813 protein-coding genes, 10 tRNA genes, 3 rRNA genes, 7 pseudogenes and 2 riboswitches (2 of these 835 running past the window's edge) are annotated in these 922,746 nt (G+C 68.4%); of the genes and pseudogenes, 340 read left to right on the top strand and 493 right to left on the bottom strand.

What is annotated here, in order from left to right; translation table 11 throughout:
- Positions 1 to 205: the 5' end (the start) of a uroporphyrinogen decarboxylase gene (gene hemE / locus AC3B6C_RS18555; RefSeq protein ID WP_488373710.1), read on the bottom strand. 860 nt of this gene lie to the left of the window's left edge; the window shows 205 of its 1,065 coding nt (coding positions 1-205); the start codon lies at positions 203 to 205; its stop codon lies off the left edge, out of view.
- A 91-nt stretch (positions 206 to 296) separates the two neighbouring features.
- On the opposite strand from hemE, the gene AC3B6C_RS18550 reads away from it, so the two are divergent.
- The 3 genes from AC3B6C_RS18550 (at position 297) to AC3B6C_RS18540 (ending at position 2,780) form a co-directional block, all read left to right on the top strand.
- Positions 297 to 923 (top strand): DUF3000 domain-containing protein, encoded by a 627-nt coding sequence (locus AC3B6C_RS18550; RefSeq protein WP_035716956.1) that lies wholly within the window; start codon positions 297 to 299, stop codon positions 921 to 923.
- Entirely contained in the window at positions 920 to 2,197 is a 1,278-nt protein-coding gene (locus tag AC3B6C_RS18545; RefSeq protein WP_488373709.1) for an HRDC domain-containing protein, read from the top strand. Before AC3B6C_RS18550 ends, AC3B6C_RS18545 begins: the two co-directional genes overlap by 4 nt.
- Positions 2,198 to 2,351: 154 nt before the next feature.
- On the top strand, positions 2,352 to 2,780 hold the full coding sequence (locus tag AC3B6C_RS18540; protein ID WP_010840897.1) for a type II toxin-antitoxin system Rv0910 family toxin: 429 nt from the start codon (positions 2,352 to 2,354) through the stop codon (positions 2,778 to 2,780).
- A gap of 8 nt (positions 2,781 to 2,788) precedes the next feature.
- On the opposite strand, the gene AC3B6C_RS18535 is transcribed toward AC3B6C_RS18540, so the two are convergent.
- The 4 genes from AC3B6C_RS18535 to AC3B6C_RS18520 all read right to left on the bottom strand — a co-directional run bounded on the left by AC3B6C_RS18535 (position 2,789) and on the right by AC3B6C_RS18520 (position 9,427).
- Positions 2,789 to 3,904 carry a carboxylate-amine ligase gene (locus AC3B6C_RS18535; RefSeq protein WP_488376302.1) on the bottom strand — a complete coding sequence of 372 codons (1,116 nt, stop codon included), beginning with the start codon at positions 3,902 to 3,904 and terminating at the stop codon, positions 2,789 to 2,791.
- Positions 3,905 to 3,997: 93 nt separating this feature from the next.
- Positions 3,998 to 5,956: a 1-deoxy-D-xylulose-5-phosphate synthase gene (gene dxs / locus AC3B6C_RS18530; protein ID WP_488373708.1), complete on the bottom strand. Its 1,959-nt coding sequence runs from the start codon at positions 5,954 to 5,956 to the stop codon at positions 3,998 to 4,000.
- Positions 5,957 to 6,107: 151 nt separating this feature from the next.
- On the bottom strand, positions 6,108 to 7,415 hold the full coding sequence (locus tag AC3B6C_RS18525; RefSeq protein ID WP_488373707.1) for a class I SAM-dependent RNA methyltransferase: 1,308 nt from the start codon (positions 7,413 to 7,415) through the stop codon (positions 6,108 to 6,110).
- The gene (locus AC3B6C_RS18520; protein ID WP_010840893.1) at positions 7,412 to 9,427 is read right to left on the bottom strand and encodes an APC family permease; all 2,016 of its coding nucleotides are present in this window, start codon (positions 9,425 to 9,427) and stop codon (positions 7,412 to 7,414) included. Before AC3B6C_RS18520 ends, AC3B6C_RS18525 begins: the two co-directional genes overlap by 4 nt.
- 78 nt (positions 9,428 to 9,505) lie before the next feature.
- On the opposite strand from AC3B6C_RS18520, the gene AC3B6C_RS18515 reads away from it, so the two are divergent.
- Together AC3B6C_RS18515 and AC3B6C_RS18510 are read left to right on the top strand one after the other, a co-directional pair.
- The gene (locus tag AC3B6C_RS18515) at positions 9,506 to 10,174 is read left to right on the top strand and encodes a potassium channel family protein (RefSeq protein WP_010840892.1); all 669 of its coding nucleotides are present in this window, start codon (positions 9,506 to 9,508) and stop codon (positions 10,172 to 10,174) included.
- 22 nt (positions 10,175 to 10,196) lie between these two features.
- Complete coding sequence (locus AC3B6C_RS18510) at positions 10,197 to 10,859, top strand: potassium channel family protein (RefSeq protein WP_010840891.1); 663 nt, start codon at positions 10,197 to 10,199, stop codon at positions 10,857 to 10,859.
- Here the strand turns inward: AC3B6C_RS18510 and AC3B6C_RS18505 are convergent.
- Both AC3B6C_RS18505 and AC3B6C_RS18500 read right to left on the bottom strand, forming a co-directional pair.
- Positions 10,840 to 11,541 carry a DUF3159 domain-containing protein gene (locus AC3B6C_RS18505; RefSeq protein ID WP_014926577.1) on the bottom strand — a complete coding sequence of 234 codons (702 nt, stop codon included), beginning with the start codon at positions 11,539 to 11,541 and terminating at the stop codon, positions 10,840 to 10,842. The two genes, AC3B6C_RS18510 and AC3B6C_RS18505, sit on opposite strands and share 20 nt — an antisense overlap.
- Positions 11,538 to 11,912: an OB-fold nucleic acid binding domain-containing protein gene (locus tag AC3B6C_RS18500; protein WP_010840889.1), complete on the bottom strand. Its 375-nt coding sequence runs from the start codon at positions 11,910 to 11,912 to the stop codon at positions 11,538 to 11,540. Before AC3B6C_RS18500 ends, AC3B6C_RS18505 begins: the two co-directional genes overlap by 4 nt.
- A gap of 214 nt (positions 11,913 to 12,126) precedes the next feature.
- Between AC3B6C_RS18500 and AC3B6C_RS18495 the strand changes: the two genes are divergently transcribed.
- Positions 12,127 to 12,858, top strand: coding sequence for an alpha/beta hydrolase (locus tag AC3B6C_RS18495; protein WP_488373706.1), 732 nt, complete (start codon positions 12,127 to 12,129; stop codon positions 12,856 to 12,858).
- Between the two features lie 7 nt (positions 12,859 to 12,865).
- Here AC3B6C_RS18495 and AC3B6C_RS18490 read toward each other — a convergent pair whose 3' ends face one another.
- Both AC3B6C_RS18490 and dut read right to left on the bottom strand, forming a co-directional pair.
- A complete protein-coding gene (locus tag AC3B6C_RS18490; RefSeq protein ID WP_488373705.1) occupies positions 12,866 to 13,750 on the bottom strand; it encodes a DUF3710 domain-containing protein in 885 nt (294 codons plus the stop codon).
- 84 nt (positions 13,751 to 13,834) lie between these two features.
- Positions 13,835 to 14,320, bottom strand: coding sequence for a dUTP diphosphatase (gene dut, locus AC3B6C_RS18485; RefSeq protein WP_014926574.1), 486 nt, complete (start codon positions 14,318 to 14,320; stop codon positions 13,835 to 13,837).
- A gap of 22 nt (positions 14,321 to 14,342) precedes the next feature.
- Here dut and AC3B6C_RS18480 point away from each other — a divergent pair, with 22 nt between their 5' ends.
- The gene (locus AC3B6C_RS18480) at positions 14,343 to 14,915 is read left to right on the top strand and encodes a DUF3093 domain-containing protein (RefSeq protein WP_014926573.1); all 573 of its coding nucleotides are present in this window, start codon (positions 14,343 to 14,345) and stop codon (positions 14,913 to 14,915) included.
- 81 nt (positions 14,916 to 14,996) lie between these two features.
- Here the strand turns inward: AC3B6C_RS18480 and AC3B6C_RS18475 are convergent, their stop codons facing one another.
- Positions 14,997 to 15,296 carry a DUF4193 domain-containing protein gene (locus tag AC3B6C_RS18475; RefSeq protein WP_004018846.1) on the bottom strand — a complete coding sequence of 100 codons (300 nt, stop codon included), beginning with the start codon at positions 15,294 to 15,296 and terminating at the stop codon, positions 14,997 to 14,999.
- Between the two features lie 410 nt (positions 15,297 to 15,706).
- Between AC3B6C_RS18475 and cei the strand changes: the two genes are divergently transcribed.
- Positions 15,707 to 16,399: an envelope integrity protein Cei gene (cei, locus tag AC3B6C_RS18470; protein WP_014926572.1), complete on the top strand. Its 693-nt coding sequence runs from the start codon at positions 15,707 to 15,709 to the stop codon at positions 16,397 to 16,399.
- Between the two features lie 46 nt (positions 16,400 to 16,445).
- Here cei and AC3B6C_RS18465 read toward each other — a convergent pair whose 3' ends face one another.
- Complete coding sequence (locus AC3B6C_RS18465) at positions 16,446 to 17,381, bottom strand: inositol monophosphatase family protein (protein WP_488373704.1); 936 nt, start codon at positions 17,379 to 17,381, stop codon at positions 16,446 to 16,448.
- A gap of 157 nt (positions 17,382 to 17,538) precedes the next feature.
- On the opposite strand from AC3B6C_RS18465, the gene ppgK reads away from it, so the two are divergent.
- The 4 genes from ppgK to AC3B6C_RS18445 all read left to right on the top strand — a co-directional run bounded on the left by ppgK (position 17,539) and on the right by AC3B6C_RS18445 (position 21,840).
- Positions 17,539 to 18,342, top strand: coding sequence for a polyphosphate--glucose phosphotransferase (gene ppgK, locus AC3B6C_RS18460; RefSeq protein ID WP_010840882.1), 804 nt, complete (start codon positions 17,539 to 17,541; stop codon positions 18,340 to 18,342).
- A gap of 56 nt (positions 18,343 to 18,398) precedes the next feature.
- Complete coding sequence (locus AC3B6C_RS18455; protein WP_081637163.1) at positions 18,399 to 19,940, top strand: RNA polymerase sigma factor; 1,542 nt, start codon at positions 18,399 to 18,401, stop codon at positions 19,938 to 19,940.
- Between the two features lie 384 nt (positions 19,941 to 20,324).
- Entirely contained in the window at positions 20,325 to 21,374 is a 1,050-nt protein-coding gene (locus tag AC3B6C_RS18450; RefSeq protein ID WP_014926568.1) for a sulfite exporter TauE/SafE family protein, read from the top strand.
- Between the two features lie 259 nt (positions 21,375 to 21,633).
- Positions 21,634 to 21,840, top strand: a complete 207-nt coding sequence (locus tag AC3B6C_RS18445) for a DUF7455 domain-containing protein (RefSeq protein WP_004018852.1) — start codon at positions 21,634 to 21,636, stop codon at positions 21,838 to 21,840.
- A 74-nt stretch (positions 21,841 to 21,914) separates the two neighbouring features.
- On the opposite strand, the gene AC3B6C_RS18440 is transcribed toward AC3B6C_RS18445, so the two are convergent.
- Positions 21,915 to 23,681: a DEAD/DEAH box helicase gene (locus tag AC3B6C_RS18440; RefSeq protein ID WP_010840879.1), complete on the bottom strand. Its 1,767-nt coding sequence runs from the start codon at positions 23,679 to 23,681 to the stop codon at positions 21,915 to 21,917.
- 281 nt (positions 23,682 to 23,962) lie between these two features.
- On the opposite strand from AC3B6C_RS18440, the gene AC3B6C_RS18435 reads away from it, so the two are divergent.
- Positions 23,963 to 25,165 (top strand): YihY/virulence factor BrkB family protein, encoded by a 1,203-nt coding sequence (locus tag AC3B6C_RS18435; RefSeq protein ID WP_488373703.1) that lies wholly within the window; start codon positions 23,963 to 23,965, stop codon positions 25,163 to 25,165.
- A 45-nt stretch (positions 25,166 to 25,210) separates the two neighbouring features.
- Here the strand turns inward: AC3B6C_RS18435 and AC3B6C_RS18430 are convergent, their stop codons facing one another.
- Positions 25,211 to 25,483 (bottom strand): DUF3039 domain-containing protein, encoded by a 273-nt coding sequence (locus AC3B6C_RS18430; protein ID WP_010840877.1) that lies wholly within the window; start codon positions 25,481 to 25,483, stop codon positions 25,211 to 25,213.
- A 228-nt stretch (positions 25,484 to 25,711) separates the two neighbouring features.
- Here AC3B6C_RS18430 and AC3B6C_RS18425 point away from each other — a divergent pair, with 228 nt between their 5' ends.
- Together AC3B6C_RS18425 and AC3B6C_RS18420 are read left to right on the top strand one after the other, a co-directional pair.
- Complete coding sequence (locus AC3B6C_RS18425; RefSeq protein WP_055474676.1) at positions 25,712 to 26,164, top strand: DUF3099 domain-containing protein; 453 nt, start codon at positions 25,712 to 25,714, stop codon at positions 26,162 to 26,164.
- A gap of 312 nt (positions 26,165 to 26,476) precedes the next feature.
- Positions 26,477 to 27,415 carry a sigma-70 family RNA polymerase sigma factor gene (locus AC3B6C_RS18420; protein ID WP_193363244.1) on the top strand — a complete coding sequence of 313 codons (939 nt, stop codon included), beginning with the start codon at positions 26,477 to 26,479 and terminating at the stop codon, positions 27,413 to 27,415.
- 43 nt (positions 27,416 to 27,458) lie between these two features.
- Here the strand turns inward: AC3B6C_RS18420 and AC3B6C_RS18415 are convergent, their stop codons facing one another.
- Both AC3B6C_RS18415 and AC3B6C_RS18410 read right to left on the bottom strand, forming a co-directional pair.
- Positions 27,459 to 30,296, bottom strand: coding sequence for a bifunctional acetate--CoA ligase family protein/GNAT family N-acetyltransferase (locus AC3B6C_RS18415; RefSeq protein WP_010840874.1), 2,838 nt, complete (start codon positions 30,294 to 30,296; stop codon positions 27,459 to 27,461).
- Entirely contained in the window at positions 30,289 to 31,533 is a 1,245-nt protein-coding gene (locus AC3B6C_RS18410; protein ID WP_488373702.1) for an acetoin utilization protein AcuC, read from the bottom strand. Before AC3B6C_RS18410 ends, AC3B6C_RS18415 begins: the two co-directional genes overlap by 8 nt.
- A gap of 185 nt (positions 31,534 to 31,718) precedes the next feature.
- On the opposite strand from AC3B6C_RS18410, the gene AC3B6C_RS18405 reads away from it, so the two are divergent.
- Positions 31,719 to 32,414, top strand: a complete 696-nt coding sequence (locus AC3B6C_RS18405; RefSeq protein ID WP_010840872.1) for an iron-dependent transcriptional repressor DtxR — start codon at positions 31,719 to 31,721, stop codon at positions 32,412 to 32,414.
- A gap of 67 nt (positions 32,415 to 32,481) precedes the next feature.
- Here AC3B6C_RS18405 and AC3B6C_RS18400 read toward each other — a convergent pair whose 3' ends face one another.
- Together AC3B6C_RS18400 and AC3B6C_RS18395 are read right to left on the bottom strand one after the other, a co-directional pair.
- Positions 32,482 to 33,606, bottom strand: coding sequence for a DUF4192 domain-containing protein (locus AC3B6C_RS18400; protein WP_055474725.1), 1,125 nt, complete (start codon positions 33,604 to 33,606; stop codon positions 32,482 to 32,484).
- A gap of 93 nt (positions 33,607 to 33,699) precedes the next feature.
- Positions 33,700 to 34,362 carry a hypothetical protein gene (locus AC3B6C_RS18395; protein ID WP_488373701.1) on the bottom strand — a complete coding sequence of 221 codons (663 nt, stop codon included), beginning with the start codon at positions 34,360 to 34,362 and terminating at the stop codon, positions 33,700 to 33,702.
- Positions 34,363 to 34,586: 224 nt separating this feature from the next.
- Between AC3B6C_RS18395 and AC3B6C_RS18390 the strand changes: the two genes are divergently transcribed.
- Together AC3B6C_RS18390 and AC3B6C_RS18385 are read left to right on the top strand one after the other, a co-directional pair.
- On the top strand, positions 34,587 to 35,558 hold the full coding sequence (locus AC3B6C_RS18390; RefSeq protein ID WP_010840869.1) for a PAC2 family protein: 972 nt from the start codon (positions 34,587 to 34,589) through the stop codon (positions 35,556 to 35,558).
- Positions 35,559 to 35,575: 17 nt separating this feature from the next.
- Positions 35,576 to 37,708 (top strand): DEAD/DEAH box helicase, encoded by a 2,133-nt coding sequence (locus AC3B6C_RS18385; protein ID WP_193363273.1) that lies wholly within the window; start codon positions 35,576 to 35,578, stop codon positions 37,706 to 37,708.
- Here the strand turns inward: AC3B6C_RS18385 and AC3B6C_RS18380 are convergent.
- Entirely contained in the window at positions 37,705 to 38,637 is a 933-nt protein-coding gene (locus AC3B6C_RS18380) for a hydrogen peroxide-inducible genes activator (RefSeq protein WP_488373700.1), read from the bottom strand. The two genes, AC3B6C_RS18385 and AC3B6C_RS18380, sit on opposite strands and share 4 nt — an antisense overlap.
- 125 nt (positions 38,638 to 38,762) lie before the next feature.
- Here AC3B6C_RS18380 and AC3B6C_RS18375 point away from each other — a divergent pair, with 125 nt between their 5' ends.
- Together AC3B6C_RS18375 and AC3B6C_RS18370 are read left to right on the top strand one after the other, a co-directional pair.
- Positions 38,763 to 39,350: a peroxiredoxin gene (locus AC3B6C_RS18375; RefSeq protein WP_010840866.1), complete on the top strand. Its 588-nt coding sequence runs from the start codon at positions 38,763 to 38,765 to the stop codon at positions 39,348 to 39,350.
- 11 nt (positions 39,351 to 39,361) lie between these two features.
- On the top strand, positions 39,362 to 39,895 hold the full coding sequence (locus AC3B6C_RS18370; protein WP_488373699.1) for an alkyl hydroperoxide reductase: 534 nt from the start codon (positions 39,362 to 39,364) through the stop codon (positions 39,893 to 39,895).
- Between the two features lie 74 nt (positions 39,896 to 39,969).
- Here AC3B6C_RS18370 and AC3B6C_RS18365 read toward each other — a convergent pair whose 3' ends face one another.
- A complete protein-coding gene (locus AC3B6C_RS18365) occupies positions 39,970 to 41,223 on the bottom strand; it encodes an aminotransferase family protein (protein ID WP_488373698.1) in 1,254 nt (417 codons plus the stop codon).
- A gap of 83 nt (positions 41,224 to 41,306) precedes the next feature.
- Here AC3B6C_RS18365 and hrpA point away from each other — a divergent pair, with 83 nt between their 5' ends.
- The gene (hrpA, locus tag AC3B6C_RS18360; RefSeq protein WP_488373697.1) at positions 41,307 to 45,296 is read left to right on the top strand and encodes an ATP-dependent RNA helicase HrpA; all 3,990 of its coding nucleotides are present in this window, start codon (positions 41,307 to 41,309) and stop codon (positions 45,294 to 45,296) included.
- Here hrpA and nrdR read toward each other — a convergent pair.
- The gene (gene nrdR, locus AC3B6C_RS18355; RefSeq protein WP_010840862.1) at positions 45,270 to 45,761 is read right to left on the bottom strand and encodes a transcriptional regulator NrdR; all 492 of its coding nucleotides are present in this window, start codon (positions 45,759 to 45,761) and stop codon (positions 45,270 to 45,272) included. The genes hrpA and nrdR overlap by 27 nt on opposite strands.
- A gap of 99 nt (positions 45,762 to 45,860) precedes the next feature.
- On the bottom strand, positions 45,861 to 46,400 hold the full coding sequence (locus AC3B6C_RS18350) for a LysM peptidoglycan-binding domain-containing protein (protein WP_010840861.1): 540 nt from the start codon (positions 46,398 to 46,400) through the stop codon (positions 45,861 to 45,863).
- Positions 46,401 to 46,667: 267 nt separating this feature from the next.
- On the opposite strand from AC3B6C_RS18350, the gene lexA reads away from it, so the two are divergent.
- A complete protein-coding gene (gene lexA, locus AC3B6C_RS18345) occupies positions 46,668 to 47,372 on the top strand; it encodes a transcriptional repressor LexA (protein WP_488373696.1) in 705 nt (234 codons plus the stop codon).
- Here the strand turns inward: lexA and AC3B6C_RS18340 are convergent.
- Complete coding sequence (locus AC3B6C_RS18340; RefSeq protein ID WP_488373695.1) at positions 47,350 to 49,059, bottom strand: phosphoenolpyruvate--protein phosphotransferase; 1,710 nt, start codon at positions 49,057 to 49,059, stop codon at positions 47,350 to 47,352. The genes lexA and AC3B6C_RS18340 overlap by 23 nt on opposite strands.
- A gap of 150 nt (positions 49,060 to 49,209) precedes the next feature.
- Here AC3B6C_RS18340 and AC3B6C_RS18335 point away from each other — a divergent pair, with 150 nt between their 5' ends.
- From AC3B6C_RS18335 to AC3B6C_RS18320, 4 genes are all read left to right on the top strand, one after another.
- Positions 49,210 to 49,980 carry a DeoR/GlpR family DNA-binding transcription regulator gene (locus AC3B6C_RS18335; RefSeq protein ID WP_010840857.1) on the top strand — a complete coding sequence of 257 codons (771 nt, stop codon included), beginning with the start codon at positions 49,210 to 49,212 and terminating at the stop codon, positions 49,978 to 49,980.
- On the top strand, positions 49,977 to 50,942 hold the full coding sequence (gene pfkB / locus AC3B6C_RS18330) for a 1-phosphofructokinase (protein WP_488373694.1): 966 nt from the start codon (positions 49,977 to 49,979) through the stop codon (positions 50,940 to 50,942). The genes AC3B6C_RS18335 and pfkB overlap by 4 nt, the downstream gene beginning before the upstream one ends.
- Positions 50,943 to 51,016: 74 nt before the next feature.
- The gene (locus tag AC3B6C_RS18325) at positions 51,017 to 53,110 is read left to right on the top strand and encodes a PTS fructose transporter subunit IIABC (protein ID WP_488373693.1); all 2,094 of its coding nucleotides are present in this window, start codon (positions 51,017 to 51,019) and stop codon (positions 53,108 to 53,110) included.
- A gap of 110 nt (positions 53,111 to 53,220) precedes the next feature.
- The gene (locus AC3B6C_RS18320; protein WP_010840854.1) at positions 53,221 to 53,481 is read left to right on the top strand and encodes an HPr family phosphocarrier protein; all 261 of its coding nucleotides are present in this window, start codon (positions 53,221 to 53,223) and stop codon (positions 53,479 to 53,481) included.
- Positions 53,482 to 53,499: 18 nt separating this feature from the next.
- On the opposite strand, the gene hflX is transcribed toward AC3B6C_RS18320, so the two are convergent.
- From hflX to AC3B6C_RS18300, 4 genes are read right to left on the bottom strand one after another with little or no spacing between them, the layout of a single operon-like run.
- Positions 53,500 to 54,972 (bottom strand): GTPase HflX, encoded by a 1,473-nt coding sequence (hflX, locus tag AC3B6C_RS18315; protein ID WP_055474684.1) that lies wholly within the window; start codon positions 54,970 to 54,972, stop codon positions 53,500 to 53,502.
- Positions 54,973 to 55,024: 52 nt separating this feature from the next.
- Positions 55,025 to 55,957: a diaminopimelate epimerase gene (gene dapF, locus AC3B6C_RS18310; RefSeq protein WP_010840852.1), complete on the bottom strand. Its 933-nt coding sequence runs from the start codon at positions 55,955 to 55,957 to the stop codon at positions 55,025 to 55,027.
- Positions 55,947 to 56,867, bottom strand: a complete 921-nt coding sequence (gene miaA / locus AC3B6C_RS18305; protein ID WP_488373692.1) for a tRNA (adenosine(37)-N6)-dimethylallyltransferase MiaA — start codon at positions 56,865 to 56,867, stop codon at positions 55,947 to 55,949. The genes dapF and miaA overlap by 11 nt, the downstream gene beginning before the upstream one ends.
- Positions 56,864 to 57,634, bottom strand: coding sequence for a class III extradiol ring-cleavage dioxygenase family protein (locus AC3B6C_RS18300; RefSeq protein ID WP_488376301.1), 771 nt, complete (start codon positions 57,632 to 57,634; stop codon positions 56,864 to 56,866). The genes miaA and AC3B6C_RS18300 overlap by 4 nt, the downstream gene beginning before the upstream one ends.
- A 312-nt stretch (positions 57,635 to 57,946) precedes the next feature.
- On the opposite strand from AC3B6C_RS18300, the gene AC3B6C_RS18295 reads away from it, so the two are divergent.
- Positions 57,947 to 59,362 carry a DUF349 domain-containing protein gene (locus AC3B6C_RS18295; protein ID WP_010840849.1) on the top strand — a complete coding sequence of 472 codons (1,416 nt, stop codon included), beginning with the start codon at positions 57,947 to 57,949 and terminating at the stop codon, positions 59,360 to 59,362.
- 21 nt (positions 59,363 to 59,383) lie between these two features.
- Here AC3B6C_RS18295 and AC3B6C_RS18290 read toward each other — a convergent pair whose 3' ends face one another.
- Complete coding sequence (locus AC3B6C_RS18290) at positions 59,384 to 60,034, bottom strand: Rv2732c family membrane protein (protein ID WP_488373691.1); 651 nt, start codon at positions 60,032 to 60,034, stop codon at positions 59,384 to 59,386.
- A 21-nt stretch (positions 60,035 to 60,055) separates the two neighbouring features.
- Positions 60,056 to 61,588, bottom strand: coding sequence for a tRNA (N6-isopentenyl adenosine(37)-C2)-methylthiotransferase MiaB (gene miaB / locus AC3B6C_RS18285; RefSeq protein ID WP_488376300.1), 1,533 nt, complete (start codon positions 61,586 to 61,588; stop codon positions 60,056 to 60,058).
- A 134-nt stretch (positions 61,589 to 61,722) separates the two neighbouring features.
- Between miaB and AC3B6C_RS18280 the strand changes: the two genes are divergently transcribed.
- Genes AC3B6C_RS18280 through AC3B6C_RS18265 form a run of 4 tightly spaced genes read left to right on the top strand, consistent with a single transcriptional unit; the run spans position 61,723 to position 65,025 of the window.
- Complete coding sequence (locus AC3B6C_RS18280) at positions 61,723 to 62,451, top strand: amino acid ABC transporter ATP-binding protein (RefSeq protein WP_488376299.1); 729 nt, start codon at positions 61,723 to 61,725, stop codon at positions 62,449 to 62,451.
- Between the two features lies 1 nt (position 62,452).
- Positions 62,453 to 63,445 carry a glutamate ABC transporter substrate-binding protein gene (locus AC3B6C_RS18275; protein WP_055474689.1) on the top strand — a complete coding sequence of 331 codons (993 nt, stop codon included), beginning with the start codon at positions 62,453 to 62,455 and terminating at the stop codon, positions 63,443 to 63,445.
- A gap of 15 nt (positions 63,446 to 63,460) precedes the next feature.
- On the top strand, positions 63,461 to 64,138 hold the full coding sequence (locus AC3B6C_RS18270; RefSeq protein WP_010840844.1) for an amino acid ABC transporter permease: 678 nt from the start codon (positions 63,461 to 63,463) through the stop codon (positions 64,136 to 64,138).
- Positions 64,135 to 65,025 carry an amino acid ABC transporter permease gene (locus AC3B6C_RS18265; RefSeq protein ID WP_014926543.1) on the top strand — a complete coding sequence of 297 codons (891 nt, stop codon included), beginning with the start codon at positions 64,135 to 64,137 and terminating at the stop codon, positions 65,023 to 65,025. The genes AC3B6C_RS18270 and AC3B6C_RS18265 overlap by 4 nt, the downstream gene beginning before the upstream one ends.
- Positions 65,026 to 65,035: 10 nt before the next feature.
- Here AC3B6C_RS18265 and AC3B6C_RS18260 read toward each other — a convergent pair whose 3' ends face one another.
- The 7 genes from AC3B6C_RS18260 to pgsA form a co-directional block, all read right to left on the bottom strand.
- Complete coding sequence (locus AC3B6C_RS18260; RefSeq protein WP_488373690.1) at positions 65,036 to 65,584, bottom strand: regulatory protein RecX; 549 nt, start codon at positions 65,582 to 65,584, stop codon at positions 65,036 to 65,038.
- 8 nt (positions 65,585 to 65,592) lie between these two features.
- Entirely contained in the window at positions 65,593 to 66,636 is a 1,044-nt protein-coding gene (recA, locus tag AC3B6C_RS18255; protein WP_055474691.1) for a recombinase RecA, read from the bottom strand.
- A gap of 197 nt (positions 66,637 to 66,833) precedes the next feature.
- On the bottom strand, positions 66,834 to 67,028 hold the full coding sequence (locus tag AC3B6C_RS18250) for a DUF3046 domain-containing protein (RefSeq protein WP_010840840.1): 195 nt from the start codon (positions 67,026 to 67,028) through the stop codon (positions 66,834 to 66,836).
- A complete protein-coding gene (locus AC3B6C_RS18245) occupies positions 67,019 to 68,221 on the bottom strand; it encodes a glycosyltransferase (protein WP_488373689.1) in 1,203 nt (400 codons plus the stop codon). The genes AC3B6C_RS18250 and AC3B6C_RS18245 overlap by 10 nt, the downstream gene beginning before the upstream one ends.
- Before the next feature lie 29 nt (positions 68,222 to 68,250).
- Positions 68,251 to 69,066, bottom strand: a complete 816-nt coding sequence (gene pspA / locus AC3B6C_RS18240) for a phage shock protein PspA (RefSeq protein ID WP_010840838.1) — start codon at positions 69,064 to 69,066, stop codon at positions 68,251 to 68,253.
- Between the two features lie 122 nt (positions 69,067 to 69,188).
- Entirely contained in the window at positions 69,189 to 69,566 is a 378-nt protein-coding gene (locus AC3B6C_RS18235) for a helix-turn-helix domain-containing protein (protein ID WP_010840837.1), read from the bottom strand.
- A gap of 142 nt (positions 69,567 to 69,708) precedes the next feature.
- Positions 69,709 to 70,410, bottom strand: coding sequence for a CDP-diacylglycerol--glycerol-3-phosphate 3-phosphatidyltransferase (pgsA, locus tag AC3B6C_RS18230; RefSeq protein WP_488373688.1), 702 nt, complete (start codon positions 70,408 to 70,410; stop codon positions 69,709 to 69,711).
- A gap of 188 nt (positions 70,411 to 70,598) precedes the next feature.
- On the opposite strand from pgsA, the gene AC3B6C_RS18225 reads away from it, so the two are divergent.
- Both AC3B6C_RS18225 and AC3B6C_RS18220 read left to right on the top strand, forming a co-directional pair.
- Positions 70,599 to 71,114, top strand: a complete 516-nt coding sequence (locus AC3B6C_RS18225; protein ID WP_014926536.1) for an amino-acid N-acetyltransferase — start codon at positions 70,599 to 70,601, stop codon at positions 71,112 to 71,114.
- A 2-nt stretch (positions 71,115 to 71,116) separates the two neighbouring features.
- On the top strand, positions 71,117 to 71,401 hold the full coding sequence (locus tag AC3B6C_RS18220; RefSeq protein WP_004021860.1) for a YciI family protein: 285 nt from the start codon (positions 71,117 to 71,119) through the stop codon (positions 71,399 to 71,401).
- Between the two features lie 30 nt (positions 71,402 to 71,431).
- Here the strand turns inward: AC3B6C_RS18220 and AC3B6C_RS18215 are convergent, their stop codons facing one another.
- The 6 genes from AC3B6C_RS18215 to thyX all read right to left on the bottom strand — a co-directional run bounded on the left by AC3B6C_RS18215 (position 71,432) and on the right by thyX (position 80,139).
- Positions 71,432 to 72,472: a TerC family protein gene (locus AC3B6C_RS18215; protein ID WP_488373687.1), complete on the bottom strand. Its 1,041-nt coding sequence runs from the start codon at positions 72,470 to 72,472 to the stop codon at positions 71,432 to 71,434.
- Between the two features lie 221 nt (positions 72,473 to 72,693).
- Complete coding sequence (locus AC3B6C_RS18210) at positions 72,694 to 75,690, bottom strand: FtsK/SpoIIIE family DNA translocase (RefSeq protein ID WP_488373686.1); 2,997 nt, start codon at positions 75,688 to 75,690, stop codon at positions 72,694 to 72,696.
- 81 nt (positions 75,691 to 75,771) lie between these two features.
- Positions 75,772 to 76,404, bottom strand: coding sequence for a TIGR03085 family metal-binding protein (locus AC3B6C_RS18205; protein ID WP_488373685.1), 633 nt, complete (start codon positions 76,402 to 76,404; stop codon positions 75,772 to 75,774).
- A gap of 47 nt (positions 76,405 to 76,451) precedes the next feature.
- Positions 76,452 to 78,443, bottom strand: a complete 1,992-nt coding sequence (locus AC3B6C_RS18200) for a ribonuclease J (RefSeq protein ID WP_488373684.1) — start codon at positions 78,441 to 78,443, stop codon at positions 76,452 to 76,454.
- Complete coding sequence (gene dapA / locus AC3B6C_RS18195) at positions 78,443 to 79,348, bottom strand: 4-hydroxy-tetrahydrodipicolinate synthase (RefSeq protein ID WP_488373683.1); 906 nt, start codon at positions 79,346 to 79,348, stop codon at positions 78,443 to 78,445. Before dapA ends, AC3B6C_RS18200 begins: the two co-directional genes overlap by 1 nt.
- Before the next feature lie 38 nt (positions 79,349 to 79,386).
- Positions 79,387 to 80,139, bottom strand: a complete 753-nt coding sequence (gene thyX / locus AC3B6C_RS18190) for an FAD-dependent thymidylate synthase (protein WP_010840828.1) — start codon at positions 80,137 to 80,139, stop codon at positions 79,387 to 79,389.
- Positions 80,140 to 80,298: 159 nt separating this feature from the next.
- On the opposite strand from thyX, the gene AC3B6C_RS18185 reads away from it, so the two are divergent.
- Complete coding sequence (locus AC3B6C_RS18185; RefSeq protein WP_488373682.1) at positions 80,299 to 81,972, top strand: alkaline phosphatase D family protein; 1,674 nt, start codon at positions 80,299 to 80,301, stop codon at positions 81,970 to 81,972.
- Positions 81,973 to 81,984: 12 nt separating this feature from the next.
- On the opposite strand, the gene AC3B6C_RS18180 is transcribed toward AC3B6C_RS18185, so the two are convergent.
- From AC3B6C_RS18180 to AC3B6C_RS18160, 5 genes are all read right to left on the bottom strand, one after another.
- Positions 81,985 to 82,764, bottom strand: a complete 780-nt coding sequence (locus AC3B6C_RS18180) for an HAD-IIB family hydrolase (RefSeq protein WP_488373681.1) — start codon at positions 82,762 to 82,764, stop codon at positions 81,985 to 81,987.
- 62 nt (positions 82,765 to 82,826) lie between these two features.
- On the bottom strand, positions 82,827 to 84,056 hold the full coding sequence (locus AC3B6C_RS18175) for a winged helix-turn-helix domain-containing protein (protein WP_488373680.1): 1,230 nt from the start codon (positions 84,054 to 84,056) through the stop codon (positions 82,827 to 82,829).
- Complete coding sequence (locus AC3B6C_RS18170; protein WP_044506518.1) at positions 84,056 to 84,583, bottom strand: dihydrofolate reductase; 528 nt, start codon at positions 84,581 to 84,583, stop codon at positions 84,056 to 84,058. The genes AC3B6C_RS18175 and AC3B6C_RS18170 overlap by 1 nt, the downstream gene beginning before the upstream one ends.
- On the bottom strand, positions 84,580 to 85,413 hold the full coding sequence (locus AC3B6C_RS18165; protein ID WP_488373679.1) for a thymidylate synthase: 834 nt from the start codon (positions 85,411 to 85,413) through the stop codon (positions 84,580 to 84,582). Before AC3B6C_RS18165 ends, AC3B6C_RS18170 begins: the two co-directional genes overlap by 4 nt.
- 66 nt (positions 85,414 to 85,479) lie before the next feature.
- Positions 85,480 to 85,797, bottom strand: a complete 318-nt coding sequence (locus AC3B6C_RS18160) for a hypothetical protein (protein ID WP_488373678.1) — start codon at positions 85,795 to 85,797, stop codon at positions 85,480 to 85,482.
- A 64-nt stretch (positions 85,798 to 85,861) separates the two neighbouring features.
- On the opposite strand from AC3B6C_RS18160, the gene AC3B6C_RS18155 reads away from it, so the two are divergent.
- A complete protein-coding gene (locus tag AC3B6C_RS18155; protein ID WP_488373677.1) occupies positions 85,862 to 86,569 on the top strand; it encodes a TetR/AcrR family transcriptional regulator in 708 nt (235 codons plus the stop codon).
- Positions 86,570 to 86,608: 39 nt separating this feature from the next.
- The gene (locus AC3B6C_RS18150; RefSeq protein WP_010840820.1) at positions 86,609 to 86,971 is read left to right on the top strand and encodes an HNH endonuclease; all 363 of its coding nucleotides are present in this window, start codon (positions 86,609 to 86,611) and stop codon (positions 86,969 to 86,971) included.
- A gap of 49 nt (positions 86,972 to 87,020) precedes the next feature.
- Here the strand turns inward: AC3B6C_RS18150 and AC3B6C_RS18145 are convergent, their stop codons facing one another.
- From AC3B6C_RS18145 to AC3B6C_RS18120, 6 genes are all read right to left on the bottom strand, one after another.
- Positions 87,021 to 88,412, bottom strand: a complete 1,392-nt coding sequence (locus AC3B6C_RS18145; RefSeq protein WP_488373676.1) for an HNH endonuclease — start codon at positions 88,410 to 88,412, stop codon at positions 87,021 to 87,023.
- Between the two features lie 320 nt (positions 88,413 to 88,732).
- On the bottom strand, positions 88,733 to 88,864 hold the full coding sequence (locus AC3B6C_RS18140; protein WP_488373675.1) for a hypothetical protein: 132 nt from the start codon (positions 88,862 to 88,864) through the stop codon (positions 88,733 to 88,735).
- Between the two features lies 1 nt (position 88,865).
- On the bottom strand, positions 88,866 to 89,321 hold the full coding sequence (locus AC3B6C_RS18135; protein ID WP_488373674.1) for a flavodoxin family protein: 456 nt from the start codon (positions 89,319 to 89,321) through the stop codon (positions 88,866 to 88,868).
- Between the two features lie 4 nt (positions 89,322 to 89,325).
- Positions 89,326 to 89,865: a hypothetical protein gene (locus AC3B6C_RS18130; RefSeq protein WP_010841434.1), complete on the bottom strand. Its 540-nt coding sequence runs from the start codon at positions 89,863 to 89,865 to the stop codon at positions 89,326 to 89,328.
- Positions 89,866 to 89,868: 3 nt separating this feature from the next.
- A complete protein-coding gene (dapB, locus tag AC3B6C_RS18125; RefSeq protein WP_488373673.1) occupies positions 89,869 to 90,618 on the bottom strand; it encodes a 4-hydroxy-tetrahydrodipicolinate reductase in 750 nt (249 codons plus the stop codon).
- 67 nt (positions 90,619 to 90,685) lie between these two features.
- Entirely contained in the window at positions 90,686 to 91,168 is a 483-nt protein-coding gene (locus AC3B6C_RS18120; RefSeq protein WP_010841436.1) for an Lrp/AsnC family transcriptional regulator, read from the bottom strand.
- Between the two features lie 149 nt (positions 91,169 to 91,317).
- Between AC3B6C_RS18120 and ald the strand changes: the two genes are divergently transcribed.
- A complete protein-coding gene (ald, locus tag AC3B6C_RS18115; protein ID WP_488373672.1) occupies positions 91,318 to 92,433 on the top strand; it encodes an alanine dehydrogenase in 1,116 nt (371 codons plus the stop codon).
- On the opposite strand, the gene AC3B6C_RS18110 is transcribed toward ald, so the two are convergent.
- Positions 92,434 to 93,192 (bottom strand): NRDE family protein, encoded by a 759-nt coding sequence (locus AC3B6C_RS18110; protein WP_488373671.1) that lies wholly within the window; start codon positions 93,190 to 93,192, stop codon positions 92,434 to 92,436.
- 6 nt (positions 93,193 to 93,198) lie between these two features.
- Complete coding sequence (locus AC3B6C_RS18105; protein WP_488373670.1) at positions 93,199 to 94,680, bottom strand: putative nucleotidyltransferase substrate binding domain-containing protein; 1,482 nt, start codon at positions 94,678 to 94,680, stop codon at positions 93,199 to 93,201.
- 135 nt (positions 94,681 to 94,815) lie between these two features.
- Here AC3B6C_RS18105 and AC3B6C_RS18100 point away from each other — a divergent pair, with 135 nt between their 5' ends.
- A complete protein-coding gene (locus tag AC3B6C_RS18100; protein ID WP_014926515.1) occupies positions 94,816 to 95,553 on the top strand; it encodes a chymotrypsin family serine protease in 738 nt (245 codons plus the stop codon).
- 72 nt (positions 95,554 to 95,625) lie between these two features.
- Here the strand turns inward: AC3B6C_RS18100 and AC3B6C_RS18095 are convergent, their stop codons facing one another.
- From AC3B6C_RS18095 to AC3B6C_RS18085, 3 genes are all read right to left on the bottom strand, one after another.
- Positions 95,626 to 97,914 carry a polyribonucleotide nucleotidyltransferase gene (locus AC3B6C_RS18095; RefSeq protein WP_488373669.1) on the bottom strand — a complete coding sequence of 763 codons (2,289 nt, stop codon included), beginning with the start codon at positions 97,912 to 97,914 and terminating at the stop codon, positions 95,626 to 95,628.
- 457 nt (positions 97,915 to 98,371) lie between these two features.
- The gene (gene rpsO, locus AC3B6C_RS18090; protein ID WP_004021887.1) at positions 98,372 to 98,641 is read right to left on the bottom strand and encodes a 30S ribosomal protein S15; all 270 of its coding nucleotides are present in this window, start codon (positions 98,639 to 98,641) and stop codon (positions 98,372 to 98,374) included.
- 146 nt (positions 98,642 to 98,787) lie between these two features.
- Entirely contained in the window at positions 98,788 to 99,756 is a 969-nt protein-coding gene (locus AC3B6C_RS18085; protein WP_081637174.1) for a bifunctional riboflavin kinase/FAD synthetase, read from the bottom strand.
- A 100-nt stretch (positions 99,757 to 99,856) separates the two neighbouring features.
- Between AC3B6C_RS18085 and AC3B6C_RS18080 the strand changes: the two genes are divergently transcribed.
- A complete protein-coding gene (locus tag AC3B6C_RS18080) occupies positions 99,857 to 100,525 on the top strand; it encodes a metal-dependent transcriptional regulator (protein WP_010841443.1) in 669 nt (222 codons plus the stop codon).
- A gap of 22 nt (positions 100,526 to 100,547) precedes the next feature.
- Here AC3B6C_RS18080 and truB read toward each other — a convergent pair whose 3' ends face one another.
- From truB to rimP, 10 genes are all read right to left on the bottom strand, one after another.
- Positions 100,548 to 101,447: a tRNA pseudouridine(55) synthase TruB gene (truB, locus tag AC3B6C_RS18075; RefSeq protein ID WP_488373668.1), complete on the bottom strand. Its 900-nt coding sequence runs from the start codon at positions 101,445 to 101,447 to the stop codon at positions 100,548 to 100,550.
- A 1-nt stretch (position 101,448) separates the two neighbouring features.
- Positions 101,449 to 102,105 carry a 4'-phosphopantetheinyl transferase family protein gene (locus tag AC3B6C_RS18070; protein ID WP_014926511.1) on the bottom strand — a complete coding sequence of 219 codons (657 nt, stop codon included), beginning with the start codon at positions 102,103 to 102,105 and terminating at the stop codon, positions 101,449 to 101,451.
- Complete coding sequence (locus AC3B6C_RS18065) at positions 102,102 to 103,103, bottom strand: metallophosphoesterase family protein (protein WP_193363242.1); 1,002 nt, start codon at positions 103,101 to 103,103, stop codon at positions 102,102 to 102,104. The genes AC3B6C_RS18070 and AC3B6C_RS18065 overlap by 4 nt, the downstream gene beginning before the upstream one ends.
- A gap of 28 nt (positions 103,104 to 103,131) precedes the next feature.
- Positions 103,132 to 104,442 carry an MATE family efflux transporter gene (locus AC3B6C_RS18060; RefSeq protein WP_488376298.1) on the bottom strand — a complete coding sequence of 437 codons (1,311 nt, stop codon included), beginning with the start codon at positions 104,440 to 104,442 and terminating at the stop codon, positions 103,132 to 103,134.
- A 62-nt stretch (positions 104,443 to 104,504) separates the two neighbouring features.
- Positions 104,505 to 105,461: a DHH family phosphoesterase gene (locus AC3B6C_RS18055; RefSeq protein WP_488373667.1), complete on the bottom strand. Its 957-nt coding sequence runs from the start codon at positions 105,459 to 105,461 to the stop codon at positions 104,505 to 104,507.
- The gene (gene rbfA, locus AC3B6C_RS18050; protein ID WP_010841449.1) at positions 105,458 to 105,913 is read right to left on the bottom strand and encodes a 30S ribosome-binding factor RbfA; all 456 of its coding nucleotides are present in this window, start codon (positions 105,911 to 105,913) and stop codon (positions 105,458 to 105,460) included. Before rbfA ends, AC3B6C_RS18055 begins: the two co-directional genes overlap by 4 nt.
- A gap of 100 nt (positions 105,914 to 106,013) precedes the next feature.
- Positions 106,014 to 108,875, bottom strand: coding sequence for a translation initiation factor IF-2 (gene infB, locus AC3B6C_RS18045; RefSeq protein WP_081637175.1), 2,862 nt, complete (start codon positions 108,873 to 108,875; stop codon positions 106,014 to 106,016).
- 99 nt (positions 108,876 to 108,974) lie between these two features.
- Positions 108,975 to 109,259 carry a YlxR family protein gene (locus tag AC3B6C_RS18040; RefSeq protein ID WP_083888958.1) on the bottom strand — a complete coding sequence of 95 codons (285 nt, stop codon included), beginning with the start codon at positions 109,257 to 109,259 and terminating at the stop codon, positions 108,975 to 108,977.
- Positions 109,260 to 109,362: 103 nt separating this feature from the next.
- Positions 109,363 to 110,373 carry a transcription termination factor NusA gene (nusA, locus tag AC3B6C_RS18035; RefSeq protein WP_010841452.1) on the bottom strand — a complete coding sequence of 337 codons (1,011 nt, stop codon included), beginning with the start codon at positions 110,371 to 110,373 and terminating at the stop codon, positions 109,363 to 109,365.
- A 29-nt stretch (positions 110,374 to 110,402) separates the two neighbouring features.
- Positions 110,403 to 110,999 (bottom strand): ribosome maturation factor RimP, encoded by a 597-nt coding sequence (rimP, locus tag AC3B6C_RS18030; RefSeq protein ID WP_488373666.1) that lies wholly within the window; start codon positions 110,997 to 110,999, stop codon positions 110,403 to 110,405.
- 96 nt (positions 111,000 to 111,095) lie between these two features.
- Here rimP and AC3B6C_RS18025 point away from each other — a divergent pair, with 96 nt between their 5' ends.
- Together AC3B6C_RS18025 and AC3B6C_RS18020 are read left to right on the top strand one after the other, a co-directional pair.
- Positions 111,096 to 111,659 carry a hypothetical protein gene (locus AC3B6C_RS18025; protein WP_488373665.1) on the top strand — a complete coding sequence of 188 codons (564 nt, stop codon included), beginning with the start codon at positions 111,096 to 111,098 and terminating at the stop codon, positions 111,657 to 111,659.
- Positions 111,656 to 112,141, top strand: coding sequence for a ferritin-like domain-containing protein (locus AC3B6C_RS18020; protein ID WP_488373664.1), 486 nt, complete (start codon positions 111,656 to 111,658; stop codon positions 112,139 to 112,141). The genes AC3B6C_RS18025 and AC3B6C_RS18020 overlap by 4 nt, the downstream gene beginning before the upstream one ends.
- A 36-nt stretch (positions 112,142 to 112,177) precedes the next feature.
- Here the strand turns inward: AC3B6C_RS18020 and AC3B6C_RS18015 are convergent, their stop codons facing one another.
- Positions 112,178 to 113,908 (bottom strand): proline--tRNA ligase, encoded by a 1,731-nt coding sequence (locus AC3B6C_RS18015; protein WP_014926503.1) that lies wholly within the window; start codon positions 113,906 to 113,908, stop codon positions 112,178 to 112,180.
- Here AC3B6C_RS18015 and yaaA point away from each other — a divergent pair.
- A complete protein-coding gene (gene yaaA / locus AC3B6C_RS18010) occupies positions 113,907 to 114,689 on the top strand; it encodes a peroxide stress protein YaaA (protein WP_014926502.1) in 783 nt (260 codons plus the stop codon). The two genes, AC3B6C_RS18015 and yaaA, sit on opposite strands and share 2 nt — an antisense overlap.
- 22 nt (positions 114,690 to 114,711) lie before the next feature.
- Here the strand turns inward: yaaA and AC3B6C_RS18005 are convergent, their stop codons facing one another.
- The 4 genes from AC3B6C_RS18005 to AC3B6C_RS17990 all read right to left on the bottom strand — a co-directional run bounded on the left by AC3B6C_RS18005 (position 114,712) and on the right by AC3B6C_RS17990 (position 119,266).
- Positions 114,712 to 115,251, bottom strand: a complete 540-nt coding sequence (locus tag AC3B6C_RS18005) for a pyridoxamine 5'-phosphate oxidase family protein (protein WP_488373663.1) — start codon at positions 115,249 to 115,251, stop codon at positions 114,712 to 114,714.
- Between the two features lie 30 nt (positions 115,252 to 115,281).
- Positions 115,282 to 116,832 carry a DHA2 family efflux MFS transporter permease subunit gene (locus AC3B6C_RS18000; protein ID WP_010841459.1) on the bottom strand — a complete coding sequence of 517 codons (1,551 nt, stop codon included), beginning with the start codon at positions 116,830 to 116,832 and terminating at the stop codon, positions 115,282 to 115,284.
- Positions 116,833 to 116,902: 70 nt separating this feature from the next.
- Complete coding sequence (gene cobA, locus AC3B6C_RS17995) at positions 116,903 to 118,195, bottom strand: uroporphyrinogen-III C-methyltransferase (protein WP_488373662.1); 1,293 nt, start codon at positions 118,193 to 118,195, stop codon at positions 116,903 to 116,905.
- Positions 118,196 to 118,258: 63 nt separating this feature from the next.
- On the bottom strand, positions 118,259 to 119,266 hold the full coding sequence (locus tag AC3B6C_RS17990; RefSeq protein WP_488373661.1) for an acyl-ACP desaturase: 1,008 nt from the start codon (positions 119,264 to 119,266) through the stop codon (positions 118,259 to 118,261).
- A gap of 140 nt (positions 119,267 to 119,406) precedes the next feature.
- Here AC3B6C_RS17990 and AC3B6C_RS17985 point away from each other — a divergent pair, with 140 nt between their 5' ends.
- The gene (locus AC3B6C_RS17985; RefSeq protein ID WP_010841462.1) at positions 119,407 to 120,096 is read left to right on the top strand and encodes a response regulator; all 690 of its coding nucleotides are present in this window, start codon (positions 119,407 to 119,409) and stop codon (positions 120,094 to 120,096) included.
- A gap of 1 nt (position 120,097) precedes the next feature.
- Here the strand turns inward: AC3B6C_RS17985 and AC3B6C_RS17980 are convergent, their stop codons facing one another.
- The 6 genes from AC3B6C_RS17980 to mqo all read right to left on the bottom strand — a co-directional run bounded on the left by AC3B6C_RS17980 (position 120,098) and on the right by mqo (position 127,962).
- Positions 120,098 to 121,711 (bottom strand): GAF domain-containing sensor histidine kinase, encoded by a 1,614-nt coding sequence (locus AC3B6C_RS17980; protein WP_010841463.1) that lies wholly within the window; start codon positions 121,709 to 121,711, stop codon positions 120,098 to 120,100.
- On the bottom strand, positions 121,711 to 123,186 hold the full coding sequence (locus AC3B6C_RS17975; RefSeq protein WP_488373660.1) for a cobyrinic acid a,c-diamide synthase CobB: 1,476 nt from the start codon (positions 123,184 to 123,186) through the stop codon (positions 121,711 to 121,713). Before AC3B6C_RS17975 ends, AC3B6C_RS17980 begins: the two co-directional genes overlap by 1 nt.
- Positions 123,180 to 123,797 (bottom strand): cob(I)yrinic acid a,c-diamide adenosyltransferase, encoded by a 618-nt coding sequence (gene cobO, locus AC3B6C_RS17970; protein ID WP_488373659.1) that lies wholly within the window; start codon positions 123,795 to 123,797, stop codon positions 123,180 to 123,182. The genes AC3B6C_RS17975 and cobO overlap by 7 nt, the downstream gene beginning before the upstream one ends.
- Before the next feature lie 69 nt (positions 123,798 to 123,866).
- A complete protein-coding gene (locus AC3B6C_RS17965) occupies positions 123,867 to 125,885 on the bottom strand; it encodes a VWA domain-containing protein (protein WP_488373658.1) in 2,019 nt (672 codons plus the stop codon).
- Entirely contained in the window at positions 125,882 to 126,388 is a 507-nt protein-coding gene (locus AC3B6C_RS17960) for a GNAT family N-acetyltransferase (protein ID WP_010841467.1), read from the bottom strand. Before AC3B6C_RS17960 ends, AC3B6C_RS17965 begins: the two co-directional genes overlap by 4 nt.
- Positions 126,389 to 126,435: 47 nt before the next feature.
- The gene (gene mqo, locus AC3B6C_RS17955; RefSeq protein WP_010841468.1) at positions 126,436 to 127,962 is read right to left on the bottom strand and encodes a malate dehydrogenase (quinone); all 1,527 of its coding nucleotides are present in this window, start codon (positions 127,960 to 127,962) and stop codon (positions 126,436 to 126,438) included.
- Positions 127,963 to 128,159: 197 nt separating this feature from the next.
- On the opposite strand from mqo, the gene AC3B6C_RS17950 reads away from it, so the two are divergent.
- Both AC3B6C_RS17950 and AC3B6C_RS17945 read left to right on the top strand, forming a co-directional pair.
- Complete coding sequence (locus AC3B6C_RS17950) at positions 128,160 to 129,188, top strand: alpha/beta hydrolase (RefSeq protein ID WP_488373657.1); 1,029 nt, start codon at positions 128,160 to 128,162, stop codon at positions 129,186 to 129,188.
- Positions 129,185 to 130,582 carry a mycothione reductase gene (locus tag AC3B6C_RS17945; RefSeq protein ID WP_488373656.1) on the top strand — a complete coding sequence of 466 codons (1,398 nt, stop codon included), beginning with the start codon at positions 129,185 to 129,187 and terminating at the stop codon, positions 130,580 to 130,582. The genes AC3B6C_RS17950 and AC3B6C_RS17945 overlap by 4 nt, the downstream gene beginning before the upstream one ends.
- 17 nt (positions 130,583 to 130,599) lie before the next feature.
- On the opposite strand, the gene AC3B6C_RS17940 is transcribed toward AC3B6C_RS17945, so the two are convergent.
- Both AC3B6C_RS17940 and AC3B6C_RS17935 read right to left on the bottom strand, forming a co-directional pair.
- Entirely contained in the window at positions 130,600 to 131,424 is an 825-nt protein-coding gene (locus AC3B6C_RS17940; protein WP_488373655.1) for an alpha/beta fold hydrolase, read from the bottom strand.
- A gap of 35 nt (positions 131,425 to 131,459) precedes the next feature.
- On the bottom strand, positions 131,460 to 133,031 hold the full coding sequence (locus tag AC3B6C_RS17935) for a cobyric acid synthase (protein ID WP_488373654.1): 1,572 nt from the start codon (positions 133,029 to 133,031) through the stop codon (positions 131,460 to 131,462).
- 133 nt (positions 133,032 to 133,164) lie between these two features.
- On the opposite strand from AC3B6C_RS17935, the gene AC3B6C_RS17930 reads away from it, so the two are divergent.
- On the top strand, positions 133,165 to 135,378 hold the full coding sequence (locus AC3B6C_RS17930) for a protein kinase domain-containing protein (RefSeq protein ID WP_488373653.1): 2,214 nt from the start codon (positions 133,165 to 133,167) through the stop codon (positions 135,376 to 135,378).
- A gap of 24 nt (positions 135,379 to 135,402) precedes the next feature.
- Here the strand turns inward: AC3B6C_RS17930 and map are convergent, their stop codons facing one another.
- Positions 135,403 to 136,266 carry a type I methionyl aminopeptidase gene (gene map, locus AC3B6C_RS17925; protein ID WP_010841474.1) on the bottom strand — a complete coding sequence of 288 codons (864 nt, stop codon included), beginning with the start codon at positions 136,264 to 136,266 and terminating at the stop codon, positions 135,403 to 135,405.
- A gap of 121 nt (positions 136,267 to 136,387) precedes the next feature.
- Between map and AC3B6C_RS17920 the strand changes: the two genes are divergently transcribed.
- Genes AC3B6C_RS17920 through AC3B6C_RS17910 form a run of 3 tightly spaced genes read left to right on the top strand, consistent with a single transcriptional unit; the run spans position 136,388 to position 139,385 of the window.
- Entirely contained in the window at positions 136,388 to 137,410 is a 1,023-nt protein-coding gene (locus tag AC3B6C_RS17920) for a heme/hemin ABC transporter substrate-binding protein (RefSeq protein ID WP_014926487.1), read from the top strand.
- Complete coding sequence (locus tag AC3B6C_RS17915) at positions 137,407 to 138,549, top strand: FecCD family ABC transporter permease (protein ID WP_488373652.1); 1,143 nt, start codon at positions 137,407 to 137,409, stop codon at positions 138,547 to 138,549. Before AC3B6C_RS17920 ends, AC3B6C_RS17915 begins: the two co-directional genes overlap by 4 nt.
- A complete protein-coding gene (locus AC3B6C_RS17910; protein ID WP_488357782.1) occupies positions 138,543 to 139,385 on the top strand; it encodes a heme ABC transporter ATP-binding protein in 843 nt (280 codons plus the stop codon). Before AC3B6C_RS17915 ends, AC3B6C_RS17910 begins: the two co-directional genes overlap by 7 nt.
- Here AC3B6C_RS17910 and AC3B6C_RS17905 read toward each other — a convergent pair.
- The 5 genes from AC3B6C_RS17905 to dxr form a co-directional block, all read right to left on the bottom strand.
- Positions 139,327 to 141,168: a penicillin-binding transpeptidase domain-containing protein gene (locus AC3B6C_RS17905; RefSeq protein ID WP_488373651.1), complete on the bottom strand. Its 1,842-nt coding sequence runs from the start codon at positions 141,166 to 141,168 to the stop codon at positions 139,327 to 139,329. The two genes, AC3B6C_RS17910 and AC3B6C_RS17905, sit on opposite strands and share 59 nt — an antisense overlap.
- A gap of 57 nt (positions 141,169 to 141,225) precedes the next feature.
- Positions 141,226 to 142,062 carry a GNAT family N-acetyltransferase gene (locus AC3B6C_RS17900; protein WP_010841479.1) on the bottom strand — a complete coding sequence of 279 codons (837 nt, stop codon included), beginning with the start codon at positions 142,060 to 142,062 and terminating at the stop codon, positions 141,226 to 141,228.
- A 31-nt stretch (positions 142,063 to 142,093) separates the two neighbouring features.
- Positions 142,094 to 143,281 (bottom strand): flavodoxin-dependent (E)-4-hydroxy-3-methylbut-2-enyl-diphosphate synthase, encoded by a 1,188-nt coding sequence (ispG, locus tag AC3B6C_RS17895; RefSeq protein ID WP_014926482.1) that lies wholly within the window; start codon positions 143,279 to 143,281, stop codon positions 142,094 to 142,096.
- An 85-nt stretch (positions 143,282 to 143,366) separates the two neighbouring features.
- Positions 143,367 to 144,593: a M50 family metallopeptidase gene (locus AC3B6C_RS17890; protein ID WP_488373650.1), complete on the bottom strand. Its 1,227-nt coding sequence runs from the start codon at positions 144,591 to 144,593 to the stop codon at positions 143,367 to 143,369.
- A gap of 51 nt (positions 144,594 to 144,644) precedes the next feature.
- Positions 144,645 to 145,820, bottom strand: coding sequence for a 1-deoxy-D-xylulose-5-phosphate reductoisomerase (gene dxr / locus AC3B6C_RS17885; protein WP_488373649.1), 1,176 nt, complete (start codon positions 145,818 to 145,820; stop codon positions 144,645 to 144,647).
- 143 nt (positions 145,821 to 145,963) lie between these two features.
- Here dxr and AC3B6C_RS17880 point away from each other — a divergent pair, with 143 nt between their 5' ends.
- Entirely contained in the window at positions 145,964 to 146,260 is a 297-nt protein-coding gene (locus AC3B6C_RS17880) for a DUF2631 domain-containing protein (RefSeq protein ID WP_014926479.1), read from the top strand.
- A 76-nt stretch (positions 146,261 to 146,336) separates the two neighbouring features.
- On the opposite strand, the gene rlmN is transcribed toward AC3B6C_RS17880, so the two are convergent.
- Positions 146,337 to 147,443, bottom strand: coding sequence for a dual-specificity RNA methyltransferase RlmN (rlmN, locus tag AC3B6C_RS17875; protein ID WP_010841484.1), 1,107 nt, complete (start codon positions 147,441 to 147,443; stop codon positions 146,337 to 146,339).
- Between the two features lie 30 nt (positions 147,444 to 147,473).
- Between rlmN and AC3B6C_RS17870 the strand changes: the two genes are divergently transcribed.
- On the top strand, positions 147,474 to 147,881 hold the full coding sequence (locus AC3B6C_RS17870) for a LapA family protein (protein ID WP_010841485.1): 408 nt from the start codon (positions 147,474 to 147,476) through the stop codon (positions 147,879 to 147,881).
- Positions 147,882 to 147,908: 27 nt separating this feature from the next.
- On the opposite strand, the gene AC3B6C_RS17865 is transcribed toward AC3B6C_RS17870, so the two are convergent.
- The 4 genes from AC3B6C_RS17865 to AC3B6C_RS17850 all read right to left on the bottom strand — a co-directional run bounded on the left by AC3B6C_RS17865 (position 147,909) and on the right by AC3B6C_RS17850 (position 151,227).
- The gene (locus tag AC3B6C_RS17865; protein ID WP_014926477.1) at positions 147,909 to 148,760 is read right to left on the bottom strand and encodes a phosphatidate cytidylyltransferase; all 852 of its coding nucleotides are present in this window, start codon (positions 148,758 to 148,760) and stop codon (positions 147,909 to 147,911) included.
- Positions 148,757 to 149,314 (bottom strand): ribosome recycling factor, encoded by a 558-nt coding sequence (gene frr / locus AC3B6C_RS17860; RefSeq protein WP_010841487.1) that lies wholly within the window; start codon positions 149,312 to 149,314, stop codon positions 148,757 to 148,759. The genes AC3B6C_RS17865 and frr overlap by 4 nt, the downstream gene beginning before the upstream one ends.
- A gap of 58 nt (positions 149,315 to 149,372) precedes the next feature.
- The gene (gene pyrH, locus AC3B6C_RS17855; protein ID WP_010841488.1) at positions 149,373 to 150,107 is read right to left on the bottom strand and encodes a UMP kinase; all 735 of its coding nucleotides are present in this window, start codon (positions 150,105 to 150,107) and stop codon (positions 149,373 to 149,375) included.
- 88 nt (positions 150,108 to 150,195) lie between these two features.
- Positions 150,196 to 151,227: an alpha/beta hydrolase gene (locus AC3B6C_RS17850; protein WP_488357775.1), complete on the bottom strand. Its 1,032-nt coding sequence runs from the start codon at positions 151,225 to 151,227 to the stop codon at positions 150,196 to 150,198.
- 301 nt (positions 151,228 to 151,528) lie between these two features.
- Here AC3B6C_RS17850 and AC3B6C_RS17845 point away from each other — a divergent pair, with 301 nt between their 5' ends.
- Both AC3B6C_RS17845 and AC3B6C_RS17840 read left to right on the top strand, forming a co-directional pair.
- Positions 151,529 to 152,950, top strand: a complete 1,422-nt coding sequence (locus AC3B6C_RS17845) for a condensation domain-containing protein (protein ID WP_488373648.1) — start codon at positions 151,529 to 151,531, stop codon at positions 152,948 to 152,950.
- A 95-nt stretch (positions 152,951 to 153,045) separates the two neighbouring features.
- The gene (locus AC3B6C_RS17840; RefSeq protein ID WP_488376297.1) at positions 153,046 to 154,632 is read left to right on the top strand and encodes an MFS transporter; all 1,587 of its coding nucleotides are present in this window, start codon (positions 153,046 to 153,048) and stop codon (positions 154,630 to 154,632) included.
- Positions 154,633 to 154,686: 54 nt separating this feature from the next.
- On the opposite strand, the gene tsf is transcribed toward AC3B6C_RS17840, so the two are convergent.
- Together tsf and rpsB are read right to left on the bottom strand one after the other, a co-directional pair.
- Positions 154,687 to 155,511: a translation elongation factor Ts gene (gene tsf, locus AC3B6C_RS17835; RefSeq protein WP_014926473.1), complete on the bottom strand. Its 825-nt coding sequence runs from the start codon at positions 155,509 to 155,511 to the stop codon at positions 154,687 to 154,689.
- A 56-nt stretch (positions 155,512 to 155,567) separates the two neighbouring features.
- Positions 155,568 to 156,389: a 30S ribosomal protein S2 gene (gene rpsB / locus AC3B6C_RS17830; RefSeq protein WP_010841493.1), complete on the bottom strand. Its 822-nt coding sequence runs from the start codon at positions 156,387 to 156,389 to the stop codon at positions 155,568 to 155,570.
- Positions 156,390 to 156,744: 355 nt separating this feature from the next.
- Between rpsB and AC3B6C_RS17825 the strand changes: the two genes are divergently transcribed.
- Positions 156,745 to 157,230: a M23 family metallopeptidase gene (locus tag AC3B6C_RS17825; protein ID WP_488373647.1), complete on the top strand. Its 486-nt coding sequence runs from the start codon at positions 156,745 to 156,747 to the stop codon at positions 157,228 to 157,230.
- Between the two features lie 27 nt (positions 157,231 to 157,257).
- On the opposite strand, the gene AC3B6C_RS17820 is transcribed toward AC3B6C_RS17825, so the two are convergent.
- Both AC3B6C_RS17820 and AC3B6C_RS17815 read right to left on the bottom strand, forming a co-directional pair.
- Positions 157,258 to 158,142, bottom strand: coding sequence for a tyrosine recombinase XerC (locus AC3B6C_RS17820; RefSeq protein WP_488376296.1), 885 nt, complete (start codon positions 158,140 to 158,142; stop codon positions 157,258 to 157,260).
- A gap of 85 nt (positions 158,143 to 158,227) precedes the next feature.
- Positions 158,228 to 159,094, bottom strand: coding sequence for a siderophore-interacting protein (locus AC3B6C_RS17815; RefSeq protein ID WP_055474789.1), 867 nt, complete (start codon positions 159,092 to 159,094; stop codon positions 158,228 to 158,230).
- A gap of 174 nt (positions 159,095 to 159,268) precedes the next feature.
- Between AC3B6C_RS17815 and AC3B6C_RS17810 the strand changes: the two genes are divergently transcribed.
- Positions 159,269 to 159,847 (top strand): TetR/AcrR family transcriptional regulator, encoded by a 579-nt coding sequence (locus AC3B6C_RS17810; protein ID WP_488373646.1) that lies wholly within the window; start codon positions 159,269 to 159,271, stop codon positions 159,845 to 159,847.
- A 2-nt stretch (positions 159,848 to 159,849) separates the two neighbouring features.
- Here AC3B6C_RS17810 and dprA read toward each other — a convergent pair whose 3' ends face one another.
- Together dprA and AC3B6C_RS17800 are read right to left on the bottom strand one after the other, a co-directional pair.
- Complete coding sequence (gene dprA / locus AC3B6C_RS17805; RefSeq protein ID WP_488373645.1) at positions 159,850 to 160,977, bottom strand: DNA-processing protein DprA; 1,128 nt, start codon at positions 160,975 to 160,977, stop codon at positions 159,850 to 159,852.
- Positions 160,974 to 162,482 carry a YifB family Mg chelatase-like AAA ATPase gene (locus AC3B6C_RS17800; protein WP_488373644.1) on the bottom strand — a complete coding sequence of 503 codons (1,509 nt, stop codon included), beginning with the start codon at positions 162,480 to 162,482 and terminating at the stop codon, positions 160,974 to 160,976. The genes dprA and AC3B6C_RS17800 overlap by 4 nt, the downstream gene beginning before the upstream one ends.
- Positions 162,483 to 162,672: 190 nt before the next feature.
- Here AC3B6C_RS17800 and bluB point away from each other — a divergent pair, with 190 nt between their 5' ends.
- Both bluB and AC3B6C_RS17790 read left to right on the top strand, forming a co-directional pair.
- Positions 162,673 to 163,311, top strand: coding sequence for a 5,6-dimethylbenzimidazole synthase (gene bluB, locus AC3B6C_RS17795; RefSeq protein WP_010841578.1), 639 nt, complete (start codon positions 162,673 to 162,675; stop codon positions 163,309 to 163,311).
- 98 nt (positions 163,312 to 163,409) lie between these two features.
- Positions 163,410 to 164,750 (top strand): glycoside hydrolase family 183 protein, encoded by a 1,341-nt coding sequence (locus AC3B6C_RS17790; protein ID WP_488373643.1) that lies wholly within the window; start codon positions 163,410 to 163,412, stop codon positions 164,748 to 164,750.
- A 10-nt stretch (positions 164,751 to 164,760) separates the two neighbouring features.
- On the opposite strand, the gene AC3B6C_RS17785 is transcribed toward AC3B6C_RS17790, so the two are convergent.
- From AC3B6C_RS17785 to rsmD, 27 genes are all read right to left on the bottom strand, one after another.
- Positions 164,761 to 165,165, bottom strand: a complete 405-nt coding sequence (locus tag AC3B6C_RS17785; protein ID WP_010841580.1) for a YraN family protein — start codon at positions 165,163 to 165,165, stop codon at positions 164,761 to 164,763.
- A 118-nt stretch (positions 165,166 to 165,283) separates the two neighbouring features.
- Complete coding sequence (locus tag AC3B6C_RS17780; protein ID WP_005198978.1) at positions 165,284 to 165,595, bottom strand: DUF2469 domain-containing protein; 312 nt, start codon at positions 165,593 to 165,595, stop codon at positions 165,284 to 165,286.
- Positions 165,592 to 166,281, bottom strand: coding sequence for a ribonuclease HII (locus tag AC3B6C_RS17775; protein ID WP_488373642.1), 690 nt, complete (start codon positions 166,279 to 166,281; stop codon positions 165,592 to 165,594). Before AC3B6C_RS17775 ends, AC3B6C_RS17780 begins: the two co-directional genes overlap by 4 nt.
- 10 nt (positions 166,282 to 166,291) lie before the next feature.
- Positions 166,292 to 167,146: a signal peptidase I gene (gene lepB, locus AC3B6C_RS17770; protein ID WP_488373641.1), complete on the bottom strand. Its 855-nt coding sequence runs from the start codon at positions 167,144 to 167,146 to the stop codon at positions 166,292 to 166,294.
- A gap of 18 nt (positions 167,147 to 167,164) precedes the next feature.
- On the bottom strand, positions 167,165 to 167,506 hold the full coding sequence (rplS, locus tag AC3B6C_RS17765) for a 50S ribosomal protein L19 (protein WP_004572295.1): 342 nt from the start codon (positions 167,504 to 167,506) through the stop codon (positions 167,165 to 167,167).
- 210 nt (positions 167,507 to 167,716) lie between these two features.
- Positions 167,717 to 168,685 carry a hypothetical protein gene (locus AC3B6C_RS17760; protein WP_488376295.1) on the bottom strand — a complete coding sequence of 323 codons (969 nt, stop codon included), beginning with the start codon at positions 168,683 to 168,685 and terminating at the stop codon, positions 167,717 to 167,719.
- Positions 168,685 to 169,041 carry a hypothetical protein gene (locus AC3B6C_RS17755; RefSeq protein WP_488373640.1) on the bottom strand — a complete coding sequence of 119 codons (357 nt, stop codon included), beginning with the start codon at positions 169,039 to 169,041 and terminating at the stop codon, positions 168,685 to 168,687. The genes AC3B6C_RS17760 and AC3B6C_RS17755 overlap by 1 nt, the downstream gene beginning before the upstream one ends.
- A complete protein-coding gene (locus AC3B6C_RS17750) occupies positions 169,028 to 169,372 on the bottom strand; it encodes a YbaB/EbfC family nucleoid-associated protein (protein ID WP_488373639.1) in 345 nt (114 codons plus the stop codon). The genes AC3B6C_RS17755 and AC3B6C_RS17750 overlap by 14 nt, the downstream gene beginning before the upstream one ends.
- A gap of 36 nt (positions 169,373 to 169,408) precedes the next feature.
- Positions 169,409 to 170,128 (bottom strand): tRNA (guanosine(37)-N1)-methyltransferase TrmD, encoded by a 720-nt coding sequence (gene trmD, locus AC3B6C_RS17745; RefSeq protein ID WP_010841586.1) that lies wholly within the window; start codon positions 170,126 to 170,128, stop codon positions 169,409 to 169,411.
- Positions 170,128 to 170,661: a ribosome maturation factor RimM gene (gene rimM, locus AC3B6C_RS17740; protein WP_010841587.1), complete on the bottom strand. Its 534-nt coding sequence runs from the start codon at positions 170,659 to 170,661 to the stop codon at positions 170,128 to 170,130. Before rimM ends, trmD begins: the two co-directional genes overlap by 1 nt.
- A gap of 26 nt (positions 170,662 to 170,687) precedes the next feature.
- Positions 170,688 to 170,930, bottom strand: a complete 243-nt coding sequence (locus AC3B6C_RS17735) for an RNA-binding protein (protein ID WP_004572301.1) — start codon at positions 170,928 to 170,930, stop codon at positions 170,688 to 170,690.
- Entirely contained in the window at positions 170,927 to 171,364 is a 438-nt protein-coding gene (rpsP, locus tag AC3B6C_RS17730; RefSeq protein ID WP_010841588.1) for a 30S ribosomal protein S16, read from the bottom strand. The genes AC3B6C_RS17735 and rpsP overlap by 4 nt, the downstream gene beginning before the upstream one ends.
- A 473-nt stretch (positions 171,365 to 171,837) precedes the next feature.
- A complete protein-coding gene (locus tag AC3B6C_RS17725; protein WP_488373638.1) occupies positions 171,838 to 172,908 on the bottom strand; it encodes an amidohydrolase family protein in 1,071 nt (356 codons plus the stop codon).
- On the bottom strand, positions 172,905 to 174,467 hold the full coding sequence (ffh, locus tag AC3B6C_RS17720) for a signal recognition particle protein (protein WP_055474782.1): 1,563 nt from the start codon (positions 174,465 to 174,467) through the stop codon (positions 172,905 to 172,907). The genes AC3B6C_RS17725 and ffh overlap by 4 nt, the downstream gene beginning before the upstream one ends.
- Before the next feature lie 37 nt (positions 174,468 to 174,504).
- The gene (locus tag AC3B6C_RS17715) at positions 174,505 to 177,045 is read right to left on the bottom strand and encodes a [protein-PII] uridylyltransferase (protein ID WP_010841592.1); all 2,541 of its coding nucleotides are present in this window, start codon (positions 177,043 to 177,045) and stop codon (positions 174,505 to 174,507) included.
- A gap of 110 nt (positions 177,046 to 177,155) precedes the next feature.
- On the bottom strand, positions 177,156 to 177,494 hold the full coding sequence (locus tag AC3B6C_RS17710) for a P-II family nitrogen regulator (RefSeq protein WP_004572306.1): 339 nt from the start codon (positions 177,492 to 177,494) through the stop codon (positions 177,156 to 177,158).
- 50 nt (positions 177,495 to 177,544) lie between these two features.
- Positions 177,545 to 178,897, bottom strand: coding sequence for an ammonium transporter (locus AC3B6C_RS17705; RefSeq protein ID WP_014926454.1), 1,353 nt, complete (start codon positions 178,895 to 178,897; stop codon positions 177,545 to 177,547).
- Between the two features lie 231 nt (positions 178,898 to 179,128).
- The gene (ftsY, locus tag AC3B6C_RS17700) at positions 179,129 to 180,709 is read right to left on the bottom strand and encodes a signal recognition particle-docking protein FtsY (RefSeq protein ID WP_488373637.1); all 1,581 of its coding nucleotides are present in this window, start codon (positions 180,707 to 180,709) and stop codon (positions 179,129 to 179,131) included.
- Positions 180,706 to 184,314 carry a chromosome segregation protein SMC gene (gene smc, locus AC3B6C_RS17695; protein WP_488373636.1) on the bottom strand — a complete coding sequence of 1,203 codons (3,609 nt, stop codon included), beginning with the start codon at positions 184,312 to 184,314 and terminating at the stop codon, positions 180,706 to 180,708. Before smc ends, ftsY begins: the two co-directional genes overlap by 4 nt.
- Before the next feature lie 44 nt (positions 184,315 to 184,358).
- Positions 184,359 to 184,664, bottom strand: coding sequence for an acylphosphatase (locus AC3B6C_RS17690; RefSeq protein ID WP_488373635.1), 306 nt, complete (start codon positions 184,662 to 184,664; stop codon positions 184,359 to 184,361).
- 4 nt (positions 184,665 to 184,668) lie between these two features.
- Positions 184,669 to 185,127, bottom strand: coding sequence for an OsmC family protein (locus AC3B6C_RS17685; RefSeq protein ID WP_010841597.1), 459 nt, complete (start codon positions 185,125 to 185,127; stop codon positions 184,669 to 184,671).
- 109 nt (positions 185,128 to 185,236) lie between these two features.
- Positions 185,237 to 186,127 (bottom strand): bifunctional DNA-formamidopyrimidine glycosylase/DNA-(apurinic or apyrimidinic site) lyase, encoded by an 891-nt coding sequence (gene mutM / locus AC3B6C_RS17680; RefSeq protein WP_488373634.1) that lies wholly within the window; start codon positions 186,125 to 186,127, stop codon positions 185,237 to 185,239.
- A gap of 36 nt (positions 186,128 to 186,163) precedes the next feature.
- The gene (rnc, locus tag AC3B6C_RS17675) at positions 186,164 to 186,889 is read right to left on the bottom strand and encodes a ribonuclease III (RefSeq protein WP_010841603.1); all 726 of its coding nucleotides are present in this window, start codon (positions 186,887 to 186,889) and stop codon (positions 186,164 to 186,166) included.
- Positions 186,882 to 187,529, bottom strand: a complete 648-nt coding sequence (locus AC3B6C_RS17670; protein WP_148281273.1) for a YceD family protein — start codon at positions 187,527 to 187,529, stop codon at positions 186,882 to 186,884. Before AC3B6C_RS17670 ends, rnc begins: the two co-directional genes overlap by 8 nt.
- A 92-nt stretch (positions 187,530 to 187,621) precedes the next feature.
- Positions 187,622 to 188,473 (bottom strand): DivIVA domain-containing protein, encoded by an 852-nt coding sequence (locus tag AC3B6C_RS17665; RefSeq protein WP_488373633.1) that lies wholly within the window; start codon positions 188,471 to 188,473, stop codon positions 187,622 to 187,624.
- 117 nt (positions 188,474 to 188,590) lie between these two features.
- A complete protein-coding gene (coaD, locus tag AC3B6C_RS17660; RefSeq protein WP_014926444.1) occupies positions 188,591 to 189,079 on the bottom strand; it encodes a pantetheine-phosphate adenylyltransferase in 489 nt (162 codons plus the stop codon).
- Positions 189,080 to 189,095: 16 nt separating this feature from the next.
- Complete coding sequence (gene rsmD, locus AC3B6C_RS17655) at positions 189,096 to 189,647, bottom strand: 16S rRNA (guanine(966)-N(2))-methyltransferase RsmD (RefSeq protein ID WP_488373632.1); 552 nt, start codon at positions 189,645 to 189,647, stop codon at positions 189,096 to 189,098.
- A gap of 164 nt (positions 189,648 to 189,811) precedes the next feature.
- Here rsmD and ectA point away from each other — a divergent pair, with 164 nt between their 5' ends.
- From ectA to AC3B6C_RS17640, 3 genes are all read left to right on the top strand, one after another.
- Positions 189,812 to 190,339, top strand: coding sequence for a diaminobutyrate acetyltransferase (ectA, locus tag AC3B6C_RS17650; protein WP_010841608.1), 528 nt, complete (start codon positions 189,812 to 189,814; stop codon positions 190,337 to 190,339).
- A gap of 232 nt (positions 190,340 to 190,571) precedes the next feature.
- Positions 190,572 to 191,843: a diaminobutyrate--2-oxoglutarate transaminase gene (gene ectB / locus AC3B6C_RS17645; RefSeq protein WP_010841609.1), complete on the top strand. Its 1,272-nt coding sequence runs from the start codon at positions 190,572 to 190,574 to the stop codon at positions 191,841 to 191,843.
- Positions 191,840 to 192,271: an ectoine synthase gene (locus AC3B6C_RS17640; RefSeq protein ID WP_014926442.1), complete on the top strand. Its 432-nt coding sequence runs from the start codon at positions 191,840 to 191,842 to the stop codon at positions 192,269 to 192,271. Before ectB ends, AC3B6C_RS17640 begins: the two co-directional genes overlap by 4 nt.
- A gap of 63 nt (positions 192,272 to 192,334) precedes the next feature.
- Here AC3B6C_RS17640 and AC3B6C_RS17635 read toward each other — a convergent pair whose 3' ends face one another.
- Entirely contained in the window at positions 192,335 to 193,183 is an 849-nt protein-coding gene (locus tag AC3B6C_RS17635) for an alpha/beta fold hydrolase (RefSeq protein ID WP_488376294.1), read from the bottom strand.
- A gap of 89 nt (positions 193,184 to 193,272) precedes the next feature.
- Between AC3B6C_RS17635 and AC3B6C_RS17630 the strand changes: the two genes are divergently transcribed.
- Together AC3B6C_RS17630 and AC3B6C_RS17625 are read left to right on the top strand one after the other, a co-directional pair.
- On the top strand, positions 193,273 to 193,890 hold the full coding sequence (locus tag AC3B6C_RS17630) for a TetR/AcrR family transcriptional regulator (protein WP_488373631.1): 618 nt from the start codon (positions 193,273 to 193,275) through the stop codon (positions 193,888 to 193,890).
- A gap of 21 nt (positions 193,891 to 193,911) precedes the next feature.
- The gene (locus AC3B6C_RS17625) at positions 193,912 to 194,790 is read left to right on the top strand and encodes a Sir2 family NAD-dependent protein deacetylase (RefSeq protein ID WP_010841613.1); all 879 of its coding nucleotides are present in this window, start codon (positions 193,912 to 193,914) and stop codon (positions 194,788 to 194,790) included.
- Between the two features lie 16 nt (positions 194,791 to 194,806).
- Here AC3B6C_RS17625 and proB read toward each other — a convergent pair whose 3' ends face one another.
- The 11 genes from proB to mobA all read right to left on the bottom strand — a co-directional run bounded on the left by proB (position 194,807) and on the right by mobA (position 208,814).
- Positions 194,807 to 195,958: a glutamate 5-kinase gene (proB, locus tag AC3B6C_RS17620; protein ID WP_010841614.1), complete on the bottom strand. Its 1,152-nt coding sequence runs from the start codon at positions 195,956 to 195,958 to the stop codon at positions 194,807 to 194,809.
- Positions 195,955 to 197,424 (bottom strand): GTPase ObgE, encoded by a 1,470-nt coding sequence (gene obgE, locus AC3B6C_RS17615; protein WP_488373630.1) that lies wholly within the window; start codon positions 197,422 to 197,424, stop codon positions 195,955 to 195,957. Before obgE ends, proB begins: the two co-directional genes overlap by 4 nt.
- A 98-nt stretch (positions 197,425 to 197,522) precedes the next feature.
- Positions 197,523 to 197,786, bottom strand: coding sequence for a 50S ribosomal protein L27 (gene rpmA, locus AC3B6C_RS17610; protein WP_004019626.1), 264 nt, complete (start codon positions 197,784 to 197,786; stop codon positions 197,523 to 197,525).
- A 37-nt stretch (positions 197,787 to 197,823) separates the two neighbouring features.
- Positions 197,824 to 198,135 carry a 50S ribosomal protein L21 gene (gene rplU / locus AC3B6C_RS17605; protein WP_004019625.1) on the bottom strand — a complete coding sequence of 104 codons (312 nt, stop codon included), beginning with the start codon at positions 198,133 to 198,135 and terminating at the stop codon, positions 197,824 to 197,826.
- 283 nt (positions 198,136 to 198,418) lie between these two features.
- The gene (locus AC3B6C_RS17600; protein WP_488373629.1) at positions 198,419 to 201,958 is read right to left on the bottom strand and encodes a translation initiation factor IF-2 N-terminal domain-containing protein; all 3,540 of its coding nucleotides are present in this window, start codon (positions 201,956 to 201,958) and stop codon (positions 198,419 to 198,421) included.
- 427 nt (positions 201,959 to 202,385) lie between these two features.
- On the bottom strand, positions 202,386 to 202,802 hold the full coding sequence (ndk, locus tag AC3B6C_RS17595) for a nucleoside-diphosphate kinase (protein WP_010841617.1): 417 nt from the start codon (positions 202,800 to 202,802) through the stop codon (positions 202,386 to 202,388).
- 37 nt (positions 202,803 to 202,839) lie between these two features.
- Positions 202,840 to 203,301 (bottom strand): hypothetical protein, encoded by a 462-nt coding sequence (locus tag AC3B6C_RS17590; RefSeq protein WP_488373628.1) that lies wholly within the window; start codon positions 203,299 to 203,301, stop codon positions 202,840 to 202,842.
- A gap of 222 nt (positions 203,302 to 203,523) precedes the next feature.
- Positions 203,524 to 203,913, bottom strand: a complete 390-nt coding sequence (locus tag AC3B6C_RS17585; protein ID WP_010841619.1) for a DUF4233 domain-containing protein — start codon at positions 203,911 to 203,913, stop codon at positions 203,524 to 203,526.
- A complete protein-coding gene (folC, locus tag AC3B6C_RS17580) occupies positions 203,910 to 205,442 on the bottom strand; it encodes a bifunctional tetrahydrofolate synthase/dihydrofolate synthase (RefSeq protein ID WP_488373627.1) in 1,533 nt (510 codons plus the stop codon). The genes AC3B6C_RS17585 and folC overlap by 4 nt, the downstream gene beginning before the upstream one ends.
- The gene (locus tag AC3B6C_RS17575) at positions 205,439 to 208,129 is read right to left on the bottom strand and encodes a valine--tRNA ligase (RefSeq protein WP_055474769.1); all 2,691 of its coding nucleotides are present in this window, start codon (positions 208,127 to 208,129) and stop codon (positions 205,439 to 205,441) included. The genes folC and AC3B6C_RS17575 overlap by 4 nt, the downstream gene beginning before the upstream one ends.
- Before the next feature lie 67 nt (positions 208,130 to 208,196).
- Positions 208,197 to 208,814 carry a molybdenum cofactor guanylyltransferase gene (gene mobA / locus AC3B6C_RS17570; RefSeq protein WP_014926435.1) on the bottom strand — a complete coding sequence of 206 codons (618 nt, stop codon included), beginning with the start codon at positions 208,812 to 208,814 and terminating at the stop codon, positions 208,197 to 208,199.
- Positions 208,815 to 208,884: 70 nt separating this feature from the next.
- Between mobA and AC3B6C_RS17565 the strand changes: the two genes are divergently transcribed.
- Positions 208,885 to 211,218: an FdhF/YdeP family oxidoreductase gene (locus tag AC3B6C_RS17565; RefSeq protein WP_488376293.1), complete on the top strand. Its 2,334-nt coding sequence runs from the start codon at positions 208,885 to 208,887 to the stop codon at positions 211,216 to 211,218.
- 74 nt (positions 211,219 to 211,292) lie between these two features.
- Here the strand turns inward: AC3B6C_RS17565 and clpX are convergent, their stop codons facing one another.
- The 5 genes from clpX to AC3B6C_RS17540 all read right to left on the bottom strand — a co-directional run bounded on the left by clpX (position 211,293) and on the right by AC3B6C_RS17540 (position 215,928).
- Positions 211,293 to 212,573, bottom strand: coding sequence for an ATP-dependent Clp protease ATP-binding subunit ClpX (gene clpX / locus AC3B6C_RS17560; protein ID WP_010841624.1), 1,281 nt, complete (start codon positions 212,571 to 212,573; stop codon positions 211,293 to 211,295).
- Positions 212,574 to 212,765: 192 nt separating this feature from the next.
- A complete protein-coding gene (locus tag AC3B6C_RS17555) occupies positions 212,766 to 213,461 on the bottom strand; it encodes an ATP-dependent Clp protease proteolytic subunit (protein WP_010841625.1) in 696 nt (231 codons plus the stop codon).
- Between the two features lie 49 nt (positions 213,462 to 213,510).
- On the bottom strand, positions 213,511 to 214,122 hold the full coding sequence (locus tag AC3B6C_RS17550) for an ATP-dependent Clp protease proteolytic subunit (protein ID WP_014926432.1): 612 nt from the start codon (positions 214,120 to 214,122) through the stop codon (positions 213,511 to 213,513).
- Positions 214,123 to 214,398: 276 nt separating this feature from the next.
- The gene (tig, locus tag AC3B6C_RS17545; RefSeq protein ID WP_055474766.1) at positions 214,399 to 215,766 is read right to left on the bottom strand and encodes a trigger factor; all 1,368 of its coding nucleotides are present in this window, start codon (positions 215,764 to 215,766) and stop codon (positions 214,399 to 214,401) included.
- Positions 215,767 to 215,854: 88 nt separating this feature from the next.
- A tRNA-Pro gene (locus AC3B6C_RS17540) sits at positions 215,855 to 215,928 on the bottom strand.
- Positions 215,929 to 216,163: 235 nt separating this feature from the next.
- Between AC3B6C_RS17540 and AC3B6C_RS17535 the strand changes: the two genes are divergently transcribed.
- A tRNA-Gly gene (locus AC3B6C_RS17535) sits at positions 216,164 to 216,237 on the top strand.
- Between the two features lie 52 nt (positions 216,238 to 216,289).
- Here AC3B6C_RS17535 and AC3B6C_RS17530 read toward each other — a convergent pair.
- Positions 216,290 to 216,538, bottom strand: a complete 249-nt coding sequence (locus AC3B6C_RS17530; protein WP_488373626.1) for a hypothetical protein — start codon at positions 216,536 to 216,538, stop codon at positions 216,290 to 216,292.
- A gap of 248 nt (positions 216,539 to 216,786) precedes the next feature.
- Between AC3B6C_RS17530 and AC3B6C_RS17525 the strand changes: the two genes are divergently transcribed.
- Positions 216,787 to 216,972, top strand: a complete 186-nt coding sequence (locus tag AC3B6C_RS17525; RefSeq protein ID WP_081637187.1) for a hypothetical protein — start codon at positions 216,787 to 216,789, stop codon at positions 216,970 to 216,972.
- A gap of 253 nt (positions 216,973 to 217,225) precedes the next feature.
- A complete protein-coding gene (locus tag AC3B6C_RS17520; RefSeq protein ID WP_014926430.1) occupies positions 217,226 to 217,984 on the top strand; it encodes a L,D-transpeptidase in 759 nt (252 codons plus the stop codon).
- Positions 217,985 to 218,041: 57 nt separating this feature from the next.
- On the opposite strand, the gene AC3B6C_RS17515 is transcribed toward AC3B6C_RS17520, so the two are convergent.
- The 4 genes from AC3B6C_RS17515 to AC3B6C_RS17500 form a co-directional block, all read right to left on the bottom strand.
- Positions 218,042 to 218,971 (bottom strand): PE-PPE domain-containing protein, encoded by a 930-nt coding sequence (locus AC3B6C_RS17515; RefSeq protein WP_488373625.1) that lies wholly within the window; start codon positions 218,969 to 218,971, stop codon positions 218,042 to 218,044.
- An 88-nt stretch (positions 218,972 to 219,059) separates the two neighbouring features.
- Positions 219,060 to 219,497, bottom strand: a complete 438-nt coding sequence (locus AC3B6C_RS17510) for a cupin domain-containing protein (RefSeq protein WP_010841631.1) — start codon at positions 219,495 to 219,497, stop codon at positions 219,060 to 219,062.
- 104 nt (positions 219,498 to 219,601) lie between these two features.
- Positions 219,602 to 220,405, bottom strand: a complete 804-nt coding sequence (locus AC3B6C_RS17505; protein WP_488373624.1) for an Fpg/Nei family DNA glycosylase — start codon at positions 220,403 to 220,405, stop codon at positions 219,602 to 219,604.
- Between the two features lie 16 nt (positions 220,406 to 220,421).
- On the bottom strand, positions 220,422 to 220,904 hold the full coding sequence (locus tag AC3B6C_RS17500) for a ribose-5-phosphate isomerase (RefSeq protein ID WP_488373623.1): 483 nt from the start codon (positions 220,902 to 220,904) through the stop codon (positions 220,422 to 220,424).
- Between the two features lie 22 nt (positions 220,905 to 220,926).
- Here AC3B6C_RS17500 and AC3B6C_RS17495 point away from each other — a divergent pair, with 22 nt between their 5' ends.
- Positions 220,927 to 221,973, top strand: coding sequence for a M48 family metallopeptidase (locus AC3B6C_RS17495; protein ID WP_488373622.1), 1,047 nt, complete (start codon positions 220,927 to 220,929; stop codon positions 221,971 to 221,973).
- Positions 221,974 to 222,005: 32 nt separating this feature from the next.
- On the opposite strand, the gene AC3B6C_RS17490 is transcribed toward AC3B6C_RS17495, so the two are convergent.
- Positions 222,006 to 222,626: a mycothiol-dependent nitroreductase Rv2466c family protein gene (locus AC3B6C_RS17490; RefSeq protein ID WP_014926425.1), complete on the bottom strand. Its 621-nt coding sequence runs from the start codon at positions 222,624 to 222,626 to the stop codon at positions 222,006 to 222,008.
- Positions 222,627 to 222,824: 198 nt separating this feature from the next.
- Between AC3B6C_RS17490 and AC3B6C_RS17485 the strand changes: the two genes are divergently transcribed.
- Positions 222,825 to 224,072, top strand: a complete 1,248-nt coding sequence (locus tag AC3B6C_RS17485) for a TetR/AcrR family transcriptional regulator (RefSeq protein WP_488373621.1) — start codon at positions 222,825 to 222,827, stop codon at positions 224,070 to 224,072.
- Positions 224,073 to 224,109: 37 nt separating this feature from the next.
- Complete coding sequence (pepN, locus tag AC3B6C_RS17480) at positions 224,110 to 226,713, top strand: aminopeptidase N (protein WP_488373620.1); 2,604 nt, start codon at positions 224,110 to 224,112, stop codon at positions 226,711 to 226,713.
- 16 nt (positions 226,714 to 226,729) lie between these two features.
- Here the strand turns inward: pepN and AC3B6C_RS17475 are convergent, their stop codons facing one another.
- Complete coding sequence (locus AC3B6C_RS17475) at positions 226,730 to 227,410, bottom strand: response regulator (protein ID WP_010841638.1); 681 nt, start codon at positions 227,408 to 227,410, stop codon at positions 226,730 to 226,732.
- Positions 227,407 to 228,966 (bottom strand): sensor histidine kinase, encoded by a 1,560-nt coding sequence (locus tag AC3B6C_RS17470; RefSeq protein ID WP_488373619.1) that lies wholly within the window; start codon positions 228,964 to 228,966, stop codon positions 227,407 to 227,409. The genes AC3B6C_RS17475 and AC3B6C_RS17470 overlap by 4 nt, the downstream gene beginning before the upstream one ends.
- A gap of 115 nt (positions 228,967 to 229,081) precedes the next feature.
- Between AC3B6C_RS17470 and AC3B6C_RS17465 the strand changes: the two genes are divergently transcribed.
- Complete coding sequence (locus AC3B6C_RS17465; RefSeq protein ID WP_488373618.1) at positions 229,082 to 230,518, top strand: cation:dicarboxylate symporter family transporter; 1,437 nt, start codon at positions 229,082 to 229,084, stop codon at positions 230,516 to 230,518.
- Between the two features lie 75 nt (positions 230,519 to 230,593).
- On the opposite strand, the gene AC3B6C_RS17460 is transcribed toward AC3B6C_RS17465, so the two are convergent.
- From AC3B6C_RS17460 to AC3B6C_RS17450, 3 genes are all read right to left on the bottom strand, one after another.
- Complete coding sequence (locus AC3B6C_RS17460; protein ID WP_193363240.1) at positions 230,594 to 231,088, bottom strand: DUF5130 family protein; 495 nt, start codon at positions 231,086 to 231,088, stop codon at positions 230,594 to 230,596.
- A complete protein-coding gene (gene ctaJ / locus AC3B6C_RS17455) occupies positions 231,075 to 231,329 on the bottom strand; it encodes an aa3-type cytochrome oxidase subunit CtaJ (RefSeq protein ID WP_004019594.1) in 255 nt (84 codons plus the stop codon). The genes AC3B6C_RS17460 and ctaJ overlap by 14 nt, the downstream gene beginning before the upstream one ends.
- Positions 231,330 to 231,478: 149 nt before the next feature.
- The gene (locus AC3B6C_RS17450; protein WP_488373617.1) at positions 231,479 to 232,039 is read right to left on the bottom strand and encodes an HNH endonuclease; all 561 of its coding nucleotides are present in this window, start codon (positions 232,037 to 232,039) and stop codon (positions 231,479 to 231,481) included.
- A 215-nt stretch (positions 232,040 to 232,254) separates the two neighbouring features.
- Here AC3B6C_RS17450 and AC3B6C_RS17445 point away from each other — a divergent pair, with 215 nt between their 5' ends.
- Together AC3B6C_RS17445 and AC3B6C_RS17440 are read left to right on the top strand one after the other, a co-directional pair.
- Positions 232,255 to 232,692 (top strand): globin, encoded by a 438-nt coding sequence (locus AC3B6C_RS17445; RefSeq protein WP_010841643.1) that lies wholly within the window; start codon positions 232,255 to 232,257, stop codon positions 232,690 to 232,692.
- A gap of 77 nt (positions 232,693 to 232,769) precedes the next feature.
- Complete coding sequence (locus AC3B6C_RS17440) at positions 232,770 to 234,575, top strand: glycoside hydrolase family 13 protein (RefSeq protein WP_488373616.1); 1,806 nt, start codon at positions 232,770 to 232,772, stop codon at positions 234,573 to 234,575.
- Between the two features lie 16 nt (positions 234,576 to 234,591).
- On the opposite strand, the gene AC3B6C_RS17435 is transcribed toward AC3B6C_RS17440, so the two are convergent.
- From AC3B6C_RS17435 to ettA, 5 genes are all read right to left on the bottom strand, one after another.
- Positions 234,592 to 235,281 (bottom strand): DUF8010 domain-containing protein, encoded by a 690-nt coding sequence (locus tag AC3B6C_RS17435; RefSeq protein WP_488373615.1) that lies wholly within the window; start codon positions 235,279 to 235,281, stop codon positions 234,592 to 234,594.
- Complete coding sequence (locus tag AC3B6C_RS17430; protein ID WP_488373614.1) at positions 235,281 to 235,772, bottom strand: acyl-CoA thioesterase; 492 nt, start codon at positions 235,770 to 235,772, stop codon at positions 235,281 to 235,283. The genes AC3B6C_RS17435 and AC3B6C_RS17430 overlap by 1 nt, the downstream gene beginning before the upstream one ends.
- 75 nt (positions 235,773 to 235,847) lie before the next feature.
- The gene (locus tag AC3B6C_RS17425) at positions 235,848 to 238,106 is read right to left on the bottom strand and encodes a molybdopterin-dependent oxidoreductase (RefSeq protein ID WP_010841648.1); all 2,259 of its coding nucleotides are present in this window, start codon (positions 238,104 to 238,106) and stop codon (positions 235,848 to 235,850) included.
- Between the two features lie 87 nt (positions 238,107 to 238,193).
- Positions 238,194 to 242,918 carry an NAD-glutamate dehydrogenase gene (locus tag AC3B6C_RS17420; RefSeq protein ID WP_488373613.1) on the bottom strand — a complete coding sequence of 1,575 codons (4,725 nt, stop codon included), beginning with the start codon at positions 242,916 to 242,918 and terminating at the stop codon, positions 238,194 to 238,196.
- A gap of 40 nt (positions 242,919 to 242,958) precedes the next feature.
- Positions 242,959 to 244,632, bottom strand: coding sequence for an energy-dependent translational throttle protein EttA (gene ettA / locus AC3B6C_RS17415; RefSeq protein WP_010841650.1), 1,674 nt, complete (start codon positions 244,630 to 244,632; stop codon positions 242,959 to 242,961).
- 274 nt (positions 244,633 to 244,906) lie between these two features.
- On the opposite strand from ettA, the gene AC3B6C_RS17410 reads away from it, so the two are divergent.
- The 5 genes from AC3B6C_RS17410 to AC3B6C_RS17390 are packed head-to-tail and all read left to right on the top strand — an operon-like array spanning position 244,907 to position 249,893.
- Positions 244,907 to 245,899, top strand: coding sequence for a glycoside hydrolase family 26 protein (locus AC3B6C_RS17410; protein WP_488373612.1), 993 nt, complete (start codon positions 244,907 to 244,909; stop codon positions 245,897 to 245,899).
- Positions 245,896 to 247,128, top strand: coding sequence for a PP2C family protein-serine/threonine phosphatase (locus AC3B6C_RS17405; RefSeq protein WP_488373611.1), 1,233 nt, complete (start codon positions 245,896 to 245,898; stop codon positions 247,126 to 247,128). The genes AC3B6C_RS17410 and AC3B6C_RS17405 overlap by 4 nt, the downstream gene beginning before the upstream one ends.
- Complete coding sequence (locus AC3B6C_RS17400; protein WP_010841653.1) at positions 247,125 to 249,101, top strand: glycosyltransferase family 2 protein; 1,977 nt, start codon at positions 247,125 to 247,127, stop codon at positions 249,099 to 249,101. The genes AC3B6C_RS17405 and AC3B6C_RS17400 overlap by 4 nt, the downstream gene beginning before the upstream one ends.
- On the top strand, positions 249,101 to 249,439 hold the full coding sequence (locus tag AC3B6C_RS17395) for an STAS domain-containing protein (RefSeq protein WP_004019580.1): 339 nt from the start codon (positions 249,101 to 249,103) through the stop codon (positions 249,437 to 249,439). Before AC3B6C_RS17400 ends, AC3B6C_RS17395 begins: the two co-directional genes overlap by 1 nt.
- A 40-nt stretch (positions 249,440 to 249,479) precedes the next feature.
- Positions 249,480 to 249,893, top strand: coding sequence for an ATP-binding protein (locus AC3B6C_RS17390; protein ID WP_014926414.1), 414 nt, complete (start codon positions 249,480 to 249,482; stop codon positions 249,891 to 249,893).
- A gap of 33 nt (positions 249,894 to 249,926) precedes the next feature.
- On the opposite strand, the gene AC3B6C_RS17385 is transcribed toward AC3B6C_RS17390, so the two are convergent.
- A complete protein-coding gene (locus tag AC3B6C_RS17385) occupies positions 249,927 to 250,355 on the bottom strand; it encodes a single-stranded DNA-binding protein (RefSeq protein WP_488373610.1) in 429 nt (142 codons plus the stop codon).
- A gap of 157 nt (positions 250,356 to 250,512) precedes the next feature.
- On the opposite strand from AC3B6C_RS17385, the gene AC3B6C_RS17380 reads away from it, so the two are divergent.
- Complete coding sequence (locus tag AC3B6C_RS17380; RefSeq protein WP_488373609.1) at positions 250,513 to 251,097, top strand: chorismate mutase; 585 nt, start codon at positions 250,513 to 250,515, stop codon at positions 251,095 to 251,097.
- A 12-nt stretch (positions 251,098 to 251,109) separates the two neighbouring features.
- Here AC3B6C_RS17380 and AC3B6C_RS17375 read toward each other — a convergent pair whose 3' ends face one another.
- On the bottom strand, positions 251,110 to 253,134 hold the full coding sequence (locus tag AC3B6C_RS17375) for a bifunctional copper resistance protein CopD/cytochrome c oxidase assembly protein (protein WP_488373608.1): 2,025 nt from the start codon (positions 253,132 to 253,134) through the stop codon (positions 251,110 to 251,112).
- A gap of 135 nt (positions 253,135 to 253,269) precedes the next feature.
- Here AC3B6C_RS17375 and AC3B6C_RS17370 point away from each other — a divergent pair.
- The 4 genes from AC3B6C_RS17370 to AC3B6C_RS17355 all read left to right on the top strand — a co-directional run bounded on the left by AC3B6C_RS17370 (position 253,270) and on the right by AC3B6C_RS17355 (position 256,970).
- Positions 253,270 to 253,346: transfer RNA gene (locus AC3B6C_RS17370), tRNA-Arg, on the top strand.
- 206 nt (positions 253,347 to 253,552) lie between these two features.
- Entirely contained in the window at positions 253,553 to 254,749 is a 1,197-nt protein-coding gene (locus AC3B6C_RS17365) for a hypothetical protein (RefSeq protein ID WP_488373607.1), read from the top strand.
- Between the two features lie 110 nt (positions 254,750 to 254,859).
- Positions 254,860 to 255,237: a hypothetical protein gene (locus AC3B6C_RS17360; RefSeq protein WP_488373606.1), complete on the top strand. Its 378-nt coding sequence runs from the start codon at positions 254,860 to 254,862 to the stop codon at positions 255,235 to 255,237.
- Positions 255,237 to 256,970: an alpha/beta hydrolase gene (locus tag AC3B6C_RS17355; protein WP_488373605.1), complete on the top strand. Its 1,734-nt coding sequence runs from the start codon at positions 255,237 to 255,239 to the stop codon at positions 256,968 to 256,970. The genes AC3B6C_RS17360 and AC3B6C_RS17355 overlap by 1 nt, the downstream gene beginning before the upstream one ends.
- On the opposite strand, the gene AC3B6C_RS17350 is transcribed toward AC3B6C_RS17355, so the two are convergent.
- On the bottom strand, positions 256,953 to 258,272 hold the full coding sequence (locus tag AC3B6C_RS17350; protein ID WP_055474740.1) for a uracil-xanthine permease family protein: 1,320 nt from the start codon (positions 258,270 to 258,272) through the stop codon (positions 256,953 to 256,955). The genes AC3B6C_RS17355 and AC3B6C_RS17350 overlap by 18 nt on opposite strands.
- Positions 258,273 to 258,412: 140 nt before the next feature.
- Between AC3B6C_RS17350 and AC3B6C_RS17345 the strand changes: the two genes are divergently transcribed.
- The 3 genes from AC3B6C_RS17345 (at position 258,413) to cmrA (ending at position 261,937) form a co-directional block, all read left to right on the top strand.
- A complete protein-coding gene (locus AC3B6C_RS17345; protein WP_010841661.1) occupies positions 258,413 to 258,961 on the top strand; it encodes a PadR family transcriptional regulator in 549 nt (182 codons plus the stop codon).
- A 64-nt stretch (positions 258,962 to 259,025) separates the two neighbouring features.
- Positions 259,026 to 261,089 carry an NADPH-dependent 2,4-dienoyl-CoA reductase gene (locus tag AC3B6C_RS17340; protein ID WP_010841662.1) on the top strand — a complete coding sequence of 688 codons (2,064 nt, stop codon included), beginning with the start codon at positions 259,026 to 259,028 and terminating at the stop codon, positions 261,087 to 261,089.
- Between the two features lie 41 nt (positions 261,090 to 261,130).
- Positions 261,131 to 261,937, top strand: coding sequence for a mycolate reductase (cmrA, locus tag AC3B6C_RS17335; protein ID WP_488373604.1), 807 nt, complete (start codon positions 261,131 to 261,133; stop codon positions 261,935 to 261,937).
- A gap of 6 nt (positions 261,938 to 261,943) precedes the next feature.
- On the opposite strand, the gene AC3B6C_RS17330 is transcribed toward cmrA, so the two are convergent.
- Complete coding sequence (locus AC3B6C_RS17330; RefSeq protein ID WP_488373602.1) at positions 261,944 to 263,551, bottom strand: helicase HerA-like domain-containing protein; 1,608 nt, start codon at positions 263,549 to 263,551, stop codon at positions 261,944 to 261,946.
- A gap of 62 nt (positions 263,552 to 263,613) precedes the next feature.
- Here AC3B6C_RS17330 and orn point away from each other — a divergent pair, with 62 nt between their 5' ends.
- The 6 genes and pseudogenes from orn (at position 263,614) to AC3B6C_RS17300 (ending at position 270,066) form a co-directional block, all read left to right on the top strand.
- Positions 263,614 to 264,213 (top strand): oligoribonuclease, encoded by a 600-nt coding sequence (orn, locus tag AC3B6C_RS17325; protein ID WP_044506443.1) that lies wholly within the window; start codon positions 263,614 to 263,616, stop codon positions 264,211 to 264,213.
- Positions 264,214 to 264,315: 102 nt separating this feature from the next.
- Positions 264,316 to 264,388, top strand: a tRNA-His gene (locus AC3B6C_RS17320).
- A 169-nt stretch (positions 264,389 to 264,557) separates the two neighbouring features.
- Complete coding sequence (locus AC3B6C_RS17315; protein WP_488373600.1) at positions 264,558 to 264,902, top strand: YciI family protein; 345 nt, start codon at positions 264,558 to 264,560, stop codon at positions 264,900 to 264,902.
- A 3-nt stretch (positions 264,903 to 264,905) separates the two neighbouring features.
- Positions 264,906 to 266,218: pseudogene (locus tag AC3B6C_RS17310) on the top strand (RNA polymerase sigma factor).
- A gap of 165 nt (positions 266,219 to 266,383) precedes the next feature.
- Positions 266,384 to 267,682: a dicarboxylate/amino acid:cation symporter gene (locus AC3B6C_RS17305; protein ID WP_014926399.1), complete on the top strand. Its 1,299-nt coding sequence runs from the start codon at positions 266,384 to 266,386 to the stop codon at positions 267,680 to 267,682.
- A gap of 332 nt (positions 267,683 to 268,014) precedes the next feature.
- On the top strand, positions 268,015 to 270,066 hold the full coding sequence (locus AC3B6C_RS17300; RefSeq protein WP_488373599.1) for a neutral/alkaline ceramidase: 2,052 nt from the start codon (positions 268,015 to 268,017) through the stop codon (positions 270,064 to 270,066).
- 69 nt (positions 270,067 to 270,135) lie between these two features.
- Here AC3B6C_RS17300 and AC3B6C_RS17295 read toward each other — a convergent pair whose 3' ends face one another.
- From AC3B6C_RS17295 to AC3B6C_RS17285, 3 genes are all read right to left on the bottom strand, one after another.
- Complete coding sequence (locus AC3B6C_RS17295) at positions 270,136 to 271,350, bottom strand: L,D-transpeptidase (protein ID WP_193748562.1); 1,215 nt, start codon at positions 271,348 to 271,350, stop codon at positions 270,136 to 270,138.
- A gap of 295 nt (positions 271,351 to 271,645) precedes the next feature.
- Positions 271,646 to 271,718: transfer RNA gene (locus tag AC3B6C_RS17290), tRNA-Lys, on the bottom strand.
- A gap of 127 nt (positions 271,719 to 271,845) precedes the next feature.
- A complete protein-coding gene (locus AC3B6C_RS17285) occupies positions 271,846 to 272,070 on the bottom strand; it encodes a DUF3618 domain-containing protein (protein WP_010841672.1) in 225 nt (74 codons plus the stop codon).
- A gap of 154 nt (positions 272,071 to 272,224) precedes the next feature.
- Here AC3B6C_RS17285 and bcp point away from each other — a divergent pair, with 154 nt between their 5' ends.
- Positions 272,225 to 272,701 (top strand): thioredoxin-dependent thiol peroxidase, encoded by a 477-nt coding sequence (gene bcp, locus AC3B6C_RS17280; RefSeq protein ID WP_010841673.1) that lies wholly within the window; start codon positions 272,225 to 272,227, stop codon positions 272,699 to 272,701.
- Between the two features lie 10 nt (positions 272,702 to 272,711).
- Complete coding sequence (locus AC3B6C_RS17275) at positions 272,712 to 273,338, top strand: TetR/AcrR family transcriptional regulator (RefSeq protein ID WP_010841674.1); 627 nt, start codon at positions 272,712 to 272,714, stop codon at positions 273,336 to 273,338.
- 16 nt (positions 273,339 to 273,354) lie between these two features.
- Here AC3B6C_RS17275 and acpS read toward each other — a convergent pair whose 3' ends face one another.
- Together acpS and AC3B6C_RS17265 are read right to left on the bottom strand one after the other, a co-directional pair.
- Positions 273,355 to 273,747, bottom strand: a complete 393-nt coding sequence (gene acpS, locus AC3B6C_RS17270) for a holo-ACP synthase AcpS (RefSeq protein ID WP_033203568.1) — start codon at positions 273,745 to 273,747, stop codon at positions 273,355 to 273,357.
- 38 nt (positions 273,748 to 273,785) lie between these two features.
- Positions 273,786 to 283,061, bottom strand: a complete 9,276-nt coding sequence (locus AC3B6C_RS17265; RefSeq protein ID WP_488373598.1) for a fatty acid synthase subunit beta domain-containing protein — start codon at positions 283,059 to 283,061, stop codon at positions 273,786 to 273,788.
- Positions 283,062 to 283,626: 565 nt separating this feature from the next.
- On the opposite strand from AC3B6C_RS17265, the gene AC3B6C_RS17260 reads away from it, so the two are divergent.
- Both AC3B6C_RS17260 and AC3B6C_RS17255 read left to right on the top strand, forming a co-directional pair.
- Positions 283,627 to 284,052 (top strand): HIT family protein, encoded by a 426-nt coding sequence (locus AC3B6C_RS17260; RefSeq protein ID WP_488373596.1) that lies wholly within the window; start codon positions 283,627 to 283,629, stop codon positions 284,050 to 284,052.
- Positions 284,049 to 284,858 (top strand): SIR2 family NAD-dependent protein deacylase, encoded by an 810-nt coding sequence (locus AC3B6C_RS17255; protein WP_014926393.1) that lies wholly within the window; start codon positions 284,049 to 284,051, stop codon positions 284,856 to 284,858. Before AC3B6C_RS17260 ends, AC3B6C_RS17255 begins: the two co-directional genes overlap by 4 nt.
- A gap of 35 nt (positions 284,859 to 284,893) precedes the next feature.
- Here AC3B6C_RS17255 and AC3B6C_RS17250 read toward each other — a convergent pair whose 3' ends face one another.
- The 3 genes from AC3B6C_RS17250 to AC3B6C_RS17240 all read right to left on the bottom strand — a co-directional run bounded on the left by AC3B6C_RS17250 (position 284,894) and on the right by AC3B6C_RS17240 (position 291,488).
- On the bottom strand, positions 284,894 to 289,087 hold the full coding sequence (locus AC3B6C_RS17250) for an AAA domain-containing protein (RefSeq protein ID WP_488373595.1): 4,194 nt from the start codon (positions 289,085 to 289,087) through the stop codon (positions 284,894 to 284,896).
- Positions 289,088 to 289,190: 103 nt separating this feature from the next.
- Positions 289,191 to 289,523 carry a rhodanese-like domain-containing protein gene (locus AC3B6C_RS17245; protein WP_014926391.1) on the bottom strand — a complete coding sequence of 111 codons (333 nt, stop codon included), beginning with the start codon at positions 289,521 to 289,523 and terminating at the stop codon, positions 289,191 to 289,193.
- Positions 289,524 to 289,715: 192 nt separating this feature from the next.
- Positions 289,716 to 291,488 carry a DEAD/DEAH box helicase gene (locus AC3B6C_RS17240; RefSeq protein WP_010841681.1) on the bottom strand — a complete coding sequence of 591 codons (1,773 nt, stop codon included), beginning with the start codon at positions 291,486 to 291,488 and terminating at the stop codon, positions 289,716 to 289,718.
- Between the two features lie 236 nt (positions 291,489 to 291,724).
- Between AC3B6C_RS17240 and AC3B6C_RS17235 the strand changes: the two genes are divergently transcribed.
- The 3 genes from AC3B6C_RS17235 to AC3B6C_RS17225 all read left to right on the top strand — a co-directional run bounded on the left by AC3B6C_RS17235 (position 291,725) and on the right by AC3B6C_RS17225 (position 296,008).
- A complete protein-coding gene (locus AC3B6C_RS17235) occupies positions 291,725 to 293,512 on the top strand; it encodes an AMP-dependent synthetase/ligase (RefSeq protein WP_010841682.1) in 1,788 nt (595 codons plus the stop codon).
- Between the two features lie 70 nt (positions 293,513 to 293,582).
- On the top strand, positions 293,583 to 294,839 hold the full coding sequence (opgC, locus tag AC3B6C_RS17230; protein ID WP_488373592.1) for an OpgC domain-containing protein: 1,257 nt from the start codon (positions 293,583 to 293,585) through the stop codon (positions 294,837 to 294,839).
- Positions 294,840 to 294,847: 8 nt separating this feature from the next.
- Positions 294,848 to 296,008, top strand: coding sequence for a trans-sulfuration enzyme family protein (locus AC3B6C_RS17225; RefSeq protein WP_488373590.1), 1,161 nt, complete (start codon positions 294,848 to 294,850; stop codon positions 296,006 to 296,008).
- Between the two features lie 19 nt (positions 296,009 to 296,027).
- Here the strand turns inward: AC3B6C_RS17225 and AC3B6C_RS17220 are convergent, their stop codons facing one another.
- A complete protein-coding gene (locus AC3B6C_RS17220; protein WP_488373589.1) occupies positions 296,028 to 297,581 on the bottom strand; it encodes a DUF7782 domain-containing protein in 1,554 nt (517 codons plus the stop codon).
- Between the two features lie 46 nt (positions 297,582 to 297,627).
- Complete coding sequence (locus AC3B6C_RS17215) at positions 297,628 to 298,437, bottom strand: HNH endonuclease family protein (protein WP_488373587.1); 810 nt, start codon at positions 298,435 to 298,437, stop codon at positions 297,628 to 297,630.
- A 208-nt stretch (positions 298,438 to 298,645) separates the two neighbouring features.
- On the opposite strand from AC3B6C_RS17215, the gene AC3B6C_RS17210 reads away from it, so the two are divergent.
- The 6 genes from AC3B6C_RS17210 to AC3B6C_RS17185 all read left to right on the top strand — a co-directional run bounded on the left by AC3B6C_RS17210 (position 298,646) and on the right by AC3B6C_RS17185 (position 302,644).
- Complete coding sequence (locus tag AC3B6C_RS17210; protein WP_488373586.1) at positions 298,646 to 300,253, top strand: hypothetical protein; 1,608 nt, start codon at positions 298,646 to 298,648, stop codon at positions 300,251 to 300,253.
- Positions 300,254 to 300,365: 112 nt separating this feature from the next.
- Positions 300,366 to 300,725 (top strand): histone-like nucleoid-structuring protein Lsr2, encoded by a 360-nt coding sequence (locus AC3B6C_RS17205; protein ID WP_488376292.1) that lies wholly within the window; start codon positions 300,366 to 300,368, stop codon positions 300,723 to 300,725.
- 310 nt (positions 300,726 to 301,035) lie between these two features.
- Positions 301,036 to 301,314, top strand: a complete 279-nt coding sequence (locus AC3B6C_RS17200) for a hypothetical protein (RefSeq protein WP_488373585.1) — start codon at positions 301,036 to 301,038, stop codon at positions 301,312 to 301,314.
- Between the two features lie 71 nt (positions 301,315 to 301,385).
- Positions 301,386 to 301,826, top strand: coding sequence for a DUF6924 domain-containing protein (locus AC3B6C_RS17195; protein ID WP_488373584.1), 441 nt, complete (start codon positions 301,386 to 301,388; stop codon positions 301,824 to 301,826).
- Between the two features lie 291 nt (positions 301,827 to 302,117).
- Entirely contained in the window at positions 302,118 to 302,396 is a 279-nt protein-coding gene (locus tag AC3B6C_RS17190; RefSeq protein ID WP_488373582.1) for a helix-turn-helix domain-containing protein, read from the top strand.
- Positions 302,397 to 302,428: 32 nt separating this feature from the next.
- The gene (locus AC3B6C_RS17185) at positions 302,429 to 302,644 is read left to right on the top strand and encodes a recombinase family protein (RefSeq protein WP_488376291.1); all 216 of its coding nucleotides are present in this window, start codon (positions 302,429 to 302,431) and stop codon (positions 302,642 to 302,644) included.
- Between the two features lie 249 nt (positions 302,645 to 302,893).
- On the opposite strand, the gene AC3B6C_RS17180 is transcribed toward AC3B6C_RS17185, so the two are convergent.
- From AC3B6C_RS17180 to AC3B6C_RS17165, 4 genes are all read right to left on the bottom strand, one after another.
- Positions 302,894 to 304,654: a UvrD-helicase domain-containing protein gene (locus AC3B6C_RS17180; protein WP_488373580.1), complete on the bottom strand. Its 1,761-nt coding sequence runs from the start codon at positions 304,652 to 304,654 to the stop codon at positions 302,894 to 302,896.
- Positions 304,641 to 306,599, bottom strand: a complete 1,959-nt coding sequence (locus tag AC3B6C_RS17175; RefSeq protein ID WP_488373579.1) for an AAA family ATPase — start codon at positions 306,597 to 306,599, stop codon at positions 304,641 to 304,643. Before AC3B6C_RS17175 ends, AC3B6C_RS17180 begins: the two co-directional genes overlap by 14 nt.
- Positions 306,600 to 306,833: 234 nt before the next feature.
- Positions 306,834 to 307,844, bottom strand: coding sequence for a hypothetical protein (locus AC3B6C_RS17170; RefSeq protein ID WP_488373578.1), 1,011 nt, complete (start codon positions 307,842 to 307,844; stop codon positions 306,834 to 306,836).
- Positions 307,845 to 307,884: 40 nt separating this feature from the next.
- A complete protein-coding gene (locus AC3B6C_RS17165; RefSeq protein WP_488373577.1) occupies positions 307,885 to 309,099 on the bottom strand; it encodes a NaeI family type II restriction endonuclease in 1,215 nt (404 codons plus the stop codon).
- Positions 309,100 to 309,881: 782 nt separating this feature from the next.
- On the opposite strand from AC3B6C_RS17165, the gene AC3B6C_RS17160 reads away from it, so the two are divergent.
- Positions 309,882 to 310,187, top strand: a complete 306-nt coding sequence (locus AC3B6C_RS17160; RefSeq protein ID WP_488373576.1) for a hypothetical protein — start codon at positions 309,882 to 309,884, stop codon at positions 310,185 to 310,187.
- A 560-nt stretch (positions 310,188 to 310,747) separates the two neighbouring features.
- On the opposite strand, the gene AC3B6C_RS17155 is transcribed toward AC3B6C_RS17160, so the two are convergent.
- From AC3B6C_RS17155 to AC3B6C_RS17130, 6 genes are all read right to left on the bottom strand, one after another.
- A complete protein-coding gene (locus tag AC3B6C_RS17155; RefSeq protein WP_488373575.1) occupies positions 310,748 to 310,963 on the bottom strand; it encodes a hypothetical protein in 216 nt (71 codons plus the stop codon).
- 611 nt (positions 310,964 to 311,574) lie between these two features.
- Entirely contained in the window at positions 311,575 to 311,988 is a 414-nt protein-coding gene (locus tag AC3B6C_RS17150) for an ankyrin repeat domain-containing protein (protein WP_488373574.1), read from the bottom strand.
- 2 nt (positions 311,989 to 311,990) lie between these two features.
- Positions 311,991 to 312,383: an ankyrin repeat domain-containing protein gene (locus AC3B6C_RS17145; RefSeq protein ID WP_488373572.1), complete on the bottom strand. Its 393-nt coding sequence runs from the start codon at positions 312,381 to 312,383 to the stop codon at positions 311,991 to 311,993.
- Positions 312,384 to 312,387: 4 nt separating this feature from the next.
- Complete coding sequence (locus tag AC3B6C_RS17140) at positions 312,388 to 312,525, bottom strand: GH-E family nuclease (RefSeq protein WP_488373571.1); 138 nt, start codon at positions 312,523 to 312,525, stop codon at positions 312,388 to 312,390.
- Positions 312,522 to 313,679, bottom strand: a complete 1,158-nt coding sequence (locus AC3B6C_RS17135; protein ID WP_488373570.1) for a hypothetical protein — start codon at positions 313,677 to 313,679, stop codon at positions 312,522 to 312,524. The genes AC3B6C_RS17140 and AC3B6C_RS17135 overlap by 4 nt, the downstream gene beginning before the upstream one ends.
- A 216-nt stretch (positions 313,680 to 313,895) precedes the next feature.
- Positions 313,896 to 313,980, bottom strand: a tRNA-Leu gene (locus tag AC3B6C_RS17130).
- A gap of 99 nt (positions 313,981 to 314,079) precedes the next feature.
- On the opposite strand from AC3B6C_RS17130, the gene AC3B6C_RS17125 reads away from it, so the two are divergent.
- The 5 genes from AC3B6C_RS17125 (at position 314,080) to AC3B6C_RS17105 (ending at position 317,458) form a co-directional block, all read left to right on the top strand.
- Positions 314,080 to 314,517, top strand: a complete 438-nt coding sequence (locus AC3B6C_RS17125) for a transcriptional regulator (protein ID WP_488373567.1) — start codon at positions 314,080 to 314,082, stop codon at positions 314,515 to 314,517.
- Complete coding sequence (locus AC3B6C_RS17120; RefSeq protein ID WP_010841693.1) at positions 314,514 to 314,864, top strand: DUF3817 domain-containing protein; 351 nt, start codon at positions 314,514 to 314,516, stop codon at positions 314,862 to 314,864. Before AC3B6C_RS17125 ends, AC3B6C_RS17120 begins: the two co-directional genes overlap by 4 nt.
- A 49-nt stretch (positions 314,865 to 314,913) precedes the next feature.
- On the top strand, positions 314,914 to 316,020 hold the full coding sequence (locus AC3B6C_RS17115) for a glycosyltransferase (protein ID WP_488357739.1): 1,107 nt from the start codon (positions 314,914 to 314,916) through the stop codon (positions 316,018 to 316,020).
- Positions 316,021 to 316,205: 185 nt separating this feature from the next.
- Positions 316,206 to 316,823 (top strand): TetR/AcrR family transcriptional regulator, encoded by a 618-nt coding sequence (locus AC3B6C_RS17110; RefSeq protein ID WP_488373565.1) that lies wholly within the window; start codon positions 316,206 to 316,208, stop codon positions 316,821 to 316,823.
- Positions 316,820 to 317,458, top strand: a complete 639-nt coding sequence (locus tag AC3B6C_RS17105) for a GNAT family N-acetyltransferase (RefSeq protein ID WP_488373563.1) — start codon at positions 316,820 to 316,822, stop codon at positions 317,456 to 317,458. Before AC3B6C_RS17110 ends, AC3B6C_RS17105 begins: the two co-directional genes overlap by 4 nt.
- 28 nt (positions 317,459 to 317,486) lie before the next feature.
- Here AC3B6C_RS17105 and rdgB read toward each other — a convergent pair whose 3' ends face one another.
- From rdgB to clpS, 11 genes are all read right to left on the bottom strand, one after another.
- A complete protein-coding gene (rdgB, locus tag AC3B6C_RS17100) occupies positions 317,487 to 318,101 on the bottom strand; it encodes an RdgB/HAM1 family non-canonical purine NTP pyrophosphatase (RefSeq protein ID WP_488373562.1) in 615 nt (204 codons plus the stop codon).
- Positions 318,101 to 318,856: a ribonuclease PH gene (gene rph / locus AC3B6C_RS17095; RefSeq protein ID WP_488373559.1), complete on the bottom strand. Its 756-nt coding sequence runs from the start codon at positions 318,854 to 318,856 to the stop codon at positions 318,101 to 318,103. Before rph ends, rdgB begins: the two co-directional genes overlap by 1 nt.
- Before the next feature lie 35 nt (positions 318,857 to 318,891).
- The gene (locus AC3B6C_RS17090) at positions 318,892 to 319,656 is read right to left on the bottom strand and encodes a cyclic nucleotide-degrading phosphodiesterase (protein WP_010841699.1); all 765 of its coding nucleotides are present in this window, start codon (positions 319,654 to 319,656) and stop codon (positions 318,892 to 318,894) included.
- Positions 319,657 to 319,734: 78 nt separating this feature from the next.
- The gene (gene murI / locus AC3B6C_RS17085) at positions 319,735 to 320,541 is read right to left on the bottom strand and encodes a glutamate racemase (protein WP_193363265.1); all 807 of its coding nucleotides are present in this window, start codon (positions 320,539 to 320,541) and stop codon (positions 319,735 to 319,737) included.
- Entirely contained in the window at positions 320,541 to 321,170 is a 630-nt protein-coding gene (locus AC3B6C_RS17080; protein WP_488357734.1) for a rhomboid family intramembrane serine protease, read from the bottom strand. Before AC3B6C_RS17080 ends, murI begins: the two co-directional genes overlap by 1 nt.
- Before the next feature lie 26 nt (positions 321,171 to 321,196).
- Entirely contained in the window at positions 321,197 to 322,168 is a 972-nt protein-coding gene (locus AC3B6C_RS17075) for a PLP-dependent cysteine synthase family protein (protein WP_010841702.1), read from the bottom strand.
- Between the two features lie 2 nt (positions 322,169 to 322,170).
- The gene (locus tag AC3B6C_RS17070) at positions 322,171 to 322,458 is read right to left on the bottom strand and encodes a MoaD/ThiS family protein (RefSeq protein WP_014926374.1); all 288 of its coding nucleotides are present in this window, start codon (positions 322,456 to 322,458) and stop codon (positions 322,171 to 322,173) included.
- 2 nt (positions 322,459 to 322,460) lie between these two features.
- Positions 322,461 to 322,868, bottom strand: a complete 408-nt coding sequence (locus AC3B6C_RS17065) for a M67 family metallopeptidase (RefSeq protein ID WP_010841704.1) — start codon at positions 322,866 to 322,868, stop codon at positions 322,461 to 322,463.
- Between the two features lie 149 nt (positions 322,869 to 323,017).
- Entirely contained in the window at positions 323,018 to 324,118 is a 1,101-nt protein-coding gene (locus tag AC3B6C_RS17060; protein ID WP_488373558.1) for a P1 family peptidase, read from the bottom strand.
- Positions 324,115 to 324,690, bottom strand: coding sequence for an oxidative stress transcriptional regulator AosR (aosR, locus tag AC3B6C_RS17055; RefSeq protein WP_014926371.1), 576 nt, complete (start codon positions 324,688 to 324,690; stop codon positions 324,115 to 324,117). The genes AC3B6C_RS17060 and aosR overlap by 4 nt, the downstream gene beginning before the upstream one ends.
- A gap of 42 nt (positions 324,691 to 324,732) precedes the next feature.
- Entirely contained in the window at positions 324,733 to 325,056 is a 324-nt protein-coding gene (gene clpS / locus AC3B6C_RS17050) for an ATP-dependent Clp protease adapter ClpS (protein WP_010841707.1), read from the bottom strand.
- Between the two features lie 19 nt (positions 325,057 to 325,075).
- On the opposite strand from clpS, the gene AC3B6C_RS17045 reads away from it, so the two are divergent.
- From AC3B6C_RS17045 to glgB, 5 genes are all read left to right on the top strand, one after another.
- A complete protein-coding gene (locus AC3B6C_RS17045) occupies positions 325,076 to 326,380 on the top strand; it encodes a nicotinate phosphoribosyltransferase (protein ID WP_488373556.1) in 1,305 nt (434 codons plus the stop codon).
- 95 nt (positions 326,381 to 326,475) lie between these two features.
- Positions 326,476 to 327,087 carry an isochorismatase family protein gene (locus tag AC3B6C_RS17040; protein WP_014926368.1) on the top strand — a complete coding sequence of 204 codons (612 nt, stop codon included), beginning with the start codon at positions 326,476 to 326,478 and terminating at the stop codon, positions 327,085 to 327,087.
- 118 nt (positions 327,088 to 327,205) lie between these two features.
- A complete protein-coding gene (locus tag AC3B6C_RS17035) occupies positions 327,206 to 329,284 on the top strand; it encodes an ATP-dependent DNA helicase (protein ID WP_488357729.1) in 2,079 nt (692 codons plus the stop codon).
- Between the two features lie 163 nt (positions 329,285 to 329,447).
- Positions 329,448 to 331,448 (top strand): maltotransferase domain-containing protein, encoded by a 2,001-nt coding sequence (locus tag AC3B6C_RS17030; protein ID WP_488373555.1) that lies wholly within the window; start codon positions 329,448 to 329,450, stop codon positions 331,446 to 331,448.
- A gap of 7 nt (positions 331,449 to 331,455) precedes the next feature.
- A complete protein-coding gene (gene glgB, locus AC3B6C_RS17025; protein WP_488373553.1) occupies positions 331,456 to 333,678 on the top strand; it encodes a 1,4-alpha-glucan branching protein GlgB in 2,223 nt (740 codons plus the stop codon).
- A gap of 25 nt (positions 333,679 to 333,703) precedes the next feature.
- Here the strand turns inward: glgB and AC3B6C_RS17020 are convergent, their stop codons facing one another.
- The 4 genes from AC3B6C_RS17020 to AC3B6C_RS17005 all read right to left on the bottom strand — a co-directional run bounded on the left by AC3B6C_RS17020 (position 333,704) and on the right by AC3B6C_RS17005 (position 337,650).
- Positions 333,704 to 334,648: a tetratricopeptide repeat protein gene (locus AC3B6C_RS17020; protein ID WP_488358780.1), complete on the bottom strand. Its 945-nt coding sequence runs from the start codon at positions 334,646 to 334,648 to the stop codon at positions 333,704 to 333,706.
- 95 nt (positions 334,649 to 334,743) lie between these two features.
- The gene (locus tag AC3B6C_RS17015) at positions 334,744 to 335,898 is read right to left on the bottom strand and encodes an MFS transporter (protein ID WP_488373552.1); all 1,155 of its coding nucleotides are present in this window, start codon (positions 335,896 to 335,898) and stop codon (positions 334,744 to 334,746) included.
- A 92-nt stretch (positions 335,899 to 335,990) separates the two neighbouring features.
- Complete coding sequence (locus AC3B6C_RS17010; RefSeq protein ID WP_488373551.1) at positions 335,991 to 336,386, bottom strand: DUF3817 domain-containing protein; 396 nt, start codon at positions 336,384 to 336,386, stop codon at positions 335,991 to 335,993.
- A gap of 61 nt (positions 336,387 to 336,447) precedes the next feature.
- Complete coding sequence (locus tag AC3B6C_RS17005) at positions 336,448 to 337,650, bottom strand: acetyl-CoA C-acetyltransferase (RefSeq protein WP_488373550.1); 1,203 nt, start codon at positions 337,648 to 337,650, stop codon at positions 336,448 to 336,450.
- 84 nt (positions 337,651 to 337,734) lie between these two features.
- Between AC3B6C_RS17005 and mce the strand changes: the two genes are divergently transcribed.
- Both mce and AC3B6C_RS16995 read left to right on the top strand, forming a co-directional pair.
- Positions 337,735 to 338,205 (top strand): methylmalonyl-CoA epimerase, encoded by a 471-nt coding sequence (gene mce, locus AC3B6C_RS17000; protein WP_488373549.1) that lies wholly within the window; start codon positions 337,735 to 337,737, stop codon positions 338,203 to 338,205.
- Positions 338,206 to 338,401: 196 nt separating this feature from the next.
- Complete coding sequence (locus tag AC3B6C_RS16995; RefSeq protein ID WP_488373548.1) at positions 338,402 to 339,370, top strand: hypothetical protein; 969 nt, start codon at positions 338,402 to 338,404, stop codon at positions 339,368 to 339,370.
- Positions 339,371 to 339,385: 15 nt separating this feature from the next.
- Here AC3B6C_RS16995 and nucS read toward each other — a convergent pair whose 3' ends face one another.
- Together nucS and glsA are read right to left on the bottom strand one after the other, a co-directional pair.
- A complete protein-coding gene (nucS, locus tag AC3B6C_RS16990; RefSeq protein WP_010841719.1) occupies positions 339,386 to 340,069 on the bottom strand; it encodes an endonuclease NucS in 684 nt (227 codons plus the stop codon).
- A gap of 68 nt (positions 340,070 to 340,137) precedes the next feature.
- Positions 340,138 to 341,571: a glutaminase A gene (gene glsA, locus AC3B6C_RS16985; protein ID WP_488373547.1), complete on the bottom strand. Its 1,434-nt coding sequence runs from the start codon at positions 341,569 to 341,571 to the stop codon at positions 340,138 to 340,140.
- Positions 341,572 to 341,661: 90 nt separating this feature from the next.
- Between glsA and AC3B6C_RS16980 the strand changes: the two genes are divergently transcribed.
- Positions 341,662 to 342,540 (top strand): universal stress protein, encoded by an 879-nt coding sequence (locus AC3B6C_RS16980; RefSeq protein ID WP_014926357.1) that lies wholly within the window; start codon positions 341,662 to 341,664, stop codon positions 342,538 to 342,540.
- Positions 342,541 to 342,620: 80 nt separating this feature from the next.
- Here the strand turns inward: AC3B6C_RS16980 and rrf are convergent.
- From rrf to AC3B6C_RS16965, 3 genes are all read right to left on the bottom strand, one after another.
- A 5S ribosomal RNA gene (gene rrf, locus AC3B6C_RS16975) occupies positions 342,621 to 342,737 on the bottom strand.
- A gap of 121 nt (positions 342,738 to 342,858) precedes the next feature.
- Positions 342,859 to 345,995: ribosomal RNA gene (locus AC3B6C_RS16970) — 23S ribosomal RNA — on the bottom strand.
- A gap of 439 nt (positions 345,996 to 346,434) precedes the next feature.
- Positions 346,435 to 347,957 (bottom strand): 16S ribosomal RNA (locus AC3B6C_RS16965).
- Together the 16S, 23S and 5S rRNA genes form the textbook arrangement of a ribosomal RNA operon.
- A gap of 729 nt (positions 347,958 to 348,686) precedes the next feature.
- Here AC3B6C_RS16965 and mftM point away from each other — a divergent pair.
- Positions 348,687 to 349,550, top strand: coding sequence for a mycofactocin oligosaccharide methyltransferase MftM (mftM, locus tag AC3B6C_RS16960; protein WP_488373546.1), 864 nt, complete (start codon positions 348,687 to 348,689; stop codon positions 349,548 to 349,550).
- 39 nt (positions 349,551 to 349,589) lie between these two features.
- Here mftM and AC3B6C_RS16955 read toward each other — a convergent pair whose 3' ends face one another.
- The 7 genes from AC3B6C_RS16955 to murA all read right to left on the bottom strand — a co-directional run bounded on the left by AC3B6C_RS16955 (position 349,590) and on the right by murA (position 358,245).
- Positions 349,590 to 350,246 carry a MadR family response regulator transcription factor gene (locus AC3B6C_RS16955; RefSeq protein WP_488373545.1) on the bottom strand — a complete coding sequence of 219 codons (657 nt, stop codon included), beginning with the start codon at positions 350,244 to 350,246 and terminating at the stop codon, positions 349,590 to 349,592.
- On the bottom strand, positions 350,243 to 351,622 hold the full coding sequence (locus tag AC3B6C_RS16950) for a MadS family sensor histidine kinase (protein ID WP_488373544.1): 1,380 nt from the start codon (positions 351,620 to 351,622) through the stop codon (positions 350,243 to 350,245). The genes AC3B6C_RS16955 and AC3B6C_RS16950 overlap by 4 nt, the downstream gene beginning before the upstream one ends.
- Positions 351,622 to 352,797, bottom strand: coding sequence for an iron-containing alcohol dehydrogenase (locus AC3B6C_RS16945; protein ID WP_014926353.1), 1,176 nt, complete (start codon positions 352,795 to 352,797; stop codon positions 351,622 to 351,624). Before AC3B6C_RS16945 ends, AC3B6C_RS16950 begins: the two co-directional genes overlap by 1 nt.
- 64 nt (positions 352,798 to 352,861) lie before the next feature.
- Positions 352,862 to 354,391: a MadC family VWA domain-containing protein gene (gene madC / locus AC3B6C_RS16940; RefSeq protein ID WP_488373543.1), complete on the bottom strand. Its 1,530-nt coding sequence runs from the start codon at positions 354,389 to 354,391 to the stop codon at positions 352,862 to 352,864.
- Positions 354,392 to 354,396: 5 nt separating this feature from the next.
- Complete coding sequence (locus AC3B6C_RS16935; protein WP_488373542.1) at positions 354,397 to 355,500, bottom strand: MadB family AAA-type ATPase; 1,104 nt, start codon at positions 355,498 to 355,500, stop codon at positions 354,397 to 354,399.
- Between the two features lie 78 nt (positions 355,501 to 355,578).
- Positions 355,579 to 356,850: an NDMA-dependent methanol dehydrogenase gene (gene mdo / locus AC3B6C_RS16930; RefSeq protein ID WP_010842989.1), complete on the bottom strand. Its 1,272-nt coding sequence runs from the start codon at positions 356,848 to 356,850 to the stop codon at positions 355,579 to 355,581.
- Between the two features lie 138 nt (positions 356,851 to 356,988).
- Complete coding sequence (murA, locus tag AC3B6C_RS16925) at positions 356,989 to 358,245, bottom strand: UDP-N-acetylglucosamine 1-carboxyvinyltransferase (RefSeq protein ID WP_014926350.1); 1,257 nt, start codon at positions 358,243 to 358,245, stop codon at positions 356,989 to 356,991.
- A 96-nt stretch (positions 358,246 to 358,341) separates the two neighbouring features.
- Here murA and AC3B6C_RS16920 point away from each other — a divergent pair, with 96 nt between their 5' ends.
- Positions 358,342 to 358,959 (top strand): cob(I)yrinic acid a,c-diamide adenosyltransferase, encoded by a 618-nt coding sequence (locus AC3B6C_RS16920; RefSeq protein ID WP_488373540.1) that lies wholly within the window; start codon positions 358,342 to 358,344, stop codon positions 358,957 to 358,959.
- A 46-nt stretch (positions 358,960 to 359,005) separates the two neighbouring features.
- Here the strand turns inward: AC3B6C_RS16920 and AC3B6C_RS16915 are convergent, their stop codons facing one another.
- The 16 genes from AC3B6C_RS16915 to rpmE form a co-directional block, all read right to left on the bottom strand.
- Positions 359,006 to 359,446: a DUF2550 domain-containing protein gene (locus AC3B6C_RS16915; protein WP_010842986.1), complete on the bottom strand. Its 441-nt coding sequence runs from the start codon at positions 359,444 to 359,446 to the stop codon at positions 359,006 to 359,008.
- Positions 359,447 to 359,662: 216 nt separating this feature from the next.
- Entirely contained in the window at positions 359,663 to 360,043 is a 381-nt protein-coding gene (locus AC3B6C_RS16910; protein WP_004021258.1) for a F0F1 ATP synthase subunit epsilon, read from the bottom strand.
- 9 nt (positions 360,044 to 360,052) lie between these two features.
- The gene (atpD, locus tag AC3B6C_RS16905; protein ID WP_010842985.1) at positions 360,053 to 361,501 is read right to left on the bottom strand and encodes a F0F1 ATP synthase subunit beta; all 1,449 of its coding nucleotides are present in this window, start codon (positions 361,499 to 361,501) and stop codon (positions 360,053 to 360,055) included.
- 70 nt (positions 361,502 to 361,571) lie between these two features.
- Positions 361,572 to 362,495 carry a F0F1 ATP synthase subunit gamma gene (locus tag AC3B6C_RS16900; protein ID WP_014926348.1) on the bottom strand — a complete coding sequence of 308 codons (924 nt, stop codon included), beginning with the start codon at positions 362,493 to 362,495 and terminating at the stop codon, positions 361,572 to 361,574.
- 45 nt (positions 362,496 to 362,540) lie between these two features.
- Positions 362,541 to 364,169, bottom strand: a complete 1,629-nt coding sequence (gene atpA / locus AC3B6C_RS16895) for a F0F1 ATP synthase subunit alpha (RefSeq protein ID WP_010842983.1) — start codon at positions 364,167 to 364,169, stop codon at positions 362,541 to 362,543.
- A 91-nt stretch (positions 364,170 to 364,260) separates the two neighbouring features.
- Positions 364,261 to 365,685: a F0F1 ATP synthase subunit B/delta gene (locus AC3B6C_RS16890; RefSeq protein WP_010842982.1), complete on the bottom strand. Its 1,425-nt coding sequence runs from the start codon at positions 365,683 to 365,685 to the stop codon at positions 364,261 to 364,263.
- A gap of 2 nt (positions 365,686 to 365,687) precedes the next feature.
- Complete coding sequence (locus AC3B6C_RS16885) at positions 365,688 to 366,176, bottom strand: F0F1 ATP synthase subunit B (RefSeq protein WP_488357713.1); 489 nt, start codon at positions 366,174 to 366,176, stop codon at positions 365,688 to 365,690.
- 47 nt (positions 366,177 to 366,223) lie between these two features.
- Positions 366,224 to 366,475: a F0F1 ATP synthase subunit C gene (locus AC3B6C_RS16880; protein WP_004021252.1), complete on the bottom strand. Its 252-nt coding sequence runs from the start codon at positions 366,473 to 366,475 to the stop codon at positions 366,224 to 366,226.
- A gap of 136 nt (positions 366,476 to 366,611) precedes the next feature.
- The gene (gene atpB, locus AC3B6C_RS16875; protein WP_010842979.1) at positions 366,612 to 367,361 is read right to left on the bottom strand and encodes a F0F1 ATP synthase subunit A; all 750 of its coding nucleotides are present in this window, start codon (positions 367,359 to 367,361) and stop codon (positions 366,612 to 366,614) included.
- Positions 367,358 to 367,771, bottom strand: a complete 414-nt coding sequence (locus AC3B6C_RS16870) for a hypothetical protein (RefSeq protein WP_488373539.1) — start codon at positions 367,769 to 367,771, stop codon at positions 367,358 to 367,360. Before AC3B6C_RS16870 ends, atpB begins: the two co-directional genes overlap by 4 nt.
- Before the next feature lie 285 nt (positions 367,772 to 368,056).
- Positions 368,057 to 369,253: a glycosyltransferase family 4 protein gene (locus tag AC3B6C_RS16865; RefSeq protein ID WP_010842977.1), complete on the bottom strand. Its 1,197-nt coding sequence runs from the start codon at positions 369,251 to 369,253 to the stop codon at positions 368,057 to 368,059.
- Between the two features lie 51 nt (positions 369,254 to 369,304).
- Complete coding sequence (locus AC3B6C_RS16860; RefSeq protein WP_488373538.1) at positions 369,305 to 370,549, bottom strand: serine hydroxymethyltransferase; 1,245 nt, start codon at positions 370,547 to 370,549, stop codon at positions 369,305 to 369,307.
- Positions 370,546 to 371,205, bottom strand: coding sequence for an L-threonylcarbamoyladenylate synthase (locus tag AC3B6C_RS16855; protein ID WP_488373537.1), 660 nt, complete (start codon positions 371,203 to 371,205; stop codon positions 370,546 to 370,548). Before AC3B6C_RS16855 ends, AC3B6C_RS16860 begins: the two co-directional genes overlap by 4 nt.
- A 37-nt stretch (positions 371,206 to 371,242) precedes the next feature.
- The gene (locus AC3B6C_RS16850; RefSeq protein WP_488373536.1) at positions 371,243 to 372,112 is read right to left on the bottom strand and encodes a N5-glutamine methyltransferase family protein; all 870 of its coding nucleotides are present in this window, start codon (positions 372,110 to 372,112) and stop codon (positions 371,243 to 371,245) included.
- Positions 372,109 to 373,194, bottom strand: a complete 1,086-nt coding sequence (gene prfA, locus AC3B6C_RS16845) for a peptide chain release factor 1 (protein ID WP_010842973.1) — start codon at positions 373,192 to 373,194, stop codon at positions 372,109 to 372,111. The genes AC3B6C_RS16850 and prfA overlap by 4 nt, the downstream gene beginning before the upstream one ends.
- Before the next feature lie 120 nt (positions 373,195 to 373,314).
- Positions 373,315 to 373,527 (bottom strand): 50S ribosomal protein L31, encoded by a 213-nt coding sequence (gene rpmE / locus AC3B6C_RS16840; protein WP_010842972.1) that lies wholly within the window; start codon positions 373,525 to 373,527, stop codon positions 373,315 to 373,317.
- 315 nt (positions 373,528 to 373,842) lie between these two features.
- Here rpmE and AC3B6C_RS16835 point away from each other — a divergent pair, with 315 nt between their 5' ends.
- Both AC3B6C_RS16835 and AC3B6C_RS16830 read left to right on the top strand, forming a co-directional pair.
- Entirely contained in the window at positions 373,843 to 375,051 is a 1,209-nt protein-coding gene (locus tag AC3B6C_RS16835) for a sulfite reductase subunit alpha (RefSeq protein WP_488373535.1), read from the top strand.
- A gap of 1 nt (position 375,052) precedes the next feature.
- Positions 375,053 to 375,985 (top strand): ChuX/HutX family heme-like substrate-binding protein, encoded by a 933-nt coding sequence (locus tag AC3B6C_RS16830; protein WP_055474998.1) that lies wholly within the window; start codon positions 375,053 to 375,055, stop codon positions 375,983 to 375,985.
- Positions 375,986 to 376,222: 237 nt separating this feature from the next.
- On the opposite strand, the gene rho is transcribed toward AC3B6C_RS16830, so the two are convergent.
- From rho to argS, 6 genes are all read right to left on the bottom strand, one after another.
- Entirely contained in the window at positions 376,223 to 378,355 is a 2,133-nt protein-coding gene (gene rho / locus AC3B6C_RS16825) for a transcription termination factor Rho (protein WP_488373534.1), read from the bottom strand.
- A gap of 339 nt (positions 378,356 to 378,694) precedes the next feature.
- Positions 378,695 to 379,705, bottom strand: a complete 1,011-nt coding sequence (gene thrB, locus AC3B6C_RS16820; protein WP_044506418.1) for a homoserine kinase — start codon at positions 379,703 to 379,705, stop codon at positions 378,695 to 378,697.
- Positions 379,686 to 380,771: a threonine synthase gene (thrC, locus tag AC3B6C_RS16815; protein WP_010842967.1), complete on the bottom strand. Its 1,086-nt coding sequence runs from the start codon at positions 380,769 to 380,771 to the stop codon at positions 379,686 to 379,688. Before thrC ends, thrB begins: the two co-directional genes overlap by 20 nt.
- Entirely contained in the window at positions 380,764 to 382,104 is a 1,341-nt protein-coding gene (locus AC3B6C_RS16810) for a homoserine dehydrogenase (protein WP_488373533.1), read from the bottom strand. The genes thrC and AC3B6C_RS16810 overlap by 8 nt, the downstream gene beginning before the upstream one ends.
- On the bottom strand, positions 382,101 to 383,522 hold the full coding sequence (gene lysA / locus AC3B6C_RS16805) for a diaminopimelate decarboxylase (protein WP_488373532.1): 1,422 nt from the start codon (positions 383,520 to 383,522) through the stop codon (positions 382,101 to 382,103). Before lysA ends, AC3B6C_RS16810 begins: the two co-directional genes overlap by 4 nt.
- The gene (gene argS, locus AC3B6C_RS16800) at positions 383,519 to 385,171 is read right to left on the bottom strand and encodes an arginine--tRNA ligase (RefSeq protein ID WP_010842964.1); all 1,653 of its coding nucleotides are present in this window, start codon (positions 385,169 to 385,171) and stop codon (positions 383,519 to 383,521) included. Before argS ends, lysA begins: the two co-directional genes overlap by 4 nt.
- Positions 385,172 to 385,322: 151 nt before the next feature.
- On the opposite strand from argS, the gene AC3B6C_RS16795 reads away from it, so the two are divergent.
- From AC3B6C_RS16795 to AC3B6C_RS16785, 3 genes are all read left to right on the top strand, one after another.
- Positions 385,323 to 386,147: a thioredoxin-like domain-containing protein gene (locus tag AC3B6C_RS16795; protein ID WP_010842963.1), complete on the top strand. Its 825-nt coding sequence runs from the start codon at positions 385,323 to 385,325 to the stop codon at positions 386,145 to 386,147.
- A gap of 84 nt (positions 386,148 to 386,231) precedes the next feature.
- On the top strand, positions 386,232 to 387,110 hold the full coding sequence (locus AC3B6C_RS16790; protein WP_488373531.1) for a DUF305 domain-containing protein: 879 nt from the start codon (positions 386,232 to 386,234) through the stop codon (positions 387,108 to 387,110).
- A 13-nt stretch (positions 387,111 to 387,123) separates the two neighbouring features.
- Positions 387,124 to 387,555, top strand: coding sequence for an SAM-dependent methyltransferase (locus AC3B6C_RS16785; protein ID WP_488373530.1), 432 nt, complete (start codon positions 387,124 to 387,126; stop codon positions 387,553 to 387,555).
- A 12-nt stretch (positions 387,556 to 387,567) separates the two neighbouring features.
- On the opposite strand, the gene AC3B6C_RS16780 is transcribed toward AC3B6C_RS16785, so the two are convergent.
- Positions 387,568 to 388,440 (bottom strand): alpha/beta hydrolase, encoded by an 873-nt coding sequence (locus AC3B6C_RS16780; RefSeq protein ID WP_488376290.1) that lies wholly within the window; start codon positions 388,438 to 388,440, stop codon positions 387,568 to 387,570.
- Between the two features lie 756 nt (positions 388,441 to 389,196).
- Here AC3B6C_RS16780 and AC3B6C_RS16775 point away from each other — a divergent pair.
- Complete coding sequence (locus AC3B6C_RS16775) at positions 389,197 to 389,742, top strand: hypothetical protein (protein ID WP_488373529.1); 546 nt, start codon at positions 389,197 to 389,199, stop codon at positions 389,740 to 389,742.
- A gap of 209 nt (positions 389,743 to 389,951) precedes the next feature.
- Here AC3B6C_RS16775 and AC3B6C_RS16770 read toward each other — a convergent pair.
- The 4 genes from AC3B6C_RS16770 to AC3B6C_RS16755 all read right to left on the bottom strand — a co-directional run bounded on the left by AC3B6C_RS16770 (position 389,952) and on the right by AC3B6C_RS16755 (position 395,860).
- A tRNA-Arg gene (locus AC3B6C_RS16770) sits at positions 389,952 to 390,027 on the bottom strand.
- 56 nt (positions 390,028 to 390,083) lie between these two features.
- Positions 390,084 to 393,065 carry an AAA family ATPase gene (locus tag AC3B6C_RS16765; protein WP_488373528.1) on the bottom strand — a complete coding sequence of 994 codons (2,982 nt, stop codon included), beginning with the start codon at positions 393,063 to 393,065 and terminating at the stop codon, positions 390,084 to 390,086.
- Entirely contained in the window at positions 393,062 to 394,252 is a 1,191-nt protein-coding gene (locus tag AC3B6C_RS16760) for an exonuclease SbcCD subunit D (RefSeq protein ID WP_488373527.1), read from the bottom strand. The genes AC3B6C_RS16765 and AC3B6C_RS16760 overlap by 4 nt, the downstream gene beginning before the upstream one ends.
- A gap of 75 nt (positions 394,253 to 394,327) precedes the next feature.
- The gene (locus tag AC3B6C_RS16755) at positions 394,328 to 395,860 is read right to left on the bottom strand and encodes an MFS transporter (protein WP_488373526.1); all 1,533 of its coding nucleotides are present in this window, start codon (positions 395,858 to 395,860) and stop codon (positions 394,328 to 394,330) included.
- A gap of 105 nt (positions 395,861 to 395,965) precedes the next feature.
- Here AC3B6C_RS16755 and AC3B6C_RS16750 point away from each other — a divergent pair, with 105 nt between their 5' ends.
- The 4 genes from AC3B6C_RS16750 to AC3B6C_RS16735 all read left to right on the top strand — a co-directional run bounded on the left by AC3B6C_RS16750 (position 395,966) and on the right by AC3B6C_RS16735 (position 405,743).
- Positions 395,966 to 397,060, top strand: coding sequence for a glutathione S-transferase family protein (locus AC3B6C_RS16750; RefSeq protein ID WP_488373525.1), 1,095 nt, complete (start codon positions 395,966 to 395,968; stop codon positions 397,058 to 397,060).
- Positions 397,057 to 397,815 carry a hypothetical protein gene (locus AC3B6C_RS16745; RefSeq protein ID WP_010842952.1) on the top strand — a complete coding sequence of 253 codons (759 nt, stop codon included), beginning with the start codon at positions 397,057 to 397,059 and terminating at the stop codon, positions 397,813 to 397,815. The genes AC3B6C_RS16750 and AC3B6C_RS16745 overlap by 4 nt, the downstream gene beginning before the upstream one ends.
- Entirely contained in the window at positions 397,809 to 401,732 is a 3,924-nt protein-coding gene (locus tag AC3B6C_RS16740; RefSeq protein ID WP_488376289.1) for an ABC transporter ATP-binding protein, read from the top strand. Before AC3B6C_RS16745 ends, AC3B6C_RS16740 begins: the two co-directional genes overlap by 7 nt.
- A gap of 183 nt (positions 401,733 to 401,915) precedes the next feature.
- The gene (locus AC3B6C_RS16735) at positions 401,916 to 405,743 is read left to right on the top strand and encodes a multifunctional oxoglutarate decarboxylase/oxoglutarate dehydrogenase thiamine pyrophosphate-binding subunit/dihydrolipoyllysine-residue succinyltransferase subunit (RefSeq protein WP_488358779.1); all 3,828 of its coding nucleotides are present in this window, start codon (positions 401,916 to 401,918) and stop codon (positions 405,741 to 405,743) included.
- An 80-nt stretch (positions 405,744 to 405,823) separates the two neighbouring features.
- Here AC3B6C_RS16735 and AC3B6C_RS16730 read toward each other — a convergent pair whose 3' ends face one another.
- Genes AC3B6C_RS16730 through AC3B6C_RS16715 form a run of 4 tightly spaced genes read right to left on the bottom strand, consistent with a single transcriptional unit; the run spans position 405,824 to position 411,361 of the window.
- Entirely contained in the window at positions 405,824 to 407,122 is a 1,299-nt protein-coding gene (locus AC3B6C_RS16730; RefSeq protein ID WP_488373523.1) for a glycosyltransferase, read from the bottom strand.
- Entirely contained in the window at positions 407,119 to 408,486 is a 1,368-nt protein-coding gene (locus AC3B6C_RS16725) for a hypothetical protein (protein WP_055475011.1), read from the bottom strand. The genes AC3B6C_RS16730 and AC3B6C_RS16725 overlap by 4 nt, the downstream gene beginning before the upstream one ends.
- A 32-nt stretch (positions 408,487 to 408,518) precedes the next feature.
- Positions 408,519 to 409,997 carry a hypothetical protein gene (locus AC3B6C_RS16720; RefSeq protein ID WP_488373521.1) on the bottom strand — a complete coding sequence of 493 codons (1,479 nt, stop codon included), beginning with the start codon at positions 409,995 to 409,997 and terminating at the stop codon, positions 408,519 to 408,521.
- The gene (locus AC3B6C_RS16715) at positions 409,994 to 411,361 is read right to left on the bottom strand and encodes a glycosyltransferase (protein WP_488373520.1); all 1,368 of its coding nucleotides are present in this window, start codon (positions 411,359 to 411,361) and stop codon (positions 409,994 to 409,996) included. Before AC3B6C_RS16715 ends, AC3B6C_RS16720 begins: the two co-directional genes overlap by 4 nt.
- Positions 411,362 to 411,474: 113 nt before the next feature.
- Here AC3B6C_RS16715 and AC3B6C_RS16710 point away from each other — a divergent pair, with 113 nt between their 5' ends.
- Entirely contained in the window at positions 411,475 to 412,794 is a 1,320-nt protein-coding gene (locus AC3B6C_RS16710; protein ID WP_488376288.1) for a glycosyltransferase, read from the top strand.
- Between the two features lie 31 nt (positions 412,795 to 412,825).
- Here AC3B6C_RS16710 and AC3B6C_RS16705 read toward each other — a convergent pair whose 3' ends face one another.
- The 3 genes from AC3B6C_RS16705 to AC3B6C_RS16695 are packed head-to-tail and all read right to left on the bottom strand — an operon-like array spanning position 412,826 to position 415,560.
- The gene (locus AC3B6C_RS16705) at positions 412,826 to 413,698 is read right to left on the bottom strand and encodes a glycosyltransferase family 2 protein (RefSeq protein WP_010842944.1); all 873 of its coding nucleotides are present in this window, start codon (positions 413,696 to 413,698) and stop codon (positions 412,826 to 412,828) included.
- Between the two features lie 45 nt (positions 413,699 to 413,743).
- Positions 413,744 to 414,571 (bottom strand): ABC transporter permease, encoded by an 828-nt coding sequence (locus tag AC3B6C_RS16700; RefSeq protein WP_488373519.1) that lies wholly within the window; start codon positions 414,569 to 414,571, stop codon positions 413,744 to 413,746.
- Entirely contained in the window at positions 414,568 to 415,560 is a 993-nt protein-coding gene (locus AC3B6C_RS16695; RefSeq protein WP_488373518.1) for an ATP-binding cassette domain-containing protein, read from the bottom strand. The genes AC3B6C_RS16700 and AC3B6C_RS16695 overlap by 4 nt, the downstream gene beginning before the upstream one ends.
- Positions 415,561 to 416,125: 565 nt before the next feature.
- Between AC3B6C_RS16695 and AC3B6C_RS16690 the strand changes: the two genes are divergently transcribed.
- From AC3B6C_RS16690 to AC3B6C_RS16675, 4 genes are all read left to right on the top strand, one after another.
- Complete coding sequence (locus AC3B6C_RS16690) at positions 416,126 to 417,586, top strand: condensation domain-containing protein (protein WP_488373516.1); 1,461 nt, start codon at positions 416,126 to 416,128, stop codon at positions 417,584 to 417,586.
- 16 nt (positions 417,587 to 417,602) lie between these two features.
- Positions 417,603 to 419,141, top strand: a complete 1,539-nt coding sequence (locus tag AC3B6C_RS16685) for a condensation domain-containing protein (protein WP_488373515.1) — start codon at positions 417,603 to 417,605, stop codon at positions 419,139 to 419,141.
- Positions 419,142 to 419,147: 6 nt separating this feature from the next.
- Positions 419,148 to 420,566, top strand: a complete 1,419-nt coding sequence (locus AC3B6C_RS16680) for a condensation domain-containing protein (protein ID WP_488373513.1) — start codon at positions 419,148 to 419,150, stop codon at positions 420,564 to 420,566.
- Positions 420,567 to 420,677: 111 nt separating this feature from the next.
- The gene (locus AC3B6C_RS16675; RefSeq protein ID WP_010842938.1) at positions 420,678 to 421,157 is read left to right on the top strand and encodes a DUF4383 domain-containing protein; all 480 of its coding nucleotides are present in this window, start codon (positions 420,678 to 420,680) and stop codon (positions 421,155 to 421,157) included.
- Between the two features lie 16 nt (positions 421,158 to 421,173).
- On the opposite strand, the gene AC3B6C_RS16670 is transcribed toward AC3B6C_RS16675, so the two are convergent.
- Positions 421,174 to 421,758: a TetR/AcrR family transcriptional regulator gene (locus AC3B6C_RS16670; protein WP_231632654.1), complete on the bottom strand. Its 585-nt coding sequence runs from the start codon at positions 421,756 to 421,758 to the stop codon at positions 421,174 to 421,176.
- A 187-nt stretch (positions 421,759 to 421,945) separates the two neighbouring features.
- On the opposite strand from AC3B6C_RS16670, the gene AC3B6C_RS16665 reads away from it, so the two are divergent.
- Both AC3B6C_RS16665 and AC3B6C_RS16660 read left to right on the top strand, forming a co-directional pair.
- The gene (locus AC3B6C_RS16665) at positions 421,946 to 423,508 is read left to right on the top strand and encodes a flavin-containing monooxygenase (RefSeq protein WP_488373512.1); all 1,563 of its coding nucleotides are present in this window, start codon (positions 421,946 to 421,948) and stop codon (positions 423,506 to 423,508) included.
- Positions 423,509 to 423,538: 30 nt separating this feature from the next.
- A complete protein-coding gene (locus AC3B6C_RS16660) occupies positions 423,539 to 424,369 on the top strand; it encodes an SDR family NAD(P)-dependent oxidoreductase (RefSeq protein ID WP_014926309.1) in 831 nt (276 codons plus the stop codon).
- A 134-nt stretch (positions 424,370 to 424,503) separates the two neighbouring features.
- On the opposite strand, the gene AC3B6C_RS16655 is transcribed toward AC3B6C_RS16660, so the two are convergent.
- Entirely contained in the window at positions 424,504 to 425,460 is a 957-nt protein-coding gene (locus AC3B6C_RS16655) for a type 2 periplasmic-binding domain-containing protein (RefSeq protein ID WP_488373511.1), read from the bottom strand.
- Between the two features lie 64 nt (positions 425,461 to 425,524).
- Here AC3B6C_RS16655 and AC3B6C_RS16650 point away from each other — a divergent pair, with 64 nt between their 5' ends.
- The 3 genes from AC3B6C_RS16650 to AC3B6C_RS16640 all read left to right on the top strand — a co-directional run bounded on the left by AC3B6C_RS16650 (position 425,525) and on the right by AC3B6C_RS16640 (position 428,497).
- Complete coding sequence (locus tag AC3B6C_RS16650) at positions 425,525 to 426,610, top strand: magnesium and cobalt transport protein CorA (RefSeq protein ID WP_488373510.1); 1,086 nt, start codon at positions 425,525 to 425,527, stop codon at positions 426,608 to 426,610.
- A 64-nt stretch (positions 426,611 to 426,674) separates the two neighbouring features.
- The gene (locus AC3B6C_RS16645) at positions 426,675 to 427,316 is read left to right on the top strand and encodes an HhH-GDP family DNA glycosylase (RefSeq protein WP_488373509.1); all 642 of its coding nucleotides are present in this window, start codon (positions 426,675 to 426,677) and stop codon (positions 427,314 to 427,316) included.
- A 158-nt stretch (positions 427,317 to 427,474) separates the two neighbouring features.
- Positions 427,475 to 428,497, top strand: coding sequence for an iron-containing redox enzyme family protein (locus AC3B6C_RS16640; RefSeq protein WP_488376287.1), 1,023 nt, complete (start codon positions 427,475 to 427,477; stop codon positions 428,495 to 428,497).
- 12 nt (positions 428,498 to 428,509) lie between these two features.
- Here the strand turns inward: AC3B6C_RS16640 and AC3B6C_RS16635 are convergent, their stop codons facing one another.
- The 3 genes from AC3B6C_RS16635 to AC3B6C_RS16625 form a co-directional block, all read right to left on the bottom strand.
- Positions 428,510 to 428,722 (bottom strand): CDGSH iron-sulfur domain-containing protein, encoded by a 213-nt coding sequence (locus AC3B6C_RS16635; RefSeq protein WP_010842930.1) that lies wholly within the window; start codon positions 428,720 to 428,722, stop codon positions 428,510 to 428,512.
- Positions 428,710 to 429,426, bottom strand: coding sequence for a HemK2/MTQ2 family protein methyltransferase (locus AC3B6C_RS16630; RefSeq protein WP_488373508.1), 717 nt, complete (start codon positions 429,424 to 429,426; stop codon positions 428,710 to 428,712). The genes AC3B6C_RS16635 and AC3B6C_RS16630 overlap by 13 nt, the downstream gene beginning before the upstream one ends.
- Before the next feature lie 160 nt (positions 429,427 to 429,586).
- Positions 429,587 to 430,180, bottom strand: coding sequence for a suppressor of fused domain protein (locus tag AC3B6C_RS16625; RefSeq protein ID WP_044506403.1), 594 nt, complete (start codon positions 430,178 to 430,180; stop codon positions 429,587 to 429,589).
- 57 nt (positions 430,181 to 430,237) lie between these two features.
- On the opposite strand from AC3B6C_RS16625, the gene AC3B6C_RS16620 reads away from it, so the two are divergent.
- The gene (locus AC3B6C_RS16620; RefSeq protein WP_488373507.1) at positions 430,238 to 430,927 is read left to right on the top strand and encodes a metallophosphoesterase family protein; all 690 of its coding nucleotides are present in this window, start codon (positions 430,238 to 430,240) and stop codon (positions 430,925 to 430,927) included.
- Positions 430,917 to 431,774: a hypothetical protein gene (locus tag AC3B6C_RS16615; RefSeq protein WP_010842926.1), complete on the top strand. Its 858-nt coding sequence runs from the start codon at positions 430,917 to 430,919 to the stop codon at positions 431,772 to 431,774. The genes AC3B6C_RS16620 and AC3B6C_RS16615 overlap by 11 nt, the downstream gene beginning before the upstream one ends.
- A gap of 22 nt (positions 431,775 to 431,796) precedes the next feature.
- Here AC3B6C_RS16615 and AC3B6C_RS16610 read toward each other — a convergent pair whose 3' ends face one another.
- The 5 genes from AC3B6C_RS16610 to AC3B6C_RS16590 all read right to left on the bottom strand — a co-directional run bounded on the left by AC3B6C_RS16610 (position 431,797) and on the right by AC3B6C_RS16590 (position 437,123).
- A complete protein-coding gene (locus AC3B6C_RS16610; protein ID WP_035717464.1) occupies positions 431,797 to 432,972 on the bottom strand; it encodes an ABC transporter ATP-binding protein in 1,176 nt (391 codons plus the stop codon).
- A gap of 3 nt (positions 432,973 to 432,975) precedes the next feature.
- Positions 432,976 to 433,806 (bottom strand): carbohydrate ABC transporter permease, encoded by an 831-nt coding sequence (locus AC3B6C_RS16605; protein ID WP_035717462.1) that lies wholly within the window; start codon positions 433,804 to 433,806, stop codon positions 432,976 to 432,978.
- A gap of 4 nt (positions 433,807 to 433,810) precedes the next feature.
- On the bottom strand, positions 433,811 to 435,022 hold the full coding sequence (locus AC3B6C_RS16600; RefSeq protein WP_488373506.1) for an ABC transporter permease subunit: 1,212 nt from the start codon (positions 435,020 to 435,022) through the stop codon (positions 433,811 to 433,813).
- On the bottom strand, positions 435,019 to 436,431 hold the full coding sequence (locus AC3B6C_RS16595; protein WP_488373505.1) for an extracellular solute-binding protein: 1,413 nt from the start codon (positions 436,429 to 436,431) through the stop codon (positions 435,019 to 435,021). Before AC3B6C_RS16595 ends, AC3B6C_RS16600 begins: the two co-directional genes overlap by 4 nt.
- Before the next feature lie 203 nt (positions 436,432 to 436,634).
- Positions 436,635 to 437,123, bottom strand: coding sequence for a YflT domain-containing protein (locus AC3B6C_RS16590; protein WP_014926297.1), 489 nt, complete (start codon positions 437,121 to 437,123; stop codon positions 436,635 to 436,637).
- Positions 437,124 to 437,241: 118 nt separating this feature from the next.
- Between AC3B6C_RS16590 and AC3B6C_RS16585 the strand changes: the two genes are divergently transcribed.
- The 4 genes and pseudogenes from AC3B6C_RS16585 to AC3B6C_RS16570 all read left to right on the top strand — a co-directional run bounded on the left by AC3B6C_RS16585 (position 437,242) and on the right by AC3B6C_RS16570 (position 441,724).
- Positions 437,242 to 438,573 carry a magnesium transporter MgtE N-terminal domain-containing protein gene (locus AC3B6C_RS16585; RefSeq protein ID WP_010842921.1) on the top strand — a complete coding sequence of 444 codons (1,332 nt, stop codon included), beginning with the start codon at positions 437,242 to 437,244 and terminating at the stop codon, positions 438,571 to 438,573.
- The gene (locus AC3B6C_RS16580) at positions 438,570 to 439,094 is read left to right on the top strand and encodes a DUF1003 domain-containing protein (RefSeq protein ID WP_488373503.1); all 525 of its coding nucleotides are present in this window, start codon (positions 438,570 to 438,572) and stop codon (positions 439,092 to 439,094) included. Before AC3B6C_RS16585 ends, AC3B6C_RS16580 begins: the two co-directional genes overlap by 4 nt.
- A 299-nt stretch (positions 439,095 to 439,393) precedes the next feature.
- Positions 439,394 to 440,522 (top strand): annotated as a pseudogene (locus tag AC3B6C_RS16575) (lytic transglycosylase domain-containing protein).
- 56 nt (positions 440,523 to 440,578) lie between these two features.
- Positions 440,579 to 441,724 (top strand): Mrp/NBP35 family ATP-binding protein, encoded by a 1,146-nt coding sequence (locus AC3B6C_RS16570; RefSeq protein WP_035717460.1) that lies wholly within the window; start codon positions 440,579 to 440,581, stop codon positions 441,722 to 441,724.
- A 4-nt stretch (positions 441,725 to 441,728) separates the two neighbouring features.
- Here the strand turns inward: AC3B6C_RS16570 and tatB are convergent, their stop codons facing one another.
- From tatB to sigE, 4 genes are all read right to left on the bottom strand, one after another.
- Entirely contained in the window at positions 441,729 to 442,190 is a 462-nt protein-coding gene (tatB, locus tag AC3B6C_RS16565) for a Sec-independent protein translocase protein TatB (protein ID WP_010842917.1), read from the bottom strand.
- 31 nt (positions 442,191 to 442,221) lie between these two features.
- Positions 442,222 to 443,763 carry a S1C family serine protease gene (locus AC3B6C_RS16560; RefSeq protein WP_488373500.1) on the bottom strand — a complete coding sequence of 514 codons (1,542 nt, stop codon included), beginning with the start codon at positions 443,761 to 443,763 and terminating at the stop codon, positions 442,222 to 442,224.
- Positions 443,764 to 443,765: 2 nt separating this feature from the next.
- On the bottom strand, positions 443,766 to 444,347 hold the full coding sequence (locus AC3B6C_RS16555; protein WP_014926292.1) for a hypothetical protein: 582 nt from the start codon (positions 444,345 to 444,347) through the stop codon (positions 443,766 to 443,768).
- Between the two features lie 254 nt (positions 444,348 to 444,601).
- Positions 444,602 to 445,213 (bottom strand): RNA polymerase sigma factor SigE, encoded by a 612-nt coding sequence (gene sigE, locus AC3B6C_RS16550; RefSeq protein ID WP_010842914.1) that lies wholly within the window; start codon positions 445,211 to 445,213, stop codon positions 444,602 to 444,604.
- 289 nt (positions 445,214 to 445,502) lie between these two features.
- Between sigE and AC3B6C_RS16545 the strand changes: the two genes are divergently transcribed.
- Positions 445,503 to 446,150 (top strand): O-methyltransferase, encoded by a 648-nt coding sequence (locus AC3B6C_RS16545; protein ID WP_488373499.1) that lies wholly within the window; start codon positions 445,503 to 445,505, stop codon positions 446,148 to 446,150.
- Positions 446,151 to 446,168: 18 nt separating this feature from the next.
- Here AC3B6C_RS16545 and manB read toward each other — a convergent pair whose 3' ends face one another.
- From manB to rfbD, 3 genes are all read right to left on the bottom strand, one after another.
- Entirely contained in the window at positions 446,169 to 447,302 is a 1,134-nt protein-coding gene (manB, locus tag AC3B6C_RS16540) for a mannose-1-phosphate guanylyltransferase (protein ID WP_010842912.1), read from the bottom strand.
- 63 nt (positions 447,303 to 447,365) lie between these two features.
- Entirely contained in the window at positions 447,366 to 448,244 is an 879-nt protein-coding gene (locus AC3B6C_RS16535; protein WP_193363239.1) for a glycosyltransferase family 2 protein, read from the bottom strand.
- A 5-nt stretch (positions 448,245 to 448,249) separates the two neighbouring features.
- Complete coding sequence (rfbD, locus tag AC3B6C_RS16530; protein ID WP_488373498.1) at positions 448,250 to 449,200, bottom strand: dTDP-4-dehydrorhamnose reductase; 951 nt, start codon at positions 449,198 to 449,200, stop codon at positions 448,250 to 448,252.
- A 228-nt stretch (positions 449,201 to 449,428) separates the two neighbouring features.
- Here rfbD and AC3B6C_RS16525 point away from each other — a divergent pair, with 228 nt between their 5' ends.
- From AC3B6C_RS16525 to AC3B6C_RS16510, 4 genes are read left to right on the top strand one after another with little or no spacing between them, the layout of a single operon-like run.
- Entirely contained in the window at positions 449,429 to 451,510 is a 2,082-nt protein-coding gene (locus tag AC3B6C_RS16525) for an LCP family protein (protein WP_488373497.1), read from the top strand.
- Complete coding sequence (locus AC3B6C_RS16520; protein WP_488373495.1) at positions 451,498 to 452,211, top strand: TIGR03089 family protein; 714 nt, start codon at positions 451,498 to 451,500, stop codon at positions 452,209 to 452,211. The genes AC3B6C_RS16525 and AC3B6C_RS16520 overlap by 13 nt, the downstream gene beginning before the upstream one ends.
- Before the next feature lie 39 nt (positions 452,212 to 452,250).
- The gene (locus tag AC3B6C_RS16515; RefSeq protein ID WP_014926286.1) at positions 452,251 to 452,625 is read left to right on the top strand and encodes a nitroreductase family deazaflavin-dependent oxidoreductase; all 375 of its coding nucleotides are present in this window, start codon (positions 452,251 to 452,253) and stop codon (positions 452,623 to 452,625) included.
- Positions 452,626 to 452,629: 4 nt separating this feature from the next.
- A complete protein-coding gene (locus tag AC3B6C_RS16510; RefSeq protein WP_010842906.1) occupies positions 452,630 to 453,460 on the top strand; it encodes a dienelactone hydrolase family protein in 831 nt (276 codons plus the stop codon).
- 14 nt (positions 453,461 to 453,474) lie between these two features.
- Here the strand turns inward: AC3B6C_RS16510 and purE are convergent, their stop codons facing one another.
- Complete coding sequence (purE, locus tag AC3B6C_RS16505) at positions 453,475 to 453,987, bottom strand: 5-(carboxyamino)imidazole ribonucleotide mutase (protein WP_010842905.1); 513 nt, start codon at positions 453,985 to 453,987, stop codon at positions 453,475 to 453,477.
- Positions 453,984 to 455,285 (bottom strand): 5-(carboxyamino)imidazole ribonucleotide synthase, encoded by a 1,302-nt coding sequence (locus AC3B6C_RS16500; RefSeq protein WP_488373492.1) that lies wholly within the window; start codon positions 455,283 to 455,285, stop codon positions 453,984 to 453,986. The genes purE and AC3B6C_RS16500 overlap by 4 nt, the downstream gene beginning before the upstream one ends.
- A 77-nt stretch (positions 455,286 to 455,362) precedes the next feature.
- On the opposite strand from AC3B6C_RS16500, the gene AC3B6C_RS16495 reads away from it, so the two are divergent.
- Positions 455,363 to 455,923, top strand: a complete 561-nt coding sequence (locus AC3B6C_RS16495; protein ID WP_193363238.1) for a GtrA family protein — start codon at positions 455,363 to 455,365, stop codon at positions 455,921 to 455,923.
- Here AC3B6C_RS16495 and AC3B6C_RS16490 read toward each other — a convergent pair.
- Genes AC3B6C_RS16490 through AC3B6C_RS16480 form a run of 3 tightly spaced genes read right to left on the bottom strand, consistent with a single transcriptional unit; the run spans position 455,895 to position 458,586 of the window.
- Positions 455,895 to 457,292, bottom strand: a complete 1,398-nt coding sequence (locus AC3B6C_RS16490) for a sensor histidine kinase (RefSeq protein WP_010842902.1) — start codon at positions 457,290 to 457,292, stop codon at positions 455,895 to 455,897. The two genes, AC3B6C_RS16495 and AC3B6C_RS16490, sit on opposite strands and share 29 nt — an antisense overlap.
- 5 nt (positions 457,293 to 457,297) lie before the next feature.
- Complete coding sequence (locus AC3B6C_RS16485; protein ID WP_010842901.1) at positions 457,298 to 457,972, bottom strand: response regulator transcription factor; 675 nt, start codon at positions 457,970 to 457,972, stop codon at positions 457,298 to 457,300.
- Positions 457,969 to 458,586 carry a PH domain-containing protein gene (locus AC3B6C_RS16480; protein WP_488373490.1) on the bottom strand — a complete coding sequence of 206 codons (618 nt, stop codon included), beginning with the start codon at positions 458,584 to 458,586 and terminating at the stop codon, positions 457,969 to 457,971. The genes AC3B6C_RS16485 and AC3B6C_RS16480 overlap by 4 nt, the downstream gene beginning before the upstream one ends.
- A gap of 195 nt (positions 458,587 to 458,781) precedes the next feature.
- Here AC3B6C_RS16480 and AC3B6C_RS16475 point away from each other — a divergent pair, with 195 nt between their 5' ends.
- The gene (locus AC3B6C_RS16475; RefSeq protein ID WP_488373489.1) at positions 458,782 to 459,414 is read left to right on the top strand and encodes a hypothetical protein; all 633 of its coding nucleotides are present in this window, start codon (positions 458,782 to 458,784) and stop codon (positions 459,412 to 459,414) included.
- Between the two features lie 74 nt (positions 459,415 to 459,488).
- Here the strand turns inward: AC3B6C_RS16475 and AC3B6C_RS16470 are convergent, their stop codons facing one another.
- Entirely contained in the window at positions 459,489 to 460,280 is a 792-nt protein-coding gene (locus AC3B6C_RS16470; protein WP_010842898.1) for a biotin--[acetyl-CoA-carboxylase] ligase, read from the bottom strand.
- 158 nt (positions 460,281 to 460,438) lie between these two features.
- On the opposite strand from AC3B6C_RS16470, the gene AC3B6C_RS16465 reads away from it, so the two are divergent.
- Genes AC3B6C_RS16465 through AC3B6C_RS16455 form a run of 3 tightly spaced genes read left to right on the top strand, consistent with a single transcriptional unit; the run spans position 460,439 to position 462,986 of the window.
- Complete coding sequence (locus AC3B6C_RS16465) at positions 460,439 to 462,067, top strand: acyl-CoA carboxylase subunit beta (RefSeq protein WP_010842897.1); 1,629 nt, start codon at positions 460,439 to 460,441, stop codon at positions 462,065 to 462,067.
- A gap of 32 nt (positions 462,068 to 462,099) precedes the next feature.
- Positions 462,100 to 462,315 (top strand): acyl-CoA carboxylase subunit epsilon, encoded by a 216-nt coding sequence (locus AC3B6C_RS16460; RefSeq protein WP_488373487.1) that lies wholly within the window; start codon positions 462,100 to 462,102, stop codon positions 462,313 to 462,315.
- Positions 462,316 to 462,317: 2 nt separating this feature from the next.
- Positions 462,318 to 462,986 carry a Maf family protein gene (locus tag AC3B6C_RS16455; RefSeq protein ID WP_488373486.1) on the top strand — a complete coding sequence of 223 codons (669 nt, stop codon included), beginning with the start codon at positions 462,318 to 462,320 and terminating at the stop codon, positions 462,984 to 462,986.
- 3 nt (positions 462,987 to 462,989) lie between these two features.
- On the opposite strand, the gene AC3B6C_RS16450 is transcribed toward AC3B6C_RS16455, so the two are convergent.
- The gene (locus AC3B6C_RS16450; RefSeq protein ID WP_488373485.1) at positions 462,990 to 463,988 is read right to left on the bottom strand and encodes a neutral zinc metallopeptidase; all 999 of its coding nucleotides are present in this window, start codon (positions 463,986 to 463,988) and stop codon (positions 462,990 to 462,992) included.
- A gap of 153 nt (positions 463,989 to 464,141) precedes the next feature.
- On the opposite strand from AC3B6C_RS16450, the gene AC3B6C_RS16445 reads away from it, so the two are divergent.
- The 5 genes from AC3B6C_RS16445 (at position 464,142) to AC3B6C_RS16425 (ending at position 469,473) form a co-directional block, all read left to right on the top strand.
- Entirely contained in the window at positions 464,142 to 465,038 is an 897-nt protein-coding gene (locus AC3B6C_RS16445) for a sulfurtransferase (RefSeq protein WP_010842892.1), read from the top strand.
- A 13-nt stretch (positions 465,039 to 465,051) separates the two neighbouring features.
- Positions 465,052 to 465,489 (top strand): SufE family protein, encoded by a 438-nt coding sequence (locus AC3B6C_RS16440; RefSeq protein ID WP_010842891.1) that lies wholly within the window; start codon positions 465,052 to 465,054, stop codon positions 465,487 to 465,489.
- Positions 465,486 to 467,081 (top strand): condensation domain-containing protein, encoded by a 1,596-nt coding sequence (locus AC3B6C_RS16435; RefSeq protein WP_488373484.1) that lies wholly within the window; start codon positions 465,486 to 465,488, stop codon positions 467,079 to 467,081. Before AC3B6C_RS16440 ends, AC3B6C_RS16435 begins: the two co-directional genes overlap by 4 nt.
- 207 nt (positions 467,082 to 467,288) lie before the next feature.
- Positions 467,289 to 469,091, top strand: a complete 1,803-nt coding sequence (locus AC3B6C_RS16430; protein WP_014926273.1) for an acetyl/propionyl/methylcrotonyl-CoA carboxylase subunit alpha — start codon at positions 467,289 to 467,291, stop codon at positions 469,089 to 469,091.
- A 19-nt stretch (positions 469,092 to 469,110) separates the two neighbouring features.
- The gene (locus AC3B6C_RS16425) at positions 469,111 to 469,473 is read left to right on the top strand and encodes a GNAT family N-acetyltransferase (RefSeq protein WP_488373483.1); all 363 of its coding nucleotides are present in this window, start codon (positions 469,111 to 469,113) and stop codon (positions 469,471 to 469,473) included.
- Positions 469,474 to 469,571: 98 nt separating this feature from the next.
- Here AC3B6C_RS16425 and AC3B6C_RS16420 read toward each other — a convergent pair.
- Positions 469,572 to 469,887: pseudogene (locus AC3B6C_RS16420) on the bottom strand (IS481 family transposase); the annotation flags it as partial.
- A gap of 94 nt (positions 469,888 to 469,981) precedes the next feature.
- Complete coding sequence (locus AC3B6C_RS16415) at positions 469,982 to 470,608, bottom strand: TetR/AcrR family transcriptional regulator (protein ID WP_488373482.1); 627 nt, start codon at positions 470,606 to 470,608, stop codon at positions 469,982 to 469,984.
- Positions 470,609 to 470,680: 72 nt separating this feature from the next.
- On the opposite strand from AC3B6C_RS16415, the gene AC3B6C_RS16410 reads away from it, so the two are divergent.
- A complete protein-coding gene (locus tag AC3B6C_RS16410) occupies positions 470,681 to 471,541 on the top strand; it encodes an alpha/beta fold hydrolase (protein WP_488373481.1) in 861 nt (286 codons plus the stop codon).
- Between the two features lie 226 nt (positions 471,542 to 471,767).
- Positions 471,768 to 473,438 carry an HNH endonuclease signature motif containing protein gene (locus tag AC3B6C_RS16405; protein ID WP_488373479.1) on the top strand — a complete coding sequence of 557 codons (1,671 nt, stop codon included), beginning with the start codon at positions 471,768 to 471,770 and terminating at the stop codon, positions 473,436 to 473,438.
- A gap of 81 nt (positions 473,439 to 473,519) precedes the next feature.
- Here AC3B6C_RS16405 and AC3B6C_RS16400 read toward each other — a convergent pair whose 3' ends face one another.
- The 3 genes from AC3B6C_RS16400 to AC3B6C_RS16390 are packed head-to-tail and all read right to left on the bottom strand — an operon-like array spanning position 473,520 to position 476,742.
- Positions 473,520 to 474,083: a nuclear transport factor 2 family protein gene (locus tag AC3B6C_RS16400; RefSeq protein WP_488373478.1), complete on the bottom strand. Its 564-nt coding sequence runs from the start codon at positions 474,081 to 474,083 to the stop codon at positions 473,520 to 473,522.
- A complete protein-coding gene (locus AC3B6C_RS16395) occupies positions 474,080 to 475,252 on the bottom strand; it encodes a flavin reductase family protein (protein ID WP_488373477.1) in 1,173 nt (390 codons plus the stop codon). Before AC3B6C_RS16395 ends, AC3B6C_RS16400 begins: the two co-directional genes overlap by 4 nt.
- Positions 475,253 to 475,284: 32 nt before the next feature.
- Complete coding sequence (locus tag AC3B6C_RS16390) at positions 475,285 to 476,742, bottom strand: MFS transporter (protein ID WP_488373476.1); 1,458 nt, start codon at positions 476,740 to 476,742, stop codon at positions 475,285 to 475,287.
- 157 nt (positions 476,743 to 476,899) lie between these two features.
- On the opposite strand from AC3B6C_RS16390, the gene AC3B6C_RS16385 reads away from it, so the two are divergent.
- The 3 genes from AC3B6C_RS16385 to AC3B6C_RS16375 are packed head-to-tail and all read left to right on the top strand — an operon-like array spanning position 476,900 to position 479,118.
- A complete protein-coding gene (locus AC3B6C_RS16385; protein WP_488373474.1) occupies positions 476,900 to 478,195 on the top strand; it encodes an amidase in 1,296 nt (431 codons plus the stop codon).
- A 27-nt stretch (positions 478,196 to 478,222) separates the two neighbouring features.
- Positions 478,223 to 478,501, top strand: coding sequence for a hypothetical protein (locus AC3B6C_RS16380; RefSeq protein WP_004572205.1), 279 nt, complete (start codon positions 478,223 to 478,225; stop codon positions 478,499 to 478,501).
- Positions 478,498 to 479,118, top strand: coding sequence for a response regulator transcription factor (locus AC3B6C_RS16375; protein ID WP_014926266.1), 621 nt, complete (start codon positions 478,498 to 478,500; stop codon positions 479,116 to 479,118). Before AC3B6C_RS16380 ends, AC3B6C_RS16375 begins: the two co-directional genes overlap by 4 nt.
- A 21-nt stretch (positions 479,119 to 479,139) precedes the next feature.
- On the opposite strand, the gene AC3B6C_RS16370 is transcribed toward AC3B6C_RS16375, so the two are convergent.
- The 6 genes from AC3B6C_RS16370 to AC3B6C_RS16345 all read right to left on the bottom strand — a co-directional run bounded on the left by AC3B6C_RS16370 (position 479,140) and on the right by AC3B6C_RS16345 (position 484,326).
- Entirely contained in the window at positions 479,140 to 480,090 is a 951-nt protein-coding gene (locus AC3B6C_RS16370) for a PDR/VanB family oxidoreductase (RefSeq protein WP_010841964.1), read from the bottom strand.
- 39 nt (positions 480,091 to 480,129) lie between these two features.
- Complete coding sequence (locus tag AC3B6C_RS16365) at positions 480,130 to 480,882, bottom strand: SDR family NAD(P)-dependent oxidoreductase (protein WP_035717128.1); 753 nt, start codon at positions 480,880 to 480,882, stop codon at positions 480,130 to 480,132.
- A 14-nt stretch (positions 480,883 to 480,896) separates the two neighbouring features.
- Positions 480,897 to 481,394, bottom strand: coding sequence for an aromatic-ring-hydroxylating dioxygenase subunit beta (locus AC3B6C_RS16360; RefSeq protein WP_010841962.1), 498 nt, complete (start codon positions 481,392 to 481,394; stop codon positions 480,897 to 480,899).
- Positions 481,387 to 482,664 (bottom strand): aromatic ring-hydroxylating oxygenase subunit alpha, encoded by a 1,278-nt coding sequence (locus tag AC3B6C_RS16355; RefSeq protein ID WP_014926264.1) that lies wholly within the window; start codon positions 482,662 to 482,664, stop codon positions 481,387 to 481,389. Before AC3B6C_RS16355 ends, AC3B6C_RS16360 begins: the two co-directional genes overlap by 8 nt.
- A gap of 58 nt (positions 482,665 to 482,722) precedes the next feature.
- Entirely contained in the window at positions 482,723 to 483,085 is a 363-nt protein-coding gene (locus AC3B6C_RS16350) for a hypothetical protein (RefSeq protein WP_010841960.1), read from the bottom strand.
- A gap of 65 nt (positions 483,086 to 483,150) precedes the next feature.
- Complete coding sequence (locus AC3B6C_RS16345; protein WP_488373472.1) at positions 483,151 to 484,326, bottom strand: acyl-CoA dehydrogenase family protein; 1,176 nt, start codon at positions 484,324 to 484,326, stop codon at positions 483,151 to 483,153.
- A gap of 174 nt (positions 484,327 to 484,500) precedes the next feature.
- Here AC3B6C_RS16345 and AC3B6C_RS16340 point away from each other — a divergent pair, with 174 nt between their 5' ends.
- From AC3B6C_RS16340 to AC3B6C_RS16330, 3 genes are read left to right on the top strand one after another with little or no spacing between them, the layout of a single operon-like run.
- Complete coding sequence (locus AC3B6C_RS16340; RefSeq protein ID WP_044507830.1) at positions 484,501 to 485,976, top strand: PAS domain S-box protein; 1,476 nt, start codon at positions 484,501 to 484,503, stop codon at positions 485,974 to 485,976.
- A gap of 31 nt (positions 485,977 to 486,007) precedes the next feature.
- Complete coding sequence (locus AC3B6C_RS16335; RefSeq protein WP_488373471.1) at positions 486,008 to 486,427, top strand: MarR family winged helix-turn-helix transcriptional regulator; 420 nt, start codon at positions 486,008 to 486,010, stop codon at positions 486,425 to 486,427.
- 10 nt (positions 486,428 to 486,437) lie between these two features.
- Positions 486,438 to 486,767: a rhodanese-like domain-containing protein gene (locus AC3B6C_RS16330; RefSeq protein ID WP_010841956.1), complete on the top strand. Its 330-nt coding sequence runs from the start codon at positions 486,438 to 486,440 to the stop codon at positions 486,765 to 486,767.
- Positions 486,768 to 486,776: 9 nt separating this feature from the next.
- On the opposite strand, the gene AC3B6C_RS16325 is transcribed toward AC3B6C_RS16330, so the two are convergent.
- Positions 486,777 to 487,898, bottom strand: a complete 1,122-nt coding sequence (locus tag AC3B6C_RS16325; protein WP_010841955.1) for a nitronate monooxygenase — start codon at positions 487,896 to 487,898, stop codon at positions 486,777 to 486,779.
- 209 nt (positions 487,899 to 488,107) lie between these two features.
- Entirely contained in the window at positions 488,108 to 489,418 is a 1,311-nt protein-coding gene (locus AC3B6C_RS16320) for an NAD(P)/FAD-dependent oxidoreductase (RefSeq protein ID WP_488373470.1), read from the bottom strand.
- A gap of 76 nt (positions 489,419 to 489,494) precedes the next feature.
- Here AC3B6C_RS16320 and AC3B6C_RS16315 point away from each other — a divergent pair, with 76 nt between their 5' ends.
- Genes AC3B6C_RS16315 through AC3B6C_RS16305 form a run of 3 tightly spaced genes read left to right on the top strand, consistent with a single transcriptional unit; the run spans position 489,495 to position 493,116 of the window.
- Entirely contained in the window at positions 489,495 to 490,034 is a 540-nt protein-coding gene (locus tag AC3B6C_RS16315; RefSeq protein WP_035717109.1) for a 2Fe-2S iron-sulfur cluster-binding protein, read from the top strand.
- The gene (locus AC3B6C_RS16310; RefSeq protein WP_488373469.1) at positions 490,031 to 491,014 is read left to right on the top strand and encodes an FAD binding domain-containing protein; all 984 of its coding nucleotides are present in this window, start codon (positions 490,031 to 490,033) and stop codon (positions 491,012 to 491,014) included. The genes AC3B6C_RS16315 and AC3B6C_RS16310 overlap by 4 nt, the downstream gene beginning before the upstream one ends.
- A complete protein-coding gene (locus tag AC3B6C_RS16305) occupies positions 491,011 to 493,116 on the top strand; it encodes a xanthine dehydrogenase family protein molybdopterin-binding subunit (protein ID WP_488373468.1) in 2,106 nt (701 codons plus the stop codon). Before AC3B6C_RS16310 ends, AC3B6C_RS16305 begins: the two co-directional genes overlap by 4 nt.
- Before the next feature lie 38 nt (positions 493,117 to 493,154).
- Here AC3B6C_RS16305 and AC3B6C_RS16300 read toward each other — a convergent pair whose 3' ends face one another.
- Both AC3B6C_RS16300 and AC3B6C_RS16295 read right to left on the bottom strand, forming a co-directional pair.
- Positions 493,155 to 493,925: a hypothetical protein gene (locus tag AC3B6C_RS16300; protein ID WP_488373467.1), complete on the bottom strand. Its 771-nt coding sequence runs from the start codon at positions 493,923 to 493,925 to the stop codon at positions 493,155 to 493,157.
- Between the two features lie 127 nt (positions 493,926 to 494,052).
- Positions 494,053 to 494,640, bottom strand: a complete 588-nt coding sequence (locus tag AC3B6C_RS16295; RefSeq protein ID WP_488373466.1) for a nucleotidyltransferase family protein — start codon at positions 494,638 to 494,640, stop codon at positions 494,053 to 494,055.
- A gap of 51 nt (positions 494,641 to 494,691) precedes the next feature.
- Between AC3B6C_RS16295 and uraD the strand changes: the two genes are divergently transcribed.
- Both uraD and uraH read left to right on the top strand, forming a co-directional pair.
- A complete protein-coding gene (uraD, locus tag AC3B6C_RS16290; protein ID WP_488357698.1) occupies positions 494,692 to 495,210 on the top strand; it encodes a 2-oxo-4-hydroxy-4-carboxy-5-ureidoimidazoline decarboxylase in 519 nt (172 codons plus the stop codon).
- Positions 495,207 to 495,533 carry a hydroxyisourate hydrolase gene (uraH, locus tag AC3B6C_RS16285; RefSeq protein ID WP_488373465.1) on the top strand — a complete coding sequence of 109 codons (327 nt, stop codon included), beginning with the start codon at positions 495,207 to 495,209 and terminating at the stop codon, positions 495,531 to 495,533. Before uraD ends, uraH begins: the two co-directional genes overlap by 4 nt.
- Positions 495,534 to 495,568: 35 nt before the next feature.
- Here the strand turns inward: uraH and AC3B6C_RS16280 are convergent, their stop codons facing one another.
- Positions 495,569 to 498,958 carry a pyruvate carboxylase gene (locus tag AC3B6C_RS16280; RefSeq protein WP_488373464.1) on the bottom strand — a complete coding sequence of 1,130 codons (3,390 nt, stop codon included), beginning with the start codon at positions 498,956 to 498,958 and terminating at the stop codon, positions 495,569 to 495,571.
- A 519-nt stretch (positions 498,959 to 499,477) separates the two neighbouring features.
- On the opposite strand from AC3B6C_RS16280, the gene AC3B6C_RS16275 reads away from it, so the two are divergent.
- The 7 genes from AC3B6C_RS16275 (at position 499,478) to AC3B6C_RS16245 (ending at position 509,162) form a co-directional block, all read left to right on the top strand.
- Positions 499,478 to 500,272, top strand: a complete 795-nt coding sequence (locus AC3B6C_RS16275; RefSeq protein WP_488373463.1) for an SGNH/GDSL hydrolase family protein — start codon at positions 499,478 to 499,480, stop codon at positions 500,270 to 500,272.
- Positions 500,273 to 500,393: 121 nt separating this feature from the next.
- Positions 500,394 to 501,890, top strand: a complete 1,497-nt coding sequence (locus AC3B6C_RS16270) for an MFS transporter (RefSeq protein ID WP_488373462.1) — start codon at positions 500,394 to 500,396, stop codon at positions 501,888 to 501,890.
- 181 nt (positions 501,891 to 502,071) lie between these two features.
- Positions 502,072 to 502,917 (top strand): FAD binding domain-containing protein, encoded by an 846-nt coding sequence (locus AC3B6C_RS16265; protein ID WP_488373461.1) that lies wholly within the window; start codon positions 502,072 to 502,074, stop codon positions 502,915 to 502,917.
- Complete coding sequence (locus tag AC3B6C_RS16260; protein ID WP_488373460.1) at positions 502,914 to 505,682, top strand: molybdopterin-dependent oxidoreductase; 2,769 nt, start codon at positions 502,914 to 502,916, stop codon at positions 505,680 to 505,682. The genes AC3B6C_RS16265 and AC3B6C_RS16260 overlap by 4 nt, the downstream gene beginning before the upstream one ends.
- Positions 505,683 to 505,842: 160 nt before the next feature.
- Positions 505,843 to 506,271, top strand: a complete 429-nt coding sequence (locus AC3B6C_RS16255; RefSeq protein WP_488357693.1) for a DUF7144 family membrane protein — start codon at positions 505,843 to 505,845, stop codon at positions 506,269 to 506,271.
- A 102-nt stretch (positions 506,272 to 506,373) separates the two neighbouring features.
- Complete coding sequence (locus tag AC3B6C_RS16250; RefSeq protein WP_488373459.1) at positions 506,374 to 507,828, top strand: hypothetical protein; 1,455 nt, start codon at positions 506,374 to 506,376, stop codon at positions 507,826 to 507,828.
- A complete protein-coding gene (locus tag AC3B6C_RS16245; protein ID WP_488373458.1) occupies positions 507,825 to 509,162 on the top strand; it encodes a diacylglycerol/lipid kinase family protein in 1,338 nt (445 codons plus the stop codon). Before AC3B6C_RS16250 ends, AC3B6C_RS16245 begins: the two co-directional genes overlap by 4 nt.
- 9 nt (positions 509,163 to 509,171) lie before the next feature.
- Here the strand turns inward: AC3B6C_RS16245 and AC3B6C_RS16240 are convergent, their stop codons facing one another.
- The 6 genes from AC3B6C_RS16240 to AC3B6C_RS16215 all read right to left on the bottom strand — a co-directional run bounded on the left by AC3B6C_RS16240 (position 509,172) and on the right by AC3B6C_RS16215 (position 516,071).
- A complete protein-coding gene (locus AC3B6C_RS16240) occupies positions 509,172 to 511,952 on the bottom strand; it encodes a cation-translocating P-type ATPase (protein ID WP_488373457.1) in 2,781 nt (926 codons plus the stop codon).
- A gap of 39 nt (positions 511,953 to 511,991) precedes the next feature.
- A complete protein-coding gene (gene ppk2 / locus AC3B6C_RS16235) occupies positions 511,992 to 512,852 on the bottom strand; it encodes a polyphosphate kinase 2 (RefSeq protein WP_488373456.1) in 861 nt (286 codons plus the stop codon).
- Between the two features lie 262 nt (positions 512,853 to 513,114).
- A complete protein-coding gene (locus tag AC3B6C_RS16230; RefSeq protein WP_044507826.1) occupies positions 513,115 to 514,338 on the bottom strand; it encodes an acyl-CoA dehydrogenase family protein in 1,224 nt (407 codons plus the stop codon).
- Between the two features lie 116 nt (positions 514,339 to 514,454).
- Positions 514,455 to 514,949 carry a histidine phosphatase family protein gene (locus AC3B6C_RS16225; protein WP_488373455.1) on the bottom strand — a complete coding sequence of 165 codons (495 nt, stop codon included), beginning with the start codon at positions 514,947 to 514,949 and terminating at the stop codon, positions 514,455 to 514,457.
- A gap of 13 nt (positions 514,950 to 514,962) precedes the next feature.
- On the bottom strand, positions 514,963 to 515,793 hold the full coding sequence (locus AC3B6C_RS16220) for a CbtA family protein (RefSeq protein WP_014926244.1): 831 nt from the start codon (positions 515,791 to 515,793) through the stop codon (positions 514,963 to 514,965).
- A 41-nt stretch (positions 515,794 to 515,834) separates the two neighbouring features.
- Positions 515,835 to 516,071 (bottom strand): CbtB domain-containing protein, encoded by a 237-nt coding sequence (locus tag AC3B6C_RS16215; RefSeq protein WP_488373454.1) that lies wholly within the window; start codon positions 516,069 to 516,071, stop codon positions 515,835 to 515,837.
- Between the two features lie 59 nt (positions 516,072 to 516,130).
- Positions 516,131 to 516,231, bottom strand: a riboswitch (cobalamin riboswitch).
- A 61-nt stretch (positions 516,232 to 516,292) separates the two neighbouring features.
- Between AC3B6C_RS16215 and AC3B6C_RS16210 the strand changes: the two genes are divergently transcribed.
- On the top strand, positions 516,293 to 520,909 hold the full coding sequence (locus AC3B6C_RS16210) for an ATP-dependent helicase (protein ID WP_488373453.1): 4,617 nt from the start codon (positions 516,293 to 516,295) through the stop codon (positions 520,907 to 520,909).
- Positions 520,910 to 520,917: 8 nt separating this feature from the next.
- Positions 520,918 to 521,709 (top strand): DNA-formamidopyrimidine glycosylase family protein, encoded by a 792-nt coding sequence (locus AC3B6C_RS16205; protein ID WP_488373452.1) that lies wholly within the window; start codon positions 520,918 to 520,920, stop codon positions 521,707 to 521,709.
- Positions 521,710 to 521,742: 33 nt separating this feature from the next.
- On the opposite strand, the gene AC3B6C_RS16200 is transcribed toward AC3B6C_RS16205, so the two are convergent.
- Together AC3B6C_RS16200 and glpD are read right to left on the bottom strand one after the other, a co-directional pair.
- Positions 521,743 to 522,165, bottom strand: a complete 423-nt coding sequence (locus AC3B6C_RS16200) for a pyridoxamine 5'-phosphate oxidase family protein (RefSeq protein ID WP_488373451.1) — start codon at positions 522,163 to 522,165, stop codon at positions 521,743 to 521,745.
- An 84-nt stretch (positions 522,166 to 522,249) separates the two neighbouring features.
- Positions 522,250 to 523,992 carry a glycerol-3-phosphate dehydrogenase gene (gene glpD / locus AC3B6C_RS16195; protein ID WP_488373449.1) on the bottom strand — a complete coding sequence of 581 codons (1,743 nt, stop codon included), beginning with the start codon at positions 523,990 to 523,992 and terminating at the stop codon, positions 522,250 to 522,252.
- A gap of 76 nt (positions 523,993 to 524,068) precedes the next feature.
- On the opposite strand from glpD, the gene glpK reads away from it, so the two are divergent.
- Complete coding sequence (gene glpK, locus AC3B6C_RS16190) at positions 524,069 to 525,556, top strand: glycerol kinase GlpK (protein ID WP_488376285.1); 1,488 nt, start codon at positions 524,069 to 524,071, stop codon at positions 525,554 to 525,556.
- A 31-nt stretch (positions 525,557 to 525,587) separates the two neighbouring features.
- Here the strand turns inward: glpK and AC3B6C_RS16185 are convergent, their stop codons facing one another.
- The 3 genes from AC3B6C_RS16185 to AC3B6C_RS16175 form a co-directional block, all read right to left on the bottom strand.
- Complete coding sequence (locus AC3B6C_RS16185; RefSeq protein ID WP_010841927.1) at positions 525,588 to 526,028, bottom strand: hypothetical protein; 441 nt, start codon at positions 526,026 to 526,028, stop codon at positions 525,588 to 525,590.
- Positions 526,029 to 526,062: 34 nt separating this feature from the next.
- A complete protein-coding gene (locus AC3B6C_RS16180) occupies positions 526,063 to 527,487 on the bottom strand; it encodes a hypothetical protein (protein WP_488373448.1) in 1,425 nt (474 codons plus the stop codon).
- Between the two features lie 109 nt (positions 527,488 to 527,596).
- The gene (locus tag AC3B6C_RS16175; protein WP_010841925.1) at positions 527,597 to 529,000 is read right to left on the bottom strand and encodes an NAD(P)H-quinone dehydrogenase; all 1,404 of its coding nucleotides are present in this window, start codon (positions 528,998 to 529,000) and stop codon (positions 527,597 to 527,599) included.
- Between the two features lie 369 nt (positions 529,001 to 529,369).
- On the opposite strand from AC3B6C_RS16175, the gene AC3B6C_RS16170 reads away from it, so the two are divergent.
- Positions 529,370 to 529,849, top strand: a complete 480-nt coding sequence (locus AC3B6C_RS16170) for a gamma-glutamylcyclotransferase family protein (RefSeq protein ID WP_010841924.1) — start codon at positions 529,370 to 529,372, stop codon at positions 529,847 to 529,849.
- 29 nt (positions 529,850 to 529,878) lie between these two features.
- Here the strand turns inward: AC3B6C_RS16170 and AC3B6C_RS16165 are convergent, their stop codons facing one another.
- Positions 529,879 to 531,078, bottom strand: coding sequence for an amidohydrolase (locus AC3B6C_RS16165; RefSeq protein WP_010841923.1), 1,200 nt, complete (start codon positions 531,076 to 531,078; stop codon positions 529,879 to 529,881).
- Positions 531,078 to 531,776, bottom strand: a complete 699-nt coding sequence (locus tag AC3B6C_RS16160; protein WP_488373447.1) for an enoyl-CoA hydratase/isomerase family protein — start codon at positions 531,774 to 531,776, stop codon at positions 531,078 to 531,080. Before AC3B6C_RS16160 ends, AC3B6C_RS16165 begins: the two co-directional genes overlap by 1 nt.
- Before the next feature lie 102 nt (positions 531,777 to 531,878).
- On the opposite strand from AC3B6C_RS16160, the gene AC3B6C_RS16155 reads away from it, so the two are divergent.
- Together AC3B6C_RS16155 and AC3B6C_RS16150 are read left to right on the top strand one after the other, a co-directional pair.
- Positions 531,879 to 532,682: a purine-nucleoside phosphorylase gene (locus AC3B6C_RS16155; protein ID WP_010841921.1), complete on the top strand. Its 804-nt coding sequence runs from the start codon at positions 531,879 to 531,881 to the stop codon at positions 532,680 to 532,682.
- 41 nt (positions 532,683 to 532,723) lie between these two features.
- Positions 532,724 to 533,368, top strand: a complete 645-nt coding sequence (locus tag AC3B6C_RS16150; protein ID WP_488373446.1) for a hypothetical protein — start codon at positions 532,724 to 532,726, stop codon at positions 533,366 to 533,368.
- 156 nt (positions 533,369 to 533,524) lie between these two features.
- On the opposite strand, the pseudogene AC3B6C_RS16145 reads toward AC3B6C_RS16150, so the two are convergent.
- Together AC3B6C_RS16145 and upp are read right to left on the bottom strand one after the other, a co-directional pair.
- Positions 533,525 to 534,784, bottom strand: a pseudogene (locus AC3B6C_RS16145) (HNH endonuclease).
- A gap of 267 nt (positions 534,785 to 535,051) precedes the next feature.
- Positions 535,052 to 535,681, bottom strand: a complete 630-nt coding sequence (upp, locus tag AC3B6C_RS16140) for a uracil phosphoribosyltransferase (RefSeq protein ID WP_044507825.1) — start codon at positions 535,679 to 535,681, stop codon at positions 535,052 to 535,054.
- A 187-nt stretch (positions 535,682 to 535,868) separates the two neighbouring features.
- Between upp and AC3B6C_RS16135 the strand changes: the two genes are divergently transcribed.
- The 3 genes from AC3B6C_RS16135 to AC3B6C_RS16125 all read left to right on the top strand — a co-directional run bounded on the left by AC3B6C_RS16135 (position 535,869) and on the right by AC3B6C_RS16125 (position 538,548).
- A complete protein-coding gene (locus tag AC3B6C_RS16135; protein ID WP_488376282.1) occupies positions 535,869 to 536,177 on the top strand; it encodes a type VII secretion target in 309 nt (102 codons plus the stop codon).
- Entirely contained in the window at positions 536,174 to 537,130 is a 957-nt protein-coding gene (locus AC3B6C_RS16130; protein WP_488373445.1) for a C40 family peptidase, read from the top strand. Before AC3B6C_RS16135 ends, AC3B6C_RS16130 begins: the two co-directional genes overlap by 4 nt.
- Positions 537,131 to 537,255: 125 nt before the next feature.
- The gene (locus AC3B6C_RS16125; RefSeq protein ID WP_488373444.1) at positions 537,256 to 538,548 is read left to right on the top strand and encodes a primosomal protein; all 1,293 of its coding nucleotides are present in this window, start codon (positions 537,256 to 537,258) and stop codon (positions 538,546 to 538,548) included.
- Between the two features lie 45 nt (positions 538,549 to 538,593).
- Here the strand turns inward: AC3B6C_RS16125 and AC3B6C_RS16120 are convergent, their stop codons facing one another.
- From AC3B6C_RS16120 to AC3B6C_RS16110, 3 genes are read right to left on the bottom strand one after another with little or no spacing between them, the layout of a single operon-like run.
- Positions 538,594 to 539,724 carry an adenosine deaminase gene (locus AC3B6C_RS16120; RefSeq protein WP_010841915.1) on the bottom strand — a complete coding sequence of 377 codons (1,131 nt, stop codon included), beginning with the start codon at positions 539,722 to 539,724 and terminating at the stop codon, positions 538,594 to 538,596.
- Positions 539,721 to 541,058, bottom strand: coding sequence for a thymidine phosphorylase (locus tag AC3B6C_RS16115; RefSeq protein ID WP_488373443.1), 1,338 nt, complete (start codon positions 541,056 to 541,058; stop codon positions 539,721 to 539,723). The genes AC3B6C_RS16120 and AC3B6C_RS16115 overlap by 4 nt, the downstream gene beginning before the upstream one ends.
- Positions 541,055 to 541,459: a cytidine deaminase gene (locus AC3B6C_RS16110; protein WP_035717124.1), complete on the bottom strand. Its 405-nt coding sequence runs from the start codon at positions 541,457 to 541,459 to the stop codon at positions 541,055 to 541,057. Before AC3B6C_RS16110 ends, AC3B6C_RS16115 begins: the two co-directional genes overlap by 4 nt.
- 224 nt (positions 541,460 to 541,683) lie before the next feature.
- Between AC3B6C_RS16110 and sdhC the strand changes: the two genes are divergently transcribed.
- The 4 genes from sdhC to AC3B6C_RS16090 are packed head-to-tail and all read left to right on the top strand — an operon-like array spanning position 541,684 to position 545,113.
- Positions 541,684 to 542,088, top strand: a complete 405-nt coding sequence (sdhC, locus tag AC3B6C_RS16105; RefSeq protein ID WP_014926226.1) for a succinate dehydrogenase, cytochrome b556 subunit — start codon at positions 541,684 to 541,686, stop codon at positions 542,086 to 542,088.
- Between the two features lie 12 nt (positions 542,089 to 542,100).
- On the top strand, positions 542,101 to 542,556 hold the full coding sequence (locus AC3B6C_RS16100) for a succinate dehydrogenase hydrophobic membrane anchor subunit (protein ID WP_004021682.1): 456 nt from the start codon (positions 542,101 to 542,103) through the stop codon (positions 542,554 to 542,556).
- Positions 542,557 to 542,570: 14 nt separating this feature from the next.
- The gene (sdhA, locus tag AC3B6C_RS16095) at positions 542,571 to 544,325 is read left to right on the top strand and encodes a succinate dehydrogenase flavoprotein subunit (protein WP_014926225.1); all 1,755 of its coding nucleotides are present in this window, start codon (positions 542,571 to 542,573) and stop codon (positions 544,323 to 544,325) included.
- Positions 544,325 to 545,113: a succinate dehydrogenase iron-sulfur subunit gene (locus AC3B6C_RS16090; RefSeq protein WP_004021684.1), complete on the top strand. Its 789-nt coding sequence runs from the start codon at positions 544,325 to 544,327 to the stop codon at positions 545,111 to 545,113. The genes sdhA and AC3B6C_RS16090 overlap by 1 nt, the downstream gene beginning before the upstream one ends.
- 43 nt (positions 545,114 to 545,156) lie before the next feature.
- Here the strand turns inward: AC3B6C_RS16090 and AC3B6C_RS16085 are convergent, their stop codons facing one another.
- The gene (locus AC3B6C_RS16085; protein WP_488373442.1) at positions 545,157 to 545,744 is read right to left on the bottom strand and encodes a TetR/AcrR family transcriptional regulator; all 588 of its coding nucleotides are present in this window, start codon (positions 545,742 to 545,744) and stop codon (positions 545,157 to 545,159) included.
- Between the two features lie 162 nt (positions 545,745 to 545,906).
- Between AC3B6C_RS16085 and AC3B6C_RS16080 the strand changes: the two genes are divergently transcribed.
- The 4 genes from AC3B6C_RS16080 (at position 545,907) to AC3B6C_RS16065 (ending at position 549,751) form a co-directional block, all read left to right on the top strand.
- A complete protein-coding gene (locus AC3B6C_RS16080) occupies positions 545,907 to 547,088 on the top strand; it encodes a cytochrome P450 (protein ID WP_488376280.1) in 1,182 nt (393 codons plus the stop codon).
- Positions 547,089 to 547,202: 114 nt separating this feature from the next.
- Positions 547,203 to 547,601 (top strand): hypothetical protein, encoded by a 399-nt coding sequence (locus AC3B6C_RS16075; protein WP_488373441.1) that lies wholly within the window; start codon positions 547,203 to 547,205, stop codon positions 547,599 to 547,601.
- Positions 547,602 to 547,671: 70 nt separating this feature from the next.
- Complete coding sequence (locus AC3B6C_RS16070) at positions 547,672 to 548,451, top strand: type 1 glutamine amidotransferase (protein WP_488373439.1); 780 nt, start codon at positions 547,672 to 547,674, stop codon at positions 548,449 to 548,451.
- 10 nt (positions 548,452 to 548,461) lie between these two features.
- Complete coding sequence (locus AC3B6C_RS16065) at positions 548,462 to 549,751, top strand: D-alanyl-D-alanine carboxypeptidase family protein (protein ID WP_010841906.1); 1,290 nt, start codon at positions 548,462 to 548,464, stop codon at positions 549,749 to 549,751.
- A 37-nt stretch (positions 549,752 to 549,788) separates the two neighbouring features.
- Here AC3B6C_RS16065 and AC3B6C_RS16060 read toward each other — a convergent pair whose 3' ends face one another.
- From AC3B6C_RS16060 to AC3B6C_RS16050, 3 genes are all read right to left on the bottom strand, one after another.
- The gene (locus AC3B6C_RS16060; RefSeq protein WP_055474839.1) at positions 549,789 to 550,889 is read right to left on the bottom strand and encodes a YhjD/YihY/BrkB family envelope integrity protein; all 1,101 of its coding nucleotides are present in this window, start codon (positions 550,887 to 550,889) and stop codon (positions 549,789 to 549,791) included.
- A gap of 74 nt (positions 550,890 to 550,963) precedes the next feature.
- Positions 550,964 to 552,019, bottom strand: coding sequence for a tryptophan--tRNA ligase (gene trpS / locus AC3B6C_RS16055; protein ID WP_055474965.1), 1,056 nt, complete (start codon positions 552,017 to 552,019; stop codon positions 550,964 to 550,966).
- A gap of 23 nt (positions 552,020 to 552,042) precedes the next feature.
- Positions 552,043 to 552,879 carry an exodeoxyribonuclease III gene (locus tag AC3B6C_RS16050; RefSeq protein WP_010841903.1) on the bottom strand — a complete coding sequence of 279 codons (837 nt, stop codon included), beginning with the start codon at positions 552,877 to 552,879 and terminating at the stop codon, positions 552,043 to 552,045.
- 144 nt (positions 552,880 to 553,023) lie between these two features.
- Here AC3B6C_RS16050 and AC3B6C_RS16045 point away from each other — a divergent pair, with 144 nt between their 5' ends.
- Both AC3B6C_RS16045 and bfr read left to right on the top strand, forming a co-directional pair.
- Positions 553,024 to 553,206 (top strand): (2Fe-2S)-binding protein, encoded by a 183-nt coding sequence (locus AC3B6C_RS16045; protein WP_010841902.1) that lies wholly within the window; start codon positions 553,024 to 553,026, stop codon positions 553,204 to 553,206.
- Positions 553,207 to 553,307: 101 nt separating this feature from the next.
- Entirely contained in the window at positions 553,308 to 553,793 is a 486-nt protein-coding gene (gene bfr, locus AC3B6C_RS16040) for a bacterioferritin (protein WP_010841901.1), read from the top strand.
- Positions 553,794 to 553,874: 81 nt separating this feature from the next.
- On the opposite strand, the gene AC3B6C_RS16035 is transcribed toward bfr, so the two are convergent.
- On the bottom strand, positions 553,875 to 555,161 hold the full coding sequence (locus AC3B6C_RS16035; RefSeq protein ID WP_488373435.1) for an MFS transporter: 1,287 nt from the start codon (positions 555,159 to 555,161) through the stop codon (positions 553,875 to 553,877).
- A 129-nt stretch (positions 555,162 to 555,290) separates the two neighbouring features.
- Positions 555,291 to 557,084, bottom strand: a complete 1,794-nt coding sequence (locus tag AC3B6C_RS16030; protein WP_488373434.1) for a cutinase family protein — start codon at positions 557,082 to 557,084, stop codon at positions 555,291 to 555,293.
- Between the two features lie 266 nt (positions 557,085 to 557,350).
- Positions 557,351 to 557,471: riboswitch (SAM riboswitch) on the top strand.
- Positions 557,472 to 557,534: 63 nt separating this feature from the next.
- On the opposite strand from AC3B6C_RS16030, the gene AC3B6C_RS16025 reads away from it, so the two are divergent.
- Together AC3B6C_RS16025 and metX are read left to right on the top strand one after the other, a co-directional pair.
- A complete protein-coding gene (locus AC3B6C_RS16025; protein WP_488357682.1) occupies positions 557,535 to 558,869 on the top strand; it encodes a bifunctional o-acetylhomoserine/o-acetylserine sulfhydrylase in 1,335 nt (444 codons plus the stop codon).
- Between the two features lie 16 nt (positions 558,870 to 558,885).
- Entirely contained in the window at positions 558,886 to 560,040 is a 1,155-nt protein-coding gene (gene metX, locus AC3B6C_RS16020) for a homoserine O-acetyltransferase MetX (protein WP_014926216.1), read from the top strand.
- Positions 560,041 to 560,135: 95 nt separating this feature from the next.
- Here metX and AC3B6C_RS16015 read toward each other — a convergent pair whose 3' ends face one another.
- From AC3B6C_RS16015 to AC3B6C_RS16005, 3 genes are all read right to left on the bottom strand, one after another.
- Complete coding sequence (locus AC3B6C_RS16015; RefSeq protein WP_488373433.1) at positions 560,136 to 561,698, bottom strand: Hsp70 family protein; 1,563 nt, start codon at positions 561,696 to 561,698, stop codon at positions 560,136 to 560,138.
- Positions 561,699 to 561,866: 168 nt separating this feature from the next.
- Positions 561,867 to 562,139 carry a DUF3017 domain-containing protein gene (locus AC3B6C_RS16010; protein WP_035717121.1) on the bottom strand — a complete coding sequence of 91 codons (273 nt, stop codon included), beginning with the start codon at positions 562,137 to 562,139 and terminating at the stop codon, positions 561,867 to 561,869.
- Between the two features lie 101 nt (positions 562,140 to 562,240).
- Positions 562,241 to 563,116 carry a bifunctional methylenetetrahydrofolate dehydrogenase/methenyltetrahydrofolate cyclohydrolase gene (locus AC3B6C_RS16005; protein ID WP_488373432.1) on the bottom strand — a complete coding sequence of 292 codons (876 nt, stop codon included), beginning with the start codon at positions 563,114 to 563,116 and terminating at the stop codon, positions 562,241 to 562,243.
- A 126-nt stretch (positions 563,117 to 563,242) separates the two neighbouring features.
- Between AC3B6C_RS16005 and AC3B6C_RS16000 the strand changes: the two genes are divergently transcribed.
- Positions 563,243 to 564,175 (top strand): serine/threonine dehydratase, encoded by a 933-nt coding sequence (locus tag AC3B6C_RS16000; RefSeq protein WP_488376279.1) that lies wholly within the window; start codon positions 563,243 to 563,245, stop codon positions 564,173 to 564,175.
- 54 nt (positions 564,176 to 564,229) lie between these two features.
- Positions 564,230 to 564,694: a tRNA (cytidine(34)-2'-O)-methyltransferase gene (locus tag AC3B6C_RS15995; RefSeq protein WP_010841892.1), complete on the top strand. Its 465-nt coding sequence runs from the start codon at positions 564,230 to 564,232 to the stop codon at positions 564,692 to 564,694.
- 4 nt (positions 564,695 to 564,698) lie between these two features.
- On the opposite strand, the gene AC3B6C_RS15990 is transcribed toward AC3B6C_RS15995, so the two are convergent.
- The 3 genes from AC3B6C_RS15990 to AC3B6C_RS15980 are packed head-to-tail and all read right to left on the bottom strand — an operon-like array spanning position 564,699 to position 568,685.
- Entirely contained in the window at positions 564,699 to 564,926 is a 228-nt protein-coding gene (locus AC3B6C_RS15990) for a DUF167 domain-containing protein (RefSeq protein WP_010841891.1), read from the bottom strand.
- 53 nt (positions 564,927 to 564,979) lie between these two features.
- Positions 564,980 to 568,267: an error-prone DNA polymerase gene (locus AC3B6C_RS15985; protein WP_014926209.1), complete on the bottom strand. Its 3,288-nt coding sequence runs from the start codon at positions 568,265 to 568,267 to the stop codon at positions 564,980 to 564,982.
- 55 nt (positions 568,268 to 568,322) lie between these two features.
- Positions 568,323 to 568,685 carry an ArsR/SmtB family transcription factor gene (locus AC3B6C_RS15980; protein WP_010841889.1) on the bottom strand — a complete coding sequence of 121 codons (363 nt, stop codon included), beginning with the start codon at positions 568,683 to 568,685 and terminating at the stop codon, positions 568,323 to 568,325.
- A gap of 92 nt (positions 568,686 to 568,777) precedes the next feature.
- On the opposite strand from AC3B6C_RS15980, the gene AC3B6C_RS15975 reads away from it, so the two are divergent.
- The 3 genes from AC3B6C_RS15975 (at position 568,778) to AC3B6C_RS15965 (ending at position 573,898) form a co-directional block, all read left to right on the top strand.
- Positions 568,778 to 570,715, top strand: a complete 1,938-nt coding sequence (locus AC3B6C_RS15975; protein WP_488373431.1) for a heavy metal translocating P-type ATPase — start codon at positions 568,778 to 568,780, stop codon at positions 570,713 to 570,715.
- Positions 570,716 to 570,875: 160 nt separating this feature from the next.
- Positions 570,876 to 572,819 carry an SDR family oxidoreductase gene (locus AC3B6C_RS15970; protein ID WP_488373430.1) on the top strand — a complete coding sequence of 648 codons (1,944 nt, stop codon included), beginning with the start codon at positions 570,876 to 570,878 and terminating at the stop codon, positions 572,817 to 572,819.
- A complete protein-coding gene (locus AC3B6C_RS15965) occupies positions 572,816 to 573,898 on the top strand; it encodes an alanine racemase (RefSeq protein WP_488373429.1) in 1,083 nt (360 codons plus the stop codon). The genes AC3B6C_RS15970 and AC3B6C_RS15965 overlap by 4 nt, the downstream gene beginning before the upstream one ends.
- A gap of 1 nt (position 573,899) precedes the next feature.
- Here the strand turns inward: AC3B6C_RS15965 and AC3B6C_RS15960 are convergent, their stop codons facing one another.
- The 4 genes from AC3B6C_RS15960 to AC3B6C_RS15945 all read right to left on the bottom strand — a co-directional run bounded on the left by AC3B6C_RS15960 (position 573,900) and on the right by AC3B6C_RS15945 (position 578,728).
- The gene (locus tag AC3B6C_RS15960) at positions 573,900 to 574,130 is read right to left on the bottom strand and encodes a hypothetical protein (RefSeq protein ID WP_488376278.1); all 231 of its coding nucleotides are present in this window, start codon (positions 574,128 to 574,130) and stop codon (positions 573,900 to 573,902) included.
- Between the two features lie 756 nt (positions 574,131 to 574,886).
- Positions 574,887 to 576,611, bottom strand: a complete 1,725-nt coding sequence (locus AC3B6C_RS15955; RefSeq protein WP_488373428.1) for a DNA polymerase Y family protein — start codon at positions 576,609 to 576,611, stop codon at positions 574,887 to 574,889.
- Positions 576,611 to 577,441 (bottom strand): hypothetical protein, encoded by an 831-nt coding sequence (locus AC3B6C_RS15950; protein ID WP_055474847.1) that lies wholly within the window; start codon positions 577,439 to 577,441, stop codon positions 576,611 to 576,613. The genes AC3B6C_RS15955 and AC3B6C_RS15950 overlap by 1 nt, the downstream gene beginning before the upstream one ends.
- 261 nt (positions 577,442 to 577,702) lie before the next feature.
- Positions 577,703 to 578,728 carry an Rv2578c family radical SAM protein gene (locus AC3B6C_RS15945; RefSeq protein WP_055474848.1) on the bottom strand — a complete coding sequence of 342 codons (1,026 nt, stop codon included), beginning with the start codon at positions 578,726 to 578,728 and terminating at the stop codon, positions 577,703 to 577,705.
- A 78-nt stretch (positions 578,729 to 578,806) separates the two neighbouring features.
- Between AC3B6C_RS15945 and AC3B6C_RS15940 the strand changes: the two genes are divergently transcribed.
- Complete coding sequence (locus AC3B6C_RS15940; RefSeq protein ID WP_044506368.1) at positions 578,807 to 580,072, top strand: serine/threonine-protein kinase; 1,266 nt, start codon at positions 578,807 to 578,809, stop codon at positions 580,070 to 580,072.
- Between the two features lie 20 nt (positions 580,073 to 580,092).
- Here AC3B6C_RS15940 and AC3B6C_RS15935 read toward each other — a convergent pair whose 3' ends face one another.
- Together AC3B6C_RS15935 and AC3B6C_RS15930 are read right to left on the bottom strand one after the other, a co-directional pair.
- Entirely contained in the window at positions 580,093 to 580,827 is a 735-nt protein-coding gene (locus AC3B6C_RS15935) for a LuxR C-terminal-related transcriptional regulator (protein ID WP_488357674.1), read from the bottom strand.
- Positions 580,824 to 582,116 (bottom strand): ATP-binding protein, encoded by a 1,293-nt coding sequence (locus tag AC3B6C_RS15930; protein ID WP_055474849.1) that lies wholly within the window; start codon positions 582,114 to 582,116, stop codon positions 580,824 to 580,826. The genes AC3B6C_RS15935 and AC3B6C_RS15930 overlap by 4 nt, the downstream gene beginning before the upstream one ends.
- A gap of 171 nt (positions 582,117 to 582,287) precedes the next feature.
- Between AC3B6C_RS15930 and AC3B6C_RS15925 the strand changes: the two genes are divergently transcribed.
- Positions 582,288 to 583,700, top strand: coding sequence for a PspC domain-containing protein (locus AC3B6C_RS15925; RefSeq protein WP_488373427.1), 1,413 nt, complete (start codon positions 582,288 to 582,290; stop codon positions 583,698 to 583,700).
- Complete coding sequence (locus AC3B6C_RS15920; protein WP_010841877.1) at positions 583,697 to 583,951, top strand: hypothetical protein; 255 nt, start codon at positions 583,697 to 583,699, stop codon at positions 583,949 to 583,951. The genes AC3B6C_RS15925 and AC3B6C_RS15920 overlap by 4 nt, the downstream gene beginning before the upstream one ends.
- Before the next feature lie 79 nt (positions 583,952 to 584,030).
- Here AC3B6C_RS15920 and guaA read toward each other — a convergent pair whose 3' ends face one another.
- Positions 584,031 to 585,641 carry a glutamine-hydrolyzing GMP synthase gene (gene guaA, locus AC3B6C_RS15915; protein WP_442902688.1) on the bottom strand — a complete coding sequence of 537 codons (1,611 nt, stop codon included), beginning with the start codon at positions 585,639 to 585,641 and terminating at the stop codon, positions 584,031 to 584,033.
- A 97-nt stretch (positions 585,642 to 585,738) separates the two neighbouring features.
- Here guaA and AC3B6C_RS15910 point away from each other — a divergent pair, with 97 nt between their 5' ends.
- From AC3B6C_RS15910 to AC3B6C_RS15900, 3 genes are read left to right on the top strand one after another with little or no spacing between them, the layout of a single operon-like run.
- Positions 585,739 to 586,365, top strand: coding sequence for a biotin transporter BioY (locus tag AC3B6C_RS15910; protein ID WP_035717099.1), 627 nt, complete (start codon positions 585,739 to 585,741; stop codon positions 586,363 to 586,365).
- Between the two features lie 19 nt (positions 586,366 to 586,384).
- Complete coding sequence (locus AC3B6C_RS15905) at positions 586,385 to 587,059, top strand: energy-coupling factor ABC transporter ATP-binding protein (RefSeq protein ID WP_010841874.1); 675 nt, start codon at positions 586,385 to 586,387, stop codon at positions 587,057 to 587,059.
- Complete coding sequence (locus AC3B6C_RS15900) at positions 587,056 to 587,658, top strand: energy-coupling factor transporter transmembrane component T family protein (protein WP_010841873.1); 603 nt, start codon at positions 587,056 to 587,058, stop codon at positions 587,656 to 587,658. Before AC3B6C_RS15905 ends, AC3B6C_RS15900 begins: the two co-directional genes overlap by 4 nt.
- A 49-nt stretch (positions 587,659 to 587,707) precedes the next feature.
- Here AC3B6C_RS15900 and AC3B6C_RS15895 read toward each other — a convergent pair whose 3' ends face one another.
- From AC3B6C_RS15895 to guaB, 3 genes are all read right to left on the bottom strand, one after another.
- Positions 587,708 to 589,486, bottom strand: coding sequence for a GMC family oxidoreductase N-terminal domain-containing protein (locus tag AC3B6C_RS15895; RefSeq protein ID WP_488373426.1), 1,779 nt, complete (start codon positions 589,484 to 589,486; stop codon positions 587,708 to 587,710).
- Between the two features lie 279 nt (positions 589,487 to 589,765).
- Entirely contained in the window at positions 589,766 to 590,923 is a 1,158-nt protein-coding gene (locus AC3B6C_RS15890) for a GuaB3 family IMP dehydrogenase-related protein (RefSeq protein ID WP_010841871.1), read from the bottom strand.
- An 87-nt stretch (positions 590,924 to 591,010) separates the two neighbouring features.
- Positions 591,011 to 592,522, bottom strand: a complete 1,512-nt coding sequence (gene guaB, locus AC3B6C_RS15885; protein WP_010841870.1) for an IMP dehydrogenase — start codon at positions 592,520 to 592,522, stop codon at positions 591,011 to 591,013.
- Positions 592,523 to 592,670: 148 nt separating this feature from the next.
- Between guaB and AC3B6C_RS15880 the strand changes: the two genes are divergently transcribed.
- A complete protein-coding gene (locus AC3B6C_RS15880; protein ID WP_004019191.1) occupies positions 592,671 to 593,060 on the top strand; it encodes a DUF5319 domain-containing protein in 390 nt (129 codons plus the stop codon).
- A 123-nt stretch (positions 593,061 to 593,183) separates the two neighbouring features.
- On the opposite strand, the gene AC3B6C_RS15875 is transcribed toward AC3B6C_RS15880, so the two are convergent.
- The 3 genes from AC3B6C_RS15875 to AC3B6C_RS15865 form a co-directional block, all read right to left on the bottom strand.
- Entirely contained in the window at positions 593,184 to 594,266 is a 1,083-nt protein-coding gene (locus AC3B6C_RS15875; protein ID WP_488373425.1) for an anti-sigma-D factor RsdA, read from the bottom strand.
- Positions 594,250 to 594,837, bottom strand: a complete 588-nt coding sequence (locus AC3B6C_RS15870) for a sigma-70 family RNA polymerase sigma factor (RefSeq protein ID WP_010841867.1) — start codon at positions 594,835 to 594,837, stop codon at positions 594,250 to 594,252. The genes AC3B6C_RS15875 and AC3B6C_RS15870 overlap by 17 nt, the downstream gene beginning before the upstream one ends.
- 174 nt (positions 594,838 to 595,011) lie before the next feature.
- Positions 595,012 to 595,965 carry a hypothetical protein gene (locus AC3B6C_RS15865; RefSeq protein ID WP_488357665.1) on the bottom strand — a complete coding sequence of 318 codons (954 nt, stop codon included), beginning with the start codon at positions 595,963 to 595,965 and terminating at the stop codon, positions 595,012 to 595,014.
- A 415-nt stretch (positions 595,966 to 596,380) separates the two neighbouring features.
- On the opposite strand from AC3B6C_RS15865, the gene AC3B6C_RS15860 reads away from it, so the two are divergent.
- The gene (locus tag AC3B6C_RS15860; protein ID WP_010841865.1) at positions 596,381 to 596,677 is read left to right on the top strand and encodes a WhiB family transcriptional regulator; all 297 of its coding nucleotides are present in this window, start codon (positions 596,381 to 596,383) and stop codon (positions 596,675 to 596,677) included.
- Between the two features lie 104 nt (positions 596,678 to 596,781).
- Here AC3B6C_RS15860 and groL read toward each other — a convergent pair whose 3' ends face one another.
- The 8 genes from groL to alr all read right to left on the bottom strand — a co-directional run bounded on the left by groL (position 596,782) and on the right by alr (position 604,124).
- Complete coding sequence (gene groL, locus AC3B6C_RS15855) at positions 596,782 to 598,398, bottom strand: chaperonin GroEL (RefSeq protein WP_010841864.1); 1,617 nt, start codon at positions 598,396 to 598,398, stop codon at positions 596,782 to 596,784.
- 134 nt (positions 598,399 to 598,532) lie between these two features.
- Positions 598,533 to 598,832 carry a co-chaperone GroES gene (gene groES, locus AC3B6C_RS15850; protein ID WP_004019185.1) on the bottom strand — a complete coding sequence of 100 codons (300 nt, stop codon included), beginning with the start codon at positions 598,830 to 598,832 and terminating at the stop codon, positions 598,533 to 598,535.
- A gap of 194 nt (positions 598,833 to 599,026) precedes the next feature.
- On the bottom strand, positions 599,027 to 600,073 hold the full coding sequence (tsaD, locus tag AC3B6C_RS15845) for a tRNA (adenosine(37)-N6)-threonylcarbamoyltransferase complex transferase subunit TsaD (protein WP_488373424.1): 1,047 nt from the start codon (positions 600,071 to 600,073) through the stop codon (positions 599,027 to 599,029).
- Positions 600,070 to 600,579, bottom strand: coding sequence for a ribosomal protein S18-alanine N-acetyltransferase (gene rimI, locus AC3B6C_RS15840; protein ID WP_014926188.1), 510 nt, complete (start codon positions 600,577 to 600,579; stop codon positions 600,070 to 600,072). The genes tsaD and rimI overlap by 4 nt, the downstream gene beginning before the upstream one ends.
- On the bottom strand, positions 600,576 to 601,334 hold the full coding sequence (gene tsaB / locus AC3B6C_RS15835; protein ID WP_488376277.1) for a tRNA (adenosine(37)-N6)-threonylcarbamoyltransferase complex dimerization subunit type 1 TsaB: 759 nt from the start codon (positions 601,332 to 601,334) through the stop codon (positions 600,576 to 600,578). The genes rimI and tsaB overlap by 4 nt, the downstream gene beginning before the upstream one ends.
- Positions 601,331 to 601,807, bottom strand: a complete 477-nt coding sequence (tsaE, locus tag AC3B6C_RS15830) for a tRNA (adenosine(37)-N6)-threonylcarbamoyltransferase complex ATPase subunit type 1 TsaE (protein WP_010841860.1) — start codon at positions 601,805 to 601,807, stop codon at positions 601,331 to 601,333. The genes tsaB and tsaE overlap by 4 nt, the downstream gene beginning before the upstream one ends.
- Positions 601,804 to 602,943, bottom strand: a complete 1,140-nt coding sequence (locus AC3B6C_RS15825) for an alpha/beta fold hydrolase (RefSeq protein ID WP_010841859.1) — start codon at positions 602,941 to 602,943, stop codon at positions 601,804 to 601,806. The genes tsaE and AC3B6C_RS15825 overlap by 4 nt, the downstream gene beginning before the upstream one ends.
- Entirely contained in the window at positions 602,940 to 604,124 is a 1,185-nt protein-coding gene (gene alr / locus AC3B6C_RS15820; RefSeq protein ID WP_488373423.1) for an alanine racemase, read from the bottom strand. Before alr ends, AC3B6C_RS15825 begins: the two co-directional genes overlap by 4 nt.
- An 83-nt stretch (positions 604,125 to 604,207) precedes the next feature.
- Here alr and AC3B6C_RS15815 point away from each other — a divergent pair, with 83 nt between their 5' ends.
- Positions 604,208 to 604,792 carry a hypothetical protein gene (locus AC3B6C_RS15815; RefSeq protein ID WP_488373422.1) on the top strand — a complete coding sequence of 195 codons (585 nt, stop codon included), beginning with the start codon at positions 604,208 to 604,210 and terminating at the stop codon, positions 604,790 to 604,792.
- On the opposite strand, the gene AC3B6C_RS15810 is transcribed toward AC3B6C_RS15815, so the two are convergent.
- From AC3B6C_RS15810 to AC3B6C_RS15755, 12 genes are all read right to left on the bottom strand, one after another.
- Positions 604,740 to 606,215 carry an NAD(P)H-hydrate dehydratase gene (locus AC3B6C_RS15810; protein ID WP_488373421.1) on the bottom strand — a complete coding sequence of 492 codons (1,476 nt, stop codon included), beginning with the start codon at positions 606,213 to 606,215 and terminating at the stop codon, positions 604,740 to 604,742. The two genes, AC3B6C_RS15815 and AC3B6C_RS15810, sit on opposite strands and share 53 nt — an antisense overlap.
- A 9-nt stretch (positions 606,216 to 606,224) precedes the next feature.
- Positions 606,225 to 608,087 (bottom strand): glutamine--fructose-6-phosphate transaminase (isomerizing), encoded by a 1,863-nt coding sequence (gene glmS, locus AC3B6C_RS15805; RefSeq protein WP_488373420.1) that lies wholly within the window; start codon positions 608,085 to 608,087, stop codon positions 606,225 to 606,227.
- A 99-nt stretch (positions 608,088 to 608,186) separates the two neighbouring features.
- Positions 608,187 to 609,176, bottom strand: a complete 990-nt coding sequence (locus AC3B6C_RS15800; protein WP_488373419.1) for a dienelactone hydrolase family protein — start codon at positions 609,174 to 609,176, stop codon at positions 608,187 to 608,189.
- Between the two features lie 10 nt (positions 609,177 to 609,186).
- Entirely contained in the window at positions 609,187 to 609,447 is a 261-nt protein-coding gene (locus tag AC3B6C_RS15795; RefSeq protein ID WP_010841853.1) for a hypothetical protein, read from the bottom strand.
- On the bottom strand, positions 609,444 to 610,604 hold the full coding sequence (locus AC3B6C_RS15790) for a hypothetical protein (protein ID WP_488373417.1): 1,161 nt from the start codon (positions 610,602 to 610,604) through the stop codon (positions 609,444 to 609,446). The genes AC3B6C_RS15795 and AC3B6C_RS15790 overlap by 4 nt, the downstream gene beginning before the upstream one ends.
- Positions 610,601 to 610,981, bottom strand: a complete 381-nt coding sequence (locus AC3B6C_RS15785) for a hypothetical protein (RefSeq protein WP_010841851.1) — start codon at positions 610,979 to 610,981, stop codon at positions 610,601 to 610,603. The genes AC3B6C_RS15790 and AC3B6C_RS15785 overlap by 4 nt, the downstream gene beginning before the upstream one ends.
- Positions 610,982 to 611,195: 214 nt before the next feature.
- The gene (locus AC3B6C_RS15780) at positions 611,196 to 611,900 is read right to left on the bottom strand and encodes an HAD family hydrolase (RefSeq protein ID WP_488373416.1); all 705 of its coding nucleotides are present in this window, start codon (positions 611,898 to 611,900) and stop codon (positions 611,196 to 611,198) included.
- Complete coding sequence (gene glmM / locus AC3B6C_RS15775; protein WP_055474866.1) at positions 611,897 to 613,243, bottom strand: phosphoglucosamine mutase; 1,347 nt, start codon at positions 613,241 to 613,243, stop codon at positions 611,897 to 611,899. Before glmM ends, AC3B6C_RS15780 begins: the two co-directional genes overlap by 4 nt.
- A 2-nt stretch (positions 613,244 to 613,245) precedes the next feature.
- Positions 613,246 to 613,791 (bottom strand): 30S ribosomal protein S9, encoded by a 546-nt coding sequence (gene rpsI / locus AC3B6C_RS15770; RefSeq protein ID WP_010841848.1) that lies wholly within the window; start codon positions 613,789 to 613,791, stop codon positions 613,246 to 613,248.
- Complete coding sequence (gene rplM / locus AC3B6C_RS15765; RefSeq protein WP_010841847.1) at positions 613,788 to 614,231, bottom strand: 50S ribosomal protein L13; 444 nt, start codon at positions 614,229 to 614,231, stop codon at positions 613,788 to 613,790. Before rplM ends, rpsI begins: the two co-directional genes overlap by 4 nt.
- A gap of 214 nt (positions 614,232 to 614,445) precedes the next feature.
- Positions 614,446 to 615,822 carry a type VII secretion-associated protein gene (locus AC3B6C_RS15760; protein ID WP_488373415.1) on the bottom strand — a complete coding sequence of 459 codons (1,377 nt, stop codon included), beginning with the start codon at positions 615,820 to 615,822 and terminating at the stop codon, positions 614,446 to 614,448.
- A gap of 12 nt (positions 615,823 to 615,834) precedes the next feature.
- Positions 615,835 to 619,914 carry a type VII secretion protein EccC gene (locus AC3B6C_RS15755; protein ID WP_014926177.1) on the bottom strand — a complete coding sequence of 1,360 codons (4,080 nt, stop codon included), beginning with the start codon at positions 619,912 to 619,914 and terminating at the stop codon, positions 615,835 to 615,837.
- Positions 619,915 to 620,011: 97 nt separating this feature from the next.
- Here AC3B6C_RS15755 and eccD point away from each other — a divergent pair, with 97 nt between their 5' ends.
- Both eccD and mycP read left to right on the top strand, forming a co-directional pair.
- The gene (eccD, locus tag AC3B6C_RS15750; RefSeq protein WP_488373414.1) at positions 620,012 to 621,565 is read left to right on the top strand and encodes a type VII secretion integral membrane protein EccD; all 1,554 of its coding nucleotides are present in this window, start codon (positions 620,012 to 620,014) and stop codon (positions 621,563 to 621,565) included.
- Positions 621,565 to 622,962, top strand: a complete 1,398-nt coding sequence (gene mycP, locus AC3B6C_RS15745; RefSeq protein WP_488373413.1) for a type VII secretion-associated serine protease mycosin — start codon at positions 621,565 to 621,567, stop codon at positions 622,960 to 622,962. Before eccD ends, mycP begins: the two co-directional genes overlap by 1 nt.
- Positions 622,963 to 622,999: 37 nt before the next feature.
- Here mycP and AC3B6C_RS15740 read toward each other — a convergent pair whose 3' ends face one another.
- Positions 623,000 to 623,953 (bottom strand): 4-hydroxy-3-methylbut-2-enyl diphosphate reductase, encoded by a 954-nt coding sequence (locus tag AC3B6C_RS15740; protein ID WP_035717097.1) that lies wholly within the window; start codon positions 623,951 to 623,953, stop codon positions 623,000 to 623,002.
- A 52-nt stretch (positions 623,954 to 624,005) separates the two neighbouring features.
- Between AC3B6C_RS15740 and AC3B6C_RS15735 the strand changes: the two genes are divergently transcribed.
- From AC3B6C_RS15735 to AC3B6C_RS15725, 3 genes are read left to right on the top strand one after another with little or no spacing between them, the layout of a single operon-like run.
- Positions 624,006 to 624,701, top strand: coding sequence for a lipid droplet-associated protein (locus AC3B6C_RS15735; RefSeq protein ID WP_014926173.1), 696 nt, complete (start codon positions 624,006 to 624,008; stop codon positions 624,699 to 624,701).
- Positions 624,698 to 626,035 carry an exodeoxyribonuclease VII large subunit gene (gene xseA / locus AC3B6C_RS15730; RefSeq protein WP_014926172.1) on the top strand — a complete coding sequence of 446 codons (1,338 nt, stop codon included), beginning with the start codon at positions 624,698 to 624,700 and terminating at the stop codon, positions 626,033 to 626,035. The genes AC3B6C_RS15735 and xseA overlap by 4 nt, the downstream gene beginning before the upstream one ends.
- Complete coding sequence (locus tag AC3B6C_RS15725) at positions 626,032 to 626,277, top strand: exodeoxyribonuclease VII small subunit (RefSeq protein ID WP_010841839.1); 246 nt, start codon at positions 626,032 to 626,034, stop codon at positions 626,275 to 626,277. Before xseA ends, AC3B6C_RS15725 begins: the two co-directional genes overlap by 4 nt.
- On the opposite strand, the gene AC3B6C_RS15720 is transcribed toward AC3B6C_RS15725, so the two are convergent.
- Positions 626,278 to 626,604: a hypothetical protein gene (locus AC3B6C_RS15720; protein WP_488373411.1), complete on the bottom strand. Its 327-nt coding sequence runs from the start codon at positions 626,602 to 626,604 to the stop codon at positions 626,278 to 626,280. It lies immediately after the preceding gene.
- 57 nt (positions 626,605 to 626,661) lie between these two features.
- Complete coding sequence (locus AC3B6C_RS15715) at positions 626,662 to 627,240, bottom strand: DUF4245 domain-containing protein (RefSeq protein ID WP_488373410.1); 579 nt, start codon at positions 627,238 to 627,240, stop codon at positions 626,662 to 626,664.
- Between the two features lie 134 nt (positions 627,241 to 627,374).
- On the opposite strand from AC3B6C_RS15715, the gene glpX reads away from it, so the two are divergent.
- The 5 genes from glpX (at position 627,375) to AC3B6C_RS15690 (ending at position 632,611) form a co-directional block, all read left to right on the top strand.
- Positions 627,375 to 628,370 (top strand): class II fructose-bisphosphatase, encoded by a 996-nt coding sequence (gene glpX, locus AC3B6C_RS15710; RefSeq protein WP_010841836.1) that lies wholly within the window; start codon positions 627,375 to 627,377, stop codon positions 628,368 to 628,370.
- A gap of 124 nt (positions 628,371 to 628,494) precedes the next feature.
- Complete coding sequence (locus AC3B6C_RS15705) at positions 628,495 to 630,192, top strand: fumarate hydratase (protein WP_488373409.1); 1,698 nt, start codon at positions 628,495 to 628,497, stop codon at positions 630,190 to 630,192.
- 7 nt (positions 630,193 to 630,199) lie between these two features.
- Positions 630,200 to 631,615, top strand: a complete 1,416-nt coding sequence (locus AC3B6C_RS15700; RefSeq protein ID WP_010841834.1) for a class II fumarate hydratase — start codon at positions 630,200 to 630,202, stop codon at positions 631,613 to 631,615.
- 5 nt (positions 631,616 to 631,620) lie between these two features.
- Positions 631,621 to 632,310, top strand: a complete 690-nt coding sequence (locus AC3B6C_RS15695; protein WP_488373408.1) for a PIG-L deacetylase family protein — start codon at positions 631,621 to 631,623, stop codon at positions 632,308 to 632,310.
- A 22-nt stretch (positions 632,311 to 632,332) separates the two neighbouring features.
- Positions 632,333 to 632,611 (top strand): hypothetical protein, encoded by a 279-nt coding sequence (locus tag AC3B6C_RS15690; RefSeq protein ID WP_010841832.1) that lies wholly within the window; start codon positions 632,333 to 632,335, stop codon positions 632,609 to 632,611.
- Here AC3B6C_RS15690 and AC3B6C_RS15685 read toward each other — a convergent pair.
- Entirely contained in the window at positions 632,608 to 634,332 is a 1,725-nt protein-coding gene (locus AC3B6C_RS15685) for a sensor histidine kinase (protein WP_488373407.1), read from the bottom strand. The two genes, AC3B6C_RS15690 and AC3B6C_RS15685, sit on opposite strands and share 4 nt — an antisense overlap.
- Before the next feature lie 173 nt (positions 634,333 to 634,505).
- Between AC3B6C_RS15685 and AC3B6C_RS15680 the strand changes: the two genes are divergently transcribed.
- Together AC3B6C_RS15680 and AC3B6C_RS15675 are read left to right on the top strand one after the other, a co-directional pair.
- Positions 634,506 to 635,153, top strand: coding sequence for a response regulator (locus AC3B6C_RS15680; protein WP_055474972.1), 648 nt, complete (start codon positions 634,506 to 634,508; stop codon positions 635,151 to 635,153).
- Positions 635,154 to 635,289: 136 nt separating this feature from the next.
- Entirely contained in the window at positions 635,290 to 636,186 is an 897-nt protein-coding gene (locus tag AC3B6C_RS15675) for a universal stress protein (protein ID WP_488373406.1), read from the top strand.
- Between the two features lie 411 nt (positions 636,187 to 636,597).
- Here the strand turns inward: AC3B6C_RS15675 and AC3B6C_RS15670 are convergent, their stop codons facing one another.
- From AC3B6C_RS15670 to AC3B6C_RS15650, 5 genes are all read right to left on the bottom strand, one after another.
- Positions 636,598 to 637,557 carry a L,D-transpeptidase family protein gene (locus AC3B6C_RS15670; protein WP_488373405.1) on the bottom strand — a complete coding sequence of 320 codons (960 nt, stop codon included), beginning with the start codon at positions 637,555 to 637,557 and terminating at the stop codon, positions 636,598 to 636,600.
- A 536-nt stretch (positions 637,558 to 638,093) separates the two neighbouring features.
- Entirely contained in the window at positions 638,094 to 639,389 is a 1,296-nt protein-coding gene (phoH2, locus tag AC3B6C_RS15665) for an RNA 5'-3' helicase PhoH2 (RefSeq protein WP_010841827.1), read from the bottom strand.
- 352 nt (positions 639,390 to 639,741) lie between these two features.
- Positions 639,742 to 640,608 carry an acyl-ACP desaturase gene (locus AC3B6C_RS15660; protein WP_488373404.1) on the bottom strand — a complete coding sequence of 289 codons (867 nt, stop codon included), beginning with the start codon at positions 640,606 to 640,608 and terminating at the stop codon, positions 639,742 to 639,744.
- A gap of 43 nt (positions 640,609 to 640,651) precedes the next feature.
- Positions 640,652 to 641,959 carry a serine hydroxymethyltransferase gene (gene glyA, locus AC3B6C_RS15655; protein WP_010841825.1) on the bottom strand — a complete coding sequence of 436 codons (1,308 nt, stop codon included), beginning with the start codon at positions 641,957 to 641,959 and terminating at the stop codon, positions 640,652 to 640,654.
- Between the two features lie 9 nt (positions 641,960 to 641,968).
- Positions 641,969 to 643,204 carry a DUF885 domain-containing protein gene (locus AC3B6C_RS15650; protein ID WP_488373403.1) on the bottom strand — a complete coding sequence of 412 codons (1,236 nt, stop codon included), beginning with the start codon at positions 643,202 to 643,204 and terminating at the stop codon, positions 641,969 to 641,971.
- A gap of 97 nt (positions 643,205 to 643,301) precedes the next feature.
- Between AC3B6C_RS15650 and coaA the strand changes: the two genes are divergently transcribed.
- Positions 643,302 to 644,243, top strand: a complete 942-nt coding sequence (coaA, locus tag AC3B6C_RS15645) for a type I pantothenate kinase (protein ID WP_488373402.1) — start codon at positions 643,302 to 643,304, stop codon at positions 644,241 to 644,243.
- On the opposite strand, the gene AC3B6C_RS15640 is transcribed toward coaA, so the two are convergent.
- Both AC3B6C_RS15640 and AC3B6C_RS15635 read right to left on the bottom strand, forming a co-directional pair.
- Positions 644,215 to 644,724, bottom strand: coding sequence for a carboxymuconolactone decarboxylase family protein (locus AC3B6C_RS15640; RefSeq protein WP_488373401.1), 510 nt, complete (start codon positions 644,722 to 644,724; stop codon positions 644,215 to 644,217). The two genes, coaA and AC3B6C_RS15640, sit on opposite strands and share 29 nt — an antisense overlap.
- Entirely contained in the window at positions 644,721 to 645,500 is a 780-nt protein-coding gene (locus AC3B6C_RS15635; RefSeq protein ID WP_488373400.1) for an SDR family oxidoreductase, read from the bottom strand. The genes AC3B6C_RS15640 and AC3B6C_RS15635 overlap by 4 nt, the downstream gene beginning before the upstream one ends.
- Before the next feature lie 82 nt (positions 645,501 to 645,582).
- Here AC3B6C_RS15635 and pdxR point away from each other — a divergent pair, with 82 nt between their 5' ends.
- Entirely contained in the window at positions 645,583 to 647,049 is a 1,467-nt protein-coding gene (gene pdxR, locus AC3B6C_RS15630; protein ID WP_488373399.1) for a MocR-like pyridoxine biosynthesis transcription factor PdxR, read from the top strand.
- A gap of 31 nt (positions 647,050 to 647,080) precedes the next feature.
- On the opposite strand, the gene AC3B6C_RS15625 is transcribed toward pdxR, so the two are convergent.
- A complete protein-coding gene (locus AC3B6C_RS15625; protein WP_055474880.1) occupies positions 647,081 to 647,863 on the bottom strand; it encodes an isoprenyl transferase in 783 nt (260 codons plus the stop codon).
- Between the two features lie 156 nt (positions 647,864 to 648,019).
- Here AC3B6C_RS15625 and trhA point away from each other — a divergent pair, with 156 nt between their 5' ends.
- The 4 genes from trhA to AC3B6C_RS15605 all read left to right on the top strand — a co-directional run bounded on the left by trhA (position 648,020) and on the right by AC3B6C_RS15605 (position 652,561).
- The gene (trhA, locus tag AC3B6C_RS15620; protein ID WP_055474881.1) at positions 648,020 to 648,688 is read left to right on the top strand and encodes a PAQR family membrane homeostasis protein TrhA; all 669 of its coding nucleotides are present in this window, start codon (positions 648,020 to 648,022) and stop codon (positions 648,686 to 648,688) included.
- 59 nt (positions 648,689 to 648,747) lie between these two features.
- The gene (locus AC3B6C_RS15615) at positions 648,748 to 649,299 is read left to right on the top strand and encodes a hypothetical protein (protein ID WP_488373398.1); all 552 of its coding nucleotides are present in this window, start codon (positions 648,748 to 648,750) and stop codon (positions 649,297 to 649,299) included.
- A gap of 93 nt (positions 649,300 to 649,392) precedes the next feature.
- Positions 649,393 to 650,874 (top strand): PepSY-associated TM helix domain-containing protein, encoded by a 1,482-nt coding sequence (locus AC3B6C_RS15610; protein ID WP_488373396.1) that lies wholly within the window; start codon positions 649,393 to 649,395, stop codon positions 650,872 to 650,874.
- Positions 650,875 to 650,992: 118 nt separating this feature from the next.
- On the top strand, positions 650,993 to 652,561 hold the full coding sequence (locus AC3B6C_RS15605) for an alkaline phosphatase D family protein (RefSeq protein ID WP_488373395.1): 1,569 nt from the start codon (positions 650,993 to 650,995) through the stop codon (positions 652,559 to 652,561).
- 19 nt (positions 652,562 to 652,580) lie between these two features.
- Here AC3B6C_RS15605 and AC3B6C_RS15600 read toward each other — a convergent pair whose 3' ends face one another.
- Together AC3B6C_RS15600 and AC3B6C_RS15595 are read right to left on the bottom strand one after the other, a co-directional pair.
- On the bottom strand, positions 652,581 to 653,669 hold the full coding sequence (locus AC3B6C_RS15600) for a 3-deoxy-7-phosphoheptulonate synthase (protein ID WP_010841814.1): 1,089 nt from the start codon (positions 653,667 to 653,669) through the stop codon (positions 652,581 to 652,583).
- Between the two features lie 249 nt (positions 653,670 to 653,918).
- On the bottom strand, positions 653,919 to 654,365 hold the full coding sequence (locus AC3B6C_RS15595) for an Lrp/AsnC family transcriptional regulator (protein ID WP_014926152.1): 447 nt from the start codon (positions 654,363 to 654,365) through the stop codon (positions 653,919 to 653,921).
- Positions 654,366 to 654,462: 97 nt separating this feature from the next.
- Here AC3B6C_RS15595 and rocD point away from each other — a divergent pair, with 97 nt between their 5' ends.
- A complete protein-coding gene (rocD, locus tag AC3B6C_RS15590) occupies positions 654,463 to 655,725 on the top strand; it encodes an ornithine--oxo-acid transaminase (RefSeq protein WP_488373394.1) in 1,263 nt (420 codons plus the stop codon).
- On the opposite strand, the gene AC3B6C_RS15585 is transcribed toward rocD, so the two are convergent.
- Genes AC3B6C_RS15585 through mca form a run of 3 tightly spaced genes read right to left on the bottom strand, consistent with a single transcriptional unit; the run spans position 655,708 to position 657,453 of the window.
- Positions 655,708 to 656,211, bottom strand: coding sequence for a TspO/MBR family protein (locus AC3B6C_RS15585; RefSeq protein ID WP_488373393.1), 504 nt, complete (start codon positions 656,209 to 656,211; stop codon positions 655,708 to 655,710). The genes rocD and AC3B6C_RS15585 overlap by 18 nt on opposite strands.
- A 22-nt stretch (positions 656,212 to 656,233) precedes the next feature.
- Entirely contained in the window at positions 656,234 to 656,557 is a 324-nt protein-coding gene (locus AC3B6C_RS15580) for a hypothetical protein (protein WP_488373392.1), read from the bottom strand.
- A complete protein-coding gene (gene mca, locus AC3B6C_RS15575) occupies positions 656,557 to 657,453 on the bottom strand; it encodes a mycothiol conjugate amidase Mca (RefSeq protein WP_010841809.1) in 897 nt (298 codons plus the stop codon). The genes AC3B6C_RS15580 and mca overlap by 1 nt, the downstream gene beginning before the upstream one ends.
- Before the next feature lie 48 nt (positions 657,454 to 657,501).
- Between mca and AC3B6C_RS15570 the strand changes: the two genes are divergently transcribed.
- From AC3B6C_RS15570 to greA, 3 genes are all read left to right on the top strand, one after another.
- Positions 657,502 to 657,999, top strand: coding sequence for a DUF4307 domain-containing protein (locus AC3B6C_RS15570; RefSeq protein WP_010841808.1), 498 nt, complete (start codon positions 657,502 to 657,504; stop codon positions 657,997 to 657,999).
- Positions 657,996 to 658,769, top strand: a complete 774-nt coding sequence (locus tag AC3B6C_RS15565) for a queuosine precursor transporter (protein WP_010841807.1) — start codon at positions 657,996 to 657,998, stop codon at positions 658,767 to 658,769. The genes AC3B6C_RS15570 and AC3B6C_RS15565 overlap by 4 nt, the downstream gene beginning before the upstream one ends.
- Before the next feature lie 128 nt (positions 658,770 to 658,897).
- A complete protein-coding gene (gene greA / locus AC3B6C_RS15560) occupies positions 658,898 to 659,389 on the top strand; it encodes a transcription elongation factor GreA (protein ID WP_010841806.1) in 492 nt (163 codons plus the stop codon).
- A gap of 80 nt (positions 659,390 to 659,469) precedes the next feature.
- Here the strand turns inward: greA and AC3B6C_RS15555 are convergent, their stop codons facing one another.
- The 3 genes from AC3B6C_RS15555 to AC3B6C_RS15545 form a co-directional block, all read right to left on the bottom strand.
- Positions 659,470 to 659,841: an Ltp family lipoprotein gene (locus AC3B6C_RS15555; protein WP_488373391.1), complete on the bottom strand. Its 372-nt coding sequence runs from the start codon at positions 659,839 to 659,841 to the stop codon at positions 659,470 to 659,472.
- Positions 659,842 to 660,225: 384 nt separating this feature from the next.
- Complete coding sequence (locus tag AC3B6C_RS15550; protein ID WP_488373390.1) at positions 660,226 to 661,161, bottom strand: hypothetical protein; 936 nt, start codon at positions 661,159 to 661,161, stop codon at positions 660,226 to 660,228.
- A 172-nt stretch (positions 661,162 to 661,333) separates the two neighbouring features.
- Positions 661,334 to 661,819 (bottom strand): Ltp family lipoprotein, encoded by a 486-nt coding sequence (locus tag AC3B6C_RS15545; RefSeq protein ID WP_488373389.1) that lies wholly within the window; start codon positions 661,817 to 661,819, stop codon positions 661,334 to 661,336.
- A 413-nt stretch (positions 661,820 to 662,232) separates the two neighbouring features.
- On the opposite strand from AC3B6C_RS15545, the gene AC3B6C_RS15540 reads away from it, so the two are divergent.
- On the top strand, positions 662,233 to 662,751 hold the full coding sequence (locus AC3B6C_RS15540; RefSeq protein ID WP_014926144.1) for an SRPBCC family protein: 519 nt from the start codon (positions 662,233 to 662,235) through the stop codon (positions 662,749 to 662,751).
- A gap of 14 nt (positions 662,752 to 662,765) precedes the next feature.
- Here the strand turns inward: AC3B6C_RS15540 and AC3B6C_RS15535 are convergent, their stop codons facing one another.
- A complete protein-coding gene (locus AC3B6C_RS15535; protein ID WP_044506329.1) occupies positions 662,766 to 663,587 on the bottom strand; it encodes a hypothetical protein in 822 nt (273 codons plus the stop codon).
- 176 nt (positions 663,588 to 663,763) lie between these two features.
- Here AC3B6C_RS15535 and AC3B6C_RS15530 point away from each other — a divergent pair, with 176 nt between their 5' ends.
- The gene (locus AC3B6C_RS15530; RefSeq protein WP_488373388.1) at positions 663,764 to 664,834 is read left to right on the top strand and encodes an ATP-binding cassette domain-containing protein; all 1,071 of its coding nucleotides are present in this window, start codon (positions 663,764 to 663,766) and stop codon (positions 664,832 to 664,834) included.
- Positions 664,831 to 665,664, top strand: coding sequence for an ABC transporter permease (locus tag AC3B6C_RS15525; RefSeq protein WP_488373387.1), 834 nt, complete (start codon positions 664,831 to 664,833; stop codon positions 665,662 to 665,664). Before AC3B6C_RS15530 ends, AC3B6C_RS15525 begins: the two co-directional genes overlap by 4 nt.
- Here AC3B6C_RS15525 and AC3B6C_RS15520 read toward each other — a convergent pair.
- The 4 genes from AC3B6C_RS15520 to AC3B6C_RS15505 are packed head-to-tail and all read right to left on the bottom strand — an operon-like array spanning position 665,646 to position 673,903.
- Positions 665,646 to 668,873 (bottom strand): AfsR/SARP family transcriptional regulator, encoded by a 3,228-nt coding sequence (locus AC3B6C_RS15520; RefSeq protein ID WP_488373386.1) that lies wholly within the window; start codon positions 668,871 to 668,873, stop codon positions 665,646 to 665,648. The two genes, AC3B6C_RS15525 and AC3B6C_RS15520, sit on opposite strands and share 19 nt — an antisense overlap.
- Before the next feature lie 28 nt (positions 668,874 to 668,901).
- Positions 668,902 to 670,101 carry a threonine ammonia-lyase gene (ilvA, locus tag AC3B6C_RS15515; RefSeq protein ID WP_488373385.1) on the bottom strand — a complete coding sequence of 400 codons (1,200 nt, stop codon included), beginning with the start codon at positions 670,099 to 670,101 and terminating at the stop codon, positions 668,902 to 668,904.
- A gap of 47 nt (positions 670,102 to 670,148) precedes the next feature.
- Complete coding sequence (locus AC3B6C_RS15510) at positions 670,149 to 673,115, bottom strand: ATP-binding protein (RefSeq protein WP_488373384.1); 2,967 nt, start codon at positions 673,113 to 673,115, stop codon at positions 670,149 to 670,151.
- 47 nt (positions 673,116 to 673,162) lie between these two features.
- Entirely contained in the window at positions 673,163 to 673,903 is a 741-nt protein-coding gene (locus AC3B6C_RS15505; protein ID WP_488373383.1) for a PIG-L deacetylase family protein, read from the bottom strand.
- Positions 673,904 to 674,098: 195 nt separating this feature from the next.
- Here AC3B6C_RS15505 and AC3B6C_RS15500 point away from each other — a divergent pair, with 195 nt between their 5' ends.
- Complete coding sequence (locus tag AC3B6C_RS15500; protein ID WP_010841796.1) at positions 674,099 to 675,187, top strand: class I SAM-dependent methyltransferase; 1,089 nt, start codon at positions 674,099 to 674,101, stop codon at positions 675,185 to 675,187.
- A gap of 13 nt (positions 675,188 to 675,200) precedes the next feature.
- Here AC3B6C_RS15500 and AC3B6C_RS15495 read toward each other — a convergent pair whose 3' ends face one another.
- Positions 675,201 to 676,373, bottom strand: coding sequence for a cystathionine gamma-synthase (locus AC3B6C_RS15495; RefSeq protein WP_488373382.1), 1,173 nt, complete (start codon positions 676,371 to 676,373; stop codon positions 675,201 to 675,203).
- 10 nt (positions 676,374 to 676,383) lie between these two features.
- Positions 676,384 to 677,778, bottom strand: a complete 1,395-nt coding sequence (locus AC3B6C_RS15490; RefSeq protein ID WP_010841794.1) for a cystathionine beta-synthase — start codon at positions 677,776 to 677,778, stop codon at positions 676,384 to 676,386.
- Between the two features lie 77 nt (positions 677,779 to 677,855).
- On the opposite strand from AC3B6C_RS15490, the gene AC3B6C_RS15485 reads away from it, so the two are divergent.
- Together AC3B6C_RS15485 and AC3B6C_RS15480 are read left to right on the top strand one after the other, a co-directional pair.
- A complete protein-coding gene (locus AC3B6C_RS15485; RefSeq protein ID WP_488373381.1) occupies positions 677,856 to 678,791 on the top strand; it encodes an SGNH/GDSL hydrolase family protein in 936 nt (311 codons plus the stop codon).
- A 65-nt stretch (positions 678,792 to 678,856) separates the two neighbouring features.
- Entirely contained in the window at positions 678,857 to 680,080 is a 1,224-nt protein-coding gene (locus AC3B6C_RS15480) for an acetyl-CoA C-acetyltransferase (protein ID WP_010841792.1), read from the top strand.
- A 15-nt stretch (positions 680,081 to 680,095) separates the two neighbouring features.
- On the opposite strand, the gene AC3B6C_RS15475 is transcribed toward AC3B6C_RS15480, so the two are convergent.
- From AC3B6C_RS15475 to AC3B6C_RS15455, 5 genes are all read right to left on the bottom strand, one after another.
- Positions 680,096 to 680,656 (bottom strand): DUF6790 family protein, encoded by a 561-nt coding sequence (locus AC3B6C_RS15475; protein ID WP_488373380.1) that lies wholly within the window; start codon positions 680,654 to 680,656, stop codon positions 680,096 to 680,098.
- 134 nt (positions 680,657 to 680,790) lie between these two features.
- Complete coding sequence (locus tag AC3B6C_RS15470) at positions 680,791 to 681,657, bottom strand: Bax inhibitor-1/YccA family protein (protein ID WP_035717090.1); 867 nt, start codon at positions 681,655 to 681,657, stop codon at positions 680,791 to 680,793.
- Positions 681,658 to 681,801: 144 nt separating this feature from the next.
- Positions 681,802 to 682,488: a TetR/AcrR family transcriptional regulator gene (locus tag AC3B6C_RS15465; protein ID WP_488373379.1), complete on the bottom strand. Its 687-nt coding sequence runs from the start codon at positions 682,486 to 682,488 to the stop codon at positions 681,802 to 681,804.
- A gap of 55 nt (positions 682,489 to 682,543) precedes the next feature.
- Positions 682,544 to 684,817, bottom strand: coding sequence for an MMPL family transporter (locus AC3B6C_RS15460; RefSeq protein WP_488373378.1), 2,274 nt, complete (start codon positions 684,815 to 684,817; stop codon positions 682,544 to 682,546).
- A 54-nt stretch (positions 684,818 to 684,871) separates the two neighbouring features.
- Positions 684,872 to 686,110 (bottom strand): oxygenase MpaB family protein, encoded by a 1,239-nt coding sequence (locus tag AC3B6C_RS15455; RefSeq protein ID WP_488373377.1) that lies wholly within the window; start codon positions 686,108 to 686,110, stop codon positions 684,872 to 684,874.
- 136 nt (positions 686,111 to 686,246) lie between these two features.
- Between AC3B6C_RS15455 and AC3B6C_RS15450 the strand changes: the two genes are divergently transcribed.
- Positions 686,247 to 686,320: transfer RNA gene (locus AC3B6C_RS15450), tRNA-Leu, on the top strand.
- A gap of 400 nt (positions 686,321 to 686,720) precedes the next feature.
- Positions 686,721 to 686,816 (top strand): annotated as a pseudogene (locus AC3B6C_RS15445) (HNH endonuclease); the annotation flags it as partial.
- Positions 686,817 to 686,925: 109 nt separating this feature from the next.
- Here AC3B6C_RS15445 and AC3B6C_RS15440 read toward each other — a convergent pair.
- The 4 genes from AC3B6C_RS15440 to AC3B6C_RS15425 all read right to left on the bottom strand — a co-directional run bounded on the left by AC3B6C_RS15440 (position 686,926) and on the right by AC3B6C_RS15425 (position 692,694).
- The gene (locus AC3B6C_RS15440) at positions 686,926 to 689,607 is read right to left on the bottom strand and encodes an MGH1-like glycoside hydrolase domain-containing protein (protein WP_488373376.1); all 2,682 of its coding nucleotides are present in this window, start codon (positions 689,605 to 689,607) and stop codon (positions 686,926 to 686,928) included.
- Entirely contained in the window at positions 689,607 to 691,118 is a 1,512-nt protein-coding gene (locus AC3B6C_RS15435) for an alpha-amylase family glycosyl hydrolase (protein ID WP_488373375.1), read from the bottom strand. Before AC3B6C_RS15435 ends, AC3B6C_RS15440 begins: the two co-directional genes overlap by 1 nt.
- Positions 691,119 to 691,205: 87 nt before the next feature.
- Positions 691,206 to 692,114 (bottom strand): SDR family oxidoreductase, encoded by a 909-nt coding sequence (locus tag AC3B6C_RS15430; RefSeq protein ID WP_488373374.1) that lies wholly within the window; start codon positions 692,112 to 692,114, stop codon positions 691,206 to 691,208.
- 10 nt (positions 692,115 to 692,124) lie between these two features.
- Positions 692,125 to 692,694 (bottom strand): TetR/AcrR family transcriptional regulator, encoded by a 570-nt coding sequence (locus tag AC3B6C_RS15425; protein WP_488373373.1) that lies wholly within the window; start codon positions 692,692 to 692,694, stop codon positions 692,125 to 692,127.
- Between the two features lie 114 nt (positions 692,695 to 692,808).
- On the opposite strand from AC3B6C_RS15425, the gene AC3B6C_RS15420 reads away from it, so the two are divergent.
- Both AC3B6C_RS15420 and AC3B6C_RS15415 read left to right on the top strand, forming a co-directional pair.
- A complete protein-coding gene (locus AC3B6C_RS15420) occupies positions 692,809 to 694,248 on the top strand; it encodes an MFS transporter (RefSeq protein ID WP_488373372.1) in 1,440 nt (479 codons plus the stop codon).
- A 101-nt stretch (positions 694,249 to 694,349) separates the two neighbouring features.
- Positions 694,350 to 694,568: a hypothetical protein gene (locus AC3B6C_RS15415; protein ID WP_010841782.1), complete on the top strand. Its 219-nt coding sequence runs from the start codon at positions 694,350 to 694,352 to the stop codon at positions 694,566 to 694,568.
- On the opposite strand, the gene AC3B6C_RS15410 is transcribed toward AC3B6C_RS15415, so the two are convergent.
- Positions 694,565 to 695,422 (bottom strand): SDR family NAD(P)-dependent oxidoreductase, encoded by an 858-nt coding sequence (locus AC3B6C_RS15410; protein WP_488373371.1) that lies wholly within the window; start codon positions 695,420 to 695,422, stop codon positions 694,565 to 694,567. The genes AC3B6C_RS15415 and AC3B6C_RS15410 overlap by 4 nt on opposite strands.
- Before the next feature lie 245 nt (positions 695,423 to 695,667).
- Here AC3B6C_RS15410 and AC3B6C_RS15405 point away from each other — a divergent pair, with 245 nt between their 5' ends.
- The 6 genes from AC3B6C_RS15405 to AC3B6C_RS15380 all read left to right on the top strand — a co-directional run bounded on the left by AC3B6C_RS15405 (position 695,668) and on the right by AC3B6C_RS15380 (position 703,629).
- Positions 695,668 to 696,015 carry an L-rhamnose mutarotase gene (locus AC3B6C_RS15405; RefSeq protein ID WP_010841780.1) on the top strand — a complete coding sequence of 116 codons (348 nt, stop codon included), beginning with the start codon at positions 695,668 to 695,670 and terminating at the stop codon, positions 696,013 to 696,015.
- A 128-nt stretch (positions 696,016 to 696,143) separates the two neighbouring features.
- Complete coding sequence (locus tag AC3B6C_RS15400) at positions 696,144 to 697,517, top strand: MFS transporter (RefSeq protein ID WP_488373370.1); 1,374 nt, start codon at positions 696,144 to 696,146, stop codon at positions 697,515 to 697,517.
- Between the two features lie 125 nt (positions 697,518 to 697,642).
- Positions 697,643 to 698,803: an L-rhamnose isomerase gene (gene rhaI, locus AC3B6C_RS15395; protein ID WP_488373369.1), complete on the top strand. Its 1,161-nt coding sequence runs from the start codon at positions 697,643 to 697,645 to the stop codon at positions 698,801 to 698,803.
- 49 nt (positions 698,804 to 698,852) lie between these two features.
- Positions 698,853 to 700,889 (top strand): bifunctional aldolase/short-chain dehydrogenase, encoded by a 2,037-nt coding sequence (locus tag AC3B6C_RS15390; RefSeq protein WP_488373368.1) that lies wholly within the window; start codon positions 698,853 to 698,855, stop codon positions 700,887 to 700,889.
- Complete coding sequence (locus tag AC3B6C_RS15385; RefSeq protein WP_488373366.1) at positions 700,886 to 702,373, top strand: rhamnulokinase; 1,488 nt, start codon at positions 700,886 to 700,888, stop codon at positions 702,371 to 702,373. The genes AC3B6C_RS15390 and AC3B6C_RS15385 overlap by 4 nt, the downstream gene beginning before the upstream one ends.
- A 20-nt stretch (positions 702,374 to 702,393) precedes the next feature.
- Positions 702,394 to 703,629, top strand: coding sequence for an alpha-hydroxy acid oxidase (locus AC3B6C_RS15380; RefSeq protein ID WP_488376275.1), 1,236 nt, complete (start codon positions 702,394 to 702,396; stop codon positions 703,627 to 703,629).
- A 55-nt stretch (positions 703,630 to 703,684) separates the two neighbouring features.
- Here the strand turns inward: AC3B6C_RS15380 and AC3B6C_RS15375 are convergent, their stop codons facing one another.
- Positions 703,685 to 705,157 (bottom strand): MFS transporter, encoded by a 1,473-nt coding sequence (locus tag AC3B6C_RS15375; RefSeq protein WP_488373365.1) that lies wholly within the window; start codon positions 705,155 to 705,157, stop codon positions 703,685 to 703,687.
- Positions 705,158 to 705,276: 119 nt separating this feature from the next.
- Here AC3B6C_RS15375 and AC3B6C_RS15370 point away from each other — a divergent pair, with 119 nt between their 5' ends.
- The 4 genes from AC3B6C_RS15370 (at position 705,277) to AC3B6C_RS15355 (ending at position 710,708) form a co-directional block, all read left to right on the top strand.
- Complete coding sequence (locus AC3B6C_RS15370) at positions 705,277 to 706,290, top strand: LacI family DNA-binding transcriptional regulator (RefSeq protein WP_010841773.1); 1,014 nt, start codon at positions 705,277 to 705,279, stop codon at positions 706,288 to 706,290.
- A gap of 178 nt (positions 706,291 to 706,468) precedes the next feature.
- On the top strand, positions 706,469 to 707,332 hold the full coding sequence (locus AC3B6C_RS15365; protein WP_488373364.1) for an alpha/beta fold hydrolase: 864 nt from the start codon (positions 706,469 to 706,471) through the stop codon (positions 707,330 to 707,332).
- A 348-nt stretch (positions 707,333 to 707,680) separates the two neighbouring features.
- Positions 707,681 to 708,340, top strand: coding sequence for a TetR/AcrR family transcriptional regulator (locus AC3B6C_RS15360; RefSeq protein WP_488373363.1), 660 nt, complete (start codon positions 707,681 to 707,683; stop codon positions 708,338 to 708,340).
- Position 708,341: 1 nt separating this feature from the next.
- On the top strand, positions 708,342 to 710,708 hold the full coding sequence (locus AC3B6C_RS15355) for an MMPL family transporter (protein ID WP_488373361.1): 2,367 nt from the start codon (positions 708,342 to 708,344) through the stop codon (positions 710,706 to 710,708).
- 6 nt (positions 710,709 to 710,714) lie between these two features.
- Here AC3B6C_RS15355 and AC3B6C_RS15350 read toward each other — a convergent pair whose 3' ends face one another.
- On the bottom strand, positions 710,715 to 711,035 hold the full coding sequence (locus AC3B6C_RS15350) for a putative quinol monooxygenase (protein ID WP_010841768.1): 321 nt from the start codon (positions 711,033 to 711,035) through the stop codon (positions 710,715 to 710,717).
- 183 nt (positions 711,036 to 711,218) lie between these two features.
- Here AC3B6C_RS15350 and AC3B6C_RS15345 point away from each other — a divergent pair, with 183 nt between their 5' ends.
- The 5 genes from AC3B6C_RS15345 to AC3B6C_RS15325 all read left to right on the top strand — a co-directional run bounded on the left by AC3B6C_RS15345 (position 711,219) and on the right by AC3B6C_RS15325 (position 716,857).
- Positions 711,219 to 712,643 carry an aldehyde dehydrogenase family protein gene (locus AC3B6C_RS15345; RefSeq protein ID WP_488373360.1) on the top strand — a complete coding sequence of 475 codons (1,425 nt, stop codon included), beginning with the start codon at positions 711,219 to 711,221 and terminating at the stop codon, positions 712,641 to 712,643.
- Between the two features lie 308 nt (positions 712,644 to 712,951).
- A complete protein-coding gene (locus tag AC3B6C_RS15340; RefSeq protein WP_488373359.1) occupies positions 712,952 to 713,887 on the top strand; it encodes an alpha/beta hydrolase in 936 nt (311 codons plus the stop codon).
- 51 nt (positions 713,888 to 713,938) lie between these two features.
- Positions 713,939 to 714,751, top strand: coding sequence for an alpha/beta fold hydrolase (locus AC3B6C_RS15335; RefSeq protein WP_488373358.1), 813 nt, complete (start codon positions 713,939 to 713,941; stop codon positions 714,749 to 714,751).
- A 75-nt stretch (positions 714,752 to 714,826) separates the two neighbouring features.
- Positions 714,827 to 716,296, top strand: coding sequence for an alpha/beta hydrolase (locus tag AC3B6C_RS15330; protein ID WP_488373357.1), 1,470 nt, complete (start codon positions 714,827 to 714,829; stop codon positions 716,294 to 716,296).
- A gap of 111 nt (positions 716,297 to 716,407) precedes the next feature.
- A complete protein-coding gene (locus AC3B6C_RS15325) occupies positions 716,408 to 716,857 on the top strand; it encodes a hypothetical protein (RefSeq protein WP_010841763.1) in 450 nt (149 codons plus the stop codon).
- A 15-nt stretch (positions 716,858 to 716,872) separates the two neighbouring features.
- Here AC3B6C_RS15325 and AC3B6C_RS15320 read toward each other — a convergent pair whose 3' ends face one another.
- The 3 genes from AC3B6C_RS15320 to AC3B6C_RS15310 form a co-directional block, all read right to left on the bottom strand.
- A complete protein-coding gene (locus tag AC3B6C_RS15320) occupies positions 716,873 to 717,709 on the bottom strand; it encodes an alpha/beta hydrolase (protein WP_488373355.1) in 837 nt (278 codons plus the stop codon).
- Between the two features lie 21 nt (positions 717,710 to 717,730).
- A complete protein-coding gene (locus tag AC3B6C_RS15315; RefSeq protein WP_010841761.1) occupies positions 717,731 to 718,120 on the bottom strand; it encodes a hypothetical protein in 390 nt (129 codons plus the stop codon).
- Between the two features lie 141 nt (positions 718,121 to 718,261).
- On the bottom strand, positions 718,262 to 719,191 hold the full coding sequence (locus AC3B6C_RS15310) for an LLM class F420-dependent oxidoreductase (protein WP_488373354.1): 930 nt from the start codon (positions 719,189 to 719,191) through the stop codon (positions 718,262 to 718,264).
- A gap of 128 nt (positions 719,192 to 719,319) precedes the next feature.
- Between AC3B6C_RS15310 and AC3B6C_RS15305 the strand changes: the two genes are divergently transcribed.
- Entirely contained in the window at positions 719,320 to 719,733 is a 414-nt protein-coding gene (locus AC3B6C_RS15305; RefSeq protein ID WP_010841759.1) for a hypothetical protein, read from the top strand.
- A 321-nt stretch (positions 719,734 to 720,054) separates the two neighbouring features.
- Here the strand turns inward: AC3B6C_RS15305 and AC3B6C_RS15300 are convergent, their stop codons facing one another.
- Positions 720,055 to 720,558, bottom strand: coding sequence for a mycothiol transferase (locus tag AC3B6C_RS15300; protein WP_014926057.1), 504 nt, complete (start codon positions 720,556 to 720,558; stop codon positions 720,055 to 720,057).
- A 69-nt stretch (positions 720,559 to 720,627) separates the two neighbouring features.
- Here AC3B6C_RS15300 and AC3B6C_RS15295 point away from each other — a divergent pair, with 69 nt between their 5' ends.
- From AC3B6C_RS15295 to AC3B6C_RS15275, 5 genes are all read left to right on the top strand, one after another.
- The gene (locus AC3B6C_RS15295; protein WP_488373353.1) at positions 720,628 to 722,190 is read left to right on the top strand and encodes an LLM class flavin-dependent oxidoreductase; all 1,563 of its coding nucleotides are present in this window, start codon (positions 720,628 to 720,630) and stop codon (positions 722,188 to 722,190) included.
- On the top strand, positions 722,187 to 723,269 hold the full coding sequence (locus tag AC3B6C_RS15290; protein WP_488373352.1) for a methionine ABC transporter ATP-binding protein: 1,083 nt from the start codon (positions 722,187 to 722,189) through the stop codon (positions 723,267 to 723,269). Before AC3B6C_RS15295 ends, AC3B6C_RS15290 begins: the two co-directional genes overlap by 4 nt.
- Positions 723,266 to 723,973: a methionine ABC transporter permease gene (locus AC3B6C_RS15285; RefSeq protein ID WP_488373351.1), complete on the top strand. Its 708-nt coding sequence runs from the start codon at positions 723,266 to 723,268 to the stop codon at positions 723,971 to 723,973. The genes AC3B6C_RS15290 and AC3B6C_RS15285 overlap by 4 nt, the downstream gene beginning before the upstream one ends.
- 90 nt (positions 723,974 to 724,063) lie before the next feature.
- On the top strand, positions 724,064 to 725,002 hold the full coding sequence (locus AC3B6C_RS15280) for a MetQ/NlpA family ABC transporter substrate-binding protein (protein WP_488373350.1): 939 nt from the start codon (positions 724,064 to 724,066) through the stop codon (positions 725,000 to 725,002).
- A gap of 83 nt (positions 725,003 to 725,085) precedes the next feature.
- Entirely contained in the window at positions 725,086 to 726,423 is a 1,338-nt protein-coding gene (locus AC3B6C_RS15275) for a YibE/F family protein (RefSeq protein WP_488373349.1), read from the top strand.
- A gap of 3 nt (positions 726,424 to 726,426) precedes the next feature.
- Here the strand turns inward: AC3B6C_RS15275 and AC3B6C_RS15270 are convergent, their stop codons facing one another.
- Positions 726,427 to 727,272, bottom strand: coding sequence for a hypothetical protein (locus AC3B6C_RS15270; protein ID WP_488376274.1), 846 nt, complete (start codon positions 727,270 to 727,272; stop codon positions 726,427 to 726,429).
- A gap of 481 nt (positions 727,273 to 727,753) precedes the next feature.
- Between AC3B6C_RS15270 and AC3B6C_RS15265 the strand changes: the two genes are divergently transcribed.
- Complete coding sequence (locus tag AC3B6C_RS15265; RefSeq protein ID WP_488373348.1) at positions 727,754 to 728,980, top strand: TerD family protein; 1,227 nt, start codon at positions 727,754 to 727,756, stop codon at positions 728,978 to 728,980.
- Positions 728,981 to 728,990: 10 nt separating this feature from the next.
- Here AC3B6C_RS15265 and AC3B6C_RS15260 read toward each other — a convergent pair whose 3' ends face one another.
- The 4 genes from AC3B6C_RS15260 to AC3B6C_RS15245 form a co-directional block, all read right to left on the bottom strand.
- Entirely contained in the window at positions 728,991 to 730,250 is a 1,260-nt protein-coding gene (locus AC3B6C_RS15260) for an SfnB family sulfur acquisition oxidoreductase (protein WP_488373347.1), read from the bottom strand.
- On the bottom strand, positions 730,247 to 731,374 hold the full coding sequence (gene sfnG / locus AC3B6C_RS15255) for a dimethylsulfone monooxygenase SfnG (protein ID WP_010841749.1): 1,128 nt from the start codon (positions 731,372 to 731,374) through the stop codon (positions 730,247 to 730,249). The genes AC3B6C_RS15260 and sfnG overlap by 4 nt, the downstream gene beginning before the upstream one ends.
- Before the next feature lie 53 nt (positions 731,375 to 731,427).
- Complete coding sequence (locus AC3B6C_RS15250; protein WP_035717112.1) at positions 731,428 to 732,606, bottom strand: LLM class flavin-dependent oxidoreductase; 1,179 nt, start codon at positions 732,604 to 732,606, stop codon at positions 731,428 to 731,430.
- Positions 732,607 to 732,798: 192 nt separating this feature from the next.
- Positions 732,799 to 733,461 (bottom strand): TetR family transcriptional regulator, encoded by a 663-nt coding sequence (locus AC3B6C_RS15245; protein ID WP_014926048.1) that lies wholly within the window; start codon positions 733,459 to 733,461, stop codon positions 732,799 to 732,801.
- 160 nt (positions 733,462 to 733,621) lie between these two features.
- Between AC3B6C_RS15245 and AC3B6C_RS15240 the strand changes: the two genes are divergently transcribed.
- The 4 genes from AC3B6C_RS15240 (at position 733,622) to AC3B6C_RS15225 (ending at position 737,229) form a co-directional block, all read left to right on the top strand.
- Positions 733,622 to 734,743 (top strand): ferredoxin reductase, encoded by a 1,122-nt coding sequence (locus tag AC3B6C_RS15240; protein ID WP_488373346.1) that lies wholly within the window; start codon positions 733,622 to 733,624, stop codon positions 734,741 to 734,743.
- A gap of 67 nt (positions 734,744 to 734,810) precedes the next feature.
- A complete protein-coding gene (locus AC3B6C_RS15235) occupies positions 734,811 to 736,022 on the top strand; it encodes a fatty acid desaturase family protein (protein WP_014926046.1) in 1,212 nt (403 codons plus the stop codon).
- 104 nt (positions 736,023 to 736,126) lie between these two features.
- Positions 736,127 to 736,615, top strand: a complete 489-nt coding sequence (locus tag AC3B6C_RS15230) for a hypothetical protein (RefSeq protein ID WP_035717111.1) — start codon at positions 736,127 to 736,129, stop codon at positions 736,613 to 736,615.
- Between the two features lie 116 nt (positions 736,616 to 736,731).
- Entirely contained in the window at positions 736,732 to 737,229 is a 498-nt protein-coding gene (locus AC3B6C_RS15225) for a DUF4395 domain-containing protein (protein WP_014926044.1), read from the top strand.
- Positions 737,230 to 737,310: 81 nt separating this feature from the next.
- Here AC3B6C_RS15225 and AC3B6C_RS15220 read toward each other — a convergent pair whose 3' ends face one another.
- From AC3B6C_RS15220 to AC3B6C_RS15150, 15 genes are all read right to left on the bottom strand, one after another.
- A complete protein-coding gene (locus AC3B6C_RS15220) occupies positions 737,311 to 737,487 on the bottom strand; it encodes a hypothetical protein (protein WP_010841742.1) in 177 nt (58 codons plus the stop codon).
- Positions 737,488 to 737,517: 30 nt separating this feature from the next.
- Positions 737,518 to 738,465, bottom strand: coding sequence for a Ppx/GppA phosphatase family protein (locus AC3B6C_RS15215; RefSeq protein ID WP_488373345.1), 948 nt, complete (start codon positions 738,463 to 738,465; stop codon positions 737,518 to 737,520).
- Positions 738,462 to 739,007: a DUF501 domain-containing protein gene (locus AC3B6C_RS15210; protein ID WP_010841740.1), complete on the bottom strand. Its 546-nt coding sequence runs from the start codon at positions 739,005 to 739,007 to the stop codon at positions 738,462 to 738,464. The genes AC3B6C_RS15215 and AC3B6C_RS15210 overlap by 4 nt, the downstream gene beginning before the upstream one ends.
- A 10-nt stretch (positions 739,008 to 739,017) precedes the next feature.
- Positions 739,018 to 739,701, bottom strand: coding sequence for a septum formation initiator family protein (locus AC3B6C_RS15205; RefSeq protein ID WP_055474952.1), 684 nt, complete (start codon positions 739,699 to 739,701; stop codon positions 739,018 to 739,020).
- Positions 739,702 to 739,713: 12 nt separating this feature from the next.
- Entirely contained in the window at positions 739,714 to 740,997 is a 1,284-nt protein-coding gene (eno, locus tag AC3B6C_RS15200; RefSeq protein ID WP_010841738.1) for a phosphopyruvate hydratase, read from the bottom strand.
- Positions 740,998 to 741,182: 185 nt separating this feature from the next.
- On the bottom strand, positions 741,183 to 741,971 hold the full coding sequence (locus AC3B6C_RS15195; RefSeq protein ID WP_488373344.1) for a lytic transglycosylase domain-containing protein: 789 nt from the start codon (positions 741,969 to 741,971) through the stop codon (positions 741,183 to 741,185).
- A gap of 305 nt (positions 741,972 to 742,276) precedes the next feature.
- Entirely contained in the window at positions 742,277 to 743,209 is a 933-nt protein-coding gene (locus AC3B6C_RS15190; RefSeq protein ID WP_488373343.1) for a formylglycine-generating enzyme family protein, read from the bottom strand.
- Positions 743,206 to 745,143: an adenylyl-sulfate kinase gene (gene cysC, locus AC3B6C_RS15185; RefSeq protein ID WP_010841735.1), complete on the bottom strand. Its 1,938-nt coding sequence runs from the start codon at positions 745,141 to 745,143 to the stop codon at positions 743,206 to 743,208. Before cysC ends, AC3B6C_RS15190 begins: the two co-directional genes overlap by 4 nt.
- Positions 745,143 to 746,129, bottom strand: coding sequence for a sulfate adenylyltransferase subunit CysD (gene cysD, locus AC3B6C_RS15180; RefSeq protein WP_488373342.1), 987 nt, complete (start codon positions 746,127 to 746,129; stop codon positions 745,143 to 745,145). The genes cysC and cysD overlap by 1 nt, the downstream gene beginning before the upstream one ends.
- The gene (gene stf0 / locus AC3B6C_RS15175; protein WP_488373341.1) at positions 746,126 to 746,935 is read right to left on the bottom strand and encodes a trehalose 2-sulfotransferase; all 810 of its coding nucleotides are present in this window, start codon (positions 746,933 to 746,935) and stop codon (positions 746,126 to 746,128) included. The genes cysD and stf0 overlap by 4 nt, the downstream gene beginning before the upstream one ends.
- A 142-nt stretch (positions 746,936 to 747,077) precedes the next feature.
- Positions 747,078 to 748,484 carry a sulfatase family protein gene (locus tag AC3B6C_RS15170; RefSeq protein WP_488373340.1) on the bottom strand — a complete coding sequence of 469 codons (1,407 nt, stop codon included), beginning with the start codon at positions 748,482 to 748,484 and terminating at the stop codon, positions 747,078 to 747,080.
- Between the two features lie 190 nt (positions 748,485 to 748,674).
- On the bottom strand, positions 748,675 to 749,325 hold the full coding sequence (locus tag AC3B6C_RS15165) for a GntR family transcriptional regulator (protein ID WP_010841731.1): 651 nt from the start codon (positions 749,323 to 749,325) through the stop codon (positions 748,675 to 748,677).
- Positions 749,326 to 749,377: 52 nt separating this feature from the next.
- On the bottom strand, positions 749,378 to 750,409 hold the full coding sequence (locus AC3B6C_RS15160) for an isopenicillin N synthase family dioxygenase (RefSeq protein WP_488373339.1): 1,032 nt from the start codon (positions 750,407 to 750,409) through the stop codon (positions 749,378 to 749,380).
- A gap of 76 nt (positions 750,410 to 750,485) precedes the next feature.
- Positions 750,486 to 751,370, bottom strand: a complete 885-nt coding sequence (locus AC3B6C_RS15155; protein ID WP_014926032.1) for an ABC transporter permease — start codon at positions 751,368 to 751,370, stop codon at positions 750,486 to 750,488.
- Positions 751,367 to 752,146: an ABC transporter ATP-binding protein gene (locus tag AC3B6C_RS15150; RefSeq protein ID WP_488373338.1), complete on the bottom strand. Its 780-nt coding sequence runs from the start codon at positions 752,144 to 752,146 to the stop codon at positions 751,367 to 751,369. The genes AC3B6C_RS15155 and AC3B6C_RS15150 overlap by 4 nt, the downstream gene beginning before the upstream one ends.
- Before the next feature lie 301 nt (positions 752,147 to 752,447).
- Between AC3B6C_RS15150 and AC3B6C_RS15145 the strand changes: the two genes are divergently transcribed.
- Genes AC3B6C_RS15145 through AC3B6C_RS15135 form a run of 3 tightly spaced genes read left to right on the top strand, consistent with a single transcriptional unit; the run spans position 752,448 to position 756,024 of the window.
- Positions 752,448 to 753,629 (top strand): hypothetical protein, encoded by a 1,182-nt coding sequence (locus AC3B6C_RS15145; RefSeq protein ID WP_014926031.1) that lies wholly within the window; start codon positions 752,448 to 752,450, stop codon positions 753,627 to 753,629.
- A gap of 41 nt (positions 753,630 to 753,670) precedes the next feature.
- Complete coding sequence (locus AC3B6C_RS15140; RefSeq protein ID WP_488373337.1) at positions 753,671 to 754,693, top strand: isopenicillin N synthase family dioxygenase; 1,023 nt, start codon at positions 753,671 to 753,673, stop codon at positions 754,691 to 754,693.
- Positions 754,693 to 756,024, top strand: a complete 1,332-nt coding sequence (locus AC3B6C_RS15135; protein WP_488373336.1) for an amidohydrolase family protein — start codon at positions 754,693 to 754,695, stop codon at positions 756,022 to 756,024. Before AC3B6C_RS15140 ends, AC3B6C_RS15135 begins: the two co-directional genes overlap by 1 nt.
- A 6-nt stretch (positions 756,025 to 756,030) precedes the next feature.
- Here the strand turns inward: AC3B6C_RS15135 and AC3B6C_RS15130 are convergent, their stop codons facing one another.
- Together AC3B6C_RS15130 and mfd are read right to left on the bottom strand one after the other, a co-directional pair.
- On the bottom strand, positions 756,031 to 756,939 hold the full coding sequence (locus AC3B6C_RS15130; protein ID WP_055474961.1) for a nucleoside triphosphate pyrophosphohydrolase: 909 nt from the start codon (positions 756,937 to 756,939) through the stop codon (positions 756,031 to 756,033).
- A 202-nt stretch (positions 756,940 to 757,141) separates the two neighbouring features.
- A complete protein-coding gene (gene mfd, locus AC3B6C_RS15125) occupies positions 757,142 to 760,732 on the bottom strand; it encodes a transcription-repair coupling factor (RefSeq protein WP_488373335.1) in 3,591 nt (1,196 codons plus the stop codon).
- A gap of 90 nt (positions 760,733 to 760,822) precedes the next feature.
- On the opposite strand from mfd, the gene AC3B6C_RS15120 reads away from it, so the two are divergent.
- Positions 760,823 to 761,395, top strand: a complete 573-nt coding sequence (locus AC3B6C_RS15120; protein WP_055475273.1) for a GNAT family N-acetyltransferase — start codon at positions 760,823 to 760,825, stop codon at positions 761,393 to 761,395.
- Positions 761,396 to 761,420: 25 nt separating this feature from the next.
- On the opposite strand, the gene AC3B6C_RS15115 is transcribed toward AC3B6C_RS15120, so the two are convergent.
- The 3 genes from AC3B6C_RS15115 to AC3B6C_RS15105 form a co-directional block, all read right to left on the bottom strand.
- Complete coding sequence (locus AC3B6C_RS15115) at positions 761,421 to 763,004, bottom strand: cation:proton antiporter domain-containing protein (protein WP_488373334.1); 1,584 nt, start codon at positions 763,002 to 763,004, stop codon at positions 761,421 to 761,423.
- A 182-nt stretch (positions 763,005 to 763,186) separates the two neighbouring features.
- Positions 763,187 to 763,888 carry a TetR/AcrR family transcriptional regulator gene (locus tag AC3B6C_RS15110; RefSeq protein WP_035718099.1) on the bottom strand — a complete coding sequence of 234 codons (702 nt, stop codon included), beginning with the start codon at positions 763,886 to 763,888 and terminating at the stop codon, positions 763,187 to 763,189.
- Between the two features lie 54 nt (positions 763,889 to 763,942).
- Positions 763,943 to 764,593, bottom strand: a complete 651-nt coding sequence (locus AC3B6C_RS15105) for a vitamin K epoxide reductase family protein (protein ID WP_488373333.1) — start codon at positions 764,591 to 764,593, stop codon at positions 763,943 to 763,945.
- A 153-nt stretch (positions 764,594 to 764,746) separates the two neighbouring features.
- Here AC3B6C_RS15105 and AC3B6C_RS15100 point away from each other — a divergent pair, with 153 nt between their 5' ends.
- From AC3B6C_RS15100 to AC3B6C_RS15085, 4 genes are read left to right on the top strand one after another with little or no spacing between them, the layout of a single operon-like run.
- On the top strand, positions 764,747 to 765,391 hold the full coding sequence (locus AC3B6C_RS15100; protein WP_010844301.1) for an ABC transporter permease: 645 nt from the start codon (positions 764,747 to 764,749) through the stop codon (positions 765,389 to 765,391).
- The gene (locus AC3B6C_RS15095; protein ID WP_010844300.1) at positions 765,388 to 766,701 is read left to right on the top strand and encodes an ATP-binding cassette domain-containing protein; all 1,314 of its coding nucleotides are present in this window, start codon (positions 765,388 to 765,390) and stop codon (positions 766,699 to 766,701) included. Before AC3B6C_RS15100 ends, AC3B6C_RS15095 begins: the two co-directional genes overlap by 4 nt.
- Positions 766,698 to 767,516 (top strand): ABC transporter permease, encoded by an 819-nt coding sequence (locus tag AC3B6C_RS15090; RefSeq protein ID WP_010844299.1) that lies wholly within the window; start codon positions 766,698 to 766,700, stop codon positions 767,514 to 767,516. The genes AC3B6C_RS15095 and AC3B6C_RS15090 overlap by 4 nt, the downstream gene beginning before the upstream one ends.
- Positions 767,513 to 768,520, top strand: coding sequence for a glycine betaine ABC transporter substrate-binding protein (locus tag AC3B6C_RS15085; RefSeq protein WP_488373331.1), 1,008 nt, complete (start codon positions 767,513 to 767,515; stop codon positions 768,518 to 768,520). The genes AC3B6C_RS15090 and AC3B6C_RS15085 overlap by 4 nt, the downstream gene beginning before the upstream one ends.
- Positions 768,521 to 768,743: 223 nt before the next feature.
- Here the strand turns inward: AC3B6C_RS15085 and AC3B6C_RS15080 are convergent, their stop codons facing one another.
- From AC3B6C_RS15080 to AC3B6C_RS15070, 3 genes are all read right to left on the bottom strand, one after another.
- Complete coding sequence (locus tag AC3B6C_RS15080; protein ID WP_488373330.1) at positions 768,744 to 769,259, bottom strand: pyridoxamine 5'-phosphate oxidase family protein; 516 nt, start codon at positions 769,257 to 769,259, stop codon at positions 768,744 to 768,746.
- A gap of 77 nt (positions 769,260 to 769,336) precedes the next feature.
- Complete coding sequence (locus AC3B6C_RS15075; RefSeq protein WP_488373329.1) at positions 769,337 to 769,531, bottom strand: hypothetical protein; 195 nt, start codon at positions 769,529 to 769,531, stop codon at positions 769,337 to 769,339.
- Between the two features lies 1 nt (position 769,532).
- Positions 769,533 to 770,675 carry an LLM class flavin-dependent oxidoreductase gene (locus AC3B6C_RS15070; RefSeq protein WP_488373328.1) on the bottom strand — a complete coding sequence of 381 codons (1,143 nt, stop codon included), beginning with the start codon at positions 770,673 to 770,675 and terminating at the stop codon, positions 769,533 to 769,535.
- 183 nt (positions 770,676 to 770,858) lie between these two features.
- Between AC3B6C_RS15070 and AC3B6C_RS15065 the strand changes: the two genes are divergently transcribed.
- Positions 770,859 to 772,031, top strand: a complete 1,173-nt coding sequence (locus tag AC3B6C_RS15065) for an LLM class flavin-dependent oxidoreductase (RefSeq protein WP_488373327.1) — start codon at positions 770,859 to 770,861, stop codon at positions 772,029 to 772,031.
- On the top strand, positions 772,028 to 773,368 hold the full coding sequence (locus AC3B6C_RS15060; RefSeq protein WP_488373326.1) for an NtaA/DmoA family FMN-dependent monooxygenase: 1,341 nt from the start codon (positions 772,028 to 772,030) through the stop codon (positions 773,366 to 773,368). Before AC3B6C_RS15065 ends, AC3B6C_RS15060 begins: the two co-directional genes overlap by 4 nt.
- A gap of 48 nt (positions 773,369 to 773,416) precedes the next feature.
- Here AC3B6C_RS15060 and AC3B6C_RS15055 read toward each other — a convergent pair.
- Both AC3B6C_RS15055 and fabG (AC3B6C_RS15050) read right to left on the bottom strand, forming a co-directional pair.
- Positions 773,417 to 773,488 (bottom strand) — tRNA-Gln (locus tag AC3B6C_RS15055).
- Between the two features lie 121 nt (positions 773,489 to 773,609).
- The gene (gene fabG, locus AC3B6C_RS15050; RefSeq protein WP_010844292.1) at positions 773,610 to 774,365 is read right to left on the bottom strand and encodes a 3-oxoacyl-ACP reductase FabG; all 756 of its coding nucleotides are present in this window, start codon (positions 774,363 to 774,365) and stop codon (positions 773,610 to 773,612) included.
- A 329-nt stretch (positions 774,366 to 774,694) separates the two neighbouring features.
- On the opposite strand from fabG (AC3B6C_RS15050), the gene glmU reads away from it, so the two are divergent.
- The 3 genes from glmU (at position 774,695) to arsC (ending at position 777,771) form a co-directional block, all read left to right on the top strand.
- Positions 774,695 to 776,155, top strand: a complete 1,461-nt coding sequence (gene glmU / locus AC3B6C_RS15045) for a bifunctional UDP-N-acetylglucosamine diphosphorylase/glucosamine-1-phosphate N-acetyltransferase GlmU (protein WP_488376272.1) — start codon at positions 774,695 to 774,697, stop codon at positions 776,153 to 776,155.
- 57 nt (positions 776,156 to 776,212) lie between these two features.
- On the top strand, positions 776,213 to 777,190 hold the full coding sequence (locus tag AC3B6C_RS15040; RefSeq protein ID WP_010844290.1) for a ribose-phosphate diphosphokinase: 978 nt from the start codon (positions 776,213 to 776,215) through the stop codon (positions 777,188 to 777,190).
- A 239-nt stretch (positions 777,191 to 777,429) separates the two neighbouring features.
- Positions 777,430 to 777,771 (top strand): arsenate reductase (glutaredoxin), encoded by a 342-nt coding sequence (arsC, locus tag AC3B6C_RS15035; RefSeq protein WP_010844289.1) that lies wholly within the window; start codon positions 777,430 to 777,432, stop codon positions 777,769 to 777,771.
- Between the two features lie 18 nt (positions 777,772 to 777,789).
- Here arsC and AC3B6C_RS15030 read toward each other — a convergent pair whose 3' ends face one another.
- Entirely contained in the window at positions 777,790 to 778,236 is a 447-nt protein-coding gene (locus AC3B6C_RS15030) for a limonene-1,2-epoxide hydrolase family protein (RefSeq protein WP_488373325.1), read from the bottom strand.
- Between the two features lie 232 nt (positions 778,237 to 778,468).
- Between AC3B6C_RS15030 and AC3B6C_RS15025 the strand changes: the two genes are divergently transcribed.
- The 3 genes from AC3B6C_RS15025 (at position 778,469) to AC3B6C_RS15015 (ending at position 780,827) form a co-directional block, all read left to right on the top strand.
- Positions 778,469 to 779,101: a 50S ribosomal protein L25/general stress protein Ctc gene (locus AC3B6C_RS15025; RefSeq protein WP_488373324.1), complete on the top strand. Its 633-nt coding sequence runs from the start codon at positions 778,469 to 778,471 to the stop codon at positions 779,099 to 779,101.
- Positions 779,102 to 779,129: 28 nt separating this feature from the next.
- A complete protein-coding gene (pth, locus tag AC3B6C_RS15020) occupies positions 779,130 to 779,696 on the top strand; it encodes an aminoacyl-tRNA hydrolase (RefSeq protein ID WP_035718102.1) in 567 nt (188 codons plus the stop codon).
- A 111-nt stretch (positions 779,697 to 779,807) separates the two neighbouring features.
- Positions 779,808 to 780,827 carry a beta-ketoacyl-ACP synthase 3 gene (locus AC3B6C_RS15015; protein ID WP_051129850.1) on the top strand — a complete coding sequence of 340 codons (1,020 nt, stop codon included), beginning with the start codon at positions 779,808 to 779,810 and terminating at the stop codon, positions 780,825 to 780,827.
- A 178-nt stretch (positions 780,828 to 781,005) separates the two neighbouring features.
- Here the strand turns inward: AC3B6C_RS15015 and AC3B6C_RS15010 are convergent, their stop codons facing one another.
- Together AC3B6C_RS15010 and AC3B6C_RS15005 are read right to left on the bottom strand one after the other, a co-directional pair.
- Positions 781,006 to 781,770, bottom strand: a complete 765-nt coding sequence (locus AC3B6C_RS15010; RefSeq protein ID WP_010844284.1) for an ABC transporter permease — start codon at positions 781,768 to 781,770, stop codon at positions 781,006 to 781,008.
- Positions 781,767 to 782,840, bottom strand: a complete 1,074-nt coding sequence (locus AC3B6C_RS15005; RefSeq protein ID WP_055475282.1) for an ATP-binding cassette domain-containing protein — start codon at positions 782,838 to 782,840, stop codon at positions 781,767 to 781,769. The genes AC3B6C_RS15010 and AC3B6C_RS15005 overlap by 4 nt, the downstream gene beginning before the upstream one ends.
- A gap of 301 nt (positions 782,841 to 783,141) precedes the next feature.
- On the opposite strand from AC3B6C_RS15005, the gene AC3B6C_RS15000 reads away from it, so the two are divergent.
- Positions 783,142 to 784,158: a beta-ketoacyl-ACP synthase III gene (locus tag AC3B6C_RS15000; RefSeq protein ID WP_010844282.1), complete on the top strand. Its 1,017-nt coding sequence runs from the start codon at positions 783,142 to 783,144 to the stop codon at positions 784,156 to 784,158.
- A 64-nt stretch (positions 784,159 to 784,222) separates the two neighbouring features.
- Here AC3B6C_RS15000 and AC3B6C_RS14995 read toward each other — a convergent pair whose 3' ends face one another.
- Positions 784,223 to 785,110, bottom strand: a complete 888-nt coding sequence (locus AC3B6C_RS14995) for a DUF559 domain-containing protein (RefSeq protein WP_488373323.1) — start codon at positions 785,108 to 785,110, stop codon at positions 784,223 to 784,225.
- Between the two features lie 141 nt (positions 785,111 to 785,251).
- On the opposite strand from AC3B6C_RS14995, the gene AC3B6C_RS14990 reads away from it, so the two are divergent.
- Both AC3B6C_RS14990 and AC3B6C_RS14985 read left to right on the top strand, forming a co-directional pair.
- Positions 785,252 to 786,862 carry a peptide chain release factor 3 gene (locus AC3B6C_RS14990; protein ID WP_010844280.1) on the top strand — a complete coding sequence of 537 codons (1,611 nt, stop codon included), beginning with the start codon at positions 785,252 to 785,254 and terminating at the stop codon, positions 786,860 to 786,862.
- Positions 786,863 to 786,890: 28 nt separating this feature from the next.
- Positions 786,891 to 787,619, top strand: a complete 729-nt coding sequence (locus AC3B6C_RS14985) for a hypothetical protein (RefSeq protein WP_156354194.1) — start codon at positions 786,891 to 786,893, stop codon at positions 787,617 to 787,619.
- Positions 787,620 to 787,712: 93 nt separating this feature from the next.
- Here AC3B6C_RS14985 and AC3B6C_RS14980 read toward each other — a convergent pair whose 3' ends face one another.
- Complete coding sequence (locus tag AC3B6C_RS14980; RefSeq protein ID WP_488373322.1) at positions 787,713 to 788,723, bottom strand: enoyl-CoA hydratase/isomerase family protein; 1,011 nt, start codon at positions 788,721 to 788,723, stop codon at positions 787,713 to 787,715.
- Positions 788,724 to 788,933: 210 nt separating this feature from the next.
- On the opposite strand from AC3B6C_RS14980, the gene AC3B6C_RS14975 reads away from it, so the two are divergent.
- The 6 genes from AC3B6C_RS14975 (at position 788,934) to AC3B6C_RS14950 (ending at position 795,223) form a co-directional block, all read left to right on the top strand.
- Positions 788,934 to 790,523, top strand: a complete 1,590-nt coding sequence (locus AC3B6C_RS14975; RefSeq protein ID WP_488373321.1) for an ABC-F family ATP-binding cassette domain-containing protein — start codon at positions 788,934 to 788,936, stop codon at positions 790,521 to 790,523.
- Between the two features lie 56 nt (positions 790,524 to 790,579).
- A complete protein-coding gene (locus tag AC3B6C_RS14970) occupies positions 790,580 to 791,368 on the top strand; it encodes an alpha/beta fold hydrolase (protein ID WP_044506277.1) in 789 nt (262 codons plus the stop codon).
- A gap of 130 nt (positions 791,369 to 791,498) precedes the next feature.
- Positions 791,499 to 792,614, top strand: a complete 1,116-nt coding sequence (locus AC3B6C_RS14965; RefSeq protein WP_488373320.1) for an MBL fold metallo-hydrolase — start codon at positions 791,499 to 791,501, stop codon at positions 792,612 to 792,614.
- A gap of 33 nt (positions 792,615 to 792,647) precedes the next feature.
- Entirely contained in the window at positions 792,648 to 793,409 is a 762-nt protein-coding gene (locus AC3B6C_RS14960; protein ID WP_014926004.1) for a crotonase/enoyl-CoA hydratase family protein, read from the top strand.
- A gap of 30 nt (positions 793,410 to 793,439) precedes the next feature.
- Positions 793,440 to 794,342 carry a LysR family transcriptional regulator gene (locus AC3B6C_RS14955; RefSeq protein ID WP_488373319.1) on the top strand — a complete coding sequence of 301 codons (903 nt, stop codon included), beginning with the start codon at positions 793,440 to 793,442 and terminating at the stop codon, positions 794,340 to 794,342.
- Positions 794,343 to 794,350: 8 nt separating this feature from the next.
- Positions 794,351 to 795,223, top strand: a complete 873-nt coding sequence (locus AC3B6C_RS14950) for a LysR family transcriptional regulator (RefSeq protein ID WP_055475288.1) — start codon at positions 794,351 to 794,353, stop codon at positions 795,221 to 795,223.
- A gap of 59 nt (positions 795,224 to 795,282) precedes the next feature.
- On the opposite strand, the gene AC3B6C_RS14945 is transcribed toward AC3B6C_RS14950, so the two are convergent.
- Entirely contained in the window at positions 795,283 to 796,506 is a 1,224-nt protein-coding gene (locus AC3B6C_RS14945) for an acetyl-CoA C-acetyltransferase (protein ID WP_055475289.1), read from the bottom strand.
- Positions 796,507 to 796,557: 51 nt separating this feature from the next.
- Positions 796,558 to 797,316: a 3-oxoacyl-ACP reductase FabG gene (fabG, locus tag AC3B6C_RS14940; protein ID WP_055475290.1), complete on the bottom strand. Its 759-nt coding sequence runs from the start codon at positions 797,314 to 797,316 to the stop codon at positions 796,558 to 796,560.
- Positions 797,317 to 797,528: 212 nt separating this feature from the next.
- Between fabG (AC3B6C_RS14940) and AC3B6C_RS14935 the strand changes: the two genes are divergently transcribed.
- Positions 797,529 to 798,713 (top strand): acyl-CoA dehydrogenase family protein, encoded by a 1,185-nt coding sequence (locus AC3B6C_RS14935; protein WP_488373318.1) that lies wholly within the window; start codon positions 797,529 to 797,531, stop codon positions 798,711 to 798,713.
- Between the two features lies 1 nt (position 798,714).
- On the opposite strand, the gene AC3B6C_RS14930 is transcribed toward AC3B6C_RS14935, so the two are convergent.
- The 4 genes from AC3B6C_RS14930 to AC3B6C_RS14915 all read right to left on the bottom strand — a co-directional run bounded on the left by AC3B6C_RS14930 (position 798,715) and on the right by AC3B6C_RS14915 (position 804,051).
- Positions 798,715 to 800,364, bottom strand: coding sequence for a class I adenylate-forming enzyme family protein (locus tag AC3B6C_RS14930; protein WP_488373317.1), 1,650 nt, complete (start codon positions 800,362 to 800,364; stop codon positions 798,715 to 798,717).
- Between the two features lie 100 nt (positions 800,365 to 800,464).
- A complete protein-coding gene (locus AC3B6C_RS14925; RefSeq protein WP_488373316.1) occupies positions 800,465 to 801,229 on the bottom strand; it encodes an SDR family NAD(P)-dependent oxidoreductase in 765 nt (254 codons plus the stop codon).
- Positions 801,230 to 801,318: 89 nt separating this feature from the next.
- Complete coding sequence (locus tag AC3B6C_RS14920; RefSeq protein ID WP_488373315.1) at positions 801,319 to 802,452, bottom strand: thiolase family protein; 1,134 nt, start codon at positions 802,450 to 802,452, stop codon at positions 801,319 to 801,321.
- Positions 802,453 to 802,614: 162 nt separating this feature from the next.
- A complete protein-coding gene (locus tag AC3B6C_RS14915; protein ID WP_488373314.1) occupies positions 802,615 to 804,051 on the bottom strand; it encodes an MFS transporter in 1,437 nt (478 codons plus the stop codon).
- Positions 804,052 to 804,426: 375 nt separating this feature from the next.
- Between AC3B6C_RS14915 and AC3B6C_RS14910 the strand changes: the two genes are divergently transcribed.
- The 4 genes from AC3B6C_RS14910 (at position 804,427) to AC3B6C_RS14895 (ending at position 809,888) form a co-directional block, all read left to right on the top strand.
- Complete coding sequence (locus AC3B6C_RS14910; protein WP_488373313.1) at positions 804,427 to 805,623, top strand: acyl-CoA dehydrogenase family protein; 1,197 nt, start codon at positions 804,427 to 804,429, stop codon at positions 805,621 to 805,623.
- Between the two features lie 57 nt (positions 805,624 to 805,680).
- Entirely contained in the window at positions 805,681 to 806,838 is a 1,158-nt protein-coding gene (locus tag AC3B6C_RS14905; RefSeq protein WP_055475294.1) for an acyl-CoA dehydrogenase family protein, read from the top strand.
- A 324-nt stretch (positions 806,839 to 807,162) separates the two neighbouring features.
- Positions 807,163 to 808,002, top strand: coding sequence for an SGNH/GDSL hydrolase family protein (locus AC3B6C_RS14900; protein WP_488373312.1), 840 nt, complete (start codon positions 807,163 to 807,165; stop codon positions 808,000 to 808,002).
- Between the two features lie 32 nt (positions 808,003 to 808,034).
- Positions 808,035 to 809,888: an ABC-F family ATP-binding cassette domain-containing protein gene (locus AC3B6C_RS14895; RefSeq protein WP_488373311.1), complete on the top strand. Its 1,854-nt coding sequence runs from the start codon at positions 808,035 to 808,037 to the stop codon at positions 809,886 to 809,888.
- A 39-nt stretch (positions 809,889 to 809,927) separates the two neighbouring features.
- Here AC3B6C_RS14895 and AC3B6C_RS14890 read toward each other — a convergent pair whose 3' ends face one another.
- Genes AC3B6C_RS14890 through AC3B6C_RS14880 form a run of 3 tightly spaced genes read right to left on the bottom strand, consistent with a single transcriptional unit; the run spans position 809,928 to position 812,778 of the window.
- A complete protein-coding gene (locus tag AC3B6C_RS14890; protein WP_488373310.1) occupies positions 809,928 to 811,073 on the bottom strand; it encodes an alpha/beta hydrolase in 1,146 nt (381 codons plus the stop codon).
- Positions 811,074 to 811,090: 17 nt separating this feature from the next.
- On the bottom strand, positions 811,091 to 812,056 hold the full coding sequence (locus tag AC3B6C_RS14885; protein WP_010844377.1) for a 4-(cytidine 5'-diphospho)-2-C-methyl-D-erythritol kinase: 966 nt from the start codon (positions 812,054 to 812,056) through the stop codon (positions 811,091 to 811,093).
- A gap of 53 nt (positions 812,057 to 812,109) precedes the next feature.
- Positions 812,110 to 812,778 (bottom strand): HAD family hydrolase, encoded by a 669-nt coding sequence (locus tag AC3B6C_RS14880; RefSeq protein WP_488373309.1) that lies wholly within the window; start codon positions 812,776 to 812,778, stop codon positions 812,110 to 812,112.
- Positions 812,779 to 812,919: 141 nt separating this feature from the next.
- Here AC3B6C_RS14880 and AC3B6C_RS14875 point away from each other — a divergent pair, with 141 nt between their 5' ends.
- The gene (locus AC3B6C_RS14875; RefSeq protein WP_014925990.1) at positions 812,920 to 813,912 is read left to right on the top strand and encodes an LLM class F420-dependent oxidoreductase; all 993 of its coding nucleotides are present in this window, start codon (positions 812,920 to 812,922) and stop codon (positions 813,910 to 813,912) included.
- 229 nt (positions 813,913 to 814,141) lie between these two features.
- On the opposite strand, the gene rsmA is transcribed toward AC3B6C_RS14875, so the two are convergent.
- From rsmA to AC3B6C_RS14855, 4 genes are all read right to left on the bottom strand, one after another.
- The gene (gene rsmA, locus AC3B6C_RS14870; protein ID WP_488373308.1) at positions 814,142 to 815,080 is read right to left on the bottom strand and encodes a 16S rRNA (adenine(1518)-N(6)/adenine(1519)-N(6))-dimethyltransferase RsmA; all 939 of its coding nucleotides are present in this window, start codon (positions 815,078 to 815,080) and stop codon (positions 814,142 to 814,144) included.
- Positions 815,044 to 816,210 carry a resuscitation-promoting factor gene (locus AC3B6C_RS14865; protein WP_193363236.1) on the bottom strand — a complete coding sequence of 389 codons (1,167 nt, stop codon included), beginning with the start codon at positions 816,208 to 816,210 and terminating at the stop codon, positions 815,044 to 815,046. Before AC3B6C_RS14865 ends, rsmA begins: the two co-directional genes overlap by 37 nt.
- A gap of 91 nt (positions 816,211 to 816,301) precedes the next feature.
- A complete protein-coding gene (locus AC3B6C_RS14860) occupies positions 816,302 to 817,219 on the bottom strand; it encodes a TatD family hydrolase (RefSeq protein ID WP_488373307.1) in 918 nt (305 codons plus the stop codon).
- A 57-nt stretch (positions 817,220 to 817,276) separates the two neighbouring features.
- Positions 817,277 to 818,110, bottom strand: a complete 834-nt coding sequence (locus AC3B6C_RS14855; RefSeq protein ID WP_010844383.1) for a PhzF family phenazine biosynthesis protein — start codon at positions 818,108 to 818,110, stop codon at positions 817,277 to 817,279.
- Between the two features lie 181 nt (positions 818,111 to 818,291).
- Between AC3B6C_RS14855 and AC3B6C_RS14850 the strand changes: the two genes are divergently transcribed.
- The 8 genes from AC3B6C_RS14850 (at position 818,292) to AC3B6C_RS14815 (ending at position 829,134) form a co-directional block, all read left to right on the top strand.
- Positions 818,292 to 819,014, top strand: coding sequence for a beta-phosphoglucomutase family hydrolase (locus AC3B6C_RS14850; protein WP_010844384.1), 723 nt, complete (start codon positions 818,292 to 818,294; stop codon positions 819,012 to 819,014).
- Complete coding sequence (locus AC3B6C_RS14845; protein WP_044506266.1) at positions 819,011 to 821,368, top strand: glycoside hydrolase family 65 protein; 2,358 nt, start codon at positions 819,011 to 819,013, stop codon at positions 821,366 to 821,368. The genes AC3B6C_RS14850 and AC3B6C_RS14845 overlap by 4 nt, the downstream gene beginning before the upstream one ends.
- Positions 821,369 to 821,453: 85 nt before the next feature.
- A complete protein-coding gene (locus AC3B6C_RS14840) occupies positions 821,454 to 822,176 on the top strand; it encodes a HEAT repeat domain-containing protein (protein ID WP_488373306.1) in 723 nt (240 codons plus the stop codon).
- 2 nt (positions 822,177 to 822,178) lie between these two features.
- Positions 822,179 to 823,168: a HEAT repeat domain-containing protein gene (locus AC3B6C_RS14835; protein ID WP_488376271.1), complete on the top strand. Its 990-nt coding sequence runs from the start codon at positions 822,179 to 822,181 to the stop codon at positions 823,166 to 823,168.
- A 277-nt stretch (positions 823,169 to 823,445) separates the two neighbouring features.
- A complete protein-coding gene (locus AC3B6C_RS14830; RefSeq protein WP_488373305.1) occupies positions 823,446 to 824,687 on the top strand; it encodes an HNH endonuclease signature motif containing protein in 1,242 nt (413 codons plus the stop codon).
- Between the two features lie 352 nt (positions 824,688 to 825,039).
- Complete coding sequence (gene metG / locus AC3B6C_RS14825) at positions 825,040 to 826,614, top strand: methionine--tRNA ligase (protein ID WP_488373304.1); 1,575 nt, start codon at positions 825,040 to 825,042, stop codon at positions 826,612 to 826,614.
- Between the two features lie 15 nt (positions 826,615 to 826,629).
- Complete coding sequence (locus AC3B6C_RS14820) at positions 826,630 to 827,856, top strand: aminodeoxychorismate synthase component I (RefSeq protein ID WP_488373303.1); 1,227 nt, start codon at positions 826,630 to 826,632, stop codon at positions 827,854 to 827,856.
- 30 nt (positions 827,857 to 827,886) lie between these two features.
- The gene (locus tag AC3B6C_RS14815; RefSeq protein WP_010844391.1) at positions 827,887 to 829,134 is read left to right on the top strand and encodes a helix-turn-helix domain-containing protein; all 1,248 of its coding nucleotides are present in this window, start codon (positions 827,887 to 827,889) and stop codon (positions 829,132 to 829,134) included.
- Here the strand turns inward: AC3B6C_RS14815 and rsmI are convergent.
- Positions 829,058 to 830,008 (bottom strand): 16S rRNA (cytidine(1402)-2'-O)-methyltransferase, encoded by a 951-nt coding sequence (gene rsmI / locus AC3B6C_RS14810; protein WP_488373302.1) that lies wholly within the window; start codon positions 830,006 to 830,008, stop codon positions 829,058 to 829,060. The two genes, AC3B6C_RS14815 and rsmI, sit on opposite strands and share 77 nt — an antisense overlap.
- A 38-nt stretch (positions 830,009 to 830,046) precedes the next feature.
- Here rsmI and AC3B6C_RS14805 point away from each other — a divergent pair, with 38 nt between their 5' ends.
- The gene (locus AC3B6C_RS14805) at positions 830,047 to 831,567 is read left to right on the top strand and encodes a dolichyl-phosphate-mannose--protein mannosyltransferase (protein ID WP_488357555.1); all 1,521 of its coding nucleotides are present in this window, start codon (positions 830,047 to 830,049) and stop codon (positions 831,565 to 831,567) included.
- Between the two features lie 34 nt (positions 831,568 to 831,601).
- On the opposite strand, the gene AC3B6C_RS14800 is transcribed toward AC3B6C_RS14805, so the two are convergent.
- The gene (locus AC3B6C_RS14800) at positions 831,602 to 832,018 is read right to left on the bottom strand and encodes a DUF5313 domain-containing protein (protein ID WP_488373301.1); all 417 of its coding nucleotides are present in this window, start codon (positions 832,016 to 832,018) and stop codon (positions 831,602 to 831,604) included.
- Between the two features lie 77 nt (positions 832,019 to 832,095).
- Here AC3B6C_RS14800 and AC3B6C_RS14795 point away from each other — a divergent pair, with 77 nt between their 5' ends.
- The gene (locus tag AC3B6C_RS14795) at positions 832,096 to 833,409 is read left to right on the top strand and encodes an aminotransferase class I/II-fold pyridoxal phosphate-dependent enzyme (RefSeq protein WP_488373300.1); all 1,314 of its coding nucleotides are present in this window, start codon (positions 832,096 to 832,098) and stop codon (positions 833,407 to 833,409) included.
- Positions 833,410 to 833,511: 102 nt separating this feature from the next.
- On the opposite strand, the gene AC3B6C_RS14790 is transcribed toward AC3B6C_RS14795, so the two are convergent.
- The 7 genes from AC3B6C_RS14790 to AC3B6C_RS14760 form a co-directional block, all read right to left on the bottom strand.
- Positions 833,512 to 835,323, bottom strand: a complete 1,812-nt coding sequence (locus tag AC3B6C_RS14790) for a BCCT family transporter (RefSeq protein ID WP_488373299.1) — start codon at positions 835,321 to 835,323, stop codon at positions 833,512 to 833,514.
- Between the two features lie 31 nt (positions 835,324 to 835,354).
- A complete protein-coding gene (locus AC3B6C_RS14785) occupies positions 835,355 to 835,786 on the bottom strand; it encodes a GntR family transcriptional regulator (RefSeq protein WP_014925975.1) in 432 nt (143 codons plus the stop codon).
- Positions 835,787 to 835,796: 10 nt separating this feature from the next.
- Positions 835,797 to 837,044, bottom strand: a complete 1,248-nt coding sequence (locus AC3B6C_RS14780) for an arginine deiminase (RefSeq protein WP_488373298.1) — start codon at positions 837,042 to 837,044, stop codon at positions 835,797 to 835,799.
- Positions 837,045 to 837,191: 147 nt separating this feature from the next.
- Entirely contained in the window at positions 837,192 to 838,493 is a 1,302-nt protein-coding gene (locus tag AC3B6C_RS14775; RefSeq protein ID WP_488373297.1) for an MFS transporter, read from the bottom strand.
- Complete coding sequence (locus AC3B6C_RS14770; RefSeq protein ID WP_055475310.1) at positions 838,490 to 839,521, bottom strand: patatin-like phospholipase family protein; 1,032 nt, start codon at positions 839,519 to 839,521, stop codon at positions 838,490 to 838,492. The genes AC3B6C_RS14775 and AC3B6C_RS14770 overlap by 4 nt, the downstream gene beginning before the upstream one ends.
- A gap of 114 nt (positions 839,522 to 839,635) precedes the next feature.
- The gene (soxR, locus tag AC3B6C_RS14765; RefSeq protein WP_004019988.1) at positions 839,636 to 840,085 is read right to left on the bottom strand and encodes a redox-sensitive transcriptional activator SoxR; all 450 of its coding nucleotides are present in this window, start codon (positions 840,083 to 840,085) and stop codon (positions 839,636 to 839,638) included.
- Positions 840,086 to 840,164: 79 nt separating this feature from the next.
- Entirely contained in the window at positions 840,165 to 841,028 is an 864-nt protein-coding gene (locus AC3B6C_RS14760; protein WP_010844401.1) for a universal stress protein, read from the bottom strand.
- A gap of 204 nt (positions 841,029 to 841,232) precedes the next feature.
- Here AC3B6C_RS14760 and AC3B6C_RS14755 point away from each other — a divergent pair, with 204 nt between their 5' ends.
- Both AC3B6C_RS14755 and AC3B6C_RS14750 read left to right on the top strand, forming a co-directional pair.
- Positions 841,233 to 841,538 (top strand): hypothetical protein, encoded by a 306-nt coding sequence (locus AC3B6C_RS14755; RefSeq protein WP_014925970.1) that lies wholly within the window; start codon positions 841,233 to 841,235, stop codon positions 841,536 to 841,538.
- Between the two features lie 91 nt (positions 841,539 to 841,629).
- Positions 841,630 to 843,108: a serine/threonine-protein kinase gene (locus AC3B6C_RS14750; protein ID WP_488373296.1), complete on the top strand. Its 1,479-nt coding sequence runs from the start codon at positions 841,630 to 841,632 to the stop codon at positions 843,106 to 843,108.
- A 49-nt stretch (positions 843,109 to 843,157) separates the two neighbouring features.
- Here AC3B6C_RS14750 and AC3B6C_RS14745 read toward each other — a convergent pair whose 3' ends face one another.
- From AC3B6C_RS14745 to AC3B6C_RS14725, 5 genes are read right to left on the bottom strand one after another with little or no spacing between them, the layout of a single operon-like run.
- Positions 843,158 to 843,970, bottom strand: coding sequence for a protein kinase domain-containing protein (locus tag AC3B6C_RS14745; RefSeq protein ID WP_488373295.1), 813 nt, complete (start codon positions 843,968 to 843,970; stop codon positions 843,158 to 843,160).
- Position 843,971: 1 nt separating this feature from the next.
- On the bottom strand, positions 843,972 to 846,098 hold the full coding sequence (locus tag AC3B6C_RS14740; RefSeq protein WP_488373293.1) for a cation:proton antiporter: 2,127 nt from the start codon (positions 846,096 to 846,098) through the stop codon (positions 843,972 to 843,974).
- An 18-nt stretch (positions 846,099 to 846,116) separates the two neighbouring features.
- The gene (locus tag AC3B6C_RS14735; protein ID WP_488373292.1) at positions 846,117 to 847,712 is read right to left on the bottom strand and encodes an FHA domain-containing protein; all 1,596 of its coding nucleotides are present in this window, start codon (positions 847,710 to 847,712) and stop codon (positions 846,117 to 846,119) included.
- Positions 847,709 to 848,158, bottom strand: a complete 450-nt coding sequence (locus AC3B6C_RS14730) for a hypothetical protein (protein ID WP_488373291.1) — start codon at positions 848,156 to 848,158, stop codon at positions 847,709 to 847,711. Before AC3B6C_RS14730 ends, AC3B6C_RS14735 begins: the two co-directional genes overlap by 4 nt.
- Position 848,159: 1 nt before the next feature.
- Complete coding sequence (locus tag AC3B6C_RS14725; protein ID WP_488376270.1) at positions 848,160 to 849,761, bottom strand: hypothetical protein; 1,602 nt, start codon at positions 849,759 to 849,761, stop codon at positions 848,160 to 848,162.
- Positions 849,762 to 850,298: 537 nt separating this feature from the next.
- Here AC3B6C_RS14725 and AC3B6C_RS14720 point away from each other — a divergent pair.
- The 5 genes from AC3B6C_RS14720 to AC3B6C_RS14700 all read left to right on the top strand — a co-directional run bounded on the left by AC3B6C_RS14720 (position 850,299) and on the right by AC3B6C_RS14700 (position 855,376).
- Positions 850,299 to 851,333 carry an AurF N-oxygenase family protein gene (locus tag AC3B6C_RS14720; RefSeq protein WP_488373290.1) on the top strand — a complete coding sequence of 345 codons (1,035 nt, stop codon included), beginning with the start codon at positions 850,299 to 850,301 and terminating at the stop codon, positions 851,331 to 851,333.
- A 32-nt stretch (positions 851,334 to 851,365) separates the two neighbouring features.
- Positions 851,366 to 852,958 carry a 4Fe-4S binding protein gene (locus tag AC3B6C_RS14715; protein WP_488373289.1) on the top strand — a complete coding sequence of 531 codons (1,593 nt, stop codon included), beginning with the start codon at positions 851,366 to 851,368 and terminating at the stop codon, positions 852,956 to 852,958.
- Between the two features lie 9 nt (positions 852,959 to 852,967).
- Positions 852,968 to 853,450 (top strand): hypothetical protein, encoded by a 483-nt coding sequence (locus tag AC3B6C_RS14710; RefSeq protein ID WP_488373288.1) that lies wholly within the window; start codon positions 852,968 to 852,970, stop codon positions 853,448 to 853,450.
- On the top strand, positions 853,447 to 854,403 hold the full coding sequence (locus AC3B6C_RS14705; RefSeq protein ID WP_010843469.1) for an EamA family transporter: 957 nt from the start codon (positions 853,447 to 853,449) through the stop codon (positions 854,401 to 854,403). The genes AC3B6C_RS14710 and AC3B6C_RS14705 overlap by 4 nt, the downstream gene beginning before the upstream one ends.
- A gap of 175 nt (positions 854,404 to 854,578) precedes the next feature.
- Entirely contained in the window at positions 854,579 to 855,376 is a 798-nt protein-coding gene (locus AC3B6C_RS14700) for a maleylpyruvate isomerase N-terminal domain-containing protein (RefSeq protein WP_488373287.1), read from the top strand.
- Between the two features lie 272 nt (positions 855,377 to 855,648).
- On the opposite strand, the gene AC3B6C_RS14695 is transcribed toward AC3B6C_RS14700, so the two are convergent.
- Together AC3B6C_RS14695 and AC3B6C_RS14690 are read right to left on the bottom strand one after the other, a co-directional pair.
- A complete protein-coding gene (locus AC3B6C_RS14695) occupies positions 855,649 to 857,256 on the bottom strand; it encodes a DEAD/DEAH box helicase (RefSeq protein WP_055475363.1) in 1,608 nt (535 codons plus the stop codon).
- Between the two features lie 333 nt (positions 857,257 to 857,589).
- Positions 857,590 to 858,153, bottom strand: a complete 564-nt coding sequence (locus AC3B6C_RS14690) for an XRE family transcriptional regulator (RefSeq protein ID WP_010843472.1) — start codon at positions 858,151 to 858,153, stop codon at positions 857,590 to 857,592.
- A 57-nt stretch (positions 858,154 to 858,210) separates the two neighbouring features.
- Between AC3B6C_RS14690 and AC3B6C_RS14685 the strand changes: the two genes are divergently transcribed.
- Together AC3B6C_RS14685 and AC3B6C_RS14680 are read left to right on the top strand one after the other, a co-directional pair.
- On the top strand, positions 858,211 to 858,993 hold the full coding sequence (locus AC3B6C_RS14685) for an AzlC family ABC transporter permease (protein WP_488373286.1): 783 nt from the start codon (positions 858,211 to 858,213) through the stop codon (positions 858,991 to 858,993).
- Positions 858,990 to 859,313 (top strand): AzlD domain-containing protein, encoded by a 324-nt coding sequence (locus tag AC3B6C_RS14680; protein ID WP_010843474.1) that lies wholly within the window; start codon positions 858,990 to 858,992, stop codon positions 859,311 to 859,313. The genes AC3B6C_RS14685 and AC3B6C_RS14680 overlap by 4 nt, the downstream gene beginning before the upstream one ends.
- An 18-nt stretch (positions 859,314 to 859,331) precedes the next feature.
- Here AC3B6C_RS14680 and AC3B6C_RS14675 read toward each other — a convergent pair whose 3' ends face one another.
- From AC3B6C_RS14675 to AC3B6C_RS14660, 4 genes are all read right to left on the bottom strand, one after another.
- Complete coding sequence (locus tag AC3B6C_RS14675) at positions 859,332 to 860,633, bottom strand: family 1 glycosylhydrolase (RefSeq protein WP_488373285.1); 1,302 nt, start codon at positions 860,631 to 860,633, stop codon at positions 859,332 to 859,334.
- A gap of 38 nt (positions 860,634 to 860,671) precedes the next feature.
- Positions 860,672 to 861,616, bottom strand: a complete 945-nt coding sequence (locus tag AC3B6C_RS14670; protein ID WP_010843476.1) for an esterase/lipase family protein — start codon at positions 861,614 to 861,616, stop codon at positions 860,672 to 860,674.
- Positions 861,617 to 861,725: 109 nt separating this feature from the next.
- Complete coding sequence (locus AC3B6C_RS14665) at positions 861,726 to 862,163, bottom strand: hypothetical protein (RefSeq protein ID WP_010843477.1); 438 nt, start codon at positions 862,161 to 862,163, stop codon at positions 861,726 to 861,728.
- A 74-nt stretch (positions 862,164 to 862,237) separates the two neighbouring features.
- Complete coding sequence (locus tag AC3B6C_RS14660) at positions 862,238 to 862,663, bottom strand: DUF5994 family protein (RefSeq protein ID WP_010843478.1); 426 nt, start codon at positions 862,661 to 862,663, stop codon at positions 862,238 to 862,240.
- 913 nt (positions 862,664 to 863,576) lie between these two features.
- Between AC3B6C_RS14660 and AC3B6C_RS14655 the strand changes: the two genes are divergently transcribed.
- Positions 863,577 to 864,389 carry a HEPN domain-containing protein gene (locus tag AC3B6C_RS14655; protein WP_488373284.1) on the top strand — a complete coding sequence of 271 codons (813 nt, stop codon included), beginning with the start codon at positions 863,577 to 863,579 and terminating at the stop codon, positions 864,387 to 864,389.
- A 69-nt stretch (positions 864,390 to 864,458) separates the two neighbouring features.
- Here AC3B6C_RS14655 and AC3B6C_RS14650 read toward each other — a convergent pair whose 3' ends face one another.
- From AC3B6C_RS14650 to AC3B6C_RS14635, 4 genes are all read right to left on the bottom strand, one after another.
- Positions 864,459 to 866,549: a hypothetical protein gene (locus tag AC3B6C_RS14650; RefSeq protein ID WP_488373283.1), complete on the bottom strand. Its 2,091-nt coding sequence runs from the start codon at positions 866,547 to 866,549 to the stop codon at positions 864,459 to 864,461.
- 70 nt (positions 866,550 to 866,619) lie between these two features.
- Positions 866,620 to 868,824 (bottom strand): hypothetical protein, encoded by a 2,205-nt coding sequence (locus AC3B6C_RS14645; protein ID WP_488373282.1) that lies wholly within the window; start codon positions 868,822 to 868,824, stop codon positions 866,620 to 866,622.
- On the bottom strand, positions 868,821 to 869,510 hold the full coding sequence (locus AC3B6C_RS14640; RefSeq protein ID WP_488373281.1) for a hypothetical protein: 690 nt from the start codon (positions 869,508 to 869,510) through the stop codon (positions 868,821 to 868,823). Before AC3B6C_RS14640 ends, AC3B6C_RS14645 begins: the two co-directional genes overlap by 4 nt.
- Before the next feature lie 582 nt (positions 869,511 to 870,092).
- Positions 870,093 to 870,165: transfer RNA gene (locus AC3B6C_RS14635), tRNA-Ala, on the bottom strand.
- An 86-nt stretch (positions 870,166 to 870,251) separates the two neighbouring features.
- Between AC3B6C_RS14635 and AC3B6C_RS14630 the strand changes: the two genes are divergently transcribed.
- Positions 870,252 to 870,995, top strand: coding sequence for a hypothetical protein (locus tag AC3B6C_RS14630; RefSeq protein ID WP_014925903.1), 744 nt, complete (start codon positions 870,252 to 870,254; stop codon positions 870,993 to 870,995).
- Positions 870,996 to 871,088: 93 nt separating this feature from the next.
- On the opposite strand, the gene sepX is transcribed toward AC3B6C_RS14630, so the two are convergent.
- The 5 genes from sepX to AC3B6C_RS14605 all read right to left on the bottom strand — a co-directional run bounded on the left by sepX (position 871,089) and on the right by AC3B6C_RS14605 (position 876,388).
- Complete coding sequence (gene sepX, locus AC3B6C_RS14625) at positions 871,089 to 872,324, bottom strand: divisome protein SepX/GlpR (RefSeq protein WP_488373280.1); 1,236 nt, start codon at positions 872,322 to 872,324, stop codon at positions 871,089 to 871,091.
- 146 nt (positions 872,325 to 872,470) lie between these two features.
- The gene (locus AC3B6C_RS14620; protein ID WP_488373279.1) at positions 872,471 to 873,139 is read right to left on the bottom strand and encodes an SIMPL domain-containing protein; all 669 of its coding nucleotides are present in this window, start codon (positions 873,137 to 873,139) and stop codon (positions 872,471 to 872,473) included.
- Positions 873,140 to 873,210: 71 nt separating this feature from the next.
- Complete coding sequence (locus AC3B6C_RS14615; RefSeq protein ID WP_044506179.1) at positions 873,211 to 873,867, bottom strand: GNAT family N-acetyltransferase; 657 nt, start codon at positions 873,865 to 873,867, stop codon at positions 873,211 to 873,213.
- 112 nt (positions 873,868 to 873,979) lie between these two features.
- Positions 873,980 to 875,284 (bottom strand): molybdotransferase-like divisome protein Glp, encoded by a 1,305-nt coding sequence (glp, locus tag AC3B6C_RS14610; RefSeq protein WP_010843484.1) that lies wholly within the window; start codon positions 875,282 to 875,284, stop codon positions 873,980 to 873,982.
- A gap of 159 nt (positions 875,285 to 875,443) precedes the next feature.
- Positions 875,444 to 876,388 carry a UTP--glucose-1-phosphate uridylyltransferase gene (locus AC3B6C_RS14605; RefSeq protein ID WP_010843485.1) on the bottom strand — a complete coding sequence of 315 codons (945 nt, stop codon included), beginning with the start codon at positions 876,386 to 876,388 and terminating at the stop codon, positions 875,444 to 875,446.
- 163 nt (positions 876,389 to 876,551) lie between these two features.
- Between AC3B6C_RS14605 and AC3B6C_RS14600 the strand changes: the two genes are divergently transcribed.
- On the top strand, positions 876,552 to 877,130 hold the full coding sequence (locus tag AC3B6C_RS14600; RefSeq protein WP_010843486.1) for a 5-formyltetrahydrofolate cyclo-ligase: 579 nt from the start codon (positions 876,552 to 876,554) through the stop codon (positions 877,128 to 877,130).
- A 78-nt stretch (positions 877,131 to 877,208) separates the two neighbouring features.
- On the opposite strand, the gene AC3B6C_RS14595 is transcribed toward AC3B6C_RS14600, so the two are convergent.
- Together AC3B6C_RS14595 and nhaA are read right to left on the bottom strand one after the other, a co-directional pair.
- Entirely contained in the window at positions 877,209 to 877,535 is a 327-nt protein-coding gene (locus tag AC3B6C_RS14595) for an FmdB family zinc ribbon protein (RefSeq protein ID WP_193363233.1), read from the bottom strand.
- Positions 877,536 to 877,639: 104 nt separating this feature from the next.
- Positions 877,640 to 878,896 carry a Na+/H+ antiporter NhaA gene (gene nhaA / locus AC3B6C_RS14590; RefSeq protein ID WP_488373278.1) on the bottom strand — a complete coding sequence of 419 codons (1,257 nt, stop codon included), beginning with the start codon at positions 878,894 to 878,896 and terminating at the stop codon, positions 877,640 to 877,642.
- A 226-nt stretch (positions 878,897 to 879,122) separates the two neighbouring features.
- Here nhaA and AC3B6C_RS14585 point away from each other — a divergent pair, with 226 nt between their 5' ends.
- The 3 genes from AC3B6C_RS14585 to AC3B6C_RS14575 all read left to right on the top strand — a co-directional run bounded on the left by AC3B6C_RS14585 (position 879,123) and on the right by AC3B6C_RS14575 (position 881,079).
- Positions 879,123 to 879,794 (top strand): SAF domain-containing protein, encoded by a 672-nt coding sequence (locus tag AC3B6C_RS14585; protein WP_488373277.1) that lies wholly within the window; start codon positions 879,123 to 879,125, stop codon positions 879,792 to 879,794.
- A 177-nt stretch (positions 879,795 to 879,971) separates the two neighbouring features.
- A complete protein-coding gene (gene mscL, locus AC3B6C_RS14580) occupies positions 879,972 to 880,808 on the top strand; it encodes a large conductance mechanosensitive channel protein MscL (protein WP_035717788.1) in 837 nt (278 codons plus the stop codon).
- 142 nt (positions 880,809 to 880,950) lie between these two features.
- On the top strand, positions 880,951 to 881,079 hold the full coding sequence (locus tag AC3B6C_RS14575) for a hypothetical protein (RefSeq protein WP_269432767.1): 129 nt from the start codon (positions 880,951 to 880,953) through the stop codon (positions 881,077 to 881,079).
- Between the two features lie 57 nt (positions 881,080 to 881,136).
- Here the strand turns inward: AC3B6C_RS14575 and AC3B6C_RS14570 are convergent, their stop codons facing one another.
- Positions 881,137 to 881,760: a hypothetical protein gene (locus tag AC3B6C_RS14570; protein ID WP_488373276.1), complete on the bottom strand. Its 624-nt coding sequence runs from the start codon at positions 881,758 to 881,760 to the stop codon at positions 881,137 to 881,139.
- Between the two features lie 1,274 nt (positions 881,761 to 883,034).
- On the opposite strand from AC3B6C_RS14570, the gene AC3B6C_RS14565 reads away from it, so the two are divergent.
- The 3 genes from AC3B6C_RS14565 (at position 883,035) to AC3B6C_RS14555 (ending at position 887,744) form a co-directional block, all read left to right on the top strand.
- Complete coding sequence (locus tag AC3B6C_RS14565; RefSeq protein WP_488373274.1) at positions 883,035 to 884,798, top strand: ABC transporter ATP-binding protein; 1,764 nt, start codon at positions 883,035 to 883,037, stop codon at positions 884,796 to 884,798.
- The gene (locus tag AC3B6C_RS14560) at positions 884,791 to 886,701 is read left to right on the top strand and encodes an ABC transporter ATP-binding protein (protein ID WP_488373272.1); all 1,911 of its coding nucleotides are present in this window, start codon (positions 884,791 to 884,793) and stop codon (positions 886,699 to 886,701) included. Before AC3B6C_RS14565 ends, AC3B6C_RS14560 begins: the two co-directional genes overlap by 8 nt.
- A gap of 62 nt (positions 886,702 to 886,763) precedes the next feature.
- A complete protein-coding gene (locus AC3B6C_RS14555) occupies positions 886,764 to 887,744 on the top strand; it encodes an alpha/beta hydrolase (RefSeq protein ID WP_488373271.1) in 981 nt (326 codons plus the stop codon).
- On the opposite strand, the gene AC3B6C_RS14550 is transcribed toward AC3B6C_RS14555, so the two are convergent.
- From AC3B6C_RS14550 to AC3B6C_RS14520, 7 genes are all read right to left on the bottom strand, one after another.
- Entirely contained in the window at positions 887,723 to 889,567 is a 1,845-nt protein-coding gene (locus tag AC3B6C_RS14550) for an ABC transporter ATP-binding protein (protein ID WP_488373269.1), read from the bottom strand. The two genes, AC3B6C_RS14555 and AC3B6C_RS14550, sit on opposite strands and share 22 nt — an antisense overlap.
- Positions 889,568 to 889,755: 188 nt before the next feature.
- Positions 889,756 to 890,442: an MspA family porin gene (locus tag AC3B6C_RS14545; protein WP_010843497.1), complete on the bottom strand. Its 687-nt coding sequence runs from the start codon at positions 890,440 to 890,442 to the stop codon at positions 889,756 to 889,758.
- Positions 890,443 to 890,513: 71 nt separating this feature from the next.
- Positions 890,514 to 891,155, bottom strand: coding sequence for an MspA family porin (locus tag AC3B6C_RS14540; protein ID WP_010843498.1), 642 nt, complete (start codon positions 891,153 to 891,155; stop codon positions 890,514 to 890,516).
- A 704-nt stretch (positions 891,156 to 891,859) separates the two neighbouring features.
- On the bottom strand, positions 891,860 to 892,528 hold the full coding sequence (locus AC3B6C_RS14535) for a MogA/MoaB family molybdenum cofactor biosynthesis protein (RefSeq protein ID WP_010843499.1): 669 nt from the start codon (positions 892,526 to 892,528) through the stop codon (positions 891,860 to 891,862).
- 136 nt (positions 892,529 to 892,664) lie between these two features.
- A complete protein-coding gene (locus AC3B6C_RS14530; protein WP_014925889.1) occupies positions 892,665 to 894,161 on the bottom strand; it encodes a trypsin-like peptidase domain-containing protein in 1,497 nt (498 codons plus the stop codon).
- Between the two features lie 206 nt (positions 894,162 to 894,367).
- Entirely contained in the window at positions 894,368 to 895,897 is a 1,530-nt protein-coding gene (locus AC3B6C_RS14525; protein ID WP_488373268.1) for a sensor histidine kinase, read from the bottom strand.
- Positions 895,898 to 895,899: 2 nt separating this feature from the next.
- Complete coding sequence (locus tag AC3B6C_RS14520; protein ID WP_010843502.1) at positions 895,900 to 896,586, bottom strand: response regulator transcription factor; 687 nt, start codon at positions 896,584 to 896,586, stop codon at positions 895,900 to 895,902.
- A 239-nt stretch (positions 896,587 to 896,825) separates the two neighbouring features.
- Between AC3B6C_RS14520 and AC3B6C_RS14515 the strand changes: the two genes are divergently transcribed.
- Together AC3B6C_RS14515 and AC3B6C_RS14510 are read left to right on the top strand one after the other, a co-directional pair.
- On the top strand, positions 896,826 to 900,941 hold the full coding sequence (locus AC3B6C_RS14515) for a bifunctional nitrate reductase/sulfite reductase flavoprotein subunit alpha (protein WP_488376268.1): 4,116 nt from the start codon (positions 896,826 to 896,828) through the stop codon (positions 900,939 to 900,941).
- 374 nt (positions 900,942 to 901,315) lie between these two features.
- Positions 901,316 to 901,624: a GIY-YIG nuclease family protein gene (locus tag AC3B6C_RS14510; protein ID WP_488373267.1), complete on the top strand. Its 309-nt coding sequence runs from the start codon at positions 901,316 to 901,318 to the stop codon at positions 901,622 to 901,624.
- Positions 901,625 to 901,734: 110 nt separating this feature from the next.
- Here the strand turns inward: AC3B6C_RS14510 and AC3B6C_RS14505 are convergent, their stop codons facing one another.
- From AC3B6C_RS14505 to AC3B6C_RS14485, 5 genes are all read right to left on the bottom strand, one after another.
- Positions 901,735 to 902,058 carry a Rieske (2Fe-2S) protein gene (locus AC3B6C_RS14505; protein ID WP_488373266.1) on the bottom strand — a complete coding sequence of 108 codons (324 nt, stop codon included), beginning with the start codon at positions 902,056 to 902,058 and terminating at the stop codon, positions 901,735 to 901,737.
- Positions 902,055 to 904,553 carry a nitrite reductase large subunit NirB gene (nirB, locus tag AC3B6C_RS14500; RefSeq protein ID WP_488373265.1) on the bottom strand — a complete coding sequence of 833 codons (2,499 nt, stop codon included), beginning with the start codon at positions 904,551 to 904,553 and terminating at the stop codon, positions 902,055 to 902,057. The genes AC3B6C_RS14505 and nirB overlap by 4 nt, the downstream gene beginning before the upstream one ends.
- Complete coding sequence (locus tag AC3B6C_RS14495) at positions 904,553 to 904,900, bottom strand: hypothetical protein (protein WP_010843507.1); 348 nt, start codon at positions 904,898 to 904,900, stop codon at positions 904,553 to 904,555. Before AC3B6C_RS14495 ends, nirB begins: the two co-directional genes overlap by 1 nt.
- 140 nt (positions 904,901 to 905,040) lie before the next feature.
- Complete coding sequence (locus tag AC3B6C_RS14490; protein ID WP_488373264.1) at positions 905,041 to 906,669, bottom strand: FAD-dependent oxidoreductase; 1,629 nt, start codon at positions 906,667 to 906,669, stop codon at positions 905,041 to 905,043.
- Positions 906,669 to 907,592 (bottom strand): AurF N-oxygenase family protein, encoded by a 924-nt coding sequence (locus AC3B6C_RS14485; protein WP_010843509.1) that lies wholly within the window; start codon positions 907,590 to 907,592, stop codon positions 906,669 to 906,671. The genes AC3B6C_RS14490 and AC3B6C_RS14485 overlap by 1 nt, the downstream gene beginning before the upstream one ends.
- A gap of 156 nt (positions 907,593 to 907,748) precedes the next feature.
- On the opposite strand from AC3B6C_RS14485, the pseudogene AC3B6C_RS14480 reads away from it, so the two are divergent.
- The 3 genes and pseudogenes from AC3B6C_RS14480 to AC3B6C_RS14470 all read left to right on the top strand — a co-directional run.
- A pseudogene (locus AC3B6C_RS14480) lies at positions 907,749 to 908,012 on the top strand (SDR family oxidoreductase); the annotation flags it as partial.
- A gap of 124 nt (positions 908,013 to 908,136) precedes the next feature.
- Positions 908,137 to 908,592, top strand: a pseudogene (locus tag AC3B6C_RS14475) (hypothetical protein); the annotation flags it as partial.
- A gap of 154 nt (positions 908,593 to 908,746) precedes the next feature.
- Positions 908,747 to 909,058, top strand: a complete 312-nt coding sequence (locus AC3B6C_RS14470) for a hypothetical protein (protein WP_488376417.1) — start codon at positions 908,747 to 908,749, stop codon at positions 909,056 to 909,058.
- 82 nt (positions 909,059 to 909,140) lie between these two features.
- Here AC3B6C_RS14470 and AC3B6C_RS14465 read toward each other — a convergent pair whose 3' ends face one another.
- The 4 genes from AC3B6C_RS14465 to AC3B6C_RS14450 all read right to left on the bottom strand — a co-directional run bounded on the left by AC3B6C_RS14465 (position 909,141) and on the right by AC3B6C_RS14450 (position 912,115).
- The gene (locus AC3B6C_RS14465) at positions 909,141 to 909,749 is read right to left on the bottom strand and encodes a trimeric intracellular cation channel family protein (RefSeq protein WP_055475341.1); all 609 of its coding nucleotides are present in this window, start codon (positions 909,747 to 909,749) and stop codon (positions 909,141 to 909,143) included.
- 117 nt (positions 909,750 to 909,866) lie between these two features.
- Positions 909,867 to 910,040, bottom strand: a complete 174-nt coding sequence (gene rpmF / locus AC3B6C_RS14460) for a 50S ribosomal protein L32 (protein ID WP_004020060.1) — start codon at positions 910,038 to 910,040, stop codon at positions 909,867 to 909,869.
- A gap of 180 nt (positions 910,041 to 910,220) precedes the next feature.
- On the bottom strand, positions 910,221 to 911,198 hold the full coding sequence (locus tag AC3B6C_RS14455; protein WP_055475342.1) for a DUF4190 domain-containing protein: 978 nt from the start codon (positions 911,196 to 911,198) through the stop codon (positions 910,221 to 910,223).
- Positions 911,199 to 911,350: 152 nt separating this feature from the next.
- Complete coding sequence (locus AC3B6C_RS14450; RefSeq protein ID WP_035717775.1) at positions 911,351 to 912,115, bottom strand: DUF4190 domain-containing protein; 765 nt, start codon at positions 912,113 to 912,115, stop codon at positions 911,351 to 911,353.
- A gap of 61 nt (positions 912,116 to 912,176) precedes the next feature.
- Here AC3B6C_RS14450 and AC3B6C_RS14445 point away from each other — a divergent pair, with 61 nt between their 5' ends.
- Positions 912,177 to 913,112: an AEC family transporter gene (locus AC3B6C_RS14445; RefSeq protein WP_488373258.1), complete on the top strand. Its 936-nt coding sequence runs from the start codon at positions 912,177 to 912,179 to the stop codon at positions 913,110 to 913,112.
- A 4-nt stretch (positions 913,113 to 913,116) separates the two neighbouring features.
- Here the strand turns inward: AC3B6C_RS14445 and AC3B6C_RS14440 are convergent, their stop codons facing one another.
- Positions 913,117 to 913,755, bottom strand: a complete 639-nt coding sequence (locus tag AC3B6C_RS14440; protein ID WP_488357485.1) for a DUF1707 domain-containing protein — start codon at positions 913,753 to 913,755, stop codon at positions 913,117 to 913,119.
- 197 nt (positions 913,756 to 913,952) lie between these two features.
- Between AC3B6C_RS14440 and AC3B6C_RS14435 the strand changes: the two genes are divergently transcribed.
- Positions 913,953 to 914,660, top strand: coding sequence for a hypothetical protein (locus AC3B6C_RS14435; protein ID WP_488373257.1), 708 nt, complete (start codon positions 913,953 to 913,955; stop codon positions 914,658 to 914,660).
- A gap of 36 nt (positions 914,661 to 914,696) precedes the next feature.
- Here AC3B6C_RS14435 and AC3B6C_RS14430 read toward each other — a convergent pair whose 3' ends face one another.
- The 8 genes from AC3B6C_RS14430 to AC3B6C_RS14395 form a co-directional block, all read right to left on the bottom strand.
- On the bottom strand, positions 914,697 to 916,700 hold the full coding sequence (locus AC3B6C_RS14430; protein ID WP_488373256.1) for a vWA domain-containing protein: 2,004 nt from the start codon (positions 916,698 to 916,700) through the stop codon (positions 914,697 to 914,699).
- A gap of 18 nt (positions 916,701 to 916,718) precedes the next feature.
- On the bottom strand, positions 916,719 to 918,155 hold the full coding sequence (locus AC3B6C_RS14425; protein WP_010843519.1) for a sigma 54-interacting transcriptional regulator: 1,437 nt from the start codon (positions 918,153 to 918,155) through the stop codon (positions 916,719 to 916,721).
- A 10-nt stretch (positions 918,156 to 918,165) separates the two neighbouring features.
- A complete protein-coding gene (locus AC3B6C_RS14420; protein WP_488373255.1) occupies positions 918,166 to 918,777 on the bottom strand; it encodes a maleylpyruvate isomerase family mycothiol-dependent enzyme in 612 nt (203 codons plus the stop codon).
- 10 nt (positions 918,778 to 918,787) lie between these two features.
- Complete coding sequence (locus tag AC3B6C_RS14415; RefSeq protein ID WP_010843521.1) at positions 918,788 to 919,282, bottom strand: SRPBCC domain-containing protein; 495 nt, start codon at positions 919,280 to 919,282, stop codon at positions 918,788 to 918,790.
- Positions 919,279 to 919,668: an ArsR/SmtB family transcription factor gene (locus AC3B6C_RS14410; RefSeq protein ID WP_010843522.1), complete on the bottom strand. Its 390-nt coding sequence runs from the start codon at positions 919,666 to 919,668 to the stop codon at positions 919,279 to 919,281. Before AC3B6C_RS14410 ends, AC3B6C_RS14415 begins: the two co-directional genes overlap by 4 nt.
- A gap of 206 nt (positions 919,669 to 919,874) precedes the next feature.
- Complete coding sequence (locus AC3B6C_RS14405; RefSeq protein ID WP_014925871.1) at positions 919,875 to 920,798, bottom strand: TauD/TfdA dioxygenase family protein; 924 nt, start codon at positions 920,796 to 920,798, stop codon at positions 919,875 to 919,877.
- Positions 920,799 to 921,133: 335 nt separating this feature from the next.
- On the bottom strand, positions 921,134 to 921,976 hold the full coding sequence (locus AC3B6C_RS14400) for an ABC transporter ATP-binding protein (protein ID WP_488373254.1): 843 nt from the start codon (positions 921,974 to 921,976) through the stop codon (positions 921,134 to 921,136).
- On the bottom strand, positions 921,957 to 922,746 hold the 3' portion of the coding sequence (locus tag AC3B6C_RS14395; protein ID WP_488373253.1) for a taurine ABC transporter substrate-binding protein. The gene runs 284 nt beyond the window's last position; 790 of the gene's 1,074 nt are visible here — the last part of the coding sequence; its start codon lies off the right edge, out of view; it ends in the stop codon at positions 921,957 to 921,959. The genes AC3B6C_RS14400 and AC3B6C_RS14395 overlap by 20 nt, the downstream gene beginning before the upstream one ends.

The following is a 922,746-nucleotide window of genomic DNA, read 5'->3' as shown; positions in this document are numbered from 1 at the left end:
GCTGCATGGTGATCTCGCAGACCAGTTCCGCGTCGAAGCAGGACTCCAGCATGCCGTGATCGGCGCGGATGGCCCGGTATTCGGGCAGCGAACGACCCGCTTGCCGCATGAACCACACCGGACGGCGTGAGGGGGTCGCGCCGGTGGCCGCGGCGACGAGCGGCAGGTGCGACCTATGGACCCGGGTACCAGTTGCGTTCGACATCACCGCTTACTCTGCCATGCCCCCCGATCCCGCACGTGTGGTGTCGGCGCGCCTCCGCCGCGCCCGGCCACCCCCGCCCTACGGTCGAACGGTGACCTCTTCGGGAGCTCCGGACGAGCCTGCTGATTTCCGCGCGGCGGTGGAGTCGCTGCATGCTGCCCGGGTCCGCCGCGAGATCGAGGTCGGACCCATCCGCCCGCCGCAGCGCCTGGCGCCCTACAGCTACGCCGTCGGCGCCGAGGTGCGCCCGCCCGAGGACCTCGACGTCGTGCCGACGGATTCACAGGGCAGCGCGTTCGGGCGGCTCATCCTGCTCTTCGATCCCGCCGGCCAGGACGCCTGGAACGGCACCATGCGTCTCGTCGCGTTCCTGCAGGCCGAGGTCGAGGCCGCGCTGGCCATGGACCCCTTGCTGCCCGAGGTGGCGTGGAGCTGGATCAGCGATGCGCTCGGTGTGCCGGTGGGCGCCACCGCCACCCCCGAGGGTTCCGCCCATCGCGTCGATGTGACCGCACTCGGCGGCACCGTCACCTCAACCACGTCGGTCCGCTACGGCGACATCGCCGGACCTCCGCGCGCGCATCAACTGGAGGTGCGGGCCTCCTGGACCGCGCTGACCGCGGACGGACTCGGCAGCCATCTCGAGGCGTTCTGCGATGTCCTCGCCTCCGCCGCCGGTCTCCCACCGGTCGGGGTGACCGAACTCGGCGCGACGTGAACGATCCCGCCCCCGACGAACCGGCCACCGACGAACCGGCTCCGGAGATCACCCCGCTGCTCCGGCCGGCCGGCGGTGTGCCACCGGTGCTGGCGACCGCCACCGAATTCGCCGACGCGGCAGCGGCTCTCGCGGCGGGTAGCGGCCCGATCGCCGTCGACACCGAGCGCGCGTCGGGGTACCGCTACTCCCAACGGGCCTACCTGATCCAGATCAAGCGACGCGGGTCGGGCAGCTTCCTGCTGGACCCGATCGGCGATCCCGCTGCCCTTGCACCGGTGATCGACGCGTTGCGGGGCCCGGAATGGGTGCTGCACGCCGCCGATCAGGACCTCCCCTGCCTCCGCGAACTCGGCTTCGAGTGCGTCGAGCTGTACGACACCGAGCTGGCCGGACGTCTCCTGGGCCTGGCGAAGGTCAATCTGGCGGCGATGGTGGCCGAATTCCTCGGGCTGGGCCTCCTCAAGGGTCATGGTGCCGCCGACTGGTCGCGTCGTCCCCTGCCCGACGAGTGGCTGAACTACGCCGCACTCGACGTCGAGGTCCTCGTCGAACTGCGGGACGCGATGGACGCCGCACTCGCCGCCGAGGGCAAAGACGGATGGGCGCGCGAGGAATTCGCGTACATCCTGTCCCGCCCGCCGGCACCGCCGCGTACCGACCGGTGGCGCAAGACCTCGAACATCCACACCGTCAAGTCCACGCGGGCGCTGGCAGCGGTCCGCGAACTGTGGACCGCGCGCGAGGAACTGGCGCAGCGCCGGGATGTGGCGCCCGGACGCGTCCTGCCCGACACCGCCATCGTCAACGCGGCGACCGTCAACCCCGAGTCCATCGCCGACCTCACGAAGCTGCCGGTCTTCGGCGGCCCGCGCCAGCGGCGCCAGGCCGGCATCTGGCTGTCGGCATTGCAACGGGCCCGCGAGATCCCCGACAGCAAGCTCCCGTCGCGCAAGACGACCGGACCGGGCCTGCCTCCGGTCAGCCGCTGGGATCAGCGGAATCCGGAGGCCGCGGCACGACTGCAGGCGGTCCGGCCGGCGCTGAAGGAGATCGCCGACGCCCACACCCTGCCGGTGGAGAACCTGCTCGCACCCGATGTGGTCCGGCAACTGTGCTGGGACGGCCTGCCCGAGCCGATCACGACCGAGGCGCTCGACGCGCACCTGGCCGCGGCGGGCGCCCGCGCGTGGCAGCGAACCCTCTGTGCCGAGGCGTTGACCCAGGCCCTCCTCGAGGCGGCCCGACCAGGGACGACCGCGGCCGGCGAATAGCCGCACCCCACCGACGCGGATCGCTGCGCCCAGCCCGCAGCGCCGTCGTCGCGTACATTCGATCCCGACCCGAATGCCATCACCCGAGTATCCGAACCGCCCGGGGGAAGTCATCTTCCCGAGCGGACCACCTTCTCCGGATGGGAGCAGCTCTGTGGCCACAGTCTCCGTCGGCATCGACTCCGACCTCGACCCGAGCGCGGCATGGGCGCTCGCGAGCAACCTCTCGCGCTTCGACGAATGGATGACGATCTTCGGCGGCTGGCGGTCGCCGGTTCCCGAGACGATCGCCGAGGGAACCACGATCTCGTCGCTCATCAAGGTCAAGGGTTTCCGCAACGTCATCCACTGGACCGTCACCGACTACGACGAGCCACGGCTCATCGCGCTGTCGGGCACCGGCCGCGGCGGGGTGAACATCGATCTGGCGATGAAGGTCGACGAGATCGTCGACGGCTCCCACTTCGACCTGTCCGCCGAGCTGTCCGGCGGGCTGCTCAACGGAGCGGTCGGACGGCTCGTCGCCAAGGTCCTGGAATCCGATGTGCACAAGTCGATTTCGAACCTGGCGACGCTGCGCTGAACCCACCGTCAATCGGGTCGGCGCAACGTGGCCGCCCGAACGACGGCCAGCGCAGACCCCGACTCCTCGAAGATGCGCCGCTGTCGAGTGGCCCCGTTGCCGTCCCGCCGCACCCGCCCCAGGGCCTGCTCGACGCGCTCTCGGTCACCGAGCCGGTCCAGCGCCGGCGCGACAGTCGTGAGCAACTGGTCGACGCGGGTCCACACGGATGCCAGAGCCCCCGTCGCCGGGTCCAGCGCGTTTCCGTCGACGCCGTCGTGGGCGGCGATCCAGTAGGCAGCCGACAGCAGTGCCGGATCGAGGACGGCGCCGGCCCGTGACCGCCGTCCCCCCTGCCGGAGGTCGTCAAGGGCAGTCATCACCGCGGCTCGGACGAGGGTGGCGAAGACCTGGGTCTCCTCGACCCGCATCTGCACATCGCCGACCCGCACCTCGACGGTCGGCAGATGATCCGACGGCCGGGCGTCCCAGTACAGCATGTGCGGGTCCAGGATCGCGCCGGTCGCGACGAGCAGTTCGACGGTCTCGGCGAAGTGCTCGGCCGACCGCAGGTGTGGTGGCGGTCCCGCCGCCGGCCACCGCGACCACAGCACCGACCGCCAGCTCGCGTGTCCGGAATCTGCGTCTCGATAGACCGCCGAATTGGCCGCCAGGGCCAGCAACACCGGCAACCACGGCCGCAGCCAGTTGCACACCCCGACGGCGGTGTCGGTGTCGGGAACCTCGACGTGGACGTGGCAACCGCTGATGCCCTGCTCGTGGGCGAGCATGCCGTAGCGTTCGGCGATCGCGCGGTAGCGGCCGGTGTCGGTCACCGGAAACGAGTCGGGCACTCGTGGCGGCACCCCGCAGGCCACGACGTCGACGCCCACATCGTCGGCGGCCGCCGTCAGGATGCCGCGTAGCCGGTGGAGATGATCGCCGATCTCCTGGCTCGATGCCGCCGCGGGCGTGGCGATCTCCACCTGGGAGGAGGTGAGTTCCAGCTCGAGGTCGAGGCCGCGCGCCGACGCCGCCGCAGCCACCTCGCGGTTACGTCCGACCGGCCGTCCGGTCTCGCGGTCGACCAGGACGAACTCCTCCTCGACCCCGAGGGTCGGCACCGGCGGGTCGGTGCGATGCATCCCCGCGGAACCGGATTCGTCGCTCACGGAAAGAAAATGCCCAGCTTCGGCACCGGCCAAACCGGACCTCTCCGGCATTCGACCGCTGGGAGCTCAGTCCTCGGCGCGGCTCTCCGCCGGGTCGGGCGTGTTCTCGATCGCGCGGTCCAGGCCAGGGCCGGCCTGCATGCCCGAGACGGTCGCGGTGATCGACCGGGCGAGGTCCTGAGCGGTCAACCCGAGATCGGCGAGGATCTCGCCGCGGGAGGCGTGCGGGACGAACTCCTGCGGGATGCCCTTGATCTGCACGGGTACCAGCACCTCGGCCGCCGACAGGGCTGTCGCGACCGCGGAGCCGACCCCGCCGCTGGTGCACCCGTCCTCGAGTGTGACGACCATCCGATGACGGCGCGCGACCTCGACCACGGACGTCGGGACAGGCAGGACCCAGCGTGGGTCGATGACCGTGGCGTCGATGCCCTGCCTCGCGAGGCGTTCGGCGGTGTCCACGGCCAGTCCGCAGAAGGCGCCGATCGCGACGATCAGCACATCGCCGTCCGCCGGACCGAGGTCACGGTCGGTCCGGTGCAGCACGTCGACGCCGTCGTCGAGCCGTTCGACGGCCCGGATGTCTTCGGGGACCGCACCTTTGGAGAACCGCAGCGCCGTCGGACCGTCCGCGACGCCGAGTGCCTCGTCGAACTCCTCGCGGAGCCGGACCGCGTCCCGCGGAGCCGCCACACGGAGACCGGGGACCATCGCCATGAGCGACAGATCCCACATGCCGTGGTGGCTGGGGCCGTCGGGGCCGGTGATGCCCGATCGGTCGAGGACGAGCGTCACCGGCTGCTTCAGCAGCGAGACGTCCATCAGCAGCTGGTCGAACGCACGGTTGAGGAACGTCGAGTAGATCGCGACGACCGGATGCAGGCCGCCGAGGGCGAGACCCGCCGCCGAGGTCATCGCATGCTGTTCGGCGATGCCGACGTCGAACATGCGATCCGGGTAGCGCTCACCGAACGGGGTGAGTCCCGTCGGGCCGGGCATGGCCGCGGTGATCGCGACGACGTCGGGACGGTTGGCTCCGGCGTCGAGCAGGGCGGCGGAGAACACCGCGGTCCAGTCCGGGGGTGACACGCTCGTGGGTCGGCCGGTGACCGGGTCGATGATGCCGGTGGCGTGCATCTGGTCGGCGACGTGGTTCTCGGCGTGCGCGTAGCCCATGCCCTTGCGGGTCACGGTGTGCACGATGACCGGTCCGCCGAAGTCCCGTGCCTGACGCAGGGCCGACTCGACGGCGTCGATGTCGTGGCCGTCGACGGGTCCGACGTACTTCAGTCCGAGATCGGTGAACATCGCCTGGGGGGCTAGCAGATCCTTGAGTCCGCTCTTCATCCCGTGCAGGACCGCGTAGGCGGGTTCGCCGACGACGGGTACCTGCTTGACGACGCGGCGGCCCTCGTCGAGGAACTTCTCGTACCCGGGCTGCAGCCGAAGTCCCGACAGGTGGCTGGCGAGACCGCCGATCGTCGGTGCGTACGAGCGGCCGTTGTCGTTCACGACGATGACCACCGGGCGGTTGCAGGCGGCGATGTTGTTGATCGCCTCCCAGCACATCCCGCCCGTCAGGGCCCCGTCGCCGACGACCGCGACCACCGCGCGATGCGGCTGACCGGTCAGCTCGAACGACTTCGCCAGCCCGTCCGCGTACGACAGTGCCGCCGAGGCGTGCGACGACTCCACCCAGTCGTGTTCGGACTCCGCGCGCTCCTGGTAACCGGTGAGCCCACCGCGCTGACGCAGCTGATCGAAGCCGTCCTTGCGTCCGGTGACGATCTTGTGGACGTAGCACTGGTGGCCGGTGTCGAACAGGATCGCGTCCGACGGCGAGTCGAAGACGCGGTGGATGCCGAGCGTCAGCTCGACGACGCCGAGATTGGGACCGAGGTGTCCGCCGGTGGCCGCGACCTTCTCGATCAGGAACGTCCGGATCTCCGACGCGAGGGTCTCCATCTCCTCGTCCGACAGCGGCCGAAGATCGGCCGGCGAGCTGATCCGGTCGAGCACACCCATCGTTTCCTCCATAACCCCGTGACGCCAGGTCGGCTGTCGCGCCGAGAACGTCCGGCACATGTCAGGTCAGTCTACGGAAGCATTCGTCGCGAACCGGATCGGCGGATGGCCGCGGCGCGGGTGTCCCGCTACCCCCCCGCCCTGCGTTCTCTCACCCGTGAGCGGGCGGGAGCAGGCAGGCCACCGCCTCCACGTGGTGTGTCAGCGGGAACGCGTCGAAACCGCGGATCTCCGTGACGCGGAATCCGCGCTCGGCGAAGAGTCCGAGATCACGTGCGAACCGCGCGGCGTCGCAGCCCACGTGGATCACGATGCCCGGCCGTGCGTCGGCGACCGCGGCGATCACCCGCTCGCCCGCCCCCGTCCGTGGCGGGTCGAGCACGACCACGTCCGGCCGGTCGTCCAGGTCCGCGATCCGGGCCGCGACCTCCCCACGGTGGGTGCGCACGCGGTCGCCGTCGTCGGCGAAGGCGCGGTCGGCGGCGTCGAGGGCGGCCGGATCGGAGTCGACGATGTGGACGGCCTCCAGACCACCCGCGGTGCTGTCGAGCAGCGCGGCCGCGAACACCCCGGCGCCGCCGTAGAGATCCCACGCCACCCGCGGCCGCGCCCCGAGGTGCGCGTCGACGAGGTCGACGACGGTCTCGGCGTAGGCCCGCGGTGCGTCGCGGTGCGCCTGCCAGAATCCCGCGACCGGGATGGCCCACGACCTCCCGCCGACGCGTTGGACCGCGCTCGCGCCACCCTCGACGATCACCTGGGCCCGGGTCCGCGACCGTCGGACGCGGTTCTGTTGAGCCCGACGCCGGCTGTCGGCGCGGCCCCGACGCGGCTTCTCGACCGGTGCGAGCTCGGTGACGTGCCGCGCACCGTCGGCGTCGAGCACCACGGCGAGTTCGGCGTGCGGGGTGAAGCGGCTCTCGGCCAGACCGTCGAGCATCCCGGGCGCGGGTTGCACGCAGACCTCGGTCACGACCTGCCGCCCGCGGAACGCCGACTGCCCCGGCCTCCCCTGGGCGTCCACGGCCAGGCGGGTACGGATTCGCCAGCCGGTGTCGGCGCCCCCGAGACGCCGCACCCCGGTGCTCGCCAGCTCGGTGCCGGCGACGACCTCTCGCGGCAGATGCCCCACCCGATCCAGGACATCGAGCAGCACAGCCTGTTTCAGGTCCCGGGCATGATCGGGTGCCACGTGGCCGAGATCACAGCAGCCGGCTCCGGCCGCCGCCGCCGGACACGGCGACGGCACGCGGTGCGGCGAGGCGTCGAGCACCTCCACCGCGTCGGCGCGCCAATACGAGTCGTGCCGGTCGTCGGTGATCTCGGCGACCACCCGTTCGCCCGGGATCGCCCCGCGGACGAACACGACCCGACCGTCGGCGCGCCCCACCGCCTCACCACCGTTGGCGGGGCGGTCGACGGTGACCTCGACACGACGGGCCGGTCCCGACCCCGTCACGGTCGCCGCTCGGGTTCGCCCAGCGCCCTACGGGTCTCGCCCGGCGCCCAGTACGCGCGGTCCTCCTTGCGCCGGTCCGACGAGGTGAGCTGCCACGGCACCGAGGTCACCATCACGCCGGGCTCGAACAGCAGACGCCCCTTGAGGCGCAACGCCGACTGATTGTGGAGGATCTGTTCCCACCAGTGCCCGACGACGTACTCCGGGATGAACACGGTGACCACGTCGCGCGGCGATTCGCGGCGCACCCGGCGCACGTATTCGATGACCGGCCGGGTGATCTCGCGGTACGGCGACGCGATGACCTTGAGCGGCACCGTGATGTCGCTGGCCTCCCATTCGGAGACGAGTTTGCGGGTGTCGCGGTCGTCGACGTTGACCGTGATCGCCTCGAGGACGTCCGGCCGCGTCGCCCGGGCATAGCGCAGTGCGCGTTTGGAGGCCATGTGCAGGCTGGACACGAGCACGATCGAATGCGTGCGGCTCGGCAGGACCGCTTCGTCGTCCTCCTCGGCGCGGTCGAGTTCTCGCTGCACCGATGCGTAGTGGTGATGGATGAGTTTCATCATCACGAACAGGGAGACCATCGCGATCACCGCGATGTAGGCCCCTTCGGTGAACTTGGTCAACAGCACCACGACGAGGACGGTGGCGGTCATCACCAGGCCGACGGAGTTGACCACCCGGGACTGCATCATCCGACGACGCGCGTTCGGATCGGTCTCGGTGCGCAACAAGCGGGTCCAATGCCGCACCATGCCGGTCTGGCTCAACGTGAACGAGACGAACACACCCACGATGTAGAGCTGGATCAGCGCCGTCACCTGGGCGCCGAAGGCGACCACGAAGATGATCGCGGCGATCGCGAGGAACAGGATGCCGTTGCTGAAGGCGAGGCGGTCGCCGCGGGTGTGCAGCTGACGCGGCAGGTAACGGTCCTGCGCGAGTACCGAACCCAGCACCGGGAACCCGTTGAAGGCGGTGTTCGCGGCCAGCAGCAGGATCAGTGCGGTGACCGTGGCGACGAAGAAGAAGGCGGGTGGGAACGAGTCGAACACGGCATGGGCGAGCTGGGCGATCATCGCCTTCTGCTGGTAGCCGTCAGGGGCCCCGATCAGGTCCTGTTCGGGGTTCATGACGTACTTCGCACCGATCTTGCCCGCGAGCAGCACGATGCCCAGCAGCAGCGTGATGGAGAAGGCGCCGAGCAGCAGCAGCGTCGTCGCGGCGTTGCGCGACTTCGGTTTCCGGAACGCCGGCACCCCGTTGCTGATGGCCTCGACCCCGGTGAGCGCCGCACAACCGGAGGAGAACGACCGGGCGACGAGGAAGATCAGCGCCAGCCCGGTGAGGTTGTCCTGCTCGGGAACGATGCCGAAGTCGGCGGTCTCGGACTGGATGTCCTGCCCCAGCACGTAGATCTCGGTGAAGCCCCAGACGAGCATGCCCAGCACGCCGATGATGAACCCGTAGGTCGGGATGGCCAGAACGGCGCCGGACTCCTTGATGCCGCGCAGGTTGACCGCGGCGAGAAGCATGATCGCGCCGACGCAGAACCACACCTTGTGCTCGCCGACGAACGGGATCGCCGAGCCGATGTTCTCCGCGGCGGACGTGACCGACACCGCCACGGTGAGCACGTAGTCCACGAGGAGGGCGCTGCCGACGGTGAGACCCGCGTTGGGGCCGAGGTTGACGGTCGCAACCTCGTAGTCGCCACCTCCCGAGGGATAGGCGTGCACGTTCTGCCGATAGCTGGCCACGACCACGGTCATGACGACCGCGACCGCGATCGCCACCCACGGGGTGAACGCGAGCGCGCTGATGCCGGCCACGGAGAGGACCAGGAAGATCTCCTGCGGCGCGTACGCCACCGAGCTCATCGCGTCGGAGGCGAACACCGGCAGGGCTATCCGCTTGGGCAGCAGCGTGTGACCTAGTGTGTCGCTGCGGAACGGCCTGCCGAGCAGGAGGCGTTTGGTCGCGACGGACACCTTGGAGACGGTGGACACCAGGCAACCCTAGAGCGTTGGCGCCGGGCCGGGTAGGTTCGACTCGCGGCAGACGAGCCGCATGTGGAGAGGAATGCCGTGCAGGTGGTCATCATGGGTTGCGGGCGGGTCGGATCCTCGCTCGCGATGGCGATGCAGAAGCGCGGACACGACGTCGCGATCATCGACCGCGATCCGAGCGCGTTCGTGCGGTTGAGTCCCGATTTCGCGGGCCGCACGATCACCGGGGTCGGGTTCGACCGGGAGATCCTCGTCAAGGCGGGCATCGAGCACGCCGACGCGTTCGCCGCGGTGTCCTCGGGGGACAACTCGAACATCATCTCGGCGCGGGTGGCGCGCGAGACATTCGATGTCGAGCGCGTCGTCGCCCGGATCTACGACGCCAAGCGCGCCGAGGTGTACGAGCGTCTCGGGATCCCGACGGTCGCCACCGTGCCGTGGACGACCGAACGGTTCGTCTCGGCGCTCGGTGAGACGACGACGATGGCGTGGCGCGACCCGTCCGGTTCACTGGCCATCGCCCAGATCGACGTCGACGAGTCCTGGATCGGGATCTCGGTGGCCAAGTTCCAGGAACTGACCGGGGCTCGGGTGGTGTTTCTCAGCCGCGTCGGACGCGCGGTCCTGCCCGATGCCAAAACCGTTGTCCAACAAGACGATGTGATCTACGGAGCGGTCATGCTCGACAATCTCAAGAACGCCCGCGGCCTCGCTGCCGAGCCGTTCATCCAGAACGAGTCCGGATGACCCGGGCCGAAGGAGTCCCGAAGTGAAGGTCGCCATCGCCGGAGCCGGCGCGGTCGGGCGGTCCATCGCCCGCGAACTGCTGGTGAATGCCCACGAGGTCACGCTCTTCGAGCGCAACGCCGGCCACATCGACACCGACGCCGTCACCGGCGCCAACTGGGTGCTCGCCGACGCGTGCGAGCTCGCGAATCTCGAAGACGCGCAGTTGCAGACCTATGACGTGATGATCGCCGCGACCGGCGACGACAAGGCGAACCTGGTCGTCAGCCTCCTCGCGAAGACCGAGTTCGCGGTCAACCGGGTGGTCGCTCGGGTCAACGATCCCCGCAACGAATGGCTCTTCGGCGAGGACTGGGGCGTCGACGTCGCCGTCTCGACCCCTCGGCTACTCGCCTCCCTCGTCGAGGAAGCGGTGTCCGTCGGCGATCTGGTCCGGCTGATGACGTTCCGGCAGGGACAGGCCAACCTCGTCGAACTGACCCTGCCGTCGAACACACCGCTCGCGGGCAAGCCCGTGCGCAAGCTGGAGCTCCCCCGGGACGCGGCACTGGTCGCGATCCTGCGTGGCGGCCGGGTCATCGTCCCCCAGCGCGACGACCCGATCGAGGGCGGCGACGAACTGATCTTCATCGCCCCGGTCGAGGCCGAACCCGCCCTCTACGAGGCTATGCAGATCGTGCGGTGATCCCGGCGTCGGCCGAGGCTTCGGCGCGTGCCGCCTCGGCGCGCTGGGCACGGCGCACCAGGAGGATCGTCGCGAGCACCACGAGAGCTGTCAGCGGCCATCCCATCGCGATGCGTGTGAACGCCAGCCACCCGGTCGCGCCGTCGTCGTACAGCTCCGACTGGGTGAGGTAGCGCGCCGCGAAGAGCAGGGCCCACAGCGCGGTGGCGATGTCGTAGGCACGCAGGATGGACCGCTGTTTGCGCCAGCTCGATCCCTCGCCGTTGACCAGGTGCCACGCCACGCCGATGAGCGGCCATCGCACCAGGATGGAGACGGCGAACACGATCGCGTAGACCAGGGTGCTCCAGATCCCGAAGAGGAAGTAGCCCTTGGCGTCTCCGACCCGGTCGGCGATGAAGACGCAGATCGCGACGCCGAGCAGCCCCGAGATCGCGGGCGTCAGTGGTTCGCGGCGCACCAGGCGCACGACGAACAGCAGTGCCGCCACACCGAGGGCGGCATAGATGGCGGTGCGCAGATCGGCGAAGGAGTTGACGGGGACGAACACCACCACGGGCACCGTCGAGTAGACGAGACCCGAGACGCCGCCGATCTGTTCGAGAACCGTGGGCGTCGTCCGCTCCGAGGCCGGCTGGTCGGGATCGGAGTCCGTCGAGGCGGTCGAGTCGGAGTCGGTCACTCGTCGACGCCGTGCAGTTCGTAGTAGGGGTTGTAGATCACCTTGTGCCCGTCCTGCTCGGCGAGCCGTCCGCGGACGGTGACCTTGCGGCCGGGTTCGATTCCGGTGATGCGGTTGCGGCCGAGCCACTTGAGTATCACGACGTCGGAGCCGTCGAAGAACTCGGCCTTCACACCCGCCTTGGCCGAGCGCGAACACGTCTCGACGGCACGGAGCTCGCCGTGCATGGTGACCTCGTCACCTCGGCAGCACTCGGATGCGCGCTGCGCACCCGTCGCCTTGGATTCCTCGGCGATCTTCTCTGCGTCGGCGTCACCGAGATCCTCGGTCAGCCGACGGGTAAGTCGTTTGAGATAGCCGGCAGTGGGCATCTCGACCCTCCCAATGGATTTCGGCCGGCACCGCGGGCTGTGCAGAGCGGTGACCGTGGGTCGCCGAACGAGTGATCGGTGACCTGTCCGCCAGCGTAGACCCCGGCCTCGGCCAGTGACAACGTAGACGACCGCGGGGGCATTCCGCGGTGCCGGGCCGCCGCGGTCTCGGGTCTGCGCGGGGCCCCGGGACACACTAGGGGATGATGCTCTGATGCCCGGCACCGACGGTCTGCTCCGCCCGCCTCCGACCGCTCTGGTCGTCATCCCCGGGACGGGTTCGGACGCCGACCACGTCACCCGCGCCTTCGGCGGAACCGCCGCTGACCTGGGCATCGAGCTCATCGCCCTGGAGCCGACGACGTCGCTGATCGAGGGTCACCTCCGCGGGCTGGATCGTGCCGCGCGATCGCATCGTTCGATCGTGGTGGGCGGCGTCTCGATCGGGGCCGCGATCGCGCTCGACTGGGCCCTGCGTGACGGCGGGCGACGATGCGCCGGGGTGCTCGCCGCGCTGCCCGCCTGGAGCGGCGACGCCCGCACCGCCCCCGCCGCCGCCAGTGCGGTCGCCACCGCCGAGTCGCTCGAGCGCGACGGACTCGAGGCGACGATCGCCGCGATGGCCGGCAGCAGCCCGGATTGGCTCGCGACGGAACTGTCCCGGTCGTGGCGGCGCCTGCATCCGGGCCTCGCCGCCATGTTGCGCGAGGCGGCCGGCTACCGCGCCCCCGTCGGCACCGAGATCGCCGGACTCGCGGCGCCGCTCGCGATCGTCGCGGCTCCCGACGACCCGGTCCACCCGATCGCCGTCGCCCGTGAATGGCACGCGGCTGCACCGCGATCGGCCCTCGTGGAGGTGAGCCTCGACGACTGGGGCCGCGACCCGGGTCTGCTCGGGGCCGGCGCGCGGGACGGGCTCATCCGTGTGACCGACCCGGAGCGGTGACCGCGGGTCAGCGACGGCGGAGGAAACGCTGCATCGCCGAGCCCGACGACGGCGGCGGCGGATCGTCGTCATCCGCGGTGTCGGCCGCCGGATCGGAGGCGGGCGGCGCGTCCGCGACGTCGGCCACTGCTGTGTCGGCGTCGTCGCGGTAGGTGTTGTCGCCGTACACGGTGGCGTGCGCGACCTGGTCAAGCGCGCCACCGGCGACCGGCCCCGGCTCCTCGGTCGAGTCCGCGTCGTTCCCGGCGGCAGGCGCCTGGTCCGCGGGGGCGGCCTGGGGATCCTGTCCGGCGGCGGGATCGGCGAACATCTGCTGCTGGGCGGCCGCGACCTGCTCGGCGAGCACTGGGGGCAACACGATCGGCAGTGGGTCACGCGGGGGGAAGGGTTCGGAACCGCGTCGGACGACGGTCTCGGCGAGCACCGCGCGGCTGAGCCGGGCGAGATCGTCGGCGTTGGCGGTGGGCCCGCTGCCGACGCACCGGACGAGCCAGCGCGGCCCGTCGACCCCGATGAAACGGTGGGTGACGCCATCCTTCTCGGCGACCACCTCGCGTCCCCAGTGCCCGTCCTCGACGCTCGTGGCGGCACCGTCGTCGCGCAGCGAGCCGGCCAGTTCCCGCACCACCTCGCGCCACATCCCGGGAGACTTGGGTGCGGCGAACGCACTCACCGAGATCCGGCCGATGGGGGTCACCAGGTACACGTTCTGCGGCTGGTGGGCCTCGGACATCTCGACGGTGACCTGGCCGCCCTCGACCACCGGCACCAGCACCGAACCGAGGTCGAGATGGGAGTTCTCGAGTTCCTGCGGCCGGGTGGCCAGCGCGTCGATGTCGTAGGGACCGCGCGCCTGACCGACCCGCAACTCCCCTGATCCGTCCTGTGCCATCGCGTCACTCCTCGTTCGTCACCGCCGGCGACAACGATCCGCCGGACACACGGAAAACAGTAATCGACTCCCGACGGGCGGAGGTCAGGCGAGAATCGCCGAACCGCCACTCGATCCGTAACCGCCGTCGCCCCGGGCGGTGTCGTCGAGCTCGTCGACCTCGACGAAGTCGGGCAACTCCACACGCTGCACGATCAGCTGGGCGATGCGGTCGCCGCGCGCGATCGAGATCGTCTGCTCCGGGTCGTGGTTGATCAGGCAGACCTTGATCTCCCCGCGATAGCCGGCGTCGATGGTCCCGGGGGTGTTCACGACCGACAGGCCGGCCCGCGCGGCGAGGCCCGACCTCGGGTGGATCAGCCCGACGGTGCCGAACGGCAACGCCACCGCGATCCCGGTTCCGACGAGCTGACGGCGTCCGGCCGGCAGTTCGAGATCGATCGTCGAATAGAGGTCGACCCCCGCATCACCCGGGTGCGCCCTGGTCGGCAGGGGCAGATCGGGGTCGAGGCGACGGACCGCGATCGGCGCCGCGGCGGAGGGCTGCACAGGGGGGAGATCTGGGGTCACGGACGCAGACTACGCTGGTCACGTGACCGCAGATCATTCGCCCGAGCACCCCGGGGGCACGTCGGACGCCTCCCCCGCACCCACCGGGCGCAACGCCGATGTCACCGACTCGACCGCCGATCGGTTCGACGAGCGTCTGTACGTGCCCTGGTGGTGGTGGCTCGCAGCCGTGGTCCTCACCGGCGTGGTGGGCTACGAGATCCAGCTGTCGGCACGCGGGAGCGCCTGGAGCATCATCGGGTACGTCGCCACCGGCGTCCTGTGCGCGGTGATGCTGTGGACGATGAGCCGTACCCGTATCCGGGTGACCCCGGGTGGGGAACTGCACGCCCACCGCGCCGTTCTGCCACGTTCCGTCGTGGCCCGCGGGGCGACGGTCCCGGCGTCGGCCAAGAGCGCGGCGCTCGGCCGCCAGCTCGACCCCGCCGCCTATCTCGTCCACCGGTCCTGGGTGAAGACGATGGTGCTCCTCGTCCTCGACGACCCCGACGACCCGACTCCCTACTGGCTCGTCTCCACCCGCCGCCCGGCCGAACTCCTCGCGGCGCTGGGCATCGACGACGCCGCGGCCGACCGCCCGGAACCCACCGCCTGAACCCAGGACACGACGAAGGGGCCGCGCCGTGTTCGGCGTCGGCCCCTTTCATCAGCGGTCATCCGCTGGCTGCGAACCTGCTCAGGCGCAGTCGACGCAGATGAGCGAGCTTCCGTTCTCTTCGGCCAGCCGACTGCGGTGATAGACGAGAAAGCAGCTGGTGCAGGTGAACTCGTCGGCCTGCTTCGGGATGACTCGCACCGACAGCTCTTCACCGGAGAGATCTGCTCCGGGGAGTTCGAAGGACTCCGCGGTGTCACTCTCGTCGACATCCACCGCCGAGGACTGAGCCTCGCTGCGTCGCGCCTTCAGCTCTTCGAGCGAGTCCTCGTTGAGGTCCTCGGTCTCCGTCCGCCGTGGCGCGTCGTAATCTGTAGCCATTCTGTGCCTAACTTGTCGAGAGTGTGAGGGGCGCTCACGGTGACGGCGCTGGCGTCGTCACCCGGGTGTTCTTGCGCACGACACCACCGGGATTGTCTTACCGATGGGGTCAGTGCAACGTCGTCTCGGGCGAGATTCGTACCAGAGGAACAGACGTATTGCGTGATTTCGATCACGGTTCGATATCGGGCGCATCCCGGGTCTGGAAGCGCGGGCGCCCGTAGCATAGTGGACACCTCGTGCATGGTCAATACGCTGGACCCAACTCGTCGGTAAGTTTCGCTCCGGCGCCGACAGACACCCCGGAGCGCTCCGGTGACCTCGCTCCCGGCGAGGCATGCGGTCCACCGCGAGGCCACCCTCTACAGTGATCCGAGATCACGCAACGCCCAGTGAGGAGCCAGTCCACGGTGGTGTCGAAGATTACGTCCGGCTATCCGACAGACGAGCAGGGCCGACCCTACCGTCGGCGCCGCTATGCACCGGCGATCATCACGGTCGTCGTCCTGATGGTCGTCGGAGTGGTGGTGTGGGCGGTCGCGCTGGGCGGCGGCGACACCGAATCCGTACCGACAGCGTGCAATCAGCCGACTCCGCCGACGTCGGTGGAGGCCGGTGCACCCGCGCCTCCCGCACCGCCGGCACTCACGGTCGTCGGTCGCGACGAGATGCTGGGGGTCGCGCCGGCACCGCTGTCGACCTTCGGGGTGCGGGTCCTCAACGCCTCCGACGAACGCGGCGCGGCCCGCACGGTGTCCGACGACCTCACCGCGCAGGGGTTCACCCCGGTGCCGGACACCCCCTATGCCGATGACCCCGTGTACCCCAACCGGGACCTGAACTGCGTCGCGCAGATCCGTTTCGGGCCCGCGGGACGCGCCGCGGCCGCGGCCACGTGGCTCGCGTTCCCGTGCGCACAGCTGGTCGATGACGGCCGCCGCGGGACAGCCGTCGACGTCGCACTCGGTACCCACCATTCGGGTGACGAGATGTCCCAGGACGCACAGGCCGCGCTGGAGGCGCTCCGGTCGGCGGATCCGAAGAACCCGGCGAGCGGTGTCGACCCGGTGCTCGTCGAGGCCGTGCATTCCGCTCCCTGCTGAGGTTCGCCGAGAGGTTCCCCGCCGCCGGGTGTGCGCCGGGGAGCCGTCAGGCGAGCGGGCGGCGGGCGTCGAGTTCGTCCAGCAGCGCGAGGAATTCGTCGGCCACGCCGGGCGCGACGGCGACGGTGATGTGCCCCTCGTCGGCCCGCGAGTCCGGCGGCGGCATCTGGACGACCGCACCGGCCTCGGCGGCGATCAGTCCTCCGGCCGCCCAGTCCCACGGGCTCAGACCGTGTTCGTAATGGGCGTCGACGGCGCCGGCGGCGACCATGCACAGGTCGAGGGCCGCGGCACCGATGCGACGGACGTCCCGGACGCGGGGCAGCAGTTCGGCGACGATGCGGCCCTGCTGCCGGCGCCGTGCCGCGTCATATCCGAAACCCGTTGCCACCAGTGCCAGTTCGGCTCGATCGACCGACGTGCAGCGCAGCGTCCGGCGGACTCCGGTCGCGTCTGCCGCCCAGGCTCCCCCGCCGAGGGTCGCGCCGTAGGTCACGTCGCGGGCGACGTCGACGACGACCCCGGCAACCGACCGCCCGTCGACCTGCGCCGCCACCGAGACGGCATAGGCCGGGACGCCGTACATGAAGTTGACGGTGCCGTCGATCGGGTCGACGACCCATCGGACGCCGGAGGGCACCGCGCGGCTGCCGCCGTCCTCCTCCCCCAGCACCTCGTCGTCGGGACGCGCGCGGCGGAGCAGCGAACGGATCAGGCGTTCGGTCTCGGTGTCGGCGAGGGTCACCGGATCGGTTTCCGTCGACTTGGTCGACACCGGTTGCACCGTCGACGTGGTCGACACCGGTTGCACCGTCGACGATCGCGTGTCCGGGGTCCCGGATGCCGGCGGTTCGCCGTGTCCCGGTGTCGCGCCGAACAATTCGGGGCGGCGGCGACGCACGTGCGCGGCGGCCTCCTGAGCCACGGCATGGGCGACCGTGGCGAGCTCGTCCACCGGAATTGTCTGATCCACGCCTTCCATGTGAGCACATCGCCCGACCGCACCGCCGATCGCGGTGGCCGATCTCTCGCCTCGCCCGGGCCGATCGTGTCGACATGCGTTGCGATGTCGCACGTTCGGCGGGTCACGTGGATAGCCTGGACCACGATTGCCGCCGACCCCGACAGGGAGCCCCGCCATGACCGATACGTCCGTCCCCGGATCGTCCGACCCCGACGATCCGACACCTCCGACCAACCTCGGTTTCGGGGTCGACGTCGGCGGTTCCGGGATCAAGGGCGGGATCGTCGATCTCGATTCCGGTGAACTCGTCGGCGAGCGGTTCAAGGTGCTGACCCCGCAGCCGGCGACACCCGACGCAGTCGCCGACAAGGTGGCCGAGGTCGTGGCACATTTCGACTGGACCGGACCGGTGGGCATCACCCTGCCCGGCGTCGTCACCGACGGGATCATGCGCACGGCCGCCAACATCGACAAGGCCTGGATCGGTACGGACGTCTACGACCTCTTCAGCAAGCACCTCGACGGCAGGCAGGTGTCGGTGCTCAACGACGCCGACGCCGCGGGGATGGCCGAGGACGCGTACGGCGCGGGCAAGGACGTCGCGGGGGTCGTGATGCTGCTGACGTTCGGAACCGGCATCGGGTCGGCGATCCTGATCGACGGAACCCTCGTGCCGAACACCGAGCTCGGTCATCTGCAGGTCGGCAAGAAGGAAGCCGAGCACCAGGCGTCCTCTCGCGTCCGGGACGAGAAGGGTTGGTCATACGAGAAGTGGACCGAGAAGGTCTCCGAGGTCCTGAAGACCTATGAGGCCCTCTTCTGGCCGAAGCTGTTCATCGCGGGCGGCGGCATCAGCCGCAAGTCCGACAAGTGGATTCCGCTGTTGACCAATGACACGCCCGTGGTCCCCGCGGTGCTGCTGAACACCGCCGGCATCGTGGGTGCCGCCATGGCGGTCTCGCGGGGGCTCAAAACCTAGCGCCACGCGTGCATTGACCAGGTCTTTGACACACCGGACACGGCGATGTCGTTACAATGGTCGTCACCGGTCATTCCAACCGAGAAACCAAGACCTCGTCCACGGCGGCTCGTGCTGCCGTGTCACGTCTGGTGACAGACGACGGACGACACCATAGAAGACAGTTCGAAAGGTTGTACGTGGCAGCCATCACGACCCACCAGGGTGATGTAGAGGCCGAGGAGTCGACCGAGTCGACCCCCGCCGCGACCGACGCCCCGGCCAAGCGGACCGCCAAGAAGGCTGCGAAGAAGACCGCCGCCCGCAAGGCGCCCGCCAAAAAGGCAGCAGCGAAGAAGGCGACCAAGAAGGCAGCGCCGAAGAAGGCCGCCAAGAAGGGCGCCTCCGCTGAGGGGTCCGGCGACGATCCGAGCGCCGAGCCCGACGACCCGGACTCGATCGACGATATCGACGGCCCCGACGCGGAGCTCGAAGACGTCGAAATCGAAGACCTGGAGGTCGACGACGACGAGTCGGACGACGAGGAGTCCGCGAAGACCCCGGCCGCCGGCGCGGGTCCCGCCACCGCCGCGGCCGCCTCCAAGGACGAGGCAGCCGCCGCCAAATCCGGCGACTTCGTGTGGGACGAGGAGGAGTCGGAGGCTCTGCGCCAGGCGCGCAAGGACGCCGAACTCACCGCCTCCGCCGACAGCGTCCGCGCGTATCTGAAGCAGATCGGCAAGGTCGCCCTCCTCAATGCCGAGGAAGAGGTCGAGCTCGCCAAGCGGATCGAGGCGGGGCTGTTCGCCACCGAACGTCTCCGACGCATCATGGACGCCGGCGAGAAGCTGAGCACCGCCCAGAAGCGTGACCTCAACTGGATCTCGCGCGACGGCAACCGCGCCAAGAACCACCTGCTCGAGGCGAACCTCCGACTCGTCGTCTCGCTGGCCAAGCGGTACACCGGCCGCGGCATGGCGTTCCTGGATCTGATCCAGGAGGGCAACCTCGGTCTGATCCGCGCGGTCGAGAAGTTCGACTACACCAAGGGTTACAAGTTCTCGACGTACGCCACCTGGTGGATCCGTCAGGCGATCACCCGGGCCATGGCCGACCAGGCCCGCACGATCCGTATCCCGGTGCACATGGTCGAGGTCATCAACAAGCTCGGTCGCATCCAGCGCGAACTCCTCCAGGACCTCGGCCGCGAGCCGACTCCCGAGGAGCTCGCCAAGGAAATGGACATCACTCCGGAGAAGGTGCTGGAGATCCAGCAGTACGCCCGGGAACCCATTTCGCTGGACCAGACCATCGGCGACGAGGGCGACAGCCAGCTCGGTGACTTCATCGAGGACTCCGAAGCCGTGGTCGCGGTCGACGCGGTCAGCTTCACGTTGCTGCAGGACCAGCTGCAGTCGGTCCTGGAAACGCTGTCCGAGCGTGAGGCGGGTGTCGTCCGCCTGCGCTTCGGTCTCACCGACGGGCAGCCCCGCACCCTCGACGAGATCGGGCAGGTGTACGGGGTGACCCGGGAGCGCATCCGCCAGATCGAGTCCAAGACCATGTCGAAACTGCGCCACCCGTCGCGTTCGCAGGTCCTGCGCGACTACCTGGACTAGCACTCCGCAACCAGCAGACACACGCCCCCGGCGCCTCCCAGGCGCCGGGGGCGTCTGCTTCTGCGGTTAGCCGCACACCCGACATCTGTCAAGGTTTCTGCGCGCGACGATTTCGACACGGCCGGGAAGTCGGATTTCGAACTGGCTCTACATAAGATGACGCGGTGACTTACGCAGTGACCGGGAACAGACGTGGCGCCATGCTGGTGCGCCGCGCCGCCGTTGACCTGCTGCGTACGGCCTCGATGCTGTGTCGGTGACGCGACCCACCCCGTCCTGGGACCGACACCGCGTCCCCACCCTGCGCTTCATCTCTCGCGGCCGCATCGTGTCCGCCCAGCCTCTCCACGCCCCTGACGGCGTGACTTCCCGGAAAGATCTCCTATGAGAACGATTGTCCTGATCGGCCTCGTCGGCTTTGCTGCTCAGCTCGTCGACGGCAGTCTCGGCATGGCTTACGGCGTCACCACCACGACCCTCCTACTCGCCATCGGCACCAACCCGGCTGCCGCATCGGCCACGGTGCACCTGGCCGAGATCGGCACCACGCTGGTGTCCGGTGTCTCGCACTGGAAGTTCGGCAACGTCGACTGGCGGGTCGTGCGCCGGATCGCAATCCCGGGCGCCATCGGCGCATTCCTCGGCGCGACGATCCTGTCGAGTCTCTCCACCGAGACCGCAGCGCCGGTCATGGCCGTGATCCTGTTGCTGCTCGGCCTCTACATCCTGGTGCGGTTCACCTTCCAGGGCATTCCCCGCCACAATCTCGGCAAGCCGCTGCGCAAGCGGTTCCTGAGCCCCCTCGGGTTCGTCGCCGGTTTCGTCGACGCCACCGGTGGCGGCGGCTGGGGACCTGTCGGCACCCCGGCCATCCTGGCCAGCGGCCGCCTCGAACCCCGCAAGGTGATCGGTTCGATCGACACGAGCGAGTTCATCATCGCCGTCGCCGCGAGCCTCGGCTTCCTGTTCAGCCTCGGTTCGCAGGGCATCAACTTCGCGTGGGTCGGCGCCATCCTCGTCGGCGGCGTGATCGCCGCGCCGATCGCGGCATGGCTCGTGCGCCACATCCCGCCGCGTCTGCTCGGCGCCTCGGTCGGCGGCCTGATCGTGCTCACCAACACGCGCAGCCTGTTGAAGAGCGACTTCATCGATGCCCCGGCCTCGGTGCGCAACGTCTTCTACATCGTGATCGCCATCGCCTGGGCCGCGGCCTTCGCCTACTCGCTCCGCGAGTACCTGCGCGACCGGGAGAACGAGTCCTCGGACGCGGTCACCCACTTCCGCGAGGAGCAGGAAGAGGCACTTGTGGGTGCCGAGGGCGCGGACCGGTCCGGCACCGGGACAGCGTCTACGTCCGACATCCCGGCCACCGAGTCCGCAGCCGAACCCGATGGGGGCGCAAGCGGAACGCACTCCCCCACCCGGACGAGCTGACCGGCCCGACCCGACCCGCGAAGAACACGTAGAGTGGTGCGACCCGGCCCCCATGGCCGGGTCGCATTGCGTTCAGGCATTCGTTGTTCAGTTGTTGCGCGATGTAAACGGTGAGTGACGACACACCGAGCGCACCCCCGGAACAATACGAACGCCTCGAGCGTCTGACAGAGTGAGGTTGACGCATCGCCCGGATGTGTCGGCTCGAAGGGAAGGCGACCGGACACCGGCGCCGGACCGGGACGGAGGAACGACAACCATGACTGACATCGCCACCACAGCCCCGATCTACCTGCCGCTCACAGCCGCCGATCGCTGCGATCGCTGCGGCGCTGCAGCCAAGGTACGGGCCGTCCTGCCCAAGGGCGGCGAACTTCTCTTCTGCCGCCACCACTTCAATGAGCACGAAGCCCGTCTCGTCGAGCTGAGCGCCACCGTCGTCGAGTCCGCCGGCGAGTTGGTCTGACACCTCCGACGATCTGACACGGGCGTTCCAACGCACAGAGCCCGGCCGGAATCATCCGGCCGGGCTCTGTCGTGTCAGCGCCACTCGCGCAGTGCGGCGATCCGTTCCTTGAGCTGCTCGGCGCTCGCCATCGCGGTCGGCGGTCCGCCCAGCCGGGTCCGTAGCTCGTTGTGCACCATGCCGTGCGGCTTGCCCGTGCGATGGTGATGCATCGCGACGAGGGTGTTCAGTTCCTTGCGCAGGGCATGCAGGTTCTCGCCGGTCGTCCCCGGGGGCCGGCCCGGGGTCGGCTGGGCTGAGCTCGCCGACGAGTCCGAAGTCGACGCGGCGGCCGTCCGCGCCGTGACCTGATCCTCCTGCCGTTTACGCAGGAGCGCGCGCACCTGATCGGCGTCGAGCAGTCCGGGCAGACCCAGATAGTCCGATTCCTCATCGCTGCCCGCGAACGTCGCCGTGCCGAACGACGTGCCGTCGAAGATCACCTGATCGAGTTCGGCGTCGGCATGGAGCGACTGGAACTTCGGCTCGTCCTCCCCCGGCTCGTCCTCCTGCTTGTTGGCATCGATCAGCAACTGGTCGTCGAGGCCGTCGCTCTCGCGGTGCGGCTTGCCGAGCACGTGGTCGCGCTCGACCTCCATCTGGCTGGCCAGGTCGAGCAGCACCGGTACCGACGGCAAGAAGACGCTCGCGGTCTCACCCGGACGACGCGACCGCACGAAGCGGCCGATGGCCTGCGCGAAGAACAGCGGCGTCGACGAGCTCGTGGCGTACACGCCCACGGCCAGGCGCGGCACGTCGACACCTTCGGACACCATGCGGACCGCGACCATCCACTCGTCGGTGGACGCGGCGAACTGGCCGATCCGCGACGACGACTTCGGGTCGTCGGAGAGCACCAGCGTGGGTTCTTTGCCGGTGATGGCGGTGAGGAGTTCGGCGTAGTCGCGGGCCGCGGTCTGATCGGTGGCGATGACCAGGCCGCCCGCGTCCGGCGTGCCGGTCGCGCGCAACTGGCCGAGGCGGGTGTGCGCGGCCGTGAGCACCGCCGGAATCCAATCGCCGTGCGCATCGAGGGCGGTGCGCCAGGCGCGGGTGGTGTGCTCGGCCGAGAGAGGTTCGCCCAGACGCGCGGTGTACTCCTCGCCCGCGCTGTCCCGCCAGCTGGCCTCGCCGGAGTAGGCGAGGAACACCACCGGGCGGACGACGCCGTCCTTCAGGGCGTCGGCGTAGCCGTAGGTGTGGTCGGCCTTGGACCGCTGGTGCCCACCGGCCTCCGGTTCGTAGGTGACGAACGGGATCGGCGAGTCGTCGGAGCGGAACGGCGTACCCGTCAGCAGCAACCGGCGCTCCGCGTCGTCGAAGGCCTCGCGGATCGCCTCACCCCAGGACTTGGCGTCGCCGCCGTGGTGGATCTCGTCGAGGATGACCAGGGTGCGGTAGTTCTCGGTGCGCACCCGATGCCGAGCCGGATGGGCGGCCACCTGTGCGTAGGTGACCACGACGCCATGGAAGTCCGTGCTGGTCTGTCCGGCGGCGTTGGTGAAACGGGAATCGAGTGCGATCCCGACCCGCGCCGCGGCCTCGGCCCACTGGTGCTTCAGATGCTCGGTCGGCGCCACGACGGTGATCTTGTCGACGGTGCGGTCGTCGAGGAGTTCGCGGGCGATGCGCAGACCGAACGTCGTCTTTCCCGCGCCGGGGGTCGCCACGGCGAGGAAGTCCTTCGGCTTCTGCGTCAGATACTTGGTCAGCGCACGACGCTGCCAGGCGCGGAGCTGGAATGTGGGTCCGGCACTCGCGGACCCGGACGGGCTGCTGGCGGAGGGTTCGGCTGACGTCACCTTCTGTGCTGCTCCTCCACGGGTGCGGGTACTGCCGGACATGAAATGACCCCTCGCGTGCGGGACCCGCGCCCAAGGGGACCCGCCAATGGTACCGCCGAAGGGCGACAGCTCCCGCATCCCGACATCGGGCCGAGATGGTCCCGGAAGCCGCCCCTCGTGGGCGATCCGAACGACTCGCCTGGTGACCCGAGTACCCAACTGCCCCTCCGATCAGGGATATTGAACTCATCACAACGCGCAAGAGGAATCCGGTCCCGCTGGCCGACGACACGTCGTCGGTGGCTGCGCCGAGCCTGCGCCCGGTGCCGCCGCCCGCGCCCATGTCCGCGGCGATCACCGCCCCGCTCGACGACACCGCGACCGAACCCCTGCGCGCTGCGCCACGACCCGCCCCGGCATCCGGCGACGTCGAGGTGGTCCACGATGCGGATCATCCGCAGAAGCCGGGAAACGACGACCCGGTACGGGCCGAGGCCTCGACCGGGCCCGGACTGCCGGTACTTCCGAACATCCATCGGGTGATCTGGCGCACCATCGTCAAGTCATGGGACGACGGGATCATCGGCTGGGCCGCCCAGGCCGCGTTCTGGCAGGCGCTGTCGCTGCCACCGCTGCTGCTCGGGCTGCTCGGTTCGGTCGGATACGTGGCCGGTTGGTTCGGCCCCGACACCGTCGACGTCGTCTACGCCCGCATCGTCGACTTCGCCGACCGGACCTTCACCCCTACCGTCGTCGACGATCTGATCACCCCCACGGTCGACAGCGTGCTCGGACGCGGCCGGATCGGACTGATGTCGGTCGGTTTCGTCCTGTCGCTGTGGGCGGGATCGTCGGCCGTCTCGTGCTTCATCGCCTCGATCGCCCACGCCCACGACCAGCACGAGGTCCGGAATCCGGTGTGGCAGCGGTTCTTCGCACTGTTCCTCTACGTCGGATTCCTGAGCGTGGCGGTGTTCCTGCTCCCCCTCGTCGCGCTCGGACCGAACTACCTCCGGGCGATCGTGCCGGAGTCGTGGGGTTCCTTCGTCACCACCCTCATCGACTACGGCTACTTCCCGTTCGTCGCCGTGCTGCTGCTGTTCGTCCTGACGACGCTCTACCACCTCGCGCTGCCCAATCCCCTGCCGTGGCACCGGCTGATCGGCGGCGCCGTCGTGGCGGGCGTGTTCTTCTGGCTCGCGAGTTACCTGCTGCGTATCTACCTGACCAAGATCACCGAGGCCGGGGTGTCCTACGGAGCGCTGGCCACCCCGATCGCCTTCCTGCTCTTCACGTTCTCGCTGGGATTCGGCATCGTGATCGGCGCCGAGTTCAACGCCGCCGTGCAACAGTTCTGGCCGGCGAAGGCGTCGACCACCACCCAGGTGCGGCACTGGGTGAACTCGCAGACCTCGGACTTCACCGGACAGCTCCGGACTCTGCCCGACCGGCTGTCCTCCGGTCCGATCCGCAGACACCCCCGGGAACGCGAACGCGGCTGACCGGTACCGGGACCGGCCAACCGCGTCGGCACATGAGGGCAGCCGCTACTTACGCATCTTGCTGTAGATCTTCTTGCACTTCGGGCACACCGGAGACCCGGGCTTGGCCGACCGCGTCACCGGGAAGGTCTCGCCGCACAGGGCGACGACGTGGTTTCCCATGACCGCACTCTCGGCGATCTTGTTCTTCTTCACGTAGTGGAAGAACTTGGGGCGGTCGTCGTCATCCCGATCGGTCGCGTCGGCATCGGGACGCTCGTCGGTCTTGGTGTCGGACCATTCGTCGAGGTCCGGGCGTTCGATGGTTTCGGTTCCCATACCTACATTGTGCGTCAACGGCCGCGCGACGGAACACCGGAGTCGAGAATCGCGGCGGGCAACAATCTGCCCCGCTCGCTCCGCTCCCGGCGGCGGGCAACAATCTGCCCCGCTCGCTCCGCTCCCGGCGGCGGGTCCAATCTGCCCCGCTCGCTCCGCTCCCGGCGGCGGGTGCAATCCCACATCGAAAGTGGGACAGTGGAGAGAGTGTTCGAACAAAGGGAATCCATGGGTGAGACCGGTCGCGGTCAGTACGGCCACAGCAGCACGTCACCGCACGGCGACGAGCACGGCCACCCCGTGTCGAAACGCTCCGGCGCGGAGACCTACCTGATCACCGACGCATCGGACTCGCTGGAGGCCCAGCACCGGGCGCGCGTGCGGAAGTACCTGTTCCTCATGGCTTTCCGTGTCCCGGCACTCCTGATCGCCGGGGTCGCCTACGGGATCACCGGGTCCGGACTCCTGGCGCTGGCGATCGTCGCGATCTCCATCCCGCTGCCGTGGGCCGCGGTCCTGATCGCCAACGACCGTCCGCCGCGTAAACGCGGCGAGGTCCCACAGTACAAGTACGGCGCCGACCACCACGTCGTGGGCCCACCGGCCCTCACCGACACCGATCAGCAGCTGTCCCGCACCGTCGATGGACAGGTCGTCGACCCCGACGATCCCCGCGCCTGACACGACGCCGCCTCCACGCGTTCGCGACCGACAGGTCCGTCACCGCCACCCCGGCCATCTCGCGCCGGTTCCTTCGCGCGCGACATCTCAGCAACTTCTCAGCCGGTTGTCGAGCCGCCAAAAAGAATGCGCAGGTCACCAAGCCTCATCGAGGTTTGCTCCGAAGCACTCTCGGGAACTATCGGCCGCACATGGACGTTGGACCCAGTGAACGCACTCAAGTCAGGAGGCCGCATGTCACGCTCGACAGTTGCACGTTCGACCCCGACCAAAGGTTTCGCCGAAGTCACCCCTCCGGGTACTCGGCCGGCGATGACCGAACAAGATCTCGACGCCCAGTCTCCAGCGGCGGATCTGGTCCGTGTCTATCTGAACGGAATTGGTCGTACCGCTCTCCTCAACGCGGAGCAGGAGGTCGAACTCGCCAAGCAGATCGAGGCCGGCCTCTACGCCAAACACGTTCTGGCGACCAAGAAGCGGCTCTCCGCCGCCAAGAAGCGCGATCTGGCGGTCGTCGTCCGCGAAGGTGAGGCCGCCCGTGCCCACCTGCTCGAGGCGAACCTCCGCCTGGTCGTGTCGCTGGCCAAGCGGTACACGGGTCGCGGCATGCCGCTCCTCGACTTGATCCAGGAGGGCAACCTGGGTCTGATCCGTGCGATGGAGAAGTTCGACTACGCCAAGGGCTTCAAGTTCTCGACCTACGCGACGTGGTGGATCCGTCAGGCGATCACTCGCGGGATGGCGGATCAGAGCCGCACGATCCGGCTCCCCGTCCACCTGGTGGAGCAGGTCAACAAGTTGGCGCGCATCAAGCGCGAGCTGCACCAGCAGCTCGGTCGCGAGGCGACCGACGACGAACTGGCCAACGAATCGGGCATCCCCGCCGAGAAGATCGCGGACCTGCTGGACCACAGCCGCGATCCGGTGAGCCTGGACATGCCGGTGGGCAGCGACGAAGAGGCACCCCTCGGTGACTTCATCGAGGACGCCGAGGCCACGTCGGCCGAGAACGCCGTGATCGCCGGACTCCTGCACTCCGACATCCGCGCCGTCCTCGCGACGCTGGACGAGCGAGAGCAGCAGGTCATCCGGATGCGCTACGGCCTCGACGACGGCCAGCCGCGCACCCTGGACCAGATCGGCCGCATGTTCGGGCTGTCGCGCGAACGCGTGCGACAGATCGAGCGGGAGGTCATGGGCAAGCTCCGCCACGGTGACCGTGCCGAGCGCCTGCGCGCCTACGCGAGCTGAGCGTCCCCGCACGCCCAGCTCGTCGCCTCACTGAGTCCCTCGGTCAACCGAGTCGTCTGGGTCCGGTGTCCCGCCTGTCGGGCACCGGACCCACTCGTATCCGGGCATTGAGGACGGCCGCACCGTCGACCGAGGCGAGGATCGGGTCGCAGACCACCTCGCGGACCTCCGGGATGTCGTCGACCAGCGTCGAGATGCGCAGCAACAGGTCGGCGAGCGCCTCCTTGTCCGCCGGCTCCTCCCCCCGGTAGCCCGACAACAGGGGCGCCGAACGCGGCTCCTCGATCAGTTCACGCGCATCGAGATCGGACAACGGGACGGCGCGGTACCCGTGATCGCCCAGTAGGTCGAAGGTGCGCCCGGACAGACCGAACGACATCACCGAGCCGAATGACGGATCGTCGCGTACCCGGATGACGGTGCCGACGCCCTTCGGCGCCATCTTCTGTACGTGCAGCACGCGATCACCGGTGAGCTCGGTGAGTTCGGCGAACGCGGTCACCACGGACGTCGCGTCCGGTAGGTCGAGACGCGCACCCTCGCGGTCGAGACGGCCGCGCCACTTGTCCGATGTCGCCTTCACGGCCACCGGGAGCCCCAGCTCACGCGCCGCGGCCGACGCCTCGTGCATCGTGGTGACCTCGCGGAACGGGACCACGTCGATGCCGTACCAGCGCAACAGCTTCGCCGACTCCACATGTCCGAGCAACCGCTCGACCGGTCGATCGACGGCACCCTCACCCGCCATGGCCTCACGGACGAACGTCCGCGCCGCCTCGGGATCGGTGCCCTCGGGGCGGTGGACGACGGACTCCGGCCGCAGCCGCCACCGGGCGTACTGCCAGGCACGGGCCAGCGAGGCCGCGGCGCGCTCGGGCGAGCCGTACGACGGGATCGAGCCCTTCGTCGGCATGCCGCCCGGCCCCGGCCTGGTCAGGCCCGGCGGAATGCCGTCGACCGCGAGGAAGGTCGTGACGATCGGCTTGTCGGCATCGGCGTCGGGCGTGTTCGCCGCCGCCATGAGTGCCCGCGCGTGCCAGTCGGCGCCGACCGCGACCGGCGGTACGAAGACGACGATGATCGCGTCGACACCCGGATCGGCCATCGCCGCCGAGACCGTCGACTCGAACTCCTCCTCGGAGGCACCGGCGCCGAGATCGACGGTGTCGACGACTTCGAGGCCTCCGTTGCGCGCGGTGTCCGCGGCCAGGCTGCCGAGCACCGAGGAGTTGCCGATGATGCGGACGCGCGGCCCGCGCGGAAGCGGCTGATAGGCGAACACGGCCGCGCAGTCGAACAGCTCGGGGATCGTGTCGACCTGGATCACGCCGGCCTGTTCGAGCATCATCCGGGCGATCTGATCGTCGAGGGTGGCCGCCGAACGCGCCGCGCGGACCGGTGTCATCGCACCACGGCCGGACTTGACGGCGATGATCGGCTTCGAGCGCGAGACCCGCCGCGAGATCCGGGAGAACTTGCGCGGATTACCGAAGCTCTCGAGGTAGAGCAGGATGACGTCGGTGGTGGCGTCGGTGTCCCAGTACTGCAACAGGTCGTTGCCGGAGACGTCCGCGCGGTTGCCGGCCGAGGCGAACGTCGACAGTCCGATCTGGCGCCGGGCCGCGGTGTCGAGGATCGCGATCCCGAGCGCGCCGGACTGGCAGAAGAATCCGACCCGCCCGGCACCCGGGATTCGTGGGGCCAGGGTCGCGTTGAGTGCGACCGTCGGGTCGTTGTTCGCCACTCCCAGCGCATTCGGCCCGACCAGACGCATTCCGTGTTCGCGGACCTGGGCGACGAGCCGGCGCTCGTTCTCGAGCCCCTCCTCCTCGCCGGACTCACCGAAACCCGACGACACCACGACGAGCGTGCGCACGCCCTTGACCAGACAGTCGTCGAGCACGTCGTCGACGCGGGCGGCGGGCACCGCGACCACCGCGAGGTCGACGGGGTCGGGGATGTCGCGCACGGTCTCGTACGCCCGGATGCCGCGCACAGACGGCGGTCGTTCCCGGGTGCGGCGACGCGCCGGCAGCGGTTCACGACCGGGCCCGCGCCTCCCCCGCTCGGGCTCGTCCTCCGCAACCCGGGCGGGACCGTTGACCGGGAACACCGGTCCGGTGAAACCTCCGGCGATGATGTTCGCCAGCAGCGCATTGCCGACCTTGTTCGGGTCCGTCGAGGCGCCGATGACCGCGACCGAGGTCGGACGCAGCAGGTTCGCGACGCTGCGGGCCTCCGAGGCGCGTTCCCGGGCGTTGCGCACCGACAGCAGCGCCTCGGTCGGGTCGATGAGGAACTCGACGTGCACGGTCGAGCCGTCGAAGCTGCGCGCGAGCTGATACCCGGCGTCGCGGAAGACGGCGACCATGTTCGGGTTCTCGCTGAGGACCTCGGCCTCGAAGCGGGCGAAGCCGTTCTCCGCCGCCGCCCCGGCGAGATGTTCGAGCAGGATCGGTCCGAGGCCGCGGCCCTGGTGTTCGTCGGCGACGACGAACGCCACCTCGGCCGATTCGGGTTTCCCGTCGAAGCCGAGTCCTTCGTAGATGCCGACCGCGATGATCTCGCCGCCGAGTTCGGCGACGATGGCGACCCGCTGCTGGTGGTCGACGGTCGTCATCCGCGCCACCTCGCGCGGCGGCAGTGTGGGTGTCGGACCGAAATAGCGCATGTAGCGCGTTCGCTCCGAGAGCTTGGAGTGGAACGCCACGATGCGGTCGGCGTCGTCGGGCACGATCGGCCGCAGGTGCACCACGCCGCCGTCGGAGGCCAGCACGTCGGCGATCCAGTGCCGCGGGTAGTCCCAGGGGCTGCGCGGCTCGGGTTGGTCGGCCACCGCGCCGGTGGTGTCCGATGCTGCGGTGGTGGCGTCGTCAGTCACGAGGATCCTCCGGGTCGAGACCATGGAGCGGGTACACCGCGCGCCGGGTGGCGAGGATCGCGCGGTCGGTCTGGCGTTGGGCGTTGGGCGCGACGCCCTCTGGTGGCTCCTGGCCGGCGTCGCCCGCCCACGGCTGGTAGTCGACGATGCCCCCGTCACCCATGACCCGAACGGGCGGGGCGGCATAGTCGGAGTGAACCTGCTCGGAGATCTGTTCGGCCGTGGCACACCAGGATTCGTCGATGACCGCCGATACGTCGACCTCGCGGTCGAGGGCGACCCCCAGCAGGTGCGTCCAGCTGCGCGGCACCACGTTCACCACGCCGTAGCCACCGCCGCCGACCGCGATCCAGCGACCCTCACAGTATTTGTCGGCGAGGTTGCGCATGGCGATCATCGCCGCGCGCTGGCCGTCGACGGTGAGCGACAGGTCGGTCAGCGGGTCGGCCCGGTGGCTGTCGGCGCCGCACTGGCTGACGATGATCTGCGGCCGGAACTCGGCGACGAGCGACGGCACCACGGCGTGGAAGGCGCGCAGCCACAGCCGGTCCTCGGTGTTGGGCATGAGGGCCAGGTTGACCGCGCTGCCCGCCGCGTCGCCGTCACCCACCTCCGTCGGCCATCCGGTGCCCGGCCACAGGGTGGCCGGGTGCTGGTGCAGCGACACCGTCATCACGCGCGGGTCGGCCGCGAACTCGACCTGGACGCCGTCGCCGTGGTGGGCGTCGACGTCGATGTAGGCGATGCGGTCGTATCCGTGGTCGAGCAGATACCTGATCGCGATGGCGCAGTCGTTGTAGATGCAGAATCCGGCGGCGCGCGAGCGCATCGCGTGATGCATGCCGCCACCGATGTTGACCGCGCGCGTCGCAGCACCCGAGACCACCGTCTGCGCCGCGGCGAGCGTGCCACCGACGAGCAGCCGCGCGGCCTCGTGCATGCCGTCGAAGACCGGGTTGTCGGCATCGCCGAGCCCGAACAGGCGCTCGAGCAGCGGACCCGACAGCGACGCCGTCCCGGACCCGACAGCGCGCACCGCGTCGATGTAGTCGCGGCTGTGCACGACGGTCAGCGCGTCGTCGTCGATGACCTGCGGCGGGACCGTCTCGACGCCGTCGAGGACACCGAGACTCTGCGCGAGGGTCATCGTGAGGGCGAGTCGGACCGGGTTCATCGGGTGCGTGTGGGCCCAGCGATAGGACAGGAAGTCCTCGCTCCAGATGACAGCTGTCGTCATCGGGCACTCGTAGTGTTGATCACGACCTCAGGCTAGTGGTACACCTCGCGCAGCGGCCACGGATGTCGCGTCGGACACGAGCGGGCCCGCGCCACATCGCACCTGCGGGCCCACGGCCGCGGTGAGATCGCGGTCACCGCCCGCAAACAGGGTAATCTTGGCGGGGACGAAAGGGATTGCGCATAGTGAACGACCTGGTTGACACCACCGAGATGTACTTGCGAACGATCTACGATCTCGAAGAAGAAGGCATCGTGCCGCTGCGGGCGCGCATCGCCGAACGGCTGGACCAGTCCGGTCCCACCGTCTCGCAGACCGTTGCCCGGATGGAACGCGACGGGCTTCTGCGCGTCGCCGGAGACCGGCACCTCGAACTGACCGATCGCGGCCGCTCGCTCGCGGTCGCGGTGATGCGCAAGCATCGCCTGGCCGAGCGCCTCCTGGTCGACGTGATCGGGATGCCCTGGGACCAGGTCCACGAGGAGGCGTGCCGCTGGGAGCACGTGATGAGCGAGAACGTCGAACGTCGACTGCTCGCCGTGCTGGAATACCCGACGACGTCGCCCTACGGCAACCCGATCCCGGGCCTGGAACTTCTGGGAGTGGAGGCGTCGAGTTCCGACGACGGCGCCACCCGCCTCGCCGACCTCCCGCCGGGTGAGACGGTGCCGGTGATCGTGCGCCGGCTGTCGGAGCACGCGCAGTCCGACACCGAACTCATCGCTGCGCTTCGTGAGGCGGGCGTGGTTCCCAACGCCCGCGTGACGGTGTCGAACACGGCCGGCACGATCACCATCGACACACCCGGTCACGACGGCCTCGAGCTCTCACCCGAGATGGCGCACTCGTTGTTCGTCGAGCGGGTGGTCGAGAAGGTCTGACACAGCAGAGGTCTGACACAGCAGAGGTCTGACACAGCAGAGGTCTGACACGGCGAAGGTCTGACCGTCACCCGGCGGTGCGCAGCGTCACCGCCGGGATGACGACACCGAGTCGCTTCGCTGCGTCATACGACTTGTCGATCGTGCCCCACAGCCTGGCCGGGCGTACGCCTGCTCGGAGGGCGGTGTCCAGCAGCCTGGCCAGCGTTCCGGGTTCCGCGCACCCGAGCGCGACGTCGAGTGCGACACCGGCGTAGGCGCCGTCCCCGCCGATGTAGTGCAGATGCGCGAGAAGTGTTGCGGCAGCTGCCCTTCCGCGCCCACTCAAGCGCCGGGTCAGTTCTCGCCACAGGCGTTCGGCCGCGCCCCGGAGTTCGGTGACGGACAGGGCGAGTGCGGCGTCGCGCACGTCGGGGCGGAGGATGGCCCGCTCCAGCCGGTCCAGTTCTGCGCAGTCCAGCGGCCGGTCCGCGCCGAGCACCGCGCCGATCACCAGATCCAGCGCCCGTGCGGACTCCTCGATGTCCTCGGGACCGGGGTCGGGCCGGCCGCGATCGGTCTCATCGAGATCGTGGCCGCGGCAGTGATGACAGTCCGGCCGCGGACGCGATGGGCCGCACTCGGAGTCCAGCGGTTCGAGCATGGACCGCATCTCCGAGCGCCGGGTGAGGATTCGTCGGCCCGAGCGCACGGCTTCCGCGATCGCCGTCGGGGATGTGTGCGGGTCGGCGAGACATCCGGCCGCTTCCGAGGACACGACGACGGACCAGGCCCGATCCTCCGGGCACCAGATGGTCGTCCACCGGGCACCGGCGTCGAACGCCGCCAGTCCGAATCCGGCCGCGACCCCGCCGACCTCGCCGAAGTACCGGTCGCTCATCGCCAGGATTCGGCGATAGCGGTGATCGTCGACGGGGTACCGGTCATCGGCGATCACGACCACGATCTCCTCGACGCCGTAGGTGGACGTGATCTCGCCCAGTCCGGCGAGGACGGCGACGAGTTCCCGGGTCGGGCTGCCGTCGGCCTCGAGCACGAGGTCGTGTCGCATGGTCGCGTTCACGGTGCGATCGGCGGCGAACGCGATCACGATGATCGACCGCTCCGGGAGGAAGCCGAGACGCGCGGGGATGGAGGTGAGCAGCGTCGACGGGTCGTGGGGGCCCTGTGGACCCGAATCCAGGATCTGCATGGACGCCAGCTTCACCCGGCGCCGGACGCCGCAACCGCGGCGATCGCAGGCTGTGGACAACCCGGGCCGGGTCATGCACAGGCGGAGTACGGATCAGCCGAACGCGGCGGCGTTCGCCTCGACGAAGAGCGCATCGAGTGCGGCGGCCGCGTCCGCCGGCACCGGGCCCGCTGTGGGCCACCGGTATTCGGCGTAGACGCGGACGCCGTCACGCTCGCCGAGCAGGGTGAGGGCACTCGTCGTCGTGGGGGCGCCGCCGCCGGTCACGATGATGCGACGGATGGCGGCGGTCTCGACCCCGTCCATGCCCGGCGGAGGAGGAAGGACCTCGGTGGTGATCGTCGACGACGCCCCGAATGTCGTCGTCGTGGTCTGCGGGCACCGCTCGGCCAGGTCGACCACGTCCTCGAGCGGCGAGTCGACACCGGCGACGACCGTGGTCAGCGTGGACCGCTCCCCCGGACCGGGCCCCAGGAACGCGACCGCGCCGTCGGCGGAGACGGGAGCCGGTGCACAGTCCGGCGGCGACACCCGGGTGCCCGTCTGTCCGGGCATCGGTGCGCCGGTGACGTCGGCCAGAGCGTTCGCGACCGCCGACGACGGAATCCTGCTCGCGGCCCCGTCGGGGAAGTCCTCGGCCGTCACCGATCGGGCGGAGAGGTCCGGACTGGACGCCGCGGGTTCCCCGGCGACCGAGCATGCGGAGAGCAGGACCGCGGCGGCCACCAGGCAGGCGGCCGCCGTCAGAGGGGACAAGCGCAGAGGGGACAAGCACAGTCGGGGCGCACGCGGCTCGGTCACAACGGTCTACTGTGCCATCGGTTCCGACCCTGCAGGCCCTCCGACACACCGCCCCGGATCAGCGCGGGAATCACCGGCGTGTCGAGGTGGTTGCACCCAGATGACGCTCGGCACCCGGGTGCGAGACAATGGACGTTCAGCTGTCTCTTCAGACAGCTGCCAGCAGAAGGAGGGACGACGTGGACGAGCAGCCTGCGCGCGACGACGCGCTGTATGAACTCGCCTTTCCCGCTCCGCAGGTGAGCCGGACCGACGGCACGGGACCGGTACTGATCCACGCGCTGGAGGGGTTCGCCGACGCCGGACACGCGGTCGCTCTGGCCGCCGCGCACCTGCGTGACAGCCTCGAGTCCGAGTTGGTCGCCACCTTCTCCTCCGACGAGCTGATGGACTACCGCTCGCGCCGGCCGACCATCTCGTTCAGCGGTGAGACCTTCACGGACGTGGAGATGCCGTCGCTGGCCCTGCACGCGATCCGCGACAACTCCGGCAAGGGCTTCCTGCTCCTCGCCGGTTCCGAACCCGACCTGCGGTGGGAACAGTTCGTCGATGCGGTCCGTCGCCTCAGCGACGGTCTCGGTGTCACCGACGTCATCGGTCTCAACGCGATCCCGATGGCCGTGCCGCACACCCGCCCGCCGTCGATCACGGCACACGGCAGCGATCCCGACGCCCTGGGCGACCTGCCCCGCTGGGGATCGGCGATGAAACTGCCGGCCAGTGCGTCGATGCTGCTCGAGCTGCGGATGGGCGAGCACGACTATCGTGCCTCGGGTCTGTCCGTGCACGTCCCGCATTACCTCGCCCAGACCAACTATCCGGCGGCGTCGGCACGGCTGCTGGCGGCGGTCGCCGAACTCGCCGGCCTCGACCTCCCGCTCGCCGCTCTCGACAGCGCCGCGGAAAAGGTGCGCGCACAGGTCGACACCGAGGTCGAGGGAAACACCGAGATCGAGTCGGTGGTGGCCGCGCTGGAGACCCAGTACGACACGTTCACCCAGGCCGCACAGGAACGGGCATCGCTGCTCGCCGCCGAGGAATCGCTGCCCAGCGGCGACGAACTCGGAGCCGAACTCGAGCGGTTCCTGGCCGAGCACACCGGTGACGGCGAGGCGGGCCCCGGGGACGAGGGTCCACGATCACAGATCTGATCTCGGACACCGCCCCGATTCCTGCCCCCCACGTCCTGGTCCCCACCGACGACGAGGACGCCGCCCTGGAGCGGTACACCGACTGGTGGACGGGGCACGGACTCGACCTCTACGCCCATCAGGAGGAGTCGCTCCTCGAACTCCTCGCCGGCAGCCACGTGATCCTGGCGACGCCGACGGGCTCGGGCAAATCACTCGTCGCGGCGGGTGCGCTGTACTTCGCGCGCTGCCGCGGCGAGCGCGCGTTCTACACCGCCCCGATCAAGGCGCTCGTCAGCGAGAAGTTCTTCGAGCTGTGCGCGATGTTCGGCGCCGACCAGGTCGGTCTGCTGACCGGCGACGCCGCGGTCAACGCGGACGCGCCCATCGTGTGCGCAACCGCCGAGATCGTCGCCAACCTCGCGCTCGCCGCGGGCGGGGAGAGCGACATCGGCACCCTCGTCGCCGACGAGTTCCACTACTACGGCGAACCGGACCGCGGCTGGGCGTGGCAGGTCCCCCTCATCGAACTGCCGTCGACGCAGTTCCTGCTGATGTCGGCGACGCTGGGCGACGTGTCGTTCTTCGTCGACGATCTGACCCGCCGCACCGGCCGCGAGACCGTCGAGGTCACCGGCGCGCAGCGACCGGTCCCCCTCGAGCACTCCTACGCGATGACCCCGATCCACGAGACGATCGAGGAACTGGTCGATCGGGGCCGGGCGCCGGTCTATGTGGTGCACTTCACCCAGGCCGCCGCCGTCGAGCGCGCGCAGGCCCTGCTCAGCGTCCGCATCTGCGACAAGACCGAGAAGGCGGCGATCGCGGAGGCCATCGGCGACTTCCGGTTCTCCACCGGTTTCGGCAACACCCTGTCCAAACTGCTGCGCGCCGGTATCGGCGTGCATCACGCGGGCATGCTCCCGCGGTACCGCCGCCTGGTGGAACGTCTGGCCCAGCAGGGTCTGCTGAAGGTCATCGCCGGCACCGACACGCTCGGCGTCGGGATCAACGTGCCGATACGCACGGTGCTGTTCGCGGCCCTGAGCAAGTACGACGGACGCCGGGTCCGTCGTCTGCGGGCCCGCGAGTTCCACCAGATCGCCGGTCGCGCCGGGCGTGCCGGGTTCGACACGATCGGATACGTCGTCGCCCAGGCCCCCGATCACGACGTGGAGAACGCCCGGGCGGTGGCCAAGGCCGGCGACGATCCGAAGAAGCTGCGAAAGCTGGTGCGCAAGAAGCCCCCCGAGGGTTTCGTGTCGTGGGGCGAGAAGACGTTCACCCAGCTCATGGACGCTCCCGACGAGCCGCTGCGCAGCCACTTCCAGATGACGACGGCCATGCTGCTCGAGGTGCTCGGGCGGCCGGGTGACTGCTTCGCCGCGGTACGCCACCTCCTCGAGGACAACCACGAGCCGCGCGATCGGCAGCTGCGCACCATCAAGCACACGATCGAGCTCTATCGCGGGCTGCGGGACGCGGGCATCGTCGTGCAACTCGACGAACCCGACGACACCGGCCGGCACATCGCCCTGAGCGTCGACATGCCCGAGAACTTCGCGTTGACCAACCCGCTGTCCGCCTTCGCGCTGGCGACCTTCGAGATCCTCGACCCGGAGTCGTCGACCTACGCGCTCGATGTGGTCTCCGTCCTCGAATCGACGCTGGAGAACCCGCGGCCTCTGTTGCTCGCGCAGCGCAAGGTCGCGCGCGACGCCGCGATCGCCGAGATGAAGGCCGACGGGATCGAGTACGAGGAACGGATGTCGCGACTCGAGGAGATCACCTGGCCGCAGCCGCTGGCCGAGGAGATCTTCGCCGCCTTCGACATCTATCGTCGCGGCCATCCATGGGTGTCGTCGTTCCCGCCTGCGCCGAAATCCGTTCTCCGCGAGATGCTGGAGAAGGCCATGACGTTCACGGAGCTGATCTCCGCGTACGGGCTCGCCCGCAGCGAGGGCGTGCTGCTGCGCTACCTGTCGGACTGTTATCGCGTCCTGCGCCAGGGTGTTCCGACGAGCGTGGTGACGCCCGAGATCGAGCGGATCGTCGAAGATCTGGGCACCATGGTCCGCGATGTCGACTCGAGCCTCGTCGACGAATGGGAGGCCCTCGCCGCGCAGGCAGCCGCCGCCGCGTCGATCGAGCCGGCCGGCGACCCGGTCTAGAGCGGGGTCACGGCGCCAGTTGCACCGACGAGATCGCCGATGACAGAGGCGAGTTCGTGGTAAGCCTCGTCGTGGCGGGCCGAGGCCCGGAAGACCAGGCCGATCAGTCGACCCGGACGGGGGGCCGCGAACGTCGCGGTGGCCAGATCGCCCGACGCCGTCTCCGACGCGACCGCCGTCTGCGGGATGAGGGTCACGCCGAGACCACCGACGACGCAGTGCACCGCCGTGGTCAGCGACGCTGCCCGGGTCTGTCCGAGATCGGGCCGCACGCCCGCGAGCCGGCACACCTCCAGGGCCTGGTCACGCAGGCAGTGCCCCTCGTCGAGGAGGAGCAGGGGCAGTTCCGCGAGTGCGGTGGGGTCGACGCGGCGGCGTCCGGCGAGCGCATGCCCGGACGGGAGCGCGAGAACGAAATCCTCGCGATAGATCGGGACTTCGACGATGCCGGGCATGTCGACGGGGAGGGCGAGCAGTGCCACGTCGAGGACGCCGGTACGCAGCTGTTCGACCAGCCGCGCGGTCTGTTCCTCCACGACGCGGGGCACGAGGTCGGGGAACCGCCTGGAGAGCCCGCGCAGCAGTGTCGGCAGAACATACGGCGCCACCGTCGGGATGACACCCAGCCGCAGCGCCCCGTGCAGCGGCTGTCCGGCGCCCGCGGCCGCCGAGGTGAACTCGTCGACGGCCTCGGTCACCGCGATCGCCCGCGGCAGGAGCTCGACACCGTCGGCGGTCAACTGGACACGCCGTGTGGTGCGTTCGACGAGGGTCACTCCGAGACCGGCCTCCAGCGCGGACAGCGCCTGCGACAGCGAGGGCTGACTGACACCGAGATCTGTTGCGGCAGTTCCGAAGTGGCGACGGTGAGCCAGGGCGACGAAGGCACGCAGACCCGCGACGGTCGGCTGATAAGTTCTATCGGGCATGCCTATCAGTGTAGTGCTAATCATCACGTTTCGCTTTTGGCCGAAATCCGGCACGATGGTACTCGTACCTCGCGAAACTCGTTCGCGCGCAATTTCACTACATTCACCAGCTGAAGGAGCGAAACATGCCCCTGCTCACCATCGGTGACCAGTTCCCCGCCTACAACCTCACCGCCGTCATCGGTGGCGACCTCAGCAAGGTCAATGCCCAGCAGCCCGACGACTACTTCACGACCGTCTCGTCCGACGACCACCCCGGCCAGTGGCGCGTCGTGTTCTTCTGGCCGAAGGACTTCACCTTCGTGTGCCCGACCGAGATCGCCGCTTTCGGCAAGCTGAACGACGAGTTCGCCGACCGCGACACCCAGGTGCTCGGCGCCTCGGTGGACAACGAGTTCGTCCACTTCCAGTGGCGCGCACAGCACGAGGACCTCAAGACCCTCCCGTTCCCGATGCTGAGCGACCTCAAGCGTGAACTGGCCACCGCGGCAGGCGTTCTCAACGCCGACGGGGTCGCCGATCGCGCCACCTTCATCGTCGATCCGAACAACGAGATCCAGTTCGTGTCGGTCACCGCGGGTTCGGTGGGCCGCAACGTCGACGAGGTCCTGCGTGTCCTCGACGCGCTGCAGTCCGACGAACTGTGCGCCTGCAACTGGAAGAAGGGCGACCCGACGATCGACGCCGGCGAGCTCATGACGGCCGGCGTCTGAGAGGAGACCAGATGAGCATCGACAATCTCAAGGAAGCACTCCCCGAGTACGCCAAGGATCTCAAGCTCAACCTCGGTTCGATCAGCCGCACCACCGCGCTGACCGAGGAACAGCTGTGGGGAACCCTGCTGTCGACCGCTGCCGCCACGCGAAATGCGAAGGTGCTCAGCGAGATCGCCGACGAGGCCGCTGACACGCTCTCCGCGGAGGCCTACAACGCGGCGCTCGGCGCCGCCTCGATCATGGGTATGAACAACGTGTTCTACCGGGGTCGCGGCTTCCTCGACGGCAAGTACGACGACCTGCGGCCCGGCCTGCGGATGAACATCATCGGCAACCCCGGCGTCGACAAGGCCGCCTTCGAGCTGTGGTCGTTCGCGGTGTCCTCGATCAACGGCTGCGGCCACTGCGTCGCCGCACACGAGAACACCCTGCGCGAGGCCGGCGTCGACCGTGAGGCGATCTTCGAGGCGCTCAAAGTCGCGTCGATCGTCACCGGCGTCGCCCAGGCGATCGCGACCACCGAGGTGCTCGCCAACGCCTGATCCACCACACGTACGACGACAGGGCCCGGCTGCGTTCAGCAGCCGGGCCCTGTCGTATGTCGTGGCCTGGAGCGTCAGCTCAGCGCCGCGCGCATCCGGTCGGCGAGTTCGCCGACCTCGGCGGTCGTCATCACGAAGGCGGGCGAGACCTGCAGCGCACCTTGCCCGGCGGCGCGCGTGCTCACCCCGTGTTCGCGCAGCTTCAGCACCGCCGCCGGGGCCGTCGCGGGGTCGGCCAGCTGGACCGCGGTGACCGCGCCCAGTCCGGTCCGGACCTCGGCGACCGAGTCGAGGTCGGCGAGTGGTGACAAGGCCGCGGCGAGATCGCCTTCCAGACGCGTCGCCTCGGCCAGGAGGTTCTCCCGCCGGATGATCTCGAGGTTGGCCAGGGCGGCCGCCGCCGCGCCGGCGTGCCCGCCATAGGTGTAGCCGTGCCGCCACCACACGCCGCCGGCGAAGAACGGTTCGGCGATCCAGGGGGCGATGAACACCGCACCCATCGGGACATACCCGGACGTGAGCCCCTTGGCGGTGGTGATCATGTCCGGTTCGAGTCCGAATCGCGCTGAGGCGAACCAGGATTCGCCGCCGATACGGCCGAATCCGGTGACGACCTCGTCGACGACGAAGAGGATGTCGTGGTCCCGGCAGATGGCGCGCACCTCGGCGAGGTACCCCTCCGGCGGCAGGTAGATGCCCCCGGCGCCGATGATCGGTTCGCAGAAGAATGCGGCGATGTTGTCGGCGCCCACGCGTTCGACGAGTCCGAGCAGGCTCTTGGCGTCGTCCCAGTCGACGTTCTGGACGTCGTGCATGAGCTCGCCGTACCCGTCGTGGTTCAGCGGGATGCCGGCCAGCGAGGTGCCCGCGGCGTGCATCCCGTGGTAGGCCTTGGTGCGGCTGACGACGACCCGCTTGGACTCGCGTCCCTGCTCCACCCAGTAGCGGCGGGCGAGCTTGACCGCGGTGTCGATCGAGTCGCTGCCGCCGGAGGTGAAGAAGATCTTCGACCCGGGCACGGGTGCGATCCCGCCGAGTTCCTCGGCGAGGCGGAGCGTCGGGTCGCTCGCGATGTCACCGAAGTTCGAGTAGTGCGCGATGGTGCCGAGCTGTCGTGCGACGGCGTCGGCGATCTCGGTACGTCCGTGGCCCACGTTGGTGAACCAGAGCCCGGCCGTCGCATCGAGGTAGGAGTTGCCGGCGCGGTCGAAGATCCGTGCGCCCTCGCCCCTGGTGACGACGAACGGTCCACTCGCGGTCACCGCCCCCATGTCGGCGAAACCGTGCCACAGCGATCCGGGAGTTCCCGTGCTCGAACCATCAGCCATGGCCCCAATGATGCCGGTCTGCGCGCCGTGCGCGGCCACTGGGGTGAACTCCGGTCCGCACCGACCCATATCCTGGAGAGATCATGTCGGCCCCGTCTTCCTCCCCCTCCCCGTCCTCGGGAAGTGCCTCGTCCACAGATGCATCGAGCGTCTCGCGCGCGGACCTCCTCGGCGCACTCGACGACGTGGGCCTCGTCGACGCCGACCGGCTGCGGCGTCGCATCGACCGGCTCTCGGCGCGTCCCGATGCCGCGAAGTGGCAGCAGCTCGTCACCGACGTCGACAAGGCACGTGCCCGTCTCGACCGGCGGCGGGCGAGCGTGCCGGTCCTGCGATTCCCCGACGAGCTCCCCGTCTCGGCGGCCCGGGACGAGATCGCCGCGGCGATCCGTGACCACCAGGTCGTGGTCGTCGCGGGCGAGACCGGCTCGGGCAAGACCACCCAGCTGCCGAAGATCTGCCTCGAACTCGGCCGCGGCATCCGTGGGTCGATCGGCCACACCCAGCCCCGCCGGATCGCGGCGAGCTCGGTCGCCAGACGCATCGCCGACGAGACCGAAACCGAACTCGGCGACGCGGTCGGCTACTCCGTACGGTTCACCGACCGGTCCGGTGCCGACACCCTCGTCCGGGTCATGACCGACGGCATCCTGCTGCGCGAGATCGCCACGGACCCGATGCTGCGCCGCTACGACACCCTCATCATCGACGAGGCGCACGAGCGCAGCCTCAACATCGACTTCATCCTCGGATACCTGCGCCGGCTGCTGCCCCGGCGGCCGGATCTCAAGGTGATCATCACCTCGGCGACGATCGAACCGGCCCGGTTCGCGCGGCATTTCAGCACCCCCTCGGCGTCGGTCCCCGTCATCGAGGTGTCGGGCCGTACCTATCCGGTCGAGATCCGCTACCGTCCGCTGAGCCTGCAGGAGCGGCCCGACGACGGTGACGACGCCGGCGGTGGCGAACACGCCGACCTCGACCAGATCCAGGGCATCGACGCCGCCGTCGACGAACTGTGGGCGGGTGGCCGCGGCGACATCCTCGTGTTCCTGCCCACCGAACGGGACATCCGGGAGACCGCGGACGCGCTGCGTCGCCGCACCGTCGGCGGCAAGGGGCCGGCTGCCGAGATCGTGCCGCTGTACGCGCGGTTGTCGATCGCCGAGCAGCAGAAGGTGTTCGCCCCCTCCGACGGGCGCCGGATCGTGCTGGCGACCAATGTGGCCGAGACCTCGGTCACCGTGCCCGGCATCCGGTATGTCATCGACACCGGCACCGCCCGGATCAGTCGATACTCGACCCGGACGAAGGTCAATCGCCTTCCCATCGAACCGGTGTCGCAGGCCAGCGCCCGGCAGCGCGCCGGTCGTTGCGGTCGCGTCGCGCCGGGTGTCTGTATCCGTCTCTACAGCGAGAACGACTTCGAGTCCCGGCCTGCGTTCACCGACCCGGAGATCCTGCGCACCAATCTCGCCGCCGTCATCCTGCAGATGACCTCCCTCAAGCTCGGTGAGATCGCCGAGTTCCCGTTCGTCCAACCGCCCGACGACCGGGCGATCCGCGACGGGATGGGTGTTCTCACCGAACTCGGCGCCATCACCGTCCCGAGTGAGGGCGGCCCCCCGCGACTGACCCCGATCGGCCGGTCGATGTCGCGGATTCCGGTCGATCCCCGGGTCGCCCGGATGCTCATCGCCGGGCACGAGCTCGGCTGCCTCGATCACCTTCTCGTCATCGCCGCCGCGATGTCCCTCCCCGACCCCCGGGAACGGCCTGCCGAACACCGCGAGGCCGCCGACGCCCAGCACCGGCGCTTCGTCGTGCCCCAGTCGGACTTCCTGTCGTACGTGGAGCTGTGGCGATACCTCGGCGAACAGCGTAAAGCGATGTCCAGCAGCGGTTTCCGTCGGATGTGCGAGCGTGAGTACCTGCACTTCCTGCGCATCCGGGAATGGCAGGACCTCCATCGACAGCTGACCGAGATCGTCAAGGACCTCGACTGGTCGGTCGCGGCGACCGAGCTCGACGCCGACGCCGTCCACCGGGCCATCCTGTCCGGGTTGTTGAGCAACATCGCCGCCCGCAACACCGAGGGCCGCGAGTTCACCGGCGCGCGCAACACGACACTGCTCATCTTCCCCGCCTCGTCCCTCGCGAAGAAGCCGCCGGCCTTCATCATGGCCGCCGAGGTCCTGGAGACGTCGCGGCTCTTCGCGCACACCGTCGCCGGGATCGACCCCCTGTGGGCCGAGCGCCTCGCCGGCGACCTGGTCAAACGCACCCACAGCGAGCCGCACTGGTCCGCCCGACGCGGCGCGGCCATGGCCTACGAGCGCGTCACCCTCTACGGGGTCCCCCTCGTCGCCCGTCGGCGCGTCGACTACGGCCCCATCGACCCGGAGGTCTCGCGCGAGTTGTTCATCCGGCACGCCCTGGTCGAGGGTGACTGGCGGACGCAACACGGGTTCTTCGAGCGCAACCGCAATCTCCTCGACGCCGCCACCGATGTCGAGAACCGCACGCGCACCCGCGGTCTCGTGATCACCGAGGATCAGCTCTTCGAGTTCTACGACCAGCGCCTACCGCCCGACATCACCTCCGCACGTCACTTCGACACCTGGTGGAAGAAGGCCCGGCGGGCCGAGCCCGATCTGCTCGACCTGCGTCCCGAAGACGTCACGGGTGGCACCGAGGTGGCTCCGACGGACTACCCCGGCGCATGGCAGCAGGGCGACACACGACTCGAACTGCGGTACCGGTTCGAGCCCGGCGCACCCGACGACGGGGTCACGGTCGTCATCCCACAGGCACTGCTCCCCCACATCCGCCCGGTCGGCTTCGACTGGTCGGTCCCCGGGATGCGTACCGAACTGGCCACCGCGCTGGTCAAGACCCTGCCGAAACAGCTGCGCAAGAGCATGTCCCCCGCCCAACGGTTCGCCGAGGCGGCCCTCGGCCGGCTCACCCCGCGCAAGGAACCGCTGACCGCGGGGCTCGCTCGCGAACTCTCCGCGATCACCGGGATGACGGTCACCGCAGCCGATTTCGACACCGACCGGGTACCGGCACACCTTCGGATGCATTTCGCGGTCGCCGACGGATCCGGACAGATCATCGCCCGGGCCGACTCGTTGTCCGAGCTCCAGCAGACCCGGACGCCGGCGGCACCGAGAACGGTGTCACGCACGCTGTACCGGAACTGGACCGCCGACGGGATCGGCACGCTCGCCGACCAGAAGACGGTCGACGTCGCCGGACAACGGCTGACCAGGTACCCGACGATCGACGCGGTGTCCGACGAGAAGGGACGCACGCGAGGCGTCATCGCCGTCGACGCTGCGACTCCCGAGACCCGCGACCGGCTGCTGCGTCGCGGCATCGTCGCCCTCCTCGATCTGGCGATACCACCGCTGCACAAGCGAATCGCGGGATCCCTGGGCCCGGCGGCCCGACTCGCCCTGAGCCAGAGCCCGTATGCGGACACCGAGGCGCTGCTCGCCGACTGCACACGACGGGCCATCCGGGACACCGTCGCCGGCGTCGACGACGCCGAGCTGACGGCTCTTCGCTCACCACAGGCATTTTCGGACTTCCTGGAGCGTATCCGGCCACGGATCACCGAGGCCGCACCGGACTACTTCTCGCTCGCCGTCGCGGCGCTCGAACGAATGGCGCCGGTCCGGGCGGCGATCGACCGGCACGCCGGTTCGCTGGCCGCCGACGACGTCGCCGAGCAGATCGACCACCTCGTGTTCGACGGATTCGTCGCAGCCACCGCCCGACGGCACCTGGAGAACCTGCCGCGCTACCTCGAAGGTGCGCAGGCACGTCTGGAGGCGCTGCCCGGGTCGGCATCGCGCGACCAGGCCGGTGTGGCGGTCATCGATCGAGTCGTCGAACGGTGGGCCCAACGACTCGAACAGGTGCCGGAACACCGACGGGCGATCGTCGACGACGAAGCGCAGTGGCTTGTCGAGGAACTACGCGTGGGATTGTTCGCCCAGCGTCTCGGTACCGCGTTTCCCGTCTCGGAGAAACGGGTCCTACGAGCTCTGGACCGGCTCGGCTGAGACGGTGTCGGCCCGCCCGCCGGACGCCGACTTCAGGTCGTCGATCTCGCGCTGGAAATCCTCCACCGAGTCGAACGACCGGTACACCGAGGCGAACCGCAGGTACGCCACTTCGTCGAGATCGCGGAGCGGACCCAGGATCGCCAGACCGACCTCGTTGCTGGGGATCTCGGCCGATCCGCTGGCGCGCACGGTGTCCTCCACCTGCTGGGCGAGCTGGGCGAGTGCGTCCTCGGCGACGTGTCGGCCCTGACAGGCGCGTCGGACACCGCGCATCACCTTCTCGCGACTGAACGGCTCGGTCACACCGTTGCGTTTGACCACGGCGAGCACGGCGCTCTCCACGGTCGAGAAACGGCGGCCGCACTCCACGCACGAGCGGCGGCGTCGGATGGCCTGCCCTTCGTCTGCGACACGCGAGTCGATGACCTTGGTGTCGTCGTTCTTGCAGAAGGGGCAGCGCATCGTGTCCTCACGCAGGTCGCGGGACGCTGGAACGCACCGAATCCGTGCGCCCCGCCGCTTCTCGGCCGGCCCCTGTGACATCGAGGATACCGCCCGGCCTCAGCGGTACCGGGGGGTGAGCAGGGGCTGGCCCACCTGCAGCGCACTCGTGGGCAGATCGTTCATCGCGACGATCTCGTCGATCACGATCTCGCGCGGCATCTCCGGCGCCACCCGGCCGGCGATCGTGCTCAGGGAGTCCCCCGCGCGCACGTGGACGACCTCCGCACTCACGGCGGCAGGGGTCATCGAGTCCGAGTAGTTCTGGCCGACGACGCCGAACACCCACACGACGAACGCCAGCCCGACGCCGGCGAGGACCGCCACCGCGGTGCGGCGACGGCGACGGAACACCGCGGCATCCGGCGCGAGAGGGCCCCGGCCCCTGGACCCCACCGCCGAGCCGCAGCTCGTGGCGCCGACACGCGGGGTCAGCGGTGACCCGCCCGCCGGACGGTTGCCTGCCGGCCGGTTGTCGACCGGGCGGCGACCGTCGGACAGCGGGGCACGGGTCCGGACGCGATCGGCGCGATCGGTACGCGCCCGAACGGTGTCGGGACGGTCGGTACGGACGGGAGCGACGAGAGTGTCGGTGCGCATGGTGCCCTCCGAGTGTTCGGTGCGAGATCCTCTGGGTGAGATCTTCTGGTGTGGTGTGTGGTGCTGTCGGTGTTCGAACTTCGATCAGGTGTTCGATGCACTGATGTTCGAATTTGTAGCACGGCGCACCGACAAAGTCTCGCGACACATCGAACAAATGTTTGAGGTGAGGGTCGCACTCCGCTAGGCTCGGACCCGGCTGAACATCCCCACCGGACATCCCACGGGCCATCTACCTGCACGTTCCGAAGACGAGAGGAACCGAACATGAGTGACACCGGCGACAGGCGCGGCCGAGCGCGGGGAGTCGACGACGAGGCCCCGATCGACGTCGCCGCCGCCGAGGCCTCACTCACCCCGCGACAGCTCGGGGTCCTGGAGGTGATCCGCCGCTCGGTTCGCGAGCGCGGTTATCCGCCCAGCATCCGCGAGATCGGCGACGAGGTCGGGCTCGCCTCGACATCGTCGGTTGCCCACCAGCTGCGAACGTTGGAACGCAAGGGCCTGCTCAAGCGAGATGCGAACCGACCCCGCGCGGTCAACATCGCCCCGAGCGAGCCGCCGTCGCCGGAGACCCCCTCGACCGGCCAGCTACCGGAGCCGACCTTCGTGCCGGTCCTCGGTCGTATCGCGGCCGGTGGTCCGATCCTGGCCGAGGAGGCGGTCGAGGACGTGTTCCCGCTTCCTCGCGAGCTGGTCGGCGAAGGCTCGCTGTTCCTGCTGCGCGTCGTGGGCGAATCGATGATCGACGCGGCCATCTGTGACGGCGACTGGGTGGTGGTCCGGCAGCAGAACGTCGCCGACAACGGCGACATCGTCGCGGCGATGATCGACGGCGAGGCCACGGTGAAGACCTTCAAGCGTCAGGGCGCCAACGTGTGGCTGATGCCGCACAACGAACTGTTCGATCCCATCCCGGGCAACGACGCCGTGATCCTCGGCAAGGTCGTCACCGTGATGCGGCGAATCTGACCTCTCCGCCGACCGAACGGTCGAGCACTGCCGCGGCCGCTTCGCGCGCCGCGGCAGGATCGGATGTGGCCAGCGCGGCGTCGGCGGCAGCGCGGCAGTCCTGTGTGGTCACCGCACCGAGCCTGGCCCCCACCGCCGCGGCCGCGGCGGGCGCACTGGACAGCGAGGTCACCCCGAGACCCACGAGGACGCAGGCGAGATTCGGATCGGCGGCCGCCTCACCGCAGACCCCGACCGGCTTTCCCTGTCGGACACCCGCGGCGGCAACACCCGCGATCAGGCTGAGCACGGCGGGTTGCCACGGGTCGGTCAGCCCGGCGAGATCGGCCGACATCCGATCGGCCGCCATCGTGTACTGCGTCAGATCGTTGGTACCGATGGACACGAAGTCCACCTCCGCGAGCACGGCCTCGGCGAGGATCGCCGCCGCGGGCACCTCGATCATGACCCCCGCGACCAGACCCCGACCCCGGACCTCCGCGGCGAACACCCGCGCCTCCGCCGGCGAGGCGATCATCGGCGCCATGACCCACGGCGCGACCTTCGAGCCGACGGCGGCCAGCGCGATCGCGTCGAGCTGATGTGCGCGGATCTCGGGATGCGCCAGGGCGATTCGATCCCCACGGACCCCCAGCGCCGGATTGGACTCGTCGGGATGCGTCACGAAGCGGAGCGGTTTGTCCGAGCCGGCGTCGAGGGTGCGGATCACCACCTTCCGCCCGTCGAAAGCACCGAGGACCTCACGGTAGATCCCGGCCTGCTCGTCCACCGACGGTTCGTCCGCGCGTTCGAGGAAGGCGAGTTCGGTGCGGAAGAGTCCGACACCCTCGACGGGGTGTCCGGCCGCGGCCCGTGCCGACGATCCGTCGGCGACATTGGCGAGCACTGACACACCCACGCCGTCGGCGGTGCGCCCCGGACCCGTCCAGCCGGCGACGACCTCGGCGCGTCGCCGGTCCTCCTCGACGCGTGCCCGGGCCGTGTCCGCGTCGGGCTCGACCTCGATACGGCCGGTCGTTCCGTCGACGAGAACGGTTGTGCCGGAATCGATCTCGGCCAGATCAGTGACCGCGACGACGCACGGGATGCCCAGCTGCCGCGCGATGATCGCGGTGTGACTGGTGGGGCCGCCCAATCGGGTGACGAGGGCGATCGTGCTCGCGGGGTCGAGGCCGGCGGTGTCGGCGGGCGCAAGATCGTCGGCGAGCAGCACCGACGGCACCTGCGGTGTCGGCACACCCGGCTCGGGCAGGCCGAGCAGTTCGGCGAGCACGCGGTCGCGGACGTCGTTGAGATCGGTGACCCGCTCGGCCATCAGCCCGCCGAGTTTGGTGAACACCGCCGCGAACTGCTCGGTGGCCGCGACGGCCGCGGCTTCGGCGGAGGCGCCCTTGGTGATGAGCGCCGTGGCGGAACCGATCCATCCCCGGTCCTCGGCCAGCCCCGCGGTCGCCGCGAGCACCTCGGCGGCCACCCCGGTGTTCTGGGAGGCGCGCGTGCGCAGTCGCGCGGCGACGGCCCCGGCAGCCGAGGCGAAGCGCGTCACCTCGTCGGCGCGCCGCTCCTCGGGGATCTCCACGCCGACGCCGAGCGTCTCCGGCGAGTGATCGGGCCGCTCGCCCGGCCACAGCGCCGGACCGTGCGCCAGTCCGCCAACCACCGGGGTCCCTGTCAGGATCTGCGCCATCGTCTTGCCTCTCACTCGACTATCGATGTGACCACCGTTACAAAAAGTGCTTGACTTGTCAACACAAACAGGCGTAAACACAATTACTACAACATCCAATCCAACACGCCTCAACAAGCGGGGTGGCTGGAACCTTCAGATCGGAGCGATGTGTACGCCGAGGAGAGACAACAGGCGATCGTCGACGAGGTGCGCGTCGCGGGGCGGGCATCCGTGGCCGCGCTCGCCGAGAAATTCGACGTCACCAGCGAGACCGTCCGTCGAGACCTCGCCGTTCTGGAGCGTGCCGGGCATCTGCAGCGTGTCCACGGAGGTGCCGTCCGCGCCGAGGTCATGCGGGCTCTGGGCGAACTCGGGATCGACGAGCGCGAGTCGAGCCAGATCGAACAGAAGACCGCGATCGGCCGCGCGGCGATCCGCTTCCTGCCGCCGGACGGCGGTTCCGTGCTCTTCGATGCCGGCACCACGACCTACCGCGCCGCCGAGGCCACCGCGCCGGATCGGAGACTCACCCTGTTCACCAACAGCCTGCCCATCGCCGGTCTGCTGGCCGGCACCCATCCCGACGGCCTCCATGCTCTCGGCGGACGCGTCCGCGGTCTCACCCAGGCCACCGTGGGCGTCGAGACGGTGGACGCACTCCGCCGGCTGCGCGTCACCACCGCGTTCCTCGGCACCAACGGTCTGAGCGAGTCCCACGGGTTGTCGACCCCCGACCCCGACGAGGCGGCGGTGAAGGCGGCGATGGTGGCGGCCGCGCAACGCGTCGTGGTGCTCGCCGACAGCTCGAAGATGGACCGCGAAGACCTGTCCTCGTTCGCCGGGATCGACGACGTCGACGTCCTCATCACCGACTCCGGGATCGACCCGGCCTTCTCGGCGGCCCTGTCCGCGCGCGGCGTCGAGGTGGTGATCGCATGATCGTGACGGTCACCGCGAACCCGAGCCTCGACCGCACCCTCGAACTCGGCGCACCGCTCGCCCGCGGCGAGGTGCAGCGTGCCGGCGTGGTCCGCACCGAACCCGGCGGCAAAGGTGTCAACGTGTCCCGCGTCGTCGCGGCCGCCGGTCTGTCCACCCGTGCCCTGCTCCCCGCCCGGTCGGGCGATCCGCTGCGCACCGCACTCGACGACCTCGGACTCCCCTACGACGCGGTGCCAGTCGACGGCGAGGTCCGCTCCAACATCACCATCGCCGAGTCGGACGGGACGACCACCAAGATCAACGCGCCGGGCGTCGCCCTGACGACGCAGGATCGCGAAGCACTCGTCGGACTCGTCCGCGCTCACGCCGACTCCGCGCACTGGGTCACCCTCTGCGGCTCGCTGCCGCCCGGCGTTCCCGATGACTGGTACCGCTCGATCGCCGACGACCTCGTCCTCGCCGGATGCCGGGTGGCGGTGGACACCTCCGGCGCTCCGCTCCGTGCCGTCGTCGCCGGTCGCGTCGACCTGATCAAACCCAACGAGGACGAGCTCGCCGAGCTGACCGGCGCCGACCCGGCGATACTCCGAGACGCTCTCTCCCGCAACGATCTCGGCCCCGTGGTGGAGGCCGCGACCACGATCGCGGAGCAGATCGGCGGCAACGTCCTGGCAACGCTCGGGTCCGCCGGCGCCGTCCTGGTCACCGCGTCAGGCGTCTGGTCGGCGACGCCTCCACCGATCGTCCCGCGCAGCACCGTCGGCGCGGGCGACTCCTCGCTCGCCGGTTTCCTCATCGCACAGAGCACCGGGGCCTCGCCCGCCGAGTCCCTCCGGTCGGCGGTGGCGTATGGCGCCGCGGCTGCCTCACTGGCGGGAACACAGGCTCCGACTCCCGACCACCTCGACCTCCCTGGCGTCCGGGTGACCGAACTGTCGGGAGCCGCCCGCATGACCTGACGCCACATCCCGTAACCCGGACCGCCCGCCCGATACCCCCGCCCTGTTCCACCCCGTTCACCGAAGGACATCCCATGACCGAGCAGATCATCACCGCACAGACGGTGAGTCTCGACGTCGACGCCGGCGGCGATCCCGCCGCCGTCATCACGACCCTGGCCGATGCGCTCGCCGCGGCCGGCCGGACCACCGATCCCGCCGATCTCGCGCGGGCCGCTCTCGACCGGGAGGCCAAGTCCGCGACCGGACTTCCCGGCGGCATCGCCATCCCGCACGCCCGCACCGCGTCGGTGACCGCGGCCAGTCTCGCCATGGCGCGACTGTCCCGCAAGGTCGACTTCGGCGCACCGGACGGGCCGGCCGACCTGGTCTTCCTCATCGCCGCCCCCGAAGGTGGTGCCAGCGCGCACATGAAACTCCTCAGCTCGCTGGCCCGCTCGCTCGTCCGGCCCGACTTCGTGGCCTCGCTGCGCGCGGCGGAGAACGAGGAGCGCGTGATCGAGTTGGTCAACGAAGCCGTCGATCCCGCGCCCCCGGCTCCGGCTGCCCCGGCAACCGCTTCCCCGGCGACCGCGGACACGGCGGTGTCGACCGCGAAGTCCGAGAGCTCGCCGGTACGTAGCGATTCGGACCAGGCACCGGCGAAGCCGCGGATCGTCGCGATCACCGCGTGTCCGACCGGGATCGCCCACACCTACATGGCCGCCGATGCACTGAAGTACGCCGCCGAACGGGCCGGTGTCGAGTTCGCGGTGGAGACCCAGGGGTCCTCGGCCACGACCGCTTTCGATCCGGACGTGATCGCCTCGGCCGACGCGGTCATCTTCGCCACCGACGTCGGGGTCAAGGGCCGCAACCGGTTCAGCGGCAAACCCGTCATCGCGTCAGGGGTGAAACGCGCGATCAACGAGCCCGACGCGATGATCGCCGAGGCGGTCGCGGCGGGACGCAACCCGAACGCGACACGGGTCACCGCCGACGGCGCGGACGCCGGCGGGGACGAGTCGTCGGGATCAGGTGTCGGCCTCGCCGGCCGCACGCGCCAAGCGCTGATGACCGGTGTGAGCTACATGATCCCGTTCGTCGCCGCCGGCGGCCTGCTCATCGCACTCGGATTCCTCCTCGCCGGTTACGAGGTCGCCAACACGACCCTCGACGACGGCGGCACCCTCAGCGACGGTGCCTTCATCGCGCTGAACAACAGCCTCTGGGACCTGCCGTCGGGCGGACTCCTGCAGTATCTGGGCGCGGTGAGCTTCGCGATCGGCTCGGGGATCATGGGGCTGGCGGTCCCGGTGCTCGCGGGCTACATCTCCTTCGCGATCGCCGACCGCCCGGGCATCGCACCCGGTTTCGTGGCCGGCATCGTCTCGCTCGCGGTCGGCGCCAGCTTCATCGGCGCACTGATCGGCGGTCTCATCGCCGGCGTGGTGTGCTTGTGGATCGCTCGAACCCCGGTGCCCCAGTGGGCGCGTGGCCTGATGCCGGTCGTGGTCATCCCGCTGTTCGGCAGCATGATCGTCGGCGGACTGCTCTACATGGTCTTGGGCAAACCTCTCGCGTGGCTGACCGAGCAGATGAACAGCGGTCTGGAGAGCATGTCCGGCGGATCGGCCATCGCCCTCGGCGTCGTGCTCGGCCTGATGATGTGCTTCGACCTCGGCGGACCGGTCAACAAGACCGCGTATCTGTTCGCCACCGCGGGCATCGCCGACGCGGCGACCGCAGGCACCGCGCAGTACCAGATCATGGCCGCCGTCATGTGCGCCGGCATGGTCCCCCCGTTGGCGCTCGCCCTCGCCACGGTGTTGCGTCCCGGCCTGTTCACCGAACCGGAGCGCGAGAACGGCAAGGCCGCATGGCTTCTCGGCGCGTCCTTCATCTCCGAGGGCGCCATCCCGTTCGCGGCGGTCGATCCCTTCCGCGTCATCCCGTCGATGATGGCCGGCGGCGCACTCAGCGGCGCACTGATCATGGCGTTCGGCGTCGAACTCCGCGCCCCGCACGGCGGCATCTTCGTCTTCTTCGCGATGAACAACTGGGTGTTGTTCCTCGTCGCGCTCGTCGCCGGTACCGTCCTGTCCGCCGTCTTGGTGATCGCGGCCAAGCAGGTCCACCGCAGTCGCGACGCCGTCGCCTTCGACGAACTCGAGGCGGTCGCCGCCTGACGCCACGACGACACGTTCACACGACCCCGCGACATCCGGGTCGGACCCCGGCACCGGATCGCACCACAACCCACCGCACGCGACACCCCAACCCACCCGAAGGAGTTCCCATGCCCAGCACCACCGCCACCGTCGGCTCCGCCGTCGGCCTCCACGCCCGCCCCGCCACGATCATCGCCGAGGCGGTCGCCGAAGCCGGGAACCCGGTGACGCTGGGCCTCGAGGGCGGCGACCCGGTCGACGCGGGGTCGGCGCTGATGATCATGACGCTGGGAGCCGAGAAGGGCACCCGGGTCGTCGTGACGGCCGACGATCAGGCCACGCTCGACGCCATCGTCACCCTCGTCGAGAAGGACCTCGACGCGGACTAGACCCGGACGGCGGGGCCCTCAGACCCGGAGGTCCGCGATCTCGCCCGCGAATGCGGCCGGGACGCGGACCTTCATCGTCGTGCCGGCCTCGGTGTGCTCGGAGGAGATGACCTCGCCCTCGCTGTGGACGCGAGAGACGACGTCGCCGCGGTCGAACGGCACCTCGATGGTCATCTCCACGTCCTCGCGCCCGACGAATTCGCGTACCCGCCCGAAGAGTTCGGGCAGTCCCTCACCGGTGCGGGCCGAGATGAACACCGCATCCGAGCCGAGCGCCCCGCGCAACTCGGTGAGGCGGTTGCCGTCGATGGCGTCGATCTTGTTGATGACGAGCAACTCCGGCGGCGCGGTGACGCCCTCCTCGGCGACGATGTCGTTGATGACCTGACGGACGGCCGAGATCTGTGCCATCGGGAAGGCATCTGCGCCGTCGACGACATGGAGCAGCAGGTCGGCGTCGACGACCTCCTCGAGGGTCGAACGGAAGGCCTCGACGAGCTGCGTGGGCAGATGTCGGACGAACCCGACGGTGTCGGTGAAGACGACGGCGCGGCCGTCGTCGAGGGTGGCGCGCCTCGTGGTGGGATCCAGGGTCGCGAACAACGCGTCCTGCACGAGGACCCCGGCACCGGTCATCGCGTTGACCAGACTGGACTTGCCGGCGTTGGTGTACCCGGCGACGGTGATCGTCGGGATCGAACCACTCTTGCGCGCAGCACGTTTCGTCGTCCGGGCCTTCTTCATGCCGCGGATCTCGCGGCGCAGTTTGGCCATCCGCTCCCGGATCCGGCGACGATCGGTCTCGATCTTGGTCTCACCGGGACCGCGAAGGCCCACACCGCCGTTGCTTCCCGCTCGGCCACCGGCCTGCCGGGACATCGATTCACCCCAGCCGCGCAGCCGCGGGAGCATGTACTCCATCTGGGCGAGAGAGACCTGCGCCTTGCCCTCCCGCGAGGTCGCGTGCTGGGCGAAGATGTCGAGGATCAGTGCGGTGCGGTCGATGACCTTCACCTTCACCACCTTCTCCAGCGCGTTCAGCTGGGCGGGGGTGAGTTCACCGTCGCAGACGACGGTGTCGGCACCGGTCGCGAGGACGATCTCGCGGAGTTCCTCGGCCTTGCCACTGCCGATGTAGGTGGCGGGATCGGGTTTGGACCGACGCTGGATCACCGCGTCGAGGATCTGCGAGCCGGCTGTTTCGGCGAGCGCGGCCAGCTCGGCCATGTTGGCCTTCGCCGCAGCCGCGCTGCCCTCGGTCCACACGCCGACCAGGACCACCCGCTCCAGCCGGAGCTGCCGGTACTCGACCTCGGTGACGTCGGTGAGTTCGGTGGAGAGTCCCGCGACGCGTTGCAGAGACGCGCGCTCGGACAGTTGGAGTTCACCGGTGGTCGGGTCCGCACCGGTCGGACCCGCACCGGTCGGATCCGCGGTGTCCCGGACACCGAGATCGGCTGCGGTCATGATGTCTTCTCGTGATTCGGTCATACGCGGTCCATGGTCTCATGTCCGCCCGGATACGAGCACGCGAATATCGTGCTCAGCGCGCCCAGCCGGGCCGCAGCACCCCGTCGGCGACGAGCATCGACGGTCCGCGCAGGGTCGATCCGTCGGGACGGATCGTCACGGTGACCTCACCGCCGGGGATGCCGATGCGCAGTTCCCCCGCATCGGCGCCACGGGCGTCGAGCGCCGCCCGCGCCGCCGCGACCAGCCCGGTCCCACAGCTGCGCGTCTCGCCGACGCCCCGCTCGAAGACCCGCATCCGCGCGCTCAGACCCCCATCGGGGCCCTCGACGGGCGGGGTCAGCAATTCGACGTTCGCGCCGTGGGGGAAGTCGTCGGCCTCGATGGTGACGCCGGCGCCGAAGTCGACCGCCTCGAGGTCGGCCGGGGTCATGTCCGCGACGACACATGCCAGGTGGGGGTTGCCCACGTCGACCATCGCGCCGGGATAGATGTCGTCGCCGATGCGGACCACCGACGATCCGTCCAGGCGTGCCACGCCCATCTCGACCGTGACCTCGGCGTGCACCGCGTCGAACGAATGGATGGTGACTCCCCGGGCGCCCGCGCGGGAACCGACGGGGAACGTGTCGGTGTCGACGAGTCCCGATGCTCGCAGGAAGTGCGCGAACACGCGTACCCCGTTGCCGCACATCTCGGCCACCGAGCCGTCGCCGTTGCGGTAGTCCATGAACCAGTCGTCGGCCGACACCCCGTCGGGCAGGGCGTCGAGGACGCCGGCGGCGAGCAGGGCATCCGAGCGTGCGACGCGCAGCAATCCGTCGGCCCCGATCCCTCGTTGCCGGTCACACAGCGCGGCCACCATCTCGGCGTCGAGCGCGAGAGCGGCGTCGGGGTCGGCGAGGATCACGAAATCGTTCTGGGTGCCATGGCCCTTGACGAAAGGCAGGCCGTCGCGCGCACTGCTCTGCGGGGCGGAAGTCACGCTGAACAGCCTACGGGGCATCGGGGTCGACGACACGCAGCGCTCGGTCGAGGAGGTCGGGTGCGGCGGCGTCGAGCCACACGGCCCGATGATCGCGCCGGAACCACGACCTCTGCCGACGGACATACCGCCGGGTGCCGATGAACGTCAGTTCCTCGGCCTGCGCGAGGTCGTACTCGCCGTCGAGGGCCGCGAGCACCTGCTTGTAGCCGATGGCCTGGGACGCGGTGCGTCCCTGCCGCAGACCGCGGGAACAGAGCTCCTCCACCTCGTCGACGAGGCCCTGCTCGAACATCGCCCGAGTGCGCCGCCGGATCCGGTCGTCGAGTTCCTCGGTGTCCCGGTCGAGGGCGAGGATGATCGTGCCCCAGCGCGGCTCGCCGATCACGGGCTGTGACGCGGCGAAGGGCGCACCGGTCAACTCGACCACCTCGAGCGCCCGCACGATACGGCGAGCGTCGGTGTCGAGGATGGTCGCCGCAGCGGCCGGGTCGACCGAGGCGAGCAACCGGTGCATCGCGCCCACTCCCCGCTCGTCGAGCATGTCCTCGTAGCGTCGGCGGACCTCGGGGTCGGTCGCCGGGAACTGCCAGTCGTCGAGGAGTCCCTGGACGTACATCATCGATCCGCCGACGATCACCGGAACCCGCCCCGCGGCGCGCAACCGGTCGACGTCGGCGCGTGCGGCCTCCTGATAGCGCGCGACGGTCGCCACCTCGGTCACGTCGAGCACATCGAGCTGATGGTGCGGGATGCCGCGGCGCTCACCGGGCGGGAGCTTGGCGGTCCCGACGTCCATACCGCGGTACTGCTGCATGGCGTCGATGTTGACGATCTCCCCGCCGAGCCGTTCGGCCAGGTCGAGGGCCAGGTCGGACTTGCCACCGGCCGTGGGGCCGACGACCGCGATGGGCACGGGCGGCGTACTCACCGGCGCTTGCCGTTCTCGACGGTCCACCTCGCGACCACGTACCCGACCCCGAAGGGCGCGTCGGCGAAGTCGAGTTCCGCCCGGACCGGCCGGTCACCGACGAGCCCGGCCGCCACCTGCCACGCGACCCGGCCACCGACGCCCTCGGCATCGCACTCCTGCGGATCGAGCGCCGCCAGCGCAGTCGTGTCCGCCGAAGCGAGCGCGACGACGACCGCGTCGTTCAGCTCCACGGCGGATTCCCGACGACCCCCGCCGGGGGCCTTGTCCGTCAGCGCGGTCGATCCGTCACCCACCACGAGGACCCCGACCCGCTCGGTGTCGTCGTCGAGGCGCGCGGACAGTTCCGTACCCAGCGCCACGCAGTCCGCGGGTGGCGTCGTCGACCCGACGCTGCACACGCGCAGCGGGCCGAGTGACATCCGCTGGGCGACCCAGCCGGCGATGAGGACCGACAGGCTCATCCGGCGCGTCGCGCCGTCGACCGCCGTTTCCGTTGTGGCCGCAGTATCCGTCGGGGCTTCGGTGTCCGTGATGACGGGGACGTCGACACCGAAACGCGCAAAGGTCCCCCGCACCGGCTCGCCGACGCTGCCGGGGGTCGCCTCGTCGGCGGTCCCCAGAGCCACCCATCGGTCGACACCGAGCTCGCCCACGCCTGCGACCGCGTCGAGCACGGCCCGACGCACCGGTTCGGTGTCGGACGCGGCCGGACCGGCCAATTCGGGAACGAGCAGCGGAGCACTCGGAACGAAGACGACGGCCACAAGCACACCACGACGCTAGTCGAGAACACTCGGCCCGCTCGCTCCGCTCCCGGCGCCGTGACATTCGGCCCGCTCGCTCCGCTCCCGGCGCCGTGACATTCGGCCCGCTCGCTCCGCTCCCGGCGCCGGAACTTTCGGCCCGCTCGCTCCGCGACCCACAAACTCGGCACGGACGCCACATCGACGGGCCTGAACTGCTTGAATGGAACGGTACTCGTCGGCGATCGCGGGGCATCGGATGCCCAGCGAGGATCGACTCCAGCGACCGGCAGCCGTGACGCGCGGCACCACAGAGCGGCAGGACACGTGCAGATGACCAACCCGACCGAATCGGCACCCGCGACCGAATCGTCAGCCCCGACCGGAACGTCACCCGATACGGAGGCAACGTCGGCAAGCCAGCCGACAAGCCAGAGCGCACCGCCGCCCTCACCGAAACCCGGTCCGCGCCCCAAACCCGGTCCGCGACCGGGCGTCGCGTCGGAGCCGGTCGTCACGCACCTCGTCACCGCCGATCCGCACCGCTTCGGCCGGATCGACGAATCGGGTGTCGTGTGGCTGAAGACCGACGACGGGGAACGTGAGATCGGTTCGTGGCAGGCCGGCACGGTCGAAGAGGGACTCGCGCACTTCGGACGCCGGTTCGACGATCTCGCCACCGAGGTCGAAATCCTCGAGGAACGGCTCACCGCACGGTCGGGCGACCCGCGCAAGGCGCAGGGCGCCGCCAAGCACCTGCTCGACGAGCTGCCCAATGCGCACGTCATCGGTGACGTCGCCGCGCTGCAGCGCCGGCTCGAGGCCATCGTCGGCAGCGCCGATGAGGTGGCCGAGACGATCCGCGCCGAACGCGAGAAGACCCGGGCCGATGCCGTCGCCCGCAAGGAAGTCCTCGCCACCGAGGCCGAACAGATCGGCGCCGACGCGACCAACTGGAAGAGTGCCGGCGACCGACTGCGCGAGATCCTCGACGAGTGGAAGTCGATCAAGGGCGTCGACCGCAAGACCGACGACGCGCTGTGGAAGCGCTATGCGAAGGCGCGCGACGCCTTCAACCGCCGGCGCGGTGCGCATTTCGCCGAACTCGATCGGGAGCGCGCCGGTGCGAAGGAACGCAAGGAGGCGCTGATCGCGCGAGCCGAGGAGCTGTCCGGCTCGACCGACTGGGGTCCGACCTCGGCGAAGTTCCGGGAACTGCTCGCCGAGTGGAAGGCCTCCGGCCGCGCACCGCGCGACACCGACGAGGCACTGTGGCAGCGGTTCAAGGCCGCCCAGGACGTGTTCTTCGGAGCTCGCAACGCGGCGTCGTCGGAACGCGACGCGGAGTTCAGCGCGAATGCGACCGCCAAGATCGCGCTGCTCGACGCCGCCGAGAAGGCGATCGACCCGGCTGCCGACCTCGACGCCGCCCGGCGCGAGTTCCGGTCGTTCCGCGACCAGTGGGACGAACTCGGCAAGGTCCCGCGTGACCAGATGCACAGCCTCGAGGCCCGTGCGCGGGCGCTGGAGAAGCGCATCCGCGACGCCGAGGACGCGCAGTGGCAGCGCACCGATCCCGAGGCGCTGGCGCGTGCGGCGCAGTTCGCCGACCGCGCCGCTCAGCTCGAGGACCAGGCACGCAAGGCCGCCGAACGCGGCAAGGACCGCGACGCCGCGAAGCTACGCGACCAGGCGGCGCAGTGGCGCGAGTGGGCCGACGCCGCGGAGAACGCCGTCACCGACCGCTGAGCCGGACCGGCGTTCGCCGGGTCAGGGCTGGTGTGGCTTCTTGTGGTAGAGCGCCGCGGCGTAGGCCTCCTGCTCGGCGGCCTGGCGACGCCGTTCGTCCTCGAGCGCGAGCTGGTAGGAGCTCCGGGCCCACACCACGCGCGACCAATGGAACGTGAGCACGAAGACCGCGATCCAGCCCAGCACGAGGCCGATGCCGACGCCCGACGGCGGCTCGATGCCGCCGACGCCCGGGGTGTTGCGCGACCACCACGCCAGCATCCCGGCGACGCACGCGATGGCGCACCCGCACAGGGCGATCCAGGCCAGGAACCAGCGCCGGGTCAGCAGCGCGAGCATCGAGACGACGATTCCGAAGATCGTCACCAGGTAGACGAAGATCCTCGACACGATCGTGACGCGCTCGGCGGCCGCCTCGGGCGTGAAGGTGAGGACGTCGAGGCCGGTGACCGATCCGGTGTGCGGCAACACCATCGACACCATGGCGAGGACGACGGCCACGGCGACGACGACCGCCCGTGCTCCCGGATCGATCTCGCCGGCCACCCGGCGTTCGGCCTTGCGCAGGTCGCTCTCGTACTCCGCGAACGTCGACTTCTCGGTGTCGGCCTTGTTCTCGGGGCCGGAGATGTTCTCGGGCTCGGGCTTCTTCTCGGGGTCGGACATGGTCATCGCCTCACTTCGAAATGATGGTCAGCTGCCACAGGCACTGCCGCAACCGGCGTCGGCCGGCACCGGAGCGGGGGCACCGACCCCCGGCAGTCCGAGCCCGACGCCGACGGGCGCGGTGGTGGGGGTGCGGCTCTGTTCGTGCGCGTCGCCGGCGCGGGTCCGGCGATGCGCGAGGACGCCTGAATCGGCGATCAGATGGTGCGGCGCGGCCGCGGTGAGTTGCGTGTGCACGATGTCGCCGGGGCGGATGCCCGACGCCGTGCCGGGTGCGAAGTGCACCAGCCGGCCGTCGCGGGCCCTGCCGGTCATGCGTTGTGTCTTCGCCGACTTGCGCCCCTCGTCGGCGACGACGAGCAACTCCACCTCGGTCCCGACCAGTGCCTCGTTCTCCGCCAGGCAGATCCGCTCCTGCAACGCGATGAGTCTGCGGTAGCGGTCGGCGACCACGTCGGGCGGCACCTGGTCGGCCATCGTCGCGGCGGGGGTGCCGGGGCGGGGCGAGTACTGGAAGGTGAACGCACTCGAGAAGCGGGCCCGCTCGACGACGTCGAGGGTGGCCTGGAAGTCCTCCTCGGTCTCGCCGGGGAATCCGACGATGATGTCGGTCGTGATCGCCGCATGCGGCATGGCCTCGCGGACCTTGTCGAGGATGCCCAGGAACTTGGACTGCCGATAGCTGCGGCGCATGGCGCGCAGGATCCGATCCGACCCGGACTGCAGCGGCATGTGCAGTTGCGGACACACGTTCGGCGTCTGCGCCATCGCCTCGATCACATCGTCGGTGAACTCGGCGGGATGTGGGGAGGTGAACCGGACGCGTTCGAGCCCCTCGATGTCACCGCAGGCGCGCAGCAGCTCGGCGAAGGCACCGCGATTGCGGGGCTGGTCGGGGTCGGCGAAGGACATGCCGTAGGCGTTCACGTTCTGGCCGAGCAGGGTCACCTCGACGACGCCCTGGTCGACGAGGGCCTGTACCTCGGCGAGCACCTCACCCGGCCGGCGGTCGACCTCCTTGCCACGCAGCGACGGCACGATGCAGAACGTGCAGGTGTTGTTGCACCCGACCGACACCGACACCCAGCCCGAGTAGGCGGAGTCCCGCTTGGCCGGAAGGGTCGACGGGAACCGCTCGAGCGCATCGAGGATCTCGACCTGGGCGGCGTCGTTGTGGCGGGCACGATCGAGCAGCGCGGGCAGCGATCCGATGTTGTACGTGCCGAACACGACGTCGACCCACGGCGCCCGCGACAGCACGGTGTCCTTGTCCTTCTGGGCGAGGCATCCACCGACGGCGATCTGCATGCCTGGCCGGTCCGACTTGACCGGCGCGAGATGAGACAGGTTGCCGTACAGCTTGTTGTCGGCGTTCTCGCGGATCGCGCAGGTGTTGAAGACGACGAGATCGGCGGCGTCGTCCTCGGCGGCGCGCACATACCCCGCGTCCTCGAGGAGACCGGCGATCCGCTCGGAATCGTGGACGTTCATCTGGCAGCCGTAGGTGCGAACCTGATAGCTACGCGCGGCGGGTGCTGCCTGCTCAGGCCGATCCGACAACTCGATACTCACCCTTACGAGGGTACGGGGCGCAGGCAAATCGACTCCCACAGGACACCCGTACGCAGGTCGGCGGATAGGGTTCGGCAATGACCATTTCGCCGAGGAAGTCCGCGGACCCTGGGTCCGAGCCGATGATCGCGATGCGCGGGGTGCAGAAGCACTTCGGGTCGTTGCACGTCCTCAAGGACATCGATCTCGAGGTCCCCGCCGGTCAGGTCGTGGTGGTCCTCGGACCCTCCGGGTCGGGCAAGTCCACCCTCTGCCGCACGATCAACCGCCTCGAGCCGATCGACGGCGGTGAGATCCTCGTCGAGGGTCAGGTCCTACCCGCCGAGGGCAAGGATCTCGCCCGGCTCCGTGCCGATGTCGGCATGGTCTTCCAGTCCTTCAATCTCTTCTCGCACAAGACGATTCTCGACAACGTCACCCTCGCACCGATCAAGGTGCGCAAGAAGAGCAAGGACGAGGCCGGCAAGCGCGCGCTCGAACTGCTCGAGCGGGTCGGCATCGCCAGTCAGAAGGACAAGTACCCCGCCCAGCTCTCCGGCGGCCAGCAGCAGCGGGTGGCGATCGCCCGCTCGCTGGCGATGGACCCCAAGATCATGCTGTTCGACGAGCCGACCTCCGCGCTCGACCCGGAGATGGTCAACGAGGTGCTCGACGTGATGGTGTCCCTCGCGAAAGAGGGCATGACGATGGTGGTGGTGACCCACGAGATGGGCTTCGCGCGCAAGGCCGCCGACCGCATCATCTTCATGGCCGACGGGGCGATCATCGAGGACTCCGACCCGGAGACCTTCTTCAGCAATCCCTCGACCGATCGCGCCCGGGACTTCCTCGGCAAGATCCTGGGGCACTGACATGAGACAGGTACGCACGGCCGGGTTGATCCTGGCAGTCGGCGCGCTGCTCGCCACCGTGCTGTCGGCGTGTGGCAGCACCGAACCCCGCAACCTGCTCGACTCCATCCGCGAGGGCTCGGTCGTGCTGGGCGTGAAGTTCGATCAGCCGGGTCTCGGTCTGTACGAACCGGACGGCAACGTCGAGGGATTCGACGCCTCGGTGTCGCGGTATGTCGTCAACCACATCGCCGACGACCTCGGTGTCCCCCATCCGGAGGTCACCTGGCGCGAGACGCCGTCGGCACGACGCGAGGCGATGATCGACAACGGCGAGGTCGACCTGATCGCGGCGACGTACTCGATCAACGCCGCCCGCTCGAAGAAGGTGTCCTTCGGCGGCCCGTATCTCGTCACCTACCAGGGTCTGATGGTGCGCGCCGACGACACCTCGATCGACCAGCTCGCCGACCTCGACAAGGGCAAGAAGCTCTGTTCGGTGACCGGCTCGACGCCGGCGCAGAACGTGAAGGCACAGCTGCCCGCGGTCCAGTTGCAGGAGTACGACTCCTATTCGGCGTGCGTCGAGGCGCTGCGCCGCGACAAGGTCGACGCGGTGACCACCGATGAGGCGATCCTGGCCGGTTACTCCAACTTCTGGGAGGGCGAGTTCAAGCTCGTCGAGATGACCTACCTCAAGGACGCCTGCGTCAAGGATGCCCTGAAGACCGCGGGCAGCCCGTTCTCGACCGAGCGCTACGGCGTGGGGCTCGCCCTGGACGACACCGCGTCCCAGGAGGCCGTGAACAAGGCGCTCGACGCCATGCTCGCGCCTGCGGTCGACGGCGAGTCCGCGTGGAACGCCGCGCTGCGCAAGGCACTCGGCAACCCGTACGTGGACGAGATCATCGCCCGCGCGGACCGACCGGACTCGAAGTTCCCGTACCTGCCCGACCCCGGCGACCTCGACTTCCTCGACTCGCCCTCCACACCGTGCCCGCCCGGGCTCCAGTGAACGACGGAGCAACCGATGAATGACGTCTCTCTGTGGGAGAGCATGGGTCCAGAGCTGTGGCCCGCCTTCTGGGTGACCATCCAGCTGACCTTCTACTCGGCGATCGGCTCGCTGGTGTGGGGCACGATCCTCGCGGCCATGCGGGTCTCCCCCGTGCCGGTGATGCGCGGGTTCGCCGAGGTCTATGTGAACATCGTCCGCAACACACCGCTGACACTGGTGGTGTTGTTCTGTGCGATCGGCCTGTACCAGAACCTGGGACTCACGTTCGCGCCGACGATCGAGTCGAACAACTTCTGGCTCGCCGTGTTGGCGTTCGTCCTGTACACGTCGACGTTCGTCTGTGAGACATTGCGGTCGGGCTTCAACACGGTCCCGCTCGGCCAGGCCGAAGCCGCTCGGTCTCTGGGTCTTTCATTCACCCAGGTCTTCGGGATCATCGTGCTGCCGCAGGCAATCCGGTCGGTGATCGGCCCGCTGGGCAGCGTCCTGATCGCGCTCACCAAGAACACCACGGTCGCGTCGGTGATCGGCGTCGCCGAGGCGGCGGCGCTGATGAAGACCGAGATCGAGACCTACTCCGATCAGCTGTTCGTCATCTTCGGCGTCATCGCGGTCGGATTCATGATCATCACACTCAGCGAGGGTGCCGTCTTCGGCTACCTCGCCAAGCGACTGGCGGTGAAACGATGAGCGCCGACTCGAGCGTCCTCTACGACGTCCCGGGGCCACGCGCCCGGGCTCGGAATCGCCTGCTGGCCATCGGCTTTCTCGCGATCCTGGCCGCGATCGCGATCTATGTGATCGCCGTCCTCGCCGCCAACGAACAGTTCACCGCGGAGAAGTGGTCGCCGTTCGTCACATGGAGCACCTGGACCGGTTACATCCTGCCGGGACTGTGGCGAACCCTCGCGGCCGCAGCGGTGTCCATCGTGCTGTCGCTGCTGCTCGGTGCCGTCCTCGGCATCGGCCGGCTCTCCGACCATCTGTGGGTGCGGACCCTCGCGGGGTTGTTCGTCGAGGTCTTCCGCGCCATCCCGGTGCTGATCCTGATGGTGTTCACCTGGTTCCTGTTCGCCATCTACGGCATCTTCCCGTCGTCGGCACTGGCGTTCGCGGCCGTGGTCACCGGCCTCACCCTGTACAACGGGTCGGTCATGGCCGAGATCCTGCGGTCGGGTATCAACTCGCTGCCCAAGGGACAGACCGAGGCGTCGATGGCGCTGGGTCTGCGCAAGAGCCAGATGATGCGTATCGTCCTTCTGCCGCAGGCGATCACCGCGATGATGCCCGCCCTGATCTCGCAGATGGTCGTGGCGTTGAAGGACAGCGCACTGGGCTACATCATCGGGTACTCCGAGGTGGTGCGCAGCGGCCTGCTCTCGGCTTCGCGCTACGGCAACTACATCCCCGCGCTGATCGTCGTCGCCATCATCATGATCCTGATCAACTTCGGGCTCTCGACCTTCGCCACCGCTCTCGAACGGCGGCTTCGGCAGGGGCGCCGATCGTCCGGACCGACCGCGGACCCGGAGGCGACGGAACTCGCCGCGTCGGAGAACCTGCCGACCGGTAGGTGACCCGAGGCGCTCAGCCGCTGCGTAGCGCGCTGAGCGCCTCCCCGACGACCTCGAAGGCGAGGGACTGGGAGTAGCCGCGCCGCACCAGCATCCCGACGAGCCGGCGCATGGCCTTGTCGCGTTCGGCGCGATCATCACCGATGCGGTCGACGACCGAGGGCGTGAGTTTGCGGGCCACCAGCCCGGACGCGATGGTCCGTTCATCGTCGGGGTCGATGTCGGCGAGCGCCTCGGAGATGATCGATTCGTCGACGCCCTTGGTGCGCAGCTCGTGCCGTAACGCCAGACGTCCCTTGCCGGAGTTGAGGTGACGGGACCGCACCCACTCGGAGGCGAACTCCTCGTCGTCGAGCAGGTTGTGCCGCTCGAGGCGGGCCATCACCTCATCGACGACATCGGCCTCGAAACCCTTGCGCATCAACCGTTCCCGCATCTCTGTGCGTGAACGCGCACGGACCCCGAGCAGCCGCAGTGCCGAGTCCCATGCGCTGGGGCCCTTGCGGTCGGGATCGCTGTCCCGACGCCTGCGCGTCTGCTCGGGGTCCGATGCCTCGCTCAAGACCTGCCTCAGAACTCCACCGGGGCCGGGGCGATGTCATCGGCGTCGACTGTGGCACCGATGCCCAGCTTCTCTTTGATCTTCTTCTCGATCTCGTCGCGGATGTCGATGTTCTCGAGCAGGAACTTACGGGCGTTCTCCTTGCCCTGGCCGAGCTGATCGCCCTCGTAGGTGAACCACGAGCCGGACTTGCGGATGAAGCCCTCCGCGACGCCCATGTCGATCAGCGAACCCTCCTTGCTGATGCCCTGGCCGTAGAGGATGTCGAACTCGGCCTGCTTGAACGGCGGCGCGACCTTGTTCTTGACGACCTTGACGCGCGTGCGGTTTCCGACCGCCTCGGTTCCGTCCTTCAGGGTCTCGATCCGACGGACATCGAGGCGCACCGAGGAGTAGAACTTCAATGCCTTACCGCCCGTGGTGGTCTCGGGCGAACCGAACATGACGCCGATCTTCTCGCGCAGCTGGTTGATGAAGATCGCGGTGGTCTTCGACTGGCTCAGCGCGGAGGTCATCTTGCGCAGCGCCTGGCTCATCAGACGGGCCTGCAGACCGACGTGGCTGTCGCCCATCTCGCCCTCGATCTCGGCCTTCGGGACCAGCGCGGCCACCGAGTCGATGACCAGGATGTCGAGCGCGCCGGACCGGATCAGCATGTCCGCGATCTCGAGCGCCTGCTCACCGGTGTCGGGCTGGGACACCAGGAGCGCGTCGGTGTCGACGCCGAGCTTGGCGGCGTAGTCGGGATCGAGTGCGTGCTCGGCGTCGATGAACGCGGCGATGCCGCCCTGCGCCTGAGCATTGGCCACCGCGTGCAGGGCGACGGTCGTCTTACCCGAGGACTCCGGACCGTAGATCTCCACGACGCGGCCGCGGGGCAGCCCGCCGATACCGAGGGCGACGTCGAGGGCGATCGATCCGGTGGGGATGATCTCGATCGGCTGACGGGTCTCCTCGCCGAGCCGCATCACCGAGCCCTTGCCGAAATTCTTGTCGATCTGCGCGAGGGCGAGGTCGAGAGCCTTCTCGCGGTCTTGGGGCGCAGGTGCCATGGGAGTTCTCCTCGGTTGTGAGCCGGATTTCCGGCGGGCGGTCTGTGCGGTCCGGGCGTTCATGGGATGAAGGTAGCCGGTGGGTCCGACAACTCTTCAGACGCAGACGCGGCCCGTGCGGTTCCGTCTGATGTTCACCTCTGGCCACCAGAATGGACGAACACCTGTTCGATGGCAAGTGTGACACGCGGGGCGTGTCACCAGCGATGGCGCGGCACGTCGAAGTCGCGGCAGATCGCGATCCAGACGTCGCGCGGGTCGACCCCGTCGTCGATCGCCTGGGCGCCGGTGCGTCCGCCGACATCGATCAGGATGTGATCGGACAGGATCGAATCCGCTGAGGGCACACCGAATTCGGCGGTCATCAGCTCGGTGAACTCGGTCAGACGCACGGGTCCAGCCTAGGTGACGACCCCACGACGCGGCGCGCGACCGCCACCGGGTCGACGACGTCGGTCACCGACTCCCCGATCACACCCGCCGCACGTGCATGCGCCGGATCGTCGAGCACAGCGCGCACGGCCTCGGCGACGGCGGCCGTGGTGACCGGGCGCACCACCCGGCCCGCGCCGGCACGTCGGATGCGAGTGGCGAGCTCCCACTGATCTCCCCCGCCGGGCACTGCCACGACCGGCACCGAGGCCAGCATCGCCTTGGCGAGGATCCCGTGCCCGGAGCCGCAGATCAGCACATCCGCGTGCGTGAGCACCTCGTCCTGCCTGCCCGGCCCGGCGGTGATCAGCTCACCGTCGAACCGCGCGAGATCGGCGTCGGCCGGGCTCCGCAGCCCGGAGACCACCACCCGAACCGTCCGGCCCAGCGACCCCGGCGACAGCGCGTCGAGCGCCACGCCGAGCATGTCGGCGGCACCGGTGTGCGCGGTCGACGGTGCGACGACGACGAGACGGCTGTCGCCGGGTGGTACGGAGAAGAGCTCGTCGGTCGGCTCCCACACCAGCGGGCCGATGAGATGGGCGTCCGCCGGCCAATCCGGACGCGACACCTCGAGCCCGGGCAGGGTGGCGATCAGACGCGCCGACGGTTCCGCGTCGAGGTCGCCCAGTCCGATGGAACGCCGGGCGATCCGGCGCTGCCGTTCGCCCTGCCGGATCGAGGATGCGGTGGCGGCCCGCATCAGCGTGTCCCGCAGCCGACCGCCGACGCCGCGGCCCGGTTCGAGTCCGGAACCGATCGGCGGGAGCCCCCGGGACGGTCGGTACAGCGGGTGCGGCGACAGCTCGATCCACGGCAGGCCACACAGCTGGGCCGCCCAGCCGCCGCCGACCGTGATGACGTCGGAGATGACGACCTCGGTTCCTGTCGCACGCAGTGGCTCGACCAGTTGCCGGGCCATGCGCGCGGCGCGGACGCTCAGCTTGGCGCCCGCGTCGGTGTCGTCGTCGGAGTCCTCCGCACGTAATCCGGGGAGATCGGCGATGTCGATGCCCCGGCGTCGCGCGGCATCCGCCCATCCGAGGGAGGTGAACACGGTCGGCGCATCGCCGGCCGCGCGGAACCGTTCGGCCAGTGCGAAGGCCGGGAATGCGTGCCCGGCATCGGAACCGGCGACTATCGCGACGCGCACGGGTTCACCGTGCGCGCGTCCGGGATGCGTCAGTTCTGCTGGGGAGGTTCGGTGGTCGGCGGCGCGGCCTGGGTCGCGGGCTTCTGCAGGCCGGGTGCGGTGGCACCGGCGGAGGGCAGCGCGTCACCGCGCATGCTGGCGCGGATCTGTTCGAGGCGGGAGTGCCCGGCCATCTGGACGCCGGCCTGCTCGACCTCCTGCATGCGGCCCTGAACGGAGTTCTTGGCGAGTTCGGCCGAGCCGAGCGCGTTCGCGTAACGCCGCTCGATCTTGTCGCGAACCTGATCGAGGCTCGGCGTGTTGCCGGGCACCGACAGTTCGCTCATCTGGTTGAGCGAGGCCGAGACCTGCTCCTGCATCTTCGCCTGCTCGAGCTGGCTGAGCAGCTTCGAACGCTCGGAAAGCTTCTGCTGCAGGATCATCGCGTTGCGCTCGACGGCCTTCTTGGCCTGATCCGCGGCCTGCAGCGACTGATCGTGCAGCGACTTGAGGTCTTCCACGCTCTGCTCGGCGGTCACCAGCTGGGCCGCGAACGCCTCGGCGGCGTTGGTGTACTCGGTCGCCTTCTGGGTGTCGCCCGCGGCGGCGGCCTGGTCGGCAAGGGTCAGTGCCTGCCGCGTGTTGGCCTGCAACCGTTCGATGTCCTCGAGCTGCCGGTTCAGCTTCATCTCGAGCTGGCGCTGGTTGCCGATCACCGATGCCGCCTGCTGCGACAACGCCTGATGCTGACGCTGGGCGTCCTCGATCGCCTGCTGGATCTGCACCTTCGGGTCAGCGTGCTCGTCGATCTTCGCGTTGCCGAGTGCTGAGAGGTAGCGCCACAACTTCACGAACGGGTTCGCCATGCTCGTCGTACTCCATTCCGGGGTCTGAGAACTCTGGTGACCAATCTAGCGTCTGTGAGTCCCCGTTGAATCGGTGTCGTCGTTCGGATGGTGCAACCGGCGTCCTTCGGACGGGTCGGGGGTCAGGCAGCAGCGAGAGCCGTGGCGTCGCGCCTGCCGGCCGGAGCGGGGATGACGACCTTCGTGGCGGTGAGTCCGGCCTCGACCGCGTCGACCCCGGTGGCCTCGCCCATCGGCTCGGCACCGACCACGACCGGTTCGGCACCCGCCGGACGCATCGCACTGCCGACGTCGAGGAGCAGGTCGGCGATCTCCACGTCGAGAGCGTCGCAGATCGCGGCGAGCAGTTCGCTCGACGCCTCCTTCTGGCCGCGCTCGACTTCCGAGAGGTACCCCAGGCTCACTCGCGCTCCGGTGGACACCTCGCGCAAGGTTCGGCCCTGCTGCGTGCGGACCCGACGCAGGCTGTCGCCGAGCGCCTCGCGTAAGAGCTTCGCCATCGAGTCTCCTCCCTACTGACCATCTCGCCGCGCCCACCTCACGGCGGCGCGTCTGCTTCCCTACCCAACGCTCCGCGGCGTCGACGAGTTCCCGCGACACCGCTGGGCCTTCGCAGTACCGTCTGGTCGACGATAGTCGAACTCAGCGACCGCCGCCGGTTCCTCCCACAGGACGTCGAGGCGGCTCAGACGGTCGGGGTCGCCGATCAGCGCTGTCGGACCGGACCTTGATCGCCTGCCAGGTGTAGTCGAGCCCGGTGTAGATGGTCACCACGACCGCGAGTCCCATGAGGATGTCGGCGGCGAGTTGCCACGGGCCGCCCAGCGGGAGCAGATAGAGGCCGATGGCCAGCGCCTGCAGCAGGGTCTTCAGTTTGCCGCCCCGGCTGGCCGGGATCACCTTGTGCCGCAACACCCAGAAGCGCAGCGCGGTCACCCACAACTCGCGCGCCACGATCACCACGGTCACCCACCACGGCAGGATGCCGAGCATCGACAGTCCGACGAGCGCGCCGCCGATGAGTGCCTTGTCCGCGATCGGGTCGGCCAGCTTCCCGAAGTCGGTGATCAGGCCACGCTGTCGGGCGATCATCCCGTCGTAGCGGTCGGTCAGCGCGGCGACGCCGAAGACGATCGTCGCGACCGCGCGCCACAGCGTCGACTCGCCGGAATCCATGAACAGCGCCACGAGGAACACCGGGACCAGGATGATCCGGAACACCGTGAGCGCGTTGGCGATGTTGACCACCGGAACCGGGTCGACCGGATCGGTGATGTGATCGGGCCCGCGGCCGACATTGGCGATGCCCTTCTCGTCGACGGCCCGCCTGATCCGGTCGGTCATGAACCCGCCCCCGATCGCGGCGTCGTGCCGCAGTTCAGGGCGGTTCTCATATACACGCCCATCAGGGTATCGGCAGGCCCCGGGGACGCGGTGCACAGGTCGGCCCAGCGCGGACGCGTCGGTGCCGACGGCGCGGTCCGCGTCGCGCCGACGAGCGCCCGCGGCGGACAGGACTAAGGTGATTTCCCATGTCCCCCGCCGAACACGTCGTCATCCGTCGTGCGCGCACCTCCGACGTCCCGCGGATCAAGGAACTGATCGATCAGTACGCCGGCAAGATCCTCCTGGAGAAGAATCTCGTCACGCTCTATGAGTCCGTCCAGGAGTTCTGGGTCGCCGACGTCGACGGGGTGGTCGTCGGTTGTGGTGCGCTGCACGTGCTCTGGGCCGATCTCGGCGAGGTCCGCACCGTCGCCGTCGACAGCGCGCACGCCGGGCGGGGCATCGGGCACCTCCTCGTCGACCGCCTCATGGCGGTCGCGCGCGAGCTCCAGCTCTCCCGTGTCTTCGTGCTGACCTTCGAGACGGCCTTCTTCGGGCGGCACGGCTTCGTCGAGATCCAGGGCACTCCCGTCACGCGGGAGGTCTTCGAGGAGATGTGCCGGTCCTACGACACCGGCGTCGCGGAGTTCCTCGACCTCAGCTATGTCAAACCCAACACCCTGGGCAACACCAGGATGCTGGCAACCATCGAGCAGGAGTGACAATGCCGTTCTTCGCCGTGCAGTACACCTACCGCCCCGCCAAGGCCGCGCTGCGCGATCAGCACCGGCCACTGCACCGCGAGTGGCTCGCCGAGGAGCACTCGGCCGGCAACGTGCTGATCGCCGGCCCCTACCCCGACGGCTCGGGCGCACTCATCGTCATCCGGGCAGCCGACCTCGAGGCGGCCGAGGCGTTCCTCGCGAACGACCCGTTCCAGGCGCATCAGGCCGTCGATGCCATCCGCATCGACGAGTGGACGCAGGTGTTCGGGCCGTTCCCGGCCTGATCCCACGTCCACCCGCCGGGGTCAGAGCGGTCAGACGTCCTTCGACTTCGGCGCCCGGGCATCGGTCGAGTCATCGGCGGAGTCGACCTGCGGCGTCTTGGCCGCCCCGCGGCTCTTGATGAGGCTCGCCACCGTCGTGATCACCAGGACGCCGAGGATCACCGACAACGACAACCCGGTCGAGATCTCGGGGACGGCCACATGCTCGCCGCCGTTGATGAACGACAGGGTGTTCTCGTGCAGGGCGTGCAGCACCAGCTTGACGCCGATGAACGCGAGGATGATCGACAGGCCGATGGACAGGTACACCAGACGATCGAGCAGCCCACCGATGAGGAAGAACAGCTGACGCAGACCCATCAGGGCAAAGGCGTTGGCGGTGAAGACCAGGTAGGGCTCGGAGGTGAGGCCGTAGATCGCCGGGATCGAGTCGAGCGCGAACAGGATGTCCGTGAAGCCGATGACGATCAAGACCATGAGCATCGGGGTGGCGAGGCGCTTGCCGTTCACGCGGGTGAACAGCTTGTCGCCGTCGTAGCTGTCGTGCGTACGCAGGTAGCGCTTGACGAAGCGCTCCAGGCGGGTTTCGCGGTCTTCCTCGTGCTCGACCGGGTCGTCGCTCTCGCGGAGCAGCTTGACGGCGGTGAAGATCAGGAACGCGCCGAACAGGTAGAACACCCAGCTGTAGGCATTGATCGCGGCCGCGCCGACGGCGATGAAGATACCGCGCATGACCAGGGCCATCAGGATGCCGAGCAGCAGGACCTTCTGCTGGTACTCCTTGGGCACCGCGAACTTCGCCATGATGATGACGAAGACGAACAGGTTGTCCACCGAGAGCGCCTTCTCGGTGACGTAGCCGGCGAAGTACTCACCGCCGTACGTGGATCCCCACTGCCACCAGACGAACAGACCGAACAGGATGGCGATGGAGATGTACACCGCCGACCAGATGCCCGATTCTTTGAGCGAGGGGGCGTGCGGCACACGCACGTGGGTGAAGAAGTCGAACACGAACAGTCCGACGATCACCGCACAGGTGATCAGCCAGACGGACAGCGACACATCCATTACAAGAACCTCCAGCAGGCAGCATGAGCTGACGAGCCAGAGGTCTCTCCCACCGAACGGGGGCCGACGCTCCGGGCCCCGGCCGCGACGATGATCGGCATCGTCGCTGACCGTGACCGTATTGACGGAAACGCCGCTTTGGGGATACTCCCCTCATGGATCTCTGGTCACCTTATACAAACTCCCGGTGACGCGCAGAAACCCCTGGTCAGACGCCCGCCTCAGGTGTCGGAAGTGTCCGTTTCGTCGCCTCCGCCGGTGATCGAGGCGATCACACCCGCGAGATCGTCGGGCTTGACGAGCACCTCCCGCGCCTTTGACCCCTCGCTCGGACCGACCACTCCCCGGGTCTCCATCAGGTCCATCAACCGGCCTGCTTTGGCGAAGCCGACACGCAGCTTGCGCTGCAGCATCGACGTCGACCCGAACTGGCTCGACACGACCAGTTCGATCGCCTGCAGGAGATCGTCGAGGTCGTTGCCGATGTCGCTGTCGATGTCCTTCTTGTCGCCCGCCTTCGCCGCGGTGACACCCTCGGTGTACTCCGGCTCGGCCTGCTCCTTGGAGAAGTCGACGACCGCCGCGATCTCCTCGTCGGTGATGTAGGCACCCTGCATGCGAATCGGCTTGTTGGCACCCATCGGCAGGAAGAGGCCGTCGCCCATGCCGATCAGCTTCTCGGCGCCCGGCTGGTCCAGGATGACGCGTGAGTCGGTCAACGACGACGTCGCGAACGCCAGCCGCGACGGCACGTTGGTCTTGATCAGACCGGTGACGACGTCGACCGACGGCCGCTGCGTCGCGAGCACCAGATGGATGCCGGCGGCGCGGGCCTTCTGCGTGATGCGCACGATCGCGTCCTCGACGTCCCGGGGTGCGGTCATCATCAGGTCGGCGAGCTCGTCGACGATCGCGAGGATGTACGGATACGGCTTGTAGACGCGTTCGCTGCCCAGCGGTGTGGTGATGTCACCGGACCGGACCTTCGAGTTGAAGTCGTCGATGTGTCGCACCCGCGACGCCTTCATGTCCTGGTACCGCTGCTCCATCTCCTCGACGAGCCATGCGAGGGCCGCGGCCGCCTTCTTGGGTTGCGTGATGATCGGTGTGATGAGGTGCGGGATGCCCTCGTACGGGGTGAGTTCGACCATCTTCGGGTCGATGAGGATCATCCGCACCTGCTCGGGGGTCGCGCGGCTGAGGAGCGACACGAGCATCGAGTTGACGAAGCTCGACTTGCCCGAGCCGGTCGAACCGGCGACGAGAAGATGCGGCATCTTCGCCAGGTTCGCGCTGACGAAATCGCCCTCGATGTCCTTGCCGAGCCCGATCACCAACGGGTGCTTGTCTTTCCGCGTCGACGGCGAGTTCAGGACGTCGGCCAGCCGGACCATCTCCCGGTCGGAGTTGGGGACCTCGATACCGACCGCGGACTTGCCGGGGATCGGTGCGAGCAGGCGGACGTTGTCGGTCGCGGCGGCATAGGCGATGTTGCGCTGCAGGGCGGTGATCTTCTCGACCTTGACGCCGGGACCGAGCTCGATCTCGTACCGCGTGACGGTCGGTCCGCGGGTGTATCCGGTGACCGCGGCGTCGATCTTGAACTGCTCGAGCACGCCGGTCATCCGGTCGATCATGTCGTCGTTGGCGCTGCTGCCCATCTTGGGCGGATCGCCCTCGAGGAGCAGATCGGGCGGCGGCAGCCGGTAGTCTCCGTCCGCCGTCGGGTCGGACGGGACGAATGCCTCGTCGTCGGCGATCGCGTCGTCGGGCTCGGGTTCGCGCTGGGGCTCCGGTTCGGGCGCGGGACGCGGCGCGGGCCGCGCGGCCGCCCGTCGGGCGGGGGTGGCACGCGAGCGGGGGCTCGGCGCGATCACCTCGGTGACCTGCTCGGCGACACTCTCGGCGGGGTCCGCGAGATTTTCGGTCACGGCCTCCTCGAGCGGGGTGACGTCGGCGACCTCGGCGGGCTTGCGCCGGGAGGTCCGTCCCGCGGTCCGCGCGGGTGCCGAATCCGGCGGGTAGTTGTCGTACGGGTTCGACGAATACGGGCGGCGCCGGGACCGCGAATCGAGCGCTCCGGAATCCCACGGGTCGGCGTCGACGTCGGCGTCGGCGTCGGTCGGATCGCCGAAGTCGGGATTGTCGTAGTTCTCCGCGTCGGCATCCCATTCGTCGTCGTCCCAGGGCGCGTCGTCGTGCCCTATACCGAGGCCGAGGTAGCCGGCGGCCGCGTCGACGACCTCGCGGACGGTCCGCCCGCTGAGGATGAGGACACCGAAAGCCATGCACAGCAACAGGATCGGTACGGAGACCCAGGCGGTGACACCCGCCGTCAACGGCGTGCCGACCGCGAAGCCGACGAACCCGGCCGCCTCGGAACGGCCCGGGAGATCCACCGGTGCCCCGGCGATGAGGTGCATCAGACCGAGCAGCGGCAGAGCGACCAGGAACCCGCCGGCCAGGTAGCGTCCACGACGCTCCGGGGCGGCCGGGCGGCGCATCAAGATGATCGCGAGCGCGAGGAGACCGATCGGGACAAGCACGGCCGCGGCGCCGATGACCGCGCGGATGAGGGCCTCGATGAACGCACCCACCGGACCGGCCGCGCCGAACCAGACGCTGGCGCCGACGAGCAGTCCGAAGGCGAGCAGACCGAGCGCAATGCCGTCCCGCCGATGGCTGTGACCACCGGCCCCGGGACGGCCACGCCCGTCCGGCCCGGAGTCGTCGTCGAACAGGTCCTGATCCAGGTCGGCATCGTCCATGTCGTCGAACTCCCCGACGACTTCGGTACGCGGTCCGCGTCCGACGCCCGACCCCGCCCGGGCGGCACTGCCGACTCCACGCGCGAACAGCGACCATCCGGCGCCGATGCCCTTGCCGACCGCGGACGCCCCGGCCGCGGCGACGGAACGACGATGAAGATCCACCGACTCCGAACGTGGGTCGGACCGCGAGCTGCCGCGCGACGCACCGGCCCTCGACCTCGTCGAGGCCCCGCTCTTCGATCGGCCCGTCGAACCGCTGCTCTTCGAACCGTTGCTCTTCGAACCCCCGCCCTTCGCCCCACCGCTCGTCGAGCGCCGGCTCGCTGTCGAACTCCCGCGCGTCGAACCACCACGCGCCGATCCGGCACGCGTCGAACTCCCGCGTGGAGAACCGGCGGCGCCGCGCGAAGAGGACGCGCGCGTACCCGTGCTTGCCTTCGAAGCCATACCGACAGACTAGTGGGCAGCGATCACATCAGTCACACGGGCAACACGGACAACGGGGTACGTGTCGAAGTTGTGACCGCCCTACAGGCCCCGCGAGCTCTCCCGGACGCCCTTGATCGCCGACTCGGCGCCGTCGAACGTGACGTCGACGGGTGAGCGACCGAACGCGAACAGGACCAGCTCACCGACACGACCGGTGACGACGACCTCGTCGCCCGATCCCGCGGTGACCAGATCCTCGCCGTCGGGGGTACGCAGCGTCACACGTCCCGGGACCTTCTTGAGCGTCATCCTGCCCATGGTCTTCGCCGGGGTCCGGAGCTCGGCCTCGAGTTCGGGAGCGAGGACTCGCGGGGTCCAGGGTCCGTCGGCATCGGTGCCGCCGCGCAGCACGTCTTCGTGGTGGACGAACATCTCGGCCAGGTTGGCGAATCGATCGACCAGCTTGAGCGGTGAGAAGATCGGCGGACCCGACGCCAGCAGGGCGAGTTGGGCATCCCAGTCCTTCGACGCCGCCTGTGCCCGAACCTTCTCGGTGTGGCCGGCGAAGGCGGGGATGAGAATGCCCGGGCCGGTGTCCGGCCGCCGCTCGCGGACGACGAGGTGGGCCAGGAGATCGCGGGTTGTCCAGCCCTCACACAAGGTGGGCGCGTCGGGGCCCACCTTCTTCAAGGTCTCGACGAGGGCTGCTCTTTCGTTCTGCGCACCGGTCACACGACCACGGTAGCGACATCGCCGGCAATCCGTTCCTTGACGCCGGTTCAGTCCCCCACGGCCATCACGGTGGGCACGATCATCGGACGACGGCGGTAGGCGGTCGACACCCAGCGTCCGACAGCCCGGCGGATCCCCTGGGCGATCCGGTGCGTGTCGGTGACGCCCTCGGCCGCCAGCGAATCGAGCGTCTGGTTGACGATGTTCGCCGCCTCCTTGAGCGCGTCGGGATCGTCGGAGAACCCGCGACCGGAGACCTCGGGGGTGCTCACCGCACGGCCGGTCGCCACGTCCACGGCAACCGTGATGGCGATGAAACCGCCCTCCCCCAGCACGAGACGTTCGGACAGCGTCGACTCCCCCACGTCACCGACCGAGAGGCCGTCGACGTAGACGTGGCCGACCGGAACCCGCCCGACGATGTCGGCGCGGCCGTCGACGAGGTCGACGACGACGCCGTCCTCGGCGAGGACCACCCGGTCTTCGGGTACCCCGGTCGCGACGGCCAGTGCGGCGTTGGCGCGCAGGTGCCGCCACTCGCCGTGCACCGGCATCGCATTCGAGGGCCGCACCGCGTTGTAGAGGTAGAGCAGCTCGCCTGCCGAGGCGTGGCCCGAGACGTGGACCTTCGCGCTCTGCTGGGTGATGACGGTCGCGCCGCGTTTGGCCAGGCCGTTCACGACGGCGAAGACCGAGTTCTCGTTGCCGGGGATCAGCGAGGACGCCAGCACGACGAGGTCGTCGGCCCGGATGTTGATCTGCCGGTGCTCTCCGCGCGCCATCCGCGACAGCGCCGACAGCGGCTCGCCCTGTGAGCCGGTCGAGATCAGCACGACGCGATGGTCCGGCAGGCTCGCCGCGGTGTCGAGATCGACGACGACGCCGTCGGGCACCGACAGGTAGCCGAGATCCTGCGCGATCTGCATGTTGCGCACCATCGAACGGCCGACGAAGGTGACCCGGCGGTTGTGGGTGTGCGCCACGTCGATGATCTGCTGGATGCGATGGACGTGGCTGGCGAACGAGGCCACGATGACACGCTGCTTGGCCTTGCCGATGACCTGGTCGAGGACCCCGCCGATCTGGCGTTCGGGGGTCACGAAGCCCGGCACCTCGGCGTTGGTCGAGTCGACGAGGAACAGGTCGACACCCTCGTCACCGAGGCGGCTGAATCCGGCGAGGTCGGTGAGTCGGCCGTCGAGCGGGAGCTGATCGAGCTTGATGTCGCCGGTGTGCAGCACGACCCCGGCGGGGGTGCGGATCGCGACCGCGAGTGCGTCCGGGATCGAGTGGTTGACCGCGAAGTACTCGCATTCGAACGGGCCGTGGGAGGTCGTCTGCCCCTCGATCACCTCGACGAGCTTCGGCCGCAGCCGGTGCTCACGGCATTTCGCGTCGACGAGCGCGAGCGTGAACTTCGCCCCGATCACCGGGATGTCGCTGCGCAGCCGTAGGAGGAACGGGATGGCGCCGATGTGATCCTCGTGACCGTGCGTCAGGATCACCGCGTCGACGTCGTCCATGCGGTCTTCGATGTACCTGAAGTCCGGCAGGATCAGGTCGACGCCGGGCTGCTGGTCCTCCGGGAACAGCACGCCGCAGTCGACGATCAGCAGCCGGCCGTTGTACTCGAAGACGGTCATGTTGCGGCCGATCTCGCCGATGCCGCCGAGCGCCACCACACGCAGACCGCCCTTGGGCAGTCGCCGCGGCGTGCCAAGCCGGTCCACGGGCGCGGGGGTCGCCGGTTCGGGTCGGCGGCCGCCACGCGCGTCGCCACGTTCGTGGCGGGGGCGGCGCGCATTCGACCCGGGGTTCGCCGGACGCTTGGCCGCGTGCTTCGGCGCGTTGGCGTCGGACTTCTGCTTCGAGGCACCGGCGGGCGGGGTGGTCACAGCCGGCGGCGGCGGGGTCACAGCCGGCGGCGTGGTCACAGCCGGCGGCGGACTGGGCGGGCCGGCCTTGCGGGCGGCCGCCCGGCGTCGGGTCCGGGGGCGGTCGGTACCGGCGTCGGGGCCGGTGTTGTCGTTGTCCGTCATCAGACCAGCACACCTGCCGCTCGGAGATCGACGATCAGTTCCTCGATCTGCGCCGCGTTCGCGGGCACCTGCGGCAGGCGCGGGTCGCCGACCTCCAGCCCGAGGATGCGCAGTGCCGCCTTCACCATCGTGACCCCGCCGAGCCGGCCCATGGCGTTGACGAGCGGGAGCATGGAGGTGTTGATCGCGCGGGCCGCGTGCAGATCACCCTTCTCGACGGCGATCTGCATGTCCCGCAACCGATCCGGGACGAGGTGCCCGATGACGCTGACGTATCCGGTTGCACCGATCGACAGCCATGGCAGGTTGAGCGCATCCTCGCCCGAGAGGTACTCGAGACCGGTGCTCGCGATGAGGCCCGCGGCCGAATGCAGGTCGCCCTTGGCGTCTTTGACGCCCCGGATGTTCGGGTGCTCGGCGAGGGCGAGCATCGTCTCGTTCATGATGGGGACGACCGAGCGGGGCGGGATGTCGTAGAGCAGGACCGGCAGCGCGGTGGCGTCGGCGACCGTGCGGAAGTGCGCGAGGATGCCCGCCTGCGGCGGCTTCGAGTAGTACGGGGTCACGACGAGGAGCGCGTGTGCGCCGATCTTCTCGGACTCGATCGCGAACCGGACGCTCTCGGCGGTGTCGTAACTGCCTGCGCCCTGGGTGATTCGAGCCCGGTCGCCCACCGCGTCGAGGACGACGCGCAGCAGCTCGAGCTTCTCCGGCACGGTGGTGGTCGGCGACTCACCGGTCGTGCCGGACACCACCAGACCGTCGCAGCCCTTCGAGACCAGGTGGTCGGCGAGGACCGCGGCCTTGTCCAGATCGAGGCTTCCATCGGAGTGGAAGGGGGTGACCATCGCAACCACGTTCGTCCCGAAGGGATGCTCGTGAAGCGGTTCCTGGACTGCGTTCATGGTGCTCAAGGCTACCGCCTCCCTGTCCGTGACGATCCTCACCCTTCCAGCACGAATGGTGAGGTCGCGACCTCGGTCCCGTCGGCCAGCGTGCCGATCTCGAAATCGCCGAATACGGTGGGCGCCACGCGCATCAGCTGGCGTAGACATTCCACCGCCAGCTGGCGGATCTCGACGTCGGCGTGCTCGGTGGCCCGCATGCCGACGAAGTGCCGCCAGGCCCGGTGGTTGCCGGTGACGACGATCTTGGTCTCGGTGGCGTTCGGCAGCACGGAACGAGCGGCCTGACGTGCCTGTTTCCGCCGCAAGATGGCGTTGGGGACGTCGGCGAACTTCGCCTCGAGGGCCGCGAGCAGCTCGGTGTAGGCCGCCCGGCTCGCGTCGGTCGCCGCGGTGAACAACTCCTCGAGCTCGGGGTCACCCACGATCGCCGGCGGGGCCACGACGTTGGAGTCGTGCTCGGGCACGAACCGCTGGGACAGTTGCGAGTACGAGAAGTGCCGGTGGCGGATCAGCTCGTGGGTGCACGAACGCGAGATGCCACTGATGTAGAAGGTCACCGACGCGTGCTCCAGCAGCGACAGGTGACCGACCTCGAGGATGTGCCGCAGATACCCGGCATTGGTCGCGGTACGGGGGTTGGGCTTGTCCCAGCTCTGATAGCACGCCCGGCCGGCGAACTCGACCAGTGCCTCACCGCCCTCGGCGTCGGTGCTCCACGGCACGTCCTCCGGAGGGGTGAACTGGGTCATCGCCACCATCTGCACCTTCAGCGGCACCAATTCGGACACGCATGTCTCCTGTCATCCCTCACGTCCGGCCACACCTGCGCGTGCCCTGCGGTACCCGATTCTCCCCCACCGCCTCCGTACCGCACTTTCGGGCTCCGTCCAGCTCTGTCCGCGGGTAGAGTCCCTGCAGGCGTGCGTGATGACCGGGGGTGGGATGCGATGACGACACGACGCGATTTTCTGCGCACCGGTGCGGTGGTGACCGGCACCGCGCTCGCCTCACCCGCGGTGGCCGCACAGGCCGCGCCGGGGACGCCCCGGTCGGGGTCTCCACAACCCGGGTCCGCGGAGGTCTTCCGCCACGGCATCGCGTCGGGCGACCCGCTTCCGAACGGCGTCATCCTCTGGACACGACTCACGCCGACCCCGGCGTCGGCGCCCGGTTCCGGGATCGGGCCGGCGAGTCTGGTCCGCTGGGAGGTCGCCCGTGATCCCGGCTTCGGCACCGTCGTGGCGTCGGGCGAGACCCGCACCTCGGCGGACGCCGACCACACGGTGAAGGTCGATGTCGCCGGTCTGAGCCCGCGGACCCGGTACCACTACCGCTTCACCGTGGTGTCCGGTCCGGCCGCCGGTGCGGTGTCGCCGGTCGGACGCACATCCACCGCGCCCGCGACCGGCGCCGACGTCGCGAAGATCCGGTTCGGCGTCGTCTCGTGCGCGAACTGGGAGGCCGGGTACTTCGCCGCCTATCGTCATCTGGCCGCGCAGCCCGGGCTCGACGCGGTGGTCCATCTCGGCGACTACTTCTACGAATACGAGACCGGCCGCTACACCGGCAAGACCGGAACGGTCCGGCCGCACGACCCCCGGCACGAGATCACCACGCTGCGCGACTACCGAACGCGTCACGCGCAGTACAAGACCGACCCCGATCTGGCCGGGTTGCACCGGGAGGTGCCGTTCATCTGCATCTGGGACGACCACGAGTCGTCGAACGACACGTGGCAGGGCGGTGCGGAGAACCATCAGCCGGGCGAGGGCTCCTGGACCGCGCGCCGCGCCGCGGCGCTGCGCGCGTACGCCGAGTGGATGCCGATCCGCCCCGCCGTCGACGCCGCCGGCCGGCACCTGTTCCGCAGGCTCCGCTTCGGCCGTCTCCTCGAGTTGTCCATGCTCGATCTGCGTTCCTACCGCGACCTCCAGGTCAGCTCCCGATCGGCGGCGATCGACGATCCCTCCCGGTCGATCCTCGGCCGCGCCCAGATGTCCTGGCTGACCAACGGACTCACGTCGTCGGAGACCCGCTGGAAGATCGTCGGCAACCCGGTGATGATCGCCCCGGTGCTGATCCCGCCGCTGGACCCGCAGACGACCGGCGCGGTCACCGCGCTGCTGGGCGTCCCGCGCGAGGGAATCCCCTACAACGCCGATCAGTGGGACGGTTACGCGGCCGATCGCCGACGGCTGCTGGAATCGCTCCGGCGCGACCGTGTCGACAACGTCGTGTTCATCACCGGTGACATCCACTCGTCGTGGGCCTGCGACATCCCGGCCGACCCGGCGAACTATCCCGGCGGCGGGAGCGTCGCGACGGAACTGGTCGGCACGTCGATCACGTCGACCAACATCGACGACATGCTGAACGTGCCCGCCAACACCGCGGGGGTCGCCGTGTCCTCGGCCTTCGGCGCCACCAACCACCACGTGCGTTGGAGCGAGTTCGACGCGCACGGCTACTCGGTCCTGACCGTGACCCCGGCGGCCACGCAGATGGACTGGTATTTCGTGCACGACAAGACGAACCCACGGTCCGGCCAGTACTACGCGAAGTCCTACCGGGTCGCCAACGGCACCCAGCGGGTCGTTCCGGCGGGCGGGCCGGTCGACTAGCCGGCCGGCCTGTCAGCCGACGGGGTCGACCTGGTCCAGCAGCGCCGACAACTTGGCGTGGGTGTCGGGCCAGCCGTGGACCGCGATCGAGGTGATCCCCAGGGCCTTGACCGGGTAGTCGTTGCCGCCTTCGTCGAGCCGGTCGCCGAAGAACAGGATGTCGGCGGTACTGAGTCCGAGGATGTCCATCAGCTTCAGTGCGCCGTACGCCTTGTCGATGCCCTTCTTGGTGACGTCCACCGAAGTCGAGCCGCCACTGCGGACTTCGAGGTCCGGAAGCCGCTCCGCGGCGTAGGCACGCAACGACTCCTTCTTCGCTCCGTCGGGGTCCCAGGCGGCCTTCGCCTCGACGGGAGCCTTCTGCCCCAGCGCGCTGAAGGTGATCTGGCTGCCGCGGTCCTCGAGGATGTCACCCCACGTCTCGCTCGCCCACAGTCCGAGTTCTCTCGCGCCGGTCTCCAGCACGTCGAGCGTGCGTTGTTTCTCGTCGTCGGTGAGGTATTCGGCGTAGACCGTCTCCCACTCGGCGCCGGACCACCGCACGTACTGGGTTCCGCAGGTCGGCATGAGATGGAGGTTGCCGACGCTGTCGAAATTGCCGAGCCGCGCGAGAACCTGCTTCTCGAACTGGGTGAAGTTGCCGCCCGAGATGATGCAGCCCAGACTCACGTCGAGCATGCGACGCAGGAGCTCGACCATCTTGTCGTCGAGCGGGCTCTTCGACGGCGCCAGCGTGTCGTCGAGATCGAACATCACCAGTCGGTAGTCGTTGCCCTCATACGACACGGTCATCGCTTCGTCTCCCATCGCGGTCGTGAATTCTCGGTCATCAGCATTGCATCACCCGGCCTGCCTCACCCGGCGTGCACCATCCGTTGCAGGTCGGGCGCGAGGTCACCACGCCCGGCGACCACGACGTCGTCGAGGTCGAGCCAGCCGGCGAACGTCCGCAGATCGGCGGACAGCCGTTCGGCGACGAGGTCGCACGACTGCCCCGGCTCGCAGTACGCCCCGAGGACCAGCAGGGTGCGATTCCTGCGGTCGGCCTTCAGGTCCACGCGCGCGGCGATGTCGGTGCCCAGCAGATAGGGCAGCACGTAATAGCCGTGTACCCGTTTGTGTTCGGGCACATAGATCTCGATGCGGTAGTGGAAGTCGAAGAGACGCTCGGCCCGCGGACGGAAGAAGACCAGCGGGTCGAAGGGCGACAGGATGGCCGAGGTGTCGATGCGCCGGGGCATCGGCGCACCCGCGGCCAGATAGGCCGGGTCCCGCCAGCCGTCCACGGAGACCTCGTGCAACGCACCGGCTTCGACGAGTTCGGCGACCGCCGGTCGCGCATCGGCCGGACGAATCCGGTAGTAGTCGGCGAGATCGGCGACGGTGGCGACACCGAGGGACTGCGCGGCCCGGCCGACGAGCTCTCGGTGGGCGTCGGCACGGCTGGGTCGCTGCGCGACGATGTCGGCGCCGACGATCCGTTCGGTGAGGTCGTAGTGGCGCACGAAGTTCCCGTTGCGCACCGCCGACAGGTCACCGGCGGCGAACATGGCCTCGCACAGGTGCTTGACCTCCCCGCGCTGCCACCAGCTGCCCGCGGCGCCGGGTTCGCGTTCGATGCCCAGTTCCGCTTCGATGGCACGGGGCGTGGTCGCGCCGAGGGCCTCGATCACCGCTCGGACGTCAGCGACCAGGGATCGATTGCGACGCATCACGTCTCGTGTGTGCCGGTACCGGCCGTCGGCGAAGTCGTCCATCCGCCAGCGGAACAGCGGCCAGTCGGTCACCGGGATCAGCGCGGCTTCGTGAGCCCAGTACTCGACGAGCAGCCGTCGACCGCGCCCGGGCTGCCAGGCGGCGCGATGCAGTAGGTCCGGGCCGTATGGACCGAGTCGTGAGTACAGCGGCATGAAGTGGGCGCGCGCGGCGATGTTGACCGAGTCCATCTGCAACAGGCGCGTCCGGCCGACGACCCGCTTCAGGTGCGTCATGGTGGGCGCTCCGGCGGGCCTACGGTCGGCGAAACCCTGTGCGGCCAGGGCGGTTCGACGTGCCTGCGCGAGCGAGAGACGATCCGGCGGCATCAGGCCTGCCGGGCGCGCCGGTAGTCGACGAACCGGTAGTCGATCCCGCTCGTCGAGGTCTGCCACTCGCCGTGTTCGGCCACCGCCCAGTCGTCGGTGATGGGCGGCGCGAACGCGTCGGCGCCGTCGACCTCGACGTCGATCTCTGTGACGCAGAGCTCGGTGGCGAACTCCATTGCCAACCGGTAGATCTCGCCGCCGCCGATGACTCCGATCCGGTCATCGCCGGCCAGGTCGAGCGCCTCGGCGACCGATCCCGCGACGGCCGCACCGTCGGCGGACCAACCCGCATTGCGGGTCACGACGACATTGGTTCGACCGGGCAGCGGCCGAAAGCGCGGCGGCAGCGAATCCCATGTCCGGCGGCCCATGACGACGGGATGTCCGACGGTCAGTTCCTTGAACCGCGCCATGTCCTCGGGGACACGCCATGGGATCGTGTTGTCCCGGCCGATCGCCCCGCCTCGTCCCTGCGCCCAGACCAGTCGCACCGAGCGCGACCCCTCCCCCGTGAGGTCCGACGTCACACCGCCACCGGCGCTTTGATCCCGGGATGGGACTCGTAGTCGACGATGGTGATGTCGTCGTACTCGTAGTCGAAGATCGAATCCCGCTTGCGCAGTTCCAGTTTCGGGTACGGGTACGGCTCGCGCGACAATTGCAGCGTCACCTGGTCGACGTGGTTGTCGTAGATGTGGCAGTCGCCGCCGGTCCAGACGAACTCGCCGACCTCGAGACCCGCCTGCTGGGCCATCATGTGCGTCAGCAGTGCGTACGACGCGATGTTGAACGGCACACCGAGGAAGAGGTCGGCGCTGCGCTGGTACAGCTGGCACGACAGCTTGCCGTCGGCGACGTAGAACTGGAAGAACGCGTGGCAGGGCGGCAATGCCATCTGCGGGATCTCCCCCACGTTCCACGCGGACACGATGTTCCGGCGCGAATCGGGATTGGTCTTGAGCAGCTCGAGGGCGGCCGCGATCTGATCGATGTGTTCGCCCGACGGGGTCGGCCAGCTCCGCCACTGCACGCCGTAGACAGGACCGAGTTCACCGTTCTCGTCGGCCCACTCGTCCCAGATCGTCACACCGCGGTCCTGCAGCCATCGCACGTTGGAGTCACCGCGCAGGAACCACAACAACTCGTAGACGATCGACTTGAGGTGCACCTTCTTGGTGGTGATCAGCGGGAAACCCTCGGCGAGGTCGTAACGCAGTTGTCGGCCGAAGAGGCTGCGCGTCCCGGTACCGGTGCGGTCGGCCTTCGGTGTCCCGGTGTCCATCACGAGGCTCAACAGGTCCTCGTACGGAGTCGGAATGGTCCCGGTCGATGACATGTCGCGGATCGCCGTGCTCACGGGGGACAGTCTACGGCCCGACCCGCGCCACAGCTCGGAGGCCGCACCCCCACCCGACCCGCGGGTCTACGACGGGCGCTGGGCCGTCCCGTCGCCGAACCGCACCTCGAGGACAGTGGCCGGCGTGCGCGGCGGTTCGCCGGGCGGATGGATGCCCCGAGCCTCGAGAACCGGGTGCACCGCGGGGTGGACCACCTTTTCGAGCGACGCGAAGCAGCTCTCCTCGGACTCCCACACGTCGAGGTAGCTCACACTCTTGTCCGCATTCTCGAGCGCCAGGTGGACGAGCAGCCCCGGCATCGGGGTGTCCCCGATGCGGTCGGCGATCTCCCCGTACATCTCGGCGTCGATCGGGACGTCCTGGGTCCATGCGAAGAATGCCATCGTGCGCCCCTTAATTCATCCGAGCCTATATCGGATTAATTTGTGTGCCCCTAGACTAGGTCCGATGCCCGACGCAGTCAATGGCCGGTCCGACGGGGCGGCCACATCCCGATCCCCAGGTCAGCAGACCCGCCAGTACGACACCAGCCGTCGCCGCGCGGCGGCCGCGCAGACCCGTTCGCGCATCCTCGACACGGCTCGTCGACTGTTCCTGTCCCAGGGCTACGCGGCGACGACCGTCGCCGCGATAGCGCGCGGTGCCGCAGTCTCGCCCGACACGGTCTACACAGTCGTCGGCCGGAAACCGGCGATGTTCCGGGAACTGATCGAACTCGCGCTGTCCGGTACCGACCAACCCGTTCCCGGCGCGCAGCGCGACTATGTCGCACGCATGCTCGCCGAGGACGACGCGCGCCGGAAACTGGCGATCTACGCGCATGCTGTCACCGCGATCCAAGGACGGCTCGCACCGTTGTTCCTCGTCCTGCGGGACGCCGCGGCCCTCGACACCGACCTGCGGGATCTGTGGGAGGAGATCACCGAGCGGCGCGCGGAGAACATGCGTCGGCTCGCGGCAGACCTCGCCTCGACCGGCGCCACGCGTACGGATCTGACCGTCGAGGAGATCGCCGACATCGTCTGGACGATGAACTCCTCCGAGTACTACTCGATGCTCGTGACGGACCGCGGCTGGACACCGGACCGTTTCTCGAACTGGCTGCACGACGCGTGGTGCCGACTACTTCTCGACGATCCCACCCGTCCCGTGTGACTGCTGTGACTCCTGTGGCCCTCGCGGTAGTCTGCTCCCGTGGCCACCCGCAGCACGACCCGCGCCAACCGCTACGCGAAGCGACGTCGCAAGCGGGTCGCGTCCCGTGACAACGACCTCACCGACACCCAGTGGCTCGCTCTGCAGCAGGCCTGGGGTGGGTGCGCGTACTGCGGCGCCGTCGGAGTCGCCCTGCAGCGCGACTGCATGCTGGCCATCTCCCGGGGCGGCCGGTACACCGTCGCCAACGTCGTGCCCTGCTGCGGTCCGTGCAATGCCAGCAAGTGCAATTCCGAGGTCACGACGTGGATGCGGCGCAAGAAGCTCGACGAGAAGGCGTTCCTGGTCCGGCAATTCGAGGTGAGCAGGGAACTCGCCGGCTCCGTGGATCCGGTCGACTGATCAGCCGGCTCGCGCCTGCCGGCGAACCCTGCCGGGCGACCATCGCCGACTACGCCGCTGACCTTTCGATGTCGGCACCAGAAGAACTGCGTTCCTTCCATTCCCACACGGCGTAGAGCACCTCGGTGGTGTACCCCAGATCCATCCGACCCCCACCGACCGGGACCGTCGCCTCCACACCCACCCGCGGATCAGGCCGCCACCCAGCAGGTCTTACCGTCGGCGGAGCAATTGCGATCTCGACCCCGCCGGGGCCGTGAAACGTAAACCGTTGCTGACCGTGCGCGGTGATCGAGAACTCACCTCGATGCAACGACCGATGACATGACCCGCACAACAAGATCAGATTGTCCGGATCCGTCCGCCCACCCACCGACCACCACTGCACATGATGAGCGTGCAGATGACGCGTCCGACCACACCCCGGCATCTGACAACACCGATCCCGCACAAACAACGCCCGCACCAACGCCTTGTTCGGCGTCCGCTTCCTACGCCCCACACCCAACAACGCAAGCTTCCCCGGCTGCCCGGGAACCCTGCGACTCACCACATCTCGAGTCGACGCACCGCACCGAGCCTCGGCCACCTCGACCTCAGACAACGCCGGACCGTCATCGAGATGAGCCTGCTCCACCCCCTCACCGGCATGAATGAGGATCTCCGCACCCGGCGCAACATCAGGCATCGCGATCCCGTCATGCACCATGCCGGCCATCACCACCACCGCCGGCGCCACATCCGACGGCACCTGCCGCCACAGATCCCGACGCCGCGACGCAACCACCTCCAATTCGCCGTCACCCGACTCCGGTTCAGTGTTCCGCGGAACACTCGCAGCGGCAGGCAGATCCGCATCCTCGCAGGTCCGGGTGCGTTCATACTCCGCGCGCACCGCACCGGCCAGGAACCGCGCCCCATCCAACGGACTCAACCTCAACGACACCGACAACGACCCGTCAGCATTCCATTTCCACCGTCCCGTCGACTCCTTCGGCGGCCGGTTGTCCTCCTCGACGCCACGATCACGATCGATCTGGCCCATCGCCCGCACCGCCCGATCCAACTGACTCGCCGTGCACGACAGCGCCACATTCACCAACTCCTGCTCACGCTCCGGCGTGGCCACCCGCGACAACGCCCGCACCTTCGAATACGTCAGTCGGCCTTCATGAAAAGCCTTGCGAATCATGGGTAATTCTCGTATCGCTTTTGCGATTCGCACATGCTCATGCGCCGTTCGCGGTGCAATACCGGCCTTCCACGACAACCAGTGCGCGAGTGAATGAATCCTCGGCCCCCGCCACGACTCCCGCTCGTCCAATTCCCCCACCAGATCGAGGAAACCCGCTGTCAGCGCCGTGATCTGCGCGGCATACCCCAACACCCTCGCCTCGAGAACCCCATCAGACAACGACCCGGGATCCGCACCGTCGAACATCGACGCAACGTCCCCGACCGAACGAAAAGCACTGACCCCCACCGCAACCCCCTGAACCGAACGAAAGGTACGAGAACAAGATATCGGGCGGCACCGACAATTCTCCGGGCCTCAAACCCGAGGTCACGAGTGTTCCGCGGAACACTTGTGCCTACTCAAGACCGCCGGGTCTGTGACAGACACGCCGAACCACCCGACGCACACACCGGGATCGTGGGCCTGGCCGCGGAGTGATTCGCCGGTGCTCGCCGCGCCAGCATCGTCTTCGCTGGTCCGTATACGTCACGGCGGCGCCGCCCTAAGCCTTGCCGCAGTACGTGCTAGCGTCCGGGGGCCACCCGCAGCCGCGCGCCCGAGAGGCGGTGCGGGGTGAACCGCCAGATCAGGCCACCGACGGTGATGCAGGTGCTCGGGATCGAAACGATGAGCGCGGCGATGGCCGCTACCTGCACGTCACACCTCCATCAACCCCGCCGCGACCGTTGCGCCCAGCTCCCAACACGCTTCTCGGGCTTCCTTGTCCGGGGCGCCGGAGACGATGACGTGTTCGGCGGCCTTGGTCCAGCCGAGACCGGCGGTGATCGAATCGACCGCTCGCACAGCCCCTTCGGTGCCCTGGTTGCCGTGGAGGAACAGCCCGAACGGTCGTCCCTGCGTCGAGTCGAGGATCTGGTAGTAGCTGACATCGAAGGCGTGTTTCAGCGCGCCACTGATGTATCCGAGGTTCGCGGGGGTGCCGAGGATGTACCCGTCGGCGTCGAGGAAGTCGGTGGCGGTGACGGCGAGCGCGGCACGGCGGACCACCTCGACGCCCTCGATCTCCGGGTCGGTCGCACCGGATACGACGGCCTCGAACATCTCCTGGCACGCCGGTGACGGCGTGTGGTGGACGATGAGCAGCCGGCTCATGTGGCTACTGCTCTCGGCCGTGGTACTGGGCGACGGCCCGTTTCATCATCGACCGGGCGCGGGTGCGGTCGCCGGCGTAGTCGTAGGCACGGGCGATGCGGTAGGTGTTGTGCCAGTCGTGCGGGTCGGCCTCCCACTCGGCCTTCACCTGTGCGAAGAGCTCGTCTGCCGCATCGCGTTCCATCCGTCCGGAGGCACGGTGCGGCAGGTGGGAGATGTCGAGTTCTCGGCCCTCGTCGGCCATCACGGCGGCGAGCTTCTGGTGCTCGAGCCCCGCCCGCAGCGTCGCGTAGACCAGCCACGCCCCGATCAGCGGTAGCGCGATGACGCCGACTCCCAGACCGACGCCCGCGACGGTGCCGGAGGCGATCAGCTGGACGCCGCGCCAGCCGAGCAGCGCGAAGTACACGATGAGCGCCACGACGAGGAACGCGATCATCCAGACGATCGGGCGGGAGTCCTTCGCACGGGGACCCAGGCGCGGTGCGCCGCCTTCGGTGTCGTCGTCGTGGGCCGGCTCGTCCGGTGGGCCTGCGGGGGTCATCGGTCAGAGATCCATCAGTTCTTCGAGTCCGATCGTGAGCCCCGGCCGGCCGGCGATGCTGCGCACGCCGAGGAGCACGCCGGGGGCGAACGACGCGCGATCGAGGGAGTCGTGCCGGATGGTGAGCGTCTCACCGGCGGTGCCGAGCAGCACCTCCTGATGGGCGACGAGTCCCGCGAGCCGCACCGAGTGGACGCGCACGTCGTCGACGACCGCGCCACGGGCGCCGTCGAGTTCCTCCGTCGTGGCATCGGGGCTCCGCCCGACACCCGCCTCGGCCCGCGCACGCCCGATCAGCTCCGCCGTGCGATAGGCGGTGCCCGACGGGGCGTCGGCCTTGTGCGGGTGGTGCAGCTCGATCACCTCGACCGACTCGTAGTACTTGGCGGCCTGCGCGGCGAAACGCATGGACAGGACGGCGCCGATCGCGAAGTTCGGTGCGATGAGAACACCCACGCCGGGGTTGTCGGACAGCCAGCCGCGGACGGTGTCGAGACGTTCCTCGGTGAATCCGGTGGTGCCGACAACGGCGTGAATCCCGTTGGCGATGAGGAACTTCAGGTTGTCCATCACCACATCGGGATGGGTGAAGTCGACGACGACCTGAGTCTCGGTGTCGGTGAAGCACTCCGGTGAGTCCCCCTTGTCGACACCGACGGTGTAGGTGAGGTCGTCGGCATTCTCGACCGCGGCGACGATCGCCTGCCCGACCTTGCCCTGGCTGCCCAGGACGCCCACCTTGATACCGCTCATGTCCACCTCTTCTTGTCGACGCCGCCTCGTCCCAACCGTTGCCGGGCCAGTCTAGTGGCGTCCCGGTTCAGAAGATCGGGGCACCGCCGCGGCGGTGCTCGAACACCAGCGACGTGGTGGTTCCGGCGACCTCCGGCCGGCCGTTGAGCCGTTCGACGAACTGTCGCAACGCCTCCGTGTCGGCGGCGGCGACGTGCAGCAGGTAGTCGTCGGTGCCGGCGAGGAAGAAGACGTCGATCACCTCGTCGTGGGTGGCGATCTCGCCGACGAACCGCCGGATCTGACCGCGCGCGTCGGACTGCAGGCTGACGGCGACCATGGCTCGGAGCGGACGCCCCAGCGCAGCCGGGTCGACGTCGGCGAAGAAGCCACGGATGATGCCGAGTTCGACGAGCCTGCGCAAGCGGCCGTGGCACGTCGACGCGGCGATGCCGACGCGCTGCGCCAGTTCGCTGTTCGCCATCCGCGCGTCCGACTGGAGCAGGCGCAGCAGCTCTCGGTCCGTCGCGTCCAGCTCACCGGCCCGAACATCCTTCGGAGTCGCGGCCATCGAATCTCCCTCGTTTCACACGATCGTCGCCAGACCGCAGCTGGCGAGAATATTCTTCAGTCACATTGTGGCATGGTCGACTTTACTTCACTCTTAAAATCAGTTCACCGAGGAACATTCAGGAGACCACGAACCCATACGGAGTCACCATGCGCATCGGCATCCCCACCGAGATCAAGAACCACGAGTACCGGGTGGCCATCACCCCGGCCGGTGTCACCGAACTCCACCATCGAGGTCATGACGTCGTGATCCAGGCCGGCGCCGGCGAGGGCTCGGCGATCTCCGACAACGACTTCAAGGCGGCCGGTGCACAGATCCTGGGAACCGCCGCCGAGGTGTGGGACCAGGCCGAACTGGTCCTGAAGGTGAAGGAACCGATCGCCGCGGAGTTCGCGCTGATGCGCCGCGAGCACACGCTCTTCACGTACCTGCACCTCGCGGCGGGACGGGCCTGCACGGAGGCGCTGCTCGATTCGGGCGTCACCTCCATCGCCTACGAGATGGTCCGGACCGCCGGCGGCGCCCTTCCGCTCCTGGCGCCGATGAGCGAAGTCGCCGGGCGCCTCGCACCGCAGGTGGGCGCCTATCACCTGATGCGTTCGGCGGGCGGACGGGGCGTGCTCATGGGCGGTGTCCCCGGGACCGAACCCGCCGACGTCGTCGTCCTCGGCGGTGGCGTCAGCGGCGTCAACGCAGCGCAGATCGCGCTCGGCATGGGCGCCCAGGTCACCGTCTTCGACATCGACATCGCCAAACTGCGCGCCATCGACGCCCGCTTCGGCGGCCGGGTCCACACCCGGTACAGCACGGGGCTCGCGATCGACGAAGCCGTCGTGCACGCCGACCTGGTGATCGGAGCCGTTCTCGTCCCCGGCGCCAAGGCACCGGTCCTCGTCTCGAACGGCACTGTCGCCCGGATGAAGCCGGGCGCGGTGCTCGTCGACGTCGCGATCGACCAGGGCGGCTGCTTCGAGGATTCCCGACCCACCACCCACGCCGACCCGACCTTCGCTGTCCACGACACGGTGTTCTACTGCGTCGCGAACATGCCCGGCAACGTCGCGCGCACGTCGACGCAGGCGCTCACCGGAGCGACGCTCCCCTACGTGCTCCGACTGGCCGATTCGGGACCGGAGCAGGCATGCGCGACCGACCCGGCACTCGCCTCGGGCCTGAGCACGCGGCACGGGGAACTGTTCACCGCCGAAGTCGGCGCCGCGCTCGACCTGCCCGTGTCACCGAACCCCTTCGTGCACAACTGATCAGAAGGTCAGCGTCGTGGTGCCTCGGCGTCGCCCACGCCAGCCGTAGCGGCGTTCGGTCATCGACCCGTGCCCGTCGTATCCCACGCGGAGCAGGGTCGACGCCCGGGTGCCGTAGCCGGGGATGTTGATGAACAACGACGACAGCGCCGCTTCGGCCTGCGGGCCGACGCCGGTGTCGGGCAGGCGCGACGGGTCCGGCCGATCCTGGTCGGCCAGCAGGGCGAGATACTGCTCGTCCGGCCCGTCGGAGGCGACGAGGTCCGTCATCGCCGTCGCCCCGTCGACGACCTTCGGCCAGTCGTTGTCCAGGGCACCGTTGGAGAGTCCGTGCACGCCGTCGGCGACCCGCTCCGCGCGCGGCTCCGGCCAGTTGGTCATCCACCACAGTTCGTCCCGGTCGGCGACGAGCAGATTGACCGGGTCGTACGCGGCGGCGTCGTCCAGGACGCGGTGGGCGTACACCTTCGGGTCGTCGTCGCCGAGCAGGTAGTCCACGGGAAGCTGCCCGCGCGAACGGATGCCGGTCCGCCTGGCCGGCCCGACGCGGACGTTCGTCACCATCGCCACCCGGTCGGGAGCCTCGGCGGAGACGGCCATCCACGTGCCGCCGGCCACCGCGTCGCGACCACCGATGATCGGCAGATCGTCCCAGTGCGACATCGCGAACGTGCGGCGGCGGTGCTGCTCGTCCCGGTTGGCGGCCACGATCAGACGCTGGGTGGGGTGGGTGTTCCACGCGAAGAGGATCAGGCACATCGGGTTTCAGGTCACCTTCTCGGATCCGGGAAGTAGGCGGCTCATGTTCGCCATCCGACGCTGCACACCGGCGATCTCCCGGACGGCCTGCCCGAGGAGGCTGCGGTCGAGCGGGGACAACTGTCGGACATCGAACCGGTCCCCCGGCGGGTCACCGTTGTCGAACTGAGCGACCTGGTATCTCAGCCGGACGCGCTGCAGCACATCGAAGACCTCGATGAGCGTCGACGCCTGCTCGTCGGGCAGCAACTCACTGCCGGCGGCCGCCCGCAGGCGGCCACGGGTGCCGACATCGGTCGAGCCGACACTGGCCGCGGCCCACCGGGCGATGTTGACCAACGGTGTCACCGCGTGCTGCTTGACGTCGACGATGTTGCCGCGCCCGGTCAGCACATCCCGCCGCGAGCGCAGCCGGGCGCGCGTCGACAAGGTCTCGGCCAGTAGCAGATTCATCGTCCGCGGGTCGCGTCGTAGACCGGCGATCATCGCCACCGCCGGCGTGGCCGACACCGCGCCGCGCCCGCTGATCGGCCGGCCGTCGAGCATCAGTGACGTGAAGATCATGCCCTTGCCGGCGAGCGGGTCGTCGATCCAGGCCCGCGCGGCCGCCTGCCACTGTGAGTGTGTCCGCGCGAACAGCGGCTTCGACGCGACGGCACCGTTGGCGTCGACCCGCAGTCCCGCGTTCCGCACGACTTCGTCGACCTCGCCGAAGGCCGTTCGGTAGCGCTCGATCTCGCCTGCGGCCGAATCGTCGAAGGACACAGCCGAATCCACGTCGGAGCTCAGCACCGGTTCCCGGCGGGCATTGCTGCCCAGCGACAACCAGGTGAAGGCCGATGGATCGAGCTCGGGATGGGCGGCCAGGACGAGATCGAGTGCGCGGCTCACGACCGCGTCGACGATCAGGGAAGCCGCACGCGTGATCTCGTACGGCGGCCGGTCGCGGCGCACGAGATCGGCGACGAACTGCGGCAGCCGCCGCGCATGTCCCTGCAGCTCCTCGACGTCGATCGAGCGGCGGATCTGTTCGCGCAGTGGGATACCGGCACCCGCCGGGTCCGCGACGAAGTCCCCCGGCCCGACGACACCCACCACGTCGCCGGCGGCGTCGCAGACCGGGACGATCGAGAGGTCACGATCGACGAGTTCGGTCAGGACGTCCATCGATGCCGCCCCGGCGTCGACGACGAACGCCGGTTCCGTCACGATCTCCCCCACCGGGGTGTCCACACCACGCCCGGCCGCGACCACCTCGGCCCGGATGACGCCGTCGGTGAGCACGCCGTGGCGTCGGCCCGGCAGCGGGATCACCACATAGTCCTGTCCGCGTTCGGTCATCAGCGCGGCCGCCTGACGGACGGTCATGTCGGCCCGACCGATCACCGGTGCGGTGCGCAGGAGTTCGGCGACGGCGCGCGTGGCGGAGACGTCGCCGGCGTCCCGACGGCGCGCGACCGTCAGCTGCAGCTTCTCCTCACCGGGCATCTCTGCAGAGTCTAGGCGCGCCACGCGATCACGAGGCCCGTCGGCCGGTCGAATGATTCCGGGTCCCGCAGGCACACCGCACGACCCGGGCGTCCCTCCAAGGAGCAGACACACTTCCGGAGCAAAGGACACCCGATGATCAAGCCTCACGTGGCCGCCGCGACCGCCCTGCTGGCCCTGGCCGCGGCGCTGGGCACCGCCACCCCCGCAGCCGCGGTCACCCCGCAATACGCCGACACGCTCACCGCCGGTCAGGGCATCCTGATCGGTGACGGCCTGTGCTCCATCGGATTCTTCGGAACCAACGCCGACGGCGACCGTCTCGCCGTCACGGCCGGGCACTGCGCGGAGGGGATCGGCGACGAGGTCACCACGACCACCGGCGAGCACATCGGCGAAGTCGTGGAGTGGAAGGACGACGGCGGCACCCCGGACGGGTCGATCACGCTCGCCGATCCCCGCGGGTACACCGTCATCGCGATCGAGGACGACTGGGAGGTCGACCCGGTGTTCGCCACCGCCGCCGACCCCGAGGTCGGCGAACCGGTGGCCAAGACCGGTGAGCGCACCGGCACCACCGTGGGCACCGTGACCGCACTGCTGCATCAGGAGGCGGCGCCCGAACACCGCCTCGTCAACGCCGAACTGGTGGTACTGGGCGGAGATTCCGGCTCGCCCTGGTACCAGGAGACCCGTGCCGGGCGATATGTCCTCGTAGGAATCTCCTCGAGCGGCAACTTCGGCACCCAGAACCCCGACCAGGCGATCTCGACGGCCCAGACCATCGAAGGGCTGTACGCGCAGATCGCCGGCTCCGGGTCGGCCTGGACCGACGGGTTCGAGATCTGGTTCGACGAACCCGATCGTCGGTAGAGCCACGACACGGCGAAGGGGCCCGCCGTCCGCGTGGACGACGGGCCCCTTCAGGACCTACTCGGTGTCAGATCAGGCGTCTGCGGTGGCTGCCTCGGCAGCCGGTGCCTCCGCCTTGTCGGCGGCGTCGTCGACCGGGACGAGGCTGATCTTGCCGCGCTCGTCGATGTCGGCGATCTCGACGCGGAGCTTGGAGCCCACGTTGACCACGTCCTCGACCTTGTTGATGCGCTTGCCCTTGCCGAGCTTCGAGATGTGCACCAGGCCGTCGCGGCCCGGCAGCAGCGACACGAACGCACCGAACGCGGTGGTCTTGACGACGGTGCCGAGGAAACGCTCCCCGACCTTCGGCAGCTGCGGGTTGGCGATCGCGTTGATGCGGTCGATCGCAGCCTGTGCAGACAGACCGTCGGCGGCGCCGACGAACACGGTGCCGTCGTCCTCGATGGAGACGTTGGCGCCGGTCTCCTCGGTGATGCCGTTGATCGTCTTGCCCTTGGGGCCGATCAGCTCACCGATCTTGTCCATCGGGATCTTGATGGTGGTGATCCGCGGCGCGAACTGGCTCATCTCGTCCGGCTCGTCGATGGCCTCGGCCATGACGTCGAGGATGGTCAGCCGGGCGTCCTTGGCCTGGCTGAGCGCACCCGCGAGCACCTGCGAGGGGATGCCGTCGAGCTTGGTGTCGAGCTGCAGCGCGGTCACGAAGTCCTTGGTGCCCGCGACCTTGAAGTCCATGTCGCCGAAGGCATCCTCGGCTCCGAGGATGTCGGTCAGTGCGACATAACGGGTTTCACCGTCGACGGTGTCGGACACGAGGCCCATCGCGATGCCGGCGACCGGAGCACGCAGCGGCACACCGGCATTCAGCAGCGACATGGTCGACGCGCACACCGAACCCATCGAGGTCGAGCCGTTGGAGCTCAGCGCCTCGGAGACCTGACGGATCGCGTACGGGAAGTCCTCGACGCTCGGCAGCACCGGCACCAGCGCACGCTCGGCGAGCGCGCCGTGGCCGATCTCGCGACGCTTGGGCGAGCCGACGCGACCGGTCTCACCGGTCGAGTACGGCGGGAAGTTGTAGTGGTGCATGTACCGCTTGGACTTCTCGGGTCCGAGCGAGTCGATCTGCTGCGCCATCTTGACCATGTCGAGGGTGGTGACACCCATGATCTGGGTCTCGCCGCGCTCGAACAGCGCACTGCCGTGCGCGCGCGGGATGACCGCGACCTCGGCCGACAGCGCACGGATGTCGGTGATGCCGCGACCGTCGATGCGGAAGTGGTCGGTCAGGATGCGCTGGCGGACGAGCTTCTTGGTCAGCGACCGGTAGGCCCCGCCGATCTCCTTCTCACGACCCTCGAACTGATCGCCGAGCTGGCCGAGGATGTCGGCCTTGAGCTCGTCGGTCTTGTCGTCGCGCTCCTGCTTGCCTGCGATGGTCAGGATCTCCGACAGGCGATCGGTGGCAGCGGCGGCCACGGCGTCGTAGACATCCGACTGGTACGGCGGGTACAGCGGGAACTCGGCGGTCTCCTTGGCCGCGGCGGCGGCCAGGGACTTCTGCGCCTCGCACAGGCGGGCGATGAACGGCTTCGCGGCCTCGAGGCCCTCGGCCACGATCGCCTCGGTCGGCGCCTGGGCGCCACCGGCGACGAGGTCGATGACGTTGTCGGTGGCTTCGGCCTCGACCATCATGATCGCGACGTCGGCCGAATCACCCGAACCGGAGACGATGCGGCCGGCGACGACCATGTCGAACACGGCGCCCTCGAGCTGCTCGACGGTCGGGAACGCGACCCACTGGCCGGCCTTGTTCTCCTCGGTCGGGATGAGCGCGACACGCACGCCACCGACGGGGCCGGAGAACGGGAGGCCCGCGAGCTGCGTCGAGGCCGACGCGGCGTTGATCGCGACGACGTCGTAGAGGTCGTTCGGGTTGAGCGAGAGGACGGTCACGACGACCTGGATCTCGTTGCGGAGGCCGTCGACGAACGACGGGCGCAGCGGACGGTCGATGAGACGACAGGTCAGGATCGCGTCGGTCGACGGACGTCCCTCGCGACGGAAGAACGATCCGGGGATGCGTCCGGCGGCGTACATCCGCTCCTCGACGTCCACGGTGAGCGGGAAGAAGTCGAAGTGCTCCTTCGGGTGCTTCGACGCCGCGGTGGTCGAGAGCAGCATGTTCTCGTCGTCGAGGTAGGCGGTGACCGAACCCGCGGCCTGCAGCGCGAGACGTCCGGTCTCGAACCGGATCGTGCGGGTGCCGAAGCTGCCGTTGTCGATGACGGCGGTCGCCTCGGTGATGGCGTCGTCGTAGTCGTCGGCGAAGTCTTCGGTGGTGTTCACATCTGTCATGTGGGGTGGAATCCCTTCGTTGCGGCTGCCGGTGGCGGCCGTCTGACGCGGCACGAAATCGGCCGCTTGTGCGGTTGGGGGTGGTCATCGCGGAGGTGCGCAGCACCTACTGACATGCCGCATCGAGCGGACACGTCCGTGAGAGCGCACGCGCGGATCGGACCGACCCAGAACGCACCGAGAATGTGCGGCAGCACGGTGAATGGCGCAGCGTGTCTGCGCCGGATGAATGCTCAGACGGCCTTCGATCGAAGCGGCCGGAATCCTGCACGCCCGGGGGTTGCCCGGGCAGGGGTTCCGGCGGCCACTACCGAGGACCGATCTGGCTGGTCGTTCCGCACTGCCTCGAGTTTCGGCACGATCCGTCTGTCAGCCTATCACCGCCGACTGTGGATACCTCAATACGACAAACCGGCCGGCCCCCGCGTTCGGGGGCCGGCCGGTGGAAGTCGTGGAATCAGCGACGCAGGCCGAGACGCTCGATGAGCGAACGGTAGCGGTTGATGTCGACCTTGGCGACGTACTTGAGCAGACGACGACGACGGCCGACCAGCAGCAGCAGGCCGCGACGGCTGTGGTGATCGTGCTTGTGCTGCTTCAGGTGCTCGGTGAGGTCGGTGATGCGCTTGGTCAGCATCGCGACCTGTGCCTCGGGCGACCCGGTGTCGGTCTCGTGCAGACCGTACTCGGCGAGGATTTCCTTCTTCTGCTCGACAGTCAAAGCCATGGAGATACTCCTGTTTCTCAGTACCGCGTCCGAAACAACCACGGTGCGCCACCGCGGACTGCAGCAACACCGACTGGCCAGGCTACCCGGCGTGACGGGCCGGACCCAAATCGGCGCCGGGAACGCAGCGATCGGGCCGCGTACCCTCAGCTCTCCGCCGCGGCCAGGATCTCCCTGGTCTTGACGACGTCGTCCCCCATCGCGGTGATCAGGTCGTCCACCCCGTCGAACTGTTCCATCCCGCGGATGCGGTGGACGAAGTCGACGGCGACGTGCTGACCGTAGAGGTCGGCGCTCTTGTCCAGCACGAACGCCTCGACGGTGCGGGTACGGCCCGAGAAGGTGGGGTTGGTACCGACCGACACCGCGGCCTGATAACGCTCCCCCGGCTCGACCTCGCCGACCACCGGGCCTGCGCCGAGGATCGTGAACCAGGCGGCGTAGACCCCGTCGGCGGGGATCGCGGCGTACATCGGCGGCGCCACGTTGGCCGTCGGGTATCCCAGGTCGCGGCCGCGGCCGTCGCCGCGCACCACCACTCCCTCGACACGATGCGGGCGTCCGAGCGCCTCGGTCGCGCGGTCGACGTCACCGGCCGCGACACAGGAACGGATGTAGGTCGAGGAGAAGGTCACCGCATGTTCACCGAACAGCGACACCGATTCCACCGAGAAGCCGAATTTCCCACCGAGTTCGGCGAGCTTGGCCACGTCGCCGGCCGCCTTGCGACCGAACGTGAAGTTGTCACCGACCACCACGACGGCGGCGTGCAGCGTCTCCACGAGGATGTCGTGGGCGAAGTCCTTGGGCGACCGGGCGGCGAGTTCAGGCGTGAACGGCATGACGCAGAAGACGTCGATGCCGAGCTCTTCGGCCAGCTCCGCCCGTCGCGTCAGCGTCGTCAGTTGCGGCGGATGGGATCCCGGGCGGACCACCTCGGACGGATGCGGGTCGAACGTCATCAGCACCGACGGCACCCCGTGCTCCTTCGCCGCCGTCGTGGCGGCGTTGATGAGCTCGGCGTGTCCCCGGTGGACACCGTCGAAGACACCGATGGTGACCACGCACCGTCCCCAGTCCGCGGGGATGTCATCCAGACCTCGCCATCGCAACACGCGACCAGAGTACGGGCACCCGGTGTTCCAAACCACCACCGCCACTCGCGTTTGCGGTGGGGTTAAGCTCTTGGTCATGCCTCGGGGATCGGATCGTCCGGTGACAGAACTGTCACAGGTGACCCAGGACTATCTGAAAGTGATCTGGACCAGCCAGGAGTGGGAAGACGTCAAGGTCACCACCAAGCTGCTGGCCCAGTCGCTCGGCGTGTCCGCATCCACCGCCTCGGAGGCGATCCGCAAACTCGCCGACCAGGGCTTCGTCTCGCACGAACCGTACGGCGCGGTCACACTCACCGACGAGGGCCGGTCCGCGGCCATCCTGATGGTGCGTCGTCATCGTCTGCTCGAGACCTTTCTCGTCCGCGAACTCGGATACCGGTGGGACGAGGTGCACGACGAGGCGGAGATCCTCGAGCACGCGGTGTCCGACCGCCTCATGGCTCGGCTCGACGCGAAACTCGGCTTCCCCGACCGGGATCCGCACGGCGACCCCATCCCCGCACTGGACGGCTCGATCCCCGCGCCGGATGCGGCGCTGCTCGCCGACCTGGAGGTCGGGGCGTCCGGCGCCATCGCCCGGATCTCCGACACCGATCCCGAGATGCTGCGCTACTTCGACCAGGTGGGCGTCGCGCTCGACTGCGTGGTGACCGTCGCCGAGAAACGTCCCTTCGCGGGGACGATCTCGGTGTCGCTCGACGACGCCGATCCGATCGATCTCGGCGACATCGCCGCGCGGGCCATCTTCGTCGTCCCGCGGTCCTGACCGTCCGACCGACGACCGGGCGTCAGCGCAGGGTCGCCGGCCGGACCACCATGACCGAGCTCGCGCGGCGACCCTTCTCCTGGATCAGCGCGATCGCCTGTTCCCGCGGGTCGACGACCACATAGATCTCTTTCCGGCCGATCGGCTCCAGCCATCGTCCCTGGCTGATCGACTCGGCTTCGTCGTCGTCGATGTCCCGGCGCGGGAACGAGATCTTGACCGCCTCGTCGATGTCGAGGCTGACATGCGGCTCGTCGCGCACGTCGTCGAGCGTGCGTGCGTGGTCGAGCGTGAACGGGCCGACGGCGGTCCGCCGGAGTTCGGTCAGATGCCCGCCGATGCCGAGTGCGGCACCCAGATCGCGTGCCAGTGACCGGATGTAGGTGCCCGACGAACAGTCCACCACCACAGCGAGATCGACGAAGGTCCCGTCGCGCCGGGTGTCGAGCACCTCGAAGCGGGACACGGTGACCGGACGCGCCGCGAGGTCGAAGTCGGTGCCCGTGCGCACCAGCGCGTGCGCGCGACGGCCGTCGACCTTGATCGCGCTGACCTTCGCCGGGACCTGCTCGATGTCGCCGGTGAGATCGGCCACCCCCTTGGCGATCTCGGCGTCGGAGAGTCCGGACGCGTCGGCGGTGGAGATGACCTCGCCCTCGCGGTCGTCGGTCGTCGTGGACGCACCGAGCCGGATCGTCGCGGTGTAGGACTTCGTCGTCAGCGACAACAGGCCGAGAAGCTTTGTCGCCCTCTCGATCCCGACGACCAATACGCCGGTCGCCATCGGGTCCAGCGTGCCCGCGTGCCCGACGCGGCGGGTGTTGAAGATCTTCCGGCAGCGCGAGACGACGTCGTGACTGGTCATCCCGGCGGGCTTGTCGACGACGAGCAGGCCGGCGTTCTCGATGGTTGCGTCGGCCACGTCAGGTCAGCGCGATCGTGGTGGTGATGATGCCGCGATCGACCAGCCAGCGCCCGGAGAATTCGAGCAGCGGCGGCCCGCCGTCCGCAGCGGCCGGATCGATGAGGATCCGCGAGGTGAACGTGCCCGACGTCGGGGTGGACTGCTCGAAGGTGATGTGGGCGTCCTCGAAACCCAGCCAGCGCTTGGCGACCGGGAACCATGCCTTGTAGGTGGCCTCCTTGGCACAGAACAGCAACCGGTCCCAGTGCAGGTCGCCCGACCGCGTCGCGAGGACCTCCCGCTCGGCCGGCAGGCTGGTGTGCTCGAGCACGCCGTCGGGGAGGCTGTCGTGGGGCTCGGCGTCGATACCGAGAGAACGCACCGACAGCGCGTACGCCACGGTCGCGGCACGATAGCCGTCGCAGTGGGTGAGGCTCCCCACGATCCCGGCCGGCCAGACGGGTGCCCCCTTGTCGCCCTTGAGGATCGGGACCGGCTCGTGGCCGAGCTCGCCCAGCGCCTGCCGGGCGCAGTGCCGGACGGTGGTGAACTCGCGGCGACGTTTCTCCACCGCTCGGGAGATCAGGCTCTGTTCGGCGGGCAGCAGGACCAGACCCGGCGGGTCGGCGAACGCCTCCGCCGAGGCGACGCCCGCCGGCAGGAGTTGCTCGATCATCGGTTGTCCTCTCGTGCTTGCCGTTGCGCCTCTCGATCGGCCTGTCGCGATCGGCGCTCCGCCTGCCGCTGCTCGACGCGCTGCCGGAACTCGGCGGCCCGTTCGGCATAGTCCGGCGGCAGATCGAACCGGACCCCGTGCTCGGGCAGATCCGCCGCACCGAGTCCGTCCCCCGGGACGATGTTGCGCATCAGCGGGTTCGGGAGTCCGCGACGCTTCCATTCACGCGGGTAGCCGACCGACACCTCCTCGAACCGGATGCCGTCGTACCAGGTGGTCCTCGGGATGTGCAGGTGCCCGTACACGCAGCAGGCCGCGTTGAACTCGGTGTGCCAGTCGGCCGTGAGTTCGCTGCCGCACCACAGCGCGAACTCCGGGTAGAACAGCGCGTCGCACGGCTCACGACGCAGCGGCCAGTGGTTGACGAGGATGGTCTTCTCGGCCGGATCGATGGCCTGCAGCCGGCGCCGGGTGATCTCGATCCTCGCCCGTCCCCAGGCGTCGCGGGTGGGGAACGGCTCCGGCGACAGCAGGAACTCGTCGGTCGCCACCACATTGCGTTCCCGGGCGAGCGCGAGCGCGGTCAGTTTGTTGGCCGTGCCCTCCGGGCGAAAGGTGTAGTCGTAGAGCAGGAACATCGGGACGACGCGGACCGGATCGGAGCCGTCGCCCGGATCGAACAGCGGATAGATGTCCTCCGGGGTGACGACACCGACGTCGCGGCAGGCCTGCACGAGGTAGTCGTACCGCGCGACCCCGAACACCTGCAGCGGGTCCTTGGCCGTCGTGTACAGCTCGTGATTGCCCGGCACCCACACCACGGTGGCGAACCGCGCCCGCAGACGACGCAGGGTGTCGACGATGTCGTCGGTGCGTTCGGCGACATCACCGGCGACGATGAGCCAGTCGTCCGGCGAGGTCGGCCGGATGCTGTCGATGATGTGCTCGTTGCCCCGATGTGCGATGTGCAGATCGCTGATCGCCCACAGAGTAGCCACGAGGATCCATCGTGCCAGAGGGCCGCGGTCAGGCGCGGACCGCACCTGCCCGACGCCACCGGCCGGAGCGGATCCGCCACACCACGGTCGCCAGCCGGACCAGCATGAACACCACCAGACCCGACCAGATCCCCGCCAGACCCCAGTCGAACACCAGCGACAGCCAGATCAACGGCAGGAAGCCGACCAGGGCGCCGGTGAGTGTCGCCGTGCGCAGGAAGGCGGCGTCGCCACTGCCGAGGAGTACGCCGTCGAGAGCGAAGACCACCCCGGCGATCGGCAGCATGCCGACGAAGAACCACCACGGCACGCCGACGGCGTCGAGGACAGCGGCGTCGGATGTGAAGATGCGCGGAATCAGCGTCGCGCCGGCCGCGAAGACGGCACCCATCGCGGTGGCGGCGACCACCGAGACCGCGGTGACACGCCGGGCGACGGAGTCGGCGGCGCCGAGCCGGCCCGCACCGAGCGCGGCCCCCACCAGCGCCTGGGCGGCGATGGCCAGCGAGTCGAGGAACAACGCCATGAACTCCCACAGCTGCAGCACCAGCTGATGAGCGGCCACCTGGGCGACCCCGAAGCGCGCGGCGACCGCGGCCGCCGAGACGAAACAGACCTGGAACGACAGACTGCGCACCACCAGATCGCGCGCCATGACCAGCTGGGCGCGGATGATCGACCAGTCCGGCGCAAAGGCGCGTTTATGCGCCTCGCGGACCACCCGCACGGCGAACAACACCCCGGTCACGCCCTGTCCGATCACATTGGCCACCGCGCTGCCGTCCAGTCCCAGTCGCGGGAACGGGCCGATGCCGTGGACCAGTCCGACGACGAGCACCGCGGCCAGCGACAGGCCGACCACCACGTAGACGACCGGGCGGCGGGTGTCCTGCACTCCCCGCATCCACCCGTTGCCCGCCATCGACAGCAGGATCAGCGGGACACCGAACATCGCGATCCGCAGCCAGCCGGCCGCGTCCTCGGCGACCGCGGCCGATTCCGGTGACGACGTCCCGACGAGCAGGCGCATCACCACCGGTGCGCACGGATACGCCACGGCGACGATCAGGACGCCGACCGCGACCGCGATCCAGCTCGCCTGCACGCCTTCGACGACCGCACCGGACCGATCACCGGAACCGAATCGTCGCGCGGAGCGGGCGGTGGTGCCGTAGGACAGGAAGGTCAGCTGGGTACTGACGATCGAGAGCACCAGGGTGCCCACACCGAGAGCAGCCAGCTGTTCGCCGCCCAGGCGTCCCACGACGGCCAGGTCGAGCAGAAGGTACAGCGGAGGTGCGATGAGGACCGCGAGCGCCGAGACGGTGAGGGTGGCGATACGCGCGACCCCGGGAGCGTCCGCGGAATCGGAATCTCCGCTGTCGGGCTGCCGAGCGAGGTTCAGAGCGACTCCAGCAACCTGGCGACCACTTCGTCGGCGGTACCGGTGTCGCTGTAGCCCGAGGCCTGACGATGCCCACCACCACCGTGCGCCCGCGCGATCGGGACGAGGTCGACGCTGTCCTTGGATCGCAGCGAGACCGTCCAGACGCCCGGCTCGCCTTCCTTGAACACCGCGGCCACCTCGGCCTCGCGCGCGGTCCGGATCGTGTCCACAACGCTCTCGGACTCCTCCCAGCTCATCCCGGCCAGCGCCTGCTGGTCGACGACGGCGTAGACGAGCCCCTCGCCGTTGCACGCGGCCGGCACGAGCTGTGCGGACGCCAGGACGCCCGACATCATCGAGAACCACGCGAACGGATGCGAATCGAAGAGGATGCGGCTCCACCGGCGCGCGTCGACACCGGTCTCCAACAACCGGGCCGCGACGCGGAACGACGCCGGTCGGGCCCACCGGAACGAGCCGGTGTCGGTGCTGAGTCCGGCGTAGATGCAGGTGGCGATGTCGGCGTCGAGCTCGACGCCCATGTCGTCGAGGACATCGAGCACCAGTACGGCGGTACAGTCGGCGGCCGGATCGACCAGGTCGAGGTCCCCGAAACCGGGATTCGACGCATGGTGGTCGATCACGATCGAGGTCTGCGCCGCGGTGAACGTCGCACCGAGGGAGTCGAGCCGCTCGAGATTGGCGGCATCGACCGCCACCACCAGCGGGTGCCCGACGACCTGCGCGGGCGAGCACAACAGCTTGCCGCCCGGTAGTCCGGCGAGCGAGGCCGGGAGCTGCTCGGCCCCCGGATAGGAGACCTCGACGTCGACACCCCGGCGGTCGAGTGCCAGCGCCAGCGCCAGACCGCTGCCGATCGTGTCCGCATCGGGGCGGACGTGACAGCAGATGGTCACCGCGGTCGCGGAGGCCAGCGTCGCGGCGATCGCCGCGCTCGACGAACCGCTCACTCTTCGATACCGGTGGCGTCGTCGTCGGCCGAGCGGTACGGGTCCGAGTCCCCCGCCGGCTTCGCCTCGGCGGCACGCCGGGCGACGAGTTCGTCGTTCGCGCGGGCTCGGGCGACGAGCTCCTCCATCTGACGCGCGGCATCCGGCACCGTGTCGAGGACGAAACGCAGGGTCGGCGTGAAACGCACCCCGGTGCCCGCGCCCACCTTCGACCGCAGCACACCGGTCGCCTTCGCCAGACCGGCGGCCGCAGCCTCGTAATCCGGTTCGGCGTCGATGGATTCACCCATGACGGTGTAGTAGATCGTCGCGTCGTGGAGATCGTTGGTCACCCGGGCGTCGGTGACCGTCACATGTGTCAGGCGCGGATCCTTGATCTCGTGCGCGATCGCCGACGCGACGATCGTCGAGATCCGCTTCGCCATGCGCTGCGCCCGTGCTGGATCAGCCATTCCAGGACTCCTTCCATAGCGCTGCGTGCGCGCCGACCGGAATCCGGTCGGCGCGCACCACAGCTGTCGAGATGTCGTACGAGTTCGGTCGCTGCCGCGATCAGTCGCGCGGCTTCTCCCGCAGCTCGTAGGTCTCGATCACGTCGTCCACCTTGATGTCCGAGTAGGTCAGCGTGAGACCACATTCGTAGCCTTCGCGAACCTCGGTGGCATCGTCCTTCTCGCGTTTGAGCGAGGACACGGTGAGATTCTCGGCGACCACGACGTTGTCGCGCAGCAGGCGGGCCTTGGCGTTACGCCGCATGACGCCCGACTGCACGAGACAACCGGCGATGTTGCCGACCTTCGACGACTTGAAGATCGCGCGGATCTCGGCGCGGCCGAGCTCCACCTCTTCGTAGATCGGCTTGAGCATGCCCTTGAGCGCGCTCTCGATCTCGTCGATGGCCTGGTAGATCACCGAGTAGTACCGGATGTCGACGCCCTCGCGGTTGGCCAGCTCGGTGGCCTTTCCCTCCGCACGGACGTTGAAGCCGATGATGATCGCATCCGAGGCCGCCGCCAGGTTGACGTTGGTCTCGGTGACGCCACCGACACCGCGGTCGATGATGCGCAGCGAGACCTCGTCGCCCATCTCGATGTTCAGCAAGGCCTCTTCGAGGGCCTCGACCGTACCCGAGTTGTCACCCTTGAGGATGAGGTTGAGCTGGCTCGTCTCCTTGAGCGCCGAATCCAGGTCTTCCAGGCTGATCCGCTTGCGGCTGCGTGCGGCCAGCGCGTTGCGCTTGCGCGCGTTGCGCCGGTCGGCGATCTGCCGGGCGATCCGGTCCTCCTCGACCACGAGCAGGTTGTCGCCTGCGCCGGGGACCGAGGTGAAACCGATGACCTGGACCGGACGCGACGGCAGCGCCTCGGGGACGTCCTCGCCGTGTTCGTCGACCATGCGGCGAACACGTCCGTAGGCGTCACCGGCGACGATCGAGTCGCCGACCTTCAGCGTGCCGCGCTGGACCAGCACGGTCGCCACCGGGCCACGGCCGCGGTCGAGATGCGCCTCGATGGCGACACCCTGGGCGTCCATGTCCGGGTTGGCACGCAGATCGAGTGACGCGTCCGCGGTGAGCAGGACGGCCTCGAGCAGCGCGTCGATGTTCTCGCCCTGCTTGGCCGAGATGTCGACGAACATGGCGTCGCCGCCGTACTCCTCGGGGATCAGACCGTATTCGGTCAGCTGCCCGCGGATCTTCTGCGGATCGGCGCCTTCCTTGTCGATCTTGTTCACCGCGACCACGATCGGCACGTCGGCCGCCTGGGCGTGGTTGACCGCCTCCACCGTCTGCGGCATGACGCCGTCGTCGGCGGCGACCACGAGGATCGCGATGTCGGTCGCCTTGGCACCGCGGGCACGCATGGCGGTGAACGCCTCGTGACCCGGGGTGTCGATGAAGGTGATCAGGCGATCCTCACCGTTGAGGTGGGTGTTCACCTGGTAGGCACCGATGTGCTGAGTGATGCCGCCGGCCTCGCCCTCACGGACGTTGGCCTTACGGATCGTGTCGAGCAGTCGGGTCTTACCGTGATCGACGTGGCCCATGACGGTGACCACCGGGGGACGCTGTTCGAGGTCTTCCTCGCCGCCCTCGTCCTCGCCGTAGGTGAGGTCGAAGCTGTCGAGGAGCTCACGGTCCTCGTCCTCGGGGCTGACCACCTGGACGCGGTAGTTCATCTCCGAGCCGAGCAGCTCCAGCGTCTCGTCGTTGACCGACTCGGTCGCCGTGACCATCTCACCGAGGTTGAACAGCGCCTGGACCAGCGATGCCGGGTTGGCGTCGATCTTGTCGGCGAAGTCCGAGAGCGACGCGCCGCGGGCGAGGCGGATGACCTCACCGTTGCCGCGCGGCAGCCGGACGCCACCGACGGCCGGCGCCTGCATGTTCTCGTACTCGGCGCGTTTCGCCCGCTTCGACTTGCGACCGCGACGAGGTGCGCCACCGGGACGACCGAAGGCGCCTGCTGCGCCGCCGCGTCCACGGCCGCCACCGCCACCGCCGCCGGGACGACCGCGGAAGCCGCCACCGGGAGGACCTCCCGGTGCGCCGGTTCCGCCGCCGCCACCGCGGTAGCCGCCACCGCCGCCGCCGGGGCCACCACGGCCTCCGCCGGCACCGCCACGACCACCCGGGCGGGCGTCAGGACGGGCCGCGCGAGACGGCATGGCGCCGGGACTCGGACGCGGGGGCATGTTGCCGGGATTGGGACGGGGACCGCCCTGGCCGGGAGCGGGACGACCGCCACCGGGACGGGGACCACCCTGACCGGACGGGCCGGGACGACCACCACCGGGACGCGGACCACCCTGTCCCGGACCGGGACGGGCAGCCGGACGCGGCGCGGGAGCCGGTGCCGACGAATACGGGTTGTTGCCCACCCGCGGCGTGCGCGGACCCGGCTTCGGGCCGGGACGCGGACCCGGGGTCGACGCCGGGGCAGACGGTGCTGCCGACGCGGCCGGGGCCTGCGGGGCGGGTGCCGCCGGGGCGGGCTTCGGGCTGGGACGTTCCGCCGCGGGGGCGGCGGGTGCCGGTGCCGGGGTCTCCACCGGTGCGGGAGCCGGCTTGGGGGCGCCCGGCTTCGGGCCGCTGGTACGGGGACCGGGGCTCGGGCGATCGGCGGCTGGCGCCGCCGGGGTTGCGGATGCACCGGGCTTCGGTGCGTTGGTGCCGCCGGACGGCTTGGGTCCGGGCTTGGCACCCTGGCGCGGGCCGGGCGCCGCGGACTTGGAGTCCTTGGCCGCCCCGTCCTTGCCGGGGAACGATTCACGCAGTCGACGGGCCACGGGGGCCTCTACCGTCGACGACGCCGATTTGACGAACTCGCCTTGCTCCTTCAGACGCTCGAGCACCTGCTTGCTCGTGACGCCGAGCTCTTTGGCCAGTTCGTGCACGCGGGCTTTGCCTGCCACTGCTCTCCTCACTTGGAGGCCAAGCGGCTCACCCGCTACGGCCTCGATTTATGTCCGGTACATGCTCATCGTGACTTCACGGTGTGCTCATGTCTTCTGCTACCTGTTCCGGCTCCGGGGAGCCTTCCTCTGGTGGGTGATCGCGCCGAGCTGTTCGGTGAGATCGTCCGGGTCCACGGTCAGACCGGGGGTCCGGAGTGCCGTGGCGAAGGCCCGGCGTCGCGTCGCGGTGGAGATGCACTCCGCCCGCACGTGCAGCCACGCGCCTCGCCCCGGCATGGTCTTCGCGGGATCGACCACGACTGTCGGGGTGTCACCGCGCAACTGCGCGACCACACGGACCAACTCGTCGGCCTCTGCCCGCTGCCGACAACCGATGCACATCCGGACGGGTGTGCCACCGGTCGGCGACCTGGGGGCGGATCGCTGAACCATCGATCAGTCTAGCGCGAGCGGGCGGGCCGAGGACAATCGGCCGCTGCGCGCGTCATTCCGACCCGGCCTCGGGGGCCGGCGCGGCGTCGGACCGGATGTCGATCCGCCACCCGGTCAGCCGGGCGGCGAGCCGGGCGTTCTGGCCCTCCTTGCCGATCGCCAGCGAGAGCTGGTAATCCGGCACGACGACCCGTGCGGCCTTGAGCTCGGCGTCGACGACCGTCACCGACACAACCTTCGCGGGCGACAGCGCATTCCCGACGAAGGCCGCCGGATCGGAGTCGAAGTCGATGATGTCGATCTTCTCGCCGGCGAGCTCGCTCATCACGTTGCGCACGCGCTGGCCCATCGGCCCAATGCAGGCGCCCTTGGCGTTGAGACCGGAGACCCCGGTGTGCACGGCGATCTTCGACCGGTGGCCTGCCTCGCGCGCCACGGCGACGATCTCGACACTCCCGTCCTCGATCTCGGGCACCTCGAGCGAGAACAGCTTGCGCACCAGGTTCGGGTGGGTCCGCGACAGGGTGATCTGCGGCCCGCGTGCTCCACGGCTGACACCGACGACGTAGCACTTGATCCGGTCGCCATGGGTGTAGACCTCGCCGGGCACCTGTTCGGCGGGCGGGATGATCCCCTCGGTGGAGTTGGCGTCGCTGCCGATCTGGACGACGACCATCCCGCGGGCGTTGGCACGCGAGTCCTGCTGCACGACGCCGCCGACGATCTCACCCTCGTGGGCGACGAGGTCGCCGAAGTTCTTCTCGTTCTCCGCGTCGCGCAGACGCTGGAGGATGACCTGCCGCGCGGTGGTCGCCGCGATGCGGCCGAACCCCTCGGGTGTGTCGTCCCACTCGTGGACGACGTTCCCGTCCTGATCGACCTCCTGCGCCATCACACGCACGGCACCGGTCTTGCGGTTGACGTCGACGCGGGCGTGCGGGGCGAATCCGTCGGTGTGCCGGTAGGCGGTCAGCAACGCGGTCTCGATGGCGGTGATGACGGTCTCGATCGAGATGCCCTTGTCGGCTTCGATCATGCGCAGGGCGGCGATGTCGATGTTCATGTCGTCGGTCTCCTATTCACTTGTCGTGTTCATTTGTCGTGTTCATTTGTGGTCTTCAGCGGCCGCGCCGCGGCGGGCGCGCGGCGGAGCTCGATCTCGTCCGGTTCCAGTCCGCACAGTTCCAGTTCGCGGACGCTCGGCTGGGAGAAGTCCACCTGCACCACGGCCCTGGTCACGGACTCGAGGTCGACGGACTCGACCGCGATCCGCCCCTTGTGGTTCACCACCACCTCGACCGCCGGCGCCAGATCGGCGCGCAGCCTGCCGATTCGGCCGGTGACGGTGCGCGCCTCCGATGACGGGTCCCCGTCGATCTCGATGACCACCCGGCGACCGGTGTTGCGGCGCCAGTGCCGGGGCAGGGTCAGCGGGCTCTCGACGCCGCGCGAGGTCACCTCGAGCACGTACGCGAGATCGGCGAATGCGGGAGTGGCGTCGAGGAGGTCGGAGATCTCGGCGCTGAGCCCGGCGAGGACGTCGAGGTCGCCACCGCCGTCGCGGTCGACCACGATCGACAGTTCCTCCTGGCCGTCGCGAGTGCGCACCGTGACGTCCTCGAGGTCGAATCCCCGTTCGGCGACAAGCTTTTGGACGAGTTCGCTCACGTGCGTCGGGCTGATCGGCATGCCACTCCCCTCGTCTTCAGTTGTCGGGCCGTGCCGGGTGTCGCACGACGTTGCTCCGAACATCGTAGTGGATCGATCGGACGGAGAACTGCTGGCATGATGTCCCGGGTGAGCATGCCCCCGATCGAGCGACGGACCGTGCGGCACCCGATCGACAGGCGCACCGCGTTGCGGGGCGGACTCCTTGCGGGCGCCGCCGTCGTCGGTGCCGGAGCGGCCGGCGTCGGACTGACCGGTTGCGAGTCGTCACCCTCCGCGGAGACACTCCTCGCCGAAACCCTCGTGCCCCTGGTGCGGTCGGCGAACGCCGACGAGAGCACCGCGCGCACCCTGGTCGCCGTCGAGCCCACCTACGCGACCGCTCTCTCGGTCGTGGCCGACCAACGCGCACAGCACGCACGCGCACTCCGCGAGGAGATCATCCGGCTCGACCAGGACGTCGCCGCGACCCTCGATCGTCCGGTCACCTCGGCCACCGCCTCGACCTCGGCGGCGGGCGCCCCGTCGGCCCCGCCGTCACTGGCGCGATTACGCGCCGATCTCGACGCCGCGGCCGGGCAGGCCCGCGCGGTCGCGCTCTCCGCCGGCGGGTACGCCTCCGGGCTGACGGGTTCCGTCGCCGCCGCGGTCACATCGATGCGACAGGTGCAACTGGCATGACCTCACCACTGAACACACCGGCGCCGAACTCCGCGGTGCAGCAAGCGGATCCCGACGATCCGCTCGCCGTCGCCGCCGAGGCGGAGAACGCCGCCGTCTTCACCTACGGCGTCATCACCGCCTTCGTCGCCGCATCGCGCCGACGCACCGTCGCCGACTACGCGGACGCGCACCGGGCCCGCCGCGACGAGATCGAGCGGGCGATCGAGGCGGCGGGGAACACGCCACCGCTGGCCGCCGCCGGCTACACACTCGGCGTCGAGGTCACCGACCCGACCACCGCGGCCCGCGCGGCACTCGGCGCCGAGATCGACTGCACGGTGGCCTATCGCGCCCTGCTCGAGCAGGCCGACGACGAGACCGGACGCCGGATCGGCGTCGACGGGCTCTCGGAGAGCGCCGTGCGCGCCGCCCGGTGGCGGGTGGTCCTCCAGGAGAGCCCGGTCACGGTGGCGTTCCCGGGGTCTCCCGCGAACGGGTAGCCGGGCAGACCCGAACGAACGGGTGCGCCTGATCGATCAGGCGCGGGCGGCCCCCACCACCGCGTCGACCGCGGCGTCGACGGCGACCTCGGTGGCCTCACCGGTGAACCGGTCCCGGATCTCGATGGTGCCGTTGGCATATCCGCGGCCGACGACCACGACGGTCGGCATGCCGAGGAGTTCGGCGTCCTTGAACTTCACCCCGGGCGACGCCTTCCGGTCGTCGAGGAGTACTTCGAGACCGGCCGCGTCGAGGTCGGCGGCGAGCTGCTCGGCACCCGCGACGGCGGCGGCGTCCTTGTTGGCGATGACGAGGTGAACGGCGAACGGCGCCACCGACTTCGGCCAGCGCAGCCCTTTGTCGTCGTGGGACTGCTCGGCGATGACCGCGACCAGGCGCGACACCCCGACACCGTAGGAACCCTGCGTGAGGCGCACCGGCTTGCCGCTCTCGCCGAGGACGTCCACCTCGAAGGCGTCGGTGTACTTCCGGCCGAGCTGGAAGATGTGCCCGATCTCGATGCCCTTGGCGCTCACCAGCGGTCCGGCCCCGTCCGGCGACGGATCGCCGTCCCGGACCTCGGCCGCCTCGACCGTTCCGTCAGGGGTGAAGTCGCGCCCCGCGACGAGCCCGACATAGTGCCGGCCCGGCTGATCCGCGCCGGTGATCCAGGAGGTCCCGTCGACCACGCGCGGATCCACGAGGTATCGGATTCCGTTCTCGGCCAGCGCCTTCGGACCGATATACCCCTTGACCAGGAACGGGTTCGCGGCGAAGTCGGCGTCGGTGAGCAACTCGACCTCGGCGGGCTCGACGGAGGCCTCGAGTCGCTTGAAGTCGACTTCGCGGTCGCCCGGGACGCCGATGCCGGTGACCTCCCACTCCCCGCCCGGTGCACGGAGTTTGACCAGGACGTTCTTGAGTGTGTCGGCTCCGCTGTACTGGCCGTCGAGCGTCGCGTTCGCCCACTCGACCAGGGTGTCGATCGTCGGGGTGCCGGGCGTGTCGTGGACGACCGCCTCGGGCAGGTCGTCGAAGGGCAGCGGATCGGGGGCACGGGTCACGACCGCCTCGACGTTGGCGGCGTATCCCGACTCCACGCAGCGCACGAACGTGTCCTCGCCGACCGCGGATTCGGCCAGGAACTCCTCGGAGGCACTGCCGCCCATGGCGCCGGACGTGGCGGCGACGATCACGTACTCGATCCGCAACCGCTCGAAGATCTTCTGATACGCCTCGCGGTGCGCGTTGTAGGCGGTCTTGAGCCCGTCGTCGTCGAGGTCGAAGGAGTAGGCGTCCTTCATCACGAACTCGCGGCCACGGAGGATGCCCGCGCGGGGGCGCTCCTCGTCGCGGTACTTGGTCTGGATCTGGTACAGGATGACCGGCATGTCCTTGTAGGACGAGTACTCCCCCTTGACCAGGGTCGCGAACAGCTCCTCGTGGGTCGGTCCGAGGAGCATGTCGGCGCCCTTGCGGTCCTTGAGGCGGAAGAGCGCGTCCCCGTACTCGGTCCAGCGGTTGGTGGTGTCGTAGGGCTCCCGCGGCAGCAGGGCCGGCAAGAGGATCTCCTGACCGCCGATGGCGTTCATCTCTTCGCGGACGACGTTCTCGATCGCCTTGAGCACCCGCAGACCCAGTGGCAGCCACGAGTACACACCGGGCGCGACCCGGCGGATGTAGCCGGCTCTGACCAGGAGCTTGTGGCTGGGGACCTCGGCGTCGGCGGGGTCGTCGCGCAGGGTCCGCAGGAACAGGGTCGACATGCGTGTGATCACGACCAACCAGCTTAGTTATGGTGTTGCGGTGCTCGTCATCCTGCCTCCCTCAGAGACGAAATCCGACGGCGGCCGCGGGGCTCCCCTGGATCTCGACACGCTGTCCTTCCCGGAGCTGAACCCGATCCGCAAACAGCTCGCCGAGGCCCTCGTCGCACTGGCCGCCGATCTCGACGCCAGTCGTACCGCCCTCGGGCTCGGCGCGACCCAGCTCGACGAGGTCGACCGCAACGCCGAACTCTGGCTGTCCCCGACCCGGCCGGCGCTCGAGCGCTACACCGGCGTCCTCTACGACGCCCTCGACCATCGGTCGCTCACCCGGGCGGGCAAGACGAAGGCGGCCGACCGGCTGGCGATCGGTTCGGCGCTGTTCGGCGTGGTACGAGCACCCGATCCGATCCCCGCTTACCGGCTCTCCGGCGGCTCCAAGCTGCCCGGCCTGCCGACCCTGGCGTCGCTGTGGAAGCCGGATCTGTCCCCCGCACTCGACGCCGTCGACGACTTCGTCGTGGATCTGCGGTCGGGTGTCTACCACCAGCTCGGGCCGGTACGGGGTGCGGTGACGGCGACCGTCATGACCGAACAACCGGACGGTTCGCGCAAGGTGGTGAGCCACTTCAACAAGCACTACAAGGGCTTGATGGCTCGTGAACTGGTCCGTACGCGACGCACCGTGCGCGACATCGACGGTGTGGCCGCGGTTCTCGCCGATGCCGGGCAGCGGGTCGAGATCGAGGCGCCCGACCGGATCGTCGTGCTGACCGACTGACCCGGCCCCCGGACGTGCGTCTCTACTGGGGGTCGAACTCGAACAGGGTCGCGCCACCGGGCTCCACGGTCTGCAGGACGGTCGCCCGACGCGGCGTCACACGGTAGACCCACCACGGCGGCGGGCCGGCCGACGGCGCGCTGAAGTCCGCGGTCAGTGCGATACCGGACTCGTCGACGCGGCACGGCCACCCGTCGTTCGCCCACAGCTCGGCGAGTTCTGCGACGACGCCGGGCTCGGTGACCCGTCGCGCATCACCCTCGACGACGAGATCGGCCACGTCGAGGGCCACCGACAGGGTGCAGCGCGGGTCGCGGGCGAGGTTGTTCGCCTTCCGGGTCGTCGGACCGGTCTGGAGCCAGAGCGCCCCCTGATGCCACAGCGCCCCGATGCCGGTGACGTGCGGGCTGCCGTCGGAGTTGATCGTGGCGATCCACCACGTGTGCCGGTCGGGGCCGCCGGTGCCGGGTGCCTGGGACACCCCGGCCGCCAGGCGCGCCGCGACGGGCTGCCAGTCGAGGGTGCCGATGTCGTAGAGCTCAGCGAGATTCTTGGCGTCCATGAAGGGACCGACCGTGCTCCCGCCGACAACTCATCGCTGGGTGTCGGGCCCCGGGGTGCTCGTCTCGGCGTCGACCCCTGCGTCGGCGGCTTCCTGCGCGGCCTGCCCCTCGGCGACCTGCTCGGGCGTGAACCGCATGAACAGCACGACGATCGCGGCGAGGACGGCGATCCCGGCGCAGGCGGCGAAGGCCAGACCGTAGCCCTCGGCCTGCGCCGCGAGCTGCGTGGGATTCATCGTCTCCACCGGCGCGGTCGTGCCACCCTTCGACAGCGCGCGGGAGGTGACCATCGCGCCGACGACGACCAGGCCGACGGCGCCGCCGAGGTTCTGCGCGACCTGTGCCAGTGCCGTCAGCGGGCCGATCTCGGTGGTGCCCACGCCGGCCACCACGGACAGGGTCAGCGGGATGACCGCCAGACCCACACCGAAGCCGATGACGACGACCGGGATGAAGATGCTCGGGAAATAGTCCGGCGAGTCGGTCGCGATCGACGATGCGTACAGACAGCCGACGAGGATCACCGCGCCGCCGACCAGGACGAGCCATCGCGGCTGGATCATCAGCGCCAGCTTCGACGCGATCGCCGCGGCGATGCCCAGTCCGAACGCGAAGGGCACGACCGCGAGCCCGCTCTGGATCGGCGAATACTGCAGGATGCCCTGCAGATACAGCGAGATGAAGACCGCCATGCACATCATGATCATGCTGGCCAGCAGGATCGCGAGCAGCGCCGCGACGCGGGAGCTGTTGTCGAAGAGCGAGAACGGCAGCAACGGGTTCCGGGCGCGGCGTTCGACCACGATGAACGCCGCCAGCGCGAGGCCGCCGAGGATGAACGAGCCGACCACGACCGGCGCCGTCCAGCCGTTGGGCCCCTCGTTCACCGCGAGCACGAGCAGGGTGCAGCCGAGCGTGCCGAGGACCGCGCCGGGCACGTCGAGGGGCAGTCGTTCACCCTGGGATTCCCGCAGCGCGACAAACGCTCCGACGACGACGATCAACCCGATCGGCACGTTGATCAGGAAGACCAGTCGCCACGACAGCTCAGTCAGCACACCGCCGAGGATCAGCCCCGCCACCGACCCCACCCCGGTCATGGCCGCGTAGACGGCGAAGGCCTGGCTGCGCGGTTTGCCGGGTGCGAAGGTGGTCGCGACCAGGGCCATCGCGGTCGGCGCCGCGATGGCCGCCGACGCACCCTGGAGGGCTCGCCCGGCGAGCAGGCTGGCCTCGTTCCAGGCCAGGCCACAGAGCAGCGACGTGAGCGTGAAGGCGACGACACCGACGATGAACATCCGCTTGCGGCCGAAGGTGTCGCCGAGCCGGCCGCCGAGGAGCATGAGCCCGCCGAACGCCAGCACGTAGCTGCTGATCACCCAGTTGGCACTCGACTCCGACAGCGAGAGGGCGTCGCGGATGCTCGGCAGCGCGAGCGCGGCGACGGTGCCGTCGAGCACGACGAGCAGCTGCATCCCGGACAGCACCAAGATCGGCAAACCGAAGACCGGACGGAACTGCGCGGTATCCACCGTTCCAGTGTTCACGGTTCCGGTGTGCGCAGATCCGGGAGTCGACATAGAGAACGACCGTACCGGCCGATGGCAGGCACATGCCAATCCCCATTGATCCGGTCGGGCCCGGATCCGGTCAGGCCCGGATTCCGTCAGGCTCTCCCTCGGTGAACGCGGCCACGTCACCGATGACCACGATCGCGGGCGGCCGCAGTCCCTCGGCGTCGGCGACCTCGCCGGCGTGGGCGAGGTCGGTGCGCAGCAGCCGCTGCGTCGGCAGCGATCCGTTCTCGATCATCGCGACCGGGGTGTCGGGTCGCCGGCCGCCGTCGAGCAGCGCCCGGGCGAAGACCTCGACGCGTTCGACGGCCATCATCAGGACGAGGGTGCCCCGCAGCTTGCCCATCGCCGACCAGTCGATCAGCGAGTCCGGGTGGCCGGGTGGCACGTGACCCGAGGCGATGACGATCTCGTGCGTGACCCCGCGGTGTGTGACCGGGATCCCCGCGGATGCCGGCGCGGCGATCGAGCTGCTGATCCCCGGGACGACCGTCACCGGGACACCGGCGGCCACGCAGGCCTGGAGTTCTTCGAAGCCCCGCCCGTAGACATAGGGGTCTCCCCCCTTGAGACGGACGACGAACTTGCCCGCCTTCGCCTTCTCGACCAGGACGTCGTTGATGGCCTCCTGCTTCATCGCACGGCCGTACGGCACCTTGGCGGCGTCGATGATCTCGACCTGCGGGCCGAGCTCGGCGAGCAGCTCGGGGGGCGCGAGCCGGTCGGCGACCACCACATCGGCCTCGGCGAGGAGCCGCTGACCACGGACGGTGATGAGGTCGGGATCACCCGGTCCGCCACCGACGAGGGCCACGCCCGCGGCATGCGGGGCGGCGTCGTCGACGCTCAGTGAACCGTCGGCCAGCGCGCGGCTGATCGCGGCGCGCAACGCTGCCGACAGCTTGTGGTCGCCACCGGCGAGGACCCCGAACTGCACGTCGCGGTGGCGGCCGGACGCCGGCGTGACCGCGGTGCCGTGTCGGGCGTCGTCGGCGCGCACGCAGAACGTGTGCCTGCGCTCGGCCTCGGCGACCACCGCCTCGTTGACGGCGGGGTCGTCGGTGCAGGCCATCGCGTACCAGGCGCCCTCCAGATCCCCGTCGACGTAGCGACGCTGGGTGACGGTGATACCGGGGTAGGACTCGACGGCGGGCGTCGGGTCGAGTGCGACGACGTGGACATCGGCTCCCGCCGCCACGAGGTTGGGCAGACGTCGCTGGGCGACGGACCCACCACCCACCACGACGACCCTGCGTCCGCGGAGGTCGAGGCCGACCAGGTAGTGCCCCTCTCCGGAGGGGAAGGCGTCGGGCCCGGGAACGTGCGGGGGCCCCGGGACATTCGACGAGGCGGAGTCAGGCTCGGACATGGGAGCTGACACTACCGGGACCGCTGATCCACAGCGGCGTCGGTTGATCTGCAGCGGCGTCGGTCACCGTCTCCGCTGCTCGCGTGCGCGCTGCCGTTCCAGGGCGCGTTCGCGCGACTCCTCGAACTTGCGCACCTTGACATCCATCTGCTCCAGGAACTCCGCGAGGAGTTCGCGGTAGTACTCACCGATGGGCCCGAAGTCGTCGCGTTCGAAGATGCGCCACTTCCGCAGGACCGGCATGACGACATCCGACATGTGTTGCGGCAGATCGTAGATACCGCCCTTGGCGATCAGCACGGCATTGCGCCGGAAGTTCGGCATCGTCGCGCCGGGCATCTGGAAGTTGGTCACGATCGCGTGGATGGCGGCCATGGTCTGGTCGGGGACGAGGTCGAGCGCGCCGGCGACGATGTTGCGGTAGAAGAGCATGTGCAGGTTCTCGTCGGCCGCGACACGTTGCAGCATCCGGTCGGCGATCGGGTCGCCGCACGCCTTTCCGGTGTTGCGGTGCGACACCCGGGTGGCGAGCTCCTGGAAACTCACGTAGGCGACCGCGAACAGCATGTCGAAGCTGTGGTCGCGCTGGCCGTCGTCGTCGGGCAACGGGTTGAATCCGGACGTCATGTGCGCCATGCGGATCTCTTCGAGCTCGACCGGGTCGACGCCACGGGTCACCACCAGATAGTCCCGCATGACGATCGAGTGGCGGTTCTCCTCGGCGGTCCAGCGGCCCACCCACCAGCCCCAGGCGTCGTCGAGGGTGAAGTTGTCGGCGATCACCCGGTGGTAGGACGGCAGGTTGTCCTCGGTGAGCAGGTTGGTGATCATCGCGGCCTTGGCGACCTCGGAGAGCCGGGATTGCGAGGGGTCCCAGTCGTGTCCGCCCAGTGCCGCGAAGTTGCGGCCGTCGTCCCAGGGCACGTAGTCGTGGGGGTGCCAGTCCCGGGTCATCTTCATGTGGCGCTCGACCTCGGTCTCGCACACCGGCAGCAGTTCGCGCAGCAGGTCCGAGCCGGTCATGCCGGGGTTGCCGAGGTCGGCGTCGGGGGGTCCGATGAGGGTTGTCACGTGCTCTCCTGGTCGGGGCTGGGGTCGTACGGTTTCACTCTGCGCGACGGGGCGGGTGGTGCTCGTGAGGCAAAAGTCCCGCCTGCATGGGGTCCGACGTCGCGAGTTGGCGACCCGTCGGATCCGGTACTTTCAGACCCATGGCCCCTGTCACGACGGATTCGCCCACCACCGGTCCGACCCCGTCCCCGGTTCGTGCCTACCTCGTCGACGACCACGAACTCGTCCGGCGTGGCCTGCGCGACCTACTCGGGACCGCGGACGACATCGAGGTGGTGGGCGAGGCCGCGTCGGTCGGCGAGGCCCTCGTCGGCATCCTGGCGACCAAACCCGACGTCGCCGTCCTCGACGTCCGGCTGCCCGACGGCAACGGCGTCGAACTGTGCCGGGACGTGCGCGCCGCCGAACCCGGGATCAAGTGCCTGATGCTGACGAGCTACGCCGACGACGATGCGCTGCTCGCCGCGGTCCTCGCCGGCGCCTCGGGATTCGTCCTCAAGCAGATCCTGGGCCACAACCTGGTCGCCGCGGTCCGGACCGTCGGACGGGGTGGGTCACTGCTCGACGACCGGTCCACGGCCGCACTGCTGGCCAAGCTGCGCGACGGCAAGCAGACCGAGAAGGACCCGCTCGCCGAGCTGACCCATCAGGAGCGCGAGGTGTTCGCCCTCATCGGCGAGGGTCTGACCAATCGGCAGATCGCCGAGCGGATGTTCTTGGCGGAGAAGACGATCAAGAACTACGTGTCCCGCATCCTGGGCAAGCTGGACATGCAGCGACGCACCCAGGTCGCGGTGATGGCGACCAGACTCCGCGACGGCAGGGCCTGAGCTATCCGAGGAGGGGCACCGACCAGGTGAGCGTCGTCCCGCCCCTGCGCGTGAGGACGCTGAACGTCCCGTCGCAGTCCTCGGCCCGCCGGGTCAGGTTCTCCAGTCCGCGGTAGGTGACGTCGGCACCGATGCCGATGCCGTCGTCGCTGATCTCGACGGTCAGCACGTCGTCGGCGGTCACCGAGACGGCGATGTGCTCGGCCCGCGCGTGCCGGAGGGCGTTGCTCAATCCCTCCCGCAGGACCGCGTCGATATGCGGTCCGAGCGCGTCCGGCACCACTGTGTCGACCGGGCCGTCGAACTCCACGCTCGGCGAGATCGACGCGTGCCCGGACAGTTCGGAGACGATGTCGATCACCCGCCGTCGCAGCGTCGGGTCGGCATCGGGTCCATAGGCCGTCTGCAGATCGAAGATCGAGGTGCGGATCTGCGCGATCGTGCGGTCCAGGTCGGTCATGATCTGCTCGAGGCGCGCTGTGGCGGCGGCGGGATCGGTGGTCCCGGCGAGCAGCGTCTGCACGGACATGCCGACCGCGAAGAGTCGTTGTATCACGTGATCGTGCAGGTCTCGGGCGATCCGGTGCCGGTCCTCGAGCACCTCGAGATCGCGGGCGATCTGCTGCTGTTCGGCGTAGACCACCGCCAGCGAGGCGACCTCGGCCACACCGGCGAGACCGGCGATCTCCTCGTCGTCCCAGTACGGGCGATTGCGGTGCGTGATCAGCATCCAGCCGAACGCGCCCGACGCGCGTTGCAGTGGCTGCACCGAGGTCCAGCGGGCGCCACGCCGGATGAGCGACTCCGCGATCTGCCCGGAGCGCTGCACCCGTAGAGACGTGGCATCCGGCGCGATGAAGGTGTCGACCTCCACCGGCTCCCCGGTGTGACCGCGCAGTTCCACCTCCCCGGCCAGCTCGGTGAACAGGTAGACATCGACGGCGCCGACCAGGTCGGCGACATCCGCGCACATGCGGGACATGGTGTCCGACAGTGCGATTCCGGCCAGCGGCTCCGACCCACGCCGGGCGAGGACCTGCATCCAGCGATGCCGCGTGCGGGCCCGCTCGAAGAGGCCCGCGTTGTCGACGGCGATACCGGCGGCGACCGCGAGTACCGCGACAACGGTCTCGTCGACCTCGGAGAAGTCCTCCGCGGACCGCTTCTCGGTCAGGTAGAGACTGCCGAAGACCTCCCCGCGCACCATGATCGGTGCGCCGAGGAACGTGTGCATGGGCGGGTGGTTGGCCGGGAAGCCGACCGAGGTCGGGTGCGCGCCGAGGTCGTGGATGCGGTGCAGGCGGGGGTCGTCGATGAGCAGCCCCAGTACCCCGCGACCGACCGGCAGATGTCCCATGGTCGCCCGCTGGGCGTCGGTGATCCCGATGTGCACGAACTCACTCAATCCGCCATCGGGGCCGCGCACTCCGAGGGCGCCGTACTGGGCGTCCACCAGACCGGCCGCGACCTCGACGATGCGCTGCAGCGCCCGGTCGAGCTCGACACCCTGACCGACGACGAGGACCGCCTCCAGCAGTTCCCGCAGCAACGCCGGGTCGTCGGCACCGTGGTCGGCGAGCGCGTCGAGGGTCTCGCGGAGCCGGTGGTCGAGCATCACGACGCCCCGGCGGTGTCACCGGCCCGGTCGGAGGACAGTGCCGGAGCCACCTCGGCGGCCCGGGACACGAAGCGGCACAGCGCCTCCGGGATCGAGGCCGGATGCAGATGCAGATACGAGGCGTGCACCGACGCCGTCGTGACCCCGTGCCTCGATGCCCGGCCCGAGGCATCCCGCCACGCCCAGGCGGGTGCGTGCGCGCCGTCGCCCACCCCGCTGCGGTGGAACTCGTGGCCCGTCACGCGTTCGCCGGTCCGGAAGAGGACCGAGTCGCTCACGGCGACGGCGTCGCGATAGCCGAGGGTCAGGGTGGGGCCGAAGTGGCCGGGGATGTCGAGGACGCCGCTCATCGGGTGCCCGTCCAGCTGGGCGCACAGGTACAGCAGCCCCGCGCATTCGGCGTGGATCGGACGACCCGCCGCGGCATGCGCACGGAGGTCGGCGCGCAGGAGTTCGTTGGCGGCCAGCGCCTCGGCGTGTTCCTCCGGGAAGCCGCCGCCGATCACGACGCCGCCCGCATCCGCGGGCAGCCGGTCGACGAGCGGGTCGAACACGACGACGCGCGCTCCGGCGGCGGTCAGCATCTCGGCGTGCTCGGCGTAGCCGAAGGTGAACGCCGCGCCCCCGGCGACGGCGATGACCGGCGACTCGGTCGTCGCGGTACGGCGATGGGGCGCAACGGCTTCCGACGCCGACCACGCCGTCGCATCGGGCACCGATCGTGCGCGGGCGGCGGCCACGATGGCCGGCAGGTCGAGGGCGCCGCGCAGGTGTGCGGTCATCGCGTCCACCGCCGCGACCGCGTCGGCATTGCGTTCGGCAGCCGGGATCAGGCCCAGGTGGCGGGAGGGCACCGTCAGCGACGGGTGACGACGCAGCACGCCGAGAACCGGCAGTCCGACCCGGGCGGCGGCCTGTCTCAGCACCATCTCGTGACGGGGCGAACCGACCCGGTTGAGGATGACGCCCGCGATCGACACCGAGGGGTCATAGGACAGGAATCCGTGCAGCACCGCGGCCAGTGACTGGCTGTGCCCGGCGGCGTCGACGACGAGGATCACCGGCGCGCCGATGATCGACGCGACGTGCGCGGTGGAGCCCACGCCGAGGGACCCGGCCCCGATGCCGCCGTCGTCGGAGCTGCCGTTGTCGTGGTTGACGATGCGACCGTCGAACAGGCCCATCACGCCCTCGACGACCGCGATGTCCGCACCCGCCGCGCCGTGGGCGAACAGCGGCGCGATGCGTTCGGCGCCCACCAGATTCGGGTCGAGGTTGCGCCCGGGGCGTCCCGCGGCCACCGCGTGGTAGCCGGGATCGATGTAGTCGGGACCGACCTTGAACGGCGCCACCCGGTGCCCGGCTGCCCGCAGGGCACCGATGAGTCCGGTGGTCACGGTCGTCTTGCCGCTACCGGACGACGGTGCGGCGATCACGACGGCCGGCGTCGAACCGCCGGCGGAGTTCACCATTCGATCCCCTTCTGCCCCTTGCGGCCCGCGTCCATCGGGTGGGCGATCTTGCGCATCTCGGTGACGAGATCGGCGGCGTCGACGAGTTCGGCCGGCGCACGCCGGCCGGTGATCACCACGTGCTGGCGTCCGGGGCGCCGGGCGAGGGTCTCGACGACCTCGGCGGTGTCGACCCATCCCCAGTGCAGCGGGTAGGTGAACTCGTCGAGGACGTAGAAGTCGTGTTCGCCGGCATCGAGGCGGCGGGCGATCTCGGCCCACCCGGCCTGTGCGGCGGCGGCGTGGTCGTCGTCGTGGTCGGAGTTGGCGCGCAGCCACGACCAGCCCTGGCCCATCTTGTGCCATTCCACCGGTCCACCGGCGCCGGTCTCGGCGTGGACCCGGTCGAGGGCGAGCATCGTCGACTCCTCCCCGACCTTCCATTTCGCGCTCTTGACGAATTGGAACACCGCGACCCGCATGCCCGCGTTCCACGCGCGCATCGCCATGCCGAACGCAGCGGTCGACTTGCCCTTGCCGTCGCCGGTGTGCACCGCCAGGACGGGCTGGTTGCGGCGCTGTCGCGTCGTCAGCCCGTCGTCGGGGATGCTGACCGGAACTCCCTGGGGCACTCGACTTCTCCTTGCCGGTTGCGGGTGGTGGGCGGTGACGGGTGGGCGGGTCGGTGCCGGACGGAGGGCTCAGGCCGCCCCGCGTGCGGGTGCCGGTCCGGTGAGGGCGGTGGCCGACAGCTCGTCCATGGGGATCAGGTCGGCACCGAGGTGAGCCGCGAGATCGCCGGCGAGTCCGAGCCGGACCATGCCCTGCTCGCAGTCGACGACCACGGACCCGATCCCGCGGCGGCGGATGCCGTCCGCGGCCTGCCGGGCGCGTGCCATCGCGCTGCGACCCGAGGCGTCGCGCCCGGAGGTGGCCCGTCCGTCGGTGAGGACCACCAGCAACGGCCGGCGGTCGGGCTCCGCGCGTCGACACCGCTCCACCACGTCGGCGGCCAGTTGCAGGCCCTCGCCGAGCGGCGTGCGGCCACCGGTACGGATCTCTTCGAGGCGACGCACCGCGATCTCGACGGATTTGGTGGGCGGCACCGCCAGCGTCGCGGCGGAACCCCGCGCGACGACCACGGCGACGCGGTCGCGGCGGGTGTAGGAGTCACGCAGCATCTCCACGCACAGCTCGGACACCGCGGCCAGACGACGCCGTGCGGTCATCGAACCGCTGAGGTCGACGACGAAGACGACCAGGTTCGACTCCTGGCCGATCCGTTGCGCCGATCGCAGATCCGGCGCCGCGATACGCAGGCCGCCCGGCCGGAGCCCGTCGTCGCCCCGTGTCGCCCGGCCGGCAGCGGCGAGCACGGTGCCGAACAGATGGACCGGTCGTTCGGCGTCGAAGTCGACGGCATGGGTGGTGTGCCCGCGACGGCTGCGCGCCTTCGAGCGACGGCCCGGATCCCCGTCGCCGAGTCCGTCGACCCGCAGGGTCGGCATCCGACGACCGGTCGGAACAGGCGCGGAGCCGAACGCGGGGCCGGGGGCGGTCTGCGGGACCTCGCCGTCGCCGGTCTCGGGCGCGGTGCCGGGATCCTCGGCGGTGTCGGTGTCGTGGGCTGCGCCGGGAGCCGTGGCGGTGTCGTTCGGCTCGGACGCCGGCGGCTCGCCGCCGCCACCGGGCGGTGGCGTCTCCGGCGGTCCCGGGTCGTCGTCGGGTGAGTCGGGCCCGGCCGCGTCCTCACCCGCCGACATCGCCTCGTCGAGCTGGTCGGAGCTGAGTCCCGACTCGTCGAACGGGTTGCGGCGGCGGCGGTGTGGCAGTGCCAGCTCCACCGCCGCCCGGACGTCGACGTCTTCGACGACAACGGCTCCGCGCCAGGCGGCGTGGGCGAGCGCGGTCCGCGCCACGACGATGTCGCCGCGGAGTCCGTCGACGTCGAGGTGGGCGCAGATGCCGGCGATCCGGCGCAGTTCCCGGTCCGGGAGCTCGACGGTGCCCACGGCGGCCCGCGCCGTCGCGATGCGTTGCGTCAGTTCGTGTTCGGCGGCGGCGTGGGCGGCGACGAACGACTCCGGATCGGCGTCGTAGGCCATCCGCCGGCGCACCACCTCGACGCGTTCGTCGACCTCGCGACCAGCTGCCACGTCGACGGCGAGCCCGAACCGGTCGAGCAGCTGCGGGCGGAGCTCGCCCTCTTCGGGGTTCATGGTCCCGACGAGCACGAAATCGGCCGCCTGGGTGTGCGACACACCGTCGCGTTCGATGGTGACCCGCCCGCTCGCCGCGGCATCCAGCAGGACGTCCACGAGGTGGTCGGCGAGCAGGTTGACCTCGTCGATGTAGAGGACCCCGCGGTGCGCCCGGGCGAGCAGGCCGGGGGTGAACTCCGCGCGGCCGTCCCGAAGGACCGAGGTGAGGTCCAGCGAGCCGATCACACGGTCCTCGGTCGCCCCGATCGGCAGTTCCACGACGCGGCCTGCCGTGTCGTCCACCGACCCGGGCACGCTGAGCAACGGACCCAGTCCGCGCACGATCGTCGACTTCGCGGTGCCCTTCTCGCCGCGGATCAGGACTCCGCCGATACCCGGCGAGATGGCCGAGAGGATGAGCGCGAGCTTGAGCTGCTCCTGGCCGACGACCGCACTGAACGGGTAGCGCACGTCGGCAGCCAGATCGGCGGGGGCCGGGAGTTCACCGAGGGTGGTCATCGCGACCCGGCGCGGAGCATCGACACGTGGGGAATCCCGTCCTCGAGGTAGTCGTCGCCGTCGCGGGCGAAGCCGAACTTGCCGTACATCTCGGTGAGGTAGGTCTGGGCCTCGATCCGGCACGGGCGGTCCCCGACCTCGTCGAGCGCAGCGGTCATGAGGGTCGCCACGAGACCGCGGCCCCGATGGTTCCGCTCGGTGCAGACCCGCCCGATCCGGAAGACCTGCCCGCCGTCGGTCTGGGGTTCCTCGAGCAGTCGCAGCGTGGCCAGGACCGTACCCGCCCCGTCGGTCGCGTCCTCTCCGGCACCCTCGGGCGGGTCTGCACCGTCGGTGATCCAGAACTGTCTCGTGGTCGGCTCGAGGTCGCGTCCGTCGAGCTCGGGGTACGGACACGCCTGCTCGACGACGAAGACCTCGACCCGGAGCCGCAGGATCCGATACAGCGTGGCTGCATCGATGTCATCGGCCTGGGCGCGATGCACCCGCGGTACGGAGATCATGTGTCGTGGTTAGCACACAACGCGGCCGGACTTCATCTCCCGAGAGATCAGCCGGCGGTGGCGGGCGCGAGCCGGCCGGTCTCGGCGGGGGTCTCGTTGCGCTCGGTCAGCTGCAGCGACTTGTTCGTCCAGTCCCAGACCTGGCGGTACAGGTCCCGGTTGCCGTTCAATTTCTGGCCGAAGGACGGGATGATCCCGGACAGCTTCGACGTCCAGCCCGCGTACTCCTCGGGGAAGCACTGCTCGAGCACGGAGAGCATCGCCGGGACGGCGGTCGAGGCGCCGGGCGACGCCCCCAGGAGGCCGGCGATCGTGCCGTCACCGGCCGCCACGACCGCGGTGCCGAACTCGAGCTGCCCACCGACGCCGGTCTTGCGGATGACCTGTACGCGCTGTCCGGCGGTGATGAGCTCCCAGTCGGCGCCGAGCGCGCGGGGGACGAATTCCGACAGCGTCTTGACCCGGTCGGCGGGGCCGGCGGCGAGCTCGCTGATGAGGTACTTGAGCAGGCCGAACTCCTTCGGCGCGATCGACATCATCGGGAGCAGGTTGCCCGGCTTGATCGACGCGGGCAGATCGGTGATCTTGCCGCTCTTGAGGAATTTGGGCGACCAGCCGGCGTACGGACCGAACAGCAGGCCGGGCTTGTGGTTGATGACGCGGGTGTCGAGGTGGGGCACCGACATAGGCGGCGCACCGACGGCGGCCTGACCGTAGACCTTCGCGTGGTGCTCGGCGACGAGATCGGGATTCGTGCAGCGGAAGAACTCACCGGAGACCGGGAATCCGCCGAACCCCTTGGCTTCTTTGATCCCCGACTTCTGCAGCAGGTGCAGTGCACCACCGCCGGCGCCGACGAACACGAACTTCGCGTGCACGGACAGCTTCTGGCCGGTCCGCCCGTTGCGGACCTTCACGATCCAGCTGCCGTCGGACTGCTTGGACAGGTTGGTGACCGAGTGGCCGAAGTAGATGTCGGCGCCCTGCGCGACGTAGTTGAGGAGCTGCTGGGTCAGTGCGCCGAAGTCGACGTCGGTGCCCTGGTCGAACCAGTTCAGCGCGACCGGGTCGGCGAAGTCGCGTCCGTGGGACATCAGCGGCAGCCGCTCGCTGAACTCGGCCGGGTCGTCGATGAACTCCATGCCCTCGAACAGGGTCTGCGAGGCGAGGTTGTCGTAGCGCTTGCGGAGGTACTTCTGCCCCTCCGCGCCGTGGGTGAACGCGACGTGCGGGATCGGGTTGATGAACTCCGACGGGTCACCGAGGATGCCGCTGTCGACCGCGTGGGCCCAGAACTGGCGGGACACCTGGAACTGCTCGTTGATGGTGAGCGCCTTGTCGATGTTGACGTCACCGTCGGCCGTCTTCGGCGTGTAGTTGAGCTCGCACAGCGCCGAATGGCCGGTGCCGGCGTTGTTCCACGGGTCGCTGCTCTCCGCGGCGGCCGCGTCGAGCTGCTCGAACAGGCTGATCGACCAGTCGGGCTGGAGCTGCCGGAGCAGCGCTCCCAGCGTGGCACTCATGATTCCCGCACCCACCAACGCGACGTCGGTCGTGATCTCCGTTTTCGACACCTGGACTCCACTTCACCTGGTGGGACACTGTGACCTGAGTTCGTCGCGGCACGTCGTCCCGGATGGCACCTTCTCGACCGGGCACTTCTCACCCGATCCTTCTCAACCGCCATTGTCCAGCATGGCACGTCCCCCGACAGAATCGACCTGCGCAACTGTGTGCTGCACGACACCTGGGCAGTCGGTGACCTGTCACTATGCTGGCTGGCGTGAGCGTATCCGCCGCCGCCGACTGGCGGCCCGACCGATTCCTCGACGCCTACCGGCAACGCGTGCTCCCGCTGGGACCCGACCCCGACGGCGAGTCGCCGGTCACCGCGACCCTGGTGCGCCGCGCCGAGACGTCACCCGCACGCGGCGCGGTGCTCTACGTCCACGGCTTCACCGATTACTTCTTCCACGAGCCGCTCGCCGATTTCTTCGTCGACCGCGGTTACGCGTTCTATGCCGTCGATCTCCGGAAATGCGGACGTTCGCGGCAGTCGCACCACACGCCGCACTTCACCACCGACCTCGCGATGTACGACGAGGAGCTCAACGCCTCACTGCGGATCATCCTCGACGAGGTGGGCCCCGAGTGCCGGGTCGTGGTGGCCGGCCACTCGACCGGCGGCCTCGTCACCGCGCTCTGGCTCGACCGGTTGCGGCAGCGCGAGCCGGCCCTGCACGCCGCGGTCGACGGACTCCTGCTCAACTCGCCGTGGTTCGACCTGCAGGGCGACGCGGTCCTGCGCACGCTGCCGGTCACACTGCTGATCAAGGCGGTCGCCGCCGTCGCGCCGACAAGGGTGATCCCGAAAGAACTCTCGCAGGCCTACGGCGAGAGCCTGCACGACAGCGCCCACGGCGAGTGGAACTATGACCTGTCGGCGAAACCGCTCGGCGGATTCCCGGTCACCTTCGGTTTCCTCGACGCGGTGCGCAGCGGCCAGCGCCGCCTGCACCACGGTATCGACGTCGGCGTCCCCGCCCTTGTATTACGTTCGGACAAAACGCATTTCGCCAAGACCTACTCCCCGTCCACCGATCATGCCGATGCCGTCCTCGACGTCACCCACATCGCGCGCTGGAGCGGTTGTCTCGGCGGCCGGGTGACCGCGGTGCCGATCCCCGACGCCCGGCATGACGTATTCCTCTCCGTCGCGCATGCTCGTGAGCACGCCTACCGCGAGGTCGACCACTGGCTGTCCGCCGTCCTCTCAACCGAAAGCGAGAATCCCCTATGACCGCCACACAGGTCGTCGACCTGGCCATCATCGGCTCCGGGAGCGGCAACGCCATCCCCGACGACCGGTTCGCGGACAAGACCCTCGCGATCTTCGAGGAGGGCGTCTACGGCGGCACCTGCCTCAACGTGGGCTGCATCCCGACCAAGATGTTCGTCTACGCGTCCGAGGTGGCCGAGATCGCCACTCACGGCGCGCGCCTGGGCGTGCACGCCAAGGTCGACTCGGTCGACTGGCCGGGCATCGTCGACCGCGTGTTCGGCCGCATCGACCCGTTGTCGCAGGGCGGCAAGGAGTACCGGGTCGACCGCTGCGACAACATCACCGTCTACGACTCCCATGTGGAGTTCGACGGGCGGGACGACGACGGCCGGTACCGGCTGGTCACGAGGGACGGCGACACGGTCCTCGCCGCCGAAGTGGTGCTGGCGGCCGGCTCGCGCGCGGTCATCCCCCAGGTCATCGCCGACTCGGGCGTCACCTACTACACCAACAACGACGTGATGCGTCTCGCCGAGCTGCCCGAACGCCTGATCATCGCTGGAAGCGGTTACATCGCCGCGGAATTCGCGCATGTCTTCGGCGCGCTGGGTTCCCGCGTGACGGTCATCGCGCGTGGACCGGCATTGCTGCGCAAGCAGGACGCCGACATCTCCAACCGCTTCACCCAGGTGGCCGGGGAGAAGTGGGACGTGCGCCTGGAGACCACGATCACCGACGCCGAGGACCTGCCCGACGGCGGTGTCCGCGTGGGGCTTTCCGACGGCACCTCACTCGAGGCCGACGTGCTCCTGGTCGCGACGGGCCGCCGGCCCAACGGCGACCGGCTCAACCTCGGTTCCGTCGGCATCGAACTCGACGAGGAGGGCCGCGTGCGCTGCGATGCACACGGCCGCACCGCCGCCCGCGGCGTGTGGACCCTCGGCGACGTCAGCTCGCCCTACCAGCTCAAGCACGTCGCCAACCACGAGCAGCGGGTCGTCCAGGCCAACCTCCTGAAGGGTTGGGACGCAACCGATCTCGACTCCTTCGACCATCGGTTCGTACCGGCCGCGGTGTTCACCCACCCGCAGATCGCGTCGGTGGGGCTGACCGAGGCCCAGGCGCTCGACGCCGGCCTCGACATCGCCGTCAAGGTCCAGGCCTACGGCGACGTGGCCTACGGCTGGGCCATGGAGGACACCACCGGATTCTGCAAGCTGATCGCCGAGCGCGGCACCGGCCGGCTGCTGGGCGCACACCTCATCGGTCCGCAGGCACCCACCGTCATCCAGCCGGTCATCCAGGCGATGCACTTCGGACAGACCGCACACGAGCTGGCCCGCGGGCAGTACTGGATCCACCCGGCGATGCCCGAGGTCCTCGAGAACGCGCTGCTCGGCCTGGAGATCTGACGGCGTCGGCGAGACCCTCAGAAAATGGTTGAGCGCAGGGCGATCTCGCTGGCGAGGGCCGGAGCGGCGTGCTGCGGAATCCAGTGGTCCACGCCGGCGAGTTCGCAGAAGCGGAAGTCGCCGTAGACGTACCGGCCGCTCCCCTGTGCCTGTTCGCGACCCAGCGCGGTGTCGGCGTCGCTCCACAACAGCGTCGTCGGGATCTCCACCGGCGGGCACGCCATCGTCGCCTTGATGTCGCCGGTGAAGTTCGCGCGGTACCAGTTCAGCGCCGCGGTCAGGGCGCCGGGCTCCCGCAACGGGGCGAGCTCGTACTCGGTGATCCCCACGGCCCGCAGCTGCGCACCGTCGTCGGCGAGGAGCTTCTCCTCTGCCCCGTCGGCGACGAAATCGAGGATGTACGAGGAGCGTTCGCGCTGATCGCTGCCGGCGAGCGCGTCGCGCATCGCCGACGGATGCCCGGTGCTCCCGACGACGAGTCCGGTGAACCGGTCGGGGTACTTCCCGGCGAGATGCCACGCGAGGATGCCGCCCCAGTCGTGTCCGACCAGGATCGCGTAGCCGATGCCGAGCGCGTCGAGCACGCCGATCGCATCGGAGACGAGGTGGGTGAGGTGGTAGTCGTCCACCTGGGACGGCCGCGCGCCCGGGCTGTACCCGCGCTGGTCGATCACGAGGGTGCGCAGGCCCGACTCGTGCAGGCGCGGCAGAACCTGGTCATAGCAGCTTCCGTTCACCGGGAAGCCGTGCAGCAACAGAACCCACGGGCCGGCCTCCGGCCCCCCGATCCGGACGTCGAAGGTGAGGCCGTTCACGGTCACCTGACGGTGTTCTTCAGTCATTGGGCAACGATAACCCGTTCGCAGGATCGCAGCGCCTACAGAGCATCGAGGTGGTGCCGGATGATCGGCGGATTGCGCGGCGGCCCTTGTTCGATGAGACGCGTCACGGCGTCGAGGTCGAGATGTTCGGTGACGAGGTCGGCCATCTGGTCGACCTGCCGGCGACGTTCGGCGTCGACATCGGTGTCCGGTGCCACGCGGAACCCGCGCACCCCGGCCTCGGTCGCCACGTCGGTGAGGAGACGGCGACGGAAGTCGTTGCACGCCAGCAATCCGTGCCAGTGCGTACCCCGTAGGGCCCCCCGGATCGCGCCCTCCGGTCCGTGCCGGTCGTCGACGATCCACGTGTCCTCCGCCGAGCGGGTCACCCGTCCGTGATGGATCTCGTAGCCGCTGATCGCGACCGCGGACGCCGGGTCACCGGCCGAGCCGCCGGCGCCGGTGACCTGCCGCACGGTCTTGTCGGCGTCGAACTCGATGTCGAGGTCGAACAACCCCAGCCCGGGCACACGCCCGCGACCGGATTCGACCCGGTCGTCGAGTGTTCGGCCGAGCATCTGGAATCCGCCGCAGACGGCGACGATCGGACGTCCGCGGGCGGCGCGTTCGGTCAGCGCCTCCCCGATGCCGCGCGCCCGGACCCAGTCGAGGTCGGCGACGGTGGCCCGGGTACCGGGCACGACGACGAGGTCGGCGGCCGCCACCCCGGCCGGGTCGTCGACCCAGGTGACGTCGACACCGGGTTCGCAGGCCAGCGCCTCGACGTCGGTCGAGTTCGATATCCGCGGCAGCCGGATGGCCGCGACACGCAACCGGGCGCCCACCGTCGGGCCGGACTCGGTGAACGAGCGCGGTGGCCCGACGCGTCGCCCGACGGGTGCGGCGAGGGAGTCCTCGGCGTCGAGCCACAGGTCGTCGGCGAACGGCACGACACCGAGCGTCGGCCGCCCCGTGATCGCCTCCACCTGGCGGAGCCCCGGTTCGAGGATCGAGGGGTCGCCGCGGAACTTGTTGATCACGTACCCGGCGATCAGGCGCTGATCGGCGTCGTCGAGAACCGCGGTGGTCCCGAACAGGTGTGCCAGCGAGCCACCCCGGTCGATGTCGGTCACCAGCAACACCGGAAGCCGAGCCGCCTGTGCGAGACCGAGATTGGCGATGTCGTTGGCGCGCAAGTTGATCTCCGCGACCGAACCCGCACCCTCACAGATGACCACGTCGAAATCGCGTCGCAGACCGGCCAGTTCGTCGGCGACGACGGCACGCAGTCGCGCCCGCCACTGAAGATAGTCGGCGGCCCCGACGTCGCCGGCCGGGCGGCCGCGGAGGATGACGTGCGAGCGGCGGTCGCTGCCCGGTTTCAGCAGCACCGGGTTGAACCGGGTGGACGGCGCGAGTCCGCACGCGAAGGCCTGCAACGCCTGCGCGCGACCGATCTCGCCGCCGTCGAGGGTGACCACCGAGTTGTTCGACATGTTCTGCGCCTTGAACGGTGCGACGCGCACACCGGCTCGGTGCAGCGCCCGGCACAGCCCGGCGACGATCAGGCTCTTCCCGGCATCGCTGCTCGTACCGCCCACGAGCACTGCGCCACCGACTGCGTCCACCCGGACAGCCTAGTGGTGGCGTCGTTCACACGGCGCACCGTTCGCCTCGCGGCGCGGTGGCGCTGGATACAGTGGCCCATCGAAGGGGTCAGCAGTCGTGCACAGCAATGGGGGGTCGTCGGACGTGGAGGTCGTGAAGCCCGGATCCGTGTTCGCCGGGTATCGCGTTCTCTCGCTGCTCGGGCACGGCGGCATGGGACAGGTCTGGCTCGTCGAACATCCGACCCTGGGCCGGCGCGAGGCACTCAAGATCATCTCGCCCAATCCCGCCGACCCCAGCTTCGCCGAGCGGTTCCGCAACGAGGCCCGCACCGCGGCGGCACTCGATCATCCCGGCATCGTGACGGTCTACACGCACGGCGTGGAGAACGGCAGTCCGTGGTTCTCGATGACCTACCTCGACGGCGACGACCTCACCGCCGTACCGAGCCTGCCGGTCGCGGATGTGGTGACCATCGTCGGCAAGGTCGCCGATGCCCTCGACTACGCGCACACACAGCGCGTCATCCACCGCGACATCAAACCCGCGAACATCGTGATCGCGCGGGGATCCGACGGCCGGATCACGCGGGTCACCGTGCTCGACTTCGGCATCGCCCGCCTGATGGACGGCGCCAAGATGACCGCCACCAATCTGTTCGTCGGCACCCTCGCCTATGCCGCACCCGAGATCCTCACCGGCGAGGCGGCCATACCGGCGTCGGATCAGTACGCGCTCGCGTGCACCACCTTCCAGCTGCTCACCGGATCACAACCCTTCCCCGGCCAGACCCCGATGGCGTTGATCGCCGGCCACGTCAACACACCCCCACCGCGGATCTCCGGGCGTAGACCCGATCTCGGATATCTGGATCCGGTGTTCGCGCGCGCCCTCGCCAAGAACCCCGCCGACCGGTTCTCGTCCTGTTCCGAGTTCGCCGCTGCCCTCGCCCGGGCCGTCGAGACCGCACCGACGGCGTCCACGCCGCCGTTCGGGCAGCACCAGCCCCCGGGTCGCCCCCAGCAGCTTCCCCCCACCCAGCATCCGCCCACCCAGCACGCGCAGGTACACCCCGCCGCTGCCCACCGGGTCCCGCCGCCCGGCGGTGGTCAGTACGCACCGTTCCCCGCCTACGGTCCCGGCGGCCCGCGTCTCGACCATCCGACCGGACCGCATGGGCCCGGCCCCGGGCAACGGGGATCCGGCTCGCGGACCGCATGGATCATCGCCGCGGTCCTCGGTGTCATCGTCCTCGTCGTCGGGGTCGTCGGAGCCGCCGTCGCTCTCGGCGGATCGGAGTCGGATTCCCCGACGACGGTCGCCGGGTCGTCGACGTCGGGGCCCAGCACGTCCGGTTCCCCGGCCGGCAGCGGCACCTTCGATTCCATCGCGTCCAGCGGGGACAGCACGTGCGCGGTACGCGACGGCCGGCTGTACTGCTGGGGCGGCAACGAGCGGGGCACGCTGGGCGACGGCACGACCACCGACCGCCCGCGGCCCGTCGCGATCACCGGCATCTCCGATGTGTCCGCGGTCAGCATGGGCGGTCTCGGAACCACCTGCGCGATCAGTTCCGGCGACCTGTACTGCTGGGGCTACGGCGTCGGACAGCCGGGCCAGAACGTGCCGCTCCCGACGAAGGTGACCGGCCTGTCACGGGTGTCGGCGGTGTCGGTCGGGTTGACGATCTGCGCGATCAGCGACGGCGACGCCTACTGCTGGCGCAACAACGCCAGCGGACAGGTGGGTAACGGCAGCACCGGCTCGGTGGACGTGCCGACCCGCGTCGCCGGGTTGACGGACGTGACCGCCGTCTCCACCTCGCACACCACCAGCTGCGCGATCGCCGGCGGCTCCGCGTACTGCTGGGGCAACAACCGGGAAGGCCAGATCGGTGACGGCACCACGATCGACCGCCTGACCCCGACGCGGGTTCTCGGTCTCGATTCGCCGACGTCGATCAGCGCGAGCCTCTACTCGACATGTGCGGTGGCCGGCTCCGGCGGCGTGTTCTGCTGGGGCCAGAACACCAGCGGCCAGCTCGGCGACGGCACCGAGCAGAACCGGCGGACCCCGACCCGGATCGACGTCCGCGGGGCCACCGAGGTGTCGACCGCGGCGTACGGCGGATGCGCAGCCGCCGGCAGTTCCGCCTATTGCTGGGGGTCGCGCAGCGATCAGCCCGACAAGAGCCCGGACCGCGTCAACGGCCTGTCCGGGGTCACCGAGGTCACCACCGGGTCGGCGAACGTGTGCGCCGTCGCCGACGACGAGATGTACTGCTGGGGCCTCAACGGGAAGGGCCAGCTCGGCAACGGGACGACCACGACGAGCAGCGAACCGCAGCCCGTCCGGTTCCCCGCCTGACGCCTGAGTGGTCGGCCTGACCTCTCAGTTGTCGGGAAGGGTGAGGACCTCGGCTCCGTCGTCGGTGACGACGAGGGTGTGCTCGAACTGCGCGGTCCACCGGCGGTCGGCGGTCACGACGGTCCAGCCGTCGTCCCACATCTCCCATGGCAGCGCGCCGAGGTTGATCATCGGCTCGATGGTGAACACCATCCCCGGTTCGAGGACCGTGTCGACGTTCGGCTCGTCGTAGTGCAGCACGATCAGCCCGTTGTGAAAAGTCTCACCGATGCCGTGGCCGGTGAAGTCGCGCACGACCGTGTAGCCGAAACGATTTGCGTAGGACTCGATGACCCGTCCGACGACATTCAGCTCGCGGCCCGGCTTCACGGCCTTGATGGCCCGTTCGGTCGCGATCCGGGTCCGTTCGACGAGATCGACGGCCTCTTGATCGACGTCGCCGGCGAGGAAGGTCGCGTTGGTGTCACCGTGCACACCGTGGATGTAGGCGGTGACGTCGATGTTGACGATGTCCCCGTCCTCGATCACGGTCGAGTCCGGGATGCCGTGACAGATGACCTCGTTGAGCGACGTGCAGCACGACTTCGGGAAGTCCTTGTAGCCCAAGGTCGACGGGTACGCGCCGTGATCGATCATGTACTCGTGCGCGATCGCGTCGAGCTCATCGGTGGTCACGCCCGGGGCGACGGCCTTGCCCGCCTCGGCGAGAGCGTTGGCCGCGATCTTGCTCGCTATGCGCATCTTCTCGATGGTCTCGGCCGTCTGCACCCAGGGCTCGTGCCCTTCGTCGACCGTCGGCTTCCACACGTACTCGGGACGCTCGATGGAGTCGGGCACGGACCGGATAGGCGAGACGATCCCCGGCGTGAGGGCACTACGAACTGGCATGCGTCCAGACTATCGCTGCCCGTCGCGCCGAGGCCCGTGGGCGGACCACGGACCGATCGCCATTAAGCTCGCCGGGAGGAGCCGACGGCGGCGTCGGGCCGACGATGGAGGTGGTGACGCGGTGCGGACCAGGGGGTTGCGGGCGGCGCTCGTGATGGTGCTGACCGTCCTGAGCCTGTCGGCATGCTTCGTCACCCCGATCGAGCAGGACCGGCACTCGCCGGGTGCGTCGCTGCGCTCCGGTCCGCAGACCGCCACACTCGCGGAGTCCGACGTCACCCCCGTCGTCGAGAATCCCGCCCCTCGGCTGCCCGCCACCGTCGACTCACTCCGGTACGGCGACGTGACCGTCGGCGACGCCGACCGGATCATCGCCGTCGACATCAACGGGACCCTCGGCAACATCGTGTACGCCCTCGGACTCGGGTCCCGCGTGGTGGGGCGCGACACATCCACCGCCTTTCCCTCGGCGAGGTCGCTGCCGGTGGTGACCAACCGCGGACACAGCCTCAACGCGGAATCCGTTCTCGCACTCGACCCGAGCGTGCTGCTCGTCAGCGAGTCGACCGTGCCGACCACCGCGGTCGACCAGATCCGCGACTCCGGGGTCGCCGTTGTGGTCTTCCCGGCAGCCCGCGATCTCGAGTCGAACGACACCCTGATGCGCTCGGTCGCCGCCGCGCTCGGTGTCCCCGACGCGGGCGAGAAGCTCGTCGCCCGGACCGACGCCCAGATCGAGGAGGCGCGCGAACTGGTGCCGGACCCGTCCGGAGATCCCACGATGGCGTTCCTCTACATCCGTGGACGCAACCTGCTGCTGCTGGCCGGGCCCGGATCGGGCGCCGACGACCTGATCGAGGCGCTCGGCGGCCGGGATGCCGGTGCGGCGGCCGATCTCACCGGCGCGTTCACCGCGATCAGCGCCGAGGCCATGATCACCGCCGACCCGGACGTCATCCTCGTGATGACCCAGGGCGCGGCGACGGTCGGCGGACCCGCGGGGGTCCTGACGTTGCCGGGTGTGGCCGACACCGAAGCCGGCCGAAATTCACGGGTCGTCCAGATGGACGAGACCCAGATCCTGGCGTTCGGACCCGAGGTCGGACTCGTGCTCGGCGCCCTCGCGAGGTCGATCTACGCATGACCGACCCGGCACCCACCCGGACGACGACAGCGCCGGCGACCGAACCGACCACCGCGTCGACGGCCTTCCCCTCCCCCGGCGACACACCGCATCGGGTCCGCGACCTCACCGTGGTCGCCGTGATGCTGGTCGCCACCGTCGTACTCGTCATCGTGTCGGCCGGCACCGGCAAGGTGTCGGTACCGCCGCTCGAGGTACTCGGCAGCATCGCCCACCACTTCCACCTCGACCTGGGACCGCTTCCGTCACACCCGAACGGCGAAGGCGCGCTGTGGAATGTGCGATTCCCCCGCATCGTGCTCGGACTGTTCGTCGGCGCCGCACTCGGTGCCGCGGGCTGCCTTCTCCAGGGTGTGCTCGCGAATCCGTTGGCCGAGCCGGGCATCATCGGCGTCTCCTCGGGCGCCGCGGTCGGCGCCTGCCTGATGATCGTGCTGGCCGGTGGGACCGCCGGAGTCGGTGGCGCCGCGGGCAATTGGGCTCTCGCCGGTGCCGCGTTCGTGTTCGGTCTGATCACGGCGGCGGCGGTGTACCTGTTGTCCCTCCGGGACGGCTCGTCGTCGGCGATCATGCTCGTGCTCACCGGCATCGCCGTCAACGCGTTCGCCGCCGGGATCATCGCGTTCCTGACCTTCGTCGCGACCACCGCCGCCCGCGAGCAGATCATCTTCTGGCAGCTCGGCTCGCTCGCCGGACGCACCTGGAGCGAGATCTGGGTCGTGGCACCACTCGTCGTCGCGGGTGTCGCCGCCTGCATGTTCCTCGTCCACAAGCTCGACCTGCTGGCCCTCGGCGACATCCAGGCCGCCTCCCTCGGCGTGAACGTCGAAGCCGTCCGTCGCCAGGCGATCGTCCTGACCGCGGTGTTGACCGCCGCCGCGGTCGCCTTCGCGGGGATCATCGCCTTCGTCGGCCTCGTGGTACCCCACGTGATGCGCCTCATCGTCGGACCGCGCCACGCGATCCTGCTGCCCACCAGCGTCATCGGCGGGGCCCTGGTCATCACCGCCGCCGACCTCGCCGCCCGGACGATGCTCGGTGACGCCGACCTCCCGCTCGGCATGTTCACGTCGCTGATCGGCGGTCCGGTGTTCTTCATCCTGCTGCGTCGCAGCCGTCATGCGGGTGCCGGATGGTGACCGCCGAGACCCCGGCCACGACGGTCCTGGGCATCCGCGCAGAGGATGTCTCGGTCGTCCTCGGCGGGCGCGAGGTGGTCCGCGGGGTGTCCCTCGACGTCGGGCCGGGTGAACTCGTCGCCCTGGTCGGACCCAACGGATGTGGCAAGTCGACGCTGCTGTCGGCGCTGTCGGGCACCCGCACGCCACAGCGGGGACACATCGAGGTCGACGGGCGCGACGTCACGTCGACCTCGATGCGCGAACTCGCGCGCCACCGCTCGCTGGTGACGCAGCAGAACCGGGTCGACACGCCCTTCACCGTGGCCCAGGTCGTCGCGATGGGCCGGTACCCGTGGCTGCGGACACCGCGCGCCGCCGACTCCCCCGCCGTGATCGCCGACGCGATGGCGCTGTGCGAACTCGGCGACATCGCCGACCGCCCGTTCGGACAGCTCTCCGGCGGCCAGCAGGCACGCGTCTCCCTGGCTCGTGCACTCGCCCAGGACACTCCCGTGATGATGCTCGACGAGCCGACCGCGGCCCTCGACATCCACCACCAGGAGCAGGTGCTCGACATCCTGCGCATCCATCGCGACGCGGGCAACGCGGTGCTGCTGGTGGTGCACGACCTGACTCTCGCGGCGGCCTACGCCGACCGGGTGGCCGTGATGAAGGACGGCCGGTTGCTGGCGAGCGGACCGACGTCCGAGGTGATGACCGTCGACCTGCTCAGCCGCACCTACGATCACCCCGTCGAGGTCATCGAGCACGCCGGTCGACGGGTGGTCCTGCCCGTCAGGGCAGAGGGCGCACCGCGTACCCCGGTCCGAGACCACCGAAGAAGTCGCGGGTGACGGCCACCGCGTTGTTCGAGTCCCCGCCACCCACGACGAGGGTCGCGAAGGCGATGTCGCCGCGGTAGCCGGCGAACCAGGCGTGTGACCCGCCGGCGAACTCAGCCTCACCTGTTTTGCCGAACACCGCTCCCTGCCCGTCGATCACCGATGCCGTACCGCTCGTGATCACGGCCCGCATCATCGGGCGGAGCTGGTCGTAGACCTCGGGCGCCATGGTCGGCGTCGGCCCCTCGACCTTCGTGGGCTTGTCCAGGATGAGTTGCGGCACCGGCGCCTTGGTGCCGTTCGCGACGGTCGCGGCGACGAGCGCGAGGCCCAGCGGCGAGACGAGCACCTTGCCCTGTCCGAAGCCGTCCTCACTGCGGGCGACGAGTTCGTTCTCGATCGGCACCGACCCGGACACGGCGTCGAGGCCGGCGATCTCGTACTGCTGTCCGATGCCCATCGCAGCCGCGGCGTGCGCGAGGTCCGACGGACCCATCTGGCTGGCGAGCTTGGCGAACGTGGTGTTGCACGACTGCGCGAACGCTCGCAGCATCGACACGGTGCCGAGCGAGAAACCGTCGTAGTTCGGGATCAGGCGCGGCCCGATCTGGATTGCACCGGGACATCCGACGGGGGTGTCGGGGGTGGCCATGCGTCGGCTGATCGCGGCCGCGGCGGTCACCATCTTGAACGTCGAGCCGGGCGGGTACAGACCGGTCGTCGCGATGGGACCCTGCCGGTCGGCGGCGGGATTCTGCGCAACCGCGAGGATCCGTCCGGTGGACGGTTGCACGGCCACGAGCGCGATCTGAAAACGGTTGGTGGCATTGACCGCTCGCTGGGCCGCGTTCTGCACCGTCCGGGACAGGCTCAGCGAGACCGCCGGCGCGGGGTCGGGGTCGTGATCGGCGAGCACGTCGGCGTCGAGGCCGTTGGGATTGACCGTGACCACGCGCCAGCCCGCGCGTCCCGACACCTCGGAGTCGACGACCTTCTTGACCTCGGTCAGCAGTGCGGGCGCGAATCTCGGGTCCTCGGGGACCAGTTCCGCCTGTTCATTGGTCACCACGCCGGGGATCGCCAGCTGGTCGCGCAGTCGGTCGAACTGCTCGTGCGAGAGCCGGGCGAGCGGGTACTGCTGCCGGTTGGCGGTGACCTGTTCGGTGATCGTCTGCTCGTCGAGCGACGGGCTGAACCGGCGCAGCACCGCCACCGCGGCGGTCACCGACTCGGCGATCGACGCTCCTTGTTCGGCGGCGGCGGCCGGGTCGAAGTTGACGCCGACGACGCTGCCGTTGACCATCACCTCCGAGCCGTCGGCCTCGTTGACCGTGGCGCGCGGCGCCTCGACGATCTGAAGCGAGAGCCGTTGGTCCGCACCGAGTTTCGGATGGATGTTCGTCGACGCCCAGCGCACCGCCCAGCCGTCGTCGGAGCGGCCCATCCGCAGGGTGGCGTCATAGGTCCAGTCGCGACCCCGCGGCAGCGCCCACTGGTAGTCGACGTCCACCTCGGCGGTGTCACCGGTGACGCGAACCCGGCCGGCCTGCGACTCGAGCGCCTCGGCACCCAGACCGGCCCAGGCCGACTCCATCGCGGACTCCGCAACGCCGGGTGCGTCGGTCAGTGCGGCCGCGGAGGCGACCTCACGGTCGGCATAGGCCTGGAGGAAGCGTTCGGCGGCGCGGCGGGGACCGTCGTCCTCGGAGGCCGAACAGCCGACCGTGGCCACCGTCACGGCAGCACACAGCGCGACGATCACCGCCGGGGTCCATCGAGTTCGCATGCGCCACATCGAGGTCGAGTCTAGGGTGGCGCGGTCGGATTCCCGCGACGCCACGCGGCAGGGCGGTCAGTCGACGAGGACGGTCGCGAAGGTGCCGACCTCGGTGAATCCGATGCGCTCGTACACCGCCCGCGCGGTGACGTTGAAGCCGTTCACGTAGAGACTGGGGATACGCCCGTGCGCGGCGACGGCCTCCGCGACGGCGGCGGTGCCGCCCAGCCCGAGCCCCTCGCCACGACGGTCGGGAGCGACCCAGACACCCTGGATCTGGCCGACCCGGCGGGACAGCGAGCCGATCTCGGCCTTGAACACCACGTCGGGGCCGTCGAACCGCGCGAACACCCGCTGCGCGGTGATGAGCGAGGCGAGGCGACGCCGGTAGGACCGGCCGCCGTCGCCGGCCGTCGGATCGACACCGACCTCGCCGATGAACATGTCGATGGCCGCGGGCATGTACGCGTCCAGGTCGTCGAGGGTCACCAGCCGCACCAGGGGGTCGGCGGGTACCGCCGAGCAGGTGGTGAGGGCGAGCAGCGGCTGCACCGGTCTGACCTCTCGCGCCGGACCCCACACCGGCTCGATCTGGTCCCACATCTGCAACACGAGTTCGGCGCGGCCGACGATCGACGAACACGCCCGCGGGGCGGCGACGGCGCGGTCGGAGAAGTAGTCGAGATCGCCCGGCGACCCGACGAGCGGGATCAGATTCGCGCCGGAGAAACAGAGCGACGACGCCGGATTGTGCGCCGTCCACAGCTCACCGCCGAGGAGGCGGGGGTTGATCCCGTGCGTCTCGAATCGGGCCGCCACCATGCACATCGCCACCGGGTCGGAGGTGAGGACACGTTCGACGGCAGCCGCATCACGAGCGCCGAGCGGCTTGTCGCCCAGTAGCTTCAGCAACGCCGCTCCTCCTCTCCGGGCTTCCGCCGACCTACGAAACGGTCACCACGGGCGCGCCCACAGTTGTACCGTCTCCAGTTTCTCCTGATTCCTCGGCGATCCGCAGCGCTTCTTCGATCAAGGTCTCCACGATCTGCGCCTCGGGGACGGTCTTGATGACCTCACCCTTGACGAAGATCTGACCCTTGCCGTTGCCGGATGCGACGCCGAGGTCGGCTTCCCGGGCTTCGCCGGGACCGTTGACGACGCACCCCATCACGGCGACGCGCAGCGGTACCTCCATGCCCTCGAGTCCCGCGGTGACCTCGTCGGCGAGTTTGTACACGTCGACCTGGGCGCGTCCGCACGACGGGCAGGAGACGATTTCGAGTTTGCGGGGGCGGAGATTCAGCGACTGCAGGATCTGATCGCCGACCTTGATCTCCTCGGCCGGCGGTGCCGACAGCGACACTCGGATGGTGTCGCCGATGCCCTCGCTGAGGAGCGCACCGAACGCCACCGCGGACTTGATCGTGCCCTGGAACGACGGCCCGGCCTCGGTGACGCCGAGGTGCAGCGGGTAGTCACAGGCGGCGGCGAGCTGGCGGTAGGCCTCCACCATGATCACCGGGTCGTTGTGCTTCACCGAGATCTTGATGTCGCCGAAGCCGTGCTCCTCGAACAGCCCGGCCTCCCAGAGCGCCGACTCGACGAGGGCCTCGGGGGTCGCCTTGCCGTACTTCTGCAGGATGCGCTTGTCGAGCGAGCCGGCGTTGACGCCGATCCGGATCGGGATGCCGGCATCACCGGCCGCCTTGGCGACCTCCTTCACCCGACCGTCGAACTCCTTGATGTTGCCCGGGTTGACACGCACCGCGGCACACCCGGCGTCGATCGCGGCGAAGATGTACTTCGGCTGGAAGTGGATGTCGGCGATCACCGGGATCTTGGACTTCTTGGCGATGATCGGCAGCGCTTCGGCGTCCTCGGGACGGGGGCACGCGACGCGCACGATGTCGCATCCCGAGGCGGTCAGCTCGGCGATCTGCTGGAGCGTGGCGTTGATGTCGTGGGTCTTGGTCGTCGTCATCGACTGCACCGAGATCGGGTGGTCGCTGCCGACGCCGACCGAGCCGACGAAGAACTGCCGGGTCTTTCGCCGCGGGGCGAGCACCGGGGGTGGCCCGGCGGGCATGCCGAGTCCGATCGGCACGGCGTTCGCGGGAGTCGGGGCGTTCATCTCGTTCACCTCTGGGGAATCGGAGTGTCGGTGTGGTCGGGCGGGGTCACAGGGTGTTCGTCGTGCGGGCTCACGCCGGATGTGTTCACCAGGGATTGATCGGGTTGACGATGTCGGCGGTGAGCGTGAGCACCATGAAGCCGGCCATCACCACCACCGCCGCGTAGGTGATCGGGAGCAGCTTGTAGTAGTCGACGGCACCACCGGGGGCGCGGCCGAACCAGCGCCGCACGGTGTCGCGCCCCTTCTCGTAGCCGACGATCGCCATGTGCCCGCCGTCGAGCGGGAGCAACGGCACCAGGTTGAACAGCCCCAGGAAGAAGTTGATGCTGATCAGGAGCATCCAGAACATGTCCCACAGACCGCGCTCGACGGCCTGGCCGCCGAGCACCGACGCGCCGTAGACGCTGACCGGGGTGTCGAGTGCGCGTTCCCCGCCGGTGACCGCCGTCCACAGGTCACCGATCTTCGACGGCAGCGACAGCAGTGCGTTCCAGGTCTCGACGATGAGGTCACCGGTGAACGCGAACGCGCCGGGCACGATGTCGATCACGCCGTACTGGATCATCCCCGGCGGGACGTCGTAGGCGATGCCGACCATGTTGTAGGTCTGGGTCTCCGTCGTGCCGTCCGACTTCGTCGCGGTGACCGTGACGGGTTCCGGGGTCATCGTCAGGTCGAGTCGGCGGCCGTCACGGTCGACGGTCAGCGCGACCGGTCCGGTCGACTCGCGGATCACCGGGGTCAGGTCCGACGCCTGGCCGACCGGCTGACCGTTGATGGCGACGATGTCGTCGCCCGGGAGCAGTCCGGCGGCACCCGCGGGACCGGAACCGGTGCACGGGGAGTTCGTCTGGTCATTGCCGGCGATGGTGATGGTCGACGACACGCACTGGGTCTCGGCGACCCGCGCGGGCACCGGCGGCGGACTGAGGTCGGGCAACCCGAAACTCAATCCGACGATGATGATCAGCACGAAACCGAGGATGAAGTTCTGGGCCGGTCCGGCGAACAGCACGACGAGGCGCTTCCACGCCTTCTGCTTGTACATCGCCCGGTCTTTCTCGTCCCAGGCGAGTTCCTCGTGCGGGGTCATCCCCGCGATGTCGCAGAAGCCGCCCAGCGGCAGCGCCTTGATCCCGTACTCGGTCTCGCCTCGACGGGTGGACCAGATCGTGGGACCGAAGCCGACGAAGTACCGTCGGACCTTCATGCCCGTCGCCTGCGCGGCCCACATGTGACCACACTCATGCCAGGCGACCGACAGCAACAGCGCCACGGCAAACAGCGTCACGCCGATCGCGAAACTCACGTACCTACTCCATCCGGATCACGGGGCGTACCCGCTCACGAGGGCCGCCGATCAGAAGGATGCGGCCGCGACCAGCTGCGCAGCGCTATCCCGGGCCCACCGATCGGCGGCGAAGACCTCTTCCACAGTACCTGGCGTCCGGGCCCACTGATCGGCCTCGCCGAGCACCTCCTCGATGACCTCGACGATGCGCGGGAAGCGGATCGCGCCCGCGAAGAACCCGGCCGCGGCGGCCTCGTTCGCCGCGTTGTAGACGGCCGTCAGGCTGCCCCCCGCGCTTCCCGCGCGCCGCGCCAGCTCGATCGCCGGGAACACCGTGTCGTCGACGGGCTCGAACGTCCACGACGACGCGGTCGAGAAGTCGCACGCGGCCGACGAACCAGGCACCCGGTCCGGCCATCCCAGGGCCAGCGCGATGGGCAGTTTCATCGACGGCGGTGAGGCCTTGGCCACGGTTGCGCCGTCGACGAAGGTCACCATCGAGTGCACGATCGACTGCGGGTGGACGGTGACGTCGATGTGGTCGTAGTCGACGCCGAACAGCAGATGCGCCTCGATGACCTCGAGCGCCTTGTTGACCAGGGTCGCCGAGTTGAGCGTGATCATCGGACCCATCGACCACGTGGGATGGTGGCCGGCCTGCTCGGGGGTGACGTCCTCGAGCTGCGCGCGGGTCCACCCCCGGAACGGGCCACCCGAGGCGGTGAGGACCAGCCGGTCGACCTCGGCTGCCGTCCCGGCGCGCAGGCACTGCGCGATGGCGGAGTGCTCGGAGTCGACCGGCACGATCTGCCCGGGCGCGGCCGCGTCGAGGACGAGTGCGCCACCGGCGACGAGCGACTCCTTGTTGGCCAGCGCGAGCCGGGCACCCGATCGGAGTGCGGTGAGACTGGGCGCGAGTCCGATCGACCCGACGACCGCGTTGAGGATCACATCCACCCCGGTGTCCGCGACGACCGCGTCGATCAGGTCGCACATGGCGTCGGGCCCGCCGAGCACCCGGCCGCCGAGCCGTTCGGAGAGTTCCGGTGCCCGCGCGGCATCCGCGACGGCGATCCGCGCGGCCGGGACGCCGAACGCGGCGGCCTGTTCGGCGAGGAGACCGGGGTGCGATCCGCCGGCGCCGAGACCGACGACCTCGAAGAGGTCCGGGTGCTCGGCGACCACCTCGAGCGCCTGGACGCCGATGGAACCGGTGGAACCGAGGATCAGCACACGTGTGGGCACGCACCCATTCTGGACCATCCCGATTCGGCGGACGCCGTCGCCGGTGGCACCGGACAGACCCGCGGGCGCGGTGTGCCGCTATGCTGCTCGGAGAACTACTACCGATCGTCAGACATCTGACGTCCGCGCTGTGAGGAGTGGCTGTGGCAAGCACCGATGTGGAGCACACTGTGGGGCATGGCGAAGGAGGCCACGTCGAGGTCATCGACACCGGCTGGCGCCGCGAGCCCGCCGATGCCCCGTCCGCCCGGTTCGGCTGGCACGGTGCGGCGACCAAGACCTTCTACGGTGCGGCCATCTTCTTCGCGCTGTTCCTGCTCGCGATGATCATCGGCAACCACACCGGCCACATCGAGGACCTGTACCTCATCGCCTTCGCCGTGGGGACGCTGTTCTTCGCGGTCCGCGGCTGGTGGATGAACCGCGGAAAGTGGTCCTGACCGCCACGACACCAGATCCATGAGAGACGCCGAGCGGTGATCCGCTCGGCGTTTTCTCGTTCTGCCTCGTCGTGCCTCAGCGCTCCTCGGCGGCCAGCTGTCCGCAGGCGGCGGCGATCTCCTGACCGCGCGTGTCGCGGACGGTGCACGAGACTCCCTGTTCGCGGACACGCCGGACGAACTCGCGTTCGACCGGTTTGGGACTGGCGTCCCATTCCGAGCCCGGCGTCGGATTCAGCGGGATGAGGTTCACGTGCACGAGTGACCCGAGGGCGCGGTGCAGTTTCTGCCCCAGCAGGTCGGCTCGCCAGGGCTGGTCGTTGACGTCCCGGATGAGGGCGTACTCGATCGAGACGCGTCGTCCGGTGGTGTCGGCGTAGTAGCGGGCCGCCTCGAGGACCTCGTCGACCGACCATCGGTTGTTCACCGGGACGAGGGTGTCGCGCAGCTCGTCGTCGGGCGTGTGGAGCGAGACGGCGAGGGTGACCGCGAGGCCCTCGTCGGCGAGACGACGGATCGACGGCGCGAGGCCGACGGTCGACACGGTCACCGAGCGTGCCGAGATCCCGAGACCGTCCGGCGCCGGCGAGGTGATCTGCCGGACTGCGTTCACCACGCGCTTGTAGTTGGCCAGCGGCTCGCCCATGCCCATGAACACGACGTTCGACAGGCGCCCGGGCTCGCCGAGCTCGCCGTCACGCAGCGCACGAGCCGCGGCACGGACCTGGTCGACGATCTCGGCTGTCGACAGGTTGCGATCGAGCCCGCCCTGTCCGGTCGCGCAGAACGGGCAGGCCATGCCGCATCCGGCCTGGCTCGAGATACACAGGGTGTTCCGCTCGGTGTAGCGCATGAGAACGCTCTCGAGGAGGGTGCCGTCGTGCAGACGCCACAGCGTCTTGCGGGTGGAGTCGTCGTCGCAGGAGATGTGCCGGACCGGGGTCAACAGCTGCGGGAAGAGCTTGTCCCGCACCCCTTCGCGGGAGCCTGCGGGCAGGTCGGTCATCTCGTCGACGTTGCCGTTGAGACGCGCGTAGTACTGACGGGCCAGCTGATCGGCCCGGAACTTCGGCAGCCCCAGCTCGGCCAGCGCCGCGACGCGACCGGCGGCGTCGAGGTCGGCGAAGTGTGTCGGCGGACGCCCGCGTCGGGGCGCGTCGAACACAAGTGGCAATGAGGTCATTTCGCCATTGTCGCATGTCATGATGAAGCGATGACGACACCCGAGGACCGACGGCACACGGGTTCGGTACCTGCGTGGGGCGAACAGCCCGCCGGGGCACCGGTACCGGCGACCGGCCACCCGCACACACCTGATCAGCACTCCCCCGACCCCGACCACCGCGATCGCCTCCGACGCACGGTCGCCGATGTGGAGCACACGCGGACCCGGGCGACCTGGTTCGGCGTGGTGATCGGTGCGATCATCCTCGTCCTGCTCCTGGTCTTCATCGTGCAGAACCTCGACTCGCAGGAGATCGAGCTGCTGTTCTGGGAAGTGAATCTGCCGCTCGGGGTGAGCCTGCTCATCGCGGCCATCGCCGGCGCGCTGATCGTGGCGCTCGTGGGCGGTCTGCGGATGCTACAGCTGCGGCGTGCGCTGAAGAAGGCCGCGAAGTAGCACGGACGCCGGGGCCCTTGCCCGGGGTCAGAGCAGTGCGGTCAGCACGACCCACACCACGAACGCCGACGGCAGCAGGCTGTCGAGGCGGTCCATGATGCCGCCGTGCCCGGGCAGCAGTGTGCCCATGTCCTTGATGCCGAGATCGCGCTTCACCTGCGATTCGACGAGATCACCGAGGGTCGCGCAGACCACCAGGACCGGTCCCAGGATGATGCCGATCCACCAGTGGCTCTCCAGCAGATACACCACGCATCCGACGGCGCCGACGGTGCCGACGACGAGGGAGCCCACCATGCCTTCCCAGGACTTCTTCGGGCTGATCGCCGGTGCCATCGGGTGCTTGCCGAACATCACGCCCGCGGCATAGCCGCCGACGTCGGAGCACACCACTACGACCATCAGCGTGGCCACCCGCGCGGCGCCGTCGTCCTGCACCACGAGGTGCGCGCCGAACGAGGCGAGCAGCGGCAGCCACGCCAGGACGAACACGGTGACCGCGAGGTCGCGCAGGTAGTCGACCGGCGCATTGTTGATGCCTTGCCCGAGGAGCTTCCACACCATGGACACCAGGACCGTCGCCACGAAGGCGACGAGCGCGCCGGTCGGGCCCCAGGGCCAGCTCGCCCAGATTATGGCCTGCCCGCCGATGAGAAGCGGCCAGAGCGCCACCGCGTATCCACCGGTCCGGAGGCGTTTGACGACCTCCCAGGTGGCGATCGCGAAGGCGACCGCCACGAGGCCGTACCAGACCTTCGGTACGAAGATCAGGATCGCGATGATGCTGATGCCGAGCGTGCCGCCGACCGCGATGGCGGCCGGCAGATCGCGCCCCGCGCGCGACTTCTTCTCACCGCCTCGTTGCGGAACCTCGTTCACACCTCGAGCAATTCGTCTTCTTTGTGCTTCACCAGCTCGTCGATCTGATGCACATAGGTCGCCGTGGTCTTGTCCAGTTCCTTCTCGGCGCGGGTGACCTCGTCTTCGCCGGCCTCGCCGTCCTTCTGGATGCGCTTGAGCTCGTCGGCCGCCTTGCGACGCACGTTGCGGATCGCGACCTTCGCGTCCTCACCCTTGCCCTTGGCCTGCTTGACGAGCTCGCGGCGCCGCTCCTCGGTGAGCTGTGGGACGGCGACCCGGATGATCGTGCCGTCGTTGGTCGGATTGACCCCGAGGTCGGAGTTGCGGATCGCGGTCTCGATGTCACGCAGCGTCGACGCCTCGTACGGCTTGATCACGACGAGGCGCGGTTCGGGCGTGTTGATGCTCGCAACCTGCGTCACGGGGGTGATCGAGCCGTAGTACTCGATGTTGATCTTGTTGAACATGGACGGGTTGGCGCGCCCGGTCCGGATCGAACCCATGTCCTCCTTGGCGACGTTGACCGCCTTCTCCATCTTCTCCTCGGCGTCGAGCAACGCGTCGTCGATCATGTTCGTCCTTGTTCCGTTCAGTCGGTGTTCTCGTCGATCTCAGGGTCAGGCGTCGGGTTCAGGTGCTGACCAGGGTGCCGATGCGGTCGCCTGCGACTGCACGGGCGATATTGCCCTGTTGGAGCAAATTGAACACCAAGATCGGCATCTTGTTGTCCATACACAGGCTGAAGGCCGTCGCGTCGGCGACCTTGAGCTCCTTGTCGAGCACCTCGCGGTGGGTGATCTCGGTGAACATCGTGGCGTCGGGGTTGGTGCGCGGGTCGGCGTCGTACACACCGTCGACCGCCTTGGCCATCAGGACCACCTCGGCCTTGATCTCCAGCGCACGCTGGGCGGCGGTGGTGTCGGTGGAGAAGTACGGCATCCCCATGCCCGCGCCGAAGATCACCACGCGCCCCTTCTCCAGGTGCCGCTGTGCACGCAGCGGCAGGTACGGCTCGGCCACCTGTCCCATCGTGATGGCGGTCTGCACCCGGGTCGAGATCCCGCGCTTCTCCAGGAAGTCCTGCAGCGCAAGGCAGTTCATGACCGTGCCGAGCATGCCCATGTAGTCCGAGCGGCTTCGGTCGAGGCCTCGTTGCTGCAGTTCGGCGCCGCGGAAGAAGTTCCCGCCGCCGATCACGACGGCGACCTGGACACCGGAATTGACGACGTCGGCGATCTGGTCGGCGACGGTGCCCACCACGTCGGGATCGAGCCCGACCTCTCCTCCACCGAACATCTCGCCGCCCAACTTCAGCAAGACCCTACGGAATCCATCCCGCCGGATGGGGTCGGACGCTTCACTCATCGGCTTCCTCACTCGTCGGTTCGGTGAACTATCGTACGTCTTCACCGGAATCGACCCGCGACACGCGTCGTGCGCGCCGCGGGAGAGTTCACCCGCGCAGGGCCGCCTCGAACTGCGGCCAGGCACGATGCAGTTCGTCCTGCCAGTACGGCCACGCGTGGGTGCCGCCTTCATAGAGGTGGAACGTCGCCGGGACACCGATGTCGCGCATCCGGCGCCGGAGGTTGCGCGTGCACTGCGCCGTGGCCGTCTCGATCACCGCCCCGACCGCGATCTGGTCGAACAGCTTGGAGCCGTTGCCGTCGATACCGGGACCGTCCAGGGTGTCGTATCGGCCCGGCATCCCGGACCCGTTCGACACGTAGATCGACGTCCCCCGGAACTCCTCGGCATGCAGGTACGGGTCGTTGGCACGCCAGGCCGGATCGTCGGGCGGTCCCCACATGTTCAGGGTGTTCCCACCGCCGCGACCCTCGACGACCATCCGGACGACGGCCTGACCGAGCGGATCGCTGGTCTGGGCACAGCCGCTGAACGAACCGAGTGCCTGATACACGGACGGTGCGTGAAGGGCCAACTGGAACACCGACGTGCCCGCCATCGAGATCCCGGCGATCGCGTTGCGTCCGGTGCCGTCGAAGCGCTCGTCGATCGTTGCGGGCAGCTCCTCGGTGAGGAAGGTCGCCCATTTCTGCCTCCCCAACACGGGGTCGGGTCGCTGCCAGTCGGTGAAGTAACTCGCCGCGCCGCCCATCGGGACGACGATGTTGACGTTCTCGTCGGCGAAGAACGTCCGGATGTCGGTCCGGTCGAACCAGCTGCTCCCGCCGTCGCCGCCCGCCGCTCCGTTGAGGAGGTAGAGCGTCGGCGCGGGCCCGGTTCCGCGGGCGGGCCACACCTTGACCGGAACCACCCGGCGCATCGCGGCGGACCGGACGCCGACCTCGATCTCGCCTCCGCGCTGAACCGTCTCGGCGACGATGCGAGCGGGCGCGGGTGACGCGGCGGCGGGCACCACCATTCCGAGAGTCGAGACGACCAGCGCGGTCACGAGTACGGCCACCCGCATCGGCGAGTGCCTGCGCCACGCCCGATCCACGTCGGCAGACCCGTCGTCCATACCCCTCGCCTTCATTCGGGTGCGACCGGCGTCACACGCAACCACGGCAGTGTGCCCGACGCACCGCCGGATGTCCACATGGGTCAATCGTCCGGCACCACAACGGCATTCGATGACACAGAGAGACGAGGACTGTTACAGCGTCTCATCACACCGTGGTTGTCCCTGTTTCGGCGACCACCGAGGTTACCGTGCGGTAGGGTCCGTCCCGGTCGGCCGCTCCACCGTCCGGGGAACCTCGGGCACCTGTCGTGCATCGGTCGCCGAATCCACTTTCCCGCAGGCGAATCGAGGTACACACATGATGAAGTTCGGCCTCATCGAGGAATGGGAGCCCCGCGCCGGTCACCTGACCAGCTGGGTGGCCTCCCTCGCTTCGGTGACGAATGCCGATCGGGCTCCTGTGCATCCCTCCCCGCCGTCCCACCAGCAGGAGGAGTACCTGCGGGTTGCCTGGCGCAACGAGTCCGCGGGGTTCCGCTTCGCCCGGCTCTGTCTCATGGCCTTCGACGTCTCGGCGCCCCTGGACGTCTCCGCGATGACGATCGCGGTCAACGAGTTCGTGCGGCGCCACGACAGCTTCCGGTCCTGGTTCTCGATGGAGGACGACGGTTCGGTCCTCCGCCATCTCGTGCCCCCGGAGGTCGTCGAAATGGTTCCGGTCGCATACGGCCACCGCGACGCCCCGCAGCTGCGGACGCATGTGCAGGACGAGACCTCGGGGCCGTTCAACTGGGACTGTTTCACCTTCGGGGCCATCGAGTGGGAGGGCGGGTTCACGCTCTACGCCGCGGCCGATCACCTCAACACCGACGGGATCTCACAGGCGATCACCTGCGTGGACCTGTTGTCGCTCTACATGAACGAGGCCTTCGGTGGCGACGTCGAGCTGCCCCCGGTCGGCAGCTACCTCGACTACTGCGCGCGCGAGCGCGACGTGTCGCGCCGGCTGACCCGTCGATCGCCGCACGTCCAGCGCTGGATCGATCTGGTGCAGGCGAACGGTGGGCGCCTGCCGAGTTTCCCGTTGCCGCTCGGCACCGGCGGACAGACGTATACGCGCAGCGCAATCGTGAACTCGACCCTGTTCGACGAGCCCACGGCCGCGCGTTTCGAACAGATCTGTCGCGAGCTGGGAGCCAACATGATCGCCGGGATCATGACGGCAGCCGCCCTCGTCTATGCCGAGTTCACCGGCCGGAGTGAGTATTTCGGGATGACGCCGAAGAGCACGAGGTCGGGCGCCGCGGAGCTGAAGTCGGTGGGCTGGTTCACGAGTCTGATCCCGGTTCCGCTCACCGTCGACGACGACGCGACGTTCCGCTCGCTGGCACCGGAGGCCGCGCGCAGCTACGAGTCCGGAAAAGAGTTGACCGACATATCGTTCCACCGGGTCCTCGAACTCGTGGAACCCGGCGACGGCATCGCGGTCCGGTCCGGCTGGGCGGTGCCGATGGTGTCCTACATCGACGTCCGCAAGCTCCCGGGCGTCGAGATCTTCGAAGCCGGGAACGGGTGCCTCTTCGGTAATCGCGGCAGCAGCGAGGAGGTGTACATGTGGGTCAATCGGTTCTCCGGCGAGACCTCGATCACGTTGCTGTACCCCGACACCGAGATCGCTCATGAGTCCGTGACGCAGTACGTCGAACGATTCGTCGCGGTGATGTCGGCGGTCGCCGACCTGGGCGACTACCGACCCTCGCTGCCGGCTCTCGCACCGTGACCGCCGGCCCCGCGGCGGGACGGCGGCCGACCGGCGCGATCGGCGATCGCCCGGGAGCCTGGGCTGCTCTCGCGGGATGCCTGCTCGGGGTGTTCATGCAGATGCTGGACACCACCATCGTCAACATCGCGCTGCCCGATCTCGCCCGGGACCTCGGCGCGTCGACGTCGCAGCAACTCCTGGTGCTGACGGTGTACACGCTGTCGTTCGCCTGCACCCTGCTGACCGCGGCGACACTGGGGGCCCGAGTCGGACGCCGCCGGATGTTCGTGATCGGCATGGTGGCCTTCACCGTCACATCGGTGCTGTGCGGTGTGTCGACCGGGCCGGGTGAACTCATCGCGTTTCGCGGGTTACAGGGTGTCAGTGCGGCGCTCATGTCTGCGCAGACCCTGGCGCTCATCGCGGCCCTCTTCGACAAGAGACGCCACGGACTGGTCTTCGGCGTCTACGGGGCCGTGGCCGGTCTCGCCGCCATCCTCGGCCCGGTGGTCGGCGGATTCCTCGTCGACGCCGACGTTCTCGGATGGGGCTGGCGCGCGATCTTCTTCGTCAACGTCCCACTGGGCGTGCTCTCCTGCCTGCTCGCCCACCGCCGCCTGCCCGACGCCCGTGAGCCGGCGCCGGGACGGGTTGACGTCCCGGGTGTGGTCATGTCGGCGACGGCGCTGTTCCTGCTGCTGTACCCGCTGGCCCTCGGACGCGAGATGGGGTGGCCCCCGATCCTGTGGGTGATGATCGGGACGGCCGGAATCCTGTTGGCGCTGTTCGCCCTCCACGAGTTGCGCGTCGACGCCCGCGGTGGCACTCCCCTGCTGCGACCACGACTGTTCGCCTCCCGCCGGTTCACGGTCGGGCTTCTCCTGTCGCTCCTGTTCTTCAGCGTGTTCGCCGGGTTCTTCTTCACCGTGTCGATCTCGGCCCAGGTCGGACTCGGCTTCTCGGCGTTCCGGACCGGGATGCTGGCACTGCCCTTCGCGATCGGTGCTGCCGTCGGCTCGCTCTGTTCGCCACGGGCGGTCGTCCGGCTCACGGCCCCGCACACCTTGACGGCCGGATCCCTCGCCGTCGGAGCCGGATTCGTCTGGCTCGCGATCATCATCGAACCGGCGGCGGAGACCTTGCCGTGGCCCGGCGTCCTGGGTCCCCTCGTACTCGGCGGTCTGGGGACCGGCCTGTTCATCGCACCGTTGCAGGCCGTGATCCTGTCCGACACGACCGAGTCCACGGTGGGCACGGCAACCGGGACGATCCCCACGGTTCAGCAGATCGGCGCCTCGATCGGGCTGGCGGTCGTCACCCTGTTCTTCTTCGGACAGGTGGCCGGCCAGACCGCCGAGACGGTTCCGGCTGTGCGAGCCGAACTCGTTGCGGCGTTGCCGGACTCACCGGTCCGCCCGGTGCTGCACGAGGCGGTCGCCGATCGTTTCGCATCCTGCGCGGGCGAGCAGCTGAGGTCCGCTCATCCGGAGCGACCGGCGCCGGCCTGCGCGGGCGGCCCGACGTCGCCGGCGATCGCGGCGGTCGCGGCGCAGGCGCGGCCGTGGACCCAGGACGCGGCGCGGTCGGTGACGGCCCGGACTTTCCTGGCCGCCCTGCGGACGACCCTCGTGACGTTGGGTCTCGTCGCCGTCGCGATCGCGGTACTCACGACGTCGCTACGGACGCGACAGTCCCCGTGAACGCACATCGCCCCGTCTCCTCGGCGGAGACGGGGCGATGTGTGGCGAGTTCGATCAGGCCTGGCCGACCTCGAACCGGGTGAAGCCCTTGATGGTCACACCGGCATCGTCGAGCAGTGCCTTCACGGTCTTCTTCGAGTCCTGGACCGACGACTGGTCGAGCAGCACGACGTCCTTGTAGAAGCCGTTGACGCGACCCTCCACGATCTTGGGCAGAGCCTGCTCGGGCTTGCCCTCCTCCTTGGCGGTCTGCTCGGCGATACGACGCTCGTTCTCGACGACGTCCGCGGGGACCTCGTCGCGAGTGGCATAGCGCGCCTTGAGAGCAGCGACCTGCATGGCGGCGCCGCGGGCGGCCTCTTCGGCACCCGCACCCTCGCCGGTGTAGGACACGAGCACGCCGACGGCCGGGGGCAGATCGGATGCACGCTTGTGCAGGTACACGGCCACCGGACCGTCGTAGTAGGCCACGCGACGCAGCTCGAGCTTCTCGCCGATCTTGGCCGAGAGTGCCGCCACGGCCTCATCGACGGTGCCGTCGCCGAGCGGAGCCTTCTTCAGCTCGTCGAGATCGTTCGTCTTCGCCGCGGCCGCCGCGTTCACGATGTCGTCGGCGAGCTGCTGGAACTCACCGTTCTTCGCGACGAAGTCGGTCTCGGAGTTGATCTCGATGAGCGCGCCGTCCTTGGCCGCGACCAGGCCCTCGGCAGTGGAGCGCTCGGCGCGCTTGCCCACGTCCTTGGCGCCCTTGATGCGCAGTTCTTCGACGGCCTTGTCGAAATCGCCGTCGTTGTTGGCCAGCGCGTTCTTGCAGTCGAGCATTCCAGAGCCGGTGAGCTCACGGAGACGCTTCACATCAGCTGCGGTGTAGTTCGCCATCGTTGGCGAGCCTCCTTCGGGAAGTGTGTTGGGACCGGACTGCAGAGCAGTGGGGACTACTGAGCAGCCGGTGCGTCGGCCGCGGCGTCGCCGCCGGCCGGTGCTGCGGCCTGGGTCAGCAGTTCCTGCTCCCACTCTGCCAGCGGTTCGCCGCTGCCGGCCTCGGGCTTGGCGTCGCCGCTGGCGGCACCGGCACGGGCCTGGACACCCTCGGCCACGGCCGAGGCCACGACGCGGGTGAGCAGCGCTGCGCTGCGGATGGCGTCGTCGTTGCCCGGGATCGGGTAGTCGACGAGGTCGGGATCGCAGTTGGTGTCCAGGATCGCGATGACCGGGATGTTCAGCTTGCGTGCCTCACCGACGGCGATGTGCTCTTTGTTGGTGTCGACGACCCACACGGCCGAGGGGACCTTGGCCATGTCGCGGATACCGCCGAGCGTGCGCTCGAGCTTGTTCTTCTCGCGGGTCAGCATCAAGATCTCTTTCTTGGTGCGGCCCTCGAAGCCACCGGTCTGCTCCATGGTCTCGAGCTCCTTCAGGCGCTGCAGGCGCTTGTGGACGGTCGAGAAGTTGGTGAGCATGCCACCGAGCCAGCGCTGGTTGACGTACGGCATGCCGACACGGGTCGCCTCTGCGGCGATCGATTCCTGGGCCTGCTTCTTGGTGCCGACGAAGAGGATGGTGCCGCCGTGGGCGACGGTCTCCTTGACGAACTCGTACGCCTTGTCGATGTAGGTCAGCGTCTGCTGCAAATCGATGATGTAGATGCCGTTGCGGTCGGTGAAGATGAATCGCTTCATCTTCGGGTTCCAACGGCGGGTCTGGTGCCCGAAGTGTGCGCCGCTGTCCAGCAGCTGCTTCATGGTCACGACAGCCATGATCGTCCTTTTCTCGCAGTTGTCGTCGGCACCGTCGGTACCGACCCTGGCGCCTGCGGCCGAGTGCCACCCGATACGGCATGGGCCGTCCGGGACTGCTCACTTAGCGTGTGTCCGTCGACTGTGCTGGTCAGGGCGTCGAAGCCCCGAGCGGCACAGAACTGAATGCAGGCGCGCGAAGTCACCTCATCAACGCGCGATGAGGTGCGGTCAGAAGTTTACGCCGCCACGGAACGAACACCAAAACACCTTCGCCCACGTCGGGGGGCGGATCCGGCATCGAGAGGCCGATCCGGCGGATCCCACTCGGCCTCCGGTGCGTCCAACCACCGTGCGAACTCCATCGCCACGCATCGTGGCCGCCATCCTGCTCGCCGCCCTCTGGTTCGCCGCTCCGGTCGCCACGGCCGCCTCCGGCGAGGCCTACACGGTACCGCTGGCGCCCCGGCCGACCGTCGTGACGGCCTACGACGAACCCGAGAAGCGGTGGCAGCCGGGACATCGGGGCGTCGACCTCGCCGCCGGGCCCGGCCAGGCCGTCCGCGCGGCAGGCGCGGGCCGGGTGCGGTTCGCGGGAACCGTCGCCGGACGGCCGCTGGTCTCGGTGTCGCATCCCGACGGCGTGATCACCACATATGAGCCGGTCGAGGCCGGCGTCGACGCGGGCGACCACGTGTCGCGCGGCGAGATCATCGGAACGGTGATCGGCGGGCATCCGGGATGCCCGGTGCTCGTCTGCCTGCACTGGGGCGCGCGGCGCGGCAGCGGGCGCGGAGCGGACTACCTGGACCCCCTGGGTCTGCTCGGCGCGGTGCGAGTCCGGCTCAAACCGGTCGGATGACCGCCGGACGGGCCGAACGGATGCGCCTCAGGCGCGGGGGTGCGCCTGACGGTGGACGGCGCGTAGGCGTTCGACGCTCACGTGGGTGTAGATCTGCGTCGTCGCGAGCGACGAGTGACCGAGTAGTTCCTGGACGACGCGCAGGTCGGCGCCGCCCTCCAGCAGGTGCGTGGCAGCGCTGTGCCGGAGTCCGTGCGGGCCGGTCGCCGCCCCGCCGCTCGCGGCGACCGCGCGTGCCACGACCGAGCGCGCCATCCGCTGGTCGAGCCGACCACCGCGGGCGCCGAGGAGCAGCGCCGCCCCCGAGGCGTCGGTGACCAGCGCCGGGCGCCCGGCGCGGAGCCAGTCGTCGACCGCGCGCGCGGCCGGCTCGCCGTACGGGACCGAACGTTCCTTGTCCCCCTTGCCGATCACCCGCATCACCCGCCGGTCGGCGTCGACGTCGCCCACATCCAGCCCGCACAACTCCCCCACGCGAATCCCGCTGGCGTACAGCAATTCCACGATGGCCCGGTCGCGCAGGGCGAGCGGGTCGTCGGGCGCGCGATCCGCGCTGGTGGCCGCGATCGCGGCCTCGGCCTGGGCGGGAGCCAGTACCGCGGGCAGCGTCCGGTGGGCCTTGGGCGCCTTCAGTCGCTGCGACGGGTCGGTGGCCAGATACCCCTCCCGGACCGCCCACGCGCAGAAGGTCTTCGCCGCCGAGACCTGCCGGGCCACCGTCGTGCGCGCCGCCCCGCGCCGGGTCAGTTCGGCGAGCCAGGCCCGCAGTAGGGCGAGATCGATGTCGCCGACCGCGACACCCCGGGCACCGGCGAACGAGACCAGTGCGCGCGCGCCACCGACGTAGGCACGGATCGTGTGCTCACTGCGCCCTTTCTCCAGGCGCAGGTGGTCGGCGAAGTCGTCGAGCATGGTCACGACCTCATCGTGTCGGGCATCCGGGTGCAACCGCACACGCGGCGTCGTGGCCGAATCGATGCCCGATCCCCAGACGTCGTCAGCCCTGGGCGCCGACCCCTTCCTCCTCGGCCCGCAGGTCGGCCTTCCACTGGCGGAAGCCTTCCTCGGTCCGTCCGCGCCGCCAATATCCGGAGATGGAGGCGTTCGCCGCCCCCACTCCGCGCTCCTTGCGGACGTAGGCCCGCAGATTGTGCATGACCGCCTGCGCCTCACCGTGGATGAACACGTGGGGCTCGCCGTCGAGCCACTCCGTGGCGCGGACCGCTTCGATCAGCGGCGCGTTGTCGCCGGCGAGTGAGTCGTCGACCTCGCCCGCGGGCCCGCCGCGATGCACCCACGTGATCTCCGCCCCGGCGGGCGCGTCGAGATCGAGTTCGTCCTCGGGTCCGGCGACCTCGATGAACACCTTGGCGACGGCGTCGGCGGGAAGCGCTTCGAGGGCAGCGGCGACCGCGGGGAGGCCGGCCTCGTCGCAGGCCAGCAGGTGCCAGGGGGCGTCCGCACGCGGGCGATAACCGCTGCCCGGTCCGATGAAGCGGATCGTCTCGCCCGAGCCGACCGTGGCCGCCCAGGGACCGGCGATGCCCTCGCTCCCGTGGACGACGAAGTCGACGACGAGCTCACGAGCGGCCGCATCGACGCGGCGAACGGTGTAGGTCCGCAGCACCGGCTGACGCTCCGGGGGCTCGTTGGCACGGACCTCCTGCAGATCGAACGGCTCCGGGTAGGTGACACCCGGCGGTGCGAAGATGAACTTCACATACATGTCGGTGTCGGGTTCCCCGGACTTGCCGACTGCCGGCTGGAAGTCCTCGAACCCTTCACCGCCCAGGTACAGGCGCACGAAGTGCGGACTGATCCGCTCGCTCCGGAGCACCGTCATCGTGTTCACGCGTTTCGCCATCGAACCTCCCTTTTCAGAGGTCACCTTACGCCCCTCCGTTTAGGGGACCCTTAGCTTTAGCCGAGCGAACCACCCATCCGCAGTTGTAAGGTTTTCTACTGATCAAGCGATGTGCATCTGAGACTTTGCCATTACTAAAATCAGACGTCGTGAGACCCGACCAGAGGTGACTCCATGCCGGATCAGCCCGTGGATCAATCCACCCCGCGCCGCGGTTCACGGCTCAGCGTCGACGACTGGCTGGAGGCGGCGACGCAGATCCTGGTCGACGACGGCATCGACGCCCTCAAGATCTCACGCCTGAGCGCCCGACTCGGCGTGACGAAGGGCAGCTTCTACTGGCACTTCACCGACATCGGTGCGCTGAAGACCGCGCTCGCCGAGCACTGTCGGCAAGCCCAGTCGTCCGCGGCCGCCCGGATCGAGTCACTCGAGTCCCTGCCTCCGCTCGAACGAGTCGACGCGATGGCGCGACTCCTGTCCGACCCGCGTCGCTGGGCGATGGAGTCGGCACTGCGGCGGTGGGCCGAGACCGACCCCATGATCGCGGATTCGGTCGACCAGCTCGACTGCCGGATCTTTGCGATCGCGATCTCCGCGATGCGTGAACTCGGGTTCTCCGAGGCCGAGGCACACGCTCGCGCCACGACACTGCTGTATGCGGGGATCGGCTATGTCCATGCGCACGGCCGTCTCAACGAGGCGACGGTCGAAGATCTGCATGTCATCATCGACATCCTCACCCGCCGCTGAGGTCACGCCAGCCGCCACCGTCCGTCGACGTTCTGCACGTGTCCCGTGACGTCGAGGTGCGCGAGCGCCGACCGCACCACCCCGATGTCGAGGCCCGCGGCGAACGCGATCTCGTCGATCCCCACGCCGCCGCGGCCGGGAATGGCGTCGTGGACCCGCAGCTGCTCGGCGTCGAGCCCGTCGGTCGGCTTCGCGCGGCCGCGGCCGATGTCACCGCCACCGTCGGGGCGCACCAGGTTGACGACCGACGCGACGTCGGAGACCAGCACCGCGAGTTCGTCGGCGATCATCCGATGGCAGCCGACCGAGGTCGCCGATGTGACCGGGCCGGGCACCGCCCCAAGCGGCCGGCCGAGCTTGCGCGCCCACGCGGCGGTGTTCGCCGCGCCGGACCGTCGCCCCGCCTCGACCACCACGGTCGCACCGCTCATCGCCGCGACCAGGCGGTTCCGGGTGAGGAACCGGTGTTTGGCGGCCGTCGTCCCCGGTGGGTACTCACTGATCACCGCGCCCGTGCGCGCGATCGCGGCCAACAGAGCCGAGTGCGACGCCGGATAGTCCCGGTCGATCCCACAGGCCATCACCGCCGCGGTCACCCCGCCCGCTGCGACGACCGCGCGGTGGGCAGCACCGTCGATGCCGAACGCTCCGCCGGACAGCACCGCGAAACCCTGGGCCGACACTCCCGACGCGAGCGTCTGCGTGACGTGTTCGCCGTAGGACGACGCGGCGCGCGACCCGATCAACGCGACCGACGCCGCGGCCAGGTCGTCGAGCCGGGCGGGGCCGCGTACCCACAGCGCGAGCGGTTCACCGCCGCGCGCCGCGGTGTCGGCCTGCCCCAGCGCCAGCAGCGACCAGGCCGGCCATTCCGGGTCGGCTCGGGTCACCAGGCGCGCACCGATCCGCTCGGCGGCGTCGAGATCATCTGGTGCACAGTCGGAATCGCATCGGGCCGCGGTCGCGGCGAGCACCGCGTCGTGACCGGCGGGCACGGTGCGCCGGCGGATCGCCGACGCGGCCTCGACGGGGCCGATGTCGTCGACGAGCGCGATGACCGCGGCACAGGGCGGTTCGGCGACCCGCGCCAGGTAAGCCCAGGCGATGGACTCGGGAGGATGGACGGTCACCAGGTCGCTCCTCGGTCTCGATACAGAAGTGCTTGCGCGACATCGTCTTCGACGGGACGCTCGGATCCGCGTAGATCGCTGAGGGTCCAGGCCAGCCGCAGTGCCCGATCGGCGCCGCGCGCCGTCACGCGGCCGTCGCGGAGGAACAGTTCGATGGGCCGCAGTACGTCCGGTGGCAGCCGGAACCGCTGGCGCAACGCGGACCCGGGGACCTCGGCGTTGGTACGCCACCCGAACTCCGACCACCGCTCGATCGCGGTGGCCCGCGCCGCGGTGACCCGGGCGCGGACGTCGGCACTCGACTCCCCGGCACCGCTCATCAGCGCGGTGTTCCCCGGCGGATCCATACGCACCCGGATGTCCACGCGGTCGAGCAGCGGCCCCGACAGCTTGCCGAGGTAGCGCCGCCTGACGACGGCCGTGCACACGCAGTCCACATCGTGGGCGGGCGCGCACGGGCACGGGTTCGCCGCGAGGATGAGCTGAAAGCGTGCGGGATACGACGCGACGCCGTCGCGACGCGGGACCCGCACCTCGCCGTCTTCCAATGGCTCGCGCAGGGATTCCAGGGCTTTGACACTCATCTCGGCGCATTCGTCGAGGAACAGCACTCCCCGATGTGCTTTGGACACCGCACCCGGACGCGCGAAACCGGTGCCACCTCCCAGGAGTGCCGTGGTCGTCGAACTGTGGTGCGGGGCCACGAACGGCGGATCGGTGATCAGTGGACGTCCGGGCGACAACTCCCCCACCAGGGAGTGGATGGCCGTCACCTCCAGCGAGTCCTCGAGACCCAGCGGCGGCAGGATGCCCGGCAACCGCCGCGCCAGCATCGTCTTGCCGATTCCAGGCGATCCCGTCATCAACACGTGATGTGCTCCGGCCGCGGCGATCTCGAGCGCATGCCGGGCCTCCTGCTGCCCCACCACGTCGGCCATGTCCGGAATCGGTGGCGCCTGCGAGACCGTCGCGTCGTGCACCGTGTCGAGCACATGGTCTCCGGCCAGCCACTGGGTCACCTCTTTGAGACTCGTCGCGCCGCCGACGTCCATCCCCTCGACGAGCGCCGCCTCGGCGACGGTCTCGATCGGCACGACCGCCCGCCGGTATCCCTCCTGCCGTGCGGCGATCACCGCCGGCAACACCCCGCGGATCGGCCGTACGGTGCCGTCCAGACCGAGCTCGCCCAGGAAGACCGTCGACGACAACTTCTCCGCCGACACCTGTTGGGTGGCAGCCAGAATCGCGACGGCCATCGACAGATCGAACCCCGGGCCGATCTTCGGCATGTCGGCCGGCGACAACGCCACCGTCACCTTCAGCTCGGGAAAACTGAACCCGGAATTCTTGATTGCAGCCCGCACCCGGTCCCGCGCCTCCCGAACCGACGGGTCCGGATTGCCCGTCACCGCGAATCCCGGCAGACCCGAACTCACACTCGCCTGCACATCGACCACCCGCGCGGCAAAGGCATTGAGCCCCACCGCCTGTGTTTGCCCCAACATGGGCACAGTGTCGCCGGTGCCATGCGTCGCGGACGGTCCCGAACCACCCGGACAGCCGATCTGTGGATGAGGCCGTGGTTGTCCACCATGGTCACGCCTCGAGGTTCGCCTCGGTGCGAACGCGATTGTCGGGAGCGCACGCGAGGGAGCCGCGCTACCTGCCGAGGCGCTTGACTAGGCTCGACAACCGATGAACCACGGAACTTTCGACGATGCGTTCGTCGGTGATCTCGACCGGCTGCTGCGATGGCGACGCGACGTCCGTCGCTTCAGCCGCGAGCCACTGGAACCACATCTGCTGCCCCAGATCCTCGACGCGGCCGAACTCGCGCCGTCGGTGGGCAACAGCCAGCCGTGGCGCTGGGTCGAAGTGCGGTCCACCACGGCCCGAAAGGCGGTGCGCGACAGCTTCACCCGCTGCAATGCCGATGCGCTCGACGGCTACACGGGCGAACGCGCACAGCTGTATTCGTCACTCAAGCTCGCCGGTCTCGACGACGCTCCCGTCCACCTCGCCGTGTTCTGCGAACCCGCTGTCGCCCAGGGCCAGGGACTCGGCCGACAAACAGTGCCCGAGACGTTGGAGTATTCGGTCGTCACCGCGATCTCCACACTCTGGCTGGCGGCGCGGGCCCGGGGCGTCGGGGTGGGTTGGGTGTCGATCATCGAACCCGACCGGGTGACCGCGGCTCTCGCGGTCCCGTCCGCGTGGAAGCTGGTCGCCTACCTGTGTATCGGCTACCCGGCCCATGATTCGGAGACGCCCGAACTCGAACGTGTCGGCTGGCAGGCTCGGACTGCGTCTGAGGAGCGCCACTTCGTGCGCTGACACCAGATCGTGACCCGCTCGACCACACGTTTGTGCACAACACCAGTAACAATAGTCACGTCAATCACTTCTGTCACAAGAGTAACTGGAGGGCGTGCGTGTCGAGCCGTCTCACCACGAGTGTCCGGCTGGCACTCGCCGGGGTCATCGCGTTCAGCGGTACCGCGATCGCCCTGACGACCGGCGCCGGCGTCGCCCACGCCGCACCCTGCGGCAACGCGAGCACCGGATCGAGTGTCCTCGGCTTCGGCTCCAGCGGATCGAGTGGTTCGAGTGGTTCGGAGGGGTCCTCCGGCGGCTCGAGCATCCCGAACCCGGGTCCCCAGGCGCCGCTGGTCCCCTATGTCGGGTCCAAGTCCCGCACCGTCGGCTGGGTGACGGGGCCGCTCAGCGCCAACCGGACGTACAGCCGGTTCGGGATCGGCGGCACCGATCTCGGCGTCGCCTGGGACAACGGCCGCGGACAGACCCTGATGGCCTTCGGGGACACCTTCGGCAACTGCAACGCACCGGGGCAGCAGTGGCGACACAACGTGCTCCTCCGCACCGACGACGACAACCTCGCCAACGGGCTGTCCGTGCCCGACGGTCGTGCGGGCGACGTGACCTCGGGTTCGGTGATCGCGCCGGGTCAACCCAACTACGCGCAGGAGCTCATCCCGTCGGTCGGCATCTCCAACGTCGAGGTCACGACCATCCCCACCGCGGCCATCTCCCTCCCGCACGGCGACGGCTTCCGCCAGTACGTCAACTACATGTCGGTGCGATCGTGGGGTTCGCCGGGCAACTGGGTCACCAACTTCTCGGCCATCGCCCATTCCGACGACAACGGCCAGACCTGGGTCACCGACCAGGACACCATCCTCATCAATGCGCCGGTGTCACTCCGACTTCCCGGCGAGTTCCGCCCGATCGAGTTCAACAACGGCAAGTTCCAGCAGAACGCCTACGTCCGCGGCCGGGCCGGGACGCCCGACGCGGAGTACGTCTACCAGTACGGCACGCCGAACGGGCGATTCGGCGCCGCGTTCCTCGCCCGCTTCCGGTCGGCGGACATCCTGTCACTGGACGCGTACGAATACTGGGCGGGGAAGAGCCGCGGCTGGGTGGACGACATCGCCGCGATCCCCGACGACGGCTCCGCGATCGTCGTCGGTCAACCGGTCACCGAACTCTCGGTCGCCTGGAGTCCCTATCTCGAGAAATACATCATGCTCGACGGCGACAACGACATCACGCTGCGCACCGCGGACCGTCCCGAAGGCCCGTGGAGCGCACCGAAGACCATCGTGCCCCGCGGCGCGCTCGTCGTCTACGGACCGATGATGCTCCCGGGTTCCCCCGCGCTGCAGGGTGATTCGAAGGACCTGTACTTCAACGCATCGCGTTGGAGCGACTACAACGTGATGCTGATCCGCACCGACCTGAGCAAGCTCTGACGCGTTCAGCTCACACGTAGACGCCGCGGTGATGCCGAACGCGCGCACGGGCCAGGTCGTCGGGTGCGGCCTGGTCGAGCCGCACACTGACCACGTCGAACCGGATCTGCGACCACCGGCGGTCCTGCGCGGCGAGCCACAACCGGGCGAGCCGACGCATCCGCGCGAGCTTCGTCGGCGTGACCGCCATGACCGGATCGTCGTAGGTGCGGCTCGCGCGGGTCTTGACCTCGACGATCACCAGGATCGACCCGTCGGCCGCGACGAGATCGAGTTCGCCATATCGGGTACGCCAATTGCGTTCCAGGACAGTCCAACCCAGCGATGTCGCATAGTCTGCGGCCACATCCTCACCGAGCCGGCCGATGTGTCCGCGTCGATCGGGGCGGGGATGTCCGCGCGGTTCAGCACTCATGCCGATCAGCGTCGCGCAGAACCGCTTTCGATCACCGCTCGAATACGAGCAAAGCCCTGATCTGTGGACGATCAGGGCTCTGTCAACAGCTGCGCTTCCACCAAGCGCGGGCGCGGGATCAGGGTTCGTCGGGCAGTCGGAGTTCCGGCTTCTCGAGCTCTTCGATGTTGACGTCCTTGAACGTGATCACGCGAACCTGCTTGACGAAGCGCGCCGGACGGTACATGTCCCACACCCACGCATCGCTCATCCGGAGTTCGAAGTACACCTCGCCGTCGGTGTTGCGCGGGATCATCTCGACGGCGTTGGCGAGGTAGAAGCGCCGCTCCGTCTCCACCACATAGGTGAACTGCCCGACGATGTCCTTGTACTCGCGGTACAGAGAGAGTTCCATCTCGGTTTCGTACTTCTCGAGATCCTCAGCACTCATCCTGTCAGCCTATCCCTGTTGTCGTTTGCGCTGGTGACCACACGTGCCGCGACATTACGGTACGACATGCGGTGTTGTGACGACGGGCCTGCCGCGTCGATGCGCGACATGTGCAACGCCGTGCTGTAGCCCTTGTGGATGGCGAAGTCGTACCCGGGCAGGTCGTCGTCCATGGCGATCATGATGCGGTCTCTGGTGACCTTCGCGATGATGCTGGCGGCGGCTATGCACGCGGCGGCCCCGTCTCCCCCGATCACCGGCAGCGACGGCGCGGTCAGCCCCGGCACCGCGAAACCGTCGGACAACACGTAACCGGGCTTCACGTCGAGTGCCGCCACCGCGCGCCGCATGCCTTCGATGTTGGCGACGTGGATGCCGATGCGATCGATCTCCGCGGCCTCGATGATCACCGCGCTCCAGCTCTGCGCGTAGCGCGTCACCGATCGGTACAGCCCCTCACGTGTCCGCTCGGTCAGCTTCTTGGAGTCGTCGAGATCGGCGAGGGATGCGAGCTGGGTCGGCTTGAGCACGCACGCCGCGACCACGAGGGGCCCGGCACACGCACCGCGACCGGCTTCGTCGACACCGGCCACCGGCCCGAGACCCTGGCGGTGCAGTGCGAACTCGAACGTCCGCAGGCCCGCAGCGCGACGGACGGGCGAACGCGGAGGCCATCGAGTCGTCACGGCTCACCCATCACTGCTGCGGATTGAACGAACCGACACCACCGATCCGCGAGAAGGGATAGATGATGAAACGGACCTTGCCGCGGATGTCGCTCACCGGGACCGTGCCCTGGAACCGGTCCTCGACGTGGTAGCGCGAGTCCTGCGAGTTCAGGCGGTTGTCACCCATCACCCACACATTGCCCTCGGGAACCTTGATCGGACCGAAGTCGGGGCCGAGACACGGGGGCACCTGATCGCCCGGACCGGCCACGCCGGGCCCGAACGAGGCGACCGTCTCCTCCTGGAGCTTCATGTCGATGTAGGGCTCACGCAGCGGGCGACCGTCGACCTTGACGCCGACGCCCTCGTCGTTGCGGCATTCGACGGTCTGACCGCCGGTGGCGATGACCCTCTTGACGAGATTGTTCTCGTCGGGCGGCGCGAAACCGAACCACGAGAGGGCGTCCTGCGCCTTGTGCATCACCGGATTCGTCGACCGGGGTGACACCCAGGCGCCGTTCCACGACTCCGACGGCCCCTTGAATACGACGACGTCGCCGGGCTGCGGATCACCGAACCGGTAGGTGAGCTTGTCGATCACGATGCGGTCGTTCGTGCAGCCGTCGCAGCCGATGAGGGTCGACTCCATCGACTCCGACGGGATCACGTACTGCCGACCGATGAAGGTCTGCAGAACCCAGGTGAGGAGCAGGACGCACCCCACGATGATCACGACTTCGCGCAGGAGCGAACCCGATCCGGATGTACGCTTGCCGCGCTCGTCGGCTGGGTCGTCCCGGTCGGTCTTCAACCGCCATGGACGCTTGGCGTCCTCGTCGCGGTCGCCGCCGGGGGCGTCGTGGGGTCGCTGTGTGTCGGCCACCTCGTCAGGTTAGACGCGTCAGCGCTTTTCCTTGATCTTGGCTGCCTTGCCGCGCAGGTCACGCAGGTAGTAGAGCTTGGCGCGACGGACGTCACCGCGGGTGAGGACGTCGATCTTGGCGATGTTCGGGCTGTGCACGGGGAAGGTGCGCTCGACGCCGACGCCGAAGGACACCTTGCGGACGGTGAACGTCTCGCGCACGCCGCCACCCTGACGACGGATGACGACGCCCTTGAACACCTGGACGCGCTCCTTGCTGCCCTCGATGACCTTGACGTGGACGTCGAGGGTGTCGCCGGGGCCGAAGTCCGGCACGTCGTCGCGGAGGGACTGCTTGTCGAGGAAATCGAGCGTGTTCATGTGGCGTGGTCCTTGTCTGGCGGAAAACGTTGAGCAGAGGAACCTGGCGGCCCGTGGGCTCGACCGGTTCGTGCTCCGAGTCGTTGGCGTCGCTGCCGACGGTGTCACTGACGTCGAGGTCACGGACGGCCCCGGAGACGGGGCATCGTCGGCAGGCAACCCGACTATTGTGCCAGAGACACCCCGGGCCGACGAAATCGCGGTGCGGCACTACACGCGCGGGCCGACGACCACCACATTGTCGGCCTGCAAGGCGGAGACGGTGGCCGGGTCCATCGGGGTCGCCGCGGCGATCGCGGTGGGCGTGACTCCGGCATGCACCATGTGGTCGAGAATCGCGAGTTCCGGCGCCCGCCCGTCGGCGGTGAGCGCCTCGTCGTCGGCGAGTTCCACCCCGGCCCGTTGATATGGCTGCGGGTCGTTGGTCCCCACGACGACCACCCGCGTTCCTCGTGCACCGGTCCCCACCCCCACCGCCGTCCGGAACCAGCCGGCGATCGACGACGGAACCGTCGTCTGCAGTCGCTCGGCTCTCGCCCGCAGCCAGGCCAGGTCGGCGGCGCCGACCCCATCGCGGCCGGTGCGCGCGGCGGCGCCGGCCAGACCGCCGACACCGGCGGCCACCGCTCCCGCCGCGCCCATCGCCCCGAGCGGCATCATCGGCATCATGCCGCTCGTAGCCGCGGGCGCACCCGCGCTCTGCCCCGCCTCGCCCGACCGTTCGGTGTGGTCGTCGCCGGCGGCGGTGAGTGCCATCCGGCCCGTGCTCGCGGCTTCGACGCGCCACGTGTCGTCACCGATCGCGGAATTCACCTCCGCGCGCCGCACGTCGCGGTCGGCGATCAGCGCGATCACCGACATCTGCTGCCGGGTCTCGGTCACCGTCCGGGCATAGGCGTCCAGCGACGTCCCCAGTGCGCGAAGCCGGTCCGCCGCCCCGGGCAGATCGGCCGCGGCGCTCCGTCCGAGGCCGTCCACGACGGCCTGGTGAAACCGGCCGGCCGCACCCTCATCCCCCGTGTACGAGTCGGTCGCCGACGCCACCGCTCCGGCGAGGCCGTCCAGTGCATCCGCCAGTTCGCGGGCGCGCTGCGCCGAGTCGCGCAGGGCGGCGGTGTCGGCAGTCGGCCACGTCCCGGGTGCCAGCCTCTCGGCGATCCGCTCGGCCTCGTCCGGCATCATCGGACGTCCCCCCGACCGATACGCGTGGACGCTTCGGCGTCGGTCGCGAGGAGCGCATCCACGCCGGACACCAGGGCCTGCCGGTGCGCATCGAGCCGGTTCTCCGCGTCGTACAGGGACTCGGCGGCCGCCGCGACCGCCGGCGAGAAACCCTGCCGGAATGCTCGAGCCGGGTCACCGACGCCCACCGCCGCGTCGACGTCGCGGAGCAGCGCGGAGAGTTGGGCTCGCACGTCCGCGAGTCCCACCGTCGCCTCCGCGACACGCAGCGCCAGTGCGGCGGCCGCGCCGGTGTCCGCCGCGACCCGGTGGTGATCGGCGTCCGCGACCGGGACCGGATCAGGAGTCGCCATCGGTCACCACGCGCTCGAGACGGGCGTCGACGTAATCGATCGGCAGGTCTGATGCGGCGGAGAGCACCTCGGCGGATCGGGTGCGTAGGGCGGTGTCCGCTTCGGCGATCAGCGTGGTGAGCAGGGTCGACAGCTGATCCGCGCGGTAGCGTCGAAGTGCGGCGGGTTCGATCGCGATGTCCAGCGCGAGTCCACGGGCGTCGACCGTCACCGCGACGAGCCGGTCGTGACTGGTGGCCCGAGAGGTCAGCTGAGACAACGCTTTCCGAATACGGTCGAGTTCGCTGCGCTGCCGGTCGAGTTCGTCGACCATGGCCGAATACCCCTGCATCCCCGAACCCCCTGCGAGTCGAATCCCTCGCGAATCCTAGCCCGGATCGCGCGGATGGTCCGTGGCGGAGTCCACAGCGTCCGTGAGAAGGTCGGGTCGTCGCGCGCGCGTGCGTTCGAGGGCCTGTTCCGCACGCCACCGGGCCACCTTCGCGTGGTCGCCACTGAGAAGCACCGACGGGACGTCGAGACCACGCCAGGTCACCGGCCGTGTGTAGCTCGGACCTTCGAGCAGGCCGTCGGAGAACGAATCCTCCTGATGCGACCGAGGATTGCCGAGCACACCGTCGAGGAGACGCACGGTCGCCTCGATCATGGCCATGACCGCGACCTCTCCCCCGATGAGGACGAAATCGCCGAGGGACACCTCTTCGACGCGCACCCGCCGGGCGGCGTCGTCGAAGACGCGCTGGTCGATGCCCTCATATCGGCCGCAGGCGAACACCAGGTGCTTCTCCGCGCTCCAGCGACGGGCCGTCTCCTGGGTGAACGGCACGCCGGCGGGGGTCGGCACGATCAGCAACGCGTCGTCGGGGCACACCTCGTCGAGGCACGGACCCCAGACGTCGGGCTTCATGACCATCCCGGGTCCGCCTCCGTAGGGCGAGTCGTCCACGCTGCGGTGGACGTCGTGCGTCCAGTTCCGCAGGTCGTGCACCGTGACGCTGATTCGTCCGGCATCGATCGCCTTGCCCAGCAGGGCAACTCGGAGCGGATCGAGATATTCGGGAAAGATCGACACGACGTCGAGGCGCATCACGGCGCCTCGTCGATCGAATCCGGATCCAGCAATCCCTCGGGTGGGTCGATCACGATCAGTTCGCGACTGACGCTCGGCACGATCTCCCGCACGAACGGGACGAGCACCTCGCGGCCGTCGGTCGTCCGCACCGACAGCAACTCGCCGCCGGGCAGGTGCAGGACCGATTCGACGACGCCGACCGCGGCGCCGTCGACCAGTTGCACGGGCACGCCTTCGAGTTCGTGATCGTAGAACTCGTCCGGGTCGTCGGAGGGCTCCACCTGCGAGGAGTCGATGAGGAACAGCGTGCCGCGCAGGGCGTCGGCCGAATTCCGGTCCGCGACGCCGGCCAGGGACACCAACAGCCGCCCGGAATGCTCCCGGGCGGCTGTGATGGTGAAGTCCCGTTCCCCGGCACCGCGCGGCAGACGGCCGCGCAGCACCGCGTTCGGGGCGAAACGCACCTCGGGCTCGTCCGTGCGGACGTCCACGACGATCTCCCCACGGATTCCATGTGACTTGACCACACGGCCGACGACGAGATCCACGATGCGTTCGGTGTTCGGGTTCTCGGTCAGCGGTCGGTGTCGACGATGTCGACGCGCATCCCGCGTCCGCCGATTCCGGAGACCAGGGTGCGCAGCGCGGTCGCGGTACGACCATTGCGCCCGATCACCTTGCCGAGATCGTCGGGGTTCACGTGCACCTCGACGAGCCGCCCACGGCGGCCGGTGACGAGGTCGACCCGGACGTCATCGGGGTTGGAGACGATTCCGCGGACCAGGTGCTCGACCGCGTCGGCGACGACTGCGCTCACGCGTCACCCTCGGCGGCGGGCGCCTCGGCAGCCTCGTCGTCCTTCTTGGCGGCCTTCTTCTTCGGGGTGGTCGCGGCGGCGACGGGCTCGTTGTCGGCGGCGGCGAGCGCGGCGTTGAACAGGTCGAGCTTCGACGGCTTGGCCTCGGCGGTCTTCAGGGTGCCCTCGGCACCCGGCAGGCCCTTGTACTTCTGCCAGTCACCGGTCACCTTGAGGATGGCGGCCACGGGCTCGGTCGGCTGCGCGCCGACTCCCAGCCAGTACTGGGCACGCTCGGAGTCGACCTCGATCAGCGAGGGCTCTTCCTTGGGGTGGTACTTGCCGATGGTCTCGATGACCCGGCCGTTGCGGCGGGTGCGGGCGTCGGCGACGACGATGCGGTACTGCGGGTTGCGGATCTTGCCGAGCCGCGTGAGCTTGATCTTGACAGCCATGTCTACTTCTCTTTCGTGTGGTCACTGCGCAATTCAGCAGTCCGCCCGGAATGGCGGACCCGGTTTTGCGTCTGTATCGGTGTGACCGTCGGGCGGCCGTAACCGGATCCGACGAACCAGCGAGCCATTGTGCCAGACCGGACCGCGGACACCGAATCCGACGACCGGGCGGTGAGCGATGCCGGAGTCGGAGGCGCCGATGTACCGGCATGTGGTCACCCACCCCGCGAGGACGACCACATGCCGTACGTCGCTCTTCCGTCACTCATCGGTGTCGGCTCATCGGTGTCCGGGCTCGCGACACCGCCGGAGCCTCCCTCGACCCCTGGCTCCGACGGTTCCGCGTCGCCGAACCCAGGCTGAGAGGATCCGGCGTGGACTGATCCGGTTCGCAAATAGGAGAACCGTTGCAACGCCGTTGCTACGTTACGTGGCGGTAAGAACGCCAACCAGAGGCCGTCGTGTGTCGTTGCTCACACGATGTGGCGCCCCGACGACACCACTGCTAGCGGATGCCGCAGGACGCCCAGATCGTCGCAGGGGTCGGCCGCATAGACCACGAAGTCGGCGCGACGCCCGTCCTCCAGGACGTCGGCGCCGAGCCAGCGCCGGGCGTTCGTCGAGGCGGCCGCGATCGCGGCCGCGGGACCCAGGCCGATGCCGGACAACGCCTCGATCTCGTCGACGATACGACCGTGCTCGACGAATCCGCCCGCATCGGTTCCGGCGAAGATCTGCACTCCGGCCTCGCGCGCGGCGTCGAACACCTTCGGCGCACCGGCGTGCAGAGCGCGCATGTGCGCGGCATAGGTCGGGAAGCGCTCGGCGCCGTCGGCGATCCCGGGAAAGTTCTCGACCTGGATCATGGTGGGCACGAGGGCAATCGAGCGGTCGACGAGCTGATCGATCAGATCGTCGGTCAACCCGGTGCCGTGCTCGATGCAGTCCACGCCGGCGCCGATCAGGTCGACCAGGGCGTCGGTTCCGAAGACGTGGGCGGTGATCCGCGCGCCGTGCTCGTGCGCCACGGCGACCGCCGACTCGATCTGCGCACGCGTCCACAGCGGGGCCAGGTCGCCGACCTCGCGATCGATCCAGTCCCCGACGATCTTGACCCAGCCGTCGCCGGCCTGCGCCTGCCGGGCCACCTCGGCCGCCAGTTCGTCCGGATCGTCGAGGTCGACGCCGTAGTCGCGCAGGTACCGCTTGGGCCGTGCGATGTGCTTGCCCGAGCGTATGAAGCGAGGGCACGCGGGATCGTCGTCGAGCGGGTGGGTGTCCAGCGGCGACCCGACCTCGCGGATCAACAGGGTGCCCGCCCGGGCATCGGCATAGGCGAACCCGCGGGCCTGCTCGATGTCGACACCGAGGCCGGGTGCGATGCCCACATGATTGTGGGCATCGACGAGGCCCGGCAGGATCCAGCCGCCGTCGACCGCCGTCTCGGCGTCGGGAACCGGTGTGGCACTGATGGTGTCACCGTCGACCCAGAACTCGATGGGCTCGGCGGTCAGCGGGTCGGTGCCGCGATAGTGCCGGGTCACTTCTTCTTTTTGGGCTGCTGGAACTGCGACACGTCGAGACCCTCGAGCCCCGGCGGCAGCTGATCGAGGCCGGCCGGCATGTTCGACAGGTCCGGGAACCCGGCCGGCATACCCCCGGGCATGCCCGGGAAGCCGCCGCGCACCTTCGGCGGCGTGGGGCCGCGGCCCTTACCCTTTTTTCCCTTGCCCTTCTTGCGGTTGGACTTGCGGTTCATCCCGCCCATGCCCATCCGACCCGACATCTGCGCCATCATCTTCCGGGCCTCGAAGAACCGGTCGACGAGCTGGTTGACCTCGCTCACCGTCACACCCGACCCGTTGGCGATACGGATGCGGCGCGAGGCATTGATGATCTTCGGGTTGTCGCGTTCGGCGGGAGTCATGCCGCGGATGATCGCCTGGACCCGGTCGAGTTGTTTGTCGTCGACCTGCGACAGCACGTCCTTCATCTGGCCGGCGCCGGGCAACATGCCCAGGATGTTGCCGATCGGGCCCATCTTGCGGATCATCAGCATCTGCTCGAGGAAGTCCTCGAGGGTCAGCTCGCCCTGCGTGATCTTGGCGGCCGCCGCCTCGGCCTGCTGCGCATCCCAGTGCTGTTCGGCCTGCTCGATGAGCGACAGCACGTCGCCCATCCCGAGGATGCGGCTGGCCATGCGGTCGGGATGGAAGACGTCGAAGTCCTCGAGCTTCTCGCCCGATGACGCGAACATGATCGGCTGGCCGGTCACCTCGCGCACCGACAGCGCCGCACCACCGCGCGCATCACCGTCGAGCTTGGTCAGCACGACGCCGGTGAAACCCACGCCGTCGGCGAAGGCCTCGGCGGTGGTCACCGCGTCCTGGCCGATCATCGCGTCGACGACGAACAGCACCTCGTCGGGCGAGGTCGCGTCGCGAATGTCGGACGCCTGCTTCATCAGCTCGGCGTCGATGCCCAGACGGCCGGCGGTGTCGATGACCACGACGTCGTAGTGCTTGCTGCGTGCCTCGTCCACACCGGCCTGCGCGACCGAGACCGGATCGCCCGCGGTCACGCCGAGCGTGCCCTCACCGCCCACGCTCGTGCCCGGATGCGGCGCGAACACCGGCACACCGGCGCGTTCACCGACGATCTGCAGCTGCGAGACCGCGCCCGGCCGCTGCAGGTCACAGGCGACGAGCAGCGGCGTGTGCCCCTGCTGCTTGAGCCAGTTGCCCAGCTTTCCGGCGAGCGTCGTCTTACCGGCGCCCTGGAGGCCGGCCAGCATGATGACGGTCGGCGGGTTCTTGGCGAACCGCACTCGCCGGGTCTCGCCGCCGAGAATGCCGACGAGTTCCTCGTTGACGATCTTGACGACCGTCTGCGCCGGATTCAGCGCCCCGGAGACCTCCGCACCCTTGGCGCGCTCCTTGATCCGGGCGATGAAGGACCGGACCACCGCGAGCGAGACGTCCGCCTCGAGCAGCGCGAGCCGGATCTCGCGGCAGGTGCGGTCGATGTCCGCGTCGGACAGCCGCCCCTTGCCACGCAGATCCTTCAGGGCACCGGTCAACCGGTCGGAGAGGGAATCGAACATGGTCCCATCCTTCCATGTGGGTCCCGGGACCGAACATCTAGGAGATGGGCACTCCGGACCGGCCGGTCCCGCCGTAGGACTGGGGCCCGTCGCCGTCTTCCTCGCGCACCGGCCGCGGAGGCGGACAGACCGCGACGACGGCCTCGGCCAGTTCGGCCCGCGCGTCCTCGGTGTCGGTCGCCAGCCGGAGGCCGAAGATGTCCACGCCGGTGGTGCCCAGAGTCGACACCTTGGCCCATCGGATGTCGGCGCCCCGCTGCTCCAGGACCGCGCTGACCCGGCTGAGCAGGCCGATGCGGTCATCCGAGCGGACTTCCAGCACCGCCTCCCCCGCGGGTGCGTCGAGCCACGTCACCCGTGGCGGTGCGACGGCGAACAGCGCGGGCACCGCGTTCTTCGGATGCCCGGCCCCGTCCACCTCGGGATCGGTGCTGCCCGCGCTCGCGCCGATCGTCACGACGGTGCCGGGAATCGTGCTGACCGTCCCGATCGTCGGGATCGGCGAGTCCCGTTCGCGTGCGTCGAGCCGCGCGAGGACGTCGATCTTGCCGTCGACGGCAGCGATGAGCTGCTGACGCAACAGACCGGCATCGGGCGGACTCCCGAACATCGGGACCACCTGGAAGGAGTTGATCGCCTTGCCGTCGGCACTCTGCGCGGAGGCCGAATGGGATCGCAACCCACCGAGGGCCAGCACCCCGGCCATCTTCGACAGCAGGCCGGGCTGGTCCGGCGCGACCATCGTGACGCGGTAGGTGTGCTGGCCGTCCGCCCGGACGAGCCGCACCGCGAAGTCCCCCTCGGCCGCCGTCGCGAGCTGTTCGGCGGTCAGCGGTTCCGGCGCGCTGGGCTCCTCCCCGTCGATGAGTCGCATCGACCGGCGGACGAGGTCGAGGATGAGCGAGGCCTTCCACTCCCCCCACACCCCCGGACCGGTGGCCAGGGAGTCCGCCTCGGCAAGTGCGGCGAGGAGTTCCAGGAGCACCCGATTGTGTCCGAGGGTCTCGACGACGGATTCGGCGGTGGCCGGGTCGTCGAGGTCGCGACGGGTGGCGACCTGCGGGAGCAACAGGTGGTGGCGCACCATGTCGGAGAGGATCGCCACATCCTGCGGCCAGAGTCCGAACCGGTTGCCGACCTGGACCGCCAGATCTGCGCCGACGATGCTGTGATCGGCACCCCGGCCCTTGCCCAGGTCGTGGATGAGCGCACCGAGCACGAGGAGGTCGGGCCGGGACACCCGCGTGGTCATCGCGCTCGCATAAGCGGCCGTCTCCACGAGGTGCCGGTCGACGGTCCAGGTGTGGATGGCGTCGCGGGGCGGGAGGTCGCGGACCGCACCCCATTCCGGCAGCAGCCGTCCCCACAGTCCCGTGCGGTCGAGCGCCTCGATCGGGTCGACCATGTGGTGTCCCGAACTCAACAGGACGAGCAGGTCGCTGCGCGCCTCGGCCGGCCACGGCTCGCGGAGTTCCGGCGCGTAGTCGGCCAGTCGGCTCAGTGTCGAAGCGCTGATGGGCAGGCCGGTGCGTGCCGACGCCGCCGCCACGCGCAGGATGAGGCCCGGGTCCTTGCTCGGGATCGCGTTGCGCGCCAAGACGATTTCGCCACTGTGCTCGACGACGCCCTCGTCGAGCGGACGGCGCAGGGGCGAGCGCCGAAGCTTCGCCAGTCCGCGGCGCGGCAGGGCGTTGCCGGCGGTCCGCAGGCCGACGTCGATGGAGTAGCTGACGGTGCGGGCCGAGTCGCTGATGACCCGGGCGAGATCGAACCGGTCCCCGATCCGGAGCGCAGCCCCGATCTCGTCGGCGTCCTGCGCCTGCACGTGCTCGCGGGGACGCCCGGCGATGCGGTGCAGTTCGGTGCGGATGTCGAGGAGCCGCGTGTAGGCGACCTGCGGTCCGGCGCCGGGCGAGTCGGGCCGCAGGCTCGCCATCCCGTGGGTGAGCTGAGCGATCGCCAGTGCTCCCAGGAGCTGCACGTCGCGCAGTCCGCCCCGGCCGTTCTTGAGGTCCGGTTCGGCACGGTGCGCGATGTCGCCCGCCCGCCGCCAGCGGTCCTGGGCGTGGGAGACGACCTCGGGGAACCGATTGCGGATGTCGTTGCGCCACTGCTGGCGGACGCCGCTGATCAGCAGGGTGGACAGGTCCTCGTCGCCGGCGATGTGGCGGGCTTCGAGCAAGCCGAGCGCCGCGGTGACGTCGTCGCCCGCGACCTGCATCGCCTGCGGCACCGTCCGGACGCTGTGGTCGAGCGGGATGTTGGCGTCCCACAACGGGTACCAGAGACCGTCGGCCACCTCGGACACCCGTTCGGCGGGCATGTCGTCGTGCAGCAGGATCAGATCGAGGTCGGAGTACGGGAGCATCTCGCCGCGCCCGAGTCCGCCGACGGCGACGATCGCGAAGCCACTGTGCGGCTTGATGCCGAGTTCGGCGCCCTTGCTGGTCAGCCAGAACTCGTGCAGGTCGACGAGCACCTGGCGCAATGCCGGTGCGTCGAGTTTTCCCGAACGGCCGGATTCGGTGAGTTGCCGTCGGGTCTTGGCCAGGTCTGCGGCGCTTACGACTGCCTCCAAAGTGTGAGGGAGAGAGGATGATTCGCGCTGCCGAATGGTACGGCCCCGCGCCCGACTGGTCGTCGGGCACGGGGCCGTTCACCGGAGTTCGTCAACGCAGCACGGGCTCGCTACAGAGCGTCGCCGCCACGCTCGCCGGTGCGGACGCGGACGACGGACTCGACGGGCGACACCCACACCTTGCCGTCACCGATCTTGCCGGTCCGAGCGGCCTCGACGATCACGTCGACCACCTTGTCCACGGCCGCGTCGTCCACGACGACCTCGACACGGACCTTCGGTACGAAATCGACCGAGTACTCCGCGCCGCGGTAGACCTCGGTGTGGCCCTTCTGGCGTCCGTAGCCCTGGACCTCACTGACGGTCATGCCGAGGATTCCGGCCTGCTCCAGTCCGGCCTTGACATCCTCGAGCGTGAACGGCTTGACAATTGCAGTGATCAGCTTCATTAGTTATCCCTCTCCACAGGAATCAGCGTAGTAGCGATTTGGCTCGAGCGTCATGCCAGCTCATAGGCCGTCTCGGCGTGTTCTGCCTCGTCGATGCCGGTCTTCTCGTCCTCATCGCTGACCCGCCAACCCAGAGGCTTGAGGACGAAGGCGATGATCGCGGTGAGCACACCGGTGAACACGAGGGCGAAGAGGGCGATGACGACCTGGACCACGAGCTGCTTGTAATCGCCGCCCCAGAACAGACCCACGTCCTTGCCGATGAGACCGATCGCGACGGTGCCCCACAGGCCGGCGACGAGGTGGACCCCCACGACGTCGAGCGAGTCGTCGTAACCGAACTTGTTCTTCAGCCCGATGGCCGTCGCGGCGAGGGCACCGGCGATGAGGCCCAGGATCAGCGAGCCGACCGGCGTCAGCGAACCACAGGCCGGGGTGATGGCGACCAGACCGGCGACGATGCCCGATGCGGCACCGACGCTCGTCGCGTGCTTGTCGCGGATGACCTCCACGACGAGCCAGCCGATGATCGCAGCGGCCGTTGCCGCCGTGGTGTTGACCCACACCTGTCCGGCGAGGAGGTCGGCGCCCAGCTCGGAGCCGACGTTGAACCCGAACCATCCGAACCAGAGGAGTGCGGCACCCAGCATGACGAACGGGATGTTGTGCGGACGGTACGCGGTACGGCCGAACCCGACACGCTTGCCGATGATGAGCACGAGCACCAGTGCAGCGATACCGGCGTTGATGTGGACCACGGTGCCGCCGGCGAAGTCGATGGGTGCGACATTGGCCGATCCCTCCTCGTCGACGCCGAACATCTTGGCGGCCAGACCGTCCTCACCGGCGCCGAGCAGGCCGCCGCCGCCGACGAGTCCACCCCACACCATGTGCGACAGCGGGAAGTACACGATCGTCGACCACAGCACGGTGAAGACGAGCCAGGTCGAGAACTTCACCCGCTCGGCGAGCGCACCGCTGATCAGCGCGACGGTGATGACCGCGAAGGTCAGCTGGAATCCCATGAAGACGATGGCGGGGATGCTGAGTCCGCCGGTGACGTACTGCTCGGTGTCACCCTCCCCGATGGTGTTCATGAGCTGATCCGACCCGAACAGCGCGAACGGGTTCGCGAAGATGCCGCCGATGTCGCTGTTGCCGGTGAAACCATCGCTGAACGACATCGAGAAGCCCCAGAGCACGTACACGACGCTCACCGTCGCCAGTGCTCCGAAGGACATCATCATCATGTTCAGGACAGACTTGCCTCGCGCCAACCCCCCGTAGAAGAAGGCGAGACCTGGGGTCATCAGCAACACCATGGCGGCCGACACGAGCATGAATGCCGTGTTGCCCGTGTCTATCGGGCCAAACGATTCGTTTGGCAACTGAGCCAAATCCACTACGAAACCTCCTCAGGATGCGCCGACGGCTCGGCGCCTCCAAAGAGATTGTCCGCAGTCGGTTTCAGCCGTGGTGCCCCGACGTTTCAGGCGCGTAACCCCCTGGCCGGTTTATATTTCGCCCATGTAACGCCCCAGTTCGGCTCTGAGCCGTCTCTCAGGTTCGGCGGGCGACCGCTAACACCAGGTTTCCGATCACAGATCCCGAATTCACAGCAGCACCCGGGAAATTCACAGGAGGGCGTCGACGAACGCCTCCGGCTCGAAGGGTGCGAGGTCGTCCGCGCCCTCGCCGAGCCCGACGAGCTTGACCGGCACCCCGAGCTCCTTCTGCACGTGGAACACGATGCCGCCCTTGGCGGTGCCGTCGAGTTTGGTGAGCACGACGCCGGTGATGTTGACGACCTCGGCGAAGACGCGGGCCTGCATCAGGCCGTTCTGTCCGACGGTCGCGTCGAGCACGAGCAGCACCTCGTCGACAGGCGCCTTCTTCTCGACGACGCGCTTGACCTTGCCCAGCTCGTCCATCAGTCCGGTCTTGGTGTGCAGGCGTCCGGCGGTGTCGATCATGACGACGTCGACGCCGGTCTCGATACCGCGGTCGACCGCGTCGAACGCCACCGCGGCCGGATCGGACTGCTCCTTGCCGCGCACGATCTCGGCACCGACCCGCTCGCCCCAGGTCTGCAGCTGGTCGGCGGCGGCGGCGCGGAAGGTGTCGGCGGCACCGAGCAGGACGCGGCGTCCGTCGGCGACGAGCACCCGCGCCAGTTTGCCGGTCGTGGTGGTCTTGCCGGTTCCGTTGACCCCCACGACGAGCACGACCGCGGGACGGCCGGCGTGCGGGAGCGCCCGGATGGACCGGTCGAGCGTGGGGTCGAGCTGGTCGACCAGGACCCGCTTGAGCAACGCGCGGGCCTCGCCCGCGGTCCGGACCGGATTGGCCGCGAGTTCGGTACGCAGCGTCTCGACGACGACGGCCGTGGTCGAGGCGCCGAGGTCGGCCATCACGAGCGTGTCCTCGATCTCCTCCCAGCTGTCCTCGTCGAGGTCGCCGGCACCGAGGAGTCCGAGTACTCCCTTGCCGATCGCGCCCTGCGACCGGGACAGACGGCCACGCAGGCGACCGATCCGGCCGGCCGTCGGCGCGATGTCGTCCAGCGGTGGCGCCGTGGTCGCCTGCGCGACATCGTCGGGCACCCGCGTCTCGGGTTCGACGGTCTCCGGTTCCGGCTCGGCCGTGACCGGCTCGGGTTCGATGACCCCGGGTTCGGTGACCTCGGGTTCGACGACCTCGGGTTCGACGACCGCGGGATCGGCCGTCTCCGGCAGTGTGCTCTCGGGCGCCGCCGCCTCGGACTCCCGTGTCCCGGGCGCTGGTGTCTCGGGTTCGGCGATCTCCGGCTCTGCTGTGTCCGGCTCGGGAAGCGACACCTCGGTGACGCCGCGTCGGATCGAGTCGCGCGGGACCGCGGCGTCGTCGCCGACACCCGGCTGGCCGTCCACGTCCGTGCGGTCCCCCGCGGGCCGCACTACCTCGGGCGCGGGCGCCGGGGGTTCCGGTGTCCGGGGTTGCGGCTCGCGTCGGGGCGGTTCGGCGAGCGCGGTCTCCCCGCGGCTGAAGCTGAAGCCCGATCCGGCCTGGTATCCCCCGGACCGGTCGACCTGACGGGTCGTGCCGTCGACGACCTCCGGCTGCCGTTCGTCGGTGAGCGAGATGCGCCGGCGGCGCGACAGCACCAGACCGAGCACGATCAACGCGATCACGACGAGTACCGCGACGACGATGCCGATGATGATTCCGGTGTTCACTGGCTGGTGTCCTCCTGTTGACCGACGGGCATGTTCACTCCGCGCATGCGTTGCGAGATGACCGTCGTGATGCCGTCGCCGCGCATGCTGACGCCGTAGAGCGCGTCCGCGACCTCCATCGTGGGCTTCTGGTGGGTGATGACGATGAGCTGGGACTTCTCTCGCAGTTGCTCGAACAAAGTGATGAGTCGCCGCAGGTTGGTGTCGTCGAGTGCGGCCTCGACCTCGTCCATGACGTAGAACGGGGACGGACGCGCGCGGAAGATCGCCACCAGCATCGCGACCGCGGTCAGCGACTTCTCCCCACCCGACAGCAGCGAGAGCCGCTTGACCTTCTTGCCGGGCGGGCGCGCCTCGACCTCGATGCCCGTCGTCAGCATGTCGCCGGGTTCGGTGAGGACGAGTCGGCCCTCGCCACCCGGGAACAGTGTCTGGAAGACCTGGGCGAATTCGCGTTCCACGTCGGCATAGGCCTCGGTGAACACCTGCAGGATGCGGGCGTCGACGTCTTCGACGACGTCGAGCAGGTCTTTGCGCGCCGCCTTGACGTCTTCGAGCTGCGACGACAGGAAGTTGTACCGCTCCTCGAGCGCGGCGAACTCCTCGAGTGCGAGCGGGTTGACCTTGCCGAGCGTGTTGAGGTCCTTCTGCGCCTTCTTCGCACGGGCTTCCTGGGTCGCCCGGTTGTATGGCATCGGGGCCGGGGCGACGACCTGCTCGCCGCGCTCCCTGGCCTGCTCGTACTCGGCCATCTCCAGTGCCGACGGGGGCATCGGCACGTCGGGACCGTACTCGGCGATCAGATCGTCGGGGGCGATCGCGAAGGTCTCGAGGACCTGCTCTTCGAGCTGCTCGATCCGCAACGCGACCTGGGCCCGCGCCACCTCGTCGCGGTGGACGGTGTCGCGCAGCGAGTTCAGGGTGGTGGTCAGTTCGCCTGCCCGCACCCGCAGCTGGTCCAGGGTCGCGGTGCGCGCGGTGCGGATCTCCTCGAGTTCGTCGCGTCCGGCCTGGGCCGACGCCACCGCGGCGGCGAGGCGTTCACTCACCTGGGCGCCGGCGCGTTCGACGGCCGCCGCGACCCCGGCGGCCTGTCGCCGGATCTCGTCCTGGCGGCGGGCCCGCTCGCGCGCCTCTCGCTCGCGCTGTGCGGCGCGGCGCAGCGAGTCCGCCTTGCCCCGGACCGAGGCCAGGCGTTCTTCGGCGGTCCGCAGCGTCAGACGGGCCTCCATCTCCGCGCTGCGCGCCACCCCGACGGCCGCCGACGCGGTGGCGCGCTCGGAGTAGTCGGTCGACATCTCGGTCCCCGCGTCGGACTCGTCCCGGGCCAGCCGGAGTCGCTCGGTGAGTTCCTGCAGGGACTGCAGGGTTTCCGCGCGGCCTTTCTCGAGCAGGTTCCGCTGTCGTGTCAGTTTGTCGGCCTCGGCGCGAGCCGCCCGGATCTCCTGGCCGAGCCGGGCCATCTGTTCGTATGCCGCTCCGACGCCGGCGTCGGACTCGTGGAGGGCGGCGAGCGCCTCCTCGGCCGCCTCCCGGCGCTCGTGCTGTTCGGTCAGCGCACCGTCGAGCGCCGCCTCCAGTTCTTCGACGCGTCGGCGCGTCGCGGTGAGTTCGGCGGTCGCCGCGTCGATGGCCGACTGGACCTCCAGCGTGGAGGGCCGGCGCGAGGAGCCACCTTCGACCGACGCCGCCGAGATGCGGTCTCCGGCGGGGGTCACCGCGCGTACACCGAGACGGCGGGCGAGCTCGAGCCCTTGCGCGGGATCGTCGACGATCACGGTGTCGGCCAGGACGGTGTCGATGGCGCCGCGGATCTCCGGCCGGGTGTCGACCACCGAGGCGGCCCACCTCGCCCCGTCCGGCAACGCGATCTCGCCCCGCCGATCCGGACCGGTGAGTCCGCCACAGATCAGCGCGGCCCGTCCCCCGTCGCCCGACTTGAGTGCCTCCAACGCCCGCACCGCGGCGACCCCGTCCACGGTGACGATGCCGTCGACCGCAGGTCCGAGCGCCCCGGCGATGGCGGTCTCGTAACCCGGCTCGACGGTGACCAGCTCCGACATCGGACCGAGGAGACCGTCGGGCGCGTTCTCCAGCAACCACGCGCCACCGTCGCCTCGTTCGAGTCCCATGGCGAGCGCGTCGACTCGCGCCGACAACGAGGCGATGGCGTGCTCGGCCTCGCGGTGTGCGGCCTGCAAGGTGGCCACGCGCTCGTTGGACAGGTTCAGCGCGGCGACGCAGCGTTCGTGGTGTTCGTCGAGCGCACGTTCGGCGGCCTCCAGTTGCGCCAGCTCACCCGCAGCCGAATCCTGTTGCGTCACAGCAGCTTCGGCACGTTCGACGGCGGTCGAGATCGCGTCGGTGAGGCGCTGGGCATCGGCGTCGGCCGACTCCGAGCGGGTCCGCAGGTTGTCCACCTGGCCCTCCAGCCGCGCGAGCCCCTCACGCCGGTCGGCGATGGCCCGGACCGCGGCGAGATGTGCGGCCTCGGCCGCTTCCGCGATCGATTCGCGCTCACCGAGCACTTCTCTGGCGGTTTCGAGCTGCTCGGCGGCGATCTCGACGCCCTCGGTCAGTTCGGCTTCGAGTTCGGCGGCCTCGAGGGCTTGCTCGTCGAGCTCGTCGGGGTCGGGCCCAGACGTCTCACCCACCGGCTCACTGAGGTATCGGCTGCGTTCGGCGGCCACCCGGCGGGTCGCGTCGACGCGCTCGGCGAGTGCCGACAACCGGAACCACGCACGGTTCGCCGCGGCCGCGGCGGGTGTGATCTCGGCGAGATGCTGTTCGTGTTCGGCCACTTCCGCGTTCGCGCGGTCCAGCTCGGCGGCCACCTCGTCCTGCCTGCGGCGGACCTCGTCCTCGACGGCGGCGTGTTCGGCCATCTCCGTCCGGCGGGTGACGAGGTCGTCGGCGGCCAGACGCAACCGGGCGTCGCGGAGGTCGGCCTGCACGGTCTGCGCACGGCGTGCCACCTCGGCCTGACGACCCAGCGGCTTGAGCTGACGGCGGAGTTCGGCGGTCAGGTCGGTCAGGCGCGCCAGATTGGCCTGCATCGCGTCGAGCTTGCGGACTGCCTTTTCCTTGCGCTTGCGATGTTTGAGGACACCGGCCGCCTCTTCGATGAACGCGCGTCGGTCCTCGGGCCGGGACTCGAGGATCGCCGACAGCCGACCCTGCCCGACGATCACGTGCATCTCGCGGCCGATGCCCGAATCCGACAGCAGTTCCTGCACGTCCATCAGCCGGCACGAACTGCCGTTGATCTCGTATTCGCCGGCACCGTCGCGGAACATCCGGCGGGTGATCGACACCTCGGAGTACTCGATGGGCAGCGCCCCGTCGGCGTTGTCGATGGTCAGCGTCACCTCGGCGCGGCCCAGTGGCGGGCGGCCGGACGTGCCGGCGAAGATGACGTCCTGCATCTTCCCGCCGCGCAGCGCTTTGGCCCCCTGCTCGCCCATCACCCAGGTCAGGGCGTCGACGACGTTCGACTTACCGGAGCCGTTGGGCCCGACGACGCACGTGATACCCGGCTCGAAGCGCAGGGTCGTCGCCGAGGCGAACGACTTGAAGCCCTTCAGGGTCAGGCTTTTGAGGTGCACGACGGTACAGACTACTCACCATCGCGATGTGTTTCGGGCTCCGCTCACCGTTCGACGAAGCCGTCGAGCTCCCCGCGCGGTTCATCCACACGCTCGACCACCAGGTCCACCTGTCCCGGGGTGGTGCCGGACCGCAGTGCGTCGAGCAGGGCGAGCGCCTTGTCTCGTGGCCCCTCGGCCACGACCAGCACCCGACCGTCGGCCTGGTTCGAGGCATGGCCCACCAGACCGAGTTCGAGGGCCCGGGACCGCGTCCACCACCGGAAGCCCACGCCCTGTACGTGTCCGTGGACATGCGCGGTCAGCCGGATGCGGTCGGTGCCGTCGTCGGTCCGGGTCTGGTCTGGCACCGTGTCAGTCCGTCTCGATCCGCAGATCCACCTCGGCACCGGCCTTGACGGTACGTCCGACGGTGCACACCGCGTCGATGGCGCGTTCGACGACGACGAGCAGGCGCGCCGCGGCCTCGGGTTCGAGTTCGGACAGGTCGATCTCGAGGATCTCCTCGATGCGCGGGTAGACCTCGTTCTCGCGGTCCGCGTCGCCACTCACCCGGATCGTCGCGTCGTAGTCGTCACCGAGGCGACGGGCCAGCGGCCGGTCCGACGACATCCCCGTACATGCGGCCAGTGCGATCTTGAGCAGTTCGCCCGGGGTGAAGACACCGTCGACGTCCTGTGAGCCGATCAGCACCTCGGCGCCGCGAGAGCTTCGTCCGGTGTAACGGCGGGTGCCCGTGCGCTCGACCCAGAGGTCGGTGTGGACCTGGTCGGCAGGGACCCCGGACGTGGGGGCAGTGGCTTCGGTGGTCATCGAAGGCGGGTCCTCTCAGAGTCTCCGGCGGGCGCCGCCGGCATCGCGAACAATAGTAAGAGCTCCGGATCGGGAATTGTTCCCGGCGCCGCAGCACGACCCGGCTGGGTCAGCGTCCACTCGGTGGTCGCTGGCAGCGCGGACAGAAGAACGAGCTGCGGTTCATGAACTGCTCCCGCCGCATGATCGCCCCGCACCGGCGGCACGGCTCCCCCGCCCGCCCGTAGGCGTTGAGAGACCGCTCGAAGTACCCGGACTGTCCGTTGACGTTCACGTACAGGGCGTCGAACGACGTGCCGCCGACCTTCAGGGCCGACGCCATCACCTCGGTGACGGCGTCGATCAGCTCCCGCAGCTTCTTGCGACTGATCGTCTCGGCGATCCGCGCGCCGTGTAGTCGCGCGCGCCAGAGCGCCTCGTCGGCGTAGATGTTGCCGACCCCGGAGATCACGGTCTGATCCAGGAGGACCCGTTTGATCTCGGAGTGCTTGGCGCGCATGCGATCCACGACGCGGCCGGCATCGAAGGCCGGGTCGAAGGGATCGGTGGCGATGTGCGCCACCGACATCGGGATGTCGGCGGGCGGTGCTCCGTTCTCGAGCGCATACACATCCGGGGTGTAGTCGTCGAGATGCCAACCGCCGAAGGTCCGTTGGTCGACGAAGCGGAGTTCGTTCTCGTCGTCGAGGACGGCACGGACCCGCAGATGCGTGTGGTCGGGGGTCCCGGTCCGTGCGATCAGCATCTGTCCGCTCATCCCGAGGTGGACCACCAGCGCCGCCCGGTCGGCGGAGTCGGCGAGATCGATCCACAGGTACTTGCCGCGCCGGCGCACCCCGGTCACCTGTTTGCCGGCGAGCCGCCCGATCAGATCCGGTTCCCCGCCGAGGTGACGACGGATCGCACGCGGATGAAGGACCTCGGTCGACGCCACCACCCGACCGACGAGATGGGTCTCGAGACCGATGCGGACGGTCTCGACCTCGGGTAGTTCAGGCATGCATCGCCACGTGCGAGTCGTTCACGGGGTGGAGGTTCACGAGGCGGAGGCGCGCTCGGTGAGCACTTTCCAGGCGTGCGCCGCGGCCTGCTGCTCCGCTTCCTTCTTGGTCCGGCCGACGCCCTCGCCGAGGCTCTCGCCGGCGACCAGCGCGGTGGCGGTGAACTCTTTGTTGTGGTCAGGACCGGTCGCACTGATCTGGTACTGCGGCGGGCCGAACCCGCGTTCGGAACTCAACTCCTGGAGCGAGGTCTTCCAGTCGAGTCCGGCGCCGAGACGACCGGCACGATCGATGCGTTCGTCGAAGAGCCGGAGGATGACCCGCTGTGACGTCTCGAGTCCATGGCTGAGGAAGACCGCACCGAACAGCGATTCCAGACCGTCGGCCAGGATCGAGTCCTTGTCACGACCGCCCGTCATCTCCTCGCCGCGTCCGAGGAACAGGTACTTGCCCAGTCCGCCCTCGTCGCCGAGCCCGCGCGCGACGTCGGCGAGCGCGTGCATGTTGACGACGCTCGCCCGGATCTTGGCCAGCTCGCCCTCGGGCCGATCGGGATATCGCAGATAGAGACGTTCGGTGATGACGACGCCGAGCACCGAGTCGCCGAGGAATTCCAGCCGCTCGTTGGTGGGCAGACCACCGTGCTCGTAGGCATAGGACCGGTGGGTCAGCGCCAGGGTGAGGAGGTCGTCGCGAATCTCGGTGTCCAGGGCGTCGAGCAGCGCGGCTCGCGGTCCGCCCTCGCGCACGACCTCAGTCACGATGTCGTTCCCGGTCGGAATCCGCGGTCTCGGCGGTGTCGCCGTCCGATGCCGACACCGAGTCGCCCTCGGCGAGGTCGGCGAACTTGTTCGCGAGGCCCGCCCAGCGGGGGTCGATGACCTCGTGCGAGTGCCCCGGCTCGGCGATGGCGAGCCGGACTCCGCAGACCTGGCACAGACCCTCACAGTCCTCGGAACACAGCGGCGACATCGGCAGTTCGAGTGCGACCGCGTCGATGATCGACTGTTCGAGGTCGATCCGGTCGTCGGCGATGCGATGGACGTCGTCGGCGTCGGTCGTCTGCTCGGTGGCGCTGTCCGGATAGGCGAACAGCTCGGTGAGGAAGACCGTCACGGTCCCGTCGACCGGCTCGAGGCAGCGCGAGCACTGACCGACCGTCTCACCACACACCGTTCCGGTGACGAGGATTCCCTCGGAGACCGCCTCCAGGCGGAGGTCGAGGTCGACGTCGGAATCCGCCGGGATTCCGACCATCTCGACGCCGAGCCGCTCAGGTGTCCGCACGGTGCGATGCACCTCGGACATGGTTCCCGGGCGACGTCCCAGCGAACGCACATCCAGCACGAACGGCTCGCGCTTCGGAGTCGAACCGGGACCGCGCGACGGCTCTGAAGTCACAGCATGATCAGCCACAGACGCCTACCATACGCTCGCCTCCGGGAATGATCGACCGACGCCGGCGGCGCGTGAGAGCCCGGTCGACAGCCGTGTCACACCGCGAGCGGCGAACCGTGGTCGCGGTCGTAGGTGTGGCGGGCCGATGCCTCGCGCGAGCGCGATCCGTCACCACGACCCTCCGGCCGTGAGGACTCGTCGACGCCCCGGGGGTACTCGACGTAGTCGTGCATTCCGGCACCGGTGCGCAGCTGATGCCGCCCACGGTTCACCGACCGCAGCGTGCCGGTCAGGACCTCTTCGAACTGGGCGAGCTTCTCGTCGACGTAGACGTCGCAGTCACCGCGCAGGCGATCTGCCTCGGCGTGCGCGGCGTCGATGATCCGCTCCGCCTCGGACTTCGCCGCACCGACCACCTCGGTCTCGGAGACGAGTCGCTGCTGCTCGGCGATGCCGTCGGCCACCGACTTGTCGTAGGAGTTGTTGGCCGCGTCGATGGTGCGCTGGGCTTCGGCCCGCGCCCGGCCGGTGACGGCCTCGAATTCCCGCGCCGCGCTCGTCTGCAGGCGATGGGCCTCCTCGGAGGCGTCCTCGACGAGCGAGCTCGAGTGCGCGCTGGCCTCGTCGACCATGCGGTCGGCCTGCGCCTTCGCCTCGGAGAGGATGCGGTCCGCCTCGGCGCGCGCGTGGGCGAGGACGGCCTCGGACTCCGAATCCGCCTTTGCCACCGTCGTCTCGGCGTGCTCGCGGGCGTCGCCGATGAGCGTGTCGCGCTGGTCGAGCACGTCCTGCGCGTCGTCGAGCTCGCCGGGGATGGAGTCCTTGATGTCGTCGAGCAGTTCCAGCACGTCGCCGCGCGGGACGACACAGCCTGCGGTCATCGGCACACTCCGTGCCTCTTCGACGATCGCGACCAGCTCGTCGAGAGCCTCAAATACCCGGTACACAGCCACCCCAATCCGGCGCTTGCCTGGTTGCAACAGTTGGTGAATCTGTGACTATTGTGCCGAATGGTGCGCTTGTGACTCGTGAAGCGCGTGGGGTGTGTCGCGATATGTCCCGGATCAGGCCGACAATTCGCCTGACAGCCGGCTCATCAGGCGGTCGTGAACATGTCCCGACAGGAATGGCGAGACGTCACCGCCCAACTTCGCCACTTCCTTCACCAACGAGCTCGAGACGTGAGCGAAACGCGGGTCGGTGAGCAGGAAGATCGTCTCCACGTCGGCGAGCTCGCGGTTCATCTGCGCCATCGGCACCTCGTAGTCGAAGTCGACCGCGGAGCGCAGCCCCTTCACGATCGTGTGGATGGACTCCTGCCGCAGATAGTCGACGAGCAGACCCTCCCACCGATCGACCCGCACGTTCGCCAGGTCCGCGCAGTCCTCTTCGATGAGTCCGATGCGCTCGTCGACGCCGAACATGCCGCGCTTGTTGGGGTTGACCACCACGGTGATCACGACCTCGTCGAAACACGCCGCGGCGCGTTCCACCACGTAACGGTGACCAAGGGTGAAGGGATCGAAGGAACCGGGACACACAGCCGTCGTCATGGTCTGAACCTACCGGTCAGACCAGGCGGCCGATCTCCACCCGGGTGTCGCCGTAGGACTTGTCGACCATCACGTCGTACGACGCCGGCCACACCTCTCCGCGGGAACGGGCCGCCCGTTCGACGACGACCAGCGCGTCGTCGTCCAGGCGTGTGGTCAGGAGAGTGAGGTCTTCGGCTATCCGGTCGGCGGCGACGTCGTAGGGCGGGTCGGAAAACACCAGACCGAAGCGCCGTTCCGGCTCGCCCGCGAGGTAGGCGGACACCGCGCGCGTATGTACGGTGGCGTTCGAGGCCACCCCGCACGCCTTCACGTTCGCGGCGATCGTGACGGCAGCCCGGCGCCCCGAGTCGACGAACGTCGCGCCCGCGGCTCCCCGCGAGATCGCCTCGAGACCCAACGCGCCCGATCCCGCATAGAGATCGAGAACCCAGAGCCCGTCCAGATCGGATCGGGCGGCCAGCATGTTGAACACCGACTCACGAACACGGTCGGACGTGGGTCGGGTGCCTTCGCCCGGAACGCGCAGCCTGCGCCCACCCAGCCGGCCGGCGATGATCCTCGTCATGAGGCCATTCTGCAACCCGTGCAGCCACGCAAACCAATCCTGAATCCCGTCTTTGTGAGCCACTTCACATTGCATGCCTGAACAGGGACAAGGTAGTGGTTCTGCAAGCCAATTTCCGCAGGTACATGACTTCCCCGACACGCGTTGTTAACGTCGAATGCGTTATGAGCCCTTCCCAAACAAGAACGGCCCCAACAACCACTCTTGCCGTCGACTACCGGACACCCACGGTCGACGACGGCACCCGACTCTGGGAAATCGCCTCGGACTCAAAGGTTCTCGACGTCAACTCGAGCTACTCCTACGTCCTGTGGTGCCACGATTTCGCCGCCACGTCCATCGTGGCCGAGGTCGACGGCCGCGCAGTCGGTTTCGTCACCGGCTACCGTCGGCAGAGCGACCCCTCCACCCTGATGGTCTGGCAGGTCGCCGTCGACGACGAGGTCCGTGGACACGGCATCGCCGCGACGATGCTCCATGAGCTGTTCGACCGCGCCAACCGCCAGGGCATGGTGGCCATGCACACGACGATCAGCCCGGACAACATTCCGTCGCAGCGCCTGTTCGGATCGGTCGCCAAGGCCCGTGGACTCCGATTCGAGCGCCGAGACCTGTTCCCCGCCAACGCGTTTCCCGACTCCCACGAGCCGGAGGACCTCTACATGCTCGAGCCGGAGATCCCCGAGCCCTGAGGCGAACGCCCCGAGCGCGCTTGCGCCGAACGCAGATCGGCGCCTGACGACCGGGTGCACCAGTGCAGATCGAACCGTCTGCCGACTCCGTGATCGGTTGTCCCGCCGGACTTCTCGAACACAAGCCGACCCCGCCCGTGGGACATATTCCACCTCGGCCATCGCAACGAAGCGCCTCCGAGCCGAGCACATCTGAGAACCCCACGCTGTCACACCAGAAGGAAGCAAAGAAATGCAACTTCTCGACACCCACATGGACGATTCCGTCTTCACCACCCACGAGTCGGAGGTGCGCAGCTACTGCCGTAACTGGCCTGCTGTGTTCACCACCGCGAAGGGTTCCTACATCACCGACCAGGACGGTCGTGAATACCTCGACTTCTTCGCCGGCGCCGGTTCGCTGAACTACGGCCACAACAACCCGATCCTCAAGAAGGCCCTCCTCGAGTACATCGAGGCCGACGGGATCACCCACGGTCTCGACATGGCAACCGTCGCCAAGGGGAACTTCATCCAGAAGTTCACCGATCACATCCTCGAACCGCGTGGACTGGACTACAAGATCCAGTTCCCCGGACCGACGGGTACCAACGCGGTCGAATCGGCACTGAAGCTCGCCCGCAAGGTGACCGGTCGCGAGTCGATCATCAGCTTCACCAACGCTTTTCACGGTATGACCCTCGGATCGCTGTCGGTGACCGGCAACTCGATGAAGCGCGCCGGCGCGGGCATCCCGCTCGTCCACGCGACCCCGATGCCGTTCGACAACTACTTCGGCGGGGTCATGGAGGACTTCCACTGGTTCGAGCGAGTGCTCGACGACTCCGGCAGCGGCCTGAACCGGCCGGCCGCGGTCATCGTGGAGACGGTCCAGGGCGAGGGTGGCGTGAACGTCGCCCGCGCCGAGTGGCTGCGTGCGCTGTCGGACCTCTGCGAACGGCGCGACATCCTGCTGATCGTCGACGACGTCCAGATGGGTTGCGGACGCACCGGTGAGTTCTTCTCCTTCGAGGAAGCCGGCATCAAGCCCGATATCGTCACCCTGTCGAAGTCGATCAGCGGTTACGGACTGCCGTTCGCGCTGACCCTGTTCAAGCCGGAGCTCGACGTGTGGACCCCCGGCGAGCACAACGGCACCTTCCGCGGCAACAACCCGGCCTTCGTCACCGCTGCCAAGACCATCGAGACCTACTGGACCGACGACGCGCTGACGCGCGACGTCCACGCCAAGGGTGAGCGAATCCACGAGGTCTTCACCGACCTGTGCAGCCGCTACGACGGCATCTCCACCCGCGGACGCGGCATGGTCCGCGGACTCGCCTTCGACGACCACACCGCGGCGGGCAAGGTCTGCGCCCAGGCCTTCGGCGCGGGACTCCTGGCCGAGACGTCGGGTCCGTCCGACGAGGTCGTGAAGCTGCTTCCGCCGCTGACCATTTCGCGCGAGGACCTCGACCGCGGCCTGTCCATCCTGTCCGATGCAGTCAAGGAGGTGATCGGATGATCGTCCGAACCACAGCCGAGATCACCGGTACCGACCGTGATGTCGCCGACCCCAAGGGCAATTGGGTCTCCAAGCGCATCGTCCTGGGCGGCGACCGGGTGGGCTTCTCGTTCCACGAGACCACCATCAAGGCCGGCTCGGTCAACGAGTTCCACTACGCCAACCATGTCGAGGCCGTCTGGCTCGTCGAGGGGACGGGAACGCTGCTCGACCGTGAGACCGGCGAGACCTATCCCCTCGCGCCGGGCACCATGTATCTGCTGAACGGACATGAGCGCCACACCGTGACCGCCGACACGCAGATGCGCATGCTGTGCGTGTTCAATCCCCCGGTCGTCGGCACCGAGGTGCACGACGAGAACGGCGTCTATCCGCTGGTGACGGTGCCCGCACCAACCGGCAAGCACGCCGAGGAAGCCGTTTCCTGACGGCCTGACCCTTCCGAACGATCGCCACTTCCGGTGTGGATCACCTCTCGCCCCCAGCGCGGGTCAGGTGATCGGCACCGGAAGTGGCGTTTGTCGTGCGTTCGACTCCCACAAGGCCAGAACCGCACCGGCGGTCCGAGCGGGCTGCTCGAGCGCCGGGATCACCCGGGCCTCGTGGACAGTGACCTCATGCGCATCGTGCATGGTGCGCGCCACCTCCCGCGCCTCCTCGGGCGTCCATTCGCCACGGTCATCGGTCGTCACGAACAGCACCGGACACGAGATCTTCTCGGCCGCCCACGCCAGATCCGTGCGGTGGAGAATCGCGGTCTCGATGGCCGGGATCATCGACCTGCCCGAGACGTGGACCGCCTCTCGCACGAGATCGACCGCCTCGGGATCCTCGCGGCGGGTGCGCTCGGTGAACAGCGTGGACACGATGGTCGACCACACCGGGCCGCGGGCTCCGATCATCCGGTACAACGGCAGCAACAGCTTGACCCGGCGCCGCAGAGCGGGCTCGATCGGACCGGTCGGTGCGCTCACCGCGACCAGGGTGTTCACCAGCGCCGGTTCGACGGCGGCCACATGCATACCCACGTGACCTCCCCACGCGTTCCCGACCCAGTCCACCGCAGCGGCACCCGTCAGTTCGCGAACTCTTGCGATCACGTCGAGTGCGGCATCGGCGCACGCCGCGATGTCGGCGGGCTGGGCGGTCTTCTCGCTTTGCCCGCACCATGGCGCGTCGACCAGGAACAGACGCCGCCTCTCCGCCAGTGCGGGTACCACCCGGTCCCAGCTCCGCGAATCGACGAACATGCTGTGCCACAACACAGCCGGCGGGCCGTTGCCCACATCGCGAACACGGAGTCGCCCCAGTCGCGTCGGGACATCGAATTCTTTGATCACTGCTCCCACCGGTGATAGGTGATGCCCGAGCGGCTCACCGAATATTGACATTACACTGTGTATTTCCAATTCTGTCTAGACTCATCGGCGTGGTCAGGCCCTATTCATCCGAACTGCGGACAGAGCGAGCCCGCGAGAACCGTGCCCTGGTCCTCGCCACCGCCACCGCCATGTTCTGCGAAGACGGGTGGGTGGCGACGACGATGTCCGGGGTGGCGACCCGTGCGGGACTCACCCGTCCCACGGTCTACCGGCAGTTCGACAACAAACTCGACCTGCTCGACGCCTGCATCGTCGCCGCCCTGCGGCATGACGAGGGCGTCCCGGTCCGCGACGGTGCCGACTACCAGACGATGGGTGAGGGCAGCAGACCTCGACGCATCCGCGCCGCGGCATCGTGGTTGCGCGATGCGCACCTTCGCTCGGCGGCCATCCAGCACGTACTCGACGAGGCCGCCGTCACCGACGACGACGCGGCGACGCTCCGGGATGAACGGGAGCAGACCCGCTGGGACGAGGTCCGGTTCGCACTCTCGCTGATCCTCGGCCGGCCGGCCGACGACGAGACCGTGGACTCGATGTGGATGCTCTCGTCGCGAACACTCTGGCTGCGTCTCGTCCGCGAACGCGGGTGGAGTCCGGACCGGTGGGAGGAGTGGTTCGTCGTACACACCACCGCCACTCTGGACCGGCTCGACGGAGCCTGAGTCGCGCTTATCCTGGGCAGGGTGCGTACTCGTCTCCAGCTCGGCACCACCCCCGCCGAACACACACCGCTCGACGACGACGTCGAGGATCGGATCGCGCTGGCCGCCGACATCCTCGCCGGTCGCCGTGTCGCGGTTCTGACCGGGGCCGGCATCTCCACCGACTCCGGCATCCCCGACTACCGCAGCCCCGGTTCGCCGCCGCGGACACCGATGACCCTCGAGATGTTCCTGTCGTCAGCCGACTTCCGCCGCCACTACTGGGCCCGCAACCACCTCGGCTGGCGGCACATGGACGCCGCGGTCCCCAACCGCGCGCACCTCGCCCTGACCGAGCTGCAGCAGCGCGGGTGGATCTCGCGGGTCCTCACGCAGAACGTCGACATGCTGCACACCAAGGCAGGGACGCGCGGAGTCATCGAGCTCCACGGGTGTTACGGCCGGGTCCGTTGCCTGAACTGCGACTGGCGGATCTCGCGGCATCGGCTCGCCGAGCTTCTCGAAGGTCTCAACACCGAGTTCGCGCGCCGCGTCCGCGGGCACGGCGCCATCGAAGTCGCCCCCGACGCCGACGCCACCCTCTCCGACACCTCCGACTTCGTGATGATCGACTGCCCGAACTGCGGCGGGATCCTGAAGCCCGACATCGTCTACTTCGGCGAGACAGTGGCCAGAGACGTTGTGGACGAGGCATTTTCGGCGGTCGACGCCGCCGACGCGCTGGTGGTCGTCGGGTCATCACTCACCGTCATGTCCGGTCTGCGATTCGCCCGGCGCGCACACCGGGCGGGCAAGCCGCTGATCATCGTCAACCGCGGAGTCACGCGCGCCGACGACATCGCCACACTGAAGATCGACCACGAGGCGGGGTTCGTACTCCCGGCGCTGGCAACCTTCTGATCACGCGGTCCGCGCCTCAGCGCGAGACGACCACCAGATCGTCGGCGTGGACCACCGGGCGCTGCAGCTCAGGGGGAAGGTCGACGGTGGAGCGGCCGACCATCGAGGTCACGTCGTCGATCCCGTAGGCCGCGACTCCCCGGGCCCGCACCGTGTCGTACTGGTCGACGAGTTCGACGACGTCCCCTTCGAAGAACCTGCCGGTCGCCCCGACGATCCCCGCGGCGAGAAGCGAACGCCGCCTGCGCGACACCGCGTCGACCGCTCCGTCGTCGAGCACGATCCGACCGCGTGCGTCGGCGGCATGACGCACCCAGAAGCGTCGGGCGGACAGCCGCTCGGGCCGGGCGGCGAACACCGTCCCCACCGAGGCGTCGGCCAAGGCCTGCGCCGCCGACGAGGCAGCCGCCAGCAGCACGGGCACGCCGGCGTCGGCCGACAACCGGGCGGCGGCCAGCTTGGACGCCATGCCGCCCGTACCCAACGCGCCGCCGGATCCGGCGATCACCCCGTCGAGGTCCTCGGGTCCATGGACCTCCGGGATCAGCCGGGCACGACGACCGTCGATCCCGACCTTGCGCGGATCACCGTCGTAGAGGCCGTCGACATCGGAGAGCAGGATGAGCGCGTCGGCTCCCGACAGGTGCGCGACGAGCGCGGCGAGCCGGTCGTTGTCGCCGAAGCGGATCTCGTTGGTGGCCACGGTGTCGTTCTCGTTCACCACCGCGACGGCACCCAGTGAACGCAGACGGTCAAGTGTCCGTTGGGCGTTCGCGTGATGACTGCGATTGGAGATGTCGTCGGCGGTGAGCAGGACCTGACCCACCGTGCGGCCGTACCGCGCGAAGGACGTACCCCACGCGTGCGCGAGAGCCAACTGCCCGACGCTGGCCGCCGCCTGCTTGGTGGCCAGATCGGTGGGGCGTCGTTTGAGCCCGAGCGGCGCGATACCGGCGCCGATGGCACCGGAGGACACGACGATCACATCCGACCCGGCCCTCATCCGTGCTTCGAGGGCGTCGGCCAGGCCGTCGAGCCGGTCGCGGTCGAGCCCCTCGGTGAGGTCGGTCAGCGCCGACGAGCCGATCTTCACGACCACGCTGCGTGCGTGCGCGATCCGGTCGCGCACCGACCCGTCGCGGACGCGATCGACGGACCCCGCGGTCACGGGAGGTCCCGCTCCCCGCCGTCCTCGTCCGGGAGACCGCGACGCAGGCGTCGTGCCTGCTTGCGTTCGGCGGCGCCCACGCGATCGGAGCGGTCGAGTCGGATGTCGGTGCCGCGACCGGTGACCGGGACGTCGTCGCCCATCGGCGTCGACGGTTCCCAGTCGAAGGTGACGGGCCCGATCGTGACGGGTGCACCCGGCTCGGCACCGCGACGCACCAGTTCGTCCTCGACGCCGAGACGGTTGAGCCGGTCGGCCAGGTAGCCCACGGCCTCGTCGTTGTCGAACTGGGTCTGCGCGATCCAGCGCTCGGGGCGGGTACCGCGGACGATGAAACCGCCCTCGTTGTCCGGATCGGTCTCGATCGTGAAGCCCGTGTCGTCGACGGCCTTGGGCCGGATGATCGCGCGCCGGGCGACCTTGGGGGGCTGGGCCGCCCGGTACTCCCGCACCATCCGCGCCAGCGCGAAGGTGAGCTCACGCAGACCTTCGTGGGCGACCGCCGAGATCCGGAACACCGGCCAACCGCGTTCGGCGAGTTCGGGTTCGATGAGATCGGCGAGCTCGGCGGCATCGGGAACGTCCAGCTTGTTGAGGATCACCACGCGGGGACGGGACGCGAGGTCGCCGAGTCCGTGGTCGTCGTCGAGTGCCGGGACGTAGGCGGCCAGCTCGGCTTCGAGCGCGTCGATGTCGGAGATCGGGTCGCGGCCGGGTTCCAGTGTGGCGCAGTCGACGACGTGTGCGAGCACCGCGCAGCGCTCGAGGTGACGGAGGAACTCGAGGCCGAGACCGCGGCCGGTCGAGGCGCCCGGGATCAGACCGGGGACGTCGGCGATGGTGAACACGTCTCCCGCGGTCTGCACGACTCCGAGGTTCGGGACGAGCGTCGTGAAGGGGTAGTCCGCGATCTTCGGCTTGGCGGCCGAGAGCACCGACACCAGCGAGGACTTGCCGGCCGACGGGAATCCGACGAGGCCGACGTCGGCGACGGACTTGAGTTCGAGGACGAGCGAACGCTGTTGCCCCTCCTCCCCCAGCAGCGCGAAGCCGGGGGCCTTGCGAGCCTTCGACGCGAGGGCCGCGTTCCCCAGACCGCCACGACCACCCTGCGCGGCTTCGAAGACCGTGCCCTCGCCCACCAGGTCGGCGAGGATGGTCCCGCGATCGTCCAGGACGACCGTGCCGTCGGGCACCTTGAGGACGAGATCCTCACCGTTCGCGCCGTCGCGGTTGTCGCCCCCTCCGGGCCTGCCGTTGGAGGCCTTGGCATGCGGATGGAAATGGAAGTCGAGGAGGGTGTGCACTTGGGGGTCGACGACGAGTCGCACTGACCCGCCGTTGCCGCCGTTGCCGCCGTCCGGCCCGCCGAGAGGTTTGAACTTCTCCCGATGGACCGACGCGACGCCGTGGCCGCCGTTCCCCGCGGCGACATGGATGGTCACGCGGTCGACGAACCGAGACATCGAGATTCCTTACTTCAGTCAAAAAAGAACAGGGCGGGCGGGGTACGCGATGACCCTGCCCGCCCTGTGTAAAGGCTGTGTCGTGCCGGTTGCTCGGGTCAGACCGAAGCGGTTTCCGGGACGATGTTGACCGTCTTGCGGCCACGCTTGGAGCCGAACTCCACCGCGCCCGCGGCCAGCGCGAACAGGGTGTCGTCGCCACCGCGACCGACGTTGACGCCGGGGTGGAACTTGGTGCCGCGCTGGCGGACCAGGATCTCGCCTGCGCTCACCTGCTGGCCGCCGAAGCGCTTCACACCGAGTCGCTGGGCGTTGGAATCGCGACCGTTGCGCGAGCTGGACGCGCCCTTCTTGTGTGCCATGTGTCAGTCCTCCTGAGGTCTTCTCGAACTGGTCGAACTACTTGATGCCGGTGACCTTGAGGACCGTCAGCTTCTGACGGTGACCCTGGCGCTTGTGGTAGCCGGTCTTGTTCTTGAACTTGTGGATGCGGATCTTGGGACCCTTGACGTGGTCGACGACCTCGCCGGTGACCGAGATCTTGGCCAGCTTGTCGGCATCGGTGGTCAGGTTCGACCCGTCGACGACCAACGCGACCGGCAGACTCACCGTGCTGCCGATCTCTCCGTCGATCTTCTCGACCTTCACAGTGTCGCCCTCAGCGACCTTGTACTGCTTTCCGCCGGTCTTGACGATCGCGTACGTTGCCATCGAAGTTTTCCTCTTACTCGTCTACTCGGACCCTCGGGGCGCTGACGCTCCTGGGGCGTTTGTGTTGTGCGTGCCGGGGCGGGCCGCAGGGTAGCCCGTCACGTGGCCGGGGAAGCTGCGGTTCGCACCAGAGGGCCTCCGACGGGATTCGCACCGTTGCTGTGCCGAAGCGGGCAGAACAGCGCAGACCCTCCGCAGGAGGCGACTTTCCAAGATTACGGGAACGTCGGTGGTCGGGTCAAACTCGCCCACCGCCGGCCCGTGACCAGTTGCCCCACTCCGGTCAGTCCTCGGCCGGCGGCGGTCCCGCCGGACGGCCGGCGCTGCGCTTGCGCGGCCGGCGCCGGACCGCGACGGCCGCCTCACCGGTGCCGGACGACACCGGGCCGAAAGTCGTGGTGGGGGTGTCCGGGACCACGTCGACCGCGGTCATCACCACGTTCTCGGGTGCCGTGGTCGTCTGCGCGGGACGCCGGACGACCCGGCGCCGACGCCGTGCGGCCGCCGGAGCCTGACCGTCGGACGACGTACCGGCGGACTCGGCGTCCGCCGATTCCGTCGCCGCCGGCTCCGTGACGGCAGCCTCTGTCGCGGCGGGCTCCGAAGCGACGGGCTCCGAAGCGACGGGCTCTGGGACGTCCGGCGCGGCGGCGGTGCGGTCCCCGGACGTGTCTGTCCCGGCCCCCGCGGCCGATTGCTCGGACGCCGCGACCGTCGGTGCCGTGTCACCGTCGGAACTTCGCGCAGCGTCGCCGTCGGGGTGTGGTCCGCCGTGTCCATCGTGGTCGTCGTCGTGGGAGTGCGCTGCCATCGCCCGGAACATCGGATGTTCGGCGGGCTTGTGGGCGGGCGCGACGGCCGGTGCGGCCTCCGGCTGTGCGTCGGCCTTCTTCTTGCCCCGACGCGACCGCTTCGAGCCCGAACCCTCCGCGCGTGCGGAGTCGTCGGACTTCACCTCGACGGGATTCGAGTGCACGATGATGCCCCGGCCGCTGCACGCGGTGCAGGTGGTCGAGAACGCTTCGAGCAGACCGGTTCCCAGACGCTTCCGGGTCATCTGGACGAGGCCGAGCGAGGTCACCTCGGACACCTGATGGCGCGTGCGGTCACGGGCGAGGGCCTCGGTCAGCCTGCGCAGCACCAGGTCCCGGTTGGACTCGAGGACCATGTCGATGAAGTCGACGATGATCATGCCGCCGATGTCGCGCAACCGCATCTGCCGCACGATCTCCTCGGCGGCCTCGAGGTTGTTGCGCGTCACGGTCTCCTCGAGGTTGCCGCCCGAGCCGGTGAACTTGCCGGTGTTGACGTCGACGACGGTCATCGCCTCGGTGTGCTCGATGATCAGCGTGCCGCCGGAGGGCAGCCACACCTTCCGGTCGAGGGCCTTCGCGAGTTGCTCGTCGATGCGGTGCACCACGAACGAATCCGGCGCGTCGGCATGCGGCTTCTCGAACTTCTCGACGCGCTCCATCAGATCCGAGGCCACCGAGCCGACGTAACCCTCGACCAGGTTCCAGGCCTTGTCGCCCTCGACGACGAGCTTCTTGAAGTCCTCGTTGAACAGGTCTCGGACCACGCGCACCAGGAGGTCGGGCTCCTCGTACAGCGGCTTCGGGTTCGACGACCCGCCCTTCTTGGCCTGTGTGACGGCCTCGTCGATGGTCTTCCACTGCGACTCGAGACGAGCGATGTCGGCACCGAGTTCCTCGGCGCTGACTCCCTCCGAGGCGGTGCGGATGATGACCCCGGCCTCGTCGGGGACGAGCTTCGCCAGGATCTGCTTGAGGCGTTTGCGCTCGACGTCGGGCAGCTTGCGGCTGATCCCCGTCGACGAACCACCCGGCACGTACACCAGGTAGCGGCCGGCCAGCGAGATCTGTGTGGTCAGTCGGGCGCCCTTGTGCCCCACCGGGTCCTTGCTGACCTGCACGAGAACGTTGTCGCCCGGCTTGAGCGCCTGCTCGATCTTGCGCGAACCGCCGTCGAGTCCGGCGGCGTCCCAGTTGACCTCACCCGCGTACAGGACACCGTTGCGTCCGCGGCCGATGTCGACGAATGCGGCCTCCATGCCCGGCAGTACGTTCTGGACCCGACCGAGATAGATGTTGCCGACCATCGACGACGACGTCGCGGTGGTCACGAAGTGTTCGACGAGGACGCCGTCTTCGAGGACCGCGACCTGGGTGTAGTCCTCGACCGCGGCGTGTTCGTGCCCGTCGTTTCCGGAGATGCGGCTGTTGGCGCTGCGTTCGCGGACGACCATGACCCGGTCGACCGCCTCGCGCCGCGCCAGGAACTCCGACTCGGTCAGGATCGGTGGCCGACGCCGGCCGGCATCGCGCCCGTCGCGGCGACGCTGGCGCTTGGCCTCGAGCCGCGTCGATCCCGAGATCCCCTGGACCTCGTCACGGGCGCGCTTGCTGCGCGGCTCGCGCTCGTGGACGACGGTGTTCGGCGGATCGTCGGGAGACACCTCTTCCGATTCGCCGCCACCCTTGCGACGGCGACGGCGGCGACGGCGACGAGTCGACGACGAATCGCCGGAGTCATCGTCACCGGAGGCGTCGTCGTCCGACTCGTCAGTGGTGTCGGAGTCGTCGGTGGCCTCGTCGGCACGGTCGCCCGACGAGCTCGAGGACTCGGCGTCACCCGACTTGTCCGAACCCGACCGGCGGCTGCGGCGCCGTGTGCGCTTGCCCGACGGGCGGCCTTCCTCCGAGCGCGACTCGTCGGACGACTCGTCGTCGGCGGAGGTGTCGTCGGCGGAGGTGTCGTCGGAATCGGTCTCGCCGGCGGTGCTGTCGGACTCGCGGGTCGCCTCGGCGCCCCGCCCGTCGGTGACGGCGGAGTCGTCTGCGTCGTCCGTGTCCGACTCGTCGGCGTCCGAGTCGTCCGTGTCGGACTCGCCGTCCGCGCCCTGGTCTCCCCGACCTCGCCCGCGCCCGCGCCGACCGCGCCGGCGCCGGCGACTCCGACCCGAACCCGAGTCGTCGCCGTTCGAGTCGTCGGTGTTCGAATCGTCGGCAGAGTCGTCGCCGTTCGAATCGTCGGTGCCATCGGGGGTCGAGCTGCCGGCGTTCGATTCGTCGGTCGTCGCCTCGTCCGCCTTCGCCACATCGGACGCCGACGCCTCGCGACCCCGCGCGCCGGCGGGTTCATCCCCGGATTCCGGGGTCGCGGCGGCCTCAGGGGCGGCAGTGCCGGCCGATTCGTCCTCGGCGTTCGCGTCGCCGCTGGCGCTCGTTTCGACCTTGGGCTTGGCGCGCCCCGAGCGGGCGGTGCGGGGCTTCTCGGCCGGTGCCTGCGGCTGCAGGAACAGCGGCTGCACGCCGGCAGACGTGTCGGCCTCGCCGGCAGACGATGCCACGGGCGCGTCGTACTGCGCCGACGCCGCCGAGAACAGTGTCGGGGCCTCGGCGGCCGGCGGTGTCGATGAGGCGTCGTCCGCGGGGGTCGGTGTCGGCTCGTCCGCGGTCGGCTCCGGATCGGCCGACGTGATCTCGGCTGATCCGGTCTCGGCCGGTGCGGGCTCCGCCGACGGCGCCTCGGTCGGGGTGTCGGCCGGCACTGTCTGCGCAGGCGTCTCGGCGTTCTCGTCGACGCCGGCCCGAACTCGTTCCGCCACGGCTTTCGCCAGGTCGCGGTCGACGCTGGATTGTGGGCTGCGGGTCTGCACGCCGAGGTTCGCCAGGTGAGCCAGTACCTGTCGACTCGTCAGGCCCAAGAAACGCGCCAGGGCGTGCACACGAAGTTTGCTGGGAAATTCCTCCGCCGATTCCGACGCTGCGTTCGCGTCAGCCGGCGACCCGTTGTCGGTCACTCAGTCTCCTCGAACCCCCGGGCGCGTCGGGCTGACGCGGCCACGCGAGGGTCTGCTCTGTGTCCCGGTCCGTGTCGGACCGGTGTTGTGTGGTCTGCGCGTCGTCACGACGACCCGACCTGCGGATCACCCGACGACGCTCTTGCTGTGTCGATGACCGCGTCCCCGGACGCCTTCCACGCCACCGGGCACAGGCAGAACCTGAGTGTTCGGCTGCTGGCAGCAGTGCGAACTCGGTGGGGTCAGCTGCGGTTCCGTGGCGTCGCGGTGCGTCAGTGCCGCACCGCGACGCGCCGGAACCAGGGCGCGTCATCCGGTTGTCGTCGACAAAGTGTGTCGGCGATAACTGCACAAGTATCCCACACCGCGGTCGGATGACCGCAAAGGATGAGCGTTTGACCGCGCGCGTCGAGCTGGAGACCCCGTTTCAGCCCTCGAGTCCGGGAAACCAGAGGGCGATCTCACGCTGCGCCGATTCGGGCGAATCAGACCCGTGGACCAGGTTGTATTGCGTGTCGAGCGCGAAGTCGGCGCGGATGGTTCCGGGCACGGCCTTCTCCACCGGATCGGTGCCGCCGGCGATCTGCCGGAACGCGGCCACCGCGCGGGGTCCTTCGAGGACTGCCGCAACCAGCGGGCCCGAGGTGATGAACTCGAGCAGCGAGGGATGGAACGGCTTGCCCTCGTGCTCGGCATAGTGTCCGCGGGCGACCTCGTCGCCGGCGGTCTTGAGCTCGAGAGCCACCAGGGTCAAGCCCTTGCGCTCGATGCGGCTGATGATGTCGCCGACGAGGCCGCGTTCGACGCCGTCCGGCTTGATGAGTACGAGAGTGCGTTCAGTCACGCTGACACCCTATCGACCGGCTGTGATTCCGCACCGGTCAGGAGCAGTACTCACCCGCAACCGGGAAGAAACCGTAATTGAAGAGACTCCCGGTGCGGGAGCGCGGATCGACGATCACCTGAACGCATCCGCCCGGTGAGGCGAGTGCGCCGGCCAGCGCGAGGTCGAACTGTTGCGCCAGACCGAGATTCGCGGGCCGGTATTGAGCCGGCACAGGAAGACTGGCGATCGCCTCGGGCGCCTTCATCGAGGCGGCGCGCTCGGTGATCGCGTGTGTGGCGACATAGCTGTACTCCCCCGGCCCGACGGGAACCGGCGCATCGGCGACGGGCGCTCCCGTGAAGTTCGCGATCGCGACCGGGGGCTGCTCGTCCTCCGGAGCCGCGGCGGCCGATGCCGGGACGGCCAGCGCGAGTGCCGCGCCGGCCAGGACAGCCGCGGGGAGCAGAGTGCGGCGGGTGCGGTCGAAGATGGCGGTCCGGGAGAGCTGCAACTGCACGTATGTCCTCACATCGGGTGTATCGGAATGGGGTTCGACAAGCTGCGAGGAACGACCTGTCGCCCCCGCGGCTTGGGCCATTGTTGCAGCAAGCTCCCCACACCGGCCCGGTTCGGCGATAACGGTCCGGCCACAGGTCTTGCGGCCACCAAACCCCGGCCTGATCAACGCGAACACGGCTGGTCACATGTCCGGGGCCGGCGGCACCGCCCGATTTCCCGGTTACTCGATCGGCTCCTGGCCGGGCAGCATCCCGCGCTCGACACGCTTCTCGACGTCGGCCTTGATGTAGCGGATGTAGAGCCAGACCGACCCGAAGATGATCCCCACCACCGCGATCGACCAGTGGAAGATCCCGCCGACGATCAGGACCACCTGCAGGATGAGATCGAGGGTGATCGCGTACGGCCGTCCCTGGACCCCGGCGGCGAGGATCATCGCGATGACGACCAGCGTGAGGTACCCGCCCGACAACCAGGTCAGACCGTCGCCGAGGCGCCACACGATCGGGAATGCCAGGATCACGACGATGACCTCGAGGATCATCGTGCCGGCCATCACGCCGCGCAACCCCTTCCACGGATCGTTCGTGGGTGGGGTGTACCGGGTCATGAGGGTTCCTTACCGAAAAGAGTTCGCGCGGCACCGGCGGTCACGACGGACCCGGTGATGACCACGCCGGCTCCCGACACGCGCTCCCCGTCGGCCTCCTCGGCCAAGGCGATGGCCTCTTCGACCGCATCGGGCAGGAAGGGTTTGACGACCACGCGGTCCTCGCCGAACACCTCGCGCGCGTATTCCGCGAGCGATTCGGGATCGAGGGCACGGGGAGATCCGTTGTCGGTGACGACGACGGCGTCGAGCACCGGTTCCAGGGCCTCGAGGACCCCACGGGCGTCCTTGTCGCCGAGCACGCCGACCACGCCGACGAGACGACGGAAGTCGAATTCCTCGGCCAGGGCCTGCGCGAGCGCGGCCGCGCCGTGCGGATTGTGCGCCGCGTCGGCGAACACCGTCGGCGCGCTGCGCAGCCGTTCGAGCCGCCCCGGGTTCTCGACTGTCGCGAAACCCGCACGGACGGCATCGATGTCGAGTTGCCGGTCGGCACCCGCACCGAAGAACGCCTCCACCGCAGCGAGGGCCAGCGCGGCATTCGCCGCCTGATGCGCGCCGTGCAACGGCACGAATATCTCGTCGTAGACACCGCCGAGACCCTGGATGGTGAGCATCTGCCCGCCGACGGCGATGACCGAATCGAGGACCGCGAACTCCGAACCCTGGCGGGCGACGATGGTGCCCGCGTCCACGGCCGCGCGCAGCAGGACGTCCATGACCTCGGGGCTCTGCTCGGCGATGACCGTGACGGGGTCGACGGTCCCGGCGGCATCGGGTTCGGCGGCCTTGATGATTCCGGCCTTCTCCCCCGCGATCGCGGTCAGCGTGTCGCCGAGATAGTCCGCGTGGTCCATCGCGATCGGCGTGATGACCGAGACCGTGCCGTCGATGACGTTGGTCGCGTCCCAGCGCCCACCCATGCCGGTCTCCACGACCGCCACGTCGACGGGCGCCTCGGCGAACACCGCGTACGCCATCGCGGTCAACACCTCGAACTTGCTCATCCGCGGTCCACCCGCCGTCGTCGACGAATCGTCGACCATGGTGATGTACGGCTCGAGTTCCCGGTAGGTGTCGATGTAGGTGCGAGCGGGGATCGGCCTGCCGTCCACCGAGATCCGCTCGGTGACCCGCTGCAGGTGCGGACTCGTGATCCGGCCGGTGCGCCGGTGCAGCGCGGACAGCAGGGCATCGACCATCCGGGTGACCGACGTCTTGCCGTTGGTTCCGGCGATGTGGATGGCCGGGTAACCCTGCTGCGGAGACCCGAGCAGGTCCATGAGCGTCGCGATCCGGGTCAGCGACGGCTCGATCTTCGTCTCGGGCCACCGGGTGTCGAGCTCTGCCTCGACGTCGGCGAGTTCGGCGAGCTCGTCGGCGCTGTCGGTGACGCGCAACGGCGCCGGCTCGGCATCCCGATCGGGTTCGTCCTCGTCCATGATCGCCGAGAGACCCAGGGGGTCACCCGCCGCATCCATTCCCAGGACGGCGGGGTCCTCTTCGGGGAAACCGTTGTCGTCACTCACGCGCCGGCCAGACTCGCCAGCTTCGCGTTCAGCCGCTCGACCTCTTCGGTCGCGATCCGCTGTCGGTCCCGGATCTTGGCGACCACGTGGTCCGGCGCCTTGGAGAGGAACTGCTCGTTGCCCAGTTTCGCCGACGTCGTCGACAGTTCCTTCTCGGCGACCGCCAGGTCCTTCGTGAGTCTCTTGCGCTCGGCCTCGACGTCGACGGTGCCCGAGGTGTCGATCGCGACGACCACCGTGGCCACACTCAGTCGGACCTCGATGGTCGCGGTCGCACCGAAGTCCGGTCCGGCCGGATCGAGGCGCGCCAGGGAGGTCACGTACGGCAGCAGCGGTTCGAGCCCGGCTTCGCCGAGTCCGTCGAACTGGACGGAGACGCGCTGACCCGGACGCAGGCCCTGATCGCTGCGGAAACGGCGGACCTCGGTGATCAGTCGTTGCAGATCGTCCACGCGGGCCGCCGAATCCGACGACCATTCGCGTCCCGACGTGGTCGGCCACGGTGCGACCACGAGAGATTCGCCCCCGGTGAGGGTCTTCCAGAGCACCTCGGTGACGAACGGCATCACCGGCGACAGCGCCCTCAGCAACGGTTCCAGGACCGCGCCGAGCACGAGCGCGGTTGATTCCGAACGGTTCTCGTCGTTCTGGGCGATCTGCACCTTCGCCAGCTCGAGGTACCAGTCGCACACCTCGTCCCAGGCGAAGTGGTAGAGCGCCTCGCAGGCCTTGGAGAACTCGTAGGACTCGAATCCGGCGTCGACCTCGGCGAGCACCTCATCGAGGCGGCCGAGGATCCACCGGTCGGCGTCGGTCAGCGTCTCCGCGTCGGGCAGCTCACCGACCTTCGCACCGTTCATCAGTGCGAACTTGGTGGCGTTGTAGAGCTTGGTCGCGAAGTTGCGCGACGACTGGGCGTGGTCCTCACCGACCGAGATGTCCGAACCGGGATTGGCGCCGCGGGCAAGCGTGAAACGCAGGGCGTCGGCGCCGAAGCGCTCCACCCAGTCCAGCGGGTCGATGCCGTTGCCCTTCGACTTCGACATCTTGCGACCGTGCTCGTCGCGCACCAGCCCGTGCAGGAACAGGTTGTGGAACGGGATCTCGTTGCCCGGCCCCAGATCCTTGCCGACGTAGGTGCCGAACATCATCATCCGGGCCACCCAGAAGAACAAGATGTCGTATCCGGTGACGAGAACCGAAGTGGGATAGAACTTCTCGAGATCCGCGGTCTGGTCGGGCCAGCCCATCGTGGAGAACGGCCACAGCCCGGAGGAGAACCACGTGTCGAGGACGTCGGTCTCCTGGACGTAACCCTCGGGGGCCTGCTCGTCGGGTCCGACGCAGACCACGTCACCATCGGGTCCGTACCAGATCGGGATGCGGTGACCCCACCACAGCTGACGCGAGATACACCAGTCGTGCATGTCGTCGACCCAGGCGAACCAGCGCGGTTCCATCGACTTCGGATGGATCACCGTCGACCCGTCGCGCACCGCGTCGCCGGCCGCCGCGGCCAGCCTGTCCACCGCCACCCACCACTGCATCGACAGTCGGGGTTCGATCGGTTCGCCGGTCCGCTCCGAGTGACCGACGCTGTGCAGGTACGGACGCACTTCTTTGACGATCCGGCCCTGTTCGGCCAGCGCCTCGCGCACCTTGACGCGCGCCTCGAACCGATCCATGCCGTCGAATTCGGTTCCGGTGTCGGCGATCCGGGCCGAGGAGTCCATGATCGTCGGCATCGGCAGATCGTGTCGCTGCCCGAGCGCGAAGTCGTTGGGATCGTGCGCCGGGGTGATCTTCACTGCGCCACTGCCGAATTCCGGGTCGACATAGTCGTCGGCGACGACCGGGATCATCCGGTCGACGAACGGGTGCGGCAGTTCGGTGCCGACCAGGTGCGCATAACGGTCATCGTCGGGATGCACCGCGATCGCGGTGTCGCCGAGCATCGTCTCCAGCCGGGTCGTCGCGACGACGATGTGGGGTTCGGCGTCGTCGAGCGATCCGTAGCGGAAGCTGACGAGCTCGCCCTCCACGTCCGCGTAGCTCACCTCGATGTCGCTGACGGCCGTCTTGAGGACCGGCGACCAGTTGACCAGTCGCTCCGCCTGGTAGATCAACCCATCGTCGAACATCTTCTTGAACACCGTGTGCACCGCGCGCGACAGACCCTCGTCCATCGTGAATCGCTCGCGTGACCAGTCGACGCTGTCGCCGAGGCGACGCATCTGCTCACCGATGTTGCCGCCGATCTCGGCCTTCTCGGCCCACACGCGGTCGATGAACGCCTCCCGGCCGAGGTCGTCGCGCGTCTTGCCCTCGGCGGCGAGCTTGCGCTCGACCATCGTCTGCATCGCGATCGCCGCGTGGTCCATGCCGGGCAGCCACAGCACCTCGTAGCCCTGCATGCGACGACGACGCGAGAGCGCGTCCATCAGGACGTGCTCATAGGCATGACCCATGTGCAGGGAGCCGTTGACATTCGGCGGCGGGATCACGATGGAGAACGGCGGTTTGTCGCTCGCCGCGTCCGCGGTGAAGTACCCGGCGTCCACCCAGCCCTGGTAGAGCGACGCCTCGTGCTCAGCGGGGTCCCAGGACTTGGGCAACCCGGTCTCGGGTACGGCAGTCCGGGACGACGCTGTGTCGGGCAACGCGGATGTCTGGTCGGGTGATGTCACGGGCGCTATTCTATGTTTCCGCCGGGCCGGACCTCGCCCGGGACCCGTCGGTGCACCCGCGCTCCCGCTAACCCGGCGACACGCGCAACCGGTGCAGGTCCTCGGGGGCGTTGACGTTGACGAGCCAGTCCGGTTCGGACACTCCGACGCGATGGGTGTTGAGCGCCTCGATCGCGCCGAGCATGCGTCGTTCGCCGCTCGCGACGAGATCGGCGATCTGTGCGGCCGCGTCCGTGCGGTAGATCCCCGCCATCGGATGATCCCGCTGCGCGTCGCGCGCGATGACCGCCTGGGTGGAGCCCGTCATCCCCAGCCGCAGCTCGTCGATCAGCTCCGGGGCGATGAGCGGCATGTCCGTGGCACAGACGAACGCGTACTCGGCGCCCGCCGCGGCAGCCGCGGACAGACCCGCGACGAGACCGCCCAGCGGACCCGTCCCCTCCTGCTCGTCGGTCACCCAGTGCACCTTCGACGAATCGATACCCGGCGCCGCACGGTCGCGGATGTCGTCGACACCGCGGAACGCGGCGGACGTCTCGCCCGCCACGACCAGCACCGGATCGCATCGCTGCGACACCACGCGCACCACCCGGGCGAGCATGGGTTCGCCCTCCCAGTCCAGCGCGGCCTTGTCGCTGCCCATCCGCCGCGAGCGTCCGCCTGCCAGTACCAGAGCGGCGATCACCGATGTGTCCGATCCCGTGTGTTGAGTCACAGTGACCAGTGTGCGCGATGCGGCACACGATGGGGGCAAGATGGACATCATGAGCAACACGCACGACCGGAACTCCTCGACCCACGACGTCGATGACCCGCGCGAGGTCCGGCGCAAGCATCGGAAGTCCTACGCCGCCGGGGTCCCGGCCGTCGCGGTCGCTCTCAAGCGCGGGGTCGAGCAGATGGGCGCGCTCCGGACGGCGCAGACCCTGATCAAGCTCAACCAGCGCGACGGATTCGACTGCCCGGGTTGCGCCTGGCCGGAGACGCCGGGACACCGCAAGCACGCCGAGTTCTGCGAGAACGGCGCCAAGGCGGTCGCCGAGGAGGCCACGCGTCGCGCCGTCACCCCCGACTTCTTCGCCGCCCACAGCCTCGACGACCTGCGCACGCGCAGCGGCTACTGGCTCTCGCAGCAGGGTCGTCTGGCCCACCCGATGTTCCTCGGTCCGGGTGACACCCACTACCGCCCGATCAGCTGGGACCAGGCCAACGCGGTCATCGCCGACGAACTCGCCGCGATGGACTCGCCCCACGAGGCGGTGTTCTACACCTCGGGGCGCACCAGCAACGAGGCCGCCTTCCTGTATCAGCTCTTCGCCCGGAGCCTGGGTACCAACAACCTGCCCGACTGTTCGAACATGTGCCACGAGTCGTCCGGCGCCGCACTCGGCGCGTCGATCGGCATCGGCAAGGGTTCGGTGACCGTCCCCGATCTCGAGGCCGCCGACCTGATCCTCATCGCCGGCCAGAATCCCGGCACCAACCACCCGAGAATGCTCGCCACGCTGGAGAAGGCGAAGCACAACGGCGCCCGGATCGTCGCGATCAACCCGCTCCCCGAGGCCGGCCTGATGCGCTTCAAGGACCCGCAGAAGGTCGGTGGACTCGTCGGCGCGGGTACCAAACTCGCCGACGACTTCCTGCAGGTCCGGCTCGGCTCCGACATGGCACTGTTCCGCGGCGTCGCACGTCTGCTCCGCGATGCCGAACGAGCCGCGCCCGGAACAGTTTTCGACCACGAATTCCTCGACGAGTCGTGTGCCGGGGTCGAGGAGTACCTCGCCCTGCTCGACGACGTCGACCTCGACGAGATCGCCGACGTCACCGGCGTGACTCGCGCGCAGATCGAGGAGCTCGCGCGAACGGTCGCCACCTCGCGCCGCATCGTCCTGTGCTGGGCGATGGGCCTCACCCAGCATCGGCACGGCGTGGCGACGATCGCCGAGGGCACCAACGTGTTGCTCCTGCGCGGCATGATCGGCCGTGTCGGCGCCGGACTGTGCCCGGTTCGCGGGCATTCCAACGTCCAGGGCGACCGCACGATGGGCATCTTCGAGAAGATGCCAGAGTCCTTCCTCGCCGCCCAGGACGCCGAGTTCGGCATCACTTCCCCACGCGAGCACGGGTACGACACCGTCGCCGCCATCACCGCGATGGCCGCCGGGAAGGTCCGCGTCTTCGTCGGGATGGGCGGTAACTTCGTGTCGGCCTCACCCGACACCGAGGCGACCGCCGAGGCTCTCCGGCGCTGCGCACTCACCGTGCACGTGTCCACCAAACTCAACGAGTCCCATCTGGTCACCGGCCGCAGCGCACTCATCCTGCCGACGCTCGGCCGCACCGACCGGGACGTCATAGACGGTGTGGCGCAACGTGTCTCGGTGGAGGACTCGATGTCGGCGGTGCACCTCTCACGCGGGTCGCTGCCGCCGGTGTCCGAGCATCTGCGCAGCGAGGTCGCCATCATCTGCGATCTGGCAACCCGAGTCTTCGGCACCGGCCATCCGGTTCCGTGGCAGGAGCTCAAACGCGACTACGACCGCATCCGCGACCGGATCGAGCGGGTCGTCCCCGGCTTCGACGACTTCAACATCCGCGTCCGACGCAGTGACGGCTTCGTACTGCCGCACCCGCCCCGCGACACCCGGTCGTTCGACACCCCCAACGGCAAGGCCAACTTCGCGCTTCATCCGCTCGAATGGGTGGACATCCCGGCCGACCGCCTGATCCTGCAGACGCTCCGCAGCCACGACCAGTACAACACCACCGTCTACGGCCACGACGACCGTTACCGCGGCATCTCCGGCAACCGCCACATCGTGATGGTCAACCCCGACGACGTCACGACGCTCGGTCTGCGCGCCGGACAGCTCGTCGACATCGTCTCCGAGTTCGACGGCGAGGGCGGGGTCGAGGAGCGACGGGTCCGCGGCTTCGAGGTCGTCCCCTACGACACGCCGCGCGGGAACGCCGCCGCATACTATCCGGAGACCAATCCGCTGGTTCCGCTCGGATCGGTGGCCAAGGAGTCGAACACGCCGGTGTCCAAGGCCGTGGTCGTCCGGTTGGAACCGGCCGAACCCGCCTAGCCGTCGAGGACGAACAAGAGAGCCCCGCCCGGATTCGGGCGGGGCTCTCTTGTGTCTGCGAAAGGTGTTGTGCGTCAGGCGGTCTTGTCGCGGCGTTCGTCGCTGGAGGCCTTGCGGGGCACGATCGTCGGCAGGACGTTGTCCCGGACGGTCTCGCCCGTCACGACGACCTTCTCGACGTCGTCCCGGCTCGGGATGTCGTACATCACCGGTAGCAGGACCTCTTCCATGATGGCCCGCAGGCCACGGGCACCGGTGCCGCGGTGGATCGCCTGGTCGGCGATCGCCTCGAGCGCATCCTTGGTGAACTCGAGTTCCACGTTGTCCATGTCGAACAGGCGCGTGTACTGCTTCACCAATGCGTTCTTCGGCTCCGACAGGATGCTGACCAGCGAATCCTTGTCCAGGTTGGTCACCGAGGCCACGACCGGGAGCCGGCCGATGAACTCGGGGATCAGGCCGAACTTGATCAGGTCCTCCGGCATCACGTCGGCGAACTGATCCGACGTGTCGACCTCGTCCTTGCTCGCCACCTCGTTACCGAAACCGAGGCCGCGCTTGCCGATCCGCTCGGACACGATCTTCTCGAGTCCCGCGAACGCACCGGCGACGATGAAGAGCACATTCGTGGTGTCGATCTGGATGAACTCCTGGTGCGGGTGCTTGCGTCCGCCCTGCGGCGGCACCGACGCCTGAGTGCCCTCGAGGATCTTCAGAAGCGCCTGCTGGACGCCCTCGCCCGACACATCGCGTGTGATCGACGGATTCTCGCTCTTGCGTGCGATCTTGTCGACCTCGTCGATGTAGATGATGCCGGTCTCGGCCCGCTTCACGTCGTAGTCGGCGGCCTGGATCAGCTTCAGCAGGATGTTCTCGACGTCCTCACCGACATAGCCCGCCTCGGTGAGCGCGGTCGCATCGGCGATCGCGAACGGCACGTTGAGCATCTTCGCCAGCGTCTGCGCCAGGTACGTCTTGCCGCATCCGGTGGGGCCGAGCATGAGGATGTTCGACTTCATCAGCTCGACGGTCTCACCCGTGCGGGAGTCCTTCTTCTCCCCCGCCTGGATGCGCTTGTAGTGGTTGTACACCGCCACCGCGAGCGTTCGCTTCGCGGTGTCCTGGCCGATCACGTACTTCTCGAGGAAGTCGCGGATCTCGGTCGGCTTGGGCAGCTCGTCGAGCTTGACGTCGCCGTTCTCCGCCAGTTCCTCTTCGATGATCTCGTTGCACAGGTCGATGCACTCATCGCAGATGTACACGCCGGGGCCGGCGATGAGCTTCTTCACCTGCTTCTGGCTCTTGCCGCAAAAAGAGCACTTGAGCAGGTCGCCACCGTCTCCGATTCGTGCCATCTCGCGCTGTACCTACTTCCTCGTTGCCGGACTGTCGTGTCTGGTCCGTCGCGTCGCACGCAGCCGGGCATGGGTCATTTGATCGACACTCGAATGCCCAGTAACCCGACGGTACCCGCGTGCCGCCCGAACTTCGACCGATAAGGCCAAATGTCGCGGCAGAAAATCACCGGGACTTCTGTACTGCCACAACTACTTCTTCATGGACTTCTTGCGATATTCGAAGACCTCGTCGATGATGCCGTACTCCTTGGCCGCCGCAGCGGTCAGGATGTTGTCGCGGTCGGTGTCCTTGCGGATCTTCTCCTTGTCCTGGCCGGTGTGGCCGGACAGGATCTCGTCGAGGCGATCGCGGATGCGCTCGATCTCGGCGGCCTGGATCTCGAGGTCGGACACCTGACCCTGGTATGCACCACCGGTGCGCGGCTGGTGGATCAGGACCGTGGCGTTCGGCAGCGCCGCACGCTTGCCGGGTGTTCCGCCGGCGAGGAGGATTGCCGCGGCCGAGGCCGCCTCACCGAGGCAGACGGTGACGATGTCGCAGTGCACGTACTGCATCGTGTCGTAGATCGCGAGCATGTCCGGCACGCTGCCGCCCGGCGAGTTGATGTACATGGTGATGTCACGATCGGGGTCCTGCGACTCGAGCACCAGCAGCTGTGCCATGACGTCGTTGGACACGACCTGGTCGATCGGGGTCCCGACGAACACGATCCGCTCTTCGAAGAGCTTCGCGTACGGGTCGTACTGACGCTGGCCGTTCGGCGTGTGCTCGATGAACTGCGGCAGGATGTACCGCGCCTCGATGTTCTTCAGCGCCAGGGCCGACGCAGGGATTCCGGCGGCGACCTCGGCGGGCAGGCCGTCGAAGGAAAGGGAATTGGTCATGTGATGCTCCAGTGAGTAGAGGTGGCTCGGAGATGGTCGGATCACGCGATCACGGAGTGGATCCCTGGCCCGGTCGCGAGATCACCTTGTCGACGAAGCCGTACTCCCGGGCCTCTTCGGCGGTGAACCACTTGTCGCGGTCGGCGTCGGCCTCGATCTTCTCGAGCGGCTGACCGCTGAACTCGGCGTTGAGCTTGTTCATTTCCTTCTTGGTCAGCGCGAACTGCTCGGCCTGGATCGCGATGTCGGCGGCGGTACCGCCGATGCCTGCGGACGGCTGATGCATCATGATGCGCGCGTGCGGCAGCGCGTGCCGCTTGCCCTTGGTGCCGGCGGCGAGCAGGAACTGCCCCATCGACGCGGCCATGCCCATCGCGTAGGTCGCGACGTCGCACTCGGCGAGCTGCATGGTGTCGAAGATCGCCATGCCCGCGGTGACCGAGCCACCGGGCGAGTTGATGTAGAGGTGGATGTCCTTCTGCGGGTCCTCGGCGGCGAGCAGCAGGATCTGCGCGCACAGCCGGTTGGCGATCTCGTCGTCCACCTGGGTGCCCAGGAAGATGATGCGCTCGCGCAGCAGACGCTCGAACACCGAATCGGTCAGGTTCAACCCAGCCATACCCGAACTCATCGAGGGTGTGTGGATGGTCGGCTCACTCACAGGTTCCTACCTTTGCCTTGTTGTCATGACCTGTGCGTCATCTCGGATGACGCACACGCTCATCGAATACTTCTCTGATGACGTCCTCACCGACACTAACCAATCGAGACCCCCGGGCACTCCCGAGGACACGCCACTTCGCTGAGAGCAGAACCACTTCGGCACCGTGAACGGCCCGTGCGCGATGGTGGACCGACGGCAATCGCCGGCCCTCGTGGACGAGGACCGGCGATGTGCGTGATCACAATGCGGCACGCATGGCCGCGGTGGAGCCGATCAGTTGTCGGCGTCGGACTCCTCGGTTGCGGATTCCTCGGCGTCGTCCTTGCCACCGAAGTACTCGGCGGTGTCGACGGTGGTGCCGTTGGTGTCGGTGACGGTCACATCGCCGACGATGGCGGCCAGCGACTTGCCGCGACGGACGTCGGCGTAGACGGCCCCGACCTGGTTGGCCTGAGTCAGCTGCTGGATGAACTCCTGCGGCTGCATGCCGTACCGCTGGGCGGTGAAGATGATCTGCTGGGTCAGCTCGTCCTGGCTGACCTCGGTGTCCTGCTGATCGGCGATGGCGTCGAGCAGCAGCTGCTGCTTGACCGACTTCTCGGCCTCCTCGCGGGATTCGGCATCCCACTCCTCGCGGGTCTTGCCCTGCGCCTCGAGGAACTTGGCGACCTGCTCATCGTCGTGCCCGAGGGCGTGGATGACCTGGTGCTGCTGGCCTTCGACCTCTTCGTCGACGACCTTCTCGGGCAGCGGGATCTCGACGGTCTCGAGCAGCTTCTCGAGCACGGCGTCGCGGATCTTGTTGGCCTGCTCCAGCTTCGCGGACTGCTCGACGCGCTCGGCGAGGCTGGCACGCAGTTCCTCGACGGTGTCGAACTCGCTGGCCATCTGGGCGAACTCGTCGTCGACCTCGGGCAGCTCGCGCTCCTTGACCGACTGCACGGTCACCTTCACGAGCGCTTCCTCTCCGGCGTGATCGCCGGCGACGAGCTTGGTCGTGAACTCCTTGTCCTCGCCGGCCTTCAGACCGATGAGCGCCTCGTCGAGTCCGTCGATGAGCTGACCGGAGCCGACCTCGTGCGACAGGCCCTCGGTGGTGGCCTCCTCGACGGGCTCGCCGTCGACGGTCGCCGCCAGGTCGATCGAGACGAAGTCGCCGTTCTCGATGCCGCGCTCGACACCCTTGAGGGTGCCGAAGCGGGCGCGCAGCCCTTCGAGCTGCTCGTCGACCGCGGCCTCGTCGACCTCGATCGCGTCGACCTCGACCGACAGGGTCGAGTAGTCGGGCAGGGTGATCTCGGGACGGACGTCGACCTCGGCGGTGAAGGACACCGACTCGCCGTACTTCAGCTCGGAGAGGTCGATCTCGGGCTGGCCGATGGCCTTGGTCTCGGTCTCGGCGACGGCCTCGGAGTACTTGGCCGGGATGGCGTCGTTGACGACCTGGGCGAGGATCGAATCGCGACCGACGCGGGCTTCGATCAGCTTGGCGGGCGCCTTGCCCGGACGGAATCCGGGGATCCGGATCTGCTGGGCCAACGACCGGTAGGCCCGGTCGAAGTCTGCCGACAGCTCCTCGAACGGGACCTCGACGTTGAGCTTGACCCGGGTCGGGGTGAGTTGCTCGACAGTGCTCTTCACGCCTGAATACTCCTTATATCTGCGGTGGTGGAAGTTCGGTCGTTCGCGGGCCGTGCACCGGGTGACCGGTCGGGCCACATCGATCAAGTCGGGATGACAGGATTTGAACCTGCGACCCTCCGCTCCCAAAGCGGATGCGCTACCAAGCTGCGCCACATCCCGGGGTCCGAACACGCGACGAGCACCCCGGAGGGCGACCGCGCATCAGGGCCAACAAGAGATAGTACGTGCCGCCGCTGCCGACCCCGCGCACGGGTGTCCGAAGCGTCACGGAACCGGGGACGCCCGACGCGTGCCGCAGCCGTAACACCGACCCCGATTTTCGGTTCCCGCCCCACTGCCGGTACAGTCACTGATCGCACGCGCCACCGTGTTTTCGACGGCCATCGCGAGCAACGCGGGTGTAGCTCAATGGTAGAGCCCTAGTCTTCCAAACTAGCTACGCGGGTTCGATTCCCGTCACCCGCTCCATTGGGTCCGGAGGCATCACGCCTCCGGACCTTCTGCATTTCAGGGCGCCGTTTCAGGGCGCCGGGGGCGCGTTCCACGGCAGCGGCAGCGGCACGTACTCGTACTCGATCTCGGGGGCCGGCTCCTCTTCGGGATGTCCGGGCGACGTCGGATCACCGGGGCCGGTCGAGACGATCGGCGGCGGGCAGGGCGCGAACTGGCCGTTGCCGATGGCCATCTTGCAGGGCTCGGCGTTCGCGAGTCCCGCGCTTCCGATGAATGCCGCTGCGGCGAATGTCAGTGTTGCAATGAGTCTGGTCATCGACTTTCCTAACGGTGTCTCACCTCTCGTGCCGGAGAGGTTGCGAGATGTAGAAGCGCACTCCTTCCCGGGGCACCGCGTACCGCCCCCGCCATCGACGCTCCTCTGTCGTGCGCGCGTCACACCCGGTTCCGCTCCGGATGTCTCAGATCGCAGCCCGAGTCACCCGACCGGACCACACCCACGCGCACGATCACCGCAACCCGACCGCGCTGTGATCCTCGCCACACCAGGCGTACCGTTGACCCATGTCCTCCAGCCACACGAAAACCCAGCGCCGGTGCGGCTCCTGCGGCGCCCCCCTGTACGTACGCCGAGACGTCACCGAGTCCGAGGCCGGCATCGGCCGCGTCGACGTGATGCTCGTCTGCCGGGACGAAGCATGCTCGCAACCAGCGCGGCACCTCCGGACCGAGCACCCACAACCCGCCTGACCGAAAACCCAACGAACTCCAAAGCCCAAGTAACACTGGGACAAACGATCCTGTTGACATCGGCGGGACGTCGACGAAGATGAGTCCCGTTCGTCGACGTCGGGACATGCGACACCCCGAATGTGATGACCGTCACATGTAGTGCCCGCAGCTACGCTCACCTTGGGTTTTGCGACGTCGTACTCCCCGTTCGCGATCGCGGGGTCATTCAGCGTGCGCGACTCCTTGGACCCAAGACAACGGTTGTGTAACGATGGTGCAGCGCTCAGGCCGATGCGCGGACAGACCCATCGAACCGAAGGTACGACCTGTGTTGAACTCCCCAACGCCGACCTCGCGCGCCTCGCGCCGCCGCTCGGCTCGACGCCTCACGGCTGTCGTCTTCGGCGTCCTGGCGATGGCCCTCGCCCTTCCCGGTGTCGCGAACGCCGTCCCGGTGACCGTGATCCCCGGCCTGCCGCCGGTCGAGATCCCCGCCGTCCCGGGCCTGCCGACCCCGCCGGCGCCGAGCACTCCCGAGGCTCCGCAGCCGCCGTCGTCGACGACGACCGAGGAGAAGCCCGCCGACCCGGCCATCCCGAACGTGAAGACCGAGACCGGCTACATCGCGCTGGCCGACGACAACACCCACACCATCACCTGGTGGCACAACGGTGAGGTCGTGAAGAAGATGCCGATCTCGATGGGGTCCGACAAGAACCCGACCCCCCACGGCGTCTACTACACCAAGGAGAAGTACCGCGACATGTACATGGATTCGTCCACGTACGGCGTCCCGGTGGACTCCGCCGAGGGCTACCGGACCTACGTCGAGTACGCCACGCGCATGTCGTGGGACGGAATCTTCATCCACGCGGCGCCCTGGTCGGTCAACCAGCAGGGTCGCAGCAACGTCAGCCATGGCTGCATCAACGTGACCACCGAGTACGGCAAGTGGGTGTACGACAACGTCCCCCGCAACACCCCGATCGTGGTCCGCAACACCATCGGACCGAAGTACCAGAACACCTAGGTCAGCAACAGACAGCACAGGGGCCGGTCACCAGTGGTGACCGGCCCCTGTCGCGCGCTACGCGGCGGTGCGGGCGGCGAACGTCGCCTGCACCTGTAGCCATCGCGCGATCACCTGACAGCCGGTGGAGGCGGGATCGGTGACCGAGGCCCGCCGGTAGGGTTCGCTCCCGTAGGACGTGTGCCGACCGCCCGCGGCATTCGACACCCACAGACCGCTGATGCGCATCCGCGCCGGCAGGTAGCACCGGACCTCACGCCACGCAGCCGTGAGACGTCCCAGGTCGCGACGCCACTGCGCCGGCCGGACGGAGGTGCGTCGCGCGTTCTGCAAGTCATTGGCGCGCAGCACATCCCACGCACTCCTGCCCCATCGGCCGAGTCCGGCGAAGGTCATCGACCCGGTGAGGTCGGCGACGTCACGCACGAGTGAGTCCGCACCCGCGTTGCAGATCATGTCCTCGGCCGCGCCCACCCAGTGCACCGGGACCCCTGCGGGCAGGTCGACTCCGGGGCCGGCGACGCCCCATCCGCGACAGCCGGGCACCACACCGGGTGGCTGGTGCGGATCGGCGACCAGACCCACGCCGATCACCCGGTCCAGGGCGGGCGGCGTGTCGGTCGCGCTGCCGGCGGCCAGGTCGGCGAGGGCGGCGCGAATGACCACGGCTCCCTGCGAGTAACCCACCAGGGCAATCGGACCTGTCGAGGCACGGATGGCCGCGCGCAGACTGGATGCGCCGAGGGCAACGCTCTCGACGAAACTCATCCCACCCGGTGCCGGGGCAGGCCCGTAGCTCGCCGGGTATCCGATCCAGCGACAGACGAAGCGGTCGTCGAGTTCGTCCGCCACGCCTGCCAGAAGGCCCGACACGTCGGTCCGGGTGTCGCCCGCGAAGGACTCCCCCGTCCCACCGACCACGAAGACGGTGACCGCCGACGACGCGTCGCCCGGTCGTCCGGGACCGACTCCTTGACTCTGCTGCACCCACCCATCGTGGCGCCGGCATGTGTGAACCGGCCGCAGGGTCGCTGAGGGCTCGCTGAGAGTCCCTCCGCGGGTATGGCGACGCGGGTCAGGACGCCTGGGCAGGCGGCGGTTTCGCGACGTAGTCGGCGGTCTCGATGATCGCGACGAAGAATCCGCTTCCCTCGATCACGTTGGCGCTGTGCACCAGTCCGGCCGGGATGTAGATACTCGCCGGCGCCTCGACCTCGTAGACCTCGTCGCCGAGGGTGATCTCGTAGACGAGGCGGTCGAGCGACAACAGGATGTTGATCTCCGGGCAGTCGTGCACATGCGGCTCGCAGTAGTCACGGGCGGCAGCCGACACGGCGCGCATCTCGTGCGCCACGACACGCTTCTCCGCTTCCGGGAACAGATCGCCGCCGGCCAGTACACGGCGGGTGATCGGCGCATCGGCGGCCCCGTGGAAAGGTACGTCTTTCAGTGGGGACACCTCGCCCCGCGAGATCAATCCGGCATGAGACCGGATGCTTTCGCTGATTGTCACACTGCCCCCTCTGTCATCCCCGACCCTTCGCATGAGTAAGGAACTCATGGTCTTGCACGATGCTACTAAGGTTCGGCTACCCACACCGACCGGGCAGTAACGTGTCAGGTCTGACAGACGGGGCACCAATACAGTTTTCGCGCTTCGAGGTCGGCGACGAGGACGGGGGTTCGGCAGATCCGGCACGGCTCCCCGGCCCGCCGGTACACGTAGGTTCGCGGCCGGTTCGGCGCGTACGCCGGCGCGCCGGAATCATCCTCGGGACGTATCACGTGGATGCGTCCACGACGTACACCGATCTTCATGAGGTCCACCAGATCGGCCCACAGCGCGTCGAATTCCTCACGGAGAACACGCTTTCCGGGACGCATCGGGTCGATGCCCGCACGGAAGAGGATCTCGGCGCGATACACGTTGCCGATCCCCGCGATGACTTTCTGGTCCATCAGCAGGGCGCCGATGGGGCGCGCGGACCGCGAGATCGCAGCCCATGCCCGCCCGGGGTCGGCGTCGCGTCGGAGTGGATCCGGACCGAGGCGGGCTATCAACGTCTCGAGGTCGGCGGGGTGGTAGATCTCACAGGCCGTCGGTCCGCGAAGGTCCGTGGCGGCGGTCTCACTCTCGATTCGGAGTCGAACCTGCCCCACCGGTTCGGGCACGGGCACCGGGAGTTCGGTGAAGGCGCCGTAGAGGCCGAGATGGATGTGCACCAGACGCTCGGTGCGATCATCTCGGTATCGATGCACGACGTGTTTGCCCCAGGCCTCGGCGGCGTGGAAGGTCAGTCCGTCCACCGCCGCCGCACCGTCGGCGAACCGCCCCTGCGGGCTGCTGACGCGGACCTGCGTGCCGCCGAACAGACGCTGCTGGCGACGCGCGAGTCGATGAAGAGTGTGGCCCTCGGGCACGGGCTGCGCCGGTGGCCTACTGGGCCGGGGCCGCCGGCACCTCGGGAGCCTCACCGGTGCGCTCGTACTCGGCGAGGATGTCGATGCGACGCTGGTGCCGCGCCTCCTCCGACCACGGGGTGGCGAGGAAGGCGTCGACGATGGCGAGCGCCTCGTCGGTGCTGTGCATCCGGCCACCGATTCCGATGAGTTGCGCGTTGTTGTGCTGCCGGGCCAGCTGTGCGGTCTCGACGCTCCAGGCGAGTGCGCAGCGGGCACCGGGGACCTTGTTGGCAGCGATCTGTTCGCCGTTGCCACTGCCGCCCAGCACGATTCCCAGGCTGCCGGGGTCGGCGACGGTCCGGGACGCGGCGGCGATGCAGAACGCCGGGTAGTCGTCGGCGGGATCCATCACATGGGCTCCGCAGTCCACGACCTCGTGGCCGGCCGTCGCGAGATGATCGGCGATCTGGTTCTTGAGTTCGAATCCGGCATGGTCGGCACCGAGATAGACACGCATGGCGCCACTATAGATTGAGGGCGTGGACACGCCCCTGCCCATCCCCCGCGAGCCGAACGGCGGCGCACCCGCCTCCGGGGTGCCGATCCCGAACGTGCCCGGTGTCGCCGACCCGCCGCCACCTGCTCCCGCCGACCCCGCCCGTCGGTGGCTGCGTCCGGCCCACTACGCGGCGAGGCCTCGGCTCCATCCCTGGGAGATCCCCGCACTCGTGGTGGTCATCCTCGCGACGGTGCTGGGATACGCGGCGATCATCGTGCTCGTGGCGCTCGGCATGCTCGACCAGCTGTTGCTGGGTGCGCTGCTGTTTCCGCTCCTGCTCTTCGTGATCCGCGGTCTGACCTACGCGTCTCCGCGGGTGAACGGTGTGCAGATGACGCCGACCCAGTTCCCGGACGGGCATCGGATGGTCGTCGAGGCCGCGGCGCGCTTCGGCCTCGAATACGTGCCCGACGCCTACGTCGTCCTCGGCAACGGCGCGATCAACGCGTTCGCCTCCGGGCACGGGTTCCGACGCTTCGTCGTCGTGTATTCCGACCTGTTCGAGGTGGGTGGCGCGGCCCGGGACCCCCAGGCACTCGAGTTCATCATCGGCCACGAGGTCGGCCACATCGCCGCCGGGCACACCTCGTACTGGCGACAGCTCTCGACGATCGTCGGCATGAACATCCCGGTCCTCGGGGCCGCGCTGTCCCGCGCGCAGGAGTACAGCGCCGACAACTATGGGTATTACGCCAGACCCGGTGGCGCACCCGGTGCCATCGGAGTCCTGGCCGCGGGCAAATACATGCTCTCGGCGGTGGACTTCGACCAGTTCGCCGACCGGGCGACCCACGAGCGCGGCTTCTTCACCTTCTTGACCAATGCGATGTCCTCGCATCCGGTGCTGACCTGGCGCGCGGCCGCTCTCCGCGACCGGACCCGTGCGGGCGCGATGCTGTTGCGTCCGCGCCGGATCGTCCGCGGTGTCGGCAGCGGGAACGTGGTGGCGGTGCCACCGCCACCACATCCCGCCGCCCTCGCGCCCGGCGGACTACCCAACGGCATGGAACCCCCGCCACGTTTCTGACGCGGAAGTCCGTTGCGGCACAACCGAACCGGTCAGTCGAACTGCGGGTCCTCGTTCCGTGTGCGCTTGAGCTCGAAGAAGTGGGGGTACGACGCCAGCGCGCGCGCACCGTCCCAGACCGTCCCGGCGTCCTCACCGCGCGGGATGCGGGACAACACCGGGCCGAAGAACGCGACGTCGTTGACGTGGATGGTCGGCGTGCCGACATCGTCGCCCACCTTGTCCATGCCCGCGTGATGACTCGCGCGGATGGTGTCGTCGAACTCGGTGCCGTCGGCGGCCTCCGCGAGCGAGGCGTCGAGACCGAGTTCGTCGAGCGCACCGGCGATGACCTCGTCGAGGTCTTTGATGCCCTGGTTGTGGATGCGGGTGCCCATCGCCGTGTACAAGGGCGCGAGGATCTCGTCCCCCTTCTGCGCGGCGGCGGCCGCCACGACGCGGACGGGACGCCAGGCGTGCTTGAGTCCCTCGCGGTACTCCTCGGGAATGTCCTTCCCCTCGTTGAGTACGGCGAGGCTCATGATGTGGAAGTTCACCTCGATCGGCCGGACCTGCTCGGCTTCGAGAATCCAGCGCGAGGTGATCCAGCACCAGGGACACAGCGGGTCGAACCAGAAATCGACGCGGTCGGTGGTCTGGGCCTGCACTGACATTGGAACGTCCTCTCGAGAGTCGGCTGTCTGTCGGGCGCCGGCCGTCCGGCCGGTTCCGCCGTCGGACGCCTCAACATCGCGGTGCGCCGAACTGTTCCCGGGTGCGTCGGACAGCCGGCCGCGGGGCTGGGGATACGCACCGCCCGGGCCGGGCGTGATGTGAGATGGTGCATGGACCGCCGAGGAACAGGACCCGGGATGTCGCTGCCACCACCGTCTGATCCGGATCAGCCGATCCGGGCAGATCGGCGCGGCCACCCGGTCGTACCCAGATCCGTCGGGCAGAGATCGGCGCAGATCGTCCGGGCCGCCACAAAGCTCTTCCAGGAGGCCGGGTTCCGGAACGTCAGCATCGAGCAGATCGGCGCCGCCGTCGGTCTCACCGGTCCGGCAGTCTATCGGCATTTTCCCGGCAAACACGACATTCTCTCGCAGGCCCTGACCACCCAGGTGGAGCTCGTCGCGCAACTGATGGCCGACGCGAAGAGCCGCGGCCGTTCGCCGGGCGACCAGCTCTCCCTTCTCCTCGACGGGCTCGGCGACCTCACCGCGCATCGAGACGTCTCGACGTTGTGGCGCCGCGAACAACGGCATCTGCAGCACGCCGAACTCGACGTGATGAAAGAGTATTTCGATGAGCTGACCGAGCATGTCGCCTCGCTCATCGTCGCCACGCGGCCCGACCTCTCGCCGGCGGCCGCGGAAGTGCTGAGTGCGGCACTGCTCAGCGTGTTCTCCAACACCTCCGGCATGCGCGGCTCACTTCCGCCGGCCCGCCTCAAGCAGGTACAGCGAGCGGTGGCGGACTCGCTCATCACCTGCGAGCTGCCAAGGGCGCGCGGTCCGGACACCGGTGACCAGACCCCACCCGCGCGCCGGCGCCCCGCCGCCCGCCGCGAGCGGATACTCGACGCCGCCACCCGACTGTTCTCCGAGCGTGGATTCCCCGACGTGCGTATCGACGAGATCGCGCGGACCGCGGACGTCTCCATCGCGACCCTGTACCAAGAGGTCTCCGGCAAATCCGATTTGCTCCTGGCGGTCCTGTGGCGCGGCGTCCAGGGAATTCTCTATGTCTCCGGCCACGCTCTGGACCGTGTCGTCGCCGGCGATGCACTCGACGCGCTGATCCGGGTGTTCGTCGAGTATTCGCTGGGCGAACACGGTCGCATCATGCCGGTCTTCACCCGCGACCTGATGTACCTTCCCGACGCCGAGCAGACGCGACTGCTGAACGCGCAGGCGGACTATCGGGCCGAATGGATCGACGCGATCCGATCCCGCAACGGACTGCTGACGGCGGCTGATGCGAATGCGCTCGTGCAGGCGCTCTTCGGCTTCACCTGTGAGGTCATCGAGTCGCCACGGTTGCGGTCCAGGCCCGGGGTCGCGGAGGACCTCGAGGCGATCGCCCGGGCGATCCTGAACCCGGCCGGGTTGCGTTGAGCGCCGCCCGCGTCCGCACCTGGATAAGCTGGCCTGCGTGACTGCTCCGAACCTCACCAGAGACCAGGCCCGCGACCGCGCAGCGATTCTCGACGTGTCGAATTACCAGATCGAGCTCGACCTCACCGACGGTTCCGGCGCTCCCGGGACCGAGACGTTCCGATCCACGACGACGGTGCGGTTCACGGCGTCGGAAGGCAGTGAGACGTTCGTCGATCTCGTCGCCCCCACCCTGATCTCGGCCACCCTCAACGGCACCGACCTCGACGTGTCCGGCTTCGACGAGTCGATCGGCATCCCGTTGTCCGGCCTCGCCGCCGACAACACGCTCACCGTGGTCGCCGACTGCGCCTACTCCAACACCGGCGAGGGGCTGCACCGATTCGTCGACCAGTCCGACGACTCGGTCTACCTGTATTCCCAGTTCGAGACCGCCGACGCCAAGCGGATGTTCGCGTGCTTCGATCAGCCCGACCTCAAAGCGACCTACACCGTGACCGTCACCGCTCCCGCGGACTGGAAGGTCATCTCCAACGCGGCGCACGCGGAAGCTCCCGGTGACCCGGATGCCGCCACATCCGCTGTGGTGCATCGCTTTCAGGAGACCGTCCCGATGAGCACCTACCTCGTAGCGCTCATCGCGGGGCCCTACGCGGAGTGGACCGACGTCTATTCCGACGAGCACGGCGACATCCCACTGGGCATCTACTGCCGCGCATCGCTGGCCGAGTTCATGGATTCGGAGCGACTGTTCACCGAGACCAAACAGGGATTCGGCTTCTACCACAAGAACTTCGGTATCCCCTACCCCTTCGGCAAGTACGACCAGCTGTTCGTCCCCGAGTTCAACGCCGGTGCGATGGAGAACGCGGGCGCCGTCACCTTCCTCGAGGACTACGTCTTCCGGTCCCGCGTGACCAAATACCTCTACGAGCGTCGCGCCGAGACGGTCCTGCACGAGATGGCGCACATGTGGTTCGGCGACCTGGTCACCATGCAGTGGTGGGATGACCTGTGGCTCAACGAGTCCTTCGCGACCTTCGCATCGGTGCTGTGCCAGTCCGAGGCGACCGAGTACACCAGCGCCTGGACGACGTTCGCCAACGTCGAGAAGTCCTGGGCCTACCGCCAGGACCAGCTGCCCTCGACCCACCCGGTCGCCGCGGACATCCCCGACATCGCCGCCGTCGAGGTCAACTTCGACGGCATCACCTACGCGAAGGGCGCATCGGTCCTCAAGCAGCTGGTCGCCTATGTGGGTCTCGAGGACTTCCTCGCCGGGTTGCGCAGCTACTTCGCCGCACACGAGTTCGGCAACGCCACGTTCGCCGATCTCCTGGGCGCACTGGAGAAGTCGTCGGGCCGCGACCTGTCGGACTGGGGCGCCCAATGGCTGCGCACCACCGGCATCAACGTCATCCGACCCGACTTCGAGGTCGACGACTCGGGCGCCTTCACCCGGTTCACCGTCGTCCAGGACGGTGCCGCCCCCGGCGCCGGTGAGACCAGGGTCCACCGTCTGCGTGTGGGCGTCTACGCCGACAACGGATCCGGCGCCATCGAGCAGACCCGCAGCGTCGAACTCGACATCGAGGGTGAGCGCACCGATGTCGCCGATCTCGTCGGCGTGCACCGCGGAGATCTGGTGCTGCTCAACGACGGCGACCTGACCTACGCCTCGGTCCGACTCGACCCGGAGTCGCTGGCGACCGCGACCGCACGGATCGGCGACATCAGCGATCCGATGCCGCGCACCCTGGTCTGGTCGGCGGCGTGGGAGATGACCCGGCAGGCCGAGATGCGGGCCCGCGATTTCGTCGAACTCGTTCGCCGGGGAATCGCCGCCGAGTCGGAAATCGGTGTCGTGCAACGCGTCCTGCTGCAGGCGACGACAGCCATCGAGTCCTACGCCGATCCCGAGTGGGCGGCGACGACGGGCCGCCCGGGGTTCAGCGCTCGCATGCTCGAGCTCGCCCGCGCCGCCGATGCCGGCTCCGACCATCAGCTCGCGTTCGTCAACACGTGGCTGGCCGGCCGGATCAACGACGACGAGACCGAGGTGGCCCGCGCACTGCTCGACGGTGCGGACCCCGCCGAGCACGGCCTCGACGGTCTCGCCGTGGACACCGATCTGCGGTGGAAGCTGGTGACCGCGCTGGCGACCGCTGGGGCCATCGACACCGATCCGGCGTCGACCCCGGTCATCGACGCCGAGGCCGAGCGTGACAACACCGCGACCGGTACGCGGTCGGCGGCACTGGCGCGGGCGGCCCGTCCGCTCGCGGAAGCCAAGGCGGACACCTGGACTCGCGCCGTCGAGGACGACACGCTCTCGAACGTGTACACCCGCACCATGATCGGCGGGTTCGCCCGCCCCGGGCAGGGCGAACTCCTCGAGCCCTATGTCGAGAATTACTTCGCCGCCGTACCGGAGGTCTGGGCACGCCGGTCCAGCGAGGTCGCACAGACCGTCGTCGTCGGCCTGTACCCGAGTTGGGCGATGTCGCAGCAGGCCCTCGACCTCGCCGAGGAGTTCTTGTCCGGGGACCATCCGTCCGCGCTCAAGCGACTGATCTCCGAGGGTCGTGACGGCGTGGCACGCTCGCTTCGAGCACGCGCCTTCGACGCACAGGAGGGCTGAGCCGGCAGACCTGCGGTCAGCGTCGTCGCCACCGGTATCGCACCTGCGGGCGGCCCGCCGAGCCGTATTCGGTGTCGCGGTCGAGGACGTGGTCGTCGGCGAGCCGCTCCAGGTAGCGCCATGCGGTGACCCGCGACGATCCGAGGGCGCGGGCGACCTCGGAGGCGGTGAGTCCGTCGGGGCTGTCGCGGACCGCCCGGCTCACCGCGTCCTCGGTCTGCGGCGCGGCACCCTTCTTCGCCGACCGGCGGGTGTCGCTCGTGCGCAATTCGGCGAGCGCACGGTCGACGTCGCGCTGGCTGACCGCGTCGGCGTCACCGGTGAGCGCCTCGCGGTATCGCAGGTACTGCTCGATCTTCTCTCGGAACGCCGCGAAGGTGAACGGTTTCAGCAGGTAGAGCAGCACTCCGCGCGACATGGCGCTCCGGACGGTCGCGAGGTCGCGCTGTGCGGTGATCGCGATGACGTCGGGCGCCGGGCGTACACCCGACAGCGCGGAGGCGAGGTCCACCCCGCGGGCGTCCGGCAGGCCCAGGTCGAGCAGGACCAGGTCGACGGGCCCGGCGCCGGCCATCCGCAGCGCCTCCTGCGCCGTGGACACGGCGCCCACGACCTCGAATCCCCCCAGACGGGCGAGGTAGTCCCGGTGCGCCTCGGCGATCACCGGTTCGTCCTCGACGATCAGGACGCGGATCACGGTGTGCCCGCCCGCTCGTCGGCTCGCACGCGCACCGAGATGACCGAGCCGTAGGTGTTCTCGGCGGTCATCGTGCCGTGTCGACGGGCGACGACCTGGGCGACGAGGGCGAGCCCCAGCCCGCGGCCGGCGGCGTCGCCACCCGACTTCGTCGAGTAGCCCCGGGCGGTCGCCCGGGCGAACAGTTCGGTATCCATGCCGGTTCCGCTGTCGGCGACGATGATGTCGAGCACGCGGTCGTCCCCGACGACGGTCACCTCGACCCATGGGTCGGCCGGGTCGCAGGCGTCCAGTGCGTTGTCGATCAGGTTGCCCACCACCGTGATCATCTCGCCGGGAGTGAGGATGCCGGTGCCGGCGTCGCTGACCTGTGACTCCTCGGTCAACGACAGCGGAATGCCGCGTTCGGCCGCCTGCGCCGTCTTGCCGAGCAGCAGGGCGACCAGCGCGGGCTCGGCCACCGCCTGGGTCATCCGGTCGATGAGCTGTTGGGACAACTCGAACTCGGTGGTCGCCAGGCGGACCGCCTCGTCGGGCCGTCCCATCTCGACGAGCGCGACGATCGTGTGCAATCGGTTGGCGGCCTCGTGCGCCTGGGACCGAAGTGCCTCGGCGAACCGCGTCATCGAGTCGAGTTCACCCATCGCCTCCGCGAGCTCGGTGCGGTCCCGGATGGTCACCACCGACGACCGCCGTCGGCCGGACACCGGGGAACGGCTCACGAGCAGTACCCGGCCGCGGTCGGCATACGTCACGTCTGTCTCCTCGTCGCCGTCGGTGAGGAAGGCCGGCAGCTCGTCGGGCGACGCGTCGGCTTCGATGCCGAGCAGGCGTTGCGCTTCGGAGTTGACGAGGGCGGGTCGCCCGTCCTCCACCACCACCAGCCCCTCCCGCACGGACCGCAGCACGGCGTCGTGATGGTCGTACATCAGCCTCAGCTCCTCGGGCGCGAGGCCACCGGTCTGCCGTAGCAACCGTCGCCGAATCCACCACACGCCGCCGACCGCCGTGAGCAGGGCCGCGAACGCCGCGAGGGCGATCAGTGGCAGCTGGCCACGCCACGCCGATGTCAGCGTGCGTTGCGTGATCCCCGCCGCGACCATCCCCACGACGCGTCCGTCCGGCGTGCGGACGGGGACGATCGTGCGGATGGACGGTCCGAGGGTGCCGGTGTAGTTCTCGGTGATCGTCTGCCCTCGCAGCGCCGCGTCGATGCTCCCCAGATACGGTTCGCCGATCCGCGTGGGGTCGGTGTGGGTGAAGCGGGTCCGGTCCGGCGCGAGCACGGTGATGAAGGCGATCCCGGTCGCCGCGCGGACGCGTTCGGTCACCGGCTGGAGCACCGCACTCGGGTCCGGGGACGTCAGTGCCGCGACGGTCGACGGTGACTCCGCGAGGCTGACCGCCACGGCGGTCACCTCGGCCCGCGCCGCTCGGTCTGCGTCGATGCGGGCATCGACGGCCGCCAGAACGCTCTCGGCGACGACCACCACCGCGAAGACCGACAGCGCGAGGGCCGCGACCTGTCCGGCGAGCGTTCGCGGGTACCACCGCATCCCTGCCGACCTCGTTCCCTGTCTGAACGTAATGAACACAATCGTGACCCGCGTCACCCCGTCGGGCCACAATCCTAATCACTGTTGTCCGAGGTGTATGAGGAGAGAATCACCGATGAACATTCGAGGCAGGTCCGGCGGCTCACCGGCCGGAGAAGGTTCCGATCCGATCGCGACCACGCCTGACGATACGGCCGGCGCGCCCCCACGCGGTAAACGGGACCGTACCCACTGGCTCTACATCGGCGTCATCATCGCGGTGGTCGCGGGTGTGGTGGTCGGTCTCGTCGCGCCCGGCGTCGGCAAGGACCTCGGCGTGCTCGGCACCATGTTCGTCAGCCTCATCAAGATGATGATCGCGCCGGTCATCTTCTGCACGATCGTCCTGGGCATCGGATCGGTCCGCAAGGCGGCGACGGTCGGCAAGGTCGGCGGCCTCGCCTTCGTCTACTTCCTGGCGATGTCGACGGTCGCACTGGCCATCGGCCTGGTCGTCGGCAACATCATCCAGCCGGGCGACGGCCTGAACATCGATTCGGTGTCGGGCAAGGGGCAGGAGCTGGCCGACGAGTCACACGAGTCCGGCGGAACGCTCGACTTCATCCAGGGCATCATCCCGGACTCGATGCTGTCCGCGCTGACCGAGGGCAGCGTGCTGCAGGCCCTCTTCGTCGCACTGCTCGTCGGGTTCGCCATCCAGAGCATGGGCCGGACCGGCGAACCGATCCTGACCGCGGTCTCCTACTTCCAGAAGCTCGTCTTCAAGGTGCTGACGATGGTGCTCTGGGTGGCCCCGATCGGTGCGTTCGGCGCCATCGCCAGCGTCGTGGGCCAGACCGGCTGGGCGGCGGTCCAGCAGCTGCTGACGTTGATGCTCGCCTTCTACCTCACCTGCCTGGTGTTCGTGTTCGGCGTGCTCGGCGTGCTGCTGCGGACGGTGTCGGGTGTCTCGATCTTCAAGCTCGTCCGGTACCTCGCCCGCGAGTACCTGCTCATCTTCGCGACCTCGTCGTCGGAGTCCGCGCTGCCCCGCCTCATCGCGAAGATGGAACACCTCGGCGTGGAGAAGACCACGGTCGGCGTCGTGGTGCCGACCGGGTACTCCTTCAACCTCGACGGCACCGCCATCTACCTCACCATGGCGTCGATCTTCATCGCCGATGCGATGGGCGACCCGCTGTCGATCGGTGAGCAGATCGGCCTGCTCGTCTTCATGATCATCGCGTCCAAGGGTGCCGCCGGCGTCAGCGGTGCGGGACTGGCCACCCTCGCCGGTGGACTGCAGGCCCACCGCCCCGAGATGCTCGACGGCGTCGGCCTCATCGTCGGTATCGACCGGTTCATGTCGGAGGCCCGTGCGGTCACCAACTTCTCCGGAAACGCGGTCGCGACCCTGCTCGTCGGTTCGTGGACCAGCACCGTCGACAAGGAGCGCGTCGACGATGTGCTGTCGGGCCGGGACCCGTTCGACGAGACCAACATGGTCGACGACGAACTCGAGTCGGACGCCACCGCCGCGCGCGGTGCACACGAGAAGGTCCTCACCCACTGACGCGGACACCGCGGCAACGACGAGGCCGCCCCACCGGAAGGTGGGGCGGCCTCGTCGTCTGTGCAGAAGGGCGGGTCAGCCGGCGGCGGCCGCGGTGGCCATCACCCGCAGCGAGGCGATCAGCCCGTCGATCAGGTTGCCCTGACGAAAACCGGTGACCGCGGCGGTGACGCCGAGCGCCGCCACACGATCGTTCACGCGGGTGGAGACCGAACTGCCGGAGACGATGACCACGTCGCGCGAGTTCGGCGACACGGCGATCAGCGTGCCGTACGCGGGCTCGGGCGACTTCGCGAGGATCTCGCGGGCACTGGCCTCCACGTCGCCGTCGAGGTCACCGATGTACACCGAGAAACGGACGAGGGCCTTCTCGCTGGCGGCCTTGAGCGTGTCGTCGAGCGCGATCAGGTCCCGCTTGCTGAAGGGCGGCGTCGTCGGCGAGTCACCGGGGTAGCGAGCCGCGGAGATGCGGCCGCTGTTGGTGAACACCGCGCCCACCGGCAGCTCGGCGGCTGAACGGGCCGCCACCTCGGCGCTCACATTCGCGTGCGTAACCTCACCACTTGCCACTGGCCGAACTCCCGTCAACGTCGCTTGGTTCCGCGTGCCGCGGAAGTGCCATCGGTTCGATGTCGGTGGCACTGAAGAGAAGCGGTGCATGCTCCCACTGCTGGTCGAGGGTGTACTCCTTGACCTTCGGGTACTTGACCCCGGAGGAGAACACCATCGCGACAACACAGAGCAGCACGAAGAGCACCGTCACGATCGTGACTGGCACTCCGATGGGGACGATCAGGCTGTCGACGTCCATGTCACCCTTTCGATGGTCGCGCCGGACCCGCCCGGTTGTCGGCGCAGGTCATCGTTGATCAATCTAACCCACCGAACACCGCCCGGCGCACCGGGGCCTACAGCGCGTCGTAGACGCGCGGGGCGCCCCTGCAAGGCCTCCACGACGCCTCACGCAGCGCCGGAGTCGATGTACTGGAGCCAGGCCGGATCGATGTCCTTGATCGTCGCGAGCAACCGCCAGTGCCTGCCCTTCGGCGCGACCGGAACCGTACGCAGCGCCCACCCGAGCTCCCCGAGGAGGCGGTCCGCCTTGCGGTGATTGCACGACGCACAGCACGCGACGCAGTTCTCCCATGTATGCGTTCCGCCCCGGCTCCGCGGGACCACGTGGTCGATCGTCGTCGCCCGTGCACCGCAGTAGCCGCACCGCGCCCGGTCCCGACGCATCAGTGCGTCCCGGGTCAGCGGGACCGTCGCCCGGTAGGGCACGTGGACGTATTTCCGGAGCCGGACCACGGTCGGGATCGGGACCGCGGTACCCACCGAGTGCATCGCACCGCCGTGTTCGTCGGCGTGCACGAGGTCCGCGCGACCGCGCAGCACGAGAACGACGGCACGCCGGACCGTGACGGCCGTCAGCGGTTCGTAGGTGGCATTGAGGAGCAGCACCCGACGACGTGTGTAGGTGCGGGTGCCGGTCGCGTTCTCCTCGGCGTCGACGTCCCGCATCGGTGTCGCACCGCCCGTTGCCCGCGACCTCGCCCTGCCGTGTGTCGCCCTCGCGTGTGATCTGTGCGTCATTTTCGCCTCCCACCACTCCGACGAGCACAAGTCCATCACGGCGGCGGTCTCCGTGGGAACCGTTTCGCGGTGTCGGGCCAGCTCAGAGCCCTGGAACCGGCGCGACGTTGAGAGGTGCGGCCGGGGTGAGGACAATGGCGTAGGTGACTGGCGAACCCAACACATCCCCTCCGACCCCACCGGCGCCGGAAACCCCCGCGCGGACCTTCTACGACGAGGTCGGCGGCGCCGAGACGTTCCGGCGCCTCACCGCTGTGTTCTACACCGAGGTGGCGCGCGACGAGGTGTTGCGCCCGCTGTATCCCGAGGAAGACCTCGCCCCCGCCGAACGCCGGATGCGGATGTTCCTCGAGCAGTACTGGGGCGGTCCGCGGACCTACTCCGACGAGCGGGGCCACCCCCGGCTCCGCATGCGCCACAATCCGTTCCGCGTCGGGCCGATCGAACGGGACGCGTGGCTGCGCTGCATGCACACCGCGATCGCCTCCATCGACGAGGAGACCCTCGACGCCCCGCACCGCCGAGCGTTGATCGACTACATGGAGATGGCGGCGCAATCGATGATGAATTCGCCCATCTGAGAGCGGTTTCCCTCCCGACACGCCGCCCGACTCGCCGACTGACCTGGATTTCTCCGAGAAAACTCAGGTAGGGCACAATGACCACGGTGAGCGACGAGACACCAGATGTTGTCCCCGCCGAGTCATCTGACGTGGGCCAGCCCGAGGACGCGCCGTACGACGACGGCGCGATCGAGTCCGATGTCGATGCGCTCGACGAGCCGACCCCGGATGAGTCGGTCACCGAGGCGGCTGTCGTGGCCGCTGACACACCGGTCACACCGCCCGTTGTCCCGCAGCTGGATCCGTCCGACACCTCGTGGTGGAAGTCCGCGGTGTTCTACCAGATCTACCCGCGCTCCTTCTCCGATCTCGACGGCGACGGGATCGGCGACCTCGCCGGGGTCATCGACAAACTCGGTTACCTCGAACTCCTCGGAATCGATGCCATCTGGCTGAGTCCGATCATGGCCTCCCCCATGGCCGATCACGGTTACGACGTCGCCGACCCCCGCGACATCGATCCCCTCTTCGGCGATCTCGATGTGTTCGACGACCTCATCGCCGAGGCCCACGAGCGCGACATCCGCGTCACGATGGACCTCGTCCCCAACCACACGAGCGACCAGCACGAGTGGTTCCGAGCTGCACTCGAGGCGGCCCCCGGCAGCCCCGAACGGGAGCGGTACATCTTCCGGGACGGCCGCGGCGACAACGGCGACGAGCCGCCGAACAACTGGCACAGCATCTTCGGCGGACCCGCCTGGACACGCGTGACCGAGGCCGACGGCTCGCCCGGCCAGTGGTACCTCCATATCTTCGCGAAGGAACAGCCGGATCTGAACTGGGAGAACCCCGACGTCTTCGCCGATCTGGAGAAGACACTGCGCTTCTGGCTCGATCGGGGTGTCGACGGTTTCCGCATCGACGTCGCGCACGGGATGGCCAAACCCGCCGACCTGCCCGACATGGACCTGTCGGCGACCAAACTCCTGCAGAACTCCGACGACGATCCGCGTTTCAACAACTATGCGGTGCACGAGATCCACCGCAAGATCCGCAAGGTCCTCGACGAGTACCCCGGTGCGGCCAACGTCGGTGAGATCTGGGTCAGCGACAACGAGCGTTTCGCCGAGTACCTGCGGCCCGACGAACTGCACCTCGGTTTCAACTTCCGGCTCGCCAAGGCGCCGTTCGAATCCGGCGCGATCCGCGAGGCGATCGAGAACTCGATCGACGCGGTGCTGTCGGTGTCGGGCACACCCACGTGGACGCTCTCCAACCACGACGTCGCCCGCGAGGTCACCCGCTACGCGGTGGTCGATCCGGATACCGGCGCACTCGACCTCGAGCGCGGCACACGGCGCGCACGCGCGATGCTCGTCGTCGAAATGGCTTTGCCCGGAACCATATTCCTCTACAACGGGTCCGAACTGGGACTGCCCAACGTCGACGACCTGCCGGACGACGCGCTGCAGGACCCGGTGTGGGAGCGTTCCGGGCACACCGAACGCGGCCGGGACGGGTGCCGCGTGCCGATCCCCTGGGAGGGAACCGAGCCACCGTTCGGATTCAGCGCGTCGAACGAGACCTGGTTGCCGATCCCGACCTCGTGGCAGGCGCTCACCGTCGAAGCCCAGCTCGAGGACGTGGGATCGATGCTGTCGCTCTACCGTGCCGCCATCGACCTGCGTGTGTCCCGTCCGGAGTTCGCCGGCGAGCACATCGAGTGGTACGGCGCTCCCGAAGGATGCCTGGCGTTCCGTCGTTCCGAGGGGCAGCTGATCTGCGCACTGAACGCCGGCGAGGTACCGGTACCCCTCCCGCCCGGCGAATTGCTGCTCGTCAGTTCGCCTCTCGTCGACGGCCTGCTCGCGCCGGACGCGGCGGCCTGGCTGGTGTGACCGCCCACCTGCCGGGCTAGTTCAGGACCGTCACCGCGAGATCGCGGTGGCGACGCTGGTACACCGACCCGAAGCGGGCGTCGATCCGAATCCACGCCGCGGACATCCGGATTCGAACCGGCTCGTCGGCGGCGATCGCTCCGGTGTCAGAGGTCTCGGTGACCGCCCGTCCGGCCGCGTCGCGGATGAACCCCATACCGGTGAGGGCGAAGACCGACCTCATGCTCACCGCCGCCCGCAGGGCACCTTCCTCGGATGTCACCTCCAGGACGTCCTGATCGAGCAGACCCGTTGCGGGACCGTGCCCACTGCCCTCCTCACGGGCGACCCGTGCGCCCTCGCGGGACAGTTCGACGACGCTGCGCGCGGGGACGTCGTCGATGTGCCGGAAACCGACGGCGGCGGGTAGCGCACCGCGCCAGGCACTGTCGAGCGAGAAGCCGGGATCGACGGCGCCCCCGGGGACGGCGGCCTCGACGGCCGATCGCAACGTCGAGGCGTCACACACGATGTCGACCGGCGCGACCCGGCCGGTCACCGAACGCGTGGCCAGCACGTCGAATCCGGTGTGCGCCCACAATGCGACCAGACCATCCGAACGCGCGACCACCCGCACGACCGCGGTCTCGTCGAGTCGCACCGCATGCGCGAGAAACGCGAGAGCGTTGGATCGGTCGGACGAGGCGATCTCGATGAACCGCTCCATCAGCTGGGTCGGTCGGCTCGCGTGGCGGGTTCCCCTGTCACACGGCGGAATCCGGCGAGGTACTCCTTCTGTTCCGGCGTGAGCCGGGCGATACGCTGCGCGGCGACGTCGAACGCGACGAGCTGGGTGCTGGCGACGACGGCCGGCTTCGACGCCGGGTCGGCGCCCGCGGCCCGGACCTCGTAGCCGACGGTGAAATCGACGGCACGCAACCGCTCCACATACATGGTGACCTCGATCGGCCCCTCGGAATGACGCAGTTGCGCTTGATATCTCACATGCAGGTCGGCGACGAGACAGCCGTCGCGCAGGGGTGCGGTGGGCCGGCCGTCGTAGAACAGCCATGGGATGCGCGCCTCTTCGAGTAGCGTCACCATCCGGGCATGGTTGATGTGCGCATAGACATCCATGTCCGACCACCGCACCGGCACCCTGACCAGGTACCCATCGGCGGTCGTGGTCCCGGCGTCCTCGTTGAGCACGTGCGTCATCCCCTGTCAGGTCGGTGTCGTCGAAGCCGGCCCTCGCGGCGGCCTCGGTCCAACCCTACGCACCCCTCGGCCAGGTCAGGCAGGCGCGATCTCCACCGGAAGACCGTTGAGGACGACGGTTCCCGACAGCGGATCCAGCAACGCGCCGTCGTTCAGCTCGTTCACGTTCACCCCCGGCTCGGTGGCGGCGACGCCCAGCCGGGTGCCCTCGACATCGTGGCCCCAGCCGTGCGGCAGGGAGGCGACGCCCGGCCGGATGTCGGTGGTGATCTCGACGGGAACGGTCAGCGACCCGCCCGCGCCGCGGATCTTGGCGGTGTCGGAGATCCCGAGCCGGTCGGCGTCGTCGGGGTGCATCAGGAGTGTGCAGCGATTGGTGCCGCCGGTGAGCGCAGGCAGATTGTGCATCCAGCTGTTGTTGGACCGCAGATGACGGCGGCCGACCAGCAGCAGGTTGCCGTCACCGACGGGAGCCGGGTCGTCGGCGACCACGGCGGCCCACAGACGCGCGAGGTCGCCGATGAGCGGATCGGGAACGAGTTCGACCTTGCCCGACGCCGTGCGGAGCACCCCGGGCAGCCGCGGTCGCATCGGCCCCAGGTCGATTCCGTGAGGCGCGGCGAGCACATCCGCGAACGTCAGTCCGTCCCGCTCGCCGAAGGCGTCGCCGTACGCGCCGACCCGCAGCAGCATGTCCAGACGGCGCTGGTGTCCCGGTGCGTCGGGCAGCATCGCGACGAGTGAGTCGACCTCGCGACCCGCGACCGGCGAATGCGGGTCGGTGACCTCCTTGGCCAGAGTCGCCGCGATGACCTGTTCGTCGACGAGCCCGGGGTCGGCGTCGACCCCGGCGCCGGACAGTCCCAGGATCAGCCGGGAGACGATCTCGATCTCGTCGGGACGGCCCGGTGGTAGTGGCAGTACCGGCGGTGAATAGCGAGCGGTGGCCCGGACCGCCAGGTTGTTCAGGATGGCGTCGAAGTGCGGACTCTGCGACGGACGCGGGGGCGGCAGCAGCACGTGCGCGTGCCGTGTCGTCTCGTTCAGGTACGGGTCGACGCAGACCACGAATTGCGCGTCGTCGAGTGCGCGCCCCAGTCGTCCGCCGTTGGGTGCCGACAGCACCGGGTTCCCCGACACCGTGACCAGGGCGCGCAGCTGTCCGTCGCCGGGTGTCTCGAATTCCTCGGCCATCGCGACGGCCGGCAGCTCGCCGCCGACCTCGGCGTGGCCGGACACCCGGCTGCGCCAGCGCCCGGTGCGGAATCCGCGTCCGGCGCGGGCCGGGCGCGGCGACGGCGCCGTCGGAGCGAGCGGGAACATCACTCCCCCGGGCCGGTCGAAGTTGCCGGTGAGGATGTTGACCACATCGATCAACCAGCTGCCCAGTGTGCCGAATTGTACTGTCGTGGTGCCCATTCGGCCGTAGACGGCCGCCGAGGGGGATGCGGCGATCGATCGCGCGAGCGCCCGGATGTCGGCTGCCGCGACACCACAGAACGGCGCGACGCGTTCGGGCGTGAACGGGTCCAGCTCTCGGCGTAGCGCGTCGACCCCGGTGACATGTGCGGCTATCCCACCGAGATCGTCGGCGACGAGTTCCTCGTCGAACAGGCACTGCACGACCGCGGCCAGCAGGGCCGCGTCGGTACCGGGCCGCGGCGCGAGGTGGGTGTCGGCGAGCTTGGCCGTCCGGGTGCGTGCCGGGTCGATGACGGTGAGGCGCCCGCCTCGCCGACGCAGTGCGGTGAGTTTCCCGGGGAAGTCCGCGGCCGTGGTGACGCTGCCGTTGGAGACCACCGGATTGGCTCCGATGATCACGAGGTGGTCCGTGCGATCGAGATCCGGGACGGCGAAGGTCCCCGCATGTCCGACCAGATAACCGGTGGCCGCCTGCTTCGGCATCTGGTCGAGCGTGCTGGCGCTGAACACGTTGCGGGTGCCGAGGGCCCGGATGAGCAACGGCGCGTACATCGTGCCGGCGACGGTGTGCGCCGACGGATTGCCCAGGTAGAAGCCGATGGACTCGCCGCCGGAGGTCGAGATCACCTCGGCGAGCCCCTCGACGGCGGCCGCGAGCGCTGTGTCCCAATCGGTTTCGACGAGCCGGCCGTCACGCCGGACGAGCGGCCGGTCGAGGCGATCGGGATCGTTGTCGAGCTGCGCGAAACTCGCGCCCTTCGGACAGAGGTAGCCGGCGCTGAACACGTCCTCGGCGTCACCGCGTGCCGCGACGACGATCTCGCGGCCGGTCGTGCGGTCCCGGTCGATGCTGAGTGTCAACCCGCAGGTGGCCTCGCAGAGCGGGCAGATGCGCGGTGCGGTTCGGGTCATGGGCCCAGGCTATGCCGACACGACACCCGACGACCGGAAAACGGGCAGGGGCGGATCGGACGGGTGGAGTCGACGACGGCACCGCCGTCAGCGGATCACGCTGCGCAGCTGCCTCGCCGCCACCGACAGGGTGGCCAGGCTCGTCGTCCCGGTCTCCTCGATCTCACGGAGCACGCTGCGCACCCGGCTCAGCCGGTTGGAGTGCGAGGACTCCCACTCGGCGATCTTCTCGGCCGTGCTCTCCTCGGGTTCGCTGACCTCGAGGATCTTCAGGGTCAGCGCCCGCAGCGCACCGTGCATGTCGTCGCGCACGGCCAGTCGCGCCAGCGCGTGCCACCGGTCGCCGTAGTCGAGTCCCGACACGGCCGTCAGCAGCTGTTCGAGCCCGAAGTGTTCCATCACCGCGAAGTACAGCTCGCCGACCTCGTTGTCGTCGCGGTCGGCGATCTCGGCGGCATCGATGATGTCGAGCAGGCAGAACCGGTGCAGGCTCGCCGCGACGGTGTGCGCGAGATCGTCGGGCACACCGTGATCGACGTAGGTCTGGGCGCGCTCGGCGACGTCGCGTCGCGAACTCGGTCCGTACCAGTCGCCGGCGACCGCCGACAACGCCGCCACCCGTTCGCCGTACCGGGTGATCTCGGCGGCCATCGCCAGGGGCTGCGGCCGGAAGGCGAGCAACCACCGCGAGGCCCGGAACAGCAGTCGGCGCGCGTAGAGCATCATCTCGTCGACGGCCTCGACCGGCGCGGGCGCGTGCCGGATGCCCTCGAAGACCTCGTTCATGCCGAAGACCTTGTTGGACACCACGTACGCGCGCACCCCCTCTTCGGTGGTGCAGCTGCTCCCCTCGCTCAACCGGAACAGATGGGTCATGCCCGCGTGGTCGATCACGTCGTTGACCAGCGTCGTCGCCACGATCTGGCGGCGGAGCCGATGCCCGCTGATCGCGTCGGGGTATCTCGCACGCACCGCGTCCGGGAAGTAGCGCGCGATGCGGGGCGCGAACACGTCGTTGTCGGGCAGGTCGGTGGCCAGCAGGTCGGATTTGGACTCGAGCTTGACGTGCGCCATCAACGTGGCGAACTCGGGCGAGGTGAGACCACGGTGCAGCTCGCCGTCGACTCGCCTGCGCAGCTCGCGCGGTTCGGGCAGTGCTTCCAGCCGGAGGTCGACGCCCCGCTTGGCCGCGAGGTGTTCGAGCATCCGGGCGTGGACCTCCACGCGTGTCAGCTCGAAGGACCGGCAGAACCCGAGTTCGGAGTTCTGCGAGATGTTGTCGGCGAGAACGAGTTCGGCGACCTCGTCGGTCATCGACTCCAGCAGCGGATCCCGATCGTCGGGGTCGAGCTCGCCCGCGGAGACCGCCGAGTCGAGCAGGATCTTGATGTTGACCTCGTGGTCGGAACAGTCGACACCGGCCGAGTTGTCCAGGGCGTCGGTGTTGATCCGACCTCCGGCGAGGTCGAACTCGATCCGTCCCCGCTCGGTGACCCCGAGATTGCCGCCTTCGCCGATCACCTTGGCCCGCACCTCGTTTCCGTCGACGCGAATCGGGTCGTTGGACTTGTCGCCGACGCTCCCGTGCGACTCGGTCGAGGCCTTGACATAGGTGCCGATCCCGCCGTTCCACAACAGGTCCACCGGGGCGAGAAGGATCGCGCGGATCAACTCGGGAGGCGAGAGTTCGTCGACGCCGTCGTCGATGCCCAGCGTCTCGGCCATCTGCGCGCTGATCGGGATCGACTTCCGGTCACGCTCCCACACCCCGCCTCCGTCGCTGATCAGCTCCGGGTCGTAGTCGGCCCACGAGGAGCGCGCCAGTCCGAACAGTCGTGAGCGTTCCGCGAACGACGTCGCCGCCTGCGGATCAGGGTCGACGAAGATGTGCCGGTGGTCGAAGGCGGCGACGAGCCGGATGTGCTCGCTCAGCAACATGCCGTTCCCGAACACGTCGCCGCTCATGTCGCCGATCCCGACGACGGTGAAGTCCTCCGACTGGGTGTCGGTGCCCATTTCGCGGAAGTGACGCTTGACCGACTCCCAGGCCCCGCGGGCGGTGATGCCCATGGCCTTGTGGTCGTAGCCGGCCGATCCACCGGAGGCGAAGGCGTCGCCGAGCCAGAACCCGTACGACTTCGACACCTCGTTGGCGATGTCGGAGAACGAGGCGGTCCCCTTGTCGGCCGCGACCACCAGGTAGGTGTCGTCGGAATCGAGGCGGACGACACCGCGGGCGGGGATCACCTCTCCGGTCGTGAGGTCGATGTTGTCGGTGACGTCGAGCAGGCCGGCGATGAACTGCCGGTAGCACGCGATCCCCTCGTCCCGCTGCGCCTCCCGGTCCTTCGCGGCGTCACCGGAGGGCGGCGGCGGTCGCTTGACGACGAAACCGCCCTTGGCGCCCAGCGGCACGATCACCGCGTTCTTCACCGCCTGCGCCTTCGCCAGTCCGAGGATCTCGGTTCGGAAGTCCTCCCGCCGGTCGGACCAGCGCAGACCACCACGAGCGACCGAGCCGAATCGGAGGTGCACCCCCTCCACGCGAGGTGAGTACACGAAGATCTCATGCAGCGGACGGGGTTTCGGGGTCTGCGGGATGTCGCGCGGGCGGAGCTTGAACGAGATGACCGGACTGTGGTCGGTGCCCGCGGACCGGCCGCCGACGAAGTAGTTCGTGCGGTCGGTCGCGGTGAGGACTGCGGCGAACGCGGAGACGATGCGGTCGGCGTCGAGATTCAGCACGAGTCCGATCTCCTCGTCGAGCTTGTCTCGCACCTGCTCCCGACGTTCCTCGTCGGCGGTGTCGGGGTCGAATGACGCCACGAACAGGTCGACGAGTCCGCGGGTGATGGCGAGATGCCGACCGAGGACACTGGCGACGTGAGCCGGGCTGTAGGAGAACCCGCACTGGCGCAGGTACTGCCCGTAGGCCCGCAGCATCGCCGCCGACCGCCAGTCCAGGCCTGCCCGGATGACGAGTTCGTTGTAGGCGTCGACGTCCGCGCCGGCGAGCCAGATGCGCCGGAACGCCTCGGTGAACCGTTGCGCGAGATCGTCCGAATGGTCGAGGTCCACGGTCATCCCGGCGGCGAGTTGCACGCTGAATTCGTATGCCCAGCACACCGTTTCATCGAGACGGTGGATCTCGTAGGGATGCTCCTCCAGTACGTCGAGCCCGAGGCTGTGCAGCACCGGGAGGACGTCGGTGAGTGTTGCCGACGCTCCGCAGAGGTAGAGCGTGAAGGTCCACCGGTCCTGCTGTCCGTCACCCTCGGCCGCGTCGAGGGTGACGTCGATCTCGCCCGGTTGCAGGCCCACGACGCGGATGAGGTCGGCGAGCGCGGCTCGCGGTTCGCGGAGTTCCTTGTAGTCCTCCGACAACGAGGACAGGTGGCGCAGCAGCACATCCGGGCCGCCGTCGAGTCCCGGGATCTCGTCGGCGACGGCCAGTTCACGGACCCGTTCGTCCCAGCCGCGGATCGCGGCGACCAGCGCGGCCTGCATCCGTGCGTGCGTCGGCGATCCGGTGTCCAGGGAACCGAGTTCGGCCGCGGTCGCCGGGTCGATGCAGACAAGCACCTGCAGCAACGCCAACGGCATCTCGCTGACCCGCGCCGTGTATTCCAGTGCGGTCCCGCCCACTTCGGCGACCAGCGCGCGTTCGAGGGCCAACCGGCTGTGGGTGTTGTAGCGGTCACGGGGCAGATAGATGAGCGCGACCGCGGTGCGTCCGTCGAAGTTGGTGCGCACGAACAGCCGCAGGGACCGGGTCGCCACCGCGTCGAGCATCTCGGTGACGCGGCGCTCGAGTTCGTCCTCGGTGGACGAGAACATCTCCACCAGCGGATAGTTCTGCAACAGCTCGATCATCGACTGCCCGGCGTAGGAGTCCTCCTCGACGCCCGCCTGCGCGAGGACGGCGTGCACCTTGCCCCGCAGCACCGGGACGTCGAGGACCGCCTGATGGTTGCCCGCCGAGGTGAGCGTGCCCAGGAACCGCTGCTCACCGATGTGTTCGCCGCTCGAGTCGAACGTCGGAACCTGGAGGAGCACAGGGAAATTCGTACGCTGGATGCCGGTCGCAACGAACACCCGGCTGACCCTGGGTACCAGCGGCTGGTCGGTCACCGGCGGGAAGTCACGGTCGATGGAGTCGGTTCGCCACACGCCGAGACGTTCGGTGTCGTCGGCGGACCCGTCCACCCCCACCCGCGAATAGCCCAGCGGATGGAAGTGGTTGCCCGCGAACCATTCGAGAAGCGCGGCGTACTCACCGCGATCCGCGTCGGCGGCCCCGGTCCGGCGCAGCGACGCATCGGCCAACCCGGCGGCACACTCGATCATGCGGGAGCGCATCTCCGACGCATCGGCATCGACGTCGATGACCCGCGAGACGACCTCTCGCAGGTCGTCTCGCAGCGGTTCCGGGTCGATTCCGGGGTGTCGTGCGAGACCGTTGACGACGATCCACGACTCGAACGTCGTCTCGCCGGTGTCCACGGCGACGAGCGTGCCGTCGGGATCGCGTCGTACCGGCATCACGGGATGATCCATGTGGTCGACGGTGAGATCGTGTGCCTCGACGGTGGCGAGAACGGCCTCGACGAGCATCGGCATGTCGTCGTTGACGACGAGGATCTCGACCGTCCCGCCCTCACCCGCGGTCACCTCGACGAGCGCCTGCCCCCGGCGACGGACCCGCGCGGCGTCGAGGTGTCTGACCACCTGGTCCGCAGCCGCCCCGCCGGCCGACCCGTCGGTCCGCGACCTGAAGTAGTGGTTCACCGCGTCCGGCACGAGTGAGGTCACATCTGCCGATGCTAGTCACCCGTGCCGGACGGGGCCGGGATTAATCGCGAGTCAGTTTGCGGTGGGTGACCCGATGGGGGCGGGCGGCATCGGCGCCGAGGCGATCGACCTTGTTCGCTTCATAGGCCTCGAAGTTGCCCTCGAACCAGAACCACTTGCCTTCTTCGACGTTGCCCTCCCACGCCAGGATGTGGGTACAGGTCCGGTCGAGGAACCAGCGGTCGTGGCTGATGACCACGGCGCAGCCGGGGAAGTTCTCGAGCGCGTTCTCCAGGGAACCGAGGGTCTCGACGTCCAGGTCGTTGGTCGGCTCGTCGAGCAGGATCAGGTTGCCGCCCTCTTTCAGGGTGAGCGCGAGATTCAGGCGGTTGCGCTCACCGCCGGAGAGGACCTCGGCCTTCTTCTGCTGGTCCGGCCCCTTGAAACCGAAGGCACTGACGTAGGCCCGCGAGGGCATCTCGTTCTGGCCGACCTCGATGTAGTCGAGTCCGTCCGAGACGACCTCCCAGACGTTCTTCTTCGGGTCGATGTTGGCGCGACTCTGGTCGACGTAACTCAGCTTGACCGTCTCGCCGACCTTCACGGTGCCCGAATCGGGCTGCTCGAGCCCGACGATGGTCTTGAACAGCGTCGTCTTGCCGACGCCGTTGGGTCCGATCACACCGACGATGCCATTGCGCGGCAGGGTGAAGGACAGATCCTTGATGAGAACCCGGCCTTCGAAGCCCTTGTCCAGGTGGGAGACCTCGACGACGACGTCGCCCAGACGCGGCGGCGTCGGGATCTGGATCTCCTCGAAGTCGAGCTTCCGCGTCTTCTCGGCCTCGGCGGCCATCTCCTCGTAGCGGGAGAGTCGCGCCTTGTTCTTGGTCTGTCGGGCCTTGGAGCCCGAACGAACCCACGCGAGCTCCTCCTTCAGGCGCCGCTGCAGCTTCTGGTCCTTCTTGCCCTGGACCTCGAGACGCTCGGCCTTCTTCTCCAGGTAGGTCGAGTAGTTGCCCTCGTACGGGTGCAGCTTGCCGCGGTCGACCTCACAGATCCACTGGGCGACGTGGTCGAGGAAGTACCGGTCGTGGGTCACGGCCAGCACGGCGCCCGGGTAGCTCGCGAGGAACTGCTCCAGCCACAGCACCGACTCGGCGTCGAGGTGGTTGGTCGGTTCGTCGAGCAGCAGGAGGTCGGGCTTCTGCAGCAGCAGCTTGCACAGCGCGACGCGGCGCCGCTCACCACCGGAGAGGTGGGTGACCGGGGAGTCGGCCGGCGGGCAGCGCAGGGCATCCATGGCCTGCTCGAGCTGCGAGTCGAGGTCCCAGGCGTCGTTGTTGTCCAGGTCTTCCTGGAGTTTGCCCATCTCCTCCATCAGCTCGTCGGAGTAGTCGGTGGCGAGCAGCTCGGCGATCTCGTTGAAGCGGTCGAGCTTGACCTTGATCTCACCCATCCCCTCTTCGACGTTCTCCTTGACCGTCTTCTCCTCGTTGAGGGGCGGCTCCTGGAGCAGGATGCCGACGGTGGCGTCGGGGTCGAGGAAGGCCTCACCGTTCGACGGCTGGTCGAGACCCGCCATGATCTTCAGGATCGACGACTTTCCGGCGCCGTTGGGTCCCACGACGCCGATCTTGGCGCCCGGGTAGAAGGACATGGTGACGTCGTCGAGGATGACCTTGTCGCCGTGTGCCTTGCGAACCTTCTTCATCGTGTAGATGAACTCAGCCACGTGAAAACTCCTTAGGACCTGTTCGATGCCGTGTGATTGTCAGCCGCGGAGGCGGGGGGTGGGCGCTGAGAGCGCACACACAATGAATCCAGCCTAGTCGCCGCCGGTTGCCGGGCGGCGGCCCGGTGGGCTGCGACCGGTTCGCTGTGCGCCGACTTTCGCGGGTCGGCGCGCAAGTGAGACGGTTTGCCGGGACAATGTCGTGGGGAAAGAGGGAGGGGCTGGGGTGAGGACGCCGTGCCGGTGCACGGCGTCGAGGAGATGGGAGCGGTCGATGGGTGGGGTACCCAGGTGGACGATCGTGTCCGTGGTTGTGGGCGTGATGGTCGGCTCCATGGGTGTCATCGCCTGCGGCCCGCCGCCACGAGAGTGTCCGACGACGATCTCACCCCTGTCCGGCCCGGCCGGGGACTGCCTGCGGTTCGGAGTCAGCACCCCGAGCGGCCCGCTCCGGCCGGCCGAGGTCGCCGCGGTCACGGAGCTGGTCGGGGTACGGCCGACCGTCAATCTCTTCTTCGAGGACTTCACCGCCATCCCCCCGATCGCCGCCCTCGACGCGGTGGTCGCGGCGGGCGCCGAGCCGGTGGTCACCTGGGAGCCGTGGCGCCATCTCGGTGGCGACGACTACGACCGGGGCGCGTTCTCGATGTCCTCCATCGTCGCCGGGACCCACGACGACTACCTGTACCGCTGGGCCGACGAACTCCGCGCCTGGGGCCAGGTCGTCTACCTGCGGTTCGCGCATGAACCGAACGGCGACTGGTACCCGTGGAGTCCCGCGGGCGGGACTCCCCCCGAGCTCTACATCGCCGCGTGGCGGCATGTGCACGACCTCTTCGCCTCCAAGAACGCGAGCAATGTGAAGTGGGTATGGGCTCCGAACGTCCCCCTCGCCGACGACGCTCCCCTGTCCCGCTGGTATCCGGGAGACGGGTACGTCGACGTCCTGGGGATAGACGGTTACAACTGGGGAGCGGTGCCCGGCCATCGATGGACTCCGCCGGAGGAGCTGTTCTCCGGTTCGCTGGACCAGCTTCGTAACTTGTCGCCGGAGAAACCGATACTCGTCACAGAGGTCGGATCGGCGGAAGCCGGTGGTTCCAAGGCCGAATGGATCGCGGACCTGGTGACCTACCTCGACGAGGCCGACGACGTCACCGGCTTCGTCTGGTTCGACCACGACAAGGAAGCGGACTGGAACTTGGGCAGCACGGCAGCAGCGGGCGCGGCGATGGCGCGCGCACTCGAGGAAGCAGGACTCAGGTGACTGTGATGGACGCACACATCGACGCCGACCTCGAAGAGGCACGCCTGCACTCGATGCAGCAGCTGAACGTTCTCGACTCGCCGCCGGAGGACCGGTTCGCGCAGATCACCCGCATGGCGAAAGCCGTGTTCGGCGTACCGATGTCGACGGTGTCACTGCTCGACCGCGATCGACAGTGGTTCAAGGCGTCCGACGGCATCGACCTGCAGGACCTGCCGCGCGAGCAGACGGTCTGCCAGGTGACCGTGGCCCGCGCCTACGAGCACCCCGAGGACCCGGCCCTCATCATCCCCGACCTCTCGAAGGTCCCGACCTTCGCCGCAATCCCCCAGATCGCCGCCGAGGACGGCATCCGCTTCTACGCGGGGTATCCGCTGTACGGCCCCGGCGGGCACCCCGTCGGGACGTTCTGCCTCTACGACACCCGACCGCGCGAGCTGACCGCCGACCAGCACGCGGCCTTCCGCGAGATGGCCGCGTGGGCACAACGGGAGATCACCAACACCGACGACCTGGAACGCGCCGCGCTCGTGCAGCGCCAGTTGTTGCCGCCGCCCCTCGACGTCGTCCCGGGCTGGTCGATCGCGGCGATGTGCCTGCCCGCCTTCGCCGTCGGCGGAGACTTCTACGACCACTACCCGTGGAGCGGCGGCCTGGTGTTCACCGTCGCCGACGTGATGGGCAAGGGCCTCGGCGCGGCGATTCTCACGGCGACGGTCCGGTCGGCGATCCGCGCGGCATCCCGTGCCCTCGGTGCCGCCGCGCGGGACGCGACCGACACCGACCTCGCACAGGTGGTGGGCACGGTCGCCGACCAGCTCGCCGACGACTTCGCCGGCACCGAGACGTTCGCGACCGCGTTCCACGCGCGGCTGAGCACCGACGACGGCCGGCTCGAATACGTGGACGCCGGACACGGCCTGTCGGTCGTCCGCCGGGTCGGCGGTCAGGTGGAGTCATTGAACGGCGGCGGATTGCCGATCGGCATCCTGCGCGACGAGACCTGGGACACCGCGCGGGTCGACCTGGGCCCGGGCGACATGCTGATCATCACCTCCGACGGTCTGCTGGACCTGCTGCCGTCCGGCGACGAGGCGGCGCTGCGCGCGCTCTTCGACGACACCGCCACACCTACGGAGGTGTGCTCGATGGTGAGCGAGCTCGTGGCCTCGCGATCGCCGATCGACGACGTGACCGTCGTGGCCATCCGGCGTGACGAGACCGGATGAGCGAGAGCGTGGAGGAGGCCACCCTCGCACGGACGGCGCCGTCGCCATGGTTGCGCCTGCTGATCGTCGCCGCCGCGATCCTCGGACTCAACTACATCGTGTGGCGCTGGCTGGCCTCGGTGAACTGGGACGCGTGGTGGATCGCGGTGCCGCTCGTCGTCGCCGAGACGTACAGCCTGATCGACTCGTTGCTGTTCGGTCTGACGATGTGGCGGCTGCAGCACCGCCCCGAACCACCTCCCCCACCCGAGGGCGCCACGGTGGACGTCTTCATCACCACCTACAACGAGCCGCTGGATCTCGTGATGAAGACCGCTGTCGCGGCGAAGGCGATCACGTATCCGCACACGACATGGATCCTCGACGACGGTGACAGGGCCGAGATCGCCGACGCGGCGGAGCGGGCGGGCATCGGGTACATCACCCGGTCGTCGAACTGGTTGGACAAGCCGCGCCATGCCAAGGCCGGCAACCTCAACAACGCGCTGATGCAGACCGACGGTGAGTTCCTGCTCATCCTCGATGCCGACCAGATCCCCGAACCCCAGATCCTGGATCGGACGCTCGGTTACTTCCACGACGAGAAGATGGCCCTCGTCCAGACGCCGCAGTACTTCGTCAACGTCCCGCCCTCGGACCCGCTCGGCAGTCAGGCGCCGCTGTTCTACGGGCCGATCCAGCAGGGCAAGGACGGTTGGAACGCCGCGTTCTTCTGCGGGTCCAACGCGGTGCTGCGCCGGGAGGCGTTGATGCAGCTGGGCATCACCCAGTACGTCTCCGCCGTCGCCGACGGCATCGATCGAGCCCTGCGCACCGCGCGGTCGGTGCTCAAGTCGACGCGCAAACAGGTGGGGCGCGACAACCCCACCGTCACGGCCGCCCTCGATGCCGTCGACGCGGCGGTCAAAGACGCACGCGCACAGCTGAAGAAGAAGGAGCCGCTGGCCGACATCACCTACCGGTTCCAGGCCCGCGTCGACGAGGCGGCGCGCGGCCTCGCCGACGCCGATGTCGAGGCGATGCGTGCCGATCTGGAGGCGATCGAGGCGCTCACCGAGCTGAGCGAACAGGAACCGGGCGCCGGCGCCGTCGACTACGACGCGCTCGCGGTCCTCGCCGAGCGCGAGTGGTCTCCGCTGGGTGCCATCGAATCGATCCGCGCCATGGTCGAGGCCGTCGACGTCGGGAGATCCGACGAGGCCCAGCCAATGCTGCCCCTCGCCACCATCTCGGTGACCGAGGACATGGCGACCTGCATGCGTCTGCACGCCCTCGGCTGGAACTCCGCATACCATCACGAGAACCTCGCCTTCGGCCTGGCGCCCGAGGACCTGAAAACGATGGTGACACAGCGGCTCCGGTGGGCACAGGGCACGATCCAGGTGATGTTGCGGGAGAACCCGCTGGTCCAGAAGGGCCTCACCATCACCCAGCGGCTCATGTACTGGGCGACCATGTGGAGTTATCTCGCCGGGTTCGCGGCCATCGCCTACATCGCGGCACCGGTGGTCTACCTGGTGCTGGGCATCCTGCCCGTGCAGGCCTACAGCTGGGACTTCTTCCTGCGGCTCATCCCGTTCCTGGTGGTCAATCAACTGCTGTTCCTGGTGGTCGCCCGGGGCACGCCGACGTGGCGCGGTCAGCAGTACAGCCTCGCGCTGTTCCCGGTGTGGATCAAGGCCTGTACCACGGCATTCCGCAACGTCTACATGAACCGTCCACTCGGATTCGCGGTGACCCCGAAGACCAAACAGTCGCAGGATGCGCTGCCGTGGCACATCGTTCGGCCACAGCTGATCGCGATGGCGGTACTCGTGGTGGCGTCGGTGATCGGCATCGTGCAGCTGTACCGGGGCGCCATCTCCGTTCTCGGTGTGGGTGTGAACCTGTTCTGGGTACTGTTCGACCTGGTGATCCTGAGCGTTGTCATCATCGCGGTGCGTTACCGCGGTCCCGATGAGGAAAGGCAGTGATGGCGAATTTCGCAACCCGCAGCGTCGACGGGGGTGCCGTGGTGATCCGACCCGAGGGCCGGCTCAACATGGTTGCCGCCCCACGACTGCGAGACCAGTTGCACGAGTTGGTCGGGTCGGGATCGTCGAGGATCGTCGTCGACCTGTCCGGCACCGACTTCATCGATTCGTCGGGACTGGGCGCGCTCGTCTCCGGTCTCAAGGTGGCGCGCCAGGCCGGCGGCGACCTGCGGATCGCCGCCCCCACACCGCAGGTGGTCACCGTGCTCGAGTTGACCAATCTCAATCGCGTTCTCCGCGTGCACCCGTCCGCCGATTCCGCATTCGACGGGGCCTGACGGGTATCGACCCGCTCACCCAGAGATCGAGGACCCCGCGATGACCGAGAACACCGCGACCCGCACCCTCGAGGAGATCACCTCCCTCGAGACGATGGACCACATCCACGCACTGCTCGCCGACCTCCTCGCCGAGTGCCCCATCGACGACATGGACGCCATGCAGTTCGAACTCGCGGTCGCCGAGATCGGCGCGAACATCGTCGAACACGCCCGTGAGGGCTCCACCGTCACGTTGCGTCTCGAACTCGAGGTCACAGCTGATCGGATCGAGGCCCGATACTCCGACGACGGGAACCCCGCGCGCGTCGATCTCGACGCGGTCAGCCTGCCCGACGACTTCGCCGAACGCGGTCGAGGACTGGCCATCGCGATCAACGTCCTCGACGAACTCGCCTACCGCCGCGCCGACGGCAAGAACCACTGGCGACTGGTCCGGAACCGTTCGGCCTGAACCATTTTCGCGTCACCACCCGGTGCCCTCGGGTCACGCTGCCGACTCCTGGGTTGCTTGGGCGGTCGCCGGGACAGGTGCATCGGCTCCGCGCCCCTGGGCGGGTGTGCCCCGATAGGTGACGACACAGCGACTCAGGTCGAGTCCGACGGCCACCGCGGTCATCTCGAGGTCGGAGCGCCGTGACCCGTCCGCCGACGGGTACTCGTTGGTCTTGATCTGACCGTGCGCCATCACCGGCCGCCCCTTGGCGATCGCCAGGCCGACACCGGTGAGCAGGCGTCGCCAGCAGCTGATCGTGAGATACAGCGTCGGCCCGTCGCTCCACTCGCCGGTGCTCTTGTCGATGCGGCGCGAGGTGCACGCCACGCGGAAGGAGATCACATCCTCGCCGGTGGTCGTCTGCCGCCGGCGGGGATCGGACACTACGGTTCCGATGACGGTCGTGTACGTCTCAAACATGGTCGTCTCCTACGGGTGTCGGCCACGGGAAGGTGTGGCCGCATCAGCATCACACCCGACGACCCCGTCAGACGTCGAGCTTGCGCGGCTGTGGAGAACTCGGCGGGTTACCCACAGATCTCGGTGCACCCGGCGCTCGGCGCCCTAGACTCGCGGAATGCGGATGCGAGTGTTCCTGGTCGGTCTGATCGCGGCGACCATCATGCTGGTTGCGCCGCCCCTCTCGGGCGCGGCCCCGAGTACACAGACTGCGTTGACGGGTCTGACCGAGGCGATCGCCGGCCGACTCGCACTCGCCGACACCGTCGCCGCGACGAAGTGGGCATCCGGCGCGGCGATCGACGACCCGGCACGCGAACAGGTGGTCCTCGACACGGTGTCGCAGTTGGCGCTCGATCGCGACCTCGACCCCGCCTACGTCCGCAGCGTGTTCCGCGACCAGATCGAGGCGAGCAAGACCGTACAGCGCGGGCTGTTCGCCCGGTGGCAGCTACCCGGTCAGACGGCGCCGCCCGCGACACCGGATCTCGACCCGGTCCGGACGGCGATCAACAAGTTCAACGTCGCCATCGTCGACGAACTGGCGGCCGCGGGCGAACTCGTGACGAGTCTTCGGTGCCCACCGGCGCTGATCGCCGCATCCGCTGCGGCCGCAGACGGTTTCAACTTCGATGCGCTGCACATCAGTGCCCTGATCCAAGCCGGGTCGTCGGTCTGCGCGGTGCCGACCGGGTCCGGCTGAGCCTGTCGGCGCTCAACCGCGCTTGTTGAGTTCCTTGAGCATCTCGTTGTAGCTACCGAGGTCGGCGTCGTGGTCGCGTTCCGCGTTGCGGTCGTAGCGTCGCGCCTGCCGGGTGTCGCTGCGCTGCCACTGCACGAAGAGCGCGAGCAGGACCACCACCAGCGGGATCTCCCCTGCGGCCCAGGCGATTCCGCCACCGACGCGCTGGTCGTCGAACAGGTCGTAGTTCCACGGGAGATTCAGTCCACGGTAGTAGGCCTCGGCGATGACCGCGGTCGTCATCATGAGCGCGATGCCGAAGAACGCGTGGAACGGTATCGAGGCCATCACGATGCCGAGCTTCGCCACCGGTGACACCTGACGCGGCGCCGGGTCGATGCCGATGACCAGCCAGTAGAACAGGTAGCCGCTGAGCAGGAAGTGGAGGTTCATCAGCAGGTGCGCCGCGTGATACTGGACCACGGCCTCGTACAGACCGCCCAGATAAAGGACGTAGAAGCTGCCGACGAACATGATCGCGGCGATCAGCGGGTGGGTCAGGATCCGGGACGGCGCCGAGTGCACACCCAGCTGGATCCATTCGCGCGGGCCCGGCGGATTGCCCCGGCCGGCCGGCGGCAGTGCCCGCAGCGCGAGCGTCACCGGGCCGCCGAGCACCAGCAGTACCGGCACCATCATCGACATCAGCATGTGCGCGATCATGTGGATGCTGAACATCGCCGGGGCGTAGCGGCCGAAGCCCGACGACGTCGCCAGCAACAGCAGCAGACACCCGAGGACCCACGCCACGGTACGTCCGACCGGCCAGGCGTCGCCGCGTCGCCTCAGGCGGATCACACCGCGCAGATACACGACGGCGAGCACGATGGCCGCGAGCCCGAAGATCAGGTCGAAGCGCCACTCGGTGAGGAGGCGGACGAACGTCGGCGCACCGTCGAGGTCGTACCCGATGGCGTTCTCGGTCGCGGAGATCTGCGCGGTGTCGACGACGGGCGGCGGCGTCCGGCCCAGACCCACGGCGAGACCGAAGGTCGCGGCGAACACCGCGAGTTCGACGAGCCCGAAGCGGACGAACAGCGAGGGCCGTTCGTCGGAGTCCAGCTGCGCGATGGTCACCCGGCGATGCCAGGCACCGAGCCCGCCGAGCACGACGAGGGCCACCACCTTGGCCACGACGAGACGGCCGTAGGTGTCGGTGAACAGGTCACCCAGCGGTACCCGGACCAGGGCGTTGACGACACCGCTGGCGCCGACGACGAGGATGCACCAGAACGCGACGCGCGAGAAGCGTCGGACCGCCAGGGCACGCCAGTGTCCATCGGCGAGGGCGTACACGACGACCGCCGCGAGGCCGCCGAGCCACAGCGTCGCGCCGATGATGTGCAGGATCAGGCTGTTGGTGGCGACGTCGTGGTTGCCACCCGACGAGGAGTGGCCTGCCAGGGCCGACGGCATCAGGCTGAAGACGGAGAACGCGATCACCGCGATCGTCGGACCCCAGTGCAGCGTCATCCGCGCGATGATGGCCGCGACCAGCGCGAACAGCGCAGTCCAGAACCACGTGCGCACCTCGGCGACCTGGCTGTAGGCGGTGAGCAGGTTGGCGGGTCGGATCGTCTCCGACAGGGGCGCCCCACTGACCTCCGAGGCCGACAGCGGCATGAGCAGGAGGGCACACACCGACCACGTCAGCGCGCTGGCCGCACCGATCCGGATCGCGCGGTATCCCCCGACGTCGAGGACTCCGCTCGCCTGGGGCGGCACGAAGAACGCGGCGAACACGGCCGAGCCGAGTGCGATCGCCGCGGCGAACTCGCCGACCGCAGTGAGCGCCGGCGCCCCGTACGTGGTCAGCGGACCGGGATCGGGCACGCCGGTCAGCCGGAGGGCCGACGCCGCGGAGATCGCGGTGACGGCGACAGCGACGATCGCGGCGAGCCAACCCGATGCCCACAGGATCGCGGTGACGACGCCGCGCGGTTCGTTCATCGCGTCGCGATGCTGCTCCGCGGAGGCGGGCGTCGACGTGCGGGTCATCCCTCAACTGTAGGACCGGCAACTGACGCGATCCCAATTCGACCTGGCCCGCGGTGGCGCACGGCATACCCGCGGCCGTGTCGTAGACTCTCTCTGCCCGACGCCTCGTGTCGCTCGTCACGCGCGCGCCGGTCAGCCTCCGTAGCTCAGGTGGATAGAGCAAGGGCCTTCTAATCCCTAGGTCGCAGGTTCGAGTCCTGCCGGGGGCACCAGGGTGAATTGAGCACAGCGGTCTACGCCCTTGGCTCGGCCGGGACGTCTGGTCGTGCGTCCTTGAATCGCCGGTCGGTTCTGTCGCTTGACAAATGCCGACCTCAAACCGGTGCTGCACGTGGCCGGGCACCGCAGGAAGCGGTGAACGTCGCTTGTCTGCATCCTCTACCGGCCGTTGTCGGCGGGACCTGCCACGCTGGCACGCATGGTAGGGCAACGCCAAACACTCTTCGATGACATAGAACGAACCGACGCCACGCCGGCGACCCATCAAGAGTCGGACTTCGAGTTCCTCAACCGCGTCGCGGGTGTCTATTGGGAGCACCCTCGTGCGCTTATGCAGGAATGGCTTGATCGAATTCCCGGCGAGCAGGAGTATAACGACTTGCTGCAGCGCTTCCGGTCGCGCGATAACGAGCAATTCCGCAGCGCATTCCTTGAACTCTATTTGCACGAAATTCTTGTTAGGTCTGGATACACAGTCGAGATCCATCCCGAGGTACCGGGTAGCAATCGCCGACCGGACTTCCTGGCTGCGCGCGACGATCTCCGGTTTTTCGTCGAGGCCATCGCGCCGGGTTCGGCCCCTGCCGACAAGGCGGCAGCGCAACGGCGAGCTGTACTGTTTGACACGGTGAATCGGTTGAACGATCCCAACTTTCTGCTGTGGCTTGTCGAGCTCGACGAGGGGAAGTCGCCGCCCGCCTCGGCACGCCTTCGTAAGGACCTTCGGCGCTGGCTAGGAGAGCTCGACCCTGACGCCCCGTGGGTGGGAAAGGAAGCCCCCACGCGCCGCTGGAAACACGACGGCTGGGCGGTTACGTTCCGGGCAATCCCGAAGAAGCCCGAAGCCAGAGGGACGAAACTGAACGACCGGGCGATTGGTGTCTACGGGCACACCGGTGTCGACTTCATCAATGACGCACCGGCAATCAAAAAGGCACTCATGGCCAAGCACCGAGAATACGGAGACCTAGGGGCGCCCTTCATCGTCGCGGTCGGCACTTACAGCCACGACACGGACCGTTGGCATAGCAGCAACGCTTTATACGGACACATTGCCGTCCAGATCGGTGAGGCGCCTGACGGTTCGACGGTGACCGAGGAAGTCAGGCAGCCTGATGGCTTCTTCGGCACACCACCCGAGTGGACCAATCGAAACGTCTCCGGCGTTCTCCTGGTTAACCAGCTCATGCCTTACCACGTTCAGCGAGCGGAGACGACCCTCTGGCGGCATCCGAATCCAGACCACGAGCTTCCCGAGGCGATTGGGCTGCCGGGAGACACGGTAACCCTCGCCGAAAGCACTTTGAATGTGGACTCAGCACTGATGAGGGCCGACGACTTCTTCGGACTCCCGGACCCTTGGCCACCTGGCGACGCGTGGCCCGAGACCATGTAGGCGAGCACCTTCCGTTACGAACCAGCCCCCCCAGAACGGGAACCGTTCAGGGCACTCCGTGCGTCATAGTCCTGCCCCACAGATCGGTGGGTCGCGACCCCTGGAGGATCATGACGCTCCCCGGCCCACTCTCCGGTTTTCCGCCCCTGCCATCCGGTCCGCTGTCAGCGGGCCGACGTGACCAAACCGACTCGGCGACTTCGCTGTTCGGTGTCGATCCCGCCGAGGTCCAGGAGATCGCCCGCGTCTGGCAGTCTGCCGGGATCGCCATCCACGCCGCTGATGTCGAGGCCATCGGCGCGGTCATCGGCCCGTCGAGCCGGGTCGCTCGGGCACTGTCCGCGACCGCCCACCCCGCGCGCTCGGCGGTCGACTCGGTCGGCGAGCGCCTGACCGTGATGGGCAGAATGCTGCGGATGTTCGACGCGTCGACGAGTGCCGCCGACGTCCGCTCGGGCGCGCGGTTCCGCGACCTCGAGGACCGCTGATGCGGCCCACCGTCTCGCAGTTGCGCGCGTGGAGTCCGCAGTCGTTCGCCGACGCCGGTTCTGCGGCGTCCGGTGTCGCGGAGTCCCTCGACGCCGGCATCGGTACCGCGGTCCGAGCCTTCGACTCGGCGTCGTCGTGGTCGGGTGACACGCATGATGCGGCGCATCAGGTCCTCTGGGCGGAACACGATCATGCCGGCGAGATACGCAACGTGCTGCACATGGTCGCCGACGAGGCGACCGACGCCGGCGCCGACCTCGACCACGCGCGCGACTTCGCGCTGGGCGTCGTCCGAGGGGCAGAAAATCTGGGCTTCACCGTCTTCGACGACGGCACCGTCACCCACCCCGACGCCGGTCTCGCCGGACAGGCCACCCTTCTCGCGGGTTCCGTCTCCGACGCCCTCGACACCGTGGACATCCTCGACGAACGCTATGGCGAACGACTCGAGGGTTTCGCCGCCGATCTCGCGTCGATGAGCACCGGTCAGCCCGATGTCCGGCTGCCGGGCGGTACGGCATCCGATGCCGACGCGGCGGTCCGATTGTTGGAGACGCTGACGCCGACCCGGGTCCGGGACGTCGTGGAACAGATGAGCCCAGCCGATGTGCGCCGCCTGATGCAGGCGAACCCGCATGTCATCGGGAACCTGCCAGGTGTCCCGTTCGCGATCCGTGCCCAGGCCAACGAGATCAACATCCGCAACGCGCTCGCCGACGAGGTCGAGGCCGGCCGCGGACAGGGACTCCGAGCTCGGACTCTGCGGGGGCTGCTCGACCCCCTGCCCGAACCGAGCGCTGAAGCATCCCGCCGCGGCGACGACGGACTCGTCGAGCGGACCTTCATCACCTTCGTCAACACACCTCGGGGCCGCATGGTCGAGATGATCGGATCGCTGCGGTCCGACACCACCAACACCGCGACCTATGTCCCCGGTACCGGCACCACTCTCGACACCGTGGTCGGTCGCAACCGCACAGCTGCAACCGAACTCGCGGCGCGTACGGGCGGCCCGGTGTTCCTCTACCTCGACGGTGACCTGCCGCCGGACCTGCGCGCGGCGGCGCGCACGAGCTTCGCCGCCGCGATGGCGCACCGTCTGGAGTTGTTCGGTTCCGAACTCGACGCCGAGATCGCTCGTCACGCGCCCGCGGCGACCACCACCTACATCGGCCACAGCTACGGCGGATCGGTCGTGGGCTCGGCCGAACAACTCGGCCTGTCCGTCGACCGGGTCGTCTACGCCTCATCGGCGGGCACCGGCATCTACGCCACCCCGCACCCCGCGGGCGTCGAGCGGTACTCGCTCACCTTTCCCGGCGACCCGATCCACTACGTGCAGTCTTTCCCCGGGAACCCCCACGGCCACGACCCCGACACCGCGCCCGGCGTGATCAGGCTCGACACCGGCACAGTCGACGTAACCGGCCGCCCAGTCGACGAAAACGGGCGCACAGTCGACGGAAACGGGCGCACGGTCGACGGGGGTCTCGTCACGCACGGCGCCTACTGGAACGACCCGGAATCAACGGCCTTCCAGAACATGGTGAAGGTCATCACCGGCGCAGACCCCGACCTCTACGTGCCGCGCCGGCCCGACGTCCCCGAACTCCCGCCGCCTCTCGGTGCGCCCGCTCCGCTGTGGTGGCTGTACCTCTTCAGCGATCGCGCCGACGGCGACATCGATCTGCCGGGCCCGGTCCCCGACATTCCGTTACGTCTCCCGTGGTGACTGCCCGTTTCTGCCGACGTCGACCGTCCCCCGCCATCGACCGATGAGTCGCATGGAGTGATAGATGACCAGCGCCGCGACCGACCCCAGGGAGATTCCGGCGAAGACGAGGTCGCCGACCTGCCAGGTGTAGTCGGCGATGCCGATGATCAGCGGGATCGCGGCGGTGAACTGGTTGATCGGCTTGGAGAAGTCGACCTTGTTGCTCACCCAGATCTGCACGCCGATCACGCCGACCAGACCGTAGAGCGCGGTCGTGACACCGCCGAGCACGCCGGGCGGAATCGCGGCGATCACGGCGCCGACCTTGGGCGACAGCCCCAGCAGGATCGCGGCGCCGCCGGCCACCCAGTAGGCCGCGGTCGAGTACACCTTGGTCGCCGACATCACGCCGATGTTCTCGGCATACGTCGTCGTGGCCGAACCGCCGCCACTGCCGGCCAGCATCGTGGCCAGTCCGTCCGCAGCCAAGGCGCGCCCCATGGTGGCGTCGTAGTCTTTGCCGGTCATCATCGCCACCGACTTGACGTGGCCGATGTTCTCCACGACGAGGACCAGCACCACGGGGAGGAAGAGAGGCAGGACACCCAGATCGAAGGTGGGTGTCTGGAAGTCGGGCAGACCGATCCACGCCGCATCGCCGATACCGGAGGTGTCGATGAAGTCGTTGTCGCTGTCGATCCGGTCGAGGACCAGCGCGAGGACATATCCCACCACGACGCTCAGGAAGATCGCGAGCCGTCCGAGCAAGCCCCGGAACAGGACCGCGGAGGCGACCAGCAACACCAGCACGATGGTTGCGAGAACGGGGTCCTCGACGAAGTTGTTCTTGGCCGCCGGAGCGAGGTTCAGACCGATCAGAGCGACGATCGCGCCGGTCACCACCGGCGGCATCAGGGTCTCGATCCATCGGACGCCGGCGAAATGGCTGATGAGTCCGATGACCACGAGCATCGCGCCGACCGCCACCAGCCCGCCCAGCGCCGACGACGCACCGTCGGACGCGACGGCGGCCGTCACCGGCGCGATGATGGCGAAGCTCGAACCCAGGTAGCTGGGCAGACGGTTGCGGGTGATCAGCAGGAACAGGATCGTGCCGACGCCGGAGAAGAACAGGGTCGTCGACGGCGGGAATCCGGTCAGCACTGGTACCAGGAAGGTCGCGCCGAACATGGCGACCACGTGCTGCAGACCGATGCTGACCGTGCGCGGCCAGGTCAGCCGTTCCTCCGGTGCCACCACCACGTTGTCGGTCAGCTTCCACGACAGCAGATTCCGAGACCTCGTCTCCGGTTCGTCCATGCCGAACAGTCTGCGGCACGGAGGTCATCGTCGCCTCACTTCGGGGTCGGGCCTCCCCCGCGGCCCAGACGGCGTGCATATGCAACTCGACTCATATACACCTCGTTGCATAGTGCGTTGTTGCACGGTATTTTGCTCTCATGGCGCTCGAACACGCGATTCTGGTGTCGCTGGCCGAGCGACCAGGAACGGGCTATGAGATCGGTCAGCAGTTCGATCGCAGCATCGGCTACTTCTGGTCGGCCACTCACCAGCAGATCTACCGGACGCTCAAGAAGCTCCTGGACGACGACCTGGTCAGCGTCGAATCGGTCAGCCAGGACGGCCGCCCGGACAAGAAGGTCTACACGATCTCCGACGCCGGCCGTGACGCTCTCGCCGACTGGGCGATGAGTCCGACACCGCTGCAACCGCTTCGCAGCGACATCGGGGTGAAGCTACGGGCCGCGGAATTCGGTGACCTCGCCGCGATCATCGGTGAGCTGAAGGCGCACCGCGATGAACATCTCGCACAGCTCAAGCTCTACACCGGTTTCCAGGACGACTACTACCCCGATCCCGACGCGCTCACCGGTCGCAAGCTGCACCAGTACCTCGTTCTCCGTGGCGGTATCCGGCAGGAGCAGGGATACATCGAATGGTGCGACGAGGTCATCCACGGACTCGAACGCGAACTGTCCCAGAGCTGAGTTCGCAACGCCCGCAGCCCAACTACACAGCCCACCAAGGTTCACCGAGATGAAAGGTCGCGCCATGTCAGCCCCGACGGCACAACCGAACCAGCACTATCCGCACCTGTTCACGCCGTTGCAGATCGGCGGCATGACCATCGAGAACCGATTGGTCATGGGGTCGATGCACACCGGCCTCGAAGACCGGTTCTGGGACACCGACAAACTGGCCGCCTACTTCGCGGAGCGGGCCAAAGGTGGTGCGGGACTGATCATCACCGGCGGTTTCGGCACGAGCCGGACCGGCCTGCTCGCGTTCGCCGGCGGCAAGATGACCAACGTCGTCGACATGACCCGCCACAAGCGCGTGACCAAAGCCGTGCACGACGAGGGCGGCAAGATCGCCATGCAGCTGATCCACGCCGGGCGTTACGGCTATACCCCGTTCAAGGTCGCGCCCGGCACCGATCCGTCGCCGATCCACCCGTTCAAGCACCTTCGAATGACCGAGCCGATCATCCGCCACGTCATCAAGTCGTTCGGCCAGTCCGCCAAGCTCGCCCGCAGAGCCGGCTACGACGCCATCGAGATCATGGGCGGCGAGGGCTACCTCATCAACCAGTTCCTCTGCCCGCACACCAACGATCGCACCGACAAATGGGGCGGCAACACCGAGAACCGCCAGCGTTTCCTGGTCGAGGTGATCAAGGAGATCCGCCGACAGGTGCCCCGCGACTACCCCGTGATCCTGCGCCAGTCGATCGCCGACCTCATCCGCAAGGGACAGACCTGGGACGAGGTCGCGCTGATGGCGCGCAAGGCCGAGCAGTACGGCGTCGACGCGATCAACACCGACATCGGTTGGCACGAGGCCCAGGTCCCCACGATCGTGACCTCGGTGCCCCGCGGCGCATTCGTGAAGTTCACCGAACGTCTCCGCGACGAGGTGTCGATCCCGCTGATCGCGGCCAACCGCATCAACACCCCCGAACTCGGCGAGGAGATCCTCACGAACGGACGCGTCGACGCCATCCAGATGGCCCGCCCGTTCCTCGCCGATCCCCACCTGGCGAACAAGGCCCGCGAGGGTCGGTCCGACGAGATCAACACCTGCATCGGCTGCAATCAGGCCTGCCTCGACCATGCCTTCGTCGGCAAACACGTGTCGTGCCTGGTGAACCCGATCGCGGGTCGCGAGACCACGCTCATCCTGGGTCCGACGCGAAAGGCCAAGCGCGTGGCAGTGATCGGCGCGGGCCCGGCCGGCCTGTCGGCCGCCGTCGCCGGCGCACAACGCGGTCACAAGGTCACCCTGTTCGAGGGCGGTGACGCGATCGGCGGCCAATTCTCCATCGCCTCAAAGATTCCCGGCAAGGAGGAGTTCAAGGAGACGATCCGCTATTTCACCCGCCAGATCGAGGTGCTCGGCATCGAGGTCCGGCTGAACACCCGCGCCGACGCCGACTCCATCATCGCCGAGAAGTTCGACGACGTGATCGTCGCGACCGGCGTCGTGCCGCGCATACCGAGCTTCCCCGGCGTCGACCACCCGATGGCGATGTCCTACGCCGACGCGGTGCTCGGGCATCGGGAGATCGGCAAACGTGTGGCCGTGATCGGTGCCGGCGGAATCGGTTTCGACGTGAGTGAGTTCCTCACGACCGACGAGTCGCCGACCTTGAACCTCAAGGAATGGGAACAGGAATGGGGCGTCACCGAGGACCCGGAGAAGCCCGGCTTCGTCACCAAGCCACGGCCGCTCCCCCCGGTGCGCCAGGTCTACCTGGTCCAGCGCAAGGCCGGTAAGCAGGGCAAGTCGCTCGGCAAGACCACCGGCTGGGTGCATCGCGCGACGATGAAGATGAAGGGTGTCGAGCAGATCAGCGGCGCCACATACGACAAGATCGACGACCAGGGACTGCATCTGAGCTTCCGCGACGACGAGGGCAACGTCACCGACACCCGCGTCCTCGAGGTCGACAACGTGGTGATCTGTGCGGGCCAGGAATCGGTACGCGATCTCATCGACCCGTTGACGTTGGCCGGTGTCACCACGCACGTCATCGGCGGCGCCGACTACGCGGGCGAGCTCGACGCCAAGCGTGCGATCCGCCAGGGCACCGAGGTCGCCGCGGGTATCGACTGACGGTCGGCCTCGGCGTGAGAGGCGGCGGCTACCATTGCGACATGCCGGTACCGCCGCCCTCCGCCACCGCCCGCGCCGTCGTCACCGGGGCCTCGTCCGGGATCGGACGGGAACTCGCACGCGCGTTGGCCGCTCGTGGCCACTCGGTGGTCCTCGTCGCCCGCCGCGGTGAGCTTCTCGAAGAGCTCGCCGGCGAACTGCGCACGGCACATGAGGTCTCGGTCGAGGTCCGTGCCGTCGATCTGTCCGACCCGACGAAGGTAGAGGTGCTGGCCGCCGAGTTCGCTGGTCGCGACATCTCGATTCTCTGCAACAACGCGGGCATCGCGACGTTCGGTCCGGTCACCGACCTCGACGCCGACTACGAACGCGCGCAGGTCCGGTTGAACGTCAACGCCGTCCACGACCTCACCCTGGCAGTGCTGCCGCAGATGGTGAAACGCGGCTCGGGCGGCATCCTGATGGTCGGCTCGGCGGCCGGGAACATGCCGATCCCCAACAATGCGACGTACGCGGCGTCGAAGGCTTTTGTGAACAGCTTCAGCGAGTCGCTGCGCGGTGAGGTGTCCGGGCAGGGCGTCCACGTCACCCTCCTCGCACCCGGACCGGTACGTACCCACACCCCCACCCCCGACGAGGCGTCGATCGTCGACAAGGTCGTGCCGGACTTTCTGTGGCACTCGTCGGCCAAGGTCGCCGAGATGAGTCTGGATGCATTGGCGCACAACAAGATGCGCGTAGTACCCGGCAGCCTGTCGAAGGCGATGTCGGTCGCCGGTGGATACACACCACGCGCAGTGGTGGCGCCGATCGTCGGCGGGTTCTACCGCAAGTTCAGCGCCGAATAACGGCGGTCAGTGCCGCCGGCGACGCCCCGTGCCGAAGATCGCGCGGCTGAACTCACGCCCGGCCGCGCTCGCCGCCGATCGCAGGAAACTCTGCATCGGCTTGCTCGTGAGCACCTCGGTCAGCAGCCCTGGTTCCTCCGGCGCGGGACCCGGTGCGGGTGTCGGGGCGGGCGCAGGCGGTGGTGCCGGAACCGGTGCCGGCGCGTCGGCGGACTCACCAGGTCCGAGGGTGTTCGCCGCGAGCATCTCGTAGGCGGACTCCCGATCGACCGGCGTGCCGTACTTCGCATACAGCGGCCCGGATTTCGCGGCCCCCGTGATCGCGTCGGCGCCGATCGCCTCCATTGCCGACCGTGGCGCTCGGATCACCGTCCAGGCGACCGGTGTCGGCGCGCCGCGCTCGGACAGCACCGTCACGATCGCCTCGCCCGTGCCGAGGGACGTCAGCGCCTGCTCGAGGTCGTAGATCTCCGACACCGGATAAGTCTTGACCGTCGTGCGCAGCGCCTTCTGGTCGTCGGGGGTGAAGGCGCGCAACGCGTGCTGGACTCGTGCACCGAGCTGCGAGAGCACCTCGTTGGGGATGTCGGTCGGCAGCTGAGAGCAGAAGAACACGCCGACGCCCTTCGACCTGATCAGTTTGACCGTCTGGACGACCTGGTCCACAAACGCTTTCGACGCGTCGTCGAAAAGCAGATGCGACTCGTCGAAGATGAAGACGAGCTTGGGTTTGTCGAGGTCGCCGACCTCGGGCAGGAACTCGAAGAGGTCGGCCAGGATCCACATGAGAAAGGTGGAGAACAGGGCGGGTCGGGCCGCCTGCGTGCCGAGCTCGAACAGCGTGATGATTCCGCGCCCATCGGCCGCCGTCCGGATGAGGTCGGCGGGATCGACTTCGGGTTCGCCGAAGAACGTGTCACCGCCGTCGGCCTCGAGATTCGTCAGCGCGCGCAGGATCACGCCCGCGGTCTGTCGCGACACCCCGCCGATCCCTTTCAGTTCGGCCTTACCCTCGTCGCCGGTGAGGAATGCGATGACCGACCGCAGGTCCTTGAGATCGAGAAGCGGTAGGCCCTTCTTGGCCGCCCAGTGGAAGATCAGGCCCAGCGTCGATTCCTGAGTCGCGTTGAGCCCCAACACCTTGCTGAGCAGAATGGGCCCGAACGAGGTGATGGTCGCGCGGATCGGCACCCCGATCCCCTCCGAACCCAGCGAGACGAACTCGACCGGGTGTGCCGCGGGCTGCCAGTCGTCGCCGGTCTGCTGGGCTCGGTCGACGATCTTGTCGTTGCTCGCACCAGCCCGGCTGAGCCCGGACAGGTCGCCTTTGATGTCGGCCATGACGACCGGCACGCCGTTGCTCGACAATTGCTCGGCGATCAGCTGCAACGTCTTGGTCTTCCCGGTCCCGGTCGCTCCGGCGACGAGTCCGTGCCGGTTCATCATCGACAACGGGATACGCACCTTGGCCTCGGGATCGACCTGCCCCGAGACCGAGACCGCCCCCAGTTCGAGTGTGGGTGTGGTGAACGCGTATCCGGCGGCGACACTCTGTGCTGGACTGCCCTGTGCTGGACTACCCTCGGCGGGACTGGAGGCTTCGGTCACGAGCACACGATAGCCCGCGGGCGCCGATCTCCCGCGGATCTGCGGATGAGGTTGGCTAAGGTTGTCGGGTGCAGGACAAACTGGTGTGGATCGACTGCGAGATGACCGGACTCCGACTCGAGTCGGACAAACTCATCGAGATCGCGGCCCTCGTGACCGACAGCGACCTCAACATCCTCGGCGACGGTGTGGACGTCGTGATCCACGCCGACGATGCCGCCCTGGCCTCGATGCCGGACGTCGTGACCAAGATGCACGCGGCGTCGGGTCTCACCGAGGAGGTGCGGGCGTCCACGGTCACCCTCGCCGAGGCCGAGAAGCTGGTCCTGGACTACATCCGCGAGCACGTGACCACCGCCGGAGCGGTGCCGCTTGCCGGCAACTCGATCGCCACCGACCGCGGTTTCATCACCCGGGACATGCCCGAACTCGACGCCTACCTGCACTACCGCATGGTCGACGTCAGCTCGATCAAGGAGCTGTGTCGACGCTGGTATCCGAAGGTCTACTTCGGTCAGCCGGAGAAGGGCCTCGCGCACCGGGCGCTCGCCGACATCCGCGAGTCGATCCGCGAGCTGCGCTACTACCGCGCGGCGGCGTTCGTACCCGCTCCCGGCCCGGACACCGATGCCCTCGCCGAGATCGTCAAGGACCTCGGCCCCGCGTGAACACGCTGGTCCGGTAACCGATTGGAGTTCTACGGCACCGACCCGCTAGAGTATTGATGGCTCTGAGGCCCGGCGCGTATGCCCAGGTTTCCGACGCCGATGGTGGATGTAGTTCAGTTGGTAGAGCACCAGGTTGTGATCCTGGCTGTCGCGGGTTCGAGTCCCGTCATCCACCCCGACGAAACCCCGCCTGCGAGCCGCAGGCGGGGTTTTTCGCGTCTCGGAACTTCTTTCGTCCTGCTGTCGATACCCGTGCTCGCCGTACGTCACCATGGTGTCGGACCGATCCGGTTCGGCACCGAAGCCACATCGGCGGAGAAGTGCGGCCGAGAACTGGAGGAACGATGAAGTACGCATTGCTGCTCATGGGACACGTCAACGATCCGGCGTGTGGTGAGGACGGGGGCGCGAGCCCCGAGGAGTTCTTCGCCTTCGACGAGGAGATCACCAAGGCCGGCGTCGTGGTCAATTCGTTCGCTCTGGAGGACGAGCGCGCGGTCGTGCACACCGACGACAGCGGCGAGCGGGTGGTGGCGTCGTCCGGGCCGTTCGCGGAAGTGCGGGAGTTCGTCGGCGGGGTCTATGTCATCGGCGTCGCGAACGTCGACGAGGCGATCGAGTGGGCCCGACGCAGCCCCGGCTCGGCGCCCGGCGGTCACGTCGAGATCCGGCCGCTCGCACCGTACTGATCGATGCCGAGTCCTCCCCACCGCCCGGCAACCACGGAGTCCGCGGAATCCGTGGCCCGCCGGGCGGTGTCCGCCGTCGACCGAGACGTCCGCGCGCGTGTACTCGCCACTCTCACCAGGAGATTCGGCGACCTCGACCTCGCGGAGGACGCCGTGCAGGATGCGATCGCGCAGGCGCTGACCACCTGGTCCCGAACCGGGGTACCGGACTCACCCGAGGCGTGGCTGACGACGACGGCCAAACGCAAGGCACTCGACGCGATACGCCGCGAATCCGTCCTCGCCGGGAAGCTCGCCCGGCTGCACGCCGACACCGAACGCGTACCGGTGCATCCGGATTTCGCGGACCCTGCAGATGCGCCGCCACCGGAACTGCCCGACGAACGACTCGGGATGTTCTTCGCGTGCACCACCCCGTGCTGCGCGCCGAGGACCGGATCGCACTCACCCTGCGTTTCGTCGCCGGGCTGACCACCGCCGAGGTCGCGCACGCCCTGCTGATTCCGGTCCCGACGGCCCAACAGCGAATCGTGCGCGCCAAGAAGCGGATCGGCGCGCTGGGTGTTCCGTTCACCCCACCGCACGAGGACGATCTCCCCGCCCGGCTCGGCGGGGTCCTGCGGGTGGTCTATCTGATGTTCTCCGAGGGTTACGCCCGCTCGGCCGGCGACTCGCACGTACGCGACGACCTCACCGACGAAGCGATCTCTCTCGCACGAACCCTGCGCTCGCTGCTCCCCCGCGCCGAGACGACCGGGCTGCTGTCGTTGTTGCTGCTCACCCAGTCCCGTCGTCCGGCGCGACTCGACACCGACGGGCGTCCCGTTCCGCTGGGCGACCAGGATCGCGAGCTGTGGGACCGGGACCTCGCCGTGGAGGGCATCACACTCGCCGAAAGCGCTGCGGCACAGACCGATGCCGGGCCCTACACGATCCAGGCCGCGATCGCCGCGGTGCACGCCGAAGCGCCCACGGCCCCCGAGACCGACTGGACACAGATCGCGGTCCTGTACCGGCTTCTGGAAGCACACGATCCCGGGCCCGTGGTGCGCGTCGGTCGCGCCGTCGCCGTCGGGCGCGCCTACGGTATGGCTCGTGGCATCGAGATGCTCGATCGGTTGCGGTCGGACAAGCAGCTCGACCGCTTCCGGCCCTTCCACATCGCCCGGGCACTCACGCTCTCCGAACTGGGCGACGACCGTGGCGCGGCCGACGCGTACCGTCGGGCGCTCGAGCTGCCCGGGAATGTCGCCGAGGACGACTATCTCGCCGACGCACTGTCCGGCCTCGTGAACGAGACGCCGTCCGATCGGTGAACTCCCATCAGGAGCCGCATTCTTCCGCCCGCCGACGTGCGACGAAACCCTGCCGTAAAACCGATGACACACCGTCGAAGCGACGTCGCACTAGCGTCTCGCCCACATTCGGCGAGAGGCCGTGACACGCGGCTGTCGGCCGCACCCTGCGTCCGAGGAGAGTCCGTGAAGGCGTTGAAGCATCCCGCGTTGCAGATCGGGTTCGGTGCGATCGCCGGCTTGATCTTCGGGTTGGTCGTCGGTGAGTGGGCCGCCAACCTGAAGTTCATCGGCGACATGTTCATCCGCCTGATCCAGATGTCCATCGTGCCGCTCGTTCTCGCGTCGGTGATCGTGGCAACAGCGTCGATGTCGGGCGCGGGCACGGGCCGCATCGCCTTTCGGACCGTCAAGTGGATGCTCGGATTCTCGGTCGTGGCGGCGGTACTGGCATGGGGACTGAGTGTGCTGATCAGACCCGGCGCCGGGATGGTATTCGACGGCGAGCTCGACCCGACACTCGAAGACGAGGCCGGTCAGACAACAGGATGGCAGGACACGCTCCTCAATTTCGTGTCCAAGAACGTGTTCGAGGCGATGTCCACGGCCACGATGGTGCCGATCATCATCTTCGCGTTGCTGTTCGGCGTCGCGCTGCGCATGCAGATCACCAAGTCCGGCGACGACCGCGTCCTGACGTTCATCGACCAGATCCAGCAGATCATCCTGACGATGATCCGGCTGGTCATGTACATCGCACCCATCGGTGTGTTCTGCCTTCTCGCCTCACTCGCCGGCGACGTCGGGCTCTCGGTGGTGACCACCGCCGTCAAGTACCTGGGCACCACGGCGCTCGGCGTGGCGATCCTGTTCGTGCTGTTCGTCGTGGTCGTCACCGCCCGGACCCGCCTCAACCCGGCACGGCTGCCGGGAAAACTCGCGGAACAGACCACCATCGCGATCACCACGACGAGCTCGGCCGTCACCTTCCCCACCGTCCTCAAGAACACTGTCGAGAAGATCGGCGTGAGTCAGAAGATCGCCAACTTCACGCTCTCGATCGGCCTCACCATGGGTTCCTACGGCGCGGTTCTCAACTACATGATCGTCGTCATGTTCCTGGCCCAGGCAGGCAACGTCGAGCTCTCCGTCGGCGACATCGCGCTCGGAATGGGCCTCGCGATCCTGCTCAACATGGGCACGATCACGGTCCCCGGCGGATTCCCGGTCATCGCAACATTTCTCGCGACCTCACTCGACCTCCCGCTCGAAGCCGTGGGCATTCTCATCGCCGTGGATTGGTTCGCGGGCATCTTCCGGACATTCCTCAACGTCAACGGGGACACCTTCGTCGCCATGCTCGTGGCCAACGCCGACGACGAGATCGACCGCGACGTCTACAACGACAAGAAGACCGTGGTGTCCGAGGAGATCGATGTCAGCGAGTACTCCGGCGCGTTCGCTCGCGCGGACGACGCCGACTGACGGGGTTCCCGGCGGGACGGCGATTCACGGACAGTCGACGACCCTCCGGGACCTTCGACCTCAAAAGTCTCCGAAGCCCGGCACATCGGGGTGGTGCGCAGTAACGTCCACTCCATGCCTTCCTACTGGGTCATGCCTGCCGTCGCGCTGATCTCGTGCATCATCATCGGGATCGGGTTCATCGTCGGAATCCCTGGCGGCGGCGACAAGGACTGAGGTCGGACGCTCCGCCGACCTGACCTGATCGGAGCCCACGCGGTCGCACCGTCGGGGTGCTGCCGCGATGACACCGCACGTCTGCCGGTGTCGTCCGACGCCCGGAAGGACGCCTCGTGGAACTCACACGCAGACAGGTGATGGCCGGTGCCGCGGCGACCGCCACCGCCGCGGGCCTCGGAACCGCCCTCACCTCCGGGCGCGGCGGCGCTTCGCCGCCGGGCTCGACGAACTACCTCGTCGGCTGCGGCATCGCCGACGTCACCGGCTCGGTCGCCGGCCAGGGCATGATGGGCTACTCCAATCCCGAGCAGGTCGCGGCCGGGCTCCTGCAGCGCTGCTGGGCGCGGGCCTACATCATCGTCGACCGCGCCACCGGTGAACGCGTCGTCTTCCTCACCGCCGACCTCGCCTGTCTGTTCCAATCGCATCACATGGGCCTGATGGCCAAGCTGCGCACCAGGTTCGGGTCTCTCTACTCCGAATCGAACGTGAACCTGAACGCGCAGCACACCCACGCCTCGTGCGGCGGCACGTCGTGGGACTACGCGTACTCCCTCGCCGCATTCGGGTTCAAGAAGAACTCCTACGACGCCGAGGTCGACGGCATGTTCGCCGCGATCGTGCGCGCGCACGACGACCTCGCGCCCGGCAGCCTCACCCTCGGCCGGGAGGAACTGCACGACGCCAGCCGCAACAGGTCCCGGGTGGCCTTCGACGCGAATCCGTCGTCGGACACCCGTCATTTCCCGAACGCGATCGACCCCCGGGTCACGGTGCTGCGACTACGGCAGCACGACGGTTCCGGCGGCCGGGATGTCGGCGCCATCACCTGGTTCCCGACCCACGGCACATCCCTCACCGACCGCAACGTCCTCATCGCCGGCGACAACAAGGGTTATGCGAGCCACCTGTGGGAACGTGCACAACCAGGATTCGTCGCCGCGTTCCCCCAGACCAACTCCGGTGACATGACGCCGAATCTCGCCTTGGCACAGTTTCATCCGAACGGACCGACCTCGAACAACCGACGCAACTGCGAACTCATCGGTGAGCGTCAGTACGTCGCGGGACGGCGGGCCTTCGACAGCGCTCGCCCGATGACGCGCGGCGGCGTCGACTCGATCGTGCGGTACGTCGACATGTCATCGGTCACGATCTCGGGCACCTACACCCCCGACGGCCGGCCGGCTTCCACGACTCCGGCGATGATGGGTGCCGGTGCGGTGGCGACGAGCAGCGAGGACAACTACGAGCAACCGCTCCCCTTCCTCGTCGAGGGCATGACCAACCCTCTCGTCACCGCCCTCGGCGGCGATCGCGTCCCGCCGATCGCGCCGTGGATGCGAGACATGCAGGCGCCCAAGCTGATCGCGTTCCCGCTCGGTCTGCTGCCGCCCTCCGGCTGGATCCCGTCGGTGGTACCGCTGCAGCTCATGCGTATCGGCGAGATCGTGCTCGTCGGCGTGCCCGCCGAGGTCACCGTCGTCGCAGGCCTGCGACTTCGACAGGTGGTCGCCGACGAACTGCGGATCGATCTCGACAACGTTCTCGTGCAGGGATTCTCCAACGCCTACACCCAATACGTGACCACGCCCGAGGAATACGACCTGCAGCACTACGAGGGCGGGGAGACCCAGTACGGCCGATACACGCTGTCCGCTTATCTCCAGGAGTTCGCCGCGCTCGCGGCGGCGATGGCATCCGGACGCGGGATCGGCCGGGGTCCCGCGCCGGTCGACAAGTCGGGCCTGCAACCCGATCTGGTGCCACCGGTCCCCGCGGACCGTCCGATTCCGGGCCACCGCTACGGCGACGTCCTGCGCCAGCCCGAGGCCAGGTACCGCCCCGGCTCGACGGTGACCGTGCAGTTCGTCGGCGCCCACCCCAACAACGACTTCCGGCACGGGCGGACCTACCTGGAGGTGCAACGGCGCACCGGGTACGGGTGGACGACGGTCGCCGACGACAACGACTGGTCCACGGAGTTCCGGTGGGCGCGACCGGCCGGCAGCCCGGACACGTCGCGGATCACCATCACCTGGCGTCCGCCGGCGGATGCGTCGGGTGAATACCGCATCCGCTACTTCGGGGACCGACGCGATGCGAGCGGGACGACGAGACCCGTCACCGGCACGAGCCGTACGTTCCTCGTCGCGTTGCGCTGATCCTCCGCCCGACGCACGGACGCCACCGACCGCGATGCGGGTTCGGTGGCGTCCGGGAACTGTCTGGCGTCAGGCGTTGTCGGCGTTGCCCTTGCGCCACACCGACCACGGGATGTTCCAGTCACCGAGTCCGTCGGTGCCCGACAGGGTTCCGCCGGTCGTGTTCTTCACGACCACCGGGTCGCCGCGCAGGGTGTTCTCCATGACCCACAGCGCGTTCTCCGGGCTCAGGTTCAGGCAGCCGTGGCTCGTGTTGGTGTTGCCCTGCGCCCACACCGACCACGGTGCGGAGTGGAAGAAGATGCCGCTGTAGGACATCCGGGTCGCGTAGTCGACCGGGGTGCGGTAGCCGTTCGACGAGTTGACGGGCACACCGTAGGTCGAAGAGTCCATGATGATGTGGTCGTGCTTGTCCGCGATCAGGTAGACGCCGTTGTCGGTCTCGTCGCCTGCCTTGCCCATCGACGTCGGCATGCTCCGGATGACCTTGCCGTCACGCTCGAAGACGACCTGCTTGGTGTTGTCATCGGCGGTGATGACCATCGAGCGTCCCACCGTGAAGTTGGTACGCACGTTCTCCTGGCCGAACAGTCCGTCACCGAGGTCGATGCCATAGGTGTTGACCGCGACCCGCACCTTGGTGCCCGGCTTCCAGTACTCCGCCGGCCGCCACCTGACCTCGCTGGGACTGATCCAGTAGAAGGCGCCCTCCACCGGAGGATCGGTGGTGATCCGGATGGCGCGCTGCGCCGCACGGCGATCCGCGATCGGCTCGTCGAACTTGACCGCGACCGGCTGCCCGATGCCGACGGTCTCGCCGGGGCTCGGGGTCAGGTACGCCTGCGTCAGGTTGTTGGGGCTGCTGGTCGTGAACGTGACCTTCTTGGTGACCGCTCCGCCGATGCCGACCGCGTCGGTCTCCAGCGTGTAGGTGCGGTTGTAGCCGAGGGCCTCGTCGCTGACCCACACCGTGTCGTTGTCCGCGAGGGTGCCCTTGACGGGAGTGCCGTCGGACTTCTTGATCAGCACCCGGCTGATGGTGCCCTCACTGGTCTTCACCTTGATGGGCGCGCCGGGCTGCACGCCGACGGCGTTGTCGTTCAGGGGACGTTCGGCCCACTCGGTGATCTCGAGACCCGGCTTGAGCAGGTCGTCGAAAAGACTGGAACTGCTGACGTTGTCGGAGTACGACGCTTCCTGCGTGCACGACGTCACCAGCGCGACGATCGCCAACATCACCCCGCTGATGATCAGCGGCATCCGCCGAGTACGGCCCATCCCCATCTCACTCCCGCCTGTCGGCGTCCCGACCCCGAACCGGCCGGTCACGCTGCCCCGCAACCTGTGAAACCTGACATCTGAACCCCGAACCGCCGAACCGGACATTCCGAACCCGATGTCGCCGACCAGTGTACGAGAAATCGGACCGAACGCTTCGCCGGTCATCCGTTCGAGTGGCGTGTTGCGCACGCGAAACGCCGGACGTTCACCTGCTGTTCATCAAGCACCCGCGCGCGACCGAAAACCTTCTGAGATGACACAAGACGCCCCGCTGAATGCGAGGCGTCTTGAAACTCTGTGCGCCATCAGGGACTCGAACCCCGAACCCGCTGATTAAGAGTCAGCTGCTCTGCCAATTGAGCTAATGGCGCTTGCCGGTGCGAGATGGAACCTTACAGGACCCGCGCGGCAGAAGTGAAATCGCCTGGTCGGCGCGGTTTCTGCCGCCCGACGGGCCTGCGCGGACGAGTCCCTGTCCCCACCGGCGGGATCACCGGATCACCTGGCGGCGACCTTACGGACGACGATGAGCACCACCAGCGCACCCAATCCGGCGATCGCGTACTTCACCGCGGGCGTCTGCAGCGTGGCGAGGGCCTTGGACTTGGCGTCGTCGGCGAGCCGCTGCGGGCTGGTGCGTTCGGCCAGCGCGTCGAGCGTGCTGGCGAGGTCCTCACGGGCCTTGGCGATGTCCTGCTCGATACGTTCGGTATCTCCGGCCACGTTGCATCCTTCCGGCGCTTCTCGTTTGTCTTTCCGCTTCCCCGACCGGCCGATCGACCTTTCTCGGGGCCGGGGACGAACCGCCAGATGGCAGCGTCTCGATGCTACGACATCCCGGCATCCGGGCATGTGGCCATGCACTAGCCTGGCTCTCATGGCAGAGACCACCACCCGACTGTCCGTGGGCGACAAGGCCCCGCCGTTCACGCTGCCCGACGCGAACGGCGACCCGGTCTCGCTCTCGGACTACGCCGGACGCAAAGTCGTCGTGTACTTCTATCCCGCGGCTTCCACGCCGGGTTGCACCAAACAGGCCTGCGACTTCCGCGACAACCTGGGCGAGCTGAACGAGGCCGGAATCGCCGTGCTCGGCATCTCCCCCGACAAGCCGGCGAAGCTCGCGAAGTTCGTCGAGGCCGAGGGCCTCACGTTTCCCTTGCTCAGCGACCCGGAGAAGAAGGTGCTCACCGAGTGGGGCGCGTTCGGGGAGAAGAAGATGTACGGCAAGACCGTCACCGGCGTGATCCGGTCGACGTTCCTGGTCGATGCCGAGGGCACGATCGAACTGGCGCAGTACAACGTCCGCGCCACCGGACACGTCGCCAAACTGCGCCGCGACCTGTCCGTCTGAGCCGGCCCCGATGCCCGAGTCCGCCGAACCGCTGGTGCCGCGCAAGCGGCCCACCCAGGAGCGCAGCAAACGCAAGTTCCAGGCGATGCTCGAGGCGGCCCGGGAGCTGTTGATCGACGTCGGTTTCGAGTCGCTGACGTGCGAGGAGATAGCGACGCGGGCCGAGGTCCCCATCGGGACCCTCTACCAGTACTTCGCGAACAAGTACGTCATCGTCTGCGAGCTGGACCGCCAGGACACCGTCGACGTGCGCGAGGAACTCACGGCGTTCTCCTCCGAGGTGCCGTCCCTGGAATGGCCGAGCCTGCTGGAGAAGTTCCTCGACCACCTCGCGGCATTGTGGCGTACCGATCCCTCGCGACGCGCGGTGTGGCTGGCCGTCCAGTCGACCCCGGCGACCCGCGCCACCGCGTCGCTGAACGAACGGGTGCTCGCCGAACAGGTCGCACGGATCATCGCGCCGCTCACGCCGTCACAGCGTGAGCGACGCGAGATGATGTCGCAGGTGCTCGTCCACACGGCCTACTCGCTGCTGAGCTTCTCGGTGCAGGACGGCCATGACCACGACGAGACCGTCGCCGAACTCAAGCGGATGCTCGCGGGCTATCTGCTCCTGGAGGAGTCCACGGCGGTCTGAGGCGCCGCCGGTGGGGCTACCTGCCCTCGAGGATGGCCACCGCCGCGGCGGTGTCGCCGTCGTGGGTCAACGACACGTGCACGTTCGTGTCGCGCAGGTGTTCACCGATCTCTCCGGACAGCCTGATCGCCGGCCGTCCCCAGGTGTCGGTCACGACCTCGATGTCGCTGTGCCGGATCAGCGGCAGCAGCGGCGAACGCGAGAAGCGACTCACCGACCAGGCCTTCACGACGGCCTCCTTGGCCGCCCAGCGCGCGGCCAGATGCCGGGCGTCGTCGCCGGTCCCGGCCGCCGAGTCCCGACGCTCGCCGACCGTGAACCGGTCGGCGAACGTCGTACCCGGCTGCCGGAGTTGCTCGCCGAACTCCGGGATCGACACGATGTCGATCCCCACACCGAGGACACTCATCCCGCCGGAGTCGCCCGCACCGTTCGACACACCATGCGTCACCGGCTTCCCGCCGCCGTGACGCCGGCGCCGGAGACGTCGGCCCCGTACACGTCGTCACCGTCGAGCCGCGTCTCCGGATCGAGGAGCATGCCGGCCTCGGCGTCGTGCTCGTCGACCGACTCGTCGAAGCGGCGGTTCGGCGGGCGCTGGTAGGCCGGCTCGCCACCGCAGATCGACTGCAGGAACCGCTGGCTGCCCAGGCGTGTGCGCTCGTCGGCGCGCTGCCGATATGCGTCGCGCTCCTCCGGGTTCAGCGAGGCGATGAAGGCCTCCGGGTGCACCACCGCGATGAGTCCGGACACGTGACCGAAGCCCAGGCTGGTCAGCAGGCCGGCCTTGAGCGGGAATCGCTCGCCGAGCTGCAACGTCTCGCGCGGCCACACCAGGTGCGGGTACTCCGCCATCTTGTCGTCGACGCAGTCGAGGCTGCGGTTCGGCGGGATGACGCCGTCACGCAGGATCTGGCACAGGCCGATCAGCTGGAAGGCGGCCGCGCCGCCCTTGGCGTGACCGGTCAGCGACTTCTGCGACACCACGAACAGCGGTGCGCCCTTGCCGCGGCCGATCGCCGTCGCGAGCCGCTCGTGCAGCTCCGACTCGTTGGGATCGTTGGCCTTGGTGGAGGTGTCGTGCTTCGACACGACCGCCACGTCGTCCGCACTGACGCCGAGCGAACCCAGCGCACGGGCCAGCGGCGAGGACAGCGACCCGCGAGCCGCACCCAGGGCACCGAGACCCGGAGCCGGGATCGAGGTGTGCACGCCGTCGCCGAAGCTCTGCGCCCACGCGACCACACCCAGCACCGGCAGACCCATCTCGGCCGCGACGTCGCCGCGGGCGAGCAGGATCGTGCCGCCGCCGGCCGACTCGACGAACCCGCCGCGTCGACGGTCGTTGGCCCGCGAGAAGCGACGGTCGTCGATGCCGCGCGCGGTCATCTTCGCCGAGTCGGCGGTCGCCGACATCGCGCCGAAGCCCACGATGCCCTCGATGCCGAGGTCGTCGAAGCCGCCGGCCACCGCGAACAGCGCCTTGCCGAGGCGGATCTTGTCGACGCCCTCCTCGACCGACACCGCTGCGGTCGCGCACGCCGCCACCGGATGGATCATCGCGCCGTAGCTGCCCACGTACGACTGGACCACGTGTGCCGCAACGATGTTCGGCAGCGCCTCCTGCAGGATGTCGTTGGCGTTGGCCTCCCCGAGCAGGGTGTTGACGTACAGATCGCGCATGGAGGTCATGCCGCCCATACCGGTGCCCTGCGTGTTCGCCACCAGACCCGGGTGCACCCAGCGCATCAGTTCGCTCGGGGTGAAGCCCGACGACAGGAAGGCGTCGACGGTGGCCACCAGGTTCCACAGCGCGACCCGGTCGATCGACTCGACCATGTCGGGGCTGACGCCCCAGCGGGTCGGATCGAATCCGGTCGGGATCTGGCCGCCGACGGTCCGGGTCAGTGCGAACTGACGCGGGACGCGGATCTCGGTGCCCGCCAGACGCGTGACCTGCCAGTCGCCGTCCGCGTTCTGCGCGACCCTGGTCTTCTCCGGGTTGGCACTGGCGAATGCCCGCGCCTCGGCCTCGGAGTTGACCGTGAAGGTCAGATCCTCGTCGACGAAGACCGAGGTCAGCAGCGGCGAGGTGTTGTCGACCATCGCCCCGTCGTCGGCGTAGCGGCGGATACCGCAGCGCGAGACGACCTCGTCGTGGTAGCGCTCGGCGATCTCGCTCTCCGGCACCGGGTCTCCCGACGCGGTGTCGTACCAGCCCGGCTTCGGCGCCGAATCCCAGTGCACCAGTCCGGTGTTCCAGGCTAGCTCGAGAACACCTGCCGCCGAGAGCTTCTCGTCGACCTCCATCTCGAAACGGGTACGGGCCGAACCGAACGGGCCGAGCTCGCCGGCACCGACGATGACCACGAGGTCCTCGGGCCGGGCGTCGATCGCAGGCCACTCGGGACGCATCGCCTTCGGGGCGCGCGCCGGAGCCGGCAACGCCGCGACGGTCGTCGCCGGCTCGTCCTCGGTGTCCGCGGACTCCTCGGCGGCCGCCGCCGCGGTGGCGGCGAGGGCCTTGAGATCGGTCGAGCTGTCCAGCCCGCCGGTGAAGTCGGCCAGGACCGGCGCGCTCACCGCGCTCGAACGCTGCTCCGGCGTGCACAGGGTCAGCAGGTTCGCCGCCATCTCCTCGGTGCTCCAGGTGCGCACACCCGCAGCCTCGACCGCGTCGACCATCCCGTCGTTGTGACCCATCAGCCCGGTGCCGCGCACCCAGCCGATCAGCGCATGGGCGAGCGTCGTCTTGGAACCCCAGGACTCCTCCGCCGACCAGCGCTGCACGAGTGCGTCGAGCGAGGCCTTGCTCTCGCCGTAGGCGCCGTCGCCGCCGAACATGCCGCGGTTCGGCGAACCGGGGAGCACGACGTGCACCCGGGCCGCGATGTCGTGATCGGAATGGACGTCGGCGAGACCGCCGATGAGGCGCTCGACCGACCAGAGGAGCACCTTCATCTCCAGCTCGGCGCGACCACCGGCGTCGGTGAGGTCACCGGCGACCCGCGGTGCGGCGAAGGGGAACAGCAGAGTCGGCTTCATCGCCGGCTTCACCACCGCGGTCGTGCCGCCGAGGTTCTCGGTCTGCTCGGCCGCGATCCACCCGACGAGATCGTCGACGTCGGAGTAGGAGGCCATGTTCGCCGGGGCGATCCACAGTGCGGCACCGGCCCGGGCGTTCTCGCGGTACAGCTTCTTATAGAACGCGAGACGGTCGGAGTTCAGACGCGACGTCGTCGCGATCACGGTCGCACCACCGGCGAGCAGGCCGGCGACCACGCCTGCGGCGATCGAGCCCTTGCTCGCACCGGTGACGACGGCGATCTCGCGGCTGTAGTCACCCTTCTCCGGGTTCTCCGCAGCGTGCGCGATCGCGCCGAAGACGCGGCCGTGCACCGCATTTCCGGCGGCCAGTGCCTTGCCCTGCCACCAGGTGGCGTGGTCGGCGACGGTGTCACCGGCTCCGGCGAACCCGCCGACGATCTTGTCGAAGTCGGCGTCGAGATCGTGCTCGTCGGTCAGCCAGAGGCGGACGAGGTCCTCGCGGGCCGTCGCCCACCGGTCGTCGATGAGGACGACCTTGGCGGCGTCGAAGGCGGGAGCAACGGTACGGGCCCAGTCCGAACCGAGTTCGGCACTGACGAGCTCGGCGAGCTCGGCGTTCGGGTCCGCGGCGGTCTCGGCGAGGTCGGCGACCTCGGCGAGTCCGAGCTTGTCCAGCAGGGTGTACGCGGCCGAGGCCAGCGCACCGGAGCGACCGGTGATCTGTTCGGTGAACTCACCGAGCGCCGCGGCGTCGACCGTTGCGCCACCACCGGATTCGGCGGCGGGCTTGCCGACCGGGATGCCCTTGACCGCACCCACCGCGGCGACGGCCTTGTCGATGAGGGCATCGAGGGAGTCGGTGTTCGTCAGCGGACCGTCGAGCAGATTGCCCAGGGCCTCACCGCGGACGGACGCGCCGTCACGGGTGCCCAGCGCCAGCGCCACGGTGGTGTGCAGACCCCAGCCCGGGCCCAGCTGCCAGACGCCAGCGACCCGGTCGGTGATGTAGTTCTGGCGCTTGCCCAGCGGACCGAGCACCTTGCGGACCTGGTCGCTGACCGCGTCGGTCAGCACCGCACCCAGGGGACGATATCCCCGGGCGAGGGTCTCCACCGTCGACGACAGCGCGGTCATGTCGGCTTCGGCGGCACCGTCGATGGCACCGAGTCCGAGCTCACCGCCGATGTCGAGCAGCAGCTGATTACGACGCGAGGACACGCCGTCGCACAGCGCCTCGATCGTGTCCGCGGAACCGATCTGGTCGACGCGCATCTTGGTCCAGAGCGCGATGACGGACTTCACCGCATCCGAGGGGGTGAACGCGATGTCGTCGGGGCGCGGACCGCCCGCGGGAGCCGCGGGAGCGGCCGGGGCAGGCGCGGCCGCGGGTGCCGGGGCGGCATCCGCTGCCGAGGGCGCGGACTCCGCGGGAGCGTCGATCTCGTCCTCGTCGGGCTCGTGACCGGCGTCCTTGGCCAGGATCGTGTCGGAGTCCCGCTCGACGTTGAGGACCTCGGTGGTGGCCGAGGCGTAGTCGTCGAGCTTGAGGGTGTTGGTGGCCAGACCCGTCAGCGTCGGCGCGCCCTTCAGACCGATCTCGACGAAACGCTGGACCGCCAGCCCGTTCCGCTCGGGACCGCTGAACAGCAGTTCCTGGGTCTCGATCCACCGCACCGGGCTCGCGAACTGCCAGGCGAGCAGCTCGATCAGGATCACGCGGGCGAGCTCGCTCGGAGTCGCCTCCCAGGCATCCCAGTCGGCGAGGACCTCGTTCAGCGGATCCGACGGCACGAGTGCCGCGATCTCCTCGACGAAGTCGCGCCCGAGGTTGAACAGGCGCGGCACCAGGTTCGGGATGTAGCGGCCGACCAGGATGTCGATGTCGATGTCGGCCGGGAGCAGCTCGGCGAGCTTGCCGCGGAACTCCGGCACGCCGGCGCGCAGCACGCTGGAGTGGAACGGGACGTCGATACCGGGGATCAGGATGAAGGCGCGCTTGCCACCGAACTCCGCGCGGCGGCGGTCGATCTCGGCTTCGAGGAGTTCGAGGCCACGAACCGTGCCGGCGATCGCGTACTGCGAGCCGAGCAGGTTGAGGTTGACGACCTCGAGGAACTCCCCGGCCTGCTCGCCCACGCCGGACACGAAACCGGTGACCTCGGCGTCGGCCAGACCGAACTGGCTCGGCCGGATGGCCGCCATCCGGTAGTCGCTGCGCCCCTTCTCATCTCGCGGGACGAGGTGGTGCATGGCCTCGCCGCGCTGGAACACGACTTCGAGGACGGCCTCGAGCGGGAGGACGCCGGCACACGCGGCGAGCGCGTTGTACTCACCGACCGAGTGACCACAGGTGATGGCGCCCTCGACGAAGCCGCCGGACTCCTTGAGTTCGGCGATCTGCGCGACGCCGAGCGTGGCCATCGCCACCTGGGTGAACTGCGTCAGGTAGAGCACGCCGTCCGGGTGGTTGTAGGTGGTCCCGTTGGCGACGAGGGTGGTCGGGTTGTCGCGGACGACGGCCAGGATCGAGAAGCCCAGTGCCGCACGGGTGTGCTTGTCGGCGCGGTCCCAGATCTTGCGCGCGGCCTTCGACCGCGAACGTGCGTCGAGTCCCATGCCCTTGCTCTGGATGCCCTGGCCGGGGAAGGCGTAGACGGTCCGCGGCGCGGCGAGGAGGCCGGTCGCGCTCATGACCAGGTTGTCGCCGACCTTGGCGCTCACCTCGACCACCTCGCGGCCGTTGTCGAGGCCCACGCGGTCGACGCGCACGGTGATGCGATCCCCGAGCCGGACCATGCCGAGATAGCGGGCGGTCCAGCCGATCAGCGGACGAGGCGACGGCGTCGGGTTCTTGGCGTCGGTCGCGGTCACGACCTGCTGGGCGGCCGCGGACAGCCACATCCCGTGCACGATCGGGTCACCGAGCCCGGCGAGCTTCGCCGCGGCCGCATCGGTGTGGATGGGGTTGCGGTCACCGGACACGACGGCGAAGCCGTTCATCCGGTTCGGCGCGGTGATGGTGGCGGTCCGGATCAGCTTGCGGGTGGCCGACTGCTCGGCGACGGGCGCACCGCCGGCCCGGGCCGGGTCGGTGAGCTCGGCCGCGCCCAGGCGTCCACGGATCGCGAAGCGTTCGTCGAGCGTCGCGATCGGGCCGGACGGCCCGGCGATCTCCACCGAGACCTCCACGACCCGACCCACCTCGGCGTCACGGACTGCGCCGGCGCGCGCGGTGACGGTGAGTTCGGCTGCGGTGGAAGGGATCGCACCGGTCAGTGCGATCGCGTGGTCGAGGTGGACCAGGTCGAGCAGACCCTCGACGACCGGGTCACCGGCATCGGTCCGCGCGGCGCCGATGACGCTGAACACGCTCGGCCAGCAGGCGCCGACGAGCGTGTCGGGCACCGCGAAACCGAACGGGGCGGTCGGGGTCGTCGGACGCAGGTGCGGCGGCAGCGAGAAACCGGTCACCGCGGCGTGGTCGGCGACCGAATCGGGCTGCCAGGAGACAGTCGTGACCGACACGCCGTCGTTCACCTCGGCCAGGCTTCCGCCCGCGGCCACGGTGAGGATCTCGCGCATCGCGTCCGAGGCGTCGGCGAGGCCGACCAGCGGCGAACCACCGTCGCGCAGGCTCTCACCGGCCAGCAGCGGGATGCGTACGGAGGCGCCGGAGATGGGGACGACGAGGTCGAAACGGGCGGCGTCGGAATCGGCATCGGCGGCGACCTGCTCGAGGAACGCTCCGCTGACGGCGTGCTCGGCCCGCTCGGGTCCGACCACGGTCCAGGCGTCGCGATCGCCGAGCAGCGCGATCGGGCTCGCCACGATCCGGCCCGCCCAGCTCACGTCGTCGGACTCCAGCACCGCGGTCAGCACACCGGCTTCCTCGGCCAATCCGGCGCGGTGCCGGGAGGCGACGGCAGACGGGCGCTCCCCCGCGGCCTGCAGGTCGGCCGCGACCTGCGCCTCGAAGCGGTCGAGCAGCTCGCCCACGCGCTCGTCGACACGGGTGATGCCCGCGACGGCGACCGGCCCGGGGATGACGCACACGGCGTCGGCGCCGTAGCGCGGGTCGTGCGCCTGCCACAGGGAGTCACTGCGCCACCAGCGGCGCACGTCCTTGTCGATGACCGGCACGAAGTTGACGGGCTTGCCGGGGGTACGGCAGAGCTCGAGGAAGAACGCGACGTCGGCGGGATGCAGGACGTCGGTGTCGATCTCGGGGTACACGCTGCCGAGCGCGTCGATCGCGGCGTGCGGATCGGCGGCAGCGGCGACCTCGGCGAACATCGTCGGGATGGGCCCGGAGTCCTGGGGATGCATGCGCGCCTCGGTGCGCTGCAGCATCTCCACGAAGCGTTGCTGCCAGGTGATGTCGGCCCACGGGACCTGCTCACCGCGGGCGTCGCCGACGGCCAGTGCCGCGTACCGGTCGAGCCACTCGCGGTAGGTCATGGCCGCGACGTCGCCGAAGTACGGCTTCGCGGTGTCGGCCATCGCGGCGATGATCTCGTCGCGGCGGGCCGACACGGCTTCGGCGTCACCGGCGACCTCGTCCAGCAGCCGGCCGCAGCGCGACGCGGTGTTGTCGACCTCGTGGATGTCGGCGCCGAGCTGGGAACGGCCCGAGGCCATTCCGGCGGTGGCGTGACCGGCACCGATCCACTCGTCGATACCGACGGTGTCGACGAGGAGTTGCTTGACCTCGGGGGTGGTCGTCGCTTCCTTTGCCGCCATCGCCGCGGTGCCGATGAGGATGCCGTCCAGCGGCATGGCCGGGTAGCCGTGGGCGGCCGCCCAGGTGCCGGTGAGGTATTCGCTGGCGCGTTCGGGTGTCCCGATGCCGCCGCCGACGCAGATCACGACGTTGGGGCGGGCGCGGAGCTCACCGTAGGTCGCGATCAGCAGGTCGTCGAGGTCCTCCCACGAGTGGTGGCCACCGGCGCGGCCGCCCTCGATCTGGACGATGATCGGGTGGTGCGGCACTTCGGCCGCGATGCGCACCACGGACCGGATCTGCTCGACGGTGCCGGGCTTGAAGGCGACGAAACGCAGTCCGGCCTCGACGAACTCGTCGACGAGCGCGACGGCGTCCTCGAGCTCGGGGATACCGGCGGAGACGATCACGCCGTCGAGCGGGGCGCCCTGCGCACGCGCCTTCTGCACGATGCGCTTGCCGCCGAGCTGCAGCTTCCACAGATACGGGTCGAGGAACAGCGCGTTGAACTGCGCCTCGCGGCCCGGCTCGAGCAGGTCGGTGAGGGTGGCGATGTTGCGCGCGAAGATCTCCTCGGTGACCTGACCACCGCCGGCCAGCTCCGCCCAGTGCCCGGCGTTGGCCGCGGCGGCGACGATGGCCGGGTCGACTGTCGTCGGCGTCATGCCGGCGAGCAGCATCGGCGAACGACCCGTGAGGCGGGTGAAGGAGGTCTCGACGACGGTGCGGCCGTCGGGCAGCTCGACGAGGGTCGGTGCGAACTGCGACCACGGGGTGGCGACCTCGGGGACGCCGCCCGGGCTGAAGAGGTTGCGCTGTCCGACGCGCAGGGCCGCCGGAACCAGTCCGACGCCCTGTCCGCGGACGAGCGATGCGGTCAGACGGGTGGCGATGTCCCCGGGACCGAAGTCCAGGACCCACTTGGCGCCGCCGGCGACGATCTCGTCGACCGACGCGACCCAGTCGACGTGGCCGACGAGGATGTCATGGGCGTGACGGGTGGCGAGGTCCCGGTCGATGCCGCAGCGATCGGCCCACTGGCCGACCAGCTCGACGGCCTCGGCCATCGCGGGGTGGTGGAACGCGACCGACACCTGCAGCTGGTCGAACTTCGGCGCGAACGGTGCCCCGCCGGTGACCTTGCGCTTGCGCTCGTCGGCCTCGGTCGCGGCGATCCGCTCGCAGAGGGCGGCGAACGCGGCGAGGTGCCGCGGCGCGCCGGACAGCACGACCGCGGTGCGGCTGTTCTTGATGGCGACGACCGGCGCGGTCGCCAGATCGTCTTCGTGCAGACCGTCCCGGTACCGGGCCAGGATCTCGTCGACGCGAGCCGGGCTGATGTTGGTCAGGGCGAGCATCGGGGTGCCGTCGGTGGTCACGCCCAGACCGCGGCGACGCGCGATCAGCGAGCCGGCGGCACCGATGAGGTGCGCCACGGCCAGCAGCAGACCCTGACCGGACTCGGCGATCCGGCCCTCGGCGCCGACCGCGTCGGTGGCCAGCGACCCCTGGGAATGCCCGACCACGGCATTCGGCGGGAGCACGGCGGTGTCCAGACCCTGCTTGCGGAGCGCCTCCACGGCGGCGAGCTGGGTGAGCAGCACACCCGGGCCGGAGAGGGTGAAGTCGGCGAGAGCGGCCTCGGCGGGGACGTCGTCTCCCGCGTCGTGCGCGTGGACCCAGGTGAGCGGGTGGAAGCCGGACACGCGTGCCACGACGAGCTCGTCGGCGACCGGCTCGACCAGACGCTCGGCGGCGTCGACGATCGTGGCGACACGGTGCTCGAGGTCGGCGTCGACGACCAGCTCGGTCAGCGTGGGCAGCCATGCGCCGCCCTGCCCGCCGAAGCTGATCGCATAGGGCTCGCCCTGCGTGAGCCGCTCGATGAGCGTGGTGGTGGGGCGTTCTGCGTTGGCGGCGCCCTGCGAGCCGGAGCGGAACTGGTCGACTGTCACGGATACTCCTCTGTGGTGGTCGGTCTCAGAGTGTGGATTTGCGGAGTGTGTAGGTGCGGTAGATGTCGGGGGTGTTGTGCAGTTGGTGTGGATCTCGCGTCGGTCACGAGAACGCTGTCAGCACCCGGGTTTCGTGCGCTGCAGTGAAAGGACTCGTCGACGGCGCGCGCACGACCGGCCGCCATGGCGACACTGCCGGGCCGAGCTAGCTGGTACAACAAATGAACACGCCTGCTGCACAACAGCATTGACGACAACCGACTCGTCGGGAGCCGGCGTCGGCGTGAACGTGACTCCTATGATGACACACGAAAGTGAGGGAACCCTCATGTTTGGCGGTGACCTGTCGGTATACCGGCCAGTAACCGCGCCGGTAACTTAGGGGACCATGTCAACCGGCATGGGAAGGGTCCGAAAAGCGCCAGGCCAGGCAACATACCCGGCGGTATGCCGATGGCCGAGTCTTCGCTCGGTCAACCGTTATGGAAACGTTATGTGATGTGAAACACCCGCCGCGCGTCGTGACCCGACGTGATCGGACAGCGAGTGACCTAGAGTCGGCCGCATGAGCAGTTGCATCTTCTGCGCCATCGTCGCGGGCACATCCCCGGGGCGCATTGTCTACTCCGACGACGACGTGGTCGGCTTTCTCGACATCCGGCCGATCACCCGCGGACACACCCTTCTCGTACCCCGCGTCCACTCCGCCGGCCTCGACGACCTGGACCCGACGATCGGTGCCGCGCTCTTCCGCGCCGGCCAGCGACTGGCGACCGCGATGAAGACCGGGCCGATGTCGGCCGACGGTGTGAACCTGGCGGTGAACGACGGCCGAGCAGCCTTCCAGACCGTATTCCACACCCATCTGCACGTCGTGCCCCGGCACGACGGCGACAAGCTCAGCTTCGCCAAGGGCTTCCTCGTCCGCCGCGACTCCGACACCGACGAGACCGCCGCCCTGGTCCGCGCCTGCATCGAGTCCGCCGGATGACCTTCGCCGGGCCGCCCGGCGCGGACTCCGGTACACCGATCCCGGCCGCGGTCACCGACCTCGTGCGCCGCGCGGAGTGGATCACGGTGTTCAGCGGCGCGGGCATGTCGGCCGAGAGCGGTATCGCGACCTTCCGGGACGTCCAGACCGGGTTGTGGGAGAAGTTCGACCCGGCCGAACTCGCCACCCCCGAGGCGTGGGCACGTGACCCGGCACTGGTCTGGGGATGGTACCGCTGGCGCGCCCGCGAAGTGCTTGCCGCGCAACCCAATGCCGGCCACCTCGCACTCGCCGAACTCGCCGCCTCACGCACCGTCATGGTCGTGACGCAGAATGTCGACGACCTCCACGAACGGGCCGGTAGCGACGTCGTCAGCCATCTGCACGGCAGTTTGTTCGCCCCCAGGTGTTCGGTCTGCGGGACCCCTTACGACGGACCCGGTGCGCGCCCCGATCCTGCCGACGACCAGCCCGGCGCGGCGTCGGACGACCCCCGTGTGGTCCCGCCCACCTGCCCGCGCTGCGGTGGGGCCGTGCGGCCCGGCATCGTCTGGTTCGGCGAAGCACTGCCCGAATCGGACTGGCAGCGTGCGGATCAGGCGTTTCGCGCGTCGGAGGTGGTGCTCGTGGTGGGTACCAGCGGGATCGTCTACCCAGCGGCCGCATTGCCCGAACGAGCGGTTCGCGCGGGCATCCCGGTCATCGAGTTCAACCCCGCGCCGTCCGCTCTCTCCGACGTCGTGACCCACAGCCTGCGGATGCCGGCCGCGGTCGGCCTGCCCGCGCTGCTCAGATCACTCGGCTGACCGACGGCGTCGGCGGGCCCGGCGGCAGAGGTGCGTCACTCCCCCGCGGTGAGGTCGATCGGTTGCCACCTGACGGCGTCCCGCACCGCGCTGTCCTGATTCTGCACCGCCACGAGCGAACCCGGCTTGCATCCGCGCTCGTCGAGTACGGTCGCGACGTGATCCAGGACGCGATCGGGATCGAGTTCGAACTCCGACTCCCGCACCCGCACGAATTGCCAACCGCAGCGGCGCAATTCACGCTCACGTTCCAGATCCGACCGTGCCTGCTGCCCGGTCCCGGCGAACTCGTCGGCATCGCATTCGACGGCCATGCGCGCGTCGGCCCCCAACACGACCAAGTCGACGACCCGGTTGTTGACCGTGACCTTCGGGCTCACGTGATAGCCGAGTGCCGTCAGACGGTTGAACACCCGCTGCTCGAGGAGGTTGTCGAACGGGGGCACGCGGCGATCGTCGGGGACGTCACTGGGCATCGCCCCGATCGAGGGTCCCTCGTTGGCCGTGACATAGGACAGCAACGAGTAACGAAGATCGTTGTGCCGCAAATCGTCGAGACCGATCGAGTGGAACAGCCACAACTGGTCCATGGCACGGGTCGCCGCGACGTTGACTCGGCGTTGGGACTCCGCCCGGCTCAGCGCCGAGATCGCGCCGGCGTCCGAGACGACCATCGACAGGAAGACCACGCGTCGCTCGTCGCCCTGGAAGTCCGGCGGGGACCCGACCCGGATACGCCGCGAACGCCAGGTGTCGGAGTCGATCTCGGCGCGTAGCGCCTTCTCGATCGCCTCGACCTGCTTGACGCCCTGCAACGCGATCACGCCGAAGTCCAGTCCGTCGTAGGCCGGATCGGCCAGACAACCTCGTAAGGCCTCGACGATCGCGGCCACCTCGGCGTCGTTGGTGACACCGTTGCCGGTTCCCGTCGCGGTCCCTTCGACCGCGACCACCCGTAGCGGTTCGAGCCGGTCGGAACCGTACTGGCGCACCGGGATCAGCGGCGCGGAGCCGTAGAACTGGCGCGACGAGAACTCGATGATCTCCGGCATGGACCGGAAATGCTCGCGCAGACCGACGACGTTGCCGAACCGGCTGCGCAGCAACGAGAACAGACTCGACCGGGGCGTCAGCCCGTCGCGGAGGTAGGTCGGCAGATCGGGCAGCGCAGCATCGAGCTCGGCGAACGCCGAATCGAGTGTGGTGCCGCCCAGACCGGCGGGCGCGCACTGCTTGTCGTCGCCGACCACGATCACCCGCGGCGCCAGCCAGAGGAGGAAGGCACTCGTGATGTCGGCCTGCGACGCCTCGTCGACGATGACCACATCGAAGGAGTTGCGGCGCGGCGGCAGCGTCTCGGCCACCTGACTGATCGACATGATCCAGGCGGGGACGGCGTTCTGCGCCTCCACCATGGCCTCGCGCGCCGCGCGCCGGAAGCGATTGGCGTGCTTGCCCGATCCCTTGCCCAGGTTGATCATGTGGTCGCGATAGGACTGAACGGCCTGCAGCTCGCCGGCGGTGGTGCGCGCCAGCAGCTCTCGGATGGCACGCGCGGACGCGAGACGGGTGGTCAGGGCCGCGATGTCGACCTCGATCGCGTCAAGCGAGGACTGCAACCGGTCCTCGGCGAACGGATCACTACGGTCCTGTGCCCACGTGTGGGCGAACCGCCATGCCCACGCCGCACCCATGTCCCGAGCGCGCTCGATCCAGATCGGATCCCGCGCGCTCGCCCACATGGTCTTCGCGAGTTCGGGTGCGCGGCTGCGCAGTCGGAGTCCGAGCAACTCGAGGGCGTTCTGCTGCTCGGCCTCGGCCGCGGCGGCCGCGAACGCGCGGCGCGCGTCCCGGATCGCGGACGGGTCGGCCGTGCCGAGTGCCGAGACCAGCGCGTCCCCCTCCGGAGACGGCCCCTTCTCGAGTTCGGTCGTCAGTCCGTACACATGGTCGGCGAGCTCCTGCTCGGCGAGGACCGCGTCGTTGGCAGCGGCGACCGATCGCGCCTGATGAGCGACCTCGGCCACCTCGGCGACGGTGCGCGGCCTCGGCCCGCCAGGACTGACCGCCTCGAGTTCCCGCACCAGGTGTTCGCGCCCGGTGAGCAGCCGCGAGATCCATGTCAGCTGGGTGTCGAGGCGGACGAGGTGGTCGAGCTGTGCCGACCGCGAGCCCGAGGCGTCGACCGGGACGTGCAGATCCGCGAGGATGCGATGCACCTGGTGGGTCGCGTCGACGACGGTGAGGTGATCGGCGACCCGGCGGAGCGTCGCCTCGTCCCGGGGCGGGCGACCGTCCACCGTGGCCCGCACCGGCGCGTCTTCCAGTGCGCGCTGCTGGGGTGAACGACGCAACCGTCCCCGCCACTGTCCGCCGTCGCGCAGGTAGTCGGCAGCGGCGTCGAACAGTGCGGCGTCCCCGGGCCGGTTCCCGTCGACGACGACGGTGTGCGCACCCAGGTCGCGATCCCGGCGAGCCGCCTCGGCGATGACCGGGGACAACGTCGTCACACGCGACCACAGATGTGCGGCTCGCCCGGCCAGCAGCCGGTCAGCCATGTCGATGATCGGATCCGGGTACGAGGCCACCTCGCCGGAGGCCACCGCCAGGTCATCGCAGATGTCCTTGATCCGGACCAGCCGGGCGCTGTCGACCCCGTCGAGCACGGACATCAGGGTCCCGGCACCGGCCATCGGCTCGCGGGGCCGGGCGGCGATCCGATCGCAGATCGCGTCCATCTCCCCCGGCTCGGGCAGGTGGTCGTCCAGGTCGACGAAGCGCTGCGTGAGACGTGAATCGGAGCCCCCGGTGCTCGCGAGCAACTCCGCCAGCCGGACGAACTCGGCCGAGTCCAGCGGCGGAACGGCGCCGTGGACCGGACCCGGCAGCCAGTCGAACGCGGCGGCGTCGGCCCGCACCCGTCGGACGATCTGCGCCGGAGAGCCGCGGTAGTCCCCCGCGACCCATTCGTGGATCTCGGTCTCGTCCGCACGCAGGTCCCACAGTTCGCGCAGCGTCTGATCTCGTTGCCGCAGAGCGTGATCCCGGCGTGCAGCCAGATCCGCTATCTCGGCGTCCGCGACGCCCGGGGTGAACGACGCCTTGCGTTCGGCGAGCTCGGTCACCGCGTCGACAATGCCCTCGGAACTGTCCTGGGAGACATCGGCGATCGACACCGTGAGTGCCCGCAGCGCGGGCGGCAGCATGTCCCGGAGCACGTGGAGCGCGTGAGCCTTCTCGCTCACCACCAGGACGCGCTGACCTTTCGCCAGCAGCGCCGACATCACGTTGGCGATGGTGTGTGTCTTACCGGTGCCGGGCGGACCCTCGACCACCACGCCGCTGTCCGCGCCGAGCCGGGCGAGCACGTCACGCTGTTCGACGTTGGACGGCAGCGGGAACAGCGCATCGGCGACCAGCTCCGCGGGCTCGAGAACGCCGGGCGCCCGAAGTGCGGCGAGTCGGTCGGCGGCCTCGATCGGCCGGACGAGCTGCGCCAGTCCGACCGGCACCTCCGAGCTCTCGTCCCGTAGGTCGGCGATGATGGCGTCGTAGAAGGCGAGCGAGCTCTCCACCCCTCGGCGGCGCAGGACAACAGCCGGCCGGGCCTCGACCTCGAGGCTCACCCGTGCCGTGTCGACATCGATCGCCTCGCGCCACTCGGCCACCAGCTCGGTGGTCTTCGGAGACAGCACAGAGGACTGCGCGGACAACTTGCCGCGGATCTTGACCGCTCCCGCGAGATCGAGTCCGTCCACCGCGGCCAGGAGATGCGTGTCGTGCACGGCCGGCGACGAACCCGCGCCGAGGGACAGCCGGATCGTGTCGTCCTCGTCGCGATCGACGACGAGCGCCTGGGTGAGAAGGTGCTCCCGGACGATCGGCGCGGCGTCGTCGTCGTCGGCATCTCGTACCGTGACCAGCGCTGAGGCGACGACGAGCTCGAGCTCCTCGGGATTGTCGACAAGCGCGTCGACGAGGTCGCCGAGCCGGGAAGACGCAGAATCCGGTGACCCGGCGTCGGCCGCCTCGCGCTGGAGCTCCACCACCACCTGGCCTGGAAGGGCATTCGAGCGCACGGGCACCGATGTGGACGGACCGACCCAGACGTGACCGGGATGGTCGGTGATGTCGTGGACGTCACCGGAGCGGGACCGGACGAGATCGGCCAGAAACGTCATCAGCCGGGTGACCTGATCGCGCAGCATCTCGCGAGCGTCATCCTGCATACCGATGTGTTCCTCTCGTGGCCGGCGACTCCTACGCTACAAGACGCTGGTCAGAGGAACCCGCGCAGTCGCGCGGGACGGCGTCGGATCACCAACCGGCGTCTCAACCGTTGGTGCGGGAACGCAGCGCGCGGTAGCCGCCGTCGACGTAGCGCACGTTGGTGTAGCCGCACTCGGCGATCTGCTCGGCGATCCGCGGGGCCTCCGACCGGACCGACACCACGGCGATCTCGGTGTCGCGGTCACGGATGACCGGGAAGGTGCCCGAGGGTGTGGGGGCGAACCGCGTCGGCACCTCGGTGGGATCGACCACGAGGGCACCCGGCAGGCTGCCCTGATGCCGCATCACCTGCGGACGTGCATCCACGACGACCGCGTTCCCCTCGCGGCTGTGACTCATTGCCTCTGCTGCTGAAATCGCATTCACCACTGACACCGGTGACTCACCAATCCTGTTGCTAGAAATATCCGTGTCTCATCATGCTCGCGTCGACCACCGCGTGATGATCCGCGCTTGGATGACCCCCGCTGACCAGGTTACGGAACGATCTCGGATTGACAAGTTTTCTCACACAGCTCTCAGAACTGCACAATTGTGCGCAACTTCTGGTAGGCGGGCGCCGACGGGTCAGGAATGACGACCGCGGCCGGCCACGCGCGGCGACGGACGCTTGCCCCAGCTGTCACCGCGACGACCGTCTCGTCCGCCTCCGTGACCCCCGGCGCCGCGCTTCGCACCACCACGTGTGCGCGGCGACCCCATGTCCTTGCGGATGTCGATCGGATTCTTGCCGATCTTCGTGTGCCGCAGATTGGACAGGGTCTCGTTGTCGAGGTCGTCGGGAAGTTCCACGAGGCTGAAGTCGTCGCGGATGCTGATGTTGCCGAAGTCGGCGCGGGTCAGGCCGCCCTCGTTGGCGATGGCACCGACGATCGCGCCGGGCGAGACCTTGTGTTTGCGGCCGACGGCGATCCGGTACGTCGCGAAGCTCGCGCCGGGGCGCCGCGGAGCACGCTCACGCTCCGGGCGCTTCTCGGACTGCGGCGGGTCCGGGGTCATCAGGAACCCGCCGTCCCGCGTCTCGAGTGCCAGCGCTGCGGCGATGTCGGCCATCGTGACATCGTTGTCCCGCGCGTAGTTCTCGATCAGCCCGCGGAACAGGTCGAGGTTCTCCGACGACAGGTTCTGCGTGATGGAGTCGGCGAACTTCGCCACCCGCTGGGCGTTGACGTCGTCGACACTGGGCAGGCCGATCTCGGTGAGCGTCTGCCGGGTGGCGCGTTCGATCGCGCGGAGCAGGTGACGTTCGCGCGGCGAGACGAACAGCAGCGCATTGCCCGACCGGCCGGCACGCCCGGTGCGGCCGATGCGGTGCACATACGACTCGGTGTCATGCGGGATGTCGTAGTTGACGACGTGCGAGATGCGGTCCACGTCGAGTCCGCGCGCGGCGACGTCGGTCGCGACGAGGATGTCGATCGAACCGTTCTTGAGCTGGTTGATCGTTCGCTCGCGCTGAGCCTGGGCGAGATCGCCGTTGATGGCGACCGCGGAGAATCCGCGGGAACGCAGCTTCTCGGCCAGCTCCTCGGTCGCCTGCTTGGTGCGGACGAACACGATCATGGCGTCGAAGGTCTCGACTTCGAGGAACCGCGTCAGTGCGTCCAGCTTGCGCTGGTGGGAGACCTGCAGATAGCGCTGGGTGATGTTCTGCGCGGTCGCGGTCTTCGACTTGACCGTGATCTCCTGCGGAGAGTTCAGGTACTTCTGCGCGAGACGGCGGATGGCACTGGGCATGGTCGCCGAGAACAGCGCGACCTGCTTGGTGTCCGGGGTCTCGGCCAGGATGCGCTCGACGTCCTCGGCGAAGCCCATCGTCAGCATCTCGTCGGCCTCGTCGAGGACGAGGAACTCGAGTCCCGAGATGTCGAGGGTCTTGCGGTCGAGGTGATCGATGACGCGCCCGGGGGTGCCGACGATGACCTGCGCGCCACGACGCAGACCGGCGAGCTGGACGCCGTAGGACTGCCCGCCGTAGATCGGCAGGACCTTCACCTCGGGCATGTGCGCCGAGTAGCGGCCGAAGGCCTCGGAGACCTGCAGGGCCAGTTCTCGGGTCGGCGCCAGGATCAGGGCCTGCGGCGTCCGCGCCGAGGTGTCCAGCCGGGACAGGATGGGGATGGCGAAGGCCGCGGTCTTACCGGTGCCGGTCTGCGCCAGGCCCACCACGTCGCGCCCCGACAGGAGGGTCGGGATGGTGGCCGCCTGGATCGGCGACGGCGTCTCGTAGCCGACATCGGTGACGGCGGCGCGGACCCGCGGATCGATTTCGAGGTCGTCGAACGAGCCGACAGAAGGGTCGGCCGGGGCGTCGTGCTCGCCGTGATCGGAAGTACTCATGCGGCGGAAGTCTCATTCATCGCCCTCAACTGTAGTGGCCCTCCACCAGAAAGTCGGCATCGTGCCCGTGCGAGGTCGCATCGGCCCCGTGAGCAGGGCATGAACCACGCTTGTCGACCGGTGTGATGCATCCCACGAATACTGGTACTGTCAGTGCCACTCATCCGGCCATCGGCCCCGGTCACACGCATACCGATGTCCGGAATGTCCATTTGTTCTCCCGTCTCAGGAGTGCCATGCAGCAGCAGTACGCCACCCCGTCCGATCTCACGATCGACGACAAGGCGACGACCGTCGACACGATCCTGCGCTACCGCGCGGAGCGCCCAACGATGCCGCTCTTCCGCAAGCGCTCGCACAACCAATGGGTCAACGTCACCGCCAAGCACTTCACCGACGAGGTGGACGCGGTCGCCAAGGGTCTCATCGCCTCGGGCGTGCAGCCCGGGGACCGCGTCGCGATCCTCTGCTCCACCCGCTACGAATGGACCGTCCTGGACTACGCGATCTGGCGCGCCGGAGCGTGCACCGTCGCGATCTACGAGACCTCCGCGCCCGACCAGGTCCAGTGGATCCTCGAGGACTCCGGCGCCACGTTGCTGTTCGTCGAGAACCACGAGCACTACACCCGCCACCTCCGGGTCATCGACGAGACGGCGACCCTCAAGGAAACCCTGGTCATCGACGAGCATGCGCTCCCCACGGTCACCAAGCGCGGCGCGAAGATCGCCGATGCCGACCTCGACCAGCGTCATGCGAACGCGTTGTCGTCCGATGCCGCCACGCTGATCTACACCTCGGGCACCACCGGACGTCCGAAAGGTGTGCTCCTGACCCACGCGAACTTCCTGGCCGAGACCGCCGCGACCCGCGACGCGGTCGGCGCCGGCATGCGCGAGGGCAAGTCGACGCTGCTCTTCCTGCCGCTGGCACACGTCTTCGCCCGCGTCGTCGCGGTCGGTTGTGTGGAGAACGGCGTGGTCCTCGGACACACCAATGATCTGACGAACCTCGTGGCCGACCTCGGCGTGTTCAAGCCGAACTACGTGCTGTCGGTGCCCCGCGTGTTCGAGAAGGTGTACAACTCCGCCAAGCAGAAGGCCTACGACGGCGGCAAGGGGTCGATCTTCGACAAGGCCACCGACACGGCGATCGAGTACAGCAAGGCGATCGAGGCCGGCAAGGTCGGACTCGGCCTGAAGCTCCGCCACGCAGTCTTCGACAAGCTCGTCTACGGCAAGCTGCGCGACGCCCTGGGTGGCCAGTGCGAGGGTGCGATCTCCGGTGGCGCCCCGCTCGGTGCGCGCCTCGGTCACTTCTTCCGCGGCGTGGGCATCCCGGTGTACGAGGGCTACGGACTGTCGGAGACCACGGCTGCGGTGACCGCCAACAACGAGGACAATCAGAAGGTCGGCTCGGTCGGCCGTCCGATCCCGGGCGTCACCGTCGCCATCGCCGAGGACGGCGAGGTCCTACTCAAGGGACCGGTCGTGTTCGGCGGGTACTGGAAGAATCAGGCCGCCACCGACGACGCCATCCGCGACGGCTGGTTCCACACCGGAGACATCGGCACGCTCGACGACGGATACCTGTTCATCACCGGCCGCAAGAAGGAACTCATCGTCACCGCCGGCGGCAAGAACGTCTCCCCGGCCCAGCTCGAGGACACCATCCGGGCGCATCCGCTGGTGAGCCAGTGCCTCGTCGTCGGCGACAACAAGCCGTTCATCGCGGCGCTCATCACCATCGATGCCGAGGCCGTGCCCGGTTGGCTGGACCGTCACGGGCTGCCCGCCGACACACCGATCTCGGACCTGGTCGAGAACGCCGACCTCAAGGCGGAGATCGACGCCGCGGTGAAGGAGGCGAACACCAAGGTCTCCAACGCCGAGGCGATCAAGAAGTTCTCCATCCTCGACACCGACTTCACCATCGACACCGGTGAGCTCACCCCGACGATGAAGCTCAAGCGCAACGTGATCCACGACGCGCACAAGGAAGCGATCGCCGACCTCTACACCTGAGCAGAACTCATCACGACTCGCCGCGGCCCGGGATGCCCCCGGGCCGCGGTGCTGTCTATCGTGCAAGTCAATGAAACGAGACCTGGCCATCGACGCCACCCGTGGGGTGGCGATCTGGAGCATGATCACTGCGCATTTCGCGCATGAATCGACGCTGGCCACTCCGACTCACGCCTATCCCTACGTCGACGGTATGTCCGCGTTCGTGATGCTGTCGGGAATCGTCCTCGGCCTCGTCTACCAACGGTGGGTCACGCGTCACGGCCTCGCCTTCGCCTACAAGCGACTGGCCAAGCGGATCATCGTGCTCTATGTGTGCCAGCTGGCCATCGCGCTCGTCGCGGTCGCAGCCGCCCTGGCCGGCCACCGCTGGCTGACGCTCCTGCTGCCGGTCGACGGCTGGGGCGACGGCATCTGGCTCGCGCTGACGATGCAGTACCTGCCGAGCGGCGGCAACATCCTGCTGCTCTACATGGTTCTGCTGATCTCCGCGTTCGGACTCTTTCCGCTGTTGCGCCGGGGCTGGTGGGTCTGGGTTCTCGGCGCCTCTCTGGGTCTCTACGTGTTCTCGCTGATCTACTCCCCCGGGTGGTTCTACCTGAGCGCCTATCAGGCCGCCCCGCACATCCAGAACGTCGCCGGCTGGCAGATCATGTTCGTCCCCGCCCTGGTCATCGGCTGGAACTGGTCGCGCTGGCGAGTGCCGGAGTTCGTCGACCGGTGGCTCGTCGCGATCGTCGCCGTCGCCCTCGCGGTGGCGTTGTTCTTCCACTTCGGCATCGACTACGGCCCCTGGGCGCACCTCGAGCCGTACGTCGCCGACAAACTCGACTTCCGTCCGGCGCGGGCGATCGGCGCGTATCTCGCGATCCCGGCCGTCTACGGGCTCTTACGGCTACTACTCAAGTGGTGGCATCACGACTGGCTGCGTCCACTCGTCATGACCGGGACCCGCAGCCTCGACTCCTATGTCATCCAGGCGATCGCTCTCGTCGTGGTCCCCATCCACATCGCGCACCGCCCGTGGGACACGGTCACGATGGACGCCGTCGCTCTGCTGGTGTTCGCCACCTGCTGGGGCTGGGCCGAGTTCCGCTACTTCGCCCACGTCGACAAACTGCACAAGCTCCCGGTACGGGCGGTTCGCCTCATGCGTCCGCACCGACCCGAGATCACCCCGGGACCCGGGCCCGGCGTACCCACCCCGGAGACGTCGGACGCCGGCCGGGGAGCCGGACCGCTCGTCGACGACCAATCGGAGGCGGACCGGACCGGACCGAGTCGAACCGGGGCACGTACCGAGGAACCGATGGGAGTTCATCCGTGACGGGTGAGATGACACGCAGTGTGCATGCCGGGAACGACTCGTCGGGCCCATCGGTGCGGACTCCCATCACGATGGCGAACTCGTATCACCTGCCGCCCGAACCCGAGACGATGAGCTGGTCGGGCACCGAGCAGCTGTTCTACACGCGCAACACCGGCGCCAACCAGGTTGCGTTGCAGGACAAGCTGGCCGCACTCGAAGAAGCCGACGACGCCGTCGTCCTCGCCTCGGGGGTGGCCGCCCTCCACGCCGTGTTCTTCACCTTCCTGTCCGCGGGTGACCACGTCGTCGTATCCGACACGACGTACGAGGCCACCTGGAAACTGTGGTCGGATCTGCTGCCGCGGAAGTACGGGATCGAGGCCACCTTCGTCGATGTCGGGGATCTCGACGCGACCCGCGCCGCCCTGCGCCCCGGAACCCGCATGCTGATCGCCGAGACGATCGCCAACCCGACGACCAAGGTCGCCGACATCGGCGCTCTCGCGCAGATCGCCTCCGACGCCGGCGCGCTGCTGCTCGTCGATTCGACCTTCACCCCACCCGTGCTGTACCGCCCGCTCACCGACGGCGCCGACCTGGTCGTGCACTCGCTGACCAAGTACATCAACGGCCACGGCGACGCGATGGGTGGTGCCGTGCTCGGCCGGCCGGAACTGATCTCACAGATCCGGGAGCAGGCGATGGTCGACGTCGGCGGCGTGATCTCGCCCTTCAATGCGTGGTTGATCGCCCGCGGCGCGATCACCCTGCCGCTGCGGTTCGCTCAGCACCAACGCAACGCCGAGCGGGTCGCCGCCTTCCTCGACGAGGACCCGCGTGTCGCCTATGTGCGCTACCCGGGACTGGCGTCGCACCCCGAACACGACCTCGCGGCACGACAATTCGGCGGTCGCGGCTTCGGGGGCATGATGGCGTTCGCGGTCCGCGGCGATCCGGCCACCCAGAACCGCTTCGTCTCGGCGCTGACGACGATCACCTCGGCGGTGTCACTGGGTCACGACGAGTCGCTCATCGTGCATGTCGGTGCCGACGGGCCGCGGGTCGCCGCCTACCCCCAACCGTTCCGCGAGTGGGGACACTTGCGGTTCTCGGTGGGACTCGAGGATGCCGACGATCTCGTCGCCGACCTCGCCGCGGCACTGGACGCGACCTTCCCGGTTCGTTGAGCCTCCGCCGCAACCACTCTCAGGTCGCCTCGTAGAGAATCCCCCGGCCGATCGCTTCGCGGACCACGGGCAGCGCGGCCTCGGCGAGAGCATCGGCGTCGACGCCGTGGAAGTCGGCGAGGAGTTCGAGCAGGACGCCCAGCGGAACCTGTCCCCGACAGCCGGCGAGCAGCGCGCGCGAGATCTCGTCGACGCCCATCACGGCGCCGGGCCCGCCGGGCCGACGGACAGCCGCCGATACCTGTTGCCAGCCCTCGTCACCCGGCAGCGAGTGTTCCTCGAGCATGACCGGCGCCACCGACAGACGCCGCGCGAGCAGTTGGTCGTCGGAGGTCTCACGCAGGTAGCGACGTCGCGCCAGGAACGCCTGCGCCTCGTATCCGGTCAGCTCTTCGCCTGCGCCGGTGATCTCCTCGATCACGACGTCGGGGTCGCGGTCTTCTCCCTCCAGCGGGGCCCGGGCGGTGATCGACCCCATCCCGATGGCGACGATGCCGTGGGCGTCGAACCACTCGAGCCACTCCGATCCTCGTCGCGCGGCGGTCGATTCGTCCTCACCGGCATCGGACAGCCACAGGGAGACGTAGCTGATCGGGTCGGCGACCTCCCGCTGCACGACCCACGCATCGAGTCCGGTGCCGGCGAGCCACGAACCGACCCTCTCCTGCCACGGTTCGCCGTCGCGGATCACCCAGTTGGCAAGGATCTGGGCGGTACCACCGGGATTCAGATGCGCGGGCAGGTCGCGGACGAGTTGCTCGCACAGTCCGTCCCCGACGACGCCGGAGTCGCGGTAGATGTAGTCCTGTCCACCCGCGCCGACGACGAACGGCGGATTGGACACGATGAGGTCGAATCGTTCCCCGGCGACGGGTTCGAACATGCTCCCCGCGCGCAGATCCCACGACATCCCGTTGAGGCGGGCGGTCGCGGCGGCCAGCGCCAGCGCCCGCTCGTTGGTGTCGGTGGCCACGATCTGCTCACAGTGGGCGTCGAGATGCAGTGCCTGGATGCCGCATCCGGTACCGATGTCGAGCGCGCGGCGGACGGGTTCGCGGATGACGGCGCGGGCCAGCGAGATCGACGCGCCGCCGATGCCCAGGACATGGTCGCGAGCAACGGGTCCGGGCCTCATCGCGGCGTCCTGATCGGCGACGACGAGGTAGTCGCGGGTGTCGTCGGCGTGCGGGCGGATGTCCAGGCGGGCGCGGAGCCGCGAACCGTCGACCCGTGCCAGCACGCCCTGGGCGACCAGCACGTCCGTCCCGGACGTCGGAAAAGCTGCGGCGACCGCGTCGTCGGGTTCGTCCGAACCCAGCAGGAACAGACGGATGAGAGTGGCGAGCCGAGCGTGCTCGCCGGTGACCTCGCGCGTGGCGGCGAGGGCCGGCCACCAGACGCCCCGGACGAGTGCCTCGTGGGCGTCGGTGCCGAGCAGGTCGGTGACGCCGTCGTTCGTGTATCCCGCCGACCGCAGGTCGGCACCGAGCGCCGCGACCACGGTGTCGACGGTCAGCGGATGACCGGTCGCGTCGTCGGCGAGTGGCTGGGGTCGTCCCTGATCCGCGGTCACGGTCGCCAAGGCTACCGACGAGGCGGCCGCCCGTGGCCGGACGGGTTCAGCACGAGGCGAGGACCCGTCGCATGGCGTCGCGTTCGGCTGGGGTCACCCACAGTCCGTAGGACTTCTTGACCTCGATCTGCCGGCCGACGTAGGTACATCGGTACGCCTTGTTCGGCGGGAGCCAGGTGGCGGCGTCGCCGTCGCTCTTCTGCTGGTTCACAGTCCCGGAGACGGCCTGCAGATTTCTCGGATCGTTCGCGAACGCGATGCGCTTGCCCGCAGCCCATGAGGCAGCACCTTTCTGCCAGGCGTCCGACAGTGCGACGACGTGGTCGACCTGCACGAGCGCCGACGTCTCCTGTCCCCGCGTGAACGGGATCGTCGTACCGGTGTACGGGTCGGCCAGCGTGCCGGCGAGGACTCGACAACCGTCGGCGTGGAACGTGATCCCGGTGAGGTCTCGCCGCAGGATGTCCTCCCGGGTCCGGCAGCCGTTGCGGCCGAATTGCACGTCGACCGCGTCGTCCCAGGCCCTGCCGAACCGAGTCCGCGCATAACCGGTCTTGGGCGCGCGACCCTTCACGTCAAGCGAGGCGAGGTCGGTCAGCGCACGATCGGCGGCGGGAGCCGAGGTCTGGGGTTGCGGTGACGGTGACGCAGACGAACCAATGGCGGGAGAAGTCGGTGTGGGTGGTCCCGATCCGGGCGCGGTGTCGATACCCGTCCCGGTCACGAACAGAGCGCTCGCCCCCACGGCGACCGACACTGCGGCGATCACCACCGACAACCATGCCGCTCGACGTCTCACCTCGGAATCGTTGCACGACGCACCGACAGTGCCGCCGGTCACCCGGTGCGCGGACATCCGCCGCGCACCTTAAGATTCGTTCGACTAACTTCCCCTTCGCGGACTGCACTGGTCGCGCACGACGCCGCGGTGGCGCACGGGCGTCGCTGTCGCCGGGGTACCAGACGACTATTCGGGTAGTGGGTGCATGAGTTCAGGTCGGGGCAATGCAGCACGGCGGGTACAGCCATGGGTTCTGCGGATCGTTGCCGTGTTCACATTGACGATGTCGTTGCCCACCCTCGCCGGCGGGACGAGCACGGCCGCGATCCTCGGCAGCACGGCACCGTTCTCCGTGTCGCCGTTGCGCGCGACGCCGGTCCACGAGCTGACTCCGACGGTCGACCCGGAAACCGAGACCTACCCGGAACGGCTCGAGCGCATCGACAGCCTGACCCGCCCGCTGCTGCCGACGCCGAAGTCGCTCGACGGCGCCGAAACACGCTGCGCAAGCGGTGATTTCACAACCCTGTCCGTGGTGTACGACTCGATCTTCGAGTCGGTCTACGACGTCTTGCCGCCCTCCTTGCGGGCGTCGGCGCGCGCCAGCCGCATTGCGGCACACCGTGACATGAGCCGGTTGCACATCTCGACCCTCGCCGTGACCGAGCATCCGCTGACCCTCGGCGCCGACGACGACGATCCCGCACTCGACTACCGCGACCCCATCTCGCAGCTTCTCGTCTCTAACCTCCTCAAGATCCGCGACGGCAGACACGCCGAGGCGATCCCGCTCGGGAACATCACCGTCATCCAGGCCGTGGAAACGGTGTGGCTGTACATGTTCACCACCGTCCTGATCCCCGCACGGCTCCTCGTCGGGTCGGCACCCGACCTCGGCAGCCCGTTCGCCGGCACCGACGCCGACGGCCTGGCACAGTTCGTCACCTACAACTGGCTGATCTCCGCCTTCGTCTTCTCGGCCGAATTCGCCGTGAAGGCCCTCCTGCGCGCCACCGCGAAGACCGTTCTCGACCAGTGCGTCGCACGTGTGACCGAGGAGCAGCGCGCCCAGGCCGGGCGTCCGAGTGACACCGTCCGCTTCGACATCCCGATTCCGCCGATGGTGGCCGAGATCGCCGACCACCTAGCGCTGGCCGATGTCGAGACCTGCACGCCGATCGGCTCACTCACGCTCGGTCGGCTGGTGCGGTACGTGTCCGAGCAGGCAGAGGAGAACAACCCCGCCGATGCGCCGCGGATCCGCGCCGAGACCACCCGGATCCTCGGCGTCATGCGCGGAATCCGCATCCACCACAACCTGATCCCGCTCGACCCGGCAGAAGAACGATCGGTCGGCGAACTGGGCGCGTCATTGTTCGGCTCGCTGATTCCGGTCTTCGGCGGCGCCCCGCTCGACATACTTCTGGGCATCGGACACAACCTCGGCCATGGGGCGGACCCCTGGGAAACCGTCTCCCTCGACGAGCTCACGGTCAGCAAGCCGATCACCGCGGCGCATTACGCCTACAAGCTCGCGCTGCACCTGATCCGCGAGGTCGGCAACGTCATCGAGCCGTCGATCCTCGGTGACAGCCCGCTGCGTCCGACCCGACTGCTCGTGACCGTCCTGGGGCTGCCGATGACCTACGGGCTGGTGACCGCGCATCACGTGATCCGGTCGATGTGTCTGCGTGCCGACGACACCTCCGGGAGCGGCTTGGGCGCCGAGGCGAATCGGCGGATGGCGACCGACTCCACCCCGCGTCCCGGTACAACTCGCAATCGCGAATCCCCCCGACCGTCGGCGTCGAGAAGATCAGAACGGCCGCGCGCGACAAGCTCTATTCCGCACCCCGAGCCGCCCCGATTCGGCATTCCCGGCCTGAATTGACGCATTCGATCCGCATTCGGCGGACTCATCTCGCAGCTATTCGACGTGAGTCCCGACACCAGGAATGCAGACGTCCATGATTCCGGCGAGTTGATCGACTACCGTGAACACCGTGTCGAAAATTCAGACGGTGACCTTTGTCGACGACCTTGACGGTCGCGAGCTCGATCCCCAAGACGCGCAAACGGTTTCGTGGTCATGGCTCGGAGTCGACTACGAACTCGACGTGTCCTCGGCCAATCTCGACAAGATCGAACAGGGAAAGGTGACCGTCGCGAAATTACTCAAGGCCTCGACTCGGGTCGGCGGCCGACGGCGGTCGCCATCAGCTCGGACGAAGACGAATTCCGGCGGCAGTGGCCCGTCGGTGAATGCCTCCATTCGCGAATGGGCAGCCGAGAACGGTTACGAGGTGTCGGCCCGCGGCCGCATTCCGAACGACGTCGTCGAGGCATACAACGCCGCGCACTGATCCAGCCAACGGCGTTATCAGATTCATCGCCAGAGTCCGATTTCCGGACTCTGGCGATTAGTCATTCACCACGGCCAGTCGTCACTGATATCCGATCGTGCTGTTTCGTAAAAGATTCGGTATCCCGCGACCGAGAACGCCTGCCGGGGCGGCGAATCGAGATGTCGTCCATGTTCCAGCATCCGGTCCGCCCCCCAAATCCACGCTGTCAATGCTTTGCTTTGGTAAGATGATGCCCACGAACGGTGGGCCACCGGCGTGTGGAGCAGTTCATCGCCGGAGGCCACCCCGAGGGGGACAGGAAAATCGGATGAGTACAGCGGAGAACGAGCCGGTCAACGACGACAGCGCTCGCGCCGAGGCCCCTGACGAGGTCGCAGTGACGGCACGAGTCAGGGTCACACTCGACGACGGTTCGACGAGGGAGGGCGAGGTCGTCGACGACTTCAAGGACCTGGCCGGCGACACCACCGTCGAAACCCGAATCGACGACGAGCACACCGCAAGACTGCGCCGCTGGGCCATCTCGACCGACGACCACGACATCGTCTTCGCCGATGACGACGCCGTCGAGATCATCGCTCCCTGACACACACACGGACCGCCGTGTCGAAGGCGCCAATATGCGCCGCTGACAGCGCTTTTCGAGAGGGAATGCTAATGGCTGTCTTCCTGCCATCCACGGACGAGGCAATCCTCGTCCGGACTGACTTCTCCTCCGACGACAAGTGGAATGAGCTCATCTTTCACGCAAGTGCGCCGGTGGATCATCCCCATCCGGAAGGACAGTTTCAAGCATCAATTCGACATGTGACCGAGCCCAGCAATGACGGCGCCTCTGTAGAGGACTTCGTCAACGCCACCGTCGGAGGAGAACCACCGTTCTTCCTGTTCGTCGCAGACACGGAGGCTATCCGAGGCCGCGAACACCTGCTGCTGGTCGTCGACCTACTCGAGAATCGAGGCGCAACGCTGCGAGTAGCGCCGAATCAGCTGTGGTCAGTCGAGAACAACCTGTCGCTGGGCAACATGTCCTTCAGCGAGTTCGTGCGGGCCGCACGAGACGGCGTCTACCGCGGTTTTCCCGATCTCGAGGAATGAACATCTACCGACCCGTGTGACCGTGCGCACGTCGGCAACACGGGAGCGCTATCTGATGTCGATATGCGCTAGTTGCAAATAGCGCAAAGACACCGAGATGGCGCTTATCTGCGCCCGCAGGGCCGCCGATGCCGTTCAATGGTGCGGATCCTGCACTCATACTTGAATCACGTTTCCGCAGCTCAGCGCCTAGAACGACTTCTAGACGATGCCTCTCGAGGTGATCGGGCGCCTCGCTCACGGCCTTTACCGGTACCAGCTACGCAGAAGACGGCGGCACAGGTCGAGGAGATGGTCGGGCTCTGGTACCAATGCCGCAACGTCGAACAGGTCGCCCGTCTGGTCGGCGCGGACCAGACGACGGTACGGCGAAACCTGCGCAAAGTCGGTATCGACACCTCGCAACGGCGAATGACCGACGCCGACGTTCAGGAGATTGGGCGGCTGGCTGCCGAGGGGCTGTCATGCCGGCAGATCGGGGCGCGGGTGGGCTGGACGCATGGGTCGGTGGCCAGCGCGATCAGGCGATACCGCAGTTCAGTGCAGGTTCAGGCCGAGGGCTCACAGTAGGACGTTGAACCCAATTCGAAAGGAGGTTCCCCATAACAACCAGCTCAACCGCACTCACATACCTGCGCGTCAGCACCACCCGACAACTACGCACAGACCTCGGCCCTGAAGGGCTATCCATCCCCACCCAGCGAGACGCCTGTCAGCGAACCGCCGAACAGCATGGGCTCCGCATCGCCGACGAATACGTCGAGCCGGGTCGCTCCGGCACCAGCATCTCAGCCCGACCAAAGACCAAACGGCTTTAGCAGCGAATCGACACTCACGATCGCACGTGCACCAGACTCTTTCATTAGTGGCGGTTCCGCGCGAAGACCCCTCGACACTCACCTTGTGGGAGGGTCGAGGGCGCGTCAGCGCAAGACCTCGAACGAGACCCCGTGTTCCGTCGCACCGGATTCTGATCATTTCGCCACCTGTCTGCTCCGCAGTCACCGCCACCTCTTGCGAGTGACTTACTTCAGCCAGCAACATGAAATGCGGCAAAAGGATCGCGATTACTCGCTCCTAAGCTCGTACGGAACACCATCGCGATGGAGTACTGCCTCGAGATCATCTATTCTCGTCCGCGCCACCGATAACGCCAACAACCTCTGCGCCCGACTAGCGCCGACGTAGAGAACGCGTCGTGGCTCAGAGTCCACCCCCTCTAACCAAGAAGTAAGGCCACTGTCCACCCCATTCCGTTTGGCATGAGGAACTTCAAGAAGCACTCCAGGAAACTCTTTGCCCTTCACTTCATGAATATGTCGGTGAGCAATTTCCGCCGGGGCGGACAATCCAACAGCAATCCAACTCTTCCAGTCGGCCTCGCGTGGCTTCTGAAACTTCATCGTTACGGATGAAGGTTCAAGGCTGAGGTTCGCCGTTAAGCGGCCAATCGCCAATTGAATCGCCTGCTTCGCGTCGTCTCTCGAAGTCCACTCTGCCGAACCCCGAACCAAACTCGACAGAGAGAGCCTCAATGCAGCCTGCTGTAAACCAAGATGTTCAGTCTTCTCTTCCACAGTTCCCATTTCGAGCCCGACTTGCGTCCAATCGAACAAGCTGAGCACTAGATTCGTGAACTCAATCGGAGCTCTCGACCGATCACGTGGCGACACACCGTGCCGCAAGTGCGCAAGAATTCTTAGCAGCTTCCCGGTACTTCCATTACATTTCTCGAATTTCGCGGCCGTATGCCCAGCTAGTTGAGCAGCCTGCTTCCGAGTTGGCGCTAGTACGGTTGCATTGCCGGAGGGGAGCCCATACTCCTCAAGGATTGTCTTGAACTGACTTACCTTGTACGAATTCGATCCGACAAGAACGAAAATCTTAGACGGCGTAGATCCCGGATCGGGAGTACGGGCAGCCACAACTGCCTCCGACGATAAGGATCGCAGGCTCGTAACAAGGGCACAGATGGCTTTGGACGAGCGGTAGTTGTCATTCAACTCAAGAACCGCTTCGCGCGGCGAATTTGCAACTAAGGCCGAGAACATCTGAGGCTTCGCATTACGGAACTCATAGATACCTTGGTCTGCATCCGCTACAACAACAACCTTCACCCCAAGCACCTTCAGCTGCTCGCGAATTCGATACTCGATGTCGGAGCAGTCCTGAAACTCATCAACAATAATCTCCGAAAACCGGAGAGATATTCTTTGAGGAGCCACGTCAGGTACGGTTCCCTCCAGGATCTGCAGACCGAGTATGCGCGCATGATCGCAATCATAGATATGCTTTGCGAGCAGTTCCTCGATTCGGTCGTTTGCCCTTGCCATGATCCCATCCAGCGATATACCCGCCGCATCGAGCTGCCGAGCATATATGCGTCCGTCCTCACTAGGTGATGCACTAAATGAAAGAACCCCATCAGCATCCGGTATAAAGTCAGTCAGTGGAATCCCTTTGCCGGGTACGCCGCGATCACGCAAATACAGCCAATCCGAACCTGCCAGCTCCATCCAGCTGTCTACGTATCGTGGTTTGATGTGTGCTGTTCGCAATACAAAGGGAGTCACGATGAACTGGTGCACAAATCGGTCAAAAGTACCGACGAAGTGCGGAGGATTGAACTTACCAATAGAGCCAATACGAGTTACGATTTCATCAACTGCCGCATTTGTAAAAGATAGCAGCGCCACGCCCTTATTCGCGGCATCTGCCGTCTGCGAGAATCGAGCGACTATTGCTCGTGTTTTACCGGCACCGGGACAAGCCGAGACAATTTCGACGTCATATTTGAGTGTACAAATCTGCTCATCACTCAGCTTCATCAGTCAAGTCATCTTCCTGCTCTTCTGGCTTTTCCTTTTCCTGATCATCAGGAATGACGTCTGCACATATCCATGTGATCGCTTCTTCAATATAACCCGGCACGACGAACGATGTCGTGTCCACATCGTCATCCTCAACAGCTTCGGCTATCAGCTGCGAGAAGTCTCCTTTACCTATATCTAGACCGCCAGTTTTGGCTTTTAATGCGTCGCTAAATTTCTTTGCACGGTCCTCCGGGCCGCATCCGACACTATCTATAAAGTCATCCCATTTCTTGTCGGATTTCGGGTGCATGACGTGGTGAGCATCTTTCAAAATTGACTCGTTGCTCACTTCACCAAAGATGTCTGCTTCGAAGGTTTGCTTGCCTACATAGACCGCCAGCGTCCGGTTATCCACCGCAGTCTTGAAAGTATTTTCGTATGCTACTTTTCTAGCCTCACCAACTTCTTTCCCGTTTTTGTCGACATCGCGATCGGTAATGACAACGACTTTTTCGACGCGAGGATGCTTACCCTCTAAAAGGAGGGACAAATATGGTTCGAAGTCGACCCCATCGATGGCAACAAAAGAGCAGCTCGCCAGATGTCGATTAACGATCTCGTTGTCCTTATAGATAAAGTTCTTAGCCAGGATTGGTATGAGCAACGCCTCGGCCATACCCTCGATCAGAATGACGTGACGAGCAAAAAGCAGTGATGATCGCGTCACGGTCAAGTAGCGATCGATCTTCCTGACCGACCGATCCGAGAGTCCGAGCGATTTCAGTGCTGTCGCCTTCGTCTCCCAGGCATCCGCCACTTCGTCATCAGACAATTCAACATCCTGCTCCTGATTAACGACAACCTCCTCGGCCGCCATCTCTTCACCAGTCGACGTCGTCAATGTCCGCGCAACAACCACGACCTCTTTTATTGACACCGAACTTGCAAGATTGGGTGAGTGCGTCGTGACCAGTATCTGGACTTGCCCTGCAGGTTCCAGCGAACCCTGCGCCTCAACAGCGGCACGGCTATGCTGCGCTTGTTTCCGAAGGTAGTCGAGTAGAACTGCCTGTAACTGGGGATGCAAATGGGCCTCTGGCTCCTCAACAAGTAATAAGGTCAGGTCGTAATCTTTCGCGTTCGCTAATTGCACGACAATCGTTGCTATGTACAACAGGCTTGCGTAACCTAATCCCGACGCTGCAATCCGCATTGGATCGACATTTGCATCGGCAAGCTGCATCCTCATTAGACCTGCGAGACGTCTCAACTCCTGCTCACGACCACCAAGTCTTAAGCTGTGCTTTCGTGTCGGCGGTGTCATGCCGGTAAGATGCTTCTGGATCTCATCACGTGCCCTGCCCGGCAGGTCAAGTGTGGAAATCTCAGATAATTTACTATTCGCATCGGCAAGAAAATCTATGCGTTCCGGGTCATCCTTCGAAGTTGTCAGGACTTTAAGGACTTCTGCTAACCGCTCGCCGCCGCCCGAATCAAGTTCCCGAACTGCATCCCTTAAGGGAGGTAAGTATACGTGTGCAATTCGTCGACGATTAATCGGTTCGGGGTCTTCGATACCCTGTTCACCCACGGTAAAGTGGCTTATGTTCCAGTAGGGCGTATCTGGATCGCGACTCAACGAATTTTTGTAGATTAGATCTTCGTGTTCGTCGACCAGCTCAGTCATGAACACTGCTTTTTGCGCATCCGAGAGATCCGTGTAGCGTGCTGTCACCTCAACTGTGGAGTCAGCACCAGTCCCTCGCGTTGCGTCGGTGTCGGCAGAATAGGATAACCCACCACGCTCCAGAGCTGAAGTCGTTACTGCCCGGATGCCATCAATAATGGCACTCTTTCCAGATGCATTTTCGCCAACAAGGACGGTGATGTCCTTTGATAGCTCGACGACTACATCCTCGCACGATCTGAAATTTTTAAGTGACAAAGTCGTTAACCACATAGCGCTTTCTCCGCAATTCAATTTATCTATTTATTCAAACACGCCCATTGCCGTATTGGCAATGAGATGCACAATATCCATCACTCCAAGATTCCCGTCGTTACGACGTGTCCGCTAGTTTCCACACAGACTACTCCTGCCGAATGGTGCGAACCTAGTGGATTCTCTCGGTTCTCTGATGTCGTTCCGTCTAACGTGGCACGCCCCGAGAGTGTTGCGTGAAAGGGGTTCTCATCATCCACGAATGTATGGCGCCTTCACAATGGTTCCATCGGATCTGGCACCTTGCAGATTCCCATTCCCAACGGACCGCAAGACGTCTGCGATAAGCAGTCGGTCATAGTCGTCGGCAGCCTGCTCCGTCAGGCTTAAACGCTGAGTTTCATCTTCGAATTTTCGGCGCCCTGCCCTCAGCGGCGCTCTTAGATCAAATGCGCGCTCACTCACTTGCGACAAAACTGACGACAACTCGGCAGTAATACCGATCTCGATGCTCGTTCCGGGTAGAGCGTAAAATTGAGTGCCGCTATCATCCTGGCCGGTTGAAGGTGCGGCCGAAAGTTGAAGTAAGGGTGCGTAGTACTCCGCTATCCACATAACCGGATCGATTTGCAGTCTTTCTGCGTCTAAACGTGGCTCGGGATCCACAACGCGGAGTTCAATGGCGGTCGACGCCCTGCGAGTCGCAGTCCCGACCCGGAAAGAAGGATTTATTCCATTGATTGTTGCAACCATCGACTTCTGGTCGCGCATCTTATCCAACAGCCGCTTCGTGACTCGTGATCGCCCCTTGGCTTCAACTACCGACCAGTTCCCAGCCAGATCCGAACCGTACAAATCGGGCCGACCGGACCCCAGATACTTAATAGAATCCTTCGCGTGGTAGCGGCTAATGTGCATGAGCCAGGGCACACTAAGAACTCGGTCAGCATAGATTTTGGACATGGCCATGCCAAGGTAGTACGAGACTATCGCCTTCTCAGATGGGTCGATTGTGGCGAACAAAGGCGTCATCACTAACCGTCGCATCGGATTGATCTCGCAGTATGCATAGATACACGCGGCGCGGTGGATCGCCTCGGCGGCTGAATACTGACCGTGAGAAAAGACGTCTGTTTTCCACTTCCCAACGGTGATTACAGCCCAAATAAGTTCGTTCCACGTAACAGTCAGATCGAGTTCATCGTTGTACTTCGCATCTGGAAATCCGGTAGGCTCAATTCGGACCTTGAACTCGGACGTCATAATACCTCCACTCACTCTTGCGACACGATCGTCCTCGCGGCTAGTCCTCGTAGATCTTGGGCGCCGGCACGAGGGGCGGTTCGCCTTGCCGCGCGCGCCTCCATAGGCGACCACGCAGCAGAATACCTTCGTCATCATCCGATCCAGCTGGCACGACTCGGACCGACACGTATTCGTCAGACCTTGGAATCGCGACTCCGAATCTGCTCGCCAGATCACGATGGTAGGCGCCGCTGAGAATTAGATATCCTTCTGGCGCGAGCGCGGATCGGGCGCCACCGTTGTACCGAACCCTTTTCTGCGCACCGAGCTGGCGGCTAACCGTCGCTACCGCGTTGCGATGCACGATCATGCCTTCGGCAGCGCGGAATAGCCTGTTAGTCCGCTGGGTACCATACCGTCGATCAAAAATGTGGTCGACAACGTCGCGAGGCAACTGTAAAAGGACGTTTGGTCGAAGCTCCGCGTCCCTCCAGAGCCAGGTAATGCGCCTTCTGCCAACCTCGTTCAGCTGGCTCTTCTTGTCCCGGTTGTAGCCCACGCGGCGGGCGTCCGAGCGACGCCGAATCCGCCCGCGGCGAGCGATCCCCCGCCCAGGGCGGCCAGCCCGGGCCGAGGTGGCGGCAGCGCCCGTCAGACCCATGGTGCCTCCAATGACGCCGCCGATCGCCGGCGCCGCCCATCCCGCGGTGAGCACACCGATACCGGCACCGACGGCGGTCGCCGCAGCAACACGACCCCATTTGATCGACTTCCGGCGGAGCGCTTTCATTATGCGCTCGAACTCGTCAATGGCCGTCTGCAAGTCGCCGTCACGCAGCCCGCCTAGCTCAGCGGCCGCAAGCTCAAGACTGGCTTGGCGCGCCTTCTTGTCCCACCGGGTCCCGTCGTCCCACGGACTGAAGGTCAGGAGCTCGACGACAATGACCAACGATGCCGAGCGCTCGATCACCCGACCTGCAAGCGTCGACGCCGAGTTCGTGAAGGTCTCGACCTTCTCTTCGATGAAGCGGTCCTGGAACCCGTCGGACTCCCACGGCCCCCAATTGGGCTCTGGGTCGGTCGGCAGCGCTTCCACGAGGACGTCTTGCACGAAGCGACGTAACGTCGCCTCCCTGCGAAGCTTTTTGTCACGGTTGCTCTCCGCGTTCGAGTCGGACAGCAACATTCGTGCCTGCAGCGCTCGTAGGGCGAGAACCTGACCCGGCGTCAACCGGAGTTCCTCGACCACCCTGCCTGCGGTCACCTCGGTCATTAACATCCCCCGTTTGCCATCTGTCAGTAGCGCGAACTGTACCGACCGGCACCGCCACGCGGAGCGGTAAGGAGAACACACCCAGGCCCCAAACCGCGCAGATGACCTGTCAGGGCACCCGGTATCGCGAAAAGTGCTGTACACCCCCTTAGTCATTCATCACCCAAAGCGTGTCTGCCCGACGCGCTAGTTCAACGCCAATGCAGCAGGAAAGGGTGGCGCGGAATGCACGGCACCACCAGACGAACAGAGCCTGTCAACCGACGGCGCAGCAAAGCGAACTAGCGTTGCCGCCGGACACCGATAATAGCGGCGATCGCAAGAGCGGCGAACAGCGTTATCGAAAGTGCTATGTGGTCCGAAGGTAGCCAGATCGGAGTCTGTCCTGGCGAGTAGCCGGGATTCCCTTCCGGATTATCCAACCGTGACAGAAGCCATCTTGCGCTCCCCCGCCCTCCGATGAACTGATACCAGAGAGATCCCAAGAGAACCACAAACGACACAACTGAGATCGTCAAACCAATCAATCGATTGAATGTTGCGCCGATTATAAGTCCGAGCCAGATCGAAAGTAGTGGCACCACGAGATTGAGGCATATGAGGAGGAGTTCCTCAACTCTGTACGACAATTACCCAGCCCTTTCTCATCGAACAGTTCTCGATTTACGAATTATCAAGCACGGACAGTTCACTACGACAGATAGCGCACGTCTATCATCTTGCAATAAAAGACAATTAGAGTTAACGTTAAGAAATAGATATTTTAAGCAGGAACACAATGCATGTCGGAACACCTATCATCAGCAACATACACTAACTCCAATTTTGAAGAAGACCGCAACCGTCTTTTAAGTGAATACGAACGGGCATCCCAAGACATCATCGACAGAGGCATCAATGAGCCGCGCTCAGATAGTAGACCCCAGTTCGGGCGCGAGCCTAAGCCAGCCGATTCGCAGAAAACCAAAGAGCCGCTGACCGCGATGGAGTGGTCGCAGGACGACGTCTTCCATCCAGACTCGGCCGCGAAATCTTCAGATATTTTTCTACGCAACAACAACGCTTCAGGAAACGGGTTTCACAAGTAGTCGGCCGCCTCGGACGCGATCGACACTTTAGAACTACGAATAAGTCCCAATCATTGGTCACGAATTTTGCGGGTTGCTTCACGCCGCAGATTCTCATTTTCGGACAACCGAGCCTGGTGGTCCGCGCGGTCAGTCCTGATCCGAGTTGCGGCGCTCGATCGGCTAGTTCGTACCGACTTCTGCAGACGCTGTCTGTCAGCGTGCGTCAGATTCATCCCAACAAAAAGAGAATAGGTAAACGACAGAATTTTGAACATCGCTAGTGCCCCACCTGCGATCAAGAAGCCAAGAACGGCCCCGATTATCGCACAGACAAATGCGGGCTGCCATAGATCGTCGTCCTGCGCGCCGGTTGCTTCTTGCGCGAAGAAGATGCCCCAGATAAACGATATGGGTATTCCGACGATAAACCCGACTATCAACCCACAGAAGGCTCCGACAGCGGACAACATGAGCGCGCCGATCGTTACCGACGTCTCCTTGGTGACTTTCCCTACAATAGGGTGAAGTGGACTCATTATTCAGTAGCCGTTTCTGTGAGTCGGAAGATGGCAGTTGCCCTAACGACCGATGCCGCGTCGATAGCTGTCGGTCAAGGCCGAAACTATCCCGCCAATCAATTCCGCCTTAAATGGGTCATCTCCCGCCGTTCGCCGCGCTTCGTCGACCACATCGGAGATATGGCGCATTACTTCTTCAGCCTCCTGTTTGCGATTTTGATAGCGCAATCTATGCACGAGCGAAGTAAGCGACTCGCGGTAAGCCTTGATCGCCATGGTGTTCTCAAGCTCGCGGACGCGCCTATCCTCCGCCGACTCCCACAGCGGACGAGGGCGGAGCTGCGGCTCGGAGGGGAAAACTAGCGGGTCCGATTCGGGCCAGCTTTCTGGAAGATTGCTCAATTTTAGTGCACTCCTATCAGCACCAGCAGAACGCAAGAGAAGCGCGTCCGTTCAGTTGCGGAACTTGCATCGCGGACAGATCACCGTGACCCTGTTCCATGAACTTTTTGCCCAGAAAGTTCGGCCACACCCGCCGCACTTATGCGCTTCAGTATAAGAACCCGTACGTGACGAAGATGCCGTTTCTGCCATGAATTCCCCCATGCGGACGGTCCAGCGTTGACCCTAAACCTGTCCAACTATAGTCGGTTTGGATGTCACGCGCAGGTCGAAATTGTTTAGTTAGTTTCGCTAAACTTCCAAAGAACCGTCAAGACTCAGGTTGCCACGGCACACAGTCGCCGGTCGGCCTTAAGCTTCTTGTCTGGCCGGCCGGGCGCTCGCCGGTCCGGCATCCGATACGTCGCTCGGGCACACAAACGATTGTCAGGCACAGATCACGACGAGCGACTTCCGGTGGCGAAGCGCAGACTAGTCGGAGGCCACTAGTCTCCCACGGCGCCGAAGTCATAGTTGTGGGCTACCCACGCCCTCAGCTCCGAAAACCCCACCCGGATAAGATAAACCAACAGCGTCGGCGTCTCCAAAGACAGCCGATGGTTCATCCGCGCCCCCGCGGTTGCGAGAATCGATGCGATCGCTACCTGCATTGGCAACGGTGCGAATATGATGAGATACATCGGTGTGTAGCCCGAGGAACTGGGCACATTTGGGTTCGCCTCGCACGCGAGCAGAAGTTCAACGACCTCCGAGAAGCCCTCCCGCACAGCAAGGTGCAACGCAGTCAGACCGTCTTCATCCCGGTCATCGATACCGTGACGCTGGAGGCTGAGGGTCTGTCGTACCGCGTTGGTGTCGCCAGACTCCGCAGCCCGGTGAAGCGGCCACCGTTCCTCCATCTTCAGTGCCTTGCGAACAGCTCTTTGTAGTGCAGATTCACCATGAGGTCCGAAAGGTACCGGGGCGACTTGCCGGCGTTGTTCTTGGAATCGGGGTCCGCACCCCGCTCTAGCAGGAGGGCTACCGTCGCCACAGCATCGCCCGTCGTGGCGAACATGGCCATGCCAAGCGGCGTATTACCGTGCGAGTCACGAATGTCGAGTTCGGCACCGGCGTCAAGGAGCGCCGCCACAGACCTAGAACGTCCCCCTCGCGCGGCCAGTTGGAGGGCGGTGTACCCGGTCTCATCCTTCCGGTTGGGATCAGCGCCCTGTTCCAGGAGCTGCCGAACCCGTTCGGCGTCACCCTCAAGTGCGGCTTCATGAAGGTCTCCGGCTCCGGAGCTGGTGGTCATGGGATCACTCCTCGTGGGGTTGCTCAAAGCGACGACTGCGATTGGATGCTGGAGTTTCAATTTGGTAGTGGTCGGGGTTGTTCTCGTACTCGATGAGTTGCTCTCGGGTCCAACCCTCTTCTCGCGCCCGACGCTGCGTCACCCACCATTCGTACCCAGGCCGGTGGCCGTAGTCGAACGGACCCCTTTCGGGATGACCTCAAAGGTGTTTGGGTCGATGAAGTTGCCGTCGGCGGTGACCAGTCCCTGGCTCCGCATGCGTTCTCTGATCGCCTCTTTCGTGGACTCGCGCAGTGTCACTCTCCGCTTCGCGGGATCGTGCTCGTCGATCGGATAGTCCGACATGTCGCGGCGCGCCGGGACGAGCGAGGCACCGAGAAGACCTTCGATGCCTTTTGCACTGTCGAAGATGTCGTCAGCATCCCCGACAGCAATATCTGCTGCGCGTCCCTCGAGTCGCGTCAAGATTTGACTGGCTCGGGCGGCCGCAATCCGAAGTGCCATCCGTCCACCGAGACCAAACCCCGACAAGGCCGGGAAATCGTCGAGAGCGTCAGCAGCCTCCACAACTGGCTTCACCGAAAGGTCGAGCTCCATCTTGGCCGTCTTGACCGCTGTCCCGAAGAAGCCAAGGGCGGCCGAGAGCCGTAACGTCTCAGACGCGAGGTTCTCGGCAACGTCTGCCAGTAGATCGCCCTGCGCTCGAATTGACCCTTGTTCGGGAATGTTCGTCGACGTCGCGAGCTCAAGTCCTCGGGCGAACGAGCAACCGTTGTTCATGATCGCGCCCGACCCGTTCAGCCATGCCTGGCGAAGCTCGCCGAGAAGTTCCTCGTTCGCCTGCGGATAGAGCTTTCCGCCGATAAGCCCTTGAATTTTCGACCACCAACCGGGGTTCGAGACCGCTCCGCCCTCGATCGATGGCACCCGCGAAACGAAGTAGATCGGCGCCGACCAGCTAGGGACGGCCCGATCATCCTGGACCTCAGCACGGTCGTAGGCGTCATTCGCAGCCGCGTAGTTGAACGCCGTCTGCATCAGTAGGTCGTGCATGGTGCCGCTCGCGTTCACAACGCCACAGGTAACCTCTAGACACGTCTGGGCAGCAGGGTCGTACCGAAAACTGAACACCATTCCGGGGGTGTCAGATCCCGCAGCATTGATCCCGAATACAAGATTGCTCTTGAGTGCGTCGACGCCGCCGATCAGATCTTCTTGTCCGTAGCCGTAGAACGCCACCGCTTCTTGCAACGCCTCGAATCGGAACTCAATCGGCACCGCGGACCGCGGCGTCACAGGTTCCACATCCGAGCATTGGCGTCGACCGCGGACGCATAGTTGTCGTGCGCACGCCGGCACGAAACCGACAAGGTTTGAAGCCCGTCTCGCAGGCTCTCAACCTGACTCACAAAGGCCAAACGAAAGACGCCGTCATTTCTGACGGCGCCAAACTACTGATTGACGACCTCCTACTGGCTGTCAACGCACGCGCTGATTGCAGTAAGGGATCTATGGTGCGCGAGGGGGGACTTGAACCCCCACGTCCTTAGACACTGGAACCTAAATCCAGCGCGTCTGCCAATTCCGCCACTCGCGCGTGGGCGTGACGCCGGCCGAGGCGGCGAGTCACGCAGTGTAACGGCGACCACCCTACCGGCCGCGTTCTGATCACCGCAGGCCAGGTACCGTCGTAGGCATGTCCCCCACCCGTCGCCGCACCCACCGGCCCGCGCTCACGGTCCTGGCCGTCTCGGCCGCCGTGGTGTGTCTGGCGCTCGCGTGGTGGCAATGGTCACGGTACGAGTCCGCCTCCGGTTCCGGTCTCAATCTCGGCTATGCCCTTCAGTGGCCGGCGTTCGCGGCAGCCGTGATCTACGCCTACCGACGTTTTGTCATCCTGGAAAGCGATCCCGACGAAGCTCGCAAGGTCGGTTCCGGTGATTCGATCGCAGAGATTCCCGAGGGGATTCTCCCCGAGCGCCCGACGACGCCCAGCGCGTCCTCGCTAACGTCGTCGGACCCCGCGAACGACACTGCTCTCGTCGAGTACAACCGCTATCTGGCCGAACTCCGCGCCGCCGACGAACACTCGGCGGACGCCCGACCCGCTCCCTCATCGAAAGGCCCGCTGTGACCGAGACCGAATCCACCACCCCCGCCCTCGCCGCCCCGGTGGAGAAGGTCCGCGGTGCGTTGTTGCGGTATCGCGTCCTGGCCTGGATCACCGGCGTGTGGCTGTTGCTGCTCGTCGTCGAACTCGTCCTGACGTACGGCTTCGACAACCACGCACTGGACTTCGTGCCGTTCGTGCACGGCTGGGTGTATTTCGTCTACCTCATCATGGCGATCGACCTGGCGATCAAGGTCCGCTGGAGTGCGGGCAAGACCATCATCACGGCGATCGCCGGCACGATTCCCTTCTTGTCGTTCTGGTTCGAGCACAAGCGCACCCAGGAAGTGAAGGCGCAGTTCAACCTCTGATCTCCTCGTGCTGGACGTCCGTTCACCCGGGTCCGGCTGACTGGACCCCGTGCGGATCGTCCAGCTCGCGAACTTCTACGGCGGACGCTCCGGCGGCCTGCGCACCGCGGTGGACCGCTGGGGTGCCGGCTACGTCGAAGCAGGTCACGACGTCGTCCTGATCGTTCCGGGGGCCGACTCCGGCGAAGAGGTACTGGCCTCGGGCGTCACCCGGATCACCGTTGCCGCACCACGCATCCCGGCGTCGGGCGGTTACCGCCTGGCCTCGGCCCGACGCGTCGCCGACGTACTCCGCCATCTTCGTCCCGACGCCCTCGAAGTGTCCGACCGCCTGACGCTCCGCGGCTTCGGCCGATGGGCGCGCACTCGGGACGTCCATTCGACGATGGTCTCCCACGAGCGTCTCGACCGGCTGCTCGGCCAGATCATGCCCGGCCCGACGGCACGCGCGCTCGCCGACCGCGCCAACGCGGCCACCGCCCGGGACTACGACACCGTCGTCTGCACCACCGACTTCGCCGCCGCCGAGTTCGATCGCGTCGCGGCGACCAACGTCGTACGCGCCCCACTGGGTGTCGACCTCGACATCTTCGACCCGCGACACCTCGACCCGGATCTGGGCGCGCGGTGGTCCGACGGCACCCGAGCTCTCATCGCCCACTGTGGACGCCTGTCGGTGGAGAAACGTGCCGACCGCAGCATCGCCGCGCTGAACAGACTCCACCGGTCAGGGACGCCCGCACACCTGGTGATCGCGGGCGACGGGCCGATGCGAGCGCCGCTGCAGCATCTGGCGCGTGGACTCCCGGTGACATTTCTGGGTCACCTCTCGGACCGGAAGCAGGTCGCCGCACTCCTTGCCAGTGCCGACCTCTCCCTCTCCCCCGGACCGCACGAGACGTTCTGCCTGTCCGCACTGGAGTCGCTGGCCGCCGGTACACCGGTCATCGGTTCGCGATCGTCGGCCGTCGCGAGCCTCGTCGACGACACGTGCGGGGCGGCTGCCGAGGACTCCGGGTCGGGCTTCGCGAGTGCGATCCGACAGGTGCTCAGTCTGCCTCGCGTCGATCGCGAACGCGCGGCCCGGCACCGGGCCACCCAGTACCGCTGGCCCGACTCGGTCGCGCGGATGCTGGGTGTGCACGCGGGGAGCTGAACGCCCTCTGCCGCAACCGTGCACAGCGGATGAAATTCGACGCACGGTCGACGAATTACGACGCACAGTCGACGGAGCGGGTGCGTCCACCATCTCCTCCGCGTCAAACCCGCTCTTGAAACTATACCGTCTGGACGGTATAGTAAAGACGAGGTCAGACGAGACCCCACCAGAAGGAGGCCGAGATGGCACGCACGTCCGGGCGCACCGCCGCCGAAACGCGACGGCTGATCCTCGACGCCGCCGCTCGTCTCATCGCGCGGCACGGTACCGCCGTGTCCGTCTCCGAGATCGCCGCCGCGGCGGGGGTGTCCAAAGGTGGACTGCTGTATCACTTCCCCGCCAAGGAGGGCCTTCTCGAAGAACTCGCGGCCGACCTGATGGCTCAGTTCAGGTCCGACGTCGACCGGGTCGCCGGCCAGGAGGACGACGCACCGGGACGGCTCACCAGGGCCTACATCCGGGTGAGCTTCGCCGACGCCAGGGACTCGGCCGGACTTCGTGATCAGATCGCCCTGGCGGCGAGCCTGATGTACGAACCAGGTCCCGCCGAGCTCGCTCAGCGAGACGCCGACCACTGGCGGGCCGCCTTGTCCGACGACGGCCTCGACCCCGCCATCACGAGACTGATCATCGCGGCCGCCGACGGATCGAACACCGCCCCTCTCTGGGGCGCGGTCCTCGACGACACCGACCGCGCCGCGCTCGAAGCAGACCTCCTCGCCCTCACCTACGGCGCGGGGACGTTGTCACCCAACTCATCAGCCACACTCCACGACACACCCGCAAAGAAGGGATCATGACCGACATCACCTATCGCCCATACCGTTCCACCGACGCCGACGACGTCAAGAAGATCATCGACGAGGCGTTCTACATCCACCGCTACGTCCACGGTCGGCGCGTTCTCGACAGCGCGCTCGAGGTCTATCTCCGCGAGCAGTTGGTGGCGAGCACCTGGAGTCGCGTCGCGGAGAAGGACGGCCACGTGGTCGGGATCATTCTCGGGCGAGTCGACGGCGAGCCGCACCTCGGCGAGCGGACGAAGAACCGCGCGCTTCTCTGGGCGCACACCGCGCGAGCCGCGTTACTCGGTCTGCCCCAACGGAAGGCCCTACGCGCCCTCTTCGCCTTCGAAGCCGTGGCGCACCGGCTGGGTACGCAGACCGGCGAGTCGCTCGACGACGAACTGACCCTGTTCGCCGTCGCCTCCTCGACGCGCGGGCACGGCGTCGGAGCGACGCTCTACCGTGCGTTCCTGGACCATCTGCGAGACCGCGGTCGGTCGGACTTCCACCTGTACACCGACTCGCTGTGCACGTTCGGATTCTATGAGCGGCAGGGGATGTCGCGGGCCGCAGCCGACGACATGGACATCCTGCTCGACGGCGAGCCACACACCTTGGGGGTCTACCTCTACACGGGCACCGCGAGCTGACCGCGGACCGGGGCCGACCCGAACGGAGTCACCCCGCGAGTGCTCGCAGCGCGGGCACCAACTGCGCCAGCGCTTTTCCGCGGTGACTGAGACCGTCCTTCTCCCCCGGCGACAACTCCGCCGCCGACCGGCCGTCGGCGATCTCGTCGTCGGGGGCGAACAGCGGGTCGTACCCGAAGCCGTGCGGCCCGCGTTCCTCCCGCAGGACTCGACCGCGCCACTCGCCGCGCACCACCGTCTCGGTCCCGTCGGGCAACACCAGTGCGCAGGCCGACACGAACGCCGCGCCACGGCGTTCGTCCGGGGTGTCCGACAATTGGGCGAGCAGGAGCGCGTTGTTCGCGGCGTCATCGCCGTGCCGGCCGGACCAGCGCGCCGACAGCACCCCGGGCATGCCGTTCAGGGCATCGACCGCGATGCCGGAATCGTCAGCGAGACAAGGAATTCCGATGGCCTTCGCGCCGGCGCGGGCCTTGATCAGCGCATTGTCCTCGAAGGTGGCGCCCGTTTCGGGTACCTCCGGGTAGTCGGGTACGGCGTCGAGACCGACGACCTCGACTCCCGTGATGCCCGCGGCATCGACGACGCGCTGGAGTTCGGCGAGCTTCTTGGCGTTGCGGCTCGCGAGCAGGACCGAGGACATCACGCCCGCCCGGGGAGCTCGCCCGGGTACGGTTCGGCCAGTACCGCGCGCTGCGCCTCGAACAACTTCTCGGTGCCGATGGCGGCCACGTCGAGCAGCGCGTCGAGCGTCGAGCGCGGGAACGTCGCCCCCTCGCCGGTGCCCTGCACCTCGACGAGGGTGCCGGCGTCGGTGGCCACGACGTTCATGTCGACCTCGGCCCGCGAGTCCTCTTCGTAGGGAAGGTCGAGCCGGACGCGGCCGTCGACGACACCGACGCTCACCGCGGCGATCGCGCACGAAAGAGGTTGCGGATCAGACAGTTTGCCCGCCGCACGAAGATAGGTGACCGCATCTGCCAGCGCGACGTAGGCGCCGGTGATGGCCGCGGTTCGGGTACCGCCGTCGGCCTGCAGGACATCGCAGTCGACGGCGATGGTGTTCTCGCCCAACGAGCCGAGGTCGATACACGCGCGCAGCGATCGACCGACCAGTCGGCTGATCTCGTGCGTACGCCCGCCGACCCGACCCTTGACCGACTCACGCGACGACCGGTCGTGCGTGGCGGCGGGGAGCATCGCGTACTCCGCGGTCAGCCACCCGAGCCCGGAACCACGACGCCACGGCGGCACCCCGTCGGTGACGCTCGCGGTGCACATCACGCGGGTCTTGCCGAACTCCACCAGGACCGAACCCGCCGGGTGGCTGGTGAAACCGCGGGTGAACGTGATGGGACGGAGTTCGTCGTCGGCTCTGCCGTCAGCTCGTGTGGTCACGGGTCTCACTGTAACGACCGAGGCGAACCCGTCTCCTAGGTGAGGTCGAAGACCTGTCCCTGGCTGACGAGCTCGGTCGGTCCGGAGAACGTACTGCGGGCCTCGGCGAGGATCTCCGCCGAATCCGACCACGGCGCCACGTGTGTGAGCGCGAGCGCACGGACGTTGGCCTTGGTCGCGGCCTCCCCCGCCTCGATCCCCGACATGTGCAGGTCCGGCGGGCGTTCGGAGGGTGCGTGCGTCCAGGACGCCTCGCACAGGAACAGGTCCGCGTCGGCCGCGAGATCGATCAGTTCGTCACACGGTGCGGTGTCCCCGCTGTAGGCGACGACCTGCCCCTCGGGACCGGTGATCCGCAATCCAAAGGTGTCGGGCGGGTGGTTGACGTTCATCGCCCGGATCCGCATCCCGCCCAGCGTGACCTCCTGGTCGTCGCTCCACTCGTGGACGTCGAAGGTGTCGGTGATGTCGTCGAGCTGTCCGGGGAACTCCGACGACCCGTAGCCGATCCGCATGGCGGTGCCGTGCGGGCCGTACAGCGGTGCGCGCTGCCTGGCCGGCTCCGGGGCGTATCGGCGCCAGACGAGCATCGCGGGCAGGTCGAGACAGTGATCGGCGTGGAGGTGACTGAGGACGACGGCGACGTCGTTGGGATCGGTGACCCGCTGCAGTTCGCCGAACACACCCGGGCCGCAGTCCACCAGGACCGGTTGTTCACCGGGGACGGAGAGCAGATAGCCCGAGCACGCTGCTCCCGGCCCGCCCACACTGCCCGAACACCCGAGGACCGTGAGACGCATAGGCCCCACTGTGCCACGATTTCGCACCCGGGCGTCGGCATACGGGTCACAAGTGCGCGGCGAAGCGCCGGCGTCTCCTCACACGTGCTGCACGGCTCCGATGACCGGACCGAGGAATCGGTTCGAGAGCTTCGCGAAGAGGTCCGGATCCCCTGTCGCCTGGAAGACGCGGGTGGCGTCGCGGCCTGTGTGCGGATGCAGCAGGTCGGCCTCGGTGAGGACCCGGAAGAGGTCCTTCGCGGTTTCCTCGGCGCTCGACACCAAGGTCACCTCGTCGCCCATCGCGAGCTGGATCACCCCCGACAGCAACGGGTAATGCGTGCAGCCGAGGACCACGGTGTCCACCCCGGCCTGCTGCAGCGGCTCGAGGTAGCCCTGCGCGAGCCCGAGGATCTGCCGGCCGCTGGTGATCCCGCGTTCGACGAAGTCGACGAATCGTGGACACGGCACCGCGGTGATCACCGCGTCACGTGCCGCGGCGAACGAATCCTGGTACGCCCGTGAGGAGATCGTGGCCTCCGTGCCGAGCACGCCGATCCGGCCCGTCTTCGTGGCGACCACCGCGCGGCGGACCGCGGGCAGCACGACCTCGATGACCGGGATGGGCGCGTAACGCTCGCGGGCATCGCGCAGGCAGGCCGCTGACGCGGTGTTGCAGGCGATGACGATGGCCTTCACGCCGCGTTCGGCGAGATCGTCGCCGATCGCGAGGGCGTGCCGGCGGATCTCCGGGATGGTCAGCGGTCCGTACGGCCCGTTGGCCGTGTCGCCGATGTAGACGATGTCCTCGTCCGGCAGTTGATCGATGATGGCGCGCGCCACCGTCAGTCCCCCGACGCCCGAATCGAAGATCCCGATGGGTGCGTCCTGGCCGCCCGCCGCGATTATGGCGCCACCCCCGGTGTGCCGGCCGCCGGTCTACGGCGGTCCCGCGCAGCCAGCGCCCACGCGGCGAACACACCGGCGATCGCACCGAACAGGTGTGCCTGCCAGGAGATCAGCGGATCCGACGGCAAGACCCCCCAGAGGATCGACCCGTACACCAGGAACAGGACGAGCCCGCCGAGGATCTGCCACAGATCGCGGTTGAACAGCCCCCGGACGATGAGGAAGGTGAGCCAGCCGAACACGATGCCCGACGCCCCGACAGTCACCGAGTACGGCGCCGCGAACAGCCAGACCCCGACTCCCGACACCGCCCAGATGATGCCGGTGACGATGAGGAATCGCCGCGTCATGAGCACGAGGAAACACAGCACCGCGCCGGGCATCAGGTTGGCGAAGAGGTGCTGCCAGTCGCCGTGCAGCATCGGCGCCCACAGGATGCCGTCCAGTCCGTCGACCTGCCGTGGCTGGATGCCGTTCTGGTCGAGGTCGTAGCGCGTCGCCGCGTCGATCGCCTCGATGACGAACAGCACCGCGACGATGCACACCGTGATGATCGCCGAACGCAACCACAGGGGGCGCGCTCGCCGCGTGGGCTGCTGCCCGACCGGCGGGGTGTACGAGCTCATGGCCTAGGAGTTCCTCGGTAGCGGGGTCATGCCCAGAGCTGACCTTCGAGAGCCTGCTCCGCGTCGTCGAGACTACCTTCGTAGGCCCCGGTCGACAGATACTTCCATCCGGCGTCGGGGACGACGAACCCGATGTCGGCGCGGGTACCGGCCTTCAGCGCCCGCCTGCCGATGCCGCGGGCCGCCTGCAGGATCGCGCCGGTGGAGATCCCCGCGAAGATGCCCTCGAGTTCGATCAGTTCCCGGACCCGTGCGACCGCGTCGACGCCCGTCACCGAGAAGCGCCGGGTCAGCACCGAGTCGTCGTAGAGCTCGGGGATGAATCCCTCGTCGATGTTGCGCAGGCCGTAGACCTCGTCGCCGTACCGGGGTTCGGCGGCGACGATCTCGACGTCGGGGTTGCGTTCGCGCAGGAACCGTCCGACGCCCATCAGGGTCCCGGTCGTCCCGAGGCCGGCGACGAAGTGGGTGATCTCGGGCAGGTCCTCGTACAACTCCGGTCCGGTGCCCTCGTAGTGCGCCGCGACGTTGGCCGCATTGCCGTACTGATAGAGCATCACCCAGTCGGGGTTCTGCGCGGCGAGTTCCTTGGCCACCGCGACCGCGGTGTTCGAACCGCCCGCGGCGGGCGAGGAGATGACCTGAGCGCCGAACATGCGCAACAGCGAACGGCGTTCCTCCGAGGTGTTCTCGGGCATCACGCAGATCAGTTCGTAGCCCTTGAGTTTCGCCGCCATCGCGAGCGAGATGCCGGTGTTGCCGCTCGTCGGTTCCAGGATGGTCGAGCCCGCCCGCAGCAGGCCGTCGCGTTCGGCTTGCTCGATCATGCGCAGCGCGGGCCGGTCCTTGATGGACCCGGTGGGATTGCGGTCCTCGAGCTTGGCCCACAGCCGGACGTGTGGACCCTCGTCGGAGTCGTCCCAGCGCGGTGAGAGCCGCTGCAGACCGATGAGCGGTGTGTTGCCGACCGAGTCGATCAGGGAGTCGTAGCGTGCCACGCTCAGCCGCCGGCGACCGCGGGCAGGATGGTCACCTCGTCACCGTCGTCGATCGGGGTGTCGAGGCCGCCGGAGAAGCGCACGTCCTCGTCGTTGACGTAGATGTTGACGAAGCGGTGCAGTTTCGCGGTGCCGTTCTCGTCGGGCGCGACGAGACGTTCCTTCAGGCCGGCGTTGCCCGATTCGAGGTCGTCGATCAGCGCGGCCAGCGTCGAACCCGACCCCTCGACACGCTTCTCCCCGCCGGTGTGGGTACGCAGGATCGTCGGGATGGATACGGTGACAGACATTCTCAGCTCCTGATCTCGATCTCTTCTTCGGTGACCGCACCGTCGACGATGCGATAGCTACGGATCTCGGTGGCCTCCGGGTCGCGGGTGGACACCAGCACGTAGTGGGCGCCGGGCTCACCCGCATAGGAGATGTCGGTGCGGCTCGGATACGCCTCGGTGGCGGTGTGCGAGTGGTAGATGACCACGGGCTCCTCGTCGCGACGGTCCATCTCCCGCCAGACCGCGAGCTGTTCGGCCGAGTCGAAGCGGTAGAACGTGGGCGACCGCTCGGCGTTGACCATCGCGATGAAGCGCTGCGGATCGTCGGAACCCTCGGGGCCGGCGATCACCCCACAGGCTTCGTCGGGATGATCGGCGCGCGCATGCGCGACCATCGCGTCGACCAGCTTCTGCTCGATCTTGAGCATCGGTGTCCCGTTCTCCTGTTCAGCGATGTCCGCAAGGTCTCTCGCGGTTGTCCCCATTGTGGCCGATCTCCGGAACGCAACATCGGCGCCGCGACACCTATTCCGCCCCGCCTGGTCCGCCCCGACTGTTCTGCCCGACGCGAACGCGGTCAGCGGAACGCCGACGGCGCCGCCTGCGCGTAGGTGGGGATCGATGCGATCGAGTCCGCCGCGAGGACCGCGTCGACGATCGCCCGTTGGACGACGTCGGCCGCGACCCGGCACACCTCGGCGACGACCGCGACATCGGCGTGCATGCCCGCCGGCGCCGGAACAGGCGACGACGACCGGACAGCGCCGGTCGCGATGCCGAAGACGGTGTCGCCGTCCAGCGGCGAGTGCGCCGGCCGGATCGCCCGCCCGAGTCCGTCGTGTCCGGACATCGCCAGTCGCTTGGTCATCGGGGCGTCGAGGACGGCATCGGTCGCCACGACACCGATGGTCGTGTTGAGAACCGTGTGTTTCGCGGCGAGATCGGCGAGGCGGTCGAGGTCGGCGCCAGACGGCCTCTGCAACCCGAGTTCGGCGAGTGCGGCCTCGCCCAGGTCCCACGGCAGCCCGGTCTGCGGGTCGATGACCGCACCGACCGGGTTCGCGACCATCAGTGCGCCGACGGTGATCCCGGCCGCTGGCCCGCTGTCGATCGTCACCGACGCCGTCCCGACCCCGCCCTTGAGTGCGCCCGCCCGGGCGCCGACACCCGCGCCCACGCATCCGACGGCGAACTCGGTGTCCGCCGCCCAGACCGCCTCCGCCCCGAAGTCCGCGTCGGGCCTGCGATCCCACGCGCCGACCGGCAGGTCGAAGATCACCGCGGCGGGCACGATCGGCACCACGTGGCCCCGATCGTCGAGTGGTAGGCCGACCCCCTCGGCTTCGAGCGCCCGCATGACCCCGTCGGCGGCGGCCAGACCGTAGGCACTGCCTCCGCTCAGCACGATGGCGTGTGCGGTCTGCACGGTGTTCGACGGGTCGAGCAGGTCGGTCTCGCGCGTACCCGGACCGCCGCCGCGGACGTCCACCGCGGCGATCGCGCCGGGCGCCGACACCCGCACGACCGTGGTTCCGGTGGCCCAGCCGTGACCGTCGGGAGCCTCGGCCGAGCCGGCCACGCGCGCGTCGGCGTCGACACGATGCGCATGCCCCACCGAGATGCCGGCGATGTCGGTGATGCGGTTGCCGGCGCGGGCCGGTCGTCCGGATGTGCTCACATCAGCGCTTCCACGAGAAGGTCCTGCATCACCGTGAGCCAGTGGTAGACGTCGAGATGAGCTGCGTGCGGGTGATCCGGCGGCAGCTGGTCGGGGGTGTCCTCGGAGATCCCGAGCATCGCGCCGAGGGCCAGCCGCACGTCGTTGAGCGCGGTGAGCCAGGCCGAGGCCTGCTCCGGGGTGAGGACGAGGTCCCCGCCACCCGCCGGGAGGGTGTCGAGCAGGATCCGGGCCGCGCCGAGCTTGGCGTCGATGATCTGCGGCTCGTGCACGCTGCGCAGCGCCGAGTTCAGCTTTCCGTTGACGACCTCGGCGGAGAGCTGGTCGTCCTGGTCGGGGCGATGGAAATCCGGGAGAAGACGTCCCAGCGTGACGTCGTCGGGGGCCTCGTGGTGACCGACACGGATGCCGGTGAGCGTCGCGAGATCGTCGCGGGGTGCGGAATCGGCCCGTTCGGTCAGCAGTTCACACATCGAGGTGACCATCGATGCGAGCAGTTCTGCCTCGTGCGCGTCGAGCTGCGATGCGATCCGCAACGTCTCGCCGCGCCCCTTGCGTTTCCAGGTGCGCACGCGTTCAGTGTGCCCGGGTCGTGCGGGAGGCGGACCGGCCGGTCACGAATCCCGCTGCATCGTGGCCCACAGACCGGCGGCGTGCAGCTTCGCGACGTCGGCCTCGACCTTCTCACGGTCGCCGGAGGACACCACGGCCCTGCCCTCGGTGTGGACCTGCATCATCAGTTCATTGGCCCGGGACTCGGAGTAGCCGAAGATCTTCTGGAAGACGAAGGTGACGTACCTCATCAGATTGACCGGGTCGTCCCACACGATCGTCATCCACGGCTTGTCGAGTCCCGGCGCGCCGTCGGCGACCTCGGGTTCGGCAACCGCCGTACCGCCGGGGGTAGCCTCGTGCGCACGAGTTTCGTCAGGCGCCATAGGGACAGGGTAAGCGATTGTGAGCATCGACAACACCGCGCTGCTGACCGATCAGTACGAACTGACGATGGTCGCGGCAGCGCTTCGCCACCCGGTTGCGCACCGCCAGTGCGCATTCGAGGTCTTCGCTCGCCGACTCCCCGACGGCCGTCGCTACGGCGTCGTTGCCGGGACCGGCCGCGTGCTCGACGAACTCGCGGCCTTCCGATTCGGCGACGAGGAGATCGCCGTCGTCGAACGATTCCTCGATTCCGACACGGTGGCCTGGCTGCGGGACTACCGCTTCTCCGGCGACATCGACGGCTATCGGGAGGGTGAACTCTACTTCCCCGGGTCGCCGATCCTCACCGTCCGCGCGACGTTCGCCGAGGCCGTCCTGCTCGAGACCCTCATCCTGTCGATCCTCAACCACGACAGTGCGATCGCCTCGGCCGCGGCTCGCATGGTCAGCGCCGCCGGGTCGCGGCCGATCATCGAGATGGGGTCACGGCGCACCCACGAGCGCGCGGCCGTCGCGAGTGCGCGCGCCGCCTACATCGCGGGCGTCGCGGCCACCTCGAACCTGGAGGCGGCGAGGCGCTTCGGCGTGCCCAGCGCCGGTACCGCCGCCCACGCGTTCACCCTCGGCTTCACCGGACCCGACGGGCCCGACGAGAAGGCCGCGTTCGCCGCGCAGATCGAAGCCCTCGGCGTCGGGACGACGCTCCTTGTCGACACCTACGACATCACCCAGGGCGTGCGCAATGCCATCGAGGTGGCCGGACCCGCCCTCGGTGCCGTGCGGATCGACTCCGGAGACCTCGGCGTGCTGGCCCGCCAGGTACGCGCACAACTCGACGACCTCGGGGCGACGGAGACGAAGATCGTGGTCTCCGGCGATCTCGACGAGTACGCGATCGCCTCGCTGCGCGCCGAGCCGGTCGACACCTACGGCGTCGGGACGTCGCTCGTCACCGGTAGCGGAGCACCGACCGCGGGGATGGTCTACAAGCTCGTCGAGGTGGACGGCCTGCCGGTGGCCAAACGGGCGAGCCACAAGGAGTCGCGCGGCGGCGCCAAATCGGCCGTACGCGCCGCCCGGTCCAGCGGCACGATCGTCGAGGAGATCGTCTATCGCGCCGGTGGTACCCGCCCCGCACCGGAGAAACACCACGTGCGGGACCTGCAGATCCCCCTCGTCCGCGGCGGCACGCCCGTCGAGTCGCTGCCGTCGCTCGCCGATGCGCGCGCACATCTCGCGGCCGGGCTGGTCAGTTTGCCGTGGGAGGGTCTCGGCCTGTCCCATGGAGATCCCGCGGTCCCGACCCGCTACGAACTCGGCTGAACCGAACCGCACAGTCCCAACCCATCGACGCCGGCGATCGGCGATGGGCCCCGACGCCAGGAGGAACCGATGCACCTCGACGACAGGAGAAATGGATGAGCGCCGAACGCAGCGACGGCACCCGGCCCGCCGACGCGCTGATCGTCGTCGACGTGCAGAACGACTTCTGCGAGGGTGGCGCCCTCGGGGTGAACGGCGGCGCCGCGGTCGCGCGGGCGGTCACGTCGATCCTCGACGAGTACCGGACCGTCGTCGCGACCCGCGATTACCACATCGACCCCGGTGACCACTTCTCCGACGACCCCGACTACGTCGACACCTGGCCGCCCCATTGCCGCGTCGGCACCGACGGTGTGGCGTTCCATCGCGAGTTCGACGCCGGCGCGGCGCACGAGATCTTCTCCAAGGGCGAATACAGCGCCGCGTACTCCGGTTTCGAGGGAGCGGCCGACGACGGGTCGACCCTCGCCGTCTGGCTGCGCGAGCGGAAGGTCAAGACGGTAGACATCGTCGGCATCGCCACCGACCACTGCGTGCGGGCGACCGCGCTCGACGCGGTGGCAGCCGGATTCACCACGCGGGTCCTTCTCAACTTCACGGCCGGCGTCGCGCCGGAGACCACCTCGAAGGCGCTGTCGGCGCTGCGGGAGGCAGGTGTCGAACTCGTGGGCGACCTGCTCTACGACGGGTCGAGCCACACCGGGTAGCCCGCCGCGATCTCGACATCGAGGGAACCGACCGGGACCGCGATACGTCTGAACACAACACCCCGTACCCGGCCGCGTCTCCACCGCGACCACAGCAAGGACAACCGGAACCCACCTCATGCCCAACACACCCCCGGTGACCGACCTGCTCGACGCGGCGGTCACCGCACTCGGCGGTCGTCGCCGCGACGGCCAGGTCGCGATGGCCTCCGCGGTCGCGCACGCCATCGACACCGGTGAGCATCTCGCCGTCCAGGCAGGCACCGGCACCGGTAAATCGCTGGCCTACCTCGTGCCGGCCATCCGGCACGCGGTCGAGAGCGGCCGGACCGTCGTGGTGTCCACGGCGACGATCGCCCTGCAGCGCCAGCTCATCGAACGCGATCTCCCCCGCCTGGCCAAGGCGCTGAAGAAGCCGATCGGCCGCGAGCCCACCTTCGCGATCCTGAAGGGCCGCGGAAACTACTTGTGCCTGAACAAGATCCACTCCGGCACCGCCGATGAGCCGGACACCGAGCTGTTCGACCCGTTCGAGTTGTCGCGCACCGGCCGCGAGGTGACGCGCCTTCGGGAGTGGAGCAGCGACACCGAGACCGGCGACCGGGACGACCTGGTCCCGGGTGTGTCCGACCGGTCGTGGCGACAGGTCAGCGTCACCGCCCGCGAGTGCCTGGGCGCGGCCAACTGCTCCTACGGCGAGGACTGCTTCGCCGAGCAGTCGCGCCGGCGGTCCGGGAAGGTCGACGTCGTGGTCACCAACCACGCGCTGCTGGCCATCAACGCCACCAGCCCGGCGAACGTCCTGCCCGAACACGACGTCGTCATCATCGACGAGGCCCACGAGCTCGTCGACCGGATGACCTCGGTCGCCACCGACGAGTTGTCGGCTGTCTCGGTGGCGCTCGTCGCGCGCCGGTGCGGGAAGCTCGTCGACGAGGAGACCGCCGATGCCCTCCTGGGCGCGGGTGAACAACTGGGCGACCTGCTCGACGCGGCCCCGATGCGCCAGTGGACCGGTCTGCCGGCCGACGCGACCGCGGTGCTGGTGATGCTCCGGGATCGACTGTGGCAGGCACGCACCGCCATCGGACCCGTGCGGATGGCCGGCGCCGACGACGGCGCGGCCGCCGCCCGATCCGCCGCGCTCACCTCGCTCGAGGACATGCACGACACCGTCGTCCGGGTTCTCGGTGCGTTCGACGAACCCGACGAGGCCAAACGACGCGACGTCGTGTGGGCGTCGCTGGACACCTCGCGCCGCGGGACCGAACCCCGGCCGGTTCTGCACATCGCGCCGCTGTCGGTCGGCGGCCTGCTGCGCGCCTCGCTGTTCGCCGACGCCACCGTCGTCCTCACCTCGGCGACGCTCACGATCGGCGGGTCCTTCGACGCCCTCGCCGCCACCTGGGGACTGCCCGCGTCGGGGCGCGGAACCGACCGTCCGGTGACGGACGAGGCGAACGTCTCCGATGTCACCGCGAGCGGCAAGGCGGTTCCGTCCGATTCGGGATCGGCCCGCTGGACCGGCCTCGACGCCGGTTCGCCGTTCGACTACCCGCGGTCGGCGATCCTCTACGTCGCGCGCCACCTCCCGCGGCCCGACCGCTCGGGTATCTCGACTCGCGCGATGGACGAGATCGCCGAGCTCGTGAATGCCGCCGGCGGTCGCACCCTCGGCCTGTTCTCCTCGATGCGGGCGGCCCGCGAAGCGGCCGACGCGATCCGCGACCGCACCGACCACCCGGTGCTGTGCCAGGGCGACGACACCACCTCCACCCTCGTCCGGCGGTTCGCCGACGACCCCGCGACCTGCCTGTTCGGCACGCTGTCCCTCTGGCAGGGGGTGGACGTCCCCGGACCGTCACTGAGCCTGGTCCTCATCGACCGCATCCCTTTCCCTCGTCCCGACGACCCGTTGCTGACAGCTCGGCAGCGGGCGGTCGACGCGCGCGGCGGCAACGGATTCCTCTCCGTCGCGGCCAACCACGCCGCCCTGCTCCTCGCCCAGGGGGCCGGACGGTTGCTGCGCTCGGTCGACGACCGCGGTGTCGTCGCGGTCCTCGACTCCCGGTTGGCGACGGCCGGTTACGGCGGCTATCTGCTCGCGTCGTTGCCCCCGATGTGGCGGACCACCGACCCCGCGGTGGTCCGCTCGGCTCTCGCCCGGCTCACCGATCCCGCGCGCTCGGTGGGCTGACCTCGACCGACCCCGGCAGTCCCCGTCCGGCCGACACGGCGCGCGGACCATGACAAGACAATCCCGTCCGCGGGGCACTAGGTTGGGAACCGGTGATACCAACGAAGGCGAGACCGACAGCGCACCCCGGCCAGTCACGGGAGCTGACGACAGGAGGCTCCACGTGATCGGGCGCATGGGTATCGACGACATCGCACCCCTTGTGTCAGCAGGCCAGCAGCCGGCGAAAGCTGTTGTGGGAGAATACTTCCCGGTCAGCACCACAGCCTGGCGTGAAGGACACGACGCCATCGGTGTCACGCTGCACGTCGAGACTCCCCGACGCGAGTCCTTCGACGTCCGGATGGTTCCGGCTCCTGAGCCGGACACCTTCAACGCGGCCTTCGTGCCCGACGCCGTCGGATTCTGGACCTACCGCATCGAGGCCTGGAGCGACCCGTACGCCACATGGCGCTCGGCCGTCATCAAGAAGCTCGATGCCGGGCAGGGCGCCGCCGACCTCGCCAACGACATCGAGACCGGGGCGCAGGTACTCGACACCGCCGCCGGACTCGTCGCGGGCGAGGACCGAGAGCTCCTGCTCGACGCCGCCCGCCAGCTGCGGGCGCGCCGACGCCGCGTCGAGAACCGGGTGGGCCTGGCGATCTCCGACGAGGTGGTCGAGCTGCTCACCGCGCACCCCGTCCGCGAACTCGTCACCAAGAGCCGTACCCACCGGGTGTGGGTCGACCGCACCCGGGCACTGTTCGGCTCGTGGTACGAGCTGTTCCCGCGTTCCACCGGCGGCTGGGACGGGGAGGGCAACCCCGTCCACGGCACGTTCCTCACCGCCGCCCAGGACCTGCCCCGCGTCGCCGACATGGGCTTCGACGTCGTCTACCTCCCGCCGATCCACCCGATCGGCGAGGTCAACCGCAAGGGTCCCGACAACACTCTCGTCGCGGGTCCCGACGACGTCGGCTCGCCGTGGGCCATCGGGTCCGCGGACGGCGGTCACGATGCGATCCATCCCCTGCTCGGTAGCGAAGAAGACTTCGAGTACTTCGTCGGCCGGGCTCGTGAACTCGGCCTCGAGGTCGCCCTGGATCTTGCGTTGCAGTGCGCCCCGGATCATCCGTGGGCGACCGAACACCCCGAGTGGTTCACCACCCAGCCCGACGGCACCATCGCGTTCGCGGAGAACCCGCCGAAGAAATACCAGGACATCTACCCGCTGAACTTCGACAACGACCGCAACGGCATCTACCGCGCGGTGCTGAAGGTCGTCCTGCACTGGGTCGGGCTCGGCGTCGACATCTTCCGTGTCGACAATCCACACACCAAACCGCCGAACTTCTGGGAGTGGCTGATCAGCGAGGTCAAGAAGCGGCACCCCGACGTGCTGTTCCTGTCCGAGTCCTTCACCCGCCCGGCGCGCCTCTACGGCCTCGCACGGCTCGGCTTCAGCCAGAGCTACACCTACTTCACCTGGAAGACGCTGAAGTGGGAGCTCGAGCAATTCGGCCGGGAGATCGCCGACCACGCCGACGAGGCCCGTCCGAATCTGTTCGTCAACACCCCCGACATCCTGCACGCGAGTCTTCAGCACGGCGGACCGGGCATGTTCGCCCTGCGAGCCGCTCTCGCAGCCACCCTCGCCCCGACGTGGGGCGTCTACAGCGGCTACGAACTGTACGAGCACGTCGCCGTCACCGAGGGCAGCGAGGAGTACCTGAACTCGGAGAAGTACGAGTTGCGGCCCCGTGACTACAAGGCGGCCGCGAGCCGTGGCGAGTCTCTCGAGCCGTGGATCACCTCGCTCAACGAGATCCGCCGGCGCCACCCGGCGCTGCAGCAACTGCGCAACATCCACTTCCACCACGTCGACAATCCGGCGCTCATCGCCTACTCGAAGATCGACCCGGTGTCGGGCGACCGCGTCGTCGTCGTGATCAACCTGAACCCGTTCGGCGCCGAGGACTCCACGGTCTGGCTCGACCTGCCGAAGCTCGGCTTCGAGTGGTACGACCACTTCTCCGTCCGCGACGAGGTCACCGGCGAGGAGTACTGGTGGGGCCAGGACAACTACGTCCGCCTCGAGCCCTGGCGCGCGGTGGCGCACATTCTCGCCCTGCCGCCCCTCGACCCTGCCGCCGCACAGCAACTCGCCCTTCGGATCCAGTGAGGTATTCGTGACCGATCGCCCCGATCCGCCGGACCTGCCGGACCCGAGCGCCACCGACCACGACCTCCGTCGCCTGGCCGCGCAGACACATCCCGACCCCCACGCCTTCCTCGGTGCTCACGATGCGCCCGGCGGCACCACCATCCTGCGCACGTTGCGCCCGGACGCGACGTCGGTGTCCGCGGTCATCGGCGGGGTCGATCATCCGATGACCCGCCAGACCGACGACCTGTGGGTGGTCACCGTTGCGATGGCCGACCTCATGGACTACCGGTACCGCGTCGTCTATCCCGACCCCGCGGGCGGCACGTCGGAGTTCGTCGTCGCCGACGGTTATCGGTTCCTGCCGAGCCTGGGCGAGGTCGACATCCACCTGTTCAGCGAGGGCCGCCACGAAGCGCTGTGGAACGTCCTGGGCGCGCGCGTGACGTCGTACACCACGACCGACGGCGACGTGCACGGCACCGCCTTCTCCGTGTGGGCACCGAATGCCCACGGCGTCACCGTGATCGGCGACTTCGACAACTGGACCGGACGGGTTGCGCCGATGCGCAAGGTCGGGGTCAGCGGCGTGTGGGAGGTCTTCATCCCCGACGTCGGCGACGGCACCCACTACAAATTCCGCGTCCACGGCGCCGACGGCGTCATCCGCGACAAGGCCGACCCGATGGCCTTCCGCACCAGCACCCCGCCGGCAACCGCCTCGCGGGTCACCGTCTCCGAGCACGTGTGGTCCGACGACGCCTGGATCGCGCGCCGGGAACGGTCCGCTCCCGAGCGCGAGCCGATGAGCGTCTACGAGGTCCACCTTGCATCCTGGCGGCAGGGCCTCGGCTACCGCGAACTCGCGCACGAGCTGGCCGATTACGCCGTCGAGAAGGGCTTCACCCACGTCGAGTTCCTCCCCGTCGCCGAGCATCCGTTCGGCGGCTCGTGGGGCTACCAGGTCACGTCCTACTACGCACCGACGGCCCGCTTCGGGACCCCCGACGACTTCCGCTACCTCGTCGACCATCTCCACTCGCGGGACATCGCCGTGATCGTCGACTGGGTCCCGGCCCACTTCCCCAAGGACGATTGGGCGCTGGCCCGTTTCGACGGCACCCCGCTGTACGAGCACGCCGACCCGATGCGCGGCGAGCAACTCGACTGGGGCACCTACGTCTTCGACTTCGGCAGGCACGAGGTCCGCAACTTCCTGGTCGCGAACGCCCTGTTCTGGTTCGGCGAGTTCCACATCGACGGCCTCCGCGTCGACGCGGTGGCCTCGATGCTCTACCTGGACTACTCGCGGCCGGCCGGGCAATGGCGTCCCAACGTTCACGGGGGCCGGGAGAACCTGGAGGCGGTGCAGTTCCTCCAGGAGACGAATGCGACCGTCCACAAACACTTTCCGGGCGTGATCACGGTCGCCGAGGAGTCGACCGCGTGGCCGGGTGTGACCCGCATGACCGATCTCGGCGGACTGGGCTTCAGCTTCAAATGGAACATGGGCTGGATGCACGACACCCTCGACTACCTGTCACGCGACCAGGTGCACCGCAGCTTCCACCACCACGAGATCACCTTCTCGCTGGTGTACGCGTGGAGCGAGAACTTCGTGCTGCCCCTGTCCCACGACGAGGTCGTGCACGGCAAGGGCACCCTGTGGACGCGGATGCCGGGCGATTCGTTCGCCAAGGCCGCGGGCGTGCGCGTCTACCTCGCCTACATGTGGTCCCACCCCGGCAAGCAGCTGCTGTTCATGGGGCAGGAGTTCGGGCAGACCGGCGAATGGGCCGACAACCGGAGTCTGGACTGGCACCAACTGGAGGGCTGGGAAGGCGAACTGCATTCCGGCATCTCGGCTCTCGTCACCGACCTGAACCGGATCTACCGCTCGCGACCCGCGCTGTACACCCAGGACATCGACCCGCTCGGATACGAGTGGATCGACGCCAACGACACCGCCAACAACGTGATCAGCTTCCTGCGGTACGGCACCGACGGCTCGGTCGTCGCATGCCTGTTCAACCTCAGCGGCTCCGATCGCGCCGATTATCAGATCGGGCTCCCGTCAGCGGGCGTCTGGGACGAGATCCTCAACACCGACGCCGCCGCCTACAGCGGCGCCGCACGGGGCAACATGGGGTCGGTGTCCGCGGACGGGCCGTCGTATCACGGCCGTCCCGTCTCCGCGCGGGTCATGCTCCCCGCCAACTCGGCGATCTGGCTCGTGCCGCGGGACTAGCCCCCGCGGCGCGCGCCTCACCCCGTCAGAACAGCGCGCTGGCGAGCTTGCGCCGTGCGCTCACGACGAACTGCTCGGCGGGATCGAAGAGTTCGAACAGCTCGAGCAACCGGGTGCGCGCACGGGTGCGTTCCTCGCCCGCGGTCACCCGGACGACGTCGATGATGCGGTCGAACGCGGCCTCGGGCTGTTGCGAGAGCAGCAGGACATCCGCGGCCGCCAGCTGCGCGTCGACATCACGCGGCGACGCCGTCTCCACGATCGCGGGGTCGTGCGCCTGTGCGCGCAGGATGAACTCGAGATTCCGCGCCGCGGACGCGGCTTCGAGATTCTCCGGCTCGGCGTCGGCGATGGCCCGATAGTCCGCGAGGGCGCCGTCGAAGTCGCCGTCGTTCAACTTCGCCTCGGCAGCGAGCAGCCTCGGGTCCTCGGGTTCCGGTTCGGGGGCCGGCCCGCCGGGGACGCCCGGCAGCACGTCGCCGACCTGGGCGAAGATGTCGTCGATCCACTGGGTGATCTCGGCTTCGGAGCGCACACCGTTGAACGCGGTCACCGGCTGACCCTGCACGATCGCGACGACCATGGGGATCGACTGGACCCGGAAGGCCTGTGCGATACGCGGATTCGCATCGACGTCGACCTTCGCCAGCATCCAGCGTCCGCCGGATTCGGCGGCGAGACGCTCCAGGACCGGCGACAGCTGCTTACACGGACCGCACCATTCCGCCCACAGGTCGATGACCACGAGTTGCTGCATCGACCGGTTGAGCACCTCGGCCTCGAACGTCTCCTCGGTGACATCGAGAACCGCTGCCGGCGCGGGACCCGAACCGGCGGCGGGCGGTTGCCCGCCCGGGACGGGTGCCTGACCGGCGTGGGCAGCCTGCGACTGTGCCCGTTGCGCCTGCGCGCGTTCGGCTTCGGCTCTCTCCTTGAGTCCGCCGAGATCCACTGCGCCGGACATGGCCATGGCTGCTGCCGCTTGCTGTCGGGCCGCGGCTGCGGCCTGCTGACGATTGGTTGGTCGCGTCACCCTTCCAGTGTGTCACGACCCGCGACACGGAATCAGGTGGCGTCGGGCGAACGGGCGCCGTCCCCTACGGCGGTCGCGCGGGCCCCGTCGGGGCGGACGACCGGTGCGAGTGCGACGGCCAGGACAAGGGCCGCCACCGCGGCGAGCAACCCGGTGTTCAACGAGGTCCGGCTGCTGATGAAGCCGACGACCGCGGGGCCGGCGAGCATGCCGAGGTAGCCGCATCCGACGACCGCGGAGATGGTCCGGCCACTCGACTCACTCGACAGATTGCCCGCCGCGGTGAAGATCTGCGGGATCAATCCCGCCAGGCCCAGTCCAAAGACGCCCCATCCCACGATCGCGAGCGCGGGTACGGGCGAGAGCACCGCGATCAGGATGCCGGCGGTGCCGAGCAGACCGCCGTAGCGGACGACGGCGACCGGACCCACCGACCCGACCACCGGGTCGATCACGAACCGTGCCACGGTCATCGTCGCACTGAAGGCGCCGAAGGCGATGGCGCCGACGGCTTCGGCGGAACCGAAGGTCTCGACCACGTGGAGGGCACTCCAGTCGTAGGCGGTGCCCTCGGCCAGCATCAGTGCGAAGGCGACCAGCGCCAGGAGCACGAGGCGGCGCCGATCCACCGTGTGCCACCACTTCGTGGGCGCGGCCCCCGCGGTGGACTCTGCGCGCGGGTTCGCATCGTCGGAGCCGACCTCGCGGTCGGCGAGCCCTCGCGCGTTCCACGCGACGACACCCACACCGCCCACCGCAGCGCAGGCCACCGTGGGGATGACACCGACATCGGCCCACAGGGTCGCGGCCACCACCCCGGATCCCACCAGGCTGCCCGCCGAGAAGAAGCCGTGGAACGACGACATGATCGGTCGGCGGTGGGTCCGTTCGACCACGACCGCCTGCGCGTTCATCGACACGTCCAGGCAACCGTTGGCGAAGCCGAAGGCGACGAGCGCGACCGCGAGGGTGAGCGCGTCGACGGCGAGCACCGGCGCGATGATCACCGCCGACAGCAGCAGCGCGGCCCCGATGGTCACCGGTCGAGAACCCCGGCGGTCGATCAGACGTCCGCAGACCTGCATCCCGACGAATGCCGAGGCGCCGAGCAGGAGGAGCAGGCCGCCGAGCTGATCATGATCGACTCCGGTGCGCGCGCTGATGACCGGGATGTGCGCCACCCACATCGCCGCGAGAAACCCGTTGAGCGCAAAGATCGCCCCGACGCTGCGGCGTGACCGGCGTAGCGTCGGGGCGATCGGAGGCGAGGTCGGGACGGTCAGGCCGTGGCCTGTCTGGGTGCGCGGTCGGTGGACAGCTCGGCGAGATGACCGTTGCGTCGCGCCCACCACTCGAACACGATCGTGCCGAACGGCGGAATGCTCGACGCCAGAGCGAGCAGGGTGACGATCGGGATCCCGATCCGGCGCGAACCCACCGGCAGCTCCCACTTCACGGAGTTCCACTTGAGCTGCACGGCCGTGAGGAGAGCGACGACAACGAAGAGCACGAAGACGATTCCGTGGATCATTCCCGGCTTGGCGATCGCCTCGTCGTCGTTGTTGACCCGCTTGACGACCATCGCGACCAGCAGGACAGCCCAGGTGATCGCCTCGGCGACGGCGACGAACCGAAAGCGCTTGGCGGGTGTGGTCAGGTCGAAGAAAGACAGCATGGCCCTCATTGTGCCGAATCGGACAGTAAACTACTACAAGATGTCGTAGACATCTCGTTCGTCATGCCTTGGGAACCCGGACGATCAGGGCGTCACCCTGGCCGCCGGCACCGCAGAGCGCGGCCGCACCGACGCCGCCGCCGCGTCGCTTCAGCTCGAGCGCGAGGTGCAGCGCGAGACGGGCACCGGAGGTACCGATGGGGTGGCCGACCGCGATGGCGCCGCCGTTGACGTTGACGATCTCCGGGTCGATCCCCAGCTGCTGGGTCGAGGCCAGACCCACGGCGGCGAAGGCCTCGTTGATCTCGATGAGGTCGAGATCCGCGGGCGCGATGCCCTCGCGGTCGCATGCCTTGACGATCGCGTTGGCCGGCTGCGCCTGCAGGCTGGAATCGGGACCGGCCACGACGCCGTGGGCGCCGATCTCCGCCAGCCAGGTCACTCCGAGTTCCTCGGCCTTGGCCTTGCTCATGACCACGACGGCCGCCGCGCCGTCGGAGATCTGCGACGAGTTGCCCGCGGTGATCGTGCCGTCCTTGCGGAAGGCCGGCCGAAGGCCGGACAGCGACTCGGTTGTCGTGTTGGCCCGGATGCCCTCGTCCTCGGCGAACTCGATCGGGTCGCCCTTGCGCTGCGGGATGGACACCGGGACGACCTCGTCGTCGAAGACGCCGTTCTTCCACGCGGCGGCGGCGAGCCGATGGCTGCGCGCTGCGAACTCGTCCTGCTGCTCACGGGTGAATCCGTCGGCGTCGTTGCCCTGCTCGGTCAGCGCCCCCATCGGCTGATCGGTGAAGGCGTCGAACAGTCCGTCGAAGGCCATGTGGTCGACGAGCTCGGTGTTGCCGTATTTGAAACCGCCGCGGCTGCCCGGCAGGAGGTGCGGCGCCTGGGTCATCGACTCCTGGCCGCCGGCGACGACGACATCGAACTCGCCGGCCCGGATGAGCTGGTCGGCCAGCGCGATCGCGTCGATGCCCGACAGGCACATCTTGTTGATGGTCAGGGTCGGGACGTCCCAGCCGATACCGGCCTTGATCGCGGCCTGTCGAGCAGGCATCTGTCCGGCCCCCGCAGTCAGCACCTGGCCCATGATCACGTACTGGACCTCGGACGCGGGAACGCCCGACCGCTCCAGCGCGCCCTTGATCGCGACCGCACCGAGGTCCACTCCGCTGAAGTCCTTCAGCGAGCCCAGCAGGCGGCCGAAGGGTGTGCGTGCACCGGCGACGATGACCGTTGTCGTGTCGGCAGTCGAAGTCATGAAGAGAACCTCCGGGGTGTGAAAAACGGGGGCCAACCGAGCGCCCGCTCTGTGCGCTCAACACCTCAACGCTACCGTTGTCCCATGTCTTCCTCTGCAACGGACCCCAGCACCACCGCACTCATCTCCGACCTGATCGTCGCCATCGATCACGTGGGCATCGCCGTCCCCGATCTCGACGCCGCCAAAGAGTGGTATGCGACCCATCTCGGGTTCGAGACACTGCACCAGGAGACGAACGCCGAGCAGGGTGTCGAAGAGGCCATGGTCGGACCGGCCGGTGGCACCGGCGCGGTGATCCAGTTGCTCGCACCGCTCGACGAGTCGTCCACCATCGCCAAGTTCATCGACCGCAGCGGCCCCGGGCTCCAGCAGCTCGCCGTGCGGGTGACCGATGTCGACGCGGTCACCGCACGACTCACCGAAGCCGGCGTCCGCGTCCTTTACCCCGCCGCCAAGCGAGGCACCGCGGACTCGCGGATCAACTTCGTGCACCCCAAGGACGCCGGCGGTGTCCTGCTCGAACTCGTGGAGCCCGCCGCGACCGCGCACTGACCGGTCGCGACTGCCGAAAGTCGCTGCCCCGCTGACCAACTCAGCACGACCGGCCGGACGGACCCAACGACGGTCCGACCGGCCGGCGCGTCCACGCGGTCGTCCTCGCGACGACCGCGTGGACTGCGAAGATCGGTCGCGCGCGTCGTCGCCGACGCCGAGGAGATCGCGCGCGCTCTCCGATACACTGGCCGCCATGCCAGGTCCCGCACGGCAATTGCCCTTCGCGATAGTGATGCGCGGTTATGACCGTGAGCAGGTCGCCGACCACCTCCAGCGGCTCGACGCCGATCTGCGCGTCCTCGCCGCCGATCGCGACGCCGCCACCGCCAATGCGCACGAACTCGCCGCGCATCTCGAGGACGCCCGCGAGGAGATCGCCGAACTCCGCCGCGAGATCGACAAGCTCTCGGTCCCGCCGACCACCGCACAGGGCATGAGCGAGCGACTGTCCCGCATGCTACAACTGGCGTCCGACGAGGCGTCGGAGATGCGCGCCGAGGCCTCGGCCGAGGCTGCCGAGACACTGTCCATCGCCCGCCAGGAGGCCGCCGACATGCGGTCCTCCGCCGCGACCGACGCCGAGCGTGTCCGCGGCGAGGCACGCTCCGCCGCGAAGAAACTCGTCGACGAGGCCGCTGCCAGGGCGCGGCAGGTCAAGGAGACCGCGGCCGCCAACGAGTCGGAATCCGCCCGCCTCATCGCCGAGCGCACCGCCGCGATGGAGGCCGAACACACCAAGACGATGCAGGCCGCGAAGGACGAAGCCCGTCGTCTCGTGGAGAAGGCCAAGGCCGAGGTCGCCGAGCTGGAGGCCGTGAGCGCCGCCGAGCGCCGCGCCGAGCGCGAACGCCACGACGCCGAGCTGGCCGACCAGCGCGAACGCGCCCTGGACGAAGCCGCACACATCCGGCAGACCGCGCTCGACATCGCCACCGAGCGGCTCGACAGGTCTCGCGAACTCGCGCGGGCGGCCGATCAGACGCGTCAGGACATCGCCGCAAATCTCGGTCGGCTCCGCGAGAAGCTCGCCGAGCTACCGGAGCTGCTCGCCCAGCCCGACGACTCCGAGTACGCCGTCCTGTCCGACGCCGACGACCTCGAGCTCCTCGACCGCAAGCTGTCTCCGGAGGCGCGGTCGTCGGAGGTACGCTCCAACGCCTGACCGGCTCGGCGTGCTCTAGAAGAGCCGGAACTCCGTGCTTTCCGCTCCCCGCAGTTCGTCGTAATCCAGCACCACACAACGGATTCCGCGATCCTCGGCGAGAGTCCGAGCCTGCGGCTTGATCTGCTGGGCGGCGAAGACCCCGGCAACCGGGGCGAGCGTGGTGTCGCGGTTGAGCAGTTCGAGATATCGGGTGAGCTGCTCGACGCCGTCGATCTCACCGCGCCGTTTGATCTCGACGGCCACGGTGGCACCCGACGCGTCTCGACACAGCAGGTCGACCGGCCCGATCGCGGTCATGTACTCGCGACGGATGAGGGTGTGGCCCGGCCCCAGCGTCTCGACGTGCTCGGCGAGCAGTTCCTGCAGGTGCGCCTCGACGCCGTCCTTCACGAGCCCGGGGTCGACACCGAGCTCGTGCTGGGAGTCGTGTTCGATCGACGCGATGGTGATGCGGAGTTCTTCACCGGCCTTGTTGGTGACGACCCAGTACGCCTGCGCCTGCGTTCCGTCGGGAACCTGCGCCTCGGTGAGCCAGCACGGCGGGCTCATCCAGTTCAATGGCTTGTAGGCACGGTCGTCGGCGTGCACGCTCACCGATCCGTCGGACTTGATCAGCAGCAACCGCCGAGCCATCGGCAGATGAGCGGTCAACCGCCCCACGTAATCGACCTGACACTCCGCGATGACGAGACGCACGTGCCCACCCTAGGGCATCGGAATCGACTTCCCCTCGACCCCCGGCGGTCGCGTCGCCCATGCCGCGGTCACTGGTCGTAATAGTGCTTCAGCAGAAACGTCTCGGCGTCGATGACCGCGTCGTCCATCGTCGAATGCACATGTGGAAGCGCAGGATCGAAGCCCTGGAGTTCCGGCGGCGCATCGAGATCGGGCACCGCCGCATCGTTGCGGTGCCGGTCGACACTGGAACGGACGACGCCGTCGGGGTCGACGAGAGCCGCACGCCGCCCGCTGTCGTCCAGCAGTCGTTTGATGCTCAGCACCATGGTGCGTGCGACGGCGTCGATCACCCCGATCCGCGAGATCTCGACGATGACCACGGTGTAGTCGTCGAGGTCGGCTTCGAGGCGTCGCTGCACGCTCTCGGCGCCCGCGAAGGTCAGGTCACCCTGCAGTTCGTAGACGCGGATCCGGTCGCGACACGTCCGGAGGTAGCTGCGCTCCTGTTCGCCCCACTCGGCGCTGACGGGGGTGTCGGCGAGGTCGTACACCGAGCGGATGGTCACGCGGCTCTCTCGTGTCACGTTGAACATGTGCAGCCCGAGGTCTGTCGACAGATGGCGGCAGACCTCCACTCCGCGGACGCTGTTGCCGTGGGCGTCGAGCCGTGGCGAGTACACGCCGATGCCGAGCTGGCCCGGGAGCACCGCGAGGATGCCGCCCCCGACGCCGCTCTTGGCCGGCAGTCCGACGGAGGTGACCCAGTCACCCGCGCCGTCGTACATGCCGCACGTCGTCATCACGCTCAGCAACCGCTGCGCAGTTTCATTGGAGAAGACCGTCCGGCCCGTACGGGGATTCATCCCGCCGTTCGCGATGGTGGCGCCGATCCCGGCGAGGTCGTCGGTCGTCACCCGGATCGAGCACTGCCGGTAGTAGAGATCGAGCGCCGCGTCCGGACTGGTCTCGAGGGCGCCGAAACTGTCGAGCATGTACGCGATGGCTCGATTGCGCGAACCCGTCGCGGCCTCTGAGGCGTAGACCTCCTCGTCCATGACCAGATGCCGGCCGGCACAGCCCGAGTAGAACTCGAGCACCTCTCGGAACGCGGCGTCCACCGCGGCGTCGTCGACGTCCCGCGTCGGCGGGAGGAGCATCGACGCGGCGAAGATGGCCCCGGCGTTGATCATCGGGTTCTTGGGGCGGCGACGGTCGTCGACGCTGATCTCGTTGAACGCCTCCCCCGACGGCTCCACGCCGATCTTCGCGTCGACCGCCGCGGTGCCGTGCTTCTTCAGGATCATCGCGTAGGTGAGGGGTTTGGAGACCGACTGGATCGTGAACGACGTCGCGGAATCGCCCTGCGAGTAGGTGTGCCCGTCGTGCACGCACAGCGACAGTCCGTAGCCCTCGGGGTCGACCGCGGCGAGTTCGGGGATGTAGTCGGCGACGTGCCCGGACCGATCCGAGTGGCATTCGTCCATGATGTGGCTGAGGTATCCGTCGACGAGGGATCGCATGCCCCCATCTAAGCGTGTTCCCCGACGTTCCGTCCCGATGACTAGGCTGGCGACGAACGGGGACCGGGATAGAGACGTTTGGGAGTACGGATGAAGCTGCTCGTCGCCTACATCGCCACCTCGGGGGGCGAGGACGCGGTCGCACTCGGTGCCTGTCTCGCGCGCACCTTCGACGCCGAACTCGAGCTCTGCATCGTCATCCCTCCCGAGCCCGAGAGTGCCGACCCGTCCGAACAGGTGTCGGTGGAACGGCTCTCCGACGCCCTGGACAGCGCCGCCAGACGTTGGCTCGACGCGGCCGCGGAGAAACTGCCCGACGACATCGAACTCACCACGACCATCGCCGAACACCCCAATCCGGGTGAGGGACTCATCGTCCAGGCCCAGCGGACCTCGGCGGACATGTTGGTGATCGGCGGCGCCGGCGGCGGCATCCGCGGGCGGCACACGCTCGGGACCGTCGTCAACGACATCCTTCACTCGGCACCGGTGCCGGTCGCGGTGGCCCCACCGGGGTTCGCGCATCTCGGTGCCGACGAGGTTCGGGAGATCTCGGTCGCCATCGGCGATCGACCCGGGACTCCACTGCTGTTCGAGACGGCGCTTCGGAGCGGTGTTCGTGCCCACCGACCGATCCGCTTGATCTCGCTGGTGGCCGTCGACGACGTGCAACCATGGCGCACCGAACCGGAGGAGCGGGCACTCGATCATGCTCGCGAGCATGCGCGTCGCAGCCTGGAAGCAGCCAGAGAGCAGCTGCCACAGGACTTCCCAGTGAGCTCAGTGGTTGCCCAGGGATCCACGGTCGAGGAGGCGGTCGGTTCGCTGGACTGGCAGGACGGCGACATCGTCATGGTCGGATCCAGCCGGCTCGCGGCGCCCAACACCCTGTTCCTCGGCACGACCGCGGCGAAGATCCTCCGCGCTGTGTCCGTTCCGATGATCGTCGTCCCCAAGGGCACCGACTGAGTCTGGCGCACAGACCAAAATGATGTGGATATGAGAAATGCCCCGCAACCAGGCGGTTGCGGGGCATTTCTGGATGTTGTGTTCGGCGGTGTCCTACTCTCCCACACTGATTAAGGTGCAGTACCATCGGCGCTGGAGGGCTTAGCTTCCGGGTTCGGAATGGGGCCGGGCGTTTCCCCTCCGCTATAGCCGCCGTAACTTTGTGAAACAACCACACACGATTGCTTATTTATAGCCTTCGTGTGTTGTTTCAGAAGTACATAGTGGATGCGAACACAACCAGAAACCAATGAATGATCTGGTGATGTTGTGGGTGTTGTTGGTAAGTCCTCGGCCGATTAGTACCAGTCACCTGAACACATTGCTGTGCGTACAGTTCTGGCCTATCAACCCCATGGTCTGTAGGGGGCCTTAACCCCGCAAAAGGGGGTGAGAAACCTCATCTTGGAACAGGCTTCCCGCTTAGATGCTTTCAGCGGTTATCCCTTCCGAACGTAGCTAACCAGCAGTGCCCCTGGCGGGACAACTGGCACACCAGAGGTTCGTCCGTCCCGGTCCTCTCGTACTAGGGACAGGTTTCCTCAAGTTTCTTACGCGCGCGGCGGATAGAGACCGAACTGTCTCACGACGTTCTAAACCCAGCTCGCGTGCCGCTTTAATGGGCGAACAGCCCAACCCTTGGGACCTACTCCAGCCCCAGGATGCGACGAGCCGACATCGAGGTGCCAAACCATCCCGTCGATATGGACTCTTGGGGAAGATCAGCCTGTTATCCCCGGGGTACCTTTTATCCGTTGAGCGACACCGCTTCCACTTGCCGGTGCCGGATCACTAGTCCCGACTTTCGTCCCTGCTCGACATGTACGTCTCACAGTCAAGCTCCCTTGTGCACTTACACTCAACACCTGATTGCCAACCAGGCTGAGGGAACCTTTGGGCGCCTCCGTTACCTTTTAGGAGGCAACCGCCCCAGTTAAACTACCCACCAGGCACTGTCCCTGAACCCGATCAGGGTCCGAGGTTAGAAGTCCAATACGATCAGAGTGGTATTTCAACAACGACTCCATGAACACTGGCGTGCCCACTTCACAGTCTCCCACCTATCCTACACAAACCGAACCGAACACCAATACCAAGCTATAGTGAAGGTCCCGGGGTCTTTTCGTCCTGCCGCGCGTAACGAGCATCTTTACTCGTACTGCAATTTCGCCGAGTCTGTGGTTGAGACAGCAGAGAAGTCGTTACGCCATTCGTGCAGGTCGGAACTTACCCGACAAGGAATTTCGCTACCTTAGGATGGTTATAGTTACCACCGCCGTTTACTGGGGCTTAAATTCTCAGCTTCGCCACCAAAGTGACTAACCGGTCCTCTTAACCTTCCAGCACCGGGCAGGCGTCAGTCCGTATACATCGTCTTACGACTTCGCACGGACCTGTGTTTTTAGTAAACAGTCGCTTCTCTCTGGTCTCTGCGACCCACACCAGCTCAGGCAGTACATGCCGTCACCAGGATGGGTCCCCCTTCTCCCGAAGTTACGGGGGCATTTTGCCGAGTTCCTTAACCACAGTTCTCTCGATCGCCTTAGTATTCTCTACCTGACCACCTGTGTTGGTTTGGGGTACGGGCCGTGTACCAACTCACTAGAGGCTTTTCTCGGCAGCATAGGATCATGGAATTCACCGCAACGGCTACGCATCACCTCTCAGGCTTCATGAACGACGGATTTGCCTATCGCTCGCCCTACAGGCTTACACCAGTACAACCACTGACTGGCCCCACTACCTTCCTGCGTCACCCCATCGCTTGCCTACTACCAGCCAAGGTCCCATGCATCACCCCAACTCGGCACCCGAAGGCACTCTCGTGAGGATCAGGATGGTTAGTACAACTGATTCAGCATGGGCGCGGATACACGGGTACGGGAATATCAACCCGTTGTCCATCGACTACGCCTGTCGGCCTCGCCTTAGGTCCCGACTCACCCTGGGCGGATTAGCCTGGCCCAGGAACCCTTGGTCATTCGGCGGCAGAGTTTCTCACTCTGCTTTCGCTACTCATGCCTGCATTCTCACTCCCACACCCTCCACCACTAGATCACTCTGTAGCTTCCACGGATGCAGGACGCTCCCCTACCCACCCACACACCTGGCCGGAACCCCGTAAGGCTCCGACGGGCAATATGTGAGTGCCGCGGCTTCGGCGGTGTACTTGAGCCCCGCTACATTGTCGGCGCAGGATCACTTGACCAGTGAGCTATTACGCACTCTTTCAAGGGTGGCTGCTTCTAAGCCAACCTCCTGGTTGTCTTCGCGACCCCACATCCTTTTCCACTTAGTACACGCTTAGGGGCCTTAGCCGGCGATCTGGGCTGTTTCCCTCTCGACTACGAACCTTATCGCCCGCAGTCTCACTGCCACACTCTCACTTACCGGCATTCGGAGTTTGGCTGACGTCAGTAACCCTGTGGGGCCCATCGGCCATCCAGTAGCTCTACCTCCAGTAAGAAACATGTGACGCTGCACCTAAATGCATTTCGGGGAGAACCAGCTATCACGGAGTTTGATTGGCCTTTCACCCCTACCCACAACTCATCCCCTCCATTTTCAACTGAAGTGGGTTCGGGCCTCCACAACGTCTTACCGACGCTTCACCCTGGCCATGGGTAGATCACTCCGCTTCGGGTCTAGACCCGGCGACTCAAACGCCCTATTCAGACTCGCTTTCGCTACGGCTACCCCACACGGGTTAACCTCGCCACCGAGCACTAACTCGCAGGCTCATTCTTCAAAAGGCACGCCATCACCCACCGCAGTAAACTACGCGCAGGCTTTGACGGATTGTAAGCGTCCGGTTTCAGGTACTATTTCACTCCCCTCCCGGGGTACTTTTCACCTTTCCCTCACGGTACTAGTCCGCTATCGGTCACCAGGAAGTATTCAGGCTTACCGGGTGGTCCCGGCAGATTCACAGCAGATTCCACGAGCCCGCTGCTACTTGGGGACACCGTCACGCAAGACCATGTGTTTTCAGCTACCGGACTCTCACCGACTACGGCAGACCATTCCAGGCCACTTCACCTAACACACGATTTTCTGACTCACGCTTCCACAGGCAGATGGAAGAAGACGAACCCCACAACCCCACACACACAACCCCTACCCGGTATCACATGCGCATGGTTTAGCCTCATCCGCTTTCGCTCGCCACTACTCACGGAATCACAATTGTTTTCTCTTCCTATGGGTACTGAGATGTTTCACTTCCCCACGTTCCCCCCACACAGCCTATACATTCAGCTGGTGGTAACACGACATCACTCGTGCTGGGTTTCCCCATTCGGACACCCTCGGATCACAGCTCGTTTGACAACTCCCCGAGGACTATCGCGGCCTACCACGTCCTTCATCGGCTCCTGGTACCAAGGCATCCACCGAACGCCCTTACACACTTACAACAACACCTACAAACAACCCCCACCACACAACCCCAAAGAGTCACGCCGCGAGGACCGAATGTAGACATCAACTAAACAAACAAATCATTTTCTGCTAAATCACAGACCAACAAAAGTTGGTTTGAAATAAAGATGCTCGCATCCACTATGCACTTCTCAAACAACACACACCCACCCACGAATCCGTGCTCCCGCAACCATCACAGTCACGATCACCACCCGAACCCGCATCATGAGCTAGGTCAGAGACAACACTGGTGTGTTCCCTCAGAACCCCGATAGCGTGACGATGAACCCGCCGGCCCTCACGAGCACTGCAGTCACCCCGCACCGACACCAGAAAGCGCCGAGCATGGATGTGTCTGATGTTTCACCCTTGAACACACACACGCCGCAGAACAAACGCCTGCTGAAACATGTGTTGTTGTGTGCTCCTTAGAAAGGAGGTGATCCAGCCGCACCTTCCGGTACGGCTACCTTGTTACGACTTCGTCCCAATCGCCGATCCCACCTTCGACAGCTCCCTCCCACAAGGGGTTAGGCCACCGGCTTCGGGTGTTACCGACTTTCATGACGTGACGGGCGGTGTGTACAAGGCCCGGGAACGTATTCACCGCAGCGTTGCTGATCTGCGATTACTAGCGACTCCGACTTCATGGGGTCGAGTTGCAGACCCCAATCCGAACTGAGACTGGCTTTAAGGGATTCGCTCCACCTCACGGTATCGCAGCCCTCTGTACCAGCCATTGTAGCATGTGTGAAGCCCTGGACATAAGGGGCATGATGACTTGACGTCATCCCCACCTTCCTCCGAGTTGACCCCGGCAGTCTCCTGCAAGTCCCCGGCATAACCCGCTGGCAATACAGGACAAGGGTTGCGCTCGTTGCGGGACTTAACCCAACATCTCACGACACGAGCTGACGACAGCCATGCACCACCTGTACACCAACCACAAGGGAACGACTATCTCTAGCCGCGTCTGGTGTATGTCAAACCCAGGTAAGGTTCTTCGCGTTGCATCGAATTAATCCACATGCTCCGCCGCTTGTGCGGGCCCCCGTCAATTCCTTTGAGTTTTAGCCTTGCGGCCGTACTCCCCAGGCGGGGTACTTAATGCGTTAGCTACGGCACGGATCCCGTGAAAAGGAACCCACACCTAGTACCCACCGTTTACGGCGTGGACTACCAGGGTATCTAATCCTGTTCGCTACCCACGCTTTCGCTCCTCAGCGTCAGTTACTACCCAGAGACCCGCCTTCGCCACCGGTGTTCCTCCTGATATCTGCGCATTTCACCGCTACACCAGGAATTCCAGTCTCCCCTGTAGTACTCAAGTCTGCCCGTATCGCCTGCACGCCTACAATTGAGTTGCAGAATTTCACAGACGACGCGACAAACCGCCTACGAGCTCTTTACGCCCAGTAATTCCGGACAACGCTCGCACCCTACGTATTACCGCGGCTGCTGGCACGTAGTTGGCCGGTGCTTCTTCTCCAGGTACCGTCACTCACGCTTCGTCCCTGGTGAAAGAGGTTTACAACCCGAAGGCCGTCATCCCTCACGCGGCGTCGCTGCATCAGGCTTGCGCCCATTGTGCAATATTCCCCACTGCTGCCTCCCGTAGGAGTCTGGGCCGTGTCTCAGTCCCAGTGTGGCCGATCACCCTCTCAGGTCGGCTACCCGTCGTCGCCTTGGTAGGCCATTACCCCACCAACAAGCTGATAGGCCGCGGGCCCATCCCACACCGCAAAAGCTTTCCACCAACCACCATGCGACAGTTGGTCATATCCGGTATTAGACCCAGTTTCCCAGGCTTATCCCAGAGTGCAGGGCAGATCACCCACGTGTTACTCACCCGTTCGCCACTCGAGTACCCAGCAAGCTGGGCCTTTCCGTTCGACTTGCATGTGTTAAGCACGCCGCCAGCGTTCGTCCTGAGCCAGGATCAAACTCTCCATGAAAAAACAGCGAAACAAAACCAACCCCACAAAAGGGCCAGCGTTTCAACAAAAATCAGGAAAGCACAACCTGACCAAAATAAACCTAGCAAAAATGTGACACCCAGACGGGGCCGAGCGCCACACAAAACAAACATCTACATCCACAAAAGATGCACGATGCCAAAAAATGGCATCAGACAATTCATCATCACACTATCGAGTTCTCAAAGAACACACACCCACCAGCTACCCACCCCAACCAGGGCTCTCACCAGCAGACTTGCATGTCAACCTACCAAGCCACCCCGTCTCCGAGGCAACTCTTCCAACCTACCAGACACCAACCCCAGCCCGCAACCCAGTAACAGTTCCGAACCTCAGGGACCTGGCAACCCCAATCACCTGGCAAGACACAAAGCCTCAACCAAAACAATCAGGGGCGGTCAGTCACAAACCCGGTCTCCACTCCCCGAACCAGACCCTTCCAGGCCCTCCGGGGCGGCGCCGTGGCGCGCTGACTCGAAGAAAGTTACGCAACGGGACCGCCAGGGTCAAATCCCCTGTTCGACGCGCCACGGTTGTGCCATATCTGCAGGTCACCGCTCACCCGACGGTACCGAAAAGCTCTGAAGCGCGCAGATTTCCGCGAATCACACCGATGTGACGTGCGTCGCAAACCACCCTTTCGGACAGGTCACCATCCCCAGTCGGCCAGTTATGCGCAGGTCACGGCGCTCCTACGGTCGATTCATGACCGCGACCGATCTGGCAACGACCTCGACGAGTGCGCCTGTCGAACCATCGCCGGCACTCCCGTTCGCGCCGCGGGCGCTCCGATCCCCGCTTGTTCCATCGGGTTTCACACGTTGTGGGCTCCTCTCCTGGCGTCGACAGTCAGGCGCCCTGCTCATCGCGCATCCCTTCGACGAACGGAGCATCTCCGACGCGGTCGTCGTCGACGGTCTCGTCGCGCTCGTCGAGGCCGGGGTGTTGGCCGGCCAGGCGCAGTTCGAGTCCGCGGCGACGGGCATCATCCGCACCGCGGCGGGCACGCCCGCGGATGCCTGGTCGGCCTTCTATGACAATTCTCTTCGCGAACTGCGCACGGGCGCTTGCGCATTCGCGCCGGTCCACCAGCGGGCACGCAGTCTGATCGCGGGCCGGAGTGTGCTGGAGGTGGGGTCCTGCTTCGGATTCTTCGCCCTCGCCTGCGCGCTGGACGGCCTCGAGGTCTCGGCCTGCGACATCTCGCCGGGTGCGGTGTCGTTGCTCTCCCGGGCCGCACGCCGAGTCGGACTCCCCGTCGTCGCAACTGTCGGGAACGCGACCGCACTCCCCTACGCCGACGACTCGGCGGACACCGTCACCCTCATCCATCTCCTCGAGCACCTCGACCCTGCCGGCGCACGCACCGCGCTCGGCGAGGCGCTCCGGGTCGCGCGAAAGCGCGTGGTCGTCGGGGTGCCGTTCGAGGACAAACCGAGCCCGCACTTCGGCCACCTCGTGCGGCTCACCGAAGACGACCTGTACGACTGGGCACGATCGGTGCCACACGCCGGTGCCGAGATCCTCGTCGACCACGGCGGCTGGCTGATTCTCACCCCCGGACCCTGAGCCCCCGAATGCTGAGCCCAGGAATGCCGAGCCGAGGTCTCAGATGAGCCCGCGCTTGCTGGCGATGTAGACCGCGTCGGTCCGCTTCGACACCCCGAGTTTGCGAATGATGTTGCGAATGTGGAACTTCACGGTTGATTCCGAGATGTAGAGCGTCTCGCCGATACGCTTGTTGGACAGTCCGTCCGCGAGGAGTCGCAACACCTCGCGTTCCCGATCACTGAGTGCCTCGGACGTCTCGTTCTCACCTGACACCGCACGCAACACCACGGCCGCACTGCGCGGGTCGAACGCGCTCCCGCCACCCGACACCGCCTGGATCGCGCGCACGAGTTCGGTCGTGTCGACGTCCTTGACCACGTATCCCCGGGCACCCGCCCGAACGGCGCGCACCACGAGGTCGTCGTCGAGAAACGTGGTGAGCACCAGCGCCGCGACCTCCGGGTGGCGCTGCGCGATCTCCTTGATGACACGTAATCCCTCGTACTCGGTGCCGGCGGACAGCTTGAGGTCGACCACCACCACGTCGGGACGTCGCGCGTTCACCTCGGCGAGCGCGGCGTCGGCCGTCCCCGCCTCGCCGACCACCTCGACGACGTCCTCGCGTTCCAGCAGCGACCGCATGCCCTGCCGCAGCAGAGCGTGGTCGTCGACCAGAAGCGTCCGGATGGGACGTCTGATGTCGTTGTCACTCAATCGAACTCCTTGATTCCGAGCGGATCGTCGGCGATGGCGGTGTTCGTCGAGCCGACCGGCAGCGCCACCGCGACCCGGATGCCGCCGATCCGCGACCGTCGGATCCGCAGTTCACCCCCCAGCTCGGCGGCGCGATACGACATGTTCGCCAGGCCGCGGTGCCGTCCGGCGGTGAGATCGCCGAGCGAGGCGGTGCGCATCACCCGGCGCAGATGCTCGGGATCGCCCACACCGTCGTCGTCGACCGACAGTGCGACCGTGTCCGCGGAGTAGGTGAGAGTCACCGTGACCTGGTCGGCGCGGGCGTGCACAGCGGCGTTGAACAGGGCCTCGCCGGCGATCCGCAGCAGGGCGTGCTGGACTTCGTCGGTCAGATCCCGCGCCCGGCCCCGCACATGGACAGCCGTCGTCAGGTCCGGTGGCATGTGCAGCGAGCACAGTTCGGTCAGGACGTCGCGCACGCTCGGCGACGGTGCGTTCGTCGCGTTGTTGAGCGCGTAGATGAACGACCGCAGCTGTTCGACGGCTTCCTTGGTCAGCCGGCCGGCCATCTCCAGGCGGTCGAGTGCGGGGCCCTCGACGAGGTCGCGGCACAGTTCGATCTGCACGCCCGCCGACAGCACCGACTGGGTGACCGAGTCGTGGAGTTCCCGGGCGATCCGTGCGCGCTCCTCGTTGAGCACGGTCGCACGCATCGCGGCCGACAGCTCCCGCTGGGTTCGTTCGAGCTCGGTGTTGCGCTTCGCCAGTTCGATTGCGTGCCTGTCTGTCTCGGAGAACAACTCCGCGTTGAGCAGCGCGACGATCGCCTGACTGGCCAGGATACGCAGGACGACGAGGTCGGTCGGGTCGACCATACGGCCGACCGGTGTCCAGGCCGAGAGCCCCCCGACGACGTTGCCGTCGAGTTCGACCGGGACATGGACGTGGTCCTCCTGCAGGATCGCGCCGTGCAGGACGGTCTCGTGTCCGCGCAGGATGTCGTTGAGCCGATTGAGGACTTCGTCGGGCAGGTCGTCGGGCGCGTCGGCCCGCTCGGAGCCCTCGAAGGCGTACAGCCGGCCACTTCCCGCGCTGATCAGGTGACGCGGGGCCGATTGCTCCAGCCGCCCATCTGCCAGCGCGAAGACGACCCAGTCCGCGCCCAGATGGTCCCGCGCAGCCTCGACAACCGCGATGACGAGCGCCTCGGGCCCCTCGGCGGTACGGACGAGAGCGCGTGAGATCCGCTCGAGTGCCCCGACCACGCGACTCAACCGCGCCTCGACCCCGCGCAGCGCCGCATAGTGACTGCCCTTGACACTGCGGAGGCCGACCAGGCTGTCGAGGTCGGCCTGTTCGGGGAGCGCGCTTCGCTCGGGCGACGGACCGGTCATCAGAGTGCTTCGGCGTAGAGATCTCGGATGCCCGCGGCCTGCGGTCGCCGCGGGTTGGTGGTCATGCACGAGTCCGCCAGCGCGTGGGTGGTGAGGCGGTCGAGGTCGGCGGTGCGGACGCCCAGCGGTTCGAGCGACGCGGGCATCCCCACCCGGGCACCGAGGGCGGCGATGGCATCGGCGAGCCGGTCCGCGACGGTCCGGGCGTCGCCGGAGGTCTCGACCCCGATGGCTCCGGCCAGGTCGACGAAACCGTCGGCACACACGTGGGCGTTGTAGCGGATCACATGCGGCAGCAGGACCGCGTTGATCGCACCGTGGGGTGCGTCGCAGTGTCCGCCGACCGGGTGACTCATCGCGTGGGTCGCGCCGAGGATCGCATTGGTGAACGCCATCCCGGCGCGCAGCGCGGCCAGTGACATCTCCTCGGCCGCCACCCGGTCCCGCGGATCGTCGACGAGACGCTCGAGATGCGTCCACACCCCGCGGATGGATTCCAGCGCAAGCGAATCCGTGAGCCGCCCGTGCGCGAGCGAGACGTAGGCCTCGACGCAGTGGGTCAGCACATCCATGCCCACCTGCGCGGTGACCTCGGCGGGCGCGGTCATCAGCAGGGTCGGGTCGCTCACGGTCACGTCCGGCACGAGTGATCGCCCGATGATGGTCACCTTCGTACGGCGCTCGGCGTCGTTGATGATGCAGAACTGGGAGACGTCCGCGCCGCTGCCGGCCGTCGTCGGCACCGCGATGAGCGGCGGAAGCGGCCGCCGGGCGCGGTCGATCCCCTCGTATTCGAGGATGTGACCGCCGTTGGCGGCCAGTACGGCAACCCCTTTGGCCGCGTCGATCACCGAGCCGCCGCCCAGGGCGACGAGGCCGTCGGCGTCGTGCGCCTTGTAGGCGAGGAACGCGGCCGCGACCTCGCCGGACCGTGGGTTGGGCGACACATCCAGGTACGACGCCGCGTCGAGGCCGCCGGCCCGCAGCCCGGCGATGAGCTGTGCGTACCACGGCGTGCGTTCCAGACACCGGTCGCTGACCACGAACGGCCGGCGCATCCCGAGTCCCGCCGTCGCCACCGGCACCTCACCGAAGGCCCCCGGTCCGAGAACGATCTCCGGCGTGTGGAACTTGGCGACCTGGCCCGATGTCCGCCGGCGCGCGTCACCCAGCATCCGACCTGCCTCCCATCCGTCCGCCCCGACCGCCCGGCTCACCGGTACCCCGACGCTACCCACGTCATCTGAGCGCCGCACCCAACTCGTCGCAGCGCGCGAGCATCTCGGCGCCGTCACGCACACTGACGACGCCGCTGCAATGGTCGGCGTAGTCGGCCATCGCACATCCGGACTGCGCCCAGTAGCGTTCGGGTTCCGGTGTGATCCAGGCGATCCGGTGAGATCGGCGACCCACCTCGGCGACCAGGTCGACACGCGGGTCGAGTCCGTTGCTGCGCGCGTCCCCGACGACGAGCACCGATGTCCGCCTGCCGATGAGGTCGCCGAACTCGCCCAGCAACTCGCCGAACATGCGCCCGTAGTCGCTGGTCGCGGCGAGGTCGAGGCCGTCTGCGGCGAGCACCGCCGCGAGTGCCGAGCCGGCCGCCGCGGTCCGCAGGGCGGTCGTGACACGCACCGGCCGATCGACGAATGCGATGACCTCACAACGGTCGCCGAAGCGGTGCAATGTCTGTGCGAGACGCAGGATGAACCCGGTGACCGGACGGACCGAGAGCGAGACGTCGACGAGGACCAGCATCCGGACCGGACCGGGCCGCCTGCGACGACGCCACAGTTCGGCGGGCACGCCGTCGGTCGCGACCGCCGCGCGCATCGTCGCCCGGATGTCGAGGGCCCCGCGGTCGACCGGGCGGACAACGCGCCGCGGCGCGCCCCGCATGCGCTGGATCAGCCGGTGACATGCACGGTCGATCTCGGCCTGGTCGACGTAGGCCTCGGCCGGACGGTCGACGCCTGACACCGCCTCGACGGCGCCGGCGTCCAGCCGCGCGACCAGCGCGTCCACGAAGGCACCGAGTGCACGTTCCAGTTCGGCCCTCCGGACGTCGCCGAGATCGTCGGTGCCGTCGACACCGTAGGCCTTGCGCGGATCGTAGGCGTCGAGAGCGGCCAGGATGGCCGAGGCACCGGCCAGCCCGAGTGGCCGGCTCGAGACCCGGGCCGCAGGTCCGGTCAGTTCGCCGACCGTCGACGAGTCGGCGGTGTCGACCTCGACGGTGTACGTCACTCCCCCGCCGGTCGTTCCGCCATCCGGGTCGACACCGAGCTGCTCGGCTCCGGCCGAGACGCTGAAGTCGTTCTCCTCACGGTGAGCGCTCTCGGCGTCGCGGTGCCCGGCATCGGGATCGTCCGCCATCAGGTGGCCGATCTCGTCGGTGTGCTCGTCGGCACCGATCTGCCGGGCAGCACCCTCGAACTCCTCGTCCCAGACGACGTCATCGGGCAGATCCGCCGCGACCCCGCGCGCCCGGGGAAGGTCGTCCCCGTCCGCCGGATCGGGTTCGGCGCCGAGGAAGAACAGCTCGAACGCCCGCGCAAAACCCGCTGTCTCATGACCGTATTTGACGCAGACACTCTGCAGTGCCGCGCGCAGGACAGCCGGTTCGGCGGCCCCGACCATCGCCAGGGTGCGGCGGATCTCGATCACCTCGGCCGGCGAGGCCGCGACGCCGGAGCTCCGCAGGACCCGCCCGAACGCGACGGCGAGCAGATCGAGCGGGTCCGCCGGCCTCGACGTGGCAACCGGCATGGAGGTCACCGGCCCGGTCGGGCATCCGCGCTGCGGGCCCGTCCGGCACCGAACGCGCGCGCGGTCACCGACCCGCCGGGCGTCGTCCCGTCGACCCCGATCGGCGATCCGGTCGCCCGCGAGCCCCCGGCGTCGGACTCGGCGGACAGTGCGCGCCGGGCGATCTCGCCGTCGGATCCGAATTTCACGAGCAGTGCCAGCAGCGCACCGTGATGGTGCGCGTCGATCGGCGTGCCCGGCTGCCCGTCCCGGCTTCGGAGATAGGAGGCGGCCCGTGCGGCGTCGATCACCTCGGCGATGGACGGGCTCTTGCGCAATGGGAGGTCCCGGAGGCGACGCGCGAGGTCGACCACCTCACCGATGACCGTCTCCTCGACGTCGGGTGCGCGGACCGCGACGATGTCGCGTTCGGTCTGCGGATCCGGATAGTCGACCTGGAAGTGCAGGCAACGACGCTTGAGGGCCGGCGAGAGTTCACGGGTGTCGTTGGAGGTCAGGATGACCCACGGCGACGATCGAGCCGCGAACGTCCCCAGTTCGGGGACCGTCACCTGGCGCTCGGCGAGGACCTCGAGCATGACCGCCTCCATCGCCTCGTCGGTGCGGTCGATCTCGTCGACGAGGAGGACCGTCGGCGACGACGACGTGATGGCCGCCAGGAGTGGTCGCGCGACCAGGAAGTCCTCGGTGTAGACGCCGACCTCGGCGCGCGCCAGTGCCGAACTCGCGGCCGAGAGGGTCGTCTCGGCGGCGAGCTCGGCACTGATCCGGTCCCGCAGCATCTGCACGTGGAGAAGCTGCCGCGCGTAGTCCCATTCGTAGAGGGCGCGCGACTCGTCGAGACCCTCGTAGCACTGCAGCCGGACGAGCTCGCGACCCGACGCCGCCGCCAGCGCTTTCGCCAGCTCCGTCTTGCCGACCCCGGCCGGCCCCTCCAGCAGGAGGGGCCGGTCGAGGAGCGTCGCGAGATGGACGACGACCGCCAGTTCCGGACCGATCAGGTACCCCTGCCCGCCCAGGGCATCGGTCAGCTCCTCCACCGAAGGGAAGGAACGGCTGTCCGGGGTGATGTCCTCGGTTGCTGCCCTGGGTGCGCACACGTGCGTCATCGGATGTCGGACTCCTTGTCGGCCTACGGTTCTCGGTACAGGTGGGGATCTCGGATCAGGGGTGCAGGCGGGCGCGCGTCAGTAGCTGCCGGTGAAGGCGTGAGCCACCATCGGGATCAGCGATTCGACGGTGCTCTCCCGCGGGTTGCCCGGCGTGCACCAGTCGTCCATCATGTGCTCGGCGATCGCGCGGATCTGCTTGTCGGAGGTGTCCATGGTCTCGCCACGACCCTCGTACTTGCCGGTGTTCATCCGGTTCTTGTCGTAGCTGCTCGTCGACAACTGACCGAAGTTGTCCGGGATGCCGAGGTCCTTGGACAGCCGGATGGCCTCCTCGACGGCGGCGTCGGCGGCCTGGACCGTGGTCATCTTCGACGTGTCGACACCGAGCAGGGCCGCGATCTCGGCGTAGCGCTCGAAACGGGCCGGGAGGTTGTACTCCCACACGCGGGGCAGGGCGATCGCGTTGTTCAGGCCGTGATGGCTGTCGTAGAACGCGCTCACCGCGTGCGACAGCGAGTGCACGAGTCCGAGACCACCGGAGTTGAAGGCCTGTGCGGCGATGTACTGGGCATGCATCATGCCGGTTCGGGCTTCGAGATTGCGCGGGTCGTACACCGCGGTACGCAGATGGTCGCGGATCAGCTCGATCGAGTACTTGGCATTGCCCAGCGAGGGCGCGAAGTCCAGACGCGACACGTAGGGCTCGCTGGCGTGGGCGAGCACGTCGAAGCCGCAGAACGCGGTGAAATGCTCGGGGCACGTGTAGTACAGCAGCGGGTCGTCCATGGCGAGATCGACGAGACAGGTGTCGTCGAAGGCCACCCACTTGTGCGGCTTGTTCATGTCCGACGTGTCGGTGATGACGTAGGCCCAGGAGGTCTCCGACCCCGTGCCGGCCGTCGTCGAGACCGCGATGTGCTTCGGGTTCTCCTTGTTGGTCGCCTTGGAGAACCCTTCGAACTCGTTGATGTTGCGGCCGTCGTGGGCGATGACCATCCGCGCGCCCTTCGCGGCGTCATGACTGGAGCCGCCGCCCACCGAGATAATGCCGTCGCACTTCTCCGACTGGTAGAGAGCTGCGGCATCCATGCAGTTGTAGTCCTTGGGGTTGGACTCCACCTGGTCGTAGAGCACCACGTCGACGCCCTGGTACTCGATCTTGCCGATGAGCTCCTCGATGATGCCGGAGCCGCGCAGTCCCGTGGTCATCAGCAGCGCGCGGGTCATGCCCAGGTCCTTGGCCTCCACACCGAGCATGTCGTGTGCGCCGACACCCAGTTTCGCCTTCGGGAACGGGTGGAACTCCTTGATCGGGAAGTCCCAGATCTGGTTCAGCTCAATGGCCATGGTGGTGAACTCCTTGTGACGGTTGGGTCTGTCACAACGAGAATGTCGCCCAGATCACAACCGGGACAAGGGGTCCTGCCCGTACTCGACCACAGTGCACCCGCAGGGACGGGTCGGTACCTGCCCGATCGGACAGGTTCAGTCGCGCACGCGCTCGATCTCGCCCCCGAGACTGCGCAGGATCTCCACGAAATGCGGATAGCCCCGGTCGATGTGCTCGACGTCGTGCACCTCGGTCACGCCGTCGGCGACGAGTCCGGCCAGTACGAGGCCGGCTCCCGCGCGGATGTCCGAGCACCAGACCGGCGCACTCGAGAGGCGGTCGATCCCGCGGATGACCGCGTGGTGACCGTCGGTCCGCGCGTCGGCACCCAGACGGATCATCTCCTCGACGAACCGGAACCGGGCCTCGAAGACGTTCTCGGTGATGACCGACATGCCGTCGGAGATGGACGCGAGACCGATGGCCATCGGCTGCAGATCGGTGGGAAAGCCGGGGAACGGCAGCGTGGAGACGTTGACGGCGGTCGGACGACGGTCGTGCCGGACCCGGAAGCCGTCGTCGAAGGTGTCGACCACGGCTCCGGTGTCCACCAGTTTGTTCAGGACCAGTTGCAGGTGTTGGGGTTTCACGCCCCGGACGGTCACGTCACCGCGGGTCATCGCGGCCGCGATCCCCCAGGTGGCCCCGACGATGCGGTCCCCGACGACCCGATGGGTGGTCGGCTGCAGCCGGTCGACGCCGACCACGGTCAGCGTCGACGTTCCGGCTCCGTCGATCCGTGCGCCCATCTGCTGCAGCATCACGCAGAGGTCGACGATCTCCGGCTCGCGCGCGGCGTTGTCGATGGTGGTCTGCCCCTCGGCCAGCACGGCCGCCATCAGGATGTTCTCGGTCGCCCCCACCGAGGGGAACTCCAACGCGATCGGTGCGCCGATCAGCCTGTCGGCTTCGGCGACCACACAACCGTGTTCGATGGAGCTGGTGGCGCCCAGCGCGCGCAGACCCGCCTGGTGCATGTCGAGTGGCCGCGACCCGATCGCGTCGCCGCCGGGCAGCGCGACGACGGCTCGATGGCAGCGCGCCATCAGCGGACCGAGAACGCAGACCGAGGCGCGGAACTGCCGGACGGCCGCGAAGTCGGCGTGGAACTTCGGCTCCGCGGGGGCGGTGATCGACACCGTCTCGCCGTCCATGTCGACGACCGCACCCAGACCGCGGAGTACGTCGGCCATCAACGGGACGTCGGCGATCTCGGGTGCGTTGGTCAGCACGGTCGTCCCCTCGGCGAGGAGTGCGGCGGCCATCAGTTTCAGGACGCTGTTCTTCGCGCCGCCCACTGCCACCTCGCCGGACAGACGCGCTCCCCCGGACACCAGAAACCGATCACTCACGCCTGCCACCTTAACCGCCCGGGTTCACCGGCCCCCGGCCCGTACGTCCGACCCCGTGCGTCCGGCCGCGCGGGTCCCGCGCAGTACATTCGACGCATGGCGGTACACCTGACGAGGATCTACACCCGGACCGGTGACGACGGTTCCACCGGACTGAGCGACTTCTCGAGGGTCCCCAAGACCGACCCGCGCGTGGTGGCCTACGCCGATTGTGACGAGGCGAACGCCACCATCGGTCTCGCCCTCGCGCTCGGCGGCGACGTACCCGGCGACATCCGGGAAGTCCTCACCACGATCCAGAACGACCTCTTCGACGCCGGCGCAGATCTGTCCACGCCCGTGGTCGACGATCCCGAGTACCCGCCGTTGCGCATCGCCCAGGACTACATCGACGCCCTGGAACGCTGGTGCGACTCCTTCGGCGCCGATCTCCCTGCGCTCGACTCGTTCATCCTGCCGGGCGGGACACCCCTCGCCGCACTGCTGCACCAGGCACGCACGGTCACCAGGCGGGCGGAGCGGTCGGCCTGGGCCGCGGTCGCCGCCCATCCGGATGACACCAGCGTGCTGCCGGCGAAGTACCTCAACCGGCTGTCGGATCTGTTGTTCATCCTGTCGCGGGTCGCCAACCGTACGACCGCGGACTCACCCGGCGACGTCAAATGGGTGCCTGGCGGTAGCCGGCAACGGCCCCCGGCGAAGCCGGAGTCCTGACACACAGGCGAAGCCGGGATTCTGACACACAGGCGAAGAAGCGATCCTAGGCGCTCTTGCGCCGCTGCGATCTCGCGGACTGACGGGATTCCAGCCAGGACTGGAACGCGGTCACCGCGCCCGGCCCCATGGCCAGTTCGTAGTCGTCATCGGCCTGGCCTGCGGTCTGGACCTGCAGGATGAGCATGCCGTCCAGGATCTCGGTCTCGGTTCCTTCGGGCGCGCGACGACCGGAGATCTCCATCCCCTGTCGTGCGAAGGTCACGTTCGGTCCGGGCTTGAGGGACGTGAGGCGGTAGTACCGCAGCGAGTTGTCGCTGTAGTGCACCGTGCCGTGCCGCCACCCCTCGTCGACCGCCGCGGGCACGGTGCGCAGCAGGACCGGCGTGCCGGCACGCCGAAGCTGGGCGAGGCGGATGATCAGAAGCGCACACACCAGGACCGCCACCGCCAGCAGCACACTGAGCAACACGACCGCCAGCGACATCACCTACTCCTTCGTCCGGTCACCGCGTGCGAACGAAGCGTCGAACCCGGTAGGGCTCAAGACGGCTTGGGCTGCGCGCACGCGGGACAGGGGGCTGTGATCACAAGCATGCCAGAACCTGCACATGAGACGCCAAACGGCCTCGGCCGGCCACCGGGGTGATCCCGGTGGCCGGCCGAGGCCGGTCGTTGACCCGAACCGCTCTCGCGGTCCGTTCTAGCGTGAAAGGTGTTGCGCCGCAGTCAAACGCGCGTGAGCACGGTGGTACTCCGGCGAATCCGGCTCCGCTTCGTCGAGCGCGGTCTTCTCCGCGTTGACGTCGACGTCGTCAGCCCAGTCGGCGGACTCCGCCAGCACCGTGACGGCTTCGCCGGTGACGGAGAGGAATCCGCCCTCGACCGCTGCCGCGCGACGGTTGCCGTTCTCCTCGACGATCACCACGAAGCCACCCGGGACCAGCTGGCCCAGGAGCGGCTCGTGGTTGGCCAGGACACCCAGCTCACCGACGGTGGTCTGCGCGATCACGAACGTGGCCTCTCCCGAGTACAGGCTCTGATCCGCGGAGACAACCTCCACGTGGAAGGACTTCTCAGCCATGGCGAATCGCTACTTTCCGCTGATCTTGGCGGCGGCGGCCTCCACGTCGTCGAGTCCACCGCAGCTGTTGAACGCCTGCTCGGGCAGGTGGTCGAACTCGCCCTTGGCGACACGGTCGAAGGCCTCGATGGTGTCGGCGAGCGGAACGACCGAGCCCTTCTGGCCGGTGAACTTCTCGGCGACGAGGAAGTTCTGGCCGAGGAACTTCTGGATACGGCGAGCGCGCTGCACCGTGACCTTGTCCTCTTCGGAGAGCTCGTCCATACCGAGGATGGCGATGATGTCCTGCAGTTCCTTGTACTTCTGCAGGATGCGCTTGACCTCGTTGGCGACGCGGAAGTGCTCGTCGCCCACGATCGACGCCTCGAGGATGCGCGAGGTCGAGGTCAGCGGGTCCACGGCGGGGTAGATACCCAGCTGAGAGATCGGACGCGAGAGCTCGGTGGTGGCATCGAGGTGGGCGAACGTGGTGGCCGGCGCCGGGTCGGTGTAGTCGTCGGCGGGGACGTAGATCGCCTGCAGCGAGGTGATCGAGCGGCCCTTGGTCGACGTGATGCGCTCCTGGAGCTCACCCATCTCGTCGGCCAGCGTCGGCTGGTAGCCGACCGCGGACGGCATACGACCGAGGAGGGTCGAGACCTCCGAGCCGGCCTGCGTGAAGCGGAAGATGTTGTCGATGAAGAGCAGCACGTCCTGGTGCTTCACATCGCGGAAGTACTCCGCCATGGTCAGCGCCGACAGAGCCACGCGCATACGCGTGCCCGGCGGCTCGTCCATCTGACCGAACACCAACGCGGTGTCCTGGAGAACGCCCATCTCCTCCATCTCGAGGTGGAGGTCGGTGCCCTCACGGGTGCGCTCGCCGACGCCGGCGAACACCGAGGTACCGGAGAACTCACGCGCGATACGCGTGATCATCTCCTGGATGAGCACGGTCTTGCCGACACCGGCACCACCGAACAGACCGATCTTGCCGCCCTTGACGTACGGGGTCAGCAGGTCGATGACCTTGATACCGGTCTCGAGGATCTCGGTCTTGCCCTCGAGCTCGTCGAAGGCCGGCGGCTTGCGGTGGATGCTCCACTGCTCGCCGTCGCGGCCGAGGCCCGGGCTGTCGAGGCAGTCGCCGAGGGCGTTGAAGACGTGACCCTTCACGACGTCACCGACCGGCACGACGATCGACTTGCCGGTGTCGGACACCGCCGCGCCGCGGACCAGGCCGTCGGTCGGCTGCATCGAGATGGTGCGCACCAGGTTGTCGCCGAGGTGCTGGGCGACCTCGAGGGTCAGCGTCTTGGCGACCGAGGAGAGGGCGACCTCGGCGTGCAGGGCGTTGAACAGTTCAGGAATCGAGCCCCGCGGGAACTCGACGTCGACCACGGGGCCGATGATGCGGACGACCCGCCCGTCGGCGGAACCCGCCGACTGCGCGGAGGGGGTTTCTACTGCTGCGGTCATGGTGCTTGGGTCACTTCCTCTTTATCGAAGTATGGGTTCTCGTCGGTCCGGACTCGACTGGCGCAGACGGCTAGTTCGCCAGTGCGCTCGAGCCGCCGACGATCTCGCTGATTTCCTGGGTGATCTGGGCCTGGCGGAGCTGGTTGGCCTCGCGCGACAACGACTTGGACAGGTCCTCGGCGTTGTCGGTCGCGGCCTTCATCGCGGTACGGCGCGCGGCCGACTCCGATGCCGACGAATCCAGCAGTGCCGCGTAGACCCGCGTCGCCACGTACTTCGGCAGCAGCGCGTCGAGCAGCGTCTCGGCCCCGGGTTCGAAGGTGTAGTTGCGCGACGGCGTGTCGTCGGACGAATCGTCGTCGGTCGACACGACCAGCGGCGCGACCCGCCGGACCTCGGGCACCTGCGCCAGCATCGACTGGAAGCGCGTGTACACGAGGTGCAGCTCGTCGACGCCCTCGAGGCTGCCGTCGCCGCCCGGGCGCTCGACCTCGGTGCCCGACCCGGCCACGAAGAGATCCACGAGGAAGCTCGTCGCGGTCGCGGCGTCCGAGTACTGCGGGGACTCCGAGAAGCCCGTCCAGGAATCGGCGACCTCCAGACCCCGGAAGCCGAAGAACCCCACTCCCTTGCGTCCCATGACGAACAGGACGGCTTCCTTGCCCTCCTCGCGCAGGAGCGCGATGAGTTCGCGGGTCGCCTTCAGCACATTGGCGTTGTAGCCGCCGCACATACCTCGATCGCTGGTGACGACCAGGATCGCGGCACGCTTCGGGTTCTCCCGCTCGTTGAGCAGCGGGTTGTCCAGCGAACCCGAGTTGCTCGCCAGCTCGGAGAGCACGGCGGTCATCTCCTGCGAGTACGGCTTGGCCGCGGCCACCCGTCCCTGGGCCTTGGTGATGCGCGAAGTCGCGATCAGTTCCTGCGCCTTGGTGATCTTCTTGGTCGACTGGACCGACCGGATGCGTGAGCGCAGCTCACGAATGCTGGCCATGAGCCCTCACCCCTTCCTTATCGCAATGTCCGTTGACGTCTGAGATCACTTGCGGATCTTGATCTCTTCGTTCTCGACGTTGTCGGCATCCATCGCCTCGGCCTCGGCCTCGTTGACGACACGACGGCCGTCGTGGGTGAGGTAGCCGTTCTTGAACTTGTTGGTCTCGGCGATCAGGGCCTCGGCCTGGTCGTCGGTGAGGACCTTGCCGCCGGCGATCGAGTCGTAGACACCGGTCGCGTTGTGGTGCAGGTGGCTCAGCAGCTGGGTCTCGAAGTTGCGCACGTCGTCGACCGGGACCGAGTCGTAGTGGCCTTCACCGCAGAGGTAGATCGAGACGATCTGGTCCTCGACCGAGAAGGGGGTGTACTGGTCCTGCTTGAGCATCTCGACCCAGCGGGCACCGCGCTCGAGCTGCGCCTTGGACGCGTCGTCGAGGTCGGAGGCGAAGGCCGAGAAGGCCTCCAGCTCGCGGAACTGGGCCAGCTCCAGACGCAGCGAGCCCGACACCTTCTTGAGGCCCTTGGTCTGTGCAGCACCACCGACGCGCGACACCGAGGTACCGACGTTGATGGCGGGACGGACACCCTTGTTGAAGAGGTCCGACTCCAGGAAGACCTGACCGTCGGTGATCGAGATGACGTTGGTCGGGATGAACGCCGAGACGTCGTTGGCCTTGGTCTCGATGATCGGCAGACCGGTCATCGAGCCACCGCCGAGCTCGTCGGACAGCTTCGCGCAACGCTCCAGCAGACGGGAGTGCAAGTAGAAGACGTCACCCGGGTATGCCTCGCGGCCCGGCGGGCGACGCAGCAGCAGCGAGATCGCGCGGTAGGCCTCGGCCTGCTTGGTCAGGTCGTCGAACACGATGAGGACGTGCTTGCCCTGGTACATCCAGTGCTGGCCGATGGCCGAGCCGGTGTAGGGCGCCAGCCACTTGAAGCCGGCCGAGTCCGAGGCAGGAGCCGCGACGATGGTGGTGTACTCCATCGCGCCGGCCTCTTCGAGCGCCGACTTGACGCCCGCGATGGTCGAGCCCTTCTGACCGATCGCGACGTAGATGCAGCGAACCTGCTTGGCGGGGTCGCCGGTCTCCCAGTTGGCCTTCTGGTTCAGGATGGCGTCGATGCAGACCGCGGTCTTACCGGTCTTGCGGTCGCCGATGACGAGCTGACGCTGTCCGCGGCCGATGGCGGTCATCGCGTCGATGGCCTTGATGCCGGTGGCGAGGGACTCCTCGACCGGCTGGCGCTCGAGCACCGATGCGGCCTGCAGCTCGAGGACGCGCTGCTCGTCGGCCTCGATGTCGCCCTGGCCGTCGATCGGGGCGCCCAGCGGGTTGACGACGCGTCCGAGGAACGCATCGCCGACGGGGACGGAGAGCACGTCGCCGGTACGGCTGACCTGCTGGCCTTCTTCCAGGGACTCGTAGTCACCCAGGATGACGGCGCCGATCTCGTCCTCGTCGAGGTTCAGCGCGACGCCGAGGACGCCGCCCGGGAACTCGAGGAGCTCGTTGGCCATTGCGCTCGGAAGGCCGCTGACGTGAGCGATGCCGTCCGACGTATCGGTGATGATGCCGACCTCGTCACGCGACGCTTCGGCTTCGAACGACGAGACGTACTGCTCGATCGCTCCCTTGATCTCGTCTGGTGAGATCGTCAACTCCGCCATGGGTTCTCGTCTTTCCTTTGATGTGGCTCTGAGACTCAAAGGCTCTGAGCTCTGGGGCTTCGTGGGTTCGGGTGGTCGGGTGAGGAGCTCGTCAGCGCGGCAGTGTTTCCGCGGCCTTGGCCAGTCGCGTCGCGACATCGGCGTCGATGACCTCGTCGCCGACACTGATCCGGAGACCGCCGAGCAGCTCCGGCGCGACCTCGGTCTGCACCGAGATGGTCCGACCGTAGATTCCGCCGAGCACGCTCGACAGTCGATCGATCTGGGCGTCCGACAGCGGTGAGGCGGACACCACGTGGGCGACCGACTCGCCGCGACGGGCGGCGGCCAGCTCGGCGAGCTGATCGACCGCGACGTCCGCGGCCTGGCCGTGCAGCAGGCGCACGGTCGAGGACAGCAGCGTCCAGGTATGGGTGCCGACCTTGTCGCCGACCAGCTTCTGGAGCAGATCGACGCGCTTGTCGGCGTCCTTGCCGTGGTCCGACAGCAGCGAGGAGAGCTGCGGGTTGGCCTCGAGGACTCGGCTCACACGGAAGAGCTCGTCCTCGACCTGCTCGATGACCCCGTCGCGTTCGGCGGCGGTGAGCACGATCAGGGAGTTCTGGCGGCGCAGGCCGACGACGAAATCGCTCGACGACGACCACCGCTGGCTCGACGCGGTCGCTAGGACCTCGACGACGACCGGGGCGACCTTGCCGTCGAACAGCCGGTGCACCATGGCCTTCTTGCCCTCGGGGTTCTCGTCGTCCTCGACCAGGCGCTTGCGCAGCACCGGGTTCTCGCCGAGGAAGTTGATCGCCGCGGTGAGGTCACCCGATGCGGCGGCCAGTGCCGAACCGTCGAGATCGAGTGCCGCCGAATCGAACTGCTCCGACACGGCCAGTGCGGCATCGCGACTGGCGGCACGCATCGCGTGCAGCCCGACGAGCGAGGCGCTGGAGGCGACGGAGTTCGACGTACCCGCCGACATCTCCTCCAGTTCGTCGATGACCCGGTCGACGCTCGCCGCCTGGGCGGAGTCGTCGGCCAGGTGGTTGCGCACCAGTTCCCCGGCCTTGTCGACGGCGGTGAGTCCGAGATCGGTACGCAACTGGCGGACCAGGTTGGCGCGCACCAGGGCGACCTGGTTGCGGCCGTGCTCGGAGATGCGCTTGACCTCGTGATCGGCCTGGGCGCGGATGTCGGAGGTGATCGCCTCGGCGTCGGCCTCGGCGTCCTTCTTCAGCTGCTCGGCCTCGGCCTTGGCCTCGGCGACGGCCTTCTCACGCGCCTGCTTGCCGTCGGCGACGCGCTTGGCAGCGGCCTCGCTCTCGGCGAGCTGCTGGCGCACCGTCTCCTGTCGATCTGTCATCATCTTCTGCACCGGCGGGCGGACGTACTTCCACAGCAGGAAGATGATGACCGCGAAGCCGAAGAGCTGAGCGATGAAGATCGCGGGGTCGAACGCAGCACCGATGTCGTGGAGCCAGGTGCCGATGGGCCCCTGGTCGGATTCGGTCTCAGTGTTGGCAGCCATGATCAGTTCACCGCTCCGCTCGTCGATCGGGTATCGGAAAGAGTGGCCGAGTCGACACCGAGCACACGCGCCGCAAGCGTCTTGGCGAGTGCGTCCACATCAGCTGCAGCCGTCGAGGCGGCCTGCTCACCCTGCGTCGCCAGCTCGGAGCTGGTCGACTGCAGAGCGGCGTCGGCCTCGGCGGTCGCTGCATGCTTCATCTCGTTCAGCTGTTCACGACCCTGGGCGCGAGCGTCGTCGCGCTTGGCGGTGGCCTCACCGCGCGCTTCCTTCAGGAGCGAACGGAACTGCACGTCCGCATCCTCGAATTCGGCGGCGGCGGTGCGATTGTCCTCCACGGTGCGGTGGATCATCGCGTCCCGCTCCTCGAGGACCTGCTGGATCGGCGGAACCACGAACTTGCGGATGACCAGCAGCAAAATCACGAAGATGAGCAGGACAACGAAGAACGTTCCATTCGGGAGCAGGAAGTTCTCTGCAGCAAGCGTCATTGTGGTGAGGTGTCGTTTCTACTCGGCGACAAAAGGGAGAGCGACGATCAGCCGGCGCTGATCGGGGTGGCGAACACGAAGAGCGCCATGAAGGCCAGGTTGATGAAGTAGGCCGCCTCGACCAGACCGACGGTGATGAAGAACGGGGTGAACAGGCGACCCTGTGCCTCGGGCTGACGGGCGATACCGGCGATCAGCTGGCTACCGGCCAGACCGTTACCGATACCGGCACCGACGGCGCCACCGGCCATGATCAGGCCGCCACCGATGAGTGCGCCGAGGCCAATCATTGGATCCATTGTGATATTTCCCTTTCGTTGCTGACATCTGGTGTGTCAGGTCTGGAGGTTGCGCCGACAGGTGCCGGAGCAGGTCGTCGTGTTCGGTTGTGGGCGCGGTCGTCAGGTGCCCCGCGCGGGTGCCCGGTGTGGGCGGTCAGTGATCCTCGGTCTCCATCGACTGCGAGAAGTAGAGAATCGTCAGCAGGGCGAAGATGAACGCCTGGATCAGACCGACGAAGAGCTCGAAGGACTTCCAGATCGCGTTGGGCGCCCACATGATGTACGGCGGGAACAGCGCGATGAGGGCGACCATCATGCTGCCGGCGAAGACGTTGCCGAAGAGTCGCAAGGACAGCGAGATCGGCTTGGTGAACTCCTCGATCACGTTGATCGGCGCGAGGAATGCGACGTGTCCCTTGATGATTCGCTTGGGGTGACCCAGCAGGCCGCGAGCCCGGAAGCCGGCGATCTGGTACCAGACGAAGACGAAGAGCGCGAGGGCGTAGGCGAAGTTCACGTCCGCGGCCGGCGGCTTGAGGATCTCGTGGTGGCCGACCTGCAGGGGCAGGATCGACAGCCAGTTGGAGATCAGGATGAAGGTGAACAGCGAGACCGCGAGCGGCAGCACGTACGGCGCGATCTTCATGCCGATGGCGCTCTCGACCTGACCGCGCATCTGGATGGTGATGGCCTCCCAGAAGAGCTGCACGCCGGACGGCACGCCCGTGGAGGTGACCTTCGACTTCAGGTAGAAGGCCAGCGCGAGCAGGATCACCGCCGCGAGAGCGGTCGCGATGATGGTCTCCAGGTTGAAGGTCAGTCCGAACAACTCGAACTTGGTGTAGTGACCCACCTGGATGGCCGGTTCGCCATCCTCTGCGGCAAGGTTGAAGGCGGTCGTCATGGTTGGCTACGAAGTCCTTTCATCACCGGAATGACCGTGTTCAGCACCAAGACCACTTGGCCGATGGCGAGTCCGAACATCGCGCCCAACCCGTCGGGTTGGACCAGGAAAGCCGCCAGCAGCGCGAGTGCCGTGATGGCACCGAGTCGCATGGCGGAGTTGAGAGCAAGTGCGGTTTTGCGCGGGTTGTCGTCGGCGACGACAACGTCGACGGCACGTCGGACGAGGATCGCGTTGACGAAGATCCCGGCGACACCGAAAAGGAAGAACACCGCGAAGAGCGGATGCCCGACGGCGAGCGAGACGGCGGCGACCACCACGACGAACCCGCCCGCGATGAGCGCGGGGCGGCGGAGTCCGGTCGGCGCCTGAGGATAAACGGGGGCCGATTCAGGGGCAGATGCGGTCATGTCCCTCTCCTCAGCTCTCCTACTCCATACCGATGGCACGGGGTACCCGCGTGCGTGCAGCAACACATGGCCGCTGGGCGTCAGCTCGCGTTTGGTGTGACCCTACCAACACCATTCCTGGCGTCTCACCGGGGGTCATACGTGGCAAGAGATGAATCCGGGGCTTTGTGTCCGGATCTGAGCTCTCACCGACTACTACAGGCGATAGTACACCAGTGTTTACGGTTTCCTTACCTTAGGCCCAGTGGCGGCATTCCCGAAAACCCCAGGACCCCGTCTCACCGGTCAGTGATAGGCCTTGGTCGCCGTCCGCAGTTCGGCGAAGCGTCGATGCAGGCGCGGCGCCATCGTGACCAGCATCGCGACGACGAGTCCCGCACCGAATGCCGGGGCGACCACCGACAGCGGGAACAGCGTGCTCGCCGCCGCCGAGAACGCCAGGACCCCGACCCACAGGTAGATGATCAGGGCGACCCGGCGCTGCGAGTGCCCGAGCTCGAGCAGTCGATGATGCAGGTGCATCTTGTCCGGGGTGTAGAAGCCGACTCCCGCCCGAGTCCGCCTGATCACCGCGAGCAACATGTCGAGCATCGGGATGAAAACGACGGCGGCCACGAGGATCAGCGGGGACAGCAGCGTGAAGATGTCGGCCGGGCCGTAGGCGTTGACGGCAATGCGGCCGGACGCGCTGGTGGAGGCCGCGGCGAGCAACAGTCCGATGAGCATCGCCCCGGAGTCGCCCATGAAAATCCTTGCGGGAGAGAAGTTGTGCGGTAGGAACCCGAGGCACGCACCGGCCAGCGCCACCGAGATGAGGGCCGGCGGGTAGTAGCTGACATCGCCGCCCTGGTCGCGCAACAGCCCCAGCGAGAACATGCAGATCGCGGCCGCGGCGATGAGTCCCAGCCCGGCGGCCAGACCGTCGAGGCCGTCGACGAAGTTGATCGCGTTGATCGTCGCGACCGTGATCGCGACCGTGAGCAGGCCGGCCTGCAACGGGTCGAGCACGAGCGTCCCGATGTTGGCGAACGGGATGTAGAGCTGCAGCCAGCTGATGCCGAGCAGCACCAGCACCCCGGCCGCGGTGAGCTGTCCGACGAACTTGGTCAGCGCGTCCAGCCCCCACCTGTCGTCGACGACGCCGACGAGGACGATGACCGTGCCGGCGGCGATCACCGCCGTCATGTCGGTGGTGTAGGCGAACCCCCGATTGAGTGCGGGGAGGTTGGCGGCCAGTGCGATACCCGCGACCACACCCCCGAACATCCCGAGACCGCCGAGGCGGGGGGTGGGAATCACGTGCACGTCGCGGACCCGGGGCACGGCGACCGCGCCGGCGCGGATGGCGAAGACGCGTACCGCGGAGGTCAGCAGATAGGTCATGGCGGCGGCGGTCAGACCCACGAGCAGCAGCTCACGCAGGGGCACGCCCGTCCCTCCCCCATCCGCGGCGGCGAGCAACGCCGGTGCAGCACCGGTCATCGCGTCACCACCGGCGTCCGACGGGGCAGGGTCTCGAACATTGCGACCACGCTACCCGTAGGCCAGTTCGGCGATCTCGCGACGGATCCGCCGGTGCGTCTCACGATCGTCGGTCGACATCGCGTCGACCATCGCGTCGACGACCACCGGGTGCATGGCGGAGGTCATGCCCCGCTCGGTGACGACCGGAGTGCCGATCCGGATCGCGGACCCCTCGGAGACCGGCCGGTCCTCGAACGGAAGGACTGCCTTGTCGACGACGATCCCGGCCGCGCCGAGCCGGTGCTGCGCCTCCATCCCGGAGATCCCGAAGCCGCTCACGTCGATGACCGCGAGGTGGATGTCGGTACCGCCGGACACCACCCGGGCACCACGAGCAGAGAGCTCCGCGGCGATCGCGCGGGCATTGTCCACCGCGCATCGCGCGTAGTCGGCGAACTCGTCGGTCCCCGACTCCGCGAAGGCCACCGCCTTCGCGGCGACGGAGTGCATCGCGGGACCGCCCTGCACGAACGGGAAGACGGCCTTGCGCAGCGCCTCGCCGTGTTCGGCGCGAGCGAGGATGACGCCTCCGCGCGGACCGCGGATCACCTTGTTGGTCGAGAAGGTGACGATGTCGGCGTGCGGCACGGGAGAAGGCAGCACGCCGGCAGCGACGTGTCCGGCGAGGTGCGCGGCGTCGACCCACAGGATGCATTCGGCCTCATCGGCGATCTGGCGCAGAACCGCGAAGTCGAACGTCCGCGAGTACGACGCGGCGCCGGCGACGAGAATCCGGGGCCGATGCACCAGCGCGAGATCACGGACCTGGTCGTAATCGACGAGTTCGTCGTCCGGGCGCACTTCGTAGTGCAACGGCGAGAACCACCGGCCGGAGAAGTTCGCCCGCGAACCATGCGTCTGGTGACCCCCGTGTTCGAGGCGCAATGCCAGCACCGGGTCGCCGGGCTGGGCGAAGCCGGCATAGACGGCGAGATTCGCCGCGCTCCCCGACAGCGGCTGGACGTTGACGTACTCGGCGCCGAACAGCGCGCGGGCGCGATCGACGGCGAGCTCCTCGAGTTCGTCGGCCAAGTCGCATCCGCCGTGGTAGCGCGCCCCGGGATATCCCTCCGCGTATTTCGCGTCGAAGACCGACGCCATCGCGGCGCGCACCCCCGGCGTCGGCTCGGTCTCACTGGCGAGCAGCTGCAGCGTGTCGCGACGCCGACCGGCCTCGCGCCCCAGCAACGTGTCGACCGTGGCGTCACCGGTCAGGGCGCCGCCGGGACCGAACCCGTGCGCGTCCGGGCTCATGACTCCGAGAGCAGAGTGGCCGGGTCCGTGTCGAGCACCTCGGCGACCGCATCCGTCGAGACGGCGCCCTCACGCAGGATGCGCGGACTCGGACCGGAGACGTCGACGATCGTCGACGCCTGCGCGGCCGGCGCGGGGCCGCCGTCGAGATACACCGCGACCTCGTCCCCGAGTTGTTCGCGCGCCTCGTCGGCGGTCGTCGCCGGCGGACGCCCCGAGACGTTGGCGCTCGAGACGGCCATCGGACCCACCTCTCGCAGCACGTCGATCGCCACCGGGTGCAACGGCATCCGGAGCATGACCGTGCCGTCGGTGTCCCCGAGATCCCACGCCAGCGAGGGCGCCTGTCGGACAACCAGACTCAGGCCACCGGGCCAGAACGCCTCGATCAGGTCGCGCGCGGGCTGGGGAACGGAGAGGACCAGGCCGTCGATCGCATGCCAGGAACCCACCAGGACCGGGACCGGCATGTCGCGCCCACGGTGCTTGGCAGCCAAGAGCGCGCCGACGGCGTCGGAATCGAAGGCGTCGCAACCGACTCCGTAGAGCGTGTCGGTGGGCATCACGACCAGCCGTCCGGCCTTCGCCGCCCCGACCGCCGCCCGAATCCCCGAGGAGCGGTTCTGTGGATCGTTGCAGTCGAAAACAGTGCTCACCCGATCATCCTGCCATGCCGTGCCCGACGGACCCGGCCTACCGTCGGCGTGCCGTCACGAACCTCGGCCGACCCGTCAGATCCGCGTGCCGGGTCACTTCGTCGAAGTCGCCGTGCGCGCGCAGGCACGCCACCACCGAGTCCGCGGTCGTGTCGTCGTGCTCGATCCCGACGACGCCGCCGGGGGCCAGCGTGCGGGCGATGACCGGCACCATCGGCACGATGACCGACATCCCGTCGGCGCCGCCGAAGACGGCGCGGGGCGGGTCGTGGGCGACCTCGGGTCCGACCGCGGCATCGAGTGGGACATAGGGCGGGTTCGTGACGAGGACCGACACGGTGCCAGCCGGGATGGACTCCGCGACCTGTTCGGGATCGGTGACGTCGGCGGCGACCACGTCGACCCGCGACCCGATCGTCTGCGCAGTGTCGGCGACGTTGCGGCGCAACCACACCAGGGCGTCCTCGTCGGCCTCGACCGCAACGACCCGCGTCGCGGGACTCATCGCCGCGATACCGATGGCCAGTGCACCACTGCCGCTGCAGAAGTCGGCAGCGGTACCCGGCGTCACGCGGAGGTGGCCGACCGCCCATTCGAGGAGATACTCGGTCTCCGGTCGCGGGACGAACACGCCCGGCCCGACGGCGAGTTCGACCGGGCCGAATGCGGCGGTTCCGATGATGTGCTGCAACGGAATCCGCTGTGCTCGCTGCTCGACCGCCGACCGGAACGCGCGCGCCGGAGCGTCATCGATCGTGTCCACCAGGACCAGCCGGCCCGTGTCGATCCCGAGCACGTGCGCCATCAGCCATTCGGCATCGCGGCGCGCGGAGTCGATCCCGGCGTCGGCGAGACGGGCGGTCGCCGCCCGCAGTTCGTCCGACATCGGGGTCGGCGTGCCGGTCACGGCGTCTGTTCGGCTTCCATGCGGGCCTGGCGGTCCGCGGCGACGAGCGCGTCGAGGAGGTTGTCCATGTCACCGGCGAGCACCGCGTCGAGATTGTTCGCCTTGTATCCGATGCGGTGGTCGGTGATGCGGTTCTCGGGGAAGTTGTAGGTGCGGATCCGTTCGGACCGGTCCACGGTGCGGATCTGCGCGGCGCGTCCCTGCGCTGCCGCGGCCTCGGCTTCCTCCTCGGCCGCGGACTGGAGACGGGCGGCGAGGACCTGCATCGCCCGGGCCTTGTTCTGCAGCTGGGAGCGCTCGTTCTGGCAGGTGACGACGATCCCGGTGGGCAGGTGGGTGATCCGCACCGCCGAGTCGGTGGTGTTCACGCCCTGACCGCCCTTGCCGGACGAGCGGTAGACGTCGATGCGCAGTTCGGATTCGTCGATCGTCACCTCGGCGACCTCTTCGGGCTCCGGGTAGATCAGCACCCCGGCCGCCGACGTGTGGATCCGCCCCTGCGACTCGGTGACCGGTACGCGCTGGACGCGGTGCACGCCGCCCTCGAACTTCAGCCGCGACCACACCCCGTCGCGGACGGCCTCCTTGGACTTGATCGAGAAGGTGGCCTCTTTGTACCCGCCGAGATCGGACTCGGTGACGCCGAGGACCTGCGCTTTCCACCCGTGTCGCTCACAGTATTTGAGGTACATGCGGGCCAGGTCCGACGCGAACAGCGCCGACTCTTCGCCGCCGGCACCGGATTTGATCTCCAGGACCACGTCGTCGGCGTCGTGGGGGTCGCGCGGGGCCAGCAGGTCGGTCAGGGTGGCGTCGAGCTCGTCGACGGTCTTCTCCAGCGCGGGGATCTCGGCGGCGAACGATGCGTCGTCGGCGGCCAGTTCGCGCGCGGCCTCGAGATCCTCGCGCGCCGCCTTCAGCCGGGTGTAGGTCGCCATGACCGGCGCGAGTTCGGCGAATCGCTTGCCCACGCGACGAGCCGCAGTCGGATCGTCGTGCAGGGCCGGGTCGGCCAGCTGACGTTCGAGGCCCGAGTGCTCGGCGAGGATGTCGTCGATGGCCGAGGGACTCTGGGTACTCATGAAGGCGACCTCACTTGTCGTCCGATGCCGTGCCGGCAGGCAGCGACACCGGGAAGAACACTGACCGGAAACACAGCGACGCCCGTCCCGACAATCGTCGGGCGGGCGTCGCAGCGTGGTCTACTTGGCGCGCTTGCCGTAGCGCTTCTCGAACCGGGCAACGCGGCCGCCGGTGTCGAGGATCTTCTGCTTGCCCGTGTAGAACGGGTGGCACTGCGAGCAGACCTCGACGTTGATCCGACCGTTGGCAGCGGTGCTGCGGGTCTCGAAGGTGTTGCCGCAGCCGCAGACGACGGTGGTCGTCGCGTACTCGGGGTGGATTCCCTGCTTCATGTCTGGCTGTCCCTTTCTGTGGTCGCCGGGTCACCGTCGCCTCTCGACGGTGTGAACCGGAACCGGACTCGACCGATCAGTATGCCACGTAGGGCATCACCGGGAAAAATCCCGGTCACCGCGGTCGCAGGTGCCTCAACGGCGAGCCGATCGGATCCATTCCCGGCAGGTCGGGGTACGGCCCGGCCGCACGCCGGACACGTGACACAGGTCGCGAACCTGGTAAGGGTTGCCTAAGTGTAGTACCGTGGCCTCGCCCGCGGGTTCGGTCCGCGGCGCACGCTCCCGAGTACACCGTCTCCGAAGGAACCATCGATGTACGACGCCGCCCCCACCGGCAGCAGCCTCGCAGTCGACACCGCACCGGCCTCCCCTGCTCGCCGCACCGGCAAGACGCTGCGCTCGCCATGGAACCGGCGCAATCCCTACCCGGCGACGGTCGTGACGAACGAGGTGCTCTCCGGCCCCGGATCGGCCAAGGAGGTCCGGCATCTCGAACTCGACCTCGGCGACAGCGGCATCAGCTACGAGCCCGGCGACGGAATCGGCATCGCTCCCGCGAACGATCCGGCGCTCGTCGACCTGCTCCTCAACCGGCTCGGCGCTGCCGGCGACGAGATCATCGCCGACCGAAAGGCCACCTACACGCTGCGCGAGGCGCTGACCAGCAGGTACGAGATCTGCGCACCGTCGAAGTATCTGGTCCGGGTGGTCGCCGACCGCACCGGGCACCCCGAACTGTGCCGACTGCTCGACGCCGGCGACGCACAGGCACTCGACGCCTGGCTCCACGGGCTCGACGTCCTCGATCTCCTGGATCTCGACCCGACGTTCACCCCGACCCCCGAGGAACTGCTCGAGGAACTGAGTCCGCTGGCCCATCGGGAGTACTCGATCTCCTCGAGCCCCCGGGTCCACGGCGATACCGTGCACATCACGATGGCCACGGTGCGTTACACCGTCGCCGACCGGGATCGCGGAGGTGTCTGCTCGACGCACCTCGCCGACCGGTGCGCTCCCGGTGACACCGTGCCCGTCTTCATCTCCCCCAACAAGAAGTTCCGCCTGCCCGCGGAGGATGTGTCCGCCATCATGATCGGCCCGGGCACCGGCATCGCCCCCTTCCGGGCCTTCCTGCATGAGCGGGCCGCAACCGGTGCCACCGGCAGCAACTGGCTGTTCTTCGGTGACCAGCACCGTGCGCACGACCACCTGTACGCCGAGGAACTCGATCGCCTCGTCGCCGGCGGCGTGCTGGATCGGCTCGACCTCGCCTTCTCCCGCGACCAGGAACACAAGGTCTACGTCCAGGACCGGATGCGCGAGCACGGATCCGAGCTGTTCGCCTGGCTTGAGTCCGGCGCGCACCTGTACGTCTGCGGCGATGCCGCGACGATGGCCGACGACGTGGATGCGGCACTGCACGAGATCGTCGCCGAACACGGCGGTCTCGACGCCGAGGCGGCCGCGGCGTATGTCGGGCACCTGCGCTCGGATAATCGCTACCTCCGCGACGTCTACTGAGATGACCGACTCCACCGGGGACGATCCGCCCGCCCGCAGCGATCTCGAGATCCTGCTGCGGACAGCCGGATTCGGAGACTCCTCGGTGAACCACGATGTCCCCGCGGTCGCTGCCCGACTACCGGGACTCGCCCAGGTCGTCGGTGTCACGGTCGCCGGTCCGGTGATCATGAACGCGGTCGGGGTCCACGACGACCCGGTCTCGGTCGGCGGTCCGATTCGGGTTGACCCACACCGAATAGCTCTGCGGCTCAATCCCTCTCGCTTGTCGTCGACGTTGCTCAGCGATCCCGCCGCCCACGTTCCGCCGACCCTGCGGTTGTTCGACCATCGCGGCAACACCGCTCACGCCACCTACCTGACCGAGAACTCCGATCGCCTGGCGTTCGAGGCCATGGCGCTCGCCGGCGGAGCCCCGGGCCTGGACGGGCCACTCTCGGATTCGCCTGCGCCACAACGTACGACTCCGACGGCATCGACCGGCGACGACCAGCTCGCACAGCTCGACGCGATACTCACCGACGGTGGCGCCGCCCGCCTGCGGAGCCTCCCCCGCCTCGACTGTCCGCGCACCGCACGCGTCGACAACCGCGCGGTGATCGCCGCGCTCGAGCACGCGTCACGGCTCGGGATGACGGTGACGTTCGCGACGGCGGCGCCGGGATGCATGCAGATGCGTCAGGACCGCCTCGACGGCGCCCGCGAGCATCGGGGCCAGATGGTGCTGGCGTCGGGCGCCACCCGGGTGATGATCAATTTCGATCTGGTCGGCGAATGCTGGGTCACGTGGCCCCACGGGGTGTCGGGCCGTACCGGGTCACTGGAGATCTACACCCGGCGGGGTGAGTGCGCGCTGGTCGTGACCCAGACCGGAGCGCTTGCCCCGGCACTCGGCCAGGCCTGGGAGCACCTGACCGCCGATCTCGCCGGCTGACCCTTCGTGACGCCCCTCCGGCAAGCTCCGGGGCTCCTCAGGGAGCAACGGCTGACGACTCCCAAGCTCCGGGGCTCCTCAGGGAGCAACGGCTGACGCGACTCCGCAGGCTCCGGGGCTCCTCAGGGAGCAACGGCTGACGCGACTCCGCAAGCTCCTCAGGGACCTGTTACGAGACACGGCCCCGATCCGCGGTGAGCGCGGGTCGGGGCCGTGTCGCGAGAGTGCCGGACGAACTCAGTCGTTGCCCGCACCCGGTGCAGTCTTCTGCACCGACATCAGGAACTCCATGTTCGTCTTGGTCTTCTTCAGCTGGCTGAGGAGCAGATCGATGGCCTGCTGGGAATCGAGACCCGAGAGCACACGACGCAGCTTGTGCACGATGGAGAACTCCTCGGGCGACAGCAGCAACTCGTCCTTACGGGTACTCGACAGGTTCACGTCCACGGCCGGGAACACCCGACGCTCTGAGATCTTGCGGTCGAGCTTCAGCTCGGCATTGCCCGTGCCCTTGAACTCCTCGAAGATCACGGTGTCGCCGGTCGAGCCGGTCTCGACGAGCGCAGACGCGATGATCGTGAGCGATCCGCCGTTCTCGATGTTGCGCGCCGCGCCGAGGAACCGCTTCGGCGGGTACAGCGCGGTCGAATCGACACCACCCGACAGGATTCGGCCCGACGCGGGCGATGCGTTGTTGTACGCACGACCCAGTCGCGTGATCGAGTCCAGCAGCACCACAACGTCTTTGCCGCTCTCGACCAGTCGCTTGGCGCGCTCGATCGCGAGCTCGGACACCGAGGTGTGATCTGACGGCGGCCGATCGAACGTCGACGCGATGACCTCGCCCTTGACCGAACGCTGCATGTCGGTGACCTCCTCGGGACGCTCGTCGACGAGGACGACCATGAGGTGGCATTCGGGGTTGTTGGTGGCGATCGCGTTGGCGATGTCCTGCAGGATCGTCGTCTTACCGGCCTTGGGGGGCGACACGATCAGGGCGCGCTGCCCCTTGCCGATCGGCATGATCAGGTCGATCACGCGGGTGTCGAGCCGCTCGGGAGTGGTCTCCAGCCGCAGGCGCTGGTTCGGGTACAGCGGCGTGAGCTTGTTGAACTCGGGGCGGCGCTTGGCGGTCTCGACGTCGCCGCCGTTGATGGTGTCCAGCCGCACCAGCGGATTGAACTTCTGGCGCTGGTTCTGCTGGTCGCCCTCGCGCGGCACCTTCACCGCGCCGGTGATCGCGTCGCCGCGTCGAAGTCCGTTCTTGCGAACGAGGTTCATCGACACATAGACGTCGTTCGGCCCCGCGAGATAACCCGACGTGCGAACGAAGGCGTAGTTGTCGAGCACGTCGAGGATGCCGGCGACGGGCTGCAACACGTCGTCGTCGGAGACCTGCGGCTCGTTCGGGGTGTCGCGGTTCTGGCCACGGCGACGCTCACGGAACCGGCGACCACGCCGGCGACCGCCGCCCTCCCCGTCGTCATCGCGGTCCTGGCCCCCGTCGCGATTCTGACCGCCATCGCGATTCTGGTTGTCGCGATTCTGGTTGTCGCGGTTCTGACCGCCCCCGTCGCGATTCTGCTTGTCGCGGTTCTGGCCGCCCCCGTCGCGATTCTGGTTGTCGCGATTCTGGTTGTCGCGATTCTGGTTGTCGCGATTCTGACCGCCATCGCGGTTCTGGTTGTCGCGGTTCTGGTTGCGGTTGCGACGAGTGCGCTGCTCACCACCGTCGGAGTCGGCTGCGGCGTCGCCCGCGCCGTCGCGCCCGCGACGCCGGTCACGACCCGCGCCGGCCTCCGTCGAGTCGGCCTCGGGGGCACTGCCGCCCTTGGCGGCATCTGCGGCCGGGGCGTCGGATGTCGTCGCGTTCTTGGCGACGCCATCGGTGCTGGGGCTGTCGGTCTTGTTGTCGGCAGGCGTGCTGTCGCCGGCCGGCGCCTCGGCGGTGATCGGAGCATCGGCAGCCTTCCGGCCGGCACCGCGCTGAGTGCGCGTCCCGCGGGGAGCGTCGGCCTTCTCGGCCGTCTCGCCACCGGCGGGAGCCGGGGAGTCGCCGCCGATGGTCAGCTGCTCGTCGGCCGCAGCAGGCTTCGACGAGCCCGCCTTCGACCGCGTCGGGCCGCTCTTCGCGGCCGGGGCGTCGCCGCCGGCCTGGCGCTCCTTGATGGCGGCGATCAGATCGCCCTTGCGCATCCCGGATGTGCCCTTGATGCCGAGTTCACCGGCGACGGTCCGCAGTTCGCTGAGCACCATGCCGGACAGGCCGGTGCGTGCACGTGTCTTGGTCGCCGGTCGTCCCGAGTCGGGGCCGGCCGAACCCGCGGATTCCTGCTCGGCAGGTGCGGTGATCAGGTCCGTATCGGTCACGGAAGTCCTTTCGTTCCTCCCGCAGACGAGAACTGCGTGAGGTCTACGTTTCCCTGCGTCTGTGCGTCAGGGAGTCCGTCCGCGGTGGACGGTGAGAATGTGCGGTCCGCTGCGAGCGAGCTCGGAAACACCTGCGCTTCGGCACCGTCGACAGAGATCCATGACCCCGGCCCGGATACACAGCCGGTCATCTCCGATCGGTGAAGGATGAGAAGCGGCAGGACAAGCCTGCGCGGCTAGACCAGAATATGGTAACCCCGTTCGCATGATAGGGGCAACACGCCGGTAGCGCCAAACGAACGTGCGACGGCCGGCGAATCCACCGGCGTACGACACCGGTCAGCCGACGGAGATCTCGACTCCGCCGGCGACGGCCACCGAACGGGCCTCGAATCCGAGGCCCTGCGCCAGCTGGCGGATGTCCGACGGTACCGGCGCGGTACCGAGCACGAGGACGGTCGGCCCGGCTCCGGACACCGTCGCGGCGTGTCCGCGGGCTCGCAGGGCGGTGACGAGGTCGCTCGTCGGCGCCATCGCCGAAGCACGGTACGGCTGGTGCAGGCGGTCCTGGGACGCGGCCATGAGGTTGCGTGGGTCAGCCGTCAGCGCCACCACCGCGAGCGCCGAACGGCTCAGGTTGAACACGGCGTCGGCACGCGGGACCGCATCCGGCAGCAGTCCGCGGGTGAAGGACGTCGACGATTCGGTGTCGGGGACGAAGACGGTCGCACAGATGTCGGGATGCACGGTGAGCCGGTGTGCGTGATACGACGCGACCCCGTCGGCGGATTCGGTCCACGTGAGGACCGCCGAGCCGAGCACACTCGCGGCGGCGTTGTCGGGATGGCCCTCGAATTCGCTGGACAGCTGTACCAGTTCGTCGAGCGACAGTCCGGGTCCGAGACCGGCGGCGGTGATCAGTCCCGACGCGGCGGCCAGACCCGAGACCGCGGCGGCGGCGGACGACCCCAGACCCCGGGAGTGCGGGATCTGGTTGATGCAGCGCAACTTCAGCCCGGGTGCGCGGAGACCGGCGTGTGCCAGTCCACGGTTGAGCGCGCGCACGACGAGGTGCGATGCGTCGCGGGGCACGTCACCGGCACCCTCCCCCTCGACCTCGAGGGCGACACCCTCTTCTACGGTCTCGACGACCACCTCGTCGTAGATCCCCAGAGCCATTCCCAGACAGTCGAATCCGGGCCCGAGGTTGGCACTCGACGCCGGCACCCGGACCCTCGTCGACAACCCGACCGGCACCGTACCCGCCGCGGATGCGGAACCGGTCACGTCGCCGTCGGCGTCCGATCCGACGACCGGACGGCCGGGCCCGTCAGCCGACACCGAGAGCATTCGCGACCGCCACCGGGTCCACCGGAATGGCCTCGACCTCCGGGATGCCCGCCAGGGCGGTGTCGGGGTCCTTCAGGCCGTTGCCGGTCACCGTGCACACCACGGTCGATCCAGGCTCGATCCAGCCATCGGCGCTGGCGGCGAGCAGACCCGCGACGCTGGCAGCCGAGGCCGGCTCGACGAACACGCCCTCCTTGCCTGCGACCAGGCGGTAGGCCTCGAGCAGCTTCTCGTCGGTGGCCGCGCGGAACTGGCCGTGCGACTCCTCTTTCGCCGCGACGGCCTGGTTCCAGCTGGCCGGGGACCCGATGCGGATGGCGGTGGCGATGGTCTCCGGGTCCTTCACCGGCGCACCGTTCACCAGCGGCGCGGCGCCCGCGGCCTGCACCCCGAGCATGCGCGGCACCGACGACGAGACGCCGTCCGCGTGGTATTCGGTGTAACCCTTCCAGTACGCGGTGATGTTGCCCGCGTTCCCGACCGGCAGCGCGTGGACGTCGGGGGCGCGGCCCAGGACGTCGACGATCTCGAACGCGGCGGTCTTCTGGCCCTCGATCCGCGCCGGATTCACCGAATTGACGAGCTCGATCTCGGTGAACTCGGAGGTGGCCTTGCGCGCGAGCTCGAGGCAGTCGTCGAAGTTGCCCTCGACCTGGATGATCTTGGCGCCGTGCATGACCGCCTGCGCGAGCTTGCCCATCGCGATCTTGCCCTGCGGGATCAGCACCGCGCAGGTGATGCCGGCCCGGGTGGCGTAGGCGGCGGCCGACGCCGAGGTGTTGCCGGTCGAGGCGCACAGGACCGCGGTCTTGCCATTGTTGACCGCATTGCTGACGGCCATCGTCATCCCGCGGTCCTTGAACGAACCGGTCGGGTTGAGGCCCTCGACCTTCAGGTACACCTCGCACCCGGTCAGCGACGACAGGTGCGGCGCGCTGATCAGCGGGGTGCCGCCCTCGAGCAGCGTGACGACCTTCCAGTCGTCGCCGACAGGCAGCCGCGACCGGTATGCCTCGATCAGGCCGGGCCACGCGCGGTGGACGGGCGTAGAAGTCGCTTCAGTCATCGGTACCTTCCAATCGCAACACACTCGACACCTTGATGACGGCGTCCATGTCTTCAAGCGCCGCAACACAATCCGATTGCGCACGGTCGGGCGCGCGGTGGGTCACCACGATCAGCCGGGCGTCGTCGCCCGCGCCCTCCTGGCGCACCGCGGCGATGCTCACCGACCGCTTGGTGAACTCGCCGGCCACCTGTGCGAGCACACCCGGCCGGTCCTCCACCCGCATGGAGATGTAGTAGCGGGTGAGAACGTCGTCGATCGGGGCGACGGGCAGCGAGGCGTAGGTCGACTCGAGGGGTCCCCGGCCACCGTGCACGCGGTTGCGAGCGGCCATGACCATGTCGCCGAGAACGGCCGACGCCGTCGGCGCACCTCCCGCGCCCTGGCCGTAGAACATCAGCCGCCCGGCGTTCTCCGCCTCCACGACGACGGCGTTGAACGCGCCGTTCACCGTCGCCAGCGGATGGGTCAGCGGAATGAGCGCGGGGTACACGCGCGCGGAGATGCGCTGCGAGCCATTGGCATCGCGGACCCGCTCGCAGATCGAGAGCAGCTTGATCGTGCAGTCGAACTTCTTGGCCGCGACCAGGTCGGCGGCGGTGACCGACGAGATCCCCTCGCGGTGGACGTCGGCTGCCGTCACCCGGGTGTGGAAGGCGATCGAGGCGAGGATGGCCGCCTTGGCCGCGGCGTCGTAGCCCTCGACATCGGCTGTCGGGTCGGCTTCGGCGTATCCGAGCCGCCCGGCCTCGGCGAGGGTGTCGGCGTAGTCGGCGCCCGTCTCGTCCATCGCGGAGAGGATGAAGTTGGTGGTGCCGTTGACGATTCCGTTGACCTGCTCCACGGTGTCGCCCGCGAGCGACTGCATCAGCGGCCGGATGACCGGGATGGCACCGGCGACCGCGGCCTCGAAGTAGAGGTCCACCTTGGCCTCGGCCGCGGCGGTCGCGAGTTCGCCGGTGTACTCCGAGAGCAGTGCCTTGTTGGCGGTGACCACCGATTTCCCGCTCTCGAGCGCGGAGCGGATCAGACCGCGGGCCGGGTCGATGCCACCCATCAGCTCGACGACGATGTCGACGTCGTCGCGGGCGACGAGGGATGCGGGGTCGTCGGTCAGCAACTCCTGCGCGATCTTGCGCGGGCGCCCCAGATCGCGCACCGCGACCCCGCGGATCTCCACCGGCGCCCCGACGCGCGCACGGAGATCATCGGCGTTGTCGGTGATGATGCGCACCACCTCGGCGCCCACGTTGCCCATTCCGAGCACCGCTACACCGATGGTGCGTGTGTCCACCTCGGTTGCGCCGCTGGTGTTCTCCACTGATCCGGTCACTGGTCCACCTCCAGGCTGAGGAAGTCTTCGATGGTCTCCCGGCGGAGCAGCAGCCGAGCGTTTCCGTCGGCCACCGCCACCACGGGCGGTCTCATGGTCATGTTGTAGCGGCTCGACATCGAGTAGCAGTAGGCGCCGGTGGCCGCGACCGCGATCAGGTCCCCGGGCCCGAGATCCTCTGGTAGCCAGCAGTCCTTGATGACGATGTCGCCGCTCTCGCAGTGCTTTCCGACGACGCGACAGACCACAGCGCGCGCCTGCGACACCCGCGACACGAGCCGTACGTCGTATTCGGCGTCGTAGAGGACGGTGCGGATGTTGTCGCTCATGCCGCCGTCGACCGAGACATAGCGTCGTACGGCCCCACCGCCGAGTCCCACGTCCTTCACGGTGCCGACGCGATAGAGGGTGACCGTACCCGGACCGGCGATGGCGCGGCCGGGTTCGACCGCGATGATCGGCATCGGCAGACCGACGGCCGCCGACTCCCGTTCGACGATCGCGGCCAGGGTCTCCGCCACCTTCGCAACCGGCAGCGGTCGCTCCTCGGGAAGATACGAGATCCCCAGTCCCCCACCGAGATCGACGATCGACATCTGCGAGGTCTTCTCGACGCCGAACTCGCCCACCACATCGCGGAGCAGTCCGAGCACACGATGGGCGGCCAGTTCGAAGCCGTCCATGTCGAAGATCTGCGAACCGATGTGGCTGTGCAGACCCACGAGCCTCAGGTTGTCGGTGGCGAACACGCGTCGGATGGCCTCCATCGCGACTCCGCCGGCGAGTGAGAACCCGAACTTCTGGTCTTCGTGTGCGGTCGAGATGAACTCGTGGGTGTGCGCCTCGACACCGACGGTCACGCGGACCAGCACGTCGGCGACGACACCGCGCTCGCGGGCCACGGCGTCGAGCCGCTCGATCTCGATCATCGAGTCGAGGACGACGTGCCCGATCCCGGCGTCGACCGCGGCGCGCAGTTCTTCGACGCTCTTGTTGTTGCCGTGCAACGCGATCCGCTCCGGCGGGAAACCGGCGCGCAGCGCGATGGCGAGTTCGCCGCCGCTGCAGACGTCGAGCGACAACCCTTCGTCGTCCACCCAGCGGGCGATCTCGGTGCACAGGAACGCTTTTGACGCGTAGTGCACTCGTCCATACGGACCGAACGCGGCCATCATGTCCCGGCAGCGCGACCGGAAGTCGGCCTCGTCGACGAAGAATGCGGGTGTCCCGAACTCCTCGGCGAGCTCACTCACCGGCACACCGGCGAGCCGCAGTTCACCCGAGTCGTCGCGAGATGCGTTGCGCGGCCACACCTGCGCGGGGATCGCCGCGAGCACGGCCGGGTCGTTCGGGCGCTCGGCGAGGTGTGGCGCGGCCAGCAGTTCGGCGTGCCGGGGACCGGCCGGGTGCGCGTTCACATCTGCTCCGGTGCGGTGACGCCGACCAGGCCGAGGCCGTTGGCGAGGACCTGACGGGTGGCCTCGCACAGGGCGAGTCGGGCACGGTGGATGTCCGCGGGCTTCTCGTCGCCCTGCGGCAAGACGCGGCACTTGGCGTAGAAGCGGTGGTAGGTGCCGGCGAGGACCTCGAGATAGCGGCACACCCGGTGCGGTTCCCGCAGGGTGGCCGCCGTTGCGACGACATCGTCGAAATCGCCGATGGTGCGGATCAGTTCGCCCTCGGCGGGATCGTCGAGCAGGTCGAGATGGTCCAGCGACGACACGACGCCCAGATCGGCGGCGTTGCGGGCCAGCGCCGACATCCGCGCGTGGGCGTACTGCACGTAGTACACCGGATTGTCGTTGGACTGCTTGGTCAGCAGATCCAGGTCGATGTCGATGTTGACGTCGACGGAGGAACGGATGAGGGAGTAGCGGGCGCCGTCGACACCCACCGCGTCGACGAGGTCGTCGAGGGTGATCACCGTGCCCGCACGCTTGCTCATGCGCACCGGCTTGCCGTCGCGGACGAGGTTGACCATCTGACCGATCAGCACCTCGACGGTGGCCGGGTCGTCGCCGAGCGCCGCGGCGGCCGCCTTGAGACGGCTGATGTAGCCGTGATGGTCCGCACCGAGCATGTAGATGCAGAGGTTGAACCCGCGGTTGCGCTTGTCCCGGTAGTAGGCGATGTCGCCCGCGATGTAGGCCGCGTTGCCATCGCTCTTGAGGACGACCCGGTCCTTGTCGTCACCGAACTCGGTGGACCGCAGCCACCACGCGCCGTCCTTCTCGTAGAGGTTTCCGTTGGCCTTGAGCTCGTCGATGCACTCGTCGACCAGTCCGGTGGCGAACATCTTGTCCTCGTGGGTGAAGACGTCGAAGTCGGTGCCGAAGTCGTGCAGGCTCTGCTTGATGTGGGTGAACATCAGGTCCACCCCGACCGAGCGGAACGTCTCGAGCCGATCGGCCTCGGGCAGCGACAGGACGTCGGGGGCCGCCTCGACGACCTTGGCGGCGATGTCGGCGATGTAATCGCCCGCGTACCCGTCCTCCGGGGTCTCCTCACCCAGTGCGGCCGCCTCCAGCGACCGGGCGAACCGGTCGATCTGGGCGCCGTGGTCGTTGAAGTAGTACTCCCGCGTGACCGCTCCGCCACGGGCGGCGAGAACACGTCCGAGTGCGTCACCGACGGCGGCCCAGCGTGTACCGCCGAGATGGATGGGTCCGGTCGGGTTGGCCGAGACGAATTCGAGGTTGATGACCGACCCGGCGAACTCGTTCCCACGGCCGTAGTCCGCACCGCGCGCGAGCACGGCTGCGACGACGGTGTTCTGCGCGGCGGCACCGAGCCAGACGTTGACGAATCCCGGACCGGCGACCTCGGTCTTGGAGATGCCCTCGGCAGCCGCGAAGGCCTCCGCGAGCCAGCCCGCGAGTTCGCGCGGGTTCACGCCGAGTCGCTTGCCCATCTGCAGGGCGACGTTGGTGGAGTAGTCGCCGTGGTCAGCGTGACGGGGGCGCTCGACGACGATGGAGTCGGGCACCAGGTTCTCGTCCAGTCCGCGGTCACGGACCACGGTCAGGGTCACGGCGCGCAGCAGCGCGGCCAGGTCGGCGGGAGTCACAGGACATCATCCTATTGGCCGTTGCCTGATCACCGACAATCGCACCCCGCTCGACCCACGGGGCCCACCAGTACACTCGTGGGCGCCGAGCGCGTGCCGGGGCATTCCGCCCGCCCGCCCGGCGCCCGCAGTCGGATGAGGAAAGAAGTCAATGGCGCGCAAACCAGGGGCGAACGTCCCCAAGTCCCGCAAACGAGCAGGCTCGGTTCCCTCGGCGACGGGACGGCAGATCGACTGGATGCTGATCGGTGCCGTCGTGGTGGTCATCGGTCTCATCGCGGGTCTCGCGATCTACCTCGTCCCCAAGTTCAACGAGCAGCGCGCCGAACAGAAGGACGACGTCGCCGTCGAGTCGGTGTCGGAGTTCGTGCCCACCCCGCAGAAGCCGGACCCGGCGTCCGACATCCCCGGTGTGACGAAGCGGTACTACGAGGCCGCCCGCCACGTCACGGCCGACCAGCGCGTCGCCTATGACCAGTCGCCGCCGTTCGGTGGTCCCCATGACGAGATCTGGGCGACCTGCACCGGCGTCGTCTACCCGAATCCGCTGCGCTCGGAGAACGCCGTTCACGCGCTCGAACACGGCGCGGTGTGGATCACCTACAACCCGGACACGATCTCCCCGGAGGACCTCGACTACCTCAAGCAGCTCGTCCGCGGTGAGCAGTACCTGTTCCTGTCGCCCTACCCCGGACTCGACAAGCCGCTGTCCCTGCAGAGCTGGGGCCACCAGCTCAAGCTGGACTCCGCCGGCGACCCGCGGGTCAACCAGTTCATCACCGCGTTGCGCCGCAACATGATGCCCGGTGTCTACCCGGAGAATCCGCAGACCGCCGCCTACCCGGAGACCCAGGCCACCTGTACCGCCATCCCCGGGTTCGATCCGTCGAATCCTCCGCCGGCCGACCAGGGCGAGCCCGGCCCCGATGCGGTCCCGATGGACGGCGGCAGCGGCGCCCCGACGCCCGCGGGCTGACGCGGTTCACACCCGAACATCAGTCCGGCCACCGGCCCGGCCCGACGAGACGACCCCGGCCTGACGAACGACGAGGACCCAGCGATGACCGACAGCAGCGAGCGTCCCGAAAACCCGGACGACACAACGACTCCCGTGGCAACTGACGACGCTGTCGAGACGTCGTCGCGTCCCCGGATCCTGCTCGCGCTGGGCGGGGCGGCGCTGCTTCTCTTCGGTGTCGGCCTCGGCCTGCTCATCCAGGCGAGCCTCGCTGAGGACCCCACCGGCGAGGACTCGCCCGCCGTGAATTCCGCGGCTGTCGGATTCGCCCAGGACATGACCCGCCACCACGAGCAGGGGGTGGAACTGGCGGCCATCGAACTCGAACACGGCACCGACCCCGAGGTGCGGAGCATGGCGTTCGACATCCTCACCGCCCAGAGCAACGAGATCGGCCAGATGCAGTCCTGGCTGTCGCGATGGGGTAGGCCGGTCACCAATCCCGGGGCGACCATGGCCTGGATGGGCCACGGAGGGTCGGACACCGAGGGACACGACCATTCCGATCCCGCCGATCACACCGAGGGCGGTCATGATCACGGCAGCATGGACCACGGAGACGGCGGCCACGGGAACATGGACCACGGGGACATGCCGATGCCGACGTCCGGCGCGCCCGCCTCGGGAGCGCCCGAGTCCGACGCCGAACAACCGGCGATGCCGGGGATGGCGACGTCGACGGAGATGGAGCAGTTCCGCGCGATGCGGGGTCCCGAGGTGGACATCCGGTTCCTGCAGTTGATGCTGCGCCACCACGAGGGCGGTCTGCACATGATGGAGTACGCCGCGGACCCGGCGAACGTCGAGCAGGCCTACGTCCGCGACCTGGCGTCGAGCATGAAGCGAACCCAGGACAAGGAGATCGCCATCATCACTCAGATGTTGGCACTGCGTGGTGCACAACCGCTTCCGATGAACTGAGCAGCGCCGCGACGTGCTCTCACCACGACTCGCCGCCGCGGTCGACGCACTGCCCCTGACCCCCGGTCTGCGAGTCCTCGAGATCGGCTGCGGGCCCGGGGCAGCGGCACGCGAGGTGGCGCGGCGCGTGGGCCCCGACGGATTCGTGCTGGGCATCGACCGGTCGTCGCGGGCCGTGAGCGCCGCGCGTCGTACCGCGCTCGCCGACGGGCTGCGCCCGGACCGGCTCGACTTCGAATGCGGCGCGATCGAGGACTTCGTACTGGGCGACCGCATCCCGTTCGACGTGGCCTTCGCGCTGCGGGTCGGCGCTCTCGACGGTCGACACCCCGAGCTCTACGACGCGGCCGTGCAGGCCGTGGCCCGTGCGCTGCGCCCCGGCGGCGAGCTGTTCGTGGACGGCGGTGACCCGTTGCGGCGTATCGGGTTACCGACGGATCATTGATATCGCGTTCGGTCAGTCATGCGCGAGCGCACGTCGGACGGCGTCGCATTGCCTGGCGAAAAAGTCCTGTGCGATCGATGTTCGGGGCGCGACGATGTCGAATCCGTGAAATGCGCCGCACACCTCGTCGACCTGGCACTCGACCCCCGCCGTGCGAAGGCGGTCGGCGTAGCCACGGTCCTCGGTGGCGAACAGGTCGAGGGTGCCGACCCCGATCCACGCGGGCGGCAACCCCGCGAGGTCGGTACGTCGCGCCGGGACCGCCTCCCCGGTGTCGGCGCCACCCAGATAGCTCGACCACCCGAAGACGTTGGCCGAGGCGTTCCAGAGTCGGTGCCGCGGATCGGGTTTGCGGGTTCGGTCGTCGAGCATCGGGTAGGTCAAGAGCTGCAACCGCAGCTCCACCCCTTCATCGCGTGCGCGAAAGGCCAGTGCCGCTGCCAGTCCCCCGCCGGCGCTGTTGCCGCCGATCGCGATCCGGGTCGCGTCGATGTCTGGCTGGTCGATCATCCACCGCAGGGCGTCCAGACAGTCCTCGATCGCCGCCGGATACGGATGCTCCGGCGCGAGGCGGTAGTCGACGGACACCACCTCGATTCCGACACGTTCGGACATCGCTCGCGCCCAGCGATCGTCCTGGGCGGCACTGCCCATGACATAGCCGCCGCCATGAATCCACAGAAGTCCGGGCAGACGTCCCGACGAGTGTGCCGGACGAAAGACCCGCACCTCGACGCCGCTCGGCGTGGTCGCGGTGGTGACGGGCGTCCGGCCGTTGCGCACTCGGGAAAGCCGTCGGACAACGGGGAGCGTGCGTCGCGACACGATCTGTGCGGGCGCGATCAGCGCCAGCCTGCGCAGGTCCGGCGCGAAGTCGTTGCGCATTCTCCAGCGGTTCAGCACAACGTGGAGACTATTCGCCCACGGTGGCCTGTGCGCGGAGATCGTCGCGATTCGTCTGGACACCGTGTCATCTCTGAGCGGCGTCGCGTGCCGGTGGATGGAGGCGCCAGGACGAATGTTTCGTCATGTCAGTAGGTTTCAATCACATCATCATCGGCGCACACGATCCTCAATGATCCGCCGACCTCTACCTCGACGTACTCGGTGCTCGACCGGCTCCCCGCTGGGGCCGTTCGTCAACATTCTCGTCGAGGACGACACGCTGTTGCAGTTCGCACCGGCACCGGTCGCGGAGCCAATACACATGGCCTTTCTCATGGACGACGCCGACTTCGATCGCGGGTCCGACGCCTGGTGTCGTCGAGGCATCGAACACCTGGGCCGATCCGCAGGCGCCGCTCTGGCGAACCTCGACCGGCGACGGCCGGCGCCTGTACTTCGAGGACCTGTCGGGCCAGTTACTGGGAACCTCACCAAAACGTACGTGTGACGGCCCGGCGTCCACAGCCGATCCGTTCAGCATTAGGTATCGGTATTCGATACCTAATTCTGAACACTCGTCTTGCGTGCGCCTCCGCTGACCCTTACAAAGCGTGCAGACGAGTTAGCAGGCTTCACGCTGCACACGGCACCAACGTGCGGCCGCAGGTGCCTCTGTGCTGACGACCTGGCTTCAACCGGCAGCATTGATGCCAAGGGTGTACGCCGCTGTCAGACCTCCCCGATACCGTCCAACGCATGGAATCGGTATCGAAGTTGCTCGGCTACATCCCGCTAAAGGTCGGCGTCAACGGCGCCGCCGCCGTCGTAGTCGTGCTGATGTTCATAAGCATCGACCGCGGTATGTCTTCGTCGGTATTGCAAACAATCGGGGCCGGAGTCAGCCACATTGGCGTTTCTGAGAGCTGGACGTCCACTGCTCACGCGGAACTCACCGGGGACGCGTGGGGCTGGTACTTATTCGGCCTTTCGCTAGCAGTATTGGTGGGCACGGTATTCGGAGTTGCTACCGCAGTTCACTGGCAGGACGGGGTCCGAGCTCCCTCATTGAGCTGGGGAACATACATCGCGATAGTTGCAGCTGGAGGGGTAACTGAGATTCTGGGGCCTTGGGGGTTCGTTGCATCAGCTGGCCTCATGGGCGCCGTCGGACTCCTCGCTGCTCGGGCTCAAAGCGACCGCGAGTTGATTGCGGTCGGATTCTGTCCGCTCTACGTCCCGTTCTGCGTGCTGTTTCAACTTGCACGCCCACGATTTCACCCGCGAGTGGACGACTATCTCTAGCTCAGAACAGTTCATGCGCCGATGGTGACAAGGCCGGTAACCCTCGCCGGTTCCAGCTCCGCTGCGCCAGTGGATCGAACCAACCCAGCAGATCTTGCCGACTGCTCGACCCGTCCGATCACCTCGGCTAGCAACAGGAAGCGCCACTTGAGATCATGTGCGCCGGTTGTAACCGGCGCTTCTGATCCCAAGTGGCGCTTCTGCTGCAATGGTGCCCCCGGCAGGATTCGAACCTGCGGCCTTCTGCTCCGGAGGCAGACGCTCTATCCCCTGAGCTACGGGGGCTCATCGGGCGGGACTCAGCCTAGCGCACGGTCCGGCCGGCAGCCCAATCGGGCAGCTCACGACACGCCGAGGGGGCTCTGCACGCGCACCGACGACCCGTGCTCGCCGCGCAAGACGTGCAGCTGGGCCGGGATTCGCGCCCGGAGTTCGTCGACGTGGCTCACGACGCCGACGACGCGCCCACCGGTCCGCAGATCGTCGAGGACGCCCATCACGAGGTCGAGCGCCTCGGGATCGAGGGTGCCGAATCCCTCGTCGATGAAGATGGTGTCGAGCACCCGTCCGCCCGACTCCGCGGAGACGACGTCGGCGAGTCCGAGCGCGAGAGCCAGCGACGCGAAGAACGTCTCCCCGCCCGACAACGTCGTCGTCGCGCGGAGCGCGCCGGTGTACTCGTCGCGCACCTCGATGCCCAGGCCACCGCGCCGGCCCCGGACACCAGCCGCGTCGGTGTGGACGAACTCGTAACGACCCGAGGACATCTCACGGAGCCGGCCGGACGCGGCGACTAGGACCTCGTCGAGGCGTGCGGCCAGCACATACGACCGCAGCGACATCCGCCGAGAATTCTGTCCGCGTCCGCTGACCAGTTCGGCCAGTCCCTGGAGTTCGGCGTGGCGTTCCTGCATCGGCGCCAGCGCGTCGAGAGCCGCCCAGAACTGGGTGACGTACTCCTCCAGACCGGTGGCCTGTCGAGCGGTGACGGCGTGTTCCTTCGCCGCGGTCTCGAGGCGCCGGCGAGCGGCCTCACGCTCCACCGTCAGCCGTTCGAGATCCGGCTCGGGGGCCGACATCGCGGCCCGCACGTCGTCGTCGGCGAGGGTCTCCTCCGCCGCGGCGCGCAGACTCGCCGCCTCCTGCAACATCGTGTCCCACGCCGCGATCTGGGTGTCCGGGGCGAACGCCGCGCGAACCGCGGCGAGATCGTCGAAACCGGCATCGAGGCAGGCCGCGGACAGCCGGGCCGTTGCTCCGGCGACCCGGTCCCGCGCACGCGCGGCCTCCTGCCGGGCGTCGCGGAGACGACGTGTACGGCGAACCAGTTCGGCGAGTTCGCGGCGGCGCTCGGCGACGCCTCCGCGCCCGCCGGTCGCTTCGCGAACCGCGGAATCGAGCTCGGTGAGGTTCTGCCGCAACGAGTTCAGGCGCTCGCGCCGGGCGGACTGGGCCGACTCGGTGTCGGCGATGGTGGTGCGCCACGCGTCGATCTCGGCGTCGACCCGATCGACGGCCTTCTGCAGTGCAGGCACTCGTGACGCGGCACGCTCGGCGGCCGCGAGATCGGCGCTCACCCGGGCCAGGTCGGCGTCGACGGCCTCGGGGTCGGCGCCGCCGATGACGGCGTCGAGATGCACGCGACGCTCGCCGAGTGCGGCTACCGCGGACTGGGCGATGGCCTTGATCGCACTCGCACGCTCTTCGGCTTCGGCCGCCTCTTCTTCATCGGCGACCGTCTCGACGGGGCCCGCGGCGGTGGCGGGCCGCGGGTGTGCGACCGAACCGCACACGACGCACTCCTCCCCGTCGACGAGCTCGCCGGCCAGCTCCACCGCCATCCCGGCGAGGCGACGCTCCCGCGCGTCGAGCACCCGCTCACGGGCGGCGGCATGAGCATCGCGGGCGTCGAGCAGCTCCTTCTCGGCGGCGACGAGCCGGACCAGCACCTCGTCCCGGTCGGTCATGGCGTCGCGGACACGGCGGAGTCCGTCACGCTCGGCCCGCAGCTTCGGGGCCTGCAGGCGAAGGTCCTCGGCCGCCCGCAGCGCGCCGGCGGCCTCGGCACGCCGACCCGGCGCGGCCTCGAGCGACTCCCGTGTCCGCGCGACCCGGCGTTCGGCGTCGGAGATGGTGGCATCGAGTGCATCGATCTCGGTGACCAGCGCAGGCCGCTGTGCGATCCGCTCGGCAAGCGGTTCCCAGCGCCCCGATTCCTCGGTCCAGCGGTCGATCGCCGCATCCAGGAGCGCGTCGAGGTCCTCGTCCGTGTCGACGGCACACAGGATCTCGCCCTCCGGCAACCGGCCCAGTTCGGCGCGGGCACCCGCAACGGCCTGCTCTGCGACCGTCAGATCGCGCACCGCACGATCGGAGTCGTCGGCGAGCGGAATGATCGGTGCGGCCCGCAGAGCGAGGCGGCGTGCCCGGCCCGCGGCCGCAAGCGCCTGCTCACCCTCGGCAAGCCGGGCGAGGCGCTCGGTGGCCGCGCGGCCCCGGCGACGCAGCTCGGCGAGCCGGCTCCCGCTCTCGTACGCGGCCTGGGCCTGGTCTGCCGCGGCCTGCGCCGCACTCGATTCGACGAGGGTGCGTTCCGCGGCCACCCGCGCACGCTCGAGACATTCCTGCGCCCAGTCGAAGTCGGGCTCGGCGATCGGCTCGGCACCGCCGACCGCAACGATCTGGCCGGCGATCCGGTCGAGCACCGCGGTCTGATCGGTCAGCGTGGCCGCGCTCTCCCGAGACCTGTCGCGCAGCCACTCCTCGAGGTCACCGAATCGTTCGGTGTCGAACAGCCTCTCCAGCAACGCTTCCCGCTCGTCGGAGTGCGCCCGCAGAAACCGCGCGAAGTCGCCCTGGGGCAGCAGCACGACCTGGAAGAACTGGTCGGCGCTCATGCCCAGCAGCCGTACCACCGCGTCACCGATCTCGGGGATACGGGTCAGGTCGGGCCCCGACCCGTCGACCCACGTCAGCGTCGCTCGAGCGTTCACCCTGCGGGTGCCGTCCCCGCGCTTCTTGGGTCGCTCGTGCTCGGGCGAGCGCGTGATCCGGAGCCGCCGGGACGCGATCGTCGCCTCCAGCTCGACCTCCGGGACCTCGTCGGCCGCTGCGTGATCCGAATGCAGTCGCCGGTTGACGTCGCGCACGCCCGGGACCCTCCCGAACAGCGCGAAGGCGACGGCATCGAGGACCGTGGTCTTACCCGCGCCGGTCTGTCCGTGCAACAGGAACAGTCCGTCACCGCCGAGGTCGTCGAAGTCGACGGTGATCTCCTCGGCGAACGGACCGAACGCACGGACGCGCAAGCGGTGCAGCCTCATGCGGACTCCGCGATGATCGCCTCGATGTCGAAGAGGGTCAGTTCGGCGGCGTCGGACTCGGGTTCGCCGACGACGGCGCGGAGTGCGCGCTCGAGGAGAACCCGCTCCCCCTTCGTCGGTTCGTCGCGCACGTCGGAGATGAACGAGGCGACGATCTCGGCGTCGGTGCGCCCACGCACACGGGACCGGTAGTCGACGCCGATGCCGGAGTGCGGACGCTCCCACTGCACATGGACCGCGAAGGGGAAACGCTCGCGTAGGCGTCGCATCGCGTCGGTGGGGCGGACCGGGTCGGTCAGCGTCACCTCGACATAGTGGTCCTGCGCCTCACCGAACCGGTCGTCGGTCAGCAGATCGGCGAGAACGCCGGTGAGAGAACTGAGTTCGCGGACGACGGGCAGCTCGTGGGCCCGGACCTCGGCGACACCGCCGGCGTCGAGATCGACCACCAGCGCCGCCTTGCGATGGGTTCGTTCGCCGAAGGAGTACGGCAGCAGCGAACCGCTGTAGCGGACGGTGTCGGTGACGCGCTGCGGTGAGTGCAGATGCCCGAGCGCGACGTAGTCGGCACCCGAGAACGTCTCGGCGGGAACGGTTTCGACACCGCCCACACTGATCGAACGCTCCGATCCGGAGGCCGCGGCCCCGCTGACGAAGGCGTGCGCCACCACCACGGACCGCACCCGGCGGGCGGCTAGGTCGGCACGGACCCTCGCCATCGCGGCGTCGAGCACGGCGGTGTGGCCGCCGACCGACTCGACGCCGAGGTGGCGGCGGGCGGTGTCGGGTTCGAGATACGGGATGCCGTAGATCGCGACGTCTCCGTGGGTGTCCGCGAGCACGACCGGCCGGTCGATGTCGGCGATCGAGGTCCGAAGGTGCAGTCCGCCGGCGGCCGCGAACCCGGAGCCGGCACCGAGGCGGGTGGGCGAATCGTGATTGCCCGACGTGACGACGATCTGCGCTCCCGCAGCGGCGATCTCGGCCAGCCCCTCGTCGTAGACCCGGACCGCGTCCGCGGACGGGACCGACCGGTCGTAGACGTCCCCGGCGACGATCACGACGTCCGCGGACTCCGCGGCGACGAGCTCGGCCAGGTGGGACAGCGCGCGGCGCTGGTCGGCGAGCAGCTCGACCCCGTGGAACGTCCGGCCCAGGTGCCAGTCGGAGGTGTGCACGATGCGCATGGGCGCAACCTTACGGTCGGGTCCCGACAGATCGTGGGACGCGCGCTCTCGACGACCCGGACCCCGGGACGCGGGTCACCGCCGCCCGGCGTCGGTGGCCACGGCCTGCGGGTCGACGACCTGCGGTGGGACGTTCTGGTGCGCGGGACGGACGAAGAAGAACGTCGCGACGACACCGATCAGCAGCGCGGCTGCCGGTAGGTACAGCGACTGGCCCATCGCGGTGGCGAAGCCCTCGCGGAGGAACTCCGGCAGCTGGCCCGTCCCGCCGTCCTGCGCGTTCTCGGCGTCGACCCCGGGCAGCTCGGCCGCGAGCCGGGTCTGCAGGAGCGCCCCGATCATGGCCGACCCCAACACCGAGCCGATGACCCGCAGCGTGTTGTACACACCGGCACCGGCGCCGGCCTGGTGCCACGGCAGGTTGCGCGTGGCCGTCGCCGCCAGCGGCGCCCAGATGCCGGCCGAGGCGACACCCATCAGGCACAGCGGGACGACGATCAGCCAGACCGGGGTCTCCGGACGCGCTACGAAGCCCAGCCACGCGATGGCGATCGCATTCAGCAACAACGCCGAGGAGACGATCGTGCGTGGATGGACGCGGTCGACCATCCGACCCACGAACGGGGCCAGGACGCCGGTCAGCACGGCCATGGGTACCAGGACGACCGCCGACTCGGTCGGCGACATCCCGCCGACGAGCTGGAGGAAGAAGGTCAGCGGGATCATCAACCCCGACACCGCGAAACCCATCGAGGCGATGCCGATCGTCGACAGCGAGAAGTTGCGGTCGCGGAACAGTGACAACGGGAGCAGCGGCTCCGTGCGAATCCGGGACTGCCAGTAGACGAAGACCCCGAGGATCACCAGACCACCGACGATGAGGAGCCAGATCCAGGCGTCCCAATCGAAGGTCTCGCCTTCCTGGATGCCGAACACCAGCGCGGACAGACCGACGGCGGACAGCGCGACGCCGATCCAGTCGAACTGGTGGTCGTTGGTCTCGACCCGGGGGACGAGAACGGCGGCGAGGACGAGGCCGACGACGCCGACCGGCAGGTTGATGAAGAAGATCCACTCCCAGCCGAACGCGTCGGTCAGGACACCGCCGAGCAGCGGTCCGACGAGTGTCGCGACACCGGCGACGGTGCCCCACACACCCATTGCCGCTCCGCGCTTCTCGGCCGGGAAGATGCGCGTGATGAGCGCCATCGTCTGCGGGGTGATGAGGGCTGCGCCGACACCCTGCAGGGCGCGCGCCCCGATCAACTCACCGATCGACGACGACAGTCCGCACCAGAGACTGGCGACGGTGAACACCGCGAGACCGATCTGATACATCGTCTTGGGACCGAACTTGTCGCCCAGGCGGCCGGTGATCAGCAGTGGCACCGCGTAGGTGAGCAGGTACGCGCTGGTGACCCAGACGACGCCGTTGACGTTCGTGTCGAGATCGGCCTGGATGCGCGGCTGCGCGACCGCCACGATCGTCATGTCGACGAGGATCATGAAGAAGCCCACGCAGAGCGCCAGCATCGCGGCCCACGGTCGGGTCGTGACCATCTCGTCGGTACCCGCGTTCTCGCCGCGGGTGGCGTCGCTCGATCGCATTTCCCCGATGCTAGACCTGTCCGTTTCAGCCACGACCCGCACGACGGGGGGGTCCGGCGCCGCAGCTCGCCGTGTATGTCACGGCGGATCATTACTGTGGAACCCATGAGCACCGAGACCGATCACAGCACCGGGTCCGCGTCCGACCCGAGCGCGGCATCGACGAGCGAACAGGGTTCGTACGTGATGACCGGCGAGGAGTTCGTCCGGGACACGAAGTACATCGAGACCCGCATCACCGCCGACGGCCGGGACGGCTATCCGGTGGAGGCCGGCCGGTACCGGCTCGTCGCCGCCCGGGCGTGCCCGTGGGCCAACCGGACACTCATCGTCCGGCGGCTCCTCGGACTCGAGGACGCCATCTCACTCGGTCTCTGCGGTCCCACCCACGACAAGGACTCGTGGACCTTCGATCTCGACCCCGGCGGCGTGGACCCGGTGCTGCAGATCCCCCGGCTCAAGGACGCCTACGAGAAGCGGATCCCCGGCTATCCCAAGGGGATCACCGTGCCCGCGATCGTCGACGTGCCGACCGGGGCGGTCGTCACCAACGACTTCCCGCAGATCACCATCGACTTCTCCCTGGAATGGACCGCCTTCCACCGCGACGGCGCGCCGGAGCTCTACCCCGAGCGTCTGCGCGACGAGATCGACGAGGTGAGCCACGGTGTCTACACCGAGGTCAACAACGGCGTGTACCGGTGTGGATTCGCCGGCAGCCAGGAGGCCTACGACGCGGCCTACGACCGGTTGTTCACCAAACTCGACGAGCTGTCGGACCGATTGTCGACGCAGCGCTACCTCGTCGGCGACACCATCACCGAGGCGGACGTGCGCCTGTTCACCACGCTGGCGCGGTTCGACGCGGTCTACCACGGCCACTTCAAATGCAACCGCAGCAAGTTGAGCGAGATGCCGGTCCTGTGGGCCTACGCCCGGGATCTGTTCCAGACACCCGGCTTCGGCGACACCACCGACTTCACGCAGATCAAGCAGCACTACTACATCGTCCACACCGATGTGAACCCCACGCAGATCGTGCCCAAGGGCCCGGACCTGCGCGGCTGGCTCACCGCGCATCATCGCGAAGACCTCGGTGGACGCCCGTTCGGCGACGGCACACCCCCTGGCCCCCCACGACCCGCCGAGGTCGTGCCCGAAGAGGATTGGGTACCCCAGAGCATGAGAGACCGGACATGAAAGACAAGTCGACACAAGGGGTCTCGACGAACAAGGGCCGCACGCCACCCGGCAAGGCGGTCGAGGTGACCGGCGGACTCCTGGACCGTGCGCAGCGACTGCAGGCGCCTGCGGTGAAGAAGTACGTGGACTCGCTGCGACGGAAATACCCCGACGACTCACCCGCGCAGATCGTCGAGCGGCTCGAGAAGCGCTATCTGAACGCGGTCACCGGGTCCGGCAGCGCGGTCGGCGCGGCCGCCGCAGTGCCCGGGGTCGGCACGATGACCGCGTTCGGAGCGATGACCGGCGACACGGCGTTCTTCCTCGAGGCGTCGGCCCTGCTGGCGCTGTCGATCGCCGAGGTGCACGGCATCCCGGTGCACGAGTCCGACCGCCGCAAGGCACTCGTCATGACCGTCGCGCTCGGCGAAGAGGGCGTGCTGGCACTCGGCCGGGTGGTCGGCACCGGCGGCGGCGCGCTGCGCAGGCTCGGCGGCGCGGCTCTGCCGTCCGGAGCGATCACCAAACTGAACAAGACCCTGGTGAACAAGCTCGTACGGAAGTACGCGATCCGGCGGGCGCCGCTGATCTTCGGCAAGCTGATGCCCGCGGGCATCGGTGCGGTCATCGGCGGCGCGGGCAGTCGCGCCCTGGGCCGCAAGGTGGTGCACAACGCTCGCGAGGCCTTCGGACCTGCTCCCCGTGCATGGGTCATCGACGTCGACTTCACCGAGACCCCGACCCCGGATCCGCTCCCGCCCGGTTCGTGGTGATCGCGGCGTCCCCACCGCCCACTCCGTCCGCGGCGGCGCCCGGCTGGATTCGACGGCTCGTCGGCGAATCGTGGCGATACCGGCGCGTCGTCGTCATCACGATGACCGTGACCCTGATCGCGGTCGGGGTCGACGTGCTCATGCCGCTCCTCACGAAGGCCGCGATCGACCATGCCACCGGCGTCGTCGACGACGGTCTGTCACTGCGGACGATCATCGTCGCGTTGGTCGTTTTCGCGACCGTTCGCTACGCCTGCCATGTCGGCCGGCGGGTGTTCGCCGGACGACTGGCCGTGAGCGTCCAGAACTCGCTGCGACTCCGGCTGCTCGACACCCTGCTGCACCTCGACGGGCGCAGCCAGCACCAGATCCGCACCGGTCAGATCGTGTCCCGGTCCATCACCGACATCCAGGTCGTGCAGAGCCTGCTCGCCATGGCGCCGCTGTCGCTTGGCGCCGCGGTGCAGATGGTCGTGGCGCTGGCGATCATGGCCTATCTGTCGCCGCTGCTGACCGGGGTGGCACTGCTGATCGTCCCGCTGATCGCCGTCGAGGTGTGGCGGACACGGCGTCGCCTGTTCGCCGCGACCTGGTCGGCCCAGCAGTCCGCGGCCGATGTGGCCCAGCACGTCGAGGAGACCGTCACCGGCGTCCGGGTCGTGAAGGGCTTCGGACAGGAAGAGCGCGCCGTCGACGACCTCGTCACCCGGTGCCGGACGGTGTTCGCGCGCCGACTACGGGCCGCGCGGATCAACTCGCGGTTCGCCCCGACGCTGGCCGCCATCCCGCAACTGGGCACGGTCGGGGTGATCGTGGCGGGTGGGTACCTCACGATGACCGGCGCGATCACCGCCGGCACCTTCCTCGCGTTCAGCACCTACGTCGCCACCATGACGGGCATCGCACGCCTCCTGACGAACCTCGTCGTCAACGCGCAACTGGCTCGCGCGGCGGTCGAACGCGTCTACGACGTCATCGACCACCCCCACGATCCGGGCGACACGGCCACCGGCTCACTGCCCGACGGGCCCCTGGGCGTCGAACTGGCCGGCGTGGCGTTCGCCCACCACACACACGACGCCGACGACCCGCCCGCTGTCCTGTCCGGGATCGACCTCCGGATAGAACCGGGCGAGTGTGTGGCGATCGTGGGTCCCCCCGGTTCCGGCAAATCGACCATCGCCGACCTGGTCAGCCGGTTCGAACGCCCCGACACCGGGACGATCTCCCTGCTCGGTGCGAGCACCGGAGACGACGCGGTCCGGACCCGGCACCCCATCGACGAACTGGCACCCGACGCCCTCCATCGGGCCGTCGCCGTGGTCTTCGACGAGCCGTTCCTGTTCTCGGACACCATCACCGCCAACATCGCCATGGGCCCGGGCGCGGCGGACCCCGATGCCGCCGACCGGGTGCGGGCGGCGGCCACCGCCGCCGACGCCGCAGAATTCATCGACGCGCTCCCCGACGGGTACGACACCGTCATCGGCGAGCGCGGACTCACCCTGTCGGGCGGCCAGCGCCAGCGCATCGCCCTGGCGCGGGCGCTCTTCGCCGATCCCCGCGTTCTCGTGCTCGACGATGCGACGTCCGCGGTGGACGCGACCACCGAGTCCCGCATCCTGGGCGAATTGCGCAACCGGCAGGCCACGATGCTCGTCCTCGCTCATCGCCGGTCCACGCTCGTTCTCGCCGATCGCGTCGCCGTGCTCGACGACGGCCGGATCACCGCGCTGGGGACGCTCGCCGAGCTCGAGGCGACCTCACCGCGATTCCGCGAGCTGATGTCGAGCCCCGCGCACACGGCCCCCGACGGCCACACGGGACCAACCGCGGTCGCCGACACCGCGCCACCGTTGCGCGGGCCGACCGCGGCCGACCTCGAAAACCTCTGGCCGAGTGTCGAATCCGATTCCGCCGAGGTCACGGCCCGGACGTCGGTCCCGGCCGGGGCGGGCTCGCGGACCGGTCGCGGCGGCGGCGTCGCCAGCGCCCTCGGTTCGATGCCGGCCACACCCGAACTCCAGGCGTCGGTGGATGCCCTCCCGCCCGCGGTGGAGCGACCCGAGGTCGACGTCGACGCCGCTCGGCGCGAGAACCCGGTGTTCACCCTGCGCGGACTCCTCGCGCCGGTCCGGTGGCTGCTCGCCGCCGCGTTGCTGGCCATCGCCGTCGACACCCTCGTCGGTCTGGCCTTCCCGAGCATCGCGCGGGCGGTCATCGACGCGACGGGCCACGCCGAACGGTCGACGCTGGTGTGGGCCGCGCTCGGCGGGGTCGGGCTCGTGGGCGTCGGCTGGGTCGCCGCGAAGTCGATGACCATCACCTCGACCACGGCGGGCGAGCGCGTGCTGTTCGGACTGCGGATCCGCAGCTACGCCCACATCCAGCGGCTGGGACTCGACTACTACGAGCGGGAGCTGTCGGGTCGGATCATGACGCGCATGACGACCGACATCGACGCCTTGTCGACGTTCCTGCAGACGGGGCTCACCTCGGCGATCGTGGCGGTGCTGACCCTCGTCGGCGTCGGGGTCGCACTCCTGGTGACCGGTCCCCTGCTCGGATTGCTGGTGCTACCCGTCTTCCCGCTACTGATCGCCGCGACGATCGTCTTCCGCCGCGTCGCGAGTCGGGCGTACACGCGCTCACGCGAACTGATCAGTGTCGTCAACGCCGACTTCCAGGAGAACATCGCCGGCATCAAGACCACCCAGACCTACCTGCGCACCGACAGCGCCCAGACGCGGTTCGCCCGGCGCTCGGCGGAATGGGTCGAGGCCCGGATGGTGTCGCAGCGGGCGATCGCGACCTACTTTCCGCTGATCCAGCTCATGTCCGACATCGCCACCGCGATCGCGCTCGGCGTCGGCGCCGGTCAGGTGGCGTCGGGCTCGCTCTCGGCGGGCACGCTCGTGGCCTTCGTCCTCTATCTGACGATGCTCTTCGGCCCGGTGCAGCAGCTGTCGCAGGTCTTCGACGGCTACCAGCAGGCGGCGGTGGGTCTCCGGCGCATCGGCGACCTCCTGCGCACGCCGAGCTCGTTGCGCACCTCGGCGCGGGCCGAGTCCCCACCGGACACCGGGTTCGACGGCGTCGTCGACTTCGACCGGGTCGGATTCCGCTACGAGGGCTCCTCGACGGACGCGCTGTCCGGCGTCGACCTGCACATCCCGGCCGGGTCGTCCCTGGCTCTGGTCGGCCGGACCGGTGCCGGGAAGTCGACGATCGTCAAACTCCTGGCCCGCTTCTACGATCCGACCTCCGGGAGCGTCGTCGTCGACGGCACCGACATCGGCGACTACGACCTCGCGGGCTACCGCCGCCGTCTCGGTCTCGTCCCGCAGGAGCCGCACCTGTTCACCGGCACGGTCGCCGAGAACATCGCCTACGGCCGGCCCGGTGCCGATCGGGTCGCCATCGTCGACGCCGCGGCCGCGGTCGGCGCGCTGCGCATGATCGCCGCCCTCCCCGGTCGGATGAACCACCCGATCGGCGAACGCGGCCAGGGGCTGAGTTCAGGGCAGCGCCAGCTCATCGCGCTCGCGCGAGCCGAACTCGTCGAACCCGACCTGCTGCTGCTCGACGAGGCGACCGCGACCCTCGACCAGGCGACCGAGGCCCAGGTGCTCGCCGCCGGGCGCGCGGTGACGCGGCACCGCACCTCCGTGATCGTCGCGCACCGGCTGGCGACCGCCGCCCGCGCCGATGCCATCGCGGTGGTCGACGGTGGGCGGATCGTCGAGCTCGGAACACACGAGGAGTTGCTGGCGTTGGGAAAGAGGTACCGCGGCTTCTGGGATGCCGGTGTCGATCCCGACGAGCCGGCGGTGCCCGACACCGATGCACCGGCTCCGACCAGCGCACGGACCGCCGCTGTGACGGTCACGCGGGCCACCTCGGAACTGACTCCGTAGTAACAGGTCGGTCAGCGCGAGCGAGTCGGCGACGCGTAGCATCGTCAGGTGGTTCACCGATAGTCTCCACAAGAGACGACGCGTGGCAGAGAACCCGGCACCTTCAGGGAATTGAGGCGAGATACCGCTGTGAGCAGCAGTTCGATTTCAGACTTCGGACAGAACACGTGGCTGGTCGAGGAAATGTACCAGCAGTACAAAGAAGACCCGAACTCGGTCGATCCGAGTTGGCACGAACTACTGAAGAATTACGAGCCCGGCGACAACGGTAGCCCCGCCGCGTCCGCCTCTCCGCCCTCGAAGTCCGTAAAGCCCTCCGCCACAACGTCTTCCGCCACAACGGCGTCGACTTCCGCCTCGTCTTCGACAACGGGTTCGTCGACCAACGGGTCCGCCCGCAGCAACTCCGCACCTGCCGCCGAAGCCGCGCCGCGCAAACAGGTCACCCTGGATCAGACCCCCGCCCGCACCGCGCCGCGCAAGCCTGCCCCCGCCAAGGAGTCGACCGCGACGAAGGCCGCATCCGGCCACAGCGTCGCCAGCCGCGACGGTTCGGCGCGTTCGCAGCCCAAGCAGACCAAGCCGGAGGCGGGCAAGGCGTCCGCCGCGCAGAAGTCCGAGAGCACCGACAGCACCAAGGTGTTGCGCGGTCCCGCCGCGGCCATCGCGAAGAACATGGCGTTGTCGCTGGAGATCCCGACGGCCACCAGCGTCCGGGCCGTGCCGGCCAAGGCGATGATCGACAACCGCATCGTCGTCAACAACCACCTCGCGCGCACCCGTGGCGGCAAGATCAGCTTCACCCACATCCTGGGCTACGCGATCGTGCAGGCCATCAAGGCGTTCCCGAACATGAACCGGCACTACGCCGAGATCGACGGCAAGCCGAACGTCGTCACGCCCGCGCACACCAACCTGGGCCTGGCGATCGACCTGGTCGGCAAGGACGGCAACCGGACGCTCGTCGTCGCCGCGATCAAACAGTGCGAGACCATGGGTTTCGCCGAGTTCTACACCGCATACCAGGACATCGTCCGCCGCGCGCGTGACGGCAAGCTCGGCGCCGACGACTTCTCCGGGGTCACCATCTCGCTGACCAACCCGGGCACCATCGGCACCGTGCACTCGGTGCCGCGCCTGATGAAGGGTCAGGGCGCGATCATCGGCGCCGGCGCGATGGAGTACCCGGCCGAGTTCCAGGGTGCGAGCGAGGAGCAGATCGCCGAGCTCGGCGTCGGCAAGCTCATGACGCTGACGTCGACCTACGATCACCGGATCATCCAGGGCGCGGAGTCGGGCGACTTCCTGCGCACGATCCACGAGCTGCTGATCGACGACGCGTTCTACGACGAGATCTTCACCGCGTTCCACGTCCCCTACGAGCCGGTCCGCTGGCGTCGCGACCTGCCCGCCGGTCTGGTCGACAAGAGCACCCGTGTGCTCGAGCTGATCGCCGCCTATCGCAGCCGCGGGCACCTGATGGCCGACATCGATCCGCTCATGATGGACAGCGATGCGCGCAGCAGCCATCCGGATCTGGACATCCAGAACTACGGCCTGACCCTGTGGGACCTCGATCGCAGCTTCAAAGTCGGCGGATTCCACGGCCAGGAGAAGATGAAGCTGCGGGACGTGTTGTCGATCCTGCGGGACGCGTACTGCCGGCACGTCGGTGTCGAGTACACCCACATCCTCGAACCCGAGCAGCAGAAGTGGCTGCAGGAACGGGTCGAGATCAAGCACGTCAAGCCGCCGGTCGGCGAGCAGAAGTACATCCTGAGCAAGCTCAACGCCGCCGAGGCGTTCGAGACCTTCCTGCAGACCAAGTACGTCGGGCAGAAGCGCTTCTCGCTCGAAGGCGCCGAGTCGGTCATCCCGATGATGGACGCGGTGATCGACCAGAGCGCCGAGCACAGTCTCTCCGAGGTCGTCATCGGCATGCCGCACCGCGGCCGCCTGAACGTGCTCGCCAACATCGTCGGCAAGCCGTACTCGAAGATCTTCAGCGAGTTCGAGGGCAACCTGAACCCGTCGCAGGCGCACGGTTCCGGTGACGTGAAGTACCACCTCGGCGCCGAGGGCAAGTACTACCAGATGTTCGGCGACAACGAGATCAACGTCTCGCTGACCGCCAACCCCAGCCACCTGGAGGCCGTCGACCCGGTCCTCGAAGGTCTGGTCCGCGCCAAGCAGGACCTCATGGACGAGGACGATCGCTTCCCGATCCTTCCGCTCATGCTGCACGGTGATGCCGCGTTCGCCGGTCAGGGCGTGGTCGCCGAGACCCTGAACATGGCGATGTTGCCCGGTTACCGCACCGGCGGCACCGTGCACATCGTGGTCAACAACCAGGTCGGGTTCACCACCGCGCCCGAGCACTCGCGCTCCACCGAGTACTGCACCGACGTCGCGAAGATGATCGGTGCGCCGATCTTCCACGTGAACGGCGACGACCCCGAGGCCTGCGTCTGGGCCGCCAAGCTCGCCGTCGACTATCGCCAGGCGTACCACAAGGACGTCGTCATCGACCTCGTCTGCTTCCGTCGCCGCGGGCACAACGAGGGCGACGACCCGTCGATGACTCAGCCGGCGATGTACGAGGTCATCGACACCAAGCGCGGCGTCCGCAAGAGCTACACCGAAGCCCTGATCGGTCGCGGTGACATCTCGACGAAGGAGGCCGAGGACGCCCTGCGCGACTACCAGGGTCAGCTCGAGCGGGTCTTCAACGAGGTCAAGGAACTCGAGAAGTTCAGCGTCGAGCCGTCTCCGTCGATCCAGGCCGATCAGACCCTGCCGACCAAGCTGGTGACCGCCGTCGACAACAAGACGCTGGAGCTCATCGGCGACGCCTTCGTCAACGTCCCCGACGGCTTCACCCCGCATCCGCGCGTCAAGCCGGTGCTGGAGCGGCGTGCCGAGGCCGCCCGCAAGGGCAACATCGACTGGGCCTTCGCCGAGTTGCTGGCGTTCGGCTCGCTGGTCATGGAGGGACGCACCGTCCGGCTGTCCGGCCAGGACTCGCGTCGCGGCACGTTCACGCAGCGTCACTCGGTACTCATCGACCGTTCGACCGGTAAGGAGTACACGCCGCTCAACCATCTGCAGCCCGCCGGTGAGGAGAACGACGCCGAGAGCAACGGCGGCCGGTTCATGGTCTACGACTCGCCGCTCTCCGAGTTCGCGATCGTCGGCTTCGAGTACGGCTACTCGGTCGGCAACCCCGATGCACTCGTGGTGTGGGAGGGTCAGTTCGGCGACTTCGTCAACGGCGCGCAGTCCATCATCGACGAGTTCATCTCGTCGGGTGAGGCCAAGTGGGGCCAGCTCTCCGACGTCGTGCTGCTGCTGCCGCACGGCCACGAGGGACAGGGACCCGACCACACCTCGGGACGCATCGAGCGGTTCCTACAGCTCTGTGCTGAGGGTTCGATGACGGTCGCACTGCCGTCGACGCCGGCGAGCTACTTCCACCTGCTGCGCCGCCACGTGCTCGACGGCATCAGCCGCCCGCTCATCGTCTTCACCCCGAAGTCGATGCTGCGCAACAAGGCCGCCGTCAGTCCGGTGGAGGACTTCACCGAGGACAAGTTCCGGTCGGTCATCGACGACCCGCGCTTCGAGAAAGACGGCGCCGATCGCAGCAAGGTGAAGCGGGTGCTGCTGGTGAGCGGCAAGCTCTACTACGAGCTCGCCGCCCGCCGCGACAAGGAGAAGCGCGAGGACATCGCCGTCGTACGCATCGAGCAGCTCTACCCGGTGCCGCACCGCCGGCTCCGCAAGACGCTCGAGCAGTACGGCAACGCGACCGAGTTCCGGTGGGTTCAGGAAGAGCCCGCCAACCAGGGCCCGTGGCCGTTCCTCGGTCTCTGGCTGCCCGAGGTGCTGCCGGACCTGCTCGGCGGTCTGCGCCGGGTGTCGCGCCGCGCGATGTCGGCACCGTCGTCGGGTTCGAGCAAGGTCCACGCGGTCGAGCAGCAGGAGATCCTCGACGAGGCCTTCGGCGAGTAGCCAGTACGACTGTCGTCACCGCGGCCACCGACCCAGAGGGTCGGTGGCCGCGGCCGTTGTGGCCCCGATCGTCTCGACGCCTATCGCAACCGGGACTCACAGATGTCGGCAGCGGCGGCGACGGCCTTGTCGGGGGATGTCATCCGCCGTGCGAAAGCGGCAGCCGCCGAACGGGTCTCGGCGGCGAGCACCGTGGCCAGACCCGCGTGCGCGTCGTCGTCGGTGAAGGTGGACAGCCGCACGGCCGCACCCACCCGCAGGGCCCGGACCCGTTCGCCCCAGAACGGTTGATCGGCGGTGACCGCACAGACGAGGGTCGGAAGTCCGGCTCGCAGGCTCGCCGCGGTGGTCCCGGCGCCGCCGTGATGGACCGCCGCGACGCAGCGAGGCAGGACCGACGCGTGGTCGACGCCCGCGGTGTGGAAGACATCGGGGTCGTCGGGATCGATCCCGGTCGCGTCTCCCATCGCGATCAGGCAGCGCACCCCGTGGGCGCGCGCGGCGGCGCGCCAGCGTGCGATCACCGTCTTCGGCTCGAGGATCGGCATACTGCCGAAGGTGAGGAACACCGGCGGTTCGCCCGCATCCAGCCAGCGGGCGAGTCCGGTGGCATCGGCTCCGATCTCCCCGATCCCCGCCCGGCTCGCCGCCGGCAGGTCGAAGAACCCGACGAGGGGTTTGCGATCATCCCACTCCGCCGCCAGGCCCGGGACCATCTCCGGGTCGTAGGCCTGGATCTGCGGGATCCGGTCGGCACCCAGTCGCCGCGGCAGCGGGCGGCGGCTCGGGGGAAGCCCGATCCGGCGCCGGAAGCGATTCTCGTTCCATCCGGTCGCGATCCAGGTCAGGCGATCGGCGATACGCCAGGATCGGCGCTTCCACGCCGGCGACCACCGCTCGGTGAGACCGGGCACGGCGCCGATGAGTCCGTTCTCCGACATCGGGCCGAATCTCAGCACGGCCAGTGGGATGTCGAGACGTTCGGCCACCGCCACCACGCGGTCCTGGCAGAGCGGCGCGGCGACGAGGAGATCGGCGTCGTGCAGCGGCGCGGTCTCCGGCACGAACAGCCGCTCGAGGTCGGTGTCGAGGGCGTCGAATCCGCCACGGACGGTCCGCAGCGCGAACGCCGCGCGCGCCACCGGGTTACGGTTGCCGCGCGCCGACCGCGCATCGTCCGACGACCACGCAGCGTCGGAGTCGAGACCGATCTCGTGGACGTCGCCCACACCGGTGGCCCGTGCGAGGCCGGCCAGGTTCGGCGGGACGAGGACGCTCACGCGATGCCCGCGCATCAGGAGTTCGAGGGCCAGGCAGATACCCGGCTGGATGTCGCCGCGGCTGCCGTACAGGACGATCGAGACGTGGTGCGCCGTCACCAGAATCGGTGTCCGATCCGCCAGGCGGTCAGCTCGTCGGCGATGAGGGTGCGCAACCGCCCGGGGTCGCCGAAGTCGTCGGGGTCGATACCGAAGAACGTGAGCGTGACCGTGTCGCCGTAGGTGACCGCCCATGCGGCGATCGCCGGACCCCGCACCCGCCGTTCCTGCGCGGGCATGCCCTGCATCACCGCGCGGATGGCGAACCGGGACGCCGTGCGGTCGCCGATGCGCAACGCCGAGTCCGGCGTCGTCCCCAGATTGGACACGGTCGTGTCGGGTCCGGGGATGGCACGCATCATCCGGCCGATGAGTCGCTTCGGAAGCATCCGGACGATCGGCTGCAGATTGTCGGCGGCCTGATCGGCCCCGGACTCGGCGTAGTCGACGAAGGCCTGCTTGCTCGACGCCCGGATGCCGGCGAGGTCGGTGCCCGGCTCGACGGGATCGGCGAGCCGAATCCACACGCCGCCCGACGCATTGGCGCGGTTGTCCTCGTCGCCGTCCCTCTTGCTGACCGCGATGCACACCCTCATCGGGCCGTCGAGCGGACGGCCCGAGCGGTGCACGATCCCGGCGAGGAGCGCGGTGAACAACGAGTTCTGAGTGCCACCGTGCTCGGCGGCGCGTGCTGCCCACTCGGTTGCCGAGACGTCGACGGTGGCCAGCGTCGTGTCCGGGTCGGGCGCGGACCGCACCCTCCTCGGCCGGTCGGCACGCGCGGATCGCGGAGCGGTTCCGGTGCCGGCGGCCCGTGCCGTGCGCGCCTCACGGATCAGGATCCGCACCGATCGCGCGGCTGCGCGCACCGAGGCGGCGGCGTCGGCGGCGTCGGCGCGCACGGTGTCCCAGGAGCGTTCACTCCCCGCGGCGGGAAGCCCGGCGGCCCGGCCCGCGGCCGCGTCCGCCACCAGTCGATACAGACCGTGGCCGTCGGTGATCATGTGCGAGGCGAGCAACGACACCGCCCGGCCACCGCCTCGGATCCGTGCCGAGTCGAGCTGCCAGCCCGACCCTCGCACCGGATCGAGACGACTCGCGCGGAGCACCGAATCCGCCCATGCCCCGACGTCGTCGGCGTCGACGACCTCCACCGGCCCGGCCTGCACCGGAAGAGGCGACCGTACCCAGCGGTGGCGGGCGAAGGGGACCCGACGCCGGGCCACCGCACGGTGCAGCGGTCCGGCCGCGAGTCCGGCCCGTAGCGAGTCGATCGCCTCGTCCCCCGGATCGTCATCGAAGATCCAGGTGATCTGGATGGGGGCACCCATCCCGAACAGTTCCGCGACGAGGAGATAGGACTCGTCGGGACCCGTCACGCGGAGCACCTCGGTGGGCCGGGTCTCGGTCGCCGTTGCCGTCACGTGTTCTCCTCTGCATCACGGGGTCTCATGGGTCACCAGATCTCATGGGGCAGTCCCCACGCCGTCAGTTCACGGTCGAGCAGGTCCGCGACCCGGGCGTCGGAGGAGAAACTGGTCTCGTCACAGCCCAGCACGGTGAAGGTCACCTGGTCCCGGGTGCGGACCAGCCACGACTGGACACCGTCGCCGAACCGCTGCCCCGCCGAGGCGTCGACGCCCTGTGCCATCCCGCGGAAGGCGACCTTGCGCGCCGACCTGCCCCCCAGCACCGTCGCCGCCGGCGGCACGTCACCGAGGTTGGAGATGACCGCGTCGGGAATACCGTTGCCCGCGCTGACGATCTTGACGATCACCGCGGGCGGCAGGAACCAGGCCAGCGGTCGCAGGTGGATGTGCGGGGCACGCCGGCCCTCCGACAGGCGGACGAATGCCGCCTTGCACGTCGCCCGGATGCCGCCCAGATCGCCACCGGCGACCGGCTCCTCGGTGAGATACACCGAGACGCCGGCGATCGGGTTGGACCGGGTGTCCTCCTCGCTCTCGCGACGGTCGACCGGCACTCCGACCTTGATCGGGTTCGGCAGCGGCGCATGGCCACTCGACCGCAGTAGACCGCTGACCACGGCGATGAACAGGGTGTTGGCGGTGCCATCGTGTTCCGCGGCGACCCGGTCGAAGTCCGCCGCCGGGACGGTCGCCGTCGCCCAGGTGAACTCGGCGGCGGGCGAGCGTTCGGCGATCGGGGCGCGAACCGGGCGGGGGTCGGGTTCGGGGCCGCCGGCCTTGCGCTGTTCGAGCGCCGCCCGCGCGAGCCCGGTGACGACCGCGACGGCTTGTGATCCGGCGTCCACGAGGTCACCGACCCGCCGGCGACGCCACGAGACCGGCGGGAGGGGCGTCACGCCGGTCGCTGCGGTCGCGGGACCCGACACCGGGTTCAGCGGAACCTCCGACGCTGAGGCGGCCTCGGCCGCGGCCGCGAGCATGCCGCGGCCGTCGGTGACCACGTGCAGCGTGCACAGGGAGACCACGGTGCCGCCGCCCGCGATGGGAACCGACCGCAGCCGCCAGCACCGGCCACCCTCGGCGTCGAGGGGCACCGAGGACATCTCGGCGGTCGCCCACTCGTCGATCTCCGCGTCCGACACCGGCCGGCTGTCGGCGGCCAGTCCGGGTGCGTCGGGCGCATCGACCCACCGGGGACGCGCACCGACGACATCCGGTACGGCGAGCATGCGGTTCAGCCGCCCCCGAGCCAGGGCCGCGTTCATCGCGGTCAGTGCCTCGATCGGGACCTCGTCGTCGAACACCCAGACCAGCTGGAGCACGACCGACCATCCGAGGGCCGGCGTGACGAACCAGAACGGGGCGTCTTCGGAGGTGAGGCGGTCGCCTCGGAGAGCCGAGCTCTGCGCGCGCAGCCGCGCCGTGATGCCGCGCAGGCCCCGATCTCCCGCCGCCGGCGGGTCGGCCTCGGGTCGTCCTGTCACGGGCGACGGCATCGTCGTCATACGTCCACCTTCGTTTCGCTGTGCATCTGCGGTCCCCGCGTACTCGGTTCCCTCATGCACGAGCTTGTCACCGAACTCTCGACCGCGTGTACGGCGTCCGCCAGAGCCACGTCCTCGGCCACCAAGACGTCCCGCAGCCGCGCGGCGCGCTCGGCCACCGCGGGGTCGAGCATCGCCGCGACGGCGTCGCACAGCCGATCCACGTCCAGGTCGCGTCCCGCGCGGGCCATCGGCATCGACACGCCGACACCCAGTCGTTCGAGTTCGGCTCCCCAGAACGGCTGGTCCGCGCCGTACCAGCAGATGACCGACGGCCGGCCCGCGCGCAGCACGGCCGCGGTGGTCCCGGCGCCGCCGTGGTGGACCACGACCGCGCACCGGCCGAAGACCGTGCGGTGGTCGACCTGGGACTCGATGCGCACCGCGTCGGACTCGGCGCCGGTGCGCACCTCCGCACTCAGTTCGGTCCAGCCCGCACACACCAGGACACGTCGGCCGAGCCGGCGGCCGAGTTCCGCGACGACGCGGAGGGTGCTCTCCTCTCCCCGCAACGGCATGCTGCCGAAACCCACGTAGATCGGGGCGTCACCGCCGTCGAGCCAAGACGCGAGCGCGTCGGACCCGGCGACCGGGTGCTCCCCCGGCAACCCGAGGAACCCCACCGAGGGTCGAGGACGCGCCGCCGTGTCGGCGATCCACCTCTGGTCGTCGTGCACCCCGAACATAGGGTCGTAGGCCTGCAACTCCAGACCCGCCGCCGCACGGAGTCGAGCGGTGTAGGGCCGCGATGTCCCGGTCGAACCCAGTTCGGCGCGCAGGCGACGCTCGCGTCGTCTGGTGAGGACGCCGAACGCGGCGTCGTAGGCCGCCCACTGCGCACGAACGGCGCGCGGGCCACCCGGGAGGTGACCGGGTACGGGGCCGACGCGGCTGTTGCGGCGCACCGGGGCGTGGTGCAGCGACAGCAGCGGAACCCCGGCGGACTCGGCGAAGGCGAGTGCGGGCTGTTCGGTGATCAGCCCGCTCACGATGACGTCCGCGCCGTCGACGACGCCGGTCATGTCGGAGACGAGGTCCTCCCACCCGGCGTTCCGCAGCGACAGGAACACACGCAGCCGACGCAGCGGGTGACGACCCGCCTGCTCGCGAGCCCGCGCCACCGATTCGAGGTGGGCGCGGGTGTCCTGGCCGAGGGGCACGACCTCGAGCCGCGCGATCGCGTCCGCCCAGCCCCGGGCCGGCCGCACCATGTTGGGCGGGACCCCGAGACGCACGTCGTGCCCGCGCCGCGCGAGTGCGGTCGCAAGCAGCGTCGCCGGCTGGACGTCCCCGCGGGTCCCGTTGATGACGAACGAGATTCTCATGACACGGCCCCGGTGATCCCGGTCTCCGGCCGCGCGGCGCGGTGGCCGGCCGTGTTTAGAATCGGTCGCCCATCTGACCACACCGACACGTGAGGGGTCCGACGTTGAGGTTCGTGATCGCGGTCAACGGTAGTCGCGGAGACGCCCAGCCGGCCGTCGCCCTCGCCGCCGAACTCCTGGGCCGGGGTCATGGGGTGACTCTCGCGACGCCACCGGATCTGGTCGGATTCGGCAGCGGTGCAGGTGTTCCCACCGAGGTCTACGGCGAGAGCACACGCGCCCTGCTCGATTCCGGTCTGGTGCGGGAGGACATGCGGTCGAAGAACCCGCGCACCAGGCTGCGTGCAGTGTCGGCCATGTCGGTGCGGGGCGGCCGGACCATGCAGCAACGCTTGCTCGAGCTCGCCGACGGCGCGGATGCGATCATCGCGAGCAGCGCCGGTCAGGAACGCGCCCACAACGTCTCGGCGGTTCTCGGGATTCCACACATCCCGTTGCACTACTGCCCCATTCGGCGCAACAGCTCGGTGTCGCTGCTCGCCCACCTCGGTGTCGATGCCCCGGCGGTGGTCAACGACCTGAGCTGGCGGGTCGCCGAACGCGCTCTCTGGCTGGCCACCCGGTCGGCCGAGAACACACTGCGGACCGACCTGGGACTGTCGCCACTGAACCGCCCCTACTCCGAACTGATCGCCCGCACCGGGGTTCCCGAGATCCAGGCCTACGACCCCGCGCTCTTCGAGGGGCTCGCAGCGCAGTGGGGACCGCGTCGGCCGCTGGTCGGATTCTTCACCCTCGCCGCGGCACAGCGAGCCGGGGTGGGTGACGCCGGACTCGACGGAGCTTCGGGCGCAGGCACACTCGGCGAGTGGCTCGACGCGGGCGACGCTCCGGTGTACGTCGGTTTCGGCAGTATGCTGCCGGCCGACCCGGACGGGCTGGCCGACGCGTTCCGTACCGCGGCGCAACGCCTCGGGATCCGACTGCTGGTGTCGGGCGGCTGGAGCGGATTCATGTCGAGCGAATCCACCTCGGGTGCAATGACATCGGGGGACGCCGTGCATGTCGTCGGGCACGTCGATCACGACACCGTATTGCCGAGATGTCGTGCCGCGGTCCACCACGGCGGCGCGGGTTCGGTGGCCGCCGGCCTGCGTGCCGGTCTGCCCACCCTGGTCACCTGGGTCGGAGCCGATCAGCCGATCTGGGGACGCGCGGTGAGCAAGGCGCGTGTGGGTGCCACTTTGCCGATGGCGCGGGTGACCGCGAAGTCGCTGATCCCGGCGCTCGAGCAGATCCTGGACGCGGACACCCGACGGCGTTCCGCCGATCTCCGCGGCCGGCTCGTACCCCCTGGCGAGGCGGTGCGCTCGGCGGCCGACATCGTCGAGCGGGCGGCCGGAGCCGGGGCGACGGGTAGGCGTGCCGACTGACTCCGGCATGGTCGTGTCCGGACTCCGCCGATCACGGCAGGACACGATCGGAACCACCGCCCCGCACCAGGTTTCGCGGGTCGAGCCGTCCTGTCCGGGTGTCGTAGGACCGCAGCACGACGAGGCGCAACGCGTGCGCGATCGTGATCGCGGGCACGTAGACCGCCGCGGCACCGGCGGCCAGCCCGAATCGACGGTGCAGCAGGAATGTTCGCGGGAGGAAACTCATGTACTGGACGAACGGCACCATGCCGGTCTCCATCCGGCGGGGCGACACCCCGACGGTCAGCGAGCGGAGAAAGGCGTTGCGCCCGCCGGTGTCACCGACGCAGAGACCCATGTCGACATCCTCGAAGATGTTCCGGCGCATGCTGACACGATCCCGGATCACCGCCCAGGTCTCGCGCCGCAGCACCATGTTCGAGCCGTAGAGCACGGGCACCTCGGTCACGGCCTTCTCGCGCCGCAACCGGTTCAGCGGGTGCAGCCGGGTCTTCCATCTGTCGAATCTGCCGGCAAGCGGCACGTCGTAGGCCTCGCCGCGCCCGCAGAGTGCCGACCAGTCTCCCCCGACGTCCGCGGCGAAGAACTCCACGATCGTCCGCGCCCAGTCCGGCGGCACCCGGGTGTCGGCGTCGATCCGGGCCACGAGGTCTCCGGTCGCGGCGTCGAGTCCGGCGTTCCGTGCGTACACCAGCCCCTGTCGTGGCTCGTCGATCGTCCGGATCCGTGGGTGAGCCGAACACCAGGCGTCGATCACCGCACTGCTGCCGTCGGTCGAGTTGTTGTCCACGACCACGATCTCGGTGATCCGGTCGAACTGCGCGGACAGCCGGGCGAGACACTCGCCGATCGTGTCCACCTCGTTGTAGACCGGGACCACCACCGAGAAGGTGAGCGGCATGGTGTCTGCTCCTTGTGCTGATCGGTTCGTCATGGGCGCGGACATTCAGGTCCGCCGCATGTAGGTCCGCAGGGTCACCGGCACCACCACGGCGAGGATCGCCGCCGCGCCCACGAGCGTGTATGCGATGTCGGTCCCCACGTTCTCGCCGGCGGCCAGTCCGCGTGCCGCCGTGACGAGATGGGAGACGGGGTTGGCCGATGCGCAGGCCTGCATCCACCCGGGCATGGTGTCGATCGGGACGAGCGCGTTGGACACGAACGTGATCGGCATCAGTACGAGCATCGAGACACCCTGGACGGTCGACGCCTTGTCGAGCAGGACCCCGAGGAGCGCGAAGATCCAGCTCAACGAGAACGCCACGACCACGATCAGCACGCAGGCGACCACGATCCCCACCGGGCTCGCCGGCCGGTACCCCATGATCAGCCCGACGCACACCGTGATGCCCGAGGCCACCACGTAGCGGAACGTGTTGGCCACCAGCGCGCCGGCCAGCGGAGCGATACGCGCTATCGGCAGCGACTTGAACCGGTCGAAGACCCCGCGGTCGAGGTCCTCGCGCAACTGGACTCCGGTGACGACCGACGCCGCGATACACACCTGGACCAGTACGCCCGGGATCAGCAACGGGAGATAGCCGACGACGTTCCCGGCGATCGCACCGCCGAAGATCGAGGAGAACATGACGGTGAACACGATGGGCAGCACGATGACGTCGAACAGCTGCTGTGGATTGTGTTTGATCTTCAGCAGGCCCCGGTGGGTCATCGTGAGCGACTGCATCACCGCGGCCGCCGGCCGAACCCGATCGTGCGCCTCGGGCGTCGCGCCGCCGGAAAGGGCGCTCGGTTGCAGTGATCCCGTGGTCATGCCCGCGCTCCCGTCGGATCGACTTCCGGCGCGGACCGCGTGGGGTCGCCGCCGTCGGTCAGCGCGAAGAACACCTCGTCGAGGGTCGGACGCACGACGTTGACCGACGTCAGCACGATCCCGCGGGCGCGGAGCGCACCGAGGATGTCGGCGAGCGGGTCGATGTCGGACATCGGCAGCACGAGGACCCCCTCGCGCCGGGCGATCGTCGCCTCGCCGCTCGAGGTGAACGGCGCGCACACCTGGGCGGCCGCCGTCAGATCATTTTCGTCGGCGAGTTCGAGTCGCACGCTCATGTCCCCGACGCCGGCCTTCAGTTCGTCCGCGGTGCCGTCGGCGACCACCCGGCCACGATCCATCACCGCGATGTGATCGGCGAGTTCGTCGGCCTCGTCGAGATACTGGGTGGTCAGCAGGACTGTCGATCCCCGCGCGACCATGTCGCGCACCGTCTGCCACATCTGGGCCCGCGTGCGGGGGTCGAGTCCGGTGGTGGGCTCGTCCAGGAACAGCAGGCGGGGCCGGGTGATCAGCGACGCCGCGAGATCCAGACGGCGGCGCATGCCGCCGGAGAAATGCCCCACGCGCCGGGTGGCGACCGCGCCGAGCCCGAACTCGTCGAGCAGTTCGTCGGCGCGGATGCGCGCCCGGCTGCGTGACGATCCGATGAGTCGACCGAAGATCATGAGGTTCTCGCGGGCGGTGAGATCTTCGTCCACGGAGGCGTATTGGCCGGTGACCCCGATGAGCGACCGGACCGCCGTCGCCTGCGTGACGACATCGTGCCCGAAGATCCGGGCGTCTCCGGCATCGGGGCGTAGCAGGGTCGCGAGCATGCGCACGGTGGTGGTCTTTCCGGCGCCGTTGGTCCCCAGCAGGGCGAAGACGCCACCTGCGGGCACGAGGAGATCGACCGCGTCGACGGCCCGTGTGCCGCCGAATTCCTTGGTCAGACCGCGGGCCTCGATGGCCGGGACGGTCGTGGACATGGCACCCCCGATGCGTGTGGTCGACTTCGGCCCCACGGTAGGTGAGCTCCCGAGGTGTCGCAACGTGACCTGTTGCGGTATTCGACACTGCCCGGCAACGGTTTTCGTCGACACGCCGTCTGACTTCGCATTCCGTCGGGACGGCGCCCGATCGCGTCACAGCTCGTCACCAGTTCTTTACATGAACGCAACGAGAGCCCGGTGCGTTCACCGCCGTCGATCCCCGATCAGCGAAACAGCCAGGTACACAGCCGACTTCCACGCCCACACGGTCGATCCTCGACGCAGCGACAACGGCCTCGGTGATGAACGTCACGCGCTCGTGCCGCTGCACGTGTCCGTTGTGACCGCTTAGGCTCGCTACAGACACAGGCGGTTTCGACGTGATCCGCTCGATCCCGGGGAAACTCCCCCGGTGCGTCGTACCGAGTCGCGCACGTGCATCGGGGTACGAGCGATTCCTGTTGTCTCAGATCAGAACTCATGGGCCGGGGGGTCATGTCGTCGAAGGCACGGCATGGTGTCGCGGCCCGGGAACGGATGACCGACACATGGACGACCGCGCATGAAGTTCACCGAGCTGTCCGACTATCCCGTACCGGCTGGGACGGTGACGATCTGGACACCGACCACACGTACGGATCTCGCGGGGTGGCAGTCGGATCCGCGGCCGTTCACCTACGACCAGTCGGCGTCCATACGGCGGTCGGCGGCCGGTGACGACGATGAGAACTCCTGGCTCGGAGCGATTTTCGAGATCGACGACGAGCTCGATGCCGAGCGTTTCGAATCCTGTCTGAACCAGTGGCTCACCCGGCACGAGGCCCTTCTGTCGACCGCCGACCCGACGAGCGACGATCCGCACCACGGACGCCGGACGTACCGGGGCGGCCATCTCGGTGTCGACACCGAGGTGGCCGGCCGATTCGACTCCGGTGACGACGTCCGCGAGCTCCTGACCGGGATCTTCGACACCAGACTCGCGCCGACGCGCTGGCCGCACTGCATCGTGGCCACCATCTCCTCGCCCCGCGGTGGTTTCTGCGTCGCGTTCGCCGCCGATCACGTGGTGATGGATGCGTATTCGATCCTGTTGAGCATGAGTGAGATCCGGCGCCTGTACATCTCGGCGCGGCACGGCGCGTCCACCGAGATGGCGGATGTCGGAAGTCATCTCGACTTCAGCGTCCATGACCGGGCGGTGGGGCTCGGACTCACCGGCGAGCACCCGGCCGTCTCGCGCTGGCGCACGTTCCTGGACCGTTCCGCGGACGCACCGGGATTCGGTCTGCCACTGGTCCGTCCGCACCTGGAGACCGGGGATCGTGCGCGCACACCGCGCCAGCGCGGCGTCTCCGAGTACGTGGCCACCGACCGCCTGGCGACGTTCGTGACGTCGGCGGCCCGGACGAGCGGACACGGAACGCAGACGGCGGTGTTCGCCGCTCTCGCGGTCACCCTCCGCGCACTCACCGGGCGCGACACGCTGCGACTGACGATGCCGATGCACACGCGAACGGAGGCTCGGTACGCGGGATCGGTGGGCTGGTATGTCGGGCTGGCGCCGCTCGAGGTCGATCTGTCCGGCTCGGTCACCTTCGACGACGCACTCACCGCGACCGCGGCCGCGATCGACGAGGTGCGGCACCTGCCGTTGTTCCCCTATCAGCGCATCGTCGAATTGCTCGGCACCGGAGGAGAACCGGAGTTCGTCGTGTCGTACCTGGACATCCGTCACGTCCCGGGAGCCGCCGAATGGGATGCGGCCCGGGCCCAGATCCTGCGGGGCGGCTCGAGGTCGGACCGTGAGGTGTACCTCTGGATCGCGCGGGTGCCCGGCGGGATCACGGTGTCGGCCCGGCATCCGGGTCACGATCCCGCCGACGCGAGCATCCGCGACCTCATCACGACCTACGCGACGATCCTGCGGACGCTCGCGACCGAGGGAACAGCACTCCCGCTGTCCTCCTACACCTGCGCGACCTTCGCCGGCACCGCCGCGCTGGACGACGCCCGCCCCGCCTGATCGACGAGAGGACCCGATGAGAATCACGGCAATGGGCAACTGGCGCCCGCAACCGGGAACCGCAGTTCGCTTCGACCCGACCGAAGCGTGCCGCGAGGCCGCCACGACCGCCCTCGCCCACGCGGCGCCGGTCACGTTCCTGGCGCAGAACCACGTCCGCGGTGCCCAGCTGGCCCGGGCGGCGGGTCGCACCCATCGCGGATACCTGGGATCGGGCACCGAGATCGACGGCGACCTCGACACCGCCGCCCTCGGACGTGCCCTGACCCTTTTCGTCCGGCGTCACGAGGTACTGCGCACCTGGTTCGAGTGCCGCGACGGGGAGGTCACCGCTCATCTCGTCGACTCGTCGGACATCGAGTTCGAGGGTCACGTCGACCGCCGACTGGCGACCGTCGACGACGTGCACCCGTATCTCATCGATCGTTTCGACCGCGAGACCCCCAGCGACACCTTCCCCGGCTTCGCCTTCGGGGCCATCAGCCGGCCGGGCGGTTTCGCCATCTTCCTGGCGTGCGACCACGCCCTCTCCGACGGCGCGTCACAGGCCCTCGCCCTCGACGAGATCGCGCAGATCTACGCCGAACTGGTGCGGGCCGACGAGCCCGACGACGCGGTGGCCGCAGAGGCAATACAGACCGGGGCAATGCAGACCGAGGCAATGCAGACCGAGGCGGCGGCGCCCGCCGGGGGCTACTTCGCCTACGCCGCGGCCGAGGAGCAAGCGACCGCCGCGCATCTGGCCGGAACCCCGCAGACCCGCGCCTGGCAGGACATCTTCCGTCGGCACGACCTGCAGATGCCCCGCTTCCCTCTCGACCTCGGCCTGGGTCCGGGTGAGACCGCGCAGGTGACCGGTGTCGAGGTCTCGCTGCTCGACCGTGCCGGGATCGTCGCCTTCGACGCCGCCTGCCGCGCGGCGGGAGGTCGCTTCATCGACGGCGTCTACGCGGCCATCGCCATCGCCGACCGGGAACTGGCCGGCGCCGAGGACTACTACGGCATGACGGTGTTCAACACCCGGGTCGCCCTCGACGGTTACGCCACGTCTCAGGGATGGTTCTGCAGCTTCGCACCGGTCGAGTTCTCCATGACCGGCGCATCCACCTTCGCCGAACTGATCCCGGCCGCCCACGCGGCCCGCCGGCGCGCGCGCGACCTCGCGGCGGTGCCGGTGGCGGCCGCGCTCGCCGCCATAGCCGCCGCGGGCGCCACCCCGGACGCGATCGTCACTGCCCCGAACCTGCTGTCGTACATCGATTTCCGATGGTTTCCCGGAACGTCGCGCGACGCTTTCCGGCGCGGCGCCCTGTTCACCGGGGAGGGCCGCACGGCCAACGCGTCGGCGTGGATCAACCGCGACCACGACGAGCTCTACCTGGGCAGCCAGATCCCGGGGACGCCGTTTGCGGAGTCGGTGGCGCGCCCCTACTACCACCACCTGCGCGACATCGTCACCGACATCGCCGCAGCCGGCGACCGGCAGATCCACGGGCCGGCGGTTGCGGCAGGGCCATCCGACCCCGGCGCCGCGGCTCTGCGCAGAGGAGCGTGAGGACGAGTGCACGTCACCACCATCGATCGCTATGGTCCGCCCGCGGGTGAGCTGTTGTGCTGGACCGTGGACACCTCTGCCGCACGGTCCGAGATCTCCGATGTGCCACCGTCGTTCAACCAGACCGTGCACCTGGCCACCGCCGGGGACTCGAGTACGTGGTTGGCCGCGGCGTTCACGGTCCGCGGCCGGGTCGACCGCGCCGCGCTCGGCTCCGCCTACCACGCCCTCATCGCACGGCACGGCACCCTGCGGTCGTCGTTCTCGACCGGGCCGGAGGGGGTCCGGCGCCACTCCTACGATCCGGACGACCTCGTACTCCGCATCGACACCGTGATCGACACGTCCTCCGACACCGTCCTGCGCGATCGGCTCCGCGACACCCTCGACCGCGCATGTCATCCCTTCGGCTACCCGGCGTACCTGTTCGCCGCGATCGACCGCGACGACGCGTCGACGATCATCTGCGGATTCGACCACTGCCACGTGGATGCCTACTCGATCTCCATCGTGATCGACGACCTGCACCGCTTGTATGACGGATACCGTTGCCACGGAGGTTCTTTCGATCCCTCAGCGACTGCCATGAGCGGTAGTTTCGTCGACTTCTGCGCAGCCGAGTCATCCGCACCCCCCGTCGCGCTGTCCGATCCCCGGATGCGCCAATGGCTCCGCTTCTTCGACGACCGGGACGGCGCGCTGCCCACCTTTCCCCTTGATCTCGGTGTCGAACCCGGGGCCATCGCGGCCCAGGCCACCGAGGTGCGCACGCTGTTGGATTCGGCTGCGACGGAGCGGTTCGCCCAGTTGTGCCGACGCAACGGTGCGAGCGTGTTCGGCGGAACGCTGGCCGCGATGGCCGACGCGGTGCGCCGCTGCGGCGGCGGGCCAGAACTACCTCTGCTGTTCCCGATGCACACGCGTCGGGAGGAGAAGTGGCGCGACGCCGTCGGCTGGTTCACCACCAATGCGCCGCTGCGGGTCGTCGGTACCGGGGATCTGGTGGAGACGATCCGGCGCACCGGACCGGAGCTGCGTCGGGCCGTCGCGCTCGGCGAGGTACCCGTTCCGCAGGTCATCGAGGCGATGGGCGGACTACGCCGCACGCGGGCGGACATCTTCATGGTGTCCTACGTCGACTACCGGCTGCTCCCAGGTGCGGATCGGCACCGGGCCATCGATGCCCACCACATCTCCAATGCGACGACCGCCGACGACGCGCAGTTCTGGATCTCACGGACCGGCGACGGACTGGCGCTTCGTGCCCGGCATCCCGACACGCTGACCGCCCACCGCACGATCCGCCGGTTCACCGACGAACTCGTCGGGACGCTGCGCGCCGGCGCCGAACTCGCGGACACCGATGGTGTCGATGTTCTCGAGCAAGCCGTCGGGCCCGACACCGCGCGGGTCGTCGGTCTCTGACCGCCTCACGAGCAGGTTTCGGGACACCGGTGGGCGGATACTCCTCTGCGGTCCACCCGCCACGGTGAAGAGCCCGCCGCGGCGAACCGGCATCTCTCGGAGGCGATCCTCATGACATCGGAGAATTCGCGACTGACACGTTCACCGATCCGGACCGCGGCGCTGGCAGTCGGCATCGTGTTCCTGCTGGTCGGCATCCTCGGGTTCATCCCAGGCATCACCACGGACTACGACACCCTGACGTTCGCCGGTCATCATTCCGAGGCCGCACTGCTGGGCATCTTCCAGGTGTCGATCCTGCACAACATCGTCCACCTGCTGTTCGGCGTCGCGGGTGTGCTCATGTCCCGCACGGCGTCCTCGTCGTTCCTCTATCTCGTGGCCGGCGGTGCCGTGTACCTGGTGCTCTGGGTGTACGGACTGCTGATCGACCACCACAGTGCCGCCAATTTCGTACCGGTGAACACGGCCGACAACTGGTTGCACTTCGTGCTTGGCGTCGGGATGGTGGGCCTCGGCCTGCTCCTGCGACGACGGTCGGAGCCAGTAGCCACGCGGCATACGGGCCCGGCCGGCGGCCGGCGGATCTGATCCGCTGCGCCGGCAGCTAGCCGATGGTCGCCGCCGCGAGGGCGGGAAGCGCGGCGGTGATCAGGGCGAGCAGTTCGTCCCGTGTGAGCGTCGGCGCCTCGGTCGTCTCCGCGGTGAGCCACCGGATCGTCGTCTCCTCGACGAAGGCGATCCAGCCGTGCACGCTCATCACGACGACCGGGGTCACCTCGACCCCGAACACCGGAGCGTGGTCGAGAACCCGGGCGACCATCACCTCGCGGGTGCGATCGAACACCTCCCGCATCGCGGCGTCCGAACTCGAGGCTCCGCGGATCAGTGTGGTGTAGGCGGTGCGGTTCTCACTCACATAGTCGACGAACGCGGCCATCGACGCCGACAGGATCGCTATCGGATCACCCAGGGACTCGTCCGGCTCGGTACGCGCGAGCATCCGGTCCGCCTGGGCCTGCGCGATCGCGACGTGGAACTCCTGCTTCGAGGCGAAGTAGTGGAAGAGCAGCGCCCGCGACACCCCGGCGGCGTCGGCGATCGCGTCGATGGTGATCTCCTCGAGCGGCCGATCCCCGACCATGGCGAGGCCGTACTCGATGAGCTGGTCGCGACGCGCCTCGGGACTCATCCGCGTGCGCTTGTGCGGGGCGCGCCGGTCGCCGGCGTCGCCGCCGATCGGGTCGCCGCTGATCGTCTTGCCGTTGATCACCGACACTGTGCACTTCCTCGTCCTCTGGCCACCCGGCCAGACTACTCCTATTGAGTCTCGTTCAATAGCTATTGACACGTGTTCAGTACCACCCTATGGTGACACCATGACAACGAACGATGTAGAGATCGCCATCATCGGTGCCGGCTTCTCGGGTCTCGGTGCCGCGGTCCGTCTCAAGCAGAACGGCTTCGACGACTTCGTCCTCCTCGATCGCGGTCGCGACTTCGGCGGGACCTGGCGCGACAACACCTACCCCGGCGCGGCCTGCGACGTGCCCTCACAGCTCTACTCCTTCTCGTTCGCGAAGAACCCCACGTGGTCGCGGTCGTACTCGCACCAGCCCGAGATCCACGACTACATCAACGGGGTGGCCGACAAGTTCGACATCCCCGCCAAGGCCCGATTCGGCACCGAGGTGACCCGGACCGAGTGGAACGAGGACGAGGGCCGGTGGATCATCGACACCCTCCGGGACGGCACGACCGACCAGGTCCGGGCGCGGGTACTCGTCGGCGGTGTCGGCCCGCTCTGTGAACCCAACCTCCCCGACATCGAGGGCATCGAGTCCTTCGAGGGCAAGATCGTGCACTCCGCACGCTGGGACAACGACCACGACTTCGGCGGTCAGCGGGTCGCCGTGATCGGCACCGGGGCATCGGCCATCCAGTTGGTCCCCGAGGTCGCGAAGGTCGCCGGCCGTCTGGACGTCTACCAGCGCACCGCACCGTGGATCGTGCCCCGCACAGAGCGCGCCTACAGCTCGGTCGAACACTGGGCCTACAAGAACGTCCCGGGGTACCAGTCCGCGGTCCGCGGCGGGATCTACGCCGCCAACGAGGTCGTGGCGTTCGGCCTCACCTACTCACCGAAGTCGCTCAAGCCGGTCGAGTTGCTCTGCCGCGCCAACATCCTGCGCGGCATCGGCCGCGACGCCGAACTGCGCCGCAAGGCGACTCCGACGTTCCAGGTGGGCTGTAAGCGAATCCTGCGCTCCAACGACTGGTACCCGGCGCTCGCGCGGCCCAACGTCGATCTGGTGACCGACGGCATCGACCGGATCACCCCGACCGGGATCGTGGCCAAGGACGGCACCGTCCGGGAGGTCGACGTGATCGTCGTCGCCACCGGATTCCACGTCACCGACTCCCCCGTGTTCGAGAAGATCATCGGCAAGGACGGCCGCAGCCTCGCGCAGGTGTGGAGCGAGATCGGCATGCAGGGCTACAAGGGCTCGTTCGTCCACGGCTTCCCGAACATGATGCTCATGGTCGGCCCGTCGACCGGCCTGGGCCACACCTCGATGGTCTACATGATCGAGTCGCAGCTCAACTACCTCGTCGACTACCTGAAAACCTCTCGCGCGCTGGGCATCACCCGGACCGAGGTGAAGCTCGCCGCCCAGCAGGAGTTCAACGCGGGCATCCAGCACAAGCTCCGCAACAGCGTCTGGGTGAACGGCGGGTGCGCCTCCTGGTACAAGGACGCCAACGGCAACATCACGACGCTGTGGCCCGGCTTCACCTTCGCGTTCCGGCAGGCGACCCGGTCCTTCGATGTCGCCGCCTACGATGTCACCCGCGGCGCCCGGCAACCCGTCGCACCCGCCGTGTCGGCCGGTTCCGCCACCGGCGAGGACATCGACTCGCCCGCCACCGCCAACGCCTGACCGACCGCACCCACTCACAGGAGACAACACATGAAGGACTTTCGCGGCAAGGTCGTCGTGATCACCGGCGCCGGTTCGGGAATGGGCCGTGACATCGCGGTCAAGCTCGCGCGCCGTGGTGCGCGGCTGGCCATCTCCGACGTCACCCCCGACGGCCTGGCCGTCACCGAGAAGCTGGTGAAAGAGGCCGGCGCCGAGGTTCATTCGCAGCTGCTCAACGTCGCCGAGCGCGAAGCCGTGCTCACCTATGCCGACACCGTCGCCGAGCACTTCGGCGTGGTCAACGTCGTCTTCAACAACGCGGGCATCGCCCACCACGGGGAGATCGAGCGCACCGAGTTCAAGGACATCGAACGGGTGATGGATGTCGACTACTGGGGAGTCGTCAACGGCACCAAGGCATTCCTGCCCCACGTGATCGCCTCCGGCGACGGGCACATCGTGAACACGTCGTCGTTGTTCGGATTGCTCGCCGAACCGGGACAGGCCGCCTACAACTCCGCGAAGTTCGCGGTGCGCGGGTTCACCGAGGCGCTGCGCCAGGAGATGATCGTCGCCAAGCACCCGGTGCAGGTGTCCTGTGTGCACCCCGGCGGCATCAAGACCGCGATCGCCCGGAACGCCACCGTGTCCGGCGACCACGACCAGAAGGCCACGGCGGCGCTCTTCGATCGCTATCTCGCCCGTATGACGAGCGAAGACGCCGCGGAGGTGATCATCGAGGGCGTACGCAAGAACAAGGCACGCATCCTCGTCGGCACCGACGCCAAGATCCTCGACCTCGCGGTGCGCCTGGTCGCGTCGAAGTACCAGTGGGTGTCGGCGAAGCTCACCGGCTGGGCGATGTCGAAGGCCGCCTGACACCTCAGGTGAGCCGGCGACGCCGTGGCACCAACACGCGGTCGGGGGCGTGTTGGTGCCACGGCGTTTGTCGTGTCCGGCAGGGCCGTGTCGTGTCCGGTAGGCCGTGTCGTGTCCGGCAGGCCGTGTCGTGTCTACAGCCCGTGTTCGCCCAGCCAGGCCAGGGCCACATCGCGCGGGTCCGCCCCACCGTCGACCTCGGCGGACATGGTGGCGAGATCGGCGGTGGTGATCTCGCCCGCCACCTTGTTCATCGCCTTGACCTGGTCGCGATTCAGCGCCGCGGAACGGAACACCGGCACGAGGACCTCCGCCCGCGGGCCCGAGGGGTCCCCCTGGTCGGCGTCCGCGTCGACCGCACCGTCCGCGGTGTCGCCGCCGCCCGGCGTGGTCCGGAGCGCCTGCACCTCCGAGGACGCGCCCTCGGCGTTCTCGCCGGCGAGCTCGAGAGGCGTCAGCAGACCGACAGCCGTGCCGCCGGCGGCGCGACGGAGCACGTCCTCGGACGTCGCGGCGAGCTCGACCGGGCCGAACACGCAGCCCGCGTCGGCGAAGGCACGCATGGTCGCCTCGTCGGGTTCGGCGACGGCCGCGACCGGCAGTCCCGAGGGCAGTCGCGCACAATCGTCGAGGCCGGTGGCGCCGACGTCGCCCGCTAGGGTCGTCGACACGAAGATCTGCGGAGCCGCTGCCACCGGCGTCTCGTCACCGACCGAAACACCCTGCGGCAGTGCGCGGTTGAGGTCGCGGTAGACGTCCTCGGCACCGATCGCGGTGGACGACGGGGAGAGCATCGTCAGCAGTTCCCCGGTGAAGGCCGGGAAGAGATCGAGTCCGGCGCGATCCATCTCGTCCAGCAGGGTCGGCACGTCACCGCGGAGCTGGTCGGCGGACACCACGGAGCCGGAGTTGCGCAGCGCCCCCGCATAGATCTCGGCCATCACCCGCATCGCCGGGTCGTCCGACGAGCCGATCACCAGCCCACGCGGCGGGGACGAGGCGTCGTCGGCGCATCCGGCGATCACCACCGCGAGGACCACGAGCAGGCCGGCCAGCGTGACGAGACGTTTGCGGACAAGACGTTCAGGCACCCCGCCACCGTATCCCCAGCACAGCTCCGCGCCCGAACGAGGCCGCCGGGTACCATCGGCACTCATGCCGTCGCTCCCCCGGCCCGGTCCGCGCGGGTTGTCCCCACGCCGCGAACGCCGACCGCTCCCGCAGATCCGTGTCCCGGTGGCTCGGGCGATCGTGGACTGCGCGGTCTACATCGACGGTCGCCGACAGCCCGGCCGCGTCACCTACACCGAGGGCCTCGCCCGGGTGCGGGCAGCGGGCGAGGGCTTCGTGTGGGTCGGGTTGCACGCCCCCGACGACGCGCAGATGGCCGACGTCGGTGCCACGTTCGGCCTGCACGAACTCGTCGTCGAGGATGCGGTACACGCGCACCAGCGACCGAAACTCGAGGTGTACGACGAGACCCAGTTCCTGGTCCTGCGGACCGTGCAGTACGTCGAGCACGAGACGATGGCGTTGGCCAGCGAGGTCGTGGAGACCGGCGAGATCATGGTCTTCGCCGGACCCGACTTCGTCCTGACCGTGCGGCACGGCGAGCACACCGAGTTGTCGGAGCTGCGGCGCCGTCTGGAAACCCATCCCGAGCGACTCGCCCTCGGCCCCACCGCGGTCTTGCACGCCGTCGCCGACAAGGTCGTCGACACCTACCTGGCGGTCAGCGACCGGATGGACGCCGACGTCGCCGCCATCGAGGAGGTCGTCTTCGGCCGCCAGGGCCACTCGCTCGACATCGACCCGGTCTACCTCCTGCGTCGCGAGGTGCTCGAACTGCGTCGCGCGGTGACGCCGCTCGCGGCACCGTTGCAGAGCTTGACGGCGAGCGGTAACCCGTTGGTGCCCAAAGAGATCCGACGCCAGTTTCGCGACGTCTCCGATCACCTCACCACCGTCATCGACCGCGTCCTCGAGTACGACGACCTGCTCACCTCACTACTGCAGGCCGCGGCCGCCAAGGTCGGCATCCAGCAGTCGACCGACATGCGCAAGATCTCGGCCTGGGTCGCGATCGCCGCGGTGCCCACCATGGTCGCCGGAATCTACGGCATGAACTTCGACCACATGCCCGAGCTCCATCAGGAGTGGGGCTACCCCGTCGTGCTCGCCTGCCTGGCCACGCTCTGCAGTGTGCTGTTCGTGGTGTTCCGCCGCAGTCACTGGTTGTGACCCGGCGTGTGACCCGCGACCGCGCGGAGGATTACCCGGGCACAGCGACGGGTAATCGGCCGCGATGACCCGCACCGACCACGCCGGCGACACGGCCCGGGCCCTGCTCGACCGCGCCGGCCACACCTACGCCGAGGACGCCGGCATCACGCTGAAGAACACGCCGTCGCCGCTGTTCGAACTGTTGGTGCTCGCCCTGCTGCTGAGCACCCGGATCTCCGCGGACATCGCGGTGGCAGCCGCCCGCGAATTGTTCGCGGCCGGTTACCGCACGCCGGAGAAGATGGCGCGGGCCGACTGGCAGAGCCTCGTCGACGCCCTCGGCCGAGGCCACTACGTCCGCTACGACGAGAGCACCGCCACCCGCCTCGGCGAGGCAGCACAAAAGGTTCTCGACGACTATCACGGCGATCTGCGCCACCTCGCCGACGAGGCCGGGTCCGAGCCCGCCCGCGCGGCACAGCTGCTCCAGGGGTTCACCGGTATCGGGCCGGTCGGGGCCGACATCTTCCTGCGCGAGGTGCAGTCGGTGTGGGACTGGGCGACACCGTATTTCGACAAGCGCGCACTCGCCGCGGCGCGCGACCTCGGCCTGCCCGACGATCCGGCCCGGCTCGCCGACCTCGCCCACGGGCGACCCGAGGCCCTGGCGGCCGCGCTGGTCCGCGTCTCCCTCGACGAGTCCCTGCGCAGGGAGATCGTCTGAGCCGACCGGCGGCCCTATGCTGGGACAACGGTCACAGTCACATCCGGGTGGTTTGCGTGGCGCCCGGTTCGGTTATCCGGAAGAGTCCGCGTTCGCTGCACGCAGCGATACCGGACGCCCGGACACGACAGGAGGACTCGCAGGTGTCAGCTGATCCGATGGTCGACGTCTCGACGATGCACGACACGGCCTTCCGACGGCCCGAGTTGCCGAGTGCTCGTGGACCGCTGTCGGGCATCGTCATCGATCTCCTGCGGGGTGATCCCGACTCCGCGTCGGTTCCCGAGTTGCCGGTCGACGACGCCGACCCCTACGGCGACGACCTCCAGCTCGCCCTCTACCTCTGCTACGAGATGCACTACATGGGGTTTGCCGACGCCGAGGTCGAGTGGGAATGGAACCCCGCGCTCCTCACGGTGCGGGCCGCGCTCGAGCGGCCCTTCCTCGCGGCCCTGCACCGGGACGTGCCCGCCGCGACCGCAGCCGATTCCGCCGACCACGAGATGGACGAGCTCTGCATCGAGAACCCCGACGGCGACGGCGCTTCGTACCGCCTCCGCGACGCGGGGACGTGGGAGCAGTACCGACAGCTGTTCGCGCTGCGCTCGCTGTACCACCTCAAGGAGGCCGACCCGCACGCGTGGGCGATCCCGCGTCTGAGAGGCCACGCCAAGGCCGCCTATGTCGCCGTCGAGTTCGACGAGTTCGGCGGCGGGCGAGGCGACGCCGTGCATCAGGAGCTCTTCGCCGACCTGCTCCGGGCCGCGGATCTGAGCGCCGACTACCTCGGTTATCTCGACACCGTCCCCGGGGTCGCCCTGACACCGGTCAACCTGATGTCGCTGTTCGGCCTCCATCGCCGGTACCGGGGTGCCGCGGTCGGACATCTGGCGGCCACCGAGATCACCTCGCCCCCGGGCTCCCAGCGCCTGCTCGCGGGCCTGGAACAGCTCGACGCGCCGGAGGCCTGCCGACGCTTCTATCGCGAACACGTCGAGGCGGATGCGGTTCACGAGCAGATCCTGCGCACCGACGTCGTCGGCGATCTCATCCGCACCGAGCCGGACACCGAGGCCGACGTGATCTTCGGGATCCGCGCCTTCCTGTTCGTCGAAGACGCCCTCGACCGGTATGTGCTGTCCGCCTGGGACAACGGCGAGAGCGCCTTTCCCGGCATCTGAGCTCCCCGGGGGTCAGTCGGTCCGTCGACGCTTCCTGCGATGGCTGGTGTCGCACAGCGGATAGTTCTTGCTGCGGCCACACGCGCACACCGCGACCATGAACCGATCCGACTCGACCTTGGCACCGTCGGGAAGTTCGATCTCGACGGGGCCGGAGACGAGGACGGGTCCGCCGCGGACCACCCGCACCACGTTGCGCTTGCCGTCCCCACTCACGCCGGGCATCCCCTCGGGCCGGAACCGCCCGGGGCGACCGCGACGATCGCGACCAGTCGCTCGATGCGGCGGTTGCGTTCGAGCATCCCGCACTCCTCCATCCAGCCCGCGCGCGCGGTGAGGACCGGACCGAATGGGATGACCCGTTCGGCCACCACCTCGGCGGTCAGTCCGGCGGCGCGCAGAGCGCGTACCGAGGCGTCCTCGTCCGCGAATTCCGAGTGCACGAGGATGAATGCGCCGCCGGGCACCAGCAGATCGGGAACGCGTGCGCACAGCGGGTCGAGGACGGCCCGGCCGTCGAGGCCGGCGTCCCAGGCGTGCGACGGCCCGGCCGGATGAAGCGCCGCCTCGGATTCGGGCGGGGTCGGCACATAGGGCGGATTGCAGGTGACCACGTCATAGCGACCCCGGTGACGGCGGAGATCACCGAGTGTCACCTCGATCCGGACGCCGGCTTCGGCTGCCGCACGGCGCGCGTAGGCGACCGCGTCCGGGGAGGCGTCCACCGCGGTCACCTCGGCCGCACCCGCCCGGGCCGCCGCGATGGCGATGGCCCCGCTGCCGGTGCAGAGATCGAGGACACGGGCGCCGGAGACCCCGCGGGATCGGAGGGTGTCGATCAGCAGCTGCGTGTCCTGCTGCGGCAGATAGACATCGAGATCGGACCGTGCGGCTGTCGTCGTCGTCGGCGACGATGATGTGAGCGTCACGCCGGGCACCGCCCATCCGCCGTGCCGATGGTCCCTGCACCCCGTGACTCCATGCACCCTCACCTTTCCGACCGACCGTGATGTCGTGCTCAGACGTTCCCTCTGTCATACGTTCCGAAACCTGGGAACGGATGTGTCCGCCGACGATCCGCCGGCCGTCTCAGGACGGTGTCGCCGACGAACGGTCGGGCCTGGTCACGTCGATACCCGCCTCGCGCCACGCCTCCCGCAGCGCGTCGGCACCCTTCAGTCGGACCCACGCGGCCTCGTTGGCGGTGATCGGTATGGCCCGGAGCATGGTGACCGGGTCCATCGGCTCGGGCAGTTCGACGATGCCCAGCTCGTCGGCCTCGAGCAGCACTGCGGTGAACGGGGAACCGTCCCAGAGGGGTTCGCCGAGGTCGACCAGGGCGTCGGCGGCGATGATCAGACCCTCGACCGCGGGCGCGGCCGCCAGCGTCGCCATGCGTTTGTGCAGACCCGGCAGCGGCGTACCCGACCGCATGCGCACGACCAATTCGGCCCGGGGGCCACGGACCGGATCGGCATGCAGGTCGGTGGGATCGGACATGGGGTGCCGCGCACAGCCCGACGTCACGTAGACCACCGTGCCGCGATCGTCGGTGTCGCCGGTCACGAACCGCAGGACGTCGATCGGCTCGACCCCCAGGAACGTCACCGACGCACGCTGCGGCGTCGCCCCCAGCCGGTCTTCCAGGAATCGTCCGACGACCTCTGTCACGGCTTCACTCACATCCGACAGGCTACCGACCGGCCGCGAGGGTCCTGGGCGCTCCTCTAGCCTGGAGCCATGGTCCGGGTTCTGGCTGTCGCCGACGAGGTGGTGGATTCCCTCACCTTCGGCGTGGGGATCGAATCCCGCCCCGACCTCATCCTCGGGGCGGGCGATCTCCCGTTCGAGTACCTGGAGATCCTGTCGTCGCTGTGCGACGCGCCGTGCGTCTTCGTACCCGGCAATCACGACCGGGACCTGCGCGGCTACCGGCGCGGCCGGACCGGCTGGACGCGGGCGGGGCTCCCCGCCGAGGACCCCGGACCCTGCGGTGCCGTCAACGCCGACGGGCGTACCGTCACGGTCGCCGGACTCCGCATCAGCGGACTCGGCGGCAGCCGTCGCTACAACGGCGGCACCAACCAGTACACCGACACCCAGCAGCGGCTGCGCTCCCTCCGTCTGCGGTGCACGGCCGCCCTGTCCCCGCCGCGTGGCGCCGACATCCTCCTCACCCACAGCCCCGCACGCGGCGTCGGCGACCGCGACGATCTCCCCCACCGGGGTTTCGACTGTTTCCATCCACTGGTGCGGTCGCTGCAGCCCGCACTGCTGGTCCACGGGCATGTGCATCCGTATGGCGAACGGCCGTCGGATCTGCCCATCGGGTCGTCGACGACGTCGATGAACGTCGTCGGCTTCTGTCAGTTCGACATCGATCCCGTGACGCGGGAGGTCGAGATCGTGAGGCGCAGATATGGTGCGTGACACCGGTTTTCCCGATGCCGACGCCGAGAACGACTTCGCCCGACTGCGACGGCAGGCCGAACGGGCCCGGCTCGCGCAGTGGTTCATGCGTCAACCGGCCGACGTCAACACCATCCTCCCGTTCGACGAGGTCGTCGCCGCGCTCGGCCGGACCGGGGAGACCGCGCTCGGGCTGCAGGTGGTCGAGGTGTCCTCGATCGTCGGCAGTGTCGACCGCACGAAGGACTTCGACCGCTACTTCCGGCCCACGTCGTCCCGCGGCCGTGAGCGCTGGCAGCGGCTGGCGGCCGCGCAACGACGGGGCGAGTCGGTGCCACCGGTCCAGCTCTATCGGATCGGGTCGATGCACTTCGTCATCGACGGTCACCACCGCGTGTCCATCGCGATCGCGCGGAACTGGGCCACGATCGACGCCTACGTCACCCTCATCCACACGCGCATCTCCCCAGAGGGCATCACCGCGACCTCCGACCTGGTCCTCAAGGACCACCGTCGGATCTTCCTGTCCCGCGTGCCGCTCGAGGGTTCCCAGGCCGACGCCATCCGGCTCAGTTTCCCGTTCGACTACGCCGAACTCGCCGAGAACGTCGAAGCCTGGGGATTCCGTCTGAGTCAGGAGATCGGCGAGTTCCTCAACCGCACCGAGACCGCCCGGCGCTGGTTCGGTGAGGAGTTCCTGCCGGTCGTGCGGATGGCCCGGCGCGCGGGCATCCGTCCCGACCTCGAAAGCGACGCCGAGCTGTACATGTGGGTCGCCTGCGAACGCTATCGCCTCGTGCGCAGGCACATCTGGGACGAGCACGTCTTCGACGAACTCCTCGACCACTCCCGGCGACGTAAACGATGACCCGTCGCCGGGAGGACAGCGCTCAGCGAACCCGCAGGGACGCCCCCGAGCTCTGATCGAACACCGCGATCTTCGAGGCGTCGTAGAACAGTTCGGCCGAACTGCCGCGTGTCACCTTCGAGTCCGGGGACAGCCTGGCGATGAGCTGGTTGCCGCCGAGATCGGCTCCGGAATCGGCGGACAGCTCCGCGAGGGCGTCGCTCGACGCCCGGCCCGACCCGACACCGAAGTAGGCGTAGATGTCCGACCCCATCGACTCGAGGACATCGATGTTCGCGGTGAACGTCGCCCCCTGTCCGCGCGTCGTCGAGTCGACGAGAGAGGCGTCCTCGAGATGCTCCGGGCGGATGCCGATCAGCACGTCCCCGCTGCTGCCGACGTCACCGGCGCGGGACATCACCGCACGGTGGTCGTCGAGAACGATCGTGCCGATCGCGGTCTCGATGCCGTCGGAGCCCAGGCGCCCGGACAGGAAGTTCATCGCGGGCGAACCGATGAAGCCCGCCACGAACACGTTGGTCGGATTGTTGTAGAGCTCCTGCGGTGTGCCGATCTGCTGCACGTGGCCACCGCGCAGGACCACCACGCGATCGCCGAGGGTCATCGCCTCGGTCTGGTCGTGGGTCACGTAGACGGTCGTGGTGCCCAGTCGCTGCTGCAACTGCGAGATTTCGGTCCGCATCTGCACACGCAGCTTCGCGTCGAGATTCGACAGCGGCTCGTCCATCAGGAACGCCTTGGGAGACCGCACGATCGCGCGTCCCATCGCGACACGCTGCCGCTGACCACCGGAGAGGTTCGCCGGCTTGCGATCGAGGTACTGACCGAGATCGAGGATGCGCGCGGCCTCGTCGACCTTCGCGGCCACCTGATCCTTCGACATCTTCGCGAGTGTCAGTGGGAAGGCGATGTTCTCGCGCACCGACATGTGCGGGTAGAGCGCGTAGCTCTGGAACACCATGGCGATGTCGCGGTCCTTCGGCGCACGCTCGTTGACCCGCTCGCCACCGATCCGCAGTTCACCCCCGGAGATGTCCTCGAGCCCGGCGATCATGTTGAGCGTCGTCGACTTACCGCAGCCCGACGGACCCACCAGGATCACGAACTCGCCGTCGGCGATCTCGATGTCGACCCCGTGTACGGCGGTCGAGCCGTCGGGATACTGCTTGGAGACGTTGTCCAGAACGATGTCTGCCATGGGTTATCCCTTCACGGCGCCGGAGGTCAGGCCGGCCACGATTCGACGTTGGAAGAAGAGCACGAAGATGATGATGGGGATGGTGATGATCACCGCGGCGGCCGAGATCGACCCGGTGGGTTCCTCGAATTGCGATGCGCCGGTGAAGTTCGCGATGGCGACCGGGGCGGTGATCGCGCGTTCGGTCGAGGTCAGCGACAAGGCCAGCAGGAGGTCGTTCCAGGCGAAGATGAACACCAGGATCGCGGCTGTCACGACGCCGGGCGCCGCGAGCGGGGCGATGACCTTGCGGAACGCCTGCCATGGTGTGGCGCCGTCCATCTTGGCGGCCTTCTCCAGCTCCCACGGGATCTCGCGGAAGAACGCGGAGAGGGTGTAGATCGCCAGCGGCAGCGCGAAGGTGATGTACGGCAGGATCAGGCCCGGCCACGTGTCGAACAGCCCGAGTCGGCGTTCGATGTTGAACAGCGGTGTGACGAGGGAGATCTGCGGGAACATCGCGATCAGCAGCGCGGCTCCGATCAGGAGCTTCTTGCCCGGGAAGTCCAGGCGCGCCACCGCATACGCGGCCATGGTGCCCAGGATGACCGCGATCACCGTGGTGATGAGCCCGATACCGATCGAGTTGATCAGGGCCGAGGTGAAGGCACTCGTCTCGAAGATGCTCCGATAGTTGTCGAGGGTGAACTCACTCGGCCAGAACTTGCCGTCGGTCACGCTGCTCGCCGGCTTGAACGACAGGCTGATGATCCAGAGCAGCGGGATGAGTGCGTACAGGATCACCAGGATGTTGGCGATCGACCACCACGCCTTGGACTTTCCGCTCGTATTCAACGGCTTACCTCCCCTCGTCGTCGGAACCCGGTGCGGCGGTGCCGAACCCCTTGATGAACACGAACGCGATGATCGCGACGCACAGGAAGATCAGGATCGAGATGGCCGATCCGACTCCGAGATTGAATGCGCCGAACAGGTTGTCGTAACCGAGCATCGACACCGAATACGTGTTGTTGGACCCGCTGGTGAGGACGTAGATGTTGTCGAACACGCGGAATGCGTCCAGTGTGCGGAACAGCAGCGCGACCAGGATCGCCGGCTTCATCAGCGGAAGGATGATGCGCCACAACCTCGTCCACGCCCCGGCACCGTCCACCTGGGCCGCCTTGAGCAGGTCGTCGGGCACGAGCGCGAGACCGGCCAACAGCAGGAGGGCCATGAACGGTGTCGTCTTCCAGACCTCGGCGAGGACGATGATCGCCAATGAGGGCCACTGCTCGGTCAGCGGTGCGGTGCCGTCGGGCAACAGGTTGGCGAGATAACCGGTCCCCGGCGTCCACGCGTAGTACCACGAGAACGCCGCCGCCACCGTCACGATGCCGTACGGGATGAGGACGACGGTACGAATCGTGCCGCGCCCGAAGATCGTTCGGTGCATCACGAGCGCGATGGCCATGCCCAGCACGAGTTCGATGATCACCGACACGACCGTGATGCCGACCGTGACCGCGAACGCCGTCCACCAGTAGTTGTCGGTGAGCACGGTCGCGTAGTTGGCGAACCACACGAACTCGCGTTCGCCCGGCGCCGACAGACTCATCTTGTTCAGCGACAACCAGACCGCGTACACGATCGGGTACCCGGTGACCAGGATCATCATCAGCGCGGCCGGCGCCACGAGCCAGAAGGCCAGACGGCGCTCGGCGGCCTTGCCCTCGCTGCGCCTGCGCGGTTCGGCCGGCGCAGCATCGGCGCGGGGACGCTCGGCGACCGCCGTCGTACCGGCGCCAGCACCAGCAGCGGGACCGGCGGCCGGAGCAGGCGCACCTGCCGAGAAGCTCACCGGTGGCCCGGCGTCGCGCCGACCGCCCGGTGGTGGGGTCCACACCTGATCCGATTGCACCGGCGGTGTGTCGCCGACGATCGGGATCGGGCCGGTCTGCGGCGGGGCGTCATCCGGCAGGGCATGCCGTCCGGCGCGGAACCGTGCGTCGTCATCCGACCGGCCGCCGCCGGTCCGCTCGTCGTCCCCGGGTGTCGTGTTGTCGCTCACGGGACCAGCCCTTCCCCGTCGATGGCCTTCTGGACCGCTTCGGCGAGCTCGTCGACCAGGGCCTCCGGCTCCCACGCGCCGACCGGGCTCAACTTGGCCTGCAACAGCGTCGAGATCGCCTGGTAGTCGGGCGACTTCGGACGCAACGCGGCGTGCTCGGGTTCGAGCTGCCGCTTGATCTCGTCGGCCATCGGGTAGGCGAGCCGGAAATCGGCGTCGTCGTAGATGGATTCGATGACCGGCGGTGGTCCGGCACTGAAGGAGAACGCCTTCTGCGACGCCTCACTGGTGATGCACTCGGCGGCCTGGTACGCGAGGTCCTGCTGCTGCGAGGTGCTCGCGACCGCGATGTTGATGCCGCCCACGGTCGTCTTCGTCGGGAGTCCCTCGAACCCGGGGTAGGGCGCGAAGTCGAAGACCCGCCGCATCTCGCGGTTGAGCGGGACCACCTGGGCCGGGGTCGGCGGGTTCGCGGTGTCGGCGTAGAGGTTCGCGTACTGGGTCAGGTCGAGGAAGGCGACGCTCCCGGCCACGGCGTTCTCGCGCATGCCGGCGAAGACGAAGGGCCAGTTGACCTGGTACAGAGCCTCTCCGCTCTCCATGCCGAGTCGGGCAGCCCCCTCGTCGGAGTTGGTCAGCGACGGGTCGGCCCCCGGTGCGGTCGCCACGCGCTTGAGGGTTTCCAGGGCGCGCACCGTGGCGGCGCGGTGTTCGGGTGTGTCGTTCAGGGTGACCTTGTCGGGATCGTCCGGGTCGACGATCTGGCCGCCTGCGCTGGCGAGCACCGAGTTGAACCACACCATCAGGCCCTCGTATTGCCTGCCCTGCACCATGATGTAGGTCGGACCGCCGTTGCGTCCGCTGACGAGCGCGTCCTCGAGCATGCCGTTCCACGTCGACGCCGGGCGCCGGCGGTCGACGTCTTCGGCGAGGACATCCGGTCGGTACCAGAGCAATTGGGTGTTCGTGGAGAACGGGATGGCGTAGAGGCGTTCACGCTCGTCGTCGTCGGTCTTCCACACCGCCGTGTCGAGCGGGCCGCCCAGCGTGCGCGCCGAGACCTCCGCGGCCATGTCGTCGGGCACCGGCACCATCCAGCCCGCGTCGGCGAATTCGGCGGTCCACACGACGTCCATGCCCATCAGGTCCAGACCGCTGTCGTTGCCCGCCAGGCGCCGTGCGAGCTGGAGACGCTGATCGTCGGCACCCTTGGGCAGCGGTGTGGTCACGACCTTGTACGCCCCGCCGGAGTCGGCCGAGCACTTGTCACCGATCTCGGCGAGGGTGTCCGCGCCGTCGGCCGGCGGATAGAAATTGAGTACGCCCGCTTCATATCCCGAGCCACACGCGGACAGCACGGGCAGCATGGCCGCCGCTGCCACCGCCGCGGCGAGGACCTTCCGTCTCACGCGTCTGGTAGATCCGTCAGTCCTGACCCTGCTCCGCACGCAGCCTCCTCGATGTCGTACGCGGCGCGGCACCAGGTGCTCGGCCGTGAGCGTCCGAAGAGCAACGCTATACGTGAGGATTCGTGACATGCAACACATTCGGCATGGGCGTGCCACTCCACGAGCGATTGTGATCCCACCGTGTCCGAGCGCGGGACGCGCGCTCAGAAGGTCAGACGGGTGAGCATGTCGCGCGCCCTCTCTGCGCTTTTCGGGTCGCACAGCACGTCATAGCGGCCGGCGACCAATTGCATCGTCGAGGCGAAATCCCGCTGGCCGCGCGTCGCCGCGTACGGAATGGTCGCGGAGATCACACCGAAGACCATGCCGCCGACGATGCCCACGAGGATCGGCGCGATCGGCGAACCGGTGAACACCAGCGCCACCAGACACCCGAAGAAGAAGCCGAGCCAGGCACCCGACACCAGCCCGCCGCCGATCACCTTGCCCCATGTCAGCCGGCCGATGACCCTCTCGACCTGCATGAGGTCGACGCCCACGATGGTGACGTCCTGCACGGTGAAGTTCTCGTCGGACAGGTAGTCCACCGCTCGCTGGGCCTCGGCGTAGGTTCCGTAGGAACCGATCGGCCAGCCCTTGGGCGGGGTGGGCAAGCCCGGCGTCTCGCGGCTCGGGCGCATCGGATTGGTCATATCGGAGCCTTCCCTCGTAGGACTCGACAGTGAGACTCGTCGTGAGACTGCACGTCCGCCGGTGCTGTTCATGTCTGCCGTCGGCCTGCCGTGCACCGATGGCACTACCCTTACTCCCATGTCGTCGGTGAGCAAGGTGTTCGTGGCCAGATTAGTCGGGTTGGCCGTCCTTGGTCCCGACGGCGAATCCATCGGACGCGTCCGCGACGTGGTGATCTCGATCCGGATGTCCGGACAGCAGCCGCGCGTTCTGGGTCTGGCGGTCGAATTGACTACTCGGCGTAGGATTTTCGTGCCCATGCTGCGGGTGACCGCGATCGAGCCGCAGGCCGTCGCCCTCAACACCGGCACCGTCAGCCTCCGCCGGCTCCACCTGCGGCCCGGCGAGGCACTCGCCATCGGGCAGGTCCTCGACACGCACGTCCGGGTCGTCGATCCCGACCTCCCCGAACTCGCCGACGCCGACGTGACGGTGATCGACCTCGGCATCGAACGCACCCGGACGCGCGACTGGGTCGTGTCCCGCGTCGCGATCCGTGCGGGCCGGCGAGGCCTGCGGAGGCGCCACGAGACCCAGGTCGTGGAGTGGTCCAGCGTGCAGGGCATCACCCAGAGCGCGCTGAACCTCCCGGGCCAGGGAGTCGCCCAGGCGCTCCTGCAGTTCGAGGGCATGCGCGCGGCCGACGTGGCCAACGCGCTGCGGGAACTGCCGGCGAAACGGCGCGACGAGATCGCCACGGCCCTCGACGACGAACGGCTCGCCGACGTGCTGCAGGAGCTGCCGCCCGACGACCAGAAGGAGGTCCTCGCCGCGCTCGGACGCGACCGCGCCGTCGACATCCTCGAGGCGATGGATCCCGACGACGCCGCCGACCTCCTCGGCGAGTTGCCCGACACCGAGGCCGAGGCGTTCCTGAAGGAGATGGACCCCGAGGAGTCCGAACCCGTTCGGCGACTGCTGCTGCACTCCCCCGACACCGCGGGCGGTGTGATGACCTCCGAGCCCATCGTGGTCACGCCGTCGACCACCATCGCCGAAGCCCTGGCCCGGGTCCGCAATCCCGACCTGACGCCCGCCGCGGCCAGCATCGTGTTCGTCGTCCGCCCACCCACCGCGACGCCGACCGGGAAGTATCTCGGGTGCGTGCACCTGCAGGCGCTGCTGCGGGAACCGCCTGCGCATCTCGTCGGCGGAATCCTGGACACCGACCTCGCCCAACTCCACCCCGAGGATTCCCTGGAGACGATGACGAGATATTTCGCGACCTACAACCTGGTCTGTGGACCCGTCGTGGACGAGTCCGGCCATCTCCTCGGCGCGGTGAGCGTCGACGACCTCCTCGACGAGATCCTGCCGCGCGACTGGCGTGAGACCGAGCCCGAGGACGTCGTCGACCCCGCCGGCCAGGGACCCCCGCCGGGAAGCCGCGCGCAGGTGCGGATCCGATGAGCGAGCCCGGACGCAAACTCGACACCCCCAGCACTCGTCGCACGATCTCGTTCAACCTCGACTCCGACGTCGTCGGGATGTACAGCGAACGCATCGCGCGATTCCTGGGCACCGGACGCTACCTGGCGATCCAGACGGTCATCGTGATCGTGTGGATCGCGCTGAACCTGATCGCGGTGTCCATCCAGTGGGACCCCTATCCGTTCATCCTGCTGAACCTCGCGTTCTCCACCCAGGCGGCTTACGCGGCCCCGCTGATCCTGCTGGCCCAGAACCGGCAGGAGAACCGCGACCGGGTCTCACTGGAAGAGGACCGGCTGCGGTCCGCCCAGACGAAGGCCGACACCGAGTTCCTCGCCCGCGAGCTCGCCGCCGTCCGCCTCGCGGTCGGCGACACCGTCACGCGCGACTACCTGCGCAAGGAACTCGACGACCTGCTGGACGAGCTCACCGAACGGCTGGGTGCCCCCGCCGGTGACGAGCCGTCTGCCCGCCAGGGTTCGCGCGACCACACCCGCTGAGCACCCGAACCCGGCGGTCCCGGCGTAACCCTGGCCCGCGCCGGAGCGATTCGATCACTGACGCCAATAGCGGAGTTCGTGTCTGGGACGTCAGACCCATATGTATGGTGGGTCACAGTCAGGATCGGATTCCGGTGTCGACCACGACATGACGAATCGGTCCGGTGCATCCATGCGAGCGGCTCTCGACCTGGGCCGCAGGTGGTGATGGCCGCGTTCTCGGGGGCAGATGTGTGTGACAACGGAGTGGACATGATCGGGCAGCGCCGTGGGGCCATGCTCTGCGATCGGAGCCGTCGATGAGGCCCCTCGACCTCGTCCGCCGTCGCCGCGGGCCGCGCCGCCCGTCCTCCTTCCCGCGACGCGCCGCCACGCTGGCGGTGGGTGGCGGTCTGGTCGGCGCCCTGGTCCTGGGCACCGCGACGTTCGAGCGCCTCGGGCGGCTCTGTCGCCGCGCCGGTGGCCGAGACGGTCGCCCCCGTCGTGGTCGCCGAGGTCGTGTCCGGTTCGCCGGTGGCGCTCCTCGGCTTCGCCCCGCCGCCGGAGAAGCCCGCGACGGCGCTCCCGGCGCCGCAGTTCCGACTCGCGAACGATCTCCCCTCCGGTCCGCTGGGGATTCCCGGCGTCGTACTACAGGCCTACAAGCTGGCCGCCAACCGCGTCGCGGCCGAGAGCCCCCAGTGCAAGCTCCCCTGGTTCCTGCTGGCCGGAATCGGACGGATCGAGTCCAATCACGCGAGCAACGGCTCGGTCGATCAGTACGGCACGACCATCAACCCGATCGCCGGTCCGGTCCTCGACGGTTCCCTGGCCGGCAACGCGGTCATCAAGGACACCGACGGCGGACGCATCGACGGCGACGCCGGGCACGACCGCGCGATGGGCCCGATGCAGTTCATCCCCAGCACCTGGGCCGCGTGGGGCTCCGACGCCAACGGCGACGCGAAACCCGACCCGAACAACATCTTCGACGCCACCTACTCGGCGGGCCGGTACCTGTGCGCCGGGGTCACCGACATCATGAACGAGCGCACCCGGGTGTCGGCGGTGCTGCGCTACAACCGTTCGATGGAGTACGTCGCGAACGTGCTCGGCTGGGCCGGGGCCTACGCGACGGGCGTGATGCCGACGAACCCCATCCCGGAGATGAAGCGCAAGCCGTCGAGCAGTTCGAGCAAGTCCAGCAAGCCGCGCGCACCGGAGTCCGGGTCGTCCTCGTCCTCGTCGTCGTCCTCCACCTCGCGCCGGCCGAGTCCGCCGCCGCAGCCGTGCATCATCGTCTGCCTGCCGTCGATCCCACCGTTGTTCCCGGGCCAGCCCGCGCCCCCACCGCCCAAGAAGGACGCGCCGGCGATCAAGCAGGCACCGGCGGGCAACGCCGGGCCGAACCGGCCCGGCGCGGCGAGCACTCCCGTACCGGTTCGCTGACACCGTGACCCGGGCCTCCGCCGGGAGTCATCGGCGCCGCCGGTAGTCTGGACCAGATGACAACAGGAGTCGTGCCCACGGAATCGGCAGTTCGCGCCGCTCTGGGCAAGGTCAAGGATCCCGAGATCGGCAAGCCGATCACCGACATCGGGATGGTCAAGTCGGTGACGATAAACGGCGACGCGAGTGTCGACGTCGGCGTGTACCTCACGACGTCGGGCTGTCCGATGCGCACCGAGATCGCGCAGCGCGTGGAGACGGCCGTGTCCGACGTCCCGGGGGTCGGCGCGATCCGCGTCGAACTCGACGTGATGGACGACGAGCAGCGCACCGAGCTCCGCAAGAAGCTGCGCGGGGACAAGGCCGAACCGGTCATCCCGTTCGCCCAGCCCGGATCACTGACCCGCGTGTACGCGGTCGCATCGGGCAAGGGCGGCGTCGGCAAGTCGAGCGTGACCGTCAACCTGGCCACCGCGCTCGCCGAACGCGGGCTCAGCGTGGGTGTGCTCGACGCCGACATCTACGGCCATTCGGTTCCCCGCATGCTCGGCAGCGACGCCAAGCCCACCCAGGTCGAGCGCATGATCATGCCGCCGATCAACCACGGGGTCCGCTTCATCTCGATCGGACAGTTCACCGACGGCAACACCCCGGTGACGTGGCGCGGTCCGATGCTGCACCGCGCTCTCCAGCAGTTCCTCGCGGACGTGTACTGGGGCGATCTCGACGTGTTGCTCCTCGACCTGCCGCCGGGCACCGGCGACGTCGCGATCTCCATCGCGCAGCTGATCCCGGGCGCGGAGATCCTGGTCGTGACGACACCTCAGCAGGCCGCCGCCGAGGTCGCCGAACGCGCGGGCGCCATCGCCCTGCAGACGCGGCAGAAGATCCTCGGTGTCGTCGAGAACATGTCGTGGCTGGAACTGCCCGACGGCAGCCGCATGGAACCGTTCGGCTCCGGCGGCGGCGAGCAGGTTGCGCAACGCCTCACGCGTGCCGTCGGCGCTCAGGTCGACCTACTCGGTCAGGTGCCGCTGGAGACCGCCCTGCGCGAGGGTGGCGACGCCGGTGTCCCGGTTGTGCTGTCGGCGCCGGAATCGGCCTCGGGGTCAGCGCTGCGCGCGATCGCCGGCAAACTCGCCTCGCGCAAGCGCGGTCTGGCCGGGATGAGTCTGGGGCTCGACACCATCCGTAATTCCTGACCGGTCAGGTCGCGTCCCAGTCGGCAGCGGCGGGACGTGACCCGGGACGGGGAGTACGTTCCGACCCCGCGGCGCTCGTCGCCGACGATTCCGGTTTGTCGAACGACAGCGGTGCCGAGACCGGCTTGATCTCCGGCGCCGCCGGGGTGGTGTTCCGGTCGATCGTGGTGGCGCTCTCGTTCAGGCGGAAGAGCGAATCATCGCCGTCCAGAAGGTGTTTCGTGACGATGGACCGCGGCGTCATACCCCGGAGCTCGTTCAGGTCGGCGAGCGGTTTGCGCAGATCGTCGAATTCCGGACCGAGCTCGTCCTTCAGCTGGTTGCTCGCCCCGGTCGCGTAATCGCGCACCTTCTTGACCGACTGCATCGTCCAGGAGACGGCGCCGGGCAGGCGTTCGGGTCCGAGGATGACGAGTGCCGCGACCACCAGGATCGCGATCTCGCCCCATCCGATGCTGCTGAACATGTACCTCGTCCTGACCCGTGCCGGTGATTTTCTAGTCGCTCGCCGGAGTGATGGTACCGCTGAACGTCCGACCGGCACGCCAGTACTGGAACGGGACCGACTCGCCGATGTTCGCGGTCCGGATCGCGACGTTCAACTCGTCGGCGCTCTCGATCGGCCGGTTGTTGAAGGACGTGATCACGTCGTTCTCCCGGACTCCCGCGCGTTCGGCGGGGCTACCCGCCACGACGTTGCGGACCTGCGCACCGAGGACCCGCTCATTGCGGACCGAGCTCGCATTGACCCCGATCTGCGGGTGATTGACCCGGCCGTCGCGGATCAGCGCCTCGGCGATGGGCTTTGCCTCGTCGATCGGGATCGCGAAACCGAGTCCGATGTTGCCGCCGCCTGCGCCCAGGCGCCCGGCGGTGTTGATCCCGACCACCTGGGCCTCGGCGTTGACCAGTGGTCCGCCGGAGTTGCCCGGGTTGATCGCGGCATCGGTCTGGATGGCGTCGATCACCGCGTCGGTGTCGGACTCCGCGTCGGGCGTCAGCGCCACGGCACGATCGGTCGCACTGACGATGCCGCTGGTCACGGTCCGGTTGAGTCCGAGTGGAGATCCGAAGGCGACGACCTCCTCACCGATCTGGAGGTCGCCCGAGCTGCCGAGCACCGACACCGTCGGGTTCTCGACGTTGTCGACCTTCAGCACCGCGAGATCGGTCTTGGGGTCGCGGCCGACGATGCGCGCCGGGACCCGCTGGCGGTCGAAGAACACGACCTCGAGTTTGGCGCTCTTGTCGTTCGCGGCCATCGAGATCACGTGATTGTTGGTGAGGATGTAACCCTCTTTGTCGATGACGAATCCCGACCCGGTGGCGTAGGCACCCGCGGCGCGGACGTCGATGGCGACCACCGACTTCTCGACGGCGCGTGCCACCTCGGCCACCGAGGACCGGGGTCCGGTGTCGCCGTCGGTGTCCTCGGTGGACAGTTCGACGGTGTCGCTGGTGAGCGGAGCGGCCACCTCGGCGGTGTATCGCCCCATGAGACCGCCGACGAGTCCGATGAGCAACGCGATCATCGCGAGCGTCGCGAGGGCGACCCAACTGAGGCGCTTGCCGAGCAGGATGTCCCGGACGCCGAGCTTGGGGCCTGGTTCGGTCGGCGTCTCCGAAGCCGCGGTCGCCAGCGCGGGCGCGTCCAGCCGGGCCGGACTCTCGGGGTCGCGCCACGGATCGTCCGGCGTCGGCGGCTGTTCGGTCTGCCCGTAGGTCGCGAGCGGGTCCCGCTGCAGGGTGTCGGTGGATCCGGCCGGCCGGCCGAATGCCTCGGCGAGTACCGGGTCCGGGGCCGCGATCTGTGGCTCGGGCGGGCGGGCACCGGCCGAGGTGGCGAACGATCCGCGCACCCCCGACGGACGGCCGAACACCTGCGCGGTCGACGGCGACACAGGTGAGTGTCGGGATCTCGACGGGGTCAGACGTTGCGACTCGGGTGGTTCGGCACGACGCGCGAACTGTGCATCACCCGTATCGGGGGAATCGGCGCCGGGAGAACCGGCATCAGGAGAATCGGGATCGTGGGCCACGTTCACCGGCCCCGGCGGCGGAAGGCGCGACCCCGACCGGAATTCCGGTCGAGCGGGCCTGCGGAGGGGCGCATTGCGTCGCGGACGGCGGGGATTCCGTCGGTCGGCGCATCGGGCGACGCGGCGCCGGGCCCGAGGTCGCGCGACCGGGGACCATCGGAGGACATGTCGATCTCCCGCGTCGGGATCTGTGAGAGCTGACCGAGGAGGGAGTCCGGTATCGACACCCGGCCGGACTCGCGGAGTCGGGTGCGGGCGAGGGACTGCGCGTCCACGGCCGCCACGCATTCGGGGCACAGCGCGAGGTGATGAGTCGCCCGCGCATGCGCGGACATGCCGAGCTCACCGTCGACGAACGCGGCGACCGCCTCGGGGGCGAGGTGCTCGGTGGGTGCGAAACCGCGTCCACCGGCCGTTCCCGGCGCACGGTAGCCACGGTTGGGCAGGAACGACGAGGGAGCCGGACTCCAGGTGTTGGGGTTCCACCTGGCGGGGGTCCAGGAAGACCGTCGGCGACGGAGGTTCGGCGTTGGTGGCTCGACACCGCCACTCCCGGTCGGACGCCCGCGATCGCCGTCCATCATCGTCGTTCACCCCTCTCCACGACGAAACCGCCGCACGATGAATCCTTGTTGGTGGGCCTACTGCTCCACTGCCACGGTACCGACCGGCGGCAATCGATGCGTCCGCCGAACGGGCGGTCGTCGGCGGATCACGCAGACCGTCGGCATCGTGCGCCGCGGCACGTGCAACGTCTCAGCTTATCCGAGACCGACAACGAAGCTCGGCCGAGAAGGGTTCCCGGGACGGGCGGCACCGGCCCAGGCGGCGGCCGGGTTCAGGGACGCGAGCCGATCGCGACCGAACGGCTGCTGGTGTGGCCCTGCGCCGCGAGGGCGTCGCGGATGCTCTGTCGGCCGCGGTGGATGCGGCTGCGAACGGTGCCCAGCTTGACGCCGAGCGTCGCCGAGATCTCCTCGTAGGACAGCCCTTCGATGTCACACAGCACCACCGCCGCGCGGAAGTCGGGCGCCAGTGAGTCCAGGGCCCGCTGAAGGTCGGGGTCGAGATTCGTCGCGTCGAAGATCTGCTGCGGATCCGGGGTGTCGGCCGGCACGCGGTCGTACTCCTCGGGCAGCGCTTCCATCCGGATCTTGCTGCGGCGTCGGACCATGTCGAGGAACAGGTTGGTGGTGATGCGGTGCAGCCAGCCCTCGAAGGTGCCGGGACGATAGTTCGACAGGGAACGGAAGACCCGGATGAACGTCTCCTGCGTCAGGTCCTCGGCGTCGTGCTGATTCCCCGACAGGCGGTAGGCCAGGCGGTAGACGCGGTCGGCGTGTTCGCGTACCAGGTCGTCCCAGGACGGCATGAGCAGTTCGTCGCCGGTGGCGTCGAAACCTGCGGTGCCCGCGGGCACGGCGTCGGCGGGATCGCGGGGATCGATCATGGTCGGTGGTCGGTTCCTCTCTCGTGAACACGCACCCGGTGACCCAAGTACTCACCGAATCGAACAGATGACTCCGGTTGGGTATTCCCGAACTGCCGGGGGTTCACACCGACCTCCCGGGAACTGTCCCAACCGGAACAGCTCTCACCCTCTCCTATCCGAGTGTGGCCGCCGTATGAGGCGCCTGAGTGTTGCCTGAGGATGCGTCGCCCCTCTCGCCGCGAGCGGATTCGTGCAGGTCTGGCGTGCCGCGTCCGATTCCGCCGCGGGCTCGGACTAACCTCGACGCGTGACCGAGTCAACGCCGTCCGCGCGCCCCGACCTGATCGCCTACGCCGAGTCGGCCATCGTCGAGGACGACGCCGTCATCGCCGCCCGCGCCCGCGCCGAGGAACTGGGCGCGACGCCGGTCTCCCCGGCAGTCGGGGCGTTGCTGGCGCTGCTGGCCCGCGTGGCCGACGCGCACGCCGTCGTCGAGATCGGCACCGGCACCGGGGTGAGCGGCCTGTGGTTGCTCAACGGCATGTCGCCCGACGGCGTGCTGACCACCATCGATCCCGAACCCGAACACCACCGGGCCGCGCGGGCGTCGTTCGCCGGCGCCGACATCGCCCCCGGCCGCACCCGCCTCATCAACGGCACCCCCATCGAGGTCCTGCCGCGGTTGTCCGATGCGTCCTACGATCTCGTCTTCGTCGACGGACCACTGCTCGACCTGCCCCGATTCGTCGGCGAGGCGGTCCGGATGCTGCGGCCGGGAGGGGTAGTGGTCGTGCACAACGCGACCGCGGACGGGACGGTCGGCGATCCGGCCCGCACCGAACCTCCCACCGCGGCCGCTCGCGAGGCGGCACTGCTGATCGCCGACGACGAGCAGCTGCTGCCGGTGGTCATCCCGTTGGGTCCCGGTGTGCTCGCCGCGGCGAAGATCCGCTAGGCGGATCCGCCGGCCGGACTAGACGTCCGTGGAGAACCGGACCCCGTTGTCGGGGATCTCGATGCCCGGCCACACCCGCGCCCCGCGCAGCAGCTCACAGCGCGCGCCGATGTCGGCGCCGTCGCCGATGACCGTGTCCCGGATCAGGGCTCGCGGGCCGATACGGGCCCCGAAGCCGATGATCGACCGTTCCACGACCGCGCCGGCCTCGATCACGGCGCCGTCGAAGACGACCGCACCGTCGAGGCGGGCCCGCGGCCCGATCTCGGCGCCGCGACCGACCACGGTGCCACCGATCAGGAGGGCACCCGGGCCCACGCCCGCACCCTCGTGAACCAGGGATTCGCCGCGACGGTCCCCCAGAGCCGGTGAGGGCGCGATCCCGCGGACGAGGTCGGCCGAGCCGCGGACGAAGTCCTCCGGCGTACCCATGTCCCGCCAGTAGGCGTGGTCGACGTGCGCATGGACATGACTGCCCTCGGCGAGCAGGCGGGGAAACACCTCACGCTCCACCGACACCGGCAGCCCGGACGGAATGGACTCGATGACCTCGCGCTTGAAAACGTATGTGCCGGCATTGATCTGATCGGTCGGCGGGTCCTGAGTCTTCTCCAGGAACGCGGTGACCCGACCGTCGCCGTCGGTGGGCACGCAACCGAACGCGCGCGGGTCGCTCACGCGCACGAGGTGGATGGTGACGTCGGCATCGGCAGCGCGGTGACTGTCGATGACGTCGCCGACGTCGGTGCCGCCCAGGACGTCGCCGTTGAACACCACGATCGTGCTGGCGGTCAGTTCGTCGAGGACGTTGCGGATGCCGCCGCCGGTGCCCAGCGGCTCGTCCTCGGTGACATAGCGCATGCGCAGTCCCAGTTTCGAACCGTCGCCGTAGTACTCGCTGAAGACCTCGGCCTTGAACGAGGTGCTGAGCACGATGTCGCGGATACCCGCCGCGCGGATGCGGGACAGCAGGTGGGTGAGGAAGGGCAGTCCGGCCGTCGGCAACATCGGTTTGGGCGCCGACAGGGTGAGTGGACGCAGGCGGGTTCCCTTGCCGCCGACGAGGATGACGGCCTCGACGTCCTCCCTGATGTCGTCCGATCCCCCCACAGACTGTCTTTCCACCGACTCACGCACGGTGTAGTTGTCCACTGGATCGGGTCCTTCCTCGAGGTGACTGGTGTTCACTTCAGCATTCGGTGTTCACTTCAGCACTCAGCGGCTGTTTTCGCTCGCCGACGCGCGGCGCGCCGCACGGACGGCCAGCCGGGACCGCACGCCCAGACCGACGCGCAGCGCCAGGCGCAGCGGCGCCCGCCACGGGCCGGGATTGCGGTCGGCCTGGAACCGGTAGGCACTGCGATGGTGCGCCGGCAGCATCTTCTCCGGATGCCGACCTGCGCTGTGCCCCTTGGTGTGTACGACCTCCGCGGTGGGCACGTACACGTTCTGCCAGCCCGCCTTGCCGAGCCGGTCGCCGAGGTCGACGTCCTCCATGTACATGAAGTAGCGGGCGTCGAATCCGCCGATGGCGTCGAAGGCTTCACGCCGCACGAGCAGACAGGATCCCGAGAGCCATCCCACAGCACGCTCCGAGGGTGTCTCGTCGTCGGCGCGGTAGGCCGCGGTCCACGGATTGGACTTCCAGACGGTGCCGAGGATCGCGTGCCCGGTGCCCGACACGAGGTCGGGAACCCGGCGAGCCGACGGGTAGATCGAGCCGTCGGGCTCGCGGATCAGCGGACCGAGCGAGCCCGCGCGCGGCCAGCGCTGCGCGGCGGCCATCAGCTCCTCGATGGCTCCCGGCTTCCACTCGACATCCGGGTTGGAGATGAGGATGAACTCGACGTCGGGGTCGACCTCGGCGACCCCGCGGTTCATCGCGCCGCCGTATCCGATGTTGCCGCCGGTCCGGACGAGGGTCACCGCGTCGTACTCCTGCTCGGCCCGTTCCGGCGCGCCGTCCTCCGAACCGTTGTCGGCGATGATGACCTGCGGCATGACGTCGGTGACGGCGGCAAGACTACGCAGGAAGGTCGCGAGGTGATCGCCGGAGAAATAGGTCACCGTCACCACGGCTGGCTGAACTGGCACGCCGCTCAGGGTAACGAACGGGTGCCGGCGTCCGACGCGGCGATCGCCGCGTGCAGCGCGGGCCGCCACGGGCGGAGCGGGGTGAGTCCGGCTGACGCCCACGACTGTCCGGACAGCACCGAGTAGGCCGGACGCGGCGCCGGGCGAGGGAAGTCTGCGGTCGTGGTGGGCAGGACCCGGTCGGGCTGTGCCCCGATCTCCTCGAAGACGCCTCGGGCGACGTCGAACCACGTGGCACTGCCCGAGTTCGTCGCATGCAGGACCGCACCGGCGACCTCGGGACGCGCTCCGCCCTCGACCAGTTCCCAGAGGCCGTCGGCGAGATCGCGCGAATAGGTGGGCGACCCGAGCTGGTCGTCGACGACCGACACGGTCTCCCGTGACTGCTCGAGCCGCCGCATCGTGCCGACGAAGTCGCGGCTGTCGGGTCCGCCGGTGTACACCCACGCCGTGCGCACGACGGTGGCCCGCGGGTCGGCCGCCAGCGCCGCGCGTTCGCCGTCGAGTTTGGTGCGGCCGTACACGGTGGCCGGTGTTCCGCTCACGTCGCCGGGCTCGTATCCGCCGCCCGCGCCCTTCGGCGACTCCGCCTCGGCGGTCCCCGGGAACACGTAGTCGGTCGAGACGTGGATGAGCCACGCGCCGGCCTCGGCGGTCCGGGCCGCGAGGATCTCGGGTCCGGCGGTGTTGACCCGGCGCGCGCCCTCCTCGTCGGACTCCGCCCCGTCGACGTCGGTGTAGGCCGCACAGTTCACCACGACGTCGTCGGCGGCGAGGTCGCCGAGCGCGGCGGCCACCGAGGTCGGGTCGGCGATGTCGATGTCGGCCGAGGTGAGCGGCCGCACGAGCGTGTCGTCGACTCGCGCCGCGCGCTCCTGCAGGGCGGTTCCGAGTTGCCCGCCGGCTCCGACGATGTACACGGTGGGGTTGCTCGGCGTGACACGCATGGGCACCATCGTGCCGGACCCGGGTGAGGTCCTCCACTCCGCCCGGACCGCACACGTGACGACGGCTACTCACCCGCCCGGCGTTGCGTTCTCGAATTTCGGAATCACTTCAGTAGCCTGACGAGAGCACACAACACCTGACTCGTCCTGCACATCAGCATCGACATCCTCAGGCGTAACCGTTGCCGCGTCGACGCTCCGACGCGACGTCTCGACCTCGAAAGGGACTGTTCACCAGTGGATTCACCATCCGACGGCCCGCGCCGGCGTTCGCAGGCGCGCCGTCCGGCGGGGCCGGGTCCGGACGGGCGTCAGCCGATGCCCGGCGACCGGCGGGGCCCCGAGCCGGGTGCCCGTCGACGCCCGGCGCGGCCCCCGCACGACGGTGGACCCGATGGCCGCGGGTTCCCCCGCGGCGCCGAACCGCGCCCCGGTGAACCCGGTTCTCCCCCACCCCGCGCGCGCCGCCAACCCCCGCCGGAACAGCAGCGACGTCGCGCCGCCGATCCCCGCGACCCCCGGCGCCGGGCGGCCGCCGATCCGCGCAACCCGGCACGACGGGCGGCCGGCGATCGCCGCGCGGCACCGGAGTCGGTGGAACCCGCACCGACCCGCCCTCGTCGTCCCGGTGAACCGCGGCCCGTCCGACGGACCTCCGGCGAGATCCACACCCGTCCGGCCCCGAACGCGAAGAAGAAGGGCAAGCCGGCACCCCGCGCACAGGCAGCCGAACCGAAGGCCGGACCGAAGGCCGGACCGAAGGCCGGACCGAAGCCCGGACGCCGTCGTGATCCGGCGACGGTGGCGACACCGACCAAGCCCGCGGCAACGGCGGCCGCACCGGCCACCCCGCCGACCACCCCACCGAGCGGCACCCCGCGAACAGGCGGCCGGCTGTCGGGCGCGGGATGGGGCCGTGCGCTCATCGCCGTCGCATCCGTGGCCGTGCTGTTGTGCACCGGCTACGCGTGGAACACCATGTCGGATCTGCAGACCCGTATCACCCAGCTCGGCGGACTCGACCTCGGCGGCGCCGAAGACGGTGCCGTCGACATCCTTCTCGTGGGCACCGACTCGCGAACCGATGCGAAGGGCAACCCGCTCTCCCCGGAGGAGCTCCGGCTCCTGCGCTCGGGCGACGAGGTCGCGACCAACACCGACACCATCCTGCTGATCCGCATCCCCGACGACGGCTCGTCGGCGACCGCGATCTCGATCCCCCGCGACTCCTACGTCGACGTGCCCGGTATCGGGATGAGCAAGATCAACGCCGCCTACGGCACGACCCGCGAAAGCGTCCGCGCCCGGGCGGTCGGTGAGGGCAGGTCGGAGGGCGAGGCCGAGTCCGAGGGCACGCTCGCGGGCCGGAAAGCGTTGGTGGACACGGTCGCCAACCTGACCGGTGTGCAGGTGGACCACTACGCGGAGGTCGGTCTGCTGGGTTTCGTGCTGCTGACCAACGCGGCCGGCGGCATCGACGTCTGCCTGAACGACGCGGTCCGCGATCCCTACAGTGGCGCGCGGTTCAAGGCCGGCCGCCAGACACTGAACGGCCCCAAGGCACTGAGCTTCGTGCGCCAGCGGCACGGACTCCCCCGCGGCGACCTGGACCGCATCACACGCCAGCAGGCGTTCATGGCGTCGCTGACCCAGAAGATCCTCTCCGCGGGCACCCTCACCGATCCGGGCAAGCTGTCGGAGTTGCAGAACGCGGTCTCGCGTTCGGTGGTCATCGACGACGACTGGGACATCATCCGGTTCGCCGAGCAGCTCAAGGATCTCAGCGGCGGCCGGGTCAAGTTCGCCACCATCCCGATCGTGACCGAACAGGGCTGGAGTGAGGACGGACAGCAGAGCGTCGTGGAGGTGGACCCGCGCGAGGTCCAGACGTTCACCGGGGACCTGCTGGCTCCGAAGGAGTCGAAGGGAATCCAGCGCGGCGACTACACGGTCGACGTGGTCAACGCCGGCACCATCGACGGCCTCGCCTCGAACGTGGCGAACATCCTGACCAACAAGGGGTTCCGGGTCGGTGCCACCTCGAGCGGCAAGGCCGACACGAGAGACTCCATCGTCTACGCCAAGGACGACAACGAGGCGGCGCGGGTTCTCGCGAAGGATCTGGGCGGCGCCCGGGTCGTGGCGGATCCCGCGCTGGCCGACGACCGGTTCAAGGTCGTGCTCACCAACACCTATGCCGGGCCGGGCTCGATCAGCGACACCGGCGACCAGACCGACAACACCCCGGCGAGCGAGCGCGTCGGCAACAAGCGTCCGCCGATCACGGCGGGCAACGAGGGGCCGATGTGCGTGAACTGAACACCGTCACCGATGCGATCTTCGCTGCGGTCGCCGATCATTCGCGTCCGCTGCTGACCTATTACGACGACGCGACCGGCGAGCGCACCGAACTCTCCGGCGCCACCCTCGGCAACTGGGCGGCCAAGACCGCGAACTATCTTCGCGACGAGATCGGCGTGGTCGAGGGCGACATCGTCGCGGTCGATCTACCCGATCACTGGCAGACCGCGGGCATTCTGCTCGGCGCCCTCTGGGCAGGCGCCGACGTACACCTCGACATCGACGACGACACCCCGCTGGTCTTGTTCACCAGCCGTGATCGTCTCGACGATCACCCGGACGCCGACGAGGTCGTGGTCGCCTCGCTGGATCCGTTCGCCCTGCCGCTGCGTGATCTGCCGCCGGGCGTCGGCGACTACGGCAGCGTCGTCCGCGTCCACGGCGACCAGTTCTTCTCCCGCGGGCCGGCATCGGCAGCGGTCGAGGGAGAGCCGACCACCGCGGTACTGGCCGCCGCGCGGGCGACCGCCGAGCGCGACGGCCTCGGTCCCGGCGCCCGTGTGTTGTCCACCCGGCCGTGGCACACGGCCGATCGGGTGATCGACCATCTCCTGGCACCATTCCTGGTGGGCGGCAGTCTGGTCCACGTCACGGCGGCCTCGCCGGAGCGGATCTCGGCGATCGCCGAGATGGAGAAGGCCACGCTGATCCTGTCGTGAACCCCGGCGGGCGCGCCGCCGATCGGGCACAGTGGGGACATGCGAATCCCCCGCGCGGTGGCCCGCCTCAACAAGCGAGTGACGAACCCGATCCAGCGACAATGGGCACCCCGCGTGGCCCCGTACGCGATGGTCGAGCACGTCGGCCGCAAGTCCGGTCGGCACTACTCCATCCCGGTGCTCGCGTGGGTCGACGGCGACCGGCTCACGATCATCCTCACCTACGGGCGGCACACCGACTGGGTCCGCAACGTGCAGGCCGCGGGCAGCTTCGGACTGATCCGGAAGAACCGGCACTACCGGGTGACGGGTCCGCGGGTGGTGCCCTCGGACTCGCCGGACATCGCGCGTGGTGCACGCATCCCGGCACGGCTGTTCGAGTCCGCACTCCTCGGCACCCTGCACCGGGCGTGATCGCATGGCCGACGATCCACTCGACGACTTCGACGCCGAGGACGTGACGCTGTGCGGGACGACCCGCCGAGTGCATCGCCTCGGTAGTGGCCCAGCGGTCATCGTCATCGCCGAGATGCCGGGAATCAGTCCCAAGGTCGCCGACGTCGGTCGCCGCATCGCCGGCGCCGGGGCCACCGCGGTGCTCCCCTCGTTGTTCGGTGTCGACGGTCGCGACCCGCGTCCGGAGAATCTCGGCGTCGTCGGATCGGCGACGAACATGCTCACCACCATCGCCCGGGCGTGCATCACCCGCGAGTTCACCATCCTCGCCTCCGGCAAGACATCCCCGGTCGCGTCGTGGTTGCGAGCGCTGGCCGCCCGCGAGCACGACCGGTGCGGCGGGCCCGGGGTCGGCGCGGTCGGGATGTGCTTCACCGGCGGGTTCGCGCTCGCGATGGCGACCGACGACCGCATGCTCGCACCGGTGTTGTCCCAGCCCTCGCTGCCGTTCGCGGTGCTACCCGGACGCGCCCGCGCCATCGACGTGAGCGAGTCGGATCTCGCTCTGGTGCAAGCGCGTTGCGCGCGGGGTCTGGAGGTGATGGGTCTTCGTTTCCGAGGCGACCGGCTCGTGCCGGAGGCCCGATTCGCTCATCTGCGGGAACTCCTCGGTGACGCCTTCATCGGCATCGAACTACCCGATGAGTCCGCGAACCCGGATTCGATGCTGCCGCGGCCACATTCGGTGCTCACCGAGGACCTGCGCGACGAACCGGGACAACCCACGCGAGAGGCCTACGACCGGGTCATCGCCTTCTTCACCGAGAAACTCGGCCTGCAGCCGACGGCCTGACCGCGACGAGAGTCCTACTCCCCCAGCAATTCCTGCTGCAGCGCCGCATCCTTGTCGAGAACCATCTGTTCGAGCCCCTGCTGGAACTCGACCATCCGGGCGCGCAGCCCTGGGTCGGCGGCCGCGAGGATACGAACCGCGAGCAGACCGGCGTTGCGGGCCCCACCGACCGAGACGGTCGCCACCGGGACACCGGCGGGCATCTGCACGATCGACAGCAGTGAATCCAGTCCGTCGAGGTGCCGCAGCGGTACCGGCACGCCGATCACCGGCAACGGGGTCGCGGAGGCGACCATACCCGGAAGATGAGCTGCGCCACCGGCTCCCGCGATGATCACCTCGATGCCGTGGTCGGCGGCACCGGCCGCGTAGTCGAGCATGCGCTGCGGCGTGCGGTGCGCCGAGACGACACCCACCTGGAACGGCACGTCGAACTCGGCGAGCGCCTCGGCGGCTGCCTTCATCGTCGGCCAGTCCGAATCGCTGCCCATGATCAGGCCCACCCGCGGGCCGTGTGTCTCACTCATGAATGTTCATCCCATCCGTCGGTCCACGTCGCCCGCGACATCCACTGGGCCGCCCGCTCGGCGCGTTCGCGTACCGATTCCGGCGAATCCCCTTCGCGCCCCACGATGTTCACATGCCCGATCTTGCGATCGGGTCGCTCGCCCTTGCCGTAGAGGTGCACCTTGGCCTCGGGCATCCGGGCCATCAGATGGTGCAGCCGCTCGTCCATCGACATCGCCGGCGCGTCCGGTGCACCGAGGATGTTGGCCATCACGGTCATCGGTGCACTCGGCACCGTGCTGCCGAGCGGATAGTCGAGGACCGCGCGAAGGTGCTGCTCGAACTGCGAGGTCACCGCCCCGTCCATCGTCCAGTGCCCGCTGTTGTGCGGACGCATCGCCAGCTCGTTGACGACCAGCTCGCCGTCCACGGTCTCGAAGAGTTCCATCGCCATCACACCGACCACGCCGAGCTCGTCTGCCAGTCGCAGCGCCATCTGCTGTGCGCGGGCGGCGACCTCGTCGTCGAGCCCGGGTGCGGGCGCCAGGACGACGGCGCATTGACCGTTGCGCTGGATGGTCTCGACCACCGGCCACGCCCCGCCCTGGCCGAATGGCGACCGGGCGATCATCGCCGAGAGCTCGCGCCGCATCGGCACCTTCTGTTCGGCGAGCAGCGCCGGCGCGTCCTCGGGATGGTCGTCGAAGACGGCGAGTGCGTCCTGCGCACCGTCGACGAGCCACACACCGCGTCCGTCGTAGCCTCCGCGCACCGCCTTCACGACGATGGCCCAGTCGTTGGCCTCGCCGAACTCGATCAGCCGTGAGCGGGCCGCCGCGCGATCTCCGGACAGGTCGGCGAAATCGGGCACCGGCAGGCCGAGTTCGGCCAGCCGGACACGCATCGCGAGCTTGTCCTGCGCAAAATGCAGAGCGGCCGGCGGCGGGAGCACGGCGACGCCTTCGGCTTCGAGCGCGCGGAGATGCTCCAGCGGGACGCCTTCATGGTCGAAGGTCAGGGCGACCGACCCGGCCGCGGCGCGGCGCAGGTCATCGAGGTCGTCGTGGGACCCGAGGACGATGTCGGCACTGACCTGTGCCGCCGGATCGGCCTCCGAGGCGGCCAGCACGCGCAGGCACTGGCCGAGGGCGATGGCCGCCTGATGGGTCATCCGAGCGAGCTGGCCGCCGCCGATCATGGTGACGGTCGGCATCCCCGACGACCCGCCGTTCGCGCGTCCGGTGTCGGGCACCGGCGGCACCTGCGACGACGGGGCCACGGCGCCGTCGACCTGCTCGCGTGGATTCACGCGAACCATCGTGGCATGTGGTCGGCGTCATTCGCACAACCGCCCAGGAAGTGCCCGGCGGTTGTCGTTTCGTACACTCGGATCTTGTGCCATTGATCGACGAGATGATCGCCCGCCTCCCAGCGCCGGCTCGTCGGCTCGTGATGCGGCACCACGAACTGATCAAGTTCGCGATGGTCGGCGGCACCACCTTCGTCTTCGACCTCGCGATCTTCTACAGCCTGAGCCTCACGGTCCTCGAGACGAAACCGGTGATCGCCAAGGTCATCGCCGGCGTCCTGGCCACGATCCTGAGCTACGTACTCAATCGCGAGTGGGCGTTCAAGAACCGCGGCGGCCGCGAGCGGCACCACGAGGCGATGCTGTTCTTCGCCATCAGCGGCATCGGCGTGATCCTGCAGGCGGCACCGCTGTTCGTCGCCAACAACGTCTTCGACATGCGCTCCAACCTCAGCGTGTCCGAGATCGTGATCATCGACTTCGTGCTCGGCTACATCATCGGCAATCTGATGCAGATGGCGTTCCGGTTCTGGGCGCTGCGCAAGTTCGCGTTTCCCGAGGAGCAGCTCCGCGGAGGCGACGCGGGGTCCACCGACCTGCATCCCTCGCTCGCCGAACTCAACGATGAGGAACTCGGTCACGCCTGACGCCGGAGTCGGCGGACCGGCCTGACTTCTCGTCGATGCCGACGGCGAGTTCGGTGTCGCCGCGGTCGGTGCCGAAGTGCTCGCGTCCGGTGACCAGCCGGGCGGGCACGACGATCGCGAAGACCGGGGGCCGGCGGACGGTGAGTTCGAGCCTCCCCCCGTCGGATTCGATGAGCGCCCGGGCCAGGGAGAGTCCGACCCCGCTGCGGCCCGCACCCGGCCGGCCGCCGCCGGAGAAGCCCCGGCGGAAGATGTGGGCGGCGATCTCGTCGGCCACCCCGTCGCCCTCGTCCGCGACGGTGATGCGCACCAGGTCGCCCGCGGGCAGTGTGCCCACGTGGATCCGGCAGGTCCCGCGGCCGTGATGCAGCGCGTTGTCGACGAGCACGCTGACCGCCTCCCGGAGCCGGCCCGGGTTGGAGGTCAACGCATGCGGCACGCCGTCGAAGGTGACGACCAGCTCGCGACCCCGCGCCTCGAAGACCTGCCGGAAGTCCCCGACCAGGGTGGTGAGCATGCCCGACACGTCCACGAACACCGGGGCGGGCTCGTCGGCGCGTGATGCCTCGACCAGGTCGTCGAGCTCGCAGGCGAGCCGTTCTATCTGATCGAGCGCTGCCTCGGCTTCGGTGACCACGGCCGGATCGTCGTGCAGGGTGAGTTCCTCCAGACGCAGCTGGATCGCGGTGAGGCGGCTGCGGAGCTGGTGCGAGGCGTCGCCGGCGACCTCCCGCTCGCGTTCGAGACGCAGGGCGAGTTCGGCGTTCGCGTCGGCCAGCGCCCGCGAGACCCGGTCGAGTTCGGCGATGCCGTACATCTTCCACTGCGTCCGGAAATCGCCCCGGCCCATGGTCGCGGCACGGTTCGCGAGGTCGGTGAGGGGGTCGACGATCCGTCCTGCGGTGACCGCGGCGACCACAGTGCCGCCGATGACGGACGCGACGACGATGATGGCGACGATCGAGGCCGCGGTGAACTGGTCGTTGCGCACCTCGTCCCGCGGTATCGACAGGGTCAGTGTGCCCGCGGCACCCAGCGCGATCGACTCCGACAGGCGTGAACCGTCGATCTCGGCACCCACGACCGTGCGCTGCGGGGTCCCGGTGGGGTCGGGGAAGGTGACCGTCAGGCGGCCGTTCGGCGGTAGCAGCAGCTCGAAGGCGTCGCGGTCGAGCGATTCCGGCGGGATCCGGCCGTCGGCACCCTCCTGCCGGATCAGCTGGTCGGCGACGATCTTGAGCCGGTTGTCGAGGTCTTGATGCGCGTTCTCGGCCACCCACCACCACGCGACGACGCTCAGCGGGATACCCAGCAGACCACCGACCGCCAGCAGGACGGCGATCGTGGTGGTGAGCAGGCGACGGCGCATGACTGCTACGAGTCGAAGCGGAAGCCGACGCCGCGCACGGTCACGATGTGGCGAGGACGATCGTGGCGGTCGTCGCCGATCTTCCGGCGCAACCAGGAGATGTGCATGTCGAGGGTCTTCGACGACCGCAGGTCGGCCGAACCCCACACCTCGGTGAGGATCTCCTCCCGCGTCACCACCTCACCGGCGCGTTCCATCAGGAAGCGCAGGAGGTCGAACTCCCGGTTCGCGAGGGTGAGATCGTGCCCGTTCACCAGGACTCGCCGCGCGCGTGCGTCCAGGCGCAGGGCACCGCCCTCGAGCACCACGTCGCCGGGCTGGCGACGCCGCAGCAGGGCGCGCACCCGGGCCAACAGTTCGGCCAGGCGGAACGGTTTGCCGACGTAGTCGTCGGCACCGGCATCGAGTCCGACCACGAAGTCCACCTCGTCGGTGCGCGCGGTCAGCATCAGCACGGCCAGCGCGGGACGTTGGGCGCGCACCCGCCGGCACACCTCCAGGCCGTCGAGGACCGGCAGTCCGAGGTCGAGGATGAGCAACTCGTAGCGGGTGTCCAGGGCCTTCTCGAGGGCGTCGGCGCCGGTCGAGACGACTTCGCAGCCGTAGCCCTCGCGCGTCAGCGCCCGCGCGAGCGGCTCGGCGATCGCGGCGTCGTCCTCGGCGAGCAACACGGTGGTCATCGGTCACGCCCCCCGCGATCGGACCGGTCCCCGGTGGGAGCGGTACCGGCGCCGGGCTGGTCATAGGAGTCGCGCCGGCGTCCCTCCCACGGATGATCTTCGTCGTCGTGCACGTCGAGCACCTCGTGGTAGAGCAGCGCATGCACCCTCTCCACCTGCGGGATGTCGTCGAAGGACAGCGGCTCGTCGGATGCCGATTCGATGACCAGGGTGCCGGTGCGCAGCATCCGGTCGACGAGGCCGTGCCGGAACTCGACGGTGTTGATCCGACGGATCGGGATGTCGATCCCCGACCGGGTGACGATGCCGTTGCGAAACATCACCCGTCGGTCGGTGAGCACGAAATGCGTTGTCTTCCAAGCCAACAACGGGCGAATGAAGTACCAGCAGAAGCCGGCCGCCCAGACCACCGCGACGACGATGAGCAGGACGGTCTGCGGTGTCGACCGCAACGACGACGAGGTGATGACGCCGAGTAGTACGCCCGCGGCGGCGGTCACGATCGCGAACAGCAGAAACGGCCCCAACAGGCACTTCCAGTGCGGATGTCGATGGAGGACGACACGCTCACCCGGTGCCAGGTTCTCCCGCGGATAGGCCATGCGGCTCAGCATAAACGGCACCGGCCCCACCGGGGCCCACCCGCGTAAACGCGGCACGGACGCCTCCGGATCGCGGCCGGGCCTGAGTAGACTGCACGCAGACGACCGCCGTCGACGTGCAGTTGAGCATGCCAGGCCCACACACCTGATCCGACCGACACCGGATCCGACCATCGGCTTCGAGAACCGGCCGGCGAGGAGAACGCCATGAGCTACCAGGATCCCCGTGACCCTCGGACCGCGCGCTACGAGTCCGGCTACACCCCCGAGTCACGGGCCTACAGCAGTCAGAACGACCCGTATGCGAGAGATCCGTACGCGGCCGATCCGTACGCGGGCCAGGCCGGCTACAACCAGGCCGGCTACAACCAGGGCGCCTACGAGCAGGGCCGGCCGGCGAAACCTCGTCGTGGTCCGGACATCAACCCCGTCACGTTCGCCGGCGGCGTGGTCATGACCGGTGTGGTGACCGGTCTGGCCGCCTGGCTGGTGGCCTGGATCATCTCCGCGTTCGTCGAGAAGGTGAACGAGTCGGGCAAGCTCGGCGTGTGGAACCCGGTGGCCGCCAGCGAACTCTGGTTCGGCGTCGTCGGCTTCCTGTGCGCGCTCGCCGCCGGTGCGCTCTGGTACGTCCTGCACCTCATCACGCCGTCGCCTGACCAGTTCTACCGGTGGATCGTCGGCCTGCTGCTCGTGGCGGCGGTGCTGATCCCGATCCTGACCTACAACCAGATCTCAGTGGGCATCGAGACCGCGATCGTGCACCTGGTGATCGGTCTCCCGTCGCTGACGATCATCCCGGCCATGGCGGGCAAGAGCCTGCAGTCCACCGCCGGCTGAGCCGGCGAGGAGCGCAGCCGTCGGGCCGAGCAAGCGACGAAGGAGCGCGTCGAGGTCGACGAGCCGAGTCGAAGTCACTCCGGCCGCAGATGGGTGACGTCGCCAGCGGCGGCCACCACCTGCTGACCGTCGGCGTCGACGACGATCCGGCCGGAGTGGTCGACACCGGTCGCGGTGCCGATGACCTCACGATCGCCGGGCAGGACCAGCCGCACACGGCGGCCGATGGTGTCGCTGCTGTCGCGGTACCGCGCTGCCAGCCCGTCCAGATCGTGCGGCCAGAGGTCGAGCAGGTCCGACAGGGCCCGCAGGTACGACGCGGCGAGCTCGGTCAGCGGTACCTCGCGGCCGGTCGCCAGCCGGAGCGAGGTCGCGGTCGGGACCGGCAGCTGATCCGCCGCCATCGTGGTGTTGAGTCCGGTGCCGATCACCGCCACTCCTCCCGGCCCGGACGGGGCGTGCTCGGAACGGGTGTACTCCGAGAGAATCCCGGCGACCTTCTTGCCGTCGATCAGGACGTCGTTAGGCCACTTGAGCGTCGGACGCACTCCCACCGCCTCGTCGACGCCCTGCACCGCGGCGAGACCGGCCAGCAGCGACAGCCAGCCCAGGTCCTCGGTGTGGTCGGCGACGTCGATCGCCGCCGACATGGCCAGCTGCGTCCCGGCTGGCGCCGTCCACGTCCGGGCGTGGCGACCGCGCCCGGCGGTCTGGTCGGTGGTGATCCGCACGGTGCCGCCGATGCTCTCGGTGGCTGCCCGCGACACCAGGTCGGCGTTCGTCGAGCCGGTCGACTCGACCACCTCGATCCGGTCCCAGCGGGTGCCGGCGAGACGGGTGCGGAGCAGATCTGCGTCGAGAGTCATGGACAACGAACCTACTGTCCGCCGCGGTGACACGGTCGGGTACCGCCTGTTTCGACGAGATGCGGCCACCCCACCGACCGATCGCTCGGAAACCTGAGGGATATCTCACGTTGATCCGGTTGACTTGGCTCACACCTGGGTAGTTAGCATCGTCAGTCATGACCACTGCTTCGCGCGACGACGCCGCCGCTCCCGACATACACACCACGGCGGGAAAGCTCGCCGATCTGCGCAATCGTCTCGACGAGACGAAGCACCCGGTGGGTGAGGCCGCCGTCGAGAAGACCCACGCGAAGGGCAAGCTGACCGCGCGGGAGCGCATCACGCACCTGCTCGACGAGGGATCGTTCGTCGAGCTCGACGCCCTCGCCCGGCACCGCAGCACCAACTTCGGGCTCGCCGAACGCCGCCCGCTCGGCGACGGTGTCGTCTCGGGTTACGGCACCATCGACGGCCGCGAGGTCTGCGTCTTCTCGCAGGATTCCACCGTCTTCGGCGGCAGCCTCGGCGAGGTCTACGGCGAGAAGATCGTCAAGGTCATGGATCTCGCGATCAAGACCGGTCGGCCGTTGATCGGCATCAACGACGGCGCCGGTGCCCGAATCCAGGAGGGCGTGGTCTCCCTGGGTCTGTACGGCGAGATCTTCCACCGCAACGTGCGCGCGTCCGGCGTCATCCCGCAGATCTCGCTGATCATGGGCGCCGCGGCCGGCGGTCACGTGTACTCCCCCGCACTCACCGACTTCGTGGTCATGGTCGACAAGACCAGCCAGATGTTCATCACGGGTCCGGACGTCATCAAGACGGTCACCGGCGAAGAGGTGACCATGGAGGAGCTCGGCGGTGCGCACACGCACATGTCGAAGTCGGGCACCGCCCACTACGTCGCCTCCGACGAAGAGGACGCCCTGGAGTACGTCAAGGAACTCCTGAGCTACCTGCCGAGCAACAACCGCGCCGACGCGCCGCGTCTGCCCGTCGCGCAGCCTGCCGCCGGTTCCATCGAGGACACCCTCACCGAAGAGGATCTCGAGCTCGACACCCTGATCCCGGATTCGCCGAACCAGCCCTACGACATGCACGAGGTCATCCGTCGCATCCTCGACGACGACGAGTTCCTCGAGGTCCAGGCAGAGTACGCGACCAACATCATCGTCGGCTACGGGCGCGTCGACGGCCGCAGCGTCGGCATCGTCGCCAACCAACCGACCCAGTTCGCCGGCTGCCTCGACATCGACGCCTCGGAGAAGGCCGCGCGGTTCGTCCGGACCTGCGACGCCTTCAACATCCCGATCGTCACCCTGGTCGACGTCCCCGGCTTCCTGCCCGGAACCGACCAGGAGTACCGGGGCATCATCCGACGCGGCGCCAAGCTGCTCTACGCCTACGGCGAGGCGACGGTCGGCAAGATCACGGTCATCACCCGCAAGGCCTACGGCGGCGCGTACGACGTCATGGGCTCCAAGCACATGGGTGCCGACGTCAACCTCGCGTGGCCGACCGCCCAGATCGCGGTCATGGGCGCCTCCGGTGCGGTCGGGTTCGTCTACCGCAGCCAGCTCAAGGACGCCGCCGCCAAGGGCGAGGACGTCGACGCGCTGCGCCTGCAGCTGCAGGAGGAGTACGAGGACACGCTGGTCAATCCGTATGTCGCGGCCGCCCGCGGATACGTCGACGCCGTGATCCCGCCGAGCCACACCCGCGGCCAGATCGCCACCGCACTCAAGCTGCTCGAGCGCAAGATGGTCAACCTGCCGCCCAAGAAGCACGGCAACATCCCCCTGTGACATCAGCCGGTAATCCCGAGAGCGAGAATCCCGTGAGCGAAGACTCGAAGTCCGAGCGTCCGTTCCTCACCGTCGTCGGCGGCAATCCGACCGACGAGGACCTCGCGGTGCTGGTGACCGTCCTCGCCGGCGCCGGCTCGGGCGGCGGTGGCTCCGAGCCCGCGACGCGCAACGACTGGGGCCGGCCGATCGACCGGCTGCGTCCTCAGTGGGGCGGTCCGGGGAGTTTCACCAACCTGCGCTACTGACTGTGACGCCTCCATCTGAGATCGGGCCGGGTTCCTCCGGCCCGATCTTCGTCCTCGGCTCGGCCTCCCCCGCTCGGCTCCGCATCCTGCGGGCGGCGGGTGTCGAGCCGGTCGTGCGTGTGTCGGACGTCGACGAGGATGCGCTCCTCGCCTCGCTCCCCGACTCCACGGCGGCAGACGTGGTCGTCGCCGAACTGGCCCGGGCCAAGGCAGAGGCCGTCGCGGCACTTCCGGAGATCGCCGAGCTCGCCGGCTCCGGCAACCCGGTGGCGGTCATCGGCTGTGACTCGATGCTCCATCTGGGTGATCAGCTCCTGGGCAAGCCGCACACACCCGAACGCGCTGTCGCGCAGTGGTCGGACATGCGTGGCCGTAGCGCGGCCCTGCTGACCGGACACCACCTGATCCGGCTGGACCGCCCCGACACCGCCGGCGGGACCAGTTCCACGACCATCCATTTCGCCGATGCGGACGACGACGTGATCCACCGGTACGTCGCCAGCGGCGAACCGCTGCAGGTCGCCGGCGCCTTCACGCTCGACGGCCTCGGCGGCTGGCTGGTCGAACGCATCGAGGGCGACCCGTCGTCGGTCATCGGCATCGGCCTGCCGCTGGTCCGCACCCTTTTGCGAGACGTCGGCCTGTCGGTCACCGACTTCTGGCAGCACTGACCGTCACTCCACCTCGAAGAACTCCGGCCAGTACCTCTCGATGCAGTCCACGGGCTGTCCCTGGCGGTTGAACTGCGGGCCGGTGAGCCCCACCGTCAGGGCCACCGCGCGTTCGCGTGCCGATCCGTGCCCGGAAGCGCCGCCGGTGTCGCCGATGATCGGCAACAGACTCGCGACCTGCAGGATCTCCTTGGCGCCGAGCGCATCCCGCTGATAGGCGGTCGCACCCCAGTTCGCGGCCAGGCAGTCCGCGATCAGTTCGCTGTTCTTGCCTGCCGGGAGTCGACTGTCCGGGATGTCGAAGGCCTCGGCCATCCGGAACACGATGTTGTGGCCGTACTCGTGCGCGACCACGATCGCCGCGGTGAAGTCCCCGACGATCGGCGACGGCACCCCGAAGACGTTGCCGTCCCAGATCGCCGCGAAGGTCTCGACCGGCAAGACGACGCTTCCCTCGGTCGGGGTGCCCTGGCCGTTGGGTTCGGTGTCCACACCGCAGAAGAACGCGTTCGCCTCGTCGGAGGGAATCGGTACCGGACTCGAATCCTCGTCACCGACAATGCATTCGGTGGTGAACGAGGTGCCGGATTCGATGAGGACCCGGCCGGGCGCGGGATCGCCCCAGCCGAGTTCGTCGAACCAACCGCCCCATGTCTGGTCGAGGTCGTCGAGGAGGGTCGTGAGGTACTCGGGGACCGCGGTGTCGACGTTGGCCGGGTTCACCCCGCTCGTCATGAGTTCCGCGGTCGGCGTCGGCAGCTTCGGGCAGTCGTCGGGGCGGCACTGGGCCGGGTCGCCCGGTCCGGCGGAATCCGATCCAGAGGTGTCCGGCGAGCGCGACGGCGTCGGGCTCGGCGTGGCGCTCGTCGACGCGGACGAGGCGGGAGCCTGCCCCGAATCGTCGGACGGGATCAGCGAGCATCCGCTCCCGACGGTCAGTGCCGCCACGACGGCCAAGGAGACCGCCCACCGCATCGCGAGGGGGCCGCGTCGATCGATCATTCGGCGAACCTAGCAGGCGATGACCCGCTTCACCTGCGGTTTGTCGTCTGATCGAAGCACGCTCCGGCCGATGCCCTACGCTTTATCAGCGGGACCGCAGATGGTCCGCGCGTGATCCACGCGGAACGTCCGAACAGCGAGCTGGAGAGCACCGTGAGCGTTGACACCGACCCGAATCCGGCCTTCGCCGAATACGCCCACCCCGAACGGCTGGTGACGACACAGTGGCTGTCGGCGCATCTCGGCGCCAAGGGACTCAAGATCATCGAGTCCGACGAGGATGTGCTGCTCTACGACATCGGCCACATCCCGACGGCCCAGAAGATCGACTGGCATCTGCACCTCAACGATCCGGTCACGCGCGACTACATCAACGGCGAGCAGTTCGCGGAGTTGATGCGCAGCAAGGGAATCGAGCGGGACGACACCGTCGTCATCTACGGCGACAAGAGCAACTGGTGGGCCGCCTACGCGCTGTGGGTGTTCACCTTGTTCGGTCACGAGGACGTGCGCCTCCTCGACGGCGGGCGCGATGCCTGGATGGCCGAGGACCGCGACACCTCCTTCGACGTCCCCGACTACCCCCGGTCGGACTACCCGGTCGTCGAGCGCGACGACGCCAAGATCCGCGCGTTCGCACCCCAGGTCCTGGAGGCTCTGGGCACCGAACCGCTGGTCGACGTCCGCTCGCCGCAGGAGTACACCGGCGAGCGCACCCACATGCCGGACTACCCGGAGGAGGGCGCGTTGCGCGGCGGGCACATCCCCACCGCCATCTCGATCCCGTGGGCGAAGTCCGCGGCGCCCGACGGCCGCTTCCGCAGTCGGGCCGAACTCGACGAGATCTATGCGGATCTCGATCCGCAGACACCCACGATCGCCTACTGCCGCATCGGCGAACGGTCGAGCCACACCTGGTTCGTGCTGACACACCTGCTGGGACACACCGCGGTCCGCAACTACGACGGCTCGTGGACCGAGTGGGGCAACGCCGTGCGGGTCCCGATCGCCGTCGGCGACGAGCCGGGCGCCGTCCCCGGCACCGAGTGAGCCCGACCGCACGATGAGTCTGCCCCCAGCCCTGGCCGAGATCGTCGACGACTTCGGCGCCCTCGGCGATTCCGACAAGATCACGCTCCTGCTCGAGTTCGCCGGCGAATTGCCGGACCTGCCGGCGCATCTCGAGCAGGATGCGATGGAACCGGTACCCGAGTGCCAGTCCCCGGTGTTCCTGTCGGTCGACGCCGGCGACCCGTCGTCGGTGCGGTTGTACTTCAGCGCTCCGCGCGAGGCGCCGACGACGCGCGGTTTCGCGGCGATCCTGCACCAGGGGCTCGACACCGCGTCAGCGCGCGAGATCCTCGACGTGCCATCGGATTTCTACTACGACCTCGGACTCGGGAGCGCGGTGAGTCCGCTGCGTCTGAGAGGTATGGCGGGCATGCTGGGCCGGATCAAGGCCCAGGTGCGCGCCCAGGTCCCCGACCTGTCCGGGGCATGAAGTTCATCCAGATCCGCGACGAACCCATCGCTCCCGGCGGTCTCGTCGAGTGGACGCCGTATGTGCCGGGCGGGCTGGGCAACTGGGACTACGACGCTCGTCTGACCTCACACAACCACGAGCAGCATCTCCGCTCCGCGTTCGACTACCGGGTCCGCACCCGTCGCGAGGGTGGACGCGAGGCGTGGCTCGGGCTGAGCATCGAGTTCGACGAGCCGCTGTCGATCCCGGCGATCCGGTCGGTGCTGACCCAGTGGATCGACCGGCACGAGGTGCTGCGGAGTCACGTGGTGATCAAGGGATCCGGTCTGCAGCGACTCACCACCGCGCCCGGCACGGTGAAACTCAAGATGGGCCGAGTCGGCTGGTACTCCGAATCCGGTCCCCTCGTCGAGCAGCTGGCGGGGTCGTTCGATCGTGCGACCGCGCCGCTGCACTGGCCGGCGTATCGGTTCGCGACGGTCGGTCGCGAACGGTCGTTCACCCTGCTCTTCGCCGCCGACCACTCGTTGGTGGACGGGTACTCGTTGATCATGGCGCAGCAGGAGCTGGTGTCGATGTACCGGGCGGCACGAGAGCACCGCGGCGCGAACCTGCCCGAGGTCGGCAGCTATGTCGACTTCAGCGCCGAGGAACGCCGGGACGCCGACCAGACCGGCAGCGACCACCCGGCCGTCGGCCTGTGGTCGGAGTTCCTGGCTGCCGGGAACGGGGACATGCCCGGTCTGCACACGACCGCGCCCACGGCGCCGACCGCCGACGATCCCGTCGACGACGCCTCGCAGCCTCAGGAGTCGCTGTGGGGTGTGATCGCCGACGACGCGACGGCCAATCGGTTCACCGCGATCTGCTCCGAGGCCGGCGGGACACTGACCGCCGGGGTGCTCGCGGCCTTCGCGGTGGTCCACCACGAGCTGACCGGTGATCGGGAGTTCCGCTGTGTGCTGCCGCGGCACACCCGCGACGATGCCCGCTGGCTGACCTCACTCGGCTGGTTCGTGGGGGTCGCCCCGTTCTGTGTGGACATGTCCGACTCACCGACGTTCGATCAGACCGTCGCCCGGTCGACCGCCGCGCTCAAACGCGGACGCCAGGGCGCCTCGCTGCCCTTCCTACGGGTGGCGGACCTGATCGGTCACGAGGGTGGCCCCCGCTTCGTGATCTCGTTCATCGACACCCGCTACGCACCGGGGGCGGGTGCCGCCGACGCGGGGCGCGCGAAAGTGATCCGAAGTCACAGCTACTCGCCCGACGAGGTGTACATCTGGATCAACCGAACGCCGTCGGGGCTGCGGTACTCCGCCCGATTCCCCTGGGAGTCGCCGCTGCACGATCTGGGCGTCGAATCCTCGGCGACCGACGTCCCCGACCGGGGCGTCCTGGCGGGCAGCACGGCTGCCGCGCACCCGCCGTCCGGGAACGTGCTGGAGGCCCAACATGAGGGAATCATCACATTTACCGACCCGGGCGACCAACGCGATCCCCCTCCCGACATCGACGCTTCCGCTGGTCCTGTCCATGCCTACCTGCACGGTTTCGCCCAACTGATCCGCAGCCTCGGTGATGCGAGCACATTCTCTCCGGCGTTGTGACCCAGGGCTCCACCGAACGATTGCTCGGTGGGCTAGGGTATTGCCCGGAAGGTCGCGACACCTGCACCTCGAAGGTGTCGCAGCGCCCTCGCCGTCCGCATCCCGGCCGGTGACGGCGTACCACCAGACTTGACCGACGTCCGACAACCGTGTCGCGTGCGCTACCGCGTCGTGAGCACCGAGTACGAGTAAGGCCCAGGAGAACAAGTGCCCAGTACCTCTGCGAACACCCCGTCCGCAATCAGCAAGGTCCTCATCGCCAACCGCGGCGAGATCGCTGTCCGCGTGATCCGCGCCGCCCGGGATGCAGGCATCGCGAGCGTCGCCGTCTACGCCGAGCCCGACGCGAACGCGCTGTTCGTCAAGCTCGCCGACGAGGCTTTCGCACTGGGCGGGCAGACCTCGGCGGAGTCGTACCTGGTCTTCGACAAGATCCTCGACGCAGCCAAGAAGTCCGGTGCGGACGCGATCCATCCCGGCTACGGCTTCCTGTCGGAGAACGGCGACTTCGCGCAGGCCGTCATCGACGCCGGGCTCATCTGGATCGGCCCGTCACCGCAGTCGATCCGCGACCTGGGCGACAAGGTCACCGCGCGTCACATCGCACTCAAGGCCGACGCCCCGATGGCCCCTGGCACCAAGGACCCGGTGAAGAATGCCGACGAGGTCGTCGCGTTCGCCAAGGAGCACGGCGTGCCGGTCGCCATCAAGGCGGCATTCGGCGGCGGCGGACGCGGCATGAAGGTCGCGTACACCATCGAGGAGATCCCGCACCTGTTCGAGTCGGCCACCCGCGAGGCCGTTGCGGCGTTCGGTCGCGGCGAGTGCTTCGTCGAGCGCTACCTGGACAAGGCGCGCCACGTGGAGGCCCAGGTCATCGCCGACCAGCACGGCAACGTCATCGTCGCCGGCACTCGCGACTGCTCGCTGCAGCGTCGCTTCCAGAAGCTGGTCGAGGAGGCGCCCGCGCCGTTCCTCACCGCCGAGCAGCGCACCAAGATCCACGAGTCGGCCAAGGCCATCTGCCGCGAGGCCGGTTACTACGGCGCCGGCACCGTCGAGTTCCTGGTCGGCAGCGACGGACTGGTCTCGTTCCTCGAGGTCAACACCCGCCTGCAGGTCGAGCACCCGGTCACCGAGGAGACCGCGGGCATCGACCTCGTGCGTCAGCAGTTCCGCATCGCCAACGGCGAGAAGCTGGAGTTCACCGAGGACCCGACGCCGCGCGGTCACGCCTTCGAGTTCCGGATCAACGGCGAGGACGCGGGCCGCAACTTCCTGCCCGCCCCCGGACCGATCTCGGTCTACAAGGAGCCGACCGGCCCCGGCGTGCGCGTCGACTCCGGTGTCGTCGAGGGCGACGTCATCGGCGGACAGTTCGACTCGATGCTGGCCAAGCTGATCGTCACCGGCGAGACCCGCGAGCAGGCTCTCGAACGTTCGCGGCGCGCACTCGCCGAGTTCCAGGTCGAGGGCCTGGCAACGGTCATCCCGTTCCATCGGCACATCGTCTCCAACCCCGCCTTCATCGGCGACGGCGAGAAGTTCGACGTCTACACCAAGTGGATCGAGACCGATTGGGAGAACCCGATCGAGCCGTACACCGGTGGCGAGCCCATCGAAGAGGACGAGGCCGCGCCGCGGCAGAACGTCGTCGTCGAGGTCGGCGGCCGTCGCGTCGAGGTGTCGCTGCCCGGCGATCTCGCGCTCGGCGGCGGTGGCGGATCGGCCAACGGCGTCGTCCGCAAGAAGCCGAAGGCACGGTCGCGCAAGAAGGGTGGCGGCGCAGCCGTCTCCGGTGACGCCGTGGCCGCTCCCATGCAGGGCACCGTCGTCAAGGTCGCCGTCGAAGAGGGCCAGGAAGTCGCCGCCGGCGATCTGGTCGTCGTGCTCGAGGCCATGAAGATGGAAAACCCGGTCACCGCCCACAAGGACGGCGTCGTCACCGGCCTCACCATCGAGGCCGGCGCCGCGGTCACCCAGGGCACGGTACTGCTCGAGCTGAAGTAGTTCTCCGGAGTTCGCGACTGTGCAACCAGTCGAGATCAACGCCGGGACGTGGTATCTGCGTGCGCTTCGTGCGGACGAGCGGATCACCGACGTCCCGGCGTTGTCTCTTCTCCAGGTCGACGACCCCACCGCGTACGTCGCCGCGGCAGAGCGTGATTGGGAGTCCGAGACCCGATTCGTCTGGGCGATCTGCATCCCGACCACCGGGGAGCTCATCGCGCTGATCGGGGTCACGCCGCACGGTTCGGCCGGTCGGCTCTGGGGCGAGGCACGTGACGGCTACGGCGAGGCGCTCGACGCCGCGATCGGGCCGGTGTCGCGATTCGCGGATGGTGCGCTCGATCTGGCTGTCGAGCAACCGTTCTCGCGCGGGATCGGCTGAGTCTCGCAGGGTCAGCACATGGCCCAGGCGCCGTACTCTGAGCGGTCTTCGTCGCGCTCAGCGATCTGCCCGTTGATCCAGATGGCGCAATACAAATAGCCCGCGTTGTGCATCTTGTCGTGCACGCTGATCGGCCCGTGGTCCAGACCGGAGGCTTCCAGGGCGGCACGCACGGCCACCGCCTGGGCTTTGACCTCATCACTCAGCGCTGACGGGCTCGACTTCGGCCGGCGAGGTCGGGGTTCCAGCACCGGCCGGCCCCTCTTCTTTGGCGCGTCTCCGCAACTCGTAGAACGACTTCCGGGGAATACGGTGCTCGACGCAGAACGTGGAGACCGCTCCGCGCGGTGCATCATCAGGCCACTGCGAGATCGCCAGACGCACCTTAGGACCAAGGGGTTCATTAACAGCCACCGCCCGAGCGTCGAGTATCGGCAGCCTGAACGGGGACCACGGTGGTGGTTCGATGGGGAGCCCCTCTTTGCTTTCGCCTTCGGGTAAGCCGGGGTCAGTTCGGTTCATCCTCGCGGCCGGGATTGTTCGCCAGAGCGATGCCTCGGAGGTATGTGGTGAGGATCGATTGCGCAGCTTGGTGGGATGACCCGATCACGGTTCGATGAAAGACGAGGCTGTCGGTCAGTGCGATCAGCTCTTCGCCGATATCGCCTCTGTTCGAAATGTCCGCGGCGGTCAGCAAAGATGCCACGATCTCCTGTGTGGAGGCGTGCACGTTCGATGCCGTAGTCAACCGATCTCGAAGGTGCGGTGCGTCGCCGACTTCGAGAAGTAGTGCGTAGCGCACTCGCATCTCCTTTCGCCGGGTTGCGAGGGTGTCGACCATGCCAGCAATCAACCCAGCGAGGTCGTCGACGGTAAGACGGCGGCGCAGCCTGATCTGCTCCTCTACGGTGGCGGAGAGTTCGTCTGTCTCGGACTGTGTTCGGCTGGCCAGCGTATTAACGATTAGCTCGATGAGAGCGGGCCTGGTCGAAGCGTGATAGGACGTCGACCCCTGCGGGAGATGAGCTTCGTGATCGACAGCTCTATGCGTCAGAGCTCGGACTCCGTCGCGGGCAACAATACTGATCCCCGCGTCGGCGATCAGCTCGCGCCTCTTTTCGCTGCGTGCCGACATGACACCTAATGCTACAGGTGTAGAGTCACACCAAGAAACACTACAGCTGTAGCAAGTTTTGGAGGGCGATCGATGATCTTCAACTTCACTCCGGACCCTGTCCTATATCCGTTCCAGTCTCGGTGGTTCGACTCTTCAGCGGGCCGGGTGCATTACATCGACGAAGGCGCGGGGCCGCCAATCGTGTTTTGTCATGGTTCGCCGACATGGAGCTTCCTGTATCGGCACGTCATCAAGGATCTTCGCGATCGCTTCCGCTGCATCGCTGTTGACTATCCAGGATTCGGTATGTCTGAGCGACCAGTCGGATACGGGTACACCATCTCCGAACTCACCGGGGTTGTCGGCGAGCTGATCGATCACCTGCGCCTGGAGGATTTTGTTGTGGCGGGCCAGGACTGGGGCGGACCCATCGGGCTCGGCGCAGCAGTCGAAAGAGCTGACCGCGTCCGGGGCGTCGTTGTGAGCAACACCGCTTTCTGGCCAATCACGCCATTGGCCAACCGCGCGTTCAGTGTGCTCATGAGTAGCCGCCCGATGCAGCGCCGAATCATAGAGCAGAACCTGCTCGTGGAGAAGTTTCTCCTCGGTAGCGCCGGCCCCACGCTCACTGCAGCGGAGGCCGAGCACTATCGGCGGGTGCAGCCCAGCGCGGCCGCGCGACAAGGGCTTGCAGCTATGCCTAAACAGATCCGCACGGCAGCACCGTTATTGAAACAGCTCGCTAGCGACGTTCCATCATTCCTCGGCAGTAGACCGACGGTTGCCATTTGGGGCATGAGCGACATGGTATTTCGTCCAAAGACATGCCTGCCCCGAATCCGCGATGCGTTCGACGATGTCAAAGTCATCGAAGCGCACCATGCAGGACACTTCGTCGCCGAGGACGCACCAGATCAAATCGTGACTGCAATCAACGACCGATTCCACTGACGGAACAGTGATGGCGTCCTCGGTCCCTGGATAGTCTCGCCGCCAGATGACCACGAGTCGAGTCGATGCAGACACCGAGCAGTGACGAAGAAGTGTCACCACCAACGTTCCTTGTAAGGTGCCCGATGTCTTGATGCAGAACTGTCACCGATGTCCTGCGAAATGACAGCTCCCAGCGAAACACATTCACTCTTGATTCGAACGTATATTCGAGTAAAGTGGAGGTATGTCATCGGGGGCGGGGGCGGAATCCACCACATCGGTGGATGCATCATGCGATTCCGTCGAACCGCGCCTGCGCGCCGACAATGAGCTTTCTGCCGCCGAACTCGTCGAGGTCCTGAATCACTGTGCGGGACTGGCTGCGTCGGCGGCGCATCGGATGATGACCGTGGCCAGCCTCATTCACGACGAACGTGCGATGGACTACGCGCAGCGGCGCGCCGAGGTGCACAGCGGTGAACTCGACTCCCTCGAAGCCTTCGACGCGTTGTCGGCGCGGGTGGCCGCCGGTGAGGACCCCTACGAACAGTTCGGGCCCGACGGGCTCGAGCAGGCCATCGCCGAAGTCGGCGCCACCCTCACAGTGACCCCGGCCGAGGCGAAAGACCTCATCATGGCCGGTGACGCCCTGCGCTACCGACTGTCCTTCACCGGACACGCCCTGGCCTGCGGGCGAATCGACAAGCGCCGCTTCCTCATCGCACTCAAACGCACCGACCTGATCACCGACGCCGACGAGATGCAGACCGTCGACGCCCACCTCGCCGAGGCGATCTTCGCCCGCGCACCCATGTCCACAGCACGGTTCACCGCCATGGTCGACGCCATCGTCGCCGCGTGGGCACCCGATGCGCTCCGGCGACGCAAAGAGCGGGTGACCGCCGACCGCAACGTGACCATCACCCCCGATCGGTTCACCCCCGGCCAATCCCGGATCTCGGGTACCTTGCCCGACGCCGACGCCGCCGAGTTCGACGCCCGCCTGTCGGCGATGGCCACCGCCGTCCACGCCGGTGACCCACGGACCCTGCCGATGCGACGTGCCGACGCCCTCAAAGCACTCGCCCGCGGCGAAGTCGCCCTGACATGCCACTGCGCTGACTGCGACGCTGCCGCAGCCGAACCCGACACCACTGCGGGACAGGAGCTCGACGAAACCAGGGGCGACACCGACACTCCCGCCGACGCACCAGCCGTCGACGCGATCGTCGCCGCGCCGCACGAGCCGGCCGCTTCGTCGTCGCCGCCGCACGCGCCGCGCGCGACCTTCCACATCGTGGTGAACCTGTCGACGCTGATCGGCCTCGACGACGACCCTGCGTTCCTCGACCGGCACGGCATCATCGACGCCGACACCGCACGGCAACTGCTCGGCGAAGCCCGACGCACCTACATCCAGCCCGCATCCACTGCAGCCGACGCGGCCCCAGTACCCGACGCGGACCCGTCGACGACACGGTACGCACCGTCGAGAAAACTCCAGGCGCTGGTGCGTGCGGGCGAGTTGTGCTGCACCTTCCCGGGCTGCAACGCCCCGGTGTGGCAGATCGACCTCGACCACACCGACCCGTTCGACCACACCGACCCACGTCGCGGTGGCCGCACCGAAGCGCGCAACCTCAAACCGCTGTGCCGGTTTCACCACCGGATCAAGACCTTCACCAGCTGGCAGGACCACCAGGACGAGTTCCTCACCGCGTGGTTCACCACACCCACCGGCCACATGTTCGTCGGCAACGCCTACAACGGACGCGACCTGTTCAACCGGCTCGCTCCCGGCCGGCCTCCCGACCACCCGGCACGGGACACACTGGACACGTTGCGCACCAACGACTTCCGACGCCAACAGCGCGCCGAGAAGCGCTGGAACGACGCCAACCCGCCACCCTTCTAGGGACGGACCGGGGTCAACCGGTGCGCGTGAACACGCGCACCGGTTGCCGTGGCATCCCCCGTACGCCCATCCCCGTACGCCTCAGCCCATCAACACCGACGCCGACGGGTAGCTCTCCGCGAATCCCGTCGGCAGCGGTGCGATGAAGACGTTCTCGGTACGCGTGCGGGTGATCCGCCAGCGCCCGTCGCTTCTACGGAACGCGTTGTTCAGTCGACTCGACCGCAACAGCGCCGTTCCGTCTCCGAACAGCCAGGGCTGCATGTGGATCCACTGCCCCTCCGCATCCTCGCCGTCGACGTGGATCTGCTCCGAGGTGAGGTAGTGCGCGTTGAGCAACAGTGCGGGGTCACGCTTCTCACCCCAGAAGCGCTGGAAATGTTCGCGGATCGCCTGCTTGCCCTCCGCGCGCCCGAACTGACCGTCGTAGTACTCGCCGACGCCCTCCCACACCGCGTCGTCGGTGTAGAGGTCGAGGATGAGCTCGATGCGCTCGGCGTCGTCGGCGACACCGGGCTCGGGACACGGGGTGTCACACAGGAACATGTACCGAGCCTGAATACGTCGGATGTCGGCTTCGGCCTCCAGCGTCTCGATGCGGGCCACCAGGGTGGCGATCCTGGCGTCGACCTGCACATCGGTCATCGCCCGAGCACCTCCACCACCGCGCGGGCCTGCTCGATCCACGCCTGCACCTGGGCTCCGGTCACGCCAAGTGGCAGCTGTGACAACCGAAGCGTCATCGAGTAACCGCCGCGTGCGTCCCGGATCGGCAACACGATGGAACCGACGTCGTAGGTCTGATCGCTTCGCACGTCGCGCAGGCGGTAGTCGATCGGCGTCTTCCCGATGGATTCGCAGATCTCGCGTTCCTGTGACGGCGTCAACCGGCCCCGCTCATAGGATTTCGTCGCCGCCCGCATCTCCTCGTACGCGGTCGAGCCCGCATCGGGCAGGAAGGACACGAGATATCCGTGCTGCCGTACGAAGTCGAGCCGGTCGCGATGCACCTGTCGCACCTCGTCGTCGGCGTCTCGCAGTTTGGCCAGCCACCTCTCGCGGGTGTCGCCGTCCTGGTCGAACACGTACGTGTCGCCGATCGGCGGCACCATCGGGATGCGGTAGGCCAGGCCCTCCTCGCGGTCGACGCCCGGCGCGGTGGCCGACAGGACCACCGCCATCTCGTCGCGACTGACGGCGGTGAGCACGGACACCTCGCACCGCGCGGACGTGGCCAGCGCCTCGACCTGGGGGCGCGCCGCGTGCGCGGCGTGGATCGTCGGCAGGATCTCGTGGTCCATCCGGGCCATCAGCGACGTCGACACGAAACTGCCATAGCCGCCCTGGAAGAAGATCAGCGGAGACACGGGGTTGGTCACTGCCAGATCCCGCACCTCGCACAGCGCGATCCAGTGATCGCCTGCCTCGACGACGTTCCGGATGCGGGTGTCGATCCAGGCCACCGAGTCGGCCAGGACCGGGTCCCCCGACGGTGACGGGAACCAGTCGATGCCGTCGAGCTTGTTCTCCCACCGCTGCGCGATCGTGAGGACGACGTCTTCCTGCTCACCCCCGAGAATGTTGATGCACAGCGACTCGCATCCGCGCATCTTCTCGAAGGTGCGCGAGGTCTTCATCGGCATGAAGGACACCAGCGGCGGGTCCATCGACACCGAGCTGAAGGTTCCGACGACCATGGCCAGCACCGATCCGTCGTCTCCACGTCCGGTCACCACCACCACACCGGTCGGATAGTGCCCCATCACATTTCGGAAGATGCCTGGGTCGATGGCACTGAGTACGTTGTCGGACATGACTTCTCCTGTGTCGGGTCGTCGGGCAGGGGTCAGGCGGCGGGGGCCTCGGCCGGCACCTTGACGTAGCGCTTCTGCAAAGTGGCACCGAGTCGTTCTGGGCGGAGGAAGGCGATACAGAGCGCGCCGCCGACGAGGAGGACGATTCCGGTGATGGTGAAGGCCTGGTGCACGCCGTCGGCCATGTTCCCGGCCATCTCCGCGCTGGGCTTCTCGCCCTTCGGCGGCGACACGTATCCGGCGTCGGTCATGAGCCATCCGACGAGAATCGGCGAGATGACCGCGCCGAACGACGCCACACCGCCGAGGGTCGCCATCAGGATGGGCCGCTGCCGGGCGCCGACCGCGTAGCCGATCGCCGTGGCGGTCATCGGGAACGCCAGACTGCATCCGCCGGCCAGGCACAGCAGTGCCACCGCGGCGATCCCCGACGTCGCCTGGATCGCGATGAAGCACAATCCGGCCAGCACCGCGGCACACCCGAACGGAACGGCGATCGCCAGATGGGCCGAACTCCCCCGATGCATCATCCGGTGCCCGAGCGCGCCCAGTCCGAGCAGGACGAGGGCTCCGACCACCCACGGCACGGTCGTCATCGCACCGACCTCGCCGAGCGAGAGCCCGACGACGGTGCCCAGGTACTGGGGCAGCCAGGTCGTCAGGAAGCCCTGCACCCAGAAGTTCGACGCCCCGCCGATCACGGCGGACAAGAATGCCAGACTCAGCAGCGCACGCCAGATCACGACCGGCTTCTGCTCGTCGACCGCGGAGGTCGCCACCTCCTTGGTACCGGTCACCAGCTCGCCGGCGTCGGCCGCCGTCTCGTCCGGCGACGCTGCCTTCTTGGGCCGGTAGGGACCGTCGGCACCGATCGCGAACCAGGCGATCACCCACACCAGGCCGATGATGCCGAGCACACCGAACGCCCAGCGCCAACCCCACACGGCGATGACCCAGGCCAGCAGCGGTGCCGCGAAGACCGGACCCAGGGTGGATCCGGCGGCGATGAGGTTCGACGGCAGCGCGCGTCGCGTCGGCGAGAACCAGGTGTGTGCGGAGGTGAGCGACATCGCGGTGGCCGGGCCCTCGGCACCGCCGAGCACAATCCGGGTCACCAGGAGAACCGCCGCACCGCCGCCGAGAAGCATCGGGAACTGCAGGACCGCCCAGGTGACGCCCATCGCGAACAGGATCCACTTCACCGAGATCTTCGATGCCAGGAATCCGGTGATGACCGAGACGATCGCGTACAGGAAGAAGAAGGCACTGCCGATGAATCCGAATTCGGTTGGGGTCAAACCGAGTTCGGGCATGGCGTCGGCCGAGACCAGACCGAGCACCGCCTTGTCGGCGAAGGCGATGATCTGGAACAGCACGAGCATGCCGGTGACGACCCATGCCCTTCTCGACATGCGGCTGAGGTCGATTCGCCGTTCGGGGGCGGCCGGCGTCGACGACGGCGTCGTCACCGCGGATTCTCTGATGGTCATTGCGTTTCCTTGGGCTGGCGGGCTGAGATGACGCCTGGATTTCGAGGGCTGACACTGAAGTTATGGCCACCCGTGCCTACGGCGATACGAGGGAAATCTTTACTGTCGCCGCGATGCGCGACAGGGCAGACTGGTGCCAGAACGCGAAGGAGGAACGGTGAGCTCGGCCTACTGGAAACACCCCATCAGCGAGCAGGCGACCGCGGTGCACGAGAAGGTCGTGTCGGCGGAGGTTCTCGCGCAACAGGTTCGTGAGGAGATCATCCGCACCGACACCGAACTGCACGCCTGGGTCGAGCTGTCCCCGACCGTCGTCGACGACGCACGCCGGCAGGACGCGATGCCCGGCCGTCGACCCCTGCGCGGCGTCTCGCTCGGCGTCAAAGACCTCATCGACGTCTCCGGGCTGCCGACCCGGGCCGGTTCCCCCATCACGTCCTCGTCACCGGCATCCTCGGATGCACCCTGTGTCAGTCGCTTTCGCGACCTCGGGGCGGTGGTCCAGGGCAAGACGGTCACGACCGAGTTCGGCTACTTCTCGCCCGGACCCACGCGTAATCCGCACCATCACGAGCACACGCCGGGCGGGTCGTCGAGCGGATCGGCTGCCGCCGTCGGGGCCGGTGTCATCCCGGTGGCGCTCGGTACGCAGACCGCGGGTTCGCTGACGCGGCCGGCCGCCTACTGCGGTGCGGCGGGCATGGTCCTCGCGCACGGCTCGACGGACCTGTCCGGGGTCACCGGGCTCAGCGAGTCGCTGGACTCGCTGGGAATACTCACCCGGGACATCGCCGACCTGCAGTACGTGTACTCCGCCTTCTCCGGACGCTCGCCGATCGTCCCCGGACGTTCCACCGTCCGGACCGTGGTGGTGTGGGGCGGCAGCGACCTGCATCCGATCGACGAGGCGATGACGGGGTTGATCAACCGGTTGCCGGAACTGCTCGACGGAGCCGGCGTCGAGACCCGGGCTCTCGAGTACGACGATCACGTGCGCACCCTGGCCGACGACCACGTGACGGTCATGTCCCATGAGGCGGCCGGCACGCTGGACGACGCTTTCCGGGAACACGCGAACGCATTCGGCCCGGAACTGCGCGCACTCGTCGAAGCGGGCCGCGCGATCAGCGTCACCGATCATGCGGCCGCCCTCATCCGCCGCGACCGCTCTCGTGATCTACTCGCCGAGGCGCTGGGCGACCACACCGTGATCGTCGGTCCCGCCGCACCCGGTCCCGCACCGCACGGTCTCGCGGCAACCGGGTCGCCGGTGCTGAGCCGCCCGTGGCAACTCCTCGGGTGTCCGGTCGTCGTCGTGCCCGGTGCGACCACCGACGCCGGGATGCCCCTCGGGCTGCAGGTGATCGGTCTGCCCGGGCGGGAGTCGGCGCTGTTCGAGGTCGCCGCCGTGCTCGAGACCGAGCTCCGGTCGCATCCGGTCGTTCCGGCCTGAGTCCGGTTGGAAGAGAGAAGATCTGCCATGACGATCAAGCCCCGTCCGGAGACGCATCACCGGATGTTCCTCACGTGCTACGAGGACACCTTCAACTACGGCTGGCATCACGTCGACCTGTTTGTGCACGACGAGCACGGCCGCGAGGTCAACTGGGTGCACTGGACCGTCGAAGCCGATGGTCCGGAGGCCGCCGACGAGTCTGTCCGGCGCGAGGAGCCCTGGCTGAACCGGACCTCGGAGTGGCGGCATCAGGTCAGTGCCGTCGGCATGAACTACTGGACGGCGGACGCGGCGTGGGTGTGACCGCGACGGTGTACGTGGTCGACGACGACCCGGAGCTGTGCGAATCGGTCGACTGGCTACTCGGCAGCATCGGGATCTCGCCGCGGATCTGCCACAGCGCCGACGACTTCCTCGCGCAGTACTCCGGGGACGCGCCCGCGTGCATCGTGCTCGATGTGCGTATGCCGACGATGAGCGGTCCGCGGTTGCAGGAGAAGCTCAACGAGTTCGCACCGCACGTCGCCATCATCTTCGTCTCCGCGCACGGCGACATCCGGATGTCGGTGTCCACGCTGCAGGCCGGCGCGATGGACTTCCTGGAGAAGCCCTACGACCCCCAGCGACTGCTCGACGCCGTCCAGGCGGGTATGGAGAAGGCCGTCGAGCGCTTTCGCACCCACGAGCAGAAGCGGTCGGTGGAGTCGAAGGTCGCTCTCCTCACGCCCCGTGAGCGCGAGATCCTCGCGCTGGTGGTCGAGGGGTTGCCGAGCCAGAACATCGCACGCCGGCTCGAGATGAGCGTGAAGACGGTGGACGTGCACCGTGCGCGGATCAAGAGCAAGACCGACGCCGACAGCATCAGCACGCTCGTGCGGGACATCCTCCGCTTCGATGTCGAGGTGCCGACCAACTCCTGAGATCCGCCCCCGGCGCTCGGTTCAGTAGTAGTCGAGCACGATCTTCTCGCCGGAGGTCCGCGAGACGCACACGGCGATCACCTCTCCGGACTCTCGCTCCGCCTTGGTCAGCACGTTGTCGCGGTGCTCGGGTTCGCCGGCGAGGACCTGCATGATGCAGGTGCCGCAGATGCCCTCCTGACAGGAGGTGTCGACGTCGCAACCGTTCTCCTCGAGGACCTCGACGATGCTCCGATCGGCCGGCACGTGATACGTCTGTCCGTCGAGTTCGACGTCGAAAGCGGTGTTCTCCGACGCGTCGGGCTGGTCCGTGGCGTGGAAGTTCTCGAAGTGGACCGCGTCGGCCGGGACGAAACGTTCGGCGAGTTCCCGGACCTTGGTCATGAAGCCGTCCGGGCCGCAGACGTAGACGTGCGACTGCTGCGGTGCCGATTCCAGGGCGGTGGTCAGGATCGCTCCGTGGGCCTCGCGGCCCACGCCGACGTGGGCGTGCAGCTTCTCCGGGCAGCGCTCGCGCAGCAGCGGCAGGAACGCCGCGTCCTCGGCGGTGCGGGCGAAGTAGTGCAGCTCGAAGCTGATGCCGTGCACGTCCATGTGGCGCGCCATGCTCAGCATCGGGGTGATCCCGATCCCGGCGGCCACCAGGACGTGATGCGTTGCCGCGGGGTCGATCCCGAGCAGATTCCGCGGCTCGCTGATCTGCAGCCGGTCGCCGACCCGCAGCTCGTGCAGTGCCGCCGACCCGCCCCGGGACTGGTCCTCACGCTTGACCGCCACGGCGAACGACTCCCGGCCGTCGGGGCGGCTACAGAGCGAGTACTGCCGGGTGATGGCGGTCGGCCCGACGACGTCGATGTGCGCACCCGGCGTGTACTCCCCCATCGTCGAGCCGTCGGGCCTCGACAGGTAGAAGGTCTTGATGCTCGGGGTCTCCTGGACGATCGCGGACACGACGACGTCGGTGAGGGCCATGTGTACTCCTGGTGATGGCAGATGGTTCTACAGGTGCGATCAGCGGACGAAGAGCCCGCCGTTGACGTCCCAGCACGCACCCGTGACGAAGAAGGCGTTCTCGGCGGTCAGCAGGCCGACCATGTCCCCGATGAAGTCGGGGCTGCCCAGCTTGCCGACGGGGATGCCGGCGATCACGGCGTCGAGTCTGTCCGGCGGAACGGTCGCCTTCACGACGGGCAGGTCATGGGGTCCCGGCGCGATCGCGTTGACCGTGACCCCCTTCGGCGCAAGCTCTTTCGCGAAGATCTTGGTGACCGTCAGGATCGCGCCCTTCGACGTGGCGTAGTGCGCGCCGGTGGCGGTGCCGCCGTTCTGACCGGCCAGCGAGGCCATGTTGACGATGCGGCCGAAACCCTCGTCGGCCATTGCGGCACCGAACACCTGGCAGCCGAAGAAGATGCTGTTGACGTTGGTGTTCAGCACCCGCGTGAAATCCGGCTCGTCGATGCTCATGAGATCGGCCGCCTGGGTCAGCGCGGCGTTGTTGACGACGATCGTGGGAGTGCCCCACACCGACTGCACATGTGCCAGCGCGTCGACGAAGTTCTGCCGGTGCGCGACGTCGAGGACCGCCGCCTGAGCGGTCGACCCGTCGGGCGAGAGTTCTTCGGCGATCCGTCGGGCCGGGTCGAGGGCGATGTCGGTGAGCAGGACGCGATGTCCGTCTCGATGGAGCCGGCGGGCGATGAAGGAACCCATCCCGCCGGCGGCGCCGGTGACGACCGCGATCCCCTTGGTGGTCGAGCTCATGTCCACGCCCCCGTTCACACGAGGTATCCCGAGGCGCTGACCGCGTCCTCGCTGTCGATGAGGCGGGCCACCTTCAGGCTGATCCGGTCGTTCCCGTCCGGTCCGAGTGAGATGGTGTGGGTGAGCTCGGCACCGATCGTGGAGAAGGCATCGCGCTTGAACGCGTTGAGGATCTGCGCCGAGCGCAGGATGACGGTGTCCTCGCTCACGTCGGACACCGTGAAGCGCGAGATGACTCGAACCGTACGAGCCGCGGCCACCGCCGACGGTGCGTACCCCTGCATCATCCGCTCGACGCGCAGCCGCCGCATCCGCTTGTCGTCGTACACCATGTTCAGCGACGAGTCGAAGTCGTCGGTGTCGGGATCGATCGGGATGACGTAATGCGCGTCGTCGGTGTAGAGGGCCTCCCACGCCGGATAGTCCTTGGCGTCGAGGAGTTCGGCCTCCTTCCACACGAGCGCGATAGCGCGCAGGACACGCGGGTCGTTGAAGGTGTGCAGCTCAGTCATCGCTCATCATCCTCTTCCACATGCCGTAGGACTCGCGCATCCCGGTTTCGTCGGTGACATGCGAAGTGGGCCAGCCCTCTTCGGTCGTGAACTCGCGGTTCTCCCCGCGGTTGACCAGGATCGGCATGTTCGGGTTGCCCCCGGCGCCGATCTGCACCCGGTCCCATCCCTCCGCGTCGTCGGGGCTACCGAACCCGAAGGGGCCCTGGAAGTGTTCGTGGATGCGCAGGCGTTCCCGGTTGATGCTCTCCGGACCGCCTTCCATACCGATGGCCATGTGCCACACCTCGGTGACGTCGACGCTGATCGGGATGAGCACCCGGAAGAACGACGACGACATGGCGATGTTCGGGAACATGTTGAGGTTGAACCCGCAACCGTGCATCGAACGCATGTAGCGACGGATGCGTTCGGGACTCTCCCCCGCCTCGGCCAGTTCGTCGACCAGGTGCTGGAACCGCGGCTGGATCTCCTCGCTGCCGTCGTCGACGTCGAGGTCGGCGTGCGCGGCCGCCATGATCGCGACGCTGTGCCCGTTGCCGAGGGCATGCGTCTGCGCGGCCGGATCGTCCATGAACGACATCATGTTCGCGGTCTCGGCGTCGACGGAGGCCATCCACGACTTGTGCACCATCGGGAAGTGGTAACCGTCGGTGGTGTTCTCGAGCTGGATCTTCCAGTTGCCCTTGAAGCGGAATTTGTGGCTGCCGAGCACCTTGGTGGGAAATCCGTTGGACTGCTTGAGGAATCGCTCCATCCAGATCTTGGCGTCGCCGAGGTGATCCTCGAGCGGCTCGATCTCGTGGTTGAACGTCGCGAAGATCATGCCGAGGTAGCTCTCGGTGCGCAACTTCTGCAGCGGGAAGTCGTTCTTCTCGACGACGCCCTCGTACCCGTCCGGGTACGGGATACCGCGGAGCCGGCCGTCGAGGGTGTACGACCAGTTGTGGTACGGGCAGGTGAACCCGTTGGCCTTGCCGCTGCGCTGGTCGCAGACCGTGGCACCGCGATGCCGACACCTGTTGAGCAGGGTGTTGAAGTTGCCCTTGCGATCCCGGGTCACGATGACCGGTTGGTCACCGACCTGCGTCGTCTTGAACGAACCTGCCTCGGGGACCTCGCTCTCGTGCGCGACCCACACCCAGGTGCGGTAGAAGATCTTGCGCATCTCCTCGGCGAAGATCTCGGGATCGGTGTAGAGCTGACCGGCGACGCGGTCTTTCTCGGCGAGGTCCGCGAAGCCGCGGGTCGGCCTCTCGATGGTGGTCATCGATAATCCTTCGTGTGGTCGGGATGGTCGGGATCGGTTGTCGCGCGGGAGGCGGTGCTCACGAGGCGACGTCGTCGCGGATGGTGAGAGCCCGGCCCATCCTCGCCTCGACCTTGAAGTACTTCCAGAGGGCGTATTCGCCGACCATGGTGGTGCGCAACAGGTTGCAGGCCGCCTTGACGGTCGGCTGGTCGCGGACGTCGGCGAGGACGTAGAAGGTCCACGGCCAGCCCTCGGACGGCCCGACCATGTGGGCATCGTCGTCGAAGGTCCCGATGATCTCGACGCCGTCGAGGTTCTTGAGACCGGAGAGGAATTCCATCGTCGCCTCCCACACCGGACCGATGTCGGCCTTGGGCAGGTCGAAGAAGTTCTGGTTGTTCCCCACGCAGAACAGCGTGCGCAACGGTTCGTCGGTCATGGGCGGTGCACTCCTTGCGGGTGGTGATGTCGGCGGTCGTGATGTCCGGGCTGATGTCGGGTGTGTCAGGGAAAGCTGGGGATTCCGGCCTCGAGGCCGAGGAGCAGGGCACCGGCGGCCTCGTAGGTGTTGGTCTGCAACATGGCGTGCTGCGCGGGTACGAGGGCGTCCTGCAGGTACCGCTGGAGCGGGTGGGTCTCGTAGATGGCGCCGGTCCCGGCGAGATCGAAGACCTGCAGCACCACGCTGCGCCCGACATGCGCCGCGTGGGTGGCACTCAGCCGCAGCAACGCTTGATCGTCGGTCGAGATGTGCGCTCCGGTGACGGCCTTGGCCCACACCTGGTCGGTGCTGTCGTAGAAGAACGCTCGTGCCGAACGCAATTCGGCCTCGGCGACCGCGAGGCCGCTCTTGTATGCCGGGCGGTTTCCCTTGCTGGCTCCCCCGGTGATCGAGGTCCGCGCCGCACCGACCTCGATCGCATAGTCGAGTGCACCCCGGGCCGCACCGAGGGTCACCACCGCCAGCACCTGGGCGGCGTAGGCCAGCGCCGGGTAGCGGGTCAGCGGTTCGTCGATCTGGGGCGCGCCGCCCCGCACGAAGGTCATCTCCTCCGGCACGAACACGCGATCGGCGCGGACCGCGTGTGAACCCGTCGCCTTCATACCGGCGACATCCCAGTTCTCGACGATCTCCACGTCGGCCGGATCGACCAGTGCCGTCAGCGGTTTGCCGCCGGTCTCGGGTCCGCCGGCCAGGCCGATGCCGATGAGGTCGGCACCGCGGCATCCGCTCGCGAACTGCCAGACCCCGGTACACAGGTAGCCGCCGTCGACCTTCTGTGCCTCCTGCATCGGGAACAGTCCGCCCGCATACGCGATGTCGGGTCCGTGCGCGTAGATCTTCCGTTGCGTCTCGGCGGGCAGTGCGGCGAAGTACACGAGTGACGATCCGAAGCTGGACACCCACCCGGTGGCGGGGTCGACAGCGGAGATGCGCTCGACGAGCGACATGAAATCGGACGGCGCCATCGGCTCACCCCCGAACACCGCCGGCGTCGACGCCCGGTACATGCCGGCGCGCTTCAGCAACGCGATGTAGTCACCGGGGACGTACCGCTGCGAGTTGAACTCGTCCCGACGATCCCGGAGCACGTCGAGCGCATGATCGAAGGCTGCATCACGCGCCGCCCCTGCCGGTTCGGCACACACCCGTTCGGTCAGGCTCTCCGCGGTCATCATTGTCTCCGTTCGGAATCGACTCTCGATCTCGAGTCCGACACTATGGACGCGGGACCCGGCGCGGTATCGGGATTTCCCGCGTCGCGGGTAAGCAATTCCTTACTTGCGTGTCCTCACCTGCGTGGCATCGTGGCGGGGACGAAGGTCGAACTCGACGAAGGTGAGGTGATGGCGATGTTCCCCGCTCGTCGGGATTTCGAGCAGATGATCCTCAACACCGGTACCGGGATCCTGATCCACGAGGCGAGTTCGAAGAACATCCTGTGGGCGAATCCGGCCGCCTGCCGCATCTTCGGTTTCACCCTCGAGGAGCTCAAGCCGCTCAAGGCTCACCACATGAGCGCGCAGGAACGCCAGTATCGCCGGGAGGTCGGTGTGGCGTGGCTCCAGTCGGCGGTGGTCCACGGGTCGAGCCGCAAACAGTGGAAGTACCGCGCGAAGGACGGCACCGAATTCCTCACCGATGCGCGCGCGACTCTCGTGCGCTGCGAGGACGGGCCGGTAGTGATGGTCGAGTTCCGCAACATCTCCGACGAGGTCGAGTTGCAGGAAGAACTCACGTGGGTGTCGGAGTCGTTGCAGCGCATCATGACCCACACCTCGGCCGGCATCGTCGTGCTCGACGACGACAACTGCATCGACGACATCTCACCGCTGGCCGCGAAGCTGTTCGGTCGCACCCCCGCGGAGTTGTCGGGGGTCCATCTGGAAGACCTCGGACGATGCGAACCACGACTGACCAGTGACCCCGTCGTCGAACGTCTGGCGGACGGTGGGGGTTCGGTGGAGATCCAGCAGGAGATCATCAAGGACGACGGCAGCACCGTGTGGCTGGCCGGCGAACTCGAGATCGTCGCCCATGACGGCATCCGGTCGCGGGTCCTGACCGTCCGCGACGTGACCGACCGGGTCGAATGGGAGCGACGCAACGCCTACCAGGAAGCCAATCTCCAGTACCTGAGCCGCTATCACGCGATGGGCGACATGGCGATGATCCTGGCCCATGAGCTCGGTCAGCCGCTCGCGGCGTCGACCAACTATCTCACCGGTCTGAAGGCGCGCGTGTCCGCCGAGACGGTCGATGCACGGAGCCTCGCCTACGGGATCGACCAGATCGAGAAGCAGCTGCACCGCGCCGCCGACATCGTCGCGTCCGTGAAGCGCTACGTACGACGCATCGAGAGCACGGCGACCCTGATGGACCTGAACGAGACCGTCGAGGAGAGCCTGTACTTCGTGCGATTGCGCGCGGCCGAGCAGGGGGTCCGGGTGTACGCCGAGACCCTCGACCGCGACCTGCCGATCCAGGGCGAGAACGTGCTCATCGGTCAGGTCATCATCAACCTCTGCGTCAACGCACTCGACGAGATCGTGCGGCCGACGACCGAGGTGAAAGAGCTGACGATCCAGACCGGCGAGGCCGACGGACAGGCCTCGGTGTGGATCCGCGACCAGGGCCGCGGCATGACGGGCGCACCCGCCGACCGGCTCGCGTCGGGTGCGTTCTCCGCCAAACAGGACGGCTCGGGGATCGGGCTGATCATCTCCGAGCACATCGTGGAGCGGCACGGCGGCACGATCAGTTACCTGCCGAACGAACCGTCCGGGACCGCGGTCCGCGTGACGTTCCCGCTCGCGCCGGCGCCCTGACCCGCCCCGGCACGGCTGTTAGCCTGCGACCATGCCGGAGCCGCCGCCGTTCAGTCCCACCGTCATGTTGCTCACGGTGGGCCGCGTCTGGGAGGCCGAGCTGACGACGGCGCTGAAACCGCTCGGTCTCACCCCGCGGAAGTACGGTCTCCTGGGCCACATCCGGGGCACGCCGGGGATCTCGTTCAGCGAGCTCGCGCGCCGTTCTCGGATCACGGTGCAGAGCGCGCACACGGCGGTCTCGGGATTCGTCGACGCCGGGCTCGTCGACGACCGGACCGCGCACGCCGGCTCCGCATCGACGCTGGGGATCACCGCCGCCGGCGAGGACCTTCTCGCACAGGCCGCCGAGCGGGTCACCCGCCTCGACGCCGAGTTCACCGCCCGCCACCCCGAGCTCACCGCGGCTCTCGCCGCACACTTCGAGTCGGTGTCACGTACCTTCAGTTAGACTGAAGGTTATGAAGGTCCGTCACTATCTCCGGCGCCCGCCCGCCGTGCCCGCCTCCGACGCCGTGCGCCTCGTCGCCGAGGGCGCGGTGATCGTGGACGTGCGTCGCGACTTCGAATGGAACCGCGTCCACATCCCGGGAGCGGTACACATGCCGCTCGAGGTCCTGCCCGAGCGCTGCATCGAACTACCCGAGGACAGGCTCCTCATCGCGTTCTGCACCGGCGGCATCAGATCTGCCGGTGCGGCGAACCTCCTCGTGGAGAACGGCTTCGACGCCACGAACATGAGCGGCGGCCTCATCGGCTGGCGGGCCGCCGGCGGCGCGCTCTCCGAGTGAGTCGACACCCTAGGCGTTCGCGAACGAGTCCAGACTGCTCGTCGCGTCGATGTACTCGGTGACCCACCGTTCGATCACCGCGGAGGTCTTCTCGACCTTGCGGAACTGACCGACCACCTGCCCGACGGGGTTGAAGGCGACGTCGATGCTCTCGTCGGGGTACTTGTGGGTCGCGGCCACCGCCATGCCGGACACCATGTACTGCAGCGGCATCCCCAGCGGATCGGGATTGTTGGGGTCCTCCCAGGCCTCGGTCCAGTCGTTGCGCAGCATCCGGCACGGCTTTCCGGTGAACGACCGGCTCCGCACGGTGTCCCGGCTCGACGCCTCGATGTAGGTCTGCTGCTGGACCGGGGTGTTCTCGGCCTCCTCGACCATGAGCCACTGCGATCCGGTCCAGGCGCCTTGGGCACCCAGGGCCAGCGCGGCCGCGATCTGTTCGCCGCTACCGATGCCCCCGGCGGCCAGAACCGGCACCGGCGCAACCTCTTTGACCACCTGCGGCCACAGCACGATGGAACCCACCTCACCGCAGTGACCGCCACCTTCGCCACCCTGGGCGATGATGATGTCGACGCCCGCGTCGGCGTGCTTGCGCGCCTGCTTCGGCGATCCGCACAGGGCGGCCACCTTGCGGCCCGCGGACTGGATCTTCTCGATCATGTCCGCGGGAGGCGTCCCGAGGGCGTTCGCGATCAGGGTGACCTTGGGATGCTGTAACGCGATCTCGACCTGCGGGGTGGCGGTGGCCTCGGTCCAGCCGAGGAGCTGCAGGGAGTTGTCGCTGTCCTCGTTGAGTGGCACCCCGTGGTCACGCAGGAGCTTGCGACCGAAGTCGAGGGTCTCCGCGGGAACCATCGACTGCAGCATCGCGGCCAGTTCTTCGCCCGACATGTTCGAGTCCATGCCCTCGTACTTGTTCGGGATGACGATGTCGACGCCATAGGGGCGGTCGCCGATGTGCTCGTCGATCCAGTTCAGCTCGACCTCGAGTTCCTCGGGCGTGAAGCCGACCGCACCGAGCACGCCGAACCCGCCGGCCTTGCTCACCGCGACCACGACGTCGCGGCAGTGGGTGAACGCGAAGATCGGGAACTCGACACCGAGCTCGTCGCAGATCGGAGTGTGCATGGAGGACTCCTCGCCCAGTCAGAATTAGAACGTGTTCTACTCTGGATACCAGGCGCGGGGGTCACGGACAAGCGTTCGAGGGCAACTCGGGCGGCTCCCGGCGCCGGGAGCGAAGCGAGCGGGCCGAATCGACCCGGCGCCGGGAGCGAAGCGAGCGGGCCGAATCAACCCGGCGCCGGGAGCGAAGCGAGCGGGCCGAATCGACCCGGTCACCCCCCGTAAGGCTGCCTCGCCGTCTCCGGGTCGCCGTAGGTGATCGCGCGCTCCCGCCGACTGTCGGTGAGCAGCGTTGCGCCCCATGTCATCACGGTGCCCATACGGTTGCGCACACCTGCCAGGAAGGCGATGTGGATGACGCCCCACGCGACCCAGCCGAGGAACCCCGACAACTGGAGCGGCCCCGACTGCACGATCGCGTGACGGCGCGCGATGTAGGCGGCCGTGCCGAGATCGCGGTATTTGAACGGGGACCGGTCGGCCTGGCCCGCAACGGTTTCGGCGATCACGGACCCGGCATGACGGCCGCCCTGCATGGCCACCTCGGCAACCCCGGCGAGGTCGCGGTAGGAGCTCATGTCACCGCAGACGAAGACGTCGGGGTGGCCCGGGACCGACAGGTCGGGCTCCACCGGTATCCGCCCCCCGCGGTCCTGTTCGACACCGAGCGCCTGGGCGAGTGTGGTGGCGAACGGGACGGCCTCGACACCGGTCGTCCACAGGGTCGTCCGTGCGGGATAGGTCTGTTTGCTGCCGTCGGCCTTGCGGGTCGTCTCGACGAAGTCCTCCCCCACACCGGTCACGTGCACACCGAGGTGGGTCTCGACCCCGAGATTGTCGAGGGTGCGCTGGGCACTGGCCGAGAGTCTGGAGGAGAACGACGGCAGTACCCGATCACCGCCGTGGAGCAGCAGCACCCGCGCCTGGGCCGGATCGATCGCGTCGAACTCCCGCTCGAGGGCGAGCGTCGCGACCTCCCGGATCTGTCCCGCAAGCTCGACCCCGGTGGGGCCGCCACCCGCCACCGCGAAGGTGAGCCAGGACCGCTGCTCCTCCGGGTCGGTGATCGTCTCGGCCATCTCGAACGCGGCCATGATCTTGCGCCGGATCGACAGCGCGTCGTCGAGGGTCTTCATCCCCGGCGCGTGGGCGGCGAAGTCCTCGTTGCCGCGATAGGCGGTGCGCATCCCGGCGGCGACGACGAGGTAGTCGTACGAGAGGTGAAACGACGACCCGTCGATGCGGTCGACGGTCAGCTCGCGGGCGTCGACGTCGATGCCCGATGCCTCACCGAGTACCACGTCGAGGTTCTTGTGTCTGCGGGTCAGATGACGAACCGGGCTGGAGATCGCGCCTTCCGACAGCAGACCGGTGGCGCACTGATACAGCAGCGGCTGGAACAGGTGGCTCGTTCCGCGGTCGACGATGGTGACATCCACCGGCTCGTTCTTGAGCCGACGGACGCAGTGCATGCCCGCGAATCCGGCGCCGATGACGACAACTCTGGGTCTCGAGGTGGCCATTGCGCCGATTCTTCCAGAGATCCAACGCATCTGCGGCGAGTGTTTACCGCCGGGGCCGTCGGGTACGCCCAGCGGTGTGGAAGCCAGAATCTCGCTGTCCGTGAACGGTGCCGATCACGACGTCGTCGTGGACACGCGCACGACCCTGCTCGACGGCCTGCGCGACCGGCTCGGGATCTTCTCCCCGAAGAAGGGATGCGATCACGGGCAGTGTGGATCCTGCACCGTCCTGGTCGACGGTCGCCGGATCGTCAGCTGCCTGTCGTTCGCGGTGGCCTACGAGGGCAGTGAGATCGTGACCGCCGAGGGGCTGGGTGAGGGCGACGACCTGCACGAGATGCAGCAGGCGTTCATCGACGAAGACGCCTTCCAGTGCGGATACTGCACCCCCGGTCAGTTGTGCTCGGCAATCGGCATGCTCGACGAGGCGAAGCAGGGGTACCCGAGCCACGTCACCGAGGACCTCGACCCGTCCGCCGGGGATGCGAGCCCGCCGACCGAGGGCGCCGACAGGCTGGCCGACGACGAGATCCGAGAACGGATGAGCGGCAACCTCTGCCGGTGCGCTGCCTACCCCAACATCCTCGCCGCGATCCGACAGGTGGTCGATCGATGATCCCGTTCACGTACGACCGGGCGACCGATGTGGCCGGCGCAGTGGAGTTCCTGCGCGACCACGACGGCGCGAAACTGATCGCCGGGGGCACCAACCTCGTCGATCACATGAAGCTAGGGATCGCCGATCCGACTGCGCTGCTCGCCATCTCGCGCCTTCCACTCGACGACATCACCGAGAGACCGGACGGCTCGCTGCGGCTGGGCGGCACCGCCCGCAATGCCGACACCGCCGCCCACCCCCTGGTCCGACGTCGCTATCCCGTGTTGGCACGCGCGCTGCTCTCGGGCGCATCTCCGCAACTGCGCAATCTCGCGACCAACGCGGGCAATCTGCTGCAGCGCACGAGGTGCGTGTACTTCCAGGACGTCACGACACCCTGTAACAAGCGGACGCCGGGTTCGGGATGCTCAGCCATCGGCGGTTACACGCGGTACCACGCGGTCCTGGGCGCGTCGGACGCCTGCGTGGCGACCCACCCGTCGGACATGGCGGTGGCCCTCACCGTCCTCGACGCTCGTGTCGTGGTGCAGGGTCCCGACGGGGAGCGTGAGGTGGACATCCGGGACTTCTACCGGCTGCCCGGCGAACACCCCGAACGCGACACGGTGCTCGAGCCACACGACGTCATCGTGGCCGTCGACGTGCCACCTCCGCCGCCCGACTCGTCGTCGACCTACCGCAAGGTCCGCGACCGCGCCTCCTACGCGTTCGCCCTGGTGTCCGTCGGGGCCGAGGTGACGATGGACGGCGACGTGATCGGCGACGCTCGAATCGCGCTCGGCGGCGTCGCACACAAGCCCTGGCGGGCCGAACGCGCCGAAGCCGTGGTGCGCGGGCAGCGCCCGTCACCCGAACTGTTCGCCGCGGCAGCCGACGCCGAACTCGGCGACGCGCGCACACTGGACGGCAACGAGTTCAAGGTGCCCCTGGCCCGTCGCACCCTCATCGCCACCCTGCGGGAGCTGAGCACCCGATGACCGCCATCGGCACCTCCCACGCACGGATCGACGGCGCCGACAAGGTCCGCGGCACAGCGCCCTACGCGTACGAGCACCTCACCGACGCGGTGTACCTGTGGCCTGTCACCGCCACCGTCGCGCGCGGCCGGGTGACCGGATTCGACACCGCCGCAGCCGAATCCACGTCCGGTGTCCTACTCGTCCTCACCCACGAGAACGCGCCTCGACTCGCGGACACGTCCAACGGCGACCTCACGATCCTGCAGTCGCCGGAGATCGCCTACCGCGGTCAGCTGATCGGCGCCGTCGTCGCGGAGAGTCCCGAGACGGCCCGGGAGGCCGCGGCGGCGGTGACCGTGACCTACGACGAGGACGACCACGACACCGAGTTCCGCGTCGATCACCCCGGCAGCTACCGACCCGAACAGGTCAACGGCGGATTCGAGCCGACCTCGCTGGACGGCGACCCCGACCGAATCCTGGACCGGGCGGCCGGGGACCCGGCACACACCGACCTCGTCACGATCGACGAGTGGTACTCGACGCCGGAAGAGCACAACAACCCGATGGAGCCCCACACCGTGGTGGCGACGTGGCAGCCCGACGACTCGACCCTGACGCTGTACGACTCGACCCAGTCGACACAGGGCGTGGTGTCCACGCTGGCGCCGGTCCTCGGACTTGAGCCCGAGCAGATCAGGGTCGTCGCGCCGCACGTCGGCGGCGGTTTCGGCTCCAAGGGCTCCCCTCATTCCCACGACGTGCTGGCCGCCTTCGCGGCGATGAGCCTGCCCGGGCGTCCGGTGAAGTTCGCCGTCACCCGACAGCACATGTTCGTCTACGTCGGACACCGCGCGCCCACGCGGTCGCGGCTCCGGCTCGCCGCGGACCGCACGGGCCACCTCATCGCCCTGGTACACGAAGCGCACACGCACAGCGCACATGCCAAGGAATTCGCCGAACAGGCCGCGGTCACGTCGCGTTCGATGTACGCCGCCGAGAACCGCCGGACCGACCACCATGTCGTCCCGCTCGACGTGCCGGTCCCCTTCTGGATGCGCGCGCCCGGTGAAGCGCCGGGGATGTTCGCCGGCGAGGTGGCGATGGACGAACTCGCGCACGCAACCGGTATCGACCCGATCGAGCTGCGTGTGCGCAACGAACCGTCCGAGGACCCCGAGACGGGCAATCGGTGGTCGTCGAGGCGGTTGCTCGACTGTCTCCGCGAGGGCGCCGCCAGATTCGGCTGGGACCGCCGTGCCGCCGAGCCCGGCGCACGGCGCGACGGCCGCCACCTCATCGGCCTGGGCGTCGCATCGTCGACCTACCCGCACATGGTGCAACCGGGCAACGAGGCCTCGATCGCACATCGCGGTGGTCGCTACTCGGTGCGGATCGCCGCCACCGACATCGGGACCGGTGCGTGGACGACCCTGCTGCTCATCGCCGCCGATGCGCTGGAGGTCTCCACCGACGTGGTCGACATCGAGATCGGCGACAGTGCACTCCCGAGCGCCACCGTCGCCGGCGGCTCGTCGGGCACCTCGTCGTGGGGATCGGCGATCGTCACCGCCGCGCATCAGTTCCGCGCGCGATTCGGCGACGATCCGCCCGAGGGCGCGGAGCTGAGCGCCGAGGCCGCGGAAAACCCCGACCTCGAGAAGTTCACGGTGGCCTCGTTCGGCGCGCACTTCGTGGAGGTCCGCGTCGACGTGGACACCGGCGAGATCCGGATCCCGCGCATGCTCGGGGTGTTCTCCATCGGGCGTGCCATCAATCCGCGCACCGTCCGCTCACAGCTCATCGGCGGCATGACCTTCGGCATCTCGATGGCGTTGCACGAGGAAAGCGTTCGCGATCACCGCTTCGGGCACGTGGTCACGCAGGATCTCGCCGAGTTCCACATCCCCGTACACGCCGACATCGCCGACGTCGACGCGATCTGTCTCGACGACCGCGACGAGCACGCCACTCCGATGGGCTCACGCGGCGCAGGTGAGATCGGCATCGTGGGCAGCGCCGCGGCAGTGGTCAACGCGATCCACAACGCCACCGGAGTCCGGGTCCGCGACCTGCCGGTCCACCTCGACGACCTGCTCGACGGGCTGCCCGACCAGTAGGCACCCCGACCAGTGGGCACGGGGTCTTCGGTCGAGGTTCAAGCCGCACCGGGGTAGCTGGACCACCCCGGCGACGGCGACAGCGACGGCCACGGCTCGGCGTCGGCCATCGGCAGCCAGCGCGGCATTCCCGCCGGAGTCGTTGCCGCACACGCTTTCTGGTCGGCTGTCGGGGTCGGATACAGCGCCGCGAAGTCGTAGCGGGAGGTGAACCACCCGCCGAACACATCGGACCCCGGGGTGCGTTCGCCGCCGCGCGACGCGACCGCGGGATCGTGCCCCACCCGTCGGATGTCGATCTCGACCGGTCGCGGGGTGTCGAAGCCGACGGTCCAGGCGCCGTCTCGCTGCACGGACCGATATCCATGGCGGCACAGTACGATTCGCGCCCACCCGTTGTCGTCGACGCGGCGCAGAGCGCGGTAGAAGGCCGTGCCGACCTCGCGCTCCGACGCCGACACGTCCGCAGGGTACGCCGTCACCATCTGATCGATGTTCGACGGCGCGGCCTCGGCGAAACCGGGGTACCCCCACCGGGCCGACCGACCGGCGTTGGCGAGTTCGAAGGACTCGGTGAAGGCGCGGACGAAGGTGCCCTCGGCGGACTGCGGGTCGAGGACCCCGGTGGCGGTCCAGCGGAAAGTGGTGTCGAATCCGGGCGGCAGATGCGCATCCTCGACGGACCGTGAGACGGGGTTCGGTTCGGCGGCGTCGGGACCGGTCGCGCACGCGGCGAGTCCGCCTCCCACGACGAGCGCGGCGATGATCGCGGTGAGGCGTCGACGACGATCGTGCGCCACGGCGATCACCCGCTTCGAGGAGAGTGCGGTCCGTTACCCGGCTATGTCTGCACCCTAGACATGGACGGTTGTCCCACGTGGGATCACCGTGCACCGGAACGGCGACGAGAAGGTCTCGAAATGGGCACGCCCGCCCTCAGTGGAACCGCTCGTCGATGTCCTCACCGGTGGACAGATCCCCGCATTCGACGGGGGTCACCGCCTGGGAGCGGAGATAGACCTGAGCCCCCACATCACCGCCGACCACGCGCAGCGCGGGCGCGAAATGGTCGGCTCCGATGTACACGGGGTGTCCGGGACGACCGTCGAAGACCGCTCGAGCGAGCACGGCTCGATCACCCGACGCCGCGTCGAGCACCCGTCGGGTGACCTCGGGGCCGCTGTCGGGGGTGTCGACCACGTGCACCGCCAGTCCCGCGGCGGCCGGTCGGGCGATCGCCCACCGCAGGGCGGCCGACACCGAGGCGCCCACCCCGTCGGGCCAGTCCTCGACGATCAGGGCCTCGGCGCCCGCGGGCGGCTCGACGACCGCGGCGCCCATCGCGACCGCCACCTCGGCGCAGCCGCCGTCGCGCAACGCCGCGACCGCACACTCGAGCCACTCTCCGTCGTCTGCGAGGATCTTCGGCATTCCGTATCTGGTGCCGGCGCCGGCGGCGAGCACCGCACCGAGCACCCGACCCGGCGACCGATGCGCGCGCGGGGGCACGGTGGTGTCGCTCATCGCTCCATCTTCCACGCGACGACCACGCCCGCTGATCCTAGGCTGGTCACCATGCTGCTCAACGAGATGGACGACGCGCAGGCCCGGTCCGCCCTGCGCTCCTGCTGCGCATCGACGGCCTGGATCGAGCGGATGATGCGCGCCAGGCCCTTTCGCGATGTCCCGGCACTGCTCGACGTCGCCGACCGCGCCCTCGCCGAGATCTCGGAGGACGACGTCGACGAGGCGCTCGCCGGACACCCGCGGATCGGCGACCGGCCGGACAACGCTTCTTCGGCGCGGGAGCAGTCGGGGGTGGCCGGGGCTGCGGCGTCGGTGCTCGCCGAGCTGCGCGAGCGCAATGCGTCCTACGAGGAGCGGTTCGGGCACGTGTACCTGGTCTTCGCCAACGGCCGGCCCGCCGACGAACTGCTGGCCATCCTCGAACAGCGGATGACCAATGACGCCACGACCGAGCGGCGCGTCCTGCGCGAGGAACTGGCGAAGATCAACCGCGCCCGCCTGCTCCGTATGCTGTCGACCGAGCACAACGCCGACGAACACGCCGACGATCAAGGGGTTTCGAGATGACCGGACTGTCCACGCACGTCCTGAACGCGGTGTCGGGAGCACCCGCCGCCGGTGTCGAGGTGTCCCTCCAGGATGCGTCGGGGACGCAGTTGTCCGCCGGCACGACCGACTCGGACGGTCGCATCACCAGCGTGAACACCGAGACCCTCGTCCCGGGGATCTACCACCTCGTCTTCGACACCGGGAACTGGTTCGCCGACAACGACATCAAGGGTTTCTATCCCGAAATCGACATCTGCTTCGAGATCGAGGACCCCGAACGCCACCACCACGTGCCGATCCTGTTGAGCCCCTTCGCCTATTCGACCTACCGGGGTAGCTGACCGGGCAGCGGAGCGATCGCCCCGCCGCCCTCGGATCAGCGGATCTCGATGAGGAGGTCGCCGGGCGCGACCTGGGTGACCTGTCCGACGGCGAGTCTGGCCACCTTGCCCGCGACCGGCGCGGTGATCGCCGCCTCCATCTTCATCGCCTCGATCGTGCCGATCGTCGCGCCGACGGCCACCTCGTCGCCGACGTCGACCGACAGGGAGACGACGCCGGCGAACGGGGCGCCGATGTGGTGCGGGTCGGAACGGTCGGCCTTCTCTGCCGACGCGACCGCCGAATCGACCGAGTGGTCGCGCACCGCGATGGGCCGCAACTGGCCGTTGAGGACGCACATGACCGTCCGCATGCCCTGCTCATCCGGTTCGCTGATCGCCTCGAGCCCGATGAGCAGGTCCACGCCCGGTTCGAGCACCACCCGATGTTCCTCGCCGTAGCGCAGACCGTAGAAGAACTGGTTGGCCGACAGCGTCGAGGTGTCGCCGTAGGCCTCGTAGTGCTCCTCGAATTCCTTTGCCGGACCGGGGAACAGCAGGTGGTTGAGCCGGACCTGACGGTCGCGTCCCGGCTTGTCGAGGATGGCCTCGTCGTCGGCGGTGAGTTCGGTGACCTCCGGGGCGGGTGCCCGACCCTGCAGCGCGAGGGTGCGCAACGGTTCGGGCCAGCCGCCGGGCGGATCACCCAACTCGCCCCGCAGGAAGCCGATGACCGAGTCCGGGATGTCGTAGGACGCCGGATCGGCGGCGAAGTCCGACGCGGTGATACCGCGACCCACCAGGGCCAGCGCGAGGTCACCGACGACCTTCGACGACGGGGTGACCTTGACCAGCCGACCCAGCATCGAATCGGCGGCGGCGTAGGCCTGCTCGACGGCCTCGAAGCGGTTGCCCAGGCCCAGGGAGATGGCCTGCTGCCGCAGGTTCGACAGCTGCCCGCCGGGGATCTCGTGCGAGTAGACCCGGCCGGTCGGCGCCGGAAGACCGGACTCGAACGGCGAGTACACCTTTCGCAGCGCCTCCCAGTACGGCTCGAGGTCGCACACCCGCGCCAGGTCGATCCCGCTGTCCCGCTCGGTGTGGGCGGTCGCGGCCACGATCGCCGACAACGGCGGCTGGCTGGTGGTGCCCGCCAGCGCGGCGCTGGCGCCGTCGACGGCGTCGGCACCGGCCTGCCACGCGGCCATGTAGGTCGCGAGCTGCCCGCCGGGGGTGTCGTGGGTGTGCACGTGGATCGGCAGATCGAACTCCCGCCGCAGCGCGGTGACCAGGGTGGTCGCCGCGGGTGCCCGCAGCAGACCCGCCATGTCCTTGATCGCCAGGACGTGGGCGCCCGCCTCCACGATCTGTTCGGCCAGCCGCAGGTAGTAGTCGAGCGTGTAGAGGTCCTCGGCCGGATCCGACAGATCGCCGGTGTAACTCATCGCCACCTCGGCGACCGCCGTGCCGGTCTCGCGGACCGCGTCGATCGCCGGCCGCATCGCGTCGATGTTGTTCAGCGCATCGAAGATGCGGAAGATGTCGATGCCGACGTCGGTCGCCTCGGACACGAACGCGGTCGTCACCTTCGTGGGATACGGCGTGTACCCGACGGTGTTGGCGCCGCGCAGCAGCATCTGCAGACAGATGTTGGGGATGGCTTCGCGCAACTGCGCGAGGCGATCCCACGGATCTTCCTTCAGGAAGCGCAGTGCCACATCGTAGGTCGCGCCGCCCCAGCACTCGACGGAGAGCAGCTCAGGGGTCAGCGCCGCCACATACGGCGCGACGTTGAGCAGCCCGTTGGTGCGCACCCGCGTCGCGAGCAGCGACTGGTGCGCATCACGAAACGTCGTGTCGGTGATGCCAAGGCGCGGGTTCTCCCGCAGGTCACGGGCGAACCCTTCCGGGCCGAGCTCCAGCAACCGCTGCCGTGAGCCGTTCGGCGGCGAGGCCAGCACCGAGCGCTCGACGGTGGGCAGCTTGTCCCGCGGGTACACCGTCGTCGGACGCTCACCGTGCGGCTTGTTGACGGTGACATCGGCGAGATACGAGAGGATCTTGGTGCCGCGGTCAGCCGACGAGCGTGAGGTCAGCAGGCCGGGACGTTCGTCGATGAACGAGGTGGTGACGCGGCCGGCACGGAAGTCCGGGTCGTCGAGCACCGCCTGCAGGAACGGGATGTTGGTCGCGACGCCGCGGATGCGGAACTCGGCCACAGCGCGCCGTGCCCGCCGCATCGCGGTCGGGAAATCCCTTCCACGACAAGTGAGTTTGACCAGCATCGAGTCGAAGTGACCACTGACCTCGGCACCCAGGGTGGCGCCGCCGTCGAGCCGGACACCCGCGCCGCCCGGGCTGCGGTAGGCCGTGATCCGCCCGACGTCGGGCCGGAAGCCGTTGGCGGGGTCCTCGGTGGTGATGCGGCACTGCAGGGCGGCTCCGCGGATGCCGATCACGTCCTGGCTCAGGCCCAGATCCGCCAGCGACTCACCCGAGGCGATGCGCAGCTGCGCGCTGACGAGGTCGACGTCGGTGATCTCCTCGGTGACCGTGTGCTCGACCTGGATGCGCGGATTCATCTCGATGAACACGTGCCGGCCCTGCTCGTCGAGCAGGAACTCCACCGTGCCCGCACACGAGTAGCCGATGGAACGGGCGAAAGCCACTGCGTCGGAGCAGATCTGCTCACGCAACTCATCCGAGAGGTTCGGCGCGGGCGCGAGCTCGATCACCTTCTGGTGGCGGCGCTGCAGACTGCAGTCGCGTTCATAGAGGTGGATGACGTTGCCGTAGGTGTCGGCGAGGATCTGGACCTCGATGTGCCGCGGGTTGACCACCGCCTGCTCGAGGAACACCGTCGCATCACCGAACGCGGCCTCGGCCTCGCGCGACGCGGCGGCGATGGCCTCGGCGAGATCGGCGGGTTCGTCGACGCGACGCATCCCACGCCCGCCGCCACCGGCGACCGCCTTCACGAAGACCGGGAACTGCATGTCCTGCGCCGCGGCGAGCAACTCGTCGAGATCCGACGACGGCTCCGAACTCGCGAGAACGGGGATGCCCGCCGCCTTCGCCGCGGCCACCGCGGTCGCCTTGTTACCGGTCATCTCCAGGATGTCGGCGCTCGGACCCACGAAGGTGATGCCCGCCTCCGCGCACGCCGCGGCCAGACCCTGGTTCTCCGACAGGAACCCGTACCCGGGGTAGATCGCGTCCGCGCCACAGCGAACCGCCGCGCTGACGACCTCGTCGACCGACAGATACGCCCGCACCGGATGTCCCGGCACCCCGATCTGATAGGACTCGTCGGCCTTCAGCCGGTGCACCGAAGTGCGATCCTCGTACGGGAAGATCGCGACCGTGCGCGCACCGAGTTCGTAGGCAGCGCGGAACGCGCGGATGGCGATCTCGCCGCGGTTGGCGACCAGAACCTTGTCGAACATCGTCGTGTTCTCTTTCTCTCACGCCTGCGCCGGTCCGGCGCGTGCTCAGCGACTCGCACAATCGCGGTGGAGATCGCGCGAACAAACCCCCCGGCGGACACGGTTCGACGCAGGTGTCCCGACGACGCCGACCCGTTTTTCCACGGGCAGTTCACGTCGTGATCCTACTCACCGAGACCGGCCGACCGGCCACCCCCTCACACTGCCTTCGACGCTTTCGGAAAGGGCCGCCGGGACCGCATTCCGAATTGATCGGAACACCCTGCCGCCGCGATGCGCCGACCCTTCCGCGAGGATCGAAAACAATTGCCGCGCAATGTACGTGGCACTCATTGCCGCTGTGTTGAGAAATGCTCTCCACCGACGATCGACAATGAGAGATCCGCGGTCCGGAAACCCTCCGAATGCCGATCGATCGCTCCGTCGGAATGCCGACCGATCGCTCCGTCCAGGGCGCGCTTTGATCGGGCCGACAGACGGGATTAGCGTCATGCCGACACTCGACAGGAAGGCGCGCTCGTGGGCTTCACCCGCTACGTCGCATTGGGCGATTCGTTCACCGAAGGCGTGGGCGATCCGGATCCGACCCGACCCAACGGTGTCCGCGGATGGGCCGACCGCGTCGCCGAGCAACTCGCCGCGCGGGCCGACGACGGGACGGGCCCGGACCGGTCCGCCTTCACCTACGCGAACCTCGCCATCCGCGGCCGGTTGCTCGACGAGGTGGTCGCCGAGCAGGTAGGTCCGGCCATCGACCTGGACCCCGACCTCGTCACCATCTATGCGGGCGGGAACGACCTCATGCGTCCGTCCCTCGACGTGGACAAGTTGATCGCGCGTTATGACGCCACACTCGGCGACCTGGCGGCGACCGGCGCCACCGTCGTCGTCTTCACCGCCTACGACACCGGATGGGCTCCGGTATTCCGGATGCTGCGCGGACGCATCGCGATCTACAACGAACTCGTGCGCGGAGTGGCCGAGCGCCACGGCGCACTGATCTGCGACTTCTGGCGCATGCCGGGATATGACGACTACCGCATGTGGGACACCGACCGCCTGCACATGTCCCCGCTCGGCCACGCACACATGTCCGGCCGGGTCCTCGACCTCCTCGGCGTCGACCACGACATCACACCCGCCACCCTGGCCGCCGCCGCGGTCGCCACCCGCCGGGAGCAACGGCGCCAGAACGCGGAATGGGCCCGGACGTTTCTCGGACCGTGGGTGATGCGACGCATCCGTGGGGTCTCGTCGGGTGACGGACTCACCCCGCGATGGCCGCACCCCGTCAGCGCCGCCGAGCTCGCCTAGCTGTACTGAGCCGATCAGGCCCCGCTCGGGCGGATCCGAACGTCTGCGTCGATCGCCCGCGCGATACCCTGATCGTTCGGAGGTGTGAACAATCGATGATCGGAACCAGCGGGATGACGGCGTGACCAGCCGCACCGACGCCGACGGAACAACGGACAGCACCCCGGACCTCCCGCCCCCCGATCCCGCCGCCGACAAGCCCCACCCCCGCCTGGCGGTGGCCGTGCTCTGCCTCGCCGGCATCGTCGTGGCACTGATGCAGACGATCATCGTGCCGCTCATCCCCCAGCTCCCCGCGCTGTTGCACGCCGATGCCTCCGACACCACGTGGGCGATCACCATCACCCTGCTGCTCGGCGCGGTCGCGACCCCCATCGGCGGGCGGATCGGTGACATGTACGGCAAACGTCTCGCCATCCTGGTCAGTCTCGGTTTCGTCGCCGTGGGTTCGGTCGCCTGCGCGGTCGCGACGTCGCTCCCGCTGTTCATCATCGGCCGCGGCCTCCAGGGTCTGGGTTTCGGCATCATCGCGCTCGGCATCAGCGTGATGCGCGACATCGTCCCGCCCCGCCACCTCGGCTCGTCGGTGGGGACGATGAGCGCCTCGCTCGGCATCGGCGGTGCACTCGGACTCCCGGTCGCCGCCCTCATCGCCCAGCACGTGAGCTGGCACGCCCTCTTCTGGTCGTGTGCCGGCGCCGCGACCCTGGCCGGCGTCGGCGTGGCCCTCACGGTGCGGTCCACCGCCAAGCCCTCGGGCGGCCGCTTCGACGCGCTCGGTGCGCTCGGCCTCACCGTGCTGCTCGTCTGCCTGCTGCTGCCGTTGTCGAAGGGCGCCGAATGGGGATGGTCCGCTCCGGTCACGCTCGGGCTGTTCGCCGGCTTCGTCGTGTCGTTGACAGTGTGGGTCCTCGTCGAACTCCGTCGCAAGGGTCCACTGATCGATCTCCGCATCCTCGCCAAGCGTCCGCTGCTCATGACCAACCTCGCCTCCATCGCGACCGGGTTCGCCTTCTACGCGATGCAACTCATCCCGATCCAGCTGCTGATGGCCCCGACGAGCAGCCCGGACGGCTTCGGCTACGACATGGTCCACGCGAGTCTGCTGCTCGCGCCCAGTGGTGCGGTCATGTTCCTCTTCTCCCACGTCAGCGGTCGCATGAATGCACGCTTCGGCGCCCGCGTGTCCCTGGCGATGGGCGCGATCGTGATCGGGATCGGTTATGTCGTGTTCATCGTCGGGATCGCCGGCCCGTGGGACCTGACGTGGATCCACATGGTCGTCATCGCCTGCTGCATCGGCGCGGGTCTCGGCATCGCCTACTCGGCGATGCCGGCCCTGATCATGCAATCGGTCAGTGTCGAGCAGACCGGTGAGTCCAACGGCGTCAACGCGCTCATGCGGATCGTCGGGACGTCGACGGCCGCCGCGGTGGTCGGCATGCTCCTCACGTGGTCGATGGTCTCGGTTCAAGCCGCCGATGGGACCACTGTCGAGGTCCCGACCGCCGATGGTTACCTGTGGGCCTCCGGCATCGCCCTCGTCATGAGCGGGGTCGCCGCCCTGGTCGCCTTCGGCATCCCCGCACACGGACGCAGCGCCGAGACACCGGTCTGACGAGTCGATCACGTCTACCACCGGCCCGCCGATCACGAGATGCGGACCGCACCGGATACACGTAGCGTGACGCCGTGCTTCTCTTGACGTCGATCTCGGCGATCCGCTCCGACGGGCGCATCGGCCTCGTACGGTGGGAGCCACCCACCGCTGCACCCCGCCTCCTCGACAAGGCACGCTGATGGACCTCACCGCCGTCTCCCACTACCGCTTCGCCCGAACCCGCGAGGAGGCGTTCCCCGGTCCCGGCGAACAGATCGTCGCCGGTGGCACGTGGGTGTTCTCCGAGCCGCAGCCGGCCACCACCGGACTCGTCGACCTGAGCGAGATGGGTTGGGCACCTGTCGAAGATCTACCCGGAGGCGGCTTGCGGATCGCGGCCACCTGCACGATCGCCGAACTCGCCGCGCTGCCCCCGCGTCCGGGCTTCATGGCCCATCCGATGTTCGCGCACTGCGCGAACGCGCTGCTGGCGTCGTTCAAGATCTGGAACATGGCCACGGTCGGCGGCAACATCTGCCGATCGTTCGCCGCCGCGTCGATGGTCTCCCTCGCGGTGGGACTCGACGCGACCGCACACGTGTGGGCACCCACCGGCACCGACCGCGATCTGCCCGTCGCCGAGCTGGTCATCGGGGACGGGATCAATCTCCTCGGACCGGGAGAAGTCCTGCGTGCCATCGACTTCCCCGGTCACGCCCTGCGCGCACACACCGCGGTGCGCACGATCGCCCTCGCCGAACTCGGTCGCTCGGGGGCGGTGGTCACCGGCCGCATCGACGACGACGGCGCCGCCACCTTCGGGATCACCGCGGCCACCGAGTGGCCGACGGTCCTGCGCTACCCCGGATTACCGACCCGCGACGCGCTCCACGACGACATCGTCGCGGCGAGCGGCTATTACACCGATCCGATGGGCTCGGCCGACTGGCGCCGCGGAGTCTCGGCAGTCCTCGGCGAGGAGATCCGGACCGAGTTGGCCGAATGGGTGCCGCTGCGCGACAAGGGATTCGGAGCCCACGTATGAAATTCGAGGTCAACGGCGAGCATCTCGAAGCCGAACCCGCTGCGGGACAGTGCCTGCGGATGTTGCTGCGCGAACACGCCCACTACGAGGTCAAGAAGGGCTGCGACGCCGGGGACTGCGGGGCGTGCTCGGTCCTCGTCGACGGCGAACCCGTGCACTCCTGCATCTTTCCCGCCCACCGCGCCGCCGGGAAGTCGGTGACGACGGTCTCCGGGCTCGGCACCCCGGACGACCTGCATCCCGTCCAGCAGTCCTTCGTCGACAACTTCGGGTTCCAGTGCGGGTTCTGCACCGCGGGGATGATCGTGACCGCCTCGACCGTCACCGCCGAGCATCTTCCCGACCTGCCGCGGCGGATGAAGGGAAACATCTGCCGCTGCACCGGATACCGGTCCATCCGGGATGCGATCACCGCGGCCGTCGCACCCCCCGCCACCACGACCGCGCCGCCCCCGGCGGCGGATCCGCGTCCCCTCGTCGGCACCTCGGTCAACCCGCTCGCGGCCCGGCGGGTGGTGACCGGCACCGAGCCGTACACCTTCGACGTCCCCACGCCCGGGACCCTGCACATCCACGTGCTCGGATCACCGCACGCGCATGCACGGATCACCGCCATCGACACCACCGACGCGGCCGCGCTGCCGGGCGTCGAGCTGATCCTGACCCACGAGAACGTGTCGACCCCGAGGTTCTCCACGGGACGTCACGAGAACCGACTGGAAGACCCCGACGACACGCTCATCTTCGACCCGATCGTGCGGTTCGTCGGCCAGCGGGTCGCCGCGGTGGTCGCCTCGTCCCCCGCCGTGGCCGATCAGGCGTTGGCGCTGATCGACGTCACCTACGAGGTGCTCCCCGCGGTGTTCGACCCGGAGGAGGCCCGGACTCCGGGTGCGCCGCTGCTCCACCCCGATCGCACCCCCGCCGACCGGGTCGCCGAGGCCGACCGCAACGTCGTCGCCACCTTCCACGAGGGGTTCGGCGGTGACGTCGACGCTGCGCTCGCCGCGTCGACGGCGACCGTGCACGGTACCTGGTCCAGCGGACGGGTCTCGCACGCCCAGCTGGAGACACATGGCTCGATCGGGTGGTTCGACGAGCAGGGCCGCCTGGTCATCCGGACCAGCACGCAGGTCCCGTTCCTCGTCCGCAACGAACTCGCAGTCCTCTTCGACCTGCCACCGGAACGCATCCGGGTCTTCAGCGCCCGGGTGGGCGGAGGATTCGGCGGCAAACAGGAGATGCTTACCGAGGATCTCGTGGCCCTCGCCGTACTCCGCACCGGTAGACCCTGCGCCTACGAGATGACCCGCACGGACGAGCTGACCCGCACCACCTACCGTCATCCGATGCGCGTCACGGTCGATGTCGGCGCCGACGCGGACGGTCGGCTCACGGGCTTGCGCGTGAACCTGTTGTCCGACACCGGCGCCTACGGCAACCACGCCATCGGCGTGATGTTCCACGCCTGCGCGGAATCGGTGTCGGTGTACAACTGCCCGGTCAAACGACTCGACGCGGAGGTCGTCTACACCAACAACCCGCCGTCGGGTGCGTTCCGCGGTTACGGCCTCGGCCAGGTGGTCTTCGCCGTGGAGAGTGCGATGGACGAACTCGCGATCGAACTCGGCATCGATCCGTTCGAGTTCCGGCGGCGCAATGCCGTCGCCGACGGCGATCCACTGCTCATCGCGCGCGCCGAACCCGAGGTCGACCTGGTCTACGGCAGCTACGGACTCGACCAGTGTCTCGACCTCGCCGAGCAGGCGATGCGCGCCGGCAACGGGGTCGAGGCACCGCCGGGCGAACGCTGGCGCGTGGGCGAGGGTATGGCCATCGCCGCGATCGCGACCATGGCCCCGCGCGGGCACTTCGCCGACGTCACCGTCGCGGTCGACGCCGCGGGGACCTACCACGTGGGCGTCGGGACCGCCGAGTTCGGCAACGGCACCACCACGGTGCACGCCCAGATCGTCGCCACCGCCCTGTCGACCGGGCTGGATCGCGTCTCGCTGTGGCACGGCGACACCGACGCCGTCGCCCATGACACCGGGGCATTCGCCTCGGCCGGCACGACCGTCGCGGGTAAGGCCGTGTACTCGGCCTGCCTCGCGCTGCGCGACGCACTCGTCGGCGCGGCGGCGCAACTCACCGGAACCGAGGCGGCACAGATCGATCTCGTCGCGGACGGCGCTCTCGTCGACGGCCGGATCGTCGGGTTCACCGACCTCATCGGCTCCGTCGATCCGTCGTTCCGGGTCGACCACCCCGCCGGACCGCGCGCTGTCGCCGCGGGCGCCGAACGCGGCGAGATGCGGTCCATCGCGTTCAACGTGCAGGCGTTCCGCGTCGCGGTCGACACCGAGACCGGCACCGTACGCATACTGCAGTCCGTGCACGCGGCCGACGCCGGCACCGTGATGAATCCCGAACAATGCCGCGGCCAGGTGGAAGGTGGTGTCGCACAAGGCATCGGGACGGCCCTGTACGAGGAGATCATGATCGACGAGCACGGACGGCCGGTGACGAACGTCTTCCGGACCTACCGCGTGCCGCAGATGGCCGATGTCCCCGTCACCGAGGTCCACTTCGCCGAGACCAGCGACGAACTGGGTCCGTTCGGCGCGAAGTCGATGAGCGAGTCGCCCTACAATCCGGTCGCGCCGGCACTCGCCAACGCGATCCGCCGCGCGCTGGGCACCCGGCCCTGTGAGACGCCGATGTCGCGAGACCGGATCTGGCGTCTCGGCCGGAATGCGGACTGACCGGATTCGTTAGCTGCGCGTAAGGCATTGTGGCACAGTCGTATCGAATCGACGACGTGGTTGTCACAAATCTGCGCCCGCTCTTCTCGGAACGCTTGCGGGGCGAGACGACTGGTAGGACACTCCACATTGTCGGAGTTGTCCAGAGAAGGGCGTCATCATGACTCACACCGCACCCATCCATGAGAACGACCGTCCACCCGTCAGACAGGGCATCGCCGCGGGAACCTCCATCGGAGCCGCGATCATCCTGACCGTCCTCGGTGTCGTCCAGCTCGCCCAGGGGATCGCCGCGGTCGCCGAGGACGAGGTCTTCGTCCGCGGCGTGGAGTACGTCTACAAGCTCGACTTCACCACCTGGGGCTGGATACACATCGCCCTGGGCGTCGTGATGGTCATCGTGGGCATCGCACTGATGACCGGCGCGACGTGGGCGCGGTTCACCGCGATCGTCATCGCCGGACTGTCGATCATCGCGAACTTCCTGTGGTTGCCCTACTACCCGTGGTGGTCGATCCTGATCATCGCTCTCGACGTCGTCGTCATCTGGGCCGTGTCCACCTGGCATCCGAAGGCCGAGTACCGCTAGGACCCGTTCACGCTCCACCGGCGAGGCGCGGCCTCGGCGGTGGAGCGTGCTCGCTCGACCACGGATCTCCAGACGACCAGCGGCCGGAAGGGCGGCGTCGACATGACCACGGACACCAACGGAAACAACGTCGAGCAGAGTGTCGGGATCACCGACTCGGAGCGCGCCGAACTCGAACGTCTACGAGCCGAAGTCGCCCGGCTGCGCGACACCGTCGGCGGCGAACCGCCCTCGTCCTCATCTGCTGCGACGTCGCGACACCGGTGGCGCTGGTTCGCCGTCGGGGTCCTGTGCGTCCTCGTCGTGATCCTCGCGATCACCTCCGTGACGTCGCGTTTCGTCCGGGGCGAGATCCTCGACACGGACCGCTACATCAGCACCGTCGCACCACTCGCCTCCGATCCCGCAGTCCAAGCGGAGATCTCGAACACGATCACCGACGAGATCTTCACCCGCATCGACGTCGAGGGCCTCACCGCCGCCGCGTTGACGACACTGACCGACGCCGTGCCGGCCACCCAGAACGCGCCGCGCGTCGATCGTGCGGTCGAGGGCCTCGCTCCGGTGCTGGCCGGCCAGGCGCGCGGATTCGTCCAGCAGACCGTGTCGTCGTTCGTCGCGAGTGACGAGTTCGAATCGCTGTGGCTGCAGGCGAATCGGGCCGCTCACACCGCCCTGGTCGCAGTCGTGACCGGCGACGTCGGACCGTCGTCGGTGACGGTCGACGACTCCGGCACGGTGAGCATCTCACTCGGCACCGTGATCGAGAACGTCAAGGCGCGCCTGCTCGACCGCGGCTTCACCTTCGCCGAGAAGATCCCCGCGGTCGACAAGCAGTTCGTCCTCTTCCGCTCGCCCGAACTCGTTCGCGCCCAACGCGCCGTCTCGGCACTCGACACCGCCGCCGACGTGTTGCCCTGGCTGACGATCGCCCTGGCGTTCGCCGCGGTCGCGGTCGCACCCCGCGGTCGGCGCATGCGCGCCTTCTCGCTTGCGGGCCTCTCGCTGGTCCTCGCCATGCTCGTGTTGGCCATCGCACTGCTGATCGGCCGAGGGCTGTACCTCGACGCGATGCCTCCCGACATCCTCGCTCCCGATGCCGCGACCGCCATCATCGACACCGTGCTCGACCCGTTACGTCTCGCCCTGCGTGCCGTGGCGGTCCTCGGCCTCGTGGTCGCGGTCGGGGCCTATCTGTTGGGCGGGTCCTCGTCCGCCGCGGCGGTTCGGCGTGGATTCGCCCAAGGGCTCGACTCGGTGCAGCGGATGCGTCGGACGCGACCGCCGAACACCTTCGAGGAGAGCCTGTTCCGGGCACGGATCGCGCTCCGCAGCGCGATCATCGGCATCGCCGCACTGCTCCTGGTGTTCTGGAGCTATCCGACCGGGCTGGTGGTCCTGCTCATCGCCGTCTTCGGGCTCCTCGCCCTGCTGATCCTCGAACTCGTGACCAGGCCGGCGAAGAGCTGGGTCGAGGATGACGAGACGCCCGATCGGAAGTCGCCGGATCAGGAGACGCCACCGGGTGAGGCGACGTCGGTCGTCGAGACCGTATGAGCCAGGCATCGGTTGCCGCCGAGGTCGCACCGCCCACGACGCGCCGGTGGTGGGCGCGCGCGGCCATGGCGCTGGCCGTCGCGGCGATCCTGCTACCGGTGGCCGCCGCCGGACTGCTCCAGCTGCTGGGTCTCCTGGCGATCTGCGGCGCCTGCGTCGTCGTCATCGTCGCGGCAGCGTACTGGTTCCTGATCAGCCGCGGTGTCGTCCGCGTGGTCTCGGCCGCACTCGCCCTGCTGCCGGTGGCCGTGCTCGCGGTGTTCCTCATCCGCGAGCGTCAGCTGTGGGTGGTGATCGTCGCCGCACTGCTGGCGGCCGCGGCGGTCGGGTGCGGCCGGCGAGCGCTACGACCGTCCCGCGTCGACTCCCTCATGCCCGAACACCCGGCTCCGGACGTCCACCGGCCGTTCATCATCATGAATCCCCGATCGGGCGGCGGGAAGGTCGGCCGGTTCGACCTGCAGCGCAAAGCCGAGTCCCTCGGCGCCGAAGTCGCGCTGCTGAGCGGGCCCGTCGAGATCGACGTGGCCCAACTGGCCCGGGACGCAGTGGCCCGCGGGGCCGACCTGCTCGGGGTCGCCGGCGGCGACGGCACCCAGGCGCTCGTCGCGGGAGTGGCCGCCGAATCCGGGGTGCCCTTCCTGGTCGTCAGTGCCGGGACACGAAACCATTTCGCCCTCGATCTCGGACTCGACCGCCAAGATCCGGCGCGGTGCCTCGACGCACTGCGCGACGGCGTCGAGTTCCGCGTCGACCTCTGCCACATCAACGGTCGCCCCTTCGTCAACAACGCCTCGTTCGGCATCTACGCCGAGGTCGTCCAGAGCCCTCAGTACCGGGACGACAAGACGCGCACGGTGTTACGCATGCTCCCCGACCTCCTCGGGAGAGGATCGAGGTCCGGATTGCGTGCCGTCATCGGTGACGAGCCCGTCTCCGATCCCCAGGCGATCCTGGTCAGCAACGGCCCCTACGCCACCAACGACGTCGCCGGGCTCGGCCGCCGCACCCGCATCGACGAGGGACTCCTCGGGGTCGTCACCGTCTCGGTGTCCGACACCCGGCAGGCAGTCGGTCTGTTACGCCGCACGCACGACCGTGGACTGGTCCAGCGGACCGCCACCGAGGTGACCGTCGACGCCGACGCCGAGGTCATCCCCGTCGGCGTCGACGGCGAATCGTTACAGCTCGCGACGCCGGTGCGCTGCACCATCACGCCCGGCGCACTCCGCGTGCGCGTTCCCCGGCACCGCCCCGAGACCCGGGTCGCGCCACCGCAACTGGACTGGCTCCAGCTGTGGTACCTCGCGTGGCACCCGCACCGGGCTTCGTAGCACCCGATCTCAACCGCGGGCCCGCTCGGGTGTGACAGCTTCCGGAACGGTGATGGTCGTCGATGTCGCGCGCCGACGACGGCGCAGCCACTTCTCCCCCTCCACCACGGCCGGCACGATGAACGCCCACCCGACGCACGCCAGCCATTGGAGGCCGGTGAGTGACGTCGTGTCGAGGAGGTCCTGCAGAAACCCGAGTTCGACGGCGAGAACCGTCACCACGACCGGAATGGACAGGATCTTCAGCGCCCCGAGGATGGGCGCCGTGATCCCCGACTCCGGGTCCCGGCGCATCGTCAGACCCGCGAGCACCGAACCGAAGGAGAGCACGACGAATCCCATCGTCATCGGGACGTTCGGCTCGGTCGGGCTCATCTCGCCGGGCGCCACGAGCATCGCGACGAATGTGACGGCGAACTGCAGCACGCCGTAGGCGAACCACTGCAGGAGCGAATCGCGGTTCGTGATGGGCTGTTTCGGATCTCGCGGGGGCTTGTTCATCAGACCGGGTGCGGGAGGATCCTGCATGATCACGATGACCGGGAACAGTGTGATGAAGAAGTGCTGGAACACGACCATCAGCGGCGCCAGCGCCACACCGTCGTTGATGTCGAAGACGCTCGCGACCAAGAAGAGCAGAACCAGCGAGAACAACTTGGCCATCTGATAGCGGATGTACGCGACGATCTTGTCGTAGACGTTGCGACCCAGGTGGATCGCGGTGATCAACGTGCCGAAGTTGTCGTCGGTGAGGATCAGCTTGCCGGCCTGTTTCGTGACCTCGCTGCCCGAGCCCATGGCCACACCGATGTCGGCCTTCTTCAGCGCCGCCGCGTCGTTGACCGCATCACCGGTCATCGCCACGATCGCGCCGTGTCGTTGCATGACGTCGGCGAGACGGAGTTTGTCCGCCGGTGTGACGCGGCCGAACACGTGGATGTCGGGGAGCCGTTCGGCCAGTTCCTCGTCGGTCATCGCCGCGAGCTCGGCACCACTGATCGCACCCGGCCCGAGTCCGAGCTGCGCACCGATGGCCGAAGCGGTCACCGTGTGGTCACCGGTGATCATCCGGACGCCGATGCCCGCGGTGTGCGCGATCCGCACCGCCTCCACCGCCTCTGCACGCAACGGGTCGATGATCCCGACCATGCCGACGAAGACGAGATCGTCCACGAACGCCATCGGGTCCGCGGTGACCTCATCCTGCCGGCCGTCGAGCGTGCGTGCGGCAAAGGCGAGGACCCGTAGGCCCTGCTTCGACATCTGCTCGTTCACCGCCTCGATCTCGGCGCGGACGTCCTCCAGCGCCACTTCCTCCCGGCCGGGGAGATATGCCGAGCGGCAGCGCTTCAGGACGACGTCGGGTCCGCCTTTCACCAACTCGACGAACCGCTCGGTCCCGTCGACGGGCAGTCGATGAAAGGTGGCCATGAACTTGTAGGCGGAGTCGAAGGGCACCTCCGCCAGGCGCGGATAGGTCCGGCGGGTCAGCCCGGCGTCCACACCCATCTTGGCGGCCAGGACGATCAGCGCGGCCTCGGTGGGGTCACCGATGACATCGCCGGCGTCGGAAACGGTGGCATCGCTATCCAGGCACAGACCGTAGGCCAGGAGGGTGAAATCGGGAACAGGCTCCCCCGCGACCCGCGTGATGGCTCCCTCCTTGCGGTACCCCTCCCCGTCGACCACGAACCGTTGACCGTGAAAGTACAAGGACTGCACCGTCATCTGATTCATCGTCAGTGTGCCGGTCTTGTCGGAGTTGATCATGCTGGTCGCACCGAGGGTCTCCACATCGGTGAGGTTCTTGACGACGGCTTTGGCGTCGGCCAGCTGTCGTGCACCGTAGGCCAGCATGCCCTGGACGAAGGTCGGCAGGCCGGAGGGGATCGCCGAGATCCCCATCGAGATGCCCAGCAGCATCACGGTGGCCAGGTCCTGTCCGCGGACCAGACCGATCACCACGATGACGGCCACGGCGACCCAGGCGATGGCACCGAGGATTCTGGTGAGCGAGTCCAGCTCGCGTTGCAGGGGTGATCGCTTCGGGGAGATGGCGGACAACATGGACGCGATCTGTCCGATCTGCGTGCGCATCCCGGTCTCGGTCACCACCATCGTCGCCGTGCCGCGCGTGACCGACGTGTTCTGGAACAGCATGTTGCTGCGGTCACCCAGTCCCAGCCCGGGGTCGGCGAGCACCGCGGGACTCTTCGCGACCGGTGCACTCTCTCCCGTCAACGCCGCTTCCTGGGTTTCGAGCGTCGCCGAACGCAACAGGCGCCCGTCTGCCGGGACCAGGTCGCCGGCCTCGAGCTGGACGACGTCTCCGGGGACCAGTTCGACGGCGGCGACCTGGACGAGGACGCCACCGCGGGTCACGCGCGCCTGCGGCACCTGAATGTCCGCGAGAGCGTTGACACTCGCGCGCGCCTTCAGCTCTTGCCGGGTGCCCAGCACGATGTTGAGCAGGACCAGTACTGCCACCACCAGCGCGGTCGAGACTTCGGCGATGACGATGCTCACCACGACCACGGCGATCAGCATCAGGTTCATCGGATCCTTGAGCTGATTCAGCGCCAGGGCTGCGGCCGAGGGCTCCGGCTCGGCCACTATCTGGTTGTCGCCGTGCTCCCTCCGGCGTACGTCGACCTCGTCGGCGGCCAGACCTCGGACACCGTCGGTGTTCAATGCCGATAGGACGGCCTCGGTCTCCTCGACGTGCCAGTCGGGTCCCGGCGCACGGTCTCCGCGATCAGGGACGGGGTGCACTGGCCTCACAGTGACCATGACGACTCTCCTCGCTGTGCGGATATGGAGCGCGGCACCCTAGTAGGGCGTGGGAATCCAGTGCAGGGGTTGCTCGGGCGGGCGGTAACCCCGCGCCTTCTGCCGCTTGGGCAGAGTGATGTCGGGGTGGTCGAGCGGGGCGTAGGGAACCTGGCTCAGGATGTGGTCGATCACGTTGAGCCGTCCTCGTTTCTTGTCGTCATTCGAGACGACAAACCAAGGCGCCCAGCCGGTGTCGGTGAATCGGAACATCTCGTCACGCGCGCGGGAGTAGTCATACCAGCGTCCGTAGGACTCCAGATCCATCTGCGACAGCTTCCAGATCTTCCGCGGGTCGTCGATCCTGCTCTGCAGGCGGCGGGTCTGTTCTTCCTCACTGACCTCGAGCCAGTATTTGAGCAGGATGATCCCGGACTCCACCATCGCCCGCTCCACGGTGGGTACCTGTTCGAGGAATCCCTTGGCCTGCTGTTCCGAGCAGAATCCCAGGACCCGCTCGATCCCGGCGCGGTTGTACCAGCTCCGGTCGAAGATCACGATCTCGCCGGCCGCCGGCAGATGCGGGATGTACCGCTGCAGGTACATCTGCGACCTCTCACGATCAGTCGGGGCCGGGAGCGCGACCACGCGGAAGACCCGCGGGCTCACCCGGGCCGTGATCGCTTTGATGACACCGCCTTTGCCGGCCGTGTCCCGGCCCTCGAAGACGATGCAGACCTTCGCCCCCGAGGTCTTGACCCACTCCTGCATTGCCACCAGCTCGGCATGCAGCGGCTGCAACTGCTTTCGATATTTCTTACCGGTCATCGGCCGGTCGGACAGGCGGTCAGCGGAACCGCCCGGCTCCGCGTGCGGAGGGGCGTGGCGGGCCTCGTCGTCGGCGCGCGCCTTCTTGCTCATCGGACGGCCCTCCGAGCAGCACATCGACCCCGTGACACCATGTCCGCCATCGCCTGGACCTCCCGTGATCGGATCGGTTGACGTAAGACGTCATTGTGGGTCGGAGCCACGACACGCGGGGCGTTTTGGCCAATGATGACCCACGTTCATCGCCGCTGCAGCCCACGGTCCCGATCGATCCGGATCGACGGCACCCACTGCGACGCCCGGACAGGCGAGCGGGCCGGGCGATCACTCACCCGACCCGCTCGGACCCCTCGTCTCAGCCGCGCAGCAACCCCTTGGCGACATGCGTCACCTGGATCTCGTTGCTGCCGGCATAGATCATGAGCGACTTCGCATCTCGCGCGAGCTGCTCCACCCGGTACTCGGCCATGTAACCGTTGCCGCCGAACAGCTGCACCGCCTCCATCGCGACATCGGTGGCCGCCTTGGACGAGTAGAGCTTCATCGCCGATGCCTCGGAGAGGCTGAGCGGTTTACCCGCCTTGCCGCGTTCGAGGGCACTGAAGAGCATGTTCTGCACGTTGATCCGGGCGACCTCCATCTCGGCGAGCTTGAGCTGGATGAGCTGGAACTGGGCGATCTCCTGACCCCACAGCTTCCGGTTCTTCGCGTAGTCGATCGACAGCCGTTGTGCCTCGTTGATGATGCCCAGCGACAGCGCGGCGATGCCGACGCGCTCCGCGGTGAAACCGGCCTTCGCGCCTTCGGATCCACGCGAATCCGAACCGGTGTCCTCCGTCTCGCCGAGCAGACGGTCCTTGCCGACGCGCACGTTGTCGAAGAACAACTCGCCCGTCGGCGAGCTCATCATGCCCATCTTCTTGAACGGCTTGCCCTGGATCAGGCCCGGCATTCCCTTGTCCAGGACGAACGACAGGACCTTGCGATCCCGCATCGGGATTCCGCTGCCGTCGTCGAGCTTGGCGAACACGACGATGGTGTCGGCGTAGGGGCCGTTGGTGATGAACGTCTTCTGTCCGTTGAGGATGTAGTCGTCACCGTCACGACGAACCGTTGTCTTCATGCCGCCGAGGGCATCCGACCCTGAGTCGGGTTCGGTGATCGCCCAGGCGCCGACCTTCTCCATCGTGACCAGTTCCGGCAGCCAGCGCTTCTTCTGGGCCAGCGTGCCCTTGCCGCGGATCGTCGAGGCGGTGAGCCCCATGCTCACGCCCAGAGATGCGACGAGGCCGAGGCACACACCCGCGAGCTCGATGTTGACCATCATGAACATCGATCCACCCATGCCGCCACCGTCGCCGGAGGACTTCTTCTCCCCCTTGGCTTCCGCCTCGAGTTCCTTCTCGAGCGCATCCTTGGCCATGGCGTCGACACCGAAGCTCGACAGCAGTTTGCGCGTGATGTCATAGGGCGGCAGGACGCCGGACTCGAGCTCGTCGAGATGTGGCCGGATCTCCTTGTCGATGAACGCCCGCAGGGCGTCCCGAACCATCAGATCTTCATCGGACCACTCGAACATCGTCACACTCCCAGACCGGTGTCCGCCCGGGGGCGAACATGTTTCAGTTTCGTCGTCCCCAACTGTGTCAGGAGTCACTGCCGATGTCTAGGTACGTGGTCGCGAATCTGTTCCTTTCACACGTCGGCGCAGGTGTACAGCGTCGCCGGGCGCACCTCGTGCGCGAAGAACCGTCCCGCATCGGTGCACAGCAGCGCCTGCGCCACCGGCATCGCCACCACCACACACCGATCGCCGTGGCGCGTCTGCGCGGCGCGCCAGGCGTGGACGCGGTCGACGAAATCGGAGACGCTCTCGCCCCCATGCGGCCGTGCTCCCGGGTCGGCGAACCACCCGCCGAGTTCGGCCGGATCAATGTCCTCCGGGGTACGCCCCGCCCACGTCCCGACGTCCAGGGTCCGCAGCGCGTCGTCGACGACGAGGTCTGGTGTCGAACCGAGCAACTCGGCGGTCTCCCGGGTCGAGACCTCCGGCCCGCAGGTGTCGACGGATCGGGTCATCGACGCGGCGAGCCGCAGGACGGATGAACGGCCGCGCTCGTCCAGGACCGGATCACCGCCGAATCGCACCGACCGATTCGGGCCGGTGCGACCGGCGGTGATGATGTCCATGTGACCGATCGCCTCAGCCCTGCGAGGACACCGCCGGTGCGCGATCGGCGGTCCGCGATCGCGCCATCGCCCCCAGAAGCAAGGCGAAGACAACGGTGAGGACCGTCCAGAGGATCACCTGGTTGGCGATCGCGTACACCCGGAAATCTCCGATCACGTCACCGGGGAAACCGGGGAACACGATCTGGCCGGCGTCGTTGCGGACCGGTTCGGGGACCTCGCTGAACGACGGCAGGAACGCGAGCACGATCGCGACCCCGACCAGGTAGGCGGCGGTGCCGGCGACCGCCGAGATCAATCCGCCGATCCGCGGGCGCAGCCAGAGTGCCAGGACCACCGCCGCGATCGCGAGGATCACCGACGCGACGGTGATGGTGAGAAAGGCGCCGGTTCGTTCGCCGATGGTGTCGTCGTCGCCGACGGCGGGCGGGTTCGCCGGGTAGGCGAAGAACGGCACGGCGAACACGGCCACGAAACCGATCCCGCCCAGCGCGCCGGCGACCGCTCGCGGATCGGTGGCCGGGTGACGGCTGCCGACGTAGCTCCACAGCACGGTGAACGCCACCGCGAAGAACGCACCCATGCACAGGGCGAACACGACGTTGCCGACGCCGGCACCGAGGTTCTCCTGCATCGCGCGTGTGAACAGCTCACCGCCCTCACCGTGGGTGTGGCCGCCCGGCTCGGCAGCGTGGGCCAGCGCCTCCTCGGCCTCCGATCGGGCGCCCTCGTAGTCGACGGCCTTGCCGACCACCGGTTCGAGGTAGAACCGGGCGAACACGAACGAGACGATTCCGGCGATCAGACCTGCGAGCAGGCCGGCGCCGATGAACTTCTTTTCCATATTGAATTCGACTTCCTGTCGGTGTGGCCGGCGAGGCCGGCTCAGTGGCAGGGGAAGCCGAGGAAGTGACGGGCGTCGTGCACGAACTCGTGCACGTGGGTGTCGGAACCGAAGACGGACACGACACCCTGGTCGTACCCGAGGAAGTAGTAGGCGAGACCGGCCAGCAGCACGGTCAGGCTCAGCCATATGGCGGTGCTCGCGACCGAGAGGTTCGGTACGGCCAGGGCACGGGCCGGTGCGGCCTGTGCAACCGCGGTGGTACGAGGAGCTGTCATGGTGGGTCCTTTCGCCGATCTCGCGTCGGAGAGTCCGTGGATATGGTGCACGCCGGCACGGCATCCTGACTCACGTCTCCCCGTCACCGTCGAAACGTCGACCGCGTCGATGGGCAGCGTTCACAGTGGCGCGACCGTTCCGGACTCTCACCGGATTCCCCGTACAGGCGTGGGATGACTGTATACCGCGTCCTGTCGTACGTGTGAGACATAGTGGAGAGATGCCCCGCGCTTCGGTGCTCGACCGTTTCACCGCCCCCACCCGACGATGGTTCACGGGCGCGTTCACCTCACCCACGGCCGCGCAGAAGGGCGCCTGGACCTCCATCGCCGACGGCGCGAACACCCTGGTCATCGCGCCGACCGGGTCAGGCAAGACCCTGGCGGCGTTCCTCTGGGCCCTCGACCGGCTCGCCGCCGACCCCGACAGCCGTCCCGCGGGCACCAAGGTCGTCTACATCTCGCCACTGAAGGCACTGGCCGTCGACGTCGAGCGCAACCTCCGCGCGCCGTTGACCGGCATCACCCGCGCCGCCCAGGAACTCAATCTCCCGGAGCCGAACATCACCGTGGGCGTTCGTTCGGGCGACACGTCGGCCGCCGACCGCCGCGCCCTGGTCAAGACCCCACCCGACATCCTCATCACGACCCCGGAGTCGCTGTACCTGATGCTCACCTCGGCCGCGCGGGAGAGCCTCACCGGTGTGGAGGCGATCATCGTCGACGAGGTGCACGCGGTCGCCGCGACCAAACGCGGCACCCACCTCGCGCTGACCCTGGAACGCCTCGACGAGCTGTTGGACAAGCCCGCCCAGCGGATCGGGCTGTCGGCGACCGTCCGTCCGCCGGAGGTGGTGGCTGGGTTCCTGTCCGGCGCCGCGCCGTGTCAGGTGGTCAAACCCAAAGCCGACAAGACGTTCGACCTGCGCGTCGACGTCCCCGTCGAGGACATGGCCAACATCCCGCCCCCGGTGTCCGATGCCGATCCCGCCGCACTGGACGACGCGTTCTCGCCGACCGCCGGCTCGCTGTGGCCGTACGTCGAGGCCTCGATCGTCGACCAGATCGAGGCCAACCGGGCGACGATCGTCTTCGCCAACTCGCGACGCCTGGCCGAGAAACTCACCGCCCGGCTCAACGAGATCCACGCCGAACGCCACGGCGAACCGGCCGAACCGACCGGCAATCCGTCGGTCGCCGGCGGTGCCCCGGCGTTCGTGATGGGCAGTGGCGCGAGCTCCGGCGCGGAGCCGGTGCTCGCCCGCGCACACCACGGCTCGGTCAGCAAGGAGCAGCGCGCCCAGATCGAGGACGACCTGAAGGCCGGACGACTCTCGTGCGTGGTGGCCACCAGCTCACTCGAACTCGGTATCGACATGGGCGCGGTCGATCTCGTGATCCAGGTGGAGTCGCCGCCGTCGGTGGCCAGCGGACTGCAGCGGATCGGTCGCGCGGGACACCAGGTGGGCGAGATCAGCCAGGGCATCCTCTACCCGAAGCACCGCACCGACCTGCTGCACTGCACCGTGACCGTCAGCCGCATGCTCGACGGGGCGATCGAGGAGATCAAGGTTCCCCAGAACCCCCTCGACATCCTCGCCCAGCAGACCATCGCGGCCGCAGCGGTCGACGACCTCGAGGTGGACCACTGGTACGACGTGGTGCGGCGAGCGGCGCCCTACCGCGAACTGGGCCGGGGCGTCTTCGACGCGACCCTCGACCTGATCGCGGGACGTTTCCCGTCCGACGAGTTCGCCGAGCTGCGCCCCCGGGTCAACTGGGACCGCGACGCCGGTGTCATCACCGGCCGCCGCGGAGCCCAGCGCCTCGCGGTCACCTCGGGCGGTTCGATCCCCGACCGCGGCCTGTTCGGCGTGTTCATGGTCGGCGAGAAGGCCACTCGCGTGGGCGAACTCGACGAGGAGATGGTCTACGAGTCGCGGGTCGGCGATGTGTTCGCCCTGGGGGCGACCAGCTGGCGAATCGAGGACATCACCCACGACCGCGTCCTGGTCTCGCCCGCGTTCGGTCAGCCGGGCCGGTTGCCGTTCTGGATCGGCGACGCGATCGGACGACCCGCCGAACTCGGGGCCGCGATCGGCGCGTTCACCCAGTCGATCGCCGATCCCGGGAAGCTCGACGACCACGCGGATCGCCTGGGACTGACCGAGAACGCCCGCACCAACCTCGCGACACTCATCGCCGAACAGCGCGAGGCGACCGGCCACCTGCCCACCGACCGCACGCTGGTCGTCGAACGGTTCCGCGACGAGCTCGGCGACTGGCGAGTGATCCTGCACTCCCCCTACGGTTTACGTGTCCACGCACCATGGGCGAGCGCCATCTCGCAGCGGTTGCTGGAGACGCTGGGGATCGAGGGCGCGACCACGGCCTCCGACGACGGCATCATCCTGCGCATGCCCGACACCGACGACGCCCCACCCGGAGCGGACATGTTCCTCCTCGACCCGGACGAGGTCGAGCAACTCGTGACCGACGGGCTCGCCGACTCGTCGATGTTCGCGTCCCGGTTCCGCGAATGTGCCGCACGCGCACTGCTGTTGCCCCGACGGGATCCGGGGCGGCGCGCCCCGCTGTGGCAACAACGGCAGCGCAGCGCGCAACTGCTGTCCGTCGCATCGAAGTTCCCCGATTTCCCGATCGTGCTCGAGGCGGTTCGCGAATGCCTGCAGGACGTCTACGATCTCCCCGCGCTCCTCGATCTGCTGACCCGCATCCGCACGCGCCGGATCCGGGTCGTGGAGACCGAGACGCAGAGCCCGTCTCCCTTCGCCGCCTCGCTGCTTTTCGGGTACGTGGGGGCGTTCATGTACGCCGACGACGCTCCGCTCGCCGAGCGCCGAGCGGCCGCACTCTCCCTCGACACCAGCCTGCTCGCACAACTGCTCGGACGCGTCGACCTGCGGGAACTGCTCGACCCGGCCGTCATCGCAGAGGTGATCGCCCGGCTCCAGCGCCTGTCCCCCGAACGCCAGGCCCGCGACGCCGAGGACGTCGTCGACCTGTTGCGGTGGCTGGGGCCCCTCACCACCGAGGAGGTCGCGGCCAGGTACCGCGGCGAGACTCCCGCGCCCGAACTGCTCACCGAACTGCACCGCGTCGGGCAGATCATCTCGGTGAACCACAACGCTCGCGCCCTGTGGGCCGCGATCGACGACACCGCCCGCCTCCGCGACGCGCTGGGGGTTCCGGCGCCGCTCGGCATCCCGGCGGCCTACCTCGAACCGGTGCCCGATCCGGTCGGGGACCTGATCGGCCGTTACGCCCGCACCCACGGCCCGTTCACCGTCCCGGAGGCCGCCGCGGCCCTGGGTGTCGCCACCGGGGTCGTGCGCGACACCCTGAACCGCCTCGCCGCGGAACGACGCGTCGTCGAAGGCGATTTCCTGCCGGAGAGCGGCGCCGACACCGCCCCCCGCGAGGGCCAGTGGTGTCACACCGACGTGCTCGGTCAGATCCGCCGAGGCTCGCTCGCCGCGAGCCGCGCCGAGGTGGCACCGGTGGGCACCGACGTACTCGCCCGTTTCCTCGCCGACTGGCAGCACGCCTCGCCGGGCACGCAACTGCGGGGAGTGGACGGGGTGGCGACGGTGATCGACCAGCTGGCGGGGTTCCCACTCCCGGCGTCGGCGTGGGAGTCACTGGTCCTGCCCGCCCGGATCTCCGACTATGCACCGCCCATGCTCGACGAACTGCTCAGCGCCGGCGAGGTGATCTGGTCCGGCCACGGTCGGATCGGGAACTCCGACGGCTGGGTGGCCCTGCATCCGGCGGACGTCGCGGTGCTCACGCTGCCCGACGCCGACGAGATCGACACGACCCCGGTGCACGACGCGGTCACGGCCGCTCTCGAACCCGGTGGTGCACTGCGATTCCCGCAGATCGCCGCCGACATCAGCACCGGCACCGCCACGCCGGCCGCCGACATCGAGAGCGCGCTGTGGGACCTCGTATGGGCCGGACAGGTCAGCAACGACAGCTTCGCGCCCGTCCGGGCACTCCTGCAGCCGCGGCGCAGCCCGTCCGCACCGCGCTCGGCCCCGGCTCATCGGGCACGCGGGCGAGCACCGCGGCTCCGCGCCGGTCGTCTGTCGGCCCGGTATCTGACCGAGCACTCCACGTCGCCGCCGGTGTCGCCGACGGCGAGCGGTCGCTGGTTCGCTCTCGACCACCCCTCGACCGAACCGACGATCGCCACGCAGGGCCTGTGCGACCAGTTGCTCACCCGGTACGGCGTGATCACGCGCGGGAGCGTCGTCGCCGAGGAGGTCACGGGGGGCTTCGCGCGGGTGTACAAGGCGCTCACCGTCTTCGAGGACAATGGACACGTCCGCCGCGGCTACTACGTCGACGGTCTCGGCGGAGCACAGTTCGCCTCGCCCGCCACGGTCGACGAGTTGCGCCGGCATGCGCTCCCCGATCGCAAACCGCCCCGCGAGGCCACGGTGCTGGCCGCGACGGATCCGGCCAACCCCTTCGGGGCCGCGCTGGAGTGGCCGCGGTCCCGCGACACCGACGCCGGTCACCGCCCGGGCCGCAAACCGGGAGCACTGGTGGTGCTCGTGGACGGCGAACTGGTGAGTTTCGTCGAGCGCGGCGGCAAGACGCTGCTCACGTTCAGCGACTCGATCCCGCGGCTGGAGTCGGCCGCCGGCGCGCTGGTCGCGCTCGTCCGGCGCGGTCGGATCTCCCGCCTGACGATCGACCACATCGACTCCGAGCCCGTGCGCGCCACCGACTTCGGCAAGGTACTCGTCGAAGCCGGGTTCTCGACGACACCGCGCGGCATCCGCCTCCGCTTCGGTGATCATGCCTGAGGGGGGCCATGCCTGAGGGCGACACCGTCTTCGCCGCCGCGGCACGTCTGCGGGCCGGGCTCGCCGGCCGCGTGCTCGAGTCGACGGACTTCCGGATCCCGTCACTGGCGACCGCCGATCTGTCCGGCCGGGAGGTGTCGGCGGTTCGCTCGGTGGGCAAACACCTGCTCATCGACATCGCCGAGAGCAGCCCCGGAACCGGTGACACCGTGAGCATCCACTCACACCTGAAGATGGAGGGTGCCTGGCATGTGCATCCTCGCGGGCAGCGCTGGCGGCGACCGGCCTATCAGGCACGCGCGGTGCTGCGCACCGCCGACCACGAGGCGGTGGGTTTCGACCTGGGTGTGCTCGAACTGCTCGCCGACCCCGACGCCGCGCTCGCCTACCTCGGTCCCGACCTGCTCGCCGACGACTTCGACCGCGAGGAGGCGATCCGGCGACTAGCCTCGCAACCGAATGAGACCATCGGTGCCGCGTTGCTCGACCAACGCCTCATCGCCGGGATCGGCAACGTCTTTCGCAGCGAGATCTGCTTCCTCCGCCGGGTCCTGCCGACCCGACCGGTGCGCGAGGTCGACCTCGGGCCGGTCGTGGACCTGAGCCGACGCCTGTTGTGGGCCAACCGGATGCGATCGGCACGCACCACCACGGGTAACACCTCGCCCAACGCCCGGATGTGGGTGTACGGACGCCAGGGTCGGCTGTGCCGACGCTGCGCCACGCCGGTGAAGCGCGGCGAACTCGAATCCACCGGCGGCGAACGATCCATCTACTGGTGTCCCCGGTGTCAGATCTGATCCGGCCGGGACCATCGGATCGACGTCCGCGGTCTACACCGGGTAACGCTCGGGCTCGGGCCCGAACTCGAAGCGGCGTGCGGTGATCGAGTCCACCGTGATCTCCACGTAGTTGTACTTCATCGTCGCGATCCACGGCCGCAACGGCAGCTGGTCGGCGGCCTCGATCTCCTGCAGGGACACCAGGATGCGCGCCGTCCCCTTGGCGACGACGCTCCACCCGTCACTGTCGGTGTACCCGTCGGCCTCGAACGCCACCCGCGAATTCACCGCCAGCTCCGACAATTTCGTGCCTTCACCGGTCCGCAGCAGGACGCGGTCCGGCGTCGCTTGGAAATTGACCGGGAAGATGTCGGGCTGACCGTCGACGCTCAACGCGATCCGGCCGAGCTCGGCGGCTCCCAACAGATCCCAGGCCTCGTCGGTGGTGAGCACCCGAACCGCTTCGTCGACCATGACCGTCTCCTTCTCCCCCACCCCGATCGTGCTCCACGAACGGGCGGCGGGACAGAGGCCAACGTCCCGACTCGGCCCCCACCGTCACCGCGGAACGGGCACCGGCTCCAGGATCTCGGCCCGGGCCTCGGGCGCCGCGGCGCGCAAGGCGTCGGCGGAGTCGTCGTCGGGTTGCTGTTGCGAGGCCACCTCGGCTTCGACACGCGCGATGTAGGTCACCACCTCGAAGTCACGCTGCTCGGTGGTCCACCCGAGCAGCGGCGCGAGCAGGTCGGCGACCTCGTCGGCGCAGTCGACCCCGCGATGGGAGTACTCGATCGCGATGCGGGTCCGCCGGGCGAGAACGTCCTCCAGATGTAGCGCCGCCTCGTCGACCGCCGCGTAGACCACCTCCACACGCAGATACTGCGGCGCCGCGGCGAGCGGCTGCAGCAGGCTCTTGTCCCCGTCGGCGTAGTAGAGCACGTCGTCGATCAGCGACCCATAGCGGTTGAGAAGACGCCGAATCCGGTACGGGTGCAACCCGAATCGGCGCCCGAGGTGCTCACACTGATTGATGAGCGCGAAGTAGCCGTCCGCACCGAGCAGCGGGACGCGTTCGGTGATCGACGGCGCGACGCGGGTGGGGATGAAGTCGTCGCACGCATCGACGGCATCGGCGGCCATCACCCGGTAGGTGGTGTACTTCCCGCCTGCGATCGACACGAGTCCGGGCGCGACGGTCGCGACCGCGTGCTCGCGGGACAGCTTCGAGGTCTCGTCGTCCTCGCCGGCGAGCAACGGCCGGAGGCCGGCGTAGACGCCTTCGATGTCGTCGTGGGTGAGCTTGGTGACCAGGACCTCGTTGACGCGTTCGAGGATGTAGTCGATGTCGGCGCGGGTGGCGGCCGGATGCGCGAGGTCGAGGTTCCAGTCGGTGTCGGTGGTACCGATGATCCAGTGCGTCTCCCAGGGGATGACGAACAGCACCGAGTTGGCGGTGCGCAGGATGATCGCCGTCTCGCTGACGATGCGGTCGCGCGGCACCACGATGTGCACACCCTTGGACGCCCGGACCTTGAAGTGCCCGCGCTGCTTGGACAGCGCCTGTACCTCGTCGGTCCACACCCCCGCGGCGTTGATCACGCAGTGCGCGCGGATCTCCGTGACGTCGCCGTTCTCGGTGTCGCGCACCCGGACTCCGAGCACCCGGTCGGATTCGCGCAGGAAGCCGGTCACCTGGGTCGAGGTCCGGATGACCGCACCGTAGTTGGCCGCCGTGCGGGCCACCGTGAGGCTGTGCCGAGCATCGTCGACGACCGTGTCGTAGTAACGGATTCCGCCGATCAGCGAGCTGCGCTTGAGGGCCGGCGCCGCGCGCAATGCGCCCGACCGGGTGACGTGACGTTGTCCGGGAACGGACTTGGCGCCGCCCATCCGGTCGTAGAGGAAGATGCCGGCTCCGACGTACGGCCGCTCCCAGACACGTTGCGTGAGCGGATACAGGAACGGCAGCGGCTTCACCAGGTGCGGCGCGAGGAACCGCAGCGACAACTCACGTTCGCGCAGAGCCTCACGGACGAGCCCGAATTCGAGCTGTTCGAGATAACGGAGCCCACCGTGGAACATCTTCGACGACCTGCTCGAGGTACCCGAGGCGATGTCACGCGCCTCCACGAGCGCCACCCGCAGGCCGCGGGTGGCCGCGTCGAGTGCGGCGCCGACGCCCACCACGCCTCCGCCGATGACCACGACGTCGAACTGCTCCTCCCCGAACCTCCGCCACGCCTCGGCGCGGTAGAGGGGCCCCATGTCGGCCGGCCGGTCCGGGTTGAACTCGGTGTTCATGGTTGCCGAGCCTAATTGATCTCGGCGGGTCCGACAGGGTGCGACACTGTCCGGCGTGGGTAGGTCAGGCAAATACGTGGCGGCGATCGACCAGGGCACCACCTCGACCCGGGCGATGATCTTCGACCACAAAGGGCACGTCGTCGGCGTCGAACAGCTCGAGCACAAACAGATCTTCCCGCGCGCGGGCTGGGTGGAGCACGATGCCGCCGAGATCTGGCGCAACACGCGCCGGGTCGGGGCCGCTGCCCTCGCATCGGCCGAGCTGACCGCCAAGGACATCGTCGCGTGCGGCCTCACCAACCAGCGCGAGACCACCGTGATCTGGGAGCGCGACACCGGCAAGCCGGTGCACAACGCCATCGTCTGGCAGGACACGCGGACCGACGACCTGTGCACCGAACTCGCCGGCGACGTCGGCATGGACCGCTATCGCGATCGCACCGGCCTGCCGCTGTCGACCTACTTCGCCGGCCCGAAGGCCCGGTGGCTCCTCGATTCCGTCGACGGGCTCCGCGAGCGCGCCGAGAACGGGGAATTGTGTTTCGGCACAATGGATTCCTGGATTGCATGGAACATGACCGGCGGCGTGGACGGTGGCCGGCACGTCACAGACGTCACCAATGCCTCACGCACGATGCTCATGGATCTGCGGACCCAGCAGTGGGACCCCGAGATCTGCGCCGAGATGGGCATCCCGATGGCCATGCTGCCCGAGATCAAGAGTTCCTCAGGCGATTTCGGCGCCCTCCGCGGCAACGGCCCCCTCCCCGGCGTACCGCTGTCGGGCATCCTCGGAGACCAGCAGGCCGCGACATTCGGCCAGGCCTGCCTGGAACCCGGCGAGGCGAAGAACACCTATGGCACCGGGAACTTCCTGCTCCTCAACACCGGCACCGAGCCGGTCTTCAGCGAGCACGGGCTGCTCACCACCGTCTGCTACCGGATCGGCGACCAGCCCGCGCGATACGCACTCGAGGGTTCGATCGCGGTGACCGGTTCGCTCATCCAATGGCTGCGCGACAATCTCGGCCTGATCTCGCAGGCGTCCGACGTCGAAGGACTGGCCGCCGGGGTCGACGACAACGGTGGTGCCTACTTCGTGCCGGCGTTCTCCGGACTCTTCGCACCGCGCTGGCGGCCCGACGCCCGCGGCGTCATCGTGGGTCTCACCCGTTTCGTCGACAAAGGTCACATCGCGCGGGCAGCGTTGGAGGCCAGCGCTTTTCAGACCCGGGAGGTCATCGAGGCGATGCAGGCCGACTCCGGGGTGGAACTGTCGACACTCAAGGTCGACGGCGGGATGGTCGTCAACGAACTGCTCATGCAGTTCCAGGCCGACATCCTGGATGTCCCGGTCGTGCGCCCGGTCGTCAACGAGACGACCGCGCTCGGGGCGGCCTACGCGGCCGGCCTGGCGGTGGGCTTCTGGGAGAGCGAGGACGAGATCCGCGCCAACTGGGCCGAGGACAAGCGGTGGGAGCCGGGAATGGACGCAGCCGAACGCGACCGCCTCTACGCGGGGTGGAACCGGGCGGTCGAGCACAGCTTCGGCCTGACCTGAACCGGCGCGAACCGCGGCCGACGGCCGCGCCTCACACCACGTGGTCGGCGAGGACGGCGACCACACCGGCACTTCCGCCGAGTGCCGCGGCGGCCTCGTAGGCCGATTCGCGGAGCGCGTCGCGTGGGGACTCACCGGTGGTCGACGGCGACATCGCGGCCACGGCGCAGTCGACGGCACGGGCACGGCGGAAGCTGTCGCGCTGTGCGGCGACGTCGCCGCGACGCTGGTGCGCGAATGCGTCGAAGTCGTGCTGGGCGGCGACGAGCCGGAGTCGTGCGACGCCGGCCGTCGTCGCACCGCCCTGCCGGCGCCAGTGACCGATCACCTCCCGGATCTCGGGTGTCGACACCGCCGTCACGTCCATAACGGTGGCGACGATCAGGTGCAGACACGCGGTGAGGTCCTCGTCGGGCACCGCATCGACGAGTCGGGCGACGCCGCCGGGCAACCGGTCGACCCGCCTCAGCACGACCCCACCCGTCGCGAATGGGGGTTCTCGACGATCACGCCGGCTCCGGTTTCGACGGGACCGGCCCCTCCGCGGACGTTCGGTCGTCGCCCGAAAGCGGTTGCGCTGCAGTGCCGTTGTCGCGCGCGGGATCGGTGTCGCCGGGCGGGGCGGACCGCGGGGACGAGGTCTCCCGGGGATCGGCCGCCGGAGGATCGGCGGCTGCCGGGAACGCCTGCCGAATCCAGTCGCCGATGACGGGCGGACCGACGAGCGGCATGTCGCCGACGATCTCCGCACCGTGTTCCCGGTTGTGGAGGTACGGAGCGGCCCGGTGACGGTCGTCTTCGGCTCCGGGACGCCTGCCACCGCCCGGTACGCCGGCGGGCGGCATCCCCGCCGGGCGCTGGGCGACCGGCCCGGCCGGGGACGCCGGTGTCGGGGTGCCGGCAGTCGGGGTCGCCGGCGTCGGAGTGGCCGGCAGGGCAGACAGCGGTGGAGCAATCGCCCCGGGCGACAGGAAGGCGGGGACGGCCGTCGAGGCCGGGACATCTGCTCCGGCTCCGGCACCACTCCCCGACGCTCCGGCGCGGGACCCGGACTCCGCGGTGCCGTCGGCGCCCGCGGCGTGCGATCCCGGTGTCGCCGCACCCCGGGTCGTCGACTCTGGTGTGGCCCGGCCTCCGCGCAGCAGGCCGTCGGACCCGTCGGTGCTGCCGCGGCCCGAGGGACCCGAGGGCGGACCTCCCGACCCCGACGGCGTCGACGACGGACCCGGGCCGCCGCCACCCGGAGGCGGGCCGACGGCGCCGACCGGTGCCGCCGCGCCGGACGGTGCGGGGCGGCCGAAGTCGCCGGCATCGACGGTGTTACCCGCCTGACCCCGCGCGGCGTCGGACCCGGTGCCCCCGGTTCCGGGGCCACCACCCGTTGCCGCGCCCGGGAGGCCTGCGGTGACTCCGTTGGCGCCGGTCGGGTCGTGCGGGAGGGAGTGCTGCAGTCCGATCATCGGTGACGAGTAGGCACCCGTCATGGTGCGATCGGCCTCATGCCGCACCGAAGTCGCGTCCTCGGGATTGTCTCGGATGTGCTGCTGCAACTCGCGCAGCCGCCCCTCCTGACCGCGGGCCGACCCGAGGATTCCCGTCGCGCTCGTCAGCGCGTCACCGATCCGGCTCGCGGTGTCCGATGTCGCCGTCAGATCGGCGGACAGCGACCGGCCGGCTTCCAGTGCCGCGTCGGAGGCCACCCCGAGCATGCCGTCGCCGAACATCGCCTGCATCCGTTCGGCTGCCCGCCGGACGGACTCGATCGCTTTCAGGATCGTCTCGACGTCACCGCGCGCGCGTCCCGGTTCCATGGTGCTCAGGACATCGAGGATCTCGTCGATGCTCATGCCCGCCCACTGTGTGCGGTCGCCGCCGAACATGCGGTCGTTGCGGCTGCCGTAGGTGTTGTAGGACTTCTCCGGCGAGGTCACGACACCCCCTTGGTCGCTGGCCGGGACGAACGAATTCGTCCGACCCTACCGTGGCATCGCCTGCCGCGGTGAACACCGGCACCGCCTGTGCACAGTGGCGGGCTCTGTCTCAGTCCAGGTCGTCGTGGCGGACCAGCTGGCGCGCCGCCTCGGTGATCGACCCGGTCAGGGACGGGTACACCGAGAAGGTCTGGGCGAGGTCGCCGACGGTGAGCTTGTTCTGCACCGCGAGGGCGATGGGCAGGATCAGCTCGGAGGCGTTCGGTGCCACCACGACTCCGCCGATGACCACGCCCGTGGCCGGCCGGCAGAAAATCTTCACGAAGCCGCGGCGCAGACCGCTCATCTTGGCGCGCGGGTTGGTGGCCAGGGGCAACATCACGGTGCGGGCCGGGTACTCACCGGTGTCGATCGCGTTCTGCGACACCCCCACCGTCGCGATCTCCGGACGGGTGAAGATCGCTGAGGCAACGGTTTTCAGCTTGATCGGGCTCACTCCCTCGCCGAGCGCGTGATACATGGCGATGCGGCCCTGCATGGCCGCGACCGATGCCAGCGGGAACAGCCCGGTGCAGTCGCCGGCCGCATAGATACCGGCGACCGACGTACGCGACACCCGGTCGACCTCGATGTATCCACCCTTGCCGACGGTCACGCCGGCGCGATCGAGGCCCAGGTCCGTGGTGTTCGGGACCGAACCGACGGTCATCAGCACGTGACTGCCGGTGACGGTCGAGCCGTCGGCCAGATGCGCGGTGACCGAGTCACCGTGGCGCTCGACCTTGTCGGCACGGGCGTGTTTCACCAGCTCGACGCCGCGCTCGGCCAGCGCGTCCTCGAGCACCAGCGCGGCGTCCTCGTCCTCGTGCGGGAGCACACGGTCGCGGCTCGACACCAGCGTCACCTTGACGCCCAGTTCGGTATAGGCGTGGACGAACTCGGCGCCGGTGACGCCGGAACCGATGACGATGAGGTGTTCGGGGAGTTGCTCGAGGTCGTAGAGCTGACGCCAGGTGAGGATGCGCTCGCCGTCGGGGCGGGCGTCGGGCAGGACGCGGGGCGAGGCGCCCGTCGCCAGCAACACCACGTCGCCGTCGTAGCGTTCGGTGGTTCCGTCGGCGAGGGTCGCGACGACGCTGTGGGTCGACACGCCTACCTGCCGCTCGTCGAGCATCGCGCTACCGGCGACGAGTTTGACGCCTTCGCTGATCAGCCGGGAGCGGATGTCCGCGGACTGGGCGAATGCCAGATCGCGGACCCGTTGGTGAATCTGTGGGAGCGTGACCGACGTGTCGTCGGTCTTGATGTTGATACCCAGGTCGACAGCGCGCCGGACCTCGGTGCGGATGCCGGTGGACGCGATGAAGGTCTTGGACGGCACGCAGTCCCACAACACACAGGCACCGCCGATCCCGTCCGAATCGATCACCGTGATGTCGGCGCCGTAGGCGGCCGCCGCGAGCGCCGCCTCGTAACCCGCAGGTCCACCGCCGATGATGACGATCCTGGTCACTGTCACTCCTGTTCCCATGCCGGTTCGTCGCGGCGTCCTTCGTGGGGATGCTGCGCCCGGCTGCGTGTTGTAGCTGAACGAACTGCTCGCTGCTGGATTTCTCGGGTCGGACCGGCTGATGTCCGACGGGTCGGTGGAGGTCGCGGGGGTGATGCAACCTCGGTCGGGCGAGAGAGTCGACCCCGTTCGCGCCGCCTACCAAACTAGTCGTGCGCGGGTGACGTTGTGAACGTGGTCGCACACCGGCGCCGACGGCGTGCCGTACATCACTCGGAGCGCGGCTCGGCTCCCGTGCGGCCCGGGTCACACCCGAGCGACGGGCGTCGGTGTCGCCTTCCGGACTCGGCGACGACCATCTAGGCTCCATCCGTGCCCATCTATGCCGCCTACGGATCCAACATGCATCCCGACCAGATGGCCGAGCGCGCTCCGCACTCGCCGATGTCGGGCACCGGATGGCTTCGTGGCTGGCGTCTGACCTTCGGTGGCGGCGACATCGGCTGGGAGGGGTCACTGGCCACGGTCACCGAGGACCGCGACGACCCCGACGCCCGGGTGTTCGTGGTGCTGTACGACGTCACCACCGAGGACGAGGACCTCCTCGACCGGTGGGAGGGTTCCGAACTCGGCATCCACCGCAAGATCCGGGCTCGCGTCGACACCGCGGACGGCCCGGTCCTCGCCTGGCTGTATGTCCTCGACGCCTTCGAGGGCGGGCTCCCGTCGGCGCGCTACCTCGGGGTCATGGCCGAGGCGGCCGAGATCGCGGGTGCACCCGCGGAGTACGTGCAGGACCTGCGGTTGCGCGAGTCGCGGAACGTCGGGCCCGGACCGGGTCCCGCGGAATAGCCGACGCCACCCCGGCGAGCCTCGGCTCGCTAGCCTGCGGCGCTCGTCGCGTTCAGCACGATCCCGGCGAGTGCGCGGACGCCGATCGCGAGGGCACGTTCGTCGAGATCGAAGTTCGGCGCGTGCAGGTCGACCTGCGGCCCGAATCCGTCCCACACGCCCAGGCGGGCCATCGCCCCCGGCACGTGTTCGAGATACCAGGAGAAGTCCTCACCACCGGGCGACTGCGGTGTGTCCGCGACGGCGTTGGGTCCGATCGCGGCGACCGATCGCTCGAACATCGCGACCGCGATCTCGTCGTTGACGACCGGCGGTACCCCGCGGAAGTACGAGAGGTCATAGCGGACGCCGAGCGGTGCGAGCAGTTCGCCGACGACGCTGCGGACGAGCGGTTCGAGCTCGGCCCAGGTGGCGTGGTCGCCGGTGCGGACCGTCCCGCGCATGCGCCCTTCCTGCGGGATCGCGTTGGCTGCGCTGCCGGCGTTGGCGGCACCCCACACCATCACGGTCCCCGACCGCGGGTCGACGCGTCGTGACAGCACCCCGGGCAATCCGGTGATCACGGTGCCCATCGCGTAGATCAGGTCTCCGGTCAGATGCGGCCGCGACGTGTGCCCGCCGGCGGAGTGCAGTTGCAGGTCGATGTGGTCGGCCGCGGAGGTCAGGGGGCCGGACCGCAGACCAACCGTGCCGACCGGCAGGCGCGGATCGCAGTGCAGCGCGAAGATGCGCCCGAGACCGCTGGTCACCCCGGCGTCGATGGCGTCGAGGGCACCGCCGGGCATGACCTCTTCGGCGGCCTGAAAGATGAGCCGGACGCCGACGGGCAACGGCTCGGCCGCGGCGAGGAGTTTGGCGACGCCGATCAGGATGGCCGTGTGCGCGTCGTGCCCGCACGAATGCGATGCCCCCTCCACCGCCGAGGTGAACGGCAGGCCGGTGTGTTCGGTGACGGGCAGGGCATCCATGTCCGCTCGCAGCGCGATCCGGGGCTCACCGACGGGCCCCAGATCGCACACCACGCCGGTGCCCAACGGGAGTCGGCGCGGGTCGAGTCCGGCGGCGGTCAGTTCGCTCATCACCAGCTCGGTGGTGCGTACCTCCTGCCGGGACAGCTCGGGGTGCGCGTGGATCTCGCGCCGCCACGCGATGAGATCGGTGCCGTGCTCGGCGAGCCATGCGTCGATCGGATCGTCCGCCGCAGCGAAGCCCGCTCCCACGGCCGACATCAGAAGACCCCGGGCGGTGTCGGACGCGCGAGATCGTCGAGCAGCGGTGCGCGCAGTCCGCGTTTGATGAGTGCGAGGTTCGGACCGACGGTCGCGGCCCGAGAGCCGGCGAGCTCGGCTGCCCGTGCCGTGAGGTGCTCGGCGTCGACGGCCTCGTCCACGATCCCCGCGCCGACCGCGTCGTCGGCGCCGTATCGCCGACTCGTGTACATCGCCTCGGTCGCGGTGCGATCGGTCAGGCGGGTGCGCAGCAACGTGGCCATCCCCCGGGTGAAGGGCATGGTGAGGGCGGCCTCGGGCAGCGACCAGAATCCGCGTTCGGTGCGCATCAGCACGTGGTCGGTGCACAACGCGAGCATGGCGCCGGCACCGAAAGCGTGTCCGTTGATCGCGCTGACCGTGGGCACCGGCAGCGTGAGCACCTTCGCATACAGGGCATGGACGCGGTCGAGATACCCGGGCAGCTGATCGGGGGCGGCGAAGATGTGGTCGGTGTCCAGTCCGTTCGAGAAGAACTTCCCGGTGGCGGTGATCACCAGCGGACGTGACGGGGCGGCCACGATCTCGTCCAGCAGCCGGTCCACCTCGTCCAACCATTCCACCCGGAAGCGGTTCTCCGGATTGGACTCGCTGATCTCCTCCCCGTGCGTTCCGAGATGGAGTTCGACGACGTCCCCGGCATCGTTCAGAAATGGCATGTCCCGACCTTATCGCCCCCGGTCTCGTCGCCGCCGACCCGATCGGTCGGCGCGCTGCGTTCGTACGGCCGTCCGGCCTGGGGAACGGTTTAGGGTTGGCGCATGGACCCCACCGCCGACGCAGACGCCGCAGCCATCGTCGCCGCGGCCACGATCGCCGCCGAGACCGATGCCGCTGCACACGATGTGGCCGTCATCCTGGGGTCGGGGTGGTCGCCCGCGGCCGAGGCCTTCGGGCGACCGATCCGCTCGTTGCCGATGGCCGAGATCCCCGGGTTCACTCCGCCCAAGGCCGCCGGCCACGGCGGTGTCGTCCACTCCGTGCGGATCGGTGATCGGCGGGTCCTGTTGATGCTGGGCCGCATTCACGCCTACGAGGGGCACGACCTCGCCCGCGTGGTCCACCCGGTCCGCACCGCGGCGGCGGCCGGTGTCCACACCGTCGTGCTCACCAACGCGGCCGGCGGACTGCGCGCGGACATGTCGGTCGGACAACCCGTCCTCATCTCCGATCACCTGAACCTCACGGCCCGCTCCCCTCTTGTCGGCGCTCAGTTCGTCGACCTGGTCGACGCGTATTCACCGCGGCTGCGTGACATCGCGAGCGGAATCGACGCGGGTCTCGCCGAGGGTGTGTACGCCGGATTGCCCGGCCCGCACTACGAGACACCCGCCGAGATCCGGATGCTGCGGACGATGGGCGCCGACCTGGTCGGTATGTCGACCGTGCACGAGACCATCGCCGCCCGAGCCGCCGGCCTCGACGTGCTCGGGATCTCGCTGGTCACCAACCTCGCAGCCGGAATGACCGGCGAACACCTGAGCCACGCCGAGGTTCTCGAAGTGGGACGCGCGTCGGCGGCCCGGATGGGCGAACTGCTGGCACAGATCATCGGCGAGCTGTAGGACCGCACCGACTTCCGGCCGGGCCGAACCGAAGGAGCGACATGAGCTATCCACCGAGCGGTGGCGGCTACCCGCAGGGCGGTTACCCATCGGGCCCGGTGCCACCCGGACCGCCTCGATCACCGTGGTCGTCGCCCGCTGTGCTGGTGGCGATCGGCGCGGGAGTGCTCCTGGTGGTCGTGGGCGTGCTCGCGGCGCTGTTGCTGATCCCCACCGACGACGAGTCCGCGGACCGCGACACCGCTGATGGCGGACAACCGTCGGCATCGACCTTCACGAGCACCGTCACCCGATCGGCCGAGACGACCACCACCACGACGACTCCCACCACGACAACGCCGACACCCGACCGTCCCACCCCCACCGTCGCGGGCGCGGACTGGCAGGGGTTCACCACCGGCCCACGCTGCAACGCCGCGGGCGACCCCGCCGTCGTCGTGGGACAGACCTCACGATCGCGCGTCGTCATCTGCCAGGTCGGCACCCAGACGGGCCGGTGGTACTACAAGGGCCTCGCACCCGAGGGCGGAATCGAGTTGCAGTTCCCGACCCGCACCGGCGACACCTTCGAGGCGCGCAACGGCGCAGTTCGTTACCTCATCTCGCCGACGAGCCTCACCATCGTCGAAGGCGGCACCGTGCTCACCGAGGAACCCATGCTGGCCTACTGGTCGCTGCCCGGCTGAGCTTCCGAGACCGACTGGCCTCTCAGGTCAGAGCTGTCGCGCCCTGCTGACGCAAAGATCTTCTCTGCGCTCTGTAGAAACACTGTGGAGTTGTCAAGGGACGGTTGCGGTCCCGAGGGGGCTCGGGTGCGGAAGGTGCTACGCGAAAGTGTGGGGTCAGGCGGCGTCGTCGAGTCGCATGGTGCGCCGGTTGTAAGCCGGCAACGGACGGCGCCGTGGGTCGACGGTGGCAGGCGGCACGAGCCAGGGGTGTCGGTCGTAGCCGAGAATGATGTCCCAGCCGTGGTGGTGGACTTGGGTGTGGCAGCGTTGGCAGAGCAGGCAGCCGTTGTCGAGGTCGGTGGGGCCGCCGTCAGCCCAATGCCGCACATGGTGAACCTGGGTATGCAACGGCGGCGCACCGCATTTGACGCAGCAGGAGTCTCGGACGATCACGGCTTTGCGCAAGTGTGCCGGGAACAGTCGGTTAGTGCGCCCCATCTGTAGTGGTACCCCCTCATCGTTGAGGACGACCTCGGCGAGAGATCCGTCGCAGGACAGCCGTTTCGCGGTGGCCTGACTGACCGACCCTGTCCACGGCAGGGTTGCCGGGTCGGCGCCGGTGGCGGGGATGGTCAGCATCAGTTGCGTGCGGGGACTGCCGATGCTGTCGATTCTCGCGCCGAGAGCAGCCTGGTCAAGCATCAACTCGAACGCGTCCGCGCGGCGTTGCTCGGCGGTGCGTCGGTCGTCGGTGCCGTCGGGTTCGGGTCGTGGGCAGGAACGTTCGTCGATCATCTCCAGGAACTTCTCGCCGACGACCTGGGTGAGGTCGGCGCGAATGTCGATGCGGCCGTCGTCGGTGGTGTGGACGTTGACTGTGTTGAGGGATGCGTCGTCCGCGGCGGGGATGCCGCAGTCGACTGCTTCGGCCAGTGTGTTGGCGATCGTGCGGGCGTGTTCAAGCACCTGTGCCGGTGTCGCCCCGGAGAGTGCTTGGCTGAGGAGTTCGGTCTCGTACTCGGAGCGCTCGTCGTCGGAAATGGCTGTCGCCGAGCGTTTGTCGATGTGATTCACTCCTCGAACGACGGCGTCGACGACTTCCGACGACAGGCGTCCGTCGGCGGCGTGACGTGCCAGGGTGGGCAGCGTGGGCAGGCCGTCGGCGCTGCATGATGCGTGAGGCCATAGCTGGCGCGTGTCCCATCTCGATCAAGAGCTGTCGGGTGGTGCCACCTGCCTTGTGTGCGACTTCGAGTTCGTCGAGTTGTGCTGTGTGGGTTGTGATCTGGTGTTCGACGGTGTTGCGGATCAACCGGATCACGTTCAGTGCGTCGAATGTCGCTGTGCCCGTGGGGTCCTCGGCGGGCGGGGTGGTCTCGATGAGCTGATCGAGGAGGCTGGTGAGCTCTGGCATGGGCCCAAGTACATGAACATTCGTTCGATTTCGAGGAGTTTCCACGAGCCCGGAATCGCGAAATATTCGACTGTGCAGGCGATTTCGTCGACTGAGCGTCGATTTTCGTCGACTGTGCGTAAACCGTTGACAGTGGTGAACTTCAGTCACACCAGTTTCGAATTTTGACCCAGCAGCGGCGACCCGTCGTTGACTCTGCAACGCCCGCCTCGCCTCCCCGAGCACCGCGTGAAGCCGCCGACGCAGCCCACGCCCCTGCCGAACTCGGCGCACATCTCGAACCGCAACTACGAGTAACGCGGACCGAACTGCCGGTCGCCCGCGTCACCGAGCCCCGGCACGATGTAGTTGACCTCGTTGAGGCCGTCGTCGACCGCGGCCACCACGAGACGGCACGGATGTCCCGACTTCTCGAGCGCGGCAACACCTTCAGGAGCCGCCACGACGCAGACCGCGGTGATGTCGGTGGCGTTGCGGGCGACCAGGAGTTCGATCGTGTGAAGCATCGAACCGCCGGTGGCGAGCATCGGATCGAGGACGAACACCGGCCGCCCCGCCAGATCCTCCGGCAGCGACTCGAGATAGGGCACCGGCTGCGCGGTCTCCTCGTCACGTGCGAGACCCACGAAACCGACATGCGCCTCGGGGACCATCGCGTGGGCCTGCTCGACCATGCCGAGCCCCGCACGCAGCACCGGCACCAGGAGAGGCGGGGACGCCAGCCTCGACCCCGTGTGCGACGTCATCGGCGTGTTGATCGCGACATCGGCGCGCGGCGCATCGGCGAGCGCCTCGTAGATCAGCATCTGAGTGAGGTCGGACAGCGCCGCCCGGAATCCGGCGTTGTCGGTGGTCTCGTCACGCATCGTGGTCAGACGCGCGGCCGCGAGGGGATGGTCGACGATCAGGGACTCCATGCCCATCACCCTATTTCCTCGGTGACGATCGCGTGCCTCTTGGGCGTGGCCGGCCCCGCCCGATCTCTCGCGCGTCCGAAACTCGATGGAACCCAACTCGGCCGCGCCGCGTCAGAATCCCATGAGCCCGTCCTCCCCGCACCCTGATCCTGCCCCCGCCCGTCCAGGCCTCGCGGCCGGCAACCGGCTGTCCGTCGATTCGACTGCGTTGCACGATTTCTCCGATACACATCGCACGAACGCCCGGATGCTCGACAGTGACGCCGGGGTCGACGACACCGCGATGATCGACCTCGCCATCACCTTCGGACTGATCGGAATCGAGTTCCTCGCCGCCGTCGTCGAGTTCCTCGAGCTTCATCGCCGGAATGTCGCTGCCGCCGCGGCACGCGAGGAACGCGTCGGACTGACCACGAGTTCGGCTGCGACCTCCTACGCCGACTGTGACTGCGCGGCCGCCGACGGGATCACGGCACAAGGCGGGCTGACGCTGTGATCCCCGTCGAGCTCCTCATCGAACCGTTGCGTCAGCTGGTGGCCGCGCTGGGCACCGGCGTCCTGGCACCGGGCAACCCCGCCGAACGGGTCCGGGCCGACGCCTCCACCGTCGAGGAGGTGCGCCGCCGATCGATGTCGGCCACCGAATCCGTCCACACCCGATGGGACGGGGCGGGGTCGGCCGGCGCCGATGCCGCGACCGCGGCGATCCGGCAGCAGCTCGCCGAGGTCACCGGGTGCGCCACCGAGTTCGGCCGGCTCGTCGAAGACGCGAGTCGCACCGTCCACGCCGCGGCGACCGGGCTGACCGGACTCGTGGACTCCATGGAGCGTCATGTGCGCGGCCTCGCCGGTGGACTGGCCACTCCGGCAGGACTTCTCGCGATCCTGCCGATCGCCGTCGAGCACCTAAGCCGGGGTGTGGAGATCGTGACCCGCGCCCGAGCCGAGCTCGGCTCGGACACCGAGGCGATGACCGGCCTCGCCCGGCGAACGGCGCCCGCCGAGGTCACCGGTGTCGCGAGCGGCCTCGAGCAGCTGTCGACGGCGCCCACCCCCGGCGGCATCCCGATCACTCTGCCCGACGGTTCGGTCGCCTACGCACCGAATCAACGGGCGGCCACGGCGGTGCGGGCCGCGCTGAGTCAGCGCGGCGTCCCTTATGTATGGGGCGGCACCACTCCGGACGGATTCGATTGCAGCGGCTTCACCCAGTGGGCCTACCGCCAGGCCGGACTCGAGCTGCCCCGACTCGCGCAGGAGCAGGACACCGCCGGAGTCCCGGTCTCGCAGGCGCACCTCCAGCCGGGGGACCTCGCGGTGTGGTCCGGTCACGTCGCCATGTACATCGGTAACGGTCAGATGGTCGAAGCCGGTGACCCGGTGGGCGTCTCGCCGGTACGGACCTCGAACCTCGACCAGGCGTTCGAGGGCTTCTTCCGTCCACGCTGAGAGCCGGGTGACGCTCGATCCACCAAGCCGGTGCGATGAGTTCATCGAAATGTCGTCGGCGCACCATCGACCGTCTGTGGGGGCACTACTGGATTCGCCGCCGACAATCGCTAGGCTGTGTCCCCATGGCCGGAGACATCGTCCCGATTGAGCTCGGACTCACCGACGGAAACAGCTTCACCCTGTGGGCACCCCGCTGGCGTGAGGGCGATGACGAGTGGGAGGCCTTCCTCGGACTGGACGAGGATCTGTATGTCCTGCCCGGCGTCGCCGAGCTCGCCGCGTTCATCCGTACCAACGAGGACAACGACCTCGTCGAACATCCCGCGTGGTCGACGGTGGTCGGACTGCAGGCCGAAGAACTGGTTCCCGACGAGCGTCACAGCTACGACCTCGTGGGCGTGCCCGAGCTCGCCGCCGAGGACCCGACCCCGGAGGTCATCGCCGAACTCGAGGACGCACTCGAGATCGTCCGCATCCTCGGCGAGGTCTGCGAACTGACGCCGGTCACCAAGTTCTTCAACGGCAACCCGATCCTGGGCGCCGTCACCACGGGCACCCGCAACTTCGACGGCCGCGAGGGCACCGACCTCTGGGTACGCATCGGCCGGCTGATCGCCAAGCACTGGGACGACGTGCTCGACGCCATCGACGGGGTCATCAGCACGCCGAAGGTCGACGCCAAGGCCGTCGAGACCGCGGAGGCCGAGCTGGAGGCCGCCGCATCCGCAGAGGACGAGGACGAGCCCACCGACGACGACATCGAGATCGTCGGTGCCACCGACACCGACGACGAGCCCGCGGAGTCCGACGACGACCTCGAGGACGACGACGAGGACGAACAGGCTGACGACGACTACGACGACGACGATTTCTGGGCGTCGGTCGGCATCGACCCGGTCAAGATCGTCACGAGCGCGAACGAATACCTGACACTCCGGTGCTACCTCGGCGACGATCCGGTCTTCCTCGGCAGCAAGGGCAAGATCTTCGTGTTCACCTCGGCGCGCGCACTGTCGCGGTTCCTCGCCGACGACAACACGCACGACCTCGCCGAGCTGTCCACGTTCGACGAGGTCCGCACCGAGGCCACCAACGGCTCCCTGGAATTCGACGTCATCGACGACAACGTCTACGTGCTGCCGGGACTCGCCGACGACATCGCCGACGGTCCGCGTCGCATGGATCGTGACCAGCTCGACCTCGCCGTCGAACTGTTCACCGACGCGGCCGACTATGCCGGCGACGACACGGTCACCGAAGCCCTCGGCACCACCACCCCGCTGGGATGGTTCGTGGACTACACGGTCAACCCCGACCCCAAGCGCATGGCGCCGAGCGGCCCGTTCGACAACGAGGCCGAGGCGTGGCGCGCACTCGAGCACGACTTCGAGGCCCGCCTGACCAAGAAGGGCTGACGGGCCGGTCCGCTCCCGTTGCCACGCCGGCCACGACGGTGCTGCTCAGCCGAGCAGCACCGCGTAGCCGGGCTTGATGACGTCGTCGATGAACGCCAACCGCTCGTCGAAGTGGATGAACGCCGATTTCATCGCGTTCACGGTGAACCGTTCGAAATCTGCCCAGCCGTATCCGAACTGATCGGCGAGCAGACCGAACTCCTTGCTCATCGTGGTGTCGGACATGAGCCGGTTGTCGGTGTTGACGGTGACGCGGAATCGCAACCGTGCCAGCACGTTGAACGGATGCTCGGCGAGTGAACCGACCGCGCCGGTCTGGACATTCGAACTCGGGCACAGTTCCAGCGGAATCCGCTTGTCCCGCACGACGTTCGCCACCTGTCCCAGCTTCGCGCCGGCGAACGACCCTGCCGCGAGGTCGACCCCGGCGGGGAGTTCGATGTCGTCGAAGACGCGGACGCCGTGGCCCAGTCGGTCCGTCCCGCAGAAACCGATGGCTTCGTGGATCGACGGAAGGCCGAACGCCTCGCCCGCATGGATCGTGAACGGTGCGCAATTGGCTCGCATGTACTCGAACGCATCGAGGTGACGGGTCGGCGGATGCCCGGCCTCGGCACCGGCGATGTCGAAGCCCACGACGCCCCGCTCGCGGTAGCGGACCGCCAGTTCGGCGATCTCGCGCGACCGGGCGGCATGGCGCATCGCGGTGACCAGACAACGCACGGTGATGCTCCGGCCCTGCTCCGCCGCGACGGCCTCCCCCTCGGCGAACCCCCGCAACACGGCCTCGACGACCTCACCGAGCTCCAGGCCACCTTCGAGATGCTGCTCGGGCGCGTAACGGACCTCGGCGTAGACGACACCGTCAGCGGCGAGATCCTCCACGCACTCCCGCGCCACGCGTTGCAGAGCGCCGGCGGTCTGCATCACCGCGACCGTGTGGGAGAAGGTCTCGAGGTAGCGCTCGAGCGAGCCGCTGTCGGCCGCCCGGCGGAACCACTGCCCCAGTGTCTCGGCGTCGTCGATCTGCCTGCCGTTCTCGTCCGACGGCAGGTCCTCGTAACCCACCTCGTGGGCCAGTTCGAGGACCGTCGCAGGCCGGAGTCCGCCGTCGAGGTGGTCGTGCAGCAGCACCTTCGGGGCGAGGGAGATGTTCGCCGGGGTCAGCGTCGTCATGGAGTGAACCTAACGCGGTCGATGATCAGTGGTCGGGTGCCCGCGCCGACCGCGTGTCCAGGGGCGTCGGGTTCGACCGTCGCCGCCCCGGCCAGACACGAGCGCGCGCCGGCGATCCGGCCCTCATCCTGCGTGTGCAGGGTGAACAACGGTTGACCGGCCCGCACACGATCCCCCGGTTTCGCATGGATGATCACTCCGGCCTCGGCCGCGACCGCCTCCCCCGGTTTCGATCTGCCACCCCCGAGTCGCCATGCGGCGTCGCCCACCGCGCGCGCATCCATCTGGGTGACGACACCGTCACGCGCCGCGGTCACGGTGTCGTGATGGCGCGCCTGCGGTAGCGGCGCGTCCGGGTCGCCGCCCTGCGCGGCGATCATCGCCCGCCAGGTGTCCATCGCCCGGCCGTCGGCGAGGTGGGTTGCCGGATCGGCGTCGACGAGCCCCGCGGCGTCGAGCATCTCCCGGGCCAGGGCCAGGGTGAGCTCGACGACGTCGGCGGGCCCACCGCCCGCGAGGACCTCCACCGACTCGGCCACCTCGACGGCATTGCCGACCGCGAGTCCGAGCGGTGTGCCCATGTCGGTGATCACGGCACGGGTGTCGACACCGGCGTCGTGACCGAGTTCGACCATCGTCGACGCGAGTTCGCGCGCGTCGCTCTCCTCGGGCAGGAAGGCACCCGAACCGGTCTTGACATCGAGGACCAGCGCACCGGTCCCCTCGGCGATCTTCTTGCTCATGATCGACGAGGCCAGCAGCGGAATGGATTCGACCGTTCCGGTGACGTCGCGCAGTGCGTAGAGCTTGCGGTCGGCCGGCGCCAGGTCGGCACCCGCGGCGCAGATGACCGCGCCGACGCGTTCGAGTTGGTCGAGCATCTCGGCCGTGCTCACCTCGGCCCGCCATCCCGGAATGGACTCCAGCTTGTCCAACGTCCCGCCGGTGTGACCGAGCCCCCGGCCGGACAGCTGCGGCACAGCGACACCGAAGGATGCGACCAGCGGTGTGAGCGGGAGGGTGATCTTGTCACCGACGCCGCCGGTCGAGTGCTTGTCGACGGTCGCGAGCGTCTTCCCGTTCCGCCGCAGACCGGACAGATCCATCCGCCGCCCGCTGTCGATCATCGCGTGCGTCCAGGACGCGATCTCCCGGCGATCCATACCGCGCAGGTACACCGCCATCAGCAGTGCCGACATCTGTTCCGGCGCCACCTCGCCACGGGTGTAACCGTCGACCATCCACGCGATCTGCGCGTCGCTGAGTTCGTGTCCGCCGCGCTTGGTGGCGATGACCGACACCGCGTGGATGATCTCGCGGTCCTCGACCGTCATGAGCGGACCGCGTCGAGATCGTCGGGTCCGAAGGCGTCCGGGAGCAGATCCGCGAGCGGCCGGGGACCCTGCGGATGGTCGACGAGGAGCCCGCGCCCGCCGTGTTCGAGGAGCACCTGCCGGCACCGGCCGCACGGCATCAGCACCGCCCCGCGCGAGTCGCAGACGCTGACCGCCCGCAGAGCCCGGTCGCCGCCGTTCACCAGGGCCGCGACCAGCGCCACCTCGGCGCAGATACCCAGCCCATATGAGACATTTTCCACATTGCAACCAGCGATGACACGCCCCTCGGCGGTGATCCCGGCAGCCCCCACCGGGTACTGCGAGTATGGCGCGTAGGCGCGTTCGATCATTGATTTGGCCTTGTCCCGCAACGTATTCCACTCGATTTCAGCAACCACGTGAATCTCCTGTCGCACGGCGTCACCGGCCGTTCATCTGGATTTCATCACCGCAAAGCTTGGGTAAGGCAAACCTAAGTCGTAATGTCTTGTCGCTCAGATCGGTTCGGGCAATTTACCACCGGAATGGGCATGGGTTTAGAGTCTCTTCCTATGGGTCCATGGTCGAGTCGGAGCATGCCGATTCGACGCGTCCATCGACGATGTTGGAGGCCACTTTCCCGATGAGCACCTCGACCGAAGTCGCACCCGACCCGGTGCGCAGACGATCTCTTTATCGCGGCGATCCCGGCATGTGGTCGTGGGTCCTGCACCGCATCACCGGCGTCACGATCTTCTTCTTCCTGTTCGTACACGTGCTGGACACCGCGGTCATCCGCGTCGACCCGAATCAGTACGACGCGATCATCGAGACCTACAAGACGCCGATCATCGGCCTCATGGAGATCGCCCTGGTCGCCTGCGTCCTGTTCCACGCCTTCAACGGTGTGCGCCTGATCCTCGTGGACTTCTGGTCCAAGGGACCCAAGTACCAGCGGCAGATGCTGTGGGTGGCCATGACCCTGTTCGTCATCGCCTTCGGGGCCGGCACGGTCCGCCTGCTGCAGATCCTGTTCAGCCACCTGTAGGAGACACCAGAGATGACCACCTCGGAAGCCACCGGTGTCGCCAAGACCCTCGGCACGCAACACGACCGTCCCGCGAGCCTGGACAACCCGCGCTCGCCCCGCAAGCCCAAGGGCGGCAACTTCGAGAAGAACGCATGGCTGTTCATGCGGTTCTCGGGTCTGCTGCTCGTCGTCCTGACGATCGGCCACATGTTCATCATGCTGGCCTGGGACGGCGGCGTGCACCGCATCGACGCCTCGTTCGTCGCCGCACGCTGGAGCTCGCCCTTCTGGCAGATCTGGGACCTCACCATGCTGTGGCTGGCCCAGCTGCACGGCGGCAACGGTGTGCGCACCGTCATCGCCGACTACTCCCGCAAGGACTCGACCCGTTTCTGGCTGAACGTGCTGCTCGCCGTGTCGATGATCCTCGTCCTCACGATGGGCACCTACGCCCTCCTGACCTTCGACGTCAACAGCGTCGGCTAGAGGAGACCTAGAACATGCAGGAACATCGCTACGACGTCGTCATCGTGGGCGCCGGCGGCGCAGGAATGCGCGCGGCGATCGAAGCCGCACCTCGTGCCCGCACCGCGGTACTGACCAAGCTCTACCCGACCCGCAGCCACACCGGCGCGGCCCAGGGTGGCATGTGTGCGGCACTCGCCAACGTCGAGGAAGACAACTGGGAGTGGCACACCTTCGACACGGTCAAGGGTGGTGACTACCTCGCCGATCAGGACGCCGTCGAGATCATGGCCAAGGAGGCCATCGACGCGGTGCTCGATCTGGAGAAGATGGGCCTGCCCTTCAACCGGACCCCCGAGGGCAAGATCGACCAGCGGCGTTTCGGCGGTCACACCCGCGACCACGGCAAGTCCCCGGTCCGGCGTGCCTGCTACGCAGCCGACCGCACCGGTCACATGATCCTGCAGACGCTGTACCAGAACTGCGTCAAGCACGACGTCGAGTTCTTCAACGAGTTCTACGCCCTCGACATCTGCCTCACCGAGAACGAGAAGGGCGAGCAGGTCGCCACCGGCGTCGTCGCCTACGAACTCGCGACCGGCGAGATCCACGTGTTCCACGCCAAGTCGATCGTCTTCGCCACCGGCGGCTCGGGCCGCATGTACAAGACGACGTCGAATGCGCACACGCTGACCGGTGACGGCATGGGCATCATCTTCCGAAAGGGCCTCCCCCTCGAGGACATGGAGTTCCACCAGTTCCACCCGACGGGTCTGGCCGGCCTCGGCATCCTCATCTCGGAGGCGGTCCGCGGCGAGGGCGGCATCCTGCGCAATGCCGACGGTGAGCGCTTCATGGAGCGCTACGCCCCCACCATCAAGGACCTCGCGCCGCGCGACATCGTCGCCCGGTCGATGGTGCTCGAGGTGCTCGAGGGTCGCGGCGCCGGGCCGAACAAGGACTACGTCTACATCGACGTGACCCACCTCGGCGAGGACGTCCTCAACGAGAAGCTCCCCGACATCACCGAGTTCGCCCGCACCTACCTCGGCGTCGACCCGGTCACCGAGTACGTGCCGGTGTTCCCGACCTGCCACTACGTCATGGGCGGCATCCCGACGAACATCAACGGCCAGGTGCTGCGCAACAACGACGAGGTCGTCCACGGCCTGTACGCCGCCGGTGAGTGCGCGTGCGTGTCGGTCCACGGAGCCAACCGCCTGGGCACCAACTCACTGCTCGACATCAACGTCTTCGGACGCCGGGCGGGCATCGCCGCGGCGGACTACGCGAACTCGGCCGAGTTCGCCGAACTCCCCGAGACGCCCACCGAGATGGTCGATTCGTGGCTCGAACTGCTGCTCAGCGACCACGGCCACGAACGCGTCGCCGACATCCGCACCGAGCTGCAGGCCTCGATGGACGCCAACGCCTCGGTGTTCCGCACCGAGGAGACCCTCAAACAGGCGCTGACCGACATCCACCGGTTCAAGGAGCGCTACGCGCACATCCGGGTCCACGACAAGGGCAAGCGCTTCAACAGCGATCTCCTGGAGGCCATCGAACTCGGCTTCCTGCTGGAGATGGCCGAGGTGACGGTGGCCGGAGCCCTGAACCGCAAGGAGTCCCGCGGCGGTCACGCACGCGAGGACTACCCGGATCGTGACGACGTCAACTACAAGCGGCACACCATGGCCTACAAAAAGGGCACCGATCTCCTGTCGGACATCGAGTTGGACTACAAGCCGGTCGTGGAAACCCGCTACGAGCCGATGGAGCGTAAGTACTGATGACATCTGTTCTGGACAAGCCCGCGCCGTCCTCCGACGAGCCGCCGTTGCCACCGGTGCCCGACGAGGCCACCATGGTGACGCTCAAGATCTTCCGTTTCAACCCGGAGAACCCCGACGCCCAGGGCTTCGAGAGCTTCCGCGTCCCGGCGCTGCCGACGGACCGTCTGCTCAACCTGCTCCTGTATGTGAAGGGCTACCTCGACGGGACACTCACGTTCCGTCGTAGTTGCGCCCACGGTGTGTGCGGGTCGGACGCGATGCGGATCAACGGCGTCAACCGTCTCGCCTGCAAGCTCCTGATGAAGGACATGCTCCCCAAGGACAAGTCCAAGGAGATCACCATCACCATCGAGCCGATCCGCGGCCTGCCGGTGGAGAAGGATCTCGTCGTCGACATGGAGCCGTTCTTCGACGCGTTCCGCGCGATCAAGCCGTTCCTGATCACCTCGGGCAACGAGCCGACCCGCGAGCGCATCCAGAGCCAGGCCGACCGAGCTCGCTTCGACGACACCACCAAGTGCATCCTGTGCGCCTGCTGTACGACGAGCTGTCCCGTGTTCTGGACCGAGGGTTCGTACTTCGGTCCGGCCGCGATCGTCAACGCGCATCGGTTCATCTTCGACAGCCGCGACGAGGGCGCCGTCGAGCGTCTCGACATCCTCAACGACGTCGACGGTGTGTGGCGCTGCCGCACGACCTTCAACTGCACCGACGCCTGCCCGCGCGGCATTCAGGTCACCCAGGCGATCTCGGAGGTCAAACGCGCGCTGATGTTCTCGCGCTGACCCAATCGAACTTCTCTCTGCAGCCCGTCGACGGCCCGCACCCTCAGGGGTGCGGGCCGTCGTCGTCGGGGTCGATCGAGGTGATGTGCGGGCCGAAGACGCCGGCGACGATCGCCTCCGCGCTCCGCGCCTCCTCCTCGGGTTCGGCGGGCCAGAGCAGCATGCCCATAACCGAGCGGATCACGAACCGTGCGCCCACCACGTCGTCGGGATCGACACCGATCAGATCCGCGGCCACCGCATGTACCGCCGGCGAGGACAGGACCGTCGGCGTCGCGTCGATCAGGTTCTCGGGCCGGAGGAACTGTCGGATGACCCGGTCGGCGCGTAGGGCTCGCAGGGTCTCGATGATCGCCGTCCGGGCACGCTCACGCCCCGTGAGGTCTGAGATCGAGGCCCGGATGGCATCGAGCACCGGCGCCGAGGTCGAGGCGAGCACGGACTCGATCAGCACGGCCCGTCCTCCGGCGTGGCGGTAGATCGTCGCCCTCGAGCAGTGCGCCCGGCGTCCGAGTTCGTCGAGATCGAACGCGTCGAGCCCGCGCCGGGCGATGAGTGCCGCCGCGTGCGCGATGAGGCGTTCGCGCGCGGCGTCTCGCCGTTCGCCGCCGACCAGCCAGTCCTCCGCCACCCATCCTCCGTTCTCATCATGAGACGAATCGCGTCTTGGTTGTGGCCGCTCTCTGCTGGTCACGACCATACGTTGAGACATCGATCCGTGGTGCTCAATCCTCCCGATCTCGACTTCCGGGAATCGCGTGCCACCGTGGCCGATGTCGCCGACGCTGGTGTCATGGACACCAGCGAGGACCCCACGACGTTCTACTCGCGCCTGCACACCGACTCCCCGGTGCAACGGATCGGGGACTCACCGTTCTTCGCCGTCGGCTCCTGGGACCTCATCGCCGAGGCGGTCCGCCGGCCCGAGGACTTCTCGTCGAACCTGACCGCCACGATGGTGTGGCACGACGACGGCACGGTCTCGGAGTTCCCCGTCGCCGGTCTGGGCGATGCGATGCACGTACTCGCCACCGCCGACGGTGCCCGGCACCGGGACCATCGCAAGCTCGTCATGCCGTCGGTCGCGCCGGCTCGCATCCGTGAACTCGAGCCCGGCATCCGCCGACTCCTCGACGAGTCGTGGACCGCGAATCTGCACGACGGCCGGATCGACTGGGTGAGCGCTGTCGCGCAACGGATTCCGATGGCGGTCGCCTGTGAACTGCTCGGGCTGCCGCCCGACGACCGAGCCCTCCTCACCCGGTGGGCGATCGCGACCAACGTCCTGATCGACGGGGTCATCACGCCGGAGCAGCTGACGACGGCGACCGCGGCGGTCGGCGAGTTGACGACGTACCTGTCGGCGGCGTTGACCGGCGCCGGGAGCGGAGCGGATACCACGCTCTCGGAGGTGGCCGCGCGCGTCGCGGACGGCCTTCTCGACCACGCCTCCGCCGTGATGATCTTGTTCCAACTGGTCGCCGCGGGCGCCGAGTCCACCACGAGCCTGCTGAACAGTGTCGTCTGGCTCTTGGACCGTCACCCCGAGGTCGTCGAGCGACTGCGCCGGGACCCTGATCTCATCCCGGTGTTCGTGGAGGAGACCCTTCGACTCGAGACCCCTTTTCGTGGACACTTCCGGCACGTCGTCACCGACACCACGCTCGGCGACACACACCTGCCCGCCGGCTCGCATGTCTTCCTGATGTGGGGGGCGGCCAACCGCGACCCGGCCCATTTCGACGATCCCGCCGCGATCGACCTCGACCCGGCGGCCCGCAGGTCGCACCTCGCGTTCGGCAAGGGCCTGCACCTGTGTGTCGGGGCCGCGCTGGCGCGCCTGCAGGCGCGACTGGCGGTCGAGCATCTGCTGCGCGTCGCCACAACCTTCCGGATCGATCTGGGGCAGACGCAATGGGAGCCGGGGATTCTCGTGCGACGTTTCACCACGTTGCCGCTGACGGTCACCACCTGACGACGCATCCGACTATCCGAGGGAACCGATCAGCCGCTCGATGCGTCGAAGAGAGACCGAAGGCGACCGGCTGGTCGCCGTCGACCGGCGCTCGTCCACCGAAACGGAGTTCCCATGGCCCGCACCCTGTTGTTCCGGCTGCTGTTGACGTTCGCGGTGAGTGTGCTCGCGTGCCTCCTGGTCTTTGCACCGGCTGCGGCAGCGCCCACCACCGACACCCAACGGATCACGATCACGTTGACCTCCGACCGGCAGCACAACGGCGCGGCAGCCTGGACCGACGCGGACGGACGGTTGCGTACGCAGACCGATGTACCACTGATGCAGCGAGATTCGCACGGGAACTGGTCGGCGTCCCTGGTGTACACCCGACTCGCGGGCGATCTTCCGCTCGATGCCCTCTTCCAGTCCGGCGGGCGTCTCGCGCGGTGCGAGATCCGGATCGACGGCAAGATGGTCGCCGACCACACCGCACACGGCCCCCGCCCCACGAGTTCGTGCCGCACGGGTTGATCCCGGCCGGTTCGCTCCGGCACCGCGTCGACGAGAGGAATGGCCGCCGGAACCGTACGCTTGCCACGTCATGAGCACGAGAACAGAGCAGGCCGGGGCCTCGCCGCAGCGACCGCGGGTCCTGGAGATCCGGCACGCGGAATCCGAGCCGCCGGGCGCGTACGGTCCCGCGTTGGACGAGACCGCCGAGACGACGACCCTACGGATCTGGCGCGATCCCGCGTCGATCGATCTGACCGACTTCGACGCCATCGTCGTTCTCGGCGGCGCGATGGGAGTGGGTGACGCCGACCGCATCCCATGGATCGGCGACGAGCTCGACCTGCTCCGTCGCGCCCGTGACCGAGGTATGCCCATCTGGGGCGTCTGCCTGGGTGCGCAGATGCTGGCGGCGGCTCTGGGTGGGAAGGTGTACACCAGTGACACACCGGAACTCGGCGTGCACCGGGTGAGCCTCACCGATGCGGGGATGGCCGACCCGGTCTGGGGTGGTGCGGTCACGGCACCCACACCCCGCGAGATCGACACCGTGCAATGGCATTTCGACACCGTCATCCTGCCACCCGGGGCGACCCTGCTCGCGTCGTCGGAATCCTGCGTCAATCAGCTGTTCCGCGTGGACAACTGCTATGGCGTGCAGTTCCATCTCGAGGCCGGCGGCGATCTCGTCACCGACTGGCTGTCACACCCGGATTCACGGTCCGCGGTCGCCGGGGTCCTGGGCGAATCCGCCACCGATCGTTTCCCCGGCGACGCGGCGGCGGAGGAGGGCATCACCGCGCCGATGGCGGATGCGGTGATGCGGCGGTGGTTGCGCGAGGTCGTCGGCCACGGGCGATCCCGCTGGTAACGTGCGGCCGATGACCTCGACGTGGACTCGTCGCACCGCGTGCGCGCTCGTCGCCGTGCTGACCTTCGGGGTCCTCGGCATGCTCGTGCGCACCGGCCCGGCGGTCGCCGTCCCGCTCCCGACCCCGCCGCCTGCCGTCACCACCCCGGTCACCGATCACTGTCCGCACAAGGTCGCGACGCCGCCTGCCGTCGACGAATCCGAGGTCGTCGCACCCGGATCGGCGACCCCTACTCCCCTCCCGGTTCCGACCCCGGCCCTCGGAGGTGACGCGCTGGCCGGTTGCGGCGTCATCGCCGACCCGGCCGCCGGCCCTGTTCCGCCGCGCCTGACCTCGGCGGGCTGGCTGATCGCCGACCTCGAGTCCGGGCGGGTCATCGCCGCCAAGGACCCCCACGGCCGTTACCGGCCGGCGTCGACGATCAAGGTGCTGCTCGCACTCGTCGTCCTCGACGAACTCGACCTCGCCGCACACGTCGTGCCGACCGCCGAGGACTGGAGTACCGAGGGCGACTCCTGCGGCATGGGGCCCGGCGGCATCTACACCGTCCGTGACCTGCTCACGGGTCTCCTACTGGTCTCGGGTAACGACTGCGCCAATGCGCTGGCGCGTGAGCTCGGCGGCGTCGACGCCGCTCTCGAGAAGATGAACGATCGGGCGAAACTGCTGGGCGCGCACGACACGCGGGCCGCGAGCCCGTCCGGACTCGACGCTGCCGGGATGTCGTCGTCGCCCTATGACCTCGCGCTGTTCTTCCGGGCTGCGCTCGCCGAACCGACCTTCCGCGAGTTGATCGCGATGCGCACGTTCCGCTTCCCGGGGTATCCGCGGCGCCCGGACGTACCGGGTGACAAGGACCATCCGCCCTACGACATGTACAGCACCAACCGCCTTCTCATCGACGGGTACCCGGGGATCATCGGCGGTAAGACCGGCTACACCGACGACGCGCGCAAGACGTTCGTGGGCGCGGCCGAGCGGGACGGCCGGACGGTGATCATCGTGCAGATGTTCGGTCTGTCCGTCGACGGCGACCTGTACTGGGATCAGGCCGAAGCGATGTTCGACTACGGCTTCCGGACCGACCCCGCCATCTCGGTGGGCCGCCTCGTCTCACCGTCGGCCGACACACCCGTCGTGTCGTCGGCACCGTCACCGCCGCAGAGCGAGAATCGTGCCGCGGCAACGGGTTCCGATCAGGCGTCGTCGACCTCGGTCCAGATCCTCATCGGCCTCGTGGCCGCGTTGGTGGCGGTCGTCCTGCTGCTCCTCGGGCTGCGGCTGTCCGGTCGGCGCTGAGCCCCCACGAGCGACCCGGCTCCAACGGTCCCGGGCGTCACCGTCGCCGGAGGACGCCGACCAGAGCGGCTGCTGCCGCGCCCACTCCGGCAGCCGCCGCGAGTGCACCCGCCCGGGGCGTCGGGTTCACCTCCACGGTCGGCGAGATCACCACCGGCCGGTGGAGTTCGGCGTCGGGCTCCTCGACCACCTGGTAGCGGCTGTTGATCGGGTCGGTGGCACACCACGCGCTGGCGTACAGCACGATGCGCGAAGCCAGGTAGGCGAAGACGAAGACACCGAAGATCGGACCGAACGCAACTCCGGCCGGCGACCCGAGCACCGATTGAAGATACAGTCCGCCAAGCGATTTCATGAGTTCGAATGCGATCGCGGTGACCAGGCCGGCCTTCATGGCATGCGTCATCGGCAACGGCACCAGCGGCAGCCGCGCGAGTACGAAAGTGAAGAGCAGCCAGCTGGCGAACACGGATACGACGATGGCGACCGCCCGCACCACGATCGGCGCCCACGACGCGTCGTCGAGTCCAACCCAGGACAGCATCGTGGTGGTGAGTCCGCTGTTGCCGAGTGTGGTCAGCCCCATGGTCGCCGCGAAGGCCAGGCCCAGTAGAGCGAACGTGAGCAGATCCCACACCTTCGACAGCACCGGGTTGCGGTCGACGCGACCCCCGTACATCTCGGTGAAGGCCACCCGGACGCCGGAGATCCACCCGATCCCCGTGAAGGCGGCACCGATCAGACCGACGATCCCGACCGCTGCGCGTGAGGCGATCGCCGAGTCGATGACCTCACTGAGCTGCTCACCCATCTTGCCGGGCGCGGCCTCCACGACGGCCTTCTGCAGGTCCTCGAGCAGCTGGGGCTGGTTGGCGAGCACGAACGCCGCGATCGAGAACACCACCATGATGATGGGGACGAGCGCCAGGATGCCGTTGAAGCTGATGGCCGCGGCATACACATTCCCGCGCCGGTCGTTGTACCGTTCGACGGTCTGCACCAGATGCTCGACGGCCGGCCACTTCTCGCGCGCCGCAGCGAAGGCCGACTTGCCCTTCTCCACGGTCGACTTCCCTTTGTCCACAGCCGACTTCGCGGTGTCTGCCGGTGATTTCGCCGTGCCTGGCGCGGAGGTCATGCGTGCCTTCCTCGTCGGAGCGCGGGACAGGCGTCCCTGTCAACATCCCGTGCAGGCGTCCTGCGGGTCCGGTCTCACCGGCCAGGCGCCAGGAATCCCACCTTGTCATAGACCGATGCGAGCGTCTCGGAGGCGACGGCCCGGGCGCGAGCCGCGCCCCGGGCCAGGACCGCGTCGAGCTCGGCCGGGTCGGACAGGTACTCGTCGACCCGTCCGCGCAGCGGTGTCACGAACTCGGTGAGCACCTCTGCGGTGTCGACCTTCAGATCGCCGTATCCCTTGCCTTCGTATTTGGCGACCAGATCGTCGACACCCACGCCGGAGAGCGCCGACTGGATGGTCAGCAGGTTGGAGACGCCGGGCTTCTCGGCCGTATCGAAACGGATCTCCGAGCCGGTGTCGGTGACAGCGGAGCGGATCTTCTTTGCCGAACGCTTCGGATCGTCCAGGAGGTTGATCAGACCCTTGTCGGTCTCGGCGGACTTGCTCATCTTGGCGGTGGGGTTCTGCAGGTCGTAGATCTTCGCGAACTCCTCGACGATGTGCGCCTGGGGCACCTTCAGCACCTTGCCGAACCGGGAGTTGAATCGCTGCGCGAGATCGCGGGTCAGTTCGAGGTGCTGACGCTGGTCCTCCCCGACAGGCACTCGATCGACCTGGAACGCGAGGATGTCGGCGGCCATCAGGATCGGGTAGGTGAACAAGCCGACACCTGCCGCGTCCACGCCCTGTTTGGCCGACTTGTCCTTGAACTGCGTCATGCGGCTGGCCTCGCCGAAACCCGTGATGCAGGACAGGACCCAGGTCAGCTGAGCGATCTCGGGGATGTGGGACTGCACATAGATGGTCGAACGCTCGGGATCCACGCCGACGGCCAGCAGCTGGGCAACGCTCAGGCGGGTGCGTTCGGCGAGGACCTTCGGATCGAATGGCACCGTCAGGGCATGCATGTCGGGGATGAAGTAGAACGCCTCGAAGTCGTCCTGCAACGCCACCCACTGTCGGACCGCGCCGAGATAGTTTCCGAGGTGGAAGGAATCGCTGGTCGGCTGGATACCCGACAGCACACGCGGGCGGGTCGGCACCGCCTCGGCCGCCGGGGCTCCGTTGCGCTCTACGTCGCTGGTCATGACGCCCAGTTTGTCAGACCCGGTCACTCGTACCGCACGGTGACCGGGGCATGGTCGGACCAGCGGAGGTCGTACGCCGCGGCACGTTCGACCTCGGCCTTGTTCGCCCGGGCAGCCAGCGTCTTGTTGGCGAGCTGATAGTCGATGCGCCACCCGGAGTCGTTGTCGAAGGCCTTCCCGCGCCACGACCACCAGGAGTAGGGCCCGGCGTCGTCGGGGAACAGTTCGCGCACGACGTCACGCCAGCCCGACTCCAGCAGGTCGGCGACCCAGGCCCGCTCGTGCGGGAGGAAACCGGGGCTCTTGAGATTGCCCTTCCAGTTCTTGATGTCGGCCTCGGCGGGCGCGATGTTCCAGTCACCGCCGACGACGACATGGCGACGCCGGCGGACCAGCCGGCCGAGATGGGCACCGAACTCGTCCATGAAGCGGACCTTCTCGTCGTGCTTGGCGATGTCCTTCTCCGCCTCGGTGAGCGCGGCACCCTTGGGGAGATAGAGACTCGCCGCGGTCAGCGACCCCAGATCGGTGTCGACGTCGACCTCGAGGTAGCGGCCGAGGTCGTCGAACTCGGCGCTCCCGAACCCGACCCGCACCGCCGACGGCGCCTCGCGCGTCAGCACACCGACACCCGCGTGGCCCTTCACGACCGACTCGCACATCGTCAGATGCCACCCGTCGGCGAGGGCCGGGGCCAGCGCCTCGCGCGCGAGCTCCTCGTCGGCGCGGACCTCCTGCAGCAGGACCACATCCGGTCCCGACGCATCGAGCCATGGCAGGAAGCCGCGGTTGGCCTCCGACCGGTGTTTGACCGCTGCGCGGATTCCGTTGACGTTCACCGTGGAGATCGTGAGTGGCACGGGGCCACATCCTACTGACGGGATCCGACAACCCGTGCCCCGGCGATCGGCCACCCAGAGAAAAATAAAGGTAAGGCAACCCTTGTGCGTACCACCCAAGGTATGTAAGCATTACCTAATCCAGGCACGAAGGTGAGTCCGAAGATGTTCGTTTGCATATGCCGCGCCGTGACGGTCGACGAGGTTCACGCACACTGCGACGCAGGTGCGTACACCGTCGATGCGATCAGCGACCGATGTGGCGCAGGCGAAGGCTGCGGAACCTGCCTGGACCAACTGCACGACATCCTGAGCGAAAGGGCGTCAACCGCGACGACCGCTGCATGACCTGACACAGGAAACCGACGAACCTCGCGCGAGACCGCGCGCGGGGGTTTTTGTCGTGTTACGGTTCGATCGGACATCCACGGCGAACCGGAGGCTCACCCATGCGTGGCGACGACGAGGTCATCGAACTGCTCAACGAACAGCTCACCAGTGAGCTCACGGCGATCAATCAGTACTTTCTGCACGCGAAGATGCAGCAGAGCTGGGGTCTGACCGAGATCGCGGCGAAGACCCGGGCCGAGTCGATCGAGGAGATGACGCACGCGGAGATCCTCACCGACCGAATCCTGTTCCTCGACGCGCTCCCCAACTACCAGCGCCTGCTGCCGCTGCGTATCGGGCAGTCGATTCGGGAGCAGTTCGAATCCGACATGGCGATCGAGGTGGAGGTCGTGGAGCGACTCCGGCCCGGCATCGCCCTGTGCCGGTCGAAAGGCGACGTCACGAGCGCGAATCTGCTCGAGCAGATCCTCGCCGACGAGGAAGAGCACATCGACTACCTCGAGACGCAACTCGAGCTGATCAACAAGCTCGGCGAACAGCTCTACCTGTCGAAGACGATCGCCACCCCGCCGACCAACGGCTGAGCACACCCACTCGACACCACGAGGGCCGACCGGAACTTTCCCGGTCGGCCCTCGTCGTCGTCGAGCCGGTCATGCTCCGGCTCAGGAGCCGACGGGATGGTGTCGTGCCTGGCGCCGGGAGGCGGCGAGGGCCAGGACGGTGACCCCGATGCCTGCCACCGCCAGCAACACCCCGACGACCGATGGCGCGAGATAGCCGTAGCCTGCGCCGACCACGACACCACCGAGCAGGGCTCCGGCCGCGTTGGCGATGTTCAGGGCGGAGTGGTTCAACGCCGCGGCCAGCGTCTGCGCATCGGCGGCCACGTCCATCAGTCTGGTCTGCAGGGCAGGCAGCATCGTCGACCCGGTGAGCGCCACGAGGTATGTGAGAATCAATGCCGCCCAAGCATTCTGCGCCAGCACCGCGAAGGCGCCGAGGGAGATCGCGCTGGCCGTGAGTCCACCGAGGATCGCCACCGACACGCTGCGGTCGGCGACGTAACCGCCGACGAAGTTGCCGGTCACCATGCCCAATCCGTAGAGCATGAGCGCGAACGGTACGACCGAGACCGACAGCCCGGTATCGGTGGTCAGCGCGGAGTTGAGATAGGTGTAGAACGCGAACATCCCGCCGAACCCGACGGTTCCGATGACGAGGGTGAACCAGACCTGGGAACGACGCAACGCACCGAGTTCGGTGAGCGGGTCGGTGGTCGTCATCCCGGTGAGCGCGGGCAGCGCACGCATCAGCGCGATGACGGTGGCGACTCCGATGGCGACGACGATCGCGAACGCCGACCGCCAGCCGAACGTCTCCCCCAGCCAGGCGGCAGCCGGCACGCCGAACACATTGGCGACGGACAGCCCGAGCATCACCTGGCCCACGGCTTTGGCGCGATTCCGGGGACCCGCGAGATGCGCGGCGACCAGCGCCGCGACGCCGAAGTAGGCACCGTGCGGCAGGCCCGCCACGAATCTCGCCACCAGCAGCAGTCCGTAGTCCGGCGCGAGGACCGTGGCCAGGTTACCCACGGTGAACGCCACCATCAGTCCGATCAGCAGCGTGCGTCGCGACATCCTCGCCGTGAGCGCCGCGATCAGCGGAGCGCCCACCACCACACCCATCGCGTATGCCGAGATGACGTGTCCGGCAGTCGGTTCGGACACCCCCAGCGATCCGGCGATGTTGGGCAGCAGCCCCATCGCGACGAACTCTGTCGTGCCGATCCCGAAACCGCCCAGCGCGAGGGCGAGAATCGTCCAGCGACGCACCCGCCGGGACACGCCGCCCGAGACGGTACCCCCGGGGTTGGCCTCCGGGGCGGTGGACCGATCCGTCAGCGAGACGTCGGCCGGGGCATCGGTGGTCGAAAGAGCGTCAGACACGGTTCATGCCAACCCTGGCCGGCCGGCACTGATTCCTCACCCGCCGGTGAGTTCATTCACAGGCCCATGCCCGCGAGGTGGTCCCGGCGCCGGCCGGCGTCGAATCAGGCGGTGGCTTCGAGCGGCGGGTCAGGCGCCGCTCTCGGACCCCGTGACCTCGAGGTCACTGCGCTCCGCGCCGGCACCCTGCCCGGACGGCTCCCGCTCGTTCCCCGACGTCTCGCCCCCTGAGGTGTCCTCTTCTGAGGTGTTGTCTCCTGAGGTGTCCTCCGCTGACGGATCGTCCACCGTCGGGTTGTCCGCCGACGGATCGGTGGCGGCCGGAACCTCGTCGGCGCGCAAGGGCGGAGCGGACTCCTCTCCGGGCTCGTCGCTCCTGGAGGCGTCGGCGGGCGCACCGGACGGATCGGCGGTCGGGTCGACCGCCGGAGCCGGATCGGTCGGGATGGGCGGCGCGGTCACCGGTGCAGCCGGGGCGCCGGACCCGGCCGGCGAGTCGGCGCGAACCGGCTCGGTGGCGTCGTCGGTCGCGGTCGCGAGCCGTGCGAACGTGGACGATCGCAGGCTCGTCGTATCTGCCGCGAGGACCGTGACCGTGCCAACCCGCGGTGCCACCGGCCCGACGATCGCGCCCGCCCAGTACCGCACGAAGTTCACCGGCAACCAGACGATGCTGCGGAGGCTCGCAGCCAGTGCGGTCGCACCGTCGACGAACCGCGTTGGCGACAGCGTGAGAATCCCCTGGAGGATGTCCTCGAAGACGAAGAGGTCCGGTAGGTAGGCGCCGTACCCGAGTTTCGGCAGCGGCGGCAGCAGACCCTGCACGAGCCTGATCACCGGCTGCAGGTTCGCGAGTTCGATCCCGTACGGCAGCTCGATCGTCGGACGCCCGGACAGGAAGTCCCCGATCGCTCCGCCGTACCCGGCATCGCGCGCCCAGTCCCGCACGAGTTCGGCGAACGCGGAATCCGCGGCGACCATACAGACCGCGGACTCCGGCTCGCATGAGACGGTCCGCCCGTCGTTCCAGGTCGTTTCGTGGGGGTCGCGATACATCTGGAACGGGTACAGGTTGTGCTTGGTGAAGTAGCCGAGGAGGCCGTCGATGGCGCCGATCGGGTCGTGGATCGGGTCCGGCAGATCACAGATGGGATCGCCGTCGATGCACACGGACACCACCCTGCCCTCGAGTTCCCCGAACCCGCCGTCGGTCTCGGACCCGCCTCGCGACCCCGCCATCGTCAGACCGGGGATGATCCCGATCAACGACAGCTCGATGCCGCGCCCCGTCTTGTCCCCGGCCTGTCGAGGGTCGGCGTAGAGCTCGCCGGAAATCCCGTCCGGATCGATGGTCACGAGGACCGGAGCGCCGTTCTCGTCGAGCATGACCTCGCCGTTCTCGTCGGTCGCGACGACCCCGTCGACATTCCGGCCGTTGCCGATGTCGGCGAGGACGTCGCCGGCGACACGGGCGCCCTGCGAGTACCCGGCGACCACGATGTCGGACTCGGCGCCGCATCGCTTCTGGTACCCCGCGATCGCCGACGCCGTCGCACTCCTGCCCTGGGCGGTGCTGTCGTCGTACCCCGCGGCACCCAGGGGCCACAGTGTGGTCGGGTAGTCGACGTGGATCACGTCTTTCGGCTCTGCGAGGTAAGCACTACCGGGGTCGTCGACGACGACCACCTCACCGTCGCGCACCGTCGGCATCTTCCCGGTGTAGCGCTGCTCGACCCCGACGAGATGGGCGCTCTCCGGGTCGTTGGTACCGGCGACGATGACCACCGCGCCCGAGTCGCTGCACTCGGCAGCCGCCGCCGGGGCGGTACCCGACAGACTGAGAGCCGCCACGACCGCGACGGCGGTGACGGCGGCGATCACGAGCGAGGCGCGTCGGGTTCGGAGGTGAGCGATCGCGGACATGGCGCTCCTGGGCGAACCCGGACCACCCGATCGGAACGTTCCGACGCAGCCGGGGCTGGTTCGACGCTAGATCCGCGACCGGGGAACCGACAGCACACTGAGGGCCGCTAACGACCGTGACCAGGAACTATTCATCTGACCACACCTGATTTCACTCGGTCGGAGGACAGCACACTCCACCCTCGCGCCGGCCTTCTCAAGTGTTGGGCGCGGCCTGACCGGGACGGTTCTCAGGCCCTCACATCCGTGTTATATCCTTGTCGCCAGGTCATGAGTATCAGCGTCAAGCCCCGGCTGGCTGATCGGCAACCCTCCATCCGCGGTGGGGTGCTCCGGGTGATGACCGGGTTGCGGGATCGCGCTGACGATCCCCGGCAAGCGCGGGTCCGAAGGTCGGACCCCAACAGGGTCGAGTTGGGCCCTGCCGACCGTAGAAAGTGATGAATTGCCATGTCTGATGTCCCTGACGGCACCCTCGACAGCAACGATCCCAGCGAGAACTGGAGCTTCGAGACGAAGCAGATCCACGTCGGGCAGTCCGCGGACGCGGTGACGAACGCCCGTGCGCTGCCGATCTACCAGACGACGTCGTACGTCTTCAACGACAGCCAGCACGCGGCCAACCTCTTCGGACTCGCGGAACCGGGCAACATCTACACCCGCATCATGAACCCGACACAGGATGCCGTCGAGCAGCGGATCGCCGCGCTCGAAGGCGGCGTCGCCGCATTGCTGGTGGCGTCGGGTCAGGCCGCAGAGACCTACTCGATCCTCAACATCGTCGAGACCGGCGGTCACGTGGTGTCGAGTCCGCGGCTGTACGGCGGCACCTTCAACCTCTTCCACTACACGTTGCCCAAGCTCGGCGTCGAGGTGAGCTTTGTGGAGGATCCCGAGGATCCGGCGTCGTGGCAGGCCGCGGTCAAGGACAACACCCGTGCGTTCTTCGGTGAGTCGATCTCCAACCCCAACAACGAGATCCTGGACATCAAGGGCATCTCAGAGGTCGCGCACCGCAACGGCATACCGCTCATCATCGACAACACCGTCGCCACCCCGTACCTGATCAACCCGCTCGCCCACGGCGCCGACATCGTCGTGCACTCGGCCACCAAGTACATCGGCGGACACGGCACCGCGATCGGCGGCGTGATCGTCGACGGCGGCACCTTCGACTGGCGGGTCCAGCGCGACGGGAAAGACCTGTTCCCCGGCTTCACCACCCCTGACCCGAGCTACCACGGTGCGGTCTTCGCCGACCTCGGCGCACCGGCGTACGCGCTCAAGGCGCGCGTCCAGTGGCTGCGCGACACCGGTGCGGCCATCTCGCCGTTCAACGCGTTCCTGCTCGCCCAGGGCCTGGAGACCCTGAGCCTGCGCATCGAGCGCCACGTCGCCAACGCACAGAAGGTCGCCGCGTTCCTGGAGAAGCACGACCAGGTCGAGTCCGTCGCCTACGCCGGCCTCGAGTCCTCGCCGTGGTTCAAGCGCGGTCAGGAGCTCGCCCCCAAGGGTCAGGGCGCGATCATCGGTTTCGAGATCACCGGCGGCGTCGACGCGGGCAAGAAGTTCGTGGACGCACTGAGCCTCCACAGCCACGTCGCCAACATCGGCGACGTGCGGTCGCTGGTCATCCACCCGGCCTCGACCACGCACAGCCAGCTGACCCCCGAGGAACAGCTCGCCGCCGGCGTGACCCCCGGACTGGTGCGCCTGGCCGTGGGCATCGAGGGAATCGACGACATCTTGGCCGATCTCGAACAGGGATTCGCGGCGGCCAAGTGAAACAGGTGAGGCAGCTTTGTCGGTGAGTATCGACCTGAACGCGACAGCGTCTGATCAGCCCGACTGGGAGTCACTCCCGGACGGGGAACTCGTCGGCATCCCCATCGGATCGCTGCCTCTCGACAGCGGAGCACGGATCGACGACGTCACCCTGGCGTTCCAGCGCTGGGGGACGTTGTCGCCCTCCCGCGACAACGTGATCCTCACGCTCCATGCGCTCACCGGCGACTCGCACGTCACCGGACCCGCCGATGCCGACCACGACTCGGCCGGGTGGTGGGACGGCCTGATCGGACCCGGTCAGGCGATCGACACCGACGAGTGGTGCGTCATCTCGGCCAACGTGCTCGGCGGATGCAAGGGATCCACGGGTCCGGCGTCCCTCGCCCCCGACGGCCGTCCGTGGGGATCACGCTTTCCGCAGATCACCGTGCTCGATCAGGTCCGCGCCGAGGTGGCATTGCTGGACCGACTCGGAATCCGCAGCGTCGGAGCGGTTCTCGGTGGCTCGATGGGTGGCGCCCGCGCGCTCGAATGGGCCATCGAATACCCCGACCGGGTGCGCAGCGCACTCGTCCTCGCCGTCGGTGCCCGCGCGACCGCCGACCAGATCGGTATCCAGTCCGCACAGATCGCCGCGATCAAGGCCGATCCGGACTGGTGCGGCGGCGACTACCACGGCACCGGACGAACTCCGTTGCAAGGCATGGGAATCGCCCGCCGAATCGCCCACCTCATGTATCGCAGCGAGCCCGAGCTCGACAGTCGATTCGCCAATGACGCCCAGGGCGACGAGAATCCCCTGACCGGCGGGCGTTACGCCGTGCAGAGCTACCTCGACCACCAGGCGTCGAAGCTGATGTCCCGCTTCGACCCGGCGAGCTATGTCGTCCTCACCGAGGTCCTCAACCACCATGATGTCGGTCGCGGTCGCGGCGGAGTCGCGAAGGCGCTCAACGAATGCACCGTTCCGGTGATCGTCGGGGGCATCGACTCCGATCGCCTCTACCCGATTCGGCTGCAGGTCGAACTCGCCGATGAGCTGGGCAACTGCGTCGGCGGTCTCCAGGTCGTCCATTCCGACACCGGCCACGACGGATTCCTGACCGAGTTCGACGCCATCAGCGACCTCCTCAAGCGCACGGTCGAACTCGCCCGTCGCGACGCCTGACCGCGCCTCGACAGTTCGGCCGCTCTCGTCAGCGAGTCGGGGTCAGCCGGTCTGATCAGCGGCCTCGCAGGCGCGGTTCTGACAGGGCGGTTCGGTCAGCGCGGCGCGGGAACCGTCGGGACCGGACTGCTGGGCGGGGGCGGCGGCGGAACCTGCGACTCCCCCTCCGTGGCAACGGTTTTCCCTGATTCCGGAGCGGCGGGGAGCTGAGTCGACCCCTGTGCGCGTGTGCTGCTCGGCCGCACCGAGCCACCGCGCGGAGGCGCCGGTGTCGACGTCGAGTACGTCGGCGGGGGTGGCGTGGGCGCCGCACTGGGCGGACGCAACCCCGGCGGCAACAGGTCCGGCGGTATCGTCGGCGTCGACCCCGGCGGGAACGCCAGGTCCGGCCACGGGAACGGCGACAGCGTGCGGGTGCTGGTACCCGTCGAGGGTCGCGTCGGCGGCAACTCCGTGGTCGCCCATGCCGGCGGGTCGTTCGACCCGGTCTGCGGTAACGGTTGTTGTGTGGGAACAGGATTTACGACGGTCGGCTCGACGGGTTCGGCCGGGATCCTGGTGATCGGCTGAGAGGTCGGCGTCGGGGTGACCGGCTCGGTGTCACTGGTCGCCGCGGCCGGCGGCACGCTGCTCACCGCGGGCTGCGGATCGACGGTCGGCCGATCGGCGAAGGACGAGCTCACCGCATAGATCGTCATCAGCGTGGCGGCGATGACGGCCCCGGCCACCGCGATGGGTGTCGCGGAAAGCCATTCACGTTGCGGTTTGCCGCCGATGAACGCGAGACGTGCTGCGCCCGAGTAGCTCTCGAGGGCGAGCAGCGCCGCACCGGTGGCCACGACCAGCTCCGGAGCCGTCGGACTGACGACCTCCAGATCATGCTCCGACGCGATCGCGCGCACCGCGGGGAGATTGGCGAGTCCGCCGATGAACACCACGGCGTCCGGTTGCACGCCCCGCGACCGGGCGGCCGCGACGTACCGGGCGAACACTTCTCGCGCGTCACGGATCATCGGCTCGATCGCCTGCTCGACGTGCGTGGCCGACAGCGACACGCGTTCGGTGTTCGCCGACACCGCGACCACGGACTCGGTGGCGGAGGAACCGCCGTAGGCGATCTCCTCCTTCGCGGTCCGGCAGGCGCTGCGCAGTTCACTGCGATCGGCACGTGTGCGGGTGGCCTCGCCGAGGGCCGGGTGGTCGGCGGTCAGCTGATTGACGATCGACCGGTCGAGATGACGCCCACTCAGGACCGTCGAGTGCTCGGGATTGCCGATCCTGCCCTCGCGGGGGTCGACGGTGTAGAGCGACATGCCGGTGTCGCCACAGTCGACGACGACGGCGGCCGAGAAGCGGTCGATCTCCCCGGTGTCGGCGAGGTAGGCGAGGACGGCCTCGTCCTCACCGACGAGACGGACCTGACGTCGCGGGCCACTGCCCCTCGAGCGCAACTGCCGACGCTGGCTGCCCGTGCGTGCGGCGACCCCGATCGGGCCCACCCTCGTCCCGGTCTCGCGGGCGGCGGTCAGCATCACGTCGACGCCTGCGTTCACGCGGCCGGCGGAGTCGAGACCGTCGGTGGGGTCGACGTCGATGACGCGCGAGTCGATCACACTGCGACCGAGATCGTCACGTGTCAGGAGGACGTGATGGATCATGCCAGCACCTGCTGACACGCCCATGGACGTCACTTCACTCACGGTGTCGTCGGTTGGTGATGCAGTGATACAAACTCCAGCGGTCGGTGCGTCTGCGGCAGGGCAGCGGAAAAGTGCCTGGTTGAGCGAACGACCACCTGTCAGGTCACGCTCAGGTCTCTATTGTAATCAATCCGTGCCCAAAGAGTCGATCGACGCTGCCAGCCACAGCATCACGGCGCCGACTGTCGCCATCACCGTGACGTCGAACGGCTTGCCCCTGACCTGCAGCAACCCGGCTTGCGAGGACGGGATGAAGGCGCGAAGCACGGCGCCGACGAGCAGTGCCGCCCCGAAGACGAATGATCCGCGCCGCCAGCGGTCGAACATCACGAGCAGCGCTGCGGCCAGGACACCGGCCATCACCAGCAGATATGGGAGTTGGACGAGCACCGCCCGCAGACGCGTGCCGTCGGTGGAACCGTGTTTCCGGCCTCCTGGACGGGATCGGTCGGCACCGCGCGGCTCGGAGTGAGCGGACTCACTCTGGTGCTCGTCTCGGGTCACGCGCCGCTGCCGCTCCCGGAGGCGAGCATCTGCTCCGCGCGTTCGACGACGTTGACGAGCAGGAACGCACGGGTCAGCGGCCCCACCCCACCGGGATTCGGCGAGACGTGGCCCGCCACCTCCCAGACATCGGGATGCACGTCACCGACGAGACGACCCTCGTCGGTGCGGCTGACACCCACGTCGACCACCGCGGCACCCGGCTTGACCATGTCGGCGGTGATGAGATGCGGCACTCCCGCGGCCGCGATCACGATGTCGGCGCGCTCGATCTCGGAGGCCAGATCGGTGGTGCCGGTGTGGCAGAGGGTGACCGTGGCGTTCTCGCTGCGGCGGGTCAGGAGCAGACCGATGGGCCTACCGATGGTGACCCCGCGACCGACGACGGTCACCCGGGCGCCGGCCAGCGGGACGTCGTAGCGACGCAGCAGATGGATGACACCGCGGGGGGTGCAGGGCAGGGTCGACTCCTCGCCCAGCACGAGTCGCCCGAGGTTGATCGGGTGGAGGCCGTCGGCATCCTTGAGCGGGTCGATCCGCTCGAGGGCGGCGTTCTCGTCGAGCTGTCGCGGCAGCGGCAACTGCACGATGTAGCCGGTGCAGGCGGGATCCGCGTTGAGTTCGTCGATCGCGGAGTTGAGCTGTTCGGTGGTGGCATCGGCCGGGAGATCCTTGCGGATCGAGGCGACACCGATGCGGGCGCAGTCGGCGTGCTTGCCCTTGACGTAGGAGTGCGAGCCCGGATCGTCGCCGACCAGAACGGTCCCGAGACCAGGGGTGACACCCGCCAGCCGGAGCTTCTCCACCCGCTCGGCCAGATCGGCGAAGATCTCGTCGCGCGTGGTCTTCCCATCGAGTCGTATCGCGGTCACGCCCGACATTCTTCCACTCGTCTCCGCGGTTTCCGACATCGGCGGATGGACGCGCCGTTCACCGCCGCCCGCGATCGACGTTTCGCCGCCCTCGGGCGGCCGACCACTAGTGTCGGAGTGGTGACCGTGGTGCCCGTCGACATCGATCTCGCCCGCGCGGCGATCACTCCCCATCTCCGTCGTACGCCGACGCTGCGCACGGTCATCGACACCGTCGACGGCCCGCTCGAGGTGGTCCTCAAACTCGAGTACACCCAGCTCGGCGGGTGCTTCAAACCGCGAGGCAGTCTGTGGGCGACCCTGCACGCGCGCGATCAGGGGGTCCTGACCGACGCCGGTGTCCTCGTCGCCTCCGGCGGCAATGCCGCGATCGGTGCCACGGTCGCGGCGCGGATCGTCGGTGTGCCGGTGACCGTGGTGATCCCCGAGACGGCACCGCCGGTCAAGATCGACGCGCTGCGCGCCGCGGGTGCGCGGATCCATCTCATCGGACAGCGCTATCAGGAAGCCGCCGACGCGGCCGAGGAACTCGCGGAGCAGACCGGCGCGCTCGCGCTGCACGCCTACGATCTCCCCGACGTCGTCGCCGGCGCCGGAACGATCGGTCTCGAGATCATCGACGACGTACCCGGTCGGCTCACGACGGTCGTCTGCGTCGGCGGCGGCGGACTGCTGGCCGGCCTGACCGCGACGCTGCGCCCGGGCGACCGCCTCGTCGGCGTCGAACCGCTCGGTGCGTCGTGTCTGCACCAGGCACTCGCCGCGGGGACTCCCGTACCCGTCGAACTCGAGAGCGTGGCCGCCGACTCCCTCGGCGCGACCCGGGTCGGGGATCTCTGCTGGGACGCCGTCGCCGGGAACCCGGCCGTCGACAGCGTGCTGGTGACCGACGACCAGATCATCGCGGCACGGCGGATGCTCTGGGACTCCCACCGCATCCTCGTCGAGCACGGCACCGCCACCGCGGTCGCCGGGGTGGTCTCGGGACGGATTCGACCGCAACCCGATTCGACGCTGTGCATCGTGCTGTGCGGGGCCAACACCACGGTGGCGGTGTGAGGACGCGGTCGGGCGAGATCCGCTCCGCATGGCACCGACTACGCTGGCACCATCATGTTCCGAATCATGTTCTACCAGCCGTGCATCCCGCCGAACACGGGCAATGCGATCCGGCTGGCCGCCAATACCGGGTGCGAACTCCACCTCATCGAACCGCTCGGTTTCTCGATGTCCGACGCGCAGGTCAAACGCGCGGGACTCGACTACCACGAGATGGCCAACGTCACGGTGCATCCCAACCTGGTGACCGCCTGGACGACGCTGAAGCCGGAGCGGGTCTTCGCGTTCACCGCCCACGCCGAACGCTTCCACACCGACGTCGACTATCAGCCCGGCGACGTGTTGCTGTTCGGGCCCGAACCGACCGGACTGCCGGCGGAGGTCCTCGACGAACCCGAGGTGACCGACCGGGTGCGCATCCCCATGCTCGCCGGTCGTCGTTCGCACAACCTCGCCAACGCCGCGAGCATCGTCGTCTACGAGGCGTGGCGGCAGCACGGCTTCGACGGTGCTGTCTGACTTGTCAGCCGACGCGGTAGCGCTTCGTTCGTGCCGTGGCGCCGCCGATGAGCGCGACCTTGCTCTTCGGAACCCCGAGGTGGGCGGCGAGCAGTTCGGAGACGGCCCTGTTCGCCCTGCCCTCCGTGGCGGGCTCACGGACGTAGATGGTGATCGCGCCGTCGGGACCCGTCTCGACCAACGGGCCCTTGCTGCTCTTCGGTTTGACGGTCACCACGACCTGTTGCGGCATCGGTTCTTTCCTTGATTCGTCTCGAACACCCAGGCGCATTCCCCGGTCGGGGATCACTGCCAGTCCCTGGATCTGCTCCCCACCCGAAGATCCATGCGCTGCAGACGATCTGCGACGACGGTCACAGCACCTTCGGCGTTCTGCACCCGTCCGCGGACCAGCAGTGCGGGTGCCGTCTGGGCCAGTACACGGTACCGCGCCCACAAGCCGACCGAACACACCACGTTGACCATCCCGGTCTCGTCCTCGAGGTTGATGAACGTCACCCCGGACGCGGTGGCCGGTCGTTGGCGATGGGTCACCGCCCCGCCGATCAGCACCCGCGAACCGTCGGGCACCGACAGGAGCCGGTCGGCGGCCAGAACGCCCATCGCGTCGAGCCGGGGACGCAGGAACTGTGTCGGATACGACGTGGGCGTGATCCCGGTGGCCCACGCGTCGGTGGCCGCGAGTTCGACGTCGGAGAGCCCCGGGAGCGTGGGCGTCGCCTGCGCCGACTCCAGGGCGAGCTGGTCGTCGCGCACCGTCGCCGCGGCGCCCGCCTCCCACAGGGCCTGACGCCGGCTGAGACCGAACCCGTCGAAGGCGCCGGCGCCGGCGAGTCCCTCGAGTTCCTTGGTCGTCAGCCGGGCGCGGCGGGAGAGATCGGTGATGTCGAGGTACGGTCCCTCGGCCCGTCGTTCGACGATGCGCTCCGCCGTCTCCGTTCCGACCCCGCGCACCCCGTCGAGCCCCAGCCGGACGTCGAGCCCCTCGTTCTCCAGGGTGGCGTGCGCGAGCGAAGCGTTGATGTCGGGACGATGGACCGCGACACCGTGCCGCCGGGCATCGGCGACCAAGGTCTGCGGTGAGTAGAACCCCATCGGCTGAGCCCGTAGCAACGCGGCGCAGAATGCCGCGGGATGGTGCAGCTTGAACCACGACGAGTAGAACACCAGTGACGCGAAGCTCTGCGAATGGCTCTCCGGGAAACCGAAATTGGCGAACGCCGCCATCTTCTCGAAGATGCGGTCGGCGGTGTCCCCGGTGATGCCGTGCAGGTTCTCCATGCCTTCGTAGAAGCGCTGCCGCAGGCGTTCCATCTTCTCCGGCGACCGTTTGGAACCCATCGCCCGGCGCAACTGATCGGCCTCGGAGGCGTCGAATCCGGCCACGTCGACGGCCAGCTGCATCAGCTGCTCCTGGAACAGCGGCACACCCAGGGTGCGCTCGAGCGCCTTGCTCATCGACGGGTGCTCGACCGTCACCGCCTCCTCCCCGTTGCGCCGCTTGATGAACGGATGCACCGAGCCGCCCTGGATGGGGCCGGGCCGGATCAGTGCCACCTCGACGACGAGGTCGTAGAAGCAGCGCGGCTTGAGCCGCGGAAGTGTGGCCATCTGCGCACGTGACTCCACCTGGAACACGCCGACCGAGTCTGCGCGACAGAGCATCTCGTATACGGCTGGTTCGCCGAGGTCCAGGGTGGCGAGGTCGACGTCGATCCCCTTGTGTTCGGCGACCAGGTCGATCGCGTAGTGCAGCGCGGAGAGCATGCCGAGACCCAGCATGTCGAACTTGACCAGGCCGATGGCGGCGCAGTCGTCCTTGTCCCACTGCAGCACGCTGCGGTTCTCCATCCGCGCCCACTCCGTGGGGCAGACATCGGCGATCGGCCGGTCGCAGATCACCATGCCGCCGGAGTGGATACCCAGATGCCTTGGCATACCGAGGATCTCACCGGCCAGTTCGGCGACGTCGGACGGTGCCGTGTCGGGCATCTTGGCCCAGGCGTCCTGCTGGCCGGGCGCGTACCCGAGCGCCCGGGCCATGTCCCGGATCGCCGACTTCCCGCGGTAGGTGATGACATTGGCGACCTGCGCGCTGCGGTCCCGGCCGTAGTGGCGGTAGACGTACTGGATGGCCTCCTCGCGACGATCGGATTCGATGTCGACGTCGATGTCGGGCGGACCGTCGCGTTCCGGGGCCAGGAACCGTTCGAAGAGCAGGGTGTTGGCGACCGGGTCGACATTGGTGATGCCGAGGGCGTAGCAGACGGCCGAGTTGGCCGCACTCCCCCGGCCCTGACACAGGATGTCGTTGGCCTTGCAGAAGTCGACGATGTCGGCGACCACGAGGAAGTAGCCGGGAAAGGTGAGTGCCTCGATGATGGCGAGTTCGTGCTCGATCTGCCGGTAGGCCTGGGGATGTTCGGCCGGGGTGCCGTACCGCCGGCGTGCCCGGGTCATGGTGAGTTCGCGCAGCCAGCTCGCCTCGGTGTGACCGTCGGGAACGTCGAAGGGCGGCAACTGCGGCGCGATGAGGCCCAGATGGAATGCACAGTCCGCGGCGATGCCCACCGCGTTGTCGATGGCGTCGGGATGCGCGGGCAACAACCGGGCCATCTCGTCGCCGCTGCGCAGGTGCGCTCCGGCAACCCCCGGCATCCACCCGGAGATGGTGTCGATGTCGGTGCGGGCCCGAACGGCGGCCATGGCCATCGCCAGGCGTCGGCGCCGGGGCGCGGCGAAGTGCGCGCCGGTGGTGGCCACGGCGGGCACGCCCGCTCCGGCGGCGAGGCCGGCGAGCACCGCGTTGCGTTCGTCGTCGTCGGCCATGCCCTGCGCGGTCAGCTCGACGACGACGTTGTCGTGGCCGTAGGTCTCGATCAGTTCCCGCAGCGCCTGCTCGGCGGCCGGGACGCCGCCGCGATCGAGGGCGCGACGGAGAGCGCCCTTCCGGCAACCGGTGAGGATGAGCCAGTGTCCGTCGCCGGCACCGGCCAGGGCCTCGCGGTCATAGCGGAGCAATCCCTTCTCCCCGGCGACCATGTGCGCGTCGGCGATGGTCCGGGACAGGCGCCGATAACCCTCCCCGTCTCGGGCGAGAACCAGCAGATGCTCTCCCGGCGGATCGTTCTGACCCGTCCGCGCGACGTCGGGCTCCAGTGACAGCTCGGCACCGAAGACCGTCGGCATCCCGAACTCGCGGGCCGCCTCGGCGAAGCGCACGATGCCGTAGAACCCGTCGTGATCGGTGACGGCCAGGGCGCGGAGCCCGAGTCGTTGCGCCTCCTCGACCAGTTCTTCGGGCATCGACGCACCGTCGAGGAAGCTGTACGAACTGTGCGCGTGGAGTTCGGCGTAGGGCACCGCCGAGGAGCCACGGGAGATGTCTTCGGCCTGATAGGCCCCGCGCTTGCGCGACCAGGCCGGGCTGTCGCCGCCGTCGCCGGGGAACGGCGCCCATTCACTGAGGTCGGGGCCGAATTCGGTGCCGGGCCGGTCGGTGCTGCCGGGCGCTCGACCTGCGAGCACCCGCTCCATCTCCGACCACGTCGGTGGTCCTTGATCCCAGCCCACACCCCGAGCTTATCGAACATCCGTTCGATGGGCACCCGCGGCCGGTGGATCGGCCTCAGCCGGCGGACTTCGGACGCTCGGCGAGCCCGAGACGCAGGTGTTCGCTGTGGTAGACGGCCTCGTCGAGCAGTTGGGCGACATGGCTGTCATAGAGGCTGTAACTGATCGACCGCCCGGAACGAGTGCCGGTGACCAGCCCGAGATTGCGCAGCAGCCGGAGCTGATGGGACACCGCGGACTGCTCCATGCCGACGGCGTCGGCGAGATCGGTGACCGAGCGCGGACCGGACCGCAGCTCGGTGAGGATGAGCAACCGGCTCGGAGTCGCCAGCGCCTGCAGCGTGGTGGCGACATGCACGGCCGATTCCGGATCGAGCCGTGCAGCCGGCCGCATCCCCTCGTCGATGCCGTGTCCCATGCAGCGAGATGCTACCGGTTCACCATCACATGAAAACCTCTTCATATGAACTGTTACTGTCGGGGCTGACGGTCCGCAACACGACGGGAGACATGATGGACACGGCGGAGGCGACCGGCGCGACGGACAGGGCGGCGCGTGACACCGTCCCGAGACCGGGAGGCGAACGCGGGATCACCGCCCCGCGATCGATCTTCCGGACCGGGCTCCGACTACCCGAGGTGCGCTGGGCGGGCATCGCGCTGGCACTGTTCCTCGCCGGATGGCTGCTTCAGCTCTGCGAGGCACCCGAATGGGCCTGGTGGACCGCGTATCTCGCGTGCTACCTGAGCGGCGGATGGGAACCGACCCGGTCCGGCCTGCAGGAACTGCGGCAACGACGACTCGACGTCGATTTGCTCATGATCGTCGCCGCCATCGCCGCCGCGTCGATCGGGCAGGTCTTCGACGGCGCGCTGCTGATCGTGATCTTCGCGACCTCGGGCGCGCTGGAGGTCGTCGTCACCCAGCGCACCGCGGACTCGGTGACCGCCCTCCTCGGCCTGGCCCCCGAACGGGCGACCCGGTACCACGACGACGGTTCGACCGTCGAGGTCGACTGCCGCGATCTCGAAGTGGGACAACGCATCCTCGTCCGCCCCGGCGAGCGGATCGGTGCCGACGGAGTGGTCCTCCGGGGGCGCAGCGAGGTCGACCAGCAGGCCGTGACCGGCGAGTCGATCCCCGTCGTGCGCGACGCGGGTGACGACGTGCTGTCCGGCACCGTCAACGGCACCGGCGCGCTGATCGTCGAAGTCGCCCGCCCGGCGTCGGAGTCGGTGATCGCCCGGATCGCGACACTCGTCGCCGAGGCCTCCGAGACGAAGGCCCCGACCCAGCTCTTCCTCGAGAAGGTCGAGCAGGCGTACTCCGTCACCGTCGTGGTCGCCACGCTTCTGGTACTGGGCGTTCCGATGGTGTTGTTCGACAACACCTTCGACGAGGCGCTGCTTCGAGCCATCGTGTTCATGATCGTGGCCTCACCCTGCGCCGTCGTCCTGTCGACGATGCCGCCGCTGCTGGCGTCGATCGCCAACGCCGGTCGTCACGGCGTGCTGGTCAAGTCCGCCGCGGTGATGGAGTCCGTCGGACGGACCTCTGTCGTCGCCTTCGACAAGACCGGCACCCTGACCGAGGGACGCCCGCAGGTCGTCGACGTGACAGCACTCGACGGACGCGAGCCGTCGGAGGTGCTGGCGCTCGCCGCGGCCGTCGAACACCCCAGCGAACACCCGCTGGGACGCGCGATCGTGGCGGCCGCGATCGACCGTGGGCTGGACATCGAGACGGTCGAGGACTTCCGGGCACTTCCGGGCCGCGGCGTGACCGGCGCCGTGCGCGGTCACCGGATCACCGTCGAGCGCGCCGACGCCGACTCGACCGGAACCGTGGTGGGCGTGCTCGTCGACGGATCGGAGGTCGGCCGGATCGAACTCGTCGACCGTCTTCGGGACGACGCCGCCGAAGCAGTGCGGCTGATCGGCGACGTGACCTCCGGGCCGGTCCTGCTGCTGACCGGCGACCGTCCGTCCGTCGCGGCGGATGTGGCAGACCGGACCGGTATCGAGGCGGTACACGCCGACCTCCTGCCCGAGGACAAGGTCCGAATAGTCGGCGAGACCGGCGGCCACGTGCTCGTGGTCGGCGACGGCATCAACGACGCACCGGCCCTCATGGCGGCCGGCACCGGCGTCGCCATGGGTCGTCGGGGCGCGGATCTCGCGGTCCAGACGGCCGACGCGATCATCGTGCGCGACGACCTCACCGCGGTCGCCGCGCTGATCCGGCTGTCCCGGCTCGCCCGCCGCTACGTGATCGCGAACCTCTGCATCGCGGGCACCATGATCGTCACCCTCGTGACCTGGGATCTCGTCGGAACCCTTCCCCTCCCGCTGGCCGTCGCCGGCCACGAGGGTTCCACCGTGCTCGTCGCACTCAACGGCGCGCGCCTGCTCCGGCGTTCGGCGTGGTCGGGTGCACAGTCGACGTGATCGGGCGCACAGTCGACGTGTTTGGACGCACGGTCGACGGGGGCGCGGTCATTGCCTTCGACCCAAGTTAGTGTCACTCTGAGTACCAGACACATCCGCGACCCTGCGGGCGCGGACAGCCGGCGGGTCATCGGCCCGCCCATCTGATGGGATCTCTCACATGACGAGCTACTTCATCACCGGGGGCAGCGGGTTCATCGGGCGACGCGTTCTCGAACGTCTCTTGACCGTCTCTCCCGACGCCACGGTCCACGCGCTGGTACGCGAGTCGTCGCTGGCGGCCTTCGTCGCCATGCTCGATGACCTGGACGCCGTCGACCGGGTGACCCCCGTGGTCGGAGACCTGACCGCGCCGGGACTCGGCATCTCACCGGACGCCGTTCCCGCGATCGACCATGTCATCCACCTCGCCGCCATCTACGACATGGCCGCCGACGCGGAGTCACAGCGCGCCGCCAATGTCGTCGGGACCTCGCGCGCCGCCGACTTCGCGATCGCACACGACGCGCTGTTCCACCACGTCTCGTCGATCGCGGTGGCCGGCGACCACCGCGGTCGCTTCACCGAGATGGACTTCGAAGTCGGACAAGGGTTCCCGACCCCCTACCACCGCACCAAGTTCGAGGCCGAGCGCGTCGTCCGCGAACGCGAGGGACTCCGCTGGCGCGTCTACCGGCCGTCGGTCGTGGTCGGCGACTCCAGAACCGGGGAGATGGACAAGATCGACGGCCCGTACTACTTCTTCGGTCATCTCGGGATGCTCGGCCGGTTGCCCTCGATGCTGAGGCTGCCGATGCCCGACCTGGGCACGCTCAACATCGTGCCCGTCGACTACGTCGCCACCGCGATGGTCGCCCTCATCGGCGTCAATCCCACACGCAGCGGGCTGGTGTTCCATCTCAGCGACCCGAAGTCGCTCACCACCACCGAGATGTACAACGCCCTCGCACCGGCCTTCGACGCCCCCAAGGGCTTCGATGCCATCCCGCGCTCCGCGGTCGAACCCGTGATGGCGTTGTCCGGCATGGGGATCGCGCGTGTCGGACGCAACCTCGTCGCCGCTCAGCAGGGCATTCCCGGGGCACTGCTCGACGCGGTGACGCTGCCGGTCGACTTCCGCGCCGACACCACCGTCGCGGTCCTGCACGACCTCGGCATCACGATCCCCGACTTCACCGAATACGCCCCGCGGCTGTGGACCTACTGGTCACGGCATCTCGACCGGGCGCGCAACCGTCGCACCGATCCGCGCGGCCCCCTGGTCGGCAAGAACATCCTCATCACCGGTGGGTCGAGCGGCATCGGCAAGGCCACCGCCCGGATGTGTGTCGCCCGCGGGGCCAACGTCATCATCGTCGCCCGCAATGCCGCGGAACTCGATTCGGCGACAGAGGAATTGAACTCGACGACGAGCAAGAAAGGAATCCCGCCCGGCCAGGTGACCTCGTACCAGTGCGACATCACCGACGAGGAATCGGTCAACGCGCTCGTCAAGACCGTCCTGGCCGCACACGGCCATGTGGACGTGCTGGTCAACAACGCCGGTCGGTCGATCCGCCGCGCCACGCTCAATTCCGTGGACCGGTCACATGACTACCACCGGGTGATGGCGGTCAACTACTTCGGCGCGGTCAACCTCGTCCTCGGACTGTTGCCGCACATGGTCGCCAGGCAGGCGGGCCACGTGGTGAACGTGACCTCGGTCGCGGTGCAGTCACGGGGGCCGCGATTCGGGGCGTACGCGGCGTCGAAGGCCGCCCTCGAGGCCTTCAGCGACGTGACCGGCACCGAGACGGTCTCCGACCACGTCACTTTCTCCAATGTTCGTCTGCCCCTAGTGAAGACGCGGATGATCGCACCCACCGAGGCCTACGACAACCAGCCCGGCGCCTGGAACGTCGACCGCGCCGCGGCGCGCGTCCTGCACGCCATCGTCGACCGGCCCAAACGGGTCGACTCGCTCGTCGGGCTGGTCGCCGAGATCGGGCATCGGATCACGCCCGGACTGACCACCCGCATCCTGCACCAGGAGTATCTCGTGTTCGGCGAATCGGCGGCAGCCCTTGGTCGTTCGGACCACGGCGCCGACAGGCGCGACACGTGATCGACACCCCTTATCTCGAGGTCGACGTCGATCGCATGACGCGTAACCTCGCGTCGCTCGCCGATCGTGCGCGATCGACCGGCGTCGAGGTGCGCCCGCACGCCAAGACCCACAAGAGCGCCGAGATCGCCCGCATGCAGATCGATGTCGGCGCCGTGGGCCTGGCGGTGGCGACCATCGGCGAGGCCGAGGCCTTCGCCGACGCCGCCGACATCACCTCGTGCACCGACATCTTCATCGCCTACCCCGTCTGGCCGACCCCGGCGAAGGCCGCCCGGTTGCGTGCTCTGGCGGCCCGGGTGTCGCTGCGGGTGGGTGTCGAGTCGGTCGAGGGCGCCCGGCATCTCGGGGCTCTGCTCGGTGGGCAGCGGATCGAGGCTCTCGTCGAGGTCGACTCCGGGCAGCACCGCACCGGGGTGACGCCCGGGGGTGCCGGCGAGGTCGCGGCCGCAGGAACGGCAGCCGGACTCGACGTCGTCGGCGTGTTCACCTTCCCCGGCCACGGCTACGGCCTCGGCGACACCCGACGGCGTGCCGCGGAGCAGGAGGTGGCGGCGCTTCGCGCGGCCGCGGAGAGTCTCCGGGAGCATGGGATCGATCCGCGCGTACGCAGCGGCGGGTCCACGCCCACCATCGAATTCGTCGGCGACCCGGCTCACGCGGGCGTGCTCACCGAGGTCCGTCCGGGCGTGTACCCCCTCAATGACGCCCAGCAGGTCGAGATCGGCGCCTGCGGATTCGACGACGTCGCGCTGACCGCGGTCGCGACCGTGGTACGCAGCGAGCCCGGACGAATCGTCGTCGATGCCGGCAGCAAGATCCTCGGCGCCGACCGAGCTGCCTGGGCCACCGGGCACGGACGGCTCCTCGACCACCCCGACGCCCGTGTCGTGCAGTTGTCCGAACACCATGCCGTCGTCGACTTCCCGGCGGACTCGACGCCTGTCCCGCGGTTGGGCGACGTGGTCCGGGTGGTACCGAACCATGTCTGCACCGCGGTCAACCTCGTCGACGAACTGGTGGCGATCGACGGATCGGACAGCCGGTGGCCGGTCATCGCGCGGGGACGCAACAGCTGAGTCAGGTCGGCCGGATTCCGTGCCGGACCAGGAACTCGCGGGCCCGTCCGAACTTGCGGTCGGTGGAGAACGCGTACCAGCGCTGACTCACACCCGCTTCGTGGACGACGTCCCGGAACCTGCGGAACGCACCTCGTCCCTCGATCGCGCGCTCCAGACGGTTTCGCAGGTCGGGATCGGTGGTGCGCGTGGCGAAATCGGCCATGTCCCGCCAGCTGTCGCGCGAACCGATGCAGTCGAAGCGCAGCCAGCGGTCCGGGTCCTCCTCGACGTCGATCTCGTCGTCGCTGTCGTAGACCCCGGCTCGAGGCTTTCGTCGTACACGAAGCCTGTGGTCAGGTCGATGTAACCGCCGGTCGACCGGCTCGGATCACCTTCCATCTGGTCGCTGAGCATCTCGAGGTCCACCGCGATCGGCCGTCCCGGCGCGGGTTCTCCGCGCAGGATCGCGAGTAGTTCCTCGGCGAGTTCGGCGTCGCCGGACTCTCCCCGTCGGTTGAGTTGTTCGACGATCGACACGGCCACCGGTTCGGCTCGCTCGCGGCGCTTCTGCAGTGCCATCGACACCCCGGCGCCGACCTGCTGGAGTGCGTCGCTTGGGCGAGGTACGCGGGTCGATCGCGTCCTCGGACCCGGATCGATTTCTCGACGCGGTCACCGGGTGCGATGTGCCTGGCCGTGGCGATGTCCACGGGCTCGGAGATCGGGCCGCCGATACCACCGGCCATGTCGGCACCGAGCGCAGCGTCGGCGACCACCCTGCCGTCGTCCAGGGTGAAAAGTGACAGATGGGAACGATCCCATCGGGCGAACGCGTCGTCGACGGCGGTCGCCAGATCTGCGAAGGTGTGCGCCGGTCCGACCGCGAAAACCCCTCCGGGGCAAGGCCACAACTCAATACCACGACCGCCGAGCAGTTCCACGGTCACCGACAACCACGTGCGCGCCATGCGGCGTTTCTTCCCGAAGGCCACTCCACGAGACGCAGTCACTCGTAGACCCCTTCGACGATCCACTCCCCGGCGCGGTAGCACAGCAACAGGGCTCGTGAATCGTCGAGCAGCACCTGCGCCCGGGCGATCAGTCCCGCCTCGCCGGCTCCGGCCGACACCGGCGCGCCGGCGGGGCGGTCGGCGCTCCCGACCGGCCAGGGCCCGGCCCACCAGTACAGACCCCAGCTCGATCGGCGGCCCCGGGACGATGCCAGCGCGACGGTCACCGGCTCGGCGGTGAACGCCCCGCGTTCGGTCACCTTCACCGGTTGTCCCATGGCGTCGAGCACGTGGATCGCGGTTTCCACCAGCACCGTCGGGCTGGGTTGCGGCAGACGCCCGGGCCACGGCGCCAGCGGATCCCGGCGAGGAGCCGGCTCGTCGCCCAGGGAGACCATCGTGATCCGTTCGGCGGGACCGCGGCCACCGCTCAGCACGGGAATGCGAACCGCGTCCCCGCCCAGCAACCCCTGTATCCGCACCAGTGAACGCCGTGCGCGCTCCTCCACGTCGGGCTCACCGGCCGACCCGCCACGGGCGAGATCGTCGGTGAGCTGGTAGTGCAGGGCACCGGCCTCGACGACCTCGACCGGCTCGAGGCGCAACCGGACGATCGGCGAGTCGGGCCGGGTGTCCCGGGCCCTTCTCCCCTGCGCTTTGCCTCCGTAGGGGGCTTCGACTCGGCTCCTCGCTGCGCTCGGTGCCGGCTCAACCCGCGGGGTAGGCCGCGCCGCGCCGGTCAGCCACCCCTCCAGTTGCCATCGGATGCGGTCCGCGGTCGTCTCCGGCGTCAGCGGCTGGGCACAGCGCCAGGTTCGCGAATGCTGTTGTCCGCGTTCGGTGGTCGCGATGATGGTGAGTCGCGTACAGGCCACCGCGGCATCACGCAGGCGTCGGTGCAGCGCGTCGGCGAGGGTACGGCCGATGAACGCCGCGACGTCGATGCGGTCGACCGGGGGGTCGCAGGTGTGGTCGACGTCGAGTTCGGCAGGCACACCGCGGGACGACGGGACGCGCCCCGGCAGCGCGTTGGCGAGCCGATGCGCGACGACCGCATCCCTGGCGAACCGAGTGGCGACATCGGTGACGGACATGTCGGCGAAGGCCCCGATCGTGCCGATCCCCAATCGGCGCAGCAACTCGACGAGATCGGCACGGGACGGATCGCTCATGCTGGGTTCGACGGCGAGATCGGCGACGGGCCGGCCGGCGAGGTACTCCCGGTCGCCGCCGGGCTCCACCTGATGTCCGTGCCGGGCGGCGAGGACGGCGGTGAAGATCTCGTCGGCGATGCCGACCTGCGACTCGATGCCACATGCCGACACCACGTCGACGAGTTCCTCCGCGAGGGACTCCATCCCCCCGAAATAGCGGGCCGCACGGTCGCCGGTGATCACCAGGAGACCTGGCCGGAGCACTTCGAGAGCGGGTATCACCTCGGCGACCGCGGCGACCACCGGTTCGAACAACCGTCCGTCCCGGTTCTCGTCGGCGGTGACCACGGTCATCTCCGTACACGCCGCCTGCGCCTGACGCTTGCGCATCCCGCGACGGACACCGGCCGCACGGGCCGACGCCGAACAGGCCACCACCCGATTCGCCGACAGCACCGCCACCGGATGCAGTGGGGGTAGATCCGCCTCGGCCGATGCCGCCATCGCCGGCCAGTCCGGGCACCAGAGCGCGAGGATACGCCGGGACCCCGGCTCCCCGGGGGGCATCAGTTCGCCACCGCGAGCACCGGTGAGACACTCGTCGCCGCGACCATCTCGACCGTGCGATCGGGGCCGTGCCCCACCGCCCGGAGCTCGACCTCGGTGCTCTCGGATCGCCGGCCGCGGCCGGACACCGTGACCTGCAACCGCATCCCGCCGATGCGGCCGTAGCCACTGCGCGCGGAATCGAGACCGGCTGCGCGGGAAGCGGACCGGCCGGGCAGGTGTGGACTGTGCCGGTAGGTGAGGACACGGGCTTCGACGGCCAGCTGCGCACCCGGCCAGGTGCCACCGGTCACCAGCAGCACCGACGACTGCTTGCGCACGCGGCCCATGACCACCCGCGCACGCGACGGGGCCACCGTCTCGCCCCGCGGGCGTGTCCCCTCCCCGTCGCTTGCAAGGTCCAAGATCACCAGGTCCATACCGTCGAGCAGAACCGCCGCCACCTCGACCGGATCGGGACCGGGCTCGGGGATGGTGGCGATACGGGACAGGTCGGCACCCATCTCCGCCGCCGACAACAGACTCAACCGTGGCAACCCGACGATCCCCACCTGCCCACCCGCACGGGTCACCGCTGCGATCATCGCGACCAGCACCGAGCGGGCACCGTCGAGCCGGGCGACCGTACCGCGAGGAATCCCGTTGTGCGGCAGCACCTCCGACAGCGATTCCGGCATCGGAAGTACGCCCACCGCCTGATCGCGGACCTCGACCACCCGCTGGTCGGGCCGGCCGGACATGGCCGCCATCCGCCGGCGCAACCCCGCCAGCTCGTCCGCCCTGCCACGGGTCGCGACATCGGTCACGACAACACCAGCTGACACATCCATTTCCGGACACCCTCCAGTCGACATGAGGTACTCGAGCGAGCCGGGAAGGTGCGCGCATCAGGGTTCTCGAACTGCCATCCGAAGTGATCCCGAGGGGCACCCTCGGCCGCAGATCGTTCGAACACAGTTTCGATGATTTGAGAGTAGAACCAACCACCGACAAGCGTCAAACGAAGACGAGATCCGTTGTACGACAAAGCATGTGCGTTCCCACGCCGAATCGACGCAGCTCAGCGCGGTGCCGGTTCAGAACGGCAGTGATCAGAACAGGGTGAGTGCGTGCTGCAGCTCGGGCTCGGCGACCGTCGCCGGCGCGTCCCGGCCCGACTGCCGGAGACCACCGGACCCCGCCAGGCCGTGCCGGTGCACGAGAGGTTTCATCCGGTCACGCAGCCACGACGAATACTCCGGGGTGACATAGGCGCCACGTCCGTACAAACCCCGGTAGCGGCGGATGAGCGCCGGATGTTCCTCGGCCAGCCATTCGAGGAACCAGGGCTTGGTCGAGGATCGCAGGTGCATCGGGAACGCGGTCACACCCGAGGCGCCCGCCTCGGCGAGGGCCTCGAGCAACGAATCGAGATGCGAGGTGGAGTCGGTGAGGTAGGGGATGACGGGGGCCACCATCACATGCGGCGCGATGCCGGCATCGGCCAGATCCCGGATCAGCGCGAGCCGCGCCTGCGGCGAGGGTGTCCCCGGCTCGATCTTCTTCTGCAGATCCGGATCGAGGATCGCCAGTGAGATCCCGACGCTGACCGACACCTCGCCCGCAGCCTGGCGCAACAGCGGCAGGTCACGACGGATCAACGTGCCCTTGGTGAGGATCGAGAACGGCGTCCGGGACTCGGTGAGCGCGGAGATCACCCCCGGCATGAGCCGATAACGCCCCTCGGCGCGCTGGTAGGGATCGGTGTTGGTCCCCAGTGCCACCGTCTCCCGGGTCCACGACCGGCGTTTGAGCTCCTTGCGCAACACCGCCGCGACGTTGAGCTTCACCACCACCTGGGTGTCGAAGTCGTTGCCCGCGTCGAGGTCCAGGTACTCGTGCGTCGGACGGGCGAAACAGTAGCGGCAGGCATGCGTACACCCGCGAAAGGTGTTGACCGTGAACTGGAACGGGAGCTGCGAGGCCTCCGGGATGCGATTGAGCGCACTCTTGGCCAGCACCTCGTGGAAGGTGATGCCCTCGAAGTCGGGCGTACGCACCGACCGCACCAGGCCCGAGCGGCTCAACCCGGGAAGCGACCCGTCGTCGACCCCCACCGCCTGATCGGACCATCGCATGGAGCGAGTCGAACATACGTACGAGACGGCTGTCAAGTGCAGCGCCCGCCCCGATGGCCTCGCCGCTATCATCGCCCTATGTCGACCACTGCCGGACACCGTCATGCACCAGGTCCCCAGTACCTGGTGGCCGGCCGATACCGCCTGAAGTCGCGGATCGGCGGGGGCGGCATGGGAACCGTGTGGCTCGCCCGCGACCAGCTCCTCGACCGCGACGTCGCCGTCAAGCAGGTCGTCTCCACCGAGGGTCTCACCGAGGAATCCGCGGACAACGTGCGCCAGCGGGCGATGCGAGAGGGACGCATCGCCGCGAAGCTCTCCCATCGCAATGCGATCGCCATGCACGATGTCGCCCTCGACCGGGGTGAGCCCTGGCTGGTCATGGAATACCTACCCTCGCGCAGCGTCGCCCAGATCCTCCATGCCACACAGACTCTCACGCCTGCCGAAGCCGCCCAGATCGGCGCCCAGGTGGCCGATGCGATGGTCGAGGCCCACGCCGCGGGGATCGTGCACCGCGACATCAAGCCGGGCAACATCCTGATCGCCGAGGGCGGCCGCCACACGGGACTGGTCAAGATCACCGACTTCGGGATCTCGCGGGCGAAGGACGATGTCACGCTCACCCAGACCGGCGTGATCACCGGGACACCGGCATATTTCGCCCCCGAGGTCGCGCGCGGAGCCGATCCGCAAGAGGCGTCGGACGTGTACTCGCTGGGTGCGACCATCTACACGATGGTCGAGGGTCAGCCGCCGTTCGGTGTCGACGACAATTCGATCGCCCTGCTGCACAAGGTCGCGCGTGCCCGCATCACTCCCATGAAGAACGCCGCCGAACTCGAGCCGGTCCTGCTGCGACTTCTCGAACCCAGTCCCACCAAACGCCCCACGATGAGTCAGGCACGAGACCTGCTCACCTCGTTCGCGGCCGGCTCACGCGGCACCCGCGACCAGGTCCTGACCGGCCTCATCACCCGACCGGGGACGGGAACGCCGGTGTGGTCGCAGCGGACCAACCGGTCCTCGACGACCGGTACACACCGCCCCGCCGCAGCCACCCTGCCGCCGTACGCCCCGACGATGTCCGCCGATCGCGGCTCCCGCGACCTCCCGCGCACTCGTCAGGGCATGTCCCCGACTCTCATGTCGACGCCGCAACCGCACTCGTCCACATCGAGACCACCTGTCGGACAGTCACAACCGTTTGATCGGCGACAGCCGTCGTACAATCCGCCCCCGCAGCCGCCGGGCACGTCGAGCACCGCACTCGCGGTATCGATCTTCGTCTTCTTCGCGGTACTCGCGGTAGTCGTCGTCCTCGCCATCGCGCTGTTGCGCTGAGGTGCGAGAGCGGTGGCCCGTCAACCGATGTGACGGGTGGCCGCCCACCGCGTGAGCGCGTTGCGGTTGGACTGCTGGGTCTTGCGCAGGACATTCGACGCATGTGTCTCGACCGTCTTGATCGAGATGAACAGCTCCTCGGCGATCTCGCGATAGGTGTATCCGCGCGCGAGCAGACGCAAGACCTCCAGCTCTCGCCTGGTCAGCGAGTCGAGTTCGGGGTCGAGGGGCGGTTCGGGCGCCGACGACTTCCCGGTGAACGAGTCGAGGACGAAACCCGCGAGCCGCGGACTGAACACCGCGTCGCCGTCGGCGACCCGCCGGACCGCATCGGCGAGTTCAGGCCCGGCGATCGTCTTCGTCACGTAACCCCGCGCGCCTGCACGGATCGTCGCGATGACGTCCTCGGCGGCGTCGGACACACTCAACGCGAGGAACACCGGCGGTGTCGAACCGGGCCGTGTCGAACCTGGTATGGCCGAAGCTGTTGTGGCCGAGGCGATCCGATCGAGCACACCGCGCAGCACCGCCACCCCGCCGCCCGCCGGCATGTGCACGTCGAGCAGGACCACGTCCGGAGCCGTCGAGACGATCCCGTCGATCGCCTCGGGCACCGCACCCGCCTCGCCGACGACGCGCAGACCCGGCTCGTCGGCCAGTTCGGCACGGACCCCGGAGCGGAAGACCGCATGGTCGTCGACCAGGTAGACGGTCACGGGACCGGAGGGGTCGGGACTCGTCGAACTCGCTGTCATCGTGCCTTCCTGTTGTCGGTCGGGGCCACTGCGTGCATGGTCATCTCGGCTGTGCGTTCGGCGTGTTCCGATCTCTCCGCGTCCGATCTCTCCGCGTCCGGTCGCTCCTCGATCGAACCGCCGTCACCGCGCGGCATCATGAGACCGACGTTGGTTCCGCGTTCGGGACTCGAGGTGATCCGCACGTGCCCGCCCATGCGTTCCACCCGCGCGCGGATCGAGCGCGAGATGCCCTGGCGGTCGTCGTCGACGATCTCGGGGTCGAAGCCGACACCGCGGTCGCGCACATACACCTCCACCTCGTCGTCGGTGATCTCGCCGTACACGTCCACCGTGCGCTCGCCGGAGTGCTTGGCGGCGTTGACCAACGCTTCACGGGTCGCGCCGACGAGGGCCGCCCAGCGTCTGGCGTCCCGGGTGTTGGTGGGGCGCAGATCGCCGACGGTGATGATCTCCACCTCGATTCCGTAGGCGTCCTCGACCTCGGCTCCCACACTGCGCAGCGCTGCCGCGAGGGAACCTCGTTCGGTCGCCGGGTCGCCGAACAGCCACGCCCGCAGTTCGCGTTCCTGGCTCCGCGCCAGCCGCGCCACCTCCTCGGGCCGGCCGGCCTTCTTCTGTATCAGCGCCAGGGTCTGCAGGACCGAGTCGTGGAGATGCGACGCGATCTCCTCACGCTCGGCGTTCCGGATCCGGGCGGCGCGCTCCTCGTCGAGGGTGCGCAGCAACCGCATCCACAGCGGCACGGTCAGCAGGACGACGCCGATGAGCGTCGCCCCGACCGCGAGGATCGTGGAGTTGAGTCCGCCGAAGCTGCGGTCCCCCGCCACCACCACGACGACCAGTCCCCCGACGACGAGCGCGACCCCACCGATCAGCCGGGTCCAGGTGAGCGCCGGGGTGCGCGGTGCCCGAGGGGACGTGTCGAACTCGCGCCACACCAGGCTGGCACCGAGCGCGATGAAGACGAACGGGACCAGGTATTCCGCCGGGGTCCCCGACGCCGCGAAGCCCACCACGGCCATCGCCACCAGCCCGATCATCGCGAGGCCGAGGGATTGCCGGCGTTCACCCCGCGCCGGCGAGGCGGTGTCATCGCCCTGCGGGCAGAAGAACCAGAGCAGTCCGTAGGCGGCGACCCCGGCACCGGCCAGCGCGGCCAGGACCACGAAGACGATCCGCACGCGGAACACCTCGACCCCGAGATGATCGGCGATTCCACCGGCGACACCGGCGACCACGCGGCCGCCGTCCCGGCGCACCAGCCTGGGGACCGGCTCGACCTCCATTCGATTCACTCCTCGATCGTCCCATGCGTTCGGCTCCGCGACATCGGGGTCAACCCCGGTTCATGGGTCTCGATCTCAGGGTGTGTCGCTTCACCACCCCCACGAACCGGGTTCTTCCGGGGGACAATTCAGGGGATCACCCGATGTGTCCGGGGGCGTGCGAGCGGCACGATGATCGTCATGGACACGAAGCAGTTCCAGCAGCAGCTCCAGGGCTTGTGGTCGACCCGCCCGTACCGGCGCGACGATCGGACGATCGCCGGCGTGTGCACCGGCATAGCCGCTCGCTACCGCGTCGACCCGACCCTGGTGAAGGTCGCATTCGTGGTGGCGGCGTTCTTCGGCGGCAGCGGACTCATCCTCTATCTCGCGGCCTGGGTCGCGTTCCCGGGCGCCGGTCGCGCTCGCGCCGACGCGCTCCGCGCAGATTCCTCTCGCGCCGGCCACACCGCGTCGCACAACTCGATGCACGGACTGGGCAACCCGCAGGTCATCGTGCTGGCCGTCCTCGCGATCGTCATCGTCACCTCCATCGGGCCCAACCGCACCTGGGGGTCGGGCGGACTCGTCGGCGCGATCCTGATGCTCGGCGGCTGGTTCCTGCTGTACCTGCGGACCCCGACCCCACCGGTCGGCACCAGCATCGACACGGCGGCGGTGACCGACATCGTCGTCCCGCCACCGGCGGCCGGCCAGTTCGAGCGGTGGGTGCCGCGAGCCATGATCAACCCGACCGGCGGTGGGTCCGTCACCGCGCCCGGTCTCCAGACATCAGGAGCGCCCATGACGGGAACACCGACCACATCCCCGACCACCGGGGACTCGTCCGCCGAACACCCGGCCACAGCAGCGCCACGGGTCGACCTCGAGAAGAGCGCAGGACTCGACGCGACCCCGCCGGCGTGGGATCCGCTGGGGGCGGCACGGTTCGCCTGGGACCTGCCCGAGCCGACCACCCCGGCCGACCCCGCCGTCCGCAGGCGCCGGCGCTCACCCCTCACCCTGATCGTGATCGGTCTCGCGATCATCGTGGGCGCCGTCGGCGCGGGCCTGCACCAGATGGGCGTCGACTGGTTCACCGTGCCGCACATCCTGTCGCTCTCCCTCGCCGTCGTCGGCGCGGGACTCCTGGTCGCGGCGATCATCCGGCGCCGCACCGGCGAGCACAGCACCGGCCTCGTGCCGATCGCGGTCACCCTCGGGGCAGCCGTCGTCGTCACCACCGTGATCTCCGGTGTGAACGGCCTGTCCAGTCCCCTGCCGCCCGGCGGAGCCGGCGACCGCGAGTGGAAACCATTGAGCGAGAACGACATCGAGGCCGAGTACACACTCGGCGTGGGTGAGATGACCCTGGATCTGCGCGAGGTGGACCTCACCGCCGACCGCACGGTGCGACTCGAGACCGGTGTCGGGACGATCAAGGTCCACGTCCCGGACACGATGAACGTGCGCGCCGACTGCCAGACCGGCATCGGTGACTACACCTGCCCCACCGGACTCGACGGCGGGCGTGACGGCACCGACGGCCCGGTCCTGCAGATCGATGCCCGCACCAGGATGGGAGAGGTTCAGGTCCTGCGATGAACACCCACGACGACGCCTACGGCGCGGACAACCCGGCGGCCGCCGACACCGCCGATCACCAGGGATGCGTGTCCACTCATCGCGCGCCGGGTCTGGGGCTCCTGGGAATCGCCGCCCTCGCGGTGGCCGGATGGGGACTCGCCGACGGGCCGGCACTACCCGATGCCGCCGACCTCGGGTGGGTCGCGGTCGGGATCGGCCTGCTCGTCGGGATCGTGCTGATCGTGTCGGGGACGCGATCTCGAGGCTGACCTCGACTCGCCGCCGGACTCGAGGCGGGCAGTCAGAAAAGCGGCCGGTGGCAGATGCCACCGGCCGCTCTCGTTCGGGTCATTCCCACTCGATGGTGCCCGGCGGTTTACTCGTCACGTCCAGGACCACGCGATTGACCTCGGCCACCTCGTTGGTGATGCGGGTCGAGATGATCTCCAGCACCTCGTAGGGCACACGGGTCCAATCGGCCGTCATCGCATCCTCGCTCGACACCGGGCGCAGGACGATCGGGTGACCGTAGGTCCGGCCGTCGCCCTGGACGCCCACGCTGCGCACGTCGGCGAGCAGCACCACCGGGCACTGCCAGATCTGGGAGTCGAGTCCGGCGGCGGTGAGTTCCTCGCGTGCGATCAGATCGGCCTTGCGCAACGTCTCCAGACGGTCGCCGGTGACCTCGCCGACGATCCGGATCGCCAGGCCGGGCCCGGGGAACGGCTGACGCGCGACGATCTCCTCGGGGAGTCCCAGTTCGCGACCGACCGCGCGCACCTCGTCCTTGAAGAGCAGCCGCAGCGGTTCGACCAGGCTGAACTCGAGGTCGTCGGGCAGACCGCCGACGTTGTGATGGCTCTTGATGTTCGCGGTTCCACTCCCGCCGCCGGACTCGACGACGTCGGGATACAACGTGCCCTGCACCAGGAACTCGACCTTCTCCCCCGCCTCGGCCTCCTCGCCGAGGACCTCGCTGACCGCGCCCTCGAACGACCGGATGAACTCCCGGCCGATGATCTTGCGCTTGGTCTCGGGGTCGCTCACGCCGGACAACTCACGCAGGAAGGTGTCCGCGGCGTCGACGGTGACGAGTTTGGCGCCGGTAGCGCCCACGAAGTCGTGCTGCACCTGCTCGCGCTCACCCGCACGCAGCAACCCGTGATCGACGAAGACGCATGTCAGCCGGTCGCCGATGGCCCGTTGCACGAGCGCCGCCGCGACCGCGGAGTCCACACCGCCGGAGAGCCCGCAGATGGCCCGTCCGTCACCGATCTGATCGGCGACCGCGTCGATCAGGGCATCGGCGATGTTGGCGGCGGTCCAGGTGGCCTCGAGGCCGGCGATCTCGTAGAGGAAGCGCGTGAGGATCTGCTGGCCGTGCGGCGTGTGCAGCACCTCGGGGTGGTACTGCACACCGGCCATGCGGCGCTTCAGGTTCTCGAAGGACGCCACCGGCGCGCCGGGGGTCGATCCGGTGACGGTGAATCCCTCGGGCGCGCTCTGGACGGCGTCGTTGTGACTCATCCACACCGGCTGGGTTTCCGAGAGACCCTGATGGAGCACGCCTTCGCCGTTGGCCGTCAGCGTCGTGCGACCGAACTCACGTCCGCCGGTGTTGGCGACCTCGCCGCCCAGCGTGTCCGCCATCGCCTGGAACCCGTAGCAGATGCCGAACACCGGGACGTCGAGGTCGAAGAGGGCGGGATCGAGGTCGGGTGCGTCCTCGGCGTACACCGACGAAGGACCGCCCGACAGGATGATCGCGACCGGGTCCTTCTCCTGGATCTTCTCGATCGGGACGTCGTGGGAGATCACCTCGGAGTAGATGCGGGCCTCGCGCACCCGGCGGGCGATCAGCTGCGCGTACTGCGCCCCGAAGTCGACGACGAGCACCGGCCGCGGGCCCTCGAGGAAATCCTCGGCAGAGGACGAGTTCGCAGAAGAAGTGTCTGTCACCGGGCCGAGTCTAGTGGGCGTGCCGGGGTCCGTACCTGGTCACCCCGCCCGGCGGGTGCGGACCCGCGATGCCCGCGTGAAATACTCCGGAATCGACATGACTGCATCGCCGAAATCCCCCAACCGCTGGTCGCTGAGCATCGGCGACCTCACCCAGGCCGCCGTGTTCGCCGCGCTGATCGCCGCGCTCGGTCTGCCGGGAACCATCAACATCGGCACCAGCGGTGTGCCCATCACCCTCCAATCGCTCGGGGTCATCCTCGCCGGCGCCGTCCTGGGCCCGAAGAAGGGCACGCTGGCCGTGATCATCTTCATGGTCCTCGCGATCGCCGGGCTCCCGATCCTGTCCGGCGGGCGCAACGGCCTGACCGCGCTGTCGTCCCCGACCGCCGGATACTTCATCGGGTTCCTGCCCGCGGTGATCGTCATCGGCGTGCTGACCGCGATCATGATCTCGACGGGCTCCGGCAAGTACCGCGTGCTGTGGGGCATCGGCATCAACGCGCTCGGCGGCATCGTCGTGCTGTACGCGTGCGGGGTCCTCGGCCTGCTCATCCGCACCGACCTGACCGTGTGGGCGGCGATCACCACCAACGGCCCGTTCATCCCCGGCGACATCGCCAAGGTCGTCGTCGCAGCCCTGGTCGCCGCGCAGGTCCACCGCGGCCGCCCCGGTCTCATCGAACCCCTGCGCCCGCGCCGCGCCGGCTCTGTGGCCGGCTGACCGTCCCGCCCCGCCGGCGATGATCGAGTTCACCGACGTCTCCCACGCCTACGGCGACCGCGTCGTCCTGCGCGAGGTCTCACTGACGTTGGCGGAGAGGCGGATCGGCATCGTCGGCGCCAACGGGAGCGGCAAGTCGACGCTGGCGCGGATGATCAACGCCCTCGTCATCCCGGACTCCGGGACCGTCACCGTCGACGGGCTCACCGTCGCGAAGAACAAGCGCGAGATCCGACGCCGGGTGGGGTTCATCTTCTCCGACCCCGACCGTCAGATCATCATGCCGACCGTCCGCGAGGACATCGAACTGTCGCTCCGCCGAACCGGTCTCGGCAAGGCCGCACGCGCCGACCGGGCCCTCGAGGTACTCGCGCGCTTCGGACTCGGCGACCACGCCGACCATCCCGCGCAGCGGCTGTCGGGCGGACAGAAACAACTCCTCGCCCTGGCGTCGATCTTCGTGACCGACCCCGCGATCATCGTCGCCGACGAACCCACCACCCTGCTCGACCTGCGCAACACCCGCATGCTCACCGACGTGTTCGCGACACTCGACGAGCAACTAGTCGTCGTCAGTCACGACCTCGACATCCTGGCCGATTTCGACCGCGTCATCGTCGTCGACGAGGGACGTGTCGTCGCCGACGACGAACCCCGACCCGCGCTCGCCGCCTACCGCGAGATGATGTCGTGAACGTCCTCGGCGTCTACCGCCCAGGCACCACCGTGCTGCACCGCCTGCCGGCGGGCGTCAAGTTCGTCGCGATGGGCGTGCTGATCCTGGTGCTCTCACTGACGGTCCGCTCGCTGACCGCGCTCGGCATCGCCACGGTCGGAGTCGCGTGCGTCTACGCGCTGGGAGGCATCGGTCCCCGCGAGGCCTGGCGTCAGCTGCGACCATTGCTGTGGTTGCTGCTGTTCATCTTCGCCTTCCAGGTCGTCTTCACCGACTGGCGACGAGCGGTGGTCGTCTGCGGCGTGCTCGCACTGTCGGTCGCGCTCGCGGCGGTCGTCTCGCTGACCACCCGCACCACCGACATGCTCGACACGATCGTCCGCGCGCTCGGTCCCCTCGCCCGTCTCGGGGTGCGCGTCGACCTCATCGCCCTCGCACTGGCGTTGACCATCCGGGCGATCCCGCTGATGGTCGAGGTGGTGCGGGAGGTCGACGAAGCGCGCAAGGCGCGCGGGCTGCGGCCGGGTCCGCGCATCCTCGTCGCCCCGGTCGTACTCGCCGCGCTGCGTACCGCCGACGGCTTCGCCGACACGCTGACCGCGCGCGGACTGGACTGAGGCGAACTGGGATTTCGTAGTCACAGTGCGCGCTATTTGCGCACTGTTGCTACGAGATCCGCTGGGCGGTGACCGGTGTGAGCGGGATGATCGGCAATCGCAGAGCGCCCGGTGCGTCGGCCGGGACCACCGGCGACGTCGGCGTGGTCGGCTCGATGCGGCGGTACGGCTCGCCCTGCGCCGGACGTCGATCCTGTTCACCCTTGTTGGGCCACAGGGCCGCCGCCCGCTCCGCCTGCGCACAGATCGTCAGCGACGGGTTGACACCGAGGTTCGCCGACACCGACGCGCCGTCGGCGATGTGCAGTGTCGGGTAGTTCCACACACGCTGGTAGGGGTCGATGACGCCGTCGTCCGGGTCGTCGGAGATCGCGCACCCGCCGAGATAGTGCGCGGTCAGCGGCATGTTGACGATGTCGCCCCAGGTCCCGCCGGCGACGCCGCCGTTCAGTTTCGCCGCGATCCGGCGAGTTGCCTCGTTGCCCTTGGGAATCCACGTTGGGTTCGGCTCCCCGTGACCCTGCTTGCTGGTGACATACCGCAGCGGTCCGCGCTTGCGGACGAACGTGGTCAACGAATTGTTGTTGTTCTGCATGACGAGCGCGATCACGGTCCGCTCGCTCCACTGCCGCACCACGAGCAACCGCACCAGCAGGAACGGGTTGCGGGCGACCTGCCGCAGGAACTGGCCGAACCGGTCACGCCGGCTCCCCCCGTCGGTGAGCAGGGTCTGCAGGTACGCGATCGCGTTGGAGCCCTTGCCGTATCGCACCGGCTCGATGTGCGTGTTCGGCTCGGGATAGAACGACGAGGTGATCGCGACGCCACGCGAGTAGTCGTTCTCCGGGTCGATCCGCGAACCCATCGCACCCAGGATCGACTCCGAGTTGGTGCGCGTGAGCCGGCCCATCGCATCCGAGATCCGGGGCAGCGAACCGAGTTTCGCGTGGTGCAGGAGTCGTTGGGTGTTGAACGTGCCGGCCGCGAGGATCACCTGACCCGCGGTGATCGTGCGTCGACGACGTCCGAGCGGCCCCCACGAGGACGAGTGATGCGTACCCACCTCCCAGACACCGTCGGCGCGCTCATGCAGCGAGTCCACCGTGGTGCGGTCGATGATGGTGGCGCCGTTGCGTTCCGCGAGACCGAGGTAGTTCTTCAGCAGGGTGTTCTTGGCGCCCACCCGGCACCCGGTCATGCACGCTCCGCATTCGGTGCAGGCGGTCCGGTCCGGGCCCGCACCGCCGAAATACGGGTCGCGGACGGTCTCACCGGGCGCCCCGGCCAGACCCGTCTTCGCACCGAAGAACACACCGACCGGGGTCGGGGTCACCGTGTCGCCCACACCCATCTCGGCGGCGACTTCGGCGACCACGCGGTCGGAGGCGGTGACCGTCGGGTTGGTGACCACACCGAGCATCCGGCGCGCCTGGTCGTAGTACGGACCGAGCTCGTCCTCCCAGTCGGTGATGTGGTTCCACTGGGGATCGGTGAAGAACGGTGTCGGGGGCTTGTACAGGGTGTTGGCGTAGTTGAGCGATCCGCCGCCGACCCCCGCGCCGGCCAGGATCATCACGTCCTTGAGCGCATGAATGCGCTGGATGCCGTACAGACCCAGCTTCGGCGCCCACAACCACCGGTTGAGGCGCCAGCTGGTCTTGGCGAAGTCCTCGTCCTCGAAACGACGCCCCGCCTCGACGACGCCGACGCGATACCCCTTCTCCACGAGACGCAACGCACTCACACTGCCGCCGAAGCCGGAGCCGACGATCAGGACGTCGAAGTCGGTGGCGCGTTCGGTGGACCTGTCGAAACCCATGATGACCATACTAACGTGCATTGTCACATAAAGAGACCCAGGTCACCCTAACCCTTCGAGGCTCGTCGCTAGCGCTCCTCGCTCCTCAGTAACTGCGGCCTGGCGGCCGTCGTGGACTACGAAAGCCCCCGGTCCCTGAGGAGCGAGCTTGCGAGCGTCACGAAGGGTTTCGCAGCCTCGGTCGCCAGACCCTTCGTGACGCGCCCTCCGCAAGCTCCGGGCGCTCCTCAGGGAGCAGGGCCGCCAGCGGGTCTGTGGTTCTTTCGGATTTGGGAGCAGGCACGGAGATCAGGCGTGGACGGACAACCCCACGCGCTGGAACTCCTTCAGATCGCAGTACCCGGCCTTCGCCATGGCGCGACGCAGCGCACCGACGACGTTGAGCTCACCGTACGGATCGTCGGAGGGCCCGTTGAGGACCCGCTCGAGACTCGGACGGTCCTCACCCGCGGCGACCTGCAGAAGGGCACCGCGCGGGGTGTCCGGGTGCGCGGCGGCCGACGGCCAGTACCAGCCGTTGCCGGGTGCCGAACTCGTTGTGGCGAGCGAGGTTCCGAGCACCGCGGCGTCCGCTCCGCAGGCGATCGCCTTGATCAGGTCGCCCGAGCTGTGGATGTCGCCGTCGGCGATGACGTGCACGTAGCGACCACCGGTCTCGTCCAGGTAGTCGCGACGCGCGGCGGCGGCGTCGGCGATGGCGGTCGCCATCGGGACACCGATGCCGAGGACCTCGCCGGTCGTGGTGGCCCCGGCGGCCGAACCGTAACCGACGATCACGCCCGCCGCGCCCGTCCGCATCAGGTGCAGCGCGGTGCGGTGGTCGTGCACGCCGCCCGCGATGACGGGTACGTCGAGATCGGCGATGAAGGTCTTCAGATTCAGCGGTTCCCGCTGGGTGCCGTCGGCGTCGACCTGCGCCACGTGCTCGGCCGAGATGATCGTCCCGTGGACCACCAGGATCTCCACCCCGGCCGCCAACAGAGCCGGGGTCAGTTCCGGCGCGTGCTGCGGGCTGACCCGAACGGCCGTGGTGACGCCGGCCTCGCGGACCTGCGCCACGGCCTCACCCAACAGCCCGCTGTCGAGCGGAGCCGCATGCAGCTTCTGCAGATGCCGAACCGCCGCATAGGGATCCGGATCCCCGGCCGCGATCGCGACCAGTTCCTCGATCTTCGCCTCGACGTCGCGGTGACGGGCCCACAGCCCCTCACCGTTCAGCACACCGAGCGCACCGAGCCTGCCGAGCTCGATCGCGACCGACGGCGACACCAACGCATCGGTCGGATGACTCAGGATCGGTGAGGAGAAACGGTAGGCATCGATCTGCCACGCCGTGGAGACGTCCTTGGACGAACGGGTCCGACGGGAGGGGACGATGCTGATGTCGCCCAGTTCGTAGGTCCGTCGGGCCGTCCGGCCCATGCCGATTTCGACGAGGTCACGCACCACTGCGCCTTTCTGCGGGGTTCAGCTGCACAACGACCATACGGCCTGGCCCGCCGGACGAATCCGGCGGGAACGACCTCGGGGAGTTCAGCGGGAGTAGTAGTTGGGCGCCTCGGCGGTCAGCGTGATGTCGTGCGGATGGGATTCCTTGAGTCCGGCCGCGGTGATCTGGACGAACCGCGCGGTCTGCAGATCCGGGATCGTCGAGGCGCCGGTGTAACCCATGGCGGCACGCAGGCCGCCGACCAGCTGGTGGATGACCTGGGACAACGGGCCGCGGAACGGCACGCGCCCCTCGATGCCCTCGGGAACCAGCTTCTCCTCCTTGAGGACGTCGTCCTGGAAGTAGCGGTCCTTGGAGTACGACTTCGCCTGCCCGCGCCCCTGCATCGCACCGAGCGAGCCCATGCCCCGGTAGCTCTTGAACTGCTTGCCGTTGACGAGGACCAATTCGCCGGGGGCCTCGGCGGTGCCCGCGAGCAGCGAGCCGAGCATCGCGGTCGACGCACCGGCGGCGAGCGCCTTGGCGATGTCGCCGGAGTACTGCAGACCGCCGTCGGCGATGACGGGGACGCCTGCCTTCTGGCAGACCGCCACGGCTTCGAGGATGGCGGTGATCTGCGGGGCGCCGACGCCGGCGACGACACGCGTGGTGCAGATCGAACCCGGTCCGACGCCGACCTTCACCGCATCGGCACCGGCATCGACGAGGGCCTGCGCGGCCTCACGGGTCGCGACGTTGCCGCCGACCACGTCCACCCGATCGCCGACCTCGGCCTTGAGCTTGGCCACCATGTCGAGCACGAGCCGGTTGTGCGCGTGGGCGGTGTCCACGATGATCACGTCGGCGCCGGCGTCGGCCAGTGCCATCGCACGGTCCCACTGCGGGTCACCGGTACCGACAGCGGCACCGACGAGAAGCCGTCCGTCGGAGTCCTTGGTCGCGAGCGGATGCTGCTCGGTCTTGACGAAGTCCTTGACGGTGATGAGTCCGGTCAGGCGTCCGTTGCCGTCGACGATCGGCAGCTTCTCGATCTTGTGCCGGCGCAGCAGTCCCAGCGCGGCCTCCGCGGAGACCCCTTCCTGGGCGGTGATGAGCGGCGCTTTGGTCATGACCTCGGCGACCGGACGGCTCTGGTCGACCTCGAACCGCATGTCGCGGTTGGTGATGATGCCGACGAGCTCACCCTTCTCATCGACGACCGGCAGGCCGGAGATGCGGTAGCGCGCACACATCGCGTCCACCTCGGCGAGCGTGTGGGACGGCGTGCAGGTGACCGGATCGGTGACCATTCCGGCCTCCGAGCGCTTGACCGTCTCGACCTGGCCGGCCTGCTCCTCGATGGACAGATTTCGGTGCAGGACGCCCATGCCGCCGGCGCGCGCCATCGCGATCGCCATCCGGGACTCGGTCACGGTGTCCATCGCCGAACTCACCAGCGGGACCCGCAGCGTCACGTTCTTGGTCACCCGCGACGAGGTGTCGACCTCGCTGGGAATCACGTCCGACGCCGAGGGCAGCAACAGGACGTCGTCGAAGGTCAGGCCGAGCATCGCGACCTTGCCGGGATCGTCTCCACCGGTACGAACAGCAGTCATCGGACCATCGTATCGACTCCCCTGGTGCGGCGATCGTCACACAGGCGTCTTCGTGCCGGTGAGACGGCCCGACCCGTCCGCATCACCGGCGTCCGGGACCGGTGAATGCCTGCGGCGCGACCAGCCGCGGATCGGCTACGGTGGTGATGTGCGTGACCACCTGCCACCCGGCCTCCCGCCGGATCCGTTCGCCGACGATCCCAGCGACCCCGCATCCGCACTGGACAGCGTGGAGCCGGGTATCCCGCTGGACGAGAACGAGCGGCTCGCGGTCGAAGAGGATCTCGCCGATCTCGCACTGTACGAGGCGTTGCTGACCAATCGCGGTGTGCGCGGTCTCGTCGTGGTCTGCGAGGACTGCCACGAGGATCACTACCACGACTGGGACATGCTGCGCGCCAATCTGATCCAGCTTCTCATCGATGGCACCGTGCGGCCCCACGAGCCGGCCGTGGACCCACGCCCCGACGCTTACGTCACGTGGGACTACTGCCGCGGCTACGCCGACGCGCGTAGCCATCTCGACGACGAACGCTGACGAACCCGGCGATCCGCCGACTCCCCGACGTCACAACCACGAGTGAGGCCCCGCACCGGTCCGGTGCGGGGCCTCACTCGTGAATCCGGGCTCGTGATCGGCGACCGTCGTTGCGGCGTCCGGTCAGCCGATCGGCCGACCCGACGCGTCCACGCCGGGCGGCGGGGTCCACGGAATCCCGGGGATCTCGGCCGGGAAACGCGTGACCTTGGTGCTCGACGACGGCGCGGACGGCTGAGCCGGTCCGCTCGACGGCGGTGCGGACGACGGGACCTCCGGCTCGCTCGTCTCCTCGGACGGCGCGGTCGGATCGTCGGACCCGCCACCGGGCGGGGTCGACTCGCCTGGTGCCGACGGATCGTCCTCACGGCTGGTCAGATCGGGTCGAGTCGGCTCTGTCGTGGCCGGTTGCTCCGCGCCGCCCGGCGTCGTGGGATCGGTGACCTCCGTCGGCAGACCCGCGCCCGCGCGGATGCGGTTCATCCAGTCGGTCATCTCGTCGCGCATCTCGTTGTCGCCCATGGGACCCATGCGGTCCTTCGCCTCGGCCAGCAGACTGGCGGCCGCGACCGGATCACCCGCCGCGATCGCGGCCTCGGCACGCTCGAGATTCGTACGGACGTCGTGCGCCGCCTGCGTCTGCGACGCGGCCTCGGAGAACACGACCTGCTTGATGCCCCACAGCGGATCGCCGGGTTGCGAGCCCTCGGAGAGCACGGTCAGACCGGCAGCGGCGACGATGACGATCGCGGCCGCACCCGACACGACGCGTAGGTGCCGCACCATGCGGCGTCCGCGGCTCGCCCGCTCGGTGGTCCCGATCGCGCGCTCGACGTCGTCGACGGAGACCAGCTCCGGCTCGGGGGTGGACATGATCTCGGACTTCCAGCCCGACAGCATCTCGGCCAGCTGGTACTCCGCGGCGTCCCGGGTCGGCACAGGCACGTCCCGGGTGAGCGCGTCGAGGAAGTTCTCGTCGAAGTTGACCTCGGAGAGGTCCAGCGAGTCGTCGGCTGCGGAAAAATCGTGGGCGGCTGGATCGAACCCGGGATTCGCGCCCGACGGGACCGGGTCCAGGGGTCCGGGGCCGGTGGGCGCCGGACCGCTCGAACCGGGCGCACGCCGATGCACCGGTGGCTGGCCGGGTCGATTCGGCTGGTCACCGCCGACGACACGGCGTCTACGCCAATCAGACTGTCCGCTCATCGTGACCTCCTGTCCGTCTCAACTCGTCTTTCAACTTCGCCAATGCCCTGTGCTGGGCGACTCGCACCGCTCCGGCGGTGCTGCCGATGGCCTGGGCGGTCTCCTCCGCCGACATACCGACGATCAGCCGCAGGACCAGCACCTCGCGCTGTTTCTCGGGCAGGATGCCCAGCAGGGCTCTCATCCGCCTGCTGCCGTCGGCGTCGATGGCGAACTGCTCGGGACCGCCGGTCACGTGCGAGACCTCGGGGATCTCCTCGACCGGGTCCGACTTCACCCGCGCCGCCACCCGCATGGCATCGGCAACCTTGTGCGACGCGATGCCGTAGACGAAGGCCATGAACGGTTTGCCCTGGTCCCGGTAACGGGGCAATGCGGTCATCACCGCCATCAAAGCCTCCTGCGCGATGTCGTCGGCGGAGAACAGATGACGTTCCCCGACCCCGATGCGTCCTCGGCAGTAGCGCAGGATCGGCTCCTGCACGCTTTCGAGAACTGACGTGAGAGCGGCACGATCGCCTTGGCCCGCGGCCCGGACGGCGTCGTTCAACTCACCACCTGTCAATTTCATCGCGCGTAGGAATCCCCGTGTTACAGATCGGCCAACCGGCCTCGCCGCCAGTCCTGGTACGGGCCCCAGCACGGTGACGCCGCCGGTGGCGACCGTCGTGGAACGCGACTGGCGAGCAGCGTTCTCCGACGTCCCGGCGGCGATGACGTGGCAGACCCCAACACACCTTAGCGATCAACCCCCCGGCATCAGCGCCATGCCCTTGCCGATCAGCGTGGCGCGGAGCTCGCGGTGGCGCGCGATGTCGCCCTCGGACGCCGCTCCGGTACCCAGCAGCAGGCTCATCGCCGCCCACTCCAGCGGGAGCAGACCCTCGTCGCGAGCGTCGGCGACGACATCCCGCGCAACCGTGGCCGCGCCGCCCCTGTCCCCTCCACCGGCGGTGGCGGCAGCGGCGATGAGCGCGGTCTTGATGCGATGCCGGGCCGGGACCGGAGTCCCCGCGTCGTGCATCTCCCGGATCAGCGAGGCGCCCGCCCGGGCATGGTCGAGCCCGGTCGAGACGTCACCGCGATACAGACCGAGTTCGGCGCTCACCCATTCCCAGCGCAGTCGGCAGCGGGTCGCCGTCGTCCAGTCCGCGTCCGCCGGCCGCCACGACCAACCGTCGGGGGTCGTTCCCGACGATGGACCGTCCACGGCGTCGAGGACCGCCCTCGCCCGGTCGAGCAGCCGGCGCGCGGCACCGAACCTCAGCAGACCCAGATTGTCGGCCGCGAGCCCGACGAGTCCGTCCGCGACCGCGGCTCGCGTCAGCGACACCTCGGCCGGGTCCGGCGAGCCCGTCGACGGCCGGCTGTCCGGGATGCCGACGGTGAGGAGGGACCGGCCGTCGATTCCGGAGGCGATCCGGTGACGCCCGGCCTGGCGAACCAGCGACGCACGGGTGCTCTGACACAGCGACAACAGTGCGGTCTCCGGGGCGAGGGACGCCGCCGGGCCCGTCGACGGACCGATCACCCTCTCCAGCTCCGTCAGTGCCGTGAGCGCGCCGGCGTACTCCCCGCGCCCACCCGATGAGACCGCGTCGGCCCAGGCCCGAAACAGCGGAGCCACCGCGGGCTCCATCGACGGGTGTCGACGCAGCTCAACGGCATTCTCGAACGCCTGCCAGGTGTTCTTGGTCACTCGAACTCTTTTGGTTTGCATGAATTTAACGAACGATTCCCAACGTTAATTCTCCAGACAGATCACGGGTGCATCATCGGAAGATTTCCGACGTGTAAATCGGTTCGATCGACGTCACCACACCCTCACACTCCGCGCACCGGGGAAAGACTACGTCATGTCGAGTGAATACCCAGCTCAAATGGGGTGGAGTCACCTGATTCGGGGGGCAACGGAATGTCTGGTCACAGCTGTGCTATCCGTCGGAGACGAACTAACCCGCCGTTAACATTTCTGAGACTTTCGCGGCAATCATGTCCCATTTGGGGCCTATTGACGCCATTTCTCAGGCCCGCTTAATGTGAGTTCAGCGTTGCAGGAAATCGACGTTTCTCACCGAGCACCTCGGTGCGGCCCACGACAAGGAGTAGCTGTCATGCCTCAGCCCAATCATCTCCCCGGCCCCAACGCTGACATCTGGGACTGGCAGATGTCAGGACTCTGCCGCGGCGTCGACTCGTCGATGTTCTTCCATCCGGACGGCGAACGCGGCCGGGCCCGAGCGCAGCGCGAGCGGCGAGCCAAAGAAATGTGTCACCAGTGCCCGGTCATCGCGCAGTGCCGGGAGCACGCCCTCGCGGTCGCGGAGCCGTACGGCATCTGGGGCGGTCTCTCCGAATCCGAGCGCAGCATCTTGATGAAGCGCGGCGTCGGCCGCCGTATGGCCAGCTGAGTCCAGGGCGTCGAGCCCACCCGACAGCGGCGAGAGCCGGGCATCCCCGAAAGGATGCCCGGCTCTCGTGTTCTCGTCGACTTCGTGACCTCGAGGGGTCTACGTCAGTGCGCGTGCCCGTGACCGGCGTGACCGGCCGGTTCGTCGGCCGGCCGCTCGGTGATGGCCGTCTCGGTGGTCAACACCATCCGGGCCACCGACGCCGCATTGACGACCGCCGACCGGGTGACCTTCACCGGGTCGATGATGCCCTCGGCGACCAGGTCGCCGTAGGTGAGGCTCGCGGCGTTGAAACCCGAGCCGTCGGCCGCACCGGCGACCTTGTCGACCACGACCGCGCCGTCGAGGCCCGCGTTCGCGGCGATCCAGTACAGCGGCGCCCGCGCCGAGTCGCGCACGACGCGCACGCCCAGGGCCTCGTCGCCGGTCAGCGAATCGGCGAGTGCGTCGAGCTTCTTCGACGCCTGCACGATCGCCGAGCCACCGCCGGGGATGATCCCCTCTTCGACCGCGGCCTTGGCCGCCGCGACGGCGTCCTCGACGCGGTGCTTGCGCTCCTTGAGCGCGGTCTCGGTGGCCGCGCCGACACGGATGACGGCGACACCACCGGAGAGCTTCGCCAGACGCTCCGCGAGCTTCTCCTTGTCCCAGTCGGAGTCGGACTGCTCGATCTCGCGCCGCAGCTGGGCCGAACGGTCCGCGATCGCGTCCTTGGTGCCGGCGCCCTCGACGAGGGTGGTGGCGTCCTTGGTGACGACGACGCGACGAACCGAGCCGAGCACCTCGAGACCGACGGTCGACAGACTCAGGCCGATGTCGGAGGAGACCACGGTTCCACCGGTGACGACCGCGAGGTCTTCGAGGAATGCCTTGCGGCGGTCGCCGAAGAACGGCGCCTTGACCGCGACGGCGCGGATCGTCTTGCGGATCGAGTTGACGACGAGGGTCGACAGCGGCTCGCCCTCGACGTCCTCGGCGATGATCAGCAGCGACTTGCCCGCTTCGACGACCTTCTCCAGCAGCGGCAGGAACTCCGGCAGGGAGCTGATCTTGTCGCGGTAGAGCAGGACGAACGCGTCCTCGAGGACCGCTTCCTGGCTGTCGACGTCGGTGACGAAGTAGGGCGAGAGGAAGCCCTTGTCGAACTGGACGCCCTCGGTGATCTCGAGGTCGGTGCTCAATCCGGAGCCCTCCTCGACGGTGACGACACCGTCGGCGCCCACCGCGGTCATGGCCTTTCCGACCATCTCGCCGATCTCCTCGTCTCGAGAGGACACGGTGGCGATCTGGGCGATGGACTGTTCGCCCGCGACCGGGGTCGCAGCGGCCAGCAGCGCTTCGCTCAGCGCATCGGCAGCCTTGCTGATGCCCTGCCCGAGGGCGATCGGATTGGAGCCTGCGGCCACGTTGCGCAGGCCCGCCTTGACCATTGCCTGCGCGAGAACCGTTGCGGTCGTGGTGCCGTCGCCCGCAACGTCGTTGGTCTTGGTGGCGACGGACTTCACCAGCTGGGCACCGAGGTTCTCGAACGGATCGTCGAGCTCGATGTCGCGCGCGATGGTGACGCCGTCATTGGTGACACTCGGTCCGCCGAATGCCTTGGCGAGGACCACGTGCCTGCCGCGCGGGCCGAGGGTGACCTTGACGGTGTCGGCGAGCTGGTCGATGCCTCGCTCGAGCGCCCGACGCGCGGTTTCGTTGAATTCAATCTGCTTGGCCATATATCACTTTCTGCAACGGGAGCCGGTCGCCGCAACGCACATCGCCCCGGTACCCCTGCACGGGGCGCCGGGGCGATGTGAGACGCGAAAAAGGCTCGCGGGGTCTGACTCGGCCGGAGTTCTCGGTACCGGTCCTACTTGCCGATGACGGCGAGGACGTCGCGCGCCGAGAGGATCAGGTATTCCTCGCCGGCGTACTTGATCTCGGTGCCGCCGTACTTGCTGTAGATGACGGTGTCACCCTCTTTGACGTCCACGGGGACGCGGTTGCCCTGCTCGGTGACCCGACCCTCGCCGACCGCGATGACGGTGCCTTCCTGCGGCTTCTCCTTGGCGGAGTCCGGGATGACCAGGCCCGAGGCGGTGGTCGTCTCGGCCTCGACGGCCTGCACCAGGATCTTGTCCTCAAGCGGCTTGATGTTCACGCTCGCCACGATGTGAGTCCTCAACTTTCGTACTGAGAAAGAATCTGCACGTTCACGGCCCTGCAAAACCCCGTCGTCGCGGGTTCCGAGGCTTCAGTCAGTGCCAACTAGCACTCTATACATGCGAGTGCCAGCACTCAAGGGTGGAGGCTGCAAAAACCCGGACGTGTTCGCTCCTCGCGTATCCACCGGGGGTCGGTCCGCTACAGCTGGCTGACGCGTACCGACATCGCCGGGTCCGACGCCACGGTCAGCGGCGAGGGGCGCGCTCCCCCGCCGATCACGTGGGCGCCCAGTGTCGCGATCATGACCCCGTTGTCGGTGCACAACCGCGGCTTCGGCACCCGCAAGTCGATCCCGGCGGCCGCACAGCGTTCCTCCGCCAGCGACCGGATGCGCGAATTCGCGGTGGCACCTCCGCCGAGGACCAGCGTGTCCACCCCGAGGTCACCGCACGCCCGGACCGCCTTCATCGTCAGCACGTCGGCGACCGCCTCCTGGAACGAGGCCGCCACGTCCGCCACGGGGACCTCCGCACCGTCGCGCTCGCACTTCTCCACGTACCGTGCGACCGCCGTCTTCAACCCGCTGAAGGAGAAGTCGTGCCGCGAGTCGCGGGGACCGGTCATCCCGCGCGGGAAAGCGATCGCACCCGGATCGCCTTCGCGGGCAGCACGATCGAGCGCCGGCCCGCCCGGGAAGCCGAGACCCAGCAGGCGGGCGACCTTGTCGAAGGCCTCCCCGGCCGCGTCGTCGACCGTGGTGCCCAGTTCGACGATGGGCTCGGCGAGATCGGTGACGTGCAACAGGTGTGTGTGCCCGCCGGACACCAGCAGTGCGACGCATTCCGGCATGGGTCCGTGCTCGAGGGTGTCCACCGCGACGTGACCGCCGAGATGGTTCATCGCATACAGCGGCACATCCCAGGCAAGGGCGTAGGCCTTCGCCGCGGCGACACCGACGAGCAACGCACCGGCCAGGCCCGGCCCGATGGTGACGGCGATGGCGTCGGGACGGTCGATCCCGGCCGCCTCCCGCGCCCGGCGCATGGTGGGGACGATCGCCTCCAGATGCGCGCGCGAGGCCATCTCGGGGACCACGCCGCCGAACCGGGCGTGCTCGTCCACGCTGGACGCCACCTCGTCGGCCAGCATCGTCGCGAATCCCGGGGTGTCTCCCTCGCCCGGTGTCCAGCGGACGATGCCGACACCGGTCTCGTCGCAGGAACTCTCGATACCCATGACGATCACGCCGGGCCCTCCTCGGGTTCGAGCGGCCGCCCCGACACCGGGAGCCGCAGCATCGTGTAGGCATCCGCGCCGGACGGCTGATAGTAGTTGCGTCGAAGGCCCGCGGTGCTGAACCCGTGCCGCGAGTACAGCGCGATCGCCACGTCGTTGTCGGTGCGCACCTCGAGGAACACCGGGGCGTCGTTCTCGTCGGCGACGGTGAGCATGGCCTCGAGCAGCGCCTTGCCCACTCCCCGACCCCGACGGTCCGGGTCGACGGCGATGGTGTGGATCTCGCACTCCCAGGCGTCGGGCTGGCCGAGCAGGGAGATGCCGGCGTAGCCGATGACATCGGCTCCGGCGCGTTCCCGCGCCGCGAAATAGGTGTTGTACGGCGCGTTGAGCTCGGCCCGGAAAGCGGCGGCCGGCCACGGCGAGTCGTCGGCGAACATCTGCCGCTCCAGGGCCGCGCAGCGCGGGATGTCACCGTAGGTGAGGGCGTCGATCACCAGCTCGGGCGTTGTCATCGCGCCACACCCGCCCGGCGGGCCTTCTGCTCGACGGCGTCGGGGCGCCGGAGATACAGCGGGACAAGCGGTTCGGGTTCCCGGTCGGCGACGATGCCGGCCTGCGCCGCCTCGATCAGCCCCCGCACCGTCGGAACCGTGATCGCGGGAGCCCCACCGGTCCAGCCGGCGAGTTCGAGGTGGGCCGCCGAACCCGCGACCGCACCGATCCGGCCCTCGTCGAGGTCGGCGGCGAGTTCCTCGGCCACCGCCGCGGGCGCGGCCACCTCGGGACCGCGCAGGCGCCGGTCGCCCTCGTACACCGCCCAATACACCTCACGCCGGCGCGCATCGGTCACCACGAGCACCCGTGACGTGGCGTCGACGCCCGGAACGGCTTCGGCGGCAAGAGCATCCAGCGAGCACACGCCGTACGCCGGGATTCCGAGCGCGTCGGCGAACGCGGCGCCGGTCGCCATCCCGACCCGTAACCCGGTGAACGGACCGGGGCCGCAACCGACCACGACCGCGGCCAGATCGGTTCGGGCGGTGCCGGATTCGGTGAGACACTCGGCGATGAGGCTGGTGAGCAGTTCCGCATGCCGACGATGGTCGGTGACCACGCGTCCGGCGAGCACCCGGATGTCCGACCCGGAGGGCCCGGGGTCGGAGCGCAGCGCGGCCACACCGGTCACCACCGAATCGGTGGCCGTGTCGACCGCCAGCACCAGCCGCGCGCCCCCGTTGCCCGGTCCGTCACCCGGCGTCACACTCATTCGGGACTCACCCATTCCCACTCCACTTGTCGCACATCGGTATCGGGGTCCCGGCGCAGCCGGACGACGAGATGCCGCTCGGCCAGCCGCTCGGCCACCCCCTCGCCCCACTCGACGACGACGACTGCCTCGTCCAGGTCGGAGTCCAGATCCAGGGCGTCGAGCTCGTCGAGGACTCCGGAACCGTTCCCGGCCCCGCCGAGTCGGTACGCGTCGACGTGGACCATCCCCGGCCGGCCCGGCCGGCCCGGTCGGTGTTCGCGCGCGATGATGAACGTCGGCGAGGTCACCCGTCCCACGATGCCGAGCCCGGCCCCGATCCCGCGGGCGAGCGCCGTCTTCCCCGCACCCAGCGGGCCGTCGAGGATGACGACGTCCCCCGCGGCCAGGGTCGACCCCAGCTCGGCGCCGAAGGCCTCGGTGTCGGCGACGTCGGGGAGTTCGCGGGTACCGGCGGAACCCAACCCACTCATCCGCGGCCCCGCTTCCACCAGCGTCGGCGGGGAGCCGGCAGCGCGACCCGCGCCCGATCCACCAGTTCGGCGATCGCGTCGCTCACCAGACCCGGCTCCTCCATCTGGACCATGTGCCCGGCGCCCTTGGCGACGACCAGACGCGAATCGGCACCGAGTTGGGAGTACATCCGCACCGAGTTGCGCAGGGGCGTGAGGCGGTCCCGGTCGCCGCAGACGACCGTGGTCGGAACCTGCGCGATCACCGGCAGGGCTGTCGACTCGTCGTGGATCTCCAAGGCGTGCAGGAAGTTCACAATGGTCTCGATGGGCGTGCTCTGGATCATCTTGTCCACCGCGGCCCCGAGCGCCGGACTGTAGAACGTCGGCCCGAAACTCGCTGCGACGAGCACCGGTTCGAGTGCGGAGCGGGTCAGTCCGCGCCCGGCCTGCACCAGGCGTGGCGCGCGGCGCACACTCATCCGGAAGGCGTCCACCACCGGATTACGCAGTCCCTCACCGAGTCCGGCGTCGGTGAGACCGCGCGACGCCGTCGCCACGAGACCCACCCCGGCCACCGGGCCATGGGTCGAGAACAGCGCCGGGTGGCGGCGCGCGAGGCCCATCAGCGTCATGCCGCCCATCGAATGGCCCACGAGGACAACGGGTCCGACCGGGACGGTGGCACGGACCACGGCTGCCGCGTCGTCGGCGAGCTGGGCGATCGTGCACGTCTCGGTCGGTGCCGGATCGCTCTCACCGTGACCCCGATGGTCGAAGAACACCAGACGATAGTTGCGGTCGTGCCACTCGGCGGCGAGTTGTTCTCGCTGGAAGTGCCAGCTCGACAACCGAAGGCTGAAGCCGTGCACGAACACGATCGTCAGGTCGGGTGCGGTGTCCGCCGTCACCGTCCCCAGATCGACGATCCGCACCGCGAGTTCCAGACCGTCGTCGGTGGTGACGGTGGTGGCGCGCTCGCCGTAGAGCTCGGTCAGATCGACGTCGGCATAGGGGTCCGCGCGGCCCACCACGCTCTTGCGAGCGATGTTGCGCGCCGCTCCGACGGCTGCCATCCCGCCGAGGGCGGCGATTCCCGCCACCCCGGCCAGCAGTCCGACGCGTTCGGAATCGTCCACCAGTGGTGCCCCGCTCACTGTCCGGTCCCCGCGTTCCCGGGTGTCACCGTGTCCTCGGAATCTACCCCGGTGGCCCCCGCGCCGAGGTAACGACGGACCACTCGCTGCCCGACCTGGGAAACGATCTCGTAGTCGATGGTGCCGATCGTGTCCGCCCAGTCCTTCGCGGTGGGGCCGCCGGATGCCCCGGTGCCGAAGAGTTCGGCCTCGTCACCCTCGCGGACGCCTGCGCCGTCCGGTCCGAGGTCGACGACCAGCTGATCCATGCAGATCCGGCCCACACCGTCGAACAGCCGGTCTCCGATCCGGACCCGGATCCGGCCCGACAGCAGTCGGGGTACGCCGTCGGCGTATCCGGCGGCGACCACGGCCACCACCGTGTCGCGCGGCGCGATCCACGTCTCGCTGTAGGACACGCCCTGTCCCGCGGCCACCTTCTTCACGAGCGCGATACGCGCGGTCAGGGTCATCGCCGGGATCAGCCCGAAGTCGCCGCGCGCGGGTACCGGGGTGCGGCCGTAGACGGCGATCCCGGGCCGGACGAGGTCACGGGCGAGATCCGGACGGGTCAGTGCCGCGGGTGAATTGGCGATGTGCACCACCTGGGGCGCGGCGCCGAGACGGACCAGGTCGGCCACGGCGAGGTCGAGCCGCTGCGCCTGGGCATCGTTGAGCGGGTGATCGGGTTCGTCGCCGCGCGCGAGGTGGCACATCACCGCACGCAGGGTCACCGACCCGTCCGCATGCGCTTTCGCGACCCGCTCGGCGAAGTCCGCCCATTCGTCCACGGCGACACCGCTGCGGTTGAGGCCGGTGTCGACCTTGGCCGTCACGAGGGCGGTCTGTCCGATGCGCCGCGCCGCGGCGATGACCGCGTCGAGCTGCGAGATCGACGAGAGCGCGATGTCGATGCGGTCGGTGATCGCACCCGCGAAGTCGGCACCCGGCGTGTGCAGCCAGGCGGTGATCGGGGCGTCGATGCCGGCCGCCCGCAGTGCCGCGGCCTCGGTGAGGTGGGCGACACCGAGTTCGGTGGCACCCGCGGCGAGGACCGCACGCACCACCGGTAGCGCCCCATGGCCGTAGGCGTCGGCTTTCACGACCGCCATCACGTCGGTACCCGAGGCGGCACGCAGCACGTCGACGTTGTGGGCGATCGCGCCGAGGTCGACGGTCGCGGTCAGAGCAGGGGAAGTCATCGTCGCCCATTGTCCCAGATCGCCTGGTCCGGTTCGTCTCGGCTGCCCGCAGTGAGAGCGGGGCGTCGTCTTGCGGACGTGGAGTGAGTAGTCACACCGATGCGGGCCGTCCGTCCGGACGGTTGAGTGGACCCCATCGCAGTTCCCGATCCGTCGCCGAAACCCCGGAAGTGACCATGTACGCCACCTCGAATCCGCAGGACAAGGCCGTTGTCGTCCCCACCCGCCTCGCGCCCCCGGCCCCCGGCCACGACTTCGGTGACCACGACTACGACGCCCACGACCTCGCCCACTTCTCGCCCGTCGACCCGCCCACCGTCCCCGCCCGCCCGGGCCTGCGCGCATCGTTGGTGTCGTGGGCGGCCAACACCGTCGCATGGGTGGCGTTCGTCACCGCCGGGGTGTTCTTCCTGGTCGCCCTCGGGCACGCGATGGCCGATGAACCCGCCGACGGCTACGGAGTCGCGGCCCTGATCGCCTTCGGCGTCGCGGTGCTCGCGACGATCGCCGCCTGCGCGGCGCTGGCCGTCTCGTTCACCCAGCGGATCCGGCACGGCGCGCTGCGGCGCGCGGGAACGATCGCCGACGTGATCGTGTTGTCGTCGGTCACCGCGTTCACCGCGCTGACGGCTCTGTATCCGCTCGTGTTCGTGCTGACCGCGTGGTGAACTCGCGGATCGCCGGACGCAGCGCCGACAGCAGCGCCGACGCCCCGATCGGCGCGCCGCGACTCGCGAGCTCGGCCGCCCGGGCGTGTACGCGCGCCGCCGCCGCACCGGCGATCTGCGGTGATCTCCCGGCGGCGAGCAGCGCCCCGGCGACACCCGACAGCACGTCGCCTGCGCCGGCGGTCGCCGCCCACGACGACCCGGCATCGTTGCCGAGGACGTGACCCGTGGGGTCGGCGACCAGCGTGATGCGCCCCTTGAGCAGCACCGTGACACCCCACCTCGCGGCGAGGCCGGCGACGGCGGTGAGACGGTCGGCCCCCAGCTCGGTGCCGGTCAGCCGGGCGAACTCGCCGGCATGCGGTGTCAGCAGCGTCGGCGCCGCCCGCCCGTCGACCAGCCCCGGATCGCGCGCGATCAGGGACAGGGCGTCGGCATCGGCGAGAACCGGCAGGTCGGTACCCAGGACCGTGCGCAGGGTCGCCGCCGCCGCATCGTCGGTACCCATGCCGGGGCCGAGAACCCACGCCTGGACGCGTCCGGCGTCGGCGAGTTCGGGCGTGGCGACCACCTCCGGCCACTGCGCCACCACCTCGGCATGCGCCGATCCGACGAACCGGGTCATCCCCGAGGTCGCGGTCACCGCCGCGCCGGTGGCGAGGACGGCGGCGCCGGGGTACCGATGCGATCCGGCGATGACCCCGACGACTCCCTGCGTGTACTTGTCGTCGGCCGGACCTGGTGTGGGCCAATCGATTTCATCATCATCGAGGGAGCTGAGCGTCGGCTCGGCGGTTCCACCCGACCGGTCGACGAGATCGCCGAGGCCGATGTCGACGGAAACGACTCGCCCGCACTGCGGCGCGGCGAGCAGATGCGCGCGGCGCCGGACCCCGAAGGTGACCGTGATGTCGGCACGGACCGCCGGGTCGTGGACCTCGCCGGTGTCGGCATCGACACCCGACGGCAGATCGACGGCGACGACGGTGGTCTCCGGACCGGTGGCCGCGAAGATCTCCGCGGCGTTCGTCCGCAGCGGACCGCGGCCGCCGAGCCCGACCACTCCGTCGACGATCACGTCGGGTCCGTCGGGTGGCCGCTCGACGGTCCGTCCGCCGGCAGCGCGGAATGCGGCCAGCCCCGCGGCGTGGGCCTTGTCCGGGGCGAGCAGGACCGCGTCGACCCGCACGCCACGACGTCGCAGTTCGGCGCCGGCGAAGAGCGCGTCGCCCCCGTTGTCCCCCGCACCGACGACGAGACAGACCGACCGTCCGTAGCAGCCGCCGGTCCGGTTCAGCTCCGCCACGACCACCCGGGCGACGCCGTACGCCGCCCGGCGCATCAGGACGCCGCCGGTGAGCAGATCACCCGTGGCCCGCTCGGCGTCGCGGACCTCGTCAGCCGTCAGATACCGGATCGGCATGCCGACGGACTATTCGACGGTCACCGACTTGGCCAGGTTCCGCGGTTTGTCGACGTCGTAGCCACGGGCCTGCGCGACGCTCGCCGCGAACACCTGCAGCGGCACGGTCGAGACCAGCGGCTGCAGGAGCGTCGGCGTCTTCGGGATCGGGATGAACTCGTCGGCGACGGCGCGGGCGGCCGCGTCGTCGGGTTCGGCGATGACGATCGTGCGGGCACCGCGGGCCTGGATCTCCCGGATGTTGCTGACCATCTTGGAATGCAGCACCGCGCGCCCGTCCGGGGACGGCATGACCGTGATCACCGGCAGCCCATCCTCGATCAGCGCGATCGGTCCGTGCTTGAGCTCCCCCGCAGCGAAGCCCTCGGCGTGCATGTACGCCAGTTCCTTGAGTTTCAGCGCGCCCTCGAGCGCGACCGGGTAGCCGACGTGACGGCCGATGAACAGCACCGTGTTGTGGTGCGCCAGCGAGCGTGCGAGTTCCCGCACCGGCTCCATCGTGCCGAGCACCTGCGCGACCGAGTCGGCCATCGCCTCGATCGCCGCGAACTCGCGGGCGACCTCGTCGGCGTACTTGGTGCCCCGGGCCTGTGCCAGCGCGAGCCCCACGAGGTAGGCGGCGACGATCTGCGCGAGGAAACACTTGGTCGACGCGACGCCGATCTCGGGGCCGGCGTGCGTGTAGAGAACCGCGTCGGACTCGCGCGGGATCTGCGCGCCGTTGGTGTTGCAGATGGCCAAGACGCGGGCCTTCTGATCCTTCGCGTGCCGGACCGCCTCGAGCGTGTCGGCCGTCTCACCGGACTGCGAGATCGCCACGACCAGCGTCGAGCGGTCGAGCACCGGGTCGCGATAGCGGAACTCGCTGGCGAGCTCGATCTCGACCGGGAGCCGGGTCCAGTGCTCGATCGCGTACTTGGCGAGAAGTCCGGCATGGTAGGCGGTCCCACAGGCCACCACGAACACCTTGTCGACGTCGCGCAGGTCGTCGTCGGTCAGGCGCTGCTCGTCGAGCACGATCCGGCCGTTCTGCAGATGCCCGAGGAGGGTGTCGGCGATCGCCCGCGGCTGCTCGGCGATCTCCTTGAGCATGAAGAAGTCGTAACCGCCCTTCTCTGCGGCCGCGAGATCCCAGTCGATGTGAAAGGGCTTGCCCGCGCGGACGTTCTGGTCGAAGTCGCTGACCGTGTACGAGTCGGCGGTGATCACCACGACCTCGTCCTGGCCGAGTTCCACCGCGTCCCGGGTGTGTTCGATGAATGCCGTCACGTCCGACGCGAGGAACATCTCGCCCTTGCCGACACCGACCACGAGCGGTGTCGACCGCCGCGCCGCGACGATGGTGTCCGCGTGGTCGGCGTGGGTGAACACGAGGGTGAAGGCTCCCTCGAGACGACGCAGCGCGGCGTAGGCGCTCGCCACGAAGTCGCCGGCGGTCGGACCCAGCGCGTAGTACTTGGACACCAGGTGCACGGCGGTCTCGGTGTCGGTCTCGGACGCGAACTCGACGCCGTCGTCCTCGAGTTCGGCGCGGAGTTCCGCGTAGTTCTCGATGATGCCGTTGTGCACGACGGCGAGCTTGCCGTCGTCACTGGCGTGCGGGTGCGCGTTGCGATCGGTCGGCTTGCCGTGCGTCGCCCACCGCGTGTGTCCGATGCCGGTGGTTCCGGCCAGCGACTCGCGACCGACCGTGGCGATCTGCTTCTCGAGATTCTCCAGCCGGAGCGCCTTCTTCTGGATCGCGGTGTTTCCCTCGCCGTCGAGGATCGCGACGCCCGCCGAGTCGTACCCGCGGTATTCCATCCGTCGCAGCGCGTCGACGACGATGTCCAGGGCATCGCGTCGCCCCACGTATCCCACGATTCCACACATAGCTAGTCAGCGTACCTGCGGACGCGGGAGTGGCAGCGCGGCGCGTCGGGTCCCGCGCCGGGTCACAACAGACCCCGGTCGGGTCCGGTCACACGGCCGTCACTCGATGGTGTCGGGCACCACTGCGTTCGGCAGGCCGGACGGAACCGGGCTCGCGGCGCGGCGTCGTTTGCGATCCTTCGCGCCGAGCAACTTGGCGATCTTGTCCTGGGCCTCCGGCGGATCGTCCAGATCCACCGCGGGCACCTTCCCCAGCTCGGTGTCGGCGTCGGCGAAGACCTCGTAACGACTGTCGTCGTCGAGCGTGTGCAGCAGGAACCCGGTGGTCAGGGCGCGTGCCGCGGTGTGGGTCTTCTTGTCGGCGCCGTTGCTGCCGAGCAGGGACTTGATGGACCGGTGCTCGATCAGTCCACGAGAGGTGGCACCCGGAGGGGTGCGCAGCACGGCGGCGGGACGAGGGTCGGCGGCCGCCTCGGTTCCGTACGCCTGTGCCAGCGGAAGCGCGTTGCCGTCGATGGTGTCGAGTTCACCGATCGCCGACACGATGAGTCCGGGCGCACTCACCCGCCGGGCCGCGGGCAGCAGTGCGCCGGTCGTCGGCGCCGGGAACAGCGCGACCACCCCGCGAGCCTGCGGTTGCGGCTGGCCGTGCAGCACTCCCTCCGACGCGGCCAGCATCGCGGCGGCGGCACCGAAGCCGTGGCCGGCGAACCCGATCTTGCGCGGGTCGACGGTGATGTCGCCGAAGCCGAGCGGCACTCGGGTCACGATCGACAGTGCCGAGCGCAACTGGGCGGCCATCGTGTCGTCGGACGCCAGCAGACCTCGCTGACCCGCGGGAACAGCGACGACGATGCCCCAGGACGCGAGGTGGTGACACAGATCGCGGTAGCGCTCCACCGACGTCATCCACCCGTGGCCGAATGCGACGGCCGGGAGTCGTTCGCCCTCGGCGGGAGTGAACACGACACCCGGTGTCCCGACGATCCCGAGGTCCCCGCGCAACACGCGATGGGGGCCGCGTCGGGCGAGCGCGGACATCAGCTTCGCGGGCGACTGCGTCGGCTTCTGCTGCTTCTTGCCTGGCACAGCAGACAGCCTATGTGTTCGGCGGCGGCAGATGGGGACTGGCATCGGCCACGTCGGCCGGCAACATGATGCCCGGGGTGGCGTCGGCGGCATCGGCCGCGTTCTCGAGGTCGTCGCGCATCTGCTGCGTCTCCGACCGCACCGCGGTGCGACGGTGGTCGTCCATCGCGAGTTCGAGGTCCCGCTGCCGCGCGGAGAAGCGGTGTGACGCCTCCGCGACACCGGCGGTGCAGGAGCGGGCCAGCGCCTCGATCTGGTCGGCGAGGTTCACTGGTCACCTGCCAGAGCCAGATCCCCCGACGACCTGTCCGACGGTGCGTCCGAGGGCGTCCCCGAGTCCGGCGCGGAAGCCGGTCCCGACGAAGCCGGTCCCGTCGAATCCGCTTCGCGCTCTTCGGTTCCGGTGGTCACCGCACTCGCCCCGGTCACGCCGTCGGCGGAGGCCGGACCTACGGTTGGAGGGGTGACGGGTGCGTCGTGCCCCTCGGTGCCGCCCAGCCGGAACGGGATGTCGATGCCGTCGTCGGGTTCGCGGTCGACGCGTCCGGCCTCGACGGGTTCGGGTGGCGGAGCGGATCCGGCCGGCTCCGTTACAGATGAGCCGGTCACAGATGAGCCGGTCACCGCGGACGCGGTGGCGGCCCCGATCTCCGCCGGCCGGTCGTCCGTGGTCGATTCGGCGAGCCAGGTCCGGGTGACCGGAGTGGGCGCGGCACCGATCTCCACGGATGTCGCCACGGCCGGCCGGTCCGGCGGCGCGACCGGACCATCGTCCGCCATCTCGGCCTCCACCGGATAGGCCTCGTCGTCGATGCCGTCGACGGACCGGTTCAGGAGGTCGAGGATCCCGGCGATACCGCGGGTCGTGGTCTCGAGCGACGTGCTGAACAGCGCGAGCCGCGACGAGATGTCCTCGACCGCCACCCCGATCGGTACCCGGCCGGTGAGCACGGCCTGCGGGAGCTCGGCCGGTGGCACGCCCGCTGCGGTCGGCGCCGACAACCGTGCGAGCGTCAGATAGAAGGTGCGGAGCAGGCGGTCGATACCCGACGCCGCGGCCGAGGTCGCGTCGGTGAGGGTGCGCAGGATGTGCAGATCCGACTCGGCACGACGCTGATGATCGATGACCGTCGCGATCGCCACGGTCGCGGACTCACTGTTCCAGCCGTCGTCGAGGCGGACCTGCTGTTCGGGAAGGTGGTGAAGCTGTTCGGACACGGCACGATGCGCCGACTCCAGGGCGTGGCTGTCCGCGGACAGCGCCGCGATGTCGAAGGCGTCGACGACGCGGAGTCCGTTGCGGATGGTGGCGTCGTCGGGGGCGCCCACCCCCATCAGACGACCGGCCGATACGAGCTCGATCAGGGCCTCGACACCGCCCCGGGCGTCGGATCTCAGAACCGACAGCGAGTCGGTGCCGCGTCTCACCTGACGTCCTTCGCCGAGGCGGGCAATGCTCGCGCGATCTCGACCGCCGCCCGGCCGTCGCCGTCCGCCATGGCCAGCGCACTGTTGCGCAGCGAGTCGGCCAGTGCCGCGGCCGCCGCGGCCTGCACCCGCAGGCGGCGCGACAGGGCCGTGCTCATCCCGGCGTACGCGGCGGCGAGCGGGCCGAAGGCGACCGAATTCCCGTCCGGTACACCGGAATCGCGCGCCCAGGTCCCGAAGTCGCGCGTGGCCAGGTCGTCGGCGACCGCCGACAGCACCAGCGAGGACCTGCGGTAGTACGCCGACACCGCGGACACCTGGGCGGTGTCCATCGAGATCCGGCGCGACACGACATCGTCCGCACCGCTGCCGTCCATGCCATCCCTCCCCGACCTGCTCAGCCGAACCGCCGCCGGTCCGCCGCGATCCCGCGCCTGGTGAGCCCCGCACATCCGGACCCTGCACACTCGGACCCTGCACACTTGGACGCAGGACGGCGCGGTTCGGTTCCGTGTGTGTGCGAACCCGCAGGGAATTGTCGCGCACCCGGGCCCGTGCCGCCAGTGTGCCCGCGGCGGGCGCCGGCTGGACTCAGCCGCGCAGTTCGACGCCGTGCGAGGTCACCGCGTCGAGCAACGCGGTGGGCCGGTCGGCCGGCGGGACGTCGTGTACCAGCGCAAAGGAGCAACCGAGGGCACGCGCACCGCCGTCGGCGATCTCGCTGTCCCCGACCATCAGCACCTCCTCCGCCGGCACACCCAGCGGGTCGAGGGCGGCGTGGAAGATCCGGGGGTCGGGTTTGATCGCCCCCACCTCGTAGGACAGCGCGAACGCGCCCACGAGGTCCTCGACGTCGTGCAGCGCCAGGACCTTGCGCAGGTCGAAGGCGATGTTGCTGACGATCCCGACCGGGACGTGTGCCGCACCGAGCTTCCGGAGCACCGCCACGGTGTCGGCGAACGGCGCCCAGGACGACGGATCGAGGACTCGGTTGTAGAGCGAGTTCGCCTGGTCAGGGTCACTCATCCCCGCCGCACGCAACAGGGCCAGATAGCCGGTTCGATGCAGCGCCGGATCGAGATCCCGGGATTCCCAGGCGTGCCGATCGTCACCGACGATGCCGTCCGGCAGGCCGACGGGTGCGACCATCCGCCGGATGATGTCGGCCTGGCGGTCACGGTCGAACTCGGCGCCGGAGTCGTCGCGCAGGTCGGCGAACCACTCGTCACGGGCCTCGAAGCGGAACAGCGTGCCGGAGAAGTCGAACAGCACCGCCCGCGGCGTCGTACCGGTCATGCCCCCGCGCCCTGGACGACCTCGGCCAGACGGCCGGCCACCGACAACGCCTGGTCGGCGGTCGCGGCCTCCACCATGACGCGAACGAGCTGCTCGGTTCCCGACGGCCGCAACAGGACTCGGCCGGTCTCGCCCAGTTCCGTCTCGGCGACCGCGACCGCGTCGCGGACCGCTTGCGACTGCGACACCGCATGCTTGTCGGCGACGCGCACGTTGATCAGTTCCTGGGGCAGCACGGTGACGATGCCGGCCAGGTCGGCGAGGCGTGCCGTGGTGGCGGCCATGCGGGCCATGAGCATCAGCCCGGTCAGGATGCCGTCACCCGTCGTGCCCGAACCCGGGACGACGATGTGGCCGGACTGCTCCCCGCCGATCGAATAACCGCCCCGGCGCAGCTCCTCGAGGACATACCGGTCCCCGACCGCGGTGGTGTGCACGGTGATCCCGGCGTCACGCATCGCGATGTGCAGTCCGAGATTGCTCATGACCGTGGCCACGAGCACGTTCTCCCGAAGCCTTCCCTGATCCTTCAACGACGTCGCGAGCACGGCCATGATGGCATCACCGTCGACGATCTGACCGGTGGAATCGACTGCGAGACAACGGTCTGCGTCACCGTCGTGCGCCAGTCCGAGGTCGGCTCCGTGCTCGAGGACCGCCGCCTGCAGCTTGTCCATGTGCGTGGACCCGCAGTCGGCGTTGATGTTCAGACCGTCCGGCTCGGCGTGGATCGCGATGACGGTCGCGCCGGCGTCGGCGTAGGCCAGCGGCGCGAGCTCCGACGCTGCGCCGTGCGCGCAGTCGACGACCACCGTCAGCCCGTCCAGCCGGGTGTCGATGGCCTGCGCGAGGTGCTGCCGGTAACGGTCGCCGGCGTCGGGCGCCGCGACGATGCGCCCCACCGCGGCACCGATCGGACGGATGAGGTCATCGCCCATCGCCGCCTCGATGCGGTCCTCGACGTCGTCGTCGAGTTTGTGCCCGCCGGCGGAGAAGAATTTGATCCCGTTGTCGGGCATGGGGTTGTGCGATGCGGAGATCATCACCCCGAAGTCGGCGCGGTAGTCCGCGGTCAGGAACGCGACCGCCGGGGTCGGCACGGTGCCGACGCAGATGGCGTCGACTCCGGTGGCGGCCAGCCCCGCGCACACCGCGGCCTCCAGCATCTCGCCGGATGCGCGCGGATCGCGTCCGACCACCGCACGCGGGCGCCGGTGGGAGTCGGTCGCCGAACTCTCTGCGAAAACGACCGCGGCGGCCGAGGCCAGGCGCAACGCGAGCTCGGGAGTGAGCTCGGCGTTGGCCAGGCCTCGGACGCCGTCGGTTCCGAAAAGGCGTGCCAAGATCAGCGCTTGGAGTACTGCGACGCCTTGCGGGCCTTCTTGAGGCCGTACTTCTTGCGCTCGACCGCGCGCGGGTCGCGGGTGAGGAAGCCGGCCTTCTTCAGGGCGGGACGATCCTCCGGCGTGACCTCGATGAGCGCACGCGCGATGGCGAGACGCAGCGCGCCGGCCTGGCCCGAGGGGCCGCCGCCGACGAGCTTGGCGAAGATGTCGAACGACTCGGTGCGCTCGACGAGGACCAGCGGCGCCTTGATGAGCTGCTGGTGCACCTTGTTGGGGAAGTACTCCTCCAACGAGCGTCCGTTGAGGGTGAACCCACCGTTGCCCGGCATCAGGCGGACGCGGACGACGGCTTCCTTGCGGCGGCCGACGGTCTGGATCGGACGATCGATGACGATCGGCTCGCGCACGTCTTCGACAGCGGCGGTCTCGTAGTCGTCAGCGGCAACCTCGACGGCCTCGGCCTCCACGACCTCGACGGCCGCGGCTTCGGCGACATCAGCTTCGTCGACGGCCTCGACGGCGTCGTTGATGTTCTCGTTGCTCACTGGGCCACCTGCTTGATCTCGAAGGGGACGGGGCGCTGGGCCGCGTGCGGATGATTCGGGCCGGCGTAGACCTTCAGCTTCGACGCCATGGCGCGGCCGAGCTTGGTCGACGGCAGCATGCCCTTGACGGCCTTCTCGATGACGCGCTCGGGGTAGGTCGCGAGCAGCTCGGTCGTGGTGCGGGACTTCAGGCCACCGGGATGCCCCGAGTGGGTGTAGTTCAGCTTGCGATCCGCCTTGTTGCTGGTCAGCGCAACCTTCTCCGCGTTGATGACGACGACGAAGTCGCCGCCGTCCATGTGCGGGGCGTAGGTCGGCTTGTGCTTGCCGCGGAGCAGGTTCGCGACCTGCACGGCCAGCCGGCCGAGCACCACGTTCTCGGCGTCGATGACATGCCACGTACGCGTGATGTCACCGGCCTTCGGGGTGTAGGTAGGCACAGTTGTCCTCAACTCTTGTCTTGTGGGTGCTGGTCGGGTGCACGGCAGAGGTTGTTCCCGGCGACCAGTGGGGACCCGGGCCTCCGCTGACCTGGACACGCTGATGCGGACCAGGTGCCGAGCACCAGCGATCCAGGCTACGCGACCGTGCTGGTCAGGGTCAAAACAGACGGCGTCGGCACCGACGCCGGCCCCGCCACCGGCGGCCACCCGCCTATGACGGCGAGACCCGGACACTGCGCACCGCCTCCGCGCATTCGGCGTCGGTGGGCTCGGCCGCGGTGCCCGCCTGGCAGCCGATCGAGACCTGCAGGCCGTCGTCGACGACGACGTACCAGCGGATCGCCCCGCCCGACGCCGGCGACTCCCGGTAGCCGATCACATCGCGGCCGGCGAACCGTGTGGTGGCGGAGAACTCGGTGACCACGTCGTCGCCGCGCTGCTCGATCCGATTACGGAGGCTGTCCGCCACCGACGCCGGCGTGGAGCCCTCGCGTACCTCGGTGAGGACGGCGATGATGCGCCGGCCGTCGTCGGGGTCCACGAACACCGCGCGGGTTGTCGACGGGTCGTCGGCCGCGTCGGTCGGGGTCTCCTGTTCGGCCTGTCGCCAGTCCCCCGGCACGGTCAGCGTCGCGCGGCCGAGCCGGACATCCGTCGACGACGTACCCGACGCGGGGTCACGCTGCCAGAGCCCCACCCCGACCGCCCCGCTCACGACGAGAGCCGCCACGACGGCGGCGGCGACCAGTGATCGTGGCCGTCGGCGTGTACCGCCTGCCGGTACCGCACCCGGCGGGCCGGGATCACGTACGGGGGCCACCGCGTCGTCGGCGGCGCCGCCGGTGCGGTGACCGAGCCGGACACCCAGATCACGGTCGACGGCGACGACCCGCCCCGCGACCGCGTGAGCCGAGACGAGATCGATCGCCGCGGCCACCTCGTCGCGACGATCTCCGTCGACGAACACCGCCTCGACCGAGTCGTCGATGATGTCGATTCCCTCGACGTCGACCGCGGAGCGCGACCCAGGAGCGGGACCGGGCCGGATGACCCCGGAGCGCTCGACGGCCCACCCGTCGGGACCCCGACCCACGATCTGCACGTCCCACCACGACGGACGCGGATGGGCGGGATCGGCGGGCGGCGGCGGTAGATGGGTGGTCTCGACGACGGCACACCGCTGCACGGTCAGGTCGGCATGGCTTCGTGCGACGAGCACCGCCCGCGGCACCAGCTCCACCGATGAGCGCGCGTCGCCGACATCGGCGAGAGTCGACGCACGCCGTGGTCCCCACGTGCTCGGGTGCCCGACGACCATCGGTCGTCCCGCGGGCAGGCCGAGATCGGCGAAGACCCGCCGCCACACCTGCCGCAGGTGATCGCGCCGACCGTCGACCACGACGGTCGTCTGGTCCACCGACTCGAGCAACGTGCGCACGTCGCGATCCACCTGCCGCAGACCGAGGTCCGGCTCCCAGACCAGCGGCGTCCCGAACGCCAGATCGACGACGGTCGGGCGGGGGTTCCCCTGTTCTGTCAGGTGCGCGGGTCCCGCGTCCGATCCCTGCGCCCCGCCCGCTCCAGTCATCCCGGCCCCGACCTAGTCGCCGATCGGGAGATGGGCGACCTGGATCATCTCCTGCGGCCGGACCCGCGACACGAGCTCGCCCCGGCCGGGCACCAGCGACTGCAGGCGCGACCGTCCGGTGATGAATCCCTCGTCCCGGTCCCCGCTCATCAACAGGATGTCCGACGACAGGTCCTTGAGGCGGGCGATCAGCGGATCGAACATCGCCCGTCCCAGACCACCGGAACGGCGGGCGAGCACGACGTGCAGCCCGATGTCGCGCGCATGGGAGGCCAGTTCGACGATCGGCAGCATCGGGTTCCCCGTCGAGGTGACCACCATGTCGTAGTCGTCGACCACGACATACACCTCGGGTTGGCCCTCGAGCCAGGTGCGGTCCCGCAGCTGGGCAACCGTCACGTCCTCCGGTGGCATCCGGTTCTTCAGGTAGGCCGCCAGCTCCGTCATCATCGACGCCGCCCGGTCCGGTGAACTCGCGTAACCGGCCAGATGATCGCCGTCGATGATTCCCAGCATCGTGCGGCGGTAGTCGACGAAGACGATTCGCACCTGCTCCGGCGAGGCACCGGCGACCAGCCCGGTGACGATTGTCCGCAGCAGGTTGGTCTTGCCGTGCTCGACGTCGGCGAACGCCATGAAATGGGGCTGCGCGGTGAAGTCGAGGACCACCGGCGCGAGTTCGAGCTCACCGACACCGATCGCCACCTGGTTGGGCGCCAGCGTCAGCCCGGCGTCGGCGACCGCGCGTTGCACCGACGCGTAGTCGATCTCGGTGCTCAGTTTCCGCACGGCCATCGCCGAACGGCCCGGGTAGGCGGCGGTCAGCTTCTCCACCGACTGGGCGACGCCTGCGGGTAGCGACTCGGCACTGCTGACCGGGTCCAGTCGCGGCAACGCGATCAGCATGTGCAGTTCCTGCCCGGTCAGGCCACGACCGGGACGGTTCTGCGGGACCAGCGCGGCAGCGCGGCGGCCCATGTCGGAATCCATCGGATCGCCCAGCCGCAGCTCGATCCGGGTGCCCATGAGATCGCGGACGGCCGGGCGCACCTCGGCCCACCGGGACGCGGTGACCATGACGTGGACGCCGTAGCTCAACCCCTGCGCCACGATCGCGGTGATCTGTTCCTCGAGCGATTCCAGTTCCGTACGCAGCACGTTCATGCCGTCGAGGACGAGGAACACGTCCCCGAACCGATCCTGGGCCAGCGGGTCGGCCGCCGACGAGGTGACGCCGGACCGGAACCAGGACGCGCGACGAGCCCGGTAGTCGCGCATCGACTCGACCCCCAGGCGGGTGAACAGCAGTTCGCGGGACCGGACCACGGCCGCGACCTCGGCAACCGTGCGGCGGACGGCGTCCATGTCGCCGCGCGAGGCGACCGAACCGACATGCGGGAGTCCGGCGAGGCCGGCCAGACTGCCGCCTCCGAAGTCCAGACAGTAGAACTGCACCTGCTCGGGCGTGTGGGACGCCGCGGCCGACATGATGATCGTGCGCAGAGTCGTCGACTTGCCCGACTGCGGACCGCCGACCACCGCCACGTTGCCCGCGGCGCCCGCGAGGTCGATGACCAGCGGGTCACGTCGCTGGTCGTAGGGCCGGTCGACGATGCCGATCGGGACGGTGAGATCGCCCGGCTCCGCCGGGTGGGACCAATCCCGCTCGCCGAGAAGGTGTTCGACGGTCGGCGAGGAGTCCAGCGGCGGCAGCCAGACGCGGTGGGCGGGCGGGCCGGCGCCTGCGATGCGTTCGACGATCGTCTCCATGAGAGTGGGCACCGGCGCCGAGACGGGTTCGAAGTCGGCGGGCGCCTCGGGAGCGGGCGGTTCCTCGTCGAGCAGGCTCTCGGCCTGGTCGAGCAGGGACCGGGACGCACCCTCGTCCAGCGGGACCGGAAGCGCGGTGAACACTTTCAGGTTCCCGCGCCCCGGCGACGCGGTGGTGCCCGGGTCCGACGATTCGGTGACCGTCGGCGAGTAGTAGGCCCCCGACACGTAGGACGTGTTGAACCGGATCGGGTCGGCCGAGTCGCACTTGAGGTACGCCGAACCCGGAACACTCGGCAGGTGGTACGCGTCGGGAACACCGAGAACCGACCGGGACTCGTTGGCGGAGAAGGTCTTCAGGCCGATCCGATAGGACAGGTGCGAGTCCAGGCCACGGAGCTTGCCTTCTTCCAGACGTTGCGAGGCGAGGAGCAGGTGGATGTGCAGCGAGCGGCCCAGGCGGCCGATCGCGACGAACAGCTCGGCGAAATCCGGCTTCTGCGCGAGCAGTTCGGAGAACTCGTCGACGACGATGAACAGTGCGGGCAGCGGATCGAGGCGCACCCCGGATGCGCGTGCGCGCTCGTAGTCGGCGACATTGGCGTAGTTGCCCGCCGCGCGCAGCACCTCCTGGCGCCGGTTCATCTCACCGGAGAGTGCGTCCTTCATGCGGTCGACCATCGACAGTTCCTGCTCGAGGTTTGTGATGATCGCGGCGACGTGGGGAGCGGATTCCAGACCGAGGAACGTCGCGCCGCCCTTGAAGTCGACGAGTACGAGATTCAGCTCGGACGGCGAATGGGTCGCCAGCATGGCCAGCACGAGAGTGCGCAGGAACTCCGACTTCCCCGATCCGGTGGCGCCGATACACAGCCCGTGCGGACCCATGCCACCGTGTGCGCTCTCCTTGATGTCGATCTCGACGGGGGCCCCGGTCGGCGTGTACCCGATCGGCACGCGCAGGCGCTCCCGGCCCGTCCGCCCGCGCCAGGCGGTGGCGGGGTCGAACCGCGCCGCATCGTCGATGCCCAGCAGCGCGGGCAGGCCCGGGTCGGCCGAGGTCGCCTCCGACTCGAGGTGGGCAAGCGTCGCGGCGGTGGCGAGCCGATAGCGCGCCATGCGCCGGGCGATCGCCTCGGCCTCGGGGATCGTGAGCGAGTCCATGTCGGCGAACTCCTCGACGCCGGCCGCGCTTCGCGCCGAGACCTTGCCGCCGCGGACGACGAGTTGCAGACCGCGTCGCGCCGCGAGACCGTCCGGCGGCGCGGTCAGGTCGAGGATCGTGACCCCCTCCATGCCCGCGTCGTTGATGATCCGTTCGTCGCCGGCGACATAGCCGTCGTCGATGATCACCACGAGGTGCGCGCGGTTGGCGTTCGGCGGCGCGGACCGGCTGAACCGGCCGCGCTCCAAGAGGTCGGCGGCCATCGAGTTCTCCAGGTCGGCCAGCGTCGGGTAGATCATCCGCATCGCGCCGACACCGTCCCGGAGCGTCGGATGTCCCACGTGCGGAAGCCATTTCGCCCAGTCCCAGGCCTCCCCCGCGGGGTCACCGGTGACGATGCCGATGTGCAGGTGATCGGGACCGTGGAATGCGCACAACTCGACGATCATCGACCGGATGAGCTCGCGGGTCTCCTGCCGGGCACCCTCGATGTTGACAGCCGGGAAGCCGCGCAAAGAGATCGAGGTCGGCAGGCGGTACACCGCGGAATGTGTGCGCACGAATCGGCGCAGGGCCACCATCGACACCGGCTCGATGTCCTCGAGGGGTCCGGTCTCCGGGGGCATGAGCCGAGTGGCCAGGCGCTGGACGCCGACACCCACTCGCACATGGGCGAAGTCGGCGTCGCTGGGGCGCCGCTCCCACATCCGCCTGCTGCCGATCACGTCGAGCAGCGCTCGCGGATCCGGGTGACTCCAGGTGCGCGCCGCGCGCTGGTTGTCGACCGTCTCGAAGACCTGACTGCGCAGCTGGCCGAGGTAGCGGAAGTAGTCCTTGCGCTCCTCGTTGAGTTCGCCCGCGCGTTTGCCGCCGCCGCGCCCGCCCGCGGCGAACATGCCGAACATCGACATCAGCATCATCAGCGGGAACATCATGAACAGCGGGTTGGACAGGATGTTGCGTCCACCGGTGACGACCATCAGCGACACCATGCCGACCACCGCGACGACCATCACCACCGGGAGCAGCCTCATCAGGAGACTGCCCGGCACCACCCGGGGCACGTCCGGCGGCGCCTGGATGTTGACCTCGCCGCCGGGCGTGCGCGGCGGCGTGATGCGCGGCCGACGCACAAATCCCTCGGTCGTGGTGACCACACGTCCCCCCTGACATGTCGCGCTGTGTATCCCCAGGCGGTCGAACCCGCTGAGGTTGGCTATGTTAGCTGCTGAACCCAGGGGGAGGATTGACCTGATGACGTCTGTGGACGGATTCGCGCCGGGGTACCTGACCACCGCTGCCGGTGCGGACACCGGGGACCGTCGGCGGGGCGAGGCGGCCGTCGAACCTCAGCTCGTACGGGTGTCGGTACTGGGCGGCAACACCCAGCTCGACGTCGGCCTGCCCGCCGGCATCCCCATCGCGGGACTCATCGGCGACCTCGTGGCGCAGATCGAGTCGCGCAATCCCACTCGGTCGGACCCCGACGATCCCGACGCCGACGCGCGCAACCCCGGACGCCCGCACGATCGCCAGAACAAGTGGACCCTCGCCCTCGTCGGACAGGAACCGCTCCCCCTGCACAGGTCGCTGTCCGAGTCCGGCATCCGCGACGGCGACCTGCTGCTGCTGACCTCGACGCGCACCGGGGAGTCCCCGGTGCTCTTCGACGACGTGGTCGACGCCGTCGCCCGGCTGAACGAATCCCAGTTCGTCGACTGGACCGCGGCGGCCGCCCGACGAGTCGGTTACGCACTGGCTCTCGTCGCCGCGGTCGCGGCGGCGGCATCGCTGGCCGCGGTCCGGGCCGACACCGGCGCCCTGTGGTTCGCGGGCCTCTCGGGCCTGGCGGTCGTCGGATTCGTCACCGCCTCGACCATCGTGTCCCGCTACTACCGCGACGAACAGAGTTCGACCGTCCTGTCGTTGTGCGCCGCACCGATGGCGTTCGTGACCGGGATGATCCTCACGCCCGGACAGTTCGGCGCCGCGCATCTGACGCTGGGATTCGCGTTCACACTCGTGGCCGCCGTCGTCAGCTACCGCCTGACCGCCGTCGGCGCCACCGCGCACAGTGCCGTGACCAGCGCGGCGCTGCTCGGCGCGGCCGGCGCCGGGGCCCGACTCCTCATCGATGCACCGGTGCCCGACGTCGCCGCCGTCATCGCCGCGGTCGGCCTGCTCCTGATCGGGCTCGCGCCCCGCACCACCATCCTGCTCGCGAAACTCCCACTGCCCCCGGTCCCGACGGCCGGTGCCGCCATCGACGTCAAGGACATCGAACCGCGCCCGGCCATCGAGGGCATCGGGGCGATCGGCGCGACCGCACTCCCCAAAGCCGATGCGCTGGAACGTCGTTCCTATCTCGCCAATGCCTATCTGACCGGCATCGTCGGCGGGCTGACCGCGGTCACCGCCATCGCGGCGGTCCTCACCGCCTCCCCGCTCGCCGGATTCGAGTGGCGCAACGCCGTCTACGCCGCGATCATCGGCGTCGTGCTGTGCCTGCGGGGCCGCTCCCACAGCGACCTGTTCCAGGCCGGAATCCTCATCGTCGGCGGATCGCTCGTGGTGATCACGCTGATCACCGGTCTCGCCTTCGGCGACGACCGATGGCCGGTCATCGGTTTCGCACTCGGCGTCGTCGTCGTGATCGCCGCATTCGTCTTCGGCGTCGTCGCCCCGAACCAGGACTTCTCCCCCGTGATGCGGCGCTGGGCGGAGATCGGCGAGTACATCCTCGTCGCGCTCATCGTGCCCCTGCTGCTCTGGCTGCTCGACCTGTATCGAATCGTCCGCGAGATCTGATGCGCGGCATGCGCACCCGCAGCGCGGGGTTGTTCGCGACGGCCCTGGTCGCGGCGCTGGTCGGGACGTCGGCATCGCCGGCCGCGGCGGTGACCCCGCCGCGGATCGACCCCGGCGCCCTGATCCGGTCGGCCCCGGTCGCCCCGCCGGAACCGACCGAGCAGAGCCACCTGTGCAACACCGCGGAACTGACCCGTAATGTGTCGAAACCGACTGCGGCGCAGTCGATGATGAATCTCCCGGAAGCCTGGCGGTTCAGCCGCGGACAGGGTCAGCGGGTCGCGGTCATCGACACCGGCGTCACACCGCATCCGCGGCTCGGCCGTGTCGTCGCCGGCGGCGACTACGTCTCGGGCGGCAACGGACTCGACGACTGCGATGCACACGGGACCCTGGTGGCCGGCATCATCGCCGCACGTCCGAGCGCCTCCGACGCATTCGCCGGGGTGGCGCCCGCGGCCTCCGTCATCGCCATCCGCCAGTCGAGCAGCGCCTTCCGGAAGAAAGACGATCGCGCACGGGACGACGGTGCGCCGGTGGTCGGGTCCGGGTACGGGTCGGTCCGGACGCTCGCCCACGCGATCGTGCGGGCGGTCGATCTACGCGCCACCGTCATCAACATCTCCGAGGTGGCGTGTGCCCCGGCGTCGGACTCGGTCGACGATCGCGCACTCGGCGCGGCCATCCGTCACGCCTACGAGCGCGACGTCGTGGTGGTCGTCGCGGCCGGCAACCTGACCCGCGACGGCGCCTGCCAGAACCAGAACCCGGCCCCCGCCGCCGACGATCCCGACGGCTGGCGGTCGGTCTCCACCATCGCCAGCCCCGCGTGGTACTCGCCGTATGTGCTGACGGTGGGCTCCGTGGACGCCGACACCGGCTCCCCGAGCGACTTCAGCCTGCACGGGCCGTGGGTGAGCGTCGCGGCCCCGGGGACCGACATCGTGAGCCTGGACAGCCGACGCGGCTCGAGACGATTGGCGTCGGCGCAGGAGAGCGACGCCGGACCGGTTCCTCTGATCGGCACGAGTTTCGCCGCGCCGTATGTGGCCGGTACCGCCGCGCTGATCCGCTCGCGATTCCCCGAGCTGTCCGCGCGCGAGGTGATGAACCGCATCATCGAGACCGCGCATTCGCCGGGTACCGGCCGCGATCAGCGGATCGGCCACGGCGTCGTCGACCCGGTCGCCGCCCTGACAGCAGAGTTGCCGGTCGAGGACCAGCCGGACCGCGCCTCGGCGCCGATCGCCGCCCCGCCCGTTGCGCAGCCGCCCGATCACACCGCCCGCGACGTCGCGATCATCGGCAGCGTCGTCGCGGCGATCGTCATCGCAGCGGTCCTCGCGATCGCGCTACCTCATCGGCGGGTGCGCAAGCTCGACCCGGACGAGTTCTGACGCTCGCGGCCACCGCGGGAATGCGGGCGGCGCGGCGTCAGCTCGACGTGCGTGCCGGGCGCAGCTCGCGCGGGAGCGCGAAGGTGAGGGTCTCGTTGGCCGTGTTGACGGTCTCGACCGTGCCGTAGCCGCGCTCGGCCAGGTAATCCAGGACGCCGCGGACCAGGACCTCGGGCACCGACGCGCCGGAGGTGACGCCGACGGTCGTGACACCGTCCAGCCAAGACTCGTCGATCTCACGCGCGTAATCGACCAGGTGGCCTGCCCTCGCGCCGGCCTGCAGGGCCACTTCCACGAGGCGTACCGAGTTCGACGAGTTCTGTGACCCGACGACGATCACCAGATCACACTCGGGCGCCATGGCCTTGACCGCCACCTGACGGTTCTGGGTGGCGTAGCAGATGTCGTCGCTGGGCGGGTCGTTGAGCAGCGGGAACTTCTCCCGGAGCCGCCGGACGGTCTCCATCGTCTCGTCGACCGAGAGGGTGGTCTGCGACAGCCAGACGAGCTTCGACTCGTCGCGGACCGTCACCGACTCCACGCTGTCGGGGCCGTCGACCAGCTGGATGTGCTGGGGAGCCTCACCGGCGGTGCCCTCGACCTCCTCGTGGCCCTCGTGACCGATCAGCAGGATGTCGTAGTCGTCGCGCGCGAACCGCTTGGCCTCCTGGTGGACCTTGGTGACCAGCGGGCAGGTCGCGTCGATGGTCCGCAGGTTGCGCTCCGCGGCGGTCTGGTGCACCAGCGGGGAGACGCCGTGCGCGGAGAACACGACGATCGCGCCCTCGGGCACCTCGTCGGTCTCCCCGACGAAGATCGCCCCGCGCTCGGCGAGGGTCTCCACGACGTGCCGGTTGTGCACGATCTCCTTGCGCACGTAGACGGGAGCGCCGTGCTTGTCGAGGGCACGCTCGACCGTCTCCACCGCACGGTCGACACCAGCGCAGTAGCCGCGGGGTTCGGCGAGGAGGACACGCTTCGTCTCAGACATGCTTCCCAGGGTACGGGTTACGCGACGTTGCTCGTGATGGCAGAGTGTTGGCATGGATCGCGCACCGTACCCTGCCCGGATAGCCGCTGGTCTGATCGTCACCGCCCTCGAGGAGACGCGGAAACTCCCGGCCCTGCTCATCACGTTGCCGATGACCGCGGTCAGCCAGACCCTTCAGGCCGGCATGCGGGCGCAACAGAACATCGCCGAACTGGCCATCAAGGGCGACGCCGCCCTGGAGATGTTCTTCGACCGGCCCGACGAACAGCCCGAATGGGCGCGCTTCGACGAGGACGAGCCGGAGAGCCCCGCGCCGGTCTCGCCGCCCGCACCCGCCGCGAAGGCACCGAGTGCCGCACCGACCACCCCGGCACCGACCACACCCGGCCCCACCACCATCGACGACGAGGTCGAGGAGGCGGCCACCGACGCCGATCTCGCCGCACCGCCGCGAGCCGACGCGGGTCGGTTCGCCCTGTACAGTTCCACCCCCGACGAGGCCGTCGCGGCCGAGGTGCCGGGCACCGAGGCGGTCACGTCGTCCGACGGTTCGGGACCCGAGATCGTCGAACTCATCGACTACGACACCCTGACCCTCGCGCAACTGCGCGCCCGGCTCCGGACGGTCGCCATCGAAGACCTGATCGCGCTCGTCGACTACGAGAAGGCCGGTCGTGCCCGCGCGCCGTTCGTGACGATGCTCGAGAACCGGATCGCCGCGCAGAACAAGCGCTCCACCGAAGCGTGACCGGAGCCGACACGAGCGACACACCGCGACGTTCCTCCTCGCCGAACTCGGCCGAGCACCCGTGGCCGGTCCGGACGGTCAACACCAAGATCGCCGACTGGATCCACCGGCTCGGACAGATCTGGGTGGAGGGGCAGGTCACCCAGATCAGCCGGCGACCCGGCACCCGGACCGCGTTCCTCACCCTGCGCGATCCCGCCGCCGACATCTCGATCTCGGTGACGTGCAGCCCGGATCTACTGGCGCGCACCGAGGTTCCGCTGACCGACGGCAGTTCCGTGGTGGTCCTGGGCCGACCGAGTTACTACACCGGCCGCGGCACGGTGTCCCTGCGGGTCAGCGAGATCCGGGCGGTGGGCATCGGCGAGTTGCTGTTGCGGATCGAACGACTGCGCCAGCTGATGGCCGCCGAGGGCCTCTTCGATTCGCGCCTCAAGCGGCCGTTGCCCTTCCTGCCGCGGGTGGTCGGGCTGATCAGCGGGCGGGCGAGCGCCGCGCAGCACGACGTGGTGAGCGTGGCCACCGCGCGCTGGTCGGACGTCCGTTTCGACATCAGGGAAGCCCCCGTGCAGGGCCCGACGGCCGTCGCCCGCATCCTCACCCATCTCGCCGAACTCGATGCACACCCGGATGTCGAGGTCATCATCATCGCGCGCGGCGGGGGCAGCGTCGAAGACCTGCTCCCCTTCTCCGACGAGGCGCTGTTGCGCGCGGTCTCGCGGTGCCGGACGCCGGTCGTCAGCGCGATCGGGCACGAACCGGACAATCCGTTGCTCGATTTCGTCGCGGATCTGCGCGCGGCCACCCCCACAGACGCCGCCAAACGAGTGGTCCCCGACGTCGAGGCCGAGCTCGCCGGCATCGCGGACCTGCGCCGCCGCAGTGCGCAGGCGCTGCGCAACTGGGTCCGGCGGGAGTCCGGCGTCGTGGCGGCGCTCCGGGCGCGTCCGGTGCTCGCCCGTCCCGGGGTGCTGGTGGACTCCGAAGCCGCGCGGGTGGCCGAACTGGTCCGCGTATTGCGACGGGATGTGTTGCGCCACATAGATTCCGAGGAGCGTCGCAGCGAGCACCTCGCCGCGCGGTTGTCGACCCTCGGTCCCGCGCAGACCCTGGCGCGCGGCTACGCGGTGGTGCAGCGCACCGACACCGATCCCCCGCATGTGGTCGGCACCCTCGCGGACCTGCCGCCGGGTGCGCAGGTGCGGATCCGGGTCGCCGACGGCGCGGCGACCGCCCGGGTCGACGGGCCCGCCGCACGACGCTCCCGCGCACGATCCCGGACGGGCGGCGCGACCGAACCGACGAACGCGCACGAAGACGGAGGAGACGCGTGAGCACCGACGAGACATCCACTCCCATCCAGGAACTCGGGTACGAGGAGGCACGGGACGAGCTCGCCGAGATCGTCACCACCCTCGAACACGGCGGGCTCGATCTCGACGCCTCGCTCGCGCTCTGGGAACGCGGAGAGGCCCTCGCCACGCGCTGCGAGGAGCACCTGCGCGGGGCCCGGACGCGCATCGAGGCGGCGATCACCGACAAGGGGGCCGATCCCGGCGACGAGGACGACGACTGATCACTCGAACCGCGTGAGCAGGTCGTGGTCGAGGGCGCTGACGCGGGCATGTTCGGCGGTCGGGCGCGCACCGGCTCGCGCGAGGACCGGCCGCCGATCCTCCCCGCCCCTCACCGGGGAGGAAAGCGGCCACCCGACGGCGTCGTCGGAGGTCGGCCCGACGACGCCCGGATCGGGTGCGGTCGCCGCGATCCCGGCCGGCACGGTCCGGTTCACGGTCGCGCCGACGCTCTGCACCGGCACGGTCACCACCAATGGCACCAGGACCGCGACCAACGCGAGCCTCGCCCACACGAAGTGCGGACCGAACCCAGATCCCCCAGCCATGAGCGCCTCCTGGAGACGACGCTAGGAACTCGGGACCCGGTTCTCACGAGTAGTGCGCTACCCCAATTGCAACGGCGCCTGGGTGACGACCGACGACGCGATCGTCTCGATGTCGGCATCGTTGCCCCGCGACAGCACCGCGATGCGCACGTCGCCCAGATCGGTGATCCAGAACTTCTTGCCCTCCGCGGTCTCGTAGGTCACCCACTGGCGCCCGCCCGACTGACGGGTACCGGTGCCGGAGATGTCGCCGAAGTCACCTCCGTTGCCGCCCAGATAGGGCACGAGCACGTCCTCAGGCGCATCGGACTGGCTGAGCTGTACGTAGGCGCCGCTGCTGCTCAGCCACCCCACCGTGCTGACCCGATGTCCCTCGATCGCGTCCGACGAACCCGAGTTGGGTCGCCATCCCTCCGGTGTCGGCGGGCGGCGGATCGGGAACGCCAGCTGACTGGCATCCGCGTTCAGTGCGCTGACCACGTCGAACGGCGGCAGCTTGCTGTCGGCCACGTCCTTGGACGCCCCGACCGAGCAGTTCCCCGAGGCGATCAGCACCAGCGCACACAGCGCGAGCAACGGCACCAACGACCAGAACATGTCCTTACCGTTGATCAGGATGCGGGGTTTGTCTGCCATGGCGCCGAGTATCCCACCAGCAGGGTCACTGACCGAATGGCCGGTGTGACATGCAAGGATGGTCTTCGAGACCACCGCCACGATCACTCGGCGCCGCCCAGGCGACCAGCGCCGTACAGAGGAGTCGATTGCCCATGACCGTCAGCACCCACCAGGCCCCGGACCGCAACCTCGCGATGGAGTTGGTCCGCGTGACCGAGTCGGCTGCACTCGCGGCCGGGCGCTGGGTCGGCCGGGGCGACAAGAACGGCGGTGACGGCGCAGCGGTCGACGCGATGCGCGAGCTGCTCTCGTCGGTGTCGATGCGCGGTGTCGTGGTCATCGGCGAAGGCGAGAAGGACGAGGCGCCGATGCTCTACAACGGCGAGGAGGTCGGCAACGGCGAGGGACCCGACTGCGATGTCGCCGTCGACCCCATCGACGGCACCACCCTGATGGCCGAGGGACGCCCCAACTCGATCTCGGTGATCGCGGTCAGCGAACGCGGCACCATGTACGACCCGTCGGCCGTGTTCTACATGGACAAGATCGCCGTCGGCCCCGACGCCAAGGGCGCCATCAACATCAACGAGTCCGTCGAGTGGAACATCAACTCGGTCGCCAAGGCGAAGGGCATCGACGTCGCCGATCTGACGGTCATCGTCCTCGACCGTCCCCGCCACGCCGATCTCATCGGTGAGATCCGGGCGGCCGGCGCCAAGATCCGCCTCATCTCCGACGGCGACGTCGCCGGTGCGGTCGCGGCCGCCGACGACTACTCCACCGTCGACATGCTCATGGGCGTCGGCGGCACCCCCGAGGGCATCATCACCGCGGTGGCGATGAAGTGCATGGGCGGCGAGATCCAGGGCAAGCTGTGGCCGCGCAACGACGAAGAGCGGCAGAAGGCCCTCGACGCCGGCCACGACCTGGACCGCGTGCTGACCAATGACATCCTCGTCAGCGGCGAGAACGCCTTCTTCTGCGCCACCGGCGTCACCAACGGTGACATGCTGCGCGGCGTCACCTACCGACCCAACGGAGCGACGACCCGGTCGCTGGTGATGCGCTCGAAGTCCGGCACCGTCCGTCGCATCGAGGCCGTTCACAAGCCGGCCAAGCTCCGCGGCTACTCCCGCATCGATCTCTGAGACCCGATTCGGCCCCATGCCGGTGCCGGGAGCGAAGCGAGCGGGCCGAGATGTCCCGACCCCGGCGACTTCTCGAGTCAACCTGTGGCGTGGGGCCGTTCGGGCGGGCGATACGATGCGGTCCGTGAGTAAACCAGCCTCAGCCCCCGAGTTTCTCTACTCCGATCTGCTCCCCACCGGCGCCGACGAGACCCCGTACCGGTTGATCACCGCCGACGGTGTGTCCACCTTCACCGCCGGCGGCCGAACTTTCCTGCAGGTCGACCCGGAGGCCATCCGGCGGCTCACCGCCGAGGCCATGCACGACATCAGCCACTACCTGCGCCCGGCTCATCTCGCGCAGCTGCGCAAGATCATCGACGACCCGGAGGCCTCGGGTAACGACCGGTTCGTCGCGCTCGACCTGCTGAAGAACGTCAACATCTCCGCGGGGGGCGTCCTGCCGATGTGTCAGGACACCGGCACCGCGATCGTGATGGGCAAGAAGAGTGAAGGGGTGCTGACCGGCACCGACGACGCCGAGGCCATCTCCCGGGGTGTCTACGACGCCTACACCCAGCTCAACCTGCGCTACTCGCAGCTCGCCCCGCTGACGACCTACGAAGAGAAGAACACCGGCTCCAACCTGCCCGCCCAGGTCGAGATCTACGCCACCGAACAGGGACCCAAGGGGCCGGACTACAAGTTCCTGTTCATGGCCAAGGGTGGTGGCAGCGCCAACAAGTCGTTCCTGTTCCAGGAGACCAAGGCGATCCTGAACCCGAAGAGCATCCTGAAGTTCCTCGACGAGAAGATCCGCTCGCTCGGCACCGCGGCGTGCCCGCCGTACCACCTTGCCGTCGTGATCGGCGGCACCTCAGCCGAATTCGCACTCAAGACCGCCAAATACGCGTCAGCGCACTACCTCGACAACCTGCCCACGCAGGGTTCGATGTCGGCGCACGGTTTCCGTGACCTCGAACTCGAGGACGAGGTGTTCAAGCTGACCCAGTCCTTCGGTATCGGTGCGCAGTTCGGCGGCAAGTACTTCTGCCACGACGTGCGTGTCGTGCGGCTGCCCCGCCACGGCGCGTCCTGCCCGGTCGCGATCGCGGTGTCGTGTTCGGCCGACCGTCAGGCACTCGGCAAGATCACCGCCGACGGCGTCTTCCTCGAACAGCTCGAGACCGATCCGGCCAAGTACATGCCCGCAGCCGGTGTGGCCGAGGACATCTCGGGCGGCGAGGTGGTCGAGGTCGACCTCAACCGTCCGATGCCGGACATCCTCGCCCAGCTCTCGCAGTACCCGGTCAAGACCCGCCTGTCGCTGACCGGGCCACTCGTCGTCGCGCGAGACATCGCGCACGCCAAGATCAAGGAGCGCCTCGACGCCGGCGAACCGATGCCCGACTACCTCCGCGACCACCCCGTCTACTACGCGGGACCGGCGAAGACCCCCGAGGGCATGGCCTCCGGATCGTTCGGGCCGACGACGGCCGGCCGGATGGACAGCTACGTCGAGCAGTTCCAGGCGGCCGGCGGCTCGATGGTCATGCTGGCCAAGGGAAATCGGTCCAAGCAGGTCACCGATGCGTGCGGCTCGCACGGCGGTTTCTACCTCGGCTCGATCGGCGGACCCGCGGCGCGTCTGGCGCTCGACTGCATCAAGAGCCAGGAGATCATCGAGTACCCCGAGCTCGGCATGGAGGCCGTGTGGAAGATCGAGGTCGAGAATTTTCCCGCGTTCATCGTTGTTGACGACAAGGGCAACGACTTTTTCACCGACCCGAGCGGGGCCGTGAACGTCCCGCTGAGCGGCATAAGGATTCGATCGAAGGAGTAGGACACCGATGACCGGAGCACAGGGCAATGAGCAGCGGTACCGCACCGAGCACGACACCATGGGCGAGGTGCAGGTACCCGTCGACGCCCTGTGGCGGGCCCAGACGCAGCGCGCCGTCGAGAACTTCCCGATCAGCGGACGGCCGCTCGAGCGGACCCAGATCCGTGCGATGGGACTGCTGAAGGCGGCCTGCGCCACGGTCAATGCCGACCTCGGTCTCCTCGACCCGGAGAAAGCCGATGCCATCGTCGCCGCGGCCACCGAGATCGCCGACGGCCGCCACGACGACCAGTTCCCGATCGATGTGTTCCAGACCGGTTCGGGCACCAGCTCGAACATGAACACCAACGAGGTCATCGCGTCGATCGCCAAGTCACGCGGCGTGGACGTCCATCCCAACGATCACGTCAACATGTCACAGTCGTCGAACGACACCTTCCCGACGGCGACGCACGTCGCCGCCACCGAAGCCGCGGTCACCGACCTGATCCCGGCGCTGGAGCATCTGCAGAAGGCGTTGAGCGACAAGGCAACCGAATGGCGTGAGGTCGTCAAGAGCGGCCGCACGCATCTGATGGACGCCGTGCCGGTCACGCTGGGCCAGGAGTTCGGCGGCTATGCACGCCAGGTCGAGGCGGGCATCGAGCGCATCACCGCCACCCTCCCCCGCGTCGGCGAACTGCCCATCGGCGGCACCGCCGTCGGCACGGGCCTCAACGCGCCGGACGGGTTCGGCACCAAGGTGGTCGCCGAACTCGTGCGGCTGACCGGAGTCGAGGCCCTGACGCTCGCGAAGGACAACTTCGAGGCGCAGGCGGCCCGCGACGGGCTCGTCGAACTCTCCGGCCAGCTCAAGACGGTCGCGGTGTCGCTGACCAAGATCGCGAACGACGTCCGCTGGATGGGCTCCGGTCCGCTCACCGGACTCGGCGAGATCCTCCTCCCCGACCTCCAGCCGGGCAGCTCCATCATGCCGGGCAAGGTCAATCCCGTTCTGCCCGAGGCGGTCACACAGGTGGCGGCGCAGGTCATCGGCAACGACGCCGCGGTCACGTGGGGCGGCGGCAACGGCGCCTTCGAACTCAACGTCTACATCCCGATGATGGCCCGCAACGTCCTCGAGTCCCTGAAACTGCTCGCCAACGTCTCGCGGCTGTTCGCCGATCGCTGCATCTCCGGCCTGCAGGCCAACACCGAGCGATTGCGCACCCTCGCGGAGAGTTCACCCTCGATCGTCACCCCGCTCAACAGCGCCATCGGTTACGAGGAGGCGGCCGCCGTGGCCAAGCAGGCCCTCAAGGAGGGCAAGACGATTCGCGAGACCGTCCTGGATCGCGGGCTGGTCGGCGACACGCTGACCGAGGCCGAACTCGACGCCCGGCTCGACGTGTTGAAGATGGCCAATCTCGACCGGGAGCGCTGAGAACCGTGGCGGCGCAGCTGCTTAACTTCCCCACCGACTGGCAGACCGCACTCGTGCTCGTCGCCCACCCCGACGATCCCGAGTACGGGATGGCCGCCGCCGTCGCCCGATGGACCGGCGAGGGCAGACGCGTCGTCTACGCGCTGGCCTCGAGCGGTGAACGGGGCATCGAGGGTCTCTCACCCGCCGAGTGCGGGCCCCTCCGGGAAGCGGAGCAGCGCGCGTCCGCCTCGATCGTCGGCGTCGACGAGGTCGAGTTCTGGGGCTTCCCCGACAGCGACATCCGCAACGTCCCCGAGTTGCGGGCCAAGATCGCCGAGACCGTCGAACGCGTCCGCCCGCAGGTGATCGTCTCGCTGTTCGGGGGTCCCGAGTGGGCGCCGGGAATGCCCAACCAGCGCGATCACATGGAGTTCGCCGCGGCCGTGCTCGACGCCTACGACGCCCTGGAGTCCCCACCGTCGTGGTTGTTCGAGAACGGTCCGGCGGCGACCCACGGCGTCGACGTCGAGGATCAGATCGACACGGCCGTCCACGCGCTGGCCGCGCACGACCGCTACCTCTCCGTCCTGGATCCCGACACCCCGGTCCTCGACCAGGCACGAGCGCAGATCGAGATGGCGACAGCCCCACGCACCGATGATCCCCACGGCCACGTGGCCGGCTTCGAACTCAAGAGGGGCCACACCGGCTGACGTTCCTTGGCCCTGCGCATCGGTGACCTTCGGCCTCTCCCGCCAGGCGAGCCGTCGGTGGATGGTGTGGGGGTCCACTTCTCCGCACGCCGCCGGAGGAATCCGCTCCGACAGGGGGACCGTCATCACTCTCACATCCGTTCTCGTCGCACTGCTCGCCGCATTCACCGTGTGCGCACTCATCGGATTGTCGGTCTGGCTTCTCGTCCTGTTCGGGGTGCTGACCGGACTGCACTCGGTGGCATGGCTGTCCGAGCGCACATCGGCCTGGCGGCTGCCGGCCGACGCCGACGCACCCTAGAGGGGCGCCGACCAGCGCAGTGCCAGACCACGGCCGTTCGGTGGCGTGGTCAGCGTGAACGAACCACCGAGCTTCTCGGCCCGGAGGGCGAGATTGCGGAGGCCGCTCGGCGTCACATCGGCCGGCAGCCCGATGCCGTCGTCGACGACCTCGACGACGAGTTCGTCGGCAATCGCGAGCGACACCGTCACGGTCGTGGCCCGGGCATGCTTGACGACGTTGCTCACCGCTTCCCGCGTGACCGCGACGACGTGCTCGGCCAGCGGCGGCGCCACCACCGACAGCGGGCCCGACGTCCGGACGTGTACCTGAATCGGCAGATCGTCGATCTGCTGGTCGATGGCCTCCTGCACGCGCTGCCGCAGCCGGGTGATCATCATGTCCTCGGCCTGCAGATCGAAGATGGTCGTCCGAACCTCCTGGACGATGTCCTGCAGATTGTTGATGGAGTGGGTGAGGCGCGAACGGACATCGGGTGAATGGGTGCGCTGCAGCGTCGCCTGCAGACTGAGTCCTTCGGCGAAGATCCGCTGGATCACGTGATCGTGGAGGTCACGGGCGATCCGCTCGCGATCTTCGAGGACACGCATCTGATGGGTCTGCAGCGTGGCAGTGGCCAGCTGCATGGCCAGAGCGGCCTGGTCGGCGAAGTCCGCGCTGAGCTCCAGGAGGTCCCGCGTGAAGGGCTCTCGCCCCTCGGCCCGCATGGCGATCAGCACGCCCCGGGTGGAGTCGACCGTGCGCAGCGGCGCGGCCATCACCGGCCCGAAGCGCGTCGACGAATCGCCGATGTCGTATTCCAGGTGCTCACGCAGAACGGGGCGTCGCTGGACGAATGCGGTCCCCGACGTCGACCCGACGATGGGGATGCTCTGGCCGCGGAAGACGTGGCCCTCGGTGCCCTCGGCCACGGTGATCACGAGTTCGTCGATCGACTCGACGGGCTCCTCGGTGTCGTGGGGCTCGGCGATGAAGACGAGGTCGGCCTCGGCGAGGCTCAGCACCTTGCGAGCAATCTCCTCGAGAACGTCCTGGTGATCGGCGCCGGTCAGCAGCTCGGTCATCACATCGCGGTTGGCCTCGATCCAGGCCAGCTGGTTCTGCGCCTGCTCGTAGAGGCGGGCGTTGTCGATCGCGATCCCGGCCGCGGACGCCAGAGCCTGGATCACCACCTCGTCGTCCTCGGTGAAGACGCCGCCGTTCCTTTTCTCCGTCAGATAGAGATTGCCGAAGATCTCGTCACGGACCCGGATGGGTGTACCCAGGAAACTCGTCATCGGCGGGTGGTTCGGAGGGAACCCCACGGATTCGGGATGCTCGGAGAGGTCGGGAAGGCGCAGCAGTTCGGGTCGGTCGATGAGCAGTCCGAGGACGCCGCCGCCGGTCGGCAGCCTTCCGATGCGCACGCGGGTCTCGTCGTCGATGCCCTGCGACAGAAAGGCAGACAGGTGGTGCCCGCGCCCGAGGACGCCGAGTGCGCCGTACTCCGCGTCGACCAGCCGGATCGCCGACGCCACGATCGATTCGAGTGTGGTTTCCAGATCGAGTCCGGAACTGACGACGAGCATCGCCTGAAGGAGTCCATCGGTCTGATCACGCACGTCGGCGATCTGGCCGACCCGGTCGGCGACCTCGTCGAGCAGCTCGCGCAAACGCATCTGCGACAGCGCTTTCTGCAATTCGAGCGATCTCGGGTCGAGTTCCGAGAATTCGGAAGCCATCTCTCGGATCATAGTCAGGCACGAATTCCACCGCGCAACTTCGGTCCAACGTCGCGCTCGCACGCACCATGCGACGAGAATCTTCTCGATTAGTTAGGCGTGCGGACATTTACGAAATGCGATCGGAAAGTCTTACAATTCGATGCAGGTGTCCGATGCCGGAGGGAGACGGCATGATCAGGGTCTTCCTGGTCGACGACCATGAAATCGTCCGACGGGGTCTCGTCGAATTGCTCGAGTCCGACCCCGATCTCGAGGTGGTCGGCGAGGCCGCCACCGTCGCGCAGGCGCTGGCCCGGGTACCGGCGGTACGACCGGATGTCGCCGTGCTCGACGTCCGACTCCCCGACGGCAGCGGCATCGAGCTGTGCCGGGAGCTGTTGAGCAGTGTCGACGGCCTGCACTGCCTGATGCTGACCTCCCTGACCGACGACGAGGCGATGATGGACGCCATCCTGGCCGGCGCCAGCGGATACGTCATCAAGGACATCACCGGAATGGAACTCGCGCGAGCGATCGCCGAGGTCGGAGCAGGGCGGTCCCTGCTGGACAACCGCGCCGCCGCGGCGCTGATGGATCGACTGCGCGCCCGGCAGGATGCCGAAGAACCGCCCCACGACGGCCTCAGCGAGCAGGACCGTACGCTCCTCGCCCTGCTCGGGGAGGGTCTGACGAACCGACAGATCGCCGCGCGGATGCACCTCGCCGAGAAGACGGTCAAGAACTACGTCTCGCGACTGCTCGGCAAACTCGGGATGGAACGGCGGACCCAGGCGGCGGTGTATGCGGCGAAGTCCGCGAATCGCGAACGACGCCGCTGAACCACGCCGCGCATGGGTCCTTGGTCCTCGATGTGCGGGATCTTTGGCGCATGTGCGACACATCACCCCGGGTGTGTACTCAGTGAATGGACCCCATGGGGTCACCGGTGTGCGACCTGCGGAGGGGGCAGCCGCGTTGACTGCGTCCACGATCGTCGGGATCGACGGTTCGGCCACCGCCCGGGCGGCGGCGTGCTGGGCCGCTCGCGATGCCCTGTTGCACCATTCGCCGGTCGAACTCATCTCCGCCGCCTGTCCGTCGGCCGGCCTCGTCGCCGAGAGCCCGCACTCGCTCGATCCGTTGCGAAGGCGGGCCGAGCGGGCCTTGTCCGAATCGAACCGTGCGATCAGGGAGTCGAGCGGTGCGGCTGCGGAGTCGCCCGTCCGGATCGCGACGCGGGTGGAATGCGCACCTCCGATACCCACTCTGCTCGAGGCCTCGTCGGCGGCGAGGGTGCTGGTCGTCGGCAATCGAGGCCATCGCGCGGGCGACCGCGTGGCACTGGGGTCGGTCGCTCTCGCACTCGCCGAGCACTCCCGGTGCCCGTTGACCGTGATCCGCGACCCGGGTTCGACCCCGCCGGAGCGGACGTCGGCCGCGGTGGTGGTCGGGGTGGACGGGTCACCCGCGAGCCGCCTCGCGGCGACGTCCGCCTTCGGGCAGGCGGCGGTTCGCGGCGTCCCCGTCACGGTCGTCCATGCCTGGCGCGACTCCGACGGGTCCGATGTCGATCCGACAGCGCCCTCCCCCGAGCACGGGCTCGCCTGGCGGGCCCTACGCGCCACCGTGGCGACGTGGCTCGACGACGAGCTCACCGGGCTGCGCCACGACCATCCGGCGGTCCGGGTCCGATGTGCGATCGTGCGGGATCGCCCGGCGCGGGCATTGCTCGATCACGCGCAGGCCGCGCAACTGGTGGTGGTCGGGGCCCGCGGCCGCGGTGGCTTCGACCGCATGCTGGTGGGGTCGACGACGCTCGCCGTTCTCCAGCGGGCCCGGTGCCCGGTTCTGATTGTTCCGCACGACCGGTGACACCGCTTCGGCGGGACCACCGCCGAACTGTGTGTCATTCGGCCCTTGAGATCTGCATCACATCTTCCGACACTGGAATGGTCGCTCGTCCGAGGAGAGGGGAGGCCCCTGGGACGAGCGACCCGACACCCGGTCAAGCGACAGAACGATCAACTGACCGAAAGATCTACACAGAAGGCTTCGCGATGACAGTTGTTTCCGCACCCGTGGAAACCGAACGGCCGCCCGTCGACCGTGACTGCGACAGCTGCGGACGGAGATTCACCGTCCGCGCTCCCCTGCGCCGGTCCGATCTGGACAACCTCGCCCGGGTGAACGGCTGGGACATCGGCTCCGGGGCCACGTGGTGCCCCGGGTGCCGATGCGCCCGGGCAATCCTCTCGAGTTCGTAGTCACGGCTCGACGAGCAGGTCAGCCCGCCTGACCGCCGAGTCCGAAGAGCGCGGGAACCACACCGACGAGCTGCGAGAGCAGGCCGGTCAGGACATCGGCACCCGGGACACCCGACGTAGCGGGTGGTGTCGTCCCCGGCGGCGTCGTGCCCGGAGCGGTCTGAGGGGTCGCTCCGGGCGCCTCGCCCGCGGGTGCCCCCTGGTTAACGCCGATGGTGATCTTGGGGTTCTTCGCCGGGTCGAGCCACACGAGGATCTGCTTCATCAGTTCACGGTCGATCGCGACGCAGCCCATGGTCGGCTCACCGTTGGTGACGTGCAGGAACATCGCCGAGGCCCGGCCCGGGGTCCGTTGCGGGTTGTGCGCGATGTTGACCGCGTAGTCGTAGACCGGCCCGGAGTTGTACAGGTTCTCGCTGTCGCCACCAGGGCTCTGCGGCTGCCGCACGTGGGTGTTGTAGGTGGGCGACTTCATGTTCGAGTCCCACCAGTCCTGCTGGTCGACCTTCAGGTAGGGCATCTTGGTCCCGGGGTTCGCGGCGCGACCGAAAGCCTGGTCGAGCGGGAAGGTGCCCTGCGGCGTCCGGTGGACGTTGTCCTTCGGCTCGCCCATACCCAACGATCCGAGGAACGCTTTCGTCGGACCGATGACCGGTTTCCAGCTGCCGTCGGCGCCCCGGTCGAAAGCCGTCAGGGTGGCGGTGGTGTCGGATGCCCTCGGCGCCGTCACGACGATCATCTGGCTCGTCGGCCCGGCCGTCCCGGAGCCATCGGTCCCGTCGGCCGAGCCCGTCCCGCCTGCCAGCTGATCGAGAATTCCGTCGAGAAGAGGGATTCCCGAGCCCGGCGCCGCCCCCGCACCCGGCGGGGGTGTCTCCGGTGTAGTCGTCTCTGGGGCGGCGAGCGCCTGGCCTGCACCGCCGACAGTCGCGGCGAGTACCGCGATCACCAGTAGTCCCAGCAGTCTCAATTGCCTCATCAGTAACTTCTGCACCACATCAGTGTGACAGCGCGCAAGAGTGCGTGAGTCACGTCCTGGTCACGGTGCGGTTCGGATCGGGTGTCGGCCGGCCCCGGCGACACACCGGGATCCGGCGGTGTCGCCCCGGATTTCCCGATACGAAAACAGGTGATTGTCATATTTCGCGATGCAGGGCAATAGACGTTTCACGAAACCATTAAGCAAAAGACCCGAAAATTCCGCGATCTTTGTTTGCGCGTTTGTCAGCAAATCATTAGTGTCGCAAATGACAGTGCCGGATCAAGGCGCTCGTCGACCGGATAGCCATTCGATAAAAGGGAGAACAATGACATCCTTGGAGAACGTCGAACTGCTCACCGCCATCGTCGACCTCCTGAATTCGCTCCGCGACTTCACCCCGATCGAACCGCCGACCGCCTGATCCGACACCGAAGGCCGCGTCGACTCCCCCTCTCGGGTGAGCGACGCGGCCTTCGCGTATCCGGCGAGATCTGGTGCACCGCAGAATTACCGATACCTGGACGAGTGCCGACCTACTGGGGCGCGAACTCCTCGAGCATCTCGGTCACGAGGGCGGCGATCGGCGACCGTTCGCTACGGGTGAGCGTGATGTGCGCGAAGAGCGGGTGGCCCTTCAGCTTCTCGATGACCGCGGCGACACCGTCGTGCCGGCCCACCCGGAGGTTGTCGCGTTGGGCGACGTCGTGCGTCAGGACCACTCGCGATCCCGACCCCAATCGCGAGAGAACGGTCAGCAGCACGTTGCGTTCGAGGGACTGCGCCTCGTCGACGATGACGAATGAGTCGTGCAGGGACCGTCCGCGGATGTGCGTCAGAGGGAGCACCTCCAACATCCCGCGGCTCAAGACCTCGTCGATGACCTCCGGGGACGCGAGCCCTTCGAGGGTGTCGAAAACCGCCTGCGCCCACGGGCCCATCTTGTCCGACTCACTACCCGGCAGGTAGCCCAGCTGCTGCCCGCCGACCGCGTACAGCGGACGGAACACGACCACCTTGCGCTGGGTACGCCTCTCCAGGACCGCTTCGAGTCCCGCACAGAGCGCCAGCGCCGACTTTCCGGTCCCCGCCTTGCCGCCGAGCGACACGATCCCGACGCTGTCGTCGAGGAGCAGATCGAGAGCGACGCGCTGTTCTGCCGACCGTCCGTGGAGCCCGAACGCCTCCCGGTCACCGCGTACCAACTGCACCCGCTTGTCCGAGTTCACGCGACCGAGCGCACTCGACGTGGCGCTGAGCAACCGGATCCCCGTGTGACACGGGAGCTCCCGGGCATCGTCGATGTCGACGACACCCTCGGCGAACAGCGTGTTGATCGCAGCGGTCTCGACATCGAGCTCGGTCATCCCCGTCCACCCCGAGACGACGACGTCCTGGGCGTGGTATTCGTCTGCGGCCAGCCCCACCGCGCCGGCCTTCACACGCAACGGCGTGTCCTTGGACACCAGCGTCACGTCCTTGCCCTCGGCACGCAGGTTGAGGGCGCAGGCGAGGATGCGGGAGTCATTGGAGTCGGTGCGGAATCCGGCGGGCAGTACCGCGGGGTCGGTGTGGTTGAGCTCCACCTGGAGGGTGCCGCCGTCGTCGCCGATCTCGAGCGGCAGATCGAGTCGTCCGTGTTCGAGCCGCATGTCGTCGAGCATGCGCAACGCCTCACGCGCGAACCAACCGAGTTCGTGGTGGTGACGTTTGCCCTCGAGTTCGCTGATGACCACCAGTGGCAACACCACGTGGTGTTCGGCGAAGCGCATGACCGCCCAGGGATCGGACAGCAGCACGGAGGTATCGAGGACGTAGGTGCGTGTGGTCACGTGGGGCTCCTACGTTCGTGCGGCACCCGCACAAACCGGTGTTGGTCGACCGGCGGTCCAGTTGTCCGATGTCCCGGCGTCAGCCGAGGTGGACGAGGACCGGGGCCGGCCCCCTCGCGTTGCTCGCACAAACCACGATGTGAACCTCCCGAACGAACCGCTTCCCCGCGGTCCGTCACTGGCCAACGTACGCGCGAAAATCCGTGGCGGCGCGCCGGAATCAGGTGTGTCGGCGTGAATTATGGGTAAACCGCCGTATCGTCTGGAGTGGAGACGCAACACGGCGCCACCAGGACTTTCGTCGTCCCGGTGGCGCCGTGTTCACGGTCGCGACGCCCTCGCGGTGGGCGGGTCAGCGTCCGGCGCGCGCGAGGATCCGGGTGCGCGCGGCCTGAGCCTCGTCACCGAGACCCGAGACGGTGTCGAGCCTGACCGCGTCGGCCAGGGTCGTTGCGATGGCCGCTTTCACCTCGTCGTTCTCGTAGTCGGCGATGAGTGCGCGCTCGGCGTCGAAGTCGGCGATGTCGTGGCCGATGGGCTCGTCGAGCGCCAGCGCGCTGTCGATCGCGAGGACGGTGGCGTCCTGGTCGGCGACGATCCCGGCGTTGAGGAACGCCCCGAAGGTGGTGGCCTGTCCCTGGTCGTCGGCCGCGATCCTCGTGAGGATCTCGACGAGCGCGTCGTCACCGGCGACCGCCGACAGCCGCTTGACGAAATGCACACACTGGTTCTCGTGCACGGCCATCAACGCGAGCACGTCGAGCGGACCGAGCGGGTCGATCTGCTCCGGGACCTGGCGGTAGCCCTGGGTCACATGGATGCGGCGACGCTCCTCGGCGTCCACCGGATCGATCGCGCGCCGGACGACGAGGTAGTCACGCAGCACGATGGCATGGCGGTTGTCCTCGGCGGTCCACACGCCCACGAGCTGCCGCCAGTCGGAGAAGGCCGGGAAGTGTTTGGCCAGCACCCGGTGATACGACGGCAGGTTGTCCTTGGTCAGCAGGAGGGCGAGCAGCCCCGCACGTGCCTCGTCGGACAGGAAGGCCTCGGACGGGTCGAAGTCCTTCCCGCCGAGGAACCCGAAGTTGCGTCCGTCGTCCCACGGCACCCAGTCGTGCGGATTCCACGGACTCGCGGCCGACTGGTGGTCTTCGGCGATCTCGGGAAGAGCCTTCTCGAGCGCGATGATCAGGTCGTCTTCAGTGAGGGCGTTCATCGCTGAAAGGATACGGACGCCGGGCCCGGCCGGGCAATCCAGGTCAGATCCGGCTCATGAGGCCCCACTCCTCGAGACCCTCGTAGAGCGGGAAGTCGAGAGCGAGCTTGGACACACGCCCGCGCAGCGCCGAGACATCGGCGGCGTCGCCGGCGGCGAGCGCACCGGCGATGATGTCGGCGACCTCGGCGAACTGTTCATCGCCGAAGCCGCGGGTGGCCAGCGCAGGGGTGCCGATGCGCAGACCCGAGGTGACCATCGGCGGGCGGGGGTCGAACGGCACGGCGTTGCGGTTGACGGTGATGCCGACCTGGTGGAGCAGGTCCTCGGCCTGCTGACCGTCGAGGGCGCTGTTCCGCAGGTCGACGAGCACGAGGTGGACGTCGGTGCCGCCGGTGAGGACCGAGACGCCGGCCTCGGCCACGTCGGATCCGGTGAGACGCTCCGCGAGGATCCTCGCCCCGGACAGGGTGCGGCGCTGGCGCTCGGCGAACTCCTCGGTGCCGGCGATCTTGAGGGCCACGGCCTTGCCTGCGATCGCATGCATCAGCGGGCCGCCCTGCTGACCGGGGAACACCGCCGAGTTCAGCTTCTTCGCCCACTCCTGCTTGGCGAGGATGATCCCCGAGCGCGGTCCGCCGAGCGTCTTGTGCACGGTCGAGGACACGACGTCGGCGTGCGGCACCGGCGACGGATGCAGTCCGGCGGCGACGAGACCAGCGAAGTGCGCCATGTCGACCCAGAGGTGGGCGCCGACCTCGTCGGCGATGGCGCGGAAGGCCTCGAAGTCGAGGGTGCGGGGGTAGGCCGACCAGCCGGCCACGATGACCTTCGGCTTCACGTCGAGGGCGATCTTGCGCACCTCGTCCATGTCGATGCGGAAGTCTTCCTTGCTCACGCCGTAGAAGGCGTTCTCGTAGAGCTTGCCGGAGAAGTTCAGGCGCATGCCGTGGGTGAGGTGACCGCCGTGGGCGAGGTCGAGACCGAGCATGGTCTCCCCCGGCTCCATCAGGGCCTGCAGGACGGCGGCGTTGGCCTGGGCACCCGAGTGTGGTTGCACATTCGCGAAGTCGGCGCCGAACAGTTCCTTCGCCCGGTTGCGGGCGATGTCCTCGACGACGTCGACGTACTCGCAACCGCCGTAGTAGCGGCGTCCCGGATATCCCTCGGCGTACTTGTTGGTGAGCACGCTGCCCTGGGCCTGCAGGACCGCGCGCGGCACGAAGTTCTCCGAGGCGATCATCTCGAGGGTGTCTCGCTGGCGGCTGAGTTCACCGTTCATGGCGGCGGCGACGTCGGGGTCGAGCTCGGCCAGGGACATCGAGTTCACGGATGACGGGTTCGCGGTCATGCCCCGATTCTAGGCACCGAGTTCGCGACGCAGGCTCGCCGGGATGAGTGGCTCGTCGAGCAGGCGTCCGAAGGCGGCCGCGCGGTCGGCGGCCGAGTCCAGCCACTGCTCGAGCAACCGATAGCCCTCGACGTAGGTGCTGATGTACGCGCGCCACAGCGGTGAGGTGAGGAATCGCAGCATCTGCCGGGCCCGTTCCTCGGGGGCGAGGAGCCAGCGCCGGAGGTGTTCGGCGACGGCGTCGGCGTCGGCGTGGCGGTCGTGCAGCATGAGCGCGGCGTCCTGGCGGACGGGCAGGAGTCCGGCGGTGGCACGTCCGACGCTCATCGCGCGCTCGGCGTCGAAGCGGAGCCCGAGGTCGGCGTAGATCTCCTGGGCCCACGACTGCCAGTCGGGACCGACGATCGCGGCGAGGGCGTGGTCGGCGAGGCCCTCGGCCATCAGGCACTGCGGGGTGTTGACCAGGAAGATCGACTGCTCGGACTGCCCGGCGCCGACGAGCAGCTGTTCCTTGCGGCAGTGTTCGGTGTGATGTCCGGGGTAGGCCTCGTGTGCGATGAGGGCCGGCAGGGAGGACATGTACTGCGTGAGGTCGGCGTTGATGGCCACGCGTGAGCGGTAGTTCCCGAGGTAGTAGTTGAATCCCGACCACGGCTTGTCGGTCACGACCTCGAACTCGACGATCTCGTTGTCCGGCAACGGATATGCCGATCGAACTCGTTCGCGGAGCGCACCGCTGAACGTGCGGACGCATTCGTCGACCAGCTCCGGCGGGACCTCGTCGACGCGCCGGTGCGCGGCGTAGGCGTTACGGAGTTCGTCACCCGTCGCGCCCGGGACACCGAGCGCCTGCGCCAGGTCGGCGTGCGCTTGCCGATATCGGTCCGGGTCGGCCATCTCGATGTCGACGTCGAAGTAGGCGCGGACCTCGTCGACGAATCCGACTTCGTCGCCGGCGAACTTGCGGGCCGAGCATTCCAGGGCGCGCAGATGGGCGCCGACGAACTCGGCGCGCGCCGCGTCGAGTGTCCCGGGCAGGTCGGCGAGCAGGCCGCGCGCACGTTCGGCGAGCCGGACGGGATCGGGTGCAGGCCCGTTCTCTACCTCTGCTTTCAGTGCCGGATCGCCGGTGTAGGCGTCGACGAAGCCCCGTTCGAGGCGGTCGAAGCCGAGCCCGAGTCGGAGGTACTCGGTCACCAGCGGGTCGGGGGTGGTGGCGGCGTCGGCGACGGGCGAGGACGGCATATCGGCAGGCTACCGATCGACGCCGTTCCACGCCGCCCTAAGCTGTACGCATGATCACTCCGGGAGCGGCGGATCCGACATCGGCGGAGCTGCCCTGATGGCCCGCAACGCCACCGATCGGGATCCGAGTCTCTACCTGGAACTCGACCGGAGGCAGTGGCGTGAACTCCGCGAGTCCATGCCCCTGGTCCTCAACGAGGACGAGCTGGCCGAACTCGTCGGCCTCGGTGAGCAGATCGACCTGGACGAGGTCGCCGATGTCTATCTGCCGCTGTCGCGTCTGATCCACCTGCAAGTCGCTGCGCGGCAACGGTTGTTCGCCGCGACCTCCACCTTCCTCGGCGAGCGGCAGACCAACCGTCAGGTGCCCTTCGTCATCGGGATCGCCGGCAGCGTCGCGGTCGGGAAGTCGACGACGGCACGTGTGCTCGCCGCCCTCCTCGCCCGATGGGAGTCACACCCCAAGGTCGACCTGGTCACCACCGACGGTTTCCTGCTCCGCACCGACGAGATGCAGCGCCGGGGCATTCTGCACCGCAAGGGGTTTCCCGAGTCGTATGATCGCCGGGCGCTGCTCCGCTTCGTCACCGAGGTGAAGTCGGGTGCGCGCGAGGTCGCCGCGCCGGTGTACTCGCACCTCGCCTACGACATCGTGCCCGACGTCTATCACTATGTGCGCCAGCCCGACATCCTCATCCTCGAGGGCCTCAACGTGCTCCAGACCGGAGAGACGCTGATGGTGTCGGACCTGTTCGACTTCTCGATCTACGTCGACGCCAAGATCGACGACATCGAGTCCTGGTACATCTCCCGCTTCCTGCAGATGCGGACGACCTCGTTCGCCAACCCCGACTCGCATTTCCACGCGTACGCGTCGCTGACCGACAAGCAGGCGACGGCCGCGGCACGGGATCTGTGGACCTCGATTAACCGCCCGAACCTGATCGAGAACATCCTGCCCACCCGGCCCCGGGCGTCACTCGTGCTCCGCAAGGATCACGACCACTCGATCAACCGGGTGCGTCTGCGGAAGCTCTGATTGACGACGTGGCTCGTCGCTCGTCGAGTCCGGCCGGGTAGGCCCCGGCGAGTGCGATGCGATTCCAGGCGTTGATCATCACGATCGAGGCGACCAGCTGACCGGTCTCGGCGGCGTCGAAATGTGCACGCACCGAGTCGAACACGTCGTCGGGAACGCCGTACTCGCCGATCCGCGTGACACTCTCGGTGAGTGCGAGCGCGGCCCGCTCGGCGGAGGTGAACGCCGGACCGGCCTCGCGCCACGCGGCGATGAGCATCAGTTTGTGCGTGTCGATGTCCTTGGCGAGGGCATCGGAGGTGTGCATGTGCAGACAGTATGCGCACCCGTTCAGTTGCGACGCCCGGATCACGATGAGTTCGGCCAGTTCCGGGTCGACGCCGGCCGACGCTGCCCGCTGCAGTGCGACGAGAGCCTTGTAGACGGACGGGTTGTCCTGCGGTATCCACATTCTCGTCGCCGGTCGGGTGTCGGAGCTCATCGCCGGCCTCCGGCCCGGGCGCGCTCACGACCGGCCAGCCACCCGTCGAGCGTCGTCGTGGTCACCACGTCCGGATGGGCGGGCACGAGCCCGCCACCCCGGATCGCCGGCCCGCCGAACCGGACGCCCAGCACCCAGCGCGGCGATCCGGTTTGCGCGGCAACCGCTTTCGCGACATCGACCAGGTCCATCTCCACCGGCCCGCCCACCTCGACCTTCCGCTTGCCCGACGGACCCGCGGTCACCTCGTCGACAACGGCCACGGCCACGTCGGCAACGGCTGCCGGGGCGCAGCGCAGCCTGGGCACCGCGGCGACCGGACCGAATCTCATCCTCGACATCATCTGCTCGGCGAGTTCGAACCACTGCACCGAGGCGAGGACGGTGAGCGCGGCGGGGTCCACGACCTTCGCGTAGGCCGCTTCCTGGGCCGCCTTTCCCTGGTAATAACCGAATTTGGCATTCACCGCGGGGACGTCGGCATTGACGATCGACACCACGACCACGTGTTTGACGCCCGCGGTCGTCGCGGCGCGCCCGATATGGGTCGCCGTGGTCTCGAAGAAGTCGATCGCCTCCGCGGCCTTCAACGTCAGGAGACTGAGGCAGTCGACGACGGCGTCGGCACCGTCGAACGCCGCCGCGAGGCCGGTTCCGGTGTAGGCGTCGACGCCGCTCGCGCGATTTGCGCGCACCACCTCCTGCCCACGCTCGACGAGAAGGTCGGCGACCCGACTCCCCAGTACACCGCTGGCGCCCACGACCACGATCTTCATCTCGTTCCTCCTCAAGGACGGACATCTCGTTGTTCCGGGTTTAGGCTAGGCCGCAATTAGCTCAAGAAAGTGGTCCAATCCGATGGCAGAAAAACGGGTCAATTCGACGGTGGCCGATCCGTGGGCCGAAGTCGCCGAACGGCTCGGGGCGGACCTCTTCCTGGATCTGCAGCCCGATCCCGGCGCGGGTGCCCGAGGGCGGGGTGCCACACGGCGCCGGGCCCTCACCGAGGCGCTGCGCTCGGCGATCCTCGACAGTCGTCTGCCGGCGGGCACCGCACTGCCGCCCTACCGGTCCCTCGCCGCCGACCTCGGCCTGGCGCGCGGCACCGTGTCGGCGGTGTACTCCGAACTCATCGCGGAGGGATGGCTGACCGCGCGACAGGGATCGGCCACCAGGGTCGCCGAGGGTGCCGCGCGCCCACCGGAGGCCCCCGATCCCGGCGCATCCACCGCGCTGCCCGCACTGCGCCACGACTTCTCGCTGGGGCGTCCGTGTGCCGGGATGTTCCCGCGCAACGACTGGATTCGCGCCACCCGCCGCGCCCTCACCGAAACCCCGGACGAGGTCTTCGGACCGGCCCATCCCCGCGGACGCGTCGAGCTGCGGAGCGCGCTCACGAGCTACCTCGCCCGCACGCGGGGGGTCCGCACCACCCCGGACCAGGTCATCCTCGGCACCTCGGTCCTGTCGGCGCTGGAGTTGTTGGCGCGGACCGTGATCGGCGAAGTCATCGCCGTCGAGAGTCACGGCCTGCCCTTCCATCGGCACGCCCTCGAACGCGGTGGTGCACGGGTCGTGCCGGTGCGCATCGATTCCGACGGCATGGTGATCGACGAGCTCGAGCGCACCGGGGCCTCCGCGGTGCTGCTGACCCCCAGCCACCAGTTCCCCACCGGCGTCGCCCTCTCGCCGGCCCGGCGGATGCAGGTGGTCGACTGGGCGCGGCGCTCGGGCGCCGTCATCGTCGAGGACGACTACGACGGCGAGTTCCGCTACGACCGCGAACCCGTCGGCGCGCTGCAGGCACTCGGACCCGACGTCGTCGTCCACACCGGTTCGCTGAGCAAGAGCCTGTCACCGGCCGTCCGCGCCGGCTGGCTCGCCACCCCGGCGCACCTGGTCGAATCCGTGTTGCGCGGCAAGGGATTCCGCGAATCCGACGCGAGTATCGTCGACCAGCTGACGCTGGCCGAGCTGATCGGCTCCGGCGCCTATGACCGGCACATCCGCCGCAGCCGACAGGCCTACCGCACCCGGCGCGACGCGCTGGTGGAAGCCCTGGCCGGGATCGGCCTGGAGGTGCCCGGCGTCGCCGCGGGCCTTCACGCGCTGATCCCCGTCGCGCATGCCGACGAGGGGGCGATCGTGCACCGCGCGTACGAACGCGGGATCGCGGTGACCGGGCAGTCCCTGTTCCGCCATCCCGACGCCGATCCGCTGCCCTCCGGCGGACTGGCGGTCGGCTTCGGGACCCCCGCGGCGTCGACCTTCGGCACCGATCTCACCGCACTGACCGGCCTGCTCGCCGACTCCGTCGCACACTGACCGCCCGGCCGGGACCGACACCGCCAGTTGGCTACTTGCCGAACCGCCGACTCCGCGCCGAGTAGTCGCGCAGGGCGCGCAGGAAGTCCACCCGGCGGAACTCCGGCCAGTAGGCGTCGGTGAACCAGATCTCCGAATAGGCGCTCTGCCACAACAGGAATCCCGACAGCCGCTGCTCCCCGGACGTCCGGATCACGAGGTCGGGGTCGGGCTGGCCCTTGGTGTAGAGGTTGGCGTCGATCGCCTCCACGGTCACCGCATCCACCATCTCGGCCGCGCTCGCCCCCGCCGCCACCTTCTCCTCGAGCAACGCTTGCACCGCGTCCACGATCTCCTGCCGTCCGCCGTACCCGACGGCGACGTTCACGTTCATCCCCCGCCGTTCGGCGGTGCGCTCGGCGGCCGCCCGCAGCCGTCCGGCGACCGCATCGGGCAGCGAGTCCAGGGTGCCGACGATGCGGATCCGCCACTCGCCCTCGGGCGCGGAGATCTCGTCGACGATGTCCGGCACGATCTCGAGGAGCGCGTCCAGCTCGTCCGAGGAACGGTTGAGGTTCTCCGTCGACAGCAGATAGATGGTCACGGCTTCGATGCCCAGGCCGGCACACCAGCCGAGCATGTCCGCGATTCGCTGAGCGCCCACCCGGTGTCCGTGGCTGACGTCCTCGAACCCGGCCTCGCGCGCCCATCTCCGGTTGCCGTCGCAGATGATCGCGACGTGCCGCGGCAGGCGCTCGGTGTCGAGGAGCTGGATGAGCCGGCGTTCGTAGACGGAGAGTACGGGTCGTCGAAGCCGGTCCGGCAGCAGCTTCATCGTCGCGTCGTTCCGGCGTCGTGTCGGCCTCGTGTCACGCAGGACACCTTACGCGCCGAGACGCACCCCGCTGATTCCCCCGCATCGGCCCGGGTGACTCCGTCCGTGCATGCCGGTCACGCCGCCGATGCGTGAAGTTACGGTACCGTAGGTTCGGTGAGCACGTTGCTGAATTCGCCGGCCGACGTCCGCCCACGCCTGCGCGGAGTGATCCACCACTACTCGGCCTACGTCGCAGCCGTCGCCGGGCTCGCCCTGGTCATCGGCGCCGCGACGGTCGGCGACCCGGTCGCCGTCGTGCCGTGCGCCGTCTACGCGGTCACCGTGCTCGGACTCTTCGCGATCAGCGCGGGCTATCACCGGATCCCGTGGAAGACCGCACGCGCCCGGACCCGTATGAAGCGCGCCGATCACGCGATGATCTTCCTGTTCATCGCCGGCACCTACACGCCGTTCTGCGCCCTGGGTCTTCCCTCGCCGACCAGCTGGTGGGTCCTCGGCATCGTCTGGGCGGGCGCGACGGCCGGCGCGGCGCTCAAGATCGTGTGGCCCGGCGCGCCCCGCTGGCTCGGGGTCACCCTCTACATCGTGCTCGGCTGGGTGATCGTGGCCGTCGCGCCGGCGCTCGTGGGCGAGACCGGCGTGCTCGTCATGGTCCTGCTCGCCATCGGTGGCGTCTTCTACAGTGTCGGCGGCGTCCTCTACGCCGTGCGCTGGCCCGATCCGTGGCCGGAGACCTTCGGCCACCACGAGGTGTTCCACGCCTGCACCGCGGTCGCGGCCCTGTTGCACTACGTCGCCGCCTGGCTCGTCGTACTGGGCTGACCTGCCCTTTCGATGACCGCGCGTGGTCTGGGCCGGTTGATCATCGCTATGCTCCTCGCGTGAACCCGGACATGCGCGCCATCCACCGCCTCCGCGGTGGGGTCGTCGGCGCGCTGTCGGCGAGCACGGCGGTGGGGGCGCACGGCCTCGCGGCCGGGTCCTTGCCCGCCACGACGTCACTTCTGATCATGACCGCCGCGTGCACCGCACTCGGCTGGGCGATCGGCGCGACGTCCCGTCGTCGTCCCGGGTGGTTCACCACGATGGGACTCCTCGCGTCGGGGCAGCTGCTCGCGCACGCCTCCCTCACCGCACTCGACGCCTCGTCGAGCCATCACACCGCCGCGGCGGCACTCACGCATGCACCCAGCCACACCATGCTGCTCGTGCACGCGATCGCGACACTGCTCACCGCCGCCGCGATCGGAATCGCCGAACCGGCCCTCCTCACCATCCTGACCGCGATCGTCGCGCTCATCCGGGCCGTCCTCGACCCACCCGCCGACGACGTCACCGCACTCGTCCCTCTCTCGGCACACGACGACGCGCGGCCCCGGCTGCGCGCCATCGCCGCACTCGACACCCGCGGCCCCCCAGCCCTCACGCGCTGATCCATTCTCCGCCGACCCGTCATCCCGACGGGCCGGTCGGTGCGCGGTTGCCATCCCACCCGATCGTGGTCGATTCCGCGTGCCGTCTTCCGCATGAGAGGCCAACACGTGTCCTTACCCAACCTGTCCCGTCCCGCCGACAACCAGGACGGCGACGCCCCCGTCCGCCGGTCCACACCGGCCGTCTGGCAGCCGTTGCTCCGACGCCTGCACTTCTACGCCGGCATCTTCATCGCCCCGTTCCTGGTCGTCGCGGCCATCACGGGCGGGCTCTACGCCATCGCCCCGTCGGTCGAACAGGTCGTCTACCGCGACCAGCTCCACACCGAGAGCACCGGCGATGCCCGTCCGGTGTCCGAGCAGGTCGACGCGGCGGTCCGACTCCGCCCCGACCTCACACTGTCCGCGGTACGTCCGGCGACCGAGACCGGCGACACCACCCGGGTCCTCTTCGACGACCCGGACCTGGGGGCGTCGAAGCGCCTGGCCGTGTTCATCGACCCGGTGACCCTCGACTCGACCGGTGAGCTGGTGTCCTACGGCAGCAGTGCGTCGTTGCCGCTGCGGACCTGGCTCAGCGAATTGCACCGCAATCTCCATCTCGGCGAACCGGGCCGGATCTACAGCGAACTCGCCGCCTCCTGGCTGTGGGTGATCGCCCTGGGCGGTCTCGCCCTGTGGATCTCGGCGTTCCGCGCTCGGCGCGAGCGGCGCCTCGCTGAGCTGGTCACCGCGGACCGGTCGGCGACCGGACGCACCCGCACCCGTAACCGGCACGGGGTGATCGGCGTGTGGATCGCGGTGGGACTCGTCTTCCTGTCCGCGACCGGACTGACGTGGTCGAAGTACGCGGGCGACAACGTCTCCGACCTTCGCACCGCCCTGAGCTGGACGACCCCCGGCATCGACACCGCATTGTCCGAGCCGCCGTCGGAACCTGCCGGCCACGGGGACCACGGGGACCACAACGCACCGGGCGACCACGAACCGGATGTGCCGACGACGTCCGGCGAAACGGTGTCGCAGCTCGACCGTGTCGTCGAGACCGCGCGACGTGCGGGTGTCGACGGCGAGGTCGAGGTGTCGATTCCCGCCACCGCGGACACGGCGTTCACCGTCGCGCAGACGAGGCAACCCTGGCAGTTCGGCCAGGACTCGATCGCGGTGAACGGTGCCAATGGTGTCGTGGTGGACGAATCCCGGTTCGCCGACTGGCCGCTCGCCGCGAAACTCACCACCTGGGGTATCGCCCTGCACATGGGGATCCTGTTCGGCTGGGTGAGCCAGCTCGCGCTCCTGCTCCTGGCGGTGGCGCTGGTGATCCTCATCGCCCGCGGCTATCAGATGTGGTGGCAGCGCCGGCCGCGACGCTCCGGGGCGCTCGCGGTGGGCCGGCCCCCGGCTCGCGGTGCGCTGCGCCGGGCGTCCTCACCCGCGGCCGTCGCGGTCGCCGTGGTCGCGGTGGTCGTGGGCTGGTACGTGCCGCTGCTGGGACTCAGCCTCCTGGGTTTCCTCGCGGTCGACGCCGCACTCGGAATCCGCCGACGTCGCAGGGAGAGCGGTATGTCGGCGTAACCGGGGCCGACGGCCGGCGGGGACGTCGTGGGGCGGTCGTCGCAGACTTCACCTTCCCATCACGTCCCCGCCGCCTGGGCGTGGAACCCAGGTCAGGTGATCCTGGTCGGGTGAGGCCATGGGCACATCGCGACGACGATTTCTCGGCTGGTCGGCGCTGGTGGCAGGTCTGGCGTTCAGTCCGGACGTCCTCGGGGGCAGGTCACCGGCAGTACCCACCCCGGCACAGTCCGCGGGCGTGTTCGGTCTCGGCGTCGCGTCGGGCGATCCCCTCCCCGACGGCGTCGTGCTGTGGACGCGGCTGTCGCGCAACCCCTTCGCGCCGGGTGGCGGCATGGAGCCGAGGCCGGTCCGGGTCGACTGGGAGGTCGCCGCCGACGAGTCGATGACCCGGATCGTGCGTCGGGGAACCGTCCACGCGACACCGGAGTGGGGACACAGCGTGCATGTCGACGTCCGCGGACTCGCGCCGGCCGCCGATCATTTCTACCGGTTTCGAGCACTCGGCGAGATCTCCACCGTCGGACGAACCCGCACGGCACCAGCACCTTCCGCGCACGTCGACACACTCACGCTGGCCGTGGCGACCTGCCAGAACTGGGCCGACGGCTACTACCATGCCTACGCCGACCTGGCCGCACATGCGCCCGATGTGGTCCTCCACCTCGGCGACTACATCTACGAGAAGCCGACCCCCGCGCAGGGCGGCGCGAGAACCACTGCCGCGCTTCCTCTCTCGGCAACCCGAGAGGCTGTCGACCTCGACGACTACCGGGAACGGTACGCGCTGTACAAATCCGACCCGGACCTGCAACTCGCTCACGCGATGGCGCCGTTCGTGATCACCTTCGACGATCACGAGGTGGACAACAACTGGGCCGCAGCGGTTCCCGAGGACGGCACACCGCCTGTCCCGTTCGCGCTGCGCCGGGCCCGCGCCCTGCGCGCGTGGTGGGAGAACACCCCGGTCCGGGTCACGGCCCGGCCGAACGGAACCGTGGTGCGCGCGCACCGGCGGCTGGGTTTCGGCGACCTCGTCGACCTCACTCTCCTCGACACCCGTAGTCACCGCAGCGATCAGGTCAACGGGGACAACGACACCGGGCAGAACGAGCACACCGCGGACCCGTCCCGCACCATCCTCGGCGCCGCGCAGGAACGATGGTTGCTCGACGGCTTCGCGTCCTCACGGCACCGCTGGGACGTGCTCGGCCAGCAGGTGCCGATGGCCGACCTCGCCCGGACCGTCGGATCGACCCGTGCGGTCAGCATGGACGGCTGGAGCGGCTACGAGGCGTCTCGCGCCCGGATACTCGACGGCGCCGCCGACCGCGGCGTGCGCAACCTGGTGTCCCTCGCCGGTGACATCCACCGCAGCGTGGTCACCGACCTCCGGACCTCGTACACCGATGACTCAGCGGTGCGCGGAGTCGAACTCGCCGCGACGTCGATCACCTCGGGCGGCGACGGGGAGGACAGCGACGACGGCGACCGCCGGCTGAAGGAGGCCTCACCCCACGTCCGGTTCGGCAACTCACAGCGCGGATACCTGCTCAACCGGATCCACTCCGACCGGTGGGAGGCCGAGTTCCGCGTGACGCCGTCCGTGCGGTCGCCCCGGGGAACGCTGCACCGTCGAGCGCTCATCACGATCCCCGACTCGACCGCCGAAGTCGACGTCGTGTGAACCCCGGTCCTTTCGGGGATCAGCCCCGCGCGAGCGCCGCCAGGACCTGAGCGCTGGCCTCCCAGCCCATGCACTTGTCGGTGACGGACTTGCCGTACACCAGCGGGGTGGCCTCGGTCGACTGCGCGCCGGGCTCGAGGAAGCTCTCCAGCATGACGCCGCTGACGGTCGAGGGCTCACCGGCCTCGCGGGCCGCCCGGAGGCGGGTGGCGATCTCGGTGGCGACCTCGGCCTGGCGAACGTGGTCCTTGCCCGAGTTGGCGTGCGAGCAGTCGATCATGACCCGGGCCGGCAGCCCTGCCGCGGCGAGCGCCTCGGCCGCCGCCGACACCGACTCCGCGTCGAAGTTGGGGCCGCGCGTTCCCCCGCGCAGGATGATGTGGCAGTCCTCGTTGCCCGCGGTCTCCACCACGGCGCCGTTGCCGAAGTCGTCGACTCCGAAGAAGACGTGTTCGGCCGCAGCAGCTTTCACGCCGTCGATGGCGACCTGGACGTTGCCGTCGGTGCCGTTCTTGAACCCGATCGGCATGGACAGACCGGACGCCAGCTGACGGTGGACCTGGGACTCGGTGGTGCGGGCACCGATGGCACCCCACGCGACCGCGTCCGCGATGTACTGCGGGCTCGTCGGCTCGAGGAACTCGCAGCCGACGGGCAGACCGAGGTCGATGATGTCGAGCAGCAGCGACCGGGCGGTGCGCAGACCGCGCTCGACGTCGAAGGTGTTGTCCATCCCGGGGTCGTTGATCAGACCCTTCCACCCGACCGTCGTGCGCGGCTTCTCGAAGTAGACGCGCATGACGATCTTGAGACGCTCGGCGTAGGCATCGGCCAGCGGCGCGAGGCGGCGGGCGTAGTCGATGGCCGCGATCGGGTCGTGGACCGAACAGGGGCCGACGATGACGAGCAGGCGGTCGTCACGTCCGGCGAGGATGTCGGCGATCTCGTCCCGGTCGCGCTGGACGGCGACGGCTCGTCGTGCCGACAGTGGCAGTTCGCTGCGGACGGTGTCGGGCGAGGGGATCGGACGGAATGCCCGGATCCGGCGGTCGGATGTCGATTCGGCGTTGTCGTCGGATCGGATCGGGAGGTCCGGCAAGGTGGTCACGTCGTGTGCCTTTCGAGGTCATGCCCGTTGTCGATGTTGCGGCGAGGCATGCCCAGGTGTGGTCGGAGCCCCGCTCAAATGACAAGAGCAGCGACCGTCTGGTCGCTGCTCTGGGCTCCGGGTGTGTCGTGCGTGCGTCAGTTCAACGCGTCATCGTGGCCCCACCCGGAGCCTCGATAAAGCGCCAATACGCGCGCACGGTGCTGATCACGGCGACCACAGTAGCACAGGGTTTCGCCACCCCGATTTTCACGGGTGTCCCCGGTCGATCAGCTCGCTGAGCACGAGGATCGACTCCGATCGATCGACCGGGCCCGCGCGCCGGATGCGTTCGAGAGCCTGCTCGAGGTGCCGCACGTCACGGGCCATGACGCGCAGGATGGCGTCGGCCTGACCGGTGACGGTCGCGGCGCTCACGACTTCGGGGATGGGCTCCCATGCGGCCTCGAGTTGTTCGGGCGAGATGTTGCCGCGGCAGTAGACCAGGACGTAGGCCTCGGTGGTCCACTGCATCGCCCGGGGATCGACGACGGCGGTGAATCCCCGGATGACGCCGTCGGCGACCAGGCGGTCGACGCGTCGTTTGACCGCGGGAGCCGACAGCCCCACCTGTTCGCCCATCTGCTGGTAAGTGGCGCGGGCATCCCGGGTGAGACATGCGAGTACCTGCTCGTCGAGATCGTCCAGTGATCGCAACAGAAGCCTCCCCTTCCGGCCCTGTTCGACGATCTGTTGCGCGAATGCGCAAGATACGTCGATTGTTTGCACCAGTACCCGACGATACGCTCGATCCATGACGATGACGAGCCCTGCAGCCGACACACCCGGCCGCGTCGGCCCGTCCGGTGCCGCGGACGACACATCTACCGCAGATTCGCTCGAACCCCATGTGGCACACAACTATTCGCCCCTGCCGGTGATCGCGGCCACGGCTGAGGGAGCGTGGATCACCGATGTCGACGGTCGCCGTCACCTCGACTGCCTCGGCGCGTATTCGGCGGTCAACTTCGGTCACCGCCATCCCCGCATCGTCGCCGCCGCCCTCGATCAGCTCGCGCGGGTCACGCTCACCAGCCGCGCCTTCCGGTCCGATCGTCTCGAACCCTTCTGCGCCGCACTGGCTTCCCTGTGCGGCAAGGAGATGGTCCTGCCGATGAACACCGGCGCCGAAGCGGTGGAGTCCGGGATCAAGGTCGCCCGCAAATGGGGTTACGACGTCAAGGGCGTACCGGAGGGCCGCGCCACGATCGTCGTGGCCGCCGGGAACTTCCACGGACGCACCACGACCATCGTCTCGTTCAGCGACGATCCCGCGGCGTACACCGGATTCGGGCCGTACACACCGGGATTCGTGCGCGTGCCGTTCGGCGACGTGGCCGCGCTCGACGCCGCGATCGACGAGAACACCGTGGGTGTCCTCCTCGAACCCATCCAGGGCGAGGCCGGCGTCGTCGTACCTCCCGACGACTATCTGCCCGCCGCGCGAGCCCTCTGCACCGAGCGCAACGCCCTGCTCATCGCCGATGAGATCCAATCCGGCCTCGGCCGCACGGGGCGGACCTTCGCGGTGGAGCACTGGGGTGTCGAACCCGACGTCTACCTGCTGGGTAAGGCGCTGGGCGGCGGCCTGCTGCCCGTGTCGGCGGTGGTGGCCGACCGTCACGTCCTCGGCGTCCTGCACCCCGGTGAACACGGATCGACCTTCGGCGGCAATCCTCTCGCCGCGGCCGTCGGCCACACCGTCGTCGACATGCTGTCCGACGGGACATGGCAGCGCCGGGCGGCCGACCTGGGTGAATACCTGCACGCACGCCTGCGTGACCATGTCGGGAACGGTGTGGTCGCTGTGCGTGGCCGCGGACTCTGGGCGGGCATCGACCTCGATCCCGCGCTGGGCACCGGCAAGGACTTCTGCCGACGGCTCTCCGAGCGCGGGGTGCTGGCAAAGGACACCCACGACTCGACACTGCGGCTCGCGCCGCCGCTCGTCGTCACCGAATCCGAGATCGACTGGGCGATGGAGCGATTCGCCGCGACCCTACGAGACCGTCGCTGACTGCCGGCCACGATTGAGCCACCAGGTGCTCGTCGAGAGCACGGTGGCGAATGCGCACCACGCCGGGTAAGGCGCCAGCGCGGCACCTGCTGCCGGGTTGTTCTGTGCGGTACGCCGCGCGAGATCGGCACTGCTCACGGTGAGCGCCGCCGCCGCGAACGACGCGGTTCCGAGTGCACCCCGGCCGAAGTAGATCCAGCTCCATCCGCCGTTGAGCACGAGGTTGGCACCGAGCGCCGCGAGATACCTCTGTCGTTGGTCGTGATCGCCCTTCTCGTCCAGGTCGTCCAAAGTGGCGGCGGACGTCACGGCCATGTCGGCGTACAGCGCGGTCCACGCGACCGGGAAGGCCCAGTCGGGCGGCACGAACGACGGTTTCGCAAGCTTCGGGTACCAGGTCTCGACCGCCGGTTTGGTCACCAGGCTGCCGATGGCCGCCGCGGCTGCGGTCGCGACTGACGTCCCGATCAGAGTGGAGATGCGCATGACTCCACTCTTACGCCCTGACTCAGGTGTCGGCGGGCCGCCGTTCGTCGGTGCCGGCGGCGCTCGTGGCATCCGGCGTCCCGGGCGAGTCCGATGTCGCGGTGGTCGACTCGGCCGGACCGGGCGAGTCGGTGCCCTCGTCGAAGGCCTGATCGGCTTCGGGGTGCTCGGTGTCGAAGGATGCGGGCAGCTTCTTGAGCTGCCGGTTCATCGACCAGATGAGGAACGCGGTGCCGACGAGCAGCAGCAAGATGACCAGCAGACCCAGCGGTGAGGCCTTGCCGAACTCCGGGCCCTGCGGCTCCTCCGCCAGGACCATCACGGTGTGCACGACGGTGCTGTTCATCACGCCTCGATCCCGGCGAACAGATCGGTCTCGGGCAGCGCCGTCTTGACCCGGGTCTTGGCGAGCTCGAACTCCTCGGTCGGCCACAGACGCTGCTGCCACTCCAGCGGCACCGCGAAGAACACCCCGTTCGGGTCGATCTGTGTGGCGTGCGCGCGCAGCGCATCGTCACGCTGCGGGAAGTACTTCGAGCACTCGACCTGCGTCGTGACGCGTCCCATGAGGTCGCCGCGACTCGGGTCCCAATTGCTGAGCCACTCGGCGAACGGACTCTCCTGGCCGTGTCGCGCGAACTCGTCGGAGAACAGCACCATCCGGTCGCGGATGAATCCGTGGGTGTAGTAGAGCTTCGACACCGTCCACGGCTCGCCGGCCTCGGGGAATGCGTCCGGGTCGCCGGCCTGCTCGTAGGCCGCGACCGACACCTCGTGGCACCGGATGTGGTCGGGATGCGGGTAACCGCCGTGCTCGTCGTAGGTGATGATCACGTGCGGGCGGAACTCGCGAACGACGCGCACCAGCGCCTCGGTGGCCTCGTCGAGGGGCACCGTCGCGAACGAACCCTCCGGCAGCGGCGGCAGCGGGTCCCCCTCGGGAAGCCCGGAGTCGACGAAGCCGAGCCAGGTCTGCCGGACCCCCAGCGCCTCGGCGGCCTTGGCCATCTCCTCGCGACGGACCTCGGTCATCCGCTCTTTGATGCCCGGCCGGTCCATCGCCGGATTCAGGATGTCCCCACGCTCACCGCCGGTGAGTGTGACGACAAGCACTTCATTGCCCTCGGCCGCATATTTCGCGGTCGTCGCCGCACCCTTGCTCGATTCGTCGTCGGGGTGTGCGTGCACCGCCATCAGACGGAACACACCCGACTTGGGGTCGCCGACGTGGGATTCGGTCACAGTTCCTCACCTTCGGATCGCTACTCCTCCCATGGTAGGTATTGACGCGTGAACAGTTCGGACGGGGGCGCCGCAGACGCCGGTGACACACCGCGCGCGACGCCTGACACGGCACGACCGCAGAGCGGTCCCCGCGCCACCTACCCGGAACATTCGGAAACCGCCCGAGGTCGTCGGCGCTGGTTCGTCGCCTTGTCGATTCTGGTCGTCGTGGCGGGTGTGGCGCTCGCGGTCATCGGCTACAGCAAGTTCTCCACGGCCGACGTGACCGGCGAGGCCACCGGATACGAGATCCTCGACGACTCGACCGTCGCCGTGCAGTTCACGGTCGAACGTTCCGACCCGAGCCGGCCGGCGGCCTGTGTGGTGCGCGGTCGTTCCCGTGACGGCGGCGAGACGGGCCGACGCGAGATCCTGATCCCCGCCGACTCCGCGGAACGCATCGGCGTCCGCACCGAGATCACGACGTCGAAGCCGCCGGTCATCGGTGAGGTGTTCGGCTGCACACTCGACGTGCCCGCCTACCTGAAGCCAGCGGACCAGTGACCGCCCCGACCGGACACAGCGAAGCGCAGGCGCCGCGCGCCGCCTTCGCCTCGATCGGCAGCCGCTACTTCCCCCTCCTGGTCGCGTTGTTCGTCGGCGTCATGCTGATCAGCAACGTCACCGGGACCAAGGGAGTGGTGCTGTTCGACGACTGGCTCCACATCGATCTGGGTCCCATCCAGATGAACGGACTGGTGACCGACGGCGCCTTCTTCCTGTTCCCGCTCGCCTACGTCCTGGGCGACGTGATCAGCGAGGTCTACGGATTCCGGGCGATGCGTCGCACGATCCTGGCCGGATTCGCGGTGCTGGTCCTCGCATCATTGTGTTTCTGGCTCACCATTCATCTTCCGGCCGCCGATTTCTACGAGGGGCAGGAGTCTTTCGAGACGGTCGCCGGAGTCGTCCCACAATTCCTGCTCGCCGGATTGGCCGGATATGTGGTGGGCGAATTCCTCAATTCCTTCGTCCTGGTCAAAATGAAGGAACGCGCCGGGGAACGTCACCTCTGGGCACGACTGCTGGGCTCGACGATTGTCGGCGAATTCGCCGACACCCTCGTCTTCTGCTCGATCGCGGCCACCGCTCTGGGCATCTCCACCTGGGGAGACTTCCTCAACTACACGATCGTCGGGTTCATCTGGAAGACGCTCGTCGAAATCGTCATCATGCCGCTGACGTATTTCGTTGTGGGATGGCTGAAGCGGGCGGAACCGACGTATCAGGACGCACTCGAGACGGCGTCGCGCGGCACAACCGATGTGCCATAGGTCTCATCACCTGGTACCCTCGACAGATACACGGCTCCGCAAGGGGTCGTGTTGCTGCATTTATAGCAGTCCATATGCCCCTGGTGTAAACGGTCGCCCGGGGCGCGGACAACACAAAGGAGTGACCGATGACCGACACCCAGGTGACCTGGCTGACCCAAGAGTCGCACGACCGCCTCAAGGGCGAACTCGACTCGTTGATCGCCAACCGTCCGGTCATTGCCGCCGAGATCAACGAGCGTCGCGAAGAGGGCGACCTCAAGGAGAACGGCGGCTACCACGCCGCTCGCGAAGAGCAGGGTCAGCAGGAAGCGCGCATCCGCCAGCTGCAAGAACTGCTGAACAACGCCAAGGTCGGCGAGGCGCCGACCCAGTCCGGCGTCGCACTGCCCGGTTCCGTCGTGACCGTCTACTACGACGGTGACGAGAAGGACACCGAGACCTTCCTCATCGCCACCCGCGAGGAGAGCGGCCAGGGCGGACTGGAGACTTACTCCCCCAGCTCGCCCCTCGGAGCCGCCCTCATCGACGCGAAGGTCGGCGAGACCCGCGAGTACTCCGTGCCCAGCGGCGCCACCATCAAGGTGACGCTGGTCAGCGCGGAGCCCTACCACGGCTGATCGGATTCTCGAACAGAGCCCGGGACGACACGGTCGTCCCGGGTTCTGTGTTTTCTGGGGCGCCGTGACCGGCGTTGGGACTACGCGTTGTCGACGCCGTATACCGCCTGCTCGGAAGTGAAACCCTCGTACTCGAGCTGCTCGATCAGACCCTGCCGCGAGAACGCCATCATCGATCGATAGTCGCGGGCCTTCTTCACCGCCTGCTCGTTCCAGTCGACGGCACCCTGGGCCTCGACCGCACCCACCGCGTATGTGGCGTCGGCAGTCGAGAATCCCTCGTACTCCAGTTGCTCGATCAAACCCGTCTCCGAGAACGCCATGAGCGACAAGTATTCCTCGGCCTTCGCCACCGCGCTCGTCTGCTCCCACGTCGCGAGCGATTCTGCACCTGCCGTCGACATCGGATTCAGGGACACACCGGACACCTGGCTCGACGACGCGCTGGCCATTGCGGCTCGGGAACCGCCTTGGGCGTCAATCGGGAGGAGTGCCAACGTGATTCCGCAGACCCCGGTGACGCCGGCGATCAGCCACGGCCACAAACGAGGTGCCGCCGGCGGGTGCGATCCGGTCGGCGATGTGCGGCGGGAACGGTGGGAACCAGCATTCTGGGGGTCGGTCATCGTCGTGGCCTCTCGTGATGTGCGGTTCCTGGGAAGCGGCTCCGCGTCTGGGGACACATTGACATCGACGTCCGACAAATTCGTTGCTGCACACTGTCATCCGTTCGGAGGAGTTTCTCGACGCCGGGCATCCGCAACATTCGACAGGAAGACTTCAACTCGACCGATGGACTTCGATCGAAGTCCAGGAGTCGAGTTGAAGTTCATCGGTCAGGCGGCGGTCAGCTTGTCCAACCACGGCCGGAGCAGATCCGCCAGCTCGCCGCGTTCCAGCGTTCCCCACGTCCACCGGATCACCATGATCCCCTGCGCGCGCAGCGCGTCCTCCCGACGCTTCTCCCGGATGAGGGCATCGCGCGGGGTCTCACCTGGGCGCAGCAGGCGACCGTACTTCTGCAATCCGTCGAACTCACCGACAAGTATTCCGTCCCAGTCGAAGTCGGTGCGCGCGGGTCCGACGTCCGTCTGAAACGTGTGCTGCAGTCGCGGCATCGGGAACCCGGCCTCGATCATCTGTGCCCGACTCCACGACTCCCCCACACTCTCCGACGCCCCGTCGGCATGAGGAAATGCACGCCGGGCGATCCCCGCACCTCGCCATCGCCGACGCGACTGGATAAGACGCGCCATCGTGCCGGCATCGGCGGCGGCAGCGAGAGCACGGTCGAACACGACCAGCGCCTGTCCGAAGTCACCGCTCATCGCCAGGTCCACCGCAGTCCGCTCGAGACTCGTGACCCGGACACCGTCGATGTCGACGATCTCGTCGGACGCCACCGGTCCGGCATGGACGGTGCGCAAGCCATGCCCGAAGCCACCGACCTTCTCCGTCTTCGTGAGGTGCACGACCTCACGTTCCGGGTGGAGCAGCGCGAGCGCGTGGACGGCAGCCGCCGAATCGTGACTCAGGACCGACCCATTGCGGTCCCGAGCAGACGTAGCCACCGCGATGGATCTGAGTCGGTAGATACGATCGGCGGAATCCTCAGCTGACGACGTGTCGGCCGGGACCGCGCAGACCCCCGGGGCGAGACGAATCAGTTCGCCGCGCCGTAGTGCGGCAGTCACCGCGTCGTCGTTGATCCCGAGCCGCAGGGTCGTATCTCGCCGGATGAGACCGAATCGGTCGGTCGGAAAAGTGGTCACGGCACTTAGACGCACCCGTGCCGCTCACGGATCCTTCAGATCAGAACACCGACGCGCGACGACCGGCGAACCTCAACTCGACCGATGGACTTCGATCGAAGTCCAGGAGTCGAGTCGAGGTTCACCGGTTGAGCCCACCGTTCTACCCCAGGTGTGGTCGAACTACCTACCTTCAGGACTCGGCGTTGTCCGCCCCGTATGCAGCCTGTTCCGGCGTGAATCCTTCGAACTCCAGCTGCTGGACGAGACCCTGGCGTGACATGGGCGACACCGCTTGGTACTCGCCGGCCTTCTTGGCCGCCTGCTCATTCCAGTTCACGTCTCCGTCAGACTCCAACTTGTCCACCGCCACCACGGCGTCCGCGTTTGAGTAACCCTCGAACTCCAGTTGCTTGATTAGTCCGGACTTCGAGAACCCGGACAGGGACAAATAGTCTTCTGCCTTCGACACGGCGTTCTTCTGCTCAGAGGACAGGTCCTGCTCAGCTGGTGGCTGGGTCTCCGTAGGCTGACCTGGCGTCGCGGCCTCGTCAGTCGCGGAATCTCTTCGCTCACTGGGATTCTGAGGTACGGATGAAGCACCCGAATCCGCCGTGGTGTCCGTGTCGTCCGACCCTCCACCAGAGGTGGCCGCGAGGATGATGATCAGCAGGATCACGAGGGCCCCCAGGACCCAAGGCCACTTCTTCTTCTTGGCAGGTGGGGCCGGGTACGGCTGGGGTCGAGCACCGTACTGGGGAGTGCCGTACTGGGGAGTGCCGTACTGCGGTGCCCCGGGTTGTGGGGGTTGCCCGTATTGCTGTCCCTGGTAGGGCTGGCCGTAAGGAGGCTGCTGACCCGGGTTGGGGCCGGGATATGGATTCTGGGGGTCGGTCATCGTAGGTCCTTCTCTATCGTGCGGCACCTGGGAAGCGGTCCCGCATCTGCACGCACTGTCGCATCGAGGTCTGACAAAACCGTTGTCGCACAATGTCATCCGAACAGATGAACCTTCCAGCCGCCTCGCCCCGCCCCTCCGGGTCCGCGACGCGCCCGAGGCGCCGGTCGGGGTCCCGTGCTTGAATGTGACCCATGGCACGTTCTCATGAGCTGCAGACCTTCGATCTCGACTTCTTCGACGATGCGCCGGTCCGGCATGTCATCGACGTCCGCCTGCCGGTCACGCCGGAACGCGCGTGGGCCGAGTTCACCCGTCAGCACACCCTCGACTGGTGCCGCGCGATCAAGAAGATCGAGTTCGTGTCACCGCCGCCGTACGGTGTGGGGACCCAGCGCCGGGCGGTGCTCGGCCCCGGCTATGTGACCCTCGAGGAAGACTTCTTCGACTGGACCGAAGATCCGGAGAACGGGCACTACCGCAACGGTTTCCGGGTTCTGAGGGCGAATGTCCCGGGTATCCGGCGGTTCGGCGAGGCGACCGAGATCTCGCGTGCCGACGTGGGCTGTCGGCTCAAGTGGACCTTCGCGCTGGAGCTGCCCACCTCCTCGCGTGTGGTCACCGCCTTCTCCGGTCCGGCGTCGTCGACCGTGTACAAGACCATCGAGGCCGACACCCTCAAACACTTCGCGGATCTCGAACCGGCCAGGTGAACCGCTCAAAGGCCTCAGGACACGACGGCGATCGCCACGGATGACCGGTCGGTCATTCCGTTCGACGAGACGGTCAGCATGCCCCGGCCGAGTTCCTCCGCAAGACGGGTCAGCACTCGGACCGATCGCCGGTTTCGTCCGCCGGCGGTGGACTCCCGATCGACCGGCACGCTGAACGAATCCACGTCGACGACCTCCGGGCGGCAACCGTCGATCGAAGCGGCACGCCGGAGCTTTCGGTCGTGAGTCAACACGTGCACCACGACCATGTCCACGACGGGAGGTGCATCCTCTTCACCGAGTGTTGCGCGCCGCCAGCACAAGCCGTCGATCCCGACGTCGGCGTGGTCGGAAGCCGACAGCCCGGCCGGTGATCGATGACGGCCCGCGGACTTCTCGAACAACGCGATGCCGGCATCGCCCAACGTCGACAGGACGTGGGGGTCCAGAACGGCACCCGCGACATCGGATTCGCCGTCCCGAACACCAGTGATCACCTCGACTGCGGGAGCCGTGATCCAATGCACGGGAGCATCGGCGAGCTCCAACACCGTGACCGCGAGCTGCCCGGACCACCAGCCGGCGAGCGCGAAGAGTCCGTGCACCTCCTCCAGCGCGACCTCCCGTTCGGCGTACTCTTCCGGACCGAGCACCACCAAGCCGTCGTCCGCGTCATCGAGAACCTCCGCCACCTGGCCGGCTTCGGCCTCGAGTGCATCCAGCCGCTTGTTGACCACCCGTCGTCGCTCGTGGACATGATCCATCAGCTCGTGACGGACCTGATACGCGATCTGTGGCGTCCAGGCCGCCTCGGCGGAATGTGTGCGTCGTCCCATGGCGGGCAACGTAAACCGTCCAGCCCTCGCAGCCGCACCATGAATCCACAGCGTGAGCACTGTCCACAGGCCACAACGGTGTCCGAGCGTTCCGCGGGACACTTCGTCCGATGCGCGACAGAACCACGTAAGCGCACGCAAGCCCGACGACAGGAACCCGGTCCACAGTTGTCGTCATGACAACGACAACCACTCCCCGGCCCGGCGCCGGGCCCGCTCCGTCCCCCCGCACCGACCTAGCGATCGAGGCGCGCGGACTCGTCAAGCACTTCGGCTCGACCCGCGCGGTCAACGGCGTCGATCTCACCGTCCCGACCGGATCGGTGTACGGCGTCCTGGGACCCAACGGTGCCGGAAAGACGACCACCGTCAGCATGCTGGCCACCCTCCTGCGTCCGGATGCCGGAGCGGCACGGGTCTTCGGCTACGACGTCGTCGACGACGCGGTCGCGGTACGTTCGCTCGTCGGCGTCACCGGGCAGTACGCCTCCGTCGACGAGGATCTCACCGCCACCCAGAACCTGGTGCTGTTCGCCCGCCTGCTGGGCTTCTCACGGACTGCGGCACGTTCGCGCGCCGACGAGTTGCTCGAGGAGTTCGCCCTCACCGACGCCGCGGCCCGGCCGCTGAAGAACTTCTCCGGCGGCATGCGTCGACGCCTCGACCTCGCGGCCAGCCTGATCGACACCCCGCCGCTGCTGTTCCTCGACGAACCGACGACCGGACTCGATCCGCGAACTCGTGCCCAGATGTGGGACACCATCCGTCGCCTCGTCGCGGGCGGGTCGACGGTCCTGCTCACCACCCAGTACCTCGACGAGGCCGATCAGCTGGCCGACCGCATCGCCGTCATCGATCACGGTCGGGTCATCGCCGACGGCACGGCCGACGAGCTCAAGCACTCCATCGGTGCCAGCACCCTCCAACTCGTCGCGACCGATCGTGCTGATGCACCCCGCGTGTGCGAGATCGCGGAGTCGATCCTCGGGCAGAAGGCCGCGCTGAGCCCGGAGGCGGCGCGGACGACGGTTCCGCTCAGTTCCGCCGATCTCGTACCCGATGTGCTGATCGCGCTGCGCGAGAACGGGATCGGCATCGAGGAGATCACCGTGCAGAAGCCGAGTCTCGACGAGGTGTTCCTCACCATCACCGGTAGGCCGGCGCAGACGGATTCCGACGCCGACGCACCCGGGCACCAGTCATCCGACACACATCCGTCCGACACCACACAGGAGGCCCACGCATGACCGCCACCATCGACAGTCCCCCGTCGACCCCGATCACGACCCGCGCCACACGCGCCCGGGTGAAGACCTCGATCAGCCTGGCCGAGTCGTTCCGGCAATCGTTCAGCATGGCCTACCGCGGTGTGCTGAAGATCCGGCACAACCCCGAACAGCTATTCGACGTGACATTCCAGCCGATCATCTTCACGCTGATGTTCACCTACATCTTCGGTGGCGCGATCAGCGGCAACGTGGAAGCCTATCTGCCGGTGATCATTCCGGGCATCCTCGTGCAGACCGTGATCATGACCTCGATCGTCACCGGCACCCAGTTGCGTGAGGACATGGACAAGGGTGTCTTCGACCGGTTCCGTTCCCTACCGATCGCCCGGATCAGCCCACTCGCCGGCGCCCTGCTCGCCGATGTCATCCGCTACTCCATCGCAACCGTGCTGACCGTGGTGATTGGCGTGTTGATGGGCTGGCGGCCCGACGTATTCGGCGTGATCGCCTCGGCCGCACTCATCATCGTGTGCAGTTTCGCGGTCTCGTGGATCTTCGCACTGATGGGCTGCCTCATGAGCAAAGCATCTGCCGTGCAGGGGATTTCGATGATGATCATGTTCCCGCTGACCTTCATGTCGAACGCCTTCGTCCCGGTCGACACCATGCCTGGCTGGTTGCAGGGCTTCGTCAACGTCAACCCGGTCAGCCACCTCGTCACGGCGGTGCGCGAACTGACGAACTCCGGTCACGCCGGCATCCATGTCGTGTGGGCCCTGATCGGCGCAGCGGTGATCACCGCCGTGTTCGCCCCCCTCGCGGTGCGGGCCTACATGCGCAACGCATGATCGCGGATCACGCCCGCGAGTTCGTCCACGGCGGTGTGGCGCGGCACGATCGGGTGCCGGGCCACACCGCCGTGGTCCCGGTGTCGCTCCAGCGCCCAGTGCCGAGCCCACTGCAACGACGGATAGTCCTGTCGTCCGGGCAGACTCAGCGTCAACTCGACAAGGCGTCGACAGAGGGGGTCCGGCCCCCGGTCCGCCCCGTACAGCACGGTGAACGCCGCGGCCACGGTGCCGGCCTGCGGAAGGTCCTGCCAGCCGGGTCCGAACGTCATGTCGTCGAGTCCCTTCACCATCTGCGGGACCAGTTCCCACGCCGCCCCGAGATCCCCGCACCGCACCAGCCCGGCCACACATCCGCTGACCACCATCAGCACCGCCGGGTCGGCGACGCCGAAGGGATGATCCCGCAGCATGACCCGTGCCGCCCGCGCGAAGGCCGCTGCGACCTCGGCATCGGGCACACCGTCGACGAGCGCGAGTTCGGCGACGCAGAGCAGTGCCGGCCCGGTCACCTCTGGATTGCCCTGCGGGTCCTCGATGTCGAGCTCCCAGTCGTCGGTGATGACCGCGAGTTCGCGACGGGCTTCGGCGACCCGGCCGTCGGCGAGCAGGGTGAGCACCAGGAAGGTCTGGAGCTGGCGGACGTCCTCGACCGCGTGCAGGCGACCCAGCAGGTCGATACCGACCCGGTACGTCGACGCCGCCGCGGCGTACCGGCCCTGCTGGGCGTACAGACTCCCGGTGCTCGACTGCCACATCCCCTGGAACCAGGGCGCATAGCGACTGCGGGCGAGCCATTCGCCGGATGCGATCGAGTCCCGGAGCGCGGGGCCCAGCAGCCCGCGGTTCTCCCGCAGGTGTGACCGCATCGTCAGCGCCAGTGCCCGCACCTCGTCGTCGGACGCGGTACCGGCCGCCAGGCAGATCAGTCGGTAGCCTCGAATCGCGTTTGGCGCCAATGCGACAGCGGACAAGAACTCGCTGGCACGATCGAAGGTCAGACGGGCGCGATGCAAACCACGCAGGATGAACCTGGCGGTGGCGACCACCCGGAGTTCGCCGGTCATCATCCCGTGCACCGCACCGACGATGGCGGTCGCCTGCCAGTTCTCACGGACGGCGTCGTCGGGCGCCTCGGGCGGGCGCGGCAACGCCATCAACACCCGGGCACCCCACGCCCGCGTCTCCCCGTGCAGACCGCGAACCGTCCAGTGGTATGCCAGTGCCGGATACAGCGTCGTGAGCACCGCGACGACCTCGTCGGTCGGTGTCACGGAGGCGGTTTCGCACGCCGAACGGAGGATCCAGGTCAGATTGTCGGCCTCGCGCGCCATCCCGCCGGCACCGGCGAGATGATCCCCCTCCTCCGCCAGCTCGCGCATCCCGGTGACGAAGTGCACTGCCCAGCCACTCATCCGCGACTCGACCAGGACGGCCAGTTCGGCATCCATTCTGGTCTCGCCGAACTCCCGAACCATCTCCAGCATCCGGAAGCGCGCCGCACCATCGGTTTCGACCACCGAGAGCAGCGACTGGTTGGTCAGACTCTCGAGGGTGTCGTCGAGGACCGCCCCGGCGGCCCCGGTCACCGCTTGGGCGGCCGACCGGCCGAACCCCCCGGGAAAGCGGCACAGCTGCACCAGCGCCGCCCGGCCCGCGTCGTCGAGCAGTTCCCAACTCCACTCGATCACCGCGTAGAGGGTGCGGTGCCGGTCGGGCGAGGTGCGATCGGCAGAACGCAGAAGCGCGAACTTCTCCCCCAGGCGGTCGGTGATCTCCTCGACCGTCATCGTCCGGACACGGGCGGCCGCCAGCTCGATGGCCAGAGGCAGTCCGTCGAGGTGGCGGCAGAGTTCGACGACGCGGTCGGTGGGCAGGTCGGCGTCGGGTCGCACGGCGCTCGCACGAGTCCGGAACAGCTGCACCGCAGGTGAATCCGCATCCGCAGCCGCCAGGACGGGCAGTTGGTGCACCTGCTCACCGACGATGGCCAACGGCGTGCGGCTCGTGGACAGGACACGGAGGCCCGGTACCGCGGCGGTGAGCTCGCCGACGATCCGGGCGCACGCGTCGACGATCTGCTCGCAGTTGTCGAGGATCACCACCGACGCCCGCTCGCGCAGCACATCCTCGAGACGTGCGGTCAGGTCCCCGGGGGTCATGCGGGGGCGACCGGTTGCGGAGAGGTCGGACTCACCGACCCCGAGTGTCGCGGCGATCGCCGGGATCACGTCCTCGTCGGACCGCACCGAGGCGAGCGACACGAAGTAGACCGGGACCCCCGCCTCATGCAGCCGGTGCCCGATCTCGGTCGCGACCCTCGTCTTGCCGACCCCACCCGGACCGAGCACGGTCACCACGCGACCGGTGTCGAGCATGCCCGCCACGGTGTCGAGGTCAGCGACGCGTCCGATGAGTTCGGTGGTGGGTGAGCGCAATCCGACGGCACGCGCGGAGCGTGGTGCGCCGGTCTCCGGCGGTGCCGCAGCGAGGATCTCGGCGTGGACCCGGGCCACCTCGGGGCCCGGGTCCACGCCCAGCTCGGTCGACAGTCGGCGTCTGAGCCGGTCGAACACGACGAGCGCCTCGGCGTCGCGACCCTCTCCGGCGAGCGCCCGCATCAGGGCAGAATGCGCCGACTCGTCGAAGGGATCTCGGGCGCAGAGCTTTTCGGCGACGAATCGAGCGGTTGAATAGTCGCCCGCGGTGAGCGCGACCGTCAGCTGCGCGGTGTCGAGCGCGTCCTCGAGACGTCGAATCCGTGCGGACAGCATCGCCACCACCGGGGACCCGTCTCCGAGATCGTCGCCGGGCACACCGCGCCACCACTGTCGCGCCTGGTCGAGCCCGGCCCGGTCGCCGTCGGCGAGCAACCTCTCGACCACGTCGAGGTCAGTACGGCTGTCGCGCAACCGATAACCGTGTTCACCGCCCTCGAGAACACCCTCGGGCAGGAGCTTGCGCAGCCGGGACACCTGGGTGTGCAGCGCACTGTGCGGAGAACGCGGCGGATCGTCGCCCCAGACGTCGTCGATCAGGCGATCCGCCGAGCGCACGCGCCCCTCGGCGAGGGCGAGCGACACGAGCAGGCGTCGGGCCCGCAGACCCGGCACGCCGACGAGCCGGTCCGGGCTCTCCGCCCCCACCGGGCACGACGCGACCGCGATCGGGCCCAGCACACCGATCAGGGCGGGTCCGTCGGCAGACACCCAGACAGGTTAGCGCCGACCGTCACGTTCAGTCCCGCAGGAACCCCGCATCGGCGAGGGCCCGCCGGACGTCGTGCTGGTGGTCGTGTCCGCGGGTCTCGACGCTGACCGTCACCTGCACCTCGCCGAGATACAGGTCGTCGGCGACGCGCGAATGGACGACGTCGAGCACACTCGCGCCCAGGTCGCGGAGCAGCTCGAGGAGCGTGACGAGACCACCCGGACGATCGGAGACGGTGGCCGTCACGGTGAGGAAACGGCCGGCGGCGGTCAGGCCGTGCGTGGTGACATGGCGCAGCAGCAGCGGATCGATGTTGCCGCCGGACAGCACCACGCACACGGTTCCCGACAGCGCGAGCCGTCCGCTGACGGCGGCCGCGACCGCCGCCGCACCCGCGGGCTCGACCACGAGTTTGGCCCGTTCGAGCATCAGCAGCAGTGCCGTGCTCAGTTCTTCCTCGGTGACCGTGACGACCCGATCCACGAACTCGGCGACGTGCGCGAACGGGACGGCGCCGGGGGTTGCGACCGCGATGCCGTCGGCCATGGTGTTCATCGACGTCGCGGGCACGGGCCGCTCTTCGGCGATCGATGCCGGCCAGGCCGCCGCCTGCGCCGCCTGCACGCCGATCACCGACACCTCCGGACGACGCAGACGCACCGCGGCGGCGACACCGGCCAGCAGTCCACCGCCGCCGAGAGGCACGACGATCGTGGTGACATCCGGTATCTGCTCCAGGATCTCCACCCCGACCGTCGACTGTCCGGCCACGACGTCGAGGTGATCGAACGGATGGATCAGCGCCGCACCCGTCGCGTCGGCGTGACGCTGCGCCTCGACGAGCGCCTCGTCGACGGTCGACCCCGCGAGCACCACCTCGGCGCCATAGGCCTTCGTGGCGGCGATCTTCTGCAGCGCCGCCCCGGTCGGCATGTAGACCCGTGCGGGGATACCCAGATCCGAAGCCGCCCAGGCGACTCCCTGTGCGTGATTGCCCGCGCTGGCCGCGACGACGCCTCGCGCACGTTCCTCCGCCGACAACCGGGAGGTGCGCAGGTACGCCCCGCGCGGCTTGAACGACCCGGTGCGCTGCAGGTTCTCACACTTGAGCCACACCTGCGCTCCGCTGCGCTCGGACACCACCCGCGAGGCGATCGTCGGCGTCCGCCGGATCACCCCGGAGAGTTCCTGTGTGGCCCTGTCGATGTCCGCGGCGGTCAGCAGCATGGGACCAGTATCCGCCCGCTCGTGCGCCGGGCGGTCACCGGCGCACCTCAGGCATCCGCGTCCGATGGTGTCATCTCGGCCGCGATCGCACGCAGTTCACCGATCGCCTGCTCGAGCACCTCGTCGGCGTCGAGAACGAGCCCGGCCACCGGAGCGGGGACCTCCGATGGGGAGGCTCCGAACGGCGTCGCGTCGGCCGACGACGGATCGAGCGCCGACGCAGGGTCGAGTTCGGCTGCCCTGACCAGCAGTTCGGCGACCTCACGACGCCCTCGCGCGCGCAGAAGGGTCACCGCATTGCGGGCCGTGGTCCACAGCTGGGTGCGCTGACCGCTGTCGCGCCAGGCCTCGAGGAGGACGACGTACGCCTCGGCCGCCCTGGGGGTGTCACCGACCCGCGTCAGACACGACGCCGCTCCGACACGAGCGATGCCGACGATGAACGTCGCACCGACGTCGTCGGCCAGCTCGTGCGCTCGCCGGTACAGCGCGAGCGCAGACGCCGGATCGGCCGGCGCGACGAGCTCGGCCTGCACATAATCCAGGAACGCATGCTGCGACGGCCCGGCCGCGGCGGCGATCTCGGTCCGCGCGGTGGCCAGGAGCCGCGCCGCATGCTCCGCGTCGCCCGCGTAGGAGGCCGCCAGCGCGGCCGAGGCCAGATAGGCCGGGCCGAGCGACTCGTGACCTCCGCACCAGGTCCAGTGTCGGATGGCGACCGGGAAGTCGCCCCGGAAGTGCGCGACCGCGGCGGTGGCGGCATGTGCCCCGAGCAGGCGGTCGTCGATCCGGTCACCGTCACGCGGTGGTCGCGCCTCCTCGAGACGCAGTGCACGTTCTGCGAGGTCGAGCGCGAGGTCGAACTCGCCGACCAGCCGTGCCGCCTCCGCGCCGGCCGACAGCACCGCGGCGCGACCGGCCTGATCGTCCAGGCGCTCGGACTGCGCGATCTCGATTGCCCAGGTCCACAATTCGCGGATGTTCCGCCAGATGCCGACGAGGAAGAGCGACGTCGTGATGGCGACGAGCACGTCGATGCGATCACGTGCGGCGGCAAGATCACGTGCGGAACGCACGTTGTCCATCTCGGCGTGGAGTCGCCGGTTCGCGGCGCGCTCCCCACTTCCCAGCCAGGCGACCTCGATCTCGCGAACCGTTGCCACGCACTCCTCCAGGAAGCGGTCCTCGGCGGCGGCGAGCATGCCCGACGCCTCGAGGTGATCGAGCAGGTAGTGCCGGATGAGGTGGAGCAGGCGGTACCGGCCCTCCGACGCATCGGCGACGAGCAGCGAGCTGTCGACGAGCCGGTGCAGCGTCTCCAGCGGATCGTCGACGCCCCCGACATGTCCGGCGAGGGATTCGAACGTGCGGACCGTGACGCCACCGGGAAAGGTGGCCACGGCGGCGAGAACGGCCTGGTCCGGACCCGACAGCAGCCGGAAGGACACATCCACGCTGACCCGGAGGGTGCGCGCGGCGCCGCCGCCGGCCGGCCCGGTCGCGAGATCCAGTGCACGACCGAGCAAGCCGACCACCTCGGCCACCGGCATCACCGCTGCCTGCCGGGCGGCGAGTTCGATCCCGAGCGGGAGTCCGTCGACCCGGCCGAGGAGGTCGACGAGGTCGGGCAGGTCCCGTTCGGTGACGGCGAAGTCCGGGTTGCGGCGTCCCGCGTGCTCCACGAACGCGCGGATCGCCGGTTGCCGCAACGCGGCGTCGACGGTGCCGGGGGCGTGCGACGGGACCTGCAGCGGTTGCAGACGGACGACGTACTCGGCCGGCAGGTGCAGGACGACCCGGGACGTCGCCAGGACCCGTACCCGTGGCGCGAATCGGATGATCTCGCCGACCAGTTCCCGGCACGCGGCCAGCAGATGCTCACAGTTGTCGAGGACCAGCAGCGACGCGCCGGTGCCGAGGTGACGCGCGACCGTCGACGGCGAGGCGGCCGCGTCCAGGTCGAGACCGAGGGTCGAGGTGACCGCAGCGGCCACCCGGTCCTCACGCGCCACCGCGGCGAGGTTGACGACGTACACCGCGTGGTCCGGGAAGACCACGGGGTCGGCCGCGACATCGAGGGCGAGTGTGGTCTTGCCGACCCCACCGGTCCCGGTCAACGTCACCAGACGATGAGCGGCCAGGAGCCGGGACACCTCGGCACGCTCGCGTTCGCGCCCCACCATCGGTCCGCCCGTCGGAGCCGGGCGAGGGGACCCGGCGGCCGGACCGGCCAGACGAGTCGAGATCGGGATGGCGGCGTCTCCGGCGGCGACGGACTGTTCGAGTGCGCCCAGCGCCGGACTCGGATCCAGACCGGTCGCCTCGGCCAGGCGCATCCGGAATCCGGACGCCACCGACATCGCCTCCGCGGTGCGGCCGTCTGCTGCGAGAGCCCGGATCAGCAGTCGGGTCGCGCTCTCGCGCAACGGATTCGCAGCGACAAGTGCGGTCGCGGAAGCTGTGGCGGTCGGGTCGGCCGCGTCCACCAGCGCTTCGAGGTGCGCGTCGTCGAGGCGCTGGCGGAGCTCCTCGAGCGCGACTCGCTCGGCACCGAGATCTGCGAGACCGGTGAACTCGCCGAGCGGATCTCCGCGCCACAGCTCGAGCGCTCGGGCGGTCACGCGTACCCGGGACGTCGGGTCGTCGGTGGCGGAGGCGGTCGCGAGCAGCTCGCGGACGACGTCGCTGTCGACGACGCATTCGCTCAGCCGATAGCCGGCGGGCCGCCGCTCCAGCAGGTGTGCGTGCCGGCCCAGGTGATTCCGCAGCCGCGACACCAGGTTGTGCAGTGCGGCAACGGGATCCTTGGGCACCGCCGTGCCCCAGAGTTCGTCGACGAGCCGGCCGGTACCCACCCCGTGTCGTCCGGCCGTCGCGAGCAGGGCCAGTAGCGCGCGCCGCCGGTCCCCGGCGACCGGCACCTCGACGCCGTCGACGTGCAGCGTGAGCGGACCCAGCAGCCCGACGCCGATCGGAGGCGGCCCGATGCGGTGGTCCGGCTCCTGAACCGACATCCCCGTCCTCCCGGTCTCCGACAACCCATCCGTGGTGTGCCCGCGTCCTATGCAGGATGAGCGTAGGCCTCCACCGACACCCACGTCCGGTATCGATCGAGACCGATCGCCGCGGCCAGATCCTCGGTCTGGGATCGCTGCGCCAGTAGCGCATCGACCTTGCGATCGAGTTCGGCACCGGCGAGTCGGAGCCGCAGCGCCACCTTCTCGGTCGGGCACTGCCTCGGACCGCCGAGCGCCCACATGTCGAAGTCGCGGGCGAGGTCGTACTCGACGGCCCGTCCGGTGGCGACCGGGTGCAGGACCCTGGGTTCGACACCCGCGGAGGCAATCGCGCGGAGCACCCAGCGGTTGACCGTGCGGTGATCGGGGTGACCGGTCACCCCGTCCGGGCCGAAGGTGAGGACGGTGTCGGGCCGGACCTCGTCGAGCAGTGCGGCGATACGCGCCACCGGGGTCGCCGGATCGAGTGCCTCGAGGCCTCCGTCGGGCAGGTCGAGCCAGTGATGTTCGTCGATCCCCATCACGTCGAAGGCCTCGGACAGTTCGCGGGTGCGAGTGGCCGCGAGCGCCGAACGTGCTGCGGAGGTGGCGTTCTCGTCGGCGGACTCGCCTCGCGTCGCGGTCACGCAGACCACGCGGCCGCCCAGATCGCGTACGGCCGCCATGATTCCGCCCGCGAGGTACGTCTCGTCGTCGGGATGCGCCCAGACGGACAGCACCGTACCCAGATCGGTCACTCGCAGCTCATGGTCCGCGGCTGCGGTCGCGGTTCGTGTCGTTGTCATGAGCTGATGGTCGGCGGCCCCGCTGTCACGCGACTGTCATCGATCCGGCGTGGGGCGCCGCGACCGCGGCCGAATCATGACAGCGCCATGACAGGGCCACGCCGCACGCTGAGGCCACACCCGATCCAGGGTGCGGCAACCACCGATTCGGGATGCACCGACATCCCGACCATCACCGAACAGAGGGACATGATCATGACCACCACGACAGATCCCACCGCCATCGACCTCGGCCGGGTCGAGGCCTTCGCCGGCCAGGTCAGTGCCGACCTCACACACGCTTACCACTCGATCAGCACGTACCTCGGCGACCGCCTCGGACTGTGGCGGGCACTGGCGCAGCTCGGGTCGGCGACCAGCGCCGAACTCGCCGAACGATGCGGACTCGCCGAACGGTATGTGCACGAATGGTTGTGCGTGCAGGCCGCCGCCGGGTACGTGCTGCTCGAGGACGGCGGCGACGCGGGCGCCGACGTCTTCGTGCTCCCCGCCGAGCACGCCATGGTGCTCGCCGACGACGACAGCCCGGCTGCGATCGTGGCCGGCTTCGAGGTCGCCGCGGCGATCTGGGCCTCGGTCGACCAGCTCGCGCACGCGTACGCGACCGGTGACGGTGTGCCCTGGCACGCACACGACTCCCGGCTGTTCTCCGGCGTCGAACGCTTCTACGGGACGATCTACCGCGCGTCGTTGCTCAGCGAGTGGATACCGGCGATCGACGGCCTCGAGCAACGACTCTCCGAGGGCATCCGCGTCCTCGACGTCGGTTGCGGACACGGAGTGCCCACGATCCTTCTCGCCGAGGCCTTCCCGAACTCCACGTTCGTCGGGGTGGACAGCCATGAGGAGTCCGTGCGGCGGGCAACCGCGGCGGCGGCCGCGGCAGGCGTCGGCGACCGGGTGCGTTTCGAGGTCGCCGGGGCGCACAGCTACGACGGCGACTACGACGCGATCGTGTTCTTCGACGCACTGCACGACTTCGGCGATCCGGTGGGCGCGCTCGAGCACGCACGGTCGTCGCTGCGTGCAGGCGGACAGGTGATCGCCGTCGAGCCGCTGGCGCACGACACGCTCGCCGAGAACCTGACCAATCCCGTTGCGCTGCTGTTCTACTCGGGCAGTTCGTACCTGTGTGTGCCCCACAGCATCGCCGATGGCGCGACGTCGCTGGGCGCCCAGGCCGGGCCCGCCCGGTTGCTCGACACCTTCCGGGCAGCCGGGCTGCCGAGCGCGCACGTCGCGGCGACGACCGCGTCGAATCTGCTCCTCGAGGCGAGGATCTGACGGCGCGACCGGCTCAGCGCAGCGCGTTTTCCAGATCGCCGAGGATGTCGTCGATGTCCTCGATACCCACCGAGAGGCGGACCAGGTTGGCGGGCACCTCGAGCAGCGATCCGGCGGTCGAGGCGTGCGTCATCGCACCGGGGTGTTCGATCAACGACTCGATGCCGCCGAGAGATTCGGCGAGCGTGAACACCTCGGTGCGGGCGCAGAACTCCTTGGCCTCGTCGAGGCCGCCCTTGACCAACACCGAGACCATGCCGCCGTAGCGCTTCATCTGCTTACCCGCGACCTCGTGTCCCGGGTGGTTCTCCAGACCCGGGTACAGGACGGCGTCGATCTTGTCGTGGCCGCTCAGGAACTCGACGACCTTCTCCGCGTTGTCGCAGTGCCGATCCATCCGGACACCGAGGGTCTTGATCCCGCGCAGGGTCAGGAACCCGTCGAACGGGCCCGGTACCGCTCCCGCGCCGTTCTGCAGGAATGCGAACGCCTCGTCGAGCTCCTCGCTGTCGGTGACCAGCGCGCCACCGACGACATCCGAGTGCCCGCCCAGGTACTTGGTCGTCGAATGCAGTACGACGTCGGCGCCCATGACGAGCGGCTGCTGCAGGTACGGCGAGGCAAAGGTGTTGTCCACCACGAGCTTCGCGCCGGCCTCGTGTGCGACCGCGGCGAGGGTCTCGATGTCGCCGACGTTGAGCAGCGGGTTGGTCGGCGTCTCGGTCCAGACCAGCTTGGTCTCCGGCCGGATGGCGTCGCGCACAGCGGCGACGTCGGACACCGGGGCCACCGAGTAGGTGATACCCCACTGGCTGAAGACCTTGTCGATGAGCCGGAAGGTCCCGCCGTAGGCGTCGTTGGGGATCACCAGATGGTCGCCCGGCCGCAGCGTCGACCGCAACAGGCAATCGGTGGCCGCCATACCGGAGGCGAAAGCCCTTCCGTAGGTGCCGTTCTCGAGCGCGGCGAGGTTGGCCTCGAGGGCGCGCCGGGTCGGGTTGCCGGTGCGCGCGTACTCGAAGCCGTCGCGCAGTCCGCCGACGCCGTCCTGGGCGAAGGTCGAACTCGCGTAGATGGGGACGTTCACCGCACCCGTCTGGGGATCGGGGTCGTACCCGGCATGGATGGCGCGGGTCGAGAAGCCTTGCCAGCGAACCGAATCCGCCGCACTGCGTCGTTCACTCACGGTGATGCTCCTATCCGACGATCGGGTGGCTCGACACGAAGGCGAGCAGGTCGTGGCGCGTGATCACGCCGATGGGTTTGCCGTCTTCGACGACCATGAGCGCGTCGCAGTCGCCCAGCGCCTTGGTCGCAGCCGACACCGGTTCGCCGGAACCGATGAGCGGGAACGGCTCCCCCATGTGCGCCGAGACGGGGTCGGCGAGACTGGCGCGACCTTCGAAGACCGCGCTGAGCAGGTCGCGCTCGGTGACCGCGCCCGCGACCTCACCGGCCATCACGGGCGGCTCGGCGCCGACGACCGGCATCTGGGAGACGCCGTACTCGCGGAGGATCTCGATCGCGTCGCGCAGGGTCTCCTGCGGGTGGGTGTGGACGAGGTCGGGCAGGGCGCCGGTCTTGCCGCGCAACACATCCCCCACGAGCGATTCCTTGGTGTTGGCGTCGAGCGGGCTCCGCAGGAAGCCGTAGCTGCTCATCCACTGGTCGTTGAAGATCTTCGCCATATAGCCGCGGCCGCCGTCGGGCAGCAGGACGACGACCACCGCGTCGGGACCCTCGCGCTCGGCGACCTGGAGGGCGGCCACGACCGCCATCCCGCACGAACCGCCGACCAGCAGTCCCTCTTCGCGGGCCAGTCGCCGGGTCATGTCGAAGGAGTCGGCGTCGGAGACCGCGATGATCTCGTCGGGGATCGCCGGGTCGTAGGCATCGGGCCAGAAATCCTCGCCGACGCCCTCGACGAGGTACGGCCGCCCGGTTCCGCCGGAGTACACCGAACCCTCGGGATCGACGCCGACGATCTTCACGGCCCCGTCGGAGATCTCCTTGAGGTAGCGGCCGGTGCCGGTGATGGTGCCGCCGGTGCCGACGCCCGCCACGAAGTGGGTGACCTTGCCGTCGGTGTCGGCCCAGATCTCGGGTCCGGTGGTCTCGTAGTGACTCTGCGGCCCGGCCGGGTTGGCGTACTGGTTGGGCTTCCACGCACCGTCGATCTCGGTGACCAGCCGATCGGAGACGCTGTAGTAACTGTCCGGGTGGGACGGCTCGACCGCGGTCGGGCAGACCACGACCTCGGCGCCGTAGGCGCGCAGGACGTTGCGCTTGTCCTCGCCGACCTTGTCGGGGCAGACGAAGACGCACTTGTAGCCGCGCTGCTGCGCGACGAGCGCCAGCCCGACGCCGGTGTTGCCCGACGTCGGTTCCACGATGGTTCCGCCCGGCTTCAGCTCGCCCGAGGCCTCCGCGGCGTCGATCATCCGCACGGCGATCCGGTCCTTGCTGCTACCACCGGGATTGAGGTACTCGACCTTGGCGGCGACCAGGCCCGATCCGGGTGAGGTCACCGAGTTCAGCTTGACCAGCGGGGTGTTGCCCACCAGGTCGACGACGTGATTGGCGATGCGCATGCGTCCATCGTCCCAGAGCGGCCGCGAACAGCGACACCCGGCCGCTGCCCGAAGCCGCAACCCCTAAACTGGCACCCGTGTCCGGTTCGAGTCGCAAGGGAATCGCCTCCGGGAGGATCGTGCGCGATGTCGGCGCCACGGCGGCAGCGACCGCGGGCGCGGCCGGTGCCGGGTGGGCCGCCTACAACCTGCTGAACAGTCAGGCAGCCGAGGCCCGGGTGGTGATACCGCACCGCACCGACAATGCCCCGGACGGCGACGGCGTGTATCGCCCCGACGGCACCAGCGAGCGATTCACCCGCGACACCGTCTACGACCTGTACCTCGTCGTGTTCGGCGACTCGACCGCGGCCGGGCTGGGTGCCGAGACCGCCGAGGAGACCCCGGGTGTGCAGATCGCCCGCCGGGTGGCCGCGGAGACCGATCAGGTGGTCCGCTACGCCAACAAGGCCATCGTCGGCGCGACGTCGAAAGGGCTCGCGGCGCAGATCGAGGCCATGTTCGTCCACCACGAGCGACCCGACGTCGCCGTCATCCTCGTCGGCGCCAACGACGTCACCGCCCGTAACAGCCCGCTCCCGTCGGCGCGCCGGCTCGGTGAGGCGGTCCACGCGCTCGTGGACGGGGGCGCGAAGGTGGTCGTTGGCACCTGCCCGGACTTCGGGGTGGTGACCGCTATCCCCCAGCCTCTCCGGGCGGTGCTGCGGCGCTGGGGACTCGCGCTGGCCGCCGCGCAACGCTCGGCGGTCCGGGCCGCCGGTGGCCGCCCGGTACCGCTGGCCGACCTGCTGACCGGAGAGTTCCTCGCGCGACCCGAGCACATGCTGTCGCCCGACCGCTTCCATCCGTCGGCCGCGGGGTACGAGCTGGCCGCCGACATCCTCGTGCCCGAGGTCCTCGCCTCGATCGGCGAATGGGGCCCCACGCCGTTGCCCGAGCCGCCCAAGGTGTCCGAGGCCGTCGAAGAAACACGGCTCATCACTCGTGTCAGGAAGCTGTTCACGCGACTCTGACCAGCGCCGTTCGGGACACCCCGGCCGCGAAACCAAGCAGATGCTTGGTGCGGTAGTTTTGAGGCATGCCTGAAGCTGTCATCGTCGCCCATGCCCGTTCCCCGATCGGCCGCGCGGCCAAGGGATCCCTCAAAGACGTCCGCCCCGACGAACTGTCGCGTCAGATGGTCGAAGCCGCGCTCGCCAAGGTGCCCGAACTCGACCCTGCCCTGATCGAGGACATCCACTGGGGCATCGGCCAGCCCGGCGGCCAGGGCGGTTACAACATCGCCCGGGTGATCGCGGTCGAGCTCGGTCACGACCACATCCCCGGCGTGACGGTGAACCGCTACTGCTCGTCGTCGTTGCAGACCACCCGGATGGCGCTGCACGCGATCAAGGCCGGTGAGGCCGACGTCCTGATCTCCGGTGGCGTCGAGAGCGTGTCGAGCTTCGGGATCTCCGGTGGCGCCGACGGCGCACCGAACTCGAAGAACCCGATGTTCGACGACGCGATGGCCCGGACCGAGAAGGCAGCCGCCGGCGACGCCGGCATCTGGCACGACCCGCGCAAGGACGGCGTCGTCCCCGACGTGTACATCGCAATGGGTCAGACCGCCGAGAACGTGGCGTCGTCCACCGGCATCTCCCGCGAGGACCAGGACCGGTGGGGCGTGCTGAGCCAGAACCGTGCCGAGGCAGCGATCAAGTCCGGGTTCTTCGAGCGCGAGATCGACCCGGTCACCCTGCCCGACGGCTCACTCGTCACCACCGACGACGGTCCGCGCGCCGGCACGACCTACGAGAAGATCTCGCAGCTCAAGCCGGTCTTCCGCCCCGACGGCACCATCACCGCGGGTAACGCCTGCCCGTTGAACGACGGCGCCGCGGCACTGGTCATCATGAGCGACACCAAGGCGAAGGAACTGGGCTTGACCCCGCTCGCACGCGTCGTCGCCACCGCGGCCACCGGCCTGTCGCCGGAGATCATGGGGCTCGGTCCGATCGAGGCGATCCGCAAGGTGCTGCGCGTCTCGGGGATGTCGCTGTCGGACATCGACCTCGTCGAGATCAACGAGGCGTTCGCCGTCCAGGTCCTCGGTTCGGCCGCCGAACTCGGCATCGACCACGACAAGCTGAACGTATCCGGTGGGGCGATCGCCCTCGGTCACCCGTTCGGCATGACCGGCGCCCGCATCACGACCACCCTGCTCAACAACCTTCGTACCCACGACAAGACCTTCGGCATCGAATCGATGTGTGTGGGCGGCGGCCAGGGTATGGCCATGGTGCTCGAGCGCCTCAGCTGAACCGGTTGGAGCACCTCAGCTGATCGAGACCGTGTCCGTCTCGTCGACGCCCCTCGCCGCGTTGGGTCCTTGGATCGCGACGCTGCGGGGGGTTGTTCGTCGGTAGACGAACCAGGCGATGACGACCACGCCGACGATGTAGATCTCGGCGGGGATCGCCCAGACGTTGTTGGTCGCCGTGTTGTCGTGGATGTAGTACTGCGAGATGTGCCCGGCGAGGTCCCCGCCGTAGCTGATGGCCAGCGCCCAGACGGCGGCATCGAGCCATCCACCGCGGTTGCCCACCCGGAAGCAGAGCACACCGAGCACGCCCACGGCGATGTCGTTCCACCCGAGTTCCCACTGGAACATCGACGGGATGAAGTCCGGTCCGATGCCTTCGGCGATCTCGGGGGCGTTCGGGCCGACATGCCCGATGCCCGCGAGAATGCCGAACGCACCTCCGGGGACGAGGATCCAGAGCATCACGAGCTCGGCTGCGCGGCCGAGTGTGCGCCGCCGCACCGATCGGTCCACCAGTATGTGCACCACGGCGCCGACGATCATCAGCGCCAGCTGAATCAGAAAGAACACCATCTCCGAACGGTAGAACCGCGGCGGCGGGTCGCCCCCCGCAAACGCGTCTGGGCGGCACATTTTGTCGCACACAGGACCCTCGAGACGACAGTGGCCCCGCACCGAGAGGTGCGGGGCCACTGTCGTGTGACGGACTAGTCGGAGTTGAAGTAGGTCAGCAGTCGCAGGATCTCGACGTAGAGCCAGACCAGGGTGACGGTCAGGCCGAGAGCGACGCCCCATGCGGCGCGGTCGGGTGCGCCGGCGCGGATCAGGCGATCCGCGGCGTCGAAGTCCAGCAGGAAGCTGAACGCGGCGAGGGCGATGCAGACCAGCGAGAAGATGATCGCGATCGGGCCGCCGTCGCGGAGCACCCCGGCCTCACCGGTGAACAGACCGATGACCAGGTTGCCGAGCATCAGCACCAGGACGCCGATCATGCCGGCGAACAGCATGCGCGTGAAACGCGGCGTCACGCGGATGGCGCCGACCTTGTACACGACCAGCATGCCGAAGAACACGCCGAAGGTGCCGAGGACCGCCTGCCCGATCAGGGCACCGGCGGAGGTGTCACCGGCGACTGCCCAGTTCGCGAACACGAACGAGATGGCACCGACGAACAGACCCTCGAACGCGGCATAGGCCAGCACGATGGCCGGGTTGTCCTGCTTGCGCCCGAAGCTCGCCACCAGGACGAGGACGAGACCGGCGATGGCACCGACCAGCATGAGCGGCGTGGCGAGAGCTGCCTGAGCGGACTCGGTCGCGCGGCTGCTGATGGCGAAGTAGGTGGCGACCGCGGCCAGGGTCAGCACCCCGAGAGTGATCGCGGTCTTCGTGACGACGTCGTCGATGGTGAGCTGACGAGTGGTCGGCGGTGCCGGCTGGGTGTAGGGGTCAGTGGCCTGACCGTATTGATTGGCCGCGGCGCCGGCGCCGGCCATGCCGGCCCCGAAACCCGCGTACCCGGACTGATTGTCGCGGACCACGCCGCGCATCACCGGATTGCTGCTTTCTCGCACGAAGCGCTCCTTAATCGGTACGGATGTATACCGTCTCAACGTCGGGTCGTTCCTGTGAGTTCCCTGACGAGAACGCACGACGACCGAGTCGACATCGACTTTACCGACTCTTGACCCTTCTGTCGCCGAACACCCGCTCCCTCGTCAGTTCGCGCGTTCGCGCAGCGACCTCAACCGGTCGCCGACGGTGGTCCGACCGACACCCGCGCCGGTCCCGAGCGCGGCCCGGCCGAGGCACATCGCGGTGAGCATCGACTCGGCCCGCGCGAAGTCCCCACCCCAGGGCAGGCCCGGCTTGGCGAGCATCAACGAGGCGATTCCGTGGGCGGTGGCCCAGAACTCGAGAACGATGTCGGCGACCTCCGCGCGGTCGAACATGCCGTCGTCGGCCAGCGCGGTGACGGTGCCGACGAACCGGGTGTACGCGCTGGCGGCGAGCACTTCGTCGACCTTCGACGGAAGCCCCTCGGAGGTGGGCTTGCCGAACGCCACGCGGTAGAGCACGGGGTTGGCGACGGCGAAACGCACATAGGCCATCCCCTGGTTCAGCGCGCGATCGAACGGGTCGTCGACGCCCGCCGATGCGGTGGCCATCTCGTCGTCGAGGCGCTCGAAATAACGGGCGCACACGGCGTCGAGCAACGCCTCCTTGTCGGCGAAGTGCAGGTAGATCGACGGCGGCGTGACCCCGACACGGTTGGCGACCGCGCGGATGGACATCGCGGTGTCATCGCCGTTCTCCACCAGCAATTCGCCCGCTGCCTCGATGATCTCCTCTGCGAGGATCTCCCCGGACCCGCGTGGTGATCTCGCTCGTCGTCGTGTCGTCACTGCGCTCCTGAATCTGTGCCGCCGCCATTCGGCTGCCGATATGACGTATTCGGTGTCAGACCCTTGTCGGTGAGGTCTCGGCCGTCGACTTCTCGACGGGGTGCCCGATCTCGGGTGCCTCCTCGGACAATCCGATCCGATCGTGCAGGCGCCTCAGGGGCCCCGGAGCCCACCAGTTGGCCCGCCCCGCCAGCCGCATGAACGCGGGGACGAGGAACATCCGGATGAGCGTCGCGTCCATCAGGACCGCCAGCGTGAGTCCGACCCCGAACATCCGCATGAACGAGACCTCCGACGCCGCGATGGCGGCGAAGACGATGCTCATCAGCAATGCCGCCGCGGTGATGACCCGACCGGTTCGGGCCAGGCCCATCGCCACGGCATGGTCGCTGGCCGCTCGCGTCCGGTCCGATCGCAACCACTCCTCACGAATCCGTCCCAGCAGGAACACCTCGTAGTCCATCGACAGGCCGAATGCGACGCAGAACAGCAGCACCGGCATCGTCGCGTTGAGGGTGCCCGTGGCGGTGGTCCCCAAACCACCGAGATGCCCCTCCTGGAAGAACCAGACCATCGCCCCGAAGGTCGCCGACAGCGACAGGACGTTGAGGACCAGCGCCTTCAGGGGCAGCACGACGCTGCCGGTGAACAGGAACAGCAGGACGAACGTCGCGATCGCGATCAGGCCGAGTACCCACGGCAGGTGCGCATAGATCGACCCGACGGTGTCGTCGGTGGTGGCGGCGAGTCCGGTGAACAGCGTCTCCGTTCCCTCCGGGGGCGCCACCGCGCGCAGTTGACCGAGCTGGCCGATACCGCCGTCGCTCATCGGGTCGCGGTCGGTGGAGACGTTCAGCACGTGCACGTCACCCCGGCTGTCGTCCGGACTGCCGGGGGCGACCGGCGCCCCTCGGACGAACGTGCCGGCCGACGAGCCCGCCGAGTTGACGTCCTCGACCTCCGAGAGGGCGCGGGTGTAGGCCGCCAGGGTCTGATCGTCCACGGGTCCCCGCACGACGACGGTGACCGCGGCGGACAGATCGTCCTCGTAGTTCTCGCGGATCTCCTGCTGGATGGCGTGCGAGCTCGCCGATTCGGGTAGCACCCGGTCGTCGGGGAATCCCATCTTGATCGACAGGAACGGAGCGCCGAGCACCAGCAGGAAGACCGTGACCACCGCGGCGACCGGCAGGGCGTGGCGGAGCACCCACTGCACGAGCCGGTACCACCAGGTCTCCTCGGGCTCGACGGGACGCGACGGCGGCAGCCGCAGCACACGCCGGAGCGGCTTGCGTGCATCGAACGCGTCGATGCGGTCGCCGAGGAGCATGAGCACGGCCGGGGTCAGGACGAGCGCCGACACCGCCGCCACGACCACGACGCCGAGACCCGCGAATGCGAACGATCGCAAAAAGTACTGCGGGAACAGCACGAGCGCGCTCAACGAGAGGGCAACGGTCACCGCGGAGAACGCGACGGTCCGCCCGGCGGTGGCCAGGGTCCGGACGATCGCGTCGGGCCGGCTCAGCCCGTGCTCGACCTCTTCCCTGTAGCGCGTCAACAGCAGCAGCGTGTAGTCGATCGCGAGCGCGAGACCCAGTGCGGTGGTGAGGTTCAGCGCGAACACGGAGACGTCGGTGAGCGATCCGATCACGCGGAGAAGCGCGAAGGTGAGGATGATCGAGACGATGCCGATGCCGACGGGGACGGCCGCAGCGAGCAATCCGCCGAAGATGAAGATCAGCACGACGAACGTGATCGGGATCGCGATCGCCTCGGCGATGAGCAGGTCCGACGAGGTCTGGTCGTTGACCTGCGCGAAGACGAGTCCCTGGCCGCCGACCTGCACGGTGATCCCGTCACGGACACCGGCGAAGGCCGCTTCGATCTCCTCGGCGTGAGCCGGCGCCGAGTCCTCGCCCCCGTCGAGCGAGGCGATGACCAAAGTCGACGTCCGGTCGCGACTGACCAGCGCGGAGTCGAGCGCCGGATTGGCCCACACCGACAGGATCTGGTCCTGCACATACTCATTGCGGTTCAGATCGGCGATGATCTCGTCGCCGACGGCCCTGGCCGTCGGGTCGCGTGAGATGTCGACGCCGGCGGGCCCGTCGAGCTTGAGGACGACCTGGATCCCGCCTCGGTTGAAGGTCTCGTCGAGTACCTCCTGGGCTCGTGCCGACCCCGAGTTCGGGTCGCTGTAGCCGCCGGCCAGCAGGTGTTGGGCCGCGGTGGCGCCGTACGCGCCACACACGACAAGCAGGATGAGCGCACCCACGAGCACTCGTTTGGGCATGGATATGACCAGCCGTGTCAATCTGACCAGCATGCGGACCCCTCGTCGCGTCGGTCGACTTTACGGCGTTAAGTTATCAGCAGTAATTTAGGCGGTCAAGGACGTCTCCGCCGGTTGGGGCATTCCGAGTCCGCGCCGAACGGTGCGCAGTTCGCGTTCGATCACCGTCGATTCCGAACCGAGCAGTCCGGTCGTCCGCGCGATCTCACGCAGCCGGACGGCGGGGCGCGCGACGTCGACGAGATGGTGCAGTGGTGTACGGCGCAGACCCATCCGCCGGGCGACCGGTCGCTCGACCCACCTGGTGCTGATGGCCGAGAACGAGGACATGAGCAGAGGCCTCGTGAGCGCATCCACCGCGGAGACCAGCAGCCCGGGCACCGGTATCGGGGCGGCACCGTGGACGACGCGCGGAAGGTCGTAGCCCTCGCGCAGGAGCGCCTTGATCAGGATCTTCGACGAGTCGTCGGGCCGTAGCTCGAATTCGCCTGCCACCCGGAACAATTCGCTCGCCGAGTCGTAACTCGCCGGCAGCAGGTCGTCGTCGACGCCGATGACCCAGCCGATCCAGCGCCACAGGTGGGTGATCGCCTCGTGTTCGGCACTGCTGTAGTGGATACCGAAATCCCGTGCGACGACGAGCGGCAGGGCGAGGAAGCCGCACGAGATGGTCATCACCGAATACGTCTGGTTGATCGGCGCACCCCACTCCGCTTCGTCCCAGCCCGCGTCGTCGCGCGCCGACGACTCGCCGCCGGGCGGGTGACGCAGGATGTCTCGGATGTACGCGTGCAGAAGCCGAATACGAAGTGTGGCTACCCAACCGGGACGTCCGGGCAGCATCGACCCGGGGGTCGTGGCCTCGGCGACCCAGCGCGCCGTCGACTCGACCCGATCACGTGTCCCCGACCCCAGCCGGCCGGTGGCGACGAGTGGACGAACGAAACCCTGGGCCTTGAACCCGTAGATCAGCGACTGATACAGCGTCGACGACTGCAGGGTCCCGAAGCGCCACCACGCACGGGCGCCGGCCTCCGCCCAGGCGGAGTCGAACCACGGCGGTGGGGTGCTCGCAGCCTGCAACAGGCGCTGCATCGAGGCGGGCATCTCGAGATGGTCGGGATCGGACGCCGCATCGGCGGCGTGCTCTTCCAGCAGCGCGACGAGGGTGGAGAACGAGATCCCCCGCTCCCGGGCCTCGACGATCACCGCGTCGGCGAGCGGATCACCCTGCATCAGGCCGGCCTCGAGACGCTCGACGATCTCGGGATGCCGTTCTCGGACGGCCTCCCAATTACGTGCCCCGGTCACTGCTGCCGCGTCCATGCCCCATGATCACCCCGGCGTCGGGGCCGGTCAAGGATGTCTGACTCCCAGACCGCTGCGTCGACCCACGAGCACCCCGTTGCCGCGGCGGCTGGCTATGCTCACCGTGGACCCGTCGAACCCCGGCGGAAGCCTCGCCCCCATAGCCCAATTGGCAGAGGCAGCCGACTTAAAATCGGCACAGTGTCGGTTCGAGTCCGACTGGGGGCACCGGCAGGGGCGGTTTCGGCCCCGTCGATCCCGCACCACCCGGCAACAGGTCGTGCGGGCAGAGGCCTTGCCGTGCCGGGGCCGTCGTGCCGGCGGGTCAGCTCGCTGGTCGCCACGCAGCCCTGGCACGGAGTTGCGGATGGCTCATGGAACCTGTCAGAACACCGGTTGCGGCCGATCCCAGCGGCACCACGCAGCGCCAGGGCGCGCGATGCCCTTCACCGGTTTCACGGCCGGGCATGCGGCGCGTACAGCTCGTCGACTCGGGGATGATCGGCCACGCTGACGCATCTCAAAGGATCACCCTTGTGCACCGGAATCCGAGACGGGTGTGACTGGAGTTCACCACTGTCAACGAACGGCGCACAGTCGACGGAATACGCTGCACAGTCAACGATTTCACCCCTGGCTCGTGCCGCCCGCCACCATCGACTCACACCGCCGCCCACTGCCCGCCTACCACCGACGCACCATGCGACTCGACGACGCCGCCTGACAGGCACCCGAGTCCTTCTCGGGACCACGACCGTTCTTTGACAACTCCATAGTGCAAGCACGCCGGGATCCGTTCCCGCCCGACGATTCCGGGTTCCGTGACGAGCCGATCAATCACCGGCCACAAGCCGACTGCGGCTCGGCCGGTCGAGCAGGAGGTCCGCCACGAGGGCGGTCCAGCCGGTCTGGTGGGTGGCGCCGAGACCTGCCCCGTTGTCGCCGTGGAAGTACTCGTTGAAGGTCAGGTTGTCGCGCCACGCCGGGTCGGTGTGGAACTTCTCGGTGCCGCCGTTGACCGGTCGACGCCCCTCCGCGTCCGGCAACCAGATCGCGATGATCCGGTCGGCGAGGTCGTCGGCGATCTCCCGGAGCGTGCGCATCGAGCCCGACCCGGACGGATACTCGACAGTGAAGTCGTCACCGTAGAACCGCGCGTACTGCAGCAGCGACCTGATCGCGAGGTAGTTGATCGGCAACCAGACCGGCCCGCGCCAGTTGGAGTTGCCGCCGTACATCGCCGTCCGCGATTCGGCCGGCGCGTACTCGATTGTGGCACCCGGGACGCCGTCGACGACATACGGACTCGTGAAAGCCTTGGACAGCGAACGCAACCCGTGCGGTGACAGCATCGAGTTCTCATCGAACATGATCGCCAGCACGCGGCGGAGCTGCTGCTCGTCGAGCACCGACAACAGCAGGGACCGCCTGCCTGTCGAGGAGTCGGTGCGTACGCGCCAGGAGGCGCCGGAGCGATACAGGATCTCCCGCAGCCGATCGCCGAACCGCTTCCGGAAGCGATCGGCCCGTTCGGTGTTGCGTTCGGGGAAGGACACCGCGACCATCGCCGGGATCACGCCGATGAGCGTCTCCACCCGGATCATCGTGGTGTTGCCGGCGTCACCGGTCAGGCGGTCGTAGAAGAAGCCGTCCTCGGTGTCGTAGAGCCCGGATTCGTCGAGCGCGGCGACGATCCGGGCGAAGTGCTCCGCGAACTTCGCGACCATGTCCTCGTACACGGGATCGTGGTCGGCGAGCACGACCGCCATGCCCAGCATCGCCGCGGAATAGAAGGCCATCCAGCCGGTGCCGTCGGCCTGCTCGAGCCGGAACCCGGGCGGCAGGTGCGAGCGGTCGACGGGGCTGATGTTGTCGAGCCCGAGGAACCCGCCACCGAAGATGTTGTTGCCCTCCGCATCCTGACGGTTGAGCCACCACGTGAAGTTGACGAGGAGCTTCTGGAACACGGCCTCGAGGAAGGCAACGTCCCGCGCGCCGTCGATGACGAACACCCGGAGGGCGGCCAGTGCGTGCACGGGTGGGTTGACGTCGTCGAAGCTCCACTCGTACGCCGGCATCGCGCCGTTCGGGTGCAGGAACCACTCGCGCAACAACACTCTCAGTTGATATTTGGCGAATCCGGGGTCCAGGTGCGCCCACGGGATCGAGTGGAAGGCGAGGTCCCAGGCGGCGAACCACGGATACTCCCAGGTGTCGGGCATCGCGAGCACGTCGAAAGAGTCGAGGTGACCCCAGGCGCCGTTGCGTCCGGACCGACGCGCCGCGGGCGGAGCCGGCTGCCCGGGATCGCCGTCGAGCCAACGGTTCACGTGGTACGGGTAGATCTGCTTGCTCCAGATCAGACCGGCACTCGCCTGGCGGAGGACCCGCATGCGTTCGGCATCGATGTCCGCGGGCGCGAGGGCGCGGTAGAACTCGTCGGCCTCCGCGTGCCGACGGGCGAAGAGGTCGTCGAACGCCGCCTGCGAGCTGTCGGTAGTGTCGCGATCCCGGTCCGACGCCTGCACCTGGTGCAGCCGTACCCGGATCTCGGCCGAGCCACCGGCCGGCACGGTCAACCGATAACGCCACGCCGACTTGGTCCCTCGTTGTCCGGGGTCGACCGTGGTGGCGCCCGCGACGACGTGGTCGTTGATCCCGTCCTTGGGGTACCCGGTGATCGGGTCGACGCCGAAGAGCCGCGCCGTGTTGGTCTCGTTCTCGCAGAACAGTGCCTCCGGTGCCACCCCGTCGCACGCCGCGGCGTCGAGGCGGTACTCCCCGAGTCGTGGGTGGACGGCGGAGATCGTGCCGCCGGCCAGTCGTATCTCCGGCACGACGGCGTCCTCGGACCAACTCCAGGTGTTGCGGAACCACAACGTCGGCAGCACGTCGATCGTCGCCTCCTCGGGTCCGCGGTTGGTCACCGCGATACGGGCGTAGAGGTCGGTCGGCGCGGCTTTCGCATACGTCACATCGACGACCCAGTACCGATCGTCGTCGAACACGCCCGTGTCGAGCAGTTCGTACTCGAAGTCCTCACGTCCGCGGCGTGCGTTCTCCTCGGTCAGCAGCGCGTACGGGAAGGCACGCTGCGGATAGTGATAACGCCACTGCAGCAGAGCCGAACTCGGCACACCGTCGACGTACCACCAGTAGTCCTTCGCGTCCTCACCGTGGTTGCCCTCCGGGCCGGACAGACCGAACATGCGTTCCTTGAGGATGGGGTCGTTGCCGTTCCACAGGGCGAGTGACAGACAGAGGTCGTGCCCGAGGTCGGACACCCCGGCCATCCCGTCCTCGTTCCAGCGATAGGCGCGCGAACGAGCGTGGTCGTGCGGGAAGTAGTCCCAGGCGTTCCCGTCGGCGCTGTAGTCCTCGCGGACCGTGCCCCAGGCCCGCTCGGCGAGGTACGGTCCCCACTCGTACCAGGGATTATGTTCCGGCGCAGCACTGTCCGGATTGTCGTCGAGGCGCTGATGTTCGGCCGTCCGGTGCTGATCGGTGCTGCTCATCAGATCTCCTCAAGGGGTTCGACGCGGAACAGATGCCACTGCCACGGACTGAGTTCGACGTACAACCCACCACCGAGGTCGTCTCCGGACCGGTCGTAGTGGATGCCGTTGACGGGGTCGACGAGCCGGAACATCCGACCGGCGACGTCGGGCCAGCGCACACGGACGTGGCCCGACGCGCACCCTGCGCCGAGGTTCACGACGAGCAGCCAGCGCCGCGGACCGTCCCAGCACCACGCCACCAGTTGCTCGTGGGTGGTGTTGCCGTCCCAGCCGGCGATCTCACACGGTTCACGAGTACCGGCGCGAAAGGTGTCGTCGCGCAACGTGTTCAGCAATGCGTAGTGAAACCCGAACAGGTCGGGGTCGACGGGTTCGGCGGGGCGCCGGCCCAGGAAGACCGGCAACCGCGTCGTGCGACCCTCCATCTGCCCCTCGTGCACGAGGCGCGCCCCGGCCTGCGTGAGGGAGGTGACGAGTGCCGCCTTCTCCGGTTCGCGCCCGAAGACCGCGGCGGCACGGGGCTCGTCGTGATTCTCGACGAACCGCAACAGAGAGCCCTGCCGCGCGGGGTCGGAGCGCAGGTGATCGCGCACCGCCGCGGCGTCGCCGTCGACGAGACGGTCGTAGAGAACCTTGTCGTAGCAGAAGTCGAAACCCTGGTCGATCAGGGCGTTCTCGAGGCCCCAGTAGGCTTCGGCGATCAGGGTGAAGTCCGGGTGGGTCCGGTGCACCGCGGGCAGAACCGTCGTCCAGTAGTCCTCGCCTGGCGGGTCGCCGACACGTAGACCCCAGGTCCGGGCGAAGGTCTCGTTCATCACCAGCATCGCCACGTCGCACCGCACCCCGTCGCATTGTCCGGCGATCTCCCGCAGGGTGTCGACCACGAGCCCCCGCAGCGCGGGCGCGAAAGCGTTGAGCTGGACCACATCCGGCCAAGCCGGGAAGTACGGGTCCCGGCCGTTCGCCAGGATGTGCCCGCCGGCCTCGACGAACGCGCCGGGATCTGCCTGCAGATCCGCCTCCGACCCGGAGACGAACACGTCGGGGTGACTTGCCACCCACCGATGGTCGGGTGCGACGTGATTGGGAACGAAGTCCAGGATGAGCCGCATCCCCCGCTCAGCGAGCGCCGATCGCGCTGCCGCCAGCCCCTCGCGACCACCGATCGCGGGGTCGACGCGATAGTCGCGGATGCAGTACGGCGACCCGACGACATCGGCCGGCTCGACATCGGGCAGGGCATCGCGGAACTCGTTCCGGAGGTCGTCGTTCGCGAGCGCGATGGCGATGCCCGCGGGACTCCGCTCCCAGACACCCATGAGCCACACCGCGTCGAAACCGAGGTCGGCGATGGCGTCCCAGTGCTCGCCGGGTACCGAACCGAGGTCGACCGGCCGGTCGGCCCGCGCGCTCAGTTCGTGCAGGCACGGCCACGTGTTGATCTCGTAGATGAACGGATACGGGACGGTCGCCCGCCACCGATCCCCTGACGCACTGCCGTCGACCACGTTGCCTCCCGTGCGCCGAGAAGGACTCGGCCGCTCGGGACAATGTTCCGCGAAGACAGTCGCACGCGAGACCCGTTCACCGAGAATTCACTCGACGGGCGGCACGCTCCCCGTTGCCAGGTTGCGTGCGCTGGTCGACCGATGCAGAGCCGCGACGTCGGCGTCGACGACCGGGACGAAGCGTGCGGCCATGTCGTTCATGACCCGGTCAGCGAGCGCCGAGGAGAACGCCGGTTTGAGCCAGCGCATCGCGCTGACCCAGGACCGCGGTACGTCGACGTGACGTTGCCGCCGCTCGAGTCCGCGCACGAACGCGGCTGCGCAGTCCTCGACGGGCAGGCGGCGGGACAACTTCCCGGGAAGACGGGCGACCAGATCGTCGAACACGGAAATGTCATCACCGGCATCGCGCACGAGCGGGGTGTCGATCCAGGACATGTGGGCCGAACCGACGTCGACGCCGCGGAAGCCGACCTCGGCGCGCAGCGCGTTCGCGAAGTGTTCGACGGCTGCCTTGCTCGTGCTGTACGACGCCATGCCACTCGTCGGCACATACGCGGCCATCGACGAGACGATCAGGACGTACCCCCGCCGTTCGACCACCGACGGCAGCGCAGCGCGCACCGTGTGGAACACGCCGGTGACATTGACGTCGACGACCCGCCGGAACGCGATCGGGTCGACCGCGAGAATTGACCCGTAACTGGCGATTCCGGCGTTCGCGACGATCGCGTCGAGACCGCCGAACCGCGCGGTCCCCGCCTCGACGGCGGCCGCCATGTCCTCGAGGACGGTGACGTCACCGACCGTCGCCACCGCGTTGTCCGCACCGAGCTCCGCGGCCACCTCGTGGAGTGCGGCCCGGTCGATGTCGGTGAGCACCACCTTGGTGCCGCCGGCGACCAGTGCCTCGGCGGTGGCGCGGCCTATCCCGCGGCCGGCCCCGGTGATGAAGACGACCTTGCCTGCCACGGATTCGTCATGTCGTCGGAACATGGTCGGCCCCTCACACGCTTCCCGGCCCGCGGATACCCTCGACCACCAGGTCCAGAAGGCGCTGCGACTCGACGCAATTCTTGCCCATTGCGATCATGTTGGCCAGCGTGAACAGTTCGTCGAGGGTGAGATCGGCGCGGACCCCGCCGGACCGCTGGGCGGCGCCGAGGATGTCCGCGCCGGCCACGCGGATATCGGCGCAGCTGGTGTAGAGCGGACTCTCCGGATCGCCTGCCGCCGCGATGATGATCTCGGGCAGACCCTGATACGCCCCGACATGGCGGGCGAGAGCTCGAACCCAGTCGACGAGCCGTTCCCCCGGTTCCTCTCCGCCTGCGGTCTGCGCCGACTCCACGAGGGCAGCGGTGTCCTGTCGCATCGCGGCGGCGACCAGCGCCTCGCGGGACGGGAAATGGCGGTACAGGGTGCCGGCCCCGACACCGGCCCGTTTGGCGATGTCATCGAGCGAGGTGTCGATCCCCGACTCACGGAAGGCTTCCGCCGCCGTGGCGACGATCTTCTCGTAGTTGCGTCGAGCGTCTGCTCGCATCGTTCTCGCTGGCGCGGATGCGCTGGTCATGACGCCTCCCGGAAAAAAGTCCTGTAACCGGAGAGAATCTCCGATTCTATAAGCGGAGATAGTCTCCAGGTGGAGAGTCTCTCCTCTTCGACCTTACCCGCCCGGGAGGCCCCGATGTCCCAGATCTCCGATCGTGCAGCCGCGACATCGACGTCGAAGTCCGACGCCGGCGAATCAACCATCGACCGCCGCACCTGGATCGGACTCGTCGTCGTGGTCGCGAGCCAGCTGATGGTGATCCTCGACGGCACGATCGTCACCGTCGCACTTCCCCGCATCCGCGACGACCTGGGCTTCAGTGAGGTGTCCCAGTCGTGGGTGATGAACGCCTACGTGCTGGCGGTCGGCGGACTATTGCTGCTCGGCGGGCGTCTGGGCGACCTGATCGGACGCCGCCGCGCGCTGCTCTACGGCATCGCACTGTTCACCGCGGCGTCGCTCCTGGGCGGACTGGCGACCAGCGCGTGGATGCTTCTCACAGCCCGCGTCCTGCAGGGCGTGGGCGCCGCGCTGGCCGCACCCACCGCACTGGGGTTGATCGTCGCGAACTTCCCTCCCGGACCCGACCGCGCAAGAGCGATCAGCTGGTTCTCGCTGGGTGCCGCGTCGGGCGGATCCATCGGCCTGCTCCTCGGTGGCGTGCTCACCGAGCAGCTGTCGTGGCACTGGGTGATGCTGGTCAACGTGCCGATCGGGGTAGCGATCCTCTTCGCCGCACCGTTCACCGTCGACGAGACACCCCGGCAGCCAGGTCACCTCGGCCTCTGGGACACCCTCCTGTCCGCAGTCGGCGTCGCTGCGGTGGTCTTCGGCTTCATCCACGCCTCGGAGGTCTCCTGGGTCGACCCGGTGACCATCGGATCCCTTGCCGTCGGCGCGTCGACTCTCGCGGCTTTCGCTGTCCGGCAGCGTCATACAAGTCATCCTCTGCTACCGCCCCGACTGGTGAACTCGGCGCGCAAGGCCGCGCCCTTCGTGGTGCTGCTCCTGTTGCCCGGGGCGATGATGGGCATGTTCACCTTCATGACCCTGCACCTGCAGGACGTGATGGGCTACAGCGTCGTCGCGTCCGGGTTCGCATTCCTGCCGTTCATGGTCCTCAACATCGGACTGACGGTCACCGGGATCACCGCCCGCCTCGTCGCCCGCCTCGGTGCGGCACCGGTGTTGATGGCGGGACTGTCGCTGGCGATCGTCGGTCTGCTGTGGCTGTCGTTCGTCGGTCCGGAATCCACCTTCGCCACCGCGATCCTGGCGCCGTCGATGATCATGGGCGCGGGAATCGGTCTGTCCGTGGTTCCCGCCAACGTCCTGATCGTCGACAACTCGCCCGCGGCCGACGCCGGCGTCGCCTCGGGCCTCATGCAGGCGCTGCTCCAGGTCGGCGGCGCACTGGGACTGGCCACCTTGATGACCGTGTTCGGCCCGCTACAACGCAGCGATCCGTCCGGCACCGCCACCGGCACAACGATTCTGGTCGGTTCCTCGTTCGCCGTCGTCGCACTGCTCGTGCTCGTCGTCGCCTATCGACCGCGCCGCGCCGGGAACGCGTGATCCGAACCGACGACATTCGGTCGCGACGTCCGTCGCGGTGACGTCACGTCCGACCCGATCCGCGTGCACCTCCGAATCCCTCTGGTGATGTACTCGACGGCATGTCCACTCGGGTTGTCCTGCTCGCCGACTCCTCGGTCGCTCTTCTCACCCTCGGTATCTCCGTGTACTCGATCGCAATCCTCGTGTGTCTGGGCATCGCGATCAACGCCGCCCGATTCGGACGTCGACGCGTCGCCGTCGCGATGGCGTGGGTCGTCGGCGTGCTGACCGTGGCGGGTGTCATCGTGGCCATCCTGAGCAGTACCGCCGGGAGCTAACCCTCCGGACGCAACTCCGCGCGCTGTCGGTCGATGAACTGCGCGGCAAGCCGATTCGTGAGGCCCGGCGCCAATCTGTGGATGCGCCAGGTGATCCGGGATCGGCGGGGCACGACGAGCAGCGGCTGGTTGCGCCCGAGGGCGGCGATCGTGTCCTGCGCCAGCCGATCGGCGTCGTAGGCCTGTGACGAGCCCTGGCTCGCGAGATAGTAAGAGCGACCGACGAATCCGCCGACCGATCCTTTGTCGAGGATCGGCGTCTCCACCGCCGAGGGACACACCGCCATCACGCCCACTCCGTGACCCGCGGCCTCGGTGCGCAAGGCGAGCGACAACCCGACGACCGCATGCTTGGTCATCACGTAGCTGGTGATCAGTCCGGCGGCGACGAGGCCACCCATCGAGGCCGTGTTGACGATGTGCCCGGACCGCTGCTCGATCATCACCGGATACGCCGCCGCGACCCCGTGCACGACACCCCGGATGTTGACGTCGATGATCGCGTTCCACTGGTCCGGCGACAGCATCTCGGTCGGGCCGCCCCACGTGATCCCCGCATTGTTGAACATCAGATCCAGCCGCCCCGACTCCGCGACGACGTCGTCGACCACCCGCTGGACCGCTGCGCCGTCCGTCACGTCGAGACGCACCGCCCGGATCCTGCCCGGCGCGCCAGACAGCGACGACGCCACCCGTTCCGCCGACGGGAGGTCGATGTCCGCGCAGGTCACGAGCGCTCCCTCGGCGGCCAGCGCACGGGTGAGCGCGGCCCCGATCCCGGACCCACCACCGGTCACGATCGCGACCTTGCCCGCGGGGTCCGGTCGACCTCGCGTCTTCCGGCGTCCGAGCACGTCAACCCCCGTCGTTGCGGTCCGGTCCCGTGGCGCGCCGGCGACGACGGTCGGCGAGAGCGGGCTCAGACGATCATGACCGATCCCCACTCGACCTCGGACGGCTTTGCCCGGACCGGGTCTTGACATCCTCACAGGCCCCTCTTAATGTTGCTGCCATCACAAATTGAAACGTTTTAATTCCCCGGGTTGATCCTCACTCGACGGTCTGCGTTTCCCCACACGTCGTCTCGTCAGGAGCAGCCATGTCCGACCCCCAGCGCGTCTGCTTCGTGCTCCATCTCCGTCCCGAGCGCGTCGAGGACTACCTCGAAGCCCACACGGAGGTCTGGCCGGAGATGCTCGACGCCCTGCGAGAGACCGGCTGGCGCAACTACTCCCTGTTCCTCCGCAAGGACGACGGCATGGTCGTCGGCTACCTCGAAACCGACGACTTCGCGACGACCAGCGCCGCCATGGAGGCGACCGACGTCAACACCCGCTGGCAGGCACACATGTCCGAGTACTTCCTCCCACCGGCCGGACCCGATGCCGACGGCGCGAACCCGGACACGATCCGCACCGAACTCGTCGAGTACTTCCACCTCGACTGACCTCTCCCGCACGACACCGATCCGACACAGGCACGACACGTACTGACGGGCGCACCGACATCAGCGAACCCCGGTTTGACCTCTCCGATCCCGACCCTCTGTACTGATCTCCGACGCAAGGAATCACCATGAAAGTAGGAGCGCGCTCCACCACCGGCTGGCGGGCGACCATCTCGGTCGCCATGTCGAATTACATCGAGGCCGGCTCGATCATCGCGATCGCCACCAGTCTCACGTTCTGGCAGGACGAGTTCGGCATCAGCAACTTCGCCGTCGGCCTGCTGGCCGCTCTGAGCGCCAACGCCTTCGGTGCCGCCGTCGGTGCCGCGATCGGCGGCCCGCTGTGTGACCGCTACGGCCGCAAGGCGATCTACACCTACGACCTGCTGGTCTACATGGTCGGCGTGTTGCTCGCGGCCTTCGCGTTCAACTTCACCATGCTGCTGGCCGCCTTCATCATCACCGGTCTCGCGGTCGGCGCCGGCGTACCCGCCTCCTGGACCTACATCGCCGAAGAGGCCCCGTCGGTCGAACGCGCCAAGCACGTCGGTACCGCGCAGCTCGCCTGGTCGGTCGGACCCCTGATCGGTTTCGCGCTCGCGGCCGCGCTCGCCCCGCTGGGCCTCCTCGGTTCGCGGATCATCTTCCTGCACCTGTTCGTCGTCGCGGCGGTCGTCTGGTGGATTCGCCAGGGGCTCGCGGAGTCGAAGATCTGGTCCGACGAGGCGGTCAACGAGACGCGTGAACTCACCGCATCCGTCGGCGCGCGTGGCATCAAGGGCCTGTTCTCCAAGAAGGTGAACATCACCGCCCTGCTCCTGCTCGGTGGGATCTACCTCTTCTGGAATACCGTCGCCGGGCAGGCCGGCATCTTCATGCCGCGCGTCTACGAGACCGCGGGACTGGAGAGCGCCGTCCAGCAGAACCTGCTGCAGGTCCTGGTGTGGGGTTGCACCGTGCTCGCGACCTACTTCGGGTTCATGCGGTACGCCGATCGCGTCTCCCAGCGTGCGCTGTACATCTTCGGCGCCGCTCTCGGCATCGTCGGCTGGATCGTGCTGGTCGCCTTCACCGACGGCGGCCTCACGACGATGCTCGCCTTCGCGATCCTCTGGGGCATCTCCTCGGGCATCGGCGCGCAGGCGTTCTACAGCCTGTGGGCGAGCGAGATGTTCGCCACCCCGTACCGGGCCAGCGCCCAGGGCGTCATGTTCTTCGCCGTCCGCACCGCAACCGGTCTGTTGAGCTACTTCTTCCCCACCATGCTGGCGGCCACCGGACTCACCACGGTCGGCATCCTGCTGGTGGCGCTGCTCACCGTCGCACTGATCATCGGGGCCATCGCGGCACCGGACACCCAGGGCAAGACGTTGCAGGAGATCGAGGTCGAGCGCTACGGAGCTCCGCTGTCACCCGAGCTCATCGAGACGCCGTCACCCTCCAGCCGTCCGGCCCCTGGCACCAACCCGACCGCGGAGTCCGAGCACAAGGCCCCGGCCTGACACGTCCTCCCGATCGCGCGCCGCGTGATTGAAACGTTCCACCAGCACGACGTTCCACCCAGACCTCCCCGCCGCCGGTAGTTCCCCGACGCCGGCGGCGGGGAACCCCAACGGAAAGAACCCTCATGACCACCTTTGACGAGACGATCCTCGACAACCTCGAGATCGAGCTCCCCTCCTGGGCGTTCGGCAACTCCGGCACCCGGTTCAAGGTGTTCGGCACCCCGGGCACCCCCCGTTCCATCCATGAGAAGATCGCCGACGCCGCCAAGGTCAACGACCTGACAGGCCTGGCACCGACAGTCGCCCTGCACATCCCGTGGGACACCGTCGACGACTACCGCGCGCTCGCCGCGTACGCGAAGGATCTCGGCGTCGGCCTCGGGACGATCAACTCCAACACCTTCCAGGACGACGACTACAAGTTCGGCAGCCTCACCCACACCGACAAGACGGTGCGGCAGAAGGCCATCGACCACCATCTCGCCTGCATCGAGGTGATGGACGCGACCGGCTCACGCGATCTCAAGATCTGGCTCGCCGACGGCACCAACTACCCCGGGCAGGGCGACATCCGCGGCCGCCAGGACCGCCTCGCCGAATCGCTCGCAGCCATCTATCAGCACATCGGTGACGACCAGCGACTCGTGTTGGAGTACAAGTTCTTCGAGCCCGCGACCTATGTCACCGACGTCCCCGACTGGGGCACCTCGTACGCGCACGTGAGCGCCCTGGGCGAGCGCGCGATGGTCTGCCTCGACACCGGCCACCACGCGCCGGGCACCAACATCGAGTTCATCGTCGCGCAGTTGCTGCGCCTCGGGAAGCTGGGATCGTTCGACTTCAATTCCCGCTTCTACGCCGACGACGACCTCATCGTCGGCGCGGCGGATCCGTTCCAGCTGTTCCGCATCCTGTTCGAGGTGATCCGCGGCGGCGGTCTCGACACCGGCTCACCGGTCGCGCTGATGCTCGACCAGTGCCACAACGTCGAGGAGAAGATCCCCGGTCAGATCCGCTCGGTGCTCAACGTCGAGGAGATGACCGCTCGTGCACTCCTCGTCGACACCGACGCCCTGACCGAGGCGCAGGCCGCCGGAGATGTGTTGGGCGCGAACGCCATCGTGATGGACGCCTTCTACACCGACGTCCGTCCGATGCTCGCCGACCGCCGCGTCCGCCGTGGTCTGCCCGCGGACCCGATGGCCGCCTATGCCGCTTCCGGCCACCACGACCGCATCGTCGCCGAGCGTGTCGGCGGTACCCAGTCGTCCTGGGGCGCCTGAGCCCTCCACCGCCCCAGTCACCCCTGAACTCCCGAGGAGATCACCCGCAATGACCAATCCCGCAGTCGCCGCACTCATCGCGCGGTCCAACCGACTCGGCTCCGATCCGAAGAACACCAACTACGCCGGCGGCAACACCTCCGCCAAGGGCACCGACACCGATCCCGTCACCGGCGAGGACGTCGAGCTGTTGTGGGTCAAGGGCTCCGGCGGCGACCTCGGCACGCTGACCGAGCAGGGGCTCGCGGTCCTGCGCCTCGATCGCATGCGCGCCCTCGTCGACGTCTATCCCGGCCTCGACCGCGAGGACGAGATGGTCGCCGCCTTCGACTACTGCCTGCACGGCAAGGGCGGGGCCGCCCCGTCCATCGACACCGCGATGCACGGACTGGTCGACGCCGCACACGTCGATCACCTGCACCCCGACTCCGGCATCGCCATCGCCACCGCTGCCGACGGAGAGGCGCTGACGAACAAGATCTTCGGCGACCGCGTCGTGTGGGTGCCGTGGCGGCGTCCGGGTTTCCAGCTCGGCCTGGACATCTCGGCGATCAAGCGGGACAACCCGCAGGCGATCGGCTGCATCCTCGGCGGCCACGGAATCACCGCGTGGGGAGACACCTCCGATGAGGCACAGGCCCACTCGCTGGAGATCATCCACACCGCCGAGGAGTACATCGCCGCCAACGGCCGACCGCAGCCCTTCGGCGCCCCGCTCGACGGGTACGACGCTCTTCCCGCCGACGAACGCCGCGCCAAGGCGGCGGCCCTCGCGCCGTTCATCCGTGGGCTCGCCTCGGTGGACAGGCCTCAGGTCGGCCACTTCACCGACGCCGAACCGGTCCTCGAATTCCTGGCGGCGGAGCAGCATCCGCGCCTGGCCGCACTCGGCACGAGTTGCCCGGACCACTTCCTGCGCACCAAGGTCAAGCCCCTCGTCCTCGACCTCCCGGCGTCGGCGACGGTCGACGAGTGCAAGGAACGACTGACCGCTCTGCACGAGGCCTACCGCGAGGACTACCGGGCGTACTACGAGCGCCACGCCACCGCGGACAGCCCCGCGATGCGCGGCGCCGACCCGGCCATCGTGCTCGTCCCCGGCGTCGGCATGTTCAGCTTCGGCAAGGACAAGCAGACCGCACGCGTCGCCGGCGAGTTCTACCTGAACGCCATCAACGTGATGCGCGGCGCCGAGGCCATCTCGACCTACGCACCGATCGACGAGTCGGAGAAGTTCCGGATCGAGTACTGGCTGCTCGAAGAGGCCAAGCTCGCGCGGATGCCCAAGCCGAAGCCGCTGGCGACCCGCATCGCCCTGGTGACCGGTGCGGCCTCGGGAATCGGCAAGGCCATTGCCGCGCGTCTGGCCGCCGAAGGTGCGTGCGTGGTGATCGCCGACCTCGACGCCCAGAAGGCAAGCGCCGCCGCCGAGGAGATCGGTTCGAGCGATGTCGCGATCGGTGTGGCCGCCGACGTCACCGACGAGGCGGCGGTGCAGGCGGCGATCGACGCGACCGTGCTCGCCTTCGGCGGCATCGACCTCGTGGTGAACAACGCCGGTCTGTCGCTGTCGAAGTCGTTGCTGGACACCACCGCCGCCGACTGGGACCTGCAGCACAACGTGATGGCCCGCGGCTCGTTCCTGGTGAGCAAGGCGGCCGCCCGCGCCCTCATCGACCAGAAACTGGGCGGCGACATCCTCTACATCTCGTCGAAGAACTCGGTCTTCGCCGGACCCAACAACATCGCCTACTCGGCAACGAAAGCCGACCAGGCACATCAAGTCCGCCTGCTGGCCGCCGAACTCGGCGAGCACGGCGTCAAGGTCAACGGCATCAATCCCGATGGCGTGGTGCGCGGTTCGGGGATCTTCGCCGGCGGATGGGGTGCGCAGCGCGCCGCCGTCTACGGCGTCGAGGAGAAGGATCTGGGCAAGTTCTACGCGCAGCGCACCCTGCTCAAGCGCGAGGTGCTGCCGGAGAACATCGCCAACGCCGCCTTCGCACTCTGCACGTCCGACTTCTCCCACACCACGGGTCTGCACGTGCCGGTGGACGCGGGCGTCGCCGCCGCCTTCCTCCGATGAGTCGCTCCACCCGGTCGGCCCAGGTCGCCGCGATCGACCTGGGTGCGACCAGCGGCCGGGTCATGCTCGCCGACGTCTCCCGCGGACGTCTCGAGCTCGAGCAGGTCGCGCGGTTCGCCAACGATCCCGTTCACATCTGGAACGGTCGCCGGTCGGCACTCCACTGGGACCTCCCGGGACTGTTCCGGGCCGCGTCCGCCGGCCTGGCCGAGGCGGGCAGGCAGTCCGACGACCTGGTCGGGATCGGGGTGGATTCCTGGGCGGTGGACTACGCCCTGCTCCGCGAGGGCCGGATGCTCGGGTTGCCCCACCACTACCGGGACGTGCGCAGTGCAGCCGGGGTCGACGCCGTGCACGCGGAGCTCGGCCCGGCGGACCTGTACGTGCGCAACGGCTTACAGCACCTGCCGTTCACCACCCTGTACCAGCTGGCCGCCGAGAAGACAGACGGACTGCTCGACCAGGCCGACACCGCGCTGCTCATCCCGGACCTCGTCACCTACTGGCTGACGGGTCGGCGCGGCACCGAGCGGACCAACGCGTCCACCACCGGACTGCTCGGCATCAACGGACGCTGGGACACCCCCATGATGCAGCGGCTCGGGCTGCCGGTCGGGTTGTTCCCCGACATCGTCGAGACCGGCACCGACCAGGGCCCGCTGCTCGTCGACGTCGCGGAACGACTCGGATTGTCGGCGTCGACCCGCGTCACCGCCGTCGCCTCCCACGACACCGCCTCGGCCGTCGCCGCCATCCCCATGGACCCGACGAGCTCGGCATACATCTCCTGCGGCACCTGGGGTCTGGTCGGCGTCGAACTCGACGAGCCGGTGGTCTCCCGCGACGGGTGGAAGGCCAACTTCACCAACGAGGTGGGTGCCGACGGCCGGATTCGCTACCTGCACAACGTGATGGGCCTCTGGCTGCTCAGCGAGACCGTGCGTCAGTACCAGCGCGAGGGTTACCGCGCCGACCTCGGCGAACTGCTGGCCCAGGCGGCCGAGGCCCCGCCCACCGTCGAGATCTTCGACACCGACGATGCGCGGTTCCTGCCGCCCGGGGACATGCCCGGACGCATCCGCGCCTGGTACGACGAGCGCGGCATGCGCCCCCCGATGACGCGCCCGGAGATGGTTCGCGCCATCGTCGACAGCCTGGCGTCGGCGTTCGCCGACGGCGTCACCCGGGCGGCCCGACTGTCCGGGACGAGGGTGGAGACCGTGCACCTCGTCGGCGGCGGCTCGCAGAACCGGCTGTTGTGCCAGCTCACCGCCGACCGTCTCGGCCTGCCGGTGCTGGCCGGGCCGGTGGAGGCGACCGCGCTCGGCAACGTGCTGATCACCGCACGCGCACACGGACTGATCGATGGCGACCTGGAGGCGATGAGGTCTATCGTCGCCGACAGGTTCCCGCCGCAACACTATGCACCCCGATACTCCCGCGGCACACGATCCCGCACCGCGGTCGGGACAGGAAAGGCATGACGATGCAACGCACATCCCCCATGAAGCGTCGAGTTCCCAAGCCGCGCGACCTCGCACCGCTGATGCAGTTCAAGAAGCCGCAGTTCGACGCCAAGAAGCGACGTCTCGATTCCGCGCTCACGATCGAGGACCTGCGGGCGATCGCCAAGCGTCGCACCCCCAAGGCCGCGTTCGACTACACCGACGGTTCGGCCGAGGCCGAGCTGTCGATCGAACGTGCGCGACAGGCGTTCTCCGACATCGAGTTCCACCCGGCGATCCTTCGCGACGTCGCGAAGGTCGACACCTCGTGCACAATCCTCGGCGGCCGTTCAGAACTGCCGTTCGGCATCGCCCCGACCGGGTTCACCCGGATGATGCAGACCGAGGGCGAGTACGCCGGTGCACGCGCCGCCGCACGCGCCGGGATCCCCTTCTCGCTGTCGACGATGGGCACGGCGTCGATCGAAGACGTCCGGGACGCGAACCCGCACGGGCGCAACTGGTTCCAGCTGTACATGTGGAAGGACCGGGAGCGCTCGATGGCGCTGGTCGACCGGGCCGCAAAGGCCGGATACGACACACTCCTGGTGACCGTCGACGTCCCGGTCGCCGGTGCCCGCCTCCGCGACAAGCGCAACGGCATGTCCATCCCACCGGCGCTGACCGCCAAGACCGTCCTCAACGCCATCCCCCGGCCGCAGTGGTGGATCGACTTCCTGACCACCGAACCCTTGGCGTTCGCCTCACTCGACCGCTGGTCGGGCACGGTGGCCGAACTCCTGGACACCATGTTCGACCCCACGGTGACGTTCGACGATCTGGCGTGGATCAAGTCGCAGTGGCCGGGCAAGCTCGTGGTCAAGGGCATCCAGACCGTCGACGATGCCAAGGCGGTGACCGGACTCGGCGCCGACGGCATCGTGTTGTCGAATCACGGTGGGCGCCAGCTCGATCGCGCGCCGATACCGTTCCATCTCCTCCCCGAGGTGGCCCGCGAGGTCGGCGCGGACACCGAGGTCATGCTGGACACCGGCATCATGAGCGGTGCCGACATCGTCGCGTCGGTCGCGCTCGGCGCCCGGTTCACCCTCGTCGGGCGCGCCTACCTGTACGGCCTGATGGCCGGTGGCGAGGCCGGGGTCGACCGGATGATCGAGATCCTCGGCGAGCAGATCGCCCGCACGATGCGTCTTCTCGGCGTCGCCTCGGTGGACGAACTGACGCCTGCGCACGTGACCCAACTGGAGCGGCTGGTGCCCCGGGTACGTTCCTGACGCCCGGGTCGTCGCGTGGGGCCCGGTCCGGCGGATCGGGCCCCACACCAGCCGGTCAGACGGATCGGGCGCCGACGTCCGCGGATGCGTCCCGGCGGTGCGCGAAGTGGTCCGCCAGACCGACCGCCAGCGCGATGAGCACGAGGACTGCTGCGGTCGCCAGGCCGATCTGGAACGCCCGCGCCCAGTCACCACCGCTGTTCGCGACCTGGGCGAAGAACACCGCACCGACGAGCGCGATGCCCGCGGCGGCGCCGATGCGCTGCCCGGTCTGCAGGACGCCCCCGGCGATACCGGCCTTGGTGACCGGCACCTGATCGAGGCTCAGTGTCAGGTTGGGCGAGATCACGAGCCCGGACCCGACGCCGGCGACCAGCAGTGGCAGTGCGGCCGCGTAACCGACGTCGTGACCGGGCACGAGCTGGACGGCGATGATCGTCGCGATCATCCCCAGGACGACCAGTCCCAGTCCCAGCAGGACCAGCTTCCGGCCGACCCGCGTGACGATGTTCCCGCCGACGCTCGCCGACACCGCCGACCCGAGCGCGAAGGGCGTCACCGCCAGTCCGGCCTGCAGGGCCGAGTAACCCAGCCCCTGCTGGACGAACAGCGTGTAGATGAAGAAGACGGTGGTGAAACCCGCGAAGTAGACCATGGCGATGATGCACCCGAGCGAGTACGACCGCATCGAGAAGAGCGAGAGGTCGACGAGTTGCTGATGTCCGACGCGCCCCTGGCGCCGTTCCCACAACACGAAGGCAGCCAGCAACACCGCGGCGACGATCAGCAGCAGCCACTTCTGCCCGCCGGGCCACTCCTGTTCCTGGACCATCGGCAGCATCAGCGCGAACACGCCGGTACCCAGCAGCAGCACTCCGACCGGATCGAAACTCCCCCGCAACGGCTGTTTGAGTTCGTCGGGCCGGGCCGGTATGAGACGGACGGCGCCGACGAAGGCGGCGATGCCGATCGGCACGTTGACGAAGAAGATCCAGCGCCAGCCGTCGACGGACCCGCCCAGCTGGATGAGGACGCCGCCCAGCAGCGGTCCCACGGCGGTCGAGATGCCGATGGTCGCGGCGAACATGCCGAACGCCCGGCCCCGCTCCGCGCCGCGGAACAGCAGCTGGATCAGTCCGGAGACCTGCGGTGCCAGAATGCCGCCAGCGACACCCTGGATCAGGCGGGACACGACGAGTTGCGTCGGCCCCTGGGCGATGCCGCACGCCGCGGAGGAGAGCACGAACAGGGTCAACCCCACGAGGAAGGTCACCTTGCGGCCCCGGGCATCACCGACCCGGCCCGCAGGCACCAGGACGAGGCCGAAGGCCAGGGCGTACCCGGAGACCACCCACGAGAGATCGGCGGAGTCGGCTCCGAGACCGGATTCGATGGAGGGCAGCGCGACATTGACGATCGAGACGTCGAGAAGCGTCATGAATCCCACGACCAGGCAGACCGCGAGTGCCTTCCACCGTCGTGGGTCTGGCTGGTAGTCCGCGGAGAACGGGCTGGCCGGAGTCGACATCGAGCCGCCTTTCATACAGGAGATACCGCGCTGTTCGTAGTCAATCAGCCCCCGAGATGGGCGACCCTCCCGACTCTGCGTACCGCGTGTGGCGGTGCGGCGTCTGGTGAGATGAACACATGGGTGTGAGCATGCGAGACGTCGCGGCAGCGGCCTCGGTGTCGGTCGGAACGGTCTCGAACGTGCTCAACTCGCCCGGGAAGGTCTCCCCCTCGACCGTCGCGCGGGTGCAGGCGGCCATCGACCAGTTGGGCTTCGTGCGGAACGACGCCGCGCGCCAGCTCCGGGCGGGGCGTTCGCGATGCGTCGGCATGGTGGTGCTCGACGTGGGCAACCCGTTCTTCACCGATATCGCCCGCGCCGCCGAACAGCGGGCCGGCGACCACGACCTCACGGTGTTGCTGGGGACGTCCGACGACGACGAGTCGCGCGAACAGGCCTACCTCGACACGTTCGACGAGCAGCGGGTCTTCGGCCTGCTCGTCTCCCCGATCGGCGACGATCTGCGCCGGTTCGACTCGCTGCGTCGCCACGGCACCCCGGTGATCCTCGTCGACCGGGACGCCGGCGGGTCCCCCTTCGACTCCGTCGCCGTGGACGACATCGCGGGCGGACGGCTCGCGGTCTCGCACCTGTGCGAGACCGGGCGTCGCCGGATCGTCTTCGTCGGCGGGCCACCCGGACTGCGGCAGGTCGCCGACCGCCTGCGCGGCGGGCAGGACGCGGTCGACGACGTCGACGGTGCCGCACTCGAGGTGGTTCACACACCGAATCTGAGCGTGCTCGCCGGGCGCGAGGCGGGCACGGCCCTGCTGGCCAGGACCCCCCGCGAGCGGCCGGATGCGGTGTTCTGCGCCAACGACCTCCTCGCGATCGGTGTCCTGCAGGCGTTCACGATGCTGGGCAGGGACATCCGGGTTCCGGAGGACATCGCGATCATCGGTTACGACGACATCGACTTCGCCAGGTCGACCGTCGTCCCGTTGTCGTCGATCCGGCAGCCGACCTCCCGTATCGGCGTCACCGCGGTCGACCTGCTGATCAGCGCGGCGAACGATCCCGCGGAGCGCCATGTCCCGTCGAACCTGGTGTTCCAGCCGGAACTCGTCGCTCGGGCGTCGACGCTGGGGTGATCGCCACGGTCGGGGCACCGGGCCGTGACGGACGAGACGAACACAGGGCCATGACCGCCCACCGAGTAGACGCCGCGGAGCCACCTGGATCGTCCAACCTCACACCCCTCTCACCCAGCCCATCAGAAAAACTTATATTTATAGTTTGCAGTGCGCACCATCGACGGAGGGATCACCCATGTCCGACACCACCAGCGCCATCCGCCTCCGCGGGGACGGCGTCACTCTGGCGGCGGATCGCTGGGATCCGACGGCCACGCCCGAGGCGGGAACCGCGCTCCTCCTGCACGGGGGAGGTCAGACGCGACATTCGTGGCAGCGGACCGGCAAACGCCTCGCCGAGCACGGCTGGATCGCGATGACTATCGACGCCCGAGGTCACGGAGACAGCGACTGGGCCGCCGACGGCGACTATTCGATCGCCGCGCATGCCCGGGACCTGGCCGCGGTCGTGGCGGCGCTGGACACCCGGCCGGTCCTCATCGGCGCCTCGATGGGCGGCATGGCCTCGCTGATCGCGCAGGGAGCCGATCCGACACTCGCACGAGCCCTCGTCCTGGTCGACATCACGCCGAGCGCGGAGCCGGCGGGCCTGGAGAAGATCTCGACCTTCATGCGGGACGGTCTGGCGGGCTTCGACTCGCTGGACGACGCCGCCGCCGCGGTGACCGCCTACAACCCGCACCGCCGCCGGCCCCCGCGACCGGACGGGCTGCGTAAGAACCTGCGGTGGCGCGACGGGCGGTGGTACTGGCATTGGGACCCGCGGATGATGGCCGACCGGTCCAACAGCCCCGAGCTGGCCGGGATCCGCGCGGAGCAGGCGCGGACAGCAGCGCGGGCGATCACCGTGCCCACGCTGCTGATCCGCGGTACGCAATCGGATGTCGTAAGTCCGGAGAACGCGCGCGAACTGCTCCGGCTGATCCCGACGGCACGTCAGATCGATGTCGGCGGCGCCGGACACATGGTCAGCGGCGACGACAACGATGTCCTGAGCGAAGGACTCATCGAGTTTCTCGACCACGACCTCGGGAGCTGAGGACGGCGGCATCGCGGCGCCGAGCGCGTTTCCGGCCTCTCGGCCGAGCCCCAGCCCACTGAACACATGCCGGGACCGGAAGAGCTCGGTCACGTAGGCGCCCATCGGCCGACAGGCGTGACCCTGCCGGTGGATGCCGGCTACAACGTTCGCTGACCGTCCGACCACCCGACGCGGAGCCGCCGGTGCTCCGTCTGACCTCATCGACCCCGGTGCGCCCTGAGGAGCACCGGGGTCGACGCGTCGGGCGTGACACCCGCCACCCGCTGGACGAGGTGTGAGCACTCTCCCGATTTTGCACTCATCTGCAACATTGCAGACTTCTGCAAGTTCCGTACGGTGGACGTCGTGCACTCCCCCGGACTCCGCGAGGCGAAAAAGGCCGCGACCCGCTCGGCGCTCGCCCGCGCCGTGCTGCGGCTGTCCACCCGCGCCGGCATCGACCATGTGACGATCGACGCCGTCGCGGCCGAGGCGAATGTCTCCGTACGCACCTTCCACAATTACTTCAGCGGCAAAGAGGACGCGCTGCTGTACTTCGTGTCCTCCCTCGTCGACACGATCGTCGAGCGGATCGAAGCCCGGCCGAGCGAGGAGACGTTCTTCTGTTCGGTCCGCACGGCCCTCACCGAGGCCGCCGCCTCACCTGACGTCGGCGAACCGGATGAGATCGTCGCGCTCCTTCGTCTTCTCGACACGGACCCCGGACTGACGGCCAGGTCCCGCGACATGGAACTGGGCGACACCGTCGAGGCCCGGCTCACCGAGCTCTACACACGGCGCGGACAGCCGGCACACACGCTCTATCCACGACTCGTCCTGCACAACGCGATCACCACCATCCGTGTCGCCCTCGAATTCTGGGTGACCCGGCACAACGACGCCCCAAAGACCAACACGGAACTGGCCACCGTCCTGGAGTGCGCCTTCGACCAGCTGGCCGCCGGGCTGTCGCAACCCATCCGACCCATGAACGATCTCGCCGACCCATTCCCCGAGGAGCACTGACGTGGCAACACACCTGTACCGACTAGGGCGATGGGCGTTCGAGAACCGCCTCAAGACGATCGCGATCTGGGTGCTGGTCCTCATCGGGCTGGGCATCGGCGCGAGCCTGCTGGCCAAGCCGACGTCGGAATCGTTCTCCATCCCCGGCATCCCCTCGGAGCGAGCGCAGGACCTGATGGTCGAGCGCTTCCCCGGCGAGGCCACGTTCGGTTCCGACATCGGCGTCACGTATGTCGTTCGCGCACCGGACGGTTCGACGCTCACCGAACCCCGGTACCAGGCGGCGATCGACTCGATGGTCGCCGGCCTCAGGTCCGTCGAGGACGTGAAGAGCCCGGACTCGATCACCAATCCGTTCGTCTCCTACGGCACCGAGCAGCTACCGGGTCAACTCCGTGAACTGTCGGCCGCCTTCCAGGAGAAGACCTTCGGCAAGAACGCCGAGGAGGCGGCCGCCGATGCGCAGGCCACCTCGCCGATCAACGCGGCGGGCACCGTCGCGCAACTCGGCGCCTCCTTCGACGTCGAGGCGTCGTCGGATGTGACCGAGACGATGCGCGAGCAGATGGACGCGATCGCCGACGACGCGCGGGCCGCGGGACTGACTGTCGAGATGAAGGGTTCCGCCACACAGCAATTCGAGCTCGGGATCACCTCCGAACTGATCGGTATCGGCGTGGGCGCGCTGATCCTCATCCTCACGTTCGCCTCCCTCGTCGCATGGGGCATGCCGATCATCACCGCGATCGTCGGAGTGGCGATCGGGATGCTCGGCGTTCAGATGGGCACCCACTTCTTCGATCTCAGCAACGAGACCCCGATCCTCGCGACGATGATCGGCCTCGCGGTCGGCATCGACTACGCGCTGTTCATCGTCTCCCGCTACCGCCACGAGATCCATCGCTCGGCGAACCGGGCCGATGCGGCCGGCCGGGCCGTCGGCACCGCCGGTTCGGCCGTCGTCTTCGCCGGCAGCACCGTCGTCATCGCACTGGCCGCGCTGGCGATCGTGAACATCCCGTTCCTCACCGCCATGGGTATCGCCGCGGCGGGCACGGTGGTCGCGGCCGTGCTGGTCGCTCTCACGCTCCTGCCGGCGATCCTCGGACTCTTCGGCGGCAAGGCGTTCGCCGGACGCGTGCCGCGTCTCAACGCTCCCGACGTCGGGCCGCACGACACCGACCGCGTCCACAACGGCCAGCGCTGGGTCCAGCGCATCGTGGCGCGTCCGCGCACCGTGACCGTCGCGATCGTCGGACTCCTCGTGGTCCTCGCGATCCCGATGGCCGGCCTCAAGCTCGCACTGCCCAACGACGGGACCGCCGAACCGTCGGAGACCCAGCGCAAGGCCTACGACATGGTCGCCGACGGCTACGGCCCCGGCTTCAACGGACCGCTCGTCGTCGTCGCGGACGGTCGAGCCATCGAGGACACCGGCGAACGCCTGCGCGCCTTCGACACCCTCGTCGACGACCTCGGTCGTGTCGACAACGTCGAGGTCGCCCAGATCGGCGCCGGTGGACTCAACGAGGCCCGCGACACCGCCAAGATCACGATCATCCCGTCGACCGCCCCGGCCGACGAGGCGACTCCCGCACTGGTGGAGACCCTGCGCGAGATGGAGCCCCAGGTGCAGAGCACGATGGGCATCTCCTACGGCGTGACCGGCCAGACCGCGATCGAACTCGACATCTCCGACCGCCTGTCGAGTTCGCTGATCCCCTACCTCCTGGTCGTGGTGGGTCTCGCGTTCATCCTGCTGATCATCGTGTTCCGCTCGATCCTGGTGCCGCTGACCGCGGCCCTCGGCTTCCTGCTGAGCGTCGCCGCGACCTTCGGCGTGACGGTGGCGCTGTTCACCGACGGCGCGCTGGGCATCGTCGACAACCCGCAACCGCTGGTGTCGTTCCTGCCGATCATGTTGGTGGGCATCGTGTTCGGGCTCGCGATGGATTACCAGGTGTTCCTGGTGACGCGAATGCGGGAGGCCTATGTACACGGGGCCGACGCCAAGACCGCGGTCGTCGAGGGATACCGGCACAGTGCCCGTGTGGTGGCGGCCGCGGCGGCGATCATGATCTCGGTGTTCGCCGCGTTCATGCTGCAGGACATGGCCTTCATCATGGTCATGGGCTTCGCACTGGCGGCCGCGGTGTTCTTCGACGCCTTCGTGGTCCGGATGACGCTGATGCCGGCGGTGCTCACCGTCCTGGGCGACAAGGCCTGGTGGCTGCCGCGCTGGCTCGACCGGATTCTCCCCGACGTCGACATCGAGGGCGAGAAGCTGGGGCTCGGCGACGATGCCGCCCGCCCGGCGAATGCTGCGGGAGAAGCCGACGCGGCATCCGGGGTCCGCGCCGGCCGCTGAGCCGGGTCAGTCGACCCGGAACTCCCCGAGCTCCGACCAGCTGTCACCGTCGATCGTCGTGTTGATGACGTCGGGTGTGCGCTGGAGGTACTTGGGGAGTTCCTGCTGGGCCTGCTTGAAGTGCGGAGCCGTGACGTGCGCCTCCGCGGCGTCGTCGTCGAAGGCCTCCACCAGCACATAGGTGTTCGGATCCTCGATCGACCGCGACCAGTCGAACCACTTGTTGCCGGGCTCGGCGCGCGTCGCCTCGGTGAATTCGCGTGACAACTCGGGCCACTCGTCGGCGTATTCGGGTTTGATCGGGAACTTCACGACGATGAGGATCATGTCTCGACCCTAGCTCCACACCGGCGGGCCGACCGTCGCACATTGCGACTGGGACGGCTGTCCCAGAATCGGGCACGAAGTGTCACGACCGGAGGCCGGGATTCACGAGACCCCGGTCGCGACAGCGCCTAGAGTGTGAAACAGACAACAATTGTCCTCACTTCAGGCTGCAACGGAGGCACCATGCCGGACATCACCAAGTTCTACATCGACGGCCAGTGGGTCGAGCCCGCAGAGCTCAACCTCATCGACGTCATCAACCCGGCCACCGAGAAGTCGGCAGGTCAGGTCGCCATCGGCAGTGCCGCGGACGTCGACGCAGCGGTCGATGCCGCTCGCCGCGCGTTCGTCACCTGGGGCCAGACCACCGTCTCCGAGCGCCTCGAGGTCCTCAACCGGATCATCGCCGAATACCAGAACCGCATGGGCGACCTCGCCGCCGCGGTCACCGAAGAGATGGGCTCGCCTGTCGGCCTCACCAACGCCGCACAGGTACCCATCGGTCTCGGCCACCTGATGACCGCCGCCGCCCAGCTCCCGGAGTACAAGTTCGTCGAGGATCGCGGCAGCTCGCGCATCGCCAAGGAGCCGATCGGCGTCTGCGGTTTCATCACCCCGTGGAACTGGCCGCTCAACCAGGTCATGTGCAAGGTCGCCCCGGCCCTGGCCACGGGCTGCACCATGGTCCTCAAGCCGTCGGAGGTCGCGCCGTTCAGCGCGGCGATCGTCGCCGAGATCTTCGACGCCGCGGGCGTGCCCGCGGGCGTGTTCAATCTCGTCAACGGTGACGGTCCCGGCGTGGGCGCCGCTCTGGCGAGCCACGAGGGCATCGACATGATCTCGTTCACCGGTTCCACCCGTGCCGGTATCGAGGTCGCCAAGACCGCCGCGCCGACCGTCAAGCGCGTGGCCCAGGAACTCGGAGGCAAGAGCCCGAACATCATCCTCGACGACGACGACTTCGCGAAGAACGTCGCCGGCGGCATCGCGACGATGATGATGAACTCGGGACAGTCCTGCAACGCTCCGAGCCGGATGCTCGTCCCCGCGAGTCGCGTCGACGAGGTCGCCGAGATCGCCAAGGGCGTCGCCGCCGAGCTCACCGTCGGCGATCCCACCACCGACGTGAAGCTGGGGCCGGTCGTCTCCGAGGCGCAGTTCGACAAGATCCAGGGCCTCATCGAGCGCGCCATCGCCGACGGTGCGACCGCGGTCGTCGGTGGTGCCGGCCGTCCCGAGGGCCTCGAAACCGGTTACTACGTGAAGCCGACCGTCTTCACCAACGTCACCAACGACATGGAGATCGCCCGCACCGAGGTGTTCGGCCCCGTCCTCGTGGTCATCGCGTACGACTCGATCGACGAAGCGGTCAAGGTCGCCAACGACACCGAGTACGGCCTCGCCGGCTACGTGTCGGGCAAGGACGTCGACGAGGTCCGCCGCATCGGATCGCAGATCCGCGCAGGCTCGATCTCGCTCAACGGCGCCCAGCTCGACCCGAGCGCACCGTTCGGCGGCTACAAGAAGAGCGGCAACGGACGCGAGTGGAGCGACTACGCCTTCGACGAGTTCCTCGAGGTGAAGTCGCTGCTCGGCTTCGGCGCCTGAGGGCGTAGACCTCTCGTACACCCGGTGACGCCGCCGGGCATTCCTGATCGGAGTACCCGGCGGCGGCGTCGAGAGGTCCAACGCGGGGGTCGCGGCACCTCGCGGTGGCCGCGTCGATATCTCGCAAGTCCGGACAGAGCTTCGCGAACGTCTTACGCTGGCCGAACGACTTCGACCGCGGCGGCTCGATGCCCCGCGGTCGATTCCACATCTTTCGGGGGGAAGAGCGTCCACGTGACGCAAACGGGGGGACAGTGTTTCGAGTTCTTCGCGCGGCGGCTGCCGCGTGTCTGGTGGTTGCGTGCCCGGTGGTTCTGACTCTGGCCGCCACGCCTGCGGTCGCGGCGCCCGCCGAGTCGCGCATCGTGTCGGTGGCGCAGGAGTCACCCACCCGCGCAGCGGTCTGGGTCTACTCGGCGGCGATGTCCAAGAAGATCAAGCTGTTCGTCCTGACGCCACGAGTCAAGACCGGGCCGCGGCCGACGCTCTACCTCCTCGACGGGGCGGGTTCGCGCGGCAACGACAGCGGCTGGCGCGGAGCCGGCAACGTCGATGAGTTCTTCGGCGACAAGGACGTGAACGTCGTGCTCCCGACAGGTGCGTACGGGAGCCAGTACGCCGACTGGGAGCGCCGGGACCCACGGGTGGGCCGACCCATGTGGGAGACGTTCTTGACCAAGGAACTTCCGCCGCTCATCGACGCTCGCTTCGAATCCGATGGTTCCCGGGGTATCGCCGGCGTCTCGATGGGTGGACAGGCGGCGTTCACGATCGCCTCCCGCACCCCGGCGCTGTACCGCGCGGTGGCCTCGATCAGTGGCTGTCCACCGGTGTCCTCCCCGCAGGGCGAGACCTACGTCCGGGCGACACTCGCCCGCGGCGGGGCGAACGCGGACAATCTGTGGGGAACGGCCGGCTCCCGGGGCTGGCGTGACCACGATCCCGCGCTCCGTCTGGACAGCCTCCGCGGGAAGGCCCTCTACCTGTACTCCGGCGCGGGCCGGCTCGGACCCGCCGACATCAAGCGCGACGTGACGCCCGAAGAAGGCCTGTACCAGGTGGTGCTTGCCGCGTCATCGGCCTTCGAGATCGCGACCAGCGACTGTTCGCGCCGGTTCGCCGGGCAGTTGCGGCGCGCGGGCCTGCCCTTCACCGACGCCTTGCAGGACGTCGGAACCCACCATTGGTACTACTGGGAGAAGGAACTCCCCAACATGTGGAAGGCCATCGCGCCGGCCCTGTGAGGGAATCCCGGTACATACATATCCCCTTGTCCGCGTGGCTACGATCGGCGCATGCAGATCCCCGTCGCGTCCGACACCGGCCCCGTCCTCGACGCCGAGGTGTTCGGCGAGGGCGAACCGCTCCTGCTCATCGGCGGCATGTCCGCACACCGCGGGATGTGGACCGACGAGCTCCTCGACGAGTTGACGTCGCACTTCTCGGTTGCCGTCTACGACCACCGGGGCATCGGGGCGAGCAGTCGCGCCGAGGGGCCGTTCACCATCGCCGACCTGGCCGACGACGCCCGCGGAATCCTCGACGGACTCGACTGGGACGGCGCCCACGTCCTCGGTACCTCCATGGGCGGCATGATCGCGCAGGAACTCGCCCTCGCCGCCCCGGACCGCGTGCGCAGTCTCGTCCTCGGGTGCACCACCGCGGGCGGCCCCGGGGCCATCGGCGCGCCCGGCGCGATCCGCCTCGTCGAGGCGATCTCCTCCCGCGACGCCGCGCGCGTCGCCCGCACCGCGTTCGAGGTCAATCTGTCGCCCGGGTACACCGCCCACACCGGGGCGTTCGACCGTTTCGTGTCGATGTCGACGCAGCGCCGCGTGCCGTCGGCCGTCGTCGCGTGGCAGGCGGGCGCATGCGCAGGACACGACACCCGCGCCCGGATCGGATCACTCACCATGCCGACCGCGGTCATCCACGGGGACGTCGACGAGGTGATCGCCGTCGACGAGGGCGAGCGTCTGGCCGATCTCATCCCGCAGGCGACCCTGACCCGGTGGGCCGGCGTCGGGCACATGTTCTGGTGGGAACGTCCGGGCGACACCGCCGAGGTCGTCCGGAAAATTGCCCGAGAAAATCCGTCGGGCCGGTAACACCGGTCCCCTCTCCGAACGACATCCCTGACATCGGCACCGTGTGATCGGACGGCCGCGTATGTCAGGAGCTCCATGTCGCACTCGCACAGCGAACCGCCCGTCCCCTCCACCCCCGCGGGCCAGACGCCCGAGTCGCCGCGCAGATTCTCACCTCTACGCCGAGTCCTCACCGGTATCTCGGTGGTCGTGATCCTCACCCTCGGCCTGTTCGGAGCGAGCACGCTGCTCAACTCGTCGAACACCGCAAGCGCCTTGCGCGGGCATCCCGAGGTCCTGCGACCGGGGTGTACCTGGGACAAGTCGGGCAACTACGTCCAGAACTGCAAGGTGTGGTCGGAGTCGCAGAAGCGCGAGGTGATCGTCCAGATCCGCGCCTCGAGCGGCAGCGACAGCGGCGTCTACCTGCTCGACGGCATGCGGGCCAGCGAGACCCGCTCGGCATGGACCACCGACGTCCAGGCCGCCAAGGTCTACGACGCCAAGGCCGACACCACCCTGGTGATGCCGGTGGGCGGTGCGTCGTCGTTCTACACCGACTGGGACGGCGGCGCCGGTGACAAGAACACGATCATCAAGCAGGAGACGTTCCTGACCTCGGAGCTGCCGGGTTACCTCGAGCGCGAGTTCGGCGTGGCACGCAACAACAACGCGATCATCGGACTGTCGATGTCCGGCGGACCGGCGGTGACCCTTGCCGAGCGCCACCCGGAACAGTTCAAGGTGGTCCAGGCGATGTCGGGTTACTACCAGACCGACAACCCGGTCGGCGCCCTCGGCGTCATGGCCACTCAGACAATGGTCTCGAACTACGTCAACGGCGTCGTGAACATGTGGGGCGCGCCGGGAAGTACCCGCTGGACCGACAACGACCCGTCGAAGAACCTCACCCAGTTGGCCGACAACGGCCAGGTCCTCATCATCTCCTCGGGCAACGGATTCCTGTCCCCGTCGGAGATGGCCAAGCTGTCGCCGCAGGACCAGCTCAGCGCGATGGCACTCGAGATCCTGTCCGCGGTGTCGACCGTGCTCATGCAGCTGCAGGCGAAGCAGGCCGGCGTATCGGTGATCTCGTTGCCGAACTACGGCGGCCACACCTGGGAGAACTGGGGACGCGCCCTCGGCGACGGTAAGGACCACGTGCTCACCACGCTGCGCAACAACCCGCCGGTGACCGCGAAGACGACGGTCGTCTCCGCTTCGGGCGAACCCGATCCCGAGGCACCCGCGAAGGTGACCCTCGCGGCGAAGAAGGCAGCCGAGGAATCGCCGGCCCTCGACCTCTTCGGTCTGTCCGCCACGGACTCCTCCGCATCCGAATCCGCTTCGGAGTCCGCGTCCTCCGCCGCCGAGTCCTCGTCGACCGAGTCGTCCTCGTCGGCCGGACTCGCTCCGTCCGCGGTCTCGGGGTCGGAGTCGGTGGACGCGACCGCCCCGGAGTCCAGCACCGAGACCAGCGCGCCGAATGCACCGCGGCTCGCCCCCAGGGGTCCGGGCGCGTCGACCCCCAGCAGCTCGAGCACCACCCCGGTTCCGTCTCGCTGAACCCACTCCACGCTCGCCGTTTCCCTACCCGCTCACCGAAATCGGGTGAGCGGGTACGGGACAGGTGAGCGGTCGGTCCTCGACGGCCCGATCTGCTGCTAGCGTTCAGCCATGACCGCCGCCGACCACGATCTCGCCGATCTCGTCGGCGTCGACACGACCGTCGTGGTCCTGGCCTCCGGAGCGATCCTCGTCTGGGCGCTCGCGCTGGGTGTGTGGAAATACCACGGCATCCGCACCTCGCCGGAGCGGACGGCGCACGTGTACGTCGACATCGCGCATCGGGCGGCACTGATGTACTCGTTCGCCACCCTCGTGCTCGCGGCACTGGTCGAGCTCAGCGCCTTTCCGACGGCCGTCAACGTGATCGCGGCCGCGGTCCCGATCGTCTTCTTCGTCGGCGCGATCGCCGCGTACTGCGTCCACGGAGCCCTGCGGGACACCACGAATCAGTTCGTCGATCCGACGCGCGGCACCTACCTGTTCATGCTCGCGCTCATCGTCGGCGAGATCGGCGGCGTACTGGTCCTGGTGGCCGGTGTGCTGGTGCGAGTCGCGTGAGGAGCGCTCCGCGGCTCACCGGTCCGCGGTGTGGCCGCGCAACCACGTCGTGACCGCGTCGAGCACCACCTGCTGCTCGGGCTCGTTGAAGATCTCGTGGAACAGGTCGTCGTAGATGACGAGCGTCTTGTCCGCCGACCCGGCGAGTCGCTCGACGAGTTCGCTACCGCGCGGATCGGTGAGTGCGTCCTCGCTGCCGTGCATCACCAGGATGGGCAACTGCAACGACGGCAGGCGCTCGGGAAACGACCGCATGGTGCCGATCATCGCGCCACCGAGTCCGGCCGGGATCTTGCCGCGCGTCACGAGCGGATCGGCGTCGTAGGCGGCGACGACGGCCGGGTCCCGGGAGATGCTCGACGAGCTCAGCTCCGTGGTGGGCAACCCCGGTGCGATCCGTCCGATCAACGGCGCGAATCGCACGGCCAGGTCGGGCAGGTCGTCGCCGGGCAGAACGGCCGCGCCCGACAGGATCAGACCGTCGAGCTTGTCCTGGTGATCGAGCGCGTAATCGAGGGCGATGCACCCGCCCATGCTGTGCCCGATCAGAAACGTCGGGACGCTTCCGTCGGCGACGTGGGCGAGGACGGTGTCGAGGTCGTCGGTGAAGTCGGCGAACCGGCGTAGCCGAAGGCGCTTGCCACCCGACCGTCCGTGACCGACATGGTCCGGGATGGCCACCAGGTAACCCTCGTCGACGAGCCGCTCGGCCACATGCAGATATCGCCGACCGTGCTCGGCGAGACCGTGCACCACGACGACGACGCCGCGCGGACTCTCCTGGGGCCGATGGATGTCATAGACGATGGTGTGCCCGTGCCGACCGCGAAAACTGTGTTCTTCCGATGTCATTCCCTGATCTCGTTTCGATGTTCAGCGCCAGCCGAGCCGGGCGACCACGGACTTGCCCGCCGACTCCAGGGCGCCCAGCGGCTTGAGGGCGGTTTCGCCGATACCGACGAGCGCCTCGACCCGTCCGACGACGCGCTCGAGCCGGCCGACGATGTCGGACATGCGGTCGACGGTGGCGTCGACCTGGTCCAGGGTCCCCGAGAGGCGCACGAGCGTCGAGTCGAGTTTCGCGATGGTCGAGTTCAGTCCGTCCAGCGTCGGTCCGAGTCCGTCGAGGGTCTCGCCCATGTCGGCGAGGATGCCCTCGAGTTGTTCGACGGTCACATCGGCATTGAGTGCGGCCTGCGCCAGCTTCTTGATGCGCTGACGTTCCGGCGGTCTCGGTGATGCGTGCTCGCCCCTGTCGGCCATGGGGTGGATTATGGCCCATCCGGGCCGCGCCGGGTGCCGGGTCGGGCGAACACCTTCGAGGCTCGTCGCCATCGCTCCTCGCACCACAGGAGCAGCGGGGCGGCGGTCGTGACCTGACAAGCTCTCGTGACCGACAGACCCTCACGCGAGCTGCGGGGCCACCTCCGAGGCGACCAGCTCGAGGTGGTCGAGGTCCGACAGATCCAGGGTCTGCAGATACATGCGTGTGACGCCCAGCTCACCATAGGTCGCGATCTTCGCGGCCACCTCGTCCGGCGTTCCCGCAGCCCCGTTCTCGCGCAGCTCCTCCGGCTCCCGGCCGATGGCCTCGGCCCGGCGCCGGAACTCGGCTTCGTCGCGGCCGCAGCACAATACGAGCGCCGCGGAGTAGGTGACGGACGCGGGGTCGCGGCCGGCGTCGAGGCACGCCGTGCGGACGCGTCCGATGAGATCACCGGCGACGTCGAGGGGTTGGAACACGACATTGAACTCGTCGGCGAAACGCGCCGCCAGCGCGGGTGTCCGCTTCTTGCCGCTGCCTCCGATGATGATCGGCGGGCGCGGACTCTGTACGGGTTTGGGCAGGGCCGGTGACCTCGAGAGGTGAAAGTGCTTGCCCGCGTAGTCGAACTCGTCACCCAGCGGGGTCTGCCAGAGGCCGGTGATGATCTCGAGGTTCTCCTCGAGGCGGTCGAACCGCTCCTTCAACGGCGGGAACGGAATCCCGTACGCCTCGTGCTCGCGCTCGTGCCAACCCGTCCCGATCCCCAATTCGACACGGCCACCGCTCATCTGGTCGACCTGGGCGACCGCGATCGACAACGGTCCGGGCAGGCGGAAAGTGGCCGACGACACGAGGGTCCCCAGCCGAATCCGTGAGGTCTCACGGGCCAGGCCGGCCAATGTGATCCACGCGTCGGTGGGTCCGGGTAGGCCGTCGCCGCCCATGCCGGTGAAATGGTCGGAACGGAAGAATGCGTCGTAACCCAGTTCCTCGGTCGCCTTGGCGACGGTGAGCAGGTCGTCGTAGGTCGCACCCTGCTGGGGCTCGGTGAAGATTCTCAGCTGCACGTTTTCAACCTACGCCGGGTGGGCACACCTCCGATGGCGAGGCGGCGTGCGATCGGACCCCATCCGGCCCGACGGCCATTCCGAATCGCTCCACGCACGACACCGTTCCTCGACAAAGGAGTTCCATCATGAAGACGGTCACTCGCACAGCACTTGGATTCGTCGTCGCAGCCGCAGGTGCGACCGCGGTATCGCTCGCAGCCGCACCGTCCGCGAGCGCAGCACCCACCATCTGTCCGGCGCTGCCCGGACAGTCCGCGTCGGCGGACTCCTGCAGCGCGGAATCCGGCCCGTCCGGACTCGCACTGGCCATCACCGACAACGGCGGCATCGCCTCCTCCACCGCCGACAACTTCGCCGGACCCGCGGCGATCGCCCTCGGCCCCGGAGCGACGGTCACCATGGACGGCATACGCCCCGGACTCGCCATCGGTATCGCTGGGCCCGGCGGTGAAGTCGTCGTCGACGGCAAGAACGGGCCGACCTGCAAGGGACCGGCATTCGCGGGCGACTTCCAGACCTTCAAGGGCTGCCTGTCCTGACGCCGCTCCCCTTCCGCCACAGGGAGTTTCAGCGCAGCCGCCCTGCTCCCTGAGGTGCGAGGAGCGTCAGCGCAGCCGCCCTGCCCCCTGAGGCGCGAGGAGCGTGAGCGCAGCCGCCCTGCTCCCTGAGGTGCGAGGAGCGTCAGCGCAAGCGCCCTGCCCCCTGAGGTGCGAGGAGCGTCAGCGCAGCCGCCCTACTCCCTGAGGTGCGAGGAGCGTGAGCGACGAGCCTCGAAGGGTCTGGCGAGGCCCCTTCGAGGCTCGCTTCGCTCGCACCTCAGGGAACGGAAGGGATTCGCCCGCATCTCAGCGATCCGCGCGTCAGGACAGCAGCCCGCGCACGTATGCGGCCTGACCGATGTGCTGGGTGTCGTCGTCGATCACGCTGAGGAGTCGTACGCCCAGCGTGACCGGCGGGTCCCAGTTCCGGTCGACGATGCGATCGAGATCTGAATCGGTCAGCGCGTCGATGTAGTCGACGCTCACCGCGTGGGTTGCGTCGTAGTAGTCACGGAGCAGGCCTGCGTCGTCGACGATCACCCGTGCCGCCTCGTCGGCGGATTGCCCGTACCCGATCTCCGCCGGGGAGAACGGGAGACCGAAGCGGTCGGCCCATCCACCGGTCGTCCAGACCTCGTCGGACCCGGCCACGTCGGCGACGTGGGAGTCCTGCACGCGGGTCAGATGCCACACGAGCCAGGCGATCGTATTGGCACCGGGTGCCGGTGCGGTGTTCAACAGCTCAGACGTGGCCCCGTCGAGAACGGCGTGAACGTTCTCGGCAACTCGTCCGAGACCGTCGAGCAAGACCTCTGAAGATCGCATGGAGCAAGTTTAGGTTCGCCGTGGGCACAACGATGGCTACTCCCTCGATCCGGCAGCATCATTCCTCCGGTGTCAGAACCGAACACCCCCCGCAAGATCCGTTTCAACGCCTTCGACATGAATTGCGTTGCGCACCAGTCGCCCGGACTGTGGCGTCACCCCGACGACCGGTCGTGGAACTACAACACCATCGACTACTGGGTTGACCTCGCCCGACTGCTGGAGACCGGCGGATTCGACGGCCTGTTCATCGCCGATGTCCTCGGCACCTACGACGTGTACGCCGGCAACGACGAAGCCGCGATCCGCCAAGGTGCGCAGATCCCCGTGAACGACCCGCTGCTGCTGGTCTCGGCGATGGCGCACGCCACTGAGCACCTCGGCTTCGGGGTCACCACCGGCACCGGTTTCGAGCATCCCTACCCGTTCGCCCGCCGTCTCTCGACGCTGGATCACCTCACCCGCGGCCGGATCGGCTGGAACGTCGTCACGGGTTATCTCCCTGCCGCGGCCCGCAACATGGGCGCCGACGACCAGCTCGAGCACGACGAGCGCTACAACCAGGCCGACGAGTACCTGACCGTGCTGTACAAGCTGTGGGAGGGTTCGTGGGAGCGCGATGCGGTGCTCCGGGATCGTGAGGCGGGCATCTTCGCCGACCCGGCCCGGGTCCACCACATCGGTCATCGCGGCACGCATTTCACCGTGCCGGGAATCCATCTCGCGGAGCCCTCGCCACAGGGTTCGCCGGTCATCTACCAGGCCGGCGCCTCGCCGCGCGGTCGCCGTTTCGCCGCGGAGAACGCGGAGGCGATCTTCGTCGCCGCACCGACGAAGGCCATTCTGCGCGACGTCGTGAGCAAGGTGCGCGACGAACTGGTCCTCGCCGGGCGCGACCCGTACGACGCGAAGATCTACACGCTGCTGACGATCATCACCGATTCGACACCGGAGGCCGCCCGCGCCAAGGCCGCGGAGTACCAGTCCTACGCCAGCGCAGAGGGCGCACTGGTCTTCATGTCGGGCTGGATGGGCATCGACCTGGCCGGCTACGAGATCGACGAACCGATCGGCAACGTGCACAGCAATGCCATCCAGTCGGCGGTGGCCGCGTTCCAGCAGGCCAGCGACACCGGCGAGGAATGGCGCGTGCGCGACATCGCGGCGTGGGGCGGCATCGGCGGGATGGGGCCCGTCCTGATCGGCTCCGGGGACGAGGTGGCCGAAGCCCTGCAGGACTGGGTGACCGAGACCGACGTCGACGGCTTCAACGTCGCCTACGCGGTCACACCCGGATCGTTCGAGGACATCATCACCCACGTGGTACCAGCCCTCGAGCGACGCGGGCTCTACGACCGGTCCTATGTCCCGGGAACCCTGCGCCACAAGCTCTTCGGGCGCGGAGATCAATTGCCCGAGAACCATCGCGGGTCGACCTACCGGGTCGGCGGGGTCAACTCGACCATCGACGATTCGATTCGGGTCACCGGCGCCGGGAGCGGAGCGAGCGGGCCGAATGTCACCGGCGCCGGGAGCGGAGCGAGCGGACCGAATGTCACCGTCACCGGCACCGGCGCCGGCGCCGGGAGCGGAGCGGAACTGATCGGCGCGGCAGAGGGGAAACTCCGGTGATCGAGGTAGTGGGGCTGACCAAGGTGTTCGGGGTCGGTTCGCCCGATCCGACGACGGTTCTCGACGAGGTCGACTTCACCGTCGATGCCGGTGAGATCTTCGCTGTCGTCGGCCCGTCGGGGGCGGGCAAGAGCACCCTGGCCCGGTGTCTGAACCTGCTGGAACGCCCGACGTCGGGAAGGGTCGTCGTGAACGGTGAGGATCTCACCGCGCTGGGCACCTCGGGTCTGCGCGATGCCCGGCGCCGGATCGGAACAGTGTTCCAGTCGGCGAGTCTGCTGTCCCGCCGCACGGCGGCGCAGAATGTCGCACTGCCTCTCGAATATCTCGGTGCGACAAAGCGGTCGACCGCGTCGAGGGTCGGTGAGCTGCTCGACCTGGTCGGCCTCGCCGACAAGGCCGACCGGTACCCGCATCAGCTGTCCGGCGGTCAGCGACAGCGCGTCGGCATCGCGCGGGCGCTGGCGCTCAAACCGTCGGTCCTCCTGTCCGACGAGGCGACGTCGGGTCTGGATCCCGCGGCCACGGACACGTTTCTGCGACTCCTCACCGACGTGCGGGACGAACTGGGCCTCGCGGTGGTGTTCATCACCCATGAGATGGACACGGTCGTGCGCGTCGCCGACACTGCCGGCCGACTCGATCGGGGCCGCATCGTCGAACACGGCCGGCTGGAGCAACTCGTCTTGGACCCGGATTCCGTTCTGGGGCGCGCATTGCGACCGCGTGGCCCGAGCGCCGAGCCGGCGTCGGCCGAGACCCCGGTCTCGGTTGTCTACAACTCCTCGACGGTTCCCGCGGACTGGCTGACGCGCCTGGGCAAGCGACTCGACCTCTCGATCTCGGTTCTCGGCGCCAACGTCCAGACCATCGACGGGACCGTCTTCGGCGACCTCACCGTGTCGGTGCCGACCGGGCACGCGGCGGCGTTCATCGGCGCCGCGGGCGAGTTGGGCCTGGCTGCAAGGCTTCTCACCGAGGCCACCGTCCAGGGCGGCGCCGGCGACGAGACACCGGGCGCCTCCGGCACCAAGACAGAGGGCGCCTCCGGCACCAAGGGCGCGGAGGTGGCCGCGTGAGCACCACATACTCGGCGAACATCACGGTGCCGCTCGACGAGATCCCCGACCTGCTCATCCCGGCGGCGATCGACACGGTCCTGATGGTGAGCATCGTGATGGTCGTCGTCCTGGTGGTGGGCGTGCCGCTGGGCGCGCTCATCCACAATCTCGCTCCCGGTGGGCTTTTCGCGAGGCGGTCGCTGCACACTCCCCTGTCGTGGGTCATCAGCATCGGGCGTTCGTTGCCCTTCCTGGTGCTGATGACGGCGATCATCCCGTTCACCCGCCTCATCACCGGCACCAACATCGGTATCGCCGCGGCGGTGGTCCCGATGTCGATCGCCGGAATCGCCTTCTTCACACGCATTGTCGAGAATTCGCTCCGGTCGGTCCCGGCGTCGACCATCGACGTCGCACGCGCCTCCGGCGGTTCCAATGCGCAGGTCATCTGGAAGGCACAGGTTCCCGAGGCACTGCCGAGCATCGTGGGCGGTCTGACGATCAACACGATCGCGATGATCGAGTACTCCACCATCGCCGGCACGATCGGCGCGGGCGGACTCGGCTACGTCGCGGTCACCTACGGATACCAGCGATTCGACCAGGGGGTCATGGTCGCCACCATCATCGTGCTCATCGTGACGGTGGCGATCATTCAGGTCGCGGGCGACGCGCTCGCCCGCAGCCTCAACCCGGTCACATCCCACCGGGTCAATCACTGACCCGGACAACCCCATTCGCACACCGCACCTTGCTCACTCCCTGAGGTGCGTCACACGCGCGACCCATCCACACCCGAAAGGCCACCACCCATGACACAGGACACCGGAGCCACCACCGGCACCTCGCCGGCTTCTCCCGGAACACCCTCTCCCCCTGGCGATTCCGGGATCGAGATCTCGACCCGACGACGCTGGCCGCTGATCGTCGGCGCACTGGTCGTGGTCGCCGTCATCGCCGCGGTGATCGGCTGGCGCTTCCTCGGTTCGGACTCGACGTCCCCGAACGAGACCGCCGGTGCGACACTGACCGTCGTCACCGCCGAGGGCAACGCCTCTGAGCAGGCGCTGGTCGAGTTCATCGCCGATGAGGTCGCACCCCGGTACGACATCAAGGTCGCGTTCAAGGGCCTGTCCGACTCCACGACGCTCAACCGCGCGGTCAGCGACGGGGAGGTCGCCGGCACCGTCTATCAGCACAAGCTGTGGCTGTCGCAGGTCCTCGAGGCCAATCCGGACTTCCAGGAGGAAGCCGCGACCCCGGTCTTCCGCTGGGGATTCGGGATCTGGTCGGACAAGTACCGGAATGTTGCCGACCTGCCGCAGAACGCCCGGGTGTCCCTGTACTCCGATCCCGCCAACGAGGCCCAGGGACTGTGGCTGCTCGAGCGCGCCGGACTGATCACGCTCAAGCCCGGTGTGGACAAGTGGAAGGCTACCCAAAAGGACATCGCTACGAACCCGCGCAACCTGCAGTTCGTCCTGCTCGATTTCGCCGCCCAGTCGCGCTCGCTCGCCGACCTCGATGCGACCGTCGGCTACACCGAGTACTACCTCGCCGCGAACATCGACATCGCCAAGCAGATCTATGCTCCGCCCGCTCCGGACGAGTTCGCCGGGCAGCTGACCATCGGGACGAAGTGGAAGGACACCGAGAACATCAAGAACCTGGTCGCCGCTTTCAAAGACCCTGCCGTACAGGAGTTCCTGCGCACCGATCCGCGGGTGAAGGGCATCCTGCTGCCCCTGTGAGCCGCAGCAGCGCCGGAGCACACGCCGTCGCCGCACCCGGGTCGCCCATCGCGACCCGGGTGCGGTCCGCATAGGCTCACCGCGTGAGCCGCACACATCACGGACACGGTCACGCGCATTCGCTGTCCGACATCAGCCACACGCTCTCGCCGTTCGCCCGATGGTTCGTCATCGGAACGCTCGCGGTGACCGCGATCGCGGTCGCCGTCGGGATGGTCGTCCTGTGGCCGTCGGACTCCGAGCACCCGATCCCCACCCAGTTCCGGTCCGCCGACGGCGGGCCGATCACGACGGTCGACGGCGAGATCGTGGACCAGTTCCATGCGAACTGCCTCAACTCGGTGGCCGGGTCGGTACTCGAGACCGCCGACATCCCGGTGAACCCGGTCCCGGGCGGACCGTGCATCCTCAACGCCGCCCGGTTCTCCTCCGGCGAGGCAGCCGGTCAGTACACGGTGTTGGAGATCCCGACGAACCGGGCGCAGGCCGGGTCGGGGCCCGACACCGTGGCACCCGCGGCCGGAACCCTCGACGACCCGCAGGCCGGGCAGCCGACACTCAACGTCGGGGACGGCATTCGGCTCTCCACCGTCCCCGGACCCGACGGCAACCGGTACACCTTCTTCGACTTCCAGCGCGGCTCGGCGATCATCTTCTGGGCCGTGCTGTTCATCGCCGCGATCGTGCTGGTGGCGGCGTGGCGCGGCTTCCGCTCGATCATCGGCCTGGCGATCGCCTTCGGAATCCTCACGGTGTTCACCCTGCCGGCCATCCTCGACGGGGCGTCGCCGGTCGCGGTGGCGATGGTCTCGTCGGCGGCGATCCTGTTCGTGGTCCTCTACCTTGCGCACGGGGTGAGCCTGCGGACGAGTTCGGCTCTCCTCGGGACGCTGACTTCCCTTCTCGTCGCCGGCTTTCTGAGTTGGCTCGCCATCCGGACGATGAACCTCACCGGCCTGTCCGGCGATCAGACCACCAATCTGCAGGTGTACCAGGGCAACATCTCGGTCAGCGGCCTCCTGCTCGCCGGGTTCATCATCGGCACCCTCGGCGTGCTCAACGACGTCACGATCACCCAGGCCTCCGCGGCGTTCGAACTGGCCGCGGCCGGCGAACCCTCTCGATTGGCGACCTTCCGCGCCGCGATGCGCGTGGGTCGCGACCACATCGCGAGCACGGTGTACACCCTCGTCTTCGCCTACGCGGGCAGTGCCCTACCGCTGATGCTGTTGTTCTCGGTGGCCCAGCAACCGCTGGGCGGACTACTCACGACCGACGTCGTCGCGGTGGAGCTGGCCCGGTCGTTCGTCGGCGGTATCGCGATCGCGCTGTCGGTTCCGTTGACGACGGCCATCGCCGCCGCGCTCACCACTCCGGCGGGCGCGGCACGGACGACCGCCGCGCACGCCGCGGCCGGATGACGGTCAGCACCTGCCCTTCGGCAGGTCGGCCAGATTCTTGCCGAGCCAGTTGCCCAGGCGCGTCAGCATCTTGGTGCCATCGGTGAACGACCCGCTACGCGGTATCGCGGCCATCGACACCGCCACCTGACCGCCGGTCGTGCTGATGATGCCCAGCTGGCGGACGAGGTGCGCCGACGATTTCGACGTCGCCGGACCCCACCCACCCTTGACCGCGGTCACCGCACCCTGATTGCGTCCCACCTTCGCGATGCCCCATTGCTGATTCGGGGCGACCCCGCTCATCAGCCGGACGATGTGCTCGCTGCCGGAGAGGCACGGCAGGTGGGCACCGAAGATCGCCTGGTCGCGCAATGCCCACGACGTGTGTCCGGGGTACGACGGCGGGTTGTCGACCTCGGAGGACACATGTGTCCGGACATCGTGACCTTCGCGCAGGACTGCGCTGACGGCATCGACGGAAGCCTGTCCGCCACCGAGCACCCCCCACAGCTCGCCGGCGGCGTCGTTGTCGGAGAACGTGATCGCCTTGTCCTCCATCGCGGCGACCGCCGGCCCGCGCTCGCGTTGCGCGGCCAGCGAGACCGGGACCTTCATCGTCGACCACGCGCGCCCCGATTTGAGCGATCCGAGGGAGATGACCTCATCGCCGCCAACCGGCACGATCGCGATCCCGAGCTGTCCGGGCAACGACTTCCGCATCGACTTCGTCAAGGCGGCATAGCTCCTCGCCAGCTTCTTGTCGAGCGGCTCGGGCGGTTTGAACCACGTCGCGAAGGGCTCCGGCAACGGCGGCAGCACGGGGAGCGGCATCGCCGTCGCCGAGCCCGCACCGATCACGACCGACATCGCAACCGCGCAGAACACCACGCCGATCCTTGTCACAGCTTTCACAATTGTCTCCTGAGTCACTCCAGACACATGAGCCTAGGGTGGTTCGGGAGCATGGACCAGGCTGTATACCCAATCGGAACCTTGCTGCGACCGGTGTCACATCTGACCACCAAGGCGAACCGCCCCTGAAACCCACCCTGCAGCGAAGGAGCGACGACCATATGACGTTCAGGCTCCCCTGACGGGCGGTTTCCGGGCAGACCTTGACGGCAGCCCCCGCCGGACATCTCGCGCGCCTCGCATGATCCCCGCGCATGACTACGCTGTGCGTCGTGGCGCCGTGAACTCGGCGGGACCACTTCGGCCTGCCCGCTTCGCTCCCGGCGCCAGGACGGATTCGGCCCGCCCGCTTCGCTCCCGGCGCCAGGACCACTTCGGCCCGCCCGCTTCGCTCCCGGCGCCAGGCGCCCCGACCCATGTGAGGAATCACCCGGACATGTCTGCGCTGACCAAAGGCCAGAACGGCCCGTTGTCGACCCCCGATGTCGTCGTCTCCGTGGAGCTCGCGACGGCCGCCGACCTGTCGGCCCTCCTGGTGACCGACCGCGGCGTGGTCCGCAGCGACGACGACTTCGTCTTCTACAACCAGCCCTCGGGACCGGGCGTCCGGCTGCAGCAGCTTCCCGGAGGTACGGCGCAACTGCACATCTCGACCGGTGCCATCCCAGCGGACATCGACGCGGTACGCGCGGTGATCACCCTCGACGATGCGTCGACGACCTTCGGGCGGTTCGCGCCGCCGGTCGCGCGGGTCGCCGACTCCGCCGGGCGCCCGCTGTACGACTTCACCGTCACCGGTCTCACCACCGAGTCCGTCGTCGTCGCGCTGGAGGTGTACCGGCGCAACGACGACTGGAAGGTCCGGGCGGTCGGTCAGGGGTACGCGGGTGGTTTCGCCGATCTCGTCCGTGACCACGGGGTCAGCGTCGACGACGAACCACAGGCGGCACCCGCCGCGCCCGCGCCGGTCAGCTACTCGCGTCCGTCCGCGCCCACGCCGCCCCCGGCCCCGCCACAGACCACCGCCCCGCCGCAGCCCGCGACTGCACCACCCTCCCCGGCCCCGACCGCCTCCCCGGAGATCAGCCTCCGCAAGGGTGCGCCGGTCAGCCTGGCCAAGGGACAGCGGGTCACTCTGCGCAAGGAGGGCGGGGTGGCGCTCACCGACATCCAGATGGGGTTGGGGTGGGACCCGGTGCGCGGGGGATTCGGTCGCGGGGGCTCGATCGACCTCGACGCCTCGGTCCTCATGTTCTCGGGTGAGAAATGCGTCGAGACCGTCTACTACGGTCATCTCAACAGCAAGAGCCGCTCGATCCTGCACTCCGGGGACAACCTCACCGGCGAGGGCGAGGGCGACGACGAGGTCATCCGCGTTGCGCTGCAGTCGGTTCCACCCGAGGTCGACGCGCTGGTGTTCATCGTGACGTCCTACCGGGGCCACACATTCGAAAAGATCGAGAACGCATACTGCCGGCTCGTCGACGAGACGACATCCGCCGAGCTGGCCCGCTACACACTCAAGGGCGGTATGCCGTTCACCGCGGTCGCGATGGCCGTCATCTCCCGCGACGGCGGCGAATGGAAGCTGCGCGCGATCGGCGAGGGATTCAACGCGAAGACACCGAAGAAGGCCGTGTCACACGTCGGCCGCTTCCTCTGACGCCGATCAGTCAGATCACGCCGTGCAGTGGCGGTTCCTCGCCGCGCAACACCCAGCGACCGATGTGCTGGTACTTCCACCGGACGGGATCGTGCAACGTGTGTGTCCGGGCGTCACGCCAGTAGCGATCGAGACCGCTTCCGGCTGCGGCGCTGCGGGTCCCACTCACCTCGAACAGCGCCGACGCCACCGGGGTGGCAACACGATCGGCCACCGCCTTGGCCGTCGCGACAGCGATCGAGGCCTCCGCGACAGCGGTCGAAGAGACGGCGACGTCGGTACGGCCCGACGCTGCGCCGACGGCCGTGTCGACCCGGCGCCCGGCGGCGGCGAGAGTCGCCTCCGCGGTCGCCACGTCGACCTCGAGCTCGCCGAAACGCTGCACCACGAGCGGATCGTCGACGGCGCGGTCCACACCGGCCTCGAACCACGGACGGGACTTGGTGCGCACGAACTCCGATGCCTCCCGCAGCGCGCCGCGGGCGATACCGACGTCGATCGCCACGTGCAGGAGTTGGGCGAACGCGCCATACCCGGTGGGTGCGGACGTGGCCGGTGCCCGCGCCACCAGGTCCTCGACACCGACGCCCACTCCGGTGAACCGCACGGTGCCCGATCCGGTCGTGCGCTGCCCGACCGCATCCCAGTCGTCGACGATCTCCACGCCGTCGGCGTCGGCCGGGACGAATGCCACGTACTCGCCGGGAGCGAGGTCGCCGGCGGCGACGTCCAGCCTGGCGAGCACGGCGAGCGTGTCCGCGAACAGCGAACCCGTGCAATAGAACTTCTCACCGTCGAGGACGAAACGCCCATCCTCGCCGTCGATCGGGGTCAGCCGCGTCGAGATGTCGGCGACGGTCTTGCCGCCCCGCTCGGACTGGGCATTGGCCACCCGGCCACCGGCGAGCACGTCGGTGAAGATCCGCTCCTGCAACGCATGTCCGGCCGACAGCCGGACGAGGTTGAGATACACGAAGTGGCTGTGCGGGATCTGCGCGATGCTCGCGTCCGCGGCCGCAAGGATCGCCACCACCTCGGCGAGCACGCTGGGCCGCACGTCGAGACCGCCGAATCGCGCGGGGACGGTGAGCGCCAGCAGACCCGACTCCGAGAGCCGGTCGATCTCGGCACGGGGCAACCGCCGTTCGCGGTCCCGTTCGGCGGCCCCCACCGCGAATTCGGCGGCCAGTTCCCGCGCGACGGACAACGCCTCGGCGTCGGTCCCGATTCGCGTGGCGGACCGGGACCGTGCCTGGCTCACTGCGGTCACGCCACTCCCGCAGGGGCCTGGGCAGTGTCGCTCTGGGCACCCTCGATCTCACGGACCAGGGGAAGGACCTTCTCGCCGAAGTACTCGATCTCCTCCTGGAAGTGCAGGAAGCCGCCCAGGATGAGGTCGACGCCCAGACGTTTGTAGGCGACGATGCGCTCGGCCACCTGCTCCGGGGTACCGATCAGCTGGGTGCGGAAGCCGTCGTTGTACTGCACGAGGTCCTCGAACGACGAGTCCGCCCACATGCCCTTCTTGTCGCCGGTGGAGTTGCCCGCCTGCTGGACGGCGTCCCGGAAGCCCTCGACCGCCGGACGATTCGCCTTCTCGACGATCTCGCGCAGGGTGTCGCGGGCCTCCTTCTCGGTGTCACGCGCGATGATGAAGCCGTTGAGCCCGAACTTCACCTCGCGCTCGTGAGCGCGTGCGACGGCGCGGAGGTCGTCGAGTTGTTCGGTGACGCCGTCGAAGTCCTTGCCGTTGGAGAAGTACCAGTCCGCATAGCGTCCGCCGTTGTTGCGGGCGGCCGACGAGTTGCCGCCCTGGAACAGCTCCGGGTTCGGGCGCTCAGGCGTGTTGAGCGGCTTGGGCTTCAACGTGAAGTCGTGGATCCGGTAGAAGTCTCCGCGGTAGTCGACCTCGTCCTCGGTCCAGATCTTGCGGATGACCTCGAGGAACTCACCGCTGCGCCGGTACCGTTCGTCGTGCTCGAGCCACGGCTCGCCGAGGTGGGTGAACTCGTCCTTGAACCAACCGCTGACGACGTTGATCGCGAAGCGGCCCTTGGACAGATGGTCGGCGGTCGCGCCGAGCTTGGCCAGGACGGCCGGATGCCAGAGACCCGGGTGCACCGCGGCGATCACCTTCAGCCGCTGCGTGGCGAGCAGGAGAGCAAGGCTGAAACTCGTGGACTCGTGCTGGTACTCGGCTCCGTAGCTCGCCTCGTACCGCACCTGCGACAGCGCGTACTCGAAACCGTTGTTCTCGGCGGTCTGTGCGAGTTTGACGTTGTAGTCGTAGTCCCAGCCGGTGCGCTGCTCGATGGTGCTGGTGACCAGACCGCCGCTGACGTTGGGCACCCAGTAGGCGAACTTGATCTGGTCCGCGATGGACTCGGTGGACATAACTACCTCCGCGAGGTGTCGGTGACGTGACTAGGGACGAAAAGGGTTGTCGTTCAGGACGATGCGGCCTGCAGGCGCGGCAGGAACGCGGTGCGCACGGCCTCGGACGGGCCGGCCGAGGCCGGGTCGAGCAGCCCGAGCCGGGCGAGAGCGGGCCGGACACCTTCGCCGAAGTGGTAGGCCTCCTCGAGATGCGGGTAGCCCGACAGGATGAAGTGATCGAGCCCGAGCGCGGCGTACTCGCCGATGAGTGCGGCCACCTCGTCGTACGAACCGACCAGAGCGGTACCGGCGCCGCCTCGGACCAGTCCGACCCCGGCCCACACGCCGGGGTGGATCTCCAGCGAGCGCGGATCGTCGTGGTCGGCGAAACCGGCTCCCCGGCCGTGCAGTTCGGACATACGTCGCTGCCCCTCGGACTCCGAACGCGCCAGATTCTGTTGGGCGGTGGCGACCTGTGCGGGGTCGAGCGCGCCGAGCAGACGAGCCGCCTCGGCCCAGGCCTGTTCGGACGTCTCGCGTGCGATCACGTGGAATCGGATGCCGTGCGAGAGTTCCCGCCCCTGCGCGGCGGCGAGGCCGTTGACCCAGGCGATCTTCTCGGCGACCGCCTCCGGACGCTCACCCCAGGTGAGGTAGGTGTCGGCGTGCTTGGCAGCGACATCACCGGCGGCCGGCGACGATCCCCCGAAGAAGATCTCGGGAGTCGGGTCGGGGCGTCGTCCGAGCTGCGCGCCTTCGACGCGCAGATACTTGCCCACGACGTCGACGGGTTCTTCCTCGGTCCAGAGCCGGCGGATGATCTCGAGGTACTCGTCGCAGCGCTCGTACCGCGCGTTCTTCGCCAGGAAGTCACCGAAGGCGCGCTGCTCACTCGACTCGCCGCCGGTCACCACGTTGACCAGCAGGCGGCCCTGCGAATGCCATTGGAACGTGGCCGCCATCTGCGCCGCCAGCGTCGGCGAGATGAGTCCGGGGCGGAACGCCACCAGGAACTTGAGGCTCTCGGTCGCGTCGATCAACGCCGCCGTGGTCAGCCAGGCGTCCTCACACCAGAGACCGGCCGGAGTCAGGACGGCCTCGAAGCCGTTGGCCTCGGCGGCGCCGGCGAGCTGCTTGAGGTACCTCAGATCGGCCGGGCGGTCCCCTGTCATCTGGCTGCCGTGTCCGCCGGCGATCAGGTTGCGCGAGTCGCCGTAGGTGGGCAGGAACCAGTGGAAATGCAGAGACACCGCGAGGGCACCTTTCGGTCGGGGCAGCATGACGCGAGCACGACACCGCCACCAGGAGCCGGTGCGGTGTCTCGGCCCAGTGTCGGGCACCATCACGACGACGGACCACAGTTGAAATCGCCCTGAGGGCAACTCGACAACCGCCGGTCCCGAGAGCTACGAGCTGGTGCGCCGCTGGTCAGACCCCGCAGCTCACTCCGACGACGGGCGCCACTGGCCCATACCGAGGAACACCATCACCAGCTGCCGCTCGGTCCGCTCGACGATCTCCTGTTCGGCGCCACGACCGCGGTACTCACCGTCGAGCAGATCGGCCACCGCGGTGAGCATGATGGTCACGATCAGTTCGGCCGCGAGTTCGAGGTCGTCGGGCTGCCACCGCGCCAGGTCGGGCAGGCGGGCGAGATCGATCGCGAGTTCTTTGGAGAACAACCGGAGTTCGGTGTCGATGGCACGACGGATCTCGGCGATACCGCCGTGCTGTTCACGCACCAGGAACCGGAACTGCGATTCGTTCTCGCGAACGTGTCGCAGCAAGATGGCCAGCGAGTTCTGCGCGGTCGGGAGGGCCTCGCGCGCCGCCAGGTCGCGTCGCCCGTCGCGCAGCGCCCTGCGCAGGACGCGCATCGAGTCCTCGACGACGGTGACCCCGAGATCCTCCATCGACGCGAAGTGGCGATAGAAGGCGGTCGGCACGATTCCGGCACCGCGGGCGACCTCGCGGAGGCTGATGCTGCCGAAGCTGCGCTCACCGACAAGTGACCGCGTGGTGTCTAGCAGCGCCTGGCGCGTCTGGTTCTTGCGGTCCGCACGCGTCTGCGCGTCGCGCCGTCCCGACTCTCGCGTGCGTGTCACGCACCCGAGTCTATGCGTCGCGTCGATCGCCGACCCGAACCGGCCGAGAGGTGTCGTGATGGCAGTCACATGACCGAACACTTGACGACCACCCGTGACCCCGTGACACACTAATCGGTGTACACATGTACACCGAAATACATCGAACGGAGCCCAGCCCATGAGCATCCGCACACCCCAGGAGCTGACCCGCTCCGACTCCGGCGCCGCACCTGGCCGATGGAGCCGCCTGGTCGGTTCGATCGTCGAGGCAGCGCTGTCGCCGCATCCGGTCGACCGCTACCTCGAACTGCTCGACCCGATGATCACCTGGCGCGATCTGCGGGGCGAGATCACCCGTGTCGAGCGTCCGACGTCGCGCACCGTACGTCTCACCATCCGCCCGACACGGCAGTGGCAAGGCCACGAAGCCGGCCAGTTCGTGCAGCTCAAGGTCGTCATCGACGGCGTCCGACATACCCGCTGTTTCTCGCCGGCCAATGCGGCCGCGGGTCCGGACGGCGAGATCGAACTGACGATCACCGCCCACGACGACGGTTTCGTGTCCACCCACCTGCGCGAGCACGCCCGCGCCGGGGACGTCGTCGGCCTGTCCGCCGCGAGCGGCGACTTCGTGCTCCCGGAAACCGATCCGACATCGGCGGTCTTCGTCAGCGGCGGCAGTGGGATTACACCTGTACTCTCGATGGCCAGAACACTCGTCTCCCGACAGTACGCCGGACCGATCACGTTCGTGCACTACGCGCGCACCCCGTCCGACGTCGCCTACCGGGACGCACTGCGGGAGCTGGCAGCGGCCCATCCCCGGTTCGACCTCCGCCTGCACCACACCCGCGACGAGGCCGACGGACACTTCACCGCGGAGCACCTCGACGGAATCCCCGGACTGTCCGACGCGGACGTGTTCGTCTGCGGCCCGGCCGCACTGATGGACGAGGTCGCACGAGCTCACGCCGACCTCGCCATCACGCAACCGCTGCACAGTGAGGCGTTCGCCCCGGTCGTCCCGGAGGTCGACCCGGACTCCGTCGAGGGCGAGATCACGTTCTCCTCGTCGGGGGCGGCGGCGACCAACGACGGCCGTCCCATCCTCGACCAGGCCGAGGCCGCCGGACTCACGCCCGACTCCGGGTGCCGGATGGGCATCTGCTTCTCCTGCACCGCGACGAAGAAGTCGGGTTGCACCCGCAACGTACTGACCGGCGAGATCGACGACGAGTCCGACACCCAGATCCAGTTGTGCATCAACGCCCCGGTCGGTTCCGTCGACATCGACATCTGACGTCCGCGAGCCGGCATCGACATCCACTTTTCCCAGCCACATCTCCTCTCCGACAGGAGGCACTGCAATGACCATCGACATCAGCCGTGACATCGAGACCACGATCCCCGACGAGCTGCCCGCGCTGCGGGAGGCCACCGTCCACGACGCCGCGCAGGACCCCAACACCGTCATCCTGTCCTACGAGCAGGTCGAGTCGCTGGGACGCGACCTCGACGAACTCCGTGCCCGCGTCGTCGCCGACCTTGGCCAGAAGGACCGCGATTACCTCTACTCGGTGATCCGTGCCCAGCGCGGCTTCGAGATCGGCGGTCGCGCGCTCATGTATCTCGGGTTCTTCCCGCCGGCGTGGATCGCCGCCGTGGGCGCCCTCTCGGTGTCGAAGATCCTCGACAACATGGAGATCGGCCACAACGTCATGCACGGCCAGTACGACTGGATGCGCGAGGACACCTACAACTCCCGCGAATTCGAGTGGGACACCGTGTGTCCGGCCGACCAGTGGAAGCACAGCCACAACTACCTGCACCACACGTTCACGAACATCCTCGGCGAGGACCGCGACATCGGCTACGGCATCCTCCGGATGGCTCGCGACCAGAAGTGGAATCCCTACTACCTGGGCAACCTCGGCTATGCGACGGCCCTCATGCTGCTGTTCGAGTGGGGCGTCATGCTCCATGACCTCGAGGCCGAGAACGTCATCCAGGGTAAGCGCAAGTGGAGCGACATCAAGGGACTCGTGAAGGGGATGTGGCGCAAGGCCGGTCGCCAGGTCCTGAAGGACTACGTCGTGTTCCCGGCGCTCACCGGGCCGCTGTTCGTCCCCACGCTGATCGGCAACGCCACCGCCAACCTGGTGCGCAACGTCTGGACGTACTCGATCATCTTCTGCGGCCACTTCCCCACCGGCGCTCAGACTTTCACGTCCGAGGAATGCCAGAACGAGACCCGCGGCCAGTGGTACCTGCGGCAGATGCTCGGGTCGGCGAACATCACCGGAAGTCCGTTGTTCCACATCATGAGCGGCAATCTGTCTCATCAGATCGAACACCACCTCTACCCGGACATCCCGGCGAGCCGCTACCCGGAGATGTCGGCCGAGGTACGCGAGATCTGTGAACGCTACGGCCTGCCGTACAACACCGGGTCGTTCAGTCATCAGCTCGCGTCCACGTGGAAGAAGATCGCCAAGCTCTCACTGCCCAACTGGATGACACGCGACGACGACGATCTGACCGTGATCGTCGAGCGCGAGAAGCCCGGTGCCGTCGCCTGACGAACAGTTCTGAGACGGTTTGATCGGTGTGCCCCGGGGTAGTCTCGGGGCACACCGATCCAGTCGTAAGTCCACAACCGACTCAAAAGGGGATGCCCGAGACGATGGTCGACAGCATCGAACGCAACAAGGATCTGTTCCAGGAATTGATCGAATCAACGGCCACTCACGTCGGCCGGATCGCGACGATCATCACCGGCGCCGTCGCGGGCGTGACCCGGGAGATCGGTGAGATCGTGACCGACGGGTTCGAGATGCGTGAGGCCGCCCGCAAGGCCAAGGCCGACGCGGGGTCGGCGGAGACCTTCGGCATCATCGATGCCGAGTTCGCGGACGCATCCACCGAGGTCGACGAAACAGATCCATTTGCCGAATCCGAACAGGCGAGAGAGGTGACCGGAGTGGACATGGACGAACTCCCCGACCGCATCGACGTCGGCGAACAGGCCGGGATCGACCAGGAGGGCGAGGTCTCCCGCGAGGCCGAACTCGCCTCCGACGGCGGCGAGACCGACAAGGACGAGCCGGACGTCGACGATCCCCGCACCGTCGCGGCCTCGGAACCGCGGATGGACCCGACCGCAGGGTCCTGACGTCAGGGGCCTGACCGGGCCGCATCGGATCACGCTGGGCACAATCGTTGCCCACGACGACGACCGCACGTAGGTTTGTGGCGGTTGTCCCTGCTCTCTCGGAGGTTGTCTGCCCGATGTCGGTGCGCTCTGTTCTCACGTTCCCGAACCCGGTCAACGACTACGCTGCACGCGCCACCGCGGGACTCGTCGTCGCCCTCGCGATCGTCGCGGTCTCGGTGGACACCCCCGTGCTCTACGGGATCCTGGCCCTCGGCTTCGTCCTGCGCGTGGCATCGGGCCCCACGCTGTCCCCGTTCGGGCAGCTCTCGGTGCGTTTCCTCGTGCCGAAGATCATCCGGAAAGAGAAGCTGGTACCCGGCCCGCCCAAGCGGTTCGCCCAGACCATCGGACTCGTCGTGAGCGGGACCGCGTTCGTACTCAGCCTGCTCGGCTTCGGGCTGGCCGCGCAGATCACCACAGGCGTGCTGATCGCGGCCGCGACCCTGGAGTCCGTCTTCGGCTTCTGCCTGGGGTGCACGATCTTCGGATTCCTGCAGCGCCGGGGCGTCATCCCGGAGTCGGTGTGCGAGGCGTGCAACAACATCTCGCTGCGCACCCCGGCTGCCGTCTAGCGCCGCCCATTCACGACCAACGGCCGTGCCCACCACCGCACGAGGTGGTGGGCACGGCCGTCAGTCGTGAAAGTGGTCGGTTCAGCCGTCGGACTTCACCGATCGGTCCGGGACCGTCATCGCCATCATCATGATCTCTGTCTCGCTGTAGTCGCGCCCGGGGTGTTCGGCCGCGAGGTGGGCCTGGACAGCCGGCACGAAGTCGGCCTCGAGGGCCGTGATGGACTCGCCGCAGGGGCACCGCAGGTTATATGCCATGTGTCGCATGGTAACCGGATCACCGGACCCTCAGTCGAGGATTCCCAACGCGATCCCGTCGAGAATGTCGTGTTCGCTCACGACCAGCCCGGTGATGCCGGCCCGCTCGGACAGGACTCTCGCGAGTTCGAGGGTGACCACGGCTCCACCGCCGATCACGTCGACGCGGCCGGGGTGCATCGGCCCCAGGGCCGCGCGGTCGGCACGTGTCATGCCGATCACGTTTCGACAGACCCGGTCGAGTTCGGGTAGCGAGATCGTCGACAGGTGGATCTTCTCGGAGTCGTATTCGGGCAGGCCGGCACCGAGCGCGGCGAGGGTCGTCATCGTCCCGGCCACGCCGACCCAGGTGCGGGCCGACTCCACCGGCACCGCGGCGAACGCCTCGGCAAGGCGTGCGCGTGCGAACTCGGTCGCGGCGGCCAGTTCGTCCGGGGTCGGCGGGTCCGAGGGCAACGCCCGCTCGGTCAGACGGACACATCCGATGTCGGCCGAATACGCGGCGGTCACGCCGTCGGAATCTCCGAGGACCACCTCCGTCGATCCGCCGCCGAGGTCGGTGACCACGAAAGGCCCGTCCGCCGAATCCAATTCACCGACGGCGCCGCGGAACGACAGCCGCGCCTCCTCGTCGCCGGTGATGACCTCGGCGATCGCACCCTCGGACACGCAGCCGAGCAGATCGGCGGTCATGGCGAAGAACTCGTCGCGGTTGGACGCGTCGCGGGTGGCCGACGTCGCGACCATCCGAACCTTCTCGACGCCGAGCGACTCCATCGTGTCGACGTAGTCGCTCAGCGCGACCCGCGTCCGCTCGATGGATTCCGCGGCGAACCGTCCCGTCGCATCCACCCCGTAACCCAGTCGGACGACCCGCATCTCACGATGGAGGTCGATCAGACGCCCGTCGGGACCCGGCTTCGCCACGAGCAGGCGGATCGAGTTGGTGCCGCAGTCCACGGCTCCGACGACGCTCATCCGTCGTTCCCCGTGGGCTCGGTCGGCTCGGCCGGCTCGGGCCAATCCTCCGGAATCGCGGTGCCGCGCAATCCGTTCGCGGCCGCGAGCGCCACCGCCTCGTCACCGAGCGGATTGAGTCCGGGCCCCTTCGCCAGCGAGTGCGCGATCAAGACGTGGAGGCACTTCACCCGGTCCGGCATGCCCCCGCCGGTGAAATCGGTGCCGAGCGGCTCGATCGCGTCGCGTTCGGCGAGATAGTCCTCGTGCGCGCGCCGGTAGGCGGCGGCGAGTTGCGCGTCGTCGTGAAGGCGCGCGGTCATCCCCTTCATCACGCCGGCCGACTCCTGACGACTGGCCTCGGCGGTCAGACGCGGATCGGTCAGGTAGTAGAGGGTCGGGAACGGCGTGCCGTCGGGCAGCCGGGGCGCGGTCTTGACCACGGCGGGCTTGCCGTCGGGCGTGCGGTAGCTGATCTCGAGGACCCCGCGTGGTTCGCGCCCGAGCTGGGCGGCGACCGTGGCGAGATCCTCCGCGGAGACGTTGCTGTCGGCGGTGTTCACTCGACGGGACTCACTGCACGCCGGGTGGGGTCGACAAGGTGTCCCAGAGGTTTCCGTACCAGGGCGCGCGGGCACGCTCCTCGGCGCGTTCGGCGGCCTCGCGCCGCGCCTCGTCGGCGGGGAACAACATCACGAGCGGGATCTCTCCTGGTTTGACGAATTGCAGACGCGTCCGCGCCTGGGCCTCGATGTAGGCGGGATCGTTCTGCTCGTTGACCTTCTGCTGATAGTCCGCGACCTCGCGCTGTAGCTGCTCGTTCGACGCGGTCAGCTGACGGAATTCCGACCGCTGACTGAAATACGTCCGCAGCGGCATCGCGAGGGTCAGCGCCACGACGCACACGACGACGACGGTGATGACGAGCGTCGCGAGACTTGCGGGAGTCATCTCGATTCCGCGTAACCGGGCGCCGAGTCCGCCGCGGGCGGGACGGCGGCGCCGGTTCCGCGACGCGCGGTCGCGTCCGACCCGACCGGCATCGACATCGGTATCCGGTGCGTCGGCGGCAGCCGGGCCGGTCGCGTCGGTCGGCGGCTGCTGCCCACCCACCTCGACCATGTCCTCGGGCGTCACCGGCTGGGCCGGGCGAGCGTGCCGCCGCGTGCGACGGGCGCGTTCGCGTGAGCGCGCGTCTACCCGACGATCGCGCCCACGCTGACGCCCGTCACCGCGGTGACGTCGCTGCGAAGCCATGCAGACAGCTAATCACGAACCAAACGAGAATCGCGGGAAGGCGAGGTCGCCCGCGTACCGTGCCGCGTCGCCGAGTCCTTCCTCGATGCGCAGCAGCTGGTTGTACTTCGCGACGCGCTCCGAGCGGGCCGGGGCACCGGTCTTGATCTGCCCGCAGCTGCAGGCGACCGCGAGGTCGGCGATGGTGGTGTCCTCGGTCTCTCCCGACCGGTGGCTCATCATCGTCTTGTAGCCGTTGTTGTGCGCCAGCGCGACGGCGTCGAGGGTCTCGGTCAGGGTGCCGATCTGGTTCACCTTCACCAGCAGCGCGTTCGCGATGCCCTTGGAGATCCCCTCCTCGAGGCGCTCGGGGTTGGTCACGAACAGGTCGTCGCCGACGAGCTGCACCCGGTCGCCGATCGACTCGGTCAGCTTGGCCCAGCCGTCCCAGTCGTCCTCGGCGAGTCCGTCCTCGATCGAGACGATCGGGAAATCGGTGATGAGCTTCTCGTAGAACGACACCATCTCGTCGGCGCCGAGCTCCTTGCCCTCGAGCTTGTACACACCGTTGGAGAAGAACTCGGTCGACGCGGCGTCGAGCGCGATGACGACGTCACGGCCGAAGTTGTAGCCGGCCTTGCCGACCGCCTCGCCGATGATCGCGATCGCGGCTTCGGTGTTGGGCAGGTCCGGGGCGAAACCGCCCTCGTCGCCCAGCGCGGTGTTGAGGCCCTGCTTGTGCAGGACGGACTTCAGCGCGTGGTAGACCTCGGCGCCGCAGCGCAGTGCTTCTTTGAAGGTCGGCGCACCGACCGGGGCGATCATGAATTCCTGGAAGTCGATGCCGTTGTCGGCGTGCTCGCCGCCGTTGATGATGTTCATCATCGGCACCGGCAGGATGTGGGCGTTGGGTCCGCCGATGTAGCGGAACAGCGGCAGCCCGGCCGATTCGGCGGCGCCCTTGGCGACCGCGAGGGAGACACCGAGCAGCGCGTTGGCGCCGATCCGGCTCTTGTCGGGGGTGCCGTCGCAGTCGAGCAGCGCCTGGTCGACGAGGCGCTGTTCCTCGGCCTCGATACCGATCACGGCCGGGGCCAGGTCCCCGAGGACACCTTCGACGGCCTTGGTGACGCCCTTGCCCAGGTACCGTTCGCCACCGTCGCGCAGCTCCACGGCTTCGTGCTCGCCGGTGGACGCACCGGACGGCACTGCGGCACGGGTGAAGGTGCCGTCGTCCAGGACGACCTCGACCTCGACCGTCGGGTTGCCCCGCGAATCGAGAATCTCACGCGCACCTACCTGCTCGATGATTGCCACGGTTGCACCCCAATCTCGGTGGACTACTTCGTCGGCGATATCCCAGGAGGCGAGTCCTCCGACGGGGCCGCCTGCGCCGACGACGGCCGGTTCTGGTGCCGGCCGATACGCAAGAGCCTAGTGGCTGCGCCGAAGCCGCACGTGACAAGGTCGGCGCAACCGGCACAGCTGTTCACCCGCGACGGTCAGAAGCGGACGTTGATCGAGTAGGCGTTGGCGTGGTCACGCACGTCGAGGACGTAGGCCATCGAGTTGTTGTAGGTCCGGACGGCCTTCTCCCACCCCTCCGGATTCGTCATGTCGTTGCCGGAGGAGACACAGAGGTAGCGGGCCGCAGAGAGGGCGGCGTCATCGATGTTGTCGGGGTCGGGCACGCCGTCGCCGCTGGCGTCGACTCCGTAGCGCTTCCACGTCTCGGGGATGAACTGGAACGGTCCCATCGCGCGGTCGTGGGTGGCATCACCGTCGAGGGCGCCGCCGTCGGTGTCGCGGATCTCCATGTTCCCGCGGGTGCCGTCGAGTTTGGCGCCGCGGATGGGCGGGCTGACGTCTCCGTTGTCGGCCACCTCCGATCCGCGGTACTGGCCGTGCTTGCTCTCGACGCCGGCGATCCCGGCCAGTGTCGTCCAGGCGATGCCGCACTCGGGATGTTGCTGGCGCTGGATCTCGGCGGCGTTGCCGTAGGCCTGCAGGGAGACGATCGGGATGCCGGTGGACTCCGAGATCGGCACCGCCCAGTCGTGCATCTTGTTCGCGGTACGTCCGGGCGCGTTGATGTCGATGTAGGGCTGCGGCACTCCCGCTCCCGGCGGGATGCCCTCCGGGATGTCCGGCCTGCTCAGCGACGGCAGGTCGATGCAGCCGGCGAGCAGGATCGACGACGCGATCGCCACGGTCGAGGCCACGAGGCCGTTCTTCCACGACTTCGGCCGCCTCGCTCGTCGACGCACCGCATCCCGGCCCTCCACACGCATGCCTGCCCTACTCCTGTCCCGGTCGGGGTGATTTCGCGGGCGGAACCGCCCGAGGGGACCACGATCGCACAACCGATCGGCTCTCGGCGAAAACCACCACACAGTCTGCTGACTCAACTGACCGCGGTGGAGTTCGGTTCCCGGGCGCCGGGAGCGAAGCGAGCGGGTCCGATGTGTGCGGCGCCGGGAGCGAAGCGAGCGGGCCTGATGTGTGCGGCGCCGGGACGAAGCGAGCGGGCCCGATGTGTGCGGCGCCGGGAGCTAAGCGAGCGGGCCTGTTGGTGCGGGGGCGCCGGGCCCCGCCGTCAGCCGACCGGTGGGCCCACGGTCCGGAACCCGATGTTGCTCGCGGTCGATTCCGGCGTGTTGTGTGATCGCGCGGCCACCCGGTAGCGATGGCAGTACGAGTCGTGGCAGAGGTGGCTGCCGCCGCGGAGGACGCGGGCGCTCCCCCGACCCGGCCCCGTCGGATCGGTGCGGTCGGACACGCGGTAGTACCGCGCGCTGAACGTGTCGGCGCACCATTCCCACACGTTGCCCGCGCATTGGTACAGACCGTGACCGTTGGGCTCGAACATCCGCACGGGCGTGGTGCCGACCCGGTCGGTCGGCTCGTTCGGGAAGTCGCCTCGGAAGATGTTGCACCGCGGATCGTCGGCGGTCGGCGGCTCGTCGCCCCACGGGAACCGCGCCCCGTGCAGTCCTCCCCGGGCCGCGTACTCCCACTGGGCCTCGGTCGGCAGGGCGCGTCCGGCCCACGCGCAGTAGGCCTGCGCGTCGCGGTGACTGACGTGGACGACGGGATGGTCCGCCAGGCCGTCGACGACGCTGCCCGGACCCGCGGGGCGACGCCACGACGCACCGTCGACGGCTAGCCACCACGGGGTGCCCGGTACGGGTTCGCCGGGCGCGGTCGCATAGGTGTGGAAGACCGCGGAGCCGCCGAAGATCTCGGCGTCGGTCCGGTGACCGGTTGCCGCGACGAAGGATGCGAACGCGGCGTTGGTCACCGCGGTCGCATCGATCGAGAACGCGCTGAGCTCGACCTCGTGCACCGGCGTCTCACCGTCGGTGCGATACCCCTCGTCGAACGCATCGCCCATAGCGAAGACCCCCGCCGGGATGTCCACCGTCTCGACGAGGTGCGGCCCGGATCCGCCGCCGGCCGGCTCGCCCGCCGGCGGAGGCGACCCACCCGCGTCGTGGTGGGCGGGTCGGTGGGGATGACAACAACTCACCCCGCCATGATGCCGCGATCCATCAGGGCACCGAGGATGAGCGACGCCAGCCGGTCGATGTCCGCGCCGGTGGTGTCGAATCGCAGGTCGGGGTTCTCGGGACTCTCGTAGGGCGCGTCGATGCCGGTGAGCCCGCGCAGTTCGCCGCGGCGGGCGCGTTCGTAGAGTCCCTTGGGGTCGCGGCGCTCGCATTCGGTGACGGGCGTCGACACGTGGACCTCGATGAAGTCGAGGTCGGCGGCGCGATGGAGTTCGCGGGCGATCTCTCGGTCGGAGCGCAGTGGCGAGACCATCGACGCGATCGCGATGACCCCTGCGTCGGCGAAGAGCCGGGCGACGTGTCCGACACGGCGGATGTTCTCCGCACGGTCGCCGGCCGAGAAGCCGAGGTCGTCGGAGATCCCGTGCCGGATGTTGTCGCCGTCGAGGAGATAGGCGACGCGGCCGCGGCTGACGATGGCTCGTTCGAGGGCGACGGCTACCGTGGACTTGCCCGACGCCGGCAGACCGGTGAGCCACACCGTCGCGCCGCGCTGTTCGGTGTGCGCCCAGCGCTCGGCTCGTGCCAGCGAACTCGGGTGCCACTTGATGTCGTTGCGGGTTGCCTTGCCGGGGATGACTTCTCGCGGCTCGAGGATCGTCCCCGCGCCCACCGTGTCGTTGGACGCCTCGTCGATGAGGATGAACGCCCCGGTGTCCCGGTTGCTCGCGTAGGGATCCGCCGGCACCACCGACGACGTCCGCAGCGTGACGGTGCCGATGTCGTTGAGCGCGAGTTCGCCGGGCGCGACGTGCTCGATCAGGGTGTCCGGGTCGAGACGCCGCTCCAGGGACTGGACGGTGGCACGCACCGTGGCGGGGCCGTGTTTGAGCGCGACGCGGTCCCCGGCCCGCAGCGGAGAGTTCGACAGCCAGCACACGTGCGCGTCGATCTCCCGGGCGAGGACCGGTAGGTGCGCGCCCTGCGCACCACTGACGATGATGTCGCCGCGTCCGATGTCGATGTCGTCGGTGATCTGGATTCCCACCGAGAGCGGGGCCACCGCAACGTCTCTCGACGGGTCGAGGGTGTCCAGCGCGGAAACGGTCGATCGACTGCCCGAGGGCAGCACGACGATCTCGTCACCGACGCGCAGGGTTCCGGAGGCGAGCCGGCCGGTGTACGTACGCCGGTCCGACCCGGCCCTATTCGACTCCCCAGGACGCGACACCCACTGGATCGGCAGGCGCAGTTCCTCGGTCACCGGCGCGGGCGCGTGCAGTTCGACGTCCTCGAGGTACTCCAGCAGGGTCGTGCCGGAGTACCACGGTGTGTTCGACGAGCGGTGCACGACGTTGTCCCCGTGCTTGGCGGCCACCGGGATCGCCGGGATCTCCCCGATCCCGAGTTGCACGGCGAGTTCGGCGAGATCGGCGCGGATCTCGTCGAAACGGTGCTCGGAGTAGTCGACGAGGTCGATCTTGTTGACTGCCGCGATCACGTGCGGCACGCCGACGAGTGTGGCGATCCGCGCGTGCCGCCGGGTCTGCCGCAGCAGACCGTGCCGGGCGTCGACGAGCAGGATGGCGACGTGCGCATTGGACGCCCCGGTGAACATGTTGCGGGTGTACCGCTCGTGCCCGGGAGTGTCGGCGAGGACGTAACTACGTGTGGGCGTGGAGAAGAAGCGGTAGGCCACGTCGATCGTGATGCCCTGCTCGCGTTCGGCGCGCAGGCCGTCGGAGAGGGCCGCGAGGTCGACGTCACCGTCACCGTCGGTGACCGCGGCGAGGTGATCGGTCGGCAGGCTGCCCGTGTCGTGCAGAATCCGGCCGATCAGCGTGGACTTCCCGTCGTCGACGCTGCCCGCGGTGGCGATGCGCAGGAATTGCCGTGCGGCCGTGCTGGTCTTGTCGTCACCGGGGACAACCGGCTGCGGAGAGGTGAGAGTCATCAGAAATACCCTTCGCGCTTGCGGTCTTCCATGGCGGCACTGGACGTGCGGTCGTCGGCGCGGGTCTCGCCGCGCTCGGAGACGGTGGATTCGCTGATCTCCGCGATGATCTCGGAGATCGTGGTCGCCCTGGACCGGACGGCGCCGGTGATCGTCAGGTCGCCGACGGTGCGGTAGCGCACCCACTCGGTCCGCACCTCGTCGTCCTCGCCGGGCCGGGAATGCTCTGAGACCGAGAGCAGGATGCCGTCCCGGTCGAACACCTCCCGTTCGGCGGCGAAATAGATGGACGGGAGCTCGAGGTCCTCGAGCTCGATGTAGCGCCAGATGTCGGTCTCGGTCCAGTTCGAGAGCGGGAAGACACGCACCGACTCCCCGCGACGGATCCGCCCGTTGTACAGCGACCACGGCTCGGGCCGCTGTGCGCGGGGATCCCACTGGCCGAACTCGTCGCGAAAACTGAAGATGCGCTCTTTGGCGCGGGCACGCTCCTCGTCGCGGCGGGCACCGCCGAACGCGGCGTCGAACCCGCCCGCCTCGAGTGCGTCGAGCAGGGTGCGCGTCTGCAGCCTGTTCCGCGACCCCGACGGGTCGGTCGACTCGGCGATGCGTCCGGAATCGATGGACTCCTGGACCGAGGCGACGATGAGTTCGATGCCCTCGGGGTTCTCGGCGGTCGGCGCGACCCGACGGTCACGGAACTCGATCACCTCGTCGAAATTGTGTCCGGTGTCGACGTGCATGATCGGGAACGGCAGCGGTGCGGGCCGAAAAGCCTTCTCGGCCAGCCGGAGCAGGACGATGGAGTCCTTGCCGCCGGAGAACAGCAGCACCGGACGTTCCAGTTCGGCGACCACCTCGCGGATGATGTGCACCGCTTCGGCTTCCAGCACACGGATGGCGGTCACATGGTCGAAGCCACCGGGGTTGCCGGGCCCGTCCCGGCCGGTTGTCTGATCGAGCGAACTCTCGTCTACAGCGGTCACAGTGGATATCCGTTTCGTTCGGCGTCGTCTCGATAACGTCGGGCCCACTCCTTGGACCGCGAATTGGACTGAGGTTTCAGTGGCGGCGGGGGTGCCAATTCCGGATCCTGCCCGATCTTCTCCAGCACCCGCGCCGTCGCCTTCGCGGGATCGTGGACCAGGTCCCGGAACTCGATGTCGAGCGGTTCGATCCCCTCGGTGGCAAACCAGTTGCGCCACTGCCGTTCCTGGTCGATCAGGATGCCGGCGAGGTGCGCGATGCCACCTGCGTGATACACCGCGTCGTCGTGCTCGTCGGCGTCGGAGCCGTCATGGCGCCACACGCGGGTCTGCACCGCGCGCCACATCGACACCGCCTGCGGCACAACGTCATCGCGATAGACGTGCACGTAGAGCGGGTCGGCTCCGTCGAACAGCCAGCGGACGGAATCGCGGAGCGCACCCGAGGCTATTCGGCTGCGCGAGACGAGCAGGGGCGTCTGGTTCCACATGAGCTTGCCACCCCACACACCGTTCGGGGTGCGTCCCGCGGCCCGGACGTCAGACCGCCAGGTCGACGAATCACGGATGTCGACCACGCCCGGATCGACTGGATCGAGCAGGTCGAGGATCGTGGGATCGGTGACCCCGGCGAACCACTCACGCGGCTGCGGCGCCTGGGAGGACGCGGGAAAGTACTGGAAGAACTCCTCCGGACGACCCGCGACGCCGGTGGCGGCGAGCGACTCCACCAGCAGCGTGCTGCCGCTGCGCTGGCTCGCGCACACCAGATAGTTTGCCGGTCCCGATGAGGACGTCACTGACATGAAAGATGAGTCTAGCGAGCCGAAAAACCTCCGCAAGCTGGCCTTTTACGCGCACGACGGTCGAAACCATTGACACTGCGACCGCGCTGTGCAGCACGCAGGCCCGCGGTGTCCGAGATGACGGTTTCGCACCCCGCGCCCCTCAGCGCTCGCCCGACGTGATGTCGCCGGCCAGCTCTCGCCGAGCGCCCAGCGGACGCCGCGACGGCAACGCCTCTTCCTCCGCCGCGACCTGCGCCGCCTTGGTGTGGAATGCGTCCATGAAGGCCTGCGCGATGGCCGTTCCGGCCTCGTCGTCGGGCAGTTCGTCGCCGGTGCGGACCCGCCAGTCGGCCAGCGCTCGCGCGAGCTCGGAACGGACCTGGGCGTAGGACGGGTCGTCGGCGACATTGTTGCGTTCATGGGGATCGGAACGCAGGTCGTAGAGTTCGACCCGAGACCGATCCCGTTGTATTTCTTGCTGATCCAGCGATCGCGCGGACAAGCTGTCGGCTATGTCGAGCGGCAGCAGCAACGCGGGCCGGGCCGCGTAGTTCTCGATGTAGCTGAACTCCTTGGTGCGCACGGCCCGCATCGGGTCGAAGGCATCGTGGTAGGTCTTCTCGGTGAACACCTCGGTCCGGACGGCCGTGTCTGCCGCGCCCGCGAGGGCCGCGGCGTGCGAGTCACCGTCCACGGCATCCGGGATGTCCAGACCCACCAACTCCAGCAGCGTCGGCGTGAGGTCCACCCCGGAGAACAGGTCGTCGTAGACCGCCGGGGCGATGCCGCGCCGCGTGGGCGGCCGCATGATCAGCGCGACCCCGGTGCCCTCGGCGTACAGCGTCGACTTCGCGCGCGGGAAGGCCAGGCCGTGGTCGGTGACGAACACGATCCAGGTGGAGTCGTCGAGGCCGAGTTCGGCCACGGTGTCGAGCAGCCGGCCGACGGCGGCGTCGGCCTTGGTGATCGATCCGTGCAGGCCTGCCAGATCGTCGCGTACGTCGTCGGTGTCCGGCAGGAAGCCGGGTACGGCGATCGTGCTGGTGTCGGCGGGTTTGTACTCGTCGGCCGGGTAGGGCCGATGCGTCTCGAAGAAGCCCGCGGTGAGGAAGAACGGGCGTCCGTCGTGGGCGTGACGCCGCAACCAGTCCTGGGACTGGTCCACCACGTAGTCGCACCGCGAGTCCGAGACGTCCACCGAGTCGAAGCCGAGCCGGCCGGGATCGGCGCTCTCGTGCTGCATGCCGAAGAGCGCCGAACGGTATCCCGCGCCGGCGAGGAGCGCCGGGAGGGTCTGCACGTCCGGGAAGTACTCGAACCCGTGATGGGCGAGACCGACGAGCCCGTTTCCGTGGGGATAGCGTCCGGTGAACAGCGAGCCGCGGGCGGGCGAGCACAGGGGTGCCGTCGCGTGCGCGTCGGCGAATCGGATACCGGACGCCGCCAGGTCGTCGAGAACCGGGCTCTCGACGCCGTCCGCGCCATAACACCGCAGATGGCGACCGAGATCGTGCCAGTGCACCAGGATCACGTTGTCGCGGCGCGCGGCATCGGGGGAAGTGACCATGCACCCATGATGACGCAGACGACTCGCATCTCGGTCCCCACCCGTTGGGGCTGCATCCGACAATCCGCCCACCGCACGGCCGGACGACATCGGATCAGCGTGCGCAAAAGTCACGCCGACGACCTCCCGTGACGTATGAGCCGCTCGCGCGCGGGCCGCCCACGCTCCACCTGACGCGGCGACCGCGGCCTCACGTCCGGAGCAGGCGGACGAGCACGCCGGCGGCGTGGGCTCGCGCGGCCCGGTCCGCCTCGTCGGCATCGCCGGCCTCCAGCGCCGCGACGATCCTGCGGTGTTCGGTCACGGCATGCCGGCGGTTGTCCTCGTTCGACCACATGTCGGATCGGTACAGATGTGACTGGGTGTCGAGTTTGAGCAGGGCATCGCACAGCGGCGCATTGCCCGACAGCGACCGGACCGCGGTGTGGAAGTCGAGATCGAGTTGGGCGTCGCGGCGATGATCGGGACCGGTGTGGAGCAACCGCTCCTGCTCGCCGAAGCGCTCCCACAGGTCCGCCAGCTCGGCGCGGGTCACCCGGACCGTCGCCTGACGGGCGGCGAGTCCGTCGAGAACCTCACGGACCTCGAAGACGTGCCGCAACATCGTGTCGTCGAGCACCGCGACCTTCGCCCCGACGCGCGGGGTGTAGACGGCCAGTCCGTCCATGACGAGTTGCTGGACCGCCTCCCGGACCGGGCTGCGGGACACGTCCAGTCGGGCGGCCAGCCCCGGAACCGAGAGCGACGCACCCGGTTCGAGGGTGCCGTCGAAGATCTCGTCGCGTATGCGGCGCAGGACCGACTGCATCAGCAGGGCGCCGTCGTCTCCGTTTCCAGTCATGACCGTCTCAGCGTAGAAGGCCGGGGCCCAGAAGGCATGATCCCCGACGACCTCATCCCGCGGCCATCACGCGCTGCGCCTCACGCTCCGCGCCGGCGGGTGCGACGCCGCTCTTCATCCCGGCCAGCTTCGCGTTGATGTTCTCGGCGACGGTGATCGGCGGATATCCTGGGTGATCGGTACGGGCGCACCCGGGCAGCGTCTCGATGACGGCATCGGCGTTGCCGTCGAAGAAGAAGGCCGCCGACCGGCGACGGAGGATCCGGCCGTCGACGACCGGCGGATCGACGCGGTGCACCGTCGAGCGCCAGCGGTCATTCGTCCACCGCGCCATGGCATCCCCGAGATTGACCAGCAACGCGCCGTCGGCGGGTGCCACGTCGTGCCACTGCCCGTTGTGATCGAGCACCTGGAGCCCGGGAACCTGATCGGCCCACAGCACGGTGAGGATCCCGAAGTCGGTGTGCGCGCCCATCCCGGTCAGTTCCCCGGCGAGCTCGATCTCCCCTTCGGGCAGGGTGTAGTTGTTGAGCTTGAGAGCGTCGATGGAGTGATCGGTCATCGTGTCGAAATACCCGCGCGGCAGGCCGAGAGCATCGGTGAACGCGGTGAGCAGAACCCGGGAGAGCCCGCGCGCGGCCTCGAACCAGGTTTCCACGGCGGGGCGGAATCCCGGCGCCGCGTCCGGCCACGTGTTCGTCGGGTAGCTGGACTCCGGCAGGTCCAGGCCCGGGAACCACGAACCCTCCGATCCGACGGTGAACGCCTCGTAGAAGTCGTTCATCTGGTTGGCTGCGGCCACCCCGAGGCTCATGCTCAGCGATTCGCTCTTCGGGGGACTGTAGCCACGGTTCTGACCGGGCCGGGCGTATCGCTTCTTCACCTCGAGCGGGAGCGCGTAGAACTCGTCGAGGGCAGCAGTCAGCGCGTCGATGACACCGGGAGCGATGCCGTGGCCGACCACCTGGACGAAACCGACTCCGCTGCAGGCGTCGTCGAGGGCCCGCGCCACCGGGGCGCGTTCCGCAGGCGAGCCGAGTGGGTCGAGGTAGGGCGAGATGTCGATCGTGGGAACGGTGAACATATGTGTCCTCCGGGTGGGTTCGGGACGACGGTGGAGTGGTGGGAGATGCCGGATGAACGGTTGGTGCGGGGCGTCGTCAGCGGCGACGATTGACGGCGGCGTTCAGGATGCTGAACACACCGAAGACGAGGATGCCGAACACCGATGCCAGGACGATCGCCGCGATCAGGTCGTCGGACTGCAGACGAGCGCGATAGATGTCGAGCAGTGTGCCGATTCCCGGCTCGCCCTTGGCGAAGAACATGTCGCCGATGATGGCGCCGACCACAACGAGCCCGGAGGCGGTCCGGAAACCGGTCATCATCGACGGCAGCGCCGACGGGAACTCGAGCATCAGCAGGCGCTGCACCGGTGTCGCCTTGGACAACGTGAACAGTTCCTGCGAGGACTTGTCGACCGAGACCAGACCGAAGTGCGTGTTGGCGATGATCGGGAAGATGGCGATGATCACGCACACGATGGTGCGGGCGACCATCCCGTACCCGAACCACAGACCGATCAACGGGACGATCGCGAGCACCGGGATCACCTGTAGCACAACGGCCCAGGGGTAGATCGCGCGTTCGAGAAAGGACCCGCGGCTCATCAGGACCCCGATGGACACCCCGATGAGCGCGGCGAACACGAACCCGACCACACAGACCTTGGCCGTGACCCACAGCGCATCCAGCATGGGCCCCACGTGATCCGGGTCCAGCAGCGACTCGAACAGCACGGTGTGCGGGGGCGGGAGCAGGAAACGCCGTGCGGGACTGAGGATCAGATAGGTGACCGCGTACCAGGCGCCGATGCCGACGGCGAGCGACAGCACGGGAGGGGCCCCGTACCGCAGCACGGCCGCGATCCGGCGACGCGCGGCACCCTGCCGCGACGGTGTGGGCGGCTCTGCAGCGGGCTCCGACGGCGAGGCGGGTCCGTGTTCCGCGCCGGTGGCGGGACGGGATCGGGCAGCGGTGGTCATCGTGCACCTCGGAGGGTCTCGGAGATCTCGGCGACGCGATCGGTGAAGCGGGCGTCGTAGCGCAGGTCGGGATGTCGGGGGTGGGCGAAGTCGATGCCGATGTCGGCGACGATCCGCCCGGGGCGCGCCGACATGACGACCACCCGGTTGGCGAGGAAGACCGCCTCCGACACCGAGTGCGTGATGAACATCGCGGTGAACCGTCGCTCGGCGTAGAGCCGCTGCAACTCCGATTGCATGTCGAGCCGGGTCATCTCGTCGAGCGCACCGAAAGGTTCGTCGAGAAGCAGCAATTCGGGTTCGGAGGTCAGCGAGCGGGCAAGCGACGCGCGCATCTTCATGCCACCGGACAGCATGCGGGGCAACTGGGACTCGAATCCGGTCAGACCGACCGCGTCGATCGCCGCCTGCGCCCGGCGCCGGCGTTCACCACGCGGCAGCCGGGCGATCTCGGCACAGAGCTCGACGTTGCCCCGCACGCTGCGCCAGGCGAGGAGGGTGGGTTCCTGGAAGATGAACCCGACCGATTCCGTGGCGAGCGCCACGCTCCCCTCCGTGGGCCGCTCGAGCCCCGCAACCATCCGGAGCAGGGTCGACTTGCCGCATCCCGACGGTCCGACGACGGCCACGAAGTCGCCGGCGCGCACGTCGAGGTCGACTCGGTCCAGCGCACGAGTCCCGGAGTCGAATCGCTTCGTCACCCCGGAGACGGAGGCGACGACATTCTTGGTGAGATGACGCGCATCCACGTCGTTCACCGTGTCGTAGAGTTTCATCCGGCCTTCCCGTTCCCCACTTGTCTACATGTAATCAATGGCTGCTGTCTGCACTCTCATGATTGATTACATGTATTGCGGAATGATGACCACATGTAAACACTGGGTCACCAGGACCCCGGTTTCGACCTCGACGCGACGCTCTGTTGTGAGCATACTTGCAGTTCAGATAGGTTTCGGGCGAAGTTGGGTTGCTGCGGCCGGCATCCGAGACCGGCTGGCGCAATCCGGATCGGCCATTTAGCTTTCACATGTAGATCGCGAAAGTGTCGCGAATACCGGCATCAGTCCAGGAGATCCCATGACCCCTCACCCACCGTCCCGTATCCGCCACTCGCGTCTGGCCGCGGCCGCCGCGGCGGCGACGGTCTGCGCGGCCGTTCTCGCCGGATGCTCGAGCTCCGGGTCCGACGACACCGCGGCGTCGACCCTGCCGTCGGCGCCGGCCGAAACCACCCTCGCCGGGACCTGCCCCGACAACATCGTGATCCAGCTCCAGTGGCAACCGCAGTCCGACATGGCCGGGGTCATCGGACTTCTCGGCCCCGGGTACACCGTCGACACCGACAACAAGTCGGTCTCCGGGCCCCTCGCCTACGACGGCATGGACACCGGAGTGGACATCACGTTGCGCGCGGGCGGACCCGCGATCGGATTCCAGTCGGTCCCGTCGGCGATGTACTCCGACGACTCCATCCACCTCGGTCTCGTTCACGGAGATCAGATGATCTCGGCGGCCAAGGACCAACGCGTCGTCGGCGTGACGCCACTGCTGCAGTACAACCCCTCGATCATCATGTGGGACCCCGCGTCTCACCCGGAGGTGAAGACGATCGCCGACATCGGCCGGTCCGACGCCAGCGTCGTGGTGTCGAAGGATCAGATCTTCCCGCAGTGGCTGGTGGCGAAGGGCCTGCTCAAGCAGAGCCAGCTCGACACCAGTTACGACGGCGCGCCGGCTCGTTTCGTCGGCGACCCGTCCATCACCCAGCAGGGGTTCGCGAACTCCGAGCCCTACACCTACGAGAACGAGACCCCGTCGTGGAACAAGCCGGTGGGCTACGCCATGGTGAAGGACGCCGGATACGACGTGTACGCGTCGAACGTCTCGGTGCGCGCCGATGACGTCGCGGAGATGTCGCCATGCCTGGAGAAACTGGTCCCGATGATCCAGCAGACCGGCAAGAACTACGTGGCCGCGCCCGACGCCGTCAACGCCACCATCGTCGACTGGGTCTCCCAGGACGTCTCGTTCACGCCGTACACCGCCGGTGAGGCCGCGTACTCGGCCGGCCTGCTCAAGGACCGCGCGGTCATCGCCCCGGGCGCCGACGGCGTGTACGGCAGCTACGACATGGCCAAGGCGCAGAACGTGATCAACGACCTCGTGCCGATCCTGAACGCCGGCGGCGCCGACCTCCCGCCGTCGCTGCCCGCCGACCAGCTGTTCACGACCGAGTTCATCAGCGAGCAGATCCGCTGACCGACGTGACAGCATCATCCCTGACCACAGTGAGGACCACGATGACCGAGACCACCCCCATGCACTCACCAGCCGACCTGGAGAACATGGCCGACATGGCCGAGCTCGATCGCGAACGCCGGATGGGCGGGCTGGGAACCGAGACCACCGCCCGCGAGATCCGACGCATCAGCCTCGCCGACCTGGACAACCGCCGGGACGAGATCGCCGACCAACTCTGGTCGGCCGCAACCGACATCGGATTCTTCCAGGTCGTCGACCACGGCATCGACCTGGCCGCGGTGGACCACGCGTTCGACATGTCCGCCCGGTTCTTCGCACTCCCCCGCGAGGTCAAGGCGCAGTATCCGCTCAAGAAGGGGCAGAACGCCGGCTGGGAGTATCGCACCCAGGTCCGCCCGTCGATCGGGACCCCGGACCAGAAGGAGTCCTATCAGTTCACCCGCCCCCGCATGGAGGGCCTGTGGCCGAGTGAGGACGAGCTGGCCGGGTTCCGCGCCACCATCGAAGATTTCGAGCACCGGTGCTGGTCGCTGGCGATGACACTGCTCAGCTGCTTCGCCGAGCGCCTCGGTCTCGAGCGGGACTTCTTCACCCGGGCGCACGACCCCTCGTCGGACACCTACCAGAGCACCCTGCGGCTGCTGCACTACTACGCCTTCCCCGACGAGCTGATCGATACCGAGAACAGCTGGCGCGCAGGCGCACACACCGATTTCGATGCCCTCACCCTGCTGTTCCAGCGGTCCGGCCAGGGAGGTCTCCAGGTGTTGCCGGGGGCGGAGGCCGAGGGTCAGGCCTGGACGTCGGTCGAACCGTCCGACGACGCCATCACCTGCAACATCGGCGACATGCTGATGCGCTGGTCCGACGACCGGCTGCCGTCGAACTTCCATCGGGTCCGGGCTCCGCGGCGGGGCGAGTACACCGGTCCGCGCTACACGCTCGCGTACTTCGCACAGGCGAACTCCGACGTGCTGATCGAGAGCGCCGGTGGCACCTATCCCCCGATCACCGCTGCCGACTATCTCGCCCAGCGCATCGCCGCGAACTTCGCGAAGTGATGGACGCACACTCCGCCGGGGCCGCCGATCCGTCGGCGGCCCCGGCCTTCTGCGACGTCGCGGTGTACACCGCGGGTCGATGGCGGCCACACTGCGACATCCACGTCGCCGACGGAATCGTCACATCGATCGACCCGACCACCCGTCCCGGCGGGGAGACCGGCGGATTCGTGATCCCCGGGTTCGTCAACACCCACACCCATCTCCAGCAGACCCTCATGCGCGGTGTCGCCGAATGCACGCCGCTGCTCGAATGGTTGCTGGCCGTCGGCGAGGAGTCGGTGGCGATCACACCCGAGCGGGCCTACCTCGCCGCGGTGTCGGCGTGCCTCGAGTTGCTGCGATCGGGCACGACCACCGTCGTCGAACACATGTGGCCCCACCCGTCCGGCGAGGTCCATGACGCCGTCGTCCGGGCGTTGCGCGACACCGGAATCCGCGCAGTCCTCGGTCGTGGGGTCGCGGACCGGGCCGACCCGACCCGCAAGTGGGGGTTCGAGCCCCGGCTCATGCAGCCGCTCGGCGACGTACTCGAGCACGTCGACCACCTCCGGAACGAGGTGGCCGGGTCGCGGATCTCGATGGCTCTGGCGGTACCCAATCCGCGCTCGGTCACCGACGCCGGGATGCGGACGATCCGCGAGTTCGCCCAGGACCGCGGAATGCCGGTGTCCATCCACCTCCTCGAGACCGGCACCGACGAGCAGATGTGCCTGCAACACACCGGGTTCGGCGCCGTCGACCATCTCGACCGCAACGGCTTCCTGTGGAACCAGGTCCTCGCCGTCCACTGTGTGGAGCTCGACGACGCCGGCCAGCGCACCCTGGCCGCCCGGGACGTGGCCGTGTCACACAACCCGTTGTCGAACATGCGTCTCGGTAGCGGGGTGGCCCCGGTACCGGCGATGCTGGACCGCGGACTGGCCGTCGGCCTGGGTGTGGACGGTGCCGCCAGCAATGACACCCAGGACATGCTGGCGACGTTGCGCACCGCCGCGTATCTCCAACGCGCCGTCCATCGGCGCGCCGACCTGCTCGGCTTCGCCGAGATGCTCGACATCGCCTGCGGTGGAGCGAACTCCGCGCTCGGTCTGCCTGCGGTCGTCGGCGGGGTCACGGTCGGGGCACCCGCGGACCTCACGCTGGTGCGCTTCGACCGCGATTACGCCACCCTCCCCGTCCGCGACCCCGGCGCGTCGCTGCTCACCACCGGGTCGCGGTCCATCGTCGACACGGTGATGGTCGGCGGCGAGATCCTCGTCGAGGACGGCCGGAACACCCGGGTCGACGAGGCGGAGTTCACCAAACAGCTCGCCGCGCTGGACGTCTGAGGTAGGTCAGGCCGAGTTGTCGTCGAGGACAGCCGCCCACGCTTCGGGCGAGTCGAGACTCACGCCTTGCTCGACCGCGCGCTTCTCGGCCGCCCGGACGTCGGACATCAACGCAAGCGCCCGCTCCCGTGCCTGCGCCTCGACACTGTCGTCGCCCGCCGTGACCGTCACGGTGAGGGTGTCCGCCGGGATCGTCTCGACGGGATACTGTGCGGCGGTGAGACGTTCGAGCACTTTCTGCAGGAGGGCCAGGGCGGGCTGAGTGGTCGCCACACCGTCGAGCACCGAGCCGCGTCGCTTCTCGGCCGCCTTGCGTTCCTCCCACTCCCGAATCTGCGTCTGCAGATCCGAGTGAGCCCCGGACAGCACCCCGGGGGTACGGCCGGAGACCTTCGCGGTGAAACTGCGAGCGACGTCGTCGATGTCGAACGGTGCGTCGGGATCGTCGGCGGCGATCCGCGCGTGGAACAGCACCTGCAGCAGGAGGTCTCCGAGTTCTTCGCGGAGCTCGACCGGATCACCGGCCTCGATGGCGTCGAGGACCTCATACACCTCTTCGAGCAGGTAGCGGCGCAGCGAGTGGTGCGTCTGGGTGCTCTCCCACGGCCCGTTCCGGCGCAACGTGTCCATGAGCGCCACGGACTCCAGGAGCGCGGTTCCCGCGACGGCCTGCGCGGCGATGACCTCCTCACCGCGGTCCACACGCGCGCGCACGAGTGGATGGTCGGGATCGGTGCTGACGAGCACCGACTCGGGATCCTCGGCCGTGTCGTCGAAGACGGGCTCGACCTGATCGAATTCCCAGAGCATCGTCGCGGGGACGTCCTCGGTGACTTTGACCGGCCCGGCGAGCACGCCGCGTGCGCGGATGGGGATCAGGTCGGGCCGTGCCGGGTCCAGCAGCACCACCGTCATTCGTCGTACGTCCTTTCGCTGCCCCCGCGCCTGTCCTTCGTTTCGATCAACCTATCCCGTGGGCTCGCCGACCGGCGGGAGCCCACCCGGAATCCGGCCATCCAGTTCCTGACAACGCCCCGCCGAAAACCACCCCTGGAAACCACCCTCAGGAGCGACAGCGCCGACATATCGTCATCCGCCCGGCCCTGATGGGTGCTTATCAGACGCTCTCGCCGACCGGCTCGGGCCTGAGTTGGGTGAGGAACGTCGTGACGAACTCGATCAGCTCGTCGTCGCGCAGACGCGCCGACCCGACGCCCCCGGTGCGCGGGATCGGCAGCGTGACCACCGATGTGGTGGCTCGGTAGGTTGCCGAGGAGTACAGCCGGCGCAGACGGACCTGCTCGCTGTCGAGGAGTGACAGCGGCGAGATCTTCAGACCCTGACCGGCCAGGCCGATCTCGCTGATCCCACGCTCCCGGCACCGCAACCGCAGCCGGGCGATGGACGCGAGGCGCGTGGTCTCCACCGGTGGCGGACCGTACCGGTCGTTGAGTTCGACGAGGACCGAATCGACCGCGGCGTCGTCGGTCGCCGACGCGAGCTTGCGGTACGCCTCGAGGCGCAGGCGATCGGAGTCGACGTACTCGACCGGGATGTGTGCGTCGACGGGAAGATCGATGCGTACCTCACCCGTCTCCCGCGATTCGACCGGTTTCCCGTCCGCGGCAGCGCGATACGCCTCCACCGCCTCGCCGACCAGACGGACGTAGAGATCGAACCCCACGCCCGCGACATGCCCGGACTGTTCGGCGCCCAGCACGTTTCCGGCGCCGCGCAGCTCGAGATCCTTCAGCGCCACCGCCATTCCCGCGCCGAGCTCGTTGTTCTGCGCGATCGTCGCGAGCCGGTCGTAGGCGGTCTCGGTCAGCGGTCGGTCGGGGCTGTAGAGCAGATAGGCGTATCCGCGCTCGCGACTGCGGCCGACGCGCCCACGCAGCTGGTGCAGTTGCGAGAGGCCGAGGTTCTCGGCGCGGTCCACGATCAGGGTGTTGGCGTTCGAGATGTCCAGGCCCGTCTCGATGATCGTCGTACATACCAGCACGTCGTATTCGCGATTCCAGAACCCCGACACCGTGCGCTCGAGCTGGTCCTCGTTCATCTGACCGTGCGCGACCACGACTCTCGCCTCCGGGACCATCGCGGCGATGTCCCTGGCCGTCTTGTCGATGGTCGAGACCCGGTTGTGCACGTAGAACACCTGACCGTCGCGCAGCAGTTCGCGGCGGATGGCGGCCGCGACCTGTTTCGGCGCATAGGCGCCGACGTAGGTCAGGACCGGATGCCGTTCCTCGGGCGGGGTGAGGATCGTCGACATCTCCCGGATGCCGGCCATCGACATCTCGAGTGTGCGCGGGATCGGGGTCGCCGACATCGTGAGCACGTCGACGTGGGTGCGCAGCGACTTGATGTGTTCCTTGTGCTCGACACCGAACCGCTGCTCCTCGTCGACGATGACCAGTCCGAGGTCCTTCCAGACGATCCCGGTCTGCAGCAGACGGTGGGTGCCGATGACGACGTCGACCTCGCCCTTCGACATCGCCTGGGTGATCTCGCGGGATTCCTTGGGGTCGGTGAACCGCGACAGGCCGCGCACCCGCACCGGGAAACCACTCATCCGCTCGGTGAAGGTCTGCAGATGTTGTTGCGCGAGAATCGTCGTCGGGACGAGGACGGCGACCTGCTTGCCGTCCTGCACGGCCTTGAACGCGGCGCGGACCGCGATCTCGGTCTTGCCGTAGCCGACGTCGCCGACGACGACGCGGTCCATCGGAACGGGACGCTCCATGTCGGCCTTGACCTCGGCGATCACCGTGAGCTGGTCGACGGTCTCGGTGAAGTCGAAGGCGTCCTCCATCTCCTGCTGCCACGGCGTGTCGGGCCCGAAGGCGTGTCCCGGCGCGGCGTGACGGGCGGCATAGAGTTGGACGAGTTCGCCGGCGATCTCGCGAACGGCCTTGCGCGCCTTGCGCTTGGTGTTCTGCCAGTCCGAGCCGCCGAGTTTCGACAGCGACGGCTGCTCGCCGCCGACATAGCGCGAGAGCTGGTCGAGTGCGTCCATCGGGACGTACAACCGATCGGCCGGCTGACCGCGCTTGCTCGAGGCGTACTCCAGCACGAGGTACTCGCGCCGGGCACCGGAGACGGTCCGTTCGATCATCTCGACGAACTTCCCGATGCCGTGCTGGTCGTGTACGACGAGGTCACCCGCGGTCAGCGCCAGCGGATCGACCTGGTTGCGCCGCTTGGCCGGCAGTCGGCGACCGTCCCGGACGTTGGCGACCCGGGAGCCGGTGAGGTCGGCCTCGGCCACGACCACGAGTCCTGCACCGGGACAGACGATCCCGGCGCGCAGCGGCGCGCAGAACACGGTGACCTCGCCGGCCTGCGGGCGGTGCCCGGGTTCGGCGATCACATGCGGCACCTCGGCGTCGGACAGGCGCTCACCGACGCGTTGGGCGGTACCCTTGCCCGCCACCACGATCGCCGCCGGCTTGTCGTCGGCGACGTGCGCGCGCAACTGCGCGAACATCGCGGCGATCTCACGGTCGTCGCCCCGAGGCGCGGGACCGGGAGCCAGATCGAGTTCGAGTTCATCACCGCTGCCGGTCGAGAGTGGACTCAGCGTCCACCAGGGACACCCGGCGTCGAGCGTCGTCGTCAGCACCTCGTCCAACGGCCGGTACGCACTGGCCTGCAGATCGATGCCGAGGCTCGCCGAGGATCGCCCGTCGATCGGCGCTCCCGCACCCATGGCGGCGGCGGTCCACGATGCCTCGAGGAACTCCGCACCCGTCTTCGACAGGTCCGACGCCCGGGTCCGCACCTTCTCCGGGTCGAGGACGAGGACCCGGGTGCCGTCCGGGATCACCTCGGTCAGCAACTGCATGTCGCCGTCGACGAGCGCGGGGATCAGCGCCTCCATCCCCTCGACCGGGATGCCCTCGGCCAGTTTGCCGAGCATCTCGGCGAGGGTCGGGTCGTCGGCGTTGCTCGCCGCCAGGTCGCCGGCGCGTGCACGGACCTTGTCGGTCAGCAGGAGTTCGCGGCCCGGGTGGATTCGCACCTCAGTGGTCTCGACCTCGGGTTGGCTGCGCTGGTCGGCGACCGAGAAGGCACGCATCTCGGTGATCTCGTCGCCCCAGAACTCCACTCGCACAGGATGGTCGGCGGTGGTCGGGAACACGTCGAGAATGCCGCCGCGCACCGCGAACTCGCCGCGGCGGCCGACCATGTCGACGCGCTCGTAGGCCATCTCGACGAGTTGGGACAGCAGAGCGTCGAAGTCGACCTCGATGCCTTCGCGCAGGGACACGGTCGCGACGTCGCCGAGGCCGGGGGCCATCGGCTGGACGAGCGAGCGAACGGTGGTCACGACGACCCGCAACGGAGTGTCACCGGGGTTGGCGAGCCGGTGCAGTACGGCGAGTCGCTGGCCCACGGTGTCCGCACTCGGCGAGAGCCGCTCATGCGGCAGCGTCTCCCACGACGGGAACTGAGCGACGGCGTCGGCGTCGTCGAGGAGCTCGGCGAGTTCGGCGGTCAGATCGTCGGCCTCCCGGCCGTTGGCCGACACGACGAGGAGCGGGGCATCGGCGCCGGCGACCAGGCACGAGACGAGGAAGGGCCGCGCTGCATCGGGCGCGGTGATGTCCAGCCGGCGCTCGTTCCGGTGCGCGTGCACCTCGCGGAAGGACTTGTCCGCACACGCGAGCGCGGCCAGACCGGACAGAGCAGACGGCGTCGACACTCCGTCGATTCTATGGGGCGACGATCCGCCCGTCCCCGCCCGGTCAGCGCGAGTTCCCGCGGCCGGGGCAGCTGTCCTAACCTCGTCGGCATGAGCGAGCGCGCATCCGAGGCACCCTCGACCCCGATCCGGGTGACCGACGCGACGATCGACGACTGCGCGGCCGTCGCGGACATCTACGCCCACTACGTGCAGAACACCGTCGCGACCTTCGACTATCTGGTCCCGTCCCTGTCGCAATGGCACGCCAAGCACGCCGCGATCACGGCCGCGGGCCGGCCGTTCGTGGTGGCCCGCGCCGTCGACGACGGTGTCGAGCAGGTCGTCGGCTACGCCTACCTCGGGACGTTCCGGACGATGCCGGCCTACGACCTGTCGACCGAGGACTCGATCTACGTGCGGCCCGGTCAGGCCGGGCGCGGGATCGGTACGGCTCTGATGTCGGCGCTGCTCGATCGCGCGAACCCGGACAACGTCCGCCACATCGTCGCGGTGATCGCCGCGACGGGCGGCGAGGGCTCGATCGCGTTACACCGTCGGTTCGGGTTCGACGAGGTGGGTCGCCTGCGCGCCATCGGACACAAGGCCGACCAGTGGATCGATTGTGTCTACATGCAGAAGGATCTCTGGACGCGCGACGACGCTCCCGGTGCGGGCGGCTGACGACCCGCTCGCGGAGGCGTCGGCGTCACCGTTCCAGCCCCGCTGCCTCGGCGGCCGCGTCGGCCAGGCCGACACCGGTGCCCTCGTAGATGTGGAACGCCACGTCCGCGCCGCGCTGGAGCAGTTCGTCGCGCTCGTCGTCGTACTGCGCGACGACCGCCACGGTCCCGGTGACGCCGAGTTCCTCGATCCGTTCGAGCGCGACCAGGTTGGAGCCGTGGAAGGGCATCGCCAGGACGAGCAGTTCGAGCTCGTGGACGCCGACCGCGCGGTCCCAGAAGTCGGCCTCGGTGGCGTCGGCGTCGAGGATCCGGACGCCGCGTGCGGCCAGTTCGCCCGCCTTGAGCGGATCGTTCTCCACGCCGATCACCGGAAGGCCGTATTCGTCGACGAGCCGCTCGTACACCGAGTGCCCGACGCGGCCCATGCCGAGGACCAGTACGCGCGCCGGCGCCAGCACGATCGGGGCGTCGTCGGGGTGGGCCCGGGCCGCGGCCGTGGTCGGGACGAACGCCGACAACCGGGTCACCAGGCCGGTGCCGCGGCGATTGACCAGGGTGGAGAACACGAAGCTCCCCGCCACCGCCACCGACGTCACCACGAGCCAGTCCTCGCCGATCATCCCCACTCCCACACCGGTCGCGATCACGATCAGCCCGAACTCCGAGAAGTTGGCCAGCGCGAGTCCGGTCAGGATCGACGTCCGGCGACGCAGGCCGAACAGGGAGAGGACCAGCGTGTACACCGCACCCTCGAACGGCAGGAGGGCGATCAGCAGCAGACCGAGCAGAACCGTTTCGGTCGTGGGGGTGACGTGCAGCCCGATCGACACGAAGAAGCCGACGAGGAGCAGCTCACGCAGACCGAACAACGTGCGCGACAACTCCCCCGCGCGCGGATGGGATGCGAGCAGGACGCCGATGACCATCGCGCCGAAATCGCCCTTCATGCCGACGGATTCGAAGAGCCAGTACCCGGGTACGAGGGCCATCACGATTCCGAACAGCGTCTGCAACTCGCCGTGGCCGAGGGTGTTCCACAGGCGGCGGACGAGCCACGCGCCGGGGATCAGCAACACGAGGGCAAGCGCCCACGGGCTCGGCGGTTCGCCCTGCATCGCGGTCAGGTAGGCGACGGCGACGATGTCCTGGAGGACGAGGACGCCGATCGCTATGCGGCCGTAGAGGGAGTGGGATTCCGACCGCTCGTCGAGGACCTGGACCACGAACACGGTGCTGGAGAACGACAGCGCAAAGCCCAACAGCGCCAATGTCTCCCAACCCTCGCCGGTGAGCATCGGCACCCCGAGGGCGGCCAGGAGGCCGAGGAATCCGGTGGTCAGCCCGAGGATGACCAGGAGGTTCACCGCCGTGGTGACGACCACCTCGCGCCGGAGCAGCATCCGTACGTCGAGCTTGAGGCCGATGGTGAACAACAGGATCGTCACGCCCAGCTCGGCGATCGTGTCGATGATCGGCAGCTCGTCGATTCCCGGTGCGTGCAAGATGAATCCGGCGGCGAGGTAGCCGACGAGGGTCGGCAGGCGCGCCGCGCGAGCGAGGTACCCGCATCCGAAGATGACGACCAGGTAGATGCCGACGGTCTCCATGTCCGAGGCGCCTCAGCCGAAAGCGGTGTTCGGCCGGTCAGCGCCGCTCGGGGTCGACATCGGTGGATCCTTCCGGCCGGGGGACGCAGAGTGAATCAACCATAGACGCGGACCCGTTGCCCCGCCGTGCAGCTCGGGGCGGGTCGACACCGCTACCGCGGGCCGGCGAGACGAGACCCGGGTCAGGCGTCGTCGGCGCTCGTCCGCCTCCGGGACTCCACGTAGTCGGGTCCGACGAGCGCGGGGTCGGGGTCGAGCCGGGTGAGCCCGTTCCAGCAGAGGTTGACGAGGTGAGCCGCCACGACCTCTTTCGACGGCTCGCGCACGTCGAGCCACCACTGCGCCGTGACCGACACCATCCCGACGAGCGCCTGCGCATACAGCGGGGCGAGCGTGGGATCGAAACCCCGTCGTTCGAAATCGCCGGCGAGGATGTGCTCGACCTGACTGATGGCGTCGTTGAGGAGACTCGAGTAGGTGGCCGTCTCGCCCGTGGCGGCGGTGCTGTCCCCGCGTACGAGGATGCGGAATCCGTCCGTGCGCTCCTCCATGTACGTCAGCAGCGCGAGGGCGACCTGCTGGATGCGGTAGAGCGACCGGTTCTTCGACAGCGACGAGGTCACCATCTCCAGGAGGGTCTCCATCTCGCGGTCGACGACGACCGCGTACAAACCTTCCTTGCCACCGAAATGCTCATAGACGATCGGCTTCGAGACGCCCGCGCGCTGGGCGATCTCCTCGATCGACGTGCCCTCGAAACCGCGCTCGGCGAACAGGCCGCGCGCGACCTCGATGAGCTGCAACCGGCGCTGGGCACCGGTCATCCGTGCTCGAGGTGCGCGCTGCACCTCGGCCGAACCTTCCGACGGACGCCCGATAGCCATGGCCCCAGCGTAGGGCGCGACGCCGCGGATTCCGAACGGTCCGGCCGAGTGGTGTCAGTACAGGCTCGACCAGTACGACCAGAACCGCACCGCGATCAGCACGATCACGAGGCCGACGGCCGCGACGAGAATCGGGGCGTGGTTGCGCGCGAGGACCAACGCGACGCGTGAACGTGAGGTGAGACCACTCGCGTGCGCGTTGCGCACCGTGACGAAGACGAAGATCGGCAGCGTCACCGCCCATACGACCATGCAGTACGGGCAGAGCGCCCCGATCGAGTACAGGCTCGAGTAGATCAGCCAGGAGATGAACACCATCGCCGCGGTCACCCCGACCTGGAGTCCGGCCCAGTACCACCCGGCGAGGCGAGCCCCGGCGAGCATGGCCACACCGGTGGTGACGGCGATCGCGAAGCCCGCGATACCGAGCAGCGGGTTGGGGAAGCCGAAGAGTGCGGCCTGGGGCTCGGCCATCACCGACCCGCAGCTCAGCACGGGATTGAAGTTGCAGGACGGCACGTAGTCGGGGTCTGCGGCCAGTTCGAACCGTTCGACGGTCAGCACGAAAGACGCGACGAAACCGATCGATCCGCCGACGCTCAGCAACCAGGCGACGATCCGCGTCCAGGAACGCACGGCCGCGGCCAGCAGGAGCCGGTCGTCGTCGGCATCGACCTTTGCGGTGGTCAGCGCACTCTCACTCACCGTTCCAGCATGACACCGCACGGCGGGGAGATCGACCCACGCCGCGTCGAAGTCACACTGGATCGGTCCAAATGTCGGCAGTATTGCCCGTCCGTGCGTAATGTCTTTCGAGACACCGGGGGGCTCGGCTGCCCCGGGGATGGGACAGCAACAGTGCAATTGTGGGACTATCTCAGTGAGAACGCACGATCCCTCACCTTCCTGACGTATCAGCATGCGTCGCTGTCGTTCCAGACAGTGCTCGTGGGTACGGCCGTGGCCATCGTCGTCGCCGCCGTCGTCTACCGGCTTCCGCTGGCGAGTGCGCTCACGCTGACGTCGAGCCGTGTGGCGCTGACCATTCCGTCGCTCGCCCTGCTCGCATTGCTGATCGTGCCCTTCGGACTCGGTGTCACGCCGTCGTTTCTGATGCTCGCCTTCTTCGCCACGCTGCCGGTCATCGGCAACGCGGTGGTCGGTTTGAGATCCGTGCCGCCGTCCGTGGTCGAATCCGCTCGCGGCATCGGCCTTTCGCGATGGCGGATCCTGCTCACGGTCGAGTTGCCGATCGCCTGGCCGGTGATCCTGACCGGCATCCGCGTGTCGACCCAGATGATCGTCGGTGTCGCGGCGATCGTCGCCTACGTTCTCGGACCCGGCCTGGGATCCCTGATCTTCAACGGGCTTTCCCGCCTGGGCGGTGCCAATGCACTCGAAATGGCGCTCGCCGGAACGATCCTGATCGTGATCATCGCCCTCATCTTCGACGCTCTCCTGGTTCTGCTCGGCCGCCTCACCATCTCCAAGGGACTCTCATGACCGACACCGCCACCTCCTCCGCGCCGAACGGCAACAACCGCAACGTCACCGGCGAGTCCATCCGGCTCGACGGTGTGGCCAAGCGTTACCGGGGAAGCACCACACCGGCCGTCGCGCGCCTCGACCTGGAGATCGACGCCGGCGACATCGTCGCCTTCGTCGGCCCGTCCGGATGCGGCAAGACGACGACGCTGAAGATGATCAACCGCCTCATCGAACCCACCGAGGGGCGCATCTACATCGGCGGACGCGACGTCACCGCGGAGAACCCGGACAAACTGCGCCAGTCGATCGGCTACGTCATCCAGTCCGGCGGGTTGTTCCCGCACTGGTCGGTGAGCAAGAACATCGGCGCCATCCCGCGAATCCTCAACTGGGACAAGAAGCGGATCGCCGAACGCACCGAATACCTGCTCGACCTCGTCGGACTCGATGCCGCGACCTTCGCCGACCGGCTCCCCAAGGACATGTCCGGTGGTCAGCAGCAGCGCGTCGGCGTCGCACGCGCGCTCGCCGCCGATCCCCCGGTGCTGCTGATGGACGAGCCGTTCGGCGCAGTGGACCCGATCACCCGAGCCCGCCTGCAGGACAAGCTGATCGCGATCCAACACGAGCTGGCCAAGACCATCGTCATCGTCACCCACGACTTCGAGGAAGCGACCAAACTCGGCGACAAGGTGCTGATCCTCTCCGAGGGCGGGCGCATCGAGCAGTTCGCGCCCCCGGAGGAGATCCTGGCCAACCCGGCGAGTCCCTTCGTCGAGGAGTTCGTGGGTTCGGGTGCGACACTCGCCCACCTGACGCTCACCCGCGTCCGCGACGTCGACATCAGAGAGGTGGTCACCGCCCGCGTCGGTGAACCGTCCGGCGCCGTGGTCGCCCGCGCGAAAGCGGCCGGCGAGGACTGGGTCGCCGTGGTCGATCAGCACGGCCGCCCCCGCGCCTGGCCGTCGGTCGAGGAGATCCGCGCCAAGCCGGAGGTCTCGGACTACCTCGATCCCCGGCTCCCCGTCGTCGCGCAGTCCTCGACGCTGAACGACGCCCTCGACTCGATGCTCGCGACCAGCCAGGGTGGCGTTCTCGTCACCGACGGTCGGGGCGCCGTCGTCGGCGCGCTGAACATCGCATCGGTGATGGAGGCGATCCGTGGGCAACTCGCCACCGTGCGAGACGACGATGCCGAGGTCGGTTACCTCGACCACGCCGATGGGTCGGCTCCCGTCGAGACCCCGGTCGTGGCGGCCGACGACGACTCCGGCACCGAGCACGTCGCCGGAGGCGTCACTCCCGAGACGAGCGTCGAGCGGTGACCGGCTTCATCGCCGAAGAGGCACGGATCACCGAGACCGCGAAACCGCCTGCACCAGAATCGGTTCCGAGTGGCTTCCGGCGGCGACTCGCCCGGATTCCCATCGATGTGTGGTTCGAGCCCCTGGTGATCGTGGTCGTCGGCGTCGGTTTCGTGATCTGGTACGCGAACACCACTTTCACCAGCACGGAGAGCGCGGCGATGTCGTGGCCGGCGTTGCGTGCCACCATCCTCGACCACATCCAGCTGACGCTGGTCGCCACGATCATCGTCGTCGTGATCGCGATTCCGCTCGGCATCGCGCTCACCCGTCCCGCCCTGCGCTGGCTGAACCCCATCGCGGTCAACATCGCCAACATCGGACAAGCGGCCCCCGCGATCGGACTCCTGGTGTTGTTCACCTTCTGGCTCGGCACCGGTTTCACCACCGCCGTCGTCGGCCTGGTCGTCTACGCGGTGCTTCCGATCCTGCAGAACACGATCGTCGGGCTGCGGCAGGTCGACCAGCGGACGGTCGAGGCCTCGCGAGGCATCGGCCTGTCGGCGGTGCGCACCCTCGTCCAGGTCGAACTCCCCCTGGCCGTGCCGGTCATCCTCAACGGCGTCCGCACAGCACTGGTCATCCTGGTCGGCACCGCCACCCTGAGCACGTTCATCGGGGCGACCAGCCTCGGCACGCTCATCACCACGGGGATCACCCTGTTCCTGCCGAAGCTGCTCGTGTCCGGTGCGATCCTCGTCGCGCTGCTCGCCATGACGATCGACTGGCTCGGACGCCTCGTCGAACTCGCCGCGACTCCTCGGGGGATCGCATGATCACCCGCCCCCATCCGGCCCGCGCCCGTCGCGTCGCAACGGTCCTGGCGGCGTCGGCCGCGGTCCTGATGATGCTGTCGGCGTGCGGCTTGGTCAGTTCGTCCGGAACCTTCCGTCCCGCTTCCCTTCCCGGCGGCGAACGCCCGCTCGAGGGAACCTCCATCGCGGTGACGTCCAAGAACTTCACCGAGCAGGTCCTGCTCGGGAAGATCACCGCCACGTACCTGGCGGCCGCCGGCGCCGACGTCGACGATCTCACCAACGCGCCGGGCTCGATGTCGTCCCGGCAGGCAGTTCTCAACGGCGACGCCGACATCGTGTGGGAGTACACCGGGACCGCCTGGCAGACCTACCTGGGCGAGACCGAGACGATCTCGGACCCGCAGCAACTCTACGAACGCGTCCGCGACGCCGAACGCGCGAACGGGGTCGAGTGGCTCCCGCCGGCGTCGTTCAACAACACCTACGCGTTCGCCGCGTCGTCACCGACCGCCGAGCGGCTGAACGTCAAGACGATGTCCGACATCGCCAAGCTCCCCGAGTCCGAGCGGACCTTCTGCATCAACGACGAGTTCTACTCGCGCGCCGACGGATTCATCCCGATGTTGAAGGCCTACGACATTCCGCTCGACCAGCCCGGCGGGGTGCCCTCGAGCAACGTGACCATGATGGATTCCGGCGTGGTCTACACCTCCACCGCGCGTAGCGAGCCGTGCAATTTCGGCATGGTCTACTCGACGGACGGTCGCATCAAGAACCTGGATCTCGTCGTCCTCGAAGACGATCGGAAGTTCTTCCTGCCCTACAGCGGATGCGTCGTGGTCAACACCGGACTCAACGATGCCAATCCGGAGATCGCCGAACTCATGGCACCCGTGTCGGCCAAACTCACCGACCCGCTGATGCAGGAACTGAACGGGCTCATCGACATCGACGGCGCCGATCCCTCCGACGTCGCCTACGACTGGCTGAAGGACGAGGGCTTCATCGTCCCGGTGGACTGACGACCCGTCGACTGTGCGTCGGGCTCGTCGGCGCGACCACTGATCCGACGTGGCCCAGCTGATCAGCGATCGCATACCGCAGGTGATCAGGACCCAGTCGAGCCCATTGGACGCACAGTCGACGTATTGTTGCGCACAGTCAACGGATTTCGACGCACGGTCGACGAATATCGACGCACAGTCGACGAATATCGACGCACAGTCGACGGATATCGACGCACAGTCAACGAGATTGGGCCGAATTCGGCGCGAACACCGTCATCCAGTGCGGGTGCAGCCGGTAGTAGACGACCTCGGCGCCCCAGTCGAACTCGTCGTCGTTGTAGACCTCCCGGAAGTGGGCGACCAACTCAGGCCAGTCGTGGGCCCGATCGCCGTCGCGCGGGTTGAGGATCTCTACGGTCCCGTGGGTGAACACCCCCAGTTCCTCACCCTGGATGTGCGCGACGCTCGCGGCGGGACGGGCGGCGAGATGTCGGGCCTTTGCGGCGGCGCGCGCCGTGCCGAAGATCCACTTCCCATGGAGGAAATGTCCGTCGACGGCACTGATCCTCGGTTCACCCGACGCCGTCACGGTCGAGAGCGCGAGAACACGCATCCCGGTCAGGATGTCGACGAGTTGTGCTGCGCCGACGGTGTTGTCACTGCTGATGATGGAACGCAGATGGTCCGTCGAGCGGGACAGGGAGGCGTCGAGAAGGGTCTGGAGTTCGCGGAGTTCATCCGGGGTCTCGTGCATGGTGGGCGTTCCTCGTGGGCTGTTCGCCGGCGACGACGGTCGTCGCCGAGGAACCCCATGGTGCCACCGGAAACCACCTACGAGGGCTGTCCGCGACCGACCGTTCTTGCTGTCTCGAGCGGCAATCCCAGGGGCGGCGCCTCGGGATGCAGGGCAGCGCCCGCGGCGAGAAGGTCCACGTCGACGCGACACCGCAGGGCGCCGAACAGCGTACCCAACGACGACCGCGCACCCGTGCGCCGTCCGAAACCCGCTGCATCGAAGCCGGTCACGTCAGTGTCCTTCCAATCCCCATGCAGTGGCGAGCAATTCATGCGACGCCAGCCGATGGTCGAAGTCGTGGGTGACGCTGGTGACCAGCAACTCGTCGGCACCGGTCACCCGGGCGAGCGTCCGCAGCCCGTCGACGACGGACTCGGGATCGCCGACGAACTGGGTGCGCACCCGGTCGTCGACGAGAGGGCGCGCATCGTCGTCGAGGGAATCCGCTGTGTCCGGGTCGGGATACGGTTGCGCGCCCGCCCCGCTGCGGATGCCGTGCACCCAGTGTCCGTACGTGGACGCGCGGTGACGTGCGGTCGGTTCGTCTTCGGCGACAACGACATCCGCGGAGACGATCACATACGGCTCGGCCAGGACCGGCGACGGCCGGAACGCGCTGCGATACGCCTCGACGGCCTCGAGGACCGTGCTCGGGCTGACGTGGTAGTTCGCGACGAACGGCAGCCCCCGCGCACCCGCGGTCTGCGCGCTCTGGCCCTTGCTGCTCCCGAAGATCCAGACCGCCACGTCCGCGCCGCGCCCGGGCACCGCGGTCAGCTCGACGCCGTGGTGCTCGAAGTCGCCGGCCAGGAGCGCGAGGACGTCGCCGACGGCGTCGTCGAAGTCCGGCGGTGACGCACCGTCGAACTGCGACGCCTCGAACGCGGCGACGACCCGCGGTGCGTTCAGGATCGACTCGACGGGGAACGGCGTCGGGATGAGCAGGCCGTCGACGATCTGGTCGGGCTGTCGGGGTGCGGGCGCGCGCGGTGCGGATTGCCGGTCGGTGCTGGTCAATTCGGTGCGGCGCTGAGCGGAACGCCCGAGCCCCAGGTCCAGCCGGCCGGGATACAGCGCGTCGATCGTCCCGAACGCCTCCACGATCGACACGGGGGTGTGCAGGCCGCTCTGCACCGCCGCCGACCCCACGCGGATCGACTCGGTCGCGGCGGCGATCAGCCCGATGAGTGTTGTCGTCGACGAACTGGCCACCGCGACGAAGTGGTGCTCGGCGAGCCAGAACCGTCGGTAGCCCAGGCGTTCGGCGTGCTGGGCCAGCGCGACGCTGCGGCGCACCGCTGTCGCGGCGTCACTCCCCTCGGTGACCGGGGCGAGGTCCAGCACCGACAGCGGTATCGGTTCTCTTCCCGTCACACCGCTCTCCGACCGACTCGAGTCCTGCGCCGAACACACCTCATCCTGACCACCGAAGCGTGGCCGCCGGTTTATCGGAAGGGTTTGGCCCACCGCGATCCGATGGCCGACGCCCGGAATCCACGGTCTGTCCGCCACCGTTCGATCCAGGGACAGGTATCGACACGACTGAGGGAGGACTCCATGGCCGAGCACGTGCACGTCGCCGTGGCGCTGGACGGAGCCGGGTCGCACCCGGGCGCGTGGCGCGCACCCGGAGCCCAGGCCCACACCCTGACCACGGCGGCGCACTGGCAGGAACGGCTCGCGGAGGCAGAAGCCGGGCTGCTCGACTTCGTCACCCTCGCGGATTCGTTCGCCCTGCACCGCGGGCATCCACGCACCGACCGGGCGACCGCGGGACTCGACTCGGTACTGCTCGCCTCCCGTCTCGCCCCGACGACCCGGTCGATCGGGCTGATCCCGACGGCGACCGCCACCCACACCGAGCCGTTCCACGTCTCCAAGGCGATCGCGACCCTCGACTACGTGAGCAACGGACGTGCCGGAGTCGTCCTGCGCACCACCGCGGATCCGGACGAAGCGGCGTTGTTCGGCCGGCGACGGTTTCCCGACGATCCCGCGGTGCTCGCCGATCTCGCGTCCGAGGCCCTCGACTTCGCCACCGTGATCGGACTGCTCTGGGACTCGTGGGAGGACGACGCCGAGATCCGCGACGTCGCGACCGGTCGGTTCGTCGACCGGGACAAGCTGCACTACATCGACTTCGCCGGAGACCATTTCTCGGTCCGGGGTCCCTCCATCACGCCACGACCACCCCAGGGCCGGCCGGTCATCGCGGCGACCGGCGCACATCCCACCGACCTGCGGGTGATCGGCCGGGGCGCCGACCTCGGGTTCATCAACCCCCGCGACGTCGACGACGCCGTGCGTGCGGTGGACGCCGTGGGCACCGCCCACTCCGACGCCGGTCGCGGGATCGCCGACCCCGCACTCCTGTTCGTCGATCTGTTCGCCGTGCTCGCCGCGTCGGAGTCGGCGGCGAGAGCACGCCGGGCGCAACTCGACGAGTGGGCGGGTGAACCGTTCACGCCCGACAGCGCGGCCTTCGTCGGCACCCCGGCCGGGCTCGCCGACGAGATCGAACGCTGGACAGCCGTCGACGGGGTGAGCGGGGTGCGGTTGCACCCGGCCGCCGTGCCCGAGGACCTACACGTGATCACGCGGGAGGTCGTGCCGGAGCTGCAGCGTCGCAACCGATTCCGTGACTCCTACACCGCGCCGACGTTGCGGGGCCACCTCGGTCTGGCGCGGCCGTCCAACCGTTTCGCCGCTGGAAAGGCCGGTGTCGCATGACCAAGCAGGTGCATCTCGCCGCCCACTTCCCCGGGGTGAACAACACCACGGTGTGGAGCGATCCGGAGTCGGGCAGTCAGATCGAGTTCGACTCGTTCGTCCATCTCGCCCAGACCGCCGAGCGCGGGAAGTTCGACTTCTTCTTCCTCGCCGAAGGACTGCGGCTCCGCGAGCAGAACGGGCTGATCTACGACCTCGACGTGGTCGGACGACCGGACACCTTCACCGTCCTGTCCGCACTGGCCGCGGTGACCACCCACCTCGGCCTGACCGGCACCATCAACTCGACCTTCAACGAACCGGTCGATGTCGCACGGCAATTCGCCACCCTCGACCACCTGTCCGGCGGACGTGCGGCGTGGAATGTGGTGACCTCATGGGACGAGTTCACCGGCGAGAACTTCCGTCGAGGCGGCTATCTGCCCGAGGACCAGCGGTACGCACGTGCCGAGGAGTTCCTCACCGCGGCCGCGACGCTCTGGGACTCGTGGCGCGACGACGACGTGCTCGCCGACACCGCGAGCGGCCACTTCCTGGCCCGCCCTGACGCCGGTGAATTCGAGTTCACGAGTACACAATTCGACATTCACGGGCACTTTCCCACGCCTCGCCCGCCGCAGGGGCGGCCGGTCATCTTCCAGGCCGGGGACTCCGACGAGGGCCGGGAGTTCGCGGCCGCCACCGCCGACGCCATCTTCTCCCGGCACGCCACCTACGATGCCGGGCGGGCGTTCTACACCGACGTCAAGCGGCGACTCGCCGCGTACGGACGGCACCCCGAACAGCTCCTGGTGCTCCCCGCCGCCACCTTCGTCGTCGGCGACACCGACGCGCAGGCAGCCGAACTCGCCCACGAGGTGCGCCTACAGCAGGTCAGCGGGCAGACGGCGATCAAGTTCCTGGAGCAGTTGTGGAATCGCGACCTCTCCGACCACGACCCCGACGGTCCGCTGCCGCAGGTGGATCCGGTCCCGGGCGAGAACACGGTCGCCAAGGGACGCGCGAGCGTGCGCATGCACCGTGACCCGGTCGCCGTCGCGCGCGAGTGGCGCGACCTGGCCGAGGCGAAGAACCTGACGACGCGCGAACTCATCATCGAGGTCACCGGCCGCCAGTCGTTCGTCGGCTCACCGCAGACGGTCGCGCACACGATCAACGACTTCGTGCAGGCCGACGTCGCCGACGGCTTCATCCTGGTGCCCCACATCGTGCCCGGCGGACTCGATCGGTTCGTCGACGAGGTGGTCCCGATCCTCCAGGAGCTCGGTGTCCACCGCACCGACTACGAGGGCACCACGCTGCGGGACAATCTGGGGCTGGCACGACCGGCGGGGTGAACCCGCCCGGGCACCGAGAAAGGGCGCCGTCGCGCCTCGACTCATGAGCTCCGCCACCAGGACTCGAACCTAGAATGCCTGAACCAAAATCAGGAGTGTTGCCGATTACACCATGGCGGATCACTGCGCTGACGATTGTGCCACAGCCCGGGGGCACGCACGCCAGGTGACCACTCGACGAGAACTCGGCTCCCAGACCTCGATCGAGGCCTGGGAGCCGGAGTCGTGGTCCAGGAGGTGATCAGTCCTTGGGGCCGCCGGCCACGTAGACGACCTGACCCGACACGAAGCCGGCACCCTCGCTGATGAAGAAGGACGCGGTGTGGGCGATGTCCTCGGGCACGCCGACGCGGTTGACCGGGATCTGGCCCGCTGCGGCACGCTTGAAGTCCTCGAAGGGCACACCGATGCGCTCGGCGGTGGCGGCGGTCATCTCGGTCTCGATGAAACCGGGGGCGATGGCGTTCGCGGTGACGCCGAACCGGCCGAGTTCGATGGCCAGGGTCTTGGTGAATCCCTGCATGCCGGCCTTGGCCGCCGAGTAGTTGACCTGTCCGCGGTTGCCGAGCGCGGAGGTGCTCGACAGGTTGACGATGCGTCCCCACTCCGCCTCGACCATGTACTTCTGCACAGCCTTGGTGACATTGAACGCGCCACGCAGGTGCACGGCCATCACCGCGTCCCAGTCGTCGACGGTCATCTTGAACAGCAGGTTGTCGCGGGTGATGCCCGCGTTGTTGACGACCACCGTCGGCTTGCCGAGTTCGGCGACGACCTTGTCCACCGCGGCGTTCACCGAGGCCTCGTCGGCGACGTCGGCACCCACCGCGACGGCCTTGCCGCCGGCGTCGGTGATGGCCTTGACCGTGTCGGCGCAGGCATCGGCGTCGAGGTCCAGGACGGCCACCGCCAGTCCGTCGTCGGCCAGGCGCCTGGCCACGGCCGCGCCGATCCCCCGTGCGGCCCCGGTGACGATGGCCGTCTTCTGCGTGCTCATTCACTACCTCCGTGTGGTCGTTTCACGAACCGGACAACTCCGGCACGCGTGGTTCTGTCTCCCGCACCCACCCTGATCCGTCTGTGACAATCCACTGGGATATCGGCAGGTTCTACCGATTGATCGCTCGGCGTTCGCGGTCCCTATGTGTTCTATCAGGCCCGGTCGGGAGGATCCGGCACAAACTGCGCGCTGCATTTCTGCCACCGGGCACCGATGCGTAGGATCGCACCCGACGTGCGACCGCCGGTCGGGTCTGCGACCCCCGCCGCCGCCGTCGAGCAGACATGATCGCGGCAGTCACCGATCAGGAAGAGGGTGGGCATTCGATGACGGGAACGTCGCCATCCGTGGCCGTGATCGTCCTGGCCGCGGGCGCCGGTACCCGCATGAAGTCCAAGACCCCGAAGATCCTGCACACCATCGGCGGACGTTCACTCCTCGGCCATGCGCTGCACGGCGCGGCGGGCATCGAACCCGAGCATCTGATCGCGGTCGTCAGCCACGAGCGCGAACGGGTCACGGCGGCCATCGGTGAGATCGGCGCACTCCTGGGCGTCGAGGTCGGGATCGCCGAACAGGACGCGCCGCGCGGAACGGGCGACGCCGCCCGGGTCGGACTCGGCGGTTTGCCCGACGATTTCGACGGCACCGTCGTCGTCACCGCCGCCGACGTCCCCCTGCTCGACGCCGACACCCTGCGCGCCCTCGTCGACACCCACCTCGCCGACGGTGGAGCCGCCGTCACGCTGACGAGCTTCGTCGCCGACGACCCGACCGGATACGGACGGATCATCCGCGACGGAGACGCCGTCGCCGCCATCGTCGAGCACAAGGACGCGAACCCCGAGCAGCGCGCCGTGACCGAGGTGAACGCCGGCGTGTACGCCTTCGACGCCGCCGCGCTGCGAGTCGGTCTGTCGAAGCTGTCCACGGACAACGTGCAGGGCGAGTACTACCTCACCGACATCGTCGAGATCGCGCGCGGCGAGGGCCGGGCGGTCCGTGGGTTCACGGTCGCCGATCCGGTGCTCGTGGCCGGCTGCAACGACCGCGCCCAGCTCTCCGCTCTCGGTGCCGAACTCAATCGCCGGATCATCCGCCGCCATCAGCTCGACGGGGTGACCGTCGTCGACCCCGCCACGACGTGGATCGACATCGACGTCACCATCGAGCCCGACGCGCACATCGAACCGGGCACCCAGCTGCACGGCCGCACCCACATCTCCGCCGACGCGGTCATCGGACCCGACACCACCCTCACCGACGTCACTGTCGGAGCAGGTGCCCAGGTGATCCGTACACACGGCAGCGACGCGGTCATCGGCCCCGACGCCACCGTCGGCCCGTTCGCCTACCTCCGACCCGGGACCGCCCTCGGGGTCGCGGGCAAGATCGGTACCTTCGTCGAGACCAAGAACGCGACCATCGGCGACGGGTCGAAGATCCCGCACCTCACCTATGTCGGTGACGCGACCATCGGCGAGCACTCCAACATCGGCGCGTCGAGCGTCTTCGTCAACTACGACGGGGTTGCCAAGCACCGCACGGTGATCGGCGATCACTGCCGCACCGGCTCGGACAACATGTTCGTCGCCCCGGTCAGCGTCGGCGACGGGGCGTACACCGGAGCCGGAACCGTCGTGCGGCAAGATGTACCGCCGGGGGCCCTCGCGGTCTCGGCGGGAGAACAACGCGTCATCGAGGACTGGGTCGTGCGCAAGCGGCCCGACACCGCGGCGGCGCGCGCGGCCCTCGAGGCGCGCGAGAACGACTCCGGGCCGGCCTGACATCCCGACCCGCGCTCGACCCTGCAGATCCGAAACGACACCAACAGAAGAGTTTTCATGACCTGGACCACTGACAACCAGAAGAACCTGATGCTGTTCTCTGGTCGTGCCCATCCCGAACTCGCCGAAGCAGTCGCCGATGAACTGGGCATCAAGGTCACCCCGCAGACCGCCCGCGACTTCGCCAACGGCGAACTGTTCGTTCGTTTCGAGGACTCGGTGCGCGGCTCGGACGCGTTCGTCCTGCAGAGCTGCCCGTACCCGCTGAACCAGTGGGTCATGGAGGCGCTCATCATGATCGATGCCCTCAAGCGCGGCTCGGCCAAGCGCATCAGCGTGATCCTCCCGTTCTATCCGTATGCCCGCCAGGACAAGAAGCACCGCGGGCGCGAGCCGATCTCGGCCCGTCTCATCGCCGATCTGCTCAAGACCGCCGGCGCCGACCGGATCATCACCGTCGACCTGCACACCGATCAGATCCAGGGCTTCTTCGACGGGCCCGTCGACCACATGCACGCGCAGGGGCAGCTCGCCGAGTACATCCGCGGCAAATACGGCACCGACAACATCGCGGTGGTCTCCCCCGACTCCGGTCGCGTACGTGTCGCGGAGAAGTGGGCCGACACCCTCGGTGGCGCACCACTGGCGTTCATCCACAAGACCCGCGATCCGTTGGTGCCCAACCAGGTCAAGTCCAACCGCGTCGTCGGCGAGGTGGAAGGACGCACCTGCATCCTGATCGACGACATGATCGACACCGGCGGCACGATCGCCGGCGCGGTGCGGGTTCTCAAGGACGCCGGGGCGGGCGACGTCATCATCGCCACCACCCACGGTGTGTTCTCCGACCCCGCGGCCGAGCGCCTCGCGAACTGTGGCGCCAAGGAGGTCATCGCGACCGACACCCTGCCGATCCCGGCCGAGAAGCGCTTCGCGAACCTCACCGTCCTCTCCATCGCCCCGCTGCTCGCGCAGACGATTCGCGAGGTCTTCGAGAACGGTTCTGTCACAAGCCTGTTCGACGGTATCGCCTGACCCTTCGAGGCTCGCTCCGCTCGCACCTCAGGGAACAAAAGGGACGCTCCGCTCGCACCTCAGGGAACAAAAGGGACGCTCCGCTCACACCTCAGCTCTTTGCTCCCTAATCCGAGAGAACGACCTGCTCCCTGAGGAGCGAGGAGCGCAAGCCGCCGGGCCGAGCAAGCGACGAAGGAGCGCGTCGAGGTCGACGAGCCACGAAGGGCTGCGCAGTCGACCCGGGTACCGTGTGACCCGTGGACGCGACGATCTATCACAACCCGAAATGCTCGACCTCGCGGAAGGCATTGCAGGCCCTGCGCGACGCCGGCATCGAGCCGACCGTCGTGAAGTATCTCGACGAGCCGTACAGCCGCGACCAGCTCGTCGAGTTGTTCGCCGATGCCGGGCTCACGCCCGCACAGGCGGTCCGCAAGCGGGAGGCCCTGTACAAGGAGCTCGATCTCGCATCGGCCACCGACGATCAGATCCTCGACGCCATGGTCGAGCACCCCGTCCTCGTCGAACGTCCGATCGTCGTGACCGCCAAGGGCACTCGCATCCCGCGACCCATCGACAAGCTCGACGAGATCCTCTGAGCGCCGGCCGCGGTCGGGTCAGGCCGGGACAGCCGGCGCGGGCAGTGGCCGCTGCACCGACGGCACGGCCAGGGCGACCACACCTCGCACCAGCGCCTTCGTCATGTCGAAATAGTCGAAGTAGTCGCGCCACACCGTGATCCGGCCCTCCCGCACCTCGAAGCGGCCGCACACCCAGAACTGGAGATGCAGCCGGCCGAGTCGGAGTTCGTCGACCCGCTCGGTCAACACGACGCCGGTGTCGTCGGAGCTCACGTTGATCATCCGGTAGTTGAATCCCACCGAGTCCTTGCGTGCCACTCCGCCCAGGACACCGGCCACCTTCCGCTTCCCGCGGATCGTCGGCAGCGAGACGTTCGTGTAGGCGATGTCGTCGTCGATGGTCTCCAGCGCGGCGGGTACGTCGCCCCGCGCGAACTCGGTCAGAAGGGTCGTCACGATCTCGATCGGCGTCTGTGGGGTCATGGCAGACCAGTATCCCCGAGCTCGGCGCCGACAGCGGGCGATGTGACATCCCAGCAGGTCGTCGACTACTCTGGTCGCCGTTGTCTCGGCGAGGGTGACCCAGTCACCGTTATCGGCGCGGCCATCGTAGTTCTCCTCGGTCGGCGACCGGCGGGTTCCGCGGTCGGTGTTCGTGCCCGGTGTTGCTCGTCGCGACGCCGACAGACCGCACACCACCCACGAGGAGACCCACATGTCGAACCAGGCCAGCAAGCTCTCGGTCAGCACCCGCACCGAGAAGGGCAAGGGCGCAGCACGCCGTGCACGTCGCGAGGGCAAGGTTCCCGCCGTGCTCTACGGCCACGGCACCGATCCGCAGCACCTGCACCTGCCTGCGCGCGACTTCGCCGCGATCCTGCGCAACAACGGCCTCAACGCCATCATCGACCTCGACATCGAGGGCGACAGCCAGCTGGCGCTCACCAAGCAGGTCGACGTCCACCCGATCCGCAACTACATCGAGCACGCGGACCTGCTCATCGTCCGTCGCGGTGAGAAGGTGACCGTCGAGGTCGCCATCATCGTCGAGGGCGACGCCGCCCCGGGCACGCTGGTCGTCTCCGACACCAGCCTCATCGAGGTCGAGGCGGACGCCCTGTCGATCCCCGAGCAGATCGTCGTCAGCGTCGAAGGTGCCGAGGCCGGCCTGTCCGTGCACGCCTCCGATCTGGACCTGCCCGAGGGCGTGACCCTCACCGCCGATCCCGAGACCCTGATCGTCGCGGTCACCGAGGCGCAGCTCGCAGCCACCGAGTCCGACGCCGACGGCTCGGCCGACGCCGCAGCCGAGGGCGAGGCCGCCGACGCGGCCGAGGAGTCGGAGTAACCCCACCCTCGACTACTCGGTACGAGTGGTGAAATTGATTGTCGGCCTGGGTAATCCCGGGTCCAGGTACGAGAAGACGAGGCACAACGTCGGCGCGATGGTCGCCGACGGCCTCGTCGCCTCGGCCGGCGCGCGCTGGAAGGTGCACAAGAAGTCCGGCGCCGAGGTCGCCGAGGTACGCCTCGGCGGCCAGCCGGTTCTCGTGGCCAAGCCGCGCACCTACATGAACGAGTCCGGCCGTCAGATCGGTCCGCTCGCGAAGTTCTACTCGGTGTCCGTCGACGACCTGATCGTCGTCCACGACGAACTCGACATCGACTTCGGCGCCGTCCGCCTGAAACGCGGCGGGGGCGAGGGCGGCCACAACGGGCTGCGGTCGCTCAGCCAGGCACTCGGCACACGCGACTATCTGCGTGTGCGCATCGGCATCGGCAGGCCACCCGGCCGTCAGGATCCCGCCGATTTCGTGCTGAAACCGTTCCCGTCCTCGGCTCGCAGCGAGGTCGAACTCCTGATCGCCAACGGTTGCGACGCCGTCGAACTACTGGTCGGACAGGATCTGGAGTCCGCACAGAACACCGTGCACGCCTGGTGAGGACCCCCTACCGGGCGGCAGCGCGGCCGTAGAATCGCTGCGGCAGGCAATGCGAAGGGATCGGCAACAGTGGTCAACCTCTCGGTGAAGACCGGACACCAGAACGTCTCGATGCTCGGCATCGGCGCCTACCGGCCGCGACGCCTGGTCAGCAACGACGAGGTGTGCGAGGTTCTCGACTCCTCCGACGAGTGGATCTTCGAGCGGAGCGGCATCCGCAATCGCCGCTGGATCAGCGGCGACGAGAGTGCACGGTCCATGGCCGCCGCGGCCGCCGAGCGGGCCATCGCGAACTCCGGCATCGCGAAGGACAAGATCGGCGCGTTGATCCTCGCCACCAACAGCTGGAAGACCAAGATCCCCCACGGCGGGCCGATCGTCGCCTACGACATCGGCCTCAACGGCATCCCGGCCTACGACGTCGCCGCCGGTTGCGGCGGTTTCGGCTACGGGCTCGGGGTCGCTGCCGACACCATCCGCGCCGGCAGCGCCGAGTACGTCCTGCTCGTCGGCGTCGAGACCATGTCGGTGGTCATGGATCCCACCGACCGCAACACCGCCTTCATCTTCGGCGACGGCGCCGGGGCGGTGGTCGTCGGCCCGAGCGCGGACAACGGGATCTCCCCGACCGTCTGGGGCAGCGACGGCGAGAACGCCGAGGCGATCGGCCAGAACTGGGACATTCCCGAGTACATGGACCGTGCGCAGGCCTACCAGGACAAAGACCCCGAAACCGACCCGGTCGGACGTATGGTCGTGACGATGGCGGGACCCAAGGTGTTCCGATGGGCGGCCATCACCCTCCCCAGGGCCCTCGCCACCGTGCTGGAGACCTCCGGCGTCGGCGTCGAGGACATCGAAGTCTTCGTGCCCCACCAGGCCAACGCCCGCATCAACGACCTGATGAAGAAGAACCTCGGGTTCCCCGACGACCTGCCGATGGCGAACGACATCGAGAACACCGGGAACACCTCGGCGGCCTCGATCCCGCTCGCCATGGAGGAGATGCTCGCGACCGGCAAGGCCAGGGGCGGGCAGACCGCGCTGCTCCTCGGCTTCGGCGCCGGCCTCAGCTACGCCGGCGCGGTCGTGACCCTGCCCCCGGCCCCGGCGATCACCAGCTTCGACTGACGACCCACTGCTCCCACTCCGAAAGAATCACACACCCCTGGTCCCTGAGGTGCGAGGAGCGCAAGCGACGAGCCACGAAGGGCCCGGTGAGTTGCTTTGCGAGACCCTTCGTGACGCGCCCTCCGCAATCTCCGGGCGCTCCTCATGGAGCGGAGCGGGCAGCCCCCCGGACCAACGGTCACGCATTCTCCTTGCGGAAGACCGACGTGCCCCAGAGGGTTCCGAGTCCGGCGAGTACCAGCGAGGCAAGGACGCCCCACAGGACCTGAGCACTGGCGAGGTCGCCGGAGAAGGTGTCGCGCACGGCGTCGACGATCCACCGGAACGGCATGAAGTCGCTGAGGCTCTGCAGCCACGACGGCCCGAGGGTCATCGGGAGCAGGATGCCCGACAGCAACAGGACCGGCATCATCACCATGTTGATGAGCGGCGCCATCACGTCCTCGCTTTTCGTGGTGAGTGCGAGGGCGTTCGACGCCGCGGCGCACGCACCACCGATCAGCATCGTGATGACGATGCCGAGGATCACCCCGACCACCGAACCGCGCATGCCCATGAGGTAGCCCAGCACCACCAGGATCAGAGCCTGGACGAGAAGCTGCAGCATGTCCCGCATGAGGCGACCGGTGAGCAGCGCCGTGCGGCTGGCCGGGGTCACTCGCTCCGCCTCGATGACGCCTTCGCGCCATTCGCCGATCAAGCTGAAACCGGCGAACAGCGCACCGAACAGCCCGAGCTGCACGAGCAGACCGGGAACCAGGAACGTGTACGGGTTGTCCGCGCCGCCCGGGAACTGCGCGACGAGCGGCTTCAGCAGTGGCCCGAACAGCACGAGGTAGAGGATCGGCTGCATCACCCCGATGAGGACCCAGGCCGGGTTCCGCAGGTTCATGCGTATCTGGCGGTGGAACACGATGGTGCTCTCGCGCAGGAATGTGGTCATCGGTTGGCCCCCTGCTGGTTGAGTTCGGACGGTGCGGCGTCGGCCGCGCGGAGATCGGGATCGGTTGTGTCCGAGGCGATGTCGTTGCCTCGTTCGGTCTCGGCATCGCGCAGCGACCGGCCGGTGAGGGTGAGGAACACGTCGTCGAGCGTCGGCCGGATGACCTCGATGGAATCGAGGGTGATGCCCGCGGCGTCGAGGTCGCGCAGCAACCCGGGAACCGCCCGGCCGGCCCGGGGCACCCGGCTTCGGACGTGCCGGCCGTCGACCTCGATCCGGCCTTCGCCGCTGCCACCGGTGACCGAGGCCAGCTTCTCCGCGGCGGTGGACACGGCCGCGGAGTCGGCGACCTCGAGTGCCACCAGATCACCGGACACCTGTGCCTTGAGGTTGTCGGCGGTGTCGGCGGCCACGATCCGGCCGTTGTCGATGATGAGGATCCGGTCGGACAGTTCGTCGGCCTCGTCGAGGTAGTGCGTGGTGAGGAAGACCGTTGCGCCGCGATCGGTGCGTAGGCGCCGGATGTGGTCCCAGAGATTCGCCCGGGCCTGCGGGTCGAGCCCGGTCGTGGGCTCGTCGAGGAAGACCAGGGACGGTTCGTGGACCAGTCCCATCACGATGTCGAGGCGGCGCTTCTGGCCACCGGACATGTTCTTGGGCTGCCGTTCCCACAGACCGTCGAGCTGCAGCTGAGAGAACAGGGCGTGGCCGCGGCGCGTCGCCTCGGCCCGGGACAGTCCGTAGAGCATGCCGTGGTCGACGATCTCGTCGCCGGCCTGCGCCTGACTGAAGGTGCCGCCGGCCTGCGAGACGTATCCGATGCTGCGCCGGACCGAGACCGGGTCGGCGACCACGTCGAATCCGTTGACCGTCGCGGTTCCCGCAGTCGGCCGCAGGAGCGTCGTCAGCATCCGCAGCGTCGTGGTCTTGCCCGCGCCGTTGGGACCGAGGAACCCGACCACCTCCCCCTCGGCGATGTCGAGATCGACACCGTCGACGGCCCTCACCTCGCGTTTCTTCTTCCCTTTCCCGGTGTGGAACACCTGGACCAACCCGCGTGCGTGGATCATGCGGACTCCCCTTCTCCGTGCCGTCGACGATGAGCTGACCGGCGTGGTGGCTGTTGCGTTCTGCGTTGCGCGCACGTCATCGTGTGCTGATCGTCGTACCTGGAGGCGACTTTCCGACGCCCCGAATGTGTTCGACCGATCTGCGGACCAGCATTTCGCGCATCGAGGACGACTTCGGTCCGCATTTGGCGACCCGGTAACGATTCCGAGCGGGGTACCGCTACTTCCCAGTAAGAGACCGTGTGAGTACGGTCGTATGTCGGGTCACATATTCGCCGGGCACGTTTTGGAAGGGTTCACCATGGCGGTCATCGCAGACACCACTGGCATCAACAACATCGGCATGCTCGGCATCGGCGCGTACCGCCCCGAACGCGTCGTCACCAACGACGAGATCTGCGAGCAGATCGACTCCTCCGACGAGTGGATCTACACCCGGACGGGAATCAAGACCCGCCGGTTCGCACGTCGCGACGAGAGCGTCATGGAGATGTCGGTCAACGCCGGGCGCAAGGCGATCGCCAACGCGCTGCTGCAGGGCTCCGACATCGACGCGGTCATCCTCGCCACCAACACCCACCTGCTCCTGACCCCGGCCGGCGCCACCAAGGTCGCCACCGAGCTGGGAGCCAACGGCGTCCCCGCCTTCGACGTCACCGTCGGCTGCGCCGGCTTCGGCTACGGCATGGCACTCGCCTCGGACATGATCCGCGGCGGCAGCGCCACCCACGTGCTGGTCATCGGCGCCGAACAGCTCTCGGTCGCCCTCGACATGACCGACCGCACCAACTGCTTCATCTTCGGCGACGGCGCGGGTGCCGTCGTCGTCGGACCGACAGAGGAACAGCAGCTCGGCCCGGTGATCTGGGGGTCGGACGGCTCCCAGTTCAACGCCATCCGCCAGGATCACGACTGGGTGACCTTCCTCGACAGCGACCGCACCCAGCGCCCCTTCTTGCGCATGGAGGGGACCGCGGTGTTCCGCTGGGCCGCCTTCGAGATGGGCAAGGTCGCCCACCGCGCCCTCGAGGCCGCCAAGCTCGGCTCCGAAGACCTCGACGTCTTCGTCCCCCACCAGGCCAACGCCCGCATCAACGAGCTGCTCGCCAAGAACCTCAAACTGCGCGACGACGCGGTGGTGGCCAAGGACATCGAGTACACCGGCAACACCAGTGCCGCCTCGATCCCGCTCGCGATGGAAGACCTGCTGTCGACCGGCAAGGCACAGCCCGGACAGACCGCTCTGCTGCTCGGCTTCGGCGCCGGACTCTCCTACGCCGCGCAGGTCGTGACCATGCCGCCGGTTCCGTTCGAGTAGGACATCGGTATCGAGTGCGGGGGCAGTGTGAGCCGCTCAGCGGCTCACAATGCCCCCGGATTTGTCATGCAGGCCGGTCGCGCTGCAGGTCCAGCGCGTGGCGGACACGCGCCACGACGTCATCGGGCCGCTCCCGCAGGTCACTCCACGTGAAGTTGAGAACGGTCCAACCCAGTGCGATGAGGTCGTTTCGGCGTCGGCGGTCTCGCTGAAACGTCTCCGCGTCGCGATGGAACGCCATGCCGTCGATCTCGACTGCCAACTTCCGGTCCGGGAACGCGAGGTCGATGAAGTAGCCGCCGGCCGGGTGACCGCACGACCAACCGCTCACACCCCCGGCGCTCAACACGTCGACGGCGAGGCGCTCTGCCACCGAGCGTGCTCCGGATTCGACGCCGTCCACGAGAGCCGCGATCTCGGCTCCGTCCTCTTTGCCTCGTCGACGATCGGCGGCGACACGTAGCTGACGCACCGAGACCTTGCGAACGAGTAGAGCATTGTCGAGGATGCCACTGTCACTCTCGACCGCGGCTTCGAGCACGGACAGCGGCAGCGCTGTCACCAGCAACTCCTTGCGTGTCGCCACCTCCGCGTCCGCGAGGCGGCGACGCCGAACCCGAACGCCCTCGACCGGAGTGCAGTGTCGTGATCGCGGTGCGGTGACCGTGAACTTCTTCGGCGGCCCGTCCGCGAGCCCGTGCCACCACGCGGCCCCGAGTCCGGACAGCGCCGCGCAGCTGCCCACGCTCGCGACTGCCAGTCGCGCACGGGTGGTCGAGGTCGTCGGATGATCGGCCAGCGTGTACACCCCGCGTGAGTGCGGTATCCAGTCTCCGGAGTCGACCCGACGCCGCACCCCGGACCGCGTGAGACCGAACTCGAGTGCGTCGGCCATGGTGAGTACCCCGTCACGGGCGAGAGCGCGGCGTCGAAGGCCTGGGGGAAGCTGCACGATGATCAGACGCAGAGCGGGGTGACGGGTTCCCGCCGGGGGCCGGGGGCACCAGCTGTCACAGACCGGCACAACCTGCCCCCGGTGCTCATCCGCGCGCGAGTTTGGCCGCCCCCTGCAGGCCCGGTAGCCTCGAACCTCGTGAGTTCCGAGGTGATCAGTCGCGAAGTGACGCGTCGTCGTACCTTCGCCATCATCTCCCACCCCGACGCCGGCAAATCGACGATGACCGAGGCGTTGGCGCTGCATGCGCGGATGATCAGCGAGGCCGGTGCCGTCCACGGCAAGGCGGGCCGCAAGTCGACCGTCTCGGACTGGATGGAGATGGAGAAGGCCCGCGGCATCTCCGTCAGTTCGACGGCACTGCAGTTCAACTACTCCGCGGCCGTGCAGGCGGATCCCGAGGTCCCGAGCGTGATCAACCTCGTCGACACCCCGGGGCACGCCGACTTCTCCGAGGACACCTACCGTGTGCTGACCGCGGTCGACGCGGCCGTGATGCTCATCGACGCAGCCAAGGGGCTCGAGCCGCAGACCCTGAAACTGTTCCAGGTGTGTCGCCACCGCGGCATCCCGGTGATCACGGTCATCAACAAGTGGGACCGGCCGGGACACAGTCCGCTCGAGTTGATCGACGAGATCCAGGAGCGGATCGGTCTCACCCCGACACCGTTGTTCTTCCCGGTCGGCATCGCGGGCGACTTCCGTGGCCTCCTCGACCGGCGGACCGGCGAGTACGTGCACTTCACCCGTACCGCCGGTGGCGCCAAGATCGCGCCCGAGGAGATCATGTCCGCCGACGACGCGCAGGCCCGTGAGGGCGACGAGTGGTCCTCGGCGCTCGAGGAGAGCGAGCTGCTCACCGAGATGGGCCAGGACCACGATCAGGAGCTGTTCCTCGCCGGGCAGACCTCGCCGATGATCTTCGCCTCGGCGATGCTCAACTTCGGTGTGCGGCAACTCCTCGAGATCCTGGTGGAGCTCGCCCCGCCGCCCGGCCCCCGGGCCGACATCGAGGGCAACCCCCGCCCGGTCACCGACCCGTTCAGCGCGGTGGTCTTCAAGGTGCAGGCCGGGATGGACTCCAGCCACCGGGATCGATTGGCGTACATGCGGATCGTGTCCGGCGAGTTCGAGCGCGGCATGGTCGTCACCCACGCACAGACCGGAAAACCGTTCGCCACCAAGTACGCCCAGGCCGTCTTCGGCCGCGACCGCTCGACGGTCGACACCGCCTATCCCGGCGACGTGGTCGGCCTGGTCAACGCGACCGCGCTCGCACCCGGCGACACTCTCTACGACGGCCCCCGAGTGCAGTTCCCGCCGATCCCGTCCTTTGCACCCGAACACTTCTCGACGCTGCGCGCCACCACGGCCGACAAGTACAAGCAGTTCCGCAAGGGCATGGATCAGCTCGAGAGCGAGGGCGTGGTCCAGGTGCTGCGCAACGAGACCCGTGGCGAGGCCTCACCGGTGCTCGCCGCCGTCGGACCGATGCAGTTCGAGGTCGTGACCGCCCGGATGAAGGCCGAATACAACGTCGATACGATCATCGAACCTCTGGGTTACAGCCTTGCCCGCCGCACGGACGCCGACAGCGCGGCCGAACTGAACCGGCAACGCGGCGTGGAGGTCTTCACCCGCACCGACGGCGCGGTCCTGGCCCTCTTCAGCGACAAGTGGCGCCTGCAGTACATCGAGAAGGAACACCCCGACCTCACCCTCGAACCCCTTGTCGCGGCTGCGGATTGACCGGTCGGTGAGCTCGCGGGGACGACCCGTGCGCGCCGCCGTGCTGCTGGCCGCGGCGGTGTCGGTGTGCGTCGCCGCCTGCGGCTCGGACACCCCGCCGCAGTCCACGGCCACATCCTCGACCCCGACGCCGACCTCGCGGCCGGTCGATCCCGCGATCTGCGCCGAGAAACCGCCTCAGGGCAGCGTCGACCGCAGTGGTCAGGACTTCGAGTTCCGCCACGGGGACATCAAGGTCGCGGTCGGGAAGACCCCCGCAGACTCCGGTCGCGGACCCGCGGCGGGCGCCACCCCCACCGACGAGCCGAACTGCTACGAGTTCGACCGGTGGGGACCGTCGCGACCCGACGTGCCACCCGACTCACTGCTCTTCGTGTTCAAGGACGCCGGGACCGGCGGCGCGCAGATCGAGTTCCTGATCAGTGAGCTGACCGGCGGGCTGTTACCGCCCGTGGGCGCGACGCGTCCGACCGTCGGACCGCTGACCAGGCCGATCAACGCCCAGATCGGCGTCTCGATCAACGGCGTCTACCACCACTCCTCCGCATGCCAGCTCAGCGTGACCGGGATGTCGGGCGAACTCGCGGCCGGATCGTTCACCTGCCCGGCGGCGACGCGGGTCGACGCCAACCCCCTCGCTCCCGACGACGACGTCCCCCACGACCTCGACGAATCGTCGACGACGAAACGACCGGACGCCGAAGGCAATTCGACGGACACCGTCGCACTGTCGGGGTGGTTTCAGCTCACGCCCTGAGACACATGGCGCGAGGTGGCTTCGACACGGCTCCTCGACCTCGACGCGCTCCTTCGTCGCTTGCTCGGCGCGGCGGCTGCGCTCGTCACCGGCTCAACCAGCGGCGGCACCGACGATCCGTGCCACCAGTGCGGGGTCGACGTCGTCGATCGCGGCCGGATCGAACACGGGACTCCGGTCCTTGTCGACGAGCACTGCCCGCACACCCTCGCGGAAGTCGTTGGTCTTCGTGATCTCCTGCGCCGCATGGAGTTCGCGGTCGAAGCACTCGTCGATTCCCGACTTCGCACCGGCACTGATCATCGCCGCGGTGACCCAGAGGCTCGTGGGTGAGGCGCTCTCGAGCAGACCCACCATCTCCTGGGCCCAGTCGTCGCCGACCGCGCCGCGCAGGCCGCCGAGGATGGCGTTGACGTTGTCGTCGGCGAAGTACTCACCGATCTTTCGCAACGGCACGTCGCTCGTCTGCTCGGTGCCGGAGGTGGCCAGCGCGTCGGCCAGCGGTGCGCCGGAACGGATCATGTCGGCGACCGCCGGCAGGTCCGCGGAGGAGACGAAATGCGTTGCCAGACCGACGGCCACCGCGTCGACACCGCGGATCCGGGCGCCGGTGAGACCGAGCCACATGCCCACGCCTTCGGGAAGCCGCGGAAGGAAGTAGGTCGAACCGATGTCCGGGAAGAATCCGATCGCCGTCTCGGGCATCGCGATCATCGCCTTCTCGGTGACCACCCGGATCTCGCCGTGGACGCTGATGCCGAGTCCGCCGCCCATCGCCGGCCCGTCGATCAGGCTGATGTACGGCTTCGGGTAGTCGGCGACGAGCTGATCGAGTCGGTACTCACTGCCGAAGTATCTGCTGATCGACGCCGCATCGCCGTCGATGGCGTGCTCGCGGATCGCGCGGATGTCACCACCGGCACAGAAGGCCCGCTCGCTCGCCGAGGTCACCAGGACGGTGTCGATCGCGTCGTCGTCACCCCATTCGCCGAGGGTGACGTACATGTCGTCGATCATGCTCTGGTCCAACGCATTGAGGGCCTTGGGACGGTCCAGGACGATCTCGCCGACGCCGTTGGACACGGAGGTGCGGAGAAAAGACATACCCCAACCGTAGCGGTGACCCCGACCGGCACGCGTGGCAGATAATCCGTTGGCAAGTCCGAGGGCATCCGCTACGGTGGTCACCACTTGCACGCGGACTCGAGGAGTGATCCACCCGATGAAGAACTGAAGTGGCCCCGGCCGCCGGCAACCTGCCGGTGGACCTCACCGACGACTCGTCGGTGTTCCCGACCCACTTCAGGAGCGCTCATGCCGTCTTCCATCGTGCTGTCCGACGTCTCGTTCGCCTGGCCCGACGGGACCGTCGTCTTCGATCACCTCGACCTCACTCTCGGCGCCGAGACCTATGCCCTGATCGGCGCGAACGGCGCGGGCAAATCGACGCTCCTCGGCCTCATCGCGGGCCGGCTGCGTCCGGCGTCCGGCAGCATCACCGTCGCGGGCGACGCGTCGACAACCGAGGTCGGTGTGGTCGTGCAGGACCCGCAGTCCGACCCGTCCACCACCGTGGCCCGGGCGCTCGGCATTCACGAGATCCGTTGTGCGATCGGACGAATCGAGAACGGGTCGGTCGACCCGCAGGACTTCGACGCCGTCGGGGACGACTGGGGTGTCGAGGAGCGCGCGATCGGTCTCCTCGAGCAGATGGGTCTGCCCCGCGACCTCGACCGCGCGGTCGGCGCCATGTCCGGCGGTGAGGCCACCCTGCTGGCGATCGTCGCCGCGCTCATCGCCAACCCGGCGATCCTGCTTCTCGACGAACCGACCAACAACCTGGACACCGACTCCCGCGCACGGCTTTTCGACGCCATCGACTCGTTCACGGGCACCGTCGTCGTGGTGAGTCACGACCTCGAACTCCTCGAGCGGGTCGATGCGACGGTCGAGCTCTATCGCGGTCGCGTGCGACTGTTCGGCGGCCCGTACTCGCAGTACCGCGAGATCGTCGACGCCGAGCAGGAAGCCGCCGAGGCCGCGGTCGCCACCGCGGCCGGCGACCTGCGCAAACAGCGCAGGGAGATGTCCGAGGCCCTGATCAAACTCGACCGGCGGGCCCGGACAGGTGCCACCGCGGAGCGCGAGAAGCGGGTGCCGAAGATCGTCGCGCACAATCGCCGGAGCGAGGCCCAGGTGTCGGCGGGCAAACTGCGCAATGCCCATCGCGACGACGTGGCCTCCGCGGCAACACGTCTCGACGAGGCCCGCGAGGACATCCGGGCCGATCGCACCGCGCGGATCGTCGTACCGACGCCGGAGGTCGCCCCTCGTGCCCAGATCATCGTCGACGACCGTCTGCGCGTCGACGGACCCGAGCGGGTGGCGCTCGTCGGGCCCAACGGTTCCGGGAAATCCACGCTGATCGCGGACGTGATCGCCCGCGAATCCGTGGTCGTGCCCTATGCGTTCGTGCCCCAGCAGATCACCTTCGCCGACCCGACCGTCTCGATCGCCGAGCACCTGGCGCGGACCCACCCCGACATCTCCACCCAGGAGGTCCGGGCGCACCTCGCGCGCTTCCTGTTCCGGGGCGCCCGCGCCGATCGCGCGCTCGCCGAACTGTCCGGCGGCGAGCGCCTGCGTGTCGCCCTGGCCGACGCCCTGCTCGGCGACCCGACACCGAAACTCCTGATTTTGGACGAACCGACCAACAATCTCGACCTCGACACCGTCACGCAGCTCGTCGACGCTATCGAGGCATGGTCCGGCGCGGTGCTGGTGGTCTCACACGACGCCGGGTTCCTCGACCGGATCGGAATCGAGCGGCGTGTCTCCCCGACGGGCGCGGATGACGAAGCCCCCGCGGCCGAACCCGCCGTCGACGTCCAGGAAGACCGCTGACGAACACTCGGTGACACGGCCCGCGCCGTGGCCGCGGTGCCCGCATACTGCGTGCGATGCCTCCGTCAGCCCTTGCCGCGACCGATCCGCCGGTGGACGAACCCACCCCCGTCGTCCTCGTCCACGGGATACGGGTGAGTGGAGCGACACTGCACCGGGTGGCTGCCGCGGTGGCGGCGACGGCCCCTGCGGGCAGGGATGTCGTCACCCCCGATCTCCCCGGGCACGGACGGCGTCGGGCGGAGAGGTTCACGATGGACGCTGCCGTCGACGCCGTCGTCGCCGAGATCGAGCGGTTCGGCCGGCCGGCGGTCGTGGCCGGAATGTCGATGGGCGGTTATGTGGCGATGGCGGCCGCGAGTCGCCATCCACATCACGTCGCGGCGCTGGTGCCCATGTGCGCGACCGCGCAACCCAGTCGGATCCTCGCGGCACCGTTCGAGACATTCGGGGCGGTGACATCGCTCCTGCCACGCCAGGCGGCGGTCATCAGCCAGGCGCTCACCCGCCTGGCCGTCGGCAGGCAGGTGTCCGAGGACATGGAGATCGGCGGGTTGTCGCTCGGGTCCATCGCCGACGTCGTGGCCGAGCTCAAGCACTTCGACGCGCTCGGCGAGGTCGGTCGTTATCCGGGCCGCACGGTCTTCGTCAACGGGCGTCAGGATCAGTTCCGGGTCCACGAGCGACGGTTCGTCGAAGCCGCGGCGGACGCGACCCTCACCATCGTCCCGCGCGCGAGTCATCTCTTCCCACTCATCCAGCCCGAACTCGCGGGACGCCTCGTGGGCGAGGTGGCGGCGGGCTGCGACCATGCCGGTGCGCTCGGGCATGAACTCGACTCATAGGTCCTACCTCAGGGTGTCTGAGCCGCACCCAGTTTGAGCCTCGAAGTCGTCTCGTGATCGGATGACACAGATCACTGCAACACTCGTCGCGGTGCCCTCGCGCGAACGATGCACCCGAGGAGGAGGCTGGATGGTCCCGATCGAGGTCACCGGCGTGCTGCAGAAACAGGCCTGGGCCGACAAGGTGCTGCCGCCGGTCGAGGAGGTCCGGCCGCGACTGTGGTCGATCCCGGTGCCCATGGGTCCCAATCCGCTGCGCTACATCCTCGTCTACGCCCTCGGACTGCCCGACGGCGGCCTCGCGCTCATCGACGCCGGCTGGCCGTCGGACGAGTCGTGGGATGTCCTCGTCGCAGGCATCCGCTCCACCGGACACGACGTCACCGACGTCCGTTCCATCGGTGTGACCCATCTCCATCCCGACCACTTCGGGCTCGTGCCGCGTCTCCTCGAGCACGTCGACGCCGAGCTGTGGATGCATCGCGACGACGCCCGCTACCTGCGCCACCATTCCGACGACGAGGTGGAGAGCCAGCTCCGGCAGGCGCGGTCCGAACTCCGGATGCTCGGCGCACCGACCGAGGTCGCCGACGAAGGGTTCATCGGTTTCATCCGCATGCCCGACGGCCGGACCGTCGACCGCGAACTGACCGGCGACGCCCCCCTCGACATCCCCGGCTGGGATCTCCGAGCCATCTGGACGCCCGGCCACACCGCGGGACATCTCTGCTTCGCCGACGACACCGCCGGTGTCATCTTCACCGGCGACCACCTGTTGCCGCGGATCAGTCCGAACATCTCGACCAACCCCATGCAGACCGACAATCCCCTCGCCGATTACCTGATCTCGCTGGCCAACACGGAGAAGATGCGCGACCACGAGGCGCTGCCGTCCCACGAGTACCGGTTCCGAGGTCTCGGCGACCGGGTGACCGGCCTGCTCGAGCACCACGAGGACCGGCTCGCCGAGATCACCGCGACCGTCGCCCGGCATCCGGAGAGCTCGGCCTGGGAGATCACCCGGTCGGTGACCTGGTCACGCCCGTTCGAGGAGCTGTCGCTCACCCTCAGCCGACTCGCGCTGCGGGAGACGCACGCCCACCTGATCGTCCTGCAGGAGCGAGGCATTCTCGACGCTCGCGTACCCGCCGACGACCCGGCCGCACCGGGCCCGATCCGCTGGTTCCTCGCCGATGGCGCCACACCGCCTGCGCCACAATCGGTTTCCACTTCCGAAGGCACCTGACTTCCCCTCCGTCCATCAACTCCAGGAGATCCCATGAGTGCAGTGCTCACCGAGTTCGCCGACGGCGTCGCCGTCATCACGATCAATCGTCCCGAAGCGAAGAACGCCGTGAATCTCGAGGTCTCCGAGGGCATCGCCGCCGCGATCGACGAACTCGAGTCGCGCGACGACCTCACCATCGGGATCCTCACCGGCGCCGGTGGCACGTTCTGCGCCGGAATGGACCTCAAGGCCTTCGCCCGCGGCGAGCAGGTGTCGCTGAAGGGCCGCGGGTTCGGCGGGCTCACCGAGGCGCCACCGAGCAAGCCCCTCATCGCCGCGGTCGAGGGCTGGGCGCTGGCCGGGGGATGCGAACTCGCGCTGTCGGCAGACCTCGTCGTCGCGGCGAGCAATTCCAAGTTCGGCATCCCCGAGGTCAAGCGCGGACTCGCCGCCGCGGCCGGCGGACTGCTCCGCCTGCCGAAGATCCTGCCGTACCAGGTCGCGATGGAGCTCGCGCTGACCGGCGACCCGCTCACCGCCGAACGCGCCCATCAGTTCGGACTGGTCAACCGCGTCACCGAGCCCGGCGAGGCACTCGCCGGCGCACGCGAACTCGCCGCCGTCATCGCGGCCAACGGACCGCTCGCCGTCCGTGCCACCAAACAGGTCACCTCGATGGCCATCCGCTACACCGATCCCGAACTGATCAAGAAGCAGTGGGATCATCTCGGCCCGGTGTTCGCCTCCGACGACGCGAGAGAGGGTGCCGTCGCCTTCGCCGAGAAGCGGGCGCCGCGATGGACCGGCAAGTGACCTCCCGCCGGATTCACTAAAGTGACCGGGGTGGACCTGCACCTCGTGACCTACTTCGTCGCCGTGGTCGACCACGGCGGCATCACGAAGGCCGCCCAGTCCCTCTACATCTCACAGCCGTCGCTGTCCCAGGCAATCCGCACGCTCGAGAAGCGCCTCGGCGTCACGTTGTTCGACCGCACCGGGCGCCGTCTCGAACTCACCGAGGCCGGACGCAAACTCGACGTCGCCGCCCGCCGCATCCTGGCCGACGTCGACCGTGCCAAGGCCAAGGTCGACGCGGTTCGCGAGCTGCGTGCCGGCCGCGTCGACGTCGTGACCTACGCGGCATTCAGCGTGGATCCCGTGGTCAACGTCGTGCGTCTGTTCCGGGAACGCTTCCCGCACTTGTCGGTACGGGTCGTCTCCGCGGACAGCCCCGCAGGAGTGCTGTCGGCGCTGCGATCCGGCGAGGCCGAGGTCGGGATCATGGACTCGACCGCCGAGCACGCGACTTTCACCGCCATCCCGATGGCCGAGCAGGAACTGGTCGTCGCGGCGCATGCGCCGCTCGCCGACGGACTGCCGGATCCGATACCGCACTCGGCGGTGCGCTCACTACCCCTCGTCATCGATCACAGCGACCCGATCACGGCGGGGCTCCTCGACGGGCTCCTCGACGAGGACGGAAGGAACGTGGTGGTCGACTGCCAGCTGCCTTCCGCGGTGTGGAGTCTGGTCAAGAAGGGAACGGGGGCAACGGTTCTCCCCTTCACCGTGGCCGAACGACAGCTCGCGGGACTGCGGCGACTCGCGCTCGACCCGCCGCTGACGCGGGCGTGGGGACTCGTGCTGCGATCCGGGCTCCCCTCGCCGGCCGCGCTCGCCTTCATCTCCGCGGCGAAGGTCCACTGCGGGATCGCTCCGGATCCCGCCGAACCACGGGACTGGTGACTTCCACCATGGAATTGCGGCAGGTCGAGTACTTCCTGGCGGTGGTGGAGAACAAGGGCATCGGTGGTGCGGCCTCGGCTCTCGGCGTCGCTCAACCCACTGTGTCCCAAGCACTCCGGGCGCTCGAACGCGAACTCGGGGTGCAGCTGTTCCATCGCATCGGCCGCGGGATGGTGCTCTCGGCGGCCGGGCGGACGATGGTCGGTCCTGCACGTCAGATCGTCCGCGACATGGATGCCGTCGACGACCTGCTCTCGGCGTCGGAGGACGAACTCACCGGTCATCTCGACATCCTCGCCTTCGCCGCCACCGCCGTCGGACCCGTCGTCGACCTCGTCACCCGGTTCCGTGCCGCGTATCCACGAGTGTCGGTGCGGCTGGGTGAGTTACGCGACGAGACCAGGGCCGCGTCGGCGATCGAGGACGGTCACTGCGAATTCGCCGTCGCTCACCTGCCGATCGCCGGTGACGACCTCGAGGTGATCGTGATGGGTGAACACGAACACGTCCTGGTCTACCCGCCGGGCACCGAGGTACCCGAGGGCCCGATCCCGTTGAACAACCTGCCGCCGATCCCGATGGTCTTCGTGCCGCGCGGCTACTCGGTGGCCGACGAGTTCGAGGAGGCCATCCGTGTCGGCGGCGTCCGGCCGCCTCTCGCCGTGCTGTCGGAGATCCGCGAGGAACGGCTCCCCATGGTGGAGTCCGGGATCGGCGGCACGCTCCTCGAGCGGTCCGTCGCGGAGTCGGCGGACTCCCCGGTCGTCATCCGCGAGATCGAACCGAATGTCGTGCGTCCCTTCGCGATCGCCTTTCACCCGCCGTCCCTGTCGGCCGTCGGCCAGGCGTTCGTCGACCTCGTGCGCGAATCGGTGGGATGACCGACTGGAACACCGGACCCCACCGGAGCGACTCAGGTGGGGTCCGGTGAGTCTTGGGGTCAGCCGACGCGTTCGAAGACCGCCGCGAGTCCCTGACCACCGCCGATGCACATCGTCTCCAGACCGTAACGCGCCCCGCGCCGGTGCAGCTCGCGCGCCAGCGAGGCCAGCATGCGGCCGCCGGTGGCCCCGACCGGGTGTCCCAATGAGATTCCCGAGCCATGGACGTTGGTGCGATCGAAATCGCCGCCGGCGCCGAACCGGCCGAAACCCCACTCGCGGGTGACGGCGAGCGCCTGCGCGGCGAAGGCCTCGTTGAGTTCGATGACGTCGATGTCGGCGAGCGTCAGTCCGGCCTTCGCGAGGGCCTTCTCGGTCGCCGGCACCGGCCCGATCCCCATGGTGCGCGGCGGTACCCCGGCCAGACCCCAGGACACGAGCTTGACCAGCGGGCGCAGACCCAGCTTCTCGGCGACCTCGGGCGTGGTCACGATCGCCATCGACGCGGCGTCGTTCTGGCCGCTGGCGTTGCCCGCCGTCACCGTCGCATCCGGGTCCGTCTTGCCCATGATCGGCTTGAGCTTCGACAACGATTCCACCGAGACATCCGGGCGCGGATGCTCGTCGGTGTCGATGACCTGGTCGCGTCCTCGCGAGGGAACGGTGACCGGGATGATCTCCTCGGCCAGTACGCCGTCCTTCTGAGCGCGGACCGCTCGTTCGTGCGATGCCACAGCCAGCTCGTCCTGCTCTTCCCGGGAGATCTCATACTCCTTGCGCAGGTTCTCGGCCGTCTCGATCATGCCGCCGGGCACCGGGTAGTTCTTTCCGCCGGCGGTCGAGCGGGCGCGAACCAGACTGTCGTGCATGGCGATCCCGGTTCGTGCACCACCCCACCGCATGTCCACCGAGTAGAACGACGCATTGCTCATCGATTCGGCACCACCGGCGACCACGACGTCGTTGTCGCCCGACGACACCTGGTATGCGGCCTGGATGACGGCCTGCAGTCCCGAGCCGCAACGACGGTCGATGTGCATGCCGCCCACCGTGATCGGCAACCCCGCGTCGAGGGCGATCACTCGTCCCAGGGCGGGCGCCTCACTGTTGCCGTTGCAGTGACCGAGGATGACGTCCTCGACCTTCCCCGGGTCGAGTCCGGTGCGATCGAGCATCCCCGTCAACGCGGCGACCCCGAGATCGACGGCGGTGAGATTCTTGAACATCCCGCCGTAGCGGCCGATCGGGGTCCGTACCGGTTCGCAGATGACCACGTCGCGCATGGGTGACCTTTCGGGTTCGATGGTGCGAAGTTGTCTGGGTGAGAGCGACTCTCACATGAAGCGGCCGCCGGTCACCTCGAGGACGGTGCCCGTCATGTACGACGACATGTCCGACGCCAGGAACAACGCGACGCTCGCGACCTCACCGACCTCGCCGGCGCGTCGCATCGGGATCTCCGCCATCTTCTGGTCCCATGCCTTCTGCGGCATCGCCTCGGTCATCGCCGACCGGATCAGACCGGGCTGTATCGCGTTGACCCGTACGCCGTGATGGGCCATCTCCTTGGCCGCGGCCTTGGTGAGGCCGACGATGCCCGCCTTGGCCGCCGAGTAGTTCGTCTGCCCGACCATGCCGACCTTGCCCGACAGCGACGAGATGTTCACGATCGCACCGCGCTTGGCCTCGCGCATGATCGCCGCCGCCTTACGCGTGCCGTTCCAGGTGCCTTTGAGATGCACCGAGATGACCTGGTCGAAATCCTCCTCGGTCATCGTGCGCATCGTGGCGTCCCGGGTGATCCCCGCGTTGTTCACCACGACGTCGAGAGACCCGAAGACCTCGACCGCCGTCGCCAGCAGTGCATCGACCTCGGCCGCGTCGACGACGTCACACCGCACCGCCCGGGCCACCTCGCTACCGCCGAGTTCGTCCGCGGCAGCCTGCGCGGCGTCGAGGCCGAGATCGCCGAGGACGACTCGAGCGCCGGCCTCGACGAACGATCTGGCGATCTCGAAACCGATGCCCTGCGCGCCACCGGTCACGACGGCGGTACGTCCTTCGAGCAGCGGCTGCGCGGTGGTGCGTGACATGTGTCGTGTCGTCCTTCCGGGGTCCCACCGCCCCGTGGGGTCGGTGGAGAGCGAACGGCGAACAGCGACAGGGCGCCGCGCCGGCGGGTGGGTGAACTCAATCTATCGAGATCGTCCCCCGTCGAACCCCTCCACGCTCATACGCAGCGGCTATCGGATCGATCCCGGTTTCGTATTGGACGGCCGAGGTGCGAACGCGCAAGAGTGGGCGCATGACCGGTGTGATGCAACCAGCCTCGACCTCCCAGGTGGGACCCGAGGATTTCGCCGACATTCTCGCCGCGACGCGTGAGTTCGTCCGCGAGGTGGTGGTCCCGCGTGAGCAGGAGATCCTCGACACGGACGCGATCCCGGACGACATCCGCCAGACGGCCAAGGACATGGGTCTTTTCGGCTACGCCATCCCGCAGGAATGGGGCGGTCTGGGCCTCGACCTGACCCAGGACGTCGAACTCGCGATGGAACTGGGATACACCTCCCTGGCGCTGCGGTCGATGTTCGGCACCAACAACGGCATCGCCGGCCAGGTACTCGTGCACTTCGGCACCGATGAGCAGAAGACCGCGTGGCTGGAGAAGATCGCGTCCGGCGAGGTGGTCGCCTCGTTCGCGCTGACCGAGCCGGGGGCCGGCTCCGACCCGGCCGGACTGCGCACGAAGGCCGTCCGCGACGGCGACGACTGGGTGATCACCGGCGAGAAACGGTTCATCACCAACGCCCCGTTGGCCGATCTGTTCGTCGTGTTCGCCCGAACCCGCCCGGCCGACGACGACGGCACCGGCATCGCGGTGTTCCTCGTCCCCGCCGACGCCGCGGGGCTGAGCGTGGGCGCCAAGGACCGCAAGATGGGCCAGGAGGGCGCCTGGACCGCCGACGTGCACTTCGACGATGTGCGTGTCCCGGCGTCGACGCTGGTCGGTGGCAGCGAGGACGTGGGCTACAAGGCCGCGATGATGAGCCTGGCGCGCGGCCGGGTTCACATCGCCGCCCTCTCGGTGGGCACCGCGCAGCGCGCCCTCGACGAGTCGGTGTCGTGGGCCGCGACGGCGACCCAGGGCGGTACCGCGATCGGCGAGTTCCAGTTGGTACAGGCCATGCTCGCCGACCAGCAGTCCGGCGTGATGGCCGGGCGAGCACTGGTGCGCGAAGCGGCTCGCGCCTGGGTCGACGACACCGACCGGCGCATCGCCCCGTCCGCCGCCAAGCTGTTCTGCACCGAGATGGTCGGCAAGGTCGCCGATCTCGCGGTCCAGATCCACGGCGGCAGCGGCTACATGCGCGACGTCCCGGTGGAGCGCATCTACCGCGAGGTGCGGTTGCTCCGCCTGTACGAGGGCACCAGCGAGATCCAGCGGCTCATCATCGGACGCAACCTGGTCAAGCGGGCGCAGCGCTGAACTATCCGGCGTGCGTGAGCCGCTCCCGGAGCGCGACCTTCTGGATCTTGCCCGCCGCCGACGTCGGTAGCTCGTCGACCACGTAGACGTCGCGGATCTTCTTGTACGGCAACACCTGCTGTTCGACGAATCTCGCGACCGATGCCGCCTCGATGACGTGCCCGGTCTTGGCCACCAGGAACGCGACCGGTTCCTGTCCGACGGCACCCGCCTCGCGTCCGACCACCGCGGCCGCCTCGACGTCGGGATGGGTCACCAGGATCTCTTCGAGCTCCCGCGGATACACGTTGTAGCCCTTGTAGATCAGCATGTCCTTGACACGATCGCAGATGTAGAGGTAGCCGTCGGAGTCGCGGTAGGCGATGTCACCGGTGTCGAGCCACCCGTCGACGAACTGTTCGGCCGTCTTGTCGGGGTGATCCAGGTAGCCGGCGGTGACCTGCGGGCCGCGAACCCACAGCCCGCCCCTCTCCCCCGGTCCGAGCACCGCGGTGGGATCGTCGACCGAACGGATCTCGACCTCGGTGTCGAAGGTCGGCAGGCCGACACTACCGAGGCGGTAGTACCCCTGAGAGGTCAGCGGCGCCGAGGACACGAGGCAGGTGGCCTCGGTGAGTCCGTAACCTTCGACGACGGCCGCCGCAGGGAACGCCTTCCGGAGGCGTTCGAGGGTGACGTGATCGATGGGTGCGGCACCCGAGGAGACGACCCGCACCGAGGTGAGGTCACGCGTCGCGACGTCGGGGTGGGCGGCGAGCGCATGCCACATCGCCGGACTGCCGGTCACGTAGGAGGCACTGAACTCCTCGATGAGGCCGAGCATGCGTGCCGGGTCGAACCGCCCGCCGAACACATGGGTTGCGCCGCACAGCAACAGGAACGACATGTTGATGAGCGCATGCGCGTGGAACAAAGGCGAGACGACGACGGTCGCGGCGGCACCGGGGACCACACCCGGATTCTCGTCCGACCGGGGGGTGAGGACGAGCAGGCCGTCGTCACCCACGTCGAGGGCGTGCCCGGCACGCCAGGCGATCATCTGGGTGACGTTGCCGATGACGTTGCGGTGCAACACCCGTACACCTTTCGACACCCCCGTGGTGCCGCCGGTGAAGGCGAGATGCGCGACGTCCTCGCTCGTCACCGACACCGTGGGCGCGCCGTGATGTCCGGCGGTGAACGCGGTGAGTGAGCACGTCGCGACCCCTTCGGACGCTTCTGCCGTCCCGTCGACCACGACGACGGTCGTCAGCGTCGAACCCGCGGCGGCCGCCAGCAACCGCGCCGACTGCCCGCTCTGCGTGAAACCGACCACCGCACCGGTTTCCATGATCTGACACCGGAGACCGGAGACGGGTTGCAGCGGATTCACCAGGGTCACGGTGGCACCCGCCCGCAAGGACCCGTAGTAGGAGACCACGAACTCGACGCTGTTCGTCAGATACAGCAGCACGACGTCCCGCTCGACGACCCCGGCGGCTCGTAGCGCCGACGCCACCGCGGCCGATTGCGTGTCGAGTTCGGTGTAGGTGAGAGTCGTCTCGCTGTCCACGACGGCAGCACGGTTGCCGTACATCGCCGCCATTCCGGCCGGGAGGTCGGCCATGGTGGTGTCGGGATAGCGCAGCGTCGTGGGCGCCGATGGGGTCATCGCGAGGTGTCCTCTCGGAGTCGAATACTGGAATTGCGTTGCCGCTGACCGCCTCCCCCGGCGATACTGTCTGCCCGACGCCCCTCCGCCCGGCACCCGGTCAGCGCGGGGCCATCCGGATCGCCCCGTCGAGGCGGATGGTCTCGCCGTTGAGATAAGTGTTCTCCAGGATCGACGCGGCCAGGTGACCGAACTCCTCCGGTCGGCCGAGTCGGGCCGGGTTGGGAATACTCGCCGCGAGAGACTCACGCACGTCGTCGCGAAGTCGGGCCAGCAACGGGGTGTCCATCGTGCCGGGTGCGATGGTGTTGACGCGGATGAGCTTGCTGGCCAGATCTCGCGCCGCGACAAGGGTCATGCCAACGATGCCTGCCTTGGACGCCGCGTAGTTGATCTGGCCGATCTGCCCCTCGAAGGCCGCGACCGACGCGGTCATGATGACCGCGCCGCGCTCGCCGTCGATCGGTTCGAGGCGCGCGATGCGCTCGGCGCCGAGGGACAACGCGTGGAACGAACCGACGAGATTGAGCTTCATCACGAACTCGAAGTCATCGGCGGGAGTCGCCTTGCCCTCCTTGTCGAGGATGCGCATGCGCCGGCCGGCCCCGGCACAGTGCACGACGCCTCGTAGACCACCGCGCTCGTCCGCCACATCGAGTGCGGCAGCGAATTGTTCGGCGTCGGTGATGTCGGCGGCGGCGAAACCGGCCGCGGTGCCGAGTCCGTCGGCCACGGCCTGGACGTCGGAGGTGGGTAGGTCGATGAGAGTGACGAGACCGCCCGCGTCGATCACGCGCTTGGCTGTCGCCAGGCCGAGACCGGAAGCGCCACCGGTGATCGCAATCGAGAGTCCCTTGAGATCCATTGCTCTGTACTTCCTTTCGAAATGATCTCGTCCCGTTCCATGAGATGCGAGCGGAGCGAGCCACGAAGTGGTGGGTCGGAAGTCCGCGGTCAGAGAAGTTCGAGGATGGTGGTGTTCGCCATACCGCCGGCCTCACACATCGACTGGAGACCATAACGGATTTCGTTGTCGCGCATGTGATGGACGAGTCGGGTCATGAGAATGGCGCCGGAACCTCCGAGCGGGTGTCCGACCGCGATCGCGCCGCCGAGAGGGTTGAGGCGGTCGATGTCGGCACCGGTCTCGGCCTGCCAGGCGAGCGGAACCGGGGCGAACGCCTCGTTGATCTCGAAGGCCCCGATGTCGTCGATCGACAGCCCCGATCGCTTGAGTGCCTTCGCGGTGGCCGGGATGGGCCCGGTCAGCATGATCACCGGGTCATCGGCGGCGACGACCGCCGTGTGGATACGCGCGATCGGCGTCAGTCCGTGCGACGTCGCGGTGTCGGAGGACATGATCAGCAAGGCACCCGATCCGTCGGAGATCTGCGACGAGTTGCCCGCGTGGATGACGCCGTCCTCGCTGAACGCGGGCTTGAGCTTGGCCAGGGATTCCAGCGTGCCGCCGCGACGGATGCCCTCATCGCCCTCGAGCACTCCCGGGATCGGCGCGAGTTGGCTGTCGAAGGCGCCGCGGTCGGCGGCCTGCGCGGCGAGCTCGTGCGAGCGCAGCGAATACTCGTCGAGGCGGGTGCGGTCGAGTCCCCACTTGGCGGCGACCATCTCCGCGCCGACCCCCTGACTGAACTTGTCCACCCCGTACCGATCGAGAACGGTGGGCGGCTGATGCTCCCCGTTGGGGGCGGCACTGCCCATCGGGACTCTGCTCATCGACTCGACACCGCCGGCGATCACGACGTCCTGCTGACCCGAGATGACCGCTGCGGCCGCCATGCTGACCGCCTGCTGGCTCGATCCGCAGGCACGGGTCACCGTCGTGCCCGGAACGCTCTCCGGCCAGCCTGCGGCGAGAACCGCGGTCCGCGCGACGTTCCCGGCCTGCTCGGACGCCTGGCTCACGCACCCCCACAGAACGTCGTCGACGATCGCCGGTTCGACACCGGTTCGTTCTACGAGTGCCTCGAGGACGTGGGCGGACAGGTCGGCCGGGTGGATTCCGGACAGGGCGCCGCGGCGGCGGCCGATGGGGGCACGGACCGCGTCGACGATCACTGCATCACGCATGGGGTCTCCTCGATGTCAGGACGAGAGATTAGGCTGTGTTCGACGCGCACGACGCCGGCGGGCGCCGGTCGCCCGTTCTGTCGAGACGACCATCAAGGCGTTTGGCAGACAAGTCGATTCCCACTCACAGACGATGAGGCCCTGCCTATGGGACGCGGAGAATCATCCCGTGGCGCCCTCGATCGTCGGTGCGTGCGGCCGCAGCCGGGCACGATCACGTTCGGGGTCGGCGAACACCAGCGCGAGCACGGCACACACCGCCGCGACGAGACCGAGTACCTGGAACGCGGTGGCATACCCCTCCGCCGGGGTGGCCGCAGCGTCGACGATGACACCCGTGGCGTAGGGCGCCACAAGTCCGCCGATGGCCATGATCGCCAAGAAGACGCCCAACGTGCCCGCTGTCTGCCGAGGCGGGCAGATCTCCGCGACAGCCGCGTTGAACAGCGGGAACACGGTGGCGGCGAAGCCATATCCGATCGACAGGATCGCCACCGCGACGATCGGCGTGCTGATCGACGGAAGCAGGAACAGCAAGACGCCGGACACGAGCACGCCGACCGAGGGCACGACGACTCGCAGCATTCGCGAGGTCGCACCCCGCGAGATCATCCGGTCACTCGTGATCGAACTCAGCACCATCAAGATGAGTCCGACGATCGAGGGGAACGCGAACATCGACCCGGACTGCAGGCGGCTGTAGCCGAGTCCCTCCTCGAAGTACGAGGGCAGCCAGGTCAGCACCACACTCACCAGTGCGTAGACACTCATCACCACCAGCGCCCCGGTGATGAAGGTCCGCGAGGTGAAGATCGAGATCCATGGGGTGGCCGGTTCGGCGTCGCCATCTGCGGCGGTGCCCTTCGCCGTCTTCCCGCTCGCGATGTAGGGGCCGTTGCGCCACGTGGCCAGCCAGACGACGCACCAGGCGAGGCCCCCGATGGCGAGGGAGATCAGCGCCCAGCGCCATCCGAACGTCACGGTGATCACGGCGAGCAGCGGGGCGATGGCGATCTTCGAGATCGACGCGGCGCCGGCCAGCAGTGCACCCGGCAGCGCGCGCCGGGCCGGTGGGTGCCACGAGTAGGCCGCGGTGTGCAGGAGTGCGGAACTGGGCCCCTCGGCGAGACCGAGGAACAACCGGCTGACGATGAGGACACCGAGTCCGGCCACCACGACCATCGGCAGCATCGCCGCGGCCCAGCACAGGGCGAGGAGCACCAGCGACCAGCGCAGGGTCATCCAGCGATTCAGCAGGCCCGCGAAGAATCCACCGATGGTGAAGGTGAGGAAGAACAGGCTGCCGACGAGCCCGATCTGCGACGAACTGAGTCCGAGTTCCTCACGAAGCGGCTGGGCGATGATCCCGAGAACGGCCTTGTCGGCGTAGTTGATGACATACAGGCTCACCAGCAGCGAGGTGATGCCCCAGGCGCCTACCCGGGACTCGCCGCGCGGCCCCAGCTTGCGACCCCCCGGTGATCGACCGGACCGGGTCGCCTCGAAGTCGATCGTCCGCGTGGCGTCGCCGGGTGAGGCGTGCGCCGACGACGCGGGCTTCTTGCCGGGCCCTGATCCGGAGGTGGTCGTGACCGCCATGGTGAACCTCTTCCGATGAGTGGTCTGGGTAACGATGCGATCCGCACGTGGGCCAGATCACATCCGATCCGATTGAAACCGGACATGACCGCCCCTGACAACGTTCGCCCGGCGAACGATCCGACTGCCCGTGCCTATGTGTCCAGGCCCGGCCCGCCACGAGCTGGGGTCATTGGCAGGCCCTCACGGACCCATAGCGATGGTGCGTTCGGAGCCACTCGTTTCATTGGCTCGCGCTATCGCACCCTTAGTTCACGTCGACTACTTCGCCGCGGTCGGGCGGGGCATGCTGGGAGACGGACATCCCGCCGAGGCGCACGCCCGCCCCGACCGCGGTCACACGCAGCCCGACAGACTCGGAGACACCTCACCGCCATGACCCGCCTCGCGCAGACCTTGGGCCTCACCGAGATCCAGACCGAGATCCTGTCCAACGTCCGCTCGTTCGTCGACAAACAGATCATCCCGAATGCGCAGGAACTCGAGCACGCCGACGAGTACCCACAGGCCATCGTCGACGGCATGGCCGAGATGGGCTTGTTCGGTCTGATGATCCCCGAGGAGTACGGCGGGCTCGGCGAATCCCTGCTGACCTATGCGCTGTGCGTCGAGGAACTCGCACGCGGCTGGATGAGTGTGTCCGGGGTGATCAACACCCATTTCATCGTGGCGTACATGATCCGGCAGCACGGGACCGACGACCAGAAGCAGCGGTTCCTCCCCCGGATGGCGACCGGCGAGGTGCGCGGCGCGTTCTCGATGTCCGAACCGGAACTGGGGTCGGACGTGGCGGCGATCAAGACGAGCGCCAAGCGCGACGGAGATGACGGATACATCATCGACGGACAGAAGATGTGGCTGACCAACGGCGGATCGTCGACTCTCGTTGCCGCGCTGGTCCGGACCGACGAGGGCAACGAGAAACCGCACAAGAACCTGACCACCTTCCTCGTCGAAAAGCCCGCCGGTTTCGGCGAGGTGCGGCCCGGGCTGACGATCCCGCGGAAGCTGGACAAGATGGGCTACAAGGGCATCGACACCACCGAGCTGATCTTCGACGGCTATCGCGCATCCGCGTCCGACATCCTCGGCGGCGAGCGCGGCCGCGGGTTCGCGCACATGATGGACGGCGTCGAGGTCGGCCGCGTCAACGTCTCCGCCCGCGCGTGCGGGATCGCCCAGCGCGCATTCGAACTCGGCGTGAAGTATGCGCAGCAGCGATCCACCTTCGGCAAGCCCATCGCCGAACACCAGGCCATCGCGTTCTCGCTGGCCGAGATGGCGACGAAAGTCGAGGCCGCGCACCTGATGATGGTCAATGCGGCACGCCTGAAGGACTCGGGCGAGCGCAACGACGTCGCCGCCGGGATGGCCAAATACCTGTGCAGCGAGTACTGCGCCGAGGTCACCCAGGCCAGCTTTCGAATCCACGGTGGCTACGGCTATTCGAAGGAGTTCGAGATCGAGCGGCTGATGCGCGACGCACCCTTCCTGCTGATCGGCGAGGGCACCAGCGAAATACAGAAACAGATCATCTCCAAGGGACTCCTGCGCGAATATCGCGAGAAATGACCGCCGCGAGTCGAATCTCGTCAGACCCGTCCGCCCACAACAGTTTCGAGGGACCACATGCTGCGTCGCATCTTCACCGAGGACCACGAATCGTTCCGCAAGACCGTCCGGGACTTCATCGCCAAGGAGGTCGCGCCCGTCTATCACGACTGGGAGAAACAGGGACATCCGCCGCGTGAGTTCTACAACCGGCTCGGCGAACTCGGCGTCCTGGGCATCGAGGCGCCCGAGGAGTACGGCGGCGGCGGTGTCTCCGACTTCACCTACTCGATGGTGATCGCCGAGGAGACCTCGGCCGCGGGTGTCACCTTCGGCAGCTACTCGGTGCACTCGAACCTGATCCTCCCCTACCTCGTCGAGTACGCCACCGACGAGCAGAAGCAGCGCTGGCTGCCCGGATTCTGTTCCGGCGAGCTGATGTTCGCGATCGCGATGACCGAACCCGGCACCGGTTCTGATCTCGCCAACATCTCGACCACCGCCAAGCTGTCCGAGGACGGATCGCACTACGTACTCGACGGCGCGAAGACGTTCATCACCGGCGGCGCACTGGCCGATCGCGTCCTCGTCGTCGCCCGGACCGCACCGTTCGATCCCGAGAACCGTCGTGCCGGATTGTCGATCCTGGTGGTGGACACCAAGTCCGAGGGATTCTCGGTGGGCCGCAAGATCGAGAAGATCGGACTCAAGGCCTCCGACACCGCCGAACTCTCGTTCAGTTCGGTCGAGGTTCCCGTGTCCGACCGGCTCGGCGAGGAGGGAGCCGGGTTCTCGTACCTCGCGCACAACCTCGCGCAGGAACGACTCACCATCGCCATCGGGGCGTCGGCCACCGCCGCGGCAGCCGTCCAGCATGCGATCGCCTACACCAAGGAGCGCGACGTCTTCGGCAAACCCGTTGCCGCGTTCCAGAACACCAAGTTCGTGCTCGCCGAGTGCTCTGCCGAGGTCGAGGCGATCCGCGCGATCGTCGACCGCGCACTCGAACTCCACAACGAGGGCGAACTCACCGTCCCGGACGCGGCCCGCGCGAAGCTGTTCGCCACCGAGACCGCCGGCAAGGTCATCGACAAGTGCCTGCAGTTGCACGGCGGGTACGGCTACGTCCTGGAGTACCCGATCGCCCGGCTGTACGCAGACACCCGCGTCACCCGCATCTACGGTGGCACCAGCGAGGTCATGAAGACGATCATCGCCAAGGACCTCGGCCTGTAGGTGTCATGCAGGTCGCTGCTCCGACTGTCGCTCCCTGAAAACCACCCCACGGAGCCGGGCCGGGCAACCCATCGGCAGCTGTCCGTTTCCTACGGGTGGTCTTCAGCCTGCTCGTGTGATATCCGCCGCTCACGCCCCCGGCAGGGTTCGCGCAGCCCGCGGTAACAGGCGACCGATGCGTACCGACAACCCCGGTGAACGCTCAGCCCAGTCCGGTTTCCCGTCCGCCGGTCGTGCCTTAAGATTCCCTGAGCAATCGGCGGGTAGCGGAAGTGGTGTGCGTTGGTGGGGTTTGTCCGGGGTGGGGTCCGAGTATTGGCGACGGTGCTGGTCACCGCGTTCGTGGTGTCGCTGATGGCGGCGGTGTCCGCGCCCGCGCAGGCGGCCCCGGCGCGCTACACCGGTGGCACCTACGTGGCGCTCGGTGATTCGCGTGCGTCCGGGAGCTTCTACACCCCGACCCCCGCGTACTTTGGCGGCTGCAAGCGGTCGGCGTTCAACTACCCGACCCTCGTCGCCGGGGCCACTCTGCCGCGACGTTTCGTCGACGCCTCGTGCGCGGGCGCCCAGGCGGCGCACCTGTACCAGGCCCCACAACACACCAGCGGTGGCACGAAGCCGATTCAGCTGCATCTGGTCCCGCGCGACGCGCAACTGATCACGGTGAGCATCGGCGGCAACGACATGCGGTGGAACGCGATCCTGAACCAATGCCGGACCCCCGCGTTCACCGACCGGCGCTGCCGCCACAACCGCGGCCTCGAGAACGAGGTCCGGCGTCGGATCGACCTGATGGAGAGCCGGGTGACCCCGGCGCTGCGCGCAGTCCGGAAGAAGGCACCCAACGCCCAGATCATCGTCGTCGGCCTGGGTGGCTTCATCGGGTTCAGCGGATGCTGGCCGCTCGTCCCGCTGAGCGACCCCGACGCCCGGTGGATGCGTGAGGTCTTCAACCGCGCCAACGGCGCGCTCTGGCGGGCGTCGACCAAGGTCGGTGGCACCTTCATCGACGCCAACCGCCGATCGGCGGGGCACGATGCGTGCAACCTGATCAGCCCCTGGTACGAGAGCTCGCTGTCGAATCGCATCGCCCTGCCATTCCACGTCAACCAGGCCGGCGCCGTCGCCTTCGCAGCCATGATCAACGGGGCCATCCGCCGTTAGCCCGACACCGGCCACCCACTAGCGTTTGTCGGGTGGCTCATCTACTCGGCGCGGAAACCCTAGGCCTGGAATACCCGACCACCAAGGTCTTCGAGTCGGTGTCCCTCGGCGTCAACGAGGGCGACCGCATCGGCATCGTCGGACGCAACGGCGACGGCAAGTCGAGCCTGCTGGCGATGCTCGCCGGACGGATGCAGCCCGATTCCGGTCGCGTCACCGTCCGGGGCGGCGTACGTGTCGGCGTCCTGGATCAGGTCGACGTCTTCGACGACGACGAGACCGTCGGGCACGCCGTCGTCGGTGACCGTCCCGAACACGAATGGGCGGGCGACGCCCGCGTCCGCGACGTCATCGGGGGACTACTCGGGGACGTCGAGTGGACCGCGCCCACCGCGTCGCTGTCGGGTGGTCAGCGACGCCGGGTGTCCCTGGCACGGCTGCTGGCCGGTGAGCACGACGTCCTCGCGCTGGACGAGCCGACCAACCACCTCGACGTCGAGGCCATCACCTGGCTCGCACAGCACCTCAAGCGCCGCTGGCCGGCCAACGCCGGCGGACTGATGGTCGTCACCCACGACCGGTGGTTCCTCGACGAGGTCTGCACCGTCACCTGGGAGGTACACGACCGGATCGTCGAACCGTTCGAGGGCGGATACGCCGCCTACATCCTGCAGCGCGTCGAACGCGACCGGCAGGCCGCGACCATCGAGGCGCGCCGGCAGAACCTGGCACGCAAGGAACTGGCCTGGTTGCGTCGGGGCGCCCCGGCACGGACATCCAAGCCGAAGTTCCGGATCGACGCGGCCAACGCACTGATCGCCGATGTACCGCCGGTTCGCGACACCGTCGCCCTGCAGTCCCTGGCCACCGCACGTCTCGGCAAGGACGTCGTCGACCTGCTCGACGTGTCGGTGTCCTACGGCGAGCGCAACGTCCTCGACGGCGTCGAGTGGCGGCTCGCGCCCGGTGAGCGCACCGGCATCCTCGGGGTCAACGGCGCGGGCAAGTCCACGCTGCTCGGTCTCATCGCCGGGACGGTGGAGCCGACCGGCGGACGGGTCAAGCGCGGCAAGACGGTCAAGGTCGCGACCCTCACGCAGCGCCTCGACGACCTCGACCGGTACCTCGACGATCCGGTCCGCGTGGTCATCACGGAACTGCAGACCACCTACACCTTCGGCGCCGGGTCGAAGGCCCAGGAACTCTCGCCGTCGCAGCTGCTCGAACGGCTGGGCTTCGACAGCGCGCAGCTCTCCACCCCGGTCCGAGATCTGTCCGGCGGACAGAAGCGACGCCTGCAGCTGCTGTTGATCCTCCTCGACGCCCCGAACGTGCTGATCCTCGACGAGCCGACCAACGACCTCGACACCGACATGCTCGCCGCGCTCGAGGATCTTCTCGACTCCTGGCCGGGCACGCTCATCGTCGTCTCGCACGACCGGTACTTCCTCGAACGGGTCACCGATCAGCAGTTCGCCGTCCTCGACGGCAAGTTGCGACACCTCCCGAACGGGGTCGACGAGTTTCTGAAACTCCGTGCGGCGCAGTCGAAGGCGGCCGCCTCCGGATCGGGCTCGGGCGGATCGGGCTCGGGCGGATCGGGTTCGGGCGGTTCGGGTTCGGCCCGTTCGACGTCGACGGGCGGTGGGTCGGGTTCGGCCCTGAGCGGCGCGGAGTTGCGCGCGGCGAACAAGGAGCTGGCCGCCCTGGAGCGTCGGATCGACAAGTTGCACAGCACGATCGACTCCGCGCGAGCGGCGCTGGCCGACCATGATCAGTCCGACTACCAGGGGCTCGCCGCCGAGACCGAACGCATCCGCGCCATGGAGACCGAGCTGGCCGAGGTCGAGGACCGCTGGATGGAGCTCGGCGAAGCCCTCGAATGACCGGCGGTCCGGGCCGGTCGTCGTCGGCGAAGGATCTCGTCAGCGGCCGAACGACTCCCGGATCGCTGTCATCACGTCGGGCAGCGACTCGTCGACGACGCTGCTGTGATCGGCACGCGCGTAGGTCTTGAGGTCGACGTCGGTGCCCGCGTCGCGCATCGCCGACCGCAGGGACCGGGACAGCGGGTAGGGCAGAACCGGATCGAGAAACCCGTGTGCGAGGGTGACTTTCGCCGGGTATCCGGACGTGGGGACCTCCGCGTACTCGCGCAGGGCGTCCCGGAACTCCTGCTCGTCGGTGAACGACGACGCGACGAGTGAACCCGGTGACACCGACCGCAGCGCGTCGACCAGATCGCCGTTGCACCGGGCGCGCGCCCGGTCGAGGAAACGCTTGCCGTCGGCGGTCAGGAAGTCGGCGACACCGAGCTCCGGATGGGCGTGGTCGAGACCGGCGAGGGTGAACAGGAACGGCGCACTCAGGACATTCAGCGCGCCGAGACCCGGGACGCGGGGGCCGAACAGTCCGAAGAGGTTCTCCAGCGACGACACCGGGGCGATCGCGACGATGCCGGCGACCGGCAGTTCGGGCGCGTGCTCCGCGGCGAGGCGGCCCGCATGCAGCGCAGCGTGACCGCCCTGCGAATGACCCGTCGACACCCACCGCGACCCGAGTGAGGGGTCGACCGACCGTGCCGCCCGGATCATGTCGAGTACCGAATACGCGGCCGCCCGGCCGCCGAGGTACTCCGTCTCCCCCGCCGATCCGAGCCCGGCGTAGTCGGTTGCGGTGACCGCGTAGCCGGCGTCGAGTGCCGCCCGCACCGGCGCCTCGACGCCGTCGCCGAGGCGGTGCAGGGTCGGCGCGCACTCATCGGCAAGGCCCACCGTCCCGTGCGCCCAGGAGACGATCGGCCAGCCGCCGGCGGGCGGCACGCCTTCGGGCACCCAGTACACGCCGCTCGACATCGCCGGACGTCCGTTCTGATCGCGCGTCGCGTAGGTGATCCGGGTCCCCGCTCGGGCCGCCGACGGGAGTTCGTCGTCGGCGACCTCGGTGGTGGTGAACACGAACCCGTCGGCGGGTGCGGCGGCCACGGCGGAGCCCGGCATGGCGACCGCCGACAGCCCGAGCAGCAGGGCGACGACGGTCGACGCGACGACTGCGAAGGGTCTACGGGGCATCGATCAACCGTAGGTGATCAGCGCCGGAGATCGGCTCCCAGGACTCGCGTCCCGGCGGCCGGACCGCTGGCGGTTCGGACCGATCGAGCAACTCCGGCGCCGGACAGTTCCGCCGCGACGTTCACCGCGCTGGTCTCGTCGGCGCACAGGAAGGCGCACGTCGGACCCGACCCCGACACGATGCCGCCCAGCGCTCCGGCGTCGATCCCGGCGCGCAGCGTCCGGCGGAGCGTCGGCTGCAGTGAGAGCGCCGCGGGCTGTAGATCGTTGTGCAGCAGCGGCGCCACCGCGCGCGGGTCGCCCGACGCCAGCGCCTGCATCAGTTCGTCGGGGCGTCGGAGCAGGTCACGTTCGTCGTCGTCGGCGCACTCGCCAGAACGGCTGCCGCGCAACCGATCCAGTTCGCGGTACACCGCCGGCGTGGACAGCCCTTCGCGCGCGAGTGCCAGGACCCAGTGGAATTCCCCGCGGGAGAGGACCTGCATCAACCGTTCGCCGCGCCCGGTGCCGAGCGCGGTGTTGCCATGCAACGCGAACGGGACGTCGCTGCCCAGACCCGCGGCGATCGTGGCGAGGTCGTCCCGGCCGATGTCGAGTTTCCAGAGGGCGGCGAGTGCGACGAGCGCCCCCGCGGCGTCGGCGCTGCCACCGGCCATGCCGCCGGCGACCGGGATCGTCTTGTCGATGTCGATGGCGACCTTGCCGGACCGGTCCGCCCAGTCGGCCAGTGCCAACGCCGCGCGTACCGCGAGATTGGACTCGTCGGCCGGGACCGACCCGGCGCCTTCACCGCGGACGGTCACGGTCGTCTCGTTCGCACGGGCCACCCGGATGTCGTCGTGCAGGGACAGCGCCTGGAAGACGGTGACCAGGTCGTGATACCCGTCCTCGCGGCGCGGACCGACCCCGAGGTGCAGATTGACCTTCGACGGAGCCCGTGCGGTGACGGAGTCCGACACCACCGACAGCGACGTACGCGACACAATGATCCAGACTAGCGCCCCGGGGTCGGCCTCGCGCCAATCGACGCCGTCGCTCAGGGACGCCAGTCGCGGTCGACGAGCTCACCGACGTGCTCGACGACGAGCACCGCCCCCGAGTCGCGCAACTCACCCTCCGAGAACCCGCCGGAGCGCACCGCAACGCACTCCGCCGGCAGCCGGTGCGCCGACGCCACATCCCACACCGTGTCGCCGACGACCACAGCCCGCCCGCCGCCGGCCTCGTCGAGGGCGACCGACAGGATATCGGGCGCCGGCTTGGACGAGTCGGCATCGTCCGAGGTCGTCACGGCGGCGAAGTCGTTCCGCGACAACCCCATCGACTCCAGCGCCGCATCGGTGAACTCCGACTTCCCCGACGACGCGAGAGCCACCCGATACCCGGCGTCAAGCAACCCTCGGACCAGGTCGGCTGCGCCGGGGAGCGGACGGACGTCGGGTAGCAGCCGGCGGTACTGCCCCTCCCAGTCGTCGCGGAGCGTATCGCCGAGCGAATCCTCCACCTCGTCGCCGCAGATCTCGCCGACGAGGCGGTCGCCGCCCATGCCGATCGCCCGGTGCACCCGCCACCACTGCGGGATCAGGTCGTGGCCCGCGAAGGCCCGCATCCACGCCAACGCGTGGAGGTAGGTCGAGTCGACGAGGGTACCGTCGACATCGAGAAGCACGGTGTCGATCGACCCATCCGCTTTGTGGTCCGGCATCTGCACCTCGTTTCCGGGGTCGAGAACCGCGCCCCGTCGTCGGACGTCCACCGTCCGGGCACCACCGTCTCGAGCGTCCCGGATTCGGACCTACGACTCAACGCCTACACCGAAGCGACCGATCTCGCAGAGGAGAACCCCATGGCAACGCGATTCGGCTACACCCTGATGACCGAGCAGGCCGGCCCGAAAGAGCTGGTGCGGTACGCCGTCGGCGCCGAAGACGCCGGCTTCGACTTCGAGGTGTCGAGCGACCACTATTTTCCGTGGCTCTCGGCCCAGGGTCACGCACCGTACGCGTGGACGGTCCTGGGAGCCGTCGCCCACGCGACCGAGCGGGTCGACCTGATGACGTACGTGACGTGCCCGACGATCCGCTATCACCCGGCGATCATCGCGCAAAAGGCCGCGACGCTGCAGATCCTCGCCGACGGTCGCTTCACCCTGGGTCTGGGCTCGGGCGAGAACCTCAACGAACACGTCGTCGGCGAGGGCTGGCCGTCGGTCGCCGACCGCCAGGACATGCTCGCCGAGGCCATCGAGATCATCCGCAAGCTGCACACCGGCGAGCTCGTCGACTTCCGCGGCGAGTTCTTCCAGGTCGACGCCGCGCGGATCTGGGATCTCCCCGATCAGCCGGTCCCGATCGGTGTCGCGGTCGCAGGCAACGCGGGCATCGAGACGTTCGGCCCGCTCGCCGACCACCTGATCGCCGTCGAACCCGACGCCGACTTCATCAACGCCTGGAACGCGCACTCGTCGACCCCGACCGTCGACGGACAGCGGTCCCGCGCGATCGGGCAGATCCCCATCAGCTGGGATCCCGACCGCGACAAGGCGATCGAACGTGCGCACGATCAGTTCCGGTGGTTCGCCGGCGGATGGGATGTCAACGCCGACCTGCGGACCACCGCGGGATTCGCCGCCGCGACCCAGTTCGTCACGCCGGACGACGTCGCAGGCAACATCCCGTGCGGCCCCGACCTCGACCAGATCGTCGAGGCCGTGAAACCCTTCTGGGAGGCCGGCTTCACCGACATCGCGCTCGTCCAGATCGGGGGCGACACGCAAGACGAGTTCCTGCGCGACGCCGCACCCGCGCTGCTGGAGAAGTTGCGAGCCGCGTCGAACTGAGACGCGAGGTTCCCGCTCCCTGAGGCGCGAGCGTGCTCGTCCCCCGCTCCCTGAGGAGCGAGCTTGCGAGCGTCACGAAGGGTTTGACGAGGCATCTCACCTGACCCTTCGTGGCTCGTCGCTAGCGCTCCTCGCACCTCAGGGAGCAGAAGTGGGTCGCCGCGACGCCTCCTGTGGGTGGATTCCAGGGGCGGTTTTCGTCAGGCGCAGGCGCAGGCAGCAAACCCCATCAGGTGGTGCGTGCGAGCCGGACGAAGTCGTCGACGTCGAGCTTCTCGCCCCGCTCGCCGGGATCGATACCGGCCTCGCGCAGTCGGCGTTCGGCTTCGGCCGCCGATCCCGCCCAGCCGGCGAGGGCCGAGCGCATCGTCTTGCGACGCTGGGCGAATGCGGCGTCGATCGCGGCGAACACCTGCTGCCGGTCGAGCGGGTCGGTCGAATGGTCGTCGGTGCGTTCGATGCGGACGAGTCCTGACTCGACCTTGGGTTCGGGCCAGAACACGTTGCGTCCCACCGAACCCGCCCGGCTCACGCGTCCGTGGTAACGCGCCTTGACGCTCGGTACGCCATAGGTCCGGCTGCCCGGACCCGCGGCGAGACGGTCGGCGACTTCCGCCTGCACCATCACGAGCGCGGTGGTGATCTCGGGGAACAGTCCGAGCAGGTGCAACAGGACCGGCACCGAGACGTTGTACGGCAGATTCGCGACGAGAGCGGTCGGTACCACCGGGAGGTCGTCGCGCGTCACGTGCAGGGCGTCGGCGAGGATGACCTCGAAATTGTCCTGCCGGCTCGGCGCGTACTCCGCGATCGTGGCCGGAAGACGTTGCGCGAGAACCGGATCGATTTCGATTGCGATGACCTTGCCGGCCGTCCCGAGTAGCGCGAGGGTGAGCGAGCCCAATCCCGGGCCGACCTCGAGGACGGTGTCGCCGGCGCCGACACCCGACGCCGCGACGATGCGTCGCACCGTGTTCGCGTCGTGGACGAAGTTCTGTCCCAGCGTCTTGGTCGGCCGGACACCGACCTCGGCTGCGAGCTCCCGGATCTGCGCGGGTCCGAGTAGGCGCGGGGCCTCGTCGGGCGTGCCCGCAGGTGTCTCGTCGGGCGTGCCCGCGGGCGTCTCGTCGATCAGCGCAGGCCCAGCTTGGACGAGCAGGACGGCCACGCGCCCCAGCCCTGGACCGCCTGGGTCTTCTTCGCGATCGCGATCTGCTCCTCGCGGCTGGCGAGGTCGGCTCGCGGAGCGTACTCGAGACCGCCCCAGCGCTCCCAGGTGTTCTGGTCGAACTGGACGCCGCCGTAGAAGCCGTTGCCCGTGTTGATCGCCCAGTTGCCGGTCGCCTCACACGCGGCGAGCGCGTCCCACACCGACCCCGGCGGCACGAACGGCGCACCCGGCTTGGTGCCGATGCGGACGGTGGCCGCGACGGGCTCGCTGAGCACCTCGCTGGTCAGCTTGTCGCGCTTGACGACCCGGCCGTTCACAGTGGTGACCTTGTAGGTGACACGCGCCTCGCCGGGAGTCCCCTTCTTCTCGACCACCTTGCGATCGCGGACGAGGGTGGGGTCCTCTTTCTTGACCTCCGGCGGAGCGACGGGCTCGGTGAGGGTGACGTCCTCGGTCTTGATCCGGGTGACGACGATCTTGAGGTTCGGGGTGACCTTGGTGTCGGCCGCGGGGGTGACCTTGTCCTCGGCGCCCAGCGGCGTCCCGAGTGACTCGAGCAGATCCTTGACGGTGTGTGCGGCGACGGTCGGACGCTTCTTGGCCGGGCCGTCGACGAGAGTCACCGGCTTGGGCAGCGCGACGTCGATCTCGCCGCCGTCGACCGGGAGTTCGTTGCCGAAGACGGCCTGCTCGGCGGCGTGGCTCAGCCCGCGTTCGGCCAGCAGCTGATCGACGGTCGAGGCGTTGGTGACGATCCTCTCCGGCTTGCCCTCGACGTCGAGGGTGACCTCCTTGAGCCGGTTGACCTTGATGGTCTGGCCGTCGCCGAATCCGGAGTCCAGGCCGGGGCTCACCTTGTCACCGTCCGCGGGGGCGAGCCCCTCGGACTCGAGGAGGCTCTCGACGGACATCGCCATGGTGGACACGTGCCGAACGTCGCCGTCGACGTCGATCGCGACGTTCTTGTGCATGGCGACGCCCATGATCCCGCCGGCCGCGACGGTGGCGCAGACGGCGCCGACCGCGACGCGGACACGCAACGAGTTCGATCCGTTGATCTTGGAGAAGACCGTTTTTGGCGACGCCGGGGTGGACGACTCTGGGTTCGGCAAGGAAGGCAAGGGCACGACATCCTGATAGGCAACACTGGCACCACGTCGGCCGACTGGATCTGCACGCCGGCCAGGCGGATCACAGTACGATAACGAACCGGCCAGATTATGGCAAAGGGATGCCGTACACCCGGCGCGCGTTGGCTCCGAGGGTCTGTGCCATCTCTGCGTCCGTCACCCCGCGCACCTCGGCGAGCGCCCGCGCCGTGTACGGCAGGCAGTACGACTGATTCGGCTGGCCACGGTAGGGATGCGGGGTCAGGAACGGCGCGTCGGTCTCGACGAGGAGCTGGTCGTCGGGCACGAGTTCGGCCGCGATCCGGAGTTCCTCGGCGTTGGCGAAGCTCACAGTGCCGGCGAAACTGAGCATGAAGCCACGCTCGACACATTCGCGTGCAACATTTCGGTCACCGGAGAAGCAGTGCATGATCACGGATTCGGGGGCGCCCTCCGCGGCCAGGACGTCCAGCAGATCCCGGTCGGCCTCACGGTTGTGGATCATCAGCGGCTTGCCCACCCGCTTCGCGAGGTCGATGTGCCAGCGGAACGTCTCATGCTGCACCCCGGGTGGCGCGCACTCGTCGGACCTCCCGGGCCAGTAGTAGTCGAGACCCGTCTCGCCCACCGCGACGACCCGCGGGTGACGCACCATCTGTTCGAGCTCGGCCGCGGTCTCGTCGTTCAGATCCCCGGCATGCATCGGATGCAAGGCCACCGCCGCGTAGACCCGATCGTCCCATTCCGCGGCCGCGACCGCCCAGCGCGCGTCGACCATGTCGTCGGCGACGGTGACCACATGGTCGACGCCGACGGCCTGCGCGTGGTCGCAGATCGCGCGGACCGCGTCGGCGTCGCGTCCGCCGCACGCCGCGAGGTGGGTGTGCGCGTCGACAAGACCGGCCAGCGGAGCCGGGTCCGGCGGTGGTTCGCGCCGACGACGCTTCTTCGCGGCCTTGTTGCTCAGGGTCTCGCCGCCGTTCGGCTCGGCAGGCCCCGTGCCGGGGCCACCAGGGGCGTCGCTCATGGCACCCACCTTGGCACAGAGCGTTCGACGCCTCCGGCCGCGGTGCGCCCCGACCGCCTAGAGCGTCACCGTGCCCTCGATCACCGTCGTGGTGTCCCCGCCGATCCAGATGTTCTCGCCGTCGTCGTGGACGTGGATGCGCCCGGCACGGCCGAGTGCCGCACCCTGCGCGGCGACATAGGACGCCGGTGCGTGGCCGTGCGCACGCAACCACATCGCGATACCGGCGTTGAGACTGCCCGTCACCGGGTCCTCGGGGACACCGATCCCCGGCACGAACGCCCGCACCTCACCGAAGACCTCGCCGTCACCCGAGCCGTACCGCCCGAACAGCCCGACCTTGTGATCCCCGAGGGCCGGGATGTCCGGCGCCACCTCGAGCACCCGCTCCCCCGACCCGAGCTGCAGCACCATCCATTCCGGCCCGTTGTCGACCCACTCGGCCGCGAGGACCTCGCCGACATCGACTCCCAGCGCGGCTGCGACCTCGGCGACGACCGCGGGCTCGACGGGGCCGGACCGCCGCAACGGCGGCGCCGCGAAGGCCAGGCGTGCACCCGAGCGGCGCAGTCGGACCAGGCCGACGCCGCACTCCTGCACGATGTCCTCCCCGGCCGGGCGGCCGCCCGTCGTCAGCCAGGCATGCGCGGAGCCGAGAGTGGGGTGCCCGGCGAACGGCAATTCCCCGTCCGGGGTGAAGATACGCAGGCGGTAGTCGGCGGCGGCGTCGGTCGGCGGCAGCACGAACGTCGTCTCCGACAGATTGGTCCAGCGGGCGAACGCGGCCATCCGGTCGTCGGGGATGTCGGCGGCGTCGAGCACCACGGCCACCGGGTTACCACCGGTTCCAGTGGCGGAGAACACATCGATCTGGGCGAATCGTCGGGTCATCGGTTCATCGTCTCACTCCCAGTTGTTGCCCGGTCAAAGGGTTTTCGGGTCGCCCACCCCGACCCGGGCGGACATCGCCCGACACGACGGGTACACGCGCGCGGACGTGGTCGAGGGAAAACGGTCCGCCCGGCCACGCAAATCGCGCCGGAGTCGTCCGGGACGGGTAGCGTGGCGAAGCGTGTTGGGATTGCCAGATTCGATCACCGTCGCACTGTTCGACCTCGACGGAGTTCTCACCGAGACCGCGGTGCTACACCGCAAGGCATGGAAGAAGGCGTTCGACGCCTTTCTCGCCGCGCGCCTGGGCGGCGCGGACCATGCCGACTTCGTCGAGTTCACCGACCAGGACTACCTCGCCTACGTCGACGGGCGTCCCCGCGAGGACGGCGTCCGGGCCTTCCTCGCCTCACGAGGGATCGACGACGTCGACCCGCAGACCGTGACCGAGATCGGGAACGGGAAGAACGACATGTTCCTGGTCAGCCTGGCCGAGGACGGTGGGCAGGCGTATCCGGGTTCGGTGCGATACCTCGAGGCGGCGCGAGATGCCGGCCTCCGGATCGCGGTGGTGACCTCCTCGAAGAACGGAGCAGCAGTGCTGGATGCAGCGGATCTGTCGAAATTCGTCGAGGTCCGGGTGGACGGGCTCGACATCGTGACGAAGGGCCTGAAGGGCAAGCCCGCTCCCGACTCGTTCCTCCTGGGCGCCGAGCAGATGGGCGTCGAACCCGCGGCGGCCGCGGTCTTCGAAGACGCCATCTCCGGCATCCAGGCCGGCAGCGCGGGAGCATTCGGCTACGTCGTGGGCGTCGACCGCGTCGGTGGTGTGCAGGCCGAGGCCATGCGCGCGGCCGGTGCCGACGTCGTCGTGACCGATCTCGTCGAATTGCTGCCCGCATGACCGCCGAGCACGGCCACGACTTCGGCTTCGAGATCCATCCGTGGCAGCTGAAATGGCGCGGCGGGGTCGATCTGGACATGCTCGGCCGAACCGAGACACTGTTCGCACTGTCCAACGGGCACATCGGTTTACGCGGGTCGTTCGAGGAAGGCGAGCCCGTCGACCATCCCGGCACCTACCTGAACGGCTTCTACGAGCTGCGCGGTCTGCCCTACGCGGAGAGCGGCTACGGCTATCCCGAGTCCGGACAGACCGTCGTCAACGTCACCGACGGCAAGATCATCCGGTTGCTGGTCGAGGACGAGCCGATGGACCTCCGGTACGGGCGTACCGAGGAGCACGAGCGGACGCTGGACTTCCGGACCGGCACCCTCCGTCGTCACACGGTGTGGACCTCACCCACCGGCCGCAAGGTCCGGATCAAGTCCGAGCGTCTCGTGTCCTTCACCAAGCGCACGATCGCGGCGATCCGCTACGAGGTCGAGCCGGTCGACGAGGACATGAAACTCGTTCTGCAGTCCGATCTCCTGGCCAACGAGCCGGTGCCGGCACCGGGCAACGACCCGCGCCTGGCGGCCGCGCTGGACGCCCCGCTGGTCTCCGACCTCGCCACCTGCCGCAACTACTGGGGCATGCTGGTCCACCACACCAAGAAGTCCGGCCTGCACATCGCGGCCGGTATGGACCACGAGATCTACTTCCCCGACAAGGCCGACACCTTCATCCGCGCCGACGGTGACCTCGCCCGACTCACCATCGCGGCCAACGTGCCGAAGGGCAAGAGCCTGACCCTCACCAAGTACATGGGGTACGGCTGGTCGGCCCGACGCTCGGTGCCGGCGCTGCGCGCCCAGGTCGACGCGGCGCTCGCGATGGCGATGGAGACCGGCTGGGATTCGCTCAAGGCCGACCAGGTCCGCTACCTCGAGGACTTCTGGCGCGACGCCGACGTCGAACTCGACGGCGATCCGGAGTTGCAGCAGGCGGTCCGGTTCGCGCTGTTCCACGTGCTGCAGGCCGGCGCGCGCGGTCAGTCCCGCGCCATCCCGGCCAAGGGGCTCACCGGCCCCGGCTACGACGGTCACACCTTCTGGGACACCGAGAGTTTCATCCTCCCGATGCTCACCTACACGGTCCCCGCCGCCGCCGGCGAGGAACTGCGATGGCGCCACTCCACCATGGACAAGGCGAAATCCCGCGCCGCCGAACTCGGTCAGCGCGGGGCGATGTTCCCGTGGCGGTCGATCAACGGCGACGAGTGTTCGGGCTACTGGCCCGCGGGCACCGCAGGCGTGCACGTGTCCGCCGACATCGCCAACGCCACGGCCCGCTACCTCCGGGCGACCAACGACGAACAGTTCGAGACCGAGTGCGGCGTCGAACTCCTCGTCGAGACCGCACGACTGTTCGCCGGCCTCGGGCACCACGACGTGAACGGCAAGTTCCGCATCGACGGCGTGACCGGTCCCGACGAGTACACCGCCGTGGTGAACAACAACACCTTCACCAACCTCGCGGCGCAGCAGAACCTGCGGGACGCCGTGGCGGCCGTACACCGCCGGCCCGACCTCGCCGAACAGTTCGGGGTCACGACCGCCGAAGCGGCGCACTGGGAAGCGTGTGCCGACGACATGACGATCCCCTACGACGACGCCCTCGGCGTCCACCAGCAGTGTGAGTCGTTCACCCTGCTGGGCGCCTGGGACTTCGAGTCGTCGGTCGGACGCTATCCGCTCCTGCTGAACTACCCGTATTACGACCTCTACCGCAAGCAGGTGGTCAAGCAGGCAGACCTGGTGTTCGCGACCTACCTGTTCGGCGATGCGTTCACCGCCGAGCAGAAGCTGCGCAACTTCGACTACTACTACCCGTTGACCGTCCGCGACTCGTCGCTGTCGGCGTGCTGTGAGGCGGTCACCGCCGCCGAGGTCGGCTACCCCGACCTCGCCTACGATCTGCTCGCCGAGTCGGTGTTCACCGATCTGCACGACCTGCACAACAACGTCAGCAGCGGCCTGCACATCGCCGCGCTGGCCGGCGCCTGGACCGACTGCGTCGCGGGCTTCGGCGGCATGCGCGACTTCGGCGGGAACATCACGTTCGCGCCCCGGCTCCCCCGGCGGCTGACGTACATGTCGTTCCGCATGATCATCCGCGACTCGAAGATCGTGGTGGCCGTCGACAAGGACAACGCGACGTACCGGCTGCTGTCGGGTCCGCCGATCGACCTGGCCCATCACGGCGAGAAGTTCACGCTCGAGTCGGCCCCGGTGACCATGCACATCCCGGAGCTGGAGTATCGCGAGCCGCCGAAGGCGCCACCGGGATGCGAACCCTACCGACGGGAGATCTAGGGCCCGGCCCCATGGTCGGGGTCCGCGCACTTGACGTTGTCACTGTGTCAAGGGGTGTGATCGACGGCGAAGGAGGTGGTCGACGATGACCGACCAGACGATTCGACCGTTCGATCCCGCGCTCGTGGGCGCACTCGCGGCCGGTGACGCGTCGACGAGGCTCCGTGCCGCGATGGCCGCGGGCACCAACCCGCATCCCGGGTACGTCGACGATCTCATCCGACGCTGTGCCGTCGAACCGGACTTCTTCGTGCGGGACATGCTGACCTGGGCCCTGACGCGCCTACCGGCCGACCTCACGGTGCCCGTCCTCCTCCCCCAGCTGGAATCGGCGTCACCCCAGGCCCGGGCGCAGGCCCTGCACACCCTGTCGAAGATCGGCGACCGGTCGGCATGGGCGTCGATCTCCCCCACGCTCCTGCACGACGCCGACGACGAGGTGGCGCGCACCGCCTGGCGGGCCGCCGTCGTCCTGGTCCCGGCCGGCCGCGAGACCTGGCTCGCGAACGAACTGGCCGGCGAACTGGGCCGCGGGAGCACCGACGTCCGGCGGAGTCTCAGCCGTGCCCTCGCCGGACTCGGCGACTTCGCGGCTGGGCCGCTCACCACCGCGAAGAAGCGCGGTGATCGCGAGGTGCGGGCGCACGTGGCCGCGACCGAGCGACTGATCGACGATCCGGAAAGCGACTTCGAGGCCACCTTGGAGTTCGCCTCGCGCTTGAATGGTGATGCCTCCGAAAGGGATTCGTCCGACGGCGATTCGTCCGAGCAGCATTCGTCCGGCGCCGAGTCGGTCGACGGGGCGTGACGGTGCTGATCGGCGAGGTGGCGCAGCAGACCGGCTTGAGCAGCCGGATGCTGCGCCACTACGACTCGCTCGGACTCGTGCGGCCCACCGGGCGGACGTCGGGCGGCTACCGGGAGTACGCCGCGGCGGATCTCGAGCGGCTCATGCACGTCGAGAGTCTCCGATCGCTCGGACTCTCGCTGCGCGAGGTCGGTCGCGCGCTCGACGATCCGGACTTCGAACCCGGTTCGCTGATGGACCGGCTCATCGACGACACCCGCGCGCGGATCGCCGCGGACACGCGGCTCCTCGAGCGGCTGCAGCGCGTCGCGGTGACGGGTCCCACCGAGTGGACGTCGGTACTCGACGTGATCGGTCTGCTCCGTGCGGTCCAGTCCGAACACGCGGCCCTTCGCCAGCGGGCCGCGCTGCTCGCCGGCGAGGTGGGCGTGTCCGGGGAGTCGCTGGCCGACGCGCTGCTGGCCGAGAGCGATCCCAACGTCGCCGGTGCGCTTCGGTGGGCGCTCGCGCAGAGACCGGGCGGCATCGACCAGCTCTCCGCGGGAGCGGCGGATCCTGACCCGATGATCCGGCGTCGCGCGGTCACCGCGCTGGCGGCACTCGCGGAGAACGATGAGGTCGACGCGGTGTTGCACGGCCTGCTCGATGACCCCGACACCGTGGTCCGCCGCGTGGCCGCCCTGACGCTCGGGCGGCGCGGCGTCGACGCGGCGGTCGACGGACTCGTCGAGCTCATCGCCGCCGGCGACCGCGATGTCGAGGCCGCCGAGATCCTCGCCGGCCACGAAGCCCACCGCGAGCGGATCGTGGACCTGCTCGTCGACCGCCTGGGGGCCGACCCGGATGCGGCCGTGCGATCCCGACTGGTGCAGGCACTGGCCGAGATACCCGGTACCGCAGCGACTTCGGCGCTGCAAGCGTTCATCGGTGACGCCGACAGCATGGTGGCGCGAACAGCGATCGTGATCCTGGATCAGCGGCCCGGGGACTGATCGAATTCTCTGAATCCGTTGCGTCAGAGCCACTATGGAGCGGTCCGCCGATCCGGAACAACGCCCAGCAATGCGGTGATGCCGCCGTCGATTCCCACTCGACGTGAAACGTTGGGACTCATGAGACTTCTGTTCACCTCGGTTCACTGCAGTTCACTGGCGGTACTGCTGCTCACTGAGGGTACACAAGTTAATTGCGTTGCCGCGTAATTTAATTGGGCACTATTGGTTGTGGAAATCGCTCGCCCTCGAACGAATTGTCGACTACCTTGGTGGCATGCCCTCGCTCCCCCAGATGCGCGACGTCGTCATCGCACTCGAACCACCGATCGACCCGACCGGTCGGGGCATTCTCGACCGACTGGACGAGCTCCGGTTCCTGTACAACGCGGTAGGCCATCAGATCGCCGTGCACGCAGCAGCTTTCGATGCGACCGGCGCGGCCGACAAGGTGGGGTCGACCACGCGCGGGGTGCTGATCGAGATGGGTTTCGCGCCGGCGGTCGCTCACCGCAGCGTGCGAATCGGGGCGGGCATCGACTCATTGCCGAAGCTCGGCGCATGCGCCGCTGACGGGTATCTGGCGACCGAATGCGTCGACGCCGTTGTCCGTGGCATGACCATCATCGAGAAACGAACCCCGACAGATGTTTCCGACGACGATCGAGAGCGCTACGAGTCCGAACTACTGGCGCAGGCATTCTCGGGTGCCACCCCCATCGAGATCGCCGACCACGCACGCACCATCTCCCACCGCATCCAGGTCACCGCCGACGACGCCATCCCCGCTGCCGAGGACTCCTCCCTGAACGCGGTGAACTCGCACATCACCGACGACGGTCGCGTGGAGATCAAGGCCGACGTCACAGCTGTGATCGGTGAGAAGTTCCTGTCGATGATCGACGAGCGATCCTGCCCGCGACCCGAGCCCGACGGCAGTGAGGATCGGCGTACGCGCGAACAACGGTGGGCGGACGGCTTCGAATTGTTGCTGGATCAGGCGGCGATCGGCGCGACCCTCGACACCAGCGGCACACCCAGAACCCAACTACTGGTCACGATCCCGGCCGATGCGAAGGAGCCGGCGAGACTGCCCTGGGTCGGTTCGGTGTCACAGGCCACCGCGAGACGACTCTCGTGCGACGCCATCGTGGGCGAGATCGTGCTGGACCGAGAAGGAGTGCCGTTACAGATGGGGACCAGCAGACGACTCTTCCCGTCTCACTTACGAAGGGCCATCACGGTCCGCGACCTGTGCTGCATCAAATGCGGTGCACCCGCGGCACATACGCAGGTGCATCACATCGTGCCGTGGGTGGACGGCGGCCCCACCGACCTCGACAACGGATGCCTGCTCTGCCAACGCTGTCACACCCAGGTACATCACCACGGTTGGGAAGTGATCATGGGCCACGACCGCCACCCCTGGCTGATCCCTCCTGCAGACATCGACCCCGACCGCCGGCCACGGCCCGCCTACAACCGACGCACCATGCGGCTCGACGACGTGCTTGTGTAGGTCGCTCAAGCCCGAGCTGTCGGACTCGCATTTCGAGTGAGACGACGACGTACCCGTACGTAGAACCCGGCGACCCGATCGTCACAACAGTTCTTTGACAACTCCACAGTGTGAGAGCCCGGCGCGGTATCCGGCGACACGGCGACGCACCCGGCTGCAGGATCGGACGCAGCACGGGTCCGAGGTCGGTCAGCGCGCCGGTCCCCTAGCTGTACGCGCGGTGCCGACCCGGGCGCATCGTCCGCAGCCTTCAACAGACTGTGCGCACCCGCAAGATCGACCAGGGCCGGTCAGGAATCGTGCGGACCGCAATTGGGTGTCGTCTCCACCGATCGGTAGTCTGTTGGGCACTATGGCACCCGATCTGACCAGCCCTGATCCGTCCGGTACCTCCCACGGCGGCGGACGCCCGTACTACATCACCACCGCGATCGCCTACCCCAACGGCGCTCCGCACATCGGGCACGCCTACGAGTACATCTCGGCCGACGCCCTGGCACGGTTCAAGCGACTCGACGGCTTCGACGTCCGGTTCCTGACCGGCACCGACGTCCACGGGCAGAAGATGCAGCAGACCGCGAACGCCGAGGGCATCCCCACCGCAGAGCTCGCCAACCGGAACTCCGACCGGTTCCAGGCGCTGCAGGAGCGGCTGGGGTCCAGCTTCGATCGCTTCATCCGGACCTCAGACGAGGACCACAAGCGGGCATCGGAAGAGATCTGGCGGCGCATGAGCGACCGCGGCGACATCTACCTCGACAAGTACTCGGGCTGGTACGACGTCCGCGACGAGACCTTCTACGGCGAGGGCGACACCGAGGTCAACGAGGCCGGCGACCGGGTGGCCGCCGACACCGGGCACGTGCTGACCTGGACCGAGGAGGAGACCTACTTCTTCCGGCTCTCCGCCTACCAGGACAAACTGCTCGAGCTGTACGAGTCCCGGCCCGACTTCATCGGCCCCGACGTCCGGCGCAACGAGGTCATCAGCTTCGTCAAGGGCGGCCTGACCGACCTGTCGGTGTCGCGCACCACCTTCGACTGGGGCGTGCCGGTCCCCGACCATCCCGAACACGTCATGTACGTGTGGGTCGACGCGCTCACCAACTACCTCACCGGCGTCGGCTTCGTCGACGACCCGGAGACGTTCGCCCGCTACTGGCCCGCCGACCTGCACATCATCGGCAAGGACATCATCCGGTTCCACTGCGTGTACTGGCCAGCCTTCCTGATGAGTGCGGGTATCGACCTGCCCGAGCGGGTCTTCGCGCACGGGTTCCTGTTCAACAAGGGCGAGAAGATGAGCAAGTCGGTCGGCAACGTCGTCGACCCGGAGAACCTCATCGACGAGTTCGGCCTCGATCCGGTGCGCTACTTCTTCCTCCGCGAGGTGTCCTACGGTCAGGACGGTTCGTATTCCGCCGAGGCGATCGTGTCCCGCATCAACGCCGACCTCGCCAACGAGTTCGGCAATCTGACCCAGCGCACGCTGTCGATGGTCGGCAAGTACTTTGACGGCACCCTGCCGGCGCCGGGCGAGCTCACCGACACCGACACCGCGCTGCTGGCGCGCGCCGACTCGCTGCTCGACACCGTGCGAACCCACATCGACAACCAGGCGATCCACCTGGCACTCGAGGCCCTGTGGTCGACGCTCGCCGAGACCAACCGGTACATCTCCGCACAGGAGCCGTGGAAACTGGCGAAGACCGATCTCGAGCGCACCGGCACGGTGCTCTACGTCTGCGCCGAGGTCGTGCGCATCGTCGCACTCCTGAGCCAGCCGGTCATGCCGGAGTCGTCCGGCAAGATCCTCGACCTCCTCGTCGTCGGCGACGACCGTCGATTCACCGCCGTGGGCACCCGCCTGGCGCCCGGTACCGCGCTGCCGAAGCCGACTCCGGTGTTCCCTCGGTACGAGAACTGATCCCGCACTCCGAGCATGATCTCGTCGGACGGGGTGGGGTCTGGCTCGCTCGGCCCGAGCGCGACAGCACCGGCGCTCGACGTGCTGCGCGCCCTGCACGCCGAGACCGCCGCGCGTCGGCTGCCGCCGCCCGCCGCGCTGATCGGTGACTGGTACGACGCCGACGCCGTCATCGCGCCCTCGATCGAACTGACGCCCGGCTGTCTCCCGCCGGACGACCCCGATCGATTCTGGTTCGGCTACCTCGGTTTCCCGGTGCGGCCGCACGACGCGTCGCTGCCACCGAATGTCGGCGGGCACACCGACGGCGTGCTCGTACTCCGCGACGGTCGCTGGAGCTGCGCCGGCACCGGTGTACCCGACTGGGCGGAGGCGGTGGTGAACGCCGCCGGGGCGGCTCGCACCTCTGTTACTCATCGTCGGACCGACACCGTCCCGACGGTGCAATGGCATCCCCCGCAACGTGTTCCGCACCTGGACGCCATCGCGGAGTGCCTCGAGGCGATCCGCGCGGGCGAGGTGTACCAGGCATGCGTGTGTACCCGCTTCACCGGGACACTGACCGGCCGCCCGGTCGATTACTTCACCGAACTCGCCGGAGCCACCGCACCGGTGAAAGCCGCTTTCCTGCAGGGAGATTGGGGGTCGGTGGCGAGCCTCTCACCGGAGACCTACCTGCGCCGGACCGGCAACATCATCTCGTCGTCGCCGATCAAGGGCACCCTGCCGGCCTCCGCCGACCCCGATGCGCTGGCCGCCTCCGCCAAGGACATCGCCGAGAACATCATGATCGTCGACCTGGTGCGCAACGATCTGGGACGCATCGCGGTGACCGGCAGCGTGCGCGTCCCCGAGCTCCTGACGGTGGTGCCCGCGCCCGGCGTCTGGCACCTCGTGTCGCGCGTCGAGGCGATCCTGGCAACGGGCACGGGCAACGACGCCGTCCTCGCGGCGACGTTCCCCCCGGCGTCGGTCACCGGCACTCCGAAGCTGCGGGCGATGGAGCTGATCGACGGCTGGGAGGCAGACGCGCGCGGCGTGTACTGCGGGGCGATCGGCATGGCCGGCCCCGACCGCGCGCTCGACCTGAACGTCGCCATCCGGACCGTGGAGATCACCCCCGACGGGACCCTCGCCCTCGGCGTCGGCGGTGGGATCACCATCGATTCCGACCCCGCCCGGGAATGGCAGGAATGCCTCGACAAGGCCTCGAGCATCGTGAGGCCGCGCGGTTGGGCATGATCGGCGGCCGCTTTGGGTACGATTCCGCACATGACTGTGCCCATCCGGTCGTCCACCGATCTCACGGTGCTCGATCGTGATCTGCGCCGTGACCACGATGCCTTCATGTCGGGCGGCACGCCACGCGCCGACGTGCCAGGGGATGTAGTCGAATCGTGGGGTCGTGTCCGGTCGGGCCGGCACCGCTCCACCGTCGACGCGCACAACCCGGGTCACATCTCGGACGACGAACTCGAGACCCGCCGCGCCACGCACCCACTGCGCGACGCCGTGCAACCACTTCAGCGTCTGTTCGCCCAGTCCGCGGACGACGCGTCGATGACCTTGGGCGTGTTCGACGCCGACGGCGTGCTGCTGTGGCGTGGCGGTTCGGCCTCGGTGCTCCCGGAGGCCGACCGGCTCGAGCTCGTCGAGGGCAGCCGGTGGGACGAGGACTCCACGGCGACCACGGCGGTGGGCCTCGCGGTTCGCCTGCAGCGCCCGACACGGCTGTTCGGGGCCGAGCACTACTACAGCTCACTGCACGGACTGTTCTGCACCGCCGTGCCGGTGCACGACCACCGCACCGGCGACATGATCGCCATCGCGGGCCTGGCCGGACCTGCCATGGAGATGCAGCCCGCGGCCTCGGCCTTCACCTCCGCACTGGCCGCCCTCGGCGAACACGAGATCACCCTCACCCATCAGCGCGAGCTCGCCGACCTGCGATTCGCCGGTCAGGCCCAGCTCGCCGGCCTGCACGGGCCGGGGTTGCTCATCGACGACGACGGGTGGGTGGCCGAGGGGCGCGGCTGCACGCCGCCCGTCCGCGTCGCCGCGCCGACGGACAACATGCGTCAGTTCGTGGCGGGTCTGGGCATCTGCGTCGTCGAGCGCCTAGGCCAGGGCTGGCTGGTGCGTCCGGCCGGCCCGTCCGGCCCGGTCCTGGCCGAACTCTCCCTCGACGGGGAACCCACCGTGACGGTCACCGGCGACGGCGAGCCGTGGCGCACCGTGCTGACCCGACGGCATGCCCAGATCCTGTTGCTCCTCGCCGATGCCGGCGAGCAGGGCCTCACCTCACAGCGATTGAGCCAGCTGCTCTTCGGCGACGACGGGCACACCGTGAGTGTGCGCGCCGAGCTGTCGCGGCTGCGCCGGGTGGTCGGGGCGCTCGTCTCGAGCCGGCCGTACCGTCTCGCACCGCGCGTGGAACTGCGGGTCAGCCCGGATCAGCTCGACGTCTTTCGAGCACCTGTTGGTAGACGTCGCGTCGAGAGGCACCGGAACCCTGCGTGACCTCCGCGCACGCGTCCTTGAGTCGCATGCCGCCGGCCACGAGTTCTTCGGCCTGGTCAGCGAGGTCGTCGATGTCGGGTTCGGCGGCGACGGCTCCGGCGATCACGACGGTGATCTCGCCGCGTACGCCGGTGCCCGCCCACTCCGCGAGTTCGGCCAGTCCGCCGCGCCGCACCTCTTCATAGGTCTTGGTCATCTCGCGGCACACCGCGGCGCGACGATCCGGGCCGAGGATCTCTGCCGCGGCGTTGAGCGTGTCGGCGAGCCGGTGGGGTGATTCGAAGAACACGGCGGTCCGGGGCTGGGAGATCAGTTCGCGCAGCCACGCGGCTCGCGCGCCGGGCTTGCGCGGGGCGAAACCCTCGAAACAGAACCGCTCCGAGGGCAGTGCCGACACCGCGAGGGCCGTCGTGACCGCCGACGGCCCGGGCAGCGCCGTGACCGGGAGTCCGGCGTCGGCGCACGCCACCACCACCCGATACCCGGGGTCGCTGACCGAGGGCATGCCGGCGTCGGTGATGAGCAACACGGTCTGTCCCCCGGCGATCGCGCTGACCAGACCCGGGGTGCGGGCGGCCTCGACCTGGTCGTAGTAGCTGACCAGCCGGCCACCGATCTCGACCTGGAGAGCCGCGGCCAGCGCACGGGCACGCCGGGTGTCCTCGGCGGCCACGATGTCCGCGGTCTGCAGCGCCGCACGCAGACGCGGCGAGGCGTCGTCGACCTGGCCCATCGGCGTGGCCGCCAGGACCAGCCGGCCGCCAACGTCCGAGGCGCGCTCGGGGTCGGGACCGGGATCGGCGATCACGGCGGGGTCGTCGGGCACGTTCGCATCGTCGTCGAGATCGGGTGTGTCGGACTGGGCGGCGTTCATCGACAGCCAGCTTACGAGGGACCACTAGGATCGATCGGGTGCCACCTCGCCTGGGCCCGGACGTGCCCGCACCGCTGTTCGGTGCCCCCGACCGCGGTCGTGGACTCGTCGTCGGTGTGGTCATCGCGCTCCTGGCCACCGTCACCCGGTTCTGGGCCCTGACCCATCCCACCGACAAGGGCACACCGGTCTTCGACGAGAAGCACTACGTCCCGCAGGGCTGGCAGGTGCTGTCCGGCGGCAACTGGATCGAGGACAACCCGGCGTACGGGCTGGTCGTGCATCCGCCGGTCGGCAAATGGATGCTGGCCGCGTCCGAGGCGATCTTCGGTTACGGCCCGCTCGGATGGCGCGTGGCGCCGGCCGTCTCGGGCGTCCTGGTCGTCGTGCTGATCTACTGCGCGGTGCGCCGGCTCACGCGGTCGACGCTGGTGGGTGCGATCGCGGGGGTCTTCGCGATCTGCGACGGCGTGCTGTTCGTGCAGTCCCGGATGGGCATGCTCGACATCTTCCAGACCCTGTTCATCGTGGCCACTTTCGCCGCGCTCGTCGCCGACCGCGACCAGGTCCGGGAGCGGATGTACCGCGTCTATCTCGAGGGCCGGATCGCCGACAGTCCCTTCGGACCCCGTCTCGGCTTCCGCTGGTACCGGTTCACCGCCGGTGTGATGCTGGGACTGAACTGCGGCACCAAGTGGTCCGGCATCTACTACGTCATCTTCTTCACCGCCCTGGCGATCGGTTTCGACGTGGCCGCCCGCCGCGCGTATCGCGTCCCGCGTCCGTGGGTGGGCACCCTCGTGCGCGACGTCGTCCCGAGCGGCGCGAGTCTCGCCGTCATGCCGGTCGTCATCTACTTCCTGACCTACATCCCGTGGTTCACCAGCGAGACGGCGGTCTACCGCTACCAGGTGGGCAACACGATCGGTACCGACGGCCCGTTCGCCTGGGTTCCCGGTGCCTGGCGATCGCTGTGGTACTACGAATCCGGCATCCTCGAATTCCATTCGGGACTCACCAATTCCGCGGGCAACCATCATCCGTGGGAGTCCAAGCCGTGGACGTGGCCGATGAGCCTGCGGCCCATGCTCTACGCGCTCGAGAACGGTCCCGACCAATGCGGCGGGGGCGAATGCGTGCGCGCGCAGATGCTGATCGGTTCGCCCGCCCTCTGGTGGCTGGCGTTGCCGATGCTGCTGTGGGGGCTGTGGTCGTGGATCGTGCGCCGCGACTGGCGGTACGCAGCGGTTCTCGTCGGCTACCTTGCCGGCATCCTGCCGTGGTTCCTCGCCCTCGACCGGCAGATGTACTTCTTCTACGCGACCGTGCTCGCGCCGTTCCTGGTGATGGGCCTGGCGCTGTGTTGCGGTGACCTCCTGCGTTCGGCCGCCGCGACAGCGCGCGCCCGGCCCGAGCGCCGGGCGCTGGCGATCATGGTCGTCGCGATGTACGTGGGTCTGGTCGTCGCCAACTTCGTGTGGTTGTGGCCGATCCTCACCGGTTCCCCGATATCGCCGGGCCTCTGGCGGCAGCAGATCTGGCTGCCGAGCTGGGGCTGACACCGGCGGGAGCGGGCGGGCTCCCCGGAGGGCCCTACCGGGAGAACGACGACGGCCGGGTGGTCTTGTTGCGATATTTCCGGTGGTACTCGACATAGAGGTCGGCGTTCTTCGCACGTTCGAGTGTGTTGATCAGCTCGGGGTCGAGTCCGTGCTGGACCAGCCGGTAGCGGCGGTAGACACGGTTCAGCGCGATGGAGAAGAACAGGTACGACAGCAGGATCGGCATGGTCATCGTGATCCGCACCCCCCACGGCCCCGGCACGAACAGCATCGGGAGCACGAGGAGGATGCACGGTATCGACCACCGCGTGACCATCCGCACCGCCGCGCCGGGGCCGGTCAGATCGTTGATCACCCAATCCTGCGCCGAGGCAGGCAATCTGCCGCCGTACCAGTAGGCGACGTAACGCCACCAGACCGGGCTCGAGGATTCGTGTGGCTGGTTCATGGGCGCACTCCTGACTTCCGCGTGTACAACCACGGTAGCATTTGTCCTAGGACAAAAAATGTCGAGGCGGAAGTACAGTGTGCGTCGTGATCACCGGGCAGACAGTGAACGCGATCGTTCAGAGCGCCCGCGACGCGATCGTCGCCGGTCGGTTACGGCCGGGCGATTCGTTGCCGCCGATCCGTGAACTCGCCGTCGAGCTGGGCGTCAATCGCAACACCGTGGCCACCGCCTACCGCCAGCTCGTCTCGCTGGGTGCGGCGGACACGCGCGGTCGGGGAGGCACGGTCGTCGCCGACCGACTGCAACCCGGCAGCGAACTCGCCGCTCCCGCAGACGCCGTCGACCTGGCCGGCGGCAATCCGGACCCCGATCTCCTCCCCGATCTGCGCGCCGCGATCGCTGCGGCGCCCTACCGCCCGACGATGTACGGAACCTCCGCCGTGGCACCGGCACTGCGGGCAGCGGCGCCGGTGTTGTTCAGCGATCATCCGCAGGAGGGAGAACTGATCGCGACCCACGGAGCCGTGGACGCGATGGAGAGACTCCTGAACACGCACCTCGTCCGGGGCGACTCCGTCGCCGTGGAGAACCCGTGCTTTCTCGCCAGCGTCGGCACGATCCGCGTCAACGGGTACCGCGCGCTGGCGGTGGAACTGGACGAGCACGGGATGCGTCCCGATCACCTGGCGCGAGCGCTGGACGAGGGTGCGCGAGCGGTCATAGTCACCTGCCGCGGCCACAACCCCGGAGGGATCGCCCTGTCCGAAGCGCGTGCGGGTGAACTCCGTGCGCTCCTGGAGCGATACCCCGAGGTGCTCGTCGTCGAAGACGACCACTTCTCGCTGTTGTCGGTCCACGACTACCACCGGGTGATCCCCGACAACAGCCGGCACTGGGCGGTCGTCCGGTCCGTCGCGAAGTTCCTGGGTCCGGACCTGCGGGTCGCCCTCGTCGATGCCGACCCGACGACCGCCGCCGCGCTCGACGCCCGACTACGCTCCGGTCGCCCCTGGGTCAGCCACCTGCTGCAGACCACCGCCGCTCACCTGCTGACCGATCCGGCGACAACCCGGCTCATCGCCACGGCGCGCGGCGAATATGCCCGTCGCGCGCGACTTCTCGTCGATCAGCTCACCACGCGGGGCGTCGCGTCGACCCTGGGGCCACCGGACGGGATCAACGCATGGGTCGACCTGCCCGACGAGAGTCCCGCGGAGAAGGTCAGCACCGAACTCGCACGCCGGGGTTGGGCGGTGCAACCCGGAACGATCTTCGCCGTCGACGACGCCACACAACGGAATGGTCTGCGGGTCACGACATCCCGGCTCGACCGAGCAACCGCAGAACAGTTCACGACTGCTCTCGCCGACGCGATCTCACAGGTCTGACGACGGTCCGACGGCCGTCTCACCATACCCACCAGATACGCCGGTGGGCCGCGCATCACCGCGCGGCCCACCGGGATTCGTCGTGCTTGCGGGTCGAGGTCGCTACACCGCGGGACCGGTCAGCCGGTCGATGCCGCGCTGACCCTCGTCACGTCCCCCGTCGGTCCGATCGGCATCGCCGACAGTCGATTCGGCGGGCGCCGATCCGTTGGTCGACCCGGCCGACTCCGAACCGTTCGCCTGTTCGACCAGGTCGGGGTCGATCCTCTCGAGATGCCGGACCGCGTCGGCGTCGATCGATTCCAGTTCGCCGGTCGCGATGGCGACGGCCTGCTCGCGGACGTGCTCGTCGACCTGGGCCGACAACACGTGACGCGAGACGATCAGCGGGTCGCGCCGGAGGTCGAGGAAGAGCGACAGGCACATGCCGATCATGACCACGACGAACGGCAACGCGGCGATGATCGCCATCGTCTTGATGCCGTCGAGCGCGCCATCGCCACTGATCGCCAGCAGCAGAGCGGCCACGACGCCCGTCAGCACACCCCAGAACACCGTCAGCGAACGCGACGGGTGTTCGACACCCCGCTGCGAGAGCGTGCCCATCACGAGCGACGCCGAGTCGGCGCCGGACACGAAGAAGATGCCGACCAGGATCATCACCAGAGCCGAGGCGACACCGGTCCACGGCAGGTGGGCGAGCACGTCGAACAGCGTGCTCTCACTGGCCGCGGTGGCCGGATCGAATGCCAGGGTGCCCTCCATGTCCTGATGGATCGCGGTACCGCCGAAGATGCAGAACCAGACCAGCGACACCGTCGTCGGGACGACCATCACGCCGATCACGAACTCACGGATCGTGCGGCCGCGGCTGATCTTCGCGAGGAAGAGACCCACGAACGGGGTCCACGACACCCACCACGCCCAGTAGAAGATCGTCCAGTCAGCCAGCCACTGATGGCCCGCTTCGGTGGTCACCGTCGCGTCGGAGCGGGCCGCGAAGGTGGTGATGTCGGTGAGGTAGGCACCCAGGGTGGTGGGCAACAGGTTGAGGATGAAGATCGTCGGGCCGACGATGAAGACGAACAGTGCCAGCACGACGGCGAGCACCATGTTGATGTTCGACAGCCACTGGATCCCGCGCGCGATGCCCGACACCGCCGATGCGACGAACGCCGCGGTGAGGATCGCGATGATCGCGACGAGCAACATCTTCGTCGGTTCGTTGACCCAGCCGAGGGTGTCGAGTCCTGATCCGATCTGCAGCGCGCCGAGCCCCAGGGAGGCCACGGTGCCGAACAGGGTGGCGAAGATGGCCAGGATGTCGATGATCTTGCCGCCCGGGCCGTTGGCCACCCGCGGACCGAGGAGCCGCTCGAACACGGCGCTCATCAGCTGGGTCCGGCCCAGCCGGTACGTGCTGTAAGCCAGTGCGAGGCCGACGACCGCGTACATCGCCCACGGGTGGAAACCCCAGTGGAACATCGTCGTCGCCATGGCCGCGCGGATGTCGTCTTGACCGATTTCCGGTGGCGGACTTGCGAAATGGTAGAGCGGTTCGTACGCGCCGAAGAACATGAGCCCGATGCCCATGCCGGCGCTGAACATCATCGCGATCCAGCTCACGGTGCGGAACTGCGGCTTCTCCCCGGTCCGGCCGAGGGGAATCCGGCCGTACTTGGACACGGCGAGGAACACGGCGAAGATCACGAAGCCCGTCGCGGAGAGGATGAACAGCCAGCCGAGGTTGTTGGTGATCCAACTCAACACCTCGGTGGTGGTCGAGTTGAGACTCTCCTTGTCCCCGATCCCCCAGATCACGAAGGCGATGACGAGCACCGCGGTCACGGTGAAAACCACCGGGTCCAGTGTCTGCTTCGGACGCCCAGTGATCACATCCTGTTCACTTGTCATCGTTCAAGCCAATCAATCTCGGTGCATCTATTCAAGTTCGTCCGAGCACACGGTTGAGCATCTCAACGATCACGGAATCGTCGAGGCCCAGCTCACGGGCGGTTTCGACGTACGCCGTGGCGGCCGCGAAACCGGCGTCGAGCGCATCGTGGCGACCGGCCCTGATGAACGAACCCTGTCGCCCGCGGGTCTCGATGACGCCTGCCGCCTCGAGTTCCCGGTAGCTGCGCGCGACCGTGTTGGCCGCCACGCCGAGTCGCGATGCCAGGGCCCGCACGGTCGGGAGGCGTTCACCAGTGAGCAGCTCCCCGGATTCGATGAGGTCGATGACGCCGATCCGCACCTGTTCGAAGGGGGGACGGTCGGAGCCGGCGTCGATCCGCAGCGCGTCGAGCGCCGACGCGGTGCCGGTGCCGGCCGGGCCGGTGCTGCTCGGGTCGGGGGCCGACGGATCTCCGGTCATGACGCGGGCCTCACCGGGGATCACGCGCGAGCGGACACGACATGCACCGCGGCCCGCCGCGGCCCGACCCCAGTTCGCGACCCTCGATCTCGATGACCTCGATGCCCGAGTCGCGGAGTCGCCGATTGGTCTCGGAGTTCCGGTTGTAGGACACCACCACCCCGGGAGCGAGGGCCAGGGTGTTGTTGCCGTCGTCCCACTGTTCCCGCTCGGCGGTCACCGGGTCGAGTCCGGTGTCGATGACACGCAGCTTGGAGATGCCCATCGCGTCGGCGGCCGCATCGAGAAAGTGCTGTTCGCCGGTGATCCGGACCGCGTCGGTCGCGGCGTCGTGGACGAGGGTGAACGCCGACATGGTGTCGCGGATGTTCGGGTACATCACCACGGCATCGGTGTCGACCATCGTGCAGACGGTGTCGAGGTGCATGAAAGCGCGCGACTGTTCGATCGGCACGGCGAGCACGGTGTGCGCCAGGTGGTCGTCGAACAGGCTGCGCGCCAGCGCTTCTGCTCCGGCGGGCGTGGTCCGTTCGCCGACCCCGACGGCCACCACGCCGGCGGCGAGCAGCAACACGTCGCCGCCCTCGACCGGCGCGACCTGCGACTCGTAGGCCCGCCGGGCGCCGGTGAACCGCGGGTGGTGTGCGTAGATCAGATCGGTCAGCGACGTCTCCCGCGCCCGGGCGGGCAGCGCGAGGGAGGTGATCGCGAACCGTCCGCCTATCCAGAACGAACTGTCTCGGGTGAACAGCAGATTGGGCAGGGGCTCGATCGCGAACTCGGGGCCGTGGTGCATTCGCCGCACCAGTGACGACCGTTCCGCCGAGGGAGTGATCGGCAGCTCGTCGAACGTCATCCCGGCCATCAGCACGTAGGCGAGGTCGGCCGGCGACAGTCCCCGTAGATGAGTGGCCAGATCGTCCGCGAGGTGCGTTCCCAGCCTGCGCGCGCTGACGGCCGCCGCGATGCCCTGGATCCGCGCGGCGCCGCTGTGCGCGATGGTCTCGGCCAGCAGGTCGCCGAGGAGGTAGACGTCGACCCCCCGGTCGCGCAGCACCTCCGCGAACGCATCGTGTTCCTCCTGCGCGCGTCCGACCCACGGGAGCCCGTCGAACAGGAGCTGGTCGTTGTTGCGCGGGGTGAGGCGACGCAGTTCGTCGCCGGGCCGATGCAGCATGACCGCCCGCAGTGTGCCGACCTCCGAATCGGCCCCGAGCGCGTAGTCGTACCCGGGCGCGAGGCCCTCGCCGGACGTCACGGGCCCACGCACCCTGCGGTCCGCTGAGCGGGGTGATCCGACTGCCCTGCAACGGTCATCGCTCAACCGTAATTCGTCGTCCGCCCTCGCACAGCACTCATCGGCACCGCGGGGTGCCGTGTCGGCGCGGACGGCCGGCTCGGAACGTCACCGATCCTCGGCCGCGTCGCGACGAACCGTTTCCGAGGCGCCGAGCGGATCGGTACCCGGGTCGGGTTCGGCCGGCGTGGCGGATGTCCCGGAATCCTCGGTCGGCGTCATCGTGGGGCCGTCGCCCACGATCGCCGGCGCGGTCTCGCGGGCGAAGACCCACAGGACCAGCGCGACCGCGGCCACCACACCGGTCAGCACGAAGGCGGGTCCGAAGCCGACCCGGTCGGCGACGAACCCCACGATCACGGGTCCGGTCACGGCGCCGAGGTCCGACGACATGCCGTAGGCGGCCAGCGCCGAACCGCCTTGCTGACGATTGCCGAGGACGTCGGCGAGGGCGGCCTGATGGGTGGGCGCGAAGAGTCCCGAGCCCACTCCGGCGACCACCGACAACGCCAGCGCGACGCCGACGTTCGGGGAGAACCCGAGGGCGATGGTCGCGACGACGGTGATGACGAGACCGGGCAGCATGATGGGCCGCCGCCCGAACCGGTCCGACAACCGGCCGGCGACCAGGATCGCCAGCACGTTGCCCGCGGCGTAGACCGCCAGCACGATCCCCGCCATTCCCGCGCCGGCACCGAGACTCTCGGTGATGAACAGCGGCACCACCGCGACCCGGACACCCATGGAGGCCCAGCCCTGGGTGAAGTTCGACGCGAGGATCGCGCGATAGGCGCTGTCGCGCAGGGCGGTCCGGAAACCGATCAGCGCACCCGTCGGGCCGTCGGCCTGGTCCGGGGCGATGACCTCCCGCAACTGGGTGGCCACCACGGTCGACGCGACCAGCAGCGCGACCGCGTACACGACGAACGGGACCCGTAGTCCGAAGCCGACGAGCGCCGCCCCGATGAGCGGTCCGGTGATGCTGCCGATGAGGAACCCCGCCGAGAAGAAGCCCGACACCCGCCCGCGAATGTCGCTCGGCGCCATCCGGATCAGCAGGGCCATCGCCGAGATGCTGAACATCGTCGAGCCGATTCCGCCGAGGCCGCGGAAGACCAGCAGCTGCCAGTAGGTCTGTGCGAACGCGCACGCCAGGGTGCTGGCCGCGACGATCAGCAAACCGGTCAGGTAGATGCGCCGCTCGCCGAAGACGGTGACCAGCCGGCCGGTCGCGGGCGCGAACATCAACCGCATGATCGCGAACGCCGACACGACCGCGGTCGCGGCGGTGAACGAGACGTTGAAGGTTCGGGCGAAGGTGGGCAGCGCGGGCGCGATGAAACCGTATCCGAGGGCGATGACGACGTTCGCCGACAGCAGGACCCAGATGCCGCGGGGGATCCGCCTCATGGCAGCTCGGGCAGGTCGTCGAGGGCCCGCGCGGTCAGGGCGCGGCCGAGTTCGATCATCTCGGAGGCCTTGTGGAAGTCGAGGGTGCGAACCGTTCGACGGGGCACGCGGATCAACACGTCGGGCGGGTAGCCCGCGACCTGATAGCGGGTCAGGGCCTCCTGCATGATGTCGAGCGAGCGGCTGAGCACCTCCACGCGTCCCATCCGGGCCGGTTCGTCGACGCCGAACCCGGCCTGCTCGGCGGTCGGGACGGAGGCCGGCTCGCCCGCGGCGTCGACCGCGTCGGCACCCCCGTCGGTGGCGATCACCGCCCCGTCGGTGGCGGAGTGCTCGCCGCGCTCGGCCGTGGGCATCTCGTGACCGAGACGGTCGCGGACCGCTCGGATGAACTCGTTGTCGAGGATCGGCGCCACGTTGCGGCGCAACAGTCCCCTGGCCTTCGGCTCCCGGATGGCTCCGGCCTCCGGCCCACCGTCGGAGCCGATGATGACGCCGATGGTCACATCGCTGGACACCGCCGAGGTGGGGGCCACCGGCAGCGGATCGAGGATGCCGCCATCGGCGAGCAACCGGCCGCCGTGTTCATGCGGGCTGATGACTCCGGGGATCGCGATCGAGGCGCGCAGGGCGTCGGCGAGGACACCGCGCTGGAACCAGACCGCGCGGCCGGCGTTCAGGTCGGTGGCGACCGCGGTGAACGGGACGGGCAGGTCCTCGATCGCGGTGTCGCCGAGGATCTCCCGCACCCGCAGCAGGATGCGCTCGGCACCGATCACACCGGGCTTGGTCAGCGAGACGTCGAGCAGTCGGACGACGTCGAGCTGGGACAGACCGGAGATCCAGTCGACATAGTCGTCGAGCTTGCCCGCGCAGTAGAGGCCGCCGACGAGCGCACCCATCGACGACCCGGCGACGGTGACGATCTCGAATCCCCGCGCCTCGAGTTCGGCGATCACCCCGATGTGCGCGTAGCCGCGGGCGCCGCCACTTCCCAGAGCCAGCGCCACGCGCGACGGTCGAGCCATGGGGCAACAGTACCGCCGCTGTTTTCCCTCGCCGAAACCGCAAGCGGCGGCGATCGCCTGCGGTCCGCGCCCACGTCCCCGGATGGTCCGGTCGCCGGGTTCGGGTCGCGGACGCTACTGATCGGTGAGGAGGCGGCGCGGGCCCGGACCCAGTTTGTTGAGTTCGTCGCCCGGGTTGAGGAGGTGGCACTCCCCCAGGGACAGGCACCCGCAACCGACGCACGACCCGATCATGTCCCGCATGTTCTCCAGCAGCGCGATGCGGTGGTTGATGTCGTCCATCCAGCGCTTCGACGCCGCTTCCCACATCGACTTGGGTGGCGATTCGTGGTCGCCGAGTTCGGCGAGCACCTCACCGATCACCGACAGCGGGATCCCGGCGACCTGCGACGCCCGGATGAACGCCACGCGCCGCAACATCGCCCGGTGGTAGCGGCGCTGGTTTCCCGAGGTGCGCCGACTGAAGATGAGGCCCTGATCCTCGTAGAAGCGGACCGCCGACGGCGCGATGCCGGCTCGCTGGGCGAGCTCCCCGACCGAGAGCTCCAGCTTCTTCAGCGTCATGGCTCGATGGTAAGCGTCGCCGGCTCCTCGTCCCCGGTCCACGACCGGTAACGAGGAGCCGCCGTACGGCGCGGCTCGGTCAGGTGCGGACCACCATCACCGGGCACTCCGCGTGATGCATCACCTTCTGGCTTGTCGAGCCCAACAGAAGCCCGCGGAAACCGCCGCGCCCACGACTGCCGACCACGAGGAGCGACGCCTCCGCGCCCGCTGCGTCGAGCAGCGCCTTGGCCGGCTCCTCGGGCAGAACGGAGCGTTCGATGGTCACGTCCGGGTAGTCCTGCGCATATCCGGCGAGCCGCTCGGCGAGCACCTCCACCGCATCCTGCGTCATCCGCGCCACCTCGTCGGCGCCGATGCCGTATCCGTGGAGCGCGTCGGCGTCGAGAGGGGTCCACGTGTGCACCGCGCGGAGCGGGACATTGCGCAGCGACGCCTGCCGGAACGCCTCGGCCACGGCGGCATCGCTGACGGGCGAACCGTCCACACCGACCACCACGGGCCCGGCGTCGTCGCCCTCGGCGGCCACCACGGTGACCCGGCCGTGCGCGTGGGCGGCGACGCTGGTGCTCACGGATCCCAGGAACAAGCCCTTCACGCTGCCGAGCCGACGGGTGCCGACCACGATCATCGCCGCATCCTTGCCCAGTTCGAGCAGCACGCGTGTCGCGTCGCCGTCGACGATCGAGGTGGCCACCGTCACCCCGGGCGCCACATCCTTCGCCGCGTCGGCGGCCGCGTGCACCGCGTCGGACGCATCCTGACGGATGGCGTCGACCACGTCCTGCGGGATGATGAGGCCGGGGGCGTAGTCACTCGTGCTGGCGTCATACGCACCGACGAGCTTGAGATCGAGACCTTCGGCCGCGGCCGTCCGGGCAGCCCAGCGCACCGCGCCCGTGGCCGCGTCCGATCCGTCCACGCCGACGAGTATCGCATTCATGTTGTGGCTCATCTCCTCTGATCTCGACGCCCCGTGTGGGGTCCTCGGGTTCGGCCGCGGGTCTGCTCGGGGTCGCCCCGCGCGGCCCGGTTTCGGCCCCGACCCCCCATCCTGCCCCGGCGTCGTGGCCGCGGCAATGAGTACGAAGTCCTGATCACGGTGGCTTTCTGCACGATTCGCCCGACGTGTAACCTGGTGGACACCATGACGTCACCGCTTCCGCAGAACGGCACCAACGACTTTCGCGCGATCCTGATCCACATCGGGATCACCGTCGTCCTCGGACTCGGTTTGCTGGTACTCGCGCACGCGTCGTCGGATCCACTGCAGACCGTGCTCATCATCGCCTCCCCCATCGTGGTCCTCCTGGGCGCGAGCGCCATGCTGTATCGCACCTACCTGGCCTGGAAGCGCAACGGCCGCTGGCAGGTGTGGCAGGGCGGGGCATGGTTCCTGCTGATCTTCTTCATCGTGATGCTGTTCAATTCCGCACCCGTGCTCTTCGAGTGACCGTCGACGGCGACGGCCTGGGCCTGTTCCACCCCGGGCGGGTGGGACCGGACCGGTAGAGTCAGGACTCACCCGAGGTGAGGGAGGCACCGTGTCTGTCGGTCCGGCTCACGACGAACCACTCCCGCCCGGCACTCTCGTCGGGCGTCATCGCGTCGATCGACTGCTCCGCCGGCGCCCGGTGGGTGACGACTATCTGGCAACGGTCCTCCACCCTGGGGCCGGGGACCCACGGACGGCGGGTTCACCTCCCGATCGGGTCATGCTCACCGTCGTCGACCGGAGGACCTCGGCCGGCCCCGGCTTTCGCAGCTGGTTCCCGCTTGCGGTCGAAAGGGCTTCCACGATGGGGCATCCCGCGATCGCGCAGGTCGCCGGTCACGGTTACGCCGACGGTCGGGCCTGGGTGGCGATCGAACCCGTGCCCGCGTCCGACGCAGCACTGCTGATCCGCCGCCATTCCGACGGCATCGACATCGATCTCGCGGTACGCATCATCACCGTCGTGGGCGACGCGCTCGATGCCGCACACCGCAGACGACTGGTCCACGGCAACGTCTCCCCGGCCGACATCCTGCTCGCCGAGCCCGGCGACCTGACCGGTTCCGCCGCGGCGACCCCTGGTGTCGTCACTCTCACCGGCTTCGGACTCACCGCCCCAGGACACGACGGCCAGATGCCGCATCCGGCAGGCGATGTCGCCGCACTGGGCCGCACGCTCGTCGAATTGCTCACCGGCACAGGATCGGTCGCGCGGCATCGGGTGTCGGGGGCGGTCTCGCCGGCCTTCTACGCCGTGCTGGCGCGCGCCCTCGACCCCGATTCCGACCACCGCTACCGCACCTGCGCGGAGTTCGTCCGCGCCGCCGAGCTCGCCCTGCATCTCACGCACACCGACGGCGAACCAGCGACCGAGGTCATCGCCGCGGGCACGCCCGGGCCCGACCGCGGCGTCCCGCGGGTGTTCACGCCCGCCGGTCATCCGGACCGGCCGACAGAGGTCGACACCGAGCGGCGCCGGGCGGTCGCGACACCGCCGACACCGCCGCCGGTCTCCGCATCGCCGCGTCGACGGCGCTGGATCGCACCGATCCTCGTCGCCGCGGTGATCGTCGCCCTCGTCGTCGGAACGCTGATCCTGCTCGGTGCGAGCACCACCCGGCCGCCGTGGCCGTCGGCCGTCGCTCCCATCGCCGCGACCTTCCCCCAACTCCTGCCCGAGACACCGGAGTCGACGGGATGGCGAGGTGCCCGCTGCGAGGCCGTCTTCCGCGACGGGGTGGACGGCATCTCGTGTACCGACGACGCGAACGTCGGGTTCGTGGTGTGGCGTACACCCACGCCTCCGACACGTGCCGCGGTCACCGCCGGCCTGAAAGGCTATCCGGGAGACGAGATCAGCTGGCGGGACGGACCGGCGTCGGCGAGCCGGGACAGCGTCGTGGACGGCTGGGTCGTCACGAATTTCGCCGGGTCACCGCGTGCGACATACACCGTGGTGACCACGTGGCCCGGACACACCGGTCGCGAGATCCTCGACGACTGGTGGCGCACCGCTCCGCTGGGCTGACCGAACCCGACGACCACCCCACCCGCACAGCGACCGGCGCGAGCCCTGATCAGCGCCCCCGGAGCGCGTCGATACGGACCGCGACCTCCATCGCGGTCGACGGCCTCGTTCCGGCGAGCGCCAGACAGTTCGCGATGAGGGTGCGCTCGTCGCGATCCAGGTTCTCCGACAGTGCCGGCGGGGTCGACAGCGCGGCCCGGATCGCCAGCAGCGGTTGGGTGTCCGGCACCTCCCCGTACACCCCGTCGCCGGTGAGGGCGCGATGCAGGCACGCACCGAGCGACCAGATGTCGGTCGCACGCGAGGGCACGTCACCCGCCAGCAGCGCCGGGTCCATGTACTGCACCGCACCGGGCTGGGCGAAGCTCGTGATGGGCTCGTCGGCGGCGAGGACACGGGCCAGGCCGAGATCGGAGATCTTACCGCCGGTCTCGGTGACCATGATGCTCGACGGTGTGATGTTGGCGTGTGCGATCCCGGCCTCGTGCAGTGCGTCGACGCCGCGTGCCGCGTCGGCGATCGCCGCCAGCTTCTCGTCCCGGCTGAGCTCGCGCGCCGGACTGCCCAGCGAACCGAGCGGGAAGTACTCCATCGCGTACATGAACTGCCCCTGCAGCACCGCGTCGTAGAGGCCCGCCAGGTACGGCGACACGACGGCGGCGAACGCCCGCAGTTCACGCACTCCGCGACGGTAGGCGTCGTCGCTGCAGACGCCGCTGAAGACCTTCACCACCACGCGTTCGGTGCCCAGTCCCAGTCGCGCGGGCGGGACGGCGAGGTAGAACGTGCCGTTGCCGCCGATGCCGAGCTTCTCGAGCACCGTGAAATCCGCCAGCTGCTGCGGGATCTCGACTGTCGCCATGTCAGGGCCTCTCCGATGATGAACCGATGTTCGGGCTGGACGTGTCGGGCGCCGCTCGCGACGGCGTGGGTTGCGCGGCCGGTGTCGACCGGTAGAGATCCGCGACGCGGTCACCGAGCGATTCCTCGCTCGTCCCGGTGTTGTCGACGACGGTGACCGGAACCGGCGCGCCCTGTCCACTCTCGTCGGCCGCGGCCACGGTGAACGACACGGACTCGTCCCGATGCCGGCGAGGATCCTGGATCGTGATCGAAACACCCTGCTCGGCAACGGCGTTGAGGTCGGCAAGCCACCGGCGTCGGGAACCGGAGGCGACGACGGTCAGCGACCGGGACCCGAAGAGCGCCAGCCCGGCGGCCATCAGCACAGCGGTGCGGCCGCTGCGACTGTCGGCGGCGACACAGGTGACGGTGCTGCGACTCGGAGCAACCGCGGCATCGGCGGTCTCGTCGATGACGGCGACCGGAGCCGACCGCAGTGACCCGCCGAGGGAGAGGTCCGCGCTGTCCACGACGATGATGTCGGCATTCGCGTTCTCCGACATCGCGTCGAGGTCGACGGCCGGGTCGGCGCTGAACCGGCACAGGACCGAGACCGAACCCGCGCCGGTCAGCGACGAGCCCAGCTCGTTGAGCTTCTCCACCGCCGAGGCGATCGCCGCGAAGTCCGGCACCACCGGGATCCCGACCTCGAGCGGACGGGCGGCACGATCCGGCGCAGTGAGCAGACCGGCCAGCACGACGTCGAATCCGGTGGCGCAGTCGAGCATTCGACGATGCCGTGCCCGTAGATCCGCGACCGTCCCGACGGGGTCGCGGATCAGCACCAGGACCCGCGGCGCGGTGGCGGTGGCCAGTGCGCGGCGTTCGGCTGCCGCGATGTCGTTGGCCACCACCTTGTCCGGGTACACCACCCGCAGCAACGGCTCGGTCAGGATCGTGGTCACGAGCGCCATCACCACGAGCATCGCGAACAGCTCGTCGCTCAGTACGCCGAGCTCACGGCCGGCGGCGAGGATCACGAGCTCGGTGAGTCCTCGCGTGTTCATGAGCACCGCGATGGCCGCGCTCTGCCTGGTGGGTATGGCGCTCACCCGCGCGCCGGCATAGGCACCGACGAACTTGCCCGCGATCGCGACGAGGAGAACCAGGAGCAACTGCCCCAACCCGGCGAGCCCGATCTCGGTGAGGTCGACGTTGAGGCCGGTGACGACGAAGAACATCGGCAGCAGGAGCAGCACGCTCGCCTGCTCGAGTCGCTCGAGGATCTCCCGGTGCAGTTGCTCGGCCCCCACTTTGGGCATGACCGCGCCGAACACGAAGGCGCCGAAGATCTGGTGGATGCCGATGACATCGGTCGCCGCCGCCGAGAGGAACAGCCCGATCAGGATGACCGCCAGGATGTCCGGGGTCAGCCGGCCCGCGGCGTCGCGCCAGACGATCAGCTTCGCCAGCAATGGCCGCACCACGCCGAACATCACCGCCGCGTACACGAGCGTGAGTCCGACGATCTTCGCGACCTCCAGCGGACTGCCGCCCTGGATGATCGCGATGATGAAGGCCAGCAGAGTCCACGCCAGGATGTCGTCGATCGCGGCGGCGGCAAGGCTGAACACGCCGGGGACGGTGCGCATCATCCCGCGGTCGGTGAGGATGCGCGCGAGCACCGGGAAGGCGGTGATCGACATGGCGACGCCCATGAACAGCACCATCCCGAGCCGTTCGATCTCCATGCCCCCGACCATGTTGTGCGAGGGATAGAGCAGCAGTCCGAGCGCGGCACCGAGGCCGAACGGCAAGGCGATCGAGAACGCCGAGATGCTCGCGGCCGCACGTTCTCGTCCCTTGGTCAGCCGCATGTCCAGTTCGAGACCGACGATGAACATGAACAGCACGAGGCCGATCTGCGCGAGTGCACCCAACAACGGCCGGACGTCGTCGGGGAACAACCACTCGTCGGGGTTGCCGGGCAGGAGTCCCAGCAGGCTGGGACCCAGCGCGATCCCGGCGGCGATCTCGCCGACGACGGCCGGCTGACGGCACGCACGCGCGATCATCCCACCCACTCGGGCGGCGGCGATGACGATCGCGACGTCGAGCAGCAGGAAGGCGATCGTGTGTTTCTCCATGGCCTCGGATCCGTTCGCTCAGATGCGCGCGTGGTGTGACTCGAAGATGAAGTGCCGTCCGCCTATTCGGACGTGCGATCCGGGCACCAGCACGTGGGCACGATGCGGCAGCAGGCGGGTCTCGCGGTTGCCGTTGCTGGGATCGGCGACGAAGGTGCCGTTGGCCGACCCGAGGTCGACCAGCTGCACCGTCCACTCCACCAGCCGGATCTCCACGTGACGCCGCGAGAGCTGACCGGTTTCGTCCTGGACGCGAATCGGTTTGGGCGAGCCCGCCGGTCCGCCACCGGCCGACCCCGGCTCCCGGCCGATGACCAGGTCCTCGTCGAGCAGGAAGGTGAATCCGTTGTCGAGCAGCAACCAGCCCAGCGGCGGCCGCTCCCCCTCGACGAGGAAGGTCGTCAGCTGATCCATCCGGATCCCGCACACCCCGCACAGCCACGACTGCGGATGGTTCAGATGGCCTCGCGAACAACGTATCCCGTGCACCATGGCCCGTGACGCCTCGATCTTGACGACCTCGGTCGCGGGCTTCTGGTGCTCCTCCTTGGGCAGGGGCGGGCGCGGTTCGAGGGGTTCGGCGAACGGGTTCGGCGCGGGTGCGGGCTCGATGTGCGGCCGGCCACCCGGCGGTGTCGCGTCCCGCGGAGCCGGCTCCGGCTGACGAGGTCCGGGCGGCGACAACGGCTCGCGCTCGAAGGGACCGCCCAGCGGAGTCGAGGTGAACGGCAGTGGGTCCGATGCCGGCAGGCCGGCGCCGGGGGCCATCCGTTCGGTGGTACCCATGGGGTCCGGCTCCGGTGTCGCGGAGCGGTGGTCCCCGACGGGTTCGACGTCGAGGTCCGGGCTCGCCGGCCGGGGCGGCAGGTCGTCGAAGGGTGACCGCTTCCGGATCGGTTCGGGCGCAGGGGTTTCGGGCGCAGGAGGTTCGGGCGCAGGGAGTTCGGACACAGGGGGTTGGGGCTTCTCGTCGTCCGGATCGCCGAGATCCCCCAGCGCCTCGGTCGGCGGACCCGGGTCCGGATCGGGTCGGGACGGTTCGACCACCCTGTCCGGCCCCGGCTGTGCCGGTCGCTGGGGCGCCGATCGCTGGGGTACCGCATGGAACTCGGTGCCGCGCAGGCCCAGTGGGGTGTGCAGCAGCGCACCCGCGGCGGGCACCATTCCCTCGACGAGGTCGAATCGCTCCTCGCCGACCTCGGCGGGTTCCGTGCCGGCGAGGTAGAGCCCGAGCCCCTCGTACGGCCACGGCACGGCGCGGTCGTAGGTGTCGCCGGCAGCCGGCTCCATCCGCTTGCCGTCGGTCTCCCCGTAGACCCGGCCGGACAGGAAGATCGCGATGCCGGCACTGTCGGGTGCGGCGAACGCGATGTCGACCGGTTCGTCGGCAGTGGCCACCAGTTGCGCCAGCGCCCGCACGAGGTGCCGGCCGCGTCGCGGCATCGAATCCGGCACGGACACCGCTGATTCGATGTCGAGGAGGTCGGTGGTGAACGACGTCGGCACCGTGTCGGCCATCAGACACAGGAACGCCGGCGTGCGGATCACGACCCCCGCGCCGGGGATCAGCGTCACGGTCGGTGTGACGCTGGGGATGTCACCCGGAATGGTCACAGGAACCGGCCTCCCTGGAATCGCCAGTGCGGGAAGACGGCGCGCAGTGGCCCGTTGACCGCCACCCAGACGAGGAGCCACGTGGTCACGAACTGGACCGAGAACACGAAGGGCGACGGCTTCAGCGACTCCGGGATCACTCCCGTGCCGTCGATCACGATCCACACCAGGATGCCCTCGTTGATCGCGGTGAGGAGTCCGAACAGCGTCGGCCAGTCCTTCTCCCAGCGGAACTGCTGCAGGAAGTGGTACAGGAACTCCCAGAGCACGCCGAGGACGATGACGGTGACGAGGACGGTGAAGGCGACCCGGTAGACGTCGGCGATCGACGGGTCCCCCGAGGAGATCAGCCACAGGAACGGGACGAGCACGATGGTCCACAGACCGCCGAGGATGCCGAGCACGAGCACGCGGGTCTGGATTCGCCCCCACAGGGTGGGCAACATGTCAGTCGACTCCCTTGTTGTTCATCCAGCGCCACCACTGGGCCGTCGATCGCCAGGGCGTCAGTCGCTTGCAGAATCCCTGCCGGGCGAGGTCGTCCACGATCTCCAGGGCGGCGATCTGCAGACCGAGGAACGTGTCGACGCCGGGAAAGTAACCGCCGAGCGTCGCGCTGCCGGAGGCGTAGAGCTTGCCGTTGCCGCTACGGGTGCCCTTCAGCTCGAAGTCGCGTTCGACGTCCATGCGGCCGACCGGGTTGATGCCGGCACCGGTGTGGTCGAGCAGGTCGCGCAGCAGGCGGTGCTCGCGCACATCGGCTTCGAGTCCGGTGCAGTCGATCACGTAGTCGGCGTAGATCTCGAAGGTCCCGTCGGGTCGGTGTTCCTGCCGGATCGGTGCGTGCGGGTCGACCCGCACCGTGGTCACCACCCCCTGCCCGCCCGCGGCCGGCACCAGGCTCTCGGCCTTGCCGACGGCGACGCGGTACCAGCCCTCGCGACGCCCGCGGGCCAGTTGTTCCTGCCAGTCGTCGCGGACGGGTGTGTTGGTGCCGCCCATCTGCTTGTACGCCTCGGCGCGTTCGTGCCCCTCGAGCTTGCGCATACGGGCCTTGAGCTGCCCGCCCCACACCGACTTCGGGTAGTTGAAGCCCTGGTAGGCCCAGCCGTCCTTGCCCTTGCGCCGCATGAAGATGTGCGGCCCGTGCGGCTTGTCGTAGTACGTGCGGAAGAGATGCACGATCTGCGTCTGCAGTCCGTATGTGTCGCGATCGTCGATGAGCCGCTGCAGGACCCGGGAGGCGACGATCCCCGCTCCGCGGATCACCACGGTGCCGGGCTTGCGCTGTAGGGACTGGTAGATGTGCTCGTGGGACTCGTAGGCGTTGACGACCTTGCTGGCGTCGCGGTAGGTCTCCCGGAAGGCCTGCAGGTCGGGCAGGAGTTTGATGCCGGGGTATCCGATCGCGACATGGACCCACTGACTGCGGAAGGCCACCCGCTTCGTGGGCGAAGTCCCTTGTGGCGGTGTGAGAATCGTGAAGTAGCCGCCACCGGCGCGGCGTCGGATCATGCGGACCTGACCGCGGTGCAGGCACTTCAGGTAACCGATGCGCTCGCACTCCTTCTCCATCGAGGCGAACGCCTGCCCGGCCTTCGGTGTGTAGAAGTTCGCGAAGACGGGTTCCACCAGCACATTCCAGAGTGGCTTGAACTTCTTGTCCGCCCACGCCTCCCGGACGGCATAGGAGGGGAAGCCCCAGATGTTGTCCGGGGTCGACGCCGAGTCGGAGCGCAAGCGCTCCCCGCGCGGGATCTGCGACACCCGCGTCAGGTACTCGTAGCTGTGCCACGGCACGTCCTGTGGTCCGAGTACGGCGATCCGATCGAGCGGCACCCCGCTGATCCGCAGATAGTCGACGGTCACGAACGAGCCGATACCGGACCCGACCGTCACGAACGGGACGTCGACGACCGGGATGCCCGCAGCCTCGACCATCGCGTCGGTCCAGACGTCGGTGCCGATGAGCTCCGGGGTCAGATCACCCACGATGCCGGCGGGTCCGGGCGCGCCCCGGTGGGGCGACTGCGGCGCCCGCCGCGGCATCGGGCCGGGTGGGGGTGGCGGGGTCGGCCGTCGTGGGCCGGGCGCCGGTTGCGCGGGCCCGGGCTGCCGCGGGCCCGGCGGACCCGGCCGGGGCCCGCCCGGCTGGGGAACGACACGCGTGGGGCCCTGCGGCGGCTGGTTCACGACCGGCTCCGGGCCCGGGTCACGTCCGCGGACAGCCCGCGGCGGCGGGCGCAGGCGGAATGCGTCGCGCCCCGCAAGCGCTGGGACGCGCGAACACAACGGGACATCGCTCCTCCAGGTGAGCAGGCACGGGCACGGATGGTGCGGTAACTCTAACCCGCGCACGGGGTCCCGACGGCCTTATATAACCCGAACGAATTACACCCGTCTCACCAGGTCAGCCGCCGAAGTCGCGCGTCGGCCGATGCGGCTGCCGGCACGTACACCGAGCCATTGTGCCGGTACCTAATGTGACATCGAGTGTTGACAAAGTAGGCGTCGCCGAAATACGTTCGGATCATCCGCTGTGGTCTGTTTCACCGACCGAGCCGCCCACCCCGAAGGGATGCGACGATGACGAAAGCACTGACCCCGACCGACCGGGAGCACGGGGCCCCCACCCGCTACGTGCCGCAGCACGACAAGTCCGGCAGCGACCACGACTACGGGCAGGTCCTCGACGATCTGTCCGCAGCCTCGGTCCATCGCAACTTCGATCCCTATGTCGACATCGACTGGGATGCGCCGCACATGGCGATCGTCGAGAACGACCCCCGGTGGATCCTGTCCTACGAGGTCGATCCCATCGGCCGGCACCCGTGGTACCAGCAGCTCCCCCAGGAGAAGCAGATCGAGATAGGCATGTGGCGTCAGGCCAATGTCGCCAAGGTCGGGCTGCAGTTCGAGTCGATCCTTATCCGCGGCTTGATGCAGTACAGCTTCAAACTCCCCAACGGCGCGCGCGAATTTCGTTACACCACGCACGAATCCAAGGAGGAGTGCAACCACACCCTGATGTTCCAGGAGTTCATCAACCGCACCGGGGTGGACGTGCCGGGCGCCAAGATCGGCTACCGGCTGATCTCTCCGTTCGTCCCGCTCGTCTCGACCGTCTTCCCCACCCTGTTCTTCTTCGGGGTCCTCGGCGGCGAGGAGCCGATCGACCACATCCAGAAGGACTTCCTGCGTACCCGCGCCAGCCTGCATCCCACGATGGCCGCGGTCATGCAGTTGCATGTCGCCGAAGAGGCACGCCACATCTCCTTCGCCCATCACCTGATCCGTGAGCAGGTTCCGCAGCGCGGACGCATCCAGCGGTTCCTGTTGTCGCTCATGCTCCCGCTGACGATGCGCATCCTCTGCGGCGCCATCGTGGTGCCCCCGCGGAGCTTCGCCAAGCGGTTCGACGTGCCCGACGAGGTCATGAAGGACATCTTCTGGCGCTCACCGGAATCAAAGCGGTTCCTGCGTAACGTGTTCGGCGACGTCCGCATGCTCGGTGACCAGAGTGGGCTGATGAATCCCGTCTCGCGTCTGCTGTGGCGCGCGCTCGGTATCAGCGGCCGCCCCTCGCGGTTCCGCAGCGAACCCACCTACACCGCGGCCTGAGCCGAACTCCACGCGAGTAGAACCCGAGACCAATGCCTCACGTCGTCACCCAGGCGTGCTGCGGTGACGCGTCGTGCGTGTACGCATGCCCCGTCAACTGCATCCACCCCACACCCGAAGAGCCCGATTTCGGCATCGCCGAGATGCTCTACATCGATCCCGCGACCTGCGTCGACTGCGGCGCCTGTGTCAGTGCGTGCCCGGTCGGCGCCATTGTCCCCGGACATCGCCTGCCGGCGGGCCAGGAACGGTTCGTCGAGGTCAACGCGACCCAGTACCACGATCCGGTCGACGGGGCCGCCCGCTTCCCCGTCGACCCCGCCCGTCGCCTGCCCCTCGCACCCATCGACCGCCCGCGGCAGCTGGCCGTCGACACCTCGATCTCCATCGGCATCGTGGGCTCCGGTCCCTCGGCGATGTACGCGGCCGACGAGCTGCTGCGGCAGCCGCAGATCTCGGTCACCATGTACGAACGCCTCGACCGGCCGTTCGGGCTGGCGCGCTTCGGCGTCGCGCCCGATCACCTGCACACGCGCAAGGTGATGCAGTTGTTCGACGACATCGCGCGCAACCCGCGTCTGGAGATCCTGCTCAACACCGAGGTCGGGCGTGATCTCACGCTGGCCGAGCTGCGGGGCCGGCACCAGGGCGTCATCTGGGCCGGCGGCGCCCCGACGGATCGCCAACTCGCGCTGCCCGGATTCGATCGACCGGGTGTGTCCAGCGCGACCTCCTTCGTGGGCTGGTACAACGGCCACCCCGACTTCACCGACCTCGACGTCGACCTGGACACCGAGCGTGTCGTGGTTGTGGGCAACGGCAACGTCGCCCTCGATGTCGCGCGCATCCTCGTCGCCGACCCGGACACTCTCGCCGCGACCGACATCTCCCGTCCGGCCCTGGCGACACTGCGGGCCTCGTCGGTGCACGAGGTGGTCGTGATGGGCCGCCGCGGGCCCGCCCACGCGGCGTTCACCCTGCCCGAGCTCATCGGCCTGGTGGATTCGGGTGTCCCGGTCACCGTCGACGCCGCCGACCTCGCGTTGCCCGCACCTGCCGACCTCGACGCCACCGTCCGCGCCAAACTCGAGATCCTCGCCGAGTGCGCCGCGCGCCCCGAACCCGACGGCCGCCGAATCCGGTTGGCGTTCTTCACCTCGCCAGTGGAGGTGGCCGTCGGCCCGGACGGTCGCGCGAGCTCGCTGATCGTCGGTCGTAACCGTCCCGTCCTCGACGACTCCGGAGTCGCGGTGGGCATCGAACCCACCGGCGACACCACCGCGCTCGGGACCGGACTGGTCCTCACCTCGGTCGGCTACCGCGGTGTCGCGGTCCCCGGTCTGCCGTTCGACGACGCTGCCGGGGTCATCCCGCACATCGACGGGCGTGTCCTCGACGGGACCGAACCCGTGCCGGGCATGTACGTGACGGGGTGGATCAAGCGCGGCCCGTCGGGCTTCATCGGCACCAACAAGACCGACTCCGCGCAGACCGTCGCGTCGTTGCTCGACGACCTCGAAGCGAGCGACCCAGACGTCTCGGCACCGCGCCGGCGTCGGCTCTTCGGCCGACGCCCGGGTGCCGCCTCGCCGTTGCCGGAGTCGACGGCGGGACCGCTGCACTAGATTGCAGCCATGGGGCCCGCGTATCAGCGCACCACCGTGCGCGCCGATCTGTCCGACCTTCCCGCCGATGTCGCCGCCACGCTGCGCGACCACGCCGACTCCAGGCAGCTCACCGTCACCGATGACCTGCCGGCGTGGATCACCCGTAGCATCAACCCGCCGTCGACCTCGTTCCTCGGCAAGGTCTTCGGGCGACGCAGCAATCCGGTCGACCCCGACTCCGAACACCAGACACTGATCGTGCTGCACCCGACCCACCTGATCGTTGTCGTGTCCGGGGCGAAGCGCGGGGTCGCGGCGTTGTCGTGTCCGCTGGCCGTCGCGTCGATGTCGTCGACCCCCTCGGTTCCGGAATCGGACGGATTCTCGGTGACCGGGTTCGCCGGTGACGGCGGGCGTCCGGGCAGCTTCTACCTCGGGACCGGGGAGCCGGCCGGGCCGGAATGCCGCGACGCCGTGTACGCGGCCATCGTCGCAGCGAAGAATCCGTGACCGCCGCGAACACCGCCGTCTCGCGACCCGCCCTCGGTATCACGCTCGCCCTGATCTCATCGGCGTGCTTCGGTATCTCCGGCGTGCTGGCCCGGGCCATGATCGAGGCCGGGTGGTCGGCCGGCGCGACGGTCACGGTTCGCATCGCGCTCGGTGGTCTGGTGCTGGCCGTACCCGGCCTGCTCGCCTTCCGCGACCGTCGACAGCCCATCCCCGACCGGCCCAGCCGCCGGTCGTGGGCGGTGCTCGTCAGCTACGGGCTCCTCGCGGTGGCGGGCTGTCAGCTCGCCTACTTCTATGCGGTGACCTACCTGCAGGTCGGCGTCGCGTTGCTCATCGAGTACACCGCACCGGTCGCGGTGCTGGTGTGGATGTGGTTGCGGCACGGTCAGCGTCCGGGACGTGTCACCGTCCTCGGCGCGGCGCTCGCCATCGGTGGACTGGCCCTCGTCCTCGACCTGACCGGGGACGTCCCGATCAGTGCTGTCGGGGTGCTGTGGGCGCTCGCGGCGATGGTGGGGGCAGCGGCCTACTTCGTGATCTCGGCCGATGACCGCACGGGCTGGCCCCCGCTCAGCCTCGCCGCCGGCGGCCTGCTGATCGGGGCGCTGGCCCTGGTCGGCGCCGGACTGACCGGGCTCCTGCCGATGAGCACGACGACCGTTCCGGTTCGCGTCGGAGAGCTCGAGGTGGCCTGGTGGGTGCCGCTGGTCTTGCTCGGTGTGGTCTCGGCAGCCATGGCCTACGGGTTCGGCATCGCGGGTGGCCGTCTTCTCGGCGCCCGCGTGATGTCCTTCGTCGCGCTGTCCGAGGTGCTGTTCGCGGTGGTCTTCGCCTGGCTGGTTCTCGACGAGTTGCCGGCACCGATCCAACTCGCCGGCGGCCTGCTCATCGTGCTCGGCGTCATCTGCGTCCGACTCGGCGAAGCCGTCCCGGCGCGGTCACGCGAATGAGAATCGTCCCGGCGCGGACTTGCGAGTGAGAATCATTGTGCGCATTTGTGAATAATGTTGCGCACGTTGCACATCTGTCCACAGTTCGGCGTGTTGGAAAGGAATGTGTCGCACGTCGCAACGGGCCGGGGTAGTCTCGTGCCCCATGTGGGGGGAGGAACCACGCGCGACGGGGATGTTCTCGAGGTTTGACTACATCGACGCCGCGCTCACGACTGGGGATCGCTTCATCGATCTCGTGCTCGGGGTCGACGACCCCGACACCCGGCTCGCCGATGTCCCCGGCTGGACACTGACCGATTGCGTCGGTCACGTCGCGGTGGCACCGTCGCGCTTCCTCGAACTCGCCCGCGGCGAGGGTGAATGGTGCTCGTCGGCCGTCGACCTGCCCGACTTCAACGCCAAACAGATCGCCAACCTGCCCACCCGGGACGTGCGGCAGCTGTGCCGTCGACTGACCGACGACCTGCATGAACTCGTCGACGAGGTGTCGCACTTTCACGCCCAGGTCCCCAAGATGCACTTCGACGGCGACCGCCTCATCCGGGCCGACGCCGCCCTGGGGCTGCTGATCGGCGAGTTCGTGGTGCACGCCCACGACATCGCCCGAGCGGTCGGCGCCCGCTGGTGGGTCGAGCCCGAAGTGGTCATGATGGTCATTCGTGCCCGCCAGCACATCCTGCCGAGCTGGGTCGATCCCGTGAACGCCGCCGGGCACTCCGGCACCTACGACATCCGGCTGCGCGGGTGCGGCGAACGCCACATCTACGAGTTCACCGACGGTGAGCTGCAGATCGATCCGCCGGATCCACGCCGCCCCGACGTCCACATCAGCGTCGACCCCGCCACGGCCCTGCTCGCCGGCTACGGCCGCGTGTCACCGGGCTGGATAGGCCTCACCGGCAAGGGGATCGCCTGGGGCGCCCGGCCGTGGCTCGCCTCGCGGCTGGCCCAGCGGTTCCTGCCGGCCTGATCGGCCGGCCCGAACAAGCGGCGAGCACTCCCCGCTCCCTGAGGTGCGAGGAGCGAAAGCGACGAGCCCTCCCCGCTCCCTGAGGTGCGAGGAGCGAAAGCGACGAGCCTCGAAGGGCGGCAACCGAAGTCGCCGCCCCTCGAGGCTCGCTGCGCTCGCACCTCGGGGGACACAGAGGGCTCGCTGCGCTCGCACCTCGGGGGACACAGAGGGCTCGCTGCGCTCGCCCTACGGCGAGCATCGTTGTTCGATTGTCGCGGCTGACGCCCCGGTCAGCGACCGGCAGGCGAACCGGCCGGGCGGCTCACGCGGCGTCCCTGCCCGCGGCCGGTTGCTCGCGGCTGGTCGCCGGCACGCGAGTGTCCCGCGCCTCGACCCTGTCCGCCTGTCCGTGCTTCCGACGAGCGCGAACCGCCCGCGCGTGAGTCACTCCGGACCGGGCGGCCGCGGCCCTCGCCGCGTGTGCCGCGTGAGTCACTGCCACCGGCGCTCCGGTTCTCACCGCGGGCGCCGCCGTTACCGCCCTGGCCTCGGCCACGGCCACCGCGTCGACTCCCCTGTGACCGGCCACCCTGGGAGCGACCGCCCTGCGAGCCGCCACCCTGAGCTGAGCCGCCACGAGCGGCCTCTGCCGCGGCGCGTGCCGCAGCGGACACGCGGGGCGCGCGCTCGCCGACGAGTTCGTCGACGGCAGCCGATGTGGCGGCCACGGAGACGGGGGTCACCTTGATCTTGGCCTTGCGCAGCAGCTGCGCGACCTCGCGACGCTGCTCGTGCAGACAGACGGTGACCACGTCGCCGGCCGACCCGGCGCGAGCCGTACGGCCCGAGCGATGCAGGTATGCCTTGTGCTCGGCCGGCGGGTCGACGTGCACGACGAGTTCGATGCCGTCGACGTGTACGCCGCGGGCGGCGACGTCGGTGGCGACGAGGACCCGGATGTCACCCTGACCGAATGCGGCGAGGTTGCGGTCACGCTGCGCCTGGCTGAGGTTGCCGTGCAGGTCGACGGCGGGGATGCCGGACTCGGTCAGCTTCTTGGCGAGCTTCTTGGCCTGGTGCTTGGTGCGCATGAACAGGATGCGGCGACCGGTGCCGGAGGCGAGTTCGGTGACGAGATCCTGCTTGTCCGACGAGGAGACCTCGAAGACGTGGTGGGTCATCGCGGCGACCGGCGACTCCGCCGAATCGACCGAATGCAACACCGGGTTGTCGAGGAAGCGCTTGGCGAGCTTGTCGACGCCGTTGTCCAGCGTGGCCGAGAACAGCATCCGCTGGCCGCCTGCGGGAGTCGCGGCCAGGATCTTGGTCACGACCGGCAGGAAGCCGAGGTCGGCCATGTGGTCGGCCTCGTCGATCACGGTGATCTCGACCTCGTCCAGACGGACGATGCCCTGGCGCATCAGGTCCTCGAGGCGTCCGGGGCAGGCGACGACGATGTCGACACCGCGGCGGAACGCCTGCTCCTGGCGGGTCTGCTTGACCCCGCCGAAGACGGTGGTGACGGTGAGCCCCACGGACGCGGCGAGAGGTTCGACGACGGCGGCGATCTGGGTCGCGAGTTCACGCGTCGGCGCCAGGATCAGGCCGGTGGGTGCTCCCACGTAACGCTTGACCTGCATCTCGGCCAGACCGGCGACGAGAGGGATGGAGAAGGCGAGGGTCTTGCCGGAGCCGGTCTTGCCGCGGCCCAGGACATCCTTGCCGTCGAGGGTGTCCGGCAGGGTGTCTGCCTGGATCGGAAAGGCGTCGGTCTTGCCCTGCGAGGCGAGAACCTTGACGAGTTCGGCTGGAACACCGAGCGATTCGAACGACACTCCCGGAGACACCGCAGCGGCGTCGGAAGAGGTGGTCGTCGGGTTTTCGAGTACAGCAGTCATGTGGTGTGCAGGTGTCTTCCTGTGCTTGGCACGCGAACAGCACGACTGACGTGCGAGGGCGGTGCCGATGGCGAACACGCGGGTGCGCGAGCTCGTTCGCCGTATGAAGTCAATGGCAGGTGGCCGACCGGTGTCGGAATCTCCAACCTGCGAGAGAGGCGTTCTACGACGCTAGACGCGGCCAGTACGGGCGCATCACTTTCAGCAACAGTACGCGGCGGTAATCGATACCGCGAATCGCTGTGATGCAGGTCGCGTTTGGAACCGTGGGCGACGGCCCCGGACTGCGCGACCACGGCACGCCATCGAAACCCCTACACGACAACACAGTTGTCAGAACGCCTCGTTCAGCATGACCGCGACGGTGCCGGGTTCGAGTGCGTCGAAGACGTGCTCGACGTCGCCGGGGTAAGAGATGTAGTCGCCGGCCGATAGAACCTCGGCGGCGGCGGTGGGGCCGAGACGCGCACGGCCGCAACTGATCACGACGTGCTCGATCATTCCGCGAGCGTGCGGTGCCGACACCCTGGGTTTGCCCGGCTCCGCCCGGATGACGTACAAGTCGCGCCTCGATCCCGGCGCCGCGGTGGACAGCAGTGTGGCCGAGTAGTCGGCATCCGCGGCCGGGATCACCGGCCCCTCACCGAAACGGATGACCTCGACGGTCGGCGTCGGCGAGTCCAGCAGCGCCGAGAACTGCACCCCCAACGCCGTCGAGAGGGCCCACAGCGTCTCCACGCTCGGGTTCCCCTCCCCCGATTCGAGCTGGGACAGCGTCGACTTCCCGATGCCGGCACGACGCGCGAGTTCGGTCAGGGACAGACCGGCCCGTGTGCGTTCCCGTTTCAACGACGCGGCGACGAGTTCTTTCGGGTTCACCGATCGTGCTTCGTTCATCAAACCGTCCGATCGTCCATCTTGACGAACACACAACTACTGTTCACTATGATAGTCATGCGTTCGGCTTGGAGAACACTCGACACGGCGACCCTGCGCGCCGTCGTGGTGATGTCTCTGTCGGTCCTCGTCATCGGCACGTCGTACGGGGTGGCTGCGCACGGCGCGGGTCTTGCTCTCTGGCAGATCGTGCTGGTCGCCACGGTGGTGCTCGCCGGGTCGTCGGAGTTCGTCTTCGTCGGCATCCTGGCCGCCGGCGGGGTGCCGATCCTGGCGGCGCTGGCGGGCTTGCTGGTCAACACGCGCAACTTCGGATACGGCCTAGCCGTGGGAAAGCACCTGCGCGGCACCCCCGAGATCCTCCTGGGCGCCCACCTCATCAACGACGAGACGGCCGCCCTGGCGACCGCCGAATCCGACCCGCGTCGTGCACGCGCCGCCTTCCTGTTGTGCGGACTGGGGGTTCTCGTCGCGTGGCCGGCCGGTGCGGCGTTGGGCGCCACCATCGGCGGCGTCGTGGCCGATCCGGCGAAGCTCGGCCTCGACGCCGCGTTCCCCGCCCTGCTCGCCGCACTGGCCATCCCGGCCCTTCGCGACGGCGCGACCTGGGCGGCGGTGACCGTCGGCGCCGCGGTGGCCGTGGCGTCGACGCCTTTCCTTCCCGCAGGATTGCCGATCATCGGTGCGCTCGGAGGGTTCGCCGCCCTGGAGACAGTCCGCCGGTCTCGCGAAGCGTCTCTGCGCGCACCGGAAACCGCCGGCACGGGAACCGACGCCGCCGAGGAAGGCGCCTCAGCCCGGGACATGCTCGGGCACAACAATGTTCGGAGTAGGCGATGAACGCCGGGATCTCGCTGGCCGTCGGCATCACGCTGCTCGCGGTCGGCACCTACGCGATGCGCGCGGCCGGACCTGTTCTGCGGAACCGGATCTCGGTGTCGGAGGCGACCGAGAAGCTGATGGACCGGGCGACGGTCGTCCTGCTCGTCGCCGTCGCGCTGACCGGTACGTTCTTCATCGACCACGACTTCGCCGGATGGGCGCGGCCCGCGGGCGTGACGGTCGGGGTGATCGCGGCGCTGCTGAAAGCGCCCCTCGCCGTCGTGGTCATCCTCGCCGCCGCCACCGCGGCGGGATTGCGAGCACTCGGCGTCGCCTGACGTCCGGGTCGGGAAATGTCACCGGACGATGGCCGGGCTCGTACAGCTGTCCGGCACGGCGACCAGCGAACACGCCACCGGCAGCCGCGTCGGACGATAACCGCTGCGCACGCCGCTGTCACGGGTGATCTCACGGTAGGCGGCGACCGCGTCGGTCGGGTGACGGGTCAGACTCGGATCGCGTTGCGCGTCGACGGTGTACAGGCCGAAACGTGAATCGAAGTCGCCCCACTCGTAGTTGTCGGTGAGACTCCAGTAGTTGTAGGACACCACGTCGATGCCGTCCTGACGCGCGCGCTGCAGCCAGTACACGGTGTCGCGCAGGTGGTCGGCGCGGCGATAACCGTCTGGCCGCCGACCCCGCGGGTCGGTGGCCAGACCGTTCTCGATCACCCGGATCTGCTCACCCGGGAACTGTTCAGCCACATGACGAAGCACGTAGTAGATGCTCTCCGGCGCCTGCGAACTCTTCCAGAACTCGCCCGCCGCACCGTTGGCGACCGAAGCGTCGGTGACCGAGAAGGAGTAGTAGTGGTCGACACCCACGAAATCGACGGTGTCCCGCATACGTTGCGGGAACACCGATTCGACCCACGTCTGGACGCCGGCGATCGGGTAGTAGGCCATGTTCGACGACACCTGGGCGCCGGGCTGGACACGATGGATGTGACGGTAGATCGCCCGGTGCGCCGTCACGATCCCGTCCGCCATGAGCCCCACGTTCCGTGGTGCCACTCCCCCGTACATCAGTTCGCGCCGAACGTATTCGGTGGGCTCGTTGAAGGTGATCCACAGCGGGTCGGCCCACGAGTACCGGTCCACCACACGCTCGGCGAACCGCACGAGGTCGGCAGACATCTGCGGGCGGTTCCAGCCGCCGAGATCGACCGCCCAGCCCGGATGCACCCAGTGGTTGAGGGTGATCATGGGTCGCATCCCGGCGTCGACGACCGCCCGGATCACCCGGTCGTAGAACGCCCAGCCGGCCGGATCGTCCCGGCCTCGCGACGGCTCCACCCGCGACCACTCGACCGAGGTCCGGTAGATACCCACCCCGAGACTCTCGGCACGAGCGATGTCCTCGGCGTAGCGATGAGTGAAGTCGACGGCATTGCCGACGCGATGGGCGACCCGGCCCTGATCGCCATAACGCACCCAGTTCGAGTCCCGGTTGTACCCTTCGGACTGGAAACCCGATTGGGCGACCCCGAATTCGAAGGCAGAACCGAGCGATGGCACGCTCGCCGACGCCGCCCCGACGCCGCCGAGTCCGCAGATCGCGATGAGCGTCGCGGCCGCCGCGATGGCCACGACACGCACTCGCCTGGGCCCGCCACCGGAACGTCGCCGGTACGTGCTCAGAACGGACTCCCGGTGATGGGTGCCGCACGATCACACGGAACCGGTCGCGGATTTTCCGGGTCGAGCGCGTTGAGCACGAAGAATGCCGCGCGGCGCGACCCCGCGATCCCCGCGTGCTCGGTGTAGTCGACCGAACACCCGTCCTGCACAACGATGTTGCGTACATTCGGGCCGCCCGGCGGCAACCCGAGAGTGTATGGCACGACGAGCTCGTCGTACCGCGTGGCGATGTTGGTGTACCGGATCGACGGCAGATAGAAGCCACCGGCGGCGATCTTGCGCAGCACGTGGGCACCGGGGTCCAGCTGGGCACAGGCCTGGCAGAACGGCACCTGCTCGGGCCGTAGTCCGAGGGACCGGACGATCGGCATGATCACGTCGTTTCCGCCGACGCCGGAACCCCGCCACGCCGGCGCCAGCGACACGTAGTTGTCGATGGCATTCCGTCCGCCGAGGTACTTCGCGTAGTACGCGGGCACCACGGTGCCCTGGGAGTGGCCCACGATGTCGACCTGGGTCGCCCCGGTGGCCCGGCGAACTCTGTCCACGAAGGCACCGAACTGGGCAGCACTCCGCGTCATCTCGCCCATACCGCCGATCGCGCTGATCGGCCACGGCGCACCTGTGACCGCACCATAGGTCAGCGCGAACACGCAGTAGCCCTCGTTCTTCAGCAGGGGGACATAGGTTCCCCAGTTGGTCTGCTGCGACCCGCCCGTCCCGTGGACCAGGATGACCGGATTGGGATGGCGTGCGGACGGCCGGCAGTCCCAGTCATTCGAGCCGGGTAACGAGCCGCCCGGGTCGGTCAGTTCATTCGGGATGCCGGCCAGGAAGTTGTAGGTGACCGGCAGCGTGTCGGCACGGGCCGGTGCCACGGACACCACCAGCACCCCGATGACGGCGACGACCAGGCCCCACAGGATCCTCGGCGATCTCATGGACGAAAGCTAACAAACCGTCTCAGGCCGGGACGTGCGTTTGGGTGGACCCGTCGGGCGAGTTCGATCGTGGTGCGGGGAGGGGCACACCCGCGGCACGCCACTCAGCTCACGACGAGGGTTCTTCGTCGCGATGCCGAATGTCGCGGATGGTCGCGACCGCCGAGGCGAACACGAGTACGAAACCCAGCACGAGAAGCGTGACCGCGGCATAGTGCATGATCTGCTCGTAGTGCCCGACGTCGAACTGCTCGGCCGCTATGCGCAGGCCGACCACCACGAGCCAGGCGAGAAATGCCATCGTCAGAGCCCGACGTTGGAAGACCGCGCTCCGCCGTCGGTGCTCGTACTCACCGAGTTCGTCGATGGCGTCGACGACGATGCCGCTCATCCGTGCATGTGCCGGTGAGTCATGCGGCAGCTTGGCCAGGATGTCGACCTTCTGCGCGAGCTTCTGATGCCGGTCGTTGGCGTCGAGTCGTGCGATGACTGCACCGATCACCGCCACGAGCAACGTCCCGGCGAACGTCAGCATCGCGGCGGTCATGAGCGAAATTTACACCGGGCCGCTCGGCAGCGGGTGTCGAAGTCAGCGCGACGGGCGTTGCCCTTCGACGCGGTTCAGCGGACGGCTGGGGCCGCGTGGCTACCCGCACGGACCAAGATGCGCTCGGCACGTCGATACTCGAGCGAGTGGCACTGACCGCCCGGCGCGGCGGTGTCGCTTGCCTGCCGTAAGAGGATGGCCGCCAGCGACGACGCCGTCCGCGGCGGGATGACCAGGAGCATCACGGTATTGCTTCCGCACGTGAGTGTCATCAGCGGCGGCATCTCCGGCGAGTCCGGTGAATCGAGGCCCGGAAGGCGGCGGAAGCTGCTCCAGTTCACGTCGATTCCGCTGACCTCGCCGATCTGAGGGCGAGCGGCCGCGAGCATGCCCGGCAGTTCCTCGGCGAGGCGCAAGGTGTACGGGTACCAGGCCCCGTTGATCGCGGCGGCGGGATCCAGGCCGAACCGGACCCGGGGCGGGCCGAGCAGCGGCTTCATCGCCGATCTCCGGTGTACGCGAGCCCTTGCGGGCGGATGCTCACGACACGTGAACCGATCATCACCGTTGCCACCTGACTTGGTCACGCGAAGAGTGACCATTCGACACCGGCGACGCCGACAGGGGTCTGTCAGATGTTCGATCCAGTTGCCTGAAGTGTACTCCCGGCACCCGTCACGGGCGCACCGCCGCGACGACGAGTCCGTGTCGTGCGGACCGGCCTGGTCAGCGCGCGTCGCTGACCTCGCGGGCGATACGCAGCGCCGCCGGCACGTGCCCGACGGCGAGGACCACCGCCGACGCTCAGCACGGAGAACCCATGCGCCGAAGCCGCAGGGCCGGCCGCACCAACGAAAAACCCTGCCGGCCGATGGGCCCGCAGGGTGGTTCGTCGTCGAAACTTGTGGGCCTGAGGGGAGGACTATCGAACCTTGTGCCGTTCTTGGGTTCGCGGTACCGCGGCGCACAACGACATTCGGTAGAGGATCAAGAGGCTTCCCAGTATCGTGAGGAACCCGACACCCGCTACCAGGCCCGAGCAGCGAGGCTGCCTAGTCGCAGCGAAAGCTCGCTGCCAAACTGTCCCGCTGCGAAAGATCGCCGTTGACTACGGCGTGGGTCGACAACGGTTAACGTCGCTACTTCGCGCGAGCGTGCCCGGCTGCGCGGACGCAACACCGCGCGCCGAGGCCGATGTGGAGGTTCGCAAGTACATGGGCGCGGAGCCCCGATTGAACGCAGCTCGGCTTCGCGGAAGGAACGGTGAGGAGCCATCTACTGGTTGAGGGGTCGTGATGCGAGACTGCCACGGACGAGTGCGATGAACGCAACCCTTGCCGTCGCGCGGCCGGCTGGGCGAAGAGACAGACTTTGACAATAAATCGACCGAACCAGCATAAACACAGTGGCCCGGTGGCGGATCAGGCTGCCCGCGGCCCGGAGCCAGAGTTCTCTGAGAGGGTTCTCACGTCAATGCAGGAGATGTTCTGGGAGCCAGAGATTGAACGCCGAGGCGGCCTCGAAGTCACTGGACCGATACATACGGCGTTGGCCATCCTTAGCCCCGGGAAGCCGGTGGAGATCCGACTGAACGAGGAGTGCCAACTCGTCGCCCGCGCCCGGGTGAACTCTGCGGTGAAGCCGGGCGATCCCGTCACTGCAGATAACCTGGACTCCATCGAGGCGCTCGAGCCCCTCGATGTCGATCCCGACGCCGGGTGGGTTGTCCTCGCCGTACTACCCGATGGACGACAGTACGCGCGGTTCGATTTCATTCGTAATCGTGGACGAAGTCTGCGCCTCATCGCGCTAGCTCGCGAGTACGTTGCCACCGCCCGAGATGCACTCGTTGCTGGTCGTTTGGGACCTGCTATCGAGAACGCAATGGCCGCAGCGGAACTGGCTGTCACGGCGCGTACGCATTCTTTCGAGACGGATGCTCCGACGTCTGGTGGCCGCCGCAACACGCATTCCGCCCGACTGCATTGGACCAAGGTCCACGTGGGTCTGGGCAATACCGTCGCCACGGCGCACGACACGCTCCGCGCGCTCAACGGGCTGCGTCCTTCGGCTCGCTACGGCGAGGGCGCTCTTTCGGAACGCGAACAGGTTGAGCCCCTCTTGGAGTCGGTCGAGCACCTTGTAGAAGATGCGGAAAGACGGATAGGCCCGCTCTTACGAACTCAAGACCCCGGCTTCGTAGCAGAACTGAATGAGGGTAGATAGGTTCACCGAATCGGCGCTGGGTTCAACCAAGCCAGTTCCACGTAGTCTGTCGCGGCCGTCTTGAGCTGGCTACTTGGAGTTGGAGGGGTTGGTCCGACTTCCCGGCACAGCAACGTGGATGATGTGGCGCGGCTCCGGGTCTGAGTCGATGTCGAACGCTGTGTGCCCGATCAGTGCCTTGATGTGCGGCGGCGGACCGGTGGGGTCAAACGCCTTGTGTCGCAGCGCGATGAGAAACCCGATGCGGATGTCATTGCCCTGGTAGGTCGCTGCCTGCTTCAGATACGCCGTCCGATCACCCATCGGGAGTTTGGTGTCGTCTACCTTTGTCTCGATGTGGAGGGCGAAGGTATCGAACTTCAGCCGGATATCGACCCGTCCTCCCCCAACGTGTGAGACCTCGTATTCGGCGCGACTGCCGAGGGTGCCGACCAGGTAGTTGTGTAGATCTTCATGAATCTTGTCTTCGTTTGCCGTGGCGTCGAACAGATATCCGTAGTGGCCGGCTGAAGATCCGGTTCTGCTGGCTACGAAGTTCACGATGAGCAGTAGAACTTGGTCGACGACCGGCGCGACCTCGTCTTTGTAGTCCGGGCTGGTCGAAAGCGCTTCGCGGAGCTCATCGAACAGCTCCCGCTGTGCGAGGTTCAAGTGTGAGCGTCCCGCAGCGACGTGGTCTAGCCTCTGCTCTAGGGCGGCGATTGTCGCAGGTGAGATCTGTCCGAGCAGATCTTCGTCAGGCGAACCGGGGGGAACCAAACGGCCAAGTACAGGGGGTAGCGGCGCGAACGGGGCGCCGCCTCGGACTTTTCCCTGCGCCTCACCTCCCTTCGCTACGCGTCGGGCAATCACAACGATGCTGCGAGCGGCGTGAAGCTGAGCCTCTTCCTCGTCATTAAGCCCGCCCTCACCTCGAGAAGCAAGATCAGCGGCGTACTCCTCTAGGTTGCTCAGATGGCTAGCGTTGCTGGCGAAGCCCCCGTCGATGACAGGCTGGACCAGGTCCTGAACGCCCACGATGTCGGCACAGCGGGTGCCGACGCGGAATGTCCTTGCGCTGACATAAATGGTGAGGAGGTCACGGACGACGACTTCGGCTTGATAGAAACCGTCCTTTTCGAGTTGACCGCCCATTTGTTCGAGGTCATCGGCAAGTGCAGCCCAGGCGGTGAGAGCCGCACGTTTGTTGTCGCCGTACCAGTGATCAAGACCGCTGGACTCGACACTGAACCTCATTATCTGCTTGCGGACAACAGCGAGCGTGTCCGACGAAAGCGGGGCTGTGGCCATCGCGCCCATCGCGTCACTAGAGACAACACCGTTCGCGAGTTCGCGGAGAGCTTCGACAATGCTGCGCATCGGGATGGCATCGGGCCGTTGGTGAGCGTCGGCGGCTACTCCGAAGAACCTGGCTGCGTCTTCGAGGTGCGGTCTCATCTCCTGTATCGAGGCGGCGCGTAAAGCGCGGAGCAGAGAAGCCATCGCAAGAACCCATGCAGCATCTGACTCAACATCAGCCGCGAGCGCTGGGTCGGCGCCGTTCACCGCGTCTACACCACCGAGGGCCCTGACGACGTCGACCAATGAATCTGCTTCTGGCCAGATATCAATGGCGGTGCTCACCGAGCGGATCACTGCGCGCGACATCGGGGCGACCGTTGGAGCGGTGAACTTCTGCAGCAGTGCCAGCAGCGAGAAGTGCGATCCGTGCCCGGCTGCGACGAGACGGGTCATGGCTTCGAGCGCGTCGGCCGATGCCAGGTCCGCGGAGGCCACCGGATCCTCGCGGGTGAGGAAGCCTGCGACCACGGGCTCGAGGCCTGCGACGAGCTTGACGCCGACGACCTGGGTAACGGCAGCACTGTCCAAGAGCGCGTCGAGCGAGTCCCGAAGGAGCGACGGCTGGGCGGTCGCGACGACGGCATCCGCGAGAGCTGTCGCGGCTGCGGCCGCGTTAATGTCGCCGGGCTGGGCATCCCTAGCGACCAGGGTGGCAACGAGTGGAAGTACTGGTTGACCGGTTAGGGTCGCGGCGTCCGAAGCGATCCGCGCCCATCCCCCAAGGTCGGCAACTGCGGAATGTGGGAACGGTTTGCCGCGGGTCTCCTGCGCCATTCTCAAGACAGCATCGGCGAGCGATACGGCGCCAGTCTCGCTCATCTGGTCTCCTCCTGACCCTGGCGTTCATCTGAAAATTGCTCGGGCTACCGGCAGTTCAAAAGAGTCGGCCTCACCACACAAAGGCGCCACCTTCGGCGATGAGCCGGTTCTCCTCGGGCAGGAGTTCCACGAGCGGACTAGTGCTCCGAGTAGCGACGATGATCTGCATCGGCGCCTCTTCTGAAACTTCCAGCAGCGCCGAGACCATGGTCGCCAGGTCCCCATCAGGCATCTCCTCCGCCGCTGGCGAGTCCAGAAGCAGGAACCCTGGATGCCGACCAATACTCTCGGCGTACCCGTGCTTGATGAGCGCTATCACCGTGGCGATCTTCAACCGCAGCTGCTCGCCGGGAGACACCGCGCCGTACGTGGACGGGTCTCCGTTCTGTCGCAACGTCATGTTCGCGGCCCCGTCAAGCCTGATATTGCTCAAGCTATCCGCCCCAAAATTCACGACAAGGCGCCCGATCTCGGCTGAGATCTTTGCGAGCAGCGGGTCCTGGTGGCCCTTTACCCACTCGCTGAGAACCCTCTGCGCGGCGTCGGCGACAGCCAGCTGCACCGAATCAACCGGAGATGAGGCCACCGGCGCGACCGGCTCAGCCAGAGCGTCGGCGGCGCCCTCAGCCCGCGCCAACTCGATGTCCAGTAGCCGACGGTCCTCTACGGCCGTCAACAGTGAAGCATCCAGGTCAGTCTCCGCGACGAGTTCGTCGTGAGTGGCCTGCAGCGAATTGATCTGGTCACGCAGACCCGCCATCACGTTCTCGACATCGACGCGCGCCTGCTCAAGCGCCTCGGTCTCACTCGTCGGCGTCTCGTCCCCGTCCTCGCCGACGGAAGCGGCCGTGGACTCGACCAGAGCGGTGGCGACACCGGCGTCGACGGAGTTCGCGACCACGACGTTCACCTCAAGCGCCTCCAAATTCAGGTCGCTGGTGCACACCGAGCACTTATGCTCGTCCGGCTCTGCAATACGGCGTTCATTGGTTACCGCCGCGGTGCAACGCGGGCACACCGTCGGCTCCATCTGGTGGAAGAACTTTGACAACAAGGCATGCTCGTACTCGGTGTGATGTCGCGCCTTCGCAGCCTTCAGCTGCTGCCGCACGGTGTCGGCGACCACAGCCCGGTCCAGCAGCTGCGTCTCCAGAGTGTGCATTTGGCGCACCAGGTCGCTGATCTTGGCGTTCGCCTCAGCCAGCTTCGCGGGATCTGGCACGCCGGCGGGGAGCGCAGCAATTTTCGCTTTGACCGCTTCCACAGTCCTCAACGCTTCGCCCCTGGAAGTCTCCATGGCCTCGGTCGCGGTCTTCGTCCGCTCTTGCGCAACCCTCTGCTGAGCCTCCAACGTCCCAGCGACCGTTGCAGCGGTCGCCAGCACCGGAACCCAGTCCGTTCCGATGAACATCTGCATCAGTCGGACGCTGAGGGTCGCCTCTTTGCCGATAATTGACTTCAGGTGCTTCGGCCGCACCCAAAGCGCGTTCACATACGACGGCCACCTGTGCGTCACAGGTTTTCCCGACTGCGATACTGCGAATGCTTCCAAGCGAAGGCGGTTCAACATGACCGAACTCATCGCGTCTTCAAACGACTCGTTGTCGAACGAAACGAGGAGTGTGCCAACGGTCTTATCGTCCTCGACAACCGTCACGGTTCCCGTGCTGACCTCACCGTTGTCGGCGTCGAAGGCAACCCGCAGCGTCTCAGCGCCGACGACCCAGTCGACCTCAACGTGCTCGATCCACCGCTTCACCGCAACCGAGAACTCCGCACACCGGCCAGAGAGCGACCACAGCAAAACATTCACGATGCTCGACTTGCCGCGCAAGTTGCTGCCCGACCCGACACCGTTCACTCCATCGATCGGTTGCCACGCGAAGTCAAACGGGACCAGGGCACGTACTACTGGCTCCTCATACTCGACGTCAGTGTCCCGGTCCTCACCATCATCAGTCGGCATCTCCGAGGTCTCGGCGTCCGTCGATGCGGCTGCAGCGTCCGCATCGACGTCCAGAAGCAAGTCTCCATCGCCGGCGTCCATCTCCTCTAACTCACAACCCTCGGCATCTGGATGCGACGGGTCCAGACGCTTGGTCCCCCGGAAGGACACCCGCGCCACTCGGAGATGAACTGGCACGCCCTTTGACGCCGACGTGGGGATACCCAGGTCTCCAAGGATGCTGTCCACCTCCCCGGAAGTGATCTCCAGCCGATTCTCCTTGCGCCGACGGCCGAGGACCTTGACGATCTCCTCAGCAAGCGAACTCACACGCCACCTCCAGATCCACCCGCTGTTGCGGTGGTATGACCATGCAGACGCTTCCGGACATGCTCAGCGATCGGCGCGATGTTCAAACCCAGCTCTGTGCCGGCATATGTCGCCTGCTCGTACTGACGTTCCTTCAACTTGCTACCGACCGTCTCACCAGCAACCAGCGCCACCAACGCGGCCTGCCGGGCGTACCAACCCAGCACCGCGTCGACTGCCAACTCCGCCACAGCGTCCGCGCCAGCCGCAGTCAAGAACAGCTGATTGCGATGGCTCTTCGTCCCGGGCTCACCAGACCGCCGGAACGTCGCCAACCCGTACGTCTCCAGCAGGGCCATCGCGTCATCGATCGCCTCGTACGCACCGTAGAACCACCGCGGCATCGGGTAGTAGTGCAGATCGGGCTCGGGGTCCTCCAGCAGCCCTCGCGCGATCTGAAGATACGAGTCGGTCAGCTCTCCCGCCTCGACTTGCGAGATGATCTCATCAGCCAAATAGTCCGGGTTGCGCATCCAGAAGTCCATCGCCTGCAAGCGCAGCTCGCTGCGCACGGCCTTCACCGCGGCTGGCGGATCACCGTTGGCCGCGGCCTCGCCCGTCTGGTCGAGGAGCACGAGAAGGCGGAGAGCATGCTGCGTGCGTGTGTGTGAGGGACGCTCAACGCCGGAGCCAGAACTGGCGGTCATCGTCCTCCTCCCGAGGCACCGTAAGGTGCAACGCTAGCTGCCGAGAGGGTAAGACCGTGAATCTCGAAGTGAATGGCGGCGTGTCGGGCGTCTGCAGGGAGTCAGAACCGAACGCGCGGGACCAAGATCCGGGATTTGTCTACTGTGCGCTCCTGTGAAGAGCTCGACCTCTGCTCGCATCCTTGTCCTAGTGACGGAGTCCAGCGGGTATCACGCGTGGTGGGCGGCTTCAAGCTGCTATGTCACCACCGAATGCGATTGCACAACCGCACGGCCCGAAGCTGGTCCAGGCCCACTACGGTGACGAGATCCGGCTGGGACCTGCACGAGGCCGAACAAGACCGAATCCGAGCCAGCCTGGACGCGATCGCGAACCGACTTGACGGGCTCGCGACCACCTACAGCAAGGCACCGCGGTGGGCTCGACCAGTTCCTTGGTGCCCTACCGACATCGGTGATCTGTAATCCAGAGTCCGCGTCCACCGTCGTCGCCCACGCCCCAGCAGCGAACCCTTGAGCCCGACCCGAATACAAAACTGCCCAGCTGTCACGGCGGGGCAGTTTGAACTTAGTCAACCTGTGTGGAGCTATGGGGAATCGAACCCCAGACCTACTCGATGCGAACGAGTCGCGCTACCAACTGCGCCATAGCCCCGGGAGGTCTCGCGACCAACCGCGAGCCACTTTATCAGCCCGGGGTCGTCGAATCCCAAACGGCCGGTCCGCCACTAGGCTGGACGCGTGCCCAAGATGTCTGATCAGCAGTTGGCCGGAGTTCTCGACAATGTGGTCGGGGTGATCAACCCCGTCCTCGATGCCCTCGCCGAGCGGGATCCGCTCGGGCTGAAGGGCCACACCTTCCACGACGACGACCATCCCGAGTCGCGTCTGCAGCAAGCCCAGCACGCCGCGGCGAAGGTGCTCGACGTCGCGGAATGGCCCGGCACCAAGGGCTGGTCCGAGCGGTCGATGCACAAGCGCGCGAGCTGGTGGGTGACGCGTATCGGCACCCTGAACACCGGTGCCGTGGCGTTCCCGGGGGTATTCGGGGTGTGGGCGAAGCGATTGCCGATCACCCCGTATCTCGGCTTCGCCAATCAGGCCATGGTGCTGGTCGCGATCGCCCGCGAGTACGAGGTCACCGACCGCAAGCGACAGGTCCAGCTGCTCGCGTCGGTGCTGTGCAAGCGCGACCTCACGAACCCGGACGTCACCGCCGGGTCCGGGAAGTCCCTGCCGTCCGAACCCAAGGAACGCGAGAGGTCGCTGTTCGCGGCGATCTGGGATGCGGCGAAGTTGCTCCGCGCGGTCGACGACGAATTCGAGAAGCGCCCGCAGCCGATGGCGCTGTTCCGCATGCTCGCCTACATCCCCGTCATCGGCGCTCCGGCGACCTATCTCGGTGAACGATTCGCGCTGTCGAAGGCCGCGAAAGCCGGTCAGGCGTGGCTGGATTCGCACGGCAAGCCGGCGCTGACCACGTAGCCGAAACCCTCGGCCCAGCAACAGTTCAGCAGTAGGTATCGGTGAGCGATACCTACTGCTGAACGAGGTTGTTGCGGAGTGCGTCTGCGCTGATCAGCCGACGCGGCGGTACTGCAGGTCTTCGCGGTCCATGCGACGACGCTGGAACGGCGGGATGTGGTCGAACACCGGATCCTCGTCGTCGATCTCGAGAACCGTTGCGCCACCGGGTCGCCGAAGTCGCGGAGGGGGCGGTGCGGCGGCGAACTCCGGGACCGAGGCTGCGCGTCGTCGACGCTCCTCCTCGGCGCGCGCCGATCGCTTGGCACGGGCCAGGCGCTGGGCCCGGATCTGCTGCTCGGTCTTCACCGCACGACGCAGGTAGGCGAGGTAACCCACCAGGAGCAGGCCGAGCACGCCGGTGGCCACCCAGCCGGGCGTTCCCACGACGAAACCTGCCGCGATCGCCAGCAGCACCAGAACGAACAACCCCAGCGTGACCCGCTGACGTTCCCGATACTTGAGCGCGCGCTCCGTCTCCGACGAGTAGATGCTGTGCCCGGAACGCCGGCCGCTCGACGAACGGGTCGCCGGACGGCTGTCCTCGATCTCGTCGAGCTCGGTCTCGTCGGCATCGTCCTCGTCGACCACCGACGGCGCCTCGGTGTGCCGCGAGCCACGGGCGTAGTCGTCGTACTCGTCTTCGTCGAGTTCGTCTGTCGCGTCCTCGTATTCGGAGTCGTCCGAGTCGTCCTCGTACTCGGCGTCCTCGGAATCGTCGTACTCGGCGGCGTCCTCGTCTTCGCTGTCGTCGGCGTCCTCGTACTCGGCATCCTCGACGTCCACGAACTCGTCCGCGTCGTCGTGCTCGTCGGCGGCCGAGATGCTGTCCGCCTCATCGTCGGCGATGTCCCCGTCGGCATCCGCGGAGGCGTCGCCGTTCACCGACTCGTCGTCGGCGACCTCGACCGCTGCGTCAACGGTGTCGGTGTCGGTGTCCACGGCTTCGACCGTCGGCTGTTCGACCTTCGCACTGCCGGACCGACGCACTCGGGTCGTGGACTCGGACTCGTCCGCGTCGTCCTCGTTCTCGACGTCGGCGTCCTTCTCGAGGGTCGCGGTGGCGCTGCGGCGCGAGGACTTCCACGACGGGTCATGTGGGTGTCGCGCGGACGACCGGCGTCGGCTCCCCGATGCGGTCGTGGCCCGCGACCCACCGCGATGCAGCAGTCGCGTCTTGCGCGCCGCGTCGGTCGACTTCAGGATCTGCGGACGCCCTTTGATGACCATCGGGACCAGCACGAAGAGCCAAACCGCGACGAGACAGACCCACAATACTGAGTTGGGCATGCGACTCTCCCTTCATTCACTCTGGTCACACGAGGCCAGTTCACAATCTAGGGCGGCGGAACGTCACCCCCGGGTAGACGCGCCGGAGCGGGAGCGAATCGGCTCTGTTTCACACGCGCCTCTCAGCAACACCGGCGCCGACGCGGTCAGTGCGCTCGAAAACGGGCGTCCACCGCGACGGCGATCTCGATGTCGTCGGTCCGCAGTTCGAGCGACGGCGACGGCGTCGGACCCGCGGCAACCGCCATCGGCATGGCCCGCCGCGGTGACGGCGGCACCCGCGAGGCCATGTCCGGATCGGAGAGGAGCACCGGTGTGACCGGCCCCCGCCCGACCGCGTCGGAATAGGCCTGCGCCTTGAGGATCGCGTCGTCGACGGCGGCACGTCGCAACTCTCGCTCGCGGTCGCGCCGGGTCTCGTCGCGCAGATCCCAGTCGATGTCACCGATCTCGACGGCGTCGACCGACGCCCAGACATCGATGAACTCCGACAGTTTCTCGAAGTCGACGAACTCGGCTTCGATCCGGATACGGGTGTTGTATACCGGTTCTCGCCGCTCACCGGTCTCGGAGTACGGACGGTATGAGTACACCCGTACCGAATCGGCGGACCAGCGGGCAACCCCGCCGGCCGACTCGTGGTCGGTGAGCGCCCTCGTCAGGTCGGCGTGGACCTCGACCGCCCGCGTGTAGACGGCCGGTTTGTCCGCACCCTCCACTCGGACCACGAGATGGATGATCCCGCGCTCGGGCCGGTAGCGCCCGCGAGCTTGGCCGCGGACCACGATCTCCAGGTCGTCGATGTGCTCGGTCATGGACGAGAGCCTAGGCGCCGACGTGTCGGCTCCGGACTACTGACCGACCAGCGCGGGCAGATCGCCGGATCTCACTGGAACGACGCGCGGCCGGCCCGGACCAGTGCCTCGGCCGCGCTGCCGGCCACTTCCTCGGCCGTGAGCGCGAACAGCATGTGGTCACGCCATCGCTTGTTGACGTCCATGTAGCGGAGCAACAGGCCCTCTTGCCGGAATCCGATGTTGGTCAACACCTTCTGCGACGCCTCATTGGCCGGTTGTACCGTCGCGTCGAGCCGATGCAGGCCGACGGCACCGAAGCAGTGGTCGACCCCGAGCGCCACCGCGGCGGTCGCGATGCCGTTGCCGGCGAAGTCCGAGTCGACCCAATAGCCGATCCATGCGGTGCGCACCGCGCCGCGCTGGATGTTCCCCACGGTCAGCTGTCCGACGTAGCGGCCGTCGAGTTCGATGACGAACGGCAGCAGCGCCCCACGCTTCGCCTCGGACTTCAGCACCGCGAACAGCGGCGGCCATGACCCCGGCTGATGGCGTTCGGCCCAGCTCCCCACGCCGGTCGGTTCCCACGGCAGCAGCGCGTTCTGGTTGCGGATCCGCAACTCACTCCACGTCTTGGCGTCGCGCATCTTCACGGGCCGCAGGGTGACCATGCCGGTGCGGGTGCGCAGCGGCCCGAGAGTTGCCGGCCAGCCCGGGCTTCCCTGATTGCCGCTCAACCACCTGAACACGAGGAGAAGTTTATGCGCTGTCACACCGACGCCGGCATGAGACCTGCATCTCGTGCCGGGTGGCTTCGACTCGACTCAACCAGCGGGGAGTGAGCGCACACGACGTCCGGCCTCACCCGCGTTGCGCGAGGAAGGCAACCTCCACCTCGTCGCCGGTCCCCATCTCCTCGACATCGGGGTCGACCATGATCAGACAGTTGGCCTCGGCCAGTTCGGCGAGCAGGTGCGACGACCCGGTCGGTGACGCCCCGAGCACCTGAACGAGGTAGTCGCCCGACCGTTCGTCGCGCATCAGCTGCCCGCGCAGATAACCCTTGCGACCGCGGACCGATGCGATCGGTCCGATGGTGCGCGCCTTGATGATCCGCCGCATCGGTTGCCGCTTGCCCAGCGCGATCCGGATGAGCGGGCGGACCATCACCTCGAAGGTCACCAGTGCGCTCACCGGATTGGCGGGGAGCAGGAACGTCGGAACCTCGTCGCGTCCCAGGCGGCCGAAACCCTGGACCGATCCGGGATGCATCGCCACCCGCACGATCTCGAGGTCGCCGAGATCGGCGAGTGCGTCGGCGACGGCGGTCGACGCACTGCCCCCGACGGCACCGCAGATCACCACGATCTCGGAGCGGATGAGCTGCGCCTCCACGACTTCCCGCATCCGCGACGCATCGCGCTCGGCGATGCCGACGCGGTTGACGTCGGCCCCCGCGTCCCGGGCGGCCGCGGCCAGCGCATAACTGTTGACGTCGTAGATCTGACCGGGTCCGGGTGTGCGGTCGATGTCGACGAGCTCGCTGCCGACCGAGATGACCGACAACCGAGGCCGGGGGTGGACCATCACCCGCGCCTGGCCGACGGCGGCGAGGAGCCCGACCTGGGCCGGGCCGATGATCGATCCGGCGCGGACCGCGACGTCGCCCGGCTGCACGTCGTCGCCGACCCGCCGGACATAGTTGCCGCTCTCCACGCCGTGTCCGATCTTGACCTTCTGATCGCCCCCGTCGGTCCAGCGCAGCGGAACCACCGCATCGGCGAGCGTCGGCATCGGGGCCCCGGTCTCGACGCGCACCGCCTGACGAGGCTGCAGTCGCGTCGGCGTACGGGAGCCCGGGCCGACCTCCCCGACCACCGGGAGCGACACGATCATCGGCTCGCCGGCTTCGAGGTCGACCAGCTCCGCGCCGTTGGCGTCGAAATCCTCGAGGTCCTCGGGAGCGAGCACCCCCGCCAGGCCCACGTCGACCGCACGCACCGCGTAGCCGTCGATCGCCGCCTGATCGAATCCGGGCATCGGGTGCTCGGTGACGACCTCTTCGGCGCACATCAGGCCCTGCGCCTCGGAGATCGCGACGCGCACCGGTCGCGGCGCCACCGCCGCCGCGGTCACCAGCGTCAGATGATCCTCGACAGACCGCATCTCACCGCTCTTCCCGTCTCAACCGGTCAGCACACCGGAGCGCGCGGACGACAGCCGTCGGCACGTCGTGCACTCGATACAACACGTCGGAAACGTTATCGAGCAGTCCCGGCCCGGCGTGCGAGGCGCGCGGACGCACTCCTCGATCGCGGCGCGGACTCAGCTGTCGGCGAGGCGCTTCTCGAGCCACTCGCGCAGATCGGGACCGTAATCGTCGCGATCGAGCGCGAAGTCGACCGCAGCCTTCAGGTAACCGCCGGGGTTGCCGAGATCGTGCCGGGTGCCGTGGTGGACGACGACGTGAACCGGCTCGCCCTCCTCGATGAGAAGCGCGATGGCGTCGGTGAGCTGGAGTTCACCGCCGGCCCCGGGTTCGATACGCCGCAGCGCGTCGAAGATCTTGCGGTCCAGGATGTAGCGGCCCGCAGCGGCGAGGTTCGACGGCGCGTCCTCGGGTTCGGGCTTCTCGACCATGCCCTTGAGGCGCATGACGTTGGGGTTGTTGGCATCGGGCAACGGCTCGACGTCGAAGACGCCGTAGGCGCTGATCCGCTCCTCGGGGACCTCGATGGCACACAGCACCGACCCACCCCGGCGCTGACGTGTGCGGGCCATGACCTCGAGGACGCCGCCGGGGAGCACCAGGTCGTCGGGCAGCAGGACCGCGATCGCGTCCTCATCGTCGTCGAGATAGCTCTCGACGCAACCCACCGCGTGTCCCAGGCCGAGCGGCTTCTCCTGCACGACCGAGGCGACCTCGAGCAGGTTCGGCGCCTTGCGCACCTTGGCCAGCATCGACTCCTTGCCGCGCGTGGCGAGCGTGTTCTCCAGGACGAGGTCCTCGACGAAGTGGGCGACCACACCGTCCTTGCCCGGCGAGGTCACGATGAGCAGACGGTCGGCGCCGGCCGCCTTGGCCTCTTCGGCGACGAGCTCGATGCCGGGGGTGTCGACGACCGGCAACAGCTCTTTGGGAACCGTCTTGGTCGCCGGAAGGAACCTCGTGCCCAACCCGGCTGCCGGAACGACCGCGGTACGCGGGATCGGCGGAGTGTTGGGTACACCGTCGTACTCACTGAAACCAGATTTATCCGTCGCACTCATGAATCCACCCTAGGACAGGAGCCGATTGTCGGCCGGACAGACGGCGGTGACCGGGACCTCATCGCACGTGATCCGACGGTCGGATACAGTGCTGGCGTCCGGGCTGTCACCGCCGGGGCGCACACGACACCGGTGTCGAGACGACGCGAAGGACGGTCGGGTCTTGCCAACGCTGAAACAGCAACTGCGACAAGAGATCGAAGAGCGACGCTCGCGTCGCTCCGAGGCCGAGCGAGACCGGTCCGCGGCGGCACTCGCCGAGTGGATGTATGCCTGTCCGTTTCGTCTGGAGTACGACGTCACGGTTGCCGCCCATGTCCCGGTGGGCAACGAACCCGGCTCGAATTCGATGCTCGACGCACTCGTCGACCGCGGCGTCTCGGTGCTCGTCCCGGTGGTTCCCGAGGGCGGTCCCGCACCGTTGGACTGGGCCCCCTACACGGGACCGGACTCGTTGACCTCCGGGCGCTGGGGGCTTCTCGAACCGTCGACCGACCGGGTCGGCGTGACCGCGATCCGCGCGGCGTCGGTGATCCTCGTACCTGCGCTCGCCATCGACAAGAGCGGGGTGCGACTCGGACGTGGCGCCGGGTACTACGACCGCACCCTCCACGGGCTCTCGGCAGACCTCGTCGGTGTGGTCTACGACGACGAGGTCGTCGACTCACTGCCGTCCGGCGACCACGACGTGCCGGTCGGCTGGACGCTCACACCCGGAGACGGGTTCCGCCGGCTCGGCTGATCGACGGGTACAGCAGAACCCGGGCGGTGTCGTGGCGACCCGGCCCGGGTTCTGCTTGCCGATGTTGGTGCGGCGCCCTCAGGCGGGCGTCGCCGCCTTGGTCTCGCTCTTGGTCGACGACGAGCTCGACGTGTCCGACTTCGTGCTGCTCGACGAGCTGTCCGACGAGGAACTCGACGACGAGCTGTCCGACGAGGACGACGACGTCGAGGTGTCCGACGACGATCCCGGACGCGAGTCCGTGCGGTAGAAGCCGCTTCCCTTGAACACGATGCCGACCGAGTTGAACAGCTTGCGCAGTCGACCCGCGCACTGCGGGCACTCGGTCAACGAGTCGTCGGAGAAGGACTGGACGATGTCGAACTTGTTGTCGCACTCCGTGCAGGCATACGAGTAGGTGGGCACCGAAACCTCCGAAAAGTCAGTAAACGCTGACCAGTGTAACCGACTTTGGCACTCACTCATTCCGAGTGCTAAGCGACGGGTGTGACGGGTTCCCACCTGCGGGGTCATCCCCCGATGACGTCCTTGTCGATGTCGGGGATGTCGTCGCGGTTCATGTCCGGATCACGGACTTGGCGGGCGTCCCAGCGGAGCAGGATCGCGGCCAGGATCGCCGAGACCACCGAGCCGACGAGGATGGCCGCCTTGGCCGCGGCGGCGTGATCGTCGGAGCCGCCCTCGAAGCTCAGTTCGGCGATGAGCAATGCGACCGTGAACCCGATGCCGGTCAGCAGACCCACCGGCAGCAGGTCGCGGATGCCGATCGAATCGGGCAACCGCAGTGGCGTGAACGTCGTCATCAGCCACGTCGAGCCGAGGACACCCACGAGCTTGCCGACGACGAGACCGACGACGATGCCGATCGACACCGGCTGCACGATCGATTCCTCGCCGCCGACGACGGTGACCCCCGCGGCGGCGAACGCGAACACCGGCAGGGCGAGCGCGGCCGAGTACGGGCGGACCGCGTCGTCGAGCCGCTCGGTGCGCGGTTGCTTCTCGCCGCGGATCGCGACGGCCGGCACGACGAAGCCGAGCAGCACGCCGGCAACGGTCGCGTGCACCCCGGAGGCGTGCATCAGGGCCCACGCGACGACGGCGACCGGGATGAGAACCGGCCACCACCGCCACGCCTGCCGCACCAGCACGGCGAAGAGGGCCACCGCGGCAAGGGCGGCCGCCAGCATGACGAAGTCGATCTCATCGGTGTAGAAGGTCGCGATGACGATGATGCCGAGGAGATCGTCGACGACGGCAAGCGTCAGCAAGAACGTCCGGAGAGCAAGCGGCAGGCCGCGGCCGAAGATCGCGAGAACCGCCAGGGCGAAGGCGATGTCGGTGGCGGTCGGGATCGCCCAGCCGCGCAACCCCTCGGGGTCGCCGATCGCGACCACGACGACGTAGCAGAGCGCGGGGATGACCATCCCGCCCACCGCCGCCGCGATCGGCACGCCGGCGAGTTTCAGGTCCCGGAGGCTCCCGGCGACGAACTCGTGTTTCAGTTCGACTCCGACGACGAAGAAGAAGATCGCCAGCAATCCGTCCGACGCCCAGTGCGCCAGCGAGAGGTGCAGGTGGAGCGACTCGGGTCCCACCTCGACGTGTAACAGGGCGTCGTAGGTCTCCCGCCACGGGGAGTTGGCCCAAACGACGGCGACTGTGGCGGCCACGAGAAGCAATGCCCCGCTGGTCGTGTCGAGCGCGGCCCAGCGCCGCGCGCGGGTCGCCCGGCTGATGCCGCCACCTGGTGTCTCGTCGGTCATCCTGCTCCTCTGGTCGGACAGACAGATCATCTCGACGCCGCCCGCACCGGGCAACGGCCGACCAGACTTCCCGGCACACCGCCACCGATTCTCCCACGCAGCACCCCGGCCCGCCGCGCCGCTGCCGGCGGCGAACGCATCCCCAGGAGAGCCACCGAACCCGGCGGTTGTCCACAGCCCCGCACCGAGAGCCGACGACCACCGGGCACGGACCTACCGTCGCCCCATGCCTCCCGCGTCGACGCATCCATCCCGTGCCTCGCTGGCCCCCCGCCTTCGCGACCGGCTGGGGTCCGCACTGCGACCGGGCTGGACCCGCAACCTCCTGGTCCGTCGCGTCGCCGCGGCGGCCCTGGTCGTCGCCGCGGTCGTGGTCGGGGTTGCCGGCACCCGCACCGACGGCGATGTCGAGGTCCTCGTCGCCGCTCACGACCTGTTGCCCGGTCAGGTCGTCGAGTCCGGTGACGTGCAACCGCGGAGGGTCGCTGGCACGAGCGTCCCCGACGGGGTCCTGACCGATGCGGCGCCGGCGGTCGGGCGGACGGTGACCGGACGTGTCCGCGCCGGCGAGATGCTGACCGACACGCGGTTGCTCTCCTCGCATCTGCCTGCCGACCTGACCGGGATGCGCGATGCCCGCCTCGTGCCGATCCGGCTGTCGGACGACGCGGTGACGTCGCTGCTCCGTCCCGGCGATGTGGTGGATGTGTTGACCGAGGAGGCAGAAGTACTGGCGCGGCGGGCGGTGGTCGCCCTCCACGGCGCCGATTCGCCGTCGGGCGGCCTCGCCCCCAGCCGCACGACAGCCGCCCCGGTGCTGCTCGCCATGGACGCCGCATCTGCTCACCGGGTCGCGGCGGCCGGGCTCGACACGTCGCTCGCGGTCGTCCTGCACTGAGCGCACACGCCGATCGCGGCGTGACGACACAGCCGCGCGAATCAACTCAAATGGATCGGTTCCTTCACGATCGTGGATAGGGTAGTACGAGCTCGCACAGCGCATGTCGGATTTGCTCCGATCGTGCACAGAATCGCCGGACAAGAGCAGGACATCACCGAAAAGAGGCCGCACACCGTGCTCAAGGGATTCAGGGACTTCATACTCAAGGGCAATGTCGTCGAGCTGGCAACAGCGGTCATCATCGGCGCGGCGTTCACCGCGATCGTCACCGCCTTCACCGACGGCATCGTCCAGCCGATCATCAATTCGATCCCCGTGGGCTCCGACGCCGCGCAGGGACTCGGATTCCAGATCACGGACAACCCATCGACATTCGTGGATCTCGGCAGCGTCATCACGGCCGTGATCAACTTCCTGATCATCGCCGCAGTGGTGTATTTCATCATCATCCTGCCGTACAACAAGCTCGCCGAGCTGGGCGGCTTCGGCAAGAAGGCGGAGGTCACCGAGATCGCGCTGCTGTCGGAGATCCGCGACCTGCTCGACCCCGAGGGCACCTCGAAAGCCAAGGCGGAGGCCGAGAGTGACCTGCCGGCGCATCTCACCGATCCGGCCGGACCGGTCGGCGACTCCTACGGTCCGCCATCAGGTTCCTTCGCGCCGTACGAGGCACCTGCCGGAGCCGGTACCACACAACGCATCTCGACTCCCCCGTCACCCCAGGGTCCGCCCTCGCGCCCGAATCCCCCGCAATCCGTTCCGCCCCAGTCGGGTCCGCCCCAGTCCGCTCCCCCGCAGAATCGCCCTCCGCAGGGACCGCCGCCGGGCGGCCCGTCCGGACAGCCGTATCCCACACCGCAGCCCGCGCCCGGTAGCTATCCGCCGCCCGGGAACTATCCCGGTGCCGGCAACTACCCGCCCCCCGGCCCCGGCACGGGCTACCCCGGTGAGCAGTACCCGGGCGACTTCCCGGGTGAGGGCCCGGATGCGCCGGGCCGCCACTCGCGCTGACGGCGGGCGCGGTCTCCCAGGAAGCTGACAGCCGGAACCATTCGAACCCGAAGGTTGGCTCCCTACTTTGGGATTCGTCGCCGGAACGTGCGACCGCACCAGCTCCCTGACCGGTGCGACCGAACGAGAACAGGATGAACGAATGCCCAACAAGCCCGCGCAGAACCGCCGGCCGCAGTCCCAGAACCGGCGTCAGGCACGCCCGCAGCAGCGCAATCAGGCGCGCCCGCAGGCCCGCCCCAAGACGTTCCCGTGGTTCTTCGGTAGCTGACCCACCCGACCACGAGCCCCTGTCGCACCCCGCGGCAGGGGCTCGGCTCGTTCTCGCTCAGGCAGGCGGATCGACGCGCTGGACCCACACCGTCGGACCGCCGGTCAGGGTGAACTCCGCCCGCACCAACGCATTCCACTTGCGCGCGTACAGTTCCGACAGCTGGGGATCGCTCGTGCTCGCCGTCACCGGCAACCGTTCCCGCCGACCGCGCTCGATGACCGGATCGACCAGCCCGGCGAGGGTGCCGCCTCGGCGATGATCGGGCCGGACGAGCGCGAAGATCACCCGGATCGGATTCTCGGCCACCTGCGCGTCCTCGGACTTCCGCTGCAATTCGGTGAAGCGGTTGATGAAGCCGTCGATCGCCTTGACCTGACGCTTGGTGCGTTCCTTGAGATCGTCGTCGATCCGCCCGGCCTCATCGTCGGTGGCCGACACGGCGATCAGCGCGATCAGGTCACCGTCGGAGTCGAACACCCCGTGCAACCCGTGGAGGTACTCGATGAAGAGGATCTCCCCGTACCAGCGGTAGGCCTCCGGCGGGGCATCGTCGCCGATGAGCCACCGGTAGACCGGCACCTCACGCAGACCGTCCTCGAGCAGGCCGAGGGCCGCCTCCCGGTCGGATTCGACGAGCTGCCGAGTCGTCGTGCCGGCAGCTTCCAGGCGTTGCGTCACCGGTTCATACCAGCACATTTCCGATGCCGACGGCCAACCGCCGGGTGTCGTTTCGTGGGCCCGGCCCCGGATATGCGGACGGAATGAGTTCACACAGAATTCAACCGACTCTGGTCAGGACAGCCCGGGAATTGTCCGGTATCGTCAGCTGCGTTGCCGTCTTCGCGACGGAACGACCGTGCTAGACAATGAGATCGTCGACACCCATTAGGAGATTCGCATGTCCGACGCGATCAGCATTTCGTGGATTCGCCTGTACCTCGAGGAAATCGTCACCGATTCCGATGGCGACGACGGCTTCGGCTCGTACGCTGCGGAATAAGACGCACACAGCGATTCTCACCGCCATCGATCGCTTCCGAGCGTGACATGCGCAGACTTTCTTCCGGCCGATAGTTTCCGGACACCGATCAACACCTAGGAGAACATTATGGGCGAGATTTACGGCGGCAGCATCGAAGAAGCAATCGCGGCGCTGTTCAGCGGCTCCGACGACAACTACGGCGAACCCGTCGAGATCGACTGACCTAGTCGCTACTCGTCACCCACCTCCACACCAGCACATTCCAAGGAGAACCCAGATGGCCACCGGGATCGAGATCAACCTCAACGAGCTTTTCAAGGACGTCTTCAGCGGCTCGCTGGAAGAGGACGCGGCTCCCGCCACGTCCTAGTCGCAAGCCGACAAGGCGGCCCCCGCGGTCTATCCGCGGGGGCCGCCTTGCATCGTCGTGCTGCGACTCCTGACGCACACATGGTCAACGAATTCTCCATTGTGTGTTCACGGAAAATCCACGTCCTGTTGACCGCCGCATTGTCGAATATCGTATTGTCTGCGTCGTGATCGTCGTTCGCATGCGATCGACGCCCACGTCCGGCAGTCCATCATCGACGAAGGAGATCACATGGCCGACATCATTCAGGGCGCAATCACCGACGCAATCGTCGAACTGGTCACGGGTTCGATCGAATCGGGTTCCGAAGAAGCTCCCGTGTAGATCGCGATCCGAGACGAACCGCCCCGAGCTCCGGCCCGGGGCGGTTTTTGTCGGTCCCGATCTCGCGGATGAGTCGACGCATTTAACTGTTCTTCATTCACCATTGACGATCAGCGGAGGAATCGGCCACCGGGAAATCCGGTGCGGTCCCGGGCGAAACGGTCGCATGTAGACTTCGGAACACTCACGACCGCGTCCCCCGAAGCCGGACGTCGGGGCGCAATCCCCCTTCGCGCGGTACGCCAGCGTCACCACGACCCGGAGTAGCCTCACCAGATGCCCGTCACCCGCTCACTGAGCAAGGATGAGGTACGCGCGTTGCTCGCGCTCCTGTTCGACGCCCTCCGGACAACCCGCTGGGCCTGTGTCGGCTTCCTCGTCTTCCAGCTCGCGTCGGTGTTCACCACACTCGCCCAGCCGGCACTCAACGCCGCGATCATCGACGACGGGATCCTGCGCGGCGACGTGGCGACGATCAAACGCGTCGGCATCCTCATGGTCGTGGTGGCCGTCGTCAACCTGGTGGTGTCGATCGGCGCCACTTTCCTTGCGTCCCACATCTCGGCGACTGCCGCGCGCGACCTCCGCGTCCGCCTGCACAGCCGGATCAGTGCCTTCAGCGACCCGCAGGTTCACTCCGTCGGCCTGTCGAGCCTGCTGACGCGTTCCACCGGAGACGTCGGTCAGATCCAGGGGTTCGTCTTCATCAGTCTCACCGTCGTGGTCACCGCACCGCTGATGCTGTTCGGCGCCCTTGTGCTGTCGCTGGCGCAGGGGTGGCGCATGGCTCCGGTACTCGTGGTCGCGGGGGCGGTGCTGGTCGTCCTGGTCGCCGTCCTCGTCCGGCGCCTGGTGCCGTGGGCGGCCCAGCTGCAGCGTCGCCTGGACGTCGTGAACAGGGTGCTGCGTGAGCAGTTGCGCGGGATCGCGATCATCCGGACCTTCCGGCGCGAGGACCGGGAGCGGGACCGGTTCGCGGTGGAGAACGACGAACTCACCCACGTGGCCCTGCGTCTGGGTCGGCTGCAGGTCCTGATGCTCCCCACGGTCACCGTCGTGTCGAACCTGGCCGTGGTCGCGGTGACCGCATTGGGTGCGGTCTTCGTCGACCGCGGGCAGATGCAGATCGGCCAGATCACGGCCACCGTCGGCTACCTCGCGCAGATCCTGCTGGCGGTGTCGTTGCTGACCATGATCGCCGGGGTCATCCCGCGCGCCGTGACGAGCGCGGGACGCATCACCGAGGTACTCGACACCGAATCCCTCGACCCCGGCGACCCCGAGACCGGCGGGTCGTCGACGCCGCCCGCCATCGTCTTCGACGCGGTGTCCGTCTCCTACCCGGGTGCCGAGGCCCCCACCGTCGACCAGGTGTCCCTCTTCTGCGCACCCGGCACGGTCACCGGAATCCTCGGCGGAACCGGCAGCGGCAAGTCGACGCTGCTGTCCCTCCCCCTGCGGTTCGCCGACCCGACGGCGGGACTCCTCCGCTGGGATGACGACGACGTGACCGGCCTCGCGCCCGCCTGGGTGCGGGCACGCAGCGCCTTCGTGGGGCAGGGCGCCGAGCTCATCACCGGGACGATCGCGGACAACCTGCGGATAGCGCGCCCGGACGCCACCGACGAGGAACTGTGGTCCGCCCTCGAGGTTGCCGCGGCCGCCGACTTCGTCTCGACGCGCCCCGGTGCTCTCGAGGCCACCGTGTCCCAAGAGGGCCGCAACTTCTCCGGCGGTCAGCGCCAGCGACTCGCACTGGCCCGCGCGGTGCTCCGCCGCCCGTCGCTGTACGTGCTCGACGATCCCTTCAGCGCCCTCGACGTCGACACCGAGGCCACGATCATCGACCGCCTGCGCAGGGCCGATCCGGCCGCGACGGTCCTGCTCGCCGCTCAGCGGGTGTCGTCGGTGCGGCGCGCGGACGTCATCGCCGTCCTCGACGCCGGACGGATCGTCGACATCGGCAACGACGCCCTGTTGCGGGAGCGGAGTGAGATCTATCGCGAGATCGCCTACGCACAGGCGGTGACCAATGCTTGACCAGCGGTCGCAGGCACGGGCCGTCGCACCCGCCAGGGGTCGGACGCGCACCGGTGCGCAGAAGCCCGCCGGCCGGGACGGGTCGCTGCGCTGGATCATCCGGCAGCTCGACCTGAGCAGGGGTCGTGGTGCTGCCATCTCCCTCTTCGCCATCCTGGCTGCCGTCGCGGGTGTGGTCGCGCCGATCCTGTTCGGGGCGATCACCAACGTCATCGTCGATGGCACCGTCGGCGACGCGACGATGAACTGGGGACTGCTCTGGACCCTGCTGGCCGTCCAGGTCGGGGTCTTCGTGGCCGCGGCGGCCTTCGGTCTCGCCCAGGGCCAGCTGCTGACCGTCGCCGTGCAGCGGTCGGTGGCCGGACTCCGCGCGCGCATCGAGGACAAGATCCACCGACTACCGCTGCGCTATTTCGAGAACACCAAACGCGGCTCGCTGGTCAGCAAACTGACCGCCCACACCGACAACGCGGCAACCGTGATCGCGCCGGTGCTGGTGACCGTCCCGACGAACGCCCTGACGCTCGTCGTCGTCACCGCCGTGCTGTTCGTCATCTCACCTGTTCTGGCCTGCGTCGCCCTCGTCGCGGCACCGGTGTCGGCGCTGGCCGCGGTCCTGCTCGCCCGCCGGGCCCGGCCGCACCTCGAGGCCCGGTGGACGACCACGGCCGCGTTGACGGGTCACATCGAAGAGGAGCTCAGCGCGCGCCTCATGCTGCAGGCGTACAACGCCGAAGCGACCGCGGCACGCCGGTTCGACGACCTGAACGGCCGACTCTTCTCCTCCATCCGTTCTGCCCAGTGGATCGGCGGTTCGTTGCCCTCGGTGCTGACCGCGGTCAACGCCCTGGTGTTCCTGGTGCTCGCGGTCCTCGGCGGAATCATGGTGGTCGACGGGCACCTGAGTCTGGGCGCGGCCCAGGTCGTGGTGGTGTTCGCGCAGCAGCTGACAAGCGCGGTCCGCGAGCTCGCCGGCTTCGTCACCAAGGTGCAGTCCGGAACGGTGTCGGCGAGCAAGGTCCGCGAGGTGCTCGAGGCCCCCGAAGACGCCGGTGTGGACACCGGCGTGCCCGTGCCCACCTCGTCCGGGCGCCATCAGCTCCCACCCGAAGTCGTCTTCGACGACGTGGGTTTCGCCTATGAAGAGGACAACCCCGTCCTCGACTCGGTGAGCTTCCGGATGGCACCCGGCACGACCACCGCCGTGGTCGGGACCACCGGGTCGGGCAAGACCACCCTCACCAACCTCCTGCAGGCGTTCTACACACCCAGCCACGGATCCATCACCATCGACGGCGTCGACCTCGCCGAACTCGGGCCGCAACAGGTACGAGCCGACATGGCCGTCGTCACCCAGGAGCCCTGGCTGTTCACCGGTACCGTCCGCGAGAACATCGCTTTCGGCATCGACGACGGCCAGGCGGTGGACACCGCGCTCGACGACAGCCACGTGGCGCAGATCGTCGCCGCGCTGCCGAACGGCATCGACACGGTCATCGGCCAGGAATCCGAGAACCTCAGTGCCGGCGAGAAACAGCTGGTCACCGTGGCGCGAGCGATCGCGGCGTCGCCCAGGATCCTGATCCTCGACGAGGCCACGAGTGCCGCCGACCCTCGTACCGAACTGCTCGTCCAACGCGCCCTGCACCGGCTGCGCGCCGGCACCACCACCTTGCTGATCACCCACCGCATGGCCACCGCAGCGCTGGCCGACACGATCGTGGTGCTCGACGATAGGGTGATTGCCGAGGCAGGGACCCACCAGGAGCTGATCGCCGCGGGCGGGATCTATGCCCGGCGGTGCGGGTTCGCGCCGGACGGCGGTCCGGGTGACGCGGCCCGGGACGACGAGGGTGTGGACGGCAGCAGTCCGAACGGTCCGGACACGGGGTCGAACCCGTGACAGAAGGCAGGAGCCAGCACGGGTCGGATCACCGGTCCGTCGTCTCCCGATCAGGAGGAAACGTGTACAGCAGTTTGCGCAGGCTCGGGATGGCCGCAGTGATCGCCGTCAGCGTCTCGCTCGTCGCCCCGCTGACCGGCGAGGCGAGCGCGGCACCACGACTGGTCGACGCCGGCTCGCCCGGCCGTGTCACCGACATCGTGGTGCACTCCGACGCCATGAACCGCGACGTCCCGCTCACGGTGATCAAGCCGGCCGACGAGTCCAAGCCCCGCGGGGTGCTCTACCTGCTCAACGGTGCAGGCGGTGGCGAGGACCGGGCCAACTGGCTGGAGAAGACAGACATCGTCGAGTTCACCCGCAACAAGAACCTCTACGTGGTGATCCCGAATGCCGGCCAGTACAGCTACTACACCGACTGGCAGAAGCGCGACCCGGTTCTCGGCGTGCACAAGTGGTCGACCTTCCTGGGCAAGGAGTTGCCCTCGGTCGTCGATGCCACCTACAACACCTCCGGCCGCAATGCCATCGGCGGGATCTCGTCGTCGGCGACGTCGGTGCTCAATCTCGCCATCGAACACCCTGATCTCTACGAGGCCGTCGGCTCCTACAGCGGCTGTCCGACGACGTCCGATCCGTTCGGACAGGAGTACATCCGTCTCGTCGTGGAGGTTCGCGGCGACGGCGACGCCACGAACATGTGGGGTCCCTACGGCGGCGCCGGCTGGCGCGCCCACGATCCCGTGGTCAACGCCGCCAAACTGCGTGGCCAGAACCTCTACATCAGCAACGCCGGCGGCCTGCCCGGACAGTACGACAATCCGCGCTACGTGAAGGACCTCGACACCCTGGCCGACCAGATCGTCGTCGGTGGTGTGATCGAGGGTGCCACGCTGGGATGCACCGTCCAGCTTCTCAATCGTCTCGGTCAGCTGAACATCCCGGCGACCGTGGACCTCCCGCCGGCCGGGACCCACTCATGGCTCTACTGGCAGGACCAGTTGCACCGTTCGTGGCCGTTCTACGAGCGCGCGCTGCGATAGCGCTCGAGCCCGTCGATCCGGGTCGGTCCGACATCGGTGAAACGTCCGTCGCGCAGCTCGACTCGCCGGTCGGCGAGTTCGAGCACCCGACGGTCGTGGGTGATGAGAAGCGTCGTCCGGGTGGACGCGACCCCTGCGAGGGTTTCGAGGATCTCGTCCACGGTGTCGTCGTCGAGGCCCGTGGTCGGTTCGTCGAGGACGAGCAGCGGCCGGTTCCGGAGGACCGTGCGAGCCAGCGCGATCCGTTGTCGCTGACCGCCGGACAGGTTCTCTCCGCGTTCGACGACCTCGGCGTCGAGGCCACCGCTCATCCTCGCGATGAAGTCGGCCGCACCCGCGGTCCGCGCCGCGGCGGCGATGTCGGCCCGCGTGGCCGATCCGGAGCCGAAGCTGATGTTCTCGGCGATCGTGCCGCGCATGAGGGCCGGCCGCTGGTGCAGCACCGACATGTGCGCCCGCAATCCGGCCACGTCGAGCTCGCGGATGTCCGTACCGTTCAACCGGATCGTGCCCGCATCGGGGTCGTACAGACGCAGCAGCAGGTAGGCCAGGGTGCTCTTGCCCGCACCGCTGGGACCGGTGATCGCCACGGTCTCCCCCGCGCGGATCTCCAAGTGGGCGTCCTCGAGGACCCGGAACTCGTTGTCCGGGTATGTGAAAGACACTCCGCTCAGCACCAGACTCGCCGGGCTGGATGACAAGCCTGAGCATCCCGCGGCGAGAGTCGGCTCGGTGACCCGGGTTTCGGTCACACCGGCTTCGGCGGCCCCCACCGGTGCGTCGAGGACCTGGGCCACCCGTTCGGCGCTCGCGGTCGCGGAGGTGACCTCGACGGCCAGGCCGCCCAGCGTCTGGATCTGCGGGTAGAGGTACCCGAGATAACCGGTCAGGGCGATGAGTGTGCCCAATTGCGCAGCGCCGCCGGAGATCTGCCACGCCCCGAATGCGATGACCGCGATCATGCACAGCACCTCGACGACGGTGACCGCCTCTGCGAACGCCGCGTCCGCTCGCAACTCCGACATCCGGGCGTCCCGCCATCGTCGGCTCTGGTCCCCGACGCGGCGCCGATGACTCGATGTCTGATTGTCGGCCTGTAGCGCCAGCATGTTGCCGATCCCCTCGGCGACGAGCGAACTGATCTGCCCGGCGGCCTCCCGTTCCCGACGCGAGGCACGTTTCACCGCGCCACCGAATCGTCGCGCGATCAGCCAGAGCAGCGGCGCGAGGATCGCCGCGATCAGGGCGAGCTGCCAGTTCGTCACGAACGCGGCGAGCCCGTAGACGATCACGCTCACCGCGGCGACGACGCCGGCCACCACTCCCGACGACAACAGGCTGTCGATCGCCTCGACGTCGCCGGTGTTGCGCGACACCAGGTCCCCGCCTCCGAACCTGCTCCGCACATGCGGTGCGAGCCGCTGGGTGTGCGTATACAACTGATCGCGGAGGCGCAGGAGAACCGTCTCGGTGACGTCTCCGGTGAGAACTCCACCGGCATACGACGAGACCGCACCGAGCAACGACATCCCGACCCAGACCATCATCGGCGTTCCGAGCGCGCTCAGGTCGCCGGCCACGAGCACATCGTCGACGATGTGGCCGAACAGCGCGACGGTGACCACCGTGGTGCCGACCTGCACGAGGTGCGCGATGACGGCGACGGCAAGTCGCCACCGTAAGCCGGTGAGCAGGGGCGCGAACCGACGTATGGTCGCCGGCACGGACAGTGCGGATGGCCGGGCACCGGACGCCGGCACGCGCTCTCCCGACTCCTCCGCTGACAGATCGTCAGCGGTTCTCGATTCGGTCGCGGTGCACACTGCTCTCCTCGCTCCTCACCGGCGGGATGGCACCGCCGCGACCGAGACTACGACCGATGACCGTTGAAAACCCAAGCGAGACGGCCGGTTACAGGAGACTCACAGCGACACCGCAGCGGCCTGACAACACAACACCGCGGGGCGGGAACCCGTTCGGATTCCCGCCCCGCGGTGTGGAAATGAGTTGATCAGCCGAGGCTGAAGTGCTTGCCGTTGAGGACAACGACACCCTTCACGGCGTCGGTGCTGACCGTCACCTGGACGAAGGCGCGAGCCGCGGCGTAGCCGGCGCAGCTCTCGACCTTGAACTGCTGCTGGCTGTAGGCCACGCCGCCCTTCTGTCCCTTGAAGGAATAGGCGTTCAGCTCGTAGTCCTTGTAGGAGGTGTCCGAGCCGGAGGTCTCGTTGATGAGCCACACACGATTGACCTCGCCCGGGCCGAGCGAGACCCCGGCGCCGACCGAGTCGCCGTCGAGACCGCCGCCAGCGGTGATGTTCGACGGGTCGCTGTAGTCGACGCCGCCCGAGACACCGGGAACGCTGACGTCGGGTCCGCCGAAGTTGACCTGGCAACCGACGTCGTAGCCGACCTTGATCGAGCCGCCCTCGGCCTTACCGCCGACGGTGACCCGGACCTTGCCCGACAGCCACACCTCGCGGGTGGTGGGGACGTTGCTGATCGGACGCTGCACGTTGACGTACTCGTCGAACAGCTGGACGGTGACGGGGGTGCCGTCGACCAGGGTCTTGGTGATGGTGCCGCCCGGCAGCGGACCGGCGGTGGCGCCACCGGCACCCAGGCTGGTGAGGCCCATCGCGACGGCACCGGCAAGACCGGCCGCCGCAACCACGCGACGCGTGATGTTCTTCTTCATGATTCCCCTTCGTGGAATATCGATCTGCTCAGGGCAGATAAGTCAGGTAGAGCTTGTTATCTGCGCCCAGATCAACCGATGGTGAAGGGCTTGCCGTACAGGGTGGACTGGATGAGAGTGCCCTCGCCGCTCAGCGAACCGTCGTCGGTGCTGTAACCCTTGGCGCCGATGGTCTTCACGGCCGAACGAGCCGAGGCGTATCCGCCGCACTTGTTGAGGTTGAACGACAGCTGCGACAGCTGGATGGCTGCGACGCCCGAATCGGAGAAGTCCTTGTCGGTGATGTCGACGACCGCGACCTGGCCCGGAGCCAGCGGCAGGCCGAGCTCACCGGACAGCGTGGTGGCCGACAGGCTGATCGCGCCGCTCAGGTCCAGCGTGATGCCGCTGACGTCGACCTGGCAGCCGACGATGTACTTCACGGCCAGGTTTCCACCGACGCCGGCAGATGCCTTGGCGGTGTAGGTACCCGAGATCACGAAGCCACGCGACGCGGGGTTGTTCGCCACGGTCGGGATCGGGTAGGAGGCCTCACCGGTCCGCCACGTCTGGATGGACTCGCCGTCGATGCCGGTGGCGTTCTTGTAACCGTTCGGCAGCGGCGCACCTGCCGCTTCGCCGACGCCCATGCCGGCCAGGCCCACGACCGCGGCCGAGGCGATCGCGACCGCGCCCGCGGCGCGGCGCAGCCCAAGCTTGCTGAACTTGCTCATTCGTTCCCTCTCACAGGATTCGGCTGTTACCCCGCGGAATGCACTCACACCCGCAAGTCATGACCCTCGACGTTCGATGGGCTTCCACACAGTTACCACTAAGCGTGCTCTTACGCATGTCTTAGCTGTCGTTAAGAATCCATCGAATTCCTGGTCGTTGCTGCGTTGCCTTCGCAGACAGATCGCAGGACTACCCCCGGTCCCCGACTCTGGGGACCGGCGTGTCGTCGAGCCGAACGTTATCGGAGCGGTCTCAAGTGGGGCAACAGGAGGACTCGAGCGTGTCACGAACAGGCCACGCACCATAGTGAATGTTCAATCCGCCAGCGATAGAACACTGAAAGTTAACGACAGGAAAACACGCTGCTGTGCATACGTGCCAAGAGCCGCCCGTCAGCCGTGGTGAGGCGGCCGCTGGGCTTCGAACCATTCCTTAGAACGCCCTGTGTGATGTTCGTCACTCTCGTCTGAAGTCAGTTCAGGGAGGTCGTCTCCGAACACCGCATCGAGTCGACGACGCCGCGCAGCTCGGTGCTGCGCGGCGTCATCATCGCTGCTCATCGCTGATTTTTCGGGGCCTGAAGGCTCGGTCGTCATCGGGTCAGACGTCCAGAAGAGAGGGATTTGTCACGAGTTAACCTGGGATTTTCTTCGCATTGCTGAACAGATTTTTCTGCCGAAAACGGGCCCTCGCTACGACCCGCTCAGAACTCGCTGATCGCTTCGATCACGTGTTTGGCGAGGGGTGCCGCGGTTGCCATGCCGTCGCGCACGGCCGCTCGTGAGTTCGCCAGATTCACCACGAGAGTCTGTCCACTGATTCCAGCCAGCCCGCGCGAAAGTCCGCCGTCGGTGGCTCCCGCGGCGAGACCGGAGCTGCGGACGGCCTCTTCGATACCGCGCAGACGTCGATCCAGGAGGGGTTCGGTGGCCTCGGGCGTCACATCCCGGGCGCCGACGCCCACCCCGCCCACCGACACCACGAGGTCCACTCCACCGATCACCGCGGTGTTGAGCGCGTTGCGGATCTCCACCTCGTCCCCGGAGACGACCACGGCGGCGTCGACGTGGAATCCGGCCTCGGCCAGCAACTCGCTCACGAGGGGGCCGAGCAGACGCTGGTCTTCGCCATGAGCCGCCTCGTCGTCGACCACGACGACCAGCGCCCGGCCGATCTCCTCACCCTGTGGGCGATGTGTGGCCTGCTCGTGACGCGCGACGAATTCACGCGCCGCGGCGTCGGCGGCGACCACGTCCGCGGGGTCGACCGGACCCGGACCGCCCGCGAGACGGACGTTGAGTGCGTTCTCGTCGAGGTCGGTCTCGGCGGAGACGGCGGTGTTACCCGGTGTGCGCGAAGCGGCGTCGGACATGACAGGCCCTTTCTATGGGTGTGACCGTCGAAACGGTTGTTCGTGCTGCACTGCACCGCCGCCCGGGTGGGCGTCGGTGCAGCCTCCTCGATGCAGTTGTTCGGCCGGCGGACGCGATTCCGCCGGCTGTCGCCGGTCAGCCGACCTCGAGCGTCCCGAGCTTCACCTGTGCGGTCTTGGTCGCTCCGTTGTCCACGTAGGTGACGGTGACCGTGTCGCCCGGGGCGTGCGACCGGACCGCGGCCACGAGGGCGTCCCCGGAGGAGATGACGCGGTCGTCCACCTTGGTGATGACCGCGTCGTCGGGGATGCCCGCGCTTGCCGCCGGGCCGCCGGGAGTCACCGCGGTGACGACGGCACCCGGCGCGTCGGATGCTCCGCTCGGCCGCACCGACACCCCGATGTTGGCGTGGCTGGCCTTGCCGGTCGATTCGAGCTCCCTGGCCACTCGGATGGCCTGGTCGATCGGGATCGCGAACCCAAGTCCGATGCTGCCACCGGCCTGTTGCTCGGCACCGCCGAGGGTGGCGATGGCGGTGTTGATCCCGATCAGGGCGCCACGTGCGTTCACGAGTGCACCGCCGGAGTTGCCCGGGTTGATCGCCGCGTCGGTCTGGATGGCGTCGATGACCGAGGTGGTGTTGGTTCCGGGGTCGCGCGAGGTCAGCACCGGTCGGTTGAGTGCGCTGATGATCCCGGTCGTGACGGTGCCGGCGAGCCCGAGCGGCGAGCCGATGGCGATCACGTCCTGTCCGACGGCGAGGTTGTTCGAGTTGCCGACGGTGATCGGTGTCAGGTCATCGCGGTCGACCTTGATGACCGCGATGTCGGAGATGGGGTCGGCGCCGAGAACTCGGGCCTCGGACCGGGAACCGTCGGCGAAGTTGACCGCGACCCTCGACGCCGGGCCGTCACCCCCCGCACTGACGACGTGGTTGTTCGTCATGATGACGCCGTCGTCGCTGAGGACGACACCCGAACCGGAGCCCATCGCGCCGCCGGACGCGACCTCGATGGAGACCACCGACGGGGTCACCCGCGCCGCGACCTCTTGGACGGAGCCGGCCGGCGCGGCGACCGGTGCGGTGTTGCTGTTGCCGGGATCGCCTCCCAGCGGGCCGCTGCTGGTGCTGGACCCGCCGTCGGAATCGGCCAGGTTGTATCCGGCGACACCACCCGCGCCGCCCGCGACCAACGCCAGGACGAGTGCGCCCACGCCCAGGGCGACGAGGCGTCCGCCACCCTTCTTCTTGGCGGGTGCGGCGGGCGACCCGTCCGCGCCCTGGCCTCCGAAGCCGGGCTGGGAGCCGGGTTGTGCACCGAACGGGGTCGGACCCGATTGTCCGTATGCGGGGCCCGGGCCGTACTGACCCTGCGGCGGGAACGGACTCGTGCCGGGCCGGCCGTAGGGCGATGTCGGCGCAGTGCCGCCCGGGTAGCCGTGCTGGCCGCCCGGCGCGGGGAAGGACCCGGACGGCGGACCGTAGGAACCGCCCGGTGACGACTCGTTCCCGGGTGCCGCGCGGTGGCCCCCGCCCGGCTGGCCCCCACCGTGTTGACCCCCACCGTGTTGACCACCGCCCTGTTGACCGCCCCCGTAGGAACCGTCACCATGCGAACCGCCAGTCGTCATCTTCGTCTCTTCCTCGTCGGTCCGGCCATGGGCTCGTCTCATGGCCGGTGCTGCTCTGTGTTCCGATGGGCGGGCCGGGACCGATCACCTCGGCCGCTCACCCGAACTGCGCCTTCGGTCAACCCTAGTGGTCGCACCGGGTGAGTACATTGCCGTTCGCTGTCGCCTGCAGCTGCGCGTCGGCTCCGATGTCACCCGCTTCTCCTCTACTGACGAATCACCTGCGGGGATGGTTCCGCCGCAGTTGCCCGGCCCGGCAGGGTCATCCGGATCAGCGCTCCCCCGAGCGGGGAGGTGTCGGCCACCACGGTGCCGCCGTGTCGTTCGACCACGTGACGCACGATCGCCAGTCCCAGGCCCGATCCCGGCATCGACCGCGACTGGGTCGACCGATAGAACCGCTCGAAGACGAGACCGCGGTCCTCCTCGGGGATTCCGGGGCCGGCGTCGGCCACGGTGAGCTGTGCGCTCGACATGCCGACCTGCGTGAGACCGACACGGACGGTCCGGCCCGGTGGACTCCACTTGGCCGCGTTGTCGAGCACGTTCAGCACCGCACGCGACAGGCCGTGCGCCTCGCCGAACACGAACCACGAGGAGAGATCCACCTCGAACTCGACGTCGTTGCGGCGCCGTCGAACCCGTTCGAGGGCCTGTTCCACGACTTCGGCGAGGTCGACCTCCTCGTAGACCACCTCGGGAGCGTCCTCACGGGCGAGGTCGACGAGATCGCCCACCAGCGTGGACAATTCCTCGATCTGCGCGACCACGTCGGCGCGCAACTCGATCATGTCGTCCTCGGGCACCGCCCGGGCACCCGGCCGGCTCGCGGCGATCAGCAGCTCCAGATTGGTCCGCAACGAGGTCAACGGTGTTCGCAGTTCGTGCCCGGCATCGGCGACGAGACGCGCCTGCCGGTCCCGCGATTCGTCGAGCGCGCGCAGCATCGCGTTGAAGCTGGCGGTGAGCTTGGCCAATTCGTCGTTGCCGGTGACCGGGATCGGCGTCAGGTCGTTGGTTCGGGCGACCCGCTCGACCGCGCGGTTGAGCCGTGCCACCGGGCGTAACCCGGCGCGCGCCACGGTCGTGCCGGCCAGGGCCGCGAGCGCCACGCCGCCACAGCCGACCACGAAGAGCACCCAGGCCAGGCGTTTGAGCACCCGGTCGGTCTGGATAAGGCTCTGCGCCAGCACCAGGGTGTTGCCGTCGTCGAGTTTGCGTGTCAGGACGCGCTGGTTGCGCGTGGTGCGCAGACTCTGCTGTGTGGAACCGGGCACCGACGGCGATCGGACGATGCCGCGTTCCACGTCGTCGAACGGGACCTGGCCGATCAGGTACGTCTCGCCGCCGGGGGTCACCAGCGCGATGGAGATGTTCGTGGAGAACACCGTTCCGGCCACCAGCTGTTCGGGCTGCGAACGCAGCACCCCCGCCCGGGCGAGTGCCGCCATCCCGTCGGCGCGACTCTCCAGCTGCTGGTCGACGTCGTTGTACATCGCGCGGTAGACGACGAAGTAGGCCGCGGCCGCCATCAGGCTCACCGAGACCAGGACGACGGTCGCGGACAGGATCGTCACACGGGTGCGCAGCGACACCGCCCGCATCAGCGGCATCGGCGCCCGCATCTCCTTCTCATCGGATCCGTCACCGGCGCTGTGCCCCGTGATCGCCCGGGTCAGACGGTCGCGGAGGAGATCCCACGCCTTCGGCGACGCGGAGTTCGACGACTTCCCCATCACTAGGGCGGCGTCTCCCGGAGGACATATCCGACACCGCGCACGGTGTGGATCAGTCGCGGCTCGCCGTCGGCCTCGGTCTTGCGCCGGAGATATCCGACGTAGACCTCGAGGGCATTGCCCGACGTCGGGAAGTCGTATCCCCAGACCTCTTCGAGGATGCGGCTGCGCGACAGCACCCGCCGCGGGTTGGCCATCAGCATCTCGAGGAGGGCGAACTCGGTGCGGGTCAGGCTGATCGACCGCTCGCCGCGGGTGACGTCGCGGGTGACGGGGTCGAGCGAGAGATCGGCGAAGGTCAGGGTCTCCGAATCCGCGTCGTCCTCGGGCGAGGCACGGCGCAGCAGCGCCCGCAACCGGGCGAGGAGTTCTTCGAGCGCGAACGGCTTGGGTAGGTAGTCGTCGGCCCCGGCGTCGAGACCCGACACCCGCTCGGACACCGAGTCGCGTGCGGTCAGCACCAGGATGGGAAGGTCGTCACCGGCGGAGCGGAGCCGGCGGCACACCTCGAGCCCGTCGAGCCGGGGCATCATGACGTCGAGGATCACCACGTCAGGCCGGTCGGCCAGGATCTTCTCGAGTGCCTCGATGCCGTCGCCTGCGGTCTCGACGCTGTAGCCGTTGAAGGTGAGCGACCGTCGCAACGACTCCCGGACGGCCCGATCGTCATCGACCACGAGGATGCGCATGGATACAGTCTTATCCACCCCGGCTGAGATCCGGCTGAGCAACGCCGAAACCCGTCCGTTCACGTGACGGTGTCGGCGCTCACCTGCGGTTCTCACGCCCTTTCACACCCGGGACCGAGTCCTGTGAGGTCAAGTTGATGGATGCGTAACGCCGGGCTACGGGTCGCGAAACATCGACCTCCGACGCTGGACCCGTGACCATCCCCGCCCCGACTCGATCCGTCGTGTCCCGATCGGTGATGTCGCTGTGCGCCTATTGCGGTGTCGGATGCGGCATGGAGATGAAGCTCGACGACGACTCCGACCGGGTCACCAAGACCGTCGGACGATCCGATCATCCGACGAACTTCGGGCGCCTGTGCACCAAGGGATCGACCACCGCGGACATGCTCGCGGCCGGTGGGCGGCTGTCGACTCCCCTCGTCCGGGACGACCGCGGCGGTCAGCTCCGGCCCGCCGAGCTCGACGCCGTCATCACCGACACCGCTCGGCGCCTGCGCACCGTCGTCGACGAGCACGGGCCCGACGCGGTGGCCCTGTACGTCTCGGGTCAGATGTCCCTGGAGGCGCAGTACCTGGCGAACAAACTGGCCAAGGGGTTCCTGCGCACCAACCAGATCGAGTCCAACTCGCGGCTCTGCATGGCCAGCGCCGGGACGGGATACAAGCTGTCGTTGGGGTCCGACGGGCCACCCGGGTCGTATCAGGACTTCGATCACGCCGACGTCTTCCTCGTCATCGGCGCCAACATGGCCGACTGTCACCCGATCCTGTTCCTGCGCATGATGGACCGGGTCAAGGCCGGGGCCAAGCTGATCGTCGTCGACCCGCGACGCACCGCGACCGCCGACAAAGCCGACCTGTTCCTGCAGATCCGGGCCGGTACCGATCTCGCCTTCCTCAACGGATTGCTGCATCTGCTGATCGAGAACGGCCACACCGACGAGGATTTCATCGCGTCCTTCACCGACGGCTTCGACCAGATACCCGAGTTCGCCGCGCAGTACCCGCCCGACGTCGTCGAGTCGATAACCGGCATCCCGGCATCGGACCTGCGGGCCGCCGCCGAGCTCATCGGGAGCGCACCCAACTGGATGAGCTGCTGGACGATGGGCCTCAACCAGTCCACCCACGGGACGTGGAACACCAACGCGCTCATCAACCTCCACCTCGCCACCGGCGCGATCTGCCGCCTCGGCAGCGGGCCGTTCTCGCTGACCGGACAGCCGAATGCCATGGGCGGCCGCGAGATGGGTTACATGGGTCCTGGCCTACCCGGCCAGCGCGCCGTGGTGTCCGCGGCCGATCGTGAATACGTCGAGGACATCTGGGGCGTCCCGGCCGGGACGCTGCGCGCCGACGTCGGTGCCGGCACCATCGACATGTTCCGGCGAATGGCCGACGGCGAGATCAAGGCGTGCTGGATCATCTGCACCAATCCCGTTGCCTCGGTGGCCAATCGAAAGACCGTCATCGAGGGTCTCGAACGCGCCGACCTCGTGATCACCCAGGACACCTTCGTCGAGACCGAGACCAACCAGTACGCCGACGTAGTTCTCCCCGCGACGCTGTGGTCGGAATCGACCGGTGTGATGGTCAATTCCGAACGCAACCTCACCCTGTTCGAACCCGCGCTCGACGCACCCGGACAGGCGATCCCGGACTGGCAGATGATCGCACGCATCGCCGCCGAGATGGGATATGCCGACGCCTTCGACTATTCGAGCGCCGAGGAGGTCTTCGAGGAGATCAAGCGGTTCGCGAACCCGAACACCGGTTACGACCTGCGCGGGGTCACCTACGACCGGCTGCGCCGGACGCCCATGCAGTGGCCGTGCCCACCGGCGTCCGACGACGAACCCGACCCGGCCGACACCGGCGCCCGCAACCCGATCCGGTATCTCAACGACGGTCGCAGCCAGACCCTGCACCGCCTCGACGACGGAACGGTGCCGCGCCTGGCCTTCGCCACCGCCACCCGCCGAGCGCAGTTCTTCGCCCGTCCCCACATCGACGCGGCCGAGATGCCCGACGACGACTATCCGTTCCTGCTCAACACGGGCCGGTTGCCCCATCAGTGGCACACCATGACCAAGACCGGACGGGTGGCCAAGCTCAACAAACTGAATCCGGAGCCCTTCGTCGAGATACACCCGGACGACGCCACCCGGCTGAGCATCACGGCCGAGGACAAGGTCGAGGTCGCGTCCCGGCGGGGCCGGGCGGTACTCCCCGCACGGATCTCCGACCGCGTCCGGCCCGGCAACTGCTTCGTGCCGTTCCACTGGAACGACGTCTTCGGTGAGCACCTCGCGATCAACGCCGTCACCTCCGATGCGGTGGACCCGCTGTCGCAGCAACCGGAGCTGAAGGTGTGCGCGGTGACCCTGATCCGGGTGCCGGGTGCGCGCGGGAACACCGACGTGGTGCCGGCCGTCACCGCCGGGCCGACGACACTCGCTCAGGCACTGGGGGTTTCCGACGTGGCGGCGCCCGCGATGACCCCGACCGAGCGGCTCTACCTCGCCGGGCTGGCGGCCGGGGTGGGTGCGTCCCCCTCGGGCATTCCGGTCCTGCCGGCCGATGCGCCACTGGGTGCCGAGCTCCGCATCTGGGCGTCGGGCGTACTCGCGGGCCTGTACTCCCGCGGCACGGCGGCACCCGATGCGGGCCTCCCCCATGACGATTCGTCACCGGCCGAGCCCGGCACCGACACCGTGACCGTGCTGTGGGCCTCCCAGATGGGCAACGCCGAAGAGCTCGCCGTGGAGACGGCCGAGCGGGTGAAGGCCAGTGGGCTCCGGGTGGATGCCCGGTCCATGGACGACGTGGAGGTCGGCGAGCTGAAGGGCACCGCCCTGTTCGTCACCTCGACCACCGGGGACGGTGACCCACCGGACAACGGCACGTCCTTCTGGGACGCCCTGAATTCCGAGGATGCACCCGACCTGTCCGGGGTGGACTACGCGGTGCTGGCGCTCGGCGACTCCAACTACGACGACTTCTGCGGACACGGACGCAAACTCGACACACGCATCGGCGAACTGGGAGGTCGGCGACTGCTCGAGCGTGTCGACTGCGAACCCGACTTCGAGGAGACGGCGGGCGGTTGGCTGACCGAGGTCATCCGCGCGATCAGCATGTCGAACCGGGCACCCACCTCCGGGATGACCGACGACCGGGTGACCGTGGTCAGCGAGCCGGCCGACTCCGCAGCGGCACCGTCGGTGCGTTCCGCGCCGGCCTACTCGCGTAAGAAGCCGCTGCTCACCTCGCTCGTGCGGAACGTCAAGCTCAACGCCGAGGGGTCCGGAAAAGACGTGCGCAACTTCGGGTTCCGACTCCCCGCGGACACCCTGTCCTATCAGGCCGGTGACGCACTGGGCGTGTGGCCGCGCAACGATCCGGCACTCGTCGGGGAGTTCCTCGAGCGCACCGGCCTCGACGCCGACGCGTCGGTGACCGTGGCGGGTGAGGACCTACCCCTGCACGCGGCCCTGGGCGAGCGGATCGAGTTCGCCCGCGTGACACCCGATCTCGTCCGCTTCGTCGCCGACCGTTCCGACTCCGCCGACCTCAAGACCCTCATCGCCGCCGGGAACAAGCAACAGTTCAACGAGTGGGCATGGGGACGACAGTCGGTGGACGTCCTGGCCGATCATCCCGTCTCCGCCGACGTCGAGGAATGGATGCACGTCCTCAAGCCGATGGTGCCGCGGTCGTATTCGATCTCGTCGAGCCCGCTGGAGAGTCCCGACGAAGTGCAGCTGACGGTGTCGGCGGTGCGGTACAACCGGTTCGGGACGCCGCGGGGTGGTGTCTGTTCGACCTTCCTCGCCGACCGTGCCGACGACGAGGTCGGTGTCTTCGTCACCTCCACCACCCACTTCCGGCCGCCGGCCGATCCCGACACGCCGATGATCATGATCGGCCCCGGCACCGGCATCGCCCCGTTCCGCGGGTTCCTGCGCGAACGGGAGGCGCTGGGACACAACGGGAAGAACTGGTTGTTCTTCGGCGAGCAGTACTCGGCCACCGACTTCTACTACCGCGACGAGCTGACGACCATGCTCGGCGACGGACTGCTGACCCGCCTCGACGTCGCGTTCTCCCGCGACCAGGACCGCAAGATCTACGTCCAGGACCGCATGCGCGAGCACGGCGAAGAGCTCTACCAGTGGTTGCACGACGGCGCGCACGTGTACGTCTGCGGGGACGCGACGCGGATGGCCAAGGACGTCGATGCTGCACTGAAAGGCATTGTCGCGCAGTATGGTCGGCGCTCCCCCGCGAGTGCCGAATCCTATGTCAAGGCACTCGCGGCCGACAAGCGGTACGTGCGGGACGTGTACTGACGGCCGTCCCACCGCTCGCTGCACCCCACATGCTCCCTAAGGAGGCCCGGAGCCTGCGGAGGGCCGTCACGAAGGGTCGACACCCCCCGCTCCCTGAGGAGGCCCGGAGCCTGCGAAGGGCCGTCACGAAGGGTCGACACCCCCCCCGCTCCCTGAGGAGGCCCCGAGCCTGCGAAGGGCCGTCACGAAGGGTCGACACCCCCCGCTCCCTGAGGAGGCCCGGAGCCTGCGAAGGGCCGTCACGAAGGGTCGACACCCCGCACAGACGACCCCAGGCTCCCCCCGACCTGTGCACAAGTCTGAACTGCGGGCCTTCCTATACACAAGACCTGATCACGTAGGCCGTTGACGCGCATCGGTCCGAGGATGGGCGGATGGCATGTGTCTACCTACTCGAATGCGCTGACCGCTTGTACTACGTCGGGAGCACGCGCGATCTCGAGAAACGAATGGAACAGCACAGTTCCGCGCAGATCGGGTTCACGTCCCGACGACGCCCGGTGAAGCTCATGTGGGCAGCAGAGCTCGAATTGCAGGACGCATACGCCGTCGAGCGTCGCATTCACGGATGGTCACGTGCGAAGAAACGTGCTCTGATCAACGGCGACGTCGAACTCCTTCGTCAGCTCTCGAGTCGCGCCCGCGGGAGCATCACGGTGAGCAGTCGCCAAGACCCTTCGTGACGCTCGCAAGCTCGCTCCTCAGGGATCGGAACAGAGCGCAATCTCGCACCTCAGGGAGCAATGGTTGCGGCCACTATCGCTCCTCGCACCCCTAGGGAGCTCCACGCTCCCTAGGGCCAGATCACGATCTCGCCGTCCCGGTCCTCGACCCGATAGACATCGACCGAACCGACGTCGTCCGACGTGCACCGACCGTCGGCGAGGCCGAAGGCGTACTGGTGCAACGGACAGACGACCTTGCCGAGGTCGAATTGCCCATCGGCCAGCGGCCCCCCGCGGTGAGGGCAGACGGCGTCGGTGGCTCGCAGCGTCCCGTCGGTCAGCCGGAATACCGCGATCTGTTTGTCCTGCACCGCATATGCTCGACTCTCACCGAGCTGCAGATCCTCCATGGGGCCCACGACGATCCCGGCGCCCACCGACACGCTGGTCATCGAACCGGCACCTGGGGCAGCGGCAGCAACGGCAGCGCCGACGTGAACTGCGCGGGCGATTTCGGCTCGGCGCGGTCGAGCCACGGATCGACATAGGCCTCGACCGCGGCGTCGATCCCCTCCTGCAGACCGGCGACCAGTCTGTCACGATCGTCGACGATGATCGCGCGGAGTTCCTCGATGCCGATGCGGGGGACGAACGCGTACGTCCGCTCCAGCCACTTGCCCTGCTCTCGGTAGTACTGGATGAAGATCCCGCACAACCGGATCACCTCATCAGCCGAGTCGACCGTCGCCAGGAGGTCACCCTTGCGGATGTGGGCGCCGGCGGCGCCACCGACGTAGATCTCCCACTTGCCGTCGCCGATCGCGACCACGCCGAAGTCCTTGCACAGCGCCTCGGCACAATTGCGCGGACACCCGGTCACCGCGAGTTTGAGCTTCGCCGGCGACTCCAGGCCCTGATAGCGCGTCTCGATGTCGATGCCGAGTTGCGTCGAATCGCCGAGTCCGAAACGGCAGTAGTCGGTACCCACACAGGTTTTCACGGTCCGGAAACTCTTGCCGTAGGCGTACCCCGACGGCATGCCGAGATCCTCCCAGACCTTCGGCAGGTCTTCCTTCTTCACACCGAGGAGGTCCAGTCGCTGCCCACCGGTCGCCTTGATCATCGGGATCGAGTACTTCTCGGCGACGTCGGCGATCTTGCGCAATTGATCGGGTGAGGTCACCCCGCCCTTCATCTGCGGCACCACCGAGAACGTGCCGTCGCGCTGGATGTTGGCGTGCACTCGGTCGTTGACGAACAGTGCGCCGGGTTCACGCTTCCAGTCCGAACCCCAGATGATCCGCAACAGCGACGCTAGCGGCATCTTGGCCGTGGCGTCTTCGCCGCCGGGTGCGAGTTTGTCGAACACCTCACTGACCGACCGCAGGTTCTGTCGTCGGATGGCATCGATGAGTTCGGGTTTCGTCAACGGGATCGCCGGGACGTACCAGTCCGCGGACGCGTCGGCGGTGAGCGCGTCGCCTGCGGCCAGTTCGACGATGTCGGCGACGAGGCCCTTGCACGACCCACATCCCTTGCCGGCGCGGGTCTTCGCACACACGTCGCCCACGCTCGTGCATCCCGAGGCCACACAGGCCACGATGTCACCCTTGGTGACGCCGTTGCAGTTGCACACCTGCACATCGTCGGAGAGCTCGGCCGCGCCGGTCTCGGCGCTCGGTGTCCCCATGTCGAACAGCATGGAGATGCGTTCGTCCGGAAGCGGAACCTTCTCGTCGAAGGCCTGGGTGAGGAAGTTGGCCTTCGAGATGTCACCCAGCAGCATGGCGCCGATCAGCTTGTTGTCGCGGACCACCACGCTCTTGTACACACCGTTGCGCGGCTCGTAGAACTGGACGAACTCGTCGTCCTCGCGTTCGGGACCCTTGACACCCATCGCGGCGACGTCGACGCCGGCGACCTTCAGCTTCGTTGTCAACCGCGAACCATGGTACTCAGCACGAGGATTCGCCCCGGTCAACACGTCGGCGAGGACCACGGCCTGCTCCCACAGCGGCGCCACGAGTCCGTACAGCTCACTGCGATGTTGCGCGCATTCGCCGACCGAATAGATGAATGCCTCGTCCTCACAGCGCATCTGGTCGTCGACCACGATACCGCGCTCGACGACCAACCCGGCACTGCGCGCGATCTCGACGTTCGGCCGGATGCCGGCGGTCACCACGATCATGTCCGCCGGTAACGACTCTCCGTCGGTGAACCCGACACCGGCCACCGTGCCGTCGTCGTTGCGCAGTACCGACGTCGTCCGCTTCCCGGTGTGCACGCCCACGCCGAGGGATTCGATCTTGTTGCGCAGCACCTTTCCACCACGCTCGTCGAGCTGCTGGTTCATGAGGTGCCCGGGCGAGTGGACCACGTCGACGGCCACCCCCTGCGTCTGCAGCCCGTACGCGGCCTCCAGTCCGAGCAGGCCACCGCCGATCACCACCGCACGCATGTGGTCACGCGACACCGCCATCTGCAGCATGCCGTTCGTGTCCTCGATGGTGCGGAACCCGAACACTCCCCGTGCCAGTTTGCCGTCGGGCTCCCGCAATCCATCCATGTTCGGGAAGAACGTATGGGATCCGGTCGCGATGATCAGCACGTCGAATTCGATGACCCGGCCACTGGCACAGGTCACGGTCTTCGCGAACCGGTCGATCGATTCGGCGCGGTCGCCCGAGTAGAGCGTGACGTCGTTCTCCCGATACCAGGCCATCGGATTGAGCATGAGGTCGTCGTCGTCGACCGCGGTCTCACCGGACAGCACGTGGCTGAGCATGATCCGGTTGTAGTTGCCGTACGGCTCGTCGCCGATCATGGTGATGGTGAACTGGTCCCGGCCTCCCCGGGAGATGATCTCCTCCACGGTGCGCGCGCCGGCCATGCCGTTGCCGACGACGACCAGGCGCCGCTTCGCCGTCGTGGTGTCGTCCGGCATCAGAAGAGAACCATTCCGAAGTCGACGACGACCTCGCCGCTCGCCCCGTCCGGCGCGGCCAGCACGAGTTCGAGCGTGGAATCGGGGTCGACGTCCTCGACGACCCGCAGCGGCACGTTCACCGACGATCGCGCACCCATCGGGAACATCCGCATGGGTGCCCCGTCGCGCATCAAGGTGACGCAGATCAGTTCGTCGGAGCTGTTGCCGCCACGAAAGTACAGAGGCTGAGCAGTCATTCCCGACGGAACGACAAACGACAGCGACGCGTCGATCGGTCCCGGCTTGGACAGCCCCGTCCCGGAGAACGCATGGACACCCTGCAGGAAGTGTGGAGTGCTCGACATTCCGCCACTATCCGGGAGGCGCATGAAATGCGACTTGCCTCGGTGTTACGGCGGCGTTGTCTGGTTCTCACCGAGCCCGCTCGACGAGGAGAGCGGACGACCCCGCACCCTGACCCGAGGCGAGCGCTCGGTGGTGGACCTCAGGTCCGACGCCACCCCGCTGCGCCCACCATCTCGGCGACCTGGGTGAACTTCACCCGGGGACGGCCCTGTTCGAGGCCACGGCGCCGTTCGTGACGGTCGATGGCACGCATCCCGCGATAGCCGATCACCGTCCGGACGCGCTTGCGCACCAAGGCCCCGAACGCGCCGGGTGCACACTCGGTACGTCGGATACGTCCCGCCGCGGCGTCGGCGATGAAGTCCTCGACGGTCTGCGTCGCGCACATCTTGTTGGCGCCGATCCCGCCGCTGGGGCCGCGCTTGGCCCAGCCGAGCACGTAGCCGCCCGGGATGATCGCGCCCGTCTCGTCGACGAGCCGCCCGTCGACGTTGCTGAAGACGCCGCGAGCGTCGTCGAAGGTGAGACCGGGGATCGGGGTGGAGCGGTAGCCGATCGAACGGACCACGAGATCGGTGGCGATGTGGTGGCGCCCTTCGCCGGTACGCACCGTGACGGACTCGACCTGCGAATCCCCGGTGATCTCTTCGGGCCTGCTGTGGAACAAGAACACGATCCGGCGACGATTCGGATCGGCTGGTGCACGGAATCTCGAGAGCTCGGCACTCGAGGCGCCGTCGACGTCGTCGATCACCTCGACCTCGACACCCGGGATCTCCGACAGTGCACGGTATTCGGCCGCGGTGTAGGCCGCGGACGCCTGATCCCGACGACCCAGCAGTACCACTTCGTGTACGTTCTGCTCGGCGAGCAGGTCCAGCGCGCGGTCGGCGATGTCGGTGGTGGCCAACAGTTCCGGCGGAGACACCAGGATTCGCGCGACGTCGAGAGCGACATTGCCCGTACCGACGACCACGGCACGTCCCATCGCGGGGTCTTCGGCCGTTCCGCGGCGCAGCGGCGGCCCCGCGTCGACGCCGGGCACTCCGTTGTACCAGGCCACCAGATCGGTGGCCGATGTCGAACCCGGCAGGTCTTCGCCCGGAATACCCAGTCGCCGTGACTCACTCGCGCCGACCGCGTAGAACACGGCGTCGAAGTGCTCGGCGAGCTCGGCCGGCGTGATCTCATCCGGGCCGTCGCCGACGGTCACATTGGTGAGCATCGTGACGCGAGGGTCGCGGTAGAGCAGGTCGAATCCGCGGAGCACTCCCTTGGTGCCCGGATGATCCGGGGCGACACCGGCACGCACGAGCCCGCCCGGGGTCGGGAGTTTGTCGATCACGGTGACCCGCGCCTCGGTGCGGTCGAGCAGGGTGCGCAGCGCGTAGCCGCCGGAGGGACCGGTGCCGACCAGCGCGACGCGAAGTCCCGCATCGAGTTTCGGAACATCCGGATAGGTGACGGAGGACTCGGAGTCTTCGCCGATGGGCGCCCAGCCCGAACGGACATCCGGGTTGTTCTTGTAGAAGTCCGCGTTGATGTCGATGAAGACCTTGTCGCGGGTGCCGAGTTTGTCCGCCGGGTAGATGGCGTCGACGGGACACGCATCGGCGCAGGCGCCGCAGTCGATGCAGGCCTCCGGGTCGATGTGCAGGATGTCGGAGCTGCCGAAGCCGCGCTCCTCCGGTGTCGGATGGATGCAGTTGACCGGACACACCGACACGCATGCCGCGTCACTGCAACACGATTGGGTGATGACGAACATCAGAGCATGTGCGCTTTCCGGTAGTACCGCATGGCGGGCTTGGTGAGCAGTCCGACCTCGTCGAGGAACTCCATGAGGTGGGCGCAGCTGCTGCGGATCATCGAATGGAAGTGTGAGTTGCTCCGCATCTCGCGGACTGCACGGTCGGCGTCGAGCCCGGCGTCCTCGAATGCCTTGCGCTGCACCAGGCTCGTGACGATGTAGTAGGCCCCGACCGAGACGGCGAATGCACTGAACTGGCGGCGGGCCCAGCTCACGCCCTGCAGCGAATCGCGAACCTCCTCGCGAGCGAACTTCATGTGGCGCGACTCTTCGAGGACGTGGATCTCGTTGACGGTGCGGATGAAGTCCAGCACCCGGTCGTCACGCATGCAGCCGCGCTGGAACACGTCCAGGACCTCTTCGGCCACCAGGATTCCGGCGTAGGCGACCTCGTTCTTCGCGGTCTGCATGAAGATCTTGCCGAGTCGCGAGACCTTCTTCGACGGCCGGTAGGAGGTGCCGACCATCTTCTCCGACGCCTTGGCGAACATCAGCGAGTGACGGCATTCGTCAGCGACCTCGGTGAGGGCGAACTGGAACTCCGAGCCGTGGTAGTCCCCGAGGTACTGGTCGCGGATCACCATCTCCTGGAGGATCATCTCGAACCAGATGCCGATGTTCATGATCGAGGCGAACTCGTGGCGCGTCACCGAGATGCGCTGTTCCTCGGTGAGCTCGTCCCAGTACTCGGTGCCGTACAGCGACGACCATTCCGGGCTGCAGCCGTACTTGGTCGGGTCCATCGGCCTGGACCAGTCGATCTCGGTCATCGCGTTACGTGAGAGCCGGGCAGCTGACGCCAGCAGTCGTGCGGACACCTCTTCGGTGCCCTCGTCACGCAGGCTGATGACATTCTCTGTGCGTTCCATCGCGGCGGTCATGGAGAACTCGCTTCCGGTCGTCGTCGATCGTGACAATGATCGATGTAATGACAATGCGTGTTGTCAAGATAGCACCGCTGTGTGACCGAGTAAACGAATCGGCGAATATACTCACCGGTAAGTTCGGCTCAAAGGCCGATCGTCGCAGGTCATCGCGTCGGAGTTGTCCCGTTCTGGCCGCTCTGGGCCAAGACCGCACTCGCGACCGGCGGCGCGAAGTCGACCAAGACCCTCGGCATCCGCATCACCCCCGAGCAGGTCGCCGACAAGATCTGGGAGTCGGTCCACCCGACCCGCCAGGACAAGCTGCTGCACCGCACCAGCTACTCCGTCGGCGCGCAGACCCTCGTCCTCCAGAACGCCGCCAAGTTCATTCCGAACTTCCTGAACCGGACCGTGAACAAGTACATCGCCCAGTAGTCCCGAACCCGCAAACCCACCCTTTTTCTGTAAATTCACCCCGCTCGGACTCGGTGGGTTTGCGGAAAAAGAGTGGGTTTGTCGGTAGGTGGGTCCGGACGGGGCGTTTGTGCGTCTGACTCGTATGGACCTACCCACCGACCCGCACGGCCTGATCCTGCGCAGCGAAACCGCCGGCACCCTCATCAGCGACGAACAGCTGCGGCGCATGGTCAGCACCAAGACCCTCGCCCGGCTCTGGCCGGGCGCGATGGCCGACTTCACCGTGGTCAGCGAACTCCACGCCATCGAGAGGCACCGTCTGACCGTCATCGCTGCGGCAAGGGCGGGACGACCCGGTCGGATCTTCAGTCACGTGTCCTCGGCTGCCATGCACAGGTTGCCGATGCTGTGGCCCGACCTGTCGAAGGTTCATGTGACGTCGCCGAGAGTCGGGAAACGCGCCACGAACATCGTCAGACATCAGGCCATCGTCGATCCGCCGGACATCGAGGTCGTCGACGGGGTCACGGTGACATCCATCGAGCGCACGGCGTGTGATGTCGCCCGCCTGGGAACCAACCGGCAGGCCCTCGCGGTGCTCGATGCCGCGCTTCGACGCAACGCCGATCCCGACCGGATGAGACAGATCCTCGACTCGTGCCGAGGGTTCAAAGGGGTCGAGATGCTTCGCCGCGCTGGCGCACGCGAACGCATCGTCGGAAAGTGTCGGCGAGTCCCTCAGTCGTGCAGTCATGCTCGAGTTTCCCGACCTACCGGTACCGCGACAACAGGTGAAGATCGTCGACGACCACGGCAGATTCATCGCTCGCGTCGACTTCTTGCTGGCGAACAGGGTGATCGGCGAGTTCGACGGCATGGTCAAGTACAGCGGCGGCCTGGGCACCGAGCCCGCCTGGCAGACGGTGGTCAAGGAGAAGACGCGTGAGGACAAGCTTCGCGCACAGGGGTACATCGTCGTGCGGTGGACATGGCCGGACCTCGCCGACAAGGCGCGCTTCTACGCGCAGATCAAGAAGGCGCTTCGATTCGGCGGCATCGAGTGACCGGCAAACCCACCCCTTTTCCGCAAATCCACCGCGCTCGGACCGGGTGGGTTCACGGAAAAGGGGTGGGTTTACGGGGCGGTCAGCGTCGTGCGGTCGGGAGCCGCAACGCGTACCGCAGACTCACCAGGCGCAGTCCGGTCGCGAGAACCGATCCGACGACGAGCCAGATCCAGTGCGGCGCGGACGTATAGGTGGCGCCGACCGCGACGATGGCGGCACCGAGCACCGCGGGCACGGCGTAGAGGTCGAACGGTTGGAGGAGGAGCGGGACCTCGTTGGCGATCACGTCGCGGAGCACCCCACCGCCGACCGCGGTGAGCAGACCGACGGTCGTCGCGGCAAAGGCACTTGCTCCGACGTCGAGGGCGATGCTCGCGCCGGTCGCGGCGAAGAGCCCCATCCCGAACGCGTCGAGCACCAGAATCGATCGGTGCAGCGCGGTGAATGCGGGATGGAAGAAGAAGACGACGAGGCCGGCGACGGTCGCGGTGACGATGGGACCCCATCCGTTGATCGACGCGGGCGGGGTGATGCCGAGCAGCACGTCGCGCAAGACGCCACCGCCGACACCGGTGAGCACGCCGACGGTGACGATCCCCCACATGTCGAAGTCCTTGCGGACCCCGAGCATGGCACCCGACGCCGCGAATACCGCGATACCCGCGAAGTTGAGCACGTCGAGCAGCACGGATCACCTCAGGATCAGGGACGGGGAAGACCGCCGGCACACGAATGACCGCCCCCGGTCGGACCGGAGGCGGTCATCGGTACGTCAATGCGGTGCCGGAACGGCGACCGGACGAGGCTAGCGACGATCCAGATCGATGAGACCGGCGCGGGCCGCCTTGACCAGACGACGCGGAATCCGCACGGGGACGCCGTTCACCTTCTCTTCTTGCAGTGCGGGGTTTTCCGCCTTCCACTGCGAACGACGGCTACGGGTGTTCGCCCGCGACATCCGGCGCTTCGGTACAGCCATGGTTGAGCCCTTCTCCTACTGTGGTCTGCGTGGCCGATGGTGACGCCATGCATCACTGGGTCGGCCCCATCAGTGCACCCCTCGACCCGACGCGGCCGTGGCACACAACCCGACCAGACTACCTGGCGGGGACGTCCAGCTCCAAAATGGCCGATCCGGCGACATCCGTGAGCGCACTTCTCAGAGGTAACTCCACGGCGACTGCAGGTCGGTCAGCGCGATCACCAGCCAGTACGCGACCCAGACGACGATGATGAACGCACCGATGATGATCGCGGTCAGCGCAACACCGTCCCCGGTCTGCCTGCCGCCCGACGCCGCTATCTGTTTGCGTGCGACGATCCCGAGCACCAGCCCGATGAGGCCGCCGATCCCACTGCACAGGAGGCCCAGCAGCGAGGCGACGAGCGCTACCACGGCCAGTGTGTTGGTCGACGAGCCGCCGGCGTCGTCGCCGGTGGTCTCGGCGGAGCCGGGTTCAGCGGATTCCGATCCAGGAGGGCGGCCCTCGCCGGGCGGTGTGAACTGCTGGCCTTGCCGGCCCGGGATCGGACCCTGAGGGGGTCGACCGTATCCCTGCGGTGGGCCGTACCCCGGTTGGCCGGAGCCGGGTTGCCCATGGCCCTGCGGTTGCCCGTAACCCTGCGCTTGGCCGTAACCCTGACGTTGCCCGGGGCCCTGCGGTTGCTGACCGTATCCCTGCGGTTGACCGAACCCCTGCTGCGGACCGTGGCCCTGCCGGGGAGGCGGTGGCGGCGCCTGCCCGGGTGGCGGTCCCGCCGGCGGCCGCGTCGAGATCACGCGCGTGGAGTCGTAACCCGACGGGGGCGGGCCACCGGGCCCGCGACCACCACCCGCCCCGGGAGCGCCTGTCCCCGGCGGCGGCGAAACCGGCTGCGCAGAGGGGGGATTCGAGGCAGGTCCGGTACGGATGACACGGGTGACGCCGTCGGCCGGACTGTGCGACTCGGGAATCTCCGTGTCGTCGGGTCCGGCCCCTGGTGTCGAGGTCACCGGTACGGAGTCCGGCTCGGCATCGGGGACGGCCGACTTCTGGGTCGGTTCCCACGGCGACGGGTCGGTTGCCGAGGCGTCCGACGGCGGGGTGGGTGATGAGGCCGGATCCGTCGGATCGCCACCTCCGGTCGGAGTGGTCATCAGGTGCCTTTCACGAGCTGTGCGCGCAGCGGGGCGACGCAGGGTGGATGCGTGCACGCACACCCGGCCGTGCATTCTGCACAGCCTAGTGAAAAGGGCTCCGAACTGGGCCGAAGTCGATGATCACGGCGCTCGATCGGCCCGATATTCGTTCAGTAGTAGTAGACGGAGTCCGTCGAATTGCCGGCCGCGATGATGACGATGAAGATGACCACCCACACGATCGCGCCCACGATGGCCAGCGCGCCGGTGATGATCCCGGCGAGCGCCATTCCCGATCCCGTCTGCGTATCACCGGTTTGTTCGACCTCGCGTCGGGCCATGAAGCCGAGGACCACCGCGGCGATGCCGACCGGGAACGAGATCAGGAAGCACGCGGCGAGCATGACCAGACCGACGATTCCCGAGATCAACGCCCCGATCGCCTTGCCGTTGGTGCTCTTCTGCGGCGCCGGGTATCCGTAACCGCCGCCGTAGGGTGCGGCGCCGTACGGATTCTGCGACCCGTAAGCGCTGCCGTAGGCGGGAGCCTGGCCGGCCTGGTACGGATCGTTGTACTGCCCGTAGGACCCGCCCGGGGGTTGCGCATAGGGATCCTGGCTCGGCGTCCCGTATCCCTGGTTGCCGGACGGCGATCCGTAGGGACTCTGGCCGTACTGGTCCTGGCCATAGGCACTCTGGCCGGAAGGACTCTGCCCGTACGGATTCTGGCCGTAGGGATTCTGGCCGTAGGGGTCCGACGACGGGCCCGGCTGGTAGGTCTGGCCGTATTCGGTCGGCGCGTACTCCGGGGCGGCGCCCTGGCCCTGGTCACCCTTGCTGAGGTTGGGACCCGAGTTACCCGAAGACCCCGAGCTCGGCACCGTCCCCCAGTCGTCCTGGCCCTGGCCCGAGCCCTGTCCCGGTGGATAACTCACGCACAACCCCCATGTAGATCCGACACGATGTGTTCACCAGCCTAACGACTAGACTCGACCGGTGTCTGGCGTCATCTCCGGCTTCACGGTGATCTTCATTGTAGTCGGGGTGGGTTACGTCCTCGGGCGCACGCGAGTCATCGGCGACCATGCCCACGAAGTCCTGTCCCGGCTGGTGTTCTTCGTCTTCACCCCGGCACTCCTGTTCCATTCGATGGTCACCTCCGACCTGTCGGTCATCTTCTCGGCGACGCTCGTGATCGCCGGTGGCAGCGCATTCCTCATGGGTGCCGTCTACGTGGTGATCGCCAGGCTCTGGCTCCGGCGCGCGGTCCCCGAACTCGTGATCGGCGGACTGTCGGCGTCGTACGTGAACAGCGTGAATCTCGGACTGCCGATCGCGATCTTCGTCCTCGACGACGCGTCGTTCATCGCTCCGCTGCTGCTGTTCCAGATCCTGATCTACTCACCGGTGGCACTGCTCGCGCTCGATCTCACCGCGCTCGACCGTGATTCGGGACGCTCACTGTTGAAGGACTCGCTCGTCGCCCCGATCACGAATCCGATCGTCGTCGGCGGACTCGCCGGTCTGGCGATCTCGCTGATCGGCTGGACGCCTCCGGCCGCGGTCATGTCTCCACTGAAGATGCTGGGTGATGCCTCGGTGCCGGCGGCCCTGCTCGCGTTCGGCCTGTCCCTGACCGGTGTGGCGGTGTTCAAGAAGGGACAGAGCCCGCGCCGCGACATCGCACTGGCGAGCATCCTGAAGATGGTCGCCATGCCGCTCACCGTGTACGCCGTCGCCCGCTGGGGCTTCGGACAGACGGGCGAAGCGCTGTTCGCGCAGGTGGTCATCGCGGCGTTGCCCACCGCACAGAATGTCCTGGTGTACGCCACCCGTTATCGGCGCGGCCAGATCCTCGCCCGGGACACGGCATTGATCACGACGCTCGCGTCGATACCGACCATCATGGTCATCGCCCTCGTGCTGGCCTGAACGGTCAGACGTCCGGCTCGTCTCGGGACACGTATTTGACGTCGACGCCACCCATCAGCGCCAGTCCCGTCACCCGCACGACCGGTGCGCCGGGCCGAGATGCCTTCTGCGACCTGCCGCTGAAACCGCCCATGATGCCCAGTCCCCCGATCTCGACGGTCACCCCGTCGGGCACCTTGATCTCGACGCCGCCCATGATCGCCACGCACTGGAGAGTCAGCACCGGCGCGGTGAACTCCACCTCTCGCAGATCGAGTTCGACCCCGCCCATGATGGCGGTGGCGGTGAGCTGATCAGCGACCACCGCGGTCCCCGACAACTCGCTGCCGGACATGATCGCCAGCCGGTGGCGAACGGCCGGATCCCCGCTCCCGCCCGTGACGCGTGGCCCCGGGGACAGGCTGGCCGCGGGCATCGCGACGCCGAGCTGAGCCACCGGGAGGTCGTCGGTGAGGAGATCGAGGTCACCGAAAGTCTTGGCGAGCACCGCTTTTCCGGCACGCTCCTCGTATTCGGTCGGAGAGAGGCTGCCGTGCGCCATGGCGGCGGAGAGGATCTCGTGGACCAGTTCGCGGTCCGCGTCCGCGGCACGGAGCCGGGCTCGACGGTCGTCGGGAGTCGATGGTTCACCGGGTTGGGTCACGTCTGCAGACCCTAGTTGGCCGAGTCCGGCTGAACCACCCTGATCTTTCCCCCGGAGTCGACCCCGAGAGACGCTCATCTGCGATCTCGTTTCGACGACCCCTCTGCTCAACTACCCGACGAAAGATCCCGCCGAGCGGCATAATTCATCGCGTCCGGGCGGGACAGACAGCCGACCGGCGTACATCGGAGGCGAAGATGAACCAGCCCTACGATCCGGGCCAGCCCGGCGGCGGCCGGCCGGGACCGGAACCCTCGGGATACCAGCCGCCGTACGGCCAGCCGAATCCCCCGCAGTCGCCATTCCCGGACAGCGGGTACGCACCGTCGGGAGGCTTCGGACAACCCGGGTCATACGGCGGCTATCCACCGCCTCCTCCACCGCGCAAGGACCGCGCCGGGATGCGACGGTGGGGCAAGATCCTGACCATGGTCGGCGTCCTGATCCTGGTCCTGTCGGTCGCGGTCGGAGTGGTCCTCGCAGTCGCCGGCATCGGCACTGTGGTCGACCAGGCGGACAAGGCGTTCGAGGTGAATCCGACCGCCGAGCAGTACTACGACGCGGGCGACGAGTTCCAGTTGTTCAGTACCAGCGCCTCGAACGGCGTGCCGGGCTGTGAGATCACCGGCCCCGCCGCGCTGGCACCGGGAACGAACACGACGACCGAGTTCACCTTCGACGGTTCCGGAGTCGAGTCGTTCGACTCCTTCGAGGTCGTCGAATCCGGGACCTACTCGTTCCGATGCGATTCGCCCGCCGTCGTCGCATCGCTCGACGCGTCCGGCATCTTCAGCGGCGTCGGAGGTGTGCTGCTCGCGGTCCTCGGCGGCGGATTCGGCGGTCTGCTCGCGATCGTGGGCATCGTGCTCTGGATCATCGCCGGCCGGAAACCGAAGACGGTCTGACGGCCTCGACCCCGCGACCTCTCCGCTGAGCCGAGATCAGCCGCGGCGACGCCCCTTTCGGGCCCGAAGATAGTCGCCGACCACGGCGGCACCGAGACCGTCGACGTCCGGTGCCACGACGCGCCCGCCGATCCGGCGGGCGATCTGGTCCATGAAATGCGCCAGCCCGGGATCCTCGCCGAGCCGGAAGAACGTGACCTGTGCGCCGATTCGCGCGACATGATCGAGTTCGCGGACCGTGAGCGCGATGGTCTGCGGGTGCGGCGGATAGAAGAAGAACGGCTCTCCGCTGGGATCGAGATGCGCGGTGGGCTCTCCGTCGGTGACCACCAGGACCACCGGCTGAGCATTCGGGAACCGTCGGAGGTGCCGCTGCGCGAGCAGCAACGCGTGGTGCAGGTTGGTGCCCTGCTCCATGCGCGGCTGCAGACCCGTAAGCTCCGCGATGTCGATCGAACGCGCATACCTACCGAAGGCGATGAGGTGCAGTTCGTCGCTGCGGAAACGGGTGGAGATCAGGTGATTCAGGGCGATCGCGGTGCGCTTCATCGGCGTCCACCGCCCCTCCATCTCCATCGAGAACGAGGTGTCGACGAGAAGCACGACCGCCGCCTGTGTGCGGCTCTCGGTCTCCGAGACCTCGACGTCGCGGACATCGATGCGCACACCCGACCGCGCCATCTCCGAGGTCGCCAGAGACGGCTCGGTGGTCTCGGAGACGGTGCGCAGCACCGCATTCGAGACCGTTCGAGTGACATCCCAGGGATCGGTGTCGCCGAACTCCCACTCACGGGAGGCGCCGGTCGGTTCGCCCAGTAGTCCGGTCTGGCGGGTCTGGCGGTCGCCTCGACGCCCCGACAGCTGTTCGGCGATGTCCCGGAAGATCGACTGGCCGAGCTGGCGCATCGCCTTGGGACTCAGCCGCAGCTGACCATCGGCGGTGCGATCGAAGAATCCCTGTTCGGACAACGCCTTCTCGAGTTCGGCCAGCATCCGGGCGTCGACCGCCGCGTCGTCGCCGAGCTGCCTGGCGAGCGCATCGAGGTCGATGTCGTCCATCTGCGCGCCCGCGTACTGCTGTGACAACTGCTCGGAGAGTGCGTCGAGTTCGGAGATGTCGCGCAGCGCGGCGGCACCCTCACCGAGTCCCATCGGCTGATCGCCGGAGAACGACTGCGCGTCGTCCCAGTCGAGACCCGGTCGCGCCGCCCGAAGCTGCGAATCCATCTGTGCCAGTTGGTTCATGAGGTCGGGCGAACCGAAAGCCTGCTGGGCCAGCTGGTCCAGTTCGGCCCGTTGCTCGGGAGTCAGCGAGTTGTAGAACTGCTGCGCCGCGGCCGCCCGCTGCGCGAGGGAGTCGATCAGTTCCTCGGTGTTACGGGGGTTCTCCGGGAAGAACTCGCCGTGGGCGTCCATGAACTCGTCGAACGCCTCGGTGGTGTCCTCGCCCCGATTGTGCGCCTCGAGGAGCTTGTTCAGGTCCTTGAGCATCTCCGAGATGCGTTGTCGGTCCTGCTCGTTCGCGCCCTCGAGGGCTTCCTTCATCCCCGCGAAGCGCTGATCCAGCAGCTCCCGCCCGAGCAGGTCTTTGATCTTGTCGTAGTCCCCGCGCGCCTGCGGACTGCGCCAGTTGTACTCTGACAGTTCCTCGACGGCCTGCGCGGTCGACGGCGGGAGACTCCCGATCTGCATCTCGGCGAACCGGGCGTCGTCGTCGAGGTCACGCGCCAGTTGCTTGCGCTCCTCGAGTACCGCGCGGTCGAGGAGTTCGCGGATCTCGGCGAACGTGCCGTCGAGATTGCGCTTCTTGAGGAGCTCCTGCCGACGGCGGTTGATCTGCTCGCGCAACTTGTCGAGCCCCCGCATGTCCGGCGTGCCGCGGCGCAGCAGTTCCCGCAGCGCCCGCTGCGGCGACGCTCCGGCCATGACGTCCTCGCCGATCGTCTCCAGCGCCTCGCGCAGGTCGACCGGAGGCGCGAGCGGATCGGGGCCGCCGGCGTAACGCTGGTAGCGCGAACGATGGAAGCTCTTGCGCGCCATGTGTTCTCCTAGTTGTTGTCAGCCGTAGACCGTCTGACCGCTCTCGTCGGCTTCCTTGCCGATCCGGCGGGCGAGGAAGAGCCCTTCGAGCGCGAGTTCGACGGCACTGGCGCGCTCCCCCTCGGTGTCGGCCTCGAGGCGCTCGGCGATCTGGTCGAGGACGCCGGCGGTGGCGTCCGGCGACGGGATGGAACCCAGCAGATCGGCGGCGCGCACCCGGTCACCGGTGACCACCGGCTCGCCGTTCTCGAGGGCGTCGACGAGCGGAGCCATGTCGATGCCACCGAGGTGGGCACGCACCGCGTCGGCGATGGACTTGCGCATCAGGTGCTCGAGGATCTCCAGTTCACGCCCCTCCTCGCCGGACTCGAACTCGATCTTGCCGCGGAGCACCTCGATCACCGACTCGAGATCGACCACTCGGGCCACCGCCTGATCCTCGCCCGTCACCGTCGCCCGGTGGAGCGCCGCGGCCGCGACGGTCTCGGCACCGGCGATGGAGAAGCGTGCCGACACACCGGACCGCTGGTCGATGGACGGGTGATCGCGGGCGTAACGGGTGAAGCGCGCCAGGATCTCGGTGATGAACGTCGGCACACTGGCGGTGAGATCCGCCTCCTGCTCGATGACCGACACCTCGTCGTCGAGCTCGAGTGGGTAATGGGTGCGGATCTCGGCGCCGAAGCGGTCCTTGAGCGGGGTGATGATCCGTCCGCGGTTGGTGTAGTCCTCCGGGTTGGCGCTCGCCATCACCAGGACGTCGAGCGGCAGTCGCAGGGTGTAACCGCGGACCTGGATGTCGCGCTCCTCCATCACGTTGAGCATGGACACCTGGATTCGCTCGGCGAGGTCGGGCAGCTCGTTGATGGCGACGATGCCGCGGTGCGAACGCGGGATGAGTCCGAAGTGGATGGTCTCCGGGTCGCCGAGGCTGCGGCCCTCGGCGACCTTCATCGGGTCGATGTCGCCGACGAGGTCGGCGACGGAGGTGTCCGGCGTGGCCAGCTTCTCGCTGTAACGCTGCGAACGGTGCCGCCACTCGATCGGCAGATCGTCGAGGAGGTTGGCGGCCTTCCTGATCGACCCTGGGGTGATGGGTTCGTACGGATGCTCACCGAGTTCGGAACCGGCGATGACCGGCGTCCACTCGTCGAGGAGCCCGACCAGGGTGCGCAGGATTCGCGTCTTGCCCTGACCGCGTTCCCCGAGCATGACGACGTCGTGGCCGGCGATCAGCGCCCGCTCGAGCTGCGGGATGACCGTGGCCTCGAAGCCCACGATGCCCGGCCACGGATCACGTCCCTCGCGGAGTGCGGACAGGAGGTTGTTGCGGATCTCGTCGCGCACACTGCGTTGGACATGACCGCTGGCACGCAGTTCACCCAAGGTGCGGGGTGACGGATGCCGGGTTTCGGTCGACTGGGAGCCATGTGTGGTGAAGTTGTCCTCTGGCACCTCATCGAGGCTACTCCGCGTTGCGGAGCGCGTGCGCGTCGTCACTGTCCGCCGCCGCCGGCGTCCAGGTCGGGTCGCGGCCGATGAATCCCATGAGGCGACTCACCGCGTCGGCGTCGGCGCCCACCTCGACCTTCGGACCGTACTGACCCGAGCTGCGGAGGATGTCGTCGATCGGCGCCATGCCCGCGAGCAGTTGCTCGGCGAATACGGGGTCGAGGCCGGGGGTCGCGCCCTGGGATCGGGCCAGATCCCAGGTGTGCATGTACACGTCGGCCGTGTAGAACCGGTCGATCGCATCGGCGAGACGGTGCTCCCCGGCCATGGGATGGCTGAAGGCGTCTTCGGCCGGCGGCCCGTCGAGCAGGGCCTGCACCCCCGCCGTGTGCGCCGACCACGCCGCGCCCGGGTCGTCGGCGACGGCCGGCCCGGCCGGGAGTTCGACGCCACCGGCGGCGAGGAAGCCGGTGAACCAGTCGACGAGATGGGCGACGACATCGCGCGCCACCCACCCGTCGACCGGCGTCGGGGCGTTCCAGTCGGAGACGTCGGCGATCACGTCGGCGAAGCCTGCAGTGACTTCGCGATGCCGTGCGCCGGCACTCAGATCTGCGATGGTCATGTCCGACGGCTCAGACCGTGCCGTCGGACAGCATGCGGTCAAGGGCGGCGTAGCCCTCGTTGACGCCGACCTCCATGCCGGAGGCGAGCCAACCGTCGCGCGCTTCGAAACTGTCGCACAGGGATTGGGCGTGGAGCCGCGTCGTGCCGTCGCCCAGGTCCTCGAACCAGAGGGTTTCCAGCGACACCGCGTCCGGCATGCCGAGGAAGGTGAACGTCTGCACGATCTTGTCCTCGCCCACGGTGTGGAAGCAGCCACGGAATCCGAACTCCTGCCCATCGTGGGTGGAGACATAGCTCCAGCTGCCACCGTCGCGGACGTCCCACTCGACGATCCGGCTGCTGATGGCGTCCGGCCCGATCCACCGGACGAAGAGCTCGGGGTCGGTGTGGGCTTTCATCAGTTGCGCGGGCGTCCCGCGGAAGTCCCGCGTGATACGGATGACGGGCACCTCCTTGTCGGCCTCGATGGCAGCCTCGGGATAGCGGGTCTGGGTTGCGGTCATGACACCTTTCCTTCCTGGTGGAGTGGTTGTTCGACCTCGGGTTCCGACGGATGCTGAGCCTCGGGGCCGTCGTTCATCTCGGCGAGCAGCGTGTCGAGGCGCTGGTAGCGCTCCTCCGCCCGCTTGCGATACCGCTCGATCCACTTGGTCATGAGGTCGAACACCTCTGCTTCCAGATGGACCGGACGGGTTTGGGCCTCCCGGGTTCGGGTCACCAGACCGGCATCCTGGAGCACCTTCAGATGCTTCGAGACGGCCTGGATGCTGACGTCGTACGGTTCGGCGAGTTGACTGACCGTCGCATCCGAGACCGCAAGCCGCGCAACCATGTCGCGCCGCGTGGGGTCCGCGAGTGCGGCGAACACCTTGGACAACTCGTCTGCCATTCGAACTCCTCAACCGATTGGTTGAATACGATCGTGCGCCCTGCCGAGGCTGTTGTCAACCCCTTGGTTGAATACGCTGGTTCCGCAACTTGGCAGGGTGGAACGGCCCCACGACGACGACTCCCACCGTCGGCGGGCGAGCCGAGGTGGGAGTCGGGTGGGAGTCCGGGAGTCGGGTGGGGGTCCGGGCGTCGCCGGGGCGGGGGTCAGGCCGGCCCGATGGGTGCCTCACCGCGCAGGGTGATCCGGTGCATCACACGGCGGGCGTCACCGTAGTCGCGGTTCGCGTAGTGCAGCGTGTTCCGGTTGTCCCACAGCACCAGGTCGCCGAGGCGCCAGCGGTGCCGGACGATGTGTTCGGGCTTGGTGAGATGCGCGTAGAGCAGATCCAGGATGCCGCGGCTCTCCGCGTCGGAGACACCGTCGATGTGCGAGGTGAATCCGGGATTGACGAACAACGACTTGCGGCCGGTCTCCGGGTGGATGCGCACCACCGGGTGGGTGACCGGCACCAGCTCGGTGACCTCTTCGCCGTCCCAGGTGTTGCCGCGGCCGTTGCGTCGCTGCTTGAGGTAGTAACCGAACTCGCGGTTCCCGTCGTGCACCGCACTGAGTCCGTCGATCATCCGGCGGACCGGCTCCGACAGCGACCGGTACGCGAGTTCGGCGTCGGCCCAGTTGGTGTCACCGCCGTTGCGCGGCAAAACAACCGGACGCAGGATCGATCCCATCGGCGGGCGCGGCATGAACGTGACGTCGGTGTGCCAGACATCGGCGAATCCGTTGTCGGCGCTGTCGAGTGAGTAGACCTCACCGGGGACGTCGCCGCTGTTCCACACCGGATGCCCGAAGGTCAGGTCGCCCAGCCGGTTTCCGAATCGGATGTGCGCCTCGTCGTCGAGGTGCTGGTCGCGGAGGACGATGACCTTGTAGTCGATCAGCGCCCGGCGCAGCGCGGCGATCTGCGCGTCGGATGCCGTGGCCACGTCGACGCCGCGGATCTCGGCACCGAAGTGCGGACCGAACTCGTCGACATCGAATTCGACTCCACCGGAGATGGTTCCGGTGTCCGGACGAAGTGCCGTGTCAGGACGGGGTGTGGAGCCGACGGATTGCGAGGTGGTTGTCATGAGGGTTGTTCTCCAGGTCGAAGCAGGCGGGGGCGGGAGCGGGGCGCGCCGGCGGCGAACCGTGATGCGATCCGTCCGCCCAGTTCATCGAGTGGAGAGTGCCCGTGGTCCCGCTGTCGCGCCTGGCGACGAGCCCGGCTTTCCCGCTGGTCGAGCCGGTGAGGCTCGCAGGCGCCGGGCCGAGCAAGCGACGAAGGAGCGTGTCGAGGTCGACGAGCCGAGTCGAAGCCGCCATCGTGGCGGGAGACGCGGGAACGGAATACACCCCTACTGTCTAACCGTCCACCGGGTCACCGGACAGGGTTGAGCCCACGCTGAGGAAAAGACCCGCTGCGTCATGCCACCGCGGCTTCCTTGACCGCGGCGCCGATCTCGGCACGCAGCGCCGCGTACTCCGGGGAGCCGCGTAGTTCGTCGGGTTCGACGCCGGTACGCGGCAACGTCGAGGTGAGATCCAGCGCGATCCGTCCCGGCCGTTTGGTGAGCACGATGATCCGACTACCCAGGAACGCGGCCTCGTCGGCGCTGTGCGTGACGAAGACGTTGGTGCGTCCACTGCCCGCACTCACCGCCCGCACATCCTCCTGCAACCGTTCCCGGGTCAGCGCGTCGAGCGCGGCGAACGGCTCGTCGAGCAGCAGCAGGGATGTCTCGGCGGCCAGCGCCCGGGCGATCGCCACGCGTTGCTGCTGCCCACCCGAGATCTCCCAGATGCGCCGATGGGCGGTGTCGTCCAAGCCGACTCGTTCGAGGAGTTCGTTCCGGCGTGCCGCCCGTTCGGACCTGGGGACCTTCGAATATTTGAGTGCGAGATCGACGTTGCCGCCCACGGTCTTCCACGGGAACAGGCGCGGTTGCTGGAAGACCACACCGGAGGTCACCCCCGGCACCGGCGCACCGCCCGACACCTCCACGTCGCCCACCGTCGCGGGTTCGAAGCCGGCGATGAGTCGCAAGAGTGTGGACTTGCCACACCCGGATGCGCCCACCAGCACCAGGAACTCCCCCGGCGGGACGTCCAGGTCGACCGGACCGACCGCGGTCACCGTGCCCGCACCCGTCCCGTATCTCTGGGACACGTTGCGCAGCCGGATCGAGCCGCGTTGCCCCGCGGGTCGGACCTCGGTCGTCGCAGCGGCGCGGCCCGCGGCCGGCGGACTACTGCTGTTCGAGGACACCCGGCAATCCCTCTGTGTAGATGGCCTCGCGGAACGTCTCGATCGGCGGGGCGGCGGGAATCTGCTGCTGCTCGGCGAGGAACACCGCTGCGCTGTGCAGATTCTCGGAGAGATTCCCCGGGTTGCCCTGTGTGCCGAGCCAGGTCGGACTGGTCAGCTCCGCGACGGTGAGGAAGGTGCCCTGCTTCAGCTGGTTGGCCGCATCCTCCGGCGTCGTACCCAGCTGTGCGGCGACGGCCTCGGCCGCGGCCTGCGGGTCGTCCTTGATCAGGGTGAGCGCCCGGGCCTGGACCTGGCGCCAGGTGTTCACGACCTCGGGATTCGCCGCGGCGAACTCACTGGAGACCACACCGAGGTCCAGCGTCGGCTTGCCGGCCGTGGCCAACTGTCGACTGGCGATGAGAGTCTTTCCGTCCTGGCGCAATTCGTCGAGCGTGGGCAGCCAGGTGTACACCGCGTCGACGTCGCCTCGCTGCCACGCAGCCAGGGAGGCCTGCGGCTGCAGATCGATGAGGTCCACGTCTTTCGGGTTCACCCCGGCCTGGTCGAGCGCGGCGAGCAGGCTGTAGTGGGCGGTGGAGGCGAACGCCGTCGCCACCCGCTTGCCCTTGAGATCGGCGACGGTGTCGATCCCGGTTCCGTTGCGCGCGACGAGTGCCTCGTTGTCACCGGCGACGTCGAGGACGAAGGCCACCTGGTACGGGATGTTCAGCGGCGCGGACAGTCCACGGGCCACCGGGCTGGAACCGATGGCGGCGAAGTCGACCTCC

The sequence above is a fragment of the Gordonia sp. 11cp genome (assembly GCF_057767225.1).
The sequence above is the reverse complement of the archived record's forward strand: the minus strand, read 5'-3'. Positions and strand labels throughout refer to the sequence as shown.

Bases quoted from the DNA above. Each gene is read 5' to 3' on its own strand.
- AC3B6C_RS18535 (WP_488376302.1), bottom strand. From the start codon at position 3,904: ATGCATCGCACCGACCCGCCGGTGCCGACCCTCGGGGTCGAGGAGGAG.
- dxs (WP_488373708.1), bottom strand. From the start codon at position 5,956: ATGGGTGTGCTCGACCGGATCAGCTCGCCGGCCGATCTTCGGCCGCTG.
- AC3B6C_RS18500 (WP_010840889.1), bottom strand. From the start codon at position 11,912: ATGCCCACTGCCGGCTATCTCAAACGACTTACCCGTCGGCTGACCGAG.
- AC3B6C_RS18495 (WP_488373706.1), top strand. From the start codon at position 12,127: ATGCCCGGCACCGACGGTCTGCTCCGCCCGCCTCCGACCGCTCTGGTC.
- AC3B6C_RS18490 (WP_488373705.1), bottom strand. From the start codon at position 13,750: ATGGCACAGGACGGATCAGGGGAGTTGCGGGTCGGTCAGGCGCGCGGT.
- AC3B6C_RS18475 (WP_004018846.1), bottom strand. From the start codon at position 15,296: ATGGCTACAGATTACGACGCGCCACGGCGGACGGAGACCGAGGACCTC.
- AC3B6C_RS18465 (WP_488373704.1), bottom strand. From the start codon at position 17,381: ATGGAAGGCGTGGATCAGACAATTCCGGTGGACGAGCTCGCCACGGTC.
- ppgK (WP_010840882.1), top strand. From the start codon at position 17,539: ATGACCGATACGTCCGTCCCCGGATCGTCCGACCCCGACGATCCGACA.
- AC3B6C_RS18455 (WP_081637163.1), top strand. From the start codon at position 18,399: ATGGTCGTCACCGGTCATTCCAACCGAGAAACCAAGACCTCGTCCACG.
- AC3B6C_RS18450 (WP_014926568.1), top strand. From the start codon at position 20,325: ATGAGAACGATTGTCCTGATCGGCCTCGTCGGCTTTGCTGCTCAGCTC.
- AC3B6C_RS18445 (WP_004018852.1), top strand. From the start codon at position 21,634: ATGACTGACATCGCCACCACAGCCCCGATCTACCTGCCGCTCACAGCC.
- AC3B6C_RS18430 (WP_010840877.1), bottom strand. From the start codon at position 25,483: ATGGGAACCGAAACCATCGAACGCCCGGACCTCGACGAATGGTCCGAC.
- AC3B6C_RS18425 (WP_055474676.1), top strand. From the start codon at position 25,712: ATGGGTGAGACCGGTCGCGGTCAGTACGGCCACAGCAGCACGTCACCG.
- AC3B6C_RS18420 (WP_193363244.1), top strand. From the start codon at position 26,477: ATGACCGAACAAGATCTCGACGCCCAGTCTCCAGCGGCGGATCTGGTC.
- AC3B6C_RS18410 (WP_488373702.1), bottom strand. From the start codon at position 31,533: ATGACGACAGCTGTCATCTGGAGCGAGGACTTCCTGTCCTATCGCTGG.
- AC3B6C_RS18400 (WP_055474725.1), bottom strand. From the start codon at position 33,606: ATGCAGATCCTGGATTCGGGTCCACAGGGCCCCCACGACCCGTCGACG.
- AC3B6C_RS18380 (WP_488373700.1), bottom strand. From the start codon at position 38,637: ATGCCCGATAGAACTTATCAGCCGACCGTCGCGGGTCTGCGTGCCTTC.
- AC3B6C_RS18375 (WP_010840866.1), top strand. From the start codon at position 38,763: ATGCCCCTGCTCACCATCGGTGACCAGTTCCCCGCCTACAACCTCACC.
- AC3B6C_RS18370 (WP_488373699.1), top strand. From the start codon at position 39,362: ATGAGCATCGACAATCTCAAGGAAGCACTCCCCGAGTACGCCAAGGAT.
- AC3B6C_RS18365 (WP_488373698.1), bottom strand. From the start codon at position 41,223: ATGGCTGATGGTTCGAGCACGGGAACTCCCGGATCGCTGTGGCACGGT.
- hrpA (WP_488373697.1), top strand. From the start codon at position 41,307: ATGTCGGCCCCGTCTTCCTCCCCCTCCCCGTCCTCGGGAAGTGCCTCG.
- nrdR (WP_010840862.1), bottom strand. From the start codon at position 45,761: ATGCGCTGCCCCTTCTGCAAGAACGACGACACCAAGGTCATCGACTCG.
- AC3B6C_RS18350 (WP_010840861.1), bottom strand. From the start codon at position 46,400: ATGCGCACCGACACTCTCGTCGCTCCCGTCCGTACCGACCGTCCCGAC.
- lexA (WP_488373696.1), top strand. From the start codon at position 46,668: ATGAGTGACACCGGCGACAGGCGCGGCCGAGCGCGGGGAGTCGACGAC.
- AC3B6C_RS18340 (WP_488373695.1), bottom strand. From the start codon at position 49,059: ATGGCGCAGATCCTGACAGGGACCCCGGTGGTTGGCGGACTGGCGCAC.
- pfkB (WP_488373694.1), top strand. From the start codon at position 49,977: ATGATCGTGACGGTCACCGCGAACCCGAGCCTCGACCGCACCCTCGAA.
- AC3B6C_RS18325 (WP_488373693.1), top strand. From the start codon at position 51,017: ATGACCGAGCAGATCATCACCGCACAGACGGTGAGTCTCGACGTCGAC.
- AC3B6C_RS18320 (WP_010840854.1), top strand. From the start codon at position 53,221: ATGCCCAGCACCACCGCCACCGTCGGCTCCGCCGTCGGCCTCCACGCC.
- hflX (WP_055474684.1), bottom strand. From the start codon at position 54,972: ATGACCGAATCACGAGAAGACATCATGACCGCAGCCGATCTCGGTGTC.
- dapF (WP_010840852.1), bottom strand. From the start codon at position 55,957: ATGCCCCGTAGGCTGTTCAGCGTGACTTCCGCCCCGCAGAGCAGTGCG.
- AC3B6C_RS18295 (WP_010840849.1), top strand. From the start codon at position 57,947: ATGACCAACCCGACCGAATCGGCACCCGCGACCGAATCGTCAGCCCCG.
- AC3B6C_RS18290 (WP_488373691.1), bottom strand. From the start codon at position 60,034: ATGACCATGTCCGACCCCGAGAAGAAGCCCGAGCCCGAGAACATCTCC.
- AC3B6C_RS18280 (WP_488376299.1), top strand. From the start codon at position 61,723: ATGATCGCGATGCGCGGGGTGCAGAAGCACTTCGGGTCGTTGCACGTC.
- AC3B6C_RS18275 (WP_055474689.1), top strand. From the start codon at position 62,453: ATGAGACAGGTACGCACGGCCGGGTTGATCCTGGCAGTCGGCGCGCTG.
- AC3B6C_RS18270 (WP_010840844.1), top strand. From the start codon at position 63,461: ATGAATGACGTCTCTCTGTGGGAGAGCATGGGTCCAGAGCTGTGGCCC.
- AC3B6C_RS18265 (WP_014926543.1), top strand. From the start codon at position 64,135: ATGAGCGCCGACTCGAGCGTCCTCTACGACGTCCCGGGGCCACGCGCC.
- recA (WP_055474691.1), bottom strand. From the start codon at position 66,636: ATGGCACCTGCGCCCCAAGACCGCGAGAAGGCTCTCGACCTCGCCCTC.
- pspA (WP_010840838.1), bottom strand. From the start codon at position 69,066: ATGGCGAACCCGTTCGTGAAGTTGTGGCGCTACCTCTCAGCACTCGGC.
- AC3B6C_RS18235 (WP_010840837.1), bottom strand. From the start codon at position 69,566: ATGGCGAAGCTCTTACGCGAGGCGCTCGGCGACAGCCTGCGTCGGGTC.
- pgsA (WP_488373688.1), bottom strand. From the start codon at position 70,410: ATGACCGACCGGATCAGGCGGGCCGTCGACGAGAAGGGCATCGCCAAT.
- AC3B6C_RS18225 (WP_014926536.1), top strand. From the start codon at position 70,599: ATGTCCCCCGCCGAACACGTCGTCATCCGTCGTGCGCGCACCTCCGAC.
- AC3B6C_RS18220 (WP_004021860.1), top strand. From the start codon at position 71,117: ATGCCGTTCTTCGCCGTGCAGTACACCTACCGCCCCGCCAAGGCCGCG.
- AC3B6C_RS18215 (WP_488373687.1), bottom strand. From the start codon at position 72,472: ATGGATGTGTCGCTGTCCGTCTGGCTGATCACCTGTGCGGTGATCGTC.
- AC3B6C_RS18210 (WP_488373686.1), bottom strand. From the start codon at position 75,690: ATGGCTTCGAAGGCAAGCACGGGTACGCGCGCGTCCTCTTCGCGCGGC.
- AC3B6C_RS18200 (WP_488373684.1), bottom strand. From the start codon at position 78,443: ATGACGGACAACGACAACACCGGCCCCGACGCCGGTACCGACCGCCCC.
- dapA (WP_488373683.1), bottom strand. From the start codon at position 79,348: ATGAACGCAGTCCAGGAACCGCTTCACGAGCATCCCTTCGGGACGAAC.
- AC3B6C_RS18185 (WP_488373682.1), top strand. From the start codon at position 80,299: ATGACGACACGACGCGATTTTCTGCGCACCGGTGCGGTGGTGACCGGC.
- AC3B6C_RS18180 (WP_488373681.1), bottom strand. From the start codon at position 82,764: ATGACCGTGTCGTATGAGGGCAACGACTACCGACTGGTGATGTTCGAT.
- AC3B6C_RS18175 (WP_488373680.1), bottom strand. From the start codon at position 84,056: ATGCCGCCGGATCGTCTCTCGCTCGCGCAGGCACGTCGAACCGCCCTG.
- AC3B6C_RS18160 (WP_488373678.1), bottom strand. From the start codon at position 85,797: ATGGCATTCTTCGCATGGACCCAGGACGTCCCGATCGACGCCGAGATG.
- AC3B6C_RS18155 (WP_488373677.1), top strand. From the start codon at position 85,862: ATGCCCGACGCAGTCAATGGCCGGTCCGACGGGGCGGCCACATCCCGA.
- AC3B6C_RS18145 (WP_488373676.1), bottom strand. From the start codon at position 88,412: ATGTTCGACGGTGCGGATCCCGGGTCGTTGTCTGATGGGGTTCTCGAG.
- AC3B6C_RS18135 (WP_488373674.1), bottom strand. From the start codon at position 89,321: ATGAGCCGGCTGCTCATCGTCCACCACACGCCGTCACCGGCGTGCCAG.
- AC3B6C_RS18130 (WP_010841434.1), bottom strand. From the start codon at position 89,865: ATGACCCCCGCAGGCCCACCGGACGAGCCGGCCCACGACGACGACACC.
- dapB (WP_488373673.1), bottom strand. From the start codon at position 90,618: ATGAGCGGTATCAAGGTGGGCGTCCTGGGCAGCCAGGGCAAGGTCGGG.
- AC3B6C_RS18120 (WP_010841436.1), bottom strand. From the start codon at position 91,168: ATGGCCGCGACTCCGAAGGATGTTCGGGCCGGTGAGCTGGACGCGACG.
- ald (WP_488373672.1), top strand. From the start codon at position 91,318: ATGCGCATCGGCATCCCCACCGAGATCAAGAACCACGAGTACCGGGTG.
- AC3B6C_RS18110 (WP_488373671.1), bottom strand. From the start codon at position 93,192: ATGTGCCTGATCCTCTTCGCGTGGAACACCCACCCCACCCAGCGTCTG.
- AC3B6C_RS18105 (WP_488373670.1), bottom strand. From the start codon at position 94,680: ATGCCCGGTGAGGAGAAGCTGCAGCTGACGGTCGCGCGCCGTCGGGAC.
- AC3B6C_RS18100 (WP_014926515.1), top strand. From the start codon at position 94,816: ATGATCAAGCCTCACGTGGCCGCCGCGACCGCCCTGCTGGCCCTGGCC.
- AC3B6C_RS18095 (WP_488373669.1), bottom strand. From the start codon at position 97,914: ATGACAGATGTGAACACCACCGAAGACTTCGCCGACGACTACGACGAC.
- rpsO (WP_004021887.1), bottom strand. From the start codon at position 98,641: ATGGCTTTGACTGTCGAGCAGAAGAAGGAAATCCTCGCCGAGTACGGT.
- AC3B6C_RS18070 (WP_014926511.1), bottom strand. From the start codon at position 102,105: ATGATCGAGCAACTCCTGCCGGCGGGCGTCGCCTCGGCGGAGGCGTTC.
- rbfA (WP_010841449.1), bottom strand. From the start codon at position 105,913: ATGGCTGATCCAGCACGGGCGCAGCGCATGGCGAAGCGGATCTCGACG.
- AC3B6C_RS18040 (WP_083888958.1), bottom strand. From the start codon at position 109,259: ATGTGCATCGGTTGTCGGCAGCGGGCAGAGGCCGACGAGTTGGTCCGT.
- nusA (WP_010841452.1), bottom strand. From the start codon at position 110,373: ATGAACATCGACATCGCCGCCCTGCGCATGATCGAAGCCGACAAGGGC.
- rimP (WP_488373666.1), bottom strand. From the start codon at position 110,999: ATGCCGATCAGCCCGACGCACGTGAGCGAACTCGTCCAAAAGCTTGTC.
- AC3B6C_RS18025 (WP_488373665.1), top strand. From the start codon at position 111,096: ATGATGTCCCGGGTGAGCATGCCCCCGATCGAGCGACGGACCGTGCGG.
- AC3B6C_RS18020 (WP_488373664.1), top strand. From the start codon at position 111,656: ATGACCTCACCACTGAACACACCGGCGCCGAACTCCGCGGTGCAGCAA.
- yaaA (WP_014926502.1), top strand. From the start codon at position 113,907: ATGCGTGTGATCACGACCAACCAGCTTAGTTATGGTGTTGCGGTGCTC.
- AC3B6C_RS18015 (WP_014926503.1), bottom strand. From the start codon at position 113,908: ATGTCGACCCTGTTCCTGCGGACCCTGCGCGACGACCCCGCCGACGCC.
- AC3B6C_RS18005 (WP_488373663.1), bottom strand. From the start codon at position 115,251: ATGGACGCCAAGAATCTCGCTGAGCTCTACGACATCGGCACCCTCGAC.
- AC3B6C_RS18000 (WP_010841459.1), bottom strand. From the start codon at position 116,832: ATGTCGACTCCCGGATCTGCGCACACCGGAACCGTGAACACTGGAACG.
- cobA (WP_488373662.1), bottom strand. From the start codon at position 118,195: ATGTCCGAGCCTGACTCCGCCTCGTCGAATGTCCCGGGGCCCCCGCAC.
- AC3B6C_RS17985 (WP_010841462.1), top strand. From the start codon at position 119,407: ATGGCCCCTGTCACGACGGATTCGCCCACCACCGGTCCGACCCCGTCC.
- AC3B6C_RS17980 (WP_010841463.1), bottom strand. From the start codon at position 121,711: ATGCTCGACCACCGGCTCCGCGAGACCCTCGACGCGCTCGCCGACCAC.
- AC3B6C_RS17975 (WP_488373660.1), bottom strand. From the start codon at position 123,186: ATGGTGAACTCCGCCGGCGGTTCGACGCCGGCCGTCGTGATCGCCGCA.
- AC3B6C_RS17965 (WP_488373658.1), bottom strand. From the start codon at position 125,885: ATGACCACCCTCGGTGAACTCCCGGCCCCCGCCGATCTGGCTGCCGAC.
- AC3B6C_RS17960 (WP_010841467.1), bottom strand. From the start codon at position 126,388: ATGATCTCCGTACCGCGGGTGCATCGCGCCCAGGCCGATGACATCGAT.
- AC3B6C_RS17950 (WP_488373657.1), top strand. From the start codon at position 128,160: ATGCTGGCTGGCGTGAGCGTATCCGCCGCCGCCGACTGGCGGCCCGAC.
- AC3B6C_RS17945 (WP_488373656.1), top strand. From the start codon at position 129,185: ATGACCGCCACACAGGTCGTCGACCTGGCCATCATCGGCTCCGGGAGC.
- AC3B6C_RS17940 (WP_488373655.1), bottom strand. From the start codon at position 131,424: ATGACTGAAGAACACCGTCAGGTGACCGTGAACGGCCTCACCTTCGAC.
- map (WP_010841474.1), bottom strand. From the start codon at position 136,266: ATGCCAGTTCGTAGTGCCCTCACGCCGGGGATCGTCTCGCCTATCCGG.
- AC3B6C_RS17915 (WP_488373652.1), top strand. From the start codon at position 137,407: ATGACCGACCCGGCACCCACCCGGACGACGACAGCGCCGGCGACCGAA.
- AC3B6C_RS17910 (WP_488357782.1), top strand. From the start codon at position 138,543: ATGGTGACCGCCGAGACCCCGGCCACGACGGTCCTGGGCATCCGCGCA.
- AC3B6C_RS17905 (WP_488373651.1), bottom strand. From the start codon at position 141,168: ATGTGGCGCATGCGAACTCGATGGACCCCGGCGGTGATCGTCGCGCTG.
- ispG (WP_014926482.1), bottom strand. From the start codon at position 143,281: ATGAACGCCCCGACTCCCGCGAACGCCGTGCCGATCGGACTCGGCATG.
- rlmN (WP_010841484.1), bottom strand. From the start codon at position 147,443: ATGACCTCATTGCCACTTGTGTTCGACGCGCCCCGACGCGGGCGTCCG.
- AC3B6C_RS17870 (WP_010841485.1), top strand. From the start codon at position 147,474: ATGACGACACCCGAGGACCGACGGCACACGGGTTCGGTACCTGCGTGG.
- frr (WP_010841487.1), bottom strand. From the start codon at position 149,314: ATGATCGACGACGCGTTGCTCGACGCCGAGGAGAAGATGGAGAAGGCG.
- pyrH (WP_010841488.1), bottom strand. From the start codon at position 150,107: ATGAGTGAAGCGTCCGACCCCATCCGGCGGGATGGATTCCGTAGGGTC.
- AC3B6C_RS17850 (WP_488357775.1), bottom strand. From the start codon at position 151,227: ATGGACGACGGGTCTGCCGACGTGGATCGGGCGTGGCGCAGGCACTCG.
- AC3B6C_RS17845 (WP_488373648.1), top strand. From the start codon at position 151,529: ATGATGAAGTTCGGCCTCATCGAGGAATGGGAGCCCCGCGCCGGTCAC.
- AC3B6C_RS17840 (WP_488376297.1), top strand. From the start codon at position 153,046: ATGCAGATGCTGGACACCACCATCGTCAACATCGCGCTGCCCGATCTC.
- tsf (WP_014926473.1), bottom strand. From the start codon at position 155,511: ATGGCGAACTACACCGCAGCTGATGTGAAGCGTCTCCGTGAGCTCACC.
- rpsB (WP_010841493.1), bottom strand. From the start codon at position 156,389: ATGGCTGTCGTGACCATGAAGCAGCTGCTGGACAGCGGCGCACACTTC.
- AC3B6C_RS17820 (WP_488376296.1), bottom strand. From the start codon at position 158,142: ATGCTCGACGACTTCGCCGACCACCTGCGCCTGGAGAAAGGGCGCAGT.
- AC3B6C_RS17815 (WP_055474789.1), bottom strand. From the start codon at position 159,094: ATGGCGAAACGCGTGAACACGATGACGGTGCTCCGGAGCGAGCGGATC.
- AC3B6C_RS17810 (WP_488373646.1), top strand. From the start codon at position 159,269: ATGCCGGATCAGCCCGTGGATCAATCCACCCCGCGCCGCGGTTCACGG.
- AC3B6C_RS17800 (WP_488373644.1), bottom strand. From the start codon at position 162,482: ATGTTGGGGCAAACACAGGCGGTGGGGCTCAATGCCTTTGCCGCGCGG.
- bluB (WP_010841578.1), top strand. From the start codon at position 162,673: ATGAACCACGGAACTTTCGACGATGCGTTCGTCGGTGATCTCGACCGG.
- AC3B6C_RS17785 (WP_010841580.1), bottom strand. From the start codon at position 165,165: ATGAGTGCTGAACCGCGCGGACATCCCCGCCCCGATCGACGCGGACAC.
- AC3B6C_RS17780 (WP_005198978.1), bottom strand. From the start codon at position 165,595: ATGAGTGCTGAGGATCTCGAGAAGTACGAAACCGAGATGGAACTCTCT.
- rplS (WP_004572295.1), bottom strand. From the start codon at position 167,506: ATGAACACGCTCGATTTCCTCGACAAGCAGTCCCTCCGCGACGACGTG.
- AC3B6C_RS17760 (WP_488376295.1), bottom strand. From the start codon at position 168,685: ATGCCGGACGAGGCCGAGCGGATCGCCGAGAGGCTGGCACCCGGGACG.
- AC3B6C_RS17755 (WP_488373640.1), bottom strand. From the start codon at position 169,041: ATGGCGACTCCTGATCCGGTCCCGGTCGCGGACGCCGATCACCACCGG.
- AC3B6C_RS17750 (WP_488373639.1), bottom strand. From the start codon at position 169,372: ATGCAGGGGTATTCGGCCATGGTCGACGAACTCGACCGGCAGCGCAGC.
- trmD (WP_010841586.1), bottom strand. From the start codon at position 170,128: ATGCGCCTCGACGTCGTGTCGATCTTTCCCGAATATCTCGATCCGCTC.
- rpsP (WP_010841588.1), bottom strand. From the start codon at position 171,364: ATGGCTGTCAAGATCAAGCTCACGCGGCTCGGCAAGATCCGCAACCCG.
- ffh (WP_055474782.1), bottom strand. From the start codon at position 174,467: ATGTTCGATTCCCTCTCCGACCGGTTGACCGGTGCCCTGAAGGATCTG.
- AC3B6C_RS17710 (WP_004572306.1), bottom strand. From the start codon at position 177,494: ATGAAGCTGATCACTGCAATTGTCAAGCCGTTCACGCTCGAGGATGTC.
- AC3B6C_RS17685 (WP_010841597.1), bottom strand. From the start codon at position 185,127: ATGACCACCGAAGCCACTGCCCCCACGTCCGGGGTCCCTGCCGACCAG.
- mutM (WP_488373634.1), bottom strand. From the start codon at position 186,127: ATGCCTGAACTACCCGAGGTCGAGACCGTCCGCATCGGTCTCGAGACC.
- coaD (WP_014926444.1), bottom strand. From the start codon at position 189,079: ATGACGACGGCTGTGTGTCCCGGTTCCTTCGATCCCTTCACCCTTGGT.
- rsmD (WP_488373632.1), bottom strand. From the start codon at position 189,647: ATGACGAGGATCATCGCCGGCCGGCTGGGTGGGCGCAGGCTGCGCGTT.
- ectA (WP_010841608.1), top strand. From the start codon at position 189,812: ATGAGCCCTTCCCAAACAAGAACGGCCCCAACAACCACTCTTGCCGTC.
- ectB (WP_010841609.1), top strand. From the start codon at position 190,572: ATGCAACTTCTCGACACCCACATGGACGATTCCGTCTTCACCACCCAC.
- AC3B6C_RS17640 (WP_014926442.1), top strand. From the start codon at position 191,840: ATGATCGTCCGAACCACAGCCGAGATCACCGGTACCGACCGTGATGTC.
- obgE (WP_488373630.1), bottom strand. From the start codon at position 197,424: ATGTCTCGGTTCGTCGACCGCGTGACCATCCATGTCGCCGCGGGGAAC.
- rpmA (WP_004019626.1), bottom strand. From the start codon at position 197,786: ATGGCACACAAGAAGGGCGCGTCCAGCTCGCGCAACGGTCGCGATTCC.
- rplU (WP_004019625.1), bottom strand. From the start codon at position 198,135: ATGGCAACGTACGCGATCGTCAAGACCGGCGGAAAGCAGTACAAGGTC.
- AC3B6C_RS17585 (WP_010841619.1), bottom strand. From the start codon at position 203,913: ATGACCCGGTACACCCCACCCACGAACGATCCGTGGAAGGGGTTGCGC.
- AC3B6C_RS17565 (WP_488376293.1), top strand. From the start codon at position 208,885: ATGGACATCATGAGCAACACGCACGACCGGAACTCCTCGACCCACGAC.
- clpX (WP_010841624.1), bottom strand. From the start codon at position 212,573: ATGGCACGAATCGGAGACGGTGGCGACCTGCTCAAGTGCTCTTTTTGC.
- AC3B6C_RS17555 (WP_010841625.1), bottom strand. From the start codon at position 213,461: ATGACCAATTCCCTTTCCTTCGACGGCCTGCCCGCCGAGGTCGCCGCC.
- AC3B6C_RS17530 (WP_488373626.1), bottom strand. From the start codon at position 216,538: ATGACCAGACTCATTGCAACACTGACATTCGCCGCAGCGGCATTCATC.
- AC3B6C_RS17525 (WP_081637187.1), top strand. From the start codon at position 216,787: ATGTCCTCCAGCCACACGAAAACCCAGCGCCGGTGCGGCTCCTGCGGC.
- AC3B6C_RS17520 (WP_014926430.1), top strand. From the start codon at position 217,226: ATGGTGCAGCGCTCAGGCCGATGCGCGGACAGACCCATCGAACCGAAG.
- AC3B6C_RS17500 (WP_488373623.1), bottom strand. From the start codon at position 220,904: ATGCGTGTCTATCTCGGTGCCGACCATGCCGGATTCGAACTCAAGAAC.
- AC3B6C_RS17490 (WP_014926425.1), bottom strand. From the start codon at position 222,626: ATGTCAGTGCAGGCCCAGACCACCGACCGCGTCGATTTCTGGTTCGAC.
- AC3B6C_RS17485 (WP_488373621.1), top strand. From the start codon at position 222,825: ATGTCGCTGCCACCACCGTCTGATCCGGATCAGCCGATCCGGGCAGAT.
- AC3B6C_RS17470 (WP_488373619.1), bottom strand. From the start codon at position 228,966: ATGCGGTGGTACCCGCGAACGCTCGCCGGACAGGTCGCGGCCCTCGCG.
- AC3B6C_RS17465 (WP_488373618.1), top strand. From the start codon at position 229,082: ATGAACATTCGAGGCAGGTCCGGCGGCTCACCGGCCGGAGAAGGTTCC.
- ctaJ (WP_004019594.1), bottom strand. From the start codon at position 231,329: ATGGACGTCGACAGCCTGATCGTCCCCATCGGAGTGCCAGTCACGATC.
- AC3B6C_RS17450 (WP_488373617.1), bottom strand. From the start codon at position 232,039: ATGCGGGACGTCGACGCCGAGGAGAACGCGACCGGCACCCGCACCTAC.
- AC3B6C_RS17440 (WP_488373616.1), top strand. From the start codon at position 232,770: ATGACCACGGTGAGCGACGAGACACCAGATGTTGTCCCCGCCGAGTCA.
- AC3B6C_RS17435 (WP_488373615.1), bottom strand. From the start codon at position 235,281: ATGGAGCGGTTCATCGAGATCGCCTCGTCCGACCGATCCAACGCTCTC.
- AC3B6C_RS17430 (WP_488373614.1), bottom strand. From the start codon at position 235,772: ATGACGCACGTGCTCAACGAGGACGCCGGGACCACGACCGCCGATGGG.
- AC3B6C_RS17425 (WP_010841648.1), bottom strand. From the start codon at position 238,106: ATGACCCGAACCGCACCGCGCATCTGCCCGCTCTGCGAGGCCACCTGC.
- AC3B6C_RS17410 (WP_488373612.1), top strand. From the start codon at position 244,907: ATGGGTGGGGTACCCAGGTGGACGATCGTGTCCGTGGTTGTGGGCGTG.
- AC3B6C_RS17400 (WP_010841653.1), top strand. From the start codon at position 247,125: ATGAGCGAGAGCGTGGAGGAGGCCACCCTCGCACGGACGGCGCCGTCG.
- AC3B6C_RS17395 (WP_004019580.1), top strand. From the start codon at position 249,101: ATGGCGAATTTCGCAACCCGCAGCGTCGACGGGGGTGCCGTGGTGATC.
- AC3B6C_RS17390 (WP_014926414.1), top strand. From the start codon at position 249,480: ATGACCGAGAACACCGCGACCCGCACCCTCGAGGAGATCACCTCCCTC.
- AC3B6C_RS17385 (WP_488373610.1), bottom strand. From the start codon at position 250,355: ATGTTTGAGACGTACACGACCGTCATCGGAACCGTAGTGTCCGATCCC.
- AC3B6C_RS17380 (WP_488373609.1), top strand. From the start codon at position 250,513: ATGCGGATGCGAGTGTTCCTGGTCGGTCTGATCGCGGCGACCATCATG.
- AC3B6C_RS17375 (WP_488373608.1), bottom strand. From the start codon at position 253,134: ATGACCCGCACGTCGACGCCCGCCTCCGCGGAGCAGCATCGCGACGCG.
- AC3B6C_RS17365 (WP_488373607.1), top strand. From the start codon at position 253,553: ATGGTAGGGCAACGCCAAACACTCTTCGATGACATAGAACGAACCGAC.
- AC3B6C_RS17360 (WP_488373606.1), top strand. From the start codon at position 254,860: ATGACGCTCCCCGGCCCACTCTCCGGTTTTCCGCCCCTGCCATCCGGT.
- AC3B6C_RS17355 (WP_488373605.1), top strand. From the start codon at position 255,237: ATGCGGCCCACCGTCTCGCAGTTGCGCGCGTGGAGTCCGCAGTCGTTC.
- AC3B6C_RS17350 (WP_055474740.1), bottom strand. From the start codon at position 258,272: ATGGACGAACCGGAGACGAGGTCTCGGAATCTGCTGTCGTGGAAGCTG.
- AC3B6C_RS17345 (WP_010841661.1), top strand. From the start codon at position 258,413: ATGGCGCTCGAACACGCGATTCTGGTGTCGCTGGCCGAGCGACCAGGA.
- AC3B6C_RS17340 (WP_010841662.1), top strand. From the start codon at position 259,026: ATGTCAGCCCCGACGGCACAACCGAACCAGCACTATCCGCACCTGTTC.
- cmrA (WP_488373604.1), top strand. From the start codon at position 261,131: ATGCCGGTACCGCCGCCCTCCGCCACCGCCCGCGCCGTCGTCACCGGG.
- AC3B6C_RS17315 (WP_488373600.1), top strand. From the start codon at position 264,558: ATGAAGTACGCATTGCTGCTCATGGGACACGTCAACGATCCGGCGTGT.
- AC3B6C_RS17295 (WP_193748562.1), bottom strand. From the start codon at position 271,350: ATGGGGATGGGCCGTACTCGGCGGATGCCGCTGATCATCAGCGGGGTG.
- bcp (WP_010841673.1), top strand. From the start codon at position 272,225: ATGGCAGAGACCACCACCCGACTGTCCGTGGGCGACAAGGCCCCGCCG.
- AC3B6C_RS17275 (WP_010841674.1), top strand. From the start codon at position 272,712: ATGCCCGAGTCCGCCGAACCGCTGGTGCCGCGCAAGCGGCCCACCCAG.
- acpS (WP_033203568.1), bottom strand. From the start codon at position 273,747: ATGAGTGTCCTCGGTGTGGGGATCGACATCGTGTCGATCCCGGAGTTC.
- AC3B6C_RS17260 (WP_488373596.1), top strand. From the start codon at position 283,627: ATGAGCAGTTGCATCTTCTGCGCCATCGTCGCGGGCACATCCCCGGGG.
- AC3B6C_RS17255 (WP_014926393.1), top strand. From the start codon at position 284,049: ATGACCTTCGCCGGGCCGCCCGGCGCGGACTCCGGTACACCGATCCCG.
- AC3B6C_RS17250 (WP_488373595.1), bottom strand. From the start codon at position 289,087: ATGCAGGATGACGCTCGCGAGATGCTGCGCGATCAGGTCACCCGGCTG.
- AC3B6C_RS17240 (WP_010841681.1), bottom strand. From the start codon at position 291,488: ATGAGTACTTCCGATCACGGCGAGCACGACGCCCCGGCCGACCCTTCT.
- AC3B6C_RS17235 (WP_010841682.1), top strand. From the start codon at position 291,725: ATGCAGCAGCAGTACGCCACCCCGTCCGATCTCACGATCGACGACAAG.
- opgC (WP_488373592.1), top strand. From the start codon at position 293,583: ATGAAACGAGACCTGGCCATCGACGCCACCCGTGGGGTGGCGATCTGG.
- AC3B6C_RS17225 (WP_488373590.1), top strand. From the start codon at position 294,848: ATGACACGCAGTGTGCATGCCGGGAACGACTCGTCGGGCCCATCGGTG.
- AC3B6C_RS17215 (WP_488373587.1), bottom strand. From the start codon at position 298,437: ATGTCCGCGCACCGGGTGACCGGCGGCACTGTCGGTGCGTCGTGCAAC.
- AC3B6C_RS17210 (WP_488373586.1), top strand. From the start codon at position 298,646: ATGTCGTTGCCCACCCTCGCCGGCGGGACGAGCACGGCCGCGATCCTC.
- AC3B6C_RS17200 (WP_488373585.1), top strand. From the start codon at position 301,036: ATGAGTACAGCGGAGAACGAGCCGGTCAACGACGACAGCGCTCGCGCC.
- AC3B6C_RS17195 (WP_488373584.1), top strand. From the start codon at position 301,386: ATGGCTGTCTTCCTGCCATCCACGGACGAGGCAATCCTCGTCCGGACT.
- AC3B6C_RS17190 (WP_488373582.1), top strand. From the start codon at position 302,118: ATGGTCGGGCTCTGGTACCAATGCCGCAACGTCGAACAGGTCGCCCGT.
- AC3B6C_RS17180 (WP_488373580.1), bottom strand. From the start codon at position 304,654: ATGAAGCTGAGTGATGAGCAGATTTGTACACTCAAATATGACGTCGAA.
- AC3B6C_RS17175 (WP_488373579.1), bottom strand. From the start codon at position 306,599: ATGTGGTTAACGACTTTGTCACTTAAAAATTTCAGATCGTGCGAGGAT.
- AC3B6C_RS17170 (WP_488373578.1), bottom strand. From the start codon at position 307,844: ATGACGTCCGAGTTCAAGGTCCGAATTGAGCCTACCGGATTTCCAGAT.
- AC3B6C_RS17165 (WP_488373577.1), bottom strand. From the start codon at position 309,099: ATGACCGAGGTGACCGCAGGCAGGGTGGTCGAGGAACTCCGGTTGACG.
- AC3B6C_RS17160 (WP_488373576.1), top strand. From the start codon at position 309,882: ATGTCGGAACACCTATCATCAGCAACATACACTAACTCCAATTTTGAA.
- AC3B6C_RS17155 (WP_488373575.1), bottom strand. From the start codon at position 310,963: ATGGCGATCAAGGCTTACCGCGAGTCGCTTACTTCGCTCGTGCATAGA.
- AC3B6C_RS17150 (WP_488373574.1), bottom strand. From the start codon at position 311,988: ATGGAGGAACGGTGGCCGCTTCACCGGGCTGCGGAGTCTGGCGACACC.
- AC3B6C_RS17145 (WP_488373572.1), bottom strand. From the start codon at position 312,383: ATGACCACCAGCTCCGGAGCCGGAGACCTTCATGAAGCCGCACTTGAG.
- AC3B6C_RS17125 (WP_488373567.1), top strand. From the start codon at position 314,080: ATGTCCCCCACCCGTCGCCGCACCCACCGGCCCGCGCTCACGGTCCTG.
- AC3B6C_RS17110 (WP_488373565.1), top strand. From the start codon at position 316,206: ATGGCACGCACGTCCGGGCGCACCGCCGCCGAAACGCGACGGCTGATC.
- AC3B6C_RS17105 (WP_488373563.1), top strand. From the start codon at position 316,820: ATGACCGACATCACCTATCGCCCATACCGTTCCACCGACGCCGACGAC.
- rdgB (WP_488373562.1), bottom strand. From the start codon at position 318,101: ATGTCCTCGGTCCTGCTCGCGAGCCGCAACGCCAAGAAGCTCGCCGAA.
- AC3B6C_RS17090 (WP_010841699.1), bottom strand. From the start codon at position 319,656: ATGCGTCTCACGGTCCTCGGGTGTTCGGGCAGTGTGGGCGGGCCGGGA.
- AC3B6C_RS17080 (WP_488357734.1), bottom strand. From the start codon at position 321,170: ATGAGCTCGTACACCCCGCCGGTCGGGCAGCAGCCCACGCGGCGAGCG.
- AC3B6C_RS17070 (WP_014926374.1), bottom strand. From the start codon at position 322,458: ATGTCTGTCACCGTATCCATCCCGACGATCCTGCGTACCCACACCGGC.
- AC3B6C_RS17065 (WP_010841704.1), bottom strand. From the start codon at position 322,868: ATGCTCAAGATCGAGCAGAAGCTGGTCGACGCGATGGTCGCGCATGCG.
- clpS (WP_010841707.1), bottom strand. From the start codon at position 325,056: ATGGCGCCTGACGAAACTCGTGCGCACGAGGCTACCCCCGGCGGTACG.
- AC3B6C_RS17040 (WP_014926368.1), top strand. From the start codon at position 326,476: ATGAGCGCCGAACGCAGCGACGGCACCCGGCCCGCCGACGCGCTGATC.
- AC3B6C_RS17035 (WP_488357729.1), top strand. From the start codon at position 327,206: ATGCCCAACACACCCCCGGTGACCGACCTGCTCGACGCGGCGGTCACC.
- AC3B6C_RS17020 (WP_488358780.1), bottom strand. From the start codon at position 334,648: ATGGCCATGTCCGGCGCAGTGGATCTCGGCGGACTCAAGGAGAGAGCC.
- AC3B6C_RS17015 (WP_488373552.1), bottom strand. From the start codon at position 335,898: ATGTGGGTGGCGCACATCCCGGTCATCAGCGCGCGCACCGGAGTCGAT.
- AC3B6C_RS17010 (WP_488373551.1), bottom strand. From the start codon at position 336,386: ATGCTGTCTTTCTTCGACCTGACCACACCCGCCAAGCGCTTTCGGTTC.
- AC3B6C_RS17005 (WP_488373550.1), bottom strand. From the start codon at position 337,650: ATGACTTCGACTGCCGACACGACAACGGTCATCGTCGCCGGTGCACGC.
- mce (WP_488373549.1), top strand. From the start codon at position 337,735: ATGTCTTCCTCTGCAACGGACCCCAGCACCACCGCACTCATCTCCGAC.
- AC3B6C_RS16995 (WP_488373548.1), top strand. From the start codon at position 338,402: ATGCCAGGTCCCGCACGGCAATTGCCCTTCGCGATAGTGATGCGCGGT.
- glsA (WP_488373547.1), bottom strand. From the start codon at position 341,571: ATGCGATCCCTCGTCGACGGATACCTCAGCCACATCATGGACGAATGC.
- AC3B6C_RS16980 (WP_014926357.1), top strand. From the start codon at position 341,662: ATGAAGCTGCTCGTCGCCTACATCGCCACCTCGGGGGGCGAGGACGCG.
- mftM (WP_488373546.1), top strand. From the start codon at position 348,687: ATGACCGCGACCGATCTGGCAACGACCTCGACGAGTGCGCCTGTCGAA.
- AC3B6C_RS16950 (WP_488373544.1), bottom strand. From the start codon at position 351,622: ATGACCGGTCCGTCGCCCGAGCGAAGCGCGCTCCCCGAACAGGCCGAC.
- AC3B6C_RS16945 (WP_014926353.1), bottom strand. From the start codon at position 352,797: ATGCTGGGTGACGCGCGCCGGCGGACATCGGGCCAGGTCGCCAAGTTC.
- madC (WP_488373543.1), bottom strand. From the start codon at position 354,391: ATGCCGGTTGCCACGTCGAGGCCGGCGGACCCGCTCGATCTGCTCGCC.
- AC3B6C_RS16935 (WP_488373542.1), bottom strand. From the start codon at position 355,500: ATGACGCACGTGTGCGCACCCAGGGCAGCAACCGAGGACATCACCCCG.
- mdo (WP_010842989.1), bottom strand. From the start codon at position 356,850: ATGGCCATTGAGCTGAACCAGATCTGGGACTTCCCGATCAAGGAGTTC.
- AC3B6C_RS16920 (WP_488373540.1), top strand. From the start codon at position 358,342: ATGGCGGTACACCTGACGAGGATCTACACCCGGACCGGTGACGACGGT.
- AC3B6C_RS16915 (WP_010842986.1), bottom strand. From the start codon at position 359,446: ATGTCGCTGGCGGTCGTGTTGCTCAGTGTGCTGCTGGCGGTGGCGGTC.
- AC3B6C_RS16910 (WP_004021258.1), bottom strand. From the start codon at position 360,043: ATGGCTGAGAAGTCCTTCCACGTGGAGGTTGTCTCCGCGGATCAGAGC.
- atpD (WP_010842985.1), bottom strand. From the start codon at position 361,501: ATGACCGCAGCAGTAGAAACCCCCTCCGCGCAGTCGGCGGGTTCCGCC.
- AC3B6C_RS16900 (WP_014926348.1), bottom strand. From the start codon at position 362,495: ATGGCCAGCATTCGTGAGCTGCGCTCACGCATCCGGTCGGTCCAGTCG.
- atpA (WP_010842983.1), bottom strand. From the start codon at position 364,169: ATGGCGGAGTTGACGATCTCACCAGACGAGATCAAGGGAGCGATCGAG.
- AC3B6C_RS16890 (WP_010842982.1), bottom strand. From the start codon at position 365,685: ATGGCTGCCAACACTGAGACCGAATCCGACCAGGGGCCCATCGGCACC.
- AC3B6C_RS16885 (WP_488357713.1), bottom strand. From the start codon at position 366,176: ATGACGCTTGCTGCAGAGAACTTCCTGCTCCCGAATGGAACGTTCTTC.
- AC3B6C_RS16880 (WP_004021252.1), bottom strand. From the start codon at position 366,475: ATGGATCCAATGATTGGCCTCGGCGCACTCATCGGTGGCGGCCTGATC.
- atpB (WP_010842979.1), bottom strand. From the start codon at position 367,361: ATGACGACCGCCTTCAACCTTGCCGCAGAGGATGGCGAACCGGCCATC.
- AC3B6C_RS16870 (WP_488373539.1), bottom strand. From the start codon at position 367,771: ATGACCGCATCTGCCCCTGAATCGGCCCCCGTTTATCCTCAGGCGCCG.
- AC3B6C_RS16865 (WP_010842977.1), bottom strand. From the start codon at position 369,253: ATGACCGGTGCTGCACCGGCGTTGCTCGCCGCCGCGGATGGGGGAGGG.
- AC3B6C_RS16860 (WP_488373538.1), bottom strand. From the start codon at position 370,549: ATGAGCCCGGACGCGCACGGGTTCGGTCCCGGCGGCGCCCTGACCGGT.
- prfA (WP_010842973.1), bottom strand. From the start codon at position 373,194: ATGAGTACCCAGAGTCCCTCGGCCATCGACGACATCCTCGCCGAGCAC.
- rpmE (WP_010842972.1), bottom strand. From the start codon at position 373,527: ATGAAGCAGGGAATCCACCCCGAGTACGCGACGACCACCGTCGTCTGC.
- AC3B6C_RS16835 (WP_488373535.1), top strand. From the start codon at position 373,843: ATGTACGACGCCGCCCCCACCGGCAGCAGCCTCGCAGTCGACACCGCA.
- AC3B6C_RS16830 (WP_055474998.1), top strand. From the start codon at position 375,053: ATGACCGACTCCACCGGGGACGATCCGCCCGCCCGCAGCGATCTCGAG.
- thrB (WP_044506418.1), bottom strand. From the start codon at position 379,705: ATGCTCTCGGTGTCGGCTGACGGGCCCGGCCGTCCGGTCGTCGGATCG.
- thrC (WP_010842967.1), bottom strand. From the start codon at position 380,771: ATGACTGAAGCGACTTCTACGCCCGTCCACCGCGCGTGGCCCGGCCTG.
- AC3B6C_RS16795 (WP_010842963.1), top strand. From the start codon at position 385,323: ATGGCGCGCAAACCAGGGGCGAACGTCCCCAAGTCCCGCAAACGAGCA.
- AC3B6C_RS16790 (WP_488373531.1), top strand. From the start codon at position 386,232: ATGACCGACAGCAGCGAGCGTCCCGAAAACCCGGACGACACAACGACT.
- AC3B6C_RS16780 (WP_488376290.1), bottom strand. From the start codon at position 388,440: ATGCGCAACGACTTCGCGCCGGACCTGCGCAGGCTGGCGCTGATCGCG.
- AC3B6C_RS16775 (WP_488373529.1), top strand. From the start codon at position 389,197: ATGGAATCGGTATCGAAGTTGCTCGGCTACATCCCGCTAAAGGTCGGC.
- AC3B6C_RS16765 (WP_488373528.1), bottom strand. From the start codon at position 393,065: ATGAGGCTGCACCGCTTGCGCGTCCGTGCGTTCGGTCCGTTCGCCGAG.
- AC3B6C_RS16760 (WP_488373527.1), bottom strand. From the start codon at position 394,252: ATGCGCATCGTGCACACCTCCGACTGGCACCTGGGCCGGACGTTCCAC.
- AC3B6C_RS16755 (WP_488373526.1), bottom strand. From the start codon at position 395,860: ATGCGATCGAGCGACGCCACCCGCGGCGAGAACGCGGGTACCGACGAG.
- AC3B6C_RS16750 (WP_488373525.1), top strand. From the start codon at position 395,966: ATGAGCACCGAGACCGATCACAGCACCGGGTCCGCGTCCGACCCGAGC.
- AC3B6C_RS16745 (WP_010842952.1), top strand. From the start codon at position 397,057: ATGAAAGACAAGTCGACACAAGGGGTCTCGACGAACAAGGGCCGCACG.
- AC3B6C_RS16735 (WP_488358779.1), top strand. From the start codon at position 401,916: ATGTACCAGCAGTACAAAGAAGACCCGAACTCGGTCGATCCGAGTTGG.
- AC3B6C_RS16720 (WP_488373521.1), bottom strand. From the start codon at position 409,997: ATGACGACGATGCCGTCGCCCGTGACAGGACGACCCGAGGCCGACCCG.
- AC3B6C_RS16715 (WP_488373520.1), bottom strand. From the start codon at position 411,361: ATGAGAATCTCGTTCGTCATCAACGGGACCCGCGGGGACGTCCAGCCG.
- AC3B6C_RS16705 (WP_010842944.1), bottom strand. From the start codon at position 413,698: ATGCCGCTCACCTTCTCGGTGGTGGTCCCGGTCTACAACGAGGTGGAC.
- AC3B6C_RS16700 (WP_488373519.1), bottom strand. From the start codon at position 414,571: ATGACCACGGGATCACTGCAACCGAGCGCCCTTTCCGGCGGCGCGACG.
- AC3B6C_RS16695 (WP_488373518.1), bottom strand. From the start codon at position 415,560: ATGTCCACGACCGTCCCGGCCATCGAGGCCCGCGGTCTGACCAAGGAA.
- AC3B6C_RS16690 (WP_488373516.1), top strand. From the start codon at position 416,126: ATGAAGTTCACCGAGCTGTCCGACTATCCCGTACCGGCTGGGACGGTG.
- AC3B6C_RS16685 (WP_488373515.1), top strand. From the start codon at position 417,603: ATGAGAATCACGGCAATGGGCAACTGGCGCCCGCAACCGGGAACCGCA.
- AC3B6C_RS16675 (WP_010842938.1), top strand. From the start codon at position 420,678: ATGACATCGGAGAATTCGCGACTGACACGTTCACCGATCCGGACCGCG.
- AC3B6C_RS16670 (WP_231632654.1), bottom strand. From the start codon at position 421,758: ATGAGTCCCGAGGCGCGTCGCGACCAGCTCATCGAGTACGGCCTCGCC.
- AC3B6C_RS16665 (WP_488373512.1), top strand. From the start codon at position 421,946: ATGACAACGAACGATGTAGAGATCGCCATCATCGGTGCCGGCTTCTCG.
- AC3B6C_RS16660 (WP_014926309.1), top strand. From the start codon at position 423,539: ATGAAGGACTTTCGCGGCAAGGTCGTCGTGATCACCGGCGCCGGTTCG.
- AC3B6C_RS16650 (WP_488373510.1), top strand. From the start codon at position 425,525: ATGCCGTCGCTCCCCCGGCCCGGTCCGCGCGGGTTGTCCCCACGCCGC.
- AC3B6C_RS16645 (WP_488373509.1), top strand. From the start codon at position 426,675: ATGACCCGCACCGACCACGCCGGCGACACGGCCCGGGCCCTGCTCGAC.
- AC3B6C_RS16640 (WP_488376287.1), top strand. From the start codon at position 427,475: ATGGTCGACGTCTCGACGATGCACGACACGGCCTTCCGACGGCCCGAG.
- AC3B6C_RS16635 (WP_010842930.1), bottom strand. From the start codon at position 428,722: ATGCCCGGCGTGAGTGGGGACGGCAAGCGCAACGTGGTGCGGGTGGTC.
- AC3B6C_RS16620 (WP_488373507.1), top strand. From the start codon at position 430,238: ATGGTCCGGGTTCTGGCTGTCGCCGACGAGGTGGTGGATTCCCTCACC.
- AC3B6C_RS16615 (WP_010842926.1), top strand. From the start codon at position 430,917: ATGGTGCGTGACACCGGTTTTCCCGATGCCGACGCCGAGAACGACTTC.
- AC3B6C_RS16610 (WP_035717464.1), bottom strand. From the start codon at position 432,972: ATGGCAGACATCGTTCTGGACAACGTCTCCAAGCAGTATCCCGACGGC.
- AC3B6C_RS16590 (WP_014926297.1), bottom strand. From the start codon at position 437,123: ATGACCAATCCGATGCGCCCGAGCCGCGAGACGCCGGGCTTGCCCACC.
- AC3B6C_RS16585 (WP_010842921.1), top strand. From the start codon at position 437,242: ATGTCGTCGGTGAGCAAGGTGTTCGTGGCCAGATTAGTCGGGTTGGCC.
- AC3B6C_RS16580 (WP_488373503.1), top strand. From the start codon at position 438,570: ATGAGCGAGCCCGGACGCAAACTCGACACCCCCAGCACTCGTCGCACG.
- AC3B6C_RS16570 (WP_035717460.1), top strand. From the start codon at position 440,579: ATGACAACAGGAGTCGTGCCCACGGAATCGGCAGTTCGCGCCGCTCTG.
- tatB (WP_010842917.1), bottom strand. From the start codon at position 442,190: ATGTTCAGCAGCATCGGATGGGGCGAGATCGCGATCCTGGTGGTCGCG.
- AC3B6C_RS16555 (WP_014926292.1), bottom strand. From the start codon at position 444,347: ATGATGGACGGCGATCGCGGGCGTCCGACCGGGAGTGGCGGTGTCGAG.
- sigE (WP_010842914.1), bottom strand. From the start codon at position 445,213: ATGATCGATCCCCGCGATCCCGCCGACGCCGTGCCCGCGGGCACCGCA.
- rfbD (WP_488373498.1), bottom strand. From the start codon at position 449,200: ATGGTGCCCATGCGTGTCACGCCGAGCAACCCCACCGTGTACATCGTC.
- AC3B6C_RS16515 (WP_014926286.1), top strand. From the start codon at position 452,251: ATGCGAATCCCCCGCGCGGTGGCCCGCCTCAACAAGCGAGTGACGAAC.
- AC3B6C_RS16510 (WP_010842906.1), top strand. From the start codon at position 452,630: ATGGCCGACGATCCACTCGACGACTTCGACGCCGAGGACGTGACGCTG.
- purE (WP_010842905.1), bottom strand. From the start codon at position 453,987: ATGAGTGAGACACACGGCCCGCGGGTGGGCCTGATCATGGGCAGCGAT.
- AC3B6C_RS16500 (WP_488373492.1), bottom strand. From the start codon at position 455,285: ATGGTTCGCGTGAATCCACGCGAGCAGGTCGACGGCGCCGTGGCCCCG.
- AC3B6C_RS16490 (WP_010842902.1), bottom strand. From the start codon at position 457,292: ATGCGCCGTCGCCTGCTCACCACCACGATCGCCGTCCTGCTGGCGGTC.
- AC3B6C_RS16485 (WP_010842901.1), bottom strand. From the start codon at position 457,972: ATGACCACCGTGTTGCTCGCCGAGGACGACGCCGCGATCGCCGAGCCG.
- AC3B6C_RS16480 (WP_488373490.1), bottom strand. From the start codon at position 458,586: ATGCTGAGCCGCATGGCCTATCCGCGGGAGAACCTGGCACCGGGTGAG.
- AC3B6C_RS16475 (WP_488373489.1), top strand. From the start codon at position 458,782: ATGAGCTACCAGGATCCCCGTGACCCTCGGACCGCGCGCTACGAGTCC.
- AC3B6C_RS16470 (WP_010842898.1), bottom strand. From the start codon at position 460,280: ATGACTCTCGACGCAGATCTGCTCCGCACCCGTCTCGCCGGCACCCGC.
- AC3B6C_RS16465 (WP_010842897.1), top strand. From the start codon at position 460,439: ATGACCACTGCTTCGCGCGACGACGCCGCCGCTCCCGACATACACACC.
- AC3B6C_RS16450 (WP_488373485.1), bottom strand. From the start codon at position 463,988: ATGATCGATCGACGCGGCCCCCTCGCGATGCGGTGGGCGGTCTCCTTG.
- AC3B6C_RS16440 (WP_010842891.1), top strand. From the start codon at position 465,052: ATGAGTCTGCCCCCAGCCCTGGCCGAGATCGTCGACGACTTCGGCGCC.
- AC3B6C_RS16435 (WP_488373484.1), top strand. From the start codon at position 465,486: ATGAAGTTCATCCAGATCCGCGACGAACCCATCGCTCCCGGCGGTCTC.
- AC3B6C_RS16415 (WP_488373482.1), bottom strand. From the start codon at position 470,608: ATGTCGGCACGCAGCGAAAAGAGGCGCGAGCTGATCGCCGACGCGGGG.
- AC3B6C_RS16410 (WP_488373481.1), top strand. From the start codon at position 470,681: ATGATCTTCAACTTCACTCCGGACCCTGTCCTATATCCGTTCCAGTCT.
- AC3B6C_RS16405 (WP_488373479.1), top strand. From the start codon at position 471,768: ATGTCATCGGGGGCGGGGGCGGAATCCACCACATCGGTGGATGCATCA.
- AC3B6C_RS16400 (WP_488373478.1), bottom strand. From the start codon at position 474,083: ATGACCGATGTGCAGGTCGACGCCAGGATCGCCACCCTGGTGGCCCGC.
- AC3B6C_RS16395 (WP_488373477.1), bottom strand. From the start codon at position 475,252: ATGTCCGACAACGTACTCAGTGCCATCGACCCAGGCATCTTCCGAAAT.
- AC3B6C_RS16390 (WP_488373476.1), bottom strand. From the start codon at position 476,742: ATGACCATCAGAGAATCCGCGGTGACGACGCCGTCGTCGACGCCGGCC.
- AC3B6C_RS16380 (WP_004572205.1), top strand. From the start codon at position 478,223: ATGACGATCAAGCCCCGTCCGGAGACGCATCACCGGATGTTCCTCACG.
- AC3B6C_RS16370 (WP_010841964.1), bottom strand. From the start codon at position 480,090: ATGGCCCTCACCGACGTCGTCGTGTCCGCGATCGTCCAGGAGACCCCG.
- AC3B6C_RS16365 (WP_035717128.1), bottom strand. From the start codon at position 480,882: ATGAGCTCGACCACCAAGGGGATCGCGGTCGTCACCGGCGCCGCCGGC.
- AC3B6C_RS16360 (WP_010841962.1), bottom strand. From the start codon at position 481,394: ATGACTGAGCTGCACACCTTCAACGACCCGCGTGTCCTGCGCGCTATC.
- AC3B6C_RS16355 (WP_014926264.1), bottom strand. From the start codon at position 482,664: ATGACCACCATCGAGAGGCCGACCCGCGGCTTCGCGGACCTCGCCGAG.
- AC3B6C_RS16350 (WP_010841960.1), bottom strand. From the start codon at position 483,085: ATGACCGACGAACCGTTGCGCACGCTGTTCTGCGTGGGGAACAACCAG.
- AC3B6C_RS16345 (WP_488373472.1), bottom strand. From the start codon at position 484,326: ATGATGACCGCGGAGAGCCTGACCGAACGGGTGTGTGCCGAACCGGCA.
- AC3B6C_RS16340 (WP_044507830.1), top strand. From the start codon at position 484,501: ATGTTCCCCGCTCGTCGGGATTTCGAGCAGATGATCCTCAACACCGGT.
- AC3B6C_RS16335 (WP_488373471.1), top strand. From the start codon at position 486,008: ATGCCGGAGCCGCCGCCGTTCAGTCCCACCGTCATGTTGCTCACGGTG.
- AC3B6C_RS16330 (WP_010841956.1), top strand. From the start codon at position 486,438: ATGAAGGTCCGTCACTATCTCCGGCGCCCGCCCGCCGTGCCCGCCTCC.
- AC3B6C_RS16325 (WP_010841955.1), bottom strand. From the start codon at position 487,898: ATGCACACTCCGATCTGCGACGAGCTCGGTGTCGAGTTCCCGATCTTC.
- AC3B6C_RS16320 (WP_488373470.1), bottom strand. From the start codon at position 489,418: ATGGCCACCTCGAGACCCAGAGTTGTCGTCATCGGCGCCGGATTCGCG.
- AC3B6C_RS16310 (WP_488373469.1), top strand. From the start codon at position 490,031: ATGATCCCGTTCACGTACGACCGGGCGACCGATGTGGCCGGCGCAGTG.
- AC3B6C_RS16305 (WP_488373468.1), top strand. From the start codon at position 491,011: ATGACCGCCATCGGCACCTCCCACGCACGGATCGACGGCGCCGACAAG.
- AC3B6C_RS16295 (WP_488373466.1), bottom strand. From the start codon at position 494,640: ATGAGCGACACCACCGTGCCCCCGCGCGCGCATCGGTCGCCGGGTCGG.
- uraD (WP_488357698.1), top strand. From the start codon at position 494,692: ATGCTGCTCAACGAGATGGACGACGCGCAGGCCCGGTCCGCCCTGCGC.
- uraH (WP_488373465.1), top strand. From the start codon at position 495,207: ATGACCGGACTGTCCACGCACGTCCTGAACGCGGTGTCGGGAGCACCC.
- AC3B6C_RS16280 (WP_488373464.1), bottom strand. From the start codon at position 498,958: ATGTTCGACAAGGTTCTGGTCGCCAACCGCGGCGAGATCGCCATCCGC.
- AC3B6C_RS16265 (WP_488373461.1), top strand. From the start codon at position 502,072: ATGGACCTCACCGCCGTCTCCCACTACCGCTTCGCCCGAACCCGCGAG.
- AC3B6C_RS16260 (WP_488373460.1), top strand. From the start codon at position 502,914: ATGAAATTCGAGGTCAACGGCGAGCATCTCGAAGCCGAACCCGCTGCG.
- AC3B6C_RS16255 (WP_488357693.1), top strand. From the start codon at position 505,843: ATGACTCACACCGCACCCATCCATGAGAACGACCGTCCACCCGTCAGA.
- AC3B6C_RS16250 (WP_488373459.1), top strand. From the start codon at position 506,374: ATGACCACGGACACCAACGGAAACAACGTCGAGCAGAGTGTCGGGATC.
- AC3B6C_RS16245 (WP_488373458.1), top strand. From the start codon at position 507,825: ATGAGCCAGGCATCGGTTGCCGCCGAGGTCGCACCGCCCACGACGCGC.
- AC3B6C_RS16240 (WP_488373457.1), bottom strand. From the start codon at position 511,952: ATGGTCACTGTGAGGCCAGTGCACCCCGTCCCTGATCGCGGAGACCGT.
- ppk2 (WP_488373456.1), bottom strand. From the start codon at position 512,852: ATGAGCAAGAAGGCGCGCGCCGACGACGAGGCCCGCCACGCCCCTCCG.
- AC3B6C_RS16230 (WP_044507826.1), bottom strand. From the start codon at position 514,338: ATGTTCGAGTGGTCCGATGAAGATCTGATGGTTCGGGACGCCCTGCGG.
- AC3B6C_RS16225 (WP_488373455.1), bottom strand. From the start codon at position 514,949: ATGGACATCATCACCGCCGGTCGCACCGGCCCGAATCGGTCGGTGCGA.
- AC3B6C_RS16220 (WP_014926244.1), bottom strand. From the start codon at position 515,793: ATGGAAAAGAAGTTCATCGGCGCCGGCCTGCTCGCAGGTCTGATCGCC.
- AC3B6C_RS16215 (WP_488373454.1), bottom strand. From the start codon at position 516,071: ATGACAGCTCCTCGTACCACCGCGGTTGCACAGGCCGCACCGGCCCGT.
- AC3B6C_RS16210 (WP_488373453.1), top strand. From the start codon at position 516,293: ATGCCCCGCGCTTCGGTGCTCGACCGTTTCACCGCCCCCACCCGACGA.
- AC3B6C_RS16205 (WP_488373452.1), top strand. From the start codon at position 520,918: ATGCCTGAGGGCGACACCGTCTTCGCCGCCGCGGCACGTCTGCGGGCC.
- AC3B6C_RS16200 (WP_488373451.1), bottom strand. From the start codon at position 522,165: ATGGTCGACGAAGCGGTTCGGGTGCTCACCACCGACGAGGCCTGGGAT.
- glpD (WP_488373449.1), bottom strand. From the start codon at position 523,992: ATGAACACCGAGTTCAACCCGGACCGGCCGGCCGACATGGGGCCCCTC.
- AC3B6C_RS16165 (WP_010841923.1), bottom strand. From the start codon at position 531,078: ATGTCGGCCGTGGGAGCGGGCTTCGCTGCGGCGGACGATCCGATCGAC.
- AC3B6C_RS16160 (WP_488373447.1), bottom strand. From the start codon at position 531,776: ATGCCATTTCTGAACGATGCCGGGGACGTCGTCGAACTCCATCTCGGA.
- AC3B6C_RS16155 (WP_010841921.1), top strand. From the start codon at position 531,879: ATGGACCCCACCGCCGACGCAGACGCCGCAGCCATCGTCGCCGCGGCC.
- AC3B6C_RS16150 (WP_488373446.1), top strand. From the start codon at position 532,724: ATGAGCTATCCACCGAGCGGTGGCGGCTACCCGCAGGGCGGTTACCCA.
- upp (WP_044507825.1), bottom strand. From the start codon at position 535,681: ATGGAGTCCCTGATCGTCGACCATCCCCTCGCGGCCGCGCGTCTGACC.
- AC3B6C_RS16125 (WP_488373444.1), top strand. From the start codon at position 537,256: ATGGCCGGAGACATCGTCCCGATTGAGCTCGGACTCACCGACGGAAAC.
- AC3B6C_RS16120 (WP_010841915.1), bottom strand. From the start codon at position 539,724: ATGACGACGCTGACCCCGGCGAACATCTCCCTCGCCCCGAAGGTGCTG.
- AC3B6C_RS16115 (WP_488373443.1), bottom strand. From the start codon at position 541,058: ATGACGGTCGAGGACCGCGAGATCATCCACGCGGTGTCGGTCATCGCC.
- sdhC (WP_014926226.1), top strand. From the start codon at position 541,684: ATGAGCACCTCGACCGAAGTCGCACCCGACCCGGTGCGCAGACGATCT.
- AC3B6C_RS16100 (WP_004021682.1), top strand. From the start codon at position 542,101: ATGACCACCTCGGAAGCCACCGGTGTCGCCAAGACCCTCGGCACGCAA.
- sdhA (WP_014926225.1), top strand. From the start codon at position 542,571: ATGCAGGAACATCGCTACGACGTCGTCATCGTGGGCGCCGGCGGCGCA.
- AC3B6C_RS16090 (WP_004021684.1), top strand. From the start codon at position 544,325: ATGACATCTGTTCTGGACAAGCCCGCGCCGTCCTCCGACGAGCCGCCG.
- AC3B6C_RS16080 (WP_488376280.1), top strand. From the start codon at position 545,907: ATGGACACCAGCGAGGACCCCACGACGTTCTACTCGCGCCTGCACACC.
- AC3B6C_RS16075 (WP_488373441.1), top strand. From the start codon at position 547,203: ATGGCCCGCACCCTGTTGTTCCGGCTGCTGTTGACGTTCGCGGTGAGT.
- AC3B6C_RS16070 (WP_488373439.1), top strand. From the start codon at position 547,672: ATGAGCACGAGAACAGAGCAGGCCGGGGCCTCGCCGCAGCGACCGCGG.
- AC3B6C_RS16065 (WP_010841906.1), top strand. From the start codon at position 548,462: ATGACCTCGACGTGGACTCGTCGCACCGCGTGCGCGCTCGTCGCCGTG.
- AC3B6C_RS16060 (WP_055474839.1), bottom strand. From the start codon at position 550,889: ATGACCTCCGCGCCAGGCACGGCGAAATCACCGGCAGACACCGCGAAG.
- trpS (WP_055474965.1), bottom strand. From the start codon at position 552,019: ATGACCAGCGACGTAGAGCGCAACGGAGCCCCGGCGGCCGAGGCGGTG.
- AC3B6C_RS16045 (WP_010841902.1), top strand. From the start codon at position 553,024: ATGTTCGTTTGCATATGCCGCGCCGTGACGGTCGACGAGGTTCACGCA.
- bfr (WP_010841901.1), top strand. From the start codon at position 553,308: ATGCGTGGCGACGACGAGGTCATCGAACTGCTCAACGAACAGCTCACC.
- AC3B6C_RS16030 (WP_488373434.1), bottom strand. From the start codon at position 557,084: ATGTCCGCGATCGCTCACCTCCGAACCCGACGCGCCTCGCTCGTGATC.
- AC3B6C_RS16025 (WP_488357682.1), top strand. From the start codon at position 557,535: ATGTCTGATGTCCCTGACGGCACCCTCGACAGCAACGATCCCAGCGAG.
- AC3B6C_RS16015 (WP_488373433.1), bottom strand. From the start codon at position 561,698: ATGATCCATCACGTCCTCCTGACACGTGACGATCTCGGTCGCAGTGTG.
- AC3B6C_RS15995 (WP_010841892.1), top strand. From the start codon at position 564,230: ATGTTCCGAATCATGTTCTACCAGCCGTGCATCCCGCCGAACACGGGC.
- AC3B6C_RS15990 (WP_010841891.1), bottom strand. From the start codon at position 564,926: ATGCCGCAACAGGTCGTGGTGACCGTCAAACCGAAGAGCAGCAAGGGC.
- AC3B6C_RS15980 (WP_010841889.1), bottom strand. From the start codon at position 568,685: ATGGGACACGGCATCGACGAGGGGATGCGGCCGGCTGCACGGCTCGAT.
- AC3B6C_RS15975 (WP_488373431.1), top strand. From the start codon at position 568,778: ATGATGGACACGGCGGAGGCGACCGGCGCGACGGACAGGGCGGCGCGT.
- AC3B6C_RS15970 (WP_488373430.1), top strand. From the start codon at position 570,876: ATGACGAGCTACTTCATCACCGGGGGCAGCGGGTTCATCGGGCGACGC.
- AC3B6C_RS15955 (WP_488373428.1), bottom strand. From the start codon at position 576,611: ATGCCCCCCGGGGAGCCGGGGTCCCGGCGTATCCTCGCGCTCTGGTGC.
- AC3B6C_RS15950 (WP_055474847.1), bottom strand. From the start codon at position 577,441: ATGGATGTGTCAGCTGGTGTTGTCGTGACCGATGTCGCGACCCGTGGC.
- AC3B6C_RS15945 (WP_055474848.1), bottom strand. From the start codon at position 578,728: ATGCGATGGTCCGATCAGGCGGTGGGGGTCGACGACGGGTCGCTTCCC.
- AC3B6C_RS15940 (WP_044506368.1), top strand. From the start codon at position 578,807: ATGTCGACCACTGCCGGACACCGTCATGCACCAGGTCCCCAGTACCTG.
- AC3B6C_RS15935 (WP_488357674.1), bottom strand. From the start codon at position 580,827: ATGACAGCGAGTTCGACGAGTCCCGACCCCTCCGGTCCCGTGACCGTC.
- AC3B6C_RS15930 (WP_055474849.1), bottom strand. From the start codon at position 582,116: ATGGAGGTCGAGCCGGTCCCCAGGCTGGTGCGCCGGGACGGCGGCCGC.
- AC3B6C_RS15925 (WP_488373427.1), top strand. From the start codon at position 582,288: ATGATCGTCATGGACACGAAGCAGTTCCAGCAGCAGCTCCAGGGCTTG.
- AC3B6C_RS15920 (WP_010841877.1), top strand. From the start codon at position 583,697: ATGAACACCCACGACGACGCCTACGGCGCGGACAACCCGGCGGCCGCC.
- AC3B6C_RS15910 (WP_035717099.1), top strand. From the start codon at position 585,739: ATGACTGCATCGCCGAAATCCCCCAACCGCTGGTCGCTGAGCATCGGC.
- AC3B6C_RS15905 (WP_010841874.1), top strand. From the start codon at position 586,385: ATGATCGAGTTCACCGACGTCTCCCACGCCTACGGCGACCGCGTCGTC.
- AC3B6C_RS15895 (WP_488373426.1), bottom strand. From the start codon at position 589,486: ATGGTCATCATGGGTTTCGACAGGTCCACCGAACGCGCCACCGACTTC.
- guaB (WP_010841870.1), bottom strand. From the start codon at position 592,522: ATGACTGCTGTTCGTACCGGTGGAGACGATCCCGGCAAGGTCGCGATG.
- AC3B6C_RS15875 (WP_488373425.1), bottom strand. From the start codon at position 594,266: ATGAGCGGACAGTCTGATTGGCGTAGACGCCGTGTCGTCGGCGGTGAC.
- AC3B6C_RS15870 (WP_010841867.1), bottom strand. From the start codon at position 594,837: ATGAAATTGACAGGTGGTGAGTTGAACGACGCCGTCCGGGCCGCGGGC.
- AC3B6C_RS15860 (WP_010841865.1), top strand. From the start codon at position 596,381: ATGCCTCAGCCCAATCATCTCCCCGGCCCCAACGCTGACATCTGGGAC.
- groL (WP_010841864.1), bottom strand. From the start codon at position 598,398: ATGGCCAAGCAGATTGAATTCAACGAAACCGCGCGTCGGGCGCTCGAG.
- rimI (WP_014926188.1), bottom strand. From the start codon at position 600,579: ATGACAACGCCCGAGCTGGTGATCGACGCCCTCACCTACGGTGACATC.
- tsaB (WP_488376277.1), bottom strand. From the start codon at position 601,334: ATGAGTGTGACGCCGGGTGACGGACCGGGCAACGGGGGCGCGCGGCTG.
- tsaE (WP_010841860.1), bottom strand. From the start codon at position 601,807: ATGAGTGGGTTGGGTTCCGCCGGTACCCGCGAACTCCCCGACGTCGCC.
- alr (WP_488373423.1), bottom strand. From the start codon at position 604,124: ATGACTTCCCCTGCTCTGACCGCGACCGTCGACCTCGGCGCGATCGCC.
- AC3B6C_RS15810 (WP_488373421.1), bottom strand. From the start codon at position 606,215: ATGCCGATCCGGTATCTGACGGCTGACGAGGTCCGCGACGCCGAGCGG.
- glmS (WP_488373420.1), bottom strand. From the start codon at position 608,087: ATGTGTGGAATCGTGGGATACGTGGGGCGACGCGATGCCCTGGACATC.
- AC3B6C_RS15785 (WP_010841851.1), bottom strand. From the start codon at position 610,981: ATGGACGGCAGCGGTGCGGACGATGTCGTGTCGCGCCGGATCTCGATG.
- AC3B6C_RS15780 (WP_488373416.1), bottom strand. From the start codon at position 611,900: ATGACCGGTACGACGCCGCGGGCGGTGCTGTTCGACTTCTCCGGCACG.
- AC3B6C_RS15760 (WP_488373415.1), bottom strand. From the start codon at position 615,822: ATGACTGGAGCGGGCGGGGCGCAGGGATCGGACGCGGGACCCGCGCAC.
- eccD (WP_488373414.1), top strand. From the start codon at position 620,012: ATGACGTCTGTGGACGGATTCGCGCCGGGGTACCTGACCACCGCTGCC.
- mycP (WP_488373413.1), top strand. From the start codon at position 621,565: ATGCGCGGCATGCGCACCCGCAGCGCGGGGTTGTTCGCGACGGCCCTG.
- AC3B6C_RS15740 (WP_035717097.1), bottom strand. From the start codon at position 623,953: ATGTCTGAGACGAAGCGTGTCCTCCTCGCCGAACCCCGCGGCTACTGC.
- AC3B6C_RS15735 (WP_014926173.1), top strand. From the start codon at position 624,006: ATGGATCGCGCACCGTACCCTGCCCGGATAGCCGCTGGTCTGATCGTC.
- AC3B6C_RS15720 (WP_488373411.1), bottom strand. From the start codon at position 626,604: ATGGCTGGGGGATCTGGGTTCGGTCCGCACTTCGTGTGGGCGAGGCTC.
- AC3B6C_RS15715 (WP_488373410.1), bottom strand. From the start codon at position 627,240: ATGGCAGACAAACCCCGCATCCTGATCAACGGTAAGGACATGTTCTGG.
- glpX (WP_010841836.1), top strand. From the start codon at position 627,375: ATGACCGTCAGCACCCACCAGGCCCCGGACCGCAACCTCGCGATGGAG.
- AC3B6C_RS15700 (WP_010841834.1), top strand. From the start codon at position 630,200: ATGACCGGAGCACAGGGCAATGAGCAGCGGTACCGCACCGAGCACGAC.
- AC3B6C_RS15685 (WP_488373407.1), bottom strand. From the start codon at position 634,332: ATGGCTTCCGAATTCTCGGAACTCGACCCGAGATCGCTCGAATTGCAG.
- AC3B6C_RS15680 (WP_055474972.1), top strand. From the start codon at position 634,506: ATGATCAGGGTCTTCCTGGTCGACGACCATGAAATCGTCCGACGGGGT.
- AC3B6C_RS15670 (WP_488373405.1), bottom strand. From the start codon at position 637,557: ATGAGGCAATTGAGACTGCTGGGACTACTGGTGATCGCGGTACTCGCC.
- AC3B6C_RS15660 (WP_488373404.1), bottom strand. From the start codon at position 640,608: ATGAACGCCCTCACTGAAGACGACCTGATCATCGCGCTCGAGAAGGCT.
- glyA (WP_010841825.1), bottom strand. From the start codon at position 641,959: ATGACCGCGAACCCGTCATCCGTGAACTCGATGTCCCTGGCCGAGCTC.
- AC3B6C_RS15650 (WP_488373403.1), bottom strand. From the start codon at position 643,204: ATGCCGTCCTCGCCCGTCGCCGACGCCGCCACCACCCCCGACCCGCTG.
- coaA (WP_488373402.1), top strand. From the start codon at position 643,302: ATGGCCCGCAACGCCACCGATCGGGATCCGAGTCTCTACCTGGAACTC.
- AC3B6C_RS15640 (WP_488373401.1), bottom strand. From the start codon at position 644,724: ATGAGCTCCGACACCCGACCGGCGACGAGAATGTGGATACCGCAGGAC.
- AC3B6C_RS15635 (WP_488373400.1), bottom strand. From the start codon at position 645,500: ATGAAGATCGTGGTCGTGGGCGCCAGCGGTGTACTGGGGAGTCGGGTC.
- pdxR (WP_488373399.1), top strand. From the start codon at position 645,583: ATGGCAGAAAAACGGGTCAATTCGACGGTGGCCGATCCGTGGGCCGAA.
- AC3B6C_RS15625 (WP_055474880.1), bottom strand. From the start codon at position 647,863: ATGAAGCTGCTGCCGGACCGGCTTCGACGACCCGTACTCTCCGTCTAC.
- AC3B6C_RS15610 (WP_488373396.1), top strand. From the start codon at position 649,393: ATGAGAGGCCAACACGTGTCCTTACCCAACCTGTCCCGTCCCGCCGAC.
- AC3B6C_RS15605 (WP_488373395.1), top strand. From the start codon at position 650,993: ATGGGCACATCGCGACGACGATTTCTCGGCTGGTCGGCGCTGGTGGCA.
- rocD (WP_488373394.1), top strand. From the start codon at position 654,463: ATGACGATGACGAGCCCTGCAGCCGACACACCCGGCCGCGTCGGCCCG.
- AC3B6C_RS15585 (WP_488373393.1), bottom strand. From the start codon at position 656,211: ATGCGCATCTCCACTCTGATCGGGACGTCAGTCGCGACCGCAGCCGCG.
- AC3B6C_RS15580 (WP_488373392.1), bottom strand. From the start codon at position 656,557: ATGAACAGCACCGTCGTGCACACCGTGATGGTCCTGGCGGAGGAGCCG.
- greA (WP_010841806.1), top strand. From the start codon at position 658,898: ATGACCGACACCCAGGTGACCTGGCTGACCCAAGAGTCGCACGACCGC.
- AC3B6C_RS15555 (WP_488373391.1), bottom strand. From the start codon at position 659,841: ATGGCCAGCGCGTCGTCGAGCCAGGTGTCCGGTGTGTCCCTGAATCCG.
- AC3B6C_RS15540 (WP_014926144.1), top strand. From the start codon at position 662,233: ATGGCACGTTCTCATGAGCTGCAGACCTTCGATCTCGACTTCTTCGAC.
- AC3B6C_RS15535 (WP_044506329.1), bottom strand. From the start codon at position 663,587: ATGGGACGACGCACACATTCCGCCGAGGCGGCCTGGACGCCACAGATC.
- AC3B6C_RS15530 (WP_488373388.1), top strand. From the start codon at position 663,764: ATGACAACGACAACCACTCCCCGGCCCGGCGCCGGGCCCGCTCCGTCC.
- AC3B6C_RS15525 (WP_488373387.1), top strand. From the start codon at position 664,831: ATGACCGCCACCATCGACAGTCCCCCGTCGACCCCGATCACGACCCGC.
- ilvA (WP_488373385.1), bottom strand. From the start codon at position 670,101: ATGCTGCTGACCGCCGCGGACATCGACAGGGCCACACAGGAACTCTCC.
- AC3B6C_RS15510 (WP_488373384.1), bottom strand. From the start codon at position 673,115: ATGTCGGTTCAGGAGCCGGACCACCGCATCGGGCCGCCTCCGATCGGC.
- AC3B6C_RS15505 (WP_488373383.1), bottom strand. From the start codon at position 673,903: ATGACAACGACACGAACCGCGACCGCAGCCGCGGACCATGAGCTGCGA.
- AC3B6C_RS15500 (WP_010841796.1), top strand. From the start codon at position 674,099: ATGACCACCACGACAGATCCCACCGCCATCGACCTCGGCCGGGTCGAG.
- AC3B6C_RS15490 (WP_010841794.1), bottom strand. From the start codon at position 677,778: ATGCGCATCGCCAATCACGTCGTCGACCTGGTGGGCAACACCCCGCTG.
- AC3B6C_RS15480 (WP_010841792.1), top strand. From the start codon at position 678,857: ATGCCTGAAGCTGTCATCGTCGCCCATGCCCGTTCCCCGATCGGCCGC.
- AC3B6C_RS15475 (WP_488373380.1), bottom strand. From the start codon at position 680,656: ATGGTGTTCTTTCTGATTCAGCTGGCGCTGATGATCGTCGGCGCCGTG.
- AC3B6C_RS15460 (WP_488373378.1), bottom strand. From the start codon at position 684,817: ATGCTGGTCAGATTGACACGGCTGGTCATATCCATGCCCAAACGAGTG.
- AC3B6C_RS15455 (WP_488373377.1), bottom strand. From the start codon at position 686,110: ATGGACGCGGCAGCAGTGACCGGGGCACGTAATTGGGAGGCCGTCCGA.
- AC3B6C_RS15440 (WP_488373376.1), bottom strand. From the start codon at position 689,607: ATGAGCAGCACCGATCAGCACCGGACGGCCGAACATCAGCGCCTCGAC.
- AC3B6C_RS15430 (WP_488373374.1), bottom strand. From the start codon at position 692,114: ATGTTCCGACGACATGACGAATCCGTGGCAGGCAAGGTCGTCTTCATC.
- AC3B6C_RS15425 (WP_488373373.1), bottom strand. From the start codon at position 692,694: ATGACCAGCGCATCCGCGCCAGCGAGAACGATGCGAGCAGACGCTCGA.
- AC3B6C_RS15420 (WP_488373372.1), top strand. From the start codon at position 692,809: ATGTCCCAGATCTCCGATCGTGCAGCCGCGACATCGACGTCGAAGTCC.
- AC3B6C_RS15415 (WP_010841782.1), top strand. From the start codon at position 694,350: ATGTCCACTCGGGTTGTCCTGCTCGCCGACTCCTCGGTCGCTCTTCTC.
- AC3B6C_RS15405 (WP_010841780.1), top strand. From the start codon at position 695,668: ATGTCCGACCCCCAGCGCGTCTGCTTCGTGCTCCATCTCCGTCCCGAG.
- AC3B6C_RS15400 (WP_488373370.1), top strand. From the start codon at position 696,144: ATGAAAGTAGGAGCGCGCTCCACCACCGGCTGGCGGGCGACCATCTCG.
- rhaI (WP_488373369.1), top strand. From the start codon at position 697,643: ATGACCACCTTTGACGAGACGATCCTCGACAACCTCGAGATCGAGCTC.
- AC3B6C_RS15390 (WP_488373368.1), top strand. From the start codon at position 698,853: ATGACCAATCCCGCAGTCGCCGCACTCATCGCGCGGTCCAACCGACTC.
- AC3B6C_RS15385 (WP_488373366.1), top strand. From the start codon at position 700,886: ATGAGTCGCTCCACCCGGTCGGCCCAGGTCGCCGCGATCGACCTGGGT.
- AC3B6C_RS15380 (WP_488376275.1), top strand. From the start codon at position 702,394: ATGAAGCGTCGAGTTCCCAAGCCGCGCGACCTCGCACCGCTGATGCAG.
- AC3B6C_RS15375 (WP_488373365.1), bottom strand. From the start codon at position 705,157: ATGTCGACTCCGGCCAGCCCGTTCTCCGCGGACTACCAGCCAGACCCA.
- AC3B6C_RS15370 (WP_010841773.1), top strand. From the start codon at position 705,277: ATGGGTGTGAGCATGCGAGACGTCGCGGCAGCGGCCTCGGTGTCGGTC.
- AC3B6C_RS15365 (WP_488373364.1), top strand. From the start codon at position 706,469: ATGTCCGACACCACCAGCGCCATCCGCCTCCGCGGGGACGGCGTCACT.
- AC3B6C_RS15350 (WP_010841768.1), bottom strand. From the start codon at position 711,035: ATGATCCTCATCGTCGTGAAGTTCCCGATCAAACCCGAATACGCCGAC.
- AC3B6C_RS15345 (WP_488373360.1), top strand. From the start codon at position 711,219: ATGCCGGACATCACCAAGTTCTACATCGACGGCCAGTGGGTCGAGCCC.
- AC3B6C_RS15335 (WP_488373358.1), top strand. From the start codon at position 713,939: ATGCAGATCCCCGTCGCGTCCGACACCGGCCCCGTCCTCGACGCCGAG.
- AC3B6C_RS15330 (WP_488373357.1), top strand. From the start codon at position 714,827: ATGTCGCACTCGCACAGCGAACCGCCCGTCCCCTCCACCCCCGCGGGC.
- AC3B6C_RS15325 (WP_010841763.1), top strand. From the start codon at position 716,408: ATGACCGCCGCCGACCACGATCTCGCCGATCTCGTCGGCGTCGACACG.
- AC3B6C_RS15320 (WP_488373355.1), bottom strand. From the start codon at position 717,709: ATGACATCGGAAGAACACAGTTTTCGCGGTCGGCACGGGCACACCATC.
- AC3B6C_RS15315 (WP_010841761.1), bottom strand. From the start codon at position 718,120: ATGGCCGACAGGGGCGAGCACGCATCACCGAGACCGCCGGAACGTCAG.
- AC3B6C_RS15305 (WP_010841759.1), top strand. From the start codon at position 719,320: ATGAAGACGGTCACTCGCACAGCACTTGGATTCGTCGTCGCAGCCGCA.
- AC3B6C_RS15300 (WP_014926057.1), bottom strand. From the start codon at position 720,558: ATGCGATCTTCAGAGGTCTTGCTCGACGGTCTCGGACGAGTTGCCGAG.
- AC3B6C_RS15280 (WP_488373350.1), top strand. From the start codon at position 724,064: ATGACACAGGACACCGGAGCCACCACCGGCACCTCGCCGGCTTCTCCC.
- AC3B6C_RS15270 (WP_488376274.1), bottom strand. From the start codon at position 727,272: ATGTCGGTCGTGATCGGTGCGGGCTCGGCGACGGCGATGCCGCTCCCC.
- AC3B6C_RS15265 (WP_488373348.1), top strand. From the start codon at position 727,754: ATGTCTGCGCTGACCAAAGGCCAGAACGGCCCGTTGTCGACCCCCGAT.
- sfnG (WP_010841749.1), bottom strand. From the start codon at position 731,374: ATGTCCACCGAGTCCATCGCGGACCAGATCAAGTTCGCCTACTGGGTG.
- AC3B6C_RS15240 (WP_488373346.1), top strand. From the start codon at position 733,622: ATGAGCATCCGCACACCCCAGGAGCTGACCCGCTCCGACTCCGGCGCC.
- AC3B6C_RS15235 (WP_014926046.1), top strand. From the start codon at position 734,811: ATGACCATCGACATCAGCCGTGACATCGAGACCACGATCCCCGACGAG.
- AC3B6C_RS15230 (WP_035717111.1), top strand. From the start codon at position 736,127: ATGGTCGACAGCATCGAACGCAACAAGGATCTGTTCCAGGAATTGATC.
- AC3B6C_RS15225 (WP_014926044.1), top strand. From the start codon at position 736,732: ATGTCGGTGCGCTCTGTTCTCACGTTCCCGAACCCGGTCAACGACTAC.
- AC3B6C_RS15220 (WP_010841742.1), bottom strand. From the start codon at position 737,487: ATGGCATATAACCTGCGGTGCCCCTGCGGCGAGTCCATCACGGCCCTC.
- AC3B6C_RS15215 (WP_488373345.1), bottom strand. From the start codon at position 738,465: ATGAGCGTCGTCGGAGCCGTGGACTGCGGCACCAACTCGATCCGCCTG.
- AC3B6C_RS15205 (WP_055474952.1), bottom strand. From the start codon at position 739,701: ATGGCTTCGCAGCGACGTCACCGCGGTGACGGGCGTCAGCGTGGGCGC.
- AC3B6C_RS15195 (WP_488373344.1), bottom strand. From the start codon at position 741,971: ATGCGTGTGGAGGGCCGGGATGCGGTGCGTCGACGAGCGAGGCGGCCG.
- cysC (WP_010841735.1), bottom strand. From the start codon at position 745,143: ATGACTCTCACCTCTCCGCAGCCGGTTGTCCCCGGTGACGACAAGACC.
- stf0 (WP_488373341.1), bottom strand. From the start codon at position 746,935: ATGTCAGTGACGTCCTCATCGGGACCGGCAAACTATCTGGTGTGCGCG.
- AC3B6C_RS15170 (WP_488373340.1), bottom strand. From the start codon at position 748,484: ATGGTCACTTCCCCCGATGCCGCGCGCCGCGACAACGTGATCCTGGTG.
- AC3B6C_RS15165 (WP_010841731.1), bottom strand. From the start codon at position 749,325: ATGACTGGAAACGGAGACGACGGCGCCCTGCTGATGCAGTCGGTCCTG.
- AC3B6C_RS15160 (WP_488373339.1), bottom strand. From the start codon at position 750,409: ATGTTCACCGTTCCCACGATCGACATCTCGCCCTACCTCGACCCACTC.
- AC3B6C_RS15155 (WP_014926032.1), bottom strand. From the start codon at position 751,370: ATGACCACCGCTGCCCGATCCCGTCCCGCCACCGGCGCGGAACACGGA.
- AC3B6C_RS15150 (WP_488373338.1), bottom strand. From the start codon at position 752,146: ATGAAACTCTACGACACGGTGAACGACGTGGATGCGCGTCATCTCACC.
- AC3B6C_RS15145 (WP_014926031.1), top strand. From the start codon at position 752,448: ATGACCCCTCACCCACCGTCCCGTATCCGCCACTCGCGTCTGGCCGCG.
- AC3B6C_RS15140 (WP_488373337.1), top strand. From the start codon at position 753,671: ATGACCGAGACCACCCCCATGCACTCACCAGCCGACCTGGAGAACATG.
- AC3B6C_RS15135 (WP_488373336.1), top strand. From the start codon at position 754,693: ATGGACGCACACTCCGCCGGGGCCGCCGATCCGTCGGCGGCCCCGGCC.
- AC3B6C_RS15130 (WP_055474961.1), bottom strand. From the start codon at position 756,939: ATGACGGTGGTGCTGCTGGACCCGGCACGGCCCGACCTGATCCCCATC.
- AC3B6C_RS15120 (WP_055475273.1), top strand. From the start codon at position 760,823: ATGAGCGAGCGCGCATCCGAGGCACCCTCGACCCCGATCCGGGTGACC.
- AC3B6C_RS15115 (WP_488373334.1), bottom strand. From the start codon at position 763,004: ATGGAGACCGTCGGCATCTACCTGGTCGTCATCTTCGGATGCGGGTAC.
- AC3B6C_RS15110 (WP_035718099.1), bottom strand. From the start codon at position 763,888: ATGGCTATCGGGCGTCCGTCGGAAGGTTCGGCCGAGGTGCAGCGCGCA.
- AC3B6C_RS15095 (WP_010844300.1), top strand. From the start codon at position 765,388: ATGACCGACACCGCCACCTCCTCCGCGCCGAACGGCAACAACCGCAAC.
- AC3B6C_RS15085 (WP_488373331.1), top strand. From the start codon at position 767,513: ATGATCACCCGCCCCCATCCGGCCCGCGCCCGTCGCGTCGCAACGGTC.
- AC3B6C_RS15080 (WP_488373330.1), bottom strand. From the start codon at position 769,259: ATGCACGAGACCCCGGATGAACTCCGCGAACTCCAGACCCTTCTCGAC.
- AC3B6C_RS15065 (WP_488373327.1), top strand. From the start codon at position 770,859: ATGGCCGAGCACGTGCACGTCGCCGTGGCGCTGGACGGAGCCGGGTCG.
- AC3B6C_RS15060 (WP_488373326.1), top strand. From the start codon at position 772,028: ATGACCAAGCAGGTGCATCTCGCCGCCCACTTCCCCGGGGTGAACAAC.
- fabG (WP_010844292.1), bottom strand. From the start codon at position 774,365: ATGAGCACGCAGAAGACGGCCATCGTCACCGGGGCCGCACGGGGGATC.
- glmU (WP_488376272.1), top strand. From the start codon at position 774,695: ATGACGGGAACGTCGCCATCCGTGGCCGTGATCGTCCTGGCCGCGGGC.
- AC3B6C_RS15040 (WP_010844290.1), top strand. From the start codon at position 776,213: ATGACCTGGACCACTGACAACCAGAAGAACCTGATGCTGTTCTCTGGT.
- AC3B6C_RS15030 (WP_488373325.1), bottom strand. From the start codon at position 778,236: ATGACCCCACAGACGCCGATCGAGATCGTGACGACCCTTCTGACCGAG.
- AC3B6C_RS15025 (WP_488373324.1), top strand. From the start codon at position 778,469: ATGTCGAACCAGGCCAGCAAGCTCTCGGTCAGCACCCGCACCGAGAAG.
- AC3B6C_RS15015 (WP_051129850.1), top strand. From the start codon at position 779,808: ATGCTCGGCATCGGCGCCTACCGGCCGCGACGCCTGGTCAGCAACGAC.
- AC3B6C_RS15010 (WP_010844284.1), bottom strand. From the start codon at position 781,770: ATGACCACATTCCTGCGCGAGAGCACCATCGTGTTCCACCGCCAGATA.
- AC3B6C_RS15005 (WP_055475282.1), bottom strand. From the start codon at position 782,840: ATGATCCACGCACGCGGGTTGGTCCAGGTGTTCCACACCGGGAAAGGG.
- AC3B6C_RS15000 (WP_010844282.1), top strand. From the start codon at position 783,142: ATGGCGGTCATCGCAGACACCACTGGCATCAACAACATCGGCATGCTC.
- AC3B6C_RS14980 (WP_488373322.1), bottom strand. From the start codon at position 788,723: ATGTCTTTTCTCCGCACCTCCGTGTCCAACGGCGTCGGCGAGATCGTC.
- AC3B6C_RS14975 (WP_488373321.1), top strand. From the start codon at position 788,934: ATGCCGTCTTCCATCGTGCTGTCCGACGTCTCGTTCGCCTGGCCCGAC.
- AC3B6C_RS14970 (WP_044506277.1), top strand. From the start codon at position 790,580: ATGCCTCCGTCAGCCCTTGCCGCGACCGATCCGCCGGTGGACGAACCC.
- AC3B6C_RS14965 (WP_488373320.1), top strand. From the start codon at position 791,499: ATGGTCCCGATCGAGGTCACCGGCGTGCTGCAGAAACAGGCCTGGGCC.
- AC3B6C_RS14960 (WP_014926004.1), top strand. From the start codon at position 792,648: ATGAGTGCAGTGCTCACCGAGTTCGCCGACGGCGTCGCCGTCATCACG.
- AC3B6C_RS14950 (WP_055475288.1), top strand. From the start codon at position 794,351: ATGGAATTGCGGCAGGTCGAGTACTTCCTGGCGGTGGTGGAGAACAAG.
- AC3B6C_RS14945 (WP_055475289.1), bottom strand. From the start codon at position 796,506: ATGCGCGACGTGGTCATCTGCGAACCGGTACGGACCCCGATCGGCCGC.
- fabG (WP_055475290.1), bottom strand. From the start codon at position 797,316: ATGTCACGCACCACCGCGCAGCCGCTGCTCGAAGGACGTACCGCCGTC.
- AC3B6C_RS14935 (WP_488373318.1), top strand. From the start codon at position 797,529: ATGACCGGTGTGATGCAACCAGCCTCGACCTCCCAGGTGGGACCCGAG.
- AC3B6C_RS14930 (WP_488373317.1), bottom strand. From the start codon at position 800,364: ATGACCCCATCGGCGCCCACGACGCTGCGCTATCCCGACACCACCATG.
- AC3B6C_RS14925 (WP_488373316.1), bottom strand. From the start codon at position 801,229: ATGGATCTCAAGGGACTCTCGATTGCGATCACCGGTGGCGCTTCCGGT.
- AC3B6C_RS14920 (WP_488373315.1), bottom strand. From the start codon at position 802,452: ATGCGTGATGCAGTGATCGTCGACGCGGTCCGTGCCCCCATCGGCCGC.
- AC3B6C_RS14915 (WP_488373314.1), bottom strand. From the start codon at position 804,051: ATGGCGGTCACGACCACCTCCGGATCAGGGCCCGGCAAGAAGCCCGCG.
- AC3B6C_RS14910 (WP_488373313.1), top strand. From the start codon at position 804,427: ATGACCCGCCTCGCGCAGACCTTGGGCCTCACCGAGATCCAGACCGAG.
- AC3B6C_RS14905 (WP_055475294.1), top strand. From the start codon at position 805,681: ATGCTGCGTCGCATCTTCACCGAGGACCACGAATCGTTCCGCAAGACC.
- AC3B6C_RS14890 (WP_488373310.1), bottom strand. From the start codon at position 811,073: ATGCCCCGTAGACCCTTCGCAGTCGTCGCGTCGACCGTCGTCGCCCTG.
- AC3B6C_RS14880 (WP_488373309.1), bottom strand. From the start codon at position 812,778: ATGCCGGACCACAAAGCGGATGGGTCGATCGACACCGTGCTTCTCGAT.
- AC3B6C_RS14875 (WP_014925990.1), top strand. From the start codon at position 812,920: ATGGCAACGCGATTCGGCTACACCCTGATGACCGAGCAGGCCGGCCCG.
- AC3B6C_RS14860 (WP_488373307.1), bottom strand. From the start codon at position 817,219: ATGAGCGACGCCCCTGGTGGCCCCGGCACGGGGCCTGCCGAGCCGAAC.
- AC3B6C_RS14855 (WP_010844383.1), bottom strand. From the start codon at position 818,110: ATGACCCGACGATTCGCCCAGATCGATGTGTTCTCCGCCACTGGAACC.
- AC3B6C_RS14845 (WP_044506266.1), top strand. From the start codon at position 819,011: ATGACCGCCGAGCACGGCCACGACTTCGGCTTCGAGATCCATCCGTGG.
- AC3B6C_RS14840 (WP_488373306.1), top strand. From the start codon at position 821,454: ATGACCGACCAGACGATTCGACCGTTCGATCCCGCGCTCGTGGGCGCA.
- AC3B6C_RS14830 (WP_488373305.1), top strand. From the start codon at position 823,446: ATGCCCTCGCTCCCCCAGATGCGCGACGTCGTCATCGCACTCGAACCA.
- metG (WP_488373304.1), top strand. From the start codon at position 825,040: ATGGCACCCGATCTGACCAGCCCTGATCCGTCCGGTACCTCCCACGGC.
- AC3B6C_RS14820 (WP_488373303.1), top strand. From the start codon at position 826,630: ATGATCTCGTCGGACGGGGTGGGGTCTGGCTCGCTCGGCCCGAGCGCG.
- AC3B6C_RS14815 (WP_010844391.1), top strand. From the start codon at position 827,887: ATGACTGTGCCCATCCGGTCGTCCACCGATCTCACGGTGCTCGATCGT.
- rsmI (WP_488373302.1), bottom strand. From the start codon at position 830,008: ATGAACGCCGCCCAGTCCGACACACCCGATCTCGACGACGATGCGAAC.
- AC3B6C_RS14800 (WP_488373301.1), bottom strand. From the start codon at position 832,018: ATGAACCAGCCACACGAATCCTCGAGCCCGGTCTGGTGGCGTTACGTC.
- AC3B6C_RS14790 (WP_488373299.1), bottom strand. From the start codon at position 835,323: ATGACAAGTGAACAGGATGTGATCACTGGGCGTCCGAAGCAGACACTG.
- AC3B6C_RS14785 (WP_014925975.1), bottom strand. From the start codon at position 835,786: ATGACCGGAGATCCGTCGGCCCCCGACCCGAGCAGCACCGGCCCGGCC.
- AC3B6C_RS14775 (WP_488373297.1), bottom strand. From the start codon at position 838,493: ATGAGGCGGATCCCCCGCGGCATCTGGGTCCTGCTGTCGGCGAACGTC.
- AC3B6C_RS14770 (WP_055475310.1), bottom strand. From the start codon at position 839,521: ATGGCTCGACCGTCGCGCGTGGCGCTGGCTCTGGGAAGTGGCGGCGCC.
- soxR (WP_004019988.1), bottom strand. From the start codon at position 840,085: ATGACGCTGAAGAAGCTGGAGCTCTCGGTCGGGGAGCTCGCCCAGCGA.
- AC3B6C_RS14760 (WP_010844401.1), bottom strand. From the start codon at position 841,028: ATGAATGCGATACTCGTCGGCGTGGACGGATCGGACGCGGCCACGGGC.
- AC3B6C_RS14755 (WP_014925970.1), top strand. From the start codon at position 841,233: ATGACGTCACCGCTTCCGCAGAACGGCACCAACGACTTTCGCGCGATC.
- AC3B6C_RS14745 (WP_488373295.1), bottom strand. From the start codon at position 843,970: ATGGCGACAGTCGAGATCCCGCAGCAGCTGGCGGATTTCACGGTGCTC.
- AC3B6C_RS14740 (WP_488373293.1), bottom strand. From the start codon at position 846,098: ATGGAGAAACACACGATCGCCTTCCTGCTGCTCGACGTCGCGATCGTC.
- AC3B6C_RS14730 (WP_488373291.1), bottom strand. From the start codon at position 848,158: ATGTTGCCCACCCTGTGGGGGCGAATCCAGACCCGCGTGCTCGTGCTC.
- AC3B6C_RS14725 (WP_488376270.1), bottom strand. From the start codon at position 849,761: ATGCCGCGGCGGGCGCCGCAGTCGCCCCACCGGGGCGCGCCCGGACCC.
- AC3B6C_RS14720 (WP_488373290.1), top strand. From the start codon at position 850,299: ATGACGAAAGCACTGACCCCGACCGACCGGGAGCACGGGGCCCCCACC.
- AC3B6C_RS14715 (WP_488373289.1), top strand. From the start codon at position 851,366: ATGCCTCACGTCGTCACCCAGGCGTGCTGCGGTGACGCGTCGTGCGTG.
- AC3B6C_RS14710 (WP_488373288.1), top strand. From the start codon at position 852,968: ATGGGGCCCGCGTATCAGCGCACCACCGTGCGCGCCGATCTGTCCGAC.
- AC3B6C_RS14700 (WP_488373287.1), top strand. From the start codon at position 854,579: ATGTTCTCGAGGTTTGACTACATCGACGCCGCGCTCACGACTGGGGAT.
- AC3B6C_RS14695 (WP_055475363.1), bottom strand. From the start codon at position 857,256: ATGACTGCTGTACTCGAAAACCCGACGACCACCTCTTCCGACGCCGCT.
- AC3B6C_RS14690 (WP_010843472.1), bottom strand. From the start codon at position 858,153: ATGAACGAAGCACGATCGGTGAACCCGAAAGAACTCGTCGCCGCGTCG.
- AC3B6C_RS14685 (WP_488373286.1), top strand. From the start codon at position 858,211: ATGCGTTCGGCTTGGAGAACACTCGACACGGCGACCCTGCGCGCCGTC.
- AC3B6C_RS14680 (WP_010843474.1), top strand. From the start codon at position 858,990: ATGAACGCCGGGATCTCGCTGGCCGTCGGCATCACGCTGCTCGCGGTC.
- AC3B6C_RS14670 (WP_010843476.1), bottom strand. From the start codon at position 861,616: ATGAGATCGCCGAGGATCCTGTGGGGCCTGGTCGTCGCCGTCATCGGG.
- AC3B6C_RS14665 (WP_010843477.1), bottom strand. From the start codon at position 862,163: ATGACCGCCGCGATGCTGACGTTCGCCGGGACGTTGCTCGTGGCGGTG.
- AC3B6C_RS14660 (WP_010843478.1), bottom strand. From the start codon at position 862,663: ATGAAGCCGCTGCTCGGCCCGCCCCGGGTCCGGTTCGGCCTGGATCCC.
- AC3B6C_RS14650 (WP_488373283.1), bottom strand. From the start codon at position 866,549: ATGAGCGAGACTGGCGCCGTATCGCTCGCCGATGCTGTCTTGAGAATG.
- AC3B6C_RS14640 (WP_488373281.1), bottom strand. From the start codon at position 869,510: ATGACCGCCAGTTCTGGCTCCGGCGTTGAGCGTCCCTCACACACACGC.
- sepX (WP_488373280.1), bottom strand. From the start codon at position 872,324: ATGCCCAACTCAGTATTGTGGGTCTGTCTCGTCGCGGTTTGGCTCTTC.
- AC3B6C_RS14620 (WP_488373279.1), bottom strand. From the start codon at position 873,139: ATGACCGAGCACATCGACGACCTGGAGATCGTGGTCCGCGGCCAAGCT.
- glp (WP_010843484.1), bottom strand. From the start codon at position 875,284: ATGCGGTCTGTCGAGGATCATCTGACGCTGGTGACCGCGGCGGCGGTG.
- AC3B6C_RS14605 (WP_010843485.1), bottom strand. From the start codon at position 876,388: ATGAGTGCGACGGATAAATCTGGTTTCAGTGAGTACGACGGTGTACCC.
- nhaA (WP_488373278.1), bottom strand. From the start codon at position 878,896: ATGACCGACGAGACACCAGGTGGCGGCATCAGCCGGGCGACCCGCGCG.
- AC3B6C_RS14585 (WP_488373277.1), top strand. From the start codon at position 879,123: ATGCCTCCCGCGTCGACGCATCCATCCCGTGCCTCGCTGGCCCCCCGC.
- AC3B6C_RS14575 (WP_269432767.1), top strand. From the start codon at position 880,951: ATGCCCAACAAGCCCGCGCAGAACCGCCGGCCGCAGTCCCAGAACCGG.
- AC3B6C_RS14565 (WP_488373274.1), top strand. From the start codon at position 883,035: ATGCCCGTCACCCGCTCACTGAGCAAGGATGAGGTACGCGCGTTGCTC.
- AC3B6C_RS14560 (WP_488373272.1), top strand. From the start codon at position 884,791: ATGCTTGACCAGCGGTCGCAGGCACGGGCCGTCGCACCCGCCAGGGGT.
- AC3B6C_RS14545 (WP_010843497.1), bottom strand. From the start codon at position 890,442: ATGAAGAAGAACATCACGCGTCGCGTGGTTGCGGCGGCCGGTCTTGCC.
- AC3B6C_RS14540 (WP_010843498.1), bottom strand. From the start codon at position 891,155: ATGAGCAAGTTCAGCAAGCTTGGGCTGCGCCGCGCCGCGGGCGCGGTC.
- AC3B6C_RS14535 (WP_010843499.1), bottom strand. From the start codon at position 892,528: ATGTCCGACGCCGCTTCGCGCACACCGGGTAACACCGCCGTCTCCGCC.
- AC3B6C_RS14530 (WP_014925889.1), bottom strand. From the start codon at position 894,161: ATGACGACTGGCGGTTCGCATGGTGACGGTTCCTACGGGGGCGGTCAA.
- AC3B6C_RS14525 (WP_488373268.1), bottom strand. From the start codon at position 895,897: ATGGGGAAGTCGTCGAACTCCGCGTCGCCGAAGGCGTGGGATCTCCTC.
- AC3B6C_RS14520 (WP_010843502.1), bottom strand. From the start codon at position 896,586: ATGCGCATCCTCGTGGTCGATGACGATCGGGCCGTCCGGGAGTCGTTG.
- AC3B6C_RS14515 (WP_488376268.1), top strand. From the start codon at position 896,826: ATGTCGCTGTGCGCCTATTGCGGTGTCGGATGCGGCATGGAGATGAAG.
- AC3B6C_RS14510 (WP_488373267.1), top strand. From the start codon at position 901,316: ATGGCATGTGTCTACCTACTCGAATGCGCTGACCGCTTGTACTACGTC.
- AC3B6C_RS14505 (WP_488373266.1), bottom strand. From the start codon at position 902,058: ATGACCAGCGTGTCGGTGGGCGCCGGGATCGTCGTGGGCCCCATGGAG.
- nirB (WP_488373265.1), bottom strand. From the start codon at position 904,553: ATGCCGGACGACACCACGACGGCGAAGCGGCGCCTGGTCGTCGTCGGC.
- AC3B6C_RS14495 (WP_010843507.1), bottom strand. From the start codon at position 904,900: ATGTCGAGCACTCCACACTTCCTGCAGGGTGTCCATGCGTTCTCCGGG.
- AC3B6C_RS14490 (WP_488373264.1), bottom strand. From the start codon at position 906,669: ATGTTCGTCATCACCCAATCGTGTTGCAGTGACGCGGCATGCGTGTCG.
- AC3B6C_RS14485 (WP_010843509.1), bottom strand. From the start codon at position 907,592: ATGACCGCCGCGATGGAACGCACAGAGAATGTCATCAGCCTGCGTGAC.
- AC3B6C_RS14470 (WP_488376417.1), top strand. From the start codon at position 908,747: ATGCTCGAGTTTCCCGACCTACCGGTACCGCGACAACAGGTGAAGATC.
- rpmF (WP_004020060.1), bottom strand. From the start codon at position 910,040: ATGGCTGTACCGAAGCGCCGGATGTCGCGGGCGAACACCCGTAGCCGT.
- AC3B6C_RS14455 (WP_055475342.1), bottom strand. From the start codon at position 911,198: ATGACCACTCCGACCGGAGGTGGCGATCCGACGGATCCGGCCTCATCA.
- AC3B6C_RS14435 (WP_488373257.1), top strand. From the start codon at position 913,953: ATGAACCAGCCCTACGATCCGGGCCAGCCCGGCGGCGGCCGGCCGGGA.
- AC3B6C_RS14430 (WP_488373256.1), bottom strand. From the start codon at position 916,700: ATGGCGCGCAAGAGCTTCCATCGTTCGCGCTACCAGCGTTACGCCGGC.
- AC3B6C_RS14420 (WP_488373255.1), bottom strand. From the start codon at position 918,777: ATGACCATCGCAGATCTGAGTGCCGGCGCACGGCATCGCGAAGTCACT.
- AC3B6C_RS14415 (WP_010843521.1), bottom strand. From the start codon at position 919,282: ATGACCGCAACCCAGACCCGCTATCCCGAGGCTGCCATCGAGGCCGAC.
- AC3B6C_RS14410 (WP_010843522.1), bottom strand. From the start codon at position 919,668: ATGGCAGACGAGTTGTCCAAGGTGTTCGCCGCACTCGCGGACCCCACG.
- AC3B6C_RS14405 (WP_014925871.1), bottom strand. From the start codon at position 920,798: ATGACAACCACCTCGCAATCCGTCGGCTCCACACCCCGTCCTGACACG.